This is a genomic window from Novosphingobium sp. KA1 (assembly GCF_017309955.1).
GTDB lineage: Bacteria > Pseudomonadota > Alphaproteobacteria > Sphingomonadales > Sphingomonadaceae > Novosphingobium.
In genome coordinates, this window is sequence record NZ_CP021248.1 from 567,882 (window position 1) to 1,332,500 (window position 764,619).

At 64.3% G+C, this 764,619-nt stretch carries 628 protein-coding genes, 24 pseudogenes, 2 riboswitches and 2 other annotated features (2 of these 656 running past the window's edge); of the genes and pseudogenes, 349 read left to right on the plus strand and 303 right to left on the minus strand.

The window, feature by feature from the left end; translation table 11 throughout:
- The 12 genes from CA833_RS20440 to CA833_RS20495 all read left to right on the plus strand — a co-directional run.
- Positions 1 to 90, plus strand: the 3' portion of a protein-coding gene (locus tag CA833_RS20440; RefSeq protein ID WP_010338823.1) for a PRTRC system ThiF family protein. 717 nt of this gene lie to the left of the window's left edge; 90 of the gene's 807 nt are visible here — the last part of the coding sequence; its start codon lies off the left edge, out of view; its stop codon occupies positions 88 to 90.
- Positions 91 to 125: 35 nt separating this feature from the next.
- Complete coding sequence (locus CA833_RS20445) at positions 126 to 359, plus strand: antitoxin (protein WP_010338822.1); 234 nt, start codon at positions 126 to 128, stop codon at positions 357 to 359.
- A gap of 3 nt (positions 360 to 362) precedes the next feature.
- On the plus strand, positions 363 to 764 hold the full coding sequence (locus CA833_RS20450) for a type II toxin-antitoxin system VapC family toxin (RefSeq protein WP_010338821.1): 402 nt from the start codon (positions 363 to 365) through the stop codon (positions 762 to 764).
- A gap of 191 nt (positions 765 to 955) precedes the next feature.
- Positions 956 to 1,813, plus strand: a complete 858-nt coding sequence (locus CA833_RS20455) for a hypothetical protein (protein WP_207080987.1) — start codon at positions 956 to 958, stop codon at positions 1,811 to 1,813.
- 18 nt (positions 1,814 to 1,831) lie between these two features.
- Entirely contained in the window at positions 1,832 to 2,290 is a 459-nt protein-coding gene (locus CA833_RS20460) for a hypothetical protein (protein ID WP_207080988.1), read from the plus strand.
- Between the two features lie 480 nt (positions 2,291 to 2,770).
- Positions 2,771 to 3,313, plus strand: a complete 543-nt coding sequence (locus tag CA833_RS20465) for a hypothetical protein (RefSeq protein ID WP_207080989.1) — start codon at positions 2,771 to 2,773, stop codon at positions 3,311 to 3,313.
- A 245-nt stretch (positions 3,314 to 3,558) separates the two neighbouring features.
- On the plus strand, positions 3,559 to 4,050 hold the full coding sequence (locus CA833_RS20470) for an ABC-three component system protein (RefSeq protein ID WP_207080990.1): 492 nt from the start codon (positions 3,559 to 3,561) through the stop codon (positions 4,048 to 4,050).
- A complete protein-coding gene (locus CA833_RS20475) occupies positions 4,047 to 4,535 on the plus strand; it encodes an ABC-three component system middle component 2 (RefSeq protein WP_207080991.1) in 489 nt (162 codons plus the stop codon). Before CA833_RS20470 ends, CA833_RS20475 begins: the two co-directional genes overlap by 4 nt.
- Positions 4,528 to 6,396 carry a hypothetical protein gene (locus tag CA833_RS20480; RefSeq protein WP_207080992.1) on the plus strand — a complete coding sequence of 623 codons (1,869 nt, stop codon included), beginning with the start codon at positions 4,528 to 4,530 and terminating at the stop codon, positions 6,394 to 6,396. Before CA833_RS20475 ends, CA833_RS20480 begins: the two co-directional genes overlap by 8 nt.
- Positions 6,397 to 6,615: 219 nt before the next feature.
- A protein-coding gene (locus tag CA833_RS20485) for an IS630 family transposase (protein WP_207080371.1) occupies positions 6,616 to 7,676 on the plus strand; the annotation gives its coding sequence in 2 pieces (ribosomal slippage) (positions 6,616 to 7,108 and positions 7,108 to 7,676; 1,062 coding nt in all).
- A gap of 327 nt (positions 7,677 to 8,003) precedes the next feature.
- Positions 8,004 to 8,465, plus strand: a complete 462-nt coding sequence (locus CA833_RS20490) for a hypothetical protein (RefSeq protein ID WP_207080993.1) — start codon at positions 8,004 to 8,006, stop codon at positions 8,463 to 8,465.
- A gap of 80 nt (positions 8,466 to 8,545) precedes the next feature.
- Positions 8,546 to 9,565, plus strand: coding sequence for a hypothetical protein (locus CA833_RS20495; RefSeq protein WP_242526563.1), 1,020 nt, complete (start codon positions 8,546 to 8,548; stop codon positions 9,563 to 9,565).
- Between the two features lie 92 nt (positions 9,566 to 9,657).
- Here CA833_RS20495 and CA833_RS20500 read toward each other — a convergent pair whose 3' ends face one another.
- Positions 9,658 to 9,822, minus strand: coding sequence for a hypothetical protein (locus CA833_RS20500; RefSeq protein ID WP_207080995.1), 165 nt, complete (start codon positions 9,820 to 9,822; stop codon positions 9,658 to 9,660).
- A 94-nt stretch (positions 9,823 to 9,916) separates the two neighbouring features.
- Here CA833_RS20500 and CA833_RS20505 point away from each other — a divergent pair, with 94 nt between their 5' ends.
- Together CA833_RS20505 and CA833_RS20510 are read left to right on the plus strand one after the other, a co-directional pair.
- Positions 9,917 to 10,072 (plus strand): hypothetical protein, encoded by a 156-nt coding sequence (locus tag CA833_RS20505; RefSeq protein ID WP_207081336.1) that lies wholly within the window; start codon positions 9,917 to 9,919, stop codon positions 10,070 to 10,072.
- A gap of 46 nt (positions 10,073 to 10,118) precedes the next feature.
- Positions 10,119 to 10,562: a hypothetical protein gene (locus tag CA833_RS20510; protein ID WP_207080996.1), complete on the plus strand. Its 444-nt coding sequence runs from the start codon at positions 10,119 to 10,121 to the stop codon at positions 10,560 to 10,562.
- Positions 10,563 to 10,584: 22 nt separating this feature from the next.
- Here CA833_RS20510 and CA833_RS20515 read toward each other — a convergent pair whose 3' ends face one another.
- The 3 genes from CA833_RS20515 to CA833_RS20525 all read right to left on the minus strand — a co-directional run bounded on the left by CA833_RS20515 (position 10,585) and on the right by CA833_RS20525 (position 13,091).
- Entirely contained in the window at positions 10,585 to 12,159 is a 1,575-nt protein-coding gene (locus tag CA833_RS20515) for an IS66 family transposase (RefSeq protein WP_207081242.1), read from the minus strand.
- 129 nt (positions 12,160 to 12,288) lie between these two features.
- A complete protein-coding gene (gene tnpB, locus CA833_RS20520) occupies positions 12,289 to 12,642 on the minus strand; it encodes an IS66 family insertion sequence element accessory protein TnpB (protein ID WP_009822160.1) in 354 nt (117 codons plus the stop codon).
- The gene (locus CA833_RS20525) at positions 12,639 to 13,091 is read right to left on the minus strand and encodes a transposase (protein ID WP_207080997.1); all 453 of its coding nucleotides are present in this window, start codon (positions 13,089 to 13,091) and stop codon (positions 12,639 to 12,641) included. The genes tnpB (CA833_RS20520) and CA833_RS20525 overlap by 4 nt, the downstream gene beginning before the upstream one ends.
- Before the next feature lie 111 nt (positions 13,092 to 13,202).
- Here CA833_RS20525 and istA point away from each other — a divergent pair, with 111 nt between their 5' ends.
- Genes istA through CA833_RS27040 form a run of 3 tightly spaced genes read left to right on the plus strand, consistent with a single transcriptional unit; the run spans position 13,203 to position 16,153 of the window.
- Positions 13,203 to 14,744 carry an IS21 family transposase gene (gene istA / locus CA833_RS20530; RefSeq protein ID WP_370584595.1) on the plus strand — a complete coding sequence of 514 codons (1,542 nt, stop codon included), beginning with the start codon at positions 13,203 to 13,205 and terminating at the stop codon, positions 14,742 to 14,744.
- Positions 14,741 to 15,598, plus strand: coding sequence for an IS21-like element helper ATPase IstB (istB, locus tag CA833_RS20535; protein ID WP_207080631.1), 858 nt, complete (start codon positions 14,741 to 14,743; stop codon positions 15,596 to 15,598). Before istA ends, istB begins: the two co-directional genes overlap by 4 nt.
- A gap of 12 nt (positions 15,599 to 15,610) precedes the next feature.
- Entirely contained in the window at positions 15,611 to 16,153 is a 543-nt protein-coding gene (locus CA833_RS27040) for a hypothetical protein (protein ID WP_242526564.1), read from the plus strand.
- 18 nt (positions 16,154 to 16,171) lie between these two features.
- Here CA833_RS27040 and CA833_RS20545 read toward each other — a convergent pair whose 3' ends face one another.
- Genes CA833_RS20545 through CA833_RS20555 form a run of 3 tightly spaced genes read right to left on the minus strand, consistent with a single transcriptional unit; the run spans position 16,172 to position 20,197 of the window.
- Positions 16,172 to 18,019: a ThiF family adenylyltransferase gene (locus tag CA833_RS20545; protein ID WP_207080998.1), complete on the minus strand. Its 1,848-nt coding sequence runs from the start codon at positions 18,017 to 18,019 to the stop codon at positions 16,172 to 16,174.
- Positions 18,012 to 19,052, minus strand: a complete 1,041-nt coding sequence (locus tag CA833_RS20550; RefSeq protein ID WP_207080999.1) for a cyclic GMP-AMP synthase DncV-like nucleotidyltransferase — start codon at positions 19,050 to 19,052, stop codon at positions 18,012 to 18,014. Before CA833_RS20550 ends, CA833_RS20545 begins: the two co-directional genes overlap by 8 nt.
- Before the next feature lie 11 nt (positions 19,053 to 19,063).
- Entirely contained in the window at positions 19,064 to 20,197 is a 1,134-nt protein-coding gene (locus CA833_RS20555) for a patatin-like phospholipase family protein (RefSeq protein WP_207081000.1), read from the minus strand.
- 159 nt (positions 20,198 to 20,356) lie between these two features.
- On the opposite strand from CA833_RS20555, the gene CA833_RS20560 reads away from it, so the two are divergent.
- The 13 genes from CA833_RS20560 to CA833_RS20615 all read left to right on the plus strand — a co-directional run bounded on the left by CA833_RS20560 (position 20,357) and on the right by CA833_RS20615 (position 33,160).
- Complete coding sequence (locus CA833_RS20560) at positions 20,357 to 21,280, plus strand: YafY family protein (protein ID WP_207081001.1); 924 nt, start codon at positions 20,357 to 20,359, stop codon at positions 21,278 to 21,280.
- Positions 21,281 to 21,401: 121 nt separating this feature from the next.
- Positions 21,402 to 22,547 (plus strand): tyrosine-type recombinase/integrase, encoded by a 1,146-nt coding sequence (locus CA833_RS20565; RefSeq protein ID WP_207081002.1) that lies wholly within the window; start codon positions 21,402 to 21,404, stop codon positions 22,545 to 22,547.
- Positions 22,537 to 24,357: a site-specific integrase gene (locus CA833_RS20570; RefSeq protein ID WP_207081003.1), complete on the plus strand. Its 1,821-nt coding sequence runs from the start codon at positions 22,537 to 22,539 to the stop codon at positions 24,355 to 24,357. Before CA833_RS20565 ends, CA833_RS20570 begins: the two co-directional genes overlap by 11 nt.
- Positions 24,358 to 24,361: 4 nt before the next feature.
- Positions 24,362 to 25,372: a hypothetical protein gene (locus tag CA833_RS27045; RefSeq protein ID WP_242526565.1), complete on the plus strand. Its 1,011-nt coding sequence runs from the start codon at positions 24,362 to 24,364 to the stop codon at positions 25,370 to 25,372.
- 93 nt (positions 25,373 to 25,465) lie between these two features.
- Complete coding sequence (locus CA833_RS27050; RefSeq protein WP_242526566.1) at positions 25,466 to 26,164, plus strand: hypothetical protein; 699 nt, start codon at positions 25,466 to 25,468, stop codon at positions 26,162 to 26,164.
- Entirely contained in the window at positions 26,148 to 26,612 is a 465-nt protein-coding gene (locus CA833_RS20580; protein WP_207081004.1) for a hypothetical protein, read from the plus strand. Before CA833_RS27050 ends, CA833_RS20580 begins: the two co-directional genes overlap by 17 nt.
- Before the next feature lie 370 nt (positions 26,613 to 26,982).
- On the plus strand, positions 26,983 to 27,321 hold the full coding sequence (locus tag CA833_RS20585; RefSeq protein ID WP_242526567.1) for a hypothetical protein: 339 nt from the start codon (positions 26,983 to 26,985) through the stop codon (positions 27,319 to 27,321).
- 536 nt (positions 27,322 to 27,857) lie between these two features.
- Positions 27,858 to 28,202 carry a hypothetical protein gene (locus CA833_RS20590; RefSeq protein ID WP_207081005.1) on the plus strand — a complete coding sequence of 115 codons (345 nt, stop codon included), beginning with the start codon at positions 27,858 to 27,860 and terminating at the stop codon, positions 28,200 to 28,202.
- Between the two features lie 839 nt (positions 28,203 to 29,041).
- On the plus strand, positions 29,042 to 29,509 hold the full coding sequence (locus CA833_RS20595) for a DUF736 domain-containing protein (RefSeq protein ID WP_207081006.1): 468 nt from the start codon (positions 29,042 to 29,044) through the stop codon (positions 29,507 to 29,509).
- 83 nt (positions 29,510 to 29,592) lie between these two features.
- Positions 29,593 to 29,874, plus strand: coding sequence for a hypothetical protein (locus CA833_RS20600; protein WP_207081007.1), 282 nt, complete (start codon positions 29,593 to 29,595; stop codon positions 29,872 to 29,874).
- Positions 29,875 to 29,960: 86 nt separating this feature from the next.
- On the plus strand, positions 29,961 to 30,971 hold the full coding sequence (locus tag CA833_RS20605) for a DUF2493 domain-containing protein (protein WP_207081008.1): 1,011 nt from the start codon (positions 29,961 to 29,963) through the stop codon (positions 30,969 to 30,971).
- Between the two features lie 404 nt (positions 30,972 to 31,375).
- Positions 31,376 to 32,359, plus strand: coding sequence for a DUF2493 domain-containing protein (locus tag CA833_RS20610; RefSeq protein ID WP_207081009.1), 984 nt, complete (start codon positions 31,376 to 31,378; stop codon positions 32,357 to 32,359).
- A gap of 279 nt (positions 32,360 to 32,638) precedes the next feature.
- The gene (locus tag CA833_RS20615; protein ID WP_207081010.1) at positions 32,639 to 33,160 is read left to right on the plus strand and encodes a hypothetical protein; all 522 of its coding nucleotides are present in this window, start codon (positions 32,639 to 32,641) and stop codon (positions 33,158 to 33,160) included.
- Here CA833_RS20615 and CA833_RS20620 read toward each other — a convergent pair whose 3' ends face one another.
- Positions 33,161 to 33,397 (minus strand): hypothetical protein, encoded by a 237-nt coding sequence (locus tag CA833_RS20620; protein WP_242526568.1) that lies wholly within the window; start codon positions 33,395 to 33,397, stop codon positions 33,161 to 33,163.
- A gap of 190 nt (positions 33,398 to 33,587) precedes the next feature.
- Between CA833_RS20620 and CA833_RS20625 the strand changes: the two genes are divergently transcribed.
- Positions 33,588 to 33,935, plus strand: coding sequence for a hypothetical protein (locus CA833_RS20625; RefSeq protein ID WP_207081011.1), 348 nt, complete (start codon positions 33,588 to 33,590; stop codon positions 33,933 to 33,935).
- A gap of 715 nt (positions 33,936 to 34,650) precedes the next feature.
- Here the strand turns inward: CA833_RS20625 and CA833_RS20630 are convergent.
- The 6 genes and pseudogenes from CA833_RS20630 to CA833_RS20655 form a co-directional block, all read right to left on the minus strand.
- Positions 34,651 to 35,408, minus strand: a protein-coding gene (locus tag CA833_RS20630) for an IS5 family transposase (RefSeq protein ID WP_103094793.1) whose coding sequence is annotated in 2 segments (ribosomal slippage) — positions 34,651 to 35,075 and positions 35,075 to 35,408 — 759 coding nt in all. Because the reading frame shifts where the segments join, the coding sequence is not laid out codon by codon here.
- Between the two features lie 45 nt (positions 35,409 to 35,453).
- Positions 35,454 to 35,618, minus strand: a pseudogene (locus CA833_RS20635) (glutathione S-transferase N-terminal domain-containing protein); the annotation flags it as partial.
- Between the two features lie 105 nt (positions 35,619 to 35,723).
- Positions 35,724 to 37,436, minus strand: a complete 1,713-nt coding sequence (locus CA833_RS20640; RefSeq protein WP_207081012.1) for an acyl-CoA dehydrogenase — start codon at positions 37,434 to 37,436, stop codon at positions 35,724 to 35,726.
- Positions 37,437 to 37,466: 30 nt separating this feature from the next.
- On the minus strand, positions 37,467 to 39,029 hold the full coding sequence (locus CA833_RS20645) for a long-chain-fatty-acid--CoA ligase (protein ID WP_242526569.1): 1,563 nt from the start codon (positions 39,027 to 39,029) through the stop codon (positions 37,467 to 37,469).
- 39 nt (positions 39,030 to 39,068) lie between these two features.
- Positions 39,069 to 41,369, minus strand: a complete 2,301-nt coding sequence (locus CA833_RS20650) for a membrane-bound PQQ-dependent dehydrogenase, glucose/quinate/shikimate family (RefSeq protein WP_207081013.1) — start codon at positions 41,367 to 41,369, stop codon at positions 39,069 to 39,071.
- A gap of 69 nt (positions 41,370 to 41,438) precedes the next feature.
- Complete coding sequence (locus CA833_RS20655) at positions 41,439 to 42,065, minus strand: TetR family transcriptional regulator (protein WP_103094797.1); 627 nt, start codon at positions 42,063 to 42,065, stop codon at positions 41,439 to 41,441.
- A gap of 44 nt (positions 42,066 to 42,109) precedes the next feature.
- On the opposite strand from CA833_RS20655, the gene CA833_RS20660 reads away from it, so the two are divergent.
- The 8 genes from CA833_RS20660 to CA833_RS20695 all read left to right on the plus strand — a co-directional run bounded on the left by CA833_RS20660 (position 42,110) and on the right by CA833_RS20695 (position 51,994).
- Positions 42,110 to 42,541, plus strand: a complete 432-nt coding sequence (locus CA833_RS20660; RefSeq protein ID WP_370584606.1) for an acyl-CoA thioesterase — start codon at positions 42,110 to 42,112, stop codon at positions 42,539 to 42,541.
- Positions 42,538 to 44,037, plus strand: a complete 1,500-nt coding sequence (locus CA833_RS20665; protein WP_103094798.1) for a TolC family protein — start codon at positions 42,538 to 42,540, stop codon at positions 44,035 to 44,037. The genes CA833_RS20660 and CA833_RS20665 overlap by 4 nt, the downstream gene beginning before the upstream one ends.
- Positions 44,034 to 45,038: an HlyD family secretion protein gene (locus tag CA833_RS20670; RefSeq protein ID WP_103094799.1), complete on the plus strand. Its 1,005-nt coding sequence runs from the start codon at positions 44,034 to 44,036 to the stop codon at positions 45,036 to 45,038. The genes CA833_RS20665 and CA833_RS20670 overlap by 4 nt, the downstream gene beginning before the upstream one ends.
- The gene (locus CA833_RS20675; RefSeq protein ID WP_103094800.1) at positions 45,035 to 46,168 is read left to right on the plus strand and encodes an ABC transporter permease; all 1,134 of its coding nucleotides are present in this window, start codon (positions 45,035 to 45,037) and stop codon (positions 46,166 to 46,168) included. The genes CA833_RS20670 and CA833_RS20675 overlap by 4 nt, the downstream gene beginning before the upstream one ends.
- Positions 46,165 to 47,283: an ABC transporter permease gene (locus CA833_RS20680; RefSeq protein WP_103094801.1), complete on the plus strand. Its 1,119-nt coding sequence runs from the start codon at positions 46,165 to 46,167 to the stop codon at positions 47,281 to 47,283. The genes CA833_RS20675 and CA833_RS20680 overlap by 4 nt, the downstream gene beginning before the upstream one ends.
- Before the next feature lie 67 nt (positions 47,284 to 47,350).
- Positions 47,351 to 47,713 carry an enoyl-CoA hydratase-related protein gene (locus CA833_RS20685; protein ID WP_207081014.1) on the plus strand — a complete coding sequence of 121 codons (363 nt, stop codon included), beginning with the start codon at positions 47,351 to 47,353 and terminating at the stop codon, positions 47,711 to 47,713.
- Positions 47,714 to 48,071: 358 nt separating this feature from the next.
- Positions 48,072 to 50,324 carry a TonB-dependent receptor gene (locus tag CA833_RS20690; RefSeq protein WP_242526570.1) on the plus strand — a complete coding sequence of 751 codons (2,253 nt, stop codon included), beginning with the start codon at positions 48,072 to 48,074 and terminating at the stop codon, positions 50,322 to 50,324.
- 8 nt (positions 50,325 to 50,332) lie between these two features.
- Positions 50,333 to 51,994, plus strand: coding sequence for a long-chain fatty acid--CoA ligase (locus tag CA833_RS20695; RefSeq protein ID WP_207081015.1), 1,662 nt, complete (start codon positions 50,333 to 50,335; stop codon positions 51,992 to 51,994).
- Between the two features lie 42 nt (positions 51,995 to 52,036).
- Here the strand turns inward: CA833_RS20695 and CA833_RS20700 are convergent, their stop codons facing one another.
- Positions 52,037 to 53,323, minus strand: coding sequence for a TetR/AcrR family transcriptional regulator (locus CA833_RS20700; protein ID WP_207081016.1), 1,287 nt, complete (start codon positions 53,321 to 53,323; stop codon positions 52,037 to 52,039).
- Between the two features lie 228 nt (positions 53,324 to 53,551).
- On the opposite strand from CA833_RS20700, the gene CA833_RS20705 reads away from it, so the two are divergent.
- The 7 genes from CA833_RS20705 to CA833_RS20735 all read left to right on the plus strand — a co-directional run bounded on the left by CA833_RS20705 (position 53,552) and on the right by CA833_RS20735 (position 61,906).
- Positions 53,552 to 54,061 (plus strand): SDR family NAD(P)-dependent oxidoreductase, encoded by a 510-nt coding sequence (locus CA833_RS20705; RefSeq protein ID WP_370584607.1) that lies wholly within the window; start codon positions 53,552 to 53,554, stop codon positions 54,059 to 54,061.
- 37 nt (positions 54,062 to 54,098) lie between these two features.
- Positions 54,099 to 56,159, plus strand: coding sequence for a 3-hydroxyacyl-CoA dehydrogenase NAD-binding domain-containing protein (locus tag CA833_RS20710; protein ID WP_207081017.1), 2,061 nt, complete (start codon positions 54,099 to 54,101; stop codon positions 56,157 to 56,159).
- Positions 56,160 to 56,184: 25 nt separating this feature from the next.
- The gene (locus CA833_RS20715) at positions 56,185 to 57,366 is read left to right on the plus strand and encodes an acetyl-CoA C-acyltransferase family protein (RefSeq protein WP_103094805.1); all 1,182 of its coding nucleotides are present in this window, start codon (positions 56,185 to 56,187) and stop codon (positions 57,364 to 57,366) included.
- Between the two features lie 19 nt (positions 57,367 to 57,385).
- A complete protein-coding gene (locus CA833_RS20720) occupies positions 57,386 to 58,135 on the plus strand; it encodes an electron transfer flavoprotein subunit beta/FixA family protein (RefSeq protein WP_207081018.1) in 750 nt (249 codons plus the stop codon).
- Positions 58,132 to 59,064, plus strand: coding sequence for an electron transfer flavoprotein subunit alpha/FixB family protein (locus CA833_RS20725; RefSeq protein WP_103094807.1), 933 nt, complete (start codon positions 58,132 to 58,134; stop codon positions 59,062 to 59,064). The genes CA833_RS20720 and CA833_RS20725 overlap by 4 nt, the downstream gene beginning before the upstream one ends.
- A gap of 44 nt (positions 59,065 to 59,108) precedes the next feature.
- The gene (locus CA833_RS20730; RefSeq protein WP_207081019.1) at positions 59,109 to 60,830 is read left to right on the plus strand and encodes an acyl-CoA dehydrogenase; all 1,722 of its coding nucleotides are present in this window, start codon (positions 59,109 to 59,111) and stop codon (positions 60,828 to 60,830) included.
- A gap of 140 nt (positions 60,831 to 60,970) precedes the next feature.
- Positions 60,971 to 61,906 carry a LysR family transcriptional regulator gene (locus CA833_RS20735; protein ID WP_103094808.1) on the plus strand — a complete coding sequence of 312 codons (936 nt, stop codon included), beginning with the start codon at positions 60,971 to 60,973 and terminating at the stop codon, positions 61,904 to 61,906.
- Between the two features lie 164 nt (positions 61,907 to 62,070).
- Here CA833_RS20735 and CA833_RS20740 read toward each other — a convergent pair whose 3' ends face one another.
- A complete protein-coding gene (locus CA833_RS20740) occupies positions 62,071 to 63,153 on the minus strand; it encodes an IS5 family transposase (RefSeq protein WP_207081020.1) in 1,083 nt (360 codons plus the stop codon).
- A 166-nt stretch (positions 63,154 to 63,319) separates the two neighbouring features.
- Between CA833_RS20740 and CA833_RS20745 the strand changes: the two genes are divergently transcribed.
- From CA833_RS20745 to CA833_RS20765, 5 genes and pseudogenes are all read left to right on the plus strand, one after another.
- Positions 63,320 to 63,934, plus strand: a complete 615-nt coding sequence (locus tag CA833_RS20745; RefSeq protein ID WP_103094809.1) for a TetR/AcrR family transcriptional regulator — start codon at positions 63,320 to 63,322, stop codon at positions 63,932 to 63,934.
- A gap of 560 nt (positions 63,935 to 64,494) precedes the next feature.
- Entirely contained in the window at positions 64,495 to 65,400 is a 906-nt protein-coding gene (locus CA833_RS20750) for a hypothetical protein (protein WP_207081021.1), read from the plus strand.
- Between the two features lie 119 nt (positions 65,401 to 65,519).
- A pseudogene (locus CA833_RS20755) lies at positions 65,520 to 65,863 on the plus strand (transposase); the annotation flags it as partial.
- A 334-nt stretch (positions 65,864 to 66,197) separates the two neighbouring features.
- Positions 66,198 to 66,461, plus strand: a complete 264-nt coding sequence (locus tag CA833_RS20760) for an acyl carrier protein (protein WP_103095165.1) — start codon at positions 66,198 to 66,200, stop codon at positions 66,459 to 66,461.
- Positions 66,455 to 66,757 (plus strand): HU family DNA-binding protein, encoded by a 303-nt coding sequence (locus CA833_RS20765; protein ID WP_103095166.1) that lies wholly within the window; start codon positions 66,455 to 66,457, stop codon positions 66,755 to 66,757. The genes CA833_RS20760 and CA833_RS20765 overlap by 7 nt, the downstream gene beginning before the upstream one ends.
- On the opposite strand, the gene CA833_RS20770 is transcribed toward CA833_RS20765, so the two are convergent.
- Together CA833_RS20770 and CA833_RS20775 are read right to left on the minus strand one after the other, a co-directional pair.
- Complete coding sequence (locus CA833_RS20770; protein WP_207081022.1) at positions 66,688 to 66,981, minus strand: cation:proton antiporter; 294 nt, start codon at positions 66,979 to 66,981, stop codon at positions 66,688 to 66,690. The two genes, CA833_RS20765 and CA833_RS20770, sit on opposite strands and share 70 nt — an antisense overlap.
- 203 nt (positions 66,982 to 67,184) lie before the next feature.
- Positions 67,185 to 67,628, minus strand: a complete 444-nt coding sequence (locus CA833_RS20775) for an aspartyl protease family protein (RefSeq protein WP_146037209.1) — start codon at positions 67,626 to 67,628, stop codon at positions 67,185 to 67,187.
- A 69-nt stretch (positions 67,629 to 67,697) separates the two neighbouring features.
- On the opposite strand from CA833_RS20775, the gene CA833_RS20780 reads away from it, so the two are divergent.
- The 5 genes from CA833_RS20780 (at position 67,698) to CA833_RS20800 (ending at position 74,200) form a co-directional block, all read left to right on the plus strand.
- Positions 67,698 to 68,036 (plus strand): CopG family transcriptional regulator, encoded by a 339-nt coding sequence (locus CA833_RS20780; RefSeq protein ID WP_370584608.1) that lies wholly within the window; start codon positions 67,698 to 67,700, stop codon positions 68,034 to 68,036.
- Positions 68,033 to 70,126, plus strand: coding sequence for a type IV secretion system DNA-binding domain-containing protein (locus tag CA833_RS20785; RefSeq protein WP_103095167.1), 2,094 nt, complete (start codon positions 68,033 to 68,035; stop codon positions 70,124 to 70,126). Before CA833_RS20780 ends, CA833_RS20785 begins: the two co-directional genes overlap by 4 nt.
- Entirely contained in the window at positions 70,123 to 73,077 is a 2,955-nt protein-coding gene (gene mobF, locus CA833_RS20790; RefSeq protein ID WP_207081023.1) for a MobF family relaxase, read from the plus strand. The genes CA833_RS20785 and mobF (CA833_RS20790) overlap by 4 nt, the downstream gene beginning before the upstream one ends.
- A gap of 11 nt (positions 73,078 to 73,088) precedes the next feature.
- Entirely contained in the window at positions 73,089 to 73,676 is a 588-nt protein-coding gene (locus tag CA833_RS20795; protein ID WP_103095169.1) for a restriction endonuclease, read from the plus strand.
- Positions 73,677 to 73,744: 68 nt separating this feature from the next.
- On the plus strand, positions 73,745 to 74,200 hold the full coding sequence (locus CA833_RS20800; RefSeq protein WP_242526571.1) for a lytic transglycosylase domain-containing protein: 456 nt from the start codon (positions 73,745 to 73,747) through the stop codon (positions 74,198 to 74,200).
- A gap of 19 nt (positions 74,201 to 74,219) precedes the next feature.
- Here the strand turns inward: CA833_RS20800 and CA833_RS20805 are convergent, their stop codons facing one another.
- A complete protein-coding gene (locus CA833_RS20805) occupies positions 74,220 to 74,561 on the minus strand; it encodes a DUF4198 domain-containing protein (protein ID WP_103095170.1) in 342 nt (113 codons plus the stop codon).
- Between the two features lie 1,159 nt (positions 74,562 to 75,720).
- Here CA833_RS20805 and CA833_RS20810 point away from each other — a divergent pair.
- A complete protein-coding gene (locus CA833_RS20810) occupies positions 75,721 to 76,119 on the plus strand; it encodes a hypothetical protein (RefSeq protein ID WP_207081024.1) in 399 nt (132 codons plus the stop codon).
- 221 nt (positions 76,120 to 76,340) lie between these two features.
- Here CA833_RS20810 and CA833_RS20815 read toward each other — a convergent pair whose 3' ends face one another.
- Entirely contained in the window at positions 76,341 to 76,826 is a 486-nt protein-coding gene (locus CA833_RS20815) for a LysR substrate-binding domain-containing protein (protein WP_370584618.1), read from the minus strand.
- Here CA833_RS20815 and CA833_RS20820 point away from each other — a divergent pair.
- Together CA833_RS20820 and CA833_RS20825 are read left to right on the plus strand one after the other, a co-directional pair.
- The gene (locus CA833_RS20820; protein ID WP_242526572.1) at positions 76,742 to 77,659 is read left to right on the plus strand and encodes an MFS transporter; all 918 of its coding nucleotides are present in this window, start codon (positions 76,742 to 76,744) and stop codon (positions 77,657 to 77,659) included. The genes CA833_RS20815 and CA833_RS20820 overlap by 85 nt on opposite strands.
- A gap of 17 nt (positions 77,660 to 77,676) precedes the next feature.
- Positions 77,677 to 78,648 (plus strand): alpha/beta hydrolase, encoded by a 972-nt coding sequence (locus tag CA833_RS20825; RefSeq protein WP_207081025.1) that lies wholly within the window; start codon positions 77,677 to 77,679, stop codon positions 78,646 to 78,648.
- Positions 78,649 to 79,065: 417 nt separating this feature from the next.
- Here the strand turns inward: CA833_RS20825 and CA833_RS20830 are convergent, their stop codons facing one another.
- Positions 79,066 to 79,509, minus strand: coding sequence for an Rrf2 family transcriptional regulator (locus tag CA833_RS20830; RefSeq protein ID WP_207081026.1), 444 nt, complete (start codon positions 79,507 to 79,509; stop codon positions 79,066 to 79,068).
- A 110-nt stretch (positions 79,510 to 79,619) separates the two neighbouring features.
- Between CA833_RS20830 and CA833_RS20835 the strand changes: the two genes are divergently transcribed.
- The gene (locus CA833_RS20835; protein WP_207081027.1) at positions 79,620 to 80,513 is read left to right on the plus strand and encodes an NAD(P)/FAD-dependent oxidoreductase; all 894 of its coding nucleotides are present in this window, start codon (positions 79,620 to 79,622) and stop codon (positions 80,511 to 80,513) included.
- Between the two features lie 657 nt (positions 80,514 to 81,170).
- Here the strand turns inward: CA833_RS20835 and CA833_RS20840 are convergent.
- A complete protein-coding gene (locus CA833_RS20840; RefSeq protein WP_207081028.1) occupies positions 81,171 to 81,635 on the minus strand; it encodes a GNAT family N-acetyltransferase in 465 nt (154 codons plus the stop codon).
- The gene (locus tag CA833_RS20845) at positions 81,632 to 82,030 is read right to left on the minus strand and encodes a rhodanese-like domain-containing protein (protein WP_207081029.1); all 399 of its coding nucleotides are present in this window, start codon (positions 82,028 to 82,030) and stop codon (positions 81,632 to 81,634) included. The genes CA833_RS20840 and CA833_RS20845 overlap by 4 nt, the downstream gene beginning before the upstream one ends.
- A gap of 83 nt (positions 82,031 to 82,113) precedes the next feature.
- Here CA833_RS20845 and ftrA point away from each other — a divergent pair, with 83 nt between their 5' ends.
- On the plus strand, positions 82,114 to 83,073 hold the full coding sequence (ftrA, locus tag CA833_RS20850; protein ID WP_207081030.1) for a transcriptional regulator FtrA: 960 nt from the start codon (positions 82,114 to 82,116) through the stop codon (positions 83,071 to 83,073).
- Here ftrA and CA833_RS20855 read toward each other — a convergent pair.
- Positions 83,033 to 83,470 carry an NUDIX hydrolase gene (locus CA833_RS20855; protein ID WP_370584609.1) on the minus strand — a complete coding sequence of 146 codons (438 nt, stop codon included), beginning with the start codon at positions 83,468 to 83,470 and terminating at the stop codon, positions 83,033 to 83,035. The two genes, ftrA and CA833_RS20855, sit on opposite strands and share 41 nt — an antisense overlap.
- Before the next feature lie 11 nt (positions 83,471 to 83,481).
- On the minus strand, positions 83,482 to 84,018 hold the full coding sequence (locus CA833_RS20860; protein WP_207081032.1) for a pyridoxal-phosphate dependent enzyme: 537 nt from the start codon (positions 84,016 to 84,018) through the stop codon (positions 83,482 to 83,484).
- 82 nt (positions 84,019 to 84,100) lie between these two features.
- On the opposite strand from CA833_RS20860, the gene CA833_RS20865 reads away from it, so the two are divergent.
- Positions 84,101 to 84,409, plus strand: a complete 309-nt coding sequence (locus CA833_RS20865) for a helix-turn-helix transcriptional regulator (RefSeq protein WP_242526573.1) — start codon at positions 84,101 to 84,103, stop codon at positions 84,407 to 84,409.
- A gap of 89 nt (positions 84,410 to 84,498) precedes the next feature.
- Here the strand turns inward: CA833_RS20865 and CA833_RS20870 are convergent, their stop codons facing one another.
- From CA833_RS20870 to CA833_RS20880, 3 genes are all read right to left on the minus strand, one after another.
- The gene (locus CA833_RS20870) at positions 84,499 to 85,059 is read right to left on the minus strand and encodes a DUF924 family protein (RefSeq protein ID WP_207081034.1); all 561 of its coding nucleotides are present in this window, start codon (positions 85,057 to 85,059) and stop codon (positions 84,499 to 84,501) included.
- 79 nt (positions 85,060 to 85,138) lie between these two features.
- A complete protein-coding gene (locus CA833_RS20875; protein WP_207081035.1) occupies positions 85,139 to 85,348 on the minus strand; it encodes a hypothetical protein in 210 nt (69 codons plus the stop codon).
- Between the two features lie 63 nt (positions 85,349 to 85,411).
- Positions 85,412 to 86,583 (minus strand): IS3 family transposase gene (locus CA833_RS20880; protein ID WP_207079409.1). Its coding sequence is split into 2 segments (ribosomal slippage): positions 85,412 to 86,319 and positions 86,319 to 86,583, totalling 1,173 coding nucleotides; the frame shifts between segments, so codons are not numbered across the junction.
- Positions 86,584 to 86,650: 67 nt separating this feature from the next.
- On the opposite strand from CA833_RS20880, the gene CA833_RS20885 reads away from it, so the two are divergent.
- The 4 genes from CA833_RS20885 to CA833_RS20900 all read left to right on the plus strand — a co-directional run bounded on the left by CA833_RS20885 (position 86,651) and on the right by CA833_RS20900 (position 89,511).
- Positions 86,651 to 87,475, plus strand: a complete 825-nt coding sequence (locus CA833_RS20885; RefSeq protein WP_370584610.1) for a zinc-binding dehydrogenase — start codon at positions 86,651 to 86,653, stop codon at positions 87,473 to 87,475.
- A 42-nt stretch (positions 87,476 to 87,517) separates the two neighbouring features.
- Entirely contained in the window at positions 87,518 to 88,603 is a 1,086-nt protein-coding gene (dinB, locus tag CA833_RS20890; protein ID WP_207081036.1) for a DNA polymerase IV, read from the plus strand.
- 149 nt (positions 88,604 to 88,752) lie between these two features.
- Complete coding sequence (locus CA833_RS20895; RefSeq protein ID WP_207081037.1) at positions 88,753 to 89,136, plus strand: amino acid-binding protein; 384 nt, start codon at positions 88,753 to 88,755, stop codon at positions 89,134 to 89,136.
- Between the two features lie 69 nt (positions 89,137 to 89,205).
- Entirely contained in the window at positions 89,206 to 89,511 is a 306-nt protein-coding gene (locus tag CA833_RS20900; protein WP_207081038.1) for a sigma factor, read from the plus strand.
- Between the two features lie 239 nt (positions 89,512 to 89,750).
- On the opposite strand, the pseudogene CA833_RS20905 reads toward CA833_RS20900, so the two are convergent.
- Positions 89,751 to 89,966, minus strand: a pseudogene (locus tag CA833_RS20905) (integrase core domain-containing protein); the annotation flags it as partial.
- 16 nt (positions 89,967 to 89,982) lie between these two features.
- Entirely contained in the window at positions 89,983 to 91,050 is a 1,068-nt protein-coding gene (locus CA833_RS20910) for an IS110 family transposase (protein WP_142639180.1), read from the minus strand.
- Positions 91,051 to 91,384: 334 nt separating this feature from the next.
- Here CA833_RS20910 and CA833_RS20915 point away from each other — a divergent pair, with 334 nt between their 5' ends.
- On the plus strand, positions 91,385 to 92,761 hold the full coding sequence (locus CA833_RS20915) for an IS30 family transposase (RefSeq protein ID WP_207081039.1): 1,377 nt from the start codon (positions 91,385 to 91,387) through the stop codon (positions 92,759 to 92,761).
- Between the two features lie 34 nt (positions 92,762 to 92,795).
- Here CA833_RS20915 and CA833_RS20920 read toward each other — a convergent pair.
- The 3 genes and pseudogenes from CA833_RS20920 to CA833_RS20930 all read right to left on the minus strand — a co-directional run.
- Positions 92,796 to 93,727, minus strand: a pseudogene (locus CA833_RS20920) (IS3 family transposase); the annotation flags it as partial.
- Positions 93,330 to 93,446: a sequence feature (AL1L pseudoknot), on the minus strand. It overlaps the preceding pseudogene by 117 nt.
- A gap of 133 nt (positions 93,728 to 93,860) precedes the next feature.
- Positions 93,861 to 95,207, minus strand: a complete 1,347-nt coding sequence (locus CA833_RS20925; protein ID WP_207081040.1) for a diguanylate cyclase — start codon at positions 95,205 to 95,207, stop codon at positions 93,861 to 93,863.
- A gap of 173 nt (positions 95,208 to 95,380) precedes the next feature.
- Positions 95,381 to 95,776: a MarR family winged helix-turn-helix transcriptional regulator gene (locus CA833_RS20930; protein WP_242526574.1), complete on the minus strand. Its 396-nt coding sequence runs from the start codon at positions 95,774 to 95,776 to the stop codon at positions 95,381 to 95,383.
- A 122-nt stretch (positions 95,777 to 95,898) separates the two neighbouring features.
- Here CA833_RS20930 and CA833_RS20935 point away from each other — a divergent pair, with 122 nt between their 5' ends.
- Together CA833_RS20935 and CA833_RS20940 are read left to right on the plus strand one after the other, a co-directional pair.
- Positions 95,899 to 97,425: an FAD-dependent oxidoreductase gene (locus tag CA833_RS20935; protein ID WP_242526575.1), complete on the plus strand. Its 1,527-nt coding sequence runs from the start codon at positions 95,899 to 95,901 to the stop codon at positions 97,423 to 97,425.
- A 40-nt stretch (positions 97,426 to 97,465) separates the two neighbouring features.
- Positions 97,466 to 98,029 (plus strand): NADPH-dependent FMN reductase, encoded by a 564-nt coding sequence (locus CA833_RS20940; protein ID WP_207081043.1) that lies wholly within the window; start codon positions 97,466 to 97,468, stop codon positions 98,027 to 98,029.
- 403 nt (positions 98,030 to 98,432) lie between these two features.
- Here CA833_RS20940 and CA833_RS20945 read toward each other — a convergent pair whose 3' ends face one another.
- Positions 98,433 to 99,443: a sensor histidine kinase gene (locus CA833_RS20945; RefSeq protein ID WP_207081044.1), complete on the minus strand. Its 1,011-nt coding sequence runs from the start codon at positions 99,441 to 99,443 to the stop codon at positions 98,433 to 98,435.
- 296 nt (positions 99,444 to 99,739) lie between these two features.
- Positions 99,740 to 100,765 (minus strand): DNA topoisomerase IB, encoded by a 1,026-nt coding sequence (locus tag CA833_RS20950; RefSeq protein ID WP_207081045.1) that lies wholly within the window; start codon positions 100,763 to 100,765, stop codon positions 99,740 to 99,742.
- Between the two features lie 235 nt (positions 100,766 to 101,000).
- Between CA833_RS20950 and CA833_RS20955 the strand changes: the two genes are divergently transcribed.
- The 8 genes and pseudogenes from CA833_RS20955 (at position 101,001) to CA833_RS20990 (ending at position 110,392) form a co-directional block, all read left to right on the plus strand.
- Positions 101,001 to 101,216, plus strand: a complete 216-nt coding sequence (locus CA833_RS20955; protein ID WP_207081046.1) for a DUF6203 family protein — start codon at positions 101,001 to 101,003, stop codon at positions 101,214 to 101,216.
- A gap of 85 nt (positions 101,217 to 101,301) precedes the next feature.
- Entirely contained in the window at positions 101,302 to 101,916 is a 615-nt protein-coding gene (locus CA833_RS20960) for a hemerythrin domain-containing protein (protein WP_207081047.1), read from the plus strand.
- Between the two features lie 346 nt (positions 101,917 to 102,262).
- Positions 102,263 to 102,756, plus strand: a pseudogene (locus tag CA833_RS20965) (2Fe-2S iron-sulfur cluster-binding protein).
- Positions 102,753 to 103,703 (plus strand): xanthine dehydrogenase family protein subunit M, encoded by a 951-nt coding sequence (locus CA833_RS20970; protein ID WP_207081048.1) that lies wholly within the window; start codon positions 102,753 to 102,755, stop codon positions 103,701 to 103,703. The pseudogene CA833_RS20965 and the gene CA833_RS20970 overlap by 4 nt, the downstream one beginning before the upstream one ends.
- Positions 103,700 to 105,898 carry an aldehyde oxidoreductase molybdenum-binding subunit PaoC gene (gene paoC, locus CA833_RS20975; RefSeq protein ID WP_207081049.1) on the plus strand — a complete coding sequence of 733 codons (2,199 nt, stop codon included), beginning with the start codon at positions 103,700 to 103,702 and terminating at the stop codon, positions 105,896 to 105,898. Before CA833_RS20970 ends, paoC begins: the two co-directional genes overlap by 4 nt.
- Before the next feature lie 60 nt (positions 105,899 to 105,958).
- Positions 105,959 to 106,834 carry a Ku protein gene (locus CA833_RS20980; protein WP_207081050.1) on the plus strand — a complete coding sequence of 292 codons (876 nt, stop codon included), beginning with the start codon at positions 105,959 to 105,961 and terminating at the stop codon, positions 106,832 to 106,834.
- A 3-nt stretch (positions 106,835 to 106,837) separates the two neighbouring features.
- Positions 106,838 to 109,354, plus strand: coding sequence for a DNA ligase D (gene ligD, locus CA833_RS20985; protein ID WP_207081051.1), 2,517 nt, complete (start codon positions 106,838 to 106,840; stop codon positions 109,352 to 109,354).
- 186 nt (positions 109,355 to 109,540) lie between these two features.
- Positions 109,541 to 110,392, plus strand: a complete 852-nt coding sequence (locus CA833_RS20990) for an SDR family oxidoreductase (protein WP_207081052.1) — start codon at positions 109,541 to 109,543, stop codon at positions 110,390 to 110,392.
- A 44-nt stretch (positions 110,393 to 110,436) separates the two neighbouring features.
- Here CA833_RS20990 and CA833_RS20995 read toward each other — a convergent pair whose 3' ends face one another.
- Positions 110,437 to 111,672 (minus strand): FAD-binding oxidoreductase, encoded by a 1,236-nt coding sequence (locus tag CA833_RS20995; RefSeq protein ID WP_207081053.1) that lies wholly within the window; start codon positions 111,670 to 111,672, stop codon positions 110,437 to 110,439.
- Between the two features lie 484 nt (positions 111,673 to 112,156).
- Positions 112,157 to 113,281 (minus strand): mechanosensitive ion channel family protein, encoded by a 1,125-nt coding sequence (locus CA833_RS21000; protein WP_207081054.1) that lies wholly within the window; start codon positions 113,279 to 113,281, stop codon positions 112,157 to 112,159.
- A gap of 66 nt (positions 113,282 to 113,347) precedes the next feature.
- On the opposite strand from CA833_RS21000, the gene CA833_RS21005 reads away from it, so the two are divergent.
- Entirely contained in the window at positions 113,348 to 113,548 is a 201-nt protein-coding gene (locus CA833_RS21005) for a helix-hairpin-helix domain-containing protein (RefSeq protein ID WP_207081055.1), read from the plus strand.
- A 49-nt stretch (positions 113,549 to 113,597) separates the two neighbouring features.
- On the opposite strand, the gene CA833_RS21010 is transcribed toward CA833_RS21005, so the two are convergent.
- The 3 genes from CA833_RS21010 to CA833_RS21020 all read right to left on the minus strand — a co-directional run bounded on the left by CA833_RS21010 (position 113,598) and on the right by CA833_RS21020 (position 116,250).
- Positions 113,598 to 113,915: a low affinity iron permease family protein gene (locus CA833_RS21010; RefSeq protein WP_207081056.1), complete on the minus strand. Its 318-nt coding sequence runs from the start codon at positions 113,913 to 113,915 to the stop codon at positions 113,598 to 113,600.
- An 880-nt stretch (positions 113,916 to 114,795) separates the two neighbouring features.
- On the minus strand, positions 114,796 to 115,059 hold the full coding sequence (locus CA833_RS21015; protein ID WP_207081057.1) for a hypothetical protein: 264 nt from the start codon (positions 115,057 to 115,059) through the stop codon (positions 114,796 to 114,798).
- Between the two features lie 249 nt (positions 115,060 to 115,308).
- Positions 115,309 to 116,250 carry an IS110 family transposase gene (locus CA833_RS21020; RefSeq protein ID WP_207077948.1) on the minus strand — a complete coding sequence of 314 codons (942 nt, stop codon included), beginning with the start codon at positions 116,248 to 116,250 and terminating at the stop codon, positions 115,309 to 115,311.
- A gap of 297 nt (positions 116,251 to 116,547) precedes the next feature.
- On the opposite strand from CA833_RS21020, the gene CA833_RS21025 reads away from it, so the two are divergent.
- Positions 116,548 to 117,494 (plus strand): IS630 family transposase gene (locus tag CA833_RS21025; RefSeq protein ID WP_103727307.1). Its coding sequence is split into 2 segments (ribosomal slippage): positions 116,548 to 116,884 and positions 116,884 to 117,494, totalling 948 coding nucleotides; the frame shifts between segments, so codons are not numbered across the junction.
- A gap of 218 nt (positions 117,495 to 117,712) precedes the next feature.
- Positions 117,713 to 118,654 (plus strand): IS110 family transposase, encoded by a 942-nt coding sequence (locus CA833_RS21030; protein WP_207077948.1) that lies wholly within the window; start codon positions 117,713 to 117,715, stop codon positions 118,652 to 118,654.
- A 386-nt stretch (positions 118,655 to 119,040) separates the two neighbouring features.
- On the opposite strand, the gene CA833_RS21035 is transcribed toward CA833_RS21030, so the two are convergent.
- Positions 119,041 to 119,256: a hypothetical protein gene (locus CA833_RS21035; RefSeq protein ID WP_207081058.1), complete on the minus strand. Its 216-nt coding sequence runs from the start codon at positions 119,254 to 119,256 to the stop codon at positions 119,041 to 119,043.
- Positions 119,257 to 120,035: 779 nt separating this feature from the next.
- On the opposite strand from CA833_RS21035, the gene CA833_RS21040 reads away from it, so the two are divergent.
- The 4 genes from CA833_RS21040 to CA833_RS21055 all read left to right on the plus strand — a co-directional run bounded on the left by CA833_RS21040 (position 120,036) and on the right by CA833_RS21055 (position 125,048).
- Complete coding sequence (locus CA833_RS21040; RefSeq protein ID WP_207081059.1) at positions 120,036 to 121,037, plus strand: BON domain-containing protein; 1,002 nt, start codon at positions 120,036 to 120,038, stop codon at positions 121,035 to 121,037.
- 147 nt (positions 121,038 to 121,184) lie between these two features.
- The gene (locus CA833_RS21045; RefSeq protein WP_242526576.1) at positions 121,185 to 123,578 is read left to right on the plus strand and encodes a membrane-bound PQQ-dependent dehydrogenase, glucose/quinate/shikimate family; all 2,394 of its coding nucleotides are present in this window, start codon (positions 121,185 to 121,187) and stop codon (positions 123,576 to 123,578) included.
- 548 nt (positions 123,579 to 124,126) lie between these two features.
- Entirely contained in the window at positions 124,127 to 124,417 is a 291-nt protein-coding gene (locus tag CA833_RS21050) for a hypothetical protein (RefSeq protein WP_207081060.1), read from the plus strand.
- A 22-nt stretch (positions 124,418 to 124,439) separates the two neighbouring features.
- Complete coding sequence (locus tag CA833_RS21055) at positions 124,440 to 125,048, plus strand: general stress protein (protein WP_207081061.1); 609 nt, start codon at positions 124,440 to 124,442, stop codon at positions 125,046 to 125,048.
- A 159-nt stretch (positions 125,049 to 125,207) separates the two neighbouring features.
- On the opposite strand, the gene CA833_RS21060 is transcribed toward CA833_RS21055, so the two are convergent.
- The 5 genes from CA833_RS21060 to CA833_RS21080 form a co-directional block, all read right to left on the minus strand.
- On the minus strand, positions 125,208 to 126,218 hold the full coding sequence (locus CA833_RS21060) for a sensor histidine kinase (RefSeq protein WP_207081062.1): 1,011 nt from the start codon (positions 126,216 to 126,218) through the stop codon (positions 125,208 to 125,210).
- Between the two features lie 115 nt (positions 126,219 to 126,333).
- Positions 126,334 to 127,394, minus strand: a protein-coding gene (locus CA833_RS21065) for an IS630 family transposase (RefSeq protein ID WP_207080371.1) whose coding sequence is annotated in 2 segments (ribosomal slippage) — positions 126,334 to 126,902 and positions 126,902 to 127,394 — 1,062 coding nt in all. Because the reading frame shifts where the segments join, the coding sequence is not laid out codon by codon here.
- A 272-nt stretch (positions 127,395 to 127,666) separates the two neighbouring features.
- Positions 127,667 to 128,116, minus strand: coding sequence for a hypothetical protein (locus tag CA833_RS21070; RefSeq protein WP_207081063.1), 450 nt, complete (start codon positions 128,114 to 128,116; stop codon positions 127,667 to 127,669).
- Between the two features lie 15 nt (positions 128,117 to 128,131).
- Positions 128,132 to 129,013 (minus strand): Crp/Fnr family transcriptional regulator, encoded by an 882-nt coding sequence (locus CA833_RS21075; RefSeq protein ID WP_207081064.1) that lies wholly within the window; start codon positions 129,011 to 129,013, stop codon positions 128,132 to 128,134.
- Positions 129,014 to 129,145: 132 nt separating this feature from the next.
- A complete protein-coding gene (locus CA833_RS21080) occupies positions 129,146 to 129,739 on the minus strand; it encodes a DUF4142 domain-containing protein (protein ID WP_207081065.1) in 594 nt (197 codons plus the stop codon).
- Positions 129,740 to 130,289: 550 nt separating this feature from the next.
- Here CA833_RS21080 and CA833_RS21085 point away from each other — a divergent pair.
- From CA833_RS21085 to CA833_RS21095, 3 genes are all read left to right on the plus strand, one after another.
- Entirely contained in the window at positions 130,290 to 130,937 is a 648-nt protein-coding gene (locus CA833_RS21085; RefSeq protein ID WP_207081066.1) for a Crp/Fnr family transcriptional regulator, read from the plus strand.
- A gap of 44 nt (positions 130,938 to 130,981) precedes the next feature.
- On the plus strand, positions 130,982 to 132,139 hold the full coding sequence (locus CA833_RS21090) for a sensor histidine kinase (RefSeq protein WP_207081067.1): 1,158 nt from the start codon (positions 130,982 to 130,984) through the stop codon (positions 132,137 to 132,139).
- Between the two features lie 342 nt (positions 132,140 to 132,481).
- Positions 132,482 to 132,778, plus strand: a complete 297-nt coding sequence (locus tag CA833_RS21095) for a plasmid stabilization protein (protein ID WP_207081068.1) — start codon at positions 132,482 to 132,484, stop codon at positions 132,776 to 132,778.
- 13 nt (positions 132,779 to 132,791) lie between these two features.
- Here CA833_RS21095 and CA833_RS21100 read toward each other — a convergent pair whose 3' ends face one another.
- The 5 genes from CA833_RS21100 to CA833_RS21120 form a co-directional block, all read right to left on the minus strand.
- Positions 132,792 to 133,532, minus strand: a complete 741-nt coding sequence (locus tag CA833_RS21100; RefSeq protein ID WP_207081069.1) for a S9 family peptidase — start codon at positions 133,530 to 133,532, stop codon at positions 132,792 to 132,794.
- A complete protein-coding gene (locus CA833_RS21105; protein WP_370584611.1) occupies positions 133,529 to 134,734 on the minus strand; it encodes a DUF3182 family protein in 1,206 nt (401 codons plus the stop codon). The genes CA833_RS21100 and CA833_RS21105 overlap by 4 nt, the downstream gene beginning before the upstream one ends.
- Positions 134,735 to 134,866: 132 nt before the next feature.
- Positions 134,867 to 135,277, minus strand: coding sequence for a low affinity iron permease family protein (locus tag CA833_RS21110; protein ID WP_207081071.1), 411 nt, complete (start codon positions 135,275 to 135,277; stop codon positions 134,867 to 134,869).
- A 348-nt stretch (positions 135,278 to 135,625) separates the two neighbouring features.
- Complete coding sequence (locus CA833_RS21115) at positions 135,626 to 136,162, minus strand: hypothetical protein (RefSeq protein ID WP_242526577.1); 537 nt, start codon at positions 136,160 to 136,162, stop codon at positions 135,626 to 135,628.
- 43 nt (positions 136,163 to 136,205) lie between these two features.
- Positions 136,206 to 137,374 (minus strand): IS3 family transposase gene (locus CA833_RS21120; RefSeq protein WP_207078821.1). Its coding sequence is split into 2 segments (ribosomal slippage): positions 136,206 to 137,113 and positions 137,113 to 137,374, totalling 1,170 coding nucleotides; the frame shifts between segments, so codons are not numbered across the junction.
- Between CA833_RS21120 and CA833_RS21125 the strand changes: the two genes are divergently transcribed.
- Complete coding sequence (locus CA833_RS21125) at positions 137,337 to 139,640, plus strand: hypothetical protein (RefSeq protein WP_207081072.1); 2,304 nt, start codon at positions 137,337 to 137,339, stop codon at positions 139,638 to 139,640. The genes CA833_RS21120 and CA833_RS21125 overlap by 38 nt on opposite strands.
- 300 nt (positions 139,641 to 139,940) lie before the next feature.
- Here the strand turns inward: CA833_RS21125 and CA833_RS21130 are convergent, their stop codons facing one another.
- The 6 genes from CA833_RS21130 to CA833_RS21155 are packed head-to-tail and all read right to left on the minus strand — an operon-like array spanning position 139,941 to position 148,479.
- The gene (locus tag CA833_RS21130) at positions 139,941 to 141,437 is read right to left on the minus strand and encodes a gamma-glutamyltransferase (protein WP_207081073.1); all 1,497 of its coding nucleotides are present in this window, start codon (positions 141,435 to 141,437) and stop codon (positions 139,941 to 139,943) included.
- Between the two features lie 2 nt (positions 141,438 to 141,439).
- A complete protein-coding gene (locus tag CA833_RS21135; RefSeq protein ID WP_207081074.1) occupies positions 141,440 to 142,180 on the minus strand; it encodes an SDR family NAD(P)-dependent oxidoreductase in 741 nt (246 codons plus the stop codon).
- Positions 142,181 to 142,192: 12 nt separating this feature from the next.
- Entirely contained in the window at positions 142,193 to 143,395 is a 1,203-nt protein-coding gene (locus CA833_RS21140) for a cytochrome P450 (protein ID WP_207081075.1), read from the minus strand.
- Positions 143,392 to 145,128 carry a hydantoinase B/oxoprolinase family protein gene (locus tag CA833_RS21145; RefSeq protein WP_207081076.1) on the minus strand — a complete coding sequence of 579 codons (1,737 nt, stop codon included), beginning with the start codon at positions 145,126 to 145,128 and terminating at the stop codon, positions 143,392 to 143,394. Before CA833_RS21145 ends, CA833_RS21140 begins: the two co-directional genes overlap by 4 nt.
- A gap of 20 nt (positions 145,129 to 145,148) precedes the next feature.
- Positions 145,149 to 147,323: a hydantoinase/oxoprolinase family protein gene (locus CA833_RS21150; RefSeq protein ID WP_207081077.1), complete on the minus strand. Its 2,175-nt coding sequence runs from the start codon at positions 147,321 to 147,323 to the stop codon at positions 145,149 to 145,151.
- A 1-nt stretch (position 147,324) separates the two neighbouring features.
- Complete coding sequence (locus CA833_RS21155) at positions 147,325 to 148,479, minus strand: mandelate racemase/muconate lactonizing enzyme family protein (protein ID WP_207081078.1); 1,155 nt, start codon at positions 148,477 to 148,479, stop codon at positions 147,325 to 147,327.
- 615 nt (positions 148,480 to 149,094) lie between these two features.
- Here CA833_RS21155 and CA833_RS21160 point away from each other — a divergent pair.
- The 6 genes from CA833_RS21160 (at position 149,095) to CA833_RS21185 (ending at position 157,873) form a co-directional block, all read left to right on the plus strand.
- Entirely contained in the window at positions 149,095 to 150,357 is a 1,263-nt protein-coding gene (locus CA833_RS21160) for an aromatic ring-hydroxylating dioxygenase subunit alpha (RefSeq protein ID WP_242526578.1), read from the plus strand.
- Positions 150,354 to 151,793, plus strand: coding sequence for a glutamine synthetase family protein (locus CA833_RS21165; protein WP_207081080.1), 1,440 nt, complete (start codon positions 150,354 to 150,356; stop codon positions 151,791 to 151,793). The genes CA833_RS21160 and CA833_RS21165 overlap by 4 nt, the downstream gene beginning before the upstream one ends.
- Positions 151,794 to 151,920: 127 nt before the next feature.
- Positions 151,921 to 154,152: a TonB-dependent receptor gene (locus CA833_RS21170; protein WP_207081081.1), complete on the plus strand. Its 2,232-nt coding sequence runs from the start codon at positions 151,921 to 151,923 to the stop codon at positions 154,150 to 154,152.
- 26 nt (positions 154,153 to 154,178) lie between these two features.
- Complete coding sequence (locus tag CA833_RS21175) at positions 154,179 to 155,843, plus strand: carboxylesterase/lipase family protein (protein ID WP_242526579.1); 1,665 nt, start codon at positions 154,179 to 154,181, stop codon at positions 155,841 to 155,843.
- 37 nt (positions 155,844 to 155,880) lie between these two features.
- Entirely contained in the window at positions 155,881 to 157,089 is a 1,209-nt protein-coding gene (locus tag CA833_RS21180; RefSeq protein WP_207081083.1) for an MFS transporter, read from the plus strand.
- 7 nt (positions 157,090 to 157,096) lie between these two features.
- Positions 157,097 to 157,873, plus strand: coding sequence for an N-acyl homoserine lactonase family protein (locus CA833_RS21185; protein ID WP_207081084.1), 777 nt, complete (start codon positions 157,097 to 157,099; stop codon positions 157,871 to 157,873).
- A 68-nt stretch (positions 157,874 to 157,941) separates the two neighbouring features.
- Here CA833_RS21185 and CA833_RS21190 read toward each other — a convergent pair whose 3' ends face one another.
- The gene (locus CA833_RS21190) at positions 157,942 to 158,538 is read right to left on the minus strand and encodes a helix-turn-helix domain-containing protein (RefSeq protein WP_207081085.1); all 597 of its coding nucleotides are present in this window, start codon (positions 158,536 to 158,538) and stop codon (positions 157,942 to 157,944) included.
- A gap of 203 nt (positions 158,539 to 158,741) precedes the next feature.
- Between CA833_RS21190 and CA833_RS21195 the strand changes: the two genes are divergently transcribed.
- Positions 158,742 to 160,076: an amidohydrolase gene (locus tag CA833_RS21195; RefSeq protein ID WP_207081086.1), complete on the plus strand. Its 1,335-nt coding sequence runs from the start codon at positions 158,742 to 158,744 to the stop codon at positions 160,074 to 160,076.
- A gap of 423 nt (positions 160,077 to 160,499) precedes the next feature.
- Here CA833_RS21195 and CA833_RS21200 read toward each other — a convergent pair whose 3' ends face one another.
- The 5 genes from CA833_RS21200 to CA833_RS21220 form a co-directional block, all read right to left on the minus strand.
- Positions 160,500 to 161,432, minus strand: a complete 933-nt coding sequence (locus tag CA833_RS21200; protein WP_207081087.1) for an N-acetylglucosamine kinase — start codon at positions 161,430 to 161,432, stop codon at positions 160,500 to 160,502.
- Entirely contained in the window at positions 161,429 to 162,571 is a 1,143-nt protein-coding gene (locus CA833_RS21205) for an SIS domain-containing protein (RefSeq protein ID WP_207081088.1), read from the minus strand. Before CA833_RS21205 ends, CA833_RS21200 begins: the two co-directional genes overlap by 4 nt.
- Positions 162,564 to 163,859: a D-tagatose-bisphosphate aldolase, class II, non-catalytic subunit gene (locus tag CA833_RS21210; RefSeq protein WP_207081089.1), complete on the minus strand. Its 1,296-nt coding sequence runs from the start codon at positions 163,857 to 163,859 to the stop codon at positions 162,564 to 162,566. The genes CA833_RS21205 and CA833_RS21210 overlap by 8 nt, the downstream gene beginning before the upstream one ends.
- A gap of 72 nt (positions 163,860 to 163,931) precedes the next feature.
- A complete protein-coding gene (locus CA833_RS21215) occupies positions 163,932 to 164,849 on the minus strand; it encodes a DMT family transporter (RefSeq protein ID WP_207081090.1) in 918 nt (305 codons plus the stop codon).
- On the minus strand, positions 164,846 to 166,933 hold the full coding sequence (locus CA833_RS21220; RefSeq protein ID WP_207081091.1) for a glycoside hydrolase family 36 protein: 2,088 nt from the start codon (positions 166,931 to 166,933) through the stop codon (positions 164,846 to 164,848). The genes CA833_RS21215 and CA833_RS21220 overlap by 4 nt, the downstream gene beginning before the upstream one ends.
- Before the next feature lie 160 nt (positions 166,934 to 167,093).
- Between CA833_RS21220 and CA833_RS21225 the strand changes: the two genes are divergently transcribed.
- Positions 167,094 to 168,197: an amidohydrolase family protein gene (locus CA833_RS21225; RefSeq protein ID WP_242526580.1), complete on the plus strand. Its 1,104-nt coding sequence runs from the start codon at positions 167,094 to 167,096 to the stop codon at positions 168,195 to 168,197.
- Positions 168,198 to 168,303: 106 nt separating this feature from the next.
- Here the strand turns inward: CA833_RS21225 and agaR are convergent, their stop codons facing one another.
- On the minus strand, positions 168,304 to 169,083 hold the full coding sequence (agaR, locus tag CA833_RS21230; protein WP_207081093.1) for a transcriptional repressor AgaR: 780 nt from the start codon (positions 169,081 to 169,083) through the stop codon (positions 168,304 to 168,306).
- A 193-nt stretch (positions 169,084 to 169,276) separates the two neighbouring features.
- On the opposite strand from agaR, the gene CA833_RS21235 reads away from it, so the two are divergent.
- Complete coding sequence (locus CA833_RS21235; protein WP_207081094.1) at positions 169,277 to 172,147, plus strand: TonB-dependent receptor; 2,871 nt, start codon at positions 169,277 to 169,279, stop codon at positions 172,145 to 172,147.
- 521 nt (positions 172,148 to 172,668) lie between these two features.
- Here the strand turns inward: CA833_RS21235 and CA833_RS21240 are convergent.
- Positions 172,669 to 173,019, minus strand: coding sequence for an HU family DNA-binding protein (locus tag CA833_RS21240; RefSeq protein ID WP_207081095.1), 351 nt, complete (start codon positions 173,017 to 173,019; stop codon positions 172,669 to 172,671).
- A gap of 104 nt (positions 173,020 to 173,123) precedes the next feature.
- Positions 173,124 to 173,288: a hypothetical protein gene (locus CA833_RS21245; protein WP_207081096.1), complete on the minus strand. Its 165-nt coding sequence runs from the start codon at positions 173,286 to 173,288 to the stop codon at positions 173,124 to 173,126.
- A 400-nt stretch (positions 173,289 to 173,688) separates the two neighbouring features.
- On the opposite strand from CA833_RS21245, the gene CA833_RS21250 reads away from it, so the two are divergent.
- From CA833_RS21250 to CA833_RS21270, 5 genes are read left to right on the plus strand one after another with little or no spacing between them, the layout of a single operon-like run.
- Positions 173,689 to 175,356, plus strand: coding sequence for a TolC family protein (locus CA833_RS21250; protein WP_207081097.1), 1,668 nt, complete (start codon positions 173,689 to 173,691; stop codon positions 175,354 to 175,356).
- Positions 175,353 to 177,527 (plus strand): type I secretion system permease/ATPase, encoded by a 2,175-nt coding sequence (locus tag CA833_RS21255; RefSeq protein WP_370584612.1) that lies wholly within the window; start codon positions 175,353 to 175,355, stop codon positions 177,525 to 177,527. The genes CA833_RS21250 and CA833_RS21255 overlap by 4 nt, the downstream gene beginning before the upstream one ends.
- Positions 177,524 to 178,918 carry an HlyD family type I secretion periplasmic adaptor subunit gene (locus CA833_RS21260; protein WP_207081098.1) on the plus strand — a complete coding sequence of 465 codons (1,395 nt, stop codon included), beginning with the start codon at positions 177,524 to 177,526 and terminating at the stop codon, positions 178,916 to 178,918. The genes CA833_RS21255 and CA833_RS21260 overlap by 4 nt, the downstream gene beginning before the upstream one ends.
- Entirely contained in the window at positions 178,918 to 179,307 is a 390-nt protein-coding gene (locus CA833_RS21265; RefSeq protein ID WP_207081099.1) for an SEL1-like repeat protein, read from the plus strand. The genes CA833_RS21260 and CA833_RS21265 overlap by 1 nt, the downstream gene beginning before the upstream one ends.
- 55 nt (positions 179,308 to 179,362) lie before the next feature.
- Positions 179,363 to 179,968, plus strand: coding sequence for a hypothetical protein (locus tag CA833_RS21270; RefSeq protein WP_207081100.1), 606 nt, complete (start codon positions 179,363 to 179,365; stop codon positions 179,966 to 179,968).
- Between the two features lie 194 nt (positions 179,969 to 180,162).
- Here CA833_RS21270 and CA833_RS21275 read toward each other — a convergent pair.
- Positions 180,163 to 181,119 (minus strand): annotated as a pseudogene (locus tag CA833_RS21275) (IS3 family transposase); the annotation flags it as partial.
- Here CA833_RS21275 and CA833_RS21280 point away from each other — a divergent pair.
- The 3 genes from CA833_RS21280 to CA833_RS21290 are packed head-to-tail and all read left to right on the plus strand — an operon-like array spanning position 181,021 to position 183,396.
- Positions 181,021 to 181,476 carry a transposase gene (locus CA833_RS21280; RefSeq protein ID WP_207080766.1) on the plus strand — a complete coding sequence of 152 codons (456 nt, stop codon included), beginning with the start codon at positions 181,021 to 181,023 and terminating at the stop codon, positions 181,474 to 181,476. The pseudogene CA833_RS21275 and the gene CA833_RS21280 overlap by 99 nt on opposite strands.
- The gene (gene tnpB, locus CA833_RS21285) at positions 181,473 to 181,829 is read left to right on the plus strand and encodes an IS66 family insertion sequence element accessory protein TnpB (protein ID WP_207080767.1); all 357 of its coding nucleotides are present in this window, start codon (positions 181,473 to 181,475) and stop codon (positions 181,827 to 181,829) included. Before CA833_RS21280 ends, tnpB (CA833_RS21285) begins: the two co-directional genes overlap by 4 nt.
- A gap of 31 nt (positions 181,830 to 181,860) precedes the next feature.
- Positions 181,861 to 183,396, plus strand: a complete 1,536-nt coding sequence (locus CA833_RS21290; protein ID WP_207080768.1) for an IS66 family transposase — start codon at positions 181,861 to 181,863, stop codon at positions 183,394 to 183,396.
- Between the two features lie 14 nt (positions 183,397 to 183,410).
- Here CA833_RS21290 and CA833_RS21295 read toward each other — a convergent pair.
- A pseudogene (locus CA833_RS21295) lies at positions 183,411 to 183,817 on the minus strand (transposase); the annotation flags it as partial.
- 122 nt (positions 183,818 to 183,939) lie between these two features.
- Between CA833_RS21295 and CA833_RS21300 the strand changes: the two are divergent.
- Together CA833_RS21300 and CA833_RS21305 are read left to right on the plus strand one after the other, a co-directional pair.
- Positions 183,940 to 184,281 (plus strand): annotated as a pseudogene (locus CA833_RS21300) (multicopper oxidase domain-containing protein); the annotation flags it as partial.
- Positions 184,281 to 185,252 carry a copper resistance protein B gene (locus CA833_RS21305; RefSeq protein WP_207081101.1) on the plus strand — a complete coding sequence of 324 codons (972 nt, stop codon included), beginning with the start codon at positions 184,281 to 184,283 and terminating at the stop codon, positions 185,250 to 185,252. The pseudogene CA833_RS21300 and the gene CA833_RS21305, both read left to right, overlap by 1 nt.
- A gap of 210 nt (positions 185,253 to 185,462) precedes the next feature.
- On the opposite strand, the pseudogene CA833_RS21310 reads toward CA833_RS21305, so the two are convergent.
- A pseudogene (locus tag CA833_RS21310) lies at positions 185,463 to 185,651 on the minus strand (helix-turn-helix domain-containing protein); the annotation flags it as partial.
- 99 nt (positions 185,652 to 185,750) lie between these two features.
- Positions 185,751 to 186,947: an IS256 family transposase gene (locus CA833_RS21315; RefSeq protein ID WP_207081103.1), complete on the minus strand. Its 1,197-nt coding sequence runs from the start codon at positions 186,945 to 186,947 to the stop codon at positions 185,751 to 185,753.
- 171 nt (positions 186,948 to 187,118) lie between these two features.
- Between CA833_RS21315 and CA833_RS21320 the strand changes: the two genes are divergently transcribed.
- From CA833_RS21320 to CA833_RS27055, 4 genes and pseudogenes are all read left to right on the plus strand, one after another.
- Positions 187,119 to 187,310, plus strand: coding sequence for a hypothetical protein (locus CA833_RS21320; RefSeq protein ID WP_207081104.1), 192 nt, complete (start codon positions 187,119 to 187,121; stop codon positions 187,308 to 187,310).
- Positions 187,311 to 187,836: 526 nt separating this feature from the next.
- A complete protein-coding gene (locus CA833_RS21325; RefSeq protein WP_242526583.1) occupies positions 187,837 to 189,024 on the plus strand; it encodes a MaoC family dehydratase N-terminal domain-containing protein in 1,188 nt (395 codons plus the stop codon).
- 10 nt (positions 189,025 to 189,034) lie between these two features.
- The gene (locus CA833_RS21330) at positions 189,035 to 190,744 is read left to right on the plus strand and encodes a class I adenylate-forming enzyme family protein (protein WP_207081105.1); all 1,710 of its coding nucleotides are present in this window, start codon (positions 189,035 to 189,037) and stop codon (positions 190,742 to 190,744) included.
- A gap of 120 nt (positions 190,745 to 190,864) precedes the next feature.
- Positions 190,865 to 191,710: pseudogene (locus CA833_RS27055) on the plus strand (MBL fold metallo-hydrolase).
- 104 nt (positions 191,711 to 191,814) lie between these two features.
- On the opposite strand, the pseudogene CA833_RS21345 reads toward CA833_RS27055, so the two are convergent.
- A pseudogene (locus CA833_RS21345) lies at positions 191,815 to 192,560 on the minus strand (SDR family NAD(P)-dependent oxidoreductase).
- Positions 192,561 to 192,697: 137 nt separating this feature from the next.
- The gene (locus CA833_RS21350) at positions 192,698 to 195,427 is read right to left on the minus strand and encodes a TonB-dependent siderophore receptor (RefSeq protein WP_207081108.1); all 2,730 of its coding nucleotides are present in this window, start codon (positions 195,425 to 195,427) and stop codon (positions 192,698 to 192,700) included.
- Between the two features lie 490 nt (positions 195,428 to 195,917).
- Here CA833_RS21350 and CA833_RS21355 point away from each other — a divergent pair, with 490 nt between their 5' ends.
- The 10 genes from CA833_RS21355 to CA833_RS21400 all read left to right on the plus strand — a co-directional run bounded on the left by CA833_RS21355 (position 195,918) and on the right by CA833_RS21400 (position 206,270).
- Positions 195,918 to 198,290, plus strand: a complete 2,373-nt coding sequence (locus tag CA833_RS21355) for a TonB-dependent receptor (RefSeq protein ID WP_207081109.1) — start codon at positions 195,918 to 195,920, stop codon at positions 198,288 to 198,290.
- Positions 198,287 to 199,306: an NAD(P)-dependent alcohol dehydrogenase gene (locus tag CA833_RS21360; protein WP_207081110.1), complete on the plus strand. Its 1,020-nt coding sequence runs from the start codon at positions 198,287 to 198,289 to the stop codon at positions 199,304 to 199,306. The genes CA833_RS21355 and CA833_RS21360 overlap by 4 nt, the downstream gene beginning before the upstream one ends.
- Positions 199,307 to 199,318: 12 nt before the next feature.
- The gene (locus CA833_RS21365; protein WP_207081111.1) at positions 199,319 to 200,302 is read left to right on the plus strand and encodes a phosphotriesterase; all 984 of its coding nucleotides are present in this window, start codon (positions 199,319 to 199,321) and stop codon (positions 200,300 to 200,302) included.
- 116 nt (positions 200,303 to 200,418) lie between these two features.
- Positions 200,419 to 200,967 carry a nuclear transport factor 2 family protein gene (locus CA833_RS21370; protein ID WP_207081112.1) on the plus strand — a complete coding sequence of 183 codons (549 nt, stop codon included), beginning with the start codon at positions 200,419 to 200,421 and terminating at the stop codon, positions 200,965 to 200,967.
- On the plus strand, positions 200,964 to 201,860 hold the full coding sequence (locus tag CA833_RS21375) for an SDR family NAD(P)-dependent oxidoreductase (protein WP_207081113.1): 897 nt from the start codon (positions 200,964 to 200,966) through the stop codon (positions 201,858 to 201,860). Before CA833_RS21370 ends, CA833_RS21375 begins: the two co-directional genes overlap by 4 nt.
- Positions 201,850 to 202,428, plus strand: coding sequence for a nuclear transport factor 2 family protein (locus CA833_RS21380; RefSeq protein ID WP_242526586.1), 579 nt, complete (start codon positions 201,850 to 201,852; stop codon positions 202,426 to 202,428). Before CA833_RS21375 ends, CA833_RS21380 begins: the two co-directional genes overlap by 11 nt.
- A complete protein-coding gene (locus CA833_RS21385; protein WP_207081114.1) occupies positions 202,425 to 203,312 on the plus strand; it encodes an SDR family NAD(P)-dependent oxidoreductase in 888 nt (295 codons plus the stop codon). Before CA833_RS21380 ends, CA833_RS21385 begins: the two co-directional genes overlap by 4 nt.
- A complete protein-coding gene (locus tag CA833_RS21390; protein ID WP_207081115.1) occupies positions 203,309 to 204,226 on the plus strand; it encodes an SDR family NAD(P)-dependent oxidoreductase in 918 nt (305 codons plus the stop codon). Before CA833_RS21385 ends, CA833_RS21390 begins: the two co-directional genes overlap by 4 nt.
- Before the next feature lie 41 nt (positions 204,227 to 204,267).
- A complete protein-coding gene (locus CA833_RS21395; protein ID WP_255535891.1) occupies positions 204,268 to 205,320 on the plus strand; it encodes an AraC family transcriptional regulator in 1,053 nt (350 codons plus the stop codon).
- Positions 205,321 to 205,457: 137 nt separating this feature from the next.
- A complete protein-coding gene (locus tag CA833_RS21400; RefSeq protein ID WP_207081117.1) occupies positions 205,458 to 206,270 on the plus strand; it encodes a TauD/TfdA family dioxygenase in 813 nt (270 codons plus the stop codon).
- 69 nt (positions 206,271 to 206,339) lie between these two features.
- On the opposite strand, the gene CA833_RS21405 is transcribed toward CA833_RS21400, so the two are convergent.
- The 7 genes from CA833_RS21405 to CA833_RS21435 all read right to left on the minus strand — a co-directional run bounded on the left by CA833_RS21405 (position 206,340) and on the right by CA833_RS21435 (position 213,158).
- Positions 206,340 to 207,137 carry an NAD(P)-dependent oxidoreductase gene (locus tag CA833_RS21405; protein WP_207081118.1) on the minus strand — a complete coding sequence of 266 codons (798 nt, stop codon included), beginning with the start codon at positions 207,135 to 207,137 and terminating at the stop codon, positions 206,340 to 206,342.
- Positions 207,138 to 207,150: 13 nt separating this feature from the next.
- Positions 207,151 to 207,936 (minus strand): carboxymuconolactone decarboxylase family protein, encoded by a 786-nt coding sequence (locus CA833_RS21410; protein WP_207081119.1) that lies wholly within the window; start codon positions 207,934 to 207,936, stop codon positions 207,151 to 207,153.
- Between the two features lie 26 nt (positions 207,937 to 207,962).
- Positions 207,963 to 208,820: an SDR family oxidoreductase gene (locus CA833_RS21415; protein ID WP_207081120.1), complete on the minus strand. Its 858-nt coding sequence runs from the start codon at positions 208,818 to 208,820 to the stop codon at positions 207,963 to 207,965.
- A 99-nt stretch (positions 208,821 to 208,919) separates the two neighbouring features.
- Complete coding sequence (locus CA833_RS21420) at positions 208,920 to 209,711, minus strand: sugar phosphate isomerase/epimerase (protein ID WP_207081121.1); 792 nt, start codon at positions 209,709 to 209,711, stop codon at positions 208,920 to 208,922.
- Positions 209,711 to 210,961, minus strand: coding sequence for an MBL fold metallo-hydrolase (locus CA833_RS21425; RefSeq protein ID WP_207081122.1), 1,251 nt, complete (start codon positions 210,959 to 210,961; stop codon positions 209,711 to 209,713). Before CA833_RS21425 ends, CA833_RS21420 begins: the two co-directional genes overlap by 1 nt.
- Before the next feature lie 92 nt (positions 210,962 to 211,053).
- A complete protein-coding gene (locus CA833_RS21430) occupies positions 211,054 to 212,343 on the minus strand; it encodes a sulfotransferase (protein ID WP_207081123.1) in 1,290 nt (429 codons plus the stop codon).
- Positions 212,340 to 213,158 (minus strand): SDR family NAD(P)-dependent oxidoreductase, encoded by an 819-nt coding sequence (locus CA833_RS21435; RefSeq protein ID WP_242526587.1) that lies wholly within the window; start codon positions 213,156 to 213,158, stop codon positions 212,340 to 212,342. Before CA833_RS21435 ends, CA833_RS21430 begins: the two co-directional genes overlap by 4 nt.
- A 117-nt stretch (positions 213,159 to 213,275) precedes the next feature.
- Here CA833_RS21435 and CA833_RS21440 point away from each other — a divergent pair, with 117 nt between their 5' ends.
- Positions 213,276 to 214,079, plus strand: a complete 804-nt coding sequence (locus tag CA833_RS21440) for a FadR/GntR family transcriptional regulator (RefSeq protein WP_207081124.1) — start codon at positions 213,276 to 213,278, stop codon at positions 214,077 to 214,079.
- Between the two features lie 82 nt (positions 214,080 to 214,161).
- Here the strand turns inward: CA833_RS21440 and CA833_RS21445 are convergent, their stop codons facing one another.
- Both CA833_RS21445 and CA833_RS21450 read right to left on the minus strand, forming a co-directional pair.
- A complete protein-coding gene (locus CA833_RS21445; RefSeq protein ID WP_207081125.1) occupies positions 214,162 to 215,019 on the minus strand; it encodes an SDR family oxidoreductase in 858 nt (285 codons plus the stop codon).
- 20 nt (positions 215,020 to 215,039) lie between these two features.
- The gene (locus CA833_RS21450; protein ID WP_242526588.1) at positions 215,040 to 216,338 is read right to left on the minus strand and encodes an MFS transporter; all 1,299 of its coding nucleotides are present in this window, start codon (positions 216,336 to 216,338) and stop codon (positions 215,040 to 215,042) included.
- Positions 216,339 to 216,655: 317 nt separating this feature from the next.
- Here CA833_RS21450 and CA833_RS21455 point away from each other — a divergent pair, with 317 nt between their 5' ends.
- Positions 216,656 to 219,391, plus strand: a complete 2,736-nt coding sequence (locus CA833_RS21455) for a TonB-dependent siderophore receptor (protein ID WP_207081126.1) — start codon at positions 216,656 to 216,658, stop codon at positions 219,389 to 219,391.
- 219 nt (positions 219,392 to 219,610) lie between these two features.
- Positions 219,611 to 220,624 (plus strand): AraC family transcriptional regulator ligand-binding domain-containing protein, encoded by a 1,014-nt coding sequence (locus CA833_RS21460; RefSeq protein WP_207081127.1) that lies wholly within the window; start codon positions 219,611 to 219,613, stop codon positions 220,622 to 220,624.
- Between the two features lie 163 nt (positions 220,625 to 220,787).
- Here CA833_RS21460 and CA833_RS21465 read toward each other — a convergent pair whose 3' ends face one another.
- Entirely contained in the window at positions 220,788 to 221,600 is an 813-nt protein-coding gene (locus CA833_RS21465; protein ID WP_207081128.1) for a helix-turn-helix domain-containing protein, read from the minus strand.
- Positions 221,601 to 222,069: 469 nt separating this feature from the next.
- Positions 222,070 to 222,468: a glycine zipper 2TM domain-containing protein gene (locus tag CA833_RS21470; protein ID WP_207081129.1), complete on the minus strand. Its 399-nt coding sequence runs from the start codon at positions 222,466 to 222,468 to the stop codon at positions 222,070 to 222,072.
- 759 nt (positions 222,469 to 223,227) lie between these two features.
- On the opposite strand from CA833_RS21470, the gene CA833_RS21475 reads away from it, so the two are divergent.
- The 6 genes from CA833_RS21475 to CA833_RS21500 all read left to right on the plus strand — a co-directional run bounded on the left by CA833_RS21475 (position 223,228) and on the right by CA833_RS21500 (position 230,973).
- On the plus strand, positions 223,228 to 223,746 hold the full coding sequence (locus tag CA833_RS21475) for an RNA polymerase sigma factor (RefSeq protein WP_207081130.1): 519 nt from the start codon (positions 223,228 to 223,230) through the stop codon (positions 223,744 to 223,746).
- 1 nt (position 223,747) lies between these two features.
- Complete coding sequence (locus CA833_RS21480) at positions 223,748 to 224,695, plus strand: FecR domain-containing protein (protein WP_207081131.1); 948 nt, start codon at positions 223,748 to 223,750, stop codon at positions 224,693 to 224,695.
- Between the two features lie 22 nt (positions 224,696 to 224,717).
- Complete coding sequence (locus tag CA833_RS21485; protein ID WP_207081132.1) at positions 224,718 to 227,066, plus strand: TonB-dependent receptor; 2,349 nt, start codon at positions 224,718 to 224,720, stop codon at positions 227,064 to 227,066.
- Positions 227,067 to 227,368: 302 nt separating this feature from the next.
- Positions 227,369 to 228,175 (plus strand): MipA/OmpV family protein, encoded by an 807-nt coding sequence (locus CA833_RS21490; RefSeq protein WP_207081133.1) that lies wholly within the window; start codon positions 227,369 to 227,371, stop codon positions 228,173 to 228,175.
- A gap of 496 nt (positions 228,176 to 228,671) precedes the next feature.
- Positions 228,672 to 229,805: a hypothetical protein gene (locus tag CA833_RS21495; protein ID WP_207081134.1), complete on the plus strand. Its 1,134-nt coding sequence runs from the start codon at positions 228,672 to 228,674 to the stop codon at positions 229,803 to 229,805.
- Positions 229,768 to 230,973, plus strand: a complete 1,206-nt coding sequence (locus CA833_RS21500; protein WP_207081135.1) for a diacylglycerol kinase family protein — start codon at positions 229,768 to 229,770, stop codon at positions 230,971 to 230,973. Before CA833_RS21495 ends, CA833_RS21500 begins: the two co-directional genes overlap by 38 nt.
- Positions 230,974 to 231,973: 1,000 nt before the next feature.
- On the opposite strand, the gene CA833_RS21505 is transcribed toward CA833_RS21500, so the two are convergent.
- Positions 231,974 to 233,145 (minus strand): IS3 family transposase gene (locus CA833_RS21505; protein ID WP_207079409.1). Its coding sequence is split into 2 segments (ribosomal slippage): positions 231,974 to 232,881 and positions 232,881 to 233,145, totalling 1,173 coding nucleotides; the frame shifts between segments, so codons are not numbered across the junction.
- 57 nt (positions 233,146 to 233,202) lie between these two features.
- Between CA833_RS21505 and CA833_RS21510 the strand changes: the two are divergent.
- From CA833_RS21510 to CA833_RS21520, 3 genes and pseudogenes are all read left to right on the plus strand, one after another.
- A pseudogene (locus CA833_RS21510) lies at positions 233,203 to 233,337 on the plus strand (transposase); the annotation flags it as partial.
- On the plus strand, positions 233,328 to 233,606 hold the full coding sequence (locus tag CA833_RS21515) for a fibronectin type III-like domain-contianing protein (protein WP_207081254.1): 279 nt from the start codon (positions 233,328 to 233,330) through the stop codon (positions 233,604 to 233,606). The pseudogene CA833_RS21510 and the gene CA833_RS21515, both read left to right, overlap by 10 nt.
- Before the next feature lie 1,565 nt (positions 233,607 to 235,171).
- The gene (locus CA833_RS21520) at positions 235,172 to 235,738 is read left to right on the plus strand and encodes an RNA polymerase sigma factor (RefSeq protein ID WP_207081136.1); all 567 of its coding nucleotides are present in this window, start codon (positions 235,172 to 235,174) and stop codon (positions 235,736 to 235,738) included.
- Positions 235,739 to 235,793: 55 nt separating this feature from the next.
- Here the strand turns inward: CA833_RS21520 and CA833_RS21525 are convergent, their stop codons facing one another.
- On the minus strand, positions 235,794 to 236,735 hold the full coding sequence (locus tag CA833_RS21525) for an IS110 family transposase (protein WP_207077948.1): 942 nt from the start codon (positions 236,733 to 236,735) through the stop codon (positions 235,794 to 235,796).
- Between the two features lie 553 nt (positions 236,736 to 237,288).
- On the opposite strand from CA833_RS21525, the gene CA833_RS21530 reads away from it, so the two are divergent.
- Positions 237,289 to 237,729, plus strand: a complete 441-nt coding sequence (locus CA833_RS21530) for an AraC family transcriptional regulator (protein WP_242526590.1) — start codon at positions 237,289 to 237,291, stop codon at positions 237,727 to 237,729.
- Positions 237,730 to 237,939: 210 nt separating this feature from the next.
- A complete protein-coding gene (locus CA833_RS21535) occupies positions 237,940 to 238,218 on the plus strand; it encodes a hypothetical protein (protein ID WP_207081137.1) in 279 nt (92 codons plus the stop codon).
- A gap of 42 nt (positions 238,219 to 238,260) precedes the next feature.
- On the opposite strand, the gene CA833_RS21540 is transcribed toward CA833_RS21535, so the two are convergent.
- Both CA833_RS21540 and CA833_RS21545 read right to left on the minus strand, forming a co-directional pair.
- Complete coding sequence (locus CA833_RS21540) at positions 238,261 to 238,965, minus strand: SOS response-associated peptidase (RefSeq protein ID WP_370584619.1); 705 nt, start codon at positions 238,963 to 238,965, stop codon at positions 238,261 to 238,263.
- Positions 238,966 to 239,371: 406 nt separating this feature from the next.
- Positions 239,372 to 240,352: a hypothetical protein gene (locus tag CA833_RS21545; RefSeq protein ID WP_207081138.1), complete on the minus strand. Its 981-nt coding sequence runs from the start codon at positions 240,350 to 240,352 to the stop codon at positions 239,372 to 239,374.
- 340 nt (positions 240,353 to 240,692) lie between these two features.
- Between CA833_RS21545 and CA833_RS21550 the strand changes: the two genes are divergently transcribed.
- Complete coding sequence (locus CA833_RS21550; protein WP_207081139.1) at positions 240,693 to 241,454, plus strand: ImuA family protein; 762 nt, start codon at positions 240,693 to 240,695, stop codon at positions 241,452 to 241,454.
- The gene (locus CA833_RS21555) at positions 241,369 to 242,904 is read left to right on the plus strand and encodes a DNA polymerase Y family protein (protein WP_207081140.1); all 1,536 of its coding nucleotides are present in this window, start codon (positions 241,369 to 241,371) and stop codon (positions 242,902 to 242,904) included. The genes CA833_RS21550 and CA833_RS21555 overlap by 86 nt, the downstream gene beginning before the upstream one ends.
- A 49-nt stretch (positions 242,905 to 242,953) precedes the next feature.
- Here the strand turns inward: CA833_RS21555 and CA833_RS21560 are convergent, their stop codons facing one another.
- The gene (locus CA833_RS21560; RefSeq protein WP_207081141.1) at positions 242,954 to 243,232 is read right to left on the minus strand and encodes a hypothetical protein; all 279 of its coding nucleotides are present in this window, start codon (positions 243,230 to 243,232) and stop codon (positions 242,954 to 242,956) included.
- A 141-nt stretch (positions 243,233 to 243,373) separates the two neighbouring features.
- Here CA833_RS21560 and CA833_RS21565 point away from each other — a divergent pair, with 141 nt between their 5' ends.
- From CA833_RS21565 to CA833_RS21575, 3 genes are all read left to right on the plus strand, one after another.
- On the plus strand, positions 243,374 to 243,673 hold the full coding sequence (locus tag CA833_RS21565) for a hypothetical protein (protein WP_207081142.1): 300 nt from the start codon (positions 243,374 to 243,376) through the stop codon (positions 243,671 to 243,673).
- Positions 243,674 to 243,953: 280 nt separating this feature from the next.
- A complete protein-coding gene (dinB, locus tag CA833_RS21570) occupies positions 243,954 to 245,060 on the plus strand; it encodes a DNA polymerase IV (RefSeq protein WP_207081143.1) in 1,107 nt (368 codons plus the stop codon).
- Positions 245,061 to 245,066: 6 nt separating this feature from the next.
- Entirely contained in the window at positions 245,067 to 248,381 is a 3,315-nt protein-coding gene (locus tag CA833_RS21575) for an error-prone DNA polymerase (RefSeq protein ID WP_207081144.1), read from the plus strand.
- 48 nt (positions 248,382 to 248,429) lie between these two features.
- On the opposite strand, the gene arsH is transcribed toward CA833_RS21575, so the two are convergent.
- The 3 genes and pseudogenes from arsH to CA833_RS21590 form a co-directional block, all read right to left on the minus strand.
- Positions 248,430 to 249,176 (minus strand): arsenical resistance protein ArsH, encoded by a 747-nt coding sequence (gene arsH / locus CA833_RS21580; RefSeq protein WP_207081145.1) that lies wholly within the window; start codon positions 249,174 to 249,176, stop codon positions 248,430 to 248,432.
- Positions 249,173 to 250,201, minus strand: a complete 1,029-nt coding sequence (gene arsB, locus CA833_RS21585; RefSeq protein WP_207081146.1) for an ACR3 family arsenite efflux transporter — start codon at positions 250,199 to 250,201, stop codon at positions 249,173 to 249,175. Before arsB (CA833_RS21585) ends, arsH begins: the two co-directional genes overlap by 4 nt.
- 5 nt (positions 250,202 to 250,206) lie before the next feature.
- A pseudogene (locus CA833_RS21590) lies at positions 250,207 to 250,494 on the minus strand (N-acetyltransferase family protein); the annotation flags it as partial.
- Positions 250,495 to 250,560: 66 nt separating this feature from the next.
- On the opposite strand from CA833_RS21590, the gene CA833_RS21595 reads away from it, so the two are divergent.
- Both CA833_RS21595 and CA833_RS21600 read left to right on the plus strand, forming a co-directional pair.
- Positions 250,561 to 251,738, plus strand: a protein-coding gene (locus CA833_RS21595) for an IS3 family transposase (RefSeq protein ID WP_207080820.1) whose coding sequence is annotated in 2 segments (ribosomal slippage) — positions 250,561 to 250,825 and positions 250,825 to 251,738 — 1,179 coding nt in all. Because the reading frame shifts where the segments join, the coding sequence is not laid out codon by codon here.
- Positions 251,739 to 251,778: 40 nt separating this feature from the next.
- A complete protein-coding gene (locus tag CA833_RS21600; RefSeq protein WP_207081147.1) occupies positions 251,779 to 252,801 on the plus strand; it encodes a hypothetical protein in 1,023 nt (340 codons plus the stop codon).
- Here the strand turns inward: CA833_RS21600 and CA833_RS21605 are convergent.
- On the minus strand, positions 252,798 to 256,550 hold the full coding sequence (locus tag CA833_RS21605) for a conjugal transfer protein TraG N-terminal domain-containing protein (protein WP_207081148.1): 3,753 nt from the start codon (positions 256,548 to 256,550) through the stop codon (positions 252,798 to 252,800). The two genes, CA833_RS21600 and CA833_RS21605, sit on opposite strands and share 4 nt — an antisense overlap.
- Before the next feature lie 5 nt (positions 256,551 to 256,555).
- Positions 256,556 to 257,941 carry a conjugal transfer protein TraH gene (locus CA833_RS21610; RefSeq protein ID WP_242526593.1) on the minus strand — a complete coding sequence of 462 codons (1,386 nt, stop codon included), beginning with the start codon at positions 257,939 to 257,941 and terminating at the stop codon, positions 256,556 to 256,558.
- 78 nt (positions 257,942 to 258,019) lie between these two features.
- On the opposite strand from CA833_RS21610, the gene CA833_RS21615 reads away from it, so the two are divergent.
- Positions 258,020 to 259,237: an ATP-binding protein gene (locus tag CA833_RS21615; RefSeq protein WP_242526594.1), complete on the plus strand. Its 1,218-nt coding sequence runs from the start codon at positions 258,020 to 258,022 to the stop codon at positions 259,235 to 259,237.
- 26 nt (positions 259,238 to 259,263) lie between these two features.
- Here CA833_RS21615 and CA833_RS21620 read toward each other — a convergent pair whose 3' ends face one another.
- The 19 genes from CA833_RS21620 to CA833_RS21710 all read right to left on the minus strand — a co-directional run bounded on the left by CA833_RS21620 (position 259,264) and on the right by CA833_RS21710 (position 275,645).
- Positions 259,264 to 259,767, minus strand: coding sequence for a hypothetical protein (locus CA833_RS21620; protein ID WP_370584613.1), 504 nt, complete (start codon positions 259,765 to 259,767; stop codon positions 259,264 to 259,266).
- A 77-nt stretch (positions 259,768 to 259,844) separates the two neighbouring features.
- Positions 259,845 to 260,705, minus strand: coding sequence for a conjugal transfer protein TraF (locus CA833_RS21625; protein ID WP_207081151.1), 861 nt, complete (start codon positions 260,703 to 260,705; stop codon positions 259,845 to 259,847).
- A 32-nt stretch (positions 260,706 to 260,737) separates the two neighbouring features.
- Positions 260,738 to 261,391 (minus strand): S26 family signal peptidase, encoded by a 654-nt coding sequence (locus CA833_RS21630; RefSeq protein ID WP_242526595.1) that lies wholly within the window; start codon positions 261,389 to 261,391, stop codon positions 260,738 to 260,740.
- Positions 261,324 to 262,139: a type-F conjugative transfer system pilin assembly protein TrbC gene (locus CA833_RS21635; RefSeq protein ID WP_242526596.1), complete on the minus strand. Its 816-nt coding sequence runs from the start codon at positions 262,137 to 262,139 to the stop codon at positions 261,324 to 261,326. Before CA833_RS21635 ends, CA833_RS21630 begins: the two co-directional genes overlap by 68 nt.
- A 40-nt stretch (positions 262,140 to 262,179) precedes the next feature.
- On the minus strand, positions 262,180 to 263,214 hold the full coding sequence (gene traN, locus CA833_RS21640; RefSeq protein WP_242526614.1) for a conjugal transfer protein TraN: 1,035 nt from the start codon (positions 263,212 to 263,214) through the stop codon (positions 262,180 to 262,182).
- A gap of 77 nt (positions 263,215 to 263,291) precedes the next feature.
- Complete coding sequence (locus CA833_RS21645; protein ID WP_370584614.1) at positions 263,292 to 265,223, minus strand: hypothetical protein; 1,932 nt, start codon at positions 265,221 to 265,223, stop codon at positions 263,292 to 263,294.
- A gap of 203 nt (positions 265,224 to 265,426) precedes the next feature.
- Positions 265,427 to 266,422, minus strand: a complete 996-nt coding sequence (locus CA833_RS21650; protein ID WP_207081261.1) for a TraU family protein — start codon at positions 266,420 to 266,422, stop codon at positions 265,427 to 265,429.
- Between the two features lie 26 nt (positions 266,423 to 266,448).
- Positions 266,449 to 267,045 (minus strand): conjugal transfer protein TraW, encoded by a 597-nt coding sequence (locus tag CA833_RS21655; protein WP_207081262.1) that lies wholly within the window; start codon positions 267,043 to 267,045, stop codon positions 266,449 to 266,451.
- A gap of 91 nt (positions 267,046 to 267,136) precedes the next feature.
- Entirely contained in the window at positions 267,137 to 267,367 is a 231-nt protein-coding gene (locus tag CA833_RS21660; RefSeq protein WP_207081153.1) for a hypothetical protein, read from the minus strand.
- A complete protein-coding gene (locus CA833_RS21665) occupies positions 267,364 to 267,693 on the minus strand; it encodes a hypothetical protein (protein ID WP_207081154.1) in 330 nt (109 codons plus the stop codon). Before CA833_RS21665 ends, CA833_RS21660 begins: the two co-directional genes overlap by 4 nt.
- Positions 267,690 to 270,185, minus strand: a complete 2,496-nt coding sequence (locus CA833_RS21670; RefSeq protein ID WP_207081155.1) for a TraC family protein — start codon at positions 270,183 to 270,185, stop codon at positions 267,690 to 267,692. The genes CA833_RS21665 and CA833_RS21670 overlap by 4 nt, the downstream gene beginning before the upstream one ends.
- The gene (locus CA833_RS21675; protein WP_242526597.1) at positions 270,182 to 270,805 is read right to left on the minus strand and encodes a TraV family lipoprotein; all 624 of its coding nucleotides are present in this window, start codon (positions 270,803 to 270,805) and stop codon (positions 270,182 to 270,184) included. The genes CA833_RS21670 and CA833_RS21675 overlap by 4 nt, the downstream gene beginning before the upstream one ends.
- A gap of 47 nt (positions 270,806 to 270,852) precedes the next feature.
- Positions 270,853 to 272,211 (minus strand): TraB/VirB10 family protein, encoded by a 1,359-nt coding sequence (locus CA833_RS21680; protein ID WP_207081157.1) that lies wholly within the window; start codon positions 272,209 to 272,211, stop codon positions 270,853 to 270,855.
- Entirely contained in the window at positions 272,208 to 273,005 is a 798-nt protein-coding gene (locus tag CA833_RS21685) for a type-F conjugative transfer system secretin TraK (RefSeq protein ID WP_207081158.1), read from the minus strand. Before CA833_RS21685 ends, CA833_RS21680 begins: the two co-directional genes overlap by 4 nt.
- Positions 272,989 to 273,588 (minus strand): TraE/TraK family type IV conjugative transfer system protein, encoded by a 600-nt coding sequence (locus CA833_RS21690; protein WP_207081263.1) that lies wholly within the window; start codon positions 273,586 to 273,588, stop codon positions 272,989 to 272,991. Before CA833_RS21690 ends, CA833_RS21685 begins: the two co-directional genes overlap by 17 nt.
- A gap of 42 nt (positions 273,589 to 273,630) precedes the next feature.
- A complete protein-coding gene (locus CA833_RS21695) occupies positions 273,631 to 273,897 on the minus strand; it encodes a type IV conjugative transfer system protein TraL (RefSeq protein ID WP_207081159.1) in 267 nt (88 codons plus the stop codon).
- 132 nt (positions 273,898 to 274,029) lie between these two features.
- Positions 274,030 to 274,347 carry a hypothetical protein gene (locus CA833_RS21700; protein ID WP_207081160.1) on the minus strand — a complete coding sequence of 106 codons (318 nt, stop codon included), beginning with the start codon at positions 274,345 to 274,347 and terminating at the stop codon, positions 274,030 to 274,032.
- Positions 274,348 to 274,525: 178 nt separating this feature from the next.
- Complete coding sequence (locus CA833_RS21705) at positions 274,526 to 275,311, minus strand: DsbC family protein (RefSeq protein WP_207081161.1); 786 nt, start codon at positions 275,309 to 275,311, stop codon at positions 274,526 to 274,528.
- Positions 275,295 to 275,645: a hypothetical protein gene (locus CA833_RS21710; protein ID WP_207081162.1), complete on the minus strand. Its 351-nt coding sequence runs from the start codon at positions 275,643 to 275,645 to the stop codon at positions 275,295 to 275,297. The genes CA833_RS21705 and CA833_RS21710 overlap by 17 nt, the downstream gene beginning before the upstream one ends.
- Before the next feature lie 100 nt (positions 275,646 to 275,745).
- Between CA833_RS21710 and CA833_RS21715 the strand changes: the two genes are divergently transcribed.
- From CA833_RS21715 to CA833_RS21745, 7 genes are all read left to right on the plus strand, one after another.
- Positions 275,746 to 276,342: a hypothetical protein gene (locus tag CA833_RS21715; protein WP_207081163.1), complete on the plus strand. Its 597-nt coding sequence runs from the start codon at positions 275,746 to 275,748 to the stop codon at positions 276,340 to 276,342.
- 133 nt (positions 276,343 to 276,475) lie between these two features.
- Positions 276,476 to 276,886 carry a transcriptional regulator gene (locus CA833_RS21720; protein WP_242526599.1) on the plus strand — a complete coding sequence of 137 codons (411 nt, stop codon included), beginning with the start codon at positions 276,476 to 276,478 and terminating at the stop codon, positions 276,884 to 276,886.
- Entirely contained in the window at positions 276,883 to 277,470 is a 588-nt protein-coding gene (locus CA833_RS21725) for a GntR family transcriptional regulator (protein ID WP_207081164.1), read from the plus strand. Before CA833_RS21720 ends, CA833_RS21725 begins: the two co-directional genes overlap by 4 nt.
- A gap of 172 nt (positions 277,471 to 277,642) precedes the next feature.
- Positions 277,643 to 277,777 (plus strand): benenodin family lasso peptide, encoded by a 135-nt coding sequence (locus tag CA833_RS21730; RefSeq protein WP_207081165.1) that lies wholly within the window; start codon positions 277,643 to 277,645, stop codon positions 277,775 to 277,777.
- A 58-nt stretch (positions 277,778 to 277,835) separates the two neighbouring features.
- Positions 277,836 to 278,021, plus strand: a complete 186-nt coding sequence (locus CA833_RS21735; RefSeq protein WP_207081166.1) for a hypothetical protein — start codon at positions 277,836 to 277,838, stop codon at positions 278,019 to 278,021.
- 370 nt (positions 278,022 to 278,391) lie between these two features.
- Positions 278,392 to 278,712 (plus strand): lasso peptide biosynthesis B2 protein, encoded by a 321-nt coding sequence (locus CA833_RS27325; RefSeq protein WP_370584620.1) that lies wholly within the window; start codon positions 278,392 to 278,394, stop codon positions 278,710 to 278,712.
- Positions 278,713 to 278,819: 107 nt separating this feature from the next.
- Entirely contained in the window at positions 278,820 to 280,442 is a 1,623-nt protein-coding gene (locus CA833_RS21745; RefSeq protein ID WP_207081168.1) for an asparagine synthetase B family protein, read from the plus strand.
- Here the strand turns inward: CA833_RS21745 and CA833_RS21750 are convergent, their stop codons facing one another.
- The 5 genes from CA833_RS21750 to CA833_RS21770 form a co-directional block, all read right to left on the minus strand.
- Positions 280,443 to 282,539 carry a prolyl oligopeptidase family serine peptidase gene (locus CA833_RS21750; RefSeq protein ID WP_207081169.1) on the minus strand — a complete coding sequence of 699 codons (2,097 nt, stop codon included), beginning with the start codon at positions 282,537 to 282,539 and terminating at the stop codon, positions 280,443 to 280,445.
- Positions 282,540 to 282,597: 58 nt separating this feature from the next.
- The gene (locus tag CA833_RS21755; protein ID WP_207081170.1) at positions 282,598 to 285,219 is read right to left on the minus strand and encodes a TonB-dependent receptor; all 2,622 of its coding nucleotides are present in this window, start codon (positions 285,217 to 285,219) and stop codon (positions 282,598 to 282,600) included.
- Positions 285,220 to 285,261: 42 nt separating this feature from the next.
- Complete coding sequence (locus tag CA833_RS21760) at positions 285,262 to 286,317, minus strand: FecR domain-containing protein (RefSeq protein ID WP_207081171.1); 1,056 nt, start codon at positions 286,315 to 286,317, stop codon at positions 285,262 to 285,264.
- Positions 286,310 to 286,855, minus strand: coding sequence for an RNA polymerase sigma factor (locus CA833_RS21765; RefSeq protein ID WP_207081172.1), 546 nt, complete (start codon positions 286,853 to 286,855; stop codon positions 286,310 to 286,312). Before CA833_RS21765 ends, CA833_RS21760 begins: the two co-directional genes overlap by 8 nt.
- A gap of 242 nt (positions 286,856 to 287,097) precedes the next feature.
- Positions 287,098 to 287,532, minus strand: a complete 435-nt coding sequence (locus CA833_RS21770; protein ID WP_207081173.1) for a MarR family winged helix-turn-helix transcriptional regulator — start codon at positions 287,530 to 287,532, stop codon at positions 287,098 to 287,100.
- A 905-nt stretch (positions 287,533 to 288,437) separates the two neighbouring features.
- On the opposite strand from CA833_RS21770, the gene CA833_RS27070 reads away from it, so the two are divergent.
- From CA833_RS27070 to CA833_RS21815, 9 genes are all read left to right on the plus strand, one after another.
- Positions 288,438 to 288,863 (plus strand): toprim domain-containing protein, encoded by a 426-nt coding sequence (locus tag CA833_RS27070; protein WP_242526601.1) that lies wholly within the window; start codon positions 288,438 to 288,440, stop codon positions 288,861 to 288,863.
- Positions 288,864 to 288,911: 48 nt separating this feature from the next.
- Positions 288,912 to 290,957 (plus strand): ParB/RepB/Spo0J family partition protein, encoded by a 2,046-nt coding sequence (locus CA833_RS21780; protein WP_207081175.1) that lies wholly within the window; start codon positions 288,912 to 288,914, stop codon positions 290,955 to 290,957.
- A 273-nt stretch (positions 290,958 to 291,230) separates the two neighbouring features.
- The gene (locus tag CA833_RS21785; RefSeq protein WP_207081176.1) at positions 291,231 to 292,826 is read left to right on the plus strand and encodes a hypothetical protein; all 1,596 of its coding nucleotides are present in this window, start codon (positions 291,231 to 291,233) and stop codon (positions 292,824 to 292,826) included.
- A 3-nt stretch (positions 292,827 to 292,829) separates the two neighbouring features.
- Positions 292,830 to 293,795 carry a hypothetical protein gene (locus CA833_RS21790; protein ID WP_207081177.1) on the plus strand — a complete coding sequence of 322 codons (966 nt, stop codon included), beginning with the start codon at positions 292,830 to 292,832 and terminating at the stop codon, positions 293,793 to 293,795.
- A gap of 310 nt (positions 293,796 to 294,105) precedes the next feature.
- On the plus strand, positions 294,106 to 294,417 hold the full coding sequence (locus CA833_RS21795; RefSeq protein WP_207081178.1) for a hypothetical protein: 312 nt from the start codon (positions 294,106 to 294,108) through the stop codon (positions 294,415 to 294,417).
- Between the two features lie 323 nt (positions 294,418 to 294,740).
- The gene (locus tag CA833_RS21800) at positions 294,741 to 295,934 is read left to right on the plus strand and encodes a DUF932 domain-containing protein (protein WP_207081179.1); all 1,194 of its coding nucleotides are present in this window, start codon (positions 294,741 to 294,743) and stop codon (positions 295,932 to 295,934) included.
- 39 nt (positions 295,935 to 295,973) lie between these two features.
- Complete coding sequence (locus CA833_RS21805; RefSeq protein ID WP_207081180.1) at positions 295,974 to 296,195, plus strand: hypothetical protein; 222 nt, start codon at positions 295,974 to 295,976, stop codon at positions 296,193 to 296,195.
- A gap of 187 nt (positions 296,196 to 296,382) precedes the next feature.
- Positions 296,383 to 298,197 (plus strand): hypothetical protein, encoded by a 1,815-nt coding sequence (locus CA833_RS21810; protein WP_207081181.1) that lies wholly within the window; start codon positions 296,383 to 296,385, stop codon positions 298,195 to 298,197.
- Between the two features lie 68 nt (positions 298,198 to 298,265).
- Positions 298,266 to 298,637, plus strand: a complete 372-nt coding sequence (locus tag CA833_RS21815; protein WP_207081182.1) for a hypothetical protein — start codon at positions 298,266 to 298,268, stop codon at positions 298,635 to 298,637.
- Between the two features lie 270 nt (positions 298,638 to 298,907).
- Here CA833_RS21815 and CA833_RS21820 read toward each other — a convergent pair whose 3' ends face one another.
- Together CA833_RS21820 and CA833_RS21825 are read right to left on the minus strand one after the other, a co-directional pair.
- The gene (locus CA833_RS21820) at positions 298,908 to 299,327 is read right to left on the minus strand and encodes a hypothetical protein (protein WP_207081183.1); all 420 of its coding nucleotides are present in this window, start codon (positions 299,325 to 299,327) and stop codon (positions 298,908 to 298,910) included.
- Positions 299,324 to 299,884 carry a hypothetical protein gene (locus CA833_RS21825; RefSeq protein ID WP_207081184.1) on the minus strand — a complete coding sequence of 187 codons (561 nt, stop codon included), beginning with the start codon at positions 299,882 to 299,884 and terminating at the stop codon, positions 299,324 to 299,326. The genes CA833_RS21820 and CA833_RS21825 overlap by 4 nt, the downstream gene beginning before the upstream one ends.
- 441 nt (positions 299,885 to 300,325) lie before the next feature.
- On the opposite strand from CA833_RS21825, the gene CA833_RS21830 reads away from it, so the two are divergent.
- Positions 300,326 to 300,751, plus strand: a complete 426-nt coding sequence (locus tag CA833_RS21830; protein ID WP_207081185.1) for a hypothetical protein — start codon at positions 300,326 to 300,328, stop codon at positions 300,749 to 300,751.
- Positions 300,748 to 301,461, plus strand: a complete 714-nt coding sequence (locus CA833_RS21835) for a hypothetical protein (RefSeq protein ID WP_207081186.1) — start codon at positions 300,748 to 300,750, stop codon at positions 301,459 to 301,461. The genes CA833_RS21830 and CA833_RS21835 overlap by 4 nt, the downstream gene beginning before the upstream one ends.
- Before the next feature lie 110 nt (positions 301,462 to 301,571).
- Here the strand turns inward: CA833_RS21835 and CA833_RS21840 are convergent, their stop codons facing one another.
- Together CA833_RS21840 and CA833_RS21845 are read right to left on the minus strand one after the other, a co-directional pair.
- Entirely contained in the window at positions 301,572 to 302,360 is a 789-nt protein-coding gene (locus tag CA833_RS21840) for a hypothetical protein (RefSeq protein WP_207081187.1), read from the minus strand.
- Between the two features lie 225 nt (positions 302,361 to 302,585).
- Positions 302,586 to 303,791: a MucR family transcriptional regulator gene (locus CA833_RS21845; protein WP_207081188.1), complete on the minus strand. Its 1,206-nt coding sequence runs from the start codon at positions 303,789 to 303,791 to the stop codon at positions 302,586 to 302,588.
- A 514-nt stretch (positions 303,792 to 304,305) separates the two neighbouring features.
- Here CA833_RS21845 and CA833_RS21850 point away from each other — a divergent pair.
- From CA833_RS21850 to CA833_RS21865, 4 genes are all read left to right on the plus strand, one after another.
- Entirely contained in the window at positions 304,306 to 304,800 is a 495-nt protein-coding gene (locus CA833_RS21850) for a DUF736 domain-containing protein (protein ID WP_207081189.1), read from the plus strand.
- Positions 304,801 to 304,871: 71 nt separating this feature from the next.
- A complete protein-coding gene (locus CA833_RS21855; protein ID WP_207081190.1) occupies positions 304,872 to 305,882 on the plus strand; it encodes an SLOG family protein in 1,011 nt (336 codons plus the stop codon).
- A 13-nt stretch (positions 305,883 to 305,895) separates the two neighbouring features.
- On the plus strand, positions 305,896 to 306,114 hold the full coding sequence (locus tag CA833_RS21860; protein WP_207081191.1) for a DUF6117 family protein: 219 nt from the start codon (positions 305,896 to 305,898) through the stop codon (positions 306,112 to 306,114).
- A gap of 338 nt (positions 306,115 to 306,452) precedes the next feature.
- Positions 306,453 to 307,433: a DUF2493 domain-containing protein gene (locus tag CA833_RS21865; protein WP_207081192.1), complete on the plus strand. Its 981-nt coding sequence runs from the start codon at positions 306,453 to 306,455 to the stop codon at positions 307,431 to 307,433.
- A 92-nt stretch (positions 307,434 to 307,525) separates the two neighbouring features.
- On the opposite strand, the gene CA833_RS21870 is transcribed toward CA833_RS21865, so the two are convergent.
- A complete protein-coding gene (locus CA833_RS21870; protein WP_207081193.1) occupies positions 307,526 to 307,876 on the minus strand; it encodes a hypothetical protein in 351 nt (116 codons plus the stop codon).
- A gap of 460 nt (positions 307,877 to 308,336) precedes the next feature.
- On the opposite strand from CA833_RS21870, the gene CA833_RS21875 reads away from it, so the two are divergent.
- The 5 genes from CA833_RS21875 (at position 308,337) to CA833_RS21895 (ending at position 314,523) form a co-directional block, all read left to right on the plus strand.
- Entirely contained in the window at positions 308,337 to 308,639 is a 303-nt protein-coding gene (locus CA833_RS21875) for a hypothetical protein (protein ID WP_207081194.1), read from the plus strand.
- Entirely contained in the window at positions 308,636 to 310,669 is a 2,034-nt protein-coding gene (locus tag CA833_RS21880) for a type IV secretion system DNA-binding domain-containing protein (protein WP_207081195.1), read from the plus strand. The genes CA833_RS21875 and CA833_RS21880 overlap by 4 nt, the downstream gene beginning before the upstream one ends.
- The gene (mobF, locus tag CA833_RS21885) at positions 310,666 to 313,620 is read left to right on the plus strand and encodes a MobF family relaxase (RefSeq protein WP_207081196.1); all 2,955 of its coding nucleotides are present in this window, start codon (positions 310,666 to 310,668) and stop codon (positions 313,618 to 313,620) included. Before CA833_RS21880 ends, mobF (CA833_RS21885) begins: the two co-directional genes overlap by 4 nt.
- A complete protein-coding gene (locus CA833_RS21890; protein ID WP_242526602.1) occupies positions 313,610 to 314,110 on the plus strand; it encodes a lytic transglycosylase domain-containing protein in 501 nt (166 codons plus the stop codon). Before mobF (CA833_RS21885) ends, CA833_RS21890 begins: the two co-directional genes overlap by 11 nt.
- 77 nt (positions 314,111 to 314,187) lie before the next feature.
- The gene (locus CA833_RS21895) at positions 314,188 to 314,523 is read left to right on the plus strand and encodes a hypothetical protein (protein WP_207081197.1); all 336 of its coding nucleotides are present in this window, start codon (positions 314,188 to 314,190) and stop codon (positions 314,521 to 314,523) included.
- A 31-nt stretch (positions 314,524 to 314,554) separates the two neighbouring features.
- Here CA833_RS21895 and CA833_RS21900 read toward each other — a convergent pair.
- Positions 314,555 to 314,893, minus strand: a pseudogene (locus CA833_RS21900) (integrase core domain-containing protein); the annotation flags it as partial.
- Between the two features lie 153 nt (positions 314,894 to 315,046).
- Between CA833_RS21900 and CA833_RS21905 the strand changes: the two are divergent.
- Positions 315,047 to 316,340: pseudogene (locus CA833_RS21905) on the plus strand (IS110 family transposase).
- A gap of 214 nt (positions 316,341 to 316,554) precedes the next feature.
- On the opposite strand, the pseudogene CA833_RS21910 reads toward CA833_RS21905, so the two are convergent.
- Positions 316,555 to 317,384: pseudogene (locus CA833_RS21910) on the minus strand (IS3 family transposase); the annotation flags it as partial.
- A 102-nt stretch (positions 317,385 to 317,486) separates the two neighbouring features.
- Positions 317,487 to 317,957 carry an Lrp/AsnC family transcriptional regulator gene (locus tag CA833_RS21915; protein WP_207081198.1) on the minus strand — a complete coding sequence of 157 codons (471 nt, stop codon included), beginning with the start codon at positions 317,955 to 317,957 and terminating at the stop codon, positions 317,487 to 317,489.
- A gap of 98 nt (positions 317,958 to 318,055) precedes the next feature.
- Here CA833_RS21915 and putA point away from each other — a divergent pair, with 98 nt between their 5' ends.
- Together putA and CA833_RS21925 are read left to right on the plus strand one after the other, a co-directional pair.
- Positions 318,056 to 321,649 carry a trifunctional transcriptional regulator/proline dehydrogenase/L-glutamate gamma-semialdehyde dehydrogenase gene (gene putA / locus CA833_RS21920; RefSeq protein WP_207081199.1) on the plus strand — a complete coding sequence of 1,198 codons (3,594 nt, stop codon included), beginning with the start codon at positions 318,056 to 318,058 and terminating at the stop codon, positions 321,647 to 321,649.
- 384 nt (positions 321,650 to 322,033) lie between these two features.
- A complete protein-coding gene (locus CA833_RS21925; RefSeq protein ID WP_207081200.1) occupies positions 322,034 to 322,582 on the plus strand; it encodes a dihydrofolate reductase family protein in 549 nt (182 codons plus the stop codon).
- 16 nt (positions 322,583 to 322,598) lie between these two features.
- Here the strand turns inward: CA833_RS21925 and CA833_RS21930 are convergent, their stop codons facing one another.
- Positions 322,599 to 323,807, minus strand: a complete 1,209-nt coding sequence (locus CA833_RS21930) for an MFS transporter (protein WP_142638929.1) — start codon at positions 323,805 to 323,807, stop codon at positions 322,599 to 322,601.
- 140 nt (positions 323,808 to 323,947) lie between these two features.
- On the opposite strand from CA833_RS21930, the gene CA833_RS21935 reads away from it, so the two are divergent.
- From CA833_RS21935 to CA833_RS21945, 3 genes are all read left to right on the plus strand, one after another.
- Entirely contained in the window at positions 323,948 to 324,712 is a 765-nt protein-coding gene (locus CA833_RS21935; protein ID WP_207081201.1) for a hypothetical protein, read from the plus strand.
- Between the two features lie 102 nt (positions 324,713 to 324,814).
- Positions 324,815 to 325,954 (plus strand): GNAT family N-acetyltransferase, encoded by a 1,140-nt coding sequence (locus CA833_RS21940; protein ID WP_142638928.1) that lies wholly within the window; start codon positions 324,815 to 324,817, stop codon positions 325,952 to 325,954.
- Positions 325,951 to 326,778 (plus strand): proline dehydrogenase, encoded by an 828-nt coding sequence (locus CA833_RS21945; RefSeq protein ID WP_207081202.1) that lies wholly within the window; start codon positions 325,951 to 325,953, stop codon positions 326,776 to 326,778. Before CA833_RS21940 ends, CA833_RS21945 begins: the two co-directional genes overlap by 4 nt.
- 7 nt (positions 326,779 to 326,785) lie before the next feature.
- Here CA833_RS21945 and CA833_RS21950 read toward each other — a convergent pair whose 3' ends face one another.
- The 5 genes from CA833_RS21950 to cobA are packed head-to-tail and all read right to left on the minus strand — an operon-like array spanning position 326,786 to position 330,760.
- Entirely contained in the window at positions 326,786 to 327,586 is an 801-nt protein-coding gene (locus tag CA833_RS21950; protein ID WP_142638926.1) for a phosphoadenylyl-sulfate reductase, read from the minus strand.
- Positions 327,587 to 327,635: 49 nt separating this feature from the next.
- Positions 327,636 to 328,067 carry a DUF934 domain-containing protein gene (locus CA833_RS21955; RefSeq protein WP_142638925.1) on the minus strand — a complete coding sequence of 144 codons (432 nt, stop codon included), beginning with the start codon at positions 328,065 to 328,067 and terminating at the stop codon, positions 327,636 to 327,638.
- Entirely contained in the window at positions 328,060 to 329,694 is a 1,635-nt protein-coding gene (locus CA833_RS21960; RefSeq protein WP_207081203.1) for a nitrite/sulfite reductase, read from the minus strand. The genes CA833_RS21955 and CA833_RS21960 overlap by 8 nt, the downstream gene beginning before the upstream one ends.
- Complete coding sequence (locus tag CA833_RS21965) at positions 329,694 to 329,990, minus strand: DUF2849 domain-containing protein (RefSeq protein WP_142638923.1); 297 nt, start codon at positions 329,988 to 329,990, stop codon at positions 329,694 to 329,696. The genes CA833_RS21960 and CA833_RS21965 overlap by 1 nt, the downstream gene beginning before the upstream one ends.
- On the minus strand, positions 329,987 to 330,760 hold the full coding sequence (gene cobA / locus CA833_RS21970) for a uroporphyrinogen-III C-methyltransferase (RefSeq protein WP_142638922.1): 774 nt from the start codon (positions 330,758 to 330,760) through the stop codon (positions 329,987 to 329,989). The genes CA833_RS21965 and cobA overlap by 4 nt, the downstream gene beginning before the upstream one ends.
- 571 nt (positions 330,761 to 331,331) lie before the next feature.
- Between cobA and CA833_RS21975 the strand changes: the two genes are divergently transcribed.
- Together CA833_RS21975 and CA833_RS21980 are read left to right on the plus strand one after the other, a co-directional pair.
- Entirely contained in the window at positions 331,332 to 332,039 is a 708-nt protein-coding gene (locus CA833_RS21975; protein ID WP_142638921.1) for a helix-turn-helix domain-containing protein, read from the plus strand.
- A 292-nt stretch (positions 332,040 to 332,331) separates the two neighbouring features.
- Complete coding sequence (locus tag CA833_RS21980; RefSeq protein WP_242526603.1) at positions 332,332 to 333,279, plus strand: GGDEF domain-containing protein; 948 nt, start codon at positions 332,332 to 332,334, stop codon at positions 333,277 to 333,279.
- Here the strand turns inward: CA833_RS21980 and metC are convergent.
- A complete protein-coding gene (gene metC / locus CA833_RS21985; RefSeq protein ID WP_370584586.1) occupies positions 333,247 to 334,461 on the minus strand; it encodes a cystathionine beta-lyase in 1,215 nt (404 codons plus the stop codon). The two genes, CA833_RS21980 and metC, sit on opposite strands and share 33 nt — an antisense overlap.
- A 95-nt stretch (positions 334,462 to 334,556) precedes the next feature.
- Positions 334,557 to 335,972 carry a hypothetical protein gene (locus CA833_RS21990; RefSeq protein WP_207080173.1) on the minus strand — a complete coding sequence of 472 codons (1,416 nt, stop codon included), beginning with the start codon at positions 335,970 to 335,972 and terminating at the stop codon, positions 334,557 to 334,559.
- Between the two features lie 206 nt (positions 335,973 to 336,178).
- Here CA833_RS21990 and queF point away from each other — a divergent pair, with 206 nt between their 5' ends.
- Positions 336,179 to 336,640: a preQ(1) synthase gene (gene queF, locus CA833_RS21995; protein ID WP_142638917.1), complete on the plus strand. Its 462-nt coding sequence runs from the start codon at positions 336,179 to 336,181 to the stop codon at positions 336,638 to 336,640.
- Between the two features lie 148 nt (positions 336,641 to 336,788).
- Here the strand turns inward: queF and CA833_RS22000 are convergent, their stop codons facing one another.
- On the minus strand, positions 336,789 to 337,043 hold the full coding sequence (locus CA833_RS22000; RefSeq protein ID WP_207080174.1) for a hypothetical protein: 255 nt from the start codon (positions 337,041 to 337,043) through the stop codon (positions 336,789 to 336,791).
- A 118-nt stretch (positions 337,044 to 337,161) separates the two neighbouring features.
- Here CA833_RS22000 and CA833_RS22005 point away from each other — a divergent pair, with 118 nt between their 5' ends.
- A complete protein-coding gene (locus CA833_RS22005) occupies positions 337,162 to 338,727 on the plus strand; it encodes a bifunctional GNAT family N-acetyltransferase/carbon-nitrogen hydrolase family protein (RefSeq protein ID WP_142638915.1) in 1,566 nt (521 codons plus the stop codon).
- 13 nt (positions 338,728 to 338,740) lie between these two features.
- Here CA833_RS22005 and CA833_RS22010 read toward each other — a convergent pair whose 3' ends face one another.
- Both CA833_RS22010 and CA833_RS22015 read right to left on the minus strand, forming a co-directional pair.
- The gene (locus CA833_RS22010; RefSeq protein WP_207080175.1) at positions 338,741 to 340,036 is read right to left on the minus strand and encodes an HD-GYP domain-containing protein; all 1,296 of its coding nucleotides are present in this window, start codon (positions 340,034 to 340,036) and stop codon (positions 338,741 to 338,743) included.
- Between the two features lie 146 nt (positions 340,037 to 340,182).
- The gene (locus CA833_RS22015; protein ID WP_207080176.1) at positions 340,183 to 341,835 is read right to left on the minus strand and encodes an alpha-amylase family glycosyl hydrolase; all 1,653 of its coding nucleotides are present in this window, start codon (positions 341,833 to 341,835) and stop codon (positions 340,183 to 340,185) included.
- Between the two features lie 299 nt (positions 341,836 to 342,134).
- Here CA833_RS22015 and CA833_RS22020 point away from each other — a divergent pair, with 299 nt between their 5' ends.
- The 9 genes from CA833_RS22020 (at position 342,135) to cobJ (ending at position 355,135) form a co-directional block, all read left to right on the plus strand.
- Positions 342,135 to 344,516 (plus strand): glycogen/starch/alpha-glucan phosphorylase, encoded by a 2,382-nt coding sequence (locus CA833_RS22020; RefSeq protein ID WP_207080177.1) that lies wholly within the window; start codon positions 342,135 to 342,137, stop codon positions 344,514 to 344,516.
- Between the two features lie 14 nt (positions 344,517 to 344,530).
- Positions 344,531 to 346,720 carry a 1,4-alpha-glucan branching protein GlgB gene (gene glgB, locus CA833_RS22025; RefSeq protein ID WP_142639484.1) on the plus strand — a complete coding sequence of 730 codons (2,190 nt, stop codon included), beginning with the start codon at positions 344,531 to 344,533 and terminating at the stop codon, positions 346,718 to 346,720.
- Positions 346,721 to 346,783: 63 nt separating this feature from the next.
- Positions 346,784 to 348,043: a glucose-1-phosphate adenylyltransferase gene (gene glgC / locus CA833_RS22030; RefSeq protein WP_142638911.1), complete on the plus strand. Its 1,260-nt coding sequence runs from the start codon at positions 346,784 to 346,786 to the stop codon at positions 348,041 to 348,043.
- Positions 348,044 to 348,102: 59 nt separating this feature from the next.
- Positions 348,103 to 349,560 carry a glycogen synthase GlgA gene (gene glgA, locus CA833_RS22035; RefSeq protein WP_242526406.1) on the plus strand — a complete coding sequence of 486 codons (1,458 nt, stop codon included), beginning with the start codon at positions 348,103 to 348,105 and terminating at the stop codon, positions 349,558 to 349,560.
- On the plus strand, positions 349,557 to 351,374 hold the full coding sequence (glgX, locus tag CA833_RS22040) for a glycogen debranching protein GlgX (protein ID WP_207080179.1): 1,818 nt from the start codon (positions 349,557 to 349,559) through the stop codon (positions 351,372 to 351,374). The genes glgA and glgX overlap by 4 nt, the downstream gene beginning before the upstream one ends.
- A gap of 69 nt (positions 351,375 to 351,443) precedes the next feature.
- A riboswitch (cobalamin riboswitch) is annotated at positions 351,444 to 351,670 on the plus strand.
- Positions 351,671 to 351,844: 174 nt separating this feature from the next.
- On the plus strand, positions 351,845 to 353,002 hold the full coding sequence (cobG, locus tag CA833_RS22045) for a precorrin-3B synthase (protein ID WP_207080180.1): 1,158 nt from the start codon (positions 351,845 to 351,847) through the stop codon (positions 353,000 to 353,002).
- Entirely contained in the window at positions 353,002 to 353,631 is a 630-nt protein-coding gene (locus CA833_RS22050) for a precorrin-8X methylmutase (protein ID WP_142638907.1), read from the plus strand. The genes cobG and CA833_RS22050 overlap by 1 nt, the downstream gene beginning before the upstream one ends.
- Positions 353,628 to 354,389: a precorrin-2 C(20)-methyltransferase gene (cobI, locus tag CA833_RS22055; RefSeq protein WP_207080181.1), complete on the plus strand. Its 762-nt coding sequence runs from the start codon at positions 353,628 to 353,630 to the stop codon at positions 354,387 to 354,389. Before CA833_RS22050 ends, cobI begins: the two co-directional genes overlap by 4 nt.
- Positions 354,386 to 355,135, plus strand: a complete 750-nt coding sequence (cobJ, locus tag CA833_RS22060) for a precorrin-3B C(17)-methyltransferase (protein WP_142638905.1) — start codon at positions 354,386 to 354,388, stop codon at positions 355,133 to 355,135. The genes cobI and cobJ overlap by 4 nt, the downstream gene beginning before the upstream one ends.
- On the opposite strand, the gene CA833_RS22065 is transcribed toward cobJ, so the two are convergent.
- A complete protein-coding gene (locus CA833_RS22065) occupies positions 355,111 to 355,860 on the minus strand; it encodes a cobalt-precorrin-6A reductase (RefSeq protein ID WP_207080182.1) in 750 nt (249 codons plus the stop codon). The genes cobJ and CA833_RS22065 overlap by 25 nt on opposite strands.
- Here CA833_RS22065 and cbiE point away from each other — a divergent pair.
- The 4 genes from cbiE to cobF are packed head-to-tail and all read left to right on the plus strand — an operon-like array spanning position 355,859 to position 358,999.
- On the plus strand, positions 355,859 to 357,067 hold the full coding sequence (gene cbiE / locus CA833_RS22070) for a precorrin-6y C5,15-methyltransferase (decarboxylating) subunit CbiE (protein ID WP_207080183.1): 1,209 nt from the start codon (positions 355,859 to 355,861) through the stop codon (positions 357,065 to 357,067). The genes CA833_RS22065 and cbiE overlap by 2 nt on opposite strands.
- Entirely contained in the window at positions 357,064 to 357,435 is a 372-nt protein-coding gene (locus CA833_RS22075) for a cobalamin biosynthesis protein (RefSeq protein WP_142638902.1), read from the plus strand. The genes cbiE and CA833_RS22075 overlap by 4 nt, the downstream gene beginning before the upstream one ends.
- Positions 357,432 to 358,217 (plus strand): precorrin-4 C(11)-methyltransferase, encoded by a 786-nt coding sequence (cobM, locus tag CA833_RS22080; protein ID WP_142638900.1) that lies wholly within the window; start codon positions 357,432 to 357,434, stop codon positions 358,215 to 358,217. The genes CA833_RS22075 and cobM overlap by 4 nt, the downstream gene beginning before the upstream one ends.
- Before the next feature lie 8 nt (positions 358,218 to 358,225).
- Entirely contained in the window at positions 358,226 to 358,999 is a 774-nt protein-coding gene (gene cobF / locus CA833_RS22085; protein ID WP_207080184.1) for a precorrin-6A synthase (deacetylating), read from the plus strand.
- 240 nt (positions 359,000 to 359,239) lie between these two features.
- On the opposite strand, the gene CA833_RS22090 is transcribed toward cobF, so the two are convergent.
- From CA833_RS22090 to CA833_RS22130, 9 genes are all read right to left on the minus strand, one after another.
- A complete protein-coding gene (locus CA833_RS22090; RefSeq protein ID WP_142639482.1) occupies positions 359,240 to 359,863 on the minus strand; it encodes a response regulator transcription factor in 624 nt (207 codons plus the stop codon).
- A gap of 2 nt (positions 359,864 to 359,865) precedes the next feature.
- Positions 359,866 to 361,542 (minus strand): sensor histidine kinase, encoded by a 1,677-nt coding sequence (locus CA833_RS22095; RefSeq protein ID WP_207080185.1) that lies wholly within the window; start codon positions 361,540 to 361,542, stop codon positions 359,866 to 359,868.
- 91 nt (positions 361,543 to 361,633) lie between these two features.
- Positions 361,634 to 363,280, minus strand: a complete 1,647-nt coding sequence (locus tag CA833_RS22100; RefSeq protein WP_207080186.1) for a family 43 glycosylhydrolase — start codon at positions 363,278 to 363,280, stop codon at positions 361,634 to 361,636.
- Positions 363,281 to 363,297: 17 nt separating this feature from the next.
- Entirely contained in the window at positions 363,298 to 364,863 is a 1,566-nt protein-coding gene (locus CA833_RS22105; RefSeq protein ID WP_207080187.1) for a beta-xylosidase, read from the minus strand.
- Between the two features lie 147 nt (positions 364,864 to 365,010).
- Complete coding sequence (locus CA833_RS22110) at positions 365,011 to 366,579, minus strand: tryptophan halogenase family protein (protein ID WP_242526408.1); 1,569 nt, start codon at positions 366,577 to 366,579, stop codon at positions 365,011 to 365,013.
- Positions 366,580 to 366,653: 74 nt separating this feature from the next.
- The gene (locus CA833_RS22115) at positions 366,654 to 369,527 is read right to left on the minus strand and encodes a TonB-dependent receptor (protein ID WP_207080189.1); all 2,874 of its coding nucleotides are present in this window, start codon (positions 369,525 to 369,527) and stop codon (positions 366,654 to 366,656) included.
- A 310-nt stretch (positions 369,528 to 369,837) separates the two neighbouring features.
- Positions 369,838 to 370,638: a GDSL-type esterase/lipase family protein gene (locus CA833_RS22120; protein WP_207080190.1), complete on the minus strand. Its 801-nt coding sequence runs from the start codon at positions 370,636 to 370,638 to the stop codon at positions 369,838 to 369,840.
- Positions 370,635 to 371,561 (minus strand): alpha/beta hydrolase, encoded by a 927-nt coding sequence (locus tag CA833_RS22125; protein ID WP_242526616.1) that lies wholly within the window; start codon positions 371,559 to 371,561, stop codon positions 370,635 to 370,637. The genes CA833_RS22120 and CA833_RS22125 overlap by 4 nt, the downstream gene beginning before the upstream one ends.
- 88 nt (positions 371,562 to 371,649) lie before the next feature.
- On the minus strand, positions 371,650 to 374,079 hold the full coding sequence (locus tag CA833_RS22130; protein WP_142638887.1) for a glycoside hydrolase family 3 protein: 2,430 nt from the start codon (positions 374,077 to 374,079) through the stop codon (positions 371,650 to 371,652).
- 137 nt (positions 374,080 to 374,216) lie between these two features.
- On the opposite strand from CA833_RS22130, the gene CA833_RS22135 reads away from it, so the two are divergent.
- Positions 374,217 to 375,311, plus strand: coding sequence for a LacI family DNA-binding transcriptional regulator (locus CA833_RS22135; protein WP_142638885.1), 1,095 nt, complete (start codon positions 374,217 to 374,219; stop codon positions 375,309 to 375,311).
- Positions 375,312 to 375,346: 35 nt separating this feature from the next.
- On the opposite strand, the gene CA833_RS22140 is transcribed toward CA833_RS22135, so the two are convergent.
- The 5 genes from CA833_RS22140 to CA833_RS22160 are packed head-to-tail and all read right to left on the minus strand — an operon-like array spanning position 375,347 to position 380,462.
- On the minus strand, positions 375,347 to 376,195 hold the full coding sequence (locus tag CA833_RS22140; protein WP_207080191.1) for an aldose 1-epimerase: 849 nt from the start codon (positions 376,193 to 376,195) through the stop codon (positions 375,347 to 375,349).
- Positions 376,192 to 377,595, minus strand: coding sequence for a sugar porter family MFS transporter (locus CA833_RS22145; protein WP_207080192.1), 1,404 nt, complete (start codon positions 377,593 to 377,595; stop codon positions 376,192 to 376,194). Before CA833_RS22145 ends, CA833_RS22140 begins: the two co-directional genes overlap by 4 nt.
- 58 nt (positions 377,596 to 377,653) lie before the next feature.
- A complete protein-coding gene (locus CA833_RS22150) occupies positions 377,654 to 378,526 on the minus strand; it encodes an SMP-30/gluconolactonase/LRE family protein (RefSeq protein ID WP_207080193.1) in 873 nt (290 codons plus the stop codon).
- 5 nt (positions 378,527 to 378,531) lie between these two features.
- On the minus strand, positions 378,532 to 379,317 hold the full coding sequence (locus tag CA833_RS22155) for an SDR family NAD(P)-dependent oxidoreductase (protein ID WP_207080194.1): 786 nt from the start codon (positions 379,315 to 379,317) through the stop codon (positions 378,532 to 378,534).
- 17 nt (positions 379,318 to 379,334) lie between these two features.
- Positions 379,335 to 380,462 carry a fumarylacetoacetate hydrolase family protein gene (locus CA833_RS22160; RefSeq protein WP_242526409.1) on the minus strand — a complete coding sequence of 376 codons (1,128 nt, stop codon included), beginning with the start codon at positions 380,460 to 380,462 and terminating at the stop codon, positions 379,335 to 379,337.
- Between the two features lie 230 nt (positions 380,463 to 380,692).
- On the opposite strand from CA833_RS22160, the gene CA833_RS22165 reads away from it, so the two are divergent.
- The 5 genes from CA833_RS22165 to CA833_RS22185 all read left to right on the plus strand — a co-directional run bounded on the left by CA833_RS22165 (position 380,693) and on the right by CA833_RS22185 (position 390,994).
- Positions 380,693 to 382,873 (plus strand): hypothetical protein, encoded by a 2,181-nt coding sequence (locus tag CA833_RS22165; protein WP_242526410.1) that lies wholly within the window; start codon positions 380,693 to 380,695, stop codon positions 382,871 to 382,873.
- Positions 382,870 to 384,507, plus strand: coding sequence for a DUF5597 domain-containing protein (locus CA833_RS22170; RefSeq protein WP_207080196.1), 1,638 nt, complete (start codon positions 382,870 to 382,872; stop codon positions 384,505 to 384,507). Before CA833_RS22165 ends, CA833_RS22170 begins: the two co-directional genes overlap by 4 nt.
- A gap of 27 nt (positions 384,508 to 384,534) precedes the next feature.
- Complete coding sequence (locus CA833_RS22175) at positions 384,535 to 387,432, plus strand: TIM-barrel domain-containing protein (RefSeq protein WP_207080197.1); 2,898 nt, start codon at positions 384,535 to 384,537, stop codon at positions 387,430 to 387,432.
- Positions 387,433 to 387,662: 230 nt separating this feature from the next.
- Positions 387,663 to 389,312, plus strand: coding sequence for an alpha-L-fucosidase (locus CA833_RS22180; RefSeq protein ID WP_242526411.1), 1,650 nt, complete (start codon positions 387,663 to 387,665; stop codon positions 389,310 to 389,312).
- 41 nt (positions 389,313 to 389,353) lie between these two features.
- The gene (locus CA833_RS22185; protein ID WP_207080198.1) at positions 389,354 to 390,994 is read left to right on the plus strand and encodes a DUF5597 domain-containing protein; all 1,641 of its coding nucleotides are present in this window, start codon (positions 389,354 to 389,356) and stop codon (positions 390,992 to 390,994) included.
- Positions 390,995 to 391,000: 6 nt separating this feature from the next.
- On the opposite strand, the gene CA833_RS22190 is transcribed toward CA833_RS22185, so the two are convergent.
- From CA833_RS22190 to CA833_RS22235, 10 genes are all read right to left on the minus strand, one after another.
- Positions 391,001 to 392,116 carry a pectinesterase family protein gene (locus CA833_RS22190; RefSeq protein WP_207080199.1) on the minus strand — a complete coding sequence of 372 codons (1,116 nt, stop codon included), beginning with the start codon at positions 392,114 to 392,116 and terminating at the stop codon, positions 391,001 to 391,003.
- The gene (locus CA833_RS22195) at positions 392,113 to 393,072 is read right to left on the minus strand and encodes an alpha/beta hydrolase (protein WP_207080200.1); all 960 of its coding nucleotides are present in this window, start codon (positions 393,070 to 393,072) and stop codon (positions 392,113 to 392,115) included. The genes CA833_RS22190 and CA833_RS22195 overlap by 4 nt, the downstream gene beginning before the upstream one ends.
- Before the next feature lie 74 nt (positions 393,073 to 393,146).
- Positions 393,147 to 396,194, minus strand: a complete 3,048-nt coding sequence (locus CA833_RS22200) for a TonB-dependent receptor (RefSeq protein ID WP_207080201.1) — start codon at positions 396,192 to 396,194, stop codon at positions 393,147 to 393,149.
- Positions 396,195 to 396,252: 58 nt separating this feature from the next.
- Complete coding sequence (locus CA833_RS22205; RefSeq protein WP_207080202.1) at positions 396,253 to 397,260, minus strand: FecR family protein; 1,008 nt, start codon at positions 397,258 to 397,260, stop codon at positions 396,253 to 396,255.
- Positions 397,257 to 397,862, minus strand: coding sequence for an RNA polymerase sigma factor (locus CA833_RS22210; protein ID WP_242526412.1), 606 nt, complete (start codon positions 397,860 to 397,862; stop codon positions 397,257 to 397,259). The genes CA833_RS22205 and CA833_RS22210 overlap by 4 nt, the downstream gene beginning before the upstream one ends.
- A 101-nt stretch (positions 397,863 to 397,963) precedes the next feature.
- Positions 397,964 to 399,679, minus strand: a complete 1,716-nt coding sequence (locus tag CA833_RS22215) for a methyl-accepting chemotaxis protein (protein WP_207080203.1) — start codon at positions 399,677 to 399,679, stop codon at positions 397,964 to 397,966.
- A 343-nt stretch (positions 399,680 to 400,022) separates the two neighbouring features.
- On the minus strand, positions 400,023 to 400,664 hold the full coding sequence (locus tag CA833_RS22220; protein WP_207080204.1) for a response regulator transcription factor: 642 nt from the start codon (positions 400,662 to 400,664) through the stop codon (positions 400,023 to 400,025).
- Positions 400,665 to 400,747: 83 nt separating this feature from the next.
- Positions 400,748 to 401,116: a response regulator transcription factor gene (locus tag CA833_RS22225; protein ID WP_207080205.1), complete on the minus strand. Its 369-nt coding sequence runs from the start codon at positions 401,114 to 401,116 to the stop codon at positions 400,748 to 400,750.
- Between the two features lie 82 nt (positions 401,117 to 401,198).
- Positions 401,199 to 403,076: a PAS domain S-box protein gene (locus CA833_RS22230; RefSeq protein ID WP_207080206.1), complete on the minus strand. Its 1,878-nt coding sequence runs from the start codon at positions 403,074 to 403,076 to the stop codon at positions 401,199 to 401,201.
- Positions 403,077 to 403,240: 164 nt separating this feature from the next.
- Positions 403,241 to 403,432, minus strand: coding sequence for a hypothetical protein (locus tag CA833_RS22235; protein WP_207080207.1), 192 nt, complete (start codon positions 403,430 to 403,432; stop codon positions 403,241 to 403,243).
- A gap of 21 nt (positions 403,433 to 403,453) precedes the next feature.
- Between CA833_RS22235 and CA833_RS22240 the strand changes: the two genes are divergently transcribed.
- Both CA833_RS22240 and CA833_RS22245 read left to right on the plus strand, forming a co-directional pair.
- Positions 403,454 to 404,134 carry a DsbA family oxidoreductase gene (locus tag CA833_RS22240; RefSeq protein ID WP_207080208.1) on the plus strand — a complete coding sequence of 227 codons (681 nt, stop codon included), beginning with the start codon at positions 403,454 to 403,456 and terminating at the stop codon, positions 404,132 to 404,134.
- A gap of 84 nt (positions 404,135 to 404,218) precedes the next feature.
- Complete coding sequence (locus tag CA833_RS22245; RefSeq protein ID WP_207080209.1) at positions 404,219 to 407,293, plus strand: TonB-dependent receptor; 3,075 nt, start codon at positions 404,219 to 404,221, stop codon at positions 407,291 to 407,293.
- A 68-nt stretch (positions 407,294 to 407,361) separates the two neighbouring features.
- Here the strand turns inward: CA833_RS22245 and CA833_RS22250 are convergent, their stop codons facing one another.
- Positions 407,362 to 407,637, minus strand: coding sequence for a hypothetical protein (locus CA833_RS22250; RefSeq protein WP_207080210.1), 276 nt, complete (start codon positions 407,635 to 407,637; stop codon positions 407,362 to 407,364).
- 220 nt (positions 407,638 to 407,857) lie between these two features.
- Between CA833_RS22250 and CA833_RS22255 the strand changes: the two genes are divergently transcribed.
- From CA833_RS22255 to CA833_RS22285, 7 genes are all read left to right on the plus strand, one after another.
- Positions 407,858 to 408,394: an RNA polymerase sigma factor gene (locus CA833_RS22255; protein ID WP_207080211.1), complete on the plus strand. Its 537-nt coding sequence runs from the start codon at positions 407,858 to 407,860 to the stop codon at positions 408,392 to 408,394.
- On the plus strand, positions 408,391 to 409,413 hold the full coding sequence (locus CA833_RS22260; RefSeq protein ID WP_207080212.1) for a FecR family protein: 1,023 nt from the start codon (positions 408,391 to 408,393) through the stop codon (positions 409,411 to 409,413). The genes CA833_RS22255 and CA833_RS22260 overlap by 4 nt, the downstream gene beginning before the upstream one ends.
- 466 nt (positions 409,414 to 409,879) lie before the next feature.
- The gene (gene proP, locus CA833_RS22265; RefSeq protein WP_207080213.1) at positions 409,880 to 411,379 is read left to right on the plus strand and encodes a glycine betaine/L-proline transporter ProP; all 1,500 of its coding nucleotides are present in this window, start codon (positions 409,880 to 409,882) and stop codon (positions 411,377 to 411,379) included.
- An 82-nt stretch (positions 411,380 to 411,461) separates the two neighbouring features.
- Positions 411,462 to 412,046 carry an RNA polymerase sigma factor gene (locus CA833_RS22270; protein ID WP_207080214.1) on the plus strand — a complete coding sequence of 195 codons (585 nt, stop codon included), beginning with the start codon at positions 411,462 to 411,464 and terminating at the stop codon, positions 412,044 to 412,046.
- The gene (locus CA833_RS22275; RefSeq protein WP_207080215.1) at positions 412,046 to 413,011 is read left to right on the plus strand and encodes a FecR domain-containing protein; all 966 of its coding nucleotides are present in this window, start codon (positions 412,046 to 412,048) and stop codon (positions 413,009 to 413,011) included. Before CA833_RS22270 ends, CA833_RS22275 begins: the two co-directional genes overlap by 1 nt.
- Positions 413,012 to 413,138: 127 nt before the next feature.
- Entirely contained in the window at positions 413,139 to 416,354 is a 3,216-nt protein-coding gene (locus tag CA833_RS22280) for a TonB-dependent receptor (protein WP_207080216.1), read from the plus strand.
- A gap of 12 nt (positions 416,355 to 416,366) precedes the next feature.
- On the plus strand, positions 416,367 to 417,629 hold the full coding sequence (locus CA833_RS22285; RefSeq protein WP_207080217.1) for a metallophosphoesterase family protein: 1,263 nt from the start codon (positions 416,367 to 416,369) through the stop codon (positions 417,627 to 417,629).
- A 14-nt stretch (positions 417,630 to 417,643) separates the two neighbouring features.
- Here CA833_RS22285 and CA833_RS22290 read toward each other — a convergent pair whose 3' ends face one another.
- From CA833_RS22290 to CA833_RS22300, 3 genes are all read right to left on the minus strand, one after another.
- A complete protein-coding gene (locus tag CA833_RS22290) occupies positions 417,644 to 418,585 on the minus strand; it encodes an IS110 family transposase (RefSeq protein WP_207077948.1) in 942 nt (313 codons plus the stop codon).
- A gap of 303 nt (positions 418,586 to 418,888) precedes the next feature.
- The gene (locus tag CA833_RS22295) at positions 418,889 to 419,782 is read right to left on the minus strand and encodes a glycoside hydrolase (RefSeq protein WP_242526413.1); all 894 of its coding nucleotides are present in this window, start codon (positions 419,780 to 419,782) and stop codon (positions 418,889 to 418,891) included.
- A gap of 74 nt (positions 419,783 to 419,856) precedes the next feature.
- The gene (locus CA833_RS22300) at positions 419,857 to 422,793 is read right to left on the minus strand and encodes a TonB-dependent receptor domain-containing protein (protein WP_207080218.1); all 2,937 of its coding nucleotides are present in this window, start codon (positions 422,791 to 422,793) and stop codon (positions 419,857 to 419,859) included.
- A 333-nt stretch (positions 422,794 to 423,126) separates the two neighbouring features.
- Here CA833_RS22300 and CA833_RS22305 point away from each other — a divergent pair, with 333 nt between their 5' ends.
- Positions 423,127 to 423,810, plus strand: coding sequence for a hypothetical protein (locus CA833_RS22305; protein WP_207080219.1), 684 nt, complete (start codon positions 423,127 to 423,129; stop codon positions 423,808 to 423,810).
- Here the strand turns inward: CA833_RS22305 and CA833_RS27205 are convergent.
- On the minus strand, positions 423,793 to 423,924 hold the full coding sequence (locus CA833_RS27205; RefSeq protein ID WP_255535883.1) for a hypothetical protein: 132 nt from the start codon (positions 423,922 to 423,924) through the stop codon (positions 423,793 to 423,795). The two genes, CA833_RS22305 and CA833_RS27205, sit on opposite strands and share 18 nt — an antisense overlap.
- Positions 423,925 to 424,062: 138 nt before the next feature.
- Between CA833_RS27205 and CA833_RS22310 the strand changes: the two genes are divergently transcribed.
- On the plus strand, positions 424,063 to 424,512 hold the full coding sequence (locus CA833_RS22310; RefSeq protein ID WP_207080220.1) for a hypothetical protein: 450 nt from the start codon (positions 424,063 to 424,065) through the stop codon (positions 424,510 to 424,512).
- On the opposite strand, the gene CA833_RS22315 is transcribed toward CA833_RS22310, so the two are convergent.
- From CA833_RS22315 to CA833_RS22380, 14 genes are all read right to left on the minus strand, one after another.
- The gene (locus CA833_RS22315) at positions 424,509 to 424,928 is read right to left on the minus strand and encodes a TadE/TadG family type IV pilus assembly protein (protein ID WP_207080221.1); all 420 of its coding nucleotides are present in this window, start codon (positions 424,926 to 424,928) and stop codon (positions 424,509 to 424,511) included. The two genes, CA833_RS22310 and CA833_RS22315, sit on opposite strands and share 4 nt — an antisense overlap.
- Complete coding sequence (locus tag CA833_RS22320) at positions 424,925 to 425,407, minus strand: TadE/TadG family type IV pilus assembly protein (protein ID WP_142638813.1); 483 nt, start codon at positions 425,405 to 425,407, stop codon at positions 424,925 to 424,927. Before CA833_RS22320 ends, CA833_RS22315 begins: the two co-directional genes overlap by 4 nt.
- A gap of 1 nt (position 425,408) precedes the next feature.
- Positions 425,409 to 427,496: a pilus assembly protein TadG-related protein gene (locus CA833_RS22325; protein WP_207080222.1), complete on the minus strand. Its 2,088-nt coding sequence runs from the start codon at positions 427,494 to 427,496 to the stop codon at positions 425,409 to 425,411.
- Between the two features lie 199 nt (positions 427,497 to 427,695).
- The gene (locus CA833_RS22330; protein WP_207080223.1) at positions 427,696 to 428,088 is read right to left on the minus strand and encodes a DUF6379 domain-containing protein; all 393 of its coding nucleotides are present in this window, start codon (positions 428,086 to 428,088) and stop codon (positions 427,696 to 427,698) included.
- Positions 428,088 to 429,092, minus strand: coding sequence for a sugar phosphate isomerase/epimerase (locus CA833_RS22335; protein ID WP_207080224.1), 1,005 nt, complete (start codon positions 429,090 to 429,092; stop codon positions 428,088 to 428,090). Before CA833_RS22335 ends, CA833_RS22330 begins: the two co-directional genes overlap by 1 nt.
- Positions 429,093 to 429,346: 254 nt before the next feature.
- Positions 429,347 to 431,410 (minus strand): TonB-dependent siderophore receptor, encoded by a 2,064-nt coding sequence (locus tag CA833_RS22340; protein WP_207080225.1) that lies wholly within the window; start codon positions 431,408 to 431,410, stop codon positions 429,347 to 429,349.
- A complete protein-coding gene (locus tag CA833_RS22345) occupies positions 431,407 to 431,718 on the minus strand; it encodes a DUF3649 domain-containing protein (RefSeq protein WP_207080226.1) in 312 nt (103 codons plus the stop codon). Before CA833_RS22345 ends, CA833_RS22340 begins: the two co-directional genes overlap by 4 nt.
- Positions 431,715 to 432,038 carry a DUF3325 family protein gene (locus CA833_RS22350; RefSeq protein WP_207080227.1) on the minus strand — a complete coding sequence of 108 codons (324 nt, stop codon included), beginning with the start codon at positions 432,036 to 432,038 and terminating at the stop codon, positions 431,715 to 431,717. The genes CA833_RS22345 and CA833_RS22350 overlap by 4 nt, the downstream gene beginning before the upstream one ends.
- Positions 432,035 to 433,609, minus strand: a complete 1,575-nt coding sequence (locus tag CA833_RS22355) for a PepSY domain-containing protein (RefSeq protein WP_207080228.1) — start codon at positions 433,607 to 433,609, stop codon at positions 432,035 to 432,037. Before CA833_RS22355 ends, CA833_RS22350 begins: the two co-directional genes overlap by 4 nt.
- A gap of 38 nt (positions 433,610 to 433,647) precedes the next feature.
- Positions 433,648 to 436,140 (minus strand): TonB-dependent receptor, encoded by a 2,493-nt coding sequence (locus CA833_RS22360; protein WP_207080229.1) that lies wholly within the window; start codon positions 436,138 to 436,140, stop codon positions 433,648 to 433,650.
- A gap of 119 nt (positions 436,141 to 436,259) precedes the next feature.
- Positions 436,260 to 437,216, minus strand: a complete 957-nt coding sequence (locus tag CA833_RS22365; protein WP_207080230.1) for a FecR family protein — start codon at positions 437,214 to 437,216, stop codon at positions 436,260 to 436,262.
- A complete protein-coding gene (locus CA833_RS22370; RefSeq protein WP_207080231.1) occupies positions 437,213 to 437,722 on the minus strand; it encodes an RNA polymerase sigma factor in 510 nt (169 codons plus the stop codon). The genes CA833_RS22365 and CA833_RS22370 overlap by 4 nt, the downstream gene beginning before the upstream one ends.
- Positions 437,719 to 438,333, minus strand: coding sequence for an energy transducer TonB (locus CA833_RS22375; protein WP_242526619.1), 615 nt, complete (start codon positions 438,331 to 438,333; stop codon positions 437,719 to 437,721). The genes CA833_RS22370 and CA833_RS22375 overlap by 4 nt, the downstream gene beginning before the upstream one ends.
- A gap of 105 nt (positions 438,334 to 438,438) precedes the next feature.
- Positions 438,439 to 440,652 (minus strand): TonB-dependent siderophore receptor, encoded by a 2,214-nt coding sequence (locus CA833_RS22380; RefSeq protein WP_242526414.1) that lies wholly within the window; start codon positions 440,650 to 440,652, stop codon positions 438,439 to 438,441.
- Between the two features lie 407 nt (positions 440,653 to 441,059).
- Here CA833_RS22380 and CA833_RS22385 point away from each other — a divergent pair, with 407 nt between their 5' ends.
- On the plus strand, positions 441,060 to 443,228 hold the full coding sequence (locus CA833_RS22385; protein WP_207080233.1) for a TonB-dependent siderophore receptor: 2,169 nt from the start codon (positions 441,060 to 441,062) through the stop codon (positions 443,226 to 443,228).
- A 4-nt stretch (positions 443,229 to 443,232) separates the two neighbouring features.
- On the opposite strand, the gene CA833_RS22390 is transcribed toward CA833_RS22385, so the two are convergent.
- The 10 genes from CA833_RS22390 to CA833_RS22435 all read right to left on the minus strand — a co-directional run bounded on the left by CA833_RS22390 (position 443,233) and on the right by CA833_RS22435 (position 452,459).
- Entirely contained in the window at positions 443,233 to 443,637 is a 405-nt protein-coding gene (locus tag CA833_RS22390) for a Dabb family protein (RefSeq protein WP_242526415.1), read from the minus strand.
- 40 nt (positions 443,638 to 443,677) lie between these two features.
- On the minus strand, positions 443,678 to 444,727 hold the full coding sequence (locus tag CA833_RS22395; protein WP_207080234.1) for a LacI family DNA-binding transcriptional regulator: 1,050 nt from the start codon (positions 444,725 to 444,727) through the stop codon (positions 443,678 to 443,680).
- A 68-nt stretch (positions 444,728 to 444,795) separates the two neighbouring features.
- Positions 444,796 to 446,478 carry a GMC oxidoreductase gene (locus CA833_RS22400; RefSeq protein WP_207080235.1) on the minus strand — a complete coding sequence of 561 codons (1,683 nt, stop codon included), beginning with the start codon at positions 446,476 to 446,478 and terminating at the stop codon, positions 444,796 to 444,798.
- A gap of 24 nt (positions 446,479 to 446,502) precedes the next feature.
- Complete coding sequence (locus CA833_RS22405) at positions 446,503 to 447,342, minus strand: sugar phosphate isomerase/epimerase (RefSeq protein ID WP_242526416.1); 840 nt, start codon at positions 447,340 to 447,342, stop codon at positions 446,503 to 446,505.
- Positions 447,343 to 447,344: 2 nt separating this feature from the next.
- Positions 447,345 to 447,926, minus strand: coding sequence for a gluconate 2-dehydrogenase subunit 3 family protein (locus CA833_RS22410; RefSeq protein ID WP_142639463.1), 582 nt, complete (start codon positions 447,924 to 447,926; stop codon positions 447,345 to 447,347).
- Positions 447,923 to 448,762 carry a DUF1080 domain-containing protein gene (locus CA833_RS22415; RefSeq protein ID WP_207080237.1) on the minus strand — a complete coding sequence of 280 codons (840 nt, stop codon included), beginning with the start codon at positions 448,760 to 448,762 and terminating at the stop codon, positions 447,923 to 447,925. Before CA833_RS22415 ends, CA833_RS22410 begins: the two co-directional genes overlap by 4 nt.
- Before the next feature lie 14 nt (positions 448,763 to 448,776).
- Positions 448,777 to 449,703, minus strand: coding sequence for a hydroxypyruvate isomerase family protein (locus tag CA833_RS22420; protein ID WP_207080238.1), 927 nt, complete (start codon positions 449,701 to 449,703; stop codon positions 448,777 to 448,779).
- The gene (locus CA833_RS22425) at positions 449,700 to 451,004 is read right to left on the minus strand and encodes a sugar MFS transporter (RefSeq protein ID WP_207080239.1); all 1,305 of its coding nucleotides are present in this window, start codon (positions 451,002 to 451,004) and stop codon (positions 449,700 to 449,702) included. The genes CA833_RS22420 and CA833_RS22425 overlap by 4 nt, the downstream gene beginning before the upstream one ends.
- A 61-nt stretch (positions 451,005 to 451,065) precedes the next feature.
- Complete coding sequence (locus CA833_RS22430; RefSeq protein ID WP_142638777.1) at positions 451,066 to 452,109, minus strand: sugar phosphate isomerase/epimerase; 1,044 nt, start codon at positions 452,107 to 452,109, stop codon at positions 451,066 to 451,068.
- Between the two features lie 14 nt (positions 452,110 to 452,123).
- Positions 452,124 to 452,459 (minus strand): cytochrome c family protein, encoded by a 336-nt coding sequence (locus tag CA833_RS22435; protein WP_142639461.1) that lies wholly within the window; start codon positions 452,457 to 452,459, stop codon positions 452,124 to 452,126.
- Positions 452,460 to 452,638: 179 nt separating this feature from the next.
- On the opposite strand from CA833_RS22435, the gene CA833_RS22440 reads away from it, so the two are divergent.
- On the plus strand, positions 452,639 to 453,793 hold the full coding sequence (locus CA833_RS22440) for a Gfo/Idh/MocA family protein (protein WP_207080240.1): 1,155 nt from the start codon (positions 452,639 to 452,641) through the stop codon (positions 453,791 to 453,793).
- On the opposite strand, the gene CA833_RS22445 is transcribed toward CA833_RS22440, so the two are convergent.
- Positions 453,788 to 454,591 carry a sterol desaturase family protein gene (locus tag CA833_RS22445; RefSeq protein ID WP_207080241.1) on the minus strand — a complete coding sequence of 268 codons (804 nt, stop codon included), beginning with the start codon at positions 454,589 to 454,591 and terminating at the stop codon, positions 453,788 to 453,790. The genes CA833_RS22440 and CA833_RS22445 overlap by 6 nt on opposite strands.
- Positions 454,592 to 454,863: 272 nt before the next feature.
- On the opposite strand from CA833_RS22445, the gene CA833_RS22450 reads away from it, so the two are divergent.
- The gene (locus CA833_RS22450; RefSeq protein WP_242526418.1) at positions 454,864 to 455,700 is read left to right on the plus strand and encodes a LytTR family DNA-binding domain-containing protein; all 837 of its coding nucleotides are present in this window, start codon (positions 454,864 to 454,866) and stop codon (positions 455,698 to 455,700) included.
- A gap of 21 nt (positions 455,701 to 455,721) precedes the next feature.
- Here CA833_RS22450 and CA833_RS22455 read toward each other — a convergent pair whose 3' ends face one another.
- The gene (locus CA833_RS22455) at positions 455,722 to 457,914 is read right to left on the minus strand and encodes a PKD domain-containing protein (RefSeq protein ID WP_242526419.1); all 2,193 of its coding nucleotides are present in this window, start codon (positions 457,912 to 457,914) and stop codon (positions 455,722 to 455,724) included.
- 314 nt (positions 457,915 to 458,228) lie between these two features.
- Between CA833_RS22455 and CA833_RS27080 the strand changes: the two are divergent.
- A pseudogene (locus tag CA833_RS27080) lies at positions 458,229 to 458,372 on the plus strand (NAD(P)/FAD-dependent oxidoreductase); the annotation flags it as partial.
- Between the two features lie 65 nt (positions 458,373 to 458,437).
- Here CA833_RS27080 and CA833_RS22460 read toward each other — a convergent pair.
- From CA833_RS22460 to CA833_RS22475, 4 genes are all read right to left on the minus strand, one after another.
- Complete coding sequence (locus CA833_RS22460; protein WP_142638773.1) at positions 458,438 to 460,264, minus strand: response regulator; 1,827 nt, start codon at positions 460,262 to 460,264, stop codon at positions 458,438 to 458,440.
- A complete protein-coding gene (locus tag CA833_RS22465) occupies positions 460,254 to 461,138 on the minus strand; it encodes a protein-glutamate O-methyltransferase CheR (protein WP_207080242.1) in 885 nt (294 codons plus the stop codon). The genes CA833_RS22460 and CA833_RS22465 overlap by 11 nt, the downstream gene beginning before the upstream one ends.
- Positions 461,123 to 464,221 carry a response regulator gene (locus CA833_RS22470; RefSeq protein ID WP_207081276.1) on the minus strand — a complete coding sequence of 1,033 codons (3,099 nt, stop codon included), beginning with the start codon at positions 464,219 to 464,221 and terminating at the stop codon, positions 461,123 to 461,125. The genes CA833_RS22465 and CA833_RS22470 overlap by 16 nt, the downstream gene beginning before the upstream one ends.
- Positions 464,222 to 464,292: 71 nt before the next feature.
- A complete protein-coding gene (locus CA833_RS22475; RefSeq protein WP_207080243.1) occupies positions 464,293 to 464,457 on the minus strand; it encodes a hypothetical protein in 165 nt (54 codons plus the stop codon).
- Between CA833_RS22475 and CA833_RS22480 the strand changes: the two genes are divergently transcribed.
- Together CA833_RS22480 and CA833_RS22485 are read left to right on the plus strand one after the other, a co-directional pair.
- Complete coding sequence (locus CA833_RS22480; RefSeq protein ID WP_370584621.1) at positions 464,456 to 466,585, plus strand: prolyl oligopeptidase family protein; 2,130 nt, start codon at positions 464,456 to 464,458, stop codon at positions 466,583 to 466,585. The two genes, CA833_RS22475 and CA833_RS22480, sit on opposite strands and share 2 nt — an antisense overlap.
- 126 nt (positions 466,586 to 466,711) lie before the next feature.
- Positions 466,712 to 466,767: a sequence feature (sul1 is cis-regulatory element that is thought to sense ions involved in sulfur or methionine metabolism; They are found in Alphaproteobacteria), on the plus strand.
- Positions 466,768 to 466,839: 72 nt separating this feature from the next.
- The gene (locus CA833_RS22485; RefSeq protein ID WP_207080244.1) at positions 466,840 to 468,318 is read left to right on the plus strand and encodes a SulP family inorganic anion transporter; all 1,479 of its coding nucleotides are present in this window, start codon (positions 466,840 to 466,842) and stop codon (positions 468,316 to 468,318) included.
- 41 nt (positions 468,319 to 468,359) lie between these two features.
- Here CA833_RS22485 and CA833_RS22490 read toward each other — a convergent pair whose 3' ends face one another.
- On the minus strand, positions 468,360 to 468,824 hold the full coding sequence (locus tag CA833_RS22490; RefSeq protein WP_207080245.1) for a MarR family winged helix-turn-helix transcriptional regulator: 465 nt from the start codon (positions 468,822 to 468,824) through the stop codon (positions 468,360 to 468,362).
- Positions 468,825 to 468,936: 112 nt separating this feature from the next.
- On the opposite strand from CA833_RS22490, the gene hmgA reads away from it, so the two are divergent.
- The 5 genes from hmgA (at position 468,937) to CA833_RS22515 (ending at position 475,298) form a co-directional block, all read left to right on the plus strand.
- Entirely contained in the window at positions 468,937 to 470,244 is a 1,308-nt protein-coding gene (gene hmgA / locus CA833_RS22495) for a homogentisate 1,2-dioxygenase (RefSeq protein WP_207081278.1), read from the plus strand.
- Positions 470,241 to 471,533: a fumarylacetoacetase gene (fahA, locus tag CA833_RS22500; protein ID WP_207080246.1), complete on the plus strand. Its 1,293-nt coding sequence runs from the start codon at positions 470,241 to 470,243 to the stop codon at positions 471,531 to 471,533. Before hmgA ends, fahA begins: the two co-directional genes overlap by 4 nt.
- On the plus strand, positions 471,530 to 472,174 hold the full coding sequence (gene maiA / locus CA833_RS22505; protein WP_242526422.1) for a maleylacetoacetate isomerase: 645 nt from the start codon (positions 471,530 to 471,532) through the stop codon (positions 472,172 to 472,174). Before fahA ends, maiA begins: the two co-directional genes overlap by 4 nt.
- A gap of 140 nt (positions 472,175 to 472,314) precedes the next feature.
- Positions 472,315 to 474,201: a methyl-accepting chemotaxis protein gene (locus CA833_RS22510; RefSeq protein WP_207080248.1), complete on the plus strand. Its 1,887-nt coding sequence runs from the start codon at positions 472,315 to 472,317 to the stop codon at positions 474,199 to 474,201.
- A gap of 311 nt (positions 474,202 to 474,512) precedes the next feature.
- Positions 474,513 to 475,298, plus strand: a complete 786-nt coding sequence (locus tag CA833_RS22515) for a BON domain-containing protein (RefSeq protein WP_207080249.1) — start codon at positions 474,513 to 474,515, stop codon at positions 475,296 to 475,298.
- Between the two features lie 48 nt (positions 475,299 to 475,346).
- On the opposite strand, the gene CA833_RS22520 is transcribed toward CA833_RS22515, so the two are convergent.
- The 3 genes from CA833_RS22520 to CA833_RS22530 all read right to left on the minus strand — a co-directional run bounded on the left by CA833_RS22520 (position 475,347) and on the right by CA833_RS22530 (position 478,497).
- The gene (locus CA833_RS22520; protein ID WP_370584587.1) at positions 475,347 to 476,108 is read right to left on the minus strand and encodes an EF-hand domain-containing protein; all 762 of its coding nucleotides are present in this window, start codon (positions 476,106 to 476,108) and stop codon (positions 475,347 to 475,349) included.
- A 191-nt stretch (positions 476,109 to 476,299) separates the two neighbouring features.
- Complete coding sequence (locus CA833_RS22525; protein WP_207080250.1) at positions 476,300 to 477,307, minus strand: alcohol dehydrogenase catalytic domain-containing protein; 1,008 nt, start codon at positions 477,305 to 477,307, stop codon at positions 476,300 to 476,302.
- Positions 477,304 to 478,497 carry a sulfotransferase gene (locus tag CA833_RS22530; protein ID WP_207080251.1) on the minus strand — a complete coding sequence of 398 codons (1,194 nt, stop codon included), beginning with the start codon at positions 478,495 to 478,497 and terminating at the stop codon, positions 477,304 to 477,306. Before CA833_RS22530 ends, CA833_RS22525 begins: the two co-directional genes overlap by 4 nt.
- Before the next feature lie 243 nt (positions 478,498 to 478,740).
- On the opposite strand from CA833_RS22530, the gene CA833_RS22535 reads away from it, so the two are divergent.
- Together CA833_RS22535 and CA833_RS22540 are read left to right on the plus strand one after the other, a co-directional pair.
- Positions 478,741 to 479,934 (plus strand): hypothetical protein, encoded by a 1,194-nt coding sequence (locus tag CA833_RS22535; protein WP_242526423.1) that lies wholly within the window; start codon positions 478,741 to 478,743, stop codon positions 479,932 to 479,934.
- Positions 479,935 to 479,951: 17 nt separating this feature from the next.
- On the plus strand, positions 479,952 to 480,638 hold the full coding sequence (locus CA833_RS22540; protein WP_242526424.1) for a TetR/AcrR family transcriptional regulator: 687 nt from the start codon (positions 479,952 to 479,954) through the stop codon (positions 480,636 to 480,638).
- Here CA833_RS22540 and CA833_RS22545 read toward each other — a convergent pair.
- The 4 genes from CA833_RS22545 to CA833_RS22560 all read right to left on the minus strand — a co-directional run bounded on the left by CA833_RS22545 (position 480,575) and on the right by CA833_RS22560 (position 485,832).
- Complete coding sequence (locus CA833_RS22545) at positions 480,575 to 482,251, minus strand: ABC-F family ATP-binding cassette domain-containing protein (protein ID WP_207080253.1); 1,677 nt, start codon at positions 482,249 to 482,251, stop codon at positions 480,575 to 480,577. The genes CA833_RS22540 and CA833_RS22545 overlap by 64 nt on opposite strands.
- Before the next feature lie 212 nt (positions 482,252 to 482,463).
- Entirely contained in the window at positions 482,464 to 482,931 is a 468-nt protein-coding gene (locus CA833_RS22550; RefSeq protein ID WP_207080254.1) for a YbaN family protein, read from the minus strand.
- On the minus strand, positions 482,915 to 483,517 hold the full coding sequence (locus tag CA833_RS22555; protein ID WP_142638747.1) for a biliverdin-producing heme oxygenase: 603 nt from the start codon (positions 483,515 to 483,517) through the stop codon (positions 482,915 to 482,917). Before CA833_RS22555 ends, CA833_RS22550 begins: the two co-directional genes overlap by 17 nt.
- A gap of 44 nt (positions 483,518 to 483,561) precedes the next feature.
- A complete protein-coding gene (locus tag CA833_RS22560) occupies positions 483,562 to 485,832 on the minus strand; it encodes a TonB-dependent hemoglobin/transferrin/lactoferrin family receptor (protein WP_207080255.1) in 2,271 nt (756 codons plus the stop codon).
- A gap of 320 nt (positions 485,833 to 486,152) precedes the next feature.
- On the opposite strand from CA833_RS22560, the gene CA833_RS22565 reads away from it, so the two are divergent.
- Positions 486,153 to 486,959: a DUF4198 domain-containing protein gene (locus CA833_RS22565; RefSeq protein WP_207080256.1), complete on the plus strand. Its 807-nt coding sequence runs from the start codon at positions 486,153 to 486,155 to the stop codon at positions 486,957 to 486,959.
- Positions 486,956 to 487,417: an EF-hand domain-containing protein gene (locus CA833_RS22570; RefSeq protein ID WP_207080257.1), complete on the plus strand. Its 462-nt coding sequence runs from the start codon at positions 486,956 to 486,958 to the stop codon at positions 487,415 to 487,417. Before CA833_RS22565 ends, CA833_RS22570 begins: the two co-directional genes overlap by 4 nt.
- Before the next feature lie 74 nt (positions 487,418 to 487,491).
- Here the strand turns inward: CA833_RS22570 and CA833_RS22575 are convergent, their stop codons facing one another.
- Together CA833_RS22575 and CA833_RS22580 are read right to left on the minus strand one after the other, a co-directional pair.
- The gene (locus CA833_RS22575; protein ID WP_370584588.1) at positions 487,492 to 489,876 is read right to left on the minus strand and encodes a TonB-dependent receptor plug domain-containing protein; all 2,385 of its coding nucleotides are present in this window, start codon (positions 489,874 to 489,876) and stop codon (positions 487,492 to 487,494) included.
- Between the two features lie 344 nt (positions 489,877 to 490,220).
- The gene (locus CA833_RS22580; RefSeq protein ID WP_207080258.1) at positions 490,221 to 491,789 is read right to left on the minus strand and encodes an EAL domain-containing protein; all 1,569 of its coding nucleotides are present in this window, start codon (positions 491,787 to 491,789) and stop codon (positions 490,221 to 490,223) included.
- 231 nt (positions 491,790 to 492,020) lie between these two features.
- Here CA833_RS22580 and CA833_RS22585 point away from each other — a divergent pair, with 231 nt between their 5' ends.
- Positions 492,021 to 492,536, plus strand: a complete 516-nt coding sequence (locus CA833_RS22585) for a GNAT family N-acetyltransferase (protein ID WP_207080259.1) — start codon at positions 492,021 to 492,023, stop codon at positions 492,534 to 492,536.
- Between the two features lie 48 nt (positions 492,537 to 492,584).
- Here CA833_RS22585 and CA833_RS22590 read toward each other — a convergent pair whose 3' ends face one another.
- The 3 genes from CA833_RS22590 to CA833_RS22600 form a co-directional block, all read right to left on the minus strand.
- Positions 492,585 to 493,616, minus strand: a complete 1,032-nt coding sequence (locus CA833_RS22590) for a dipeptide epimerase (RefSeq protein ID WP_207080260.1) — start codon at positions 493,614 to 493,616, stop codon at positions 492,585 to 492,587.
- Positions 493,613 to 494,623 (minus strand): DUF1611 domain-containing protein, encoded by a 1,011-nt coding sequence (locus CA833_RS22595; protein ID WP_207080261.1) that lies wholly within the window; start codon positions 494,621 to 494,623, stop codon positions 493,613 to 493,615. The genes CA833_RS22590 and CA833_RS22595 overlap by 4 nt, the downstream gene beginning before the upstream one ends.
- Before the next feature lie 87 nt (positions 494,624 to 494,710).
- Positions 494,711 to 495,598, minus strand: a complete 888-nt coding sequence (locus tag CA833_RS22600; protein ID WP_207080262.1) for a LysR family transcriptional regulator — start codon at positions 495,596 to 495,598, stop codon at positions 494,711 to 494,713.
- A gap of 153 nt (positions 495,599 to 495,751) precedes the next feature.
- Here CA833_RS22600 and pip point away from each other — a divergent pair, with 153 nt between their 5' ends.
- A complete protein-coding gene (gene pip / locus CA833_RS22605; protein ID WP_207080263.1) occupies positions 495,752 to 496,702 on the plus strand; it encodes a prolyl aminopeptidase in 951 nt (316 codons plus the stop codon).
- Here pip and CA833_RS22610 read toward each other — a convergent pair.
- A complete protein-coding gene (locus CA833_RS22610; RefSeq protein ID WP_207080264.1) occupies positions 496,684 to 497,607 on the minus strand; it encodes a LysR family transcriptional regulator in 924 nt (307 codons plus the stop codon). The genes pip and CA833_RS22610 overlap by 19 nt on opposite strands.
- 137 nt (positions 497,608 to 497,744) lie before the next feature.
- Here CA833_RS22610 and CA833_RS22615 point away from each other — a divergent pair, with 137 nt between their 5' ends.
- Genes CA833_RS22615 through CA833_RS22640 form a run of 6 tightly spaced genes read left to right on the plus strand, consistent with a single transcriptional unit; the run spans position 497,745 to position 503,157 of the window.
- Positions 497,745 to 498,860: an FAD-dependent oxidoreductase gene (locus tag CA833_RS22615; protein ID WP_207080265.1), complete on the plus strand. Its 1,116-nt coding sequence runs from the start codon at positions 497,745 to 497,747 to the stop codon at positions 498,858 to 498,860.
- Between the two features lie 25 nt (positions 498,861 to 498,885).
- Entirely contained in the window at positions 498,886 to 499,788 is a 903-nt protein-coding gene (locus CA833_RS22620) for a VOC family protein (protein WP_207080266.1), read from the plus strand.
- Positions 499,785 to 500,237, plus strand: a complete 453-nt coding sequence (locus CA833_RS22625) for a nuclear transport factor 2 family protein (RefSeq protein ID WP_242526425.1) — start codon at positions 499,785 to 499,787, stop codon at positions 500,235 to 500,237. Before CA833_RS22620 ends, CA833_RS22625 begins: the two co-directional genes overlap by 4 nt.
- A 15-nt stretch (positions 500,238 to 500,252) precedes the next feature.
- Entirely contained in the window at positions 500,253 to 501,410 is a 1,158-nt protein-coding gene (locus tag CA833_RS22630) for a S9 family peptidase (RefSeq protein WP_207080267.1), read from the plus strand.
- Positions 501,407 to 502,198 carry a cyclase family protein gene (locus tag CA833_RS22635; protein ID WP_207080268.1) on the plus strand — a complete coding sequence of 264 codons (792 nt, stop codon included), beginning with the start codon at positions 501,407 to 501,409 and terminating at the stop codon, positions 502,196 to 502,198. Before CA833_RS22630 ends, CA833_RS22635 begins: the two co-directional genes overlap by 4 nt.
- Before the next feature lie 2 nt (positions 502,199 to 502,200).
- Positions 502,201 to 503,157, plus strand: a complete 957-nt coding sequence (locus tag CA833_RS22640; RefSeq protein WP_207080269.1) for a fumarylacetoacetate hydrolase family protein — start codon at positions 502,201 to 502,203, stop codon at positions 503,155 to 503,157.
- A 7-nt stretch (positions 503,158 to 503,164) separates the two neighbouring features.
- Here CA833_RS22640 and CA833_RS22645 read toward each other — a convergent pair whose 3' ends face one another.
- On the minus strand, positions 503,165 to 504,067 hold the full coding sequence (locus CA833_RS22645; protein ID WP_207080270.1) for a LysR family transcriptional regulator: 903 nt from the start codon (positions 504,065 to 504,067) through the stop codon (positions 503,165 to 503,167).
- 121 nt (positions 504,068 to 504,188) lie between these two features.
- Between CA833_RS22645 and CA833_RS22650 the strand changes: the two genes are divergently transcribed.
- The 15 genes from CA833_RS22650 to CA833_RS22720 all read left to right on the plus strand — a co-directional run bounded on the left by CA833_RS22650 (position 504,189) and on the right by CA833_RS22720 (position 520,089).
- The gene (locus tag CA833_RS22650; RefSeq protein WP_207080271.1) at positions 504,189 to 504,980 is read left to right on the plus strand and encodes a type 1 glutamine amidotransferase domain-containing protein; all 792 of its coding nucleotides are present in this window, start codon (positions 504,189 to 504,191) and stop codon (positions 504,978 to 504,980) included.
- A 90-nt stretch (positions 504,981 to 505,070) separates the two neighbouring features.
- On the plus strand, positions 505,071 to 505,367 hold the full coding sequence (locus tag CA833_RS22655; protein WP_207080272.1) for a putative quinol monooxygenase: 297 nt from the start codon (positions 505,071 to 505,073) through the stop codon (positions 505,365 to 505,367).
- 259 nt (positions 505,368 to 505,626) lie between these two features.
- Entirely contained in the window at positions 505,627 to 506,100 is a 474-nt protein-coding gene (locus CA833_RS22660) for a CopG family ribbon-helix-helix protein (protein ID WP_370584622.1), read from the plus strand.
- A 121-nt stretch (positions 506,101 to 506,221) separates the two neighbouring features.
- Positions 506,222 to 507,301 carry a putative urea ABC transporter substrate-binding protein gene (locus CA833_RS22665; RefSeq protein WP_207080273.1) on the plus strand — a complete coding sequence of 360 codons (1,080 nt, stop codon included), beginning with the start codon at positions 506,222 to 506,224 and terminating at the stop codon, positions 507,299 to 507,301.
- 40 nt (positions 507,302 to 507,341) lie between these two features.
- On the plus strand, positions 507,342 to 508,157 hold the full coding sequence (locus CA833_RS22670) for an ABC transporter permease (RefSeq protein ID WP_207080274.1): 816 nt from the start codon (positions 507,342 to 507,344) through the stop codon (positions 508,155 to 508,157).
- A complete protein-coding gene (locus tag CA833_RS22675) occupies positions 508,154 to 508,921 on the plus strand; it encodes an ATP-binding cassette domain-containing protein (protein WP_207080275.1) in 768 nt (255 codons plus the stop codon). The genes CA833_RS22670 and CA833_RS22675 overlap by 4 nt, the downstream gene beginning before the upstream one ends.
- Positions 508,922 to 508,948: 27 nt before the next feature.
- On the plus strand, positions 508,949 to 509,422 hold the full coding sequence (locus tag CA833_RS22680; protein ID WP_207080276.1) for a CopG family ribbon-helix-helix protein: 474 nt from the start codon (positions 508,949 to 508,951) through the stop codon (positions 509,420 to 509,422).
- Complete coding sequence (locus CA833_RS22685) at positions 509,422 to 510,246, plus strand: urea amidolyase associated protein UAAP1 (RefSeq protein ID WP_207080277.1); 825 nt, start codon at positions 509,422 to 509,424, stop codon at positions 510,244 to 510,246. Before CA833_RS22680 ends, CA833_RS22685 begins: the two co-directional genes overlap by 1 nt.
- A gap of 14 nt (positions 510,247 to 510,260) precedes the next feature.
- Positions 510,261 to 510,896: an urea amidolyase associated protein UAAP2 gene (locus tag CA833_RS22690; RefSeq protein ID WP_142638699.1), complete on the plus strand. Its 636-nt coding sequence runs from the start codon at positions 510,261 to 510,263 to the stop codon at positions 510,894 to 510,896.
- A complete protein-coding gene (gene uca / locus CA833_RS22695; protein ID WP_207080278.1) occupies positions 510,893 to 514,489 on the plus strand; it encodes an urea carboxylase in 3,597 nt (1,198 codons plus the stop codon). Before CA833_RS22690 ends, uca begins: the two co-directional genes overlap by 4 nt.
- Positions 514,486 to 516,255, plus strand: a complete 1,770-nt coding sequence (gene atzF / locus CA833_RS22700) for an allophanate hydrolase (RefSeq protein WP_207080279.1) — start codon at positions 514,486 to 514,488, stop codon at positions 516,253 to 516,255. The genes uca and atzF overlap by 4 nt, the downstream gene beginning before the upstream one ends.
- A 29-nt stretch (positions 516,256 to 516,284) precedes the next feature.
- A complete protein-coding gene (locus tag CA833_RS22705) occupies positions 516,285 to 517,214 on the plus strand; it encodes a YncE family protein (protein ID WP_207080280.1) in 930 nt (309 codons plus the stop codon).
- Between the two features lie 181 nt (positions 517,215 to 517,395).
- On the plus strand, positions 517,396 to 518,808 hold the full coding sequence (locus CA833_RS22710) for an aldehyde dehydrogenase family protein (RefSeq protein WP_207080281.1): 1,413 nt from the start codon (positions 517,396 to 517,398) through the stop codon (positions 518,806 to 518,808).
- 6 nt (positions 518,809 to 518,814) lie between these two features.
- Complete coding sequence (locus tag CA833_RS22715; RefSeq protein WP_242526427.1) at positions 518,815 to 519,186, plus strand: gamma-glutamylcyclotransferase family protein; 372 nt, start codon at positions 518,815 to 518,817, stop codon at positions 519,184 to 519,186.
- Between the two features lie 9 nt (positions 519,187 to 519,195).
- On the plus strand, positions 519,196 to 520,089 hold the full coding sequence (locus tag CA833_RS22720; protein ID WP_142638688.1) for a bestrophin family protein: 894 nt from the start codon (positions 519,196 to 519,198) through the stop codon (positions 520,087 to 520,089).
- Between the two features lie 5 nt (positions 520,090 to 520,094).
- Here CA833_RS22720 and CA833_RS22725 read toward each other — a convergent pair whose 3' ends face one another.
- The 5 genes from CA833_RS22725 to CA833_RS22745 all read right to left on the minus strand — a co-directional run bounded on the left by CA833_RS22725 (position 520,095) and on the right by CA833_RS22745 (position 525,370).
- On the minus strand, positions 520,095 to 520,718 hold the full coding sequence (locus CA833_RS22725; protein ID WP_207080282.1) for an alpha/beta hydrolase: 624 nt from the start codon (positions 520,716 to 520,718) through the stop codon (positions 520,095 to 520,097).
- A complete protein-coding gene (locus CA833_RS22730) occupies positions 520,715 to 521,719 on the minus strand; it encodes a glutathione S-transferase family protein (protein WP_207080283.1) in 1,005 nt (334 codons plus the stop codon). Before CA833_RS22730 ends, CA833_RS22725 begins: the two co-directional genes overlap by 4 nt.
- A gap of 58 nt (positions 521,720 to 521,777) precedes the next feature.
- On the minus strand, positions 521,778 to 522,395 hold the full coding sequence (locus tag CA833_RS22735; protein WP_207080284.1) for a YceI family protein: 618 nt from the start codon (positions 522,393 to 522,395) through the stop codon (positions 521,778 to 521,780).
- A gap of 148 nt (positions 522,396 to 522,543) precedes the next feature.
- Positions 522,544 to 524,508 carry a hypothetical protein gene (locus CA833_RS22740; RefSeq protein WP_207080285.1) on the minus strand — a complete coding sequence of 655 codons (1,965 nt, stop codon included), beginning with the start codon at positions 524,506 to 524,508 and terminating at the stop codon, positions 522,544 to 522,546.
- A 109-nt stretch (positions 524,509 to 524,617) separates the two neighbouring features.
- Positions 524,618 to 525,370 carry an SDR family NAD(P)-dependent oxidoreductase gene (locus CA833_RS22745; RefSeq protein WP_207080286.1) on the minus strand — a complete coding sequence of 251 codons (753 nt, stop codon included), beginning with the start codon at positions 525,368 to 525,370 and terminating at the stop codon, positions 524,618 to 524,620.
- 208 nt (positions 525,371 to 525,578) lie between these two features.
- Between CA833_RS22745 and CA833_RS22750 the strand changes: the two genes are divergently transcribed.
- Positions 525,579 to 526,391, plus strand: coding sequence for an SDR family NAD(P)-dependent oxidoreductase (locus CA833_RS22750; RefSeq protein WP_185928796.1), 813 nt, complete (start codon positions 525,579 to 525,581; stop codon positions 526,389 to 526,391).
- Positions 526,392 to 526,436: 45 nt separating this feature from the next.
- Here CA833_RS22750 and CA833_RS22755 read toward each other — a convergent pair whose 3' ends face one another.
- Genes CA833_RS22755 through CA833_RS22770 form a run of 4 tightly spaced genes read right to left on the minus strand, consistent with a single transcriptional unit; the run spans position 526,437 to position 535,103 of the window.
- Complete coding sequence (locus tag CA833_RS22755; protein WP_207080287.1) at positions 526,437 to 527,249, minus strand: FadR/GntR family transcriptional regulator; 813 nt, start codon at positions 527,247 to 527,249, stop codon at positions 526,437 to 526,439.
- 58 nt (positions 527,250 to 527,307) lie between these two features.
- Positions 527,308 to 528,849: a glycosyl hydrolase gene (locus CA833_RS22760; protein WP_207080288.1), complete on the minus strand. Its 1,542-nt coding sequence runs from the start codon at positions 528,847 to 528,849 to the stop codon at positions 527,308 to 527,310.
- Between the two features lie 50 nt (positions 528,850 to 528,899).
- The gene (locus CA833_RS22765; protein WP_242526428.1) at positions 528,900 to 531,644 is read right to left on the minus strand and encodes a glycoside hydrolase family 2 protein; all 2,745 of its coding nucleotides are present in this window, start codon (positions 531,642 to 531,644) and stop codon (positions 528,900 to 528,902) included.
- Positions 531,645 to 531,674: 30 nt separating this feature from the next.
- A complete protein-coding gene (locus CA833_RS22770) occupies positions 531,675 to 535,103 on the minus strand; it encodes a glycosyl hydrolase (RefSeq protein WP_242526429.1) in 3,429 nt (1,142 codons plus the stop codon).
- A 479-nt stretch (positions 535,104 to 535,582) separates the two neighbouring features.
- On the opposite strand from CA833_RS22770, the gene CA833_RS22775 reads away from it, so the two are divergent.
- The 4 genes from CA833_RS22775 (at position 535,583) to CA833_RS22790 (ending at position 541,006) form a co-directional block, all read left to right on the plus strand.
- Positions 535,583 to 535,900, plus strand: a complete 318-nt coding sequence (locus CA833_RS22775; protein WP_207080289.1) for a 2Fe-2S iron-sulfur cluster-binding protein — start codon at positions 535,583 to 535,585, stop codon at positions 535,898 to 535,900.
- A 55-nt stretch (positions 535,901 to 535,955) separates the two neighbouring features.
- On the plus strand, positions 535,956 to 537,560 hold the full coding sequence (locus tag CA833_RS22780) for a cytochrome P450 (protein ID WP_207080290.1): 1,605 nt from the start codon (positions 535,956 to 535,958) through the stop codon (positions 537,558 to 537,560).
- A 182-nt stretch (positions 537,561 to 537,742) separates the two neighbouring features.
- Positions 537,743 to 540,259 carry a TonB-dependent receptor gene (locus CA833_RS22785; protein ID WP_207080291.1) on the plus strand — a complete coding sequence of 839 codons (2,517 nt, stop codon included), beginning with the start codon at positions 537,743 to 537,745 and terminating at the stop codon, positions 540,257 to 540,259.
- 36 nt (positions 540,260 to 540,295) lie between these two features.
- A complete protein-coding gene (locus CA833_RS22790; RefSeq protein WP_207080292.1) occupies positions 540,296 to 541,006 on the plus strand; it encodes a TetR/AcrR family transcriptional regulator in 711 nt (236 codons plus the stop codon).
- Here the strand turns inward: CA833_RS22790 and CA833_RS22795 are convergent.
- The gene (locus CA833_RS22795) at positions 540,990 to 541,487 is read right to left on the minus strand and encodes a TetR/AcrR family transcriptional regulator (protein WP_242526430.1); all 498 of its coding nucleotides are present in this window, start codon (positions 541,485 to 541,487) and stop codon (positions 540,990 to 540,992) included. The genes CA833_RS22790 and CA833_RS22795 overlap by 17 nt on opposite strands.
- On the opposite strand from CA833_RS22795, the gene CA833_RS27330 reads away from it, so the two are divergent.
- Positions 541,486 to 542,127 carry a hypothetical protein gene (locus tag CA833_RS27330; protein WP_370584589.1) on the plus strand — a complete coding sequence of 214 codons (642 nt, stop codon included), beginning with the start codon at positions 541,486 to 541,488 and terminating at the stop codon, positions 542,125 to 542,127. The genes CA833_RS22795 and CA833_RS27330 overlap by 2 nt on opposite strands.
- Positions 542,128 to 542,214: 87 nt before the next feature.
- On the opposite strand, the gene CA833_RS22805 is transcribed toward CA833_RS27330, so the two are convergent.
- The 6 genes from CA833_RS22805 to CA833_RS22830 form a co-directional block, all read right to left on the minus strand.
- Positions 542,215 to 543,279 carry a glycosyl hydrolase family 8 gene (locus CA833_RS22805; RefSeq protein WP_207080295.1) on the minus strand — a complete coding sequence of 355 codons (1,065 nt, stop codon included), beginning with the start codon at positions 543,277 to 543,279 and terminating at the stop codon, positions 542,215 to 542,217.
- A gap of 78 nt (positions 543,280 to 543,357) precedes the next feature.
- Positions 543,358 to 543,819 (minus strand): hypothetical protein, encoded by a 462-nt coding sequence (locus tag CA833_RS22810; RefSeq protein WP_207080296.1) that lies wholly within the window; start codon positions 543,817 to 543,819, stop codon positions 543,358 to 543,360.
- Positions 543,816 to 547,271: a cellulose biosynthesis protein BcsC gene (locus CA833_RS22815; protein ID WP_207080297.1), complete on the minus strand. Its 3,456-nt coding sequence runs from the start codon at positions 547,269 to 547,271 to the stop codon at positions 543,816 to 543,818. The genes CA833_RS22810 and CA833_RS22815 overlap by 4 nt, the downstream gene beginning before the upstream one ends.
- Positions 547,268 to 551,758: a UDP-forming cellulose synthase catalytic subunit gene (gene bcsA / locus CA833_RS22820; protein WP_207080298.1), complete on the minus strand. Its 4,491-nt coding sequence runs from the start codon at positions 551,756 to 551,758 to the stop codon at positions 547,268 to 547,270. The genes CA833_RS22815 and bcsA overlap by 4 nt, the downstream gene beginning before the upstream one ends.
- Positions 551,755 to 552,492, minus strand: a complete 738-nt coding sequence (locus CA833_RS22825; protein ID WP_142638655.1) for a cellulose synthase operon protein YhjQ/BcsQ — start codon at positions 552,490 to 552,492, stop codon at positions 551,755 to 551,757. Before CA833_RS22825 ends, bcsA begins: the two co-directional genes overlap by 4 nt.
- On the minus strand, positions 552,492 to 552,908 hold the full coding sequence (locus CA833_RS22830; RefSeq protein ID WP_207080299.1) for a hypothetical protein: 417 nt from the start codon (positions 552,906 to 552,908) through the stop codon (positions 552,492 to 552,494). The genes CA833_RS22825 and CA833_RS22830 overlap by 1 nt, the downstream gene beginning before the upstream one ends.
- A 370-nt stretch (positions 552,909 to 553,278) precedes the next feature.
- Between CA833_RS22830 and CA833_RS22835 the strand changes: the two genes are divergently transcribed.
- The gene (locus tag CA833_RS22835; protein ID WP_242526431.1) at positions 553,279 to 555,180 is read left to right on the plus strand and encodes a bifunctional diguanylate cyclase/phosphodiesterase; all 1,902 of its coding nucleotides are present in this window, start codon (positions 553,279 to 553,281) and stop codon (positions 555,178 to 555,180) included.
- Positions 555,181 to 555,285: 105 nt separating this feature from the next.
- Positions 555,286 to 556,617 (plus strand): amidohydrolase family protein, encoded by a 1,332-nt coding sequence (locus tag CA833_RS22840; RefSeq protein ID WP_207080301.1) that lies wholly within the window; start codon positions 555,286 to 555,288, stop codon positions 556,615 to 556,617.
- 56 nt (positions 556,618 to 556,673) lie between these two features.
- Here the strand turns inward: CA833_RS22840 and CA833_RS22845 are convergent, their stop codons facing one another.
- Positions 556,674 to 557,969, minus strand: a complete 1,296-nt coding sequence (locus CA833_RS22845) for a sugar MFS transporter (protein ID WP_207080302.1) — start codon at positions 557,967 to 557,969, stop codon at positions 556,674 to 556,676.
- A gap of 367 nt (positions 557,970 to 558,336) precedes the next feature.
- Here CA833_RS22845 and CA833_RS22850 point away from each other — a divergent pair, with 367 nt between their 5' ends.
- The 8 genes from CA833_RS22850 to CA833_RS22885 all read left to right on the plus strand — a co-directional run bounded on the left by CA833_RS22850 (position 558,337) and on the right by CA833_RS22885 (position 564,618).
- Entirely contained in the window at positions 558,337 to 559,329 is a 993-nt protein-coding gene (locus CA833_RS22850) for a LacI family DNA-binding transcriptional regulator (protein WP_207080303.1), read from the plus strand.
- A 74-nt stretch (positions 559,330 to 559,403) separates the two neighbouring features.
- A complete protein-coding gene (locus CA833_RS22855) occupies positions 559,404 to 559,733 on the plus strand; it encodes a helix-turn-helix transcriptional regulator (RefSeq protein WP_142638643.1) in 330 nt (109 codons plus the stop codon).
- Positions 559,734 to 559,743: 10 nt separating this feature from the next.
- The gene (gene arsC / locus CA833_RS22860) at positions 559,744 to 560,157 is read left to right on the plus strand and encodes an arsenate reductase (glutaredoxin) (RefSeq protein WP_207080304.1); all 414 of its coding nucleotides are present in this window, start codon (positions 559,744 to 559,746) and stop codon (positions 560,155 to 560,157) included.
- A complete protein-coding gene (locus CA833_RS22865) occupies positions 560,154 to 560,690 on the plus strand; it encodes a GNAT family N-acetyltransferase (protein ID WP_207080305.1) in 537 nt (178 codons plus the stop codon). Before arsC ends, CA833_RS22865 begins: the two co-directional genes overlap by 4 nt.
- Positions 560,691 to 560,694: 4 nt before the next feature.
- A complete protein-coding gene (arsB, locus tag CA833_RS22870; protein ID WP_207080306.1) occupies positions 560,695 to 561,726 on the plus strand; it encodes an ACR3 family arsenite efflux transporter in 1,032 nt (343 codons plus the stop codon).
- Between the two features lie 17 nt (positions 561,727 to 561,743).
- Entirely contained in the window at positions 561,744 to 561,995 is a 252-nt protein-coding gene (locus tag CA833_RS22875) for an SLC13 family permease (RefSeq protein ID WP_370584623.1), read from the plus strand.
- A gap of 34 nt (positions 561,996 to 562,029) precedes the next feature.
- Positions 562,030 to 563,343, plus strand: coding sequence for a nicotinate phosphoribosyltransferase (pncB, locus tag CA833_RS22880; RefSeq protein WP_207080308.1), 1,314 nt, complete (start codon positions 562,030 to 562,032; stop codon positions 563,341 to 563,343).
- Between the two features lie 57 nt (positions 563,344 to 563,400).
- A riboswitch (SAM-I-IV-variant riboswitch) is annotated at positions 563,401 to 563,508 on the plus strand.
- 57 nt (positions 563,509 to 563,565) lie between these two features.
- Positions 563,566 to 564,618, plus strand: coding sequence for a low specificity L-threonine aldolase (locus tag CA833_RS22885; RefSeq protein ID WP_207080309.1), 1,053 nt, complete (start codon positions 563,566 to 563,568; stop codon positions 564,616 to 564,618).
- A 30-nt stretch (positions 564,619 to 564,648) separates the two neighbouring features.
- Here CA833_RS22885 and CA833_RS22890 read toward each other — a convergent pair whose 3' ends face one another.
- The 4 genes from CA833_RS22890 to CA833_RS22905 all read right to left on the minus strand — a co-directional run bounded on the left by CA833_RS22890 (position 564,649) and on the right by CA833_RS22905 (position 567,645).
- Complete coding sequence (locus CA833_RS22890; RefSeq protein ID WP_207080310.1) at positions 564,649 to 565,185, minus strand: hypothetical protein; 537 nt, start codon at positions 565,183 to 565,185, stop codon at positions 564,649 to 564,651.
- Positions 565,186 to 565,385: 200 nt separating this feature from the next.
- Entirely contained in the window at positions 565,386 to 565,655 is a 270-nt protein-coding gene (locus tag CA833_RS22895; protein ID WP_207080311.1) for a DUF3325 domain-containing protein, read from the minus strand.
- Positions 565,652 to 567,211 carry a PepSY domain-containing protein gene (locus CA833_RS22900; protein WP_207080312.1) on the minus strand — a complete coding sequence of 520 codons (1,560 nt, stop codon included), beginning with the start codon at positions 567,209 to 567,211 and terminating at the stop codon, positions 565,652 to 565,654. The genes CA833_RS22895 and CA833_RS22900 overlap by 4 nt, the downstream gene beginning before the upstream one ends.
- Complete coding sequence (locus tag CA833_RS22905; RefSeq protein ID WP_242526432.1) at positions 567,208 to 567,645, minus strand: hypothetical protein; 438 nt, start codon at positions 567,643 to 567,645, stop codon at positions 567,208 to 567,210. The genes CA833_RS22900 and CA833_RS22905 overlap by 4 nt, the downstream gene beginning before the upstream one ends.
- A gap of 280 nt (positions 567,646 to 567,925) precedes the next feature.
- Here CA833_RS22905 and CA833_RS22910 point away from each other — a divergent pair, with 280 nt between their 5' ends.
- A complete protein-coding gene (locus CA833_RS22910) occupies positions 567,926 to 571,147 on the plus strand; it encodes an autotransporter domain-containing protein (RefSeq protein ID WP_207080313.1) in 3,222 nt (1,073 codons plus the stop codon).
- Between the two features lie 51 nt (positions 571,148 to 571,198).
- Here CA833_RS22910 and CA833_RS22915 read toward each other — a convergent pair whose 3' ends face one another.
- The 4 genes from CA833_RS22915 to CA833_RS22930 all read right to left on the minus strand — a co-directional run bounded on the left by CA833_RS22915 (position 571,199) and on the right by CA833_RS22930 (position 574,974).
- A complete protein-coding gene (locus CA833_RS22915) occupies positions 571,199 to 571,996 on the minus strand; it encodes a transporter (RefSeq protein WP_207080314.1) in 798 nt (265 codons plus the stop codon).
- A 76-nt stretch (positions 571,997 to 572,072) separates the two neighbouring features.
- The gene (locus CA833_RS22920; RefSeq protein WP_207080315.1) at positions 572,073 to 573,176 is read right to left on the minus strand and encodes an MBL fold metallo-hydrolase; all 1,104 of its coding nucleotides are present in this window, start codon (positions 573,174 to 573,176) and stop codon (positions 572,073 to 572,075) included.
- Positions 573,173 to 573,991 (minus strand): MipA/OmpV family protein, encoded by an 819-nt coding sequence (locus CA833_RS22925; RefSeq protein ID WP_207080316.1) that lies wholly within the window; start codon positions 573,989 to 573,991, stop codon positions 573,173 to 573,175. Before CA833_RS22925 ends, CA833_RS22920 begins: the two co-directional genes overlap by 4 nt.
- 167 nt (positions 573,992 to 574,158) lie before the next feature.
- Positions 574,159 to 574,974: a M48 family metallopeptidase gene (locus CA833_RS22930; RefSeq protein WP_207080317.1), complete on the minus strand. Its 816-nt coding sequence runs from the start codon at positions 574,972 to 574,974 to the stop codon at positions 574,159 to 574,161.
- A 435-nt stretch (positions 574,975 to 575,409) separates the two neighbouring features.
- Here CA833_RS22930 and CA833_RS22935 point away from each other — a divergent pair, with 435 nt between their 5' ends.
- Positions 575,410 to 575,676, plus strand: coding sequence for a hypothetical protein (locus tag CA833_RS22935; RefSeq protein ID WP_242526433.1), 267 nt, complete (start codon positions 575,410 to 575,412; stop codon positions 575,674 to 575,676).
- A 371-nt stretch (positions 575,677 to 576,047) separates the two neighbouring features.
- Here the strand turns inward: CA833_RS22935 and CA833_RS22940 are convergent, their stop codons facing one another.
- Entirely contained in the window at positions 576,048 to 576,671 is a 624-nt protein-coding gene (locus CA833_RS22940) for a TetR/AcrR family transcriptional regulator (RefSeq protein WP_370584590.1), read from the minus strand.
- Between the two features lie 80 nt (positions 576,672 to 576,751).
- Here CA833_RS22940 and CA833_RS22945 point away from each other — a divergent pair, with 80 nt between their 5' ends.
- From CA833_RS22945 to CA833_RS22955, 3 genes are read left to right on the plus strand one after another with little or no spacing between them, the layout of a single operon-like run.
- On the plus strand, positions 576,752 to 577,939 hold the full coding sequence (locus CA833_RS22945; RefSeq protein WP_207080318.1) for an efflux RND transporter periplasmic adaptor subunit: 1,188 nt from the start codon (positions 576,752 to 576,754) through the stop codon (positions 577,937 to 577,939).
- A gap of 3 nt (positions 577,940 to 577,942) precedes the next feature.
- The gene (locus tag CA833_RS22950; protein ID WP_207080319.1) at positions 577,943 to 581,158 is read left to right on the plus strand and encodes an efflux RND transporter permease subunit; all 3,216 of its coding nucleotides are present in this window, start codon (positions 577,943 to 577,945) and stop codon (positions 581,156 to 581,158) included.
- A gap of 2 nt (positions 581,159 to 581,160) precedes the next feature.
- A complete protein-coding gene (locus tag CA833_RS22955; protein WP_207080320.1) occupies positions 581,161 to 582,579 on the plus strand; it encodes an efflux transporter outer membrane subunit in 1,419 nt (472 codons plus the stop codon).
- A gap of 143 nt (positions 582,580 to 582,722) precedes the next feature.
- On the opposite strand, the gene CA833_RS22960 is transcribed toward CA833_RS22955, so the two are convergent.
- On the minus strand, positions 582,723 to 583,367 hold the full coding sequence (locus CA833_RS22960) for an OmpA family protein (protein ID WP_242526434.1): 645 nt from the start codon (positions 583,365 to 583,367) through the stop codon (positions 582,723 to 582,725).
- Positions 583,364 to 585,202, minus strand: coding sequence for a sodium:proton antiporter (locus CA833_RS22965; RefSeq protein WP_142638607.1), 1,839 nt, complete (start codon positions 585,200 to 585,202; stop codon positions 583,364 to 583,366). The genes CA833_RS22960 and CA833_RS22965 overlap by 4 nt, the downstream gene beginning before the upstream one ends.
- Before the next feature lie 159 nt (positions 585,203 to 585,361).
- Here CA833_RS22965 and CA833_RS22970 point away from each other — a divergent pair, with 159 nt between their 5' ends.
- Together CA833_RS22970 and CA833_RS22975 are read left to right on the plus strand one after the other, a co-directional pair.
- Complete coding sequence (locus CA833_RS22970) at positions 585,362 to 585,832, plus strand: MarR family winged helix-turn-helix transcriptional regulator (protein ID WP_142638605.1); 471 nt, start codon at positions 585,362 to 585,364, stop codon at positions 585,830 to 585,832.
- Positions 585,833 to 585,888: 56 nt separating this feature from the next.
- The gene (locus CA833_RS22975) at positions 585,889 to 586,797 is read left to right on the plus strand and encodes an aldo/keto reductase family oxidoreductase (protein ID WP_207080321.1); all 909 of its coding nucleotides are present in this window, start codon (positions 585,889 to 585,891) and stop codon (positions 586,795 to 586,797) included.
- A gap of 101 nt (positions 586,798 to 586,898) precedes the next feature.
- Here the strand turns inward: CA833_RS22975 and CA833_RS22980 are convergent, their stop codons facing one another.
- Entirely contained in the window at positions 586,899 to 588,272 is a 1,374-nt protein-coding gene (locus CA833_RS22980) for an FAD/NAD(P)-binding protein (protein WP_242526435.1), read from the minus strand.
- A gap of 517 nt (positions 588,273 to 588,789) precedes the next feature.
- Between CA833_RS22980 and CA833_RS22985 the strand changes: the two genes are divergently transcribed.
- The 7 genes from CA833_RS22985 (at position 588,790) to CA833_RS23015 (ending at position 597,928) form a co-directional block, all read left to right on the plus strand.
- Positions 588,790 to 590,115, plus strand: a complete 1,326-nt coding sequence (locus CA833_RS22985) for a dicarboxylate/amino acid:cation symporter (RefSeq protein ID WP_207080322.1) — start codon at positions 588,790 to 588,792, stop codon at positions 590,113 to 590,115.
- Positions 590,116 to 590,223: 108 nt separating this feature from the next.
- Positions 590,224 to 590,673: a heavy metal-responsive transcriptional regulator gene (locus CA833_RS22990; RefSeq protein WP_207080323.1), complete on the plus strand. Its 450-nt coding sequence runs from the start codon at positions 590,224 to 590,226 to the stop codon at positions 590,671 to 590,673.
- A complete protein-coding gene (locus tag CA833_RS22995) occupies positions 590,673 to 593,120 on the plus strand; it encodes a heavy metal translocating P-type ATPase (RefSeq protein ID WP_207080324.1) in 2,448 nt (815 codons plus the stop codon). Before CA833_RS22990 ends, CA833_RS22995 begins: the two co-directional genes overlap by 1 nt.
- Entirely contained in the window at positions 593,120 to 593,332 is a 213-nt protein-coding gene (locus CA833_RS23000) for a heavy-metal-associated domain-containing protein (protein WP_207080325.1), read from the plus strand. Before CA833_RS22995 ends, CA833_RS23000 begins: the two co-directional genes overlap by 1 nt.
- Positions 593,333 to 593,450: 118 nt before the next feature.
- Positions 593,451 to 595,952, plus strand: a complete 2,502-nt coding sequence (locus tag CA833_RS23005) for a TonB-dependent siderophore receptor (protein WP_242526436.1) — start codon at positions 593,451 to 593,453, stop codon at positions 595,950 to 595,952.
- Between the two features lie 8 nt (positions 595,953 to 595,960).
- Positions 595,961 to 597,106: a cytochrome-c peroxidase gene (locus tag CA833_RS23010; protein WP_207080327.1), complete on the plus strand. Its 1,146-nt coding sequence runs from the start codon at positions 595,961 to 595,963 to the stop codon at positions 597,104 to 597,106.
- Positions 597,107 to 597,175: 69 nt separating this feature from the next.
- Complete coding sequence (locus tag CA833_RS23015) at positions 597,176 to 597,928, plus strand: energy transducer TonB (RefSeq protein WP_207080328.1); 753 nt, start codon at positions 597,176 to 597,178, stop codon at positions 597,926 to 597,928.
- 73 nt (positions 597,929 to 598,001) lie between these two features.
- On the opposite strand, the gene CA833_RS23020 is transcribed toward CA833_RS23015, so the two are convergent.
- A complete protein-coding gene (locus CA833_RS23020) occupies positions 598,002 to 600,797 on the minus strand; it encodes a TonB-dependent receptor (protein ID WP_207080329.1) in 2,796 nt (931 codons plus the stop codon).
- Positions 600,798 to 600,994: 197 nt separating this feature from the next.
- On the opposite strand from CA833_RS23020, the gene CA833_RS23025 reads away from it, so the two are divergent.
- Positions 600,995 to 601,696: a response regulator transcription factor gene (locus tag CA833_RS23025; protein ID WP_242526437.1), complete on the plus strand. Its 702-nt coding sequence runs from the start codon at positions 600,995 to 600,997 to the stop codon at positions 601,694 to 601,696.
- Positions 601,693 to 603,021: a cell wall metabolism sensor histidine kinase WalK gene (locus CA833_RS23030; RefSeq protein ID WP_207080330.1), complete on the plus strand. Its 1,329-nt coding sequence runs from the start codon at positions 601,693 to 601,695 to the stop codon at positions 603,019 to 603,021. Before CA833_RS23025 ends, CA833_RS23030 begins: the two co-directional genes overlap by 4 nt.
- Here CA833_RS23030 and CA833_RS23035 read toward each other — a convergent pair.
- The 3 genes from CA833_RS23035 to CA833_RS23045 are packed head-to-tail and all read right to left on the minus strand — an operon-like array spanning position 603,008 to position 607,584.
- Positions 603,008 to 604,411: an efflux transporter outer membrane subunit gene (locus CA833_RS23035; RefSeq protein ID WP_242526438.1), complete on the minus strand. Its 1,404-nt coding sequence runs from the start codon at positions 604,409 to 604,411 to the stop codon at positions 603,008 to 603,010. The genes CA833_RS23030 and CA833_RS23035 overlap by 14 nt on opposite strands.
- Positions 604,412 to 604,415: 4 nt before the next feature.
- Positions 604,416 to 606,365: a MacB family efflux pump subunit gene (locus CA833_RS23040; RefSeq protein ID WP_207080332.1), complete on the minus strand. Its 1,950-nt coding sequence runs from the start codon at positions 606,363 to 606,365 to the stop codon at positions 604,416 to 604,418.
- Between the two features lie 22 nt (positions 606,366 to 606,387).
- The gene (locus CA833_RS23045; RefSeq protein ID WP_207080333.1) at positions 606,388 to 607,584 is read right to left on the minus strand and encodes an efflux RND transporter periplasmic adaptor subunit; all 1,197 of its coding nucleotides are present in this window, start codon (positions 607,582 to 607,584) and stop codon (positions 606,388 to 606,390) included.
- A 325-nt stretch (positions 607,585 to 607,909) separates the two neighbouring features.
- Between CA833_RS23045 and CA833_RS23050 the strand changes: the two genes are divergently transcribed.
- Complete coding sequence (locus CA833_RS23050) at positions 607,910 to 608,143, plus strand: hypothetical protein (RefSeq protein ID WP_207080334.1); 234 nt, start codon at positions 607,910 to 607,912, stop codon at positions 608,141 to 608,143.
- Positions 608,144 to 608,301: 158 nt separating this feature from the next.
- Here the strand turns inward: CA833_RS23050 and CA833_RS23055 are convergent, their stop codons facing one another.
- Positions 608,302 to 608,478 (minus strand): hypothetical protein, encoded by a 177-nt coding sequence (locus CA833_RS23055; protein ID WP_185928841.1) that lies wholly within the window; start codon positions 608,476 to 608,478, stop codon positions 608,302 to 608,304.
- Positions 608,479 to 608,816: 338 nt separating this feature from the next.
- On the opposite strand from CA833_RS23055, the gene CA833_RS23060 reads away from it, so the two are divergent.
- The 8 genes from CA833_RS23060 (at position 608,817) to CA833_RS23095 (ending at position 616,333) form a co-directional block, all read left to right on the plus strand.
- The gene (locus CA833_RS23060) at positions 608,817 to 609,488 is read left to right on the plus strand and encodes a hydrolase (RefSeq protein ID WP_207080335.1); all 672 of its coding nucleotides are present in this window, start codon (positions 608,817 to 608,819) and stop codon (positions 609,486 to 609,488) included.
- A gap of 112 nt (positions 609,489 to 609,600) precedes the next feature.
- A complete protein-coding gene (locus CA833_RS23065) occupies positions 609,601 to 610,437 on the plus strand; it encodes an alpha/beta fold hydrolase (RefSeq protein WP_207080336.1) in 837 nt (278 codons plus the stop codon).
- 26 nt (positions 610,438 to 610,463) lie between these two features.
- Complete coding sequence (locus CA833_RS23070) at positions 610,464 to 610,736, plus strand: DUF1427 family protein (protein ID WP_207080337.1); 273 nt, start codon at positions 610,464 to 610,466, stop codon at positions 610,734 to 610,736.
- A gap of 92 nt (positions 610,737 to 610,828) precedes the next feature.
- On the plus strand, positions 610,829 to 612,676 hold the full coding sequence (locus CA833_RS23075; RefSeq protein ID WP_207080338.1) for an amidohydrolase: 1,848 nt from the start codon (positions 610,829 to 610,831) through the stop codon (positions 612,674 to 612,676).
- Positions 612,677 to 612,837: 161 nt separating this feature from the next.
- Positions 612,838 to 613,722 carry a glyoxalase gene (locus tag CA833_RS23080; RefSeq protein ID WP_207080339.1) on the plus strand — a complete coding sequence of 295 codons (885 nt, stop codon included), beginning with the start codon at positions 612,838 to 612,840 and terminating at the stop codon, positions 613,720 to 613,722.
- Between the two features lie 3 nt (positions 613,723 to 613,725).
- On the plus strand, positions 613,726 to 614,154 hold the full coding sequence (locus CA833_RS23085; RefSeq protein WP_207080340.1) for a DoxX family protein: 429 nt from the start codon (positions 613,726 to 613,728) through the stop codon (positions 614,152 to 614,154).
- Positions 614,147 to 615,520, plus strand: a complete 1,374-nt coding sequence (locus CA833_RS23090; RefSeq protein WP_242526439.1) for an alginate export family protein — start codon at positions 614,147 to 614,149, stop codon at positions 615,518 to 615,520. The genes CA833_RS23085 and CA833_RS23090 overlap by 8 nt, the downstream gene beginning before the upstream one ends.
- A gap of 108 nt (positions 615,521 to 615,628) precedes the next feature.
- Entirely contained in the window at positions 615,629 to 616,333 is a 705-nt protein-coding gene (locus CA833_RS23095; protein WP_207080341.1) for a YoaK family protein, read from the plus strand.
- 168 nt (positions 616,334 to 616,501) lie between these two features.
- Here CA833_RS23095 and CA833_RS23100 read toward each other — a convergent pair whose 3' ends face one another.
- Together CA833_RS23100 and CA833_RS23105 are read right to left on the minus strand one after the other, a co-directional pair.
- Positions 616,502 to 616,678, minus strand: a complete 177-nt coding sequence (locus tag CA833_RS23100; RefSeq protein WP_185928840.1) for a hypothetical protein — start codon at positions 616,676 to 616,678, stop codon at positions 616,502 to 616,504.
- A gap of 133 nt (positions 616,679 to 616,811) precedes the next feature.
- Complete coding sequence (locus CA833_RS23105) at positions 616,812 to 617,705, minus strand: LysR family transcriptional regulator (RefSeq protein WP_207080342.1); 894 nt, start codon at positions 617,703 to 617,705, stop codon at positions 616,812 to 616,814.
- Between the two features lie 116 nt (positions 617,706 to 617,821).
- On the opposite strand from CA833_RS23105, the gene CA833_RS23110 reads away from it, so the two are divergent.
- Positions 617,822 to 618,619, plus strand: a complete 798-nt coding sequence (locus CA833_RS23110) for an SDR family NAD(P)-dependent oxidoreductase (RefSeq protein ID WP_207080343.1) — start codon at positions 617,822 to 617,824, stop codon at positions 618,617 to 618,619.
- Positions 618,620 to 618,705: 86 nt separating this feature from the next.
- Here CA833_RS23110 and CA833_RS23115 read toward each other — a convergent pair whose 3' ends face one another.
- A complete protein-coding gene (locus tag CA833_RS23115; protein ID WP_207080344.1) occupies positions 618,706 to 621,525 on the minus strand; it encodes an EAL domain-containing protein in 2,820 nt (939 codons plus the stop codon).
- A gap of 191 nt (positions 621,526 to 621,716) precedes the next feature.
- The gene (locus tag CA833_RS23120; protein ID WP_242526440.1) at positions 621,717 to 623,171 is read right to left on the minus strand and encodes an aldehyde dehydrogenase family protein; all 1,455 of its coding nucleotides are present in this window, start codon (positions 623,169 to 623,171) and stop codon (positions 621,717 to 621,719) included.
- A 326-nt stretch (positions 623,172 to 623,497) separates the two neighbouring features.
- Here CA833_RS23120 and CA833_RS23125 point away from each other — a divergent pair, with 326 nt between their 5' ends.
- The 6 genes from CA833_RS23125 to CA833_RS23150 all read left to right on the plus strand — a co-directional run bounded on the left by CA833_RS23125 (position 623,498) and on the right by CA833_RS23150 (position 629,687).
- Positions 623,498 to 624,253, plus strand: a complete 756-nt coding sequence (locus CA833_RS23125; RefSeq protein ID WP_242526441.1) for a DUF4198 domain-containing protein — start codon at positions 623,498 to 623,500, stop codon at positions 624,251 to 624,253.
- A 31-nt stretch (positions 624,254 to 624,284) separates the two neighbouring features.
- Positions 624,285 to 624,668 carry a hypothetical protein gene (locus CA833_RS23130; RefSeq protein ID WP_207080345.1) on the plus strand — a complete coding sequence of 128 codons (384 nt, stop codon included), beginning with the start codon at positions 624,285 to 624,287 and terminating at the stop codon, positions 624,666 to 624,668.
- Between the two features lie 68 nt (positions 624,669 to 624,736).
- Positions 624,737 to 625,405 carry a HupE/UreJ family protein gene (locus CA833_RS23135; protein ID WP_242526622.1) on the plus strand — a complete coding sequence of 223 codons (669 nt, stop codon included), beginning with the start codon at positions 624,737 to 624,739 and terminating at the stop codon, positions 625,403 to 625,405.
- 1 nt (position 625,406) lies between these two features.
- Positions 625,407 to 626,042: a hypothetical protein gene (locus CA833_RS23140; RefSeq protein WP_207080346.1), complete on the plus strand. Its 636-nt coding sequence runs from the start codon at positions 625,407 to 625,409 to the stop codon at positions 626,040 to 626,042.
- Between the two features lie 416 nt (positions 626,043 to 626,458).
- The gene (locus CA833_RS23145) at positions 626,459 to 628,606 is read left to right on the plus strand and encodes a TonB-dependent siderophore receptor (protein WP_207080347.1); all 2,148 of its coding nucleotides are present in this window, start codon (positions 626,459 to 626,461) and stop codon (positions 628,604 to 628,606) included.
- A 151-nt stretch (positions 628,607 to 628,757) separates the two neighbouring features.
- On the plus strand, positions 628,758 to 629,687 hold the full coding sequence (locus tag CA833_RS23150) for a glyoxylate/hydroxypyruvate reductase A (RefSeq protein WP_207080348.1): 930 nt from the start codon (positions 628,758 to 628,760) through the stop codon (positions 629,685 to 629,687).
- On the opposite strand, the gene CA833_RS23155 is transcribed toward CA833_RS23150, so the two are convergent.
- Positions 629,681 to 630,700, minus strand: coding sequence for a threonine/serine dehydratase (locus tag CA833_RS23155; protein ID WP_207080349.1), 1,020 nt, complete (start codon positions 630,698 to 630,700; stop codon positions 629,681 to 629,683). The genes CA833_RS23150 and CA833_RS23155 overlap by 7 nt on opposite strands.
- Positions 630,701 to 630,738: 38 nt before the next feature.
- On the opposite strand from CA833_RS23155, the gene CA833_RS23160 reads away from it, so the two are divergent.
- Complete coding sequence (locus tag CA833_RS23160; protein WP_207080350.1) at positions 630,739 to 631,125, plus strand: RidA family protein; 387 nt, start codon at positions 630,739 to 630,741, stop codon at positions 631,123 to 631,125.
- 40 nt (positions 631,126 to 631,165) lie between these two features.
- Here CA833_RS23160 and CA833_RS23165 read toward each other — a convergent pair whose 3' ends face one another.
- Positions 631,166 to 632,338, minus strand: a complete 1,173-nt coding sequence (locus CA833_RS23165; protein WP_207080351.1) for a M20 aminoacylase family protein — start codon at positions 632,336 to 632,338, stop codon at positions 631,166 to 631,168.
- 228 nt (positions 632,339 to 632,566) lie between these two features.
- On the opposite strand from CA833_RS23165, the gene CA833_RS23170 reads away from it, so the two are divergent.
- From CA833_RS23170 to CA833_RS23180, 3 genes are all read left to right on the plus strand, one after another.
- Positions 632,567 to 633,844: an FAD-binding oxidoreductase gene (locus tag CA833_RS23170; protein WP_207080352.1), complete on the plus strand. Its 1,278-nt coding sequence runs from the start codon at positions 632,567 to 632,569 to the stop codon at positions 633,842 to 633,844.
- A gap of 152 nt (positions 633,845 to 633,996) precedes the next feature.
- Positions 633,997 to 634,665 carry a haloacid dehalogenase type II gene (locus CA833_RS23175; protein WP_207080353.1) on the plus strand — a complete coding sequence of 223 codons (669 nt, stop codon included), beginning with the start codon at positions 633,997 to 633,999 and terminating at the stop codon, positions 634,663 to 634,665.
- A complete protein-coding gene (locus tag CA833_RS23180) occupies positions 634,662 to 635,372 on the plus strand; it encodes a cupin domain-containing protein (protein WP_207080354.1) in 711 nt (236 codons plus the stop codon). The genes CA833_RS23175 and CA833_RS23180 overlap by 4 nt, the downstream gene beginning before the upstream one ends.
- 157 nt (positions 635,373 to 635,529) lie before the next feature.
- Here the strand turns inward: CA833_RS23180 and CA833_RS23185 are convergent, their stop codons facing one another.
- Positions 635,530 to 636,720 (minus strand): DUF1624 domain-containing protein, encoded by a 1,191-nt coding sequence (locus tag CA833_RS23185; RefSeq protein WP_207080355.1) that lies wholly within the window; start codon positions 636,718 to 636,720, stop codon positions 635,530 to 635,532.
- Between the two features lie 456 nt (positions 636,721 to 637,176).
- On the opposite strand from CA833_RS23185, the gene CA833_RS23190 reads away from it, so the two are divergent.
- The 9 genes from CA833_RS23190 to CA833_RS23230 all read left to right on the plus strand — a co-directional run bounded on the left by CA833_RS23190 (position 637,177) and on the right by CA833_RS23230 (position 648,229).
- Positions 637,177 to 638,712: an ABC transporter substrate-binding protein gene (locus tag CA833_RS23190; protein ID WP_207080356.1), complete on the plus strand. Its 1,536-nt coding sequence runs from the start codon at positions 637,177 to 637,179 to the stop codon at positions 638,710 to 638,712.
- Positions 638,712 to 639,707 (plus strand): ABC transporter permease, encoded by a 996-nt coding sequence (locus tag CA833_RS23195; protein ID WP_207080357.1) that lies wholly within the window; start codon positions 638,712 to 638,714, stop codon positions 639,705 to 639,707. The genes CA833_RS23190 and CA833_RS23195 overlap by 1 nt, the downstream gene beginning before the upstream one ends.
- Positions 639,707 to 640,528, plus strand: a complete 822-nt coding sequence (locus CA833_RS23200; RefSeq protein ID WP_207080358.1) for an ABC transporter permease — start codon at positions 639,707 to 639,709, stop codon at positions 640,526 to 640,528. The genes CA833_RS23195 and CA833_RS23200 overlap by 1 nt, the downstream gene beginning before the upstream one ends.
- Complete coding sequence (locus CA833_RS23205) at positions 640,525 to 642,348, plus strand: ABC transporter ATP-binding protein (protein ID WP_242526442.1); 1,824 nt, start codon at positions 640,525 to 640,527, stop codon at positions 642,346 to 642,348. The genes CA833_RS23200 and CA833_RS23205 overlap by 4 nt, the downstream gene beginning before the upstream one ends.
- 258 nt (positions 642,349 to 642,606) lie before the next feature.
- Positions 642,607 to 643,458 carry a GNAT family N-acetyltransferase gene (locus tag CA833_RS23210; RefSeq protein ID WP_207080359.1) on the plus strand — a complete coding sequence of 284 codons (852 nt, stop codon included), beginning with the start codon at positions 642,607 to 642,609 and terminating at the stop codon, positions 643,456 to 643,458.
- Complete coding sequence (locus CA833_RS23215) at positions 643,458 to 644,930, plus strand: NAD-dependent succinate-semialdehyde dehydrogenase (RefSeq protein WP_207080360.1); 1,473 nt, start codon at positions 643,458 to 643,460, stop codon at positions 644,928 to 644,930. Before CA833_RS23210 ends, CA833_RS23215 begins: the two co-directional genes overlap by 1 nt.
- Before the next feature lie 183 nt (positions 644,931 to 645,113).
- Positions 645,114 to 646,187 carry a tartrate dehydrogenase gene (locus CA833_RS23220; protein ID WP_207080361.1) on the plus strand — a complete coding sequence of 358 codons (1,074 nt, stop codon included), beginning with the start codon at positions 645,114 to 645,116 and terminating at the stop codon, positions 646,185 to 646,187.
- Positions 646,188 to 646,298: 111 nt separating this feature from the next.
- Entirely contained in the window at positions 646,299 to 647,714 is a 1,416-nt protein-coding gene (locus CA833_RS23225) for an aspartate aminotransferase family protein (RefSeq protein WP_207080362.1), read from the plus strand.
- Between the two features lie 26 nt (positions 647,715 to 647,740).
- On the plus strand, positions 647,741 to 648,229 hold the full coding sequence (locus tag CA833_RS23230; RefSeq protein ID WP_207080363.1) for an Lrp/AsnC family transcriptional regulator: 489 nt from the start codon (positions 647,741 to 647,743) through the stop codon (positions 648,227 to 648,229).
- Positions 648,230 to 648,361: 132 nt separating this feature from the next.
- On the opposite strand, the gene CA833_RS23235 is transcribed toward CA833_RS23230, so the two are convergent.
- The 4 genes from CA833_RS23235 to CA833_RS23250 form a co-directional block, all read right to left on the minus strand.
- Positions 648,362 to 649,057 (minus strand): copper resistance protein B, encoded by a 696-nt coding sequence (locus tag CA833_RS23235; RefSeq protein ID WP_207080364.1) that lies wholly within the window; start codon positions 649,055 to 649,057, stop codon positions 648,362 to 648,364.
- A gap of 188 nt (positions 649,058 to 649,245) precedes the next feature.
- The gene (locus tag CA833_RS23240; RefSeq protein ID WP_242526443.1) at positions 649,246 to 652,287 is read right to left on the minus strand and encodes a TonB-dependent receptor; all 3,042 of its coding nucleotides are present in this window, start codon (positions 652,285 to 652,287) and stop codon (positions 649,246 to 649,248) included.
- Between the two features lie 392 nt (positions 652,288 to 652,679).
- Positions 652,680 to 653,108, minus strand: a complete 429-nt coding sequence (locus tag CA833_RS23245) for a hypothetical protein (RefSeq protein WP_242526444.1) — start codon at positions 653,106 to 653,108, stop codon at positions 652,680 to 652,682.
- Positions 653,109 to 653,142: 34 nt separating this feature from the next.
- Complete coding sequence (locus tag CA833_RS23250) at positions 653,143 to 654,255, minus strand: ROK family transcriptional regulator (RefSeq protein ID WP_207080366.1); 1,113 nt, start codon at positions 654,253 to 654,255, stop codon at positions 653,143 to 653,145.
- Positions 654,256 to 654,376: 121 nt separating this feature from the next.
- Here CA833_RS23250 and CA833_RS23255 point away from each other — a divergent pair, with 121 nt between their 5' ends.
- From CA833_RS23255 to CA833_RS27085, 3 genes are read left to right on the plus strand one after another with little or no spacing between them, the layout of a single operon-like run.
- Positions 654,377 to 656,854: a TonB-dependent receptor gene (locus tag CA833_RS23255; protein ID WP_207080367.1), complete on the plus strand. Its 2,478-nt coding sequence runs from the start codon at positions 654,377 to 654,379 to the stop codon at positions 656,852 to 656,854.
- A gap of 13 nt (positions 656,855 to 656,867) precedes the next feature.
- A complete protein-coding gene (locus CA833_RS23260) occupies positions 656,868 to 658,031 on the plus strand; it encodes a YdcF family protein (RefSeq protein ID WP_207080368.1) in 1,164 nt (387 codons plus the stop codon).
- A 25-nt stretch (positions 658,032 to 658,056) separates the two neighbouring features.
- Entirely contained in the window at positions 658,057 to 659,043 is a 987-nt protein-coding gene (locus CA833_RS27085; protein ID WP_242526445.1) for a nuclease, read from the plus strand.
- 107 nt (positions 659,044 to 659,150) lie between these two features.
- Here the strand turns inward: CA833_RS27085 and CA833_RS23265 are convergent.
- From CA833_RS23265 to CA833_RS23275, 3 genes and pseudogenes are all read right to left on the minus strand, one after another.
- Positions 659,151 to 660,527, minus strand: a pseudogene (locus CA833_RS23265) (MFS transporter); the annotation flags it as partial.
- A gap of 120 nt (positions 660,528 to 660,647) precedes the next feature.
- Positions 660,648 to 661,013, minus strand: a complete 366-nt coding sequence (locus CA833_RS23270) for a hypothetical protein (protein ID WP_207080370.1) — start codon at positions 661,011 to 661,013, stop codon at positions 660,648 to 660,650.
- A gap of 238 nt (positions 661,014 to 661,251) precedes the next feature.
- A protein-coding gene (locus CA833_RS23275) for an IS630 family transposase (RefSeq protein ID WP_207080371.1) occupies positions 661,252 to 662,312 on the minus strand; the annotation gives its coding sequence in 2 pieces (ribosomal slippage) (positions 661,252 to 661,820 and positions 661,820 to 662,312; 1,062 coding nt in all).
- 134 nt (positions 662,313 to 662,446) lie between these two features.
- Here CA833_RS23275 and CA833_RS27335 point away from each other — a divergent pair.
- Positions 662,447 to 662,811: pseudogene (locus CA833_RS27335) on the plus strand (integrase core domain-containing protein).
- Between the two features lie 363 nt (positions 662,812 to 663,174).
- On the opposite strand, the gene CA833_RS23290 reads toward CA833_RS27335, so the two are convergent.
- Positions 663,175 to 663,927 (minus strand): SDR family NAD(P)-dependent oxidoreductase, encoded by a 753-nt coding sequence (locus tag CA833_RS23290; RefSeq protein WP_207080373.1) that lies wholly within the window; start codon positions 663,925 to 663,927, stop codon positions 663,175 to 663,177.
- A gap of 115 nt (positions 663,928 to 664,042) precedes the next feature.
- Here CA833_RS23290 and CA833_RS23295 point away from each other — a divergent pair, with 115 nt between their 5' ends.
- Entirely contained in the window at positions 664,043 to 664,948 is a 906-nt protein-coding gene (locus CA833_RS23295; RefSeq protein WP_207080374.1) for a LysR family transcriptional regulator, read from the plus strand.
- Positions 664,949 to 665,040: 92 nt separating this feature from the next.
- Here CA833_RS23295 and CA833_RS27210 read toward each other — a convergent pair.
- From CA833_RS27210 to CA833_RS27340, 3 genes and pseudogenes are all read right to left on the minus strand, one after another.
- Positions 665,041 to 665,424 (minus strand): annotated as a pseudogene (locus CA833_RS27210) (IS5 family transposase); the annotation flags it as partial.
- Positions 665,391 to 665,822 (minus strand): IS5 family transposase, encoded by a 432-nt coding sequence (locus CA833_RS27215; RefSeq protein WP_255535884.1) that lies wholly within the window; start codon positions 665,820 to 665,822, stop codon positions 665,391 to 665,393. The gene CA833_RS27215 and the pseudogene CA833_RS27210, both read right to left, overlap by 34 nt.
- 55 nt (positions 665,823 to 665,877) lie before the next feature.
- A complete protein-coding gene (locus CA833_RS27340; RefSeq protein WP_207080375.1) occupies positions 665,878 to 666,156 on the minus strand; it encodes a CPCC family cysteine-rich protein in 279 nt (92 codons plus the stop codon).
- Positions 666,157 to 666,684: 528 nt separating this feature from the next.
- On the opposite strand from CA833_RS27340, the gene CA833_RS23310 reads away from it, so the two are divergent.
- The 4 genes from CA833_RS23310 to CA833_RS23325 all read left to right on the plus strand — a co-directional run bounded on the left by CA833_RS23310 (position 666,685) and on the right by CA833_RS23325 (position 669,838).
- A complete protein-coding gene (locus CA833_RS23310) occupies positions 666,685 to 667,563 on the plus strand; it encodes a LysR family transcriptional regulator (RefSeq protein ID WP_242526446.1) in 879 nt (292 codons plus the stop codon).
- A 132-nt stretch (positions 667,564 to 667,695) separates the two neighbouring features.
- Complete coding sequence (locus CA833_RS23315; protein WP_207080377.1) at positions 667,696 to 668,673, plus strand: alpha/beta fold hydrolase; 978 nt, start codon at positions 667,696 to 667,698, stop codon at positions 668,671 to 668,673.
- 65 nt (positions 668,674 to 668,738) lie between these two features.
- Positions 668,739 to 669,368 carry a pyridoxamine 5'-phosphate oxidase family protein gene (locus CA833_RS23320; RefSeq protein ID WP_207080378.1) on the plus strand — a complete coding sequence of 210 codons (630 nt, stop codon included), beginning with the start codon at positions 668,739 to 668,741 and terminating at the stop codon, positions 669,366 to 669,368.
- Complete coding sequence (locus tag CA833_RS23325) at positions 669,368 to 669,838, plus strand: nuclear transport factor 2 family protein (RefSeq protein WP_207081295.1); 471 nt, start codon at positions 669,368 to 669,370, stop codon at positions 669,836 to 669,838. The genes CA833_RS23320 and CA833_RS23325 overlap by 1 nt, the downstream gene beginning before the upstream one ends.
- Before the next feature lie 172 nt (positions 669,839 to 670,010).
- Here CA833_RS23325 and CA833_RS23330 read toward each other — a convergent pair whose 3' ends face one another.
- Positions 670,011 to 670,895: a LysR family transcriptional regulator gene (locus tag CA833_RS23330; RefSeq protein ID WP_207080379.1), complete on the minus strand. Its 885-nt coding sequence runs from the start codon at positions 670,893 to 670,895 to the stop codon at positions 670,011 to 670,013.
- 90 nt (positions 670,896 to 670,985) lie between these two features.
- On the opposite strand from CA833_RS23330, the gene CA833_RS23335 reads away from it, so the two are divergent.
- Genes CA833_RS23335 through CA833_RS23345 form a run of 3 tightly spaced genes read left to right on the plus strand, consistent with a single transcriptional unit; the run spans position 670,986 to position 673,600 of the window.
- On the plus strand, positions 670,986 to 671,483 hold the full coding sequence (locus tag CA833_RS23335) for a lactoylglutathione lyase family protein (protein ID WP_207080380.1): 498 nt from the start codon (positions 670,986 to 670,988) through the stop codon (positions 671,481 to 671,483).
- Positions 671,476 to 672,456 carry a zinc-binding dehydrogenase gene (locus CA833_RS23340; protein ID WP_207080381.1) on the plus strand — a complete coding sequence of 327 codons (981 nt, stop codon included), beginning with the start codon at positions 671,476 to 671,478 and terminating at the stop codon, positions 672,454 to 672,456. Before CA833_RS23335 ends, CA833_RS23340 begins: the two co-directional genes overlap by 8 nt.
- Positions 672,457 to 672,481: 25 nt before the next feature.
- A complete protein-coding gene (locus tag CA833_RS23345) occupies positions 672,482 to 673,600 on the plus strand; it encodes an NADH:flavin oxidoreductase/NADH oxidase (protein WP_207080382.1) in 1,119 nt (372 codons plus the stop codon).
- Between the two features lie 37 nt (positions 673,601 to 673,637).
- Here the strand turns inward: CA833_RS23345 and CA833_RS23350 are convergent, their stop codons facing one another.
- Entirely contained in the window at positions 673,638 to 674,147 is a 510-nt protein-coding gene (locus CA833_RS23350; RefSeq protein ID WP_207080383.1) for an SRPBCC domain-containing protein, read from the minus strand.
- A gap of 90 nt (positions 674,148 to 674,237) precedes the next feature.
- On the opposite strand from CA833_RS23350, the gene CA833_RS23355 reads away from it, so the two are divergent.
- On the plus strand, positions 674,238 to 675,149 hold the full coding sequence (locus CA833_RS23355; protein WP_207080384.1) for a LysR family transcriptional regulator: 912 nt from the start codon (positions 674,238 to 674,240) through the stop codon (positions 675,147 to 675,149).
- A gap of 129 nt (positions 675,150 to 675,278) precedes the next feature.
- Here CA833_RS23355 and CA833_RS23360 read toward each other — a convergent pair whose 3' ends face one another.
- Together CA833_RS23360 and CA833_RS23365 are read right to left on the minus strand one after the other, a co-directional pair.
- Positions 675,279 to 676,193 carry an alpha/beta hydrolase gene (locus CA833_RS23360; protein ID WP_142639414.1) on the minus strand — a complete coding sequence of 305 codons (915 nt, stop codon included), beginning with the start codon at positions 676,191 to 676,193 and terminating at the stop codon, positions 675,279 to 675,281.
- Between the two features lie 366 nt (positions 676,194 to 676,559).
- On the minus strand, positions 676,560 to 677,435 hold the full coding sequence (locus tag CA833_RS23365) for a LysR family transcriptional regulator (protein WP_207080385.1): 876 nt from the start codon (positions 677,433 to 677,435) through the stop codon (positions 676,560 to 676,562).
- 108 nt (positions 677,436 to 677,543) lie between these two features.
- Here CA833_RS23365 and CA833_RS23370 point away from each other — a divergent pair, with 108 nt between their 5' ends.
- The 5 genes from CA833_RS23370 (at position 677,544) to CA833_RS23390 (ending at position 684,625) form a co-directional block, all read left to right on the plus strand.
- Positions 677,544 to 678,605, plus strand: coding sequence for an alkene reductase (locus CA833_RS23370; protein WP_207080386.1), 1,062 nt, complete (start codon positions 677,544 to 677,546; stop codon positions 678,603 to 678,605).
- 110 nt (positions 678,606 to 678,715) lie between these two features.
- Positions 678,716 to 678,994 (plus strand): hypothetical protein, encoded by a 279-nt coding sequence (locus CA833_RS23375; RefSeq protein ID WP_207080387.1) that lies wholly within the window; start codon positions 678,716 to 678,718, stop codon positions 678,992 to 678,994.
- An 84-nt stretch (positions 678,995 to 679,078) separates the two neighbouring features.
- Positions 679,079 to 679,867 (plus strand): ImuA family protein, encoded by a 789-nt coding sequence (locus CA833_RS23380; protein ID WP_207080388.1) that lies wholly within the window; start codon positions 679,079 to 679,081, stop codon positions 679,865 to 679,867.
- 34 nt (positions 679,868 to 679,901) lie between these two features.
- Positions 679,902 to 681,344 (plus strand): DNA polymerase Y family protein, encoded by a 1,443-nt coding sequence (locus CA833_RS23385; protein WP_370584624.1) that lies wholly within the window; start codon positions 679,902 to 679,904, stop codon positions 681,342 to 681,344.
- On the plus strand, positions 681,341 to 684,625 hold the full coding sequence (locus CA833_RS23390) for an error-prone DNA polymerase (protein WP_207080389.1): 3,285 nt from the start codon (positions 681,341 to 681,343) through the stop codon (positions 684,623 to 684,625). The genes CA833_RS23385 and CA833_RS23390 overlap by 4 nt, the downstream gene beginning before the upstream one ends.
- Positions 684,626 to 684,703: 78 nt before the next feature.
- Here CA833_RS23390 and CA833_RS23395 read toward each other — a convergent pair.
- The 4 genes and pseudogenes from CA833_RS23395 to CA833_RS23410 form a co-directional block, all read right to left on the minus strand.
- Positions 684,704 to 684,985, minus strand: a pseudogene (locus CA833_RS23395) (tyrosine-type recombinase/integrase); the annotation flags it as partial.
- 239 nt (positions 684,986 to 685,224) lie between these two features.
- Positions 685,225 to 685,995 carry a hypothetical protein gene (locus tag CA833_RS23400; protein ID WP_207080390.1) on the minus strand — a complete coding sequence of 257 codons (771 nt, stop codon included), beginning with the start codon at positions 685,993 to 685,995 and terminating at the stop codon, positions 685,225 to 685,227.
- Positions 685,996 to 686,009: 14 nt separating this feature from the next.
- A complete protein-coding gene (locus tag CA833_RS23405) occupies positions 686,010 to 686,702 on the minus strand; it encodes a hypothetical protein (protein WP_207080391.1) in 693 nt (230 codons plus the stop codon).
- A gap of 454 nt (positions 686,703 to 687,156) precedes the next feature.
- Positions 687,157 to 688,581 (minus strand): sensor histidine kinase, encoded by a 1,425-nt coding sequence (locus CA833_RS23410; RefSeq protein ID WP_207080392.1) that lies wholly within the window; start codon positions 688,579 to 688,581, stop codon positions 687,157 to 687,159.
- A 492-nt stretch (positions 688,582 to 689,073) separates the two neighbouring features.
- Here CA833_RS23410 and CA833_RS23415 point away from each other — a divergent pair, with 492 nt between their 5' ends.
- A complete protein-coding gene (locus tag CA833_RS23415; protein ID WP_207080393.1) occupies positions 689,074 to 691,017 on the plus strand; it encodes a rhamnogalacturonan lyase in 1,944 nt (647 codons plus the stop codon).
- Between the two features lie 88 nt (positions 691,018 to 691,105).
- Here CA833_RS23415 and CA833_RS23420 read toward each other — a convergent pair whose 3' ends face one another.
- Positions 691,106 to 692,161: a LacI family DNA-binding transcriptional regulator gene (locus CA833_RS23420; protein ID WP_207080394.1), complete on the minus strand. Its 1,056-nt coding sequence runs from the start codon at positions 692,159 to 692,161 to the stop codon at positions 691,106 to 691,108.
- Positions 692,158 to 693,423, minus strand: a complete 1,266-nt coding sequence (locus CA833_RS23425; protein WP_207080395.1) for an MFS transporter — start codon at positions 693,421 to 693,423, stop codon at positions 692,158 to 692,160. Before CA833_RS23425 ends, CA833_RS23420 begins: the two co-directional genes overlap by 4 nt.
- Positions 693,424 to 693,586: 163 nt before the next feature.
- On the opposite strand from CA833_RS23425, the gene CA833_RS23430 reads away from it, so the two are divergent.
- From CA833_RS23430 to CA833_RS23440, 3 genes are read left to right on the plus strand one after another with little or no spacing between them, the layout of a single operon-like run.
- Entirely contained in the window at positions 693,587 to 696,052 is a 2,466-nt protein-coding gene (locus CA833_RS23430; protein ID WP_207080396.1) for a TonB-dependent receptor, read from the plus strand.
- Between the two features lie 23 nt (positions 696,053 to 696,075).
- Positions 696,076 to 697,632 carry a tryptophan halogenase family protein gene (locus CA833_RS23435; protein WP_207080397.1) on the plus strand — a complete coding sequence of 519 codons (1,557 nt, stop codon included), beginning with the start codon at positions 696,076 to 696,078 and terminating at the stop codon, positions 697,630 to 697,632.
- Complete coding sequence (locus CA833_RS23440) at positions 697,629 to 699,899, plus strand: glycoside hydrolase family 3 protein (protein ID WP_207080398.1); 2,271 nt, start codon at positions 697,629 to 697,631, stop codon at positions 699,897 to 699,899. The genes CA833_RS23435 and CA833_RS23440 overlap by 4 nt, the downstream gene beginning before the upstream one ends.
- Before the next feature lie 37 nt (positions 699,900 to 699,936).
- Here CA833_RS23440 and CA833_RS23445 read toward each other — a convergent pair whose 3' ends face one another.
- From CA833_RS23445 to CA833_RS23455, 3 genes are read right to left on the minus strand one after another with little or no spacing between them, the layout of a single operon-like run.
- Complete coding sequence (locus CA833_RS23445) at positions 699,937 to 701,433, minus strand: NAD-dependent succinate-semialdehyde dehydrogenase (protein ID WP_242526448.1); 1,497 nt, start codon at positions 701,431 to 701,433, stop codon at positions 699,937 to 699,939.
- Positions 701,434 to 701,444: 11 nt separating this feature from the next.
- Positions 701,445 to 702,455 carry a dihydrodipicolinate synthase family protein gene (locus CA833_RS23450; RefSeq protein ID WP_142638523.1) on the minus strand — a complete coding sequence of 337 codons (1,011 nt, stop codon included), beginning with the start codon at positions 702,453 to 702,455 and terminating at the stop codon, positions 701,445 to 701,447.
- Positions 702,456 to 702,493: 38 nt separating this feature from the next.
- Positions 702,494 to 703,498: an ornithine cyclodeaminase family protein gene (locus CA833_RS23455; protein WP_207080399.1), complete on the minus strand. Its 1,005-nt coding sequence runs from the start codon at positions 703,496 to 703,498 to the stop codon at positions 702,494 to 702,496.
- Positions 703,499 to 703,628: 130 nt separating this feature from the next.
- Here CA833_RS23455 and CA833_RS23460 point away from each other — a divergent pair, with 130 nt between their 5' ends.
- The 3 genes from CA833_RS23460 to CA833_RS23470 all read left to right on the plus strand — a co-directional run bounded on the left by CA833_RS23460 (position 703,629) and on the right by CA833_RS23470 (position 707,983).
- Positions 703,629 to 704,285: a FadR/GntR family transcriptional regulator gene (locus tag CA833_RS23460; protein ID WP_207080400.1), complete on the plus strand. Its 657-nt coding sequence runs from the start codon at positions 703,629 to 703,631 to the stop codon at positions 704,283 to 704,285.
- Positions 704,286 to 704,531: 246 nt separating this feature from the next.
- The gene (locus CA833_RS23465) at positions 704,532 to 707,309 is read left to right on the plus strand and encodes a Tat pathway signal sequence domain protein (RefSeq protein ID WP_207080401.1); all 2,778 of its coding nucleotides are present in this window, start codon (positions 704,532 to 704,534) and stop codon (positions 707,307 to 707,309) included.
- A complete protein-coding gene (locus CA833_RS23470) occupies positions 707,306 to 707,983 on the plus strand; it encodes a DUF6250 domain-containing protein (protein ID WP_207080402.1) in 678 nt (225 codons plus the stop codon). Before CA833_RS23465 ends, CA833_RS23470 begins: the two co-directional genes overlap by 4 nt.
- A 31-nt stretch (positions 707,984 to 708,014) precedes the next feature.
- On the opposite strand, the gene CA833_RS23475 is transcribed toward CA833_RS23470, so the two are convergent.
- The 5 genes from CA833_RS23475 to CA833_RS23495 form a co-directional block, all read right to left on the minus strand.
- A complete protein-coding gene (locus CA833_RS23475; RefSeq protein WP_207080403.1) occupies positions 708,015 to 709,004 on the minus strand; it encodes an alpha/beta hydrolase in 990 nt (329 codons plus the stop codon).
- Positions 709,005 to 709,072: 68 nt separating this feature from the next.
- Entirely contained in the window at positions 709,073 to 710,236 is a 1,164-nt protein-coding gene (locus tag CA833_RS23480) for a glycoside hydrolase family 43 protein (protein WP_242526449.1), read from the minus strand.
- Positions 710,237 to 710,271: 35 nt separating this feature from the next.
- Positions 710,272 to 711,930, minus strand: a complete 1,659-nt coding sequence (locus CA833_RS23485) for an alpha-N-arabinofuranosidase (protein ID WP_242526450.1) — start codon at positions 711,928 to 711,930, stop codon at positions 710,272 to 710,274.
- Between the two features lie 421 nt (positions 711,931 to 712,351).
- Positions 712,352 to 715,135 (minus strand): TonB-dependent siderophore receptor, encoded by a 2,784-nt coding sequence (locus tag CA833_RS23490; RefSeq protein WP_207080404.1) that lies wholly within the window; start codon positions 715,133 to 715,135, stop codon positions 712,352 to 712,354.
- A gap of 64 nt (positions 715,136 to 715,199) precedes the next feature.
- Complete coding sequence (locus tag CA833_RS23495) at positions 715,200 to 716,351, minus strand: mannonate dehydratase (protein ID WP_207080405.1); 1,152 nt, start codon at positions 716,349 to 716,351, stop codon at positions 715,200 to 715,202.
- Between the two features lie 350 nt (positions 716,352 to 716,701).
- Between CA833_RS23495 and kdgD the strand changes: the two genes are divergently transcribed.
- Positions 716,702 to 717,631, plus strand: a complete 930-nt coding sequence (kdgD, locus tag CA833_RS23500; protein ID WP_142638505.1) for a 5-dehydro-4-deoxyglucarate dehydratase — start codon at positions 716,702 to 716,704, stop codon at positions 717,629 to 717,631.
- A gap of 62 nt (positions 717,632 to 717,693) precedes the next feature.
- On the plus strand, positions 717,694 to 718,581 hold the full coding sequence (locus tag CA833_RS23505; RefSeq protein ID WP_142638503.1) for a LysR substrate-binding domain-containing protein: 888 nt from the start codon (positions 717,694 to 717,696) through the stop codon (positions 718,579 to 718,581).
- A gap of 186 nt (positions 718,582 to 718,767) precedes the next feature.
- On the opposite strand, the gene CA833_RS23510 is transcribed toward CA833_RS23505, so the two are convergent.
- The 3 genes from CA833_RS23510 to CA833_RS23520 form a co-directional block, all read right to left on the minus strand.
- Positions 718,768 to 720,105 (minus strand): MFS transporter, encoded by a 1,338-nt coding sequence (locus tag CA833_RS23510; RefSeq protein ID WP_207080406.1) that lies wholly within the window; start codon positions 720,103 to 720,105, stop codon positions 718,768 to 718,770.
- A 106-nt stretch (positions 720,106 to 720,211) separates the two neighbouring features.
- The gene (locus CA833_RS23515; RefSeq protein ID WP_242526451.1) at positions 720,212 to 721,522 is read right to left on the minus strand and encodes a PAS domain-containing sensor histidine kinase; all 1,311 of its coding nucleotides are present in this window, start codon (positions 721,520 to 721,522) and stop codon (positions 720,212 to 720,214) included.
- On the minus strand, positions 721,431 to 722,780 hold the full coding sequence (locus tag CA833_RS23520) for a sigma-54 dependent transcriptional regulator (RefSeq protein ID WP_242526452.1): 1,350 nt from the start codon (positions 722,778 to 722,780) through the stop codon (positions 721,431 to 721,433). Before CA833_RS23520 ends, CA833_RS23515 begins: the two co-directional genes overlap by 92 nt.
- Positions 722,781 to 722,822: 42 nt before the next feature.
- On the opposite strand from CA833_RS23520, the gene CA833_RS23525 reads away from it, so the two are divergent.
- The 4 genes from CA833_RS23525 to CA833_RS23540 are packed head-to-tail and all read left to right on the plus strand — an operon-like array spanning position 722,823 to position 728,545.
- Positions 722,823 to 724,118, plus strand: coding sequence for an efflux RND transporter periplasmic adaptor subunit (locus CA833_RS23525; protein ID WP_242526453.1), 1,296 nt, complete (start codon positions 722,823 to 722,825; stop codon positions 724,116 to 724,118).
- Between the two features lie 14 nt (positions 724,119 to 724,132).
- Positions 724,133 to 724,810: an ABC transporter ATP-binding protein gene (locus CA833_RS23530; protein WP_207080407.1), complete on the plus strand. Its 678-nt coding sequence runs from the start codon at positions 724,133 to 724,135 to the stop codon at positions 724,808 to 724,810.
- Between the two features lie 11 nt (positions 724,811 to 724,821).
- A complete protein-coding gene (locus CA833_RS23535) occupies positions 724,822 to 727,242 on the plus strand; it encodes an ABC transporter permease (RefSeq protein WP_207080408.1) in 2,421 nt (806 codons plus the stop codon).
- Positions 727,235 to 728,545, plus strand: a complete 1,311-nt coding sequence (locus tag CA833_RS23540; RefSeq protein WP_207080409.1) for a TolC family outer membrane protein — start codon at positions 727,235 to 727,237, stop codon at positions 728,543 to 728,545. Before CA833_RS23535 ends, CA833_RS23540 begins: the two co-directional genes overlap by 8 nt.
- A gap of 20 nt (positions 728,546 to 728,565) precedes the next feature.
- Here CA833_RS23540 and CA833_RS23545 read toward each other — a convergent pair whose 3' ends face one another.
- Positions 728,566 to 729,567 (minus strand): bile acid:sodium symporter family protein, encoded by a 1,002-nt coding sequence (locus CA833_RS23545; protein ID WP_207080410.1) that lies wholly within the window; start codon positions 729,565 to 729,567, stop codon positions 728,566 to 728,568.
- A 97-nt stretch (positions 729,568 to 729,664) separates the two neighbouring features.
- On the opposite strand from CA833_RS23545, the gene CA833_RS23550 reads away from it, so the two are divergent.
- The 3 genes and pseudogenes from CA833_RS23550 to CA833_RS23560 form a co-directional block, all read left to right on the plus strand.
- Positions 729,665 to 730,519 (plus strand): LysR family transcriptional regulator, encoded by an 855-nt coding sequence (locus tag CA833_RS23550; protein WP_242526454.1) that lies wholly within the window; start codon positions 729,665 to 729,667, stop codon positions 730,517 to 730,519.
- Between the two features lie 135 nt (positions 730,520 to 730,654).
- Positions 730,655 to 731,437, plus strand: coding sequence for an IclR family transcriptional regulator (locus CA833_RS23555; RefSeq protein WP_242526455.1), 783 nt, complete (start codon positions 730,655 to 730,657; stop codon positions 731,435 to 731,437).
- Between the two features lie 428 nt (positions 731,438 to 731,865).
- Positions 731,866 to 732,033, plus strand: a pseudogene (locus CA833_RS23560) (transposase); the annotation flags it as partial.
- Positions 732,034 to 732,051: 18 nt separating this feature from the next.
- On the opposite strand, the pseudogene CA833_RS23565 reads toward CA833_RS23560, so the two are convergent.
- The 3 genes and pseudogenes from CA833_RS23565 to CA833_RS23575 form a co-directional block, all read right to left on the minus strand.
- A pseudogene (locus CA833_RS23565) lies at positions 732,052 to 732,960 on the minus strand (IS3 family transposase); the annotation flags it as partial.
- The gene (locus CA833_RS23570; RefSeq protein WP_242526036.1) at positions 732,961 to 734,328 is read right to left on the minus strand and encodes an IS110 family transposase; all 1,368 of its coding nucleotides are present in this window, start codon (positions 734,326 to 734,328) and stop codon (positions 732,961 to 732,963) included.
- Positions 734,329 to 734,546: 218 nt separating this feature from the next.
- Positions 734,547 to 734,789: pseudogene (locus tag CA833_RS23575) on the minus strand (transposase); the annotation flags it as partial.
- 99 nt (positions 734,790 to 734,888) lie between these two features.
- On the opposite strand from CA833_RS23575, the gene CA833_RS23580 reads away from it, so the two are divergent.
- Positions 734,889 to 735,152: a type II CAAX prenyl endopeptidase Rce1 family protein gene (locus CA833_RS23580; protein WP_255535894.1), complete on the plus strand. Its 264-nt coding sequence runs from the start codon at positions 734,889 to 734,891 to the stop codon at positions 735,150 to 735,152.
- A 321-nt stretch (positions 735,153 to 735,473) separates the two neighbouring features.
- Here the strand turns inward: CA833_RS23580 and CA833_RS23585 are convergent, their stop codons facing one another.
- Positions 735,474 to 736,577: a BamA/TamA family outer membrane protein gene (locus CA833_RS23585; RefSeq protein ID WP_207080411.1), complete on the minus strand. Its 1,104-nt coding sequence runs from the start codon at positions 736,575 to 736,577 to the stop codon at positions 735,474 to 735,476.
- A gap of 266 nt (positions 736,578 to 736,843) precedes the next feature.
- Here CA833_RS23585 and CA833_RS23590 point away from each other — a divergent pair, with 266 nt between their 5' ends.
- The 4 genes from CA833_RS23590 (at position 736,844) to CA833_RS23605 (ending at position 739,809) form a co-directional block, all read left to right on the plus strand.
- Positions 736,844 to 738,115 carry a BamA/TamA family outer membrane protein gene (locus CA833_RS23590; RefSeq protein WP_207080412.1) on the plus strand — a complete coding sequence of 424 codons (1,272 nt, stop codon included), beginning with the start codon at positions 736,844 to 736,846 and terminating at the stop codon, positions 738,113 to 738,115.
- Positions 738,116 to 738,378: 263 nt separating this feature from the next.
- Positions 738,379 to 739,011: a tyrosine-type recombinase/integrase gene (locus CA833_RS23595; protein WP_207080413.1), complete on the plus strand. Its 633-nt coding sequence runs from the start codon at positions 738,379 to 738,381 to the stop codon at positions 739,009 to 739,011.
- A 268-nt stretch (positions 739,012 to 739,279) separates the two neighbouring features.
- Positions 739,280 to 739,525 carry a BrnT family toxin gene (locus CA833_RS23600; RefSeq protein ID WP_142635895.1) on the plus strand — a complete coding sequence of 82 codons (246 nt, stop codon included), beginning with the start codon at positions 739,280 to 739,282 and terminating at the stop codon, positions 739,523 to 739,525.
- Positions 739,522 to 739,809 (plus strand): BrnA antitoxin family protein, encoded by a 288-nt coding sequence (locus CA833_RS23605; RefSeq protein WP_142635897.1) that lies wholly within the window; start codon positions 739,522 to 739,524, stop codon positions 739,807 to 739,809. The genes CA833_RS23600 and CA833_RS23605 overlap by 4 nt, the downstream gene beginning before the upstream one ends.
- 599 nt (positions 739,810 to 740,408) lie before the next feature.
- On the opposite strand, the gene CA833_RS23610 is transcribed toward CA833_RS23605, so the two are convergent.
- The 7 genes from CA833_RS23610 to CA833_RS23640 form a co-directional block, all read right to left on the minus strand.
- Positions 740,409 to 740,933, minus strand: a complete 525-nt coding sequence (locus CA833_RS23610; protein ID WP_207080414.1) for a hypothetical protein — start codon at positions 740,931 to 740,933, stop codon at positions 740,409 to 740,411.
- Positions 740,934 to 741,083: 150 nt separating this feature from the next.
- Positions 741,084 to 742,658: an MFS transporter gene (locus tag CA833_RS23615; protein ID WP_242526456.1), complete on the minus strand. Its 1,575-nt coding sequence runs from the start codon at positions 742,656 to 742,658 to the stop codon at positions 741,084 to 741,086.
- A gap of 150 nt (positions 742,659 to 742,808) precedes the next feature.
- Positions 742,809 to 743,924, minus strand: a complete 1,116-nt coding sequence (locus CA833_RS23620) for a glycoside hydrolase family 105 protein (RefSeq protein ID WP_142638489.1) — start codon at positions 743,922 to 743,924, stop codon at positions 742,809 to 742,811.
- Positions 743,925 to 743,986: 62 nt separating this feature from the next.
- A complete protein-coding gene (locus CA833_RS23625; RefSeq protein ID WP_207080415.1) occupies positions 743,987 to 747,013 on the minus strand; it encodes a beta-galactosidase in 3,027 nt (1,008 codons plus the stop codon).
- Positions 747,014 to 747,017: 4 nt separating this feature from the next.
- Positions 747,018 to 747,371 carry an L-rhamnose mutarotase gene (locus CA833_RS23630; protein ID WP_242526457.1) on the minus strand — a complete coding sequence of 118 codons (354 nt, stop codon included), beginning with the start codon at positions 747,369 to 747,371 and terminating at the stop codon, positions 747,018 to 747,020.
- Positions 747,372 to 747,419: 48 nt separating this feature from the next.
- Positions 747,420 to 748,907 (minus strand): glycoside hydrolase family 28 protein, encoded by a 1,488-nt coding sequence (locus CA833_RS23635; RefSeq protein ID WP_242526458.1) that lies wholly within the window; start codon positions 748,905 to 748,907, stop codon positions 747,420 to 747,422.
- A gap of 55 nt (positions 748,908 to 748,962) precedes the next feature.
- Positions 748,963 to 750,177 carry a rhamnogalacturonan acetylesterase gene (locus CA833_RS23640; protein WP_207080417.1) on the minus strand — a complete coding sequence of 405 codons (1,215 nt, stop codon included), beginning with the start codon at positions 750,175 to 750,177 and terminating at the stop codon, positions 748,963 to 748,965.
- Between the two features lie 328 nt (positions 750,178 to 750,505).
- Here CA833_RS23640 and CA833_RS23645 point away from each other — a divergent pair, with 328 nt between their 5' ends.
- Positions 750,506 to 753,391: a TonB-dependent receptor gene (locus CA833_RS23645; RefSeq protein WP_242526459.1), complete on the plus strand. Its 2,886-nt coding sequence runs from the start codon at positions 750,506 to 750,508 to the stop codon at positions 753,389 to 753,391.
- 74 nt (positions 753,392 to 753,465) lie between these two features.
- Here CA833_RS23645 and CA833_RS23650 read toward each other — a convergent pair whose 3' ends face one another.
- The 7 genes from CA833_RS23650 to CA833_RS23680 all read right to left on the minus strand — a co-directional run.
- Positions 753,466 to 754,434 (minus strand): glycoside hydrolase family 43 protein, encoded by a 969-nt coding sequence (locus CA833_RS23650; protein ID WP_207080419.1) that lies wholly within the window; start codon positions 754,432 to 754,434, stop codon positions 753,466 to 753,468.
- Positions 754,435 to 754,879: 445 nt separating this feature from the next.
- Complete coding sequence (locus CA833_RS23655; protein ID WP_142638477.1) at positions 754,880 to 755,635, minus strand: FadR/GntR family transcriptional regulator; 756 nt, start codon at positions 755,633 to 755,635, stop codon at positions 754,880 to 754,882.
- A 127-nt stretch (positions 755,636 to 755,762) separates the two neighbouring features.
- Positions 755,763 to 756,971, minus strand: coding sequence for a D-mannonate dehydratase ManD (gene manD / locus CA833_RS23660; protein WP_142638475.1), 1,209 nt, complete (start codon positions 756,969 to 756,971; stop codon positions 755,763 to 755,765).
- A gap of 493 nt (positions 756,972 to 757,464) precedes the next feature.
- On the minus strand, positions 757,465 to 758,742 hold the full coding sequence (locus tag CA833_RS23665) for a phosphatidylinositol-specific phospholipase C1-like protein (protein WP_207080420.1): 1,278 nt from the start codon (positions 758,740 to 758,742) through the stop codon (positions 757,465 to 757,467).
- 198 nt (positions 758,743 to 758,940) lie between these two features.
- Positions 758,941 to 761,025 (minus strand): S9 family peptidase, encoded by a 2,085-nt coding sequence (locus CA833_RS23670; protein ID WP_207080421.1) that lies wholly within the window; start codon positions 761,023 to 761,025, stop codon positions 758,941 to 758,943.
- A gap of 73 nt (positions 761,026 to 761,098) precedes the next feature.
- Positions 761,099 to 764,149: a TonB-dependent receptor gene (locus CA833_RS23675; protein ID WP_207080422.1), complete on the minus strand. Its 3,051-nt coding sequence runs from the start codon at positions 764,147 to 764,149 to the stop codon at positions 761,099 to 761,101.
- 174 nt (positions 764,150 to 764,323) lie between these two features.
- On the minus strand, positions 764,324 to 764,619 hold the 3' end of the coding sequence (locus CA833_RS23680; protein WP_207080423.1) for a FecR domain-containing protein. The gene runs 745 nt beyond the window's last position; only the last 296 of its 1,041 coding nucleotides appear in the window; its start codon lies beyond the right edge, outside the window — the gene reads right to left on this strand; it ends in the stop codon at positions 764,324 to 764,326.

Genomic DNA, 764,619 nt, shown 5'->3' on the forward strand with positions numbered 1-764,619 from the left:
GGCGGTCAGACCGTGCCGATACCGCTTCCCTTCGCGAATGGCGCATCACTTGCGGCAGCAGCCGAACACGCAAACATCTTGCATTCGTAGGCTGTATAGGCTATGTCATATGCCAAGGAGTCGCCATGAACCTCGAGCGTCACGTCAAACTGTTCAAGAACGGCCGTAGCCAGGCGGTCCGCATTCCCCGTGAGTTCGAACTTCCGGGCGAGGACGCCATTATCCGCAAGGAAGGCTCCCGCCTGATCATCGAACCCGCCCGTCCGCGCTCCCTCCTTGCCGTTCTCAAGACATGGGAGCCGCTCGATGAAGAGATCGGCCCGATCGAGGACCTGCCCGCAGAACCGGTCGACATCTGATCCATGTTCCTGCTCGATACGAATATCCTGTCGGACCTGATCCGGCAGCCCGATGGCATGGTCGCCCACGCTATCGCCGACGTCGGCGAGGACGCGGTTGCGACCAGCATCATCGTTGCCGGCGAACTGCGCTATGGCGCAGAAAAGCGCGGTTCGCCGCGCCTGAAAAGCAAGATCGAGGATTTGCTGTCTCTCATTGCGGTGCTGCCGCTCAAGGGCGATGCCGACGCCTGCTATGGGCGTCTGCGTGCCGACCTCGAGCGTCGTGGCACGCCGATCGGCGCTAACGACATGCTGATCGCCGCCCACGCGCTCGCAATCGGGGCGACCCTCGTTACCGACAACATCCGCGAATTTGAGCGGGTCGATGGCCTGCAACTGGTGAACTGGCTCCGAACCACCTGACGCCCGGTTCGCGCGGCGTTACCGGTCTGGTTCTCGTGGTCAGCGAGCATGAAGAAGGGAAGGGAGAGGGCAGAAGGGTGATCCCAGGGAGATCGCCCCATGCTCACCTCGTACTGTCGGTGTCGGCAGCCCTGCCACTCGTGGCGCCCGGCTGAAGCCTTCGTCACCTCATCGATGCCGGGACTTGCGGCGTGACGACCGATCCTGCCGCCTCCGATCCTGCAAGCGCGGCTTGCTGGATCGCGCATGGCCGCCGCCCCGAGCATGCCGATGTACTGGCATCGGTATGGACCGACTATCCGGACCTTCCTTCCGATGCACCGCTGCATGAACGCACGGCGCGCAGCCGCGCGCGCGTCGCCGCGCTCCGCCCCTTCAATGATGCCATCCGCGAGGAAGCCGAACGCGAAAGACAGCGCACGAACTTCGCCTGCGTCGCGAAGCGCGTAGCAAGCGGCCAGATCAGGCCCTTCGATCAGGCCATCCTCCAGGCACGCGCCGAGCATGGCTATAACTGGGACGCTGCAGTCCTCTATGCCCAGGGACGTTATGCGGCAGAGCAGGGCTGGGAGTCTCGCGATTTCTCGGCGCCATCGGGTGAAACCTCGCCCGCTTACGCCCAGGGGTTCCGCGATGGCGGTGGTTGTTTCGAAGATCTGTTCGACGTGGCCAGGCGCTCCTACGCGGCTGCCATGCGACAGGAGGACCGATTCCCGGCCCCCGGAAAGGCTTTGGTTTCACGGCCGACTCCGAGCAGTTGGCCGTCTCCGACAGACGCCCCGCGTCCCGCATTATGGTCGAAACGCACCGTGATCATCGGTGCTGCCACTGCATCGAATGCCGCAGCAGGCTTGATGACCATGCTCCAGGCACAGCCCGGGCATGAAATGGCGCATATCATCATAGCCGACGTCGGTCGGGGCTTTCGTGCGTGGCGCAGTGCGGAGCCCGCCCAGACCGGGAATCCAGCAGATCAGTTACGGGCCTTGTTTGCCGGGATCGAACCGGACGACCTGCTGATCATTGCCGATGGCGAAGATCTCGCTTAAATAGACCGACATGCCGGCATGCTTCCGCTCTGCCGGACCATGGAGCGCACGCGTAATTCGGCGATCCAGCAGCGCGCGCAATTGCGCGCCTGGCTCGAGCGCGGACTATGCGAGGGCGAGGTCCTCGCCGGCGGCCATATCCGCTGGACCAAGCTCGCGCAGGGGCTGTCCGGCCGCCTCGGCGAATTCGTCGCCCGCTATGCCCATAAAGCCCAGCCACGCGGACACCGCCTCGTTATCGAACTACGCGATGGCGATCCCGCAATCGGCTTCATGACGCCGCAGGGCGAACTGCTGAACCCCGAGGCGATCATTACCAACAAAGCGCATATGCGCAGACACATGGCGGCGATGCTGCGATGCTTTGCAGCCGCCATTCCGCATCACCGCGACATGGCTGCCCGCACAGCGCGACCAGACAATCCGGGAGTACCCCCCATGAACGAGATCACCAGCTTGCCCGTCATGCCGGGCTAGGACGCGCAAGCGGCAATCCTCCTGCCGGGACCGATTGACGATGGCCGTTGAACCGAGCGGGGCACAAGCGGACTTCCCGAGATTGAGCCGCGCCGAAATCCGCAACGCCATCCCCACACTTCCCGCTGCGTGCTTGTCGCGCTCCTGCCCGGTGACCTTCAGAAGGATGCCCGTGCGAAAGCACACCAGAACTGGAAACGGTATCGCCGCTTATGCCGGGTACGTTTGGCGAAGCCTTGATATCCTCCCGACAATCGCAGTCTGATACACGAGCTGTTACCGCAACCGAGTATTCCGGTTGAAACCACTCCTTGGCTGCGAAAGCCTAGCTCTGGCCGATTGCCGACCCGCAGCTTTAGAGGATGCGGCGCGGGACAGCTGCCTTTCGCGCCGCTTTGCAGATCACTGAATCGAATAGGTTTGATTGCGAAAGAAATTTCGGCCAATTGTCTCGCCAGTGCAAAGGGGAAGCAGCGGGCGATGGCATTTAATGAAGATCGTCTGATCCTAAACTTAACGCACAGCGAACTCGAGGATTTGATCAAGAAGTGGCTGGCAAAGGTTGCGGATACCTATGCCGGATTTGAACGCCCCACGGCATCTGCTGACATGGGCCGCGACGCTGTTGGCTATCTCTCTGCGTACCGGTACGATGGCGAGTGGCACAATTATCAGTGCAAGCACCTGAAGGCGTCTCTTGGAAAGGCTGAGTTCGTGACCGAGCTCGGCAAGATCTTTCACTATGCAGCGCAAGGCGAGTTCACGCTGCCGACCAGCTATATATTTGTTTGCCCCAATTCGGCGGTCCGCGACGTGAAGAAGGTCATCGACCGACCTTCGCTCATTGCAGATTTCCTGATCGATAATTGGGACGCATATTGCCTCAACGGCATCTCGACCACGCCCTGTCCACTGACTTCAAAGATCGAGGCGGCAATCCGCTCATACCCGTTCGAAAAGGTCGAGCTTTGGAAGGCGAGCGAGCTAGGTCGTAAACTCATAAACGGCACCATCGAGGTTTGAGGCAAAATGGCTCAGCGGCAGGAGGGAAGGCGCTGGAATATGTCGATATTTCAAGACTTCCCGACGCAGCGCTGGGCCATTTTGGTCAAATCCCGCAGGGACACCCAAATGGCTTCCATCTCGAACCGAAGCTGCCTTGGACGGGCAACCAGCCCGCCCGGCGGCAACTTCGGCCCGAGCTGTTCGCCATTTGGGCGCCTCGATGGTGCCGTTTATGAGTTTACGACCTAGTCGAGAAGCCGCAAATGCGGGCCGTGCTGCACGAGCATCTTGATATCGATCCTGGCGAGGCACCACGTGTGGCGCGGGGCGACGTACCGGCCGATGTGACCGACGAGGAATCCCCTTACGTGATGCAACTCGTGGCGGTATTTGCCTGCGCTGGCGGCTTAGCCTTCGCGAATTACACGGATGTCGTTGCCAATATCACCTACGGCCCCCAGATGATCAACGCTCGCCGCCGATATCTCGAACGTCAGGCGTTTCGTCGCCATTTTCGCGACAATCTGCCAGCAAGCCAGATCGACAATGTTGATGAGGACGTCCACGAGGGCGTCATCGATCGCTACCACTCGCTGGACAAGGCCCCGCTTTATGAGAGGCTCACACAGATCATGACGACCGCCTCTACCGTTCAGGTCACCGGTGCTCTTGGTCGTCATAATCGCGTGACAGCTAGCGTCAAACAGGGCGCGTGCCATCACTTCGCGAATGTCGGACGCATGCCGTGGGCGTGAGTCTACCCATCGCCAAACCGCAATTGTTTAATACGCCGCTCGAAGCCGGCGTACGGGCGCTGCTCATTCTTGACGCCTTTGCACCCCGCGCCTTCGATCTCGCCACGATGTCGCTGCTGGACTATTACATCGTCCATACCGGCGATGCGGGCGGCCCGCCGAGCTTGCACCCGGAGATCACTGCCCGAGCCGGCGAATATTTCGTACGGCGCCATCTTATCGAAGAGGGGCTTCTGCTGATGGCCCGCGCATCGTTGATTGAACAGGTCGTCAATGACAGCGGTATCGCGTTCCGAGCGCACGAAACGGCGACAGCGATGATAGACCTGTTCGGAACTTCCTATAACAGCCGCCTTGCCGAAGCGGCCAAATGGCTGGCGCTTGAAGTCGAAACCAAGGGCGCCGAGGCGTTCCTTGCGGAGCTTAAGGAAGGTTTGGAACGCTGGTCTCACGAGATCGTCGGCGGAACTGTCGACAATGTCTGATCGGCGCAGGATCATTATCGACCGGCTGATGTTCACGGGGCCGGAGCGTGCTTCGGTATTCGTCGATTTCCGAACGGGCGTGAATATCATTTGGGGGGCCTCGAACACCGGTAAATCGTTCGTACGCAAGTCGATCGACTATCTTCTGGGCGGAGAGCTTCCGACCCTGCCGCCCGAAGGCCAGGGGATCGATAATTACCTTCTCTGGCTCACCCTGCCCGGAAACAAGAAGGTGACGCTAAGGGCATCTGCGCTGGGCGGCAACCTCTATAAGGCCGATGGACATCTCGAAGCAGTAAGCGAGGGGTCGCCCGGCTATGAACTTTTTTCGCGTAAGCATGTAAGCTCTTCCAACGTGTCGAGCTATCTGCTCTCTAGCGTCGGCTATCGCGAAGCGCAGCTCCTGAAAAACGAGCGGGCGGAGAAGGCGCCGTTCTCGCTTCGTGTAGTCATGCGCTACCTGCTTGTCGACGAGACGAGAATGATCGACGAGAAGAGCCTACTTCTCGCGCACCACATCGCGATCACCTCGGAAGACAAAAGCCTGCTCAAGTTCCTGCTTACCGGCGTCGATGGCTCCTCGATCCCGCAGGTACGATCCGGGGATCAGCTCAAAGCCGCGAAAGACGGACAGATCGAGCTCCTGTCCCAAATGGCCGATCAGCTGCGTAAGGTGATCGACGACGCCGTCGCGACCGACGCGGTGGTTGCCGGTCTCGAAGAAGCCGAACGCGAGAAGGCCGAGTTGCTCGAGGTGGTAGAAGAGCGGCAGAGCAATCTCGATATGCTGACGCTCGACGAGCGCAGCCTCCTCGATGAAGTCCAGAGATATCAGGCACGCATCGCAGAACTGAAGGCTTTGATGATTCGGTTCGAAGAACTTGCGCGCGTCTACAGCTCCGACATCGATCGTCTTGAAGGCTTGGAGGAAGGTGGCTTCCTGCTGCAGCGATTTGCTACGATCAATTGCCCGCTGTGCGGGGCGTCCCCTGATCATCAAAAGCAAGATCATGGTCTCGGCGGCGTCGAGGAGCAGCGCCATGCAGTCGAGGTCGAGATAGATAAAATTCGGGCTGAGGCACGCAATCTTGACGCCGCGCTCGCCGATGCCGACGCCGAGATCGTCGAGGTGGGGCAGCTCATCAAGGCGGTCGACGAGCGACTTGCCGAGGTGCGGCTTGCCCGAATTGAAGCCGCGCAGGGCGAGGTTTCTGCCCGATCCATTTTCCTTAGCGCCAGTGCGCAATGCGAGAGGCTTGAAGCCGACTTGGACAACCGGCGCCGAGTCTCCGCCTTCGAAGCTCAGATCGCGCGCATCAAGGCAACCACGGTACAGGCGAGGCAGCGCGCCGAAGGGATCGATGTTAATCTCGACCTCTCGACCAGCGAGTCGCACCAATTAGCAACCGTTGTGAAGCAGGTCTTGAAGGCATGGAATTATCCCGGTGCTGAAGCGCTCCATTTTGACAAAGGGGATCAGGACATCGTTGTCGATGGAAAGCGTCGCCGCGACAATGGCGCCGGGGTGCGTGCGCTACTCCACGCAGCATTCAAGGTTGGAGTGCTGATTTATTGCATTGATAAGGGGCGGCCGCATCCGGGGTTCGTGATCCTGGACTCACCGCTTTTTGCTTATCGCCCCGCAGAAGAGGATCGCTTCGAGGATCTAGGCGAGGACGAAATGGAATTGCGCAAGGCCGATGTGGCCACGCACTTCTACAGGCATCTCCAAAGCATGTCAGACCGAGCGCAGTTCATCGTGATTGAAAATCATAAGTCCGATCAAGGCGTTGTTGCGCCATACAACAACTATCAGTTCACCAAGAACAAGAGTATCGGACGCGCTGGTCTGTTCGTCTGACTGAAGGTTCGCACTAAGCCACAGAGGTCCGCTTCGGGGCTGTGCATTCTTGAGGGGAAAGGTCGTTTTGGGGCGCAAACCGGGCGCTCTGTAGAGCGTCCGAGTCGACCGCGACTGCAGACCGGCCGACTTATACCAAAACCTGTGGAATCTGACTCACGGAGGGTATGCGGCCGGGGCATGACGTGATTCACCATCGCAAACGGTTGGAGTTTTGCGATGGCAGCGCCGGTCAGACTTCGAGGTGATTTCAGTTCTGCGCAGGTTCGGGCCTTTGCTCGCCGCGCCAAGGATGCAGACCAAGTTCGCCGTCTGCTTGCGATTGCGACGATCCTAGACGGCGGCAGCCGAAGCGAGGCCGCCAAGGTCGGCGGGGTCACGCTGCAGATTGTCAGGGACTGGGTGCTGCGCTTCAACGCGCATGGCCCTGATGGTCTCGAAACCCGCAGGGCGCCGGGGCCGGATACCATCCTCGACGACTGCCATCGACGCGCGCTGGCCGAAACCATCGAAGCGGGCCCTATTCCTGCTGTTCATGGTGTGGTTCGCTGGCGGATCATCGACCTCGTCCAATGGCTATGGGAGGAGTTCGAAATCTCGATCAGCAAGCAGGCGCTGGGGCATGAACTCCGGACCATGGGCTATCGCAAGCTCTCGGCCCGGCCACGCCATCAGGGGCAGCGCCCTGAAGATATTGCCGCTTTTAAAAAGCCTTCCCCGCCCATCTGGCGCAAATCCGAAGGCGCCTGCCCAAAGGCACCCCGATAGAACTGTGGTGGCAAGATGAGGCCCGGATCGGGCAGAAAACGCAGATCACCCGACGCTGGGCCAAGCGTGGCACCAGACCCGTTGCGCCCCGTGATCTACGCCGGGCTTCGGCCTGGATCTTCGGCGCAATATGTCCTGCTGAAGGGAAAGGTGCGGCGTTGGTCATGCCACGCTGCAACAGCGAGGCCATGGACATGCATCTGGCAGAAATCAGCAGCCAGGTCGCACCCGGTGCTCACGCCGTGCTCATGCTCGATCAAGCCGGGTGGCACATGTCCGGCAAACTCGACATTCCGGCCAATATCACCCTCCTGCCGCTGCCGCCCAAGTGCCCCGAACTCAACCCCGTAGAAAACGTGTGGCAGTTCATGCGCGATAATTGGCTCTCGAACCGCATCTTCTCGTCCTACGACAACGTCGTCGATCACTGCTGCCACGCCTGGAACCGCCTCATCGATCAGCCATGGCGCATCATGTCCATCGGGTTACGCCAATGGGCGCATGGGTCATGATCAGAGAGTCTTGGTATTAACCGTCCTCGTATCGCTGATGTTACCGTGAGTGTTCGAATAATGCACAGAGGCCATCTGGATCGCAGGCGCCTGGCAGCGCGCCGATAGCCGCTCTACGGCAATGCGGCGAATAGCTCCGTAGCAGGCTGATTGATGCGTGCTTTACCTGCCGGCGACTTACGCCTCCCCTGACATAGCCGCCGATTTCCCACCCGTATCGTGGGGCATGTATGCGGGCCGGAGAGCAGGGAGCGGAGAGGGGAGGAAGGCTGGGGCGACGGACCCGGGGCGGTCGACTGCCTCTTCCGTGCCACAGGAGATTATCCCATGAATGTCATCGCTTCCCGCACCCGCGTCGCTGGGTGCGCGCCTCTCTATTCCTATCGCGCGCTGGTCCCTCTGGATAGCGTTGATCCCGACCGGCGCCACCGTGTTGCGATCCTGCATGTTCAGATCGCGATGACCCGATCGGCGTACACGCGCATTGCCGACACGATTGCGCCCCATCGTTGGTTCGAACGGGATATCGCCGTCTCCTTCGGTCTTGCCGCCCAGCTCGGCCTCGCCGCGCGGCGCATCGAAGCGCTTCTGTTGCAGTCGGTATTTCCCGAGATGACCACCTGGTTGGCGCCGATCGCGCTTCGGCTCGAGCATGACCGGGGAAGCGCGTCCCACCGCGTCGCGACGATCGATCTCAATGCCGCTTTCGATGCCGTCATCCCGCGCATCGACACGTTGACCGCCGCCGAACTGGCGCCGCCTCGGTCCACCGATCGCCGCGCCGCCTGATCCGAGGAATGATGCACATGATACATTACACACTTTCCCATCTCGAAGCGGCCGCCTCCCTATGGGAAGCGGTCCTCGACTTGCGCGACCGTCCGGCCGCCGAGCCCGCTGATCTCGCTCGCGCGCTGGCGATCCGCAAATCGTTCGAGGCGATGGGGACCTGCGCCATGCGCATCATTGTCGTGGGCTGGATCGATGCGGTCGATGCTGCGTGGTACAGGAACCAGGAGACCTGCCCCTTCTGTTTCGACTGGTCCTTTGTGAAGCAGTGGGTCATCGACACCATCGACTGGTCCGACCCCGATAATCCGGCCATCCGGATAGATGCTTCGGGCACTGACATGACAGACAACGCGACTACGGCCGCCCAAGCTGGGGCGAAGTCGCCCGGACCAGCGGGGCCACAAATCACTCGGCACGACCATGTCGCCCTGCTTGCCCGCGGGCGCGCGGCCCTGGAGAGGCCGGACAGCCTTGATGCCACCGCGCGCGCCATATTGATCGAGGCGCTTGGCGCCAGCGAAAGCGGGCTCCGTGTCTGTGCGCTGCCATGGCCGATCGATATGCATCTGGGCATCATCGAGCACCGTCATGGCATCAATTTCTACGCAGGCCTGAACCGTGACGTTCTCGTTGCGGAGATGGCGGAATATGCGCGCGAATGGTGGAAGGAGATCGGCGACAGGCGCGATCCGAATACGCTGCCCGATGACGAGGTCCTCGCCGCCTATTTCGACGATCACCCTTCGGAAAGCTATTCGACCGAGATCCTGCGCCTGCAGCCTCTCCCGGCGGTCCGCTCAGTTCCCTCCATCGAAAGCGGCGCCTACTGCGTGCTCTCGACCGGCCATCTGACGGTGCAGACCGCCGGACTTCTTGACAAATGGGCCTGCTGGCCTCCGAGCGACCGCCCCATCGACATCGCCGCCTCCGTCTATGGCTGGTTCGTACCGACGCGGCCGCTTCCCGATGACCGCCGCGCGCAGATTCCGGATGATCTCCAGGAAATCATCGCGTTCGGACGTGATCGGGGCTTCCAGTTCCTCCTCCTCGACTGCGATGCAGACCGCGCTGTCGATCTACCCGTCCACGACTGGTGATCAGGTTGAGAAAAGGGCTCTCTGGCCACAACGAGAGTACGCTGATTGTCCGCCGAGAATTTCTCCACCGGCGCAGCAGCCCGCTGTTTTCATCACGGAGCGCCGACGCCGGCCTCCAGCAGCGGCAGTAGCATTGCATGGAGGGCATCCTCCGCGCGCTCACGCCGAGGTGCATCGCTCGAGGCCAGGTCCTTGCGCATCCAGTCGGGCAGTCGCCGCACGAGGTCTCGCAGTTTCACATCGTTTGAATCGCTCATCACCTCCTCTTTGCAGGACGCTCGCGCCGCTACAAGCGTTCAGGGTTACGATGCGGCCGCCGGCCTGGCCCGATCGCTGGCTGGCGATGGTCGCATGAGCGCGGGCCTTCGTGGGCCCGTCGTCGCGGCATGGGGCGCGGGCACCAATTCGACCGCGATGATCATCGAGCTCGTCCGCCGCGGCGAAAGTAAGCGTCCGGGCTCGACCGTAGATCCGGTTTGCCAGCTATTGTCCATTGTGAAGATTTGAATTCCCGGCTTTAAGTCACGAAATGCGATATTCCCTTTTTCTGGGCATGGCAGCGATGCTCGGCACGGTCACAGGATGCTCTAGCACCTATGACATTCAAGCTAAGATGGTTGATGGGAAGGTCACTTTCGTCCCTGATACAGGTATTTTTGGCGGCCCAGATTGCATCGGGAGTATCACAGTGGAAACTGAAGATGGCCCTCCCGCCGCAGCTACTCCAGGCGATGATTTGGATGCCATTAGCCGGGGAACATACTGGGAAGAGACGTTTGCTTCCCCTTCGTGTGAAAATCTGTTCCCAATCACATATGGGGCGAAACTCGTCGGGCCACCTTTCATCTATGACGATGACACAATAAAATCAGTGAAGCCCAAGCCGCTCCTTAAGGGGGTAATCTACACTGTCTCAGCGCGAAGCAGCGGTTCAGCATACGGAGGTGGCAAGTTCCGCCTTACGAACGAAGGGCGGATTGAAAATCTGCAGCGGTGACCATTGGCAGCTTCGCGGGCATTTACGCTTGAAGGGTAGACCATTCCCACGGCAGAAGTTCATCGATCCGATTGATCGGATGGCCTTTGCCGATGCGATCAAGGACGTCAGCTAGCCATTCCTGAGGATTGACGCTGTTCAGCTTGGCGGTCTCCAGCAGCGAATACATCGCGGCAGCGCGTTCACCGCCGCAGTCGGCGCCGGCAAACATCCAGTTTTTGCGGCCCACGGCTATGCTCCTGAGGGCATTCTCCGCCGGGTTGTTGTCGATCTCCAGCCTGCCGTCGTCGGTGTAGGCGAGCAATTGCGGCTTCAGCTTCACCGCATAGCGCAGCGCCTCAGCAAGCGGCGATCGGACAGATGCCCTGGCCAGCACCTCGTCGGCCCACGCGAAGAAATCCAGCGTCTTGAGCTTCGAAAGCTTCCGAGCCTTGCGACGAAAATCGGCAGGTTCGCGCACGATCTGCCGCTCGACGTCGTAAAGCTCGCCGATCATCTGCAGCCCCTGGAGCGCGACCGAGTTCGGGTCCGCCTTGTAGACATCGTTCAGCTTGCGCCGGGCATGGGCCCAGCAGGCAACGGGCGTGATCGGCGCGGGCTGGCGGTCACTCGCGTAGAGGCGCTCGAAACCGGCATAGGCATCCGCCTGCAGGAAGCCCGCAAAGGTCTTGAGATGCTCGCGCGGTCGCTCGCCCTTGCGATCGGGGCTGTAGCGGAACAGCGCCGCTGGTTTATCCAGATGGCTCCATCGTCGGTTATCGCGAAGGTAGACCCATAGTCTGCCGGTCGCCGTCTTGCCGGTCCCCGGCGCCAGCACCGGGACGGGTGTGTCGTCGGCATGGAGCTTCACGCTGGCCATGACGTGATCGGCGATCCGATCGACGAGCGGTTGCAGCAGCCAGCTTGCCTGGCCGAGCCAGTCCGCCATCGTCGAGCGGCTGATCTCCACGCCCTCGCGAGCGTATATCTGCGACTGGCGATAAAGGGGCAAGTGATCGGCAAACTTGGAGACGATGACGTGGGCCAGCAGGCCGGGACCCGCACGGCCGCGCGGCACGGGAAGCGCCGGGGCCGGTGCCTGACTGATCGTATCGCAGCGGTTGCAGGAAAGCTTGGGTCGGACATGACGGACGACGCGGAAGCGGCCGGGGACATATTCCAGCACTTCGGTTACGTCCTCGCCGAGCTTGCCCATCGTGCCCCCACAGGCGGAACAGCCGTCGGCATCCGGCGCTGCGTGCATAACCTCGTCGCGAGGGAGATGGTCGGGCAGCGGAGCACGGCGAGGCTTGCGAGGGGCAGCCTTGATTGGGACATCTTCGGGCGCATGGCCCTCGATCACACACTCTGCATGGGCATGCTCGGCCTCGAGATCCTCCAGCGTCAGTTCGAGCTGGTCGGCCTGAAGGGTAAGGCGTTCCGAAGACTGACCGAACTTCATGCGCCGCAGACGGGCCAACTGGACCTTGAACTTCTCGATCTGCAGCGCGGTCAGCTTAATCGAGTTCTGGGCAGTCTGAAGCTTCTCGCGGGTCTCGTCATGGGCCGCCCGTTCGGCTTCCAGCGCCCGCTCCGAAACCGCCAGACGTGCGCGCATCGCCTCGGCAAAAGCGCGCAGTTCTGCGGGGTCGGTAGGGAGTTCGAGATCGTCGGGAGGCACGCTTCCCGATAGCAGAATCCGGCCTTCCGCCCAAGCGGAAAGCCCGGAAATACGGCGATTATCGCGTCAAATCTGCACCGGCAGGCGGGGCGGATCGGGGGCCACCGTGCGCCGCCAATCCATCGCTTCGATCAGCAGCGCAAACTGCGCCGGGGTCAGCACAACACCGCCCTCGATGAGCGGCGGCCAGACGAAACGGCTGCGTTCCAAACGCTTGGCGAACAGGCAAAGCCCCGTCCCATCCCAATGCAGCGCCTTCAGGTAGTTGCCGCTTTTGCTGCGGAACAGGAAAACATGCCCGCCGTAGGGCTCGACCGCGAATAGGGGCCGGACCAGTGCCGCCAGCCCATCGAAGCCAAGCCGCATGCTGACCGGCTTGCTTGCCAAGTAGACCTTTGTTCCGGGTGCCAGCGAGATCACGAGACGTCCCGGAATGCACGCAGCACGCGGGCCAGCGCCTTCTCGTTCACGTAGCTGTCCACCGACAGGCGAACGCCGCTGGGCAGGTCTATGTCTATCGCGCCGGGACGGGCACCGGGATGCGGGCGGATCAGTTCTTCCGATGCTGACGGCATCGGTGACGAGACAGGTCGCTGCGCCTTCTGGGGCTCCGGCACCGCCGGCGCAGCCGCAGGCTCCGTCGTTGTAATTGCGCCGTAGGGAATGAACTCGAGCGCCTCACTGGCGATGGCCGCTGCCTGGCGGCGCGCCGACCGCCAGTTGTAGATCAGGCTCTCGGCAATCTCATGGCGCTCAGCAACCTGACGGACCGATATGCCGCCTTCATCTGCCTCGGCGAGAATCGCCGCCTTCTCGGCATCCGAAAACTTCCTGTGTCGCGCGACATTCAGGGTGAGAAAGCGCGACAAACAAGATGAGAATCCTGCGTTCCGGAATTGGCGAAGGGCGTAGCCCGTAGCCGATACCGGAACGCAGGAGGCGCCTTTTGAAGGGTGCCTGTGATGGTCGCGGCGGCCGCTATGCATTGGGTTTTCTTGGGAAGGAGGACCTGGCGTGTGGCGGGCCGACACATCAACGATCATCAGGTGAGACTTTTCATGACCCACAGACGTAACGATCCCGTCGCCCTGGCAGCGGCAAAGGCCGGTTTCAGCCCGGCGACCGGCTATCGGGTGCTGCAGGATGCGCGCCTGCCTTCCCAGCGACAGGCGCCGCGCGGCCGACGGCGCCCTGATCCGCTATCGGGCATTTTCGAGGAGGTTGTCGTGCCGATGCTGGAGGCCGCTCCCGGTCTTCGTCCTGTCGCGATCTTCGAGGAACTGCGCCGCCGGTACCCGGATACCGAGTTCGGCTCACGACGAACCCTGGAGAGGCGTATTCGCGACTGGCGCGCTCTGAACGGCCAGGATCGGGAAGTCATCTTCAGGCAGGTTCATGAGCCGGGGCGGCTCGGCATGTCCGATTTTACGTGCATGAACGATCTGGAGGTCGCCATCGCCGGGGCACCCTTGGACCACTTGCTCTATCACTTCCGCCTGCCTTGCGGCGGCTTTGAACATGGACACGTCATTCTGGGCGGCGAGAGTTTCGTCGCCCTGGCCGAAGGGCTGCAGAATGCGCTCTGGTCTGCCGGCGGAGCGCCCAGGCTCCACCGTACCGACAGCTTGTCGGCCGCCTTCCGCAACCTGGACGCAGATGCGAAGGCCGACCTGACCAAGCGCTATGACGCCCTATGCGCCCATTATGGAATGGTGCCGACGCGCAACAACACAGGCATTGCCCACGAGAACGGTGCGATCGAGAGCGCCCACGGCCATATCAAGGCTGCAGTGAAGGACGCGCTGTTATTGCGCGGGACCACGGACTTCACCGACCTTGCCGCTTATCGCCGCTTCATCGACGAAGTCGTGACCGCAAGGAACCGGCGCCACGGTCCCGGCATCGATGCTGAGCGCAAGGCGCTGCAATCCCTCCCGAACGCACGGACTACCGATTACGAGGAAGTCCTCGTGACAGTGACGTCCTCGGGCGGCTTCACCCTGCGCAAGGTGTTCTACACGGTCCCCTCGCGCTTGATCGGACATCGCCTGCGAGTGCGCCTTTACGACGATCGTCTCGATGTCTTCATCGGCGGCACAAGGCTCATGACCCTGCAGCGCGGCCGCGCCGGTGTGAACGGTAAGCACGGCCACGTTGTCGATTATCGCCATGTCATTCATTCCCTGCGCCGCAAGCCGATGGCGCTACGGGGATTGGTCTATCGTGACAGCCTGTTCCCCCGCGCGCCCTACCGCCTCATGTTCGAGCACTTGCTGGAAGCTGTGGGCGAGAAAGAAGCCTGCCGGATCATGGTCGAGCTTCTGGCCATGGCCCACGAGCGCGCCTGCGAGGCGGAGCTCTCCCATATCCTGGAAGAGGACCTGGCAATCCGCAGGATCCCATGCCTGTCGGCACTTCGGGCCCGCTTTAGCCCCGATCCCGCCACTTTGCCTGAAGTCGTGGTCGAGATGGTCTCGCTCTCGATCTACGACGGGCTGATCGAACAGGGAGAAGCGGCATGAGCACGGCTCCCATGATCGACGCACAGCGCCTGGGCCTGATGCTCAATGAACTGCGCTTGCCAACCATCAAGCATATCTGGGGAGATTTTGCAGCCCAGGCGGACAAGGAAGGATGGCCCGCGAGCCGGTTCCTTGCAGCTCTCGCCGAACACGAACTCGCCGAACGCGATCGTCGCCGGATCGGGCGTCATCTGGCTGAAGCCCACCTGCCGGCGGGCAAGACGTTGGACTGCTTCGCCTTCGAGGCCGTGCCGATGATCTCCAAGGCACAGGTCATGGCCCTGTGCGCCGGCGATGGTTGGCTCGACCAGGGTTCCAATCTCATCCTGTTCGGTCCGCCAGGCGGCGGCAAAAGCCATCTGGCGGCGGCGATCGGCCTGGCATTGGTGGAAAATGGCTGGCGAGCACTGTTCACCCGCACCTCTGACCTCGTCCAACGTCTGCAGGTGGCTCGCCGCGAACTGACGCTGGAATCCGCAATCGCCAAGCTCGACAAGTATCATCTGCTCATTCTCGACGACTTCGCCTACGTCTCACGCGACCAAGCGGAAACCTCTGTCCTCTTCGAACTGATCAGTGCCCGATACGAGCGCAGATCCTTGCTCATCACCGCCAACCAGCCCTTCGGTGAATGGAACCGCGTCTTCCCGGACCCGGCAATGACGCTCGCTGCGGTCGACAGGCTCGTGCATCACGCCACGATCTTCGAGATGAACGTGGAAAGTTATCGCCGGCGCACGGCTCAGGCCCGCCGCTCCGGGGCTGGACGTCCTGCCGCCTACACCACTCCGAAAGTCCTCGAGACCATCCGCGACAATCAGGATGAGAACGAGATCCTTGCCAGCGACAATTAAAATCGGCACTGAATGACGCGCCGCGACAATCACATTCTCATCCTGATTGACGCGCAATCCTCATCCTGTTTGTCGCGCTACATTCCTGCGCCGTTCGGTGCGCGCAATGATCTCCACCCGATCCTTCACTTGGCCTCCTTCTGGAGTCCAGAAAGAGACTCCTTAGCGGAGGTCCATCAGCGCCAACGCCGAATGCGGCAACACGCCGGAGGGCGGACGCTTACCGGCGAAATCCCTGAGATAACGTTGCTGGCAGCCATGCCCGAGCAACCGCACACGCGCAGGCTTATCCCTGTCTTCCGCCAGTGGATGGACGATCATGGCGTTCCCAATGAGATCGTCGAATACCAACCGAGGTTCTTCAAGCAATGGGCACGGTACGGCTCGCTCCTCGAAGCCTGCTTGACCAACAGCACATTGTCCTCGATCGCCTTTGGATTGCACAGCTGCAGCTTAGGTCTAGCCACAAAGAGTGTCTTGTCATCGAGACGCTGCGCCGTGATGTTTCAGGCCGACCGCCGCGCTTACCCAAAAAGCTGGCGGTGGTCGGCCTGAAACATCAATTTCTCGAGATCATGCTACTGAACGATATTCGCGCGCAAACGAACATGAAGGGCAGTCGCTTTGACACCATTCGCGCTCCCAGATTTGGCCGCCAGGATTCTCGCGCTCTGCTAACTGAGTCATGGCTTCGGTGATCGCACCGCCACTGTCTTTAATTCGCTGGATTGGGGCCAGCCAAATCCGGTGATGAGACAGTGTACTCTCTTCAAGCAGCGCCCGCAGCGCGGTCTCAGAAATCAGATCGTTCACGAACCCCAGTTCAACTGCACCATAGGGGGTGAAGTGATTTCCACATGCGGGCTCTTCAATTGTAGCTGATCCTTCGGGCCAGTGGCAGCCCAGGAAATGCGGAACGCCTGTACCACCAATACCGCATCGAAGGCATCCACCATCGGCTCCAATCAGTACAGCATGTCCTGCCGCGCCGTAACTTTCAGTCCAGCCGTAGAGGAATGGCTTTTTACGGCCGTTGACGAGATGCCACCGGTTCAGCGCACCCTCTGCCGACCAACTCCCCGTTGCCGAGATGACCAAGTCGCTGCTCTCCAGAAGCTCCCTATAGCCGTCGATAAGCGCCTGCGCGCTCACCTCATGGCCTTCAATCGCAAGATGCGGGAACGCCCGCTGAAATTTTGCTGCCAGTTCCAATGCTTTGTTCTTGCCGATAGAATCAGCACCAAGTTCGTGACGGCCAAGATTGGGCCAGTCCAGATCCTCTGGATCGACAAAGTGGCAATTGCCGACGCCCGCGCGAACAAGCTTGGCGGCCACCGATGAGCCAACCGATCCGCATCCAACAAAGGTGACCGTCTTCTGAAGGAGGCGCATCGAGCGCGCATCCTTACCTCGCCCATGAATCCAACGCGGATCAGCGCGGGAAACCTCGGCCTTGACAACCGGAGCAGCGGAATAGGTTCTCAGCGTGGCGACCTCCTTCGGCATCCGATTGGGCGCGAACCCTTTGCTCAACGGCTCCTGAATCTTGCCATCACGAGAGGAGACCTTCCGGCCAGACGTCGTCATGGTAGCGATGAGTCCGGAACCGCCCCGGCCCTCGGCTCCCATCAACACGATGATGTCCTTTTGGGCTTTCGAAGCGAGATCGATGAGGAGACTGTAAGCCTCATCGCTTTCCTTCTTCGCTAAAGCCAGCAGATCGGCCCCGTTATGGGGATAGTCCGCCGGCAGCGGGGGGCTGGAAAGCCAGAGAAGACCGGCGGGCTCGGTATGGAAACGCTTATTGCCCCGAGGGTTCCCGAAACGCCTGGAAAGCCAGGATTCCAGTTGTTCCTGGCTTTCGCCAACAATCACCATATCCTTATCGCGCCAGGCGCGAAGTTCGCGGGATGGGCCGCCCGGATCGACGATGCTTGTGATCTTGAACTTGGCGTCGCGTGCGTAAAACCAGTAGGTGAGGAACTCCTCCCGGAAATCCCGCTCGATAATTTCCCCCTTCAACAGGTCCTCGATTAATCGTGCCGATCGTCCGATCAAATGGATGGCGACTGAGCCGGGATCGTCTGCGTCTACTTCCGCCATGATGGGCAAAAGGCATAATATTCCGTCGTGCTCGACATGAGGCCAGACCAACTGGCCTGGGCCATCAACAAGTGCCGTTCGAGGATATCCAAGGGGAAAGGCGGGAGAGACTAGCAGGTCGATTTGCCGCGCCTCTCCGTCAGAACACAGCATATCGATGCGCCATCCACGCTCGAACCTGCGCTGACGATATGTTGCTCCTATTTCATGAGAAGACAGTCGCCGAAAGGGGGCGGGCAGGGCCTCGCGCAGCCGGGCTTCCAGCTGAAGGACAGCCTTTTTGAAGCCAAGCTCGCCGAAGCCTGCCGGGTTAGGCATGGCGGCCTCCTCCCGATGTGAGCACCGATGCGCTGGTACGGCTTTCAAGGCCGATAAGAGCGGCCGACGTTGCGATCGGTGCGGCATAGGATGCTGCCGCGCGGGCTTCTTCCTCACCACGCTCGCTGAAATAAGTCGTGTTGAAGACTTTGTCCCAGCATCCCAGTGCCTTTTCCCGCGTGCAATCCCATTCAAACAATGGGGCCAGCCAGTCCAACGCTTGGGTCAGCTTGTCACGCAGCATCCGTGCCTTGGCATCGTTGTCGCCACTGGTGATCGTGTCATTCGGCGTGACCGGATGTTTCACGACCAGATTCCAGTTCAGGCGATCCCGGATGGCTTTCATCGTGTCGTAAAGAGCTTGATCCTCCCGGCTGTCGATACGCTGGCATTCGGTAACAAGAACAGTGATACCGAAGCCGGACAAGATGCCGCCTTTCCAACTCGACCGGCTCTTGGCGTATTTCTTGATCAGGCGAACCAGCCGGCGCAACTGGGTGCCATTTGTGCTGTTGCTGCGCTCATCGTCGAACCAGTGCGTTACGTCACGCGCATCCGAACGTTTCCATCCGCTAGACGATGCCAGTTCATGGACCATGTTGCCATCGTCGTCTTCAGACTTACGGTATACCGGGACGTCGACATGGTAGCCCTTCTCATAGAAGACTCGAACACAATTGCTCCGAACTTCCGGCGCTGTTTTGAAGCTTCCGTCGTCGATTGCATCCCGTACCATCCACCGCGCCTGGATGGACGTCTTTTCCGCGCCCCGGTCCCCGACGAGGTCTTCCTTCCAGAAGTAGACCCCATCGTCGATGTCATAGTCATTCGCGGCGTCTCGAAGCATCGTCTTCATGGCATAGGAACCCTGCTTGACGAATTCGCTGGGTGCCGGGTCGTTGGCCTTGCTCAACCCGTCGCGCAGTCGCTTGCGATTTGCATCGCGGCGGCTGCGCATGGAATCCTGATCGGTCTTGGGAAGCGTGACCTCATCCTTATGGTAGGCGCAAACGTCTTTGTCACAGTCGTACATAAATCGATCCTTTATGCAGTAGCTTCGGCGGGTCGCCGGAGCGTCCTGGCCGGATCAAGGGGAGGGAGGCTTTCGAGCATTGCGCGGATCAATTGCCCCTCGCTGTTCATGGGGTCATCACAGGCGCTCCGCGTCATATCAGCGTCGGTGTGGGCCTGTTGCACAAGCCGGTGCATCGCTTCTTCTCGGCTGTCATCGAGCGCTAGATAGGCCATCATGCTGGCGGGCACGTCCTTGTTCGGAAAACGCACCCGCCTTATTGTTCGGCCGCAATCGCTGATGGCGTTTGCCAGCAGTCTTGCCATATTATCGTAGGCAAACTCCTGGGCGGAAATTCCCAACGGCGCAACTTCTGCGCCAAGTGCCCAGCCGAGCATTGAACGGTGAACCTTGCCTGCGGGGATATGCTCCCCCTCAGGACGTGGGCAAGTACCGAGAGAGAAGATTTCGATCGGTTGCGTGGGAGCAGCATTCGCCAGCGCGTCGGTGAAGCCGACCATGATCGGGTTATTGGCCCAAAGGCCGCCGTCGCAGAATATCTGCTTGCCCCCGCCGCCCTCGCCAGGGTCGTCAATGGCGGCCAGGGAGCGGAAGATCGGTGCCGCGCTTGAAGCCATGCACACGTCGGTGAGCTTGTAATTGTCATCCCGAACACCGCTTTTGGGCGTCTTTTTGAACACCCACGCCTTGTGCGTGCTCATTCTAACGGCCGGGATTGCGAGAGAAATTCCGCGCTTCTCGAAAACATCCAGCATCGTGACGTCCTCAAGGACATTCGTCAGTGCCTCTCGCAAGGCTTGGTCGCCGCGGCGAACGAAATATCCTCCCGTGAACGCACGGAAGATGGCGCTCAGCTTGCCTTTGATGCGATGCGGAAAGATCTTGGGACCATAGTCCTCGTAAAGAGCGACGACCTCTTTCATCGGAACACCGACTGCAGCCGCCGCCGCGACGATGGCACCTGTGCTCGTGCCCACGATGAGGTCGAATCCGAGGCCTAGATCCAGCGGTGCTTTCCCGCTGCGCGCAGCTTGTTGGGCGAGCAGGCGATCGAGAAAGGCTGCGGTGTATATCCCACGCATGCCTCCCCCATCCAAGCTCAATACGCGATAAGGTCTCTGACTGTGATTTTCGCCTTCCGACATCTAGATTTGGGTTCCCTGTTACATGCGTGAGCGCGGGTTGAATCCCACATCTCTCCCGGTCAAACCGGGGCCCCCGAGGGATGAGTCGATGCCAAAGGCCCTTTCTACCCGTCGGAAAACATATATAGGTCGGGAAACCGGATTGATCAAGGATAGCCGATGGAAGAAAATAATTCGCAGGGTCGCGGCTTGCGATGGAATATAGCACAACGCCTTGAATTTATTGAGTTCAGGTTGGTGTGGGAGGGGCGGGTCAATCGCTCAGATATCGCCGAGCGGTTCGGGGTGACACTCCAGCAGGCATCTGCGGACCTGGCTCTTTACGAAAGCACGGCTCCAGCAAACATTGCGTATGATCGAAACGCCAAGACCTTTTTAGCGGCGCGGTCGTTTGTACCGCATTTTCTTCGGGAGGTGTCGGATCGGCAACTTCTTCAGCTTTCGTCTATTGCCGCAGGATTGGTCGAACGAGAGGATACATGGTTCGGTGAGCTTCCCCCGGTAGGGGTGCTGCCGGTCCCCCAACGCAGCGTGTCCACGAAGGTCGTTCGATCGATTCTCGAGGCGATCCGGAATAAGGCGGCGGTTGAGATCGAGTACCAGTCTTTGAAGCGGCCCGATGCAATACGCAGAATGGTCGAGCCTCATGCTCTCGCGCACAACGGGATCAGATGGCACATTAGGGCGTGGTGCCCGAAAAACAACGCCTTCCGCGATTTTGTTCTGTCGCGGATCACCGGGACAGGAGAATTCGCTGCTCGCACAGTGGACCCTCTATTCGATCGGGAATGGTTTGATGAGATAGAACTTCTTCTTGCCCCCAACCCGGCGCTTAGCGATGGTGCACGTCGGTCACTTGTCAAAGAATATGGCATGACTAGAGGGCGTCTGAGGCTCGTTACACGGGTGGCGTTGGCCTTCTATCTCATACAACATCTGAATTTGGATCTGGACCTACCGCCCGAGCGGCAACAGCTTGTGCTTTTAAATAAAGAAGCTGTCGATCAGGCTTGTAAAGATGCGTTGGCCGCATGTTCTTCCGCATTAGCGGGTCGAGATGCTCAGAGCGGAAGCGACGAATAGACATAGGTAGGCTGCTCCGGATCATATCCTTCGGATAGGCGTCACGTCGTCGGACTCTATGTGCGTTTTGGGGCATCGGGTGTATATTCCGCCTGAGCCCCAAGACGGGGAGTCCTAAATCATGGTTTCAATCATCCGGGCTGCTTCCGGTGAAGCAAGCATCCCTGAAGGCTTTCCCATCCTGTTCGACGCCGACATGGCGATTATCGAGCCAGCTTTCGTTTGGCTTATGGAGCATGCCGAATTCAGTGGCCGCGCTCATGCTTCCGAAACCGTGCGAACCTATGGTGAGCATCTCCACGACTGGTTCGACTCGCTCGAACAATCGGGGATCGAATGGCGCGAGGCCGACGAACGCGTCATCGCTGCCTATCGCAACCGGATGCTGGAGAATCCCAGCACGCATACCGGACGGCCCTATGCCCGGACCACGATCAATGCGCGCGTCTCGACTGTCTGCCGCTTTTATAGCTGGGCCCTAGATCGAAAGCTGATCGATCATTGCCCGTTCCGGTTGACCGAGAAGATAACGCTGATGCTCGACGGCGCCTATCGCCCTGGATTACAGCGGCGTCAGGTCAACGAGCTAATCGTCTCACGCCCCGAAAAACTGCCGCGACCGCTGCGCACCGACGAACTCGCACGGCTGTTCGCGCATCTGCGACCTACCGCCCGACTTGCCGCGCAATGGGCGCTTGGGGCAGGGCTGCGCCGCAAGGAGCTTTGCGCGCTCGCCGTCGATCAGATCCCGGATAGCTGGCCGCTTGACCTCAACAGCGATCCGCTTGTCGGCGTGCCGCTCCATATCACCAAGGGCGACCGGCCAAGGACTGTCTATCCGCCGCTTCGGCTGCTCGATCATACACACTGGTATGCAGGCGAGGATCGCGCCCGGATCGTCCGCCGTATCCGCCGTTCTGACCGGGGCTATCACGCGCCGCCCAATCTGCTGCTGAACGAGCATGGTCACGCCATGACGCGTAAGCTCCTGACGACACAGCTCGCGGAAGCGTTCGGGGCCGCGGGACTTCAGGGCACACTGCACTGGCTGCGACACACTTTCGCTATGGCGATGCTGGCCCGCCTTCAGATCCAGGCCCGCAACAACCCCGATCTCAACCCGCTCAAGGTGGTGCAGGTGCTGCTCGGCCACGCCTCGATCACAACCACCGCGATCTATCTGCGCTGTGTCGAGCTGCACGAACGCGACCTGAGCGAAAGCCTCGCCTATCTCTATGGCGAGCTTATCCCAGCCGATGAAGAGTAACCGCCTTGATCGAAAGCTTCGGCTCGAACCGGCACCGGCAAACCACCCGGTGGGGGGCGCTGAAATCCAGTTCCGCGATAGTTGGGGAGAAGTTGTCCAGCGCTTCGATTCTGCTTTGTTCGGCATGCCCGACGATATCAATGCTGTGGTCGCTAAGGCTTTCTACGACCACGATGTTGCGCTGGCATCCGAAACCCGCAAGTCGCGTTGGTTCGCCTTGCGTGGCTTTGGCCGTTTCCTACGTGAAGACGGGCGAGTGCGTAGTGCCTTCGATCTCGATATCGCGACAATCCGGCGTTACATCGAATGGCTGGCAGAACCCCAGGGTGGAAAGGGACGTAACCGCCATACCCAAGCAGGCCAGTTCGGCATGGTACGGCCGATACTAAACCAGGCGATCCGCGACAATCCTGGCTTGTTCGCACCAGACTTTGCTATCCCCAATAACCCGATACCTCTCGCGGGGACGCAGCGGCTTCCACAGGATCGCCTCACTCCAGCCCAAATGAGGGCGGTGCTGGCCACCTGCTATGCTGAGATCGACATGGCGTGGGAGAAGTTCCTACATGGCCAAGCGATTGTCGCTTTGCCTCATGCACCACCTCGAACATCATGGCGTACGGATGGGCGCGACCGATGGATATGGCGACTTCATCGCGCTTATGGCGGCCTCTCCCCCGGTGGTACGCGCATGCCTCAACTCGGCCTGAATCCCAAATCCTTACCCAAAGCGCATATGGTCAAATCCATTGAGGGCTTTCTGCATATCACGACCGATGCGCTTGCGGCATTTTACATCGCACTATTGATCCAGACAGCGGCGAATGCGGGACCGTTACGGCATATGAAGCGCGATTGCCAGGTCCCGCACCCTCTCGATCAGCATCGAGTGCTGGTGGAATGGATCAAGCCGAGAGCTGGCTGGAAAGCGAAACGCCTGCAGCGTCGATCATTCGATCGTCGGCGACCCAACTCCGCTCCGCAACTAATCGACAAACTCCTGGCAATGACTGCGCCACTGCTTCCTCATACAAGGCCGTCCGAGCGCGACTATCTCTTTCTGCATCGCTTCCTCATGTCCACCGGACGAAATGCACGTCAGTATGGTGGCGGCCTGATCCACAGAGAGACGCTGAGATCGGCGATGCTGCGCTTACATGGCCGCCACAATGCAACAGTCACAGCCTGGAATGCGAAGCATCCCAACAAGCCGCGTTTGCTGCTTCCCGATTTCTCGCCCAAGTTGTTCCGCAGCAGCATGGCAAGCGCCCATTACACAGCGTCGCGGGGCAATATCATGGCGGCCAAGGCTGTCCTCAATCATGCCACTGTCGCCACCACTGACATCTATGTCGATGGCGAGGCCGTTCGCCGCCTCGAGCGCGATACGATCGCCCGGCTCCAGTTGCTGATGATTACATGGGTTACCGGCGAGACGCCATTTCATGACCCGCAACATCAAGGGCCAGATATCAGCATGCCAGCGACGGCGCTGTTCGGCCACGACTGCCTTCGCCCGATCGACGACGGGAATGCCTGTGCTGACCGCGTGTGCCCGAAACTGGGAGGTTGCCTCGCCTGTCCGGGCCTGATCGTCCCGATCGATCCGCATCATCTGGCGCGGATCATCCAGGCCACCAAACATCTTCAAGCCGCGCGGGAACGGATCGACCCGATCCGGTTCAGGCTCTTCTACGCGCCCAGCCTTCAGGTGCTGAGACAAGACCTGCTCCCCGCGTTCCCGCCCGAGATGATGCCCGTCGCGGAACGGCTGATGCTTGCCCTGCCTCCGCTGCCAGATTTGGAATAGTCTCATGGCCTCCGTCTCAGCATCCACGCAAACCCAAGTTCTGGCGCCGTTGCTCGGCAGCGAAGGCGAGTCCGCGGCAATGACGTTCAACTGGGGCTTCAAAATGCCCGATGGGAGTCGGTTCAACGGCGATCAGTGGGCGGCACTCCGGCACGCGGCTGAACTGTTCCTGCTTTCGCTGCGGAACGATCCGCCCGAAGGGCGAATGCCGCTCCGACAGGAAACGGTTCACGGCCACTTCGGCCACATCCGCTTCCTTGTTCGATGGATGGCGGCCGAGGACGTCCGATGCTTCAGGGATCTTGATCAGGATGCTATCGATCGGTTCGTGGCCATGCTCCGCGCCCGTCCCGGCAGGAACGGCGCGGTGCTCTCGCTCAGCACCGCCGAAGGCCATCTCGGCACAATCCGGACCTTCCATATGCAGCGCGACAAGTTGGACGACGCGCCGCTGGCGGCACCGCCTCGTGCCGGTTCGGTCGGGAAGCGGCACTGGAAACCTTATGGTGGCCATCCCTATACGCCCGACGAGATCGCCGTGCCTCTCATCAGTGGCGCTATGGAACTGCTCGGTGATCCAGCGGACCAGATACTCGCGCTGCGCGACCGTCTCGAAGATCTGTATGAGCAATTCCGACCACAGCATCAGGGGCGAAGGCTCCACTGGCATATCAGACGCGCCATGTTGGCTGAGCCATGCCCTTACGCGGATCTGTATCCGAATCCGGAATGGCCGCTGCGTCGCCTGACGTTCATGCTCGATCGCCTTTGCGACGCCTGCTTCGTCGTCATCGCCTATCTCGTTGGCGCGAGAGCCTCCGAAATACTCAGGCTTGAGGAGGGGTGCCTCGAACGGCGCGCGGCCGATGGAGACGGCGAGGAACACGTCTATCTTGTCGGCTCGATCACGAAGACGTCGCTGACGGAACATGGGGACATCCATCGCTGGCTCGCGCCCGAGCCGGCCCAGCGGGCGATCCACATCCTCGAACGACTCTCAGCACCGCTTCGATAACTTAGCGGAAACAGGAACCTCTGGCTCCATCAGCTCGGTCGGGGACGCTCGCCGCTTCCGACGGTAATGCCCGTCGCCCGACTGCGATCACCCATGGTCAATATCCGCTTGAATGAACGACTTGCGCCGTTCCTTGCCTTACCGGAACACCAAGGTGGTACCTGGCACCTGACCACCTATCAGGGCCGCAAGACGTTCTCGCGGTTCATCGGGCGGCGCGACCGCACCGGCCTGACGGCGCTGCAACGCCATCTTGGCCATGTCCACCGCGCGATGACCGACCGGGCCTATGTGGGCACAGACTTTGAGCTTGCCGAGCTGATCGACGACCAGACCGCCGAAGAAACCCGCAAAGCATTGGAAGATCTGCTCCTGGCGCCGAACGTCGCCGGGAAGGCGGGCATCATGCTTTCCGAGCGATCGCCGTTCCGCGGGCGCACGCGGTCGGGCGACGTCGATGGTTATATCACTGAGATCCTAGCCGAAACGGATATGCGCCTCGGCGTGTGTGACTGGGGCTACTGCCTGTACCGCCGAGAGACCTCCGCTTGCCTAGGTGGCGAGCGCGAGCCGAACCCGGTGCTTCGCACACAAAGCACCTGCTCGACTTGCGCCAACTTCGCCGTGACCGACCGGCATAGGCCGGTCTGGGAAGCACGCCTTGAACGGAACACCGCATTGATCCAGCGCGATGATCTCGATCGCGAGAGCCGGGCACTTGCCGAAGCCCGCATCAAGGAATCTCGCCGTATCCTCGACCAGCTCGACGAAGGAAATGCCGGTGACGTCTGAATCTGACCCATCCACTCCGCAGGTCCGTCGCCGGGCGAAAACCAATGCACGCCTGCGTGAAGCCCTTGGCCTCCTCGCCAAAGACCCATCCGTCGCGCCAACGGTCGCCGGTCTCGCAGGAGCAGCCGGGGTCGGCCGCAACATCATCTATACGCACCATGCTGACGTTCTCGACGCCCTGCGCCAGCTTCAATCGCTACGCGAGGGCGCCGCTGAAACGGTCGCTGGCGAAGCCGATCGCACACGCGCCACTCTTCTTGACGCGATAGCCAAGAACATCGCCCTGGCAACACATAATGCTAGCCTGCTGAAACGCGCTGTCGAAGCCGAGCAGCGCGCGGAGCGGCTCGAACGCCGTAACGCGCAACTTGTGCAGGAACTTGATCGGATACGTCGGCCCGTGCCTATCCGCACCAACGCCGAAGCGCCCGATCCCTCCGCTGCCTGAAGGGCGGTCACGCGCTAATTGGGCGTATTGGAAGAGGAGTAGGACTGGGAATGGCGGAAATACGGGTATTGTGGAGCCAATAGGACAGGTTGATTCAGACCTAATGCAGCGCGCGTCATAAAATCTCGCCCCAGGATAAATGGGTCAAGGCATGGCCACCGGCGCAGCATGCCTGGGCGAGCGGCCGCAAGGTTATCCGGCTTATCGGCTATGATTGCTCGACCCGCGATAACCAGCGTTATGCGCACCGTGAAGACCATGTTTCGGATCTCTACGATTATCGCTATCCACTTCGGGAATGGGGCATGACAAGGGAGGATTGCGAGCGCATCATTGCAGACGAGGGGCTTCCATCCTTTTGTAAAAGTTCATGTTTTTCTGCACTGCGATGCAAATTCCGGACGTTCTTGCACTCCCGCGCGAGGAGTTGCGGCTTATTGTGCTCCTCGAAGCATGCGCTGCTCCCCGACTGCGAAACGTTGAAGGGCTATGGCGTAAATCAACCCGCAAGCATCCGGGTTCGATGACCGCTTTCATCCGTGCCGAGCGTTTGCTGGATCCGGCCGATATAGACGCGATCATTGCGCACGCGCCCGGCGATCTGCGTGAGTTTCAGCGCGCCGCAGCAGCACTTCCTCCCGAGAACCGTCCTCATATCAGAACGTGGATCGAACGCTTCAATGAAGGTGTCGATAAGTCCGCTGCCTGATTGTTCCTCTTTCTACATGCGAATTGATCGGCGCCTGTGACCAGTTCCGGGAATGACCTAACCCGACGGGCCAGAATTCGCGCGCCCTTTGCCGAGGAGGTTTTGACCGCGCGCTCCGCTAGAACCAGGCTCCGCGTGGGCCAATGGACAGACGCTCCCTCTTGACACTTCGCACGTGCAGCACACACAATGTGCCCGGTCTTGAGATCTGGCCGCCCCTGCGGTCAAATGTCCCAATCTTCAAGGCCACCTGCGCACCCGAGGGGCAGGCGAGTTATTTCATCGTCAGGGCCGCGATGGCGCAGGAAGGCCCACCGCATAGGGGCATCGCAGTCCTGGAGAACGACCATGATCTCTTTGGTGTGGCGCTTCGTTTTTTGTCCGCTCGATCGTCATAAATCGTTCCGGAGAGATATGTGGTGGAACGGGGATCATTACATCGGAACCTGCCAATATTGCGGCTGCGCGATCCGGAAGGATGGCCCTCGTCGGTGGCGCCGCATCCTTGCCTAGCGGATGGCCCGGGGAGCGTCCGAGTGACCGATGAAAGCGCAACCCCTCGATCACAGGCCAATGTGGGGCACCTCGCTCCAGCCGCCGTTTGTGGTGCTGTCACCCGGCCGGGGCACCGCGTTTCCCAAATCTTCCATGAGGCTTCGACTATGTCAAAGGTTCGCATCGGTGAGTGGAATATCGATCTGGCCCAGGCCACCGCGTCGAAGGGAGACATCGAGGTGAGGATCGTCACGCATGAGGACGGCACCTACACCATCGCGTATTCCGGACTGGAAAGCAGCGAAACCGCCCGCCTTCTGGGACCGGAGGTTCTTGAGGCCTTCCAACGCGCAGGGGCCAAAGCCTTCGAGCAAGGGCCGGAGTAGAAGCGCGAGACATTCCAACTGAAGCGCTGGACTATCTGTGCCCCGCATGCTGCAATGCAATATTCCAGCGAATCAGGAGGCTTTCTTGAAAGAATTCTCGATGATCCGCCACCTCGGTTTCGTGGCGGCACGACGCGGCGAGCCCACATCCGCTAATCCCTACAGGACCTATCTCGAACGGATAGCCTGGATAGGCGGTTACTCGGAAGGCCGAGTTTCCCAAGCGTTCGGCACGATGCTGGCGTCCTGCGATACGGCAAGTAAGCGGTAGCCGGAGCACTGGCTCGAGCTTTTACGCTCTTGCCATTTCCCAGATCGGCCGATCACGGTGTTACTTCAATTCCAATCCCCAACTCCTGATTGGCTGGGGATTTCGAGCGGTCGCATCCGCCTTCTTTTGATGGCCATTCTTTCCGCCGCGCGGCCCGCCCCTTATCTCCCGCTCGCTCCCGATACCGGGACCGCACCTGCCGGTGCCGCCGACCACGCCGCTCCCGCAGTGTCTGCGATGACCGCCGGTCCACGCCGCTGCCCCTCGCTACGGCGACTCCCGCCAGCGTAGCACCCGCGCGGCTACCGCCGCGCCCCCGGCGTTCCGCCCCAATCCACAATTGCCGCCCTTCGCGCCGCGCCTGTGCCCCTGATCGTGCCGCGGTGTCGGGCGGAGTTGCGGGCGGCCGGGGCGTTGCGCGTGGACCGCGGCGGCGTCGCGCTGGGGGAGACGGAGCGCCTCGCCGTGGGCGGGCGGCGCGGGAGGCGAGCGCGGGATAGAGAGGAGAGAAGGGCCGGTGAGGGTGTCGCCGAGAATGGTTTCGAGCGACATTCGAAAGGTAAAGACGATGAACATCGGTGAAATCTTTAATCGGAATGGCCGTCTGAAGGGCTCGATCGCCACCCGCACTATCGATCTGCCCAGTGTCGGGCTGCGCAAGGTCGTGAGCGATAATCCGAAGGCTCCGGTCTACGAGATCCTCGCGCTTAACATCGCCCGCCGCTACGTCCAGATCGGCGCGCTGTGGGAGGCCGTGTCGAAGCAGGGGGATGTGTTCCTCGCCGGGAACATCGACGACCCCAGCCTTCCCGAGCCGCTGCCGATCGCGCTCTTCCCGGCCGATCATGGCGGCTACATGGTCGCCTGGCGTCGTGACACCATGCGCTCCGACTTCGGTGGCGGCATGGGCGCGAGCAGCGGCCGGTACGATGATCGCAGCCCGGGCGATCAGGGCGGCTTCGGCGACAGCACCGTGGGTGCCGGCGGCGAACGGTCGGGTTCGGACACCTCGTTCGAGGGGGAAGACCCGTTCTGATCACGCGCTGATCAGTCCCATTGGGCCGGGGAGGCGTCAGGCTTCCCCGGCCTCTTTCTTTTTCGCCCATGAGGAGACATCCCATGCGCCGCTCTTCATTGCATTCTTCCGCCCCGTTGACCGACCTTGCCGCGCTCTCCGCGGCGATCATGGCCAGCCCCTCGATCCGCGACCTGCTCGCGCGGCATGTCGAGGGCGCGTCTCCCGTGCCGGAAATCCCGGCGGGCATCACCTGCGGCGAGATCATCGCCGCCATCTACGACCTGCTCGAGAATACGCCGCTCGCGCCGCACGCGGCCGGGATCGTCGATGCCGTCCTGACACGCGCGGCATTCGCCGCGCCCGCCAGGGCGAGCAGGCACTGACCCGGCACGACACCCATGCAGGGCTGCGACGCTACCCTCGCGTTCGCGGCCCTTTTTCCTTTTGCCCCCTGACAGGGAGAAGTTCCATGAGCCACGACCATTCGCGCAGCATCAGCCGCTTCGCTGACCTGCCCGCGCTGTTCGCCGAAGTGACCGCGACCCCGGAATTCCAGCGCGCGTTCGGCGATCCGATCCCCCTCTCGATCATCAGCCCGGGGGATGAACCGGGCGAACACGACATGCCCGAGCCACTCCACGCACAGGCCGATTGCGCCGGGGTTATCGCCACCATCTTCGACCTTCTGACCGACACCCGCCTCGATGCGCTCGCCCCCGAGATCACATGGGGCATGGTGAACAGCTTCCATTTCGTCGCGGGAAAGCTCGAGCGGCAGGAAGACCTGCTGGCCGACGAACTGCGCGACATGATGCGCCGCTCCGACCTTTCCGAGGTGTTTAACACCGAGCTCGAGGAGAAGCAGCTGCTTTGCCAGTCGCTGTCCGAACAGCGCGAAGCGGTCGAGTGCATGCGCGACTATGCGGCCGACACCTTCCGCGTGCTTTCGGGTCGTCCCTGGTCGCCTGCGCGCGGTTCGCGGGTCTCGAAGGTCGCCACCGCCACGCAGGTCGCGATACAGGACTTCCTGCGCGCCCGGGAACTTGCCGAGCGCGAGCGATACCGCCCGCGCGGCCCGATCGTCGTCGCCTCCGGCCATGCCGAATGGCACGACTGGCAGATCCTATGGGACCGGCTCGATGCGATCCTCGCGCGGATCCCGCACATGACGCTGGTGACCACCGCGCAGCGTAAGGGCTTCGATGCGATCGTGGCCTCTTGGGCGGGGAGCCGCGACGTCCAGCTCGTCACCTACTCGCTGATGGGCGCGGGGCGCGGCGCGCCCTTTGCCCGTAATCGCAAGCTGGTCGAACTGAAACCCGTCGAAGCCGTGTTGGGCGAGGGTTCGGGCATCCAGGCGAACCTCTATCAGGCACTCCGAAAGGTCGGGGTTCCGATCCATGCCTTCCGGAAGGCCGATCAGGCACCCGCCGAGAAGATCACCGCGCTTCCGCGTGGCCGCGCTCGCCGGGCAGCCTGACACTGAAGTCTCAGTGCATTTTCCGGGGATGGCGCGGCGCGCCGTCCCCCTTTTTTACGCAAGGGGCGTGCAGGGTCGTGAGGTCGCGGGCGCTCCACTGAGAGGCAGGCGCCTGGAGGCACCCGTTGCGAATCAGGGGCATCGAGCCCCAGATTCGCAAAGCCTCTTCTCTCTCTCTCAAGAATTCCAATGGTGGCACGGGACCGCGTCGGCCTCAAGGACGACGGGGCCCCACCATTTTTCCGGGCGGGTCGGGCGTCATGCTTCCACTCGGGCAATGTGGCCGCCCGGAAAAATCGTGACCCCCATCGCCGGCTACGCCGGTCGCGTTCCGCGATCCTTGACCCCGCCGCTCGGAGCCCGTGCCCAAAGGGGAACCTCTTTCGTTTCTACAGGAGGTTCCCATGACGAAGATCCACCGCAGCGTCCGCCCGTTCTCCGACATCGCCGAATTCATCGCGCAGGAGACGATGGCGGACACCACCGACGACTTCCACGCCGCCTTCACCTCCGATCTCGACGGGGTCCGCATCGGGCGCGGCGAGGAGGAGATGGCGACCGACATGCCCGATCCGCGCGAAGCCCAGCTCGCCGTCGAACTGATCGTCACGACACTCTTCGATCTGCTGCGCGACACGCGGCTGCAGCCTGCCGCCGAGCGCCTCGCATGGGGCATGGTGAACAGTTTCCATCACGTCGCCGACCAGTGGCAGGGGCAGGCCGATAAGGCGACGCGCGAGGTTCAGGACCTGCTGCGGCGCGCCGACGGCAGCGAAATCCACAGCGTCGAACTCGAGCAGGCACAGGGCGAACTCGAATTCCTCGACGAAGCCACCGACGCCCTGCGCTGCATGCGCGACCATGCCGCCGACGTCTTCCACACCGAAACCGGACGGCCGTGGTCGGCACCGAAGGGGTCGCTGGTCTCGAGTAAGCGCACTGCCTCGGTGATCGCCGCCACCGATTTCCTGGCCGCCCGCCGCCAGCGCCGCACCGACGCGCATAATCCGCAGGGGCCCATCGTGATCTTCTCCGGCGGCGCGGACTGCTGGTTTGACGACCGCCTGATCTGGGCGAAACTCGACGACGCGAAATCCCGGAACCCGGCGATGGTGCTGGCGACCACCGCACAGGATAAGGGATGCGACGCGATGGCCGCTGCGTGGGCCGCCTCGCGTAAGGTGAAGCTCATCACGTTCCGCCTCAGCGCCAAGCTGGGGAAGAGGGCGGGGTTCGTCCGGAACGAGCAGATGGTCGGACTGCGCCCCGTTGAGGCCCTGGTCTGCGAAGGGTCGGGCCTGCAGTCTCACCTCGCGCGCCTCGTGAAGGAGAAGCGTATCCCGGCGCGGTTCGTCAGGCTCAGCGATCAGGGATGGGAGGCGCAGTGAGGTTCCGTCAGAGGATCGGTCCGGTTCGCCGGGCCGGTCCTCATTTCTTTTTATCAAGCGTAGCTCTCGCCCCGCTCAGGGACCCGCAGGCGGGTCCGTCGCGGGCGCGATGCGGGACCGCCAAGCGGTCCCGGCCTCCTGCGCGCGGCTTCGCCGTGCTCGTCGCAGGGACACCCTTCGGGCGCGGTCTTGGTGGGGTTGGCTAAGGGGCTAGGCCGCGTCCTGCCACCAGAGGAGAGGAGGGCAGAGAGGGGTGGCTCATTCGAGGAGATTAAAGCCATGTCCGAGCATCTGCACCTTTCTAATTCGGCCGTCTTCATTTCCGGATCGCGCTCCATTACCACGCTTCCCGAACCTGTTATCGAACGCATCGACGGTTTCCTGTACCGCGCGCTTCCCATCTGGATCGGGGATGCGCACGGCGTGGATCGCCTGGTCCAGCGCCTTCTCTCCGATCGCGATATCGCTGCCGTCAGGGTCTACTGTTCCGGCGAAGGGCCACGTCATAATCTGGGCGACTGGCCTGTCCGGAACATTCCCGCCTCCGGTAGAAAGGGCACCGCCGCCTTCCATGCCGCGAAGGATGCGGCGATGGTGCGCGATGCCGCCATCGGACTCGTGATCTGGGATGGTCGCAGCCGGGGCAGCCTTGCGAATATCCACCGCTTGGCGGCGCAGCGGCGCTTCATCATGATCTGGTTCGGGCCCGAAGCGCGGTTCATTACCCTGAGATCGGATTCCGACAGGGACAGCTTTCTCGAGGCGCATCCCTGCCGGAACCTGGTGATGACCAGCGCGTGATCAGATCGCTGCCGGCAGTCCTTTAATCGCCGTCAGCGCCGCGCCGCCACCGACCCGGATCGCCTGTGTGAGAAGCTCGCGGAATTCCCTTTCCGTGAGCTTCTCCACCGGCATCGCCGCGATCATTGCGGCATATCTGCCCCGCAGCGCACGGCGCGCGTTTTCCAGTTCATCGTTCATCTTGCGCTGACGCGCTTCGAGATCGGCGAGCCGATCCCTTTCCGTCATCTTCGGCATGTCCATCGTCCTTCCCCGATGGCCTGCCCGTCGCTTGCGACTGTGCCACATCAGCGGACCGGCGCAAGCGGGGATTGCCGCTTCCTGCGGAACCGGCGGGACGTCCCGTTTGGCCACTTCTCCACCGACCCATCCCATCCATCGGCCCGCGGTGCCTGTAGTCCGCGGACACCCCCATGAGGAGGCTTTCATGCTCACCATCGATCCCGATTACGACCGTTTCGTCGATACCCATGAACCGCACTATTTCTCTGCGCAGGCGAGGGGTTTCACTCTTATTCGCCAGATTGAGCGCCACCTCAAACGGGCTAATTCCTACGCGGGCCAGTACTACGGTTACACCGATCACGAGACCGGCGACTTCGTGATCACCGGCGAGTGCGACGAGGAATACGAAGCGGAATGGAACCATGCTTCGGACCTCGCCCGGATAGCTGCCCGCTCCAATGCGTATCGGATCATCCGGGCGCAGGGCCGTGACGACGAGGCGGCCATGCTCATCCTTGAAGCGCACGCGTTGGTCGCCCAGCAGGGCTGATCACATACTCCGGGGACCGGGCCTGACGCCCGGTCCCCTTTTTTGCTTTCGGGGAGACCCCACCCATGAACGCCATCCCTCAAACCTCCTCGCCACGCACTACCGCGCAACTGCAGCAAGGGTGCCCCGCCCCTGCCGGTACGAGGCTGCGCAGCGCGAGCGCGCTGCGTAAGGCGGGACGCACGGCGCGAGGCCGTTTTGTAATGGACCCTACGCACGGGTGCTGCGGGCCCATTAGGCTGTAAAAACAAGGGTATATGGCCGTAATACGCGTATGCCTCAGTTCCAGCGGAGCGTCGTACGCCGACCACGGCACCGACGAGGGCGGTGCTATCCCATTGAGTTAACGTGAGATATCTTGTGGTACGCGTCCTGCGCGGATTCAGGATCTGTTCGACCGATACCTTCATCAAAAGGCCTGGACTCGCTGCTGCATGACCGAGATCATGGTGTCCTCGCTCCAGCAGGAATACCTCTCCGCCAGCATCGGAGCGCGAGGCACTTGAGCGCCAACTCGAAGCCTTGCAACGCGATATCCATCGATTGCAACTCGAGCATGAGTTCCTCATGCGTTGAGCCTCAACGGGTGAGCAGCGCCTTACCGAAACGCCATGCGAGAAGAATTTTTGGAACGCTAAGCCATTCCCATTTCTCGATCCCAAACGGGATAGCTGCGGCCGTCCCTTTGAGTGTTCCTAGGGTCAGGACTCGTTGATCACAGCCAGAAGATGACGGTGGCAGCGAGGGTAACGGCGGAGAAGAAGGCGGTCGGGCAGCGATCGTAGCGGGTGGCGACGCGGCGCCAGTCTTTGAGGCGGCCGAACATGATCTCGATGCGGCTGCGGCGCCGATAGCGGCGCTTGTCATACCTGACGGGCTCGTTGCGTGATCGCCGACCCGGGATGCATGGCTGAATGCCCTTTGCTTGGAGAGCGTCCCTGAACCAGTCGGCGTCATAGCCGCGATCGCCAAGTAGCCACTGCGCCTTGGGCATGTCGTCGAGCAGCGCTGCCGCTCCGGTGTAGTCGCTGACTTGGCCAGCGGTCATGAAGAAGCTCAAAGGCCGGCCGTTCGCGTCGGCGACGGCGTGGAGCTTGGTGTTCATGCCGCCTTTGGTGCGCCCGATCAGGCGACCAAGATCCCCTTTTTAACCCGCAGACTCAAGGCCGTGCGGTGCGCCTTCAGGTAAGTCGCGTCGATCATGACCGTCTTCGGCTCGGCACCTTTCGCCGCCAGCCCCTCCATCATGCGCGTGAACACGCCTGCCTCACCCCAGCGCTTCCACCGATTGTAGAGCGTCTTGTGCGAACCGTAGGCGGCGGGTGCATCTCGCCAGCGCAGCCCGTTCTTGTTGACGAACACGATGCCACTCAGCACCCGCCGATCATCCACGCGCGGCTTGCCGTGGCTCCTGGGGAAGAACGGCCGCAGCCGCTCCATCTGCTCATCAGTCAGCCAAAACAGATCGCTCATTCCGGTCTCCTTGCGAAGCCTGAATCAGATCGTGACGCTCACATCAATGGGTCCTGACCCTAGCGGATGTATCCGCCGCAATTCGGGCGGAGCAAGCAAGGTCTTTGGATTACGTTCGTAACGTACGATTTCGTATGGTATCTCAAGTTCTTCAAGAGCCCAAAGAATGCGCTGCGATCGGCTGTTTTCGAGATGATGAACTATAATCATTTCCGACACTCTTGATGAGCGGCTGACTTTCAAGGCAGTCGACGTACTTTGAAATTGCTGCACGTGCTGATTTAACCAGAATCAAGCGTTGTGTGCAGGGTGGGATCACGCCAGCAACAAGGCGGGATCAATCGCATAGAGCTGATCGGCTGGTGCACTGGCTGCGGCAGCAAGCCCGATAGCTTCAGGAACTATCTGGTCGAGATAGAATGCCGCGGTCGCTTTTTTGACCTGGCCAAAATCATCATCGGTCGCTGCGCTGTGCTGCTGTTCCATCAACCAGCCGCAGACCGCGACCGATAACATCGTCAGGAACGGATAGCTTGCAGCGAGCCGGTCGTCAGCATTCGCTCCGGTGAGACGGCGTCCGATATCTTCACAGTGATAGATGAGTTCCGTTAGCGGCGCCGCCTTTGCTGTTGTCCGTAAGTCCGTCAATAAGGCTTCGAAGGCCTTGCCATTGGACAGACCGAGCTTCCGTCCGACCAAGTCAGCTGCCTGTATGCCATTCGTACCCTCGTAGATGGGCGTGATTCGAGCATCACGGAACAATTGCGCAGCCCCTGTCTCCTCGACGTAGCCCATGCCTCCATGCACCTGGACCCCAATCGACGCGATTTCATTCCCGAGATCGGTGGCATGCGCCTTGGCGAGCGGCGTGAGGATCTCGAGCCGATCTTGCGCCTCCTCGTCGCCGAGCGCCGCAAGATCGACCTGCACAGCGGCATAGTAGACCAGGGCGCGTGCCGCTTGCGTCTGTGCAGACATCCGCATCAGCATGCGCCGAACGTCAGGATGATCCGCGATGCGCGCCGGCGTGCGATCAGCCGCCCCCGCGCGGGCAGACTGGACCCGTTCCAGCGCGTACGACACAGCCTTGCGCGTTGCCGCCTCACCGATTTGGACGCCTTGCAGACCGACGTTCAGGCGCGCGTTGTTCATCATCGTAAACATGGCGCGCATACCCCCATGTTCCGGGCCGATGAGTTCGCCGATGCAGTCGTCGTGATCGCCGAAGCTCAGGACACAGGTCGGTGATGCGTGCAGCCCGAGCTTATGCTCGATCGAGACAACCTTCACGTCGTTGGGCTCGGCTGGTTTCCCGGCGGCGTCGAGGCGGAACTTGGGCACGAGAAATAGGGAGATGCCACGCGTTCCGGGCGGTGCGTTCGGCGTTCGCGCAAGGACGAGATGGACGATGTTTTCGGCCATGTCATGGTCACCGAACGAGATGTAGATTTTGGTGCCCTTGATCGACCACGTCCCGTCGCCGCGAGGAAACGCCTGCGCGCGAAGCGCGCCGACATCAGATCCTGCCTGGGGCTCAGTGAGGTTCATCGTGCCCGTCCAGGCCCCGGTTGCGAGCTGCGGCAGGTATAGTGCCTGTTGATCGGCCGAACCGTGATGGACCAAGGCTTCGATTGCACCGACCGTCAGCGTCGGACAGAGCGCAAAGCCGGTATTCGCGGTTCCGAGCAGTTCGAGCACGGCGGTCTGCAGCACGAAGGGTAGTCCCTGACCGCCATGTTCGACGGGAACGCCGATGGTACCCCATCCGCCCTCCACATAGGCCTGATATGCAGAAGCATAGCCATCGGGCATCACGACGCCATCGTCAGTCCACTGCGCGCCGACCGTGTCGCCGATCCCGTTGATCGGTCCCCATACGCCGCTGGCGAATTCGCCGGCCCCTTCGAGGACGGCATCGACGACGTCATCGCTGGCATCGGCAAACCGATCGTGTTGAGCAAGGTCGCGGATGTGGGCGATCGTAACAAGGACGAACCGGATCTCAGCGGTCGCAGGTGAAGAAGTCATACTTCGGTGCTTTCTGAAACGATCGTGTGATCAGGCGGATGCTAGCGAGGCGGACGTGATCGCCGTCTCCCGCAGCGCCTTCTTGTCGACCTTGCCGACGCTCGTCCTCGGCAGGACCTCACAGAAGTAGATCGCATCCGGAATGGCGTAGCGCGAAATCGCGCCCGTCTGCGCTCGCTCGGATACCGCGTGCCGCAGCGATCCTTCCGTCACCGCCGGACCAGCGCCGCGGACGATGAAGGCGACCGGCCGCTCACCCCATCGGGCATCGGGAATTCCGACGACGGCCGCCTCTGCCACACCGGCAGCTTCCATCAGGAGGGACTCCAGTTCCAGCGAGGACACCCATTCGCCGCCGGTCTTGATGACGTCCTTGAGCCGATCGACGATCCGGACCGCGCCGTCCGCGTCGAGCTCAGCGATGTCGCCGGTGTGCAGGCGTCCGCCTTCCCACAACGCATCGGAGGCGTCCTGCAGCGAGTAGCCCTGGGTGAGCCAGGGCGCGCGGATCGTCAATTCGCCGCCACGGCTTTGGTCGACCGCGACCTCGACGAGCGGCAGTGGGAAGCCAGCGCGACAGCGGACGCCGACAGCTTCGCCCGGCTTGCTGCGCGCCAGGGTCACGACGGGTCCGGTCTCGGACATGCCGTATCCGGAGAGTGCGATGACGCCGACACCCTCCGCCTCTTCCGCCAGCGCTTCGGGAAGCGCCGAGCCGCCGATCATCATCGTCCAGGGGGCCAAATCCAGGGCATTGGCCCGAGCAACATCGATGACCATCCGGAGGATCGTCGGAACGCAATGCGAGTAGGTCACGCGCTCATCGCGCTTCAAGGCTAGGATCGTGGCCGGGTCGTAGCGTCCGGGATACACCTGCTTCATTCCCAGCATCGTTGCGACATACGGCATGCCCCAGGCATGGACGTGGAACATGGGCGTGATCGGCATGTAGACATCGTTACGCGTGACGCCCTGTCCGATCGGCTGGTTTGCTATCGTCGCAGCCGCCGCCAGGGTATGCAGGACGAGCTGACGATGGGAGAAGAAGACCTGCTTTGGGTCGCCCGTCGTGCCGGTCGTATGGAACGTCGTGGCAATCGCGTTCTCATCGAAGTCTTCGAAGACGTAACCGGGATCGCCCGTTTCGATAAGAGCTTCAAAGCCGTCCGCGGCGCTGCCGCCAAAGGTAACGGAGCGCTCAATTTGCAGCCCGGGCAAAAGCACGTCGGCGAGGGGCTTGAAATCGTCATGGTAGAGCAGCGTAGACGCGCCACTCTGCCGAAGCGTGAAGCCGATCGCAGCTGGCGCGAGGCGAACGTTGACCGTTTGCAGGATCGCGCCAAGCATGGGGATCGCAAAGTAGCATTCGAGATAACGGTGGCTGTCCCAGTCCATGACTGCGACGGTATCACCGGCCTTGACGCCAAATTGTGAGAGGGCAGATGCAAGGCGGTGGATCCGCTCGATGAACGCAGCATAACCAAACCGCCGTCCGTCGCTGACGATCTCCTGACTCGTTGTCTCTGGTTTGGGAAGCAATCGACGAATGAGGAGGGGATAGCTGTACGCCTCTGCAGCGACAGTCTCGAGCAATCTCGGCTGTGTCATAAACTCTCCTAAGTGGTACGCTTTTTATTTGGATTGGGGGATGCTGAACGCGATGACGTAGTCGCCGACGTCCTTCGAATGAGCAGCTCCGCCCACCGACACCAGTACGTATTGGCGTCCGGTCTTGGGCGAGATGTAGGTCATCGGCGTCGCACTTGAGCCGACCGGCAGTCGGTAGCGCCACACCTCTTTGCCGTCCGAGGTGTCGTAAGCGCGCAGGTAGTAATCCTGCGACCCCGCGAAGAAGAGCAGCCCCCCGGCGGTCACACTGGTGCCGGCATAGGTCGGCATGCCGATTGGCATAGGCAGATGCGACTTGATCCCCAGCGGCCCCAATTCCTCGGCAGTGCCGGCCGGCACCTGCCATGCGATCTTGCGGGTGTTGAGGTCGACCGCGGTGATTGTTCCGAACGGCGGGCGCGAACATGGAACACCGAGCTTCGTCATCCACATCTGGATGTTGACGCCATAAGGCGTGCCGAGCTGCGGCGATGGGCCGTGGCCGGTACCATCCGGATGGTTTTTCTTGGCGAATTCGGTGAATTCCGGACGGGTCATCAGGCGGACCGTCATCGGCACGCGTACGTCGTTCATGAACACCCGGTTGTTGGGGACGTCGACGGACATGCTGCCCCAGTTCAGGCCGCCGAGATTGCTCGGATGCTCGATGGACTGGGCCATGCCCGGAGGCGTGAAATCACCGCTGTAGCGCGACTGGCGGAAGGAGATGCGGCAGGCGAGCTGGTCGAACATGGTCATGCCCCACATGCGACGCTCGTTCAGCGTCTCCGCAATAACCGGCATGTCGACAGAATAGGGCTGGGTCGGCGACATCCGCTCACCCGGCATGCTGCCCGCCGACGACACGGGCTTTTCGACCACGCGGCTCAGCGGCTGCCCGGTCGCCCGGTTCAGCAGAAACAGCTGGCCGCGTTTCGTGGACAACAGAAGTGCCGGGATATTGCCGCGTAGATTGACGAGGGCAGGCTGTGCGGGAAGATCGTAGTCCCACAGGTCGTGATGCACCGTCTGGAACTTCCAGCGCTCGCGGCCGGAGGTCACGTCGAGCGCGACAAGTGTCGAATTGTACCGGTCCGCCCACGGCTTGCGCTGGACGCCGTAATAGTCGGGCGTGGCGTTGCCGAGCGGCACGTAGATCAGGCCGAGCTTGTCGTCATAGGCCGCAGTGGTCCACATGTTCGGCGTACCGCGCGTGTAGGTCTGGCCGGGGGGCGGCTCACGCGTGATTGCCGGATTGCCCAGGTCCCAGGCCCAGACGAGCTTGCCGGTTATCACGTCGAAGCCGCGGATCACGCCCGACGGTTCGCCGGTCTGCTCGTTGTCGACCACCCAGCCACCGATCACGATGATGTTGCGCGCGACGAGCGGAGCGGAGGTCTGGAAGTAGAAGCCGGGCTTTACCGGCCCCATGCCTTCGGCGAGCGACACGGTGCCGTCATTGCCGAAGCCCGGGCATAGCTTGCCCGTCCTGGCGTCGAGCGCCATCAATCGCGCGTCGATGGTGGTGGCGATGAGACGCTGCTGGCATTCGCCTGACGCTGTCGTCGACTGATAATAGCCGAGCGAACGACACCGCTGCCAGAAGGGCGCCTTGGCGTGAGGATCGAAGCGCCAGCGCGTGGCACCCGTATCGGGATCAAGCGCGAGGATGACGTTGTTGCGGGTGCAGCTGTAGAGGGTATCGCCGATCTGGAGAGGCGTGTTCTGGTCGATGCCAGGGCCCATGTCGCCGGTCCGGATCGTCCAGGCTGGCTTCAGCGTGGCGACATTGTCGCGATTGATCTTGTTGTAGGTGGCGTATCGAAGCCCAGCGGTGCTTGCGCCGTACGACGTCCAGTCCTGCGGTGCATTGTCCCCTGCGCCAGGAGAATAGTCCGCCGCTGCAACCGCGGATACGGTGGGATGCGGCACGAACGCCAACCCAAACATGGCGGCGAACGCGATCGCGCAGGCCGCAGCACCGAGCCGGAAGCCGCGACGGGCGTTGCCTGAGACGATCGATGGGAACAGTCCTAAGCCTAGTCCTACCAGCGCAATCGGTGCGAGGAGACGGGGAAATAGGTCCCAGAAGCGCAGCCCCGCCTCGAATAGTGACCAGATCACCGTGCCGGCCAATGCGAAGACAAGCACCCAGTTCGCCTGGCGGTGGTTCCGCAAGGCCAAGACGGCTGCAAGGGCGAGTGTAGCGCCGAAGATGGCGTAATATGGTGTTCCGCCCAGCGCCGCCAGCCACAGACCACCCGCCGTCAGAGCGGCGCCGATGATCAACAGAACGACTGCGTAGAGTCTCGCGATCTTCGACATTGGGGACTCCGATCCAAGAAATGTTAGTGGGGTAGGGTGCCTCTCTCGGGCAGTTGATTCGCGGTTCGGCTATCCGGTTGTTGATGCAGCGACGCGCGCCGCACGCTGTGCCGCGAGGTTTTCGGCGACCCGCTGCCGCGTGAAGACCGGCGGAAGATCAAGCGCCTGCAAAAGACCGGAGCCGATGAGGGATGCACTCAGGGCCGGCGTGACGATGCTCTCGATAATGATCGGAAGCTCGGCTTCGGTGAAGGCGGACCCATCCCTGCGGTCAGTCGCAATGTCGTGCGATAGACGGGCGAACCGTTCGAACAACGGTTGGAGTAGGGGGCTCTGCACCGCCGACAGCCACCCGATGAGCTTGCCGACCCCCGTCGTTTCGAAGCTGTCGAACACAAGGTCGACGAGATCCGCTTCACTGATCTGTCCCGCCTTCAAGGCCCAAGTGCCTGCTCGAACCTTGGTCAAAAGCTGCTCGATCAGTCCGTCGGCGACTGCCGCCTGCAGATTGGCGGCGGTGCCAAAATGGTGGGTGATGCTGCCGTGCGTCATTCCCAGCGCCGCGGCGACCGACTGAAGGGTGATCGCGCCAGGTCCATCAGCCACGAGGATCCCGCGCGCGGCACTGATCGCCTCCTCGCGCAGTTCGTCCGGCTGGCGGCGACGTCGACGGGCAGGGATCATCGCTATTGTCATCGGTGACAATATCTGCGAATGATTGATTGCTGTCAATTTATTCCATGAGGACGGATCAGATGCCCGGAGGCGGCGAGCGTCATTTCAGCGCATTCGAGGTGACCGCCTCGGACATCGATCACATGGGGCATGTGAACAACACGGTCTATCTACGGTGGATTCAGGACGCGGTGACCGCGTTTTGGGAGCAGCACGCACCGGGGGAGGCCGTGCGTTCGATCGCATGGGTCGCGCTCAAACACGAGATCAGCTATCGCAGCCCTGCGTTTCTTGACGAGCGTGTCGATGTCCAGATGCTCATCGACCGGTACGTGGGGGCCAGAGCCTATTTTGACGCTACCATAAGGCGAGGAGAGACGGTGCTCGCCGAGGTGAAAAGCGTCTGGTGCAGCGTCGATGTCTCGTCGCTTCGTCCGGTCCGGCTTGCCCGGGAAATCCGCGCTTCAATCCTTGGCGGCTCGAAGGCGACGGCATGACAAGTCCACTCGCCTGGCACGCGGTCACGATGGCCGCTCTTGTCTGCTCCTCCGGTGCCGCGATTGGCCAAAGCATTAACGATCGACAATCGCAGCCATTGAGCTTCGATGCGGCTCTCGCGCGGATCGACGATGCCTCGCCCGGCCTTTCCGGCGAGGACCATGCCGTCCGTGCAAGCGAACTGATCGCCGGGGCTACCCGTAGCTTGCGCCGTCCGGTCGTCAGCGCTTCGGCCAGCGTCATCGAGTATCAAAAGACGTTGTCCGTCGACCTCACTGGGCCGAAGGATAATGCGGCAAATGCCACAACCGACTTCCTATCGCAGCTGCCCGGCCAGTTTCCGGTCGGCTTGCAGCAGATCGTCGGGCAGGTCACACAGCGCGTCGGCGCCGCGCTGCCGACGATCTTCGGGGCAATCCCGGACACGCTGCAATATCAGACGCGTGATACGGTGTTTCGGCCCGCGGTCACCGCGGCCATGCCCCTTTACACGGGCGGAGCGATCCCGGCGATCCAGGCAGGCGCGGACGCCGCGGTCGATGTGGCGCGCGCCAGGCAGGCCGGTGGGCGCGACGTGTCCCGTGTCAGCCTTGTTCGAGGCTATTTCGGACAGCAGGTCGCTGCACAATTGACGCACTCCACGCGCGAGACGCTCGAGGGGTTCGACCGCCATCTGGCCGATGCGAAGAAGCTCGAGCAGAACGGGGTCATCCCCCATGCCCGCGTCCTCCAGGTCCAGGTCGCCCGCGATGCCGCGGAGCGCGCCTATGCGCGCGCGCAGCTAGAGGAAGCGACGGCCGCCGATGCGCTGGCGCGATTGCTGAATCAGCCGGGGGGCGTGAATGCGCTGACGCCTCTATTCGTCAATTCGGCGCCACTGCCGCCGGTCAGCGTGTTCATCGACGGCATCGATGCGACACCGCGAGCACGCGGCGCCGACGCTGCCCGCGACATCGCCCGTGCGGGCGTGGGCCTCGCGAAATCCCGTTACCGCCCCCAGGCTTTTGCGTTCGGCAGCTACAACGCCAACCGCAATAATGCGCTGCCGACCGAACCCGATTGGGTGGCCGGTATTAGTCTGCGATACACCCTGCTGTCGAATTTCGATCGTAAAAAGTCGCTCGATGCGGCGCGCGAGCAGGAGCGCGCAGCCGCCGATGCCGCAGCGCAGGCTCGCAAGGACGTGGCCAACGAAATCGTCCGTGCCTGGAATCTGGTCGAAACGGCCCGGCGGTCTTTCCTGCTGCTCGACAGCAACCTTGCCGCAGCGCGGGAAAACCTGCGGGTCCAACGGGTTTCATTCTTCGAAGGCGAAGCCCCATCCTCGGCGCTCGTCGATGCCGAGGCGACGCTGGCCTCGACGCAGACCCAACGCATCACGGCAGCCTACGAATACGACCTCGCACTCGCGGGCTTGCTCGCGACGAGCCACCGGGTTGACGATTTCACCACCTATTTGGCGCGCGCCGATCGACGTTTGGGGAATGAGAAGTGAACGAGGAAACGACCGCTTCACCAAAACGTAGCAGGCGGCCGATCGCGATCACCGCCGGGTTGATCGTCGTGATCGTCGTCGTGTTGGGTCTGTGGCTGGCGAGCCGGCCGGCGCCGGAGCAATTGCAGGGCATGGTCGATGCCGACGAGGTCAATGTTGGAACCAAGGCGCTTGCCCGCGTCGAGCATCTGATCGCGGAAGAGGGGCAGCGCGTTCAACCCGGCACGCTGCTGGCGACGCTGTCGAGCCCCGAGATCACCGGTGGGCAGGCGCAGGCGCAAGGTGCGCTCGATGCAGCACGCGCGGTTGCGTCGGAAACGAACGAGGGCGCGAGGTCGGAAGACATCGCAACCCTGCGCTCGACATGGCAGGCAGCCCAGGCGGCAGCGGATCTGGCGGCGGTCACGAGCCGCCGCACAGCCAATCTTTACGCGCAAGGGGTGGTGGCGGCCCAGCGCCGGGATGAAGCAGCGGCAGCGCGCGACAGCAGCGCCCGCAACGCCGAAGCCGCGCGTCAGCAATATCTGAAGGCGCTGGCAGGAGCGCGTCCGCAGAACAAACAGGCGGCGAACGCCCAAGTGCGTATCGCCGAAGCCGCACTGCGCACCGCGAACGCCTTAGGGCGCGAAACACAATTGTTCTCGCCGATTGCTGGTGAAGTTGCCCGCAAGCTCGTGCAGCCAGGCGAAGTCGTCAGCCCCGTCATCCCCGCCTATCAGGTCATCGACATCGATCACCCCTGGGTCGCGTTGAACCTGCGGGAGGACCGTTATCATGGTCTCGGGATCGGCTCGGTGCTGCACGGTCACATACCCGCGCTGCAGCGCGATGCCGACTTCAAGGTCTATTTGGTTGCGCCGCGCGGCGACTTCGCCACCTGGCGCGCCACGCGCGAAGCATCGGGCTATGACGTGCGAACCTTCGAGATCCGGCTGCATCCGGTCAGCTCGATCGAAAAGCTGCGCCCGGGAATGAGCGTCCTGTTCGACTGGCCACAATGAGCGCCTTTCGCCGGGCTTGGACGCGCGAGGTGCATTATCTACGTCACGATCGCTGGGATCTTGCAGGCATCACATTGCTTCCCGGATTCCTCATCTTCATCGTTGCTGCCCTGTTTTGGCAGGGGCCGCTGCGCCAAGTGCCGCTGGGGATCGTGGATGGTGACGGAAGTACCGCCAGCCGAGCGGTCGTCCGCGCGCTCGATGCCTCGCCACTCATTCGGTTCGGAGGCTATTATCCGGGCGAGGTCGAGGCCGTGCGTGCAGTCCGCTCCGGCAAGATCCTGGGGTTTGCGCATATCCCGGCGGGACTCGGCGAAAGCGTGGCCCGGCACCGGGAGCCGGTCGTTCGCATCCTCTACAACGGAAGCTTCCTGACCGCCGGGGGTCAGGTCGCCCGTGCGGCTGAGGAGGCCGTGACCGAAGCGCTCCCGGAGATCGCGGCCAATCAGCTGCCCAATCATGCGGTACCGAGGAGCCGCGTCCGGCGTCTCGCCGTCGAGGCGACACCGCTGGGCAATGCGCCATCGAGCTTCGAATGGTTCCTGGGGCTGCTGATCTTCCCGGCGGTTCTGCATCTGATCGCGGCCTGCGTTTGCGCCATGGCGATCGGCCGCGAACTTAAGGGCAAGTCTTTGTCTGAGTGGGCGAGGGCAAGCGGCGGGGTGGCTCCAGCGATGGCCGGCAAGATGCTGCCTTACGTCCTCGCCATCAGCGGTTGGGGACTCGTCTGGCTCCTCTACCTGACCCTTGCGCGCGGTTGGCGTATCGAGGGAAGTATCGTTTTGATCGCCTCCGGTCAGACGCTGTTCTACGCTGCGACGGCTGCCGTCGCGGCGCTCCTCGTGGCGGTGACGCGCGAGACGGCCACGGCGCTGTCGGCCAGCGCCGTCTATGCCGGATCGGCCCTGGCTTATTCAGGTGCAACGCTGCCGCTGAACGGCGGGAACGCATTCGCCCGCACCTGGAGCAACGTGCTGCCGCTCACCCATTATATCGCGCTTCAGATGGGGCAGGTCAGTGGTCAGGCGATTACCGCAGCCGTCGCGCCGATGGCCTCGCTGATGGCCTACATCGTCATCGCGGGCGGCGGGGCATTGGCCTTCATCATGGCAAAGGCACGGCGGGCATGACCTTCGATAGGGCCTTCCTCTCGACGTGGCACACCATCCTCACGTCGAAGACGCTGCTTAGCACGATGCTGCTCGCGGTCGTCCTTTATTCCTTTTATTACCCCGCGCCTTATTCCCATGAGGCGCCGAGGAAGCTGCCCGTGGTCGTGGTCGATCAGGATGACAGCGCACTCAGCCGATCAATGATCCTAGACCTGGACGCCACTCGTTCCATCGGTGTCGTGAACGTCGTCGGGAACCTCGCTATTGCCAGGTCGGACATGCGCGAGGGCAAGGCCGATGGGGTCATCCTGATCTCCGACGGCCTGGAGCGCCAGCTGCGTGCGGGAACGCCCGGCTCCGGGATCGCCGTTTGGGTCAATGCGACCTATCTGCTGCGCGCGAGCACGATCGGTGAGGCGGTGACGGCGGTCATACAGAATATCGCGAAGACCCGTTTGCTGCCGGGCGGGCAGGTCAGTCGCGGCGGTCCGCCGGTCACGGTCGTCAAAGAACCGCTATTCAATCGAACGGGAGGCTACAAAGGCTACGTCTTTCCATCCGTAGCGGTTATCATCATCCAGCAAACGCTCCTCTTCGGTGTCGCGACCTTCATGGGTGCGCGTCGCCGAACGGGAACGTGGCGGATGGGGGCGGCGGAGTTCGGCGGTACCCTGGTGGCCTTCTCGTCGGTCGGCATTCTGGGATGCTATTTTTTGTTCGGCCTGATCTTCTGGCTCCAAGGGGTTCCTGTCGATGGCAACGTCCTCGGCATGGTCGGGGTCGTGCCGATCTTCGCCGCAGCGGTCGCTGCGCTGGGAATGTTGGTGGGCAGTGTATTCGATCGGGGAGAGCGGGCGACCTACATGCTCGGTCCAACGTCAGTACCCTTCTTCTTCCTCACCGGCGCGACCTATCCGCTCGATCAGATGCCGCGCTTCGTATCGGCATTTTCCCACCTGATACCCTCGACATCGGGGGTGCATACCTTCGTCCCTCTTAATCAAATGCGTGCCACACTCGGCGACGTCGCTTCGCCGCTGTTGATGCTGGTGACGCTGGCCATCGGCTATTCCGCGCTCGCGTATCTCCGCATCGTCGTCTTCGCGCCGCGCTCGGTAAGAGTGCACGCCTGACAAAACGCAAGGCAGACATTCTAAAGAACCGGCGCTGCGGCGCCAGGACCTACACGAGGAGCGATGCGTGACGGACCATATAAAGGTGAACAGGACGGGCGGTATTCTGACGCTCATCATGAACCGTCCCGACAAGAAGAATGCGCTGACCGACGCCATGTACGGCGTGCTTGCCGATCAGATCGAGGCGGCTCGCAACGACCCGGCCATCCGGGTTGTCGTCTTACGTGGAGAGGGCGATATGTTCACCGCCGGCAACGATGTCATGGAATTCGCATCGAGCAAGCCAGGCGGCCTGACCAATGTCCTCCGCTTCATTCAGGCGATCGCCGAGACGGACAAGCCGCTGATTGCCGCTGTGCAGGGACGGGCGGTTGGCGTCGGCACGACCATGGTCATGCGCCGCTGCTTGACGAACCTGAGGCATTAGAAATCATCCAGGATTTCCTTGGCAGATTTGCGCCATCGGTTGACGAAGGAAGCTAGCTCGCCTCGTGTCAGATGTCATTCATTCAGTTGAACTGCCAGCTTTCGTGTTTCTTGCGGATTAACGGCGACTGATTGCTCTTCGTCACTGCAGGACGCCTTTTTCCGGCACCAAAGCCCTCGCTCTTGCCCGAAGCCGTCTCCAAGCCCTCGCGCAATATTATTCCATCAGCACCGACGAGGCCGATCCTCAATTTTTTTGGGGTTCTTGTCCGAATAATAGCGTTTTTACTCGGAATTGGAACATCCTATTTCTACTGCAGACGAGGAAATCCTCGCAATCCTAACAGGGAGAGGAAATCATGAAAAAGATGCTATATTCCGGCCTATCAGGCTTCGGCTTGGCAGTAAGTCTTTGTGCAGCACCTGCATTTGCTCAGGAAGATGCTCAGGTCGCGGGGCGCAGTCGCGACACCGATGCCTTGCTCGGCGAAATCGTTGTGACGGCAACAAAGCAGGCCGGGGGGACCAACGCCCAGAGAGCACCTGTGGCGATCTCGGCCTTTGGTGAAGATCAGCTCCGTGCGATGCAGATCAAGGATATTTCCCAGATCGCCTTCAAGGCCCCCAATGTTTCGATGGATGACGTCGGAACCACGAAGGGTGTTGCGAACTTCAGCATCCGCGGCCTCGGCGTAAATTCCTCGATTCCCTCCATCGATCCGGCCGTGGGCACCTTCGTGGACGGTATCTATCAGGGCATCAATGGCGGTGTCGTCTTCGACGCCTTTGACCTCAAATCGGTCGAAGTGCTCCGTGGCCCCCAGGGAGTCCTCTTCGGTCGAAATGTCACGGGCGGTGCAGTTCTCGTCAACACTACGGATCCCTCCGACACACTGAAATATGATTTCAAGGCCTCTGCCACGTCGGGCCTGCGAGGGACCGGCGGCAGCTATACCGTTTCCGGCGTGGTGCGTGGACCGTTGGTAAAAGATGTGTTGTCGGCCAAATTGGGTGTTTACTATAACAAGGATGATGGCTGGTTCGAGCGTACTGTCGGCGCGCGCAAGGAGGATTTTGGCGAGTCCCGCACCTGGCTGTTGAGAGGCGGCCTCAAGTTCACGCCCTCGAGCGATCTGTCGGTGCTGGTCAAATATGAGCATGGTGACTCGCACGGCGACGGGCCGGCAGGCCAATCCCACACGAACGGGGATGGGGTTCCGGGAGCATGGGGCAATTTCAGCCGCGATAGCTTCGGCTTCTCGATTGACGAACCCGGCTTCTATGATTCCAAATGGGATCAGGTGAGCGGCGAGATCAATCTTGATGTTGGTCCCGGCACCATCACGAACATCGCCGGTTATCGCCGCTACAAGCAAGAGGCTCTGTCCGATATCGATTCAAGTCCGAGGGATCTTTTCCACGCAAATATCGACGTTAAGCAGCACCAATTTTCGGATGAGCTACGTTTCAACGGAGATGTTACAGACGATATCGAACTCACGACCGGATTTTTTTACTTCACTCAGAAGATTTATTATAACGAGCATCGCCGGCTCCTTGGAGGCGCCCGTCATCAATATGGTGGGGGGTATCAGGACCAGGAGACATTTGGTCTGTTCGCTAATGTGGATTTCAAGCTCACAGATGCTCTTACGATCAGCCCCGGTTTGCGTTGGTCCCATGAACGAAAGGACGACAAGATCGCTTCGCTTTCAGCGAATGTAAACAAGCCCTGCGACATCATCGATGGTACCTGCCCTTACGACTTTACGGGCAAGGTTTCGAAGGGCAGTTGGTCCCCTCGCTTGGGTATCCAGTATGAAATTTCGCCGACCGTTAGAAGCTATGCCAACTATGCGCGGGCATATCGTGCCGGCGGCTTCAACTTTCGCAACACCGCAACCGATCTGGCGAATTTTGGCCCTGGGCCCTTCCGCGACGAAAAAGTCGATTCCTGGGAACTGGGTTTCAAGACGGAGCCGTTCGGCCGTGCGCGCTTCAATGTGGCGGCATTCTATATGAAAATTGCCGACATGCAGCGCGAGGTGAATTTGTCGGATCCTGTTTCGGGCGTGGTGCAGGTGATCAAAAATACGGCTGATGCGAGAATCATGGGTATCGAAGCCGACGCGACGATCCCACTTGCGGAGGGTGTTGTTCTTGAGGGATCTGCCGGCTACACGGACGGAAAATATACTAATGTCATTTTCGATCTCAACGGCGACGGTCTCGTAAACGGGGCGGACAAGGATCTCGATATCCCACGTCTCGCTCCTTTCACGGCAAATATCGGCCTTTCTGTGGAAAGAGATCTGCCAGCAGTTGGGACGACAACGCTCCGGGTGGGGTATTCGCATCGCGACAGCTCGGCTTATACCGATAACAATCGCGGTCAACTCAATGCTGCCGACCGGATCGATGCGAGCTTGGCCTTCCACGTTCTCGATGACAGGGGGACCATTACAATATTCGGTCAAAACCTCACAAACGACGTGCAGATCGGCGGGGATACCCAGTTGCCGGCACGGCTCGGACCTGTCCCCCTGGGTGGCACATTCTCGCCGCTCTCAAAAGGGCGCGTGTTTGGTGTTGAGCTTCGCTTCTCGAACTAAGTGACAGGATGGAATCTTGGGCCGGCATTTTGCCGGCCCATGCCAATTTAAAATCAGACTCAGGATGGTTGAAAATGCCCCCTCAAATCGGAACCGGCAATCTTGCCGTCTACATCAGGGACTGCTGCACGGAATTTTCCGGGCGCGTGGCGTTCGTTGAGGGGGATCGCGAACTTAGCTATGAAGCCCTGTGGTTGAAAGCCGGAGCGCTCGCGGGTTTCTTGCGCCAGCAATGCTCAGTAAACCGGGGCGACCGGGTCGCCGTTATGCTGCCTAACATCATGGCTTTTCCGATCGCCGTTGCGGGGATCGTGCGTGCGGGCGCAGTCCAGGTGAATATCAATCCCTATTATACCGCGCATGAGTTGAAGCATCTGCTAAATGATTCCGAGGCCGACGTTATCATCACAACGTCGCTTTCCCTGCCTGCGATCAGAGGGGCCGATGTCCGTTCGATACGATCGGTCATCTTGGTCGACAATTTGCATGAAGAAGACTTGCTCTCTCTACCAGCTATCTGGCAGGTCGCCGATTTCGAAGATGCCCTCGGCTCCAAGTTCCCGGCGCCGGATATCGTCGATCATCTGGGGAAGGAGGATTTGGCGTTCCTTCAATATACGGGAGGGACAACTGGGCTGCCCAAAGGAGCGATGCTTAGCCACGGCAACATCATGGCGAATGTTCGGCAGTTTCAAGCGATTTGGGGTGAGGAGGATAACGTCAGGCAGATCAACGTCCTGACAGCCATTCCACTTTACCATATATTTGCGCTGACCGTGAACATGATGTGCATGCTTTCGCTCGGAGCGAAGAATGTCCTCATTCCCAATCCGCGCGATCTGAGGGAGATCTCTGCGCTCTGGCAACGTCACAAGATCAACTTTGTGACTGGGGTAAACACGTTGTTCAAGGCGCTTGCTGCGGAGCCATCCTTTGCGGAGTTGGACTTTGACCCCAAGCTGCTGGCGATGGGCGGCGGCGCGCCGGTGCAGGAGGTGGTCTCCTCACGTTGGAAGGCATTGACCGGCAGGCATATTCGAGAAGGCTATGGCCTCTCCGAGACATCGCCTATTCTGACTTGCACACCGTTTGCCGAGGAACGGTTTCTCGGGAGCATTGGCGAGGTGGTCCCGGGGACCGAACTGGCTATCCGCGACGAGAATGGCGCCGATGTTCCAAGGGGAGAGGTTGGGGAGCTTTGCGCGCGCGGTCCCCAGGTGATGCAGGGCTATTGGCGACAACCGGCGGCGACATTGCAAGTCATGACGAGCGATGGCTATTTCCGAACTGGAGACCTTGCGCGGCAAGATGAAAACGGCCGCTACTATATTGTCGACCGACAGAAGGACATGATTCTCGTGTCCGGCTTCAATGTCTACCCCAATGAGGTGGAAGTTACCGTCTCGCAACTGGCTGATGTGGTCGAGTGCGCTTGTGTCGGCGTTCCGGACCAAACCACCGGGGAAGCTGTTGTGCTGTTTGTTGTGGGCAGGACGCAAAACTTTGATGTGCAGCGCATTCGTGTGCATTGCCGAGAAAATATGGCGGCCTATAAGGTGCCACGTCATATCCATATGATCGAGGAAATGCCCAAATCGAGCGTTGGGAAGATCTTGCGACGCGAACTTCGCGAGCGGTTGATCCATGGGAAAGTTATGGAAGAAAGCTAAGTTGAATAAGTTGGATGCTGCTGAAAGCGGATTCGGTTTTGGCTAAGATCGAGTGCGATTGGCGTCAGGATCCCAGAAACTCTCGAAGCATAGCTTGTGGAAATCCTCGGTAAACTCTCTCCGAATAGAGGCTAGGTCCATTGTCTTGGAGCCTGTCGAAAGAATTCTCACAAGTTTGCCGACGAACAATGCAAAGCCAAGTATGCCGGTAACGGGGGGCAAGCTTCGCTTCGCCGCAAGTTCAAAGACAGTCTGCCAACCGCGATAGATACCGCGAACGAAGCCCCAGATAGTTTGCCGGAGCTCTGGTCGCCGCGAGGCTTCGATCCAGGTCGAAAAAAACGCGAGGTTGAGCGCTGAAAATTCAGTGGCTTCGCGGATGAAAATGGTCGTCGTCACTTCGACCAGATTTTCGAAGGTCACAGCTTGACGATCTAGGCTTTGCATCACCCCGCGGTAACGCTGCTTGGAATTCTCCACGAGAAGCATGCCCGCCGAAGCAAGCAGTGCATCTGTTGTCCGGAAATGATATGCGGGCGCCGTTGCTGTCAGGCCGGCTTTCTCCGCGACTGTTCTGAAGCTGACCTCTGCCGCGCCTTCTGATATCAGAAGGTCGATTGCAGCTCCGAGGATCAGATTACGGGTACGCTGCGCCTTGTTCGTCGCCGCTGGAGGCTTCGAGGGAGCGGAACATGTCGAGGGGGGCCAAAGGTCCGTGGGTTGGCCTTCGTGGTTCAGGACCTGGTCGACTTGCTCCTGATCCAGTCGCAGTGCCGTGACAAAAAACAGCAGTCCCATGACCAGATCGATCCCGGAACGAGCTATGCGGTGAGGATTGGGCTCTCCAGTAGCCTCAGCGATGTCAGACCATAATTTTGAAATGCTGACGTTCCAGGCTTGGGCGAGAGAAAGGCTTTCCTCATGGCGCACGGCGTCGAGGGCGATTTCCGCCCAGGCAAGCGTGAGCGTCCGATCTCTGTCTGTTGCATTTCCAACGAGCCGATAGGCGAAGTCACGAAAGCTGGGGGGCGCGCCCGATCTAAAGCGGGATGCTGCGCGTGCGAATGCGTCTGTATAGCGTTCCAGGATCGCTGAGGATGCGGCGGCCACGAGGCCAAATTTGCTGGGATAATAATAGTTGACAAGCGCAAGGCTAACTTTGGCACGCGAGGCAACCTGGCGGTAGCTAAGACCGGCGAGGCCCCTGTCAGCCATGACCGTCACAGTTGCGCGAATGATGCGGGCGCGCGCGTCGCGATCAGATTCATCGGCGCCGGATACCACGCGCTCGCCAAGGGCGGAGACTTGTCTGGCCTTGTTGTAATTCATTCTCTCTCTCCTAGCACGGCGGTTCGATTGAGCAACACAACCCACAGCATATCGATTTGCCTTGACGTGAAACTGCATATCTGATTTTTGAGTGATCGTACAGGATGAGAGCCAAGGCAGTTTTCTGCGTGATTCTTTTGCAAGTGCCGAACCAGGTCTTGCTGATGTGGGCAGCGAAGGGCTGCGAGTTCGACGACTCGTACAGGGCTTGGGCCTTGGAAGGAGTAAATGGTGTCGCTTTTTGATCTTGCCGGCAAAGTAGCGCGTGAGACGGGGGCGTCGCGTGGGATCGACAGGGCTGTCGTGGAAGCGTTGGCAGAGGCTGGCGCTCGGGTGGCGGTTTCGAGCGGGACGCAGGCGGCATGCGAAGAAGTAGTCGCGACGATCAATGTGGTTTCGTTGATCGGAGCCATGATCGGGGCCGACAAGATCAGCGCCTATAACATGTCGAAGGCCGCAGACCTTCAGCCTGTCCGCAACCTCGCTGTCGAACCGGGGGATTCCAATATCCGTGTTAACGCGATTACTCCGGGGGGCATTCGTACTGATTTCGCCAAACCACTTTGGGAAGATCCGGCTGCCGAGTTCAGGCTTTGCGAAGCACTGCCCCTCGGCAGGATCGGTGAGCCGACCGGTATCGGCGGTGCTGCCTTTTTTCTCGCGTCTCAGGCAGCTCCTTACATCACAGGTCAATCAATCATCATTGATGGCGAGGCAACGGTTAGAGGCGTGCATTGACGTCCTGTCCGTTTACCGGCCTAATCGGAGCCGCACTATGCAGTTGAATTACCATCAGGATATTCTTGAAATCGTTCTGGATAATCCACCGGTCAATGCCCTTGGTGCAGCTTCGCGCCGCCAGTTGCTTGAGGCCTTGGACAGTGCCGATGCCAATTCATGTGTCAGCGCAATTGTCATTCGGGGGGGAGGGGCCTTGTTTTCGGGGGGGGCGGATATTTCCGAGTTTGATAAGCCCTGGCTTGAGCCCGGGCTTCCGGGCCTTGTCGATCGTCTCGAGCGCTGCAGCAAGCCCGTAGTCGCAGCCATCCATGGCATTTGCTACGGTGGCGGTCTTGAACTTGCCCTGGCATGCCACAGGCGCATTGCATCGCCCGCAGCCAGGATGGCGCTTCCCGAAGTTCTGCTTGGACTTCTGCCTGGCGCCGGTGGAACGCAACGCTTGCCCCGCCTTATTGGAGCAAGGGCTGCGCTCAAGATGATGTTGGATGGTGCGCCGGTGGACGCATCTACGGCCCTGGCATTGGGCCTAGTGGATCTGATCGCCGGTGATCTCGCTGTCGCCGCACTGGAGATGGCACGCCAGGCGGCCACGGATCAGATCCGGCGCACAGGCGATTTGCCCTTGCCCAAGGACTTGCGTGAAGCGGTTCTGGATGCGCGAGAAAATCTGTCAAAAAGGTCTCTTAGTCCCGCGCAAGCATATATCATCGATAGCGTTGCTGTGATGGATGAACTCTTCAGTGCAGGGCAAGCGGTCGAAGCCCGACTATTCACAACGCTCCTTGCAACCGAAGCTTCGCGCGGGCTGCGCCATGCATTCTTTGGCGAGCGCAAGGTCGCCCGAATTCCCGGATTGTCCAAGGAGATCAATCAGCGCGACATCAAACGCGTCGGGGTTGTGGGTGGCGGCGTCATGGGTACCGGGATCGCTATCGCTCTTCTCAATGCTGGACTGGACGTAACGATCGTCGATCTCCAGCCGGAAGTACGGGCCAAGGCTGAAAGCACCATAAGAACTACCATTCAGCGCGATGTGAACAAAGGCCGAATCGATCAGCGGATCGCGGATGCACGTTTTGCCGCCCTTTGCATTGCCGATGATCTGTCAGCTATGTCCCGGGTCGACCTGGTTATCGAAGCCGTTTTCGAAGATATAGAGGTCAAGAAGAAGGTCTTTACCGCTCTTGACCAACACACGCGTCCGGACGCTATTCTGGCCAGTAACACCTCCACCCTTGACCTGGATGTGATCGCAGGTTTCGTGAAGAATCCCTCGCGCGTCATAGGGCTGCATTTCTTCTCGCCCGCCAACATCATGAAATTGCTTGAGGTCGTTCGAGGCCGTGAAACAGCACCGGAATTGCTCGTGGCCGCCATGGCATTTGCAAAGCGTATTGGTAAGGTCGGTGTTATATCGGGCGTGTGTGACGGATTTATCGGCAACCGGATATTCGAAGAATATCTTCGTCAAGTCTACTTCATGCTCGAGGAAGGCGCACTTCCGCAGCAGATCGATGCGGCAATGGAAAAATGGGGCATGGCCATGGGACCATGCCGCACCATGGACCTTGCCGGTCAGGATATTGGGTGGGCCATTCGCAAGCGCAGGGCAGTGCAGAATCCTGAACGCCCCTACTCGGGTATTCCGGATCGGATCTGCGAACTGGGCAGGTTCGGGCAGAAGTCGGGTAAAGGATTCTACCTTTATCCCGATGGCCGCACGGCGCAGGTTGACCCGGAAATAGAACAGCTCATTGTAGGTTACTCTGATGAATTCGGCATTGAGCGGCGCGAAATCAGCGACGAAGAAATTATAAGCCGCTGCCTCCTTGCAATGATCAACGAAGGTGCAAAAATCCTTGAGGAGGGTATCGCCTATCGTCCGATCGATATCGATATGACCTATTTGCTCGGATATGGGTTCGCACGTGAACGCGGAGGGCCGATGTTCCAGGCTGACCAAATTGGTCTGCCGTCGGTGTTTGAGCAACTCAACGCTCTTGCGCAAGGCCGCAACGGCTGGGCCTGGACGCCGTCCCCGTTGATCGGGCGATTGGCTGCCGGTGGCGAAAGCTTTGAATCTCTTAATCAGTAATTTCCTAAATTCTGCGGAGAATTCCATGACCAATGTCTATCTTGTATCGGCTGCGCGAACGGCGATTGGGTCTTTTGGCGGCGCGTTGAAGGACCAGCAACCCGGTGAACTCGGAGCAATTCCGATCCGCGCCACTATTGAGCGGAGCGGCTTGGCGCCCGAGTTGGTCGGACACGTCGTAATGGGCAGTGTGGTGCTTACCGAGCCGCGCGATGCTTATGTAGCTCGGATTGCTGCCATTACAGCAGGTATACCCAAGGAAGTTCCTGCATTGACGGTCAATCGGCTTTGCGGATCGGGATTGCAGGCCATTATCAGCGCTTCCCAGTCGATCATGTTGGGAGATTGCAAAGTTGCAATCGGAGGTGGCGTCGAGGTGATGAGCCGGGCGGCCTATTATTCCCCTGGCACGCGTTGGGGACAAAGAATGGGCGATACTGTAATGCTTGATGGCCTCAACGGCGCCCTGACCGATCCGTTTCACAAAATTCATATGGGCGTGACGGCGGAAAATGTGGCACGTGAATATCAGATCAGTCGCGCTGACCAGGATGCTTTGGCGCTCGAGAGTCAGCAACGGGCTGCCCGGGCGATTGCGGAAGGACGTTTTCGTGATCAGATCGTTCCGGTAGAGATCAGCTCGCGAAAGGGCTCTGTGGTCTTTGACACGGACGAGCATGTCCGCATGAACGCGCAAGCTTCGGATTTGGAAAGTCTTAAGCCTGTTTTCCAGCGCGAAAACGGAACGGTCACTGCAGGCAATGCCTCGGGTATCAACGACGGCGCGGGAGCTGTTCTCCTGGCATCGGAAGCTGCGGTCAGGGAGCATGGGCTCACGCCCCTTGCTCGCCTTGTTTCCTATGGCCATGCAGGCGTGGATCCTGCTTATATGGGGATTGGGCCAGTACCAGCGACGCGACAGGCTCTTGAACGTGCAGGTCTCTCGGTTGATGCTCTGGATGTTATTGAATCGAACGAAGCTTTTGCCGCTCAGGCGTGCGCGGTTTCGAAGGAACTCGGATTCAATTCCGAGAAGGTAAATCCCAACGGCAGTGGCATTTCCCTTGGACATCCGGTTGGGGCGACCGGCGCGATCATCACAACCAAGCTGGTTTACGAGTTGCAACGCTCCGGTGGTCGCTTTGGCCTTGCTACCATGTGCATAGGTGGCGGCCAGGGGATCGCCGCGATTTGGGAACGTATCTGAATATCTGGAAGGATTAGAAATGAAGATAATTGTGCCTGTTAAGCGGGTTATCGATTACAACGTAAAGCCGCGCGTGAAGGCGGATGGCACGGGCGTGGACCGGGCTAACGTCAAGATGAGCATGAACCCGTTCGACGAAATCGCCGTCGAGGAAGCCATTCGCCTGAAGGAAAAGGGCGCGGCGACCGAGGTCGTGGCAGTGTCGATCGGCGTCGCCAAGGCGCAGGAAACGCTGCGCACGGCGCTGGCGATGGGCGCTGATCGCGCCATCCTGATCCAGACCGATGATGAGGTGGAACCGCTGGGCGTCGCCAAGCTGCTCGCCAAGGTGCAGGAAGAGGAAGGCGCTGGTCTGATCATCCTGGGCAAGCAGGCGATCGACGATGACAGCAACCAGACCGGCCAGATGCTCGCCGCGCTGCTGAACCTGCCGCAGGGCACCTTCGCCAGCAAGGTCGAGGTCGAGGGCGACAAGGTCAACGTCACCCGCGAAGTCGATGGCGGCCTGGAGACGGTGAAGCTCGCCACCCCGGCGATCATCACCACCGACCTGCGTCTGAACGAGCCGCGCTATGCGTCGCTGCCGAACATCATGAAGGCGAAGTCCAAGCCGCTGGCGACCAAGACGCCGGCCGACTATGGCGTCGATATCGCCGCCCGTCTGGAGACGCTCAAGGTCTCCGAACCGCCCAAGCGCTCGGCTGGCATCAAGGTTGCCGATGTCGATGAATTGGTGGCCAAGCTCAAGGCTCTGGGAGTTGCAGCATGACGAAGGCGCTCGTTTGGGTTGAACATGAGGGCGGCGCCGTCAAGGACGCGACCCTTTCCGCCGTGACCGCCGCCGCCAAGCTGGGCGAAGTCCATCTGCTGGTCGCTGGCCAGGGCGTCGACGGCGTTTCCGCCGAAGCCGCCAAGATCGCCGGCGTCGGCAAGGTCCATGTCGCCGACGACGCGGCCTTCGGCCATGCGCTGCCGGAGAATGTCGCGCCGCTGATCGTCGAACTGATGGGCCATCATGACGCGTTCGTCGCGCCGGCCACCAGCAACGGCAAAAATATCGCGCCGCGCGTCGCCGCCCTGCTGGACGTCATGCAGATCAGTGACATCCTTTCGGTCGAGAGCGAAGACACCTTCACCCGTCCGATCTATGCCGGCAACGCGATTGCCACGGTCAAGTCGAAGGATGCCAAGAAGGTCATCACCGTTCGCGGCACGGCCTTTGAAAAGGCAGCCAAGGAAGGCGGCAATGGCGCGGTGGAAGCCGTGGCCTCGACCGGCGACAAGGGTATCTCCTCCTTCGTCGGCGCCGAGATCGCTAAGCTGGAACGGCCCGAACTGACCAGCGCCAAGATCATCGTGTCGGGTGGCCGTGCGCTCAAGGATGGTCCGACCTTCGAGGAATATATCATGCCGCTGGCCGACAAGCTCGGCGCGGCCGTTGGTGCCTCGCGCGCTGCGGTCGATGCGGGCTATGTCCCCAACGACTATCAGGTCGGCCAGACCGGCAAGATCGTCGCGCCGGAAGTCTATATCGCCGTCGGCATCTCCGGCGCGATCCAGCATCTGGCCGGCATGAAGGACAGCAAGACCATCATCGCCATCAACAAGGACGAGGATGCGCCGATCTTCCAGGTGGCCGACATCGGCCTGGTCGGTGATCTGTTCAAGGTGGTGCCGGAACTGATAGGCAAATTGTGACACAACGCCGGTCGTAGATCTCTTATACGCTAAAGGAACGTATCGTGACATTTCGTCCTCCAGTTGCCGAGCAGCGCTTCGTACTTGATCACGTCGTGCGGCTGGCAGAAATTACCTCGCAGGACCAGTTCGCCGCTGCAGAGTCTGACATGGTCGACGCCATTCTCGACGGCGCCGCGTCCCTGGCGGCTAATGAGTGGGCGCCGCTCAACCGTGTCGGTGACACCAATCCGCCTCGGTGGAACGACACTGTCGTAACAATGCCGCCCGGCTTTCGCGAGGCTTACCGAACATATGTCGAGGGCGGATGGGGCACTATTGCGGCCCCCTCCGCATTCGAAGGACAGGGCCTGCCCAGTACGCTCGCCTTCGGCGTTGCCGAAAGCCTGGGGGCGGCAAATCTTGGATTTAGTCTTGGGCCGATGCTCACACAAGGGGCGATCGAAGCCCTCGTGAAGCATGGCTCCCCCGAGCTCCAGGCTGCCTATCTTCCCAAGCTGGTCACGGGAGAGTGGACCGGGACGATGAACCTCACCGAGCCCAATGCGGGTTCGGATGTGGGGGCCCTTCGCTCGAGCGCAACGCCTGCCGGAGATGGCAGCTGGCGGGTAAAGGGAAACAAGATCTTCATTACCTTCGGCGAGCATGATCTTGCAGAGAATATCATTCACTTGGTGCTTGCCAGAACACCCGATGCGCCGGCGGGCACGCGGGGGATATCCCTTTTCCTGGTTCCTAAATTTCTGCCCGACGGAAGCAGGAATGATGTCCATTGCGCCTCCATTGAGCACAAGCTTGGCATTCACGCCTCTCCCACCTGCGTTATGTCTTTTGGGGACAATGATGATTGTCGCGGATGGCTGATCGGGCCAGAATTTGGCGGAATGCGCGCAATGTTCACGATGATGAACAATGCACGCCTCAATGTTGGCCTTCAAGGTGTCCAGATTGCCGAACGAGCAACCCAACAGGCCGTCGCTTATGCGCTCGAGCGAGTTCAGTCGCCCAGGGCGAGCAACCCCGAGGGCGGACCGGTTGCCATCATCGAGCATCCCGACGTGCGAAGGATGATTTTGCGTATGAAGGCGCAGACCCAGGCCATTCGTTCCCTTGTATATGCCGCGGCGGGCGAACTTGATCGTGCCCATCTTGGCATCGAAGGGGCAAAGCAGAGGCTGGATCTGCTCACGCCTCTTGCCAAGGCACATGGTACAGACGTCGGCTGTGAGGTGGCAAGCTTGGGTGTGCAGGTCCACGGGGGCATGGGTTTCATTGAGGAAACCGGTGCCGCGCAGCACTATCGAGATGTTCGCATAACCCCGATCTATGAGGGGACTAATGGCATCCAGGCCGCGGATCTGGTAGGCCGCAAACTCGTTGGAGACGAAGGCGCGCAAATGCATGCGCTCATTGCGGATGTCCGGTCGGAAACGAAGAATGCCGGATTGCTCGCTTTGACCGACCAGATTTCTACCTTGACCGGTGTGCTGGTCAAGGCGTCGACCGACGACAGGTTGGCAGCGAGCGCGCCTTATCTGACGATGGTGTCAGTGATGACCTGCGGGTGGTTGCTGGAACGTCAGGGAACGGCGGCTGCAGGTCTGCTTGCAAACGGGGAGGGCGATTCTGCATTTCTCAAGGCAAAACTCGCGACCGTAAACTGGTATCTTGCGCACATTGTCCCCGAGGCGAGTGGCCTTGCTGCATCTGTCGCCGAAGGTGGCAAGGGTCTTTATGATCTCACTGCGGAAGAACTGGCTGCCTGAACTGGTCCGTCCATTTTTGTCAGGACGATCGGCAATGTTGTGGATGGGGACTTCCTTGCGGGAGTCCCCTATGACATGCCGTTGCGGTCGGTTGATGGCCACCTTCGATCATCCACGCGGCTACAAAGGCTGAGGGAGAGATGCTGAAACTTGAGCAACTGCGCTGTTTTGTCGTGGCGGTCGATAAAGGCAGCCTGGTGGAAGCGTCGCGCGTGCTCAACATGTCTCCGTCCGCAGTCGCCTATAACGTCGAAACGCTCGAGAAGCTGCTTGACACGGCTCTTTTAATTCGTCGTCCGGCGTCGGGGGTGTCGGTTACCATGGATGGCGCGAGATTGCTGGAGCGCGCGCGCCCATTCGTCCAGGAAGCCATTGAAATGGAGCAGCTATTTCCTGCCCGCGGACGTAGCCTCGAAGGCGAACTGGTCATCGGATGTCAAGAAGGATTGAGCTGGTCTCTTATTCCATTGGCCGTCGAACGGCTGAAACGCAAGCATCCGCATCTGGCCGTAACTCAGAAGACTGTGTTCATGGAAGAAGGGAATAACCCTATCACAAACGCGGCCGTTGATCTGCTTGTTACCTTTGTTCTCGAAACGACAGATGATGCGGCAATAGATACAGAAGTCCTTTGTAAGCCAAAACCTTATGCCTTAATGCGAGCCGCTCATCCGCTTGCCGAGCTTGGTCGCAGTATTTCGATGGAGGAGCTTGCTCAATTTCCTCAATTATTCATCCAGGACGGTCCCGCCCTGGAACTTTTTAGAGCAATGTTTCAAGATAAAGGCCTGTCGCCGCCCTATAGCGTTGGCAGTAATACGAGCGCCGGGGCGCAGGCTGTAGTTGGCCGGTGCGATAGCGTTTATTTGCGATACGTCAAATCAGCGCAGAATATTTCTCCGCTCGGTGATGCTCTCGCATTCGTTCCTGTGTCTGATATTGAACGCGGGGCCTACCTCGTGGCCTCCTGCGCCAGGCGCAAATATGGCGGCCGTCAGGCCAAGATCGAGAGCTTTATTTTCGAATGCCGTGCTCTATTCGACGACGGCACGATGCGTGATCATTTGATCTACTGAGCGACCTTGCGGCCTTCAACATTGCAAGATGGACACCTCGAAGAACCGTCGGATTATGTCCAATTGGGCGCAGGAGGAGGCGGCAGCGGGCGGGTAGTGCCGATTCCGCTGCACCGATCCGTTGATTTTCTGGACGGAGCCGATCGCTGATTCCGGTTTTCGTGTCATGCAGGCGCAGCGCGGCCTTCGAGCCATGCGAGGCGCTGGAAATTATAGACCAGGTTGGCCATGCCGATCTTGATAGTGGCGCGAGCGATGCCGATGGTGCGGACGACAAGGCCCATGCGGTGTTTCTGTCCGGCAAAAACATGCTCAACGGCGGCGCGGACCTTTGAGCGCCTTGCATTGGCTCTGGCTATCCGTTCAGGCAACGGCCGTCTGGGTAGGCGCTTCTGGTGGATGTTGCTGGTGAACATGCCCTTGGCGAGGAACGCCTCGTTCTTCTTCGATCGATAGGCGGTATCGGCCCAAACGCCCGATGCAGTGTTATCCTTGCTGATCAGATCGGGCAGTCGCGCCCCGTCATGAGCATTGGCGGCGCTCACATCCCAGGTACGGATCAGACCGTGAGCCCGATCGATGCCGATATGATTTTTATAGCCGAACATCGGAATGGCCAGATCGACCGGCTTTGCCGCCCTGGGATCGGCACCTTCCTGGACCTTGGCCTTGCTATATTTGATCGACCAGCGCGCATCGCGGTCTTTCTGCCGGACCTTGGCAGGCGTCCATTCCTTGGGGATACGGCCTTCCTTGATCGCCGTCTTCTCCTCCTGGGTGTTGCGCTGCTTGGGTGCGGGTACAACGGTGGCATCAATGATCTGACCGCCCATGGCCAGATATCCCTGGTCCTTGAGCACGACATCGAAGCGCGCGAACAGCCGGTCGATCGCCTTGGCCGTCACAAGCCGTTCGCGGAACAGCCAGACCGTGGTGGCATCGGGCACGGTGCCTTCCAGCCCCACGCCCAGGAAACGCTGAAACGATAGCCGGTCCTTGATCTGAAACTCGGTCGCCTCGTCGGACAGCGAATACAACGCCTGTAGAACCAAGATTTTGAACATCAGCACCGGATCGAACGGCGGCCGTCCGCCCTTGTTACGAGGACCACGGCGCAGCGCGGCCACCAGCGGTCCCCGGAATAGCTCGAAGTCCACCACCGCCGACAACCGCTCCAGCGGATCGCCTGCCGCGCTCAGCGCCTCATATCGGTCCGAAAGATCAAAGAAACCCGGCTGTCCTGCCATTTCTGCCTCCGCCACAGCGTCGGCGAAGTGAATCAAATCTACCCCGCAAAGGCCAGCGTTTTTCGAGGCGTCCAGATGACCCGATCTGGCTGCAGCCCTGCATCCAGCGTCGCTCGGTGGAAAAGGCGCATTGCAGTCAGATCGTAAAGTGGATAGTGTCCATCTTATGGCTTACCCAAAAAAGATCGACGGCGACAAGATCGTCGCTGCTGCGGTGGAATTGCTAGTGGGGCAAGGGTCTGAAGCATTGTCGTTGCGCAAGGTCGCAGGCCGTTTGGGTGTGGTTCCCAATGCGATATATCGGCATTTCGAAGGCCTGGATGCGCTTGTTGCTGCGGTTGCGGACGAAGCCGCACGCCGCATGCTCCAGGAGATGGACGCCCATCTGAATGAGGCGTCAGCCAACGAAGGCACTTGCGGGGAAGCCGCCATTCGAGCGATCGCCACAGCTTACGATAAATTCGCGCGGGAAAACCCAGATCTTTATCTGCTGATCGTCCAGGATACCTCGCTGGGCGAGGCAAAACTCGAACGGCCTCGGTTCCGAGAACAATTGTGGCTACGCGTTTGCGAAGCGATGGGGCATCTTGTAGGCAGCGCCGACGGCGACCGTGCGGCGATGATCCTGTGGGGCATGCTGCACGGTCTGCAGTCACTTCGTAGCGCGCACCTGATCGAGTGCAGGACCTCTTCGGAATTGGGGTCCTATCCTGTCGATGTTCTCTTGCATGGGCTGCGGTCAGCGAAGGGGGCTGCAATCCAAAAGCCTTTGCACGTCTGATATGCGCCTCGTGCTTCGATCTGCGCGCAAAAACAGGCAAAAAAAAGCAGCATTGTTCAAGATGAGATCGGGGTGTGCCTGTATTTCAGCCTAGCTGAAAAACATGCGAGGTTGATCCGTCTTGCTTGATATTCCTGCTGCGCAATTTGGCTCCTCGGTCTCGATGGGGCTGCCCTTGCATTTTTCGCTGAAGAAATGGCGATGCGAAATGTCCAAATTTCCTGCCGATGATCGCAGGGCGTGGCGGAATAGCCATTTGTCTGATCGCGTACGGACCTTGAGCATGCCTTGGCAGGAACATGGCATGAGCCGCTTCTTTAGGGTGTCGTGAGCCGCGCACATAGAGCAAGCGGATCTTCTCCAGTCCTAGGCGCGCGCCTGCCGTGCGACGTTGGCGTTGGTCGCAGGGGCCGCTTCAGTCTAGGGCTGGAAATTCCCGAAGTTCGCTCAGAAATCCCCGCGCATTTGCGGGACCGTTATCGCGAGGGCGTCTGGCTGGCCGGCATGGATTGGTCCGATCTGTCCATCGATGCGCGCTGATGATTTGAAAGGAGAATATCATGTCCGCCACGTTGTTTATCTTGCTGGCGCATCCAGCGCAGATTCTGGCTCTGGATGTCGATACGGGTGAGTGCCGGACCGTGCTCGCGCCAGATGACGGATCGCCTGATGGCGTGCAGGTCGATGCGAGCAATGGCGTCATTTATTGGACCAGCATGGGGGCGTGGCCCGATCATGGTGAGGATTTCCTCAATCCTGACGGCACAATCGAGTCCTGTTTGGTAGATGGCACTGGCCGTTCCACGCTGGTCGGCGGAGGGACGATCGTAACTCCAAAGCAATTGCAGTTCGATGCCAAGGGCAAGCACCTATATTGGTGTGATCGCGAAGGCATGGCAATCTACCGAAGCTCTCTCGACGGGTCGAATTTGAAGACGCTTCTGCGAACGGGTGTTTGGCCCGAGGATCAGCCCGATGTGCTGCGCCACTGTGTCGGCATCGCGCTCGATCCTGCAGAGGACATGCTTTACTGGACACAGAAGGGTTCTCCGGATGGTGGACAGGGTCGCATTTTCCGGATGGGCTTGGAGCTTCCCGACGGCCAGACGCCGGACGACCGCTCCGATGTGGTCCTTTTGATGGATGGCCTACCCGAACCGATCGATCTTGAGATCGATGAGGATCGGGGCCAAATCTATTGGACCGACCGAGGAGATCCGTCTGCGAATGGCAACAGTGTAAATCGGGCGGATATTACACCCGAGGGGCTCCGCAATCAGGTGGTGCTGGCGACGGGACTGAAAGAGGCTATCGGGCTTGCGCTGGATCTTAAGAATCGTCGTGCGTTCGTTGGCGATTTGAGCGGAGCTATCCGTATGTTGCCGATGGATGGCGGCGAAATGACGACAATCTACCAATGTGCCGGCCTCACAACCGGCCTCGCCTTTGTCGACAAAGCGCTGTGATGAGAATAGGATTGCTAGGTAGTTGTAGTGATTTCAGGGGCACTTAAGTGAACAGCTGATCTGCCCCCTGCTGAGTGGCCCAAAGACTATGATAGTCTGGACCACGAAAGGGACGATGAATGCCGAGCAAGAAGCACAAGCCGGAAGAGATTATCGGCAAGCTGCGTGAAGTTGAGATTGTGCTGGCACAGGGAGCGAGCACGGCCGAAGCCTGCCGCCGGATCGCGGTCAGCGAGCAGACCTATTATCGCTGGCGGAAGGAATATGGCGGCCTGAAGACCGATCAGGCGCGGCGGATGAAGGATCTGGAGAAAGAGAACCAGCGTCTTCGCCGGGCGATCTCGGACCTGACGCTGGACAAGCTGATCCTGCAGGAGGCAGCCAAGGGAAACTTCTAAGCCCCGCGCGGCGGCGACGCTGCATTGATCATGTGCGACGAGAGTTTCCGGTATGCGGCTCACGTTTTTTCGGGAAGAGATGACTCGCTCGCGGTCGACATAAAAAAGGAGTTTCTCGAGGTGGGTTGGAAGAGTGATGACATGGACGCCATCCGCCAAATGGCGGCGATAATTCGCACGGCTGCCAGCAGGTGAACCCGTACTTGGATATCGGGTTTCGCGCACCGGTTCGTGCGCAGCCTGGCCGTTGGCGACCTGCTGGCATCGAAAAAAATGGTCCACGCCTCTCTTTCAGTTAACCGTCTGCTTTCCCGCAGCGGTCTCGAGCTACAGCGGATATGATATGCATGGTAACGCGATTTGTTTGCGAGCGCGGCCCAATGGCGGAATGGAGCTTATATGACGGAAATCGCAAATGATGTTGTCGATCTGATCGTCGAGCATCTGGGAATATATGCGGATCAAGTCACCTTAAATGCCAGATTTTTTGAAGATCTGGGCGCTGACAGTCTTGATGTAGTAGAAATAGTGATGGCACTTGAAGACACATTCAAAATCACGATCCCTGATAGTCATGTCGAAAGAATCCGTACGGTCAAGGACGCCATCGACTATGTCGAAAACGCGAAAAAGGATCCGAAAGCACGAGGGGCGAAATGGTAAAATCGGAACTGGTTGACGCACTGCACAAAAACCATCCAGAGATAACCCTGGAGGAATGCGGGAAAATTGTAGACCTTTTCTTTGGAGAGATTGTCGGTCGGCTGGCCGACGGCGGACGCGTAGAGTTAAGAGGGTTCGGGGCCTTTTCTACTCGACGTCGCGAGGCCAAAAATGGCCGCAACCCCCGTACCGGCGCGTCGGTTGCTGTTCCCGCAAAGCGTGCCATTCATTTCAAGCCAGGGCGGAGCATGCACGGCAGGCTAAATAAAGCTAATGCTACCTTGGCAGAAGTTTGATAGACGCGATATTTAGTGAACATATAGTGGTGGCACTGCGCTGGCGGAGTCCTTCCGCGCACGGGGACAATCTCTCTTTTCACGATTGTGTCATTCGAAGAGTGCATCAACAAACCGCGAAATGGCTCGTTGTCACTTTCGATCTGATGCCGGTAGCTGGAATTTGATAGCATTACGCCTGCAAGGAACGCGCCCATAGCCATGGACATGCCCGCAGCGTCCATGAGCAGCGCGGCGCCGAGACTACCAGAAGAGCGCCGGCGGTGAGCACTTCACGCGTTCTTGCCCGGGCCAGAAGAGCGAAGAACGGATCGAGCGCCCACCGTGAGACAGCTACGAGCACCACCAGCGAGGTAAGCGCGGTTAAAAGGTCGGCCCATTGGAACAGCTTGTGTGAAGCCGGGGAGAGAAACGCGACCGAAGCTGATTATTTCGGGGCTGCTTCATTTGACGGGCAGGCGGTCTCGCCTGGCCTCAATGCACGCATCACGATCAGTTTTTTAGCAGGAATATCAAGAATGATTTCAGCCCTTTCGAGCAAGCCTTGACCCAAAAGACCATCTTGCGTGCCTGGCAAAGGGTCAGAGTTGTCCACTGGTGCTCCTTCAACAGTCGATCCTGCGAAGGTAATTCTATTACCCAGCGTGCGCCTAGTCATAAGATTCGCACCTTCAATTCGGTGAGAGCTGCCTTCTGCTTGTTGGTTATCATTTGGGAAAACGAGATTCCATGCTGCGTCAGACAATGTGACCACGCCATTTAACCCTAAGTCAATTTGCAGACGTACCGGATGACCGTTGATCTCCGCTTCGATTTGATCTCCCGAAACAACAGGAATTTCGCGACTGTGAGCCTTAGTTCGAATAACCACATGATTATGAGTGTTGGATTCTTAGACGCTTGCGCCTGAGCGAACGTTTTGATAAATCATCAGGGCTTCATGACATCTGCGAAGGTTTCCCGTTGGGAGATCTATCGCGTGCCCAAGGTTAATTTTCGCCTCGACGGGTCGCTGCACTCAACATTGATGCGACGCGCGCGTGGCGCGAACCTCTCTCTGTCAGGATTTATCCGACAGACGCTGGAACAGGCGGTCGACGAGCGCAAGCGCTACGTCTTCTCCTCGCAAGACGAAATCCTCGCCACCGCCATCCAGATCCTCTCGATCCTGGCGACCTCCGTGGGCCAGCAGTCGCCAAAGGCCCTCGAGCAAGGCATGGCCCAGGCTCGGTCCATACTCCTGGAGCGCGGCCTCCTCGGGGAGGTGGATCGCTCATGAGCATTTTCCGGAACGATACGCTGGGATCGTGGACGCGGGGCGGGCAAGCGATCGTCCACAATGTCCGCATGACCACCCAGGTCTTCTACCAGACCATGCTGGCCGGGTTGATCATCTGGACCATCGGCACGCTCTGGTATGCCTTCGAAAAATCGACGGAATATGAGCGCTTCGTGCTGGTCAAGCTTGCGGAGGCGATGATCAAGGTCGACGCAGCGGGCGGCACCAATGATCCGGTCCAGTTTCGCACGCCGGCAGGTCAATCCTACTGGACGTCCGCGGACTGGCTGGTCGCTTCGCCCCTGGCAAAGAAGACGCTGCACCAGTTCGAGATCTATCTTCTGCACGGCGCTCTTCTATCGGGGCTGTTTACCCTCGTCATGCTCGGATGGGCCTGGTTCTATTTCACGCGGACGGGCAGAGGCCTTGGCTCCAACGAATATCTGCGCGGCGCCCGCTTCGGTACCATCAGGCAAGTGAAGCGCGCACTGTGGCGGCAACGCAAGGGACCGTTGATCGTAGGCAATGTCCCGGTCCCGGAAGCCTTCGAGCCCGAACATATCCTTCTGTGCGGCGCGCCGGGTACAGGCAAAACCAACCTCATCAACGGCATGCTTGACGGCATTCGCAAGTCGGGAAGGCGTGCGATCGTCTATGACACGGCGGGCACTTTCGTTGAGAAATTCTATCGCCAGGGCACGGACATGCTGCTCAATCCGCTCGACCAGCGCACGGCCCGCTGGTCGCCCTGGGTCGATGTGCCGCGCGACTATCATTATGACCAGATCGCCGAGTCGACGATCCCCGACAAGCATGGCGATCCTTTCTGGGCCAAGGCCGCGCGGGGCACTCTTGTCGCGGTCATGCGCAAGCTCGCGCGGCAGAAACACACCTATGTCTCGCTGCTGCTCGACCGGCTGCTGCGCTCCAAACTCAAGGATCTTGCCGCCTTCGTATCTGGGACGGATGCAGCAGCCTTCATCAGCACGGAAGGCGAAAGGACGTCGGCGGGCATCCAAGCGGAACTCGCTTCAGTCATGCGCAGCTTCGGCTATCTCGACGACACCGAGGACGGCTTTTCGATCCGCGACTGGGTGGAGAAGGGGCAGCACGGGAGCTGGCTCTTCATAACCGTCAAGGCAGATCAGTTGCCCTCGTTGCGGCCGCTGATCACCGTCTGGCTCGATATCGCGATCAGCGCGATCATGAGCCTCACCCCCGATCGCGATCGACGCCTCTATTGCGTGATCGACGAATTGCCGACGCTTCAGAAGCTACCGTCACTCTCCGACTTCCTTGCCCGGGCCCGCAAATATGGCGGCTGCGGCATATTGGGGTTCCAGTCCTATCCCCAGCTTGAAGCCACTTACGGCATTCAGGATGCGGCCGCGATCACCGGCTATTGTTCCACATGGGGAGCGCTACGGGCCAACGATACCGCGACGGCCAAACATGTGTCGGAGAATCTGGGTCAGGTCGAGCAGGTCGAGGCCAATGAGGGCATGTCCTATGGCGTCAACGACATGCGTGATGGCGTCAACCTCTCGCGGATGCAGGTGACGCGGCCGCTGGTCATGCCGACCGAGGTCACCAACCTGCCCAATCTTGTCGGATTTCTGCGCTTCGGCCGCAATTTGCCGGTTGTCCGCTTCGACAGCCGTTTCAACGAAATCCCTTCACTCGGCCCCGCCTTTCTCGAGCGGACGGCCCCCCCCATCCAGATCGACAATGCGAAGAAACTGGTCCGGATCGCTCACGCCGAAGCGCGCGTGCGGGAGGCGATCGAGCGGGAAGCGGCGCAAACACCGCCGCCCCACGCGAAACCGCCGAACACTTCCCCAGGCGAGCCGCCGAGCGGTGAGCAACCGCCCCAATCACCGCCGAGGCAACCGGACCTCTTCCAGCCGCCTGAGCCGCACGTCGATGCGCAGCGCGTTGAAGACATTCTGTTGAATGAGGAGGACGCTGACCTGCCGGTTCCGCCCCGGCTCGCCTGGACGATCCTCGCCGGCAAGCAGGGCGAAATCCGCTCCGACCTGGTGCAACATGAGCGGGACGATGGTCCGCGCGAACCGTCGCGGCCAGCATGATCCAGCCGCAACGTCTCCACGGCAAGCCCGCCAATATCGCCCGATATTATACGGTTGGCGACTATTACACCAAGGGCGGCAACGAACCGTCCGAATGGGGTGGCAAACTTGCTGCCGACCTCGGCCTTTCCGGTCCCGTCGACGCCAGACAGTTTCGTGACCTGCTTGCCGGCAACGTCGGCGATCAGCAACTGGGGCGACACCGCGCGGACGGGCAAATCCAGCATCATCCTGGCTGGGACTTTGCCGTCAATGCCCCGAAATCCGTGTCCATCATGGCGCTGGTGGCAGCGGATGAGCGAGTGCTCGCCGCGCATGAACATGCTGTCACAGCTGCCATCACCTATCTGGAGGAACAGGCACAACTTCGCCGCCGCGAGGAAGGCAAGATCGTTCATGAGACCACGGGGCGCATTCTCGTCGCGCGCTTCACCGAGCATGGCAGCCGGGAACTCGACCCGCATCTCCATACCCATCTGGTCGTCCTCAACATGACCAATCGCCAGGATGGCGACCCGATGGCAAGCCTGGAAAGCCGCGTCATGTATGGTGAGCAGCGCGTGGCCGGGCAGATTTATCGCAATGCGCTCGCCTTCCGCCTTCGCGAGGCTGGTTATGAGGTCGAGTTTGATCCTCGCACCGGCTTGTTCGAGATACAGGGCGTGCCCAAGGAACTCATCGAGCGCTTCTCGCAGCGCGCAGAGGCGATTGAGGAGCATGCCCGGGAACATGGCCTGGTCGGCCAAAAGGCCCAGCGTGCCTCCTTCTATGCAACCCGCAAGGCCAAGGCGAAGATCGGCGCGCAAGAACTTACTGTGCAATGGCATGAGCGGACTGGCGACCAACTCGAAACGCTTGGAAAAATTGCTGCCGTTGCACGCGAACGGGAGGGACAACAATTTACTCCTACCGAACGTACGGCTTCACGCGCTGCCCTTTTCGGCCTGCGGCAATTGGAAACCGCCGAAGCCGTCAACAATCTTGGCGATATCCTGCGCACGGGACTCGCAGCCCATGTCGGAGAACTGCGACTGGAGGATCTGCGCCCCCGGATCGAGACGCATGAACTCGTGCAAAAACTGTTGCCGACCCACGAGCAAACGGGCGACAGAGTACTCACGCATGGACGCACCACCCGCAAGTCGTGGCGGCTGGAACTGGCACTTACCCAACATATTGCACTTGGCCTCGACGACGCCCGGCCGATCGCGTCGGGCGACCGGCTCCTGGCCGTACTGGAAAAGACGACGCTCAATGCTGAGCAGCAGCGGGCCCTGGTCGAGACCGCTATGTCGCGGGATCGCGTCACCGGGATCCATGGCGTTGCCGGATCGGGCAAGTCGACACTGGTGCGGGTATTGGGCGAAGCGGCGGAACCAGGAACGACGCTGATAGCATTGGCGCCCACATCATCGGCGGCTGCGGAACTGGGGCAAAAGGCCAATATCGAGGCGCACACGGTCGCCAGCTTCGTAGCGCGTGGCAGCCATGGCATAACGGACCGCCATGTGCTCGTGCTCGACGAGGCCGGTCAGCTTGGCAACCGCCAGGCCAGAAGGCTGCTCGAGATCAGCCGGATAACCGGAGCAAGGCTCCTGTTCCTTGGCGACGAGAATCAGACCGGCGCCATCGAACAGGGCAAGCCCTTCTGGCTGATGCGCCGGCTGGGATTGCCGGTGGTCGAGCTGACCGAGGCGGTTCGCCAGGAAACCCGTACGATCAAGGAAGCGGTCGCTCAGGCGAGGGCCGGCAATTTCGAGCAGTCGCTAAAGAATCTCGACAGCGTAACGACCGTCACCGACAATGAGGCCATGGCCGCGATGGTGGTCAACGCCTGGGTGAGGCTCAAGCCCGATTCCCGTGCGGGCACCAACATCCTCGTGCTCGACAATGCCACGCGCCTCATCGTCAACAGCAAGATCCGCGAAGCGCTCAGGAACGAGAATGAGTTGGCAGCCGAAGACAGCAGGCTCTCGATCCTTGCTCCGGCAGGCTTCACCGATATCGAAAAACATATGGGCCGCTTCTACGGAGCAGGGCAGGTGGTGCGCTTCGACCGCGACATCGCCGGTCTCGGCGTTGCCCGGCACACGGACTATCGCGTCGTAGGACTCGGACGGGAGCCCAACGGCCGGCAGGTCGTGCGCCTTGTCGATGAACAGGGGCGCATCATCCGCTGGGATCCGCAGACGACACGGGCCCGGCACATCAATGTCTTCAACCCCGAAGAGCGTGATCTGGCCGAGGGGGATCGTATCCAATGGCGTCTGGTCAATCGGGATCTCGATCTGCGCAACGCCGAGCGCGGCACGGTCGAAAAGCTGGACGGTGACCTTGCTACGATCCGTTGGGATCGGGACGGCCGTGTACAGCAGGTCGACCTGTCAGAGCACAAGACCTGGGACCATGGCTATGCCGAGACAGTATATTCCTCACAGTCGAAGACTTATCCGCGAGTCTTCCTGCTGGCGCCCGTGGAATCGCCGCTGGTCAATGCCCAGAACTTCTACACTGCCATTACGCGCGCCATGTACGGCGTCAGGCTCTGGACAAACAACGTCAAGGAACTTGTCGCCAAGCTGGAGCGCCAGTCGGGTGAGAAGACCTCCTCCACCGAGGGCCTTGGACGCATGGACCAGGACCGCGTCGGCCCGTTCACGAACCGGCAGGGCGCGCGCCTGGCGACGCTGAAGGCCGAACAGGAAAAGGACCGAACGTCGCGTCGGGATCGCGCCCTTGAAAGGCAATTGTCTCGCCGGGATCGCGGGCCGCGAGGGACAGCAGAGCATATCGCGGAAGGCGCCCGAAGCGTCGCTCAGGTCCTCGACCGGTTTCTCGAGGGCATTCTCGATCGTGCTCGCACCCGGATCGAGCCCTCGACAACGCATGCTGAACGGCAGTCGCCATCCCCCGCACCTCAATCCGAACCCTCCCACGGTCCCGAACGATAGAGGCTCATCCCATGCTCCTCATCCTGCTCGCTGTCGCGTTGGTGCTCCTGGCCCTTGTCCTGCGCCGCTTTCACGTGCCCTTGCGGCATCGATGGCGTCGCAGGCAGGCAAGGGTCATGGCGCAGCAACTGCGCGGCCGTGGTCGCCTGCAACCGCCCCAACTCCTCTATGCGAGGCTAAGAAGCATGGATCCGCTCGCCTTTGAGGAGTTGCTGCTCGAAAGTTTCGAGCGTCGTGGTTTCAGGGTCATCAGAAACCATCGCTACACCGGTGATGGCGGCATCGATGGAAAGGTGATGATCGACGGCTCTCTCTGGCTCATCCAGGCGAAGCGCTATGCGACGGCCATCCGGCCCGAACATGTCAGCGCCTTCGATGCGCTGTGCCGGGCCAAAAACTGTCGCGGCCTTTTCATCCATACCGGCCGAACAGGGCCGCAGAGCCGGGAGTTCATCGGCAACAGCAGCCACGTCGAAATCATATCCGGGCGAAGGCTGCTTGCCCTGTTGACAGGCGGCCCGATAGCAGTGCCTGAAGCCCCAGCCCGTGCCATGCTTCCCGTGAAATCTCATCGAGCAGAGCCGGGGCGGGCAGGGTGATGTGGCGCCTTCTCTCGAGCACGACATGGGCAGTCACTGCCTTGCTGGCAGCATCGCCGGAACGGGCCATGGCAGCGCCCGAAAAAGTTCAGGAGGAACAGCGTATAGCTTCCTGCATCCGTCAGGCGTCGATGGGGCATGCGTGGCTGGAGAAGACGCTTTGGGGCTTGCGAGATCAGGAAGCAGGCTGGATCGGTGCTGAAGTCCGTAACAGCAATGGCTCGCATGATCTTGGCCCCTTGCAGATCAACAGCTGGTGGGTGCCACGCATAGCCGCGCAAGTCGGGCACTCCGAACTCCAGGTGCGACACTGGCTGCGCTTCGATCCCTGCTTCAATGCCGAGGCTGCGCGATGGATCTTTCTCTCCGGCCTACGTGCAGCGAAAGATTACTGGGCGGCAATTGGCCTTTATCACAGTCCGACAACATGGAGGCAGCGCAGATATTCAGGTTCGGTGGCACGTCGGATGAAGGTGCGCTTTGGCGAGAGCGTCTTTCACAAGCCGATGCGGACACGAAATTGACCCTGGAAACATTGGCCAGCTACATCGCTTCGAACGCGAGCGTGACACAATAGCTATAGTAGCGGGCTGCGGCGCCCGAGGGTGCCATATCGCGGTAGCGTGCGAGCAGAAGATAGCGGCCGGCATCAGGCGGGGTAACGGTGAACTTGCCCGACGCATCGGTGTGGAGTTCGGCCGCCACTTTCTTTCCATCATAGAACCCGGCTTCGCGGAACAACGTCACGTCGGTTTTGGCCAGCCCCTTGCCGCCGTACAGGACCTTAACCGTGAAGGGCTGAGCTGTCGTGATCGATGTCGCATTGCCAAGCAGATCGAATTTCGAACGCTGTGCTCCGCGTATAAGAGGCAGCAGCGCCGGCATCCTCCAGCCTTTCACTCTAGCACCACGGCCCGCTCCGGTTGCGAGGCACAAACGATGACGGTTCTGCAGTTTATTCAGATTGCTACTTCTAGAAGATGGCGATGTCGGCAGTTGTAGGCCCCTGCAAACATCGCTGCCGACATTGGAGATGAACTCGAGTGTCGGTCCCGGTTTAATCCCTCCCCCGCAACCAACGTGAGTATAACTCACTCAAAATCCCGATTTAAGTTATCTTTTACAGCCACTTGAGAAGCTGGTAATTCAGCGATTCCGCGCGATCAGACGGCATCGGCGGCGTTGATTATGGCGGACAGGGCAAGGATCGTCCGCCCGTTCCTTAAAGCCACTGCCTCAAGGTCCGCGCCATAACCAACACGGGGCATACTCGCCAATGGAATGCCGTGCCGCTTCGCCTTTAAAGCGCGGGCCAGGGTGCTTACAGCGGTCCGCGATCTTTGTCGGTCACTTACTCCCCGATCTCTCGTCTCCAGGTGCTGCCGGTCCGCTTTTCCATCCGGGATGCCCGAGATTGGCCGATTCCGGAAAGGCTGGTTTCCGCTGACCAGTGGGGGATAGCTGCCGGTCCTATTTCGGGGCTGGCGGTCAATCGCTAGCAGAAAAAGCTGCCGGTCGGCCATCGCGGACAGGTCGGTCGTCGAGAGGGGTGGACCGCACTTTCAAGAACGGTCATTCTGCTGACGTGACCAACACGCCTTCACAGATCAAAATATGGGTGTTTCGGCTTGTCGCTGCCGTTTGGTTGACGACCGCCATTCCAATCACTCTGTTCAGCGTGTTCCTTTTGGAACTGCCTCTTTGGCCGACTTTTGGACCCGACTGCACGACGGAGGGCATAGCGCTATGGGCGGTGACTGCGGTGTGGTTCTACCTCACACCGGTAATGTTGCTAGCCATCGCCCGTCGCTGGAATGGACGGTCCGCTTACTAAGGTTGGATGCCTGAAGGGGGACAGTCCCTTTCCCACCCATCATAGCCGCTGACGGTGGAGATCTATACGCCTGGAAGCAGCCGGGGCCGCTTCACGCGGCCACGCGATGCCATCGGCAATCCCGCACGGCGAGGAAGGGTGGATTACAGACTGTCGGTTAACAGCATCGCGAGGTGGTAAGCAGACGTGGAAAAGGCTAGGTTTTAGAACATGTCCAGCCTCGACCCTAAGGCCATTAGCAGCGCACTTCGTGAGCGAGGCGTAGTGCTGAATCGGCCAGTCACTACGGAGGCTCTCGCGAGACTGACCCGCTGGGCTGGTTCGCCGCTTAACCCAGACTTATTGGAAATGCTGGGAGAGTTCGATGGCTTTTCGGACGGTCATTTCGAAACGGCGTCTTTCGTATCAGTTTGGTCGATTGACAAGGCGTTGGCGGATGACTGGACAAAGCCCCCAATGCTTGCCTTCTCCGATTGGTCTTTAAACGCGATCATCTTTGGCTTCGACCCAGTCTCTGGTGGGCCGATCGTCAGCATCGAAGATGGGCGGCACGTCGCGCCGAGCTATCGTGATTTCTGGTCACTGCTCCTAACCGACCGCCTGCTTTGACCTTCTAGGCCGATGTCCGGTTGCGGGCTAAGGCATGGCCTACCCGCGACATCCGCTACGGGGCGATGGCCGACCGGCAGTTTTTCTTGCGCCCTTTGGCCCGGCGCGATCTTAAAGAATGACGGCTTACGGGCGCGCGAGAAAAGCTCTCGGGCGGCGACAATGGGCGCGTTGCTGCCCCTGCTGACCTCGACAAATGCCAGTCATTCGGCTGTTCAAGGTCATCGTGCCTTGGGCTTTGGCCAATGATATCGGAGTGCCTCAACCAGCAGCGAGAAGGCGGGCGATGGCTGGGTGACAGTCGGGTAGTAAAGGTAGAAGCCTGGGAACGGCAGGCTCCATTCGTCCAACACGATTTCGAGCCTTCCAGCCTGTAGATACGCTTCGGCCAGATCCTGCGGGATGAAGGCGAGGCCAAGTCCCGACACGGCTGCGCTGAGGCAGGAATAGCTGTTGTTGAAGATCAACTGCCCGCTGACCTGCACCTTGATCTCCGCCTCGCCCTTCCGCTGCAATTCCCATGCGTAGAGGCGACCGGAGGATTGGCGCAGTCCGATGCAATTATGTGATTGCAGATCGGACGGGCTTTTGGGTCGACCATAGCGCTCGAAATAGGCCGGCGATGGTCGCGCTCGCGCCCAATGCCCCGTTACTAATGGCAGGACGCGCCCTGCTCGGCGTCGCGATTGGCGGCTTCTGGTCGATATCGGCGGCGATCGTCATGCGCCTTGTGCCCGAGGAGTCAGTCCCCAAGGCGCTGGCCCTGCTCAATGGCGGCAATGCGGTAGCGACCACATTGGGCGCGCCGATCGGCAGCCTGCTCGGCGGCCTGATCGGCTGGCGCGGCGCCTTCTTCTGCGTAGTGCCGCTCGCCGTCATCGTTTTGCTGTGGCAGTGGCGCAGCCTTCCCGCCTTGCCACCTGAAAAGGCGACAATCCGCGCGCGCGACGTATTCGCTCTGCTGAAGCATCGCAAGTTCGCCATTGGTATGGTCGCGGTGTCGCTGTTCTTCTTTGGCCAGTTCACCCTCTTCACCTATCTGCGCCCGTTCCTGGACCTGGTGACGGGTAACGACGCACCGCTGATCTCGGGTATGTTGCTGGCGCTCGGCGTTGCGGGCTTTGTCGGCACGATCGTGATCGGCTGGCCGCTCAAATCGCAGCTCTACAGTCTGCTGATCACCATTCCCGCCATAATGGCGGTCATCGCCATAACGCTCGTCGAAATCGACGGTGCCCCGCTGAACGTCGGCCTGCTGCTCACGCTCTGGGGCCTGCTGGCAACCGCCGCGCCTGTCGGATGGTGGACCTGGCTCAGCAAAACCATGCCGCACGAGGCGGAGGCTGGCGGCGGACTGATGGTCGCGATCATCCAGCTTGCGATCATGCTGGGCGCGATTGTCGGCGGCACGCTGTTCGACGCCTGGGGCTATCGTGGTCCGTTCAGCCTCGCCGCCGGTCTCCTCGTGATCGCCTCGCTGTTGGCAATCGTCACATCACGCATCGGCGCCGCTCCGAGCTTCACCGAACAACCCGCCTGACCAGGGAGAGCCTCGCTATGACCAACCGATCCTTCTCATTCGAGCGCCGCGGTGTGCTGAAGGCCGGCGCTGCTGGCCTTGTCACCTTCGGCACTCTTTCGATCCCCGACATTTCTTCAGCAAAGGCACCAAGCATGACACAGGATTGGGACAAGACGTTCCCGCGCAGCAATGCCGTCGATCACCAGAAGGTCTCGTTCAAGAACCGCTACGGTATTACTCTCGCCGCCGATTTGTACCTCCCCAAGGAGCGCGGGACGGGCAAGCTCGCGGCAATCGTGGTCAGCGGGCCTTTCGGTGCCGTGAAGGAGCAGTCCTCTGGTCTCTATGCCCAGACCATGGCTGCGCGCGGCTTCGCGACGCTGGCCTTCGACCCTTCCTACACCGGCGAGAGCGACGGTGAACCGCGTAACGTCGCATCGCCTGACATCAACACGGAAGATTTCAGCGCGGCCGTCGATTTCATCGGGCTGCGACCGGAGATCGATCGCGAGCGGATCGGCGTCATCGGCATCTGCGGTTGGGGCGGCATGGCACTCAGCACCGCCGCAATTGATAAGCGGATCAAGGCGGTCGTCGCCAGCACTATGTACGACATGACCCGCGTCATGCCGAAGGGCTACAATGAGAGTACGACCCCGCAACAGCGTACCGAGGCGCTGGAGCAAATGAGCCGGCAGCGCTGGACCGACGCCGAGAAGGGCAGCCCTGCTTACGGCCCGGTCTCGCTGGAACTGAAGGGCGGCGAGCCGGAGTTCGTCGTGCAATATGCGGCCTACTACAAGACGAAGCGCGGCTTCCATCCGCGTGCGATCAACTCGAACGCCGCATGGTCGCTCACCACGCCGCTGTCGTTCATGAACCTGCCGATCCTCACTTATATCGCGGAAATATCGCCCCGGCCAGTCTTGCTCGTCCACGGCGAAAACGCCCATTCGCGCTACTTCAGCAGACGGCCTATGCGGCGGCAGCAGAGCCCAAGGAATTGATGATCATTCCGGACGCCACGCACACCGACCTTTACGACCAGGTGGACATCATTCCATTCGATAAACTGACCGCGTTCTTCAAACAGCACCTCGTGGCTTGATACGAGAAGGGTGGGCATGATGCCCACCCTTCATGCTGCCGAGGCATGCTAGAATGGCGGCTTTCGGGAAAGGCTCCCATTCAGATTAGCGACCGGAATGGGGGCGTTGCTGCCGTTTTATCACGACCCTTTGCGGCAGCTCAGGCTCCAATTCATGCTCTCCCGGAGCGGATCGGCAGCTTTCCTGCTCCATACCTGCGAGACTGGCGGTTAAGAGAGCGACGGCTTTGGGTCACTTTGACAGCTCCGATTTTAACAGGCGATCCGTCGATCGGCTGCAAAGTCGTGGGGGTTCAACAGCGATGAACGACCGGTGTCATCGCCGCTCGGTGCAGTGCGCGGAAAAGCGCCGGTCGAAATCTTCAGCAATTGCGGCAAGGGTAACCTCGCCGAGTTGAGTGATCAGCATAGCCTCTGCCTTTTCCAATGCGCTGGTCATTGAGGCATTTACCGCCTGCTCGACGAGGCAATCCGGTGCCGGGTCAGCCAGGCCGATCGCGAAAATACGCGGCTCACCCACGGCATTGTAGACATCGAGCATCGAGACGCTTTCCAGCGGCTTCAAAAGCGTCCACCCGCCCGCGTGCCCCTTGATGGAGCGAACTAGGCCTGCATCCCGCAGGCCCGCCATCGTGCGCCGGATGACAACCGGATTGGTATGCAGCATTTCCGCCGCCTCTCCGGATGTGATGGGCCCATTCGCCCGATCCATATGGATCAGCAGGTGCAGCATTCTCGATAATCGGCCGTCTAGTTGCATCGCCTTCCTTTCAGGCTCGCGCTATCATGTCACATGAAAAGTTGCAAATTGCCCGCGCCCCGCATACGTAATGTTAAATGTTACGTTTTGGATGGAACGGGATTTGAAGAATGCATGATGTGATCGTAATCGGCGGCAGCTTCGCCGGACAATCAGCGGCCATGCAACTCGCACGGGCACGTATGAACGTTTTGCTGATCGATGCAGGGTCACCCCGAAACCGCTTCGCAGAAGCCTCTCATGGGTTCCTGGGCCAGGATGGCAGAGCGCCTAGCGCCATCATGCGTGAGGCCGCTTCACAATTGATGCGATATCCAACTGCGCAGGTCTTGCAGGGTACAGCGCAGGACGTCTCAGAGGAGGCCGACCGGTTTATCGTGCAACTCGCCGACGGTGCTGAGTATCAGGCGAAGCGGCTGGTACTCGCCACTGGCGTTTCCGATACTTTGCCCAGCATCCCTGGCATGGCGGAGCGATGGGGTGAAACCGTCCTTCATTGCCCGTACTGCCACGGATATGAAGTCCGCGATCACCGGCTTGGAATTATCGCCACGAACCCGATGTCAGCGCATCAGGCTGCGTTGATCCCCGATTGGGGGCCAGCAACCTACTTCACCCAGGGCATCCACGAGCCGGACCCGGAGCAGGCGATCTTGCTTGGTAAGCGCGGCGTCGTAATCGAGCGTGTTCCGGTCATTTCGCTCATCGGCGATGCACCCGGTTTGGATGCAGTGGAACTGGCGGATGGGCGCCTTATCGAGGTCGCCGCTGTGTTCACAGCACCGAAAACCAGACCCTCCAGCGCGATCGCCGAGCGTCTCGGGTGTCTCCTGGAAGATGGGCTGACTGGACCTTTCGTCAAGGTCGATGCTTGGGGAGCAACCTCCGTGCCCGGGGTTTATGCCGCCGGCGATGCGACCAGCCCGATGCACAACGCCACGGTCGCATCGGCATCGGGCGTGCTCGCGGGAATAGCAGCGCACCAATCCTTGATCAGATCGTAATCACGTGAAGCCTCTGACAGCTACCTGGCTGTCAGAGGCTTCATTGACCGGTTGAGGTATGATTTTTCCGCATTAAATTACCGAATGGCAATCAAATCTCGGAAAGCAGGCGATCGCTTTTCAGGATCATCAATATAGCTCTTGGATCACCAGAAGAGGTGCATTGTCGCGAGAACCGACCCTCTGCAGCCGCTCCGCCTTATCATTCTGGATGCCCAAGACTGGCCGGGAGCAGCGAATGGGTGTCCACATGCCTGCTCAGAACAAAGCACCGACGCAAAATGAGCTTCAATGCAGAGCCCACAATGACTGCTTACAGGTAAACCCTGGAAGCCGTTGAATGTCCGGGAAGGGCGCGGTTTCCGACCGGCCGCTCTCGCTCAAATGGGCCTTCATGTCTTGACCGTAAGTTGACGGTCCGCTCCCATTGTCTGCAGTCAATTGAAGCAGGCTGCGTCCACGCGATTCAGAAACGATTCTTCAACGAACCGGCGCCCAAGCATCATCCCCGGGTCGATGTCGTTTGGTGCCATCCGGCATGGGATTTGCTTTACTGGAGCAGTTCACCATCTGCATGGATCTCGCAACAGGTCGCCTCACTACGTTACTCTGCGATTTCGATATTCGGCAGAGTGAGCCGTTCGTAGTGGTTCAATCCTAGGGAACTCCTGCATCAAGTTGCATCGTGAAGCGCATCTTTGGGATGCAGATTGCTCCTTCGTGTTGGTAGAAGCCAATCGCCTTGTCGTTCCAGAGTGGCGTCTGCCATTCCAGCCGATCGGCTCCTTGTCTTAGCGCCATTTGACGGACATGGCGCAGCAGGCGCCTGCCAACACCTTGTCCACGAAGGCTAGATGTTACGAAAAGGCAGTCGAGATGAGCCCAGCGAGTTCCGCGCCATAACGCATAGTCGAAAGTCAGCGCAGCATATCCTGCAAGCTTGTCCGGCAGGGCAGCCACGACGATGCGCATGCCGCCCGTACTGTCGTCGAGCACCTGTAAAAGCTGCGCCTGCGAAATCGATGCCTCGCTTTTCTCGTAGCGCGCGTGGTCGCGGACCAGTGAGAGCAAGGCCTCGCCGTCTCCGGGCACTGCATCGCGGATCGTCGCGTTGTCGGTCATTCGCCGACACGAAGGGCAAAGCCCTCGTCCAGCCAGCCAGTGACGCCGCCAGTCATGATCTTCACAGGCCGGCCCAATTCGGCCAGTCGTAGAGCGCCGCGCGCAGCACCGTTGCAATGCGGCCCGGCGCAGTAGGTCACGAATACCGTGTCGTCACCCCATTGCTTCATCTTCGAGGCGATGATCTTGCCGTGCGGCAGATTGACGGCACCGGGCACATGTCCACGTGCAAAGAGCGTTGGGCTGCGCACATCGAGCAGCACGAAATCGGGCATGCGCGTCTCTAGCGCCTCGTGGACGTCCCAACAGTCAGTCTCGAAGGCGAACTGTGCGGCGAAATGGTCCCTCGCGGCAATGCTTTCGGCGGCGGGAATGACGGTGACGGCACTCTTCATAAGCGGATTTCCTTTCGCGATCCCGATTGCCGCAAGGGCGAACTGCCTTGCAATTGGCGCGAATGACAATATGCGTAGAGATCATGCCAAAGTCTCCGCCATTGGTTGTTGCCCTGCTGTACGACGGGCTCTGCACGTTCGAATTCGGAATTGTCGCAGAGGTCTTCGGCCTGTCCCGGCCGGAGTTGGGTGCCGAGTGGTATCGCTTCGCCAGTTGCCCGATCGAACCCGGTCCTTTGCGGGCGCACGGCGGCTTCTCGCTCGTTCCCGACGGCGACATCGACCTGATCGACAAGGCTGACCTGATCGTCGTTCCCGGCTGGAAAGGTGCAGAAGTCGCAGTTCCCGAAGATCTGATCGAACGGCTGACGCGGGCTCATGCGCGCGGGGCGCGGCTGGCTTCGATCTGCTCCGGCGCTTTTGTGCTGGCTGCGACCGGACTGCTGGACGGGGGCATCGTCACCACCCACTGGCGCTATGCCGAAGCGATGCGACGACGCTTCCCGACGGTCGAGGTGGACGAAGCGTCCCTCTACCGGCAGGAGAACCGCATCTTCACTTCGGCCGGCAGCGCGGCGGGTATCGACCTCATGATCGAGATCGTGCGGCAGGACTTTGGCTCCGGCGCGGCGAATTCGGTGGCACGGCGGATTGTCATGCCCGCGCACCGCAGCGGCGGACAGGCGCAGTTCCTCGAACGTCCCGTCCGCACACGCCCGGACAGCGACCTGGCCCCTCTACTCGACCGGATAAGGCAGGAGGTACATCTGCCCTGGACGATCGCGCAGATGGCGCAAGCCATGGGGATGAGCAAGCGTACGTTCGAACGTCGCTTTGGCGAAGCTACCGGGCAGGGACCTGGGGAATGGCTGATCTGCCAGCGCGTGGACGCAGCAAAGGATTTGCTGGTGCGGACCAGCCGCCCGATGGAGGAGATCGCTTTGGCTATCGGCTTGGCAAGCGCCCACGCTCTGCGCCATCATTTCCGCCAGCGCGTGCAGCTTAGTCCGGTGGAGTATCGCAAGGCCTTTGCTCGTGGCTGATGCGCTGGGCTAGGCGGGCGACTTCAGCAACATCGGCGCTCAGTTCAGATGTCATTTGGTCCAGATCCGCAATACGGATCCAGGACGCTTCCAGCGCATCGTCGGCCGCAACCGGCTCTCCCGATATCCAGCGGCACAGTGAGGCAACAAGGATGTAGTGATGGCGCACATGATCGTCGTCGTCGCGATCGACCGCATCGAGCGCTGTGAGCACACAGATTGATCGCGCGGTCACGCCGGTCTCCTCGGCCAGTTCACGCTCGGTGGCGGCAGCGATACTTTCTCCCGCATCGATCTTTCCACCGGGAAAGCCCCACTTACCCGCGTCAGGCGGATTGGCTCGTCGGACAAGGAGCACCGTATCGTCCTTCAAGACAACCGCAATCGCGGCGGGCACTGGGCGCTTAATCAGGACACAGTCTCCTCTTGTGAATTGTTTGAACCGGCGATCCAACTTGCCATTCTCAGCCATCCGTTTGGGCGCTTTCCTGGCAAAACCGAACTTCGGCTTCTAGGTTCGTCAGAGCGACCGCTGAGAAACCGGTAAGCGGGAGCATGGAAGAATTCGACCTTGGCATTACTGGCTTCCATAGCCGCGAGTTTCATCGGGTCCGCTGTCTCCGGCAGGCAGATTGTCACAGGCACGCGCGCCGCCTTTCCGGCGTGGGCCAACGCCAATCCGTGGTTGCCGGCGGTCGGTGCAATAACCCCGATTTCGCGCTCGTTCTGGCTGAGGTTCGCAATGACGTTGGCCGCTCCGCGCAGCTTGAAACTGCCGGTGTTCTGCTGGTTTTCGAGTTTGAGGCGAACTTCCGTCCCCGTCATGCGCGTCAGCGCCTCGGATGTCTCCAACGGCGTGATCCGTATCAGCGGATTGATCAATTGCGCCGCCTTGAAAACGTCTTTTGCCGAGACGATGTGATCGGCGCTTTCGTTCTTGTCCATGATGCCCTACCAGAGAGTGCATAGCCAGAAGGCTATATAGAGGTTTGGCTATATGGATTCGTCACACGCGTCAACGGCGGACTTGCTGCGCGCACTCGGGAATGAACATCGCCTCACGATCCTGGGTTGGCTATCCGATCCCCGGGCGCATTTCCCCGAACAAAGGGACGGCGATCTGGTGGAGGATGGCGTGTGCGTTGGCTTCATCACCGACAAGATCGGCCTCAGCCAGCCAACCGTGACCAATCACCTGCAATATCTGTCGAAAGCGGGGGTCGTGACCTCGAAGCGCATCAAGAACTGGGCCTTCTACAAGCTCGTTCCGAGCCGGATCGAGGAGGCGAAATCGGCGCTCGCCAGAATTACCGAGCGGTCGGCCGTTCTCAGGTGAGCCATCCACCTTAAGTGAGTGCTGATTGGCAGCTTTCGGGATTTGCTCGTGTGGTGCCCAACGACCGAAATGGGGGCGGACGCAGCCTATCACACCCGCCGCGATTCCGCCCGATTTCCACTCAAGAATGAATTCTCATCGTCCGTGTTGAGCCGTTCCAGCGCGGCATTGCGTCGGGGAAAGCGACCAAACCGGAGCACCTCATCTTGGTGTACCTGTGCAAAGGCGACCAGCTGGTTTGCGAAGGCCTTCAGCCGCTCAAAGCATTCCACACTTAGTCTTTGGAGTTCGAGGCTCTCCGCATGCATCAGAGGCATGTAGAAAAAATGCCGCTGAGCAAACGAGAGTTGCTCGTCCATGCCCTTGCCGACACCGTCCACCGCCAGCTTTTGTGCACGTTCGTCCGAGGCAAAGGCCGCGGCTGATCCCCGAAAGATATGCCGAGAGAATTGGTCCAGGACGATAATCAGAGCCAGCCTGCCGAGCGGGCTTTCTGCCCAATCATCGAGATTTCCCGCAGCGGCCTCTTCCTGGAGTTTGCCGAAGCGAGTGCGCACGATTGGGTCAAGGCTGTCAGCGGCGCCGAACCAATCAGCTGGCGTGAGTTCGCGGAACCAGAAATCCAATACGCGGGCCTGTTCTGCATTCATCGCTTTGCCTTCTTTCCAGGAATAATCGGCAGGCAGGGACGCCCCTGCCTGCCAAAAGCCATCATCTGACGGCAATCCCTCATGCAACCAGTGCGGGGTAGTCGGTGTAACCCTTTTCATTGCCACCGAAGAAGGTCATGCGATCAGCGTCATTGAAGGGCGCACCGGATTTCAGACGCTCCACGAAATCGGGGTTTGCGAGGATCAATTGCCCATAGGCTTCGAGGTCAGCAAGGCCCGAAGCGACGTCGGAACCGATGGTATCGCGTGCACGGCCTGGGCGGTTCACGATCAGGCTGCCGGTCCACAGTCGGCGTATGATCTGCCCCCACCGAGTGGACCGATTGGTTTGTTAGTGCATTAAGCTCATCACCGCCATATCCGGACGGAGGTGGAGCGAAGCGGAACCGGAGGCCGGATATGGCGGTGTCGCCGTTTCTGGTGCCGGCGGTCGGTAGCCCAGGCTGCTGTGAGGGCGAACGGTGTTGTAATGCCGCCGCCATGCCTCGATCAGTACCTTGGCCTCCGCGAGGCTGTAGAAGATCTCGCCGTTGAGCAGTTCGTCGCGAAGCGACCCGTTGAAGCTTTCGTTATAGCCATTCTCCCATGGTGATCCCGGTGTGATGTAGAGTGTCTTCACGCCGATCTGGCCCAGCCATTTCTGGACGGCGGTCGCGATAAATTCGCTGCCATTATCGGACCGTATATGTGCAGGCGGACCGCGCGAGATGAACAGGTCGGCCAGGGCCGCCAGAACATCCTCATGCTTGAGCTGCCGTGCAACGATGAGCGCCAGGCATTCCCTGCTGGCCTCGTCGATGATCGTGAGGATGCGGAACTTGCGGCCATCATGCGTCCGCCCCTCGACGAAATCGTAGGCCCAGACATGTCCCGGATATTCGGGCCGCAGGCGGATGCATGAACCGTCATTGAGCCACAGGCGTCCCCGCTTTGGCTGACGCAGCGGAACCTTCAGCCCCTCACGCCGCCAGATCCGCTCAACCCGTTTATGGTTCACCGTCCATCCCGCATGGCACAGCAATGCCGTCACCCGGCGATAGCCATAACGGCCATATTGCTTCGCCAAAGCGATGATATCCTCTGTCAGCGCCTGTTCGTCATCCGCCCCGCGCGGCACCTTGCGTTGTGTCGATCGATGCTGACCCAGCACCCGGCATATCCGTCGCTCGGACACCGGAAGCTCTCGTCGTACATGATCGATGCAGCGCCGCCGCCGCGCAGGGCTCAGAAGTTTCCCTTGGCAGCCTCCTGCAGGATCAGCTTGTCCAGCGTCAGGTCCGAAATCGCCCGGCGAAGACGCTGGTTCTCTTTCTCCAGATCCTTCATACGCCGCGCCTGGTCCGTCTTCAGGCCGCCATATTCCTTCCGCCAGCGATAATAGGTTTGCTCGCTGACCGCGATCCGGCGGCAGGCTTCAGCCGTGCTCGCTCCCTGCGCCAGCACAATCTCAACTTCACGCAGCTTGCCGATAATCTCTTCCGGCTTGTGCTTCTTGCTCGGCATTCATCGTCCCTTTCGTGGTCCAGACTATCATAGTCTCTGGGCCACTCAGCGGGGGGCAGGTCAGACAGTGATCGCGGCCGGCCGCAACGCCAAGGCACTGGAAGGCAAGCTTGTCGGCATGATTGGCGGGGGAATGTATGCGGACTATCGCCGTATCGCGGCGCGAGATGTCGTCGCGCTTCCGGACGGCGCTAGCGCCGCTGATGGCGCGGCCATGTTCGTGAACCCGTTGACGGCTCTCGGCTTTGTCGAAACGGCCAGCAGGGAAGGCCACAAGGCTATCGTCCATACTGCTGCCGCCTCGAACCTCGGCCAGATGCTCCAAAGGGTCTGCCTCGCGGACGGCATTGCGCTCATCAACGTGGTCCGCTCGCCGGAGCAGGCGCAGATCCTGCGGGATATAGGCGCCCAGCATGTCGTCAACAGCCGGGACGAGGACTTCACCGCACAGCTCACGGCTGCGATCCGGGAAACCGGTGCGACGATCGCCTTCGATGCTATTGGTGGAGGGACGCTGGGTAGCGACATCCTTTGCTCGATGGAACGAGCCGCGGTAGAAAATTCGGGCAGCTACAGTCGCTACGGTTCGGACACGTTCAAGCAGCTCTACATCTACGGTGCTCTCGACCTTGCACCCACCACGCTCAACCGAATGACGTTCGGCTTTCAGTGGTCTGTCGGCGGTTGGTTGCTCTTTCCGTTCCTGCAAAAGGCGGGGTCGGAAGTCGCCGCCCGCCTGCGCGCGCGGGTCTTGGCCGAACTCACGACGACGTTCGCCAGCCGGTATACCCAGGTCGTCGGCCTGGGGCAGGCGCTGCAACCGGACGTCCTGCGCCGCTATGAACGCAAGGCGACCGGGGAGAAGTTCCTGATCGATCCTCGGCTCGGATAACCGCGGACTTCGCGACCTTAATATCGAGTGGCCAAGTCGCCGGTGGCCGAGTCTCCGCCCCGAAAGATCATCCACGTCGATATGGATGCCTTCTTTGCGTCTGTCGAACAGCGCGACGATCCCTCGCTGCGCGGCAAGCCGGTCGCCGTCGGTTATCCGGCCGCGCGCGGCGTGGTGGCGGCCGCCAGCTACGAGGCCCGCACGTTCGGCGTCCGTTCGGCGCTGCCTTCTGTCACTGCGAAGCGGCGGTGCCCCGACCTCATTTTCGTGTCGCCGCGCTTCGAGGTCTACAAGGAGGTATCGCGGCAAATCCACGCGATCTTCGCCGATTATACCGATCTTATTCAGCCGCTGTCGCTCGACGAAGCCTATCTCGATGTGACGGCCAACAGGCGCGGGATTGCCACCGCCTGGCTGACTGCCAAGGAAATCCGCGCACGGATTCTTGAGGAGACGGGGCTCACAGCCTCCGCCGGGATTTCCTATAACAAGTTCCTGGCCAAGCTCGCGTCTGACCAACGCAAGCCCAATGGCCAATTTGCCGTCACCCCCGACATGGGCGCTGCATGGGCCCAGAGCCTGCCGGTGAAGCGGTTCTACGGGGTGGTGCCGGTCACCGCGCGTAAAATGGAAGCGCTCGGGATCGAGACCGGCGCCGATCTGCGCGCCAAGACGCTCGACTTTCTCCAGAAGCATTTCGGCGGCTCGGCCGAATGGTATTACCAGATCGCGCGCGGTACCGACGAGCGGCCTGTCAATCCGGACCGTGAGCGCAAGTCCTCGGGCACCGAGACAACCTTCGACCGCGAACTTCTGGCAAACGACGAGATCGAGGCAGGTGTGCTGGGTCAGGCCGACGACGTATGGACCTGGTACGAACGAGCACAGTCCTTCGGCCGGGCCGTGACCGTGAAGGTCAAATACGCCGACTTTCAGCAGGTCACGCGCAGCAAAACCTTCCCTACTGCCGTGTGCAGTCATGCCCAGCTGCGCGAGGCAAGCCTCGCGCTGGTCCGCCTTGTGCTGCCGACCGAGAAAGGCGTGCGCCTTGTCGGCGATAGCGTATCGGGCTTCGAGCAGCAGGAAGTGCGCGTCGCTCTGCCACTGTTTGCGGATAGGCTTGCCTGAGAGGCACAATGCAGCAGGATGTGCGAAGCACCAGATCGCCGCTGTGACCAGCGCGATTCTCGCAAGCGCGATGACGATGCGGGCCGACAGCGGTAGCCGAGCTGAGGCTCCCGGCGACAGTCACGCCGCGCATGGAAAGGCCGCGCACGATGTTTGACCTGGAATTCCATTTCGACGATCGGCCGGGCGCCTTGGCGGCTCTGGGCGAAGCGATGGGCCGCGCCGGGGTGCCTTTCGAGGGCGGCGGCGTCTTCCCTTGCAATGGCAAGGCGATTGCGCACTTCCTGTTCCGCGATGGTGAGGCCGCGAGGCAAGCCGCTGCCGCTGCGGGGATCCCAACCGTTGCCGTGCAGCGACCGCTTATTCGGAAGCTCAAGCAAGGAACGCCGGGGCAACTGGGCGCGATTTCACGTGCATTGGCTGATGCCGGCGTGAATATCCTGGTGCAATATTCCGACTATCAGAACAGGCTTATCTTGGTCTGCGACGATATCGACATGGCGGACGAGGCCACGAGGAACTGGGCGCTCTAGCTTTTGCAGAGCGCTGAAGCGCTGGTCATCCATGATTGAAGCAGGGCGCCAGGGTGTTATCTTGCAGAGGTGAGAGATGCGGATGCCGAGCGCCAGAAACTTGTCGCCGCCTCGGCGCGGGTCGCCTCGCGCGACCGATGCGCGCTTGGGGAGGTCTATGAGATGACCTCGGCGAAGCTTTTCGGCATTTGCCTTCGTATCTCCGCCGATCGGGATGCGGCGCAGGACATTTTGCAGGACGTGTATATCAAGGTGTGGAGCCGCGCCGGCAGGTTCGATTTCGGGAGAGCACGCCCGATGCACAATGCCACGGTCGCATCGGCGTCGGGCGTGCTCGCGGGAATGGCCGCGCACCAAGCCTTGGTCAGGTCGTAATCACGCGAAACCTCTGACAGCTCCTGACAGCTCCGCGGCTGTCGGAGGCTTCTGTGGCTAGTTGAGGCAAGAATTTTTCGGTGATCAATCACTGAATGACTTGGAAATCTCTGAAAGCAGGCGGTCGGCTTTTTGGGATCATCGAGAGGGCTTCGGGAAGACCGGATTGGGCGCCTTGCAGGCTGGTCGCTTCAGCGACATGAACCGCACCGAGATTGCCGGAGGCCAGTTTTCTTAAATTAGGCAGCCAGTGGGACGTCGTCCAGCATAGCGTAGTAGCGTTGCTCGGCTTCGACGGGCGGAATGTTTCCGATGGGCTCGAGAAGGCGCCTATTGTTGAACCAGTCGACCCATTCCAGCGTGGCATATTCGACGGCTTCGAACGAGCGCCAAGGCCCTCGACGGTGGATTACTTCGGCTTTGTAGAGACCGTTGATCGTTTCGGCCAAAGCGTTGATGCTCCTATGTTGGTCAAGAGCCTTTCGCGGCTGCTGGGAGCGGCTTTTCAGTGCAAAGGTGTTGGTAGATTTCGCGAGCGATGTAGCGCTTGAGGCACCGCCGGATTTCGCGAGGTGACTTGCCTTCGGCGGTTCGGCGCTGGATATATTCGCGGGTCGGCGGATGGTGGCGCATGCGAACCAAGGCGACGCGGTACAGAGCCGCATTCGCCCGCCGGTTGCCACCGCGGTTGAGCCGGTGACGGTTGGTCTTGCCACTTGATGCCGGCACGGGGCACACGCCGCATAGCTTGGCGAACGCGGCCTCGGATCGGATCCGCTGAGGATTGTCGCCCAAGACAATGAGCATGTCGGCGATGGTACCGGTCGACACGCCAGGCGCATCCATCAATGCCGGTGCGTGGGCACGCACCAACTGCTCGAGGACGGCTTCGTGCTCTTTGATCTCGGCATCCAGCATCAGCCATCGGTTCGCCAATGCGCGTAGCGCCATCTTCGCCGATGCAGTGGTGGATAGCAGTGCCCCCGGGCGCAGCGCTGCGATCGCGTGGATAAGCGTCATCTTGCCGGTCATGCTGATGAACCGCTCGCGCAACGCCTGGGGCGCGTTCACCAGCATTGTCTTGAGCGTGACCATGGCTTGTGTTCGCGCTTTGAGCGCGGTGTCGCGGGCGATCTTGAGGTGACGGATCATTTCGACGGTGCCATCACCGAGCTTGGGCTCACCGCCAGCGTCACCCGCAAGCACGGCCCTTGCAGCAGACTCGGCATCCACGGTATCGGTCTTGCCATATCGACGCCGGAGCTGCCGGTTGATCCGGCCGACCTCAATGACGCGCCAACCCTTCGCAGCCAACGCACGTGCGAGGCCGGCACCGTATGAGCCAGTTCCTTCGATACCGAACGCGTGCACGGTTCCGTGCTCGGTTGCCCAAGCTGCTACCTGGCGATAGCCCTTGCTGGTTACCGGGAACGATGCTGTGGCAAGCCGCGCGCCCAATCCGTTGATCGCGACCGCGACGTGAACGTCTTTATGGGTGTCGATGCCGATGACGACGGCGTCTGGTGTGATATCATGCATATTGGTCCTCCAGGCGGGTGGAACCCGAAGGCCCTTCGCGAGCGGACAGGACTGTGACGGGACGGCACTCCCTCAGGCTCCTATCAAGTCACGTTTCGCGACGCCCCGGGTGCAGCCTGGAGGGCCGACAGATCAACGCCATGACACGTGGTCAGTCGTAAGCACGGGTCAGACCTTCCAGACTGCACGCATCTTCTCACAGTCGTAGCTGTCGCCGACGCTGCCGACGGATGGCTCGATGCCGGCTTCAGCGAGACGTTCGGTGTACTTGATTGACACGTATTGGGCGGATTCAATCGGTCGTCGCAACACCAAGAAATTGGAGGTTGCGAACATGGCCGGTCGAAGAGCATCAGAACGGTGCACCCGAGAGAAGCTGCATTCACCCGGGCGTCCATCTGCGTGGTTGCGTGAGCATCATTGTCGCTTCTGGGAGTCCATCGCCCGCGGGCGTTCGAGCGAGGAAGCTGCTGCGGATGCTGGCATCTCGACGCCGCTCGGACCGCGCTGGTTTCGGAGTTCGGGAGGTATGCCGCCAACACATCTGGCGCCTTCGGCGCCGGCGCCCAGCGGAAGATTTCTGACCTTTCGCGAGCGGGAAGAAATCGCCATCGAGCTTGCCACAGGATCGACGATCCGTGCGATCGCGCGCAAACTGGGGCGCTCGCCCAGCACGATCTCACGCGAAGTACGGCGCAACGCTGCCACTCGTGGCGGCAATCTGGATTACCGTGCCAGCGTCGCGCAGTGGCACGCTGAACGCGCAGGTCGGCGTCCGCGGCCGAGCAAGCTGGCCAGCAATCCTGCTCTACGCGCTTATGTCGAGGAGCGTCTTGCTGGTCGGGTCACGAATGCTGATGGTATCGTCTTTACCGGCCCTGAAGTGGCATGGAAGAAGCGGCGCGCCGTGCTTCGACAGAGCCGGCGCTGGTCGATTGCATGGAGCCCGGAGCAGATCGCCCATCGGCTGCGGATCGACTACCCAGAGGATCCCGCCATGCGCATCAGCCATGAGGCAATTTATCAATCCCTGTACATCCAGGGACGTGGTGCCCTGCGCCAGGAATTGACGGCTTGCCTGCGCTCGGGCCGAGCCCTTCGCGTGCCGCGCGAACGAACACGCGGTCGCGGAAAATCCTTCGTTGATGAAGCCATCATGATCAGCGAGCGCCCCGCGGAAGTGGAGGATCGTGCTGTTCCCGGACATTGGGAAGGTGATCTCATCCTGGGACTGCATAGCTCCGCGATCGGCACCCTCGTCGAACGCAGTTCGCGATTTACGATGCTGCTGCACCTCCCGCGCGAGGAGGGATATCAGCGCGGTCGCGGGATCAAGAACGGTCCGCCGCTTGCCGGGCATGGAGCCGAAGCCGTCCGCAAGGCCATCGCCGAATCCATGCGGGAGCTGCCAGAGAAACTCCGTCAGTCACTCACGTGGGACCAAGGTGCCGAGATGGCCCAGCACGCAACGCTCCGGGTCGACAGTGGACTGAAAATCTACTTCTGCGATCCGCAAAGCCCATGGCAGCGTGGCTCAAATGAAAACACCAACGGCCTGCTCCGCCAATACTTCCCGAAGGGCACCGATCTCAGCCGGCACTCGATACCAGAACTCGAAGCAGTTGCTCACGCCATGAACACGCGCCCGCGTAAGACGCTCGGATGGAAGACACCTGCAGAAGTCCTCGACCAGTTCCTCGCCCCGCAGTAGGAAGCAGGTGTTGCGACGACCGATTGAATCCGCCTTGCGATCCACGGTCGCTGTGATGGACTAGGCCGCCGCGATGAACGGGCTTTCGGTCGTGGATGGCCTGCTCCAACGCATCCAGCACGAAGCTGGCATGCGCTGTTCTGCTGACGCGCCAACCCACAATGTAACGGGCGTAGACGTCGATCACGAAGGCAACGTAGACGAACCCCGCCCAGGTCGCGACATAGGTGAAGTCGGAGACCCATAGCATGTTTGGCGCCGGAGCATGGAACTGGCGGTTGACCTGATCGAGCGGGCATGGGGCCGCCTTGTCCGCGATCGTGGTGCGAACCGGCTTGCCGCGGATCACCCCTTGTAGACCAAGATCTCGCATCAACCGCTGCACAGTGCAGCGCGCGACATCGAAGCCCTCGCGCTTCATCTGCCGCCACACTTTGCGCACACCGTAGACGCCGAAGTTCTCGGCAAAGACCCGCAGAACTTCGGGCTTCAGCTCTTCATCCCTCCGGACACGAGCAGATTGCAAAGCCGGGTCTCGCCGCTTGGCAAGGCGTTCGTGATAGGTGGATGGGGCGATCGGCAGAACCCGGCAGATCGGCTCGACCCCATAGGCATCGCGATGTTCGTCGATAAAGGCGATCATCGTTTGAACGGGCGGTCGAGCTCCGCCTGGGCAAAATATGCCGACGCCTTGCGCAGTATCTCGTTGGCCTGCCGCAGTTCGCGGACTTCACGCTCCAATGCTTTGAGTTTCTCGGCGGTCTCCGTCGGCACGCCTCCGCGCTTGCCGCTGTCCACCTCCGCTTTCTTCACCCATTCCAGCAGCGTGTGCCCGGAACACCCAATCTTCTCGGCAACCGATGTGATCGCAGCCCAGCGAGAGGGGTAATCGCCCTCGTGATCCAGTACCATCCGGATCGCTCGCTGCCGAACCTCAGGGGCGAACTTGTTCGTCGTCTTGCTCATCGTAGACCCTATTCTCTCAGGAGTTAGGGCCTCCGGCAATCTCGGTGCGGTTCAACAGACAAATTTCTGCCCTGGCAGCTGACGCGATTTCCGGATTGTCAGGAAGGCGCTTTTAGGACTTGCTGAAGTATGATTAGGCAGACGTCGGCTCGAAGAACTCAATTCTGTTCCGGCCGTTCTGCTTGGCCTTGTAGAGTGCTTCGTCGGCAGATTTGATCAGGTATTTCTGATCGGGATGGCCTGTATGGCAGGCAATTCCTATCGATGCGGAAACCTGCAAGGTCTGGCCATTCTCGATTTCCAGATCGCGGCGTTCCAGGTCGGCACGAATTCGCTCCGCAATATCATAGGCCTGATCGCGGCCGGTTTCGACCAGAACCACCAGGAATTCCTCGCCGCCATATCGGAATACGAAATCTGATGACCGGACGTTTTCGATAATGGCCTGCGCGACCTGCCTGAGAACGCTGTCGCCAATGGGATGGCCGAAGCGGTCGTTGATGCTTTTGAAGTGGTCGACGTCGATCATGATGACCGAAAGCGAACTGCGATTTTCATTGGCAAAGGCAATCTCACGGCCGAGAATGACCGGCAGAAAACGCCTGTTCAGCGCCCGCGTCAAAGGATCCCGGCCATTTTCCATCGCCCCCAGGGTCTGGAAAAGCTCTCCCAGCAAATAGGATATTTCATCGACGGCGGCTTGCAGCGAACCGAGCGCGTCGGCCGGACCGGTCGTGCTTTCGATATCCGGAAGCAGTTGGTTGTCGATTTTCTCGACCGCCGCGACCAGATCGCTGAAAGTCGCAGAGGCCTCGAACATGAACTGTGCGCGGTGCCGGATCCAGAGGCCGAACGGCGACGCCGACAGTCGCAGCAGGTCGGTGCTGCCGCGCAGAAGCGCAAACAGGGTGTTCTGGCACCACTCCATCAAGCTTGCGCGCTGACTTTCCTTTTCCACCGCGACGTCCTGGTCGAGGGAAAAGAGCCGATAGGCCTCATCGAGGCGCGCCCGCGCTGTCACTCCTTTCACATAGGCCTGGCTCATGATCGTGATCGCCAGATCCATCCGTTCATGCAGGGTTTGCAGGGTGTCGAACGCGGCTGCTGCAGGGAGTGCCTCTCGCAGCAGCCGGGCCAGCTCGCATTTGATGAGCAGGGCGCCCTTCATCACGAGATGGACCGGAACCTTGATGCGCGCGTGGACTTCGCCGATCGTTTTCTGGCTGTCTTGGAGCTGCGTGGATTGCCGGATGTCGACAGGGCCCAGAAGACCCGTCAACCAGTTCCGCAACGATAGAGTGAGCCGGTTTTCGACGACGGCATTACTGAGGAACTGCTTGGCTTCTGTATCCTGCAGCAAAGTGTCGTAGAACAGCGCGACGAGTGCATCCGCGTGTTCCTCGACGATGGCGCGCACTTCGGGCGGGATATGGCCGCCGACCGGTGAGAGAACGCCGTTCGTATCCTGATCCATGCTCATCGCCGTACAATCCTTCTGCCTGAGCCCGTTAGCTTCAGGTGAAGGAAATCTCCAGTGCGTTGTCCGGCAGGGTCAGGGCGATGATCCGAGGATATCATCCGTACGCAAGGCGGCACACATGCAGTAGTATGCAGGTATTGGATCGGCCGATCGATTGCCTGTCGCAGGAAAGCTCACCGCATGAGATCGTCCGCGAAACGCCTCAAGAGCACGCGCAGCTGATCGAGGTCGGCTTCGGTCCAATTCGCCAGGATGCGATTTGCCAGCCTTTCCCGCGCTGCATTCAGTAACGCGATCATCTCGCCGCCTTTTTCGTTGACGGAGGCCTCTCGCACGCGTTTGTCGGATGCCGAGGCGCGCCGCTCGATGAGGCCCAGATCCTCCAGCTTCGTCATCTGGCGGCTCACCGTCGTGTGATCGCGGCCGGTGCGATCCGCCAGTTCGACAACGCCGATTGGCCCATAACGACCGATGCGCGCGAGAAGCGGGAAGAGTGCGCGGTCCAGCGGAATGCCCGCTTCTTCGATCAGCCGGTCATCGCGGCGAGGGCGGTTGATCTCATCGACCACGTCGATGAGCGCTGTGTGAAGTTCGCGCAGGATTTCGGAATTATGTGCATTACTCACGTTTTGTTGCCCGACTGCGAATGGAAATATATGTGCGTATTACACATTGATTCGCGGAGATGCCAGTGCCATTCGATACGGAAATCCTGATCAGCGGCGCCGGAGCGGCTGGTCTTGCTCTGGCCATCGACCTCGCCCGGCGCGGGGTAGACTTCATCCTGATCGAGCAGAACACCCAGCCATTCGAAGGGTCGCGGGGCAAGGGGATCCAGCCTCGAACGATGGAAGTGTTCGAGGATTTCGGCGTGGCCGATCGCCTGGCCGCTGCAGGCGGTCCCTATCCGCCCTTGCGGGTCTATCATGCGGACGGCACGATCGAGGAAGGCTCGCTAACCGAGGCCGGAGCGATCCCCACACCCGCGGAACCCTATGCAGGACCGCTGCTAGTCGCGCAGTTCCGTACCGAAGCCGTGCTGCGGGAGCGTCTTGCTGAATTCGGCTACCAACCGCGCTTCGGGATGCGGCTCAAGGGATTCGAGCAGGATGGCGAAGGCGTATCCGCCCGTGTTGAGGATGCGACTGGTGAGCGTAGGATCCGGGCGCGCTACCTGATCGGTACGGACGGCGGTCGCAGCTTCGTGCGGCATGCGCTCGACATCGGCATCCCGGGTGAGACACTGGGCGTGCGCGCGCTTGTCGCCGACGTAGAGCTTGAGGGACTGGATCGGCTTGCCTGGCATCGTTTCCAGGGTGGCAGCAGCGCCACGCAGTTGCTGGTCTGTCCGCTTGTGGGCACCGATTTGTTTCAGCTTCAGGGGCCGGTTCCGCTCGAAGGCGATGTTGATCTGACGCCTGAAGCGCTGACGACGCTAGTCTGCGAGCGGAGCGGCCGCAAGGACATCGTCATCAGGTCGGTGTCATGGTCTTCGGTTTACGCGATGAATGCACGACTGGCCGACAGTTATCGGGTGGGCCGGGTTTTCCTTGCAGGCGATGCGGCGCATATCCATCCTCCGACCGGCGGGCAGGGTCTCAATACGAGCGTTCAGGATGCCTACAATCTTGCCTGGAAGCTGGCTGCCGTGCTTGCGGGTGCGCCGGGCACCCTGCTCGATACCTATGAGGAGGAACGCAGGCCTATCGCCGCTGACATGCTCGGTCTGGCAACACGCCTGCTCGGCGAGGCCACGAGTGGGCAGATGCGTCGCAGCCGCGAGGTGCGGCAACTCGACCTTGGCTATCCCCGGTCTTCTTTGTCGCTGGCTGACCAGGGCGGCCCCGCCCGTGTTTTAGCCCATGTTGTGGCCGGCGATCGTGCCCCGGACGCGCCGTGTCTTGGGCGAGCCGGACAGCCCACACGGCTGTTCACACTGTGTCAGGGGCCGCATTGGACGCTGCTGGGTAATGACGATGGGCATCGGCCAAGGCCCCGCAAGGATTTGCGGCTGATCGTCGTCGGTAAGGGCGGTGACGTCATCGACGATGGCGGCCACATCGATGCGGCTTACGGTCTCGAAGCCGGGGCATGGGCCCTGATCCGGCCGGATGGCTACATTGCCGGTATTTTTGCAGCTGAAAATTTGGATCAGACGCTTTCGGCCTATCTGGACGGCGTTCAGCCAAAGCTCGGCGGCGTGGGGGACCCAAGATGAACGCAGGCATTCCTTCCGGTTCGCCATCAGGAGTTCGGTCATGACACATATCGCCATTATCATCGGCAGCACCCGGAACCAGCGTATTGGTCACAAGATCGCACAATGGATTGGCGAGATTGGAGCCGGTATTGTCCCCGGCTCGGTTGACCTCGTCGATCTGCGCGATTGGCCGCTGCCGATGGACGATGAGCCCGGTATCCCCGCCATGGGACAATACAGCCAGCCGCACACGCTGGCATGGAGCCGGAAAGTCGCGCGTTACGGCGCCTTTGTCTTCGTGACGCCGCAATACAACTGGGGCTATCCCGCGCCGCTCAAGAACGCGCTCGACCATCTCTACCGCGAATGGACGGGCAAGCCGGCCATGATCGTCACTTATGGCGGGCACGGTGGCGGCAAATGCGGCGCCCAGCTGCGGCAGGTACTCGAGGGGCTGAAGATGCGTTCGGTGGAAACGGTACCCGGCCTGAGCCTGCCGCGGGAGAGGATCGAGGCCAACGACGGACAGATTGTCCCGGCTGCCCAGTTCGCGGATGCCGCTGGTGATGTTGTGCGGGCCTGGAAGGAATTGGCCGAACTCGTCACTTCGCCGCGGGCGTGAGCATGATGCGTTTATGCCGCCTCGCATCACATCGCGTGAAGCGCAGGATCGGTGGTTTCCAGCACCTCCGGAGATCTCGATGGTAGCTTTCACATCAAGGCTTCTGGGCCCGGTTTTGCCCCTTCGAGAATTGACTAAGCGGTGTGGGTTTTCGAGGCGCCATCGGGCCGCGCACAGGGGGCCGGCGGCGGACTATGTGCGGTTCCGGCCCGCAACGCAGTACCGCTCCCCGCGACGGCCTCCTTAGAGACCGGCGCATCGCTTGGCATTGCCGTCATGACATTTCGCGGACGGGGATCTGCGCGGCAGGAAAGTGCTGGTCCATGGCGGTGCAGGGTGGCAGGGGAAGTGTTGAAAGTGGCCCACAGGAGCAGCGATGGCGAGGGCTACGCTTCTGAATTTGCTAGCTACCCAGTTCCGTCAGCGGTGTTCGCATTTCCAGCCCGAAGCCATTGGCTTCGTAATGACGTGTCACCGTGCTTTTGTTTCCAACACCCATGTCGATGAGGCGAGTGCCAAACCCCTTCCGCTCCGGTTCAGAAACCGGCGGTCCGCCCGCTTCCTGCCAGCGAAGAAGAAGCTGTTCGCCCTCGATCGTCCAGGAAAGGGTGACGCTGCCGGAAAAGCGCGAAAGCGCGCCATACTTGGCTGCATTGGTGGCAAGTTCGTTGAGGACCAGTGAGAGAGCGACGGCTGTGCGTGAACCGATCGCAAGATCGGGGCCGCTCGCAGATATACGATGATCGTGGTCGTGCGGTTCCAGCGAGGCATGAATGACTTCGCTCAGGGACGCTGCCGCCCAGTCACGGCGCAAGAGGATGTCATGAGCGTGGCCCAGGGCTTGCAGTCTGCGAAACAGATTATCCATTGCGCCGGGTTCGGCTGCGCCGCGCAATGTTTGCGAGGCAATCGCCTGAACAAGCGCAAGCGTGTTCTTGAGACGGTGTCCCAGTTCCGCGTTGATTACCGCCAGACTAGCTTGCGCCTGCATCTTGCCGGTCGTTTCCACCACGGTATCGAGCATGCCGGCGATGCTGCCGTCGGCCAGTCGCAGGGGGCTGTAACAGAAGGTGAACCAGGCTTGCTCACTCTGACCGGTGCGGTCGATGACGAGCGGAAAATCCTCAATGTACGTGGGAGTGCCGGCGTAGGCGCGCTTGGCAATGGGGCCGATCGTATCCCAGGCTTCTGCCCAGATGGCTGCAAACGACTTCCCGAGTGCATCGGGCTTTTTGCCCAGGATGGGAAGGAAGGCGTCGTTGTAAATCGTTGTCAGGTCCGGCCCCCAGACGATTGCCTTGGGGAAGCTGGAATCGAGAATTTGCCGGACGACGATCTTGAGTTCGGAGGGCCAGGCGGAGCGAGGGCCGAGAGGGGTTCCGCTCCAATCGAATGCATCGATCTTGCCGCGCATGACAGAGGAAAGCGCAGCATCTGCAGCGGCCGGTATCTCCATTATGAAGGGGGTGGCCGGTGCGATCTGTCCGGATGCATCTATGCTCTGATCTATTGCTTTCCATTCAAAGCACGTCTCAGCGTGCTCACTCTCGTACCGCCTTCTTGCGATGTGGCAATTCAATTCGTGATAGCGCCGTTTGGCAAAAGAGCTCGCTGCTGGGCATTCGTCCGGGGGCGAAGTGCGTGCCGGGGCGCTGTTCTCAATGCTGGAGCGCAAGCACCGGTATGGATATCGTGCGTCGAGCGGAACGCTTATTCTGCGGACAGATAAGCGATCAATCCCCGCTCCTCACGGCTGAGCCACTTGCTGCGCCGCGGCAGCGGACAGCCGAGCAACTGCCCGGGATCGGTGCGGGCTTGCTCGACGAGGCGGGGATGGATGTATGCCTTGCGCGCCACGGCAGGTGTATTGCACAAATGCGCGGAGACATGGGCGAGCATCGCCTTCAGCGTCCGCGCGTTGCCATCGTCTTCGCGCAGCCATGCAAAAGCCAGTACATTCGCCCGCCAGGTTCGGAAGTCCTTGGCGGTGAACTGTGCTCCCGCGATAGCATGGATGTAGTCGTTGACATGGGAAGACGTCATCGCGTGGTATTCCCCGTCCTCGCCTTCGTACTGGAACAATGTCTGCCCTGGCAGGTCCAGTACCTGTTTGACGAAGCGCAGAAGCCCCCGGTCGCTGACAGTCATGTCGCAGGTCTTGCCTGACTTCGCCTTGAACCGCAGGTGCAGAACATCCTTCTTCAGGCGAACATGACGACGGCGCAGGGTTGTCGCGCCAAAACTCCCGTTCTTTTGCGCGTAGCAGTCGTTTCCCACGCGCACGCGCCCGGTATCGAGGAGGCGGATGATCGACGCGACCGCGCGTGACTGCGTGAGTTTGCGCCTGCGCAGTTCCCGTTCAACCTCCGCGCGGATAGCAGGCAATGCCATCCCGAAGGCGGCGCAATTGGCAAACTTGCGCTTGTCGCGGTGCGCCGAGAACAGGGGGTGGTATCTATACTGCCGGCGGCCTGCCGCATCTGTTCCGGTGGCCAGGATGTGGGCGTCGGGATCGGGAGCATACCAGGCATCTTCATAGGCCGGAGGTAGGGCGATCGCATCGAGCCGCGCCACGATCTGTGGGTTCCGGATGCGTTTCCCGTCGCAGTCGAGGTAGGCAAATCCGCGCTTGAGCGGGCGCCTGGAGTAACCGGGCTGCGATGGATCGACGTGGACGAGCGCTGGCGGCCGGGTTGTTTCCTTCGCTTCCAGTCGGTCATCGGCAACGGCGAGCATCGCGGGGCCTTTCCGTTGTTGCAGTCGGGGAGGATTTTTCCGGCTTGAACGGAACAATCGCCTGGGACAGGCACAGGTTCCCGATCGGCTTTGCCTGTCCGGCGGTGGCATAAACCTTTCGGGCGCGCCAATGGCGGCGGGAGACTGACATCTCGGCGATGATGTCATGGGCCGGGGCAGGGAAGGGGAACCCAACGGGAGAACCCGGGTTTCAATAGGCGAAAGGGATTTCGCCATGATCGGAAAAATAGTCGCAGCCGCCATCGGCAGCAAGATTGCACAAGGCACACCGCACCTCGGCCGGCCAGGCGGCGCGGCGCTTGGCATTGTTACGACATCGGTGCTTCGGCGTCTGGGGCCGCTTGGAATTGCAGCATTGGCGGGCGGATGGCTTTTGTCGCGCGAACGCGACAAGCGAGCTCGTCAAAGCGCCTCGGCGCGCCGCGACTGAGGTCAAGCGCTGGATGTCCCGTCACATGGATGCCGGAGCGTAAGGTGCCCTGACGCTCCGGCAACAATCTAAGGAGCGAAGACACATGGCAGGCAAGTCGCAGAGCAAACCTCTCCCTCCCTCACAGGCCAAAGCCAGCGCGGTCGCCAAGGCCAAGGCCATTGCCCCCGATGTGCCCGCGCGGATTGGCCAGACGCCGGAAACCGATCTGCGCGGATTGCCCGACGTGTTTGGCCGCCTTGTCGAGGATCATGACCGCCACCGTGCGCTCCTGGCGATGATCGAGGCCACTGACGGTGCGAGCGAGGAACGCCATGCGCTGTTCGAGGAACTCGTGCGGGAATTGAAATCCCATGCCGCAGCCGAGGAACAGGCGCTCTGGTCGACGGTGCTGCGTAATCCCGAAACTACCGAATTCGCACGGCACGCGGTTGCCGAGCATAAGGAGATCGACAAAATGCTCGATGACCTGGCTGCACGCGACATGGGCAAGCCCAAGTGGATGGAACGGTTCGCGGACCTCAAGGAGGAATATCTGCACCATATCCGCGAGGAAGAGCAGGAACAGTTCACCGAAAGTGCGGCGATACTCTCCGATGCCGATCGCAGACACATGCGCAGCGTGTTCGAGCGGCGGAAGAAAGAAGAAAAAGCATCAGCCGCTTTGACGCCGAAGCTGAAAATCAAGTCAATTGCATGAGTGCTTGAAGGGCAAGGAGGGCTGCCGGTTCCTGGTATTGATGAACGGGCGTCACCATAGCATGCCATTTCACGTGGTGCCGAAATGCCGTGCAATGCGTTACCATCGCCAAGGGGCGAACTCTTTCGTCCCGGTGCGACAAGGACGGCCAATGAGCGAAGCGTCTAGCGAAGCCTCGAGCGGAACGGGATATTTCGAGGTAACCAGGCGAGCGGTTCTGGCGGGCGGCGCGGCCAGCGTCGGTATTTCCGCCATCCCGTCCGCCTCGGAAGGAGCGGCATCCATGACACAGCAGCCCCCGACGATGGCGCTTTCTCTCAAGGTCAACGGCAAAGCGCAGGCACTCATGCTCGATACGCGCACGACGCTGCTCGACGCGCTGCGCGATCATATCGGCCTGATGGGTACCAAGAAGGGCTGCGACCATGGGCAGTGCGGTGCCTGCACGGTGCTGATGAACGGCATTCGCATCAATTCCTGCCTCAGCCTTGCCGTGATGCACGAAGGCGATGCCGTGACGACGATCGAAGGGCTTGGCACGCCGGAGGACCTGCACCCGATGCAGGCGGCTTTCATCAGGCATGACGGCTTCCAGTGCGGCTATTGCACCCCGGGACAGATCTGCTGGCGGTGGCGGTGCTGGAAGAGATCAGGGCGGGGATTCCCAGCCACGTCCAGGGCGACGTCGGCGGCGACCCCGAGATGACCGTGCTCGAAATGCGCGAGCGGATGAGCGGCAATCTCTGCCGCTGCGGCGCCTACTCGAACATCGCGGAGGCCATGGCGGAAGTCGCCGGTGTCCGGATCGCGGAAACCCACGATGCGGAGGTTCGGGCATGAAGGCCTTCACTTACGAGCGCGCGAAGACCTCGGCTGCGGCCGCCGCTGCCGTCGCCGCGAACAAGGGCGCCAAGTTCATCGCTGGGGGCACCAACCTGCTCGACCTGATGAAGCTGGAGATCGAGACGCCGACGCATCTGGTCGACGTGCAGGACCTCGGGCTGGACCGGATCGAGGCGACGAAGGAGGGCGGCCTGCGCATCGGCACGCTCGTCAGCAATACGGCGCTGGCGGCGGATTCTCGGGTGCGGAAGGACTATGGCGTGCTCACCCGCGCCATTGTTGCGGGCGCTTCGGGGCAATTGCGCAACAAGGCCACGACCGGCGGCAACCTGCTCCAGCGCACCCACTGCCCTTATTTCTACGACACCAACCAGGCCTGCAACAAGCGCAAGCCCGGCTCCGGCTGCGCCGCGATCGGCGGGTTCAGCCGCCCGCTCGGGGTGATCGGCACCAGCGATGCCTGTATCGCCACCCATCCCAGCGACATGGCGATTGCCCTGCGCGTGCTGGATGCGGCGGTCGAGACGGTCGATGCTTCGGGCAAGACCCGCAGCGTGCCGATCGGCGAATTCCACCGCCTGCCGGGGGATACCCCGCATCTGGAGAACGTGCTCCAGCCCGGCGAGCTGATTACCGCCGTTACCCTGCCCAAGCCCTTGGGCGGACGGCATTTCTACCACAAGGTGCGCGACCGGGCCTCCTATGCTTTCGCGCTCGTCTCGGTGGCAGCGGTGCTCAACGAGGACGGCAGCGGCAGGGTGGCTTTCGGCGGTGTCGCGCCGAAGCCGTGGCGGGTCGAGGCGGCGGATGCGCAGCTTCGGAACGGCGCCGGGGCAACGGCGAAGACGGCTTTCGCCGAAGCGCGGCCCACCCATGAGAACGCCTTCAAGGTGACGCTGGCCGAACGCACGCTGGCGGCGCTGATCGCGGAGAACCGGGCATGAAGTTCGACACGCCTGCGGGCACCAATCCCATCGACGCGATGAAGGTCATCGGCCAGGCGGTCGACCGCGTGGACGGCAAGCTCAAGACCACCGGACAGGCGCCCTACGCCTATGAGCACGGCGAGGTTCTGGCCAAGCCCGCCTACGGCTATGTGATCGGCGCCGGGATCGCCAAGGGGCGCATCGCCTCGTTCAATGCCGAGGACGCGCGGCGGATGCCGGGGGGGCTGGCGATCGTCTCGGCGGAGAACGCGCCGCCGCTCGGCAAGGGCAACATGAACACCGCCAAGCTGCTCGGCGGGCCGAACGTCGATCACTATCACCAGGCCCTCGCCGTGGTGGTCGCGGAGAGCTTCGAGCAGGCGCGTAGCGCTGCCAATGCAGTGCGGATCACTTATGACCGCGCGCAGGGGCGTTTCGATCTCGCGAAGGCGAAGCCGAGCGCGCAACCGCTCACCGGCAATGATGCCGATACGCATACGGGGGATTTCGCAGGGGCCTTTGCATCCGCTCCGGTGCAGGTGGACCAGACTTACACCACGCCCGACCAGAACCACGCGATGATGGAGCCTTTCGCCACGATTGCCTGGTGGGAAGGGGACGCCCTGTCGGTCTGGACCTCGAACCAGATGATCGCCTGGAACAAGCGCGAACTGGCCACGACGCTCCAGATGCCGCCGGAGAAAGTCCACGTCCGCTCGCCGTTCATCGGCGGAGGATTCGGCGGCAAGCTGTTCCTGCGCGCCGACGCGGTGATGGCGGCGTTGGGGGCCAAGGCCTGCGGCAGGCCGGTCAAGATCGCGATGCCGCGCCCGCTCATGCTTAACAATGCGACGCACCGCCCGGCAACGATCCAGCGCATTCGTCTGGGCGCGACGAAGGACGGCAAGCTTACCGCGATCGGTCACGAAAGCTGGTCGGGCGACTTGCCCGGCGGCGGGCCGGAATCGGCGACGCAGCAGACGAAGCTGCTCTATGCCGGGGCCAATCGCCTGACCGCGCTGCGGCTGGCCGAACTCGACTTGCCCGAAGCCAATGCCATGCGCGCCCCGGGCGAGGCGCCGGGGCTGATGGCGCTGGAGATCGCCATCGACGAGATGGCCGAGAAGCTGGCGATGGACCCGGTGAAGTTCCGCGTGCTCAACGACACCCAGGTCGATCCCGAGAACCCCGAGCGCCCGTTCTCGCAGCGGAACTTCGTGCGCTGTCTTGAGGACGGCGCAAAGCGGTTCGGCTGGAACCGGCGCAGTGCCAAGCCTGCGCAAGTGCGCGAGGGGCGCTGGCTGATCGGCATGGGCGTCGCGGCGGCATTCCGTAACAACCTCAACATGACCTCGGCGGCGCGGGTGCGGCTGGCGGGTGACGGCACGGTCACGGTCGAGACCGACATGACCGATATCGGCACCGGCTCCTACACGATCATAGCCCAGACGGCGGCGGAGATGATGGGCCTTCCGGTCGAGAAAGTGCGCGTGAAGCTGGGCGATTCGTCGTTCCCGGTCTCGGCGGGCTCGGGCGGGCAATGGGGTGCCAACAGCGCGACTTCGGGCGTCTATGCGGCCTGCGCCAAGCTGCGCGACATGGCGGCCGAGCGCCTCGGCATGGACCCGGCGGGCGCGCAGTTCGTTGACGGCGAGGTCCGCGCGGGCAACCGTTCTGCGGCCCTGGCCGAAGCGGCGAAGTCCGGCGAACTCGTCGCCGAAGAGACGATGCAGTGGGGCGATCTCGGCAAGAAATTCCAGCAATCGACGTTCGGCGCGCATTTCGTCGAGGCGGCGGTCGATTCCTATACCGGCGAGACGCGGGTGCGGCGCATGCTGGCGGTCTGCGCCGCCGGGCGCATCCTCAATCCCAAGACCGCGCGCAGCCAGGTGATCGGGGCGATGACCATGGGTGTCGGCGGCGCGCTGATGGAGGAACTCGCTGTCGACAAGCGCTTCGGCTTTTTCGTCAACCACGACCTCGCCGGCTACGAAGTGCCGGTACATGCCGACATTCCGCACCAGGAAGTGGTGTTCCTCGACGAGGCCGACGACATGGTCTCGCCGATGAAGGCCAAGGGCGTGGGGGAACTGGGCCTTTGCGGCGTCGGCGCGGCGGTTGCCAACGCGGTCTACAATGCCACGGGCGTGCGTGTGCGCGACTATCCGATCACTCTCGACAAGTATCTTGCGAGGCTGCCGGAGATTGCCTGAGGACGGCGGGAACTTACCTTGTCCTGATATGCTTCTCTCTCTGCGAGAAAGGAGCTTTTCATGCCCGCACGCGCATACTGGAAGGGCCAGATTCGCCTGGCGCTCGTGTCGATCCCGATCGAGGTCTATCCGGCCACGAAGTCCGGTGCAGCCATTTCGTTTCACCAGATCCACGAACCCAGCGGAAAGCGGATTCGGTATGAGAAGGTTGCCCCGGGTGTCGGCCCCGTCGACCGGGACGAGATCATCAAGGGCTTCGAGATATCCCGCGGCAATTATGTCCTGCTGGACGAACAAGAGATCGAAGCCGTCAAGATCGAAAGCCGCAAGACGCTTGAACTCGTCCAGTTCGTCGAAGCTGACGAAATCGATGTGCTCTATTACGAAAAGCCATATTTCGTGGTGCCTGCCGACGATCTGGCGGAAGAGGCCTACACCGTGCTGCGCGAGGCATTGCGCAAGGCGCGCAAGGTCGGGCTCGGGCAACTGGCCGTGCGTGGACGCGAGCAACTCGTTTCGATCAAGCCGTGCGGTCGGGGGCTCGTCATGGAGGTACTGCGCTATGCCGACGAGGTGCAGAAGGCGCAGGGATACTTTCGGGACATAGAAGATACAAAACCCGATGCCGATCTTCTCGATCTTGCGACGACCCTGATCGACAAGAAAACCGCGCCCTTCAAGCCGGCCGAATTTCATGATCGCTATGTCGATGCGCTCCATCGCCTGATCGACAAGAAGGCCAGGTCGAAAAGCAACACGCGCATCCTGGAAGATGTCGATGAACCTATCCCTGGCAAGGGGAACGTCATCGACCTGATGGCGGCGCTGAGAAAGTCGGTCGGTGCCAAGGCCGACGTAACGCCGCCGCGATCGCGCAGGGCTGCGGCAAAGGAGAAACCGCCTGCGCCGGGTACGGGCCGCAGAAAGCGGGCCTGAGCCATGAGCAAGAGGCCGCCCGCCGCCGATATTCTCGCGGAGTACAACCGCAAGCGCGACTTTGCGAAGACTGCCGAACCTGCAGGGACGCTGGGAAAACAAGGCGGCAACAGCTTTGTGGTCCAGAAACATGCGGCGATGCGATTGCACTGGGATTTCAGGCTGGAGGTAGGCGGAGTGCTGAAATCCTGGGCGGTGACGAAGGGGCCCAGCACTGATCCTGATGACAAGCGGCTCGCCGTGCGGACAGAGGACCATCCGCTATCTTACGGCGAGTTCGAGGGCGGAATTCCCGAAGGCGAGTACGGCGGCGGGACCGTAATGCTCTGGGACCGCGGCACATGGGCGCCGATTGCGGGCAAGAGCACGAAGGATCTTGATGAGGGTCACCTTCATTTCATTCTCGAGGGAGAAAGGATGAAGGGGGAATGGTTGCTGGTCCGCATGAAGCCCAGGCCCGGTGAGAAGCGCGAAAACTGGCTCCTGCGCAAGGTGATGGATGCTTATGCCCATGAGGGGCATGGTCTTGTCGACCAAGCCCTCACCAGCGTGCTGACGGGCCGTACGATGGCACAGATCGAGGCGGACAGGGGAGGGAGCCATTCGCTGAAGGGAAAGAGCGGCAAGGCCTTCACGCAGATCATGGAACAGGCGGCCAAGCGCAATGCACGCCAGATTACGCAGCGAGGCAGGATTTCGGGGCATCCGCCGAAGTTCCGACCGGTCCAGCTCGCCACCTTGGTTGATACCGTGCCGACAGGGAACCTTTGGATGCACGAGATCAAGTTCGATGGCTACCGCGCGCTCGTTGCCGCCTCCGGTGACCAGGTGCTTGTCCATACCCGCAGCGGTCTCGACTGGACGGACAAGTTCGCACCGCTCGCGGCGCATATCGGTGCGCTCGGCTTGCCTGCCTGTTTGATCGACGGAGAGATCATTGCGCGCGGCCAGGACGGGAATCCCGATTTTTCCAGTCTCCAGGCTGTTTTGAGGCGCGGCAAGGGCGGCCAGACAGACAAGGATGCACTTGAATTCCACGCCTTCGACCTGATCGAGGTCTCCGGCGAGGACTTGGCGGATTTGCCGAACATCGAACGCAAGGAGCGCCTCGAAGCGCTGCTGAGCGAGGCGCAGGCGCCGATTTTCGTTGCCGACCATATCATCGGCGCCGGCGAAAAGCTGTTCCAGGCCATGTGCGGCGCGGGGCAGGAAGGGGTCATCGCCAAGCGGGTCGATGCGCCCTATCGAGGTACGCGATCAAGGAACTGGGTCAAAGTGAAGTGTACCCGGCGCCAGGAATTCGTGATTGTCGGCTGGACGAAATCCATCGCCAGAGGCAGAGACTTCTCATCGCTCCTGTTGGCGCAATATGTAGGCAAGTCGCTTGTCTATCGCGGAAAAGTGGGAACCGGGTTCGATGCGGCCAGCCAGGCGGACCTGGCAGCACGACTGGATAAGATAAGCCGCAAATCCCCGCCACTTGCAGTCGGCGGCGCTGATGCACGCGGTGTGAATTGGGTCACTCCCAAACTGGTGGTTGAAGTGGCTTTTGCCGAACTTACCCAGGAAGGCCGGGTGCGCCATGGCAGCTTCGTGGGGATGAGGGCCGACAAAGAGGCCAGTGCTGTCACGGGGGAAAGAGCACAAGCTGCGCCGATGCAGGAGAGCGCCGTGAAGATCAGCAACAGGAGCCGGGTGCTCTTTCCCGAGGGCGGTGAAACCAAGGGAGATCTGGCCGACTACTATCTCGATGTTGCGCCCTTGATGTTGCCGTATACCGCCTGCCGTCCGCTCAGCCTTGTGCGATGCCCGCAGGGACGCGCCAAGAAGTGCTTTTTCCAGAAACATGACAGCGGCACTTTCGGCGACCATGTCCATCATGTCCCGATCCGCGAGAAGGACGGGGGGCTGGAAGACTATCTCTATATCGACGATGCCGAGGGACTGATCTCCTGCGTGCAGATGGGTACTCTCGAGTTTCATGGCTGGGGCGCGCGCGCAGATGCCGTGGATTTGCCGGATCGCTTGATCTTTGACCTCGATCCGGATGAAGGGTTGGAGTTCAGGCAGTGCATTCGCGCCGCCGGAGATATTCGGGCAAGGCTGGCGGATCTCGGGCTGGTCACGTTTGCAATGCTGTCGGGCGGCAAAGGTATTCATGTCGTTGTCCCTCTCAAACGAGGGCACGACTGGGAAACGCACAAGGACTTTGCCCATCGTTTCGCCGAGGCCATGAGCCTCTCGCAGCCCGAGCGCTATGTGGCGACAATGAGCAAGGCCAAGCGCAAGGGGCGCATTTTCATCGACTGGCTACGCAACCAGCGCGGTGCCACTGCGGTGCTTCCATACTCGGTTCGTGCCCGCGAAGGGGCACCGGTCGCGATACCGGTGTCGTGGGAGGAGCTGGCGACGATGCGGGATGCGCATCCCTATTCGATCAGGGATGCGGCTGTTCTGCTTGAACGGGCGCAGGGCCTTCGCGGTTGGGGCTTTGCCGAACAGGTTTTGCCGGCCTTGTAATCGGTACCGAGAGGGATTTCGCAGCGGAGCGGGCCATCGCGGTTGCGCCGGTGAGACGCTCCATCGTTGCATGGAGCGCGAGAGTACCCCCTTCAGTGCCATCAGTCGCACCGATGCTGCGCTAGGCCGAGCCCCGGGCGACAACCATTCCTGCCGGCTGGCGGTTACCTCATGGAGGAGAAGACGATGAACCAGACCGCACCGATGATCCACGAGGACGCCTTGCCCGGCCACGAAAGCGGATTGGAGCCAAGGCCCGAGTGGCAGCCGCGCTATCCCGGTGCGGGACGCTTGCAGGATAAGGTCGCCATCGTGACCGGCGCCGACAGCGGCATTGGCCGGGCGGTAGCGGCGCTCTTTGCCCGGGAAGGTGCGGACATCGCCATCGTATACCTGCTCGAGGACGCGGATGCGCAGGAGACCAGGCGGATTGTCGAGAGCGAAGGCCGGCAGGCCATTACCATCCGCGCCGACGTTGGCTCACGCGCCGCATGCGACGAGGTCGTCGAGGAAACGCTTCAGGCTTTCGGCCGCGTCGACATCGTCATCAACAATGCCGGTGAACAGCATCCGGACAAGGATATCACCGACATTTCCGAGGAGCAGCTTCGCCGCACGTTCCAGACCAACATTTTCAGCATGTTCTTCCTGGTACAGGCAGCCAGGCCCCACCTGAAGCCCGGCGCGGCGATCGTCAATTGCACCAGCGTGACGATGTACAAGGGGAGCAAGGAGCTCCTGGACTACAGCTCAACCAAAGGAGCGATCACTGCCTTCACGAGATCCCTCTCGGAAAATCTCGTGGCGGATGGGATCCGGGTAAATGCGGTCGCTCCCGGTCCCATCTGGACGCCGCTCAATCCGTGCGGCGGCGCCAGCAAGGAAAAGCTGGAGCACTTCGGTGAAAATACGCCGATGGGGCGTCCTGGACAACCGAACGAGGTGGCCCCCTCGTTCCTCTTCCTCGCATGCGAAGATGCCAGCTACATGAGCGGGCAGGTGCTTCATCCAAACGGCGGGGTCATCGTGAACGGCTGACGGCCCTCTCGTTAGGGGGCGTCCTTCGATCGCGGTCCCGGTTTTCAGGCCTCGAAGCGATAAGGATCAAAGCATTCGGCATCATCATCGGGCGTGCCGCAGATGGCGGCAGCAAGCAGTTCCGCGGCGAGTGCCGCAAATGCAATGCCATTGCCTCCGAAGCCCGAGGCTAACCATAGATGATCCATGCCTCTTGCCGCGCCGATCGCGGGGAGGCCGTCGGGCGAATTCCCGAAAGTGGCGGCCCATGCCCGGTCCCAGGCGATGCTCTCTTGTCCCAGCGCCTTGGCCAGCCTGGCGGATATCGCTCCTGCTTTCGCTGCCAGAAGCTCGTCCCGCGTGTCCGCATCGGCGAGTTCCACGTCCTCGCCTCCGGCAATGATCCTTCCTTCCGGGCCAACCCGCACGTAGAGGTAGGGATCGCTTGCTTCCCAGATCATCGCGCGCTCGTTCCAAAGAGGAACGGCATGCGGCGGCGTCGCGATCGCGAAGGTCGAGAGGAGGGAAAATGCCTCCGGCAGGAAGAGCCGCGCCCTTTCGTAACCGGTGGCGAGGATCACATCCCTGGCGGTAAAGCTGCGGCCATCGGAGCTCGCCAGTTCGATACCGTGAGCATTCGGATGAAGCGAGGCGATATCGATCGGATAGACCAGGCAGGCCTCTCGTGCCTGCGCGCGCGCCAGCAAGGCATGGCAAGTCCGAACAGGATCCATCGCAAACGTGCCCGACGAGACTATCCCTGCTCTTGGCGCGATGGCAAAACGTCCCGCGACTTGCGGCGCGGAAAGATACCGCGAAGGCAGTCCGTGTCTTCGGTGCAGCGCCGCTTCCTGCGCAAGCGCGCCGCCTTCAAGCAATTTGCCTTCGAGGTAGAGTGTCGGCACGTCTTGCTTGAGGTCTCCTCCAGCTTCATCGAGGCGCCGACCGAACCGCTCTACGGCGGCAAAGACACGCAGCCATCGTCTCGCCGCTTCTTTTTCGCCCAGTCTTTCCGAGAGAACGGCAAGCGGAACATCCATGGCCCACATCAGTTGGGCCGTGGAAGCTGCTGTGCTGCCGGTTCCCGGCACCCGGCGATCGCATATGGCAACGCTCCTGCCACTTGCAGCAAGGCGATCCGCCAGGATCGAGCCCATTATGCCGCTGCCAAGAATGGCGACGTCAACCGGCGCGGTGGGTATGCTGCCTGAGTTCGGCGCACGCCAATCGGTGGCTCGCCACGGAACGGTACCCGTCCTTAGGTCACGCGTTTCCGTAAGGGGGATGGCGGGGCTGCTCATTGTTCCTTTCCGAACAGTGCTCATTCGCGTGTTTTTGGCCGGCTGGTTGCTGCTGTCGCCGGCGTCGCAAGGATTGTTCCAGCAGTGCCCGAATGGTCAAAGATGACCAGTGCAATAGGCAAGCAGAAGAATAAGTGGGATCGGAACGCCGATCAGCCAGAGAACAGCGGAACGCATGGCATATCTCCATCTTATGTTCTGAATTTATCAAGCGATGGAGGGCGCGAAAGTTCCCTGTCTAGGCTGAGGTAATTCGACAGCACTACCGCATCCGTCCTTGCGACGAGGGAATTTATTCACGAGAGCACTATTCACTATTTGGAAAGTCTATGGGTTAAAAAGGGGGGCGATGGTCTGGCGCGCACAGAGGGGCGGGCCAACGACAGCCAACTTCGAGATGGCGGTATCGCACTGAAAGCATGCCGAGGCACCGGCTCCGCCTCGCAGCATAGCAACTGGCAGTGAATGCTGCGCGCGTGTGCAATCAAGCGGTGTCATTCGAGATTTTGACTTGTGCAGGGCAGGCAAAGCTGATCCCTTCATTGCGGAAGCTGGCCAGTATTCGCGAGCCAAGCCGGTCGCGAGCATCGGCTTGGAAGTCGCTCCCCTTGGATTCGAATTCCAGGTCGTAGGTGAGGCCATTGGTGCCAAACCCGTTGAGGCCACCGTGAATGAGCGTATGCCCTTCCTGTTCCACAATCTGCCTCAGCAATGTCGGCACCTTTAACAGGAGTTCGGGCGCAGTGTCGTAGCCAAGGCAAAAGTCGAACTTGAACCGGTTGCGTACTCGCCGGGTAGTGTTGAGGATTTCGAAATCCAGCAACTTTCGATTGGCAATGATACGTTCTTCGCCGGCTGCACCGCGCACACGGGTGGATTTCAAACCGATCTGTTCGACGGTGCCGCTGCTCTTGTCGTAGGAAATGCTGTCGCCAATCCTGAAAGGTCGGTCGAAGAGGATCGCCAAGGCTGCAAACAGGTCTGCGAATATGCCCTGGGCGGCCAGGCCTATGGCAATACCGCCAACGCCCAGGCCCGCGATCAAGCCGGTGACATTGACCCCAAGATTACCCAGTACCAGCACAAGCGCTACGGAGAAGAGCGCAATCGTGACAAGCAGCCTAATGATGCCAAGAGCGCTGACCAGCGCCTGACCGCCGTGATGCTGGTCTCTCGTACGCAGCTCGATCGCGCCGAAAATGATTTCCCGCAGCCATAGCGCGACCTGAAAAACCACGGCTATAGTAAACAGCGTGGCGATCGTTCCCGCCACCCGCGGCGGGGCGTCCGCATAGGCCATCACGAGGCGGACGGACAGGAGGATCATGAATATCTGCCCGGTCTTGCCAAGCGCGCTGCCGACAATTCCGTACCAATTTGCGGTTCCGGCTTCTCGGCGGCAAAGCTTCACGCCCCAGCGTCTTACCAGGTTCAGCAGCGCATAGGCAGCAACACCGATGCCGGCTGCCAGTGCGATCTGCAGCGAATGGGCCTGGACCCAAGTCGTCGCTTCGCTGGCAAGCGAGGCTGCATGGGCCTGGATGTCACCCTGGAATGGGCCATGGCCGGGCGCCGAGGGCACGGCAGTATGCGCGGAGTTTTCAGTCATCCCGGGATCAAACAGAACCGGCGCGCTTTGTTCCCCCCGATGCCATTTTTGCAGAGGAGGGCGGCGATGTCCGGATCCCAGCTGGTCGATATCAATACGGCAAGCCCCGCAGAGCTGGATGAGGTTCCTTGCCTGAAAGGTCACGGATTTGAAATTGTCCGCTACCGGGAAGAAAGAGGGCTGTTCAGCGATCTGCGGCAACTCGACGAGGTGCCTGGACTATCGGGAAAGGTTGATCCGTCGGCAAGGCTGACGGTTGGGGCTTGAGCATGTTCCCGGCCCGCAGCTTGCACCGAGAGCTTTGCCGTGGCCCTGCCTATTCCTGATCTCGGCGGCGATGCCGCTCGATCGTTTCCGGTTCCTCTTCATCTTCGTGTTCGAGCGAGGTTCTTGCCCGCGGATCATGACGTAGCAATTCGTCGAGTTTTGCATGGATGGCCTGGGTGTCGCGATGTTCCGCTCGCTGGATGAACAATGTCATCAGCCAGGTGGCAAGCGTGGCATAGCCATGCCAGTCCAGCGTATTTGGTTCGTAAATAGCCCAAGCGATCGTGTATAGCGCCACGACAAGAAAGGCCGCGGGCCGCGCCATGAGCACGCCGATCCTGGTAAGCGCGGTTCGGAACAAATCCATGTCGAACTCCCATACATTTGGTGGCGACGGCGCGGTATCCGGGGCTGGGATATCGCCCGGCGATGAGCCGGCTGTGCAGCTAGGAAACGCCGTTACTTGCTGGCGGGTTTCAGCGAGGCTTGCCCGGCATAAATCAGGGCCGTCAGCTGACTTGCAATGAGGAAAAGGCGTTGCCGCTCGGTGACGACAACGCCTTCCAACTGAGACCATTCAGAGGCGTCAGCCGATGGCTTGCGTAACCGCGGCCGGCCTCCCGGGCGAGAGGAAACCCTGGCAACAAGACCGCCTGTGCGCAAAATACGCTCGGTTGGCCAGTCTGCGCTCAAATGCAAAGGCCGCCCTCGCGGGCGGCCTTGATCTAGGTTGAGCTTGGTAGGGGGGGCACCAAGCTGGCCATCCGCTTCTGTGAGCAGCTCTGCAAGGAACGGGCGCCTGATATAATTGTTCCGTGCGCCTGGCCCGGTAGGCAAATTTTTCCTCGCCATTCATGCTGCTGGGCGCACATAACCTCGGGTCTGCCGCGCATCGCGGCCATTGTAACTCGGGGTTCATGTGCCGAGTGTCGTCTTGTCATCACGAAGCTTTTACCTCAGGCGGTCCTTTGCGCCGTAAACAAGCATGATCCTGATCGGCATGGCGTGACATGGGACGGAGTGCACTACGTCGGGCAGTGCAAGGCATGCGGCGCACCAGTCTATCGGGCCGGATCGAAACAGTGGCGCCGCCGGGCAGCGGGCCGAACGTAACCCTCCCGGCGTGCCGGCCGTCCTGCGCTGCAGGCTTGCCCGATACCCTGATCTGGCCAGGGCGGACGTATTGGCCAATGCCTTGCCCTTGCCCTCTCCCTTTTGCGAACCTGATGTCCTTTGATGACGTTCATTCATTGACCTTTTGTGCCGGGCGTCGGGGACTGCATGCCAGGTTGGTCGCGCGGGCTCGCATCGTTCTGCTCCACAGCCTGGCGTGTATCATTTATCCCGCCGGTTTCCTTGGGGGCCTGCGCGGCGCGGACGATCCAGAGCAGCGAAAGCGCCGCGACGGCCAGTACCAGGCTAATCAGAAGAACATAGCGCACTATACCCGGGGTGGTACCTGCGCGCGCTTCATCTTTTGCGAGATGCACTTCTTCGTTCCGGGTGTCCATTATACACACTCCCGTTGCTGAAAATCGCGGAATTGCTGTTGTCAAAGTTCAACGTTTCCGCGGGACGGTCGTTCCTTCCCGCTTCACCGCCGCCACTGGGCGCAAGGACGAAAGCAAAGCCGGGTTGCCGGTGCGTTCGAGACCCGGATTGCCATTCGGAATTGCAGGATCCCAAAGGCTGCTGCGCGGCATCTTGCCGATCACGCGGAGCGCAGAGCATGGGAATACAGTTTAGAGTATCCGTGATGATCAAGCCTGAGATTGCGCCCAGCATCTATCGGCTTTGAGCAGAGCGTTTGCGGTCACGACGAGTTTTCGCATGACGGCGGTGATGGCGATTTTGGCGGGCTTTCCTGCGGTGACGAGTTGTTGGTATTTTGCCTTGAGATCAGGGTTGTATCGGGCGGCGACGAGGGCCGGCATATAGAGGGCCTGCCTCACGTTGGCACGTCCGCCGCGGATGAAGCTTTTGCCTTTCCATTGTCCGGATTGCCGCGCGATCGGTGCAAGGCCGGCAAGGGACGCGGCCTGCTTGTTCTCAAGGCTGCCGAGTTCGGGCATGGTGGCGATGAGCTGGTTGGCGGTCAGCGTTCCCACACCCGCGATGCTGGTCAGTATCTGGTGTCGACGAGCGAGTACGGCATCGGCGGCGATCAGGTTGGAGATCTCGGCGTCGAGGGCCGCGATATGTCGATCGATCTGTTCGAGCCGCTGGCGACACTGGCGCTTGAGAAACGCGATGGTGAGATTTTTCTCACGATTTTTGAGCGCGGTGCGATCACGAACCAAGCCGTCTCGGGCATTGATGAGTTCCGCCATTTGGGTCTGCTGTGCGCTTCGAGCGGGTCTGACCGCTGGCTGCAAGGTTGCGGCCATACGAGCCAGCAGGATGGCGTCAATGCGATCAGTCTTGGCCAATGTGCCAGTCGCCTGGGCGAAGCGCCGGGCCCGTTCAGGGTTGAGCTTCACACAAGGCCAGTTGGTCAGCGCCGCCTCCAGTGCGCGATGATAGGTTCCGGTTGCCTCGTAGGCGATCCGTTCGATCGGCCATTGTCGCAGCCAGGCGATCAGCGCCTTGTGCCCCTTGGCGGTATTGGCAAACTGGCGCTCGGCGCCGACGGGGTAGGCATGGCAATCGAGGCTCGCTTTGGAGATGTCGATGCCGATTGTCTGTGGTAGATTGTCGCTCATCTTTTCCGCTGTCCCATGCTTGTCATCCGGGTCCAAAACCCCGGTATCCGTTCGGGCCTGATGGAAAAGAAAGGGGCGATCCTACTCTAACCCGGTCCCTTAACGACCGGCGGTTTCGCGATCCGTCCCCTTCCGCCCGGACCGGGGTGGCCACCCCGGTCCGGGCAATCCAGCATGGCCCAAACGGACGGTAATGTCATAAGACAAGCGGTTTCCACACGATCTGACTCGTCAGGGATTCCCTTCGCGGCGCCGTTGTGATTCAGCCTTCCTGCTGGTGGCAGGAGGCCAGCATGGATGGCACGAACGCTATCACAGGATCTTCGGGACCGAGTTGTCGCAGCGATTGATGGTGGGCTGAGTTGCCATGCGGCAGCGGCCCGCTTCGGGGTCAGCGTGTCGAGCGCGATCCGCTGGCGACGGCTTGCGTTGGAGCATGGCCGGGCCGTTGCCAAGCCGCGCGGCGGTGACCGGCATTCAGGTAAGATCGAAGCGCACGGCGGCTTCATTCGGGAACTGATCGCCGAGCAGGGCGACATGACCTTGGTCGAGGTTCAGGCGCGGCTGATCGAGCGTGGGGCCCCGGTCGGTATCGGCACGGTGCATCGCTTCTTCGTGCGTCACGGGATCACGCGCAAAAAAAGACCGGTCACGCGATCGAGCAGGACCGTCCCGACGTCCTGAGGCAACGGCAGCATTGGTTCGACGGCCAGATCGACCTCGAACCCGAACGCCTCGTCTTCATCGACGAGACGTGGACCGCCACCAACATGACCCGCAGCCATGGCCGCTGCCGGAAGGGCGAGCGGCTGCGGATGGGCTTCCCGCACGGCCACCGCAAGACCACCACGCTGGTCGCGGGCCTGCGCATGGATGGCATGGTCGCGCCGATGGTGCTGGACGGGCCGATCAACGGCGACTGGTTCGAAGCCTATGTCGCCCAGGTGCTGGTGCCCGAACTGCGTCCCGGCGACGTGGTCATCATGGACAACCTCTCGAGCCACAAACGGGCCGCCGTGAAGGAAAGGATCGAAGCTGCCGGCGCGACCCTGCGCTTCCTCCCGCCATACAGCCCGGACTTCAATCCAATCGAAAAGGCCTTCTCCCGGCTCAAGGCCATGCTCCGCAAGGCAGGAGAGCGCACCGTCAGCGGCCTGTGGGACCTGATCGGCAGGCTCGTCGATATCTTCAAGCCCGACGAATGTGCAAACTACTTCAAATCATGCGGCTATGAACCGGAATGAATGGAAACCGCTTGTCTTATGACATTACCGTCCGTTTGGGCCATGCTGGATTGCCCGGACCGGGGTGGCCACCCCGGTCCGGGCGGAAGGGGACGGATCGCGAAACCGCCGGTCGTTAAGGGACCGGGTTAGAGTAGGATCGCCCCTTTCTTTTCCATCAGGCCCGAACGGATACCGGGGTTTTGGACCCGGATGACAAGCATGGGACAGCGGAAAAGATGAGCGACAATCTACCACAGACAATCGGCATCGACATCTCCAAAGCGAGCCTCGATTGCCATGCCTACCCCGTCGGCGCCGAGCGCCAGTTTGCCAATACCGCCAAGGGGCACAAGGCGCTGATCGCCTGGCTGCGACAATGGCCGATCGAACGGATCGCCTACGAGGCAACCGGAACCTATCATCGCGCACTGGAGGCGGCGCTGACCAACTGGCCTTGTGTGAAGCTCAACCCTGAACGGGCCCGGCGCTTCGCCCAGGCGACTGGCACATTGGCCAAGACTGATCGCATTGACGCCATCCTGCTGGCTCGTATGGCCGCAACCTTGCAGCCAGCGGTCAGACCCGCTCGAAGCGCACAGCAGACCCAAATGGCGGAACTCATCAATGCCCGAGACGGCTTGGTTCGTGATCGCACCGCGCTCAAAAATCGTGAGAAAAATCTCACCATCGCGTTTCTCAAGCGCCAGTGTCGCCAGCGGCTCGAACAGATCGATCGACATATCGCGGCCCTCGACGCCGAGATCTCCAACCTGATCGCCGCCGATGCCGTACTCGCTCGTCGACACCAGATACTGACCAGCATCGCGGGTGTGGGAACGCTGACCGCCAACCAGCTCATCGCCACCATGCCCGAACTCGGCAGCCTTGAGAACAAGCAGGCCGCGTCCCTTGCCGGCCTTGCACCGATCGCGCGGCAATCCGGACAATGGAAAGGCAAAAGCTTCATCCGCGGCGGACGTGCCAACGTGAGGCAGGCCCTCTATATGCCGGCCCTCGTCGCCGCCCGATACAACCCTGATCTCAAGGCAAAATACCAACAACTCGTCACCGCAGGAAAGCCCGCCAAAATCGCCATCACCGCCGTCATGCGAAAACTCGTCGTGACCGCAAACGCTCTGCTCAAAGCCGATAGATGCTGGGCGCAATCTCAGGCTTGATCATCACGGATACTCTAATGGTCATGCTTCACTTAAAGGTGCGGAACGATGACAAAGCCAAAAACTGCCTATCCGCCTATTAGAAATGACGCACGCCATGAGAACGAACGGCAAGAATCTGATCCGGGTGCTCGCGTCGAGACCGACAAGAAAGCGCGCACCGCCGATGACCAGCGCCGCCTCGCCGCGAAAGAAAAGTCTCTCACGCGAACGGGCGAAGACAATCACCGAGACGGGGCACCCCGATAATCGAGTTGCCGCGAGCGGAGAAAGTACTGCTTGTTCGCCAATTCTCCCCATCTGCCTGGAGAAAGATGACGTGCGCAGGACAGATCCAGCACCGCTTTATACTGATCGACAATTGCATCGATCCGGGGCGATCCGCATCAGGGGGTGTGAGGCCGGCTTTCGCCCTGCTGAAATATTGACCAGAAACCACTCGGATCCGGTTCTGCCGAAAAAACGTAGATACCGTCGCGCAGCACGCTGGCGGTACCGCATTCGAGGCGATCGATAAGCGGCAGCACGGCGCTGACGTTGATCGCCAGGACATCAATAGGTGAACGGGATCGGTCGGCAGGCACGATTGTGAAGCGCTGCATGACAAGGCTCCTCATTATGGCGGGAGCACAACGTAGATCGGAGTCTCTCAGCCGCCAGCAGGCCAAGGTTGGGCTGGCGATGCGTGTTATGTACGCCTATCGACGCATGATCCCCAATTCAATTGGGCCGGATCGGATGAGATGGATTCCGCGTGCGCTCAATTGAAGTGTTCCGTGCACAACTGTTCGCAGGAAACTGATGCTCACAGGCAATGGTTGTTCGCGGCTGACGCATCGGCTCGCGTGCCGATTCTCCCTCTATCAGGGCCTGTCGACCGGAGATGAAGTCGGTGGCTGAAGGGGAAAGCGGCAATGCCGTGATCCGGCGAGACGGAGCGACATCCCAGCCGTCCTGAGTCATGGACGGGGCCATGAAGGCGGCCTTCCCCCTGCAACGATCACGACACCGCTGGTGGCTTTCCGGTGCCGGCAGGAATAACATCAGCCTCGGCCGCGTCACGGCGCGAACCGCAATGTCCCCTTCCGCAATTTCGAGCCGATTTTCCGAAGACGCGGATCGGGGCGTTTTGCTTTTCTCTCTGCTTTTCAGAGACGATGCGTCGGCCTGATCATCTCTGCCGAATCTCCGGGCAGTGTGCAGTTTTGCCCTGTTTTGCAGCGCGTAGAGCGCCAGGAAACTGCGATGAATGCGCGTGTCCGCGCGCCGGGCAGTGGATCGTTCGGCGCATGGCTCCGTTACATCTACAGCCGGCCGTAGTCCGAGCGTCGATGCGACTGGACCGGTTTCGGTACCTGAAAGAGCCATCAAGGAGAGCATCATGAACCGGCGAGATTCAAATCCCGACCGTCAGCAGTCTGGCGGATATCGCAATGAGCATTCCGACTGGGAATTACCCCGCCAGGCCAATCAATGGCAGGATGGCGCTCCGCGCCAGGCCGGGGGCGGAAACGATGAGGGGCGGTCTTCGTCACACGGCGGCGACGCATTTTCGCGTGGCCGGGCGCGAGATGACCAAGAAAATCGATATCGGCCTCGCGCAAGGGAGGATGCGGACTATCGCGGAAGTCGCGGTTATGACGAAGATCGTTATGGCAGCGATAATCGCGACCTCGCTCGCGCCGGGGGTTATCGCTTTTTGGGTGAACGCGGTGCCTATCCAGGCCGGGAGTACGACGCCAGCGGCGGCAATGATTTTGCCGATTTTACGAGCGAGGACTATGGCGGACGCGATTTCTACGCCCCCCACGGCAGTGCCGGCGCAGGCGGCCTGAGCCCCAGTTTCAGCTATCGCCCGACATTCGACACTTTTGGGCGGGGCCACTTCGACCTGGGCAGTGATCGGTCTCGCGGCGATCACAGTCGGCGCGACTACGGAAGCTGGCGGGAATACGGTGAAGAGCGCGGCTTTCTCCAGCGGGCTGGAGACGAAATTGCCAGCTGGTTTGGCGACGAGGACGCCGCCCGACGCCGCAAGCAGGATCACCGGGGGAGGGGGCCTTCGGACTATACCCGTTCCGATGAGCGCATTCGCGAAGATGTCAACGATCGGCTGACACAGGACTGGCGTGTCGATGCAACGAATATCCGGGTTGCCGCAAAGGACGGCGAGGTCACCCTGGACGGTACGGTTACTACCCGTCAGGACAAGCGGCGGGCGGAAGACCTGGCTGACGACGTGTCCGGGGTAAAGCACGTGCAGAACAACTTGCGCCTGGCAGGCGCGGCCAGTTGGACGGAAACCGGACAGGGCGGAGATGCACCGCCGACCGGTACATCGATTTCTCCACCGACGGGGGCGACGGCGGACCAGTCATCCTGAGCGAAACCAGTCGAGTGAGAATGGCCGGGCGCGCGCTTGCGCGCCTGGCCATTTCCCTTTTTGCGACAGATGAAGCAGGCAATTCCGGAACATTCCGGACCTCAATCCATTGCCTAAGCGCGGTCGATGTATGTTTCCGGAGTGTAAATGATGAAGGCTGAAGCTTTTCGGCACGGGGCACTCGCGCTGGCACCACTCACCCTCGGCGTCATGGTAGCGGCCATCGGCGCGATACTCTTCATCGGCGGCAGTTGGCTCGTGGGGCTCGGCGGTTCCGCTTATTATGTCGTCACCGGCGTAGCGATGCTTGGCGCGGGCATCCTGCTCTGGCGCCGGAACATTCTGGGGGGCTGGCTGTACTGCCTGATCTTCCTCTTCACGTTGATCTGGGCTTTCGGCGAAGTCGGCACGAACAACTGGGCGCTGGTCCCGCGCGTCATCGCTCCCCTTGTTCTATTGATTGCCTGCTTTCTCGTCATGCCGGTCCTTTCTGCACATCCAGCTCGCTGGAAGTTCGCTCTTGGAGCCTCCGGCGCTGCCATCGTGTTGACCGCGGCGACCGCAATGATTTTCGCTCACATGGCCGATACCGACCCCTTGTCCGTATTGCCGGACCTGCGTTTCGATATGAGCGACCCTTCGCTTGCTGCTACCGGAGATGACTGGCCCGCTTATGGCGGCAGCGAAGCGGCGCGCCGCTTTTCTCCGCTTGGCCAGATCAACGCCGCCAATGTCCATAATCTCGAGCGCGCGTGGCTTATCCATACCGGAGATACACCTTCATCGCCAAAAATCGCCAAGACTTATGGGGGGGAGAATACGCCGCTGAAGATCGGCGACATGCTCTATGTTTGTACGCCAAAGAATATCGTTGTTGCGCTTGACCCTGCAAGCGGAAAGCAGCGGTGGAGATTTGATCCCGGAGTTGCCGATGATGCCATCCCCTATACGGCGGCATGCCGCGGGGTCAGCTATTTTGCTGTTCCCAATGCTTCGGTGGATCAGCCTTGCGCGCGGCGGATCATCTACGGAACGCTGGATGCCCGGCTTTTTGCAATTGATGCTCACTCCGGTGCGCGCTGCAGGGACTTCGGCAAAAACGGCGAGGTGGATACCAAGATCGGTATGGGCGATACGCCTCCCGGATATGTGTCCATCAATTCGCCTCCCACGATAGTGCGCGGTGTCGTGGTGACGGGGCATCAGGTCCTGGATGGACAGGACCGCTGGGCGCCGTCGGGGGTGATCCGGGGCTATGACGCGATTACCGGCAAGCTGCGCTGGGCATGGGACATGATGCATCCGGACTGGAATGGATATCCGCCGGACGGTGAGGTCTGGGCGCGCGGCACGCCGAACATGTGGACCATAGCTAGCGGCGACGAGCAGCTTGGGCTGGTTTATCTGCCGATGGGTAATGCCGCAGCCGATTACTATTCAAGCTTGCGGCGCCCCCAGGAGAAGGATGTCGCAACCTCGCTGGTCGCACTCGACGTCACTACGGGCAAACCGCGCTGGACGTTCCAGGCCGTGCGCAATGATGTCTGGGATTACGATTTCGGGGCGCAGGCGACACTGGTGGATTTCAAGGGAACGCCGGCGCTCGTGCTTCCCTCGAAGCAGGGCGATATCTACGTGCTGGACCGCCGTACCGGCCGACCTCTTGCGCCCGTTGGTGAAATCAGGGCGCCTGCCGGCGGCGTAGAGCCGGCGGAGCGTGCACCTGTCCAACGGGTTTCCCTGTGGCATACCTTGCGCAAGCCCGCACTCACCGAACGGGACATGTGGGGCATGTCACCGATCGACCAGATGATCTGTCGGATCCAGTTCCGCAAGGCCAGCTACAAGGGCTTCTTCACACCACCGGAGAGCGATTTCCGTTCTATCGAATATCCCGGCTACAATGGCGGGACGGACTGGGGTGGCATTGCCATCGACCCGCGCCGCGGCGTGATCATTGCCAACTACAACGACATGCCCAACTATGTCCGTCTCGTTCCACGTGCCGAGGCGAACAAGAAGGGCTGGGCTCCTCGCGACCAGGCGCGCGGTGAAATCGGCGGGGCCGAAGGGGCGGGCGATCCGCAGGCTCACACGCCTTTCGCGATCGATGTCAACGCGGGCTGGCGTCTCCCGCTTACAGGCATGCTGTGCAAGCAGCCGCCCTATGGCGGTATCCGCGCCATCGATCTGGCGACCGGACACACGATCTGGGATCGGCCGCTGGGCGAAGCACGCACGAACGGGCCATTCGGAGTACCTTCGATGCTGCCCTGGACGATTGGTACGCCGAACAACGGGGGGGCGGTCGTGACCGCCGGCGGAATAATCTTCATCGCGGCCGCGACGGACAATCTGATACGCGCGATCGACATGAAGAGCGGAAAGGTCTTGTGGAAGGACGTGCTTCCGGCCGGCGGTCAGGCAACCCCGATGACCTACATGATTAATGGCAAACAATACGTGGTAATCGTGCCGGGCGGTCATCATTTCATGGAGACGCCCATCGGCGACGAAGTCGTCGCTTACGCGTTGCCGTAAATGGCGTGCCGCGACGATACGCGCCGGAGATATCCGCTTTCGAGTTTCGGACATGAGGATTCGATGAGAAGGATAGGGGCCAAGGCAGCGGAATCCAGGTTACCCCCGTTTTTGCTGGCATGCGCCGCTGATCGTCGGGCCATGGCTCCCAAGACAGGATCGCATGGCAAATCACCGCTCCTCGTCTGCGTCGCCCCGGTCAAAGAGAGTGCGCGTCGCGGCTTGATGATGGCTTAACGAGTGTTCGCAGAGCCGATGGTGGAGTGATGGTGAATCCGGTAATCCAAAGAGATTGTGTTCAGTATTGCTCAATTTAAATTGAAATATGGATATTCCGTGGGCATTTCCGGTAAAATAATTTCCATATCGTTTAGAATTTTAAAAATATAACCTCGATCAATAAATGGAATTTATCGAGTGTTTTCCCAAGTTATCAAAGATTACCGATGATTTTTCTATACATACTAACCTCCGAAGGGCTTTGCTCGATCGAGGGCGCAACCATTCAAATGCGGCATACGTTTCCCGGGTAGAGAGGAGATAATGCCATGAAAATTGTATTTGCGACGCTCGCATTCGCGCTGGCTCCGTCCGCCACCTACGCCCAGTCAGACAATCCTGCTGTGAAAGATCCCACGGTTGTTACGGCTGACGCTGCCGCGAAGGGGCACAATTCCTTCACCGAAGCCCAAGCGCGTGAACGTATCGCCAAGGCCGGTTTTACCAATATCGGCAAGCTTGTTCAGAACGAGAATGGCGTCTGGCAGGCGAATGCCGTCAAGGACGGCAAGTCCGTGACTGTCGCCCTCGACTACAAGGGCAATATCACCGTCTACTAAGCGACATTCGTGGAGAGAAATCATGACCAAGACGATCACCCGTCTCTTTGATAACTATGCAGAGGCTGCAGAGGCTATCCGGGAGCTCGAAGCAATTGGCATTCCCCGCGATGAAATCAGTGTCATTGTCAACGAAGGCCGCAGGGAAGTGGCCCATGAGGGAGTAAACGCAGACGGCGAAGTGACTGCCGGAACTTCTGCCGGTGCACTTCTGGGCGGTACCGGGGGGCTGCTCGCAGGCCTGGGGTTCCTGGCTATTCCCGGACTTGGTCCTGTGGTTGCGGCTGGCTGGCTGGCAGCTGCTGCCGTGGGAGCCGGCGTCGGCGCTGTGGGCGGAGCTGCTGCCGGGGGCATCGTTGGAGCGCTGCGACATGCAGGTCACTCGGAAGAGGAGGCGCATATCTATGCAGAGGGCGTCAGGCGCGGCGGTGTGCTTCTCAGTGCAAAAGTCAGCAAGGAGCAATTTGATCGTGCCAATACTGCTATCGGCGTGGGGGCAGTGGATATCGGTCAACGTGCTGCAATCTACCGGGAAGAAGGCTGGTCACGCTTCGATGAGAATCTGCCTGCCTATTCTGCCGAAGAAATCGAGCAGGAACGAGCCAGATTTGGGCTGATGCCGCGTCCGTGAGGCACCGCCTGCTCGTCACTTTCCCTTGGTCGGGCTCAATCGGGCCTGCTGGCAAATGTCCGCAGGCCCGCCCTCGTCAGCCTGCCTACCGCGACCGGGGTCTCGATTGCCGTCCACGAAAGGCACTCGGTGAACTTTCGACGGGCGCTGGCTGCAGGGTTAGGTTGAACTTCCCGATCGGAGAGAGACGCTGCAACCGCTGCTGCTCAGTTGATAGTCGTATTGCGCCTGCGCCTGTTGAGCGAATGCCTGCATTAGGTTCTGTCCGAGCCCCGCTTTTCGGTCTTGATGGCCAACTGCGCTGCCAATGCCGTCATCATTCACGATTACTTCCCATCCATCTGGCCAACTGCGGAAAGAGATGTTGATGTTTCCACGCTTGCATGCGGGAAATGCATACTTTGCGCAATTGGTGAGGGCTTCGTTTAGGAAAAGTCCGATGGCGACGGCAACGTGTTGTGGCAGCAGGCACGCGTCTGCGTCGATGACGACCGCGATGTTCTGGACGAAAAGGGCTGCGGAAGTACGGGAAGCAACGTCATGAATGTATGGCTTCATGGCTATGGTTCCGTCGCTTTCTTGCGCAAGCGAGAGTATCTCATAAGCTTTTGAAAATGTATGAATTCTGCCGATCGCTTGTTCAAAGGCCAGGCGTATCGTCGGGTCGCTGTGCCCCCTTGCTTGCAACACAAGCAAACTTCCCACAAGAGCGAAATTATTCTTGGTACGATGCTCAAGTTCGGTCAGCAACATCCTGCGTCGCTCAATTTCGATATCGCGCATGTTGGCCGTTTCCCTGACGGCTTGCCGAAATACTTCCGCCAGAAGGAGTACGACAAGAACGCTGGCAGCATTGATCATGATCCGGACGGCATCACTGGGGTCGTTCAGGTCGAAGGATCGGGCAACAGGCATGACGTACCACCACGCCCAACCAAAACTGACCAGGAAAGCGGCAAGACCAGCAATCAGCCGGCCAAAAAGCGTAGCAATCAAAACCGTGGGATAGACAAGGGCAAATGCTCCGATGTTTGCGGCAGGAATATCGAGAAGGATACGCAAGAAAATCTCGATAGCCGCGCACGTGACCCCGAATGCGATTTGCGGAAAAAGAGGCCTCTCGCCGGCGCGGCAAGCCATGACAACGTCGAATTTTGCGAGTTCATGCAAGCCCTCGTTCCTCTGTTTCATTATCCCCCGTGGAGGCCGCCACGCTCTGCGCGCCAGGCACCCAAAGTGGAGGAAGTGCAGGCGATTATCCGAATGTAATACCAAGACTCTCTGATCATGACCCATGCGCCCATTGGCGTAACCCGATGGACATGATGCGCCATGGCTGATCGATGAGGCGGTTCCAGGCGTGGCAGCAGTGATCGACGACGTTGTCGTAGGACGAGAAGATGCGGTTCGAGAGCCAATTATCGCGCATGAACTGCCACACGTTTTCTACGGGGTTGAGTTCGGGGCACTTGGGCGGCAGCGGCAGGAGGGTGATATTGGCCGGAATGTCGAGTTTGCCGGACATGTGCCACCCGGCTTGATCGAGCATGAGCACGGCGTGAGCACCGGGTGCGACCTGGCTGCTGATTTCTGCCAGATGCATGTCCATGGCCTCGCTGTTGCAGCGTGGCATGACCAACGCCGCACCTTTCCCTTCAGCAGGACATATTGCGCCGAAGATCCAGGCCGAAGCCCGGCGTAGATCACGGGGCGCAACGGGTCTGGTGCCACGCTTGGCCCAGCGTCGGGTGATCTGCGTTTTCTGCCCGATCCGGGCCTCATCTTGCCACCACAGTTCTATCGGGGTGCCTTTGGGCAGGCGCCTTCGGATTTGCGCCAGATGGGCGGGGAAGGCTTTTTAAAAGCGGCAATATCTTCAGGGCGCTGCCCCTGATGGCGTGGCCGGGCCGAGAGCTTGCGATAGCCCATGGTCCGGAGTTCATGCCCCAGCGCCTGCTTGCTGATCGAGATTTCGAACTCCTCCCATAGCCATTGGACGAGGTCGATGATCCGCCAGCGAACCACACCATGAACAGCAGGAATAGGGCCCGCTTCGATGGTTTCGGCCAGCGCGCGTCGATGGCAGTCGTCGAGGATGGTATCCGGCCCCGGCGCCCTGCGGGTTTCGAGACCATCAGGGCCATGCGCGTTGAAGCGCAGCACCCAGTCCCTGACAATCTGCAGCGTGACCCCGCCGACCTTGGCGGCCTCGCTTCGGCTGCCGCCGTCTAGGATCGTCGCAATCGCAAGCAGACGGCGAACTTGGTCTGCATCCTTGGCGCGGCGAGCAAAGGCCCGAACCTGCGCAGAACTGAAATCACCTCGAAGTCTGACCGGCGCTGCCATCGCAAAACTCCAACCGTTTGCGATGGTGAATCACGTCATGCCCCGGCCGCATACCCTCCGTGAGTCAGATTCCACAGGTTTTGGTATAAGGCGTTGGATGTGAGTAAGGACTTCTGCTCAGATCGATTTGAAAACGAAATCCATGGTTTAAATACTAGATATTACTTTATAATGCAATTTTCGAAGGGTTTGTATTATTTCATGCGGAAAACATTGGCGATATATTATTTGCTGTTAAGTTGTGAAATTTACTATTTGAAAAATATTTCACGTCACTGCTCTGCCGATGGAGTCGATGTCAGCATGTCGAGGAGTGCCTGCTCCTGGCTGATGAATTCTGCGCAGATGGCCCCGATTACCGGCTCACCAGCGCTTTTCGCGAGACGGACAAGCAAGCGGTAAATAGCCTTCGCGCGCAAACTGTTCTTGATGGTCTTGGGCAGTGACGCCGGGCCATAAACATGACTTTTTCGGAAGCTCGTTTTCTTGATCGATGGGTGATCGCCGCCGCTAGGCTTTGAGTCTGCCAAGTGGCGCAGACAGCTATCCAATTTCGCCGCGCGCAGCGATCCATTCTCGGCATGGCACACCAGCACATGGCTGCACGGCAAGTCGAGAGTGCCGGATCTAGCGGTTTTGAGCAGAGACACTCGCCGACGGTGCTCCAGAACACGCGCTTCCAGCAGTCGCTGCGCAAGGATGTCGGTGGATGATTCTATCATCGCGGGGTGCCCTTGCTATCCTCGCCCGAGGCGAGCCGTGCGCTCAATCTTGCATGTTTGCGGGCCACCATTCTGTCTGGGCGGAAATGGGATTACCTCCGGTGGTTCGGCACTTACGTCAGGGGCCGGTTGGGGATTGGATTTCTGTTTGCGCGAAAGCGCTGTGCCGGTAGGTTCGGGCGAAGCGAGATTGAGATAGGCTGGGTCGAACTGCGCAATTGCGATCAGCTCTTCCATCGCGTTTATGTGCAACTGGCGCCTGCGCAGATCGATCAAGCCGCGTTTGCGCAGTTCTTGGACTATGCGATTTGTGTGAACCTGGGTGAGCCCGCAAGCCTCGGCCATCTGATGCTGCGTTAGCGGAAACGCACAGACATTCGCCCGGACAAGGCCCATCCTTTCTTGCCGGACGAACGATTCGCACAGGAGATGAGCAATTCGCTCCATCGCTCCCATTTGTCCGATAATCGCTGTCCAACGCCGCTGGATGGACAGCGTGAGCATCTGATTGCGCCAGCAGCTGCGAGCGAGGCTCGCATGGCAGCCAAGCAAGGAATGAAATTCAAGTTTGCCGATGATCGCAATGGAAAGCGGCGTAATGGCGGTAATCGAATGATCCATGACCGCCCCAGTGCTCAGGTCGTTCGTGCAAAGATCTCCCTGCAGCGCAACCGACAGGATCTGGCGACGGCCATCATGCAGTTCCATGGCCTGCTCAGCCCACCCACTGAGGACTATCAAAACATGTTCCGTGCAGTCGAACTGCCTCAACACGACTTGTTTGGGGCGGTAGGTCCGTAGTCGTTGCCGAACGGCGAAGTCGAGCAGCAGGCTGGTAGGCCGATCTGCAGATCGTGCATCAGAAATCCGATTTCCCATTTTTTCCGCCGGGAACATTTGGAATCTCCAGGATAGCGTATTGATCCAGCCTCTTCGTTTCCAGAATGGCCGACAATCACATGGATCAAGAACGCCGGACTGCGTTGCTCATCTCGTCGCGTTCAATGGTCCGTCGGCCTCGCCTGCCGCCTAATCTCCGGCCATTTGCCGAAGATGATCGAGATGAGCGGCGACTACGGGCATGGTAGAGCGTGCAAGTTTGCGCAGATTGGCGTCATCCCCGTTCGAGGCGAAGTCCGTAAGCATGGCAAGTGCCTGCTCATGGGCGATTCGCTGTTGCTCGATGTAGGCGTTGTCAAATTTCTCTCCCGCAGCGCGCAAGGCGTTGATCTGGGCATTCTGTTGTCCGTCGAGTTTTGGCGTGAACGTCAAAGCTGCCGTGCGGGATGAGATTGCTTTTTCAAGCTGGGCCTGCGCATTTTCATGATCGACGATCATCTGCCGGGCAAACAGGCGGACATTGTCGCTCTTGCTGCGCTCGATTGCGATCTTCGCAGCTTCGATTTCGAAAAGGTTCGCCGATCCGAGGGTATCTGCGAAGTCTGACGGGCTCAAGGCGTTGGTGTCAGAAGTCCCGTTGATGGCTTCAGCCGATTGAAGATCGTCCTGTGGAGAGAGGACAGTTCCACTGTAGATGTCTGTAGGCGCCGGTTCTGTTGCGTTGCGGGAATTGCACGCAGTGACGAGCGCTGCACTCGCGATCAATAAGGTAAGACGCCGCATTGGAAGTCCTTTTGGCTGGCACCTCGAATACGAAGCTCCTTGCGCAAGCATTCGTGGATCTTCATCGATCCGCTCCCTTCGATGTCGTCCTAGTCAGCCAGGACCGTTGCCTGGCCAAGCTCGCAAGCAGAAGAAACCCTGCGGGGCAAAGGTTCCCCCCACGCGGCGAAGCGTGTGTATCCACGCGCACGGCGTTGAAATTGATGATCCAGGTGAATTTTCGATCCGGCCGGGTCGGCCGTCCCGCCACCCGTCCATTGCGAAGCGCCGGGAGGCACTGCACGGCTTTGCCGGCGGCAGAAAAAACTCGCGGTCGTAGACTTGCCCTGGCCGGAATATCTTGACGAGACCATCCCCGTCCCGACCGGCGAAGCGGCCGACGAGGAACAGGTGGCCTTTTGTTGCGTTGCCCTTGGAAGGCAATCCTGCGGCGCGAGACCGGATCTGCGATTGCGGCGAGTGATCTCGGCCGATTAACGCATGTGAATGTGGCGTTTGGCCTGACCGCGCAATGAGAACGGATTTGTTACTCATGGGGCCAGATAATTCCTTGACGCTGCACCTTTCCGCCTTTGTCAGGCTGTCTAGCTCTGATCGGGAAATACTCACCAAAGCGCTCAGGAAGCGCGTTCGCGTACTCCCACCGCGCCACGACATCATTAGAGAGGGTGACCGCCCCCGTTTCGTAAACGTGATTCTGGACGGATGGGCGCAACGCTACAAGCAGCTTGCCGACGGGCGCAGGCAGATATTGTCTTTCTTCGTCGCCGGGGATCTTTGTGACACCAACGTCTTTATTCTCAAGGCGATGGATCATTCACTATCGACAGTCACTGAGGTCAATCTAGCTGAAATATCGCAGTTGGAATTTCGGGAAATAATCGAGAACTCGCCCCGAATCGCGCAGGCGCTGTGGTGGAGCGAGCTGGTTACAGTGGCGATCCAGCGCGAGTGGACGACCAGCATCGGTCAGCGTACCGCCTATGAACGCATTGCCCATCTGTTCTGCGAAATGTTCGTACGATTGCGCACGATCGGGCGGACCGACGGCAATTCGTGCGAATTTCCCCTCACGCAGTCGGAAATCGCGGAGGCGACGGGCCTCACGCAAGTTCACGTCAATCGCACAATCCAGGAAATGCGCCGTGATCAGCTTATCGAACTGCGTAACAAGCGTCTTCTCGTATTCGATCTTTGATCGTCTGATATCGGTGGCAATGTTCAACCCGAACTATCTTCATCTTGACCACGAAGGAGCGCACATCGACGCGAATGAGTGAATTTGCCTGGCTTCCCGCCGACAACCCTATGGCAGCGGCACTGCAGGAGAAAAACTGGTCGCAATCGCTGCTTGGCCCTGTTGGTCAATGGCCGCAGCGGCTCAGGTCCGCAGTCGATCTCATTCTCGGCTGCCCGCAGGCCATGGTGGTGCTGTGGGGCAACAACCTCGTGCAGATCTACAACGGAGCATTCAGCGCGTTGATGGGGGATCGTCATCCCGCAGAGCTCGGCATCGCCACGAAGCAGTGTTGGCCCTTGATCTGGCAGATCAGCGAGCCATTCTACGACAGGGTCCGTGGCGGCGAGAGCTGCTCATGCAAGGATCAGGTTCTTGCGATTGTTGCAGGAGGGGCAACTGCGCGCGCACGCTTCGATCTGAATTATGTCCCGCTGCGAGCGCAGCAGGGAGAGGTACTGGGTATCCTCGTGTCCATTTGCGAGGCGTCGTCAAGACCAGGATTGCTGGCGGAAAGGGACGCATTGCGCGCCCGGCTGGAGCACAGCGATGAAACAATCCGCGATATGCACTACCGGATGCGCAATGCTTTAGGGGTGGTTCGATCGATCGTCCGGCGAACTGCTGCCACCAGTACAAGCCTGGAAGGTATGGAGATGCACCTGCAGGGGCGCATTGCTGCCTTCACCAGGGTTCAAGCGGCTATCGCACGGACAGGAGCCAGGCGAGGGGTATCTCTTGCCTCGCTCGTCAGCGACGAGTTGTCAGCGCAGGGCGGCCGGCCCGGCGAGACAGTGGTGCTGGAAGGGCCGGAAATTCAGCTACGCCCTGCAGCGGCGGAGCTTGTCGGGCTCGCTATGCACGAATTGGCCTGCAATGCCGTCAAATTCGGCGCGCTGACCCAGCCTGGGGGCCAGGTTTGCGTTCGTTGGCAACGCGGCCCCGCGTCAGCTAGTCAGGGAGAAGACCGGCTTCTGCTGGATTGGGAGGAAAGTGGCTGCGATCTCGGTACCCTGCATATGGGAGCGCCGGGTTTTGGGACCGAAACGCTCCTCAATTCACTTGCCTGCGAATTGGAAGCCCGAACGTTCCTGCGCCCTGCGCCTGCCGGTATGCACTTCCAGTTGGATGCGCCGCTCAGCCGCATGGAGGCTGTGCGGTAAAAGCAGCCGGCTGGCCGAGGCGGTCAGATGTACGGCAAGGCGTAAGGTTCTCAAATCTGCTGAATGCCCCGGCGCGGTGCGATGTGCCCGGGAGGGAAAAGTTCCCCGTCGGTTCGCAGGTGACGGATCTCTCGCCTCCGTGATTTGCGGGGCAGGCACGTAACGCATTTCGCCGCCGTTCGGCGCGGCGACAAATCATGATCTCAATCATGTTTCGTCGCCGCTTGTCTCATTGATGTACCGGTTTCCCAAGGTTCTTGGCGACAAAACGGAACGCCTTGCCGGTGTAGACCATTCAGCGCTTGTCGAAAAGACGATCCTCACCAGGCAAGGAGAGATGGGATGCCCAGAGGTGACAAGTCCAGCTACACGGACAAGCAGAAGCGCAACGCGGCGCATATCGAGAAGGGGTACGAAGAGCGCGGGGTCAGCCGCGATGAGGCCGAACGTCGTGCGTGGGCCACGGTCAACAAGGAATCCGGCGGCGGCAAAAAATCGGGTTCGGGGCGGGGCCGCAAGGAAAACCATGCCTCCTCGCGCAAGGGAGGTCAGATTGGCAGTTCATCCCAGAGCCATGCCAAACGTTCAGAGGCAGCCAGGAAAGGCTGGGAAACCCGCCGCCAGCGTGCAAAAGGTTGAATGGGAATGGGGGCTAGCTTGGGCTGCGGCTTTCACGCACCAGTCCCTCTATCCAGTTTACGAGCAGCCGGTTGTAGTTCTGGCGCTGCTTTTCGTCCCGCAGCGCGTGGTCGGCACCCTTCAGCACCCGATAGTTCAATGAGCGACTGCTACGAAACGCGGCCATGTAAGAGCTGATTGTTGGATGCGGGACGTAGTCGTCGTGCTCGGATTCGACGATCAGGACGTCGCCGAGGAATTTTTCGCATGCCGCCAACGCACGATCCTGATGGCCTGTCCGAAAATGACTGCGGTAGCGGTCGATCTCGCTGCGATCGAGCAGCGCTTTGGGAACGTCCCAATCGGTGTCGGGATAAAGCGCAGGCACTCGCAGCGCCAGCCATGCGACGGGACGTTCCCGAGTGAGAAGAGCAGCCAGATACCCTCCGTAACTGGTGCCGACGACCGCGACGGCCGATGTATCGACGCCTGGTTGCGCTACGAGGAAATCGTAAGCCGACACGACATCAGCCAATCCATCTGAACGGGTAACCCGATTGCGATCGCTGTCGTGCCTTGCATGTCCGCGCAGGTCGAATGTGAAACAGACGCAGCCGAGCTGGGCAATCTCGTCTGCGCGCAAAAGGTCCTGTTCCTGACTGCCTCCCCAACCATGGATGAAAAGGACTCCCGGGGTGAGTTTGGCCGGGGTCAGTACGGTTCCGTCAAGAGATTGCCCGTCAACGTCGAGGGTGACCTGGCTTGCTGTTTTCATTCGATCACCATTGCATATTTGGTCATTGGTCCGGCGATCGGATCGATGCCCGCATAGTAGACACTGGCTCCCGGCGGAGCAGCATCGGCATCGCCATGGATCTCGACGGTCGCGCAAATCGTGTCCATGCACGAGGGGTGGGCATTAAAGCGTTCAAATGCAGCGATTTCAGCCGGTGTGGCACCGCCTACGCGCCAACTTTGCTCCAATACGCCGATCCGGCGCTCCCCGAGTGGTGTCTGGCCGCTCGCCACATCGTAGTTGCGGCGGGATGCGTACATTCCGGGAAAGGTGTCGAAGATCAGCCGGTCGTAACGACGCGCCTTTTCGACCGCTTCGGCAACGTCGCGTGCAAGGGGGCGAGCGGCCAGTTCTGCGAGACCTCCACGAACGGCTTGAAGCCGGGTTCCTCCGTAAACGGTCTGCCCATCGCGATCGGTCGTTATCGCCTGGATTCCCCAGTAAGCGATCTCCATTCCGCAGAGCTTCGTTGAACCGACGCTGTAGGTCCGTACTGCTTCCAGGTTTTCCTCGATCACCAGTCCGTCTGTTCGAATTTGCTCGGGGTCAATTGCTTCCAGTTCGGTTTCAAGCTCCTGCATGGAACGGATGACGGCCTGTCCTCGTCCGGCGGTGGCTTCGACTTGCTTAATGCGAACCGGACCTTGCGACAGGAGGGTGGCCGCAGCGGCAAAGGCATCGTCACGATCGAAGGTCGAAAACCCTTGGAGTACCGAGCCGTCGAGCAACCCGCCCAAATCCCGGTTCCATCCGCTTGGCATAGCCCGCGGCGCAGCGACGAGCGAATGGCCCACGGCTTTTGTTGCAACGAAGCGAAAGGGGACGACGCCGCCGAAAAGGTCATTCTCTCCTGTAATGCCCAGTGCAGACGCCTCTTGTGTCACGAGCGTGTCTCGCGGTACAAAATAGGAGCTCGACCTGCCGCTTGTGTCAAAGCGGGTGAATCTGTCATGCCGACCTGAGGGAACACCTCCACAAAGTCTTGCCAGCCGCCGCGTAACCTCGTTTCGCGATGCCCGGTCGTGTTTGTTATCCAATGGGTTTCGAGACCGTTGGGCATTCATGCAGTTATTCTCCTGCTGCCGCTGCAATCCGCGCATGGGTGGGTAACGCATCAAGACCGCCAGAGATGCGAGCGGTATCGTTGACACTGACGAAACACGCGTGCGGCAAGAGGCCATCTCCGGCGTTCCATGGCGCAGACCCGTTACGCGGTGCGCAATACGGCGAGCGCAAACTGCCCGGAATTCTGCGCGAATTGGGAGAATCCTGGCTGAATGGATGGGGGGCAATGCGGCCAGAGACAGGACAATTCAAACCCGCTTCTGCATGTTTTGCACGCTGGTATGGGCAGTGCCTGCTTTTCCCTTTTCTCCACCAACCTCTTGTTCCAGATCGGCACGAATATCCTCGACCTGGGAGGCGGTGAGGTGCTCGATGCCGATAAACTGTTCACGCGCCTTATCGAGCGCACGGATCATTTCGTCGAGCTTGGCCTGCATGGCCGCAGCATCGCGGTTCTGGCTGTTCTGGATCAGGAAGACCATCAGGAAAGTCACGATCGTAGTGCCGGTATTGATGATCAGTTGCCACGTATCGGAGTATTCAAAAACAGGTCCGGTGACCGCCCAGACGGCGATGAGCAGCAAGGCCAAGGTAAATGTAAGCGGTTGCCCTGCGGCATTCGCAATCCGCGTGGCGATGTTGGTGAAAAGGCGATTCATTTTCACATCTTCCGATGGTGAGACGGAGTTCTGAAGGAGGAACTGGCAACATTCGGAAACGTTTCTCACCATGTAATGAAAACGCCCGAACTCATCAAAACCTGCGGCTACGGCATTTCGGCGGTGAGTGTGCTGCTTCTGGGCATCGTCTCCTTGAGCAGCGCCCGGTCCGATCCTGTCGTGGCAATGTGCCTCTTGGGCGGGATGACAACTTCAATCGCAGGAATGTTCTTGCGATGGTGGTCATATCTTCGGGACAAGGACGAGTAGGTGCCGGCTTGACGTCTCCCGCCGGCAGCCCAGGCAGGCGATTGAACGCCGGGTGGTGAAGGCGTGGCCCGCGCCGCGTCATGCAAGATCTCGCACTTCACTCTCGCGCGCCCAGTGACGCGTGGTACCGATCTTGAGCAAATCCTCCACCGGAACCACTCCCGCGTCCTTGGCCACGCCGGCCTTGTCGAGAATTACCTGCGTTCCCGGACAGTGGGCGATGGTCTTGCAATGACCGAACGCATCCATGAACCACTGGATCGCTACCGCCTGCGCGGCCAGTTCCTCCGCGGCGCCGGGCGTCAGGATCGAGGCAACCGCATCGAACAGGATCGAAGGCGAGCCCGCAAGCTGGCCATCTGCCTCCAGTGTGCCGCCCTTGACTGTGATCCCACCCACTTTGGGAGCGACCAGGAAAGGTGTCCCTTCCGCGTCTTCGATCTGCCTGCGCAGCTTGTTGATTGCAGCCTTGTCCGAGCCTTCGGCAAACAGGATGCCGATTTTACGCCCTTTCAGGGTATCGACAGCCTTCTTTTGGATCGACAGGGCATCGGACGGTGCCATGTCGATCGGGGCACGCGCGACTTCGGCCTTTTTCGGGACGTCGATCGCCAACCCATTGGCTGATCGGCCCCCACCGAGTGGTCCGGGTTATTTGTTAGTGTAAGATTGCCTCCGGCGCCATGGCCGGCCGCAGGTGGAGCGAAGCGGAACCGGAGGGCGGCCATGGCGGCGTCGCTGCTTCCGGGGCCGGCGGCCGGTAGCCCAGCGAGCTGTGCGGCCTGACAGTGTTGTAGTGCCGCCGCCAAGCCTCGATCAGGATCTTAGCCTCGGCCAGGGTGTAGAAGATCTCACCGTTGAGTAGCTCGTCACGCATCGAGCCGTTGAAGGACTCGCAGTAGCCATTTTCCCACGGGCTGCCGGGGGTGATGTAGAGCGTCTTCACACCGATCCTGCCCAGCCATTCTTGCACGGCATTGGCGATAAATTCGGGGCCATTGTCCGACCGTATATGCGCAGGCGGCCCACGCGTGACGAACAGATCGGCCAGCGCCGCCAGCACATCCTCGCTCCTGAGCCGTCGCGCGACCGGCAAGGCCAGGCACTCCCGACTGGCCTCGTCGATGATCGACAAGATGCGGAACTTGCGACCATCATGCGTGCGGCCCTCGACGAAGTCGTAGGACCACACGTGCCCCGGATATTCGGGCCGCAGCCGGATGCACGATCCGTCATGGAGCCAGAGCCTTCCGCGCTTCGGCTGCTTTTGCGGCACCTTGAGCCCCTCGCGGCGCCAGATGCGCTCGACCCGCTTACGGTTCACATGCCACCCCGCATCGCGCAGCAGGGCGGTCACCCGGCGATAGCCGTAACGACCATATTGCCGGGCGAGAGCGATGATGTCCTCCGTCAGTGCGGCTTCGTCATCCGCCCCGCGTGGCGCCTTGCGCTGCGTCGATCGATGTTGCCCGAGCACACGGCACACCCGCCGCTCGGAGACAGCCATGATCCCTCGGATGTGATCGACACAGCGGCGGCGTCTGGCGGGGCTCAATAGTTTCCCCGCGCCGCCTCCTGCAGAATCATTTTATCGAGCGTCAGATCCGACACCGCCTGCCGCAGCCGGGCGTTCTCTCGCTCGAGATCCTTCATCCGCCGTGCCTGATCCATCTTCAGCCCGCCGTACTCCTTGCGCCAGCGGTAATAGCTCTGTTCGGTGACGCCGATCCGCCGGCAGGCGTCGGCCACCGTCCCGCCCTGCGCCAACACGATCTCCGCCTCACGCAGCTTGCCGATGATCTCCTCCGGCTTGTGCTTCCGAGCCATTCCATTCCTCCTTCGTGGTCAAGACTACGATAGTCGATGGGCCACTCAGAAGGGGGCAGATCAGGTGCCGCTCGCCCGTCGCAAGGCTTTTATCGAGGCACTGATTTTTGTCGATAACGCCGACCTGTCGGACAAGCTCGGCGTTATCGAGGAACATATTCAAGGGTGGATCGCGCTGTCTCCGGCGCTCCGGGACGCACTCCCCGATCTCGCGATGCAATTTGCCCGTCACCATCCGCACGACTTGATCGGCCCGTCCTGGGAAACCAATATGGGCTGGCGTAATCTCACCGGCGTCTTCGGCGCGGGTGCGACGGACATCGCGCTCGAAGTGATTGCGGCCCTCGGCGACGACGCGCAGGATGTCGGCGGGGACAGCTGGCTGGCGCTCGCGGCTCATCTGGCACCGACTGTGTCTATGGCGGCGCTCGGCACCGGCCTTGAACGTTTCCTACCGCTCTCCGAGGCAACGTTGCCCCACGAGGTCGCCGGCGGCCCATGGACGCCAGCGCTGACTCCGCCCGAAGGAGCTGTCGAAACGTCGGCAGGCCTGATCTGGTCACGGCTAGGCGCAGTCGAGGCAGCTGACCGCTGGCGCGCAGCCCATGCGCTGCGGCGGCTAGCCGAACTGGAGCGCTTCGATGTGATCGATGCAATCGTAGCGCGGTTCGATACTGATGGCGGCGCGTTTCGCGACCAGTCGCTGCCATTTTACCGGATGCACGCCCAGCTCTGGCTCTTGATCGCTTTGGCGCGGATCGCGCGCGATCGACCCGCACACATTGCGCGCTATCGACAGATCCTCGAGCGTATCGCGTTCGGTGATGGGTTGCCGCATGTGGTTATGCGTGCCTTCGCAGGCGAAGCCTTGGGTGCCTACGCAAAGACACTCGATTCCGGGCCCCGTGCAGATTTCGAGGCGAAGCTCAAACAAGTCAACCGGTCACCCTTTGCGCTCAGCACAGAACGGCCGACTGGACCGATTGGCCGCTATGCTAAGCGCCCTGAGGGGGAGACCCGACCCGAACCGCATTTCGGCATCGAATATGATTTCGGTAAATATCAAATAGCGCCGCTCGGTGATCGATTCGGCCTGCCCGATTATGCGATTGAAGATGCGGTCAGCGCAGTTGTCAGGGGTTGGGCTCCCGGCGTCGGCCATATGTTCGATTGCCCTCGGCGCGGACAACACGATCACGGTCGCGGAGGGGCGACCTCCGGGGTTCCGGCCAGCGACCGCTATGGAAGCTATCTGGGCTGGCATGGTCTGATGGTGGTGGCGGGCCAGTATCTCGCGACCCGGCCGGTCTATGCGTATTCCCATGGTGAGCGGGCATGGGAGGGCTATCTCGAACGCTTCCTACTTTCGCGCAGCGACGGCTATTGGTTGTCCGACCTGACAGGGTTCACGCCTTTTGATATCGCCACCCCGCTGCCGATGCCTCAAACGGAGGACGATGACTTCCTTAAACCGGAAGATGCGCGGCTCCTTAGTAACGTGCTTGGGCTGGAGAATGGCAAGCTACTGGCGCGTCCGCTTATTGTCGAAGGCTATTGGCCGCTCGAGGACGGGGTGACGATCCAGGTGGCGTCCATCCTTGCCGATCGTAGGTCGGCCGAGGCGGCGATGATCGCCGCGGTGACCGTCGAGCAATCGCAAACCTGGCTGCCGGCGACTGATGATGATCTCGACTATCAAGTCAAGCGGTCGCGATCGGAAGTTTTCGCTTGGCTGCGTGAAGGCGATGATGGTGGTAGCCGTCTCGATCGCCATGATCCTTATGCAGCTTCGACCGGACGGAACGCGCCCGCGCCCTCGGATATGACGGTGGCCGTCCTTGGGCTTGTGCCCGACGATTCACGCGAATTGGTGTGGCGCGATCGGTCAGAGCAGTTTCTTACCGCCGAGTTCTGGGGCGGCGAGAGCAAGGGTGACGACCGGGAGCGTTCCGGTGAACGGCTGTTCGCCGAGCCTGCCATTCTGCAAAAGCTGCTGCACAGGTTGGGCAAAAACTTGGTCGGCCTAGTCAAAGCCGAGCAGTATATTCCGAGCAGTCAAGACGTTGAAAAGAGCCGCCGAGCCTACCGCACAATGGCGTTCACCATAGATCCGGAAGGCAAGGTTCGCGTCCTGACCCGGATGTCAGCGCAGATGCGGGCGAAGCTCGCGACAATATCCGCTTATGATCGGTCAGAGTTCTATGCACGATACCAGGTCTTTCGTTGGGGTGCCGATACCAACCCAGACAAGCGAGGCGTGGCCTGATCCGAGTCTTTGCCGCAAATCATGCAATTTGTCGGTTCGGCCGCTCTATGTTCGCTTTATTGATGCGATCTATCAGGACTTCGTCCTTGAGATCATGCGTATTTCGAAAAGATCGTGTTTCTCGGCGGCAACAAGCACCAACACCATGATTCGGGAACGTCCGGTATCCCATTGTCGCGGCCCCAAAGCTGACAAAGCAGAATGTCCCATCTCTGGCCGTTCAGGATCACCTTCATCGCGGTGAACGGAGGGCGGCTTTCAGGATGGCCGGATGTGGCGTTGAGTGTCAGCTATGTCGGCTCAGGCGACGCCAGCCCAGTTCTCGCGGCGCCAGTCTGCAATTCCGAATGGGCGGTTGGCACTGATTCCGGCGCAGGCGATTGCACCGAACCGCATGTCGCCCCGCGGGAGAGCGACCGTTCGATGGCCGCGCTGCGTGAGGTCGGCCATGGCGGGGTGATCGTCCTCCACCAGCAGGTTGCCGTTCTCGCTGCGCCATCGCGGGGCATGGATCGCCGATGCCACGTCGGTTCCCGATCCCAAGACGCGCCGGATGACCTGGAGCAACGTCTGCACCTGGCCATCGGCACCTGGAGTGGCAAGGGCCATAAGGTCGCTGCCGTGGCGCAATTGCGCCGGTGCCAGCGTATGGACCGGACGCTTGCCGGGCGCTGCAGCATTGGCGCCGCCGGTGAAGCCGCCAGCGCGATTGTTCAGCGTGATCCCGAGTTCGGGCACGAAGACGCAGGAGCCGAAATCGTCGAAAACCGAAACCAGCGAAGAGACGATGAGCCCGTCCGCATCGGCGGTAGATACGCCTGCGGTGTGCAAGTAGGCGCGGGGGCCGCCGCGCAGGCTCGCGCGTTCCGGATCGATGTTCAGTTGCGTGGCCAATAGATCGGCGCCAAGTCCGGCATTGTCGCGATGGGCGAATGCGGCTTCGGTCAGCTCCACGCCGATATGCTCACCCAGCGAGGCGTCCCCCCCGATCCTGCCGAGCCATTCTTCAAGGCCGGTAAGCGCCATGGCCAGCAGCACGCCTTGCGTCGGAGGCGGCTGGATCGCAATTTCGTACCCGGCGAATGACACTGTGAGCGGTGCATCGACTGGGGTGTCATGGGCGAGGAAGTCCTCCACCGCGAGCGCTCCGCCAAGCGATTGCACCCGTGCGGCGATCGTTTCGGCGATTGCGCCCCGGTAGAAGGTTGCAGGGCCGTCGCTGCCGATGGCCTTGAGCAGCACCGCCAGATCTGGCTGCATGAAACGTTCGCCGGCAGCGAGGCGGAGCAGGGACCAGCCAGCCGCACCGTGGCGCTCCAGCCTGGGGCGCTGCGCGATCGCTGCCTGCGCGAGCGTGGGGGAGACGGCGGCGCCATGTTCGGCAAGCCGGATCGCGGGGGCCAGCACTTCAGCCATTGGCAGACGGCCCCAGCGCGCGTGCATCGCATCCCAGCCGCCGCAAATTCCGGGCACGGTGATGGAGTTCGGCCCATCGTCCGCAACCTGCTTCAGCCCGAGCGGGGCAGCCCCTGCGCCGGTGATTGCCAGCGTTTCGGTATGGTCGCCCACCAGGGCAAACATATCGCCTCCCAGCCCGCATGCATCGGGAGCCACGACGCACAGGACGGCCTGTGCCGCAATCGCGGCATCAACCGCCGATCCTCCCGCGAACAGTGCATTCTGACCGGCAGCGACCGCCAGCGGATGCGCTGCCGATACTGCGCCAAGTTCCCCGTGCAGCGCCGGCGGGCAGGGGGAAGAGAAGGCGTCCGCGAGATTCCAGCCGTTGGTCGTCATGTTCAGACCGCCGTATAGCCGCCGTCGATCACGATCGAGGTCCCTGCGATGTAGCGCCCGGCGGGCGACGTCAGCAGCAGCACCGTGCTGGCCACTTCGTCCGGCGCGCCCTGACGGCGCAGCGGGATCTGCGCCTCGATTGCCTTGCGCTTGTCTTCGGGATCGTGCTGGTATTCCCAGAAGGGATCGTTGAACGGCGTTTCGATCCAGCCTGGCAGGATGCAGTTGATGCGGATCCCGTCCGGTCCAAGTTCGGCGGTGAGGCTGCGGGCAAGGCCGGGCAGCGCGGCCTTGGTCGCCTGATAGGCAGACATGCCCGCGTGCCCCCGGATCGCCCCGGTGGAGGAGATGAACACCACGCTGGCATTGTCCGACTTGCGCAGCCACGGCGCGGCGGCCTGTGTGAAGAAGAACGGCATCTTGAGATTGAGGGCGACCGAGTGGTCCCACATCTCGGTCGTCCAGTCGGCCAGAGCGGCGGATTTCATCACGGCGGCCGTGACCAGCAGGGTGTCGACGCCGCCGAACTTCTCGGCCGCAAGCGCCACGGCCTCGAAAGGTACGTCCGGATCGGCGAGATCGCGCTGGAGGAATAGGCAGGCGCCGGGATGATCCTCTTCCGCCACCAGTGTGGCCTCGGGACGATGGTCGATCAGCACCACATTGTCTCCGCGCGCGCGGAAACCCTGAACCGAAGCGCGACCGATGCCGGTGGCGCCACCTGCGACAATGACTGTTGCCATGGGGCTATTTCCTCAGGATTTGGGAGTGAGTGCGAGCGGCAGGCTGGCGAGGCCGCGCAGGCCCGGCACCAGACGCAGCTCGGAGGGGCCGGTGGTTTCGAGCGTTTCGACCTTTTCGGCAAGCGCGCGGAAGAACACTTCGCCTTCGAGGCGCGCCATCATCTGCGCGACGCAGCCGTGAATGCCGGTGCCGTAGCCGATCTGATGCGAAATCCGGCGGTGAATGTCGAAACGATCAGGCTCGTCCCAGACCGCGGGATCGCGTCCGGCCGAGCCGATCAGAACCAGAACCTTCTCATGCTTGCCCAGCTGCTGGCCGGCAAATTCGAAAGCCTCGGTGGTCGTGCGGAACAGGCTTTGCGAGGAGCTGTCATAGCGGGTCGCTTCCTCGAACGCGGCGCGGGCGAGCGAGGGATCCTTGCGCAGCGCCTGCCACTGGTCCTGATGCTCGGCCAGGGCGCGAAGGCACAGCCCGATGGAGTCGATCGTGGTATCCACGCCCGCCGAAAGGAAGGAGCGTACCAGCAGCTTGGCTTCGGCATGGGTGATGTCGCCCTCGTCGGCGGAAGCATAGATCGCCGCGCCGAGACCGTCCGGGGTGAGTGCGCTGCGCTCGCAGCGGGCATCGATCCAGCCGCTTACTTCTTCGGCGCGCTTCATGAGTTCGTCGTACCAGGCCGTGCGCGGGCCGAAGGCGCCGAAGACGATGCCGCCGTAGATCAGCATGATCTCGCGGTCGAGCCTGGGCATGCCGACCGCATCGGGAAAGACCGTCAGCGGGAACGGCTGCACAAGGTCGTACACCGCCTCGATCTTGCGTTTTTCGAGTGCTGCTGTGAACAGTTCGTCGGCCACTTTCTCAAAGCCGCCGCGCATGGCTTTTAGCGCCTTGGCGTTGAGCGCGCGCATCATCACCCGGCGGGTGCGTTCGTGCTCGGGTGGATCGACTTCGAGGATGATGCTGGGCTGGCGCCAGTTCGGTTCCTTGAAGTAGTTGGTGAGCCCGCCGCCGCCGGCATTGCTGAAGCGCTGCCAGTCGCCGAGCACTTCCTTCACTTGCGCGTGATGCTGGACGACCCAGATCTGGTGTTGTTCCAGCCAGACCACCGGCCCCAGTGCACGAAGCTGCGCATAATGGCTGTACGGGTCGGCGCGGAAGCTTTCCGAGAAGGGATCGAGATCGGAGACGACGCGCCGGTCCATGGCGATGTTCATCGGGCAAGCTCCTTCATCCGGGCGCGAAGGGTGCTGGTTCCGGCCACGTCGAGCGTGCCGTCCTCCTCCAGTACGACGCCGTAGGCCTCGCAGGCATGCCTGGGGGTGATGCGGCCGTCGATGATGTCTTCCAGCACGCGGTGGGGCTCACGACCGAGCGGGTCGCCGAACCCGCCGCCGCCCGCCATGACATGGCGATAGAGATCGCCGGTGCCCAATGTCAGTGCGCGGGTGGGCATGGCAGGCAAAGCTTCCTCGCCCCCTGCACGGACCAGCAGGTTGCTGGCGGGCGCGCCCGGCAGGCCGCCGTCGAGGCCATGCGGCGGATGCGTGACTTTGTCGGAACGGACGCCGAAATAGACGTCGTCAGCGAGCACGCGGTACTCGCGGAGGATGCCCAGGCCGCCGCGATTGCGTCCGGCGCCGCCGGTATCCGGCATCAGGCCATAGCGTTCGACGCGGATCGGGTAATCGGCCTCGATCGTCTCGATCGGGACGTTGGCCTGGTTGGAGGCCATGTGCGGCACGCCTTCCTCGCCGTCGTGCTCGCTCGTCGCGCCCCATACGCCCATGACGCATTCGGAAAACACGAAGGTCTCGCCCTCGATGCGCCCGCTGAAGCTGGGCAGGGTGGAGCCGCCGGCGCCGTCCGCCGTCACCCGGTCCGGCACGGCCGCCGCCAGCGCGCCGAACACGCAGTCGACGATGCGATAGCCGGTGATGCCGCGGGCGCCGCAGGGCGCCGGGTAGGTGCAGTTGAGCACGCTGGCTTCGGGGGCGACAACATGGATCGGGCGGGTATAGCCGTGGCAGTTGGGCACGTCCGCGCCCATGATCGAGCGCAGCGCCGCGTAGACGTTCGACTTGCAGAACGAGATCGGCGCATTGATGCCGCCGCGCACTTGCGGCGCGGTCCCGGTCCAGTCTGCCGTGACTTCGTCGTCCGCCACGGTCAGGGCAAGGCGGAACACGATCGGCTGGGGATCGTCGCCAAGCCCGTCGATATGGTCTTCGAAGGTGTAGGTACCGTCCGGAATCTCGCGGAATGCCGCGCGGGCGAGGCGTTCCGCATAGTCATGGAGGGCAAGGCCGTAGTCGCGCACCGTCCCGGCGCCGTGCCGCTCGATCATTGCGGTGAGGCCGCGCGCACCGGCAACGGCGGCGGCAAGTTGCGCCTCGATATCGCCCAGCACGAGGTCCGGCGTGCGCACGTTGGCGGCGATCACGCGCGGCAGGACGGGGTCCGGCACGCCGGCCCGGCGCAGCTTCAGGAAGGGTAGTCGCAGCCCTTCCTGATGGATTTCGACCGCGCTCAGCGAATTGCTGCCGGGCACCAGCCCACCGACGTCGACATGATGGGCGATGGTTGCGGCCCATCCCTGGATCGCTCCGTCATGGAAGATCGGTTTGACGACGTAGATATCCGGCAGGTGCTGGCCAGAGGCGAGATAGGGGTCGTTGCCGATGAAGACATCGCCGTCATGGATGTCTCCGGCATATTCGTCCATCAGGTGGCGCATCGCGTCGCGGAAGCTGCCGAGGTGCATCGGGGTGGTGAGGCCCTGCGCCAGATTTTCACCCTCGGCGTCGCAAAGCGCGGTGGAGAAGTCCATCGCGTCGCGCACGATCGGCGAATGGGCCGTGCGCATGAGGATCAGCGCCATCTCGTCGGCAATGGCCTCGAAGCCGTTCTTGAACACTTCGAGAAGGATGGGATCAACGTTGCTGGCCATTGGGGAACTCGTGGCGGAATTCATTGCGAGGCTCCCGTTTCCAGAACCTGTTCGCGCTGGCCTGCAAGTCCCGATTCCGGGGCCGACGCCAGCGTGATGACGATGTTGCCGCCTGGATCGCGCAGGGCGCTGCATCCGGGCGGAACGACGGTCGTGCCTTCGTATTCCTCGACGATCAGTGGGCCGGGGCGGTCCGTCAGCGAGAGATCGGCGCGGCTCACGACTGGGGTTTCGATCAAGCCGTGCTCAGGGCCGAAGTAGGCTTGGCGGTTGAAGCCATGTTCGCTTCGCTCAGGCTGGGCGGCGTCCCGGATCGTGTCCGACCCTTGCGGCGGGATCGTGCCGATGGCGCGCAGGGTGACGATCTCGATGGCATGGTCGCCAAGGTCGTGTCCGTAGCTGCGGCGGTGTTCGGCCTCGAAACCGGCGCGCATGGCCGCCAGCGAACCGGCGTCGAGCGGTCCGCGTGGCAGATCCACGCCCAGTTCGAACCCCTGGCCGCGATAACGCAGGTCCGCGCGCCAGGCGAGGCGCAGCGTGGGAGCCTCGCCGAGTTCGGAGCGAACCGCGCCTTCCAGCCGGTCCAGCACGGCAGCCATGTCCGCCAGCACAGCATCGCCCACTGCTAGCGTGCGCCCGAACGCAGCGGAGCGGGTCACTTCGTGATCGGTGAACAGCAGGCCGACCGCACTGAACACGCCGGCACCGGGCGGTACGATGACTTTCGTCATACCCAGTTCCCGTGCGAGCGCGGCGGCGTGGATGCCACCATTGCCGCCGAAGGCAAACAGGGCGAAGTCGCGCGGGTCGCGCCCGCGATAGGTCGATACGGCCTTCACCGCACGCATCATGGCCGAGTTGGCAAGGCGGTGAATGCCCCATGCAGAGGCGTGCAGATCGCGGTCCAGCGGCCGGCACACACTCCGCTCGATGGCCTCGCGGGACAGGCTGGCGTCGATCGGCACGGCGCCGCCCGCCAGAGCCGAAGGGTTGAGGTAGCCGAGCACGACATTGGCGTCGGTCACTGTCGCATCGGTGCCGCCGGCGCCGTAGCAGGCTGGACCCGGCACCGCGCCGGCGCTGTCCGGCCCGACCTTGAGCGCGCCGCCCGCGTCGATCCGCACGATGCTGCCGCCGCCCGCGCCCACTTCCGAAACGTCGATAACCGGCAGCTTCAGTGCATAGCCGCCGCCCTTGGCCAGCGCGCTCGACATCGAGATGCCGCCGCCAACCTCATATTCGTCGGTAGAGACCAGCCTACCGCCCTCGATCAGCGAGGCCTTGGCAGTCGTTCCGCCCATGTCGAAAGTGATGACATCACCGTGCCCGGCCTTGCCCCCCAGCCTTGCCGCGCCGACGACGCCCGCCGCCGGGCCGCTTTCGACCACGGTTGCAGGGCGTTCGATCACCCGGTCCACGTCAAGCAGGCCGCCGCCCGATTGCATCATCAGCAGGCGGCCGGAAAGCCCGGCATCACGCAGCCGGTCCTGCAGGGCGGAGAGGTACTGGCTGATCACCGGGCCGATGTAGGCGTTGACGACCGTAGTGCTGGTCCGCTCGTACTCGCGGATTTCGGGTAGCACCTCGTGGCTTGCGCAGACGAACGTGCCTTCCGGCAGCTCTTCGCGCAGGATCCGTTCGGCCTCGCGTTCGTGCTCGGGATTGGCGTAGCTGTGCAGGAAGCAGATCGCCACAGCCTCGACCGCCTGATCGGCAAGGTGAGCGGCTACGGCACGAACGGCAGCGGTATCGAGATCGCGCACCACCTCTCCGCGCGGACCCAGACGTTCGGGCACTTCCATGCGCAGGCGGCGCGGCGCCAGCGGCGCGGGCTTGCGATAGAGCGGCTCGTAGAGGCGCGGCACACGGATGCGGCGCAGTTCGAGCACGTCGCGGAAGCCCTCCGTGGTCACCAGCGCCGTGCGCGCGCCCTTGCCTTCGAGGATCGCGTTGGTGGCGATCGTGGAGGCGTGCAGGATCTCGTCGAAGCGGTCCGGAGCAAGGCCAAGCCGCCCTGCCACTTCGGCGATGCCGGCAAGGATGGCGCGGGCATAATCGTCCGGCGTGGTCGGCGTCTTGGCGGTGGTCAGGCTGCCGTCGGGTGAAAGGCAGGCGATATCGGTGAAGGTCCCGCCGATATCGGCGGAAATGCGGAAGCCCGATGTCGTTTGCCCCAATGTGGTTGGTACAGTCATATCAGTGACACCGGTAGTGCATTAGCTTGTCCTCATCGACGGTGATGCCGAGGCCCGGCGCATCGAGCGGTAGGATTGCGCCGTCCTTGAAGCCCATCGGTTCGGCCAGCACGTCGTCTTCGTAGTAGCGTCCCGCGACCTTGCAGGGATGGGTTCCTGCCGGCGCGCTGACCGCGATCACGGCGCCCAAGGTCACAGGCGGCTGGGCGAGCGCGAAGTGGACGTTGGCGGCCGTGCCGATCGCGGATTCGATCGAGCCGTTGACGTCGCAGGCCATCAACTGGGCGCCGGCGACATGGGCGACCTTGGCCGCGCCGACGAAACCGCCCGCCTTGGCGAGGTAGATGGAGATGGCATCCGCCGCGCGCGCACCGCTGACGTCCAGGGCGTCGCTGATATTCCAGCAGCTCTCATCGGCGATGATGGAAACGCCCGACTTCGCGGTGACCTCCGCCATATAAGTAAGCCCTGTAGTGGGTTGTTCGACCATGCTGACGCCGGCTTCGACCAGTCGCGCGACGATCTTCGAAGCGGGTTTGCCATGGCCGTAACCCTGGTTCGCATCGAGACGCAGGGTGAAATCGTCCCCAAGCTCGCGGCGCAAGGCCGCGACGAGGCGAATGTCGCGCTCGGCATCGACGCCGCCCTTGATCTGGAGCGAGCGTACCCCGTCTGCAGCCGCCTCGGCGCCTTCCGCCAGCGCCTCGGTTTCGTCCATCAGGCCGATCATGTGGGCGACGGCAACGGATTCGCGCACTGCACCGCCCAGCAGCTTGTAGACGGGCTGGCCGACGATCTTGCCCCATGCGTCATGCAGGGCGATATCGACTGCGCACTTGGCATAGACATTTCCGACCACGAGCCGGTCCATGGCCTGCCGAGCGGCGGTTACCGCCGTGGCATCGAGGCCGACGAGAGCAGGGCCAAGCACTGTATTGACGATGTGCGTCACGGTTTCCTGAGTTTCGCCGCAGCGCCGTTCCCAGTCACCACCCCAGTCGGGGAGCGGAGTCGCTTCACCGAAGCCAACGATGCCGCCCTCGGTCTCGATTCGAACCGCGACGAAGCCGCCTAGGTCTGCCACCAGTCCCGCCCAGCGAAAATCGCGGCGCGGCGGAAGACGGAAGGGAAAGGCTTCGACTTTGACGATCTTCAAGGCATTCCTCCTGCTGGGCGTAGATTGCGGGGATGCCTAACACAGATATTTCCTATAGGAAAATAAATTTATCGAGGCGTGCGTTATCGTTTGCCGCCGGGCCGTGCCTTTTGCCGTGGACCTGCGTCTGCGCTTAGCTCTGGGCGAACTCGCCGCCGACGAACCCCCTCCTTTGCATTTCCTAAATTTGCATAAATTTCAACGAAATCTGCATGAATTCCGGGCAAACGAGAATCGCAACGGTCGGAAATCATGTTAGCTGAACATGCCCGTTTCCTCGCGCGGAGTCTTTGCATGGAGCGCTGCAACTTTATGCCGTCAGCGCTCTGTTTGGCCTGATCGGGAGGAGCGCACTAGCACGTGCGGCATTCAGGTCCGCTGCCATTTGGAAAATACGTTTTGCAAAAAATCCGCAGAAAATAGCCATTCTAACGCAAGATTTCTCAAAATCTGGCTATTTCCGATTTTCTGAAAAAATTTCCCTCTTTTTCTTCTTAGGAAAATTGATAACGTCGCAGAGCTTGATGACCCAACCAGTATGAGTCTCTCGGTTCCATGACACCTGAACAAAACGATCTGATAACCCGGTCCGGCCGCGCAACGCCTCTTGGGGCAATGCTGCGCTGCTATTGGCAGCCGATCGCCTTGCTGGACGAACTGGACGGGCCCAGGCCCGCCAAGGGCGTGCGCGTGCTGGGACAGGATCTCGTGCTGTTCCGCGACGACAAGGGGCGGGTCGGTCTGCTCGATCGGGACTGCCCGCATCGCAATGCCGATCTTGCCTATGGGCGGCTTGAGGATGGCGGCCTGCGCTGCCTGTTTCATGGCTGGCTGTTCGATGTCGATGGCAATTGCCTTGAAACCCCGGGCGAGCCCTCCGGCAGCAAGCTTTGCTCGCGCATCAAACAGAAGAGCTATCCTGTCGAAGTGCGCGGGGGCATCATTTTCGGGTATCTTGGGGAGGGTGAACCTCCCGCGTTTCCCGCGCTCGATTGCTTCACCGCGCCCGAAAGCCACGTCTTCGCGTTCAAGGGTTATCTCGATTGCAACTGGCTGCAGGCGCTGGAAGTCGGGATCGATCCCGCCCATGCCAGTTTCCTCCATCGGTTCTACGAGGATGAAGACGCGGCGGCCAGCTACGGCAGGCAGTTCCGCGCCACGTCGGCCGACAGCGACTTCACGATGACGGAAGTGCTGCGCGAGTACGAGAACCCGGATATCGCCGTGGAGCGATCGGATATCGGGCTGCGGCTCACCGCGCTTCGCTCGCTTGCCAATGGCGCGACCCATGTTCGCGTCACCAACGTGCTGTTCCCGCAGGCCTTCGTCATTCCGCTGTCCGAAACGATGACGATCACCCAGTGGCACGTGCCGATCGATGACGAGAGCTGCTACTGGTACGCGATCTTCACTGGCTTTGCGGAAGCGGTCGACAAGGAGACGATGCGCGCTCAGCGGCTCAAGCTCTACACGCTGCCGGACTATATGCCGCGCGTCGGCCGCCACAACAATTACGGCTATGATCTCGAAGAGCAGCGCCTGCGCACGTACACGGGCATGGGCGAGGACATCAATGTCCACGACCAGTGGGCGGTCGAGAGCCAGGGGCGCATTCAGGACCGCACGCGCGAGCACTTGGGCACGACCGACAAGGGGATCGTTGCCTATCGCAAGCTGCTGCTCAGCGAGATCCGCAAGGCCGGCGAGGGACTTGCACCACTACTCGCGCTAAGGTCCGAGGAGGCAGCGGTGGTAACCGGGCCGGCCACGATCGACGGCGTCGCCGGTGCCGGCGAGGACATAGTCGCCTACTGGCAGCGCGTCGATGCGCGTCGCCGCGAAAATGCGCCCTGGGCTGTGGAATCCCAAGGACAATGACCGGCTTCATCGCCCGGCACGATCTCTGGTCGGAGGAACAGACGCGCCTCGCGGGGGAGATCGGCGCGCAGGTTCGCTCCGCAGGGATCGATCAGGTGCGCCTGTCGTTTCCGGACTTGCACGGACTGCTGCGCGGCAAGACGCTTATGGCCGGCGCGTTGGAAGGTGCGATGGAGGATGGCTGTGCCATCACCTCCACCCTGCTTTTCAAGGATACCGCACACCGTACCGTCGCGCCGGTGTTCACGGCCGGGGCCGGGGTGGGCGATCCGATGCTTCAAGGCGGTGGCGATCTGATCATGGTGCCTGATCCGGCGACGTTCCGGGTGCTGCCCTGGGCCTCCGGTACCGGCTGGATGCTGTGCGACCTCTATTATCCGGACGGCAGGCCGGTTGCCCATTCTCCCCGCCGTATCGCGCAGAGCGCCGTCGCCCGGTTGGCGGAGCGCGGGTTCGAATTCGTGAGCGGGTTGGAGGTGGAGTTTCACCTGACGCGTCTGGTCGATCCCGCACTGGAACTGTCTGATGTAGGGCAGCCGGGCAATGCGCCGACCGTCGCGCCGCTGCACCAGGGCTATGCCTATCTGACCGAGCAACGCTTCGACCGGATCGAGCCCATTCTCGACGTTCTGCGCCGTGACTGTCAGGCGCTTGGCCTGCCGATCCATTCGCTGGAAATAGAATTCGGCCCCAGCCAGGTGGAGTTCGTCTTCCGGCCCGGGCAGGGCATTGCGCCGGCCGACGATATGATCCTGTTTCGCAACGCCGTGAAGCAGATCGCCCGCCGCCATGGCTATCACGCCAGTTTCATGTGCCGTCCGCAGTGGCGCGACGCGATGTCGAGCGGCTGGCATCTGCACCAGTCGCTCAGGGAACGAGCCAGCGGCCGCAATCTGTTCGCACGCGAGGATGGCGAGCCGGGGCTGTCTGCCATCGGGCGCCATTTTCTGGCGGGCCTTTTGGCAGGCGCACGCGCTGCCACGCCGTTCAGCACGCCGACGATCAACGGATACAAGCGCTACCGCCCTAACTCGCTGGCGCCCGACCGGGTGGCATGGGGTGAGGACAATCGCGGCGCTTTGCTGCGGGTGCTGGCGCGCGGCGCGCCGGGCGCGACCCGGATCGAGAACCGCATCGGTGAGCCCGCCGCCAATCCCTATCTCTATCTTGCGAGCCAGATGCTCACCGGCCTTGCCGGCATCGAAGCCGGGCAGGAGCCGCCGGCACCCGTCGATTCTCCCTATCAGGTCGATGCTGCGCCCTTGCCGGGCAGTCTGGAGGCGGCGCTGGAGCTGCTCGACGCCAATGAAATGCTGCGATCCGGGTTCGGAGACGCCTTCGTCGACTATTACCTGATGATCAAGCGGGCGGAAGTGGTTCGCTACAATACGACAGTGACGGACTGGGAGCAGCGCGAATACTTCGATCTGTTCTGATCCAATGAATACGCAACAAGCAAGAATATAGAGCAGGGGCGAACAGAGCAATCCGATTCAAGGAGGTTGTATGTTCCATCGACATTTGAAAATTGAGGGAAGAATTTCTGCGCTGAAAGCGGGTTTTATGGCCGGCGTTGCGGTGATGTCGGTGACGCCGGCACTGGCCCAGTCGTCTGATGCCGACAGCGCAGCCGATACCGGCACTATCGTCGTAACCGCGACGCGCCGCGAAATGACGATCGACAAGGTGCCGCTGAAGATCGATGCGTTCAGCCAGACGCAGATGGATCAGCGCGGCGTGCGCTCGATCGACGATCTTGCCCGTTTTACACCGGGGCTTCTTTTCACCAATACCGGCGGTGTTTCGGGTAATACCAGCAACAGCATCTCGATCCGGGGTATTTCCTCCGACGTTGGCGCGTCGACGACCGCCATCTACGTCGATGAAACGCCAATCCAGATCCGCAGCATTGGCTATTTCGGCGGCAACGTGTTCCCCAAAGTGTTCGATCTCGAACGCGTAGAGGTGCTGAAGGGGCCGCAGGGAACGCTGTTCGGTGCCGGCGCCGAAGGCGGCGCGGTGCGCTTCATTACGCCCGCCCCCAGCCTTGACGGCATTTCCGCCTATGGCCGCGCCGAAGTGGCAACGACCGAAAACGGCGCGCCGTCCTACGAAGTGGGGGCCGCATTCGGCGCCCCGCTTGCCAAGGATCTTGTCGGCCTGCGGCTCAGCATCTCGCAGCGGCGCGACGGCGGGTATATCGATCATATCGATGCCACCACCGGCGATGTTCTCGGCAAGAACGTGAACTGGGAGCGCACGACCGTCGTGCGCGGCGCGCTCGCCATTAAGCCGGTTCCAGAGCTGACGATCACGCCGTCCCTGTTCTATCAGAAGCAGTACCAGCCCGAACGCAGCCAGTACTGGGAGCAGTACAGCGATTACAGCGATGCCGATTACCGCTCCGGCTATACAATCGCCGAACCACGCCGCGATCGCTTCTATCTGCCCGCGCTCAAGCTGCAGTATGACGGTGACAAGGTCATGGTGGTCTCGAACACCTCGTGGTTCGACCGCCGCCAGGTGGTGACGCTGGATTACACGTCGTATCTGCGGGCGATCCGCACGGGTGATCCGGTCACGCCGGTTTCAACCTTGCGTCCCTCCGCAGCGACGGTTGTGACCGCGCAGGCCAACTTCACGCAGGAACTGCGCTTGCAGTCCAAACCCGGTGGGCCGCTCGACTGGGTGGTGGGCTTCTACTATTCGAACCAGCGCCAAACCTCGGACAACAAGACGACGTCGTCCAATCCAGCGGCGGCCGCGGATGCCTACAGCTACATCGATCTTGTCCATTCGAAAGACGAGCAGATCGCCGGCTTCGCCAATCTCGACTACCACGCCACGGAAAAGCTGACCCTCAGCGCCGGCCTGCGCGTCTCGCAAATGAAGTTTGCCTTTACCGATGCCGCTGATGGTCCGGTCAACGGTGGCCCCAGCTTCGTCGAAGGCAAGACCAAGGAAACCCCGGTCACGCCCAAATTCGGTGTGGCTTACCAAGCCAATCCGCACACCCTCTATTATGCCAACGCCGCCAAAGGCTTCCGCCAGGGCGGTGCGCAGGGACCGGTTCCGGCAGATTACTGCGCGGCAGATCTCGCTTCGCTGGGCATCGAGACGAGCCCGCGCCAGTACAAGTCGGATAGCGTTTGGAGCTTCGACGGCGGCGTGAAGGGCAGCGCGCTCGGCGGCGCGGCGCACTTTGACGTCAATGCCTACTGGATCAAGTGGAGCAATATCCAGCAGCCGGTGAACCTGCCCAATTGCGGCTTCCAGTACATCGAGAACCTGGGCAAGGCCAACAGCCGCGGCGTGGACGTGGTTGTCGATTTCAAGCTGGCGCCGGGCGTGAGCGTGGGCGGCAACGTCGGTTTCAACCGCACGACTTATGCCGAGGATGTCGAAGGCAGCGGCGGTTCGCTGCTTGCGGCGAAGGGTGCGCGCATCGGCGGTCCGCAGTGGACCGGCGCGGCGTGGGGCCAGTTCGATTATCCGCTGAGCAACGACGTGGATGGCTATTTCCGGGCGGACGCCACGTTCCGCAGTCGCGGGCCGGCGCTCGATCCCGATACCTTCAGTTATGATGCGGGCCTGACGCCGACGGAGTCCAGTGTGCTGGTTTCGGCGCGGTTGGGCGCGAAGGTGGCGAATGTCGATGTGTCGGTCTTCGCGAACAACATCTTCAACGACAACAAGCCGCTTTCGCGTACGCACGATCTGGCCGGTTCGCCGCTCTACTACGGCTATGTGAACCGTCCGCGCACCTTTGGTCTGACCTTGACCTACCGCCAGTAACCGCCACGCAACGGGACGAAGCCACGATGAGCAGAACAGTGACGGGACAAGACGTTACCCGCCGTGGCTTCGTTGCCGGCGCGGCAGGGCTGGCATTTGCCGGTTCGGCGGCCGGTAGTGCATTGGCGAGGGAGGCGCGTTCTTCGCCGGTGGTGCAAACGACCTCGGGGCCTGTCGAAGGGGAAGTTTTGCCCACCTCCGGCATAAGCCGCTGGCTGGGCATTCCCTATGCCAAGGCACCCGTAGGCGCCTTGCGTTGGCGGCCGCCGCAGCCGGTCCCGCCGTGGACTGGAGCCCGGCGGACGACGGCTTTTTCGGCAAGCCCCTGGGCGCCGCGAACAGAGGGGAAGACCGTCTTCAATTTCCATGCCGTCGGCCGCATGGACGAGGACTGCCTTTCGGTGAACGTCTGGGCTCCTGCAGACGCAGGTGACAAGCCAAGGCCGGTCATGGTCTGGATCTATGGCGGCGCTTTCGTCGCGGGGACGAGCGACAACCCGCTTTACGACGGGGAAGCGCTGGCCGGAGAGGGCGTGGTCTTCGTTTCGATCAACTACCGCGTCGGTATTCTAGGCTTCTTCTCCCACCCGGAACTGGCGGCGGAGTCCGGGGACGGCATTTCCGGCAATTATGGCCTGATGGACCAGATCGCCGCGCTGCGCTGGGTGCGCGATAATATCGCTGCGTTTGGGGGTGACCCCGGCAACGTCACCATTCTTGGGCAGTCGGCCGGGGCGTTCAGTGTGGGGTTCCACCTCGTCATGCCGGCTTCGCGCGGACTGTTCCATCGCGGCATCGCCCAGAGCGGCGCGCCCATGGGAGAGCCATCGAGCTATATCCTGCTGGGCGAGCGCGCGCCGATGGAGCAGGCGGGGCTCGATTTCGCAAAGGAAGTCGGTGCTGTCAGCCTTGCGGATTTGCGGACCATGGCGCCCGATGCACTGGTCGCGGCCAATGCGGCGGCCTGGCGGTTCTATCCCCAGATCGACGGCCACTTCGTGCCGGAACATCCCTTCGCCATGGTCATGGCCGGAAACCACGCTGCCGTGCCGGTGATCGTCGGGCGCAACCGCGATGAGGGTTCTATGTTCCCGCCGCTGGGCGGGGGCACCGTTAGCGGCCTGCGCGAGGAAATCGGCGCCGAGTATCGGGATCAGATCTCCGAGGCGTTGCGGTTCTTCGATGCGGCGGACGATGCCTCAGCTGCGAAGCAGGGGCACGCCGCGATGGGGGATATCATCTTCAACTGGAATGCTGCCGCTCTGGCGGCAGCCCTTGCCCATTCCGCGCGCGCGCCGGTCTATTCGTACCAGTGGAGCTATGCAGGCGCAGTGCCGGCGGGTGCGGTGTTCGACGAAGGGACCGGCGCAAAGTTGGGTGCCTTCCACGGTTCGGAGATCGGATTTGCCCTGCGCACGCAAGGAGCTCGCGGCTATGGCATGGCTTCTGGGCAGCGCGACCTGATGGATCGTATGAGCGGCTGGTGGACCAGCTTCGCGCGAACCGGAGATCCCAACGGCAGCAGTGCCGGTCCAACCGGTCACTGGCCGCGCTACGTGCCGGGGCAGGAAACCGTCTGGCATATCGACGGCGCTGGTCGGGACGGCGCGAGAGCCGGCCCGGTGCCCGATCGCGAGAGGCTTGAAGTTCTGGGCCGGGCGATGAAAAACACTATCGTGGAGCGGGCCTGAGGTGGCATCGATCGTCGGCGATCCCGTGGAGACAGGCATGCAGAATCAGGCGGATAGCGCCTATCCGACGTTGGCAGTGGCGGAGATGGGCTGGCTGGCCATCGTTCTGGTCTACGTCAGCACGGTCGCCAGCATGGCGATGGTCGGCGTAGCTGCCGCGCTCACCATCGATCTTGGCGCGGCCATGCATGTGCCCCGGCACGAGGTTGGCCTTGCCCTGTCGATGTTCTCGCTGCCGTCCGCTTTGGGGGCCGTGTTCTGCGGCGGGCTTGTCGACCGCTGGGGTGCGCGCAGGATTATGATCGGCTCGGCGGTTCTAGGTGCAATCGCAGCGCTCGTCGTCGTGCTTGGCGGCGGTTTCGCGATGCTTACGCTGGCTTTGGCCGTGGCGGGAATCGGCTTTACCGGCATCAGCGTGGCGGCGCCGGCGCTGCTGGTCAGCGCGACAACCGGACACAGGCAGGTTCGCGCAATGTCGTTGTGGTCGACTTATGCGCCGACCGGCTTTGCGGTGGGACTGTTGCTGGCGGCGCCGTTTGCTGGGACAGGGCATTGGCAACCCGCTTTCCTTGCCTATGGCGCATTGATGCTCATCCTCGCCCTTGCGTCGTTTCGGCTACCCGCCGTTCGCACGGCGGGAGCGATGCCCTGGCGCGAACAATTGGGTAGCTTTGCAGGCGTGTTCCGCGAAGCCGGGATCGTACGGCTGGCGTGTGCGGTCTCGGTACCCTCGGCGCTATCTTATGGTACCAGCCTGATTGCGCCGGCCTATCTTGCCGAAGTGCATGGCACCTCTCTGGCAGCTTCGGCAACGGTCGTGGCAGCGGTGAAAGGCGTGGCGATGATCGTTTGCGGCCTGGTCACGGGGGCGATGCTGACCCGTCGGTTCGATCGCCGTTTGCTTTTCGTGATGCTGGCATTGCTGGGCGTAGCGGCTCAGTTCATTGTCTTCTGGCCAGGCTCAGGGTTCGTGGGCGCCACGGTGGGGCTGTTCGGCTGGTTGGTCGCTTTCAGCGGCATGGGCGCGGTGGCTATGGCGCAGCTTTCTCAGGTCCTGCGCGATCCGTCGCAAAGCGGGGCGGCGTCGGGGCTGGTCGGACAGGCGATCTCGGTCCTGTCGTTCCTGGCGCCCTCGATCTACTTCGGCATGAGTGGCTGGAGCGGCTTCGTGCTGCTGGCTGGACTGGGACTCTTGCTGGCGACACTGGCCTTGCCGGTCAAGCGCCGGGCTGCGATAGCCGTGTGATGTTGCGATGACCGATGTAAAACGTCTCTTCGTGCTGCTCTGCGGCTACGAGATCCTCCCCAAGACGATCTCCACCCGGAACCGCGGCGCGCGGTTCATGCTGAGCGAACCGGTCTGCGCTTATCTGCTGGATACGGCGCAGGGCTGGGTTCTGCTCGATGCGGGCCTCAATCCGGACAATATCGAGGATCCGGCGCGGCGCGAGGCTTGCTTTACGCGCCATGGCATGACCGCTCCGATCGTGCGTGCGGCACACCGCATGGAGACACAACTCGCGCAGATCGGCATCGACTTTGCCGACATCGGCTGGGTGATCCTCTCGCACCTTCATTTCGACCATTGCGGCTATCTTGACCGCCTTGGCCATGCCCGCGTCAGCATCCAGCGCGCCGAGCATGCCTTGGCGTTCGGCGATGACCCGGGGATGGCCTATATCCGTTCCGACTATGCGATCGACGGGCTGGACTGGGACCTGCGCGATGGCGACTGGGAGGCAATGCCGGGGCTATCGCTCCTCGACACGCGCGGACATACGGCTGGCCATCAATCGGCGTTGATCGAATTGCCGGATCACGGTGCGCTTCTGCTACCGTTCGATGCCGGCGATCTGGCCGAGAATTTCGACGATGAGGTCCTGCCGGGCGAGAGCTGCGATGATGCAGCCGCGCTTGCCGCCATTCGCCGCCTGAAAGCACTGCGGGAGGCACGCGCTGCCGACATGCTGTTGTTTCACGACCCCGTCGCTATCCAGCACATGCGTTTGGCGCCGGACTATTATGCGTGAACGGATGCCCGATCCCGGCCTTTGGTGACCGGTCTTTTCCTATAGGAAAAGCCGCCAGCCTTCCAAAGTCAGCGTGTCGAAGGATGCATGTATGTCGACACAGGGCGGTTTTCCGCCGAATGCGGATCGTACGAGACCGACAGGACGCGCGCATTGTCTTCACTCAGCGAGATGTAGAGGTGTTTCATTCCGCTATCGAAGTAGGCGCTCTCTCCCTGATTGAGCTGGAAGGGCTTGTAATGCTCGGTATGGATCTCGATCGAGCCGGAAAGGACGTAGACGAATTCCTCGCCGTTGTGCTGGCTCCAGTGATCGAACTCCTCGATCGAACGGGCGCGAACGACCATTTCGAACGGGCTCATCGCCTTCTTGGAAATCTCGCTCGAATGGACCCGGTAATCGTATTGGTCGCTGGTGAAACTCTCGCCTTCGCCGTCGCGCGTCGTGGTCTTCCTGCCGGAAAGCTGGCTTTTCTCACCGGAAGAGACGATGTCCTCTATGCCGATGCCGAGGGCATCGCAGACGCGCTTCAGAATGTCGTAGGAAACGGAAATCTGGGCATTTTCGATTTTCGAAAGCGCGGAGACCGAAATGCCGGCGCGCCCGCTGATTTCAGCCAGCGTGGCACCGCTTTCGCGCCGGATCGCGCGAAGGCGCCGACCCATGGTTTGAGCATCGCTGTCTTGTTGAGTTCGCACCACGATCTATTCATCCATCCGGGGAAAATTTATTTCCTAAAAGCTCAATGCACTGGAATCGCATCCGGGCAAAGAGGCAATCGGCGTGTTTTTGCAGGATTCGGACGGGTTCGAACCCGCCGCGCAGCCTTCGGCATCAATTCTAACGTTGGAACATGAGGGGCAATCCCATGAAGAATTCGAAATATCTGCTGCTGCTGGCGGCCATGGCATCCAGCCCGGCCTTCGCGGCGGCCGAACCCAAGACCGACCCCAAGGCGGATCTTGCCCGCATCGCTGCCACGCTGGACCAGAACTATGCGCAGCTCGAAACGATGTACCAGGATATCCACTCGCACGCCGAAGTGGCCATGCACGAGACGCGCACGGCGGCATTGCTTGCCGCCAAGATGCGCAAGCTGGGTTTCATGGTGACCGAGAAGGTCGGTACCACCGGCGTGGTCGCCATCTACAAGAACGGCGATGGTCCGACGGTTCTGGTCCGTACCGAGCTGGACGGCCTGCCGATGGAGGAGAAGACCGGCCTGCCTTACGCCAGCCATTACAGTCAGGAGATCGACGGCAAGCTGACGCCGACGATGCACGCCTGCGGGCATGATGTGCACATGACCTGGTGGGTGGCGACCGCACAGGCGCTGCTGGCGATGAAGGACCGCTGGCACGGCACGCTTATGTTCGTCGGGCAGCCGGCAGAGGAAACCGTCAGCGGTGCCAAGGTGATGCTGGCGGACGGGTTGTTCTCACGCTTTCCCAAGCCCGATTACGGCTTTGCCGCCCATGTGACCCCCGACGAGGCTGGACTTGTGACCCTGAAGGAAGGGACCATCACTTCCGCGTCCGATCAGGTGCGGATCACCTTCAAGGGCAAGGGCGCGCACGGCTCCATGCCGGCAAACAGCATCGATCCCATCGTGATGGGCGGCCACTTCGTCAGCGATGTGCAGACCGTGCGCAGCCGCGAGGTAGACCCCGCCAAGTTCGGCGTCATCACGGTCGGCAGCTTCCACGCGGGAACCGTGCCGAACATCATCCCCGACGATGCGGTGCTGCAACTGACACTGCGTTCGCACGAACCGGATGTGCGCAAGCAATTGCTGGCCGGCGTCGACAAGACGGCCAAGGCCGTGGCGGACATGGCCGGCGCTCCGGCTCCGCAGGTGGATTATCTGTTCGGAACGGCGGCGGTGAATAACGATCCGAAATTGACCGAGAGCGTCGCAGGTTCGATCAAGGCGGCGATTGGCGACAGGGCGGTGCTTGTTCCGGCCTACGTTCCGGCGGATTCCGCCAGTGAGGACTATTCCGAATTCGTGAACGCAGGTGTGCCCTCGGTCTATATGAGCGTTGGAGGATACACCGCCGCAGCGCTGGCGAAGTTCAAGGCCGAGGGTAAGGCAACGCCGGTAAACCACTCTCCGTTGTTTGCGCCCGACCCGCGTGCCTCGATCAAGGCCGGTACAGAGGCGTTGACCTTGGCGGTTATTTCCATTGCTGGTCGCAATTGATCCTCCGCAAGGCAAGTGCGACTCGTGCAGAGTTGGCCAGACAGGCAGGATCAACCGTGGGGAGCGGCAAAGGTTCACCTCAGATGGCGAGGTCACTTTGATACGATGGATTTCGGTGAACGACCGGCGGCTTTCGAGGAACGCGTTGTGAACTGCGACCGTCTGCTTTGACGGCGCCAACGGACAGTAAGGCTTCCCCCTCCCAGCGTCCGCTATCGCCACTTCAGCGTTCCGAAGCGGACCGAGCACAATGTCCCATTGCCGGCCGTTCATCGTGGCTGATCTCTCGGTGAGCGAATGACCGCTTCGGAGATGCTCTCAGGAGGCGCTGAATGGCGGCTCTGTCGGCGCGAACGCGATAAGGCTCGAACTTAATCGTTACGAGAGGGAGGCGCGGAATCGATGGACAAACAAGACATGCGCCTAACTCCGCTCAGCTAATTTGCGCGCATAGAGTGCCGCGCCATATCCCGGCGCAAACCGAGGCTCGCTGGCTGCGAATCCCTGTGCGCGGACGATGCGCAAAAACTCCTCGCGGACCCGTGCTTCCCGGCTTAACACACCGCCCGACCACGAAAGCGGGACTGCCTCACCCTCAGGGAAGGCCAGCTCTGTGCGAAGGGCGAGCGCCATGTCCGCCAGTTCGTGCGCGGCCTTGTCGAGTATGACCTGCGCCGCATGGTCTCCGGCGGATGCTGCTTCGGAGACGAGCCCTGCGAGGCCCGCGATTTCGCTGCGTCCCATCCCTTCGGGCCCCATGATGCGTCTGCACAAATCCAGATCGTCTTCCAGCGAAAGCGCCGCGACCATCTTCTCATGAAGCGGGCCGCGCGGGGTGCGTCCGTCGCTCATCCGGGTGAACAACGAAAGGCCTTGGATGGCGATCCAGTACGCGGATCCCTCGTCGCTGAACACTTCGCCCCAGCCGCCGACCCGCGCCGCGCGGCTTTGGCGCTCACCATATCCGATCGAGCCGGTACCGGCGACGATGTTGATCCCGTCCTCGCCGCCGAACGATCCTGCCCAACCGCAGATCATGTCGTTGCCGACGGTGAAGCGCCCATGCCCGAGCACTTCTCCGCATGCCGCATGAAGGCGTGGATCGATGGCGCGATCCTCGCCATAGGCGGGCAGGCCGAAGAAGACATGGTCCATACCGTCGCGGGCAATGCCGATTGCCGCGCAGACTTGCGAGAGGCCGGCTTCCAGGCGCCGCACCACTTCATCGAAACCGACCTGCAAGTGATAGGTCGTGCCGGTCAATGCCGTGGCAAGTACCTGTCCGGTGCCATCGATGCAGACGAACTCGGTCTTGGTGCCGCCACCGTCGACGCCCAGAAAAATGCGCTGGTTCATGCGGGCTGTGCGTGAATCCGCACGCCCTGTACCACACGATTGACGGTGCCGCTGGCGTTCGGGCGATCCGGCGTCAGCCCCAATTCCAGCGAGACCGCAAGGCCGAACAACTGCGCGGGAACGATGAACGGGAACAGCAAGTCCGCGTCCGCTGCCTGCGTCAGACCCGGCACGGCAATCTCCGCCGCGTCGTCCGGATTGGCGGAAACCACCGTGATGGCGCCGCTGCGGCCATCGGCGCGCAGTTCGGCGATGATGTCGAGATCGTAGAGACGCGTCAGCGGGTCGTTGGAGACGAAGACCACCACCAGCGTCTGCGCATCGATGATCGTCTTGGGGCCGTGGCGGAAGCCGAGCGCGGTGTCGAACGCTGTGACGACCGCGCCGTCGCTCAGCTCCATCAGCTTCAGCGCAGCCTCGCGCGCCAGCCCCTTGAACGGCCCGCTGCCGAGATAGACCACCCGGCGGAAACCGCGCGCGGCGAGGTCTGCGACCACCGGCAGGCTGCGCGCATGCGTTTCGGCCACGGCGGATGCGATCGCTTCGATGCGGCCATCCAACGCATGAATGCCGCTCAGGATCGAAAGCGCAGCGAACATCATCGCGCTGAAGCTGGACGTCATGGCAAAGCCGCGGTCGTGCGTCGCCTCGGGCAGCACGACAACGTGCGCGTTGCCTCCATCGCGGCGCGCCAGATCACCTTCGACGTTGCAAGTGATGACGAGGTGATAGGCATCGTCGACATGGGCATCGACCAGATCGGCAGCGGCGACGCTTTCCGGGCTGCTGCCCGAACGGCCGAACGAGACCAGCAGCGTCGGTTCCTGTCGGCGCAAATACAGCGCCGGCGAGCTGACGATGTCGGTCGTTGCGATTGCTTCCACCGATCGGCCCAGCAGGCCCGAAAGCCACGGCGCAAGGCACTCGCCGATGAAGGCTGAGGTGCCCGCGCCGGTCAGCACGATCCTGACACCGGGATTGGCGAGCAGCGGCGAGACGAAGGCCTCGATCGCTGCCTTCTGGGCGTTCAGGATCGCCTGCGTGGCGCGCAGCGTCTCAGGCTGCTGCGCGATTTCGCGGCGAGTCCAGGGTTCGGCGTCGTTACCCGGCGTTCCGGGAACAAGCGGGGCGTCAGGCATCGGGGTGGCAAGCTCCATGATAAGCTTCGAGAGTGGCGGCAATGTGCGCCAGGACAAGTTCGGCCGGATCCAGCGTGGCGGCGCCACTGCGCACTGCGGCATAAGCGAGCGGCAGATACTGGCTCACCAGCGGCAGGGACGGCGGCACGCTGCGCAAGTTGGCGAAAAGCTGCTTTTGCGCGGCAAGGATCTGCTCGTCGGGCCAGTAGTAGCGAATGCGGTCGGACAGGCTGTACTGCAATTGCAGGTTTAGCGCCGCGCCTTCCGCATGGTAATATTTGCGCCAGTTGCCGGGTTCTGCGCGCATGCGTTCGAGCGCGACTTGGCGCAAGCCGGCGCGCTCGTCGGCGGGGATAGTCTCCGCCTCGATCGCATCGAGCGCCCAGAGCGCCTCACGCAGCGCGAACGTCACGCCCGGACCTACCTTGAGCACCGCGAAGTGATCGCGCACCAGCGCGGAGAGGGCATCGGCGGTCTGGTAATCGGTGGAATGCGCCTCATAGACGAGGCCGGCAATCGGTTCGATCGCGCGGCTGAGCGCTGCGGCGCGCTCGGGGCGATAGTCGACGACCTTGTCGTGATCGAATTCGACGCCGGGCTGAACGACGGTGGCGATCACGCGATCCCATGCGGTGGAGAGGCCGGCCTCTGCGAACAGGGTGCGGTGCATCTCGACGGTGGCGATAGCGTCTGCCGGATCGGTGACGGCCAGTTCCTCAAGATCCTCGGCAGCGCCGCCCGGAACCGGAACTTCGGTGCCGATGACATAGACCGGTGCGTCGGTGGCTCCGGTCTCGCTATTGGGTTCGAAGGCGTCTTCTGCCGCGCGGCACAGACGTGCGGCGCGTTCGGCGATCGTGCGTTCGGGCAACGGCACCGGATCGTCTGCGCAGCTCATCGAGCAGTCGAGATGAATCTTGCCGAAACCGGCGCGCACGTAGGCCGCAACCATGACTTCGGCACGCTCCATGGCCTCGGCAGCGGGAAGCGCGGTCCACGGATTGGGTCCCAGATGATCGCCGCCCAGCGCCAGACGATCGAGCGGGAAGCCGACGCGCCCCGCGATTTCGCGCACGAAGTCGCGGTAATCGGCGGGCGTCATTCCGGTGTAGCCGCCTTCTTGGTTCACCTGATTGCAGGTCGCCTCGATCAGGAGAACTTCCTGGCCGGTTCCCAGAGCGTGGCGGAGCGCCGCCTCGATTGCCAGCGGATGCGCGCAACATACCGAAGTCACGCCGATGCGTTCGCCCGCCTTGTGCCGCAGCACGATATCTCGAATCGCTTTCACATCGCTTCCTTTCGCACTCAGGGCTAGCGCAGCGAAATCTAAAACGCAACTAAGCGAAACTAATCGAAACCATCATTCCGCAGGAATGGCGTCTTCATCTTCGGCGTCAGGTTCGATGGCGAGCAGTAGGGAGGCGAGCAGGGCCAAGCCGATGCCAAGGCTCTTCAGCGGGCCGGGCACGACGCCCAGCACGGCGAGCGACAGAAGCGCGGTGGCCAGCGGTGCCCCTGCGTTGGAGAGCGGCGCGACGATGATCGCTTTGCCGTAGCGGAAGGCAAAGACCAGCGTGAGCGCGCCGACCGCGTTGAGAACCTGTATCACGGCGGCCAGACCTGGACCGTCCCAGCCCCAGTTCACCGGGTGCGTGAAATCGGTCATCGCCCAGGCGGCGGGCATCAGTACGAGGGCGGAGATCGTCATGTAGACGAAGATGCTTTCCGCCGACATCACGTTGTTGGCGGCTTTCATGAAGTAGGCTTGCACGCCCCAGCACAGCATCACCACCATCGCCGGGATCAGCCAGGCTGCGGAGGCCGCGCCACCGCCGCCGGGCGCGAAGTCGAACGTGGGCAGCGCCAGCAGGGCCAGCACGATGCCCAGCGCGCCCAGCTTGCCGGTCCGTTCGCGCATCAGCGCGAAGGACAGCGCGATGGTCACCACCGGAGAGAGTGAGATGATCGGGAAGATCAGATAGGCCGGCCCACGCGCCACGGCGTAGAACAGCACCATCTGCCCGCCGGCCCCCAACAGGCCGACCGCCAGCCCATAGGCGATGGCGCGCGGTGTAACGTCCAGCGTCCAGCGAACGTGCGCCAGCACCACCAGAGCCGGCGGGATCATCGTCAGTGCCCAGACGCAATAGACCAGCGTTTCGGGAAATCCGTGCTGGGGCGAAAGGCCGGAGAAGGCCCCCCAGATACCCCAGAGCACTACGGTGACGAGAGCATTGACCAGCCAGGCCCGGTTCGACGGCGCAGCAAGGGCGTTCATGCCTTGCCTCCCTTGGCCGGAGCGGCGCGGACGAGCAGGAACCGCTCGAACTTGGCGGGGATCGTGTTCTGCTTTGCCGTGGCATTGCCCAGCGGCTGCCCGGTGAAGCCATCGGTCAAGCTATACCGTCCCGACCCAAGCCCGCGCAGGCTTATCGGCCCGTCCCACGTTTCGGCATAGAAGGCGTAGTGCAGCTCGCCATTCTTCGCGATCGCGTGGGCTTCCGGCTTGTCGAAGCCGATGTCGTACAGCCCGCCGAGGTAAGTGCCCTGGGCCAGCATGTTCTCACGGTAGAGATCGATCCACTTGCGCCAGAGCTTTTCCTTCTCGGCCGTGAGCTTGAACCCGCCGGGCGGCAGCGGCTCGGACGGTGTGGGCGTATCCTCCGGCCAAGTGAACTTGGTCGATGGGATAGCGCCGATGCCATAAGTCGAGGCGAAATCGTTGCCGGTCTCGGTCAGTTCGACATGGTCGCCCGAATAGGGGGCGGATGGCCCCATCAGCGCCTTGAACGTCTTGCCCTTCGATCGGACCTGCCAGGACGATGTCGGGTCCGAGGCGGGGGTGTTGTTCATCGCCGGGATGTTGTGGAAGGCAAAGCTGTCGCCGCAGGGGCAGATCTCGACGACCGCCTGCGGGTTGATCGCCATGACCTCGTCGTAGATCGCTTTCCAGAAATCCTGCAGCTTCTCGTACGATTCCTCGGGCCGCGCGTGGTTGTGTGCCGGGTTGTGGCAAGGGGCGACGCCGTTGAGGTGCTGGCCGTCCAGCTTGAGGCCATCGAAACCCCATTCGCCGATGATCGTGCGCACGACGCCGCGGAAATAGTCGATGGTGGGCTGGTAAGCGGGGCACAGCGTGAAGGCGTTCCACCAAGTAACATTCTGCGCCGCGCCGTCGCGATCCAGCAGCAGCATGTCGGCATGGTCGCGCAGCAGCGGGGTGCCGGGATCGGCCGCCAGCGGCGCCAGCCAGAGGCGCGGACGCATGCCATCCGCCTTTATGCGATCGGCGAATGCCTTCATGTCGGCGTCGCCGCGCGGGAAGCGGCTGCGGTCTACCCGCCAGTCACCGTCCGCGACCTGCCAGCCGTCATCGATCACAGCCCATTCGAAGCCGATTTCCTTCGCCTTGGGCAGTGCGCCATAGATCTGTTCGGGCGTGAACTTGCGCTCATAGCCCCAAGCACACCAGATCGCGCCATAGCTTGATTCCGGGATCGCCGGCGCCTTCAGGCCGCGATCGGCCATCAACTGGCGATAGGCGTCGAGCGGGCGGAAATGGTCGCCTTCATGTGCCATCACGAAAGCGCTCGGCAGCGCCAGCGAGGCGCCGGGGGCCAGCACTTCGCGCGCGTCACCGGTCATGCCGATGCGCGTGCCGCCGGGCTGCGCCGAAACGGGCAGGGCGATGAGGCGTGGCACTGTTTCCAGATGCCCGACGGCCAGCCCGACATCGCGGCGCCAGGCTACGGCAACCGGCGTTCCGCCGCCGTAGTCGGATCCATTCATGCCCATGAAGTTGCGCTGTTCGAAGCCGGGGCCGACTTTCTGCACCCAGTCGCGACGATCGGGATAGGATGCGCCCGCAAAACTCCAGGCGCCATCGGGGTGGTTTTGCAGGTCGTGCATGGCCAGGCGCCAGGCGGACAAGGGCAGGGGCTTGTCGCCGGTGTTGCGGTAGCGCACGTCATAGATGGCCAGGCCGGGGAAGCGATCGAGGAAGGTGATCGCGATCTCCTGCTCCAGCATACCGCCCGCCGTTGCGCGCAGGACATGGCGGCGCCCGCCGGAAACGGCGGATTCGCTTTGATCGAGCAGGACGAAGCGATCGAATGCGGCGCCTTCCAGCGGGAAAAGTGCTTCGGCGGCTGCCCAGGGCGTAATTTCACGGTCGCGGTGCAGCAGCCGGGAACGCATCGCGGCGTCGAACTCGATGGTCAGGGTGCCATCGGTCAGCCGCACGGTGGAGGCGGGCGCAGCCCAGACTTGCCCCGACAGCAACGGCCCGCTCGCGGCGGCAAACGTGGCACCGGCCATCAGCCGGGCAAGGGCCGCGCGACGGGTAACGGGGCTCAACTGCATATCCACTCTCTCCTGATGGTGTGCACGTCCGGTTCGAGCCGGAACGGCCCCACGAGAAAAAGCTTGCACCAGCGCAACCCCGCATGCAAACCAAAAACGCAATTTATGAATGCGTTTTCTTTCGTTTTCGTGTGAAGAGGGCACAATCTTGCATAAAATGGTGAAATGGACGCTCCTTGCGGGTATCGCGCTGGCAAGCGAAGCCGGTGTTTCGGCCTCTGCCGAGCGCCACTACCGCGAAGCGGATTTCGCGCAGGTCGCCAAGTTCGATGCGCATGTCCATGCCAACGTCGACGATCCGCGTTTCCTTGATCTGGCGCGGCGCGATGGGTTCGAACTGCTGTCGATCAATGTCGATTACCCCGATTTTCCGCCACTTGCCCAGCAAGCGGCGATTGCCGGGTCGATGCGCAAGGCGGATCCGAAGGTGTTCCATTTCGCCACGACCTTTCCGATGGAGGGGTTCGGAACGCCCGGCTGGACCGAGCGTACCAACGCCCTGATCGATGCGGCCGTGGCACGCGGGGCCTTGGCTGTGAAGGTTTGGAAGAACATCGGCATGGTAGCCCGGGACGCCGATGGCAAGCGGGTATTCCTGGACGATCCGCGCTTCGATGGCGTCATCGCGCATCTCGAAGAGCGCGGAATTCCGCTCATCGCGCATCAGGCCGAGCCCAAGAACTGCTGGCTTCCGCTCGATCAAATGACGACCGACAACGACCGCAGCTACTTCCGCGAGCATCCCGAGTACTACATGTACCTCCATCCGGAGGAGCCGAGCTATGAGGCGCTGATGGCGGCGCGCGAACGGTTCGTGACGCGGCATCCGACGCTGGCGTTCGACGGGGCGCACATGGCCAGTCTGGAGTGGAGCGTCGACGAGCTGGCGCGGTTCTTCGATGCCCATCCCAAGGCCGTGGTGGATCTGGCTGCGCGGTTGTCCAATCTTCAGGTCCAGTCCAACGCGGATGTCGCCAAAGTGCGGGCCTTTTTCATCAAGTATCAGGACCGCATCCTCTACGGCACGGACCTGACCGATAGCCCGCCCGACCCGGCCGCGCGTGCCCAGAACCCACCGGCGACTGACGATTTTCCGGGAGAGGTGGACAAAGTCTGGCGGGCCGACTGGCGCTATCTGGCGACGCCGCTGAGCCAGCGCGTCGATGCGATCAATGCCGATGCGGTGGGGCTGAACCTACCCAGCGACGTGATCGACAAGATCTACTGGAAGAACGCCAGAAAATTCTTCCAGATCAAAGCCTAAAACGCGTCGAGAGGAACCGCCGCCCCTTCTTGCGAGGGGGCGGCGCTTGTCGGCACCTAACGGCACCTAACCATACCCTAACGCTACCTGAAGTGCGCCAAAGCGCTCACGCGCGGTGGAGGCGGAAGCCCAGGCGATCGGCGGCGGATTGCACCGCGTCTTCGTCGGTCGCATCGGTGACGAGGTCGTCGATCTCTTCCACATTGAGGATGCGGTGCAGGCAGACTTTGCCGAATTTCGAACGATCGGTCACCGCGATGACCTGTCGCGCTGCTTTCGCCATCTTTCGGTTCAGCATCGCTTCGGGTTCGTAATGCGTGGTGATGCCGCGCTCGAAATCGAAACCGTCCACGCCGAGGAACAGCTTGTCTACGTGCAGGTCGCTGAGCGCGCTTTCGGTTTGCGCGCCATAGAAGGCGCGGTTGCGGCGCCGCAGTGCGCCGCCCAGCATGACCACGCGGATGTGCTCCTTACGGGCCAGCGCGCACAGGATGTCGAGATCGTTGGTGAGGACGGTGATTTCCTCATCATCCGGCAGATGATGGGCGATCTGCAGCGTCGTGGTGCCGGAATCGAGTACCACCGAATCGCCGGGCCGAACCATGGCCGCCGCCATAGCGCCGATCCGCGACTTGGCATCGGGATTGGCCGCGCGTTTAGTCTCCAGCGGCGGCTCGGCGACTACATTGACGGCGTCGGCAGATATGGCCCCGCCGTAGGAGCGTTCGGCAACGCCCTTCCTCGCAAGGAAATGAAGGTCCTTGCGGATCGTTTGCATCGATACGCCATAGCGTTCGGAAAGATCCGTGACCTGCACGCTGCCGCGCTCCCGCACGAGTGCGCTGATTTCCTGCCGTCTGCGGCTCGTGTCCCGGGTAGCAACCATCAAATTCTCCTGCCAGACACTGCATTATCAGCGCCGAAGCGCGGCGACAAACATTAAGATATGTTTCGTTTCGTTTCTGTTTGACAGATATCGAACAACCAAGTTACCAAAACGAAATATAGTACGCCATGCCGACGGGAATCACGCGATACCCCGGAGCGGACTACGGCGACATGACAAGGGGTATGGAAACATGACGGGACGTATCACCTGGCGCCACCCAGCGCTTGCCGGAGCCAGCACCATAGCGCTGCTCGCCGCCTCTCAAGCTCAGGCGCAAGATGGCGGGCCGAACGCCGCTGCCCCTGATGCGGCCACACTTTCCGATAGCGCGCAGGCCGCCGCAGATGCCGCCACTGCCGAGGCGATCGTGGTGCGCGGCGTACGTGGCAGCCTGCTGCGTTCGATCCAGGCCAAGCGCAATGCCGATACCATCGTCGATGCCATCTCATCGGAAGAACTGGGCAAGTTTCCCAATCGCAACGTTGCCGAGGCGCTTGCCAACATCCCCGGCGTCACCGTCGGTCGTGATGGACGCGGGGAAGGGCGCTCGATCACGATCCGCGGCCTTGGCGAGAATTTTGCCATCACCACGCTCAACGGTCGAATCCTCCCGACCGACGGGCCGGACCGCTCTTTTGCATTCGATGTCCTCCCCTCCGAGATCATCTCGGGCGCCGAAGTGCAGAAGGCGGTCCGTGCGTCCGAACTGGAAGGCAGTATCGGCGGTAATGTCGATCTGCGTACCGCCCGTCCTCTCGATCGTCCCGGCCTCCATGCTTCTGGCGCAGTGGAAGGCCAGTACAACGATCTGGCGGACAAGGGGGGCTACAAGGTCAGCGGCGTCGTCAGCACTACTTTCGCCGATGACACGATGGGCCTGATGTTCGGCGTCAGCTACAACAAGTACAAGTTCCGTACCGACAATCTTGGCGAATACTCGCTGGCCGACGGTACGGAGGCGGCTTACGGCATCGATTTCAATCGCGACGGCCGCGTCGATCCCGATGAGAATGGACCGGCCTACATCTGGCCGGACTACTACAGCGTTGGCACCGTGGTCGGTCAGCGCGAGCGCATCGGTTCGGCCGGATCGTTCCAGTGGAAGCCGTCCAGCGCGTTCGAACTGACGATCGACGGCCTCTACAGCCGCTTCGATGTCAAACAGCACAACTACCGCTCTTCGAACTACCTCAATCCACTGGGGGACGATGGTTCGCCGCGATGGGATCCGGATTCGATCAGCGTCGACAAGAACAACGTCGTCACCGGCTTTTCCATTAACGACTATACCGCCGAGGTGCTGACCACCGATGAGCCGCGCAAGAGCCAGACATGGCAGATCGGCGCCCACATCGACTGGACGGCAAGCGATCGCCTGAAGTTCGCCTTCGACGGCTACGTTGGCAAGGCGCGGGACAATACCGGCGGCCAGAACCGCTTCGTGGTGGCGGGCATCACCGGCGCCTCGGCCGATTTCGCGACGCGCAAAGGCGGGCTGCCGGATCTGGACATCACCATCCCCGGCGGCCGCACACTGGATGAGGCCACCAACGACGATTTCCGCGCCCACTATATCGGCATCCAGGGCCAGAACATCTCCGACCGTACGGAGGGCCTGAAGGGTGACGGCACCTTCGATGTGGACAGCGGCATATTCAAGTCGATCCAGTTCGGCGCGGCCTATACCAACCGCAAGAAGACCGTGGCGACGATCGACAACCAGTATACCAGTTCCTGCAACTTCTGCGGATATCCCTTTACCTTCGGGCAACTCGGCGCGGATGTGGTGCAGCCGGGCAGCGGTTCGATTCTTGGCAAGCTGGAGGGCGATTTCCCGCGCAATTTCCCGCGCTTCGATATCGACACCTACCTTTCCGCACTTTCCCGTGCGGAGAACAATCCGGCGATCCTCAACCCAAACAGCTGCCTGGACGATACTGGCGCAACGATCCCGGGTTGTACGCTCTCCCCCTATCCCACGGGCTATGCGACGCAGGTGATCGAGGAAGACCTGCCCGCCTCCTATCGCATCAAGGAGCGGACCTGGGCAGGTTACCTGATGGCCAATCTGGAGGGTGAACGCTGGCGCGCGGACCTGGGCGTGCGTCTGGTTGCCACCAAGGTTTCCTCGGTCGGCTATGGCGCCAGCATCGCCAGCATCATCCCGCGCGCGGGCACGCAGGACAACGCGGTTACCTTCAACCCTGTAGAGCCGATCAATGGCGGCGGCGACTATGTGCGCCTGCTGCCGGCGGCCAACTTCTCCTACGACCTGGCGGACGGGCTGCGCCTGCGTCTGGCCGCATCGCAGGCGATCTCGCGCCCCAGCTTCGGGGAACTCTCCCCCGCGAAGGACGCCACTTCGGCGCAGTCCGGCACCTACATCATCTATGATGCGGGCAACCCGAACCTGAAGCCGACCGAGGCCAACCAGCTTGACGTCAGCCTGGAATACTATCCGACCAACCGCCTCGCGCTGACGGCGGCGGCGTTCTACAAGCATATCACCAACTTCGTCTCGACAGTGCCGGTGGACGTGCAGATCACGCCGACCAGCCAGCCGGCAAACCAGCCGCAGAGCTATTCTTTCGTCGAATATCAGGTGATGAACGGCGACAGTGCGAACGTCTACGGGCTGGAAGTGGGCGGTCAATACTTCCTCGACAACGGTTTCGGCATCCAGGCGAACCTGACTTACAACCATTCGCGCGCGAAGACCGGTGGGCTCGTCACCGACCTGCCCGGCGCGATTCCTTTCTCGGCCAATGCCAAGCTGTTTTACGAAAACCACGGCATCGGCGCGCAAGTGTCGTACAGCTATACGTCGCGCTACACTTACGCGCAGGCAGGCAGTCTTTCCTACCTGCCGGTGGAGGAAGATCCCTATCACGAGGTATCCGCCAGCATTTCCTACGATGTGACCGATAACGTCTCGGTCTATGTGCAGGGATCGAACCTGCTGGGATCGGCAATCAAGCGGTTCAACGAATACAGCAACCTGCCCAACTTTTATGAATACTCGGGCCGTTCGTTCTTCTTCGGCGTGCGCGCGCGCCTCTGACGCTTTCCGAAAGGGGCGTTCGATTTCGGCCGCGCGATGCAGTTCGTCCGCCTGAGATGATCGCCCCACTCAGGCATCGACCTGGCGTGCACTTACCCGCGAGAATTTGCATCTTAGTGGATTTTCGTCGAAATTCGTTACAGTTGACTGCATAAACGAAAGTTTGACATCGGCGAAAGCTTTTACTCGTCCAGTGGGAGTTATGTTGGCGATGCCAGATGAGGCGGGCAGCTGTTTTCGCGTTTTGCGTTAACGAAGGACAAGTTTCGAGGAAGGGGGTTGGCCTCCACTACTGCAGCTTTGTCGGCGGACTTCCTCGGCGGGGTAGGGCGGGATTGGCAGTTCGCGAACCTGCGAGAATCTCGCCTATCGAGGTACTCATGGCTGAACAACTTCAGACTGTTTGACTGCGGCAAAGCGGATGCCACGCCGAGATGCGGTGGTGCAGATACCCCTTGCACAAGGAATAGGGCGGCATGCCGCTTAGGGATGACCTGCCGTCCTATTCGCACAGCGCAGTCTTAGGCGTTCAACCTGTCCTTGATGGCCTTGGCCGGGGCGAACGTCAGCTTCTTCGAAGCTGCGATCTGGATGGTCTCGCCCGTCGAAGGATTGCGACCTTCGCGAGCTGCAGAGTCCTTCACTTTGAACTTTCCAAAGCCGTTCAACGAAATTTCCTCGCCCGCAGTCGCTGCTTCGGCAATCGCTGCGAAAATCGCATCTACAGCCTTCTTTGCATCAACCTTCGTGACGCCAGCTTCCGCACCCAGCTTGTCGGCGAGGTCCGAATTGTTCATGGTCGTATTCTCCTGCTGTGGTGAGTGAATTCTGCGGAGAGAATTATAGCGAGCTACAAAGGTGAGCAATGACATCCTGCCAACGCTTGTGTACAGTTCACCCGCGCTTTCTGGCTCGGCACAGCCTCACTGCGTATCATGATCGCTAGATCGCGGCAGTAAGCGAATGTCGGGATGGGCTAAATCCAGCCCCCGGTACCATCTGAACGCTGCAAGGTCGCATCGAGCGCGGTCTGGAATATCTCGAAGTCGATCAGGTCATCCAGCTTTACCAGTGGATCGCCCACCGCTGACAAGGCTGCATGCCGCTCATCGTGTTCCAAAAAGCCGCGCTGCGCCGCCAATTCAACCCTCCATCGTTCATCTCGATGGAATCATAATCCCGCGCTCACGGGAATAGGTAGGGCAGGGTGTCCAATTGGCACCACCCGTACTTCCATAAGCATTCATGACAAATGCTGAAACTCGTCAGGTTTCCATTGAACTCGATCGTGAAACATGTCAGCGCTGATCGGCTTGAGTATCCGGGGGCGGCTTTATGAATATCGTGTGTAGTGATCGGAGTGCTTTGCTTGCGATGTTTCGCGCGCAGCGCATCCGCCGACAGCGCCTTCTTGACGGCTAGTTAGCCGCTCACATCGCATTTTTCGGAATGCGTCACCCATGCTCAGGCAGATGCGACCACGTGTCTGAGCGATCCTATCGTGGTTTGCTCGGCTTGGCGGATGGGCAGTCCTCGTTATCATGTATCTTCGTATGTACGGCAAACTTGCGTTTGCCACAGTTCTGCTCGTGCCATTCCAGGGGCTCCATGCGGCTTCCGGGACGGACGAGCGCGCGTCCATCGCTTCGGCGGGATCCGACTTGCCAGTAACGGCCGACGCCATGGCGACAGGTGAGCAGGAACCCGACGACAGTCTCGCGGCGGCCATCGTCCAGGCTTATGTCTCCAATCCATCACTTGCTGCAGCCCGCTACGATCTGCGCGCAACCGATGACGAACTCGGCCTCGCACTCGCCCGGGCACGGACCACCATCGATCTTCAGGTTTCGGGTCAATATGACCTGACGCTGCCGGGGCGTACGACGCAGGCCTCTCGACCCCTCGTCGACCGGCTCAACGATCCCAACATCGAGCGCAACAGCCTCGCCTCCAGCCTGATTGCCGAGCAACCTCTCTATACCGGAGGGCGGGTCAGCAGCGCCGTCGCCGGGGCTCGCGCGAGCATTGACGCGGGGAGAGAGGCCTTGCGCGGCGACGAAGGCGACATGCTGGTCAACCTGATCGCGGCGTACAGCGATGTGCGCCGAAACAACCGGGTCGTCGCCATCCGCAGGACCAACGTTGAAGTCCTCGGCAAGATGCTTGACGAGGTCGCTGCAAGGCGCGAGGCGGGTGAACTGACCCGCACCGATATCGCGCAGGCAGAAACCCAGCTTCAGGCGGCACAGGTCCAGCTTGACGGAGCATTTGCCGAGCTTGAATCCAGTCGCGCGACGTTTGCTGCTATCGTCGGGAGAGAGCCAGGTATCCTTGCGAAGCCTCCCGCGCTGCCGGGGTTGCCGCAGACGATCGATGACGCCTTCGCGGGCGCGGAAGAGTTTAATCCGGACCTTAAGCAAGCGATAGCACAGGATAAAGCGTCGGAGGCGCAGATCGCCGCAGCCAAAGCCGAAGGCCGACCCAGCCTGTCGCTGCAGGGCGTGGCCGGTACGAACGGCGAGGCCGTGCCATTCCACCGCCGCGACCAGGACGTGACTTTCACCGGGCGCGCCACACTGACCATCCCGTTGATCGCCGGGGGGCGTATACGCTCCATGGTGGCTCAGGCCCAAAACCGCGAAAGCGCCGATCGCCTGCGCATCATCGCAACCCGGCGGCAGGTGGCGCAGACGATCATCAATGCGTGGAACCAGTGGATCACGGCCGAACGCAACGTCGCAACCCAGAATGTCCAGTTGAAGGCTGCGCGGGTCTATTATGACGGCACATTCGAAGAATACCGTGAGGGCCTGCGCTCGACCTTTGACGTGCTCTACGCCCAGAATTCCCTGCGCGAAACGGAAATCGCCGTCCTGACGAGCGAGCGTGACAGCTATGTCGCGCAGGCCTACCTGCTTCGACAACTCGGCCGGCTAGAGGCGGGGCGCCTGGTCCAGGGTGCCGCGACCTATGATCCCGTTGTCTATACCCGCAAGGCCGAGAACCGCAGCGGCGTACCATGGGGCGCCGCCGTGCGCGCCATAGACGGCATTGCCGCGCCCGGAGGCAAGTCCCAGCCACTCACAATGCCGGACCGCGCTGCGCCTGAACCCGGCCTCGCGCCTCCAACTTTTGCGCGCGAGCGCCCCCTCGCCACAAGCGCCCCCGCGACCCCTGACCTGACCCTCGCGGCGGGGGCCAACCGATGAATGATATGCATAATCCTGAGTTGGCAGACGCCACGCTTCCCCGAGATGATAGCGGCCTGTTCGCATTCGCGACTGTCCTCGCGCTCCACCGGATCGCGGTGGACCCGCAGCAGTTGCGCCATGGCCTGGGTCATGATCGTGCCATCGATGCTGACGATCTGAAGCGACTTGCCAAGCGGCAGGACGAAGTGCGGGCCAAGTCGCTGCGCGCCACCTTCGACAAGCTTCGTCAAATGCCGCTTCCAGCGCTCGCCAACGGTCCTGCAGGGTGGTTCGTGATTGCCCGCGCCGCTGAAGATGAAGTGCTGATCCAGCCACCGTGCCATGCAGTGGACGGCGTACAGCCGCAGATCATGAAGATCGACCGGGATGCACTGGAAGCCATGTGGTCGGGCGAGCTTCTGCTCCTCACGACCCGCGAGGGCGTGGGCGGTGTGAGCCGGGCTTTCGACGTCAGCTGGTTCATTCCCCAGATCGTCAAGTACCGCCGCCTGATCGGCGAGGTTCTGCTGGTCACGCTCGGGATAAACCTGCTCGGACTTGCATCACCGCTTTTCTTCCAGAACGTTATCGACAAGGTGCTTGTTCACAACACCCTCGATACGCTGACCATCCTGGTGATCGGGTTCGGCGTCGTGTCGGTCTGGGAAACCGCTTTCGGATGGCTGCGCACCCGCCTCTATTCCGAGACGAGCCAGAAGATCGACGTCGAACTGGGGGCCAAGCTCTTCCGGCACCTCCTCGGGCTCAACCTGTCGTACTTTGAGGCGCGGCGCGTTGGCGACATCGCCATGCGCGTGCGCCAGCTGGAAACGATCCGCGAGTTTCTCACCAACGCCTCGCTGACGGTCCTCATCGATCCGATCTTTACGGTCATCTTCCTGATCGTGATGTGGTTCTACTCGACCCAGCTATTTCTCATCACCGTTCTGACCATCCCCTGCTACATCGCCGTCGCCGTCTTCATCACGGGGCCGCTGCGCGCGCGGATCGAGGAGAAGTTCGAGCGCTCGGCAGCTAACAACGCCCTCCTCATCGAAAGCATCGGCGGGATCCAGACCGTCAAGGCCGGTGCCGTCGAACCGCAGTGGCAGGACCGCTGGGAGCGCCAGCTCGCCGGATACAGCTTCGCATCCCAGAAGGTCATCAATCTCGGGAATACCGGCAGCCAGCTGATCCAGCTGATCTCCAAGATCAACATGGTGCTGATCCTCTATTTCGGTGCCCGCGCGGTGATCGACAAGGACATGACGGTCGGCGCTCTCGTCGCCTTCAACATGTTCGCCCAGCGGGTGTCGGGTCCGGTCATCCGCATGGCTCAGCTTTGGCAGGACTTCCAGCAGGTTCGCATTGCCATCGAGCGTCTCGGCGACGTGCTGAACCAGCCCGTCGAGCCCGGCACGGGTAGCCGCGTCGCGCTGCCGCAGCTCAAAGGCGCCGTTGCCTTCGAGGGCGTCAAGTTCCGCTATGGTCTGGATGGTCCCTGGACGCTCGATGAAATCGATCTGATCGTGCCAGCAGGGTCTACGCTCGGAATTGTGGGTTCATCCGGTTCAGGCAAGTCCACTCTCACCAAGCTCCTTCAGCGCCTCTACGTACCGGCTGCCGGCCGGGTGACGATCGATGGTGTCGATATCGCCCAGATCGACCCGGCCTGGCTGCGACGCCAGATCGGTGTCGTGCTTCAGGAGAACCTGCTGTTCAGCCGAACGATCCGGGAGAATATCGCGCTCTCCAATCCGGCCATGCCGATCGAGAAGGTGATGGCGGCCGCAGAGCTTGCCGGCGCGCATGAATTCATCGTCAAACTGCCGCAAGGCTACGATACCCTTGTCGAGGAGCGCGGCACCAACCTGTCCGGCGGGCAGCGCCAGCGTCTGGCCATCGCACGCGCTCTGGTCAATCAGCCGCGCATCCTCATTCTCGACGAGGCCACCAGCGCTCTCGATGCCGAGAGCGAAGAGATTATTCAGTGTAATCTCAAGGCCATGGCGGCGGGGCGTACCGTGATCATCATTGCCCATCGTCTCTCCGCCGTCCGGCAATGCGATACCCTTATAGCTCTTGAAGCCGGCCGCATTGTCGAGCGCGGCAACCACGATGAGCTTTTGCGCGTGAACGGTCGCTATGCGGACCTCCACAGACGTCAGAGCGGGGGGATCGTTGCATGAGCGCCTGGGGTCATCATTGGGAGGTTCTGCGCGAAGCGCTGCGAGCCGAGAAGGAGCGGGCGAAGAACTTCGTTCCAACGCGCGAAGCCGATTTTCTGCCTGCGGCGCTCGAAGTCGCAGAACGTCCGGTGTCGCCGACCGCACGGGTTACGGCATGGGTGCTGCTGGGCGGGCTCGCTATTACCATTGCCTGGACAGTGTTCGGACGGGTCGATGTCGTGGCCTCGGCGCCAGGAAGCCTCATCCCGACGGGTAACACGAAGCTCGTCCAGTCACCGGGACAGGGTGACGTCAGGGCGATTTATGTCCGCAACGGTGACGTGGTGCGTAAGGGGCAGGCGTTGCTCGACCTTGACCCAACCCTCACGGGGGCAGACCTTGCCCAGGCCGAGAAGGCGCTGGCTTCGGCGGAGCTCGACATTGCCCGCAATCGCGCCATTGCCGATGCCCTTTCCGGTAAAGGGCTTCACTTTGTAGCGCCGCCTGGAACATCGCTCGAGATTGCCGAGACCCAGCGCCGTTTGATCGCAGCTCAGCTTGCGGAAATTGACGCGACCACGGCCAGCCTGTCGTCCGCCCGCCGTTCGGCGCTTTCGGATGCGGAGTCGGCGCGGGCACAGGTGGCGAGGCTTTCCGATACCGTCCCCATCCTTGACCGGCAAATCGATCGCATGAACCGGCTCGATGCCAAAGGATATGCGCCGGGCCAGCGCCTTCTGGAACTACAGAGGCAGCGGCGCCAAGAAGCTGGCGATCGCGAAGTAGCGGTCACGCAGATTAGCCGTGGGCTTGCTGAAGCTGGGAAACTCGAGCAGCAAAGTCGCGAAGCGCGCGAACAGGCACGTCGTACTGCGTTGACGGATCTCGCCAAGGCAGAGGCAGACGCAATCTTGCGGCGCGAGGAAGTGACCAAGGCGAAGCAAATGAGCCGCTTCCAGCGTCTCGTTTCTCCGGTTGACGGTACTGTGCAGCAGTTGGACGCCCATACTGTGGGCGGTGTGGTGGAGGCAGCAAAGCCTCTGATGGCGGTGGTTCCTAGCCAAGGTGGAATTGAGGTCGAGGCCAGAATTCTTAACAAGGATGTGGGTTTCGTACACGTTGGCCAAGCCGCAGCTGTTAAACTGGAAGCATTCCCCTTCACGCGATATGGGACCATTCCTGGCCGCGTGCGATCCATCAGTCGTGACGCAGTTCAGGACAAAGATTTGGGACTTGTCTATGTTACGACCGTTACGCTCGATCGGGCGTTTGTGGACGCGGACGGAGAGCGATATGCGATAGCACCGGGGCTAGTCGCCACCGTCGATGTGCGAACCGGCACAAGGGCCATCATCAGCTATCTGCTTAGTCCGCTGCAAGCCAGCATTGCTCAGGCTGGGAGGGAAAGGTGATGCGTAGCATGGTGGCGGTTTGTGCGCTGCTCCTATCGGGGTGTGCAAGCGGTAATTACATGGGTATTCCGCTCGCGGCCGGGAAAAGTGATCCTATCCTTCGTGAACTCGCGGCACGTGCGAAGAGTGGCGACAAGCAGGCGCAACTCGACCTCGGCATTCGATTTGAGGATGGCCATGGTGTGCCGGTCGACCTTCTTCGCGCCAAAGCACTTTATAACGCCGCCGCCAGTGATGGAGGCGGGATACAATGGGTCTACGTGCCATCGCCCGGGAATGGTGCCAAAGCACGGGTGGTCAGCATCAATCGTCAGCCAACGCAGCCAGGGCTGGATGAAGCGAAGATGCGGCTGAGTAATCTTTCAAATCCAATGGTCCCACAGCAATGACCCACGGTAACAAAATTCGAAGTAACTCCGTAGATGTAAGGGGCGGGCGTCATTAATGGTCGACACGATGCTATGTGAGTCAAACGGCGAAACGTTAGCGCCTAGAACGGGTCCTTTCAGGTTGCTGACGCCAAAGTCGCTCATCGCAATTTGGATTGGCATTCCGTTGCTTGGGGGCTTGGGCTTCTGCAACGGGTCAGATGATCTGAGACGAAATATTTCTATTTATAGCCAAGCGCAGGAAAAGCCTAAACATTCAGTTACTGGATACATTGAGCAAGCAGACGCAAGGGGCCGTCATCTGCTGCTAAAAAATTCGAGTGGATCTCAGAGAATATTCTGTGATTTGGGTATTGATCAATCTCGTTGCCTGACAGTTGCACATTTTCCAATGTCCGCGACAGTAACATTGTTTCAGTATCAGATAGACGGCGGGGACTATCCAGTAATATATGCAATTAATGACGGAAAAAAAATCTTATTAAGTGAATATGATCAAATTAAACACTTGAAAAATTCTCAAGACAGGTCCCGGCGTGTCGATCAAGGTAAGGATTTACTTGGCGGTATTCTGTTTGGGTTGGTGTTGGCCATCTTAATCACACTTATGATGATCGTTATCGGATGGTCCGTAAAAGTTCCTACGGCGGGGGATGATTAATGTCTGGTGCTAGCGTAACTAAAGAAGCTGCAAATGCTGCTGCGAGCTTTCTTTCTTCCTCGTCAAACGGAACTTCCCTTGCGAGCCACGTGGGTTCGATTGCCACATCAAAAACACCAGTTTCGCAGGCGGACTATAATCAGGTCTACGCAGATATTGTTGATCTGCCCCCACCGAGTGGACCGATTGGTTTGTTAGTGCATTAAGCTCATCACCGCCATATCCGGACGGAGGTGGAGCGAAGCGGAACCGGAGGCCGGATATGGCGGTGTCGCCGTTTCTGGTGCCGGCGGTCGGTAGCCCAGGCTGCTGTGAGGGCGAACGGTGTTGTAATGCCGCCGCCATGCCTCGATCAGTACCTTGGCCTCCGCGAGGCTGTAGAAGATCTCGCCGTTGAGCAGTTCGTCGCGAAGCGACCCGTTGAAGCTTTCGTTATAGCCATTCTCCCATGGTGATCCCGGTGTGATGTAGAGTGTCTTCACGCCGATCTGGCCCAGCCATTTCTGGACGGCGGTCGCGATAAATTCGCTGCCATTATCGGACCGTATATGTGCAGGCGGACCGCGCGAGATGAACAGGTCGGCCAGGGCCGCCAGAACATCCTCATGCTTGAGCTGCCGTGCAACGATGAGCGCCAGGCATTCCCTGCTGGCCTCGTCGATGATCGTGAGGATGCGGAACTTGCGGCCATCATGCGTCCGCCCCTCGACGAAATCGTAGGCCCAGACATGTCCCGGATATTCGGGCCGCAGGCGGATGCATGAACCGTCATTGAGCCACAGGCGTCCCCGCTTTGGCTGACGCAGCGGAACCTTCAGCCCCTCACGCCGCCAGATCCGCTCAACCCGTTTATGGTTCACCGTCCATCCCGCATGGCACAGCAATGCCGTCACCCGGCGATAGCCATAACGGCCATATTGCTTCGCCAAAGCGATGATATCCTCTGTCAGCGCCTGTTCGTCATCCGTAAGCGCTGTCCCAGCCCCACCTTGTGTTGTTGAAGCGCAGCGCTGATTTTCCACGCCGTGATATGGGCGGGAGGCGCTGGTGCTATGACGATGCCGTGTGATGATGTTGGCACAAGCGGGGTTCAGCGGTTCGAGGTTTTTACCGGACGGGGACGCCGGAGGGATTGGGCGCCCGAGACGAAGGCGTCGATCGTCGCCGAGAGCTATTCGAACGCGGAGACGGTGAGTGTGGTGGCGCGCCGGTACGGGATGAGCCCCTCGCAGCTGTTCACGTGGCGGCGCGAGTTTCGCAAGCAACTGGAAGATCGCGGCCTGACCTTGCCAGTTGCATCTCGACCGCCAACGACGTTCGTACCTGCCGTGATCGAGCCGGAGCCAGCGTGCGATCCACCTGCGGCAGTGAAGCGCTCCCGCAGGCAACGGCGATCCAAGGCCAGCGTTGTCGAGTTGGAGATCGACGGCGTCGCCGTGAAGATCGGTCGCGGCGCGGACGTAGGCACGATTACCGCAGTGATCGACGCGCTCAGGGCGCCGCGATGATCGGACCTGGCGCCGGCGCGCGGGTGATGGTGGCCACGCGGCCGGTGGATTTTCGCAAGGGCGCGGATTCGCTCGCGGCACTTGTCGGGACCGAGTACGGAGCCGATCCCTATTCGGGCGTCATCTACGTATTCCGGGCGAAGCGCGCGGACCGGATCAAGCTCGTCTGGTGGGACGGGACCGGCCTGTGCCTGATGACCAAGAAGCTCGAGACCGGCGGCTTCAAGTGGCCGGGCATCCGCGATGGCGTGATGCGTCTGACCGCCGCGCAACTCGGCGCTTTGCTCGAGGGGCTGGACTGGCGCCGTGTACATGGCGGACGCCGTCCGATCGCCCCGCAGATTGCCGGTTGACGGGGCCTTCGCGGACTGATTCACTCCACTCATGCTCATCGAGGCGGACCTTCCCGAAGACGTTGAAGCGCTCCGTGCGCTCGTCCTCGAACAGGCCCGCGAGCTTGATGCCCTCAAGGTTTTCAAGGCCGAGGCCGAGCGACTGAGGTCGATCATCGACGCCCTCCAGCGTCATCGCTTCGGCCGCCGTTCCGAACAGCTCGATCCCGATCAACTCCAGCTTGCCCTCGAAGAAGTCGAGACGGCCCTGGCCGAGGCCGTGCATGCCAGGGACAAGGCGAGCCGTGCCCCGGCCGAGCGAGTGCGCAAGACCAACCGCGGTTCGCTGCCGGCGCATCTCGAGCGGATCGAGCAGGTTGTCGATGTGGAAGAAGTCGATGGCATCCGGGCCTGCCCCTGCTGTGGCGGGGCGCTCCACCAGATCGGTGAAGACGTGGCCGAACGCCTCGACGTCGTGCCCATCACCTTGCGCGTCCTCGTCACCCGCCGCCCACGCTACGGCTGCCGCTCGTGCGAGAGTGCCATTGTGCAGGCCCCGGCACCGGCACGGATCGTCGAGGGCGGCATTCCCACCGAAGCACTGATCGCGCAGGTGCTGGTCGCCAAGTATGCCGATCATCTACCCCTGTACCGCCAGGCGCAGATCTACGCCCGGCAAGGTATCCAGCTTGATCGATCCACCCTGGCGGACTGGGTCGGGCGAGCAGCATGGTACCTGCGTCCCTTGCGCGACCACATCCTCGAGCGATTGCGGCGATCAGAACGGCTGTTTGCGGATGAGACCACCGCGCCGGTACTCGATCCGGGTCGCGGGCGGACCAAGACCGGCCAGCTATGGGCCTATGCCCGCGACGAACGCCCTTGGGGCGGCGGTGATCCGCCGATGGTCGCCTACGTCTATGCCGCCGACCGTAAGGGCGAACGGGCACAAGCGCATCTCGGCGATTTTGCGGGCATCCTGCAGGTCGACGGCTATGGCGGCTACGCCGCGCTCGCTAGGCGCCGCAATGAGATCAGCCTCGCGTTCTGCTGGGCGCACGTGCGCCGCAAATTCTACGAACTTGCCGATACATCGCCGGTGGCTACCGAAGTGCTGCGCCGTGTCGCTTTGCTCTATGCCATCGAGAACGAGGTACGCGGCAACCCCGCCGAACAACGCCGCCAGGTCCGTGACGAACGCAGTCGCATCATCGTCAACGACCTGCACAACTACCTCGATGCCCGGAACCGCCAGGTCAGCGCCAAGAGCAAGCTCGGCGAAGCGATCCGCTACGCGCTCACCCGCTGGGATGGTCTCTCACGCTTCCTCGACGATGGCCGCGTCGACCTCGACAGCAACGTCGTCGAGCGCTCGATCCGTCCGCTCGCGCTCAATCGGAAGAATGCCCTGTTCGCCGGCTCCGACGAGGGCGGCGATAACTGGGCGGTGATCGCCACGCTCATCGAGAACTGCAAGATCGCCGACGTCAATCCACACACATGGATGACCGAAACACTCACCAGGCTAGCAAATGGTCACCCAGCCAACGCCCTCGGCGAACTCATGCCCTGGACCGCCGTGGCCTGAGAACATCGCTTACCGTCATCCGCCCCGCGCGGCACCTTGCGTTGTGTCGATCGATGCTGACCCAGCACCCGGCATATCCGTCGCTCGGACACCGGAAGCTCTCGTCGTACATGATCGATGCAGCGCCGCCGCCGCGCAGGGCTCAGAAGTTTCCCTTGGCAGCCTCCTGCAGGATCAGCTTGTCCAGCGTCAGGTCCGAAATCGCCCGGCGAAGACGCTGGTTCTCTTTCTCCAGATCCTTCATACGCCGCGCCTGGTCCGTCTTCAGGCCGCCATATTCCTTCCGCCAGCGATAATAGGTTTGCTCGCTGACCGCGATCCGGCGGCAGGCTTCAGCCGTGCTCGCTCCCTGCGCCAGCACAATCTCAACTTCACGCAGCTTGCCGATAATCTCTTCCGGCTTGTGCTTCTTGCTCGGCATTCATCGTCCCTTTCGTGGTCCAGACTATCATAGTCTCTGGGCCACTCAGCGGGGGGCAGGTCAATCATATATCTGGATTTGCTAGATAAATTCGCCCCATCGTGACTGCAGAACGGGCTGTCGCAAACATAGAACGCTACATGTGGTCGATGGACGGCGAGGCGATGTCGGAAAATCCGGCGCCGATCCCGTTCCGTCTGGGCGAGCGCGTACGCGTCAATCTCGTCAACGACACGATGATGCCGCACCCGATCCACATCCACGGCCACTTCTTCGAACTGGTCAGCGGCGAGCCGGGAAACCGCGCGCGCAAGCACACCATCAACGTGCTGCCGGGCGGAAAGGCCTCGTTCGATCTCACTGCCGATGCCGAGGGCGACTGGGCGTTTCACTGTCACATGCTTCTCCACATGCACGCCGGGATGATGCGCGTGGTGACGGTGCGCCGGGAGGGAGAAGCCTGATGGCTCGGTTCTTCCCGGTCCTCACCTCGCTGCTGCTGGCGACCTCCCCTTTGGCCGTGCAAGCGCAGGAGGCTAATCCCACACCGCCTCAAGCCGACGAACATGCCGGAATGGATCATGGCAGCATGGACCATTCGCAGATGGACATGTCCGGCATGGACATGAGCGCGCCGGATATGAAGGGCATGGATCACTCCGCTCACGCCGTGCCCGCAAGCACGGTCTCCGACGAGCCGGGTGATGCCCCGCCGCCACCGGTGCCGACCGACTTTCCTGCGCAGCGCTTCTTCGCGCCCGATCGCATGGCGGCGTCGCGCGCGGCGATGGTGAAGGAGATGAAGTTCAACACTTTCGCCCTTCAGGTCGACCAACTGGAATTCCGCACCGGCAAGGGCGGGGACGGTTTCGGCTGGGAAGGGCAGGCGTGGTACGGCGGCGATATCGACCGGATCGTGCTGGCCAGCGAGGGCGAGGGCACCTTCGGCGAGCGGGCCGAGCGTATCGAGCTGGGTGCCTACTGGCGGCATGCGCTCGATCCCTGGTTCAACCTGCAACTTGGCATGCGGCAGGACTTCCGGCCTGATCCGCAACGCACTTACGCGCTGGTCGGCATCGAGGGGCTGGCGCCATACTGGTTCGAGCTCGAAGGCCAGTTGCTCGTCTCGAACAAAGGCGATGTCCATGCGCGCGGCAAGGCGGGCTATACCCAGCGCATCACCCAATCGCTGGTGATCGAGCCCGAGGCCGAGGTGGACTTTGCCTTTCAGGACGTACCGGCGCTGAACGTCGGCGCAGGCTTCGAGCGCCTCGAAATGGGTGCGAGGCTTCGCTACGAGCGCAATCGCTCGCTGGCTCCCTATGTGGGCATCAATTGGGAACGCAAGCTTGGTGGCACGGCGGATCTTGCACGCGCTGCGGGTGAGGGTGTGTCCGGCGTATCAGCAGTCTTCGGTGTGCGTGCGATGTTTTGATTCTCCCCAGGGTGCAAAATCGGACAAGGGACAAAATGGTCCGTCGCCAGACAACCATCTCACCGTGGCGCTTAGATGTTGCGGTATTCTACCTCACCAACTGGCGGCCTAAGTTTCTTTTGCAGCGCTAACCGCCTCAACGGTTTGGTCGCGATATTCGAGCATGCGTGAACGTTCGGTTGGCGCTGGTTTGGCGTTCCCCGCAGACCCTCAAAATTGAGATGTGTTGTCGAACCTACGATCTTCAGCCCATTTTTGAAGATCTGCTTGCGCGTACAGGACACGCCTCCCAAATTTTCTGAACGGTGGACCTCCACCGACAACCCGCTGTTTCTCTAGTTTGCGAGGGGACAGGCGAAGAAATTCTGCAGCTTCAGAATTGGTAAGGAAAGCGTTCGGATTGTTATTTCGTCGCGTTCCATCGTATTTGAGAACCCTTGGGTCGTGTCCCGCGGGGTGGTGTAGGAACCGTCGATCCACGGCAGGATCGAGTTCAGGTCAGGCTGCCAGTGCTGGCAAGCTGACAATAGGATTATGGCTCACCGAGCCGAGGGTTTCCAGTGTCATGTAGCGGCGCGATACCGCCCACTCATCGTTTTGCTCCAGCATGAGTGCTCCGACGAGACGAACGACGGCAGCGTTATTCGGGAATATGCCGATCACGTCTGCCCTTCGCTTGATCTCCTTGTTGACCCTTTCCAGTGGATTTGTGGAGGCGATCTGCGCCCAATGATCCTTGGGGAAGGCCATGTAGGCGAGCACGTCCTCGCGTGATGCGTCCATCATGTCGGCCAGCTTTGGAAACTTCTCGCGCAGGGCATCGGTAACCTGGTCCCACTGCTGTTGCGCCGCCTCGGCCGTCTCCTGCGCGAAGATGGTCTTGATCATGGCAATGACAGCGGGTCGTTGTTTCGGCGCCGCATGGGCGAACGCATTGCGCATCCAGTGCACCCGGCAGCGCTGCTGGGTCGCGGAAAATACCTTGCTGGCCGCAGCGCGCAGCCCTTTGTGATCGTCGGCGATGACCAACTTCACACCGCGCAAGCCTCGGTCAGCCAAAGAGCGCAGGAAGGCTTTCCAGAAAGGTTCGGCTTCCGACGGGCCGGTGGCCACGCCCAGAACCTCGCGTCGGCCATCGGTGTTGACGCCCACCGCGATTATCGCCGCCGTCGAGACAATCCGTCCGCCCTCGCGCACTTTGAGGTATGTGGCGTCGATCCATAGATAGGGCCACTCGCCTTCAATCGGTCGCGTGAGGAATGCGTTCACCCGCTCGTCGATCTCGGCAACCAAACGGCTGACCTGGCTCTTTGAAACACCGCTGGCGCCCATCGCCTTGACCAGATCGTCGACCGAGCGGGTCGAAACGCCGTGGACGTAGGCTTCCTGGATCACTGCCGCCAAGGCCTTCTCGGCGGTACGGCGTGGCTCCAGGAAGCTCGGGAAGTAACTGCCTTTGCGCAGCTTCGGGATCGCCAGATCAATCCGGCCAGCTCGCGTATCCCAACCCCGCTCGCGGTAGCCGTTGCGGTGGTTCAGCCGCTCAGGGCTGCGTGATCCGCAAGGCACGCCCGTCTTCGCCTCGATCTCGAGATCCATCATACGCTCTGCGGCAAAAGCCAGCATCTCACGCACCAAATCGCTATCAGCCCCTTGCTCAATCAGCTCGACAAGGGCCATTCTGTCCTCGGTCATCGTCTTCTTCTCCAGGTTCGAGTTCGCATCCGAACCCTACCAGAAGATCGACGGTGGCCACCCTCTCAGGGAAACCTTCCTACACCACCCCGCGGGACACGACCGTTTCTCGAATGGATGCAAGGCGAGGTATCCAGACTGTATGACCGTGTCATCGCGCAGGCGAAGTGTATGAAACTCCTCGGCTCCGATTTCACACAGGATGATTTGATATTGTTGATCAGGATGCTTGTCGGAGCCATCTCGGGCCATCGCGGCAACGAGAGCGCTTGGATCGAGCGCGGACTCGATATCGTGCTGGCCGGTGTTCGGCCGTCGGCGCTCACTTCCACGCCCGATGATGCGGGGGCCAGATGTCCGTGAAACGCAGCCGTAATCTGGGCGATTGACTCGGTCATTGAATAGATCCCTTCGATGCTAGACACCGAAAGTACCTCACTCCCTCACAAGAAATTTCGAACGCTGGGCCGGTTGGCTGGCGGCGATGCAGGCCGGATCGCCCTCAAAGGATCGCGATACGATGGTTGTCTGGCCTGCGTTTTCTATGGGCTACTCGGTCGTGTTCATCCGGAGTAACCCACAGCTCTTAAACAGTAGACGCTGCTGGGATGGCTGGGATTAAGCGGGTGAGGCTGGCCTCTTGATCGAGAGATTAGCGTCTGTATGAGGCGGGCTTCGGCGCAGGCGAATACAGGCGCAGTTACCTCCTTAAAGCTCAGTGGGCGACGCGATTGTCTCCAATCGTCGCAAAACAGAAAAAGTCACGCAGTGACGTTTGTCGCGATCGGTCAAGTCGCGAGCCGCAGAGATATCGCACAAATCATCCCGCACCGGCCTGGCCCTCGACCGACGTGTCGACGGGCCTCTGCCGAACGATGGGAGATGCTTTGTGACTGAAGGTGAAACCACCGCTCAGATGGATATCAGCGACGTCGAATGGCGCCTTGGCCACAAGGTCGGCGGCGGCGAACTTTGGGAGCCGTGCAACAAGACCGATATCCGCCGCTGGGTCATGGCGATGGACTATGTGAACCCGCTGCATTGGGATCAGCGCTTTGCTCAGGATACGAAGTTCGGCGACATCATCGCCCCCCAATCGATCTGCGTCGCGCTCGATTACGGGCACGGCAACAATCAGGCCTGCGTCGGCCGGATCGAGGGCCAGCACATGATCTTCGGCGGCGAGGAGTGGTGGTGGTACGGCACCCATGTCCGGCCCGGCGACCACCTCAGCCATGAGCGGATCTTCACTGGCTTCAAGCTGACCGATACGCGCTTTGCCGGCCCTACGCTGTTCCAGCGCGGTGATACCATCCACCGCAATCAGCGCGGCGATCTGATCGCCAAATCCTGCCCCACGGTGATCCGCTATCTGGCGAAAGAAGCGGAAAAGCGCGGCATGTATGCCTCCACTGCCGGCGCGCCGCGCAAGTGGACGGTCGCCGAACTTGCAGAGATCGATCAGGTGCGCCGCGACTGGTTTCTTTCCAACCGCGAGGGCAAGTCGCCGCATTTCGAGGAAGTTTCGGTGGGACAAAAACTGCCACGCCGGGTGATTGGGCCGCACTCGATCGCCAGCTTCACCACCGAATACCGCGCCTTCATCTTCAACATCTGGGGCAGCTTTTACTGGCAGGGCGTGGAAGGCGTGCCCGATTGCTGGGTCAATCAGGACATGGGCTGGATCGAGGGCTTTTCCTTCGACGAGGAAGGCGCGCTGATCGACCCGCGCCTGCGTGACGGGCTCTACCTCGGCCCCTCTCGCGGCCATATCGACGATGGCCGGGCCAGCGAGATCGGCATGCACCGGGCCTATGGCTATGGCGCGACGATGGCGGCGTGGAACACCGATTACCTGGCATTCTGGGCCGGGCATGACGGCATGGTCCGCCACGCCAAGAGCGAGTTCCGAGGTCCCGCCTTCGAAGGCGACGTCACCTATATTGAAGGGGAAGTCATCGAGAAGATCGAGAATTCCGAATGGGGCTTCCCGGTTGTGCGGGTGGAAGTGCGGATGACGAACCAGGAAGGCAAAATCGTCGTCACTTCCGTCAACGAAGTCCAACTGCCGTTCTGAGGAGCTTACCGTGTCCTTGCATGTCTTCGTAGCCGATCCCTCGGTTTCGGTCGCTCGCGGTATCCCGCTGGCCGATGAAACGGGACTGGGTGAACTCACGCTCGGCGGTTTCCTCCGGGACGTGACGGATCGCTACGGTGGCCGGGAGGCGCTGGTCCAGCGCCTCGAGGACGGAACGCGGGAGCGCTGGAGCTATTGCGACTTGTGGGACCGTTCGAGGGAGGTCGCCAAGTCCCTGGTCGCGCTCGGGCTTGGCAAGGGAGAGCGGGTCGGCATCCTGATGACGAACCGGGCGGAATTCCTCTCGGCGGTCTTCGGGACAGCGCTGGCCGGCGGTATCGCGACGCCTCTCAGTACGTTTTCGACGCCGTCGGAATTGCAGTTCTTGCTCGAGCACTCCGCGGTGACATTCCTGCTGTTCGAGGGGAGGGTCCTCAAGAAGGACTTTCTCGAAATGCTCTGCGATCTCGACGGAAAGATCGGCCACGGTGAGCCCGGGGACTACGCGTCGGCCCGTTTCCCGTTTCTTCGGCACCTGGTCGTTCTGGGTGCCGAGGAGACGGGGGCGGTTCGATCCTGGGATGCGTTCCTCACACTTGCGACCAATGTCTCGGATGAGGTGCTGGATGCGCGCCTGGGAGCCGTAAAGCCTGCCGACTGCGGCGCATTGTTCTTCTCTTCGGGTTCCACGGCGCTTCCCAAAGGCATCCTTTCCTCGCACCAGGGAATTGCACTGCAACTCTGGCGCATGGGCCGGCAGCAGGGATTGGCGGATGGCGTCCGCAGCTGGACGGCAAACGGGTTCTTCTGGTCGGGCAACTTCGCCATGATCATCGGAGGAACTCTGGGCGTCGGGGGCAGTCTGATCCTCCAGCGCACCTTTGGTCCGGTCGAGGCGCTCGACTTGTGGCAGGCCGAACGGGTCTCGTTTCCATTCGCCTGGCCGCATCAGTGGGAGCAGCTTTCCTCGGCGCCGAACTGGCGGGCCGTCGACCTGTCCTCGCTCGCATTCGTCGATCCTGGTTCCGCGGTGGCGGCACATCCGAGCGTCACGACCTCATGGATCGAGCCCAGGCACTGTTACGGGAATACCGAGACCTTCACGCTGAGTGCGGCCTACCCGGCGATGACCACCACTAAGGTTGCCGCCGATAGCCATGGTCTCCCGCTTCCGGGAAATGCCATCAAGATTGTGGACCCTCTTTCGGGAAAAGGCGTTCCCGTGGGTAGCAGCGGCGAAATTGCAGTCAAGGGACCGACCCTGATGCTTGGCTACCTGGGCATCCCGCTTGCCGATTCCGTCGATGAGGAAGGATACTTCCGAACCGGAGACGGTGGACGGATCGACGAGGAAGGGCGCCTGTTCTGGGAAGGAAGGCTCAACGACATCATCAAGACTGGCGGAGCGAATGTCTCCCCGCTCGAGATAGACGAGGCCATCCGGGCGATGCCGGGCATCAAGATCAGTCAGACGGTCGGCGTGCCGCACGATACCCTGTGCGAAATGGTCGTCGCATGCGTCGTCTTTCACGAAGGCTGCGATCGAGGCGAGGAGGAGCTGCGGCAGAGCCTTCGCGAAGTTCTTGCAAGCTACAAGATACCCCGCCGCTTCCTGAGCCTGACGGAGGAGGAAATCGGGTTGACCGGCACGGCAAAGATCAAGACCAGCGAACTGCGGACCCTTGCAGCCAGCAAGCTTGCCGAGGAACCTGTCCATTGAAGGCAGCGCGGCGATGCAAGTGCGACCTGTTCCGAGGCGTGCTGAGGCCATTCTGAGAGGGCAGTGCAAGCGATGGATGGCATCCGGTTCGGCAGCGCGTCGATTACCACGGTTCTCGAAATGGAGCTGGTCGGCCGGCCCATCGGATGGCTCGGAGCGCCGGCCGATCTGATCGAAGCAAACCGCTGGTGGCTCGAGCCGCATTTTCTCGAGGCCGGCGACACCTGGAGCCTGAACTTTCGAAGCTGGGTCGTGCACGTCGACAATCTCGTAATCGTGATCGATCCTTGTACCGGAAATTCCCGGCCTCATCCCATGTCGACGTTCGATATGCTCGATACGCCGTTTCTCGAACGGTTCGAGGAAACGGGATACCGGGTCCAGGACGTGGATTACGTTTTCTGCACCCACCTTCACCACGATCACTGAGGCTGGAACACGCTTCTGCAAGATGGGCGCTGGGTTCCGACTTTCCCGAATGCCCGCTACCTCTTCGTGCGCAGGGAGTACGATCGCTGGCATCCATCGAACGCGGCGAGGTACCGGGCGGTCGACTACAATTCAGGCGTGTTCGAGCGGTCAATCGAGCCCGTCGTGCAAGCCGGGCAGGCCGAGCTTGTCCTCGACCGGCACCGGATTTCGCCGGGCCTCGCGATCGAGCCCGGGCATGGCCACACCGCAGGCCATTCCATGCTGAGGCTGGACGGCGGCGAGGGCGAGGCCGTGTTCGCCGGCGATGCAATCCACCACCCCCTGCAACTGATCGATCCGACTGTCGTGTTCGGCGATCACGATGACCGGGTGTCAATGATCGAGACCCGCCGGCGCCTTGCCTTGGACAGTCTCGAACGGTCGACTGTCATCATTCCCGCGCATCTGCCATTCCCTCACGCGGGGCGCCTGCGCAAGGAGACTCGCGGGATTCGGTTTGCGCCCTGGCTCGAGCCGGGCGATGGAGCGGCCTGAACTGATCTGATCTCGCATGGGAGCGGGCACCGCGCTTACCCGCACAAGCCCGCCAAAAGTCCGGCCCAACCCCGGCCCAAGCGCGCCCCAAACACGCCGTCCTGTCAGGACGGGATGCGCCCGCCGTTGATACCGATGGTCTGGCCCGTCACATAGCTGCTGGCCTCGAGGCAAAGCCAGGAGCAGGCATTGGCGATGTCTTCAGGCTCGCCGGTGCGGCGCACCGGTATGTTGGCGCGAACCGTCTCGAGAGGGATCGGGAACTTGTCCTTGTTCGCCTCGGACATGACCGTGTTCATGATGACGCCCGGTGGAATGTTGTTCACCGTGATGCCCAGTGGCCCCAGCTCCGCGGCGAGCGTTCGCGTGAGGGTGATGATGGCGCCCTTGGAGGATGAATAAGGGGCCATGCCTGCCGAGCCGGTCTGCGCGCTCGAGGACGACATGTTGACGATCCGGCCCCAGGCGGCTTCGATCATGTCCGGCACCACGACCTGCGTGACGATGAAGGTGCCCTTGACGTTGACCTCGTAGATCCGTTCCCATTTGTCATCGGTTATCTCTAGGAAGGGCGTTGTGTCGGTGATCCCGGCGTTGTTGACCAATACGGTGATCGGTCCGAATTCGGTTCGCAATCGCGCAGCGGCCTTTCGATCTGCGCGCGATTGGCAATGCTGGCCTGCAGAGCGATTGCCCGGCCGCCGGCGGCAATGATCTCGCTGGCGGTTCGTTCCGCATCCTCAAGCAGGATGTCGAGTACGCCAACGGCCATGCCGTCCGCAGCGAGCCTTTTGGCGCAGGCTTTTCCGATGCCGGATGCTGCGCCGGTCACCAATGCGGTCCGTGCCATCTTTCCTTACCTCTTTCGTGATCGAAGGACTCGGTCAGCCAAGCCCTTCGTGATTCCGGCGCTCCTGCTCCTAAGAGAAAGACCCGGTCGGCCCGAAAGCCGACCGGGTAAGGAGGGAGCTTGCTGATCCTGGATGCTCAGAACTCTTTCTGGATGCCGATCTGGAACACCCGGCCCAGCGTGAAGGCGACGCTCGGGTCGTAGCCTGCCTGCCCGACGTTCTTGTAAACCGGAGGGTCCTGGTCGAAGACGTTGTTGACGTTGAAGGTGACCGCGAGACCGTCCGTCAGGCCGCTTCCCTTGAACTCGTAGCGGAAGAACAGGTCGACAGTATCGAAGGACTTGATGCGGGTCTGGCCGAAGGCCGAAGCCAGGCCGGCATCCCCGCGCTTGTAGCCGGCGGAATGATACCAGGTCGCCTGCGCGCGAAGGGATCCGATGGTTGTCCCGAGCGTCGACATGATCCGGGTCTTGGGCGTCCCGAATGCCAGTTCGTCGACCACGGCAGCAGTCGGGCTCATCTGCGAGTCCTGCGTGAGGCGAACGTTGCCGGCAACGCGGGCATCGAACGATGCGAAGCTGGTATCGAGGACATAGCTGACATCGAAGTCGATGCCGGTAAGCGTCGACGTGCCGAGATTGCGGACCAGGGTGTCCAGCACGACGCCCACTGGGATTCCAGCGCCGCCTGCCGAACTGACGAGGGCCTGGTCGGTAGAGGTCGGGTTGAGGATGGTGAAGCCGGCGTTGGCCGGGTTCTGCAGTCCAGCTACAATTGCCGCCAATTGCTGTCCGGTCGGACGGAAGATCCACAGATTGGGGAAATTGTTGTAGAAGTCGGTAAGGCCGGTGCCGCTGACCGGCCGCCCGATCGTGCCCTTGAGGTCGATGTGGTAGTAGCTTGCATCGAGCGTCAGGCCGGGAATGAACGGCGGCTCGAGCGTGGCGCCAACGGCCCAGCTCTTCGCCTTCTGCGGCGTGAGCCCGGTTACCGAGCCGTTGCCAAGGAAGACGCCGGTTTCACCTGCTGCAAAGCTGTAGCCGGGAGGCGGCGCCAGGAACTGGCCCGGCACCAGGTTTGCAGATGCCGTCAGCGGGCCGAGCTGGTCGACCGGCGAGGGAGCATTGAACGACTTGCCCCAGTTGGCGCGGACCGAGAACCAGTCGATCGGCTTGTAGGTCAATGCGAACTTCGGATTGAAGGTGTCGCCGAAGTCGTTGTACTTGTCGTACCGGCCCGAGGCGGACAACAGCAGACTTTCAAGGCCGGGGCCGGCATCGTTGAAGATCGGCGCCTGCACTTCGCCGAACAGCGATTTTACCGTCTGTGTATACTTGACGATAGGGAGCAGGTTGAGGCGTGCGTCGGTCGTCTGGCGCGCAAAGTTGTCGCGCATGTGTTCGCCGCCGACGGCCACGCGAACATCGCCGCCGGGAAGCGTGAAGACAGGTCCGTCGGCGATGAAGCGGTAATCGTAGAGTTCGTTGCGTCCAAATCCGCGCTCATGGCCATCGAGGATGTCGGCGAGCACAGCCGGCGAGGTCGATGCAATGTCGTAAGGGTTGAGCTTGCCTGTCGCCAGCGCGGTAGCCTGGGCGACCGGATCGAGCACATTGTTGTCATAAGTGACTTTGCTCCGGCCGTAGCTGAACAGGGCGCGGGCCTGCCAGTCGCTGCCGAGCTTGGCCGTCAGCGTCGGGGTGACGCTCCACGACTGGAGCTGGGTGTCCTGACGGTTCGAGCGTTCGCCATCGACGGGACCGTAGTTAAAGCGGACGGTCTGGGCCTTGCCGCTGTTGGCGTCGCCGGTGCTACGATAGTATGGATTTGCCGAAGTGACGGTGACCGTTCCAGTCGTGCTGCCCACCGCGCCGAGCGTGCCGCCAAATCCCGTTGTCTTGCGGTCGGCGTAGTTCGCGGAAATGTCGGCGCTCAGCCAGTCGCCAAGGTCTTGCGTGAGCCGGGCGAAGACGGTGTTGAGTTCGTTGCGCGGATAGATCGCCTGGTCCTGCGACGGGTCGCAGGTATTGGGGCCGCCGACAACGAGCCCGGTTCCCGAATTGACATAAGTGGTCGTGCCGATCGTCGTTGTGGGCTCGGCGCAGTTGCGTCCGACAGGCACGCCCGTGTTCCAGTCGATACGCTTCACATAGTCGCGATCCGAACCGAAGATCGCATCGTGCCGCGAGTAATTGTACGCGACATAGATGCCGCCGCCTGTCCATTTCTTGCCGAGCAGCAGGCCGGCGTCGTAGGATGTGTAGTCGTCGCCGATGCCGACACGTCCCTCGACCTTGATGCCGTCATAGGACTTGCGGGTCATGAAGTTGAGAACCCCGCCCAGCGCGTCCGATCCGTAGACGGCCGAGCCGCCGTCGAGCATCGCCTCGACACGCTCGATTGCGATCGGCGGGATGATGTCCGGGTCGACCGCGATCTGCTGGGTCCCGGCTCCGACCACGCGGTGCCCGTCGATCAGTACCAAGGTCTGCGCGCCGCCGCTGGTGTTTGCTGCAGGCAAGGCGCGAAGGTTTGGGCGCGCAATCGGATTGCTGCCATTCGATCCTGAGACCGGCGATACGCCGGCAGGGACGAGGCCGAAGAAGTTGCTGACCTGGGGAATGCTTGCAAGAATTTCGTTGGTGCTGGTTCCGCCGGTGGCCTCCGCCTGTTGCTCGTTCATGCCCACGACGTTCGAGCCGGCCGGCGCGATCCCCCTGATCAGCGTTCCCGTGACGACGATCTCCGAATCCGCCGTGGCTCTTGGCGCGGTTGCGCTGTCCTGGCTGCTCTGTGCTTGCGCTGTTCCCGAAGTGATCGCGCAAAGTGCAACGCCAGTGGCAAGCTGGCACGCATAAGCCCTCAAGCTCGAAAGCCTCATAGTCCTCACCCCATCTACTTTTTTATAATTAGGACACTGTATATCGCGACTTGGGGTGATGCAATGGAGATTGCGGTTGTTGCATGGCGCCTCTTTCTTAAGGCGCAGATACTCGCAGACCACTTTGTAAGCACGCTGATTGAATACGTATTTCAGCTATGTTTCAATGACATTCGGCCAGCTTTCATGGCCGCTGCGATCTGCCGCGAGCCGGCACCTATTTTTCTAATATGATACTAAATGATGATATCCGGGGGATTTGGATCCCGTCTGGTCATGGTTGGGGAAGCCCGAATGCAATTTCATCGCGTGGGCGAAGAGCGACTTTGCCGCGTGTGAATGTCGCGATCGGTCAAGTCAGGGGTCGCGAACGAATCCATCCCGCCCTGAGGTCGGGGCCATGAGCGCCCACCCGTCGGCCAGGGCGAGCGAGATTTCGCTGCCCGGACGAGGGGCGAATGGGGGAGTTCGAGATATGTTTGCTTTTTCACTGCGGTCGGCGTCGGTCTATGCGATCGCTGCTGCAAGCCTGTCCTGTTCCGTCGCTGCTGCTGCCCAGCAGGCAGTCGACAAGCCGGGTGACCAGGTGGGCGGGCAGGCAGGTGGGCAGACTGGGGGGCCGACAGCACCCGAAATCGTTGTCACCGCGCAGCGCCGGTCCGAAGCTTCGCGCGATGTGCCTATCAGCGTGACTTCGCTCGGACCTGCGCAGCTTGCCACGGCCAACGTCGAGAAGCTTTCGGACACCGCCAAGATCACGCCCGGCCTGCGGTTTGACAGCCAGGGGCCCGCGGTTCAGCCCACGATCCGCGGTGTCGGTACGGCAATCACGACATCGGGCGGCGGGCCGAATGTCGGCATCTATGTCGACGGGTTCTTCCAGGCCAACACCTACATGTCGGATTTCGACCTGCTCAACGTGAAGAGCATCCAGGTACTCAAGGGGCCGCAAGGTACCTTGTTCGGGCGCAACACGACGGGCGGAGCCATCATCGTCACTACGGCGGATCCGAGCACTGACACCCACGGCGAGGCAAAGGTGAGCTACAGCCGCTTCAATGCGGTCAAGGCGCAGGCTTACGCCACCTTCGGTATCAGTGATCGGGTGGCCGTCGATGTCGAGGGCCTTTACCGCCGCGGCGACGGCTATTTTACGGATGTCTCGAACGGCAACGATAATATCGGCAAGTACGAGGACTGGTCTCTTCGCGTCGGCATGAAGGCGGACCTCACCGACGATGTGTCGCTGCTGCTGCGCTGGGTGCATGCGGAAACGAACGATCCCACCACACAGCTCGTCAACGGCTATATCGACCAGACAGGCGGGGCCGGGTTCTTCGACAAGGTTTCGGCTGCAGGACAGGCCATCTATGGAACCTCCAGTTCCAAGGGCCTGCCGCTGGTCTACTTCTATGCGCCTTCGGGTACTTACGCTACCAAGCCCGGAGACGTTCTGCTCAATACGCCGGTGAGCTTCCGCTCGAATTCCGATGCGCTGCAAGCCACGCTCAAGGCCGACCTGGGATTTGCGGATTTCACCTCGTACTCCCAGTATCGCAAGGATCTGTCGCCCTATTACGGCGACCTCGACGCGACGGCCATTCCGATGTTCAACATCTACGTCGGCGTGAACGATGAAACCTGGAGCCAGGAGTTTCTGATGAACTCCAAGCCCGGCTCGCGGCTGCAGTGGACTGCGGGCCTGAACTATTTCCAGATCCGCGACACCTGGGACATCGGGGCTAGCTTCGGCGGTGCGCCCTACGGGCAGTTCGGCGGCTCCAGCACGACCACGAAGTCCTATGCGGCGTTCCTCGATGCGACGTACGAGGTGAGCGACAAGCTCTTCCTCACGCTTGGCGGTCGCTATAGCCACGACGTGGTCGGCGATGCCTACTTCGTCACGAACTTCACGACGTCTTCGTTCATCGGCCCCAACGGCGAGACGGTGCTCTGGTCGGGCGGAGCGGGCGTTCACATCCCGGTGGCAACGCTCAAGAACGACGGCTTCACGCCCCGCGCCGTCATTCGCTTCAAGCCGAGCGAGGAATCGAGCGTCTATGCCTCGTACACCAAGGGCTACAAGGCCGGAATCCTGAACGTGGGCGGCTATTCGCAGCAGCCGGTGAAGCCGGAAAAGATCAACGCATTCGAAGTCGGCTACAAGTACGACGACCGGGTCTTCTCCGCCGATCTGGCCGGCTTCTACTACGACTACAAGAACCTCCAGGTGTCGAGCTATCAGGACGGCGCTGCCCAGATCCGCAATGCCGCGACCTCGGAAATCTACGGGCTTGAGGCACAGCTGCGCTACAAGGTCAGCAGCGCATTCTCGCTGCAGGCCGGCACCTCGTGGACCCATGCGCGCTACAAGTCCTTCACGAACGCCCCTTACTACAGCTACTGCGATCCTGCGGTTGCCGATCTCACCAATTCCATGGCCTGCATCCCCACGTCTCTTGGCGGGTCGGGGCCCGGCGCCTTGACGCAGACTTCGACCGATGCCTCGGGCTTCAAGATGCAAAGGGCGCCCGAGTTCACGGGGAACATCGGGGCGAGCTACGGCCTCGACCTGGGCGGCGGCAGGCTGATGCTTTCGGGCAATCTCTACTACACCTCGAGCTTCTACTTCGATCCCGAGGAGCAGTTCCGCCAAAAAGGCTACGAGGTCCTTTCGCTGCGTGCGGAATGGACCGATCCATCGGATCGCTACACCGTGGCTGTGTTCGGGGACAACGTGACCGACCGGCGCTACCGCACCCAGGTCCTGTTCAATACGCTCGGTACGGGCGCGGTCTGGAATTCGCCCGTCACGTACGGGATCGAGCTCGGCGCAAAGTTTCGATGAAGGCGCTGCGCCTCATGGCAGCGGGCGGCGAGCCGCAGGGGCGCGACAGGCTGGAATTGACCAGCCTCTCCCCCCAGCCGGTTGGCCCGGGAGAAATCCGGGTTCGCATCCGGGCCGCGTCGGTCAATTTTCGTGACGGGCTGGTGGCAAGCGGCGTGATGCCGGCGCCGGCCGGTCTTTTCCCGTTATCCGATGCCGCCGGCGAGGTTGTCGAATTGGGCGAGGGCGTTCGCGGCCTGGAGGTCGGAAGCCGCGTAATCAGCCTGTTCCATCCTAACTGGCTGGATGGGCATATCGACCGCGCGGATCTGAACAATTCGCCGGGCGGGCCGGCCGACGGGTTCGCCTGCGAGGAAGCGGTTCGGCCCGCTTCGCATTTCACAAGGGCGCCTGGCAATCTCTCGTTCGTCGAAGCGGCGTGCCTGCCTTGTGCCGGCGTCACGGCCTGGCGCGCTGTTATCGCCGATGGCCGTGTGTCTCCAGGTGAAAGTGTGCTGGTGCTGGGCACAGGCGGCGTGTCGTTGTTCGCGCTGCTGTTCGCCAAAGCTGCCGGGGCCGAAGTCATTGCGATCACATCTTCGGATGCCAAGGCTGCTTGCCTTCGCGACCTCGGCGCCGACCATGTGATCGACAGGAGCGAGGTGCCGGAATGGGGGGCGGCAGTTCTCGATCTGAGCGGCGGGCTGGGCGTCGAGCACGTGATCGAGGTCGGCGGGCCCAATACCCTTGCGCAAAGTTTCCACGCTGCGCGGACCGGAGCGCATGTCGCGATCATCGGGGCAACGGCCGGGTTCGATACGGACACGATGCCCTTCGCGGTGGTTCAGGCCAAGCGCCTCAGGCTTCAGGCCGTCACAGTCGGCAGCCGCCGGGATCAGCTCGATATGGTTCGTGCGATCGAAGCGCACGACATCCACCCGATCATCGAGCGTGTCCTGCCGCTCACCGGTTTGACCGACGCTTTGGCCCTGATGCGCTCAGGCCAGCATGTCGGGAAAATCTGCCTCGAAATCTGAAGGAACGTGAGCTTGGCGACGATCGAGACGGCGCGCGGAGCGATCGCGCAAAAGGATCTTGGACGGGTCCTGATCCATGAGCACGTGTTCCTGATGGATATGGAGTACACCTTCAATTACCGGCCGGATTTCCATTCCGCCCGGACCATCGACGATGCCGTCGCGCGCCTCGACGAGCTGAAGAATGCCGGGTTCGACACGATCATCGATCTTACGGTGCTCGGTCTCGGCAGGCACATGCCCAGCATCGCCAAAGTCGCCGAGCGAACAGCCGTCAACATCGTCGTCTCCACCGGGGCCTACTCCTTCGATGCGGTTCCCGCGCCGTTCCAGTTCTGGGGGCCGGGTCTTCTCCATGACACCGGAGTGGAGCCGATGGTCGGGCATTTCGTCAGCGATATCGTCGAGGGCATCGCCGATACCGGCATCCGCGCGGGAATGCTTAAATGTGCGATCGATGCGCCGGGCCTGACAGGCGGCGTCGAGCGGATCATGAGGGCCGTCGGCCGCACCCATGTGCTGACCGGCGCGCCGGTCACGGTGCATACATCGGCAAAGCACGAAACGGGCCTCATTGCGCAGAAGGTCCTTGCCGAGGAGGGCGTGGATCTCGAGCGCGTCGTGATCGGCCACTGCGGCGATACGGCCGACATCGACTATCTCGCCAGGCTCGCCGACCGTGGCTCGATGCTGGGAATGGATCGGTTCGGCGTCGATTTCGAAATCACGATGGAGCAGCGCGTGGCGACCGTCGCGGAGATGGTCCGCCGCGGGTATGCAGGGCAGATGACCCTCAGCCACGATTGCTGCTGCTGGTCCGACTTCTTTCCCGAGGTCGACGATTACCACCGGGCCATGCCCAATCATCATTATCTGCACATTCACGACGACGTACTTCCGGCGCTGCGTGCCGCAGGCGTCTCGCAGATCGATATCGAGCGCATGCTGATTGCCAATCCCCGGCGCGTACTTGCGAGCCAGCTTGCTTCGCACTGAGCGGACGCCGCTGCGCACAACCGTTCAATCTGTCGCGATCCGTCAAGAACACTTGGCTCGAGGCAATGTAGCGTGACGCCTTGTCCGATGCGAAACGCAGGACCTGGAGAGGAACGATGACCCCAGATATTACCCAGCTCGCTGATCGCGATGCGATCCGCGATTGCATTGCGCGGCTGGCGCGCGGAGAGGACCGCCGCAGCGCCGACCTCATCCGCTCCTGCTGGTGGCCCGAGGCGCGCTTCGATTACGGCGTCTATTCAGGCGATTTCGAGGCTTACCTGGCCTGGGTCGTGCCCGGCGCCGATGCGATCAAGGATACGCAGCACCTGATCGGCCAGTCCTACATTGAACTGGAAGGCGATCGGGCATCGGTCGAAAGCCACGTCATTTCCTATCACCGGGTCGACATGGGGTCCCCAAGCACAGCGCAAGGCGGTGAGCGGGACACCTGCATCGGCGGACGCTACCTCGACCGATTCGAGAAGCGCGGCGATGCGTGGCGGATCGCGGGGCGCACCATGCTCTACGACTGGGAGCAGGATTGGGGCGCTGCCGCGGACTGGTCGAAAGGGGTGATGGGCTATCCCTTCACTGCCGGTCATTTCCCGGGCCGGGCAAAAGATGACTTCAGCGAGCGCTGGTTTGCCGGGGAGGAGGCATGAGCGCGCCGCTGGCAGGAAAGGTCGCACTCGTTACGGGGGCAAGCCGAGGCATCGGCAAGGGCATCGCGCTCGTGCTCGCCGAGCAGGGGGCGACGGTCTATGTGACCGGCCGGACGGTCAACGAAGGGGACTACTACCTTCCAGGCACGGTCGGCGGCACGGCGGCTGAATGCGACGAGCGCGGGAGGCCGAGCGGCGGGCGGGGCATTGCCGTTGCCTGCGATCACGGCGATGACGCGGCTGTCGCGGCCCTATTCGGACGGATCGCCGCCGAAGCCGGCCGCCTCGATATTCTCGTCAACAATGCATTCGCGCTTTCCGACGATCTTCTCGAACCGAAAGGGTTCTGGGAAAAGCCGTTGTCGAACCTCGAGATGTGGGATGTCGGCGTCAGGTCGAACTACGTGGCCGCCTGGCATGCGGCGGGCCTCATGGTCTCCCAGAAATCAGGCCTGATCGTGGCGATCTCCGGCTTTGCGGCGGTTACCTACACTTATGGCGTGATCTTCGGCACATCGAAATCCGCGGTCGACCGCATGGCGCGGGATATGGCGATCGAACTCGAGCCACACGGCGTGGCCTCGCTGACCCTCTGGCAGGGCCTGACGCTCACCGAGAAGGCCAGGGACAACCTTGCGAAGATGGGAGACCGGATGACCGCGTCCATCACGCAGATGCATGGCAGCAGCGTCGAGCATCCGGGCCGGGTTGTCGCAGCGCTCGCGGCCGACCCCGATATCATGAGGCGCTCCGGCGGCGAGTTCATAACCGCCGAATTGGCCGAAGCCTACGGCCTCACGGACATCGACGGGCAGACGATCCAATCGGCAAGGGCGACGCGGGGATCGCCGATCTGGAAACCGATTGCGGAGGTTGATTACCGTGGCAAGTGAACGGGCCCTTGGCGACAGGGAGCGGCGCATCGACGCGTTGCTCGACAAGCAGGACATTCTCGAGTGCCTTGCGCGTTTCTCGCGCGGTATGGACCGGTCCGATCGGGATATCTATCTCTCGGCCTTCTGGGACGATGCCGAGATGGCTGCGGGGCCTTTCGTGGGCAGCGCCGCGGATTGCTGGGACTGGGCGGTTCCGATGCACGAGGCGGGACAGATACTGACCCACCATGCCTTGCTTCAGACCAGCATAGATCTCGCCGGCGATACCGCCCACTGCGAAACCTACTACCAGTTCGTCGGCCGCAACCGGGATGAGAGCCTCTGGATTGCCGGGGGTCGCTACATCGACCGGCTGGAGCGACGAGACGGCGCATGGAAGATCGCGCTGCGCACCAATGTCATCGAATGGGGATGCGCCCCTCCGCCAATACCGGTGCCGTTCGCAGATGTCCCCGACATCGCGCTCAACGGCGTGACCAGTCGCGGCAAGGACGACCCTTCCTACCGCCGGCCGCTCGTCAACCTTCGTGCGCCGAGCAATCCTGCCGCGGAGCCTGCTGCATGACGCGCGCATCCGGGGGACTCGCAGGCAAGGTCGCGGTCGTGACCGGCGCCAGCCGCGGCATCGGCAAGGGGATCGCCTGTGCTCTCGCGGAACACGGCGCAACGGTCTACGTCACCGGGCGAACCTTGGCGCCAGGCCAGAGCGCATTGCCCGGTACGCTTGGCGAGACGGTCGAAGAGGTGGGGCGCCGAGGAGGCAAGGGGGTGGCAGTGCCACTCGATCTTGCCGACGACGCGCAGATCGAGGCACTTTTCCAGCGGGTCGAGCGCGATGAAGGGCGCCTCGACATCCTAGTCAACAACGCCATGGCCATTCCCGAAGCGATGACCCGGCGCGACGGGTTCTGGGAAAAGCCGCTTGATGAATGGGAGATTTGGGACACCGGCATGCGCGCTGCCTTCATTGCGGCCTGGCACGCCGCGCGTCTGATGGTGTCGCAGGGCTCGGGGCTGATCGCCGCGCTCTCGGGCTATGTCGGGGTGACCTACACCTACGACGTCGTTTTCGGGACGACCAAGACGGCCACCGACCGGATGATGCGCGATATGGGCCATGAACTGCGCGGTACCGGTGTCTCTGCAGTCTCGCTCTGGCAGGGCTTCACCTACACCGAGCGGGCGAAGGAGAACCTCAAATCGGTGCCGGGCATGGCCAGCCAGCTCAACAGCGCGGTCGGTTCCTCACCGGAGTTTCCTGGCCGCGTGATCGCGGCGCTGGCCATGGATCCTGCTCTCGAAAGCCGATCGGGCGGGACTTTCATCAATGCCGAGCTCGCGGCGGACTATGGGCTGACCGATAACGACGGCCGCGTCATCCCCTCGCTCAGGGAGAGCCGCGGCGCCCCGCTCTGGGCTGCGGGCGATACAACCTGGAGGAATGCATGACTGATCGGCGCTTCGATGGACGCGTTGTCCTCATTACCGGCGGCGCACGCGGGCTTGGCCTGGCTTATGCCGAACTCCTCGGGTCGCTCGGGGCGAGGATTGTCATCAACGACAACGGCAGCGCCGTAACCGGTGCTGGCTCGGACCACGCCCCGGCAGAAGAGGCGGCACAGGCCCTGCGTGATGCCGGCTACGAGGCCGCAGCCTGTACCCAAAGCGTGGCAACCCCGGAAGGAGGGGCGGCCATGGTCGAAGCCGCGCTCGATTCTTTCGGCCGGCTCGACGTCCTCATTCACAATGCGGGCAACAACCGCTTCGCCATGCTTGACGAGATTTCCTACGAGGATTTTCGCAGCGTTGTCGACGTTCACCTGCTCGGCGCATTCCATGTCGTAAGACCCGCTTTCGAGCACATGGTCGGCCGGGGGTATGGGCGGATCGTGCTGACCGGCTCGATCGGCGGCCTCTATTCGATGCCCAGTGTCGTGAACTATGCCGTCTCGAAGTCGGGGATGATCGGCCTCAACAATATCGCTGCAATCGAAGGCGCGGCGCGGGGCGTCAAATCGAACATCATCCTTCCCGGCGCGGTGACCCGCATGGCCGAGGGGCTCGATATCTCGCAGTATCCGCCGATGGGTCCCGAACTGGTCGCGCCGGTCGTGGCCTGGCTCGCACATGAGAGCTGCTCGGTCTCGGGCGAGATGTACGTATCGATGGGCGGGCGGATCGCACGCGCTTTCATTACCGAGACTGAAGGCGTCTACCGTCCGGACTGGACCATCGATGCCGTCGCCGAGGAAATCGGGGCGATCAGGGATCAGGCCCGGCAATGGACCTTCCATCCGGTGGAAGACGGCTTCGCGCAGCATATGGCTAAAAGCTTCGAGCTCGTGCGAGGCCACGGCGCGTGAGGAATATTCGCGTCTTGGGCGTGCGGGCGCGAGGCCGATGAATGCCTACAGGGCGTAGGCGCAAGTCCGATACGATTGCCGGCTTCGACATCGTCGACCGGCGCATACTCGACCTGTTTCCGCAGCTTGTTTCGGGGCTCGGAGGCGATCCCGTTGCCTTGCAGAAAGCTGCCGGGTTGGATCCCGAAATGCTTGGGCGCGGGGAAGGTTCAGTCAGCTATCGCTTGATGGCGGACCTCCTCGCCCTCACGGCGAGGAGCCTTGATGTTCCCGACTTCGGGATGCGCCTTGGCGGGATCCAGGCAAACGAAATCCGCACGCCTTTGCTCGATCTCATGATGAGCTCATCCACCTTCGGCGAGGCTCTCGAACAGGTTATCCGGCACAGCTACGCTCACAGCCGCGCTGCGGCGATCTGGCTCAAGATTCAGGCCGACGAGGAAAGTATCCTGGTCGGGCACGACATTCTGGTCGGAGGGATCGCGGATCCGCGCCAGATCATCGAGCAGGTGCTGCTTGTCGAATACCATGTCGGGCTCCGCGCGACCGAAGGCCGGACGCGGGCGCGCAAGGTTCTCCTGCGTCACCAGCCGATTTCTGATCCTGCGGTCTATCGTGGGCATTTCGGTGTGGACGTGAAGTTCGGACAGGACGTCGATGCGATCGTCTATGGCGCCCATGTCTTGGGCAGCCGAATGGCTGAGCCAGACCCTCAGAGCTGCAGGGAACTCGTCGCCGGGATTGGCACCATGTACCCTGTCCATGAGCAACCGCTCCATGTCAGGGTTCGCGGCCTCATCGTCCATTGGTTGCATACGCCCGCGTGCAACAGCGAGGATGTCGCCCGGCGCCTGGGTTTCCATTGTCGGACCTTGCACCGCAGGTTACGCGAACAGGGAACCTCGTTTCAGGCGATCAAGGACGAAGTGCGATGCGAGCGACTGGTCAATCTCCTCGATCTCACCGATTTGCCGCTATCGGCCGTTTCCGAGCAACTCGGCTTTGCCGAGCAATCGGCCATGACGCGTTTCAGCCGGCAGGTACTGGGCATGTCGCCCCGCGAGCGCCGGCTTCGCGCGCGCAGCTCGTATTGAGGGTTTCCGTCCGAAATAGGCAAGTCAAGGTTCCGTGATCCGGACAAGACATCGCGGTGCCTTGCGCCTTGGGCGATCCGGGGCGGCAGCCAGGTGACGCTAGCAAGGCATTGCGATGAATTATGGAGAGGGATCCCATGCGTTTCGAGACAACAAACCTGATGCCGCTGATCGGTACGCGCGTCGAGGCGGACCGGACGATTTTGCTGGAGGGGACCAGGGCAGCGGATCTGCTCCAGTTGCTGGAAGCGCGCGGCGTTCTGGTGTTCCCCAGGATCAGCCTCAACGACGAGGAGCAACGTGTATTTGCCAGGACGATCGGCATCCCCACGGATCAGGGCGAACGGGGGCTGCACAAGATCAGTCTGGACGACAGGGTGACGTCCACGGCCAAGTATCTCAAGGGCACGATCCTGTGGCACTTTGACGGCTGGAACGATCCTGTTCCTGCTCGCGGAACTGTACTGACGGGCCGCAAGCTTTCATCCACCGGCGGGCAGACCGAATTCTCGAATGCCTATGCCGCCTACGAGGAACTGCCCGAAGACCGCAAGGCGGCGCTCGAAGGCCTCAGGGTCGCGCATACGATGGAGGGCACCCAACGGGGTGTTCACGCGGACGTCACAGCGGAAATGGAAGCGGACTGGGCGCGATTTCCGATCCATCGGCACCCACTTGTCTGGACGCACCGTTCGGGTCGCAAGTCCTTGCTCCTCGGCTCCAGCGCGGACTGGATCGAGGGCATGGAGGCAGACGAGAGCACGTCGCTGCTGGCCGAGCTGAAGGAGTGGGCTTGCCAACCGCGCCTCGTCTATCGTCATGAATGGCAGGTGGGTGACATGATCGTCTGGGATAATTGCGGCGTGCTCCACCGCGTGGAGCCTTATCCGGTGGATAGCGGACGAGTGATGCACCGTGTGACGTTGGACGGTGAGGAGGCCATTGCCTGAACGGTCTGTCCTATGTCGCCAGCGTGATAGCGGATCAGCCCGAACCACGCTGGCGAGGTTGCTTCGGCATCAGGCCTGTGCTGCTGAAAGAAATGGACGTGCAGCCGATGCGAGCGTTCGGGTGCTGGCCTGGTCCGTGAGGATCGTCTCAAGGAGGCTGACGTCCTTGGCCAGGAGCGCTGCACCGTGCGCGAAAGCACCTGGCTGCGGCAGGCGGGCATAGACTTCAAACCCGAAGCTGCGCCCGCTGCTGGCCTTGATAAGGGCTGCAAGCGCATTCCGATCAATGCCGAGCGATGCACCGGCCTGCAAGGCCGCATGCGCGAGGCCCATGTTGGCTGCCATCAAGGCGTTGTTGACGATCTTGGCGCGCTGGCCAGAGCCAGCTGGACCGAGATGGACCAGCGTTCCTGCAAATGTCTCGAGAACGGGCTTTGCCTGCTCGAAAGCGTCGATTGTGCCGCCGCACATGACTGTCAGCGTGCCGTTGGCGGCTGCGCCGCCGCCGCCGCTTACCGGCGCATCGATGAAGGCAATCCCGCGGGCTTCGCAAATCGCGGCAAGGGCTTCGCAGCTTTCGGGCAGGATCGTCGAATGAATGGCCAGCAGGCTGCCGGCGCGCATCGCAGGAACAAGGGTGTCGCAGATTTGCGCGACCCCTCCATCATCCACCACGCAGATGCCGATGTGATCGGCTTCTGCGGCGAGCGCTGCAACGTCGCTGGCGACGGTTGCTCCTTTGGCCGCGAAGGGTTCGAGCGCCTCGGCGCGCCTCGCCCAGACAGTCAGCGGATAGCCGGCTGCGAGCATACGCGCCGCCATCGGGCCGCCCTGGCTTCCGAGGCCGATGAAAGCGGTCTTTAGCATAGTTGGATTGTCCTCACGCATCCCAGGCGAGCCCGGCCTTGTAGTTCTTGATCATTGCCATGACCGCGCCCTGGATGACCGAGGCCTTGGGCCATCCGGCATGGACAGCATATTGCAGCACGAATTCCTGCAGCTCGTCCGGCTGGCAATTGCCGCTCGACATGGCCGCGTAGAAATGGGTCTTTATGGGGGTAGTCGCGCAGCTTTCCGAAACGCCGACAAGCGTAACCCAGCGCCGAGAGCGCTGATCGAGGCCGGCGCGCCTCCACATCTCGCCAAAGACGAAGTTGTCGATCCCGGCCTCGAAGTACGGTGTGACAGGGGGCGGCCCCGGAAAACCCATGACGGCGTCGAACTCGTCGATGCCTTGCCGGATGCGCTCTTCGGGGTTCCAGGGTTCCACCCGGATCGGTTCGAACGGGCAGAGCGGGTAGCCCAAGGTACCGGCCACCCGGGTCACCGCCCGGTCCAGCTCGATCCCGCGTGACCAGCCGGTATAGACGGCCAGATGCAGCGCTGCCTCGCGTAACTCGATCTGGCTGAGGTCGCCTATCACCAGCGCTCCGCGGATGTAGTCGTCGAGAATATCGACCGGGCCATTGCTGCTGGCTGCGCTTGCGATGGCGATCAGATAGCGGGATTTGCGGTCGAGACCGGGCCGACTCCAGATCTCGGCGAAGAGATAATCGCGCCAGCTGGCCTCGATCGGTGTCTCGGGTGATGGGATCGGCCGGGCAATGACGGCCTCGCCCACAACCTGGCCTCTGGCCGTGCGATCTTTCGGGTCGAGCAATTCCATAAGACAGTTCCTCGATATGCGCAGGCTCAGGCCTTGATGGAATCGATCACGTCCTGAGTGATGCCGGGACGGCCCGGATCGCCCGCGAGGAATTCCTGATGCTTCTTTTCGATGAAGGCATCGGGCCCTGCGGCCCATTCCGTCAGCGTATCCCAGGCTTCCTCGTGCGTCGGCACGATGATCTTGCCGGCCTCCATCGCGTCGGAGAGAACCTGGGCCGTCTGCTGCTGCGACATCACGCTGAGATGGCTGCCCGGCGCCCGCATCACGTAGTTCTCACTGAAATGCTTCATCGATTCCGGCGACGTGGTCATGACCGGACCCGGACACAGGCAGCTCACGCGAATGCCGAACTGCTTGAGGTAAAGCGCCAGGTTCTGCGACATCGAAACCACGGCGGCTTTCGAGGCGGCATAGTGCACCCGGCTTGCCGCGAAGGGGTAGAGACCGGCGAAGCTCGCGGTATTGACGATGTGCCCGGAGCCGCGTGCGATCATGCGCGGCACGATCACATTGTTGGCCCGAACCATTCCGAAGAGATTGACGTCGAACATCCGGCGCCACTCTTCGAGCGGAAGATCTTCCGGATTGCCGCCGGACAGGATGCCGGCATTGTTCATGTGGATGTCGAGCGGGCCGAGGGCCTTTTCGGCAGCGTCGATCGTCGCTGCAACCGAGGTTTCGTCGAGCACGTTGCAGTGAAGCCCGATCGCATCGCTCCCAGCGTCCCTCAGTATCTGGGCTGTTTCCTCGGCGCCGTCCTCGCTGATGTCGGCGACGGCGACCCGGGCCCCGCGCGCGGCCCATTCCTGGGCGATGCGGCGGCCGATGTTCTGGCCAGCGCCAATGATAAGTGCGGTTTTCCCGCCGAACGTCTCAGACATTGTACCTCTCCTTGCCCTCTGTTTCGGGGCGCTGTTTTCGACCTTTTCGCTCACGTTTGATGACCGTTTGTCGGGCTCGTCCCGTTCGCGAGGGCCTGGTCAGATTTTCATGGTGTAGAGGAGCTCGGAAGCGGCCTCGATGCCGGCGATCAATTCGTCCTCGGTGGTGTCGGCGGTGTAGTCGGCCGGCACCACCTCAAGATCGAAGACACCCGCATAGCCCGCGTCCAGGACGTCTCCCATCATGCGCTGAAGCGGCAGGTCTCCCTGCCCGATGTGAGACCGCCCGCTGCGTCCGGAAATCGCAATGTCGCCGATCTGGACGAGGGCGATGTGCTCCATGGCGCGCCTCAGGGTCGCGGGCAGGCCGCGTTCCATCCAGTTGTTGCTGAAATCGGAGACGATGCCGAGGCCGGTCGCGTCGGCGATTTCGATGGCATCAGCCAGCGTCGTGCAGAACGAGACGCTGGTCCTGAGGCTCGGCTCGAATGCGGCGATGACGCCGCGCTTTTGGGCGTGGGCAACGGTCGGGGCAACGGCCTCTCTAAACAGCGCGAAGTCTTCGTCCCAGTCGCAGTTTACGGTCCGGCCGGTAGTGAAATAGATCGAATGGCCGCTGTGATCGGCGACCAGATCGATCATCGTGCGGTGAACGTCGCGGGTCGCATCCCAGCTCGATGGATCGGCAAGCTGGAAACCCGCCGTGATCAAGGTGCTGATCCTGATGTCGGCATCGTCGAGCGCGGCGAGTTTGCTTTCGGGGGCGTCGACGATCTTGTTCATGAGAATGCCCGCATGCCGCACGCCCATGTCCTTCCAGAGCGCCAGTTCGCGCTCGAAGGGCCACTGGAACGAGCACATGGCATCGACCGAAAGGCGAGGGTGGACCATCAGTCTTCGCCTTCCAGTGTGGCCTCAAGGCGGCGGATCTCGCTTTCGAGCCAGCGCACTTCACTGAAGTTCTCGCGTCCGGCCGCTTCCAGTATCAGCCTCTGGGCATAGAGCTGGATCTCGAGGGCTCGGCGATATTCTGGCGAGGCAGGCGTTATCGCTTCGGCAACATGAAGAGCCTTGAGCGGCTGGTTCTCGCGGAAATAGCCTGCGGCAAGATCGAGCGCTGCCGCATCGCCGCCCGCAAGCGCGATGAGATCGGGGATCACCGATTGCGGGGGAACCGAATAGAGCTCGGTGGTCGATTCGTACCGGAACCAGCCCATATGCTCTTCCCAGATCGAACGAACGATCCAAGGCACTTTGCCGTGTCCCTGCGGGATCGCGAGCGCGGGCGGAAGCTTGATGGTATCCATCAATTCCCAGAGCGACTTGCCGGCGTTCATTCCCTTGAACGTCTCGTCGCGAAGGTACTGAACGGCATCGCGCATTCCGGTGAGGCTGGCGCGGATATTGGCCGCACCGCGAACGGGCTCGCCATGGCCGGTGATCAGCACTTCAGGGTTGAGGTCGATCACCCGCTGCACGCTGTCGAGGTACCACTGGACATAGCGATATCGCTCGCCGCGCACGGTATAGAGGTTCGGGACATGCCCGAAGATCGGTCCGGTCATGTTGCCGGTGAAGACGATCCTCTCCAAGGGCAGCCAGACGACCAGCGAGTCGACGGTTTCGCCGCCGGGGACCGAGTAGAGCTCGAAGCGGCGGCCGCCGAGTTCGAAGGCGTGGCTGTCCTGGAACGTGGTCGTGAGGACGGGTTCCGGCCGTTCGGTGAGTTCCTGCTTCTGGTCCCTGCTCCACAGGCGGCGGGAACGCGTGCCCATGGCCTTGCCAAGATCCCGGTACTGCGTGCGCACGAACGGCAGGTTGGCCTGGCCGATCGTCTCGATGCCCGGCGCATTGAAAGTCGGCCAGCCGCCGATGTGATCCTCGTGGCTCTGGGTGAAGACGATCTTGCGGATCGGTTTGTCCGTCACGGCATCGAAGCGCCGCTTGTTCTCGGCGGCGCTGTAGATGATGCCGGTGTTTATGAGGACGCTGCCGGCAGGCGTGGTCACCAGATAGAGGTTGGAGACATCCTTCGACATGAAGATGCCGCTGCCCAGGTCGACGGCGTCCTGCTTGCCGACGCCATCGTTGATAATCTGGGCATTGAGGGGTTGGTTTGCGTCGCGGCTGATCGATTGCATATCATTTGCTCCTGCCCGCGCGGGCATGCTCAACAGCGCCAGGAACGCGAGCTCGCATCGCAAGTGCGCGTGCCAGAGGCTGTTGGATCTCATCATTTCACTTCCTGCTTCACCTGAAAGCGGTCGGTGTAGAAGGAGAAGCGCTGGCGCAGTGCCGGGATGTCCAGATTGAAGTCTCCGGCGAGGTCGTAGACCACGCGCCCGTCTTTCCCGCGCGGGTGACTGTCCATGTAGTTGCGCATGTCGGCGATGCTCTGATCGTTCGATTCAAGCCCGGCAAACTCAAGCACGCGCTGGGCGGTGCCGACGTCGTCGGCGATGACATCGCCAAAGAGAATGTCGAGGCGCTGACCGGCAGGAACGGCGTCCATGTCGCGCAGATATGCCCGCAGCATCCGTTCGATGCGATCGACCCAGTAAGCGACGTGGGCCTGGATGTCGGGTTGCTTCTGGTGGGCGAGGACCGAGAGCCCGCGCATCGTCAGTACCGATTGTAACAGCGCCAGCGGATCGCGGTGGATCTGGACGATATAGGCATCCGGATAGTTCGCCACGAGTGCGGGGATCTGCTCGCTGTGCTGGTTGCCTTTGAGGATCCAGCGCCGCTCTGACGGGAACTGCAGGGCGATCGCTTTCAGCATGCGCTTGCCGTAAGCGTAATGCGGCGTCTGATCGTGCCCGAGCAGATAGTCGCGCCAGGTCGGCACCTCGGCCATCCATTCCCATTGGTAGGTGGTGAAATCCGGCATCTGCAACTCGTTCTCGCCGCAGGCGTGGTCCGGTGAATGCTCGTGCATCGCTGCCATGATCGCATTCTGTTTCATCCGGTCCCAATGCGCGCTCGAGCGTACCCAGCGCGGATCAAGGCCGTCCGGGCCCGGCGTTTCGCCGGGCGCCAACACCGCTTCCGATCCGAGGTAGACGGGCAGATGGCGCAGGCGGCGGTCCGCGGCGATGAGGTTCTCAAGGTGCGTGGTGCCCGAGCGCGGAAGGCCGACGATAATGATCGGCCGGTCGATCACCTCGGCGTCGACCTCTGGATGGCTGTCGAGGAAGGCCTTGTTCTTGAGCCTGTTGGCCGCCTGCTTCACGCACGAGGCGCGGAACTGCGCCTTGGCGAAGCGCCAGAGATTTGCGTTTGTCGCGACCTCCCCGGCCAGAACGGCCAGCCGTTCGGTGAAATCCATCGGTCCGAAGTCGCTTAGGCCCGTCTGTGCCTTCGCATCGGCCAGGATGTTCTCGACGCTCATGTCGAGAGGATCGGTTTCCGCTGCCTCGAGTTCGGCGCGGCGCTCCGGCGTGATCTGGGGGTCTCGGAACTGCTCAACCCGGAAGACCTTGGTCTGGACCTTTTCGGCGTCCTTTGTGGGTGCAATGCTCATGCCCGGCGCTCCGCGGAAGTGTTGAGTTTGCCGGCATTGGCCATCCAGCCGCCATCGACGCGGACGAGGTCGCCGGTGTGATAGCGCGAGGCATCGCTCATGAAGTAGACGCCGATGCCTTCGAAATCGGAAGGGTTGCCGAAGCGCGGGATCGGGCACCGCTCGCGCACCTGGCTTCCCAGCGGGGAATCCGGTCCCTGATCCTTGACTGTCTCGCTTTCCGTGTAGCCGGGGCAAACGGTGTTCGCGCGGATACCGTACTTGCCAAGGTCGACTGCGATGCCGCGGGCCAGTGCCGCCATCGCGCCCTTTGAGGCATTGTAGTGTTGCATACCGATCGAGCCGGTGACGGCGGAAAGGCTGGCGCAGAACAGGATCGATCCGCCCGCATCGCCCGCTTCGGCGCGGCTGCGCATATGGCGTGCCGCCTCGCGAGCGAGATAGAAGGCGCCGTGCTGGTTTACCGAAAGCAGGTCGTGCCAGGCCTCGCCGGTCATGTTGGTGAAGCAGCCCTGGTTCTTCATGAGGCCGGCATTGGCGATGGCGCCATCGACGCGGCCCATGTGCCGGACTGCCTCGGCGAATGCCTCGATCACGCGCGCCTCATCGACAACATCTACTTCCTGGGTGAAGATGCGCCCGCCGAATTCGGCGATCTCGGCCGCGGCTTCCTCGTTCTTGTCCTTGCGGCGGCCCCAGATGACCACGTCGCCGCCCGCCCGGGCGATGCCGCGCGCGAATCCCAATCCAATACCTGCGTTGCCGCCAGAAATTACGACGACGCGGCCGCTCATGTCCCAAGGAAGACGTGACATGCCTCTCTCCAAATTTGATCCTGAATGATCGTTGGGGACAATCTCTGTCCCGACTCTATTTATCGATACCGATTGAATAGGATACTCTATGGTCATGTCAAGAAGCGGTGGGCCCACTTGCGCATCGCTGCTGCGAACATACTGGACGAGGAGGCAAGTTTCGTGTTTTCAACGAGCGGCATGACAAAGCGCGAAAGCAAGCCGGCGCTGGCCGCCGCCGCAGAAAAACTGAGGGAGATGGTGCTCGCCCGTGAGCCGGGAGAGTACATTGGCCGCGAAGAGGAACTGGTCGCCGGCCTGGGTTATGCCCGGGGCACGGTGCGTCAGGCCGCTCGTCTCGTCGAGCGGGAGGGGCTGCTTGTTGTCCGTCGCGGCAACAATGGCGGCTATTTTACCTCTAGGCCGGATGCCACCACGATAGAGACGGTCGTCACGACTTATCTCACGATGATGGACGTTCCGCCCGAGGACGTCACGGTCATCGCCACCGCCTTGTGGGTCGAGGCGATGCGTAAGGCCGCGCGTGCTCCGCATGAGCGCATCGTCGAGGGCATCGCATCGCTGCTCGAGCGGACGCGTGCGGTTTTGGACGATGCTGGTTTCGACGAAGTCCGGGAGCTTGAGCGCGAGACCCAGGACGTGGTCTTCGACCTTGCCGGCAGCTCGTACATCAAGCTCATCTTCGACATCAACGTGGCATTCTCGCGCCGCACCTATCAGGGGCCGGCCGCCGACGACGTTTCGCCCGAGCACCGCCGGTTCGTCCAGAGCTGGCGCAATGCGCGACTCATGGAGTTTGGGGCTCTGGTGCAAGGTGATCCCGAACTGGCGGGAATTGCGAGCCAGTACAGCAGGAAGGTCTGGGCGCGGCGGATCCGGGCGCGCTTCCAGATGAAGCCTGAGGAGGAGATCGCCGACTGAGCCGGCAGGGTAGGCGATCCCCCGCCCGCCTCCTGGCCTCGTTTCCGCGATCTTTCCGGGCATTGCCGCTTCGGGCCGGCGGTCAGCCTTGCGGCACGGTGAGGGCGGCACTGAGCCCGCCGTCTACAAGCAGATCGGTGCCGCTGATGAACGCGGCGCGATGGGATGCAAGAAACTCGACTGCATCGGCAATTTCATGCATCGCGCCTTCGCGGGCGAGCGGGCTCTTGGCGAACATGCGCGCCTTGTTGGGGCTCTCCCCATATGTGCCGCGCCCCATCGGTGTTGCGATCATACCGGGCGAGAGTGAAACGATCCTGGCGCCTCGCTTGCCCCAGGCAGCGGCCTGGCTGCGGGCCATCGCCAGTAGCCCGGCCTTGGACAGGGCATAAGCAGCAGCCGGTGTCGCTCCCTCTTGAGCGCCGAGATGAGCGCGAAGCCGCTCCGCAAGCTCGTCGGCGGCGGGATCTGCAAGGATACCGGCGGCTGCCTCGTCAGGTTGGCTGAGGTGCGCTGCCATCGAGGCGATCAGAATCGCGCAGCTTCCCGCCAATGCCATCGGCAACAGGGCTTGCGCGACGAGCGCCGGCCCGCGCAGGTTCACCTCCACGATTCGCCCGAAATCTCCCGCCCCGATCGAGAGGCCGGCGACATGGACCAGCGCTCTGAAGCCGCCGAGATCGCCAACGCGTGCGGCAAGATCGGCGACCGAGGCTCGCGATGTGACGTCGCATTGTACCGCTATCGCTTCTCCTCCTTCGTTGGCGAGAGCTGCCGCCTGCCGTTCGGCAAGCGCGCCGTCGATATCGGCCAGCACGATCCGGTGCCCCTGGGCCATGCGGCGGGCGATCGCCATTCCCAGACCGCCGGCGCCGACGACGACCGCATTGGGCAGGTTGCTGCGGGTCGCCGCGCCGCTTTCGCCGAGGGTGTTGGACACTATGTTTGTCTCGCTTGGCTTCAGGCGCTTGCCGGCACCTTGGTGGGAGTGGGGTCAGGCAGGGGCGAGGGGGTGGGCCATTCCGGATAAGCGCGCAGACTGAACACCAGACCGCCCGAAATGAGCGAGATCGCCACGCCCACCAGCAGCAGCGGCGTATAGCTGCCGAACCGGTCGTAGGAGAGGCCGGCGGCCAGCGGGCCGACTGCCGAGGCCAGCGCGATAACGCTGGTCATGAAGCCGAAGATGGTCCCGTAATGCCGCATGCCGGCATACCGCGCGGTCAGGTAGCTGCAGAGCTGGATCTTCGTTCCGGCGGCATAACCGCTGATCATGATGCCGACGACGATTGTGGCAGGCGTTGCGATCCCGGCCATCAGCATCGGCCAGCCGATTGCTGTGGAAGCGAGGGTAACGCCACCAACGACGCGGGCATGGAAGCGGTCGATGAGTGTGCCGGACACCAGCTTGCCGAGAACGCCGGCAATGCCCGAGAGGCTGACCAGCCACGCAGCCTGGCCCCGGCTCATGCCAGCTTCGACGAGAATTGGAAACTGGTGCACGACGATCGCGATCGTGACGGTGAGAACGAGAAACGTTGCGATCGCGACCTTCCATAGCGATGAATCGTGCCACGCTTCCTTGACGCTCAGGCCGGGGAGGGGGCTTGCGGCCTGCAACCCGGCCCGTCCGGGGTGCCTCGCCTGCCGAAGCTGCCTTGCCCGGTCACGCAGATCGAACAGAAAGAGGGCTGAGAGGATGAGCGCAAAGCTGCCCCAACCAAGCCCCAGTACGAGATAGGCGGTGCGCCAGCCGAATGTCTCGATGAGGTAATTGGAAAGGGGCGGGGCTACGACCTGGGCAAGTGCGGTCCCGGACATGGTGACGCCGAGCGCCAGGCCGCGTCCGCAGGTGAATACGCTGGCGATCGCAGTCGACCACAGCGTCGATTGGACGAGAAGAACGACGATGCCCCAGGCAAGCCAGAGGGCGATCCATTGGGCAAGCGAACCGCTCGTCATCGAGAAGGCGGCGATCGCCACGCTGGTCATGGCGAGGCCCGGTAGCGCGAGACGCCGCGATCCGTAGCGGTCGATGAGATTGCCGACGAACGGCGAGCAGAGAATCGAAAGTAGCGAGGAAATCGCCATCCCGAGGGACAGTTCGGTCCTGCCCCAGTGAAATTCAGCCCCGAGCGGATCCATGAAGACACCGGCCGAGGCGGTCATAAACGACATGAATGAAAACCCGATGCAGGCCGCCAGGACCATCGGCCAGTGCCGGCGCCACTCGGCGCGAGCCGTTTCAAGCTGATCCAATCCAGCTCTCCCACAGTTTGGAGCGTCGCTTCCGCGCGAACGTCTATGGGCAAATCCTGCGTGATCGTTTGCTGCGAGTCCACAACAAAAGGGTCCTATTTGATGGAGTCCTCGCTGTGATCGCTGGCGCGTTCACCTTCCGAAATTGGCTTAGTCATTGAGGGCCCTTATATGAAAGGCCGCGCGCTACAGAGGAGTCATCGCAGACTCGATCAGTTGCTTGCAAGGCGCCCTTACCGTCGCTGAAGAGTTGCCTTGCATCACGCCATCCTTTTTAGAGTGTCCTTAATGAGGAAAACTCAAGGGAGAGAATGCTGATGAAGACATCGAGTCCGAGCCTGTGCCGATTTAGTCTGGCCGCAGGTGTCGCCCTGTCATCGCTGATACCGGCCATGGCCTATGCACAGGATGACGAAGCGAAGCCGCGCGCCTCGAGTGAAAACGAAATCGTCGTGACCGGCACTTTGATTCGCGGCATTGCACCCGCCGGCTCCAATGTCGTGGGCATCAGCGACGAGCAGTCGAAAGTTTCCGGCGGCACTTCTACCAACGAAGTGCTCGCGAGCCTCCCCCAGGTTTCCAACTTCTTCGGCGTCGTGCCGGCCGGTGTCTCGCCGGTCTCGGGCGCGAACTCGAGCAATCCCATCGCCCGCCCCAACTTGCGCGCACTGCCTGCGGCCAACACGAGCGGAGGCGCCCAGACCTTGGTCATGATCGACGGCCGCCGCGTGGTCGGCGCCGGCACCCAGCAGCTTGCGGTCGACCCGGACATCATACCTCCCGCCGCAGTCGAGCGAGTCGAGGCGATGCTCGATGGCGGTTCGGCCGTTTATGGCTCGGACGCTCTGGGCGGCGTTCTGAACTTCATGACCCGCAAGACCTACGACGGCGTCAAGATCGACGCCCGCGTCGGGATCGGTGATGCCTACACGTCGTATGACAGCGGTCTGATCGCAGGCAAGACCTGGGATGGCGGCGGCCTTTATGTCGCCTACAACTTCTCCAAGCACGATGCGATTTACGGTTCCGACCGCAAGTGGGTGAAGCGGATCGATTGGAACACCGGCGTTCCGGTGGGCCGCAACTGCGCCGATCCGACCGTCTCGATCGGCAGCAACACCTATCTCGTCTCGGGCAGCAGTCTCGTGGCCGGGGGACCCAATACTTGCGATCCCTCTGACGATACGGCCATCTATCCGGCGGCCGAACTGCACAATGTGATGGCCCGCTTCACCCAGGCACTCGGCAGTTCGCTCAGCATCGATGTGACCGCGCTCTACGCCAACCGGCAGACGCGCGGAAACGGCGGCGCGCTAGGCGTGCTCGGCAATACGACGGGAACCGTGACGGTCTCGCCGTCCAATCCGAACTACATCGATGCCGGCGGCGCAGACGCCGGCAAGTCGCAGACGGTCCGCTTCAACTACGCCTCGGTCGACGGGCCCCGCTCGCAAACCCAAGAGACGGATCTCGAGACCTGGAGCGTTTCGCCCAGCCTGACTTACGACATGGGCTCGAACTGGCAGGCGCGCGCTCTCTTCAATTATGGCAACAGCCGTGTGACCTACCGCAACAACGTGATTGATCCCGTCGCGCAGGCCGCGGCGCTCGCGAACGGTTCGCTCGATCCCTACAATCTGGCCGCAACCGATCCGGCGGTGCTTGCCGACATTCTCGACGGATATGAGCGGGGGTACGGACGCAACGAACTGTTCGACTACCGCTTCATCGTGGACGGGCCGCTGATGCGGCTTCCCGGCGGCGATCTCAGGGCTGCAGTCGGCGCGGAATACATGCGCGATATTTTCCAGCGCCAGACGACCGACACCAAGCTCAACCTTCTGCCGCGCGACCATTATACCCAGACCGTGAAGTCGCTGTTTGGCGAACTTCAGGCCCCGATCGTGACAGGCGGCGGAGCAGGACTGGCCGAGCTCATACTCTCGGCTTCGGGCCGCTACGACAAGTACAATGATTTCGGTGACACCTTCAATCCGAAGTTCGCATTGACGTACAAGCCGATCGACTGGATCTCCATTCGGGCCAACTGGGGCAAGTCGTTTACCGCGCCTTCGCCGGTCGACCAGCTGGGCCCGCTTTCGGCGACAGCGACGCTCATTCCCGGCGCCTATCTCGCGCCGCCGCCGGGCCAGTCCTTCGCCACCGGCGAGACCGGGGTTTACCTCGGCAACGGCTCGGTCACCGGCCTGACTCCGCAGAAGGCGAAGAGCTGGTCGATTGGCGCGACGATCGAACCGCCGGTGATCGATGGTCTGACGCTGAGTGCGTCCTATTACGTCATCAACCTCAACGGCACGATCGGCCGGCCGGTGACCGGGACGAGCCTGACCGACTATTACAACAATTTCCCGAACCTTTGGACTTATCGCCCGACCGGGCAGGAGTTGGCGCAGGTTCTTGCAGGGCTCGCCAACCAGAACAACGTCGGCTTCACTCTGCTCAATCCGACCTCGACCGACCAGGCTCTCGTCAGCGTAGGCGGCAGCGGGGCAACGCCGGTGGGCGTGGTCCTCGATACGCTGGTGCGCAACCTTGGCCGGACCAAGCTCAGCGGCATCGACTTCGATGCAAGCTATGTCCTCGACACGAGCTTTGCGTCCTTCGACGCGCGGATCGCGGGCAATATCCGCCTCAAGCAGGATACCAAGGCCAGCCCGACGGCATCGGTCGTCGATGATCTTCTCTACGGCACGCCGACGACGAAGTTCATGGCATCGGTGGGAACGACGATCGACAAGCTACGCGCGCAGGCGACCCTTTATCATACCTCGGGCTACGAGCGCGCCGACAAGGGTCTGGCCTCGGCCTTCGGACAGAGCCGGATCGGCGCCTTCGATACGGTCGATCTCTATTTCCGTTACACGTTTGCGGGCAAGGGGATCGCCGACGGACTGGCGCTCTCGCTGAACGTCAAGAACGTCCTTGGCGCCGAGCCGCCGGTCTACAAGAACGTGGGCCAGAATGGCTACGATCCCAGCAATGCCTTCACTCTGGGCCGGGTCTTCCAGATCGGCGTCGAAAAGGCGTTCTGATCCGGTCTCCGGTCTGCTTCCCCCTCCTATCCAGGCGGGCCGGGTCGGTGCCGGAACATCGGAGATGCAGTTCATCGCGCCCGCGCTTTGGCGCGGGCCGATTGAGGGGACGGTTCTCGGCGCGATCCGATCGTGAGACAATCGGAGCAAAGGTTGCCCGGTACTCAGGAAACGGCCCCAGCTATGACTTGTCAGGTCCGAGATACCGTTGCCCAGTGGATGCCGGAATCGGCATCCGAGGCCATTCAGGCGCCTATCCTTCGCCACTTTCCGGCCTTGGTGCGCGACCTCGGCGGCGATCCGGCAGCCATTCTCGGGGCCTTCGATCTTGCCACCGAGGCCTGCGACAAGGAGGGGGCGGTCACCTGCCGTCAGTGGGTGGGCGTGCTCGAGTTCGCCGCAACTGTGCTTCAGGCAGAAGATATCGGGATGCGCCTTGCCGAGCGGCAGGGCGGTGTCGGGTGCTTTGGACCTTTGGGCAGGGTCATGCGCAATTGCCGGAATTTCGGCGATTCGCTGAATTATGCCGCCACCCACAATGCAGCCCACAGTCTTGCCGTCCGGGTGTGGATGGGGCGGACCACTTCGGGGCAGTCGGTCTTCATGGGACATGAACTTCTGGGCGAAGATCTATCCAATCGCATGCAGGCGATCGAGCATGCCTTGCTCGCCGGACATCTCGCGGCGCGAGCCACCACCGGAGGCCGGGTCGGCGCGCGCCGGGTCCATTTTCGCCACCAGGCGCTGGCCGCTAGGTCCGTATATCGCCGCCATTTCCAGTGCGAGGTCCGCTTCTGCTGCAATGAGGACGGCCTCGCATTTGCCGCTGCCGACATGCAGGCGCCGATATGCGGACCGGACGATGTTTCGCTGCCCGATATGATCGAGGAGATCGAGCGAACCTACGGCGACAGGCACCCGCCATTTCATGCCCAGGTGCGCGGTGTGGTCATGCCTCTCCTCTGGACGGGGAGTTGTGCAGTTGAGGATGTTGCGCGCGTTCTCGAGCTGCACCCCCGAGCCCTGCACCGCAGGCTCCAGGAAGAGCAGTGCAATTTCCAGTCGATCAAGGATGAAGTTCGGCGCGATATCCTCGTTTTCTACCTGAAGCGCACCAGTCTGTCGTTTGGCCGCATATCGGAGAAGCTCGGATTTTCCGAGCAATCGGCAATGTCCCGATTTGCAAGGCAGCAGCTCAACGCGTCGCCTCGGGAACTGCGACGCAGTCACTGACCGGCGGTCGCCGGGGCGTCTCTGGTTCTCCTTAGGAGCGCAGGGCTCGCTGCGGCCAGTCGCGGGTCGATGCTGCTGGTGCTGGCGCTGCGGCGGGGCATTGCTCCGTAATGAACTGGGGACTGCAATGACCCACCGGCAGGCGTGTTTCGAAAGGTCTTGGTCAGGCAGCCCAGTGCATCATCTCGATGTGACCGGTCTGGCATTCATCGGGCAGGAATTCGCGCATCGTCTCGCTGATCGCCTGGAGCATCGCTGCGCTATTCACGAGCTCTTCCTTGGCAAAGACCAGGCTGACGGCCATTGGCCGGCCGTCGGGCTGTCGGGGCATCAGTGCGGAAAATCCGCAGGCGTTTGTGTCGAAACCTACCTGCCCCACGACATAGCGGCGATCTGCGGCGGCCTCGATCTCGGCAAGCAAGTCCGGAACGTGAAATTTGCGATGGTCCGGCGCTTCGGAATTCAGCCGACGCAGCATGCCCTCGCGGCGCGGCTTCTGGAAGGTCGAGAGCATGAGCAGGCCGGCGGCGCTCTGCTGGACGGGGTCCTTCATGCCGCTGGCAAGTTCGCGGGTCGAAGCCATGGCGAGGGGGGCGTGCCGCCAATGAACGATCTGGCTGTCGAGGCCGACCATGGCGGTAAGTGCAACCGAGTAGCCTGTGCGCTCGATGAGCGCGTCGATCAGCCGCACTATACGTCCATCGCGAACGAAGCGCGGCTGTCCGGCCGTGCCGATGAGGGCGGCGCGCGGCGTAGGATGGTAGGTGCGTGCCGCGTGATCCTTGCGCAGGATGCCAAGTTCGACGAGCGAGCTCAGAAGCTCCGATGTGCTCGATTGCGGTCGGTCGAATCGGCGCACGATATCCATGACCGTCGCCTGGGGGTGGGCGTCATCGAAGTATTCGAGCACTTCGATTACCCGGCGGGCAATCTTTGCCTTGTTCGATACGTGCGACTGCGATGCAGGTCCGGCCATTCAGTCTCTCCTCTCGTCGATTGGCGCTGCTCGCTCGAGGCCCACTGCCTAAAAACGAGTCCGCCTCATTTTATGCTGACTAAGGTTATCATTTCGGATGAGCGAGTCGCAAGCGTTAAAAGGATCCTCTTTGAGGGCCTGGGAATTTTCTGTGAGGTGCGCGTCAGGGCGCGCGCCGCTTACGTGGAGGCGGAATTGCTGTCCGGCGATCTCACCGCGAAACTCCCGGAGTTTTGTACTTCCTGGCAGCATCGTGTGAAGTCGGAGTTCTCTTCCGCGAGAGCGACAATGTCTGGACAAGAAAAAAGCCGGCCACACAGGGCCGGCTGAAGTATTTGGGAGAGGATGCCTTAAAGGCCTCTTTTCGATGTCTTATGTTGCGATGCAATGCAAGTGGGTGGTGTGTGTGCACGTGCAGCATCGCCCGGGCGCTTGGTTGGGATGGCGCGCATCGCTGATCCTGCTCGCCTTAGCGGCACTTGATTTCGCCGCGATCGATCTGCCGGCCGAGCAGCGCACCGCCGCCAGCGCCGATGAGGGTTCCGAGCGTTCCGCCGCCAACGGCCTTGCCGATGAGGGCGCCGCCGATACCGCCAATGACAAGGCCCGTCGTGCCGTCGCTCCGGCGGCAGTAGGCGCGCCCGTCTCGGCCGCGATAGATCCGGTCGTTGCGGCCAAGGCGGCGATCCTTGTACTTGCCGGAGCGATAGGACCGCGAAGGTTCCCAGTTACGATCGTTCTCGCGCCACTGGTGTTCGTATCGATCGCGATCTCGGTCCCGGTCGCGCCGCTGCTGAGCCTCGGCGGGGACTGCGAGGCTCGATACTACGCAGACCAGCAGGGCAAGCGAGGTGGCTTTGATTTTCATGGTGTCTCCTGGTCTTGTTGGATTTCCGGCGGCCCAATCGGGCTTGCGAACATCGAGGGAGGGGTGGGCTGGGTAGCGGCTCAGCCGGCGCGGCGGTCGGATATTCCCCGGTGGCGGCGGCCCCCGGCGAGCGCGTGGGCGGCGATGGAAGGCTGCCCGGATACTGTCCTGATCATGGAATTACCTCGCACCGTTGATGTCCGAGGAATTGTCCTCTCCATGTGAGACACCGCTGATGCGCGGCCGCCTCATCATAAAATTCGCAGGGCGTATGACCGCCCCGGTTCAGCGGCCGATCCGGATCGGCCGCAGCGGGCTTCAAACAGGACTCTTATCTTGCAGTCTTCGAAAAAAATGAATCGCATGAAATCAGCGATTCGCTAGCCGGACTGGTGATGGCGAATTTCAAATAGGTTCCCCTATGGCGAGATTTCGTGTATTTGGTCGCTCGTCCAGGCAGCGTTTGCCGGCGGCGATGGCGTTTGGGCGTAAGCCGTCCGGGGCTCGGGGCAGGACAGGTCGGCGATGCAGTTAGATGCCGCCGGGGAAGGACTTCCCCAGCAAATAAATTCGTTGCTCAAACTGGCGGAATTCGCGCACTTTTGCAGTGCGCGCTCAGCCATTTGAGCCCTTCGGGTCGCAGCTGAAAGGCACGGACTGACCGGTCGCGCTCACGCAGTGCCGCGTTCAAACGAGAAGTTGGCTAGAACAATGTCGAATGGTGGTTTGCTGGGGGTCCTTATGGACATACGACCAGCATTGCTGCGCTTCCTCATCCTTCGCGGCGCTACGCCGGAAGAGGCGGAAGACGTGGTTCAGGAGATTTCGATCCGTCTGGCTACGGCGCCCGTGGCGCCGGTGGCGCAAATGCGCGCCTATCTTTACCGGATGGCCTCGAACCAGTTCCTCATAAATCGGCGCACGGCGGATCGGCGTTCGCGGCGGGAAGTCGATTGGGTCGACGCCAATACGGGTGATCCTCCGGAAATCGACGAACGCCCGTCTGCGGAGGCGGGCCTCATCGCGGCCGACGAGGTTCGTGTGCTGCAAGGGGTGATCGATCGCCTGCCCGAGCGCACACGGCAGATCTTTCGCCGGTTTCGCCTCGAAGGCGAGCCGCAGCGCGACATTGCCGAGGACCTAGGCATCAGCGTAAGCGCGGTGGAAAAGCATCTGGCACGGGCATACGAGGCAGTCGCATCGATCCGAAAAAGACTTGATGGGGATCGACTGCCGGAGCGGCATCTCAGGTCGGGGGTAGACCGCTATGGAATCTGACATGCAACTGATCGACCGCGAAGCAATCGACTGGCACGTGCGCCTTCGCCACGGTGGTGACGAAGTCTGGGAGGCATTTGCCGAATGGCTGGCCGCCGATCCTCGCAACCAGGCCGCTTACGACGAGATCGCAGAGATCGATTTCGATCTCGACGACCTGCTGCCGCAAGTCTCGTTCATCGAGAGCGCAAACGACGATGACGGCGAAGGTGAAGCGGTCCCGTTCAAGAAGCGGCGCTTCTGGGCGCCTGCCGGCCTCGTGGCAGCCTCGCTGGCTGCAGTCCTGACCTACACGCAGTTCAGCACCGATCGCTACGAGATCATCACCCGGCCCGGCGAAATGCGCCAGGTCGCGATTGCGCCGGGATCGAGCGTCACGCTCAACGGCGGGACGAAACTGATCCTCGACCGCAAGGACAGCCGATTTGCCTCGCTCGAGGGCGGGGAAGCACTGTTCCGCGTCAAACATGACGCGGCCAGGCCTTTCACGCTCAGGGTCGGCGACAACCAGGTCCAGGACGTGGGAACCGTCTTCAATGTGGTTCACAGCAACGGCGCTGTCCGGGTTGCGGTGGGTGAGGGTGAAGTCCTCTACAACCCGCGCGCTGAAGCCGTGAAACTCATGGCCGGAGAGGCGCTTGTCGATGGCGGGTCCGGCGGGATGGTCGAGGTGAAAATGACCGATCCGCAGGCCGTCGGTGCCTGGGAGCGCGGGCAGCTCATCTATTCGGCGGCTCCGCTCTCGCAGGTCGCTGCCGACCTCAGTCGCAAGCTCGGCGTCTTCGTCACGGTCGAGGGAGCCCTTGCAAACCGGCAGTTCTCGGGCACCTTGTCGCTCGACGGATCTGGGGCAAAACAGCTTCCCCGGATCGCCGTGGCCCTCGGGGTGGGCCTTGAGGAACGACAGGGCGGATGGATAATGAAGCCGGGGGACAGTGGCGCGCACTGATTGGGTTCTTGCAGTTGCAGGAATGACGACATGCATACCCGTCGCGGCCGCAGCCAAGCCGACGGACTTTCGCGTTGTCCCCGGGCGCCTCGGCGATGTCGCCGCTGCGCTCGGGGTGCAGGCGCGCGTCACAGTCGCGGTGTCCGATCCCGAGGTTGCCATGCGACCTTCGCCGGGCGTCACCGGCCCGCATTCCTTGCCCGATGCCGTCTCGCGGATACTCCGAGGGACCGGTGCGCGCGCCGTGTTCCACGACGAGAGGACCATCTCAATCGTCGCTGATCGCACGCGGCCCGCTGCATCGTTGCCGCCGCGCGCTGCGGTGACGGTATCGGTGCCGCCGCCCGAAACCGTGGGCGAGGACATCGTCGTTGCCGCGAGCAAGCAGCGCGTGACGATCGACCGCTACCCAGGATCGGTCAAGGTGATTGGTCTCTCGCCCTCCTGGACAGCGGCCAATGGTTTCCAGGGAACCTCGGCGCTGACCGCGCTGCAACCCACGCTCAGCGCCACCGACCTGGGGCCCGGGCGTAACAAGCTCTTTATCCGGGGGATTGCCGACAGCAGTTTCAGCGGGCAGACACAGGCGACTGTCGGCGAGTATCTCGGCAATGTGCGCCTCAACTACAACGCCCCCGATCCCGATCTCAATCTCTACGACATTTCGCGGATGGAGGTCCTCGTCGGCCCGCAAGGCGCGCTCTACGGGGCCGGCTCGCTTGGCGGGATTGTCCGGCTCGTGGCCAATACGCCCGATCCCGAACGCTTTGCCGTCACGACCGCGGCGAACATCGGGGTAACCCAGAACGGCGGGATCAGCAGGGATGGGGCAGGCATGCTCAACATTCCGCTGGCCGACGGCGTGGCAGCGCGCGTGGTGGTCTACGGCGGCTATTCGGCAGGCTACATCGATGCGCCCGACCAGGGGCGCCGCGACATCAATGGATCGCGGCGCTACGGTCAGCGCTTCAGCCTGAGGAGCGGGGATCTCTCCGGCTGGACGCTCGATCTCGGGTTTATCTTCCAGAACATTTCGGGAAGCGACGGGCAGTACACGATCAAGGGCGAGCCGGCACTGACGCGCTCGGGGATGACAGCCCAGCCTTTCGAGAACAACTACCGGCTGGGCTACGTGAGCGCCCAGCGCGCGATCGGCAGCCTTGAGCTCAATACGACGACCTCGCTCAGCCTCCACCAACTGGCAACGACCTACGATGCGACCGGATACGACCAGTCGGACGCTCCGGCGAGCTACGACGAGCACAACATCATCCTGCTGTTCTCGCACGAGACGCGGGTGTCGGGCGGCAGCGCTGCCAAACCGTGGGTGGCAGGTGTCTCGGCCGTCGTGAATTCGAGCTACATCTCGCGGGATTTCACCACCTCGGATGGTCCCTACGACATTCCCGGAGTGGTCAACCAGCAAACCGAAGTCGCCGTGTTCGGCCAGGCTTCCCGGCCGCTGGGCCAGACCCTTACCGGCACCCTGGGCGGGCGACTGACCTACAGCGCCACCAAGGGCTTCCTGACCGGCGATGCCTTTGAGGATCTTCCGGCTTCGCGCCGCAGGGCCGTGCGCTTTTCGGGGACATTTGCAATCGATTGGCGGCCCGGGGGGCCGGTTTCGGGCTTCTTCCACTACCAGCAGGGCTATCGTCCCGGCGGGCTGGGCTATGGGCTTTCCGAAACCGGTATCGCGGCGCAGCGCTACGACGCCGACGATCTCCATATGAATGAACTCGGTATACGCATCGGCGATGCGAGGAACGACAAGCTCACGGCGCGCGCGGCCGTTTTCATAGCGCTCTGGCGCAATATCCAGGCCGATCTCATCGGCAGCAGCGGCTTTTCCTACACTGCCAATATCGGGAACGGTTCGATCCACGGTCTCGACGGCGAGGTGAACTGGCGTCCGCGCCCCAGCCTCTCCTTCTCGCTTGCAGCCTTTCTTAACGACAGCAAGGTCGGCAAGCTCAGGTCGGGCATTGTCCCAAGTACGTCGCCCGAGGTCCTGGATATCTCCAGGACCCTTCCAGACGTCGCGCGAAGCGGCGTGCATTTCTCGGGCGAATGGAACGGGCGCCTCAGCGATCGCATCACGGCCACCGCGCGCGGCTCGCTCCGATATGTCGGCCGCTCGCAGCTCGGGATCGGTTATCCCCTCGACGTCTCGCAGGGCGATTACGCGGTCGCGGACATGTCGCTTCAGCTCCAGAGAAGAAATCTCGGGCTGACGCTCTCGCTCGACAATGTCGCCAATACCCGCGCGAACACATTCGCCTTCGGCAATCCATTCGGGCTGTGGCAGCGCAACCAGATGACGCCCTTGCGGCCGCGGACGCTGCGTCTCGGCCTCCAGGCAAACTGGTGATCGAGCCGGGCCATCCGGCTTTGTAACCAATGGCAATTTTCTTGTGAGGGTGCTCGTAGCGAGCGGTGTCTCACAAGCGAATGGAGTTTACATTCCGTCCCGATCCTTGCCGATCGCCCTGCTCAGATTGCCGATCCGGTGCCGCACACGCGGACCCGGACATAGTCTCTCCCGCTCCGTTCGTGGCGGGAGAGGGCGGCTGTCCGCAGGACATCGCCTGGCGTGATGGGACGGCTTGAGGCTCCTTCGCTTTTGGACACGGCCTGGCCGACACGGCTGGACCCAAGGAGTTTTTGCCTCGCATGACCAACGATCTCACCCGGCCCGCGCGCCTCATCGCAGCTGGAGCCGCATGCCTTCCCTTGCTCTGGGCCGGCTCTGCAAACGCGCAGCAGTGGGGCCGTCTGCCCACCGAGCAGTCGAGTTCGGCCGATGACGATCATGTCATCATCGGTGTCGGCGCCGGATATGCCCCTTCCTATCAGGGGGCCGACGACTACCGGGTGCTGCCGATGCCGGCAATCGATGTCGACGTCGGGCCATTCTACGCCAATCTTCGCAACGGCGTGGGCATCAAGGCCGTCGACACCGGCAAGATCACGCTCGGCGGCGGTGTCACCGTCATGCCGGGATACCGCTCGAAGGACGTTCCCGACGGTATTGGCAAGCTTTCGATCGGCGTCGGCGGACGCCTTTTTGCCAGCGTCAATGCCGGCGGCGTTGTCGCCACCGTTGGTGCGACCAAGGGCTTTGCTGGCGGGACCAAGGGTCTCCTTGCCGATGCCAGCGTCTCGTACCCGATCCCCGTCACCTCGCGGATCACTGTCATTCCCACGGTCATGACCACCTGGGCGGACAGCAAGTACAACAACGGCTACTTCGGCGTGAGCGAATCCCAGTCGCTTGCCTCGGGTCTTTCGCAGTTCGAGATGGGCAGCGGCTTCAAGGATGCATCGGCCATGTTGACTGTCAGCTACCGCATGACCGACCACATCATCGTCAGCGCATCGGGCGGTGTAACCACGCTGCTTGGCGACGTGAAGGATAGCCCGCTTGTCTATCACACGACCCAGCCGGCGGGCTTCATGTCTGTCGGTTACCGCTTCTGAATATCGGGGATGGGGGATGTCTTCCGGCGCCATGCGTCAGAGAGTGTCCCCTCCCATATTCGGCCATTCGGCTATGGGAGGCGCGGCAAATTGCGCAAGGCGCGCAGCGAATTAAATGCGTCTGTTCAGTGGTTAACGAGGAATATTCGTAAGATCCGAAATTTCTCGTGGGGAAAGTGCTTCGCGGCAGTGTCTCAGTTTTGAATGGAGATTGCCATGTTTTATGCAAAGCCGATGAACACCTGATCTGATGGGGCGCCGAGGCTCCCTGAATACTGATTGCTCACTGTCCGGCTGCGATTGCCGGAAGTCAGCGTAACTATCCCGCCACGTTCGGCAAGAAAAGCCGAACCACCGGGTCGCACAAGTAGGCAGGGACACGCAGGCATAAGGCCGGCGACCCTGCCGAAACTTCCCAGTCCAGCACCAGAGCCGCCCGTTTGGCCCATTCATGCGTGGGCCGACGAGTGCGGGCGCGTGCCCAGGAGATTTTTCCATGAACTCTGTCCGCAAGATTTCCCCTTCCTTCCTTCATCGCCCGCTTCTTCCGCTGTTTCTGGCAGCCGGTGTTGTCCTCGCGGGGCCGGCTTACGCGGCCCCGCGCCATCAGGACCCTTCGCATCATCCTCATGATCGTGCGCCCGTGGTGATAGGCGGCGCCGTGCATCTCATCGGCTTTGGTCCGATCGATGCAAACCACGGCGGCGAACTTAGTTTCGAGAGCGATGCGGTCGTTTTCGAGGCCGGCAAGGTCAGCTATGCGGTTCCTTACGAGGCGGTCGAGGCGTTCTCGATCGATCATTCGAACAAGGCCCTGATGCGCGGTGCCAAGAACGTCGTTGCGGGCCTCGCGCCGCAGGGCGTGGGCCTGCTCTACAAGGCGATCCGGCCCGGCGCCGAGACACTGTCGATGGTCTACCGGGACGAGAACGGTGCACTCCATGCCGCCGTCATCATGCTTCCCAAAGACGCGAAGGACGAGGCGCTTCGCGCCTTGAAGGACGCTGGACTGACCGGCGATCCCAGCCTGCGGTCGCAAGGCAGCACTACGATAAGCGAGGGCACTGCGCTTGCCGGTGCCTCGCCGCTTTACGATCACGCTCGATACGTGGCGGTGCCGGGACGGGGCGAGGCACCTGCTGCGCCGGGCTATGTTGGCAAGCCGGCTGTCACCGTGCGCTTCCCCGAAACCACTACCGCCAATGTCCCGGCCTACTACCTGGCCGCAACGTATGAGGCGACGATCGCCCAACTCACCAAGTCCGATGATTTCGGAGAAATCTGGCGCGAGGGCGACCAGCGCGCGGAGCGTGGCTCACTCCTCCTTGCGACGAGCATCACGCACCTCAAGAAGGGTAATGCCGGTTTCCGCGGCGCTGTGCCGGTCATTGGCATGATCGCGGGCCGGACCGTCGTGGTTGCCGATGTCCGTCTGACCGATGCGCAAGGCACCATTCTGCTCAGCGACACTTTCAAGGGGTCCAAGCGAATGCCCGGCGAAAGCCTCGGCGCTGCGAGCAGCCTCGCGCAGCGGGTTCGCGACGGCGTCGACGATGTTCCAATCTTTGCCGAAGCTGCTCCGGCGGGCGGCGATGGCACGCCCCAACGTATTGCAGGAAAGGGGCGCTGAGGTGATCCGGCAGGTTGTCGCGGCACTGCAGGTGCGCCGCGAACGTGCATTCGGCCCGGCGCCAAAGGAGGCAGCCGGCCGAAGCATTGCTGGTCATGGTTGCGGCAGGGCGCAGCCCGACGCGAGATTCAGGGGGCTGGCCGGTGTTGCAAACGGCCACAATGCCGGCTGTATGGGCGAGCCCGCCCGTCAACGGTATGGAAAGGGCGAGGCGGTCAGGTACCACACAGCGGGCCTGCGCATGGCGGTCATCTCCAATGCGAAAGCGCATCGCAACCGATTGGTAGCGAGCGAGGGGGCATATGAGGGCAGCGGTAAGGCGGGTTTCTCCCGCCTACATGTTGCGCCCAAAAGCGTGCAAGAGCTGGAATGGGCGGTGGCTTCCATCGCCCGCGAGTATCCCGACTTGCTGGTGATCGACGGCGGTGACGGAACGATCCGGGATGTTCTCACACTTGCAGCCCGGTATTTTCGCGGAGGACTGCCGAACATCGTCGTGGTCCCCTCGGGCAAGACCAATGCCCTGGCGCACGATTTAGGGGTTCCGGCTGGCTGGACGCTGGAGCAGGCCCTAACCCAGCTAGAGTGGCAGATTGCTCGGCGCTATCCACTTGAGATATGCTATGGTGACAAAGATCGCCCCGACCAGTGCGGCTTCCTGTTTGGAACCGGCGCATTTGCCGAAGCAACAGCCCTGGCTCAGTCGGTCCACCGGGCCGGTGTGTTCGGAACCCCGGCCGTGGCCTTGTCGCTTGCGGCGTCGATTGGAGGCGCCCTGTGGCGACAGCGGCGAGGGAAACAGCGTGAGGGCGAGGTCGTCGGTATTGCTCTCGGCAAAGACGATTGCCTCGCCGACTGGCACTCGTTCATGCTGTTGGCCGGCTCTCTCGAGCGCTTGCCGCTCGGGTTGAAGGTGTTCGGTCCCCGCCGTACCGGCATGAACCTCCTCACAGTCGATGCCCCGGCGCGCCAGCTGCTGGCCTCGAGTGCGGCCATCATCGCCGGTGCTCGTTGCTCGTGGCTCATTCGTAACGGCTATGTTCGTTCGAACCCGGCTCGCTTCCGGCTCAGGCTTTCATCCGAATTCGTTCTCGATGGCGAGCGCTATCCTGGAGGCGACCTCGAAGTGCGTGAGGGGCGGGGGATAAACTTCCTTGTTCCGGTTTGACTCGTCCCCTTTTCGGGCGCTGGCCTTAGCCCGCTTTGCTGCAGAACTTACGGCGGCCTCGGGTTTTTTGGCCTCACGCAATGGGAGAACGCGCATCGGCATTGGCCTGCTTTGCGGGTCCCTTGCGTGTTGTGCATCTGCAGTTCAATCGCCTCAATGTGTCAGCTTGTCGAGCGGTAGTCTCGTCCGCGCCTCTCGCCATCGAAGATCTGGCCCCTCACGCTCGCGGTGTGATGGCGCTCCATGACGTTCTCGGGTAGAGCGGATTGTCCTGTTTCGGCTTGTGCGGCACCAAGCCCCATGAGGCTTCGCATAATCGCCTCTTCAACGCATTATCTCATTATGTGGAGCACCGTAGGGGAACCCAAACGAGCTTGATGGTTGCAACGAAGTTGGCGGGTCTTGTCGTAGCATGCGGCGAAATCACGGCGGCGCTTGATGGCGTTGACGAAGCGCCGACTAGGTTTCGCTGTTTGCAGAGCCAATGTGAGAAGGCAACGCGCCGCTTGCGGTTGGACCGATGGAGAAGCTTGACCCACAAGTTCCCCGCCGCTGCCGCTTCGCAGGCATCGTGAACTTGCCCCCTGTCAGTCTCGGGCCTCTACGAAACTCATCAAGATTCTAATGTCGTTGAGAAAGTTCGCGCGATTGGCCCGACTGACTAAAGCGGAGCTGTCTTATGGAGCAGCGCTTCTAATGCACGCATCGTCGCTCGCTCGGCCAAGTTAAGTCAAGATAGCTGCTTTAACCGCCATACTATCTTGAAAATAAGGAGTTTTCCGGGAGTGGTGAGCGTTCGCTAATTTTTTTGTGAGGCTGGTGGCCGGGAGCGGTGTCTCTAATGTGAATGGATATTGCTAATCTCGCATTGGTCATCTGCGCAAGGATCACTATTTCCGTTCTGCCTTGCAGCACGGTTGGTGAATAGCGGGGTGACTTAGGGTTCGGTACCTCGGCGCTCGATGATGATCTGCCCCCACCGAGTGGACCGATTGGTTTGTTAGTGCATTAAGCTCATCACCGCCATATCCGGACGGAGGTGGAGCGAAGCGGAACCGGAGGCCGGATATGGCGGTGTCGCCGTTTCTGGTGCCGGCGGTCGGTAGCCCAGGCTGCTGTGAGGGCGAACGGTGTTGTAATGCCGCCGCCATGCCTCGATCAGTACCTTGGCCTCCGCGAGGCTGTAGAAGATCTCGCCGTTGAGCAGTTCGTCGCGAAGCGACCCGTTGAAGCTTTCGTTATAGCCATTCTCCCATGGTGATCCCGGTGTGATGTAGAGTGTCTTCACGCCGATCTGGCCCAGCCATTTCTGGACGGCGGTCGCGATAAATTCGCTGCCATTATCGGACCGTATATGTGCAGGCGGACCGCGCGAGATGAACAGGTCGGCCAGGGCCGCCAGAACATCCTCATGCTTGAGCTGCCGTGCAACGATGAGCGCCAGGCATTCCCTGCTGGCCTCGTCGATGATCGTGAGGATGCGGAACTTGCGGCCATCATGCGTCCGCCCCTCGACGAAATCGTAGGCCCAGACATGTCCCGGATATTCGGGCCGCAGGCGGATGCATGAACCGTCATTGAGCCACAGGCGTCCCCGCTTTGGCTGACGCAGCGGAACCTTCAGCCCCTCACGCCGCCAGATCCGCTCAACCCGTTTATGGTTCACCGTCCATCCCGCATGGCACAGCAATGCCGTCACCCGGCGATAGCCATAACGGCCATATTGCTTCGCCAAAGCGATGATATCCTCTGTCAGCGCCTGTTCGTCATCCGCCCCGCGCGGCACCTTGCGTTGTGTCGATCGATGCTGACCCAGCACCCGGCATATCCGTCGCTCGGACACCGGAAGCTCTCGTCGTACATGATCGATGCAGCGCCGCCGCCGCGCAGGGCTCAGAAGTTTCCCTTGGCAGCCTCCTGCAGGATCAGCTTGTCCAGCGTCAGGTCCGAAATCGCCCGGCGAAGACGCTGGTTCTCTTTCTCCAGATCCTTCATACGCCGCGCCTGGTCCGTCTTCAGGCCGCCATATTCCTTCCGCCAGCGATAATAGGTTTGCTCGCTGACCGCGATCCGGCGGCAGGCTTCAGCCGTGCTCGCTCCCTGCGCCAGCACAATCTCAACTTCACGCAGCTTGCCGATAATCTCTTCCGGCTTGTGCTTCTTGCTCGGCATTCATCGTCCCTTTCGTGGTCCAGACTATCATAGTCTCTGGGCCACTCAGCGGGGGGCAGGTCAGTCTACACAACCAATTCCATTGAGGCCTTAAACTCCAAGCTTCGCCGCGCTGTTCGTGCGCGAGGCCATTTCGCCAATGATGAGGCGGCCGCCAAGCTGCTCTATCTGATCTTGAGCCGATCGGAGAAACGGGCAAGCGGGTTGGCGACAACGTCGTCCAGCTTTACGTTTCACATCCTGTTAGCAGCGTGGTGCAGCCAGTCCGGCAATTGCGCGGGTTCCAGCGAGTCAGCCTCAAACCGGGTGAAACGCGCACGGTCAATTTCGCGGTCGGCCGGGAGCAACTGGAAATTCTCGACCGCAATATGCGCTGGACCGTTGAGCCTGGCCCCGTCGATCTGCTGGTCGGAGACGATTCAGAGCACACCCGGAAGGTACAACTCCAGGTGGAACCTTGAAGAGACGCAATACACAGCTATCGGTGGCCATCCTGGCCGCTCCTGCCTGGGTGCGGGTTGGTAAACCATGCGCGATCTGCGTCAGCAGCGACCAGGACAGTGTCGGCGGTGCGAGCGTAAATTGGACGTCGCGGTAGAGTTGCCGGGGCGATGCGGCCGAACTTGCCGGACGCGATCGGCGGAGACACGATCCTTGCTCTCGCGATGAGTCCCATGAGGTAGTCGAGAACGCCTGGCAAATCCTCAAGAACCCGATATCTGCCGTCACGGTACTCCCGCACGAGCGCTGATACGCATGTCGTCCAAATGTCGCTGTGATGTCAGGGCCTAAGCGGAATCGAGTTCAGCAGTTGCGGGAAATACCGGTGGGCGTCTCGGCAGCGCTTCGCATGTTCGGCACTGAGGCGCGCCATCCACGGTTACCGCGTTCCAGAGGAACCCCGCACACGTCGCATAGCGCCAAGTAGCGGTCGTTCTTGGCCCGGGAGAGAGAGACTGGTGATGGCGTGTGCCGCCCGATCAGGCAGAAAATCGACATGCGGTTACAATACTCCGGAAACCGGCTTTTCGTCAGGAGGTGGTTTTCCCCAGGATGTGGATTGTTGGAATATCGCCTTCAGTTGCAGCAGTCAGCAAGCGCGGGGACCGCAGCATCATTGCCCAGATGCCTGAGGTGAGGGGCATCGTCCCGGCATGTCTGCCAGCTTGCACGTGCGCGGGGCTTACAGTGGACTTGTCGCCACTGCTGCTTTTCTCGGCGTAACGCATCGACACTCGGCCTGTTCTTGACTGTCTTCATCCGCTTGTCCGGCTTGTCCGGCTTGTCCGGCTTGTCCCGCTCTTCCGGCGATGGGTGGATCTGTCGCGGATCAGGTCGGAGGAGGGGCTTTGGTGACGGGGGTAGCGAGGGATGGTACGGGAGGGGATCGAAGCGAGGCATCAATTCGACAAAGTGGCGAAGTGGGGTTCGGGCCGGCGGCCGTGGATGCGATTGCCGCCGGGGGTGTGAATGGAAATGGCGCGGGCACCGACGTGGATGAGGCTGGCCAGAGGGCCAACGTGTTCAGCGCGAGACCAGCCAACGTGTTGACATTCCGGTTAGCTGCAACCGGCAAGGAGTCCTGCCGAAGTCGACTTCGGGGCCGAAGTCCAAATCCGTATCGCGATTAGCGGCCAGGACTTCATCGGGTTCAAAAAGGGCACGGCGCCCAGTTTCTCCACCGACTGGCACGAAATGCGGAGCGGGAAAGTCAGCCGCAGAACCGGCGGAGCTGAACGGCTCAGGCGCGAGCGCTGCCCGGACTTGATTTGATCCAGGACCGGCATAAAGTCGGACGCAGATTGCCAATTCGCAGGTTTTTCTGGCAATGGCATTAATAAGTGTGACAATATTTTAACGACTTGGGCGTGTACAGGATGCCGCCGGTTGGACACTCTGGAAAGGTGAGAGTTCGGGGGCGATCTGACTCGGCATCATGAAATGCGTATCTTTGACTAATCTGTGAGGGGCCTGTCGGAGCTTTGGCAAGTCTTGCAAGGTGCGCAATCGATGGACCCGATGCGGCATGAAAGAGGATCCCCCCGATCCCCGGAATTCCAGCCTCGCTCGCAAGGATGATGCAATTTCCAACGAGAATGCTGCGGTCCGGCTGGAACGAATTCTGCTCAATATTTCCGGGGAAATGCTGTCCCTTCTCGAAAATGAACTCGGCTCGCGCGATGCTGCGCATGAAGCTCTCCAGGATACCTCCGAAAAGCTCGCGAGACGACCGGTTCTCGGGGAGGTTCGAAATCCGCGAGCCTATCTTTGGCGCATGGCGCTCAATTTCGGCCGCAATCGGCGCAAGGCGGCCGCGCGGATCGTATCGGTGCGGCAAGCATGGCTGGATGAAATTCCCGACATCGCGCCAGACCCGGAAAGGATCGCCGCGGCGCGCAGGGAACTCGCCATAATCGTGGAGGCACTGGCGGACCTCACAGAACAGAGAAGGGCAATCTTCCTCGACAAGTTCCGAGACGACCTGTCCCTCGACGATATCGCCCGGCTGCGCGGGCTGCACCGCAGAACTGTGCAGAAAGAGTTGACGCGCGTCGTCGAACTGCTTCGTATTCGGCTTGGCCGGCCCCGATGACGAGCCATGATATCGCGGGTCCCGGTCCAGGGGCCCTTTAGAGTATCCGTGATGATCAAGCCTGAGATTGCGCCCAGCATCTATCGGCTTTGAGCAGAGCGTTTGCGGTCACGACGAGTTTTCGCATGACGGCGGTGATGGCGATTTTGGCGGGCTTTCCTGCGGTGACGAGTTGTTGGTATTTTGCCTTGAGATCAGGGTTGTATCGGGCGGCGACGAGGGCCGGCATATAGAGGGCCTGCCTCACGTTGGCACGTCCGCCGCGGATGAAGCTTTTGCCTTTCCATTGTCCGGATTGCCGCGCGATCGGTGCAAGGCCGGCAAGGGACGCGGCCTGCTTGTTCTCAAGGCTGCCGAGTTCGGGCATGGTGGCGATGAGCTGGTTGGCGGTCAGCGTTCCCACACCCGCGATGCTGGTCAGTATCTGGTGTCGACGAGCGAGTACGGCATCGGCGGCGATCAGGTTGGAGATCTCGGCGTCGAGGGCCGCGATATGTCGATCGATCTGTTCGAGCCGCTGGCGACACTGGCGCTTGAGAAACGCGATGGTGAGATTTTTCTCACGATTTTTGAGCGCGGTGCGATCACGAACCAAGCCGTCTCGGGCATTGATGAGTTCCGCCATTTGGGTCTGCTGTGCGCTTCGAGCGGGTCTGACCGCTGGCTGCAAGGTTGCGGCCATACGAGCCAGCAGGATGGCGTCAATGCGATCAGTCTTGGCCAATGTGCCAGTCGCCTGGGCGAAGCGCCGGGCCCGTTCAGGGTTGAGCTTCACACAAGGCCAGTTGGTCAGCGCCGCCTCCAGTGCGCGATGATAGGTTCCGGTTGCCTCGTAGGCGATCCGTTCGATCGGCCATTGTCGCAGCCAGGCGATCAGCGCCTTGTGCCCCTTGGCGGTATTGGCAAACTGGCGCTCGGCGCCGACGGGGTAGGCATGGCAATCGAGGCTCGCTTTGGAGATGTCGATGCCGATTGTCTGTGGTAGATTGTCGCTCATCTTTTCCGCTGTCCCATGCTTGTCATCCGGGTCCAAAACCCCGGTATCCGTTCGGGCCTGATGGAAAAGAAAGGGGCGATCCTACTCTAACCCGGTCCCTTAACGACCGGCGGTTTCGCGATCCGTCCCCTTCCGCCCGGACCGGGGTGGCCACCCCGGTCCGGGCAATCCAGCATGGCCCAAACGGACGGTAATGTCATAAGACAAGTGTTTTCCAATCAGGTGGAATTACCTGATGGCGGGCCAAAATAGCTAAATCCAAAACTTTAGATCAATTGCTCCGATGCAAGCTGATCAACCGTTTTAACCCGGCGCCCATGTTTTGCTTGGCCGACGGGCGCACTCAAGCCGCTTTCAAAAAATATTTTCGGCAAAAGGGCGCATTGCATTGGTCCCGGTTGTCTGGGGAGCGGGAATTACAGGGTTTCCTCCGCGTCTCCCCGGGCAACCGACCGGGCGACCGGTGGTGGCCGCAAAGCGTTCGGGCGATCCCACGGTGGGAAAGTCGAGACGCTTGCAACCCAAGGGAGGTCGCCGTGGCGACTGGGAACGCATGACTGCGGGCCAATACGGCAACGCGCCCGAGGCAGTTAGGCCCTTGCTCACGACGTTGCGGCGCGGGGACGAGAAAGCGAGCGTTTTTGCATTCGTCCGGAAGCCAAAGCTGGCCGACTGGCAGGTCAATTTGGCAATGAAGCTCTTGCGTGCGAGACTTGCCGGACAAGTTGCCATCCCCGAGATCGCCGAAGCGTGCCGGCTCTCGCCATGCTATTTCATCAGGACCTTTACCGAGACAGTGGGTGTCTCCCCTTATGCCTGGTTGATCGAACGCCGTATCGAACAGGCTTGCGTGCTGATTGGCGACAATGTCATGCCGATCGCGCAAGTTGCTCTCGAATGCGGTTTCGCGGATCAGAGCCACCTCACCAAGGCGTTTTTAAAGCAGATGGGCATGACGCCGGCGCGTTGGCGGCAGACATTGTCGCAGGCCTAGCGCCGTCTTGGCGCCTGGGCAGTTCACGAGAAATTCTCCCGGCGCTGCCCTCTGCGAGTCCGAACAGCCGAGATGTGGATGGGCCGGTTAGCTTGTCGGCAGGCAAGCATTGGGCGTTCTGGGCTGCCTCCTGGAAGGAACCAACCAATCCGGATGCTTCCCGTTTTACGTCCGAAGTGGCGCCGGCGAGAGCGTTTTCAGAGTCATCAGATGAAATCAAGTGATGGCTCTGAAAACGCGCAAAAGCAGAATCCTGGAGCAGTCGATCCGATGCTGTCGGAGCGACTGCTCTGGAACGGCTCCATGAAAAACGAACGTCCATCGCAGCGTTCTCGGCAGGCGGTCAATATCTCGGGAAACAAGCAAGCGGTCGAAAGGGCTGGGCAGGCCCTGATCGACGCACTCTGGGCAGACGGATTTCGCTCGACGCGGGAGCGCGCGAAGCGTCTTCATAGCGTGTTAGGAAGAGGCCTTATTACTCTGCGATGATGGCGCTGCCATGGCAGCTGAATTTCCTCGCCTGAGGACCCGTCACAGAGGCAGGGAAAGCTGCCGGGACTTCGCCGGATCCTTGTCGATCCGCAGTTCGCTGGACCAAGATTCATCGCAGGGTTCCCGGACGAGGCCCTCTTCCCATGACCTGCAGAGCGCAAGCGCGGCAATTGGCGAGCCTTCGGTCCAGGTGGTCCAGTCCTTGCTTCGCAGGATCACCGGCATGCGATCGTTGAGGTCGGCCATCGCCTGGTGACCAGGCACCATCAACATCGAGAAGACGTGACCCCACTCGGCGCTACGCTGCCAGATGCCGGCGATTGCAAATATGTCGAGGTCCGGGGGTGAGAACCATGTGCGCGTCATCGCTCCCTCCTGGCCCTCCGGTTCGGCCCAGGCGTTGACGGGGATGAGGCAGCGACGATGTGCAAAGCTCGCACGCCAGAAGCGCGAGCCGATCCTTTCCGTGCGGGTGTTATAAACCGCGCGCGGTTTGAGTGGCTGGCCCGTCACTTTGCTGATATCGACACGAGGAAAACCCCAGGCCGTCGCCCGGAGCTGGCGGCCGGCGATAATGAGGCCGGGGTCGGTCGGTGCGACTACATCCTTGTAATTGGCACCGGCAGCGGGTTCGATATCGAACAACTGGGCAACGGCGCTTGCAGGCGTGGTCAGGCGGTAGAGATTGCAGATAGGAGGATCTCCTCGTCGTCGCAAACTACGCTCCGGTTTCGAAGGGCGCAAACCGCTTAGATACAAAGGCATCGTGTGCAGGGTGGCGCTGCACACGATGCCTGAGGCTAATATGTAGCCGAGAGGGGCAGGCGAGTGGAGAAGGAGAGCAGGGTTGGTCGTCCGGTAACGGAGCACGGGTGTGCTGCGCAACCGTGCGATGTGGCGGAGCCGGGCAGGTGAGGGCCGGGAGCTGCGGGGCAGGCAGGTGATGCAGGTGAAGGGGCAGGTCCCTGGGATTGCGGGAAGGACATGCGTCCTTCCCTGAAACATCTGCCCCTGCACCCTTTCTCCTCATTTCCTGCCCATTGCAGCTTGGCGGCCAAAGCTACCGGGCGCCGGTCCCTGTTGGATGCGACCGCCAGATCAAGACATGGGCCGGCAGCTGCCGGCGCGCCCTGCTTACCTGACATGTACGTTATTCCGCCCCCGTCCATCCGCGCTGCTGAAAGACGATATCGCCCTGGTCCACATCGAGATCGGAAAGCTTGACCTCGGACTGGGTCCCATCCGGGCCGATGCTGGCGAGGCGAAACGCCTGCCAGCTGAAGCCTTTGTTCCCGTCAGGCAGCGTATAGCTGGCGCAGGCCAGTGCGTAGATATGTTTCCTCTTTTCGAGCGAGGCGTAGACGGTACGGTCGATCGTCACGAAATCGTCGTGCAGGATGTTCGTGCGGTCCTCCTCTCCGAAGCGCGGCGCGTCGAGGTCGGCGCGCCCGGCCTTTATCGCGTTGTCGAGCGCAGGCTTACCCGCCCCCGAGTAGAAGCGCAGGGACATGACCACGTTCTGGGCAATGCAGTTTCCGACATTCTCGAGGCGCACGTCGCATTTGATCTTGCGCCTTCCCTTGTCGATCATTGTACCGGTTGCATCCTCCTTCTCCTTTTCGACGCTCCAGTTACTGGCAGGCGAAAGTCCGATCTTGAGCCAGGGGCGTTCGGCGAGCGCCGAGCGGCTGCGTTCGTGATCGAATGCGAGATGCGCGTAGAGTGCTGCGATGGCCGCTGCGATGAGCGCCGCGATACTGCCGATCGTCTGCACGAACGACATCCAGATCGCCTGCTTCGCCAGCACGACTTGCGCTACCGCAGCGTCGGCGGCACGTGTCTGTTGTACCAGATCGTTCACGGCAAGGCGATGCTCCTCGGCATCGTGACAGGCGCCGCTGCGCGCGGACTTGTCTCCGGGGAATTTGCGGGTGACATCATCCGCACAGGACGACTTGGGCATTGTCTGAATGCCTTCGTCCGCCTTTTCGAATTCGTAGCTTTCAAGGCCAGGTGACCACAGCCATAGCAAGAGAGAAAGTACTGCGATTATCGCAAAGCCTGCCAGCCACGCGAGTTTCAGAAACCTCATGGACACGGGAAAAATCATCGCCTCCTTGCCGCTCGCCATATCGGGAATAAGTATCTATTATATAGAGATAATGTTCTGGGGGGCGCGCGCGGGCGGCAGCGGACGACGCAAAAGCCTCAGGAGGCAGGGGTGTGGCCTTGCGGACGGTGGGCGCTGCCGGCGCGCTTTGTAAATCCATTCGGCAGCCTGTGGCTGCTTGGGCAGCCTCCGGTCCTTTGCCTTGCCTCTCTTTTCCGAATGAATTGGGTGTGTGTAATCAAGGTCTTGGCAGGAATTAAGTGAGCAGTTTGCCGCCAAAGCCTCATGGCTGGTTGACTCGAATACTGAACGGAACAAAATAAGAACGAAAGAATCGCCGAGGAAGAACACGAGGCCCTTCATGACAAAACGAGGGTCGCCCTCACGTATCGATGCACTACGCGCCCGGATCGCCGAAATCGAGGGCGGGGATCGCCGCGCGCGCGACGTGCTGCCGTTTGGGCTCGAAGCGATAGATGCGAAACTGCCCGGAGGCGGTCTCGCGCTCGGAAGCCTGCATGAAGTGGCCGGCGGCGCCCAGGGCGTGACGGACGGCGCGGCGGCAGCCTTGTTCGCAGCCGGCATCATGGCACGCGTCGAAGGCAAGATTCTCTGGTGCATGACCAAGGCCGATCTTTTCGCCCCCGCCATTGCCCAGGCCGGGCTCGATCCCGACCGTGTCATCTATCTTGAAGCGCAGGATGAGACATCGCTGCTCGCCTGCTTCGAGGAAGGACTGCGCCATGGCGGGCTAGGCGGTGTGGTTGCGGAAGTGGCGCGGCTCTCGATGCCCGTATCTCGCCGCCTGCTGCTGGCCGCGGAAAACAGCGGCGCGATCGGCATTGCGCTGCGCCGTTGGCGCAGGCGCGAGGATGCGGCCGATTTCGGGCAGCCGACGGCGGCTGCGACTCGCTGGCGTGTGACGGCAGTTCCGTCGGAAATCTTGCCGGTCCCCGGCGTCGGGCGGCCACGCTGGTTCGTCGAGCTCATCCGGTGCCGGGCTGGCGAGAGCGCCGATTTTCTTCTGGAATCCTGCGATGCGACAGGTCGTCTCGCTCTTCCTGCCGACCTGGCCGATCGACCGGCTGCGACGCAGGCTTGGGCGACAAGCACCGCCGCCTGACGCGCCGCTGGTCCTGGTAGGCATGGAAGGGCGCCGCCGCGTCCTGACTGCGGTGAGCGTGCCTGCCCGCGCTCTCGGCCTGTGCGTGGGCATGGCGGTGACCCAGGCGCAGGCGCTGGCGCCCGATCTGCTGGTCATGGATGCCGACCTTCAAGCTGATGAAGCGGCGTTGGAGCGCCTCGCGGTCTGGTCGCTCCGCAAATACTCGCCGCTCATTGCGCTCGATCCGCCCGACGGCTTGATGCTCGATGTGACCGGGGCAACCCATAGCTACGGCGGGACCGAGGGACTGCTTGCCGACATGCTGCGCCGGCTCGCGGAAGTGGAGACCGCCGCGCGCGCCGTCTGTGCGCCGACCTACGGTGCTGCCCATGCGCTGGCACGGTTCGGCGGCGAGATCTTGCGGCCCGAGGGACTTGCCGTCGTCGACCCGGTCGACCTTGTCGAAGCGGTTGCGCACCTCCCGCTCGCGGCCCTCCGCCTGGAGGCCAAGGCGATCGAAAGCCTCGCCGCGCTAGGCATCGAGGGAATCGCGGAACTGGAGGCGATGCCGCGCGCCTCGCTTGCCTTGCGGTTCGGCTCCGATCCCGGCCGGCGGCTGGACCAGATCTATGGGAGATTGTCCGAACCTTTCGAGCCGGTCGAGGCGCCGAAACAGATCGAAGTCGAGCGCCGCTTTGCTGAGCCGATCGGCGCTCCGGAGACGATCGCGCGCTACACCCGCAAACTGGTTGATGCGTTATGCGAATTGCTGGAGGAGGCAGGGGTGGGCGCGCGCCGGCTCGATCTCCGCTTTCACCGCGTCGATAATGCCGTCCAAGCGGTCCGCGCCGGCCTTGCCAAGGCGAGCCGCGAGAAAAAGCAGATTGCCCGGCTGCTGTGCGACAGGATCGAGACCGTCGATCCCGGCTACGGCATCGAACGCATGGTGCTGGCCGCGCCGGTGATCGAGCCGCTGGGCCTGCGGACCATGTCGAGCCTTGGCGACAAACCCGTTCCCGACGTATCCGCGCTCGTCGATATCCTCGGCAATCGTGTCGGCGAGGAGCGGCTGTTCCGCGTCGCTGCCCGCGAGAGCCATATCCCCGAGCGTTCGGTCATGCGTATCGCACCGATGTCGGATCCGACATTGCTGCGCTGGCCCGAACGCTGGCCGCGCCCGGCGCGACTGTTCGCAAGGCCGGAGCCGATCGAGACGATGGCGCTTCTACCCGACCATCCGCCGGTTCATTTTGTGTGGCGCGGCGTACGCCGGCGCGTGAAGCGCGCCGACGGCCCCGAGCGCATCTACGGCGAATGGCACTTGAGCGCGGCGGAATGGCTCAGCGTACGCGACTATTTCCTCGTCGAGGACGAGACAGGCGCACGCTACTGGGTCTTCCGGCAGGGCGACGGCATGGATGCCGCCACCGGCAGGCAGGACTGGTTCCTGCACGGCCTGTTCGCCTGAAAGCGCCGAAGAAATGGCGACACGCGGGCGAATAATGGCTCGCAGGTACTCAATCACCGTTGGTGAGATTGAATTGAGATAACAGGAGTTTTTCGTTTTGTTTTAGGTCGCATGCTTTAATGCCAGCGACTACCGGGCGCGCCGCATGGGGCATTCTTTTGGGGGGAATATGCAAGCTAGGTGGTACAAGTGGGGTGCGCGTGTTGTACGTTTGCTGCAATTTGGCGCGGCGGGTGTTGCAGCGACGGTTCTCGTCAACTTCCAGCCCGACCTGGTTGTCGGTTTCGCGATCGATGGCCGGAACAGTCCCTGGCAACTCGACGAGCATATGAGTTGCGAGGCCGAACCCGCCTCGCTTGGCAGTCGGCATCCCGGAACAAGTGAATTCGAGGACATCCAGCGCGTGGCGGGCGGAATCCCCATTCTTGCGCGGCTATGTTTGTAATCGCGCGTGTCAGATCAAGGCGAAATGCTGATCCCCGTCAGCGAGGAGGGGAACGGGTGGACCGGCTGGCCCAAGGACAGCCCCGAGGCCATACGGTATGCCCAAGGAATGGCAGCCGGTTTCGATCCAACCTCCGACGTCGATCGGCAGGCTGCCGTGATCGCAGAGAAGCAGTCATATGATATTTGGCGGGAGCGGATTCTGGATACGGTCGGTGTCGCTTTAGCCGTCATAGCCGGAATCGAAGTGTTCTGGCGACTGGCCGCCTGGCTCGTAAACGGCGTTGTCGGCATTCCAAAACGAAAGCAATCCGAGGCCGTCTGATCGGGCTGTTTGCGGCCACAATGTTGAGGCAGCAAAGGGCACAGGACGAAAAAAAAAGCCGGCCACGAGGGCCGGCTTGGAAAGTCTTTGGGAGAGGATGCCTGAAAGGCCCCCGCCATATGTGGACGAACGATCTCGCGGACAAATGCAAGGAATGCAACCAGTGTTGCCCAATTTGATTGCCTTTTGTGAAATTGGCATCAAACGAAGTGCTTAAATCCGGCCCAGCGCGAATATCCGATATGTTCACTAAATGTTCCATTCGTGCTAACAGCAACGAATGGCCGAGTCTCTGCCCAGAAAGATCATCCACGTCGACATGGACGCTTTTTTCGCGTCGGTCGAACAACGCGATGATCCGGCGCTGCGGGGCAAACCTGTGGCTGTCGGCTACTCGGCGGCGCGCGGTGTGGTCGCGGCGGCAAGCTATGAGGCCCGGACCTTCGGCGTGCGCTCGGCGCTGCCTTCCGTCACCGCGAAGCGGCGTTGCCCTGGGCTTATCTTCGTGCCGCCGCGTTTCGATGTTTACAAAGAGGTCTCGCGGCAAATTCATGGGATCTTCGCCGACTATACCGATCTCATTCAGCCGCTCTCGCTCGACGAGGCTTATCTCGATGTGACCGAATGCGTCGCTCAGGGGCGGCGGGGAATTACCACCGCCTGGCTGACCGCCAAGGAAATCCGAGCGCGGATCCTGGAGGAAACGGGCCTCACGGCGTCCGCCGGCATTTCCTACAACAAGTTCCTCGCCAAGCTTGCCTCCGACCAGAAGAAGCCCAACGGCCAGTTCGCTGTGACGCCCGACATGGGCGCCGCCTGGGTAGAGAGCCTGCCGGTGAAGCGCTTCTACGGTGTCGGGCCGGTCACCGCGCGCAAGATGGAGGCGCTCGGGATCGAGACCGGCGCCGATCTTCGTGCCAAGACGCTCAGCTTCCTGCAGGAGCATTTCGGCAGTTCGGCGGAATGGTACTACCAGATTGCACGCGGCATTGACGAGCGACCGGTCAACCCAGACCGGGAACGCAAGTCCTCGGGCAGCGAGACGACCTTCGACCGCGATCTGGTCGCGGATGCGGAAATCGAAGCCGGCGTGCTGGGCCTGGCCGACGACGTGTGGACCTGGTGCGAACGGGCGCAATCCTTTGGGCGGACGGTGACCGTGAAGGTCAAATACGCCGACTTCCAGCAGATCACGCGCAGCAAGACCTTTCCGGCGACCGCGCGCAGTCAGGAGCAGCTGCGTGAAGCAAGCCTCGCACTCGTTCGCCAGGTGCTGCCGACCGAAAAGGGCGTACGCCTCGTTGGTGTGACGGTATCGGCTTCGAGCAACAGGAAGCGGGCGCCGCGCTGCCGCTATTTGCGTGAGACGGCCTTGCTGAAGGGCTGAACAGCCATGCGCTACGCCGAACTCCAATGCGCCTCGCATTTCTCGTTCCTGCGCGGGGCTTCGAGCTGCGAGGAACTGTTCACCACGGCGGCGGCGCATGGGCTTGAGGCGCTTGCCATTACCGACCGCAACAGCCTCGCCGGGATCGTGCGCGCCTACGATGCCGCGCGATCGACGGGCGTCCGCCTCATCGTCGGTTGCCGCCTCGATCTTATCGAAGGGTACTCGCTCCTCGTCTATCCGATGAACCGGACAGGCTATGCCCGCCTTTGCCGCCTCCTCAGCCGGGGCAGGCAGCGGGGCGGGAAGGGCAAGTGCCTCATCGGCTGGGACGATGTGGCGGATCATGCCGAAGGCCTGCTGGCGATTTTACTTCCGGGTGAGATCGAAGAAGCGGACCCTGTAATTGCCCGCTTCGAACGCATCTTCTCGGGCCGGTGCTATCTCGCCCTGACCCTGCATCGCCGGCCCGGCGACCAGATGCGGCTCCATATGCTGTCTAATCTGGCCGCCCGGCACCAAGTGGCGACCGTCGTCACCGGAGACGTGCTCTACCACCATCCCCATCGCCGGGTGCTGCAGGAAGTCATGACCTGTATCCGCCATCGCTGCACGATCGATGAACTCGGCGCGCGGCGCGAAATCAATGCCGACCGTTTCCTCATGTCGCCTGCCGAGATGTACCGTCTCCATGGCCGTTACGAGGCGGCACTGGAGCGCACCATCGAGATCGCCGGGCGCTGCCGCTTCTCTCTCGACGAACTGCGCTATCAATACCCCGAGGAAGCCGCGATTCCCGGCCTGACCTCGCAGCAAGTCCTCGAAAGACTGACCTGGGAAGCGGCCGGAGAGCGCTATCCCGAAGGCCTCCCGAACGAGGTGGCTAGGCTGCTGCGGCACGAACTCTCGCTCATCGGCGAACTTGGCTATGCGCCGTACTTCCTGACGGTCAATTCGATCGTCCGCTTCGCGCGCAGCCGTGAAATCCTGTGCCAGGGCAGAGGCTCGGCAGCCAACAGCGCGGTCTGCTACGTGCTCGGCATCACCTCGATCGATCCTGCGCGCTCCGACCTGCTGTTCGAACGCTTCATCAGCCAGGAGCGCAGGGAACCGCCCGACATCGACGTCGACTTCGAGCACGAGCGGCGTGAAATCGTCATGCAGTGGGTCTTCGAGACTTATGGCCGTAATCACGCAGCCCTCTGCTCGACGGTCATCCGCTACCGCGCCAAGGGCGCCATCCGCGATGTCGGGAAGGCGCTCGGCCTCTCCGAAGACCTCATCAAGTCGCTGTCCGGTCAGATGTGGGGCTGGAGCGAGGACGGAGTTGAGGACCGCCACGTCAAGGAATTGAACCTCAATCTCGGTGATCGGCGGCTGCGGCTCGCGATCGACCTTGCGCGCGAGCTGATCGGGACGCCCCGGCATCTGTCGCAGCATCCGGGCGGCTTCGTGCTCACGCATGATCGGTTAGACGAACTGGTTCCGATCGAGCCGGCGGCCATGCCGGACCGTCAGGTTATCGAATGGGACAAGGACGATATCGACATCCTGAAGTTCATGAAGGTCGATTGCCTTGCCCTCGGCATGCTGACCGCCATGAAGCGCGGCTTCAACTTTCTCAGCCAGCACAAGGGCATCGAGATGGATTTGAGCTCCATCCCGCCCGAAGACCCGCGCACTTATGCCATGATCCGCGCAGCCGATACGCTCGGCGCCTTCCAGATCGAAAGCCGCGCGCAGATGGCGATGTTGCCGCACATCAAGCCGCGCACCTTCTACGATCTCGTCATCGAAGTTGCGATCGTCCGGCCCGGGCCGATCCAGGGCGACATGGTCCATCCCTATCTGCGACGGCGCGCGGGCAAGGAGCCGGTCCATTACCCCAAGCCCGAACTTGAAAAGGTCCTCGGCAAGACTCTCGGCGTGCCGCTGTTCCAGGAGCAGGCCATGCGCGTCGCGATCGAGTGCGCGGGCTTCACGCCGACCGAGGCTGACCAGCTGCGCCGTGCCATGGCGACATTCAAGTTCACCGGCGGCGTCTCCAAGTTCAAGGAGAAGCTCGTCGCCGGCATGACCGAGCGCGGCTACACCGCAGAGTTCGCCGAGAAGACCTTCGGCCAGTTGGAAGGATTCGGGAGCTACGGGTTTCCCGAGAGCCATGCCGCAAGCTTCGCGCTGATTGCCTATGCGTCTTGCTGGCTCAAGTGCTGGCATCCCGATGTCTTTTGCGCGAGCCTGCTCAATGCACAGCCCATGGGCTTTTATGCTCCCGCGCAGATCGTAGCGGATGCCAAGGCGCACGGCGTCGAGGTGCGGCCGGTCTGCGTCAATGCCTCGCGTTGGGATTGTACTCTCGAGCCCACCGCGAGCAGCGGCGAAGATGATCGCTTCGCCGTGCGCCTCGGCATGCGCATGGTCAAAGGGCTCGCAGAGGCAGATGTGGCAAGGATTGTCGCCGCGCGGGCGGATCAGCCTTACACGAGCGTCGAGGAGCTGTGGCGCCGGGCCGATGTTCCGGCCACCGCCCTTGGCAAACTTGCCGAGGCCGATGCCTTTCGTGCCTCGCTGCGGCTGGCGAGGCGCGAAGCATTATGGGCGATCAAGGCGCTGCGCGATGAGCAATTGCCTCTCTTCGCGGCGGCCGAGGCGCGCGGGGATGGCTTCATCCACGAGATAGTCGAGCAACCCGTTCTGCTGCGCGCCATGACGGAGGGTAGGGAAGTGGTCGAGGACTACAGTCAAGTTGGTCTGACGCTCAGGCGTCATCCGGTCGCCTTCCTTCGCCATGACCTGGACGCCAGGAAGATTGCGCCCTGCCGTTCGCTCGAGACCATTCGCGACGGACGCCGTATCTCACTTGCCGGGCTCGTGCTGGTGCGCCAGCGGCCGGGGTCTGCCAAGGGTGTGCTCTTCATCACCATCGAGGACGAGACGGGCATCGCCAACCTCATCGTCTGGCCGCGCATGTTTGAGGAGAACCGCCGGATCGTTATGGGCGCGCGGATGCTCGGCGTCGAGGGCGTGGTTCAGCGTGAGGGGGAGGTAATCCACGTGATCGCCCGGAAGCTCACCGATCTCACGCCGCTGCTATCGGGTGTAGGGCGCGAGCGGGGCGGCACTCACGACGCGTTCCCGCTGCCTTTCGGGCGCGGTGATGGCGCGAAGAATGGCGGTGGGCCAGACCCGCGCGATCCGGTCGAGAAGCATCCTGCTGCCCGCAACATTCTGATCCCTTTATGCCGAACTCGGCATAAGGGATCTTATGCCGAGCCCGAGGTTATGCCGAACCCTCTGCAAAAATCGCGGGATTTCCGCTGATCTCGTAGCCAACCATTCGGCATAGTCGCGCGGTGTCGGGCCAGCTTTTCAGCGCGGTGGAGCGATGGCAATTGCCGAATGGTCTGTGGTGGCATCGACCGGGATGCCTGCCTCCTTCCGTTCGGAGTAACGATCCACTAGCTGCGCTGCGTGCGGCCGCATCAGCACGGTGAAGCGCACCAGTTCCTCCATCACATCGACGATGCGCTCGTAATAGCTCGACGCCCGCATCCGGCCGTCCTCGTCAAACTCCTTGTAGGCCATCGCCACCGAGGACTGGTTGGGGATCGTGAACATCCGCATCCAACGCCCCAGCAGGCGCAGCGAATTGACGGCGTTGAACGATTGCGAGCCGCCGGACACCTGCATGACCGCAAGCGTTCGCCCTTGCGTCGGCCGCATCCCGCGCATCTGGAGCGGCAGATGATCAATTTGCATCTTCATGATGCCGCTGATCTGGCCGTGGCGCTCGGGGCTGCACCAGACCATGCCTTCCGACCACAACGCGTGCTCGCGCAGCTCATGCACAGCAGGGTGATCGTCTCCTGCTACCTGATCGGGCAGCGGCAGGTCACTGGGGTCGAAGATCCGCGTCTCAGCGCCGAAGAATTGCAGCAGGCGCGCCGCCTCTTCCACGGCGAGGCGCGAAAACGAGCGCTCTCGCAGCGAGCCGTAGAGCAGCAGAATGCGCGGAGGCGGTTGGTCCGGGCCAAGGCCAGAGGCGGGACGAGCCAACGCGAAAGCCTTGTCCAAAGCAGGAAGATGATCGGGGGCGGCGAGTTTGCGCAGTCTCATGCGGAAATACCTTTCTCGTACCAGGGGCGAGTCCGCTTCACCAAGGCGACGATCGACAGCATCACCGGCACTTCGACCAGCACGCCTACGACCGTTGCCAGCGCGGCGCCGGAACTGAGGCCAAAGAGGCTGATGGCAGCGGCCACAGCCAGTTCGAAGAAGTTGGAGGCGCCGATCAGAGCCGAAGGACCGGCAACGCACCATGCCACGCCGAAACGGCGGCTGAGCCAATAGGCGATGCCGGCATTGAGATAGACCTGAAACAGGATCGGGACGGCAATCAGCGCGATTACCAGCGGTTGCCGGATGATCTGCTCGCCCTGAAAGCCGAACAGTAGCACCAGCGTCAGCAGCAGGCTGGCAAGGCTGATCGGGCCGATGGCGGACAGGAAATGCTGAAGGCGCTGCTCACCCCCGCAAAGGAGGGCTCGGCGGAGCAGTTGCGAGATGACCACCGGGACGACGATGTAGAGGCCCACCGAAAGCGCCAGCGTGTTCCACGGCACGGTGATCGATGCCACACCGAGCAACAACCCGACGAGCGGCGCGAAGGCAAAGACCATGATCAGGTCGTTCAGCGCGACCTGGCTCAAGGTGTAGTTCGGCTCGCCCTCGACGAGGTTGGACCAGACGAAGACCATCGCGGTGCAAGGCGCTGCAGCCAGAAGGATCAGTCCGGCAATGTAGGATGACGATGCGCCTTCAGGCAGCATCGGCGCGAACAGATAGCCGAGAAAGAACGTGCCGAGCAGCGCCATCGAAAATGGCTTGATCGCCCAGTTCACCACAAGGGTGACGCCGATACCGCGCCAGTGCTGCCGAAGGCTATGGAGCGCGCCGAAATCGACCCGCAGCAGCATCGGAATGATCATCAGCCAGATCAGCCCCGCCACCACGAGGTTGACGTTGGCGATCTCCAGCGCTGCGATCGCCTCGAAGGCACCGGGGAGCAAATGGCCGAGACCGATCCCGATCACGATGCACAGGGCGACCCACAGCGAGAGATAACGTTCGAACAGCGACATGGTCGTCAGTCCTTCCCGGAAGCAACAGGCGCGGTCGCGGTGCCTCCGCCCAAGGCGATCTGCATGTAAACCGTGTCGAGCCAGCGGCCGGCCTTCCAGCCCATGCCGGTCAAGCGCCCTGCGTGCTCAAAACCGCAGGAACCGTGGAGAGCTACCGAGGCAGGTTCCGCCCCGCCGATGACTGCAACCATGCGGCGGAACCCGTGAGCCTCGGCGGCTTCCAGCAGGGCCTTGAGCAGCAATTTGCCGATGCCCCCGCCCCGCCGGTCATGCGCCACGTAGATGCTGTTCTCGGATGATCTGCCCCCCGCTGAGTGGCCCAGAGACTATGATAGTCTGGACCACGAAAGGGACGATGAATGCCGAGCAAGAAGCACAAGCCGGAAGAGATTATCGGCAAGCTGCGTGAAGCTGAGATTGTGCTGGCGCAGGGAGCCTCGACAGCAGAGGCGTGCCGCCGGATCGCAGTCAGCGAGCAGACATACTATCGCTGGCGCAAGGAATATGGCGGCCTGAAGACCGACCAAGCGCGGCGGATGAAGGATCTGGAGAAAGAGAACCAGCGGCTACGCCGGGCGATTTCGGATCTGACGTTGGACAAGCTGATCTTGCAGGAAGCTGCCAAGGGAAACTTCTAAGCCCCGCGCGGCGGCGGCGCTGCATCGATCAGTTGCGACAAGATTTGCCGATCCGGGTGTCCGAGCGACGGATATGCCGGGTGCTAGGGCAGCATCGATCGACACAGCGCAAGGTGCCGCGTGGGGCGGATGACGAACAGGCGCTCACGGAGGACATCGTCGCGTTGGCGAAGCAATATGGTCGCTATGGCTACCGCCGGGTGACGGCGTTGCTGTGCCATGCTGGGTGGACGGTGAACCACAAACGGGTCGAGCGGATATGGCGACGCGAAGGACTGAAGGTCCCGCTGCGCCAGCCCAAACGGGGACGCCTGTGGCTCAACGACGGATCATGTATCCGCCTACGGCCTGAGTATCCCGGGCATGTGTGGGCCTACGACTTCGTCGAAGGGCGCACGCACGATGGCCGCAAGTTCCGGATCCTGACCATCATCGATGAGGCCAGCAGGGAGTGCCTGGCACTCATCGTTGCCCGGCAGCTCAAACACGAGGATGTGCTGGCGGCGCTGGCTGACCTGTTCATTTCTCGCGGTCCTCCGGTACATATACGGTCCGACAACGGAAGCGAATTTATCGCGACCGCCGTCCAGAAATGGCTGGGGCAGATCGGCGTGACGACGCTCTACATCACGCCGGGATCACCATGGGAGAATGGCTATAACGAAAGCTTCAATGGATCGCTTCGCGACGAACTGCTCAACGGCGAGATCTTCTACAGCCTTGCTGAGGCCAAGGTGCTGATCGAGGCATGGCGGCGGCATTACAACACCGTTCGCCCTCACAGCAGCTTGGGCTACCGACCGCCGGCACCGGAAACGGCGACACCGCCATATCCGGCCTCCGGTTCCGCTTCGCTCCACCTCCGTCCGAATATGGCGGCGATGGGCTTAATCCACTAACAAACCAATCGGTCCACTCGGTGGGGGCAGAACAGCGCGGGTGTTCCTTGAACTACCGGACGGCACCTATCACCCTGGGATGTTCGTAGCGTCGTTGCAAGATGCATTGCGCCTAGTGCTGGAATACGGGCTTAGTGTTCCCCGCGCCTTCGTCACCCTGCACGATGAAGTCATCCTCGACGTGAAGGACGGCGTGCTTGATTTTCCTGCGGATGCGAAATCGCTCTTCGACGAGGCGAAGGCGTGTTTCCCCTCTTGGAACACCAAGTGGCTAGAGGCTGGGAACCTGGGGAGGTGGACGAGAAGCCGGTCCGCGAAGCTCACCTACGCGGCGCGGGCTTATGCAGAGGCAAGCGGTTTTGATGGCTCGACGCCCGAGGCATATGAGCATCCGGTAAACAGAATCGAACACGAGCTTCAGTCGGTTGCAGCGCAATTCGGGTTGAACCTGTACCAGTTCGGGTATCAGGCGCCGGGTGTGGTGTGCGCCGAGTTGGAGCGCTTCGACGACCGCCAACCGACGCCTGGTCAGTATAAGTCTCGAGATGAAGGTAATTCGGAAACGGCGCCGTCTGAGATGGCGGCTTTTAAAGGCGGACAAGCGGAATTCCGATTTGGATCGCAAGGCGCATCAGAGGGTGAGGACCACAGGAGTAATCAAGCTGACGGCGGCCGAGCAGAAAGATTGCCATCCAAACCTCCAATTGCGCGAATTTGGTGGGGCGTGCTTCTCGTAGTGCTGCTTGCCATAGGAAGCCCTTGGAGCCCAGGTGAGTTCGATAAAAGCATCTCAAGAATTGTTATGATCCCAATTTATGGGAGCATGGCGGCAGCCGCTGCGCTCCTGTACTGGGCATTGTCCTCAATATATCCTGAGGGCGCGCGAAGTGCTTCTGACAGCGATGATCTTTGGTCCAGCGACGAATTCGGCCTCCAAAATTGGCGCGATGGCAAAGTGCCAAGATACATGGATGAAACCGATCCAGCATCTGGCCCTCTGTGGGAGGGCAATCTGCTGCATGAGCAGGTAACGAAAGATCAGGCCGAACGAACTCTGCATTAATCCTTGCGCCGGCGGTATTTCGGATCGTCGTCACCGACGCCATGGTCTAAATCGGTCGAAAGCCGTCCAGTCTGCAAGACAGAGTACTGTTCAAGCGAGCCAAAAAGCGAAGTCGGATCGTAGACAGAATGGCCAGAAGCGGCCTCGCCGAGGTATTCGTTCCGGAGCCCACCTCTACCCAACATGCCGTCGGAGAGCGCCTGACTGAAGGCTTGTTCGGGGTTTTGTCTACGCGCTGCTGCCTGTTCTGCGTTGGCGATCGCCGAGCGAACATCATAATTCACGATGTCGATGGTTCCCGACGCGGCGATCCCTGTCCCATTGCTCTCACGGCCATCGACGCCGAGTTGCAGACTGGAACGGCCGGTTGAAGATTGGCTTCGTTTCTGCCCTCTCTCTTCACGAACCGCTGGGCCGCTGCTTGCTTCGTGGCTTGAGGCACTGCCGCCGATCCCCACGCCCCATGAGTTGCTGATGGTCGTCCTTTTATCTGCGCTGCGCGTGAGACTTCGTTGCCAGCCGGTCTGAGCCATCACTGCCTGGAGATCGCGTTGCAGGGTGTCCGCGACTTGGGGCTTGAGACGCCACTCACCCTTGCGGTCCATTTCGAAGCCGCCTCTGAGCCAGTTGGCGAGCATCTCCTTGCCTTCCGGGCCGCCGCCCATGAAATGCTCGATCGTGTCGGGGCCGGCCTGCTTGCCCGCTTCGAAGCGGGTGCTGGTGTCCGATCGGGCCGATTGGGCGAAGCCGGTGGCGCTGGATACCAGCATGTCGTTATCGGCGAGGCTGAGGCGCGCGGTACCGCCATTGGCAATGGCGCCAAGCTGGCTCTCATTGATGAGACCGGCCTTCCAGAACGCGGCGGCGGTTTTCGGTGACAGGTTCATGCTGAAATCGCCGTTCTGCTCCATCGCGATCTGACGCTTGGTGAGCCGAATGCCGTTGGCCGCCAGCAATCCTTGCATGCGGGTAAGGCGCTCATTGTCGACGATCGAAGTGAGGCGCCGGTTACGAGCACGATCGCCGATGCCGGCCGCGCCGCCTTCGTCCATGTCCTCACGGTTGCCGACGGTTTGGCTGAGCGTGTTGATGAAGCTGTCGAGCCGTGCCGCCTCGCGCACCGATGCGCCTGCGGCATAAGCGCCTTGCGCGAAGCCTTCGTTATCGGCTTCGCGTCGCTGCTCGCCGATCCGCGCCGAGCTGCGGGTGCCGTCGAGACCGACCTCGCGCTGAGCATCGAGCTTGCCGGCGCGCTCGGCAAAATCATATTGGGCTGTCTCGCGCGTGCGTCCATAGACGCTGCTTCCCTCGCGAGCGGCTTCAGCACCGGCGCCATCCGCCGTGCCGACCTGGACAGCCGCGTTGTAGCTCTCGAGCGCGCGGAGGACTTGTGCTTCGCTGCGCCCCGTCGAGTGCGCGAGTTGAGTGATCGCCGTGCTGCGTGCCTCGCCGGACAGGGCATTGATAAAGCCTACGCGGCGAGCCGTTTCGGCCACGCCGAGGCCCAGCTGGCCCGCTGCCTGCCGCTGTCCGTGGTTCGATCCCGTGCGCCAGTCCTGCTCGGTCGCGACATTGCCGCGCTCTGTTTGGGCCACGCGTTTTCCAGCGTGGTCGCGGCGGCCCTGCATGGCGCCGACCTGGATTTGGGCATTGGTCAGATCGTTCGCGAGGAGCTGCTGCTGATCATAGGCATTGGCGATGAGCTTGGCGAACGTCGGATCGGTCTGCGCCTCGGCGATGACGCCGGTGGCTTTAAGCTGCGCGTCGTTTGGCGAGTAGCCCGCGCGTTCGAAGTGGCGCGTCGCCGTCTGCATCATCATGCCGTAAGCGCGCTGGTCACCAAACGCCCGCCACTGAATGAGGTTCTGAGAGAAGGCGGCGAAGGTCTTCTCTCCTGTTTGGCCAACGCCGAAGTAGCCGGTTCCGATGGAACGCAGCGTGTCCTTCTCGGCGAATTGGTGGATGGCGCCGGTGGCGGCGTTGGCTTCAACGGCCCGTGCCGTTGCCGGATCGGAAAGGTCCTTACCTGCAAGGGCCGGGGCGAGGCTGCCGAGTTGCTGGGCCCCTTCGATCCCGCCGAGCGCGAAAGCGGTTGACCCGCGTGCGCCCGGGCTTTCACCGAGGACATGGCCTGCTTCGCCGAACGCCCGATTGGTCTGGAAGGAAGCGCGCTCGCCGAAGTCGCCGAAGCTAGAGGAGGCTGCGCGGCGGGAGCCTGTCCCCAGCGCCGACGCTTGTGCTTCGAGCGCCGAGGCCTGGCCTTCCGCCGTCGCCATTGGCGAGGCCGCTGCTGTTCCTTGCCCGGCAATGCCAAGCGATCCCGAGGTGAACGCGGAGAACACGTTTCCGCTGAAGCGGAAGACCGTGAAGACGAAGGCACCCGCAAGACCGGCGGCAGCGGTGCGGAACGTGCCGAAGATGGCGAGCGCCTTCATGGCGGCGGACGGCGCCAGCAGCCAGGCATTGGCGGCAAGGTTCTTCGATCTCAGCTCCGCTAGGCTCGCGATCGCGCGGCCAAGCGTGAGCTGGTAAATTCCGGCATCGATCACACCCCAGAGCGCCACGAAAACGAACATGCCCAGCGCAAAGCTTGCGACCCTGAGATTGATCGGCGTGAGAACGAATAGGAGCGCGATCGGTATCATGAAAAGCATGATCCCGAAGACCGTCGCGCGGATCGTCGGCATCCATTCGTTGGCGACCGACATGGTGGCAAGGCCATTCGAGGTCACTGCCCGGTTGGCCAGCGCCCTGCCGGCGCCGGCAGGAGAATCCTCGAAAAGAACGTCCCCGACGCTCTGGGCCAGAAGCGTGTGCGTGAAGAGGGCCTGGGCGGTCAGCGGGCGGTCCAGCATCATCTGGCCGAGGTCGCCGATTTGCTCCCTGCATCGATTGAGCTGTTGGGCATCACTTGTGTCGTAGCCGGTCTGCGCACAGACCTGTTTGCTGTAGGGCTCGAAGAGCCCCGGATCGGACAGACGGTCGGCGATATGATCCCAGGCCTCGGTGCAGCTGACCGTGCTGCCGCCCTTGTTGCCCTCGGTATAGATCGTCGAGAAGGTAGCCGGGCCGGCCATGGCCGCAAAGGAGGCGGGCAGGTCGGTGCTGGTGCGCAGCAGCTGATCATCGTCGATACCGTAGGCGGCCGACACGCGCGCTACCGGGTAGCATTGGCGCACGTAGTCCTTGATCGTCGCATCGAGGAAGGTGTCGGTCATCGGGCCGCGCGGGCTCACGGCGTTGAGGAAGAGGTCAAAGCTGTGGCCGCCGGCCCCGAATTCCAGCTTGGCACTCGGATCAAGCGTGTTGTCGTCGATCGTTTCGACAAGTGCGCGCTCCATCATGTTGCTGGCCCCGGCGACGAGGACGAGCAGGTTGGGAACGCCGCCCACCGCCTGGTAGGCATTGCGGACACGGTCGTAGACATGGACCGTTCCGGTCGAGGCGATCAGGCCGACGAACACCCCGACCCCGAAAAGGATCTGGAATCCGAAAGCCACAAGGCCCATGCCCGAGCCGCGGATGCTGGCGATGACGGCTCCGAGTGCAATCCCGACCGTTGCAACGATGAGCACCAGCGTTTCGTAACGGGGATCGCCAAAGATCATCGAAACGAGGCGGAAAGCATCCACCGTCTCGGCAAAGCCATCGTACGTGTGGAAGCTCGCGTCGATGGCCATGGCCGGCGCAGGTGTCAGGAGGTGGGCGGCGGCAAGGAGAGGGGCGGCGCGGCGGCAATTGTGTCCCATGACGGCTACTCGCGCCGGGCCGCGGCGCCCGCCGCGTCGCGCGCATCGCGGTCCCGCTCCCGCAGCAGGCCCGCATAGTTGGCAGAAAGGTTGGCGGCCGACAGGGCTGCCATGTAGCTCTGGCGCATCTGCGCACGCTGGCGCAGCGCCTCCTCGCGCAGGTCTCTGAGCTGCTCGATGCCTTTCGAGAGGATGCGGGTCTGACAGACATTGGCGCTCGCGCTGTCAGCCGCGCCTGCGACCGTGGCTCCCCGTTCTGCATTGCTCACGGCAAAGTCGATCGAGCGGGTGAGATCGTTCAGCATCTGGTAGGCGAGCGAGAGGGCGACCAGTTCGTCGGTGTCGGCAATCACGGAATCGACCACGCCCTGCCTCACGCCCCATTCGAGCATGCGATAGACCGGCAGCGTGCGGACATTGGCGACGAACTGGCGCTCGTCGAATGTGAGGGCCGAGCGCGTGCGGATCTTGGTCGCGATCGAGTCCATCCGGTCCCGCGCTAGCGACAGAGCGCCGCGACCGCTGCCGTCCTGCGTGCAGTCGGCCGCAGTCGGGGGGACATTGAGCGCGCGCTTCTGGACGGTTCCGGTGAGGAAGTCCTGGGGACTGTCGGTGTCCTGTCGTGGGCACTGCGGGATCGCGGTGAAGAGCGGAACTTTGTCATTGGTGTCCCAGCGCATGTAGACGTCGCCCACCCGCGCGCGCATGACGTTTGCCCAGTCGCCGGCCCCGATACGCGATGCCGCATGGTTCAGCAGCGATCCGGTCCGGAAGATCTCCGTCACTTCGGCCGGGCAATTGGCCAGCGCGTCCTTCAGATCCTCGGTGGGATTGTTGGCATTGGCCTCGATCTTTTCCCGGCTCTGCTGGTAGCTCTTGGCAAAGCCCTGCTTGACCGAGCGATACCCGGTCATTTCCTCGATGATCCCGGACATGTTGTCGTCGCCCTTGGCGATCTGCACCATGCGGTTGGCAAGGCGGCAGTCGTTGACCTGGATCGAGTTCAGGTAGTTGGTAGCCGCCTCCATCTTGCTGATGATGTTCCCCATCTTCTCGTCGAGCGTTTCGAGAAGGTACTGGAAGGCGACAGCGGGTGCGGCCTGCAGGATGCTTTCCAGTTTCTGGACGAGGTACTCGGGATCGAGGAATGACATGCCGCCTAGAAACATGTCGATGCCGCCGCAGCCCGCGCGTACCTTGGGCAGGCTCATGGACATGAGGTAGTCGTTGTGGACGTCAACCCGGCCCGACATGCCGCCCGCGGTGAGGTATCCGCGGGTCTGGTCCTCGAAGCTGCCGGGCGAGGAATAGGTCACATTGTCGAACCAGCTCTCGGCCCAGCTCTGTGCCTTGGCCGCCGAGGGCAGACACAGACACGTGAGAAGGATCATTCCAAATGCGATCAAGCACTGCCTTGGCATAGAGGGCCTCGTCTGAGATAGAGTGCGGTGTGCCGATCGGTTTGCGGCGTGAGGCAGTTTATCCTTGCAAATTCGGAACTGATTTCCGAAAATGCGAGGATGATAGAGCGTCAGATTGCCTCCGAACTGATCGAAAGGCTCGATTTCGCGCCAGCCGTCGCGCTGCTTGGGCCCCGACAGGTCGGCAAGACGACATTGGCCCGCAGCATTGGCGATGATCGCGGCGCGCTTTATCTGGACCTCGAGTCCGAGACCGACCGGGCGAAGCTTGCTGAGCCCGAGCTCTATCTCGCCCAGCACGAGGACAAGCTCGTCATACTCGACGAGGTGCACCGGCTTCCGGAGATATTCCAGCCACTGCGCGGCATCATCGATGAGGGACGGCGCAAGGGGCTGAGAGCCGGCCGGTTCCTCCTTCTGGGCTCGGCGTCCATCGATCTTCTCGCGCAATCGGGCGAAACCCTGGCAGGGCGCATCAGCTATCTCGAAATGGGCCCGCTCGGCATTTCCGAGGTGGCGAGGCAAGATGCAGACAAGCTCTGGCTGCGCGGGGGATTCCCGGACAGTTTTTTGAGCGCCAATGACCGCCTCAGTATGCGTTGGCGCAGAGATTTTATCCGCACCTATCTGGAGCGGGATATTCCGCTGTTTGGCCCGCGCGTTCCAGCCGAGACGCTGCGCAGATTCTGGACGATGCTCGCACACCACCAGTCGAGCCTGCTCAATGCTTCCGAATTTGCCAGAAGTCTCGGTGTCGATTCCAAAACGGTTGCCAGCTATCTCGATCTGCTCGTGGATCTGCTGCTGGTTCGGCGGCTCGAGCCCTGGCACAGCAACGCCTCGAAGCGTCTTGTGAAGTCGCCGCGCATTTACGTGCGCGACAGCGGTCTGGTGCACGCTCTTCTCGGTATCGGGACATCCGAAGAGTTGCTCGGCCATCCAGTAGCAGGTGCAAGCTGGGAAGGTTTTGCACTCGAGAGCCTGATCATGGCGGCGCCGGAAGGCACTGCTGCAAACTTCTATCGCAGCGCGGCCGGAGCGGAGATCGACCTTCTTCTCACTCTGCCCGGCGGCGAACTCTGGGCGATCGAATTCAAGCGCAGTCTCGCTCCCAAAGTCGAGCGCGGTTTCCACCATGCCGCTGAAGACCTCGCCCCGGCTCGCAAGATCATCGTCTATCCAGGCTCGGAGGCCTATCCCACGGCTCATGGCATCGAAGTCCTGCCATTGTGGGATGCAGCGAAGCTGCTTGCCGCGCAGGAATGATCTTGGGACGCTTGGCTTGAGTGTCGTCATCGTCTTGTGCCGCTGGAGCGGGAGGGGAGGCCGACGATGCCGGTGAATTTCGCCATCGCGCGCACCGCGACGGCGGGCCTGACACCGGTCAGCATCTTGGCGGAAAGATAGAGATTGCGCGCGATGTTGACCGGGTGATCCGTGCCGACTGCGATCGGAACGATGCGGCCTGGATCGGCACGGGGTCGGACCCAAGCGACGGGATAGCCGACCCAGGGCAGCCCCATCCTGCCGGACATGACGGCGGCCTCGTCGGGCCCGATGGTCCGCACTTGCCAGCCATAGCGGCGGCCGAGCACGGTGAGTTTGGACCAGAGGTCGCCGCAGGGGATGCAGCCGGGCGCCGTGGACATCTCGATGACGAATGCAGGCCCGTGACCGGCGAGCGTCTGGGTAAAGTCTGCGGGAAAGTCTTTCGTGAGCGGCACGCGTGCGAGCCAGGCCTGCATCGATACCTGGTTCGCAACCGGATGAATTGCGGCGCTGCGGGCGTCGATCACGGTGGGTGCTGCGTGGGCAGGGACATGGAGAAGCAATCCCGCTGCACATGCGTTTGCTGCGAGGCCCGATTTCCGGCTCATGGCAAGTCCCCAGCGCCGATCGTTGTCGCAAGTGGGGCTGCACCTGGATCGGCGGCCGAGACGGGACCGTTGGCGAGAGCATCGAAGAAGCCGGCATCTTCGCCGGGCCCGGTCATGAATTGCTCGGGGCGGATATCCCCGCGCAGCAGCCGCACCGCCTGATAGGCCATCTGGGCAAGGTTCGGATAAGCCTCGACGCCGGTCGCAACGATCATGCGCTGCGCGCTGCCGCGCCGGATCAGCATCGTGGTGGGGGTGACGTCAACCCCGAACCGCGCCCCCATTTCCGGGCGCTCATCGAGGTCGATCCGCGTCACCTGCCACCCCGTCTCGTCCTGGAAGCGCTGAACGATCGGCCACTGCACCCGGCAATAACCGCAGGCGGCTCTTGAGAACATGACAAGCGCAAACTCATTGGCACGGGCACGCAGATAGCGGGTTCGTATGGTGTCCTTTTCCGCAGAGAGCTGGGCTCTCGCATCGCCGACCATCGGGTTGGCCGATTTCGAGTTCAGTTCCGGGTTCTGCAACATGGCGATCTGCGTGATCCCGGCAAAGGCACGCGCCTTGCGCCGGGCGAAGTCCTCAAGTCGCCAGAAATCGGTTACCGCCTCGACCGTGAGGACCGTAGCGGCATAGTCGCGTTGGTCTTCGATCAATTTGCGGATCTTTGGCGGTGTCCACCTGGCAAGCTCGGCCATTGGCGGAATGCTCGGCTTCGCCAGTTCGCTCGGCTCATCCCTGGCCTCCACTTGCGGGACCCGGTACCACCAGTAGCCTCGGCGCAAATCGGCAGGATGCTCGGCAGTCTGCCCGCCGGTCTGGGCTGCGGACGCGCTGCCGGCGGTTGCGATCAAGCTGACGGCAGCCGCGAGAGAACGAGCCCGTGTCACAGCACTCGCTCCATGCGCGTGAGCTTGGTGATCGGCACGAGGCCGAAGTAGCGGCTGTCGAACCCGCGCGGATGGCGCGATCCCACATAGACCATGCCCGGCGGCACGATCCCGCTCCAATGCAAGTGATCGAGGCGCATGCCGTTATGGGCTCTCGACATGCTGACACCGAGAAGCTCGCCGTTGCAGAAATACCAGCCGTCGAGCTCGGTCCGCGAAAGCAGCGACGGGTGTTCCCGGGTCTCAAGCCGGTCGCCTGGCAGGCAAAGTGCATGCTTGGTCACTTGCACGGGCGCCGGGCCGGCGATGGGATGCCTGAGCGTGAAACGGACATAATCGCCGCGGGCAATCTTGCCGGGGCTTTCGGTAACCACCCAGGCCTCGATCGACGGCGACATGACGATCGCGAGGCGAGGCATGATTATGCCGGCGACGAGCGCGGCCGGGCAGGCGACCAGCAGCGCGAGGCACAGACGGCGGCAGGTTGCTTTGTCGTTCTCGTCGCCTGCGAGCGCGCCTGCGGCGGCGCGCGGCAGCGCGACGAGGATATTTCGCAAACGCGCTGACTGGCGCCGGAGCGCATCAGCGGACGGTGAGCAGGGACTGTGCATCGCGCACCTCCTCCTTGCCGCCGAGGCGGGCATATTCATCGAGCAGGCCTGCGAGCGCGCTGTCGCCGTAGACGACGTGAGTATTTGGACGGGCACCTTTGTTGGGAGTAGCGGCCGCCTCGTCACCGCGTTCGCAGTAGGGCTGGGTCGGATCGCCCGGCACCATGGCAAGCGCCGGCACGCGCGAGACGGCGTATTGGCGAAACACGATGGGGTCGACCACGATCTGGACATCTCGCATGGCGCAGGCCGGCCCCTCGCAGCCTGGATCGATGCGGAGCATTTCAGCGCTGAGCTTTGCGAATGGCGCGATCTTTTTCATGCCGCCGGGCAGGCCGCGGAAGGCGATCACACCGTGGACGCGCTCGAGCTGTGCGGCATAGCTGCGCAGCACCGGCATCGGCATGGAGGACGAGGCGAACAGCAGGGGCGTCCAGCTTTTCGGCGTGCTCGGTGTCGCACCGGCCTTGGCGAGGCCTTGCTCCTCGGAGGGTTCGAGCCCGAGTGTCTGGCGCAGCAGTCTTGCCTGGCGCTCGCGCTCTGCCGCAAGTCCCTTCTGTGCCAACTCATTGGCCGCGCGGGCACGCACCTCCATTGCCGGATTGGCGCTGCGGCGCTTCAATCCTTCGAAGGCACGGCGTTTCTCGGCCGGTGCTGGTGCTGGCGGCCGTATTGAAACGGGTGCACTACTCGCCTCGTTCTTGGCGTTCTGCAGAGCATTCCTGAGGCGCTCCATCGCCTCGCTGCCCTCATCGCCGATCGCCTGTCTTGCAGGCTGTGCGATCACGCTGCCCGGCACCAGGCCGAGAAGCCCTGCGATTATCGCCCTACTGGCCAACGGCCTTGAGATAGGCATCGACGCGTTCCTCCATATCGATCTGGATCTCGGATTGGGCGCGGGCCTCGATGTCCGAATAGTATTCGGAGAGGTCCATCTTGCTGAAATCGAGCGCTTGAAACTCTTCGGGCGTGAAGCCGCGGCACATCGGGTTCTTGGCCGTGCCCCACGGATCATCGTTGAAGGCCTTGAGCTGCGGGCGGCCCTGTTCCTGGATGATGCGGCCGAGCTTGGTGTTGAAGCAGCAGCTCCCGCGCGCTTTCTGGAGGCACACGCCGAGCAGGCTCGAGGAGCAGTAGGTGCCGATCTCGTGGCACATCCCGGATGCCCGCAGCATAGCGGCCTCCATGTCCTGCTCGTCGCAGCCCGAAAGCAGGAATTCCATCATGAAATTGACGGCGAGGCTGATGGCTATCGAGGTCGGGTCGATGCCGATGATCAGCGCGTTGGCGCCGGCACTGGCGGCCTGGCTCGCGGTCGCGCCCGCCTTGAAGGCGGTATAGGCGGCCTTCATGCCGGTGAGGACGCCTTTGGCCACGGCGATCTTGGTTCCGACCGACGCGACAGAAGAGCCCATGCCGTCCTTGACGATCTTGCCCTTGTCCTTGCAGCAATTGGCGAAGGTTGTCGAAAGCCCGGGCGGGCGGCACCGCATGCCGCGCCCCGAAAAGATCTGGACTTCGCCCATGCAGTTGCCATCGGCATCGATCCCGCCATTGGCCTCTATTCCCGGATCGTCGATCGCGGGCTCCTCGACAATCGGATTGGCGGAAAGGTCGATGCAGGCATGCGGCGAGCATGCGGGCGTGCTCCCGGCCGTTCGGGCATGACAGGCATACTGCGGGCCGGCGGGACAGCTGTAGGCCCCGGCGCTATCTGCAATGCAATCGACCGCTTCGATGGGACAAAGCTGCTGGCCGTCGATCGTCGCGGCGCAACTTGCCTGCTCGCCTTCATCGGCGGCGTCGCCATTGCCGTCGAGGTCGGCAGCGCAGATATGCTGGGCCATCGCGGGGCTGTGCATAGCTGCAGCAGCCAGGAGAAGGATTGCCACGAGCGGGGCGCGTTTGCCTGCAAGTGATTGCGGTACGGAGGCCGCTCTCATGGCTGGACCTGTGTGCACACGAGGTCGGCGCCGGCGAGACGGACGCTCTGCATCATGACGACGGCCTCGGGGAAATCGTCGAGACAGCCGCAGGCCGAAACGATCTCCTCGCCAGGGCCAGCAGGGCATTGGTTGTCGCTGCCGCAGGCATGATAGAACGTCTCGGTGCCGACAGGCACGTTCTGCTTTTCGGCAACGGGGCCGTCAGCGGCGACGCCGTCATTGGCCGCGGTCTTGCGCGTCTTGCAGATGGGCTCGCACGCCGCGAACGTGCCGCGATCGGGCAGGGCAAAGGGCCGGGTGGTTTCCGAATGGCTTCCATCCGCGTTCAGGGTCCGGTCGGCAAGAAGCGTTTCGGTCGAGCGGTCGAGAATATAGGCGCCGCGGCTCGTATCGGGCTGCGCAAGCTCTGTCCCGCTGCAGCGGTAGGTTCGATCCTTCAGGAAGAAGTCGCGCGTCAGTTCGATCGGACAGGCGCTTCCTCCCATCTGCCGGGTCTGGGTGAGAGGCTTCAGACCGGTTGCGGCGCCATTGAGGAAGGTCTGCACACCGTCGATCGTTTCGCTGTCGATGCGGCAGGCCGTATCGCTGGCGATGTTTGCGCAGCCGTCCACGAGTTGCTCGGTGGCCTTGCAGCTGTTGTCGACGTCGACGTGAATCTGCGCGAAACCCTCGCCCCCGGCAGCAACCGCGACCCGGAGCCAGACCTCATGATCACCGGCCGACAGGAAAGGTTTGATGTCGAGGTTCGGCGTTTGCGTGTAAGTCTTCTTCTGCTCGCATTTCGCGGGCGGCACGCCGGATGAGGTCCAGGATTGCGGCCCCGAGGCGACGACTTGGCCGTCGATGCGGACCTGTCCCCAGTCGTCGGCGTACCAGCGGGTGAGGCGCGCATTAACGATGCGGGTGGGATCGCTGACATGCAGTGTCATGCGAAAATCGACGAGCGAGCAGCTTCCTCCGGCGAGGCTGTTGTCGGACGGCGACCCCATCAGAAAATCGAGCGAGTTGCCCGCTTCGCCCGTCGCATAGCCTCCGGCGTTCCGGCTGATGATCTCACCGGGCTTCGGAGATACCACCGTGACCGTCCGCTCGAGGTTGCAGTGCCGATACTGGAGCGAGGTGCCGGTTCCAATCTGCGAATTGACGAGCGCCTGGAAAACGGCGCTGCTGCTCGAGGCCATAAAGGCGTCAGAGGCCATTGCAGCGGAATTGGCCTTGTAGGCCGATTGGGGCAGGGCCTGATCCGAGGTGCAGGCGGTCGATTGCGCGCCGACATAGCGGATCGAAGGGCCGTCGATCACTGCTTCCGCAACCCCGTAGCGCGGGTCCGCGCTCGTCAGGGCACCGATCATGCCGCCGCCGAGATCCCTGAGGACTCCGCTCATGTTCGACCAGGCGAGGCCTGCGCCGCAGCTGGCGTTGATGCAGTAGCATCCGGCAAGTTCCGACAGATCCGCCGGGGCTAGTGACAGGGAGCCGCCTGCAGAATTCCAGCTGTAGCTCTTGCAGCCATTCCAGGTTCCGGCTTCGCAGCTGATGACGCCGTTCGCGCATATTCCCGAAACCGGCACGGGCAGATTGCTGCGGCTATCGATGGTGCCGTCGAGATCAGTGTCACGGGCAATGCTCACCGACGCGAGATCACCGCCGCTATCCGGCTGCACGATGACTTCGAGCAGGCTGGCGGTCTTCTGGCAGGCGAGGTTGGGCGTAAACGAGCGACTGCCGTCGACCGTGGTAATCGTTTGCCCTGCAAGGCCCGGGGTCAGATAGTTGGTTGTGATCGCATCGCTGTCGCTCGACTTTGCCCGCGAGGCCGCTGCTGCCGCTCGGGCGCGAGCTTCCATCGCCTGGCTTTGCGACGTTTGTCCGTCTGCCCTTTGGGCCGGAAACAGCATAAGAGGCAAAGTGGCCAGTGCGGCCATGGCGACGTGCGAGGCGGAGAGGGCGCGCTCATGTCGTCCATGGAGGGAGATGGCCGCACTGGCCAAGGTTGGAGCCGTGCCGCCCAGGGGACGTAGCGGCACGGCTCCGGTCACGCACAGGGGCCGCGGGCCGTAAGGGCCTTGGCGGACAGACCTCCGGAACATGCGGCCGGTCTGTGCGGGACGTGGGGGAAGCGATCCGTTCATAGCGCCGAGATCCCGGCGCAGCAGATCACCTTTTCGAAGAGCATGAACTGGGCGTTGTCCTTGCCCGGCGCGTGCTTGGCAGAGCTCCAGAGCGCGCCGGGCCTGCCAATGTTGACGCACTTGCCGCCCTTGACTGGCTCCATGATCTGGAGCTTGTAGCGCGACTTGGTCCAGATCGGCTGCGGGATGAACGAGCAGCCGTCGGCGGAACTCACCGTCAGCGCACCGAGGCGGCCCATCATGAAGGTTCCCCGCGCAGCAAGCCCGGCCCACGCCTCGACGCTGTCGTCGAAATGGATGTCGCCGGCGATCGGATAGGTCGCGCCCCACGAACCCATGCACCAGAACAGCGGATCGATGACCTTGCCGGCCGCGGCTGCGGCGCTGTCGGCCATGCAGGCAAGGCCCGCCGCCGGATTGCCGAACAGCACCGCCTCGGGCTGGATGATCGCGCCGAGCGTTGCCGACTGCCATGTGGGCAGGACCTCGGTCATCAATGCGACATCGAAACCGTCGTTTTCGATGCACGCCAGGTCGGTGAACATGTCGAGCATCGCCCAGACCGGCGAGATGTAATAGTGCATCTGCGCGAACATCTTGCGCGTCTGCGTGCCGTCGGCGATCGAGGTCTGGCTGCCCTGGAGCTTGCCGCCGGTCGGCATGATGTCGGCGCCGAGCGCCATCATGCAGCCCGGTTCAGTCACGACATCGACCATCCGGTTGGGTGACCAGTACGAAACCTTGATCCCGAGTGTGACCTCGAGGCCCTTGCGGCAGGCGCAAAGCGGCTTGGAGGTCGACTGGGCGTCGAGCGCCTTGTCGAGCTTGTCGTAGCTGCCGACCCGCACGCCGCCGATGGTGATCGGAAAGATGCAGGTCCAGCGTACTTTGGTGATCGGGTTGAAGACCGTGCCGGCTTCGCACTTGGAGGCATTTGCCGTGCCGGGAAGTATTGACGCGCTCAGTAGTCCGAGAGCGGTGGCAGCAAGCAGTGCTGGCAGGTGGGGGCGGGAAGGCTTCACGGACGTGTCTCCTTCGATGTTTGCAGGCTTTCCGGGCCGTATTCGGTGAGCACGAGGCGGGTGCCGGCCTGGGCGACGATGACCGGCGCCGATGTGAGGCCGAGACGCTCCTTCACCCGCTCTTCCAGAATGAAGATCGCCCTTCCTGACTTCTCCGAGAGGCCGATGGCATCGCCGTTCATTCCGTTTTGTGCGGCCAGCAGAATGAAGTCGGTCGGCCGTGCGGTTCTGAGCGCCCAGTCAAGCTCGCCGGGATGGACGACCACCAGGCGCTGGGGCAGGTTCACATACGTGAGCGGGTTGAATGTGAAGCCCTTAGGGTAGAGGGTCTTGCCGTCCGGCAGCGTGATGTCGAAATCGAGCGTGTAGAAGGGAACCACGCTGCGCACCCGGTTACTGGTTGCAGACGGCAACTCTGCGGCCTTGAGTGCGCTCCAATTTTGACGCGGGCCGAAGGCCTTGCTCATGTCGGCAGGAAGCGTTGCTGTCTTCGCCTCGATTTCGGCCAGGGCATCGGGTTCGATGATCGGCCAGGTACGCCCGATCTTGCTCGATGGCGTCGGGGCCCCCGTTGGTGACGCTGCCTCTGTCATCGCCTGCGGGACGATGCAGCAGGCGAGTGCGGCGATACGCGCGAGCATATGGGCGAGCATCGCGTTGCGCGGCGCCGTTCGCTTTTGCCGGTCAGCGGACATGGCGTGTCCCTTCCCGGCTTCCGCAATTGGGCCAGCCGATCAGTGACGCGAAGAGACAGGCGAGACCCACCGGCGCCAGTGTCCAGACCAGCATGAGGGCATGGGCATCGAGGCTCGCTGCGAGCAGCAGGAGCGCGCTCTGGATGAGCATCAGCAGGTATCCGCCGATCACGAGCCGGATTGCCGCTGCCGAAGGCGCGGAGGAAAGTAGGCCGCTCATCTGCGAAGTGCCTTCCTGATCCTGGTCAGCAGCCTGCCTGTGGCGGCCGAGAGGCTGGCCAGCAGGATGCCGGTAGCGAAACAAGAGCCAGCCACCAGCAGCCCGGCGCGCAGCACGAGCATTGCCGGCTGCTTCAGGATAAGGCCGGCGACGATCACCAGCATGCCCATCATGCAGGTCTCGACCGCAACCAGGCGCAGCCGCCAGTGGAAGGCTTCCGCCTCGAAGCGCAGAGCCATCCGCTCTTCGACGATCTTCTCGATCATCGCATCGTCGCTCAGCTGCAGCCCGTCGTCATTCGCAGGGCTCGCGGTGTTGCTGGTCATGGCCTTGCTCCCCCGAGCACTTCGGCCGGATCGACGCCGGCCAGCAGGCACACGGCATCGATCGGGGAATGGCCCTGGCGGATCAGCGCATCGAATGCCGCTACGTCCTCGGGCGCCGAGGTGTTGATCCAGTAGGAGAATGGATCGACCACTAACCGCGCGATGCCGAGGCCCAGCGGGGAATCGATGAAGACTTCCGAGTAGTTGGGCTTGGAATTGCGGACCGATTTCAGGAGGTCGAGAACGAAACCCGAATAGTCGAGGATCTTGTTTTCGACGGCCCGGTCGTAGGTCGAGCCCTGAAGCAGGAAGCGCGTTGCCGCGTTCTCGAGGATCACCTGCCCGGTCCCGCCGAACAGCATAAGATCGTTCATCGACTGGAGGACGATGCCGAACGAGCCGCGGTACTTTCGCGCGCGCCGGTAACCCTGTCCGAACGCTTCGGCGAGGCGGGAGAGATCCTGTCCATCCGTGCGCGTCATGAACTGCGCGGCTTCGTCGCAAAGCACGAAGCGGGGCCGATCACGCGCGGAAAGATAGAGTTCCTGCGTCAGCGCGTTCACCACCACCATGACGATGACGTTGAACAGGTCCGGCATGGCCTTCAGGCGCTCGAGCTCGAGCACGACGAATTCGTCCGAGCGAATGTCGAGGGTCGAGGCGCCGTTGAAATAGTGGCCATAGGCGCCGTCCGACCCGAAATCGCGCAAGTTGAAGGCCAGTTCGCGAGCTATGGGTTCGAGATGCGAGACGCTGTCAAGGTCGCTGCGTACACGCTCGGGATAGGTGCCGAGCCACTCGCGCACCGCGTCGATCCCGCGCTCCGCTCGCCCGGTGTCGATCGTCCACTGGACAGCGGACTTGAGCAGGTTCCACTCCGAGGTCGTGACACCCTTGCGGGTCGAGGCATTGGCCATTTCGGCAACGATCGCGACCGCCATGGTGATCGCCGACTGCTTGTCGTCGCCGTCGAGCGCGAGACCCATGTCGAATGGATTGAGCACCAGCCGTTCTTCGCCGATGTCGATGTAGCGGCCCGAGCACAGCGTGCAGAGCTTGCGGTAGCTTCCGCCGATATCGATGATCCGGATCAGCGCACCGCAGGCGTAGTATTGCTGGCACAGGTTGTTGAGGAGGAAGCTCTTGCCGGCCCCGCTCTCGGCTGAGACCACGAAGTTGTAGTTGTTGATCCTGGGGTCGAAGAGATCGAGCGTGACGAGCTGGCCCTTGCGTCCGGTATAGAGCAGCGCCGGCCGGCCGCCGCCACGAAAGTCGGTCTGGACAGGCGCCATCAGCACCGCAGCTTTCGCGGGCATGCGAAAATCGCGTTCGAGGAGGCGCAGGGTCGTACGGTCGGGATAGAGCCCGAAGGGCAGGCTCATCACCAGCATCGCCGGATTGAGGTAGCTTTCCTCCTGCATCGCGAAGGGCAGCGGCTCGCTTTCCCAGAGACGCTTGGCGCGCGCTGCCAGCTCTCGTGCCTGGGCGCGGTCGCGGCCGAACACCCAGAGCGTCGGGATGACCCGCACGAAACGCGAGTTGCTGGCCTCGTCGAGAATCCAGCCGATTTCCTCGATCTGCTTGCCGACCTCGATCGCAAAGCTTCCTGCCGCCTTTTGGGCCGAGAGGATTTGCGCGCGCTTGTGGATCTCGAACTGCGAGTGATCGAACAGGACATTGAGCGTGTAGAGGAACGGGCCGCCGATCTGGTCGCTGTCTTCCGAAGCGCCGCGCATGCCACCCATCAGGCGATTGGCGCGCTCTGCCGTGATCCGCCGGGCAGGCGCCTTGGGCGTCAGGCACCGGGCGACCTGATTGCCGAGGAATACTTCGGGCCCTTCGAACACAAGATCGGGACCGGCGTCGATGATCTGGCGGGCGATCGGCGGCGCGCCGACCTCGCTGCCGTCGGCGAAGACCCCGGGGGCTGCCGCGGCAACGCCGTTGAAGATGCGCCGGTAGAAAGACACCGTTTCTTCCGGCGCAAGCCGGCGAATGCCGAGTTTCGAGAGCTGCTCCTCGACCTGGCGGCGCAGGTCTTCGCCGAGCGGCCGGCGGGTCTTGATCGAGAGCAGCGTGCGGAAATTGCGGACCGGAATGCCGTGCAGGGCTTTGAGGCCATGCCGCCCTGCGCTGAGATAGGCGTGCGTGCGCATGGCCGAGGCCTGGATCAGGGGATCGGCCCTGAGCTTCAGATCGAGAAAGGCGTCGAGCGCATCGTCGATCAGGGGGTCGGCGAAAGTATGAAGCTGGAGCACTGTCCCATCGGGAAAGTGGATGTTGAACAGTCCCTGCAGAGCGGCCTGGACGTGGGCGAACATGTAAGCCGCGGGCTCGATTTCCCAGGCGTGCCCCCAGGTGTCGTCAATGCAGAGGAACGCCTCGCCTTCCTTGTCCCAGGCGAGCAGCGGCAAGAACTGAGAGAAACTGTCCCGCGTCACTGAGCTGCGCAGCCGGGAGTACGTGAGGGCAGAAGATGCCGCCGCGCTCATGGGTGCGTCTCCCCCGCCGTATTGGGGGCGTGATCATTTGCCGGTTCCAAGCCGTCCGGTAGGTCCTTGACCTGCTCCAACACCGGCGCGCGCTCGGCATTGCCGGGGCTGCGCACCAGAGTGCCGCCGACGACCCAGGACGGGCGATCGAGGATCGAATAGACATAGCGCGGCATATAGAGGCGGTCAGGGCGGGTCTGGTCGGCATAGGGCAGGATCAGCGTGCGGACGGTCCGTGCCGGCTTCAGCATGGGCGTTACCGGTTCATCGATGAGGCCTTTGAGCTCCCGGTAGACGCTGTCGCGGTAGCCCTCGTAGGCTGCAGGTTGATTGCCGCGCGATCTTGTCGCCGTGAGGGAGGGCATTTGGAAGGCCGCTTTGGCGGCCGGCCTCGTGCTGACGGCGGGGTCCGATTTGGAGGCCGTGCCGGCGACCGCATCCTCGTATGCCCGCTCCGGGTGGATGCATTGCCCGTGATCGTCGTTCTTGCAGGAGAATTTCTCGGGGTAGGGCGACATCATCGAGCCCACGGCCGCGCAGCCGGGCAATAGGGCGACGGCGAGTGTGACGGTGATGAGGCGAGAGGTGCACCGGACGGGCAAGGTCGTAACAAGGACCATGGCATTGGCTCCTGTCTGCGAGGGGGAGAGGAGGGGGAAGGGCCGCATCACAGTTTCGGTCCGGTCGAAGGTTTGATCTCGAGGGCGAGGCCTTCCTGGATGACCACCACGACGTCCTTGGCAGCACCGACCTCGACGACAGGGCCTGCCTGCCGGGCGAGGTCGAGATAGAAATCGGTGAGCTTGTCCGATGATTTCGAGAGGCCGCCGGCAATGCCCGACTTGACCGCATCGCCGGCATCGAGCGTGCGCACGCTGCCAAGCGCTGAGGTCGAGAGATTGCCGAACGAGCTTTCGACCGATTGCGAAATCCCCGCGATGGTCCCGGCGATGAAGGAACGGGCAAGCGTGGCGCCGGCGCGCGTCACCACCCGGCCCGAAAGGCCCTTCTTGCCGTCGGCATCGACGAAGAAACCCTTGATGGGCTGATCGACGACGGCATGCTCGTCGAAGTCGACACAAGATAGCGAGACGAGTTGGACTTCGACGCGCTCCTTCGCCAGGCTTCCCGTTGCATTGCCGATGACAAAGCAGCCCGAGAGGTTGGTTTTGACCTCGTTGGGAAGCACGGCCGGCGCCTGGACGCGGGCGATGATCGGTTCAGGGTTGGTCGTCGCATCCCGGCTCGCCAGGGCATCGATCCCCGTCAGCAGCCGCGCCTTCATGAAACCAGGCGGCAAATAGATCGTCCGGTTGGGCTTTTTTGAGCGCGCCGCGCCGGCCGCGCCTCCTTCCGGGGCAAGTGCCGTCGTGGCAGTCCCGATCCCGCCGATCTGCCGTTCGCTCGGCGGGGCCGGCGGTGCACTTGCCGCTCCGCCGGGGATAGCCGGCGGCGGGGGGATCTTGCCCATTTCCGCCTGGGCCTCGGGCGGAGCCGGTGGATAGTCGGGGATGTCGACCGGGATCGCCGGCGGGAGATCATCGCCGCTACCGGCCAAGTGGCCGCTTGCGGCATTGCCGCCTCCGGTCTTGCCGTTGGCAAGCGATCCCGGAACGACCTTGCCTTCTTCGATCGCCGAGACCCTGTCGCCAAGCAGCGTCTGGCCGTCGAGGATCTTCTGGAGGTCGCCCCGAAGCTTGACCTCGAGGCTGTCGCCGCGAAGGCCGGCGCCCATGTCGAGTTTGGAGGCCTCGGGCGGCTTTTGCGGAGCGGTGTCGCTGCCGGAACTCGCGGCATAGAGGCCGGCGCCAAGCAGCGCGATGCCGGAAAGGACGCTCGCCTGTTTGACGCGCAGGCGCTGGTCGGAGGTGAGGCTGTTCCAGCGGTCTCTGCTTTGCGCCGCCAGGCGGTCCAGCGCGCCACCTTGGTGCGAGGGATGATGTGCCGTCTGATGGGTTGTCTCACGGGCACCGCGTGGATCGCGGGCCTGGCTGGAGTCTTTGAGATCCTTTTCACCCGGGATCATGGCTGCTGGCTCCTGCGAACGACGACCAGGCGTGCTGCATCGCCCGGGGCGAGATTCAGCCGGTCGAGCGTGACGGCGAAGATGTCGGCGCCGAACTGTGTGCTGAGAAATGCCCGTTCATCGAGAATGATGGGGGGAAAGGGCACGGTGACGGCTCGCTGGGTGCGGATCGGGGACACGCGGTATTCGCTGATCGAGAGGCCAGCGCCCTCGACTTCGAAGCGCCGTCGCTCGGTGATCGAAATATCGGGCACGTCTGCCAGCGAGATGGCCTCGCGGGCCGGGGCGACTTCTGAAAACGAGGCGGGGACCCGGTCCTGCAGCACGGCAAGGGTGATACCTACTGCCCGCTCCTCCTCGACAAGCGGCGCAAGCAGGGCATCGTTGGTTCGCGCCCGCTGCACTTGCCCCGGCAGGAGATTCACTGTCTGGGCCGGAATGTCCGAGGGTTCGGCATAAAGCGGATAGACTGCGCCGTTACAGGTGACGAAGAACTCGGAGGGCGCCGTCACGTAAGTGCGGGTCTTGAGGCCCATGTCCTCGGTTTCGAGGACGAGGAACTTGATCCAGGCGTCGCTTCCTCCGCGCTCCACGGCGAGACCTTTTTCCGCCGAATAGCGTACGTCCTCGATCTCGCCGCCGGCGCAGACCAGATGGTTCACATCGTGGTTCGAGAGTCGGATATGACTGGTCTGTTCGGGGAACGCCGAAATGGTCTGCGCGGTGGCTGTTGCACTTGAAGAAGCTGCGGCAAGCAGCGCGGCGAGGCGTGCCGCTCTATCGGACATCGGCATCGAAGTTCTCCTCCTGAAGGGCGACGAGCCAGAAGCGGCCGTTCTCGATCGCGTAGCGAATGCGCAGATTCCCGCGGAATTTGCGGATGACGCCGCCGATCACGCGGACCTTTTCGACCGGCACTACGATCTCGCTGGAGGTCCAGGTGACGGGTTGATCCGAGCGTATGTAGGTGGCGATCGACAGCGTGGGGTTGGTCGAGAGTTCGCCCAGGAGCTTGCTCAGGCTATCGCGAACGGCGTTGTAGGTGCTGGGGTGAACGAGGCTCAGCAGTTCCTGGAATTGCCGGTCGGCGGAGTAGGCGGAATAGGTTCCGGCCAGCGCTACGATATTGAAGGTCATCGTCTTCAGGTATGCGGCCGAAGGCCTGTTGCCGGTCACATAGAGGTCGCCGCCGGCGCCAAACGGAACGATCACCGTGCGCTGGTTCTGGCTCGTCGTGTAGATCACGCCGCCCAGCACCGAAGTGATGCCGAACAGGCCAAGCACGCAGACCTTGAGCAGCCGGTTCTCCTCGAAAAGGTTGGCCGAGCCCTGCAGATAGCGGTGCAGGTGCCAGCTCGGGCGCATGTCGCCGATCATTTCCGGATCGGCTGCGCGGCTGAAAGGAAAGACCATGGCGCGCTACTCGAAGAAGCGGGTCTGGGTCGGGCCGGGGTACCGGCGCAGCCGCGCCAGCCCCCAGCGCCAGGCGAGATGCGAAATGAAGCCGCGCGGCTTCGATCGCTTCCACGGAAGGAAGAAGAGAAGAGCGCCGACGAGCAGCCACCCGATGATCCCGCCGACAACGACCGCTACGAAGATCGTGGCCATGACGACGATGAACTCCTGACTGTCGAACCAGAGGATCTGGACCGGGCGGTGCAGGTACTGGGGCAGACGTTCGTCCAACGCTCTTCTCCCTTGCTTCACCACGCTGTTGCCGGCGTGGTTTCCGCGAGGCGGGGTTGCCTCACGTTCCGGAATTGATTTTCGCGTGAAGGGGCCGCGCCGACCGGCCTCTCGTGCCGGGCGGCTTGCTTGTCAGATGACCATCCCGAAAGTCTGGAGGATGGAATCCGCCTTGATGAGGCAGACGGCGGCGACGATTGTCGGGATGCCGATCATGATGTTCGAGAACAGGCGCGAAACGCCGAACAGGAACGCAGCGACACCGCCGACAAAGCCGAGCGGGCCCTTGACGCCCTGGTTCACGACGATGTCGTAGATATCGTAGCCGAGGTCGCCGGCGGCCGGCGCCGAGAAAGCATGGGCTGCGCCCACGCCGACAATGGCGGCAAAGAGGACAAGTGCTGCAGCGCCTGCGGCGCGGTGGCCCTTTCCCAGGACAAGCTTCTTCATCTCAGGTCTCCTATGGTCGGAGCCATCCGCTTTGTGATGCCTTGCCGGCAGCGATGGGTGTCGTGTCCGGCCGGCGGCTATGCTGGACAGCTCCAGGAGAGGCGCAGCCACCGGCATTCCCGGTCCCTCGGCTCTGCGTGTGCTGTGCCGGAGGGTCCGCCAGATCAGAAAGGAAGGCTCAGGGATCCTTCGCCGGCTTGGCGTAGGCCGTGTCCAGAAACGCCTGGAGCTCACCTTGCTGGAAGCCCGAAACCAGCTTGCCATCCACGATCAGTGTCGGCGTGCCGGAGATTCCCATCTTGCGGATCGCCTCTGTCTCGCGTGCGACACGCTCGGCGCCGGCCTTGCACTTTCGTAGCGGAGCAGGGCGGGCACCGGCGTAAATCGCCTTGAACTCCCTTTCCGGATCGGGTGAGCACAGGATGTGCTCGGCCTTGGCGGCAGCATCCGGATGGATGCCGCTCACGAAGTAGACCTGCCGCTGAACGGGCTGTCCTTCTGCTATCCGCGATATCCAGAAGCGTTCGAGCGCTTGACAGTATGGGCAATCGGGATCGGTGAACTCGATGACTTTCGGAGCACCGTCGGGGCCGATAAGCAGGGCGTCAGCCGGATCGATCGCATGCATTCGCTTTCTCGCTGCGGCGTCCTGGGCGAGTGCCGTCAGGTTCGCGCCGTTGCGATCATAGACAGCTCCGAAGATCAGGTGCTCGCTCTCCGGGGCGAAGTAGATCACTTTGCCTCCAGCAAGAGCCTGGTAAAGCGTGCCGTGAACAGGGGCAGGCCCGAACTCCTCGAACGCAAGGTTCGTGAAGGTCTGATGCAGCCGTTTTTCGGCTTCCGCAGCGGCGGTTTGTAGGGTTGATACGGCCTTGCTCTTGCCGGTATCTCCCGCAGACGCGCTTGTGCTTGCACCGAGCGAGAGAAGCGCACCGCCAATTGCGAGCTTAGTGATCCGACGCATGGCTCGCCTCCTTTTCAATTCCGAAGAGGGAGGCATCAAGCCGGACAGCATTTCCGACGCGGATCGGCAGCGCCGGCGCCTTGTCGTCCGCTGTTCCAATCACCACACCTGGCAAATCCGCTCGGATTGAATAAACGCCGTCCGCTTCGATGATCTTGAGCGTTGGTACGGCTAGCGCGGCATTGAACGGGGCTGCTTGCGCCGTAACAGGCGTCTGCACGGGCGCGGCGCCGATCGCAGCCGCGGCACACAGGAGAGAAAATGTCATCAGGTATGTCTCCTTGCAGCGCGAAAGATCGCGCAGGCTGATGAGCACGGTTGGTTCGGGGATCACAGCAGCCGGCGCAGAGGCCCAAGCTGCGGGTTCCGTCTGAGGTGACATCACCACGGCGCGGTTCAGGCCACAAGTACGAGGGCATTGTTTAGCCGAAACGGTGAAACAAAGCGGCCAGAGCCCGTTTTACGCTTTCGAACGCAGGAAATTGGCCGGCGCAGATAAGAAATCGACAAAATGGGCACTTCAGTGCCGGTTTTACGACGTTCCGGGTTTGTCTTTGAGTGGCCGAATCGACGAAAATGCGCCGGCTCATTTCATCCAGGAGTTGATCATGGGCAGGGCGACAAGAACGTTTAAACTGCGGCTATCTCCGGCCGGCCTCGACGTGCTGATTGCGTCTCACTGCTTACTGATCAAGGAGACCCGTGCGCTTATTTCCTGGGGGACCACTCTGCATGTTGCAGTGGAACACCTTGACGGTTGTCCAATCGATCTCGTTGCCGATTGTCTGGGCCGGGTAGAGAGTGAAGTACTCGCTGGCGATGAGGAGCATCATTTGGGGGCGCCGCACCGTCTGGGCGATCGCGCGAGCCATATCCTGAGCAAGTACCGAGCAGCATATCCACAGACATGCGCCCCGACACTCGGCAACTTGTATATTGCGGCCCTGGTTCAACTCGAGTCCGCTACCACGCCTAAGGTCTTTACGGCATATCGACGAGTACAGCATGCCATGGCCCAAAAAGGTCTTTAATATGCTGAAAATATGGCCGCAATGTAGACAAGTTGTCTGAGGTTCCATTTGACAGTGGTGGTATGCACACCTTAGCTAATCGCAATTGCATTGGCCTTGGCAGGCAGTTTCTCCCTTTTAAGGAGACGCGGATATGTCGCTTTCGAATGCGGCTGCCGTTGCCGAGAGTCCGCTCGATTACGTGAAGGTACAATCTGGGCGGCAGATCGAACAGGCACGGAAGCGAAAACACATCACTCAGGCTGAACTCGCCCGGGATCTCGGTACGGGCGTGCGGTGGCTCCGCGAGATCGAGGGGGGCAATCCAAAAGCCCGGCTCGACGATCACCTCATGTGCACATACCGGCTCGGTCTTTCGACCGGGCACATCCTGATCCCGCTGTTGTTCGCCGGGCAAAGGATGTCTTTTCCGCGGCAACTTGCGACCGGGGATCTCACGGAACTTGAGCGATCATGCATAGAAATTATCGCGCAGCGAAATCTCGACCACCTGACCAGAGCTCTGACGCCGATTTGGCAATCCGGGCACGAACCTACGAGATGAAAATGATGATGTCTGCGATGGATCCACAAACCCACGATCGCGTGTACAGATCTCTCAAGGCAGAATATAGGGCGGGACTGCTCGAACCGGGTGTTCGACTGGACTTGCAGGTTCTTGCCGATCGACATCGGGCAAGCAAGACTCCGCTACGCGAGGCGGCGAACCGGCTGCTGGGCGAACGGTTGTTCGAACGGCATCCGGATGGTGGTTTCATGGTTGCTGTATTGTCCGACGAGCAGCTGGGCTACCTTACCGGTCTAAATATCTTGATAATGCGGGGAATAATTTCGGCCCTGGTGCCGGGAATCCTTGAAGAAATCGCTTCGCGGGCGCTTGAGAGTGCGCATCCGGACGCGGTGTCCGGTACCGCGAATGCAGCCGCGCAAGTCTTCCTGGCGCTCGCGGAGGCAACCGGCAATCCAGAGGCGGTTGCGATTCTCGACAGCATCAACGACCGCCTATTGTATCCTCGGATCGCTGAAGCAAGAGGTTCGGATCGCTCTCGTGTGACTTTCGCCAAGTTGCTGAAGCATTGGGCTGCCGGCAACGCGGATTTTCCTCTGGATCATTCATGGATAAGATGATGCCGTTCGGACTCCGGGACGAATTCCTCATCATTGTGAATGTTGGTCAGTTCACGCGGTCAGTAATATCGAGACAAATTGACCGAAAATATGTGCTAAGCGAATCGTTTTGCTTCGATGTAGGTATTCATTTGCCGCTGATGTTGGCGGTATACAGTGAAGGAGAGTACGTATGCATCGCAATGACGAACATGACGCCGATCTTCTCGAACTCGGCACTGCATCGGTCGACACGAAGGGACCGCCGCTCCCGGTTGCCGTCGACATCCAGGGGGCATTCGGCACCGAAGGCCTCAACGACGAATGACCAAGGCACTGGCGCGCGATTGTCTCGCGCGCCAGCGTCCTGACAGCAACGAATCCCATTGCCGGTTGAGCTTTTGCCGACCGCCGACATGCCGCAGGAGGATCTCGCCATGCTCACCGGCAACGCACCCAATGCGCAGATAATCGTTCTTGGCCGCGTATCTGCGGATACAAAGGGCGCCCCCCTTCCTGTTGATGTCGAATTACAAGGTTCATTCGCCCCAAGCGGTCTCAGCGATGAATAAAGACCAGAACAGGCGATCGTATCGACCTTCAATTTCGGAGAGCGGGATGCAGTATGGTCTTGCAAGTGGTCTGTCGTTTTGCAACGTGGGAACCAAGATCGCCTTCCTTGATTTGCTCCGCGATCGGTACTTTGTCCTTGCCGGAGACTGCGAACATTCTTTCAGGAGATTCTCCGCAGAAACCGGAGAGGCTGATGGCGGCGATATCGATCTGCTTCTGTCCAGAAGTCTGGTCGAGAAGGGCGGTTCGCCGCCTCGCGCCTGCGACGCCGTTCTGCCGGCAATATCGTCGATGCGGGCCGGCAGCGCGGGCATAAATGCGATTACCTTGCGCGCCGTCTTGGCATATTGGCGAACGCATCGGATATTGATGAGGTCTGGACTTGCTGCCCTCGTAGCGCGCTATCGCTCGACGCCGTTCGTTGGCTCTGGCAGCGATCAAGCATTGCGCCGAACTGCGATAGTGGCAGCCTTCCAATCCATGCGTCTGTTGCTTGACCCGACCGACAGGTGCCTTCCGCTCTCGTTTGCCATGGCCTTCGAAATGAAACGCTCGGGCTGCCGGTGCAATGTCATCTTTGGCATCACACTTGAGCCTTTCCGGGCGCATTGCTGGACCCAGTTCGAAGATCGGGTCCTCAATGACAGGCTCGACCATGTGCTCGATTTCAAGCCGATACTTGTCCTGTGATGCGTCCGACCTTCCGCCTTCGCATCGCCCGCTCCGCGGCAGGGCTTGATGTGCGATCGCCAGATGAGACGGATAACTTGGGCCTTGAAACCGTTGCGAGAAGTCCAATGGCCGAACTCTGCGTGGGAAAAGCGGCTTCAACCTCCCCGCTGGATCCGCTCGGCAGAACGATCGTAGGCAGGGCGATCGGCCGGGATGGCCAGCCTGCACGATTGATGGGCGGCAAGGTCGGCGCCCAATTCAGCGAACAGGTTGTGCGTGAATTCTGGGGGATGTTTCTCGCCGTCGAGATCCCACCGGATGGTGACCCCGTGCGGGTAACCCGCGACGCTTCCAGCCTGCTTCCGGCATACTACGCCGCGACGGGTTCGGAACTGATCGTGGCGTCGGATGTATCGCTTCTTACGGCCGAACGGTCGGTCAAGTCCATCGACTGGACCGCAGTCGCGACGCATCTTCACTGCGATAGCCTCCGTACCCGAAGAACGTGCATTGCGGGTGTGAGCGAGCTCCTGGCAGGAGAGGTGCTTGTGGCGGGGCACGGTCAATTTTCAGTAAAGCCGGTTTGGTCCCCTTGGGCGTTCACGCACCGAGATGCGCAAATCAACGACTATCGATCGGCCGTTGATCAACTGCGCGATTGTGTTCTCTCGACGGTAGCTGCCCTCGCGAACGGATACGAGCATGCCGTGATCGGCATTTCCGGGGGCCTCGATTCCAGTGTCGTGGCAGCGGCACTGCTAAACTCCGGGGTGAAGATTTCTGCACTGACACTGGCTACCACCGCTCCGGGGGGCGACGAGCGCCACTATGCGCGCATACTTTCAAGCGGCCTCGGGTTCGGCCTCACGGAAGCCGTCGAGGAGGTTGACTGCGTGGACATTGCCCATTCCGAAGCGGCGGGCCTCCCGAGACCTGTTGCGCGCTCATTTGCCCAATGGGGCAACCGCCGCCATGCCGAGCTTGCAACAGACGTTGCGGCAGATGTCTTCTTCAACGGAGCAGGAGGAGACAACGTGTTTTGCGCCCTCAACTCGGTATCGATGCTGGCGGATCGCTGGATGACCGAGGGCCTGCGGATAGGGCTGTTGCATACGGCACGTGATCTTGCTGTCATGGGCGATACGACGTGGTGGGATGCTCTGAAACGTGGTCTCGCCCGCGCGAGGCGCAAGCCGCTGCATTATCGCTGGCCATTAACAGGAAAGTTCCTATCGGAGTACAGCCGTACGCACGTTGCCTTCGAGCATCCCTGGCTTGCCGCCCGGCCGGACGGTACATTGCCGGGTAAATCGGCTCATGTCGCATGGATGATGGGAATTCAGAATCATCTGGAAGGGTTTTCGCACGGGCGCATCCATCCCATAGTCTCGCCGCTCGTTGCCCAACCGGTCCAGGAACTTTGTCTGCGGATCCCCACCTGGTTCTGGTGCGCTGGTGGGCGCAATCGTGCGGTGGCGCGGGATGCGTTCGCGGACTTGTTGCCGCAAGCCATCGTCAACCGCACGTCCAAAGGAACGCCGTCGACATTCGTGCTGGCGCTCATGCGGGCGAACAGCGCATCAATCAAGGAGATGCTGAATTACGGCATCCTGGCAGAACATGGCTTCGTGGATACCGGGGCAGTCAATGCATGCCTTGACTGCCCCGATGACCCCGTACCGGCAACTTATGCTCGCATGATGGCATTGGTTGACGTCGAGGCCTGGTTGCAGAGCTGGAGAGGTTGATCAGCCTGCCGTCCTGTGGCTTTGGTGCAGAGTCTCTTCTCTGGTGGCGCGCATATTGCGCCAATGAGAGTACTGATCCGGATAGGCCGGATCCGGGTATTCCTTGCCTGTCAGCCAGAATGCAAACCAGTCGAGCGCCCTGCGATTGCGCCAATAGATGTGCTGAGGCTCGCGGCTCCCCATGTGCGCTTCCATGGGATAGACGTAAAGGTCAACCGCTCCCTTGCGCGCCGCGATCGCGGAATAGAGTTGCAACGCGCAGATGTATTCGCTTTCTGGCGGCTGCATGAGGAGCGGTGCCGTGACGTTCCGAGCGTTCAGAGCGGGCGACGCTTTTGCGATCTCCCCGTTTGGGTCGTTGTCGGGAAGGGGGAGTCCCATCGCCGGATAAAGGTAGCTGCGAAACGATTCCGGCATCGGTGAACTGACGAAATAGGGGCCCGGATCGATCGTGTTGCCAACGGTTTCAGCGACAGCAAACAGATCAGTATGGCTGATCGCGTAAGTTGCAACCATGCTGGTGAAACTGTGACCGGAAATTCCGACGCGGCGCCGATCGATGAGGCCTTCCGCAGCAAGCTTGTCAATGATTGCCCGGTAACTCGCTATCTGCGCCAGATGGGGCCCGAGGGGGGGACGCTTCCCTTCGGCATCGCGCTCGGTAAGACTGCCGTTGTTTCCGCTGACGCAAAGCGCGGCAATACCGCGCTGAATCAGCAGATGTTCGGCGACATGAGATGCCGTGCCGCCTCTAAGAAAGCCCCGGCAGCGATATGTCGTTAGGACGAGCGGCATCTTGGTGCCATGTTCCTTTGGGAGCAACAGTACGCCGTGGTTCTTTCGGCCATCTGCGTCGGTCCAGTCCAGAAACCGGAATTCGCCCCAGTTGCGCTCGGAGAACGCCGCATTCGGCGCTGCCAGCGGTCGTATCGTTCCGCCGGCAAGATCGACCCGGACCAGGCTGGCGGGCGTTGTCGGTCCCGCTTTCACGCAGATCGCAAAGCTTTTGCCGAAGGCACAGGGACTGCCGCCGTAAGCGGCGCCGCCGTTCAAGGAGCCATCGGCAGGACGAATGACCCTGAAGGCGCCGGTAGCTGGATTCCAGCCGTTAATGCTCGTGCGGTCGGAAAAATCCTGTTCGGTGAAAGCGACGAGTTCGCCGGTGCCAGGCGCAAAGGCGAGCCCTTTGAGCGAAGCGGTCAGTCCGCTGCAAAACTCGGCATTGCAGGGCCTGGAATTTCCACTGGCGTCGGTAAACGCAATCGTGAACTTTCGAAAGGCATCGCCATCTTCTCCGCCAGGGCCGACATTCACCGCAAGTGTTCCGTGGTCCCCTTTCAGCACGTTGACGCCTGTCTTCAGGCTCGCGCCGTCGAGAAAGGCGGCCCGGTGCTCGCTGGCGATTGGCGCGCTGGGGAGGGTGACTTCGCGGTCTCGAAATGGCCCCGCGTAAGCTTCGACGGCAAATGCCTCATCCTGTCTGCGGATCGTGGTGAGGCGACTCCCGATCCGGAAGTTATCCGTCAGCCGCAATCCGTCCGTGTTAACAGTACGATCAAGACGAATGCCGCGGCGCTGCTCCCGGTTCTGATCGGAAACAATCGCGGAACGGTCCGAACGCGTCGTGTAGGCGAGGCGCGGACCTTTGACGGTGAACGAGACGACATCGGCGGGGTCTTGCGTCAGCGGTTCGTCGAGATCGCCAGGACCAAGCCGATGAACTTGGCGAGTATCGTCATACATCCCAAGTGCCGCTATCGTATGGTCGTCGAGCCACCGGGCCTGGGGCAGATCGACCATATCGTAGAGTGCCATCCAGATCGGAACCTGCGATCGGCCAAGTGGAACGGGTGGCCGTGTTCCATCGACAGGCACCGCGAACCATTGCACGCTCGTTTCATTGTCGCGAAGCGATGGCGTCGTTACCCGGTAGGCGACCGACTTGCCGTCGGGGGACAACATCAGGCCATCGATCGAACGGACATTGACGATATCCTCCAGGGTTGGATCGCGCGGCCGTTCCTTGGCCGCGAGATTGCAGGGATGAGTAGCGAGGCATGCCGCCGCCGCGAGCAAATGGCCGATGTGTCTGGGCATGTAGGATCGCCTCCGCCAGCAGAGTGAGTATTATGCAAATGTTGGGTGAGTAGCGCTTCTAGAACGTCTGAGAGATCGTGAAGGAGATGACGCGTCCGAACGCTGAATAGTTCGTCGAATCGTAAGCAGCGAGATATGCCGCCGAGGTTGCGATCTGTGACGGTTTGTCGTTCAGAACGTTTTGAGCGGACAGCCTTACGACGAGACCATCGAGTGCCCTGACCGAGCTCTGGATCTCGTAGCCGGCGACGAGATCGAGCGTAAACATCCCGGGAACCGGAATTTCGGAAGTCGTGCGCACGTCGGTTACGCCGCCCGTGTAATTTCCGAAGGCAGACAGCGTAGTGTTCCCGCCCTTCCACGTGCCACCACCGCGGGCGCGCCAGTTCGGTGGATTGAAGAGCGTGCCGGCAACCTGATTTGTACTCTGAAGTGGGGAGAGCCGCTGCGAAGAATGGAGATATCCCGCATTGGCAACGAACTGAAGGTGCGAGCTATCGCCAAGATCAAGGTCGTATTGCGCCAGGAAGTCGATGCCATCCACCCACTGCGAGGCTGCATTGGTGTAGTTGAACTCGATGATCGCAGCGACATTGCCCGGATCGTAGGCGGCGGTTGTAAGGTTCAGGAACGTGCCTTGGGCGAGCAGGGATTCCTGATCGCTCGCCGATGGGTTGCGCTGCACGTAGGCGGCATAAACCGGGTCCGAAAGGGCACGGGAAAGATACGGTATCGGCTGTACGATCCTGTTCTGGTAACGGATGTTGAAGTAAGTCGCCTCGAGCTTCAAACCCGGTGCGAAAGCCGGCTTGAATTCGATACCTGCGGACCATGTCGTTGCGCGTTCGGGCTTGAGGTCGGTATTGCCTCCAGTGCGCTGAAGGATGGTGGCAGTCGCAGGAAGTCCGGTTCCGCCGGCTATGCTTGCCGGCCGGAGCAGGATCGACGGATCTCCGTAAAGCTGAAATAGGGTGGGCGCACGAAACGAACGGCCCCAACTGGCGCGCAGCTTTACGCCTCCGGACAGGTCCGCCACCAGTCCGAATTTCGGTGTCGTGACACTGGCGATTCCGGAATAGTGCTCGAACCGGGCGGCGCCGTTGGCAGAAAGGCTTTGCAGAATGCCAGCGGAGGCAACCAGAGGCACTGCAATTTCGGCGTAGGCGAACTGAACATTCTGGGTCGCCTTGATATCGGAGACGCTTCCGACGGTGCGTTTCGAATGGAGCGTATTTGATCGAAGTCCTCCCCCCAGGGCGATCTTTGCATCGCCTGCCGGAAGAGAAAAGATCCGGCCGGTGGCGCCTGCTTCGACTGACCAGGATGAATTGCAGAAGCATGACCGGACGGCAGGCGTCGCAGTCGCGCCGGAAACCTGATCGGTCTTCGTCTTCACGCGATCGATCCCGAATGTCCCGTTGACCGAAAGCGACCAGTCTTCGCCAATATCCCACCTCAGGCTGGGTGCTACCGCCAGGCTGAAATGAGGGCTGGCGATGTCATAACGGGGCACGGCCGGATCGCCGCTCAGAGCATAACCGTTGCGGGCGGTGCGCCAGTTTGCAAGCACATCGAGCCCAGCCGTTACCGCAGGGACGATCTGCGTGGACGATGACATCGCCACGTTGTGATGCGACATCGCCGGATAGAGCGTCAGGCCGGGATTGACCTCCCGCGTGTACGACCTCTGGCTCGCGTCGATTGCGGTGTTCTTCCCATATTCGTAGGCAATCAGAATGTTGCCGGAAGACCAATTGAGCCCACCCATCGCGGAGTATATCTGCTCGGTGTTCCCTCCATCGGTCGATGCGCCCAGCGTTGTCTGGACCTGCAGTCCCTCGAACCTGCGCCTGAGCAGGATATTCGCCACGCCCGCAACCGCATCGGAGCCGTAGATTGCTGAAGCGCCGTCAGGCACAATCTGTATCGCTTCCACCGCAAGGAAGGGGATGGACGAAACGTCGATGCTTTGGCGATATCCTCCATAAGCCAGGCGATGCCCATTCACGAGGGTGAGCGTTGCATCGGGTCCTAGACCACGCAGATTGATCGATGACGACGACCCGACATTCTCGCCATTACCGACAGGAACATTGAATCCCACGCCAGGATTCTGGCCCCCGCCGAAATTCTGCGGAATGGCAGCAAGAACTTCGGGCAGGTTCGTATGCCCGCTGTCGTCAATCTGTTCGCGGTTCATACTGATGACCTGCGAGGCAGGGGGGGCGCCTGCAATGCGCGAGCCTGTCACGACGATATCGGCGCTCTTCAACGAGCCTTCGCCCGCGTCGTCTGTCGCCTCGGATCGCCCCCCGATCAGGATTACATCCTTTCGGTATTGTACCTTCAGTCCGGAACCGGAAAGCAGTCGACGCACTGCCTCGTCCGCGCTGTACGTTCCCTCGAGACGAGGCGCACGCCGGCCGATGACCGCTTCCGAACTGAAGATGATTTCGCGACCCGAAAGACGGCTGACGGCTTGGAGTGCGTCGCCAAGCGCGCCGGCTTCGAGATTGTAATGCTGCTTGCCAGCGGGATCGGCCGCTGCCGGCGAACTCAAAAGTATCGATGCGAGTGCCGTCGCGCCGAGAAGGCCCAGTTTTGTCCTTTTACCCATATGAACCACTTCGATCCCCCCTGTAGGGATCCAGTCATTTTGACTGGATTTTTCAGGAGGCATCGCTGTGGCTCGATGAACTACGGGGTCTGTCGGAAATTTTTTTCAATTCTTCTGGCGCAAGGTCACTTGATCGGGAGCAGACTGCTCCACTTTCAGGTCAAACAGAGCGGCTAGTCGTTCCGCGACCTGTTGACCGTCATCGACACGGAATCTGCCACTGACACGCATTTGCCCGAGACCGGCATCGGCAACGAGGATCGTCACGCCGGAGGCGGCACGCGTTTCGGCCAGGACCGCCGTAAGCGGCGTTCGGTCGAATTCGCGTGGCTTTGCGTAATCGACGGAGGCTGGAATTGAGGCTGGAATTCCAGCCGAACTTGCCGGGCCGGTTGGCGCGTCATTTGAAAGGAAGGAAAGGCTTTCACCGGCCGCGAGGCGTGAGAATGGCGAACTTTCTCCATCCGGCTGCTTCGGACGTTCGACGTCAATCGCCCCGCGCAGGAGTTTGACGACAACCTGATGCCCTCCGGCGAGACGAACATCGAAAATCGTACCGCGGGCGGTGACACTGCCGCCACCAGCCCGGACCACGAAGGGGCGTCCTTCATGTGCAACCTCGAAGCGGGCGTCCCCTTTTTCGAGACGCAATTCCCGCCGATCGGCACTGAAATGCTGGGAGACGATGGTCCCGGGTTTCAGGGTGATCAGCGAACCGTCCGACAGGCGAACGGGGCCCGATGCACCGTCTCCGCCGACGTATTGCCGCTGCTCGCTGCTATCGCCGACCTGTGCGATATCGTGGTTTTCAGAACCAACCCCCATTGAGCGTTGCTGAATTACCATGGCGATCAGCGCGATACCGAGCCCGACGACAGCGGCGACGGCAAGCCATCTCAATGTACCGCCGGTCGATCGGACGTTGTCGTTCGCAATACGGGTATGGGACTTGCGCTCGGCGGCCAGGAAGCGGCCGGCGGCATAGATTTCGCCGGCCCTCTCGTAGGCGGCTTGGTGAAGCGCGCTGCGTCTCCGCCATTGCTCGAATTCGATCTGAAAATCGCCGGCGTCGGGTCCGCGCATGCGGGCGAACCAAATGGCGCCCTCTTCCAGAAGCGTCTCGGAGAGCTGCTGCATGCCGGTTGAGGGAACGTCAGTCATGGCTAGCCACGCTCTTTCCAATCCGGACGACCGCTTGCGCGACGTGCCATTCCACCGTTCTGATGCTGATCCCCAAGCGCTCTGCTATCTGGCGATAAGGCAGGTCCTCGGCCCGGTGCAACAGGAAAACCTCTCGGGTTTTTGCCGGAAGCGCATCGACCGCCTTTCGGTACTGCTCCTGCATTTGCGCCAGTTCGAGGGCAGCATCCGGCATTTCAGGTTGATGTGGCAGTGCCGTTTCATCAGCGCGCGCAGCCTGTGAGCGTGACCAGGAACGAGCCCGGTCAGCCAGAAGATGTCGGAGGATACCCTGCACGTACGATCCAGGGTTCTCCTGCGCCGCCGATGACCTGGCCGCGACGAGGCGCGCAAAGGCCTCCTGAACGAGATCGGCCCGCTCTTCTTCGATCCAGATTCTTCGCTTCAGGAATTGAAGCAACTTGGGAGCCTCCCGACGATAGAACCTGTCGAATGCCTTTCGGTCTTCGAACAGGGCTTGCGAAGCGCCTTGGCGCTCTTCCTTTTTAACCCGAAGCATTGCTTTTAGAACGCAATGCCATCGCCGGCGCACACCATGCACCTGGCGGAACAACAATATGAAACACGCACGACAGAGCCACCACCGGCGGCGGGCAACAGGTTCCAGTGCCTGCGTGCGACCTACCCGGTCACCCGCCTGTTCATGCGTGGAAGGCTTTTCCTGCAGCCGGATACCCGCCTCTCAACGCCGGCTGCAAAGACAAGTCTGCCTTCGAACTCCAATTAGTTCAAGCCTCCAGATCAACTCCCGCGCGCCAGTTCAGCCGATGCCTGCGGCCCAGCAGTCTCAAGCAAAATCATCGCCCTGAATTCGGCACTGGAAGCCCAATCGTCCAGAAAAGCCTCGATAGCCTGCCGCCCGGCATCGGTGAGCCGGACCACTGTCCTCCTGCCGTCCGTCGCATCTCGTACCGTCTCCACCAAGGTCAGCTCTTCCATGCGATGAACGATCCTTTGGGAATTGCGCTCGGATGTGCTTGTGACCGAACTTAAACCGGTCAGGGAGTGGGTTTGATCGGCAGGCTTGCTGTACAGTTCGAACAGCATCTCGAGGGCCGGCTGCCGAAAGAGGTCGAGACCAAGTTCTGCCATAAGAATTTGCAGCCCGCGCCGGGCCAGTCCCATCATCATCAGCCGGCGGTTGTCGAAGCCCTCGTTGGCAGCCGGAATACACATCACCGCGGTTCGCCGGCGATATCAATCCGGCGCCGGCATGACGCTGGCAGCGATGGGATATCAGGAAGTTCTCGAGCGCCGTATCCGTGGCCGGGCGAACTCTCGCGTGGGGGTTCTTGGCCGGGCAGGTTCATGGGGTGTGAAACATCCCGGATCGCCCAACCCAATCCGCCGGCAGCGGTTATAGGCGCGACAGACGTGGAATAATTGCGCGGCTTCGCAGGGGATCTCGGGTCAATTTGCTGGCTGGCCATCAAGAACTCCTTGAGGTGTGCTGGAGGTCTCAGAATGCCCCGTCAATCGTGCCAATCTTGTAAGATACTGTCTTAAAATTGTCACAAACGGCAACGCGTCTGCTTATTCGCAAAGGAGTGGAGTGAGGGGAGGGGAGAGCCACGGCCGTGGAAACGGTCTCTCCAGAGTGAGGTTTTCTATTGGCATCACCCCTTGAACTGGCCGCCGCTGGACAACGGATCGTGACGGCGCTTTGCGGGACCTGGCGCCGCGACCGCGGCGTTTGCCGTTGCCCTGCCCATGAGGACAGGGTTGCAAGCTTGTCCGTTCGCGTGGGAGATCGGTCACTCCTGTTCAAGTGCTTCGCCGGCTGTGACACCGCATCGGTCTTCGCTGCCTTGCGGGCCAGACGCTGCGATGTGCCCCGGCTCAAGGATCGGCACCCAGCGGACCATGAAATCGACGGCGTGATACTGGCTCTTGGGCGTTTGCGCAGCCTTTGGTTCGAAGGAAAACCGCTGCCAGGAACGATTGGGGAGGCATACCTTCGCAATCGAGGGATCCCTGCGCTTCCCTCGGCGCTTCGTTTCCACCCGCTCTGCCCGGTCGGCCAAGGCCGGTCGCTTCGGTTTCGGCCTGCCCTGATCGCGGCCGTCACCTGCCACCAGGGAATGTCGGCCCTGCAGCGCATCTTTCTGTCGCCCGGCGGCAGGGGCCTTGCTGCGGACATGGCCGTTCCAAAGCTCAGTCTGGGACGGCTTCATGATGGCGCGGTCTGCCTCTCGCCCGCCGGACAGGAGCTCGGCCTTGCCGAAGGCATAGAAACGGCGATGTCAGCCACCGCCTTATTGGGCATTCCCGTCTGGGCAACCCTCGGCAGCAGCCGACTTCACGCAGTCGGTATTCCGCCTTTCGTGAAACGTCTCGTCCTTCTCCCCGACAATGACAGGGCCGGTCGTCTCGCGGCGGAAAAGGCTTCTCTCGCATACTCCCGCTCCGACCTTGATGTGAGCATCGAGTGGCCGCCGGGCGGTTTCAACGATTGGAATGATGTCTTGAGGCGCCAGACAGGCAGGGAGGGAAGAGGGGGGAGGTGAGGTGGATGGCAGGCTGGCTTTCAGTCGATCCGCAACAAGGAGTCTCCCATGCAATTGGTGAACATAATCTACGTCCGTGCGCTCGATTGCACGGTATCCAGCCATAATGTGCGCACTTCCAGCGATGAGGTCGCCGATGCCGAACTGGAAGCCAACATCGGCGAAACCGGCATGATCTTGCAAAACCTGATCGGTGTGCCTGTTCCAAGAAAGAAGGGGCGCTACGAAATCGTCGGCGGGGGACGGCGTCTCGAATGCGTCCACCGCAACATCGCAAGCGGCAAGCTCGGCGAGGACTTCATGGTGCCGGTCCTGGTGGTAAAGGGCACGCGCGATGCAATCGAAATGAGCTTCGCCGAAAACTATTACAATCTGCCGATGAATCCGGCCGACGAATGCCGGGCGTTTCAGGGCATGATCGAGCGTGAGAAGAAGACGCCCGCAGACCTTGCAAAGCGGTTCGGCAAGACCGAACGGTTCGTACTTGGCCGGCTTCGACTTGCCAATCTGGCTGAACCTATCTTCGAAGCCCTGCGCAGCGGTGAGATCACGCTCGATGTGGCAAAGGCCTATGCGGCAACGGGCGATGGCGATCGGCAAGCCCAGGTTTTCGAGCAGATGGAGGCCAGCTACTACGGCCACACCGTCAACGAAATCAGGCGGCAACTGGCGAGCGGATCCTACAAGGGTGGCGATCCCAAAGCGCTGCTCGTCGGCCGCGATGCCTACCTCGCCGCAGGCGGCCGTGTCGAAATCGATCTCTTCAGCGATTCCGCCACCGAGATCTGGTGCGATGGCGAACTGCTCGAGCGCCTTGCTGCCGAAGCCATGACAGCGGCCGCAAGCGCGCTGCGTGAGCGGGAGGGCTTCGCACAGGTCCGAACCCTCACGTCCTGCTCCATTCCCTATTCCGAGACCTTCCGCATGGCCCGCGTCGAACCGGTTCCCACGCCCTTCGCGCCCGAGGCGCAATCCAGGCACGATGAAATCGTGGCCCGGCTCGAGGAAATCGAGACCGAAGCAAGCGAAGCCGGTGAGTATAGCGATGAGCAATGCGACGAGCTGGATGCCCTCAATGAGGAAATGGAGGCTCTGGTGGACGCCTCGCTCCAGCTCACACCCGACCAGAAGGCCGGTGCGATCGCCTATCTGCTGATCGATGTGGAAGGCAAACCGCACCTCCACCATGAGTGCTTCGCGGTGGAACCCGAGATCGACGAGGATAGCGGGGACGGCGACGGCGACGGCGACGGCGGCTGCGGCGAGGGTCAAGCAGCCGATATCTGCGGCGCGACAACGCAGGACGGAGACGACGAGGCTGCTGAGCCCGAAGAAAGCTACAGCATGCGTCTGCTTGACGAATTGGCAATCATGAAGACCGAATTGCTTGCAGTCCATGTCGCAAGCGATCCGCTCTTCGCCCTCGATCTTGCCACCTTCATTGCCGCGGACCGGGCGACCTGCCGTGGTTGGAATGCGATGCCCAGCGAACTGCGTACAGACGCCGCGCCTGCTCGGGTTCAAGGATTCGTCAGCGAAACTGCGGCGGCACAAAAATGGACCGAGCTTGAAGATGCACTCGACCGCAGCTGGTGCGAACGCATCGATATGGCGGATCGCTTCGACGCCTTCTGCGCGCTTGAAGACGGACTGCGAAGCGCCTGGCTCGGTTGGGCCGTCGCACGCTCGTTGCATTCGGTGCCTTACGGTCAGGCCGGCAGCGACTTTCTCGACCATCTTGGCGGCTCGCTGGAAATCGATGCCTCCACCTGGTGGCGTCCGACCGCCCGCAACTTCTTCGATCGACTCACGAAACCGAAGATCCTCGATCTCTTCGAGGCAATTGGCGGGATGGAACTGCGTGCGCGCCATGCGCGCGCGCGCAAGTTCGATCTCGCGGTCTCGGCCGAACGCATCTTTGCCGGCGAAACCGTAGTCGAGGCCGAAATCAAGGAGAGGGCGATGTCGTGGCTTCCCGCTCCGATGAAGTTTGCAGGCATTTCAGCTTCGCCCGTCGATGTCTGCGATCACGATGCCGGGCAAATCGGCTCCGCCGTTCAAGGCAGAGACGAGGACCTGTCCCAAGCCGCTTGAGCCGGGCCGGGAGGCGTCCATCGTGGGCGCGCCCGGCCAGTTTAATCCAGTGAAGCACGGCCACGCGCTTTTGCCACCAGGTGGCGAACGCGCCCTGGTGAGACCGCCGGGCTGCAAGCTCTCGTGACGACTGGTTTGCTCACGGCCCTGCCGGCACTTCCGCCGCCCCGGGCGCCCGGCTCTCGCTGAACCCTTCCCGACACGATCCCAACCTTCCGGTCCCAACCTTCCGGCCGCGCGGCCCTCGTCGCGCGGCCGCGTGGAGTCACGCCCATGGCACAATTCCAGATCCTCTTTTCGCCCTCGCCCGCCGAATGGCGGGCGATCACGACCGAGTTCTGTTTCGCCCCCGTCGATGACCAGCAATCTATCTGGCCATCCTTTGAAGAAGCCGAGGCAGTGCGCAAGCGCCTGCTCGGCCGATATCCCGGTGCTTCGCTGCGTATCGCTGTTGACGGTTCCGATGTTGGCGACATCGACTGGCAGACCCGTGAGAAGATGCGCTTCACCGACGGGCGATATTCCGAAACGCCCTGGCACGACGAGCCTTGGTATCAGGAACGACACGGCGAGCATTTCTGCCACCTGTCGACCGATCAGCCGGGCAAGATCGCCTTTACCGAGAATTCGGCCAAGGGGCAGATAGACCGTCAGTTGGTAATGTCGCCGGGGCGCTACCTCCATCGCTATTTCTCCGAGACGCTCGACAACAATGCAATCGAGGCCTGGTGCGCACGACTTTCCGTCCTGTTGGCCGAACATGCCCTAAAGATCACCCAGGACGCGGATGAGATCGAAGATGTCTATGTCGGCGGCCCCGCCAGTTGCATGGCTCACCCCGAAGAGGACTTTGAAAGCTGCTGCCATCCGGTGCGGGTCTATGCGGGACCGGACACGGCACTCGCCTATATCGGGCCGCGTGAGGACGCGCGGGCGCGCAGCGTGGTCTGGCCGGCGCGCAAGCTCTACACGACGATCTACGGCGACGTTTCCCGGCTCAGGCTGCTTCTGGAAGCGGACGGATATTCGGAAGGAACATTGGACGGTGCGCGGGTTCAGCGCATCGAGGACGACGATTACTTCGTCGTGCCCTACATCGACGCAGGAGACGATCTCGCGGACAATGGGCAGTTTCTCGTCATCGGCGAGGGCAACATTCCTTCCGGGAACACGACCGGCCTCAGCCGGATTCCCTGGTATTGCCCGCGTTGCGACAACTCGGCGAGGCCCTACGAGGAAGTCTGGTTCTCCGACGGCTCATGCGAGGAATGGTGCTACGGGTGCTTCCAGAATTGTACAAATCACTGCGAGCATAACGAGCGCGCCTACAGCGATCAGGAAGAGTTCATCACCGTCTTTGGCGGGGACAGCTCGTATAACATCCTCGCGCAGGAGGCGTCCGATTTCGGCGCCGTCTATCTCGATGATCGCGCCGAATGGTGGACGGCCGCATGCTGCCGGAAATGCGATGCATGCGGCGAAATGTTCCATCTGGAGGACCTTACCGAATATCATGGAGAATGGCTGTCCCGCGAACATTTGCCGGAGCCATTCGACGATGAGGATGCAAACCTGCCCAATGCCCATGTGATCGTCTTTCACAAGGTTCAGCTTGGGACGGTCGAACCAGACCTTGATCCAGGGCGCTGCGGCACCTGCCGGGCTTGGACGAGTTTCCATGCAGCGCGGCCGGAGAGCGCCGTGCAAAGTCCTGGGGAGCCCTTGGTCGCGCAGGCTTCAGGGTGCGCCGGCGCAGACTGCCCAACCGCCCTGATCGAAAGCCCGGACGGACCCACTGTGGCCATCCGAACCGATGACGCGTGGCCGGCCCCGGCTCTCGCCCCGCATTCCACTCAAGCAGGGGCCTGATCCATGACCCACGCACTGATGGGCCGGCAGGGCCTCCTCGAAATCCTTTCGTGGGCACGTCCGCACGACAGCAGTGTCGAACGTGCATTTTGCCGCGAATTCCTCGATACCGTGCCGGGCATGAACGCCGATGCATTCGGGAACAGGTTCCTTGCGATCGGTGAGAACCCCCGCGTGATGTGGAGCTGCCATGTCGACACCGTGGCTTCGCGCGGGGGACCTCAGGAGGTCCGCATCGACGGAAAAGGGCTTGCCTGCCTGGCGCAAGGCAAATCGGGTATGTCGCTTGGCGCCGACGACGGGGCCGGGATATGGATCATGCTTGGCATGATCGCGGCGCAGCGCCCCGGTCTCTACGTTTTCCATCGCGGCGAGGAGGTGGGCTGTCTCGGCTCAAGCTGGATCAGACGCTGCAATCCCGACTTCCTTGCAGGTCTCGATGCTGCGGTCGCGTTCGATCGCGCCGGCACGGACGATGTCATAACGCACCAGAGCTTCGGGAGGACTTGCTCGGATGCTTTCGCATCAAGCCTGGCTTCGTCGCTTAACGACCTGAACGGAAGCTTCCGATACAAGCCCGACAATACCGGTGTCTTCACCGATACCAACGAGTACGCCGATATCGTCCCGGAATGCACGAACCTGTCGGTAGGCTATCATGGCCAGCACGGGCCGCGAGAAACGCTCATTGTCGGGCATTGCGAACAACTCCTCGAAGCGATGCTTTCGCTTGACGCTTCGACGCTGGCCATCGAGCGTGATCCGTCGCTTGCAGGCGTTGATCACTGGGGCTGCGTGGCGAGCTACCCGGGCGAACACGAGGACTTCGCCGAGGCAGTCGCAAGAAGTCCAACGGTAGCAGCTCGTCTGCTGATGGAATGCGGGGTAAGTCTCGATGAATTCGACTGGGCGGTGTTCCATGACGATAACACCGCTCGTTTCGGATATCGCCCGCTGAATGCCTCGTGACTTTCCCTCGAAACGGCCCTGATTGCATACCTGATTAGGTACCTGATTGCGTCGCGGCTTCGGGGCGGTGGGCATGATATCCCTCAAGCAGGACCAGGCGTTCTTCATCCCGGTGATGGGCAGGAGAGGGCGAGCAGCGGCAACTGGCTTCCCTCCTGCTCGTCGTCTTCTCCCGGAGGCGTGTGTACTTTCCTTGTGACCGGGATCGCCGATCTTGTCGCCGCGCGCGGATAAATCCGGCGGGAGGGAAGGCGGGAGGCCAGGGTTTGCGCCGGGGTAAGGTCCCGGCAGCCAATCCAGGAGATGTGCAATGTCCATTCCCGGCGACATGGCCACACTGTTCGTGGCGACCTTCAATGCGGATCTGGCCGAGCTCGGCTCATTGGCACGGGTAACTCTTCCCGATCAGGGCAAACATCCCGATACACTTGAACTGCGCTGCGGCGACGGCGCCTTGCTCGACCTGATTCCTGCCGACACGGATCCAGTGATGGCAGCCATCGCCTGCCGGCTCTACGATGAGGGGTTCAACGCGGGGCGGCGTGCTGGAGAAAACCATGCCTGGGCGTCCCTGCGCAGCCTGATCGGGGCCGCTGCGGCCGTGTCACCAAAATCGAGGTGACATGACGCAGGCCTTGTGAAGGATTGGCCGAACCACATTGCGACTTTCGGCGAGAGTTACGACGTGACCCTTGCCCCTGTACGGCCACCTCTCAGCTTTTTCTCCGTCTCGGCGGGATTTGCCGCTGGATCTGAATGTCTTCCCCTTGCTGCCTTCCGGCGGCTTCCCCGCGCCGGTGGCCCGATACGGGGCCCGATACGTGGCCTGGCACGCAGCCCGGCACGTGGCCCGGCACGTCGCATGAGGAGGGGAGGTGGATGGGGAGGGAAGAGCGGCGCGGATGGGATGTTTGTGCCCTCTAACCTGAGATGGAGATCACGATCATGACCAATCCAAGCATTGCTCCGGCGGGCCAGCCCGGAGCACCTTATCGCGTCGACATTAGCAGGGGCGAGAACATTTCGCGTGTATCGTCGGAATGGTTCGCACGTCCTGCCGATGAGCGCTTCCTTTCGCTCCGGGACCTCTATGCCAATGTCCTGGCACGGTCCGAGGCTGCGACCACCCGGATCGTCGAGAGCCGTTCGATCGAAGTCCGCGCAGAAGCGGGCGATGCCGACCGATTGACGCTGCTTGCACCGGGCTGTGCCGAACCGCTCGCTCCGACAAACTGGTCCTTCGGGCAGCTCTGCAGCCTTGTCGGCGCTCCGGGTGCCTATCTCAGGGGGCTTCCGGCAGCGCTTGCCGGGATAAACCTGCAGCACGGCCTGCTCTCGCACCGCGGCGAACATGTGAAAATGCTTGAAACGCACGATGGCCGGACCGAGCTTCGCGCTGTCACCGGTCCGGACTACGGCCGGATCTGGGACCATGAACTGGTCGCGGCAGTCATGCGCATAGCCGGTAACGGCACCGGCGACACGCAGTGGAAAGTGCCGGGCGTTCTCGACTGGTCGACGATGTCCTATAACCCTCACGTCGATGTCAGCAGCGAGACTACGACACTCTACGCCTCGGATCGCGACGTTTTCCTGTTCCTCGTCGATGACACCAACCCGATCGAGGCAGGCAAGCTGCAGAACGGGGAGCCGGACCTCTATTTCAAAGGGTTCTATTGCTGGAATAGCGAGGTCGGGTCCAAAACCCTTGGCATTGCGACTTTTTACCTTCGAGCTGTCTGTATGAACCGAAACCTCTGGGGGGTCGAGAACTTCCAGGAAATCAATATTCGCCATTCGAAGTTTGCCGCCAACCGCTTTGCCGAACAGGCGGCGCCGGCGCTGGCAAATTTCGCCAATTCATCGGCACGCGGCTTCGTGGAAGGCGTGCAGACGGCGCGCAGTCGTATTGTTGCCCGAACCGACGATGAGCGCGGCTCATTCCTTCGCGCAAGGGGGTTCTCAAAAGCCGATACCGGCAGGATCATCGCGGCTGTTCTGGAGGAGGAGGGGCACCCGGCAACCTCGCTATACGATTTCGTTCAGGGCATCACTGCCGTGGCACGCTCCAAACCCCATCAGGACGACCGTCTCGACTACGAGAGCAAGGCACGCCGGTTGCTCGAACGCGCAAGCTGACGGCCTGCCTTGCATCTCCCCGGGACGGAGAAAGCTCTCATGGACCACCATTCGGACCCGCCGAAATCCTATCGGCTTGGCTGCGCGGAATTCTACAGCGCCGAGATGCTTTTCGCGGTGGAGAGCTTCCTGATCGATGCTCCGAGCATGGCAGAAGCTATCGCCGTGGCTCGCCAATATGCGGAGCAAAGCCCGTATTTCAATCTGGGTATACCCGATCTGATCTGCCTGGTGCGCGTGCAGCGAAACCCCGCCAACTAGTCGTCATGCATGAGGGCGCGCCGCGGATCACTCTGCCGTCATAGGCCGAGAAATCAGCGGCGGAACTATTGTTTCTGGCGTAGCAAGTGAAAGTACTGACGAGCTTTCTTGAAATCGTTTGTGCGCTTGACCAATTCGCGAGCTGCTGCTCATGTTCATGGCGGGGAAATCATCGTGGGGGATTGTCATGCGTTCACTTTACACTCTTGCGAGCTTGTGTCTGGGCATCGCGCTTACCGGCAACTCTACAGCCGCAGCCCAGGAACAAGTCGCCGACGCGGCGCTTGTGCCGGAGCGATATTCGAAATGCGGCAAGGTGGCGCTCGCAGGTGAGCCCGGTACGCTTCAGTTGAACAAATGTTTTAACCCATCGGTGGGCGGATATTACGGCAGGCTCTATCTCGCGGCTCTGCCTCCTGAGTTCGAGGTGCTGACCGATGAGAAATTTCGTGAAAGCGCGGAAGGGCGAGCTTTTTGGGCCAGCGTCAGATCGCTGTTCGTCAAAAAGCAAAAGTCAGGTTCGGTCATCGCGACTTTTCAGGTGCATCAACCGGGCGAACAAGCGGTTACTATCGCTATCCTCGAACTCGCAAAGTTCAATTATGACGACGGCAAATCGTTCAAGATCAGCAAGTCGGGTTCCTACCTCAACGCATATGTCGGCCCGATCTTCTATGCGGACGCGAACACAACGGTGACCGCGTCGATCGAGTACAAGTACGACAAGAAGGTCAAGACGGACATCACGCCGTACATCACCGGGGCGATGAGCGCTCTCAGCGGTATCGGCTTTCTCGGCAAGAAGGTCGTCATACCTAGTGATGCAGCGGCGAAAGTGATGTCGTATGAAAAAGCCCTGGCCGAGCACTTCAATAGCGAGAGTACGCTCGTTTCGAACTTTTCGCTGTCGTTCGACAGCGCCGGAGGGACCAATGCCTTCAACCGCTCGCTCGATTTCAACAGGACGATCCCGAGCAAAGGTTACCTTTTTGCTGGTGTCGACCGTATTCCAAGCGTCCTCGTCGATCCGCCTGCAGCCGGGAAGCCGTTGCAATTCACAGATGGCGGATATGGCATAGGTGCAACCTCCTTCGTGCTGGAAAGGAAGGTCCAAGGTAAGCCGCTGCGGGACTATTTCATCGGTCCGATGGGCGAAGATTTTCAGAAGCTTTATCAGCAGGAGAACGCTGCGGACTTCATTGCGGCAACCGCACACCTTCGTTCGGTGGTCGACTCCGCGGACCTCGCCTTGGTCAATGCCGACAAGGTGGCGGCACTGTGGGCTATGATCGCCACCAACAAGCTGATGAAAAATCCGGACGTGAGGGCGAACTATGTGCTTCAAGCTGATGAGAAGTACATGCAGCAACTCGGTCTCGAATTGCCCGATATCTTCCATGAGTGGACGGCGTCGGACAAGGCCCTCCTTGCCGCAGGCGCGGCCGGCATGGCTTCGGCGCAGGCTTCTGTGGCAAACGCCAAGTCCGCTTACGCCCAGGCAGAGCATGCGGCGCTGCGCTACGCAATCGTGCCACTGGGCGCAGATCTAGAGCCGGCGATAGAATCCGACCAATGGTCCTATCGCGGCGAAAAGGTGCAAGCTGGCGGGGTTTTCTACGGGAGGATTGCAAATCTTGCGGGGAACGCAAAGGACAATACCTATGACGGCCAGGTTTCTTGGTCCGGCGGTATTCCCATCATGCAGGGCGTGGGACGATACACTTTCGCTAGCGGTCCGATCGCGAGCTACATCGGCGATTTCCAGGGCAACTATTTCCACGGATTCGGCCGGATGACTTGGCAGAACGGCGAATATTTCCTCGGCACCTTCGCTAACGACAAGCCCAACGGCTTCGGCGTGCTTTTTACCGCGACCGGGCGCTACTTCATCAATTACCTTGACGGAAAACCCGATGGCGCCTCGCTTTTTGTAGGCAATGACGGCACGCGCAAGCCAGGTGAATGGATCGCAGGAGCCTTTGTGAGCGTGCCCGGTTCCTAGAGGTATCGCTTCCTCGGCGCCCGGTTCGCAAGCAGAAAAGCAGCCTGTCGATAGCGTGAGGACAACCAGTGGATAACTGGCTGTCCTGTCTGGAAGCGAGGCTCGGCCCGTCTTACGAGGCGGCGCTCTTCGGGCTCTGCAAGCGGCTACGCATGCGTGCTCGATCGTGTTCTGCCTCGATTACGGAGTTCTTCATGACGGGTGCCGAGTTGGCCGAAGCACGTAAGGGCCGGGGATTGACCGAAACCGAGCTCGGCAAGGCCATCGGCTATCGGGACCCTGCGCGGGCAGTGCGCCGCCTCGAGGCCTCGGGTGCCGTCAATTCGAGGGCGCTCACCATGATCAAGGTCGTCTTCGGGACGGTCGATCAGGATAATGTGCGTGAGCGCGGATCGCGGCGGCGATCGGCGCATCCCGATCAGCTCTCGTTCGCATTCTGATCAGACCGGAACTTCGCTGGCAAAGGCTTCCAGCAGTTGGGCAAGTGGCACCGGCGGCCAGGTTATTCAGGCCGTCCGGCCACTTCCAGGTTGCCTCGTGCACTTCCTGTCCTCGTGCAGGTGCCGGTCTGCGCCCGGGCTGGCGGTCTTACGTTCGTGCCGTCTCTAGTTTTATTCCGCCTTCCGCGATGATCCCGCCCCCGAAAATGCGGTTGAGCGCATTGCGGCTTGGCTCCGCGTCATCGGCAACCCTGGTTTCGGCAAGGGGATCTATTTTTCCAGTTGATCGCGCTTGTCGTTGAGAGCTTGCAGCTGCATCCACATTGCCGCAGCCAGGACCACCAGAAGCACTTCGGTCAGCAATAGAAGACCGCCCGCTTCGTCGAATTGACATTGGGCTTTTGGCGCATGGCAGCTCCAGCACATGGCGGTGTGGGCGATAATCGACAAGGATCGCGGCGCGAGTAGTATCGCCGCTAAAATCGTTACGGCAAGGAGGGGAAGTAAGCGCCCCCACTTCATCTGCGAGACGAGTTTTTTCTCCGGAGCTCGGTTCAACTTGTCCGGCTTCACGACGGCGTCCAAAGCCTTGTTGATCTCGGGCTGCCAAAGGGCGAACACCGCCGCCAGCACCGCCATGACCAGACTCGCACCGGACAGGACATCGGACAGGGGCGCCGCGAAGCTCATGGATTTTGCACGATCCAATCGTAGGAGCCATTCGGCACCAAGTAGCCGCCCAGAACCAGCGGGTTGCGGCGGATGGGTTCTTTCGACTGGTTGGCATTCTCCAGCCTATCGTTGAGCATCTCCACAAGCACCGGATTGAGCCATGTCACCTTCCAGTCGTTCGTGGCCGGATCGTTGACGCATGCGGCAACAAAGGCCGCTGTTTCATTTCTGACGGCGCTATCCAGCTTTCGGCGGTGTTTCGCGGTCACGGACCGCAGCAGCGACCGAGCCCCCTGAGGCGCGATGTTGAATAGCCGTGCGACGCGACCGGCGTCGGGCATCCGCCCGCCCAAAGCGATCTTGATCAGACCCACCAGACGTCGTTCCCGCAAGTCCGTTGCGGTGGTAATCGGCGAATCTCCGATCATCATGTCGGCGTATTCCCGCAGTGCCGTCTTGGCATAGGCAGGAAGCACGCCTGCGAGTTGCTGCTCTGTACAGCCAATCGCTTCGGCCATCGCCGTCACTTCTTCGTCCTCGAGCGTGATGTCAAAGATGACGGGGATGGTCGGCATCTATTCTCCTCTCCACCTATCCATCCCGCTTTAGCTGGCACGGAACGATGTTCACGCGGGGACTAGCAGATTTACCGTGCCTTCGCCATCTCGTCCGCAGCACCGCGATAGCCTGGCGCGATACCTCTTGCCTGTAGCGCCGGAATTGCAGGGAGGCATTAATGCCTCATCCTCCGGTCCGCCGTGGCACCAACGCGTCCAGCCGGACGGATCCGTTCCAGTGAAGGTGCCGATGTGCATCGCCCGGCCCACGGGATGGTCGGTAGCGGGCCCAGCTGGCGAGGTCGGTGCTCGCGCCTCCTATGCGCGCGCGCAATTGACTTGGCCTTATTTCGGGCTCTCCCGGCGGATGAAGAGCTCGATTGCCGTCCAGAGCGCGCGGTATCGCTGGAAAGCGCTCTCCCGCTCGGCTAAAACTCGGGGAGAAAGGACATCGAGAGTATGGCCGGATTTGACGACTTCGAGGATCGCGATTGGCGCGAGACCCTAGCCGAACTGCGCCTTATGGTTGCCGGCGCAGGGTTTGGCGATTGGGATGCCCAGGCGGCTGCAGCGCTCGACGATGACTTCCAATCGTTTGCAAGTCCGCGAAGCCAGCTGACTACCTATGTCCGTTCCTTCGAGAGCTTCCTCAGGGTCCGCAGCGAATGGAACCTCGAGCGAATGCGTGCGCGCCTCGGGGAAATCCTGCGCGACGAGGAAGGCCGGCCCGTCACCGGCGCCATTGTCGTCGACGCTTATGGCGATCGGGCCGACGATATCCTCGATGGACGGATCAGCGATGGTCTACTCGAGGTTGTTACCGCTTTTTCGAACGCGCTGGCCGGCGAGACGGGCTACTTCAATGGCGAGGAGAATGAAGAATGAGCCTCCCGCCAGCAAAACCGAAACGTCCGCTCACTCCTGCCGCGGCGTTGAAGCGGCTGAAGGCGGCCTTTCGTACCGAACTTGGCATAGGGTCCCGGACGGCTGCCGACCTGCTTGCGGGGGCAAGGCTCTACGACAAGGCGTATGAACTGTCGTGTCTCATCGAGACGATGCAGCACCTGAAAAGTTGCGGCTCCTCCGTTTCGTTCACGCTGATCGGAGGCTGCAAGCCGAAGTTTCGCGGGAAGGGCGGCGACATTCAGCGCGGCGTGTGGCCATTCATCGAGATGTACGACGGGAGCACGGTCGTCGCCGAGATTTGGGTGGACATCGAATGCCTGGCGCTCAGCGCCTGGGTCGACGGCAAGGCTGCCGGCAATCCTCCTTTTGGGCGGGCTCACGAACTCGACGTCATCGTCGTCGAACCCGGCGCAAGCGGCAAGCCTGAGCCTGGCGCGCTCAAGGTCGGCATTGAAGCCAAGCACCGTCCGTTCAACAAGGCGCTCCTCAAGGAATTGCTCGGAGTTCGCAGGGAGACGGCATTCAAGTCCGATGATGGGCCCAACCCCTTTGCCTGGTGGCAACCCGGCCGGGAACTACCGGCCGAACCGCCATCGGGGATCGTGCTGTTTTGCTCCGATGTAGGCGCTCTCAATTATGTGGATCCCGCCGAATTCTGGGGGCTTGAAATGATCCATCATGTCTTCTGAACGCCCGGACCAGCACGCCTGGCGATCGCACCTTCGCCAGGATGTGATGGTCGTGCCCCAATCCTCGTCGCATCTGAAATGAGGATTGGGCCTGTATTGGTTCCGGGGTATCAGCCCTTTGGCGCGATGATGACCCGGACCTTGAGATTGCCGCCATGCGTCTCGAGGTCGCGCTCGATCCCGGCGGGATTTCCAATGCGCCCTTCGGGATCGTAGACAAAGCAGACCAGCGTCTTGCAATCCGGATGCAAGTCGTAGCGCGCCCGGTCGATGATCAGCTGAGCTCCCAGCTCCTTTGTCTTCATCGACGGGCGGGTCTTCTTGACCTCGATAACGATCTGCTCGGCCTTTAGCAGAAAATCGACGCGCGAGCATCCTCCGGCGTAGCTCGGCGTCCATTCTTCTGCCCGGATATCGTCGAAATGCAGGCGCAGAAACGCGTGCAAGAGATCCTGCACATCGTATTCGTCGTTGATTTCGAGGCTGTCTCGATCGCTGTGACGCTGCTGCAACTGGCGTGCCGCACGGTGAAAGCGCAGGCACAGCTTCTCGATGAGATCGAGGTGATCGGGTTTGTTCTCTGCTGCTTTGGCTGGCAGCCCGAACTCTTCAATCTCCAGAACCATGGATTCGAGTACAGCAGCCGCGTTCGTTAGGCCTAGGCGGTAGGCTTTCTTGAAAACGGAATTCGGAGAGTCGTCTCGATAGGATTCCGGAAAATATTGAATGCGCCTGAAGTCGCGGAGGTGCCGATCTTCGTTTCCAAATATCCGCTCGATGGAAACTTCTGTGTCACGGCGCCACTTGGTGAACTCCGGACTGGTGTCATCGACCCGACCAAGCGCTTCTGTCGCGATTTTTTGTCGCCGTAGAATAGCGATCGACTGATCTTTGTTCATTCAGGTCGACTGGCACAATTGGGCAGCTCCAGCCAGCCAAATCGATCCTCGTGGACGCGTTTCCATGGTGCAACCGCGAGCCCCCTGTGGTTACCCATCGCATCGGACTATTGGTGTGGAGTCTGCATTCCCACCGTCCCGGGACCATGAAGTGCATCGTTTGGGTGAACCCGCGCAAACCGCTGGAGGCGGCCTGCGCGGGTTCGCTCAATGGTCTGGCTGGCGTCAGCCGGCCGTGGATGCCTTTTCCACTTCGGCCGGCACCACGGCAGGAGCACCTTCTACCGGCGTCTTGGCTTCCGGCTCAGCCTTTGCTGCGGGCTTGGCCGGCTTGGCGGCGCCGCTCCTGGCCGGGCGCGCCTTGGCCGTAGCAGGCTTTGCCGCCTTGGCGGCGGGAGCCTTTGCGGCTTGCGCCTTGGGCTGCGGCGAGGACGAGGCTTCGCCGTCTGCCGAAGGTACCTTGATGCCCAGCTTCTTGCGGTCCTTCGCGGCGGCCGGGGCGGGCACCGCCGGGCTCGACTGCACCGCCGGTGCCCCGCTGCTCGCCGGGCGCGCCATGCGCCGTCCGCTGGACTTGTCGGAAGACTTGCTCGGGGACTTGGTCGAAGGCTTGCCGCCAGACTTGGCCCCAGACTTGGCCCCAGACTTGGCCCCAGACTTGGCCCCGGACTGGGTCGCTGCCTTGGGCCTTACCGGGGCCTTGCCGGCAGCCGCATCGACCGTGGCAGTCTCAGTGACGGGCGCCGCATTGGCAACCGGGGCTGCGACAGGCTTTGCGGCCGGCTTGGACGCTGCCGACTTTGCTGCTGCGGGCTTTGTCGGTGCCGATTTAGCCGGTGCGGGCTTGGCGCTCTTGGCGGGAGCCTTGCCCTGTGCCTTCGCGGTCACCGGTTTGGCTGTGCCGGCTTCTGCTGCCGGCGCGGCCGCTGCCGCCTTCGGCGCAGCGGCAGGCTTCGCGGCGGCTGCCTTGGACCCTGCCTTGGGTGTTGCTACCTTGGTTGGTGCGGCGGCGGCAGGTGCTGCGCTCTTGCGTCCGCCCAGACCGTTTTCCTTGGCAAACTTGCGGCGCTGCTCGGAGTAGCTCTGCGACACCAGCGGGTAATCTGCCGGCAACTTGTAGCGGGCGCGGTACTCTTCGGGCGTGAGGCCCTTGTTGGAGAGATGACGCTTCAGCGCCTTGTAGGGCTTGCCGTCGATCATGCTCAGGATGTGATCGGGCGAGGCAAGACTGTCCTCGATCGATACGGCCGGCTTGTGCTCGAGGGCCTTTGCTTCGGCTTCTGCCTTTGCTGCCGCTTCGCCGGCAAGCGCCGCGCGGGTGGACTCGATAAGAGCTGGGAGCGCATCGCTGGGAACAGAATTGTTGGCAACATAGGCGCTCAGCAATTCTACGGTAAGGCGTGCCAGTTCTGGCTGCTCGGTCTCGGACATGGGGAATTTCCCTTTTCTGGGCAGGATAGTGGTGCGCTTGTCGGCTCAATGGACCGCCATGTAAAGCGTCATATAGTCTACAGTTCCCGATTGGTTGCCATTATCACGCCGGCGCGGTCGTTGCGGGGAAACACTGCTTCGACTGGGCGTTCGACACCTTCCTCTGTTGTTTCGTTGCGGTAACGACAGAGTAGTGGGGAGGCGACAGGGCGGATGCCCGCAGTGCGGGCACCGCGCTCTATCGGCGCGATGCTTTCGCATCGCTTCGACCAAGCTTTGGCTGCGCCAAATCTTGTCCCTCCGGGTCACGATCGCTTCCGCATGCGTGGGGACAGGTCTCGCTGTCACGCGCGCTCGTTTTGGAGTGCGCGGAGGAGCAGCAAAGCGCGGTGCCGGGCGCGCTGCACGCGGGGCACAGCGGGCGCGGCGAGGGTGGGCCTGGGAGAAGAGGGGGACCTTTGAAGGTGTCGTTTCGAGTGTTTCGAAAGCGGCGACACGTCAAAGGAGAATTGAGATGAATATTGGTGAATTCCAACTGCGCAATGGTCGTCTCATGGGTTCGATTGCGACCCGGACCATCGATCTGCCCCACCTGGGCCTGCGTCCCGTCGAAAGCCAGAACGATCGTGCGCCGGTCTTCGAGATCGTCGCGCTCAATGTCGGCAATCGCTGGGTCCAGATCGGGGCGCTGTGGGAAGCCGTCGCGCGCAATAGCACCGGCGAAGCCTTCCTCCAGGGCTCGATCGATGATCCCAGCCTTCCCGAACCCCTGCCGATCGCACTGTTCGGCAGCGAGCAGGAAGGGCTTCGCGTCGCATGGCGCCGGCCCCAGCGGCGCGACGACTTCGGTCCCGCGATCCGCTCCGGTCGGCGCGAATATGAAGGTGGGAACGACGAGGGTCCGATGGGAGCCGGTCCCGGAGGCGGCTTCGGCGATAGCACCGCCGATGAAGCGGGGTCGCTCTCGGGCGGACTGGCAGGCGAGCTCGACGACGAGATCGCCTTCTGAAGTCCTTCCGAACTGCCGGGGGGCGTAAATGCGTCCCCCGGTTTTACCCTATTCAATGCGGGAGACGCATCATGTCCCGTCCTTCTTCTATCGATCGCTTTGCTGACCTCAAAACCCTCTATGCCGAAATGACCGCGACACCGGAGTTCCGTGCGGCCTTCGGCGATCCGATGCCGCTCACCATCTGCGAACCGGGAGCAGCTGCGGCCGAGCACGAAATGCCCGAGCCGCTGGCCGCGCAAGCGGACTGCGGCGGGGTCATCGCAGCGATCTTCGATCTCTTCACCGGCACCCGTCTCGAACCGCTTGCTCCCGAGATCGCATGGGGCTTCGTCAACTCGTTCCACTTCGTTGCCGGAAAGCTCGAGCGGCGCGAGGATGCCCTCGCCGACGAGATCGGCGAGATGGCCCGCTCCCCCGACATGAGCGAGGTCTTCACCGGCCAGCTCGAGGAGAAGCAGCTGCTTTGCCGCTCGACCGCCGAGCAGCGCGAGGCGGTCGAATGCATGCGCGACTATGCCGCCGAGATGTACCGGGCACTGTCGGGCTGGCCGTGGTCGCCAGCGCGCGGCAGCAGGGTCTCGCCGGCCTCCTCGGCAAGTCAGATCACCGCGCAGGACTTCCTGCGCCAGCGGGCATTGGCGGCGCGGGAACGTCACTTGCCGCAGGGACCGATCGTGGTCTTCTCGGGCCCTGCGCAGTGGGATGACTGGACGCCGATCTGGGAACGGCTCGACCAGATCCGAACCCGCGTTCCGACCATGACGCTGGTGACTACCGGGCAGCGCAAGGGCGCTGATGCGATCGCTGCGGCATGGGCGGCGCGGCCCGAGATCGCGGTGCCAGTGGTTGCCTATGGGCTCTATGGCACAGGGCGCAAGGTTGCCTTCACACGTAACCGCAAGCTGGTGGAGTTGAGGCCGGTCGAGGCGGTCCTTTGCGAAGGGTCGGGGCTGCAGGCCAACCTCTACCAGCTTCTGCGCAAGGCCGGGGTACCGATCCATGCTTTCCGCAAGACGGAGCAGGCCGGCGCCCTCGGGGCGCCGCGCATTCAACGTCCCAGACTTCACGTCGCTGCCTGAAGGGAGACGAGCCATGGCCATTCCACGCGCCTTCCGCCGCAATTTCGAAACCCTGCGCCGTGCGGCGCGCGAGGGCAATCTCGCGCTCCTCGAATGCACCTGCGCCCACACCGGAGATCGGCGCTACGTCATCTGCGCCGTGGGACATGACGAGAAGGGCTTCGTCTTCACGCCCTTCGGACATCTCCACGACGGCAATCCCTTCGAGGCCTATATCCCGCCTGCGTCCTGAGCCCTCGGAGCAATTGCGAGACCTGGTGCATCCGCTTCCAAAGGGAAGCGGATGCGCTGTTCCCTGTTGTGCTCGGACGATGACTTCTGCCCTGCCGAAATGGCCCTTTGGGGGCATCGAGCCCCCTTCGGGCCAGCTCTCCCATCTCTCTCAGGTCCTCCAAGTCTGGCACGGGGCCGCTGCGGCCTCAAGGACGACGGGGCCCCACCATTTTGCTTCGCAAAATCGTTGCCCCCATCGCCGCTGACGCGGTCACGGGGCTAAAGCCCCGCGATCCTTGACCCCGCAGCTCGAAGCCCGTGCCGGTGAACGGACCTCTTCAAGAAAAGGAGGTTACGATGACCAAGGCTTTAAGGATTTCCCGCAGCTTCACCGAGATTGCCGATCTGATTGCCGAGAACGAGGGACAGATCGCTGACAGCTTCGCCGCCGCCTTTGCAGATGGGGGATGCGAAGTTCGGCTTGCCGCAAGCGACGAATGCGTGAGCGCCGAAATGCCCGATCCGCGCGAGGTGCAACTGGCGATCGAGATGATGGTGACGACGCTTTTCGACGTGCTGCGCGATACCCGCCTCGAGCCGCTTGGCGAGCGCATTGCATGGGGCGTCGTGCAGAGCTTCCACAAGGTCGCGGGCGGGCTCGAGGGAGAGGCGGATCACGCGGCAAGGAAGCTCGGCGATCTCGTGCGCGAAAACGACGGCAGCGAGGTCGCGAATGCCGGGATCGAGGAGGCGCAGACGCTCTGCCACGGTCTCGACGAGGCGGTGGAAGCGATGGCCTGCATGCGCGATCACGCAGCGCAGATGTTTCACGCCGAGACCGGTCATCCGTGGTCTTCCCCACGCGCCACGCTGACGTCGGGTAAGCGCACGGCGTCTGTTATTGCCGCCGCCGACTTCCTTGCCGCCCGGCGCGCGAAGCGGATCGAGGCACAGGCACCGAGCGGACCGATCGTGCTCTTCTCGGGAGGTCAGATCTGGGAAGACCACGCCCGGATCTGGGGGGAACTCGACGCGATCCGCGCCCGCATTCCCGCGATGGTTCTGGCCACCACCGCGCAGGACAAGGGCTGCGATGCGATAGCGGCGGCATGGGCGGCGCGCTCGGGGATCAAGCTCGTGACGTTCACGCTCGACCGCAGGTTGGGCAAGCGCGCGGGCTTTGCGCGCAACGAGGCGATGATGCGGCTCAGGCCCGTGGAAGCGGTGGTCTGCGAAGGCTCGGGGCTGCAGTCGCACCTTGCGCGGCTGGTGCGGGACGGCGGCGTGCCCGCGCACTTCATCGCGCAGGATGCGAGCAGGACGCGCCACCGCGTGTGACAGGCCGATGCAGGAAGCCGGCGAGGGCGAGGGGCCTTCGCCGGCTTCTTTTTTTTGCGAGAGGCTGGAAGATCGCCGGGCTCAGGGACCCGTCAGAGGACGGGCCCGTCGCCCGGCGATGCGGCGCCTTGGCCAGGCGCCGGCCTCCTGCGCGCGGCTCCGCCGTGCTCGTCGCCGGGACGCCGTTCCGGCGCAGTTTGAAGTTTGGTGGTGACAGAGATCTGTGACTTGAGCGCGGAAACTGCAAACGGACCGCCCAGCTTGATGGCATGCGTCACCACATCCCTGAACTCACGCTCCGACAAGTGCTCGACGGGAAGGTCAGCGCAGATCAGACCGTAGCTTTGCCGGAGGGTGCGGCGCACACTCTCGGCTTCTTCGGCGAGCTTCTTCTGGTCGCTCTCGATCTTGCTGAGACGTTCGCGTGTCGACATTTTGGGCATTGGTAATCTCCTCGAAAAAGAGGAGGCCTGCCCGCCGCTGTGAGCATCTCGCGTCGGAGTGCGCCGTGCAAGAGGGATTTGTTGCGGGCCTGTGGCCCGCGAAGAACAAGAGATCCCCTCCCGGGGAGCCCCGCGCCTTCCGGCACGAGGCAGCGCAGCGGGCAGGCCGCTGCGTAGAAGCGACGCACGCCGCAGGGGCGTTTGTAATGCACCGTACGCACGGGTGCTGCGGCGGGAATCGCTCATGTTTCCGGAGGGTTGCACCGTCGCATATGGTCTGACGGCAGGTCACAGAATGTCCGGTCTGTCGGACACGGGGGTTGCCGGGGCAATCCAAGTGGTTGATCTCGCTTGGCACCGATCGTCGCACGTGTCCGACACGTCAAAACCTTGAGAAATCCGTGGTTTTCTGCTACCAAGGTAAGGCTTCACCACGTGCCGGCGCAGCATGGACCTGCGCATGGCAAGAATTACCATCCGTCTCTCCGACGAGCTATTCGAGCGCCTGCTCGATCAGGCAGCCACTCTTGGCACCACTCCATCGGGCTATATTCGCGATGTCCTCGAGCGCTTCGAGGGCAACGATCCCACCGGCTATCACGCCCGTTTCGACGAACTTCACGCGACCGCGATCCAGACGCTGGCGATCCTGGCGAAGTCCGTCGGTGCCCGCGCGCCGAACCTCCTCGAGGAAGGGCTGGGAGATGCCCGCCGTCTCCTGCGTGACAGGGGGCTGCTCGATCCCGAGCAGGACCGTTCGTGAGCATCTTTCGGCATGACACGCTCGGGTCCTGGACCCGGGGCGGGCAGGCCACCGTCCATAACGTTCGCATGACCACACAGGTCTTCTATCAGACCTGCCTTGCCGGGCTGGTCGTCTGGATCGGCGGGATCGTGTGGTATGCGCTCGAACGCTCCAGCGCGTACGAGCGCTTTGTCCTTGCCAAGGTCGGACAGGCTCTCGTGATGGGAGATACGGTTCCGGGTAATGCCACCCCCATCCTGTTCCACACCGAAAGCGGTGAGCCCTACTGGACGACACCGGCGCGGCTCATGGACGCCGAGGTTGCCAGGGACACGTTGCGGGCTTTCGAAGGATACCTCCTTCACGGGGCTGCCATCTCCGGCGTCTTTGCCCTCGGCATGCTGCTCTGGGCATGGTTCTACTTCACCCGAACGGGGAGGGGGCTGGGTTCCAACCAGTTCCTGCGAGGGGCACAGTTCGGCACCATCAGGCAGGTGCGCCGGGCGCTCTGGGCGCAGGCGCGGGGCAGCTTCGAAATCGGCGGTGTGCGTGTGCCCGATGCCTTCGAGCCGGAGCACATCCTGATCTGCGGGGCGCCCGGGACCGGAAAGACCAACATCATCGTCAAGATGCTGGCGGGGATCCGTACGGCCGGTCGCCGGGCGATCGTCTACGACACGGCAGGCACATTCGTGGAGAAGTTCTACCGGCCCGGGATCGACGTCCTGCTGAACCCGCTGGACGTGCGATCGGACCGATGGTCGCCCTGGGTCGATGTTCCGCGCGATTACCACTACGACCAGATCGCCGAGTCCACGATCCCCGATAAGTCAGGCGATCCGTTCTGGGCCAAGGCCGCGCGTGGCACTCTGGTTGCGGTCATGCGCAAGCTCGCGCGGCAGGAGCGGACGCTCGTCTCGATCCTCCTCGATACCCTCCTGCGCTCGAAACTGAAGGACCTTGCGGCCTTCGCTGCCGGTACCGACGCCGCCGCCTTCATTTCCACTGAAGGAGAGCGAACCTCGGCCGGCATCCAGGCCGAGCTGGCTTCGGTGCTGCGCAGCTTCTCCTACCTCGACGATACTGCCGATGGCCTCTCGATCCGCGATTGGGTGGCGAACGAGAAGGACGACAGCTGGCTCTTCATCAGCGTGAAGGCAGATCAGCTGCCATCGCTGCGTCCCCTGATCACGGTGTGGCTGGATATCGCTATCAGTGCGATCATGAGCTTGGCGCCAGATCGCAATCGCCGGCTCTATTGCGTCATCGACGAGCTTCCCTCGCTGCACAAGCTACCCTCGCTCTCGGATTTCCTGGCCCGCGCACGGAAGTACGGCGGCTGCGGGGTGCTGGGGTACCAGAGCTACCCGCAGCTGGAGGCGACCTATGGCATTCAGGACGCAGCTGCGATTACCGGGTACTGCTCGACCTGGGTCGCGCTGAGGGCGAACGACACGCCGACCGCCAAGCATGTCAGCGAGAACCTCGGGCAGGTAGAGCAGGTCGAAGCCAACGAGGGCATGTCCTACGGCGTCAACGACATGCGCGACGGCGTGAACCTGTCGCGGATGCAGGTCACCCGGCCATTGGTCATGCATACCGAAGTGACGAACCTGCCCAACTTGGTGGGGTATCTGCGCTTCGGGCGAGATCTTCCGGTGGTGCGCTTCGAGGACAGCTTCCACAAAGTTCCGTCAGTCGCCTTTGCCTTCGAGGAAAAGCTCGACCCGCCGTTGCGGCTGGCGGTTCAAGAGGAGCCTTTGGCTCCCGACCTTGTGGCTCCTGAAGTGCCGTTACCTCCGAAACGCGGCTCAGCAAAACGTCGCCAGAGTTCGACTGTCGATGCCGCCGCCTCACCGATGTTGCCCCTTGATGTGGTCGCGGCGCCTCAATCCGAGCAGCCCTCCCAAGGTGGCAACCGGGAAGCGGAGCCCGCTCCGGCGGAGAGCGCTACACAGGCCCTCATCCTTCTCGGCAAGCCGGCAGACTTCCGTCTTCATCAGCACGGTCGGCGCACCGGCACGCGTGATGCTGCGAGGCCGGCATGATCCATCCCCGCCGCCTCAAGGGTACGCCGAAGAACCTCGCGCGCTACTACGCTGTCGGGGATTACTACACGAAAGGGGAGGGTGAGCATTCGCAGTGGGGCGGGCTGATCGCCGATGAGCTTGGTCTCTCCGGCAAGGTGGATCCTGCTGTGATGCGTGATCTGCTGGCGGGCAAGATCGGCGATGTGCAACTGGGGCGCCGAAAACGCGACGGTACCATCGAGCATCATCCCGGCTGGGACTTTGCGGTCAATGCGCCGAAGTCTGTTTCGATCACGGCGCTTGTCATGGGGGATGAGAGGATCGTTGCCGCTCATGAGGCGGCGGTGACCGAGGCCTTGGGTTACCTCGAGGAGCACGCAACCCTACGCCGCCGCAGCGACGGGGAGGTGGTCCACGAGAGCACGGGGCGCCTCGTCTATGCCCGTTTCACGGAGCATGCCTCTCGTGAGCTTGACCCCCACCTCCATACCCATGTGGTCATCATGAATATTACGAACAGGGGGGCAGGGGAGCAGATGGTAAGCCTCGAAACACGGGCGATGTACGCCGAGCAGATGGTTGCCGGGCAGATCTATCGTAATGAGCTCGCTCACCGGATCCGAGAGCTCGGCTATGATGTTGATTTCGATCCCAGGCGAGGGCTGTTCGAGATCCGCGGAGTCCCCAAGGATCTGGTGAATGAGATGTCGCAGCGCGCCGAGCAGATCGAGGCTCATGCGAAGGAGCATGGGCTCGAAGGCCAGGCTGCACGGCGCAAATCGTTTTACGAAACCCGCGGGGCAAAGGCGCGCGCAACCCTTGAGGATCTTCGAGGCCAATGGAGCGCACGCCTCGGAACATACCGGGAGGTGCTCGAGGGGGTTAAGGAGACAGCCGAAGGGCGTGGCCCACGCACGTTGGAGCCATCCCCTGCTGTCTCGGCCCGCGCCATGTTGTTCGGCTTGCGCCATTCCGAAGGCAGGGAAGCGGTCAACAACCTCGGACAGCTCTTGCGGGCGGGGCTCGCCTCGCACCTAGGGGAAGTTCGCCTTTCCGATATCCGGCCTCTTGCCGAGGAGCACGAGGGGCGGCGCAAGCTGCTGAAGGCGCAGCAGCCCACAGGCGATCTGGTGCTGACCCGTGGGCGCACGACGCGCAGGACCGCTCGCCTTGAGCTGGCCCTATCCGATCACCTGGCTCTGGCCTTGAACGATGCCTCCCCGCTAGCGCAGGACGCCCGGCTGGTCGAAGCGGGCGTAGAACACGGCCTCACCCCGGCGCAGCAGGCAGGCCTGCTCCATCTTGGCACAAGCCCGGATCGCCTAGTCGGTGTCCATGGCGTCGCCGGCGCCGGTAAGTCGACACTCGTGGGAGCGCTCCGCCGGGCCAGCGACGAGCGATTCGCCATGATCGCCCTGGCCCCAACCTCGTCCGCGGCGGCCGAACTTGGTGGGCGGGCCGGGATCGAGAGCCGTACCGTCGCCAGTCTTCTCGCGCGGGGAGGGCGAGGGCTGGACGAGAACTCGGTGCTCATCCTCGATGAGGCCGGGCAGCTTGGCAACCGGCAAGCCATACGCCTGCTGGAACTGAGCCGGCTTTCGGGCGCGCGGCTCATCATGCTTGGCGACAATCGTCAGACGGGTGCCATCGAGCAGGGCAAGCCTTTCTGGCTGATGCAGCAGCTGGGCTTGTCGCGGGTCGATCTCATGCAGTCCGTCCGCCAGGAAACCAGGGCGATGAAAGCCGCGGTCGCGCTCGCTCGTAGCGGCGACTACGCCGGGTCGCTTGCTAATCTCGACAAGGTCCTCACGCAGGAGAAACCCGAGGAACTCGCGCAAAGTCTGGTTCGGGAATGGACGAGGCTCAAACCCGAAACCCGAACCACTACCAACATCCTGGTGCTGGATAACGCTACGCGGCTAATCGTGAACACGAAGGTGCGCGAGGCGCTTCGGACCGAGGGAGCGATCGGCGCGGAGGATGCGCGTCTTTCGGTGCTGACGCCGGCCGGGCTGTCCGATGCGGAGAAGCGCTATGCCCGGTTCTACAGCCGCGGGCAGGTTCTGACATTTTCGCGCGGCGATGCCCGCCTGGGAATTGCCCACGATGGTGAATACCGCGTCGTCCGAATGGTCATGGATGATTACGACCGGCAAGTGCTGGAACTTGCCGACGAGCATGGCCGTATCGTTCGCTGGAGTCCGCGCCTCGGCAAGCCGCAGCGGGTCAACGTGTTCAATGTGGAGGACCGGGAGCTAACGCGCGGTGATCGTATCCAGTGGCGCCTGGTGAACCACGATCTCGACATCAAGAATGCCGAGCGGGGAACGGTCGAGACGCTAGAAGGCAGCCGGGCAACGATCCGATGGGATCGGGATGGCAGGCGCCAGTCGATCGACCTAGCCCAACACAAGACGTGGGACCACGGGTACGCGGAGACCATTTATGCGGCCCAGTCGAAGACCTATGACAGGGTCTACGTGTTGGCGCCACTTGGCTCGCCGCTGGTGAACGGCAAGAACTACTACACCGCGATTACCCGGGCGCGCTTCGGCGTGAAACTCTGGACCCAGGATCGGGACAAGCTCGCCGAGTTGCTGACCGTGAGGTCGGGTGAAAAGACCTCCGCCCTGGAGGGGCTGGGCCGCGTCGAGCGCGACAGCCTGAAGGGCAGGGCGCCGCGCCATTCGGAGCGATGGGAGCGCATGAGACAGGAACAGGCAGCGGATCGCCGCCAGCGCGCGCTACGCCTCGCTGCGCAAAGGGGCTCGGCAGGCCAGGGCGCGCGTGGCGGCCTTGCTGCGGGCCTCGCCGAGCGCGGCAGATACGCTGCGGCCTTCCTCGACGCTTGGCTCCAATCGATCTTCACCCAGGGGCGCCCGGCAGATTTCGGCGCCGGCACGCAGGCCCGATCAGACAAAGCAATCGAACCCGCCCCCAACAAGAACGGAGAGCGCCGTGATCGGTAAATCTGCCAAATTGGCATTCGCCCCATTGCTTTTTGCCGCGGCCATATTTCCAGGTGGCACCGAGGCGCGTGCGGTCGTGAACCTGGAGCAGGAAGCCCTGATCGGTCGATGCATTCACGAGGCGGCGTCGGGGCGCGCGTGGTTGGAGCGGACGCTCTGGGGCCTGCGTGATCAAGAAGCAGGGTGGATCGGCGCGGAGGTTGCGAACACTAATGGGACCCATGATCTTGGCCCGATGCAGATCAATACCTGGTGGCTTTCAAAACTCTCTGCTCTCATCAGCAAGCCTCCCGAGATCGTAAGGATCTGGCTCATCCACGATGCCTGCTTCAATGTTCAAATGGCGCGCTGGATATTTCTGACTGAGCTCAGCGCAAATCGCGATTATTGGAGGGCAATTGGCGCGTATCACAGTCCGACCGATTGGAGGCGCCGCGACTATGCGCTCTCGGTCTCTAAAAAGCTGAAAGCGCGGTTCGGTACGAATTGACGAGTGTTAACTCCCTTTCGTTTGGATCACTGTTATGGTCTCATGGCAGGGCTGGTGCGCACAGCGATTGGTGAAACATGCTGACTGATCTCGATCATCTCCCTCAGGATCTTCGACCGGATCTCAAACTTGTTCTCGAGGTTCTCTTTTCGGAATTTGCGAACTCGGTGGTACTCTCAACGCAGCAATGGAAGCGACAGGGACGAATTTTGAAGGTCATCCTGTTCGGCGCCTATGCCCGCGGTACCGGACCGCGGGAGCTACCAGGCGGGCGCACACCAAAGTACTCCATCCTTGTGGTGGTTAGCGATGACCGGCTTGCGCAAAAATCCGATTTTCCATTGAATGCCGAGGATCGGTTGATGCGCGAGCATAACATAACTGGACGGCTGAGAGTCCCGATTAGCTTGTGATCGGCCCCCACCGAGTGGTCCGGGTTATTTGTTAGTGTAAGATTGCCTCCGGCGCCATGGCCGGCCGCAGGTGGAGCGAAGCGGAACCGGAGGGCGGCCATGGCGGCGTCGCTGCTTCCGGGGCCGGCGGCCGGTAGCCCAGCGAGCTGTGCGGCCTGACAGTGTTGTAGTGCCGCCGCCAAGCCTCGATCAGGATCTTAGCCTCGGCCAGGGTGTAGAAGATCTCACCGTTGAGTAGCTCGTCACGCATCGAGCCGTTGAAGGACTGGCAGTAGCCATTTTCCCACGGGCTGCCGGGGGTGATGTAGAGCGTCTTCACACCGATCCTGCCCAGCCATTCTTGCACGGCATTGGCGATAAATTCGGGGCCATAGCACATTGGGAAGCAAGCTCTGGAATGGCCGGATTGCCTTGATGATGACAAGGGCGCGTAGCGCCCGCAGGCTTCATCAAGGCGGTCATGAACGCCCAGCAGGGCTCTAAAGTGAGGTTGTCGAGACGACACTTTGGAGGCTGACCGATCATGACCAAACTCTCTTCTACACCCGCCGGCGCCGTACTGGTAGCAATCGATATGGCCAAGAATCGGCAAGAGGTGCTCATCGAGCGCCCCGAGGGCGGACGACGCAGGCGCATGACGGTGCTCGCGACCAAGACGGACTATGATGCTCTGGCAGACCAACTCGCCGCCATCGGAAGGCCCATCGTGGTCGGCTTCGAAGCGACAGGCAACTACCATCGGACCCTTGCGCATCGGCTGCTCACTGCAGGGTTCGAGCTACGGCTCATCTCGTCGGTGGCTTTGGCGCGGACGCGGGAGGCGTTGCATAATAGCTGGGACAAGAACGACCCTAAGGACGCGCAGGTCATCCTGCACATGCTGCAGATCGGCGCCACCCAGCGCTATGTCGACCCGCTCGCTGTCGGAATCAACGATCTGCAGGAGTTATCCAAGACGCACGAGGTCGTCTCCAAGATGAAGACGCAAACCTGGCATCGCATATTGACCCACTACCTCCCGCTCTATTTTCCCGAGATCGCCCACTTTGCGGGCAATAGCAGGTCAGATTGGTTCTTGGCGCTCCTCGAGCGATTTCCGACCCCAGCCATTATAACCTCGCTTGATCGTGAAGCCTTCTCTACCGAGGTATGGCCACTGATCGGGCGCAAGGTCTCCAAAGCGAGGCTGATCAACGATATTTATGAGACTGCGCGCGCTTCGGCAGCGTTGCCGGTGCCAGAGGACTCCGCGGCGATCACCATGTTCCGTATGGTCATTGCGCAGGGACGAAGTCTCATCCAGCAGCGCGACGAGATTGAGCGGCTTGCCCATCTCAAGCTCGCCGATCACGTTGACTACCAGTTGCTGCGCAAAATTCCCGGCATCGGTCCGATCAATGCACTGACGATCCTGGCAGAGGCAGGCGATCTACGTCGCTTCAGCCATCACCGCCAATTCCTGAAATTCTGTGGTCTGGATCTCGCGACCTGCCAATCAGGCACTTTCCGCGGCCGCACCAAGCTATCCAAGTACGGCAACGCACGATTGCGCCGGACCTTCTGGATGGCTGCCCAAATTGCCGCGCGGCAGCGCGACAACAGCTTCCGCGACAAGCTCGGACGATATACCGCCGGGCACGCGGACGATGCCGATCGCCGCCGCAAGGCGATGACGGCGCTCACCGCCAAGATGGCGCGCGTGGCTCACGCGGTCGTCAAGACGGGGACAGAGTACCGGCCGTTCATTGAACGGTCGGATGCCAGGTGGAAGGACCCCTCTCTGTAAGGGCCATGAGGGCGCGAAAGCGACCCTGTAGATAATGTTCGGGCCTTCCACCTGGGTGCGTATCTCGTTCTAAGGACGGTGAGGACCACGGCCGCCTCGGCGCCGCTGGATCCTGTGTTTGCTATGGCAGGGAGCGATCCCGTTGACGGTGGAAGCCATCTGGCTCAGAATGCAGGCCGCGCCGATCGTTGTCGACGCGAAGAGACCTGCTGGCCAAATCGCGCCATTGCTTCGCGACCCAGGACGTTGTCCGACCGTATATGCGCAGGCGGCCCACGCGTGACGAACAGATCGGCCAGCGCCGCCAGCACATCCTCGCTCCTGAGCCGTCGCGCGACCGGCAAGGCCAGGCACTCCCGACTGGCCTCGTCGATGATCGACAAGATGCGGAACTTGCGACCATCATGCGTGCGGCCCTCGACGAAGTCGTAGGACCACACGTGCCCCGGATATTCGGGCCGCAGCCGGATGCACGATCCGTCATGGAGCCAGAGCCTTCCGCGCTTCGGCTGCTTTTGCGGCACCTTGAGCCCCTCGCGGCGCCAGATGCGCTCGACCCGCTTACGGTTCACATGCCACCCCGCATCGCGCAGCAGGGCGGTCACCCGGCGATAGCCGTAACGACCATATTGCCGGGCGAGAGCGATGATGTCCTCCGTCAGTGCGGCTTCGTCATCCGCCCCGCGTGGCGCCTTGCGCTGCGTCGATCGATGCTGCCCGAGCACACGGCACACCCGCCGCTCGGAGACAGCCATGATCCCTCGGATGTGATCGACACAGCGGCGGCGTCTGGCGGGGCTCCATAGTTTCCCCGCGCCGCCTCCTGCAGAATCATTTTATCGAGCGTCAGATCCGACACCGCCTGCCGCAGCCAGGCGTTCTCTCGCTCGAGATCCTTCATCCGCCGTGCCTGATCCATCTTCAGCCCGCCGTACTCCTTGCGCCAGCGGTAATAGCTCTGTTCGGTGACGCCGATCCGCCGGCAGGCGTCGGCCACCGTCCCGCCCTGCGCCAACACGATCTCCGCCTCACGCAGCTTGCCGATGATCTCCTCCGGCTTGTGCTTCCGAGCCATTCCATTCCTCCTTCGTGGTCAAGACTACGATAGTCGATGGGCCACTCAGAAGGGGGCAGATCATGGGGGCTATCGTGACCTCGAGGAATTTGTCCACGCCGCCTAGCTACCGGTGTCCTTGACCGTTTCCATCGCCACATAAGTGGAAGTGCTGGAGACGTGCGGCAGGTTGGACAGCTTTTCGCCCAGAACCTCGCGATAACGGCGGATGTCGCGGGTACGTACCTTGAGCAGATAGTCGAAGTGGCTGGCAAGCATGTGGCATTCCTCGACCTCGGGAATGCGTTGGACCGCGGCGTTGAATTCCGTGAGGGCCTGTTCGCGGGTGTCGGAGAGCTTCACTTCGGTGAAGGCCACGTGATCGAGCCCGAGCGCTGCTGGATCGACCACGGCCTGGAATCCGCGGATCACGCCCGAATCGACCAGTCGGCGCAGACGTACCTGGCACGGCGTCTTGGACAGGCCGACCACGCGGGCGAGTTCGGTGACGCTCATCCGCCCGTCGTTTCTGAGCGCGGCGATGATCTTGCGATCGTGCTCATCCAGGGTGACTGATTTGACTGTTTTTGTCATGCATTTTGCCTACGTTGATCCGGAAAATAAGTCCATATGGACTGATTTTACCTCATGAAAAGTCGGATTGCCAAGCGGACTCGCGATATTCTGCGCACATGACCCAGACCGCGCCTTTTGCCGCTTTCGCTCCTGCCGTTCGTGAACCCACCGAACTGCGCCGTGCCATCACCGCTGCCTATCGCAGGGACGAGGCCGAATGCATGGCCCCGCTGCTGGCCGCCGCGACGCTCCCCGACGCCACCCGCGCCGCAGTTCGTGCGACCGCCAGCAACCTCGTCACTACGCTGCGCGCCAATCACAAGGGGACCGGTGTCGAGGGGCTGGTGCAGGAATACTCGCTGTCGAGCGAGGAGGGCGTCGCGCTCATGTGTCTGGCCGAGGCGCTGCTGCGCATTCCCGACGATGCCACCCGCGACGCGCTGATCCGCGACAAGATTGCCGGCGGCGACTGGGGCGCACACCTTGGCAATGGCAAGTCGCTGTTCGTCAATGCCGCGACCTGGGGCCTTGTCGTTACCGGCAAGCTGGTCGGTTCGGTGGACGACAAGGGCCTTGGCGCCGCGCTGACGCGCCTTGTCGCGCGTGCCGGTGAGCCGGTGATCCGCCGCGGCGTCGACATGGCAATGCGCCTGATGGGCGAACAGTTCGTCACCGGCGAAACCATTGACGAAGCGGTGAAGCGCGCCCGCGAACTGGAAGCGCAGGGCTTCCAGTACAGCTATGACATGCTGGGCGAAGCGGCGACGACGGCGGCCGACGCGGACCGCTACAACACCGACTACGTCAACGCGATCCACGCCATCGGCAAGGCGAGCGCCGGGCGCGGCGTCTATGGCGGCCCCGGCATCTCGATCAAGCTTTCCGCCCTCCACCCGCGCTATGTCCGCGCGCAGGCGAGCCGCGTGATGGGCGAACTGCTGCCGCGCGTGAAGGCGCTGGCGGTGATCGCCAAGGGCTACGACATCGGCCTCAACATCGATGCCGAGGAAGCGGACCGTCTCGAACTCTCGCTCGACCTGCTGGAGAGTCTGGCGCTCGATCCCGATCTGGCAGGCTGGGACGGCCTCGGCTTCGTGGTGCAGGCCTATGGCAAGCGCTGCCCCTATGTGCTGGACTGGATCATCGATCTGGCCCGCCGCGCCGGCCGTCGCATGATGGTGCGTCTGGTCAAGGGCGCCTATTGGGATGCCGAGATCAAGCGCGCGCAAGTCGATGGCCTTGCCGATTTCCCGGTGTTCACCCGCAAGGTTCATACCGACGTGTCCTACGTTGCCTGCGCGCAGAAGCTGCTGGCCGCGCCGGATGCGGTGTTCCCGCAGTTCGCCACCCACAACGCGCAGACGCTGGCGACCATCTACCAGCTTGCCGGGCCGGACTTCGCCATCGGCAAGTACGAGTTCCAGTGCCTGCACGGCATGGGCGAGCCGCTCTATTCGCAGGTCGTCGGCAAGGACAAGCTGGACCGTCCTTGCCGCATCTACGCCCCGGTCGGCACGCATGAGACCTTGCTGGCCTACCTCGTGCGCCGCCTGCTGGAGAATGGCGCGAACTCCTCGTTCGTGAATCGCATTGCCGATCCGGCGGTGCCGGTGGAGGAGATGGTTGCCGATCCGGTCGACGTGGTCCGTGCCATGCCGCACCCCGGCGCGCGCCATAGCGAGATTGCCGCACCTGCCGGTCTCTACACCGGCCGCCGCAACTCGGCCGGTATCGATCTGGCCGACGAGACGGCGCTCACCGCGCTGACCGCTGCGCTTCAGGCCTCGGTGACGCGCGAATGGTTCGCCATGCCCGCCAATGCGCAGGGCAAGGTGCGCGACGTGCTGAACCCCGCCGACCACCGCGACGTGGTGGGCAAGGTGATGGAAGTGGCGCCCGAAGCCGCCGCCGTCATGGTCGCGCGTGCTGCCATCAGCCGCTGGGGCGGTACGCCGGTGTCCGACCGCGCCGCCATGCTCGATGCCGCCGCCGACGCGATGCAGGCGCGGATCGGTGAGCTGATGGGCCTGGTCATCCGCGAAGCCGGCAAGTCCGCCGCCAACGCCATTGCCGAAGTGCGCGAGGCGATCGACTTCCTGCGCTATTATGCGCAACAGGCTCGCGCGACGTTCGGGGTCGAGCAAGTCGCCCTTGGCCCGGTGGTCTGCATCAGTCCGTGGAACTTCCCGCTGGCGATCTTCGCCGGACAGGTTGCCGCCGCGCTCGTCGCCGGCAACACCGTGCTGGCCAAGCCCGCCGAAGAGACCCCGCTGATCGCCGCCGAAGCCGTGCGCATCCTGCACGAAGCCGGCGTTCCGGCCGACGCGCTGCAACTGGTTCCGGGCGACGGCAAGGTCGGCGCCGCGCTGGTGGCCGCGCCGCAGGTGGCCGCCGTCATGTTCACGGGCTCGACCGAAGTCGCCCGCCTGATCCAGAAGCAGCTTGCCGGTCGCACGTCGGCGGATGGCCGCGCCATTCCGCTGATTGCCGAGACCGGCGGCCAGAACGCGATGATCGTCGATTCCTCCGCGCTCGCAGAGCAGGTGGTGGCGGATGTCATCGCCTCTGCCTTCGACTCCGCCGGTCAGCGCTGCTCGGCGCTGCGCGTGCTGTGCCTTCAGGAAGACGTGGCCGACCGCACACTGAAGATGCTGAAGGGCGCGCTGGCCGAACTCTCGGTCGGCAACACCCAGACGCTGGCGACCGACATCGGTCCGGTCATCACCGCAGAGGCGCAGACCAATATCGCCGCGCATATCGAGACGATGAAGGCGCGCGGCTGCAAGGTGGAGCAAGTGGCGATCCCCGCCGACTGCGCGCGGGGTACTTTCGTCGCGCCCACCATCGTCGAGATCGACAGCATCGCCCAGCTTGGCCGTGAGGTCTTTGGCCCCGTGCTCCACGTCGTCCGCTTCCGCCGTGACGATCTGCCGGGCCTGATCGATGCGATCAACGGCACCGGCTACGGCCTGACCTTCGGCCTGCACACCCGCCTCGACGCCACGGTCGAGCGCGTCACTTCGGCGGTGAAGGCGGGCAACCTCTACGTCAACCGCAACACTATCGGCGCGGTCGTCGGCGTGCAGCCCTTCGGCGGGCGCGGGCTTTCGGGTACCGGCCCCAAGGCGGGCGGCCCGCTTTATCTTGGCCGTCTGGTCACCAAGGCGCCCGAAGTGCTTGGTCCGGCAGGACATGGCGCGCCGCTGGTGGAAGCCTTCGCCGCATGGCTGGAGAGCGTGGGCGAGGCGAGCGCGGCTGCCCAGGCGCGCAAGATCGGTGCGGCATCCGCGCTCGGCACCGAGACGGAGCTGACCGGCCCGGTGGGTGAGCGCAACCTCTACGCGCTGCATCCGCGCGGCCGCGTGCTGCTGCGCCCGGCGACCCGCGCGGGCCTCTTCGCGCAGATGGCGGCGGTGCTCGCCACCGGCAACACCGCGACGGTCGAGGGCATGGCGGTTCCCGGCGGCCTGCCTGCCGGGATCGAGGCGCGCTTCCACCCCCACGCGGGTGAAGCCTTCGCGGCCTGCCTTGTGGAAGGGGATGCCGAGGCCGTGCGCGCGGCCTGCGAGGCCGTGGCCGAACTGCCGGGGCCGATCGTGCCGGTGCATGTCAGTGCCGGGCCCAATGGCGCCTGGCTGCTGGAGGAGGTGTCCACCTCGATCAACACCACGGCGGCGGGCGGCAATGCCAGCCTGATGATGATCGGCTGAGGCGCGGCGTCATTGCTGCGATTCGGGCAGGCCGCTCCCTTCGCAGGGGGCGGCCAGCTGTCGTTTGAACGGCGCATTCGCGGCCAGCAGGCTGGGCTGGTTGACACAGTTGACACGGTCCACGGCAAAAAAGTCCGGGCTGTCACCTTGTCCCTCATCCACAGGCCAAGCCGTTCAAACTGAACATGAAAGATTCGTCGTTCGGAGCATGGCGGCAGCCTGCCAGAACATGGCTAGGTAGGAAAACGATAGTCCCCCGCAACAATCGCCGCACCCCGTTCTGCGACCGACTCGTCCTTGTTCTTTCCGATTCCGGATATGGGCATTCTTCACAAGTAGGCGGCGAGCCACCACAGGAGTATGGTGTCTAGCGGAGAAATACCTATGGGCAGGATGATCGTAGAGGCCGCCACGAGCATCGACGGCTATTGGGTCGATGCCGAAGGCGTCAGCGTTTTTCCCATCGATGCGCAGCGCCGCGCTCGCATGGTGGCGCGTCTGTCGCAGTCCTGCGGGGCCGTGGTCATGAGCGCAAAGGCCTTTGCCGCCGCCGGCGAGCCGGACTGGTATGCCGACAACTACGAGCTTCAGGTACCGATCTTCGTGGTGACCGAGCGCGTTCCGGTGCCCGCCCCGCGCGAAAATGCGCGGCTGCGCTTTCATTTTCTGCCTGATTTTGCCTCGGCGCTGGCGGCGGCCGAGTGCGAGGCGGGGGACAAGGCGGTGCTGGTCATCGGTGGCGCCCGCACGGTGACTGCTGCGCTCAGCACCGGCAGGACCGACGAGATCTGGCTCCACGTCATGGCGCGCACGCTTGGCAGGGGCGCTCCTCTGTTCGACGAGGACATGCCTTTCGCGGACTATTTTGTGTCCGAGATGGAGAATACCCCCAGCGCCGTCCACATGCGGCTGGAGCGGCGCTGCCAGGCCTGATCGGGCAGCAACGGTTTCAGGCGCAGGCGGGCACCGCGTCGAGTTCCACCCCCCGCTTGTGATGCACCAGCGTCAGCAGGAAGATTGCCAGACCGCCGAGCGACAGGCCCGCGCCGATCCAGCCGGTGGAGGTAAGCCCCCACCCTGCCGAGATGGCCAGGCCGCCCAGCCACGGCCCCAGCGCGTTGGCGAAGTTGAAGGCGCTGTGGTGCGCGGCGGCGGCAAGCGCCTGCGCCTCGCCGGCCACGTCCATCAGGCGGGTCTGGAGGATCGTGCCGAGCCCGCCGGAGAAACCGACCATCAGGATCACCGGGATCAGCGACCACAGGCTTCCCGCGGCGAAGGGGAACAGGGCAAGGCTGAAGGCGCTGAACAGCAGGGCGCCGATGGCGGCACGGCTCTGTGCGCGGTCCGCGGCCCAGGCCCAGAACAGGTTGCCCACGGTCATGCCCACCCCGAATACCGCAAGCACAACCGGGACGAGCCCTTCCGACACCTTGGTAACTTCGATCATCGTCGAGGCAACATACGTATAGACCGCGAAGAGCCCGCCAAAGCCGATGGCGCCGGTCAGCAGCGTCAGCAGCACTTGCGGGCGGCGCAGCGCGCTGAGTTCGCGCGCGGCGCTGGCGCCTGCGGCGGGCGGCTGATGGGGAGCGAACAGCGCGACCGATGCCATCGTCATCAGCGCCAGCACCGAAACCACCGCAAAGCCCGCGCGCCAGCCCAGCGCCTGCCCCAGCCAATTGGCGGCCGGCACCCCGATGATGGTGGCGACAGTCAATCCGGACATGACCATGGCCACGGCCTGGGCGCGGCGGTTCTCCGCCACCATCGAGGCCGCCACCAGCGCGGCGACGCCGAAGTAGGCGCCGTGCGGCAGTCCGGAAAGGAACCGGAACGCGATCAGCATCGGGTAGCTCGGTGCCAGCGCCGAAAGCCCGTTGCCCAGCGCAAACAGCGCCATCAGCCCGATCAGCAATGCCCGTCGGCCCATCCTGGCGGCCAGCACGGCGATGATCGGCGCGCCGACAAAGACGCCCAGCGCATAGGCGCTGATCGCGTGGCCTGCCTGCGGCTCGGTCAGGTGCAGGTCGCGCGCGAAATAGGGCACGAGGCTCATCGCCGCGAATTCGGTGGTCCCGATCGCGAAGGCACCCATCGCCAGCGCAAAGGTGACGAGGGCAGGGTGAGTATGGACGGTCTTGTTAAGCTGATCGGTCATGTTGCACTGCAATATTGGGGGCATTTGGCACTTAGTGGAGCCCGGCGCAAAGCCAAGGGATGATGTGTGTGCGTTTTTTGCACCTGAAAATTCGCGGCTTGCAACTGGGGGAGCGGGAGCCCGGTTACGTCCTCCAGGATATGAAGCAGGAAAATCAGGCCGGCACGGTCCTCAGCAAGGTTCCCGAGGTCACGCTTGGCTTCTGGATCATCAAGATTTTTGCAACAACGCTGGGTGAGACCGGCGGCGATACGCTGTCGATGACCTGCGACATGGGATACCTGCTCAGCAGCCTTGTCTTTGTGGTGCCGCTGGTCGTGCTGGTGCTGCTGCAGGTGCGCGCGCGAGGGTTCATCCGCTGGCTCTACTGGGCGACCATCATCGCTTCGACCACGGCCGGGACGACGATGGCCGATTTCGCGACGCGCTCGCTGGGGATCGGCTATCTCGGCGGCTCGTTGCTGCTGGGGGCGCTGGTCATGGCATCGCTGCTGACCTGGAAGCACGTGACGGGGACGATCGCGGTCGAAAGCATCGTCTCGGCGCGGGCGGAGTGGTTCTACTGGATCACGATCACCTTTTCGCAAACCCTGGGGACCGCGCTGGGAGACTGGGCGGCCGATGACGGCGGGCTGGGCTATCTTGGCGGCGCCGCGCTGTTCGGCGGATCGCTGGCGGCGCTGGAGGTGCTGCGCAGGTGTTCGCCGGTAAGCCCGGTGCTGCTGTTCTGGGCGGCCTTTGTCCTGACCCGGCCGCTGGGGGCGACGCTGGGCGATTTCCTCGACAAGCCGCTTGCGCATGGCGGGCTGGACCTCAGTCGACCCTGGGCAAGTTCTCTCCTCGCCTGCGCCATCGTGGTCATGGTGGCGGTCCTGCCGCAGCGTGCGGGCAGGCATCCCCGCTGATCCGGGACAAGGACGGGAGGTTGCGCAGATTTTAACTTCGGATAAGCAGATTTGCGCTATTCTCTTCGAGGGCTGCGACATAGCCGCGAGGGGAACGAGGCCATGCGTCACGATGCATCGGTGGCCGAAGGAGTGGGCGAAGCATTGCTGGGGGCGCTGTCCGGCCTTGCAAAGTCGGTAAACGGCGCGCGTTCCCGCCAGGTTTCCGGCGTCGCCGACGAGGACTGGCGGGGGCTGGAACGGCACGCGCGGTTGCCTTCACAGCTTCTCGCGTTTCACGAAGCCTTGCGTGTGACGATGCTGGCAGGGCGCGTTGGCCTGCTTGCCCGGGTGCGCGATCACGGGCGTACGGTCGCGCTGCTGCCGCTCTGCCGCCGTCGTGGATGGATGTCGCGCTGGCATGCCGCCGGGGAACGCCAGGTCTACGAGCCGGTGGACGCCCTCTACCGTGACGGGGCGGCGGTCGCGGCCTTGGGCCGCGAACTTGCGCGGCTGCGGCGCCCCTTGCGGTTGGAACGCATCCCGGAGGATTCGCTGCTGGTCGGCGCGCTGCGGGCGGCGATGAAGGGCAGGGGCGTGCTGGTGATCCGGCCGGCCACCGGCTGCCCGACGATCGCGATCGAGCCCGGTGGCGGCGACCCCGAAACCCGCTTCAATGCCGGGCGGCGTTCCGACTTTCGCCGTGCCCGGCGCAAGGCGGACGCCGAAGGGGCGGTCACGTTCGAGCTGCACGCGCCCTCGCGAGAGCAATTCGGCACGCTGTTCGACGAGGCCATGGAAATAGAGCGTCGCGGCTGGAAGGGCGATGCCGGCACGGCATTGGCGTGCGATCCGGTGAAGGCGGCGTTCTTTCGCGATTTTCTGGGCCGCGCCAGCGATGAAGGGGCCTGCCGCATCGCCTTCATGCGGATCGACGGCAAGGCTGTCGCGACACAGCTCGCGGTGGAGTTCCAGCAGCGCTACTGGCTGTTCAAGATCGGTTTCGACCGTGCGTTCTCTCGGGTTTCGCCCGGCAACCTGCTGATGCTTCACGCGCTGAGCGATGCCACCGCGCGCGGACTGCTCGGCATCGAGCTGCTGGGTGAAGTGGAGCCCTGGATCATCGAGGGGTGGACGCGGGAAGCGATCGCCTGTCTCCGGTTGCAGACCTATCCGTTCAATCTCCACGGCCTCGCCGCGCTGGTGGCGGAGGCGGGCAACTGGGTGTGGCAGCGGCGACCGGGACGCAGGGTTCCCGCATGAGCGCAGGACTGGGCACAAGGCTGCGCACCGGATTGTCGCGCACGGTCGAGGCGCTGGCGCCCGCGCCGGACGCGGCTGCGGCGGCGAGGGCGGCGCTTGCCCTTCAAGCGCGCGGCATGGCTGCCACGCTCAGTTATTTCCCGGCATGGGACGGAGAGCCAGAGGGCATCATCGCAGCCGGTGAAGCGTTGTCCGCGGCGCTGGGCGAAGGGGCTCCCGGTACGTGCCTTGCCATCAAGGCATCGCCGCTGCATTTCGACAAGGACCTGCTGCGCGCCGTGGCCAGTCCCGCGGCATCGGCGGGCATGACGGTGGTGTTTGATGCGCTCACCCACGTTCAGGCCGGGCCGACGCTGGATCTGGTCGAGTGGATGGCCCAGGCCTACGGCGCCAGCGGCGCCGCGCTGCCCGTGCGCTGGCGGCGCAGCCTTGCCGATGCCGAACGGCTGCGCGAAACGCCGGTGCGTCTCCGCCTGGTCAAGGGCGAGTGGCTCGACCCCGAGGGGGACGCCGGCGAACCGGGGCAGGCTTACCTCAATCTCGTGCGCATGCTCGCGGGCCGCAAGGCGCCGGTGGGTGTCGCCACGCACGATCCGGCGCTTGCCCGCGCCGCGCTGGAGATCCTGAAACCCTCGGGAACGCCTTGCGAACTGGAGCAATTGCGCGGCTTGCCGATGAAGCGCAGCACCGCGGTCGCGGCGCGGCTCGGCGTGCCGGTACGGCTCTATTGGCCATTCGGCCCCGGCTGGTGGCCCTATGCCGCCGAGAAGCTGATCGAGCGTCCCTACCTGCCGAAGTGGTGGGTTGCCGATCGCCTCGGTTGAGGCTGGGTCAGAGATCCAGATCGAATTCGGGAGCGCTCTGGCCGGTGCGGTCTGACGGGAGGGCGACGTGGATGCCGCACTCGGTCTTGTCGAACCCGCGCCAGCGGCCCGAACGCGGGTCTTCGCCGGGTGCGACCTTGCTCGTGCAGGGCATGCAGCCGATCGAGGGATAGCCCTGTGCCACCAGCGGGTGCGGCGGCAGGTCGTGCTCGGCGATATAGGCGGCGAGGCGCTCGGGCGACCAGTCGATCAGGGGGTTGATCTTGAGGCGGCCCTGCGTGTCGCTGGTGTCGATCTCGAAGCGGGGCAGCGTGGCGCGGGCCGAGTTCTGGAAGGCCTTGCGACCGGTGAACGAGGCGTCGTAACCCAGCAGCGCCTTTTCCAGCGGCTTGACCTTGCGGATCTCGCAGCAACCGTCGGGGTCGTAGGACCAGCGCAGCCCGTTCTCGTCCTTCTTCGCCAGTTCCGCAGCGTCGGGGACGAGGTTGATGAGGTTGGTCAGGCCGAGACGCTCGACCAGCAGGTCCCGGTAGGCGAGCGTCTCGGGAAAGTGCTTTCCGGTCTCCAGAAACAGCACCGGCACGGAAGGGTCGACCGCGGCCAGCAGGTGCAGCAGCACCGCGCTTTCGGCGCCGAAGCTCGATACCGTCGTGACGTCGCCCGCCATGCCTTCCTTGAGCAGCGTCTCGAGCATCTCGCTCGTGTCGGTGCCGCGGAACAGGCGGTTGAGCCGCACGGCATCGGCCTCGTCGAAACGAGGACCGGTGTCGATGCGGTCGCGGATACGGGTCACTTCGGTATGAGTCATCGGGTGGTCCCTTTTGACGGCGGTTTTCCGGTTGCTCTGGAGCGGAAAATCAGCCGTGGCGCTTGGCCCAGATCGCCGGGCGACCGTCAACGGCGGTGGCCTGGTAGACGTTTTCCCAACGGTCGAACGCGGTGCGGGCGTCCTGATCGTTGAGCGCCTTGTCGGGCGCGAAGGCATCGAAGCCGCAGCGCTTGAGGTGATGGAGCATGTCGATCACGAGATCGCCCACGGCGCGCATCTCGCCCTGGTAGCCCGCTTCGCGCAGGATACGGGCGGAGGAGTAACCGCGTCCGTCGGTCCAGGCCGGGAAGCTGACTTCCACCAGCGAGAGACGGTCCAGATGCGGCAGCAGGTCGCGCGCATCGTCGCCCGGCTCGATGCGCACGGCGGTGGCGTTGGTCTGCGCGGCGAAGGCATCGACGGTCACCGCCGGATCGTTGACGGCTTCGTCTTCACGGAAGCGGAATTGGACTTCAACCATAGATCGCTTCCTTGAACGGAGCCATGCCGATACGGCGATAGGTGTCGAGGAAGCGTTCCTCGCCCTGCTTGTTGGCGAGATAGACCTGCGTGGCCTTTTCGATGGCATCGACCACGCCGTCCTCGGTGAAACCGGGGCCGGTGATCTGGCCGAGCGAGGTATCCGCGCCCTCGCTGCCGCCGAGCAGGAGCTGGTAGTTTTCCAGACCCTTCTTGTCGACGCCGAGGATGCCGATGTGGCCCGCGTGGTGGTGGCCGCAGGCATTGATGCAGCCGGAAATCTTCAGCTTCAGCTCGCCGATCTCGGCCTGACGCTCGGCACTGCCGAAGCGCTCGGAGATCTTCTGGGCCACCGGGATCGAGCGGGCATTGGCCAGCGCGCAATAGTCGAGGCCGGGGCAGGCGATGATGTCGCCCACGGTGTCGAGATTGGCGGTGGCAAGGCCCGCTTCGTCCAGCGCCTGCCACACGGTGTAGAGGTCGGCCTTCTTCACGTGCGGGAAGACGATGTTCTGGGCGTGGGTCACGCGCAGTTCGTCGAAGCTGTAGTCCTTGGCCAGCTGCGCCATCAGGCGGATCTGGTCGGCGCTGGCGTCACCGGGGATGCCGCCCACGGGCTTCAGCGAAACCGTGGCGATCACGTAGCCCGCCTGCTTGTGGGGATGCGTGTTGCGTTCCACCCAGAGGCGGAAGTCGGGATCGGTCAGGTCCAGATCGTCCGAAGCGCCGGCTTCGAAGCCGGGATCGACGAAGTGCGTCTTGATCCGCTCCAGCTCGGCCAGCGGCGGCTCGATCGGCTGGGTCAGCAGGTGCGCGAATTCTTCCTCGACCTGGCGGACGTATTCGTCACGGCCCAGTTCGTGGACGAGGATCTTGATGCGCGCCTTGTACTTGTTGTCGCGGCGGCCATAGCGGTTGTAGACGCGCAGGCAGGCCTCGGCATACGTGATCAGCTGGTCCAGCGGCACGAAGTCCCGGATCAGCGGGGCGATCATCGGGGTTCGGCCCATGCCGCCGCCGGCGTAGAACCGGGCGCCGATCTCGCCGGCGTCGTTCTTCACCATCTTGATGCCGATGTCGTGCAGGCGCATCGCTGCGCGGTCGGTTTCCGAGGCGATGACGGCGATCTTGAACTTGCGCGGCAGCACCAGGAATTCCGGGTGGAAGCTGGACCACTGGCGCAGCAGTTCGGCATAAGGGCGCGGATCGACGATTTCTTCCGCAGCCGCGCCCGCATACTGGTCGGACGAGATGTTGCGGATGCAGTTGCCGCTGGTCTGGATGGCATGCATCTCCACCTTGGCGAGTTCGGCCAGGATGTCGGGCGTGTCTTCCAGCTTGATCCAGTTGTACTGGATGTTCTGGCGGGTGGTGAAGTGGCCGTAGCCGCGGTCATACTTGTCCGCGATATCGCCCAGCAGCGTCATCTGCGCGGAATTCAGCGTGCCATAGGGCACCGCGACGCGCAGCATGTAGGCGTGAAGCTGGAGGTAGAGGCCGTTCTGCAGGCGCAGCGGCTTGAACTGGTCTTCGGTCAGGTCGCCGGCAAGGCGGCGGCGCACCTGGTCGCGGAATTCCGCGACGCGCGTATCGACCATCTGCTGGTCGTATTCGTCGTACTTGTACATCAGATTACCCAGTCTGCGGCTGCGGGGTCGGAGGGCTTCAGCGTCAGGTCGAGGCGGACGGTCGGCCCGAGGGCGCGGATGCGCTCCTTGATATGGGCGGGGCGGACGCCTTCTTCGGTCTTCGCACCGTCGACGACATAGGCGCCGACGACATTGCGGGCCCCTTCCTCACGCGCGGCAAGGGCGGCGCCATGGTCGCCGACATCGGCGGAATCGTTGACATCCAGCGACCAGCTTACGCCGGTCCACCAGATGACCGCCCCGGTCTTGAGGTCGTTGCCCGTCAGGATCTTCACTGTTGTACTGCCTCCAGCGCTGTTGCGCTTACGATGGTGTCGGGCTGCGCGGTGACAGCACCGATGACGATGAGCGCGGGGCTGGCCACCCGTTCCCGCTCAACAAGCTCTGCAAGTCCCGCAAGCGACGCGCGCAGTACGCGCATGTCGCCGCGCGTGGCCTTTTCGATCACCGCGACGGGAACCTCGGGGGTCAGGCCGTCGGCGATCAGCTTTTCGGTGATCTGGGCGGCGGTCGCAAGGCCCATGAAGATCACCAGCGTCCGGCCCTTGCCGGCAAGGCCCGACCAGTCCTGATCGGTCAGGCCCTTGCACTGGCCCGCCACGAAGCTGACGATCGAGGCATGGTCGCGGTGCGTCAGCGGGATCTGCGCGGCGGCGGCGGCGCCCAGCGCGGACGAGATGCCGGGCACGACTTCCACCGGAACGCCGGCGGCGCGGCAGGCTTCGGCTTCCTCGCCCCCGCGGCCGAACACGAAGGGATCGCCGCCCTTCAGGCGCACGACGTCATGGCCGGCCAGCGCCTCGCGCACGAGGAGGGCGTTGATCTCCTCCTGCTTCATGGTGTGACGCGAGCGGGCCTTGGCCACCGAGATCAGGCGCGCGGAGGGGCGCGCCATCGACAGGATCGCCGGATCGACCAGCCCGTCGTGCACGATCAGCGCGGCGTTCATCACCAGCCGCGCGGCGCGCAGGGTAAGCAGATCGGGATCGCCGGGGCCGGCGCCGACCAGGAAGACTCGTCCGGGAGAGGCGGGATTCGCTTGCATGATGGCGCACATGATACCGCAAGACCGGGGATACCAGCCAGAATGGCTTTGCAGGCAGAAAGGGAGGGTTTTAGGGATATGGGCGGAGCGCGATTTTGTCCGGTTTTGGCCGGAATTTCGGGTTTCGTGCGTTTTGTCGGGGCGTTTGTGCACGTTAAGCCGCGGCATCTGCTATTATTAACTATGTGCGCCGTGTCGTGACCGGTTCGTGACGGCATGGTGAGGGGTGAGTGACGATGATTCGAGGAAAGGCGGATGGCTATCCGTAGTAATTGAAGCCGCTTTTGATGCGGAATTGATCTTCGCATCGATGAACATGGCGTGGATACGAACGCATTGGTCGTATCGGAGGTCTTAACGGACTTCTCGACCTGACCCGTTCTGCGTATACATCCACTGTGGGTTACGACATTTTTCCAGATGTCGCTGTCGTGGGTGGATCGAACGGGTTGGCGCTCCAATTCGGCCGGGCCGAGCAGATCGGGTCGCTCCGGATAGGGAGGGTATTAGTCGGCGCGCTAACCGAATCTTAACCCAGGGAGGGGATTTTCTGCCTCCTGGAGAATGCGCAATGCCCATCGAGGCACATTTCGAAGTTAACCCCGAGGCTGCCGCATTCGTCGGCGATCGCGCCCGTGCGCCTCGTCGCAAGCTGATGCTGGAGACCCAGGGGGCCAGTTCGTCAGGGGCAGAAATGCCCGTTCTCATCCACAACTTCTCCGAAAGCGGGCTCCTGCTTGAAAGCGCCACGGCGCTGGCCGTGGGAGACACGATCGAGCTCGAACTGCCCGAAGCGGGGCAGACGCCGGCTCGGGTGATCTGGACCAGCGGCAACCTCTACGGCTGCGCGTTCGACCGGATCCTGCCGAAATCGGCACTGAGCGCGGCGCAACTGCGCAGTGCCGTGCAGCCGGGCATAGCGCTGGGCGATCAGTCCGGCGCGGGCGAGACATCCGGTAATGCGCCTGCGGCCATCGGCGGCGAAAGCCTGGGCGAGCGGTTGCATCGCCTGCGCAAGGAGCGCGGCTTCACGCAAGGCGAACTCGCGGCCCGTCTGGGTGTCAGCAAGCCCACGGTCTGGGCCTGGGAGCAGGGCCGTGCCCGTCCGATCGAGGAGCGGCTTGAGGCCATCGCCCGCGAATTGGGCGTCAATATTGCGGATCTGCGCCCGGGACGAACCGTGGCGGGTCTGCCCGAGCTCATCGCGCGTTGCCGCGAGCAGATCGCGGCAGCGGTGGAAACCACGCCGGACAAGATCCGCATCATGATTGAACTGTGACCGGGGGCATTGCGGGCATCCGTCCGGCGGTGCCCGCAAATTCTCTGGCTGGCTTGAAATGTTGATGGTAAATATCGGAATAACAAGAATTTATTTCTATAAAGGTTGAATAACAGAGCTAATCCGCCTTTCAGTTAAGGCGTTGTTCGGGTCGTTGCGGGGGCGTTCGAATGGTGGGTGTATCAACTCATTTTTATGGGTGTGTATCTGCTGGTCGGCTCACTCTGATGGCTGCTTGTTCCTTGGGGTCGTTTCGCGGCCCAATGGCACTGGGGCACTTTTGAGTATGGGAATGGAATTCACATTCCGGGAGTCGTGGACACTTTTCGGCCTGCTGGCCGAGACGACCTCGGATATCATTCTCAAGACCGATCTGCAGGGCTGCATCGTGCAGGCCTCGTCCGGTATTGCGCGGCTCGGGGTGCGTATCGATCCGGCCGTCACCGGCCCGCACTTGCTGGATGTCGTCTCGGATTCTGCGCGCGCCGCAGTGGCCGAGGCGCTCGACGCGGCACTCGCCGGTGCGCAGACCGGCAACTGGGTCGAATTTCCCGCGATCAGCCCTGACGAGCGCGATACCTGGTACGAATTGCAGGCGCGGGCGCTGCTCGATGATGCAGGCGTGGTCTATGGCGCCTTGGCGGTAATGCGCAGCATCGACGAGAAGCGTGTGCTGAAGGACCAGCTGTTCGCCGCGACCTACACGGATCCGCTGACCCGGCTGACCAACCGGGCGGCCTTCATCTCCATGCTCGAACACATGATCGACACGCAGATGGATGGCTGCCTGGCGATGTTCTCGATCGATTTTTTCCGCACCATCAACATGAAGTACGGCCAGCACACCGGCGACGACGTGCTGCGCGTGTTTGCCGACCTGCTGCGCGAGATGCTGCGCAGCGACGACCTTATCTCGCGGATCGGTTCGGAGCGTTTCGCCGTGCTGCTGCCGCGCACCAGCCCGGAACAGGCGCAGGCGATCTGCAGCCGTGTGGTGGCGACGCTGGCGGACTTGCGGCAGACCGTAGGCGAAAGTCGCATGGCGATCACCGCCAGCGGCAGTGTCGCGCGGATCGGCGACAGTCTCGACAGCACGATCGAGCGCGCGGAACTCGCGCTGTTCTTCGCCAAGGCGAAAGGGCGCAACCGGCTTGAGATGGAAAAGCCGCGTGCGGTGCAGATGCAGCCGGACGCGGCTCTTTCCGGATCAGCCCTGTCCCATCGCTTCCAGAGCCTGTGAGATATCGGCGATAAGGTCGCCGGCATCTTCCAGCCCGATGGAGAAGCGCACGCCGTAGACGTCGGCGGGATTTTCCGCTTCCGGCGGCCAGGGCATGATGGAGCGATAGCCAGCCGGTGCGATGGGGATGCACAGGCTTTCGAAGCCGCCCCATGAATAGCCGATCCCGAACAGCTTCAGCGCATCGACGAAGCGGTTGCGACGGGCCATCGTCACGTCCTTGAACACCACGCTCATCAGCCCGCTGCCGCCGGTGAAATCGCGCCGCCACAGGTCATGCCCGGGGGCGCCCGGCAGCATCGGGCAGAGCACTTGCGCGACTTCGGGGCGCTGGGACAGGAACTGGGCGATCTTCAGGGCGGTCTCGGTGCCTTGCTTGAGGCGCACGCCCAGCGTGCGCAGGCCGCGCAGTGCCAGCGCGGCATCGTCGGGAGAGACGATATTGCCGAGTTGCTGGGCGCGTTCACGCAGCTTGCCGTAGAGTTCCGCCCCGGCGCTGGCCGAGCCCATCATCAGGTCCGAATGGCCGCCGACATGCTTGGTCAGCGCCATCACCACGACGTCCGCGCCCTTGGTCAGTCCCTGGAAGCCGAGCGGGCTGGCCCAGGTATTGTCGAGTACCGAGAGTGCGCCCTTTTCGCGGGCGATGCGGGTCAGCGCGGGCACGTCGCAGACTTCCATCGACAGGCTGCCGGGCACTTCCAGCATCACCGCGCGGGTCTTTGTCGTGAAGGCGGCCTCATAGGCGGAAAGGTCGAGCGGATCGAAGAACCGGGTGGTGACGCCGAAGTCGGTCAGCAGGCCGAGGCCCATCGAACGGGTCGGGTCATAGGCATTGTCGGTGATGAGCAGTTCGTCGCCGGGGCGCAGCAGGGTGAGCATGACACCGACGATGGCTGCAACACCCGAAGGGTAGATCACCGTGCCTGCCGCGCCGGGTTCGAGCTGGGTGAGCGCATCGCAGAGCGCCCATTGCGTCGGCGCGCCGCGGCGGCCGTAGAAGAAGCGGCCGTCCTCATTGTGGCGCGGCCCTTCGGCCAGCGCGGCGGTATTTTCGTAGAGGTGCGTGCTGGCGCGCCAGACCGGGGGATTGACGACCGCGCCGGTCCAGTCCTTGCGGCGCCCGCCGGCAACGAGCTTGGTTGCGGGGGACAGGTCGCCGATATTTTCGAAATCGCTCAAGGGAATCTCCGCAAAATCCGCCCCTGGCGGATTTCAAATCGCACTCTGGGGAGCGTGACCCTAGACGCGGCGATCCGAGCGGTCGAGGGGCTGCGTCACTCCGCTGCTTGCGGAACGCCGCCTGCTGGCGCGGGCCCGGCATGGGAGCGGGCGCCGACGATCTCGCGGGCTTGGATCGGTGCATGGTCACGCGGGCCGGTGTCGATACGCAGGGGGGCAAGGCCTGCACCTTCGCCGGGTTGGCCGAGCGAGAACACGCGCCGCTCGATCGACCCGTCGGGCAGAGCGACAAACAGTCGCAGCAGCGGCACGAACAGCGTCGCATTGCCCTGCCGCAACGGGCGGATGGCATTGAGCGGAAGCTGGATTTCACCGTTCACTTCGCGCGTTTCGCCCGGTGCAAGAGCATCGAAACGGTGGCGGACCGGGATCGAGGCGGGATCGGGGGCGAGTTGCTCGGCCTGCGAGAGCGAGGCGTGGGCGGAGATCATGTCCGCCGCGATCACCGCGCCTTCGGGAATACCGTCGGCCGGCGCGGTCAGCGCGGCGCGGTAGACCAGTGTCGCATAGACCAGCGACTGCCGCATCAGCACGGTTTCAAGAGCGATTTCCGGCTTTTCAATGTCCGCGGGAGAGGGCGCGAGGGGAGGCGTGGTGGTCGCGGCTGGAACCTGTGCAGGGACCAGCAGCGGTGCGAGCAGCGGATTGGCGCGCGGCGGGGCGGCAGGTGTGACGGGCACCGTCGTGGCCGCTTCGGCCTTGGGCTGAGCGGGCGCGGTGATGACGGGGCCTGTCGGCGCCTTTGTGGCGGGTGCGACCTCCGCTTCGGGTGCCTGGGCAATATCGCCGACTTCGGGTTCCGGCTCTGGCTCCGGCTCCGGCTCCAGGCCGGCCTCTGTCCAGGCCGTTGCCGGGGTCGCGCGACGGCGCAACAGGGCGAACACGCCGCCCGCTGCCAGCAGCAGCGCGACCGGGATTGCCAGCCACCATTCCGGCCAGTGGTTTGACGGTGCGGCAGTCGGCTCGGTTTGGGTGGCATCGGCCGCGGCAAGGCTCGGCGTCGCTGCGAGCGGCGATGCCGAAGGCGCGGGCTGGGCGGCGGGCGCGGTCGGGGCTGGTGTTGGAGCCGGGGCCGGGGCCGGGGCCGGGGTCTCCGGGCTTATGCCCGCGCGCGGGGCAGGCGCGTCGGTGCGGCGAGGCGCTTCACCGGCGGGCGCGGTTGGTTTTGCGGCGGGCTTCTCCGGTGCCCTGGCCGTCGGAGTGCCGATCGCCGGGGGCGGCGGCGCAGGCAGCGTGACCTTCGTGCTGGGCGTTTCCTCGGGCGTATTGGCGGGGCGCGTGACGACCGGATTTTGCGAATCGACCGGGCCGGCAGGGCGCGCCGGGGCCTGCGTGGAATCGGCGCCGGGCTGAAGGCTCCATGTCGCCTGTGCCAGTGCGGGCGTCGTGCCCGCGACGAGAAGGACGCCCGCCAGCGCCGCCGTTGTAGAAAGAGTAGCCGTCCTGATCATCTTGCCCCGCATCATCCCTTCAGTGCGGAAGCCTTCGCGCGCTGAACCTTGTCTTAATGGAGGTCGCATATAGTCCATCGGCGCGATGAGGCGAGGGGCATCATAGCCGAATTGCGGCCCGGCTAGAAGGGCGCCGATGGCTCGCCAGCCCCCGGATGGAGCGCCAAGCCTTGAAGGAAGCAGGGCGGGCAATTATCAAGGCGCTCATGACCGACACTTCCATCGCTCCGCTGCATCTCGGCCAGAACGTGCCGCTGCCCACCTCGCCCGAGGAGGCCGTGCTCGATTACGTTCCCAATCCGCGCCAGGGCAGCCTCTATCTGGTGCGTTTTGCCGCGCCGGAATTCACCTCGCTCTGCCCGGTCACCGGCCAGCCCGATTTTGCGCATCTCGTTATCGATTATGCGCCCGGCGAGACCATCGTCGAATCCAAGAGCCTCAAGCTGTTCCTCGGCTCGTTCCGCAACCACAACGGGTTCCACGAGGATGTGACGGTCGGCATCGGCCAGCGTCTGTTCGACGAGATGAAGCCGCGCTGGCTGCGCATCGGCGGCTACTGGTATCCGCGCGGCGGCATTCCGATCGACGTGTTCTGGCAGTCCGGCACGGCGCCGGAAGGCCTGTGGGTGCCTGATCAGGGCGTGCAGGGCTACCGCGGCCGGGGCTGAGCTTTCCCGATTGCCGATGAAACGGGAGCGCCGGTCTGTTCCGGCGCTCCCGTATTCCCCGATCTTTCCCTCCAGACGGCCTTGCTGGCCGTTTCCCCGGAAGTCCGCGTCGGGCGACGTTGGCCTTGGCTCCTCTCCAAGCCGTACCTTAGCGTAGACTGTTGATTTTCGAGAGATCGATCGACCTGCTGCCCAGAGCAGCCAATTGCCGCGTGGTCAGGCACTGCGCCTGCACGGTGGGAGCATCCGCCCCCAGTGCCACCTCCGAGCCCAGCGCCTCTTCCAGCCGCGCGGCGCAGGCGGCACGGGTCGGAAAGGTCTGCACGGGAACGGCGAGGCGCTGGCAGGCAGAGCCGTCGTCGCTGCAGCCGAACAGGGCAAGGGCGATGAGAGTGGTGCTCAAGTCTCTCTCCTTTCATCCCAAAGAACGGCAAAGACGCCGGAAATATCCCGTGAGGGCGCGAAAAAAGAGTCGCCGCCAGGGCTGGAACCCTCCGCCGTCCCGCGCGTAAGGTTGCTCCATGGACCAGATCAAAGCCAAGCTCATCATTCGTCCCGCCACCGTCGCCGACGCTCCCGCCATCGCCCGCCTCTCCAGCAAGGTCTACGGCACCGCCGATGCCTTCACCCGCGCGGAGATTCGGGGGCAGGTGATCAATTTCCCCGAAGGCCAGTTCGTGGCCGAGTACGAGGGCAAGGTGGTTGGGCACTGCGCGACGATGATCGTCACGGCCGATCAGGCCTTCCGTCCGCATACCTGGGAGGAGATCAGCAATGGCGGTTATGGCCGCCCGCCGGCCGACGATGGCGACGTGCTCTATGGCTTCGAGGTCTGCGTCGATCCCGATTACCGGCGCCTGCGCATCGGCCAGCGTCTCTATCGCAAGCGCAAGGAAGTCTGCCAGTATTTCGAGCTCAAGGGCATCGCCTTCGCCGGCCGGATGCCCGGCTATTCCCGCCGCAAGCGCCAGTATCCGAACCCGGCGGACTACCTGGAGGCGGTGAAGAACAAGAAGGTCCGTGACGCCGTCATCCAGTTCCAGATGAACGAGGGGTACGAGCCGCGCGGGATCCTGCCGGACTATATCCCGAACGACAAGGAAAGCGGCGGCAACGCCGTGATCATGTACTGGACCAACCCGCTTGCCCCGCGCGATACCGGCAAGGCCATCCCGGGTTTCAAGGAACGCGTGCCCTCCAGCGTGCGCGTTGCCACCGTGCAGTTCATGATGCGCAAGATCGAGACGATCGACCAGTTCGAGGAGCAGGTCGAATACTGGATCGACGTGGCTTCGGATTACGAGAGCGACTTCGTGGTGTTCCCGGAGCTTTTCACGCTGGAACTGCTCTCGATCGAGGAAACCAAGCTGGAACCCGCCGCCGCCATCGAGAAGATCGCGGACTACACAACGCGTTTCGTGGAATTCATGCAGCGCATGGCGGTCAGCTACAATATCAACGTGATCGGCGGTTCGCACCCCACCCGTGTGAAGCTGGGCGGGGGCAAGAGCGAGATCCGCAACATCGCCTATACCTTCCTGCGCGACGGCGCGGTGCATGAGACGCAGAAGCTGCACCCCACTCCGTCCGAGCGCAAGTGGTGGAACATCAAGGGCGGTTACGGCGCCAATGTGATCCCCACCGACTGCGGGCCGATCGGCGTGATGATCTGCTATGACAGCGAGTTCCCCGAACTCTCCCGCCACCTCGTCAACCAGGGCGCGCTGATGCTGTTCGTGCCGTTCTGCACCGACGAGCGGCGGGGCTTCCTGCGCGTGCGCTACTGCTGCCAGGCGCGTGCGGTGGAGAACCAGTGCTACGTCGTCACCTCCGGCGTCGTCGGCAACCTGCCGAACGTGGAGAACATGGACGTCCACTACGCCGAAAGCGCGATCCTGACGCCTTCGGACTTCCCCTTCGCGCGGGACGGCGTGGCGGCGGATACGGCGCCCAATACCGAGACGATCGCGATTGCCGATCTCAGCCTCGATGCACTGCTGACCGCGCGCCAGTCCGGCGCGGTGCAGAATCTCAAGGACCGCCGGTTCGATCTCTACCGCGTCGAATGGACCCAGCAGCCGGGCTGACGCGGCGCTGGCGTCAAAGGGTGCGCTGCAGGGTCGCCAGTACCTTTTCACGCAAGGCGGTAGCCGATGGCAGGCCGTGGCTTTCGAGGTCGGCGATGCCGTCGATGGCATCCTCGCCGAAGCAATGACCGAGCGGAATGGTGTGTCCAGCGACATGGCGGCCCATCGCGGTGGAAAAGAAGGCATGGACGACAGGGAGTTCCGGCGCCTCGGGGTCCTGATCGACGACCATCGCGATCCGGCCGCTGCGCAGCGTGACAAAGGTGCCGATCGGGTAGACGCCCAGCGATTCCACGAAGCGGGCAACGATCTTCGCGTCGAAGCGCTCCGGCTGGCTCTCCATGTCGCGCAGCACTTGCGCCGGGTCGAGCGGAATTCCGGTGAGCGCGCCGCCAACCGCGAGGTCGAAATGGTCGCAGATCGCCGCCATGCGCGAAAACAGGTCGAGGTCGCCGCCCGGGACCATGAATTCATTGCCGGTACCGGCAACGGATTCGTGGTGACGCGAGACGGCCCGAAGCACTTCGCCCGGCATGTCGCCCGCCGCCTCCAGCAACTGGCGCCCGACGACGGTGTGACGGGCCCACAGTTCGGCGGGGACCTCGCTGGCGATGCCCATGCCTTCGGAAAATTCGATGTCGAGCTGGCTGACGCCGACGTCGAGCAGGAGCCCGGCCAGTCCGGCGAGGCGGGATTCTCCGGGCGGCAGGCGCATCTGGCGGGCGAGCGAGACCATCAGCGCGCTGGTCGCCAGCATGTGGCGATAGATAGGTTCGTTTTCCGACTTGCAGCGCATCAGGCCGGAAAAGGCATAGGGATTTCTCTCTATGGAGGCGTGGATGTCCTCGACTACCGGTGCCACTTCGACCACGCGGGGGGCTTTGCCGAGCCGGGCTTCGAGGAAGACCCTGGAGATGACCTTGCGCGATTTGCCTGCCACCAGCCGGGCATTGCCGAATTCACGGGTGATCGGAATCGGGCCGGAGCGCAGCGCAGCACCGTTGGCGACCGGCGATCCGCGTAGCGGAGGCGGAGGCATGACCCGGCGCGGTGCGGGGCGCATGCGGAGCGGTCCGGACGGGGCTGCGGCAACGGCCATTTCCGCTTCGGCAGGAGTGTTTACATCGATACCGCGTTCGGTATCGATGATCACGGCGTCGATCTCGCTGGCCCTCACGATGTCCAGCCGCTCGCGATCGTCCACCACGAAATTGGCGCGCCAGAACGGATGGCGCAGCCAGTTGCCCTGGAACGACTGGATGTACATTCCCATTTCGACTTGCGACGGCAATATGCGCTTGAGAACCATTCCAAACCCGCGAGTGGAGGAGCCTACTTCGCGGATAGCGCGAACAAGGCTTTCCCGGCGTTCGCGCAAGGCTCGGTAAGTTCACGTATTATAGACGGATTTCTGGTTAACCGGAGTGCAGGGATAGGGGAAATTATCGTTTTTGTTCAGTTGGTTCCCAGCCATATGGCGCCATAGGCGGGGAGATGGTCGTGATCGGCCCCGTTTACCGATAGCACGATCATTCCTGTGGCGGGCTCTGGCAGGTCGATAGGGCTGGCAGAGAGGTTGAACAGGCAGCGCACACGCGCGGTCCCGGCATCACGTTCGAACATGAGCAGGTCGCCGTCTGCGGACCAGTCGACCAGCGAGCCATGGCGGAGTGCCGGGATCGCCTTGCGCAAGGCCAGCAGGTGGCGGGTGAAGTGCAGCAGCGATGCCGGGTCCGCTTCCTGAACGGCCACCGCGCGCGACAGGTTTTCAGCGGACATCGGTAGCCACGGCGTGCCGGTGGTGAAGGCGCCCTGCGCAGTGTCCTCCCATGGAATCGGCGTGCGGACACCATCGCGTGACAGCGTGAGCGGCCAGTTGGCGATCGCCTCGGGGTCCTGAAGCTGTTCGTAGGGGATCTCGTCCTGCACGAGGCCGAGTTCCTCGCCCTGATAGACGATCACGTTGCCGCGCAGCGCCGTCAGCAGCGCCATTTTCACGCGGGCAAAGGCTGTGCGGTTCTCCGGCGCGCACCAGCGCGAGACGGCGCGAGGGGCGTCGTGGTTCTCGAAAGCCCAGCTTGGCCAGCCGCCAACCTCTCCCGGCGCGAGTTCCCAGCGGTCCAGCACATCGACCACGATGCCTGCCGTCAGTGCCGGGGCATAGAGGAAGTCGAAACCATAGGCGCTGTTGAGCCGGTGATTGCCCGAGGTATAGGCGCGCCGGTCCGCCTGAGGATGGTCGCCGCCGATTTCGGCGACGGTATGGATGGCGGAGAATTCGTCGCAGACCCCGCGCAGCTTTTCGACCACGGCAACCATGCCCGGGTGCGACTGGCTGTATTTCTTGATCTGGTAGTCGAACGGGCGGGATCGCACGCGGCCATCCTCGGGTGCGGGCGGATTGTCGCGCAGCTCGGGGTCGTGCATCGCGTGGTTGAGCGCGTCGAGACGGAACCCGTCCACCCCGCGCTCCAGCCAGAACCGGGCGACGTCCATGATCGCGTCCTGCACATCGAGGTTGTGCATGTTGAGCTGCGGCTGTTCCTTGAGGAAGGTATGCATGTAGTACTGCCGCCGCCGCGCGTCCCAGGTCCAGGCCGGGCCGCCGAACACCGACTGCCAGTTGTTGGGCGGGGTGCCGTCCTCGTTCGGATCGTGCCAGACGTACCAGTCTGCCTTGGCGTTGTCGCGGTTCTGGCGGCTTTCCGCGAACCATGCGTGCTGGTCGGAAGTATGCGCGTAGACCTGGTCGATCAGGACTTTAAGGCCCAGTTCGTGGGCGCGCGCGACCAGCGCGTCGAAATCGGCCATGGTGCCGAAGACCGGGTCGATGCCGCGATAGTCGGCTACATCATAGCCGAAATCGCGCATGGGCGAGGTGAAGAACGGCGAGATCCAGATCGCGTCGACGCCCAGCGCCGCCACATAGTTCAGCCGGCGGGTGATCCCTGCAAGGTCGCCGACGCCGTCGCCATCGCTGTCCTGAAAGCTGCGCGGATAGATCTGGTAGATTGCGGCGCCCTGCCACCACGGCCGCGGCGGTGTTTCTTGGGCTGTTGCCGCAGGAACGGTCTCGGGGGAAGCCGCGTCGGTAGGATCGAGAGTCATGCGCACCTTTCGCGAAGGCTGGCGGAAGCGTCCGGTATAACAGCCGCGATCTTCGCTGGCGAATTTTTTGCGGCACCGCACAATCGCTCTTGCCGCGTCGCGATGCTGTGCTAGCCATGGTGGAGGAAGTCGGGAAGAGATGGGCGCGCACCGGGTTCGGGGCGTCCCGAAGATGACGTAAACCGCCGTTTCCGCCGACTTTTTTCAGTCCGGCGATCGGCCTGTTCAGGAGTGTGCCCGTGGCTACCGATCCTGTGTCAGACACTTCTCCGCTGGCTTGCGTGCAAACCCCGTCCGAAATGGACAAGCATATCGTTCGCGTCCTGCGAAACCGCGTGGGCAAGGACGAACGCGCGGCCAAGCAGTACGACTGGTACACCGCCTCGATCTACGCGCTGCGCGACAAGATCATCGACAGCTGGTTCGAATCGACCCGCCGCACCTACGATACCGGGGGCAAGCGGGTCTATTACCTCTCGATGGAATTCCTGATCGGTCGCCTGTTGCGCGACGCGCTCTCGAACATGGGCATGACGCGCGAGTTCGAGAAGGCGCTGGCCGCGCACGGGCTGGACCTGGCGGCGCTCGAGGAGCTTGAGCCCGACGCGGCGCTCGGAAACGGTGGCTTGGGGCGTCTCGCTGCCTGCTTCATGGAGAGCCTCGCCACGCTGGACATCCCGGCCTACGGCTACGGTATCCGCTACAAGAACGGCATGTTCCGCCAGCGCGTCGACGATGGCTGGCAGGTCGAGCTGCCCGAGACATGGCTGGCCCACGGCAACCCCTGGGAGTTCGAGCGGGTGGAAAGCACCTACCGCATCGGCTTTGGCGGTGAAGTGGTGGCAGAGGGCGAGGGCGTGTTCTGGCACCCGGCCGAGCAGGTCGAGGCGACCGCCATCGATACCCCGATCGTCGGCTGGCGTGGCAAGCGCGTGAACACGCTGCGGCTCTGGACGTCGAGCCCGCTCGATCCGATCAAGCTCGATGCCTTCAATGCGGGCGACCACTTCGGCGCGCTGGCGGAGCAGGTGCGGGCGGACAGCCTTGTGCGGGTGCTCTACCCCGCCGATTCCAGCCCTGCCGGGCAGGAACTGCGGCTGCGGCAGGAGTATTTCTTCACCGCCGCTTCCATTCAGGACATCGTGCGCCGTCACGTCCAGTACGAAGGCGATATCCGCACTTTGCCGGACAAGGTCGCGATCCAGCTCAACGACACGCACCCCTCGGTCGCGGTGGCCGAACTGATGCGGCTGCTGGTCGATGAAAACGGCCTTGAGTTCAACGAGGCCTGGGACCTGTGCCGCCAGACGGTGTCCTACACCAACCACACCCTGCTGCCCGAGGCACTGGAATCCTGGCCTCTGCCGCTGTTCGAGCGGATGCTGCCGCGCCACATGCAGATCATCTATGCGATCAACAGCCGCGTGCTGAGGGAGGCGCGCAAGGCGGGCTGCGATGATGCGCAGATCGCGGCGATCTCGCTGATCGACGAGGGTGGTGAGCGGCGCGTGCGCATGGCCAACCTGGCTTTCGTGGGGTCGCATTCGGTGAACGGCGTGGCCGCGCTCCATACCGAACTGATGAAGGAGACGGTCTTTGCCGATCTCCACCGGCTTTATCCCACGCGAATTAACAACAAGACCAACGGCGTCACCCCGCGCCGCTGGCTGCAGCAGTGCAATCCGGGCCTGACCCGGGTGATCCGCGATGCCATCGGCGATGGTTTCCTTGACGACGCGGAAAGACTGTCCGACCTCAATGCCCATGCGGGCGATGCGCAACTGGGCGAGCGCGTGGCCGAAGTGAAGCGCGCCAACAAGGTGGCGCTGGCGGACTACATCAAGAAGACGATGGGCGTGCGCCTCGATCCCGATGCGCTGTTCGATGTGCAGATCAAGCGTATCCACGAATACAAGCGCCAGCTGCTCAACCTGATCGAGACGGTGGCGCTCTACGACCAGATCCGCAGCCATCCTGAGCGGGACTGGGTGCCGCGGGTGAAGATCTTCGCGGGCAAGGCGGCGCCGAGCTATCACAACGCCAAGCTGATCATCAAGCTGGCCAACGACATAGCCCGGCGCGTCAATGCCGATCCTTCGGTGGGCGGGCTGCTGAAGGTGGTGTTCGTGCCCAACTACAACGTCAGCCTGGGTGAGCGGATCTTCCCGGCGGCGGACCTGTCCGAACAGATCTCGACCGCGGGCATGGAAGCCTCGGGCACCGGCAACATGAAGTTCGCGCTGAACGGCGCGCTCACCATCGGTACGCTTGATGGCGCCAATGTCGAGATCAAGGATCATGTCGGCGACGACAATATCGTCATCTTCGGCCTTACTGCCGAAGAAGTCGCCAGAAAGCGTGCGGACGGCTACAATCCCCGCGAAGTGATCGAGGGATCGCGCGAGTTGAGCCAGGCGCTCTCGGCGATCTCGTCCGGGGTATTCTCTCCGGACGATCCCGATCGCTACAAGGATCTGGTCGGCGGCATTTACGACCATGACTGGTTCATGTGCGCGGCCGATTTCGATGCTTATGCGGCGGCGCAACGTTCAGTTGATGCCTGGTGGGAGGATACTTCCCGCTGGCGCAGCGCAGCGATACGCAATATTGCGAATGTAGGCTGGTTCTCGTCCGATCGGACGATTGCCGAGTACGCGAGAGAGATCTGGAAGGTTCTGTGACGTCACCGGAAAGTCTGAAACCACCCGAAAGTGCAATTGAGGCTCTCCTTCAAGGCGTTCATGCAGACCCGTTCTCGCTTCTGGGCGTGCTGCCCGGGCCGGACGGCACGTTCCTGCGCGCGATCCTGCCGGGCGCCGAGGAGGTCGAGGCGTTCAGCCTCGATGGGCGCCGGATGGGGCGCCTCGGCAAGATCGACGACCGGGGGCTGTTCGAAGGGCGGCTGAGCGTAAAGCCGCAGCCGATCCGCTATCGCTGCTCGGCGGGAGAGAACGACTGGCTGGTCACCGACCCCTATACCTTCGGTCCGGTGCTGGGGCCCATCGACGACCTCCTGATCGCGCAGGGCACGCATTTCCGCCTGTTCGACAAGCTGGGCGCCCACATCATCGCGCATGAGGGCGCCAAGGGCGTTCACTTCGCGGTCTGGGCACCCAATGCCCGGCTCGTCAGCGTGGTGGGGGACTTCAACGACTGGGATCCCAAGCGCCACGTCATGCGCGATCGCAAGGACATCGGCGTCTGGGAAATCTTCATCCCCGACATCGGGGACTATCGCGCCTACAAGTATCACATCGTCGGCGCCGACGGGGTGGTGCAGCCACTCAAGGCCGATCCATTCGCGTTCATGTCGGAAATCCGCCCGGCCAATGCCTCGATGACCGCGCATCCGGCCAAGCTGGACTGGGGCGACGAGGCGCACCGCGATCACTGGGCCTCGGTCGATCCGCGCAAGGTTCCGGTCTCGATCTACGAAGTCCACGCCGGTTCCTGGCAGCGCGACCGCTTCAACTGGTTCCTGAGCTGGGACGATCTGGCGGAGCAGCTGATCCCTTATGTCGTCGAGATGGGTTTTACCCATATCGAGTTCATGCCGATCAGCGAGCATCCCTATGACCCGTCATGGGGCTATCAGGCGACCGGGCTCTACGCGCCGTCCTCGCGTTTCGGCGAACCGGCGGGGTTCGCGCGCTTCGTGGACGGTGCGCACCGGGCCGGGATCGGCGTGATCCTCGACTGGGTGCCCGCACATTTCCCGACCGACCAGCACGGCCTCGTCCGTTTCGACGGCACCGCGCTTTACGAACATGCCGATCCGCGCATGGGTTTCCAGCCGGACTGGAACACGCTGATCTACAACTTCGGCCGGCGCGAAGTGGTGAGTTTCCTCGTCAACAACGCGCTGTTCTGGGCCGAGCGCTATCACGTCGATGGCCTTCGCGTGGATGCGGTCGCCTCGATGCTCTACCGGGACTATTCGCGCAAGGAAGGCGAATGGATCCCCAATGCGCAAGGCGGGCGTGAGAACTGGGAGGCGGTGGATTTCCTGCGCGCGGTCAACCGCGCGATCTACGGCCAGCACCCCGGCGTCATCACGATCGCCGAGGAATCGACCGCCTGGCCCGGCGTCACCCAGCCCGCCTACGAGGCGGACGATGGCCAGGCTGGTGCGGGACGCGCCAGTTCGCTGGGCTTCGGCTTCAAGTGGAACATGGGCTTCATGCACGACACGCTGCGCTACATGGCGCGCGATCCGGTGCATCGGCGCTACCACCACAACGACATCACGTTTGGGCTGACTTACGCGTTTTCCGAAAACTACGTCCTGCCGCTCAGCCATGACGAAGTGGTTCACGGCAAGGGATCGCTGCTCGGCAAGATGAGCGGGGATGACTGGCAGCAGTTCGCCAACTTGCGGGCCTATTACGGGCTGATGTGGGGCTATCCCGGCAAGAAGCTGCTGTTCATGGGCCAGGAATTCGCCCAGCGCCGCGAGTGGAGCGAGGAGCGCGCGCTCGACTGGAAACTGCGCGAAGCCCCCGCGCATGAAGGCGTGCGCAATCTGGTGAAGGATCTCAACCGCCTCTACCGCACCAAGCGCGCCCTCCACGCGGGGGACTGCGATGGCGGCGGGTTCGAGTGGCTGGTGGTCGACGATGCCGCCAATTCTGTCTTTGCATGGCTGCGCAAGGCGGCGGGTGCAAAGCCGGTCGCGGTCGTCGCCAACATGACCCCGGCAATGCTCACCGGTTACCGCCTGCCGCTGCCCCATGCGGGCAAGTGGCGCGAGATCCTCAACACCGATGCGCTGATCTACGGCGGCACCGGCAAGGGCAACATGGGGCAGGTCAAGGCGGCCGACGGCTATGCGACCGTCACGCTGCCGCCACTTGCCACGATCATGCTGGAATTCGACGAAAACTGATCAGGTCGTGAACTGGCCCCCTGTTCGGCGCGGGGCCGACGATGTGCAAGGAGAGTGTTTCAGATGCGTACCTCGGGATCGCCGCTCGCACGCGACGCCATGGCCTATGTGCTCGCGGGGGGGAGGGGTAGCCGGCTTGCCGAACTGACCGACAACCGGGCCAAGCCCGCGGTCTATTTCGGCGGCATGAGCCGCATCATCGACTTTGCGCTGTCCAACGCGATCAATTCGGGCATCCGCCGCATCGGCGTGGCCACGCAGTACAAGGCGCATAGCCTGATCCGCCACATGAACCGCGCGTGGAACTTCATGCGGCCGGAGCGCAACGAGAGTTTCGACATCCTGCCCGCCAGCCAGCGCATTTCCGAGATGCTGTGGTACGAAGGCACGGCGGATGCGGTGTTCCAGAACATCGACATCATCGCATCCTACAGCCCGAAGTACATGGTGATCCTGGCGGGCGACCACATCTACAAGATGGACTACGAATTGATGCTGCAGGAGCATGTCAATTCGGGCGCGGACGTGACGGTGGGCTGCCTTGTCGTGCCGAAGAAGGAAGCCAGCGGTTTCGGCGTCATGCATGTCGACGAGCACGACGTGATTACCTCGTTCGTGGAAAAACCCAAGGATCCGCCGACGATCCCCGGCGATCCGGACAATTGCCTCGCTTCCATGGGCATCTACGTCTTCGATACCGAGTTCCTGTTCGAGCAACTGCGGCGCGATGCCGCCGATCCCGATTCCAGGCGCGATTTCGGCGGTGACATCATTCCCTACATCGTCAGGCACGGGAAGGCGCAGGCGCACCGTTTCACCAATTCCTGCATCCGCGCGGCGGAAGAGATCGAGGAGTACTGGCGCGACGTCGGCACCGTGGATGCCTATTTCGACGCCAATCTCGACCTGACCGACACCGTGCCCAAGCTCAACATGTACGACCGCGACTGGCCGATCTGGACCGACACCGTCGTCGCCGCCCCCGCCAAGTTCGTGCACGACGAGGAAGGACGGCGCGGCGAGGCGATTTCCTCGCTGATCAGCCAGGACTGTATCGTCTCCGGCTCGCTGGCGCGGCGTTCGCTGCTGTTTACCGGGGTCAAGATGGGCAGCTATTCTTCCGTCAACGAAGCGGTGATCCTGCCTTACTGCAACATCGGCCGCCATGCGCGGCTCAGCCGGGTCATCATCGATTCCGGTGTGCGTATTCCCGAAGGGCTGGTGGTGGGAGAAGACCCCGTTCTCGACGGCCAGCGTTTCCGCCGCACCGACAATGGCGTATGCCTGATCACCAAGCGCATGATCGAGCGGCTGGAAATCTAAGGATTTGTTTGAGGATCCCAGCGCAGGCGGATTTTCAGACACCGGAAGGGAAGAGTGCATTGAAGGTTCTGTCGGTCGCATCCGAAGCAGTTCCCCTGATCAAGACCGGCGGGCTGGCCGATGTTGCAGGCGCGCTTCCCTCGGCGCTGGCGCCAAACGGGGTGGAAGTGACGACGCTGCTGCCGGGCTACCCTTCGGTGCTCAAGGCGATCGGACGGTCCCGCGCGGTTCATGCGTGGGATTCGCTGCTGGGGGTGCCGGCGCGGCTGCTTTCCGCGAAGATTGACGGCCATCCGCTGCTGGTGCTCGATGCGCCGGCCCTGTTCACCCGCGACGGCGCGCCCTACACCGATGGCGCCGGGCGCGACTGGGGGGATAACTGGCACCGCTTTTCCGCGTTTGGCCGCGCCGCAGCCGACATCGCGGGCGGCGCCATGGTCAGCCGGGGCAAGGCGAAGCGTTATGACGTTGTCCACGCGCACGACTGGCAGGCGGCGATGGCCTGCGCCTATCTGCGCTTCGCTCCGTTCGGCGGAGATGAGGGGCGGGTGCCTTCGGTGGTCACGGTCCACAACATGGCGTTTCAGGGCTGGTTCGGTTCCGAAGTGTTCCCCGGTGTCGGCCTGCCCGCCGAGGCATGGACGATGGAGGGCGTGGAATATCACGGCGGTCTCGGCATGCTGAAGGCCGGGCTCGCCTGTGCCGATGCGGTCACTACCGTCAGCCCCACCTATGCGCGTGAAATCCGTGCGGCGAACTTCGGCATGGGGCTGGAAGGGCTGGTGATCGCGCGGGGCAATGCCGTCAGCGGCATTCTCAACGGCATCGATACCGCGCTGTGGAACCCGGCCGAGGACGCCGCGCTCGCCGCGCGTTATTCCGCTCGGACGCTCGACAAGCGCAAGGCCAACAAGCGCGCACTGGAGGCCGAGTTCGGCCTCGACGAGGATGACGGCCCGCTGTTCATCGCGGTCACGCGCCTCACCTGGCAGAAGGGCATGGACGTGCTGCCCGAAGTGCTGGATCATCTCGTCGGGATAGGCGGACGGCTGGCGCTGCTGGGCTCGGGAGACCGTGCGATCGAGCGCCAGCTGCGCGAAGGGGCAGCGCGCCATCCGGGCCGGGTGGGCCTGCGTTTCGGATACGACGAGGATTTGTCGCACCGCATGCAGGGCGGCGGCGATGCGATCCTCATCCCCTCGCGTTTCGAGCCTTGCGGGCTGACCCAGCTTTATGGCCTGGCTTATGGCTGTCTCCCCGTTGTTTCCCGCACCGGCGGTCTTGCCGATACGGTGATCGATGCCAATCCGGCCGCGCTCGCGGCGGGTGTCGCCACCGGCATCCAGTTCGACGGCGTGCATTACGACGCACTCTCGGCGGCGCTGACCCGCACGGTGGAATTGTGGAACGAACCGGACGTCTGGGCCGCGCTCCAGAAGAACGCGATGAAGGCCGATTTCTCGTGGACGGCGAGCGGCGCGGCTTACGCCCGGCTTTACCGCAAGCTGGCTGCATGAACCCGCTCGGCGTCGAGATCGGGGCCGACGCCACGCGCTTCACGGTGCGGGCGCCGCTGGCCGACATGGTCTGGTTGTGCCTGTTTTCCGGCGCCGAGGAAACGCGCCACGCGATGCTCCGGCAAGGCCCGGAATGGACGCTGGCGCTGCCGGGCAACCTGACCGGCGCGCATTACGGCTATCGCGCTGCCGGGGAGTGGGCGCCCGAGCGCGGGCTGTGGTTCGATCCGGCCAAGCTGCTGGTCGATCCCCGGGCGGTGGAACTGGATCGCCGCTTCGTGCAGGACCCGCGCCTTGCCGTCCACGGCGAGGATACCGCAGACATTGTTCCGCGCGCGGTGGTTCCCGCTGCCGCGCCGCCGCCGGCACTCGATCCGCCTCGCTTCCGCTCGGGCGGGCTGGTCTACGAACTCAACGTCCGCGGCTTCACCCGTCTCCATCCCGATGTGCCCGAGCACATGCGCGGCACGGTCGCGGCACTGGCCCATCCGGCTGTGCTCGCACATCTGAAGAAGCTGCATGTGACGGCGGTGGAACTGATGCCGATCGTTGCCTGGGTGGACGAGAGGCACCTGCCGCCGCTCGGCCTCGTCAACGCATGGGGCTACAATCCGGTGGCGATGATGGCGCTCGATCCTGGGCTGTGTCCCGGCGGGGTGGCAGAGCTGCGCAATACGGTCGCCGCGCTCCATGCCGAGGGGATCGGCGTGCTGCTCGATATGGTGTTCAACCATACCGGCGAGAGCGACGGGTCGGGCGGCATCCTTTCGCTGCGCGGACTGGACAACGGCGCCTACGCCCATGCGCCCGATGGTGCGCTCATCAACGATACCGGCTGCGGCAATACGCTGGATTTCGCCAATCCGGCCGTGCGGCGGCTGGCGCTCGACGCGATGCGGCATTTTGCGAGCGCCTGCGCCGTGGACGGCTTCCGCTTCGACCTTGCGCCAGTCATGGCGCGCGGACCCGGGTTCGATCCTGCCGCGCCGATCTTTGCGGAGATCGCCGCCGATCCTGTGCTCTCGACGCGGGTGATGATCGCCGAGCCGTGGGATATCGGCCCGGGCGGTTATCAGCTTGGCAATTTTCCCGCCAACTGGCTCGAATGGAACGACCGCTTCCGCGACGACGTGCGCCGTTTCTGGCGCGGGGACGAGGGCATCGGCAAGCTGGCGACGCGGCTGGCGGGCTCGTCCGATGTGTTCGGCCCGCTTGCCCCGCATTCCGCCTGCCGTTCGGTCAATTTCCTTGCCGCGCACGATGGCTTCACGCTGGCCGATACCGTCGCTTACGAGCGCCGTCACAACTGGGCCAATGGCGAGAACAATCGTGACGGCCACGGCGAGAACTTCAGCTGGAACCACGGCGTCGAGGGTAGCACCGACGATGCGGCGGTGCTGGCGGCGCGCCAGGCCGATCTCAAGGCCATGCTCGGCACCCTGTTCGCCTCCACCGGCACCATCATGCTGACCGCGGGCGATGAATTCGGCCGCACCCAGCACGGCAACAACAACGCCTATTGTCAGGACAATGCGATCGGCTGGGTGGATTGGGAAGGCCGCGACCATGAACTGGAGGATTACGTCGCCGGGCTCGGTGCCGCGCGGATGACCTATCTGGCCGCCTTCCAGCGCTTCGAGGATCACGGCGCATGGCATGCCCCGGACGGCCGGGAAATGACCGTGGCCGATTGGGAGCGCCCCGGCGAGAACCGTCTCGACTGGGCCTATACCGGGGCGGAAGGCACCTTGCGCTTCACCGTCGACCGGCTTGAGCGGCGGGTTTTTGCCACCGCACGTGCGGCCACGGCCTGATTTCGGGAAGGCGCGTTGGCAAGCGCGGGTTTTTGTAATAAGCGATGCTCGCTCGCAGGCTTCGGCCTGGCGGGCAACGATCGCGCCGGTGCCCCGAAAGGGGCTTAAAAGGGAACGCGGTGCGGGTGGATCGCTCCATCCGAAGCCGAGGCTGTCCCTGCAACTGTAAGCGGTGAGCGAGATGACGAGGTCTTCCCGAGGGGAAGGCCGGCCACTGGACCTGCCAGGTCCGGGAAGGCCGTGCATCGAGCTTCGACCCGCGAGCCAGGAGACCTGCCGGCGCGTCGGTCGCTCTTGCCTTGGTCCAGGGAAAGGCCATGGCTCGGTACTCCGCGTGAGCGACGAAACCGTGCGGCTGGGGCTGCATCGGCGCGCAGGGAAGGGCGTATTGCGCGCGCCCCCTCCCTGTGTGCGGACCGGCGCGAGCCGGCAGGCCCCGGCCATCGTCGCTGCGCGCGTGGACCCTTGGCATGCCCGTTCCCGGGACGACCAAATGTGCGAGCCCCTTCGTGGTGCGTGGATGGTGCCCTTCGGCCTGGCGGCCGATGGAATCCGGCGACGGACTGATCGTGCGCCTGCGCCCGCCGCTGGCCCGGATGACCCGCGCGCAGGCGCTGGGCCTGTGCGACCTTGCACTGGGCCATGGCAGCGGCACGCTCGACCTGACGAGCCGGGGCAATCTTCAGCTGCGCGGGGTGCGAGAAACGGCCTTGCGCCCGCTGCTCGAAGGGCTGGCAGCCTTGGGCCTGGTCGACGGCGATGCCGAGCGCGAGGCCCGGCGCAATCTGACACTGGCACCGGACTGGTCGGAGGGGGACGAGACCGAGGGTATCGCCCGCGCTTTCATGGACCGGCTGGACCGGTTGCCGCCGCTGCCGGGCAAAGTCGGATTTGCCATCGATGCCGGTTCGCAGCCGGTTCTGGGGCTGGTCCCGGCCGATTTGCGCATTGAACGCGGTGAGACCGGCGCGCTGATCCTGCGCGCGGAGGGCCGCGAGACCGGGGTGCCGATCGCCATGGACCGTGCCGCCGAAGCGCTGATCGATCTTGCCCACTGGTTCGTGGATAGCGGCGGTGCGGTGTCGGGGCGGATGGCGCGCCATCACGCCGAGCTCCCCGCTTGGGCGCAGGGGGCTGTTCGCCCGGCTGCCTCGCGCGCGCCACTGGCCCCGGGCCTTCACCCGCTTGGCGCCGCGTTCGGGGTGGCGTTCGGCAGCTTGCACGCCGAGGCTTTGGCAGAACTGCTGGACAAGACCGAGGCCCGCGCCGTCCGGCTCACGCCATGGCGCGTGCTGCTGCTGGAGAACGCCGCGCTTGTCCCGGCTGAGGGTTTCGCCACTGAGGCGTCCGATCCGTCGCTGCGTGTCGATGCCTGCCCCGGAATGCCGGCCTGCCCGCAGGCGAGCGTCGAAACGCGCGCTCTCGCCGAGCGCCTCGCGCCCCATGTGGCCGGGCGCCTGCATGTCTCGGGCTGCGCAAAAGGCTGCGCCCGGTCGCTTCCTGCCGCGGTTACCCTGACCGGACGCGGCGGCGCATTCGATCTTTCGTTCGATACTCGCGCAGGCGCCCCGGCGGTCATCGCCGGGCTCACACCCCACCAGATTCTCACGCATTTCGGAGCCGATTGATGCCGCACCATTACGAGACCGACGGCGCGGCGATCTATCGCCAGTCCTTCGCGACGATCCGCGCCGAGGCCGATCTCGCCCGCTTCGATGCCGACGAGGAGCGCATCGCGGTACGCATGATTCACGCAGCCGGGCTGGTAGACCTCGCCGCGCACATCCGCTTCTCGCCGGGTTTCGCGGCTGCGGCGATGGCGGCGGTGGCGAGCGGGGCGCCAATTCTCTGCGATGCGCGCATGGTCAGCGAAGGTATCACCCGCGCCCGCCTGCCTGCGGGAAATCCGCTGGTCTGCACCCTCAACGCGCCCGAGGTTCCGGCGCTGGCGCAGGCAATCGGCAATACCCGTTCGGCCGCCGCGCTCGAACTCTGGCGGCCGTATCTGGACGGGGCGCTGGTGGCGATCGGCAATGCGCCGACCGCGCTGTTCCATCTGCTGAACATGCTGGAAGATCCGCAATGCCCGCGTCCCGCGGCGATCATCGGCTGTCCGGTCGGCTTCGTCGGCGCGGCGGAATCGAAGGCGGCCTTGTGGGCGGAGCAGCCGGTGCCGTGCTGCGTGGTCGAAGGGCGGCTGGGGGGAAGCGCCATCACGGTTGCGGCGGTCAATGCGATCGGGAGCAAGGCGGAATGAACGCGGAAACGAGAATCGAGGCGAACGTCGCGGTGAAGACCGGAACGATCTACGGGGTTGGGCTTGGTCCCGGCGCGCAGGACCTGATGAGTGTCCGCGCCGACCGGTTGGTGCGCGGCGCGCGCCACCTTGCCTATTTCCGCAAGGCCGGCCGCCCCGGACAGGCGCGCCGGATCGTCGAGGGCATGTTGCACGCCGATGTGGCCGAGTTCGCCATGGAATACCCGGTCACGACCGAGATCTCGCTGGCCGATCCGCGCTACAACGCCTGCCTGTCCGAGTTCTATGCCGCCTGCACCGAGCATCTCGGCACCCTGGCGCGCCGCGGCGAGGATGTTGTCGTCCTGTGCGAGGGCGACCCGTTCTTCTACGGTTCCTTCATGCACCTTCACGCACGGCTTTCGGGCGTGGTTCCGGTGGAAATCGTGCCGGGCATCACCGGCATGTCGGGCGCATGGACCGCCAGCGGTACACCGATCACCTGGGGTGACGATGTGCTGACGGTGCTGATGGCCACGCTGCCCGAAGCCGATCTCGCGCGGCGGATCGCCGATACCGATGCGCTGGTGGTGATGAAGATCGGCCGAAATCTCGCCAAGCTGCGCCGCGCGGTCGCGGCGGCGGGGCGCGAGCATGAGGCATGGCTGGTCGAGCATGCGGCCATGGCCGAGCAGCGCATCACCCCGCTGGTCGAAGCGGAAGCCGTGACGCCCTATTTCTCGATCCTGCTGATCCACGGCAAGGGCCGCCGTCCGTGAGCGGGTGGATCGCGATCGCCGGGCTCGGCCCGGGCCGCGAGACGCTGGTCACGCCGGAAGTGTCGCAGGCGCTGGCCGAGGCCAGCGATGTGGTCGGCTACATCCCCTATGTCGCGCGGGTCGCCCCGCGCGCGGGGCTGGTGCTCCATGCCAGCGACAACCGGGTGGAGCTCCAGCGCGCCGCCCATGCGCTGGAGATGGCGGCGGCAGGGAGGCGGGTGGTGGTCGTCTCCTCTGGCGATCCGGGGGTTTTCGCGATGGCCGCGGCCGTGTTCGAGGCACTGGAGCAGGGGCCGCCGGAGTGGCTTTCGCTGGACATCCGCGTGCTGCCGGGGATCACCGCGATGCTGGCGGCCAGCGCCCGCGCGGGGGCGCCACTGGGGCATGATTTCTGCGCGATCAACCTTTCGGACAACCTCAAGCCATGGGCGCTGATCGAGCGGCGCCTGCGTCTTGCGGCGGAGGCGGACTTCGCGATGGCATTCTACAACCCGCGCTCCCAGTCCCGCCCCGAAGGGTTCGCCCGCGTGCTGGACGTGCTGCGCGAGGCTTGCGGCGCGGATCGGCCGATCCTGTTTGCCCGCGCGGTGTCGACGCCCGAGGAACACCTGCGGGTCACGACGCTGGGCGAGGCAAGCCCGGACATGGCCGATATGCGCACCGTGGTCATTGTCGGGTCGAGCCGGACGCGGCTGATCCCGCGCGAGGGTGCGCCGATCCTCTACACGCCGAGATCGGCGGAATGAGGGAGCCAGTCGAACACGGCCTCCACGGTGTGCACGGTCTCGGTCGGCGCGGCGGCCGGGCGTTCGATCATCATGACCGGAATGCCGAGGCGGCGCGCGGCGATGAGCTTGGCCTGCGCGCCGCTGCCGCCCGCGTTCTTGCAGACGACAACGTCGATCCGGTGCTGTGCCAGCAAGCGTATGTCGTCTTCCGCCGTGAAGGGGCCGCGATCGACGACAAGATGATGGTCGGGAAGCGCAGGCGGCTGCCGGGGCCGGTCGACGAAGCGCAGCAGGTAATGGTGCTGGCCTTGCGCGGCGAAGGCCTCGACATGCATGCGGCCGAGCGCCAGCATCACCCGGCGCCGCGGTCCGGCCAGCGCGGAGACGGCGGCGGCGACATCGGGCACGGATTGCCAGCGATCACCCGGCTGCGGCGCCCAGCCGGGGCGGGTGAGCGTGAGCAGCGGCGTGCCGGTCGCCTCGGCGGCGGCCAGAGCGTTGCGGCTCATGGTGGCCGCGAACGGATGGGTCGCATCGATCAGGTGGGAGACGCGGTGGTCCTGCAGGTACTGCGCAAGGCCGTCCGCTCCGCCGAAGCCCCCGATCCGCACCGGGATCGGCTGGGCGCGCGGCGCCTCGGTGCGTCCGGCGTAGCTGAGCGTGGCGTCGAGGCCCCGATCCGCCATGGCGCGGGCGAGTGCGCTCGCTTCGGTGGTGCCGCCCAGGATGAGGATATGGGACATGACTGATTCTCCCGGGCGGGCCTGGCTGACGCTGATCGGCATCGGCGAGGATGGCCTTTCCGGCCTCTGCGCTGATGCCCGCGCGGTGCTGGCCGAAGCCGATCTGGTGACCGGCGCCGAGCGGCACATGGCGCTGGTGGGCGGACTTAAGGCCGAATGCCGGACATGGCCAGTGCCCTTTGCCAGCGGCGTCGACGGCCTGCTCGCCGAGCGCGGGCGGCGCACGGTGATGCTGGTGTCGGGAGACCCGTTCTGGTTCGGCGCGGGTTCGGTGATCGCGCGCCATCTGGCGCCGCACGAGTGGACGGCGATGCCCGGACGCTCGACCTTTTCGCTGGCGGCGGCGCGGCTGGGGTGGGCGCTGGAAACGACCGTCTGCCTTGGCCTTCATGCGGCCCCGCTGGCGCGAGTGCGGCCACATCTGGCGCCGGGCGTGCAGGTGCTGGTCCTGGTGCGGGACGGCGCGGCGGTGGCGGAGTTCATGGCCTATCTGACAGCGCAAGGTTTCGGTGCGTCCGAGGTCACGGTGCTGGAAGCGCTGGGCGGCCCGCGCGAGCGCATTCGATCGATGCGCGCGGATGCCGAGCCATTTGCCGACACCGTACATCCGGTGGCGCTTGGCATCCGGTTCGCAGGGGACGGGGCGGTTCTGCCCCGAGCCAGTGGAGCGGCTGACGACTGGTTCCAGCATGATGGGCAGATCACCAAGCGGCCCGTGCGCGCGCTCACGCTCTCGGCGCTGGCGCCGCGTGCCGGCGAAAGGCTGTGGGACATCGGCTGCGGGTCGGGCTCCATTGCCATCGAGTGGCTGCTCGCTCATCCCGCCATGCAGGCGACCGGGTTCGAGGCCGATCGCGAGCGGGCGGAACGGGCGCGGAGCAATGCCCGGGCGCTGGGGGTGGACCGGTTGGAGGTGGTGGAAGGGCGCGCGCCCGAAGTTCTGGCAGACCGGCCGCCGCCCGATGCCGTGTTTATCGGCGGCGGGCTGAGCGAGGCCCTGCTCGAAACGCTCTGGGGGTTGCTCGGCAAGGGCACACGCATCGTCGCCAATGCGGTGACGCTGGAGTCGGAAGCCCTGCTCGCGAAGTGGCAGGTGGAGAAGGGCGGCGAATTGCTGCGGATCGAACTCGCGCAAGCGGCCCCGCTCGGCACGCGGCGCGGGTGGAAGGCGCATTATCCGGTGGTGCAGTGGAGCGCGGTGCGATGATCGTGGCCGGTTTCGGCTGCCGGCAAGGGGCGACTCTGGCCTCGCTCGAGAATGCGCTCGAGCTTGCCAGCGGGCAGGTGCCTGCCGTGCGCATCGCCATGCTCGCCGCGCCTGAGGACAAGTGCGGGTTGGTGGCCGAACTGGCCGCGCGGCTTGGACTTCCGGTTCTCGGCATCGCCCCGCACGCGCTGGAGGCGGCGGCGACAGTCACCCGGTCTGCCGCCAGCCTCGCCGCCCGCCGTACCGGCAGCGTGGCCGAAGCCTCCGCGCTCGCCGCGATAGGCGCGCCGTCACGCCTGATCGTCCCCCGTATCGTTTCGTCAGACCGGATGGCCACTTGCGCCATTGCCGAAGGAGCCTTGTCTTGACTGTCCACTTCATCGGCGCCGGTCCCGGCGCGCCCGATCTGCTTACCTTGCGCGGACGCGACCTGATCGCCGCCAGCCCGGTCTGCCTCTATGCCGGATCGCTGGTGCCCGCCGCCGTGCTTGGCCATTGCCCGCCGGGCGCGCGCATCGTCAACACCGCGCCGATGGACCTCGACGCGATCATCAAGACGATCCGCGAGGCGCATGAGGCCGGGCAGGACGTGGCGCGGCTTCATTCGGGCGATCTTTCGGTCTGGTCCGCCATGGGCGAGCAGGTGCGGCGCCTGCGCGCGCTCGCAATTCCCTTCACCGTGACGCCGGGGGTTCCGGCTTTTGCCGCCGCTGCCGCCGCGCTGGAAACGGAACTGACAGTACCGGCGCTGGCCCAGTCGGTGGTGCTGACCCGCACCCCCGGCCGGGCCAGCACGATGCCCGAGCGCGAAAGCCTAGAACGCTTCGCCGCGACGGGCGCGACGCTGGCGATCCACCTCTCGATCCACAATCTGGAGGCGGTGGTGCGCGATCTCCTGCCTTCCTACGGCGGCGACTGCCCGGTGGCGGTGGTCTGGCGGGCGAGCTGGCCGGACGAGCGGATCGTGCGCGCCACGCTGGCAACGGCGGAGGCGGCGGTGGCGGGCAGCATGGAGCGTACCGCGCTGATCCTTGTGGGGCCCTCGCTGGGCGCGCATGTGGAAGGTGAAAGCAGTCTCTATGCTGCGGGTTACGACCGCCGCTTCCGCCCGCAATCGGCGCAGTCGGTCTTTGCCGGCCGCGAGGACTGAGCGGGGCGATGATCGATCTGCACCTGATCGGCATTGGTACCGGCAATCCCGATCACCTGACGATGGCGGCGATCCGGGCCATGAACGGGGCCGACCTGATCCTGCTCCCGCGCAAGGGCGGGGAGGGGGATGGCAGAAGCGATCTTGTCGATCTGCGCCGCGTCCTTTGCGGCGCCGTGTTGACCCGGCCGGTGCGTGTGGTGGAGTTCGATCTTCCCGCTCGCGCCGCCGAGGGGCCCTATATCGAGGCGGTGCGCGACTGGCATGCCGCCATCGCCGCGGCCTGGCGGGCCGAGATCGATGCCCATCTCCCGCGCGGGGGCAAGCTGGCGCTGCTCGTCTGGGGCGATCCCTCGCTCTATGACAGCACCTTGCGCATTGCCGCGCGATTGCAGCGCGAAGGACTTGATCTGCGGACCCATGTCGTCCCCGGGATCAGCAGCGTGCAACTGCTGACGGCGGCCCATGCGATCCCGCTGAACACGCTGGCCTCGTCGGTCACCATCACCACCGGGCGGCGGCTGCGTGAACGGGGCTGGCCGGAAGGCGCGGATACATTGGTGGTGATGCTTGACGGGGGCTGTGCGTTCGAGACGCTGCCGCCGGAAGGTATCGAGATCTGGTGGGGGGCTTTCTTGGGCTTGCCGCAGGAAGCGCTCGTCAGCGGGGCGCTGGCCGAGGCCGGGCCGCGCATAGCCCCGCTCAGGGCTATGCTGCGCGAGAAGCATGGCTGGATAATGGACATCTATCTGCTGCGACGGCCAGCGGGCTCGCGGTCTTGAGCAGCTGATCCGATTGCATCGGATCAACTGCTCTAAAATTCTGGCTTTGAAAAATGGCTGACAGGATGGGGTCGCCCATCCCGCCAGCCAGTCCAGGGTAAACCCGTGAAACGGGTCGCCCTTCGGGTCGCCTCGTAAAATCGTCGCACCTGGCGCAAAGCGCGGATCGCGCTGCAGCCTCTGGAAACAGGGACTGCTGCATGGCTGAAGGGAGTACCATCCGGGAAATTCCCGGAGACGTTATCGCGGCAGGGGAGGCGTTCCCTCACCGCGACTGAGTGCGATGAGCTGGGCCAGCCCGTTGGTCTGCGTCTTGGCCACGATCGCGGCGCGGTGGTCCTCCACGGTGCGCGCCGAGATCGCCAGGCGGTCGGCGATTTCCTTGTTGCTGTGTCCGCGCACCAGCAGGTCGAAAACCTCCCGTTCGCGCCGGGTGAACAGGGACGTCAGGGTCAGGATCCGCCGTTCGCGTTCCGACCAGTTCAGCCCTTCGGAGACGGCGCTGACAAGGCGGTCGGTGTCGATCGGTTTCTCCAGATAGTCGAGCCCGCCATGGCGGCGCACGGCATCGACGGCGTGGGTGGTGGTCGGCCAGGCGGTCATGAACACCAGAGCGAGCGCCGGGACGCGGCTGCGCAGGCTTTCCGCGAAAGCGAAGCCGTCGGTGGTGCCGAGCTGGATGTCGCTGACGAGGCAGCCGAATACCTGTCCGTCCAGTGCCGTGGACACGGTTGCGGTGTCGAAGAACGCCTGCGCCGCGAAGCCGTGCCGGGTCAGCAGCCGGGCAATGGTGCAGGCGAGGTCTTCATCATCGTCCAGCACGGCGACCATGGCGGGCGGGGGCGCCGTGTGAGGGGATTGCATCGTCATGTCGGGGTTCCGGAACGCGGCGTGTAGAGTGGCAGCGAAACCACCATGTGCACGAAGCCCGGCTCGTCGTCGCGGACCAGCATGCCGCCGTGGGCCTCGATGATGGTGCGGGCGATGATGACGCCTATGCCCATCCCGGCCCCTGAGGCCGAGGGCGGAACGGGGCGGGCCGAAACGGCGTTGGTGATCCGGATGACGGCATCGTCGCCCCGCATCTGCGTGCTCATCCGCAGGGTGCGGTCCGCAGCGGCGGTGATGGCATTGCGCAGCAGGTTGACGATCGCCTGCGAGAGCTCGATCTCCTGGGCATGGACGGTGAGGTCGGGCGGAACCGGTGCCAGCACGAGCTGGCATTCCGCGCTGCGCAGTTCCGGCGCGACCATCTGCACGGATGATTGCAGCAGCATGCACAGCGGCAGGGGAGACGGCTCGTCCACGGAGCGGCCGCCGAACCGTCGCAGCCGCCGGACCAGTTCGGAAAGGGCATGGGCCTTGCGGTCGACCAGTGCTGCGCTTTGCGCGATGTCGGCATCGAGGTCGGCCGTGCGGCTCCTGAGATGGCCTGCCTCGATCGCCAATGTGGAGAGCGGTTGGCTGATCTCGTGGATCACCGCCACCGACATTGCCCGCAACGTCTTCAGCCGCTCCGCCTGGAACAGCAGGCGGTTGCGCCGGGCGAGCATGTCCTCGGCAATCTTCTGGGTGTCGGCGTAACAGCCCGACAGCCAGGTGACGATGGCGACGGCGGCGAGGCTGAGGTGCAGGTTCAGCCGCTCTCCATCGCCGAGCGGCCCGGCGGAATAGGGGAGGAACAGGGCAATGACGGCCAGGATCGTGAACCAGGCGGCGGTGCGGCCGTGGCGCAGGCCGATCCAGGCGCCTGCCAGGAGCAGCGGTGTCGGTTGCGCGCCGAGACCGGCGCGCCATAGCGCGACGGTCAGCCACATGGAGGCGCCGAGGATGACGGCGCCGGGCACGAGCAGGCGCCAGCCGGGCATGGCAAGGGCGCGGCGTTCGGTCGAGCGATAGAAGCGTGCGAGCGACAGTAACGGCGGTGCCAGCACCATGATGCCGAGCAGGTCGCCGAGGGCAAGGCCGGTCAGCGACACCACCAGCTGCACCCTGATTGTCGATGGTCCTGCCGTGGCAGGCAGTGCCAGTTCCAGCGGTACGAATAGCAGCGCATTGAGGGCTGGGGCCAGCAGCGCGGCGATACCCAGGCGCATGGGAGCAGCGGTAACCGGTTCGCCGCCGCCTTCGGCTCGGTGGCCCGACAGGCGGCCGGCCATGGAGCGGGCAATCGCGATCGCGGCAGCGTAGGCAAGGGCCGGGCGCATGATGTTGATGCTGTCGTGAATGACGCCGGAGCCGGTGAGCGGCAGCACCCCGCTCATCGCATCGACACAGAGTTCCGTGGCCATCAACCAAGGGGTGATCGCCAGGCCTCGCCGCCAGAGTGCCGCAAAACGCAGCCCGGCGGCGGGATACCATAGCGAAAAGAATCCGCCTCCGCCCCATGGGTGGGCAGCCCAATGCAATGCGGCGAAGGCCAGCCCGTAAAGGGCCAGCAGCAGAAGATCCGAGGCGTACTTGCGGACAAGATCCGCCGTCAGGTCTGCCGCGCCGGTCTGTGCGTCGCCTGCCTTCGCGGAAATCGTCTTGGTCCAGTCCATCACGGCACGTGCTTTGGCCGGTTTGCCGGAAGCGGGAAACCCGGAATATTCACGGGGCCCCGCTTCCGGCAAGCCGGGCTCGCGCAACGTGCTATGCGATCATGGCATTGGCACGGTAGCGGAAGTCGCGCAGGCGCACTTCACCCTTTCCGGCGGCATAGATGCCCAGGCGCAGGCTGAGGAACCCGCCGAAGGTGTTGTGGTGCATTCCCGAGACTTCCATGCGCGTATCGTGGCGCTGCCAGCTGCGGCCCTCGTCATGCGAGAAGTGCCAGGTCACGACATTTTCCCGGTTGGTGAGGCGCAGGCGCAAGGTACGGGCGGAATGGGGGATCCCGGCCCACGGCAACTCCTGCGAGTATTCGAAGAGCTTGAGCGTCCTGGCCGTGAAGCCCAGCCCGACAAAGGCCTTGTGGTTGTAGAACAGCAGCAGGCCCGCCTCGGCATCCTCGCTCAGCAGGTCGAGCGTGATCTCGGCCTGGTAACTGCGATCCCCGGCGATGCAGGTGAGCGGCGGGGAATCCGCAGGGGAAGTGCCGCTCGCGGCGAGCACCAGGCCGCCGGGCCGGTATGCCGAGCGCTTGGCATCGCCGTCCGGCGCGAAAAAGGTCCACTGCAGGCCCATGCGATCCGCGGAGAAGTCGTCGGACAGAGCCGGAAGCGATGGACCCGGCTTGCCGCCAGCCGGTTTGGCAAGCGGCTGCGAGAGGTCGCCGCCGCGTGCCCTGAACCAGCCGTCCCCGGTCCACTCGATCGGTTCCAGCAATGTCTGGCGGCCAAGCGTGCGCAGGCCGTTCTCGTAGCCGTGGTAGACCATCCACCAATCGCCCGCCGGTCCTTCGACCAGCGTGGCATGCCCGCGGGACCACCAGGGCTCCGCCGTGCCTTGCGTGCGAACGATGGGATTGTGCGGGCAATGCTCCCATGGCCCATGGACGGAGCGGGAGCGGGCGGTGATGACCATGTGCCCGGTGACCGGACCGGCAGTGCCGCCGATGGCGGTGACAAGGTAGAACCAGTCGCCGCGGCGCAGCAGCTTGGGTCCTTCCGGCGCGAAGTTCTCGACGATCCAGTCGTCGGGATAGCGCCAGGGATCGTAGGCCTTTTCCAGCGGACCATCGGTGGCAAGGCCGTCATCGGTCAGCCGGACCTTGCGGATGCCGTTGGTGAAGAGATAGCGCCGCCCATCCTCGCCCACGACATGGCCCGGATCGATGCAGCCGGGAATGTCGAGGTCGACCGGATCGCTCCAGGGGCCGCGGATGTCATCTGCCCAGATCACGTAGATCGACCAGGGTTTGCCATCGGGGGCGGCCGGGAGATAGATGAAGTAGCGGTCCTTGTGCTTCACGAGATCGACAGCCCAGACGCTGCCGAGATTGTGCGTGAGGGCCGGGCCGATCGGCGACCAGTTCACCAGATCGCGCGATTGCCAGATCACCAGCCCGGGGTAGTAGTCAAAGGAGGAGAACGTCATGTAGTAGACGTCGCCGTCCTTCAGGATCGACGGGTCGGGATGATCGCCGGACAGGATCGGGTTGCGATACGTGCCGTTGCCGAGATCGGCCTTGCGCTGGCCTTCGGGGCCTGTTCCCCAGGTCGGCGCGCGGCCAGGCGCGCGTGCCGCCGCCTCGCTCGCGAGTGCAGGGGCCAGAGCGGCCAGAGCGGGGGGAACGGCGGCGGGCAGGGCCGCGCCGGCAAGCGCGCCCTTGAACATGGTGCGGCGGGTCAGGCTCATGGTATTTCCCTGGTCGGTCACGAGGCGAATTTCAGCGTTACGAGCACGACGTCGTTGGTCTGCATCGGCAGTTCGACCAAGGCGGTGCCGTCCCGGCCGACGGAGATGGTCTTGCCGGTTTCCGTCGTGTCGGCGGTTTCCTGACGCAGGCGATCGAGCTGTGCGGCATCGACGGATTCCGGCATGCCCATGTCGATATAGAGCGAGAGCGGATCGTTGTGCCGATAACCGGTGCGGTGCGTCTCGAGCCGGTAGCGGCCCGGCGCGAGGTGCTCGAAGCGGATCGTTACCGGATCGCTCGTCCGCGATGGCTGGAGGCGGGTATAGAACGGCTTGTTGCTCAGGGTCTGCTCGGGCTGGTGCCAATCCCAGACCACCGCGCTGACGGCCTTGCCCTCGCGCGAGGCGAACGTGAATTCGTCCGCCACCGGGATGGCCCGGCCGCGCAAGGCATGGAGGTACTTGTAGGCGAACCATGCCGGCTTGCGGATGCCCTCGCGGTTCATCAGACCGAACCCGCCGTGGAAGGGCGTGGGCGGCGGACCGGGCTCCTCGAACAGGTCGGTGTAGGTCCAGTAGCTCATGCCCTGCACCATGCCGGCGGTCTTTTTGAGTTTGGTGAGGATGTAGGGCGCACTGACATAGCTGTCGTGCACGAAGTCGCGGGGGGTGTAGCTGGTGCTCCACTCGGTGAAATAGAGCGGGATGCCGGGATAGGCGGAAGCCTCGATCTGCTCGCGCACGCGCCGCACATCGCCGATGATCGCGTCGGGCGAGGAGGAGAGCTTGGTGTCCTGCTTGCCCTGTTCGTCGAGGAAGCCGCCCTCGACGCCGTAGGTATGGGTCGCCACGAAGTCGACCGGCAACTTGTGCTCGGCCGCAAAGGCGAGGAATTCGGGTACCCAGGCCGCCCCGGCGGTTGCCGGGCCGCCGACACGCAGGCGCGGGTCGATGGCCTTGATGGTCCTTGCCGTATCGGCGTAGAGGTCAAGATAGGCGCGCTGGTCGGCGCCTTCCCAGAACCCGTCGAGATTGGGTTCGTTCCACAGTTCGAAGTACCAGCTGCGCACTTCCTCGGCACCGTAGCGCGCGCGCAGATGGGTGACAAAGGCATGGATCAGCTTGCGCCACTCTGCCGGATCGGGGTGCGAGGTATTGCCCTTCCAGTAGAACAGTTGCTGGTCCGAAGTGCGGATCGCGGCCGGGCTCCAGCCCAGCTCCACGAAAGGTCGGATCTTTCTGGCGAGCAGCGCGTCATACAGCGCGTCGATGCCGCTCCAGTCGTAGACGATCTGCCCGTTTTCCTTGCGGACGGTACCCAGCACATCATGGAAGATGTCGTGGAAACGGATGTAGCGGAAGCCGAGTTCGTCGGAGGCGACCTGCAATTGCGCCTGGCTGTCGGCGCGCCTCAGAGTGCCGGGGTAATCCGATCCGACCGAAAGATCGTAGAACCGATCGACCGGCGCACCGCCGCGGGCGGCGTCGATGCGGACTACACGCTCGGCCGAACTGGCGGCGCCAGCCGGTCCGGCACAGAGCATCGTGACCGGCGCGATGATGGAAAGGGCCAGAGTTTTCATCCATCTCCCTCAAGCAGATCCGAGCTGCTGTTTTGCGGAATGTTAGCGCAATCATTATCGATTGCAAGGTGTCGCGTCGGCGGCGTTTCGGCTTGATGGACCCGGTTGCTAGGACGGCGGCAAAAAGCCTGTTCCTGTCCTGCGAGGCTACGCGCGGATCCCGGCAAAGGCCTGGATCGTTGATCCCGATTGCGGTGCGAGCATCTGGCGAGTGAGTTCGCGATTGCCGGGCAGGTTCGTTACGGCATATTCGCTCTGACGCCGCACTTGCTCGAAGGCTTCGCGGGCTTCGGGCCTCAGGCGCATGATTCCGGCCTTTGCCGACAGATCGGTCTTCCAGCCCATCCCGTAGAGGATGCATTGCCAACTGGTGGCGGGGAAGATGTCGACGTTGGGGTTGAAGTCTTTCTCGTTCGGCGGCCGGTGACGCCATCGGTCGAGCAGTTCGTTCAGGCTGTCCGGAATCGTTTCAGCCCGCACGTTATCGCGCCAGAAATCGGTGTCCCGGCGCTGTGTCAGGCTGTAGTGAAGCTTGAGGAAATCACGGGCGCGTTCGTACCGTTCGAGCATGACCCTATTGAACTGGCGCGCCGAAGTCTCGTAGTCGCCTGCCCAGGGGAACAGGTTGGCAATCGCACCTGCAGCGATTTCCGCAAAGACGATGCCCGTTGCCTCCAGAGGTTCGAAAAACCCGCTGGAAAGTCCGACCGCGACGCAGTTCTTGTACCAGTTGACTTCGCGATATCCGGCATTGAACTGCAGGCGCCGCGTTGAGGCGGTTTCGCCGTGCGTGCCAAGATAGCTGCGCAGGGTTCGTTCCGCCGTTTCCGGATCGCAATGGGCAGAGGAGAAGACATAGCCAGTGCCTCGCCGGGTCTGGAGGCCGATGTCCCAGATCCAGCCGGCATCACGGGCTGTGGAAAGAGTGCAGGACTGGATCGGGGTGGTCGGCGTGTCGTAAGGCACCTGCGCGGCAATCGCGCTGTCGCAGAACAGCACGTCGGTGCAGCTTTTCCACTTCTGCCCCAATGCCTTGCCGATCAGTTCGGCTCGGAAACCGGAGCAATCGATAAAGAGGTCGGCTTCCAGCACCCCGTGCGCTTGAGTGCGCACACCCGCGATGGCGCCGTCCTCGGTGCAGAGCACTTCCTGCACGGTATCGGCAATGTGCAGAACACCGTTGGCGATGCCCTGGTCACGAAGCAGCAACGCCAGCGCCCCGGCATCGAAATGGAACGCGTAGTTAAGTACCCCGGCATATTCGGGATGATTGGCCAACTTGGGCGCACGCAGTGCGTCGACCGCGCGTTTCTGAGGTGTGCTGGCCTCATCCCAGGGCATGTCGCCGGCTTCGCCCAACAGCCAGTAGGGCAGGTATTCCGGCCCTCCCTTGCGATCGTCCGCTTCCTGGAAGCCGTGAAGATAATTGTCGGCTCCGCCATGACCGGCGGGGTGCAGCCAGTCGACGAACTTCACGCCTTGCTTGAAGGTCGCTTCGCAGCGGCGAAGCAGGTCCTTTTCACGGACGCCGATACGCTCCAGCGTGCGGCGAATGGTAGGGAACGTGCCTTCGCCTACTCCGATGATCCCGATGTCGGGGGATTCGACGAGCGTGATGGCGATCCCGCCGGGCAGATCGGCCCCCAGCATCTTGGCGAGATAACCGGCCGTAAGCCAGCCGGCCGTACCGCCGCCTACCACGAGAATCCGCTTCACCTTGGCATCCATGAAACCACACGCTCCCCGATGTGGATCGGGCGGACCGTTTGGCCCGCCCGATGTTTCTTTTATCAGAACGTGACGTTGATGCCCATTCGGTAGCGACGGTCGCTCTGGAACCAGCTGCGTCCGTAAAGTTCGCCGCCGGGGTACCCGCCCATCACGGTCTTCTGCGTGGCGTTCAGGATGTTCTGGGCCTGAAGCTGGAAGTTGAAATGGTCGTTCACGCGGAAGGTGATGCCGGCATCCAGGGTGCCGTAGCTGGCGCCATAGACCGGCAGGTTGGTTGCAACGCTGGTGGTAGCACCCGAAGCGTCAGTATAGACGTAGCTGTTGTTCGTGCCGCTTGCCGTGGTCGACTGCAGATAGCGCGAGCGCCAGCTGTAGGCGATGCGCAGCGAGAACGGGTCCTTTTCGTAAAGGAGCGCGGCGTTCACGTTGTGCTTCGACAGGCCCTTCAAGGGCACGTCGTTGCGCTTCACGCCGTCGATGTCGAAGTAGAGGTCGCCGGGGTTCTTGCTGTCGATGAAGGTGTAGTTCGCTTCAACGCCGAAGCCTGCGAGCCAGCCGGGAAGCTGGTCGAAGAACGTGCGGCCGCCGAGTTCGATGCCCTTGACCGTTGCGGTTTCATCCGAGGTGTGGGCATCGTTGGTCGTGGCGAGCGCCTGTTCCGATGTGCCGTCGGCGAACTGAACCGTGATGGCGCGCTGGGCGGCGCCAAAGACGACGAGGTCCTTGATGCTCTTGTAGAAGCCGGCGATGTGCAGCGTCGTCCCGGGCTTGGGATACCATTCGAGCGACAGGTCGAAGTTGTTCGACATCGTCGGTTTCAGCGTCGGATCGCCGCTGGTGGTGGTGTAGTTGGCGAAGGTATTGGGAGCGCCATTACCACCCGAACCGGCGATCGTGTTGACCCCCAGGGTTCCCGATGCGCGCAGGTCGTAGAACGAGGCGTTGTCCATCGTGATGTTGTATGCGGCGCGAACCTTGACCGATTCCACGGGGGCATACGTCACGTTCACGGCGGGCAGGACACGGGTGTATTCTGCACCGGCACTGCGGATTTCCGCAGTATTGGCCACCGTATAGATCACACCGTCGCGTTCGAACTGCGTCGAGGTCTGCTGGAAGTAACCCGTGCTCTGGTTCTTCACGTTCACCACGCGCACGCCGAGGTTACCGGTCAGTTCGGATTCACCCCAGTTGGTGCCGAAGTTGACCATGGCGTAACCGGCCAGTGTCTTGGTCGAGTAGTTGGTCTGGTCGCCCGGCAGGATGAACCCGGGCGTACGACCCGGCGAACCGCCGTACAGGTCGAAGAAGCCCTGTACGCTGGTGTTGCGGATGAAGTCGATGGCAGGGAAGTACTGCGTTCCGGGCAGTTGGATATCGCCGCGGAAGAAGTCCTTGAACACGTGCGATTCATAGTCGCCCGAACGCCCGTCGGCAAACGACACCACCGGCGAGCCGTTCCAGCCCTGGCCCAGGGCCGACCACGCGTAGCCGTTATCGAGGTCACGCTCGGTCCGCTTCGCCCAGCGTCCGCCGACCTTGACGGCCTTGAAGAAGCCTTCACCGACGTCATAGGTGAGGTCCGCCTGTGCGGAGTCCATCTTGCCTGCGTTGTCGTTGTTGTGGGGCATCACCGCCTGCCATGCGTAATTGGCAGGGTCGAGCAGCGCGGCTTGGGTGCTGTCGGGTACCGAGATCTGCGGCAGGCTGCCGCTCAGGTCGAGCCCGTAGCTGGTCGGGAAGTTGACGGTACGGAACACCGAGATACGGTCAACCGATGCGGTGGACTTGGTGTGCTGGTACGAGGCCTGGACGGTGATCGGCAGGTTTGCCGGCTTCCAGTTCAACGAGCCCGAAATGTCTTCGGTCTTGTTCTTGCCCTTCCAGAACGCGGAAGTGCCGCCGCTCGAAATCGGTGCGCCAGTCGGCAGGCCGGTCGCCGGGTCACGCTGGAATACCGCCGGCGAGGAAATCAGGCCGCCATTCTCGTTGAACTGGCTTTGCGACGGATCGACTGCGAGGCTCTGCGAGGTGACGAACGAGCCGTATTCGAAGTCGGTGTTGCTGTACTTCGACTGGAAGTAGATGCCGGTCAGCGTCAGGTCCTGGGTCGGCGACCACTGCACGGCACCGTAGATACCGTCGCGCTTGCGCTGGTAGTTTTCCTCGCCGTAGGTGTAGCCGCCCGGAATGAAGTAGTCGTTGCCCTGGATATTGGTCCGGTAGAACTCTTCCATGCGCACGAACTGCGACTTCGTCGACAGCTGGCTGTGCGCGTAGTCGAAGACGAAGCCGAGATCGCCGATGCCGGTGTTGAACTTGCCGGCGACCAGGCCCGAGGCGGAATAGTCCGACTTCTGGGACAGATCGCCCATGCTGAGGTCCGCGCTGCCAGCGAAGTGCAGGCCGTAGCCATAGTCGAACGGCAGCTTGGTGCGCAGGTCGACCGCGCCGCCGGTACCGCCTTCGATCTGGTCGGCGGTCGACGACTTGTAGACGTCCACGGCCTGCATCAGTTCGGGGGTGACGTCGCTGAATTGAAGCGAGCGACCGCCATTGGCGCTGAAGATGTCGCGGCCATTGAGGCGCGAGGCGACGCCGGACATGCCACGAACCTGAATGCCGGAGCCTTCGGCCGAATAGTGGTCGGGGTCGTTCAGCGACTGGAAGCGGACGATCGTAACGCCGGGGACGCGTTGCAGGACTTCGGTGATCGAGTTGTCCGGCAACTTGCCGGCATCGTCGGCAACGACCGAGTCGACGATGGAGATCGCGTTCTTCTTGCGATCATCGGCGGACTGAAGCGCGGCGCGGCGACCGGTGACGACGATGGCGTCGGCCTCGGCAGTGGTCGGCGCCTGCGCGGCATCGTCTTGCGCAAAGGCCGCAGTCGGTGCTGCACATGCGAACAGCGCTGTGGCGGAAACGCTCAAACCCAGCGCGCTGCGACGATCAAGAGTCGCGATTCCGCGACGAATCTGTGTGAAAAACGCCATAACTGTGTCCCCTCCGGTCCCATGTGATATTGCGCTGCAACATTGTGATAGCGCTATCACTTCGTATTACATCTAGCTTTGCGGCGATTCTTTGACAGATTTGCCGTCGCTATGAGGATTGCCACTACCATCGGCGTAATAATGGCGCAACATGCGATTTGTTGACCGCTAACATCTTGCGGCAAACTGTGTCGATTTTGCTTCACTGTGTCGGTTGAACGCCCGCCAGCCGTGGCGGGCGTTGCCGTTATTTGCGACCCAGTGTCCGTTCGATCGCGGCTTTTGCGATGGGTGCCATCCGGGCGTAACCCTCGGCCAAGGGGTGGACGCCGTCCTTGGTGAAGCGCTGATCCATCAGGCCCTGCGTGTCCGCCAGCGCCGAATAGTAGTCGGCAAAGGCGTAGCCGCGCGCCTTTGCCAGCGCCTGAAGCCGCGTGTTGATGCGGCGCAGTTCATCCGGTTTGCGCTCGCGGATGACGTAGTCCGCCGTGGGCGTGTTGGTGACCGGCAGGATCGAGCAGAGCACCACGCGGATGCCATGGCGATCGGCGATGTCGGCCATGGCTTCGATATTGGCGACGATGCCGTCTTCGCTCTCCATCTGGAGGAAGCCCGAAACGTCGTTGACGCCGCCCAGGATCACCACTGCGCGGGGCTGCAGGGCCACGACGTCCTGCTGGAAGCGCACCAGCATTTGTGCGGTGACCTGGGCGCCGATGCCGCGGTTCACGTAAGCCTTGCCGGGAAAGTACCGGCCGAGGTCCCACATGTCGGTGATCGAATCGCCCAGGAAAACGACACGGTCGTCCCCCTTGGTCGCGGGCTTCAATGCCGCATTGGCGGGTGCGTAGAGATAGCGCTCGCCGAAGTCCTGCATCATCGAGGGTACCAGCTTTTCGCGGAACGGACCCGCCCATGGCCCCCAGTCGCGCGTGTCGGTAACGGTGCGGCGCTCGGGGCTGGACTGGTAATGTTGCGGTTCGCCAGCGCCGATCAGCAGCACGGCCGCGGGCAGCAACAGGGCAAGGGGTGCCTTCGGGGCCTTCATGCGGTGAAGACCCCGTGGCGCTTGCCGTAGGCGTGGAACAGGTCCGGCCAGGCGTGGGCGGGGGTATCGTTGCCGAGCCGGGCGCCAAAGCCATGCCCGCCCTTGTCGAAGCCGTGGAACTCGACCGGGCGCTGCTTGGCAAGCATGGCCGTGTACATGGCCATGCTGTTGCCGATGGGGACGAGGCCGTCGTCGCTCGAGGCGGTGAGGAAGACCGGCGGGGTCTCCGCGGTCACCCGGTTTTCGACCGAACCGGCCTGGCGCAGGGCCTCGCTTGCGTTCTGGCCGAGCAGATTGTCGCGTGAGCCGCCGTGGGTGAAGGGCTGCGAAAGGCTGACCACCGGATAGATCAGGCCGGCAAGGTCAGGGCGGGCCGAAAGCGTGTCGGCCTTGTCGACAGGCGCGTAGACCTGCTCGTCGAACCGGGTGGCGATCGACCCGGCAAGGTGGCCGCCGGCGGAAAAACCGAGCACGGCCACGCGCTTGGGGTCAATGCCGAATTCGGCGGCACGCGACCGCACCAATCGCACCGCGCGCTGGGCGTCCTGCAGCGGCACGGTTTCGCGGTTCGCCCAGCCCTCGCCGGGGAGGCGGTAGGAGAGGATGAAGCAGGTGACGCCGCGCGCGGTGAGCCAGCGGGCCTGTTCCTCCCCCTCGTTGTCCCAGGCGAGGAAGCCGTATCCGCCGCCCGGCAAGAGGATCACCGCTGAGCCGTCACGATAGGCGGGCTGGCGCACTTCGAGGCTGGGGGCGGCGATGCCGGTGACCCAGCGGTCGTCCCAGGCCGCGTCCTTGCTCTGCTGCTGAACCTTGCGGACGGGCAGCTTGGCCGGTGCGCCGGGGGCCTTGCCGGGCCAGAGCGGAAGCGAGGGGCCGGAATAGTCGATGGCGGTCGGCCCGGCCATGGCCTTGCCGGAGGTCATCGCCGCCGCCATGCCGGCAGCGGCTATTCCGCCCAGAAGGGCGCGGCGCGAAGTCGAGGGTTTGTTGTTCACGACGAGGCTTCCTTGATTACTGGGGGCAGACGGCACCGGCCGGATCGGTGGCGATGCGCAAGTCGGAAATCGTGATGGTGAACGGCGTGCTTGCGCTCAGGGTGAAGGGCTGGCTGATGCCGCCCAGATAAGTGCCGTGATTGCCGAAGCACTTCAAGGGAATGCGCAGCGAGGCCCACTTGCCCGGCTGTGCCAGCGCGGTGTCGATCCGGACCGGGCCGGAGCCCAGCGCCAGCGTGACCGGCCCCGTTGCTGCCTTGTCGACGCGGTAGACCACCTCGACGTTCATGTCGGCGTTGGCCTCGCGCTCCAGCGTGAGGTTGGGGCCGAGCACCGAGGCCTTCCCGGTGGGCGCAAAGGCCAGCTGGATCGCGCCTTCCTGCCGGTTGGCACTGTCGACCAGCTTCTGGGTGACGCCGGCGCCGGTCTCGAGGCGGAACGGCTTGGCAACGATGCCGTCAACCACGAACAGGCTGGAATTGGAGGCCGAAGCGTCGATGCCTGGCTCCTCTCCAAGGACGCCGACATGACCGCCCTTGGCATAGGTCAGGCCATAGCCCAGCGCGAACAGCGGATCGTAACCCGCCTGACCCTTGTTGAGATTGAACTGGGCCGCCGTCTTGGGCCAGGAGAAAGACAGGGTGCCGCGGAAGTCGGTCTTGCCGCCGACCAGCACGTCGGCCACGCCGTTGCCTTCTGAGCCCGGGAACCAGGCGGCCACGAAGGCGTCGGAGGCATTGAGTTCCGGATTGACCCAGAGCGGGCGGCCGGAGAGGAACACCGCCACCGTCGGGATGCCGGCGGCCTTCAGCTTCTTCAGCAGCGCCAGCGACTTCTTGTTGCCGGGCTGGAATTCCAGCGAGCGGATATCGCCCCGCAGTTCGGCATAAGGTTCCTCGCCGAAGACGACCACGGCGACGTCGGGTTTTGTTGTAAAGCTGCCGTCGGGCGAAAGCACGGCCTTGCCGCCGCCGGCCTTCAGGGCATCGGCGATGCCGGTGTAGATCGAGGTGGCGCCGGGGAAATCGGCATTGGTGTTGCCGTCACCCTGCCATGAGAGCGTCCAGCCGCCGGACTGGCGGCCGATGTCGTCCGCGGCGTCGCCGGCGACAAGCACGGTGGCGCTGCTCTTGATCGGCAGTACACCCTCGTTCTTGAGCAGGACAAGGCTCTCGCGCACGGCCTGGCGGGCAACGGCGCGGTGGGCGGCGGAGCCCATTTCTTCGGGCTTGCCCTCGAACGGACGCGCGGCATCGAACAGGCCGAGCTTCATCTTCACGCGCAGGATGCGGCGCACGGCATCGTCGATGCGGCTCATCGGGATCGTTCCCGCCTTGGCCGCGGCGAGGGTCGAATCGAACAGGCCCTTCCAGCTGTCCGGCGCCATGGCCATGTCGAGCCCCGCGTTGAAGGTCGCCGGGCAATCGGTGTTGGTGCAGCCGGGGATCTGGCCGTGGCCGTTCCAGTCGCCCACCACAAAGCCATCGAAGCCCATGCGGCCCTTCAGGACATCGGTGAGCAGCGCCTTGTTGCCGTGCATCTTGGTGCCGTTCCAGCTGGAGAAGGAGGCCATGACGGTCATGGTGCCGGCGTTGACGGCGGCGGGATAACCGGCGTCGTGGATGCGGATCAGCGTCGCCTCGTCGACGCGGGTGTCGCCCTGGTCGATGCCGTCGTGGGTGCCGCCGTCACCGAGGAAATGCTTGACGCTGGCGGCCACGCGGCCTGCCTGGATGGTGGTCCGGGTGCCGGGCGCGCCCTGGAGGCCCTCGACCATGGGCCCTGCATAGGCGGCGACAAGGGTGGGGTCTTCCGAGTAGCCTTCGTAGGCGCGGCCCCACCGGTCGTCCTGCGGGACGGCAAGGGTCGGCCCGAAAGCCCAGTCGATGCCGGAGGCGGCGGTTTCGGCGGCAGTGGCCTTGCCGATCTCGCGCATCAGCGCGGGGTCATGCATGGCGCCCAGCGCGCTGTTGTGCGGGAACAGCGTGGCGCCCACGACATTGCTGTTGCCGTGCACGGCATCGATGCCGAACATGATCGGGATCGGCTCGTGCCCGGCGCGCTTCTCCAGCGCAACGGCATTGAAGGCGCGCGACGTGGCAACCCAGGCCGAGGCAGGCGAGCGATCCGGCGCGCCGATCGGCGGCGAATTGCCGCCCGCAAGGATCGAGCCGAGAGGGTATTGCTTGAGATCTTCCGGCTTGATCGAGGCGGTGTCGGCCTGGATCATCTGGCCGATCTTCTCGCGCAGGCTCATGCGCGCGATGATCGCGGTGATGCGGGCTTCGGTCCTGGCATCGACGAGTCCGGGGCTCTTTGCCGCAGGCCACAGCTCGGGATGGACCGGGGTCGGGGTGGGCGCCTTGGGCGTTTCAGCCTGGGCCAGCGCCATGGAGGCGCACGAAGCCAGGACAACAGTCTGCAACACGCGGTGAATACGCTTCATGACATCCTCGATATTTCCCAATGGGCCCTGTCTAGGCGATCCATGATGATTGCGCTACCATAAACCGTTCCCGCGGTTTTTCCGGTTTGCGTCACGCAGGCGCTTTGCAGGATTGAAAGTCGTGCTACAGGACGGTCATGTCCGACAGTGAGCGCAAACGCCGCAGCTCGAAATCCCGCCAAACCGGGGCCCCGACGATTGCCGACGTGGCCGCGCTTGCGGGCGTGTCGATGATGACGGTTTCGCGCGTCATCAATTCCGAGCCCAAAGTGCGCCAGGCCACCCGCGATGCCGTCAACGCGGCGATCGCGCAGCTCAACTACGCTCCGAATCGCGCGGCGCGCAGTCTTGCCGGGGCCTCGCAACTGCGGCTCGGGCTGCTCTATTCGAACCCGTCCGAGGCGTTCCTCAGCGCCTTTATCGTCGGCAGCCTCGAGGAAGCCGGACGGTCCGATGTTCAGATCATCGTGCAGAAGGTCGAGGACGGGGAGGATCTGGCGCAAGTGGCCGAGCGCATGGTCGCGGGCGGCATCCACGGCGTGATCCTGCCGCCGCCGCTCAACGAGGCGATGGAAGTGCTCTCGGTGCTGCGCAAGGCCAACATGCCGACCGTGGCGGTGACCACCGCCGAGCCGCACGAGGGCATCGCCACGATCATGATCGATGACCGCAGCGCCGCGCGGGAGATGACCGGGCATCTGATCGACCTCGGTCATCGCCGGATCGGCTTCATTCTCGGCCACCCGGATCTTTCCGCGAGCGGCGCGCGTCTCGAAGGTTACCGCGAGGCTCTGGCAGAAGCGGGCATCGCCTTTGATCCGGCGCTCGTTGCCCAGGGCTATTTCACCTATCGTTCGGGGCTGGATGCGGCCGAGGAACTGCTGTCGCTCGAGGACCAGCCTTCGGCCATCTTTGCCAGCAACGACGACATGGCCGCCGCCACCGTGGCGATCGCCCATCGCCGCGGGCTGGACGTGCCGGGCGACCTGACCGTCTGCGGTTTCGACGACGTGGCGCTGGCAACCACGATCTGGCCCGAACTCACCACGATCCAGCAGCCCATCGTCGAGATGAGCCGCCGCGCGGTGGAACTTCTGGTCACGATGCTGCGCAACAAGCGCAAGGCCGAGATCGGCGACCAGCGGATCGAGATCGAGTACAAGCTGGTGCGCCGTCAGTCCGACGCCGCCCCGCGCCGCCGCCCCGTCCTGCGCCCGTCCCTGGGCAACTGATCCGCCCCCTCGCGCGAGGGGGCAGAGCGGCGGCCTCAGGCGCTGCGGATTCGCATCGTGACGGTACGGGTCTCGCCGGGGAGCAGCGGTGCCGGGGCCTCGCGGTTGACGGCGTCGGGCATCGTGCTCTGCGGTTCGGCGCAGAAAAAGTCCTGCCCCGGCGGCACGTAGAGGTGCAAGTACGGGGTGTCCTCGCCCTCGAGCACGATGTCGCCGTCGCCGCGCTCGATGCGCAGCTGCCCCGCCCAACCGGCATAGCAGTGATCGACAAGGTCGGGACGCTCAAGGGCGGCGCCCTGTTTCCAGTCGCCCAGCGTATCCGCCGTGGCCCGCACGGTGGGCAGCATCTCGGCATCGGCCAGCCAGACGGCCTTGGCGGTAAAGGCGATCGCGCTCACGCCCCGGCGGGTGAACCAGGGGTGGAAGCCGAGGCCTGCAGGCATCGCATTGTCATCGGTATTGGTCAGTTCCAGGCGCGCTTCGAGGCCCTCGGCGGTAAGCCGGAAATGCTGGCGCAGGGTGAAGGCCCAGTTCCAGTCAGGCCCGGCGGCATGGTGGTGGAGCAGGGTGGCGCGGTCTGCTGCTCCGGTTTCCACCGACCAGGTGCCAAGCCATGCGGTGCCGTGCAGCGGATGCTTCTGCCCCGGCGCGTTGGGCGCCAGCGCATGGGACTGGCCTCGCCAGGTGAAGCGTCCGCCCGCGATACGGTTGGCGTAAGGGGCGAGCGGGAAGCAGGCGCTGTCGAAAGGCGCCTCGGCGCCTTCGGGCATCGGCCGCAGGATGTCCTGTCCGCGCCGGGTGAGGGCGCGGACCATGCCGCCATGATGGGGATCGAGGACGAGGCGCCAGTCGCCTGCGCTCAGGACCACCCCGGTGCTGTTCATCCTTCCATGTCCTCAAGCTCGCGCCCGCGCGTTTCGGTGACGGTGGCCCGCACAAAGAAGAACGAGACGGCGGCGGCCAGGGCGTAGAACACGTAAGTCACCGCCAGGCCCGGGCGTTCTGCGAGCGAGGGGAAGCTCACCGAGATCGCGGCGTTGGCAATCCACTGCGCAAAACCGGCAACGGCAAGCGCAGAGCCGCGGATCTGGTTGGGGAACATCTCACCCAGCATGACCCACATGACCGGGCCCCAGCTCATGTTGAAGAACACGACATAGGCATTGGCCGAAATCAGCGCGATCAGGCCCGAATGGCCGGGCAGGGCAAGCGCGCCGTCGGCGCCGGGAACGGCGGTGGAGAAAGCCCAGGCAACAAGGCCGAGCGTCACCGCCATGCCCGCCGAACCGATCAGCAGCAGCGGCTTGCGGCCGATCCTGTCGATCAGCGCGATCGCGGCAAGGCAGGCGCCGATCGATAGCGCACCGGACAGGATGTTGATCTGCAGCGCATTGTCTTCGGTAAAGCCGACTGCCTGCCACAGCGTCGCGCCGTAGTAGAACACCACGTTGATGCCGACCAGCTGCTGGAACACGGCAATGCCGATGCCCACCCACAGGATCGGGCGGATCTTGCCGGTGGTCTTGTCGACGAGGTCGGACAGGCGCGGGCGGTGATGGTCGGCGGCGAGCGAGGCGTTGATCTCGGCCACCTTGCGGGTGGCCTGCGCCTCGCCGAACAGGCGCGTCAGCACCGCGTGCGCCTCATCCTTGCGGCCGCGCGCGACGAGGTAGCGGGGGCTTTCCGGGATCGAGAGCAGGGCCACGAGATAGATCGCGGCGGGAATGGCCTGGAGCCAGAACATCCAGCGCCAGGCGGGGAAGTCCAGCCAGAGGCTCGCGGTCGACCCGCCGGCCCAGCGCGCCAGCACGAAGTTGGCGACAAAGGCACCGGTGAGGCCGGAGATGATCATCACCTGCTGCACGCTCGAAAGACGTCCGCGCAAGTTCGCCGGGGTCATTTCCGAGATGTAGACCGGTGAGGTGACGCTGGCAGCGCCAACGCCAAGACCGCCGATGATCCGTGCGATGATGAAGATCGCCGAAGAGCCGGCAGCGCCTGCCAGCAGCGCGGAAACCAGGAACAGCACGGCGGCCAGCATCATCGTGCCGCGGCGGCCGATGAGGTCGGACAGGCGTCCGGCGATGAAGGCGCCGATGGAGGAGCCGACAAGAATCGCGCCGACGTTGACGCCGATGCCCAGGCGGCCCAGCGCAAAGGCGGCTTCGAGGCCGTTCTGGGTGCCGTTGATGACGCCGGAATCGTAGCCGAACATGAAGCCGCCGATCGTCGCGACCGCGACGACGAGCGCGACCAGGCGCTTGTTGATATCGATCCTGTCCATCAGGATGTCCTTTCCCGGGGGCCCGCCTGCTGTTGTCTATGGCTGGGCCCGGTTGAATTCAGGTGTTCGCCTTGCGAGGCGGCGCGGCCGGGACGGCCGTACGGAAAGTGAAAAGATCGCCTGCAAGTGGCTGGCTGGCAAGCTGTTCTTCCGAAAGGCCCTGCCGCGCGCTGGTGGCGAAAGCGGTGCGCCCGTCGTCGCCGCCAAGCGCGATCTTGGTGACGTTGGAGACCGGGAAGCGCACTTCGTCGGTCAGGGTGCCGTCCGGGGCGAACCGCCGCGCGGTGCTGCCGGCATAGAAACCCAGCCAGACGCCGCCTTCGGCATCGCAGATCGCGCCGTCGGGATAGCCCCAGTCGGCACGGTCTTCGCGGTTGAAGTCGAGGAACAGCGTGCCCGCATCGGCCATGCCGTCTTCCGTGATCGCGTGACGGATGACCTTCCGGGCCAGCGTGTCGACATGGTAGACATGCGATCCGCACGGCGAGATCGCCGGGCCATTGGTGATCGTGACCGCAGCGAGCCCGGCCTCGTGCACGGCGCCGTTGTCGAGCACGAAGACCTTGCCGGTCTCGCTTTCCTCAAGGTTGTCCATCGTGCCGAACCAGATGCGGCCCCCGGCATCGATGGCGGCGTCGTTCAGGCGGTTGTCGGGCAAGTCGGCCTGGATGTGGGCGATCCGCTCGAACGTGCCGGATTCTGGCAGGAAGCGGTGCGGGCCGCTCCGGAGACCTGCGATCAGGCCGCCTTTCGCAGAGGGAAGCACCCAGCCGACATGCTCGGGAGCGGGCCAGCTTGCCAGATCGCGCGTCGCGGGATCGAAGCGGAACACGGTGTTGCGCTTGATGTCGACGAACCACAGGGCGCCGTCGATCCACACCGGGCCTTCGCCCAGTTCGGCGCCGACCGAAAGGAGATGTTCAGCCTGCATGGCGATCAGCGCCAGCCGGCGTCGACGAAGTAGTCGTGGCCGGTGCACATGCGCGCGCCGTCGGAGCTCAGGAACAGCACCAGCGCGGCCACGTCCTGCGGCACGATGCGTCCGGGCAGGCACTGCGCGGCCATGATTTCGGCCTCGCCTTCGGGGGTGTACCATTTTTCCTGACGCGGGGTCTTCACGTTGCCGGGAACGATGGTGTTGACGCGGATGTTGTCGCCGCCGAGATCGCGGGCCAGGCTGCGGGTCAGGCCGGAAATCGCCGCCTTGGTGGTCTGGTAGAGCACCAGGTCGGGCAGGGCGAGATGCCAGGAGATCGAGCCGAAGTTGACGATCACGCCGCCGCCGGCCTCGCGCATCGCCGGTGCCACGGCCTGGGCGGCAAAGAACAGGTGGCGCAGGTTCACGTTCATGCGCTCTTCCCAGAACGCGGGCGTGACGTCGGCGATCTGGTGGCGGTCGTCGTTGGCGGCGTTGTTGACCAGCACGTCGATGCCGCCGAATTCCGCGACGATTGCGGCGATCGTTTCGCGCACGCTGTCGATGTCGACAAGATCGAGATGGCGGTAGACCGGCGCGTGGCGTGCACCTTGCGCCAGGCGTGCGGCCAGTGCCTCGCCTTCGGCATCCTGGATGTCGACAAAGACCACTTGCGCGCCCTGCGCGACGAAGCCTTCGACAAGGCCCGCGCCGATGCCGGTGGCGCCGCCGGTGATGATGACGCGGCGGTCCTGGAGTTCGGGGTAGATGGCGGTGAGGCCGCCCGAGGAAGTCTGAGTGAGCATGGTTCTGTTATGGTCCGTCATGCCGCCAGCAGGCCGCGGCGCGCCAGATTGGAAAAGAGTTCGCCGATCCCGAAGGTCCACGGTGCGGCCTCGGCCGAAGTGGTGACCGGGTTCACCAGCGTGCCGAGACGCGCGCTGGTGATGGTGACGGTATCGCCCACCTTGTGGGTGAAGCCGCGGCCCGGTTCGTCGCGGTCCTGGGTGGGGGCGAACAGCGTGCCGCAGAACAGCGCGAAACCGTCCGGATACTGGTGCTCGCTCATCGACTGGCGGAGCAGGTCCTCGGGATCGCGGCTGATTTCGCGCATGGTGCTGTGGCCTTCGAGGACATAGCCGTCCGCGCCCTCGATGGTCATGGCGACGTCCGCCGTGCGCACGTCTTCCATGGTGAAGCCATCGTCGAACAGGCGGATGAACGGGCCGAGCGAGCAGGACGCGTTGTTGTCCTTGGCCTTGCCCAGCAGCAGCGCCGAGCGGCCCTCGAAATCGCGCAAGTTGACGTCGTTGCCAAGCGTCGCGCCCGCTGCCTTGCCGTCGGGGCCGGCGATCAGCACGACTTCCGGCTCAGGGTTGTTCCAGCCCGAATCCGAACGCACGCCGACCGGCGCATCGTGGCCGACCGAGGCCAGCACGGGGCACTTGGTGAAGACTTCGGCGTCGGGGCCGATGGCCACTTCGAGGTACTGCGACCACATGCCTTCGTCGATCAGGGTCTGCTTGAGGGCGTCGGCTTCGGCCGAGCCGGGCACGGTGGAGCGGACCGAACCGCCCAGCACCGCTTCGATCTTGCTGCGGATCTCGGCAGCCACGGTATGATCGCCGCGCGCACGTTCCTCGATCACGCGCTCCAGCGCGGAGACGGCAAAGGTCACGCCGCAGGCCTTGACGCACTGGAGATCGACCGGGCTCAGCAGATGTGCGGTTTCCAGCACTTCGATGCCGCCCATGAGTTGGCCGCCGCTGCGGGCATCGAGGGCGATCAGGGCGGAGGTGGTGGGGGCGACGCGGGCCATGTCGAAAACCTGGCCGCCGCGAATCAGGATCGGGGTCGGACCTTCGGCGGTCTCGATGCGTCCCAGGAAGATTCCGTCACGCCAGTCTTCGGGCAGGCCGCGATTTGCAACCGAACCATTATTTTTTGTCACCGCTATTCCTCTCCACGTGTGTTAGCGTTATCTACGACGAGCAGCGCAACGTCAAGACGGGTCAAGGAAGCCGTCGCCCGCTGGTTTGGAAGCGAGAGGAAGAAGGGGAGGCCGTGAGCATCAGCGGGGCAAGGGGCGCGTCATTTGTGGCGCTCACAATGGCGATTGCGGCAGGGCTTGCTGCAGGCGCCGTGCCTGTGTCTGCAGACTCCAGTCCGACTTCCGGAATCGTGTCTTCGCCAGGCGCCGCGGTGGCCTACGACTGGCGTAGTGTGCGCGTGGGCGGCGGCGGGTTCACGCCCGGCATCGTTTTCAGCCCGGTCGAGCGCGGTCTGGCCTGGCTGCGCAGCGACATGGGCGGGGCCTATCGCTGGGATGCGGCCGCAAGGCAGTGGGTGCCGCTGCAGGATCGCGTGTCCGAAAGCAGCTTCATGGGGATCGAGAGCATTGCCGCCGATCCCGTCGATGCCGGGACGGTCTACCTTGCCGCCGGCATGAACTGGTCGGCGCCTGCCGCGATCTTCCGTTCCACCGACTATGGCAAGACCTGGCGGGAAACGCGGGTGCCCTTTGCGATGGGCGGCAACGAGAACGGACGCGGGCTGGGCGAGCGGCTTGCCATCGATCCCTTCGCACATGGCCGCCTGCTGTTCGGATCGCGCCATCAGGGCCTTTGGGCCAGCGACGATGCCGGGGCGAACTGGCGCAAGGTGGATGGCTTCCCGCTTGCCGGGCTGGGTCTGCCGACCAATCGGCGCGAGACGCATGGCGGGCTGTCATTCGTGGTTTTCGACGCCAAACTGCGCGGCCGCGTCTTCGTGGGCAGTGCCGATCCGGGCGAGCGCCACCTGCTGCGCTCCGACGATGGCGGCAAGACATGGAGCGCGGTTGCCGGCGGCCCGGCGGCCGACATGCTGCCGGTCAAGGCCGTGATCGGCAGCGACGGCCTGCTGACGATCACCTATTGCGACGGCATCGGCCCCAACGGCATCACGCGCGGCGCGGTCTGGCGGTTTGACCCGGCACGCGGGACATGGCTTGATGTCACGCCAATCAAGGGCCCGCAGGCTCCCGTCGGCGGCTACATGGGCGTGGCGGTAGCCGCGAGCGATCCGCAGACCATCGCGGTCAGCACCGTGGACCGGGGCAATCCGGTCGACACCGTCTGGCTTAGCCATGACGGCGGGGCGCATTGGGACGAACTCTGGAAGCGTTCGGTGCGCGACGTTTCGGCGACGCCCTTCCTCGATTTCGGCGGCAAGGCGAACTTCGGGCACTGGATCGCGGGTCTGGCCATCGATCCCTTCGATGCGAACCACGCGGCTTATGTCACCGGCGCGACGGTCTATGCCACGGGCGAACTGCAGAAGAGCGGCACCATGCAATGGGCGCCGTGGACGGGCGGGATCGAGCAGACCGCGATCATCACGCTGGTCAGCCCCACCGGCGGCGCGCATCTGGTTTCGGGTTTCGGCGACATCGGCGGCTTCCGCCATGACGACTTCACCGTCTCGCCCGCGCATCAGCATATCAACCCGTTCCTGTCGAACACCAACACGCTCGATTACGGCGGCCGCGCGCCGCTGGTGATGGTGCGCAGCGGCAATACCCATGCACGGGTGGTGCCCGATACCTCGCTGGCATGGTCGGCCGATGGCGGCGCGACGTGGAGCCCGCTGCACGTGCCCAAGGGCGCGCCGCACGGCGATGGCACGCCGCTGCCGGAGGAGACCGGTAATGCGGCGATCACCGTCTCGGCCGATGGCACGGCCTTCCTTGTCGAGACCGACCAGCCCCGCCTGACCCGGAATCGCGGCGCGACATGGCAGGTGGTGGGCGGATTGCCCAGCCGCACCCGCGTCACGTCTGACAAGCAGGACGCCAAGCGCTTTTACGCCATCGACTTCGCAAGCAACCGCGTGGTGCGCAGCGACGATGGCGGTGCCCGGTTCCACGCGCTCGCAGGCAAGGGCCTGCCCGCAGACCTTTCCGCGGCCCACAGCGCCAATCGCGAAGCGCCCGCGCCGATCCTCGCCGATCCGAACCGCGCCGGGGCCTTGTGGCTCAATCTGGGCGGCGCGCTCTATCGTTCGGCCGACTTCGGGCACAGCTGGCAGCGCACCGGGCAGGCCATCACCATCGAACGCTACGGGCTTGGCAAGGCTGCGCCGGGGCGCAAGGATGCCGCGCTCTTTGCGCTGGGCACGCTGGGCGGGCTGCGCGCGGTCTGGCGCTCCATCGACGGCGGCACGACATGGCAGCGGATCAATGACGAGGCCCACCAATGGGGCCTGCGCATCCGCGTGATTTCAGGCGACCCGCGGCAGTTCGGGCGCATCTACATAGGAACCGATGGCCGGGGGATCGTCTATGGCGATCCCAAGACAGGGCCTGCGGAGGGGACGGAATGAAAAGCAAGGATTTCATCGCATCGCTCATGCTCGCGGCTGCCATCGGCGTGGCCGCGCCGGTTCAGGCGCAGGATGCCGCCACGCAAGTGCCGCGCCTTGAAAGCAAGAACGGCCGCCACGCGCTGATCGTCGACGGCAAGCCGTTCCTGATGCTGGGTGCGCAGGCGAACAATTCCAGCAACTATCCCGCGATGCTCGATGCGGTCTGGCCGGTGCTCGATGCGATGCACGCCAATACGCTGGAAATCCCGGTGGCCTGGGAGCAGGTGGAGCCGGTCGAGGGCAAGTTCGATTTCACTTACCTGCAGAACCTGCTCGACGCCGCCCGCGCCCATGACAAGCGGGTGGTGCTGCTGTGGTTCGGCACCTGGAAGAACACCAGCCCGAGCTATACGCCGTCGTGGGTGAAGCTGGACAACAAGCGCTTTCCCCGGATGAAGGCGCCGGACGGTTCGGACCACTATGTGCTGACGCCGCTGTCGCAAAGCACCATGGCGGCGGACCGCCGCGCCTTCGTGAAGGTGATGGAATACTTGCGCGATCATGACCGGCAGAACACCGTGATCATGGTCCAGCCCGAGAACGAGACCGGCTCCTACCGCGTGCCGCGCGACTTTTCGGCAGAGGCGAACGCGCTCTTCGCCAAGCCGATCCCGGCCGCGCTGGCGAAGAAGGTCGGCAGGTCCGGTTCGTGGGACGCCGCCTTCGGCAAGCAGGCCCCGCGCGCGTTCAACACCTGGTACGTCGCGCAGTTCGTCAATGCCCTGGCAGAGGCGGGCAAGGCGGTGAAGCCGCTGCCGATGTACGTCAACGCCTCGCTCGCCGGGCCGTCGAACGTGCCCGATCCCACCGGCGTCGCCAGCGGCGGCCCGCAGTGGGACGTGCTGGATATCTGGAAGGCGGGCGCTCCGGCGATCGACTTCGCCGCGCCCGACATCTACGATCGCAACAGCGCCAACGCCGTCCAGTACCTCGACAAGTATGCCCGCCCGGACAATGCGCTGATGGTGCCGGAAATCGGCAATGCGAAGGAATTCGCGCGCTTCTTCTGGCCCACCATCGGGCGCGGCGGCATCGGTTTTGCGCCTTTCGGCATGGATGACACCGGCTACTTCAACTACCCGCTCGGCGCGACCGCGCTGGACAAGGAGACCTTGGCCGCCTTCGCGCTGCCCTATGGCACCTTGGCGCCGATCGCCGGCGACTGGGCGAAGATCGCCTATGACCGTCCCACCTGGGGCGCCGCCAAGCCGGACGACGGCGCGGTGCGCGAAACGGTAATGGGCAAGTGGAAGATTTCGGCCGACTGGGGCCAGTGGCAGTTCGGCCAGAAGGACTGGACCTGGATCCCCACCAAGCCCGCGCCCTGGGCCGATCAGCCGGTCGGCGGCGTGGCCGTGGCCCAGCTTTCGGACACCGAATACCTCGTCATGGGCGATCACGTCCGCGTCAATTTCTCGCCCGCGAAGGGGGAGAGCAACGGCGTGATCGTCGCCGTGGAGGAAGGCACGTTCAAGGACGGCAAGTGGGTGACCACGCGGGTCTGGAACGGCGACCAGACCGACTACGGCATCAACCTGATCGACCGGCCGCAAGTGCTCAAGATCACCACCGGTTTCTATTCTTCCAAGTAATCGCCTGAACTGGCAGAGGATCTTAACATGAAGCAATTCACAATGGCCGCGCTGCTTGCAGGTTCGGCAATCGGCCTGATCCCGGCCGTGGCACTGGCGGCCGACGGCGGCGTGGAGAACGTGCCCGGCGGCGTGGCGGTGACGCCGCAGAGCGGCCCTTCGGACCGCGTCGAGGTGACGCTGCACGGTGACGGCATCTTCCACGTCGTCGCCCATCCGCGCGGCCTACAGGCCCCGGCCGCCAGCGCCAGCCTGATGGCGCCCAATCCCCCGGCCTCGGGCAAGTACACGGTCAGCCAGAGCGGCGGCCACGTGCAGGTCAAGGCGGCCAAGGCAACCGCCGACATCGACCTTGCCAGCGGCCAGGTGCGCTTCCTCGATGCGGCCGGCAAGGAACTGCTGGGCGAGACGGCGTCCACCGTCTTCACCCAGACCAGGGCGGACGGCACCCCTTACGTCACCGTTTCGCAGCAGTTCAACCGCGGCACGGGCGAGGGGCTCTACGGCCTTGGCCAGCACCAGCAGGCGGTGATGGACTTCAACGGCGAGGACGTCGAGCTCGCCCAGCACAACATGGACATCGGCATTCCGTTTGTCGTCTCCAGCAAGGGCTACGGCCTGCTCTGGGATAACGAGAGCATCACGCGTTTCGGTAACCCGGCGCCCTATACGCTGGTTGGCGACAAGACCGGCATGAAGGTGACGAGCGGCGGCAAGCCCGGCTTCACCGCGCGCTATTACCTTGACGACAAGCTGGCGGTGGAGCGCCAGGAAACCTCGATCGACTACCAGTACCTCGACGATCAGGCGAAGTGGCCGGAAGCCGCCAAGGCCAGGACCGTCGCCTCGGAGCAGGGCCAGAACACCGCCGGCAATGCCGTGCAGACGCAGAAGGTGGTGTGGGAAGGCGATCTCCAGCCCGACAAGACCGGCACCCACAAGTTCCAGCTCTACGGATCGAGCTATTACAAGGTCTATGTCGACGGGGAGCTGAAGCTCGACCGCTGGCGCCAGAACTGGAACCCCTGGTACGCCAATTTCGAAGTGCCGATGACGGCGGGCAAGCCCGCGCACATCCGCATCGAATGGGATCCCAACGCGGGCTACATGGCGCTGCTCCACAACGATCCGCTGCCCGAGGCGGACCGTCATTCGGTCTGGTTCACCAGCGAGGTCGCACGTGACAAGGACTACTGGTTCATCGCCGGCGGCGACATGGACGGCGCGGTGGCGGGCTATCGCCAGCTGACCGGCAAGTCGGAAATGATGCCCAAGTGGGTCTATGGCTTCTGGCAGTCGCGCCAGCGCTATGACACCGCGAAGGAACTGGAAGGCGTCGTCGCCGAGTACCGCAAGCGTCAGTATCCGCTCGACAATATCGTGCTCGACTGGCGTTACTGGACCGACGATTCCTGGGGTAGCCACAAGTTCGATCCCAGCCGTTTCCCCGATCCCAAGGCGATGGTGGACATGGTGCACGGCGATCACGCCAACATCATGATCTCGGTCTGGCCCAAGTTCTATCCGACCACCGACACGTTCAAGGAACTGGATACGGCGGGTGCGATCTATCACGGCAATCTGCGTCAGGGTAACAAGGACTGGGTCGGCGTCGGTTACGCCAATACCTTCTACGATCCCTACTCGGCCAAGGGCCGCCAGATCTTCTGGCGCCAGGTGGAAGACCGCATCGCCAAGTTCGGCTTCGACGCCTGGTGGGCGGATGCCAGCGAGCCCGACATGCATTCGAACCTGTCGATCGACAAGCGCATCGATACCATGGGCCCGACGGCGATGGGCCCGGCGGCGGAGTTCTTCAACTCCTACCCGCTGATGAACGCGCGCTCGTTCTTCGACGGCTGGCGCGCCTTCAAGCCGGACGTGCGTCCGTTCCTCTTGACCCGCTCGGGCTTTGGCGGCCTCCAGCGCTACGGCGCGGCGGTGTGGTCGGGCGACGTGGCGACGCGCTGGTACGATCTGCACGCGCAGATCTCTGCCGGTGTGAACACCGCGATGTCGGGCCTGCCCAACTGGACGCACGACATCGGCGGCTTCTCGGTCGAACCGCGCTTTGCCGCCGAAAAGCCCAAGGCGGCGGACCTCGACGAGTGGCGCGAACTGAACCTGCGCTGGTTCCAGTTCGGCGCCTTCAGCCCGCTGTTCCGCAGCCATGGCGAGCAGCCCTGGCGCGAGATCTACGAAATCTCGCCCGAAGGCTCGCCCATGCGCGCCTCGATGGTGTGGTATGACGAGCTGCGCTACCGCCTGATGCCCTACATCTACACGCTGGGCGCGGACACCTACCAGAACGACGGTTCGATCATGCGCGGCCTCGTGATGGACTTCCCGAACGATGCGAAGGCCCGCAAGGCCAATGACCAGTTCCTGTTCGGCAAGGCTTTCCTGGTCGCCCCGGTCACCACCTACAAGGCGCGCGAGCGTGAGGTCTATTTCCCCGGCGATGCGGGCCTGACCTGGTACGACTTTGCCAGCGGCAAGGCCTATCAGGGCGGCACTAGCGCCACCGTTCCGGCCCCGGCCGAACGCATGCCGCTGTTCGTGCGGGCGGGCTCGATCGTGCCGATGGGCCCGGTCATGCAGTACACCGACCAGAAGCCCGATGCCCCGGTGACGCTGGTCGTCTACACCGGCGCGGACGGTTCGTTCTCGGTCTACAACGACGATGGCCGCTCGGAGCAGTACCGCACCGGCGCCTGGGAACGCATGCCGGTGCGCTATGACGATGCCACCGGCACCGTCACCATCGGCGCGCGTGAGGGCAAGGGTTATGCCGGCATGCCGCAGGCCCGCACCGTGCGGATCAAGTGGATCGTCCCCGGCACCGCCGTCACTGACCAGAACGGCTTCGACAGCGAAGTGCGCTGGACCGGCAAGGCGCTGCAGGTGAAGCGCCCCAAGCGCTGAGGGTTTGTTTGAAAATTCGCTGAAGGCGAATTTTGCGGCACCGGCCCATTCCCCCACCCGACCACCCACGAGCGTACCCTGATGGGTGGTCGGGCGGGGGAGTGGGCCGGTACCGCGCCGAAAATGCCCATCCGGGCATTTTCCAAACAATAGCCAGGCAAGATTTCAACGGGACCAGGAAGAGGATCTAAAACGATGGCCGGCGCACTCCTTCGCAGCAGGTGCACCCCGTGAAGGGGCTGAGGCCGGATCGTCGCCGCTTTCTGGCGGGCGCCCTTGCCGCAGGGGCCGCAGCACGGCCGCTTGCCGCCGCTGCTGGCTCGACGGGCGCGGCTGCCGGGCCGGTGCAGGCCAGCTGGGCCTCGCTGGTCGAGCACTATCGCTATCCCGACTGGTTCCGCGATGCCAAGTTCGGCATCTGGTCGCACTGGGGCCCGCAGGCGGTGCCCGAGCAGGGCGATTGGTACGGACGCTTCCTCTACATGCAGGGGCATCCGATGTACGAACACCACCTGAGGACTTACGGCCATCCGGCCGATACCGGCATGATGGAGATCCAGAACCGCTGGAAGGCGGAAAGCTGGGATCCGGAGGCGCTGATGCAGCGCTATGTGAAGGCGGGCGCGAAGTACTTCGTCTCGCTCGCCTGCCATCACGACAATCTCGACTGTTTCGACAGTTCGCACCACGCCTGGAACTCCAAGCGCGTGGGGCCGGGCCGCGATGTCGTCGGCACCTGGGAGAAGGCCGCGCGGGCAGCCGGGCTGAAATTCGGCGTTTCCAACCATATCTCGCACGCCTGGCACTGGTATCAGCCGGCCTATGCCTACGATCCCGAGGGCCCGCGCAAGGGCGAGCGTTATGACGCCTATCGCCTCACCAAGGCCGATGGCGCGGGCAAGTGGTGGGAAGGCCTCGACCCGCAGGAACTCTATACCGGCCGCCACATGGTCGCCCCCGACGGCATCGATTCCATCGCGGCGATGAACGAATGGCACGACAGGAACGACGGCCAGTGGCTCGAAACCGCGCCGCCGGGGGACGAGACCTTCGCGCGCCAGTGGCTGCTGCGCCAGATGGACCTCGTAGCCAAGTATCGCCCGGATTTCTGCTATTTCGACAACTACGAACTGCCCTTCGGGCAGTACGGCCTTGCGGCGGCGGCGGACTACTACAACCGCTCGATCGAATGGCACGGCAAGATCGACGTGGTGCTCACCGCCAAGCAGCTGAAGTCCTACGCCCGCTTCGGGCTGGTGCAGGACGTGGAGCGCGGCTTTACCGACCATCTCTGGGACGAGCCCTGGCAGACAGACACCTGCATCGGCGACTGGTTCTACAACCGCGATCGCTTTACGCAGAAGAGCTACGTCGGCGCTGAGGGCGTGCTCCAGCGGCTGGCCGATGTGATCTCGAAGAACGGCAACCTGCTGCTCTCGATCCCCCAGCGCGGTGACGGCACCATCGATAGCGAGGAGGAGAAGATCCTCGACGACCTCGCCCGCTGGATGGCGGTGAACGGTGAGGCCGTGTTCGGATCGCGGCCCTGGCACACCTATGGCGAGGGGCCGACGGTGCTTTCGGTGGGCATGCAGAATGAGGGCGGATTCAAGGGTTTTGTCGAGGGCGACGTGCGCTTCACGGTGAAGGACGGCGCGCTCTACCTGTTTGCGCTGGCGGCGCCGAGGAAGCCGCTCTCCGTAAAGGCGCTGGGCCGCCGCGCGCTGGCGCGGGCGGGCAAGGGACAGGTGGCGCGCGTCACGCTGCTCGGCGGCGGTGCGGTTCCGTTCCGGCAGGGGGCGGAGGCGATGGAAATCGACTTGCCGCAAGGGCTCGGCACGGTGCCGGTGGTGAAGATCGAGGGGCGCGGGATCGCCTGACCCTAAACGCACAGAACGATACCCTAAAGGAACCTAACGGGATGAGAGGCGCCTGGAAAACCGCCACGATCTTTGGCGCGGCCCTCTGCGCCGCGCTGGCCGCAGTGTCGCCAGCGGCATGGGCCGCATCCGACGAGGTGCCCCATATCGTCACCCGCGATGGCCGTCATGCGCTGATCGTTGATAGCGCTCCCTTCCTGATGCTGGGCGCGCAGATCAACAACTCCAGCGCATGGCCCGCGACGCTGCCCAAGGTCTGGCCGATGATGGCGGCGATGCACGTCAACACCGTCGAGGTGCCGGTGGGCTGGGAGCAGATCGAGCCCGAGGAAGGCCGCTTCGATTTCGCCATCGTCGACCAGCTTCTCGAACAGGCGCGCGCGCAGAACGTGCGGCTGGTGCTGCTGTGGTTCGGCACCTGGAAGAACACCAACCCGCAATATACCCCGCGCTGGGTGAAGCTGGACAATGCCCGCTTCCCGCGCATGCGCCGCGCGGACGGCACCCTGCATTACGCGCTCTCCCCCTTCGGCAAGGCGACGCTGGCGGCGGACAGCAAGGCCTTTGCCGCGCTGATGAGGCATCTGGCAGAGGTGGACCGGCAGAACACCGTCATCATGATGCAGGTGCAAAACGAGGCCGGCTCCTACGGCCTTGCGCGCGATCACTCGCCGGATGCCGATGCCGCCTTCGCCGCGCCCGTGCCCGAAGCGCTGAGGAGGCGCCTCGGCAAGCCTGCCGGCAACTGGACGGCGCTGTTCGGCCGCGATGCCGAACTCTATTTCCATGCCTGGCAGGTCGCCGGCTACATCGACAAGGTCGCGGCGGCGGGCAAGGCGGTGAAGCCGCTGCCGATGTACGTCAACGCCGCGCTGCCCGGCGATCCCTTCACCTGGCAGGACCCGAACACCTACGCCAGTGGCGGCCCGGCCAATACCGTGATCGACGTCTACAAGGCCGCCGCCCCGCACCTCGATCTGGTGGCGCCGGACATCTACAATCCGAAGCACAAGGCCTATCTCGGCTTTCTCGACGCCTACACGCGGCCGGACAACGCACTGTTCGTGCCCGAGACGGGGCATGCGCCCGAATATGCGCGTCACTTCTTCGCCGCACTTGGCAGAGGGGCGATCGGCTGGTCGCCCTTCGGTCTCGACCCGCTGCGCTATCGCCCGAGCCTGCCGCTCCGATCGAAGCTGGATGACGAGGCGATCGCGCCGTTCGCGGCCAACTACGCGCTGTTCGCGCCGATGGCGCGCGTCTGGGCAAAGCTGGCCTTCGAAGGCAAGGTTTGGGGCGCGTCCGAGCCGGAAGACCCGGCCGATGGCCACCGGCAGGTGATCCCGCTGGGCAAATACGTCGCCACCGCCAGTTTCGGCACCGGCGACTTCGGGCCGACCGACCCCAAGGGCAATGCCCGGCCCACCGGCGGCGTCGCGATTGCCGAGATCGGGCCGGACGAATACCTCGTCACCGGCTACTTCGCCCGCGTGGAGTTCGGGCTGACCGATCCAAAAGCCGCCAACCTCATCCTCGACCGCGTGGAGGAGGGCACTTACGATACCGCAGGCAAGTGGCAGTTCCTACGCGTGTGGAACGGCGATCAGGTGGACTGGGGCCTCAACTTCACGGCGGCGCCGCAAGTGCTGCACGTGAAGCTGGCGCGTTATCCGATCCGCTAGGGCCGCCTAGGGCCGCTCTGGCATCCCGGCCATGATGTCGCGCCGGATCGCGGCGATGGCATGGGGGGAGACCCAGGTCATGCCGATGGCGTGGGCCGGGGCGCCGGGGCCGGTCGATCCGGTTTCGGCGAAGCGCGAATCCTGCGCCCGGAACACCTGCGTCATCGTGCCGTCGCGCGCGGTGCCGTTCATTTCGGTCCAGTGGTCGGGGTGGATGTGGCGATCCAGGAAGCAGTCGATGAACAGCGCCTGCCCCACCGCCTGCGGATCGGCGTAGCGGCCATCGGCAAAGCGGGTGGTGGGGTGCCAGGGCCGGGCGAGCGCCACCGCATGGTCGGGCACCCCGGCCTCGCGGGTCAGGCGCGAGCGGTAGAAGACGAGACCGTGCGCCTGCGACAGCGGGGTCGAGGGGGCGGCGACAAAGGACTGGAATTCGCCGGGTGTGTAGGGCGCTGCGCGGATGCGGGTGCGCACTTCGCTGTCCTCGATCAGCAGCTGTCCATTGCCGAAGATGAAGTCGACATTGCCGGCGATCAGGCTCTCGCGGATCAGCGCGCGGCCGCCATTGGCGAAGACCGTGTCCTGATAGCCGAGCAGCGCTACCCGGTCGAACCGCACGCGGTCGCTGTCGATGTCGAGCAGGAGGGCGGCGGCCTGCGGGTTGGCGATCCTGGCCTCGGCACCTTCGGGCAGGCGGTCGTTGGCGAGGTAGTCGTAGGTGTTCTCGATGGTGAGGTCGCGCACCGCGATCTCGCGCGCGTTGATGGTGAGCGTGGCCGATCCCGGCGTGCCCCAGCCATTGCGGTGATAGGCCCTGGCGGTCTGCGCGACGGCGCCGAAATGGACGCGCGTGGCTTCGCGCCCGGCACCGATAAGGCGGATCCGGTCGCGGGTGATGACGGGTTTTTCGGCATAGTCGCCCGCGGCCACGCGGATGGTGATCCAGCGCCCGCTGTCATCGCGCGCGGCGGCTTCGAGCGCGCTGCCGATCGAGGTGTAGCAGGGGGGCTTGCTGCCCTTGCAGTCCGGCTTCACGGTGAGTTCGGATGGGGGCGTAGCGGCCATGGCAGGCAGGGCGAAGGCGCAGGCCAGCGATAGGGTGAGCAGGCGCAAGGCGATCATTTCGGGGCCTTTGCAGGGGTGAGGGGGCGCAGGAACGTGTCGATCTCCTCGGCGGTGCGGGAGAGCCAGGGCTCGAACAGCCAGAAGTCGTGCGGGGCGCCGGTGAAGGCGAATTCGCGGTTGGCGATGCGGTGCCGCTCGAGCGCGGCCAGCACTTTGTCCTTGCCCACCGTGAAGCGGGCGATGCCGCTGCTGACGATCAGCGTGGGTGGTGACTGCGGCCCTGCATAGCTGGCGGCACCGGCCTCTCGCCAGCGCTGCGGCATGGCTTCGAAGCGGCCGCCCAGCCAGCGGGCGAAGGGGGAAGCGGCGCCTGCCGCGTTCTCGAAATGGAGGGCGTCGGGATCGGCCATGTCGAGCACGCCGTCGAGGTCGACGAGGGCGTTGGCATGCACTTTGCCGAAAAGCCCGGAAGGCCCCGCATAAGCGAGCAGGGCGGCCATCTGTCCGCCGGAAGAGGCGCCGCCGACCGCGATGTGGGCGCCGTCGAGGCCGAATTCGGCGGCATGGGCCCGGGCCCAGCGCAGTGCCTCGGCAATGTCCTCCATGCCGGCGGGGTAGGGCGCTTCGCCGGAGAGGCGGAACTCGGGCAGGAACACGGTGTAGCCGCGCTGTGCCAGCAGGTTGGCAAGCGCGTAGAAATGCGTTTTCGCGCCCGAGCGCCATGCGCCGCCGTGGACCAGCATCAGGCCCTGCCCGTTGGCCGCGGCCGGGCGGAACACGTCGAGATGCAGCGTGCGGGTGCCAAGGGTCTTGTAGGGACGGTCGAACAGCACCGATTGCCCCTCGCGCCAGGTCACGGCGGGCCAGCCGATGCCCGGATACTGGTCGCGGTATTGCGCAAAGCGCTGGTCCACGGTGTAGCTATCGTCCACCTCGCGGGCCGGGGCGGGCAGGGCGGGCAGGGCGAGCAAAGTCATGGCAAGCGCAAACGCCGGGCGGAACGGATGGGCCATCACGTCTCCTTCAGCAAGACAAGGGGGCCGCCGTCCGGGGGAGGACAGCGGCCCAGGGAGCAACTGGTGCCGCGTCAGAACTGGTAGCGCGCGCCCACGAACCACTGCGCGCCGGTGCGGGAGAACTCGCGCACGAGGTACTGCGTGCCGTCGCCGGTGCCGTAGATTCGCTCGCGCTCGTTGGTGATGTTGATGCCCTGGATGTTGAAGCTGAGGCGTTCGGTCAGGTTGTAGTAGGCCGAGAGGTCGACTTGGGTCGGGCCGTACTTGCGTTCCTGCACGTGGCCGTTGCCGCCCGGTTCGCTGAGCAGGTAGTCGTCGCGCTTGTTGACCGAGAGGCGCAGGCCCATCTTGCCGGTGTCGAAATAGCCCGTGAAGTTGTACGAATTGGGCGAAAGCCCGGTGGAATCGTGCGCTTCGACATGGGTGTAGTTCGACGCGATGCCGAAGTTGGAGAAGATCCCCGGCAGGAACGTGAAGGGCAGGTTGAGCGTCACCTCGACGCCTTTCACCTTGTCGCCGTCCGACGAATTGACCGCCTTGTAGAAGGTGTAGGGCACTGAGGCCGGATCGGCATTGTAGGAGGCGTCGTAGCGCGGATCGGCGTAGATCGCCGCCCAGTATTCCTGCGGCACCATCTGCTCGACCACCGAGGTCTTGAGCGAGCGGATGATGTTCTTCTGGAACAGCCCCACGGCAAAGAGACCGCTCTTAGAGAAGTACCATTCGAGGCCGAGATCGAAGTCGTCCGAGAGGTAGGGCTTTAGATCCGGACTGCCGAGGTTGCTGACCGTGCGGGTGGTATATTCGAAGACCGGGCTGGCGATGTTGAGCGAAGCGAGGCCCGGGCGCGTCATCGAACGGGCATAGGCAAAGCGGGCAACCACTTGCGGCGTGACGTTGAGCGCGGCGTTGAACGAAGGCAGCAGGTTGTCGTAGTGGCGTTTCACCTCCACCGGCGATCCGGCGATGACCGCGCTCGATTCCACGTCGGTGCGCACATAGCGCAGGCCTGCGTCGAGGCGCAGGATCATCGTGCCGATGTCCATGTCGCCCATGACTTCGCCGTAGCCGCCGGTGGTCTTCTCGACCACTTTCCACCCCGCAGCGACATTGGCGGTGTAGCCGTCGTCGAACATGCCCGAGCCAGCGATGGCATCGAAGTCGATCACCGCGAAGGTCGGCAACCCGCCCGAGACCACGCCGTCGCCGAAGTGGCTGATCGGGAAGGCGGTCATGTAGTCCTGCGGCGCGAAGCTGGGCAACGCGCCCTGTGCTTCGGAATAGCGCACCATGCGGCGGCTATAGGCAAGCCCCGCCAGCGCGGTGAAGCGGCTCTGCTGGAACCTGGCATTGGCCTTGGCGGTGAAGTTGTCCTTCACCACCTTGTTGAGCCGGTTGGCCGCGGTCAGCGCGTTGATGTAGTTTTCGGGATCGTTGGGATCGTAGTCGCCGTAATCGACCGACGCCACATCGCGGCTGCCGGTATAGTCATAGGCATAGTAGTGCGGCACCGAGCGGGCGTAGAAGCGCAGTTCGCTGCGGTCGGCGCTGTCGCGCGCCTTGCCGATCATGCCGTCGAAGGTCAGGTTCGTGCTGGCCTCGTATTCGCCGGAGAACACGAACTGGCTGAACTTCGAGGTCGAGGTCTGGTGGCGGCTTTCGTACCATGAGGTGACATCGTCGAAGGCGGCGGCGACGAGCTGCTTGCCGTCCGGCGCGACGGTGAAGGAAAGCGGGGTCTGGCCGACATAATTGCCCGCCGGGCCATGCGTGAGCAGCCACTCCATCGAGTTGTAGCTGTAACGGTCGTTGTCGAGCTGCGAATAGAGCGCGTCGAACGTCAGTTTCAGCCCGTCGAGCGGGCGCGCCTGGATCGAGCCCGAGAGGCCGAGGCGCTTCTGGTCGTTGCCGAAGAAGTCGGCGCGCGGCAGGCGCGGCGCCCAGAGGCAGTCGAGGCTGTCGGCGGCGCCGCAGTTCTCGGGGGTGCCGGTGACCTCGGGGTCGGTATCGGCCCAGCTGTCGCCGTTGACGAAGGGCGAGGTCCAGCGGACGCTGGAGAAGCCTTCCTGATAGACGGTGCGCTTGGAATAGGCGGCGGAGAACAGCACGCCGATGGTGTCGTCGGCAAAGGTGTCCGAGACCATGACCGTGGCGCGCGGGTCGATCTTGCGCGAGACGGTATTGTAGCCGCCCTGGCCCGAGGCGACGACGTGGAAGCCGGGATGGTCGAAGGGCTTGGCCGAATAGAGGTCGACGGTGCCGGCGATGCCGCCTTCCTCGATCGAGGCGCGCTGGGTCTTCTGCACGTCGATGCGGTTGAACAGTTCGGAGGCAAAGACGTGGAAGTCGAAGGCGCGGCCGGCGTTGAGCGTGAAGCCGCCGGAATCGAGGCCGTCGCTGCTGGCGGGCACTTCCATGCCGTTGAGCGTGGTGCGGGTGAAGTCGGGCGAGAAGCCGCGCAGCGTGATGTTGCGCCCTTCGCCGCCCTCGCGCGAGATGGTGACGCCGGGCAGGCGCTGGATCGATTCCGACAGGTTGAGGTCGGGCATCTTGGCCATGTCCTCGGCCATGATGCTCTCGACCACGTTGATCGACTGGCGCTTGACGTCCTGCGCGCGGATCAGGCTGCCGCGAAAGCCGGTGACGATGATGTCCTCACTGGTGACCGGCGCTTGCGGATCGGCAGATGCAGGCTCGGCCGCCGCGACCGGGTGTGGGGCAGCGGCGGGCGCGGCCGCCAGCGCGACCGGAACGGTGACAGCAGCCGCGCGGACCGGACTGGCGGGAGCGCGGCCATTGCCATTGGCGCTGCCGACAATCGCATAGGAGGCCGGGCCGGTGCGCCGCGCGGCCAGTCCGGTGCCCGCCAGCAGCCGCGCCAGTGCCTGGTCGACGCTCATTTCGCCGCGCACGGCATTGGTGCGCACGTCGCGGGTCAGCCGCCGCGCGGCGATGATCTGGATGTCCCCCTGGCGACCCAGCTGGGTGATTGCCGTCTCGGCGCTCTGGGCATCGATGGCGAATTCGCGGGTCTGGGCTGCCGCCTGGACCGGAGAGGCCACGGCGCAGACGATGGCCGCAGTCGAGAACAGTGCGTGACGCACCTTGTTGTTATACATTATTATCCGCCCCAAAAATTGATTTTGCGGACTTCTTCGAGTCCGTACTATTCAAGAGTCACTCCGCCGAAAAATCCTTCCCGAAAAATGCATTTTCTTCGGCGTTATCGAACGAAATACGGATGACCTCGGGATTGCTGGTGTCCAGCGCCACGCCAAGGCTGGCTTTCACCGCCTCGGCAAAACCTTCCGGGTCGTTGATGCGGAACAGCCCGTCGAACTGCTCGCGCGCGACGCGCGGGTCGGCGATGACGATCTGGCGGGGGTTGTAGCGGTTGAACTCGTTCGCGGCTTCGTAGAGCGTGCGCCCGTCGAGATCGATCATGCCGCCGCGCCAGGCCAGCGAGCGGTCCACCGACGTGGGAATGCCGGCTTCGTAATCGATCACCGCATGGGCGCTGAGCGTCGCGCGGTCGCCCGCCTCGAGGCGCAAGTGCAGGTCCGGCCCGCCCGCGGGCGCGGTGCTCCAGGTTTCGACCACGCCTTCGGTGACCAGCACTTCCACGCCGGTTTCGCGGCGCCGCACCGAAAAGGCGGTGCCGACCGCGCGCACCCGGACGTCGCCCGCCGCCACCACGAAGGGGCGGCTGGCATCCTTGGCCACTTCGAACCAGGCCTCGCCTTGCGCAAGTTCGATCTCGCGGCTGCGCGGGGCCATCGTGACCGCCAGTTCGCTGCCCGAATTCATCGTCATCACCGAACCGTCAGGCAGCGGCAGGCGGCGGATCTCGCCGAGTTTCGTTGCGTAGACGGACGGCCCGCCGCGCCAGTGCAGGCCGGTCATGACGAGCGCTGCCGAAGCCGCGATCCCGCCCAGCAGCCCGCGCCGCGCGAAGCGGGCGGGCCTGGCGGGGGCCGCTTCCCCGTTGTCCTGCATGAGCGCAGCGGTTTCTTCGGCGGGCGCGGCAGACAGCGCATACCACTGCGCCTGCACTTGCAGCAGCAGCCCCTGACGCAGCGGATCCTCGGCCAGCCAAGCCTGCAGTTCGGCCTCGTCCGCCTCGCTCCATGCCGCGCCGTCCATGCGCGCGACAAAGGCGGCGGCGCGATCATCGGCGCCGGTCATCGCCGGACCTCCCGGCGCGGGCCATCCGTGAGGCGCTGTTCGTTCTCGGCCTCGCAGGCGGCGAAGGCGGCACGGATCGTGCGCACGCCGTTCCACACCTGCTTTTCCACCGCCTTCTCGGTCATGCCGAGGTGGGCGGCGATTTCCTTCTGCGACCAGCCCTCGATCTTGCGCAGTTCCACCACCCGGCGGCAGCGTTCGGGCAGGCGGGCGATGACGGCGAGCACGCGCTCGTAGCTCATCCGGCTGGCGGCCTGCTCCTCCGGGGTGGGGGCATCCTCGTCATACCAGTTCTCGATCTCGCTGAAGGCTTCCAGCACCACGACCTGCTGGCGCTTCATGCGCCGCAGCAGGAGGTTGCGGGCGATCGCGAAGATGTAGGAGAGCGGCCGGTCGATGTGCTCGACCGAGGGCAGCATCGCTATGCGGCAATAGGCTTCCTGCATCACCTCGTCGATATCCTCCGGCGAGAGGCGCGAACGGGCCAGCCAGCGCCGGACCCGCGCCTCGTGGGGCACGATCTCGCGCGCGGTCCAGATAGCGATCCGGCGCCTGCGCGCGAGTTCCTGTTGTGCCTCCCCTGGCGTATCGCCCTCCCTCACATGCCGGGTTCAATTCCCGTTGTGCCACGTAAGAGACCGGGGGCGAGGATTTCCTTCCGGGAATGCGCAAATATTTTTCGAGGTGATGGGAAAGGGCGCTTTTACGCGACCTTGAAGGTGCTTGCCTGGGCGGCCAGGCGGTCGACTTCGGAGGTCAGGCTGCGCGCGGCGGCGGAGGTCTGTTCCACCATCGCGGCGTTCTGCTGGGTGGCGAGGTTCATCGCGCCGATGGCGGTGGTGATCTCGCTGACCGTTTCCGAGGCGGCGGCATTGTCGCCGGCGACGCCGCCGAGCAGGGCATGGACCTGTCCCATGTCCTGGGCGATGCCGGTGAAGGCCTCGTCCACCTGCTCCACCGCGCCCACGGCCGTCAGGATGCCGGTGCGGGTGAGGGTGAGCTGCTCGCGGGCGCTGCGGGCCTCTTCCTCCGAACGGATCGCCAGCGCCGAGACGAGATCGGCGACAACCGCGAAGCCGCGTCCGGCATCGCCGGCCTGCCCGGCCTCGACCGCCGCGTTCATTGCCAGCACGCGGGTCTGGAAGGCGATCTTGTCGAGCCCTTCGATCACGTTGTCGATGTCGCGGGTGCTGTCGGCCACCTGGCGCATGGCGTCGACGGCGCGGGCGGCAATCGTGCGGCCTTCGTCGACGGTGGTCATGGCCTGGTCGGCGCGGGCGACGGTGGCCGTGGCCGAAGCGGTGCCGGTGCGCAGGCGCTGGTCGATCTCGACCAGTGCGGCCGAGCTCTGTTCGAGGTTGGCCGCGTTGGCTTCGGTGCGGCGGGCAAGGTCTTCGGAGGCCTGGGCGATTTCGGAAGAGCCGCCGCGGATCGCATGGGTGCTGGCGGTGGTCGCGCCGATCAGTTCGCGCAGGCCCGACAGCGCCGAGTTGTAGTTGAGGCGCAGTTCCTCGTAGGAACCGGGGAAGGCGCGTTCGATCGCGGCGGTGAGATCGCCCGAGGAGAGCTGTTCGAGCCGCGCGGCGAGGGTCTCGACGACGTCGCGCTGCTGGCGGTCGGCCTCTTCCTTGGTGATCGCCGCATCGCGGAACACCAGCAGGGCGCGGGCGATGTCGCCGATCTCGTCGGGGCGCGCGGTATCGGCGATCTCGATATGGTTATGGCCTTGCGAGAGGCTGGCCATCGTCTCGGTGGCCGACTGCAGCGGCTGGAACAGGCGCCTCGCCGCGCGCATGCAGACCGCGGCGCAAAGCGCGGTGAGCACCAGCGCGATGATCAGGATCTGCCAGCCGAGCCGGGTCACGTGCGCATAGAAGCTGTCCTTGGGCACGCCGACGTAGAGAATGCCGATCACTTTGCCGCTGTCGTCGCGGATCGGGTCGTAGGCGGCGAAATAGGGCTTGTTGAGGATACGGGTCTCGCCCCGGTAGGGCTGGCCCTTGCCAAGCACGGCGTCGCGCGCCGGGCCGGGATCGAGCGGCGTGCCGACCGCGCGGGTGCCGTCGTCCTTCTTGATGTTGGTGGCAACGCGGGTGGCGCCGCTGAAGATCGTGGCATTGCCGCCGACCAGCGCCTTGATCCGGTCGACCGCGGCATCGTCGCCGTCGAGGCGGGTATTGCCGACGTGCAGCACGCCGTCGCGCAGGCTGTAGCCCTTGCCCTGCGTTTCCAGCACGCTCCAGGCGACGCGCATGTTGGTGTCGAGCTGGGTCGCGCCCTGTTCACGGGCCGAGCTCATCAGCATCACGCGGGTGCTGATGAACAGGGTGCCGGCCAGCAGGGCCAGCGCGCTGACGGTCATCAGCGTGACTTTGGTAGACAGGTGCTGTCGGGCAAGGAAGGTGCGCAAGGAGGTCATGGTTGTGCATATCCAGAGGCAGCGGGCTGGACGAGGCCGCTGACGGTGGGGCCGGGGGAGGCTATGCAAACGTTATAGGCGGCCGATGGGTGGTATGGTCCGCAAACACAGCAAATTCCGACTTTTGCGCGCGCTCCGGGCACGGTGGTCTGGCCCGGCAAGGGCGGTGTTGTTGCCGGTATCCGGGCATTATCCCGCTGTATTGGTATACTTTTCCGGGATGAGCCGCCGTCCCGGCCCCGGCCTTGTTGCCGCTATGTAATTTTTCCCGTCTGCGCGCCGCCGGTCCGGGCCGGCCTCATCCCAGGGCAGGCGCCGGGCAATAGGCTCGGGAACCCATCAATCACGCCTTCTGGCGGGCCAGGAAATCGTGGATCCGGATGAGCTGCGCAAACGTTTTCGCACCCAGCTTCTTCATCAGGCTGGATCGATGCAGCTTGACGGTGATCTCCGAGATGCCGAGTTCGCCCGCCACCTGCTTATTGAGCAGGCCCCGGCAAACCCCGGCCATCACTTCCTTTTCACGCGGGGTCAGGCGGTCGTAAAGCTGCTGGCCGGCCTGCGCATCGAGCCGGTCCGAGCGGCGTTCGCGGTCCCGGTTCAGGGCGGTGGTCACGGCGTCGAGCAGATCCTGATCGCGATAGGGCTTGGGCAGGAAGTCGACGGCGCCGGACTTCATGGCCATCACGCTCATCGGGATGTCGCCATAGCCGGTGACGAATATGACCGGAATGTCGTCGCCGCGCTCGACCAGCCGGGATTTGAATTCGAAGCCGCCGATCTGCGGCATGCGGACATCGACGACGAGGCAGCTGGTGACATCGGGAAGCGCGGCGTCGAGCACGTCCTGCGCGGTGCCGAAGCACAGGGTCTTCAGGCCGACCGACCGCAGCAGGCTGTCGATGGCTTCGCGAACCAGTTGGTCATCGTCGAGAATGATCACAAGGCCGGCTTCGGTATCGGCCGCGCTACTGCACGCGTTCATGCCATGGACTCCGTAGAGAGGGTGCTTTTGCGTGCTGTCCCGGTCACGGGGGATCTCCCGTATTTCGAAAGGGAAGGCAAGGCTCATGGGGCGATGGCCCTGGCGATCGCATCCAGCAGTTCATCGGGATCGACCGGTTTGGTCAGGAACATCATCGCGCCGGCCGCCAGGGCCTGCGCCTCGGCTTCCGGGGTGGGGAACGCGGTCATGAAGATGATCGGCACCTGCCAGCCCTGCCGAGCGATCCTCCTTTGCAGTTCCAGCCCGGTCATGCCCGGCATGTTGAGATCGGTGACCACGCAGCCGACTTCATCGCTCCGCTCGAATGCCAGCAATTGGCGGCCGCCTGCGAACATCGCCGTCGCCAGCCCTTCGGAGCGCACGAGGCTGTCGATGGATTCGCGAACCAGCGGATCGTCGTCGACGATGGCGATCAGGCGGGGAACCGGCACGATGCGCTCCCGATCTCGAGGGAAGGGCTCGGACGCAAGGGCATTGTCCGGAAAAAGGGGGGGGAGGGCATCTTCATGGGGCTCAGGCAGGTTCATGGGCTGGTGTGATCGGTATGGAAAAGCGGAAACGCGCGCCTCCTTCCTCCCGGTTGGCGGCCGAGATGGCACCGCCGTGCTGCTCGACGATGGACCGGCTGATGGACAGGCCGATGCCCATGCCGTCCTCGCGGCTGCTGAAGAAGGGTTCGAAGATGGTCTGCGGGTCGCTGAGAATGCCGGTGCCGCTGTCGGCGACGTCGACGGCGATGCTGTCCGCGGTCCGGAAGGCGTCGATCCGCAGGTCGCGAGGGCCGTCCGCGACCATCGTCATGGCCTTGCCGGCGTTGAGGATGAGGTTCACCAGCACTTGCTGCAACAGGATCCGGTCGCCCGTCACCGGGGGCAGGTCGGGCGGAAGGTCGAGATGCAGGGTAACCGCACTCTCGCGCAGTTCGCGGTCGAGCAGGGATGCGGTTTCGCGGATGAGCGAGGCCAGATCGAGTTCGCTCTGCTCGGCCTCGCCCTTGCGGAAGAGGCGGCGGACGCGGGCGACCACGTCGGCCGCGCGGGCGCCGCTGAGCGCGATCTTCTCGAGGCAGTCGGCCACCTCGGCCGCGTCCGGCGCTTCGCGGGCCAGCCAGCGCTTGCCGGAACTGGCAAAGGCCGAGATCGCGGTCAGCGGCTGGTTGATCTCGTGCGCGATGAATGCCGCGACCTGCCCCAGCGTCGTGGCGCGGTTGACTTCGGTCAGTTCGCTTTGTGCCTGCGCGAGGCGCCGCTGCATGCGGTAGCGCTCGGTCACGTCGATCGCCAGCATCAGCAGGCGGCTCCAGTTGTTGTCCTCCTCCAGCACCGTGAGGCGCAGGACGACATCGACGATGGCGCCGGTTTCGGTGAGGAATTGCGCCTCTTCCTCGATGTCGCGCTGACCGGCTGCCAGCGCGCCGAGCAGGCGGCCGAGCGATCGCTCCGCGGCCGGGGTATGAAATCGCAGGAGGGAATGACCGATCAGCTTGTCCGGCGCGGAAACGCCGAAAAGCTGGATTGCCGCTGCGTTGGCATCCCTGACGAGGGAACGGGCCGCGACACGGTTGATCCCGTCGAGGTCGAGGGTTTCGGCCTGCTCCATCGACGTCTTGGCGGCGGACAGGTCGATTTCCATCATCGGCAGGCCGGCGGCGTGGAATATGGTGTGGTAGCGTTCTTCGGACCGGCGGCGGGCGACGGCTTCCGCGCGTTGGTGGGTGACGTCCGCGCTGGTCTCGAAAATGCCGGTGGCGCGGCCAAGGTGATCGCGCCGCGCCAGCCAGCGGCTTTCGAGGACGATGCGCGTGCCGTCCTTGCGCAGGCGGCTGATCTCGCCCGACCATCTGCCCGCCGCGTTGACGGCGTCCATGGGATTTTGGCCCATCGGATTTTGAGACGTGCGGGTTTGCAGCAGGTCCTGTGCCGATTGCCCAAGCGCTTCCGCGCGGGTCCAGCCGTAGAGCCGTTCGGCGCCTTCGTTCCAGTAGCGGATGGTGTCGTCCATCCCGCGCACCACGACGGTATCGTGGGTCAGTTCCAGCATCCTGGCCTGTTCGGACAGCGTATCGCGCGCGGAGCGATGCCGGATCGAAAGCATCGTGATCATGCCGATCGCAAAGAGAGCGACGCCGAGCCGCATGGCGGGCGAGCCGAAGGGCTCGTCCCAATGGCTGTACCAGAAGCCGAGCATCGCCAGCAGGCTGCACGAAGCGCCCGCCAGAAGTGTCGCCGCCGGACGGTTCGACCATGAGGCAATGAGCACCGTCGAGGTGTAGAGCACGGCCACCGCGCCCTGAAGGGGGCTGGCGATGTCGAGCGACAGCACGACCAGTGCGGAGACCAGTGCGGTCAGGCCGATCGATCGGTCCGATCGAAAGAGTGGTTTACCCTTCAATTTCGTTGTGATCCCGGCACAATACCCTCCCGTTCGATCCATCGCTACGTCCGGCAAGGCCGCAGGGCGGGTGCCGCCCTTGAAATGCGCGGGCGGGCACGTTCCGAACAGGCTCTCATAACGTCATGGTGCAACCCTATGCCAGAGCGGAGAACCCGCCGTAACTATACGCTGGTTGGGGGAAGCCCGCCGTGCGGCCGGGCGGCTGCCTGGTAGAGGAACCCGGAACCGCGTTCGGTCTCGCCGATCCAGGCTTCCAGCAGGCTGGCGCTATCCAGCGGAATTTCACGCAGCCCCTCCTCGGGGGCGTGCCGTGTTCCTATGTGAGCGGGGCATCTGCCCGAGGTGGCGGACATTCAAGTTGAAGGAATGACGGCGTGGCACAAGACCTGAAAATCGATTTTGTCTCGGACGTGGTGTGCCCGTGGTGCGTGATCGGCCTCAAGGGATTGCAGGCGGCCCTGACGCGGCTCGAGGGCGAAGTCGCGGCGCAGATCCATTTCCAGCCCTTTGAACTGAACCCGCAGATGGTGCCCGAAGGCGAGAATATCGGGGAGCATATCGCCCGAAAATACGGCTCGACCCCGGAGCAGTCGGCCGCGACCCGGGCGATGATCCGGGAACGCGCCGATGACGTGGGCTTCACCATTGCCATGTCGGCGGACAGCCGGATCTACAATACCTTCGATGCGCACCGGCTGTTGTATTGGGCGGGGCTGGAAGGCGGCCGCGAGCCGCTTGAACTGGCGCTCAAGCTGGCGCTGTTCGAGGCCTACTTCACGCATGGATCGAACGTTTCGGATCGCGATGTCCTGCTGGCCGCCGTCAAGGATGCCGGTCTGGACTCCGGACGCGCGGCGCACATCCTTGACGGCACCGAATTCGCCGAGGAGGTGCGCAGCGCGCAAGAGCTTTGGCGCTCGCGGGGTATCAGCAGTGTTCCCGCGGTCATCGTCAATGACAAGTACCTGATCAGCGGCGGCCAGCCCCCGGAAGCTTTTGAACGGGCGCTGCGTGCGATCGTGGCGGAAATGCCCGACAAATCCAGCGTCGCATGAGCTCTGCTAAATCGGGGTATTGCGGGGGTCTCGCAGGGTCGTAGCCACTTTGTTGCACGTGCGAAATGTGGGATAGGCGCGGTGATGCGCCATCTCGCTACCGTCCTCACCGCTTCGTTCGTGCTGGCGCCCCTTGTGTCTTCTCCCTCGCTTGCCCGGACGGCGACGACGCAGCGCGTCAGCGTGCGCGTGCAGCCGCTCAAGGCGGCGCTCCAGGACGTGGCGCGGCGCTACGGGATCGAACTGCTGTTTTCGAACGATGTCGTGGCACGGCGCGATGCCCCGGCAATCTCGGGGGACTTCACCGCCGAGCAGGCCCTGCAGGCGCTGCTGGCCGGATCGGGGCTGGAACTGAAGGGATCGGTCGAGGCGGGTTTTGTCATCGCGCCAGCCGAGATCGCCGGGCCTCCGGCACCGCCTCCCGTCCCGGACATTCTGGTCGTCGGCAAGCGGACGCAGAATACCGACATCCAGCGCCGTTCGAACGATGTGCAGCCCTATCAGGTGCTGACGCGGGAACTGGTGCGCTCCAGTCACACCCGAACGCTGGAAGAACTGCTGGGCAAGTATTCCTCGCAGGACGCCCTGGGGCTTACGCTGGCGCAGCAGCCCCTATCGTCGGCCGGGGCGCTGCGTTCCAATTTCAACTTGCGCGGGCTTGGAGGCGAGGACACGCTGGTTCTGGTCGACGGACGGCCGATGCCGCGAGTGCCGGGGCAGGGTTTTGTTCTCGGCCAGCCGGACGTGAACGCGCTGTCGCCCGAGGCGATCGAGCGCGCCGAAGTCCTGACGTCCACGGCGGGCGGCATCTATGGTCCCGGCGCCATCGGCGGCGTGGTCAATCTGGTCCTGCGCCGCGACTATCGCGGGGCGGAGGTTGCCGCGACCAGCGGGCTGACGTCGCGCGGGGATGGCCTGTACCGGCGCGTCGATGCGCGGCTGGGCTTCACGCCGGACGATGGCGCCACCGATGTCCAGATAACCTACAGCGGCGCGAGGGGCGATGGACTGACGAACGGGGATCGCGGCTTCGCCGAGAACGAGCGCAAGCTGCGCTACGCGAGCGGCGTGCCCTATTCCTGGAGCGAGTTGCCGTTGTCGAACTCGGCCAATGTCGCCAGTCTGGATGGGCGCGCGCTGATCCTGAAAGAGGCTTACGGCGGCCAGTCGCTCGGCAGCAACATCACCTACCTGTCGCCGCGGGATGCCCGTTCGGCCGGCGGCGTCGGCGCCGCCTTGAACGCCCATGCCGGCCGTCTCGACCTGTCCCTGCCGGATGGCAGGAGCGGCCGGGAGAGCAGTCTGGTCGCCGGGCAGCGCTCCAGCATGGTGCTGTTCAACGTGCGGCACACATTCGCTCCCGGGCTTGAGGCTTACGTCGATCTTGTCCGGCTCGGCAATCGCGGGCGGATCGAGTACGCACAAGGCGGGATCTACCAGCAGTTGAGTGCGGGCGATCCCCGCAATCCTTTCGATCAGGACATAGAGGTCGTTCGCGCAGTGCCGGGTATCGGCACCAGCGGCGGTACGCGGACATTGACCACCCGCCTGAGTGCGGGCGCGATCGTCGAACTTCCCGAAGGCTGGCGATCCAACATCGACTATAGCGTGGGTTCGGTCCGCCAGCGGACGGCCTTCAGCGGCACGACATACGGATTGAACGCGCTTTATGCCTTGTACGGCATTCCGCTGGCCGGTTATCCCGCGATAGACCCCTTCGCGGATGCGGCGGATTTCGGGGCTGCCATGGGCGCTTACGCGGTCCCCGCAGGCTATCGTTTCAGGCAGGTCAACCGGATGACCGATGGCGCCGCGCGGTTCGCCGGACCGCTGGCCGACTTCGGGGCGGGGCCGATCACTGCGACGATCCTGCTGGAACAGCGCAAGGAAAAGGTCGCGCAGAGCCGCTATGACGAACTGATTTCGCCCTACGGCATCCCGAACGGCGACACGGTTCCGGGCTATTCCGAACGCATCCGCTCGGCCTATCTCGAACTGCGCGCGCCGATCCTGGGCAACATGAGCCGCGCAGGGCAAGGCCGGGGGCTGGAACTGCAACTGGCGGTACGGCGGGATGCCACGCAGGTCAGGCTGCAACCGGGTTATCTCCAGGACCGGACCGGCGCGGCCGATGCTTTCGACAAGGCCGGCCGGGCCGCGATGACTTATACTTTCGGTGCCAGGGGCGTCGTGGTTCCCGGCGTCCTCCTGCGCGCCAGCATCGCCACCGGCGAACAGACCCCGCCGATCCATGAACTGACCGGTGCTTATGTCATCGGCGGGAACGGTCCGGATCCCAGGCGGGGCAACACGGTCATCCAGGCACCTTACGATCTGGTGATGTTCTCAGGCGGCAAGATCACGCCGGAAAGGGCACGGGCCCTGTCCGCGGGCGCGGTGTTCACGCCGTTCCGCCAGGACGGCCCCTCCTTCAGCATCGACTACACGCACTTGCGCCGCAGCCGTGAAGTGGACGGGCGCTTCATCGGCAATGCCGGCTATTTCCTGTACCACGAGGAGGACTATCCCGGCCGGGTGACGCGTCTGCCGCTGACGGCCGAAGATGCGGCGCGCGGCTATACGGGCGGCGTCATCACCCGTATCGACACGTCGTTTCTCGATCTCGGCTGGACGATCATCGATGCCGTCGATGCGCGCGCGCGCTATCCTGTCCGCACGGCGGCGCTGGGTGACTTCACCTTGCGCGCCAACGTGACCTGGCAGCCGCGATTTACCCGGTTGCTCACGGCGGGAAGTCCAACCGTAAACTATGTGGACTATGCCGATGGCGCGCTGGAGTGGCGCGGCAATGGGGGTATCGACTGGACGGACGGGCCGATGAGCTTGTCCTTCAACGGACAGTTCTATGGCCGCTATCGCCCCATTCCCTCGGACGCGGCGCCTTCCCTGAAAGCCTCAGTCCTGGCTGCCCAGGGGCGGGAATGGATCGCCGCGCAAGCGATTTTCGACCTTGCGCTGGCGTACCGGGTGGAACTGCAGGGCCATGCTTCGCGGCCGCGTTTCATGGACGTGCGTCTCGGCGTGCTCGACCTTTTCGACCACAAGCCTGCCACCGTCGTCACCGCCGAGGGAAGTTACAGCTATTACGCCAATCCGCTGCGCCGCCGGTTCGAACTGACGGTCGCCATGGGGATATAGTGCGTCGGCACATGGATGCCTGCGTCGAGGTCCGAGAGAGCGTTTGGAAATTCGCCTTTCGCGCATTTTCAAGCGGTCTCCCGGCTTTCCTGTTCTGCCGAGTGGATGATCTGCGCAATACTGCTGCCGCAGCTATCCAGCAGCCTGAGCAGGCTGCGCACCTCTTCGATGTCCGGTTCCTGGCGATCGACCCAGCGCTTGCACGCGCCGGCGATGAACACGAGGCTCGTCACCGGCCCGCGCAGGCGGGTTATCAGGTCCGCCGTGTCCTCGCATGGCAGGGGCGGGTCGAGAACGCAGGCTTGCCCGTGCGTCTCGCCAGTAGGTCCAGCCGGTTCAGGCACGTTCTGCTCTCCAGGGATGAAATCTCGACATCGACAAGAAGGGACGCAGACAAAACGCAAATCCGCACGGCAGGACGAAAATAATTGCGCCTGGCGATGTGGATCGCCGGTCCGGGTGCGTCCCTTGTTCCGCAAGCCCCTGAAATTCTATGGATGGACGTAATCGCGCATGTGCCGGGCAGGGCTGGATTTCGAGCTTGAGATGGCGCAAACGCGCGTCATGGCCGATGATGAGATTCCGTCTGACATCCCGTCCGGAAAGGAAGGTCTGACCCCGGCCCAGGTTCAGGAACTGCGGACCGGCCTCCAGCGCTTCTTTCGGTGGCGGGTGAAGGAGACGGAGGACATTCCCGACCTCGTGCAGGATGTCTTCGTGCGGGTCCTTGGGCGTGTGCAGCCGGGGGATATCGAAAACCTGCGCAGCTATGCGTTCCAGGTGGCGGCCAGTGTCCTGGTCGACCGTAACCGGCGGCGCGCCGTTCGCCATCATGACGCCCATGTCGAGTTCGATCCGACCAGGTCCGCCCCGACCGAGATCGGCCCCGAACGGATTGTTGCCGGGCGCGAAGAACTGCGGGCACTGATGGCGCTGGTCGCGCAGATGCCGGAACGAACGCGCATGGTCTTCGTGCTGCGCAGGCTGGAGCACATGTCCTACAAGGAGATCGCCAGGCAGCTCGACCTTTCGGTCAGCGCCGTCGAAAAGCATATGGTGCGGGCGGCCGAGCGGCTTGCCGGGTTTGGAGAGCGGCCATGACGGTCAGGATCACCAGGGCCGAACTGGCGCGGCTTTCGCCCGGTGAGGCGGCCGCGCTGTGGCAGGTGCAGCGCGACACCGGGAGTCCGGTCGAGGCAGGCCTGTTCGATGAATGGCTGGCTGCCGATGCGGCCAATGCGGCGGCATGGGAGCGGCTCGGTTCGGCCTGGTCGCTGTTCGAGGACGCCGACGATCCGCTGTTCGCCGAACTCCGGCGCGAGGCATTGGCCGCAGGCCCGCAGGACGGTGTGCGGAGCGCGGGCGGGCTATGGAAACATGCACTTGCCGCCTGTCTGGTGCTGGGGCTGGTCGCGGGCGCGGTCCTGTTCTTCGGGCGGAGCGACTGGGCGCCGGCCGGACCGGACATGCTGGCCGGGGAAGAAAGCGGCCAGCGCTACACCGCGCCCGAAGCGAGCAGGACGTTCGCCCTGGCGGACGGTACGCAGATGACGCTAGCCAGGGGCAGCGCGGCGCGCGTGGCCTTTGCCGGGGGCGAACGGCGGGTGTTTCTCGATCGGGGGCAGGCGCGCTTTTCGGTGACGCACGATGCGCGGCACCGTTTCAAGGTCATGGCCGGGCGCTGGTCGGTTGTCGATTTCGGCACCCGGTTCGAGATCGGAATTGCCGGTGACGAACTGCGCGTGGCACTGTTCGAAGGTTCCGTGCAGGTCGCGGGCAATGGCAATCCGCCGACGATGCTGGTTCCCGGCAAACAGCTCGTCGCCCGCACCGGAATGCTGGACACCGTCTCGGATATCGGCACCGCCGGTGCTTCCGCCGCGCACGGCGGGCTGGCCGAGTTCGAGGATGTGGCGCTGTCGGAAGCGGTCAAGCGGTTCAATGCGCTCAATGTCGTCCAACTGGTGATCGTCGATCCGCGCGCGGGGGCCTTGCGCATCACCGGCCAGTTCCGGCTCGACGATCCCTTGCGGTTTGCCCGCACGATCGCGCAATTTCTGCCCGTGCGGGTGTCTCGCGTGAAGGCGGACAGGATAGAGATCGGCTATCGGGGCCGGTAAGAGCCCGTTTGAAAAATGCCTTTAAGGGCATTTTTTAGGCGGCACCGGCCCGCTCCCCCACCCTACCACCCATTGGTAGTATCCTGCGGGTGGTAGGGTGGGGGAGCGGGCCGGTGCCGCAAAATTCGCGTTTCGCGAATTTCCAAACAGGCTCTAAGGCCGAGCTGAAAGCCCCGAACCCGGCATGCCACTTTCGCCGCCTCGAACATGCCGTGCAGGGCAGTGGGACGAAGTGGCATGCCGGAGCGCCCGCCGCTTCGCGATGAAGGGCGGGATCGTCCTGCCCCGGCTGCCGCACGGCTCGTCCATCAACGTCCCCATGCATGCGATTACCCGTCTAGAGGCGCCCGGACCCGCTAGATGCCGCTTCCCGGCGTCGCTTCAGATCATGGTCGAACATCGGCCACATCCGCCATGTGCCGGGTGCGTCCTTTCGCGCCCGCTTTCGGCGGGAACGGAGAAAAACATGTCCGACAGACCGGCGCACAGCGCCAAATTCGGCTGGTTCAAACGTAGCAGCGAATTGCACATCGCCGACATCACCGTCGTCGACCGATCCACTCTCAACCGTGCCGTCGGCGCCGCTGCGCTTGGCAATGCGATGGAGTGGTTCGATTTCGGCGTTTACGGCTACATTGCGATCACGCTGGGGCAGGTGTTTTTCCCTTCCGGCAGCCCGACTGCACAGTTGATCGCCACTCTGGCGACGTTCACGGCCGCCTTCCTTGTCCGCCCATTGGGGGGGCTGGTGTTCGGACCGCTGGGGGACCGTTACGGTCGCCACAAGATCCTGGCGCTGACGATGATCCTGATGGCGGCGGGCACGTTTGCCATCGGCCTTATTCCGCCCTACGCGCAGATCGGCATGGCGGCGCCCCTCCTGCTGCTGGCCGCACGCTTGCTGCAAGGCTTCTCGACCGGGGGCGAATACGGCGGCGCGGCGACGTTCATCGCCGAATATTCGACGGATCGCCGCCGGGGGCAGATGGGCAGCTGGCTGGAATTCGGCACGCTTGGCGGATACATCGCCGGCGCCGGTACGGTCACCGCTCTCCAGATGACGCTCACGCCCGCGGACATGCTGGCGTGGGGCTGGCGCATTCCGTTCCTGATCGCGGGGCCGCTTGGCCTGCTGGGCCTCTACATGCGGCTCAAGCTGGAGGAAACGCCGGCGTTCCAGGCCTATGCCGACGAAGTGGACAAGCGCGAGGCAGGGCGTCCGAAGCTGGGCGACCTGTTCCGCGTACACCGGACGCAGCTGCTCAAGTGCATGGGGCTGGTTCTCGTCTTCAACGTCACCGACTACATGCTGCTGACCTACATGCCCAACTATCTCAGCGTCACCATGGGCTATGCGCAGAGCAAGGGCTTGCTGCTGATCATCCTGGTGATGGCGGTGATGATGCCGCTCAACGTGGTGGGCGGCCTCTTCAGCGACCGGCTCGGGCGCCGTCCGATGATCATCGGCGCCTGCGCCGCGCTGATCGTCCTGTCGATCCCCTGCATGCTGCTGATCGGCACGGGCAACGACTGGCTGATCTTCCTGGGCCTGATGCTGCTTGGCCTGGCGCTGGTCTGCTTCACCAGTTCCATGCCGGCGACGCTGCCGGCACTGTTCTATACGCCCGTGCGCTACAGCGCGCTGTCGATCGCGTTCAACGTCTCGGTCTCGCTGTTCGGCGGTACGACGCCGCTGATCACCGCCTGGCTGGTCGAGCGGACCGGCGATCCGCTGATGCCGGCCTATTACCTGATGGGCGCCGCGGCGATCGGTCTTGGCACCATGCTGACGGTGAAAGAGACCGCCGGGATGCCGCTGCGCGGATCGCCGCCGGCCGTGGAAACCAAGGCGGAAGCCGTGGCCCTCGTGCAGGGGGACGATCCGGTTACCGTCGACCGGGCACTGCCGGGAGAGGGCGGCGCGGCGGTCCATGCGGGGGCGGTCCCGACGGCCAGCGCCGCGTGAGACCCGCTGCGTCGCGCGGTGCATACTCAAACTGTCATGCTCTTTGGCTAACGGCATCGCTTTGCGAACGGGGGGGCTGCCGGTGCTGGTTTCGATCAAGGAGGCGTCAGGCGAGCACGAGCCCGCCGCCGACAGGCGTGATGGGGACGCCGAAGGGCGTGACGGGGATGCCGAAGGGCGCGACTGGGATGCCATTCGCGCTGCGATGCTGCGGTTCGTGCGCGGCCGGGGCGCGCGGCCCGACGTTGCCGAGGACATCGCGCAGGAGACCGTGACGCGGCTCATCGACATCCTGCGGGCGGAGCAGGTCGGCAGCATTTTTGCGCTGGCCTTCCGGATCGCGGACAATCTTCTGGTCGATGTCTATCGCCGCGACAGCCGGCTATCGGAAGAAGTGGACGATGATTGGCGGAGCGAGGAGCCTTCGCTCGAACGTGTGCTCGATTCCCGCCGTGCCATCGAGGTGTTCCATCGCTGCCTGCGGCGGATGCCCGCCTTGCGGCGAGAAGTGCTGGTGCGCCGCCGGGTCAATCAGGAAAGTTGCAGGGCCATTGGCGATGACTTGTCGATGAGCGCCAAGGCCGTTGAAAAGCATATTACCCGCGGGATGGTCGATCTGCGCAAGGCTCTGGAAAAAGCCGGGATCGACCTGGGGGGAGAGGCGTGATGGCGGGCGAGGGCAACGTGATCGAACTTCAGGCCGCACGGTGGGTCGACCGCATGAACAGTCCGGTGCTCGACGCTGCCGATGCCGCCGCGTTCGATCGGTGGATCCTGGCCGATCCGCGCCATTGCGACAGCTATGCCCGGCTGAGCGCCTTGTGGCACTCCGAGGGGCTGGCTCAGGGCATGACATGCGCGGCAGGCGAGGCCGAAACGGCTGTCGAAGAAGACGAAGCGCCATCGGCGCCCTGGATTACGCCCGGCACCACGAGGATCGCCGCGTTTCTGGCGATGGCGGGCTGCGCGGCCCTGGCGGCGATGCTCATGCCGGCGATGCTGGTGCGCGAGTCCAGCTTCTCCACGCCGCGCGGGGTGACCCGGGACGTGGCGCTGGCCGATGGATCGCGCGTTCGCCTCGATGGCGATACCCGGATCCATGTCCGCATCACGCCATGGTCGCGGCAGGTCGCGCTTGCGCGGGGAGAGGCCTTTTTCGACGTGGCACATGAAGGCTGGCGCAGCTTCACGGTGGACATGGGCACGGCGCGGATTTCCGTGCTGGGCACCGCCTTCGACGTGGACCGGGTCGATGCGGCGACGCACGTGATCCAGGTCTATCGCGGCCTGGTCAGTGTCGAAGCCGGCGCCGGACGGGAATGGCGGTTGCCGGCGGGCACCGGACTGGAACTGATCGGGCACCGCGTGCGCAGCCTGCGTGACGTCACCGGCGTGCGCCCGGCCTGGACCGATGGCTGGTACGAAGCCAACGACACGCCGATCTGGCAACTGATCCAGCACGTGAACCGCAATGCCTCGCATCCGATCGTGCTGGCCGATGCTGGACTTGGCGAATTGCAGGTGACCGGCCGCTTCCGCACCGAGCGGCCGGAAGAAGTGCTGGAAGCGATCGGCGCGCTGCACGATCTTCACTGGCAGCGCATGGCGGATCGCTATGTGGTGCGCCGGTGAGATACTGCCGTGTCATCGTTTTTTTCATAGTAAAGCCATGAAAATGTAAGAAAATTATTTTGTCGGGTTTGTTCGTGCTGGTCCGTCTGCCGGTTGAACAGTTTGTACTGACAGGGGGTTTTCTTCGATGTTTCGTTTCACTGGGCGCTTTGCCGGGGTGTCTTCGCTTGCCTTGACCATGGGTGGTCTGGCGGCCGGTCTGGCCATTGCACCGCAAGTGCAGGCCGCGGATGCCCATCTGTATGCTTTCGCGATTCCCTCGCAGGACCTGGCGCGGGCCCTGCAGGAATTTTCGCGGGTGACCGGAACGCCGGTGGCCGCCTCGCCCGATGCGCTGCGGGGGCGTCGCAGCCAGGCGATTGCGGGCACCATGTCGGCGCAAGCGGCACTGGCGCGCCTGATCGATGGCGCCCATGTCGCCGCCCAGCGCCGCGGCGGCACGATCATCGTCAAGCCGCTGCCGATTGCCGTCACCCCTGCGGCGGTGGCATCGCCGGCCCGTCGTGCGGCGACGTTCGAGCCTGCCGGGGCCCAGCTTGCACCGGTGGAACCGGCCAGCGAGGACATCGTGGTGACCGGCTATATCGAGGCCGTCGAGCGGTCGCTGGAGACCAAGCGGAACAACGATACGGTGTCCGACACGATCACCGCGGACGACATGGGCAAGCTGCCCGCCAACAACGTCTCCGAAGCGCTGGCGCGCATGCCCGGCGTCAACGCCGTGCGCGATGCCACTACCGGTGAGGGCGACCGCATCACCGTGCGCGGGCTGTCGACCGAACTGAACAACTACTCCATTAACGGCGTGCGCCTTGGCGGCGCCGGTTCGCGGGACAACAACTTCTACCGCGGCGTGCGCCTCTCGGTGCTGCCGCCGGACGGGATCAAGCAGATCACCGTCTACAAGACGCTGACGCCGGACCGCGACGGCGATGCGCTGGGCGGATCGGTGGACATCTCCACCCCCACCGCCTTCGATCAGGATCCCCGGTATGTGCGTCTTTCCGCCGAAGGAGGCATGCTCGACAAGTACGATCACCGCAAGTACGGGCAGGTTTCGGGCGCCGTCGCCCGCCAGTTCAGCGACAATTTCGGCGTCTATGTTTCGGGCAACTGGAGCCACCGCAAGTCGCAGTTCGAGCAGAACGGGGTCGACGGCGACAACCAGCCGGACACCTGGTATTCGGACAGCGAGACGCTGGGCTGGGATCCCAACCGCTTCGTGATGCGCGGCATGGACCTGGGCTTCGGGGAAACCGACGTGCGGCGCTGGGGCTTCAACACCAGCATCGACTATCGCTCGGATCACCACGATTTCCACGTTCGCGGCCAGTACAACAAGTACCAGAAGAAGGAATTCCTCAACCGGCTGAACTTTCGCAACGATACCGGCAAGAATTCGACCCGGCTGGTGCAGGTCGATTCCGCCAATGCCGGGCTTGCCCAGCCGGACGACACCGTCGTCGGCTATGACGACAAGCTGGGCCGGATCTACGGTTATACCACCGCGCAGATCGTCGATCAGGATGGAGACGGCCTGATCACCGATGCCGACCGCAAGACCAAGTCGTTCTACAGTCTCTACGGGGGATCGGGCACCTGGGACCCGCAAGGTTTCCGTCTGCGCCGGTTCTGGGAAGCCACCAACGAGAGCGGCAACCTTGCAACCGCAAACGTCGGCGGCGTTTCCCGGTTCGGCACGGTGACGCTCGACTACGATGTGTCCTATTCGCAGTCGCAGGACAATCTGGACGACGGCTATACGCTCGAATTCCGCAGCGACAAATACGGCTGGCTGGGCAACACCGGGGTGCTGTTCAGCAGTTCCGACGATGCCCGTTTCCCCAAGTGGCTGCTGAATGCCGCCGGCATGGAGGCGGTGCAGGACCCTTCGCAATACGCTTTCAGCAGTCTTGAAGGCGAAGTGGGGGGCAGCCGCGAGAAGCTTTGGCAGGCCCAGTTCAACCTCGAGTGGAAGCCCGACATTTCCTGGCTGGAATCGATCAAGGCGGGTGGCAAGTTCTACGATTCCCGCCGTCACACGTTTTCCGGATCGTTCCTCGAACTGGAAGCCGACGGCACCATGGCGGACTTTTCCGATTTCTACGGCAAGGAAGTCACCAGCCTGTTCGGCGGCGCCTATAGCGGCCTCTATCGGCTGGGCACGACGATCGACAATTCCAGCATGCTGGCCGAACTCCAGCGCGCGGAAAAGGGTGAAAGCACGATCTTCGAAGGTTTCGCCGTCGATCCCGCCAATGCCGAGATTTCCGACGAGGACAGCTTCCGCTTCAACGAGCGCGTGATCGCCGGTTATGCCATGGCCACTGCACGCTTCGGCAAGGCGCAAGTGATCGCCGGCCTGCGCCTCGAAGCCACCCGCAACCGGATCGAGGCCTACAACCTCGACCAGGTGCAGGGCCAGCGCTATACCACCGACAGTTCCAGCTTCTCCAACCTGCTGCCCTCGGTCCACGTCAACTACGATCTGGACGGCAAGACCAAGCTGCGCGGCGCGGTCTGGACCAGCTTCGCGCGCCCGGACATCGCCCGCATGAGCTCGGCGCGTGAATATGGCTATGACACCGATCCCGATGGCGACGGCGAGCAGAACCCGATCTCGCAATGGATCCTGACGTCGATTTCGCAGGGCAACCCGAACCTGAAGCCGATGCGCTCGCTGAACCTCGACATGTCGCTGGAGCACTATGCGGGCCGGACGGGAGCCTATTCGGTGGCGCTCTACTACAAGCACATCACCAATTTCCTGTTCCGTTCCTCGTCCAGCAACATCCGCAACGGAACCCTGGGCGAGAACGTCAATCCCGAAGGCGTGGCGATCTCCATGCCGAACAATGGCAAGTGGGCCGAAGTCTACGGCGTTGAATTCAGTGCCCAGCAATTGCTGCACTGGCTGCCGGGCGTGCTGAGTTCGCTGGGCGTCGGCGGCAACCTGACCCTGCAACGCTCGAAGGCGGTGACCGGCCTGTCGTGGCACCCGGAAGGCTATACGCTGCCGCTGATGGAGACACCCGATACCATCGCCAACCTCCAGTTGTTCTGGGAACGCAAGGGTTGGGAAGTCTACGGCGCGTGGAACTACCAGTCGAAGTTCATGGGCGGCATCCAGGACTTCGGCAACAACCCTTATGAACAGGCCTATAGCTTCGTGGACCTGACCTTGCGCAAGACCTTCCTGAAGAAGTCCTCGGTGCAGCTTCAGGTCCAGAACCTCTTCGATGCGCATACCTATTGGGAAACCGTATCGTCCGGAACCGGGGCGAGCCGCGCCTACATCAAGAACGGGCGCACGATCTCGCTCGGCTTCAATCTGATCTTCTGAGGTTTACCCGCAATGACCGTTCGCATCCTCGCCGGCGCCCTGCTTCTGGGCGCCGCTGTTCCCGCCGCCCTGCACGCACAGGACACGCCGGTTCCGCTCGCCGCGGCAACCATCGCGCCCGAGCGTATCGTGCTCAATCTCACCGCCCGGTCGGCCACCGAGATGGCGGTGACCTGGCGTTCCGCGCCGGGATCGGCCGGACTGGTGCAATATGCCCGGGCGACCAGCGGCCCCGACTATGTGAAGACGCCGAAAACACAGGCGGCAACGACCGATGACGCCACCCTGCCCGTGCGCGAGGATCCTGCCTTTCGCGCCGCCTATCATTCGGCGGTCCTGAAGGGGCTCGATCCCGACACCGTCTATGCCTACCGCGTGGGAGACGGCGCACACTGGTCCGAATGGTTCCAGTTCCGCACCGCGAAGAAAGAGGCGGCGCCGTTCCGCTTCATCTACATGGGGGACATGCAGAACAACATTCTGTCCGAAGCCTCGCGCACCTTGCGCATGGCGTTCCGGCAGGCGGGCGATGCGGCTTTCGTGATCCACGCCGGCGATCTGGTCAACCGGCACGACAGCGACGCGGAATGGGGCGAATGGTTCGCGTCGGGCGGGTTCCTCTATGCCCAGACGCCGCAGATGCCGACGCCGGGAAACCATGAATATGTGAAGGATGAAACCGCGCGGGCCGGATCGTCGATCACCGGGCAGTGGCGCCGCCAGTTCACGCTGCCGGACGATGGCCCGGCGGACGCGCCGGCCGGGCGGGAAACCAACTGGTACACCGACTACCAGGGGCTGCGCCTGATCTCGATCGATTCCATGCAGGTGGACCGCGACGAGAGCGCCCGCAAGGCGATCGTGACATGGCTCGAGGGCCTGCTGGCCGACAATCCGAACCGCTGGACGGTCATGTTCCTGCACTTCCCGCTGTTTTCCAGCGATCCCGACCGGGACAATCCCAAGGTGCGGGCGGCGCTGAAACCGCTGATCGACAAGTACCATGTCGACCTTGTCCTGCAGGGGCATGACCATGGATATGCCCGCGGAGCGATCGGCATCGACGGTCCCGTGGCCGATGGGCAAGGGGCGACTTACGCCGTCTCGGTGGCGGGGCCCAAGATGTACGATGTCGGCGCGCTGCCCTGGGCGCGCAAGTCGGTCTCGCGCACCCAGGCGTTTCAGGTGATCGACGTCAGCCCGGACGCGCTGACCTACCATGCCTATACCGCGACAGGTGAGGATCTGGATTCCGTGACGCTTCGTAAACGCTAGAGTATCCGTGATGATCAAGCCTGAGATTGCGCCCAGCATCTATCGGCTTTGAGCAAAGCGTTTGCGGTCACGACGAGTTTTCGCATGACGGCGGTGATGGCGATTTTGGCGGGCTTTCCTGCGGTGACGAGTTGTTGGTATTTTGCCTTGAGATCAGGGTTGTATCGGGCGGCGACGAGGGCCGGCATATAGAGGGCCTGCCTCACGTTGGCACGTCCGCCGCGGATGAAGCTTTTGCCTTTCCATTGTCCGGATTGCCGCGCGATCGGTGCAAGGCCGGCAAGGGACGCGGCCTGCTTGTTCTCAAGGCTGCCGAGTTCGGGCATGGTGGCGATGAGCTGGTTGGCGGTCAGCGTTCCCACACCCGCGATGCTGGTCAGTATCTGGTGTCGACGAGCGAGTACGGCATCGGCGGCGATCAGGTTGGAGATCTCGGCGTCGAGGGCCGCGATATGTCGATCGATCTGTTCGAGCCGCTGGCGACACTGGCGCTTGAGAAACGCGATGGTGAGATTTTTCTCACGATTTTTGAGCGCGGTGCGATCACGAACCAAGCCGTCTCGGGCATTGATGAGTTCCGCCATTTGGGTCTGCTGTGCGCTTCGAGCGGGTCTGACCGCTGGCTGCAAGGTTGCGGCCATACGAGCCAGCAGGATGGCGTCAATGCGATCAGTCTTGGCCAATGTGCCAGTCGCCTGGGCGAAGCGCCGGGCCCGTTCAGGGTTGAGCTTCACACAAGGCCAGTTGGTCAGCGCCGCCTCCAGTGCGCGATGATAGGTTCCGGTTGCCTCGTAGGCGATCCGTTCGATCGGCCATTGTCGCAGCCAGGCGATCAGCGCCTTGTGCCCCTTGGCGGTATTGGCAAACTGGCGCTCGGCGCCGACGGGGTAGGCATGGCAATCGAGGCTCGCTTTGGAGATGTCGATGCCGATTGTCTGTGGTAGATTGTCGCTCATCTTTTCCGCTGTCCCATGCTTGTCATCCGGGTCCAAAACCCCGGTATCCGTTCGGGCCTGATGGAAAAGAAAGGGGCGATCCTACTCTAACCCGGTCCCTTAACGACCGGCGGTTTCGCGATCCGTCCCCTTCCGCCCGGACCGGGGTGGCCACCCCGGTCCGGGCAATCCAGCATGGCCCAAACGGACGGTAATGTCATAAGACAAGCGTTTTCCCGGCAGGCACCGGACGGCTCCATGGCGCCCCGTGCCTGCCGCCAGACGATGGACCGCGAGGAGCGTTGCCGGGCGGACGAACCGGCGTCAGCAGGCGCTTGCCTTGCGCGGTCTGGGCGGCGTCAGGCGGGCAGGGTGGTTGTAGAACGCGTCCGCGGCGATGTGGTGGCCGGGCGCGTAGACTTCGGCGAGAACCGCATGGAGCATCGGGTCGAAGGCGCGCAGGTCGCGGTCGGACAGCAGCACTGTACCGTCGTGGCGGTAGGCCATGTTGGAATTGAACCAGAACTGGGTGCCTTCCGCCCAGTATTCCTGGATCGTCACCGAGGCATAGTCCCCTTTCCACAGGCCCTGGTCGAGGGCGTGGCGGTAGGCCTGCTCGACGCGGCCGTAGAGCGCCGGGTCGATGCGCTCCACCGCCGAGAGGATGTTGTGCGAGAATTCGTGGACGAGGATGTTCTCGCCGTAATAGCGCGTGCCCGGCACCGCGAGCAGGTTCTCGGCGGCGCCGGTGGTGTAGAGGCCGCCCATGCCGCGCGCGCGGGCGTTCCAGTACTGGGCATCGGTCATCGCCGCGATCCCGGTGGCGTAGTTGGCCCGTTCGCACGGTGTCAGGCGCGGATCGTCGGCGGCGGGTTTTTTCCAGTCGCGCTGTTCGGGCAGGTCCATGGTGCCCTCGTCGATCGCCATGACGCCGACGCGCGCGCCGCTGCGCACCAGTTCCGCCCGGATGTCGGGGCGCCTGGCGGTTTCGGCCAGCACGATGTCCCGCGCTACCCTCAGGGCCTCGTCGGGAACCTTCGCGGACGAGACGACCGGGATCCCGGCGGCATCGAGATACTTGGCGTAGAAGGGATCGAGACCGAGCGAGGCCGGCGGCGGGGCGACTGCGGCGCCCGCCCCGGTGGTGCCCGGCGAGGCGGCGGCCAGCGCCGACCAAAGCGAAAGGGCCAGCAGGCCGCGCGGGAATGGGTGGGGCATAGCTCTTGTCTGGAAGGAAGGAAAAAGGGGGCGCTCCGGGAGCGTGTGTGCTCCCGGAGCGGAACCGCCCTCTCTTAGCGGTGGAACCGCAGCGAGAGGAAGAACGTCCGGCCGATGACGTCGTAGACGCCCGACTGGTAGCTCAGTTCGAAGTTGGCGCCGCCAGCTTCGGCGCCGGGGATCCGCGGCGGCTTGCGGTCGAAGGCATTGTTGAGGCCGCCCGAGAGTTCGATGAAGTCCGTCAGCGGAACCGATGCCGAGAAGTCGTTGTAGAAGACGTCCGGCGTCCAGACCTTGCTGTACTGTGCAGAGGTGATCGAAGTGCTGCTCTTCATTGGCGAGAAGTGGCGCAGCGTCCAGGTGAAGTTGAAGCCTTCACGGTTGTAGCTGGTACGCACCACGCCCTTCCACTTGGGCGAGCCGAAGATCCCGGCATATTCGGTGATCGAGTTGGGATCGGCGGGGTCGAGCGTGTAGCGGCGGTTGAGCAGGCGCGTGTAGTTGGCGTCCAGCGACAGCGTGCCGGCATTGGCGCCGAGCCCGATCCGCTCCAGCGGCAGCGAATAGGCCAGGCCGAAGTCGATGCCGCGCGTCAGGTACTGCGCGAGGTTGAGCTTCTGGGTCTTGACCGATTCCAGGTTGCCGTTGGCATCGCGCTGGATCAGCGGGCAGAAGATGTTGTCGAGCGTGGGCTGGTCCACGCACTTCTCGATCAGGGTCTGCGCGCCGAAGGCGTCGATCGCGTTGCGCAGGTCGATGTTGTAGTAGTCGACCGTGAACGACAGGCCGGGCACGAAGCGCGGCTGCAGCACGGCGCCGATCGTCAGCGTCTTGGCGGTCTCGGGCTTGAGGTCGAGATTGCCGCTGGCGATGATGTCGCGGTAGAGCCAGTAGCTGGCGGTGTCGGCCGGGTTGATCGCCGCGCAGTTGGCCGCGGTGTACTGGGTCCGGGTGGAGCGGTTCGCCAGATTGTAGGTGTTGCACGGGTCGGTGATCCACAGCCCCGAGACGCTGTTGGCGGTGTAGAGTTCGCCGATGTTGGGGGCGCGTACCGCCTGGCCGTAGGTCGCGCGGAAACGGATGTCGCGGATCGGTGCCCATTCGCCGCCGACCTTCCAGGTCGTGGTGGAACCCGCGGTGCTGTAGTCCGAGAGGCGCAGCGCGCCGTCGAGCGACAGCGTCTCGAAGAACGGCACCGCCTTCAGGATCGGCACGTGGAGTTCGCCGTAGACTTCCTTGACCGAATACTTGCCGACCAGCGTGCTGGCGGTGGTGCCGATCGTGGGATCGTAGAGCGGGCTGTCCGGGTTGTACTCGGGGATCGCGCCGATGTCGTTGCGTTCCTTGCGGTATTCGCCGCCGAGCACGACCTGCACCGCGCCGCCCGGCAGGTCGAACAGGCCGCCGGTGACATAACCCGAAAGCACCTGCTGGGTCAGTGTCGATTTCGACCAGTGCGAGGTATAGGTGATGTAGTCGATCATCTCCGGGGTCAGGGTGACCAGCGGGTTGATCGGCACGCAGCCGTTGCCGGGATCGGTGAGGGTGCTGCGGCAAATGGCGTTGCCGTTGGCGTCGGTGGTGCTGTCGAGGCCGTTGTACCAGCGGTCGTAGGCGGTGGAGTTGACGTCGCGGACCTTCTGGGTGGTCTTGCCGTAGGAGTAGTAGGTCGAATAGGTCCAGGGCTTCGAGAACAGGGTGAAGTCACCCTCGGCGCCGGCCACGGCCTGGAACAGGGTGCGGTCGTATTCGGTGGTGGGGGCGGGCAGTTCCATGAAGCGCCGCGCGAACTGGACGCCGCCGGCGGGTACGGTTCCGCCGCTGGCCGCCTTGATCGCATCGGTGATGTAGGGGCTGTCGGCGGGGACCACATCGGTGCCGAACGCCGTCATCTGCAGGTAGCCGGCCTCGGACTTGTTGTGCGCGAAGGTGGCGTTGGCAAAGAGCTTGAGCGCGTCGCTGGCCTCGAAGCTGACCGAGGCGCGGGTGTTGATGCGCTGCGAGGGGACCGAGAGATACCAGCCGTCGTAGCGCCCGTTGTACTCGCCGCCGTCGGTCAGCAGGGTGCCGAGCGGATCGGTGGCGGTGTCGAGGTTGACCGGGACGGCATTGACGAAGCCGCCGGGGCCGAGGATCGGATCGCGCAGCGCGCCGGTCGTGCGGTCGATCGCATAGAGCTTGCCGCCCAGCACGACCTGGGCCGAATCCGAGGTGTTGATGTTGCGGACGTGGTCCTGCACGACATAGGGATTGTCGCGGCTGGAGCGCGAGTAGATCGGATAGCCATCCGCCGTCCACGGGCGGTCGGAGCCGCTGACGGTGCCCGGCGTGTTCTCGTAGAAACCGTAGAGCGTGACGTTGCCGCGGTGGTCGGCGAAGTTGGCGCCGGCCAGCATGTCGAACCCGTAAGTGTCCATGTCGCCGCGGGTCGAGGCGCTGTAGCGGGTATTGGCCTCGATCCCCGAGAAGTCCTTCTTGAGGATGAAGTTGGCGACGCCCGCGACGGCGTCGGCGCCGTAGAGCGCCGAGGCGCCGCCGGTGATCACTTCCACGCGCTGGACGAGGCTGGAGGGAATGTTGCTGAGGTCGACCGCGGACGTGCCGGGGATCGCCGCGACCTGACGGCGGCCGTCGACCAGCACGAGCGTGCGCTGCGTGCCCATGCCGCGAAGGTCCAGGGCGTTGATGCCGGCGTTGCCGGCCAGGTTGCTGGTCTGGTTGGTCTGGGTGACCGCCAGCGCGGGCAACTGGTTGACGACATCGACGATGTTCTGGGTGCCGGCGGCCTTGATCTGGTCGGCATCGACGACGGCGATCGGCGAGGGACTGTCGGCGGCGGCGCGGCGGATGCGCGAACCGGTGATGACGATGTCGTTCGCCTGCGCGGTGCCGTCGCCGCTCGCAGAGGCGTCATCGGGCAGGTCCTGCGCAAGCGCGGTGGTAGACAGGCTGAGGCAGCTCAGCAGCAAGGCGCTGCGAAACACTGCCCGGGACGTTCCCCTGGACTTCATAACAATCTGCTCCCTGTTTGACCGCCGACGTCCGAGTCTACGGTAAATCGTATACCATATTACGGATATATGAATGTCAAGTAGCAGTGGCGTTTCAATCGTTTGGGCAAAGCGCACCCGGAATGCATCGGCGCTGTCAGGTGCGGGAAAGGGCACGGAAGCGGGTCTGATCGGTGCTGAACGTGCCTGGGGCCCGGGGCGTCAGGGTACCGCGCGCGGACGACCGAAACGGGATTTCGCGGCGTCGGATTGTGCCATTTGTCCACGCCGCCTAGAGTGCCGGGGTTTGGGACATGGGAGACGGCGCCAATGGCATGGTTGCACAGGGGGCGCGTGCTTGCTTGCGCAGTGGGGCTGTGGACGGCGTGCACGCCGGTGCTGGCCCAGACGCAGGACCAGGGCCAGGACCAGGACCAGGACCAGTCCTCTGTCGCGGGCGACTATTCCCATTCGGAGATGGAGCTTGTTGCCGGGATCCGCCTGCAGGCGGACGGCAGGTTTCTCTACGGCCTCACCGTCGGCGCGCTGGACGAGACGGCGCAGGGGCGCTGGCGATGGGTCGGCAACCGGATCGAATTCGAAAGCGACCCGCGTCCGGTGGCGCCCACGATCACCGTAGGAAAAGTGGAAAGCGCGCCGGGAGAGCCGTTTTCCCTCCGCCTGCTGACGCCTGACGGCCACGACATGCCGGGGGTCGATCTGCGGATCGACTATGACAAGGGCGATCCGCTGGTTTCCTACATGGCGGGCGGGCCCTGGGTGGTGCCGGGCGACGAAGCGCACATCGCCCGTTCCGTGACTTTCAGCATGGCGCCCGTCCGTCTGCAGTCGCCGTCGCTTCCGCTCGATCCCAAGGACGGCACGGTAGCGATCTTCCTGCTGGTGCCAAACGATTTCGGCGTCGTCGACATGACCGGCAGCTATGCCGAAGTGGCGGGCGACGTGCTCACCTTGCATCGCGCCGAAGGGGAAATGCAGTTCCGGCGCGTGCGCGGCGGCTCAGAAATGGGCGAATAGCTGTCCCAGCGCCAGCAGGGCACCGGTGGCGGCGACGGTGCTGCCGGCGGCCAGCTGCACCAGGTTGACGTTGCGCTGCAAAGGCAGGGCGAGGGCGTTTCCGATCGTGCTCATGGCATTGATCTAGCAGGTTTGACGTGCCGGTGGTTGCGGGCAAATCCGCTCACACTCATGGCCATTTCCGCTTGGCGATTTCTGGCGATTGTGTCCGCTGCGGCAACAATTTGTCGTCCGCCGCAGGACTAACCGTGCTTGCCGCCGCGCGGTACGGCGGTGTCCATGACGCAAGACAAAAAACACGCGGGGATGAAAGTGGTGGCGGCCAGAGACGAGGCTGAGGCGCTTGTTGCCGCTTCGCCGCTGGCCCTGTTCGATGAGCAGGAGCGCAGCGTACTGGCATTGGCCGCGCGTGATCCGCTGGCTTCGATCGCTTTCGACAAGCGCCGGCGGCGCGGATGGCGGGCACTGGTGTTCGGGGCGCCATTCAACTTCTGCCTGGCGAACGACCGGCTGGAAGTGCTGCGGGTGACGGCGATCCTGCTGCGCGAAGGCCGCATCGCCGCCGAGCCGTTCCAGCGGTTCCGCATGGCGGGTTTCTCGCGCGGTCAGTTCGATGCGCTGGCGGTGCTGTTTGCGGGAATTTCGGCGAACGTCCCGAGTTCATCCGCGTTCGATATCGCGCACTACCGCGAGGCCGCTTAATCTTCGCTCGGAAGGACGGGGAAGCAGGCCTCGGCGGAAAGCGTGGTGGGGGCGCCGGGGACGAAACCGGTCAGCGCGGAACTGTAGGGGATCGTGATGGCGACCCGGTTGGCGCCGGTCAGCCCCTTGCAGGCGGTGTTCTCGGCGATCGTCACGTTGCTGGAGGCGACCCTCAGCCCCTCGTTCGCGGCGCGGTTGGCGGCATAGGCAAGCCGGGTCTGGCTGGTGGCGCAATCGGACGAGACGCTCATGCAGCGCACGGTCGCGTAGGCGACGTCCTTGAGCACATGCTGGCTCCACAGGAACCGCCCGGTCTCGATCAGGCCGATCAGCATGAAGATCAGCACCGGGCCGACGATCGCGAACTCGATCAGGGTGGCGCCGTGGGTGTCGCGCCGGAGGCGGCGGGCGATCATTGCAGGCGCACCGTCGTCTGCCGCACGATGTCGCTGGTCAGCGAGCGCGGCACCATGAACGGGGTGTATCCCGCGCGGGCGCGGATCGTCAGGTAATAGCCGGCGGTGGTGGTCATGCCCGAGCATGCGGAGGCGCAGGCCTGGGCGTGATAGGTGCCGTCCGCCTGCAGGCAGGCACATTCGCGCGCGGTGTTGCTGCAGGCATTGGCCTGCCCGTTGCAGCTGAGGCCGACGTCCAGCGCGGGGGTCTCGGACAAGGCGCGCATGGTGGCGGGAAGCTCGGCGTAGGGCACGCTGAGGCGCGCGTTGAAGGCGCTGATCGCGGTGGCCGAGAGCGCCTCGTCCACCTTGGAGCGCTGGATGTAGTAGAGCGCGAAGTCGAGCCCGATGGAAATCACCAGGAACAGCAGCGTGCTCCACAGCGCGAATTCGACCGCGACGACGCCGCGCTCGTCGGCCAGCAGGGCGCCTCTGGCCATGCTACTTCACCAGCCGGATCTGCGGAGCGGTGGTGTCGCTGCCGCTGGCGCCGTCAATGTTCGACTTGCAGGCCGACCCGGTGGTGGTGCCGCCCGAGGCGTTGATCTTGTTGGCGATCAGCATGAAGCAGGTGCCGGAACTGCCGGAATCCCCGGTCGAGTTGCCGCCGCTCATCGTCACGGTGGCATTGGGCACGTGGACCACGCCGCCAAAGACATTGCTCGATCCCCCGCCCCAGTTGATCGCGCTGGAGGTATTGGTGTGCACCAGCAGGCCGCCGATGGCACCGCCGGACACGGAACTGGCAGGGGCGGAAAGTTTGGTCTTGGCGCCGCCGGAAAGGTTGAGCGCGCCCGACAGCACGAAGGACACGTCATAGCCCACCATGTCGTAGCCCGAACCGTTGGCGCCATAGGTCAGGCCGGTGCGCGGCGAGGTATAGGGCCAGGTGGTGCCGCCGGTGCCGTTGGTGAAGCTGCCCGCCACGGTATAGCGCCCGGCGCCGAAATAGGCGGAGCCGGCAATGGTCATGTTGCCGGCGATGGTGTGGTTGGGGGTCTGGCCGAAGACGATGCGGCTGCCGCCTTCGGTCGCGACATTGCCGATCGCCGAGAACGGCCCGTCGCCCATCAGCAGCTTGGCCGATCCCGACAGGGTGATCGCATTGCCGGAACTGCCCGCACCGATGACGATATTGCCGTTGCCGACGACGAGTTCGCTGCCGCCGCCGACACTGACGCCGGACAGCACCGAGAAGTCGCCGTTGCCCAGCGCCGAACTGCCGCCGCCCGAGAGGGTCAGTGAACGGAAGGCATGGTTGCCCGCGCCCATGTCGAGATAGATGCCGCCGCCCAGCGATACCGGCGCGTTGATGGTGACATCGCCGCTTCCCTTCCTGTTGGTGCCGCTGAACGTCACGGTGCCGCTGCCGATCCACAAGGTGCCGTTGCCGATCGTGACCCCGTTCGAGCCGCTGTTGAAGCCGCCGTTCACCCAGATGTTGCTGTCGCCGAAGTTCACCGTGGAGCCGCCGCCGATGTTCACCCCATTGGCGATGGTGATGTTCGAGCCGGAGGCGAAGGTCACCTTGATGCCGCCGCCGACGATGAAGGCGCCGATCGTGTAGTTGCCCTTGGGGATCACGTATTCGCCGGTATAGGGCCCGGTGCGGTAGGCGGTGACGGCCGCGCTCGGGCTCCACGACAGGTTCCATTCGCTGCCTGCCGGCGTGACCGGGTCGGACAGCGCGGGCAAGGGCGCATGATTGCCGATCTGGGCGATGGCGCCCTGCAGTTCGCTGCTGTTCGCCCAGGGGTCCGACAACGCGGTGGCGACGTTGTGGCGGTCCTTGGCAGGCGGCAGGTTGGTGTTCCATGCCGGCACGTTGAGGCCGTTGGCGTAGCGCAGCGAATTGGCGGTCAGGGTGCCATAGTCGAGCGAGATGCTGCCGCTGCCCGAGATGATGTCGCTGGCCTTGATCAGCGTGCCCTTGTTGGACACGTCCCCGGCCGCGGCGACCGAGCAATCCGAGGCGACGATCGAGGCCCCGCCCTGGACTTGCAGGGCGTCCGCGCCGTTGCTCAGCGCCAGGAAACAGGGCGCTGCATAAGGCGCCTCGCTGCTGACGATCGCGGCGGCATCGGCGGCGACCGAATAGTTGCCTGAAAAGCCCAGCACGGCGGCCAGCGTGAACGGCACCGCACGGGTGACGGTGACGCGCACCGAAGTGTCGCCGGCATTGGGAAAGTCGGTTAGCAGTTCGGTCCGGATGGTGGCGTCCGACAGGCCGTTGGCCACCGAGATCGAGCGGGCGGCGGCATCGATGTCGGCGCTTTCGCTGGCGCGGTATTCGAGCGCGGCGCCGAGCGCGGCCATGTCCGCCACGCGCTGGTTGAACAGGCGCTGGTTGTAGCCGCGGTTGAAATCGTAGCCGAGACCGACCGCCCCGATCACCAGCGGCAGCGACAGCGCCACCAGGGTGGAGACACCGCCAAGGGTCTCCCGCTGCAGTCGCCTGCCGCCCCAGAGCAGCGCGGCGAGCGCCTCGCGGCACCTGGCCGTGAGGAGGGGCGGAAGGGGGAGGGGCATCCCGAAAAGTTAGCTGACGAGCACAGGCATTGCGGGCGCTGGCGCTACAGTGTTTCCCCTATTGCAACAAGGAGTCCTTGTATTTCAAAGTATTGATTATACTGCAATGACCGTGCGCCCGCATGCAACCAGGGCGCGGTGATATGGCGGGGCGGGGCCTGTGCGCGCTGGTCGCGCCCCGCCCCGCCCCGCTTCAAGCCTACCGGTTCACCGAGACTGTCTTGGTATCGGTGTTGACCGCCGGAAACGGCAAGTAGGAAACCCGCAGTTGCTGGAGCATGCCCAGCTCGTGCTCGCCCTGAGGGAAGCCGCCGGGATGCGCCACCAGGATCGTGGCGGCAGCTCCGAAAGGCCAGCGGCGCTCGTAGGCGGTTTCCATCTCGTCGAGCGACAGCGGGCCTTCGCCCTCGTCGAAGCGCACCGCGTCGCGGGGCAGGGTCTCGCCATCGATGGACACGTCCAGTTTCTCGATCATCGAGAGGCCGAGGCCGCGATAATAGCCGAGTTTGGCCTCGAACGCGAAACCGGTGGGGGCCCCCTCGGGGCCGGTGTTGCGCAGCGAGGCGGCGTCGATCAGGTACTTGTCGAACATCAGGCGATCTCCCGGTGGCCCTCGGCCCTGGCAATGAGGTTTTCGAATAGGACGTGCTGGCGGCGCACCTGCTCGCGGCTGTCGACCGGCATGACGTCCTGCACCCAGCGATTGCCTTCGTATTCGCTGGAAAGCGTGCCTTCCCAGCCGCACTTCACCAGTTCGGGGATCACTTCGTCATAGGCGATGGTGGGGTCGATGCAGTCTTCCGTCATGCCGTAGAACTTGGCCTGGATGTGGCGGAAGTAGGGGGCGTAGTCCTTGATCCGCCGGGGGTTGGCGAAAGGCGCGTGGCGCAGGGTTTCGGCCATGGCGATCTCGGCCTTGTTGCCGCCCATCTTCACCGCGACTTCGTAGATCGTGTATTCGCACATGATCTTCGCCTCGTGCTGGTCGACGATGAACTGCGCCACTTCCGGCCGTGCCCCCTGTCGCTCGAAGCGGGCGCGGAATTCGGGCGGGTAGTGCTTCATGAAGATGCCCATGTCGGGCAGGATGCCGAGATGCTGCGTGCCCAGCCGGTCGGCAACCTCGATCGTGCGCAGGATCCAGGCATGTTCGAGATGCCAGGGGGCATGGACTTCCACGCCCATGTGGACGTCGAGCTGCTCGGCATAGGGCACGCACTTCTCGAGGATGTCGGGCCGCACGAAGACCAGCACGCGCATGTTGCGGATGCCGAGGCGGTTGCACAGCACCAGATCGCGGCGGATGCTCTCGACCTGCTCCTCGTCCGACATCGTCTCGCCCTTGCGCAGCTTGGTGTCGAGGAACATGTCGTAGCAGGTGAAGTGGGCGCCGTGGCGGGCCAGCATGTCCTGCCAGCGGGCCACTTCGCCGTCGTCGATGTTCGGGAAGCGCGGCATGTTCTGTTCGGGCAGGATCTCGATGCCCTTCGCGCCGATGGAGGCGGCGAAGGCGACGCAGTCCTCCACGCCCATCTGGCCCAGGAACATCTCTTCCTGAAAGCTGTAGAGGCTGACGCCCCGCTGGATCTTGGACATGGAAACGGCTTCTCCCGGGCGGGCCGTGACGGCACACCATTATTAGAATTACAATTCTGTTTTATGATCCGGTCGGGGCTGTTGTCAACGCCTTGATGGAGTGCATCGAAAAGGGAATCACAAACTGGATGGCAGCGGGAGCGGGAACCCCTGACGCGGACGGCGGGGACTGGGAGGCGGGGACTGGCCGCGATGGCGCTGTTCCGTTCCCCGCCCGCGTCACCAGCGCAGGAAAAGGCTTTGTCCAACCTCTCTCACAGCGCCCTGGCCAGCGTCAGCGTCACCGAGCCGCCTTGCCGCCGCCGTCGTTCCTCGCTGCCGGTCGGTGCGCCCGCGCGGCTGGGCGCATAGAAACGGCGCATCCGGTAGAAGTCCTGCCCGCCCAGCGCGGAGACGGCGAGCGTGGTCTTGAAGCCGGGGAGCGCGGTCGTCTCGACATAGCCGCCCCAGCTCTGGCCATCGCGCCAGCGCAGCCGTTCGGCGGTGTAGAACACATCGGCATATTCGGCGGCGGTGTAGGTCACCCCCCAGGAGGACCTGAGCGCGGGGAGGTCGTGGCGCAGCTCCGCGGTGATGCTGCGCGGCAGCACGTCGTCCATGCGGCGATCCTCGCCGGTCACCGGATCGCGCATGCGCGAACGGCGCAAGGCGGCGTCCACGGTCAGCCGGGCGCCGCGCAGCACGGCTTCCAGCGGCAGCGTGCCCTGCGCCGTCACGCCCCATTGGCGGGCGTTGCCGATCGTCCCCAGCGCCTCCTCGCCGCTGGGCAGCAGGACATAGCCGAGCAGGCCGGTGTGCCACTGGTGCCAGCCTTCGAGGGCGAGGGCCCCGCCCTTGCCCCAGCGGTGGTCGAGCCGGGCCAGCGCGCGGGTCACGCGGGCGGGGCGCAGCCGCGAATTGCCGCCGAGCGGGCGCCCGTCGGTCTGGTTGACCGAGGCGGCGAAGTCGCTGAAGTCCAGCTGGTCGACCGTGCGGCGCATGGCGAGGCGCAGCTGCGTTTCGGCCGATGGCGACCAGACGAGGGCCGCCGAAGGCTTGAGGTAGGACAGGCTCTGCGCGCTGGCGGCCTCGCCGCTCACCGTGATCTTCGAGAATTCGGCCGCCATGCCCGCTTCCAGCGAGACGCGGCGGGCCAGCCTTACGGTGAGGTTGGCAAAGGCCTCCGCGCGCTGTTCGGACACGCGGGTGTCGGCGTTGCTGAGCGCTATGGGCACAAGGCCGGCGCCGCTGTCCTGGGCATAGTCGAGCCTGCTGGTCAGGCGGTTGTAGGCCGCTTCCGCGCCGAATTCGGGCCGGAACGCATGGTCACCCTCGCGGGTCAGGGTCAGGCGGCCGACCAGTTCGACCGGTTTCTCGCGCTGGCTGGAGACGCCGCGATAGCCCGGTTCGACCAGATCGTCCGCGGTGACGTAGCGTTCGAGCGTGCCCAGCGCGACCAGCTTGGTGCTCCAGTCGTTGCCGAGGCGGCGGGTCCAGTCGGCGCCGAGTTCGCCGCTGTGGCTGCTTTCGCGGTAGGCGATGGTGCGGACGGAATCGGGCACCGCGTCTTCGGCTCCGTCGAAGATGTCGTAGCCGGTGTGCGAGGCGTAGCTGTCCTTGCCGAGCCGCAGGTTCACCGTCAGCGTCCCCCCGCCAAGGGCGCCCAAGGTCGAGAGCGCAAGGCCATATTGCGGGGCATTGGCCGAGATCCGCTCGCGGCGCGTGCGGGTGAGGGCGGCGGCGGCATCGCGCTCCAGATAGACGGCGTGGGTGGGGTAGCGCACGGTCTGGGCGGAAAGCTCGACATTGGTCTGCCAGCCTGCGACCCGCCGCGCGTAGCTGATGCGGGCATCGGGCGAGACATGGCCGTCGGCGGTATGCGCCAGTGCCAGCGAGGCATTGCCGGAACCGCCCGCATCCGCGCGCAGGATCAGGTTGGCGACCAGCGTCTGGCCCTGCGCCTCGGCGGCGTCACTGCCGCGCAGCAGCACCACCCGCTCGACCCGCGAGGCGCCGATCCGCCGCAGGACTTCGGTGATCCCGCCACCTTTCACGGTCGGGCGCTGGCCGTCGATCAGGACATTGCCCGCAGCGCCGCCGAAACCGCGCACCGAGGAGCCCTCGGTGAGGATGAAACCCGGCGTGCGCTCCAGCATGTCCAGCGCGGTCTGGGGCTGGAAGGGCTTGTAGAACTCGGCCGGGTAGACCGGATCTGGCCCGCTGGGGGCAAGGGCGTGGGCCGCGTTCCCGGGCACCGGATCGCCGCTCTGCGGTTCGTCGCCGGAGGTGCCGGATGCCATGGCGGCGGCACCGGCGAGAAGCAGGGAAAGCGGGGTCATCGTGGGGTCGCCAGCAGCCAGCAGATCAGGCCGAGCGGCGCGGCGGCGGCGAGCAGCCCGCCCCAGGCGCGGGCGGGGCTGGCGGCATGGAACACCGCGATGGCGATCACCGCGAACACCGCGTAGCTCGCCAGCGTAGCGGCCGTGACCGCTTCGGCCCGGTCCATGCCAAGCGCGGCAAGGACAAGCGAGAGCGCCGCGGTGCCGATTGCGGTCACGCCGTAGGCGCCGAGCGTGCCGGCCAAAGTGCGCGAGGCGACCGTCCAGCGGCGGCGCGCCGGCGAGGGGGCGGGGAGGGGCTTGGTCATGCGCGGTTGTCCGGGTTTGCCGTCGGCTTTGTGGGGCGGAGACGGGCGAGGATCGCCTCGCGATTGGTCTGGGCGGCGAGCGTGACGGCGGCGCCGAACGAGAGCCAGCCGAACCATGCAACCGTGCCATAGGCCCAGCCAAGGCCGGTGCCTGCGGCCAGGAAGGCACCGGCGAGCAGGGCGAAGCCGGCGAGCTGCAGCCGCCCACTGGTGCGGGCGGGCAGCTTGCGGCGCAGCCAGTCCTGCTGGTGTCGGGGCATGGCCAGGAGCAGCAGCGCAAAGCCGGCCAGCGCGAGACCCGCGACGATGATATGGGTCATGCCATGGCCTCCTCGTCCCGCCGCTTGCGGGCGGGCATCGCGCGGGGCTTGTGGCGGGCCAGGGTCCAGCCGGTGAAGGCAAAACCGGCGGCCAGCGCCAGCATCATCAGGTCGAACACGGCGAAAGTCCGGTCACCCGCCAGCAGGCTGGGGATGACCCCGCGCGTGGTGGTCGCGGCATTGACGAGCGGGATCGCCGCATAGAGGGCCGTAGCCGCGGCCAGTGTCTCCAGCCATGCGCGCCGTGCCGGGCGCAGGAACGCCCAGACCAGCGTGCCACCCCAGGCGATGAACAGGGCGTTGATTTCCCAGTCGGCATGGCCGGGCAGGGTGGTGGGCAGCAGACGGTTGGCCAGGAAATAGGCGGCGATGCCGATCGGTGCGCCGCTGATGAAGCCGATGTTGAGCCGCTCGACCAGGCGGAAGCCGAAATGCGGACGGGCCGGATCGGGCAACCTGGCTCGCCGTTTCACGCACCACAGGCACAGCCCGGTCGCGGCCATGGCGACGCCGCCGAGCCCGGAGAGGAAGTAGAGCCAGCGCAGGCCGTAACCCGCGAACCATCCGGTGTGCAGGTCCACCATCACCCGGTGTGTCGCGGTCGCGCCGCCGGGATGGGACGGGGTGGACGGCAGCCGCGTTGCCGTCGCCGCGTCGAGATAGACGGAATCGGGCCGGCCTTCGCCCCATTGCGACCTTGCGGTGTAGAGCGTCGCCACGCCGGCCCTGTCGCCGGGGCTTGTGACCGAGATATAGGTCGGCAAGGCGCCGCCCCAATGCTGGCGGGCGGCGGCGATCATCCGGCCGATCGGGGCAACCGGCGCCGGCTCGCCGCTGGCCTCGCGCTCGGGGCCCTGCGGGAAGGTCGTGGCATAGAAGGCCTGCCGGTCCGGGAAGTTGGCGGAGATCGCCCAGGGCATCAGCGTGAACAGCAGGGTCGCCAGCCCCGTGTAGGTGATCATCAGGTGGAACGGCAGGGCCAGAACGGCGGCGGCGTTGTGCGCGTCGAGCCAGCTGCGCTGGCCCTTGCGCAGGCGCAGCATGAAGAAGTCGGTGAAGATCTTCTTGTGCGTCACCACGCCCGACAGGATCGCCACGAGCATCGCCAGCGCCGCCACGCAGACCAGATAGCGCGCCCACATGACCGACATGAAATGCAGGTCGAAGTGGAAGCGGTAGAGGAAAAAGCCGCCCCGGGTCTCGCGCACCGGGATCTCGGCGCCGGTCTCCGGATCGAGAGTGACGCGCGGGCCTTCGCGGCGGCCGTGGCCCCGGTCAGCCCCGGGCATCTGCCAGGATAGCTCCAGCCCGCTGCCGCCGCGCGCGGCGGGCAGCGAGACCGACCAGCTTTCCGCGCCTGCCGCGCGGGTCCGCAGCAGGGCATCGGCAGCGGCGAGGGCACGCGGGGTCACGCGGGTTTCGGCCGGCAGTTCGGGGCGCATCCAGGCATCGATCTCGTGCTGGAAAAACGCGGCGGTGCCGAACACGAAGATGACGTAGAGCACCCAGCCCGGCACCAGTCCGGCCCAGGTGTGCAGCCATGCCATCGACTGGCGCAGGCTCTGCTTCATGAGGCGCTCCTTGCGCGCCGTTGCGGGAACCGCATCGCTCAGAACCCGTACTTGACCGCGAAGGCCACGCTGCGCGGGCTGCCCAGCGAATAGGACGTTGCCCAGTAGTCGAGCCCGCCGAGGTTCGCGACGTTGAGGTCGAAACGGATCGGATGACCGTCGATCTCGGTCTTGTAGTGCATGCCGAGGTCGACGATCGTGTAGCCGTCCATCTTCTGGAGATTGGCGCTGTCCTTGTACATCTTGCCGGCGTGATAGACGCCGCCGCTGACCGAGAAACCGTCGAGCCCGGGGATCTCGTAATCGGCATAGACCTTGGCCAGCGTGTCGGCGACGCCGGTGGGCTTCTTGCCCAGCAGCGCGGCGGTGCTGGTCTTCGTCACCTTGAGGTCCATCACGGTGCCGCCCAGCATCACGTTGAGGCGCGGGGTGACATGGCCGGTGACGGTAAATTCGACGCCCTGGTGAACCTCGACGCCGTCCTGGGTGCGGGTGATCTTGCCGTTCACCGTCTCGTCGAAGGAATTGGCCTTCTCGATACGGTAGAGCGCACCGGTGATCATGAGCGCGTCGATGGGCGCATACTTGGCGCCGACTTCGTACTGTTTCGAGACGTAGGGCTTCATGATCTCGCCCGGGTTGTTGTAGAGCGTGGCATCGTCGGGGACCGTCGAGCCCTGTTCCAGCCCTTCCATGTAGGTCGCGTAAGTGGTCACGCGCGGCGCGGGCTTGAACACCAGCGAGATGGTGGGCGTATAGGCGCTTTTGTTGTAGCTCGACGTGCGCGTGCCGGTCGCGCCGAAGTTGCGGGCCTTCACGGTGCTGCGGTTGACGCCCACCATGGCGCTCAGCTGCTCGGTGAAGCGGATGTCGTCACCCAGGATCACGTTGGTGTTCCGCGACCGGCTGGACGTGTAGAGCGCGCCCCAGGAATACGTGTTCAGCGTATCGGGCATGGCCCAGGTATTGAGGCCGTCGGGGTCGGTGAAGGCGGGCGAGAAGCCGGCGCTGACCGAGTTGGTGACATGGCGCTGCACCTGCAGTACGTCGCCCGAGGCGCCCAGCGTCAGGCGGTGGTGGATGCCCAGCGTCTCGAATTCGCTGTCGAGGTAGGCATAGGCGCCCTGCGCGGTGTTGTAGGACGGGGCGCTGCGCGAGGCCCAGCCCACTTTCCAGCCCACGTCCTCGAAATAGGCGGGATAGACGTTGATCGATTCCTGCGCGTCCCGCTTGTAGAGATAGGCGGCGCGCAGGCTGAAGGTATCGTTGAGCTTCCACCTGGCATTGGTGCCGATGCGGTCGGTCTTGACCTGGAGATAGGTCCAGTCCGGCGTCCAGGTCTTGCTGGAGTCCAGCGGTTCGATCCAGTGGTCGAGCGCGGCATAACTCGTATCGGCATAGGCGTAGAAACGCGAATCGATGCCGTCGATCCGGTAGTAGGTATGCGCCGCTTCCACTTGCAGCAGCAGGTCCGGAGTCACGTTCCAGTCCACCGCGCCGCTGAACAGGCTGCGGGCGACGTTCTGGTTCTGCTTGGCCGTCTCGCCATCCTGATAGGACAGGTTCAGGCGGTAGGCGAACACCCCGTCGCGGTCGATCCTGCCGCCGAGGTCGGCATGGACAAAGAACTGCCGGTTGCCATAGTCGCCCACGGTGATGTCGCGCGTGGGGCTGTAGGTCGGCCGCTTGAGCACATAGTTGGTCACCCCGCCCGGATTGCCGACGCCGTACAGGAAGCCGGACAGGCCGTTCATGATCTCGACATTGGCGAGTTCCTCCATCGAGATACCGGTGAGCGTGGAGGACAGGCGCACGCCGTCCACCACGCCCTTCTGGGAATCGAAGCCGCGGATGGTGACGTAAGGCGTGCCGTAGACGGTCGATGGCGCGGAGTTCTGGACGACCGGGTTCATCTTGAACAGCTGGTCCATGTCGCCCGCGACGACACTCTCGATGAGGTCCTGCGAGAGCACGCTGATCGCATAGGGCGTGTCGATGACCAGCTTTTCGCCCCATGGGCCGGAGGCCGAGCGCGCGTCGATCGTGTCGGTCTGGCCCAGCACGACGATCGAGCCGTCCGGCCGCGCCTCGTCCGCGGCAGCGAAGCTCTCGTCCCCGCCGGACGGGACGGCGACGGCACTTTCCGCGCTGGCCGGGATAAGCAGCGTGTCGAGCGTCATCGCCCCGGTGGTGGCGCGGGCGATGGTCACGGCGGCGGGGCCGTTCGTGCGAGCGACAAGGCCGGTGCCCGACAGCAGCCGGGCCAGTGCGTCGCGCCAGGGCAGGCGGGCGTTGAGGCCGGGCGAGCGGCGTCCCTGCGTCAAGGCGGCGTCATAGTTCAGTTGCAGCCCGCTCTGCTGCGCAAAGCTGTTCAGGGCATCGCTCAGCGATCCGGCGGGAATCGCATAGGCATTCACGTCCTGCGCGGCGGCATTGGCGGCAAACGCGGTCATGCCCCCTGCCAGGGTGGTGCCTGCCAGCAGCGCGGCGGCGAGCAGGCGCGCGCCGCCATGGCCGATTTTCTTGTACATTGGATTGACCCCCTGATGTTCACGAGGCGGCGCAATCACGATGTTGCGACGCATTCTCAATAATGAAGACGGGGCGGGTCCGGAAAAGACGACCATGGGCGGAAAATAAATTTTGCACATCAGCGGTGCAGCACGATCAGTCGATCCGAAAGCCGGAAGGACCTGAGCTTCAGGCTGCGTTCGATGCTGTCCACGGCGGCGAGCGGGTGGTCGAGGTCGTAGACCCCGCTGACCTTCAGCTGGGCCGCTGCGCCGACGACCGACAGATAGCCATGGCGGTGGCGGGCAATCTCGGCAACGACCTCGCCGAGGGGCCGGTTCACCGCGACGAGGCGGCCCAGGGTCCAGGCCGTGGCGCCGTTGCCGGCTGCCTCGACGGGCCCTAGTGCCTGCGCGCCGAAATCGACCCGCTGGCCTTCGTCGACAACTCCGGATCGTCCTCCCGCGCGGACCCGGACCCGGTGCTGGGTCACCACGAGTTCGGCGCTCCCGTCCCGTTCGCGCACGGCGAAGGCGGTTCCCAGAGCGGTGGCGCTGCCTCCCGCCGCCTCGACCGTGAAGGGGTGGCGGCGGTCCGGCGCGACCTCGAAGAAGGCGCTGCCTTCGAGCAGGGTAACCGTGCGTGCGTTGCCGGAAAAGTCGTGCGCGATGGCCGAACTGCTGCCCAGCGTCACGCGCGAGCCGTCTTCCAGCGTCACCACGCGGCGTTCGCCGACCCCGGTGGCGAAGTCCGCGCGCAAACGGGCCGGCCAGTCGCCGAGCGCGCCGAAGGCCGCCAGCACGATGGATGCGGCGACGGCCGCACCGGTCCAGCGCCTTGTTCCTGCGGCACGCGGGGCGGTCGGGACGCGGGGGCGATGGGGCATGGTCCGGCGCACGGCGGGCAGCGGCGCCAGTGATGGGGCCGGTTCGGCGTCCATCAACCCCCACAGCGCGGCCAGCTGTTCGAAGGCGCGGCGATGGGCGGGCTCGGCCAGCCAGTCCTGGAAGGCCCGTTCATCCTCGGCAGGCAAAGGTCCCGCGTCCCGGCGCACGATCCAGTCGGCGGCGGTTTCGGCGATGGCGGCGGGAATCATGCTTCCTCCTCGATTTCGCCGAGGCGGCTGGCCAGCGTCAGCAGGGCGATGCGCAGCTGCTTTTCGACCGCGCCCCGGGTGATGCCGAGGCGATCGGCGATGTCGGCCTGGTCGAGCCCGTCGAACTTGCGCAAGGTGAACACCTCCCGGCATCGCGGCGGCAGGTCCGCGACGAGGCCGCGCACCATGCGCAGCCGGTCCGCGGCAAGGACGCGGCGTTCGGCGTCGGGGCTGTCATCGGCTACGGCGATGCCGGCTTCCTCGCCGGCCAGCCAGGGGCGCCACTTGCCGCTCTCCCGCGCCCGGTCGTTGACCAGATTGCGGGCGACCCGGCAGAGGAAGGCGCGGGGGTTCTCGACCCGGCCCGATCGCAGTGCGGGGATCGCCCGCGCCCAGGTCTCCTGCACGATGTCGGCGGCGACCGGAGCCGAATCCACCAGCGAGCGCACGTAGGCGGAAAGGGCGGCCTGATGGCAACCGACGATGGCCGTGTCGCCCCCGCTCATGGCTCGACCTGCCCATCGTCGATCAGGAAGGCGAGGGGCAGGGTCACCGCCAGTTCGTCCGGCAACCCGGCCGGGATCGGCGGGAACGGCGCGGCGCGCGAGACGATGTCCAGCGCCGCCTGGTCAAGCGCGGCATGACCGGTGCCGGAGACGATGGCCGCGCCGAGCAGGCGTCCTTCGCGGTCGATACGGAACAGCAGCGAGCCTGTCCCCTGTGCCTGCTGGCGCAGCGCCGCCGCCGGATAGCGCCGCTGGCCTTCCAGCCGCGCCATCAGGGCGCGGCGATAGGACAGGGCAAGGTCGGGCAGACCGTCCGCCATGCCGCCGCTTGCCGCAGGGGCGGGCTGCTCGCCGGCCGGGGGGCGGATCAGTGCCGCGGTGTGCGCGGGCAGGGGCAGGGCCATAGCGGCTGGCGGCGCGCCCGGAACTTGCCGCGGGCGCGCCGCAGGGGCCCTGGGCTGCCTTCGGGCGGGATCGGGGGCGTGCACATCGAAGGTCACCAAGGTGGGCGGCGCCGGGTGATCGGCCCCGCCTGCTTGCAGCCAGCCGAACGCGAGCGCGGCCACCGCGACCGCTGCCACGTGGACCCCGGCGGTGACGGCAAGAGCCATGGCGCGCACCGACGCGCCGTTCCCGCCTTGTCGGGGCGGACGGCGCAGCCGGTACGGGAGGTGCGGCGCAGGCATTGCGCGATGTGCCGGCCTACCCGCCGGGCGTCACAGCGTGCCGCGCAGCGTCAGCGTGGCCGCGCGCGGTGTCGCATAGCGCGAACTGCCGATGTAGAGGCCCGAATAGTACTTCTTGTCGAAGACGTTATCCACGTGGGCGGTCACCGAGAAGCGCTCCGAGATGCGGTAGCTTGCCAGCAGGTCCAGCGTGGCGAGGCTGCCCTGCGTGTAGATTTCGCCGTTGGGGCCGGTGCCGTCCGCCGTCGTCTTGCCCTGCCACTTGAGATTGCCGCCCACCATCAGCGCCTCGAGCGCGCCGGGCAGCCGGTAGGCGGTGAACATCTTGAAGGTGTTCTTGGGGATCTGCGGGAGCTGGCGAACCCCGTCGCGGTCCTCGGCACGGGCATTGGCGAAGCCGCCGGCGACGCGCCAGCCGGGCAGGATCTCGCCGTTGACCTCGAGTTCGAAGCCGGACGATTTCATGCCGGATACCGCGTGATAGGCCGAACTGCCGTCGGGCGCGAAGATGCCCGGTCCGTCCGCCAGCGCGTAGTTGTCCTGCTTCATGCGGAATAGGGCGGCGCTGGCGCTCAGCCTGCCGTCCAGCAAGTCGGCCTTGAGGCCTGCCTCATAGGTATTGCCTTCCAGCGGCGCGATCATGTCGCCGTCGACGGTGCGCTGGGTCTGCGGTTCGAACACGCTGGCATAGCTGACATAGGCCGACACGGTGCGGGTGAGGTCCAGGACAAGCCCGCCGTAAGGCGTCAGCACCGCCTTTTCGTTTGATCCCGGCGTCCAGCTGCGGGGGCCGGACGTATCCTGCGTGTAGCTGTCCTGCCGCCACCAGGTGAGGCGCCCGCCCACGATGACCGAAAGCGGTGAGATCGGCTTCAGCCGCGCGACGCCCGAGGCGGCGGTGGTCCTTACGCGGTTGCCCGCGTAGCCGCCGCTGGGCGAAAGGTCGGGCCGGGCCGTCTCGCCGGTCGCGAAGAATTCGAAGGCGTTGACCGACTTCATGTAGTCGCCGCCTGACCACCAGCCGGGATAGGGCGTCTGGTCGTCGTCGAACTGCGCATGGCTCAGCGTCAGCGCGACGTGCTGTTCCTGGCCGAGCGCCTCGAAGCTGCCGCGCAGGTTCGCGTAGACGGCGTTGAGGGTGAGGTCGGAGGCCCAGCGGGTGGAATAGAGCGTGCCGCCAAGTCCGGTGTCCTTGTCGATGGCCCGGCCGAAGAAGTAGCCGATGGTCTCGTCATAGGAGCCGGCCTTGTGTTCGGCGTCGATCCGCAGCTGCCAGTTCTTGTCGAAATCGTGGGTGAGCGAGGCGAAGAGGTTGACGCTCTTGCGGTTGAAGTCGGACCATTCGGCGCCGCCGTTGGTCGAACGCGCGAAGTCGGTCGTCGTGCCGTCGGTGTAGAACAGCGGCACGCCCCCGCGCGAGGCACCGGTGTTGGTGAAGTTCTGGTACTCGATACCGGCGGTCAGCAGCGTGGTGGGCGTGAGGTCCGCCTCGACGACGCCGTAAAGCGCCTGGCGCTTGGCATGTTCCCGGTCGATGAAGGTCTTGTTGTCCTGCCAGGCCCCGGCAACGCGGGCACGGATGCGCCCGTCAGCGGTCACCTTGCCGCCCACGTCGCCTTCGATGCGGACCATGTCCCAGGACCCGACGGTTGCGGCGGCGCTGGCGCTGAAGTCGGCCGCGGCGCGCTTGCGGACCATGTTGATCGCGGCGGAGGGCTGGCCGGTGCCGGTCATCATGCCCGCCGAACCGCGGATCACCTCGATCCGGTCGTAGGCGATCATGTCGGCGGTATCTTCGGTGAAGCCGTAGAGGTTGGTCGGGCGGGCAACCCCGTCGACAAGGTAGTTCTGCACGGCAAAACCGCGGGCGGTATAATTGGTGCCGTCGGTGCCGAGCGCGCTCGAGCGGTTGGATTGCACGCCGACGATCTGCTCCATCACCGCCGAGATGTCGTAAAGGCCCTGCTCCTCCATCCGCAGGCTGTCGACGACGGTGACCGATTGCGGGGTTTCGCGCGAGGAGAGGCTGAGGCCGGTGGTTTCGGTCTCGCCGGTGACCACGATCGTATCGTTTTCCGGATCGGCCGGTGCGGTTTCGGCCGGTGCGGTTTCGCCCGCTGATGTTTCGGCAGCCAAGGTTTCGGGCGCCAAGGTTTCTGCCTGGGCGGAGGCGACGTCCATCGCCGCGAATGCCAATGCGGATGCGACGCAATAGCGAATAGAATGCGTGGTGATGCGGATCATTCGATGCCCCCTGTTCCCCCCGCCGGCCCTCCCGGCGTCGTTATGCGGGCGGGTCATTAATGCGAATAAGTCGCAATCGCAATACTTACGGTGAAATTTAAGTGCTTGATATGGCGCAGTGGGAATCGCGTCCGTGAGGTCTGCCGGTGATCCCGCGCACGCGTAATGCGTCGTTGCGGCAAGACCCTCTGCCAGTCGGGTGAAGCGATGAGCGGGAACGCCGGGCCCTAAAAGCTTGGGTGAATATTTCGAAGGATGTCGTCCCTTTGCAGTGGGCAGGTTCCTGTGAATATTTCGATGTTATGATGCAACATTACATTGACCAAGCCTCCCGGCCCTGACACAAGCCCGCCCGATCCCGGCGCCGGTGCGCCGCTTTTGCCGGGCAAATTCTCGAGGGGGGCTGCATGCATCGATTTACCGGAAACCGCAGGCGGCTCGCGCGGACCGTGCCTCTTGTCATCGCGCTGGCGCCGTTCGCACCGTTCGATCAGGCCGCCGCCGAGGAAGCGCAGCGGGACAGTGACGAGCGCGCCGAAGCGATCACCGTGACCGGCGTGCGCCAGGCCTATCGCGGCAATTTCGCGGTTTCGGAAATTCCCCAGTCGATCGGGGAGATCTCGGCCGAGACCCTTGAGCGCAGCGGAATCCAGCGCCTGACCGATGCGCTGGACCTCAATGCCTCGGTCGTGCGGCAGAACACGCTGGGCGGGCTGTGGGACTCGTTCGCGATCCGGGGCTTCACCGGCGACGAGAACCTGCCGAGTGGCTACCTGGTGAACGGCTTCAACGGCGGGCGCGGTTTCGGCGGGCAGCGCGATACCGCCGGGATCGAGCGGGTCGAAGTGCTCAAGGGCCCGGCGGCGGCGCTGATCGGGCGCGGCGAGCCGGGCGGCACCGTCAACCTCGTGACCAAGCAGGCCGAGATCGGCCGCAGCTTCGGCAGCGCCTCGGTGCAATACGGGAGCTGGGGGCGCCTGCGCGGCGACGGGGACGTCAATGCCCAGCTGACCGGCGGCCTCACCGCACGCCTGATCGGTTATGCCGAGCAGGGCGACACGTTCCGCGACCATGTCCACCAGTCGCGCTGGGGGTTCCTGCCCTCGATCGGCCTCGCGCTCGGCCCCGATACGCGGCTTACCTATGATTTCGAGAAGACCCGCGTGGACGTGCCGTTCGATCGCGGCATCGTGGTGCTTGACGGAAATTTCCGCACGGTGCCGCGTTCGCGCTTCCTGGGCGAGCCGGGTGACGGCGATACCACCGCCCGCGCCAGTGGACACCAGCTGCGCCTCCAGCACGAGTTCAGCGACCGCTGGAGCCTGCTGCTTGGCGGGAGCCTTCGCGATACCTTGCTCATCGGTTCCTCGTCCGATGCCGAAACGGTTCCCTCGCGCCAGGCGCTCTACGGCGATGGCCGCTCGCTTTCGCGCCAGCGCCGGACGCGCTACTACGATGCAAGCCACAAGGTCATCCGCGCCGAGCTGGCCGGGGAGTTCGAAACGGGGGGCCTGCGCCACCGCGTGCTGATCGGCGCGGATCATGACGCGTTCACCTACGATCAGGTGTTCCGCCGCTTTCGTCCGCCCAGCCTGACCACGGACCCGAGCGACGAGCAGGGCAACGTGATCGACATCCTCGATCCGGTCTACGGGCGCTTCGCGCTGCCGCAGACCAGTGTCATCACCGACCGCGTCGACCGGCAGCGCGCGACCGGCGCCTATGTCCAGGACCAGATCACGATCGACACGCGCCTCCAGCTTCGGATCGGCGGCCGCTACGACCACCTGACGCTGGAGACCGACAACCGCCTGAGCGGCGTCGACAGCCGCCGCCGGCGCAGCCGGTTCAGTCCGCAGGCCGGTCTCGTCTACCGGCTGAGCGCGAAGCTGACGGCCTATGCCGCTTACGGGCAGGGCTTCCGTGCCAATGTCGGTACCGATGCGGCAGGAGCGATCTTTGATCCGGAAACCAGCGAATCCATCGAGGCGGGGCTGAAGTTCACCGTGCTGGGCGGGGCGCTGAGCGGGACACTCGCCGCGTTCCAGCTGACCAAGGCCAACGTGCTCGCCACCGATCCCAATGCGCCGGGCTATTCGCTGGCGATCGGCAAGGCACGCAGCCGGGGCGTGGAATTCGATCTTGGCGGGCACCTGCCGGGCGGTATCGAGGTGCTGGTGAGCTATGCCTACCTCGATGCCGAGGCACGCTCACGCATGCAGGATCCCAATTTCCAGTTCCAGATCAATCCTGGCGATCCGCTGGTCAACATTCCCCGCCATAACCTTGCCATGCAGCTTGCCAAGGCCTTCTCCATCGGGAACCGTCAGGCGCAGGTCGGCGCCGGCATGCAGCACCTGGGCAAGCGCCTCGGCGAGACCGGCAGCGACTTCACGCTTCCCGCGCATACCCTGTTCCGGGTGTTCGGCAGCGTGGAGGTGATGGACCGGCTCGAACTGTTCGGCTCGGTTGCCAACCTGTTCGATGCGCATTGGTATGCGAACAGCTATTCGCCGCTATGGGTCCAGCCCGGCGCCCCGCGTACCGGCACCCTGGGCCTGCGCGCGCGGTTCTGAAGGGTCATCTCAGGGCCATGTCGTAGACCACGACCCTTGCCCACAGATGGCTGCAAGCCTTGACGAAGGCCTGATGGATCGGGTGGTCCTGGTAGACCTTCTGGTCTTCGACGCTATCGAAGAACATCAGTTCGGAGACGTCGTAGCTGCCATCGACGACGTCGCGTGCCTCGGTGTCGGCGGGAATGCCGATCTGCAGGTTCCGGATCACGGGAATGGCTGCCAAGGTGCGCAGGCCCGCCATCAACTGGTCGCGGTCCTCCTGCGATCCGGGGCGCTTGAGCCAGAAGAACACGTGGTGGACCAGTCCGGGCCGGGTGGGCGCGGCTTCGGCCCCGGCCGCCGAGAGCGCCATGGCGCTGCCGCCCAGCGCGATCATGGCCGCGACGTCCCGTCTGCTTGCATCCATGGTCTTGTTGTCCTTGTTCCGAGGTGGGCGGTGTGGGCGGTCATGACAAAGGCTCCGAAGCCCTGTGCGGGGCGATCGAGGCCCGTGTCACGATCGTATGGTCGAAGATCTCGTCGCTGACGTCGCTTCCGGTTTTGCCGAGCGCGGCGATCAGGCACTGGGCGGCGCGGTAGGCCATGTCCTCGACCGGCTGGCGAACGACCGTCAGCGGCGGCCAGAGCCGGGAGGCGAGGATGGTGTCGTCGAACCCGGTGACGGACAACTGGCCAGGCAATTGCAGGCCCTGCCGGTTGGCTTCGGCGACAACCCCGGCGGCAAGGTCGTCACTGCTGCAGATGATGGCGCTCGGCGGGGAGGGCAGGGCGAGGAGCTGCCGTGCCGCCGCCTCGCCCGAGGCATAGTCGAATGCGCCGTGCCGCACGATGAGACCGGGTTCCTCCGCCAGTCCGGCCGCGCGCAGGGCTTCGAGAAAGCCTTCGAGGCGGGCGCCGACAACGCTGTAATGGTCAGGCCCGGCGACATAGGCGATGCGGCGGTGGCCGGCGGCGATGACGTCCCGGGTGAGCGCCCGCATGGCGCCGCGATTGTCGATCCGCACGGTGGTGACATCGGCCAGCGCCGTTCCCGTGGCGATGGCGGCGAGGGGGACGCCGAGTTCTTCCAGAACCGTCGATCCGCTGAGCTGTTCGGCAAAGGGCGGGATCAGCAGCAGCGCATCGGCGCCCGAGCGCACGAGGTCCTGCGCCATGCGCTCGGCTTCCGCGCGGCTGCTGCCCTCGCCGTCGCGCAGCAGCAGTTGCAGGCCCTGGGCGTTGGTCGCGCGCAGGGCGCCCACCAGCACGGCATCCAGAAAGGGCGTGCGCCGGTCGCTGTAGAGCAGGCCCACGGTCGTCGCGCGCGACTTGGCGAGCCGCCGGGCCGCCAGGTTGGGGACATAGCCCAGTTCCGCGATCGCCGCGCGGACCGTCTCCACCGTGGCGGCACTGGCCCTGCCGGCGCCGTTGAGGACGTTGGACACGGTCATCGCGGATACGCCGGCGCGCTGTGCCACGGCGCGGATCGTCACCCCGTTTTCGTTACGCCGCGCCATCAGGTCATTGTCTCCATAGCCTCCGATAGCGTGTTTCCGCCGCCTTGCCAGCGCCGGAAACGGCAAAGTCAGATCGTCCCGGCCTTCATCGCGGCGACAGCGTGATCCACTGCCCGCGCGGTCAGCGCCATGAAGGTCAGCGAGGGATTGACGCAGGAGACCGAGGCCATCTGCGCGCCGTCGGTGACGAACAGGTTGGCGGCGTCGTGCGCCTGGTTCCACTTGTTGAGCACCGCGCTGTGCGGATCGTCGCCCATGCGCGCGCCGCCCATCTCGTGGATGGCATCGCCGGGCACATGCTCCTTCACCTTGCTCACCACGTTGGTCAGCCCGGCGCCGCGCAGCATCCTCTCGCCCTGCTCGCGCGCATCGGCCATCATCTTCAGTTCGTTGTCGCGGAACGTGACGTTGAACTGCATCAGCGGCACCCCGAAACGGTCCACCTTGTCCGCGCTCAGGGCGACGTGGTTGTCTTCGTAGGGCAGGCATTCGCCAAAGGCGCCCATCTGGAATTTCCAGCCGCTGTAGCGGCGCATGCCCGCTTTCATCGCGGCGCCGAAGCCGACCGGCCTTGACGGTTCGCGGTAGGCCGCGCCCTGGTAGCCGTAGCCGCGGTGGAAGCCGAGGCCTTCGTCCCGCCCGTTGTTGCGGAAGCGGGGGACATAGATGGCGCCGGGGCGGCGGCCATATTCGATGAACTCCTCCATGCCCGGAATGTCGCCCTGCACGCCGACGCGGAAGATATGGTCCATCACGTAGCGGCCGAGCGTGCCGCTGCTGTTGAAATGGCTGCGCCCGGTGCCCTCGGCGCGCGAGTTCATCAGGACCTGCAGCGAGCCCATCGTCGAGGCATTGAGGAAGACGATCCTGGCGCGCACCACTTCCGCCTGCCCGGTCTTGGCATCGATGAAGCGCACGCCGGTGACCTTGCGGCTGGCGGGATCGTATTCGAGGCTGGTGACCACCGCATCGGAGCGCAGCGTCAGTCGACCGGTCGCCCTGGCGGCGGGCAGGGTGACGGCCTGGGTCGAGAAATAGGCGCCGAACGAACAGCCGTTGCTGCACTGGTTGCGCAGCTGGCAGCGGGTGCGGTTCTGCTCGGGCTTGTCCTCGGTCATGTTGGACAGGCGGGCATTGATCATCTTGCGGCCCGGGAAGGCGGTTTCCAGCCGCTGCTTCATCCACTTCTCGGCGATGTTCATCGGCATCGGTGGCTGGAACTCGCTGTCCGGCAGGTAGTCGAGATTTTCCCGCGAGCCCGAGACGCCGATATATTTCTCGACATAGCCGTACCAGGGCAGGAGGTCGTCATAACCGATCGGCCAGTGGCCGCCGATGCCCTCGCGCTTGTTGGCCTCGAAGTCGGCGGCGCTCCAGCGGAAGCTCCAGCGGCCCCAGATCAGCGACTTGCCGCCGACCGCGCCGGGGCGGATCCAGTAGAACTTGCTGCCTTGCGCAAAGTCGTAGGGGTTCAGCCGGTCGTTGTTGTAGAAGGCCCGGTTGCTGGGGGCGACGTAGCCGTGCTGGGCGATGAAGTAGTCGCTCTCGCGCAGGCCCTCGGGCATGATGTTGCGCGCCGGGACTTCGTAGGCGGGCTTGCCGTCGTAGGTGTAGTCCTCGAGATGCTCGACCATGTGGCCGCGATCGAGCATCAGCACGCGCAGGCCCTTTTCGGTCAGTTCCTTTGCCGCCCAGCCGCCGCTGATGCCGGAGCCGATGACGATCGCATCGAACCTGTCGGTTGCCGCCATGATGTTCTTCTCCCGGATCGAAGGTCAGAAGCGCAGGGCGCTGAGGGTCTGGAAGCTCTTGGTGATGTCGGGCAGGAAGGGCGCGGGCGCCTGGTCGTTCTCGACATAGAAGTGCCGCGCGCCGGCAAGGCCGTTGAGCTTGAAGATCCCGGCAAAGTCGATCGTGCCGGCGCCCACCGCGGTCATGCTGCGGTCCGCCCGCATGTCCTTGACGTGGTAGGCGTAGATGCGCCCGGCGAGACGGCGGATCAGCGCCAGCGGATCTTCCCCGGCGTGGACGGCCCAGTAGATGTCCAGTTCGAAGCGGACGAAGGCAGGATTGCACGCCTTCAGCATCCGCTCGTAGAGGCTGACGCCGTCCGGCTTCACGGTGAACTCGAAGTCGTGATTGTGGTAGGCGAAGCCGAGACCGGCGGCCTTCAGCTTCTCGCCGAAGCGGTTGATGTTGACCAGCGCCGCGTCCCAGGCCTCGGCGTTGCGGTATTTGTCGACCATGTAGGGCAGGACGATGGTGTCCGCGCCCAGCGTGCGCGCCATCGCCACGCTGGCGTCGAAGTTGCCGAGCAGCGCATCGTAGCCGACGTGGATGGAGGGGCAGGAGAGGCCCAGCCGGTCCATGGTGCTGCGCAGCCGCGCGTGATCCATGGTGTCATAGCCGCCGCCGCCGTATTCCACTTCGCGGTAGCCGATGCGCGCGACGCTTTCGAGCGTGGCGAACGGATCGGCCGCGAACAGCTCGCGCACGGTATAGAGCTGCAGGCCGACCTTCTTGATCTGCGCGGCACCGGCGAGGCCGGCAAGCAGGGGCTGGCTGGCAAGCGCGGCAAGGCCGCCGGCGCCCAGCATGAGGGAACGACGATTCATGATCATGCGGAATAGACCTTGTTGACCTGGGAATAGGGGAAGGCGCCATTGTATTCGCCGGGGACGGGCAGGTATTCGCGTTCCTGGGTGATGCCGATCTCGGAGGTGTAGTAGCCGACGACAACCATCTGCCGGAACGCCTTGAAGAACTCCTCGCCATCGGGAAACGCGTTGTTCATCGCCAGGGTCAGCAGCGCGTCCTGCTGTTCGGGGCTGGCCTGGGCGGCGGGGAGCTTGTAGTCCTGACGGCTGCGCGCGTCGATTTCGGCCAGGCCGGAGAGGATCGGCAGGCGATCTTCCGGCAGCGCCCAATCCGCCAGCAGCTTCTCGACATAGGCGGGAACCCCTGCGGCAATGGCGCCGGGGGTGTCGGTGGTGGGCACGATGCGTTCGCACAGCGCGGTCATCAGCGCGCGCTGCCCGGGCGTGAACACCTGGATGCTGGCCGCGCCCTCGTCGATTACCGGCATCGCGGCTCCGGTGGTGATCCCGGCGGCGCTCCCGGCTGCGCGGGCAAGGGGGGCAAAGAGCTGGGCGCCGAACATGGCGACCATGCCTGCAAGCGCGTTTCTGCGATCCATTATCGTGCTGTCCCCTTGAGGTCCTGCTGGAGGTCCTGAGCGATGGCCTCTTCCGGCAGCGGGCGGACCCAGATGTTGCGGAAAGACACCGGCGAATTGTGATCCTGCAACTGGATCGGCGCCTTGTCGGCGTGGGCCTGATACTGCGCGACCTTGCGCCAGACGGTGGTGCCCAGCATGGCCTGGTGGTTCTGCACCAGCACGCCGTTCAGCAGCACGGTGACATAGGCCGGGCGCAGCAGCGCACCGCCGGCGTCGAAGCGCGGGCGTTCGAACACGATGTCGTAGCTCTGCCATTCGCCGGGCGGCCGCGAGGGGTTCACCAGCGGCGGTTTCCACGCATAGACCGCGCCCACGGTGCCGTCGGCATAAGTCGGGTTGCGGTAACCGTCGAGGATCTGGACTTCATAGCGCTGCATGAACCAGATGCCGCTGTTGCCCCGGTCCTGCGAGGTCTTCTCGGGCGGGTTGGGCGAGCGGAATTCCAGATGCAGCTGGACGTCGCCGAATTCCTGGTTCGAGACGAGGTTGTTCTCGCCGCCGCTCGCCGCCCGCGAGGGGATCGTCATGACGCCGTTGGCCAGCGTCCACGGCGCGCGCTCGCCGTGCCAGGCATCGAGCGAGGTGCCGGAGAACAGGACGATGGCATCGGAGGGCGGGGCGCCGGGAGCGGCGGCCGGCGTGACTTCGGCCGGCGCGGGCCGGTCGGGATCGTGGACGTGCCATGTGCCGCCGGGCAGCATCGGCGTATCCCTGAACCCCGGCTTGTCCTGCGCCTCCACGCACGTGGCCGTCAGGATGGAGCCTGCCACCACCAGGCCGATCGGGACATGTCGCATCCACTCGCTCCCTTTCATGTCTTGTCGATGGCCCGGTAGGCGGCGATCAGGCGCTCCTCGCCCTCGCGGCCGGGGACGGAGTTGCCGTGCTCCATGCCGATCACGCCGTCATAGCCACGGGCGCGCAGCCACCGGGTGATGGTCGCGTAGTTGATCTCGCCGGTTCCCGGTTCCTTGCGGCCGGGATTGTCGCCGAACTGGATATAGCCGATCTCGGCCCAGCAGCTCTCGAGCGTCGGGATCAGGTTCCCGGACTGGATCTGCTCGTGGTAGAGATCCGCCAGGATCTTGACGCCGGGACCGTTTGCGCCGCGCGCGACCGCATAACCCTGCGCGATGGACTGCATGAACACGCCGGGGTGGTTGGTGCGGGTGTTGAGCGGCTCCATCACCAGCGTCAGCCCGTGCGGCGCGACGATGTCGCCCGCGCGGCGCATGCAGTCAATGATGCGGCCGGTCTGGATCGCTTCGGGCACCTTGCGGTCCATGAAGCCGGTGACCACCGTCATGTGCCGCGCGCCGAGCCGTTTGGCGACCGCGATCGAGGCGCGGATGTCGGCCAGAAACGCCTCCCGGTCGCCGTCGTCGTTGCTGCCCAGCACGGGGCGGAAGTCGGACCACTTCGGCATGCTGGCGACAAAGACGCCCATCGTCATGCCGCGCTGCGACAAGGCGCGAGCCATGGCCTCCTGCTGTTCGACGGGCCGCTTGGCGGCCTCGTTGTCCTCCCAGGCGCGAAAGCCCTGGTCGGCGGCAAAGGCGATCTGCTCCAGCAAGGCGCCGCGACTGGCAAAGCTGCCCTCGTGCGGGGCATAGCCGAGCGAGAAATAGGCGGCGTTGGAACTGCCCTTGCGCGCAGCCGCATGCGCCCCTGCCGAAAGGGCCGGTGCAGCAGCCGCGGCCAGCCCGGTGGCGATCACGGTGCGCCGGGTCAGGCTCATGCCGCGCCCTCCGCCAGACCGCCGGTTTTGCGGGCGGCGCGCCGCTCGGCCAGCCAGATCACGCCGAACACGATCAGCAGCGTCAGCGGGACAAAGGTCAGCCGGGCAAAAGACTGCGAGGCGGCGGCATCTTCCACCGCCGTGAGCGCGGGCCCGGTGAGCTTCGTGAAGGCGTCCGGTCCGCCGGCCAGCTCGACCTTGGCCGCGTCGAACATCTCGCCAAGGCGCGGCAGCACAAAGAAGCTCGCCAGCGCACCGGCCGAACCGACCAGCCCGAGCGCCCAGGAATCGCCGCGCGGGTAGCGTTCGGCAACCGAGGCCAGCATCGTCGGCCACATCGCGCAGACGCCAAGGCCCCAGACGGTCGATGCCAGGATCGCGGAAACCGGGGACTGGGCCTGCGAAAGCAGGAACAGCCCGATCGCGGCGAGCAGGCTGGAGACCCAGAGCAGGCCCGGATTGGACAGGCGGCCGGCGATCCGTCCGGCGAAGTGGCGGAACACGAACATCAGCGCGCTGACATAGACCAGCAGCAGGATGCCGCGCATGCCGACGCGGTTGCTGAGCGCCACGTCGATCCACTGGCCCGGCGCCAGCTCGGAAGAGGCGGTGAGGAACATCGCTCCGAACCAGATGAAGAAGCTGGGACGGCGCACCACTTCCAGCATCATGTCCTTCATCGCCCGCTCGCCGGCCGCCGCGGGCGGCTCGGGGAAGCGGGTCGTGGCGGCGATCATGATGACAAGCACGGCGGGAAGGAACACCAGCGCCATGATCGCCTGCCAGGGCAGCAGCGGCGCCAGGAACACGCCGGCGAGCCCGCCGACGATGAGCCCGCCCGGATACCAGGCGTGAAGCACGTTGAGCCGGTGGGTGGTGGCTTCGGGATAGAGCCGCGCGGTCAGCGGATTGATCGATGCCTCGGCAAAGCCCCAGCCGATGCCGCTCAGCAGCATGCCCAGCCAGACGAGGTGGTAGACCGCCATGCCGCTGGCGAACAGGCCCGCCCCGACGATCAGGGTGGTGCCGATGAGGAAGGCGATCCCGCAGCCGATCAGCACGCGGCGGATGCCGATCCGGTCCAGCACCGCGCTGACCACAAAGACGGTGATCGAGAAGCCGAGGAACGCCGAGCCGAGCGCGGCGCCGATCATTTCGCCCGCCGAAATCGGCGCGACGGGGTCGATCCACTGCGCCTTCAGGCTGCTGGCGACTGCCGCGCGCAGCGACGCGCTCATCGACGCGGTGAAGAGCGCCAGGACGCTCAGCCAGAATAGCCTTTGCCGGTTTATGTCCGTCATGCCCGATCCTCTACCCATGGGCCCCGTGTTGTCTGTTATCGGGGACGTGTTTGCCGTGCCGTCAGGTCAACCCCAGCCAGCGCCGGTTGTTGGCGGGATCTCCGCCCCCTGCGAAATCGTCGAATGCCCGCTCCGGACGGCGGATCATGTGCGCCGCGATGAAGGGTGCCCCCTCGCGCGCGCCGTCCTCGGGGTGCTTGAGGCAGCACTCCCATTCGAGCACCGCCCAGCCCTCGTAGCCATACTGGGTTAGACGCGAGAAGATGCCGGTAAAGTCGACCTGCCCGTCGCCCAGCGAGCGGAAACGGCCGGGACGATCGACCCAGTCGGCATAGCCGCCATAGACGCCCGCCCGCCCGGTCGGATTGAGTTCGGCGTCCTTGACGTGGAACATCCTGATGCGCTCGTGATAGATGTCGATGAACTGGAGGTAGTCCATCGCCTGCAACACGAAGTGGCTGGGATCGTAGAGAATGTTGGCGCGCCGGTGGCCGCCTACGGCATCGAGGAAACGCTCGAAGGTCAGGCCGTCGTGCAGGTCCTCACCGGGATGGAGTTCGAAGCAGAGGTCGACCCCTTCCTCGTCGAAGCTGTCGAGGATCGGCTGCCAGCGCCGCCCCAGTTCCGCGAAGGCTTCCTCCACCAGACCGGCGGGGCGCTGCGGCCAGGGATAGAAGAACGGCCAGGCAAGCGCGCCCGAGAAGGTGGCGTGGGCCGTCAGCCCCAGGCGGCGGCTGGCCTTTGCCGCAAGCTTGAGCTGATCCACCGCCCATGCCTGCCGCTGCGCGGGCTTGCCGCGCAGTTCGGCCGGGGCGAAAGCATCGAAGGCGGCGTCATAGGCGGGATGGACCGCCACCAGCTGGCCTTGCAGGTGGGTGGACAGCTCGGTGATCTCGACCCCGGCCTCGCGGCAGCGCCCGGCCAGTTCGTCGCAATAGTCCTGGCTTTCGGCCGCCAGCCCAAGGTCCATGCAGCGCGGATCGTTGCTGGGCACCTGGATGCCCTTGTAGCCGGCCTGCGCCATCCACCGGGCGGCATTGTCCAGGCTGTCGAACGGGGCGGCATCACCCATGAACTGCGCCAGAAAGATGGCAGGACCACGCATCGTGCTTGTGCCCCTTACTTCAGGCTCTTGAGATAGGCGACGATCGCGGCGCGCTTGGCCGGATCGGGCGTGGCGATCGGCATCCGGGTGCCGGGCACCTTTTTGGCCGGCGCGGCGAGGAAGGCGTCGAGCGTCTTGTCGTCCCAGCTCAGCTTCGAGCCCTTGAGCGCGGGCGAATAGTTGAAGCCAGGGGCAGCGGCGGCCTGGCGTCCGGCCACGCCGTTGAGGTTGGGGCCGACACCGTTCTTGCCGCCCTTGTCCACGCTGTGACAGGCGCGGCAGGCGTTGAAGGCGGCGGGTGCGGTCTGCGCCGCGGCGCTGCCGGCGGTAAACAGGGCGGCCAGCATCATTGCTGCGGCGAGGGTTCTCGGGCGCGGGGTCATGGGGGGCAGGCTGAGGGGTGCTGTCATGCGCATCCTCGACTCTCCGTCTTATTTCTTATTGCCATATGTTTACCGGTAAATCATATCGGATCAAGGCTGAAATTCATGACTTTATGGTATTCTGAAAAATACAAGGGAGAGCGGTGATGAAACGGACCCTGCAACTGGCCATGGTGGGCGGAGGCGAGGGCGCCTTCATCGGCGCGATCCACCGCGCGGCGGCGGCGCTCGACGGGGACTGGCGACTGGTCGCAGGGGCCTTCAGCAGCGATCCCGCGCGCAACCGGCGCTCGGGCGACATGCTGGGCATTGCACCGGCGCGCACTTATGCGTCGCTGGAGGCCATGCTTGCCGCGGAATCGGGTCTGCCCGAAGCGGAACGGGTGGATGCGGTGTCGATCGTCACGCCCAACCACCTCCACGCGCCGATGGCGATTGCCGCGCTGGACGCCGGTTTTCACGTCTTCTGCGAAAAGCCCATGGCGCTGAGCACTGCGGAAGCGCAGGAAATCGCGCAGGCTGCGGCGCGTTCCGGCCGTCACTTCGCGCTTGCCTTCACCTATAGCGGTTATCCCTTGATCGAGGAGGCGCGGGCGCGGGTCGCGCGCGGCGATTTCGGCAAGGTGCGGCTGGTCCAGGTCGAGTATTCGCAAGGCTGGCTCAGCCAGCCGATCGACCGGGACGGCAACAAGCAGGCCGAATGGCGCACCGATCCCGCGCGCGCCGGGCTGGGGGGCTGTCTCGGCGACATCGGCACCCATGCCTTCCACCTGGCCGAACACGTATCGGGGCTCCGGGTGGAGCAGCTCTGTGCCGACCTCGCGACCCACGTTCCGGGTCGCCAGCTGGATGACGATGTCAGCGTGCTGCTGCGGCTCGATAACGGTGCGCGCGGCGTGCTCAAGGCCACCCAGGTCGCGGCCGGGGACGAGAACGGCCTGAAGCTGCGTATCCACGGCGAGGCGGGCGGTCTCGAGTGGTCGCAGATGGAACCCAACAGCCTGGTGCTGCGTTGGCTGGACCGGCCGATGGAAACCGTGCGATCCGGCGGTCCGGGGCTGGCGCCGTCCACCTTGCAGCGGCTGCGCACCCCGGCGGGCCATCCCGAGGGCTACATCGAGGCTTTCGCAAACCTCTACCGCGCCTTTGCCGCCCGTATCCTCGGCGATGCGCCGGGCCCGGACGACGCATTCCCATCCGTCGCGGCGGGACTGCGCACCATGGCATTTGTCGAAAGCGTGGTCGCCAATGCCGGGTCTGACAGCAAATGGACGCAGCTGGAGTTTACGCCCGGGTCATGAGTTCACCGCCTGGGCTTCGCCGCCTTCCGCGCTCAGTCCCGGGAGGCCGCGGTCAGGCACCGTGCGCGCCTTGATCGCGTCGAAATCGGCTTCGTATCGCTTGCGTATGGTTCCGCAGAGACGGTCCCAGATCGTCGTGTAGCCGCCGTAATTGCCGGTGAAGTAGCGATGGTGCTGGTCGTGGAACGTCGCGGTGATGAACCACTTGGTAGCCCAGGTGCGGTTCCACCAGCGCGGCAGGAACTCGTATCCGGAGTGCACGTAGAGACCCATGACGATGTTGGTCGGCAGGATCAGCGCCATCGTTGCGGGATGAACGGTGAAGATCGCCAGGAACAGCGGCACGAAGCCGCCGTTGATGATCGATTCCAGCGGATTGACGGAGAGTGTCGTCAGCAGGTTGGGCGAGGTCGACTTGTGGTGAAGCTTGTGCACCCAGCCATAGAACGGCTCCTTGTGCATCCAGCGATGGAGCCAGTAGAAATAGGTGTCGAACAGGAAAAAGTACGCGCCGAACTCCAGCGCGATCATCCACCAGGGGGCAGGGCCGCTGTGGAAGGTGATCCAGCCCTGCGCCTTCAGCCAGCCAGTAGCGGCGCCAAGGATCTTGCCCGAGATCAGCAGGGTGATCACGGCGACGATCGCTTCGTTGCGCAGTGTCTTCCACTTGAACCCGCGCGGCTGGATCTTGCGGGCCTTGAAGAATCCGCTGACGATGCCGGCAACCACGCCGGTGGCGACAAAGGCCCATAGCCAGACGGTGAGCGCCTGTTCACCGGTGAAGAGCGTTTCGATCATGGCGGCGCTCAGGCCAGTGCGACGGCAAAGGCGATGGCATGGGCAAGCACGGCAAGCATGCCGGCAACAAGGACCGGGCGATACGGGATGGCGGGCATGGCAATCTCCTGAAGTCTCGTGCGGCCCCAACGGGAGGTGCCGCCTGTCCGGTTTCAGGTGACAGGCCGCGATTGGCGGGCAATCGGTTTTACGTTACGTTGGCAAGGCCGCCGCAAAGTCGGCGAAAATGCGGCGATTTTCCAATTGGCGCATCGTGAATGGGGAGATGCTGCGTGCGCTGGCTGCGCCGGATCCTGATCGAATTCTGGGCCATGGCGATCGCCGCCGCGATCATCGGTTTCCTGGGCCCGTTCGGCACCTATCTCGAGGGGGATTTCGTGGGCCGGGTCTGGCGCTGGTGGATGCACCTGATGGGCGCCTACGTGCTGGTGCGGCCCTCGATCCTGCTGTGGACCCGGGTGGCCGAGGCGACCTCCTTGCCCCGGCAGATGCTGGTCTATTGGGGGGTGTTTCTGTCGAGCTTTCCGCTGGCGCTCCTGTGGCGCTGGAGCGCGACGGCGTTCTTCCACCAGCTTGAAGGCTTCGCGGGTATCTTGCCCTTTGCGGTCTTGAGCGCGATCGGGGTTCTGGCGATCGTGGATCGTGCGCGCCGTCTCGATCACCGGCTGGCGGCCATGCTCAAGCCGGATCAGGCCGAGGTGCCGGCGATCGCGGCGGCAGGTGGCGCACCGCTGCCGCCGCCGGGTGATGCTCAGCCTGCGTCCAGCCCCGCACCGCGTCCCCCACCGCGTCTTGCCGCGCGGCTTTCTCCCGGTTTTCACGGCCCGATCATCGCCTTGCAAAGCGAGGACCACTACGTGCGGGTCCACGGCGTGCGCGGTTCCGAACTGGTGTTCATGCGGCTGCGCGATGCCATCGCCGAGATGGACGACTGGCCGGGGGAGCAGGTTCATCGCAGCTGGTGGATCACCCGCAGCGCAATCGCCGGAATCGCGGCCGACGGACGCAATCGCAGCCTCACCCTGGTCAACGGGGCGGTGGCGCCGGTGGCGCGCGATTCCGTTGCCCGTCTCGAACGGGCGAATTTCCTCACGCTCGGCACCGGGTAACGCCGCCGGACAGCCGCGCCGCTACTGCACCACGACCCGCATCCGGCCAAGATTCTGGATCCGGCCAAATACGGTCGTGCGACTGCCCTCGCGCTGGGACACGCCGCGCAGGGTCGGGAAATAGGTGCCGGGCCTGTCGAACCGGTGGGTGATGGTGACCGTGGCGGTCTTGCTGCCGGGCTTGACCGGTGAGGAGACCGCGAAAGTGCCGGCGCCTTCGAAGTCCCACTGCGCCGCAACGATCGAGCCGGAACCGGGCGGGACCTCGATGGTGCCCGTGAAGGTGACCGTTTGACCAGCGGCGATGTCCGCGCGGGCGCGGCCACTGGACGTGAGCGTGACCACCGGCTGGATGCCGAGCCGCGCGGTCGCCTCGGCGGGAACCACGATCTGCCCGTCCTCGTATCGATAGCGGGTCGAGGCGGGGGGCGCGATTCCCTTCTCCACCCACAGGGCAAGGTCGCGCAGCGCCTGGTTCAGTACCGGCACGTAGCTGACCGTGCGGGTCGGATCCTCCTGGGTATCGCTGTCGCCATGCAGGGCCCGGTCGGTGAACCATAGCCGGAAGTGATCGTCGGTAGCGGCGCCGAAATGCTTTTCCACCCGCGCGCGGTACCAGTCGGCCGACCAGGGGTAGGCTTCGCGGTCCCACAGCGATTCCACCAGGATCATCTTGCCTTCGAAATTGCCTTCCGGCACCGAACCGGCGGTGGCTTTGGTGAACAGCGGGCCCAGCAGCATCGGCCGCTGGGGGTAGATCGGCGTGCCGTCCGGCCCTCTGAACTGGTCCCAGACCCGGAATTCGGCGGCGGGCACCTGATGGCGGTGGTAGGTCTGGGCGGCGAGGAAGTTGCTGTTGTCGACCTGCACCGCGTCTCCCGCCGCGAGCCGGGCCGCGACGATGGGATCGACGATGCCGAAGATGGCCGTGTCGCCCTCGATCCTGCTCAGGGTCAGCCGCGCGCCTTTTGCGTCGCCGGACAGCACGATGAGGTCCCCGCCCAGGAACGGGATCGACGGCGGCGGCGAGGACAGGCGCACCGCGACGACGGTCCTGGCCTCCTTGTCCTGCATTGCGGCGTAGCTGTCATCGACGTTGCCGGTGGTCTTGCCGTTGGTAACGCCCGTTTCCAGATGCAGGCGCCGGGCCTCGGCGCCGGTTACCAGCGCGGCGATGGCGGCCTTGTGCTGCATCCGGTAGCCGTTGAAGCTCTCCGGGTGATCGAACCCGTAATAACCGGGTTTTGTCCAGAACTCGGTGAAGTAGGAGGGATCGGCCATCACCATTCCGCCGTAGAGCGCGGCAAAGCCGTGGATGCCCATCGTCTTCCAGCCGAACCAGGACTGCATGGGGAAACCCATGCGTGTCACTTCGCGCAGGGCGGCGGCCTGTTCGCCGGTCAACCCCGCATAGGGATCGCCGCTGCCGCCCGGCTCGACGGCGTCGACGATCTGCGGGAACTTGCCGTCGAGCAGGCGCATGGCGTGCATGCGCACGGTGAAGCTGTTGGGGATGGCCATGCTGGAGCCCAGCACATAGGGCACCGCTCCGTCCCAGACGTCGCGGGTGTTCTCCATCGATCCGACGGTACGATAGGCGCCGCCGCTGCCGCCATAGGCATAGCCGTAGGGGCGCTTGCCCCCGTACATTTGCAGGGCCAGGACCCGCGAGTACCGGGCTGCGGCGGCATTGGCGCGGTAGGCGCCGATGGTCGGATCCTTGGAGCCGAAGCCGGCGACGGCTGCCCCGCCGCCATTGGTTTCCACAAAATATCCGCCGCTGGCGACCGAGAAACCGATCTTGTCGTTGGCCGGGGATGTGGGGTGCTGCGCCAGGTTCTCGTTGTCCGGGGCCGGCGTGAAGTGCTGGAAGAACCGGCCCTGGTATTGCGACTTGGGCGGAAAATAGAACGAGAAGCGTGTGTCGGTGCCCTTGAAGCCGCCATGGACATAGCGGTGGCGGACCGGTGCATCGCGCCATTCGTCGACATCGACATAGGGCTCGGCGAAAAGCGGGTCTGCAGCGGGCGCGGTTGTTTCCGCCGTGGTTGCTGCCGAGGCCGTCGGTGCAGGCGTGGTTTCAGCCAGAACCGGCGTTATCGCCCCCGCAAGCGCCGTCGCAGCCCCGGCCAGGCCGAGGAGGAGCGTGCCGGTCGCGCCCGTGCGGGGCAAAGCGCCGAGCGGCAAGAGTGCGCCTTCCGAGGTTCCGGTCAACGCGCGCTGACGGACGAATCCGCAAGTCCTTTTCATGTCCTCTCCCCTGTTCGGCGTCGGCGGGATTTCCCGCCCTGCCGGTGGTTCGCCGCTGCCGTCCTTGTCGCCTTCGCGATCTTCGCAAGCACCGGAACCACGGCTGTGGCAGACCGGCAGCCGCTTGGCGCACCAAAAATTCAGCATGCGAAATAATATCGGGACGCCGATGCCGACCAGCGGCACGAGCATTCCGAGGGGCGGATCGGCATCGCTCTTCTTCGGGTTGATGGCGGCAATCGGGGTGACGCTCTCGCCGGGGCGGTGCGCAGGACGGCATTGCCCTGCGCCAGAACGGTTCTGCCGGAACCGTCACGGTCATCGGCCGCGAGCCGGAATAGCCTTACGGGCGCCCGCCGCACTCCAAGGAATACTTCGCGCGGGAGAAGACCTTCAACCGCCTCCACATCCGCCTGCCGTCGAGGTGCCGGCCGATGCGGGAACGCCGCTCTAGGAACTGCTCTGAGGGAGGGGCGGGGGCGGCGCTTTACTGCGCCGCTTCGGCCGCCAGTTGCAGGACCATGGCATTGACTTCGGTGCCGAGGAAGGGCTTGCCCAGCATCGGCCGGGTGCTGTGCCCGGCTGGCAGGTGCGAGCGGTCGTAACCGCTGACGAATGCGAAGGGCGTCTCGCGCGCGGCCAGTTCGTCGGCGACGGGATCGATGCGCTCGCCGTTGAGATTGCCGTCGAGCAGGGCGAGGTCGGGCGCCGCCTCGCGGATCAGGGCGATGGCCTGTTCGCAGGTTGTTGCCGGGCCGACGGGGATCGCGCCGGAATCCTCGATCTCCATGAACAGTTCCATCGCCACCAGCGGTTCGTCCTCGACGACCAGGACCTTGAGGCCCCCCGCTGTCGTTGCGGCTGGCACGTTGGCGGGTTCGGGGCTGGTCGGGGGTGTCATCGCGGCACGCGGCTCCTTGCGGTTTTCGGCAGGCGGGGCGCTGTCGCCCATCGGCAGGGACAGGCTCCAGCAGAGGCCATCGGCGGCATAGTCCGCGACGACGCGGGCGCCATCGGCCGCCATGCCCTCTTCCATCAGCGTGGTGCCGAAACCGCGCCGCTGCGGTGCGGTGACCGGCGGTCCCCCGCGCTCGCGCCAGGTGAATTCGAGACGATGTTCATCCCGCCGCCACTGCATCGTGACGGTGCCGGTCTCGTTCGACAAGGCGCCGTACTTGTGGGCATTGGTCGTCAGTTCGTGGAGGATGAGCGCGAAGCGCAGCGCCAGTTCGGGGGGCAGGTCGATGTCCGCGCCCGAGAGGTGCAGGCGGTCTTCGCTGACCGCCCCGATCGCCACCTGCCCGGCGATCAGGTCCTTGAGGCTGGCCGCTTCCCAGGTCGCGGCGCTGAGCAGCGAATGGGCGCGCGACAACGCCTGGAGGCGGCCGGAGAAGGTGGTCTGGAATGCGTCCGGCGAGGCGGCATGGCGCAGCCCCTGCGAGGCGATGGCCTGCACCGTCGCCAGCGTGTTCTTGACCCGGTGGTTAAGCTCGCCGATCAGCAGCCGCTGGGTTTCCTCGGCCCGGTGGCGCGCGGTCACGTCGAGCAGTTCGATCATGACGCTGGCGCCGCGAAAACCGGTTCCGGCCAGCGACGAGCAGTACCACTCACCCTCCCGAACCTCGCCGTCGGCGCGGATGAAACGATGCTCCTGACGTTCGCGGCGATCGCCGCCTTCGAGCAGCGCCCGCATCGCCGCGATGAAGTCCGCGCGGCCGGTTTCCGCCAGGAACGGGGCGTCCTTGAGGCCGAGGCCCAGCATGTCCTCGGCGGTGAAGCCGATCTCGCGCTCGGCGCTGCGATACCAGCTGGCGATGCGCAGGCCGGCATCGATCTCCAGCACCGCGAGCGGGGAATTGTCGCCGTGTGCGCGGACCCGGCCGAGGGCGAGGCCCAGTTCGTCGCGCTGCCGGGCAATCTCGCGGCGCTGGCGCGCGAGTTCGACAAAGACCGCGATCTTGGAATTGAGTTCGGTGATGTCGAGGGGCTTGAGCAGATAGTCCACCGCGCCGGTCTCGTAGCCGCGAAACTTGCGTCGTTCGTCGGTGGCGACGGCGGTGAGGAAGATGATCGGCACGCCGCGGGTGCGCTCGGTCCCGCGCATCAGTTCGGCCAGCTCGAAGCCGTCCATCTCGGGCATCTGGACGTCGAGCAGGGCCAGCGCGAAGTCCTCGCGCAGCAGGGCTTCGAGGGCTTCGAACCCGGAGGAGACCGTCACCAGTTCGACGCCGGGCTGGTCCAGCGCGGCTTCCAGCGCGGCCAGGTTGTCGGGAATGTCGTCGACCGCGAGGATCTTGAGCGGCTCAGTGAGCAAAGGCGTTCTCCTCTGCCTGGCGGGCATTGCGCCGCCAGATCTTTTCCAGCGGCGCGAAGTCGGAGAAGCTGTCGGCTTCCCCGGAGAACTGCACCGTTTCCTTGGAACCCAGACCGAGGAATCCGCCTTGCGGCAACGACTGGGCAAACAGGCCGAACGCCCGGTCCTGCAGGACGCGGTCGAAATAGATGAGGACGTTGCGGCTCGACACGAACTGGACTTCCGAGAACACCGCGTCGCTGGCGAGGTTGTGGTCGGCAAAGACCGCGCGCTTGCGCAGCGAGGGATCGAAGCGGGCGACGCCGAAATTGGCGGTGTAGTAGTCCGACAGCGAGGCGCGCCCGCCCGCTTCGCGGTAATTGCGCGAGAAACCGGCGATCCGCTCGATCTCGAAGACGCCTGCCTCCGCCTTGGCCAGCGCGGCGGGGTTGATGTCGGTGCAGTAGAACATCGTGCGGTCGGCAAGGCCCTCCTCGCGGAACAGGATGGCGAGCGAATAGAACTCCTCGCCATTGGCGCAGCCCGCCACCCAGACCTTGACCGACGGCCATGTCCGCAAGTGCGGCACCACCTGTTCGCGGATGGCGCGGAAATACTCCGGATCGCGGAACATCTCGCTGACCTGGATGGTCAGGAAGCCGATCAGCGCATTGAGGCTGTCGGGATCGTGGAGGATCCGGTCGAGCAGGCCCGACAAGTGCGTGCAGCCGAAATGCGACTGGGCCCGTTGCAGCCGGCGCAGCAGCGAGGCGCGCGAATAGTCGCGAAAGTCGTACTGGTAGCGCCGCCAGATTGCCTCGACGATGAGGTCGGCCTCGATGTTCTCGAGGGTTTCCTTGGGGCGCGGGGCGCGGCTCCTCATCGCGGCATCCATACGCGCACCAGGCTGAGCAGCTTGTCGACGTCGAGCGGCTTGGACAGGTAGTCGTTGGCCCCGGCCTCGATGCATTCGAGGTGATCGCGTTCCATTGCCTTGGCGGTGAGCGCGATGATCGGCAGGCGGCCCCACTGTTCGTGGCGGCGGATCTCGCGGGTGCAGGCCAGCCCGTCCATTTCCGGCATCATCACGTCCATCAGCACGAGATCGACCGGCGGCCCGTCGCTGTCCGCCGCGCGCGCGAGTTCGGCCAGCGCCTCGATGCCGTTGCGGGCAATGCGCACCGAGACGCCGTGGGGTTCCAGCACCGAGGTCAGCGCATAGACGTTGCGGATGTCGTCCTCGACGACGAGGATGTGACGCCCTTCCAGCGCGGCATCCCGGCCCAGCGAGCGGGCGAGCAACTGCTGCTTGTCCTGCGGCAGTTCCGAGACGACCTGGTGGAGGAACAGCGTCACCTCGTCGAGCAGGCGTTCCGGGCTCTTGGCGCCCTTGACGATGATCGACTTGGAGTAGCGGCGCAGGCGCATCTCCTCCTCTTCGGAGAGTTCGCGGCCGGTATAGACGATGACCGGCGGGAAACTGACGCTTTCGTCGTGGGCCAGCCGGTCGAGCAGGTCCAGCCCCGACATGTCGGGCAGGTTGAGGTCCAGCACCATGCAGTCGAACGTGCCGTCCGCCAGCCGTTCGAGACATTCCGCCGCGCTCTGCACTTCGACCGTCTCGACATCGCGCGAGGCGAGCAGGTGGTGCACGGCATCGGCCTGGCGGGCATCGTCCTCCACCACCAGCACCCGGCGCAGGCGCTGGGCCATGCGGGCCTCGAGGCCTTCCAGCATGGTGACCAGCGTTTCACGGGTGACCGGCTTGAACAGGTAGCCCACCGCGCCGCTGGCAAGCGCGCCGTGATCGTCGTGGTCGGCCGAGACGATGTGCACCGGGATATGCCGCGTGCGGGTATCGCGCTTGATCCGGTCGAGCACCGAAAGGCCGGTGTGATCGGGCAGGTGCATGTCGAGGATGACGGCCTGGGGCAGGTATTGCCGGGCCAGCAGGGCCCCTTCGTCGGCGGTGGTGGCGATGAGGTACTGGAAACCCAGTTCATGCGCGAGATCGCCGAGGATGCGGGCGAAGGCCACATCGTCCTCGACGATGAGGATGACGCGGGAATCGCCGCTCAGCGCCTCGCGGTCGTCGGGCACGGCGATCGCGCGCGGTGCGGCGGTGGGCGCGGCGACTTGCGGGGCGGGCGATCGGCTGGCCGAGCGGGGCAGGGCGGCGGTCTCGGCGGCGGCGAAGCGTTCGGGCACCTCGATCGCGAAAGTGCTTCCCTGGCCCGGCGCGCTGACGAGCGAGATCGTCCCGCCGAGCAGATGGGCCAGTTCGCGCGAGATCGACAGGCCAAGGCCGGTGCCGCCGAACTTGCGGGCAATGCCGCCATCGGCCTGGCGGAACGCCTCGAAGATCGCGTCCTGCTGGTTTTTGGCGATGCCGGGGCCGGTGTCGCGCACGGCAAAGACCACATGGCCGGGCTTGCCGGCCCGCACGCTCAGCGCCACTTCGCCGGCGGCGGTGAACTTCACCGCGTTCGAGAGGAAGTTCTTGAGCACCTGTTCGAGACGGAGCCCGTCGGTCTCGATGGCGGCGGGGGCGCCGGGGGCGATCTCGACCGAGAGACGCAGGCCCTTCTCGGCGGCGGGGACGGTAAAGGTATCCTCCAGCCGGCGGACGAGGGTGCCGACCGGCATCTCCGCCGGTTGCAGTTCGAGACGTCCGGCCTCGATCTTGGAAATGTCGAGTACGTCGTTGATGAGCAGCAGCAGGTCGTTGCCCGAGGACTCGATGGTCTCGGCGTATCGGACCTGCTCGTCGGTCAGGTTGGCGCCGCGGTTGTCGGCCAGCAGGCGGGCCATGATCAGCAGCGAGTTCAGCGGCGTGCGCAGTTCGTGGCTCATGTTCGCCAGGAATTCGCTCTTGTAGCGGCTGGCCTGTTCCAGTTCCTCGGTCTGGTTTCGTAGCTGTGTCTGCGAGCGGGTCAGTTCGTCGCGCTGCGCCTCCAGCGACTGGGCCTGTTCCTCCAGCTGCGAATTGCTGCGTTCGAGTTCGGCCTGCTGCTCTTCGAGCTGGGCCTGCGACTGGAGCAGCAACTTGCTCTGCGCTTCCAGTTCGTCGTTGGTGGCGCGCAGTTCCTCGCTCTGGTTCTGGAGTTCCTCGGCCTGCTGCTGGGTTTCGGCGAGCAGCGTCTCGAGCCGGGCGCGGTACTTGGCGGCGCGCAGGGTCAGGCCCAGTGGCCCGGCGACGAGTTCCAGGAACGCGGCAAAGTCCTGCGGGAGGGCTTCGTCGGTATCGAGGAAGCCGAGTTCGAGAACCGCGTTGACGGCGTTGTCGACAACTGTGGCGCCCAGGACCAGCCGGGCGGGCGTGCCCCGGCCCAGTGCGGAGCCGAAAGCGAGATAGCCGGCGGGAACCTGTTCCACCAGTGTCGTGCGGCCGTGGGTGATCACTTCGCCCAGCAGGCCGGTGCCGGGCGCGATCTCCTCGGGCACCCCGGCGTCGGCGGGGACCCCCCAGGTGGCGATGCGGCGATAGCTGCCGTCGCCCTGCACGAAGATGGCGCCGGCAATCGCGCCGAAACGCTCGCCGATGAAGGCGAGGGCGCGGCTGCCGACATCGGCGAGCGGCAGGTTGCCGGCGGTGGCGCGGGCGAGTTCGGCCTCGCTGGCGCGGAGCCATTGCGCGTGCCGCGTCTCGTTGCGGTAGCGGATCAACAGGTAGCCGATGCCCGCCACCAGCAGGTTGGTGGTGCCCGAGAGTGCACGGTTGATGAACGCGACTTCGGGGCCGAGGCCGTCTGGGGCCACGAAATAGGCGATGAACGCGCAGCCGATGCCGGCGATCGCGGCGAGCAGCGGGATGATCTTGCGCTGCGCGGCATAAGCCAGCACGGTGGGCAGCAGATAGAGCACGCTGACGCCGGTGCCGAGCGGCACCAGGATGTCCAGGGCAAGGCACAGCACGAGCGCGCCGGTAACCGCCGCGGCAATCTTGTTCTGCGGCGTGAATGCCGGGCCTGGTGTCATCGTCATACTCTGGGAGAGGAAACCGGCACGCGGCAAGACGGCGCGGCCCCCATCCCATGCGCGCGTCCGGATCAGGGTTCTAACGTATAAGTCGCCGGATGGTTCCCGGCCGCAGCGCATTGATTTTGCACGATGCGCTTTTGCCGCAATCGTGCGGCCTCCGGGCTTGCCAGTTGGCGCTCGCGCGCTAGGTTTCCGCGCGACCAGTCGATTGAGGGCACGATCTTGAAATCCATGCTGCGCGGCGTGTTCGCCACGTCTTTCCTGATGATGAGTCTCACCACCATGTCCCATGCCGCAACACCGTCCGATCCCGCCGCCCAGCCCGCCAGCGATCGCTGGATCTGGCTGGAGGATCTTGAGGGCAAGCCGGTGATGGACTGGGTGAAGGCGCATAATGCCGTCACCGAAAAGCGTCTTGAGGGCGATCCGCGCTACCAGGCCTTCTACGATCAGGCGCTTGCCATCTCCGGCGCCAAGGATCGCATTCCCGCGCCCCATTTCCTCGGCGGGCAGATCTACAACTTCTGGCAGGACGAGCAGCACTTGCGCGGCATCTGGCGGCGCACTTCGCTGGCGGACTACCGTTCGGCCGCGCCGCGCTGGGAGACGGTGCTCGACGTCGACGCGCTGGGCAAGGCGGAAGGCAGGAGCTGGGTCTATCAGGGCTCGGACTGTCTCGAGCCCGAGCAGCGCCTGTGCCTCGTCTCGCTGTCCGACGGCGGCGAGGACGCGGTCGAAGTGCGTGAGTTCGATCTGCAGACCCGCGCCTTCGTGCCGGGCGGTTTCCACATTCCGCGCGCCAAGCAGGGCATCGCCTGGGAAGACGCGGACCATCTGCTGGTCGCTACGGAATGGATGCCGGGCGACATGACCGGCTCGCTCTACCCCTATATCGTCAAGCGCGTCACCCGCGGCCGCCCGCTGTCCGAGGCGGTGGAGGTCTACCGCGGGCAGAAGAGCGACCTCGGGGTGTTCCCGGCGGTTCTCCACGATGCGCAGGGCCACCGCCTGGCCTACGTGTCGCGGGCGATCGACTTCTTCCACCAGCAGACCCTGGTCATGGCCGCTGACGGCAAGCTTCATGCCCTTGCCGTGCCGCAGAAGGTCGCGGTGGCGGGGCTGGTGGCGGGGCAGGTGGTGTTCCGCCTGGACGAGGCCTGGGGCGATCTGCCGGCGGGTTCGGTGGCAACGGTTCCGCTGGACGACCTGCTGGCCCGTCCCGAGGCGCTGAAGCCCCGGCTGGCCTGGAAGCCCGCCGCGCGCGAGGCGCTGGACGGCATCTCGGCCACGCGCGACCGGCTGCTGCTCTCGGTGCTGGACAACGTCAACGGGCGCCTGCTGTCGCTGGCGCCGGCGGCCGGTGGCGGCTGGAGCGAGCAGACCCTGCTGCTGCCCGACAAGATGGCGCTGAACTTCGGTTCGGCGGATTTCGGCAGCAATCTCACCTTCGCGTCGGCGGAAGGCTTCACCACGCCGAACACGCTCTATCTGGTCGATGCCGCCGGCAGCGCTCCGGCCGAGCCGCTCAAGAGTCTGCCGCCGCGCTTCGACGCCGCCGGCCTTGTCGTCGAGCAGCGCGAGGCGGTGTCGAGCGACGGCACCGCGATCCCGTACTTCCTCGTACACCGCAAGGACATCGCGCTGGACGGTTCCACCCCGGTCCTGCTCAACGCCTATGGCGGGTTCCAGTCGAGTTCGACGCCCCATTACCTCAATACCTACGGCAAGTTGTGGCTGGAGCGGGGCGGCGCCTATGCGCTGGCCAACATTCGCGGCGGCGGCGAGTTCGGCCCGCAGTGGCACGAGGCGGCGCTGAAGACCAGGCGGCAGGTCGCCTATGACGATTTTGCCGCCGTCGCGCGCAACCTGATCGACAGCCGGATCACCTCGCCGCAGCGGCTCGGCATCATCGGCGGCTCCAACGGCGGCCTGCTGATGGGCGTGGAGATGACGCAGCACCCCGAGCTGTTCGGCGCGGTCGTCATCCAGGTGCCGCTGCTCGACATGATCCGCATCGGCAAGATCGCCGCCGGCGCCAGCTGGCAGGGCGAGTACGGCGATGTCGAGGCCGATCCCGAAGTGCGCGCGTTCTGGGAGAAGACCTCGCCCTACCACGCCTTGCGCAAGGGGGTGACATACCCCGAGCCCTACATCTTCACCACGACCCGCGACGACCGCGTCGGTCCGCAGCATGCGCGCAAGTTCGCCGCGCGCATGGAGGAGCTGGGGCTGCCGTTCTACTTCTACGAGAACACCGAGGGCGGTCACGGCTCGGGCGCCGACATACGCCAGTCGGCCAAGACCACCGCCTTGTGGATGACCTATCTCACGCAGAAGCTGATGGGTTCGCCCCGGCCCTGACACGGCCCTGACACGGGCCTGCCCTGACGCGGCCCGGCCCTTCCCGGACAGGGGCCGGCGGTGACACGAATGTCCCGCCGGCCCTTGCCATTTTCAGGCGATTTCGGGTAAGGGGCGCGTCATTCGCAAGGACCCGGTGAGAATCCGGGTGGCTATCCCGGCCGCCGATCCGCCGGGCAACCTCCACATGGACAGCCTTTCCCAGCTCCCGCTCGCGGGCGCTGCGCCATGTGTTGCGTTTCTTGACAGGCAAAATGAACTCCAGACCCTCCCGTTTCCGGACCGAATGGTTCGCCAGCGCCGGACAGGCACGCCGTGACGTGCTGTCGGGCATCGTCGTCGCGCTTGCGCTGATCCCCGAAGCCATCGGCTTTTCCGTCATCGCCGGGGTCGATCCCCGCGTCGGCCTTTACGCCTCGGTGGCGATCGCCATCGTCATCTCGCTGCTGGGCGGCCGCCCGGCGATGATCTCGGCGGCGACCGCGGCGGTGGCGGTGGTCGTCACCCCGCTGGTGCGCGATCACGGCGTCAGCTACCTTTTTGCCGCGACCGTGCTGATGGGCCTGTTCCAGATCGTGGCCGGTCTCCTGCGGCTCGACCTGCTGATGCAGTTCGTCTCGCGCTCGGTGGTCACCGGTTTCGTCAATGCCCTGGCGATCCTGATCTTCATCGCCCAACTGCCGCAGTTCATGGGCGTGACCTGGCATACTTACGCGATGGTCGCGGGCGGCCTGGCGATCATCTACCTGCTGCCGCGCGTGACCCGGGCCGTGCCCTCGCCATTGGTGGCGATCCTCGTGCTGGCGGCGATCAGCATCGCGCTCGGCCTGCCGGTGCGCACGGTGGGTGACATGGGGCGCCTGCCCGAAGGCCTGCCGAGCCTGTCCCTGCCGCATGTCCCGCTGACGCTCGAGACGCTGCGGATCATCCTGCCCTATGCGTTGACGATGGCGGCGGTCGGCCTGCTGGAATCGATGATGACCGCGCAGATCGTCGATGACATGACCGACAGCGAGAGCGACAAGCGGCGCGAATGCATGGGGCAGGGCGGTGCCAACATCGCCGCGGCCCTGGTCGGCGGCATGGGCGGCTGCGCGATGATCGGGCAGTCGGTCATCAATGTCGGCTCGGGCGGGCGAACCCGCCTGTCGACGCTGGTCGCGGGCGTGTTCCTGCTGTTCCTGCTGGCGGTGCTGGGCCCGGTCGTCGGGCGTATCCCGATGCCGGCGTTGGTGGCGGTGATGATCATGGTCTCGATCGGCACGTTCAGCTGGGCCTCGATCCCCAATCTGCTGCGCCATCCGCCGACCTCGTCGGTGGTCATGGCGGCAACGGTCGCGGTGGTGGTGGCGACCCACGATCTGGCGCGCGGCGTGCTGGTGGGGGTCCTGCTTTCGGGCCTGTTCTTCGCGGGCAAGGTGCAGCGCATGTTCGCGGTGACGCGCGAGGAAGCCGCAGACCGGGTGACCTACCGGGTCAGCGGCGAGATCTTCTTTGCATCGGTTGCCCGTTTCGCGCGTGCCTTCACGCCGGAACCGGGGCGCCACGTGCGCATCGACGTGAGCGACGGGCATTTCTGGGACATCTCCGCCGTGGGCGCGCTCGACAAGGTCATCGCCCGCCTGCGCCGCGATGGGTCGCAGGTCGAGGTCGTCGGCTACAACGCGGCCAGCGCCAACCTTGTCGACCGCTTCGCACGGCACGACAAGCAGGTGGAACTGGCGGTGCATTGAGCGGGTGTTTGCGGGCGGCACCGGCCCGCTCCCGCTGACGTTCAGCCCGCCGTGCCGGTCTCCCCGAGGCTGAGCACGGCGGCGTCGATCTCGCGCAGCATGGCCACAAGGCCGTCAAGCTGTGCCCGGTCGAACCGGGCGAGAATACGGCTCTCCAGTTCCAGCGCACGCGGCGCGATGCGGGCATGGAGATCCTTTCCATCGGCGGTCAGCGCAAGCAAGTGGGAGCGTTTGTCACCCGGGTTGCGGCGTTTTGCGATCAGCCCGCGCGCGGTCAGGGCGATGGCCGCGCGGCTCACCGTCACCTTGTCCATGCGGGTGCGCGCGCAGATGTCCTGCTGGGTGATCTCGCCCGACTGGGCCACCCAGGACAGCACCCGCCATTCCGGAATGCCGATCTGGAACCAGGCCTGATAGGCCCCGGCGACATATTCGCTGACGAGCCCGGCGGTATAGGAAAGGCGGTAGGGAATGAAGCTGTCGAGCTGGAGCGGCGTGTCCGTCATCCGCGGATAGTATCATTTGACACCATTCTCGCAACCATGCAGGATGGTAACAAATGATACCAGATGGGAGACTCGGATGCGTGCGCCTCTGGCCAGTCCCGATCGCGGCATGATGACCGGTTTTGCCAATCACTTCGCGACCGAGGCGGTCGCGGGTGCCTTGCCGCAAGGCCAGAACTCGCCGCAGCAGGTGCCCTACGGCCTCTATGCCGAGCAATTGTCCGGAACCGCCTTCACCGCGCCGCGCAAGGACAACCAGCGCAGCTGGCTCTACCGCCTGCGCCCGGCGGCCCATCACCCGGCCTATCGGCCCTATGCGCGCGAGACGCTGCTGCGCACCGGTCCGTTCGGCGAGGTGCCGCCGACGCCCAATCGGCTGCGCTGGGACCCGCTGCCGATCCCGGCGGAGCCGACCGATTTTGTCGATGGGCTGGTGACGCTATGCGGCAATGGCGATGCGGCAACCGGCGTCGGCATCGGCGTGCACCTCTACGCGGCCAACCGCTCGATGGAGCGGCGCGCATTCTACAGCGCCGATGGCGAACTGCTGATCGTCCCGCAGCAAGGGCGCCTGCGCATCGTCACCGAAATGGGCGTGATCGCGGCCGTGCCCCGGCAGATCGTGGTCATCCCGCGGGGGGTGCGGTTCAGCGTGGAACTGCCCGATGGCGCCGCGCGGGGTTATGCTTGCGAGAATTACGGCGCGATCTTCCGCCTGCCGGATCTTGGCCCGATCGGCGCCAACGGCCTTGCCAATCCGCGCGATTTCGAGACGCCGCGGGCCGCCTTCGAGGACGACGACGCGCCCTTCGAGATCGTCCAGAAGTTCGGCGGCACGCTCTGGACAACCACGCTGTCGCATTCGCCGTTCGACGTCGTGGCATGGCACGGCAATCTTGCGCCCTATCGCTACGATCTCGGCGCGTTCAACACGATCAACACCGTGAGTTTCGACCATCCCGATCCGTCGATCTTCACGGTCCTGACCTCGCCCTCGGACACGCCGGGAACCGCCAACTGCGATTTCGTGATCTTTCCGCCGCGCTGGATGGTGGCGGAGCACACGTTCCGCCCGCCATGGTTCCACCGCAACGTGATGAGCGAGTTCATGGGCCTCGTCCACGGCAGCTACGATGCCAAGGCGGGCGGTTTTGCGCCGGGCGGAGCCTCGCTGCACAACGCCATGTCCGGCCACGGTCCCGACCGGGCGAGTTATGAAGCGGCCGTCGGCGCGGACCTCCGGCCCCACCGGATCGAGGATACCATGGCCTTCATGTTCGAGAGCCGACACATGTTCCGGCCCACCCGTTTCGCGCTCGATACCCCGCTGTGCCAGCTCGATTACGATGACTGCTGGGCGGGTTTCCGCAAGGCGCAAGTGCCGCAGGCGAGCGGCGCCACTGGAGATGACAACACGTGACTTTCCCCCGGATCGACGAGACGCATGACGCTGCCCTGACCTGCTGGGTCGAGGGGGCGCAGGGGCATGACGAATTCCCGGTGCAGAACCTGCCTTACGGGGTGTTCTCGCACGGCGACGCACGGCGGCGGCTGGGCGTCGCCATCGGCGAGCGGGTGCTTGATCTGGCCGGGATCGCCGATCTCCTGCCGGTCGGGCGCGATCTCGTGGGCGCGGCCACGCTCAATGGCCTGTTTGCCCTGCCGGCGGCCGACCGGCACGCGCTGCGCCGCGCGCTGAGCGCCCTGCTGTGCGACGAAAGCCAGCGCGCGCGTGTCGCACCGCACCTCCATCCGGCCGGCGAATGCACGCTGCACCTGCCGGCGGCGATCGGCGACTACACCGATTTCTACGTCGGCATCCACCACGCCACCAACATCGGCAAGCTGTTCCGCCCGGACAATCCGCTGCTGCCCAACTACAAGCACGTGCCCATCGGCTATCATGGACGCGCCTCCTCGATCCGCCCCTCGGGCGTGCCGGTGCGCCGGCCTTGCGGGCAGCGCAAGGCGCCCGAGGCCGCGGCGCCGACGTTCGGCCCCAGCGCAAGGCTCGATTACGAACTCGAACTGGGCGTCTGGATCGGGCCGGGCAATGCGCTGGGCGAAACCGTGCCAATCGGCGAAGCGGCCGATCACATCGCCGGGTTCTGCCTGCTCAACGACTGGTCCGCGCGCGATTTCCAGGCCTGGGAATACGTTCCGCTGGGCCCGTTCCTGGCCAAGAACTTCCAGTCGACGATCTCGCCCTGGGTGGTCACGGCCGAGGCGCTGGCCCCGTTCCGGCAGGCACAGCCGCCGCGTCCCGAAGGCGATCCGCGTCCGCTCGATTACCTGTGGGACGAGGCCGATCAGGCGCAGGGCGGGCTGGGGGTGGAGCTGGAGGTCTTCATCACCACGGCGGCCATGCGTGCGGCGGGGCTGGCGCCGCACCGGCTGTCGCGCGGCCCGGCGAGCAACATGTACTGGACCGTGCAGCAGATCGTCACCCACCACGCCTCGAACGGGTGCAATCTGGCGCCGGGGGACCTGCTCGGCACCGGCACGATTTCCGCGCCGACGCCGGATGGCTATGGCAGCCTGATGGAGCTGTCCCAGGGCGGCAAGGTGAAAGTTGTCCTCCCCGGCGGTGAGGAGCGTGCCTTCCTGGAGGATGGCGACGAGATCGTGCTGCGTGCCTGCGCTCGCCGCGAGGGGTATGCCGCGATCGGCTTCGGCGAATGCCGGGCCCTTGTCGAGCCGGCACGGTGAGCGATCCGCGCCTGCACGGCTACTGGCGCTCGGGCGCGGCGTACCGCGTTCGTATCGCCCTGGGCCTTAAGGGTATCACGTATCGCCAAGTGACGCATGATCTGCGCAAGGGCGCGCAGGACGATCCGGCCTATCGCTGCCTTGCCCCGCAAGGGCTGGTGCCGGTGCTCGAAGCGGACGGGCTGACGCTGACGCAGAGCCCGGCGATCCTCGAATGGATCGAGGAGCGCTGGCCGGCGCCGCCCCTGCTTCCGCCCGACAGGGACGGGCGCGCCGCCGTTCGCGCGATGGCCGCGCTGATCGGCTGCGACGTCCATCCGCTCAACAACCTGCGCGTCCTGCAAAAGCTGCGAAGCGACTTCTCGGCCTCGGAAAGCCAGGTTAATGGCTGGATTGCCCATTGGATTTCCGAGGGTTTTTCGGCTCTCGAAGTGCTGGTAGGGCGCTATGGCGAGGGGCTGTGTCACGGCGACCGTCCCAGCCTCGCCGACTGCTATCTGGTGCCGCAACTCTATTCCGCCGAACGTTTCGGGGTCGATCTGACGCCTTATCCACGGCTTCGGGCGATCGGCGCGCGCATGGCCGCGCTTCCCGCCGTGCAGGCTGCGCATCCCGCGCGCCAGCCTGACGGCGAGGGGTGACAGCCGCGAGGCCGACGCGTTTGTGACAGTTTGTGGCATTCGATTGCCGCGCCTCCGACCGAGAACCGTCCGCTGCGCCTATAATGCCGGAAAAGCCTGGCCGGAAACGGCCTCGCCCCTCCCGTGCGATTGGACTGCTCATGCTTGGATTTCTCGACAACTGGCGGTTGCCCAGGAAGCTTCTCGCGGCTTTCTCGCTGCTTGCCGCCATGCTCGCCGCCGTTGGTTTCAACGGCTATTTCTCGACCCGCGAACTCAATGCGATTGCCCAGAACCACGTCGAACACGGCATCGCCGGCATGTCGGTGCTGGCCGATGTGATCGACGAGGTCAAAGAGACCCGGATCATCGTCTATACCTACTACGCGGCAGTCGGCACGAAGCAGGAAGAGGCCGATATTCGCGAACGGCTGGCAACCACGCGGGCCGCGCTGGCGAAGTCGGTCGAGGAATACAAGCAGGTTGCGGATGACAGCTTCAAGGACGATGCGGAAGTGTTGAGCCAGAAGGTCGCCGCGCTCAACGATGCCAACGACCGGATGTTCGAACGCCGTGCCGCCGGCGACATGGCGGGCGCGATGGCCTTGCTCAAGGGCGATGCCCGTGCCGCCTCGCACGCGATGATCGACCAGACCGAGAAGCTGCTCAAGGAATCGCGGGAGGTCTCGAAGCGCCAGGCCGAGGCCGGAGAGGCCACGGCCACGACGGCAACCTACCTCGCCATATTTCTGGCCGGCATGGGGCTGGCTGTGATTGTCCTGATCTGGCTGGTGATCGACCGCTCGGTCGCGGTGCCGATGGGCCGGATCTCGCGCGTCACCACCTCGCTGGCCGAAGGCGGCCATGTCGAGGTGCCCTACCGCGAACGCGGCGACGAGATCGGCGAGATCGCCGAGGCGGTCGAGCAGTTCCGGGTCGCCGCCGAAGGGCGCGCCGAGATCGATGCCCGCAATGCGCAGGAGCAGGAAGTGGTCACCACCACGCTGCGCGCCAGCCTCCAGGCGATCAGCGAGGGTGACCTCACCCAGTCGATCAAGGCCGATTTCCCGCCCGCCTATGCCGAACTGAAGACCAACTTCAACTCGGCCGTCGGCGCCCTGCGCGACCTCATCGGCGCGGTGACCGAAAGCACCCACGCCATCCGCACCGGCTCCAGCGAGATCGCCCAGGCCTCCGAAGACCTGGCCCGCCGCACCGAAAGCAATGCGGCGAGCCTCGAGGAAACCTCGGCGGCGATCACCCAGATGGACGGCCGCCTGCGCGCCACCGCCTCGGCGGCGGGGCGCACCGTGGAGCGGGCCGACGGCGCCATGGGCGTGGTCGAATCCGGTCGCTCGATCGCCGACGAGGCGGTCCAGGCGATGGGCCGCGTCAGCGAGAGCGCCAAGGGCATCGACTCGGTGATCGAGGGCCTCGACAAGATCGCTTTCCAGACCCGCGTGCTCGCCATGAACGCCGCCGTCGAGGCGGGCCGGGCCGGTGATGCGGGCCGCGGTTTCGCGGTCGTGGCCGACCTCGTCTCGGCGCTGGCGATGCGCTCGGAAGAGGAAGCCAAGCGCGCCCGCGAACAGCTCACCGCGACCCAGACCGACATCGGCACCGCCGTGGAAGCGGTGCAGCGGGTCGACGGCGCGCTGCAGAACATCTCGGGCGACGTTTCCGAGGTGCATTCGCTGCTCAGCAACATCGCCACCGACAACCAGGCGCAGTCATCGACGATCACCCAGATCAGCGCCGCGATCGGCACGATGGACCAGGCGACCCAGCAGAACGCGGCGATGGTCGAGGAGACCTCGGCCGCGGCGCGCAACCTGAACAGCGAGGTGACCGCGCTGGCCGACCGTGCGGCGATGTTCCGGGTGAGCGGCGAAGTGGCCGGCTACAAGCCGCGCGCCGCCGCGCCCGCGCCCGCTCCGGCGCCGCGCGCGGTGCCGGCCGCGATCACCACCAGCCAGGTCGCCCCGGTCCGCAAGGCGGCGCCCGTCGCGCTCGCCACCGGCCAGGACGACGACTGGATGGACTTCTAGAGCGCTTTCCGATCCGGCCGCATCGGATCGACCGCTCCACGATTGTGATGCCACGCACGTCATGGCCGGTCTTGGTGCAAGACCGGCCATGATCTTCCAAGGGCCGCCCCGTTCCCCGGGGCGGCCCTTTTTGCTGGGGCTTAGAGGGCCGTCCCGCGCAAAAAAAATCGCTCCGCGCAGCGCGTGGGAGGGATAGAACGCGGGGCCTTGCGCGTTTGTACTGAGGAGCGCGAAATGGCGTCCACGCCGGCCCGAACAGACCGATTGCGCGAACCCGTCGCGTAGACCGCGGAAACATCGGGAGAACAGCGATGAACAGGCGAGACTTGGGCGGCAATGTCGGCGGGGACCGCAAGCCGGGCGGCTATCAGGAAGGGCAGGCCGGCGCGATGCCGCGTCAGGCGCGGCAGTGGCAGGAGGGGCCGTCACGGCAGGCGGGCGGTCACTGGGAACCGGGATCGGCGCCGCGACAGGCCGAGCCGGAGCGGCCGGAAAGCGGTTCGGCGGCCGAGCCGGGCCAATCCCCTTCCGGCGCCGAGCCTTCCTATCCCTTGCACCATTTCGACGCGGCGAACGGGGCCACGTTTTCGGAATTCACCAGCGAGCATTACGGCGGACGCGACTTTTCGGCGACACCGGGCGGGCTTGGCGGTGCGATCACCGGCGGCATGCACCCCAGCGACAGCTACCGCCCGACTTACGCCATGGGGCACTGGATGGGGCTCGACCACGATTACGGCAGCTGGCGCGCCTATGGCGAGCATCGCGGTTTCCTGCGCCGGGCGGGAGACGAGATCGCCAGCTGGTTCGGCAGTGATGCCGCCGCGCATCGCCGTGATCTCGATCACCGGGGACGCGGCCCGAGCGACTACACCCGGCCGGACGAGCGCATTCGCGAGGACGTCAACGACATGCTGACGGCCGACCGGCGCCTCGACGCCAGCCATGTCCGGGTGACCGTGATCGGCGGCGAAGTGACGCTGGAGGGAACCGTCGGCGACAGGGCGGACAAGCGCCGGGCGGAGGATCTCGCCGAGGCGGTCATCGGCGTGCGTCACGTGCAGAACAACCTGCGACCGGAGCGCTTGCCGGGTTGACTGGGCCGTTCTGGCCGCGCCGCCATGTCCGGCGGCGCGGTTCCGGGGTCAGCAGCTCTCGCCGGGCGGGCAGGCGGGCGGCTTGCCGCCGCCACCCGGCGGAGGACCGCCGGGGCCGCCGGGGCGACCACGGGGGCCGCCGTCCAGTCGGCGTGCCTCGTCTTCGCTGAGGAAGCCGTCGTGATCGAGGTCGGCCGCATCGAAGCGCTTGTATTCGAGCGCGAGCAGTTCCTCCAGCGAGGCGCCGGCGTCGTAATTGGTGTTGGCCTGCGCGATCGTCATGCCGTTGATCGGCTCGATCAGGCGCGAGAGCACGCGGTCCTCGGCGTCCTTGCCGAGCTTGGGCATGATGCCGTTCACGACCGCGAGGCCGGACGTGTCGGCGGCGGCGGCATCGGAACTGGCCAGCGACCCCATGGCGCGCTGCCAGGTCTGGAATTCGGCGAGGCTGATGCTGCCGTTGCGGTCGGTGTCGATGGCCGCGAAGCGGTCGCGCACGGCCGCATCGCGGCGCTGGTCGACGATTGCGGTCACTTCCGCGACGGTGACAATGCCGTCGCGATTGCTGTCGGCTTCCTGGAACATCGCGGTGACGACCTTGGCGATTTCCTCGCGCTTGATCGGCTTCATCGGCTTGGGCCTCGCGGGGCCGCCGCCGCCGCCGGGAGGGCCGCCGGCGCCGCCCGGACCACCACCCATTCCGCCACCCATATCGCCCATTCCGCCCATGCCGCCGCTTTGAGCGAATACGGGCGCGGCGGCGAGAAGCAGTACGGCGCCTAGCAGGACCTTGCGCATAGAAAGGGTCATTCCTTTGTCAGAACCGGTCCGTCGGCCGCGGAATTTGCCCCTTTTTAAGGGGCGGGCCGGTCGGATCGCCGATGCTGTAGTTCGCAATTCACGCCGCGATATTTCACGAATGTTGCAGTGCCTGCTGCAAGAAGACCTGCCGGGCGGGGCCTTACGGGTGGGGCCTTCCGGGTGGGGTGGGGTGGGGCCGCCTAGAACGTCACATGCACCTTTGTTTCGGCATTCGGGCTGCGCAGCATGGCCAGCGTTGCAGGCAATTCGTCCAGCGTGACGGTGCTGGAGATTGTCCTTTTGGGATCGACGTGTCCCTTGTCGATCTGGTCCGCGATGTAGAGGAATTCGCGCATCGAATAGCCGACCGAGAACTGGATCGACGCGCACTTGTAAGAGCCAAGGGCCGGGATCACCGGGTCGGGCGCGGTACAGAAGCCGAGGCTGAGGACCCGGCCGAACGGGGCGACATGGCTCAGGGCCTTCATCAGCATCCCTTGCGCGCCGACACATTCGAGCACGACGGCCGGGGCCCCGCCCAGCGCTTCGCGGAGTTCGCCCGCTTCGTTCTCGCCAAAGGCGATGAAACGGTCCGCCCCCATGTCCCGCGCCAGCGCCGCACGGCGCGGTGAGCGAGACATGACCGCGATCCGCCCCGCGCCCAGCCGGCGCGCCCAGTAGATCGCGTAAAGCGCCACGCTGCCCGCGCCCAGCACCAGCACGCTGTCCCCCGGGCGGATCGCGGCCAGCTGCACGCCGTAAAGGCTGATTGCCAGCGGCTCGATCAGGGCGCCGTCGGCCATCGACAACACCGCGGGCAGCTTTGTGGCGGCGCCTTGCGGGATCGCGGCCAGTTCGGAAAAGCCCAGCATCGCCGAGCCCTGCTTGTCCTGGCACAGCACGGCATTGCCATGGGCGCGGCAGCCGGTGCACCGTCCGCAGGCGAGGGAGGGCATCACGGCGATGCGGTCCCCGACCCGGAAGGCGGAAACCTCGCGGCCGAGTTCGACGATCTCGCCCGCATATTCGTGACCGAACTGCACGCCGCTGCCGTAATCCCATGCCCCGCCGCGGGTCATGGCAAGATCGGTTCCGCAGATACCGCAGCGCGAGACGCGGATCAGCACTTCGCCCGGGGCCGGACGCGGATCGGCGAGGGGCTCGATGGTCACCGGCCCGCCGTGGCCGGGATAGATGGCCGCTCTCACCGGCGTGGCTCCATGAGGTCGTAACGCTCGATATAGGCGCGGAACGGCTCGCGCGCCTGGTCTTCGGTCATTCCGAAGTCGGCGATGTCATAACGGTGCCGGCCGCGCGCCAGCTCGGGCCTGGCGGCAATCCGGGCCGCGAAGGCGGTGCGGGTGGCATCGGGAATGTCCATGGCGATGAACGCGTAGATCCGCTCCAGCACGGCCATCGGGTCGGCATGGAAATCGGCATGGATCACGTCGAGCACTTGCCCGGGATGAGCGCGCCGCACCCGGTCGGCCTTTTCGGTCGCCTCCGCCCACTTGGCGACCTCGCGGATCAGCATCGTCTCGCGGCGCTCCTGCAGGCGGCCTTCCTCGAACATCGGATGCAGGTTCATCAGCAGCGAGACGAGGGAAGGGAGCGCCTTGCCCGGATCGCGATGGGTGTGGATCACGCGCGCATCGGGAAAGACCGCGAAGAGCAGGTCGAGGTTCTCGATATGACCGGGGTTCTTGAGCAGCCAGCGCCGGCCGGGCGCGCTGCTGCCGATCAATTGCAGGCAGCGCCGGTAATGGGCGTAGGATGGCGCTTCGGACTGGCTGCGCCACCAGGCGTCGTAGGTCTGTGCCGAAGGCGCGCTGCAGGCCAGCACGTTGGAGGTGAAGCCGTGCCACAGCAGCATGCAGCATTCATGCACTTCCTCGGCGGCACGGAAGTGGGCGGCGCGGCGCTGCGGGGCGGCTGCGTGCTGGGCGTCGATCCCGGCGGCCGTGCGGCGGAACTGCGGATAGTTGCTCCAGTCCTCGATTGGCGGACGCGGCATCGGGGCATCGGCAAGCCAGGTCTGCAGACCCTGGAAGCGCGGGTCGAGCGCCATCAGGCGATGGAGGGCCGTGGTGCCGGTGCGCGGAACCCCGGTGATGACCACCGGGCTGACGACATCGTGGCGCGCGAAGCCAGGATTTTCGCGCATGGCCCGATAGGCATGGGCGCGGCCGCGCAGGGCGCCCACGATCCTGCCCCATGCCGCGCGCCGGCCCTCGGCATGGAAGCGCGGGTCGTAGTCCATCGCATGGAGGTAGGCGTCAAGGCCCGGGAGATAGTCGCCGGGGCCGAAATCATCGCTGTCGATTTCGGCGGCGACCAATGCGTGCAGCCTGTCGCCGGCGTGGCGGAAGGCGCTGGGGGGATCGTAGCTCAGGTCCATGACGGCATGCCTTCTCACCAATGGCGGCGGGGCGCTGCTGATGCCGCCGCCTGCTCCTGTTTGCGGCCGGGATGGTTCGGTCGGGTGATAAGATAGTCAATGCTGTCTTGCTGGGCTGCGGTGCCATATCCCGGGGGCGATCATGCAGGCGCGGTCCTTGCCCGGGGTCGTTTAGGTAGCGCACACTATCTATCGCAGAAGCTCATGAACGGCCTCGCTGAAATGGGCAAAGGGAGTGGACCCGTGGCGCATGAAACGGAAGCACAAGCGGCTCCGGCATCGATCCTCGAATGCCTGAGCGATCTCGAAAGCGCGGTGGCCAATCTCGGGCAGACCTGGCGGCCGGACGATCCGGCTTATCGCGCCGATCTCTACCGACAGACGATGACCAGCCTGTCCTATGCCTATTTCATGTACTTCCACGCCGATGCCGAGCATCCCGATTGGGCGCCGCTGTGGAACCCGGTCTATACGCTGCAGCCCAATCCCGACGACATCTACGTGCAGAGCCCGATCCGGGGCGATCTGCGCTACCGGGTCGCGGGCAACCGGGGCACGTGCCGGATACTTTCGTTCACCACGCAGAAGGCGCTGTCCGGCACCGTCGATCACATGCCGCAACCCGGCGGTCATAACGAGGTGGACTGCGACGACCTCGGCATCGCGCCCGGCGAGGACTTCGAGATCCTGTTCAGTGCCGAGCGCCCCGCCGGCCACACCGGGCACTGGGCGCCGATCGATCCGCAGGCTGGCGGCATGTACGTGCGCTATCGCATGTACGACTGGGAAACCGAGACCGACCCGCAGCTCACGATCGAATGTCTCGATCCGGTACCGCCCAAGCCGCGCCTGTCGCCCGCCGAGATTGCCGGGCGCATGCGCGAGATGGCCCGTTTTCCGGGACGCAAGACCCGTCTCTACTATCCCATGCAGAACGGCGTGAAGGAGCGCGTGGGCTTCAACGTCTTCGAGCCGGTGCGCATGCCCGGGGCGCTGGTCAAGCAGGTCTACTGGCCCGCCTGTTTCCAGCTGGCCGAGGACGAGGCGCTGATCGTCGAGACCGAAATTCCCGAACGCGCGCCGTACTGGAACATTCAGCTCAACGATCCGCTCTTCAACGCGCTCGAATATGTCTACCGGCTTTCCAGCACCAACGGGGCGATGGCACGGCTCTCCTCGGACGGGCGGTTTCGCGGCGTCATCGCGCTTCGCGATCCCGGCGTGCCGAACTGGCTGGATCCGGCGGGCTATACCGAGGGCGGTATCTATGGGCGCTGGTACGATTGCAGCAGCGCGCCGGTGCCGACGATCACGCGGGTGAAACTGGCGGACCTGCGGGGGTACCTGCCCATCGACACGCCGGTCGTGACGCCTGACCAGCGGCGCGAGGAAATTGCCCGGCGCGTCCGGGCATGCCAACGTAGGCGGCGATGGTAACCGCACGGAGCGAGAGTTTGCCGCGCAACAACAAAGCCACGAAGGGCGAAAGGCCCCGGCAGAGACGATCCCCCTCGCAGCTGCGCGAGGCGATCCTGCGGGCCGCCGAGGCGGAATACTGCGCGTTCGGGTTTTCCGGGGCGACGACCGCCGCCATCGCGGCGCTGGCGCAGACCACCGAAACCCAGATCTTCCGCTACTTCGATTCGAAGGCGGAACTGTTCCGCGAAGCCATCCAGCGGCCGCTGGACCAGCATCTGCAGGCCTTCATGGCGGCCAGTCCGGCTGCCGATGCCGCGCCGAGGGAGCTGCAGGCGCGATCCTACATCGCCGAATTGCAGGACTTCATCGAGCAACACCAGCGCATGTTCCGTTCGCTCATCGTGGCCGAGACCGGCAAGGATGCGGACGTGCCCGGCATGGGCGGTGTCAACGCGCTGCAGGCCTACTTCGCGCGCGGTGCCGGCGTGGTGCGCCGCCGCACCGGCGGCGAGGACAAGCTGCCGCCGGAACTGATGGTGCGGATCAGCTTCGCCGCGGTGCTGGGCTGCGTGCTGTTCAAGGACTGGCTCTATCCCGACGGCATGGCGGACGACGCCGCGATCCGGGCGGCGATGACCCGCTTTGTCCTTGACGGCATCTATGCCGATGCGGCCGCCTTATCCGGGAGCGGCGGCAAGTCCGCCGCCGGCACCGCGGGCTGAAGGTCCACGCGGCGGGTCACGCCGATGGCGGCGAGAAACGCCGGGTCGTGGCTCACCACCAGCAGCGCGCCGTCATAGCCGCCAAGGCCCGCTTCCAGCGCCGCGATGGAGGCGAGGTCGAGGTGGTTGGTCGGCTCGTCGAGGATCAGCAAGGGCGGCGGATGCGCGCCGCCCAGCACGCAGGCCAGCCCCGCACGCAGGGTCTGGCCGCCGCTGAGCGCGCCGACCGCCTTGTCGGCAGCCTCGGCGCGGAACTGGAACCGGGCCAGCGCGGCGCGGCAGGCGTTGTTGTCCATGCCCGGATTGAGGCGCGCGAAATTGTCCGCGATCGTCGCGCCGGGATCGAGCAGGGTCATGCTCTGGTCGAACAGCGCAAAGGGCACATGGACCTCGACCTTGCCGCGTGACGGCGCGATCCGGCCCTCGACCAGCGCGAGCAGGGTTGATTTGCCGGTGCCGTTGGGCCCGGCGAGGGCGATGCGCTCCGGCCCGGTCACGGCAAGGTCGAGCCCGTCCAGCAGTGGGCGCTGCGGCGTATAGCCGAACGTGACGCCGCGCATGTCGAGCACCCGCTGGCCGGGCTGGAGGCCGGTGGGCGCGAGCGTGACGGCGAGCGTTTCCAGCCGCTCCACCCGCGCTTCCGCCTCGGCATGGGCCTGCGCTGCGGTCTCCTGGAGCCTTGCTGCGAGGCGGGCGTTTTCACCGCCGCTCTTTTCGGCCCGGTCGCGCCGCATGCCCGCCAGGATGCGCGGCATGTCGCCCCGCGCGCCCTTGCGGCTGCCGGCGGCATCGCGCCGCTGCTGGCGTTCGCGGGCGACTTGCGCCTTGCGCTGCACGTCGCCGAGGCGGCGCTCGGCCCCTGCCAGGTCCTGTTCGGCGGCGGCAAGTTCCACTGCCTTGCGCGCGCGGTAGGCGCTCCAGTTGCCGCCATAGCGCGCCGCGCCCAGCGTGGTCAGTTCGACGATCGCATCCATGGCTTCGAGCAGTTCGCGGTCATGGCTGACGACCACCGCCCCCGCGCGCCAGGCTGCCATGAGGTCGAGCACGGCGCGGCGACCGTCCTGGTCGAGATTGTTGGTCGGCTCGTCGAGCAGAAGGAAATCGGGCTCGCCGAAGACCGCGCCCGCCAGCGCGGCACGAGTGCGCTGGCCGCCCGAAAGCGCGGCCAGTCGGGTCTGCGGCGGCAGTTCCAGTCCGACCCGGCGCAGCGTCTCGCCAACACGGGTGCCCAGCGTCCAGTCCGCCTCGGACAGTTCATCGAGGGTGGCGATGCCGGCTTCGGCACGCTCCAGCAGGGCGAGCGCGGGGGCGACGCCGAGCAGGTCGGCGACGGTTTCCTGCGCGTCCACCTGCACGATCTGACGCATGGTGCCGATCGATCCGGCGCGCGTGACCCGGCCGCGGTCGGGGGTGAGGGCGCCGGTCAGGAGGTGCAGCACGGTGCTCTTGCCCACCCCGTTGCGGCCGACCACGCCGCAGCGTTCGGCGGCAAAGTCGATGGAGATCCCGGACAGGACGGGCGTGCCGTCAGGCGCGGACCAGCTGGCATTTGCCAGCGAAAGCATGGGGGTGAGCGAACGCCCGGCGGCGGGCGAGAACGGGGGCAAGGACATGGAACTTCCTGAAGGCAAGGCGGGATGGGCATTGCGGTCAGGCAGGGATCACATGGTCTTGCAGTTCCGTTCGCTTGGTGGCCATCACGGTCGATGGGAAACAGGCTTGTAGCGCAGGACGGTCCGTGCAGGCAAGCATCAGGTAGGCAGGTCGTAGTGGGCAGGTCGATTGGGCAAGGTCGATTGGGCAAGGGCGCCTTCGATGGCGCCGTTCAGGGGTTCACGGCCTCGGCGCTTTCCGCTTCGGTTTCGCGCGGCGTCCGGCCCGGCTCGCGCCGTCTGCCGACCCAGACCGCGCATCCCAGCAGCACCAGCGCCACCGTGAGCGCGATGACCGGGCGCGGATGGGCGATGAGGCAGAACGAGGCGAACCCGATGGTCATGCCGATCCATGAGGCATATTTGGCGTGACGCGGGATCGCCCGCTCCGCCCGCCAGGCGCGAAGCCCGGGGCCGAAGCGGGGATGATCGAGCAGCCAGGCTTCCAGCTTCGGCGACGAGCGGGCGAAGCAGGGCAAGGCAAGGATCATGAAATCCGTGGTCGGCAGCAGCGGGACAAAGATCCCGACCACGCCGATGCCGACCAGCGCCAGGCCCAGCACCAGCCAGGCCCAGCGGGATGCCCGCCCGCGTCGGAGCAGGTCCTCGGTGCTGCTCGGCCGCTCAGGCGAAGCAGGCATCGGCAAGCGACCGGACCCGTTCGAAGGCGGCCCTGGCTCCGGCGACGGCACGTTGTTCCTCCTCCGGCGTGAGATCGGCCGCGTTGAGTTCGGCAACAAAGGCACGCCAGTGCGCGGCCGGCCCTTCCGGCGCGGGAGCGAGGTGGCGGGCGCCGTGATGGTCGGAAAGTCCGATCCTGGCCGCTTCCTTGCGCAGCAGCGCCGCCCCCATGTTCGACCCTTCCGCCACGTAGAGCCAGCCAAGGGCCTCGGGCACGTCGAGAGGCCCGCCCGGCGTGAAGGCAGGGGTGCCATGACCCGTCGGCAATTGCCGGCCGAGATCGGCGAGGTCCGCCTCGATGAGATCGAGGCGCTGGCGTCCGGCGAGGCCCGGCAGGATGTAGCGCAGCGCCTCGCTGGCGTAGAGCGCGGCGATGTCGCGGTGGAACAGGAATTGCATTTCCAGGAACCGGCCATAGCCCGGCAGGCTGGAGAAGGGATCGGCGGCCATGATCGCCTTGTCGAGACGATCGTGCATGTCGTGGGTCGCGGTGCGGAGCGCGTGAACCAGCGTGGGCAGCAGCGCGTTGTCGGCGGGTTGGGGCATGACGGGGTGCGGGCCTTTCTGGGCAGGATCGGGTCGGGGCGGGGTCAGAACGAGATCAGCGCGGTCGCCTTCACGGTGCGGCCGGGCTGCGAGTAGAACAGCTGCGGGATGCTGCCGCTGTCGGGCAGGTCGAGCGCGTTGAAGTAGGTCTTGTCGAGCAGGTTGTAGACGCCGACCTGGAGCCGCAGGCCCTTGGCAAAGGCGGGCTGGATCCAGGCGCTGGCATCGATGATGCCGTAGCTCGGCGTCTTGTTGAGGTCCGACGCGGGGTTCTCGACCTTGTTGCGCGATCCGGCGACCGTTCCCGAAAGGTCGAGGCCGAAGGTGTCGTGCGTATAGCCAAGACCCAGCACCGCCCGCAGCGGCGGGATGGAGTTCAGGTGGTAGTCGTCCTCGGTGTTCTTGCCGTTCGTATAGGCCAGCGAGGCCCAGGTCCGCCAATGCTTCGAGAATTCCCAGTTGCCGCTCGCCTCGATGCCGTAGATGCGCACGCGATCGAGGTTCATGTACTTGAACACACCGAAGGGATAGCTGCCAGACAGGCCGGCGGCGGCCGCCGTGGTCGTCACGGTGTCGATGAAGTTGTGGTACGTGTTGCGATAGTAGGCCACGCGCAGACCCCGGCGGGCATCGCCGTAGTGGACGCCGAATTCGTAACCCTTGCTGGTTTCGGGCTTGAGTTCCGGCGTGCCGACGCTGACGTAGCTGCCGGTGCCGCCATAGGTGAGGTACAGTTCGGTCGCGGAAGGCGCGCGGAAGGCCTGCGCGTACTGGCCGTAGAGCGTCAGCCCGGAAAGCACTTCGGCCTCGACCAGCACCTTGGGTGACCAGTGGTGGTCCGAGGACCTGGCGGGCAGCCCTTCGTAGGCGGCATTCTCGGTATAGCTGGGCGTATCCTGCGGCGAACGCCGATAATAGTCGTAGCGGATGCCCGGGGTCACGTGCAGCCACGGCGCCGCGCCGACGCCGATGCGGTCCTGGAGGACGAGGCCGAGATCGGTGCCGTGCACGGTCGGCATGTCCGACTGGTTCACGTGCAGGAACGAGCAGGAATAGATCGCGGCGGTACAGTTGTCCTGCCCGGCGGCGTACTGGCTGGTATTGGTGCGATAGGCCTCTCCCGCGAGCGTGACCGCATGCGAGAACGGGCCGGTCTGGAAGTCGGTGGTGATCGCGCCGCTCAGGCCGTACATCTCGACCTCCAGGTCGCTGTCGCGGATGTACGTGCCGATGGGCGCGGTCAGGCGCTCGCCGGCGGTGTAGGTTTCGAGGTTGCTGCGCTGCCAGTAGCCGGTCAGGTGCGCCTCGCGGATCGCGCCGCCGTCGCCCTGGTAGTCGTAGCTGCCCGAGATGCGCTTGCGCTTGGTCTTGTTCTGGGTGTTGTAGGCGGAATAGGTGGAGCCGACCGAGGTCAGCGTGTTCTCGTCATAGTCGCGCGAGAAGATCTCACCGGTCAGGCCAAGGCGGTGTCCGCCGGGCAGGTACTGGTGCAGCTTCACCAGCAGGTTGAGCTGGTCGTAGCTGGCGGGATTGGCATCGGTGCGGGTCGATCCGGTGCCGCCGGTATTGCCCTGGTTCCTGGTCTCGTTGCCGTTCTGGTAGCCGCCCTGGATCAGCAGCAGGGTATCCTTGCTGCGCACGGCGGCGGCCTGGTTGATGTAGGCACTGTCGCTGGCGCTGTCATACGTGACCTTGCCAAGGCCTGCCTGGACCTTGCCGTCCACCAGCAGGTCCTCGGGATCGAGCGTGCGCAGCGCCAGCGTGCCGGCCAGGGCGCCGGTGCCGAAGAAGCTGGAATCGGCGCTCTTCACCACGTCGATGGCGGTCAGCGCGTTGAAGTCGAACAAGGCGACGCCGCCCTGCACGCCGCGCGCGCCGTCGTTGAGCCAGGGGGTGCGGATGCCGTCGATGGTGGTGAGCACGCGGTTGGCGTCGAGGCCGCGAATGTTGATCGACTGGTTCTGCGGGTTGAAGTTTACCCCGGCATCGACGCGGCGGGCATAGTCCGAGAGGCTGTCGACCATGCGTTCGCGCAGGGTCTCGGCGGTTGTCGTGGTCGTGAGCACGCGGGGCTTGCCGCTGGCGCTGCGCTCGGCATCGGCGGTGTCTTCGGCCTTGGCCCTGACCGGGAACGAGCCGAGGCGGACGGTATCGTCCGGGCTGTCCACGGCCTGCGCCAGCGCCGGAGCGCCGGGGAGCAGAAGCATCAACGCGGCGGCCGAGGCCATGCCCCCGCCAATGCCCCTGCTGGTGCCCCCGCTGGTGCCACGGCCAATGCCGATCCTGCTCGTACCTGTCAGCAGCGCGGTAATCATGTTCTGGACCCTTTCACGAATGAGAAGCAATAGCAATAGATGGACGTGATCGTGCCCAGTCTCGGGCACGCCCCGGTGGCCGACATGCCGAGTGCAGGCCGGGCGCAGGCTCGGGCGCAGGCCGGGCACAGGCTGGGCACAGGCCGCGCACACGGCGGGCGAACGGCGAGCCAAGCGAGGCGCATGGCGGGCGAGGGCAAGGCATCCGTCCGATGCCCCTGATTCGCTCCTCTATCTTAATGCTATTGATTCGCAATAGAATTTGTGGGACCAGCGCGACACGAACTTTCGCAGCCTGCTTCCAGAGGGAAGGACATTACATGAAACAACAAGCCCGCTACCGGTCGGCTCTGGCGTGCGCCGCGCTGGCCGCCGCCTTCACGGCCCCGCCGGCCCTGGCGCATTCACCCTATCTGCTGCCGAACGGTTTCACGCTCGCCGCGCAGGACCATGTCAGCGTCGAGGCCGCGTTCAGCGAGCATGTCTTCGTGCCCGCCATCGCCATGCAGTCCGACCTGTTCCACGTCGTCGCCCCCGATGGCGCCGGCACCGCGCTGAAACCGGTCGTGCTGCGCGACCTCACGATACTGGAAGTGCCGACCCCGATGCAGGGCACCTATCGCATCAGCAGCGGCGCGCGCATGGGCCGGGTCGCCAAGGCGGCGCTGATCGACGGGGTCTGGGAATTCATCGATCCGCGCCGCCCGCTGCCTGCCGGGGTCGCGCCGGTGGACATGCAGAGCGTGACCAGGGCCGAGGCCTACGTCACCCGCGGCGCGCCGACGGCCGCCGCGCTCACGCCGACCGGCAAGGGCCTTGAATACCGTGCGATCACCCATCCCGACGCGATCCGGGCGGGCAAGCCTGCCGAATTCCAGTTGCTGTTCGATGGCAAGCCGCTCGCCGGGGCCGATGTCGAAGTGGAAGAGGCGCAGGCTGGAGACGGTGAGAATGTGCGCCTGCCGCTGATCGTCAGCGATGCGCAGGGCCGCTTTGCCATCACCGCGCCGCGGGCCGGGCTCTACTTCGCCATGACCCGCCACCGGGTGGCCGCGAGCGGCGCCGATCCGGCGCGCAGCTACACGTACGCGCTCAGCTATTCCGTCACCGAGGGAGAACGACCATGACCCAGACCTTCCTGCGCCGCGCCTTTTGCCTTTGCGCGGCGCTGCTACTGCCCTGCGCGGCCCATGCCGCCTCGCACGACCTGGCTACCTTCATCCGCGAGCAGGATCTCGACGGGGACGGCAAGGTCAGCAAGGACGAGTTCCAGCGCGGCCGCGACGCCGAATTCGCGCGGATGGACCGCAACCGCGACGGTGTCCTCTCGCACGACGAATATGTCGGCGACTACCGCGAACGGCTGGAGCGCGAACTGCTCGAACGTCCCGAAGCCGAGCGCGCGGACTTGCGCAGCCGACAGCTTCGCCAGGCCGATGTGCGCTTCCGGATCCTCGACAGCGATCACGGCGGCGGCATCTCGACCGCCGAATTCGCGGCGAGCGGCTGGGCCATGTTCCTGCGCCACGACACCGACCACGACGGCTGGGTCTCCATGGCGGACGTGCCCGCCCCTGCGGACTGATACCGTTCAGGGGCCTGAATTCCTTGGGGGGAAGCCGCGGCGAGGTGGGGGCACCGCGCCGCGGCAATTCCCGCTTACCAGTTGAAGCCGGCGCGGACGTAGAGATAGCGTCCGTTGAAGCCGAAGGGCGAGTAGTACGGGAAGCCCAGCACGCCGGTCGAGTTCAGCGCGGCGGGCACCTTGTGCGGGTAGACGTCGAACAGGTTGCTTGCGCCGATCGCCACTTGCGCGCCCTTGGCGGGCTGATAGCGCAGTTCCAGGTCGGTGATCGTGTGGGCGCCGGTGTTGTAGTCGTTCGCCGCCGTGGTTCCGGCCTGCAGCACGTCGCCGTAGTAGGTCGCCCGCAGCGTCGCGCCCAGCGGGCCGTTAGACCAGTCCACCGATCCCGTCACCTTCTCGCCGGGGGTGCCCTGCTCGATGGTCAGGATGCGGCTGCGGGCAAACAGCGTCGGCGCCGGATCGAGCACCGAGGTAGAGGTCGGCACCTTGGTCACCTTGACGTCGTTGACGTTGCCCGCGAGCGTCAGGTCGAAGGTGTTCTCCCCCGCATGCAGGCGGTAGTGGGCCACCGCGTCGATGCCCTTGGTGGTCGAGGCGAGGCCGTTGATGAAGAAGCGTGCCGCCGAGACGTTGAAGGGCGCCAGCAGGTCGGCCACTTGCGAACTGAAGCTGGCCTGGATGTTCTCCGAAAGGCCGAGCTGGTCGCGCAGGTGGATACGGTAGCCGTCGACGGTCAGGTCGAAGCCGCCGCTGCGCACGACAAAGCCCGCCGAAAGGTTGGTGGACTTTTCGGGCTGGAGCTTCTTGCCGCCCAGCGCCACGGCGACGTCGCTGGTCGAGGGATAAGTGCCGGTCAGGATCGGCACGCCGTTCTGCACCACCGAGGAGACCGAGGTGAAGTACTGCTGCTGGAGCGAGGGGGCGCGGAAGCCGGTGGAGGCAGTGCCGCGGACCGCGAAGGCCGGGCTGAAGTCGTAGCGCAGCGAGAGCTTGCCGGTCCCGGTCGAGCCGAAATCGGAATAATGCTCGCCGCGCCCGGCCAGGCCGACCAGCAGCTTGTCGGTCACTTGCGCCTCGAGATCGAGATAGATGCTCTGGTTGCCGCGATGCTTGCTCACTTCGTTGAGCGGCGAGAAGCCGAGGAAGCCCTGCGCACCCGGCGCCGCGCCTGCCACCGGATTGTCGGCATAATCGTAGGAGGCAGGCTCGCCCGCCTTGATCTCATACCCCTCGCGGCGCCCCTCCACGCCGAAGGCGAGGTTGAGCGACTGGAACACATCGAACTTGCGCGATACGTCCACGCCGCCGACCAGTTGGTCGTAGATCAGCGCGCCGTCGTAGAAGTCGGTCCGGGATTCGTTGCCGTAGCTGTAGTTGGCGGTATCGAGCGTGCGGAAATCGATCCGGTTGCGGCCGTAGCTGACGTTTACGTCGACGTTCCAGTCGCCGAGGTCGCCTTTCAGGCCCAGCGCCGAATTGAGGTCCTTCGAGCGGGTGTTGATGAGCGGCAGGAAGCCATCCGGGTAGAGTTCGGACACGGCGGTGGCGGCAGAGGGCAGGCGCGGGAAGGCCGCGCTTTCGCTTTCGCGGTGCTGGTAGCCCAGCCAGCCGTAAAGCTGCCAGTTGTCGCCCACCGAGGTGCCGGCATTGGCCCAGAGGCTGTACTGCTCGACGGCGGGGTCACCGAAGCGGCCGGTCACCCGCGAAGGGGTGACGCGCGGGTCGAAGTCGGCGCGGTTGGTGGCGTCGCGGTTCACGTATTCGCCGGAAACGGTCAGGTAGCCGTCCTCGCCGAAGCCGAAGCCCTGCCAGGCCGAGGCGGTGATCGCGCGTTCGCCGGTCACGCTGCGGCTGCCGCGCGCGGTGTCCACGTCGGTATCGTAGAGGCCATAGGTCACGCTGGCGCCGCCGCCGCTGCGTGCCTTGCGCAGGCGCAAGTTGACGACACCGGCGATGGCGTCCGAACCGTATTGGGCGGAAGCGCCGTCGCGCAGTACCTCGATGGTCTCCAGCGCCACGGTCGGCACGGTGTTGAGGTCGACCGCGGCCGAGCCGCGCCCGACGGCGCCATTGGTGTTGAGCAGTGCGGCGGAATGGCCGCGCACGCCGTTGATCAGCACCAGCGTGGCGTCGGGCGAGAGGCCGCGCAGGGTGGCGGGGCGGATCGCGTCGGTGCCGTCGACGGCCGAGGGGCGGGGGAAATCGATGGACGGGGCGACGGCGGCGAGCGCGCTTCCGAGTTCGGTGGTGCCTTGCTGGCGCAGGCTGTTCGCGCTCAGCACATCGACCGGCGAGGCGCTGTCGAGCCGCGAGCGTCCTTCGGCGCGGGTGCCGGTGACGATGATGTCGGCGCCGGGTTCGGCGGCGTCGCCGCTCTCGGTCGCGGTCTGGGCCAGCGCGGGGAATGGCGCCCAGACGAGGGCTGCCCCCAGCGAGAGGCGGGTCAGGCTGATTTTCACGAAAAACTCCCTGTGGTCACGTTTGCGGGCCGGAAGGGGGGATTCCCGGCCGCGGGTACGGTGGGCTGCGTTGTCGCATGCCCTGTTGGACGGGAACGCCGGACGAAAACGCGCGGAAGGCGGCGTCCCGAACCGTTGACGCTGACTGGCGAGTGCTCGATTCGCAGCATTTGCCAGTCAGGCGAATTCCCCGATGACGGGAAAGTCGCGCCAGTATCCCCTCGCGCTTTGTCGACCTATTTGATTGACATTATGCCGTCAAGGCGGGGAAGCGCCTGCGGGACATAGGAAATCTAGGATAAGCCTTAGCCGTACTTCGCAGGCGGCCCGGGCGGCGCGCATTTTCACGCCGCTGCCTTGTTCGTGCGATTATGAAACGCCACGAAATCGTCTGCTGGCAGCGCCTTCGAGTACAGCCATCCCTGGGCAAACTCGACGCCGGCATCCTTCAGGTACGCTTGCTGTGCCTCGGTCTCGACGCCTTCTGCCACGATCTTGAAATTGAGGCTGTGACCCATTTCAATGATGTGCGGAATGACCAGGCTCGTTGCCGCCTGCTTGCCGATCGCACTGATGAACGATTTATCGATCTTGAGCGTGTCGAGCGGCAACGTCTCCAGCAATGACAGACTGGAATAGCCGGTGCCGAAGTCGTCAATCGCGATGACATGGCCTGCCGCGCGGGCGCGTTCGATGGTGGCACGGGCCGCGGCGGCGTTCATGAAGCCGCGTTCGGTTGCCTCGAGCCAGATCTGTTCGCTCGCCACGTCGGCGTCAGCCAGTGATTTCGCCAGCACGGCCAGGAAACGCCCGCTTTGCATGTCGGCGGAGGAGATGTTGACGGCAATGTGAATGCCCCCATACTCGCCCCCGCATTCACCTTTCCAGCGCGCAAGATCGGCAGCGACGCACTCGATCGCATGGTCGGTGAGCGCCTCGATCAGGCCGGTTTCCTCGGCCAGTGGGATGAATATTTCCGGAGATATGGAAGTCCCGTCCGGCCGGTTCCACCGCATCAGGGCTTCGGCGCCGACGCATCGGCCGGTCGATAGCTCGATGATGGGTTGGTAGAGGGTGATGAACTCGCGGTTTTTCACCGCGATTGCCAGTTCCTTGTGCGGTGAAAGGCGCTGACGTAATGCCCAGAGGACAAGCGCCACGAGAAGCGCCGAAGTGACGAGCCCGAGCGGGACGAGATACCACAACTCCTTCTGGGCGCGTGTTTCCGCAAGCGTATGATCGCTTATCGCAAATGCCCGCAGCTTTCCCTCATCGATCGAGGCGAACATGAACTGGCCCTGTCGCCCCGCCCCCTTGCGGTTGGCCACGCGCTCAAGGAGGTCTGTCGGCACCGGGCCGCTGACGGAAATAACCCGGCCATCGATCGAGGCGATTCCCAGCGTCATGGCGGTGTCGGTCAACACATCGATCATGCGCGCGGGATGCATGAGCGCATTGTAATTTCCATGGCTTAGCGCATTCATGGCGATGCCGCCGGAGAGCCGTGCCGGCATTTTCAGGAACAAGCCGAAGCCATCGTCCAACTGCAGGTCGGGCTTGCCCATCGCGATCGGTTGATCCACGCGGCCCCAACTCGTGCAGGCGAGACGCCCGTTCATGAAAAAGCCGATTTCTTCGACAGAGCGTGTCGCAAGGGTAAGCCGGCGCATGCGTGCGATGTGCGCCGGGGAGCAATCGGAAAACCCTTCCCGTTCGAGCTGCCTGATGGCGTCGCGGGCGAAGTCGAGACTTCGATCGGTACGCTTGAGGGTCCACCCGGCATATTCCTCAAGGTGGCGTTTTTCGGATTCGGCAGCGCTATGCCGCGCGTAGATGGCGATGCCTGCCAGTGGCGTGACTGCCGCCAGCACGGCGAGCAAAGAGGCAATGGCGGCAATCTTGCGGCGGCTCATGCAAATCCCACATGGATGCGTTCTTGCCCGCGTTTGCAGGCTGTCGGAAGATCTCTATCTTGAGATAGGGCGCGGATGGGCGGCAAGCCCGATTTCAACAACAAATTCAATCGCAAAGCAGCATGGGGCGATGCTGCGCGACCACCTTGAGGATACCGCGAACAGGCTGTCTGGTGGAGGAGCGGGGAATTCGCTTTTCGCGAACATCCAAACGGCCTAGCGCCAGGAACCATGAGCAAGCCCGTGATCCGTCCTTTCGTGCCCGCCGACGAGCAGGGAGTCCTCGACGTGATCCTGCCGATCCAGCAGCAGGAATTCGGCGTGGCGATAACCGCCGAGGACCAGCCCGACTTGCGCGCGATCCCCAGTTGGTACCAGACCGGACGGGGCGCCTTTCTCGTCGCCGAGCATGAGGGCCGGATCGTCGGCACCATCGCGATGAAGGACATCGGCGATCTCGGATCCGGCACGGATCGCAAGGGCGGCGGCGCCTTGCGCAAGATGTTCGTGGCGGCGGACTATCGCGGGCGGGAACGGGGCGTGGCCACCGCCTTGCTGCACAGCCTGCTGGATGCCTCGCGGGCGAAAGGGATCGGCACGGTCTACCTCGGCACGACCGACCGGTTCCTCGCCGCGCACCGCTTCTACGAGCGCAGCGGCTTCCGGCCGGTCGCGGCGGAAGACCTGCCGGAGCGTTTCCCGCGCATGGCGGTGGATACGCGCTTTTATGCCATCGATCTGGGGTGAGGGGCTGGTGCCGCGAAATTCGCTTGTCGCGAATGTGCAGACGGTCTCTTAGGGCTGACCCCAGCCGAACGTCCCCGAAGCGGTCAGCAAGCCGTCCTGCACGGTAAATCCACCCGGCAGATCGCGCGCCAGCCAGAGCGGGCCGTCCAGGTCGACAAAGCGGCTCATCGCGGCGAGCGGCCAGGCGGCGGCGACCGAGAGGGACGAGCAGAGCATGCAGCCGGTCATCACCCCCATGCCGGCGCGGCGCGCGGCATCGGCGAGGGCGAGTGCGCCGGTGAGGCCGCCGGACTTGTCGAGCTTGATCGTCACATAGGCGTAGCGGCTGCGCAGGCGGGCAACGTCAGCGGCGACGTGGGCGGATTCGTCGGCGGAGAGCGGGACCGGAGAATCGAAGCCTTCCAGCGCGTCGTCCGCCCCGGCGGGCAGCGGCTGCTCCAGCAGTTCGAGCCGTGCCTGTGCCAGTGCCGGCAGGACCCGTTCGAGCAGGGCCATGTTCCAGCTCTCGTTGGCATCGGCGATCAGCACCGCGTGGGGCACGGCGGCGCGGATCGCGGAGACGCGCTCGGCCACGTCGTGGGCATCGAGCTTGATCTTGAGCAGGGGGCCATTGCCCTTGCTTCCGCCTTCGTTGCCATCTCCCGCGCCATGCTCGGCGGCAATCGCGGCGGCGCGGGCGGCCATCGCCTCGGGACGGTCGATGCCGACGGTGACGGCGGTGCGCAGCGCAAGGGGGAAAGCGCCGAAATGCGCCGAGACCGGCACGCCGGAGCGCTTGGCCTCAAGATCCCACAGCGCGCTGTCGATGGCGTTGCGCGCCGCACCGGGCGGCACCGCGCCGAGCAGGGCGGTCCGGTCGATGCCGCCTTCGACCAGCGGGGCGAGGGCGGCGATCTGCTCGACAATATCGGGGGCGAATTCGCCGTAGCGGCCATTGGGGGCACCTTCACCCCGGCCGACGTGCCCGTCCTGCTCGATGGTCACGTGAACCAGGTCGATCGCCTCACGCGTGCCCCTCGCGATGGCGAAGGGCCGCGCGAGGGGGTGGTGCGCGATCGAGGCCGAAACGCGGCGGATCACGCCGGGAAGCGGGCGATCAGGCGGTCGATCACGGCATCCATGCCGGTGACGACCGGATCGACGCAGGGCAGGCCGGTCTCGGCGGTGATCCGCGCGCGCAGGTCCTCGGCGGCAGCGGCGTCGAGCAGCGAGCCGTTGATCGACACGCCGATGAACTCGGCATCGGGGCTGGTCAGCCGGGCGCTGCGCAGGTTCTCCTCGATGCAGGCGGCAATGCCGGGCACCTGCATGTGCGGCAATCCGCGCATGTGCGGGCGCGAGGGATCGTGGCACATCACCATGGCCTGCGGCTGGGCGCCGTGGAGCAGGCCGAGCGAGACGCCCGCGAAGGAGGGATTGAACAGCGAACCCTGCCCCTCGATCACGTCCCAGACGTCGTCTTCCCGCGCGGGCGAAAGTGCTTCGGCGGCGCCCGCGATGAAGTCGGCGATCACGCTGTCGATGACCACGCCCTCACCGGCGATCAGCACGCCGGTCTGGCCGGTGGCGCGGAAGCGGGCGGGCAGGCCGCGGGCGTTGAGGGCATCGGCGAGGTGGATCGAGGTGTACATCTTGCCGACCGCACAATCGGTGCCCACGGTCAGGATGCGGCGGCCCGGACGCGCGGCACCGGTGCCGACCTTGAGGCCTTCGGGGGCGGCGCGCACGTCGATCAGCTGGCGGCCCAGTGCCTCGGCCCGTTCGCGGATGCGCGGCTCGGTGGCAAGGTGCTGGTGCAGGCCCGAGACGATGTCGAGCCCGGCGTCGAGCGCGGCGAGCACATGGGGGATCATCGCTTCCTCGAGCCGGCCGCCGCTGGTGGCGATGCCGAGGACAAGCGAGCGGGCACCGGCGGCGGCGGCCTCCACGGCGGTCATGCGCGGCAGGCCGAGGGTCAGGGTGTTGTCCGCCTCGCCGAGTTCGCCGATGCAGTCCGCCCGGCGGAACGTGGCCAGCCCGCGCGAGGTCTTGATGTCGAGCGGGTTACGCTTGTCGCCGATGTAGAGGAGGAAGGGGCCGGGGATCATGGAGAGTGCTTTCCGTCTTGGTGTGACGGGGCCCTAGCACGGCTGGACGCCGGGTAGGCATCGCAATTCCGCGCCCATCCATAATCGTTACTTATGGACCTGCAAGCGATCGCGCAGAAAATCGAGGAAGTCGAGTGCAAGCTGCGAGGGCGGGCGCGCCTCCAGATAGGCCGCGTGAATGGCATAGGGCTGGGGCGGGTCGAGCCTGCGCATCGCCATGCCGGGCGCCTGCATCGCCAGCGCCGTGTGCAGGTCGACAATGGTCATGCCGAGCCCCGCACGCGCCATGGCGGCCGCCACGAAAAACGTGCGCGAGGCGCCGACCGGATCGGTCTCGATCTCGCGGCGCGCCAGTTCGTCGGCCACGGCGCGCCCTTGCGGGCCGCTGTCGGCGGTGGAGATCAGCGCGCGCCCGGACAGGGCGGACAGCGGCAGCGGATCGAGCGCATCGGGCAGGTCGGCCTCGCGGAAGCAGGCGACCATCTCCCCCTCGCCGAGACGGGAACTAGCCAGCAGGGTATCGCGCGGCGGGGTATAGCAGATGACAACGTCGGTCTCGTGCGCGCGCAGCTTGGCGGCCATGTCGTCGTGGTGGATCGTGTGCAGTTCGATCGAGACGCCGGGATGGCGCGCGAGATAACCCGCCAGCGCCTCGGGCAGCAGCTCCATGCCGAGCGCGGGCAGGGTGGACAGCCGCAAGGTGGTGCCCCGGCCATGGCGCATGTTGCGCGCGGTGTCGCGCATCTGGCGGACCTTCTCCTGGATGGCGTCGGCCTGCTCGTAGAGGGCATGGGCATCGGCGGTCGGCACCAGGCGGCCGCGGGTGCGCCCGAACAGCGGGAAGCCGAGCACGCTTTCGGCATGGCGCAGCAGGCTGGTGACGGCGGGCTGCGATACGTGCAGCAACCGCGCGGCGGCGCTGACCGAGCCGGTGGTGTAGACGGCGTGGAAGACTTCGATGTGGCGCAGGTTCATGCCGGGGGTTTGCCGGATCGGGGCAAGGTATGTCCAGTGGCAGGCTTTGGGTTGCCCGGGGACCTCCAGGTGTCGTTCTGGTAGGGTTCTGTGCGGTTCGAAATGCGCGGCCGGCCCCTTTCCAATTGCCGCCAGATGGCACAGGATAAGTCTATGCTTCGTACTCTCTATCCGCCGGTCGAACCTTACGAGACCGGCATGTTCGATACCGGCGACGGTCACTCCCTCTATTACGAGCGCTGCGGCACGCCCGGCGCGAAACCGGCGGTTTTCCTGCACGGCGGGCCGGGTGGCGGCATTTCCCCGGCGCATCGCGGGCTGTTCGATCCGGCGCTCTACGACGTCCTGCTGTTTGACCAGCGCGGCTGCGGCAGGTCGGTCCCGCATGCTTCGCTCGATTCCAACACGACCTGGCATCTGGTGGAAGACATCGAGCGATTCCGGGAACTTATGGGTGCGGAAACGTGGCTGGTGTTCGGCGGCTCCTGGGGCTCGACGCTTTCGCTCGCCTATGCCCAGAAGCATCCCGAGCGGGTCAGCGAACTGGTGCTGCGCGGCATCTACATGTGCTCCAGGGCAGAGCTGGACTGGTTCTACCAGTTCGGCGTTTCGCAGATGTTCCCGGAGAAATACGAGCGTCTCGTTGCGCCGATTCCCGAGGAAGAGCGCGGCGATATCCTTCACGCGTACCACCGCCGCCTGACAACCGGCCCCGAAGCCGAGCGGATCGAGGCCGCCCGCATCTGGAGCATGTTCGAGGGCGAGACCATCACCCTGCTGCCCGATCCCGCCAACTCGGCGCAGCATGACGATGGCCGCTTCGCGCTCGCCTTCGCGCGGCTGGAGACGCATTATTTCGTCAACGATTGCTGGCTCGAACCGGACCAGTTGCTGCGCGATGCCCACAAGCTGGGTGCGATTCCCGGGACGATCGTCCATGGCCGCTACGACATGCCGTGCCCGGCACACTTTGCCTGGGCGCTGCACAAGGCCTGGCCCCAAGCGGACTTCCACCTGATCGAAGGGGCCGGCCACGCCTATTCGGAACCGGGCATTCTCGACCAGTTGATCCGCGCGACCGATCGTTACGCCGGCAAGGTCTGATCGTTTCGAGCGGCAGCGATCAGCCGGTCCTTGAACCATAGCATGCCCGCGTCGCTGGCGCGGGCGGCGTGGTACTGGATCATCTCGCGCATGGGCGGCATGGCCGGGAGAAACGCCGGAGCGGGCCGGATCGTCAGCGGCAGCAGCGGCGCGAAGACCCGCGCGAGCCGCTCGTGCATCAGGGCAAGCAATCCCGTGCCCGGCAGCAGCCAGGGTACCAGCGAGAACGAGGGTGCCGTCACCTCGATACGGCGGCGATCGTCCGAGGTGAGCATGTGCCGCTCGGCAAACGAGGGCACGCCGGTGATCCGTACCGCGACATGGCCGCAGGCGTAGTAGCGCTCTTCCGTCAGGTCCCCCAGAAATACCGGGTTTTGTGCCCAGCCGACGACGACGTGGCGTTCCTCGAACAACAGTTCGCTGGGGTGGTCGGCGATCAGGAACTGCTCGGGCGTCAGCTGGAAATCGAGCTTGCCGTCTTCCAGCAACACGCCGGTCTGGCGGGTCGGCAGGGCGATGTTGATGTCTACCCGCGGCGCCTCGGCCTTGAGGCGGGGCAGCAGCGGGCCGAGCAGCACGGTGGCGACATAGTCCGACGCGGCGATCTCGAAACGGCGATCGGAGGTCGCCGGATCGAACGCGGTCGCGCCCGAGATCAGCACGCGCAAGTTGCGCACCGCTTCCGAAACCATGGGCAGCAGCGCCAGCGCGTGAGGCGTTGCGACCATGCGCCGTCCGTGCGGCACCAGCAGCTCATCGTTGAGGGCAAGCCGCAGGCGGCCGAGCGCCGCGCTCATGGCCGATTGCGTGAGGTTCAGCCGCTGCGCCGCCCGCGTCACGTTCTGCTCCTCCAGCAGCAACTCCAGTGCGATCAGCAGGTTGAGGTCGAATTTGTCGAGGCGCATGAGGTATCGATTCTGTTTGTGATAAACGACAAAAACAAAAAATTTGATCTGTAGCAAGGGCCGGCCCATCCCGAAGCCATGACAAGTCCGGGGACGCCGGGCGTGCGGCCCACGCCGCGAGGGCGAGAGGAAGGCAGATGAAGGACCTGAACGTGCTGGTTGTCGGCGGCGGCATTGGCGGGCTTTCCGCCGCGATCGCGCTGCGGCGGGCAGGGCACGGGGTGACGGTGATCGAGCGCGATCCCACCTGGTCGGTCTATGGGGTAGGCATCATCCAGCAATCGAACGTGGTGCGGGCGATGGACCAGCTTGGCGTTCTCGATGCCTTTCTGGATGCCGCCTGCGGGTTCGATGCAGTGGAGATCTATATTCCCGACGGCACCCGCGTGGCCCGTATCCCGACGCCGACGCTGGTCGAGGGCAAGCCGTCGAACGTGGGCATCGGCCGCCGCGCCTTGCAAGCGGTGCTGGGCGGCAGCGCCCGGGAACTCGGCGCAGAGATACGTCTCGGGCTTACGGTAGAGGTGCTGGAGCAGGATGAAACGGGTGTTACCGCCCGCTTCCCGGACGGCAGCGAGGGACGATACGACATCGTCGTTGGTGCCGACGGAGTCTATTCGCAGACCCGCCGCATGGTGCTGCCCGACGCGGAAAGCCCCGAATTCACCGGCCAGTCGGTCTGGCGCTACAACTTTCCGCGCGCCGAGGGGCTCGATGCCCTTCACGTCTATAACGGCCCGACCGGCGTTGGCCTCGTGCCGATGTCGGCCGAGACGATGTACATGTACGCGACCACGCCCGAGCCCGGAAATCCGCGCTATCCGCAGGAGGGCCTCGCCGCGACGATGCGAAGCAAGCTGGCCGGAACCGCGCCCGCGATCCGCGAACTGGCCGAGGCGATCACCGAGGATGAAGGCGTCGTCTATCGTCCGCTGGAAGGCATGATGGTGCACGGGCCATGGCACAGCGGACGGGTGGTGCTGCTGGGCGATGCCGTCCACGCGACGACGCCGCATCTGGGGCAGGGCGCGGGCATGGCGATCGAGGATGCCCTCGTGCTGGCGGAGGAACTCTCCGCTTGTGACACGCCGGAACGGGCCTTCGAAGCCTATCGCGCGCGTCGCTACGAACGCTGCCGCTACATCGTCGAGGCCTCGCTGGCGATCTGCCACGGCCAGATCGGCAAGGGCCCGCCGGTCGACAATCACAAGGCCACTGCCGAGATGTTCGCGGTGGTCAGCCAGCCAATTTGACATTTTGATTCAAGGAATTGCAGCCATGAGCCGAGTGACCGAAATCCGCTATGTCGGATATGGCGTCGAGGATTTCGACGCCGAACGCGCCTTCTACACGCAGGACTGGGGATTGGAGGAAGTTGCCGCTTCCGAAGACTATGTGTGGTTCAAGACGCAGGGGCATGACGAGCATCATGTCGTCCGCCTGCACAAGTCCGCCGCCAACCATGTCGAAGTGATCGCCTTCGCCGCTGACAGCCGCGAGGATGTGGAGGCGCTCCACGGCAAGGTCGTCGCCGCGGGTTGCAAGGTGATCTTCGCGCCGCGCGACCTCGACGCGCCGGGCGGCGGTTATGGCTTCCGCTTTTTCAGCCCCGATGGGCTGCCTTTCGAGATTTCGACGGGTGTCGAACGGCTCGGCAAACGCGACATGGCGCGCTGGGAAGGCGTGCCGGCGAAGATCAGCCACATCGTCATGCACTCGCCCGATCATCAGGCGCTGGTGGCCTTCTTCACCGATGTGCTGGGCTTCAAGGTGAGCGACTGGCTGGGCGATTTCATGTGCTTCCTGCGCTGCAACGAGGCGCACCACCGCGTCGCCATCCTGCCCGGGCCGCCCTGCCTCAACCACGTGGCCTACGACATGCTCTCGGTGGACGACATGATGCGCGGCATCCACCGGCTGAAGCAGCGCGGCACCGATCTGCGCTGGGGGCCGGGGCGCCACACGGCGGGCAACAACACCTTCAGCTACTTCACGACACCTGCCGGGTTCGCGGTCGAATATACCTCGGAACTGGAAGAGGTCGATTTCGAGACGCATGAGCACAAGGTTCACATTCCCGGCCCGCAGGTCATGGACCAGTGGGGCATCGGTGTCGGCGGCCCGCAGACGATGCCGCATCCCGCGCCCGACGCGCGGCTGTTCCAGCCGGCAGACGCATGATGCGGCGCGGGCTTCGGATCGCGGCACTGGCGGCCTGTGCCCTTGCGCTGGTTTCGGCGCGCGGGCCGGACAGTCTGACCGAGCGTAATCGCGCGATCGTGACCGATTTCGCCCGCCTGTTCTACACGGAGCGCAACGTGCGCGCGGCGTTCGAGCGCTATGTCGCGGAGGACTATGTCCAGCACAACCCGGCCATCCTTGACGGGCGGGAAGCGGCGATCGCCATGCTGGAGCCTAAGTTCTCCGCGCCGGGCGCCTCGTTCGATGTGAAGCGTATCCTCGTCGATGGCGACATGGCGATGATCCACCTCCACGGCCGCCCTTCGCCGGATAATCCCGGCGGCGCGGTGGCCGATATCTACCGCCTGAAGGACGGCCGGATCGTCGAGCACTGGGACGTGCTGCAGCCGATCCAGAGGCAGACCGTCAATCCGCACCCCTATTTCTGATTACAGGAGCCCCCATTGGCCCTCTTCGAATACTTTCCGAACTACATCTGGAACCTCTCGGTCGCGATCGCGATGGAATCGGGCGCGCAGCTCGGCGAGATCATCGACATGTGCCAGCCGATCCGCGACGCGGCGGCGAACGGTGCCGATGCGGGCACGCCGCAGTTCATGAAGGCCTGGGCGGCGATGGGCGACAAGCTGCTGCAGCTTGCCGCCGAGGATGAGGCGAAGGGCCGTACATTCTCTGCCTCCAACAAGCTGGAGCGGGCCTCGCTCTATCTCATCACGGCAGAGCGCATGCAGGGCCACGGCCATCCCGGCCGCCAGGAGACTTACGCGAAGGCGCGCGAGGCTTTCGATCGCTCGACGGTGCTGGGCAAACTCAACCGCGAGCGCGTGGAAATTCCGCTGGAAATCGGCACGATGCCGGCACTGTTCACGCGCGCACCGGGAGAGGGGCACAAGCCCGTGGTGGTGTTCTGCAACGGCCTCGATAGCTGCAAGGAACTGCTCTACTGGACCCGTCTGCCGCAGGAACTGGCACGCCGGGGGATCTCCACGCTCTGCGTCGATCAGCCCGGTTCGGGCGAGGCGCTGCGCCTGCAGGGCCTACCGGTCGATCCCCATTCGGAAAGCTGGGCAAGCAAGGCGGTGGACTGGCTGGAGCAGCAGCCGGAAGTCGATCCCGCGCGCATCGGCATGACCGGCATCTCGCTCGGCGGTCATTTCGCGCCGCGTGCGGTTGCCTATGAGCCCCGCTTTGCCTCGGGCGCGGTCTGGGGGGCCAACCACAACTGGCGCGAAGTGCAGGACAAGCGGATGGCGCGTGAGGGCGAGAACCCGGTGCCGCACTACTGGGCGCACGTTCACTGGGCCTTTGGCGCCAAGGATCAGGACGATTTCCTCGCCAGGTCCGAAGCGATGAACCTCAACGGCCACATGGATTCCATCCGCGTGCCGTTCCTCGTCACCCATGGCGCCAAGGATCGCCAGATCAGCGCGGGCTATGCAGAGGATCTCTACGACCAACTCGTGAACTCGCCGCGCCGCGAGAAGGTGATCTTCACTGACCGCGAAGGCGGCGTGGAGCATGTCGGCGCCGACAACATGGCATATGGGCGCGACCTGATTTCCGACTGGTTCGCCGAGACGCTCGGAGGAGAAACCGCATGACCCGCCGCTTCGTCGATCTCTCGATCTCGCTCTGCAACGACGTGGTCAGCGATCCGCCGTTCCTGAAGCCCGAGATCACCTATCAGACCCACATGGATACGGCGGGCGAACTGGACATGTTCTTCCCCGGCGTCACGGCGGAAGACACGCCGGATGGCGCCGGCTTCGCGGCATCGGAATGGGTGAAGTTGACGACGCACAGCGGCACGCATCTGGACGCGCCGTACCACTTTCACCCCACCATGAACGGCAGGGATGGGGAGCCGGAGCGCTCGATCACTATCGACGAAGTACCGCTGGAATGGTGCTTCCAGCCGGGCGTGAAGCTGGATTTCCGGCACTTCCCTGATGGCTACGTCGTGACCGCCAAGGACGTGGAGGACGAACTCGCCCGTATCGGGCATGAGCTGCAACCGCTCGATATCGTCCTCGTCAACACCGCTGCCGGCGAGGCTCTGGGCGAGCCGAACTACGTCAACCGTGGCTGCGGCATGGGTTATGACGCAACGATGTACCTGACGGAGCGCGGCGTGCGCGTTACCGGCACCGATGCGTGGTCCTGGGACGCACCGTTCAGCTACACCGCGGAAAAGGTCAAGGAAACCGGCGATACCTCGCTGATCTGGGAAGGCCACAAGGCGGGCCGCGACATCGGCTATTGCCACCTTGAAAAGCTGCACAATCTGGAAGTGCTGCCAGGCAACGGCTTCACGGTCTCGTGTTTCCCGCACAAGATCAAGGGTGCCTCGGCAGGCTGGACCCGAGCCGTCGCGATCTTCGAGGACTGACCGTGCGCCTTGCAACGCTGGAGAACGGCCGTCCGGACGGTGAACTTGTCGTCGTTTCGGCGGACGGCGCCCGCTATCTGGCTACGGCGGGATTGAGCCTGCTTTCGGCCATGGAGGGCTGGCAGGCCGCCCAGCCCGACCTGCTGCGGCTGGCTGCGCTGCTGGAGGCAGGCGGCGGCGGGCGGCTCGATCCTGCGCGTCTTCGCGCGCCGATGCCGCGGTCCTGGCAATGGCTGGATGGATCGGCCTTCGGCACCCACGGCGAACTCATGCAGATCGCGTTCGGGCTGCCGCCGGTCGATACCGACAGGCCGTTGATGTATCAGGGCATTTCGGATCGCTTCTATGGCCCCAGCGAACCGGTGCCGTTTGCCGATCCGGCCCACGGCATCGATTTCGAGGGCGAGTTCGGGGTGATCGTCGACCATGTGCCGATGGGGACCAGCGCGGATGAGGCTCTGGGGCACATCACGCTGGTGGTACAGATCAACGACTGGTCCCTACGCGCCATCGCGCCGATCGAGATGAAGACCGGGTTCGGCTGGATACAGGCCAAGCCACCCTGCTCGATGGCGCCTTTCGCGGTCACGCCCGATGCCCTGGGCACGGCGTGGCGTGAAGGGCGGGTCTGCATGGATCTGCTCGTCGATCTTGATGGCAAGCGGTTCGGCGCGGCGAACGGCGCGGCGATGGATTTCGGATTTCATGAACTCGTGGCCCACGCCGCGCTGACGCGCGATGTGGTAGCGGGCACGGTGATCGGTTCGGGCACGGTTTCGAATGCCAACTATGCCGAAGTCGGCTCCAGTTGCATTTCCGAAGTGCGCGCGATCGAGATCATCCGCGACGGCAAGCCGTCAACGCCGTTCATGACATATGGCGATACCGTTCGCATGGAAGCGCGTCTGCCCGACGGGACGGCCCCGTTCGGCGTGATCGAGCAGAAGGTTTGCCGCTAGCCGGCCTTCAGGCTGCAAGCTGCCGCACCACATCGCCGATCAGGGATCGCAGCCAGCGATGGGCCGGATCGTGGCGATAGCGGACGTGCCAGGCGATTTCGACCGGGAACTGCCCAAGATCCACCGGGGCGGGAAGGACCTTCAGCCGCGGATCGTGGCGCAGCCGATTGCAGATCAGGCGCGGCAGCGTGGTGCAATAGTCGGTCACCGCGACCATTTCCGCCACTGCGAAGAAATTGGTCACCGAGATCGCCACATCGCGCTTGAGTTGCTGCTGTGCGAGCGCCTGGAACACCCCCGCGCGGATCCTTCCGGGCGGCATCACGTTGACGTGGCGCAGGTGTTCGAACTGATCGCGCGTGATGGCCTCGCCAACCTCGGGATGACCGGCGCGCACGACGCATTCAAGGCTCTCGTCCATGAGATGCTGGACGACAAGATTGTCCGGCGGATCGACGATGCGGCCAAGTACCATCGCGGTCGTCCCGGAAATGACGCCGGTCTCGCTCAGGTCGTTGCCGTAGGGCGTCAGGCGCAGTCTTATGCCGGGGGCAACGTGTGCCAGACGCGCGACGATGGCCGGCACCAGTACGAACTCGACATAGCCGTTGGGCGCGATCGTGAAGAGCCGTTCCGCATGCGCCGGATCGAAGTCCTGCTGGCCGAGCACGGCGTCGTCCAGACGGGCAAGGGCGTCCGCTATCGCAGGGGCCAGTTCCAGCGCCACGGGCGTCGGCTGGATGCCGTAGCGTTCGCGGATGAACAACTGGTCCTGCAGCATGGTCCGCAGTCGCGCGAGGGCGTTCGACAGCGCGGGCTGGGTCATTCCGAGCCGCTCGGCCGCGCGGGTCACGCTCCGTTCGTCCATCAAGGCGACAAAGATCGGCAGCAGATTGAGGTCGTAGCGCATTTAGACATATGCTCATAGATATATCTAAAATCCAAGAAATAAAGTTCTGAAATGATCTCGGGAAGGCCATCTTGCGGGCATCGGCGGATCGCCCGCCAATTGCGAATTTTCGGAGGTTAAGATGACCAAGGGTAAGGTTCTCGTTCTCGGCTCCAACGCCACGCGGATCGAAGTGCAGGGTGGCTACGCCGACATCGGCCAGTATCTCAACGAAACCGTCGTGCCGGTCATGGCTCTGATCGCTGCCGGCTACGAAATCGTCTTGGCAACGCCGGACGGCGGCAAGCCGACCATCGACCCGGTTTCGGATTCGCCAATGCATTTCGGTGATGACGTGGCCGCCCATGAGCGGGCCAGGGCGTTCTACGAGCGCGATCCCTCGATGAACGCGGTCCTCAGCCTGGGCGCGGTGATCGAGCAGGGGCTCGACCAGTTTGCGGGACTTTTTGTGCCGGGCGGGCATGCTCCGGTCGTCGATCTCATGCAGGATGCCGATGCCGGTGCGATCCTGCGTCATTTCCATGCTGCTTCCAAGCCGACCGCGCTGCTCTGCCACGGTCCGATCGCGCTGATCGCGGCGATGGCGCAGGCCCCTGCATTCCGTGCGGCGCTGATTGCCGGCGATGAGGCCGGTGCCCGAAAGCTGGCGGGGGACTGGCCTTACGCGGGCTACCGGATGACGATATTCTCGGCTTCGGAAGAGGCTTTTGTCGAGGAGCATGTCTTCAAGGCGAAGATGCATTTCGAGATGCCGCAGGCGCTCGGCATCGCGGGCGGTAGCGTGATCGTCACCCCGGTCGACTTCGCACCCCATGTCGTCACCGATCGTGAACTCATCACCGGTCAGAACCCGGGTTCGGACCGCGGCGTCGCCAAGGCCTTGATCGAGGCTCTCGACCGCGCGAATGCATGAACCAGCGGATGACCGGCGGGACGCTTCGCCAGCGCTTCGCCGGTCATCCGGACGGGCCAGCCGGGCTGGCGGGCAGCAAGGACAGGAACGATGACCGATACCGTGAAAATCATGGCAATTCTCACCGCCCGGCCGGGCAGGCTGGCCGACCTGCGGGCCTTGCTAGGCGGCATGGTCGCGGCCAGCCGCGACGAACCGGGCAATCTGCGTTATGACCTTTGGGTGGACCAGACCACGCCTGAACGCTTTGTGCTGGACGAGCTCTATGTGGATCGCGCGGCGGTGGAGGCCCATCGGGCGAGCGCGCACTTCCAGAATTATCTGGCCCGGATCAACGCGCTTGCGGATCGCAGCGCCCTGACGCTCGATCCGGTTGCGGTTGCCTGAGAGCCGGCCCGAAAAGCGCCGCCGGGGCATTTTTGACGGGGCGGAGGCTTATGGGCAGGGAGAGGATTTGACTGTCATGTTGCAGACCCTTGGAGTAGGGCGGGTTTCTTGACGTTCGCCCCCCCGGTACTCATCCTGTACGGCCGATTTCTTCGCGTTGTGCTGGCTGGAACCCGGACGTTTGGAAATCGAGGTTACCGATGATCGTTGAAAGGGATGCAGTTTGAGCGCCGATCCCGCCAGTCTTGCCCGGCTCAGCATGAGCCTGCCTGCCGATCTTTTCCGCCAGCTTGATGCAATGGTGGAAGAGCGCGGCCTGCCCTCTCGCTCGCAATTGATTTCCGAGCTGATCCGCCATGCGCTTGCCGAGCACGAGGCTCTCACCCGGCCGGAAGAGATGCTCGCCGGTACGATCACGATCGTCTATCGCGGGGACAAAGGGCGGGTGCGCCAGCAACTGGCACAGAGCCAGGCCGATTACCTCAAGGAAGTGATTTCCTCGCAGCACGTCTTCCTCGAGGATGACCAGTCCCTCGAAGTGCTGCTGGTGCAGGGACCGGCGACCAGGCTCAAGGAACTGTGCGATGCGCTGCGCAGCATTCGCGGCGTTCACCAACTGCAACTGGTGACGACCACCGCGCTCCTGCCGCCTCTGCACGAGCAGGACGCGGCGCACGACGGGCCGGTCCTTGCCGCACGCAGGCACACGGTGAAAAGCGAAGCGACGGCCTGACCGGGCCGTCCAATTGGCTCGGATACGTGGAGGTTATTACAGAATCGCCATCACGTAATAATTTTCGATGGACAACCTTTCGAATCGCGGCAATGCTGCACTGCGAAAGGGGACCCGAGTCATGATCGTATCGATCCGCAGAATATCCAAGGCCGCATTGCTGGCGGGCGTGCTTCTTACCGCAGCCTGCTCGCAATCCGGCGAAGCGCCCAAGGCGCGCACGGAGTTCAACATCGGATGGTCGATCTACGCCGGCTGGATGCCCTGGCCCTATGCCCAGCAGGCGGGCATCGTGAAGAAGTGGGCGGACAAGTACGGTCTCAAGATCAACGTGGTCCAGGTCAACGACTACGTCGAATCGGTCAATCAATACACCGCCGGCAAGCTCGACGGCGTCACCGTCGCCAACATGGACGCGCTGACCATTCCGGCGGCCGGCGGCAAGGACACCAGCGCGATCATCGTCGGCGACTATTCGAACGGCAATGACGGCATCATGCTCAAGGGCGGCGGCGACCTGAAGTCGCTGAAGGGCAAGCAGATCAATCTCGTCGAGCTTTCGGTGTCCCACTACCTGCTCGCTCGCGGCCTCGCTTCGGCCGGGATGTCGCTCAGCGACGTCAAGACCGTGAACACGGCCGATGCCGATATCGTCGGCGCCTTCGCCAGCCCCGACGTGACGGCTGCCGTCGCCTGGAACCCGCAGCTTTCGGTCATGAAGCAGCAGGCGGGCGCCAAGGAAGTCTTCAGTTCGGCCAATATTCCCGGCGAGATCCTCGATCTTCTGGCAGTCGATACCGCCACGCTGAAGGCCAACCCGAAGCTCGGCAAGGCGCTGGCGGGGATCTGGTACGAAACCGTGGCGCTGATGAAGCGCCAGGATGCCGAGGGCAAGGCCGCGCGCGCGGCCATGGCCAAGCTTGCCGGATCGACGCCCGAAGCCTTCGATGGCCAGCTTGCAACCACCTACCTCTACTCCGATCCGAAGGCGGCCGTTGCGGCCACGGAATCGCCTGCGCTCGTCACCACGATGACCCGCGTGCGCGATTTCAGCTTCTCGAAGGGGCTGTTCAAGGGCGCTGCGTCCGCCGATGCGGTCGGCATGTCCTTCCCCGGCGGCAAGACCCTCGGCGACCCGCAGCACGTGACGCTGCGCTTCGACGACAGCTTCATGAAGATGGCCGCCGAAGGCAAGCTCTGAGAGTCTCGCACTTCCGCATCCTCAAGGTGAAAAGACCGCTATGCGTTGGGTAAATCGTCAAGTCCGGCGAGGGGACCGTATGCTTCTGGGATCGCTGCCGATCCTGCTGCTGGTCGTGGTCTACCTTGTCCTCGCGGCGAACCGCCATGCGGTGAACCCGGCGGACAAGATCCTGCCTCTGCCATCCAGCATGGCCGAGAGCATGTCGGCGCTGATGTTCGTGCCGGACCAGCTTTCCGGGCAACTGGTGTTCTGGGCCGATACGCTCGCCAGCCTTCAGCGGCTTGGCATCGGGCTCGGCATCTCGACGCTGACGGCGCTGGTGGTCGGTCTTGCGCTGGGTGTGCTGCCGCCGGTCAGGGCCACGTTCGGGCCGCTGGTGACGGGCATCGCGGTGATCCCGCCGATCGCGCTCCTGCCGATCCTGTTCATCGCGCTGGGACTGGGTGAAACGGCAAAAGTGGCGCTGATCGTCATCGGCATCGCGCCGGTCATGATCCGCGACATCGCCGCCCATGTCGGTTCCCTGCCGCGAGAGCAGATCATCAAGGCGCAGACACTGGGAGCCAGCAGCTGGCAGGTGATGATCCGCGTGGCCTTGCCGCAGGCGATGCCCCGGCTGCTACATGCACTGCGACTGGCGCTGGGTCCGGCCTGGGTCTTCCTCATCTCGGCGGAGGCGATCGCGTCCGACGTGGGCCTTGGCTACCGCATCTTCCTGGTTCGCCGCTATCTCTCGATGGACGTGATCATCCCCTACGTCGCCTGGATCGCGGTGCTGGCCATCGTGATGGACGTGACGCTGACGGTCCTCAGCAAGCGGCTGTTCCCGTGGGCACACGGAGAAAACCATTGAACACGCTACTCAGTTTCAAGGACGTCTGGGTCGAATACGGCGACAGGATCGTTATCGAGAAACTCACGCTCGACATCGAGGCCGGCTCCTTCGTATCCATCGTCGGCCCCTCGGGTGCGGGCAAGAGCAGTTTCCTGCGCCTGATCCTCGGGCAGGAAGCACCGACCCAGGGCGAGATCCTGATGGACGGAACCCCGCTCCGTGCCGAGTGCGGGCCCGATCGCGGCATCGTCTTCCAGCGCTATTCGGTGTTTCCGCACCTTTCGGCGCTGCGCAACACGATGCTGGGCATGGAATGCGAGAAATCGCCCATCGCCACGCGGCTGTTCGGTGCCCGCCGCCGCGCTGCCCGCGAGGAAGCGGTGGAGATGCTGCAGGCGGTGGGCCTTGGCGACAGTCTCGATCTCTACCCCGCGCAGATGTCGGGCGGCATGCAGCAGCGACTGGCCATCGCGCAGGCCCTGGTGAAGCGGCCGCGCATCCTCCTGCTCGATGAGCCGTTCGGCGCGCTCGATCCCGGCATCCGGGCGGACATGCACACGCTGATCCGCCGTTTGTGGAGCGATTACGGGCTGACCATCGTCATGGTCACCCACGATATCCGCGAGGCATTCAGCCTCGGAACCCGCGTGCTGGCGCTCGACAAGCGTCGCCACGATCCGCACGCACCGCACCGTTTCGGCGCCACGGCGGTCTACGACCTGCCGCTGAAGGACCGCGTCGTGCATATTCCCGACGAGCGCGTCAGTATTACCATTGACTGAATAGGTAATAACTGGAAGGAGGTGCATATGAGCTCCGAATCCGCAAGCCTGGCGCGGCTCAGCATGAGCCTACCGGCAGACCTCTTCAGACAGCTCGACACGATGGTTGCGGAACGGGGCCTGCCGTCCCGTTCGCAGCTGATCGCCGAACTGATCCGCCACGCGCTTGCCGAGCATGGCTCGCTGGTTCACCCGGACGAGACGCTCGCGGGCACCATCACCCTCGTTTACCGCAGCGAAAAGGGCCGCGTGCGCCATCTGCTGTCGCAGACCCAGGCCAGCTATCTGAAGGAAGTCATTTCCTCGCAGCATGTCGTGCTGGAAGATGACCAGTCGCTTGAAGTTCTTCTCGTGCAGGGGCCGGCCGTCCGGCTGAAGGAACTGTGCGATGCCATCCGGCGGGTCCGCGGCGTGCAGCAGCTGGAACTCGTCACCACCACCGCTCTTCTGCCGCCGCTCCATGAGCAGGACGGCCACCCCCATTCGAACGGAGCGCATTGATGTCCGAAGTCCTCGCGAACCCGCTGGCCGCCCGCGATCATGCACGCAGCATGGAAGGCACCGTGGCCGAAAGCATGCCGGTGCTGCCCCCGGTGGCGGACGATCTGCCCGCAGGTGTCTCCCCGGAGGATCTCGTCTGGGAAGAGACCATCGCGGCGGGCGGTTATGCCACCCGGCGTCTTTCGCGCGGCACCCGGCTGCGGCTGATCGACCTGCGCGGCGATGCCTGTGCCTCGCTGCTGGTGTTCAACGCCGAGATGCCGACCGAGCGCCTCAACGTGGCCGATACCGTGAAAGTGCAGTGGAACGCCTATCTCGGCGCCGGCAAGCTGCTGCTGTCCGACATGGGGCGGGTACTGTTCAGCATTCTGGAAGACGATGCGGGCACGCATGACACCTTCTGCGGCACCTCGAATGCGGCCACCAATGCCGCCAAGTACGGCGATGGCAGCAACAGCGGCCTCTATCCCAACGGCCGCGACCGCTTCCTGCTCGGCAGTGCCAAGCACGGCCTCGGCCGCCGCGACGTGCATCCTTGCGTGACGCTGTTTAAGGGCACGCGGATCGAGGCCGACGGCACCATCACCCCGCTCGTGGGGCCTTACGAGGCAGGCCGCAGCGTGATCCTGCGCGCCGAGATGGACGTGATCGTGGTCATCGCCAACGTGCCCCACGTGCTCGACCCGCGCGAGGACTATGCGGCGACGCCGCTGCGCGTCTCGGCCTGGCGCGGCGCGGTGACGGGCGAGGACGATCCCGTCCGCACCGCCACCCCCGAAGGCCTGCGCGCCTTCAAGAACGTCGAAGACTACTTCCGCCGCTGAAAGGACACCGGATTATGAGCACCGATCCCCACATGTCCGGCCTTGACGGCAGCGTGATCCACGATGTCGTCGTCCCGGCCCGTGCGCCCTGGCTGCACCATATCGCCGCAGGACAGACGCTGCGCATCGTTGATCTCGAAGGCAATCAGGCCGTCGATTTCCTGCTCTATGCGGCCGAGGACGATGCCGAACGCTACAGCGCGCAGGATACCGTCTCCGCGCAGGGCAACCTGTTCCTGCGGGCTGGTACGAAGCTGCTGTCCAACGAAGGACGGCCGATGATGACCATCGCCGCCACCTCGGTCGAATACCACGACACTATCGGCGGCGCCTGTTCCTGCGAGTCCAACACGCTGCGCTATGGCCACCATACCAAGGCCGAGCATGCCTGCGTCGAGAACTTCCTCGAAGCCAACCTCACCGAAGGGCGCGGCAAGCGGGACATCGTCTCCAACATCAACTTCTTCATGAACGTACCGGTCGAGCCGGACGGGTCGCTGGGCATCGTCGACGGAATATCCGCGCCGGGCCTGACTGTGGACCTGAGGGCGGAAATGGACGTGGTTGTCGTCGTTTCCAACTGCCCGCAGGTCAACAACCCCTGCAACGGTTTCAACCCCACCCCCGTTCGGATGATTGTCACCGCATGAGCTTCGACACGGTCCTGATCGCCAACCGAGGCGCGATCGCCACCCGCATCATCCGCACGCTGCGCCGCATGGGCCTGAAGTCCGTGGCGGTCTATTCCGAGGCGGATGAGGGCTCCAACCACGTTTCCGAAGCAGATGAAGCTGTCTGCATCGGCGGCGCCAAGGCTTCCGACAGCTACCTCAACATCCCCGCCATTCTCGCAGCGGCGAAGAAGACCGGGGCCGGGGCGATCCATCCCGGCTACGGCTTCCTGGCCGAGAATGTCGAATTTGCCGAGGCCTGCGCCGCCGCCGGGATCGTCTTCGTCGGCCCGACCACGGACAATATCCGCACTTTCGGCCTCAAGCATAGCGCCCGCGCGCTGGCTGCCGCCCATGACGTGCCGCTGGCGCCGGGCACCGACCTCCTCACCGACGAGGAAGAGGCGGTCAGCGCCGCCACGAAGATCGGTTATCCGGTCATGCTCAAGGCCACCGCGGGCGGCGGCGGCATCGGCATGCGCGTCTGCGAGGACGAGACGGCCCTGCGCGAAGGCTTCGCCGCCGTGAAGCGGCAGGGGCAGAGCAACTTTGGCGATGCCGGGGTCTTCCTCGAACGCTACATCGGCCGTGCGCGCCATATCGAAGTCCAGCTTTTCGGCGATGGGCAGGGCCGCGTCATGGCGCTTGGCGAGCGCGATTGCTCGCTCCAGCGCCGCAACCAGAAAGTGGTCGAGGAAGCGCCCGCGCCGCTGCTGCCGGACTCCGTGCGGACCGAACTGTTCGCTGCCGCCGTCCGTCTGGGCGAAGCCGCGAAGTACCGCTCGGCCGGTACGGTCGAGTTCCTCTACGATGCCGATCGCGCCGAGTTCTTCTTCCTCGAGATGAACACCCGCCTCCAGGTAGAGCACGGTGTCACCGAAATGGTGATGGGCATCGATCTTGTCGAATGGATGGTGCGCGGCGCGGCGGGCGATTACGCCTTCCTCGACCGCGAGACGCCGAAGCCGCAGGGCCATTCGGTGCAGATGCGCCTCTATGCGGAAGACCCCTCGCTCGATTACCGCCCCACCTCGGGCACGCTGACGGCGCTGGAATTCCCCGAGGATATCCGCGTCGAGACATGGTGTTCGGCAGGCAGCACGGTCAGCGCCTGGTACGATCCGATGCTGGCCAAGCTGATCGTCCACGCACCGAGCCGCGAAGAGGCGGTCGAGGCGGCGCAAAAGGCGCTCGACGCCAGCCGCGTCGACGGGATCGAGACCAATTTGCGCTGGCTGCGCGATGTGGTGCGCACCCCCGCCTTCACCAGCGGCGAGGTTTCAACCCGCGTGCTGGACGGCGTGGCCTATCACCCCAATTCGATCCGCGTGGTCAGCGGCGGCACGGCGACGACCGTGCAGGACTGGCCGGGCCGTCAGCACCTCTGGGCCGTGGGCGTGCCGCCTTCGGGGCCGATGGACGACCAGTCGTTCCGCCTCGGCAACCGTCTGCTCGGCAATCCGGAAGGCACGGCGGGTCTGGAAGCGACCGTGACCGGCCCGACGCTGTCCTTCGTGGCGGCGGCGCGCATCTGCCTGATGGGCGCGGATTTCGGCGCGACGCTCGATGGCGCGCCGGTGTCGCTGGGCGTTCCCACCGATGTGCAGGCAGGCCAGACGCTGGCCATGGGCCGGGCATCGAGCGGCGGCATGCGCGGCTATGTGCTGTTCGCGGGCGGGCTCGACATCGCGCCTTACCTCGGCAGCCGCAGCACCTTCGAACTCGGCCAGTTCGGCGGCCACGCCGCGCGCCGTCTGCTTGCGGGCGATACGCTGCATCTGGCAAATGACGCCACCGACGTGCCGCTGCCCGAGGTGGTCCTGCCGGAGATCGCGACCGACTGGACCCTGCGCGTGCTCTACGGCCCGCACGGCGCGCCGGACTTCTTCACCGGCGATGACGTCGAGACGTTCCTCGCGGCGGAATGGAAGGTGCACTACAACTCCAACCGCACCGGTGTGCGCCTGATCGGTCCCAAGCCGCGCTGGGCCCGCACCGATGGCGGCGAGGCGGGCCTTCACCCCTCGAACATCCATGACAACCCCTACGCCATCGGCGCGGTGGACTTCACCGGCGACATGCCGATCATCCTGGGCCCCGACGGTCCCTCGCTCGGCGGCTTCGTCTGCCCCTTCGTGGTGATCGCGGCGGACCGCTGGAAGATCGGCCAGTTGACGCCGGGCGACAAGCTGCGCTTCGTGCCGGTGAACATCGCGGATGCGACCCAGGCCGATGCCATGCAGCGCGGCCTTGTCGAAACCGGCGCAGTGCCGGCCTCGTCCCCGGCGCGGGCGGTCGAGACGCTTTCGCCGATCCTTGCCGAGATCCCCGAAGGTCCGGGTCGTCCGCGCACGGTCTACCGCCAGCAGGGCGACCGCAATATCCTTGTTGAATACGGCCCGATCGTGCTCGACATCGAGCTGCGCATCCGCGTCCATGCGCTGATGACCGAGCTGGAACGGCTCGCGCTGCCCGGCATCATCGACGTGGTGCCCGGCATCCGCTCGCTCCAGTTGCACTTCGACGGGCAGGCGATGGACCAGAAGGCCGCGCTTGCCATGCTGATCGCGGCGGAAGAGCGGCTGGGCGATCTGGAGGACTTCGCGATCCCCTCGCGCATTGTCCACCTGCCGCTCAGCTGGCGCGATCCGGCGACGATCGAGACGATCGAGAAGTACATGGCGACCGTGCGCGACGATGCGCCCTGGTGCCCGGACAACATCGAGTTCATCCGCCGCATCAACGGCCTTGCCGACGCCGATGCGGTGGAGAACCTGATCTTCGAGGCGAACTACCTCGTGATGGGCCTGGGCGACGTCTATCTGGGCGCGCCGGTGGCAACTCCGGTCGATCCGCGTCACCGGCTGGTCACCACCAAGTACAACCCCGCCCGCACCTGGACCCCGCCCAACGTGGTGGGCATCGGCGGCGCCTACATGTGCATCTACGGCATGGAAGGGCCGGGCGGTTACCAGCTCTTCGGCCGCACGCTGCAGGTCTGGAACACCTATCGCCAGACCGACGCCTTCACCGAAGGCAAGCCGTGGCTGCTGCGCTTCTTCGACCAGATCCGCTTCTATCCCGTCAGCGCGGACGAACTGGCCGACTGGCGCCGCGAATTCCCGGCGGGGCGCCGTTCGATCCGCATCGAGCCTTCCGAATTCCGCCTTGCCGACTACCGCGCCTATCTGGCCGAGAATGCCGAAGGCATCGCCGAGTTCGAGGCGAAGCGGCAGGCCGCCTTCGACGAGGAACGCGCCGACTGGCAGCGCCGGGGCGAGTTCGATCACGCCGCCGATGCCGCCGAAGCGGACGTGGCGGTGGAAGCGGCCATCGAGGTGCCGGACGGCTCCAATCTGGTCGAGGCGCCCTACGGCGGTGTCGTCTCGATGCTGCTCGTCTCGGCAGGCGACGTGGTGGAAGCGGGCGACAAGATCGCCGTTATCGAGGCTATGAAAATGGAATGTCCGGTGGAAAGCCCCGGCCGGGGCACGGTCGAAGTCCTCTACATGCGCGAAGGGCAGTCGCTGCAACCCGGTGCGCCCATGCTCGCGCTGAGGCAGCACGCATGAGCGCGCCTGATCGTCTCAGCGCGGCCGAGATCGCCGCTGCCGTCAATGCGGGCCGCACCAGTGCCGTGGCCGTGGCCGAGGATACCCTCGCCAGGGTCGAGGCTTACGACGCGGTTCAGCCGCAGATCTGGATCAGCCGCGCGGCGCGGGAAGATCTTCTCGCCGCCGCCCGCGCCATCGATGCCCGCGTGGCCGCCGGGGAGAGCCTGCCGCTGGCGGGCGTTCCCTTCGCGGTGAAGGACAATATCGATGTCGCCGGCCTCGATACCACGGCGGCCTGCCCGGACTTTGCCTATCGCCCCGAAGCCTCGGCGACGGTGGTCGAGCGGCTGCTGGCTGCGGGCGCGCTCTGTGTCGGCAAGACCAACCTCGACCAGTTCGCGACCGGCCTTGTCGGCACCCGCAGCCCTTACGGCATTCCGCGCAATGCCTCCAACCTTGCCTATGTCAGTGGCGGGTCGAGTTCGGGCTCGTCGGTCACCGTCGCGGCGGGGCTGGTGGCCTTTGCGCTGGGCACCGATACCGCCGGTTCGGGCCGCGTTCCGGCAGCGTTTAACCACCTGATCGGCTTCAAGCCCACCAAGGGCCGCTGGAGCACGCAGGGCCTCGTCCCGGCCTGCCGCACGCTCGACTGCATCACCGTCTTCACCGACGACACCGCTGACGCGCGGCTGGTCGACAGCGTAGTGGCGGCGTTCGATGAGGCCGATGCTTATTCCAAGCCGCTGGCGGACAAGCCGCTCGCCAGCAAGCGCATCGGCGTGCCGCGCCGCGAGCAGCGCGTGTGGTTCGGCGATGCCGAATCCGAATTCCTCTACGACCGGGCGCTGGAAAACCTCGCGCAGCTTGGCGAGCTCGTCGAGATCGACCTCGCCCCGCTGCTGGAGGCTGCCCAACTGCTTTACGGCGGCCCCTGGGTGGCCGAGCGTACCGCTGCGGTCGAGGCGCTCTTGGCGGCAAACCCCGATGCCATCGACCCGACCGTCCGCTCCATCGTCGAGCCCGGCGCGGATGTCAGCGCGGTGGAGCTGTTCAACGGCATGTACCGCCTCGCCGCAATCAAGCGCCATGCGGATCTGCTGTGGGGGGACATCGACATGATGGCCTTCCCGACCACGGGCACCACCTACCGCGTGTCCGAACTGCTGGCGGCGCCGGTCGCGCTCAACAGCAATCTCGGGCTCTACACCAATTTCGTGAACCTGCTCGACATGGCCGCGCTGGCCGTGCCCGCAGGCATTCGCGCCAATGCCACGGGCTTCGGGATCACCCTGATCGGCCCCGCCGACACCGACCGCGCCCTGCTGGACGTGGCCGACGCCTACCTTACGGTCGCGGATCTTCCGCCGCCGCCATCACTCGATCTGGAGGGAAAGATGCAGACTGTGAAACTCGCCGTCGTTGGAGCCCATCTCAAGGACATGCCGCTCCACTGGCAGCTGACCTCGCGCGACGCCGAGTTCGTCGGCGCGTTCGAAACCGCACCCACCTACCGTCTCTACGCCATGGCCGACAGCGTGCCGCCCAAGCCCGCGCTGATCCATAGCGAGGACGGCGCGCCGATCGCCGTCGAAGTCTACGAACTGGGCGTGGCCGAGTTCGGCAGCTTCGTCGTCGAAGTGCCCGCGCCGCTCGCCATCGGCACGGTGACGCTGGCCGATGGCTCCAGCGTGAAGAGCTTCGTGGCCGAACCGCGCGCGATCACCGGCGCTGAAGACATCACCAGCCTCGGCGGCTGGCGCGCCTTCATCGCCCGCGCCGCCTGATCCTGTCGCCAATCCCGAAGGGGGGACATATGCGCAAGTTCGGATTGATGGCTCTGGCGGCAGCCGGTGCTTTGGCGACGATTTCGACCACCGCCCATGCTCAGGAAGAGCAGGTCATCCAGGTGCCGGGCTTCGCGGATTTCCTGGCGGTGGACGGCAAGACCGTCTGGGCGACCAATCGCGGCAAGGTCGAGCAATGGTCGCGTGAGGGCAAACTCGCGGAAGTGCCGATGACCCGCCCCTGCGGGGCCATGGCGATTGCCGAGGGCTCGCTCTGGGTGGCGGATTGCAAGGAAGGCGCGGTCAAGCGCATCGACGTGAAGACCGCGAAGCTGCTGGCGACGATCCCCACCGGCATTGCCAATCCGGCAGGTGAACTGAACGTCGTGGCCGGGGCGGGCTCGATCTGGGTCGCCAGCGACGCTGCCGGCAAGATCGCGCGGATCGATCCCGCAACCAATACAGTGGCGAGTTCGGTAGCGGTCGATCCGGGTACCTGGTATCTTGCGTTCGGGCTCGGCTCGCTCTGGGCGGTCAGCGCCACGCAGCAGACCCTGCAGCGCATCGATCCGGCCACCAACACCGTTGTCGGCAAGGCGCCGCTCGGCAAGGAGCCGGGTTTCCTCGCCGCCGGGGAAGGCGGCGTCTGGGTGCAGGAACAGGGCGACGGCACGGTCGCACGGGTCGATCCCGCCAGCGTTGCCGTTACCGGCCGCGTCAAGGTGGGCGCCAACCTCAAGTGGGGCGATATCGATACCGGCGGCGGCAAGGTCTGGCTGCGCACGACTGACGATCAGGTCTTTGTGGCCATCGATCCGGCGACGATGACGGTCGAAAAGCGGGCTGGCAAGGCCGCCGGCAGCGGGGCGCTGCGTTATACGGCAGAGGGGCTCTGGACCACGGCGCATGACCAGCACACGCTGACATGGTGGCCCAAGTCCGTCCTTTTCGGGGAGTAGAACAGCCCTGAAGAGGGGCTGAGCATGACCTGAGCGTCCCATTGGCGCGGTTTTTACCGAAGCGCCAATGGGATCCGGCGCAGTTTTGCAGGTTCTGGGCGGACAACCGCGCCTGCGGGGTTGCCGCCGACCGGCTTTTGGCCCATGCGCCTGCGGGCCCCTCTGTCGGCCCCCCGAGGTTATGCGCATGGATTACCAACTTCTCATCGGCGGCACGCTTGTGCCGGGCGCTTCGACGCTTGAAGTCGTCAACCCGGCGACCGGGCGCGTCTTCGCGCAGGCGCCGCGTGCCGACGAAGCGCAGGCCGAGCAGGCCATTGCCGCTGCCCGCCACGCATTTCCGGCCTGGGCGGCGATGGGCTATGCCGAGCGCGGCGCCTTCCTGGAGCGTCTGGCCGCCGCGATCGAGGCGCGGGCCGAGGATTTTGCCCGCATCCTGACGCTGGAGCAGGGCAAGCCGCTCGATCAGGCGCGCGGCGAAGTGGCCGCCAGCATTTCCGCCTTCGCCTACTATGCGCAGCAGCAGCTCGAACCGCGTGTCCTGCGGGAAACCGCGAAGGAGCGCATCGTCGAGCAGCGCTATCCGCTGGGCGTGGTCGCGGCGATCACGCCGTGGAACTACCCGCTGCTGCTGCTGGCCGTGAAGATGGCCCCCGCGCTGGTCACCGGCAATGTCCTCATCGCCAAGCCGGCCCCGTCGACCCCGCTGGCGACGCTGCAGCTCGGCGAAGTCGCCGCCTCGGTGCTGCCTGCCGGGGTGTTCCAGACGCTCACCGACGCCAACGACCTGGGCGCGCTGCTCAGCCGTCATCCCGGCGTTGCCCATGTCAGCTTCACCGGCTCCACCCCGACCGGCAAGAAAGTGCTGGCCAGCGCGGCCGACACCCTCAAGCGCTTCACGCTCGAACTCGGCGGCAACGACGCCGCACTGGTGCTTGGCGATGCCGACATCGCCAAGGTCGCCCCGCATATCTATGCGGGCGCGACGACCAATTCCGGCCAGGTCTGCCTTGCCATCAAGCGGGTCTATGCCCCGCGCGGCAAGGTCGACGCGCTGTGCGACGCGCTTGCCGAACTGGCCCGCGCGGCCGTGATCGGCGACGGCATGGAGCCGGGCACCACCATCGGCCCGATCCAGAACCGCACCCAGTTCGAGAAAGTGCAGGCCTACATCGCCGAGGCGCGCGCGCAGGGCACCATCGTTGCCGGCGGCGCCCCGGTTCCGGGCGAGGGCTTTTTCATCGCGCCGACCATCGTGCGCGACCTGCCCGACGATGCCCGCCTGGTGCGCGAGGAGCAGTTCGGCCCGGTCCTGCCGGTGCAGGCCTACGACGATCTCGACGCCGCGATTGCGCAAGTCAACGCCAGCGAATACGGCCTTGCCGCCAGCGTCTGGACGTCCGACGCCGAGCGCGGCCTCGCGGTCGCCTCGCGGATCGAGTGCGGCACGGTCTGGGTCAACCGTCATCTCGACCTGCCATGGGACGTACCCTTCGGCGGGGCAAAACAATCGGGCATCGGCCGTCAGCAAGGTATAGAAGGCATGGAAGATTTCACCCAGCCGCGCATCGTCAACGTGGCGCTGGCCGAGTAAACGGGCGTGAGTGAACAAGTGGAACGCGTGAAGGACATCCTCGTCTTTTCCTATGGCACCCTGCGCCAGAGCGAAGTGCAGCAGGCGCTGTTCGGCCGCCTGCTGACCGGCGAGCCGGATGCCATGGCCGGCTGGCGCAGCCGCCTGATCGAGATCACCGATCCCGACGTCATCGCCAAGAGCGGCAAGCGCTGGCACCCGATGGTCGAGCGCAGCGACGATCCCGAGGATGCGGTGGAAGGCGTGGTCTTCCGCCTCACCGCCGAGGAACTCGCCCGCGCCGACGATTACGAGGTGGACTATATCCGCCATCCGGTGACCCTGCGCTCGGGCTGGGTGGCGTTTGTCTACGGCGATCCCGTCAGCGCGCGCGGATAGGGCGGCGCCATGATCGTCCGGCCCAAGCCCGGTCTGTGGGAAGTCGCCTTCGCGGTCAGCGGGTCGATCCTGCCCCGGATCGCGGGACGGCTGGCGGTCATCGCGCTGATTGCCGTGGCCGCGGTGCTTGCGGCCGAGGCGCATCCGGGCCTGTTCGCGCAGATCAGCGCCATTCCCTTCACGCTGATCGGCATTGCCCTGTCGATCTTCATGAGCTTCCGCAACAACGCGTGCTATGACCGCTGGTGGGAAGGGCGCAAGCTCTGGGGATCGCTGGTGATTGCCTGCCGTTCGCTGGCCCGGCGGGTCTCGATCCTGGACGAGGCCGAGCGCCGCCTGGTGCTGACGGGTGCCGCCGGTTTTGCCGCAGGGCTCGCCGCGCGGCTGCGCGGGGGCGATGAACCGGCCGCCATTGCCCGCCACTGCGAGGGCGCCCCGGTGACGGCGGTGAACCCGACCGACGCCCTGCTCCACGGGCTTGGCCAGCGCTGCCTGACGCTGATGCGCGACGGCCGTATCGCGCCGATCCACCATTCGCTGATCGAGGAGCAGCTGCACCTCATGGCGCAAGTGCAGGCGGGCTGCGAGCGCATCGCGCTGACCCCGGTGCCGTTCAGCTACTCGCTGCTGCTGCACCGCACCGCCTATATCTTCTGCCTGGCCCTCCCGTTTGCGCTGGCGGGCACGCTGGGCTGGTGGACGCTGCTGCCGGTGCTGCTGGTCAGCTACACGTTCTTCGGGCTCGATGCGCTGGGCGACCAGCTGGAGGATCCGTTCGGCCTCGAACCCAACGACCTGCCGCTTGACGCCATGGCGCGCACCATCGAGCGCGAGATGCTGGCAATCCTGGGCGAGGCAGACCTGCCGCCCCCGCTCGCGCCCGAAGGGGATGTGCTGCGCTGACGGTGTCAGCCAGTCGGGGCGAGGGATGCGGCGAGAAAGGCGGCGCCGATTTCCGCGCCTTCACGGCTGATGGTGTGGCCGAGGCCCGGCAGGATCGTGCTCCCGGCCGCGATGCCGAGGGCGGCAAGGCGGGCGGCGGCATCGGTGGTTTCGGCGGGCGGGATCACCGGATCGCTGCCGCCGTGGATCAGGGCAACGCGCGTGCGCGGTGACGGCGCGAACGGCGCGAACGGCCCGGGCGAAGCCAGCCGGCCCGAATAGCCGAGCAGCGCCGCCACCGGCCAGCGGCCCGAGACGACCGCGTCGAGCGCCATGATGGTGCCTTGCGAAAAACCGACCAGCGCGACGCGGTCCAGCCGGTCCTCGAGGCCCTGCGCGGCAACGATCGGGGCGATCACGCCGTCGAAGGCGGCGCGGGCCGCCTCGACACGGGCCGGGCGGTTGTCGGCAGTGACACCGGCAAGGCTGAACCATTGCCGTCCCGCCCCGCCGCCGTCGAACGCGAAGGGCGCGTCGGGGGACACGAACCGCGCTTCGGGCAATTGCTGCCGCCAGAGCTGGCCGAGCCCGGCAAGGTCGGCGCCATTGCTGCCGACGCCGTGGAGCAGGAGGACAAGCGACGTGTTCACGCAGGTGTCTCCATCGGGGCGGTCGCTATCGGCGCGGTCTGGGGCGGGGGGAAGTCGGCAAGCTGCGGGCCGAGGGGCACGATCCCGTTGGGATTGAGCGCCTTGATCGAATAGTAGCCGCGCTTGATGTGATCGATGCTGACGGTTTCGCGCAGGCCGGGAAGTTCCAGCATGCGTGTCTGGTATGCCGAAAGCGCGGGATAGTCGGCGATACGGCGCAAGTTGCACTTGAACAGGCCGTGATAGGCCGCATCGAAGCGCACCAGCGTCACGAACAGGCGCAGGTCGGTTTCGGTCACGCGGCTGCCGAACAGGTAGGGACCACCCCCGGCCAGCCGCTGTTCGAGATCGTCGAGCGCGGCGAACACGTCGGCAAAGGCTTCCTCGTAGGCAAGCTGCGTCGTCGCGAACCCGCTGCGGTAGACGCCGTTGTTGAGGCGGGGATAGATCTCGTCGTTGAGGGTGTCGATCGCTTCGCGCAGGTCCGCCGGGTAGAGGTCGAACCGGTCACTGGCGAGGGCGCCGAAGCCGGAATTGAACATGCGCAGGATGTCGGCGGATTCGTTGTTGACGATGGTATCGGTCTCGCGGTCCCACAGCACCGGAACCGTCGCGCGGCCGGTATAGCGCGGATCGGCGCGGGTGTAGATCTCGTGCATGTAGAGCGCGCCGTGGAGCGGGTCGCGGTCGCTGCCGGGATAGTCGCCGAAACGCCAGCCTTCCTCGGTCAGCATCGGTTCGACCACGCTGACGCTGACCACTTCCTCCAGGCCCTTGAGCGTGCGGGCGATCAGGGTGCGCGAGGCCCAGGGGCAGATCAGCGCGACATAGAGGTGATAGCGCCCCGCCTCGGCGCGGAAGCCGCCGGTGCCGGTAGGGCCCGCCGCGCCGTCGGTGGTGACCCAGTTGCGGAAGCCGGAGACCTGGCGGACAAAACCGCCCTTTTCATCGGTGGACTGGACCGGCTGCCAGTCCGCCGTCCACTTGCCGTCGACCAGCATGGAGGATCCTTCGGATGGGGGCGGGAGGAGCCCTGGCGGCCCCTCCCGGTTCAGGCGATCAGCCGACCTTTTCGAAGGCGGCGGTGATGCGGATCTGCACTTCGTCGCTGACGGCGGGCACGTACTTGCTCACGCCGAAGTCGGAGCGCTTGAGGGTGCCGGTGGCGGCAAAGCCGATCGTGTAGGCCTTGTCCATCGGGTTGACGCCGGCGCCGCCGAAGGTGGCATCGAGCACCAGCGGCTTGCTGACGCCGTGCATCGTCACCGTGCCGGTGATGCGGGCGGTGCGGGCGCCGGTGCGCTCGACCTTCTGCGAGACGAAGCGGATGGTGGGGTAGGTGGCGGCGTCGAACCAGTCGGCGCTCACCAGTTCGGAATCCAGCGTCGCATTGGTGGTGGAGATGCGCGCGACCGGCAGCGAGACGTCCAGCTTGGCATTGCCCAGCGCCTTGGGATCAAGCGAGAGCGAGCCGGTGGCGCCGGGGATCGTGCCGAAGTAGTCGTTGAAGCCGAAGTGGTTCACCGCGAACTGGGTCAGCGTGTGGTTGCTTTCGACCTTGTAGCTGCCGGCCTCGATGGTTTCGGGGGCGACGGGGGCTGCGGCGGACAGGAATGCGGGCGCGGCCAGTACGGGAACGAGCAGGGCGAGTGAAGCGGCAAAGGGAAGGGCTTTCAAGGGGATGCTCCTGTGATCGGGTTGCTGCCGTCTATAGGCGCGCCCGATTGCCGGGATAATCCGTCTTTATGTTTCATGACTTTCAACTGAGGGTGTGAAATGAAACCGGCACGGCGGCCGCCTGCGCCGGTTCCGGTTGGCTGCGACCTCAGGTGCCGGGCGCGGGCTTGCGGTATGTCTTGCCGTCGATGGTGGTGACAAGATCGCCGTCCAGCGGCTCGCCCAGCGGGCTGATGACAAAACCGCCGGGCTCGGTGGTCTTTTTGGTGCCGGTCTGGGCCCCGCTCGCCCGCAGGTCCGAGTGCCAGACGATCCGGGCGCGCCCGTCCTTCATGACAAGTTCCGCGCTTTCGGTGCCGTCGATCACGTGGGCGCCGTCGTCGGTGAAGCCGGCGTAGCGGGCCGACACGAAGGAAATGCGGCCGCTCGCGGTCTTGCGGATCTCCACTTCGGCCTTGCCGCCCTTCCACCCGTCCATCGTGAAGCGCCCGGCCGGGGCGGAGGGATAGCGCCGGGGCATCGGATCGCCGGCGCGGTAGGGGGTTCCCCAGGGCACCGCAATGGCCCCCGGCGCCACCTTGCGGGCAAGAGGCAGGGCGGTCCGATCGGGCAGGCGCGCGATCATCAGCCGGGTCCGCCGCCCGCCCGGTTCGCGGGAGGCCGGGCAGGGCAGCGGATTGGCGCCGCCGCAATCGGGCGAGATCACTTGCGCCTGCCAATAGACGACGTTTGTCCCGTCGGGCGACCAGGCCGGATCGGCGCGGGCATTCCAGTCGGGATCGCTGGCGCTGCCGGGCGCGCCGTTTCCGGCATTGAGCTGCTGCCCGCGATAGGTGCCCCGGTCGCCCCAGCGGTCGATCAGGATCGGCTGGAAGAACCGGCGCATGCCGTTGCGATAGCCATAGCGCGCGCTGAGCATGACCATTCGCGTCAGTTCGTCGGTCAGCGGCGGGATGCCCTGCATGGCGCCGTAGTACATGTGGCGCTCGACGGTGCGGTTGTCGAAGACCACGAGCCACTTGTCGTCGGGTGACATCAGGATCGGATCGGCATAGCCGGGTGCCGATGTCAGCCGGTGCGAATGGCCGGATTGCAGGTCGGTTATGAACATGTCGACGTTGCCGGATTCGGGAATGCCCATGCCGACCGCATTGCGGCCGTCGCGGGTCCAGCCCCGGGCTTCGCCGATCGCGCCCTTGACCGGGTTGTGGATCAGCACGCCGGGTCTTTTCGGATCTTCGCGAAAGGCGGCAAACTCAGGGGAGCGGCCATTGGTCAGCACCTGGACGTCGCCGAGTTCGTAGCGCGGGGCCAGCGGCAGCCCGCGTCGCGGCGCGGGGTTGAAGCGCAGCGTGCCGACCAGCCCGTGCTGGTCGATGTCGGGCCCCGTCGCGATCATGTGGCTCCACATCAGATGGCGGCCATCGGGATTGAGCCGCAGCTCGCGCATCGAGCCCCCCGGCCCGGAGCCGTCCGCGCTGGTGTTCCAGCGGATCGGATAGATGCGGATGCGATCGGGCGTGCAGCGCTCGTCGGCAAGCCCGTATGGCCCGCAATCGACGACGTTGGTTCCCGCGATCATCCTGGTGCCGCCCGGGAAAGGCTGGGGATGATCGAGGCTCAGCCAGGGCGATCCCGCCGGCACGGTGCGTCCATGCTCGTTGCTGCCGGCCGGGTTGGCATCGCGGCGCGCCTCTGCCGGAACCCCGCAGGTGATGCATTTCCAGCCATCGCCGTTCGAAAAGACCGTGCCGTCGGTCCGGATCGCGATGACCTGCGGCCCGTCGTGGGTCGGATCCCCGGCGGGAGCGCCCGCGAACTGGACGGTGAGCAGCACGTGCCGCCCATCACCCATGTAGGCAGGGCCTTCGACAATCCCGTCGTCGGCGGCGGACATGCAGCCGGTCCCGCGCGGGGCGACCGCCTTCGAACAGGCGCCCGCCGTTTCGGACGGCGCGGTGGGGGGCAGGGGGAGCGCGGAGACCTCCACCCGTTCGGGTTTCGGGGGGGCTGGCACCGCCGTGCCTGCTGCCGGCGCGGAAAATGCGCCAAGCGGCGCGAGCGCGGTGCCAAGACTGGCCAGAACGAGGGGGATGCGTGCGGATCGGGACATGACGGTTCTTCTCGAAAGCGGTCCATCCGGCGGCGCGGCGACGGACGGGTGAGGGGGAGGGGGGCTGGCGGGCCGGGCGCGCCGCGCAGATCGCGGCGGCCTGCCATCCTTATCCGATGAACATGCCGCCATTGACGGCCAGGACCTGGCCGGTGACGTAGCTGGCGCCGTCCGAGGCGAGATATTCGCAGGCTGCCGCGATGTCGTCCGGGGTGCCGGGACGCGGGATCGGGATGTGCTGGGAGATGATTTCCAGCGGCGGGAAGGTCCCGGCCGCGATCCCGGCTTCGGCCATGGGCGTCGCCACCACCGAGGGGGGGATGGTGTTCACGGTGATGCCGCTGGCGGCAAATTCGCGGGCCAGCGAGCGGGTCAGGCCGATCACCCCGGCCTTGGCGGCGGCATAGTGGGCGCGGTCTGCGGCGCCGGACTGGCCTGCCTGCGACGAGATGGTGATGATGCGTCCCCAGCTTGCCGCGACCATGTCCGGCAGGGCGGCCTGCACCGTGTTGAACACGCCGGTCAGGTTGATGTCGATCATGCGCTGCCAGGTCTGCGCGGTGACGTCGAGGAAGCCGATGCCCTCGGAAATCCCGGCATTGGCGACCACGATCGCGATCGGGCCGAGCTCTTCGCGGATGGCGGCATAAGCTGCCTCCACGCTGGCGCGGTCGGCGACGTCGACCTTGCGGGCAAGGATGCGCGCTCCTTGCGCCCGCAGCGCCGCGCTTTCGCGTTCCAGCGCTTCGTCCTGAACGTCGAGCATGGCGACCGGATGGCCCTTGGCGGCAAACAGCCGCGACACGCCGAGCCCGATGCCCGATGCCCCGCCGGTGACGACGACGACACGATTGGCAACCATATCTTCTCTCCCGTTGGGCGCTCGGCAGGATGGGGCCGGCGCCTTTTCATGTGTGGCGTCCTGTCCGGTTACGCCTGTTTGTGCGATAATGTGGCGCACAACTTGCCAGCTGTCCAGCCTCGATATAGGCAATCCGGCGAGGGGATCCGGCGCCGCGATTCGACGTTGCGGGCAATGCCGGGGCCCGAAAACAACAGGAGAAATGGGGATGCCAGTGCCAGACGTTTCGGATCGCTCGCTCGATCAGCTGACCTCGCTGAAGGGCCGGGGCGCGGTTGTCACCGGGGCGGCGTGGGGGCTGGGCAAGGCCGCGGCGCGGCGGCTTGCCGAAGCCGGCGCGTCGGTGCTGATCGCCGATATCGATGAAGAGGCCGCCGCCGCAACTGCCCGCGAACTGGCCGGACGGTTCGGCGTCGATGTCGTCTCGATCCGCCTCGACGCGGGTGATCCAGCGTCGATCGTGGCGGCTGCCGACCTTGCCGAGAGCCGCTTCGGCACGCTCGACATCTGGGTCAACAATGCCGGTATCCCGTCGTTTCAGCCGCTGCTCGACCTCGACGTCGAGGAGTTCGATAACGTCCTGGCGATCAATCTGCGCGGCACCTTTGTCGGCGCCAGGGAAGCGGCGCGGCGGATGATCGCGCGGGGGCGCGGCGGGGTGATCGTCAACGTCGCCTCGCTGGCCGGCGTGCGCGGTATTTCCGAAGGGCAGGCTGCCTATTGCAGTTCGAAGCACGGCGTTGTCGGCCTGACCAGGCAACTGGCGATCGAACTGGGCGGGCACGGCATCCGCGTGCTGGGGGTGGCTCCGGGTTTCTCGCTGACCGAGAAGACCATGTTCATCGCCGAATGGGACGAGGAAACGATCAGGAACTGCCCGATCCCCGGCATCGGCGGCAGCCGCCTCGGACGGGTCGGCGTGGCCGACGACATTGCCCGGGCGATCCTGTTCTGCGCCTCGGACATGGCCATGTTCATGACCGGCAGCACTTTGCTGCTCGAAGGCGGAATGGCGGCCTGACGGTTGGCGGGTGGGGGCACCCGGGGCAATGCTCCCGGGCCGCCTCTATTCGCCCGCGCCCGGCCGCAGGAAACGGGCCCGCGTGGCGGCAACCGACCGGCGCGCGGCGGCGACGGCCTGCTCCTCCACCGCGAAGAGCAGGTGCTGGAGCACCGCGTCGAGGTGCGCGTGCATGGCCGCGCGGGCGGCGGCGGGATCGCGCCGCTGCAGCGCGGCGAGGATGGCGCGGTGCTCCGCCACCACCGGCTTGACGTTGGCGGTGCGCGCCTGTTCGAGCAGCAGGCGGCATTCCGGCGAAGTGGAGCGCAAGGTCCAGAGCTGTTCGACGGTCCGGACGATGGCGCTGTTCCTGCCGGCGCGGGCGATCGTCATGTGGAAGGCCTCGTCGGCGTTCTCTTCGCCGCGCGCATCGGCGTTCTCCAGCGCGATCGCGGCAACGAGGTGCTCCAGCCGGTGGAGTTCCTCGTCGGTGATGTGGCGGGCGGCGAGCGCCGCGGCCTCGCCTTCGATCAGCAGCCGCGCCTCGATGAGTTCGAAGGGGCTGACGGTGAATTCGGGCTCCCGGTCGATGTCACCGGGCAGGCGGATCACGAAAGTGCCCGCCCCCAGGCGCGCCTCGACCAGGCCCAGCACCTCCATCGCCAGCATTGCCTCGCGCACGACCGGCCTGCTCACGCCCATGCCGGTCGCGATGTCGCGTTCCGCGGGCATGCGCTCGCCCACCGCGTACGTGCCGGACTGGAGTTCGGCGATCAGCGCCTTCACCACCCGGCGGTAGAGCCTGCCCTCACCCCCGCACTCGCCCCCGCCTGCCGGATCCAGCCCGATGAGCGGCTTTGCACCCGCGATACCTGCCATACCTTCCCGCCTTGCCGTTATGGTCGGACCAATTTTCCCTGGACGCCCCGCCATGCGATCAGGCGATCTCGACCAGGGCGAGCCCTTCGGCGGGCAGGTCGAGCGTGAGCGAGGCGTCGGCGCCGAGGCGGCGTGTTTCCACCACCGGCCGCGAGACCTGCCGCAACTGCGCGATCTGCGCGCGCGAGGGGTACCGGGGCGAGCCCATCGCCCACCAGGCCGGCATCGGCGAGCCGCGCTCCCAATCGACATAGTGCACCTGCGCGGTCCGTCCGCCCTTCAGCCCGTCGAACTGCACGGTCACGCGCCTGGCTCCGCCGACGATCTTGCGTTCGGAGGTCATGCCGGGAATGCCGCCGGGCTGATCGACTTCGGCGAGATTCCACACGAGTGCGGAGATCCGCCCCCGCTTGTCCTTCGCGGCCAGCGCCGGGCCCTGCGCGGCGAGCCGCTCGGTGCCGAGCCGGTGCAGCAGCCGGTAGGTATTGAACGAAGGTTTGGCGATGCCGTCGATCATCATGCTCCAGCCCATCGAGCCTTCCTTCAGCATGTAGTCGTCGACGCCCAGTTCCTCGTACATGCCGCTCAGCGTCCATTGCGACATGCCCGCGCAGTGCGCCATGCCGCCGGCGATGACGTGGGCGATCATCGCCGGGCTGTCGGACGACCATTCGGACAGCCACATCGGCTTGCCGGCGAACGTGCCGGCATCGATAGTGCGCCGGGCATCGGCAAGCGCGTCGGGGATGACGGCATTGACGCTGCGGCGCGGGCTGCCCTTGCCGAAGACCTCGTCCTGGTTGTCACCGGCGTAGACATGGGTGGCGAAGAAGTCGACGGGGGCGTTGTTGGCCGCGCACCATTCGGCAAAATCGCCGATCCATGCCGTTTTCGAGGTGGCGGGGCCGCCGACCTTGATCTGCGGGTCGACCGACTTGATGGCGACCGCGACGGCCTTGTACATGTCGAAATAGCGCTGCTTGTCGGCGGTCCAGAAGAACGAGAGGTTGGGTTCGTTCCACACCTCGAAGGGCCAGCTGCGCACGGCATCCAGCCCGTAGCGATCGACCATCGCGGTGGTGAAAGACCGGATGAATCCGGCAAATTCGGCGTCCGAGGTCGGCGGCGTGATATTGCCGCCGTAGAAGCCGAACTGGGTTTTCCCGGAGGCGAGCTTGCCGGGCATGAAGCTCAGTTCCACATAGGGCGACACGCCAAGGTCGAGCAGGCCGTCGTAGACGCGGTAGACGTTCAGCCAGTTCGGGCCACCGTTGCGGCGCATCTCGAGGATGCTCTTGCCGAACACCCCCAGTTCGTCGTTGAAGATGCCGTGGAAGCGTGCGCGCTTGATGCCCGCCTCCGCCACGGCGAGCCGCATGTCCTGCCGCCATTCCTCGCGCATGGTGATCGCCGCACGGTCCGATCCGACACATTCCTCCCAGACATGGGGCAGGGCGCCCGCAACCGTGCGGGTATCGACCCGCACCGTTTCGCCAGCGAGGGCGGCGCCCCCGCGGGCGGCCCCACTGGCGGCCCCAATGGCGGCCCGAGCCCCGCTGGCCGACAAGGCCGCGGCGGCGGCGCCTGATGCCAGAAACATGCGTCGATCCAACATGGGCAGTCTCTCCGGTATTTGCTGATGGGCGGGATTCAATGCGCGATCTCGATTCCGGCCAGCGCGACGTTGCCCGACACGCTGGTGAAATCGAGCTTGAGGCGGCCGTTGCGGACAGTGACCGGGAAGCTGCGGAGCAGTTCCTTGAGCGGCGCCCCGGCCGCCCTGCCAATGTTGAGACCCTGGATGACCGCCTCTCCGTTCGCGGTGACGGTGAGGGCCTGGTCGGACGAGGCGGTCTTGCGCGGTTCGAAGAGGTGCAGTGTCACCGTCCAGCTGCCGTTCGGCAGGGGAATGTCGTAGCTGAAGGCATCCCCGTCGCGCCAGTAGTCGAACAATGCCGGGTCGGCTGCATCGACCGTGCGGATCGGCGCCATCGAGCGCCCGCCGAAACCGACAAGGTTGAGCACGGCCGGCTTGCCGCCCGTCACGAACGTGTCCGAACCGAAGTGGCGGCTGCCGTGATGCCCGCCCTGATGCCCGCCGGCCAGTTCAAGACCGGGCAGTTCAAGACCGGCTGGGCTACCCGCATTGATGCGCAGTCCGCCGCGCTCCACGTCGGGCCCGTTCCAGGTGGCGCGGTCGGTCAGGGTCTTGCCGCCCTGCGTGGTCGTCACCACGGCGGCATTGGCGCCGGGCCGCAGCGCCACGTCTTTCCATTCGCAGACAAAGTCCCGGCAGGGCACTTCGCCGACCGGCCTGCCGTTGATCGTCAGTCGCGCGGACGGGGCGGTGGCATAAGCCTTGACGTCCATCACCGGATAGGCGCGGTCCAGATCGCGCGTTCCGGCAAAGTGCAGGGCAGGGCTGTCGCTCCAGGCCACCTTGTAGAACCAGAAGGCATCCTTGCGGGTCTTGCGGTCCGCCGTGATCAGCCCCTTGTCGTTGAGGTCGACCGCGTCGCCTTCATCACGCAGGTCGCTGGCAAAGTCGAACATCGCCCAGACCCAGCTGGCAAACACGAAATCGCGGGCGGCGATGCTCGGCCAGGACTGCTCGTGGACCCATGCCTGGTACTCTTCGGGATGGGGACGGCCGACAAAATTGACATAACCGCTGCGCACGTCGTCGCTGTGCTGGCTGATCGCGCCGCCCGCGCCGTATTCGCTGAGCGAGAGCGGCAGCCCCGGATGCTCGCGGTGGAGCTTGTCGAGCGTGTCGCCAAGGTCCTGGCGGACCTCCAGGGGCTTGGGATAATACCAGCCGTAGTAGCGGTTGTAGCCGATCAGGTCGGTGGTTCCGGCCAGCGTCTCTCCGGCGGTCTGGACCAGCGTCAGCCCTTCGCAGCAATCGGCAAAAGTGGTCGGGCGATCGGGGTCTTCCTGCCGGGCGATGGCATTGAGGTGCGCGAGCAGGGCCTGCGGCTGCGGCGGCGCGCCTTTCTGGCCGAAACCCTTGGCCGAATCCACTTCGTTGCCGACCGACCACATCAGGATCGCGGGGTGGTTGTAGTTCTGCCGGATCTGCTCGCGCAATTGCTGCTCGGCATTGGCCCAGAGCGCATCCGAGCCCTTGCCGCCGGTAATGCTGGGGGTGGTGACGTAAGGCAGCTCGGCCCAGACCACCATGCCGGCCTTGTCGGCGAGATCGGACCAGGCATCGGCGTGCTGGTAATGGGCCTGGCGGATGGTGTTGGCCCCGAGTTCCTCGACCAGCGCCATGTCCTGCGCGTGCTGCGCGGGCGTCAGTGCCCAGCCCGAGCCGAGCGCGTCCTGATGGCGCGAGACACCGCGCAGCTTCACATGCCGCCCGTTCAGGAAAAAGCCCTTGTCGGCATCGAAGCGGAAGGTGCGAAGGCCCAGCGGCTGCGACACCCGGTCCAGCACGGCCTTGCCGTCCGAAAGGGTGGCGGTGACCGAATAGAGGTAGGGATCGGCCCGTCCGTCCCAGCGATGGGGACGGGCCAGGTCGAGCGCCGTGCGCTGCTCGCCGGTTCCGCTCGCCAGGGTGACCGGCTGGACGGTGCGGGCGACGACCTTGCCGCGCGCGTCGCGGATCTCGGTCGCGAGGGTGAGGCTGCGCGGCGCCGGGCCGGCATTGCGCAAGCGGGTGCGCACCTCGACTGTCGCGCTTTCGGCGGAAATCCTCGTCGCATGCGCGTAGACGCCCGGTCCGCCGTAATCGAGCGGATCGATGGACGCGGCGGGAAGCTGGAGCAGTGCAACCTCGCGGTAAATGCCTCCATGCACGAAGAAATCGCCGGAGAGCGGAATGACTTCGGAGGTGGAGCTGCCGGGCTCCACCTTGCTGTTGTCGGCGCTGACCACGACCAGATTGCGCTGGCCCGGCTTCCAGGCATCGGTAACGTCGAGGCGGAAGCGGGCGAAAGCGCCCTTGTGGGTGCCGACATGGTGGCCGTTTACCCAGACTTCGGCCAGTTTGCCGACCGCTGCAAAGTCCAGATACTGGCGGTCGCCCGGCTTCGCCTTTGGCGCATCGACCTGCAGGCGGTACCAGCCCAGGCCCTGCCGGTTGTCGGTCTCGGCGCCGCGCTTCTGGGCATAGGCACCGATGCGGTTCCAGCTGTGCGGGACCGAGACCTGCTCCCAGTCCCGATCGTCGAAGCCGGTGGCGGTGACCGCCGCCGGAGCATCGCCGAAGTGGAAGCGCCAGCCATGCGACAGGTCGATTGCCGCTCGCCCGGTTCCTGGCTGCCTGGCTGCCTGCGTGCCTGCCTGCGACGCAGTGCGGTCCGCCGCCACGGCCGCGGGGGATATGGCTGTGGCGGCGATTGCCGAACCCAGCATCAGGCCTGTCAGTATCCGCTTGAAATCGCCCACTTTCCACTCTCCCTGTTGTCGGTTTCCGGTTCAGTCCCGGCGTTGTTCCAGCAGGCGCACGGGGCCCAGCAGGCCGGACGGGCGCAGCGGCGCGTCCTTCCGGTAGGTCGCCGTGGCGGTCCAGGTCACTTTTGCGGCGCCTGGCTGGGCATCGCCGATCAGCCGGTTGACCCACAGGTTCGCGACGCGGATCGTCAGGCGGTTCCTGCCGGGGCGGGCCTGCGCGCCGATGTCGATGCGGTAAGGCTGGTGCCAGCCGTATCCGGCCAGCTGTCCGTTGACGCGGACTTCGGCGATTTCGCGCGCCTCGCCGAGATCGAGCAGCAGCGGCATGCCCTTTTTCCACCCGCGCGGCGCCGTGAATGACTTGGTATACGTGGCAATTCCCGAGAAATAGCGGATCGCGGGGTCGGCGTTCGCGCCGAGCGGGGCCAGTTGGGCCAGCCGGACTTGCGGCGGCGCGCCGCGCCCCGGCTCGAACGTGACGTCCCAGGCCCCGCCAAGGACTGCCGCTTCGCGCAGCTCGACCGGCGCGACGGTGCGGGAGGTAGCCGCACTGTCCTTGCGGAACACCACGTGCACCGCCTCGTCCGGGCCGAGCGTGAGCGGAACCGAGGTCACCCCTTGCGCGGCCGTGAAGCTCACCGGCTCCGAGCGGCCGGTCTCGGCATGCCAGAGTTCGGCTTCCTTGCCAGCCACCCGGAAATGCGCGGTGATCGTCTCGGCCCGGTTCGACTGATTGGAGATGAAGTAGCTGTCCCCGTCCGCCAGCTTGCGGTGGACAAAAGGAAGCACGGCCCCCGGCGCCCCGCCCGAGAAGGTGAAATCGGGCGCGATACCGGCCTGCGCAAGACCTGCGGCCAGGTCGCCGGTCGCGATCACCCGGCCCCGGCCGACCGGATTGACCGCCGCGCCCGGCCACAGTTTCTGCACCAGCGACCGGTAGCGGGCAGGGTCGGCGCCAAGGCCGGGATCGCCCACTGGCGGCGCGCCGATGACGGTCGCGCCCGCCTCCACAAGGTCGGCGATGCGCGCCAGCACACGAAGGCTCATCCTCCCGGCGGTGCCGCCGAGGTACAGCGCGCGGTATCGTGCCCCGCCCGCCGTCACCAGATCGCCGCCGTCATTGGCCAGCGCATCGATCAGGGCATCGGCGTTCACGAAGTCGAACGCGGTCCCGGCCGGAACCTCGCTGACCGGCTTGTCGCCGAACAGCCCGGTCAGCGGGGCTTCCTCGCCGTAGAAATAGGCAAGGTCGGCCCGGTTGACGCCCTGCTGGAGCATCAGCGAATTGCGCGCGACATAGTCCATCCACGGCCGCGCCAGTTCGCCCCAGGCTTCGTTGCGGTTGAAGTCCTGACCGAAGATCGACAGCCGCAGACCCGGCTTCCGGTCGTCCACCGGCACATGGACGGAGGTATGGATGACCGGGCGATTGATGCCGGAGGCGAACGCGAGATCGATCATCCGCTTGAGATCGGCGGGCGCAAAGGCCCAGGGTGCCAGCATCGAGGTCAGCGATTCCGCCGCGACGGTTCGCTGCCCGTAAAGATGGGCGACCGATGCCGCGCCCTTCATGTCGGCAAGGTAGGTCGGCTTGGGCCCCCGGTCACGCTGGAACGCCCACATCGCCGCCATCGGCACGTCGGTCCAGCGGCGCATGGCCATGTCGTCGCCAAGCTGCGGGCGGTGATCTTCCAGCGCCTCGCCGTAGACGACCAGCCCGTTGTCGTGCGCCGCGCGGGCAACCGTGCCGTAGTGCTCGCTGGCCAGCAGATCGGCCAGGGTCCGCCGGAAATCATGCAGGAAGCGCTCGCTGTCCTGCCGCGAGCCGACGATCGTCCCGGTCAGCGCGGCCATCCAGGGGACCGGATCATAACCGCGCAGGCGCTTGAACTGCGCGACCATCCGCGGCGTCCAGTTCGCCGCGCCGACCTCGATGCTGTCGGTGAGGATGGCCCGCACGCCCTGGGCGCCGATGAGGTCCGCGCCCACCGTCTGGCGATAGGTCGCCAGATAGTGATCCATGTAGCGGCGCACGGCTTCGCCATCGTACTTGTCCACTTCGAGGCCGGTTGCCTCCAGCGGAGCAGGATGGTTCATCGTGCCCACCAGCGAATAGCCGAAGCGGATGATGCGCCAGCGCCCCGGTGGCGGGGTCCAGTCGAGCGTGCCGTCGGCGTGGAGGCGCGGGGTCAGGTCGATGATCCGGTCCGGCGCCACGCCGGCGGAATTGGCAAGACCGGCGTCGAGCGCGTAATAGTCCGGCACGATGTCGAAGCCGGCCTTGGCCTCGGCGCGGTTGACGCGCTCTTCGGCGGACAACGCGAATTCGGCGACCCGGATCGAGGCCGCCGGTTTGCCGCCGGAAAAGCCGGCCGCAAGCGCCGAAAGGTCGACGCCCGCAGGCGGCGGGGCAAAGTTCGGCAGGCTGCTGGCGTCCTGGAACACGATGCGGAAGGCCCGTGCCGTCACCGGCGCGAAACTGCGGGTCGTTGGTACGCGTCCGAGCGGAATGTCGGTGACGGTTGTCCACTGCCCGGCAGCGGTTTGCGCTTCCAGGCTGGCCTTGAGGTTGGCGCCGATGAACTTGCCCGCGCCGCCGGGGACGAACAGGGTGAGCGCACGGATCGTCCGGGCCGCCGGATAGCGGGCTGTAAGGAGTGTCGGCTGCCTGGCGACTTTCGGCAGGTCGGCACCGGTTTCGAGGTCGCCGTCCGTCAGTGCTGCGGCATCGACCGGCTGTCCTTCGCCGCTCGTAAACGTTGCTGCGGCGCCATCCGCAAGGGCCGGTTCTGCGGGCACCGCGACAACCACGGCATCGCGGTAGAACGGCGCGGGAACGTCGGGTGCCTTTTCGTTGATCGTCGAGTTGGTGCCCGAAGTCGCCGCGATCGACTGGTACGGGCCGGTCACCGAGGGCGGCATGGGGAGCGGGCGGGTGAGGCGCTTGCCGCCGCTCACGGTCACTTCGCTCCACACCAGCTTTTTCATGCCGTCGGCGGGCGTCACCCAGGGGCCGCCGGTCTCGGACCAGCCCGGCGATGAGGCAATCGCCAATTCGATGCCAAGGCGATCCGCCTCGCGCGCTGCGGCCTTGAAGGCAGACCGCCAGGCGGGCGTCATGTAGACCAGTCGCTGGTCGACGATTTGCGGGCTCTGGAGATTGACGTCGAATGCCTGCGCGCCGCCGATGCCGATCCGCTTCATCCAGGCGAGGTCCTTGCGCAGCCCGTCCACGGTGATGTTGCCGTTGATCCAGTGCCACCAGACCCGCGGACGCGCCTCCATCGGCGGGTCGCTGAACTGTCCTGCAAGCGGGTCAGCCTGATCGGGCGCGGCCGGGGACCCTGACTGGGCGGAGACCGGCCCCGAAACAGCGGCAACCGATAGCGACAGCGCCAGCCTGATCAGCGCCGACCTTCTCCGAAATTGCCCGTTCTTCGCCATGGATGTCATCTGCCTGCCAATCGCATCCGCAGCCGCACCTGCTCGAGGCGCTGCTGGCCATTCTCCCGAAATCGCCTCTTTGTGCGACACACTGTCGCCTATTGTTGCCGATATGCGCTGTCAAGTCGGTCAGGCCAATCCCGGCCATCGCGGTCAATGCAATAAGCCAGGTCATGCCGCATTGCGCCTGCAACGTCCCCGGAGCGGAAGGCACGGCTGCGGATAACGCCGCAGCGATCAACCGGCCATCCGCGAGGTGCCGCAGCGGCATGGCGGTTCCCTGCGCTCCGCCCGGACGCGGAGAATCGCGCCATTGGAGCGTCCTGTCCGAGCATTCGCGTCGGGCGGGGCGCGATGGCATCGGCCTCTTCGCGGTTGACGTTATCCGCCCTCCCACGGTATGCGACACTGTATCGCATAAAATTCGCTGCGGCCTTTGCGCGGCGCAGCAGGCCCGCAAGAGGCCGGAACCTGGAAGAGGGCGAGAAATGGCATCGATTACCGTAATAGGCGTGTCCGGCGAGGAAAGGCTGCTCGAGGCCAGGACCGGACAGACGGTCATGGAAGTGATCCGCGACGCGGGCTTTGACGAGTTGCTGGCGCTGTGCGGCGGCTGCTGCTCGTGCGCGACCTGCCACGTGCACGTCGAAGGCGGTCCGGCCGAGGCACTGGCGGCGATGAGCGAGGACGAGAACGACCTTCTCGATTCGTCGAGCCAGCGTGGCGGCCAATCGCGCCTTTCATGCCAGCTGCCGATCACCGACGCGCTTGACGGACTGCGCGTGCGGATCGCGCCCGAAGACTGAACCAGACATATCGCTTGCCCGCCGACAGAGCGGCCAGGCAGCAGGAGTGGGAAAAATGACGGAACTGGCCGATCGGGACTATTTCACCGACCACGAGATCCTTGTCGATCCTTATGCCTATTTCGAGGCGGTACGGAGCAAGGGCCAGGTCTACCAGCCCCAGGGCAAGGATTATCTGATGGTCATGGGTTTCGAGGAAACCCTCGAGATCATGCGCAATTCGGAAGACTTCTCGGCGATTATCGGCCTGCAGGGCGCTTCCGCCCCGCTGCCGTTCACGCCGCAAGGATCCGACATCACCGCCCAGATCGAGGCGCACCGCGACGCGTTTCACGGCGGCGACCTGCTGGTCAATCTCGATGACAATCCGCACCTGCAGCTGCGATCGCTTGTCAACCGCCTGTTCACGCCCTCGCGCCTCAAGGCCAACGAGGAGTTCATCCAGGCCTTCTCGGACGAACTGGTGCGGGACGCGGTGGCCAATGGCGGCGTGGAATTGGTCAAGACGATCGCGACGCCGTTCGTCACGTTGGTCATCGCCGATCTCCTCGGTATTCCCGCCGAGGATCGCCAGAAGTTCATGGACATCATCGAGAACGCGCCGCCTCCCGGCAACCTCGACGGCGAACTCGACCTCAATGCCGAAGACCACCCGTTCGTGATCATGGGCGGCTACTTCGCGCAATATGTGGCCGATCGCCGCGCCAATCCGCGCGAGGACATCCTCTCCGAGCTGTCCAACGCGCTCTATCCCGACGGCACGCTTCCTGACGAGATGGCGATCATCAAGCTGGGCATGTTCATGTTCGGGGCGGGGCAGGACACCAGCGCCAAGCTGCTGGGCAACGCGATGCGCTACATCGTCGATCAGCCGGGGCTGCAGGACCGGCTGCGCGCCGATCCCAAGCTCATTCCGGCACTGATCGAGGAAGTCCTGCGCCTCGAAGGTTCGACCAAGCAGACCGCCCGCCTGGCGCGGCGCGATACCAGGATCGGCGATCTGGCGGTTCCGGCCGGTACGAAGATCATGCTCTCGATCGCCGCTGCGAACCGCGATCCGGCGCGCTGGGAAGACCCGCAGGCGTTCAGGCTCGACCGTCCGAAGATTCGCGAACACGTCGCGTTCGGCCGCAGCGCGCACACCTGCGCGGGCGCGCCGCTCGCCCGCGTGGAAGTGCGCATCATTCTGGAAAAGCTGCTGCAATACACGTCCGACATCGATCTCGATCCTGCGGTGCATGGCCCGCGCGGTGCCCGCAAGCTCAACTTCGAGCCGAGCTTCATCATCCGCGGCCTTTCGGAACTGCACCTCAAGCTTACCCCGGCCGAAGGCGCTGACCTTTCGTCGACACGCCCCTCGGTGATCCAGAAGACCGCGGAAGCCGCAGTGCCGGTCGCGCCTGAGACACCGGCATCCGCATCGGCGCCGGTCGCGACGTCCGGATACTCGACCGGCGTGACCAAGCTTGCCGTGCTCCTTGCCGATCCCGGCGCCAAGGCCGTGCTTGAACAGCACTTCCCCGGCATCACCACCGACAAGCGCATCGGCATGGCCAAGTCGATGACGCTGCGTGCGATCCAGAAGTTCGCGCCGGGCCAGTTCACCAACGAAACGCTCGAAGCCGTCGACCGCGACCTCGCCGTTCTGCCGGCGGCCTGAGCCGGCCGCCCACCAATCCGGACCGGTGGTCACCTGCATGGTTTCCGCCGGCCCCATGCCGATGGCGGCGCGAAAACTTCGCCCCGGCGAAACGGGCAAGCCAATCCAGCCTGATGGATTGACCGATGCGACACAGTGGCGCACAAAATTCGACAAGAAAAATCATATCGGGAGAGGATTCGATGCGTAGACAAGACGCGTTCATACTTGCTGGCGTGAGTGCGCTGGCCATGGCCAGTCCCGCGCGGGCGCAGGAGGCGGAAAGCACCACCGCCGCCGTGGGCGTCCATTCCGGCGCCACCAGCGATGCTTCGGTTGTGACCGAGATCATCGTCCAGGCGCGCCGCCGCGACGAAAGCCTTCAGGATGTGCCGCTGGTCGTGAACGCGGTGACGGCGGATTCGATCACCAAGCTGAACATCCGCAACTTCACCGAGATCAACGCCGTGGTGCCGGGTCTCCAGCTCACGCCCAACGCGAACGGCATCGGCACCTCGTCCTCGATCCGCGGCGTCAACCACGACGTCAACGTCAGCGCCGAAAACGGCACGATCCAGTACTATCGCAACGACGCGCCGGTTCCCTCGAACTTCGTCATGCAGACGATGTATGACGTTGGCCAGATCGAAGTGCTGCGCGGTCCGCAGGGCACCTTGCGCGGGCGCTCGACGCCGTCGGGTTCGATCACGGTGACCACGCGCCAGCCGGATCTGGTGGAAGCGGGCGGCTACATGGCCGGCACGCTGGCCTCGGCTTCGGCCGCCAACATCAACGGCGCGCTCAACATTCCGATCATTTCCGATGTGCTTGGCATCCGCGTGGCCGGCCTCCACAGCTTCGATCGCGGCAATCGCGTCACCAGCGTCAACAGCGACGTGAAGCCGAGCAGCGAGACCAACGCCATCCGTGCCGCGGTTCGTTTCGAACCGACGCAGTGGCTGCGTCTCGGCTTCCTCTACGAAGGCATGCAGAACACCGGCACGCGGTTCGACCAGGTGCGTTCCGTCAGCCAGTACGATCCCGACTATGTGCCCTCCGCGGGCGCGCCGGATTACGGCGAGATCGGCCTGAGCGACCGCCTCTCGGTGCAATCGCGCCCGAGCACGACCTCGCAGAAGTTCCAGTTCTACAACTGGAATGCCGAAGTCGATGTCCTCGGCCAGCGCCTGATCTACGTGGGTTCGGCGACTTCGCAGAAGTACCATAGCTACGGCGTGCGCGACCTCGCGAACTTCTTCCCGGATCTCGCCGTCGCGCAGATCGCGGACACCAAGGGCACGACCAGCAGCCATGAAGTGCGTCTGCAGAACCTCGACCGGGTTGCCGGGCTGTTCGACTACGTCGCCGGGTACTTCCACTATGCGGTGCCGTCGCAGACCAACCTCGACGACCTCAGCATAACCCAGTTGCGCCTTGCCGGACTCGGCTTCCCGATCGCCGCACCGAGCGTGACGGACACCCCGATCTACGTTGCCAAGGGTACGCCGACGGAAGATTCCTTCTTCGGCAACGTGACCTTCCACCTCACCGAAGCGACGGAACTGTCGGGCGGATTGCGGCGTATCCACTTTACCGACAACCGCGATGGCCTGTTCATCAGCTGTACGCCCGAAATGTACGCGGCGGGCAACTGCACGCGCCAGAACGGCACCCAGTCGGACGTCAACGAGAACGCCACGATCTACAGCGCCAGCATCAAGCATCGCTTCACGCCGGACCTCATGGTCTACGCCTCCACGGGGAGTTCCTGGCGTCCCCCGGTCGTGGCGATCGGCAATTTCACCCATGCGGACTACACCGCGAACGAGATCGCCCATATCTCGTTGCCTTCGGAAAGTTCGAAGTCCTACGAGATCGGCTTGAAGTCCGATTGGTTTGACCGCAAGGTGCAGTTCAACCTGACCGCGTACCATCAGGACTACAAGAACTACCCCTACCGCTCCGGCGGGGCAGGGATCGCCTATATCAACATCAACTCGGCCGGCGCGCCGACGATCGGCAACTTCAACTTCGTCAGCGCGGTGCCGATCAAGGTCAACGGCGTCGAGGCCGAACTCGCCTTCACGCCGACGCCGCGCTGGAATCTCGGGGCAACGGTCAACTTCGCACGCAGCCGTATCGGCAACGCGCTGCTGGCTTGCACCGACGCGCTGAACAACCAGAGCGGCGCGGTCGGCTCCGACGGCATTCCCGATACGGTCACGCCGACGCTGGCGCAGATGCAGCAGGCCTATGGCGGCGAGCGCGTGGCGCAATGCGCGGGCGGCGGACAGTCGGCGACCTTCCAGCCGGAATGGTCGGGCGTGTTCAGGGCCGAATACACGCTTCCCCTGAACAACGATGTCGATGGTTACCTGCGCGGGCTGTTCAGCTGGAAGGGCAAGTCCCGGACCGACCCGAACAATCCCTATGACAACGTCAAGGCCTATGGATTGCTGAACCTGTTCGGCGGCCTCAGGGCCCAGGATGGCGGATGGGAAGTCTCGGTCTACGCGAAGAACATCTTCGATACGACCAAGCTGCTGAGCCAGGACGATCTCGCGCAGTTCACCTCGGTGACCGACGTCTATCTCAGCCCGCCGACCTACAGCGTCTCGGGCATCGGATCGACGGTCTACAGCAGCCGCTATGCCGGTGTGGCGGTGACCGCACCGCGTGAATTCGGCGTGACGTTCCGCGTTGCGTTCGGCTCGCGCTAAGGTTCCTGCGAAAGGGAGGGCCAAGGGGCGTCCCTGATGATGACGAAGCAAGACGATGGCGCTGTCGCCAGACGGGAACGGGCCCGCCCGAAGAAAGGGCAGGGCCCCGACCTGCACCGTCTGGAACGCAGCGCCCTCGCGGCCTTTTCACGGCGGGGGTTCGCGGCCGTGGGGCTTCGCGAACTGGCAGCCTCGATCGGTATCGCGCCGACCCTGATCCTCTATCGCTACGGTTCGAAACTCGGCCTGTGGAAGGCGCTCGTGGATGAGCTTGGCCTGCGGGTCGATCAGGCCTGCGCGGCGATGGACAGCGCGTTCGCGGCGGCGCAGCCGTTTCCGGACAGGGCCAGCGCCGCGCTTCGCCCCTTCGTGCGGCTCACTATCGAGATTCCGGAACTGGCGCCGCTGTTCATCGGTGAAATGTCGGAGCCGGGAGAGCGACAGGACTACCTTCTCGACAAAGTCTGGAGCCCGTTTCTCGTCTCGCTGCTGCCGATCATCCACGACGCCGAGCGTTTCGGCAATTCCGATCTCGGCGTCCCGAAATTTGCCGCATTTTCGATCCTCAGCATGATCTTTGCGGCGCAGTACATGGCGCCGGTGATCGGTCTGGCAGCGGACGCGCCGCAGCATGACCCGCTCGCCCGGGTCCTGAGGCCGATCGAGCGCCTGCTGACGCTCGATCTCGCACAGGATCGCGCCTGCGATCTTTCAACCGGGCGCAGTCCCCTCAATCCGGCGCCATGATCGAGGTGGACAGCAGCCGGTAAAGGATGCGCGCGATTTGCGAGACGCTGTAGGTGTCTTCCGGCTGGCCGACCCACCAGGCCAGTGTCTCCGCGATCAGCGAGGCGGCGCAGATCGTTCCCAGTTCGGTGGGCAGCCAGGCGTTGATCGGCTGTTCGCCCTTGGCCACTTCCATCGAGACCCGCAGCCATTCCTCCCGCATGGCGCCGCCGGCGCCGCCGTTGAGCAGGATCGCCCAGAGTTCGCGGTGTTCTGCCACATAGGCGCAGAGGCCCTCGAAACCGGCTTCGTAGCTTTCGGCATCGCGGATCGACAGCGTCAACTGGTTGAGGCGGGCGATCTCGTCCTTGGCAATGGCGTCGAGCAGCGATTCCTTCGTTTCGTGGTGACGGAAGAAGGTGGCGTAATGGACCTTTGCCTCGGCGCAGATATCGCGCACGGTGATCTGGTCGAAGGGCTTGCGCTGGAGGAGTTGCAGCATGGCTTCCTGCAGCGCCTTGCCCGATCGCAAGGCGCGGGCATGGGTCGATCTTGATGATGCCAGTGGCTCGGATTTATGCGATACGGTATCGCCTAAAGCTCGATTCGGTTTTTTGTTTTCGGCCATCGGGTCGTGTGTGACGCAAAAAGGCCGGTTTGCGCAAGCGCTAGCCGGTCCAGTCCAGCCGGTCGCCCTGACCGGCCGGACTGAGCCAGCAAACTGGCCAGCAACCTGGCCGGTCAACGTTCAGGGCCGCACAAGAACAGGCGGCCTGATCGCAGGCGATCAGGCCGGTACCATTGAAGAGAGGATTGCAACTATGCTTCGTCAAATTCTGATCGCCGGAACCATGGCCCTCGTCGCCGCGCCGCTTTCGGTGGTCTGCGCCGGGACCGCAGCGGCCGCCGCGGTGGCCCCCGCCTTTTCGACATCGGAGAGTTCGATCGGCACCCTGCTCGACAATCCGGCCACGAAGGCGATCCTCCAGAAGTATCTTCCCGATCTCGTCAGCAACCCGCAGATCGAAATGGCGCGGGGCATGACCCTGAAGCAGATCCAGTCCTATTCGGCCGACACCGTCACCGACGAGGTCCTGGCCAAGATCGATGCCGATCTGGCGAAGGTCCCCGCGCCCAAGTAAGCGCGTTCACGGTAGCCGCCCGCCGTGGCGGCTCCATCTTCGGCAACTGCCCCCAGGGCCGAACTCCGTAACAGGCAGCCGGGGTGGCTACAGGCCAGTCGGCAATTTTGCCAGCAGCTGCAGGGAGGCGGCATAGTAGTCGTCGTCGAGCGCGGCGGGCTGCGCCGTGCCGAGCAGCAGCCCGGCCACTGCCGCGCCGCCGTTCGAAAGCGCGTAGTTCGCTTCCTCGCCGGTGACGACGTCGATCCATGCCGGGATCGGCTTGCCCCCGGCAAGGCAGGCGCGCCAATAGGCCGCGACGTCGGCTGCCAGCACCTTGCGATTGCCCAAAGCGGCGTAAAGCGGCACGCGGATCGCATCGTATCCGAAGCGGGGCGGCTTGTCGCTTGCCGGGGCAAGCTGTGCTGGGCCGCTGATGGTCATCCAGTCACAGGGAAGATGGCGCGCGCCGAAGCGGGCAAGGCCCAGCAACTGGGCGCAGTCATCGATCACCGGTCCCCATATGCCGGCGCCGTCGATGCGCGCAAAAGCGTCGAGCGCAGGCCACACGAAGTAGGACGGGTTAAGCGTGACGCCGCCGCCGGTGACAAAGCCCTGGAGGCCCGGCAGCAGCAGATGGCGCCCGTAGCGTTCGATCACGCAGTGGCTGCGAATGGCGGCGCGGATTGCCGCAGAGCGTGCCATGTAGTCCGGCCGGTCCCATCGTTTTCCGGCCAGGTGCAGCGCCCAGGCGATGACAAGGTCGCCGTCGGTGGCGTTGTTCTTGTCCGCCACCGGGTCGGCGGCGGCGGGATCGTAGCGCCAGCAATGGAGGGCGATGTCCTTGCGCGACAACTGCTCCTGCGTCCAGCGGGCGATCCGCTCGAAACTGTCGCGATCATTGGCGTTGTAGGCAAAGATCAGGCCATAGCTCTGGCCTTCGCTATGGCTGACCCCCTTGTTGCCGGTATCGACGATGCGGCCGTCGGCCATCATGTACTTGTCGCGATAGGCGGTCCAGGTCAGCATACGCGAGCCCCCCCGCGCCGGATCGCGGCTCTGCGCGCCGCCGTTGCAGGCAGCGGTCAGCGCCAGCATCGCGCCGAGCGTGAATTTCCGGCGATCGAGGGCGGGGAAGGCCGCAAACGGTTCGGTCCGGGTATGGCGTGTCATTCTGGTCTTCAAATCCTTGCGACTGTCACGAATTCGGCGTCGTTTGCCTGGGCCGTAAACCCATAACCGCCAAAAGATTTACCGACCGTGACGCACTTCCATGATGTCATCCTTCCAAAGCGCCTTGGTCGTCAGCGCGGCGCCGCTGCCCAGCGCGCGGAACCAGGCGTCGTAGGCGCCTTCGAGAATGCCCAGAAGCATCGCCTGCCAGGCATGACGCAGGTCGGGCACCACCGGTTCCGGCAAGCGGGCATGGCGCACGACGATCGCATCCTCACCCACGACGAGTTCGATCTGGCCCCAGTCCAGATCGCGCCAATAGGCGTTGATCCGGGTTTCGAGCACGCCGACGTCGCTGACGTCATCCAGCGGGACCAGCGCGGCGACGCGCCTGCCCACCGAGGAAAAGAACGCCCGCGCCTGCGCCGGCGGCGCGCTCTCGCCGATCTCCGCGGCGGTAAGGGTGGCCAGCAAGGCGACGCCGCCGATGCCGGAAACGTCGGTATCGTGTCTGGGTGGTGGAAATGACTGGAACTTCATCTGCCCGTGTTCCCGAAGTTCTGCCTGACGCTGAACAAGCTACGGAACTCGTTATAGGTTCCGAAGGTATTATAGCTTGTTTCGCCGCCGATCCGTGTTGTTGGCGATATCTTGTAATAAAGCGACAGCAGCGCGGAGAGCGCGAAGCCGGTCTTGCTGCTCTCGTCGTAGAAGGAGCGGACGTCGTTATCGTCCGCCTTGGCATCGTCGAGGTGCCCCTGCAGGTCCGCATCCGTGGGATAGAGCGGGCTGGCATCCTGGCTGTAGCTCTGGAAGCCGGGGGTGAACGAGGCGCGCATGTCGAACCGGTCGTTATTCAGGGTGTAGTTGACCGGGAAGCCCACCGAGATGAAGCTTTGCGGGCTGAAGTAGCCGCCGTTGCCCCAGGTGAAGTAGTTCTGGCTCTTGTCGTAGTCCTGGTAATTGACGTTGAGCCCGACCGTGAGTGCCGAATGCGGGCTGGCATAGGCCCGCAGGTAACCGCCGACGTTGGCCTCGAAGCCGTCATTGCGCACGACCCTGGTCCCGTTGAACCGGTAGTAGCGCCCTTCGCCGTAGACACCGCTGCCATCGCGGTCGTAGGACAGGCCGCCGCCGAAGCCGGTGCGCATGACCTGGCCCCAACGCTCCTTGCTGACGGGATCGACGACGCCGGCATAAGATAGCACGCTGTCGGTCACCGGCTTGCGCTCGGCCACCGCGCTCACCCGGAAACCGGGGCTCACTTCAGGCGTGACGGCGCCGCGGAAGGTGACCTTGGTCTTGCCCATGCCGATCGGCGTGGTGCCCGCTTCGGCCTGGGCAAAATCGCTTTCGTAGCCGGCCGAGAAGGCCACGCCAGAGGCATTGACGCTGCCGGGACCGTCGAACTGCGCCTCCGTCTGGGCGACGATGTTGTCGGCCTCGATCGTGGCGTTCTGGCCGAACCGCGCCTGCCCGGACTTGCTGGGCGAACCGGCGTCGAGCACGGTCGCTTCGGCCTTGGCATAGACGCGGCCGGTCGGCACGTCGGTGGAGAAGCGGACCGAGCCCTTGATCTCGTCGAGGCGGCTCAGTCCCTTTTCGCCCGAGCGCTGGCGGTAGCCGGTATCGACATCGACACGCGGTCCGGTTTCCTGCGTCAGGTTGGCGAGCTGGGACTGGATCTGGGCCATGACCGGATCGGCGGGATAGGCGCTCGCCGCGTCAGCCGGGACCGGCTCGGACATGTAAGGCGAGGAATAGGCGATCGCTCCGCCTGCCGGGCTGGCTCCTGCGCCGCTTGCCAACGGGGCCTGATAGGGCGCGGCGGCATAGGCCTGGGCAGGCGCATAGGCTGGCGCAGCGGCCGAGGGCAGCCGGGTGCCGGAACCCAGGGCAAACGGATTGACCGCCTGCGGCGCTGCTACGGCCTGGTTGCGGAACGGATTGGCGCCGCCGGCCGGGCTCATCGCCGCAAAGGGATTGCCGCCTGCCAGACCGTCGATCGAGGTGCCGCCCTGGCGGGCGGTGTAGAGCGCACGCGCTTCCTTGAGGTAGCGCGCCGCGGCACGGTTGTTCCCGCGTGACTGTTCGATGCGCGCGATGGTCATGCGCACTTCGTAGTCCTGCGGGAAGGCCCGCAGCACATCGTTCTGCGCCTTGCGTGAAAGGTCGTCGTCGCCGGCCGCCTGCGCGGTATCGGCCAGTCCGAGCAGGGCGTCGCGGTCCCCCGGCTTGCGGGCGAGCACCAGTTGCCAGGCCTGCGCCGCGCGTGCCGGCATCCGGCCGCTCTGGTAGAGGCGGGCAAGCCCGGCCAGCACGTCCATGTTGTCAGGCGCGGCGCTCCAGGCGGATTGCAGGATATCGAAGGATTCGGCAAAACGCCCTTCGAGCCGGGCGCGGTCGGCCTGCGAGACCATCAGCGCCCCGTTCATCCGGGCATAGGCGCGCTGGCTGTCCGCCGAGCCGCCGGCCAGCGATCCGGCGCGTTGCAGCATGTCGCGGGCAAGATCGTCGCGGCCGACGCGGGCCAGCGTGCCGATCAGCCCTTCATAGTCCTCGATGCCGGTGGCATTGCCGTGCGTCGCATTTTCCGCGACGGCAGCGGCACCGGCGGTATCGCCGAGGTCATAGAGCGCATTGGCGATCGCGGCCTGCTTGCCCACCGGAATGCCGCTCATCGAGCCGAGCTGGCGCAGGGAGGCGAGGGCCTGCGCGCTCTGCCCCGAAGCGCCCATGGCCTTGGCACGGGCGATTGCCTCGTCGGTCTTCACGCCCACCGCGAAACTGCGCATCTGGGCGGTGCGCTGGGTTTCCGGGATCATGTCGATGAGGCGGCTGGCCTCGGCCGGGCGGTCGAGGTCGGCGTTGAGCAGCGCGGCGGCATAAAGCGCGTCGGGCTTGCCCTTGGATACCAGGGAACGCAGCAAGGCCTCGGCTTCCGGGACGCGGCCGCGCTTGATGTTGAACTCGGCAAATTCGTAGCGGATCCACGGATCCTCGGGATCGGCGACAAGGCCGTTCTGGAACTCGCGCGTGGCGCCCAGATCGTCCCCGGCAGCGGCGGCGGCAAGCGCGCGGCTGCGCGCCGCGCTGACCTGCAGGCGCCGGTCGTCGGCGCTGCTGGCGTTTCCGGTTTGCCCTGCCTGCCGATAGAGTTCGGCGGCATCGGCATGGCGGCCCTGCTGCTCGTAGATGTTGGCGAGCAGTTCGACCGCCGGGCCGGACTGCGGATAACCGGAGTGGACCAGCGCTTCGGCGGTGGTCTGCGCCGCCGTCAGATCGCCGCGCGCCAGGGCATCGCGGGCCTCGCCAAGGCCGGCAAAGAAGCGCGCTGCGGCAAGGCCGCTGCTCCATTGCTCGGCGCGGCCGAGGCGCGAGGCCTGCCCCAGCAGATCGGCCGATTCCGCGAAGCGGCTCTCGCGCAGGCGCACGATGCCAAGTCCGCCAAGCGCATCGGCATCGCGCGGATTGACCGCGAGGGCGCGCTGGAACTGGCTGGCCGCGCCGTCGAGGTCGCCCTTTTCAATAGCCGCGAAACCGGCCACGCGGGCCTGCCCGGCGCGGTTGCTGGCGGAGGAGGGGGCAGGTTTGGCCTGTGCGGGTTTGGTCTGTACAGGTTTGGCCGGGGTTGGGCCGGGCCGCGATGCCGAGGCCGCATTGCCGGTCTGGCGCGGCTGAGCGGGTTTGGCAGATGCAGCGGCGGCGGGTTTCGCCGCAGCCGGAGCGGCGGGCGTGGGAGCCGCCTTGCCGCCGCCGTTCATGGCCTGGGCCACGGCCGGATTGTTGGGATCGAGCGCGCGGGCACGGCGCAAGGCCTGCTGGGCCAGATCCTCGCGCCCCTTGGAGCGCCAGTAGCGGGCCTGCTGCAGCAGCGCGGCGACGCCGCTATCCTGCGCCGAGGCGACACCCACGCTCACCACTTCCGCCCCGGTCGAGGCGAGCAGCAGCGCCAGGCAGGCCAGGCGCAGGGGTTTGCGGGCTACGGTCATGCGGTATCGTCCGTATTGCCGAGGCGGCGGGCAGCCTGGCCGCGGAAGTAGAGATAGGCAGGCCCTGCCAGCAGCACGGCAAGGGCAAGCGCGAAGATCGCCATCAGCATCGGGCGCTGGCTGAACCAGTAGGCCAGCTTCATCCAGACCGGCAGCGAACCGGTCCAGTAACGGTCGCCGATCGCGAAGCTGGCCATGCCGTCGCCCTTGGTGACCGCGAGATCACCCTGGATCGAGGCGTTGAACTTCACGTCGGCCATGCCGTCGACGAGGCCGGGAAGGGCCGAGGGATCGTCGGCCAGGACGGCAACGACCGTGCGGTCCGAGGCGTAAGGCGAGCGGAAGCTGACGATGCCGGAAAAGCCCCGGGCGTTGTAGACCATCGGTGCCGCGTCGGCGGGATCGTCACTGCGCGTGCCGCCGAAGAGCGACGTGACGTATTGCAGCGGCGAGCGTTCCGAAACCTGGAGATGGCCGTTCACGAAACGCACCGGGGCGCTGTCGAACAGGGTGCCGCCGGCGAGCTGCGAGCCGCCGATCACCAGCAGGTCCTGGCTGTCGAGCCGCGAGGGATCGACGCTGGAGGTAATGGTGATCGCCGTTACCGGCACGCCGGTGGAATCGCCGAAGCGGCCCATCAGCCCGAGGAACGCCTCGACCGTTGCCGCCGAGGGGGCATCGGCCATCACGACGGTCGTCTCGGCAAGGTCGGGCGCCACCGTGAAGGGGAAACCGGCACCGGCGAACGTGGCGAGATCGGGCATCATGATCGCGTGGTAGGCGCTGGAGAAGTCGATCGTGCTGTCCGGATCAAGCGACGTGCGCACGTTTTCGGGCAGGGTGCCGGTGCACTTCTTCTTGTCGGCAATGACCATGTTGTAGTCGAACGTCAGTTCGTTCTGGCCGAACAGGTTGTAGCGCGGCAGCGGCAGCGACGCCGTGGAATCCTGGCTGCGCACGCCGTTCGCACCGAACAGCGCGCTCCACCAGGTGGAGCCCATCGGCAGCGACTTGAGGTACTGGCCATTGAGCGAGACGTCGAGGCGCGAGGCGCGCTTGTCGAGCCACTGGGCGACCGGATAGCGATAGCCGAGGCTCAGCTTGCCGCCTTCTCGCGGCCAGAAGAACAAGTCGGGCGCGACGCGGAAGCTGGTGGTCAGCGGGCCGGGGCGGAAGCCCATGCCCTGAAGCGCATAGGCGGGCATGATCTCGCCCAGCTTCACCGGCCGGTCTGTCGAGACCCAGCGCAGCGCGCCGTATCGCTTCCAGGCCGGGATGCGAACGTCGTCGAAGTTCATGCGCTGGCCGCCGAACACGCCGCGCCCCAGCGCCACGGCTCCGGCGGCGAGGCGCAGTTCGCCGTCGCTGCGGCCCATCAGCACCAGCAGGGTGCCCGAAGGATCGGCCGGGTTGCGCATGACGGCAGCCGAAGCGCCGCTGGGCGGCGCGATGGCGAGGCCGGGGATCGATTGGCCCTGCTTGAGGAAGACCACCGCATTGCCCTTGGGCAAGGCGCCGAAGACCGGCTTGAACGAGAAGCCCCGGTAGCTGGCGAGCGACCCCAGCCAGGAGGCGGTGGCCGCTGCCGCTTCCAGCTCGCCCTTGCGGGGCTGGCCGGCAAACACGAAGGGCACCGTCAGCGGCAGGTTCTGCCCCTTGTCGAAAAAGGGCAGCGGCATGCGCGCAAGGTCAGGCGCAAAGGGCAGTGGCTGATACTGGAAATCGATCCACGAGCGCACGTTGCTGATATTCGCCCAGAGTACCGAGTTGAACGGATCCTCGCAGTCGGTCGCGTAGTGGCCGACCAGGCGCAAGTTGAGCTGGTTGTCGCCCGGCAGGAACAGCGCGGGGTTGATCGCGATGCGCAGCGCGCGGCCGCCGGCATCGGCACGGGAGAGCGGGATCGTCTGCACCGCCTCGCCGTTGAGGATCACTACCAGGTGGCTCATGCTGTCGAGCATCATCGGCGACCAGGCCATCTGCAGGGTCATGACCGCCGAAGTCACCACACGGTCCTGACGCATGCCGAACGGTATGCCGATTTCCCCCTGGGTGCCCTGGAGGCGGATCGGGGTGGTGATGCGCATGTCCTTGAGCGTCAGCCGCTCCGCAATGGTGCCGGCCGCGGGCGCGGCTCCGGCTCCGGCTTCACCGCCGGCCGCAGCGGCGGCGGGCTTTGCCGGAACGGGCGCGGCGTGCACCTCGCGCGAGCCGAGCACGATCGTCGCCAGACCGAGCGCGAGTGCGCAGGCCAGCGCGGCTGCCTTGCCGAGGCTGATGCCCCGTGTCTTGCGGGTCGGCGAGGGCGAAACAGAGGCAGGGGCGGACGGCGTGGCCGCGACGGGGGCCGAAGGCGCGATGAGTGCGGCTAGCTCGGCTTCCCGGCGCATGGCGCGGCGTTCGGCAAAATTGAGGCGAAGCATACGTTTAATGGTCACCATGTCGACGATGATGATGTCGGCCAGCGAACGCAGGCCGGTCACCTGGACGTGCGGCGAGGCCGGTTGCCAGGCATCCGCACGGCCCATCACGGCGCGCACGAGGTGGCGTCCGGCCAGGACGTCAAGCTGTTCGAAGCGCACGAAGGCGCGGTCGCCGGTCGTGCGCACGGTTTCCACCGGGATCGACAGGACTTCGTCGCCCATCGCCATGGTGATGTGCCGCACGGCATTGTCTCCCGCCGGTCGTCCTTGCGGCAGGGCAAGGGCGGCGCCGCCCATCGAGATGTCGAGGGTGCGCGTTTCCAGCACGTGCCCCGATGCGAGATAGGCCGTTACCGGCAGCTCCACGGGAATGCGGATGTCCTTGCGGGCCTGGCGGGTTTCGCGCGCCACCGAAACGGCGGCGATCAGGATCACGAGACTGAACACGGCCCACGAGATGTTCAGCACCAGCGTGTCGGTCTGGACGTTGAACATGTAGGGGAAAAACGCCCATTTGATCACGGCCAGTGCGATCCCGGCCAGCAGCAGGCCGATGGTGATGAGGTGTGGCTTGACGATCGCCCAGTCGAAATAGGTGCGATCGAGCAGGCTGCCCTTGTCGGTGACGTTGAACTTGCCCTTGCGGGGCTGGAACCATGTCATCAAGGTCGGCTTGACGAGGTGGAAGGCCAGAATGGTCTCGTAGACCTCGCCCCAGAACGGCCGCCGGTCCGCCCCTTGCGTGCGCAAGTTCGAGGCCGAGGCGCAGAACAGGTGCGGCAGGGCATAGGCGAAGATCAGCGAGGCCGAGGCCTGGATGATGTTGAGGCCAAAGATCAGGTAGGCGAGCGGACTGGTCAGGAAGGCGATGCGCGGCAGCGGATACTGGAAGTGCAGCATCGCGTTGAGGTAGCAGAGGCGCTGCTGCCAGGTGAGGCCGGGGCCGAACAGCGGATTGTCGATGCGCAGGATCTGCGTCATCCCGCGCGCCCAGCGGATGCGCTGGCCGACGTGCAGCACGAGCCGCTCGGTGGCGAGCCCGGCGGAAAGCCGCGCGCTGATGTAGGCGGTGTTCCAGCCGGTGCGCTGCAGCTTGAGCGCGGTGTGGGCGTCCTCGGTCACCGTTTCACCGGCGAAGCCATTGGTTTCCATCAGCGCTTCGCGGCGGATGATCGCGCAGGAGCCGCAGAAGAAGGCCGCGTTCCACAAGTCGTTGCCGCCCTGCACCGGGCCGTAGAACAAGTCGCCTTCGCCCGCCATGTCGTCGATCACGCCGGCGAGGTTGCGCTGGACCGGATCGGGCGAATACATGTGGTGCGGCGTCTGCAGCAGGGCAAGGCGCGGGTCCTTCTGGAACCAGCCGACGGTGAGCTGGAGGAAGGCGCGGGTCGGCACGTGGTCGCAGTCGAAGATGGCGATGAGCTCGCCGTCGGTCTTTGTCATCGCCGCGTTGAGATTGCCCGCCTTGGCGTGCAGGTTGTTGTCGCGGGTGATGTAGCCGCAGCCTGCTTCACGCGCAAAGGCGCGGAATTCCGCGCGCTTGCCGTCGTCGAGGATAAAGACGCGGTAGCGGTCGGCCGGATAGTCCAGGTCCATCGCCGCGAACACCGTGTTGCGCACGATGTCGAGGCTTTCGTTGTAGGTCGGGATGTAGATATCGACCGTGGGCCATTCCTCGGAAGGGCCGTTGGGCTCGATCACCGGACGGTCGAGCGGCCAGCTGGTCTGCAGGAAGCCAAGCGCCAGGATCACCCAGGCGTAGAGTTCGGCGAGATAGAGCCCGCCGCCCAGCAGGAATTCGGGCAAAGTGCCGAAGGCCAGGGTCTGGGTCGTGCGCCAGAACATGTAGCGGGTCGACATCAGCAGCGCCAGCAGGCCAAGCGCCAGCGCGCCCTTACGGCCCGGCCAGCGCCGCATGAGCAAGGTTCCGCCAACCGCGACGGCTGCGAAGATCCACTGCGCGTTGTTGTCGAGCGGCACGCTCACGACCAGCGCCGCGATCACCACGACCAGCGCGATCACGAGATAACGCAGTATTCCCCGCTGCAGAACCTTACCCGTCATGCAGCGCGGCTCGCCGCGGAGGGGGCGATCCAGACCGGATCGGTGGAATGAAGCGCGTCGACCAGCTTGGCCGAAATCGCGCGCACATCGCTGAGCGCGGCGCTGGCCGGGGCGTAGCGGGACAGCGGCTGCAGCATCGCCATCGCCTCGGGCACCGCTTCGTCGGAGCGGATGCGGCCGATCAGCCGCTGGCCGGCCAGCTCGCGCACGAAGGCGGCGCCGTGGCGGGACAGGCGGCGGGTCTCGTCAAGAGCGTTGATGACAAAGGCCGTGCGCGACAGGCCGTCGGTCCCGGCTTCGTCGAACATCTGCGGGAGCAGGGCGAGGCTGTCGGGCTGCACGGTCAGGGGGCAGACGTGGGCGCAGGCAGCCTGGGCGATGCGCCGGGCGGCGCGCCAGTCGCCTGACGGAACGTCCAGCACCATGACCCGGTCCTTGCCGGGCGAGAGATAGCCAAGATCGTTCAGCATCGGCAGCAGGTCGGCGTCGTCGGCCGAACGGGTCCAGTGGCGCAAGTTGATGCCGCCGACCAGCACCGCCTCGTCGGCAGGCGCGGTCAGCGAAGGAAGGCTGATCGCCTGCGACAGGCCGAAATGAAGCGGCATGGTATCGCGCGCTGCAAACGTCAGCACGGTGACGTCGGCGCCTTCGGCGGACAGCCCCATCGCGAGGTGCGCGGCGACAAAGGTCGTGCCGGTGCCGCCCTTGGGTCCGTGGCAGAGAATGACGGGCATCAGGCGTCTCCTTCGCGCGGAGCAGTGCCGGTGGCGGCACCTTCCGTCTCGACGGCGGCCGAGAGGCGGCGCAGCAGCGCCCGGACGTCTCCCGACGAATCGGCGGGGCGCGGCGCGGGGGCGGAGGCTCTCGCAGCCGGTTCGGAGCCGTGTTCGTAGCGGCTGAAGAGGACCTGGATCTGTTCCTTGGGCGCTTCGGGCACCCGCTCGTCCGGGGCAGGAACTTCGCCAGTGCCGCGCGTGGCGGACTTGGAAACCTGCGGAGCGGCCTGATCCAGCGCCTGCAGGCGCGGATCGCGCAGCAAGGCCTCCAGGATCGGCCAGAGCTCCAGATCGGTAAACCGATCCTCGAATTCCTTGTAACTGAAATCGCTTCGGCCCAACCGGTCCAGAAGGTTTCTTGCATCAATCCGCATGGTGCCAGGTCCCCAGTCTCTTCCGCCATACTGATTAAAAGTGGTTAATATACTGTAAAATCACGCTGCAAAGCGATTTCGACAAAATCCGCGCATTTCGTTGTGCATTGCGACATCCCACCGCCGGTCGCGGTGTGCGCGGGAGCGGTCAATCAAGCGCTCCAATTCGATTGGGCTGCGGTGATTTATTCCCATATTTCCAAGTAAATACATGGCAATTTTTAAAGACTTGTTGGACCTGCTCACGTTACCTGCCCAGAGATTACGACTGTTATCTTATTTTTATGAAAGGGCGCATCAAATTGAGCGTCGCGTCCGCAATCGGGAACAATCTGCCTATAACGAAGATTTGACGTCAGAGGATCAAGACGTGGACAAGGAAGGCCTGCCCGACCTGCCGGTGGCGCAATTCCTGCGCCTTCGGCGGCATATCCCGCCGCTGTACGGCGTGCTGGCGGTCAACGCGGCAGCGCTCGCTTATACGCACCGTCACGTTGCACCGCCCTACCTGACGGTGGCGGTTGCCGGACTGCTCGTGCTTGCCTGTCTTCAGCGCATCTACGCCTGGACCCGCCCTATCGATCCTGCTGCGATCACCGGCGACCAGGCGCGCGCCATCATGCGCCGCACGACTGTGCTCGGCATCACGATGACGCTGGGATTCCTGATCTGGGCGCTGGCGCTCGATCAGTACGGCACGCCGGCCCAGCAGGGGCACGTGATGCTGTTCATTGCCGCCACTTTGCTGGGATGCATCTTCTGCCTCACTTATCTGCCCACAGCTGCGGTGGCGATCTCGGTGATCGCGATCGGCCTGTTCACGCTCTATTGCGTGCAGCAGGGCAGTGAGGAGCGGTTGTCGATCGCCTGCTCGACCGGCCTGATCACCATCCTCATCCTGTTTGTCGTGCGCGACTGCTTCGCCTCGTTCGTCAGTCTGGAGGAATCGCGCAGCGCCCTGATCGTCGGCCAGCGCCGGGCGGAGCGCCTCGAAGCCGACAGTGCGCGCCTGGCACGTACCGACGCGCTGACCCAATTGCCGAACCGGCGGCGATTCTTCGAGGAACTCGAGGCGTTGCTGAGCGGGGCGACGACGGAGACCCGCTTTTCGATCGGGTTGCTGGATCTCGACGGCTTCAAGCCGGTCAACGATACGCACGGCCATGCCCAGGGTGACAGGCTGCTGGCGATGATCGGGGACCGTCTGGCCGCCGTGTGCAAGGCGCACGAACCGGGCGTCAGTGTCGCAAGACTGGGGGGCGATGAATTCGGCTTCATCATCCAGGCCGAAATCGACGAGGCCTGCGACTTCATGCAAGGGGTCTGCCGGGTGGTGCAGGAGCCGGTGCCGCTGGACGGCATGCAGATCGCGGTCGGCGCCTCCGGCGGTGTCGCCGCCTATCCGCTTTCGGGCACCGATGCCAACAAGCTGTTCGACCGCGCCGACTTTGCGCTTTATCACGCCAAACGGCACCAGCGCGGCCACTGCGTGAAATTCTCCCACCTGTTCGAGCAGATCATCCGCGCCGATCAACTGGTCGAATCCGCGTTGCAAACGGCCGATCTCGCCCAGGAGATCGCGCTGGTCTTCCAGCCGATCTATGACATCCAGAGCAAGGCCGCGGTCTGCGTCGAGGCGCTTGCCCGCTGGACCTCTCCGGTCGCCGGGCCGGTTCCGCCGGAGACCCTGGTCTCGGCGGCCGAGAAGCTCGGCATCCTGCGCGTCGTCACGCTCGCGCTGTTCGACCGCGCGATTGCCGCCTGTGCGCAATTGCCCGCGCACCTCAGGGTTTCGTTCAACCTTTCCGCGGGAGACCTTGCCAATCCGGAGACGGTCGACGCGATCCTCGATGCCATGACCCGCAGCGGACAACCGGGCAGGCGGTTCATCTTCGAGATCACCGAAACCGCCCTTATCTCGAGCTTCGCAACGGCGGTGCGCGAGATCGACCGCCTGCGCGCGTCCGGCGCCAAGATCGCCCTGGATGATTTCGGCACGGGTTTTTCCAGTTTCAATTCGCTGCAGGAACTGCCGCTCGACATCCTGAAGATCGACAAGACCTTTACCGGACGGATCGAGGATCCGGCAGGGCGCCGGGTCATCCGGGGGATCCTGTCGCTGGCGCACTCGATGTCGCTGAAATGCGTGATCGAGGGGCTGGAGACCGAGGGTCAGCTGGAAGCGGCGCGCGAACTGGGGTTCCGCTACGGGCAGGGCTATTGCCTGGCACGTCCCGCCGCACTGGCCGAAATCGGCGCACGGATCGCCTGAGGAACACACAAGGCGGGGACGACCGACGGCGGTTGCCCGAAAACGAATTGACTGCGGCGAAGCGCCGGGCAACCGTGTTTTCACACTATTTCAGGGGGCTGTGCAATGAACCGGAAAACACTCTCACGCCGCGTGACGAAACTCTCGTGCAGCTTGCTGGCGCTGGCCAGCGCGATCGGTACGGCCGATGCCCGCGACGTGGTGATCCACGCCGGGCGGCTGATCGACGGCACCGGCGCGGCGCCCCGGCAGAACGTGTCGATCCTCATCACCGACCAGCGCATCACCGCGATCCAGCCCGGATTCGTGACGCCTGCAGGCGCGGAGGTGGTCGACCTTTCGGACAAGACCGTCCTGCCCGGCCTGATCGACACCCACGATCACATCACGGCCGGCTGGCATGCCGGAGACCCGATCCGCAACAGCGTGACCCGGACCAACTACCAGGATGCCATCGAGGCCACCGTGTTCACCCGCAACACGTTGCTGGCCGGGTTCACCTCGGTTCGCGATTGCGGGGCCGACACGCAGGTTGTCGTCGCGCTCAAGAAGTCGATCGAGGATGGCGTGGTGCCGGGGCCGCGCATGTGGGTGGCCGGAACCCCGCTCGGCCCGACCGGCGGCCACGGCGACGCGGTCAACGGCTTGCGGCCCGAATTTGCCGATATCCCGCATGTCAGCGACAACGTGATCGACAGTCCCGATGCCGCGCGCCTCGCCGTGCGCCGCCTGAAGCGGGAAGGGGCGGACCTCATCAAGATCATGCCCTCGGGCGGCGTCATGTCGATCGGCGACGATCCGCGTCATCAGTTGATGACCGACGACGAGATCAAGGCGGTGATCGACACCGCCCATGCGCTGGGCATGAAGGTCGCGGCCCATGCCCACGGCAAGGACGCCATCGATCACACCATCGCGCTGGGCGTCGATTCCATCGAGCACGGTTCTTATGCGGACGCGGCCAGCTACAAGCTGTTCAAGCAGCACGGGGCCTATCTGGTGCCGACGATGCTGGTCGGCGAGCGGGTCTACCAGCGGGCCAGGGAGCACCCCGAGCAGCTCAACCCGTCAACGGCGGAAAAGGCGCTCGCCATCGCGCCGCTGCTGCGCCGTAACCTGCACGATGCATATGCCGCCGGTGTGAAGATCGCGTTCGGGACGGATACCTTCGGTCTTTCGAGCCACGGCGAGAATGCCCAGGAATTCGCGCTGCTGGTCGCGGCCGGGATGACACCGATGGATGCGATCAAGACCGCGACCGGCAATGCCGCGGACCTGCTGGGCAGCGCGGATGTCGGCACGCTTCAGGCGGGGCGTTATGCCGACGTCATCGCGGTGGACGGCGATCCGCTCAGCGATGTGAAGGTACTGGAGCACGTCGGTTTCGTCATGAAGGGCGGCGCGATCGTCAAGTCCGCCGGACAGCCGCAGATCTGATCGCACGATCCCCGGTCGCCGCGCGGCGGCCGGGGATCGATGCACAGGCCGCCGGATCAGGCGGAGGCAGGGCGCCGGGCCACGATGCCGAAACCGGCAATCACCGCATAGCAGAGCGCGGGCAGCAGCAGCGCGATGCCGAGGTCGCCGCCGGTCAGGTCGGCAATGGCGCCGGTCGCCAGCGGCACCAGCGCGCCGCCGCAGATCGCGACATTGATGATGCCCGACCCATCCGCCGCGCGGGCGCCGAGCTTTTCGCAGGCCAGGCTGAAGATCGTCGGGAACATGATCGAATTCATCAGGCCGACCGCCAGCAACGCGTAACCCGAGACATTGCCCGCCGTCGTTACCGAAAGCGCCAGCAGGGCGATCGCCATGGCCGCGTTGAAGGTGAGGACCAGCGCGGGGTTGAGCACCCGCAGCACCGCAGAGCCGACAAAGCGCCCGACCATCGCGCCGCCCCAGTAGAGGCCGATCAGCTTGCCGGCGGACTGTTCGGGCAGCGCCATGACGTGGGGCTGCATGAGATAGCTGACGATCAGCGAACCGATCGAGACTTCGGCGCCGACGTAGAGGAAGATGCAAAGCGCGCCATAGGAAAAGCGCGGGCGCTTCAGCAGGTCGAAACCGGCAAAGCCGTTATGATCGCCGTGCTGTTCGGGCGGCAGGCGATTGCGGAAGGTCCAGACCGCGAGGGCGACGAGCGCGAGGGCGAGGGCAATGCCGAGGTAGCCATGGACGATCGCCTGGCTTTCCGCGCGGCGGTAGGCATCCAGCGCTTCGCCCGTGAGGTCATGGGCGGAGACCTCGGCAAGGCTGCCGAGGATCAGCACCGAACCGGCGAACGGGAACAGCGTCGTCCCGAGCGAGTTGAAGGCCTGCGCGAAAGTCAGCCGCGAACTGGTCGTTTCCGGTTTGCCCAACAGGCTGATCAGCGGATTGGCGACAACCTGGACGATGACCACGCCCGCCGCCAGCACAAAATAGGCAGCCAAAAACAGCCAGTAGGTAGCCGTCTGCGAAGCCGGAATGAAGGCGAGGCAGCCCAGGATCATGATTGCCAGCCCGGCAACCGCGCCGCGCATGTAGCCGACCTTGCGCACCAGCATCGCGCCGGGAATGCCGATTACCGCATAGGCGGTGAAAAAGCAGAACTGCACCAGCATCGCCTGCGTGTAGCCCAGCGTGAACAGTTCCTTGAGCTTGGGGATGATGACGTCGTTCAGGCTGGTGATGCCGCCGAAGATGAAGAACAGCGCCATGACAAAATAGCGCAGTTCAGGCGCGTCGACGTAGCCACCTGGCACTTCGTCGTTCGTTTCGCTCTGCGGGATAGCGGATGTAAGGGCCATGAGGGCTCGACCTGTTGCTGGCGGGCGCGTGGGACGCGCGTTTCAGGACTACGTTTCAGGAACTTATGGGAATGTCCGATGGCCTGCGTCGCCGCTGGATGCCCCCCCCGGATGAGCCGCTGCGTGGATGCCCCTCCAGGCGGTGCCTCGCCGGCGTCCGGCTTTATTCTCCCATATCGTTCTTGTTGTTGTCATCCGGGTGCAGGCATCGCTTGCGCAAGACCTGCACCCGGGTGCCAACGCTGTCGGTTTTGGAGGAGATGACAACGTTGTACCGAGCGTCTAGCCTGCATCGGCACGGGGATCAAGTCCGTCTTGATGACCACAAGCCATTCTCAGGACGACGCGAGTGTGCCACAGGTGACGGATGGCCAGTATTCGTGACGTTGCCGCCGCAGCCGGCGTTTCCATCAAGACCGTGTCCCGCGTTGTCAACAAGGCGCCGAACGTCAGCGAGGACCTGCGCAGCCGTGTGAGCGGGGCGATCGAACGTCTCGGCTATCGGCCCAATCAGTCGGCCCGGCGCCTGGCGGGAGGCCGCTCCTTCATGCTGGCGTTTCTCTACAACAATCCGACCCCCGGCTATACGTCGGCCCTCCAGGTCGGTGCGGCCAACCGGTGCCGCGAGCTTGGCTATCACCTCGTCGTCGAGCCGATGCCGCTGGACGGGCCGGAACGCTTCGAGATTCTCGACCGCCTCGTCGCCGCGCTGCGGCCTGACGGCGTGTTTCTGGCCCCGCCGCTGTCGGACGACAAGGCGCTGCTCCAGCATTTGTCCGAACTCAATCTGTCCTGTGCGCGGCTCGCCGGCTCGATCATGGCGGAAAGCTTCAACATCCCGACGCCGGAACGGGCGGCAGGGCGCATGATCGCCGACCATCTGATCGAACTTGGCCACCGGCGCATCGGCGTGATCACGCCGCCTGCCGGTCACCGGGCGGCACAGGCCCGCGTCGAGGGTTTTCGCGACGGGCTGAGCGCCGCGACGGGGCTTGCGCTAGACCCGACGTTTGTTGCCGGTGATTTTGACTTTGCCTCGGGCGAGCAGGCGGCGGGACAGCTGCTCGCCCAGGATCCGCCGCCCACGGCGATCTTCGCCACCAACGATGCGATGGCGCTCGGGGTGATGACCTGCGCCCATCGGCGCGGGCTTAGAGTGCCGGCGGACCTCTCGATCGTCGGCTTTGACGATACGTCGGCCAGCGCCACCACCTGGCCGCCGCTCACCACGGTGCGCCAGCCACTGGACGAGATGGGCAGGGCGCTGGTCGATGCGCTGGTCGGCGACGTCGACGAGGCGCCGGAGTTCCGCTTCGAACTCGTGCGGCGCGAAAGTACCGGTCCAGCTCCGGCAAGGTGACGGGCGGAGGAAAAGGCATCGAGATTAATCGATGGGTTGTTGACCGCGGGCCATGCATCGAATAATATCGATGCATGGATACCGAATCCGCGCTCTCCATGCTTGCCGCGCTAGCTCACCCGACCCGGCTCGACGCCTTTCGCCTGCTGGTCCGCAACGAGCCGGATGGCCTTGCGACCGGCGCGCTGGTCGACGCCTCGCAGCTGAGCCAGAGCACCTTTTCCAGCCATCTCGCGATCCTGGCGAAAGCCGGTCTCGTGCAATCACGCAAGCAGGGGCGCCAACAGATCCAGCGCGCCGACATCGATGCGCTGCGGGCCTTGCTGGTCTACCTGGCCCGGGATTGCTGCGAGGGGCGCACCGAGCTTTGCGCACCGCTGCTGGCCGAACTCACCTGCTGCTGATGAGGCGACCATGACCGATATCGTGATCTATCATAATCCCGACTGCGGCACCTCGCGAAACACCCTCGCCATGATCCGCGGCGCCGGCATCGAACCGCATGTCGTCGAGTACCTGAAGACGCCGCCGAGCCGCGAACTGCTGGTTCAGCTCATCGCGCGTGCCGGCATCACGCCGCGCGCTCTGCTGCGCGAGAAGGGCACTCCATTCGCGCAGTTGGGGCTGGGCGACGAAAGCCTTGCGGATGACGCGCTCATCGATGCGATGATGGAGCATCCGATCCTGATCAACCGCCCGCTGGTTGTCGCTCCGCTTGGGGTAAAACTGTGCCGGCCTTCCGAAATGGTGCTCGACCTGCTCCCCGCCGGGGCGCTACCCGCTTTCGTGAAGGAAGACGGCGAGGTCGTGGGAACCAAAGGGCGATGACGCTGTCGCTTCGCCCGGTCCGGCGCACCGACGCCGCGGCGATCGCCGAGATCTACGCCCATCACGTCCGCCATGGCACTGCGACGTATGACGTGGTGCCTCCGGGCGTAGCCGAAACCGAGGCGAAGATCCTGGCCATCACCGCGCGCGGCTGGCCCTTTCTCGTCGCCAGCCATGGGTCCGAACTGGTCGGCTATGCCTATGCCGCGCAGTTCCGTGACCGGCCCGCTTATGCCTATGCCTGCGAGGACAGCATCTACGTGGCCCATGACCGGCGTGGCGGCGGTATCGGCAAGGCCTTGCTGACAGGGTTGCTGGCGGCGGCCGAGGCCCACGGCTTTCGCTGCATGGTCGCGGTCATCGGCGGCGGCGAGCCTGCTTCGGTCGCGCTGCACGCGGCATGTGGTTTCGAGCACGCCGGGCGGCTGACCGGCATGGGCTGGAAGGCCGGGCGCTGGCTCGACACGGTTTATATGCAAATCGCGCTAGGGGAGGGCACCGGCTCGGCCCCCGACAATTCAACGATGGAATGATCGCATGTCGCTGTTCGAACGCTATCTTTCGCTGTGGGTGGCACTGTGCATCGTTGCCGGGATCACGCTTGGTCATCTGGCGCCAGCGGCATTCGCGGCCATCGCCGCGATGGAAGTGGCCAGGGTCAATCTCGTCGTTGCCGTGCTGATCTGGCTGATGATCGTGCCGATGCTCCTGCGGGTCGACTTCGGCGCGCTGCACAGCGTGCGCCGGCACTGGCGCGGCATCGGCGTGACACTGCTGGTGAACTGGGCGATCAAGCCGTTCTCGATGGCGCTGCTGGGGACAGCTTTCCTCGGCTATCTCTTTGCGCCGTTGCTGCCGGCCGGAGCCTCGTCGTCCTACATTGCCGGGCTGATCCTGCTGGCCGCGGCACCCTGCACGGCGATGGTATTCGTCTGGTCCAACCTCGTCGACGGAGAGCCGAACTACACCTTGAGCCAGGTCGCGCTGAACGACCTCATCATGGTCATTGCTTTTGCGCCGCTGGTCGGCCTGCTGCTCGGGGTCGCCTCGATAACGGTGCCCTGGAACACGCTGATGCTGTCCGTGGGCCTCTACATCGTGGTTCCGGTGCTTGTTTCGCAGGTGCTGCGCCGCGCCCTGCTGCGTGGTGGAGGTGCCCGCCTGGATCGTTTTCTCTCGGCGGTCGGACCGTTCAGCCTGGCCAGCCTCCTGCTGACCCTGGTCCTGCTGTTCGGTTTCCAGGGAGAGCAGATCGTGCGGCAGCCGCTGGTCATCGTGCTCATCGCGGTTCCGATCCTGTTTCAGGTCTATCTTAATGCCGGAATTGCCTACGGGCTCAGTCGGCGTCTGGGCGTGGACTGGTGCGTCGCCGGGCCATCGGCACTGATCGGCGCATCGAACTTCTTCGAACTGGCCGTCGCGGCAGCGATCAGCCTGTTCGGGCTCGGCTCCGGCGCGGCCCTGGCCACCGTGGTTGGCGTCCTGGTGGAAGTGCCTGTGATGCTGTCCATCGTCGCCATGGTGAAGCGCACGCGCCCCTGGTACGAGCGCGGTGTCACCGCAGGGTGAGCGTCATTTAACATAAGATATATTATCAGTTCAATCCCGCCGCCTTTACCGGAGCGGCCGTGGTCATTGCCGCCTTGCGTCTTCTCCACGCCGGGGAAATCTACGCTTCCATCGACTGGAGCGTGATCGTCCTGCTCGCCGCGATGATCCCGGACGGTCAGAGCTTCAAGCATAGCGGCGCCGCCGCCATCGCCGCTCAGTCGCACGCGTCGTGGGCTGCATGGCGTTCGACGTGGGCGAACTCTCTCCTTGCACCGCAGGGTTCATGACGGCAGACGCGCAGATCAGCCTTCAGGAGCTTGCATGAACGTCACCGATATCGCCAAGCGTACCTACGATCACGGATGGCGCCTCGATCCGATCGTCCGCAGCCTGCTGGACACAGACTTCTACAAGCTGCTGATGTTGCAGATGATCCGTCATCTCCATGATGACGTACAGGCCACCTTCTCGCTGGTGAACCGCACGCGCACCGTGCGTCTGGCCGATGTGATCGACGAGCAGGAACTGCGCGACCAGCTCGATCACGCGCGGACGCTGCGCTTTTCCAAGAAGGAGCTGATCTGGCTGGCGGGCAACAGCTTCTACGGCAAGGCGCGCATGTTCGCGCCGGACTTCATCGCCTGGCTCGCCGATTTCCAGTTGCCTGAATACGAATTGCGCAAGGTCGACGGCCAGTTCGAACTGCGCTTTCCCGGCCCCTGGACCCACACCACGATGTGGGAGATCCCCGCGCTCGCCATCGTCAACGAACTGCGCTCGCGCGCGGTCCTGAAAGGGCGCGGACGCTTCGAGCTCGATGTGCTCTACGCCCGCGCCAAGGCCCGGCTCTGGGACAAGGTGGAACGCCTGCGCGCCCTGCCCGACCTTGCCATCAGCGATTTCGGCACCCGGCGGCGTCATGGCTTCCTGTGGCAACGCTGGTGCGTGGAGGCGCTCAAGGAAGGGCTTGGCGACCGGCTCATCGGCACCTCCAACGTGCTGCTGGCGATGGACAACGACCTTGAGGCGACCGGCACCAATGCCCATGAACTGCCCATGGTCCTGGCCGCGCTCGCCGGGCGCGGCGGGAACGACGCGGCTATTGCCGAGGCGCCTTACCAGGTTCTCGAAGAGTGGCGTGCCCATTACGACGGCAACCTGCTGGTCGCCCTGCCCGATGCCTTCGGCACCGCGTCGTTCCTGCGCAACGCCCCCGACTGGGTCGCCGACTGGACCGGCTTCCGCCCCGACAGCATGCCGCCGATCGAGGCGGGCGAACAGATCATCGCCTGGTGGCAGGAACGCGGCCGCGACCCGCGCGAGAAGCTGCTGATCTTTTCCGACGGCATGGACATCGAAACCATCGAGCGGACCTATCACCACTTCCATGGCCGGGTGCGCATGAGCTTTGGCTGGGGGACCAATCTCACCAACGATTTCCGCGGCTGCGATCCGGCCGGCGGTGCCGGTCTCGAACCGATCTCGCTGGTCGCCAAGGTAATGCAGGTTGATGGAGAGCCAGCGGTGAAGCTGTCGGACAACCCTGCCAAGGCCACCGGCACGGCGGCGGAAGTCGCACGTTACCTGCGCATCTTCGGCCAGGAAGGGATGAACGCCCGCACCCCCGAAGTGTGACCTTTTGCCGCGGCGGGATCGGTTCTTGACCGCCCCGCCGCCTGCTTCTATTGGCGCGTTCAGCATCAAGAGTCGGGCCGACGTCCGACACCAACCTGCCTACCGGGCAAGGTGGTGCCTCCAGCAAGGAGGGATGTGGCCGAACCGGCAACAAAACGGGTTTCCTGCGCCACATTTCGTTCGTTCTTGCGCCCTGCTCCGCCTGAGCATGGGAAGACGCACGTGAACCGAGTACAGCAATTCGCCAGTGACAATTACGCCGGGATCTGTCCCGAGGCGCTTGAGGCCATGACGCTCGCCAATGCCGGTTCGGCGACGGCCTATGGCGAGGACGAGTGGACCCAGAAGGCCGCCGATGCCTTCCGCACGCTGTTCGCCAGCGATTGCGACGTCTATTTCGTGTTCAACGGCACCGCCGCCAACTCGCTCGCGCTCGCCTCGCTCTGCCAGTCCTATCACGGCGTGATCTGTTCCTCCTCGGCCCACGTCGAGACCGACGAATGCGGCGCGCCGGAGTTTTTCTCGAACGGCTCCAAACTGCTGCTGGCGCCTTCGGACAACGGCAAGATCACGCCCGAGGCGATCCGCGCGCTGGCGACCGGCCGCTCGGACATCCACTTCCCCAAGGCCCGCGTGGTGACGATCACGCAGCCCACCGAAACCGGGCTTGTCTATTCGATCGAGGAAGTGCGCGCGATTTCGGCGGTGTGCCGCGAACTGGGCCTCAAGCTGCACATGGACGGAGCGCGGTTTGCCCATGCCTGCGCGAGCCTCGGCTGCTCGCCCGCCGAGATCACCTGGCAGGCAGGCGTTGACGTGCTGTGCTTTGGCGGCACCAAGAACGGCATGGCGGTAGGCGATGCCGTGATCTTCTTCGACCGCGCTCTGGCCGAGGACTTTTCCTATCGCTGCAAGCAGGCCGGCCAGCTCGCCTCGAAGATGCGTTACCTTTCGGCGCCCTGGGTCGGCATGCTGGAAAGCGGAGCCTGGCTGCGCAATGCCGCGCATGGCAATGCCTGCGCCGCCTCGCTTGCCGCGCAAGTGGCCGATCTGCCCGACATCGACCTGATCTTCCCGGCCGAGGCCAACGCCGTGTTCCTCAGCGCGCCCGAGGCAGTCCTCGCCGAACTGCGCGGGCGTGGCTGGCGCTTCTACACCTTCATCGGCGGCGGCGCGCGGTTCATGTTCGCATGGGATGCGATGCCGGAAGTGGTGAACGACCTTGCCGCAGACATTCGTGCCGCCAGCGCCCTTGCAGGTCGGCGCGCCGCCTGAGTCGGAACGGGTCGCGGAGCCGTCGCTGCGTCAGGTGGCGGCTCCGCGCGCCAATGCGGCCAGCACGTGGCCCGGCACGGTATAGACCGCCTGGCGCTGCGCGCCGCGGTTGCAATGATCCACCCGGTATCCCTGGTAATGGCGCTTCACCAGCCCCGCCTTGACCAGTTCCGATACCGCACGGCTGACCGCCGTCATGCCCGAAATGCGCACCCGGTCGGCCACCTCGCATTCCACCATGCGCTCGGCTTCCTGCATATCGGCAGGCAGCATGCCTCGCGATGCAAGGTCGCGCCGGACCGCTTCGATGGTCGCCTTGCGGTAATGGTGACGGGCTGCACTGGGCGCGATGGCAGCGGAGAGCCATTCTCGGATAGGCACCAGGTGTTCGCCGTCCCGGACCAGCGGGCCCGCAGCCCCGCCCCTGCCCGCGACCCGCGCGATGAGGTCAAGCACCATGAAGGTGTAGCGCGGGCGGGCGGAGTGATCGGCGATCGTGCGCATGATCCCGGGCAGGTCCAGTCCGCGGTCGACCGGCAATGGCTGCGTGAACGGCAATTCCAACATGGAACGAATCAAGCACAGATGCGAATCGCTGTGAATCCACAATCGGCGTCTTGCGCTAATTCCGGGTGAATTTTTCCATCTATGGCACTTTACCCTCATGTCACTTTGCCGGTGGAGGCTGGTAAAGTGACATGAGTGTCATCGGGTGCCCACGCAGGGGCGCAAGGGCTTTCGATGCGCCGGGGAAGACGCTTGCGTCCTTACCGGCGGCGCCAGTGAAGCAACGCAATGGTGAGCCACGCCCCCACGGAGAGATGCGCGAAACAGGCGACCGATCCGTATCCTCCCCCCAGGGCCGTAACATCGACCGCGAAGGCTGAAACAAGCAGCACCCATCCCGAAATCCGCGCCGCGGTCGCCTGCCGCGCCGCCAGCGTCCGCCCGACCAGATCGCGCTGATGCCGCGTCATCGAGAGGGCGAGCGCGGAGAAGCCGCCGAGCGCCAGCAGGATTGCCGTGAAATGGATCATGCCTCTACGGCCTTGCTGCTTGCTCTTTTGCGTCGCGGGGCCGCTTCTGCCTGGGCGCTTGCGCTCCAGCGCCGGGTGAGTTTCAGGGCGGCAGCGCCAAAGGCAAATGCCAGCGCGGCCATGACCAGATCGAAACCGACAAACAGCCAGTCACCGTGCAGGACGTCGAACGGGAAACCACGCGAAGTCGTCAGCGCGTTCACCACAGGCACCGCCCCGAAGAACCCGGCCGCCAGCCACAGTCCCTCGATCCAGGCCCGGCGGGGCGGGCGAACCACGGCCCAGAGCAGCACGCCGAGCCAGACGAGGAACATCGTGTGCACTTCCCAGTCCGCCCGCGCCGCGAGTCCGGTCGGAAGCAGCCGGTTGGCGAGGAAATAGGCGGCGATGCCGGAACCAAGTCCGGCAATGGCGGCGACATTCAGACGCTCGACGAGGCGGAAGCCGAAATGCGGATGCTCGGGATCGGGCAGCCGCTGGCGGCGCTTCACCGTCCATAGCACCAGGCCGCTGCCCACCATGATCGTGCCGGCAATGCCGCTCAGGAAATAGAGCCAGCGCAGGCCAAGCTGCGCAAAACGTCCCGCGTGCAGACCGATCATCACGCTTTCGGTTCGCACCGCAGGGCCCGGAGCCGGGCTGCCGCCGATCTGCCGCCCCTGCACGTCGAACACCAGCACTTCCCCGCGCGAGCCGAGTGCATCCTTCGAGGCGCGGGTGAGTTCGATGGTCGCGGCCGCGTCGCCGGGATTGGTGACGCGCACGATCCCCACCTCGCGTCCGCCCCATGCCGCCGCGGCGCGGTGCATCAGCGGCGCCAGTTCGGGCAGGGACGCGGGCTTTCCGGCAGCGACACCGTCGTGCGAGGTGCCGAAGACCGCCTCCTGGAACGTCGCGGGCGCGGCATAGTTCGCCAGCACACCCCAGGGCATGTACATCGAGGCCAGCGTGACGAGGCCGGTGAAGGTGATCATCGCATGGAACGGCAGGGCCAGCACGGCGCTGACATTGTGCGCATCGAGCCATGAACGCTGGCCCTTGCCGAAGCGCAGCATGAAGAAGTCCGCGAAGATCTTCTTGTGGGTGATGACGCCCGAAATGATTGCCACCAACATCAGCATTGCCGCGATGCCGACAAGATAGCGCGCCCAGATCACCGGCAGGTAATGGAGGTCGAAGTGGAAGCGGTAGAGGAAATAGCCGCCGCGCGTCTCGCGCACGGTCACTTCCCTGCCCTGCTCGTCGACCACCGCCTCGCGGTAACCGCTGCCGTCGGCAGGCTGCCAGAACAACTGGGTGGTGGCACTGCGCCCGTTGGGCAGCGTCATGTACCAGTAGCCCGCCCCGGCGGCGTTCCTTTCAAGATAGCGCGCCGCGCCTTGCGCCGACGCCACCGGATCCGCCGCCCTGGTAATCTCGGGCTGCATCCAGCGGGTGATCTCGTCCTGGAAATAGGCGGAGGTGCCGGTCGCGAACATGGCGAAAAGCAGCCAGCCCAGCACCAGTCCGGTCCAGGTATGGACCAGCGCCATCGATTGCCGCAGGCTTTCCCTCACAATCGGCCTCCTGCCTCCAGCGAGAGCCACAACCAGCCCCCCATGGCGGCAGTCGCCAGCACGAACCCGGTCCACAGCCGGGCGATCGAGCGGACCGAGAACACCACGATCGCCAGCACTGCAAACACCGCGAAGGACAGCAGCGTGGCGGATTCGCTGGCCTCGACCGGCGGCACGCCCAGTCCTTGCGCCAGAAGGCGTGCGAGTGTTGCCGTCGCCAGCGATGTCAGCAGGTAATTGGCGGGAATGGCTGCGAGCAACCGCGCCGCAAGATTGCCGCGGCTGATACCTTTTGCAGCCTTCTGCCTTGGCAAGGGACTGATCCTGTCGGAATGGGCCATCTCGGTGAGGGTCATCGCGAAGCGCGCGGCCGGGCTACCGACGGGATCGGCAGGAGGTGCCGGTAGGCGCGAGCCGAAACGGTCGGGACGCATGGCGGCATTTGGAGACACTCCCGATCTGGCCCAGAGAACGCTATTGCGAATTATTCGCATTGATTGCGTGCTATAGGCCCGGGCGCGGGGTTGTCAATCGCTGGCGCGCCTGGCGCGCATCAGCCCCCCGGAAACACCCCTTCCGGACCTTTGACAGGGGCCATGGTGAATATCCCGTTAGTCGCCGGCTTTTATCCCTGTCTCGGGCCCGGATCACGCGGGGGCGGTCCTATAATACGAATTCCGCGGTGAAGTGCACACCGATATCAGGGGGAAATTCATGAAGTTAGCATACCGCGCCGCCGCATTTAAGGCTGCGCTCTGTTCCAGCGCGGCCATCGGGCTGCTGGCTGCCGCACCCGCCTTTGCGGATTCGCAAGTGCTCGCAGGCGACTACATCACCATCGGCCTCAACGAAAAGGGCACGCTGGGCTACAATGGCGGCGTGTCGCCCGGCATTCTCTACGACGGCACCGGGACCGGGACCTTCAACGCCAGCTACGACTATCTGACCCCGGGCTCACCGTTCGAAGGATTCGTAGTTGCAGGCACTGGCGGCGGTTCGGCGTTCAGCATCAGCAACAACAATGCCTTCACCGCCACCATCACCGGCGGTACGCTGACCAACTACAACGGCGTCGAATACAACGGCACCACCTATGACCTGCGCGCCGTGTGGACCGCTACGGTGGCGGACCTGTTCACGATCACCAACGACTACTACTTCAACGTGACCGACCAGCAGGTCAACATCACCACCAGCATCACCGCGCTGAGCGACCTTACCGGGCTCTCGTTCTCGCGCGAACTGGATCCGGACGCGGTTGCGGCTGCCGGCGATTCCAGCGTCACCAACAACTACCTGGGCAACGGCTCGATTCCGGCGACCGACCTGGTCTATGCCGAGGCGCTCGTCTCCAAGTACGTGATCGGCCTCTATACCGACACCACCTATGAACATAATGCCGCCGTCACCGGATGGTCGCGCGACACCGCATCCTATCTTGCCGGCACCAATGTCGGCAACGGCGACAACACCATCGGCCTCGGCTTCTCGCTCGGCGACCTGCTGAACGGGTCGTCGCTGAGCTTCGACTATTCCTACATCTTCGGCACCGACATCGCCGCAGCCGTCGGCGGCGTGGGCAACATCACCGGCGACAACACCACCAGTGACCTGCTGAACGGCGCGGTGCTGCCGGTCATCGACGGCGGCACCCTGACGGTTGATGCTGCCGGTAGCTATTCGAGCGACCTCGGCGTCACCTCGAACAACGGCACGATCGACACCAACGGCTTCGACACGGCGCTGACCGGCGTGATCAGCGGCGACGGCGGCATCACCAAGACTGGCGCGGGCACGCTGGTGCTGACCGGCGCCAATACCTACACCGGCGGCACCACCATCACCGACGGTACGCTGGTCGGCAACACCACCAGCATCCAGGGCGCGGTGACCAACGATGCCGCACTGATCATCGATCAGGACAGCGACGGCATCCTGGGCAGCGACATGTCCGGTTCGGGCACGTTCACCAAGGACGGCAGCGGCACCGTAGTGCTGACCGGCATCAACAGCTACACCGGCGGCACCACCGTGCTGGACGGATCGCTGGTCGGCACGACCGCCAGCCTTCAGGGCGACGTTGCCAACAGCGGCACCGTCGTGTTCGACCAGACCGCCGACGGTACCTACAGCGGCGCCGTTTCGGGCAGCGGCATGTTCGCCAAGACCGGTTCCGGCACCCTGACGTTGACCGGCGCCAATACCTACACCGGCGGCACCGTGGTGACCGGCGGCACGCTGGCGGGCGACACGTCGAGCCTGCAAGGCCCGATCCTCAATACCGCCAACGTCGAATTCGACCAGGCTGCCGCGGGCGTCTATTCAGGCAGCATCAGCGGCACCGGCACCCTCACCAAGACCGGCGCGGGTTCGCTCAACCTTACCGGCACCAGCGACTATACCGGCGCCACCACCATCGACGAAGGCCGCCTTGCGGTGAACGGTTCGATCGCCGGCTCGATCGTCACCGTGAACAGCGGCGGCATCGTGGGCGGTAACGGCACGGTCGGCGGTCTCATCGTCCGCACCGGCGCCACGGCGGCTCCGGGCAACTCGATCGGCCACCTTCACGTCGCCAGCGACCTGACGTTCGAGGTCGGCTCGACCTATGCCGTCGAAGTCAACGCCGCCGGTGCGGGTGACCGCATCTCGACCACGGGCGTCGCCACCATCGAGGGCGGCACGGTCGAAGTCCTGGCAGAAGCCGGCGACTACAAGCCCCAGGGCAGCTACGTGATCCTCTCCGCCGATGGCGGCGTGAGCGGCACCTTCGACGAGGTGACCAGCAACTTCGCGTTCCTCGTGCCGACGCTCAGCTACTCCGCCAATGGCGTGTTGCTGACGCTGACGCGCAACGACGTGACGTTCGCCGGGGCCGGCACGACCGCCAACCAGATTGCCGTGGGCACCGCCATCGACGGCACGTTCGTGATCGGCACCCCGATCTACGACGCACTGGTGGGCTCCTCGACGAGCGAGATCGGCTCGGGCCTCGACGCGCTTTCGGGCGAAATTCACGCCTCGACGCTGTCGGTGGCGGCGGACGATGCCGCGAACCTGCGCCGCACCCTGCTGGAGCGTGCCCGCAGCGCCGCACCTTCGTCGGTGACAGGCGGCAAGATCGCGCTCTGGGCCGATGTCGGCGGCAACTGGAACGACAAGGACGGCAACGCCAATGCCGCCAAGGTCAGCGCCTCGGGTTACCGCTTCGTCGGCGGTGTGGAGCTGAGCCCCACCGACAGCGTGAAGCTGGGCCTTGCCGGTGGCACCGCGCATCAGGACGTGACGGTCGCTCGCCGCGCCTCGACGGCGGATCTCGACGAGGTCTACGGCGCGATCTACGCTGCCGCCGGTTTCGGTCCGCTGACCCTGCGTGCAGGCGCCAGCTATACCGACCTCGACACCGAGACCAAGCGGACCATCGACTACCGTTCGCTTGAGGAATCGCTCGATGGCAAGGGCGGCGGCTCGGTCAAGCAGGTGTTTGGCGAGGCGGGCTACGTACTGCCGCTCGGCGCCGGTTCGATCGAACCCTTCGCGGGCTTCAATGCCCTGTGGCTCACGGGTGACCGTTTCCGCGAGACCGGCGGCACCGCCGCGCTCAAGGGCAGCCAGCGCACGCAGGGCTATGGCTGGACTTCGGCCGGTCTGCGCATGACCCTCGGCTCGGCCACCGCGCCGGTCGCGGTGCGCACGAAGATCGCCTGGGAACATGCCACCAGCGATGTCGACGTCGGCTCGCGCGTGGCCTTCCAGCAGGGCGGTTCGAGCTTCATCGTCGAGGGCGCACCGCTCTCGCGCGATAGCGTGAACCTCGACGCCGCCATCGAATGGCGCGCGACTTCGGCCTTCTCGCTGGGTGCGGGCTATACCGGCTCGATCGGCAGCCGCGGCGAAGACCACGGTATCCGCGCTTCGGCGACGGTCCGCTTCTGATCGCGGAATGAACGTTTCGGGGAGCGGCCGGTCCGCTCCCCGAGCGCTGCCTCAGAACCGCCGCGCAATGCCGAAATAGACTTCGACATCCGCCGCGTCGCGATCCAGCCCGGCATTGACGCCGAGATCCAGCTGCAGACCGTCCTGCGGCTGCCAGCCCAGCGACAGCCCGGCGAGATGCTGGACGCTATGACCTTCGGGATCCTTGTCGCCGAGGATCTGATATTCCGCCGTCGCCGAGACGGTATCACTGACGGCCGCCGTCGCGCCGACCGTCTCGGCCACCGCGAAGTGGCGGCCATGGCCGTCCTCGTCCACGGCCGCATCGACCTCGCTCGTGCTGGACAGGCTCCAGGTGTCGCTGAGCTGATAGGACACCGGCACCAGCATGCCTGCCCCCCAGTCCCCGGCGCCCAGCGGGCTTCGCCCCACCGGCAGCGAGACATAGGGCATGAGCGCCAGCGAGAACCCCGACCCGTCGGGATTGACCAGGTTGCGGCGCAGCGCCAGCGTCATGTCGCCGGTGCCGCTGCGATGATCGACGGTATGGCTGACGCTGTCGCGGGTGCGCGCGAAGCCGAGCATGGTCCAGCCCACCTGCACTTCGGCGTGGTCGGCGATGCCATAGCGCAGCAGTGCATCGCCCAGCGTGAAGCTGTCCTGCCGCTGCCCCTCGCCGCGCTCCAGCGTCCAGTCACCGAGGCCGAGTTCCAGCGAGAACTGCCCCGGTGTCATCGTGCAGGCCGGTGTGCCGATGCCGGGACGGTCGGGACAATAGCTGCGCTCCTGCGCTGCCGCCGCGGCCGGCAGCAGCGCCGTTGCCGAAAGAACGATTGCCGCAATTCTCATGTTCGGACGCCCATCGCTGACCACCGGGAAATCCGCGCGGCAGCTCAAGGTTCCTTATAGCAGCCGGCTCGCCGCTTCATCGATCGGCCGGCACATCCCAGGCCTGCCCCGCCTCCAGGGTGCGGAACCGCCCCGGCGCGATGGCATGGTCGGCCAGCGAGGCCGCCAGCCGCTTGGGCGCGTCGTTCACCCCTTCCTCGCCCAGTTCGAACGTACCCCAATGGACGCCGAGCGCCCATGCGGGATGCAGGATCCCGAAAGCCGTCACCGCACCGCCCGGATCGATGTGATTGCCTGTCTTCGCCTGGGTCAGCTTGTAGGGTGCGATCGGCAGGATCGCGAGACGGATCGGCCGTCCCGGCTCGACCGCCTGGTGTGCCCAGATCATCCGCCCGTCCCCCGTGTCGCCGGAATAGTAGAGGTCCCCGCCCGAGGGCAACCTGACCCGGAACCCACACCACAAGGAACGATCCCGGTCGTCGTACCAGCGCTCGCTCCAGTGATGAGCGCGGGTGATCTCCACGTCGATGCCGGGGCGCAAGGCAATGGTCTGCCCCCAGTCACCCGCCTTGGCCGGGATGCCGTACTGTGCGAGCAGGGTATCGTTGCCGAGCCCGGTGATGATCGTGGGATGGTCGCGCGCCGCGATCTTCTCCAGCGCGTGCATGTCGAGGTGATCGTAGTGATTGTGGCTGATCAGCACGAGATCGATCGGCGGCAGGTCGCGCAGCTTCACGCCAGGCTTGCGGACCCGCTCCGGTCCGACCAGTTGCACGGGGGAATCCCGCTTGGCCCAGACCGGATCGATGAGGATGTTGATTCCCTGTGTCTGCACCAGCGTGGTGGCATGGCCGATCCAGGTGACCAGCATACGCTGTCCCTCCACCCGGCGTGGCGGCACGCTCTGGACGACCGGCACCGAGGCCGGCCAGCCATGATGCCCGGCGCGCCCCTCGGCGATGCGCAGGAACGTACCGATGCCGTCGCGCTGGGCACCGCCGGTGCCTTCCTCGCCTTCCGGATTGAAGAAGTGCTCCCCGTCGAAATGATCGGACCGGGGTCCGTGATAATAGATGCGCGAGAGCGGCGTGCGATTGCGATCAAGGCAGCCCGTCAGCGGAAAGGATGCCGCCAGTGCGGCGACTGCTGCCAGAGACAGCAGGAAACCACGGCGTCTCATCGAAAGCTGAACTCCACCCCGAGCGCGCCGCTCCACTGGTTGGCATTGCCGACGTCGGCCACGACCGGCGAACGGCGGTAGGCGCCAAGCAGCCGCTGGTAGCCGCCAGTGGCAAACACGCCCAATCCATGCAGCAGGTTGCCGGTCAGCGAGTGAACGGCCATCGTGCTGAAATTGCAGTCCTTCCACCCGGCCCGGTCGGCGCCGAGGTAGACCGGCAGGCCGCTCGCGAGGCTGCCCGCCTGGTCGACCGCGTAATAATAGCGACCGAAGCCGGCGCCGACGTAGTCGGCCGAGGCCGAGAACGACACGAAGGCATGTTCGGACAGCGGCGTGTCGTAGTCGACCTCGGGGCTCGCCACGTAGCTGCCATGCGCACCGGCGATGTCATGCTGGTAGGAAAGGCTTAGCGAAAGGGTGTCGAATGGGCTGGTGACGACCCCGGTACGCTGCACCCCGATCGAGCCGCCCAGTTCCACGGCCTTGTCGAGGCGGCCCAGCGCCCGCACGGCAGGATTGTCCAGCTTGCCGGCCCGGTCGAGGCGCAGCGCGGCCAGCGGCCCAAGCTCCAGCTTCCATCCCGGCTGGCCACTGGAAGGAACCGCATCGATGTAAATGGCGGTGCCCTGGGTGTTGAAGCTGATGCCGGAAAGCTGCCCCTGGATGGCGGCGGTCGGGGTGATGCTCGAACTGTCGGCGCCGATGTAGTCCGGCGTCGACGCCATGCCGATGCCCACCGAAATGCGGTCGCCTCCGATCTTGAGGTCATCCGGCCGGCCGGACACGTCCTGCGCCATGGCCGGTGCAGCGACCAACGCGACCAGAACGGCCGGCACAATTGCCCTTTTGCGGACGCGGCCAATCGCGCCCCATTTCCCGGCCCCGCACCGGGCCGGCCGGATGGATGTCATTCCTTGCACGTCCTGATCCTTTGTTCGCCCCGCCAGGCGTCGGCATGAAAGCCGCCTATCGCGCCCGGCGCTTACCAGCCGTCGTTGTTCGCCGCGCTGTCCTCCCAGGAACCGTCATCGGCGATGCCGAAATCGCTGCCGCCCATATCGGTATTGGAGCCCCCGACATCACTGTCATGCATCCCCAGTTCGCTTCGGCTTTCGCGCCGTTCTCCTGCGAACAGGTGGTCGATCGCTTCCTCTCCCGCCGCAAAACCAGCCCCCATCGCCGCGCCCGAAACCAGGTTGCCGAGCAGCCCCGACCCCATGCCTCCGGACACTCCGAAACCCGCACCGCCATAGGCCGATGGCGGCCATGCGGACTGCGTTTGCTGCGTATCCAACGGCGGCGGTCGGCGGCGCAGCAAGAGGAACAGGCCGAACAGAGCTGCACCGATCCCGGCGATCATTCCCCATGGAACGTGCGGCGCTGCCGGTGGCGCCGGTTTCGCCGCGACGGAGATACCCTCCGCCGATTCCGTGCCCAGCGCGAGCTGACGGTTCAGCTGCGCGACCGAATAGACATCCGCAAACGGGAGCCCGGGAGAAAGTTGCTCGGCCCTGGCCAGCTCCCGTCGGCCCTGTGCCGCGTGGTCTTCGCGCGCATAGAGTTCCGCCTCGACATAGTGGGCCTTGGCGCTGGAGGGGTGGTCCTTGAGCACCCGGTCCATGCGGATCAGCGCCTGATCGACATGCCCGCTGGCCGCCAGCGCATGGATCTGGTCGATCGTCGGGTCGGTTCCGGCTGAACCGCCAGCCTTGTCAGGGACGGATTCGGCGGCAAATGCGCCAACGGGAAGCAGCGGCACGAGCAACAGAGCGGCTATCAGCAAGCGGGCTTGGCGCATGGGAGGGTCTCATCACGTTCCGTTGCCGTGGCAACGGCGGCCGAGCGAGGGCCGCTAGCCCCCTGCTGCGCCATCGAACATTGCGCCGAGTTCGCCGGAACCTGAAGAATCCGTAACCTAGGCGATCCGGTGAGCCACATGGCCGTTCGCTCGTGGCCATCAATCGGGTCAGGATCGCGGCCCGGCACCCATGGCCATTGAGCGCCAATTTTATCAATCGGCTCAAGGCTTTCGGCACCATCGATGCAGCCTGCCGGTGATCCCGCTGCAGGGCTGATCGGCCCCTGCCGACATAGTCATCGCGACCGCCCCGCAACTTTCCCTTGCGTTTACCCCGGCTTCACGCAACGCTGTTACTCCAGAAGGGCAGAATCATCGCCCTCGGCACGCGGCATTCGGAACATAATCCGAAGCCTGGGAAGGATAGGGACGTCAATGGAAGGCATGGATATCATGGAAGTCGATTCCGGTGAAAAGGCCATCATCATCCTGCAGAGCCTGATCTGCTACCTGCGCGAAAAGAACGTGCTGAGCAGGGCCGATATCGAACAGCTCAAGGACCGGGTCGACGCGCGCATTTCCGCGGCGGAAAAAGCCATGCCTTGCGATGTCGCCACCGCCGCCGCTGCCGCGCGTGAAATGGCCAGCCTCGAACAGTTCTGCGGCAAGCGCTACGGCGGAAAGCACCGCAAGAGCCACTAGGCGGCGTGGACAAATTCCTCGAGGTCACGACCGGAGGCAAAACCCGTCAATTCAAGGAGGTGAGGCGCAGGACTATGTCGATAGTTCAAGCCGAACCGACGCCGAAGTGGCGGGTTTTGGTCCGGCCCCTTCGGGGTAGCCCCCATTTGCCCCCCGGCAGCGTTGCACGGCCTTGAAAGAGAACCACTCTTCCCGCGTCCGCGCGCCTCGCCGGGGGGCAAATGGGGGCTATCGTGACCTCGAGGAATTTGTCCACGCCGCCTAAGGCATTTCCCAATCAGCTGGGAACTGCCCTGAGCCATCCTCCCGCGCAGGGCCGTCAGACCCGCGCGGCATGAGCAAGTCCGGCACCGGTCCCGCCGGCGCGGCTTTCACATGTCCCTGAAGGCGGTTACGATCATTCGCGCGCTCTGTTCGGCGATATGCGCGCTGTCCAGATTCGGCCGCGAAATGCTTCGGTGACCCAGGCCGAACAGGCAGCCCAGCAGCAACTCGGTCGCCCCTTCCAGGTCCTCGCCGTCGAGCCGCGCGTTGGCCGCCCTTGCAAATTCCCGCAGATAACCGCGAAACCGTTCGCACATCTCGCCGATAGTCTGGCCCACGCGCTCGTTGCGGAACCCTTCGGCGAGAATGTCGAACGACAGCGCCTCGTCCCCTTCGTCCATCACCTGAAGGAACAGTTGCCGGAAGGTCTCCAGAACAGTAAGTTCGCCGTCTGCGAGTTGCCGTCGCAATGCACCGATTTCGAGCAGTTTTTCGTCGAAATCGGTGCGAACGATAGCCTCGATGATGTCCGCCTTGCTCTTGAACGAGCGGTAGATCAGGCCGACCGACATATCGGCAGCCGCTGCCAGCTCAGCCATGGAGGTCTGATGGAAGCCGTTGGTCGCAAAGAGCTCTCTGGCCGCGATGCGAATGCGATCTGCGCTGGGCAGTTTTTGCTGCACTGCACCCATTTTCTGTCTCGATATGTATTTTTCGCTTGAATTCTCCATGGCCGATTTCTAGTGGCAATGCAATGTGAATGATCGTTCACTCTCAAAATCCCCCCAACGATCGCGATGAAAGACCCATCATGCAAAAGGCGGTAACTGCAGGAATTCGCGCCTGTACCTCGGCCCCGACACTGGCTCTTGCGCTGGCTCTGGCACTCAGTGCATGCGGCAAGGAGCAACCGGCGGCACCCCCGGCCCCGACGGTCGGCGTGGTCACCCTCACCAAGGAATCGGCCGAGCTCACCAACGAGCTTCCCGGCCGCATCGCGGCGCTGGAAACCGCGGATGTCCGCCCGCAGATCACCGGCGTGATCCGCCGCCGGCTGTTCACCGAGGGCAGCAACGTCCAGGCCGGCCAGCTGCTCTACGAGATCGAGGATTCACCCTATCGCGCCGCGCTCGCGCAGGCCAAGGGCTCGCTCGCGGTCGCCAACGCCACGATCAATTCCACCGCACTCCAGGCAAAGCGGTACAAGGACCTGATCGCGATCAACGCCGTCAGCCGTCAACAGTATGACGATGCGGCTGCCGCCGCGCAGCAGGCGCGCGCCAATGTCGCAGCGCAGCAAGGTGCCGTCCAGGCCGCGCAGGTGAACCAGAACTTCACCCGTATCCGCGCGCCCATCTCGGGCCGCATCGGCCGTTCGCTGTTCACTCCCGGCGCGCTGGTTTCAGCTGCGCAGGCAGACGCGCTGGCCGTCATCTCGCGTACCGACACGGTCTATGTCGACGTTACCCAGTCGGCCGCGCAGATCGTCGACCTCAAGCAGGCGATGGCCTCGGGCGGCGTCAGCGAGGCCGAAGGCGCACGTATCCAGCTGATCCTGCCCAACGGCTCGATCTACCCGATCGAGGGCCGCCTCCAGTTCGCCGACGTCACCGTCGACCCGAGCTCCGGCTCGGTGATCCTGCGCGCGACCTTCCCCAACCCCAATGGCCTGCTGCTGCCCGGCATGTACGTGCGCGCCAGGCTGGTCGAAGGCCTGCGCCAGAACGTCGTGCTCGCGCCGCAGCAGGGCGTCACCCGCGATCCGCGCGGCCGTGCGACCGCGATGGTCGTGGGCAAGGACAACAAGGTCGAAGTCCGCCAGATCGAGGTCGACCGCATGGTCGGCGACAAGTGGATCGTCACCAAGGGCCTCAACATCGGCGATCGCCTGATCGTCGAAGGTCTGGTGAACCTGCGCCCGGGCACCGTGGTCAAGCCCGGCATGCCCCAACAGGTCACCGTCGCGGCAGGCACGCAGGCAAACGGCGGGGCCCAGTAACCCATGTCCCGCTATTTCATCGACAGACCCATCTTCGCATGGGTCATCGCCATCGTCATGATGCTCGCGGGCGCCCTGGCGATCCGTTCGCTGGCCGTGGCCCAGTTCCCCGAAATCGCCGCGCCGGCGGTCCAGATCGCCACAAGCTATCCGGGCGCCAACGCCCAGACGCTGGAATCGACGACCACCCAGGTGATCGAGCAGCAGCTCAAGGGCATCGACCACTTGCGCTACTTCGCCTCGTCGAGCGACGGCGCGGGCAACCTCACCATCACCCTGACCTTCGAGCAGGGCACCGACCCCGACATCGCGCAGGTCCAGGTGCAGAACAAGCTGTCGCAGGCAACGCCGCTGCTTCCGCAGGAAGTGCAGCAGCAGGGCCTGCGCGTGACCAAGTCGACCTCGACCTTCCTCATGGTCATGGCCGTCTATGCCGATGACGGCATTCACGACCAGCAGGACGCGGGTGACTTCATCGCGTCTTCGCTGCAGGACCCGATCAGCCGCGTGAACGGCGTGGGCGACACCCAGCTTCTGGGTGCGCAGTATTCCATGCGCGTCTGGCTCGATCCCTTCAAGATGGCCAACCTCGGCGTCACCGCAACCGACGTGACCGCCGCGATCCAGGCACAGAACGCGCAGGTTTCCGCAGGACAGATCGGCGCATCGCCCTCGCCCAAGGGGCAGGCCCTCAACGCCACCATCACGGCCCAGTCGCGCCTGCGCACCGCCGAACAGTTCCGCCAGATCATGCTGCGGAACAATACCGACGGTTCCGTGGTCCGCCTCGCCGACGTTGCCCGTGTCGACATGGGCGCGGAGAACTACAGCTTCGGCGCCAAGCTGAACGGCCATCCGGCCGCCGGTTTCGGCATCAAGCTGGCGCCGGGCGCCAACGCGCTCGACACCGTGGACGGCGTGAAGACCAAGATCGACCAGCTCTCGAAAAACTTCCCGAGCTGGGTGAAGTACAAGTTCCCGGTCGACAACTCGACGTACGTCAAGCTCTCGGTCGAGCAGGTGATCCACACCCTCGTCGAAGCCGTCGTGCTCGTGTTCTTCGTCATGTTCCTGTTCCTCCAGAACTGGCGCGCGACGCTGATTCCGACGATCGCGGTGCCTGTCGTCCTGCTCGGCTCCCTCGCGGTCCTCGACCTCGCGGGGTTCACCATCAACACCCTCACCCTGTTCGGCATGGTGCTGGCGATCGGCCTGCTGGTCGACGACGCCATCGTCGTGGTCGAAAACGTCGAACGTCTCATCCAGACCGAGGGGCTCAGCCCGAAGGAAGCGGCCCGCCGCTCAATGGACGAGATCAGCGGCGCGCTGATCGGCATCGGCCTGGTGCTTTCGGCGGTATTCCTGCCGATGGCGTTCTTCGGCGGTTCCACCGGCGTGATCTTCCGCCAGTTCTCGATCACGATCGTCTCCTCAATGGTGCTTTCGGTGATCGTGGCACTGGTGCTGACCCCGGCGCTGTGCTCGACCATCCTCAAGGGCGCTTCCGACGGCCACGGCCATGGCTCCGGCCTCGCGGGTGGGAAGCAGACCGGCATTGCCGGGGTGTTCAACCGCTTCTTCCATTGGTTCAACACCACCTTCGATCGCGGCGTGGAACGCTACGGCAAGGCGGTGGACAAGGTTGAGCGCAACTGGGGCCGGACGATGCTCGTCTACGCCCTCATCGTGGCCGGCATGGCCTTCATCTTCCTGCGCCTTCCCGGTGGCTTCCTGCCGGACGAGGACCAGGGCATCCTGATCAACCAGGTCTCGCTGCCCGCCGGCACGACGATGGAGGAAACCGAACGCACGCTCGCCCGGGTGCGCGATCACTACCTCAAGGACGAGAAGGCCAACGTGGCCGACGTCTTCACGATCTCGGGCTTCGGCTTCGTGGGTCAGGGCGAGAACGTGGGCCTGGCCTTCGTGCGCATGAAGGACTGGTCCGAGCGCAAGGGCAAGGACAACACCGTCAGTGCCATCGCGCTGCGTGCCAACATGGCGTTCCAGAAGATCACGTCGGGCATGGCGATCGCCTTTGCCCCGCCCGCCGTGCAGGAACTGGGCAATGCCACTGGCTTCGAGTTCCAGCTCGTAGACAACGGCGGCCTTGGCCACGACAAGATGCTGGAAGCCCGCAACCAGCTGCTGGGCATGGCCATGGCCGACAAGCGCCTGGCGCAGGTCCGCCCCAACGGGCTTGAAGATACGCCCCAGCTCAAGCTGAACGTCGACCAGGCCGCAGCCGGTGCCCTCGGCATCGCCCAGGCGGACATCAACTCGACCATCAGCACCGCGATGGGCAGTACCTACGTCAACGACTTCATCGATCGCGACCGCGTGAAGAAGGTCTTCGTGCAGGCCGACGGACAGTTCCGCACCAAGCCGGAATCGATCGGTCAGTTCTATGTTCGCGGCAGCAGCGGCGTCATGGCTCCGATCTCCTCGTTCGCGACGACGGAGTGGACTTATGGCCCAGCCAAGCTCGAACGCTTCAACGGCGTGTCCTCGCTGCAGATCATGGGTGCCCCCGCGCCCGGCGTCTCGACGGGTGAGGCGATGAACGCGATCGAGGAAATGGCGACCAAGCTGCCCGCCGGTGTCGGTCTTGAATGGAGCGGCATTTCCTACGAGGAAAAGACCTCGGGCGGTCAGGCCCCGGCGCTTTACGCGCTGTCCATGCTGATCGTGTTCCTGTGCCTTGCCGCGCTTTACGAGAGCTGGTCGGTGCCGATCGCGGTCATGCTGGTGGTGCCGCTGGGCGTGCTCGGCGCAGTGATCGCGGCGCGGCTCGTGGGCCTCAGCAACGACATCTACCTGCAGGTGGGCCTTATCACCACCATCGGTGTCTCGGCCAAGAACGCGATCCTTATCGTCGAGTTCGCGGAAGAGAAGATGCGCGACGGTCTCTCCCCGGTCCAGGCCGCGCTCGAAGCCGGCAAGCTGCGCCTCAGGCCGATCCTGATGACCAGCTTCGCCTTCATCTTCGGCGTGCTGCCGCTCGCCCTGTCGACCGGCGCCGGTGCCGGTGGCCAGAATGCGATCGGCTGGGCGGTGGTCGGCGGCATGCTATCCGCGACCGTACTCGCCATCTTCTTCGTGCCTGTGTTCTTCACCGTGGTGAAGCGCCTGTTCCGTGAACATCACGGGAAGGAAGAGCATGGCGACGAGAGCAACGATCTCGACGGCAAGGCTTCGGCTGAGCCGCAGGAGGCATGAAAATGCGTAATGTGAAAGCGCTCACCGCCACGTCGCTGGCGCTCGCGCTGGCGGCCTGCAACATGGCGCCCAAGTATGTCCGCCCCGATCTTCCGGTTCCCGAGACCAGCCCTGCGGGGCCGGTCGACGGCACGAGCGATGCGTCTGCCGTTTCGGCCGACACCGCCTGGAAGGACTTCTTCACCGACCCGCGCCTGGCGCGGGTCATCCAGACCGCACTCGACAACAACCGCGATCTGCGCATCGCGGTCGCCAATGTCGAACAGGCCCGTGCACAGTACCGCGTGCAACGTGCGGACCTGCTGCCCGGCGTCGGGGTGAACGGCAGCGCCACCTATCAGGACCAGCCTTTTGCCCAGCAGTCGTCGGGCGGAACCGGCGGCATGTCTGGCCGGACCGACATCTACACCGCCTCGGTCGGCGTCTCGGCCTGGGAGGTCGACCTGTTTGGCCGCGTTCGTAATCTCACCAAGGCAGCACAGGAAAGCTACTTCGCCTCGGTCGAGAACCGCAACGCGGCGCAGACCGCGCTGATCGCCGAAACGGCGACCGCGTGGCTGACGATGGCCGCCGACCAGGAGCGCCTCCAGATCGCGCGCAATCTGGAAAAGGCCTTTGGCCAGACTCTCGATCTGACCAAGGCACGCTTCTCGAAGGGCGTGGCCTCGGAACTGGAAGTGCGCCAGGCACAGACCAGCTACGATCAGGCCCGTTCGGACATCGCCGCCGCGACCACGCAAGTCGCGCAGGACAAGAACGCGCTCGACCTCTTGGCTGGTACCAGCCTGGGCGCCGAGGACCTGCCGGGTGCCCTGCCCGAAACCGACGTAACGCTGGCCAACCTGCCTGCCGAACTGCCCTCCACGCTGCTGCTGCGCCGGCCCGACATTGCCGCCGCCGAGCATCAGTTGAAGGGCGCGAACGCCAATATCGGCGCGGCCCGCGCGGCCTTCTTCCCCAGCATCTCGCTGACCGCCGCGTTCGGCACGATGAGCCTCGGCCTGTCGAACCTGTTCAAGTCCGGCAGCGATTACTGGTCGGTGGCCCCTTCGGCCAGCCTGCCGATCTTCGATTTCGGCAAGAACCAGGGCAACCTGCGCTATGCCCGGGCCACGTACGACGCCATGGTCGCGACCTACGAGAAGAGCGTGCAGACCGGCTTCCGCGAAGTCGCCGACGCGCTCGCCCGCCGCTCGACGATGACGGCACAGCTGGAAGCACAGACCTCGCTGCGCAATGCGGCGCGCAAGAGCTACCAGCTTTCCGATGCGCGCTTCAAGGCCGGTGTGGACGACTTCCTGACCGCGCTTGACTCGCAGCGCACGCTCTACAACGCGGAACAGACGCTTGTTGCCACGCGCCTGACCCGCGCCAGCAACATGGTGGAGATCTACCGCGCGATTGGCGGTGGTCTCAAGTAGGCTTTTCGAGAATTCGGAACGATCATCCCCCCGATCCTCCGAAAACCCCACCAGCGCATCCGACATGCCACCGAGAGGCTGGATGATGCTGTGGGACCGGGTTGGGCGTCACTGCCCGACCCGGTATTTTTTGCCTGACGCGCTCAGGTTCCGCCCGGCGCCTTCGATGATGGTGCAGGAGCCGGAGCAGCTGCAGGATCCGGCCCAGCCACCGGAATATCGACCCGGATCTCGACACGGCGGTTCCGCGCCCGTCCTTCGGGATCGTCGCTGCCGTCCAGCTTGCGGTTGGGTGCGATCGGCCGCGCCTCGCCCAATGGAATGACGGTGATGCGCGACCTGGCGATGCCCTTGCTTTCGAGGTAGCTGCGCGCCGCGTCCGCCCGGCGGCGCGATGCCGCCAGGTTTTCGGCATCGGACCCGCGGGAGTCGCTGTGGCCCCAGATCGTCACCTTGCCGCCCGCCTTGACCACCGGCTCGTCGAGCAATCCGTCGAGCAGGGCACGCCCCGCCGCGTCGGGGCTGCTGCCGCGCGCGGGATAAGGCACGGTCAGGTCGACCGCCTCGATCATCGGTGCCGGCGGCGGCGCGGTGTCGATTTCCGGGCGGATGATGGACTTCTTCGGCTCATCCACAGCCGCCTCGCTGGCATCGCCATCGTCCATGATGCTGTTCTGTGCGGCGGGCGATCCGCTCCCGGCACCGGCTTCTCCCTTGCCCGGGCCCTGCTGGCATCCGGTTAGCACCGCAACCAACAGCGATCCGGCGATGATGGGCGCGTTCTTCATGTCGCTGCCTCCTTCTTGTTGGAACTCTCGGGGCTTTCCGGAACCTCGCCATGGCGCGAGGGGCCGTAGGAAACGATGGTATCACCCGGCTGCGGCGTCGGCCGCGAGGCATGGGTGAAGAAGCGGATCTTGCCGTCCTTGCGCAGCAGGAACAGCATGTCCGCCTCGTCCGGGAGCGAGGCCTGGGCATCGGCAAAGTCGAACTGCTCGGAGATGCGGGTCTTGCGAAAGCTCCAGCCGGCCCGTTCGCGCTCGGCGATTTCCGAGACGCCAACGCCGGAGGCGAACATCGCACGCCCGCGCAAGGCTTCCGGCAGGCTGCGGTGATCCTCGTCATCGCCCATGCCGCCCAGTTGGTATACGGAATCCCGGCCAATATCGGGCGCAAACTCACTGCAGACGAGCGCGTTGTAGGCCTCGTTGTCGGTCGTTGCGACCAGCACCTGAAACTGCGTCAGGTCGAGCCGCTCCTCGGTGGACTCGGCCAGAATCTCACCGTGGTAGGTAGCAACGCCAGACTGCCGCGGCGACGACAGCCGCTGCCAGCTGGTGTCGGAGATCATCACCGGCACTTCGAGCTGGCGCATCTGCTCGGCCAGCGACAGGCTCCAGGGGGTGCTGCCGACGATCAGCAGGCCCTTCTTCCGCGCGCCGGTGACCTTGAGCCAGCGCGCAACGTGGCGGATGCTGAAACCATGTGCGATGATCGTCGCGATGACGACCGAGAACGACAGCGTCACCAGAATGCTGCCGTCGCCATAACCAAGCTGGTCGAGCCGCAATGCGAACAGGCCCGACACCGCTACTGCCACCACGCCGCGCGGCGCGATCCACGCCACCAGCAGGCGTTCGTTCCACGGGATCTTGCTGAAAGCCAGGCTTACCAGCACCGTCGCCGGGCGCACCAGGAACAGCAGTGCCAGCAGGAAGGCCAGGAACCGCCATTCGAACTGGCGCAGCACCGCAAGGTCGAGCGAGGCGGAAAGCAGCACGAACACGCCGGAAATCAGCAGAACGGTGATGTTCTCCTTGAACGGATGGATGTCGCGCAGTGAATCCAGCCGCATGTTGGCCAGTGCCACGCCCATGACCGTCACCGCCAAAAGGCCGGTCTCCTGCTGGATCAGGTTGGACAACACGAACGTGCCGATCACGGCCACCAGCAGGACCGGCGCCTTGAGGTATTCCGGCACATGGCCGCGCGGGAATGCCCAGGCGACCGCCCGTGCGACCGCATAGCCGATCAGCCCGGCCACCACCGCCGCGCCGAGCAGCGCCGCCACCACCGAAAGCAGTGTGCCGCCCTCGTCCACCCTGCGCAGATACTCATAGGTGATGACGGCACACAGGGCGCCGAACGGGTCGTTGACGATGGCTTCCCACTTCAGGATCGCACGCGGACGCGGGGCCACGTTGCTCTGGCGCAGGAGCGGGATCACGACGGTTGGGCCGGTCACGACCAGGATGCCCGCAAACAGGATCGCCACTGGCCAGACCAGCCCGGCGACGTAATAACAGGCGAGCGATCCCAGCACCCACCCCAGTGGAATGCCCAGGAACATCAGCCGCGTCACCGCGCCTTCGGTCTTGCGCAGCTCCCGGAAATTGAGGCTGAGGCCGCCTTCGAAGAGGATCAGCGCCACCGCTACCGAAACCATCGGTTCCAGCAGTTCGCCAAATGTATGTTCGGGCACGATCAGGCCGGTCACCGGGCCGGCGAGCACGCCTGCCGCCAGCATGAGGGCAATGGCGGGCCATCCGGTGCGCCAGGCGATCCATTGTGCACCGATCCCGAGAATTCCGATCAATGCAAAGACAAGGGCTTGCGTCTCCATAGGCATGGCATAACCATCGATGGCGCTTAAGGTAACCGCCGAAGTCCGAGATTTTTTGCATTTTTCGGATTTCGGCCACAATCGAATTCAGGCCCCCTTGCCCGCACATTTCTATCTGCCGGGCTTGAGCGGCGGTCAAACATCACGCTAGGTAGCGCAATGAGCGATCTCGAAACCATGCCTGGACACCTGATCCGCCGCCTGCAGCAGATTTGCGTCGCGCTTTTTACGCACCGGATGGGCGAAGCGGAGATCGACCTCACTCCGGTGCAATTTGCCGCACTCGTGACGCTCCGCCAGCACCCTGGCATCGACCAGCAGACCCTGGCCGGCATGATCGCCTATGACCGGGTGACCATCGGCGGTGTGGTCGACCGGCTCGTGCTCAAAGGGCTGGTCCTGCGTGAAACCAGCCCGACAGACCGACGTGCCCGCGTGCTGGCGCTGACCGACCAGGGAAAAGACCTGCTGGGTGAAGCGGTCCCCCTGGTCGAAGGGGTTCAAGGAGAAATTCTCGGCGCGCTGTCCGCGGCAGAGCAGGCGACCTTTGTCGCGCTGCTGTCGCGGGTCACGGCAAGTGGTAACGAACTCAGCCGCGCTCCGTTGCGCCGCAGCAAGGCGGCTGGCTAGGCGCGTCGCGCAAAGCGTCCTTTATTTCAGCAACCTCTATCGCACTGGTTGAGAACATGACCCTCCCCCTGTCGACCCAATCCGTTCCGCTCGGCAAGAGTGGAATTTCCGTTTTTCCGATAGCCTGGGGCATGTGGCGGCTCGCCCGCGCGGACGGCGATGACGATATCGGCGCCATCGTCGCGCGTATCGAGGCGGCGCTTGAGGCGGGGATCACCCTGTTCGACACAGCGGACATCTACGGCTGCGACGCGGCACTGGGCTTTGGCGGCGCGGAACGGCTGCTGGGCAAGGCGCTCGCCGGTCGTCCAGACCTGCGCCAACGGATGGTGATCGCAACCAAGGGCGGCATCGTGCCGGGCGTGCCTTACGATTCGAGCCCGGACTATCTGCACAAGGCGCTCGACGCCTCGCTCGAACGCCTGGGCCTGCCTTCGGTCGAACTCTACCAGATCCACCGCCGCGACTTCCTGGCCCATCCGCGCGATGTGGCCGAAACCCTCGCCGCCATGGTCGAAAGCGGCAAGGTCAAGGCCATCGGCGTTTCCAATTACAGCCCCGCGGAATTCGCAGCGCTGCAGGCCTTTCTGCCCTTCCCGATCGTTTCTACCCAGCCCGAATTCTCGGCGATGCATTATGCCCCGCTTTACGACGGCACCCTCGACCAGGCGATGGCCCACGATGCCGCCGTGCTGGCGTGGTCCCCGCTGGGCGGGGGACGTCTGGTTTCGGCCTGGCGAGATCCCGTCGCCAAGCTGCTGGTTGCGCAGGGCGAGCGTTATGGCACCGACACTGCCGCCGCCGCACTCTCGTGGCTCATGGCGCCCCCCTCGCGGCCGATCCCCATCGTCGGCACGCAGACGCCCGAACGTATTCTCTCCTCCCGCGATGCCCTGAAGGTCCAGTGGACCGCTTCGGAATGGTACAAAGTGCTGGAAACCGCGCGCGGGGAACGCCTGCCGTAACGACGCTATCGCCTTGCGACGGCCGTTGGTTCACCGCGGGATGGGACCGGATCGGATGGAAGCGCGGAAGAACACCGGAGCCCTTGTTCCTTCCCTCCTTCTTAAAGCCCCTCACCCCCGACCCAATGCGCATCGGCCAGATAGCGCGCGAGGTTCCAGACTTGCCGCCGAATATCGGGTACGGCAACGATCTCCCACGCCTCGCCCTTGGTAACCGGCCCCACCGCGAAAAGCGTGTCCTGCGGCTTGCCATCGGCATCGCGCACGCGGCCGAGATGCTCGACATCCAGCCCCAAGCGATGCGCGTCGGGCCGAACCCTGCCCTGCGCGACAAGGTCTTTCACCAGCGGCAGGCCGCTGCGCAGAAGATCGCCTTCCGGCCCGGTGCAATTGATCACCCGGCACACTTCGATACGCCGGAATTCCTCCTCTCCGCGCGGGCGATAGTCCACCGCTACCCCTCGCCCGGCCACATCGGATCCGACCAGCTTGCCGGCCACGAACTCCAGCCGGCCTTCTGCCTCCAGCTCGGCCAGACGACGGGCCACGTCGGGAGCGAGGCGGTGGCGATGCACGTCCCAATAGGGGCGCAAATGACGCAGGAGACGGCGCTGTCCGGCAAGATCGTGCCGGCGCCAGAGGTTCTGGGTATGCGGGCGCTGCTCGTCCACCGCCGCGCGCCAGCCGATCGCCTTGGCCCGATCGCGAATCTGGCGGACCAGCACCGAGCCACGCGCGTCGGGCGCGGGGACATGTTCCACGGCGGGACCGGTCTCGGCGTGGGCATGGGGCTTCAGACCCCGCCGCGACAGCGCGGTGATGCGGCCCTTGAACCCCGCCTTGTCGAGCGAAAGGATCATGTCCGCCGCCGTCAGCCCGGTACCGATCAGCAGGACATGATCGAGCGCAGCGGCATCGGCAACCGCAGCGGGGTTCCACGGATCGGAAAAGCGCCGTTCGGGCGGAAGCGCCGCGAGTGCGGGATGCGGCGTCGGCGGAAAGTTACCGAGCGCCAGCACCAGTGAACGGGCGGCGATCTCGCTGCCGTCATCTAGCACGACGGTGACTGTGCGGTCCCCGAAACGCGCCGAAAGCGCTTCGGCATGGACGATCTGCGCCTTTGGCCCGGCGTCGGACAGTGCCTTGATCAGCAGTTCGCGCAAGTAGAGCCCGTAAGTGAGGCGCGGCACGAAGCGATTGGCCTGTTCCTCGCCGGCCTGTCCGATCCAGCGCAGGAAATTGGCCTGATCGTCGGGAAAGGCGCTCATATTTGCGGCGCGAACGTTCAGCAGGTGCTCGGGGCCCTTGGTGCCGAAGGCGAGACCTTTGGCAAGCTGCGCCTGGCTGCGCTCGATCAGCACCACCCGCACGCCCTGGCGGATGAGGTTGATGGTCAGGAGAGTGCCGCTGAACCCTGCGCCGACAACGGCGACGGGAAGGTCCTCGGCTTCGAATTGGGGGGGCATCCGTGTCATGTCAGCTCCAGCCTAACCGCATTACGGATCAATTATCAACTCAATTAGTAGAGAATGAGCACTTCCCATAAAGTCCCATAAAGTCAAAATTTTGTATGGCGTTCTTAATTCGCTGCTGATGAGACAAGTTTGCTGCCTTGTCATCGCTGCTACACGTTTTGGGCCGATCCCCGCCTGCGAGGGCGATCCCGGCGATCCCCATATCTTCCCCATTGACAGCACTTTGTCCACCGATATGGTAGACAATATGACGTCATCGTCATGACGCCCGTGCCGGTCGACCACGACAGCACCGCAACCCACATCCTGCCTGGTCCGGCCGCTGGCAGCATGGTTCACCAACAAAAATGCGGCGGGCCGCCCCGTTGCTAGCCGAACTTGGCGTAGACGAAGGAATTCTCGTGCCTGCCTGACGGTCCGCACGCCTATGCAGCGCCTTTCCAGCCACCATCTCTGCCATTACGCGCGCCCGCTCGTCGGGACCGTTTGCGCATCGTTCCAGTACAAGAGTCCCCCCATGACGACCGCCGCTCAAACCGCACCATCTCTTCCCACCGGCAAAGCCTGGACGCTCAGCTTCGGAGCGCAAGTCCTCGTCGGCATGGCCATCGGCATCGCACTGGGCTTTGCAGCGCGATGGATCGGCCCGGACGCAACGGGCGGCCCCAACCAGCTGGCAGTTGCGCTCAAGACCCTGGGCAGCATCTTCATCGGCCTGCTGAGTGCAACCGTCCCGCCGCTGATCTTTGCGGCCATCGTCAGTTCGATCACCAATCTCAGGGATCTCGACAATGCCGCAAGGCTGGCGGGACAGACGCTCATCTGGTTCGCGATCACGGCGTTTATTGCCGTCGTGATCGGCATCGGCGTCGGCCTCATCGTCCAGCCCGGCACCGGCAGTCATCCGGGTCTTGCGACCGCGACAGCCCCGGCGACCGTGGGTACCTGGCTCGATTTCCTGAAGGGTCTGGTCCCCGCCAATTTCCTCGGGCTTGCGGCATCCTCCAAGGTCGCGGATACCGGGCAGGTCACCACCGGCCTCTCGTTCAACACCTTGCAGATCCTCGTCATCTCGCTTGCAGTCGGATTTGCCTCGCTCAAGGCCGGTGCGCGGGCGGAGCCCTTTGTCGCCTTCGTGCGCTCGCTTCTCGCGGTCGTCCGCACCATCCTTGGCTGGATCATCAAGCTGACCCCGATCGGTTCGGCGGCGCTGATCGGCGCTGCCATCGCGACCTATGGCTGGAGTACCCTGCTGCAGCTCGGCGGCTTCGCCTTTGCCGTCTATCTTGGCCTGTTCCTGGTCATCGGCGTCGTCTACCCCCTGCTGCTGACGCTCAACGGCATTCGCCCCGGCGCATTCTTCCGCGAGGCCTGGCCGGCGATCCAGCTGGCGTTTGTCTCGCGCTCGTCGGTCGGCACGATGCCGGTCACCGAACTGGCGGCGGAACGTCTCGGCGTTCCCAATGCCTATGCCGCCTTTGCCGTGCCGCTGGCCGCGACCACCAAGATGGACGGCTGCGCCTCGATCTATCCGGCACTCGCGGCAATCTTCGTGGCGAATTTCTACGGCATGCCGCTGCACGGACTGGATTACCTGCTGATCGTCGCGGTCTCGGTCCTCGGTTCGGCCGCCACGGCGGGCATGACCGGGGCAGTCGTCATGCTGACGCTGACGCTCTCCACGCTGGGACTGCCGCTGGCGGGAGCCGGACTGCTGCTCGCCATCGATCCCATTCTCGACATGGGGCGCACGGCAGTGAACGTTGCCGGGCAGCTTCTTGTCACCCTGATCGTCTCGAAGCGCGAGGGTCTGAGCCCGTCAGCGAGCCCCGCGCTGACTTGATACCGGGCGATCGGCCCCGATATTCCGTTCGTTCCGCAAAAAGCCGTTGACTCTGGACCATGGTCCAAGGGCTAGACAGGCTGTGAAGACAACGACGGGGTCGATCCGGTGAAGCGTTTCCTGACCATCGGCGCATTGGCAAAACAGGCCGAAGTCAGCGCCGATACCATCCGCTTTTACGAGCGCGAGGGGCTGCTTGGCAGTCCCGACCGGCTCGCATCCGGCTATCGCCATTACGATGCAGACGCGCTAGCCCGCCTGCAATACATCCTCCGCGCCAAGAGCCTCGGCTTCACGCTGGGCGAGATCAAGGGGCTGCTCGCTCTCGAAACCGACCGCGAGAACGGCGTCGAAGGTGTCCGGCAGCGCGCTCAGGAACGCATCGCCGATCTTGATCGGCGGATCACCGAAATGACCCGCATGCGCGATGCGCTCAAGGCGCTCGCCGATGCTTGCCCGGGAAGCGGCGAACCGGAAGCCTGCCCGATTCTCTCCGCCCTGCATGGCGAGGAAGCGCCGGAATGCTGCGAGGGCGGCTCGGGCAAGGCCTCGTCGTGATGGCAAAGACGCAAGAGGTGACGCTCACCCTACCCATCGGGGGGATGACCTGCGCAGGATGCGCGGCCACCGTGGAGAAAGTTCTGCGCCGCCTTCCCTCGGTCGATGCCCAAGTCAACTTCGCGGCCGAACGCGCCGCCGTGGCCTACGATCCTACACAAGTATCGCCGCAAGAGATGATCGCGGCCGTCGAGACGGCGGGCTATGAAGTTCCGCCGGAAACCGTGGTCTTCGACATCGGCGGCATGAGCTGCGCCGCTTGCGCCGCGGGTATCGAAACCGTGCTCAGCCGTGTACCCGGTGTTCTTGGCAGCACCGTGAACTTCGCCTCGGGCAAAGCCCGCGCCGACTATGTTCCCGGCGTGACCGATCCAGCAGCGCTCGCCGCAGCGATCGCCAGGGGCGGCTACCAGGCAACCGAGGCGCGTGACCTGACTGCGGATGAAGTTGCAAACCGCGAGGCCGCCTCCCGCCAGGAATGGCGCCGCGAACGCGCATTGTTTGCGGTCGCGCTGCTCCTCACCCTCCCGCTCTTCGCGCAGATGGTGGTGATGCTCGACATGCGGCAGTGGAGCCACGCCCTGGGCGGACACCATGGCGAACTGCTGCCGCGCTACTGGCAGTTCGCGCTGGCCTCCCCGGTGCAGTTCTGGATCGGCGCGCGCTTCTACAAGGCCGCGTTCAAGTCCTTGCGGGCGGGCACTGCCAACATGGATGTGCTGGTGGCGCTGGGCACCACCATTGCCTACGCCTACAGCGTCGTCGTCACACTCGTCGGGCGGATGGACCTGCACGTCTATTTCGAGGCATCAGCCGCGATCATCACGCTGGTCCTGCTGGGGCGCCTGCTGGAGGCCAATGCCAAGCGCAAGACATCCTCGGCCATCCGCGCCCTGCTCAAGCTGCGCCCGAAGACGGCACGGATCGAGCGCGAGGGCCGGATTATCGAAGTCGATGCCGGAACCCTTCTGGTCGGCGATGTCTTCGTGGTGGCGGCAGGCGATAGCGTGCCGGTCGACGGCGAAGTGATTTCCGGCCGCTCGAGCGTCGATGAAGCGATGCTCTCGGGCGAAAGCATGCCGGTGATGAAGGAGCCGGGCGCCAGGATCTATGCCGCGACCATCAACCAGAACGGCATGCTGCGCGCCCGCGCAACCGGTGTCGGCGCCGATACCGTGCTGGCGCAGATCATCCGCATGGTGGACGAAGCGCAAGGCTCGAAACCTCCCATCCAGTATTTCGTCGACAAGGTAACCGCCATCTTCGTGCCGGTGGTGATCGCCATCGCCGTGGTGACCCTGGCAGGCAACTGGCTGTGGAGCAGCGATTTCCAGACTGCCATGGTCAATGCGGTCGCCGTCCTGGTGATTGCCTGCCCGTGCTCGCTGGGCCTCGCGACGCCGACCGCGATCATGGTCGGCACCGGTATGGGCGCCAGGAACGGGGTGCTGATCCGCAATGCCGAAGTGCTCGAACGCGCGCGGGCGATGCAGACCCTGGCAGTCGACAAGACCGGAACGCTGACCCGCGGCGCGCCCGAGGTAACCGACCTTCTTCCTGCCGACGGGCAGGACGGCGCCCGCCTCGTGGCCCTTGCCGCCGCGCTGGAACGCGGGTCCGAGCATCCGCTGGCCCGCGCCATCACGAACAAGGCGCAGGAACAACGGATCACCCTCCCCGATGTCGACCACTTCGACACGCTGCCCGGCAAAGGGGTCTCGGGCCGGATCGAGGGGCGGCTGCTCCAACTGGGTTCTCCGCTGTGGCTCGGCGAAGTTGCCGCGCCGCTGCCGCCTGCCCTCGCCGAACGGGTGGAAGCGGCGCAAGCACAGGGCCGGACGGTGGTCGGCCTTGCCGAAGAGGGCCGCGTGATTGGGTTCATCGCCATTGCCGACCGGCTGCGCGACAGTTCCGTTCAGGCGGTCCGCGAACTGCGCGCTGCGGGCATCGCCGTCGTCATGCTGACCGGCGACAACCACCACACCGCCGCCGCCATCGCCGCGCAAGCCGGGATCACCCGTTTCGCCGCGGAAGTCCTGCCGCAAAACAAGGCCGAGGAAGTGCGCCGGCTGCAGGACCGCGGCGAAATCGTCGGCATGGCCGGGGACGGCATCAACGATGCCCCGGCGCTGGCGCAGGCCGATGTCTCCTTCGCCATCGGCGCAGGCTCCGACGTGGCGGTGGAAGCGGCCGACGTCGTGCTGGTACGCAACGATCTGCACGGCGTGCTCACGGCGGTGGAACTCTCGCGCGCGACGCTGGGGAAGATCCGGCAGAACCTGTTCTTTGCCTTTATCTACAACGTCCTGGGTATTCCGCTCGCCGCCTTCGGGCTGCTCAACCCGGTCATCGCCGGCGCCGCGATGGCGCTGAGTTCGATCTCGGTGGTCAGCAATTCCTTGCTGCTGAGCCGTTGGCAACCCAAGCCCCAACCGGAGAATTCGTGATGAGTGCCGTGCAACTGACCGTCCTGGGCATGACCTGCGATGGTTGCGCCAACCGTCTCAAGCGGGTGCTGGAAGCCCGCGGCGGAATCCATCACGCCGATGTGGTGCGTGATCTCAAGCAGGTCGCGGTCGACTACGACAGCGCCAGCATCGACCGGGCAGCCATCGAAGCCGCGATTGGCGACGCCGGCTTCGAGGTCGCGCATGGCTGAAACGCCGTTTAGCATAGAAGTGCTAATGCGAATCGCTTGCAATAAATAGGCAAGCGCGTTAGCGGCGCCCCGTCAGAGACAAACAGGGGTCGTCATGCGCTTGAAAATGAGGGTTTTGTTGCTGGGTACGGCGCTAGCCGCACCAGCCAATGCGTTTGCACAGGAAAGCGGCACCGCCGGCGGCACCGAGCAAGTGTTGCCGGAAGTCGTCGCCGAAGGCGGGCAGGATGGCGGCGCCTACGTCATGGGCACTGGTGCCGATGCCGGGACAACCCGCATCACCGCCGGGGAAATCCGGGCGCGCGCCGCCGGATCGGGCGATGCCAACCAGTTGCTCAAGGCGCTCCCCACGGTCCAGTTCACCCGTGACGAGGGCCTTGCCACCCGGGAGAACATTCAGGACATTCGCCCCGCCGACATCTCGATCTCGGGCGGCCGCTATTACGAGAACCTCATCACCATTGACGGCATCGATGCCAACGCCCGCGTCGACATTACCGGCACCAGCCGGACCAGCAATGCGCTTGCCGCATATGAACTGGCAGGCGCCACCGCCCAATCGATCTGGGTCGATACCAATCTGATCGGCGAAGTGACGCTGCGCGATTCCAACGTCTCGGCAGAATACGGCCGCTTCACCGGCGGCGCACTCGACATCAAGACCCGTGCGCCGAAACGCGAATGGGGGGCAAGCGCGAACGTTTCCTATACCTCGGACGCGCTCACCCACTACCGGGTATCACCAGCCTCGCGCGCCGCGCTGGCCGACGATGAAATGCCCTCGCGGCCGAGTTTCGAAAAGTGGCGCTACGGCGTCAGTCTCGACGTACCGGTCAACCCGAACATCGGCCTGCTTCTGGCCTACAATCGTTCGACCGCCAACGTCGTCTACACCCGCGGAGCGGCCTATGGCGCGACCAGGTTCGGCCAGTCCAGCACCAGCGACAACTTCATGGCCAAGATGGAAGCCGACCTGGCCGGCGACCTCACCCTCTCGGGTCAATTCGTCTATTCGCCCTACCGCAGCGAAGCGGCATCGGCCAACGGCGTCGACAATGAGGTCGTTTCCAGGGGCGGCGGCATCACCAGCCAGCTACGGCTGGCGCACTCCGGCACCAGCGACTGGTCGCTTTCGGCAAACCTGACGCACAGCGACACCGGCCGCGATGCCTCGCCCTTCAACTATTCGGTGCCCTCGTGGAGCACCAACGGCAGCGTCTGCAGCAACACCAACTGCACCATCGGCGGCTTTGGCGACATCGACCAGACACAGGACGTCTACAACCTCAACGGCCGCTGGTCGCGGTCCATCGGTCCCGGCACTTTGGCCATGGGCTTCGATTACCAGCACATCGAGGCCATGCGCAGTCGCCCCGTCGACGGCGGCGCCTACTCGCGGGGCACATCGCAATCGGCGGCGGCCTCCATCGTCTGCGCCGACGGCAACAGCCTGACCTGTGTGACCGGGGAATACGCCCTTACCCAATTTACCGTCTATTCGGCCTATCGCGCTGAGGTTGCGCTCGACAGTGTCGCAGGCTGGGCGGAATATTCCGCGCGGTTCGGCGCGTTCTCCCTGCGCGGCGGGCTGCGCTATGACTATGAGAGTTTTCTCGGCAACCACAATTTCTCGCCGCGCCTTTCGGCCAGCTATGAGCTGCCGTGGGACGGCTGGAGCGTGACCCTGGGCGCCAATCGCTATTACGGCCGCTCGATGCTGGCCTATGCCTTGCGTGAACAATACCCGGCTGCCGCCACCTATCTGCGTACGGGAACCAGCAGCGGCGGGCTTACGACCTACGCCGATACGGACTGGTATCTTTCGTCGATGAGCTATTCCACGAGCTATTCGGGAAGCAAGACCAAGACCCCCTACTCCGACGAACTGTCGGCAGCCCTGTCCGCCCGCATTCTTGGCGGTAATCTGCGGGTCAAGGGCATCTACCGGGAGGGCAAGGACGAATTCGTCCGGGCTGCCGGCGAGCGCGAGTCGATCATTCTGCCCAACGGCAAGACCTCCACCGTCACCCGCTATGTCGTCACCAACACCGGTTTCAGCAGCTACCGCGGCGCATCGGTGGAATGGACGCGCCGCTTCGGCAAGCACGACTTCGCGATCAACACCAACTTCTCCAAAACGAAGTCCAGCAACGACAACTACCTCGACGCCATCGACAGCGAGCTGTTCGACGATACGCCGGTCCTGTTCCAGGGCAATGTCACCACGCTGGCCGAGCTTTCCGCCCTCAATCAGCGCGACGACATGGCCGCGCCGCTCATCATCAATGCCACCTGGACTGCCCGCTGGCTGGACGACCGGCTGACCACGAACGTCAACGTGCGCTATCGCAGCGGCTTCGACCAGATCGAGGATACCGGTGAAAGCCAGACGGTGGATGGCACCGCTTACGACGTCTACGACTACATCCATTATCCCAAGGCGATCGACGTCAACCTCAACGCGCAGTTCGAAGTGATCCGTTCGGCCATGGGCGTACTGACGGCGGAAACGCGCATCGCCAACCTGCTCGACCGCATCCCCTCGCCGAACAGCGTGGCCACCACCCAGCCCTACCAGTTTGGCCGCTCGTTCTGGGTGGGCCTGAACTACAGGTTCTGAGCGCGCGCATGAATCTGCAACGACTTGTCCCGCGGGCGCTGTTGCTGGCGTCCGCGGTCTTCGTGGCCGTACAGGCATCGGGCGAGGGACAGGCGCCAAGGCCAGCGCTGCTGCAGGAACCGGCTGGATCGGAAACTGCACACGCTGCGCCCGGCGACTCGTCGGCGACCGATCTCCGGCGTCTCTACGCCGGACCGCCGCAAAGCTGGCCTCGTCCCGTGCTCGGTCCCGGTGCCGAATTTCGCGAGTTTGCACCGCTGCCCTCGCTACCCGCTCCGGGCGAGCGCGAGAAGGCGCTCGCGGCAATCGGCAAACGCCTGTTCGACGATCCGCGGCTTTCCGGTTCCGGCCAGATCGCCTGTGCCTCTTGCCACAGTCCGGAACTGGGGCTGGGCGACGGCTTGCGCACCGCCTTCGGTCACGACCGGCAACGCGGGCGGCGCAACGCCCAGTCGCTCTATACCGCCGCCTGGATGACACCCCTGTTCTGGGACGGGCGCAGCCCGGATCTTGCGGAACAGGCGCTGCACCCGATCACCGACGGCGCCGAGATGGCCGCAACGGCCGAGACGGTGCTCCCGCGTCTCAATGCCGATACCGGTTATCGCACCGCCTATGCCGCACTGGGGCAGGACCGCCCGATCACGATGAAGGACGTGACGGCCGCGCTTGCCGCGCACGAGCGAACCCTGCGGCCGCCGCGTTCGCGCTGGATGCAGGTCTTCGAGAAGGGCACGGGCGTGCTCACCGACCGCGAACTCCTCGGCCTGCACCTGTTTCGCACCAAGGCTGGCTGCGCGGCCTGTCACAATGGCCCGTTGCTGTCCGATCAGCGCTTCCACAACCTCGGCATAAGCTTTTACGGACGCCGTCTGGAGGACCTTGGCCGCTACGAGGTAACCGGCAAGCCCGAGGATGTCGGCAGGTTCCGCACGGCTTCCCTGCTCGGGGTGCGCAAGACCGCCCCTTACATGCATAACGGGCTGTTCCAGACGCTGGACAACGTGGTCGCCCTCTACAACGGTGGCGGCGGCAAGGACCGCCAGCAACCCAGCGGCAACGTCCCCGTGCCAAGCGCTGATCCCTTGGTGAGGAAGCTTGACCTGACAGCGGACGAACGCGCCGCGCTGGTTGCATTCCTGGAAACACTCTGAACGCGATACGCGGTACTCACAGACAATATGCTATTGCGAGTCACTCGCATATCCATTAGCGATCACGCCATGTTGGGTTCGCGAACAGTTTCCGCAGGGTTGGCCGGTGGGGTACACGCCGCACTCCTGACCGCACTCCTGCTCTCGTGGCATGCCGCACCGACGAGCGGCCCGGACCCCCGGCACGGCCTGACAGTGATGTCGCTGGCCGCGCCGCAGCAGCCCATGCAAGAGGCCGAGCCGACGCAGGCTGCGGCATCCCGGCAAGCGTCAAGGCGTGCTGAAGCCGCTCCGTTCGTACGGCGACAGGACATCCCGCCTCCGCTGCTGGTGCTGCCCGGAACCGAGACACCGGCAGCTCTGGCCATGCCGGGATCGGCCGACGTGCCGCCATCGCTGGACAGATCGATGCCGTCCGACGATGCTGCCGACAGCAACCGCGACCTCCTTACAGGAACGAAAACTGCCGCCGCGCCGCAAAGTGGATCCGCAGCCTCCGCCGCCCAATCCGCTTCCACTCGCCGCACGGCCGCATCCGATGGCTATGCCCTGCGCGTGTTTCGGCACATCCGCCGCTACAAGGCATTCCCCGCCGCACTCGCCGGCAAGGGCTGCGAAGGCACCGTGCTCGCGCGCTTCTCGCTCACCCGTGAAGGACGGATCGACCGCCTGACGCTGGCCAGAAGCAGCGGCTTCGGCGAACTCGATCGCCTTGCGCTCGAGCAACTGCGGCAGGCTGCCCCCTTCCCGAAGCCACCTTCGAGCGCTGCGGAAGCCGCGCTCAGCTTTCTGGTGCCGATGACTTACCGACTGGAAGCCTGAAGGCCGCTGCCGCGGCGCACCGCTCACCGGACGCCGCGCGAGGTCATCGCCCGGCGCCCGGTGTTGCTCCCCCTCACTTGAACGTGAAGCGCGCGCCGATCGAGAAGGTACGGGCCAGCAGCGTGGTGGCAAGATTGTCGGTGGTCGAACCACCGGCATCCCCGAACTTGTAGTAGCTCTGCTGCTTCGACTTGGTGAGATTGGTCGCGTCAAACGTCACCCCGATGTCGTGCGTCACGTTCCAGGTCAGCTGGAAGTCGAGGCTTTCCTCGGACTTGTACCAGATGCCGATCGGGTTCGCGAACAGGCTGGCTTCGTTGTTGTGCAGGAAGCCCTTGCGCCAGACATAGGACAGGCGGGCGTTGAACGGCCCCCGGTCATAAGCCAGCGTCGCGTTGTACGACAGTTTCGACACGTCGAAGAAAGCAGATTTGGTATAGCCGGTAATGTTGCCGGCCGAATCCGAGGTAGGGATGGTCTGGCTCGAATCCAGCACCGTCAGGCTGCCCTGGAAGCCTAGCCCGTCGAGCACGCTGGGCAGATAGTGCGGGAAGTAGGTCAGGCCCAGTTCGACACCCTTCAGCACGCCGTCGGACGCGTTGACCGGTTTCGTCACCACGAAATAATCGGTCGCCCCGGCAACGATGCCGTTGTCGGGAATATAGCTCATCACCGGCAGGCTGACCACAAGGCCGTCGATCTCGCGGCGGAATGCGGTAACGGTGATCGCGCTGTCGCGGTCGAAATACCATTCGAGTGCAAGGTCGTAGTTCTTCGAATGGGTCGGCTTGAGGTCCGCATTGCCTGCCGATCCGCTGCCATAGCCCACGCTGGTGAGGTCTCCCGTCAGCGAATAGGTCGGATTGACGTCGGTGAAGCTCGGCCGGCGCAGCGTCTCGCCATAGTTGAAGCGCAGGCGCAGCTTGTCGGTGATCGCATAACGCGCCGTGAAGCTGGGCAGGAACTTCGCCGAACCCGATCCCGCGCGGGTCAGGGCATAGTCATTGTAACGGTCGAAGAAGTTGTAATCGCTCGCCACGTTGACGTAGCGCACGCCGGCTTCGAGATCGAGCGGACGTCCGAAGATCGTCGCCTGAGCATCGGCCATGACGTAGGCGGTCATGGTGATCTCGTCGATGTCGAAAGTCTTGTTGAGCGTCAGCTGGTCGGACGTTGCCAGTCCGTAGAGACCACGAACATAGTCGGCGTTATTGTAAAGCCATGAACCGTCCACGGTCATCCAGCTGCGGGGCACATCGGCCTCGCCGCTCATGAAACCGGAATTGGTGAAATAGGCCGCCTCGGGAAGTGTCGTCAGACTGACTCCGAGGCTGTTCGCGTCGGCGGTCCGGCTGTAGCTCGACGCCTTGCGGTCGTCGTAGCGCAGACCCGCCTTGATGCGGCGCAGGAAGCCCTCGTCCCAGCTGTAGTAACCGTCCAGCTGTGCCGTAACAGCGCTGCCCTTGTCGCGCTCGGCGTTGTCGTAAAGCTGCGCGACGTTCCAGGTCGAGGCCTGGGTCAGCAGGGAATCGTCATCGAAGTGATAGGAGGGGACACCGCCGCCGGAATTGAAGTCCGCGGTGATCTGGCTGGCCGTGCGATCGGTGCGCATGGCAATGAACGAGGTCTTGTAGACGCTGTCCTGATAGGCGAGATCCGCAGTGATCTTGCCGCGCCCGTCACCGACGTCCCACTGGCCGTTCAGGGCATAGACGTAGCTGTCGGTACTGTTCTTCGTGTAGTCGCCGCTGTTGAACCCGTAGACATCGTCCACCGTGCGCGACTTGATGATGTTGGTGCCGTCATAAGTCTCGAATGCACCGGGATTGCTCCAATAGTCGACATAGCTGAACATCATGTCGCTGTAGAGCGAGCCGCGGAAGCCCGTGTAATACATCTCGGCGGTATAAACCGAAGAGCTGTTCGGGGCCCACTGCAAGGCGACATTGAACGACGGCCGCTTGCGGGTACCGTACTGGTCGGTCGAGAACACCGCATCGCGCGAGAGGTAATAAGGCACCTCTACGCCGTTGTAGTTGATCGTCGAGCCCGGCGTGGTCGGCAGGCCTTCGTTGAGCCCGGGCGTCCAGCCCGAGAAGATTCGCTCAAGCGGCGACAGCCCGGATCCATCCGTTGGGTTTTCCGTCGCGAAAGGTACCAGCGCGCCGGCCGTCACCGTTTCGTTGCGGTACTTGGTCTTGCTGTAGCTGCCGTTGACGAGGATGCCGATGTCGCCGATCCCGGTTTCCCAGCGGTCAGAGACCAGCAGCGCCACGTTGGGATTATAGCTGTCGGCAATCTCGTTGTAGGTGCCGCGCACCAGGCCCGAGACGGCAAAACCGTCGAAATCGAACGGACGACGGGTCTTGACGTCGATCTGCCCGGCAAGGCCGGTTTCGAGCTGATCGGCCGAGCGCGTCTTGTAGACGTCCACCTGCTTGACGAGGTTCGCCGAGATGTCCTGAAGCGAGAACGATTGCCCGGTCGAGGTGAAGATGTTGCGGCCGTTCATCGTCGTGGCCGCGTCGGGAAGGCCGCGAATGGTGACGGTGGCGGCCTCGCCGCCGGCCCGGTCGGTGATCTGGATGCCGGTCACGCGCTGGAGCGCTTCGACGACGTTATTGTCCGGCAATTTACCGACGTCCTCGGCGACGATCGAGTCGACGATCTGCACCGAATCCTTGCGCACGTTGAGCGCGCCGACAATCGACGCTCGCACCCCGGTGACGATGATGTCCTCGGCGCTGGGCGCGGCACTTTCCGTGCCACCGCCACTGTTTGCAGGTGCAGAGTCCTGTGCATGAGCAACACCGGCAAGGCCGAGTGCCAGAATGGATACGGTACAAAACGCAAATGGCTTGAGCGCCATGGATCAACCCTCCCTGAGGGGCTGGCCGATTACCATGCCCCATATCGACGAAGCAGACCGCTTAATTAGTCTGACTAATTCGATATGACCGGCAATGCGCGATTTGTGGGTAAAGACTTCGCAAGACCTGCGTAAAGTTTTCGTAATGCCCACAGACACAGGCTGACAACCGGCGCCGATTGCGCCATCAGGATCGTGTGGAAGAGGACGCCAAACGCATATTGCTGATCGACGACGATCTCGAACTGGGCGCGATGCTCGGTGAATATCTGGAAAGTGAAGGGTTTCGCGTCGAGATCGTGGCAGATGGACTGGCCGGGATGCAGCGGGCCGTGTCCGGCGAACACGACGCTATTGTCCTGGATATCATGCTGCCTCGCCTCAACGGCATCGAACTGCTGCGCCAGCTTCGCGAAACCAATGAAGTTCCGGTCATCATGCTTTCCGCACGCGGCGACGAGGTGGACAAGGTGATCGGCCTGGAACTGGGCGCCGATGATTACGTGGCCAAGCCCTGTTATCCGCGTGAACTGGTTGCCCGTATCCGTGCGAACTTGCGTCGCCATCAGCCATCGGAACGCGGCGCCCCGGCCCCTGCCACGCTTACCGCCGGGCGGCTTGAAGTTCAGGTCGCCGCACGCAAGGCATTGTGGCAGGGCAAGCCGGTCGAGCTGACGGCATCCGAATTCAACATCCTGCTGGTACTGCTGCGCGCCGGCGAGGCGGTGGCGACCAAGGACGACCTGTCGCTGCGCGGCCTTGGCCGACCTCGCCAAAGTTATGACCGCAGCGTCGACGTTCATGTCAGCAACCTCAGGATCAAGCTGGAAGCCGTTTCGCAGGGCGGCGCGCGGGTCGAAACGATCCGGGGTGTCGGCTACAGATTGCAGGTGAAATGACCCGTCGGCGGCTGTTCTGGAAGATCCTGCTGGGTTTCATTTTCACCTTCCTGCTGATGACGCAGGCGGTGTGGCTGCTTTTTGCGCTCCATGACGACCGCGAGCGTGAGCTCCCTCCGTTCCTGATGTCGAGCCAGATCGGCCCCGCCGTGCTGGAGGCGGGGACCCAGGCGGTTCGTGCCGGCGGTCGTTCCCGGTTCGACAGCATGGTCGCCGATTTGCCGGCGGACCAGCGTGAGCACATCCTGCTGCTGGATCCCGGCACGGCCAGACCATCGGCAGACGACCACGAGAATGCCGTGATCGACCGGCAGGTCAGCGATCCCGCCGGCCGCGCCTACGTCCTGCGCTTCCGCTATCACGCGAACGAACCGCCCTGGCGTTTCAACATCCCGCCGGAACTCCTGGTCATCGGCTTGCTCGCCGGGATCATCTTCAGCGCCTTCCTGGCCTGGTATCTGGTACGCCCGATCAACCACTTGCGGCGCGGTTTCCAGCGCCTGGCCCGGGGTGAACTGACGACCCGGGTCTCCCCCCAGATCGGCAGTCGCCGCGACGAAGTGGCCGACCTTGCCCACGAATTCGACAGCATGGCCGCCCGTCTCCAGCAACTCGTCGAAAGCCGCGACCGGCTGCTCCACGACGTGTCGCACGAACTGCGCTCGCCGCTGGCGCGGCTGCAGCTGGCCATCGCCCTTACGCGCCAGTCGCCATCACGATTCGACAGTTCGATGGACCGGATCGAGCACGAAGTGGACCGGCTCGAGGGGCTTGTCGGTGAACTGCTCACTCTGGCCCGCGCCGAGAACGATCAGCACCCGGGCGACGAGTATTTCGACATCACCGGCATCGCTGAGAGCATCGTCGCCGACGCCCGCTACGAAGCGGAGCCGCGCGGCATCGAGATCTCTTTCGATTCGCTGGCGTTCCCTCCGGAACTGGCCGAGGATCCGCCGTGCGTGCGCGGAAACGCCGAACTGATCCACCGCGCCGTCGACAACGTCGTGCGCAATGCCCTGCGCTTCACCCCGCGCGACGGCCACATCGCAGTCCGCGCCGAGTACCTGCCGGAAACCCGCCTGTTTCGGATCTCGGTGATCGACGAAGGCCCCGGTGTCAGCGCGGAGCTGGCCGGTGCGATGTTCGAGCCTTTCGTGCGCGGCATGCCCGGAGGCAGCAATCTCGGGCTCGGACTGGCCATCGCCTCGCGTGCGGTCGCGGCCCATCGCGGCCGGATCTTTGCCACCAACCGCGACACCGGCGGTCTGGTCGTGACGATCGAGCTACCAGCAGGCGAACTGCCCGCTCCTGTTACGGTGCCGTAGCGTCGGCAGGATCTCCGCCAAGCGCCTGATAGACCGCGACTTGCGCCACCAGCTGATTGTAACGGTTCTGGATCAGGCCGGTACGCGCGGTTCGCAGGCGTTCCTGGGCATCGAGCCAGTCCCGCAGGGGAATGGCCCCGGCGCGGTACTGCCGCGCATAAAGCGCCTCGGCATCACGCGCCGCCTCGTAGTTGGCCTGCGCGAAGCGACCCTGCTTCACGTATTGCTCGCGCGCAGAAAGTGAAACCTGCGTGTCGCGCAGCGCGTCGTAGAATGTCTGGCGGAAATCCTGCACGGCAATATCGTAATCGGCCCGGGCAATGCCGGTGCCGAGGCGCACTTTCTCCGGATTGAGTTCCGCCAGCGATAGTGCGGCTCCAAGGCTTGCGGCCGGATTGGAGAAGAACTTGAGCAGCGAGGAACTCGCGGCCCCCAGCGCCCCGGTAAGGCTGAAGCTGGGATAATAGCTCGCCACCGTCGCATCGCTGGTCGCCAATGTCTTGCGCAGGCGCAGTTCGGCGGCGGCAAGGTCCGGGCGCCGCGACAGCAGCGAAGCGGGAACCCCGGCGGCGATTTCCGGCAATGGCTGCGCGGGCAGCACCATCAGTTCGGTGCCGTTATAGGACTGCTGGTCCAGCAGTGCGGCGATTGTCTTGAGCGCCGAGACACGCGCCTGCACCAGCTGCGTCTGCGCGGATTCCTGCGCCGCGACCGATTGCTGGGCATCGCGCAGTTCAAGCCGCGAGACCGCGCCTGCATCATATTGCCGCTGCACCAGTTCCAGCGCGCGGCGCACGTAAGCCAGGCTTTGTTCACCGATGGCGACCTGCTCGTTGGCATAGCCGAGCTGCCACCATGCCTCGGCGGTCGTCGCGATCAGCGAAAGGCGGGTTTCCGCCAGATCCTGCGCGCTCGCCCGGGCTTCCCATTGCGCGGCATCCGCCGCTGCGCCGAGCCGGCCGAACAAGTCCAGTTCCCAGGATACGCCAAGCGAAGCGGCACTGCTCTTGCTCCACGCCGAACCGCCCTGCAGCGCCTTGGAGGCATCCGTGGACAGGCTCGCCGTGCCGCTCGGGAACAGGCCCTGCCGTGCCTGTTCGGCTGAAAGATGCGCCTGTTTCAGCCTGAGCCCCGCTGCCGCAAGATCGGCATTGGCGGCCAGCACCTGGTCGACCAGCGTGGTCAGCCCGGGATCGCCAAACGCATTCCACCACGGCGCGCCCGCTGTCCCTGCCACGCCCTGCGCGGCCTGATCCCAGGTCGCCGCCACAGGCAGTTCCGGCGCGGCATAGTGCGAGCGCGTCACGCTCGCACAGCCCGTAGTGGCTAGTACAAGTGCCAGCGCGGTCAGCAGCGCGGGGCGAAAGAGCAGGATCTTCGGCTCGGACACGGGATCAGTCTCTCGAAAGGGCATCGACCGGGTCGAGCCGGGCCGCGCGGCGGGCAGGCAGGAAGCCGAAGACGACGCCGATGAGGGTGGAACAGGCAAACGCGGCCACGATCGAGGTCACCGAATAGGCCATTCGGAAGTCGATCGGCGTGAACGAGACGGCCACGCCCACCGCCAGCGACAGGCCGACGCCGATCACGCCGCCGATGAGGCAGACCAGTACCGCTTCGATCAGGAACTGCTGGAGAATGTCCGACTGACGCGCACCAACGGCCATGCGCACGCCGATCTCCGCCGTGCGCTCGGTGACGGACACCAGCATGATATTCATCACCCCGATGCCGCCGACGATCAGCGCGATCACCGCGATGGCCGCGATCAGCAGCGTCATCGTATTGGTGGCATTGGTGATGGTCTGGCGAATGTCGTCGGAGTTGCTGATGAAGAAGTCGGTGGTGCCGTGGCGCTTGGCAAGCAACTGCGTGACCGCCGTTTCCGCCGCCGCCGTCGAGGTGTCGTCGCTCACGCGCACGGTGATGCTGGAGAGATAGGTCTGCCCCAGCATGCGGCTCATCGCCGTGGTGTAGGGCACATAGGCCGTCAGGCTGTCGCTGCCGCCGAAACCCTGTTGCTGGGTGCCGACCACGCCGACGATGCGCGCGGGCACCTTGCCGAGCAGCACGACTTTGCCGAGCGGATCCTCGCCATTGGGGAACAGGGTGTCGCGCGAGTTCTCGTCGATCACCACGTCCTGCGACAGTTCATGAACGCTCTGGGCATCGAACAGGCCGCCGGACACCAGTTCCAGGCCTCGCACACGAAAGTAGTCCGCGCCTACCCCGTTGACGTTCGCGGTGGCCGCCACGTTTCGGTAGCGCGCGGTCACGCTGGTCGAGACACTCGGCGTAACACTGTCGACATAGGGAAGCTGGGCCAGGGCATCGGCATCGGCGTCCTTCAGCGTCTCGATCTTGGCCGAGCGCATGTCGCCGAAGCTCTTGCCGGGGTAGATGGTCAGCGTATTGGTGCCCAGGCTGCTGATGTCGGAGAGGATCTTTTCCTGCGCGCCCCCGCCCAGCGCCACCACCGAGACGACCGAGGCGATGCCGATGATGATGCCCAGCATCGTTAGGAACGTGCGCAGCTTGTGCGCCGACATCGCCAGCACCGCCATCCGGAATGCCTCGCGGAACCGGTCGACCACCTGCTGCAGGCCGCTGGCGACCGGCGCGGCTTTCTGCACGGCCGGGCGAACGCCGCTTTCGCGCGTGCGGCGATCGTCGATGATCTCGCCGTCGCGGATCTCGATGATGCGGTCGGCGTGCTCGGCCACTTTCATGTCGTGGGTGACGAGGATGACCGTATGCCCCTCGGCGTGAAGCTCGCCGAGAATGCGCATCACTTCGACGCCGCTCGCGGAATCGAGCGCGCCGGTCGGCTCGTCGGCGAAGATCACCTCGCCGCCGTTCATCAGCGCGCGCGCGATCGAGACGCGCTGCTGCTGGCCGCCGGAAAGCTGCCCCGGCCGGTGCCCGGTGCGCTCGCCCAGGCCAAGCCGGGCGAGGATTTCGCGCGCACGTCCTGCCCGCTCGCCGCGCGCGCGGCCGGCATAGACCGCCGGCACTTCGACGTTGCCGAGCGCGGAAAGGTCGGTCAGCAGGTGGTAGCGCTGGAAGATGAAGCCGAAATGCTCGCGCCGCAGCGCCGCCAGTTCGTCCGGCTCGAGATCGCCGGTGTCGCGGCCGTTGATCCTGTAGGAACCGGAAGTCGGCCGGTCGAGACAGCCGAGGATGTTCATCAGCGTCGACTTGCCCGAACCGGACTGGCCGACGATGGCCACCATCTCACCCGCCTCGATCGACAGGTCGATGTCTTTGAGCGCGGCAAAGACGCCGTCGCCCGAGGGATACTCGCGCCGCACGTGCGAGAGGGAAATGAGCGGGGTACCGGTCATCGACGATCTCTCGACCCGCGGCTCAGACCGGGGGCGGGCCCATCGGCCCCTGGTTGCTCTTGGCCGCCGTGCTCGCCTCGCCGACAACCACGGATTCGCCTTCCTTCAGGCCCGAAAGAACTTCGGCACTGATGTTGTTGTCGATGCCTATGCGCACCTTGCGGGCCGCGATCTTGCCGTCATCACCCTTCACGCGCACCGTATAAGTCCCGTCCTTGCCCTTGGCGCCAAGCGCGGTCGAGGGGATCATCAATGCATTGGCACGCTTGGCGAGAACAATGCTGACCTTGGCGGTCATCAACGCGCGCAGGCGGCCGTCCTCGTTGGGGACCTCGAACAGCGCGTTGTAGTAGATCGCCGAATCCGACGTGCTGCTGCTGGAGGAGGTCGAAGTGCTGGAATCGACCTCGTTGACGATCGATTCAGGGGCAGGTTCGATCAGCCGAAGCTTCGCCTGATAGCGCTTGTCGGGATCGCCGAGGATCGTGAAGTAGACCGGCAGGTCAGGCTTTACGTTGATGACGTCGGCCTCGGACACTTCGGCCTTCACCGTCATGACGTCCAGCTTGGCCAGGATGACGATCGTCGGCGCCGACTGGTTGGCGTTGACGGTCTGGCCCTGCTTGGTAACGACCGAGACGACCACGCCGTTCATCGGCGCGGTGATCTTGGTGTAGCCAAGTTGCACTTCGGCGGTATCGACACTGACGGTCGCCGCACGGATCTGCGCCTGCAAAGCATCGTAGCTGGCCTGTGCGGACTGCAGTTCGGCGCGGGTAGCCTCGAAATCGGCCTGCGAGGTCGCCTCGCCCGAACCCAGTGCCTGCTGGCGGCGATAGGCAAGCTGCGCCTTGGCCAAAGTGGCCTTGGCCCCGGCCAGTTGCGCCTGCATGTTGGCCAGATCGGCCTTGGCGGTTTCCAGGCTGTTGGTCTGGGTCCGCTGGTCGATCATGCCGATCAGGTCCCCCTGATGGACAACATCGCCGACCGCCACATGCAGTTGCTCCAGCCGCCCGGACACCTGCGCGCCGACGCTGACCAGTTCCTTCGGCTCCAGCGCGCCGGTGGCCTCGACCGTCTGCTCCATTTCTCCGCGCGTGACTTTCGCCGTCGCGACAACGGGCTCGGCGGGGCCGGAGAACAGCTTCCACGCAAGGAACAGGGCAAGGGCGGCGGCAACGGCGATGCCACCGATCACGAGACGGCGCTTGGTCGACATGCACGCCGGTATGGCGGCAGAACCCTGTCTTGTGGGTTAAGAGTTTGCGCAGGAATGTAAGGATTGTGTAAATTTTATCGCACTGAAACATGGACTTCGCGGCGACTGGCCAGGCGTGGCGACGAATGGTGCCTTTGACGCGACGAGACCGCGACAGAGCCCGGGCTTACCGTTGACTTTAAATTCTCTACCATTAAAGTTGAGAATGAAGCGAAGAAGCGTCGGCAGGCGCATTACCGCCCGCTAGCGTTCCGCGCTTCCCACTGTCCCGTCCGACTTTCGGGCTGCGGCAGAACGAGGAAGTATCGCAAGAGGAGAGACGCAAATGGCTCGGAACGATTATCATGTGATCCCGCAGGGTGACCGCTGGACGGTCACGCTCCACGGCGTTGCCCTGGCCGTTTTCGCGGACATGAAGGCCGCACTCAACCGCGCGATCGATGCCGCCCACCAGGCCGGCATGGCCGGACACGATGCCCAGGTGCTGATTGCCGATCCGGCACAGGATCCGCGCACCAAGTGGATCTTCGGACTCCATCCCTATCCGCCCACCGCGTAATTCCGGCTACCCACGGCGAGGCTGCCTTCCGCGACCACCTCGCCGCCGGGACCATGGGCGCCTGATTCTTGTCCGCACATCCCGCATCAACGGGAAAGCAGCAAGAAACGGCGCCCTGTTTGTATCCAGGCCCTGCCGAACATCCGGCAGCGCAGCCCTCATCTCCGGCGGGCCGCCTTGAGCAAGGCGTAACTGCTGATCGCGCACAGCCCGAGCGCGAGCACGAAACCACTTCCCGCCCCCCATCTGGCCCCGGTCGGCCCGCCTAGAAACCCGCCAAGCGCCAGCCCGATCAGCGGCAGGACAACAAGGGCAAGGCATCCGATGGCGACCACGCATTCTCTCCTGTGAAACCGTCCACGCCGCCTAGCACCGCGACCGGGCCCTGCCTCGCCCATTTTTCGCAGGCGCCATTACATTTCCGCACGGCTGACCGCGTGGTATAGCCCGAACCTGTCCTGTTGGATGAGCGCCCCCATACTAAGGTTGCCCCTACCAACGGTTGATACCCAGCGGACGCTCTTGAGGGCACAATCGCGGCGTTCGACGACATTTCAATTTCATCGAATGTTTTTAGCGATTTTATCCGGATTTTCCATTCGACGAAACCGGGCAACAAAGGCTTCACCAGACGCCGCCCCGGCACTGACACTTTGAGGACAGGAGCTTTCCCATGACCGTCACCGCAACCCCGACCGCCACCGCAACCCCCGGCAAGTCGCTGATCTCGCCTGACAATCACGCGCTTGTCCTGATCGACTTCCAGTCGCAGATGGCTTTTGCCACCAAGTCCATCTCGGCCGAGCTGCTCCGCAACAACGCCGCCCTGATCTCGCGCGGCGCCAAGTCGTTCGGCGTGCCCACCATCCTCACCACGGTTGCCGAAAAGAGTTTCTCCGGCCCGATGTTCGACGAGATCACCGAAGCCTTCGAAGGCCAGAAGATGCTCGACCGCACGAGCATGAACACCTGGGAAGACGAAGGCGTGATCGAAGAGATCAACCGCATCGCCAAGCCCCGCATCGTCTTCGCCGGTCTGTGGACCTCGGTCTGCATCGTCGGCCCGGTTGCCTCGGCCATCGACCAGGGCTTCGAAGCCTACGTCATCACCGACGCCTGCGGCGACATTTCGACCGAAGCGCATGAGCGTGCGGTGGAGCGCATGATCCAGCTCGGCGCCGTGCCGATGACCTCGCTCCAGTACCTGCTCGAACTGCAGCGCGACTGGGCCCGCACCGAAACCTACGACAGCACCACCGGCATCGCGAAGAAGTGGGGCGGCGCGTACGGCATCGGCATCAACTACGCCAAGACCATGTTCGGCGCTTCGGAAGGCGCGCACTGATTTAAAGCTCGGGACTGGCGGCCGATCCCCCCATCCGGCCCTCACCGAAGGTCGCCGGTCCCCACCCTTCCCTCCCCAAATCCCTCTCCCAACCCACCGAAGGATCAGCATCATGGCATACGTAACCACCAAGGACGGCACCCAAATCTTCTACAAGGACTGGGGCCCGAAGGACGCCCAGCCGATCGTCTTCCACCACGGCTGGCCGCTCTCGTCGGACGACTGGGACGCGCAGATGCTGTTCTTCCTCTCCAAGGGCTACCGCGTCGTCGCCCATGACCGCCGGGGCCACGGCCGCTCGCAGCAGGTGAGCGAGGGTCACGACATGGACCACTACGCCGCCGATGCCGCGGCGGTGATGGAACACCTCGACCTCAGGAACGCGGTCCACATCGGCCACTCGACCGGCGGCGGCGAAGTGGCTGCCTATGTCGCCCGCTACGGCATCCCGCAGGGCCGCGTCGCCAAGGCTGTGCTGGTCAGCGCGGTGCCGCCGATCATGCTCAAGACCGAGCGTTACCCCGGCGGCCTGCCCATCGAAGTGTTCGACGGCCTGCGCGCCGGCCTTGCCGCCAACCGCTCGCAGTTCTTCCGCGATGTCGCCTCGGGCCCGTTCTACGGTTTCAACCGCGAAGGCGCGAACGTGCTGCCCGCCGTGATCGACAACTGGTGGCGCCAGGGCATGACCGGCAGCGCCAAGGCCCACTACGAAGGCATCAAGGCCTTCTCGGAAACCGACCAGACCGACGATCTGAAGGCGATCACCGTCCCCACCCTCGTCCTCCACGGCGATGACGATCAGGTCGTCCCCTACAAGAACGCCGGCGTGCTCCAGGCCGAGATCCTGCCGAACGCGACGCTCAAGATCTACGAGGGCTTCTCGCACGGCATGCTGACCGTCAACGCCGATACCATCAATCCCGACCTGCTCGCCTTCGTGCAGGCCTGACCCAGAGACACCGGGGAGACTGAACCATGAAACCCTACCTTCTCTCGATTGCTGCCGGGCTGCTGGTGGGCGTGGTCTACAGTCTCCTCGGTGTCCGTTCGCCGGCGCCGCCGATGATTGCCCTGATCGGGCTTCTCGGCATCCTCCTCGGCGAACAGATCGTTCCGCTGGCGAAGAGGATCTGGGCGCACGAGGAAGTCGCCCGGTTCGTCCAGACCGACTGCCGCAAGCACGTTCTCGGCCGCCTGCCGGGCGACAAGTTCCCCTGTCGCACCTCCGACCACAAGGGCGAGGCGTGATCACCCGCCGCCATGCATTCCTCGGAGCGGCGGCCACCTCCCTGCTGCCCTCCATGCTCACCGGCCAGACCGCCCGATCCAAGGAAGCCCCCATGACCGATACGATCATCGTCAACGCCAAAGTGACCACGCTCGACCGCGAGAACCCGCAGGCCGAAGCGGTAGTCATCCGTGACGGCAAGTTCCTGACCGTGGGCAGCGAACAGGAAGCCCGCGAAGCCGCCGCGCCCGATGCCACGGTGATAGACGCCAAGGGCCGCCGCCTGATCCCCGGCCTGATCGACAGCCACATGCACATCATTCGCGGCGGGCTGAACTTCAACATGGAGCTGCGCTGGGACGGCGTAACCTCGCTGGCCGAAGCGATGGCGATGCTGAAGCGGCAGGTCGACAACACCCCTGCCCCGCAGTGGGTCCGCGTCGTCGGCGGCTTTACCGAGCACCAGTTCGCCGAGAAGCGCCTGCCGACCATCGAGGAACTGAACGCCGTCGCGCCCGATACGCCGGTCTTCATCCTGCACCTCTACGACCGCGCGCTGCTGAACGCCGCCGCGCTGCGCGTCGTCGGCTATACCAAGGACACGCCGAACCCGCCGGGCGGCGAGATTATGCGCGACGGCGCCGGCAATCCGACCGGCCTGCTGCTCGCCCAGCCCAATGCGACGATCCTCTATTCCACGCTCGCCAAGGGCCCCAAGCTGCCGCCCGAGTACCAGCTCAATTCCACCCGCCACTTCATGCGCGAAGTCAACGCGCTGGGCGTGACCGGCGTGATCGACGCGGGCGGCGGTTTCCAGAACTATCCCGACGATTACGACATCATCGAGAAGCTCCATGCCGAAGACCAGCTGACCGTGCGCATCAGCTACAACCTCTTCACGCAGAAGCCGAAGGAGGAACTGGCGGACTTCTCGGGCTGGGTTAAGCAGGTCAGCCCCGGACAGGGCGACGACACCTATCGCCACAACGGCGCGGGCGAGATGCTGGTCTATTCCGCTGCCGACTTCGAGGATTTCCGCGTCGAGCGCCCCGACATGCCGCCCTGCATGGAAGGCGATCTGGAACCGGTCATCCGCCTCTTGGCCGAGCACCGCTGGCCCTGGCGCCTTCACGCCACTTATGACGAGACGATCGGCCGCGCGCTCGACGTTTACGAGAAGGTCAACCGCGACATCCCGCTTCAGGGCATCAACTGGTTCTTCGACCACGCCGAGACCATTTCGGACCGCAATATCGACCGCATCGCCGCGCTCGGCGGCGGTATCGCCGTGCAGCACCGCATGGCCTATCAGGGCGAATACTTCGTCGAGCGCTACGGCGCCAAGGCGGCCGAACGCACGCCGCCGATTGCCCGGATGCTGGCCGCCGGCATCCCCGTGGGCGGCGGCACCGACGCTACCCGCGTTGCCAGTTACAACCCGTGGGTCTCGCTCTCGTGGCTCGTCACCGGGCGCACCGTGGGCGGGCTCTCGCTCTATCGCGGCGACAACCGCGTCAGCCGCGAGAAGGCGCTGCGCATGTGGACACACGAGAACACCTGGTTCTCGAACGAAGTGGGCAAGAAGGGCCAGATCAAGGCGGGCCAACTGGCCGACCTCGCGCTGCTTTCCGACGACTACTTCAGCGTGCCGGACAACGAGATCGTCCACATCCGCTCGATCCTGACGCTGCTGGGCGGCAAGGTGGTGCACGGCGAGGGCGACTATCGCCCGCTCGCGCCGCAGCTGCCGCGCCCGATGCCGGACTGGTCGCCGGTCGCCACGTTCGGCGGCTATTACCAGACGCCGGAGGCCAAGCAGAAGCTCGCCTCCGCCTGCGGCTGTGCCAGTTCCTGCGGCGTCCACGGACACGACCATGCCGCCGCGCTTGGCGCCAATGTTCCCGCCGCCGATGTCCAGACCTTCTGGGGCTCGCTCGGCTGCGGCTGCTGGGCCGTCTGATCCCGCACGGCCCCTCCGGGCGAGGAGGGGCCGTGCCGATACTATTCCATAATTTCGAACGTATTAGTCGATATTATTCGGATCCATGGGATCGCAAGCGCCGCCTAGACAGGTCTTGCCCCACCGAACGGCATCGCTCTCCCCCCATCGGAGCCACAGACATGAAAAGCGTCACCATGATCATCGCAACCGCCATGCTGGTTGCGAGCCCTGCTTTCACGCCTGCTTTCGCCGCCGACTACTCGGTTGGCGCGCAGTACGACACCACTCACGTGTACGTACCGCAGGATCAGTTCGACACGTTCGTTTCCAGCTTCGTCGCCACATTCGGCGGCACCACCAGCAAGCAGGGCGAATTCCAGGTGACGCCGACCAGGAGCCTCACCAAGTCGCAGCTTGTGCTGACGCCTGCAGGCACCGTGTCGGTCTTCGGCTTCAAGACGCCGATCCCCTACCCCTTCGGCGATGAGCGCACCGGCTATCTGGTTACCGACCTCGATGCCGCGGTGAAGTCGGCGCGAAGCCATGGCGCGGTGCGCCGTCTGGAAACCTTCCCCGATCCGATCGGGCGGGATTCGGTGATCCAGTGGCCGGGCGGCGTGAACATGCAGCTTTACTGGCACACCGCCAAGCCGAGCTACACCCCGCTCGAAACCGTGCCGGAGAACCGCATCTACCTGACGGTCGACGCCGCCGATACCTTCATCAAGAGCTGGACCGGCTTCGCCCACGCCAGGATCACCGCCGACGACAAGGCGGCCAATGGCGCCGAGATCGGCGAGCCCGGCAAGATCATCCGCCGCGTCGCGATCACCAGCGGCTACGGCAAGATGGTGGTCTATGTCTCGGACGGCCAGCTGCCCTGGCCCTATGGCCGCGACATGACCGGCTATGCGGTCAGCGACCTCAACGCGACGCTCGCCAAGGCTTCGGCTGCGGGCGTGGAAACGCTGGTGGCGCCGTACAAGTCGGGTGGGCGCCAAGCCGCCATCGTCCGCTTCCCCGGCGGTTACATCGCCGAAATCCACTCAGGCGAGGTGAACTGAGCCATGTCCGGCACCGGCACTCCCAAATTCGTCGCATCGGTGCTGGACTTCGCACCGACGGGGTTTCTCGCCCGCCTCCTGCTGGTGGGCGCCTACCTCGTCGGCGGCCTTACCAAGCTGACCGACTGGCCCAGCGCCATGGCGGAACAGGCCCACTTCGGCCTGACCCCGCCCGCGCTCTGGGCGGCGCTCACCATCGCGGTGGAACTGATCGGCCCGCTGCTGATCCTGACCGGGCGCTTCGTCTGGCTGGGCGCAGGCATGCTCGGCGTATTCACCTTTTTCGCCGCGATGGTCGCAAATGCCTTCTGGACCATGCCGACGGGACCCGAGCGCTTCGGTGCGACCAACGCCTTCTTCGAGCATATGGGCCTCGTCGGCGGGTTCATTCTGGTCGCAATCCTCGCTTACCGGGCGCGGCGCAGTGCCTAGGTTTCTTCCGCTGACATTGTTTGCGGCAGCATTCCTGCCTGGCATTGTCCCAACGGCGGCGCAGGCCGAACCCACCGAAGCCTGGCAGGCCCCCACCCTTTCGATCACCCGCTACGACGAAGACTGGTCGGACCCCGCCGATACCGAAAAGCGCGCACACCACTGGACCGGCCCGTTCAAGTACATCCCCTTCAGCGACGAGGTCTGGCTTTCCACCGGCATCGAAGTGCGCGCGCGCAGCGAGAACCTGGAAAACAACCTCTGGGGCGGTGCCGAGGCGCCGAACGACAGCTACGTCTGGCTGCGCGCCTTGCCCTACGCAGATCTTCATGTCGGCAAGCTGCGTGCTTTCGTTCAACCGATCGCCTCGACTTCGGCCTCCGTCGCGCCTGCGCCGGGCCCGGTGGACAGCACCGGCGTCGACCTGCTGCAGGGCTTTGTCGAAGCCGACCTCGGCCCGGTCACCCTGCGCGGCGGGCGGCAGATGCTCTCGCTCGGCACCGAGCGGCTGATCGGCACCCGCTACGGCCCCAACGTGCCGCTCGCCTTCGATGGACTGCGCGCTAACGTGAAGCTGGGCGCAGCCACCGTCAGCCTGCTCGCGGTAAAGCCCGTCCAGGCGCGCAAGGGCGATTTCAACGACCGCACCTCGCCCGTCAAGTCGCTCTGGGGCGCCTATGCCGCGCTGCCGATGCTCGACCTCTACTACCTCGGTTACCGCAACGATGCGGCGCATTGGGGCACGCGCGAAGGCACCGAGACCCGCCACAGCCTTGGCGCGCGCTGGCACGGCAAGCGCGACGACTGGCACTGGAACGTCGAGGGCGTCTACCAGTTCGGCCGGTTTGCAGGTGGTCCGATTTCGGCCTGGACGCTGGGCAGCGAACTCGGCCGTGCCTTCCCGGACGCCCCGCTTACGCCCGATCTCACGCTGCGCGTCAATGTCGTCAGCGGCGACAGGAACCGGTCAGACAACCGGCTCGGCACGTTCAATGCGCTATTCCCCAAGGGCAAGTATTTCGGCGAACTCTCGCCGGTCGGCCCCTACAACATCGTCAATGCCTATTCCTCGCTTGGCATGCAACTGGCTCCGGATGTCTCGGCCAGCTTCGCCGCCATGGCCTACTGGCGCTATTCTCGGGAAGACGGGATATACGACATCCCCGGCAACCTGATCCGCGATACCGGAAACAGTCGCGCGAAATTCGTCGGCAAGGAAGTGGAAGCGACGCTCGCCTGGCAGGCGACGGCCGAACTCGAACTTTCCGCATCGCTTTCCGCCTTTGCCCCCGGCCGCTTCATCCGCGAGACCGGCTCCGCCAAAACGATCCGCATGCTTGGTCTCGAAAGCAACTTCCGGTTCTGATCGGCATTCCATCGTTTCGAACGAAACGAACGATCTTATGCGGATACCGGCCCTTGCGGCATGGACCTAGACCTGCGGCACTACCTCTCTTTCCCCCCGGAGATCGTAATGACAGCAACACCGCCCCCACCCAGCTCATCCTCCTCGCTCCCACGGCTGCTGTTGCTGCTGTCCGCCACCACCGGCCTCGTCGACGCGGCGTCGGTGCTGGGGCTCGGCAAGGTCTTCACCGCCAACATGACCGGGAATGTCGTGTTCCTCGGATTCGCCGCGGTCGGCACGCCCGGCTTCAGGGTTCTGCCCGCGGTCATGGCGCTGCTGGCCTTCATGGGCGGCGCATGGGGGGCGGGCAAGCTCGCCCGTGCCCATTCCGCCTTGCCGCTACGGCGCTGGCTTCTGCGCGCTTCGGTTGTCGAAGGCAGCCTGCTTCTCGCTGCCGCGCTGGTCGCACTGACCATCGACGTCGCGGCCCAGGCGCCGGAAGCCGCCGTGCTCACGGTGATCGTGCTGACGGGCTTCGCAATGGGCCTGCGCAACGCAACGATCCGTGCCCTGAAGGTTCCGGACCTCACGACGACGGTGCTGACCTTGACGATTACCGGCATCGCCGCCGACCAGACCGGCCGGTCGCCCTCTCCCAACTTCGCGCGGCGTTTTGCGGCGGTTCTTTCAATCTTCCTTGGCGCGGCGCTGGGCGCGGCATTACTGCGCTTCAACCTCGCTGTGCCGCTGGCAGTGGCCAGCATGCTGGTGGTCGGCAGCACGGCGCTGTTCGCCCGCGATCCGGTCTCGGCCTTGCCTCACAAGGTATGAACAGGGTGTGGGCCTGGCGCCCGCACCCGCCCGGGCCGCACCCTGTTCATGCCCGGCGTTGCGCTGGGCAAAAAAACTCCCGCCGGCAAACCGTGCCGACGGGATGACAATGGCGTATCGTGAGTGGGGTCCTGGTCCCGCGCCTGACGAGCCCGGCGGAGGACCTGCTCAGTTGACGAGCGCGCTTCCGGCCTTGCGGCGGCGCCAGGCGTGATCGGCAATCAGGCCCAGAGCGGCCATCGTCCCGCCGGTCAGACCCGCCGTGCTCAGCGCGATGATCACCGGCTGGGCCATGTTGGCATAAGGCCGGGCGCGTTCATGAAGGTTCTCGATCATCCGGGTCATGGCACTGCTCCTGCATGGGGTGCCGGGGGCTGCGCCTCATCGGACGTCCGGCTCGCAGATGCAGATGCGCCTTTTCAGGTTTTCGCGAAATCGCGATAATATAAATCCAAATGTTCGATAATATCGAAAAGCGTTAGATGAACCGCAGCTCCGCCTCGAGGAAATCCAGGAAGGCGCGGATGCGTGAGGCCATGCGCCGATGGCCCACATAGAGCGCGTGGATCTCCTCGTGATCGCCGGGATTGAAGTCGCCGAGAACTTCCACCAGTCGGCCCGCCGCCAGATCGGCGGCGACGTGGAACTGCCCGAGCCGCGCGATCCCGCCGCCGGCCACCGCCATGAGCCGCACCACCTCGCCCGAATTGCCGAGAAACGCGGCCTCGACCGGCCGCTGGACGAGCGCACCATCGATGCGGAACGGCCAACTGTCGAGCGAGCGCCGGAAGCTGAACTGGAGGCAGGCGTGCCGGGCGAGATCGCGCGGGTGCCCCGGCATGCCCCGCGCCTCAAGGTAGGCGGGACTGGCCACCAGCGCCATGGCGCTGCGGGCCAGCTTCTTGGCCTTCAGCCCGGTGTCCCGCAGCGGGCCGATGCGGATCGCGATGTCCGCCCGCGCCTCGACCAGGTCGACCAGTTCATCGGCCAGCGCCAGTTCCACCCGCACCGCCGGATAGCGGGCCAGAAAGCGCGGCAGGATCGGCAGCAGGCACTGGGTCCCGAACGGCACCGAGGCGTTGACGCGCAGCGGCCCCCGTGGGGCTTCCTCGTTTGCCATGAAGCCGCGCTCCACTTCGTCGACTTCGGCGATGAGCCCGGAGACGCGCTCACGATAGACTTCGCCTTCGGCGGTCAGCGACAAGGCCCGCGTGGTGCGGCTCACCATCTGCACGCCGAGGCGGAGTTCCAGCCTGGAGATCGCCCGGCTGACCGCGGACGGCGTCAGCCGAAGGGCCCGAGCGGCACCGGCAAAGCTGCCGGACTGCGCCACGGCGAGGAAAATCTGCATGTCGCCTAAGCGGTTGTCCATGGCCTTACTCGTGATCCCGATGCACTTCTAAGATGCATTGCCTCGATCTAATCATCAATGTCGACTTCACCTATCTTCCGGCCATCCCTCTCCCCCGAACGTAAAGGAATGCCCAGATGGACCTCAAACTCACCGGAAAGACCGCCCTCGTCACCGGATCGACGGCCGGCATCGGCCTTGCCATCGCCCAGCGCCTCGCAGCCGAAGGCGTCGACGTCGCCATCAGTGGCCGCAGCCAGGACAAGCTCGATGCCGCGGCCGCCGAAGTCGCCGAAGCGGCTGCAAACGGCGGCAAGGTGCGTGCCATACTGGCCGATCCGGCAACCGCACAAGGCGCCGAAGCCCTGATCGCCGCCGTCCCCGCCGCCGACATCCTCGTCAACAACCTCGGCATCTACGAAGCCAAGCCCTTCACCGAAATCACCGATGCCGACTGGCACCACTTCTTCGAGGTAAACGTGGTGAGCGGCGCCCGCCTTGCCCGTCACTATTTCCCGCAGATGCTGGCAAGCGGCTGGGGCCGCGTGATCTTCATCGCCAGCGAAAGCGCACTGGTGATCCCCGGAGAGATGATCCACTACGGCATGACCAAGACCGCGCAGCTGGCGATCGCACGCGGCCTGGCCGAGCAGACGCGGGGCACCGGGGTTACCGTCAATTCGGTCCTGCCTGGCCCCACGCGTTCGGAAGGCATTGTCGAATTCATCCGCTCGGTGGTCGACAACAAGGATGCCCCCGAGGCCGAACGCGAGGCCGAGTTCTTCGCCAGGATGCGCCCGCTCTCGTTGATCCGCCGCCTGATCGAGGCCGACGAGATCGCCGCCCAGGTCGCCCTGCTGGCAAGTCCGCTCGGCGCCATCACCAATGGCGCGGCGATCCGCGTCGAAGGCGGGATCGTGCCGACGATTGCCTGAAATCAGCGATTGAGATGAACGCCTGAATTACCGGCCGCAAAGGAAAACGGGTGGAAGCCATCGCTTCCACCCGTTTTCCCGCATTATCAGGCGCTGACAGCCAGAGTGCGATCGACGCCGGGTGGCGGCCCCGGGCGCCCGAAATAGTAGCCCTGCGCCTCGTCACACCCTTCGCCCAGCAGCAATTGCAGCTGTTCGTGGGTCTCTACGCCTTCGGCGAGCACTGGAATGCCAAGGCTGTGGCCAAGCGCCAGAACCGCGCGGATGATGGCCCGCGCCTGTTCGCTCTCGCGCGATTCCAGCAGGAACGACTTGTCGATCTTGATCTTGTCGAAGGGGAAGGAATGGAGCGTGTCGAGCGAGGAATAGCCGGTGCCGAAGTCGTCCATCGCCACGCTGACGCCCAGCGCCTTGATCCGCCGCAGCGTGTGGAGCGCGCGGGTCTTGTCGGCAATGATCGCGGTTTCGGTGATCTCCAGTTCAAGGCGCTGCGGCGACATGCCGACCTCGTGCAGGATCTGGGTGACCACTTCCGGCAGGTCGGCCTGGAGCAACTGGACCGGGGACAGATTGACCGCGATCTTGTCCTTGCCCGGCCACGTGACGACTTCGGCACAGGCCGCCCGCAGCACCCATTCGCCGATACGGATGATCTCGCCGGTCTCCTCCGCGATCGGAATGAACTCGGACGGAGAAATCGTGCCGAGACGCGGATGATGCCAGCGCAGCAGCGCTTCGTAGCCGCTGATCTCGTTGGTCCGCAGCGAGCGCTGGGGCTGGTAGAGCACCTCGAACTCGTTGCGCGCGATCGCCTGCCGCAAATCGTTGGCCAGCAGGCGGCGATGACGGGCGCTCTCGTCCATGCCCGCCTCGTAATAGCAGATGTGCTCGCTGAAGCTGCTCTTGGCGCGGTACATCGCCAGGTCCGCGTTGTTGAGCAGGGCTTCGCGATCGGGCACATCGGGCGACAGCGCAATGCCGAGGCTGGCGCCGATGACCACGCCGCCGCTGCTCGTCTCGCCATCGGTCGCCTCGTCATGGCCGCCGAGCGAGGTCAGGCAATGGTCGATGCGCGAGACGAACTCTGCGACTTCGCCGTCGCTGGCCGACCGTTTTTGCGTGAGCGAGCGGGCAACCGCGAACTCGTCCCCGCCCAGGCGCGCGGCGATCTCCCCCTCGCGCAAGGCGCCGGACAGCGCGGCGGCGACCTTTTGCAGCACTTCGTCACCGGCAGCGTGGCCTTGCGTATCGTTGATTTCCTTGAACCGGTCGAGATCGATGGCAATCAGCGCCACTTGCCGATCGCGCGCGGCCGCATTGTCGATCTCGAGATCGAGCCAGCGGTTGAAGCTGGTTCGGTTGGGCAATCCGGTCAGCCCGTCGTGCAGCGCCATATGGGCGATCTGCGCTTCGGAACGGCGCCGCTCGGTAATGTCCTCGAAGGTCGTCACCCAGCCGCCGTCGGGCAGGCGCCGACTGGAGATCGACACGGCGAACTCCTCACCGAACTCGCGGATCACCGGCGGCGCGTCCTGCGCCGAGAGCACCTGTTCGAGCGTGGCGCGCATCACCTCGATACGTTCCGGCGGGATGTCCGTGCCGCTGCGCGATTCCATCGCCGCACGGGCGACCTGCTCGAACGTGGCGCCGGGCAGGCAGTCTGCCTCCGACAATTGCCAGAGCTCGGCAAAGCGGCGGTTGCGCAGCACCAGATGGCCGGTCCCATCGAACAGGCAAAGGCCCTGATGCATATGTTCGAGCGCCGCATCGAGGTGCCGGTTTGCCGTCGCGATGCGATCCTGATCTTCCTTCAGGCGCGTCATGTCGCGCGTCAGCTTGGCAAAGCCCAGTTGCTTGCCGGCCTCGTCACGAATGCGCTCGATCGTCACATGAGCCCAGAAGCGCGTGCCATCCTTGCGGACACGCCAGCCCTCACCGGTGAACTTGCCATGCTCGGCAGCCATGGCGAGCGCCATAGCGGGCTTGTCGCTGTCCTGGTCCTCCACCGTGTAGAAACGCGCCAGCGGGCTGCCGACCACTTCGTCGGCGTGGTATCCCTTGAGGCGCTGGGCACCCGCGTTCCAGTTCGTGACCAGACCGTTGCCATCCAGCAGGTAGAGCGCGCTGTCGGTCAAGCCCTTGGCGAGGATGCTGAACTGCCGCTCGCTGTCGGCAACCGCAGCGGCGGCGCGGCGAGACATCACCCAGCCGCACAGGCAAAGCGCCAGAAGGGTCATCGCGATTGCCGCAATCGCGATTGTGATCGTCTCGGGTGAAATTGTCGCCGCCTGCAACTCGATTCGAGATGGAACAAGATGAATGGCAGCCATTCCGCTGAAGTGCAAACCGACAATGGCGCCGAACATCAGCAAAACCGCGCCCAATCCCTTGGCGAATCCCTGGTGGCCCGTTGCAAGGCGCAAGGCCGGATAGAATGGCAGCAGTCCCAAGGTCAGCGAAAGCAGGACATAGGGCCAGCGCCAGGCGATCATGGCGGGCATTTCGAGCGCGGTCATGCCGAGATAGTGCATCGCCGCAATGCCGCCGCCCGCCAGCAGAGCGCCGAGCAGCACGCCCCGCCTGTCGCGAAACCGCGTCACCAGCAGGAATGCCCCCGCCATCACGGCGGCCACAAGCACCAGCGAGGCGGCCGTCTCCCCGGTGCGGTAGCCGACAATCAGGCCGCGTTCATACCCCAGCATCGCGATGAAGTGCGTCGCCCAGATGCCGATGCCCGAAAGCATGCCTCCCACTGCGGTCCAGCCGGCGCGTTGCCGCGCTCCGTCCCGCGACGCGTGGCGCAGTATCAGCACGGCCGCCGTGGCCGAGAGCCAGCAAATGGCCGCTGCAAATGCGACAAAACGCAAGTCATGGTCGTCGCGAATGCAGACGAGAATATCGAGCAAGTGGGGGGACTCCGCGAATTGGCGGGGCTGCATTGCAGGAGTCTGTTAACAAATCACCCCCAAAAGCGCCCCGCCGACAATCGCACTTCCGGTTTTTGTCCCGATCTCGCGACGCGTTCAAACCCGGATGCCGTATCCGGGACGATGCGCTGCCCGAGCGGCCAGGCATCATCGCGCTGTGCCCTCCAGGCTCATGCGAAGCCGACGATGGCCTTTGTCTCGAGAAACTCCTCCATGCCCTCGATGCCGTATTCGCGGCCGTTGCCCGATTGCTTGTAGCCGCCAAACGGCGCCTGCGGATCCCAGGCAGGATGGTTGAGATGGACCTGCCCGCTGCGTATGCGCCGGGCCACGGCCCGTGCCACCTCGAGGTCCGAGCCCTGCACGTGCGCGCCCAGACCGTAGACCGTGTCATTGGCGATCGCGACGGCCTCGTCGACGGTGTCGTAAGGGATAATGCAAAGGACCGGGCCAAAGATCTCGTCCTGCGCGATGGCCATGTCGGTGCGGACCTCGGAGAACACCGTTGGCCGCGCGTACCAGCCCTGCGCGCATCCCGCTGGCCGGCCGGGACCGCCGGTCAGCAGTTTTGCCCCTTCGGCGATGCCGACCTCGATCATGCGCTGGACACGCTCGTATTGGGCACGGTTGGCGATGGGACCATGCGTCGTCGCCTCGTCGAACGGATCGCCAACCACAAATGCGCTCGCAGTCCCGGCCGCCAGGCGTTCGACTTCGGCGAGGCGGGCGCGGGGAACGATCATGCGGGTCGGCGCGCTGCACGATTGTCCGACATTGCGCATGCAGGCCGCTACGCCGAGCGGAATGGCCCGTTCCAGGTCGGCATCGGGCAAGACCACGTTGGGCGACTTGCCGCCCAGTTCCAGAGCTACCCGCTTGATCGTTTCGGCGGCGGCCTGCGAGACCAGCACGCCTGCGCGCGTCGAGCCGGTGATCGAGATCATGTCCACCCCGGGATGACGCGCAAGCGCCTCGCCCACGACCGGGCCCGTTCCCTGGACAAGGTTGAACACGCCCTCCGGCGTTCCCGCCTCCGCCATGACCTCGGCAAACAGCACCGCGCTGAGGGGTGACAACTCGCTGGGCTTGAGCACCACGGTACATCCTGCCGCCAGCGCCGGCGCGACCTTGGCGGTGATCTGGTAGAGCGGCCAGTTCCACGGCGTGATGAGCGCGCAGACGCCTACCGGCTCGCGGGCGATGGCAGTGGTGCCGCGCAGGCTCGTGAAGGCAAATTCGGCCAGGTTGTCGGCCGCCACCCGGACATGTTCGGCCGCGAACGGCACCTGCGCCGCACGCGCGGCGGTGATGGCGGAGCCCATTTCCAGCGAAATGGCCCGCGCGAACAGGTCCGCGCGATCGAGCAGCAGCGCGTGAATGCGCCGGAGCAGGGCAACCCGCGTCTCGACCGGCGTGTTCGACCAGCCGCCAAACGCCCTGCGCGCCGCTGCGACGGCGCTGTCGACATCCTCGCCGTCACCCAGCGCGATCTGCGCGACTTCGGCTTCGCTCGCCGGATCGATCACCGATGCCCGGTCGGCTCCGTTCGGAGCGCGCCAGCAACCGTCAACGAACATCTGGTCGAGGTGGCCGGAAGCGGAAAGGTGGGCGATCGGATCGGTCACTGGTGAGGGTCCTTGCTGTGGAAGCGGGCTCCGGCGGGCAGGCGGCTTGCGCGGCACCTGCACGGCGGGGCGAACCCGGCCAATCTAATCGCGTCCGGGCGCGGGCTCTGCCGGAATGACGCGGCGGACCGCACAAACTGCCAAAATCGCCCGGCCCGACGAAATGCCGCGTCCCGGCGCCTCCAATCCGCCTTGCGGCAAAATGTCACCGGACACCTTCCCGGCGAAAGAATCGGAAGTTTGTGCCGCTGTGATGCGTCACAAAAGTAAAATCCACCGGCCAAAGCCCGCAGTCTGACCCTCGACAGGTTCAAGGAGATACGAAGATGGCTACGTGTATGCGCCTAGTGAAAGTCTCAAGCCTGGCGCTCGCCGCCGCGGCGAGCGTGGCGACTGTCCTGCCCGCCCAGGCCCATGGCATCTGGTTCGCCCAGCGTGCGCGCCAGCTGGCGCTCATCTACGGCGTCGGTGCCGACGACCTCGATGCCGTCGCCCGCGAAAGCAAGCTGACGCTGGTCAAGGGTTATGACGAGGACTGGAACGATGTCGACGTCAAGCTGCGCGATGCCGGTGCCATCCCCGTGGTCGACAGCGACGAGCCGGTTGCCGCCGTGGCCGCCGTGATGGACTACGGCATCTGGACCAAGGATGCCTCCGGCGAGTTCCACAACAAGGGACGCGACGAAGTGCCGGGCGCGGGCCTCAGCGAGCACAACTTCAAGTACGCAGTACACCTGACCCGCATGCCGACCAGGCAGGTGCCGCTGCTTGCCGGCCAGACGCTGCAGCTGGTGCCGGTCGGCACGGATATTCCGCAGAAGGCGGGATCGCCGATGAAGGTCCGCGTCTATTACGCGGGCAAGCCCGCTGCCGGCGCGCAGGTCATGACCGACTACGTCAACGATCCCGACGAAGCGGCGGTGAAGACCGACAAGGATGGCTATGCCACCGTCAAGGTGCGCAACCAGGGGATCAACGTGCTGATGGCGATCTTCGTCAGCCCCACCGACAATCCCGTGAAGTACCAGCAGCTCGAACACCGCGCCTCGCTGTCCTTCGTGCTGCCGCACCTGCCCGAATAACGCCCCCTTCGATCGCACAGGAGTCCCTCCCATGAACACCAAGCGTATCGCCGCCCTGCTCGCGGCCTCCCTCGTTCTTTCCGCCCCGGTCGCCAGCTTCGCGCACGGCAGCATGAAGCCCCAGCACGGCGGCATCGTCGCCATGTCGGGCGAGATCCTTGTCGAACTGGTCAAGGGCCCCAAGGGCGTGAGCTTCTTCGTCACCGAAGAGGATGAACCCGTGTCCGCCAGCGATTTCGACGCCAAGGTGACCGTGACGGTGGCCGGCAAAAAAACGCAGGTCACGCTCGTCCCCGCCGGCGGTAACCGCTTCTCGGCGCCGGGGCTTGTCGCCCCCAAGGGCGCCAAGGTGGTGGTCGCCCTGGTCGGCAAGCGCGATCAGGCCAAGACCTTTGCCTCGTTCACCGCGATCTGACGGTGGGCGGCGCGCTATCCTTGTTGCCTGACAGGCTGACGCCGCAGGCAAAAACGGGCGCGGCGCTCATCGCCGCGCTTGTCCTCGCCCTCATCGCCTCGGTCGCCAAGGCCCACGGCGTCGCCGAAAACGACGCCGCCTTCATCCAGGGCACCTCCGGGGTGAACATCATCCCCTACATGTACCTCGGCGCCAAGCACATGGTGACGGGGTACGACCACCTGCTGTTCCTGTGCGGCGTGATCTTCTTCCTTTACCGGATGAAGGACGTGGGCGCTTACGTGACGCTGTTTGCCATCGGCCACAGCACCACGCTGCTGCTGGGGGTGATCTTCGACATCCGCGCCAATCCTTATATCGTCGACGCCGTGATCGGTCTGTCGGTGGCCTACAAGGCTTTCGACAATCTCGGCGGTTTCAAGACGGTCTTCGGCGTTTCGCCCAATCCCAAGGCGGCAGTGCTGATCTTCGGCTTCTTCCACGGCTTCGGTCTGGCGACCAAACTGCAGGACCTGACCCTTTCGCGCGACGGCCTCGTGCCCAACCTCGTGGCGTTCAACGTGGGTGTCGAGATGGGCCAGCTCATGGCGCTTTCGCTGATCCTGATCGCGATGAACCTCTGGCGGCTCACCCCCAGCTTCCGCCGCAGCGCCATCACTGCCAACGCCGCGCTGATGTGCGCGGGCTTCGTGCTCGTGGGCTTCCAGCTCACCGGCTATTTCACCAAGGGAGCCTGACATGACGGCCCAGACTTTCGATCCCAGCCTGCTGCTGCCGCCCTCGATCCAGGTCCCGGCAAAGACCCTTGCCAAGGCCAGCCTCGGCGCCGCTGCCGTTGCTGCCGTGCTGCTGGTGACCTGCGTGCTTCCGGCCGAGGCCGGCATCGACCCCACCGGTATCGGCGGCATGCTGGGCATTGCCGGCATGGCCACCGGCGAGGCCCAAGCCGAGACCGAAACGGGGCCTGCCCTCTCTCCGGCAGGCGCCGCCCCCGCCTCTGCCCCCGCCGCTCTGCCCAGCCGCACCAGCATCGAGCGCGCCTCCGCCATGCGCAGCGATACGATGACCATCGCGCTTCCCCCGCACAGCGGCAAGGAAGTGAAGGCGCACATGAATGCGGGCGACAGTTTCGTCTTCGAATGGAAGGCAAGCGGCCCGCTCAAGGTCGACATGCACGGCGAGCATCCCAATGCCGCCGAGGGCGAGTTCACCAGCTACTGGAAGGAACGCGAACTCGCCTCCGCCAAGGGCGATTTCACCGCGCCGTTCGAGGGCACCCACGGTTGGTACTGGCGCAACAAGGGCGATACCCCTGTCACCATCACCGTGAAGACCACCGGCTTTTACAAGGACCTGTTCCGGCCGGGTGAATAGCCCTGTTTCCATTCCCCTGCGCCGCGCCCTTTCCGCACCTGGGCGCAGCGCGGGAAACGAGCCGGAACCAGCCCTCACCGGATCCGGCTCGCCCCTTCGCAAACCCGTGGAAGCGCCCGCTTCCACGGGTTCTTTTTGGCCATCGGGAGCGCCTTCCACAGCAGCAGGAAATGCCGGATTTCCAGCCCCGGCAAACGGCGGCATAAAGCGCGGCGCAGTGTCATTTTTCGTCATTTTCCGCCGCCGGATCGGCATGTTTCGATCAAAGATTCGTACCCGCGCCCCATAAGCTTCCATCAACAGAACAAAAGCCGCCAACCAGAATACAACGGACAAACCCATGATCCGTAAACAAGAACAAGGCGGGCAATAAACGCAGGCAGGACAGAACAACGCACCTTATGAGGGGTCACGACATGACACGATGGAAGTCCGCATTGAACATCGCCCTCGCCACGGGCTGCGCGATGATCGCTTTTCCTGCCTTCGCCGAAGAAGAAGCCGCAGTCGCAGAGGCGGCTACTGCCGATCCCGCAAGTGACATCGTCGTTTCCGGCAAGCGCGAACAGTATCGCGGCGACGTTCCGCTGAAGGAAGTGCCGCAGAGTGTCCAGCAGATCGACGGCAAGATGCTGGCCGACCTCAACATCACCCGGCTCGATACCGCGCTCGACCTTGCCAGCGGCATCGCCCGCCAGAACAACTTCGGCGGCCTGTGGGACGCCTTTGCCATCCGCGGCTTCGCCGGTGACGAGAACTTCCCCAGCGGCTTCCTTGTCAACGGCTTCAACGGCGGGCGCGGCTACGGCGGCCCCCGCGACGCCTCCAACATCGAACGCATCGACATCCTGAAGGGCCCGAACGGCGCGGTTTTCGGACGCGGTGAGCCCGGCGGCACGGTGAACATCATCACCAAGAAGGCCAAGACCGACGACACCTTCGGCAGCTTCGCGATCTCCGGCGGCAGCTACGATACCTACCGCATCGAGGGCGACTTCAACCTCAAGCTGGCCGACAACCTCGCCGTGCGCATCAACGGCGCCGCGCAGGAGGCCGACAGCTTCCGCGACTACATCTACTCCCGCAAGAAAGTGCTGACCCCGTCGGTACTGTTCAAGCCGACCGACACGACCACGCTGACCTACGAAATGGAAGTGGTCGACCAGTACGTGTTTTTCGACCGCGGCACCATCGCGGTGGACGGCAAGCTGGGCGTGGTGCCCCGATCGCGCTTCTTCGGCGAGCCGGGCGACGGCCCCAATCACGTCACCGTGTTCGGCCATCAGGCCCAGCTGGAGCAGGATCTCGGCGGCGACTGGGTGTTCCTGGCCGGTTTCAACTACCGCAAGACCACCTTCAAGGGCTATTCAAGCGACGCTGAACTCGCCGGAAGCCGCCAGACGCTGGAAGAAACCGGCGACTACCTCTCGCGCCAGCGCCGCTATCGCGACTATGACACCGACTACATGGCCGCCCGCGCCGAAATCTCCGGCAAGATCTATACCGGCCCCTTCACCCACCACGTGCTGATCGGCGCCGACTGGGACAAGTTCGACATCGACACCCTGTCGATGCGCTTCCGCCCGTCCGCCTATACCGCCGGCAGCCCGATCACGGCGGCCAACAACGCGATCAACATCTACAATCCGGTCTACGGCCAGCAGCCGACCACCGCCTCCATCGTGCAGGACACCTACGAAACGCAGAAGGCCTGGGGCGTCTACTTCCAGGACCAGATCGACGTCACCGACCACTTCAAGATCCGCGGCGGCGGCCGTTTCGATCACTTCCACCAGACCATCGACAACGGCGTCGACACCACCAAGACCCGCTTCAGTCCCTCGGTCGGCGCGCTCTACGAGATCACCGACACGCTGAGTATCTATTCAAGCTACGGCACCGGCTTCCGCCCGAACAGCGGTATCGACGCCAATGGCAACGCCTTCGGTCCGGAAACCAGCAAGTCCTATGAGGCGGGTCTCCGCTTCGTCTCGCCGGACAATTCGATCACCAGCTCGGTCGCGGTCTATCACATGACCAAGAACGGCGTGCTGACCGCCGATCCGCTCAACGCGGGCTTCAGCCTCGCAGGCGGCAAGGCGCGCAGCCGGGGCATCGAGGCGGATCTCAACGCCAAGCTGCCGCTGGGCTTCACGCTCTATGCGACTTACGCCTACACCGATGCCGAATGGACCAAGTCCGCGCTCGATCCGGCCTTCGGGCTGACGATCAACCCCGGCGATCCGCTGATCAACATTCCCAAGCATGCGGGCAACCTGCTGGTCACCAAGGAATTCGACGCAGGCAACGTGGGCGTCTTCACCGTCGGCGGCGGCGTCAACGCGGCCAGCAAGCGCCTTGGCGAGACCGGCTACGACTTCTGGCTGCCCGGCTACACGCTGGTCCGCGCCATGGCCAGCTACAAGCCGACCGAGCAGATGAAGTTCAGCCTCGACGTCACCAACCTGTTCGACAAGACCTGGTACGCGGCCTCCTATCACCGCTACTGGGTGACGCCCGGCACTCCGCGCACGATCACCCTGCGCGCCGACTTCTCGTTCTGATTTCACCCATCCTGCCGCGATCGTTCCCTGTCCCTTGGGAACGATCGCGGACCCTTTTTCCCTTCTCCGGCTGTTCCTGCGCTTGTGGCCCGACACGCCTTGCCCCATCGCGGACCGCAAGGCGACAGCAGCCATAAGGACATTCCCGAAGATGACCGCGATCCTCCATGTCGGCCCCGAAGAGCGCGCCACGCTCTGGCAAGCCGAATTCCACCGCGCCCTGCCCGAAGTGGAGTTCCGCAACTGGCCGGATCTCGGCAATCCTGCCGATATCCGCTACCTCGTCGCCTGGAAGCTGACCGACGAGCTGATCGCTTCGCTGCCCGCACTGGAAGTGCTGTTCAGCATCGGCGCCGGGGTGGACCAGCTCGACCTTTCACGCCTGCCCGGTCATGTCCGCGTCGTGCGCATGATCGAACCCGGCATCACCACGACCATGGCGCAATATGTCGCCGCCGCCGCATTGGCACTGCACCGCGAATTCGCCTTCTACCGCGACGCGCAAGTGCGCGGCGAATGGAGCCCGCACGCGACCCTGCTGTGCGAGGAGCGCAGCGTCGGGGTGATGGGTCTTGGCGAACTGGGCAAGGCCTCGCTCGCGATGCTGGCCCCGCTCGGCTTTCGCCTGCGCGGCTGGAATCGCAGCGCACGAGCCATCGACGGGGTCGAGTGCTTTGCCGGAGCGGGTGAACTGGACGCCTTCCTGGCCGGAACCGACATTCTGGTCTGCCTGCTGCCGCTGACCGATGAGACGCGCGGCATCCTTTCAGCCGAACTCTTCGCCAAACTCCCCAAGGGCGCCCGCCTCATCAACGCGGCGCGCGGCGGCCACCTGATCGAAGCCGATCTGCTTTCTGCGCTGGCAAACGGGCAGATTTCCGAGGCCGTGCTCGACGTCGCACAAATCGAACCGCTACCCGGCGACCATCCCTTGCGCAGCGATCCGCGCGTCCTCATCACCCCGCACATCGCCGGTGTCACCCGCATCGAGACGGCGGTACACGCGCTCATCGAGAACGTGCGCGGCGACCTCGCCGGAGAAGCGCTCCCCGGCGAGGTTGACCGAAAACGGGGCTATTGAGCCCCGGCACCGACGTGCAGAAGGTCCCCGAAAAAGGCCGGATCGACATTGGCGCCGGACACGAGCACCACGGTCGCTCCCTGGGTTTCGGGGGCCTTACCCGCCAGCAGCGCCGCCAGCGCGACCGCGCCGCCCGGCTCGATCACTAGCTTGAGCACTTCGAAAGCATAGCGCATCGCCGCGCGCACTTCCGCGTCACTCACCGAGAGGCCGCCGGCCAGCAGTGCCTTGTTGATCGGAAATGTCAGTTCGCCCGGCATCGGGGCCAGCAAGGCGTCGCAGATCGAGCTGGCCCCTGCCGCCACGGCCTCGCGCTGGCCCGAAACCAGCGAGCGGGCGCTATCGTCGAATGCTTCGGGCTCAACCGACCAGACGGCTGCGTCCGGAAGCGCATCGTTCAGGGCCGTGGCAATTCCCGCAACCAGCCCGCCGCCGCCACAACAGACCAGAACCTGACCGATCACGACACCCAGTTCGGCAGCCTGTTCGACGATTTCGAGACCCGCCGTACCCTGCCCGGCAATGATGTAGGGATCGTCGAAACTCGGCACCAGCACGGCCCCGCGTTCTTCGGCAAGCCGGGTGGCGATCTCTTCGCGCGACTGGGTGGCGCGGTCATAAGGCACGACTTCGGCCCCCAGCGCGCGGGTATTGGCGATCTTGATCGCGGGCGCATCGGCCGGCATCACGATGGCGGCGGGAATGCCGAGGATACGGGCCGCCGCCGCCACGCCCTGCGCGTGATTGCCCGAGGACCAGGCGACGACACCGCTCGGCCGCTCGGCCTCGGGAATGCGGGCAAGGCGGTTGTAGGCGCCGCGAAACTTGAAGGCGCCGCCGATCTGCGCGCCTTCGAACTTGATCAGCACCCGGCGCCCTGCTTTCTCGTTCAGAAAGCGGTATTCCAGCAGCGGCGTGCGCACGGCAACGCCGGCGATGGTGGCTGCGGCATCGCGCACATCGTCGGGGCCGATCGCCAGCGTCCCCGTGGCCGTGGTCGTTTCAAGGTTCATTCCCGATAGCTCCTGTCTTTTTGAAAGTGAAAACGAAGATGAGCAAAGTGCAGCGTTTCTACAGCGACAGCCTGCCTTATCCGCGCGGGCACTATTCCCATGCCAGCATCGCGGGCGGCCTGATGTTCGTATCGGGCCAGTTGCCGTTCGACCGCGAGGGCAAGCCGGTGGGCCCGGGTTTCGTCGAACAGACCGAAGCCGTGCTGGCCAATCTGATGACCGTGATCGAAAGCGCCGGCGCCACCCGCGAGGATATCGTCAAGGTCACCGTGTTTATCGCCGGGATCGAGCATTGGCCCGAATTCGACAAGGTCTATGCCGCCACGATGGGCGATGTCCGCCCCGCCCGCTCAGTCGTTCCGGTGCCGGAACTGCACTATGGCTTCCTGGTCGAACTGGAAGCCGTAGTGGCTGTTCCGGGCTGATACTTCCGGCGGATGGTGCAACCGCCATCCGCCCGTTCCTTTACTGCCCAAGCGCCTCACGCACGACATTGGCGAACCAGGCGATGCCGATACCGCTCACCTCGTCGTTGAAATCATAGTGCGGATTATGCAACGCCGCCCCATGATCCTCACCGCCCTGCCCCAGCCAGCAATAGGCGCCGGGCCGGGCCTGAAGCATGAAGGAAAAGTCTTCCGAAGTGAACGCGGCCTCAGGCGCGCGCGAAGCCTCTACGCCGGGGATCGCCGCGGCCGCCGCCAGCGCGCGGGCGGCGCAGGCCTCGGCATTGACGGTGGCGGGATAATAGCGGTCGTAATGGACGGCGATCTCCACCTCGTGGCTGCGCGCCGCGCCTGCCGCCATCTCGCGCAGGGATGCCTCGATGCGGTCCTGCACGGCGGGTACGAACGTGCGCACGGTGCCCGTGACACGCACTTCGGCGGGGATCACGTTGTGCGTGGCGCCGCCCTGGATCATCGTCACCGACAGCACCGCCGTTTCCTGCGGCGGCACCCGGCGCGCGACGATGGTGTTGAGCTGCATGACAAGATCGGCGGCGGCCAGAACCGCGTCGGGCGTCTGGTGCGGCAGGGCGGCATGACCGCCCTTGCCCATCACGGTCAGTTCGAACCGGTCCGCCGCCGCCATGATCGGGCCCGTGCGCGTCTGGAAATGTCCGGCAGGAAGATCCGGCCAGTTGTGAACGGCATAGACTTCCTCGCAGTCGAAACGATCGAACAGGCCGTCCTCGATCATCGCCTTCGCGCCGCCCAGGCCCTCCTCGGCGGGCTGGAAGATGAAATGGACGGTGCCGTCGAACTCGACCTTTTCGGCAATGTGCCGCGCCGCGCCAAGCAGCATCGCGGTGTGGCCGTCATGGCCGCAGCCATGGAACTTGCCGGCCGTCACGCTCTGGTGCGGCAGGCCCGTCTCTTCCTGAAAACCCAGCGCGTCCATGTCCGCGCGCAGCCCGATTGTGCGTGGCGACGAACCCCGCCGCAGCGTGCCCACCACGCCGGTTCCGCCGATTCCGGTCGTCACTTCGAGACCGACGCCCCGCAGATAGTCCGCAACGATGCCTGCGGTCCGATGCTCCTCGTAAGCCAGTTCGGGATGGGCGTGGATATCGCGGCGGATCGCCGTCACTTCCGGCAAAAGCAGCGCAATTCCGCCAGGATCTTCGGTGGTGAGCATCGTTCGGGGCGACTCCTTTGCAGCCATGGCTCTCTTGCTTCATCCTAAATCCGCACCGCGACAGCAGGCTTCCGAGCATGCCCCGCATCGCGGCAGCATCAACCGCCCCCCCGGCAAATTCGGAACATCCTGCCAAGCCGCGCCCGTAGCATTTCCCGCAAGAGGCCTTGGCAAGCACACCGTTCAGGTTGCACATCCCGTCCGGGCCTTCCGGAGTACGAACGCGACATGCAGCTCAAGCCTTACTGGACCGATACCCGCAAGCCCTTCTCGTCAGCGCGCGAGGGCCGCGTGCCCGAACGCGCCTCGGTTGTCGTGGTCGGCGGTGGCTTCACCGGCCTGTCCGCCGCGCGCACGCTGGCCATGCGCGGGATCGACACCGTCTTGCTTGAAGCGGGAGAAGTGGCTGCTGCGGCGTCGGGACGCAACGGCGGGCACTGCAACAACGGCACCGCCAGCGACCTTGGCGGACTTGCCGCCAAGGTGGGGCTCGCCGAGGCGAAACGGCTCTACGGCCTCTACGATTCCGCCGTCGATTTCGTCGAGGCGACCGTGCGCGAGGAAGCGATCGACTGCGACTTCGTGCGCAACGGCAAGATCAAGCTGGCCGCCAAGGCCAGCCATGTCGAGGGCCTCAAGCGCTCGGGCGAGTTTCTTGCGCGCGAGGTCGAGCCCGATCTCGTCTTTCTCGACAAGGCAGCCGTGCAGGACGAGGTGAAGTCCGAGGCTTTCCATGCGGGCATTGTCATGCCGCGCGGCGCGCAGATGCACATGGGCCGCTACGGCGTCGGCCTGGCCGAAGCGGCGGCGCGCCACGGCGCCGCGATCTTCGAACACGCCCCCGTGACCGGCATCGAGCGCCTGCCGGGCGGCCGCCACCGGGTGACGACGCCCAAGGGCAATGTCGTGGCCGATGCCGTGTTTCTCGCCACCGGCCCTTCGCTGCAAGGCCCGTTCCGCTGGATCCGGCGCCGCACGATCCCGATGGGCAGCTTCATCGTCGCCACCGCCCCGCTGACCGACGAGCAGGTCGCCGCGACCATGACCGGCAGGCGCAACTGCGTGACCACCAAGAACATCGGCAACTACTTCCGCCTCACCGCCGACAACCGCCTGATCTTCGGCGGGCGCGCACGTTTCGCCCTCTCCGACCCGGCCAGCGACGCCAAGAGCGGGGCGATCCTGCGCCAGACGCTGGACGAGGTGTTCCCGGCTCTCGCCGAAGTGCCGATCGACTACACCTGGGGCGGCGTGCTCGACATGACGCCGGACCGCCTGCCGCGCGCGGGCGAGCATCAGGGGCTGCACTATGCCATCGGCCTCAGCGGCCACGGCGCGCAGTTCGCGGGCTTCATCGGCGACCGCATGGCCCGCGTCATCGCCGGAGAGGCCGATGCCAACCCGCTGGCGGGCAAGGCTTTCGATGCCATTCCCGGCCATCTCGGCCCGCCATGGTTCCTGCCTTTCGTCGGCGCCTGGTACCGGTTCCTCGACTGGAAAAGCTGACTGCAAGGAGCCGGATTCGCTCGCGGCATGATCTGCCGCACGCCCGTGAAGATACGGCGGGAAGCCCGCTCGATAGCCGGAAAGCCGGTGTCACCCCCCGCCCCTGCTGACGCAATCCTTATCTCACCTGATCCGCAACAAGGAACGCGAAGATGGCCCTGCGCCCGAAATACATTACGTTCGATTGCTACGGCACGCTGCTCTACTTCGAGATGGGCCCGGCCGCACGCCGCGCCTATGCCGACCGTCTTCCCGAGCCGGCGCAGATGGATGCTTTCGTGCGCGAATTCTCATCCTACCGCCTCGACGAAGTGCTGGGCGCGTGGAAGCCCTATCGCGACGTGGTGGAAGGCGCACTGCGCCGCACCTGCAAGAAGCTCGGCGTCGAATACCGCGATGCCGACACAGCCGTGATCTACGCCGAAATCCCGCACTGGGGCCCGCATCCCGACGTGGTCGAGCCGCTCAAGCGCGTGGCCGAGGAATTCCCGCTGGTGATCCTCTCCAACTCGATGGTTGACCTGATCCCGCACGCGGTCAAGGCGCTCGAAGCCCCCTTCCACGCCGTCTACACCGCCGAGGAAGCACAGTCCTACAAGCCGCGCATGAAGGGCTTCGAGTTCATGTTCGACAGCCTGAACTGCAATCCCGAGGACGTGCTGCACTGCTCGTCCAGCTTCCGCTACGACCTCATGACCGCCTACGACATGGGCGTGAAGATGAAGGCCTTTGTCAATCGCGGGCATGAGCCGCTGAACAGCTACTACGAGGTCAACGAGATCCCCGACATCTCGGGCTTGCCGGGCCTGCTCGGGCTGTGACCGCGGGTATCGCCGCCAAAGCCCCCTACATCGATCTTGGCGCCTTCGCGGCCGCCGCCGGTTCTTCCTTCGGAGAGGACTGGCGCGCGGCCCGCGTCGGCGTGCCCGTCCCGCAAGACGGCATGCGGATCGATGCCCTGCTGCTTGCCGAAAGCCACGGCATCGCCACCAGCGACCTCAGCGAGATCGTGCTGGTCCGCGAGGGAACGCTTTCGCTCACCGCCGATGGCGTGACGCTGCGCCTTGACGCGGGCGAGGCTGCCCTCGTTCCGGCGGGCACGACCTTCCACTGGCGCGCCGCGACCCCGGTGCGCGCGATCGTCGTCGGTGCCGCGAAGCCGGGACCGGACGGTGCGCGACTCACCCGCATCGACTTTGCTGCCGCGCATGAACCTTCGGCGCGCCCCAATCCCGACCTGCTGGTCGGCGACAAGGAACCCGCCTGCGCCCAGCACGTAGACTTCCGCAGCGCCGACACGCTGTTCTACGCTGGCACCTGGAGTTCCACGCCCTATCACCGCCTTCCGATGCCCTACGCGCATTGGGAGGTCATGCTGCTGCTGGAAGGCGACGTGGCTTTCGGTGATGCCGACGGCAACGAAGCCACGGCCCGCCCGGGCGATCTGGTGGTCATTCCCGCTGGCAGCGTCGCCTCCTGGCGGGGCATCGGCCCTACCCGCAAGCTGTTCGTTATCCTGCGCTCCTGAAACGCCCGCACTATCGGGCCACTTCGACGGGCCGGGTCGCATCCCAGAGCGGCCCGGCCCGTTTTTTGTCGCCTTTGCCTCGGCCCAACGGAAACGGGCCGGATCGCTGGTGCGATCCGGCCCGCTCGGTGCGACCCGCGTTGGGGGCTCGGTTTTTTTATAGATACTTGAGCCACCAGATGTCGCGGCGGCGCTTCTTGAGGTTCGAGAACCAGCGCGTCGGGAAGTAGAGCGGCACGATCAGACCCACGTACCAGACCCAGACCCACGCCAGATTGTCGACACCGAAGAACTTGCCCTTGTTCGCGCCCCAGATGGCGAAGGCGATCAGGTAGAGCACTTTCAGCACGTAGAGGTGCAGCATGTAGAAGAACATCGGCGCCCCGCCCATGACCGAGAGCCACTGCGACACACGCCCGCCGTCGATCTTCTCGAAGGCCGAGAGCAGGATCATCCCTAGCCCGCAGTTGAACAGCAGGTAGAGCAGCGAAGGCGGATACTTGGTGAGTGCCATGAAGCTCATGAACGTGCGCAGGCCATCGCCTTCAACCACGAAGCGCGGTGCATCGCCGTAGACATTGAGCGTGCGCAGGGCGACGAAGGCCGCCAGCATGGCAAGGCCGGTCATCGTCATGCGCTTCTGGCGCACTTCCGGCGCAAGATCACCCGCGAACCACGGCCCCATGCAATAGCCAAGCGAGATCAGGCCGATCCATGGCAGCACCGGATAAGTCGTCTTGAACGTGATCCCGGCGAAGTCCCAGGCCTGGCGCTCGTGCAGCATCGCCCAGGGCGCGAACAGCGGGCTGTCCGGGGCGACATGCACACCGTCGAGCAGGTTGTGCCCGCACACGATCGCAAGACCGATCGCGAAGATCGCCTTCCTCGGCAGGTGCAGCAGCGCGGCCAGCGCGATCATCGCGACGCCAATGGCCCAGATCACCTGGAACCAGATCGTCTCCGGCGGATACTTGGCGGTCCAGGCGAAGTTCACGAACGTGAGTTCGAGGAACATCAGGAACAGCCCGCGCTCGATCAGGAAGCGCGAGACTTCGCCCTTCGTGTGCGTACGGCCGTAGAGGAAAGCCGACAATCCGGTGAGCCCGACAAAGACCGGCGCACAGATCGTGCTGAGATAGCGGGTAAAGAACAACGCCGGCATGACCGTGCGGGCATCGACCGGATCGGAAACCTGCAAGTGCAGGAACCAGGTCTCGCGCACGTGGTCGAGCAGCATGATGACCATCACGAAGCCGCGCAGGGCATCGATGCTGGTCAGGCGCCGGGCGGCGGCCTTTACGGGTGTAGCGGCAGAGCCGAACGGCTCAGAGCGGGCAATGGTGGCCATGATCGCGAACCTCCTTTTCAGGCATTGGACAGGAGACTCGGTCCGTTCCGCACCCGTTTTTACCTCGCGCGGAGGATTTTCTGACAATTTGCGGGAGCCTAATGGAACAAAGTGCCGCGGGTGCCAATGGGGCATTGCTACCGCCTCCCGCACGGCCTCGTGCCGCTTTCCCGGATAGTTCGAGGAACGCGCGCGCGTGCCACGCGCAAGGGCCGGAAGCGGCGCAGCAGACTGTGCCGCAAACGCGCGTCAAATTTCCCGATCTGCGCATTTGGCACCCCACAATCGAAGGCACCTTTCGATCGAAGCGTGATGCTGTAGACCATCAAGCCGGCGTCCTGCCTGCTTCTGCAAAAACGGCACGAGAGAGACGATCACGCCCATGGCCAATTCCTGCTCCAGCCCCGCCCGACCCAGCCCTTGCGGCCGCCGGACGGGCATGCCGGACGCGCGCCGATGAGCGGCAGTGGATTCTCCCGCCGCGCGGCACTGGCGGGCGGCCTTGCCGGAGCCGGACTGCTGACCTTCGGCCGGGCGCAGAAGGTGCTGGCAGTGCCCCGGCGCGGCGGCTCGATCCGCGTCGCCACCCAGTCCAGCTCGACGGCGGACACGCTCGACCCGGCCAAGGCCTCGGTCTCGACCGACTATGTGCGGATCGGCATGGTCTACGAAGGCCTCACCACGCCCGACGCCCGGTTAAGGCCTGTCCCGGCGCTTGCCGAAAGCCTCGAAAGCCGAGACCGGCAGACCTGGATCATCAAGCTGCGGCGCGGCGTGACGTTCCACGACGGCGGAGACTTTACCGCCGACGACGTGGTCTTCTCGCTGCTGCGCCACAAGGACCCGGCCACGGCCTCCAAACTGGCAGGTATCGCCGCGGACTTCGCCTCGGTGCGCGCCAGCGGCCGCCACGAAGTGACGATCCGCCTTACCGCTCCCAATGCCGACTTGCCCGCGATCCTTTCGCAGCCGCAGTTCGCCATCGTCCGCAAGGGCGACACCCGTCCGCGCGGCAACGGCACCGGCCCGTTCCGCGTCCGCCACTTCCAGCCCGGCGTGCGCACCGTGGGCGAGCGTTTCGCCGACTACTGGATGCCCGGCCGCCCCTATCTCGACCGGATCGAGCTGATCGCGATTCCCGACGAAGTCAGCCGCGTCAATGCGCTGCTCGCCGGGGACTGCCACATGGTCAACGCGGTCAATCCCCGCTCGATCCGCCGCATCGAGGCGAGCGGCAGCCACCGGGTTATGGCGACCCCCTCCGGTCTCTACACCGACCTCATCATGCGCGCCGATGCCGCGCCCACCGGCAATCCCCATTTCGTGGAGGCGATCAAGCACCTGATCGACCGCCCGCTCGTCAAGCGCGCGCTGTTCCGGGGCCATGCGACCATCGGCAACGACCAGCCGATCCCCCCTTTCCACCCCTATTACAACCCGAACATCCCGCAGACCGCGCTCGATCTCGACCGGGCGCGCTGGCACATCGCCAAGGCCGGGCTCAAGGGCGTGCGCGTGCCGGTCTACTGCTCGCCCGCCGCGGAAGGGTCGGTCGACATGGCCTCGATCATCCAGGAATTCGGCGCACAGGCAGGGCTGGAACTGGCGGTCAACCGCGTGCCTGCGGACGGCTACTGGTCCACCCACTGGATGCGCCACCCGATGACCTTCGGCAACGTCAACCCGCGCCCCACGGCGGACCTGCTGTTCAGCCAGTTCTACAAGTCCAACGGCGACTGGAACGAAACCGGCTGGAAGAACGAACGCTTCGACCGTCTGCTGGCCGATGCCCGCTCGCAGCCGGACGAGGCCTTGCGCAAGGAAATCTACGGCGAGATGCAAAGGATCGTCCACGACAAGGCGGGGACCGCGATTCCCGTGTTCATCAGCCTGATCGACGGCTATGACAATCGTATCAAAGGATTGCACCCGATCCCGCTGGGCGCTTTCATGGGCTACCGCTTCTCGCAGCATGTATGGCTGGACGCCTGATGGCCAATGCATTTCCCCAGGTGGCCCGGAAGGCGCCGCGCGGCGCCAGCGTGATCCTGCACCTCGTCGCCCGCCGCGCCGCCTCGGCGCTGCTGACGCTGCTGCTGGTTTCCATCGTGGTCTTCACCATCAGCGGCCTGCTGCCCGGTGATGCCGCACAGGAAACGCTGGGCCAGAGCGCCACACCTGCGCAAGTCGCGGCGCTCCGCCACGAGATGGGCCTCGATCGCCCTGCCCCCGCCCGCTACGTCCAGTGGCTGGGCGGCATGCTGCGCGCCGATCCCGGCCAGTCGCTGGTTGCCAACATGCCGGTACGCGACATCATCGCCGAGCGGCTGCCCAATTCGCTGATGCTGGCAGGCTTTACCGCCATGATCGCGGTGCCGCTGGCGCTGGCCATGGGCATCGCCGCCGCCGTCCATCGCGGCGGCAAGGTGGACCGCGTGCTTTCGCTCGCCACCCTGTCGATGGTGGCAGTGCCGGAGTTCCTTGTCGCCACGCTCGGCGTGCTGGTGTTTTCGGTCAAGCTGCTCTGGCTGCCCTCGATCGCGCTCGTCTCCTCCGAGGCCAGCCTTGGCGACACCATCCGCTCTTGCGCCTTGCCGGTGATGACGCTGACGTTCGTGGTCGTCGCGCAGATGGCGCGCATGACCCGCGCGGCGATGATCGCCCAGCTCGACGCCGGTTATGTCGAGATGGCGGAACTGAAAGGCGTGCCTTTCGGGCGCATCGTGCTTTGGCACGTGATGCCCAACGCCATCGGCCCGATCGTCAATGCCGCCGCGCTTTCGCTGTCCTACCTGCTGGGCGGGGCGATCATCGTCGAGACCATCTTCAACTTCCCCGGCCTTGCCAGCCTCATGGTCAATGCCGTCACCAGCCGCGACATGCCGCTGCTGCAAAGCTGCGCGATGATCTTCTGCGCCGCCTACCTGCTGCTGGTGCTCATCGCCGACGTCGTCGCCATTCTCAGCAATCCGAGGCAGCGCGCCTGATGAGACCTTTCCTCTCCTTCGCACGGTCACTGCCGCTTCCGGGGCGCATCGGGCTGTTCCTGGTCTGCTTCTGGCTGCTCGCCGCGCTGGCCGGGCCGCTGCTCGCACCTTATGCCGTGGGCGCCTTCGTCGACTACGACGTGTTCTCGCCGATGTCCGGCAGGTTCTGGCTCGGCAGCGACTACCTCGGCCGCGACGTGCTGAGCCGCCTGCTCTGGGGCGCGCGCTACACCGTGTTCCTCGGCCTTGGCGCGGCGCTGCTGGCGAGTACGATCGGCACGTCGCTGGCCCTTGTTGCCGCCGTTCACAAGGGCTGGGTGGACGAAGTGATCTCGCGCACGATGGACACGCTGATCTCGATTCCCTCGAAGGTCTTCGCGCTGGTCATGGTGGCGGCATTCGGCTCCTCGCTCTGGCTGCTGCTGCTCATCGCGGCGGTGACCTATGTGCCCGGCAATTTCCGCATCGCCCGCGCCATCGCCCTCGACCTGGCCGCGATGGACTACGTCACTTTCGCCAGAGCACAGGGCGAATCCCCGATCCGCATCGCGCTGGGCGAGATCCTGCCCAACATGTTGCACCCGCTGCTGGCTGACCTTGGCCTGCGCTTCGTGTTCATCGTACTGCTGCTTTCAGGCCTGAGTTTCCTCGGCCTTGGCGTGCAGCCGCCCCATGCCGACCTCGGCTCACTGGTGCGCGAGAACATCTCGGGCATCACCGAGGGCGCCCCGGCGATCATCGCGCCTGCCCTTGCCATCGCCACGCTGACCGTCGGCGCCAACCTGCTGATCGACGCGCTCAAGAAGGGGAAAACGGCGTGACCCTGGCCGTACCAGAAACCCACCAGAACGACACCAAGCGGGGGCAGATCACGGTCTCGGGCCTGCGCATCGTCGTCGGGCCGCCGGATGCCGAGCGGGCCATCGTCGAGGATGTCAGTTTCGCGATCGAACCCGGCCGGACCCTGGCGCTGATCGGCGAATCCGGTTCGGGCAAATCGACCATCGCCCTTTCGCTTGCCGGCTACGCCCGCCCCGGCGCGCGCATCGCCGGCGGCACTATCGAGGTCGGCGGCGAGCGTGTCGACCTGATGGACGGCAAGGCGCTGCGGGGCCTTCGCGGGCGCCGAGTCGCCTATGTGGCACAGAGCGCGGCGGCGGCGTTCAACCCCTCGCGCACGATCATGGCGCAAGTGATCGAGCCGCTCCTCGTCCACCGCCTCGCAGCCCGCAAGGAGGCCATGGCGCGGGCGCGGCGCATCTTCGCCAGCCTCTCGCTGCCCGATCCCGAGAACATCGGCGATCGCTATCCCCACCAGCTTTCCGGCGGTCAGCTCCAGCGGTTGATGGCGGCGATGGCGCTCATCACCGGCCCCGAACTGCTGATCTTCGACGAGCCGACCACCGCGCTCGACGTGACCACCCAGGTCGAAGTGCTCAAAGCCTTCAAGGCCGCCATTGCCGAGAGCGGCGCCACCGCCGTCTACGTCTGCCACGACCTGCCGGTCGTCGCGCAGATGGCGGACGAAGTGCTGGTGCTCCAGAACGGGCGCACCCGGGAGGCGGGTTCGCTCGGCACGGTGTTTGGCAGCCCCGCCGATCCCTATACCCGCGCCCTGCTCGCCGCCGCCGACCATGGCGGGCTCACCCGCCTGCCCCGGCCCGAGCAGGAATGCGTGCCCCTGCTGCAAATCGACGGCCTGTCCGCCGGCTACGGCAAGATCCGCGACGGACGGCCGGAAGTGCCGATCCTCGAAGACGTCTCGCTGCTCTGCGGACGCGGCGAGGCGGTGGGCGTGATCGGCGAATCCGGTTCGGGCAAGTCGACGCTTGCCAAAGTCGTCGCCGGGCTCGTGCCCCTTGCGGGCGGCGAGGTGATGCTGGACGGCACCCCGCTTCCGGCAGACCTTGGCGGGCGCAGCCGCGAGCAGTTCCGCAAGGTGCAGCTGGTGTTCCAGCATGCCGAGACCGCGCTCAATCCGGTCAAGACCGTGGGCGAGCTGCTGGCCCGGCCGCTGGCGCTCCACCACGGCATTCGCGGCGCCGCCGCGCAAAAACGCGTCGCCGAGCTGCTCGACCTGATCCAGCTTCCCGCCGCCACCGCCACGCGCAATATCCGCGCGCTTTCGGGCGGCCAGAAGCAGCGCGTCAACCTCGCCCGCGCGCTCGCCGCCGAACCGGAACTGCTGATTTGCGACGAAGTGACTTCCGCGCTCGACACCATCGTCGGGCAGGCGATCCTCGAACTGATCGATAGCCTGCGCCGGGATCTGGGCATCGCGGTCATGTTCATCAGCCACGACATCTCCACGGTGCGCACGTTCTGCGACCGGATCATGGTGCTCTACGGCGGCCGCGCGGTGGAAAGCGCGACTTGCGCCGCTTTCGCGCGCGGTCCGCACCATCCCTATACCCGCCTGCTGCTGGAATCGGTGCCGCAGATGGCCCCCGGCTGGCTGGCGTCGAGCGCCGCCCGCGCCGCCGGGACCGGACTTCCGCTCAACCGCGAGATCTGCCGCTTCGAGCCGCGCTGCGTCTCGGCCATTCGCGGACGCTGCAATTGCGAGGCTCCGCCGCTGCGGCAGGGCCAGAACCATGCCTGGCTCTGCCACCACCCGGTGGAAGCGCTCGGCACGGAATAAAATACCGTCTGGACTGCGAGAGCAGCACCCGATGCCATATGCCGGGGCCTAAGAATCCGTTTGGAAATCCGCCGAAGGCGGATTTAGCGGCACCGGCCCTCTCCCCCACCCGACCACCCAACAGGGTACACTTCGTGGGAGGTCGGGTGGGGGAGAGGGCCGGTGCCGCTCACAAAAATGCCCACATGGGCATTTTTGCAAAAGTTTGAGGCAAGATCAGAAGGCCGGCCACGGCCCCTAAACTCAAAGGGAACAGCAATGGCGACTGTGCAAGATACGATTCTGATCCGTGAAATGACCCCGGACGACATCAACGGGGCCGTCGAACTTTCCTACGAGCAGGAATGGCCGCACCGGCAGGAGGACTGGGAAGCCTACCTTTCCCTCGGCGAAGGCGTGGTGGCCGAATGCGAGGGCCGCATCGTCGGCACGACGATGGCCTGGCGCTATGCGCCCACTTACGCAACGCTGGGCATGGTGATCGTCGCCAATGCCTTTCAGGGCAAGGGGCTGGGCCGCCAGCTGATGCAGACCATGCTCGACCGGCTGGAGGGCTGCTCGGTCCTGCTCAACGCCACCGAGGCGGGCGCCCCGCTCTACCAGAAGTTCGGGTTCGAGAAGATCGGCACGATCCACCAGCACCAGGGCACCGCGCCGATGGTGCCGCTGGCCCAGCTTCGGCCCGGCGAGCGCGTACGCCCGCTTGGCAGTGCCGACTGCGAACTGGCCGATCTTTACGACCGCGCCTGCGGCATGGGCCGCGGCAAGCTGTTCGAAAGCCTTGGCCGCACCGGCAGCGCCGTGGTTCTGGCGCAGGACCATGTGCCGGTGGGCTTTGCCAACATGCGCCGCTTCGGCCGCGGCTGGTCGGTCGGCCCGATCGTCGCGCCGGACCTGATCGGCGCCAAGGCGCTCGCCAGCCACTGGATCGGCGCTTATGCCGGTTCGTTCTGCCGCCTCGACGTCCCGGCGCAAGGCGGGTTCTCCGAATGGCTGACCGAACTGGGCCTGCCCAAAGTGGGCGAGGTGCACACCATGGTGCGCGGCACCGCGCCGGTGACGGGCGACAATTGCCGCCTGTTCGGCCTCGTTTCGCAGGCGCTCGGCTGATGGCGACGCTGGCTCCCCTGCTCCGCCTCGACGACGCCTCGCTGCTGCGTGAAGCCGCGCTGATCGGCGGCGAATGGATCACTGGCGAGGCCGTTTCCGGCAGCATGCCGGTGATCGACCCCGCCAGCGGTGAAGCGCTCGGTACCGTGCCCGATTGCGGCACGGCAGAAACCGAAGCCGCCATCGCCGCCGCCGAAGCGGCATGGCCCGCCTGGCGCGCCCGCACCGCGCATGACCGCGCCAAGCTGCTCGAAGCCTGGCACGCCCTCGTCCTCGCCCATGCCGAGGATCTGGCGCGGATCATGACCGCCGAACAAGGCAAGCCGCTGGCCGAAGCGCGCGGCGAGATTGCCTATGCCGCCAGCTTCATCAAGTGGTTCGCCGAAGAAGGCCGCCGCGTCGGCGGGCGCAATGTCGCCAGCCCGGAAACCAGCCGCCGCGTGCTGGTCTTCGTGGAGCCCGTCGGCGTCAGTGCCGCGATCACGCCGTGGAACTTCCCGGCGGCGATGATCACCCGCAAGTGCGCGCCTGCCCTTGCGGCGGGCTGTCCGGTGGTCATCAAGCCGTCCGACCTCACCCCCTTCACCGCACTGGCGCTGGCGGACCTCGCCCGGCGAGCCGGCATTCCGGCGGGCGTCGTCAATGTCGTCACCGGCCGCCCCGAGGCTATCGGCAATGCCATCTGCGCCAGCCCTGCGGTGCGCAAGCTCTCCTTCACCGGCTCCACCCGCGTCGGCTCGCTGCTGATGAGCCAGTGCGCGGGCACGGTGAAGCGCCTCAGCTTCGAACTGGGCGGCAATGCGCCGCTGATCGTGTTCGAGGACGCCGATCTCGACCTTGCCGTGCGCGCGACGATGGCCAGCAAGTTCCGCAATGCCGGACAGACCTGCGTCTGCGCCAACCGCGTGCTGGTCCACGATGCCGTCTATGACGAGTTCGCCCGCCGTCTCGGCGAGGCGGTCTCCGCGCTCCATGTCGCACCCGGCTTCGATCCGGCATCGACCGTCGGGCCGCTGATCAACGCCGCTGCCGTGACCAAGGTCGAGCGCCATCTCGACGATGCCCTCTCGCGCGGCGGCAAGGTGGTCGCGCGCGGTTCGGGCCGCGAGGACGGCAATTTCGTGCGCCCGGTGGTGCTGACCGAGGCCGAGACCGGCATGGCGCTCGCCACCGAGGAAACCTTCGGGCCGATCGCCCCGCTGTTCCGCTTCGCCGCCGAGGACGAGGCGCTGCGCATGGCCAACGACACGCCTTACGGCCTTGCCAGCTATTTCTTCACCCGCGACCTTGCCCGCGCCTTCCGCGTGGCCGAGGGGCTGGAGGCGGGCATGATCGCGCTCAACACCGGCTCGATCGCCATGGAAATGGCCCCGTTCGGCGGCATCAAGCAATCGGGCCTCGGCCGTGAAGGCGGACAGGTGGGCATCGAGGAATATCTCGAAACCAAGGCCTTCCACATCGGCGGCCTCTAGGGGCAACCGCCATTCAGCCCATGCGGGCCTGCGAAGCGCGATTTTCTGCGCGTCGGTGCTCACGGACTTGAATGTCCGCTGCGCTCCGATGCTCAAAAATCACACTTCTCGGCTCCGCCTGACCTGAATGTCGATTACCCCTAGCGGTGACCGCTTCAAATCCCTGATACGAAAGGTTCTCCCGTGAACGCCAGCCGCCGCTATTCGATTGCCGTCATCCCCGGGGACGGCATCGGCAAGGAAGTCATGCCCGAAGGCGTGCGCGTGCTGGAAGCGGCCGCGCGCCGCTTCGGCTTTGCGCTCGACCTGCAATGGCACGATTTCGCCTCCTGCGACTATTACCTGAAGCATGGCGAGATGATGCCGCAAGACTGGAAGGCGCGGATCGGCAAGGTCGATGCGCTGTTCTTCGGGGCGGTGGGCTGGCCCGATACGGTGCCCGACCATGTCTCGCTCTGGGGATCGCTGCTCCAGTTCCGCCGCGAATACGACCAGTACGTCAACTTGCGGCCGGTGCGCCTGATGCCCGGCGTCCCCTGCCCGCTGGCGGGCCGCAGGCCCGGCGATATCGACTTCTGGGTCGTGCGCGAGAACACCGAGGGCGAATATAGCGCGGTCGGCGGCCACATGTTCCCCGGCACCGAGCGCGAGATCGTCATGCAGGAAACGGTGATGACCCGCTTCGGCGTCGACCGCGTGCTGCGCTATGCCTTCGACCTTGCCAGCAAGCGCGAGCGCGGCCACCTGACCAGCGCCACCAAGTCCAACGGCATCGCCATCACCATGCCGTTCTGGGACCAGCGCGTGGAAGCCGTCGCCGCCGAGTTTCCCGGTGTCACCCACGACAAGTACCATATCGACATCCTGACCGCGCAGTTCGTGCTGAACCCGCAGCGTTTCGACGTGGTGGTCGCCTCCAACCTCTTCGGCGATATCCTCAGCGACCTTGGCCCGGCCTGCACCGGCACCATCGGCGTCGCCCCGTCGGGCAACATCAATCCCGATGGCACCCACCCCTCGCTGTTCGAGCCTGTCCACGGCTCCGCGCCCGACATCGCGGGCAAGGGCATCGCCAATCCGGTCGGCCAGATCTGGTCGGCGGCGATGATGCTGGAACACCTTGGCGAAGCAGAAGCTGCCGCCGCGATCATGGCCGCCATCGAGACCGTGCTGTCCACCCCGGCAGGCCGCACCGGAGACCTTGGCGGCAGCGCCGATACGCTGGATTGCGGCAAGGCGATCGCCGAATCCATCTGACTTTTGCAGTGCGGCATTAAATGCCGCACTGCCCCCTCCAAATGGTGCGCACGGTGCCGCCAGCCCCCGGTTTCAGCGCAACAGACCGATCCTGCGGCATAATCTGTGCCCATGACTGAAGCGCACGATCCCCGGTTCGCCCGATCCCACAACCAGGCCCTGCTGGAGCTAGACCGCCGGCACCTGATCCACCCGGTCACCTCCTTCCGGGGTCACGAGCGCCACGGCGCCCGGATCCTCGAATCCGGCGACGGCATGTGGCTCACCGATATCGACGGCCGCCGCGTGCTCGATGCCTTCGCGGGGCTGTGGTGCGTGAATGTCGGCTATGGGCAGGAAAGCATCGTCGAAGTCGCCGCCGAGCAGATGCGCCGCCTGCCCTATGCCACCGGCTACTTCCACTTCGGAAGCGAGCCGGCGATCCGCCTGGCGCACGAACTGACCCAGCTTGCGCCTGAGGGCCTTGGCCATGTCTTCTTCACGCTGGGCGGATCGGACGCCGTCGACAGCGCGATCCGCTATATCGTCCATTACTTCAACGCCATCGGCAAACCGGAAAAGAAGCAGTTCATCGCCCTCGACTGGGGCTATCACGGCTCCAGCTCGACCGGCGCGGGCCTCACCGCGCTTGCCAACTTCCATCGCGGCTTCGACCTTCCGCGCCCCTGGCAGCACCACATCCCCTCGCCCTATCCCTATCGCCACCCCGAAGGCCATGACGATGCCGCCGTGATCGCCTCCACCGTCGCGGCGCTGAAAGCCAAGGTGGAAGAGATCGGCGCCGACAAGGTCGCCGCCTTCTGCTGCGAGCCGATCCAGGGTTCGGGCGGGGTGATCGTGCCGCCCAAGGGCTGGCTGAAGGCGCTGCGCACCGCCTGCGACGAACTCGGCATCCTGATGCTGGTGGACGAAGTCATCACCGGCTTCGGCCGCACCGGCCCGATGTTCGCCTGCGAGGCGGAAGGCGTGACCCCCGATTTCATGACGCTCGCCAAGGGGCTGACCTCCGGCTACGCGCCGATGGGCGCCGTGCTGATGGCCAACCCCATCTACGACGCGATCGCCGATGCCGCCCCCGAAGCCCTGCCTATCGGCCATGGTTTCACCTACTCCGGCCACCCGGTCAGCGCCGCCATCGCGCTGGAAGTGCTCAGGCTTTATCAGGAAGGCGGCCTGCTCGCGAACGGCGAGCGGGTGGGCATTCGTTTCGCGCAGCACCTCGAACGGCTGCGGGATCATCCGCTGGTCGGCGACACCCGCGGGCGCGGCCTGCTCGGCGCGATCGAACTGGTCAGCGACAAGCGCACAAAAGCGGGCTTTTCGGCCGATCTCGACGTGGGCGGCAGGCTTTCCGCGCTGACCTGGGAGCAGGGCGTGATCGTGCGCTGCTTCGGAAATGCGGTGATAGGTTTCGCGCCGGCCCTGTGCTGCAACGACAGCGAGATGGACATGATCTTCGAACGGGTGGAAGGTGCTCTGGACGCACTGCTAGAGATGCCGGACATCCGCAGTGCGCTGAGAAGCTGAGACCGGGTTGCGATAAGGAAAAACACATGGCGATAGGCCCCAAACTTGACCGGATCGACCTCAAGATCCTAGCCAAACTGCAGGAAGCGGGGCGCATCACCAACGTCGAGCTGTCGGATGCGGTCGGCCTGTCCCCCAGCCCTTGCCTCACCCGGGTCAAGCGGCTGGAGACGGCAGGCTACATCACCGGCTACGGCGCCCACATCAATCTCAACAAGCTGGGCGAATTCCTGACGGTGTTCACCGAAGTGACTCTTGGCGAGCACCGCCGGGGAGACTTCTCCCGCTTCGAGACACGCATCGCCAAGATCGACGAGATCGTCGAATGCCACCTCGTCAGCGGCGGCTACGATTATCTGCTGAAGTTCGTCGCGCGCGGCGTCACCCATTACCAGTCGCTGATCGAGGAAATGCTCGAAAACGACTACGGGATCGAGAAGTACTTCAGCTACATCGTCATCAAGTCCCCCTTCATCAAGCACCACTTCCCGATCCAGAACCTGTTCGGGGAATGATCCTTCGCAGCGGGTGCGGCCAAAGCGCCCGCCGCGTTCGGAGGCTGTTAGGAAAATCCCCGAACGGGCATTTTCGTGGGGAGCGGCCCGGTGCCCGCGAAATTCGCATTTCGCGAATTTCCAAACGCTCTCTCAGAAGTTGAAACCGAAGCCCAGGACCACCCGCGTCTGCCGCCCGTCATCCCCCCCGGCCCGGGCGATGCGGCGGGTGCCGCCGAGCAGGCGCTGGTGGATCGCCCCCAGATAGAGCGTGGCATTGCCGCCAAGCTGGCGGCGCAGCCGCACCGAGACTTCGGCCTCGGTGGCCCCCGCAGCGGTATCCTCCCGCGCGATGTCCTGCGCCGACCAGGCCAGCGCCGCCCGCGGCTCCAGATAGAGCCGCGGCGACAGGGTCGCGGTGCCGACAAGCTGCGCCGCGCCGGTCACATCGCCGCGCTGCGAAAGCCAGAGGTAGTGTTCGCCGCTCAGCCAGTTCGCGAACGTGTGCTCGATGCCGAAGCTGGCATGGCTGAGGTCCTTGCCGCCGCGAAATTCATGGCGCAGACCGACCAGCAGGTTGGTCGCCGCGGTCACGCTGTTCGAATAGAGCACTTGCCCGCCCACTTCGTCGAGATCAACGTCGGCCACCGCGCCGCCTTCGATCTTGAGCACCAGACGCTGCTTCGCATCGCCGAAGTTGGTGGTCGTATCAAAGACGACCTCGTCGTCGCCGCGCCCAAGGCGCGCCTCGAACAGATCGACCTGTCCGCTCACCCCCGCCTGTGCCTGCGCGGATGTCTGCCACCCGAGGAGCACCAGTAGAATGGCAGGAATACGGGCATTGCGCATGTCCCAAGGCTAGGTTCACCCCCGCAGGAAGTGCTGCGCTTTTCGCGGCCTCCGCGCGCTTTCGATGCCGAAGGACGGCCCCCATCCGGCAGGCCGTCGCGAACCCGCGTGGCACAAGGCAGAGCGCCTGCCGGAACCGACAACCCCCCGCCTCACGAGGAGACGGGGGCCTGCCGGATGCCAGGAGATCAGAGCTTGGCCTGAACACCCACGAACATGCGCTGGCCGGGGTAATAGAGCTCCACCGGCATGTCCTTGTTGATGAAGGTCTTCGAATATTCCTTGGTGATGTTCTGCATCTCGAAGAACACGTCGAAGTGGTACTTCGGGAAGCGCAGGGTGATCTTGCCGTCGAGGTAGCCTTCACCCTTGCGGTAGATCGGGTTGTTGCCGTTGTTGGCATCCGATGCGTTATCCAGCCACTTCGAGCGGTAGTTGTAGCTGAGGCGGAAGTTCAGCCAGTCCTTGTCGTAGAAGAAGCTGGCGTTGTAGGTGTACTTCGAAAGGCCGGGATACTGCTTCAGTTCCGCGCCGGTCGCGGCGTTGGTCAGGTTGGTGCGGATGGCGCGGGCATAGGTAAAGTTGCCGCTGGCACCAAAACCGTCGAACGGCTTCGGAAGGAAGGTGAAGACCGTCTGCGCGCTCGCCTCGATACCGTCCAGCAGCGCACCGTAACCGTTGACCGGCTGACGGACGGTATAGGTGATGCCGTCGTGGAACAGGTCCACGCCGCTGCGCGTCACGTTGCGGATGACGTAGCTCGATTCGTACTTCTTGTAATAGCCCAGGCTCAGCATCGTATCCGGGTTGGGATACCAGGCCAGGTTCACTTCCCACTGGTCTGCACGGTAGGGTTTGAGATCGGGGTTGCCCGCGGTGCAAGTGTCGTCGGCAGCGGCGATGGTCTGGTCGTCGAGGCAGTTGATGTTGGGAACCAGGTCGATCGGCAGCGGCCGCGCGAGGTTCTTCGCATAGTTGGCGCGCAGGAACAGGTTGCGCTGGAGTTCGAGGTTGGCGTTGAACGCGGGAAGGATGTCGGTGTAGCTGTTCGAAAGCTGCGCCACCTGCGCCGCCAGCACCACGGTTTCGGTGCCGCCGGTGGCGGTCGTGCGGGTGACCCGGCTGACGTTGGTGCCGACCCCGGTATCCTTGGTGTGGGTCCAGCGGATGCCGCCGTTGCCGGTCAGGTGCATGCCCAGGAACTCGGTGTCGATATCGAGCATCGCGTAGCCCGCCAGCACCGTCTCGTTGATCTTGGCGCTGGGGACCTGCGGATAACCGTCGGCAAAACGCACCAGATCGTGATCGAAGCCGGACAGGTCATAGATCTGCGAGAGGATCTCGGAATCGAAGTTGGGGTAGGCCAGACGGCTCGGAATGCCCGAAGGCGCCCCCTTGAGCCCGGTGTAAAGCGGGGCGCCGCCGGTAACCCCGCCCAGCGACGAGATCAGCGAGGCATACTGCGCCGGCGTGATGTAATACGTGTTGCCGTTGCGCGGAACGGTGGGATTGGCCTGGATCTGCGTCGTGTAGGACACGTTCGCGCTGGACTGGTACTTCATCGTCGCGGGATCGAGCAGGATCGAGCCGCCGCCCGCGTAGTTCAGGAATTTCTGGCGGCGAGCCTGCGCGCCGAACTCGATCTTGCTGACGATCGGATGGTCGATTTCCCAATCCGCATCGAACTTCAACTGATCTTCGGTATTGTTGTACTCGGCTGGACGGTACTGGATCGTCGGACCGTAGATCGGCAGGACCTGCCCATTGGCACCGGTGCGGGTGGCGTCTGCATAGACGTTGGGATCGGCCGGATCGAAGTTCGACGGGAACTGGAAGACCGGGATGCCCTGCGAATTGTTGCGGTCGATCGTGATGCCCGAAACGCTGGTGCCCAGCGAGATCAGGTTGGTCTGCGAATCCGTATGCGCCTTGGCATGCGATCCCATGAAGTCGATCTGCAGGCGGTCCAGATCCCAGCGGAATCCGCCGGAGAAGTACTTGGATTCCTGATCGTAGCTGAAGTCGCGCCGCTGAACGCCGACGATATTGGCGGCACCGTTCCAGTTGGGCGTAGTAGCCGAACCGATGTTGACGGCGTTGAGCGCCGTGGTCAGGCTGGTGACGACATGGTTCTCGTTGACCGTCGACGTGCCCAGGGTGACGCGCGGACGCGAGGTGCCACCGCCGGCCCCCGCCGCCAGAGCCGGATCCAGGTTGAAGCGCTGGATCGCGGTGAGATCGACGGAATAGTTGACGTCCTGAAGCCGCTGGTTGCGCTTGTTCACCTGGGCGCTGGCATAAGCACGGAAGTTCGGCGCCACCTGGTATTGCAAGGTGAGATCGCCCGAGAAGCGCTTGTCGTCGCGCACGAGGCTGCGATAGCGCGGCACGCGCGGCGCCCAGTCGAAGAACTGGGTCTCGCAGGCCAGGCGGTTGGCGGTGGCCTTCGCCACGCTCGCCCCGCCGACGCCGGCGCAGCTTTCGTACGTGTTGTAGTTCGCATAGAGCGGGTCGGCGACGGTCTTTTCGGTCGAATGGTCGAAATCGGCCAGACGCGCCCAGTTGGTATTGCTGATGTAGTCCTGACGGGTGTTCACGTCGCTGTAGGTACCGGTGAACATGACGCCGAGGCCGTCGATCAGGAACTTCGGCGTGCCCGCAAAGAACGAGACGCGCGGGCGCCAGGTCTCGGTGGTGTCGAGATGCTGGCCGGAAAGGGTCGCCGACAGCAGCGGCTTCATCAGGTCCAGCGGCTTGCGGGTCTGGACACGCACGGTGCCGCCGATGCCGCCCTCGGTCAGATCGACCGCATAGCCCTTGTAGACGTCGATGGACTTGACCAGTTCGCTCGCCAGTTCGCGGAAGTCGCCGGCACGCTCGCCCAGCGCGCTGACCTGGCTGACGCCGTTGATTTCCACGCGGTTGAGATCGGGTTCGACGCCGCGGATGGAGACCTTCACGCCCTCACCGAAGTCGCGGCTGAGCTGGACGCCGGTGATGCGCGCCAGTGAATCGCCGATGTTCTTGTCGGGGAAGCTGGCGATGTCGTCGGCGACGATGGAGTCGACGATCGTCGAGGCGTCCTTCTTGCGGTTGATCGCCGATTGCAACGAGGCGCGGGTACCGACCACGACGATGTCGTTGGCCGTGGTGATGGCGCGTTCGACCGTGCTGCGGTCGGGCGCACCGGCGGCAGCATCTGCCCCATTAGTCTGAGCAATGGCCGGCATCGACACGATCAGCGCGGCGGCGAGCGCCAGGCCCGAGGCGCTGCGCCGGACATGCGACGAAAACCGGCTTACTTGAAAATTAGGCGCAATTTCAGTGCTATGCGAAAGCATCACCTTTCCCCTCTTTCCCCTGACGATCCTGGTTTGTCCGGTTTTCCGGTGACTGACCGAATCAGTTTCTACACGGAGACTTATTAAACCGATATGTGGGATGCAATGCTATTATTTGGACCAGCACTGTTAAAAGTCGGGAGCGTGTTCCACATGGCGCCCAAAATCCGCGGATTTGCCCTATTGTGCCGCAGAACGGCATGGACGCAGTGCAGGCTGGCGACGACAGCCTCGGTTTCTTGACCGAGACCGTCCGCCCGTAAACGGCGCCAATATGCCGCCTAGCGCAGCGCCGAGATGGCGTGGATGGGCAGCAGCGCCGCCCCCAAGGTGACCGGAGAACCGCGCAGGCTCGAGACGCGTACCGGCGGTCCGCGTCCATCCACGGTCGTCACCAGCGATGCGCTTCGCAGACGCGTCGCAAGCCCGGCCAGCACGTCCGGCGGCACCGCGCCGGCGAGCACGATCGCGCCGGGATCGAGCCAGGCAAAGGCGGTATTGGCCACGATCTCCAGCTGCTGGGCGGCGCGGTCCATCCATGCCTCGATCACGGGGCGCTGGGCATCCGATGCCACGTCGATTTCGCTGACCGAGCTGATAGCACACCCGGCCGTGCGCAGCGCGGACAGCAAGTCGAGCGGGCTGGGCCGGGGACGATCGCCCGGGAACAGACAGCCGATTTCCCCGGCGACCCCGAACTGGCCGCGCACCAGCCGTCCGTCCGCGACGACGCCAATATGCCGCCTAGCGCAGCGCCGAGATGGCGTGGATGGGCAGCAGCGCCGCCCCCAAGGTGACCGGAGAACCGCGCAGGCTCGAGACGCGTACCGGCGGTCCGCGTCCATCCACGGTCGTCACCAGCGATGCGCTTCGCAGACGCGTCGCAAGCCCGGCCAGCACGTCCGGCGGCACCGCGCCGGCGAGCACGATCGCGCCGGGATCGAGCCAGGCAAAGGCGGTATTGGCCACGATCTCCAGCTGCTGGGCGGCGCGGTCCATCCATGCCTCGATCACGGGGCGCTGGGCATCCGATGCCACGTCGATTTCGCTGACCGAGCTGATAGCACACCCGGCCGTGCGCAGCGCGGACAGCAAGTCGAGCGGGCTGGGCCGGGGACGATCGCCCGGGAACAGACAGCCGATTTCCCCGGCGACCCCGAACTGGCCGCGCACCAGCCGTCCGTCCGCGACGACGCCCGCGCCTATCCCGTAGCCGAGCAGCAGCACCACCACGGTCGAATACTCGCGCAGCAAGCCCCCCATGTAGAACTCGGCAATGGCGGCGACGTTGGCGTCGTTCTCCAGCCAGAGCGGCCAGCCGAGTTCGGCGCTCAGGATTTCGCGCAAGCGCGCGCCGCGCCAGCCGGGCATGTCCTCCACCACGCTCCATCGCTCGCCTTCGGGCGACAGCGCGGGGCCTGCAACCGCCACGCCGATGCCCAGCATGCGCTGCCCGAGCAAGCCGTGCCGGTCGACCAGATCGTGCGTCAGCCGCCGGACGCGCTGTGCGAACTGCCGGGGATCGATGGCGGCGCTGTCTTCGCGGTGGGCGGCGATGATCTTGCCCGCGAAGTCGACCAGCACGATGTCGAGCAGCCCCTTGTGCGCCGTGGCGCCCACCGCATAACCACCAGCGGAGGCGAGCCGCAGCGGGATCGCCGGACGACCGCGGCCCTGGGTGTTACCATCGGTCACTTCCTCGATCACACCCAGCGTCAGGAGATCGCGCGAGATGCGGGTCAGCGCGGTGTTGCTGATCTCCAGCCGCTCCGCCAGCCCCGAACGCGACAGGGCGCCCGCCTTGCGCAGTTCGTGGATGATGCGGCGCTGGTCCTTGTCGAGCGCGGGAATGGCCATGCCCCTTGCGCTACGATCATTTATTTATTTTCACAACAATAATTAAAAACGTAACAGACGAGGTGCACTGGCCCCGCGTCGCCCACTCTCCCGGCGGCACCGAAATTCATGAGGGGCCATCATGCTCAAGTCTGTTCTCGCCACTGGCGCGGCCTTAGCCGCGCTTGCCACCGCCATCACGCCGGCTGTCGCCGAAGAAGCGCCCGCCGCACCTCCTGCCGCAGGCGAGGCTTCCGGCGATGACATCATCGTCACCGGATCGACCCGTGCAGAGCGCCGCTTCGACGTGTCCTACGCGGTCAACACGATCTCCCAGGAAGACGTCGAGAAGATCGCGCCGGTCAACTTCGCGGACCTGATCGGTCAGCTTCCCGGCTTCCAGACCGAGATCACCGGCGGTGAAGTGCAGAACATCTACCGCATCCGCGGGCTGCCCAACGACGGCGGCTTCGTGAGCTTCCAGCAGGACGGCCTGCCGCTGTTCCACGAGAACGACGGCGTGTTCTTCCGCGGCGACGCGATCCTGAAGCAGGACCTGATGACCGACCACGTCGAAGTCGTGCGCGGCGGCCCTGCCCCGGTCTATGCGAGCTACTCGGGCGCGATCATCAATGCGATCACCGTGACCGGCGACGAGACCCCGCGCGGCAAGGTGCAGGTCACGCTCGGCGATACCGGTCTCTACCGTCTCGACGCCTACCAGGCGGGCAAGCTGGCCAAGGACACCTATTACGCGGTCGGCGGCTTCATGCGCTATCACGACGGGTATCGCGACAACGGCTTCCCGAACGACAAGGGCGGCCAGATCCGCGCCAACATCAAGCACGTGACCGAAAACGGCTTCATCAAGCTGAACCTCAATTACGTCAACGATCACAACGTGTTCTACCTGCCGATCCCGACCAACAATCCGCTCACCGGCGCGTCGCTGAACCGCTACATCGACTACTTCGACGGCACGATGAACTCGCCGTCGCTGCGCAACGTCAACCTCAAGTACCGTGACGGCAACGGCATCGTGCAGAGCCGCAATTCCGACCTCTCGGACGGCCGCCACATGCAGATGGTGAACTTCGGCGCGCACTACGAAGGCGACTTCGACGGCTGGCTGGTCACGGCCGCTGCGGGCTACACGCAAGGCAGGAACGACTTTACCGCGTTCTACTCGACCACCAACCCGGCCGATGGCAACGCCTTTGCCGCCGGCTACCTGGCCCGCGCGACGGCGGCCTTCGGCGCAGTCGACCACTTCGGCTACACGCTGGCCGGCACCAACACCGTCTACGATCCCTATGCCGCCTCGGGCCTCGTCATGCAGGGCCAGTACCGCGACATCCACTCGAAATTCTACTCGGGACAGGCCAACCTCTCGGTCGCCAGGAAGTTCGACACCGGCCTTGGCACGCACGACATCAAGCTGGGCCTCTACGGCAGCCTCTATGGCGAGAGCAGCCGCACGCTTTACCAGAACTACCTGATCGAGGTGGCCGGAAAGCCGCGCACGCTTGACCTCGTGGCCTACAACGCCGCCGGCACCGAGATCGGCCGCGTCACCGACAACGGCGTGCTGAACTATGCGGCGACGCTCAACCAGGGTGACAGCGACGCCAGGATGTTCGCGCTTTACGCCAACGACACCTGGGAAATCGTGCCCGGCCTGCGCATCGACGGCGGCATCCGCCATGAACGCTACAGCTACAAGGGCTGGGCCGCGCTGACCGAAGCCGCGAACCTGGGCGATGCCACCACGCTTGCCGATGACAGCACCCGTGCCTTCACCGGCGTGATCCTGAACCAGAAGCGCAAGCCCAGCGTCACCAACTGGACGGTCGGCGCCAATTACGACTTCTCCCGCCACATCGGCGTCTACGGCCGCGCCTCGCACCTCGAGACGCCGCCCAACGTCCAGACCGTGATGAGCATCAACCCGACGATCATCACCACCGTCGCCGACCAGTTCGAGGCAGGGCTGAAGCTCTCGATGGGCCGCTCGTACCTCTACGTGACCGGCTTCTACACCAACTTCGATCCGCTCAACGCCTCGTTCCTGGCCTATGACCCGACCACCGGGCGCAACGACGTGAACGTGCCCTTCATCGGCGAGGCACAAGTCAAGGGCATCGAATTCGACGGCGCCTGGAGCGTGACCCCGTGGTTCACCCTCAACGGGGCGCTGACGGTCAGCGATCCCAAGTACAAGAACTTCGAGAGCAGCACCGGCGCCGATCCGGAGCAGGCCGAGGGCAACCAGATCGTCCGCCAGCCGAAGATCTACGGCAACATCCGCCCGAGCTTCGACTTCACCACCGGCGAGACCGACGTCTCGATCTACGGGCGCTACACCTACATGGGCAAGCGCTTCGTCGACCTCTACAACAACACCGCGCTGCCCGCCTACGGCACCGTGGGGGCGGGCGTGACGCTCAAGCACGGGACCTGGCAGTTGCAGGTTGTGGGCGACAACCTGTTCAACGCGCACGGCCTGACCGAAGGCAATACCCGCACCGACTCGCTGGCCGGCCAGGGCAGCGCCGAGGCGATCTACGGCCGCCCGATCTTCGGGCGCAATTTCCGCCTCGTCGTCGGCAAGTCCTGGTAAGGGAGGAAGACGGATGCGTAATGGCCCGGCGCGCAGGGCGGCACTTGCCGCAGCGGCAGCCCTCTCGCTCCTGACGGTCTGCGCACAGGCGCAGGCCGTCAGGGACACCGTGGCGGAAAGCCTGTCACAGCGGCTGTTCCCCTCGCTCGACACGCTGGGCCATGATCCTGCCGCGCTGCGGGCGCTGCAGGATCGCCCCGAGGTGGCCACCATGCTGCGGGCCCGGTCGGACCGGCGCGCAGCATGCGCGGCCGACCTTGGCTGCCTCGCACAGGCCATGATCTGGAGCGACGGCGAGGCGGGCATCCTCGCCGCCGCCGTTCCCGGCAAGGGCCCGGATGACGGCCCCGCAGCGCAGGCCGGGCGCGAGATCGCGGGCATCAACACGATCGTGCGCACCTACGGGCTGGGGCAGGTTCCCGCTTATCCCGGTATCGACGGCGCCGGCATGTTAGACCCGCAGGAGAGCCGCGCGCGGCTGCAGGCGGCGGCATGGCTCTCGCAGACGCCGCGCGCGAACTCGCTGCAGGCGCTCGACCCCAGCCTCGACTTCGCGCTGGCGCTGCTCGATGCCGCCGACCGCCGCGATGCGATCAGCGACATGCCGCTGTCCGGCGGGCTCAACGCGCCCGCCTTCAGGCGCGCGCGTGGCATGGACTGGTCGCGCTACCGGTACAGCGCGCTCGTCGTCACGGGGGTCGGCCCGGAAGTCGAGGGCATGCCGCTCAGCCCCTACAGCAAGTATCATCTGCGCCTCGCCGCCCAGCGCTACACGGCAGGCGATGCGCCGTTCCTCATCCTCACCGGCGGTCACGCCCACCCGCGCGCCACCCCGTTCGCCGAGGCCGAGGAGATGCGCCGCGCCCTGATCGAACGCTACGGCGTGCCCGCCGAGGCCATCGTCATCGAACCCCACGCGCGCCACACCACCACCAATCTGCGCAATGCCGCGCGGCTGCTGGTCGCCCTGGGCGCGCCGCTCGACAAGGCGACGCTGATCCTCTGCAACCCGGACCAGAGCGCGATGATCGAAAGCCCTGAATTCGTGAAGCGCAACAGCCGCGAACTGGGCTACCAGCCCGGCGCGATTGGTCCGCGCGTCTCGCCTACCGAACTGGAGTTCCGCCCCTCGGCGCTCTCGCTTCGCGTCGACCCGCGCGATCCGCTGGATCCCTGAACCTGCCACCGAACCGGAGCCCCTCATGCGCCCCATCCTGCTTGCCGCCGCCCTCGCCGCGCTGACCGTTTGCCCCAGGGCCGCGATGGCCTGGGGCGGCACCGCCCATACCGTCATCGACCGCGCCGCGATCGAGGCCATTCCCGATGACGGCCCCGTGTTCCTGCGCAAGTACGAGGACTATATCGGTGCATCCTCGCTGCTGCCCGACAGCTGGCGCGGCGATGCGGAGAACTTCTCGAAGATCGAGGAAGATCCCAATCACGGCTGGTTCCGCGAGCAGTTCCGTTTCCTCAAGCCCATTCCGCGTTCGCGCTACGAATTCGTCATCGCGCTCTACAAGCACTACGAGAAGATCAAGGACAGCGACCCCGAAACCGCGATGCGCACCAATGTGCGCTGGACCGGCACCCTGCCTTACGCCGCGATCGAGGCCTACGATCGCATCGTCGTGTGCATGCGCCGCGTGCGCGCGGCAAACCTCGCTGGCGCGGACGCGGCGGTGGCCGAGCAGAACTGCGCCTTCGATGTCATCCGGCTGGGTCACTACATCGGCGACGGGGCCAATCCGATGCACGATTCGGTCAGCAGCGATGGCTGGCGCGGCCCCAATCCGCACGGCTACACCACCGACCGCAGCGTCCATGGTCGTTTCGAAAGCCGCTTCGTGGACGGCATGAACCTGACGGTGGCCGACATCGCTCCGCGCATCGGCAGGCCGGGCCGGACCTCGGGCGACATGTTCGATGCCGTGCTCGCCTATCTCGACGCATCGGGCGACAAGGTCGGCGCGGTCTTTGCGCTGGAAAAACGCGACGGCTTTGCCAACTTCGCCGACAAGGACGTGCGCGAGATGATCTACGAGCGCACGGCGGCAGGTGCGACGATGCTGCGCGACATGCTGTGCCGCGCCTGGGCGGAAAGCGCCGCGCCGCCGGCGAAGGTCGAGCCCTCCCCGATCGATTTCGCCAATCCGCGCTTCAACCCGGAAACCGGCTCGGCGCCCGATTGAGCCTGCCGGTCCAGCGCGGCGCGCACCCTGGCGTGCCGCGCATGGCCGACGTCGAAGCGCCGCACAAGCACGATCGCGGCGAGCGCGCCGGCAAGGGGCAGGCCCAGGCCCAGTCCGACCATCCCCGCTTCCACTGCCGGCCCCTGTTCGGTACCGGGCACGTAGCCCAGCCATCCCAACAGCCACCCGATCAGCGCCGTCGCCGCAGCGCCGCTTGCCTTCACCGCCACCAGGTAGAAGGCGAAGAGACCGGTTTCCAGCCGCCGCCCATGGCGCAGAGCCACGAAGTCCACCACATTGGCCAGCAAGCCCCAGGGCAGCATGAAGACCGATGCAAGCCCGAAACCGATCAGCGCCGCGCAGGCCGGCAGGGCCCAGGGAAGGCCAAGGCAGAGCGCGAACACCAGGAACCCGGCGGCGCTTGCACCGTGCCCCAGCGCCAGCACCCGCGCCTTGTCCAGGCGTGCCGTCAGCGCGGTCCAGAATAAAACGCCCGCGAACTGCCCGCCGGTCATCGCCAGCATCAGCGTCGTCACCATGTCCGGCCGCTTGACCACGTACGTGCCGATATAAAGCACCATCCGTCCGAAAGTGGGCATGGCAAAGCCGGTCGCGATGGCCAGCAGGCCCATGCCGATGACCAGCGGATCGCGCAGCGGCACGCCGATGCCGTCCCGTGCAGCAGCGTCGGCAGGCGGACGCTGACCGATGCCGCTTCCGGTTCCGGCGCCGCTTCCGCTTGCGCAGGTCAGCACGCACAAAGCCATCGTCAGGACAAAAAGAGCGCCTGCGATGAGGCCGGTCAGCGCCAGTCCATCGAAATCCCGGCTGCGCGCGGCGTGCTGGACAAGCGGGGTCAGCACGAGAGCGACGCACAGCGAACTCGCCGTGCTGAACAGCAGACGATAGCCGGAAACGCGGCCCCGCGCCCGGCTGTCGCCGGTGATCTGCGCCATCAGCGCATTGTGGGGCACGTCAATCACCGCATAAGCCCCACGAAAGACCAGCATGGCCAGCGCCAGCAGCCATCCTTCGCGCATGCCATGGGCGGGCATCGCGTAAAGCAGCGCAAAGGCCATGCCGCACGGCACCGTACCGGCCACCAAGAGCCAGCGATACCCGCGCCCCGTTCGGCGCAACCGGATCACCAGCGCGGCAGCGGCAATATCGAAGACCAGGTCTCCGGCCAGCGCCACCAGCATCAGCGATCCCGCGGCTACGGCGCTGAGCCCCAGCAGGTCGGTCATCAGGAACAGGATCGTCATGTCCGCCCCGGCAAAGACCAGGGCCTTGCCGAAATTGCCCGATGAATAGGCGAACAGCTTCACCTCTCGGATCAGGAGGTTCGGGCTCGGCCCGGTAATGGACATGGTAGATCGCACCGCCAGCAAATTCGGATGGCTCCTGTGCCCTAGCGGTGGTTCGTGACGGTTTTCGGACGTCGTGGCCGCGCGGATCTCCCCGCTTGCGGAAGCCGGCGGCATAGGCCGTGTCCGCTGACGGTTCTGGACCGAACCAAGCTGGTCGCTGCGGGCTAGGCCGATCCAGCCTACCTCTATGGTTAGGGCCACCTGCACCTTGCCCGGGAATTGTCGTTGGAATCGTCAGGCAGCCCGGAGGGCGTGGGCGCCTAGTCCTCCTTCATGCATCCCGCCCAAGGTTTCGATTCCGGCATCGGCAAGCGATGGCGGAGTATCCACCATAGGCAGGTCCGGCAGGGTTCCCGCGTAATGCGCAACGATCTCCGGAGCCAGCGGACGCTCGAACACCAGGCGATCCTCGCCGGCCTGACGCGCCCCGCGAAAAGGACCGATCGCGCCGATCCAGATCGTGAGTTCGCCCTCCGGCAGATCCGCCTTGCCGATCCGGCATTCCCGGCAGGACAGCGAATGGATCGAAATCGGCAGGACATGCTCACCCGGCGCGACAACTTCGCCCGGAATGACCGTCCTTGAAACCAAACCTCGCATGAAAGCGTCCCTGGGAAACTGGCAGAATGTCACACGACATGGACGGATGCGCATGCACGGTGTCCACGGCGTCAAGTGTGTGGGCCAAGTGCATGAGAAGGCAAAAAGTTCTCGCCCGATTTAAGCCGTAAGGAACTGCCGAGATCGCCGCCAGGTCGCGACATAGGTGAAGTCGGAGACCCATAGTGATCTGATCCTGAAGAACTGGATCGCTTTGAGTTATACCAAGACTCTCTGATCATGACCCATGCGCCCATTGGCGTAACCCGATGGACATGATGCGCCATGGCTGATCGATGAGGCGGTTCCAGGCGTGGCAGCAGTGATCGACGACGTTGTCGTAGGACGAGAAGATGCGGTTCGAGAGCCAATTATCGCGCATGAACTGCCACACGTTTTCTACGGGGTTGAGTTCGGGGCACTTGGGCGGCAGCGGCAGGAGGGTGATATTGGCCGGAATGTCGAGTTTGCCGGACATGTGCCACCCGGCTTGATCGAGCATGAGCACGGCGTGAGCACCGGGTGCGACCTGGCTGCTGATTTCTGCCAGATGCATGTCCATGGCCTCGCTGTTGCAGCGTGGCATGACCAACGCCGCACCTTTCCCTTCAGCAGGACATATTGCGCCGAAGATCCAGGCCGAAGCCCGGCGTAGATCACGGGGCGCAACGGGTCTGGTGCCACGCTTGGCCCAGCGTCGGGTGATCTGCGTTTTCTGCCCGATCCGGGCCTCATCTTGCCACCACAGTTCTATCGGGGTGCCTTTGGGCAGGCGCCTTCGGATTTGCGCCAGATGGGCGGGGAAGGCTTTTTAAAAGCGGCAATATCTTCAGGGCGCTGCCCCTGATGGCGTGGCCGGGCCGAGAGCTTGCGATAGCCCATGGTCCGGAGTTCATGCCCCAGCGCCTGCTTGCTGATCGAGATTTCGAACTCCTCCCATAGCCATTGGACGAGGTCGATGATCCGCCAGCGAACCACACCATGAACAGCAGGAATAGGGCCCGCTTCGATGGTTTCGGCCAGCGCGCGTCGATGGCAGTCGTCGAGGATGGTATCCGGCCCCGGCGCCCTGCGGGTTTCGAGACCATCAGGGCCATGCGCGTTGAAGCGCAGCACCCAGTCCCTGACAATCTGCAGCGTGACCCCGCCGACCTTGGCGGCCTCGCTTCGGCTGCCGCCGTCTAGGATCGTCGCAATCGCAAGCAGACGGCGAACTTGGTCTGCATCCTTGGCGCGGCGAGCAAAGGCCCGAACCTGCGCAGAACTGAAATCACCTCGAAGTCTGACCGGCGCTGCCATCGCAAAACTCCAACCGTTTGCGATGGTGAATCACGTCATGCCCCGGCCGCATACCCTCCGTGAGTCAGATTCCACAGGTTTTGGTATTAGAGTTTTTCTCCGTAAACTCCCCTGGCTGGGAGGAGCGAAGGACGATGAAGGCATCGCGATTCTCAGACGCACAGAGGGCGTTCATTCTGAAGCAGGGAGCCGAAGGCATTCCCGTGGCGGACATCTGCCGCAGGGCCGGGATCAGCCAAGCGACCTACTTCAACTGGAAGAAGAAGTGCGACGGCATGCTGCCGCCGGGCTTGCCGATAACGCCTACATCGAGGCGTTCAACGGACGCTTCCGGGCCGAGTGCCAGAACACCCACTGGTTCCTGACGCTTGCAGATGCCGGCGAAAAGTTGGAGAAGTGGCGCAGATACTACAACGAGGATCGGCCGCACGGTGCCATCGGCAACAAGCCCCCGATCACGCTGATGAAACCCAGTGACGCGCCCAGCCCGTCACCGTGACCAAGACCGGAAATCTAGTCCCGGGTGGTCCAGAGAATGGTGTCGGATCACCTCGTAGGCAGACTCTACATCAGAATGAAGGATCTTTCGGGGGGGCAGGTCATCGGTATTCTCCTTAAATTTTGGCAGATATCAAACTATCCTGCCGGCTTCTTTGGGCCCTTGCTTTCCAAGCCGACCGCCGCGAAAGTTCCACGGCTCTGGGGAAGGCCTCGGAGAAACTGCCCCTTATGCGACATTCAGCAGCCGATTTCGCGTTCCCAGGTCCGGCCAGTCCGGTTTCCACTCGCACCAAACCAATTTGCGAGAGCCGGATGAACTGCTGCACGAGGCAACACTCCCTCCGGCCTTCGGGTTTGATGATCAGATCTGCACCTGACCGCCGTCGACAAAAAGTTCGACACCGTTGACGAAGCTGGCGTCGTCAGAGGCCAGGAACAGCACCGCCCTGGCAATTTCCTCGGGCTGGCCTACGCGGCCTGCCGGGATCAGGCTGGCAAGATAGTCCTTTGTTCCCTGCGCCTGCTCGCCGCCGCCAAACAGGTGGTTGAGGCCGGCGGTGTCCGTGACGCCGGGACTGATGGCGTTCACGCGGATGTGCCGATCCTTGAGGTCCAGGATCCAGTTGCGCGCGAAGTTGCGCACCGCCGCCTTGGTGGCGGAGTAGACGCTGAAGGCTGGCGTGCCCGATATGCTGGTGGTCGAACTCGTCAGGATGATCGAAGCGCCGTTCTTCAACAGCGGCAGCGCCTTCTGGACCGTGAACAGGACGCCCTTCACATTGGTGTCGAAGGTGCTCTGATAGTGCTCCTCGGTGATCGAACCAAGCGGAAGCATCTCGCCGCCGCCCGCATTGGCGAACACGACGTCGATCTGCGCATGCTTCTGCTGGACGGCATCATAGAGCCGGTCGATATCGGCAAGGCTCGCCATGTCGCCCTGCACGCCCGTCACCCGGCCGCCGATCGCCTTCACGGCGGCGTCGAGCGTTTCCTGTCGCCTCCCGGTGATGAAGACCGAGGCGCCCTCCTCCGCGAAAGCCTTCGCCGTGGCCAGCCCGATGCCGCTCGTGCCGCCGGTCACAACCACCACCTTGTTGTTGAACTTGTCCGTCATCGTCTTTCTCCTTCTGGTTTCGGCGAAGCGCCGTTGCCCTCAAGAGATGCTCTCAGAACGATGGTGCGTGTAGTGAGCAAATATGGCACTTAGCGTTCCATAGGAGGAACGCTAAGTGCGTATCGATCTGAACGACTATGCCTATTTTGCCGAAGTGGTGACCCATGGCGGCTTTGCGGCGGCAGGGCGCGCACTGCGGGAACCCAAGTCCAAGCTGAGCCGCCGCATCGCAGGTCTGGAGGAACGCCTCGGCCTCCGCCTGATCGAGCGGTCGAGCCGGCGCTTCCGTGTAACGGATACAGGACTCGCTTTCTATGAGCGTTGCCGGACCATATTGCTTGAAGCGGAGCAGGCGGAGGCACTCGTCTTGCAGGCGCAGGCTGAACCTCATGGCCGGATACGCTTCAGTTGCCCCACCGGCATGATCGGGCCGATATCGGGCCTGATATCCTCTTTCCTCGCCCGCTATCCCAAGGTGCGGTTGCAACTCGTGGCAACGGACCGCGCAGTGGATTTGATTGAAGAGCGGATCGATCTGGCCCTGCGGGTGCGCGCAACACTCACCAGTGATGCCGCCCTCACTATGCGCTCGCTCGGGAGATCAACCCGTATCCTCGTCGCCTGTCCTCAACTGGCAAGCCAGGTTTCTGAAGTATCTCAACTGGCGACAATTCCAACACTGGCGACCGATGACGCGGCAGACGATCTGGAATGGCATCTGGAGACCGAGGACGGCAGGGAGCATGTCTTCCGGGTCGAGCCTCGAATGGCCTGCACGGACATGGCGGCTGTGCGAGAGGCGGCCATTGATGGACTTGGTGTCGCAATCCTGCCCGATCATGTCTGCCGCGAGGCATTGCTCGCGGGCAAGCTTGTCCATGTGCTGCCTGCCTGGCGCGGGCTTCAAGGCAACGTGCATCTGGTCTTCACGACACGCCGGGGCTTGCCTCCAGCTGTGCGCGCGCTGATCGATCATCTCGCCGCAGGGTTTCCTCGAGATGTGGTTGCCCGGACACCCTGAGATCAGGCCGTAAACTCATTAACGGCACCATCGAGGCTTGAAGCTAAATGGTTCAGCGTGAGGAAGGAAGGCGACGGAATATGTCGATATATCTAGGTCCTGTTGACAAAGTTCGGCAGCCATCTGCGAATGGCAGCAAGATTGAGGAAGCTGGCGAACGACAGTGCGGTCTTGCCATATCGGGTAGCGATGCGGCGCTGATGTTTGATGTATCCGAACATACGCTCGATGCGGTTGCGGTCCCGGTATCGACGGAAGTCGCAGGCGATAGGCTCCCGCCGGTTAGCCTTTGGCGGGATGATCGGCAGGATGTCTCGCATCAGCAGGTTCGCCCGCACAGCGTCGCCGTCATATCCTTTGTCCGCCAGCAGCGCTTTGGGCTTGGTGACGGGTAATGCCATCAGGTCATCTACTGCCCCATAATCGGATGCCTCGCCGCCGGTCAGGATGAAGCCGAGAGGGCGTCCCTGATTGTCACAGCGGGCGTGGACCTTGCACGTAAAGCCGCCGCGTGATCGACCAAAAGCCTCCTTGTGAGTCCCCCTTTAGCGCCCGCTGCCGAAACGTGGCCGCGCACTGTAGTGCTATCAATCATGTGCTGCCAGTCGTCCGTCTGACCGAACTCGACCAGCGTAGCCAGGATTGCATCCCAGACGCCTTGCTCGGCCCAGCGCCGGAACCGGACATAAATCGAGTTCCACTTGCCGTAGCGCTCATGCATGTCGCGCCACGGGCAACCCACGCGCAGCACATGAAGCATGCCGTTGAGAAATCGCCGATTGTCGTGAGCCGGTCGCGACTTGCGCCCGCGTTCGGAGGGCAGCAGCCCCTCGATCTCGTCCCATTCCTCATCCGTCAGATCACCACGAGCCATTGCCAATCCCCGTAAAGAGCAGCCTTGAATCAGAGATCAGGCCGTTTGGGAATTGTCAGAGCTCCGCTTCTAAGGGTGGCCGTACATTTTTGCGGTAACGATCTTCGCAGGCACCGCACTCAGCGAAATTAACGCGCGCCTGAAGCAGTGAAAGCGAGCCGTTTGGACCGCCCCGGACCAGCTCAGCGTTGTGGTCATCTTGGCCGTCATCTTCCCAAAAACACACTGGACAAATCTCGTAGCTGCCTCGCTCCGAAAGTGTAGCGAAACGGCAGCAGGGACACCTGAAGGTCCGTCCTTCCGTGTAGGGTTCAATGACGTTGCGCAATTTCACTCAGGCGAAGTCGCAATGGACACCAACTTTGTCAACAGGACCTAGGTTTCCTGACGCAGCGATGGACCATTTTGGTCAAGCGAAGCTCACCTTAAGGTAAACCTCGAAGGGGCGTCCCAATGGCTTCCATCTCGAACCGAACCGGCCTTGGACGGGCAACCAGCCCGCCCCGCGGCAACTTCGGCCCGAGTTGTTCGCCATTTGAGCGCCTCGACGGTGCCGTTTCTGAGTTCACGACCAAGTAGCTGAGGGTCTGTTCCGGGTCAGATCTCCATCGTTTTGGCCTGCTATGCATCCGGCACGCGTGGTTAAACCCGTCGTCATCCTGAAACGCGTTCAAGTTGATGTTCGGGGGAGGCAAAACGAGGGGAACGGGCTTCACACCTCAAGCGTCTTCCCGGTGCAGCCTGACAGCTTGGACTCGATTCCGGAAACCGGCCGAAAGCATTGACCCCTTGTGCGGTTTTCGCCCATCTCAATCGACGCACTGTGTTGACGGAGGACGCAATTTTGGATCGCTGGCAAGCCATGAGGATTTTCATCCGGGTGGCCGAAACCGCGAGCTTTGCCGAGGCGGCACGGCAATTGCACCTCAGTCCGCCGGTCGTCACGCGCGCGATTTCCTATCTGGAAGACCAGATCGGCGTGCGCCTGTTGGCGCGTACCACGCGATCTGTGAAGATGACCGAAGCCGGGCAGCGCTACTTCGACGATTGCCGGCGCATCCTGGCCGATATCGCCGAGGCCGAGGCATCGGCCGCGGGATCGCACGGCAACCCGGCGGGCACGCTGGTCGTCACCGCGCCGGTCCTGTTCGGCCAGATGCACGTGCTGCCGGTGCTGTTGGAATATCTCGATCTCTATCCGCGGGTGACCGGTAGAAGCCTGTTCCTCGACCGCAGCGTGAACATTGTCGAGGAAGGGATCGATGTCGCGATCAGGATCGGCAACCTACCGCCTTCGGGCCTGACGGCGACGCGCGTGGGCTGGGTACGGCGCAGGATCTGCGGGTCACCGGCCTATTTCGCACAGCACGGCGTTCCCCGCTCGCCTGCCGATCTGGCGGACCACCGCGTCATCCTGCCGACGGGGGCCTGGGTTTCACCCGAATGGCACTTCGGCGCGGACTCGCGCACAAGCGTCACCGTTCACCCGCGCCTGTACTGCAACACCAACCAGGCCGCCATCGACGCAGCCGAACAGGGCTGGGGCATTACCCGCGTCCTGTCCTACCAGATCGCCCCGGCACTGGCGCAAGGGCGTCTCCAGACCGTGCTCGAGGAGCATGAGGAAAGCCCTATTCCGATCCACGTGGTCCATGGCGAGGGCCGGCGCGCGACGGCCAAGGTCCGCGCCTTCGTCGACCTCGCCGTCGAAAGGCTGCGCGACAACCCGTTGCTGCAATAGGCTTCGGCGCATAATTCCATTTTCCGGAACAATGACTTCCGCATTTGCGAAATTATCGCACGGCAGAGCAAGAATTATACCGTCCTCCAGAGGCTGACGCAGATCGCTCAGCAATATCGACGAGGGCGTGCCATGACCAAGCAACTGATCCTGTCCCTGATGCTCGCAAGCGCGGCGATTGCCGCTCCCACCGGCGCGATGGCCGCCCCTGCGCAGCAGATCACCGCGAGTAGCGCGGCATCGACGACCGTTCACTACCGCACCGCCACCATCGAGGGCGTGAGCATGGCCTACCGCGAAGCAGGCCCGGCCGATGGTCCCGTGGTCCTGCTGCTCCACGGCTTCCCCACCAGCTCGCACATGTTCCGCAACCTGATCCCGCTGCTCGCGGACCGTTATCATGTGATCGCGCCCGACTATCCCGGATTCGGCGACAGCGACGCGCCCGATCATACGCAATTCGCATACAGCTTCGAACACTATGCGGACATGGTCGACGCGCTGATGGGCCAGATTGGTGCCCAGCGCTACGCGATGTACGTCATGGATTACGGCGCGCCCGTCGGCTACCGGCTCGCGCTCAAGCACCCCGAGCGGGTGAGCGGGCTCATCGTCCAGAACGGTAACGCCTACGACGAAGGGCTCGGCGCGTTCTGGGATCCGATCAAGGCCTACTGGAAGAGCGGTTCGGCGAAGGATCGAGCAGCGCAGGCCTGGCTGGTGACCGCCAAGGCAACCAAGTTCCAGTACACCGATGGTGTGCGCGACCTGTCGCGGATCAGCCCGGATAACTGGGTCCACGACCAGGCCCTGCTCGACCGGCCGGGCAACAGCGAGATCCAGCTCGACCTCTTCTACGACTATCGCACCAATGTTCCGCTCTACCCGCAGTTCCAGCAGTTCTTCCGCGAGCGCAAGCCGCCGACGATCATCCTGTGGGGCAAGAACGACACGATCTTCCCCGAGCCCGGCGCCCACCCCTACTTGCGCGACCTGCCGGAGGCCGAGCTCCACATTCTCGACACCGGGCATTTCGCCCTCGAGGACAAGCTCGACGAGATGGCGCCGCTGATCCGCGACTTCCTCGATCGCAAGGTCGCAAAGCGCTGAACGCACGCGGGGCGGCCCCTCGACGCCGCCCCGCCCGCCTGTTTCCGTCCAACCGGAGATGCACCATGTCCTACGGATTTCTCGACGTGGCCATGACCCCCAGCGTGCGCGCGGCGCAGGCCGAAATGGGTGCCGACAGGCAATGGGCCCATTTCGAAGGGAGCCGCGAATTCGACCGGTTCACCGCGAACGAAGCCGCCTTCATCGCCGCTCGCGACAGCTTTTACCTCGGCACCGTCTCGCAAGACGGCTGGCCCTATGTCCAGCACCGCGGCGGCCCCGCCGGGTTTCTCAAGGTGGTGGACGATCGCACGCTGGCCTTCGCCGACTACCGCGGCAACCGGCAGTACATCAGCACCGGCAACCTGGCGGCCAACGACCGGGCCTCGCTGTTCCTGATCGACTACCCCCGTCGCATGCGGCTCAAGATCTATGCCCATGTCGACAAGCTCTCGCTTGATGAGGATCCGGCACTTGCCGATCGCGTCCTCGACAAAGGCTACAAGGCGAAGCCGGAGCGCATCTTCCGGTTCCGGCTGAAGGCCTTCGACTGGAACTGCCCCCAGCACATCACCCCGCGCTTCACCGAGCGCGAGATCCAGCAGGCGGTCCGCCCGCTGCACGAGCGCATCGCCGAACTCGAAGCGGAAAACGAGGCGCTGCGCCTCCGGTCCGGAAACCAAGGAGAAGCATGATGGAAAGTCCACGCCCGCCGCTGCCGCCATTCACCATAGAGACGGCGACCGAAAAGGTCCGTCTCGCCGAGGACGGCTGGAACAGCCGCGATCCGGCCAGGGTTGCCCTGGCCTATACACCCGACAGCCAGTGGCGAAATCGCGGCGAATTCCTGAACGGTCGGCCTGCCATCATCGCCTTCCTGACACGCAAGTGGCAGCGGGAGCTGGACTACCGGCTGATCAAGGAGCTCTGGGCCTTCCGCGACAACCGTATCGCCGTTCGCTTCGCCTATGAGTGGCATGATGACAGTGGCAACTGGTTCCGCTCTTACGGCAACGAGAACTGGGAATTTGACGAGGCGGGGCTGATGCGTCGGCGCCTGGCCTGCATCAACGACACCCCGATCGCGGTCGAAGACCGGCGCTTCCACTGGCCGCTCGGTCGGCGTCCCGACGAGCACACAGGGCTCAGCGACCTCGGCTTCTAGCAGTTGCGTCTAACCTGTATCAGGCGAAGCTCATTCGGAACGCCGACCGTCACGCCTGCCCGGTGATGGTCGCAACTCCGACCCTTCGCGGACGCTCAGCTGCCAATTTTCGATGCCCAAGTACGGTCGGTCTGCTATTCGCTAGCTATCGTCCAGAAGGTGGGCTCAAAGTTTATTGGGCCATAGGATCCTGAAGGGAAGCGCGCAGGTTCGAGAGAACCTCGCGCATTCGGGCCGTCAGGGGCCATTCGCTACGATGGAGAAGCCACAGGGTATCGACCACGGGCGGACCATTTCCCGCCACCAGGATCTGCTCGGGATTGCGAAACGCCTGCCGGGCGTAACGCGGCAGGACCGTGAAACCAAGCCCACGGGCAACCGGTTCCAGAATGAGGGCAATCTGGTTCGTGAAGCCTCGGATAGGCAGGCGAGAGAGACCGGGATTACCAGGAAAACGTAGCGACAAGAGCCGCTTGGCCATGGCCATTCCATCGGGGTGGTCGATGAAGCCCAGGCGCTCGAGATCGCCCCAGGCGTTCACCTCGCTGGCCGCGGGCACAATCAGTTCCAGGGGTTCGTGCAGGAAAGGCGTAACGCTCAGCCGCGCATCGTCGGGGCGCGTCGTCGACAATCCAACCTCGAACCGGGCATCCAGCACCGACTGGACGATCTCGGCGTCGGGAGCGAAGCGATGGCGGATGCTCAACGCCGGTTCCCGTTCCTGGATGTCGAGAAGCAGGGGATGGAGCAACAGGCCGACACTGCCGGGCGTAATCAGGCTGATCTCCCCTTCCATGCGCTCGCCGTCTGACAGTCGCGATCGCAGGCGCAAGTCCGCTTGCTCGACCTCACGCGCATAGGCGAGCATCGCATGTCCGGCCGGCGTCAGTTCGAGAGCGCGAGGGCGACGTATCACGAGCTGGCCCGCCTGCGCTTCGAGGCGCGCCATGTGCTGGCTGACGGCGGCTTGCGTCAGATTCAGGGCATCGGCGGCCCGGGTGAAGCTTCCGGTCTCCACGACGCGGACGAAGCTGGTGATCCATTGCGGGTTCATCATAACAAAGTCTTATCACAATGATAAGCTTATGACACTTTCCATTATGAGGTAAGCACCTCAGGATCCTGACTACAGATCAGGAGAACACCAATGGCCCCCTACCCCCGCAGCTTCTCGCATATCGGCCTGTCGGTCACCGACCTCGAGGAAGCCGTGAAGTTCTACACTGAAGTCATGGGCTGGTACCTCATCATGCCGCCCACCACGATCGAGGAAGACGAGACCGCCATCGGCGTCATGTGCACCGACGTCTTCGGCGCAGGTTGGGGCTCCTTCCGCATTGCCCACCTTTCGACCGGCGACCGTGTCGGCGTCGAGATCTTCCAGTTCCGCAATGCAGAGCGGCCGGAAAACAATTTCGAGTACTGGAAGACGAGCGTATTCCACTTCTGCATCCAGGACCCGGACGTCGAGGGCATGGCCGCCAAGATCGTGGCCGCCGGCGGCAAGCAGCGCATGCCCGTGCGCGAATATTTCCCCGGCGAGAAGCCCTACCGCATGGTCTATTGCGAGGATCCCTTCGGCAACATCCTCGAGGTCTACAGCCACAGCTACGAGCTGACCTATTCGGCCGGAGCCTATGCCTGAGGCTCTGCCCGAAACCTACCGCGCCTGGACCTGGGTAGCGGGCGAGGCCCCGCTCGCCCTGGTCCTGGCGACACGGCCCATGCCGCGGCCCGGCCCGGGCGAGGTCATCGTGCGCAACGCGGCGATCGGCCTCAACCCGGTGGACTGGAAGGTCCTCGGCCGCCTCGGATGGCAACCAGGCCATGTGCCCGGTGTCGACGGCGCCGGAACGGTGGTGAAGATCGGACCGGATGTCGATCCGGCCTGGCTGGGAAGCCGCGTGGCCTACCACCAGAGCCTGCAGTCGCACGGTAGCTTCGCGCAGTACACCCCCGTCGGGACATACGCGCTCATGCGTGTCCCCGACGCGCTCGACCTGGCCCTTGCCGCCAGCATGCCCTGCCCGGCGCTGACCGCCTGGCGCGCGCTCGCGAAGCTGCCCCCCGGCGGCAACCAGCGAATGCTGGTCAGCGGAGCGGGCGGCGCGGTGGGCAATTATCTCGTCCAACTGGCCGTGCAGGCGGGGTGGCGCGTCAGCGTCATGTGCAACATCCGCCACCGCGAGCGACTGGCTGGGCTAGGTGCCGTGGACTGGATCCCAGGGCCGCTCACGCAGGACGCTGAAATCGGATCGCCGCGCTTCACGGCGGTTATCGATGCAGTGGGCCCCGAACATGCCGCGCGGCTTCATCCTGGTCTGAAGGCCAACGGCCATCTCGTGTGCATCCAGGGCCGGGTACCGGACTGGCCCAGTCCGGCGTTTGGCCGTGCGCTTTCGCTACACGAAGTCGCGCTCGGCGCCCTTCACAAGCATGGCGATACCGCCGACTGGTCGATCCAGACCTCGGCGGGCGAAGATCTGTTCGCGCAGGTCGCAGCGAAGACCCTTGCGCCCGAGCCCCTTGTCCCCGGGCCCTTCGAGGACCTGCCGCGCCTGCTCGAAGCGCTGCGCAACCGCGATTTCAGCGGCAAGCCCGTGATCGGGCTCGCCTGAACCAAGTTCCACAAAAGAGGATACGATGCCCGCACTTTTCACCCCCTTTACACTCAAGGACGTGACCCTTCGCAACCGCATCGGCGTACCGCCGATGTGCCAGTACAGCGCGCGCGACGGCTACGTCAGCGAGTGGCACCTTCCCCACTACGCCGACATCGCGCGGGGCGGTGCGGGCCTCGTCATCGTCGAGGCAACTGCCGTCTCGCCCGAAGGCCGCATCACGCCGGGATGCACGGGCCTGTGGCAGGATGGACAGGTCGAGGGCATGGCCAGTATCGCCCATGCCATTGCCGCGGGCGGAGCCGTGCCCGGCATCCAGATCGGCCATGCCGGACGCAAGGCCAGTGCCAACAAGCCCTGGGAAGGCGACGACCACATCCCCAACGACCAGCCCGGTGGCTGGCAGACGATATCGCCTTCGGCCCTGGCCTTCGGTGGCGGTCTGCCCAAGGTGCCGAGCGAAATGACGCTGGACGATATCGCGCGCGTGAAGCGGGATTTCGTCGCGGCCGCAATCCGCGCGCGCGACGCCGGCTTCAAGTGGCTCGAACTGCACTTTGCGCACGGGTACCTCGCGCAGAGCTTCTTCTCGGTCCACGCCAACACGCGCACCGACGCCTATGGCGGTGACGTCACGGCGCGCAGCCGCTTCCTGATCGAGACCTTGCAGGCCGTGCGCGAAGTCTGGCCCGAGAACCTGCCACTCACCGCACGTTTCGGCGTCATCGAGTTCGATGGACGCGACGAAGAGACGCTTGCGGAGGCGATTGGCCTCGTGAAGACCTTCAAGAACGAAGGGCTCGACTTCCTGAGCGTCAGCATGGGCTTCTCGACGATTGAAGCCAACGTGCCCTGGGCCCCAGCCTTCATGGCACCGATCGCCAAGCGCGTGCGCGACGAGACCGGGCTTGCCGTCGGCACGGCCTGGGGCATGGACATTCCGCAAGACGCCGAGAAGGCCATTGCCGAACAGCAGATGGACGTCGTCTTCGCCGCGCGCGCGCACCTTGCCAATCCGCATTACCCGTTCCGCGTGGCCCGCGAACTCGGGCTATCCGCAGCGGGAAGCGTGTTGCCCGACCAATATGCCTATTGGCTGCGCCGCTATCCCGGCCCCCAAAATGGTCCGGTGATCGACTGAGGCCAGGCAGGTCAAGCTCCCAGCCTCAGTCGAACTTTCAAGCCGCTGCGCCGCGCGCAGCGGCAACCAGCCCATCAAGCCAATCCTGATGGCCGTTGATCATCGGATTCGGGCGCACAAGGGCAAGCTCCTTCGCTGGCTCCCCGTTTTGCGTTTCCTGTGTGAGAATGCGCAGGCGTTGCCCGGAAAGCTCCTCGACTAGCCAGGCATGGTGCACGTCAAGCCGATGTTCATCCTCACCCGACCACCCATGCCAGGCAATACGCGCAGGCTGGCCTTCGACAGGAGGCACACATTCCACCACCTCGGCATCGACCGGGAATCCGAAGGTCTTGAAAAAGAAGCGGTCGCCCAGTTCGAGCGCGGGGCCCTTGTCCCCATGGATCGCGATGTCCGAGCTGTTGGCGTAATAGCCCGGCCAACGCGCCGCCTCGACCAGGAAAGGCCAGATGTCGGCAACCGCAAGATCCCGGACGATAACCTCGTTCGAACAGAAATTGTCGCTAAAACCAGGAACATAGCCCGCGGGCCACTGGATTTCGCCCATATCGTACTCCTGCATGAGTGGCAAACCTGAGCACAGGATATAGGCGGGCGCTTGATATAGATAAAATCACATCCCAATATTCCTACCATCATGAAAATTGATATCAAGAACACCGACCTCAATCTCCTGAAGGCCTTCAATGCCCTTCTGGACACGCGCTCCGTTACGCGGGCGGGCGAGCGGCTTGGCCTGACCCAACCGGCCGTAAGCGGCATGCTCAACCGGCTTCGCGAGACGTTCGATGATCCGCTGTTCGTTCGCGCCCAGCGCGGGGTTCTGCCCACACCTCGAGCCGAAGCTCTCGCGGAACCGCTTCGGCGCGCGCTCGGCGAAATCGAGGCCTTGCTGCAACCCGATGCCTTCGATCCCGCGACGGCGGAGCGGACCATCGGCATCGCCGCGACCGATTACGCACAGCAGGTCGTACTTCTCCCATTCCTGAGCGCCTTGCGCACGAGCGCGCCGGGCATCCGGATTGCAATCCGGCACGTTGCGATGGAGACGCTGGCGCTCGATATGGAGCAGGGCAAGACCGACCTCGCGCTCGTCACCCCGCAGATGGCGCCCGAGAACCTGCGTGCGCGCCACCTGTTCGAGGAACACTATACCTGCGTCCTGCGCCGTGATCATCCGGCAGCGGGGCAGGCTATGGACCTCGATACGTTCTGTGCCTTGGACCACGCCCTGATGTCGCACGACGGCACTCGGTTCCAGGGTGCGACCGATCATGCCTTGGCGGCCCTCAACCGCACGAGGCGGGTCATCATGACGGCCCCCAACTTTGGTCTGGTCCTCGATCTGGTACGCACATCCAACGCCTGTGCATTACTTCCCGCCCGCTTGGTAAAAGGTCAGAAAGGTCTGCATCTTCAGGAGCCCCCTTTGCCGGTACCCGGCTTTACGAAGATTCTGGTCTGGCACGAACGGACCCACCACGATTCCGCAATGGCCTGGCTGCGCCAGCAGCTAGCGAAGAGCGTAAAAAGCGCACGCGACAACTAGATCTTGACGCTGAGTACGACCCCTCCCGGTCACTCAGCGCTCCAGTTTCGCTCCCCAGCAACGGACCGGCAGCTTTCCCATCGCCCTTCCGAGAGGATGCCGTGAAGAGACTTCCCGGTCTCGGGCACTTCACTGGTCAGGGGCTGTCTTTCTGGTCAGGAATCCCTGCATAGAAAGCCACGCGGTGAATTCGTCTAGCACGAGCGTTGTCGTGGTGTTTGGCTTTCCGAGCCCGAAACCATGGCCTCCCTGCTGGTAGCCATGAATTTCGACAGGCCGCTTGGCTGCGAGCCAGGCCTGCGCAATTGGAAAGCCCATCGAGGGAAACAGGGGGTCGTCGAGAGCGATTGCATCGAACATCGGCGATGCGTCTGCCGGAACGTCGATCTTTGCCTGCGGGCCATAGATGTACCCGAAGAAAGCAGGGCGTTCGCCCGACTTCGCGGCAAGGACGGTCTGGAGCGAGGTCATGGCGCCTGCCGAAAAACCGATCATGCCGACGCGGGCGGGGTCGACGCCCCATTTGGCGGCATGTTCGCGCACCATCTTCAGAGCGGCAAGGCCATCTTCAGTCGCTTGCGGATTGGTGAGCACCGGTTGCTTGGTCGGATCGGGAATGCCCTCCATCATCTTGGTCCAAACATATTTCCCGGCTTCGGCTTCATCCTTGGGGGTTGGCAACAGGCGATATTTCAGAACGAACGCGGCAATACCGCGATCTGCAAGGGCCTGAGCTACATCCCAGCCCTCGTGCGACATGGAAAGCGCCATGAAAGCGCCGCCGGGCGCCACGATCACAGCGGCGCCGGTCGCTTTGGCGGGATCGGGAAGAATCGGGGTCAAGGTGGGCCGCGTGACATTGCGAACCGCATAGTCCTTACCGAAGTATCGGGCCCAGTTCTCGTTGTCGGCAGATCCTGGCGTCTGGGCGCCATAGAGCGGGAGGGCGCCCGTCTCGACCGGCGCGCTTGCCGGAGCGGGTGCAGGATAGTCGGCAGGCTGCGCAGCAGCACTCCCTGCTGCTGCTACGCATGCTGTTGCCATAACAAAATATGCGGATTTACCAGTTGCCATCCACCATCTCCCCTGTTGTTGGGAAGGTGAATGACATCTACAAACGTAAAGGGTCAAATAGGCTTATTTTGCAATCCCATAGTAATTTCCTATACCTCCGTGCTGGCCGGCAGTGACAACCACTGCATCGTGAAACCAAGCCAGGCATCAGCAAGCTACGACGCGGCGGAGCTGCATTGTAGATTTCCCTGCTCATTCCCCATTAACTATTCGGGGGCGCCATATGAAGAACCGACCCATCGCTGGCGTTCAGCAGTCGACTTCTGCATCACAGGTCCGGCCGGTCCGTCATGGTATGCGGCCCGGGTCTCGTGCCCATTTCGGGGCGCGACCGGGTCAGCGCTTCGAGGCCAGCTTTTCCCTCAGGAATTCGATGAAACGCTGAGTTTTGGCTGGAAGTAGGCGGGTCTCGGTCAGGGCGTAGACGGACATGGGTTTGCCCTGCCATTCAGGCAGGATGCGTCGCAGTTGGCCGGAGCCAAGCTCGTCCGCCACGATTTCCTCGGGAACGAGGATTACGCCAATGCCCAGGGTGCTTAGCCGCTTGATCATGCCGACATTGTTGAGGTGAAAGCGTCCGCCCACGGGGACCTCGCATCGGCTGTCGCCACGGGTGAGCGTCCAGCGCCCCTCGCGGATCATGCCCATGCAATCGTGCTGCTCGAGGTCTTCCGGACTGATCGGCACGCCGCGCTGCGCGAGATACGAAGGTGCGGCATAGAGGTGCGGCACCAGCCGGGCCAGCGGCCGTGCGATGAGGTGGGAATCCGCAGGCTCTCCCATGCGGATGACGATGTCGAAGCGTTCGCTTACGAGGTCGATGTGGCGCGGTGTCAGGTCGATGTCAAAGCTGATACCGGGGTATAGCTGCGAGAATTCTGCGATGAGCGGCGCCAGGTATGTCACCGCGAAGTCCACCGGCAGCGAAGCGCGCAGCACCCCTGTCGGCTGTGCCAGCATGTCGCTCAGTTCGAGATGCGCGAGACGCGCTTCCTCGACGATGCGCTTGCTGCGCTCGAAGTAGACCAGGCCCGCCTCGGTGAGCTCGATCCGACGCGTCGTGCGGTGGAGGAGCCTGAGGCCGAGAGCCTTTTCCAACATGCCGATGCGACGCGAGACCGTCGAGTTGGGCATGCCTAATACTTCGGCAGCGCCGCGAAAGCTCCTTGCCTTCACCACTTCGACGAAGAGCGCCATGTCGTCGAGATGCATCACCCAATTGCTCCATCAGTGGATCAATGTTCTCCAGTTTGCCGCCTTTATCCCGATCGTTCGCAGGGCGATAGTGCGCTCAACTCATCCCCCCAACGGAGAAACCCCGTGAGCACCCTCTTCGAACCCGTCCGTGTCGGCCGCTATGCCCTGCCCAACCGCCTCGTCATGGCTCCGATGACGCGCAGCCGCGCCAACCTCGACGGAACCCCAGGTCCGCTTGCCGCCGACTACTATGCGCAGCGGGCCAGCATCGGCCTCATCGTGACCGAAGGCACCCAGCCCTCCGACGACGGGCAGGGCTACATGACGACCCCCGGCATCTACACGGACGGACATGTCGCGGCCTGGCGCGCGACCACCGAAGCCGTCCACGCCAAGGGGGGGCACATCTTCATCCAGCTGATGCACGCTGGCCGCATGTCGCATCCGGACAACACGCCGCACCACCGCCAGGGTGTCGCCCCGTCCGCGATCGCGCCGGGCGCGCAGATGTTCACGCCGACGGGCCTTCAGGACGCGCCGACACCGCGCGCGCTTTCGACCGATGAAGTGGCCACAACGGTTACTGACTTCGCGCACGCGGCGCGCTCTGCGATCGAGGCAGGGGCCGACGGGGTGGAGATTCATGGCGCCAATGCCTATCTTATCCAGCAGTTCCTCGCCCCCAGCGCCAACCAGCGCACCGACCGCTACGGCGGCTCGCTCGAGAACCGGGCGCGCTTTGCCATCGAGGTGGCGCGCGCCATTTCCGATGCGATCGGCGCCGACCGCACCGGCATCCGCCTGTCGCCCGGCACTCCGCTCTGGGGCATCGTAAAGGGGCCTGAGGGGCCGGACCTCTATCGTCATCTCGTCGCCGAGCTCGACAATCTGGGGCTCGCCTATCTCCACATCATGGACCAGGGTGACGAGGCGCTTCTCGTCGATATCCGCAAGCTGTGGAGCGGCATCCTGATCGTCAACCGCCCGGGGCGCCCACGCGCCGAGATCGGCGGGGATCTGGCGACCGGCCTTGCGGACCTTGAATCCTATGGACAGATGGTGCTCGCCAATCCCGACTTCGTGGCTCGCCTCGAGGCCGACGCTCCTTTCAACGAGGCTGATCGGATGAGCTACTTTGGCGGCACCGAGACGGGCTACACCGATTATCCGGCACTTATCGCCTGAGGGAGGCTCGCGATGCCTGCGCCCCTTGCCGTGCAACACTTCAACCATGGCCAGCACTTTCGCGCTGAGGTGTTGTGCGGCGAGGATCGCGTCCTTCATCGGGGTCTATCATGCCTGCATGGATCGTGGCGCTCGAACGTTTCACCGGCGCCAATGCCGCCATGCTGCTGATCGATCACCAGGTCGGCACGATGAAATGGGTGAGCTCGCTTCCTGTCGAGGAAATGAAGCGCAACGCGCTCATGCTCGCCAAGACGGCTCGTATCCTCCATGCTCGTGGTGCTCACCTCGAGCATGGAGGAATACGCGCGGGGGCCCTTCTGCCGGCGCTGCAGGGGGGGGCAAATGGGGGCTATCGTGACCTCGAGGAATTTGCCCACGCCGCCTAGTCTCGCGACATCAGGAATCGAGCTGGACTGGAGCAAGCTCCCTATGCTCTTGATGGCATCGAGAATAGAACATAATAAGAACGAATGCGAATCGTCGATGCCCTCTCTATGTCTGCAGCCTTGGGCGAGGTTAAGCCTTGGGCGAGTCGCATAGCCTCGTTGGACGAGGCGTTGGGGGGAGGGCTTGGCTATGGGCAGGTCCACGAAATCTACGCAGCCGAGCCGGACGATGCCAGTTCGACCGCGGGGTTCGCGATGGCCGTCGCCATGGGCATGTGTATGCGAGCGGACCGGCCGAAACAGTCGGTGCTCTGGTTGCGGGAGCGGCGCTGGCTCAAGTCTGCGGGTTTTCTACAGGCCAATGGCTGGGCCGAACTGGGTGGTGCACCCGAGCAGGGGCTGGTGGGTGTCGTTCCCGATACGCTTTCGCTGCTGCGCGCCGCAGCCGAGGCTCTGCATTGCGGCAGGCTGGGGGCCGTTGTCCTCGAAGGCTGGGGGAAAATGCCCGCGCTTGACCTGACGGCCAGTCGCAGGCTGGTGCTGGCTGCGGAGAAATCGGGCGTGCCCCTGCTCCTGCTGCGTATCGATGCCACGCCTTCGGCCAGTGCCGCGCGAACGCGTTGGCAGGTGGCATCCGCGCCTTCGCGCGCCCTTCCGGGCCATGCCCCGGGCCTGCCGACATTCGACTTGACCCTGTTACGCCAGCGCTCCGGCCCTTCCGGCCTGCACTGGCGTCTGGAGTGGGACCGTGATCGACACAATTTCCGTGAAGCGCCGCTATCTGGCGCTGTGGTTTCCGTTCCTCTCGACCGACCGCTGGCGGATCAGGAAAATGCGCCGCAGTGGACTGGTGGGGGGCGTCACGCAGCCTGAGAGGGCGAGCGATGTGTCGCTGCCGCCGCTGGCGATGGTCGCCAAGGCCGGAGGCGCGCTCAGGCTTGCGGCGGTGGATGCCAGGGCACAGGCGCTGGGGGTTGCCCCGGGCATGACCCTGGCCGACGCCCGCGCCCTGGAGCCGGAACTTGTCATCACCGAAATGGATGAAGGTGCGGATCGCCAATGGCTTGACCGCCTGGCACGCGATTGCCTCGACTGGTCGCCGCGTGTCACATTGGCGGCCCCGGATGGGATCACGCTCGATATCGCGGGCGTGGATCACCTCTTCGGTGGGGAAAACGGGCTGTGCGCGCAGATCGAGGCGGCGATGGCGGCCATCGGCATGACGCTGCGCCATGCCATTGCCTCTACCCCGCAAGCGGCACAGGCACTGGCGCGTCATGGCGCTCTGCCCATCCGTGACGAGCGCGCGGCGATCCGTGCGCTTCCAGTGCTGGCGCTGGGGCTCGATGCCAACTCCACGCTGGCGCTCAACCGCGCGGGGCTGAGGCAGATCGGCGATCTGGCAGCACGACCGTCAGCCACCATCGCAGCCCGTTTCGGCGCAGGTGCGATCAGCGCACTTTACCGCCTGACCGGAGAGGAACAGACTCCGATCGACGTGCTGCGAGATCCCGAGCCGCTGCATTTCGAGCGCCGTTTTGCCGAACCCATCGCGTTGCAGGCCACGATCGCGGCGGTGTTCATGGCGTTATTGCAGGAGGCCGCAACCGTCTTGGCCGAACGCGATCTGGGGGGGCGCCGTTTCGTGCTGACGCTGTATCGCAGCGATGGAGCCCGCCATCGTCTGGCTATCGAGACGGGGAGAGCAACCCGTGATCCCACGCTGGTGCTGCGTCTGCTCGACGAGCGGATCGCCAGCCTTGCCGACCCGCTCGATCCCGGCTTTGGCTATGATCGCATCGGGCTCTTTCTGCCCGCGACCGACCCTTTGCCAGCCAGCCAGCCGAGCCTTGAAGGCAGGGAAAAGGATGAGGCGGAGCTGGCAGAGCTGATCGAGCGGCTCAGCACGCGACTGGGGTCGGACTGTCTGCAGCGCCTTATTCCGCGCGATAGCCATTTGCCGGAACAGGCGCAGCTGGCCCTGCCGGCAATGGATGCACGCGCGCCGGTTCCCTGGCCGCGCCCGCCCGAGGGCGAGCCGCCGATGCGTCCGCTGTTCCTGTTCGCCCCGCCCCAGCGCGTCGAAGTGCTGGCCGAAGTGCCCGATGGTCCACCCCACCGCTTTCGCTGGCGGCGCAAGCTGCACGAGGTGCGGCTTTATGAAGGGCCAGAGCGGATCGCCAACGAATGGTGGCGCCACAAGGGCGGGGAATGTGCAGGCCAGGGTGGCCTGACCCGCGATTATTACCGGGTCGAGGATGTTCAGGGACGACGGTACTGGATATTCCGGCACGGGCTCTACGACGAGAAGCCCGATCCGCAGTGGTACATGCATGGGCTGTTCGCATGAGGGGAACTGCTTCCGCTCAGGGCGGCTTGCCTTTCGCGGAGCTGCTGGCTGCCAGCAACTACAGCTTTCTGCGCGGTGCTTCGCATCCGGGGGAAATGCTGGTGCGGGCGTGGAAACTCGGGATGGCTGGCATCGGCATTGCCGATCGCAATACCGTGGCTGGAGTGGTTCGTGCGCATGTCGCCTGGCGCGAGATCGGCGATGCCGCGAGCGGCTTCAGGCTGGTCGTGGGGGCAAGACTGGTGTTCTCGCCCGATCCCGACGATGGACACACGCCGCCCGACATCGTCGCCTATCCGATGACGCGGCATGGCTGGGGGCGGCTGACCCGCCTGCTCACGCTTGGCAACCGGCGCGCCAGCAAGGGTGAATGCACGCTCCACTTGCACGACCTGCTGGATCACGCGCAAGATCTTGCCCTGATCGTCACCCATCCGGACCGGGTGACGCTGCGCGCCCTGCGCGATGCGTGTCCGGGGCGGGTCTGGCTGGCAGCGACAATGCCGCGCGCCGGTGCCGACGCGCGCAGGCTGGCCGAGCTGCGAGCCATCTCCGCCGCACTCAAGGTGCCGCTGATCGCCACCAACGATGCGCTTTATGCCGATGCCGACGCCCGCCCCTTGCAGGACATCCTCACTTGTATCCGTGAGGCCGCGACCATCAATACGGCAGGCAGGCGTCTGGCCGCCAATGCCGAAAGGCACCTTAAGCCACCTGCCGAAATGGCGCGCCTGTTCCGCGCCTGCCCGGAGGCCATCGCTGCCACGGCAGACCTCCTCAGCCGGATTTCCTTCACGCTCGACGACCTGCGCTATGAATATCCGCATGAACCCGTGCCGGAAGGATGGGAGCCTCAAGGCTGGCTGGAGCAGCTCGCCCAAGAAGGTGGGCGTGCCTTGTTTCCCGGCGGTCTGCCCGAAAGCTACCGCACCGTGCTGGCCGAGGAGTTCAGGCTGATCCGCCAGCGCGGCTATGCCTGCTATTTCCTCACCGTACATGACATCGTGCGCCATGCCCGCAGCCTCGATCCGCCGATCCTGTGCCAGGGGCGCGGCAGCGCGGCCAATTCGCTGGTCTGCTTTTTCCTGGGTATCACCTCGGTCGATCCGGTGCGCGAGAAGCTCCTGTTTTCGCGCTTCCTGTCCGAAGAGCGCGACGAGCCCCCCGACATCGACGTCGATTTCGAGCATGAGCGGCGCGAGGAAATCATGCAGTACGTCTATGCCCGCTATGGGCGTGAGCGTGCGGGCATCGCTGCCACCGTCATCCACTACCGCCCGCGCAGCACCTTGCGCGAAGTGGGCAAGGCGCTGGGGCTGAGCGAAGATGTGACGGCACGGTTATCCTCCACGATCTGGGGAAACTGGGGCGATGACGTCCCCGAAAGCCGCGTGGCGGAGGCCGGGTTCGATATCGGCAATCCGCAGATCGCACGCCTCAAGACACTGGTCGACCGGCTGCTGGGCTTTCCCCGTCACCTGTCGCAGCATGTCGGCGGTTTCGTGCTCACTGAAGGGCGGCTCGACGAACTGGTGCCGATCCACAATGCCGCCATGCCGGACCGCACCTTCATCGAGTGGGACAAGGACGATATCGACGCGCTTGGTTTGATGAAGGTCGACGTGCTCGCGCTCGGCATGCTGACCTGCATCCGCAAGAGCTTCGATCTGATGCGGCAGCATGGCCTCGGCGATCTGGCCCTCGCCACGGTTCCGCTTGAAGACGCCCAAACCTACCGGATGCTGCAACGCGCGGACAGCATCGGCACCTTTCAGGTCGAAAGCCGCGCACAGATGGCCATGCTGCCGCGCATGCAGCCGAAAGAGCTCTACGATCTGGTGATCCAGGTGGCGATCGTGCGACCGGGGCCGATCCAGGGCGGGATGGTCCATCCCTACCTGCGCCGCCGCAACGGGGAGGAGAAAGTCATCTTCCCTCGCCCCGCACCGCCGCACGATCCCGATGAACTGCGCGAGGTGCTGGGCAAGACGCTGGGCGTCCCGCTGTTTCAGGAGCAGGCGATGAAACTGGCCATCGTTGCCGCCGGGTTCACCCCGGCGCAGGCCGATGGCCTGCGCCGGGCCATGGCAACCTTCCGCAATCGCGGCACGGTCGATCATTATCGCGACCTGTTGGTCGGCGGCATGACAAGGCGCGGCTATACGCAGGACTTCGCCGAACGCTGCTTCGAGCAGATCCGCGGCTTCGGCGAATATGGCTTTCCCGAAAGCCATGCGCAGGCCTTTGCCTGGCTGGCTTATGTCTCCTCATGGCTCAAGTGCCATCACCCAGCGGTGTTCGCCGCTGCCCTGCTCAACAGCCAGCCCATGGGTTTCTACGCCCCGGCGCAACTCGTGCGCGATGCCCGCGATCACGGGGTCGAGGTGCGCTCCATCGATGTCAACGCCAGCGAATGGGACTGCACGCTCGAACGCAGTGAGGGCCAAGATGGAAAGCTGTCGCTGCGCCTCGGCTTTTCCCGCCTCGACGGATTTCGTCCACAGTGGGCGGAGGCGATCGTGGCGGCGCGGCAATCCTGCCGCTTCGTCTCGATGGAAGATCTGGCGGCCCGCGGCGATCTTCCTCCAGCCGCCCTGCGCAAACTGGCAGACGCGGATGCCTTGGGTTCGCTCGGCCTCACCCGGCGCGAGGCCTTGTGGGACGCGCGGCGCACGCCGCCTGCACAGCTTCCGCTCTTCGCCGCCACACAGGCGCCTGAACTGGGCAAAGAGCCGGATGCGGACCTGCCCGCTATGACCCATGCCGAGGAGATCGTGGCCGATTATCAGACCACCCGGCTCTCCTTGAAGGGCCATCCGATGCAATTCCTGCGCGAAGCACTTGACCGCGAAGGCGTGACACGCTGCGCGGAGGCGAACCGCGCCAAAGACGGTCGCAAGCTGCGCGTGGCGGGCGTGGTGCTGATCCGCCAGCGCCCCGGCAAGGGCAATGCGGTGTTCATCACCATCGAGGACGAGACCGCTATCGTCAACGCGCTGCTGTGGTCGCGCGAGATGGAAAAGCAGCGCCGCGCCGTGATGGCGGCAAGGCTGATGGTGATCGAGGGGGAAATCCAGCACAGCAAGGAAGGCGTTGTCCACCTCATGGCCAGCCGGATCGTCGACCGCAGCGCAATGCTGCACGCCCTCGACGATCACACGCACGCTATGGCAATCACGGCTTCTGCCGGCGACGAAATCCATCGCCCGCAAGCCCCTCGCGAACTTCGCAAGCACCCGCGCGATGTCCGCATCCTCCCAAAGTCGCGGGATTTCCATTGAGGCCGGGCAAAGGCCGCATGGTAGTGAATAGCAGTTACAGGAGCCTGGCTCCTCGCGCCGGCAAGGAGCCAGGTAATCTCAGATTTCGGTGCCCTCTGCCAACGTCAGGGCATCCTCCACATCCACTCCGAGGTATCTGACCGTGCTTTCGATCTTCGTGTGCCCCAGCAAGATTTGGACCGCACGGAGATTTCCAGTCGCCTTGCAGATGATCGATGCCTTGGTTCGGCGCAGAGAATGGATGCCAGAATCCTCGCAGGGCAAACCGATGGCCAAATCAAAGAGGGCACGGTCCCGGATCCGCCCATGCTGGTCGAGAAAGAAACGGATCGTCCATATCTGACGGGGCTTTGGCGCTCGCGAGCAGCGGGATCAAATTCTGATAATCCCATGACACTTCTCCTGTGGCCCTGACGGCCATAGATAGAACGCTTCAGACAAGGTCGACCCGTTCCAACCGGCGTTATCCGAGGTCACGTAAGAAGCCCCCCATCCGTCTGAACACCGCTTGACGGTTGGTCCGAAGGAAGATCAACCCAAGGCGGCAGTGGATCGGTTGGAGGCCGGCGACTCACGCCGCGGACCTCCAACCAACCAGGTCAGAACTGGGCTTCCTCGACTTTCGGCTTGCGCTTATCGATCTCGAACTGCAGCCGCTCATCAAGCGCCGTTTGGCGCGCCTCATCCTCGTCCTCAAGACGGATGAACTTGCGCTCCAGGTCGACCTCCATGTTCGCCTGCTCCGTCAGCGGGTGGCACTCGGAGTTGTTCGCCGTGCACCACTTGAGGGATGAGCCTTCATCGATGCTGGCGGTATCCCCATACTTCCGAAGGATCTGGGCACGAAACGCGTCTTGCGTCATATCCATGCTGTTCATCTGATATTCGATGCGATGAACTCTCGGCCCCTCCGGGAGCGCGAGGAACTCAACGGAGAGCTCTTGCTGATTCTTGCCACTGGCATTGATGTAGAGGGGAACGTTGATCCGGGTGAGGTTCGGTCCCATCGAAACCATCCTCCTGACCTCGGTATCGAAGCTGTTCTGCTCGCCAACGTTCTTGATCGTGTAGCCGGCGGCCGCGATCGCCTTCTTGGCCTGGTCCGGCGTCATGCCCAGCCGGACTCCCGCAATGTCAAAATTACGAGGGTCAGACACATCGGCGGGATCGAGGGGGCCATTTGCCGTCTCGAACACCAATGGCGCGGACATCGACGCGACGTCTTTCCTGAGGCGGCTTTGAACTGATGCCTCGCCAAAGGCGCCGATGATCGCGCCGAGGGCATTTGCGGCATCGGACGCGGATTGCGCGAGTGCGGACTGCGACGGTGCAACCATGGCAAGCGCAGTGGTCGCGACCACGGACTTCATCCGTATGCCCATCATCAGCGCCCCATCTCTCGAGCAACGCCGTTCATGGTAGCGCCTTGCTCGCTGCCATATGTCTCGCTGTACGGACCGGGACGGACAGGTGCCGGATCATGATACGGCATCACGCCGAAGTCGCCGTTGTCTCGCATGCGCGCCGCGCGGGTAACGCCTTGCTTGGTCGTTGCGTAGATCTGGATCGGGGGCAGTGCTTGATCGCCGATCGCAAAGCCTTCGACGACGGCGACCTGAGGACCGCAAGCCTGGCCTTCGATCGGCTTGCCATCGACCAGGCGCAGACGTGCAGAGACAGTCGTTGATTTGCCAGTCAGCTTGTCGCTCCTGTTCGCGTGGAACACAAAGCGATTGGGGCCGTCGGCTTCCCAACCGAAGTCTTGTCCCCCGTTGGCCATGAGCGTCGTGAAATCGCCGACACGGGCATATCCGTTCAGCACGAGGCCACCGGTGGGAAAGGCAGAGAGAACGCAGCTGTCGAGGAAGCCGTCATCAGGCTCGTTGGCAGCGTACTGCGCGCCGTCTACCGGCTGCTCATCTGGCACCTGAGGGCTATCCACGCTGGCCGTGGTATCGACCGCCTCGGACGCCGCTTCGCTGGTTGCCGATGCTTCAGGTGCCGGCTTCCCGCCACTGCAGGCCGAAAGCAGAATGATGGCCGCAGCAGTCGCCGCTGCGCCCGAAATCGACTTCATGGAACCCCCTATTGAAAAGTCTCAGGCCCATGTCTGACATGCCCCAGAGGGCCACGACCTATTCAGTGCGATTGTAAAAATAGCGTTACAATGCAGTGGGTTCTTTTGGCGGCAGGTACTCTGCATCGCCGCTCATGGCAGCATTTCGTGAGGTCCGGACGACGGGGCGGCGCTGATCTTCACCGACATCTCCAAGGCGCTCGAGCTCGAAGGGCCGCACGCTCTTCGACGAGCGCGAACGCAAGCTGTTCGGTCTTTCCGATAGCGACGACCTGCATATCGACCGGCTCCTGGTGCTTGTCCATGAACAGGACCGCGAGCGCATGACACGGGCTGGACCGCCTCATCCAGATAAACGATCACCCGGCCGCCCATCGGCAGCATCCTGTGAATGGTCGAGGGAAAGTGGGCGGATGCCGCGAAATTCGCGTTTCACGAATTTCCAGACTGCTTCTTAGCCGATCAGGAATGCCGCACGGTAGCGGAACCCGTCGGGGCGAAAGTCGAGTTCCGGCGGTTCGGCGCCGGAAGGGAGCAGGTTGCGCAGCAGCATCGTGCCGACGCCGGCGGGGCCGACGGGCGTGTCGGTGGGTCGGCAACCGGTCTCCAGCCACTCGAACAACAGCCTCGACGCGCCGCCTGCGGTGTCCGGCGACCATGTCAGCGTCACCTGCCCCTCGCGGCCGAGGGCGCCGTGAAGCACGGCATTGGTCGCCAGTTCGTTGAGGATCAGGGCCAGCGAACCGGTCATCTGGGCAGGAATGAAAACATCCGGCCCGTCGAGCGCGATGCGGGAAATCTCGTCTCGTGCCGAAGAGCGGGCGATCACCTTCTCCGCCAGTTGCCCCAGCGCCACCGGCTCCCAGTCCTGGCTCGCAAGGATTTCGTGCGCGGCCGCCATCGCGTGCAACCGCCCGACAAAGGCCGTGCTCGCCTTGCCGGCCCCCGGCAGCGACCGGAATGTCTGCCGGGCAATGCCCTGGATCACGGCCAGGTTGTTCTTGACCCGGTGGTTCAGCTCTTCGATCAGCTCCCGCTGACGTTCGCGCGCCCTGGCTTGCAGGGAAACGTCATGCCCCTGCACGAAGACGCCCGACGAGGTGCCGTCCGGGGCGAGAATGGGCTGGCAGATGACGTCCACGCGGCGCTGCGCGTCCGCGGCCTGCGGATCGGCGTGAAGATCGAAGGGAATGTTCTCGCCGATGTAGGGAAGCCGGGTGCGCAGGACCTCGTCGATCTGCCCCGCGAACGGCGTCGCCGCGTCAGCGGGCAGGACGTCCGACAATCGCTGGCCGACCGGATTGGCGATGCCGAACATTTCGCGAAAGGCCTGGTTCGCGACGATGAAACGATGGTCCCGCCCGTCGAGGATGGCAATGAAACCGGGTGCCTGGTCGAAGACTTCCTTGAGCCACTCCGCCTCGCGGGCAAGATCGAAGTACCTCGCCTGCACCGCCTTGGCGCGGCCGACCAGACCGGCCTCGTCACGCAGCTTGCGCAGGCCATGTAACTCGGTCACGTCGACGGTGTGCTGGAGGATGAATTCCACATCGCCGTCGCTGCCGAGCTGCGGGGTATGGGTCGCGCTCCAGTAGCGCTGTTCCATCACGCCGTCCGGCCGCGCGATGTCGTAGCGGATATGGGCAATTTCATCGAGGCTGCCGGTGTGCAGGACCCGGTCCAGCGACGAGCGCAGCAACTTGTAGCTGTCGGAGGATTCCTCGCTCGGGAAGGCATCGAACAGATAGCGGCCGACCAGATCGGTCCGCTCCCGCATCGTCGCGCGCAGGTAGGCATCATTCATCCAGGCGATCGTCAGATCGCGGTCCACCACGATGTAGGGATTCGGTGAACGGGACAGGAGCGTTTCGAAATCCATGAAGCTATAATTCCGCCAAACGCATCGAGTTCAAGCCGGAGACCCGGTTTCTTTCGCGGGCAAAGACCAGCCGCGCCACCAGCCGTTCACCGCGGTGCAACGCGGCGACTGCGGGAAGTGCCCCCGCGAAAGCTCGCCCGCAGAGATACCGGCACCATCGCTAGGCCTTACTGTTTCGATTGCAAGAGCAAACGTTTGGCAAGGCATCAACGATCGAAACCCATCATCCTGACGCGGTCCGTTGCCGGTGAGCCGCCGTCGGCACGGGGCAATGACACGCAGCCGCTCCCCCTGTCCATACCGATAGCAGGTCTGCCCCGCCATTCCACGCCGTGGACACATTGTCATGTCGGTGCCGCATCCGGCCGCCCGGCGATGTCCAGCGCGATCGCAGCGGCATGGTTAGCCTAGACGCCCGCCCGCCAAACCGATATGTGGGATGCAATATTATAATTTGGATCAAGGCGATCCAACGCCCGGAGGATGTACGAAATGGCGGCACCGATCCGCACGTTTGCGCCCCTGCTCGGCCTTGTGGCCATCCAGCCGATCCTCCCGCAAGCCGCAAGCGCACAGCCCGCCCTCGCGCGCGTTGCCGATGAGCGCAGCCCGGCGGAACGGCTGGATCGCGGCGCGGTCGCCGTTCCGGCCCAGACCTCCGGCATCCTCGTGGACTGGCGGCTGCTTGCCAGCGATCCGAAAGATGCGCGTTTCCGCGTGCTGCGCGACGGCAAGCCGGTCCATGTCACCCGCCCCGGCGCGGCGACGGCGTTCGTGGATGTGAAGGGCACACCGCAAAGCACTTATGCGGTGGAACGCATCGGCGATCGTGCCGGTCCGCAGCCTGCGATGTCGTGGACCAGCGGTTACCTCTCGATCCCGCTGGTTCCGCCCGCCGACGGCGTTACGCCGGCGGGGGAAGCCTATTCCTACACCGCCAACGATGCCGGCGCAGGCGATCTCGACGGCGACGGGCAGTACGAGATCGTGCTCAAGTGGGATCCCACCAACAGCCACGACAATGCCCACACCGGCTATACCGGCGACGTCTTCCTAGACGCGTACAAGCTTGACGGCACAAGGCTCTGGCGCATCGACCTGGGGCGCAACATCCGCGCGGGCGCCCACTATACGCAGTTCCTCGTCTTCGATTTCGACGGCGACGGCCGCGCCGAAGTCGCAATGAAAACCGCCGATGGCACACTCGACGGCGCCGGCAAAGTGATCGGCGATCCCGCGGCGGACTGGCGCAGCAGCGGCGGTGAAGTGCCGCAGCAGGACCGCACCGGCGCCAAGGTCCTCGCCGACGGCACCAAGGTCGCCCCGATGCAGGGACGCATCGTCAAGGGGCCGGAGTACCTCACCGTCTTCGAGGGCCTGACCGGCAAGGCGCTCGCCACCGCACCGTATGATCCGCCGCGCTATCCCGGCGGCAATCCCACACCCGAACAACTCGCCGCCGCATGGGGGGACGGCTACGCCAATCGCTCCGACCGCTATCTCGCCGGGGTCGCCTACCTCGACGGGCGCTTGCCCAGCATGGTCTTCGGACGCGGCTACTACGCCCGCACCGCCGTCGCCGCGTGGGACTGGCGCGGCGGCAAGCTGACCCGCCGGTGGCTGTTCGACAGTTCCAGCCCCGGCAACGCCGACTATGCCGGTCGCGGCAACCACCAGCTATCGGTCGCCGATGTCGACGGCGATGGCCGTGACGAGGTGATCTACGGCTCGATGGCGCTCGACGACGACGGCAAGGGCCTGTGGACCCGGCCGCTGTTCCACGGCGACACCATGCATGTGGGTGACCTTGACCCCGCCCGCCCCGGCCTCGAAAAGTTCGGCGTCTTCGAGGATATCCGCCGCAACGGCGGAATCGGTTCGGCGCTGCTCGATGCGCGCAGCGGCGACGTGCTGTGGACCACCCCCGCCCGCGAAGACACCGGGCGCGGCCTCTCCGCCGATATCGATCCGCGCCATTACGGCGAGGAGTTCTGGGCCTCCAATTCCGACCGCCTGCTGGACACCCGGGGCCAGCCGATCGGCCCGCGTCCGCGCCAGACCAACTTCGCGATCTGGTGGGACGGCGACCTGCTGCGCGAATTGCTGGACGGTACGACGATCTCCAAGTGGGACTGGGAGCGCGGCGTCGCGACGCCGCTGCTGGCCCCGGAAGGACTCGCCGCGAACAACGGCACCAAGGCGACACCCGCGCTCCAGGCCGACCTTATCGGCGACTGGCGCGAGGAAGTGATCTGGCGCCGCGCCGACAACCGGGAACTGCGCATCTACACCACGCCCTACCCGACCGCGCATCGTTTCGTCACGCTGATGCAGGACCCGGTCTACCGGGCGGGCGTGGCCTGGCAGAACACCGCCTACAACCAGCCGCCGCACACCGGCTTCTACCTCGGCGCGCCGCCGCCCGGCGGCAAGTGAGCCTGACCGCCGCAGCAATGGCTACGCCCGGATCATCGGGCTGGCGCCGCTCTCACAGCGCCCTTTCGGACATTTTCCGAACAGACGCTCAGCGGGGAAACAACGGGCCGGTGCTTCCCCGCAGCACCAGTTCATGCGCGAGCCTGAACTGGAAGTCCGCCCCGGCCGCCCTTCCCTCGCGGCGGAAACGGGGGTCGGCCAGGATGTCCACCGCCGCCTTGGCCATCTCCGCCTTGGGTTGCCGCACGGTCGTGATCTGCGGCCAGGCGGTGCGCGACGAGGGGGCATCGTCGAACCCGCAGACCGAGAGGCGCTCGGGCACCGGAATCCCGCATTTCATCGCCGCAATCAGGACTCCAAGCGCCATGTCGTCGTTCGAGGCAAAGATCGCGCTCGGCGGCTCGGGCAGGGTCACCAGGCTTTCGCCAAGCTCCATCCCCGCGCGCGAGGTGAAATCGCCGCGCACGACCAGCCGCTCGTCGACCGCGCCCCCCGCTCCGGCCCCCGCCCCGACCCCCGCCCCGGCCATCGCCGCCCGGAACCCCTCCTCGCGCCGGACCGAGGCACTGTGCGTCACCGGCCCCTGGATAAACGCGATGGCGCGGTGCCCCAGGCCCAGCAGGTGCTCCGTCATCTCCCGCGCCGCGAGGCGGTCGTCCATGCGCACCGTTCCCACCCCGGGCGGCGCCGCGCTCGGCGCCACCAGCACGGTCGGCACGGCTGCCTCGGCAAAGATCGCCATCAATTCGGGATCGTCGCAGATCGGCGGCGCCACGATCGCGCCGTCCAGCCGCAGCGCCGCGATGCCGGCCCGCACTTCGTCGGCCCATCCCCGGACCGACAGGTCGACCGGTTCCACCACCAGGTGATAGCTGCGCGAACGGCAGCCGATCAGCGCCCCGTGCTGGATGTCCGCCGCATACCCCGACACCGGATCGTCGATGAACAGCCCGAGCAGATAGGACCGCGAACTCGACAGGCTGCGGGCAAAGGCGTTGGGGCGATAGTCCAGCTCGGCAACCACCCGCTGCACCGCCTCGCGCAGTTCCGCGCGCACGTGCGCCTCGCCATTGATGACACGCGACACCGTCTTGGGCGAGACACCGGCGCGGGCCGCGACATCCTTGATCGTGACAACACTCATGCCGACATCTTTCCTGGCCGCAGACACATCGCCGCAAACAGCGCGACCCCGGCATAGCAGAGCGCGGGCAGCAGCAAGGCCGGCAGGAGGCCGATGGCATCCGCCGCCGCCCCGGTCAACAACGGCACGATCGCGCCGCCCACCACGGCCATGCACAGCCACATCGACGCGAGCGGCGCGTCGGCCGCATCGGCGGGCATCGCCAGGGCGTAGATCGTGGGATACATGATCGCGTTGCACAGGCCGATGGCGATGAGCGCCGCAGCCCCCGCCGCGCCGGGAAGTCCAGCCGCCGCCGCTGCCAGAACGCCCGCCGCCACCGCCGCAACGAGCAGCAGCCGCGCCTCGGCGATCCGTGTCATCAGCCAGGCTCCGGCAAAACGCCCGGCCATGGCCCCCGCCCAGTAGAAGCTGACCAGCCGCCCGGCGCTCACCGGCGACAGGCCCAGTCGTTCGGGCAGCATCAGCACGTTAGTCATCAGTGTGCCGACCGTCACTTCCGCGCCGACGTAGACAAAGATGGCAAAGATGCCCCAGCACAGCCGGCGGTCCCGCAGCACCGCAAGGATCCGCCGGAGGCGGTTATCGGCCCGCGTCCCGCCCCCAGCGTCCTCCCGCGCCAGCAAGCGGCGATGACGCAGGTAGACTACCGCGAGAACCGCCAGAACCGCGCCGGTCGCCACGAACGGCAAGGCCGCGGCCGTGTCCCGCCCCTCTCCCCGGTGAACGTCGGCGAGCAGGAACGGCGCGCTCACCAGCGGGCCGAGCACCGTTCCCAGCGAATTGAAACCTTGCAGCAGATTGAGCCGGAACGCGGAGCGGCGCGACGGCCCGATCACGGTGACGACGGTATTCGACGCGATCTGCAACACCGTCTGCCCCGAGGACAGCAGCAACAGGGCGCCGAGAATGAGCGCGAAGTCCCGCAGGCCCTGCGCCGCCGCCAAGGCCAGGCAGCCCGCCGCCATCACCGCCAGCCCCGAGGCGATCGCCCGCATGTAGCCGATTCGCACGACGGCGAGCGCGGCGGGCAGCGCAAAGAGCAGGTAGCTGGCATGAAACGCGAACTGGACCAGCAGCACCTTGCCGTAGTCCAGCGCCAGAACCGACTTGAGCTGCGGCACCAGCAGGCTGACCGAAGCGCTCAGGAAACCGCCGATGAAAAACACCCCGACCGAGAGCGCCAGCAGCCGCCGGACCACGGATTCGGCGGTGTCCGAAGCCGTCGCCGGGATCGTGCTGGAAGAGGCGGCACAAGACATCGTGCAGACCTATGGCACCGCTCCAGAGATGGCAAATCGCAAGATCGACAAAATCGACACGGCGAGCCGCCAAACTGACAACGATGTCAGAATGACGGTTGACATCGTTGTCAGGATCGGGTCATTGCAGCCTCACAAAGTAGAAACACATTGGGAGGATTTCATGACGAGGCACGATCTCGTCGCGGGCACGGCGCTCGCGGCTTGTCTTTTTTCCGTATCCGCAGCGCACGCCCAAGAGGCAGCTGTACCGCAGGCAGCCGTACCGCCGGTAGCCGCGCCGGTGACCGTTTCCGACGGCGACATCATCGTCACCGCCACGCGCCGCGAAACCACCCTGCAGTCCACGCCGATCGCCATCTCGGCCTTCAGCCAGGACACCCTGACCAAGAACGGCGTGAAGGACGTGACCGACCTTGCGCGTTTCGTGCCCTCGCTCCAGTTCAACCAGCAGGGTGACCAGTCCGCCGTGCTGCTGACGCTGCGCGGCATCGGCAACGACAGCGCCTATACCGAAGTGGCCGACCCGGAAGTCGCCATCTATGTCGACGGCATCTACTCCCCGCGTTCGCAGGGCGCCTCGGTGCTGATGTACGACATGGAACGCGTCGAAGTGCTGCGAGGGCCGCAGGGCACGCTGTTCGGCCGCAACGCCACCGTCGGCGCGCTCAGCCTGATCTCGGCCAAGCCCAGACTCGGCGTATTCGAGGGCAATGTCGAAGTCACCGCGGGCAATTACGACCGGTTCGGCGTGCGCGGCGCGATCAACATCCCGGTCACCGACACGCTGGCCTTCCGCGTTGCCTTCGTCAGCGACCGGCATGACGGTTATGCCGACTATCAGCCCGCGCCCGATGTCGCCGGCATCAACAAGTCCGCCTTTGTCACCTCGGGCAAGAAGTACTACGCCGCCGACCAGCGCTCGGGCCGCGTCTCGATGCTCTGGCAGCCGGGCGAGCGCTTTTCCTGGAACCTCTCCGGCGAAGCCTTCTGGGACGACGGCGCTCCGGTGATCGGCCTGCTCCAGACCCCGCGCGCGGGCACCAGACGCTGGTCGACGCTCAGCGATACCGCGCCCGATACCGACCGTTACTCGGTGGCGGTCCGCAGTACCATGAACTATGACGTCACCGACGGCATCCAGCTCAGCTACATCGCCGGCTGGTCCCGCATCGGCGGCAGCACCCGCACCGATGCCGACGCCGGCGCGCTCCCGCCAACCGGGGAAGTGGACGCCAGCGGCAACGACCTGCCGCTCGGCGCCTTCAACGAGAACGCCACGGTCTGGTCGCGCTACGACTTCCAGAGCCACGAGCTCCAGCTCAAGTCCTCGGGCGACAATGCCATCGACTGGATCCTGGGCGCCTACTACAGCCACGAAAAGAACAAGATCCGCTTCGATATCGACCAGCGCAACGGCTACCGCGACGGCACCTTCAGCTGGGCGGGCAGCTTCATCCAGGCCGATCGCCAGATCGACAGCCGCGCCGCCTTCGGCCAGGCCGTGTGGCATGCCGCCGACTGGCTGCGCGTGACCGGCGGCCTGCGCTACACTTCGGACAAGAAGAAGGACGTCGGCGGCCGCAACGTCATGTTCGACCATTGCCCCGACACCCTGCCCGCCGACGCCTGCCAGGGCGGCATCTTCGGCGCCTATCCGGGTGCGACGGCCGCCGAACTGGTCGACCTGCTGCCCGGCTACGCGATCTCCAGCAACGATGTGAAAGGCAAGTGGGACAAGCTGACCTACCTTGCCCGCGTCGATGCCGACATCGCCGCCGACACGCTGGGTTACGCCAGCATCTCGACCGGCTTCAAGTCGGGCAACATCCAGGACAATGCGGGCCTCACCGATCCGGAAACCCTGACCAACTACGAAGTCGGCCTCAAGACCCGCATGTTCGACCGCCGCCTGACGCTGAACCTGGCCGCCTACTATTCCGACTTCAAGGGATACCAGGTGAACCAGGCGGTCACTTTCCGCGACGATGAAGGCAACGTCATCCGCAGCCAGATGATCACCCAGAACGCCAAGGGCGCGAAGGCTTACGGCCTGGAAGCGGAAATGAGCGCGGCGCTGACCGGCAACGACCGCCTGAACCTTTCCGCCACCCTGCAGAAGACCCGGCTGGAGGATCTCGAAAGCGTCGACGGCCGCCTCTACGACGGCAGCAAGCAGTCCTCGATCGTGCAGCTGAGGGGCAACGAACTGGCCCATGCCCCGCGCTTCTCGGCAACGGCAAGCTACGAGCATGACTTCGTGCTGGCGAGCGGCGCCCGGATCACCCCGCGCGTCACCACCCACTACGAGACACGCAGCTGGCTGAGCTACTTCAACGGCGATGCCAATCCCTTCGTGAATGCCAACGATCCGGACGACAACATGCCCGATCGCGGCACCAACGGCACCTCGTGGGACAAGCAGAAGGCCTACTTCCGCTCCGACGCCTCGATCCGCTTCACCACGGCGGACGACAAGTACACGGTCGAGGCCTTTGTCCAGAACATCGAGAACGGGCACATCCGCACCGGTGCCGGCGCCTTTGGCGCGCCGCGCTACGATCCGGTGTTCCTCTCGAACCTGCAGCCGCCGCGGACCTGGGGCCTGCGCGCCCGCGCCAGCTTCTGACCGGCCACTGAAAGGACAGGACCATGACGAGCGACGATCCCTCTTCCGGTCGCATCGTCATCCTGGGCGGCGGCACGGCCGGATGGCTGGCCGCCGCCTACCTTGCCCGCACGCTGGGGATGCGCGACGTCGTGCTGGTGGAATCCAGCCGGATCGGCATCATCGGCGTGGGCGAGGGCACGTTTCCCACCATCCGCACCACGCTGGCGGGCCTTGGCATCGGCGAGGCGGAATTCCTCACCCGCGCCGATGCCACGTTCAAGCAGGGCGTGCTGTTCGAAGGCTGGGCCACGGGTGCCGACAGCTATTTCCACCCCTTCAACATGCCGGTGGGCGGCGAGGACGAGGCGCTGCTGCCGCACTGGATCGCCGCCGCCGAGGACCCCGCCCGCCCGTCATGGGCCGATGCGGTGACCGTGCAGGAACGGCTGATCCGCGCGGGCCGTGCGCCCAAGCGGCCCGGCGATCCCGATTTCTCGGGGCCGATGAACTACGCCTACCACTTCGACGCGGCCCGCTTTGCCGACTATCTGCGCGACATTTCCATCGCCGCCGGCGTCACCCGGATCGAGGGCACGGTGGCAAGCGCCGAACGCGCGCCCGATGGCGACATCGCGGCGCTGATGCTGACGGACGGCCGCCGCGTCGCAGGCGGGTTCTTCCTCGATTGCTCCGGCTTTTCCGCCCTGCTCATCGGCAGGACGCTCGGCGCCGGGTTCACCTCCTGCGCGGACTACCTGTTCAACGACCGGGCACTGGCCCTGCAACTGCCCTACGATTGCCCGGACGCCCCCGTGCGCCCCTATACGCTGGCGACCGCGCATGACGCGGGCTGGACCTGGGACATCGGCCTCAGCGAGCGGCGCGGCATCGGCTATGTCTATTCCAGCCGCCACTGCTCGGACGAGGAAGCGGAGGCGACCTTGCGCCGCTACCTCGGCCCCCAGGGCGCCGCCCTCGCCCCGCGCCCGCTTCGTTTCGAGACCGGCTACCGCGAAACCCAGTGGATCGGCAACTGCGTGGCGCTGGGCCTGTCCGCCGGGTTCTTCGAGCCGCTGGAATCGACCGGCATCATGCTGATCGAGGCGGCGCTGAAGATGATCGGCGACTTCCTCGTTCCCGCCGACCGGACCGCCCGGGAGGCCGCCGCCCGCAGCTTCAACCGGCTCATGGCGGCGCGGTTCGAGCGCATCGTCACCTTCCTCAAGCTGCACTACTGCATCACCCGCCGCACCGACACCGCCTACTGGCGCGACAATGCCGATCCCGCCTCGATCCCAGAGAACCTGCGGGACATGCTCTTGCAGTGGCGCCGCCGTCCACCTTCCCGGTTCGATTTTGTCGTCGACCTCGAGACCTTCCTGCCGCCAAGCTACCACTACATCCTCTACGGCATGGGTTTCGAGACCCGGCTTGCGGCGGGCGAGCGCCATTATCCCGGTGACCGAGAAGCCCGCGAGGCCTTTGCCCGCGTCCGCGCCGCGCAGACCGGCGCGCTTGGCGCCCTGCCCGACCACCGCAGCCTGCTGAACCACTATCACGCCCGCACGGGCACCGCTCCAGCCAAGGTTTCCCGATGACTTCGAAGATTGCCGCCCTGCTGACCGCCCTCACCCTCGGCACCGGCCTGACCGCCCCGGTGCAGGCCCAGACACCCGTCCAGACGACCGCCAGCCAGTCGGCGGAATCCCGCGCCGAAGCACTGGTCAAGGCGATGACGCTGGACGAAAAGCTGCAACTGATCCACGGCTACTTCCCGCCGCTGGCGAAACCGGTGCCGCCGATCGCCATGATCCCGTCGGCCGGGCACATCCCCGGCATCCCCCGCCTCGGCATCCCCACCTTGCGCGAGAGCGACGCCAGCCTCGGCGTCGCCAACCAGATCGAGCAGCGCAAGGGCGACGTCGCCACCGCGCTGCCCGCCAGCATCGCCACCGCCGCCACCTTCAACCCCCGCCTCGCCTACCAGGGCGGGGCGATGATCGGTGCGGAAGCGCGCGCCAAGACGTTCAACGTGCTGCTGGCAGGCGGCGTCAACCTCACCCGCGACCCCTGGAACGGGCGCAATTTCGAATATCTCGGCGAAGACCCGCTGCTCGCGGGGATCATGGTGGGCGCCCATATCAAGGGCGTACAGAGCAACCACATCGTCTCCACCATCAAGCATTTCGCGCTCAATTCGCAGGAGACCGGCCGCACCGTGCTCGACGCCCGCATCGATCCGGCGGCGCTGCGCGAAAGCGACCTTCTGGCCTTCGAGATCGGCATCGAGCAGGGCCAGCCCGGCTCGGTCATGTGCGCCTACAACAAGGTGAACGGCGACTATGCCTGCGAGAACGACTGGCTGCTCAACCACGTGCTGAAGCGGGCCTGGGGCTACAAGGGCTGGGTCATGTCCGACTGGGGCGCGGTCCATTCGACCGAGAAGGCCGCGATCAACGGGCTGGACCAGGATTCCGGGCAGGAACTGGACGACCGCATGTTCTTCGACGACCGCTTTGCCGAGGCGGTAAAGGCGGGGCGCATTCCGATGAGCCGCCTCGACGACATGGTCCGGCGCATCCTGTTCGGCGTGATCGACAGCGGACTGATGGACGATCCGGTGCCCGAAACCCCGCAGCCGATCGACTATGCCGCCCATGCCGAGGTCGCCCAGCGCGCCGCCGAGGAGGGCATCGTGCTGCTCAGGAACGAAGGCGACCTGCTGCCGCTGGCGCGCAGCGCAAAACGGATCGTGCTGATCGGCGCCCATGCCGATGTCGGCGTGCTGTCCGGCGGCGGCTCGTCGCAAGTCCGCTCGGTCGGCGGCGCGCCGGTGGAGATCCCGCTCACCAAAGGCGCCGCCGCCTCCTTCGCGCGGATCACCTGGCACGCCTCCTCGCCGCTCAAGGCCATCAAGGCGCTCGCCCCCGGTGCCACGGTTGTCTACCTCGACGGCAGCGATCCCAAGGCCGCGGCACAGGCAGCCCGCGGCGCGGACATCGCCATGGTCTTCGCCTGGGCCTGGCGCACCGAAGCGCAGGACCCCGAAAGCATGGCCCTGCCGGACAACCAGGATGCGCTCATCGAAGCGGTCGCCGCCGCCAACCGCAAGACGCTGGTGGTCCTGGAAACCGGCGGCCCGGTGCTGATGCCCTGGGCAAGCCGCGTCCCAGCGATCCTGCAGGCCTGGTATCCCGGCCAGCGCGGCGGCGAGGCGATCGCCAATATCCTGTTCGGCAAGGTCGATCCCTCCGGCCGCCTGCCGATCACCTTCCCCGCCAGCGCCGCGCAGGCGCCCCGCCCCGAGCCGCTCGGGCTTGCCGAACTGCGCGCCGCCGACGCACGCCGCGACGCCGGTGACAAGACCGTCTACGGCATGAGCGGCGGCGTCGCGCCCTTCTCGGCCGACTACCGCGAGGGCGCCGATGTCGGCTATCGCTGGTATGCGGCGCGGAACCAGCAACCGCTGTTCCCGTTCGGCTTCGGCCTCTCCTATACCCGTTTCGGCTATGCCAATCTCAAGGTCACCGACGGCACCCGGCTGACGGTCGAATTCGATGTCACCAACAGCGGACAGCGCGAAGGCGCCGACGTGCCGCAGCTCTATGTCGAGGCGGCCAGTGCCGCCGGCACCCGCGCCTACCGCCTTTCCGGTTTCGAGAAAGTCCGCCTGGCCCCGGGCGAGACCCGCCACGTGACGCTCACGGTCGATCCGCGCGTCATCGCCCGGTTCCAGCGAACCGGCAACGGCACCGAAAGCTGGAGCGTGGATGCCGGGGCCTATCCGCTGCGGATCGGCCATTTCGCCGGCGATGCCGCGCTGAGCGGGACCGCCCGCCTCGATGCCCTTAGCGTAAAACCGTAACACCGACCTGCGTGGGGCTTGACGTATCGCAGGTTGGTCAAGCCCGCGCGGCGGGTGCCTCTGCCCGGATGCCGCCGAGCGCCACGTACTTCATCTCGAGGTACTCCTCGATGCCGACCGCCGCCCCCTCGCGCCCGAGGCCGGATGCCTTGACGCCGCCGAACGGCGCCACCTCAGTGGAGATCAGCCCCTCGTTGACGCCCACCATGCCGAACTCCAGCCCTTCCACCACGCGGAAGATGCGCCCCATGTCGCGCGCGCAGACATAGGCGGCAAGGCCGAAGGGCGTATCGTTGGCCAGCGCCACCGCCTCCTCCTCCGCGGCGAAACGGAACAGCGGGGCGACCGGACCGAAGGTTTCCTCGGCAAATATCGTCGCGTCGCGCGGCACCTCTTTCAGCACCGTCGGCGCGAAGAACGTGCCGCCAAGCGCATGACGATGCCCGCCGCAAGCAAGCTGCGCGCCGCGCGCCAGAGCGTCGCCGACATGCTCCTCCACTTTGGCGACCGCCGCCGCGTCGATCAGCGGGCCGATCGCGCTGCCGGGCACGGTTCCGGGGGCAACGACGAGCCTGGCGGTCTCGGCAGCCAGCCGCTCGGCAAAGGCGTCGTAGATGCCGTCCTGCACGAGAAACCGGTTGGCGCCGATGCAGGACTGGCCGCTGTTGCGGAACTTCGCCATCATCGCCGCCGCCACCGCCGTCTCGAGATCGGCATCGTCGAACACGATGAACGGCGCATTGCCGCCCAGTTCCATGCTGGCCCGCTTGATGCCCGGCGCGCACTGCGCCAGCAGCAGCGCACCGATCTCGGTCGACCCGGTGAACGAGAGCTTGCGCACCGCCGGATTGGCCGTCAGTTCGCCGCCGATCGCCCCGGCCGCCCCGGTGACGACATTGCAGACCCCGGCCGGCAGCCCGGCGCGCTCGGCCAGCACGCCGAGCGCCAGCGCGGTCAGCGGCGTCTGGCTCGCGGGCTTGATCACCCCGGTGCAGCCCGCCGCCCAGCCGGGAGCGGCCTTGCGGGTGATCATGGCCGCCGGGAAATTCCACGGCGTGATCGCGGCAAAGACCCCGACCGGCACCTTCTGCACCAGGATCCGGCGCCCTTCGAGGTTCTGCGGAATGATCTCGCCATCCACGCGCTTGGCTTCCTCGGCGAACCATTCCGCAAAACTGGCGGCATAGAGCACCTCGCCGCGCGCCTCGGCCAGCGGCTTGCCCTGTTCCGAGGTGATCAGCAGGGCCAGGTCGTCCGCGTGGCGCAGCATCAGTTCGAAGAAGCGGCGCAGGATCACGCTGCGCTGCTTGGCGAGCATCGCCCGCCAGGCAGGAAGCGCCTGCCCTGCCGCTGCCACCGCGCGCCGGGTTTCCGCCGCCCCGGCTTTCGGGACACGCGCGATGAGTTCGCCATTGGCGGGATTGCGGACATCGATGGTCTCGCCGCTGTCGGCGGGCAGCCAGGCGCCGCCGATCAGCATCGCCTGGCGCAGCAGATCGGGATCGGCCAGCGGCAAGGTTACGGGTTGTTCCATGGCGCGTCCTTTCAGGCGGGGTTGCGACCGACAAAAAACAGCGCGTCGGCATCGGGGGTGGGATCGAGCCCGGCCGCTTCCTGGCCGCGCCGCAGCGCCGCCATGTCGCGCTGGTAGACCCGGGCGGTGGGATGGCGCAGCGGGCCGCCGTTGTAGCCCTGCAGCCAGCCCTCGTACTTCCACAACAAGCGGTTGATCAGGCCGCCTCCGGCCTGCGGCACGCTGGCGAACGCCTTGCGGGCAGGATCGATGCGGTGAAATTCCGCCGTCGCCTCGTCGAAGCGGCGCTCGCGGATCATGTCGAACACGCGCGGCAGTACCGGCCCGAAAAAGGCCGAGAAATTGGTACCGCAGAAGGGCACGTCGATCAGCTGGGCGAGCGGGATGAATTCGTGCTCCATCGGGAAGGAGATCACCACCTCGTCCTGAAAGGCGCGGTGCACCTCGATCGGTCCCATGATATGCGGCATGCCGCCCTCGGCCTTGATCGCCACGACATTGGGGCAATCGTCGACAAGGCGGCGCAGGAGATCGACCGGCATGTCGATCGGGCTGAACCGGCCAAAACCCCAGGTCGGGATCGGGAACAGCATCACGGCAAGGTCGGTCGCGTCGCAGAACGCCTTGGTATAGGCGTAGACCTCTTCCAGCGACTGGGGGTAAAAGCAGGGCGGATAACCGAGCAGGACAAGCTCCGCCCCCGCCTCCGCGGCAAGCCGCGCGGCGACGATGTTGTCCTCCAGCGTGTTGAACACCGCGTGGTGGACCACGAAGATCCGTCCCGCCGCCTGCTCCACCATCACCTCGACGAAACGCCGGTACTCTTCCATCGACATCACCACTTCGGAACAGGCAAGCGCCCCCACGAAGCCGTGCGCGATCGTTGTCTCGACATCGTGGCGGGCAGCCTGTTCGTTGAGGGCGGTGCAATCGCCGGTCACGGTCGGGATCACGACATTGGCGACCCCCAGCATCTTCTCGCGCGCCCAGGCACGGGCTTCGGACTTGGTGTAGACGGGCATGCTGCGAACTCTCCGAAGGTTTTAGAGAACTGGGGCGATCACTTGCCTTTCGAAACGGGACGGATCGGTGCTGGAATGGTCGAACCGATCCCGAGCCGCCGGGCCCGCGCGGCGCACATCCCGGCCACGGCGAGGTCCTGGATCGCCGCGCCCACCGACTTGTAGAGCATGATCTGGCGCGCATCGCCGCGCCCGGGGTGCCGGCCGCCGACCACCTCCGCGAGGGACACCAGCTTGTCGGCAAAGGCCACGCCTTCGCTGCGTGCGGCGATCATGTCGCCGGTGTCATGGGCGACTTCCTCGACCATGTCGGCAACGATGAGGTCGGCGCGCGCAACCGCCACGGAATCGATCTCGCGCTGCTCGGGCAGCGTCGAGCCGATCGAGACAACGGTCATGCCCGGGCGCAGCCAGCGGCCGAGCAGTGTCGGCGTCTCGTCGCGCGACCGCGCCGCGCAGATCACGAGATCGCTGGCCGCAACCGCCGCTTCGGCACTGGCGGCTGCCGTCACCGCGATGCCCGTTTCCGCCATGGCCGCACAGAACGCGGCCCGGCTGGCTTCGCTCGGGCTGAAGACCAGCACCTGTGCGAGCGGTCCCGACTGTGCCAGCGCCTCGAGATGGGTCCGCGCCTCGAAGCCGGAACCGATCACCGCCACGCGCGGCCGTGACTGGGCAAGCAGCCGCCGCGCGGCCAGCGCCGACGTGGCCGCCGTGCGAAAGCCGGTGATGGCATTGCCGTCGAGCAAGGCATCGAGCGCCATCGTCTGCCCGTCGAACAGCGAAATGAGGTAGGACGCCGCCCCGGCCGCGGGCGAGGCGGCGATCAGCTTGGCTCCCATGACCGCCTGCCCCGGCATGATCCCGGTCAGCGAACGCAGCCACACCCCTTCTCCACGCGCCATTGTCCTCGGCGGAAACCCCGCCTCCGCCAAGGGCGCTGCATAAGCCGCGCCAAGCGCCGCCACCGCCCCGGCCCAATCGAAGACCGACCTCACCTCGTCATCCGACAGGACCAGGGTCTCGTACAATTCGCGCTGCATGATGCCCTCTCCCGGCCCTGCGTAACTTTTGCGGCGATTAAGTTCACTATTGACGCATGTCAATCTGATTATTGATTTGCTATCCTCAGCTGTCCGGCATTGTGGTACCTCGGCCGCAAAGGAGCTTTCCGTGTCCGATCAAGACCTAGTCCGGCTGCGCGCCCTGCTCGACGAGACCATCGAGCGCGGCGAGGAGCGCCTGCCGCCCGAAACGCGTCTGAGCGAGGAACTCGGCGTAACCCGCGGCCGCCTGCGAACCTTGCTCAAGCACCTCGAGAGCGAGGGCGCGATCTGGCGCCATGTCGGCAAGGGCACGTTCATCGGCCAGCGGCAGTTCATCGAACCCCTCGCCGTGGCGGCGAACTTCAGCGTCGACGATATCCTGCATGCACGCGGCGTGCTCGAACCGCAGCTGGCGGCCGAAGCGGCCATCCACGCCGTGCCCGAAGATCTCGCCGCGATGGACGCATGCCTGGCCGAAATGGCACTGTCACACTCGATGCTGCAGTGGAAACGGCTGGACGAAAAGCTGCACCGCACGATCGCGCAGGCCACCCACAACGTCCTGCTGGTGACGCTTTACGATACGCTCCGCGCCCAGATGAAGTTCACGCTCGATCGGCGGATCGACCAGGTTTTCGGGGCGGAACCCGGCCCGAAGGAAAACACCGACAACGAGCACCACAAGGTCGTCGAGGCGATCCGGAAGCACGACCCGCAAGCGGCCGAAACCGCCATGCGCGAGCACTTGCGGGCACTGCGCGCCAAGCTGTTCGGATTACGCTGAAAGGATTGGCACGCGCCGCGCACCTGCTCCAACGCTTCGCATGGCAAAATTGAGTGCATCAATACAAATTGATTTGCATGGCACTCCTCCTTCCGAAGGCAATCGCGGCAAGACCTGCCGGAACACGTGCGCAACGGATCCCGCCGCGCCGCATGGGGCACTTTTTTCTTTCGCTAGCGGTTGACGATAAAGACCACATGATGAAATACCATCCCACATAAGACATCGCTCAAAATGGGAGAGAGCATGAGCAAGCTGGTCTGGAGCCGCCGCGAGATGTTGGCGCAAAGTCTGGCGACCTCGGCCGTCGTCTCGTCGATGGCGCTCACCGCCGGGCAGGCCAAGGCCGCTCCCGCAGGCGCACAGGAACCGCTGGGTTCCGGCATCGCGCCGGGCGACGACGTGGTATGGCTCGATGGCGGCACGCCCTCCGCCCACGAAGGCCAGTCATGGGGCCAGCCCTGGCCGCGCGGCACCCGGTTCGACAGGCGCGGTTACGTTCTCGAAGGCGCAGGCGGCGCCCGCGAGGCGCTGCAGACATGGCCGATGGCCTGGTGGCCCGACGGCTCGATCAAGTGGACCGGGCACGCGGCCGCCGCCAACGGCGCCCGCGCCGGTTCCCTGCGCGTCGCGCCCGGCAGCGCCCGGCCCGCGCAGACGCTATCCCTGCGCGAGGCAGGCGATGCCATCACCGTCACCGTGGGGCAGACCGTCTGGACGGTCGGCCGTTCGGGCGAGGCGCTGATCCGCTCCGCGAACGTCGGTTCGGCGCAAGTACTGCAATCGGTGCGCCTGCTCGCCAGCGCGCAGGACCGCGCCGACGACGAGGACGGCGCCCCCGGGTTGACCCGCTGGACCAGCAGCATCGACAGCGCGACGGTCGAACAGAGCGGCCCGATCCGCGCCGTCATCAAGCTCGACGGCCGCCATCGCGGTGAGGCGAGCGACAGTGCGGGCGACTGGATGCCCTTCTGCGTCCGCCTCTACTTCCACGCCGGATCGGACAGCGTGCGGCTGGTCCACTCGATGATCTTCGACGGCGACCCGACCACACGTTTCATTCGCGGACTGGGCCTGGAGGGCGGCGTGCCGATGCGCGGCGCGCTGCATGACCGCCACGTCCGTTTCGCGGGCGAGAATGGCGGCCTCTGGGGCGAGGCGGTGCGCCCGCTGACCGGCCTGCGCCGCGATCCCGGCAAGGCTTTCCGCGACGCACAAGTGGCGGGCGAGGCCGTCCCTCCACTCGACCAGATGGGCGCGGCGGTGCGCCAGAACCTCGAATATATCCCGGCTTGGGGCGATTTCCGCCTGCGCCAACCCAATTCGGACGGTTTTACCATCGTCAAGCGCACCCGGCCGGGCTGCGGCTGGGTAGACGTCGACACCGCCGGGCGCGCACCGGGGCTGGGTTATGTCGGCAGCCCTTCGGGCGGGGTCGCCTTCGGCATGCACGACTTCTGGCAGCGCTGCCCGGTCGGCCTCGACATCGCCGATGCTGCCAGGGACACCGCGCGCTTCACGATCTGGTACCACGCCCCCGATGCCCCGGCGATGGACCTGCGCTTCTATCACGACGTCATGGGCATGGAGAGTTACGAGGCGCAGAACCGCGGCCTCGACGTGACGTATGAGGATTATGAACCCGGCTGGGGCGATGCCTCCGGGATCGCGCGGACCACCGAATTCCGCATCTGGGCGCTGCCCGCCACGCCGCCGCGCGAACGACTGGCGCACATGGGCAAGGGCCTTGCCACCCCGCCGCGCCTCGTCCCCAATGTCGCGCGGGTCCACGCGGCCGGGCTGTTCGGGCCGTGGAGCCCGATCGCCGCGGGCGGGGCGCTGCGCGGCAAGATCGAGGCGCGCGCGAAACAGGAACTCGATTTCTACATCGGGCAAGTCGAGCAGCGGCGCTGGTACGGCTTCTGGAACTACGGCGACGTCATGCACAGCTATGACAACGACCGGCACGTGTGGCGCTACGACATCGGCGGTTTCGCCTGGGACAACAGCGAACTGTCGACCGACATGTGGCTGTGGTACGGCTTCCTGCGCACGGGCCGCGCCGACGTGTTCCGGCTTGCCGAGGCGATGACCCGCCACACGGGCGAGGTCGACGTCTACCATGCCGGCCGCTTCAAGGGCCTGGGCACCCGCCACGGCGTGCAGCACTGGGCGGACAGTTCGAAGCAGCCGCGCATCTCCAACGCCGCCTATCGCCGTTTCTACTATTACCTCACCACCGACGAGCGCTGCGGCGACCTGATGCGCGCCCTGGTGGACAGCGATCATGCGCTCAAGACCGTCGACATCGGCCGCAAGGTGCTGCACCGGGCCGAACCGCTCGCCGGAACCGGCGCGGTGGTGGCCGACCAGCCGCTGCCCGAGGGCCAGATCTTCATGCAGTTCGGCACCGTCTGGGGCTCGCTGCTGGGCGCCTGGCTGACCGAGTGGGAGCGCACGCGCGACACCCGCTGGCGCGACCGCATCGTGGCCGGAATGCGCTCCATCGCCGCGTTGCCCAAGGGCTGGCTGGCGGGCGGCGGCGCGTTCGATCTCGCCTCCGGCCGCTTCGTGGGGGGCGGCAAGGAGGTCAACATGAGCCACCTCAACGGCGTGTTCGGCGTGTTCGAGATCACCGCCGAACTGCTGGAACTCGTGGACGAACCGGCCTTCCGCAAGACCTGGCTGGAATACTGCGAGCTCTACAACGCCCCCGAGGCGGAGTTCCGCGCCCGCACCGGCGCATCGGGCAAGGGCCGCGCGCTGGCGCAGGCGCATTCGCGCTACACCGCCTATGCCGGGGTGCAACTCGGCAAGCCGGAACTGGTCCGGCGTGCCTGGGGCGAATTCTTCGGCGCGGGCGACCGCGAAGGCCGCGACCAGTCGCGCGGGGCACACAAGGTCACCGGGGCCGCGGTGCTCAAGCCGGTGGACGAGATCGCCGAAGTTTCCACCAACGACGCCGCGCAGTGGGGCATCGCCGCCGCCGTGAACCTGACACTGATCGGGGATGCGCTGGAGTGAAACGCCTCGCCGCCGTCCTGTTGCTTGGGCTTCTGTCGGCGGCGGCGCCGCCGCAAACGGACGGCTTCCGCCACGGCCTGTCCCACTGGCGGGTCGAGGCGGAAGCGCCCTCGCGCGTCACCGTGCGGGACGGGGTGATGGACATCGATACGCCCGAAGGTATCTCGGTCTGGTGGGGCGAGGAACTGCGCGCGCCCGTCGCCATCGAATACGAGGTCATGGCGGTGTCGGCGGGCGGGCCGAACGATGCGGTGAGCGACGCCAACGCCTTCTGGATGGCCTCCGACCCGGCGGCGCCGGACGGATCGCCCCTCTCCCGCCCGCGCAGCGGGGCCTTTGCCGACTACGACACGCTCAGGACCTATTACCTGGGCATCGGCGGCAATCGCAACACCACTACGCGAATGCGCCGCTACGTAGGGGAACCGGGCAATCGTCCGCTGCTGCCCGAGCACGACCGGGCGGATCCGGCGGCGCTATTGGTGGCCAATCGCTGGGTGCCGGTGCGGCTTGCCACCGATGGCGGGACGGTGACGGTGGACTTCGGCGGCAAGCGGCTGTTCACGATGACCGACGCCGCGCCCTACCGCCGGGGCTGGTTCGCCTTGCGCACAACCAAAAGCCACCTGCGCATCCGCAATTTCCGCATCGTGCCGCTGGGGACAAAGCGCTGAGAGACCGCTCGGAAGCGGCCTCCAGTGCCGGTCACGCTCCCTCGGACGGGATCTTCAAGCCATGGCGCGCCGCGAAGCGGGCAAAACGCGTCAGCCACAGGCCCGCGCGGCCGTCCGGCTCGAACAGCGGCGCGCCGTGGCCGCCCTTCTCGATCACATAAAGCTCAGACGGAATTTTTGCGGCCCGGCATCCCTCGAACATGGCAAGGCTGTTGCCGCAATCGACCACGGTATCGTCCGCCGCATGACCAAGCAGGATCGGCGGGGTCGCGGCGGGCACATCGAGTTGCAGCGAATAGCGCCGCGACAGGTCCTCGCCCGGGTTCGGCCCCAGCAGTTCGCTGCGCGACTGGCCATGGGCGAGCGGCGGCATCATGCTGACGACCGGGAAGAACATGCCCGCCACCAAAGGCCGCGCATCCTGCGCATCGGCGGCGTCCACCGGATCGTAGACTTTGGCCGCAAAGCGCGTGGCAATGCTGCCGCAGAGGTGTCCGCCCGCCGAAAAGCCGATGGTCGCCACATTGGCCGGATCGACGCGCCACTTCGCGGCGTTGGCGCGGATCAGCCGCATCGCGCGCTGGGCGTCCTGCAAAGGCGTGTCCGGCCCGCCCGACCAGCCGTCATGCGGCAACCGGTAGAGCAGTTCGAAGGCCGTCACCCCCTGCGATGCGAACCAGCGCGAGATCGCGGACGGCTTTGTGCCCATCGCCACCCGCGCATAACCGCCGCCGGGAAACATCAGCACCGCCGCCCCGGTGGGCTTGGTCGCCGGGCAGACCGTCAGCATCGGCGTCGCCACGTGCGGCCAGGCAAAATCGTCGGGATTGTTCTTGTTGGAGCGCAGCACCCGCTCCTCCTTCACACCGCCCTTGGGCAGCCCCGGCGGCGATCCCGGCCAGATCGGGAAACGCTCGAACGCAGGGCCTTCGCCCGCCTGCGCCAGCGCGCGGGCCGGAAGCAGCGGGGCTGCGGCCAGCGCGCCCAGCGAGGTCAGGAACAGGCGGCGGTCATTCGGCATGGGGCACTCTCCCGGTAATGGCTTGGATGCGGGGCGTGAAGGCGCGGATGAAGCGGTAGTTTTCCGGCTCAGGGCGCGGCAAAATGCCGCTCCAGCCGGTCGGCTTCCGCCGGGGTGATGGGCATGACCGCACCGTGCTTGGGCCCGGCGAAATTGGTCGCCTTCATCGGCGATCCCGGTTCGTTGAACCGGCCGAGATTGCGGAAATGCTTGAAGTCGCTGGTTTCGGAAAAGCCCATGTTGTTGGGTTTCGCACCGAACACGTCATACATCAGCACATACGTATCCGTTCCCGAGCGGCGCCACAGGTTGGGCGCCTCGGTGCCCACCGTCTCGGGATCGACGGGAGTGGGATCAAACGCATAGCCGCCGTTGATCCTGTCCGAAACCGCCTGCCGGAGATGGCCGGGCCGCTCGTGCGCGACGTAGAACAAGTGGAACTTGCCGCCGATGCGGGTGATGTCGCCGTCGATCGACCCGACGTTCGGCTTCGGATAGGCAAACAGGGCCTGCGGCGGCCGGGTCAGCGTGGTGAAGGCATCGTCGGCATAGGAATAGACCATGTGTTCGGTCCCGGCGCCGTCCCGCGTGGTGTAATAGACCATCATCTTGCGGGCCTTGGGGTCGTAGATCGTCTCCGGCGCCCAGGCCGCGCTCAGATTGGCGGTTTCGGGGAACAGCCGGTCGACATGGACGATGGCATGGGTCCACTGCACCAGATCGCGCGACTTCATGAAGATCAGCGAGCGATTGTTGCCCCAGCCGTGGGTCGCCTTGGGACGTTCCCATTCGGTATCGCGCAGGCCCTCGCGCTGGGCGTAGATGTGCAGGTCGGTCATGCTAAGATAGAACGCGCCGTCCGGCCCGCGCACGATGTGCGGATCGCGAATGCCCTGCTGTTCGGCAATGCCGCGGCCGCTGAGCACCGGCTGGCCGCCGTTGACGTCGGTAAACGTGTAACCGTCGCGCGAGACGGCGATGTGCAGCGAATGGGTCTCGTCCCGGAAATAGACCATGAGGTAGGCCGTGCGCGCGCGCTCCGGCGGCACCGGCGCCGCCTTCTGCCCGGCAAGGCTCGGCACGATCTCGAGCTGCCTCGCTGCGCCGGCAGCCGCGCCGGCAGCCGACCTGGCTGCGGCACCCCCGGCCGTGACCTGCGCCTCCCCGACCGCCGGCGCGCCGCAAAGCGCGGCCAATCCGGCGGCGACCAGCCCCACAACCCTTGCCTTCATGTCCTCTCTCCGCTTGCCCGGCCCTGCGCGGCCTTTCATTCGACTTCCAGCACGGTGACCGATTTCGACGGCAGCACCAGTTCCACCTCGCCGCCCGACAGGTGCACGGCCAACGGGCGCGGCACGAAGGGATCCGCCTTGTCGAAGGTGATCCGGGTATCGATGGCGTCCGCCGTCAGCACTTGCGCGCCCGCGCGGTGCCAGCGGCCACCCGCCAGATGGATCCGCAGGCGGTTCGCCCTTGCCGGGTCGAGATTGGCGATGGTGACGTGCAGCCTGCCGCCGGCATCGCGCGAGGCGGACAGGTCGATGCCGGCAAGCCGCACATCGCCATGGACGTAGTCCGGCGTCTCGACCTGCACGGGCAGCGCCGTGGCCCCCTGATGGACCTTGTACATGTCGAAGACATGGTAGGTCGGGGTGACGACCATCGCGCTCCCGCGCGTCAGGACCAGCGACTGGATCACGTTCACCATCTGCGCGAGGTTGGCCATCCTGACCCGGTCGGCGTGACGGTTGAAGATGTTGAGGCTCTTGGCCGCGATCAGCGCATCGCGCAGGGTACTTTCGAGATAGAGCTGGGAAGGCGCATCCTTCTCGCTTTCGAACCACCCGCCCCACTCGTCCACCGCCAGCGCGACACGCCTGCCCGGATCGTAGCGGTCCATGATCTCGGCATGACGGCGGATCAGTTCGTCGGTAAGCGCGACCCGGGCCAGCGCCGCCGCCCAGCCGCTCTCGTCAAACCCTACGTTGCGGCCCTTGGCGTGCCAGTCGTTGCCTGCAAACGTGTAGAAATGCAGCGACAGCCCCCACATCAAGGGCGTGTCGCCGGTGAGGCCAAGCGGCGTCGGTTTCGGCCGCCACAGCATGGCCTGCGCCATCACCCGCTCGGTCCAGGCATAGTCGTCGGTATCGGCGCCGACGGCGATCAGCCTTGCCCGCGCGCCCGAATAGGTGCGCAGGAAGGCCGCGTAGTGGCGGAATGCCGCCGCGTACGTGTCGGCGCTCATGTTGCCGCCGCAGCCCCAGCTTTCGTTGCCCACGCCGATGTAGGGCACCTGCCAGGGCGCGGGGTGACCGTTGGCCGCCCGCTCCTGCCCGGGCGCACTGTCCTGCGGGGCCGTCATGTAGCGCAGCCAGTCATCCGCCTCCCGCACGCTGCCGCTGCCAAGGTTGACCGAGACAAACGCGCTCGCCCCGATCTGGCCGAGGAAGTCCATGAATTCGTGGGTGCCGAAGGCGTTGGTCTCGGGCGTCCGGCCCCATGCGGAATTGATCCCGCGCGGCCGCTTGTCCGCCGCCCCGATGCCGTCGCGCCAATGGTAGCCATCGGCAAAACAGCCGCCCGGCCAGCGGATGACCGGCACCCTGACCCGCCGCAGCGCGGCAACGACGTCGGAGCGGATGCCGCGCAGGTTGGGGATCGGCGAATCCGGCCCGACCCAGATGCCCTCGTAGACGCCGCGCCCGAGATGCTCGACGAACTGGCCGTAGATGTTCGGATCGATGGTGGGGCCGCCAGCTTCTACGGATACGGTCGCGCGCGACTGGAGCGTGGTGCGCGCGCCCGAAGCGGACCTTGCCCCGCCATCGCTTCCGGCGCTGGTCCCGGCACTGGCGGGAGACGTCATGCCGCTCGCCGCCAGCAGCAGCGCAAGCCCGCAGGCCAGGCTCCGGCGCGATCGAGACATCTCCCCTCCTTTTAGGCCGTAAACTCATAAATGGCGCCATCGAGGCGCCCAAATGGCGAACAGTTCGGTCCGAAGTGACTGCCGGGCGGGCTGGTTGCCCGTCCAAGGTCGCTTCGGTTCGAAATGGAAGCCATTTGGGCGTCCCTTCGGGATTTGACCAAAATGGTCCATCGCTGCGTCAGGAAGCCTTGAAATATGGACATATTCCTTCGCCTTCCTTCCTGGCGCTGAACCATTTTGCTTCAAACCTCGATGACGCCGTTTATGAGTTTACGGCCTAATTGTCGGACTAGAGATGATGCCTCATTTCGCACCCGTCAACCACATTTCGGGACGAAAGGTCATATTTCGGGTTGATAAGGGAGCCGGTAGCCAGACGGTCTGGATGGCGTCCTCCATCCAGACCGTCTTTATCCGGCCGTCACATCGTGAAGCGCACGCCGACACGGAACGTGCGGCCGATCGCGTCGAAGTCCGAGATGCCCGAAGGACCGTTGGCCACATAGGGATTGATCAGCTGGTTGAAGACGTTGGTGACGCTCAGATAGGCCTCCCAGTCGTGATCGACCGGCAGCTTTGCCGAAATCCGGGTATCGAACAGCACCTGTCCGGCAAAATGGCGCTGCGGCAGATCGCTGACGAGCGTGCTCTTGTCATAGGCGCCGCCACCGATGAAACGCGCCTGGTTAAACAGCGAGACCGCGCCGATGCGCAAGTCCGCCTGCCCGGTCAGGCGCCAGTGCGGCGCGGTGCCGATCTGGCCAGCACGGTCGATCGCCGCGACGCCCGGCGAGCTTTGCTCGTACTTGTCGATATAGTTGCCCAGCAGGCGCGCGGAGATCGCCGCGTCCTTGGCCAGCCAGGGCAGGTTCGAACGGTACCCCGCCTCGAAGTCGATGCCGCGCGTATTGAACGAGGCCAGGTTCTGGGTGACGATGTCGATCTGCGTCAGCACGCCATTGGCATCGCGGCTGATGAGCGCACAGGCCGAGGCGCTGCCGTTGTAGCAATCGTCCATTTCCTGCTGGTACGAAAGCGAGGCGATCGCATCGCGGATCCGGATGTCGTAGTAGTCCGCCGAGACGTTGAAGCCCGGCAGGAACGAGGGCGAATAGACCGCACCGAAGGTCAGCGTATTGGCCACTTCCGGACGCAGGTCGGGATTGCCGCGCACCACCGAGCGGACGTTGGTCGCGGTCGTATTGGTGAACGGATCGTAGACCTGCGGCTGATAGCTGGTGGTGCCGCGCTGGAACAGCTCGTAGAGGCTGGGTGCGCGGATGTCGCGCGAACGGGTGACGCGCAGGCGCAGGTCGTCGTAGAGCTGCCAGGTCAGGCCGGCCTTCCACGTCGTCACCGCGCCGCTGGTGCTGTAATCGGTACGGCGGACCGCGCCGTTGAAGTCCAGCGCCCGGATCAGCGGCAGGTCCTTCAGCAGCGGCACGTCGAGTTCGAGGAAGGCTTCCTTGACGTTGTACTTGCCGCTCTGCGCCTTGGCATTGCCGACGCGGTAGGCGCCTTCGGCATTGGTGATCGGGTTATACGCTTCCGACAAGGGATCGACGACCTGGTTGAAGCTCTGGCGGCGGTATTCGACACCGGCGGCAAAGCCCAGATCGCCTGCCCAGAGCGTAACCGGAGCCCCCGCGATCGAGGCGGCGGCGACGAATTCCTTGAATTTCTGATCGGCGGTATTGGTACCGGTCACGTAGTTCAGGGCGTCGCTGGACACGGTATTGGTGCCGAAGACATTGACCGGAACACAGCCGTTGCCCGGATTGGCCAGCGAGGAACGGCAGACGATGGCGCCGCTGGAAGGATCGACCACGGCATCGGCGGCATTGACGTAATTCGCCTGGATAAGATCGTGGTGGAGCGCCAGATTGCGCTCGTTGCGCGCGGCTTCGGCATAGACGTTCCACTTGAGCCCGCCCAGTACGTTGCCTTCCGCGCCAAGCACGCCGCGTATGGTCTCGTTGGCGACTTTCACGCGGGTGCGCGGCAGGTCGTCGTCATAGCGGCCCATGGTCACGGTGGTGACGCCCGCCTCGTCCATCATTTCGGCCAGCGCGTCCGGCAGATAGGCGTTATCGCGCGAGAGCGTGAGCGCCGTGGTGCCAAGCTGGTTCGAGTAGGAGCCGACCTGGTACGCGTTCCGGGTCTTGCCGTAATTGCCCTCGGCAAAGACGGTGAAGCTGTCGCTCACATCGAAGGCGAGGCGCGAATAGACGATCTTCTTGTCCAGCCCCGCGATCAGCGGCGCGAACTGCGGGCGCGGGCCATCGCCGCCGACCATCGTCGAGCTCGTGACGCTCGTGCCGTAGTTGAATGCGACCGGGTTGCCGCTGGCATCGAACGTCGTGCCCTTCAGCGGGCCGCTGGTGATGAGGCCGCCGAAGTTCGCATTGGCCACACGCACGTCGCAGGCGAAATCGCGCTTGGTGGCAGACCCCGAAGGCAGCGAGATCGGCTGGCAGCTCTTCTGCGAGAACGGACGCGCCAGGCGGTCATCCACGCCCGCATTGCGGAAGTATTCACCGCTGATCAGGAAATGCGCACGGTCGTCGGCAAAACGCGCGCCATAGGCAAGCTCGATCTTCTGCTCGTCGTTGTCGCCGTAGGTCGTGATGCCGCTTTGGATGTTGCCGGTGAGGCCGGTGAACTTCTTGTTGATGATGAAGTTCACCACGCCGCCCACCGCGTCGGAGCCATAGGCCGCCGAGGCGCCGCCGGTCACCACTTCCACGCGCTCGACCAGCGCCTGGGGGAACATGTTGGTGTCCACCTGCCCGCTGCCGTCGCTGGGAATGAAGCGGCGGCCGTCGAACAGGGTCAGCGTGCGGGTGGTGCCGAGGTTACGCAAGTTGAGATAGGCGCCGCCCTGCCCGCTGGAGGTCTGCGCACCGCGCGGGCCTGCCGAGGACGAGAGCGCCGGAAGCTGCTTGAGCGCTTCGCCCAGCGTGGTGGGGGCCGCGGCATTGAGCTGCGCCGCGCTTGTCACCGTCACCGGCGTCGGGCGGTTGAAGCCGGACAGCGGAATGCGGCTGCCGGTCACCACGATATCTTCGGTGGTGACGGAAGCCCCGGAATCCTGCGCATCTGCAGCGGCAGTAGCAGCAGGCGCCGCATCCTGCGCCATCGCTGCCGTGTGGCTGAACAGAGCGAGCGCCGACACCCCGCCAAGGACGGTAAACCGCTTCATCATCTTAGGAAAACTCCCCTCCAAAGGATCTTGTCTGGATCGCCCGCCGGGCGTCGTTCTTGTATTCTCAGGTCAAACGCTGGGCCGATTGCAGCAGGCCGCGTATGTAGCCGTAGCAAAAGGCGAAATTCTCGGCCCGAGGCGTCCACACCGGCTTGCCGTCGACCACTTGCGGGTCGTCCATACCGGGCACGTGATCGGGCATGATCATGCCGTCGTAGCCGACTTCCGCATAAGTCTGGAGCGCGCGGACCATGTCGATGTCGCCCTCGTCCGGGAAACTCTCGTTGAAGCGGTCGCGGTGGCCCTGGATATTGCGGAAGTGGACGTTGAAGATCTTCTTGCGGCTGCCGAACCAGCGGATCACGTCGAAGATCTGGCTGGCCGGATCGGTCAGGTTCTCGCAGACCGATCCCTGGCAGAAATTGAGGCCGTGATAAGGGCTCTCGTTGATCTGGACGAGGCGCTGCAGCCCCTCGACCGTGCCCAGCACATTGGTCACCCCCTGATAGCCGCCGGGCGGGGTGCCGGGGTCTTGCGGGTGGCAGGCGATGCGCACCTTGGTCTCGTTGGCGACCGGCACGATGCGGTCGAGAAAATAGGTGATCCGCTCCCAGAACAGGTCGGCATCGACCACTCCGGCGCGGGTCAGCGGGGTTGCGGGTTTCGCTTTCGACAAGTCCCACGCGAAGTAATGCGAACCGCCGCGCCCCTCGGCAGGCGCGGTGCGCAGCACGCCGAGCAGGCTCATGTTGTACTTCACCGCCGGGATGCCCGCCGCCGCGCAGTTGCGCAGCGTGGTCGCGAAAGCCTCGATGTCGCGGTCGCGCTCGGCCCCGTCGCCCAGCATGATCGCAGGGTGCTTCTCGCGGTCGATGTGGGTCGAGGCCAGCAGGTCCGGCTCCAGCATGTCGAGGCTGAGGCCGTGGCGCTGCGCCATGTCGCGCAGGCGCAGGAGCTCATCGACGGTCGGATAGAGCCGCCCGTCCGCAACCGAGGCGCGGGCACAGATATTGGTGACGCCGAAACGCGCGAAATCGGCAAAGTGTGCCTCGCTGGAGGGCATGCTCTGGCAGCCGAGCTTCATGAGATAGGGCTTGCGGCCCGAAGCGGCAGGCGCAACGGGCCTTGCGGAGCGCGCCGAGACCGCCTGAGCCCCACCGGCCAGCGTCAGCGATGCGCCCGCACCGGCTGCCAGCATGAAGTTCCTGCGATCCATCGTCACTCCCCGCGATTGGCGGCCGGCTGATCGTCCGGCCTGCTCTCTGCTTTGTGCCGCCGTGCTGGCGGTGGAAGGCTCATTGCGGGAATTGTCGCACAAATACCAATGCCAATTCTGGCTTGATCTATGCGGATCGCACACTGACAAACGATTGCCCGCCTGGCGGCGCGAGGCCACAATGCCCGCCAACACGGGCATTCCCGGCGATTACATGCGGTGAAGAATGTCGATCCAGCCAACAAGGGCATCGATCGATTGCCTAATTGGGTTGGACCCGATCCACCCCCTGCCATAACGCCCACTGGCACAAAGGTGTGCCTTACTGTTTTGGAAGAGGTCAGTTCACGATGTTTAGCCCCGTGGAAGTCGGATCGAAGCTGGGGACCGGCCTGCTGTCGTTTCCCGTCACCCATTTCGACGCCGAGGGTCGGTTCCTGGAAGCGGACTATCGCGCGCATTGCGCATGGATGCTGGAGCATGAACTGGCAGGCCTGTTCGCTGCCGGCGGCACGGGCGAGTTCTTCTCGCTGACGCCCGACGAAGTGGGCCAGGTGGTCGCCGCCGCCGTTGCCGAGACCGCCGGGCGCATCCCGGTCATCTCGGGCTGCGGTTATGGCACCGCGATCGCCGCCGACATCGCCCGCAAGGCCGAAAAGGCCGGGGCCGACGGCCTGCTGCTGCTGCCGCCCTATCTCATCGGCTCGAACCAGGAGGGCCTTGCCGCCCATATCGAGGCCGTCTGCCGCGCGACCGGGCTCGCCGTGATCGTCTACAACCGCGACAACGGCATCGTGAACGACGAGACGCTGGCGCGCCTGTGCGAGCGCAATCCCAACCTCGTCGGCTTCAAGGACGGCGTCGGCGACATCGAGCTGATGGCCCGCATCCAGGCCCGCATGGGCGACCGCCTAACCTATATCGGCGGCCTGCCCACTGCCGAGACGTTCGCCACCCCCTATCTGGCGATGGGGGTGACGACCTATTCCTCGGCGATCTTCAACTTCCTGCCCGAATGGGCGCTGCGTTTCTACGCCGCCGTCCGCGCGGGCGACCATGCCTTCGTGGTCGAGCAGCTCAATGCCTTCGTGCTGCCCTACATCGCCCTGCGCAACCGCGGGCGCGGTTATGCGGTGTCGATCGTCAAGGCGGGCATGCGCGCCGTGGGGCGCGATGCCGGGCCGGTGCGCACGCCGCTCGCCGACCTCACCGCCGCCGAGCACGAGGAACTGGCCGCCCTGATCGCGCGCGTAGCGGACGTGGCGCCGGTTGCGGCCTGATCGCTCGATAGCGTGAGTGTCACAGGGTGACAGGCCAGATCGGATGGCCTAGTCGGTTGGCGATGTTCGATCTCAGCCAATTGCGCTGCTTTGTCGCGGCCGCCGAGGAGCTTCATTTCGGCCGCGCCGCGCGGCGACTGAACATGACCCAGTCGCCGCTCAGCCGCCAGATCCAGCTGCTGGAGCGGATCCTCGGCGTCACCCTGCTCGAAAGGACCAGCCGGCAGGTGCAACTGACTCCTGCCGGCAGCGCCTTCCTGATCGAATCCCGCCGTATCCTGCGCCTTGCCGAAGGCGCCGCGCTCGCCGCCCGGCGGATTGCCAAGGGCGATGCCGGGCGCGTGGTGATCGGCTTCACCGCCGCCTCGGGCTACGACCTGCTGCCGCGCATCGTCGCGCAGGCGCTGGCCAAGCTGCCCAACATCGAACTCGAACTGCGCGAGATGGTGACGTCGGAGCAGCTCGACGCGCTGCTGACGGGCCTGATCGACCTCGCCTTCGTGCGCCCGCCGATCGACCGCGCCGAGTTCGACCATGTGCTGATCCACCGCGAGCCGATGCTGGCCGCCCTGCCCTCCGGCGACCCGAGGCAGGCCAAGGCCGCGCTCGACCTTGCGGACTTCGACGAGAAGCCGCTCATCATGTACAGCCGGCAGGGCGCCGGGTATTTCCACGAGATGCTGGTGAAGCTGTTCGCGGAGGCCTCGGTCACGCCCAGCTATGTGCAGCATGTGACGCAGATCCACTCGATGCTCGGCCTCGTGCGCTCGGGCCTTGCCGCCGCCATCGTGCCGGAAGCCGCCAAGAGCCTGCACATGACCGACGTGCACTTGCGCACGATCCGCACGACGCCCGAGGCGCCGGCGGAACTGCTGCTGGCCTGGCACCGCGAGAACGAGAACCCCGCGCTCGACGTGATGCGCCAGCTCTGCTTCGAAACGCTGCTTTGAAAATCCGCTGAAAGCGGATTTTGGCGGCACCGGCCCACTCCCGTCCCGAAGAACACGAAAAGGTCCGGCGGACCTTTTCGCTGAGGGGGCCGACCACCCATCAGGATACACTCGTGGGTGGCCGGGTGGGGGAGTGGGCCGGTGCCGCTACGAAAATGCCCCTCAGGGGCATTTTCCAAACAGGCTTCAATCCGCCAGAGTAACCCGGCGGATCGGCCCGGCAATCACCAGGAAAGCCACGATCGTCAGCAGGCAGTGCAGGCCGACGAAGCCCAGCGCCCAGTCGAACGATCCGGTGGTCGCAACGATGTAGCCGATCACGATCGGCGTCACGATTCCGGCCATGTTGCCGAACATGTTGAACAGCCCATTGGCCACGCCCGACTGCTCACGCGGGGCCACGTCGGACATCACCGCCCAGCCGAGCGAGGCCACGCCCTTGCCGAAGAAGGCCAGCGCCATCAGCGCGATGACCTGCCACTGCGCCTCCACGAAAGCGCAGGCGATGATCGCACTCGCCATGACCATGCCGACCGTCAGCGGCCCTTTGCGGGCAATGTCGAGCGAGCCGGTCCGCTTGAGCAGCGCGTCCGAGGCATAACCGCCGACCAGTCCGCCCGCAAAGCCGCAGAGCGCCGGAACCGCGGCGGCAAAACCGGCCTCGACGATGTTCATGCCGCGTTCGCGCACGAGGTAGATCGGGAACCAGGTCACGAAGAAATAGGTCAGCACATTGATGCAGTACTGGCCGAAATAGATCCCCGCGAGCATGCGGTTGGCGAGCAGGCGGCGCATGTCGCGCAGGCTCGGAGCACGCGCCGCGCGGCCGCCTTCGTCCATATGGATCAGGCCGCCGCCCTGCTCGATCAGGTCGAGTTCGGCGCGGTTCACCGCCGGATGCTGGACGGGGCTGCGGATATAGCGCCAGAACGTGGCCGCTCCGGCAAGGCCGATCGCGCCCATCACCCAGAACACGCTGCGCCAGCCGAAGGAATGGACCAGCCAGCCCATCAGCGGGGCGAAGGCGACCAGCGAGAAATACTGCGCGGAATTGAAGATGGCCGAGGCAGTCCCGCGCTCGCTGCTGGGGAACCAGGCGATCACCAGCCGCGCATTGCCCGGGAACGACGGCGCTTCCGCCGCGCCGACCAGCAGGCGCATGACAAACAGCATCGCAAAGACATGCAGCGCGAAAAGCCCGGCAAATCCCTGAAGCACGGTGAGCAGCGACCACGAAGCGATCGCGATGGTATAGACCTTGCGTGTTCCGAAGCGGTCGAGCAGCAGGCCAGCCGGGATCTGCGCCGCCACATAGGCCCATGCAAAGGCGGACAGGATAAAGCCCGTCTGCACCGCATCGAGCCCCAGTTCGCGCGAGGCCTCGCTACCGGCGATGGAAAACGTGGAGCGGTCCGCGTAGTTGATCGTGGTGATCAGAAAGATCAGCGCAATGATCCGCTGACGCACCCAGGTGGGTTTTTCCGGCCGCTGCACATCCACCTCGGACGCGGCAATACTCTGCATTTCCTTCACGCAAACCCCTCTCCCGCCGGATTTGCAATCGTTTCCCGGTCAGGTGAGAGGGGCTAGGGAATGCGCGGCGGCAAGTCCATCGTGAATGCCGCAGCGATCAAGCCAGAAATTGGCTGCACCCGCGAGGCTCCGGCAGAAGCAGCCGGAAAACCGTCAGATCGCTGCGATAGGTCGACAGCGTGCCGCCGTGGACTTGCGCGATCTGGCGCGCGAGGCTGAGGCCGATGCCGGTCCCATCCGCCTTGGTCGTATGAAACGCCCGGAACACATGCGCCGCGTCCTGCGGGGCGATGCCGTTGCCATTGTCCCGAACCTCCAGGCAGAGCCCGCGATCGGAGCGGCTCACGGCAAGGCCGATCCGGGCATGCTCGCCGCGATCGGCAAGGGCGGCTTCCACCGCATTCTGGATCAGCGCCCACAGCGCCTGGCTGATCTGGTCCCGGTCCATCGGCCAGCAAAGGCCCGGCGCGGCATCGACGCAGAACGCCACCTGCGGCCAGCGTCCGGCGAACAGGCGCGTGAGGTCCTCCAGCAACTGATCGAGCGCCACCGGGCGCAACTGCGGCGGCGGCAGACGGGCGAGAATGCGGTAGGCCTCGACAAACCGCTGCAACCCTTCCGCCTGCCGGGCCAGCGTGCCGAGGATTTCGCGCAGCAGCGCCGTGTCGGGCGCGGGGCCATCGGGAGAGGGGCCGGCGGCAGCGGGGCCAGCAGCAGCAGGGCCAGCGATCGCGGCAACGCCGCTGTCCGCCAGCGACACGATCGGCGCCAGGCCGTTCAGAAGTTCGTGACCCAGGACCTGGATCATCTCGGCGGTCGCGCGCGCCTCGGCGGCGTTTTCCTCCTGTTCGATGTCGATCAGGGCAACGACGGTGCGGCCTTCGGCGGGAAGCACCACCCGGTCCAGCCGCCAGTTGCGGCCCGCGTGGCGCCAGTGGCCGCAAGCGCCATCGGCAAGCGCGGCGGGCATCGGCAGAACCTTGTCATCCGTCGCGAAAAGACGCCGCGCCGCACGGTTGAGCGCGCGCGCCGCCTCCCCCTCGATGGCGAGCATCGGGGTCGGCGCCGCATCGAGCAGCAGGCGATGCAAGCCCGCCTCACCCGCCTCCGCATCGAGTTCCGCCGCCGCCGCTGGCACGTTGCCGCGCCCGGTCCGCCAGACCTGCAGCAGGATGATCCAGGCCGCGACCAGCCCAGCCCCGGTAAAGCTGCCCCACATCGCCCGGTGCCAGGCCTCGCAGGCCGCCACGCCGCTGAGGGCAAGCCCGATCCCGCTCACCAATGCCCGCCATCCCGGCGGGCCCTGCAGGAACGGCCTAGAGCCCATGGCGCGCCATGCGGCGATAGAGCGCACCCCGGCTGAGCCCCAGCGCGGCGGCAGCGTGGGTGACGTTGTGGCGATGCTCACGCAAGGCGGCCTCGATCATCGCCCGTTCGGCATCGGTCAGGTCGAAACTGGCGTCGGCGCCTTCGGCAAGCCGCGGCGCCGCCAGTGTGGCCGGTGCGGCCAGTGCGGCTGCATCGATGGTCCCGTCCTCGGCCAGCAGCACCGCCCGCTCGACCGCCAGCGCCAGGCCGCGCACCTCGTCGTCCCAGCATGTCGCGGCGATCGCCGCTTCCGCCGCCGCCGTCAGCCGGGGGGACGGACGCGCGAAACGCTCCGCGGCAAGGCGCGCAAAATGGCGCGCCAGCAGCACGGCGTCGCCTTCCCGCTGCGCAAGCGGGGGGACCGCGATCTCGACCGTCGCGATCCGCCGCCGCATGGCCGGGGTCAAGCCGCCGAGGTCGTCGACGATGGCGATGCAGCGCAGCTGCGGCGGCAGGCGGTCGAGCAGGCGGGCCTGTTCCACTTCGTCCAGCCGGTCGGGATGGCGCAGGATCACCGTTCCCGGCCCCTGCGGCAGACCGGCCCAGGCGCTCCCGTCGCGCAGGTCGATCCGCGCCGCCTCGCCACCGCCATGCGCCGAGGCGGCATGGAGCGCCAGCGCGGTGAGCATGCGCCCACTGCCAGAGGGCCCGGTCACGGTCACCCCGGCCGGTGTCGGCGCGACCCGCCGGACCAGATCGCGCAGGCCTTGCATCACCGCGCTTTCCCCCAGCAGCCCGACCGGACCGGCCGCGCCGGAACTGGAACTGGCGCCCCCGCCCGCTACCGCGCCTGCTCCCCCGCCTGCTACCGCCCCCGGCCCCACCGACGGTCCGCGCGCGATGGCGGCCTCCACTTTGGCCATGAGGTCGCCGTTGCGCCAGGGCTTCATCACGAAGTCCCGCGCCCCGGCCTGCATCGCCGCGACGGCGATACGGATGCCGCTATGCGCGGTGATGACCAGCACGCATGCCCCCGGATCGTCCGCGATGATCCGCGTGAGCAGGGCCAGCCCCTCCTCCCCGCTCGACTGGCCGGGGGTGAAATTCATGTCGAGCAGGATCGCATCGAAGCGGCGGCCGGCGAGGCGCGACAACGCCTCTTCCGGCCCGCTGGCGGTCTCGATCCGGCGCCCCGCCACGCGAAAGGCGATCTGCATGGCGCCCGCCACGGCAGGATTGTCATCGACCAGCAGGATCGCGCTGTCGCTTGACAGTCCCCCGGAGTGTCCATTTTCGGACACCATGTCCGCCTGCGGACGGCCATCGGCGCTGCGCCCTTCAAAAAGTCCAGCATTCATCGATGTTTAGGCTTTCAAGCAGAGTTGAGGGACACTGTCCTCATGATGACCGAACAGCCCGCACATGCAACTGTTTCCCCCGAGGCGGCGCCCGGCGCCCTGATGGACCGCAAGGTGGAACGCCGCCGCCCGCCGCTGTGGCGGCGGCCCATGGTGCTGGCGATCGCCGGGGGCGCGGTTGCCGCGGTCCTGCTGTGGCGCATGCTGCCGGCCAGCGGATCCACCGACATCGCCGCCGCCCAGATCGAGATCGGCACCGCGACCCGCGCGCCTTTTGCGGACTACCTGCCGGTGCGCGCGACGGTCGCTCCCAAAGTGACGACGCTGGTCGGGGTGCTCTCCGGCGGGCAGGTCGAGAAACTGCTGGTGCAGGACGGCGCCATGGTTTCGGCAGGCCAGCCGCTGGCCGTGCTCGCCAACCCCGAACTGCGGCTCGACGTGCTGACCCGCGAGGCGCAGATCGCCAGCCAGCTGGGCGGCGTGGCGGGCGAGAACCTGGGGATCGAGCGCAACCGCATCGACCGCGCCGGGCAGGTCGCCCAGGCCAATTACGACCTCATCCGGGCGCGCCGCGAACTCGCCATCCGCCAGCAGCTCTACGATCAGGGCTACCTCTCCGACGCGGGCGTGCGCAGCTACGCCGAAGAGGCCGCCTACCAGCAGAAGCGGCTGGCCCAGCTGCAATCGGGCAGCACCCGCGAGGCCGGGATCACCGCCACCCAGGGCGCCCGCCTCAACGACACCCGCGCGCGCCTTGAAAGCAATCTTGCCGCCGTGCGCGCCAGCCTCGATGCGCTGACGATCCGCGCGCCCATGGGCGGACGCCTCACCAACTTCACGATCCAGCCCGGACAGGCGCTGAAACCGGGCGACCCGGCCGGGCAGGTCGACAGCGAAGGCTCCTGGAAGCTGACCGCCGATGTCGACGAATATTACCTGCGCCGCGTGGCTCCCGGCCAGAAGGCGGTGGCCGAAGGCGCGCGCCTGACCGTCTCGAAAGTGCTGCCCGCCGTGAAGGACGGGCGTTTCCGCGCCGAGCTGGACTTCGTCGGCGCCCCGCCTGCCGGGCTCAACCGGGGGCAGACGGTCGACATCCGCATCACCCTGGGCAGCACCGCCCCGGCACTGGTCGCCCCGGTCGGCGGCTGGCTGGAGGCAGGTGCCGGCACCTCGGTCTTCGTGCTCGACGCCGACGGTGCCCATGCCCGCCGCCGCACTGTGAAGACCGGCCGCCGCAATCCCGAGCAGGTCGAGATCCTGTCCGGCCTCCAGCCGGGCGAGCGCATCGTCACATCCAACACCGCGTCGATCACCGGCGACATCCTCAATCTTCGGTAACAGGGAACATCCACATGATCCGACTGGAACAGATCCAGCGCCGCTACGTCTCGGACGAAGTCGAGACGACGGCCCTGCGCGACATCGACCTCGCGGTCGCCGCCGGCGAATTCCTGGCCGTGATGGGGCCCTCGGGCTGCGGCAAGTCCACCCTGCTCAACACGCTGGGCACCGTCGACCGCCCGACCTCGGGACGCTACCTGTTCGGCGACCAGGACCTGGCCGCGATGGGCGAGAAGGCGCTCGCCCGGTTTCGCGGGGCGATGCTCGGTTTCGTGTTCCAGAGCTTCAACCTGATCGACGAGCTGACGATCGAGGAAAACGTCGCCCTCGGCCTTGCCTACCGGGCCAACGGCGGGGATCGCCGCGCCCGGGTCTCGCAGGCGATGGACAAAGTCGGCATCGCCCACCGCGCCCGCCACTTCCCGCACCAGCTGTCGGGCGGCCAGCAGCAGCGCGCCGCGATCGCCCGCGCCATCGTCGGCGATCCGAAGCTGATCCTGGCCGACGAACCGACCGGCAATCTCGACACGGCCAACGGCGAGCAGGTGATGAACATCCTGCAGGCGCTCAACGAGGAAGGCGCCACCATCGTCATGGTCACCCACTCGCCAAGCCATGCCGACATGGCCCGGCGCCGCATCGACATGCTGGACGGGCGCATCGTCGCCTCGGCCATGCGCGCGATCTGAAGGGGCCTGCCATGAACCGCTTCGCGCTGCTTTCGCTCTACCGCTCGCTCACCCGCCACAAGCTCTATGCCGCGCTCAACGTCGGCGGGCTGGCGGTGGGCATCGCGGTGTTCCTGGTCCTCGGGCTCTATGCCCGGTTCGAGACCAGCTACGAGACATGGCTGCCCCGCCATGACCGCGTCTACGTGGCGCAGACCGTCTGGAACCTGCCGGAAAGCCCGTTCAACGGCGCCTATCCCTACACGATGGGCGGCCTGCTCGAACAGCTGCGCGAGGACTTTCCCGGGGTCGTCGGCACCCGCATCCGGGGCGGCCGGAACGGCGGCACGGTCATTCGCGGCGGGGTCGCCACATCGGCCGACGTCGCGCAGGTCGACGCCTCGTTCTTCGATGTCTTCGACCTGCCGATGGTGCGCGGCAGCGGCAGCGCGCTGCGCCAGCCCGCCAACGTCCTCATCAGCGAGACGCTGGCGCGCCGGTATTTCGGCACCAGCGATCCCATCGGCCAGACCCTGACCATCGCCGTGGACAAGGCCGTCAACTACCGCGTCGCCGGTGTCTTCCGCGACCTGCCCGCCAACAGCGACTTGCGGATTTCGCTGCTGGTGCCGCTGCCCGCCACGCCGCCCTCGGAGCAATGGTTCCACTGGGGCAGTTCCTCGCTCCAGACCTTCCTGCGCTTCGACACGCCCCAGGCCGCACGCGCGTTCGAGCAGAAGCTGCCGCCCTTCGTCGACCGGCGCGGCCTCGCCGACATGGGCAAGGATGCCTCCAAGATCCAGCAAATCACGCTGCTCCCGCTCACCCGGATGCATCTGGAACCGGCCGGGTCGGCCAGCGCCAGCGCCAAGATCACCGTGGTGACGCTGGCCATCGTCGGCCTGCTCACCCTGCTGGTGGCGATCGTCAACTACGTCAACCTGGCGACCGCGCGCGCCAACTTGCGCGCCCGCGAAGTGGCCATGCGCAAGGTCCTGGGCGCGGACCGGCGGGCCCTGGTGCGCCAGTTCCTCGGCGAGGCAGTGCTGACCGTGGGCATCGCCGCGCTGCTCGGCCTCATTCTCGCCGAACTCAGCCTGCCGCTGGTCAATGCGGCTGGCGGCCTCTCGCTGACCATCCCTTATGCGCTGGTGGTGCCCGCGCTGATGGTGCTGACGCTGGTCGTCGGCCTGCTGGCGGGCTTCTACCCGGCGCTGCTGCTCTCCCGCTATCCGGCGGCCAGCGTGCTGGCCTCCGCCCGCTCGCCCGGCGGCGGGCGCGTCGGCACCCGCGTGCGCGAGGGACTGGTGGTGCTCCAGTTCGGCCTCGCCATCGCCTTCATGGTCGGCACCGCGGTGCTGGTCGCGCAGACCCGCCATGTCCGCCAGTCCGACCTCGGTTTCCAGCGCGAGGGGCTGATGCTGCTGCTCTCCACCCGCGACAGTCTGGTCGGCGCGGACCGGACCCGCATGATCGCCGCCGCGATCCGCGACCTGCCCTCGGTGCGCAGCGCCGCGATCGGCAACAATGCGGCGGGCGGCAGCGGCGAGGACAATGCCGACAACGTCCCTCTCCCCGGTGTTGCCGGTGACGGGCCGTCGCTGCGCTGGATCATCACCGGGCCCGATTTCTTCAAGGTCTACGGCGCCCGCGTCCTGGCCGGGCGCGTGTTCGACGCGGCGCACCGCGACGACGACGCACTGGCGCGCGACATGGCCAGCGGCATCAACATCGTGATCAACCGCCAGGCCGTGTCGACGCTGGGCTTCCGCTCGCCGCAGGAGGCGATCGGCAAGACCGTCGGCGGAAAGCGCCCGCGCACGATCATCGGCGTGGTCGAGGACATGCGCTTCTTTTCCCCGCGCCAGCCCAACAGCGCGACCTATTATGTCTATTACAGCCAGCCGGAGAAGGCCCTCACGGCGGTCGTCTCGATCCGCTACACCGGCGATCCGCGCGTGACGATGGATGCCCTGCGCACGATCTGGCAGCGCAGCGTGCCGCAAGTGCCGTTCGAGGCGGCGACCGCCGATACCCAGCTTACCAAGTTCTACGAGGCGGACGACCGGGCGACCCGGCTCTTCGCGATCGGCGCGGGGCTGGCGGTGCTGATCGGCTGCGTCGGGCTCTGGGGGCTGGCCTCGTACAATACCCAGATGCGGATCAAGGAAATCGGCATCCGCAAGACGCTGGGCGCCTCCTCGGCCGACATCGCAAGGCTGCTGGTCGGCCAGTTCCTGCGGCCGGTGCTGCTTGCCAATCTCGTGGCCTGGCCGCTGGCCTTTGTCGCCATGCGGACATGGCTGACCGGCTTCGACGACCGCGTGGCGCTCTCGCCGCTGTTCTTCATCGGCGGCAGCGTCCTGGCGACGGTGATCGCGGTGCTGACGGTGCTGGGGCAATCGCTGCGTGCCAGCCGCGCGGCTCCGGCCTGGGCGCTGCGCCATGAGTAGGCGCACCCTGTCCTGCGGGGCGGCCCAGTGTGTGGCCCGGTGTGCGCCCCTGCTGCCCGCCCTGCTGCTCCTTTCGCCGTTCATCCCGCCGTTGATCCCACGGGCCTCGGCCGAGACCCTCGGCGAGGCCATCGCCGCGGCCTACGAGACCAACCCGCAACTGGCCGCCGCCCGCGCCCGGCAGGAAGCGCTTGCCGAGACGCCCGAGCAGGAACGCGCGCTGGCGCGGCCCACGCTGTCGGTCGAGGGCAATGGCGGGTACGACCGGCAGGGCTACGGCAAGGCGGCCTCGCTCACCGCGAACCTCGCCCTGCCGATCTGGACCGGCGGCCGCGTGTCCTCGGCCCTGCGCGCGGCCAACGGCGACGTCGCCGCCGGCGAGCAGGCCCTGCGCGACAGCGAGGCCGCCATCCTGCAGGGCGTGGTCTCCGCCTATGCCGCGCTGCTCTACAACCAGCAGGCCGTGGAAGTCGCCCGCGTCGGCATCCAGCGGCTCGACACGCAAGTGGCCGAGACCCGCGCCCGCTACGACCTCGGACAGGCGACCCGCACCGACGTCGCGCAGCTCGAGGCGCAGCGCGCCACCGTCGTCGCCAACCTCGCCGATGCCGAAGGCGCGCTGGCCACGGCGGAGGCGACGTACCGCGCGGCGGTGGGGCACGACGCGGGCACGCTGGTGCCCGATGTGCCGCCGCCGGCGGCGCTACCGGCGAGCAGGGACGAGGCGCGGCGCGCGGCGGAAGCTGCCAATCCCGCCCTGCTCCAGCAACGCCTCGCGGTGGCCGCTTCGGCGGCGCGGATCGACCGGGCGCGGGCGGAAGGCGCCCCCTCGATCGATCTGGGCGGTGCGCTGGGGCGGGGCGAGCGCTGGACGGACGGCAGGCTCGACGATTTCGAGAATGCCGCTTCGGTGGGGATCACACTGCGGGTCCCCCTGCTGACCGGCGGCCTCGTCGCGTCGCGGGTGCGCCAGGCGGAAGCGAACAACCGTGCCGAGCGGTTTCAGGCCGATGCCGCCGAGCGCGACGCCATGCGCGGCGCCGACACCGCCTGGGCCGCGCTGAATGCAGCCGGGGCGCGCCTGCGCGCCAACACCGAGGGGCTGGCCGCCGCCGACCTTGCGCTCAAGGGGGTGCGGGCGGAATATGCATTCGGCCTGCGTTCGACTGTCGACATCCTTGTCGCCGACCAGAGCCTGCGCGCCGCCCAGCTGGCCGTCGCCCTCGCGAAATCGGACGTCCTGGTGGCTGAGGCCGGCTTGCTGCGGGCAGTGGGACGGCTGGGGCGCACGGCCTACGAGTAATCCCCCAGCCTGCCACCCGCTCATGGTAGCCTGCGGGCGCCTTGCAAAGCGGAGTCCTGGCGCCGGCCGTAGCGCCGCGCCAGCCCCGCGCAGACGAACAGCTGGGCCTGATGGAACAGCATCAGCGGCAGCACGATCAGGCCCACGGCATGGCCGGGAAACAGGATCGCCGCCATCGGGATGCCGCCCGCCATGCTCTTTTTCGATCCGCAGAACACGATGGCGATCTCGTCCTCCTTCGAGAAGGCCAGCGCCCGGCTGGCCCAGGTGGTGACAAGCAGGACCAGTGCCAGAACCGCCAGGTCGATCAGCAGCACGAGCGCGATGCTGGCGGGCGAAAGCTGGTGCCAGATCCCGGCCACCATGCCCGCGCTGAAGGCGGCATAGACCACCACCAGCACCGATCCGCGATCGACGACCGCGGTCAGCAGCGCATGACGGGAGAGCCAGGCGCCGATCCACGGGCGCAGGGCCTGTCCCACCGCGAAGGGCAGCAGAATCTGCAGCGCGATGTCCTCCAGCGCCTGCAGCGAAAAGCCGCCGCTGGCCGCTGGCAGCAATTGCGAGACGAGGATCGGCGTCAGGAACACGCCCAGCACGTTGGACAGCGAGGCGCTGCACAGCGCGCCGGGCACGTTGCCGCGCGCGATCGCGGTGAAGGCAATGGAGGATTGCACGGTCGAGGGCAGCAGGCAGAGGAACAGCAGCCCGGTGACGATATCGCCCGGCAGGTGGCCCCGCAGCAGCAGCGTCATGACGATGCCGATCAGCGGGAACAGCATGTAGGTGCTGGCAAAGATCAGCGCCTGCAACCGCCAGTGCGACAGTCCCGACCAGATCGCCTGCGGTTTCAGCCGCGCCCCGTAGAGCAGGAACAGCAGGGCGACGGCAAGGTTGACCGCCCGGTCGACCACCCCGCTCGCCCGCCCCGTCGCAGGCATCAGCGCGGCAAGCGCAACGGTGCCGATCAGCAAGAGCAGGTAGGGATCGAGGCGGGAACGGATCGTCGTCAGCAGGGCCATGGAAAGTCTCGTCTGGGAAGACGGCCCATCTGCGCTTGCGGGCAATGATCGACAATCCCGATAGCCACGATAACACTTATCATGAATAATGATGACCATGTCCGTTCCGAACCTCATTCCGGTCGATCTCCTCCAGGCCTTCGTGGCAGTGGTCGACGCCGGCAGCTTCACCCGCGCGGCGCGCGCGCTCGGCCTGCGCCAGTCGACCGTCAGCCAGCAGATCGGGCGTCTCGAAACGCTCGCCGGGCGGCGCTTGCTCGACCGCGACACGCACCGCATGGCGCTGACGCCCTCGGGCGAGCGGCTGCTGGACCAGGCCCGCGCGATCATCGATTCGCATGTCCGGCTGGGCCAGACCCTGTCCGAAGCGCCCCTGCGCGGGCGGCTGCGCCTCGGGGCCTCGGAGGACTTCGTGCTGTCCGCCCTGCCCGACGTGCTCGCCACGTTCGCGCGGCGCCATCCCGAGGTCGATCTGGAACTGAGCGGGGGCCTCAGCCACGACCTCTACGATGCCTTCGACGCCGGGCGGCTCGACGTCATTTTCGTCAAGCGCCGGGCCGGTGACCGGCGCGGCACGAGGGCATGGCAGGAGCCGATCCGCTGGATCGCGCATCCGGAATTTCACCTCGATGCCCATGCACCGCTGCCGCTGCTGCTCTACCCCCCGCCCAGCGTCACCCGCGCCAGGGCGCTGGAAACGCTGGAAGGCTGCGGGCGTGACTGGCGGATCGCCTTCACCAGCGCCAGCCTCGCCGGGCTCAGCGCGGCGGCACGCGCGGGGATCGGCATCATGCCCCATTCGGAACGGCTGATGCCGCGCGGGCTGGCGGTCGTCCCTGCGGGAGCCACCCTGCCTGCCCTGCCGGACGTCGAATTTGTCGTGATCGGGCCGGGGCCGGGCAATCCTGCCGCCGACGGCCTGATCGCGACGATGCTGCAATGGGCGGTGTAAGGCAGCGATTGCCGCGACGCTGCGGGATAGCGGCGGCCGTGCAATGCGGTTGACCTTGGCGGCGCAGGCACTAGATCATGTGGAACGGGTGGGTAAGCGTCCCTCTAAGTGGGGCGAACGAACGGATTACGAACTATGACGGCACAGCGCGAAGACAAGGCCGATGTCGAAGTGAAAGGCACGCAGACCTTGATGCGTGCGCTGGACATCATGGATGAGGTGATCGACGGGCCGATCCGCGCCGCCGATCTCGCCCGCAAGCTGGGCATGAGCAAGACCACCGCGCATCGCCTTGCCCAGGCGCTGAAATCGCGCGGCTATCTCTCGGTGACCAATGATGGCTTCGGGCTCGGCCCCAAGCTGCTCGAACTGGGCGTCATGGCCACCCAGCAGATCGACTACGTGCGCGTGGCGCGTCCGTTCATGGAAAAGCTGTCGGAGGACACCGGCTTCTGCGTCTTCGTGGGCAAACGCGAGGGCGACTGGTCCCGCCACCTCGACCGCGTGACCGGCCGCCAGCGCCTGCGCGTCGCCACCGCCCCGGGCGACCGCCGCCCGATCGCCGAGACGGGTCTTGGCAAGGCGCTGCTGCTCGATGAGCCGGAAGAGGTCTGGGAAGACCTCTACCGCCAGGCGAGCGGCGGCAAGGTTTCGGCCAGGGCGATGAAGGACTACGTGGCGCAGATGCGCGTGCACAAGGCGCGGGGCTATGTGCTGCACGACAGCGAACTGGGCGACGGCGTGCGTTCCATCGCCGCGCCGATCCGCGATGCCCGCCGCCAGATCTGCATCGCCCTCTCCATCGCCAGCGCCGCGCACTACCTGACCGACGACATCGTCGACGACCTCGCCGCCGCGATCGTCGCCACGGCGGGCGAGATCGGCGAGGCCGTCGGCTACCGCGCGCCGCGGGGATGAACGGTCGGGGGCGGCGAACAGGAACGCCGCGTTTGCTGACCTCGCAATCCCGCGCAGGCCGGGCTTGTTGAAGCCCGCCGCAGCAACGCGCTGTGACAAGGCCGACCAGAGGATAGTCACGCCCCGCGTGCGGGCTTCGACAAGCTCAGCCTGAGCGGGGTTGGGTTAAAACACGGAGCGGCAGGACGCGTTCCGTGGCGGACGTTTGTTGAACATCGCAATTTTTCAGATAGCGGCCATTCTGAAATTCCATAAGCTGACCGGATGGAACATCGGTTCTTCGCTATCCCAGTTATCTCCCTTTGCCTTGCAGCTTGCGGGGGCTCGCCGTCAATCACTCGGATCGAGCTTAAGAGCCCGCGCCGAAAGTTGTTGAGCAATACCAGCATGTTGTGATTCACGCCGTCCTGCGAGAGATGGAGTGATCAATGACATGGACTGGTATTGCCCGGCAGGAGCATAGCCGGAAAGGATTGCGCTATTCCAGTGATATGACGGACCGTGAGTGGTCTTTGGCGGAGCCGTTCATCCCGCCGGCCAAGCGCGGAGGTCGTCGTCGGACGACAGACATGCGCGAGGTGGTGAATGCCTTGCTTTGAGTAGCCCCTAGTTTTCTAGACGCCTTCTGCTCTCAAAATCTGCTGCCGTTCGAACTGGTTGGGTGACAACATCCCGTTCCTGACCAGCTTGCGCACCGGGTTGTAGAACATCTCGATGTAATCGAACACGTCCTGCCGGGCTTCATCGCGTGTTTTGTAGGTGCGGCGCCGGATGCGCTCACGCTTGAGCGAGGAGAAGAAGCTCTCGGCGACGGCGTTGTCATGACAGTTGCCGCGCCGGCTCATCGAATGCTCAAGATTGTGAGCTCGGATGAAGGCCGCCCAGTCCATGCTGGTGAACTGGGAGCCCTGATCCGAGTGGATCAGCACCCGTTGCTTCGGCTTGCGCCGCCATACCGCCATGTGCAGCGCCTGCAGCACCGCATCGGTGGTCTGCCTGCTCTGCATCGACCAACCCACCACGCGGCGGGAATAGAGATCAATCACGACGGCCAGATAGGCGAAGCCCTCCAAGGTTCGGATGGAGGTGATGTCTGTCACCCAGGCCTTATCAGGTGCGGCTACGTCGAACTTGCGATCCAGGGTGTTGTCGACCGCCAGGGACGGCTTGCCGCCATAGCTCCCCGGTCGGCGCTTGTAGCCGACCTGCGCCTTGATACCCGCCAGCCTGGTCAACCGGGCAACGCGGTTCGGACAGCAGGTCTCGCCCTGATCCAGCAGGTCGTCGTGCAGCTTGCGGTATCCATAGACCTTACCGCTGTCGTTCCAGGCTTGCCGGATCAACTCTGTCTGCCGAGCATCTTCCTGGGCCCGCGTGCTCAGTGGGCTCTTCTTCCAAGCATAGAAACCGCTGGGCTGGATGCGCAGGTACCGACACATAGACCGAACCCTGAACTGGTCACGATGCTCGGCGACAAATGCGTATCTCACTTTGCATCCCTGGCGAAATACGCGGTGGCTTTCCTAAGAAACAGCTGTCTCAGGCTCTGACGGCAGTTCCTGGAGCGAGAAGCCGAAGGCTTTCGCGCGGCGCTGGAGATTGCCGATTACCCGGCTGCGATACCGTTCTTCATATTGGGCTGCACCGGGGTCACTATACGCCATCCCGTGACGCAACGCGTTGTAGAACAACACGGCGAGCTTGCGCGCGGTGGCGGTCACAGCCTTGGCCTTTCCTGCCCTTGCAGACAGACGGCGGTAAAATGCACCGAGCGCGGTATCAGTCCGGCCTATCGTAGTTGCCGCAAGGCGCAGCAGCGCCGCCGCCCGGCTCGATGATCGGCGCGTTTTCGATGATAGCAGCTTGCCGCCCGATATCTTGTTGCCCGGCGCCAGGCACAGCCATGATGTAAAGTGCTTTGAGCTTGGCCACGCCGCAAGGTCAGTGCCGCACTCTCCGACCAGCTTGAGGGCCAGCGATGGTCCAATGCCGTGGATCTGGGTCAAGTCTACTCCCAGCACGCGATAGAGCGCAGAACGAACTTCAAAGTCCGGCGCGTTCACTTGTTTGGTCCTGGTCCGAACCTTCGGCAAACGGGCAATGTCGTACCCGTCGCCGCCTTCTAGGTCCCGGAGCGCAATCTCCAGCTTTCGGTCGCACTCCACGATCTTGAGCTGGTAAAAGTCGAATAGCGCAAGCGATTGGCACAGCGCGAAGACGTGTTCATCGCGCCAGTTGCCGGTCAAGGCGGAACAGATTGTCTCGGTGCTGGCATGACATCGAACGTCACGCATCTGGGCAAGGGTGGCGGGGTTGCGCTCGCCGTCGGCGATGGCCCGGATAACACGCATGCCCGTGGCGCCGGTGATGTCGGAGACGACGTGGTGCAATTGCACATTCATCTCCATCAGCGCCTTCTGCATGTGCTGGATATGCGATGCCGCGTACTCGATCAGTCGCTCACGCTGCCGCATGTAGGCCCGCAACGTGGCGACCCCGGCTTTGGGGCGAAAACTGCCACGCAAGAGGCCGTAGCTGTGCAGCCGCTGAAGCCATGACGCATCATTCACATCGGTTTTGCGGCCGGGGACATTCTTTGCATACCGCGCATTGACGAGGATGACGTGGAACCCGTGCTCCTCCAGCACCTCGAAAGCCGGGATCCAGTAGACGCCGGTAGACTCCATCGCCACGCTTGTGACGCCGCACGCTTTGAACCAGCGCGCCATGTCATGCAGGTCCCCGGTGAATGTGTTGAACGCGCGTACGGGCCGATCATCGGCGTCGGGATTGACCGCTGCCATGTGCATGGTCGATCCGATATCGATCGCCGCCGCGCCCGGCACAATCATCGGCATATCACCGACCTTCGCCGCTTTTGATCTACTCATTCCACAACTCCTCCAGAACGGGAGGGCATGGGCGATGCAAACCGTCATTTTCCTAACCGGGGTCACCGCTGTGCGATGCCACCACTCTCAAGTGCGCAACTGCCCACGGGCCACGTTTTTTAACGGGGTATCATGCCACCAATAAGCGAACGGCCGCGACCCTCCTGGCGAGCAGCATAGCACGACCCGTTTCTACCGCGCACAGGCGGGCTAAACCCGCGACCGTTTTTTAGGATGTCGCGCTCCTCGGTCACCCGGGCCAGCTCGCGCTTCAACTGGCGAATCTCGGCATCCTTGCTGGCATCACCAGACACCACCTTCGCCAGTTGCCGCTTCCAGGCATACAGCGAATGCTGACTGACGCCGAGCCGCTCGGATACCTCCGCTACCGGGTACCCACGTTCGGTGATCTGGGCCACCGCATCGCGCTTGAACTCATCGCTGAAATTAGGCTTCCCCATCGTCGTCTCCTGTCCTCAAAATTAGGATAGAAGCCGTCCAGAAATCTAGGGGCCACTCACCTGCCCTTTCTCGCGATCCTGTGGTTTTGCCATGACCGACTGCAGCTATCGAGGCGATGGGCCGTCGTTCTCGGATGGCTTGGGGCCGCCATCTTTTTCAGTGCCATCCATTTGCCCACCTACCAGTGGAATTTCGTCCAGTGCTTCCTGGTCATCGGCACCGCGCGCGTTGCGCTGCTCACTGGCTACGTGGTGACAAAAAACACCTGGGTTTCCACCGCCGCGCACGTCCTGAACGACTGGATCTTCTTCACGGTCATCGCCACGCTCCAGAAAGCTGCGACGCTTCCGCTGCATGCATGATTACCGATCGACAAGCGATTGCCCAAAGCCCTGCCATGGGATGGTGTGCTTGGGGAGAAGCGGCCGATCCTGTCGCACCCCGAGGTCGAACGAAAATGAGGCTATGGCAGCCGGAATAGCAGACCTTCTGCATCTGGGGATGCAAAATCCACTGCTGAACGACCAGCAAGGGTCGACATCTACTACGGCGGCATCAAGGCCCCAATCTGGCATGGCACCGGCTCCCAGCGGGTGACCAGCAAGACCGCCTCGGCGGAGAACGTCACCGCCGCGGTGGATGCCGTGCTCGCCAAGTTCCCGCCCCCGGCGAAGTTGCGCCGTTCAGAAGGCCTCGGCGATCCCGAGGTAGAGACCTTGCGACTTCCAGCCGACCGCGAGGTCCAGCCTGAGGTTGACGTTGGTCTGGCGCGAGGGGCGGAAACGCAGCCCGGCGCCGGCCGACGGCAGGAAGTTGCTCTCCCCGATCCGGCCCAGCGAAGGTGCGATGCCGCCGATCCCGGCGAAGGCGACCATCCCGAAGCGCCCCGCGAGGCGCCGCCGCCACTCGCCCTGCAGCGCCCAGCTCGCCCCGTCGCGATAGCGCCCCGAGGCATAGCCGCGCAGATCGCTCTTCTGGCCATAGAGGCACATCGCGTAGAACGGCGCGTCGGCGGCGGCGCACAGCCCCGCATGCAGCGCCCATGTCGTGCGTGGCCCGGTCGGTACGTAATAGCTGCTGCCTGCGGTCAGTTTGCTCATCCGGTAGTCGCTTCCCAGCACCCCCATGCCCAGCAGCCATTCCGCATGGGCATAGAGCCCTTGGCGCGGATTGAGCGTATCGTCGCGGGTGTCGAAGCTGACCGAGGGGCCAAGCAGGACGAGGGTGCCGTCGAGCTGGCGCTGCGAGGGCACGAGGTCCGCCAGTTGCCCGTCTTCCTCGGCAGGTTGCGCATCCATCTTCAGGAGAAGGCCGCGCGCGCCGGCATAGAGCCTGCCGGCGACCCGTGCCTGCCCTTGCAGGCGCAGGGCGGTGAAGCGCTCGTGCAGCTGGATCGAATCCCCCCTGTCGCCCGCGTCCGCGCCGATCCCGTAGAACTTCATGATCAGCTTTCCCGTGCCCAGCGCCGCCGAAACCCGATAACGGTCGTGGTCGAGCGACATCGAATGCAGCGCGCCGACCATCCAGTTGCCCTGGTTGGTCTTCATCGCCGCCGCCCCGGTGATCCACGGACTGGGCGCGTCGTTGGGATTGTAGAAGGCGACGCCTGCCGCGACGATGCCGGTTCCCAGCGTCGGATTGGTGATCGGCAGCGGCACCGCCAGCACGTCGGCGCCCTTGCCTTGCTTGCGGTTCGAGATCGAAGCCACCGCAAGGCTCGCGGCGATCTCGGCCTGATCGTCGACTTCCTCCATCTCGTCGGCGGGCCCCACTGCCAGGACAGGCACCGGCGCAAGCGTCCCGGCCAGGGCCACGGGCAAGAGCGGAAGGGTGAATCGAAAGCGCGGCACGGCCCGAAGGTACCCTTCGGCGTGGCCGTGAAATATCGGGAAATACCCTCGCGCTGCCGAAAAATGCCGCGCGCACAGCGCTTTCCCTGCCCGATATGCGGGATTGTACCGATGGTTGCCCCCCGTAGAGCGCTCTATCGACTGTGGTGACGCTAGTCATGCGGTCATGCGGATCGAGGGAGACGGACGAGAGGATGATACCCATGCGCCGCACGCTGCCTGCACGGGCGAAACCGCGATCCACGGTGCGCCGCGCCCGGTTCCCGCTTACCGCTACACTCCTGGCAACGCTGCTCCCCGCCCTGCCGGCACAGGCATTGGCACAGGCGACGCCGCCAGCCCCGACTACCACCCCTGCCGCTGATCCCGCTGCCGCATCCGGCGACACGTTAACCGAAGCAGGGCAAAGCCACGAGAAGACTTCGTTCTTCGACAGGTTCCGCGACGAGGAAGACGGCAAGCTCGACTTCTCCAACGTGCTCGCCAAGGGCGGCTTCATCCCGGTGCCGATCGTGATCACCGAACCGGCGGTCGATGGCGGCTACGGGCTCATGGCCCAGTTCATCACCATGCCCAAGGACAACCCCGCCGCGGTCACCCGCCGCATGGTCGGCGCCGCCAAGACCGGCAACGGGTCTTACGGCTACGGCTACTTACAGCAGGGATCGGCGCTCGACCAGCGGCTGCACTACCGCTTCGGCGCGGGGCGCGGGAAGGCCATCCTGACGATGTACCCGGCACTGCTACCCTCGGGCTTCGAATATACCAACAAGTACGATTACGCGGTGCTGGCCTCGGCACGCATGGACATCGGCAAGAGCGGCTTTTCGATCGGCCCGATGCTCGATTTCCGCCAGATGCGCTCGCGCATCGATTTCGCCAAGGTGCCCGACGAGCTCGAGGAGCAGTCCCAGCGCAAGCTCAACCTCGGTGCGCTGGGGGGCGGTGCGCATTTCGACAACCGCGACAACCCGCTGGCGCCGACCAAGGGCGTCAACGCCTATGTCCAGGGCCGCTTCTACGCCGACTTCCTCGGCAGCGACCGCAAGTTCCAGCGCTACGAAGGCCACGCCTACGCCTTCCACCCGCTCGGCGACGGCTGGCGGCTGGGCGCGAAAGTGGAGATCGACGCCGCGCGGGGCAATTACCCCGCCTTCATCGCGCCCTCGATCTCGCTGCGCGGCGTGCAGGCCGCACGCTACCAGGGGGGCACCGTGCTCAGCACCGAGGCCGAACTGACCTACCAGCTCGCCCCGCGCTGGTCGGTGCTGGCTTTCGGCGGCATGGGCGCGACCGACCCCGGCCATTCGCGCATCTTCGACAGTTCGGGCGCGATCTTTGCGGGCGGCGGCGGGCTGCGCTACCGCATCGCGCGCAAGCTCGGCATGGATGCCGGGCTCGATGTCGCCTATGGCCCCGGTGGCGCGGTGTTCTACATCCAGCTCGGCCAGGCCTGGTCCTTCGGGATGGATTGAGGCTGGACGGGCAAGCTTGCCCCCCGCTTCTCCGCGACGCAGCTTTGCTGCCATCAGCTCCAGGCGGTCAGTTCTGCAAGGTCCGCTTCTGTCAGAGGTAGACCTTTAACTGTCTCGCCAGGAATGACAAAAATTGGTCGACACCCGCCGGATAGCTGCCGGTCCGCACCTGGGCATCGAAATTTAGCGGCCGTACGGCAATAATGGGTCGGCCTCTCCTGAAGCGTTCTACCTATGGCCGTCATGGCCATAGGAGATGTGTCATGGGATTATCAGAGTTTGATCCCGCCGCTCGTGAGCGGGTATCTTGGAACGCCGGGCGCAAGGTTGGTGCGAAGCGAGCGCTAAAGCCCCGTCAGATATGGGCGATCCGATTCTTTCTCGACCAGCATGGGCGGATCCGGGACCGTGCCCTCTTTGACCTGGCCATCGATAGCAAGCTTCGCGGATGCGATCTGGTGAAGATCAGGATCAGCGATATCGTGTGTGATCGGAAAATTCGAACACGGGCCACGGTGGTACAGCAAAAGACCGGCAGACCGGTTCAGTTTGAGCTGATGACCGATGCTCGGGCCAGCCTGCTCAAATGGCTGGAACTGAGAGGTGGATGCTTGGAGGATTTTGCATTTCCGAGCCGTACCGATCACGCCGCCCACATAAGCACCAGACAATATGCTCGCCTTGTTGACGAATGGGTCACGGGGATCGGACTGCCCGGTGAAGATTATGGCACCCACTCTCTGCGCCGAACCAAGGCTTCGATCATCTACAAGGCGACTGGAAATCTCCGCGCCGTCCAGATTTTGCTTGGGCACACGAAGATCGAAAGCACGGTCAGATACCTCGGCGTGGACGTGGAGGACGCTTTGACGCTCGCAGAGGGCACTGAAATCTGAGACTGCCCTGGGTCCTTGCCGTAGCAAGGACCCAGGGTCTACAGCTTGGTGGCTGCTCTGCGCCCAAGTTGGTCGTTCGTGGGCGGATTTGACGTGCCGAGCAGCGGTCCGTCCGGTTTCTTGCCGATTATGTTTGCCGATGGGACCGCTGACAAGACCTTCAAGGGCTGCATCGCCTGAGGAACTGAAAGATCGATCCTGACGTCATAGACAAATTGTAGTTACAAAAAGCGATTGACTGGAAATCAAATCGTAACTACAAAAAACTATGACAATCGTGTGGGATGAACCAAAACGGCAAGCGAACCTCGTCAAGCACGGGATCGACTTCGCCGATGTAGGCGAAGGGTTCTTCCTCTCCGCCCTGGTCATCCCCGCGAAGGACGGACGCTTTGCCGCCATCGGTGAGATGAACGGCACGATCACGGTGATTTTCGCTGTGCTGGGCACCGAAGGCGTCTCTATCATCTCTGCTCGCCCGGCCAGCATTACGGAACGGAGGCTCCTGCCATGACCGACCCGAAACACGCCGCCCCCGGATACACCAAGGCCGATATGGATGTGGTCAGCGATAACCCCGAATGGACGGTTGAGGACTTCGCCAGGGCAAAGCCTTTCGCTGAGGCCTTCCCGGACCTAGCAAAGACGATGCGCGCACGCGGCCCGCAGAAAGCTCCGAAAAAGGTCAGCACCACGCTGCGCCTTTCGCCCGAGGTGATCGAGCATTTCAAATCCGGCGGCCCTGGTTGGCAGTCACGGATCGATGCCGCTCTCAGGGATTGGGTAGCAGCACACTGAGGCCGATTGGCGCCCTTGTCGGTCGTTCCATGCCTGATTCTACGGGGCAGAGATCCGACATTTTTCTCTGCTTGAGAGCGGATACTTTAAGTTTTGAGCAAAATCACTTTTGGCGATTTTCTGATGCTTTCTCAAACCTCGCAGCGTGCATTAATGCGTTCGCCAGGCTATCAGGGCCCAACCGGTCCGATGGAGCAACACGTTATGAATGGCATGATACGCTTAGGGATTATCGTGCTCAGCGTATGTTGTGCGGCAGCTTTATCTTGGGCTGCAAGCGGCTTGGCCATGTCAACGGTACGCTGGATAGCGGAACATCCCGGAAGCACCATGGTCATAAGATTCCTCCCGGCGTTTGTTTTGCCTAGCGTTGCTATCGTCCACTATCGCCGCCGCAGAAACACCCAAAACGTAAAATAACGCGTACTTGCAGCGCGTTCGCTCAGACCATTTTTAGGACAATAATAGGCTTTTGAGCTACATCCGAATGGCAGTTTTCCTGCGTTGGCATGCCAAAAACCGCCCTTCCGCTACCGCCCCATTGCGGACTTTCGCGCTTCAGTATCAGAACTTACAAATCTGACGTCTGCATAAGGCCCTTAATCGCCTTCCTCGACCCAAAAAGCAAAAGCTACGGTCTTTCCGAAACCGATAATGCCTCCGTCCTCCAGAACATCAATCGGAGGTAACGGCTCTTCATTTCCTTGGAAGATCAGTTGATGCCTAGATCGATCCCAACCGCTACCTAAACGCACCAACTCATAATGTTTCAAGCGACGTGTTTGCTGCCAAGTTCCTTTGCTGAAAAACTGAGCATCCGGCCCCAATGGTGCAAGTGCCTCAGTAACTTCTTCCAAGAGTCCGTCTGGTATCGGACATTTGCCGTGAAGAAGTGATTGGGTAGCAAAAAGCGTCAGCCAAATCGGAGCATCCTCGATGGTAACAGCATGAAAATCCGCTTCTCGACCGCTCGCATCTAGCCCGACGTTCGATATAATCGCAGCGATCAACGAGCCGTTTTCCAGAGGCTTGGTTCCGACCCACACGCGGCCTAATCCCCCCATCGAGCGCTCCGCTAAACGTTCTAAAACGGACTTGAGGGGGGGTATCGAGCTGTCTTCCATGTCCAGTCACAAGCATTGCAACAATCAACCTGTCAATGTCCGCGTGAGCCCGACATGCGCCCGTAAGCTGTCATTCTGCAAACCACCCAAAGCAGCCCCCACTCCGCTCAGGCGGAGCCGGTCGAAGCCCCCCGGCAAGCGCGCCTTTGCTCAGTTCACCCCATTGACCGGTTGCCCCAGATTGCCGCTCCGCTCGTCCTGTTCGACCAGCGGATTGCGGCCCCAGAGCTGGTCGTAGCGCCAGCCCGACAGGTCCTCGACGACGGCGCAGGCCTCCGGGCTGCTCGGCGTGCGGGCGCCGGCGCGCAAGTGCTCGATCTCGCGCATCAGCACCGCGTGGGTGGCGGGCGAGAGGCGGAAACGGCGCGATACCAGCACGCCGAACAGCAGCATGCCCACCGTGCCCAGCCCCAGCAGGACCGCGATGGTGACAACCGCGCCGTGCGATTGCTGCGCCGCGCCCGAGACGAAACCGCCCGCCTGCATGACAAAGCCGACCCCGGCGACGGCGGCGGCCTGCGTGGCCTTGCGCACGAAGGTCATGACCCCGGCAAAGGCACCCTCGCGGCGGCGGCCGGTGACGATCTCGTCGACGTCGGCCATGTAGTTGTAGGTTGCCCAGGGAATGTAGTTGAGCGCCCCCCGGCCCAGCCCCGCCAGAGCGATGGGAAGCCAGATCATCGCGCTGCTGGCGGTGATCCCGGCGATCCACAGCCCGATCAGCGTCAGTGCGCCGGCGCCGAAGCTGGCGGCGGCGATCTGGTAGGCGCGGCTGGGCGAGGCCCGCAGCGCCATGTTGATGGCGATGATCACCGCCACGAACTGGACGATGTACATCGTGCCGAGCAAGCCGGAGGCGATCGCCGTGCTGCCCGCCAGCGCAAAGATCACGAAGAACGTGAACGCGGCGTTGAACACGTCCTGGCTGATGTAGCCGCCCAGATACATGCCGAGGTGCAGGCGGAAGGCGCGGATGCGCATGGTCGAGAACAAGTTGCGATAGAGCGCCTTGAGCGCCTCCAGCGGCCCGGCCGACGGGCGCGGCCCCGCAGCCGGCGGCGCGCTGCCCGGTCCGTGACGCTCCCAGCTGAACAGGTAGAGCATCGCCGCCGTCAGCATGAACAGCGCCGCGAAGATCAGCCCCATGTAGAAGAAGGTGTCGGCACTGTCCCGACCCAGCGCCTCGATCAGCCAGAGCGGCAGGAAACCGGCCAGGATCGCCGAAGCCTGCCCGAACAGGATGCGCCAGCCGGCGAACTTGGCCTTGGTGCGATAATCGCTCGACATCTCGGCGGCGAGCGTCTCGAACGGGATGATCTCCATCGCGTAGACCAGCTCGAACAGCACATAGCTGACAAGATAGTACCAGAACGTCTGCCCCGGCAGCCACATCAAGGCGAAACTGGGCAGCAGCGGGATCGCGGCGAGGATGAAGAAGCGCCGCCGCCCGAACCGGCGGCCGAGCGCGGTCATGCCGAAATGATCGGAGATATAGCCGATCATCGGCGAGGCGAAGGCGTCGAGCACACGCGCCACCGCAAAGATCAGCGCCGCCTGCCCGGCCGAAAGCCCGCAGAACTGGGTGTAGAAGATCAGCACCCAGCCCGAGATGACCGCCATCGACCCGGCCCCGAGCACGTCGTTGGAGCCATAGGCGAGGTAGTTTCTCAGGCGCACCGGGCGCAGGGCCAGAGTCTGGCTTTCGGGCACAGCAGGATCCTTCACCGTAATTCCGCACGTGACCCGCCTCTGTTTTCGGACGGATTTGCACGCGCTCTTTCGTTTTTCAGAGCATATTAAATAATGACACGCGGTTCGCCAGTATTTTGTCGGAGTAATCGCCGGGCGAGCATTGCCGCCCGCCCGGCCACTCCATCAGATGTAGGTCCGCAGGAACTCGGCCAGCGCGCAGATGGCCAGGCTCTGCCCGTAGGGCATCGAGGTTAGCGCGATGTCCTTGTAGAACTGCAGGGTGTCGCCCATCGCGGTGCCAAAGCTGACCTGCTGGAGTTCGCCCGCATCGTCGATGTTGGCCAGCACGCCGCGCACCGCGCGGATGCCCACCGCCTCGTATTCGCGCGGCAGGTAGCCCTTGCGGACGGCTTTCAGGATGCCATAGGCAAAGCCCGCCGTGGCCGAGGCCTCCAGATAGCTGGTCGGATCGTCGATCAGGGTGTGCCACAGGCCGGTTTCGGCGTCCTGCGTGGCGGCCAGGGTGCGGACCTGGGCGGCCAGCGTGTCGATCAGGAACGAACGGAAGGCATCGCCCGGTTCGAGATCGAGCAGTTCGATGATCTCGGGAATGGCGATCGTCACCCAGCAATTGCCCCGCGCCCAGAGCGCTTCGGCAAAGTTGTGGCGCCCGGTGAAGTCCCAGCCGTGGAACCACAGGCCGGTCTTGCGATCGGCGAGGTACTTGATGTGGACGAGGAACTGGCGCTTGGCTTCCTCGATGTACTGCGGCCGGTCCAGCAGCAGGCCGATCTTGGCCAGCGGCAGCACGCTCATCATCAGCGTGTCGTCCCACAGTTCGCCGGGATTCTCGTCGTTGTAGACGATGTGCTGGAAGCCGCCCTCCTCGGTCTTGGGCAGGCCGTCGGGCGCCATCAGCCACTCGGCCCAGGTGTCGAGATAGGGGATGTAGCTGGGATCGCCGTCCAGTTCGTAGAGGTAGGCCAGCGTGATGAAGGGGGCCACCGTGTTGATGTTCTTGGTGGGCGTGCCTTCGGCGAAGCGGTCGGCGAACCACTGGCGGATGATGGCGAGCGCGGCCGTGTCGCCGGTCTGCTCGAAATAGCGCCACATGCCGAACAGGCCGACGCCGTGGGTCCATTCCCAGCCGGCCCAGCCCTTGGTGTCGATCACGCGGCCATCGTCGAGGTGCAGCAGGAACTCACCGGTCTCGTCCTTGATGTGAACGAGGTTGTGCATCAGCTTGCCGATGGCGTCGGTGACTTCCGCGCGCGGAATGTCGTGCGTAAGCGCGGCCAATTAAGGTCTCCTGGTCATGGTTTCGGGGGCGCTCGCGGAGCGCGGAAGGACGGGGCGGCGGCTCATTTGAGCTCTGCCGGGGTCTGCGGGGCGGGCACCATGCGGACGGGCACGCCGCCCCGGACATTGTGCAGGGTGACGAGCTTCACCGCCTCCAGCGCATCGCCGGGGGCGCCGTCGCTGGTGACGGCCAGCGCCAGGTGGTTGGCGCCGTGGTGGTTCAGGATGCCCTCGGGGATCGGGAACAGGCGCTGCGGGCCGACGTGGGCGATGAACTGGCCCATGTTCCAGCCGTTGACGAAGATCAGCACGCGGTATTTCGCGGCCGAGCGCGGCGTCTCGGTATCCCCGAAGGCCAGCGCGATGGTGGCGTCCTGCCCCTTGGGCACGGCGAGGTCGAATGCGGTGCGATACCATGTCGTGCCCGGCTCCGCGCTGGTCGCCGGTACTGGCGCGGCGGTCCACCGGCTGTCGTCGAACAGCGGCAGGTGCCAGCCCATGCGCTCGCCATGGAGGCCGCCACTGTTGGCCGGGCCGCGCACCGGGTCGGCCAGGTCCTCGCCGCCGCGCTGGCCCTGGATCTTCCACGCGATCGGCACCGCGAAGCTGCGCCCGCCGGGCTGCGAGATCGAGGCGGAGATCAGCCCGCGCGCTTCCTTGTGGAAGTCGTCGGAATCGAGGTCCCAGTTGTGGCCGTTGTTGCGCACCATCACCGAAAGCACATGGCTTCCGCCGGCCCGCGCCTCGGACGGAAGGTCCAGCGTGACGGTGCCGGTGGTGATCGGGCGGGGGAGGCCGCCCGGTGTCTCGGCCTGACCGATGAACTGGCCGTCGAGCCAGGCCTGCACCAGCCCCGAGCCGCCCGCGCCGTAGAACAGCGAGACGGTTCTGGCGCCGGGATTGCCCTCGAACTTGCCGCGATACCAGACGTCGCCTTCGTGGAAGCCATAGGCATCCATCGCCATGTTGGGCTGGCCGTCCGGGCGCTGGGTGATCGTGGCATTGGGGCGGCTGCCGCCGACGGCCTGCCAGCCGCTGTCGTCGAATCTCGGATCGGCCTCCGGCGAACCCTTGGCCATGCGCCAGCCGCTGAGCGCGGGAAGCGTGATCGGAGCTGGGCCGGCAAGAGGCATGGTTGCGGCGAGGCTGCCGACGGTGGATGCCCTGGCGGGGACAGGCGCGCCGTTCCATGTCAGCGCGCGGACGGCGGCGGGGGCCCAGACTTCGAGACCGGCCGCTTCGTCAGTGTCACCGGTCAGCGCCAGCGCGCCGGATGTGAACGACGCGCGCCGGACCAGCTGCGGACCGCGCACGAGAACGGGGCCTGCGGAGGAATCCACGCGGGTGTAGCGGGCGGCTTCGGCCTCGTCGGCAAGGATCAGGATCAGGTCGCCGCGCCCGCCGCCGGTCAGGCGCAGCACGGTGCGGCCCCCATGCCCAGTTGCGTGCGCGTAGGTGACTTTCAGGTCGCCCTTGGTGTCGTTGAAGGCGGTTTCTGCCGCGCCTTCCAGAACCGTGACTTTCGGGGCCGAGGTATAGCGCAGCACGGTCTCGCCCGGCTCCCCGGCACGGCCGTAAAGCAGCAGCAGGTCAGCGTTTCCGGCCTTGGACACGGATTGCAATTCGGAGGTCGAATAGACCAGCCGCTGCCCGCCAAGGTTCACCCCGGCGACCAGCCACTTGGCATCGAAGCCGTTGAGCTGCAACGGAAATGCGTAGCGTCCATCCGGCAGCGTGACGGTCACCGTGAAGCGGTCATCGCTCTGCCCGTTCGACGGTTTGTGCGCCACCAGCAGGAAGCGCGCGTCGGTCTCCGGGCTCTTGTTGTGATAGACCTGAATATTGGGCGAAGAGACCTCGGGTGCGCCCGCCGGGATCATGCCCGCAAGGTCAGGGACCGAGGCGATCAAGCCGCCCAATTGCTTCATCTCCAACGCCTTTTCGCGCAGGTTCCGCGCCTCGGAAATGGCGGCGCCATAGTCGTAGCTGGTGAACACCACCGGGGCCGGCAGCCAGCCCCAGCTGGTGCCGCCATAAGTCATGTAGAAACTCTGGATGCCTATGCCGTTGGCCAGATTGGTGCCGTAGAACACCCGCTGGAACCGCTTGCCGCGCTGGACCGCGTTGCACGCATAGCCACCGTTGGACCCCCAGTAATCGAACCAGCCGCCGCCGAATTCGGCCAGGAATCCGGGCGTTTTCGGCGAAGCAGAGGCACCACCTTTCGCGCCGCCTATTCCGTAGAAACCCCAGTCCGGCGCGGCCACGCTGCGGGTCGGCTTGCCTTCCACGGTGCAGGTGCCGCCGGGGTAACCGTCGAACGCATACATGTCGTTGGGGCCGTGGACGACCTTGTCGACCGGCGAGCCCTCCGGCACCCAGTAGCCGTTACGGCCCTGATCGTTGTGGAAGATCGGCACGGTAATGCCGTCGGCACGCGCCTTGGCGTAGAGGTGGTCCATGTAGCGGCGCTGCGCGGGCGTGGTCAGGGCGAGTTCGTTCTCGATCTGGTGGAGGATCACCGAGCCCTTATGGCCCTTGCCGTCGCCGTTGATCTGGTGGCGCGCAATGATCGCGTTGACCCGCGTCAGCCACTCGTCGGCGGCGGCCATATATTCGGGATCGTCGGTGCGGGCGCGGGCCTTCTGGTTGACCAGCCAACCCGGAAATCCGCCGCGCGACAGTTCCGCGTTCACGTAAGGCCCGGCACGGGTCATGACCCAGAGGCCCTCTTCCTCCGCCATCGTCAGCAGGCGGTCGAGATCGCGAATACCGCTGAAATCGTAGACACCCTGCTTGGGCGAGTGGTAGCCCCAGTCGAAATAGAGCGCGACGGTGTTGAACCCGCTGGCCTTCATCTTCTGCAGCACGTCACGCCAGAGATCCGGGCTGGGCAGGCGGAACGGGTGGAACTCGCCCGACCAGATCACCTGCCGCTTGCCGTCGATCATCAGTGAACGCGCATCGAACGAGATACGGCCGAAGGTCTGGACCGGCGCGGCAAGATCGGCAGTCGGCTTCGCGCCCTGCGCCAGAGCAGGCAGCGGAGCAGCGGAAAGAAGCAGGGCAAGAAGGAAAGCGCGCTTCATCGGCTCAGTCCATGTGGAACAGCAGCGGGAGCGGCCATTCCTTCGGCTGGTTGCCAGGCTCCACTTCCATCAGCGGGGCCATATGGTCCCACCAGCGGCGCATCACCGGGTGATCGGGCAGGGTATCGCGGGTATTGCCGGGAAGCGCGCGCAGCACCGCGAAAAGCGCGAGGCTCTGCTCGTCAAGGAAGATCGAATAGTCGCGAATGCCCGCCTCGGTCAGCAACGCGGAGAGTTCGGGCCAGATCGCATCGTGCCGGCGGCGATACTCATCGACCGTGCCGGGCTTCAACTGCATCCTGAAGGCGTGGATCGACCCCATCCCCTTATCCGGCACCACGACTCTCCCATGTTCCATTATATGGATTTCAATGCCGTTATTTGGTAGCCCGTCCCACCCCGCTCGTCAATCGCCATTCTGATGCAAAGGGGTGTTCGAAAAGGCCGAAAATGCGACGTTTTCGAGCCAGATGGGCCGACGCGCCTCGTGAAGAAACGTTTCCGCGTGAAACTTGTCCACGGTCAGGCGTTCCACATGACGGGCCCAGAGCGCCCAGGCCGGGAGCACCCCGAACATGCTGGGCTCGGGATAGGCAGCCGCCAGTTCAGCAATGTTTTCCTCGGCTTGCGGCGCGCTTCCCGGCACCGTACCCGCTTCGCCATAGACCAGGTGGACGTCGCGCATGACCAGCGATTCGATCGGCCGACTGGCCAGTCCGGCAAAGGCCGCAGGAAAGCGCGGATCGATTCCCCGCGCGTCGATCTCCGAGAGAAGGACCTGCCGCACCCCGCCGATGCCGGCGCCGTCCGGCCCGCGCCGCCGGTCACCAAGGCGCACGAACAAGGGGGCCGTCGTCACGTCCCGCATGGTGAGACGGGTGGCGACGATGTTCTCCATCATGCCGCCATCCACCGTTTCCAGTGCCAGGCCCCGGCAATGGGTGAAGCTGCAGTCCTGCACCTTGACGTTGCGATAGCCGCCGTTGCTTTCGGTACCGAGCTTGATCCGGCCGGTCACGCGGTCGCGGTCCGGTGCGAATTTTTGCGTCCTTGTCCGGGTCCCGTCGATCAGTGTGCCCATGTCGTAGCCGGACACCGCGCAATCACGGATCACCACGTTTTGAGCGGCTATCGGCTCGCCCAATGCCAGGCTGGACTTGACGACGATGCCGTCGTCGTTGGGGGAGTTGACCTTGCAACCGCGCACCACCGTGTCCTGCACGCAGTCGAGGTCGATACCGTCGCGATCGGTGTCGATCGTGAGGTCTTCGATCACCAGGCCGCGCGTGCCGGTGGCAAGGATCGCGAAGTGCCCACCCTTGCTTACGGTAAAACCCGAAAGACGGATATTGCGTCCGCGCTTGAGTGCGATCGCCTTGTTGCCTTGGCCGTCCATCGCCGCAATGGCGGGTTCCAGCAGGCCGATTTCCCTGGCGCTCATCCCCTGCATGGAGAGCGGACGCTCTCCGGTCTGCGCCTGCCAGCGCGCGCCGGGGCCGTCGCGAGTGAGGCCCAGGCCGTGGATCAGGCCGGAGCCTTCGATCACGACGTTCTCCACGTCCTCACCCCAGATCAGGCTGTTGCGCCAGTGGCTATGGCCGAAATCCTGATAGAGGCCTGAAGCGGGCTCGGGCGGGTCGTAGCTTCCACCGTGAAGCGCGGGGGCCGCCGCGATGATCGTTGCCCCATGCTCGAAGAGCAACCGGATCCGGCTCCTGAGGCGGATCGAGAAGCAGAGGTAACGGCCTTTCGGTACCACAACCGTACCGCCGATGCGCGCGGCTTCGGCAATCGCCGCATTGAAGGCCGGGCTATCGATGGCCACGCCGTCGCCCTTGGCGCCAAAATGGCGAACGTCAAAGCGCCCTTGCGCGGCAAGCACGGATCGCGGCATCACTGACCCTATCATGCTGAACGCGCAAAATTGGCGGCGGGGCAGATCCACCGCGTCAGCTCCCTTCCGGCTTGCCTTCATCCAGCGGAATGCTCGGCGCGATCGGCACGGCATCCGGCAAAGGCGGGTGCGAAGGATCGAAGTTCCGGAGCACCACGTAAGGCGCGAGCTCTGGGATCTTCTCGACCACCTGCCGCGCAATCGCGGCGGCAAAGAGCCAGGCGCCGTAATTGTTGTTGTGCGTCCGGTCCTTGCCGTTTTCGGCAAAGGCCTGCGGCGAGACATTGGGGCCGAGCGCCTGGATGATCGCGATGCTGTCGCGGTTAAGGTCGATCAGCGGGACTTTCTCGTCCGCCGCCACCTTGCGCACAGCAGCGGCATAGGCGCCAAGCGTGTCCTTGATCTTGCCGGTATCGTCGAAATTGCGTCGTTCGGGTGAGGTGACCAGCACCGGATGTACGCCGCGACGGCGCGCTTCGGCGATGTAACTGCGCAAGTAGGCGGGATAGGTCAGTTCCGGATCGAGATAGGTCATCGGCCATTCGGCCTTCTGGTCGTTGTGGCCGAACTGGATAAACAGCCAATCGCCCGCGCGCATCTGGGTCAGCACCTTGGAAAAACGCAGCTGGGCGATGAAGGACTTCATCGTCGCGCCGGACTTGGCGTGGTTGGCGACGACCAGGTGATCGTCGAGCATTGCCGGCAGCATCTGTCCCCAACTGGTGAAAGGCTCGGCATACTGGTCCGCCACGGTGGAATCACCGGCAAGGAATAACCGCGGCGCATCAGCGGGCTCGATGTGGATGGCTGTGACGCGCGGCTGGCCAAGGAATTCCAACGTCAGCTTGTCGTCCCAGCTGAAACTGGCGAGATCGCGCTCGTCCAGCAGTACTGCCTGCCCGAACCGGGGTGCCCCTGCCGGTTGGCGCGGCAGCCGGGCGTCGCGGACATCGACAAGGAACGTACGCGACACCATCTCTCCGCGCCGCGTCGCGACGTCACGCAGGAACAGGCGGCGGCTCTCTGCCTTGACGGTGGTTCGGCCCGCGCTGCGCTTGTCGCCGAGGGTCAGGGTGACGCGGTATGTGCCCTGCGGCAGCGACACGGAATACAAGAATTCACCGGAAGGATCGCGCCGCTCGGCCCCGTTTCCGCCCGGTTGGTAACCGGGCATTTCCTGGGGCGCCTTGCCGGCCAGATCGATGTCGACGATCGGCGCGCCGCTGGTTGCGGAAGCGACAGCCAATGCCAGCGCCGTGGTCAGGGACATCGTCATCCTCTCCGTCTCGTGAACCGCCTTGATAACGGGACAATCCCATATGAAGGACCATTAATGCATATAAAGGGACGCAAGGAAGTCAATCCAAGGGACATCGTTTCCCCGCGACGAGACGCTCCGTTTCTGCGGGGAAATTATCGAGACAGATCGATCAGCAGCGATTTTGACTGGAAATGAGCGAACTTGGGATATATGGTAAAACTCGATCCCACATAATGGGACATTATAAAACAATAACGGGAGTGTGATAATGGGAAGGGCAACCTCGAGGTCCATCAGGTGCAACCGGACGTCGGCATCGCTGCTGGCGATGGCGGCGATGATGACAGTGTCGTTTCCGGCGTTTGCGCAGGAAGCTGCAGCGCAAGACGGTAACGCCCAGCAGCCACCCAGCGCCGAGGACATCATTGTCACCGGTTTCCGCGCCTCGCTGAACGCGGCGCTGGCCGACAAGCGCGATCAGACCGCCGCCATCGACACGATCAAGGCCGAAGACCTGGGCAAGTTTCCCGATTCCAATCTGGCCGAATCGATGCAGCGCATTCCCGGCGTCGCTCTCCAGCGCGGCGATGGCGGCGAAGGCAAGAACATCTCCGTGCGCGGGCTTGGCGCCGACTTCACCCGCGTGCGCATCAACGGCATGGAATCCGCGGCCCAGACCGGCGGCTCGGACATCTACGGGGCCGGCAACAATGGGCGCAGCTTCGACTTCAACGTCTTCCCCACCGAGATCTTCTCCGCGCTCACCGTGCGCAAGACACCATCGGCGGATGTCGAGGAGGGTTCGCTGGGCGCGACCGTCGATCTCAGCGCACCAAGGCCGTTCGATTCCGCCAAGGATTTCGTCCTCTCGGCCACCGCACGCGGCGTGTGGAATGAATTGTCGAAGCAGGTCGATCCGCGCGCGTCCGCCCTGGTCTCCAAGCAGTTCGGCGACAGCGGCTTCGGCGTGCTGGGTTCGATCGCCTACCAGAGGCGCCATACGCGCGAAGTCGGCTATTCGGCGGTCGACATTCTCTCGGCCAACCAGAACGGCATGTTCTGCTCGCCGCTGGGCTTTACCCCGCAGACCCCGGTCACCAGCGCGACGACCGGCGCCAGCGCCGCGAACTGCTCCACCGGCAATCCGCGCACCAGCGATCCTGCAGCCTACCAGACCGTCTATGACGCCCGCCGCGACGATCTGCCGAATACCCCCGGCAGCGGCGCCTTCTTCCCGCGCATTCCCCGCTACATCAATTCGCAGCAGTCGCAGGAGCGCATCGGCGGAACGATGACGCTGCAGTACAAGCCGGACGACGATACCGACATCTCGCTCGACCTGCTGTACTCCCGCTTCAACGTCACGCGCGACGACAATTACATCGAGGCGATATCGTTCGGTCGTTCGGCATCGAACCAGGGCTACCCGATGATGTCGCTCAAGGATGTCCAGCTTTCCGATCTGGGATCGGTAGAATATGCCCTGCTCGACGGCGTCGACGTACGCTCGGAAGGCCTGCACTCCGAATACTCGACCACGTTCAAGCAGGCTAACCTCAACTTCATGCACCGCTTCGGCGACCGGCTGACGGTGGACGGCAAGGTCGGCCTCAACCGCTCCGTCTGGCGCGACAAGGTCCGCATGCAGTACTACATGGATGCGCTCGATACCGACAACTTCTCGATCGACTACAGGGATGGCGGCCAGACGCCGGTACTGGGCTTCGGTTTCGACGTCTCCGATCCCACGCAGTTCCGTTACGGCGTCTCACCGGGCGCCGGAGTCGTCACCGGCGGATTCAGCCTTCAGGGCAAACCCGCCACCAACACCACCAATGGCGTACTGGGCGAGATCAACGCTCATTACGAAGTATCGGATGCATTCAAGGTTCATCTTGGCGGGCAATACCGTTCAAGCGACTTCAAGCAGCGCCTGACGACCTATTACACTGCCGATACGCTGGTTCAAAACCTGCCATCCGGCACTTCGCTGGCCGATCTCACCAAGCAGATCACCGGTGTGGACAGTCTCTGGGGCCATGGTGCTCCGTCGAGCTGGGCCACGCTCGACTGGCGCAAGCTTGCGGATACCTTCAACCTGTTCGACGCCCGCACCTGCACCGGCTGCGGTGAGATCAATCCGGGCGTCAAGGAAGAGGAATCGAGCGCCTACCTCATGGGCACGTTCGATTTCAGCGATGCGGTGGGCTTTGGCCTGCGCGGCGATATCGGCTTGCGTTACATCCACACCTGGCAGCGTTCGACCGGGTACCTCAACCTGGCCGACGCGACCTCGCCGACCGGCCTTGCCGGCCAGTTCCGCGCGGTTTCGCGCAGCTATGACGACTGGTTGCCCTCCGCCAACCTCGTCATCGAACCGATGCAGAACCTCCTGGTGCGCCTGTCCGCCGCCAAGGTCATGTCGCGCCCCGCGCTGACCGCGCTGGCGCCGACGGTGACGATCAACCCGGTGACCCGCTCCGGATCGCTGGGCAATCCCCTGCTCGAACCGATCCGTGCGACCACCTTCGACGCAGCCGTGGAATGGTACTTCCGCCCCGGTGCCCTGCTGTCGGCAGCGTTCTTCTACAAGGACATCAAGACATATGTGCAGAGCGTGAACTCGCTCGTGCCGTTCAGTTCACTCGGCCTACCCGATGCTCTGCTCACCGGCAGCAATACGACGCCCGACGAACTGTTCAACATCGCCACCCCTACCAACACGCCGGGCGGCCCGCTCAAGGGCATCGAGCTGAACGCCCAGATCCCGTTCAACTTCATGACCGGTTTCTTCAGTCACTTCGGCGTGCTGGCGAACTACACGCATGTCATGTCGAAGATCAATTACTGCCTCACCAGCTCCGGCGGCGTCTGCACGGTGACAACCAAGGACGACCTTGTCGGCCTGTCGAAGGACACCGCGTCCGGCACGCTCTACTGGGAGAACGCCAAGTTCTCGATCCGCGGCACGATCAATTACCGCGGGCCGTTCATTCGCGGCATTCCCGCCTCGCCCGGCAGTGATCTGGTCGGTAACCGGGCAACCACGTTTGTCGACGCCTCCGCTTCATACAATCTTACCGACAGCGTGAAGCTGATCGTCGAGGGCACCAACCTCACCGACGAACAGAACAGCCTCTACACCGACAGCCAGCGGCAGGACACCCTGTTCCAGACCCGCGTCGGGCGCACGATCTCGGCTGGCGTCAATGTGAAATTCTGACCTCCGAGTTCCCGGCGGGGCCCTCCCGCGCCGGCACTCACGGCTCCCGGATCCTCCATCCGGGAGCCGCCTTTTCAGGCTTTTTCAAGCGAAGCGGCAAGATCGGGCGCAATCCGCACAAGCGAACCATGACGCGCGCCTTGCGGCATGACAAGTCGATCCCCGAAATCCTGCCAGTGGATCATGTCGCGCGTCGATACCGCGCCCCAGCGGCCGTCGCGGTAGACATCGTAATAGCAGATCAATTCATCACCAACCCGCACGGTCATGGGACCTTCCACCCAGGATGGCGTGAATGGCACGCCAAGCGGTGCAAATGGGCCGAGCGGACTGCGCGCCGAAGCGGCACGCAGCCATTTGCGGGGCGGCATGACGGTTTCGTCCTTCACCACCAGCCAGAGACCGCCATCGGGCGCGTGTGCAAACGTGCCGTCGATCACGCTGAAACCGGGATCGTAAAGCACTTGCGGCGGAGCAAACCTCTCGAAATCCGCCGTGGTCGTGTACCACAGCCGGTGATTGTACCCGTTTTCCGACGTACTCGCGGTTTCCGTGAAGCGGCCGTCAACCGTACTGGACCAGAAGATCACCGTTCGGCCCGAAGCGGGATCGAAGATCGCTTCGGGCGCCCAGCAATTGCGCGTACCCGGCACCGAAGCCATGACCGGAAGAGCCCGCTGCGGCGTCCAGTTGATGAAATCCCGGGTGGTGGCATGGCCGATCGTCACCCCCTGCCAGGCCGTAGTCCAGATGCAGTGCCAAGGCGCATCAACCCCCTCCCCCCTCCAGAGGAAAGGGTCTCGCAGCAGGTTTTTCTCGCCGACATGCGGCACCAGGAAGGGCCCGCCGCCGCCGAGCGTCCTGAATGCGAAACCGTCATCGCTGAGGGCCAGCTTCAGCCCGTCCGCCTCCCCCTTGCCGGTGCTGAAATAGGCAAAGAGCAGCGGGCCATCCGCCGGCTGCGCCCCCATACGCGCGGTGGCACAGCCCGCCAATGCCGTCGCGCCAAGGCAAAGCGCGCGGCGATCAATACAAAACGTCATCACTGTCCGTCCGTCGAGTTCATGGGCCGGGCGCGTGCCGGGACACCGGGGTCTACAGACACTGCAGCGCGATCTTCACCCACGGGACATCAGTCAGGTCGTGGTATCACGATCGCTGCCATCCCGACTTGGGAAAACTTGGCACAGTACCGGGCAGGAAGGTGCCGAAATATATCCATAATTCAAGACCTCCTGACGCATTGATGGACCATCTTGGGGAAATCCCGAAGGGACGCGCACAAGGCCTGCATCGCGAAGCGCCCCGCAGCGCACTCGCCGACGCCGCAACCCGGTATGTTCGCCGCTTGGCCGCATCGACGCTGCCATCCCAGGAGTCACGGCCCAGGAGTCACGGCCCAAGTGTTTGATCCCAGCGTGGAATGGGGTGAATTTGTCGCCAGCCCAGCGGCGGGCGCAGCCGCGATCACATGCTGAGACCAAACACCTAGGCGCCCGTAGATCCCACACCGACGATACGGCGACGCTTGTCGCCAATTTCACGCCTGGCCTTTTCGATCAACTCCAGTTCGGTGACGGCCAGCAGATCCTCGGAAACCCGGATCAGGTGCGCCCGCATCGCCTGTCGTGCACGCTCTCCATTGCGTTCGGCCAGGGCATCATAAATCTTGCGATGTTCATCCGACCGCGGGGTGATCCCGGCCAGCCTCGCCTGCTCGAACATGCGCCGGCTCAGCGGCGACTTTTCCCGCAAGTCCCACAGGCGTTCGATCGCCTGAAAAACCAACGAACTCTGGGTCGCCTCGGCTATGGCGAGGTGGAACTGCCGGTCCAGATCCAGTTCCGCGGGCGATGCCGGGCCCAGGGCTTCCATGCGTTCGAGAATCTGCCCAAGATTGACCAGTTCGTCATCGCGCATCACGGTTGCGGCGAGAGCGGCGGCCTCGCCCTCGAACATCAATCTCGCCTCGATCAGTTCGAATGCACCGACGTCGAGCTCATCCTTGGGCCTGGACAGAGGCACATGCTCCGCAACGTACACCCCCGAGCCGTGACGCACCTCGACAAGGCCCTGGATTTCGAGCGCGATCATCGCCTCCCGGACCGTCGGCCTGCTGACGCCGAAGCGCTCTGCCAGATCCCGCTCCGGCGGAAGGCGTGAACCCGCCAAAAATTGCCCGTCGCGCATCCCTTGCTCAAGTTCGCAAGCCACTCGCTGGTACAGTTTTACACGCCCTGTCATGCGAAGGCATTGTCACAAGCGGCACACGACAGCAAGACATCTTACCAATTTGCTCGCCATTCCACCCCGGCATCACCGTGCCCATCCAACGGCGAGGTTGCGCCGCGCCAGAGCCAGCCCGCGGACCTCACCAGTTCCACATCGTGCCGTCCTCAAGACGGGCGACGGGAAGGAAGGCCGGCTTATAGGGATACTTCGCCGCCAACTGCTCGTCGATGTCGACACCGTGGCCGGGCGTTTCGCCGCAGAACAGCTCGCCTTTCTCGAAGTGGTAGTCGTGCGGGAAGACCGCATCGGTCTCCGCCGTGTGGCGCATGTACTCCTGGATGCCGAAGTTGGGCACCCAGGTGTCGAAATGCAGCGCGGTCCCCATGGTCACCGGCGAAAGATCGGTCGCACCGTGGCTGCCGGTGCGGATCTGGTAGAGCGCGGCGAGATCGGCGATACGGCGCAAGTGCGTGACCCCGCCAGCGCCGACGATGGTGCATCGGATATAGTCGATCAGCTGGTTCTGGATCAGGTCCTTGGCGTCCCAGATCGTGTTGAAGATCTCGCCCACCGCGAGCGGGGTGACAGTGTGCTGGCGCACGAGACGGAAGGCCTCCTGGTTTTCGGCCGGCGTGCAGTCCTCCAGCCAGAAAAGCTGGTAAGGCTCCAGCATCTTGCCCAGGTTCGCCGCTTCCTGCGGGGTATAGCGATGATGGCCATCGTGCAGCAAATGATAGCCGAAACCGTAAGTCTCGCGCAGCTTCTCGAACATCCTGGGGACATAGTTGAGCGCCTGCCTCGTGTCCCATCCGGTGACCGAGGGAAGCGCGGCATCGGCCGGTTCGTAATAGAGCTTGCCGCGCCCCACGCCGTAAGCGTCCTTGATCCCCGGCACGCCGGTCTGCGCCCGGATTGCCTTGTAGCCGAGTTCGATATAGTGGCCCACGGCATCAACCGTCTCAGCGATATCGCTGCCGTTGGCATGGCCGTAGACCATGACGCCATCCCGGCTTCGGCCGCCCAGCAACTGGTAGAGCGGCATGTTGGCCATCTTCGCCTTGATGTCCCACAGGGCCACGTCGACGGCCGCGATCGCGCGCATCGTCACCGGTCCGCGACGCCAGTAGGCTCCCTTGTAGAGGTATTGCCAGATGTCCTCGATGCGGCGCGGGTCCATGCCGAGGATGCAGGGGATCACGTGCTCTTCGAGATAGGCGACCACCGCCTTCTCTCGCCCGTTCATCGTGGCATCGCCGATCCCGTACACGCCCTGATCGGTCATGATCTTGAGGGTAACGAAATTGCGTCCGGGACAGGTCACGATAACCTTGGCGGAAATAATCTTCACGGCTTCATCTCCCTTGGCGCCTGCAGGCACCTGCCCGCCGCTCTATCATCTCAGTGGCCGCATTATTGGCCTTACCATCTAATGAAAATAGATCAGATAAATTGATCGCGTAAAGGTAAATCTTAGGCGCCGATCCCATCCAGCCCCACATCGTACCCGCGCAGGGGAGCCATGGCAGTATGTCCTCTGCTGCCCCAAGCGGCGGCAAACCGATTGTCAGTCCACATTGTCAGTCCACACTGTCAGTCCATATGGACAAAGCACCCCGACATGGTTCACCAACGATGGCTCGTTCGGCAATGCGGCGGACAGACTTCTGGCGCTGCCCCGCGCGCGCCAGCACGGCATTTCCACCTCTTCCGTGGCGCGCCCTCCCGAAAATGGCTGGCCCGAACATGGCTGGATCAGGTGTTCGCCGAAGCTTTCGGCATGAATGGGCGAGCGGGAGAGGAGCCAAGCGATCTCAATTTCGACACGATCGCCGAGAAACCAGTCACGGCTGCCTTTCGGCCACGCGGGGCGCAGGCCACAGCATCGGTGCGGCTTGGGCTGCGGCAAGATCACGGGCGCCGGCTTCCTCCACCGGCAGGCCGGCGCAGCGGTTCGCCATTCTGATCACGTTGCATTGCGCCGCCACATGACCGGGCAACCGCACCGCAAAGCCGCCGGGGAAGCGCGGATCCGCCCATAGGTAATCGGTCGAGACCGCCTGAGCACCACTCGCCAGCGCCGCGGCGCGATGGGCGACGTCATTCGAACGGGCCTGCCAGGTATTGTCGTCAGCGCGCGTGCGCACGATGAAGCCCGCCTTGACGTCGGCAGCGATACGCACGCCCTGCGTGACCGGGTTGTTGAGCGTCAGATAGGCTGCGGCGGGCGAGCTCTCGTCGGTATTGACGAAGGCGACACGGCCCTCGAGCGCCTGGCGCGTGCCCCGATAGGCCGCGACCTTTGCCTCGTTCTCGTCGAGCGCGAAGTAGAGCTTGCCGCGCGCATCGCCCAGTTTCGGCCAGTTTCCGGCGAGGACCGCCTCGCGCAGTGTGGCATATCGGCCTTGCACATCGTCCGGCGTGACCAGCATGTGCGCCGGCAGGACCGAGCGGATCTCGGCGTCGAAGGCATCGAAGGCGGCCTCGTCGAACGGGATCAGCGGCACCCCGCCGGGGACGGCATTGCCGTCCTTGGCATTGACGAGGATCATGATCGGTGCGTGATCGGGATGGCGTTGGGACCAGGCCTTGATCTCGCCAAGGCAGCGGCGGAACGTCACGCAGCTCGATCGGAAGTCGAGATCGGGCACATGCAGCACCTTGAAGCCGGGCTGTTCCATCAGCCTGGTCCAATCCGCGGGCAGCGCCGTGCCGGTCTGGCGCGCGATTGCGGGATGGGCATAGCGACCGCCTTGCGGATCGTAGACGACATCGATCTCCAACTGGCGCGCGCCCGCGTCCAGTTCCGCCGTCAGGGACTTGTGCGCATAGTCCAGTTCCTGCGCGATCTTTGGTGCGGCCTTGGCGAAGAGCGCATAGTCCGCTGGCGGGATCGCCTGCTTGTAGCTGTTGTGCGTGCCTACCGTGGTCACGTCGTTCATCTTGAGATTGCGGTCCATCCACGCCCTGGCGCAGCCTTCGCCCGCCGAGGCGGCATCGGGCGCATCCAGGCGGCAGGAGCGGGGCTTCGAGGCGGAAGCACCGGCTTGCACCGTTCCCACCTGCAATAAGGAACCCGCCAGCAACAGCATGAGGGACAAAGTGCGGATGGATGGCGACATGATACGACTCCGGTAATAGCGTGCCCGATGGTGAAACCCGAAGGGCAGAACTATTTGACGCGGCGATGACAGCGCGCCCGGCGGCCACGGCTGCCAGCGTCCGCATCGGGCCCCAGCGCGGCCCCGGCTGATCCTCAGGAAGCCCGCCTTGACCGGAGGAACCTCATGTCACGCCCCTCGATACCCGCGTGCCCAGTCTCAATCGGATACGACTGAACCGGATTCCTCCAGCGGGTCGTTCGTTCTCCCCGAGGCGGAAGGAGCCTTTTCCGCCTCGTAAGCGGCATCCAGGACATGGCGGGAGAACCAGTCCATCTGCACGTTGATCTGGAACAGGCGGTGACGCAGTTCGCGGAAATTGTGCGGCTCCCGGGGCGCGAGATAGAGTTCGCTCTCTACGCCGAGCGCCGATAGCGCCCGGTAATACATCACCGCCTGGGCCGAAGGCACACGCTCGTCCTCGGCACCGGCAAGGATCAGCGTCGGCGTCTTCACCTTGTCCACCGAGGCAAGCGGCGAATAGTCCTGATAGAGATCGCGGCGCGCCGTGGTCCCGTAAGGCGGCGTCACGAACCATTCCTTGCGCTGCCAGCGCGTGTCCGACCCAAGGTACATCGAAGGCCAGTCGACCGCACCGGCACCGACCACTGCCGCCTTGAAGCGGTCGGTCACGGTTTCGAGCCGTGCGGTCATGTGGCCGCCCGCGCTCCAGCCCATCATGCCCAGGCGCTCGGGATCGGCCATGCCTCGCCGCACGAGTTCATCGACGCCGGACAGCACATCCTTGTCGGCATGGCGGAAATAGCCCGCGTTCATGCCTTGCAGGAAAGCATCTCCATAGCCGGTGCCGCCGCGATAATTGACGCTCAGCACCATAACTCCGCGCGCCGCCAGCAGCGGCTGGAAACGGCCGTAGGCAAAGACGTTGAACTGGTCCGCCGAACGCGGCCCACCGTGGCTCTGGACGATCAGAGGGTATGCCCGGCCTGCCACATAATCGAGCGGATAGGTGACAAGGCCCTCCAATGCCTGTCCGTCAGCTGCGGTCCAGCGGATCGCTTCCTGACGCGGCAGGCGGAAACGCCCGGCAATGCCGTCGTTGAGGTGTGTAACGCGGACCGGGCGCGGATGGCGCGGATCGAGGCGCACCACCTCCTCGGGCTGGAGTGCGCTGCGTTCGGTGTAGGTCAGCATGCGCCCGTCGCGCGACAAGGCGATGGCAGAAATCACGCTGTCCCCCCCTGCCAGCTTACGCCAGCGGCCGCCGCCGGCAGGCACGGCATAGAGACCGGTGCGCACGCCTTCCTGCGCGGTGAAATAGATCGTGCGGCCATCCGCCGACCACAGCGCTTCCTCGACCGCCCAGGGCGGGCCATCGGCGAGTTCGCGAATCTTGCCGCTGGCAATGTCGATCACGAAGAGGTTGGCGTTGAAAGTACCGTAATGCCCATCCCGCGCATTGGCGAGGAACAAGGCGGTGCGACCGTCCGGCGATAGGCGGCTGCTCATTTCCTGATAGTCGTTGTCGGTCAGGCGCCGGTCTTCGGCGCCTTCGCCATGCACCCACAGTTCCGAAGCGGACTGGTCGTCCAGCAGCCGCGAGGTCGCCCGGCGATAGAGCACTACGCGGCCATCGGCGGAAAGGTCGAAACCGCGCACCTCGAAGTCACCGGTAATGACCTTTTCCGCCTTGCCGGTGGCCATATCGACCTTCCACAAGGCCCGGCGCATGCCGGGGGCCTCGAAGGCGAACATGTCGTCGCGCATCTTCTTGCGCTTGGCGAGATCCTTGTCGTCAGGCAGGCTGGCGAGGAACCAGATCGACTTGCCGTCCCCCGACCAGACCAGATCGGCGGGCGCCGTTCCGAGCGTGGTCAGCCTGCGCGCCTCGCCGCCATCGACCGGCAGAAGATAGATCTGGCTGACCTTGTCCCCCGCGCGCCGGTCGACAAACGCGATTGTCTTCCCGTCGGGCGACCAGGCCGCACCGCTGCCGCCCTCGCCCAGCATTCGCCGCGCCTTGCCCGAGGCGGTATCGACGCGCCAGAGTTCGCTGACCGTATGGTTCTTTTCCCAGTCCGCCTGCGTCACCCGGTAAAGGATCGAGGATCCGTCATTCGCCGGCAATGAGCTTCCCGCGCGCGCGATGCTCAGCAGATCCACCGCGCCCATCGTTTCCGGCGTGGTTGCAGGTTCACCCGCCTGGGCCATGGACGGGGCCAGGGCCGACGACAGGACGGCAGCCAGCAAGGTGGAACGGAACACGCGGGAAAAGGCGACCATGAACGTCTCGCAGAAACTTGCCCGGCGGCTCTTGCGGAGCCGCCGGGCGGGAGATGGATTGTCGGCGGGAAAATCAGAACGCGAACTGCGCTCCGAGCGTGAACGAACGGCCGGTCACGCCATAGACCGAGTTGTAGTTGTAGGTGTTGCCGCTCTCGGTGCCGTCGGGAAGGAACGGTCCGTACTTGTTGAACAGGTTGCGGATCGAACCGAAGATCCTCAGGTTCGGATTGCGCAGCGGCGGAGTGATGCGGAAGCTCAGGTCATGGCGCCAGTAAGCCGGGACGTTGAGGTAGAGCGGATCAGTGATCCCGGCTTGCGCAAAGCTCTCGGCGGCCTCGTTGCTGTCCACTGCCTTGCCGATGTAGACCGTGGTCCACTTCAGCATGAAGCGCTTGGAACTCCAGCCGATGCTGGCCTTTGCCGAATCCTTTGACGTGCCGACTTCACCCAGCCAGTCATCCGAGGATTGGCTGGCGATGCCCTGGTACTTGGTGCCCAGTTCCAGACGATGGTTGTAGTTCAGGGAGAACTGTATGCTTCCGGGGATCACTTCCGGGCGGAACTGGAAGGCCACCGCCACGTCGATGCCGCGCGCGCGCAGTTCGTCGAGGTTTTCCTGCTGGTTGACCAAACGCGTGATCTGCCCGTCGCCATCGCGGGTGATCGCTTCGCAGAAGCGGTTGTCGGTGCCGGAGGTATCCGAATAGCACTCCAGCATCTGGTTGGTGTTCGACAGCGCGGAAATCGCGTCCTTCACGCGAATGTCGTAGTAGTCGACGCTCGCCTGGAAGCCCGGCAGGAACGCGGGATTGACGACAACACCCGCCGTGAAGGTATAGGCGGTCTCTTCCTTCAGATCGGCATTGCCCGCGTTGGGAGCGTTGACGCTGGTGCTGTCCTGCTTGAACACGCCGTCCGCCGCGATGGCAGCCGCGATGCCCGCGTTGGAACGGCAATTCTCCGCGATCGTGCCGGTGGTTGCCGCCGTAACCCCGCTACAGACATCGACGACGGTATCGTAGTCGTCACGCGGCGGCGAGTAGAGCTCCGTCGTATCCGGCGCGCGCTGGGCCCGGCTGAACGTGGTGCGCAGGTTCATGCCGCGAACCGGCTCCCACTGGGCCCCCATGCGATAGCTCATCGTCGTGCCGACGCCCGAAAGGTTGTAGTGCGCCACGCGCAGCGCACCATCAAGGCTGAGGCGATAGATCAGCGGCACATCTCGCAGCACAGGCACATTGGCTTCCGCATAGGCTTCGCCGACCTTCACCGTGCCCGCATATTCGGGTATGTAGGCAAAGTTGCTGTAGCCGTTGGCGGTCAGTTCGTCGGTGTGGGTTTCGGTATGATCGCGGCGCAGTTCGAAGCCGGTGGCGATCTGCAACGGTCCGGCAGGAAGATCCAGCAGTGTACCGGTGAGGTTGCCGCTCAGCGTATGCTGGCTGTTGATCGCCTGGTACCAGACATTCCCGCGAATGTAGTCGGCAGCCGCATCGCTGATCGAGCCGATGCCGAACAGGTCGAGCGGAACGCAGCCATCGGCGCGCGCCGCTTCATCGGCGCAGACGATCGAGCCATCGGCCAGCTTCGTGGCATTGAGCGCGTACTGCACGTGCTGGTAATTGACGCCGTTGGTGCGCACCTGGTTCTGCTCGAACCGGCCGAAACCGTACGTCACGTCCCAGTTCCAATTGCCGAAGACAGTACCTTCGAACCCGGCCCATCCACGCCAGGTCTCGCGCTTGTTGTCGATCGCCATCTGGCCGACTTCGGTCAGGCGACGACGGAAATCGATGCCGGTACTGGTGGACGCGGCCGCAATCTCCGCAGGCACCAGGGGATTGCTGCGCGAGATTCGTCCCAGCGTGTACTCGTCCTCGGTTCCGTAAGTGGACGAGTTCGAGATGTAATAGGGCTCACGCACCGAATGGGTGGTGATCCGCGAGTAGAGCACGGTCGCCTTGAATTTCAGCCTGTCACTGAACTCGTACCCCATCTTGCCGGCCGCGCTCACGCTCTCGCGCGGGACGATCAGCGTGCCGTTGACGCGGGAATCGTAGCCGTTCTCTGCCGTCACGAAGCCGGACTGAAGGCCGTTCTCGTCATAGTAGTAGGCGCCCCGACTGTTGAGGAACCGCCCTCCCGGCGTGTAGGAACTGAGCGAAGGAGAGGATACCGTATTGGTGTCCGCATCGTAGGCAACCGATTGCAGCGCCCAATGGCGATCTTTCGCGCGCAGGATGTTCTGCTTCTCGTAGGTCGCCGTGGCCATCAGGTAGAGCCGGTTGTCGAGGAACTTTCCCCCGGCCGCCAGCGAGTATTCGGTTCCGTCACCGCCGCCGTCGTTGGTCGCGGTGCCAGCCACCCTCGCCTTGATGCCCTTCACGCCCTCATCGGTGATAATGTTGACGACGCCGGCAATCGCGTCCGATCCGTAGACCGCCGAGGCACCGCCGGTGCTCACGTCGATCCGGTCAACGAGGAACGTCGGGATCGTGCTGAGACTGACGGCGTTCGAATTGCCGACGTTGGAGACGGTGCGGTGTCCGTCGATGAGCGTCAGTGTGCGGTTCTGGCCAAGGCCGCGCAGGCTGACGGTCGAGAGGCCATTGGTCTGCGTCGAGGTCTGTCCAGCGGAAAGGTTGAGCCCCTGATCGACTCCGGGAATATCCTGAAGCGCCTCGGCAAGATCGCGATAACCGTGCTCGGATATGTCCTCCTTCTGGAGTGCGACGACGGGAATCGGGGAATCGAACTCGGTGCGGCGAATGCGCGATCCCGTCACGACAAGTTCGGTCGGTGCTGTCCCGTCGTGATCGTCAACCGCCAGCGTTTCGGCGGCCGGCGTCTGCACGGCAGCGGGACGGCGAACGATGAACACGCCCGAAGCGCCCTGTTCCACCGAGAGCCCGGTCCCGCGGAGCAACTGCGTCAGCGCGGCTTGCGCGGTATAGCTGCCCTTGAGCCCGGCGGACTTGCGCCCCTTCACCGCCCCGCCGTCGAAAATCACCTGCTGGTGCGCTGCCGACGCGACACTGCGCAGCGCGCCTGCCAGGCTCTGCGCAGGAATGTCAAAAGCGATGCGCTGTTCCTGCGCGAATGCCGGTGCGACCTGAACCATCAGCGGCGCAATCACGACACTTCCCGCACCCCAGCGGGATGCAGAATGAAACTTCCCCATGTTTGACGACCCCTGTCTGAACGATTGTTGCCGAACGGTAAGACGCGTCAGATCCGTAAAGGGACAGACAGAAATTCGAGAAAATTCAAAAAGGCGCGTCGGCGCGTTGGCGCCTCAACGCTTCTCGATCCGCCAGCCTTCCTCCATGACCTGCACCCGCAGCGGATAGAGCGCAGAAAGTCCATCGATGAAGGCACCGGCATCGCCTGCCCGGAACACCCCGTTCACCACCAGCGCCCCGGTCTCACCATCGGCCAGTTCGATACGGCGGCGCGAATAGCGGTTCATGCGCTCCGCTGCGGCTGCAAGCGTCTCGTTCTCGAACACGAGTTCACCATTCTCCCAGGCCTCGGCCGGGGCCATCTGGAAAGCCGCGACTTTTGGCGGCTCGCCACCATCGGCCAGCGCAA

Excerpts from the sequence above, each read along its gene's own strand:
- CA833_RS23490 (WP_207080404.1), bottom strand. The coding sequence starts at position 715,135 with ATGATGAAGCGGTTTACCGTCCTTGGCGGGGTGTCGGCGCTCGCTCTG.
- CA833_RS21560 (WP_207081141.1), bottom strand. The coding sequence starts at position 243,232 with ATGCTCGTCGAGTTGCCAGGGACTGTTCCGGCCATCGATCGCGAAACC.
- CA833_RS21260 (WP_207081098.1), top strand. The coding sequence starts at position 177,524 with ATGAGCGCCTGGGGTCATCATTGGGAGGTTCTGCGCGAAGCGCTGCGA.
- CA833_RS21375 (WP_207081113.1), top strand. The coding sequence starts at position 200,964 with ATGAGCGCGCCGCTGGCAGGAAAGGTCGCACTCGTTACGGGGGCAAGC.
- CA833_RS22475 (WP_207080243.1), bottom strand. The coding sequence starts at position 464,457 with ATGGATTTCAAGATCGTGCCCTCAATCGACTGGTCGCGCGGAAACCTA.
- CA833_RS23480 (WP_242526449.1), bottom strand. The coding sequence starts at position 710,236 with ATGAAGGCAAGGGTTGTGGGGCTGGTCGCCGCCGGATTGGCCGCGCTT.
- CA833_RS20825 (WP_207081025.1), top strand. The coding sequence starts at position 77,677 with ATGACCAACCGATCCTTCTCATTCGAGCGCCGCGGTGTGCTGAAGGCC.
- CA833_RS23440 (WP_207080398.1), top strand. The coding sequence starts at position 697,629 with ATGACTTCGAAGATTGCCGCCCTGCTGACCGCCCTCACCCTCGGCACC.
- CA833_RS23445 (WP_242526448.1), bottom strand. The coding sequence starts at position 701,433 with ATGGAACAACCCGTAACCTTGCCGCTGGCCGATCCCGATCTGCTGCGC.
- CA833_RS23165 (WP_207080351.1), bottom strand. The coding sequence starts at position 632,338 with ATGCTCACCACCGAAGATCCTGGCGGAATTGCGCTGCTTTTGCCGGAA.
- CA833_RS21045 (WP_242526576.1), top strand. The coding sequence starts at position 121,185 with ATGATGAAGGCTGAAGCTTTTCGGCACGGGGCACTCGCGCTGGCACCA.
- CA833_RS22585 (WP_207080259.1), top strand. The coding sequence starts at position 492,021 with ATGAGCAAGCCCGTGATCCGTCCTTTCGTGCCCGCCGACGAGCAGGGA.
- CA833_RS22100 (WP_207080186.1), bottom strand. The coding sequence starts at position 363,280 with ATGAGCCTGACCCGCCGCACCATGTTCAAGGGCGCGCTTGCCGGCGCG.
- CA833_RS23335 (WP_207080380.1), top strand. The coding sequence starts at position 670,986 with ATGGCCCCCTACCCCCGCAGCTTCTCGCATATCGGCCTGTCGGTCACC.
- CA833_RS22950 (WP_207080319.1), top strand. The coding sequence starts at position 577,943 with ATGTCCCGCTATTTCATCGACAGACCCATCTTCGCATGGGTCATCGCC.
- CA833_RS21315 (WP_207081103.1), bottom strand. The coding sequence starts at position 186,947 with ATGACCGAGGACAGAATGGCCCTTGTCGAGCTGATTGAGCAAGGGGCT.
- CA833_RS22955 (WP_207080320.1), top strand. The coding sequence starts at position 581,161 with ATGCGTAATGTGAAAGCGCTCACCGCCACGTCGCTGGCGCTCGCGCTG.
- CA833_RS20570 (WP_207081003.1), top strand. The coding sequence starts at position 22,537 with ATGAAGAGTAACCGCCTTGATCGAAAGCTTCGGCTCGAACCGGCACCG.
- CA833_RS23385 (WP_370584624.1), top strand. The coding sequence starts at position 679,902 with ATGGTCGCCAAGGCCGGAGGCGCGCTCAGGCTTGCGGCGGTGGATGCC.
- CA833_RS21250 (WP_207081097.1), top strand. The coding sequence starts at position 173,689 with ATGTATCTTCGTATGTACGGCAAACTTGCGTTTGCCACAGTTCTGCTC.
- CA833_RS20735 (WP_103094808.1), top strand. The coding sequence starts at position 60,971 with ATGCTGAAACTTGAGCAACTGCGCTGTTTTGTCGTGGCGGTCGATAAA.
- CA833_RS21080 (WP_207081065.1), bottom strand. The coding sequence starts at position 129,739 with ATGCGGCGTCTTACCTTATTGATCGCGAGTGCAGCGCTCGTCACTGCG.
- CA833_RS20980 (WP_207081050.1), top strand. The coding sequence starts at position 105,959 with ATGCCCGCACGCGCATACTGGAAGGGCCAGATTCGCCTGGCGCTCGTG.
- CA833_RS22440 (WP_207080240.1), top strand. The coding sequence starts at position 452,639 with ATGAAACGGACCCTGCAACTGGCCATGGTGGGCGGAGGCGAGGGCGCC.
- CA833_RS22930 (WP_207080317.1), bottom strand. The coding sequence starts at position 574,974 with ATGCGCCAAGCCCGCTTGCTGATAGCCGCTCTGTTGCTCGTGCCGCTG.
- CA833_RS21955 (WP_142638925.1), bottom strand. The coding sequence starts at position 328,067 with ATGGTTGAAGTCCAATTCCGCTTCCGTGAAGACGAAGCCGTCAACGAT.
- CA833_RS21745 (WP_207081168.1), top strand. The coding sequence starts at position 278,820 with ATGGCCGAACTCTGCGTGGGAAAAGCGGCTTCAACCTCCCCGCTGGAT.
- CA833_RS20660 (WP_370584606.1), top strand. The coding sequence starts at position 42,110 with ATGAGGACGGATCAGATGCCCGGAGGCGGCGAGCGTCATTTCAGCGCA.
- pncB (WP_207080308.1), top strand. The coding sequence starts at position 562,030 with ATGAACGTCACCGATATCGCCAAGCGTACCTACGATCACGGATGGCGC.
- CA833_RS21175 (WP_242526579.1), top strand. The coding sequence starts at position 154,179 with ATGAGCAGAACAGTGACGGGACAAGACGTTACCCGCCGTGGCTTCGTT.
- CA833_RS23030 (WP_207080330.1), top strand. The coding sequence starts at position 601,693 with ATGACCCGTCGGCGGCTGTTCTGGAAGATCCTGCTGGGTTTCATTTTC.
- CA833_RS22595 (WP_207080261.1), bottom strand. The coding sequence starts at position 494,623 with ATGATCCCCGGCCCCTTCCTCCTCTACATCGGCGACAAGCGTAACCCG.
- CA833_RS20710 (WP_207081017.1), top strand. The coding sequence starts at position 54,099 with ATGCAGTTGAATTACCATCAGGATATTCTTGAAATCGTTCTGGATAAT.
- CA833_RS23535 (WP_207080408.1), top strand. The coding sequence starts at position 724,822 with ATGAACCGCTTCGCGCTGCTTTCGCTCTACCGCTCGCTCACCCGCCAC.
- CA833_RS21680 (WP_207081157.1), bottom strand. The coding sequence starts at position 272,211 with ATGATCCCGGGTGAAAAGGATCTCAAAGACTCCAGCCAGGCCCGCGAT.
- cobG (WP_207080180.1), top strand. The coding sequence starts at position 351,845 with ATGCCCGTTCCCGGGACGACCAAATGTGCGAGCCCCTTCGTGGTGCGT.
- CA833_RS21990 (WP_207080173.1), bottom strand. The coding sequence starts at position 335,972 with ATGATCAGGACGGCTACTCTTTCTACAACGGCGGCGCTGGCGGGCGTC.
- CA833_RS21005 (WP_207081055.1), top strand. The coding sequence starts at position 113,348 with ATGTCCGGATCCCAGCTGGTCGATATCAATACGGCAAGCCCCGCAGAG.
- CA833_RS20995 (WP_207081053.1), bottom strand. The coding sequence starts at position 111,672 with ATGAGCAGCCCCGCCATCCCCCTTACGGAAACGCGTGACCTAAGGACG.
- CA833_RS20810 (WP_207081024.1), top strand. The coding sequence starts at position 75,721 with ATGTCCAGCCTCGACCCTAAGGCCATTAGCAGCGCACTTCGTGAGCGA.
- CA833_RS23260 (WP_207080368.1), top strand. The coding sequence starts at position 656,868 with ATGCGTAATGGCCCGGCGCGCAGGGCGGCACTTGCCGCAGCGGCAGCC.
- CA833_RS22615 (WP_207080265.1), top strand. The coding sequence starts at position 497,745 with ATGAAGGACCTGAACGTGCTGGTTGTCGGCGGCGGCATTGGCGGGCTT.
- CA833_RS22485 (WP_207080244.1), top strand. The coding sequence starts at position 466,840 with ATGAACTCCAGACCCTCCCGTTTCCGGACCGAATGGTTCGCCAGCGCC.
- CA833_RS23330 (WP_207080379.1), bottom strand. The coding sequence starts at position 670,895 with ATGATGAACCCGCAATGGATCACCAGCTTCGTCCGCGTCGTGGAGACC.
- CA833_RS27330 (WP_370584589.1), top strand. The coding sequence starts at position 541,486 with ATGGCTTCCTGCAGCGCCTTGCCCGATCGCAAGGCGCGGGCATGGGTC.
- CA833_RS22405 (WP_242526416.1), bottom strand. The coding sequence starts at position 447,342 with ATGAATCGTCGTTCCCTCATGCTGGGCGCCGGCGGCCTTGCCGCGCTT.
- CA833_RS22190 (WP_207080199.1), bottom strand. The coding sequence starts at position 392,116 with ATGATCGCCTTGCGCCTGCTCACCCTATCGCTGGCCTGCGCCTTCGCC.
- CA833_RS22330 (WP_207080223.1), bottom strand. The coding sequence starts at position 428,088 with ATGTTCGACAAGTACCTGATCGACGCCGCCTCGCTGCGCAACACCGGC.
- CA833_RS27085 (WP_242526445.1), top strand. The coding sequence starts at position 658,057 with ATGCGCCCCATCCTGCTTGCCGCCGCCCTCGCCGCGCTGACCGTTTGC.
- CA833_RS23485 (WP_242526450.1), bottom strand. The coding sequence starts at position 711,930 with ATGTCTCGATCGCGCCGGAGCCTGGCCTGCGGGCTTGCGCTGCTGCTG.
- CA833_RS21205 (WP_207081088.1), bottom strand. The coding sequence starts at position 162,571 with ATGCCTGACGCCCCGCTTGTTCCCGGAACGCCGGGTAACGACGCCGAA.
- CA833_RS21100 (WP_207081069.1), bottom strand. The coding sequence starts at position 133,532 with ATGAAAACAGCAAGCCAGGTCACCCTCGACGTTGACGGGCAATCTCTT.
- CA833_RS22785 (WP_207080291.1), top strand. The coding sequence starts at position 537,743 with ATGCGTAGACAAGACGCGTTCATACTTGCTGGCGTGAGTGCGCTGGCC.
- CA833_RS23075 (WP_207080338.1), top strand. The coding sequence starts at position 610,829 with ATGACCGATACGATCATCGTCAACGCCAAAGTGACCACGCTCGACCGC.
- CA833_RS23195 (WP_207080357.1), top strand. The coding sequence starts at position 638,712 with ATGGCCAATGCATTTCCCCAGGTGGCCCGGAAGGCGCCGCGCGGCGCC.
- CA833_RS21930 (WP_142638929.1), bottom strand. The coding sequence starts at position 323,807 with ATGACCGATCAGCTTAACAAGACCGTCCATACTCACCCTGCCCTCGTC.
- proP (WP_207080213.1), top strand. The coding sequence starts at position 409,880 with ATGTCCGACAGACCGGCGCACAGCGCCAAATTCGGCTGGTTCAAACGT.
- CA833_RS23610 (WP_207080414.1), bottom strand. The coding sequence starts at position 740,933 with ATGGAAGACAGCTCGATACCCCCCCTCAAGTCCGTTTTAGAACGTTTA.
- CA833_RS22970 (WP_142638605.1), top strand. The coding sequence starts at position 585,362 with ATGAGCGATCTCGAAACCATGCCTGGACACCTGATCCGCCGCCTGCAG.
- CA833_RS22780 (WP_207080290.1), top strand. The coding sequence starts at position 535,956 with ATGACGGAACTGGCCGATCGGGACTATTTCACCGACCACGAGATCCTT.
- CA833_RS22005 (WP_142638915.1), top strand. The coding sequence starts at position 337,162 with ATGGACCAGATCAAAGCCAAGCTCATCATTCGTCCCGCCACCGTCGCC.
- cobA (WP_142638922.1), bottom strand. The coding sequence starts at position 330,760 with ATGCAAGCGAATCCCGCCTCTCCCGGACGAGTCTTCCTGGTCGGCGCC.
- CA833_RS20805 (WP_103095170.1), bottom strand. The coding sequence starts at position 74,561 with ATGCCGGCGCTGCTGCCTCTTATACGCGGAGCACAGCGTTCGAAATTC.
- CA833_RS21075 (WP_207081064.1), bottom strand. The coding sequence starts at position 129,013 with ATGTTCCCGGCGGAAAAAATGGGAAATCGGATTTCTGATGCACGATCT.
- CA833_RS23540 (WP_207080409.1), top strand. The coding sequence starts at position 727,235 with ATGAGTAGGCGCACCCTGTCCTGCGGGGCGGCCCAGTGTGTGGCCCGG.
- CA833_RS20600 (WP_207081007.1), top strand. The coding sequence starts at position 29,593 with ATGCGCCGCTCTTCATTGCATTCTTCCGCCCCGTTGACCGACCTTGCC.
- CA833_RS21215 (WP_207081090.1), bottom strand. The coding sequence starts at position 164,849 with ATGAACGCCCTTGCTGCGCCGTCGAACCGGGCCTGGCTGGTCAATGCT.
- CA833_RS20565 (WP_207081002.1), top strand. The coding sequence starts at position 21,402 with ATGGTTTCAATCATCCGGGCTGCTTCCGGTGAAGCAAGCATCCCTGAA.
- CA833_RS21030 (WP_207077948.1), top strand. The coding sequence starts at position 117,713 with ATGAGCGACAATCTACCACAGACAATCGGCATCGACATCTCCAAAGCG.
- CA833_RS21485 (WP_207081132.1), top strand. The coding sequence starts at position 224,718 with ATGACGACATGCATACCCGTCGCGGCCGCAGCCAAGCCGACGGACTTT.
- CA833_RS20650 (WP_207081013.1), bottom strand. The coding sequence starts at position 41,369 with ATGTCGAAGATCGCGAGACTCTACGCAGTCGTTCTGTTGATCATCGGC.
- CA833_RS23530 (WP_207080407.1), top strand. The coding sequence starts at position 724,133 with ATGATCCGACTGGAACAGATCCAGCGCCGCTACGTCTCGGACGAAGTC.
- CA833_RS22910 (WP_207080313.1), top strand. The coding sequence starts at position 567,926 with ATGAAGTTAGCATACCGCGCCGCCGCATTTAAGGCTGCGCTCTGTTCC.
- CA833_RS22050 (WP_142638907.1), top strand. The coding sequence starts at position 353,002 with ATGCCGCACCATTACGAGACCGACGGCGCGGCGATCTATCGCCAGTCC.
- CA833_RS22680 (WP_207080276.1), top strand. The coding sequence starts at position 508,949 with ATGAGCTCCGAATCCGCAAGCCTGGCGCGGCTCAGCATGAGCCTACCG.
- CA833_RS22015 (WP_207080176.1), bottom strand. The coding sequence starts at position 341,835 with ATGACTCTCGATCCTACCGACGCGGCTTCCCCCGAGACCGTTCCTGCG.
- CA833_RS20675 (WP_103094800.1), top strand. The coding sequence starts at position 45,035 with ATGAGCGCCTTTCGCCGGGCTTGGACGCGCGAGGTGCATTATCTACGT.
- CA833_RS21135 (WP_207081074.1), bottom strand. The coding sequence starts at position 142,180 with ATGGCAACAGTCATTGTCGCAGGTGGCGCCACCGGCATCGGTCGCGCT.
- CA833_RS21545 (WP_207081138.1), bottom strand. The coding sequence starts at position 240,352 with ATGGCGAGCGGCAAGGAGGCGATGATTTTTCCCGTGTCCATGAGGTTT.
- CA833_RS20615 (WP_207081010.1), top strand. The coding sequence starts at position 32,639 with ATGTCCGAGCATCTGCACCTTTCTAATTCGGCCGTCTTCATTTCCGGA.
- CA833_RS20500 (WP_207080995.1), bottom strand. The coding sequence starts at position 9,822 with ATGAGCGATTCAAACGATGTGAAACTGCGAGACCTCGTGCGGCGACTG.
- CA833_RS21630 (WP_242526595.1), bottom strand. The coding sequence starts at position 261,391 with ATGAATATGCCCGCCTCGGCGGCAAGGAGGAGGTGCGCGATGCACAGT.
- CA833_RS21950 (WP_142638926.1), bottom strand. The coding sequence starts at position 327,586 with ATGACTCATACCGAAGTGACCCGTATCCGCGACCGCATCGACACCGGT.
- CA833_RS21700 (WP_207081160.1), bottom strand. The coding sequence starts at position 274,347 with ATGAAGAAGCTTGTCCTGGGAAAGGGCCACCGCGCCGCAGGCGCTGCA.
- CA833_RS20820 (WP_242526572.1), top strand. The coding sequence starts at position 76,742 with ATGGTCGCGCTCGCGCCCAATGCCCCGTTACTAATGGCAGGACGCGCC.
- CA833_RS21455 (WP_207081126.1), top strand. The coding sequence starts at position 216,656 with ATGAAGACATCGAGTCCGAGCCTGTGCCGATTTAGTCTGGCCGCAGGT.
- CA833_RS21960 (WP_207081203.1), bottom strand. The coding sequence starts at position 329,694 with ATGTACAAGTACGACGAATACGACCAGCAGATGGTCGATACGCGCGTC.
- CA833_RS22065 (WP_207080182.1), bottom strand. The coding sequence starts at position 355,860 with ATGTCCCATATCCTCATCCTGGGCGGCACCACCGAAGCGAGCGCACTC.
- CA833_RS23145 (WP_207080347.1), top strand. The coding sequence starts at position 626,459 with ATGACACGATGGAAGTCCGCATTGAACATCGCCCTCGCCACGGGCTGC.
- CA833_RS23525 (WP_242526453.1), top strand. The coding sequence starts at position 722,823 with ATGATGACCGAACAGCCCGCACATGCAACTGTTTCCCCCGAGGCGGCG.
- CA833_RS20745 (WP_103094809.1), top strand. The coding sequence starts at position 63,320 with ATGGCTTACCCAAAAAAGATCGACGGCGACAAGATCGTCGCTGCTGCG.
- CA833_RS22205 (WP_207080202.1), bottom strand. The coding sequence starts at position 397,260 with ATGACCGGCGCCGATGATCGCGCCGCCGCCTTTGTCGCGCGCATGGAC.
- CA833_RS22815 (WP_207080297.1), bottom strand. The coding sequence starts at position 547,271 with ATGACCGTAGCCCGCAAACCCCTGCGCCTGGCCTGCCTGGCGCTGCTG.
- CA833_RS20640 (WP_207081012.1), bottom strand. The coding sequence starts at position 37,436 with ATGACTTCTTCACCTGCGACCGCTGAGATCCGGTTCGTCCTTGTTACG.
- CA833_RS21290 (WP_207080768.1), top strand. The coding sequence starts at position 181,861 with ATGCTCATCGAGGCGGACCTTCCCGAAGACGTTGAAGCGCTCCGTGCG.
- CA833_RS22075 (WP_142638902.1), top strand. The coding sequence starts at position 357,064 with ATGATCGTGGCCGGTTTCGGCTGCCGGCAAGGGGCGACTCTGGCCTCG.
- CA833_RS23100 (WP_185928840.1), bottom strand. The coding sequence starts at position 616,678 with ATGACCCGGATGATCGAGAACCTTCATGAACGCGCCCGGCCTTATGCC.
- CA833_RS21855 (WP_207081190.1), top strand. The coding sequence starts at position 304,872 with ATGTCCCGTCCTTCTTCTATCGATCGCTTTGCTGACCTCAAAACCCTC.
- CA833_RS21370 (WP_207081112.1), top strand. The coding sequence starts at position 200,419 with ATGACCCCAGATATTACCCAGCTCGCTGATCGCGATGCGATCCGCGAT.
- uca (WP_207080278.1), top strand. The coding sequence starts at position 510,893 with ATGAGCTTCGACACGGTCCTGATCGCCAACCGAGGCGCGATCGCCACC.
- CA833_RS23545 (WP_207080410.1), bottom strand. The coding sequence starts at position 729,567 with ATGGCCCTGCTGACGACGATCCGTTCCCGCCTCGATCCCTACCTGCTC.
- CA833_RS21850 (WP_207081189.1), top strand. The coding sequence starts at position 304,306 with ATGAATATTGGTGAATTCCAACTGCGCAATGGTCGTCTCATGGGTTCG.
- cobF (WP_207080184.1), top strand. The coding sequence starts at position 358,226 with ATGATCGATCTGCACCTGATCGGCATTGGTACCGGCAATCCCGATCAC.
- CA833_RS22510 (WP_207080248.1), top strand. The coding sequence starts at position 472,315 with ATGCTTGGATTTCTCGACAACTGGCGGTTGCCCAGGAAGCTTCTCGCG.
- CA833_RS21255 (WP_370584612.1), top strand. The coding sequence starts at position 175,353 with ATGAATGATATGCATAATCCTGAGTTGGCAGACGCCACGCTTCCCCGA.
- CA833_RS22825 (WP_142638655.1), bottom strand. The coding sequence starts at position 552,492 with ATGCCCGTCATTCTCTGCCACGGACCCAAGGGCGGCACCGGCACGACC.
- CA833_RS21160 (WP_242526578.1), top strand. The coding sequence starts at position 149,095 with ATGCTGCGCTGCTATTGGCAGCCGATCGCCTTGCTGGACGAACTGGAC.
- CA833_RS23210 (WP_207080359.1), top strand. The coding sequence starts at position 642,607 with ATGGCGACTGTGCAAGATACGATTCTGATCCGTGAAATGACCCCGGAC.
- CA833_RS21195 (WP_207081086.1), top strand. The coding sequence starts at position 158,742 with ATGAAGAATTCGAAATATCTGCTGCTGCTGGCGGCCATGGCATCCAGC.
- CA833_RS27205 (WP_255535883.1), bottom strand. The coding sequence starts at position 423,924 with ATGAGCACGATCGGAAACGCCCTCGCCCTGCCTTTGCAGCGCAACGTC.
- CA833_RS21415 (WP_207081120.1), bottom strand. The coding sequence starts at position 208,820 with ATGTCTGAGACGTTCGGCGGGAAAACCGCACTTATCATTGGCGCTGGC.
- CA833_RS21105 (WP_370584611.1), bottom strand. The coding sequence starts at position 134,734 with ATGGCCTCTTGCCGCACGCGTGTTTCGTCAGTGTCAACGATACCGCTC.
- CA833_RS22690 (WP_142638699.1), top strand. The coding sequence starts at position 510,261 with ATGAGCACCGATCCCCACATGTCCGGCCTTGACGGCAGCGTGATCCAC.
- CA833_RS23665 (WP_207080420.1), bottom strand. The coding sequence starts at position 758,742 with ATGTCGCCATCCATCCGCACTTTGTCCCTCATGCTGTTGCTGGCGGGT.
- CA833_RS22335 (WP_207080224.1), bottom strand. The coding sequence starts at position 429,092 with ATGTCCAAGATCCAGCGGGGCGTCAGCCTCTACAGCTTTCAGGAAGAG.
- CA833_RS23235 (WP_207080364.1), bottom strand. The coding sequence starts at position 649,057 with ATGCGCAATGCCCGTATTCCTGCCATTCTACTGGTGCTCCTCGGGTGG.
- CA833_RS20950 (WP_207081045.1), bottom strand. The coding sequence starts at position 100,765 with ATGCTCGCCGTTGCCGATGACCGACTGGAAGCGAAGGAAACAACCCGG.
- CA833_RS20970 (WP_207081048.1), top strand. The coding sequence starts at position 102,753 with ATGAAGGCCTTCACTTACGAGCGCGCGAAGACCTCGGCTGCGGCCGCC.
- CA833_RS21170 (WP_207081081.1), top strand. The coding sequence starts at position 151,921 with ATGGCCGGCGTTGCGGTGATGTCGGTGACGCCGGCACTGGCCCAGTCG.
- CA833_RS21525 (WP_207077948.1), bottom strand. The coding sequence starts at position 236,735 with ATGAGCGACAATCTACCACAGACAATCGGCATCGACATCTCCAAAGCG.
- CA833_RS23185 (WP_207080355.1), bottom strand. The coding sequence starts at position 636,720 with ATGGCCACCATTGCCCGCTCTGAGCCGTTCGGCTCTGCCGCTACACCC.
- CA833_RS21725 (WP_207081164.1), top strand. The coding sequence starts at position 276,883 with ATGAAAATGATGATGTCTGCGATGGATCCACAAACCCACGATCGCGTG.
- CA833_RS22360 (WP_207080229.1), bottom strand. The coding sequence starts at position 436,140 with ATGTACAAGAAAATCGGCCATGGCGGCGCGCGCCTGCTCGCCGCCGCG.
- CA833_RS27070 (WP_242526601.1), top strand. The coding sequence starts at position 288,438 with ATGTCGGCCCTGCAGCGCATCTTTCTGTCGCCCGGCGGCAGGGGCCTT.
- CA833_RS22140 (WP_207080191.1), bottom strand. The coding sequence starts at position 376,195 with ATGAACAGCACCGGGGTGGTCCTGAGCGCAGGCGACTGGCGCCTCGTC.
- CA833_RS23250 (WP_207080366.1), bottom strand. The coding sequence starts at position 654,255 with ATGGCCATTCCCGCGCTCGACAAGGACCAGCGCCGCATCATCCACGAA.
- CA833_RS21040 (WP_207081059.1), top strand. The coding sequence starts at position 120,036 with ATGAACCGGCGAGATTCAAATCCCGACCGTCAGCAGTCTGGCGGATAT.
- CA833_RS22375 (WP_242526619.1), bottom strand. The coding sequence starts at position 438,333 with ATGGCTCTTGCCGTCACCGCCGGGGTCCACGTGGCAGCGGTCGCGGTG.
- CA833_RS21750 (WP_207081169.1), bottom strand. The coding sequence starts at position 282,539 with ATGCCCAGACACATCGGCCATTTGCTCGCGGCGGCGGCATGCCTCGCT.
- CA833_RS20680 (WP_103094801.1), top strand. The coding sequence starts at position 46,165 with ATGACCTTCGATAGGGCCTTCCTCTCGACGTGGCACACCATCCTCACG.
- CA833_RS20450 (WP_010338821.1), top strand. The coding sequence starts at position 363 with ATGTTCCTGCTCGATACGAATATCCTGTCGGACCTGATCCGGCAGCCC.
- CA833_RS21770 (WP_207081173.1), bottom strand. The coding sequence starts at position 287,532 with ATGTGTATTCCGGCTGCCAACGAGGGCTTCGACAACCGCCGGCTGATG.
- CA833_RS22750 (WP_185928796.1), top strand. The coding sequence starts at position 525,579 with ATGCCAGTGCCAGACGTTTCGGATCGCTCGCTCGATCAGCTGACCTCG.
- CA833_RS22840 (WP_207080301.1), top strand. The coding sequence starts at position 555,286 with ATGAACCGGAAAACACTCTCACGCCGCGTGACGAAACTCTCGTGCAGC.
- CA833_RS21690 (WP_207081263.1), bottom strand. The coding sequence starts at position 273,588 with ATGATCGGCGACATGCGCCCGAGCTGGCACCTGCACCGCTATCTGCAG.
- CA833_RS23215 (WP_207080360.1), top strand. The coding sequence starts at position 643,458 with ATGGCGACGCTGGCTCCCCTGCTCCGCCTCGACGACGCCTCGCTGCTG.
- CA833_RS22340 (WP_207080225.1), bottom strand. The coding sequence starts at position 431,410 with ATGACCCCGCTTTCCCTGCTTCTCGCCGGTGCCGCCGCCATGGCATCC.
- CA833_RS21535 (WP_207081137.1), top strand. The coding sequence starts at position 237,940 with ATGAAATCAAGTGATGGCTCTGAAAACGCGCAAAAGCAGAATCCTGGA.
- CA833_RS21865 (WP_207081192.1), top strand. The coding sequence starts at position 306,453 with ATGACCAAGGCTTTAAGGATTTCCCGCAGCTTCACCGAGATTGCCGAT.
- CA833_RS22570 (WP_207080257.1), top strand. The coding sequence starts at position 486,956 with ATGACCCAGACCTTCCTGCGCCGCGCCTTTTGCCTTTGCGCGGCGCTG.
- CA833_RS21070 (WP_207081063.1), bottom strand. The coding sequence starts at position 128,116 with ATGATAGAATCATCCACCGACATCCTTGCGCAGCGACTGCTGGAAGCG.
- CA833_RS23040 (WP_207080332.1), bottom strand. The coding sequence starts at position 606,365 with ATGACCGGTACCCCGCTCATTTCCCTCTCGCACGTGCGGCGCGAGTAT.
- CA833_RS20690 (WP_242526570.1), top strand. The coding sequence starts at position 48,072 with ATGAAAAAGATGCTATATTCCGGCCTATCAGGCTTCGGCTTGGCAGTA.
- CA833_RS21140 (WP_207081075.1), bottom strand. The coding sequence starts at position 143,395 with ATGAACATCGCCATGGACCGGCGCGTCGTCTCCGATCTCGATCCCTTC.
- CA833_RS22135 (WP_142638885.1), top strand. The coding sequence starts at position 374,217 with ATGTCCGACAGTGAGCGCAAACGCCGCAGCTCGAAATCCCGCCAAACC.
- CA833_RS22370 (WP_207080231.1), bottom strand. The coding sequence starts at position 437,722 with ATGAGCGGGGGCGACACGGCCATCGTCGGTTGCCATCAGGCCGCCCTT.
- CA833_RS20910 (WP_142639180.1), bottom strand. The coding sequence starts at position 91,050 with ATGCATGATATCACACCAGACGCCGTCGTCATCGGCATCGACACCCAT.
- CA833_RS23375 (WP_207080387.1), top strand. The coding sequence starts at position 678,716 with ATGCCTGCATGGATCGTGGCGCTCGAACGTTTCACCGGCGCCAATGCC.
- CA833_RS23015 (WP_207080328.1), top strand. The coding sequence starts at position 597,176 with ATGTTGGGTTCGCGAACAGTTTCCGCAGGGTTGGCCGGTGGGGTACAC.
- CA833_RS23520 (WP_242526452.1), bottom strand. The coding sequence starts at position 722,780 with ATGAATGCTGGACTTTTTGAAGGGCGCAGCGCCGATGGCCGTCCGCAG.
- traN (WP_242526614.1), bottom strand. The coding sequence starts at position 263,214 with ATGCACAGCCCCGCGATGGCCCAGCATATCTGCGCTGCCGACCTCGAC.
- CA833_RS21565 (WP_207081142.1), top strand. The coding sequence starts at position 243,374 with ATGCTGATCCCCGTCAGCGAGGAGGGGAACGGGTGGACCGGCTGGCCC.
- CA833_RS23020 (WP_207080329.1), bottom strand. The coding sequence starts at position 600,797 with ATGGCGCTCAAGCCATTTGCGTTTTGTACCGTATCCATTCTGGCACTC.
- CA833_RS22290 (WP_207077948.1), bottom strand. The coding sequence starts at position 418,585 with ATGAGCGACAATCTACCACAGACAATCGGCATCGACATCTCCAAAGCG.
- CA833_RS22275 (WP_207080215.1), top strand. The coding sequence starts at position 412,046 with ATGGCGGGCGAGGGCAACGTGATCGAACTTCAGGCCGCACGGTGGGTC.
- CA833_RS22175 (WP_207080197.1), top strand. The coding sequence starts at position 384,535 with ATGAAGCAATTCACAATGGCCGCGCTGCTTGCAGGTTCGGCAATCGGC.
- CA833_RS21490 (WP_207081133.1), top strand. The coding sequence starts at position 227,369 with ATGACCAACGATCTCACCCGGCCCGCGCGCCTCATCGCAGCTGGAGCC.
- CA833_RS22425 (WP_207080239.1), bottom strand. The coding sequence starts at position 451,004 with ATGACGGACATAAACCGGCAAAGGCTATTCTGGCTGAGCGTCCTGGCG.
- CA833_RS22905 (WP_242526432.1), bottom strand. The coding sequence starts at position 567,645 with ATGCGTCCCGACCGTTTCGGCTCGCGCCTACCGGCACCTCCTGCCGAT.
- CA833_RS23350 (WP_207080383.1), bottom strand. The coding sequence starts at position 674,147 with ATGGGCGAAATCCAGTGGCCCGCGGGCTATGTTCCTGGTTTTAGCGAC.
- CA833_RS22245 (WP_207080209.1), top strand. The coding sequence starts at position 404,219 with ATGCGCCATCTCGCTACCGTCCTCACCGCTTCGTTCGTGCTGGCGCCC.
- CA833_RS23155 (WP_207080349.1), bottom strand. The coding sequence starts at position 630,700 with ATGAACCTTGAAACGACCACGGCCACGGGGACGCTGGCGATCGGCCCC.
- CA833_RS23505 (WP_142638503.1), top strand. The coding sequence starts at position 717,694 with ATGTTCGATCTCAGCCAATTGCGCTGCTTTGTCGCGGCCGCCGAGGAG.
- CA833_RS21220 (WP_207081091.1), bottom strand. The coding sequence starts at position 166,933 with ATGCAGTTGAGCCCCGTTACCCGTCGCGCGGCCCTTGCCCGGCTGATG.
- CA833_RS21825 (WP_207081184.1), bottom strand. The coding sequence starts at position 299,884 with ATGCCGACCATCCCCGTCATCTTTGACATCACGCTCGAGGACGAAGAA.
- arsB (WP_207080306.1), top strand. The coding sequence starts at position 560,695 with ATGTCGCTGTTCGAACGCTATCTTTCGCTGTGGGTGGCACTGTGCATC.
- CA833_RS20580 (WP_207081004.1), top strand. The coding sequence starts at position 26,148 with ATGCCGGTGACGTCTGAATCTGACCCATCCACTCCGCAGGTCCGTCGC.
- CA833_RS23200 (WP_207080358.1), top strand. The coding sequence starts at position 639,707 with ATGAGACCTTTCCTCTCCTTCGCACGGTCACTGCCGCTTCCGGGGCGC.
- CA833_RS20555 (WP_207081000.1), bottom strand. The coding sequence starts at position 20,197 with ATGTCGGAAGGCGAAAATCACAGTCAGAGACCTTATCGCGTATTGAGC.
- CA833_RS20725 (WP_103094807.1), top strand. The coding sequence starts at position 58,132 with ATGACGAAGGCGCTCGTTTGGGTTGAACATGAGGGCGGCGCCGTCAAG.
- CA833_RS22710 (WP_207080281.1), top strand. The coding sequence starts at position 517,396 with ATGCGCATGGATTACCAACTTCTCATCGGCGGCACGCTTGTGCCGGGC.
- CA833_RS22665 (WP_207080273.1), top strand. The coding sequence starts at position 506,222 with ATGATCGTATCGATCCGCAGAATATCCAAGGCCGCATTGCTGGCGGGC.
- CA833_RS21720 (WP_242526599.1), top strand. The coding sequence starts at position 276,476 with ATGTCGCTTTCGAATGCGGCTGCCGTTGCCGAGAGTCCGCTCGATTAC.
- CA833_RS20700 (WP_207081016.1), bottom strand. The coding sequence starts at position 53,323 with ATGAATTACAACAAGGCCAGACAAGTCTCCGCCCTTGGCGAGCGCGTG.
- kdgD (WP_142638505.1), top strand. The coding sequence starts at position 716,702 with ATGTTTAGCCCCGTGGAAGTCGGATCGAAGCTGGGGACCGGCCTGCTG.
- CA833_RS22805 (WP_207080295.1), bottom strand. The coding sequence starts at position 543,279 with ATGACACGCCATACCCGGACCGAACCGTTTGCGGCCTTCCCCGCCCTC.
- glgX (WP_207080179.1), top strand. The coding sequence starts at position 349,557 with ATGAACCCGCTCGGCGTCGAGATCGGGGCCGACGCCACGCGCTTCACG.
- CA833_RS22865 (WP_207080305.1), top strand. The coding sequence starts at position 560,154 with ATGACGCTGTCGCTTCGCCCGGTCCGGCGCACCGACGCCGCGGCGATC.
- CA833_RS21015 (WP_207081057.1), bottom strand. The coding sequence starts at position 115,059 with ATGGACACCCGGAACGAAGAAGTGCATCTCGCAAAAGATGAAGCGCGC.
- CA833_RS21035 (WP_207081058.1), bottom strand. The coding sequence starts at position 119,256 with ATGCAGCGCTTCACAATCGTGCCTGCCGACCGATCCCGTTCACCTATT.
- CA833_RS23675 (WP_207080422.1), bottom strand. The coding sequence starts at position 764,149 with ATGGTTCAGGTCGCACCGGCATTCGCGCAGGAACAGCGCATCGCTTTT.
- CA833_RS21655 (WP_207081262.1), bottom strand. The coding sequence starts at position 267,045 with ATGACAGAGGCAGCGTCACCAACGGGGGCCCCGACGCCATCGAGCAAG.
- CA833_RS21385 (WP_207081114.1), top strand. The coding sequence starts at position 202,425 with ATGACGCGCGCATCCGGGGGACTCGCAGGCAAGGTCGCGGTCGTGACC.
- CA833_RS22195 (WP_207080200.1), bottom strand. The coding sequence starts at position 393,072 with ATGGCCCATCCGTTCCGCCCGGCGTTTGCGCTTGCCATGACTTTGCTC.
- CA833_RS20845 (WP_207081029.1), bottom strand. The coding sequence starts at position 82,030 with ATGAAGAGTGCCGTCACCGTCATTCCCGCCGCCGAAAGCATTGCCGCG.
- CA833_RS22120 (WP_207080190.1), bottom strand. The coding sequence starts at position 370,638 with ATGAAGGCCCCGAAGGCACCCCTTGCCCTGTTGCTGCCCGCGGCCGTG.
- CA833_RS21010 (WP_207081056.1), bottom strand. The coding sequence starts at position 113,915 with ATGGATTTGTTCCGAACCGCGCTTACCAGGATCGGCGTGCTCATGGCG.
- CA833_RS20960 (WP_207081047.1), top strand. The coding sequence starts at position 101,302 with ATGGCAGGCAAGTCGCAGAGCAAACCTCTCCCTCCCTCACAGGCCAAA.
- CA833_RS23630 (WP_242526457.1), bottom strand. The coding sequence starts at position 747,371 with ATGGAACATGGGAGAGTCGTGGTGCCGGATAAGGGGATGGGGTCGATC.
- CA833_RS20695 (WP_207081015.1), top strand. The coding sequence starts at position 50,333 with ATGGAATCTTGGGCCGGCATTTTGCCGGCCCATGCCAATTTAAAATCA.
- CA833_RS22845 (WP_207080302.1), bottom strand. The coding sequence starts at position 557,969 with ATGGCCCTTACATCCGCTATCCCGCAGAGCGAAACGAACGACGAAGTG.
- CA833_RS20830 (WP_207081026.1), bottom strand. The coding sequence starts at position 79,509 with ATGCAACTAGACGGCCGATTATCGAGAATGCTGCACCTGCTGATCCAT.
- CA833_RS23550 (WP_242526454.1), top strand. The coding sequence starts at position 729,665 with ATGTCCGTTCCGAACCTCATTCCGGTCGATCTCCTCCAGGCCTTCGTG.
- CA833_RS21645 (WP_370584614.1), bottom strand. The coding sequence starts at position 265,223 with ATGGCCGCACTGGCCACTTTGCCTCTTATGCTGTTTCCGGCCCAAAGG.
- CA833_RS23570 (WP_242526036.1), bottom strand. The coding sequence starts at position 734,328 with ATGAGTAGATCAAAAGCGGCGAAGGTCGGTGATATGCCGATGATTGTG.
- CA833_RS22770 (WP_242526429.1), bottom strand. The coding sequence starts at position 535,103 with ATGACATCCATGGCGAAGAACGGGCAATTTCGGAGAAGGTCGGCGCTG.
- CA833_RS22415 (WP_207080237.1), bottom strand. The coding sequence starts at position 448,762 with ATGCGACATGTCCCGATCGGCCTGGTGGTGGCAGGCTCCATCCTGACG.
- CA833_RS22965 (WP_142638607.1), bottom strand. The coding sequence starts at position 585,202 with ATGGAGACGCAAGCCCTTGTCTTTGCATTGATCGGAATTCTCGGGATC.
- CA833_RS23060 (WP_207080335.1), top strand. The coding sequence starts at position 608,817 with ATGACCGTCACCGCAACCCCGACCGCCACCGCAACCCCCGGCAAGTCG.
- CA833_RS21180 (WP_207081083.1), top strand. The coding sequence starts at position 155,881 with ATGCAGAATCAGGCGGATAGCGCCTATCCGACGTTGGCAGTGGCGGAG.
- CA833_RS21240 (WP_207081095.1), bottom strand. The coding sequence starts at position 173,019 with ATGTCATTGCTCACCTTTGTAGCTCGCTATAATTCTCTCCGCAGAATT.
- CA833_RS20720 (WP_207081018.1), top strand. The coding sequence starts at position 57,386 with ATGAAGATAATTGTGCCTGTTAAGCGGGTTATCGATTACAACGTAAAG.
- CA833_RS27040 (WP_242526564.1), top strand. The coding sequence starts at position 15,611 with ATGACGCGCCGCGACAATCACATTCTCATCCTGATTGACGCGCAATCC.
- CA833_RS20795 (WP_103095169.1), top strand. The coding sequence starts at position 73,089 with ATGCTCCTCATCCTGCTCGCTGTCGCGTTGGTGCTCCTGGCCCTTGTC.
- pip (WP_207080263.1), top strand. The coding sequence starts at position 495,752 with ATGCTTCGTACTCTCTATCCGCCGGTCGAACCTTACGAGACCGGCATG.
- CA833_RS22685 (WP_207080277.1), top strand. The coding sequence starts at position 509,422 with ATGTCCGAAGTCCTCGCGAACCCGCTGGCCGCCCGCGATCATGCACGC.
- CA833_RS23310 (WP_242526446.1), top strand. The coding sequence starts at position 666,685 with ATGAGGATTTTCATCCGGGTGGCCGAAACCGCGAGCTTTGCCGAGGCG.
- CA833_RS27045 (WP_242526565.1), top strand. The coding sequence starts at position 24,362 with ATGGCCTCCGTCTCAGCATCCACGCAAACCCAAGTTCTGGCGCCGTTG.
- arsB (WP_207081146.1), bottom strand. The coding sequence starts at position 250,201 with ATGTCGCTGTTCGAACGTTATCTCTCGCTGTGGGTCGCCCTGTGCATC.
- CA833_RS20860 (WP_207081032.1), bottom strand. The coding sequence starts at position 84,018 with ATGGACAAGAACGAAAGCGCCGATCACATCGTCTCGGCAAAAGACGTT.
- CA833_RS21925 (WP_207081200.1), top strand. The coding sequence starts at position 322,034 with ATGGGCAGGATGATCGTAGAGGCCGCCACGAGCATCGACGGCTATTGG.
- CA833_RS22560 (WP_207080255.1), bottom strand. The coding sequence starts at position 485,832 with ATGATTACCGCGCTGCTGACAGGTACGAGCAGGATCGGCATTGGCCGT.
- CA833_RS22355 (WP_207080228.1), bottom strand. The coding sequence starts at position 433,609 with ATGAAGCAGAGCCTGCGCCAGTCGATGGCATGGCTGCACACCTGGGCC.
- CA833_RS20800 (WP_242526571.1), top strand. The coding sequence starts at position 73,745 with ATGGCAGCGCCCGAAAAAGTTCAGGAGGAACAGCGTATAGCTTCCTGC.
- CA833_RS22600 (WP_207080262.1), bottom strand. The coding sequence starts at position 495,598 with ATGAACCTGCGCCACATCGAAGTCTTCCACGCCGTCTACACCACCGGC.
- CA833_RS22480 (WP_370584621.1), top strand. The coding sequence starts at position 464,456 with ATGCTGCGCGGCGTGTTCGCCACGTCTTTCCTGATGATGAGTCTCACC.
- CA833_RS21480 (WP_207081131.1), top strand. The coding sequence starts at position 223,748 with ATGCAACTGATCGACCGCGAAGCAATCGACTGGCACGTGCGCCTTCGC.
- CA833_RS21870 (WP_207081193.1), bottom strand. The coding sequence starts at position 307,876 with ATGCCCAAAATGTCGACACGCGAACGTCTCAGCAAGATCGAGAGCGAC.
- CA833_RS23130 (WP_207080345.1), top strand. The coding sequence starts at position 624,285 with ATGAACACCAAGCGTATCGCCGCCCTGCTCGCGGCCTCCCTCGTTCTT.
- CA833_RS21150 (WP_207081077.1), bottom strand. The coding sequence starts at position 147,323 with ATGACTGTACCAACCACATTGGGGCAAACGACATCGGGCTTCCGCATT.
- CA833_RS23000 (WP_207080325.1), top strand. The coding sequence starts at position 593,120 with ATGAGTGCCGTGCAACTGACCGTCCTGGGCATGACCTGCGATGGTTGC.
- CA833_RS22430 (WP_142638777.1), bottom strand. The coding sequence starts at position 452,109 with ATGCGTGGTCCTGCCATCTTTCTGGCGCAGTTCATGGGTGATGCCGCC.
- CA833_RS20760 (WP_103095165.1), top strand. The coding sequence starts at position 66,198 with ATGACGGAAATCGCAAATGATGTTGTCGATCTGATCGTCGAGCATCTG.
- CA833_RS23140 (WP_207080346.1), top strand. The coding sequence starts at position 625,407 with ATGACGGCCCAGACTTTCGATCCCAGCCTGCTGCTGCCGCCCTCGATC.
- CA833_RS21305 (WP_207081101.1), top strand. The coding sequence starts at position 184,281 with ATGGCTCGGTTCTTCCCGGTCCTCACCTCGCTGCTGCTGGCGACCTCC.
- CA833_RS22895 (WP_207080311.1), bottom strand. The coding sequence starts at position 565,655 with ATGATCCATTTCACGGCAATCCTGCTGGCGCTCGGCGGCTTCTCCGCG.
- CA833_RS23410 (WP_207080392.1), bottom strand. The coding sequence starts at position 688,581 with ATGGATTTCGAAACGCTCCTGTCCCGTTCACCGAATCCCTACATCGTG.
- CA833_RS23065 (WP_207080336.1), top strand. The coding sequence starts at position 609,601 with ATGGCATACGTAACCACCAAGGACGGCACCCAAATCTTCTACAAGGAC.
- CA833_RS23095 (WP_207080341.1), top strand. The coding sequence starts at position 615,629 with ATGACAGCAACACCGCCCCCACCCAGCTCATCCTCCTCGCTCCCACGG.
- CA833_RS20515 (WP_207081242.1), bottom strand. The coding sequence starts at position 12,159 with ATGCGCGCACGTCTGGCGGTTTCGGAGCGGGCGCTGGAAGCCGAACGG.
- CA833_RS21835 (WP_207081186.1), top strand. The coding sequence starts at position 300,748 with ATGAGCCTCCCGCCAGCAAAACCGAAACGTCCGCTCACTCCTGCCGCG.
- CA833_RS22010 (WP_207080175.1), bottom strand. The coding sequence starts at position 340,036 with ATGGTTCTCAAGCGCATATTGCCGTCGCAAGTCGAAATGGGAATGTAC.
- CA833_RS21465 (WP_207081128.1), bottom strand. The coding sequence starts at position 221,600 with ATGGCCGGACCTGCATCGCAGTCGCACGTATCGAACAAGGCAAAGATT.
- CA833_RS20665 (WP_103094798.1), top strand. The coding sequence starts at position 42,538 with ATGACAAGTCCACTCGCCTGGCACGCGGTCACGATGGCCGCTCTTGTC.
- CA833_RS21660 (WP_207081153.1), bottom strand. The coding sequence starts at position 267,367 with ATGAGCGGCCTACTTTCCTCCGCGCCTTCGGCAGCGGCAATCCGGCTC.
- CA833_RS21110 (WP_207081071.1), bottom strand. The coding sequence starts at position 135,277 with ATGAATCGCCTTTTCACCAACATCGCCACGCGGATTGCGAATGCCGCA.
- CA833_RS21420 (WP_207081121.1), bottom strand. The coding sequence starts at position 209,711 with ATGGTCCACCCTCGCCTTTCGGTCGATGCCATGTGCTCGTTCCAGTGG.
- CA833_RS22855 (WP_142638643.1), top strand. The coding sequence starts at position 559,404 with ATGGATACCGAATCCGCGCTCTCCATGCTTGCCGCGCTAGCTCACCCG.
- CA833_RS23080 (WP_207080339.1), top strand. The coding sequence starts at position 612,838 with ATGAAAAGCGTCACCATGATCATCGCAACCGCCATGCTGGTTGCGAGC.
- ftrA (WP_207081030.1), top strand. The coding sequence starts at position 82,114 with ATGCCAAAGTCTCCGCCATTGGTTGTTGCCCTGCTGTACGACGGGCTC.
- CA833_RS21360 (WP_207081110.1), top strand. The coding sequence starts at position 198,287 with ATGAAGGCGCTGCGCCTCATGGCAGCGGGCGGCGAGCCGCAGGGGCGC.
- CA833_RS22385 (WP_207080233.1), top strand. The coding sequence starts at position 441,060 with ATGCATCGATTTACCGGAAACCGCAGGCGGCTCGCGCGGACCGTGCCT.
- CA833_RS22390 (WP_242526415.1), bottom strand. The coding sequence starts at position 443,637 with ATGGATGCAAGCAGACGGGACGTCGCGGCCATGATCGCGCTGGGCGGC.
- CA833_RS20990 (WP_207081052.1), top strand. The coding sequence starts at position 109,541 with ATGAACCAGACCGCACCGATGATCCACGAGGACGCCTTGCCCGGCCAC.
- CA833_RS20945 (WP_207081044.1), bottom strand. The coding sequence starts at position 99,443 with ATGCGCGGCAAGATCGATGCATTCGATTGGAGCGGAACCCCTCTCGGC.
- CA833_RS22985 (WP_207080322.1), top strand. The coding sequence starts at position 588,790 with ATGACGACCGCCGCTCAAACCGCACCATCTCTTCCCACCGGCAAAGCC.
- CA833_RS23430 (WP_207080396.1), top strand. The coding sequence starts at position 693,587 with ATGACGAGGCACGATCTCGTCGCGGGCACGGCGCTCGCGGCTTGTCTT.
- CA833_RS22650 (WP_207080271.1), top strand. The coding sequence starts at position 504,189 with ATGACCAAGGGTAAGGTTCTCGTTCTCGGCTCCAACGCCACGCGGATC.
- CA833_RS21550 (WP_207081139.1), top strand. The coding sequence starts at position 240,693 with ATGACAAAACGAGGGTCGCCCTCACGTATCGATGCACTACGCGCCCGG.
- CA833_RS20480 (WP_207080992.1), top strand. The coding sequence starts at position 4,528 with ATGTCTGATCGGCGCAGGATCATTATCGACCGGCTGATGTTCACGGGG.
- CA833_RS23360 (WP_142639414.1), bottom strand. The coding sequence starts at position 676,193 with ATGGCAACAGCATGCGTAGCAGCAGCAGGGAGTGCTGCTGCGCAGCCT.
- CA833_RS22445 (WP_207080241.1), bottom strand. The coding sequence starts at position 454,591 with ATGATCGAAACGCTCTTCACCGGTGAACAGGCGCTCACCGTCTGGCTA.
- cobI (WP_207080181.1), top strand. The coding sequence starts at position 353,628 with ATGAACGCGGAAACGAGAATCGAGGCGAACGTCGCGGTGAAGACCGGA.
- CA833_RS23495 (WP_207080405.1), bottom strand. The coding sequence starts at position 716,351 with ATGGATCGCAGGAACTTCATGCTGGCAGCCGGTGCGGGCGCATCGCTG.
- CA833_RS22935 (WP_242526433.1), top strand. The coding sequence starts at position 575,410 with ATGGAAGGCATGGATATCATGGAAGTCGATTCCGGTGAAAAGGCCATC.
- CA833_RS22095 (WP_207080185.1), bottom strand. The coding sequence starts at position 361,542 with ATGGACTGGACCAAGACGATTTCCGCGAAGGCAGGCGACGCACAGACC.
- CA833_RS20620 (WP_242526568.1), bottom strand. The coding sequence starts at position 33,397 with ATGCCGAAGATGACGGAAAGGGATCGGCTCGCCGATCTCGAAGCGCGT.
- CA833_RS22755 (WP_207080287.1), bottom strand. The coding sequence starts at position 527,249 with ATGGCAGGTATCGCGGGTGCAAAGCCGCTCATCGGGCTGGATCCGGCA.
- CA833_RS20940 (WP_207081043.1), top strand. The coding sequence starts at position 97,466 with ATGACACATATCGCCATTATCATCGGCAGCACCCGGAACCAGCGTATT.
- CA833_RS20610 (WP_207081009.1), top strand. The coding sequence starts at position 31,376 with ATGACGAAGATCCACCGCAGCGTCCGCCCGTTCTCCGACATCGCCGAA.
- CA833_RS22420 (WP_207080238.1), bottom strand. The coding sequence starts at position 449,703 with ATGAGCCTGACCCGGCGCACCGTGATCGCCACCGGGCTGGCCGCGGCT.
- CA833_RS20835 (WP_207081027.1), top strand. The coding sequence starts at position 79,620 with ATGCATGATGTGATCGTAATCGGCGGCAGCTTCGCCGGACAATCAGCG.
- CA833_RS21405 (WP_207081118.1), bottom strand. The coding sequence starts at position 207,137 with ATGCTAAAGACCGCTTTCATCGGCCTCGGAAGCCAGGGCGGCCCGATG.
- CA833_RS20560 (WP_207081001.1), top strand. The coding sequence starts at position 20,357 with ATGGAAGAAAATAATTCGCAGGGTCGCGGCTTGCGATGGAATATAGCA.
- CA833_RS22995 (WP_207080324.1), top strand. The coding sequence starts at position 590,673 with ATGGCAAAGACGCAAGAGGTGACGCTCACCCTACCCATCGGGGGGATG.
- CA833_RS20740 (WP_207081020.1), bottom strand. The coding sequence starts at position 63,153 with ATGGCAGGACAGCCGGGTTTCTTTGATCTTTCGGACCGATATGAGGCG.
- CA833_RS23325 (WP_207081295.1), top strand. The coding sequence starts at position 669,368 with ATGGAAAGTCCACGCCCGCCGCTGCCGCCATTCACCATAGAGACGGCG.
- CA833_RS22940 (WP_370584590.1), bottom strand. The coding sequence starts at position 576,671 with ATGGAGAATTCAAGCGAAAAATACATATCGAGACAGAAAATGGGTGCA.
- CA833_RS21095 (WP_207081068.1), top strand. The coding sequence starts at position 132,482 with ATGCCCAGAGGTGACAAGTCCAGCTACACGGACAAGCAGAAGCGCAAC.
- CA833_RS20605 (WP_207081008.1), top strand. The coding sequence starts at position 29,961 with ATGAGCCACGACCATTCGCGCAGCATCAGCCGCTTCGCTGACCTGCCC.
- CA833_RS21270 (WP_207081100.1), top strand. The coding sequence starts at position 179,363 with ATGGTCGACACGATGCTATGTGAGTCAAACGGCGAAACGTTAGCGCCT.
- arsH (WP_207081145.1), bottom strand. The coding sequence starts at position 249,176 with ATGAGACTGCGCAAACTCGCCGCCCCCGATCATCTTCCTGCTTTGGAC.
- CA833_RS22745 (WP_207080286.1), bottom strand. The coding sequence starts at position 525,370 with ATGGTTGCCAATCGTGTCGTCGTCGTCACCGGCGGGGCATCGGGCATC.
- CA833_RS23175 (WP_207080353.1), top strand. The coding sequence starts at position 633,997 with ATGGCCCTGCGCCCGAAATACATTACGTTCGATTGCTACGGCACGCTG.
- CA833_RS23355 (WP_207080384.1), top strand. The coding sequence starts at position 674,238 with ATGAAAATTGATATCAAGAACACCGACCTCAATCTCCTGAAGGCCTTC.
- CA833_RS23645 (WP_242526459.1), top strand. The coding sequence starts at position 750,506 with ATGATGACAGTGTCGTTTCCGGCGTTTGCGCAGGAAGCTGCAGCGCAA.
- CA833_RS23365 (WP_207080385.1), bottom strand. The coding sequence starts at position 677,435 with ATGCATCTCGACGACATGGCGCTCTTCGTCGAAGTGGTGAAGGCAAGG.
- CA833_RS22720 (WP_142638688.1), top strand. The coding sequence starts at position 519,196 with ATGATCGTCCGGCCCAAGCCCGGTCTGTGGGAAGTCGCCTTCGCGGTC.
- CA833_RS21130 (WP_207081073.1), bottom strand. The coding sequence starts at position 141,437 with ATGACGACCAACGGCTGGAATCTCGCGGACGCCTTCTCTTCCCCCTGC.
- CA833_RS21810 (WP_207081181.1), top strand. The coding sequence starts at position 296,383 with ATGCGTTCACTTTACACTCTTGCGAGCTTGTGTCTGGGCATCGCGCTT.
- CA833_RS23050 (WP_207080334.1), top strand. The coding sequence starts at position 607,910 with ATGGCTCGGAACGATTATCATGTGATCCCGCAGGGTGACCGCTGGACG.
- CA833_RS23010 (WP_207080327.1), top strand. The coding sequence starts at position 595,961 with ATGAATCTGCAACGACTTGTCCCGCGGGCGCTGTTGCTGGCGTCCGCG.
- CA833_RS21935 (WP_207081201.1), top strand. The coding sequence starts at position 323,948 with ATGAAGCAGGAAAATCAGGCCGGCACGGTCCTCAGCAAGGTTCCCGAG.
- CA833_RS22620 (WP_207080266.1), top strand. The coding sequence starts at position 498,886 with ATGAGCCGAGTGACCGAAATCCGCTATGTCGGATATGGCGTCGAGGAT.
- CA833_RS22280 (WP_207080216.1), top strand. The coding sequence starts at position 413,139 with ATGTTTCGTTTCACTGGGCGCTTTGCCGGGGTGTCTTCGCTTGCCTTG.
- CA833_RS20925 (WP_207081040.1), bottom strand. The coding sequence starts at position 95,207 with ATGAGCATGGATCAGGATACGAACGGCGTTCTCTCACCGGTCGGCGGC.
- CA833_RS22220 (WP_207080204.1), bottom strand. The coding sequence starts at position 400,664 with ATGAACGCGTGCAGTAGCGCGGCCGATACCGAAGCCGGCCTTGTGATC.
- CA833_RS22920 (WP_207080315.1), bottom strand. The coding sequence starts at position 573,176 with ATGAGACGCCGTGGTTTCCTGCTGTCTCTGGCAGCAGTCGCCGCACTG.
- CA833_RS21235 (WP_207081094.1), top strand. The coding sequence starts at position 169,277 with ATGACGGGACGTATCACCTGGCGCCACCCAGCGCTTGCCGGAGCCAGC.
- CA833_RS22300 (WP_207080218.1), bottom strand. The coding sequence starts at position 422,793 with ATGAAGTCCAGGGGAACGTCCCGGGCAGTGTTTCGCAGCGCCTTGCTG.
- CA833_RS23045 (WP_207080333.1), bottom strand. The coding sequence starts at position 607,584 with ATGTCGACCAAGCGCCGTCTCGTGATCGGTGGCATCGCCGTTGCCGCC.
- CA833_RS20490 (WP_207080993.1), top strand. The coding sequence starts at position 8,004 with ATGAATGTCATCGCTTCCCGCACCCGCGTCGCTGGGTGCGCGCCTCTC.
- CA833_RS21000 (WP_207081054.1), bottom strand. The coding sequence starts at position 113,281 with ATGACTGAAAACTCCGCGCATACTGCCGTGCCCTCGGCGCCCGGCCAT.
- CA833_RS22980 (WP_242526435.1), bottom strand. The coding sequence starts at position 588,272 with ATGACACGGATGCCCCCCCAATTCGAAGCCGAGGACCTTCCCGTCGCC.
- CA833_RS21390 (WP_207081115.1), top strand. The coding sequence starts at position 203,309 with ATGACTGATCGGCGCTTCGATGGACGCGTTGTCCTCATTACCGGCGGC.
- CA833_RS22530 (WP_207080251.1), bottom strand. The coding sequence starts at position 478,497 with ATGGACCTGAGCTACGATCCCCCCAGCGCCTTCCGCCACGCCGGCGAC.
- hmgA (WP_207081278.1), top strand. The coding sequence starts at position 468,937 with ATGACCGGTTTTGCCAATCACTTCGCGACCGAGGCGGTCGCGGGTGCC.
- CA833_RS23400 (WP_207080390.1), bottom strand. The coding sequence starts at position 685,995 with ATGAAGTCCGTGGTCGCGACCACTGCGCTTGCCATGGTTGCACCGTCG.
- CA833_RS20470 (WP_207080990.1), top strand. The coding sequence starts at position 3,559 with ATGCGGGCCGTGCTGCACGAGCATCTTGATATCGATCCTGGCGAGGCA.
- CA833_RS21830 (WP_207081185.1), top strand. The coding sequence starts at position 300,326 with ATGGCCGGATTTGACGACTTCGAGGATCGCGATTGGCGCGAGACCCTA.
- CA833_RS23655 (WP_142638477.1), bottom strand. The coding sequence starts at position 755,635 with ATGACAGGGCGTGTAAAACTGTACCAGCGAGTGGCTTGCGAACTTGAG.
- CA833_RS21190 (WP_207081085.1), bottom strand. The coding sequence starts at position 158,538 with ATGGGTCGGCGCCTTCGCGCGATCCGGCGCGAAAGCGGTGCCACGCTG.
- CA833_RS21670 (WP_207081155.1), bottom strand. The coding sequence starts at position 270,185 with ATGAGCGCGGCGGCATCTTCTGCCCTCACGTACTCCCGGCTGCGCAGC.
- CA833_RS23650 (WP_207080419.1), bottom strand. The coding sequence starts at position 754,434 with ATGACGTTTTGTATTGATCGCCGCGCGCTTTGCCTTGGCGCGACGGCA.
- CA833_RS22550 (WP_207080254.1), bottom strand. The coding sequence starts at position 482,931 with ATGCCTGCTTCGCCTGAGCGGCCGAGCAGCACCGAGGACCTGCTCCGA.
- CA833_RS21165 (WP_207081080.1), top strand. The coding sequence starts at position 150,354 with ATGACCGGCTTCATCGCCCGGCACGATCTCTGGTCGGAGGAACAGACG.
- CA833_RS20655 (WP_103094797.1), bottom strand. The coding sequence starts at position 42,065 with ATGACAATAGCGATGATCCCTGCCCGTCGACGTCGCCGCCAGCCGGAC.
- CA833_RS20460 (WP_207080988.1), top strand. The coding sequence starts at position 1,832 with ATGCTTCCGCTCTGCCGGACCATGGAGCGCACGCGTAATTCGGCGATC.
- CA833_RS22555 (WP_142638747.1), bottom strand. The coding sequence starts at position 483,517 with ATGCCCCAACCCGCCGACAACGCGCTGCTGCCCACGCTGGTTCACGCG.
- CA833_RS22380 (WP_242526414.1), bottom strand. The coding sequence starts at position 440,652 with ATGATCCGCATCACCACGCATTCTATTCGCTATTGCGTCGCATCCGCA.
- CA833_RS23125 (WP_242526441.1), top strand. The coding sequence starts at position 623,498 with ATGGCTACGTGTATGCGCCTAGTGAAAGTCTCAAGCCTGGCGCTCGCC.
- CA833_RS23085 (WP_207080340.1), top strand. The coding sequence starts at position 613,726 with ATGTCCGGCACCGGCACTCCCAAATTCGTCGCATCGGTGCTGGACTTC.
- CA833_RS23105 (WP_207080342.1), bottom strand. The coding sequence starts at position 617,705 with ATGGACAACCGCTTAGGCGACATGCAGATTTTCCTCGCCGTGGCGCAG.
- CA833_RS20840 (WP_207081028.1), bottom strand. The coding sequence starts at position 81,635 with ATGACCGACAACGCGACGATCCGCGATGCAGTGCCCGGAGACGGCGAG.
- CA833_RS21760 (WP_207081171.1), bottom strand. The coding sequence starts at position 286,317 with ATGACTGACGTTCCCTCAACCGGCATGCAGCAGCTCTCCGAGACGCTT.
- CA833_RS22125 (WP_242526616.1), bottom strand. The coding sequence starts at position 371,561 with ATGACCTCCGGCAAGGCCATGGCCGGGCCGACCGCCATCGACTATTCC.
- CA833_RS23640 (WP_207080417.1), bottom strand. The coding sequence starts at position 750,177 with ATGTCCCTGACCACGGCGCTGGCATTGGCTGTCGCTTCCGCAACCAGC.
- CA833_RS22020 (WP_207080177.1), top strand. The coding sequence starts at position 342,135 with ATGGACAAGCATATCGTTCGCGTCCTGCGAAACCGCGTGGGCAAGGAC.
- CA833_RS21845 (WP_207081188.1), bottom strand. The coding sequence starts at position 303,791 with ATGTCCGAGACCGAGCAGCCAGAACTGGCACGCCTTACCGTAGAATTG.
- CA833_RS22170 (WP_207080196.1), top strand. The coding sequence starts at position 382,870 with ATGAAAAGCAAGGATTTCATCGCATCGCTCATGCTCGCGGCTGCCATC.
- CA833_RS20785 (WP_103095167.1), top strand. The coding sequence starts at position 68,033 with ATGAGCATTTTCCGGAACGATACGCTGGGATCGTGGACGCGGGGCGGG.
- CA833_RS21915 (WP_207081198.1), bottom strand. The coding sequence starts at position 317,957 with ATGACAAAAACAGTCAAATCAGTCACCCTGGATGAGCACGATCGCAAG.
- CA833_RS23170 (WP_207080352.1), top strand. The coding sequence starts at position 632,567 with ATGCAGCTCAAGCCTTACTGGACCGATACCCGCAAGCCCTTCTCGTCA.
- CA833_RS23315 (WP_207080377.1), top strand. The coding sequence starts at position 667,696 with ATGACCAAGCAACTGATCCTGTCCCTGATGCTCGCAAGCGCGGCGATT.
- CA833_RS20545 (WP_207080998.1), bottom strand. The coding sequence starts at position 18,019 with ATGCCTAACCCGGCAGGCTTCGGCGAGCTTGGCTTCAAAAAGGCTGTC.
- CA833_RS22150 (WP_207080193.1), bottom strand. The coding sequence starts at position 378,526 with ATGCAGGCTGAACATCTCCTTTCGGTCGGCGCCGAACTGGGCGAAGGC.
- CA833_RS23190 (WP_207080356.1), top strand. The coding sequence starts at position 637,177 with ATGAGCGGCAGTGGATTCTCCCGCCGCGCGGCACTGGCGGGCGGCCTT.
- CA833_RS21145 (WP_207081076.1), bottom strand. The coding sequence starts at position 145,128 with ATGGCCAGCAACGTTGATCCCATCCTTCTCGAAGTGTTCAAGAACGGC.
- CA833_RS22285 (WP_207080217.1), top strand. The coding sequence starts at position 416,367 with ATGACCGTTCGCATCCTCGCCGGCGCCCTGCTTCTGGGCGCCGCTGTT.
- CA833_RS21575 (WP_207081144.1), top strand. The coding sequence starts at position 245,067 with ATGCGCTACGCCGAACTCCAATGCGCCTCGCATTTCTCGTTCCTGCGC.
- CA833_RS23320 (WP_207080378.1), top strand. The coding sequence starts at position 668,739 with ATGTCCTACGGATTTCTCGACGTGGCCATGACCCCCAGCGTGCGCGCG.
- CA833_RS22105 (WP_207080187.1), bottom strand. The coding sequence starts at position 364,863 with ATGAAAACTCTGGCCCTTTCCATCATCGCGCCGGTCACGATGCTCTGT.
- CA833_RS22810 (WP_207080296.1), bottom strand. The coding sequence starts at position 543,819 with ATGAAGTTCCAGTCATTTCCACCACCCAGACACGATACCGACGTTTCC.
- CA833_RS20765 (WP_103095166.1), top strand. The coding sequence starts at position 66,455 with ATGGTAAAATCGGAACTGGTTGACGCACTGCACAAAAACCATCCAGAG.
- CA833_RS23255 (WP_207080367.1), top strand. The coding sequence starts at position 654,377 with ATGCTCAAGTCTGTTCTCGCCACTGGCGCGGCCTTAGCCGCGCTTGCC.
- CA833_RS21895 (WP_207081197.1), top strand. The coding sequence starts at position 314,188 with ATGCTGACTGATCTCGATCATCTCCCTCAGGATCTTCGACCGGATCTC.
- CA833_RS21430 (WP_207081123.1), bottom strand. The coding sequence starts at position 212,343 with ATGAGCATTGCACCCACAAAGGACGCCGAAAAGGTCCAGACCAAGGTC.
- CA833_RS22645 (WP_207080270.1), bottom strand. The coding sequence starts at position 504,067 with ATGCGCTACGACCTCAATCTGCTGCCGATCTTTGTCGCCTTGATGGAC.
- CA833_RS20715 (WP_103094805.1), top strand. The coding sequence starts at position 56,185 with ATGACCAATGTCTATCTTGTATCGGCTGCGCGAACGGCGATTGGGTCT.
- CA833_RS20955 (WP_207081046.1), top strand. The coding sequence starts at position 101,001 with ATGATCGGAAAAATAGTCGCAGCCGCCATCGGCAGCAAGATTGCACAA.
- CA833_RS21875 (WP_207081194.1), top strand. The coding sequence starts at position 308,337 with ATGGCAAGAATTACCATCCGTCTCTCCGACGAGCTATTCGAGCGCCTG.
- CA833_RS22490 (WP_207080245.1), bottom strand. The coding sequence starts at position 468,824 with ATGACGGACACGCCGCTCCAGCTCGACAGCTTCATTCCCTACCGCCTT.
- CA833_RS27325 (WP_370584620.1), top strand. The coding sequence starts at position 278,392 with ATGAGGTCTGGACTTGCTGCCCTCGTAGCGCGCTATCGCTCGACGCCG.
- CA833_RS22235 (WP_207080207.1), bottom strand. The coding sequence starts at position 403,432 with ATGTCCGCCACCTCGGGCAGATGCCCCGCTCACATAGGAACACGGCAC.
- CA833_RS23455 (WP_207080399.1), bottom strand. The coding sequence starts at position 703,498 with ATGCAGCGCGAATTGTACGAGACCCTGGTCCTGTCGGATGACGAGGTG.
- CA833_RS21425 (WP_207081122.1), bottom strand. The coding sequence starts at position 210,961 with ATGCAATCGATCAGCCGCGACGCAAACCAACCCCTCAATGCCCAGATT.
- CA833_RS20705 (WP_370584607.1), top strand. The coding sequence starts at position 53,552 with ATGGTGTCGCTTTTTGATCTTGCCGGCAAAGTAGCGCGTGAGACGGGG.
- ligD (WP_207081051.1), top strand. The coding sequence starts at position 106,838 with ATGAGCAAGAGGCCGCCCGCCGCCGATATTCTCGCGGAGTACAACCGC.
- CA833_RS21785 (WP_207081176.1), top strand. The coding sequence starts at position 291,231 with ATGGCACAATTCCAGATCCTCTTTTCGCCCTCGCCCGCCGAATGGCGG.
- CA833_RS21500 (WP_207081135.1), top strand. The coding sequence starts at position 229,768 with ATGGCACGCCCCAACGTATTGCAGGAAAGGGGCGCTGAGGTGATCCGG.
- CA833_RS22350 (WP_207080227.1), bottom strand. The coding sequence starts at position 432,038 with ATGACCCATATCATCGTCGCGGGTCTCGCGCTGGCCGGCTTTGCGCTG.
- CA833_RS23590 (WP_207080412.1), top strand. The coding sequence starts at position 736,844 with ATGCGCCGCACGCTGCCTGCACGGGCGAAACCGCGATCCACGGTGCGC.
- CA833_RS21280 (WP_207080766.1), top strand. The coding sequence starts at position 181,021 with ATGACGATGCCGTGTGATGATGTTGGCACAAGCGGGGTTCAGCGGTTC.
- CA833_RS22890 (WP_207080310.1), bottom strand. The coding sequence starts at position 565,185 with ATGTTGGAATTGCCGTTCACGCAGCCATTGCCGGTCGACCGCGGACTG.
- CA833_RS22960 (WP_242526434.1), bottom strand. The coding sequence starts at position 583,367 with ATGAAGAACGCGCCCATCATCGCCGGATCGCTGTTGGTTGCGGTGCTA.
- CA833_RS23270 (WP_207080370.1), bottom strand. The coding sequence starts at position 661,013 with ATGCGAGGTTTGGTTTCAAGGACGGTCATTCCGGGCGAAGTTGTCGCG.
- cbiE (WP_207080183.1), top strand. The coding sequence starts at position 355,859 with ATGACTGATTCTCCCGGGCGGGCCTGGCTGACGCTGATCGGCATCGGC.
- CA833_RS21605 (WP_207081148.1), bottom strand. The coding sequence starts at position 256,550 with ATGGGACACAATTGCCGCCGCGCCGCCCCTCTCCTTGCCGCCGCCCAC.
- CA833_RS21185 (WP_207081084.1), top strand. The coding sequence starts at position 157,097 with ATGACCGATGTAAAACGTCTCTTCGTGCTGCTCTGCGGCTACGAGATC.
- CA833_RS20550 (WP_207080999.1), bottom strand. The coding sequence starts at position 19,052 with ATGTACGACTGTGACAAAGACGTTTGCGCCTACCATAAGGATGAGGTC.
- CA833_RS23450 (WP_142638523.1), bottom strand. The coding sequence starts at position 702,455 with ATGCCCGTCTACACCAAGTCCGAAGCCCGTGCCTGGGCGCGCGAGAAG.
- CA833_RS21790 (WP_207081177.1), top strand. The coding sequence starts at position 292,830 with ATGACCCACGCACTGATGGGCCGGCAGGGCCTCCTCGAAATCCTTTCG.
- CA833_RS22130 (WP_142638887.1), bottom strand. The coding sequence starts at position 374,079 with ATGAAGCGTATTCACCGCGTGTTGCAGACTGTTGTCCTGGCTTCGTGC.
- CA833_RS22655 (WP_207080272.1), top strand. The coding sequence starts at position 505,071 with ATGACCGATACCGTGAAAATCATGGCAATTCTCACCGCCCGGCCGGGC.
- CA833_RS22775 (WP_207080289.1), top strand. The coding sequence starts at position 535,583 with ATGGCATCGATTACCGTAATAGGCGTGTCCGGCGAGGAAAGGCTGCTC.
- CA833_RS21555 (WP_207081140.1), top strand. The coding sequence starts at position 241,369 with ATGCGACAGGTCGTCTCGCTCTTCCTGCCGACCTGGCCGATCGACCGG.
- CA833_RS21050 (WP_207081060.1), top strand. The coding sequence starts at position 124,127 with ATGAAAATTGTATTTGCGACGCTCGCATTCGCGCTGGCTCCGTCCGCC.
- CA833_RS27215 (WP_255535884.1), bottom strand. The coding sequence starts at position 665,822 with ATGGCTCGTGGTGATCTGACGGATGAGGAATGGGACGAGATCGAGGGG.
- agaR (WP_207081093.1), bottom strand. The coding sequence starts at position 169,083 with ATGGTTGCTACCCGGGACACGAGCCGCAGACGGCAGGAAATCAGCGCA.
- istB (WP_207080631.1), top strand. The coding sequence starts at position 14,741 with ATGAGCACGGCTCCCATGATCGACGCACAGCGCCTGGGCCTGATGCTC.
- CA833_RS23420 (WP_207080394.1), bottom strand. The coding sequence starts at position 692,161 with ATGAGTGTTGTCACGATCAAGGATGTCGCGGCCCGCGCCGGTGTCTCG.
- arsC (WP_207080304.1), top strand. The coding sequence starts at position 559,744 with ATGACCGATATCGTGATCTATCATAATCCCGACTGCGGCACCTCGCGA.
- CA833_RS22185 (WP_207080198.1), top strand. The coding sequence starts at position 389,354 with ATGAGAGGCGCCTGGAAAACCGCCACGATCTTTGGCGCGGCCCTCTGC.
- CA833_RS23160 (WP_207080350.1), top strand. The coding sequence starts at position 630,739 with ATGAGCAAAGTGCAGCGTTTCTACAGCGACAGCCTGCCTTATCCGCGC.
- CA833_RS22565 (WP_207080256.1), top strand. The coding sequence starts at position 486,153 with ATGAAACAACAAGCCCGCTACCGGTCGGCTCTGGCGTGCGCCGCGCTG.
- CA833_RS22850 (WP_207080303.1), top strand. The coding sequence starts at position 558,337 with ATGGCCAGTATTCGTGACGTTGCCGCCGCAGCCGGCGTTTCCATCAAG.
- istA (WP_370584595.1), top strand. The coding sequence starts at position 13,203 with ATGCATTGGGTTTTCTTGGGAAGGAGGACCTGGCGTGTGGCGGGCCGA.
- CA833_RS21020 (WP_207077948.1), bottom strand. The coding sequence starts at position 116,250 with ATGAGCGACAATCTACCACAGACAATCGGCATCGACATCTCCAAAGCG.
- CA833_RS22795 (WP_242526430.1), bottom strand. The coding sequence starts at position 541,487 with ATGCTGCAACTCCTCCAGCGCAAGCCCTTCGACCAGATCACCGTGCGC.
- CA833_RS22945 (WP_207080318.1), top strand. The coding sequence starts at position 576,752 with ATGCAAAAGGCGGTAACTGCAGGAATTCGCGCCTGTACCTCGGCCCCG.
- CA833_RS23635 (WP_242526458.1), bottom strand. The coding sequence starts at position 748,907 with ATGCCGCGATCCGTGCTTGCCGCGCAAGGGCGCTTTGACGTTCGCCAT.
- CA833_RS22315 (WP_207080221.1), bottom strand. The coding sequence starts at position 424,928 with ATGATCGCCCGCCGCCTCCGGCGCGACACCCACGGCGCCACCCTGATC.
- CA833_RS23435 (WP_207080397.1), top strand. The coding sequence starts at position 696,076 with ATGACGAGCGACGATCCCTCTTCCGGTCGCATCGTCATCCTGGGCGGC.
- CA833_RS21410 (WP_207081119.1), bottom strand. The coding sequence starts at position 207,936 with ATGGAATTGCTCGACCCGAAAGATCGCACGGCCAGAGGCCAGGTTGTG.
- CA833_RS22520 (WP_370584587.1), bottom strand. The coding sequence starts at position 476,108 with ATGACCCTTTCTATGCGCAAGGTCCTGCTAGGCGCCGTACTGCTTCTC.
- CA833_RS23340 (WP_207080381.1), top strand. The coding sequence starts at position 671,476 with ATGCCTGAGGCTCTGCCCGAAACCTACCGCGCCTGGACCTGGGTAGCG.
- CA833_RS21795 (WP_207081178.1), top strand. The coding sequence starts at position 294,106 with ATGTCCATTCCCGGCGACATGGCCACACTGTTCGTGGCGACCTTCAAT.
- CA833_RS21765 (WP_207081172.1), bottom strand. The coding sequence starts at position 286,855 with ATGCTTCGGGTTAAAAAGGAAGAGCGCCAAGGCGCTTCGCAAGCCCTG.
- CA833_RS23600 (WP_142635895.1), top strand. The coding sequence starts at position 739,280 with ATGACAATCGTGTGGGATGAACCAAAACGGCAAGCGAACCTCGTCAAG.
- putA (WP_207081199.1), top strand. The coding sequence starts at position 318,056 with ATGACCCAGACCGCGCCTTTTGCCGCTTTCGCTCCTGCCGTTCGTGAA.
- CA833_RS23405 (WP_207080391.1), bottom strand. The coding sequence starts at position 686,702 with ATGAAGTCGATTTCGGGCGCAGCGGCGACTGCTGCGGCCATCATTCTG.
- CA833_RS20465 (WP_207080989.1), top strand. The coding sequence starts at position 2,771 with ATGGCATTTAATGAAGATCGTCTGATCCTAAACTTAACGCACAGCGAA.
- CA833_RS21975 (WP_142638921.1), top strand. The coding sequence starts at position 331,332 with ATGCCCATCGAGGCACATTTCGAAGTTAACCCCGAGGCTGCCGCATTC.
- CA833_RS22435 (WP_142639461.1), bottom strand. The coding sequence starts at position 452,459 with ATGATGCTGGCCGCCCTGTTTACCGCCGGCAGCGCCGCGGCGCAGACC.
- CA833_RS20595 (WP_207081006.1), top strand. The coding sequence starts at position 29,042 with ATGAACATCGGTGAAATCTTTAATCGGAATGGCCGTCTGAAGGGCTCG.
- CA833_RS23150 (WP_207080348.1), top strand. The coding sequence starts at position 628,758 with ATGACCGCGATCCTCCATGTCGGCCCCGAAGAGCGCGCCACGCTCTGG.
- tnpB (WP_207080767.1), top strand. The coding sequence starts at position 181,473 with ATGATCGGACCTGGCGCCGGCGCGCGGGTGATGGTGGCCACGCGGCCG.
- CA833_RS22625 (WP_242526425.1), top strand. The coding sequence starts at position 499,785 with ATGATGCGGCGCGGGCTTCGGATCGCGGCACTGGCGGCCTGTGCCCTT.
- CA833_RS23670 (WP_207080421.1), bottom strand. The coding sequence starts at position 761,025 with ATGGTCGCCTTTTCCCGCGTGTTCCGTTCCACCTTGCTGGCTGCCGTC.
- CA833_RS22295 (WP_242526413.1), bottom strand. The coding sequence starts at position 419,782 with ATGCCCCACCCATTCCCGCGCGGCCTGCTGGCCCTTTCGCTTTGGTCG.
- CA833_RS23390 (WP_207080389.1), top strand. The coding sequence starts at position 681,341 with ATGAGGGGAACTGCTTCCGCTCAGGGCGGCTTGCCTTTCGCGGAGCTG.
- CA833_RS21495 (WP_207081134.1), top strand. The coding sequence starts at position 228,672 with ATGAACTCTGTCCGCAAGATTTCCCCTTCCTTCCTTCATCGCCCGCTT.
- CA833_RS21980 (WP_242526603.1), top strand. The coding sequence starts at position 332,332 with ATGGAATTCACATTCCGGGAGTCGTGGACACTTTTCGGCCTGCTGGCC.
- CA833_RS23345 (WP_207080382.1), top strand. The coding sequence starts at position 672,482 with ATGCCCGCACTTTTCACCCCCTTTACACTCAAGGACGTGACCCTTCGC.
- dinB (WP_207081143.1), top strand. The coding sequence starts at position 243,954 with ATGGCCGAGTCTCTGCCCAGAAAGATCATCCACGTCGACATGGACGCT.
- CA833_RS22260 (WP_207080212.1), top strand. The coding sequence starts at position 408,391 with ATGACGGTCAGGATCACCAGGGCCGAACTGGCGCGGCTTTCGCCCGGT.
- CA833_RS23415 (WP_207080393.1), top strand. The coding sequence starts at position 689,074 with ATGGCGGCACCGATCCGCACGTTTGCGCCCCTGCTCGGCCTTGTGGCC.
- CA833_RS23070 (WP_207080337.1), top strand. The coding sequence starts at position 610,464 with ATGAAACCCTACCTTCTCTCGATTGCTGCCGGGCTGCTGGTGGGCGTG.
- CA833_RS23380 (WP_207080388.1), top strand. The coding sequence starts at position 679,079 with ATGCGAATCGTCGATGCCCTCTCTATGTCTGCAGCCTTGGGCGAGGTT.
- CA833_RS21665 (WP_207081154.1), bottom strand. The coding sequence starts at position 267,693 with ATGACCAGCAACACCGCGAGCCCTGCGAATGACGACGGGCTGCAGCTG.
- CA833_RS23475 (WP_207080403.1), bottom strand. The coding sequence starts at position 709,004 with ATGCCGAATGACCGCCGCCTGTTCCTGACCTCGCTGGGCGCGCTGGCC.
- CA833_RS22580 (WP_207080258.1), bottom strand. The coding sequence starts at position 491,789 with ATGAGCCGCCGCAAGATTGCCGCCATTGCCTCTTTGCTCGCCGTGCTG.
- CA833_RS22145 (WP_207080192.1), bottom strand. The coding sequence starts at position 377,595 with ATGGACAGGATCGATATCAACAAGCGCCTGGTCGCGCTCGTCGTCGCG.
- CA833_RS21435 (WP_242526587.1), bottom strand. The coding sequence starts at position 213,158 with ATGTCACGTCTTCCTTGGGACATGAGCGGCCGCGTCGTCGTAATTTCT.
- CA833_RS22470 (WP_207081276.1), bottom strand. The coding sequence starts at position 464,221 with ATGACACCAGGCCCGGCATTCACGCCGCAGAACAAGATTGCCGCGGCG.
- CA833_RS22155 (WP_207080194.1), bottom strand. The coding sequence starts at position 379,317 with ATGCTCACTCAGACTTCCTCGGGCGGCCTCACCGCCATCTACCCCGAA.
- CA833_RS21400 (WP_207081117.1), top strand. The coding sequence starts at position 205,458 with ATGCGTTTCGAGACAACAAACCTGATGCCGCTGATCGGTACGCGCGTC.
- CA833_RS22610 (WP_207080264.1), bottom strand. The coding sequence starts at position 497,607 with ATGCGCCTCGACAAATTCGACCTCAACCTGCTGATCGCACTGGAGTTG.
- CA833_RS21460 (WP_207081127.1), top strand. The coding sequence starts at position 219,611 with ATGCCGGAATCGGCATCCGAGGCCATTCAGGCGCCTATCCTTCGCCAC.
- CA833_RS20770 (WP_207081022.1), bottom strand. The coding sequence starts at position 66,981 with ATGGACGCTGCGGGCATGTCCATGGCTATGGGCGCGTTCCTTGCAGGC.
- CA833_RS22515 (WP_207080249.1), top strand. The coding sequence starts at position 474,513 with ATGAACAGGCGAGACTTGGGCGGCAATGTCGGCGGGGACCGCAAGCCG.
- CA833_RS22830 (WP_207080299.1), bottom strand. The coding sequence starts at position 552,908 with ATGCGGATTGATGCAAGAAACCTTCTGGACCGGTTGGGCCGAAGCGAT.
- CA833_RS22730 (WP_207080283.1), bottom strand. The coding sequence starts at position 521,719 with ATGCTGGTCGACGGCAAGTGGACGGCGGACTGGCAGCCGGTCCAGTCC.
- CA833_RS22395 (WP_207080234.1), bottom strand. The coding sequence starts at position 444,727 with ATGGCGCGGCGTAACGAAAACGGGGTGACGATCCGCGCCGTGGCACAG.
- CA833_RS22740 (WP_207080285.1), bottom strand. The coding sequence starts at position 524,508 with ATGTCCCGATCCGCACGCATCCCCCTCGTTCTGGCCAGTCTTGGCACC.
- glgC (WP_142638911.1), top strand. The coding sequence starts at position 346,784 with ATGCGTACCTCGGGATCGCCGCTCGCACGCGACGCCATGGCCTATGTG.
- CA833_RS22325 (WP_207080222.1), bottom strand. The coding sequence starts at position 427,496 with ATGCCCCTCCCCCTTCCGCCCCTCCTCACGGCCAGGTGCCGCGAGGCG.
- CA833_RS21470 (WP_207081129.1), bottom strand. The coding sequence starts at position 222,468 with ATGAAAATCAAAGCCACCTCGCTTGCCCTGCTGGTCTGCGTAGTATCG.
- CA833_RS23230 (WP_207080363.1), top strand. The coding sequence starts at position 647,741 with ATGGCGATAGGCCCCAAACTTGACCGGATCGACCTCAAGATCCTAGCC.
- atzF (WP_207080279.1), top strand. The coding sequence starts at position 514,486 with ATGAGCGCGCCTGATCGTCTCAGCGCGGCCGAGATCGCCGCTGCCGTC.
- CA833_RS20870 (WP_207081034.1), bottom strand. The coding sequence starts at position 85,059 with ATGAATGCAGAACAGGCCCGCGTATTGGATTTCTGGTTCCGCGAACTC.
- mobF (WP_207081196.1), top strand. The coding sequence starts at position 310,666 with ATGATCCATCCCCGCCGCCTCAAGGGTACGCCGAAGAACCTCGCGCGC.
- CA833_RS22635 (WP_207080268.1), top strand. The coding sequence starts at position 501,407 with ATGACCCGCCGCTTCGTCGATCTCTCGATCTCGCTCTGCAACGACGTG.
- CA833_RS21320 (WP_207081104.1), top strand. The coding sequence starts at position 187,119 with ATGAAACTCCTCGGCTCCGATTTCACACAGGATGATTTGATATTGTTG.
- CA833_RS21675 (WP_242526597.1), bottom strand. The coding sequence starts at position 270,805 with ATGGTCCTTGTTACGACCTTGCCCGTCCGGTGCACCTCTCGCCTCATC.
- CA833_RS23110 (WP_207080343.1), top strand. The coding sequence starts at position 617,822 with ATGGACCTCAAACTCACCGGAAAGACCGCCCTCGTCACCGGATCGACG.
- CA833_RS22345 (WP_207080226.1), bottom strand. The coding sequence starts at position 431,718 with ATGACCAAGCCCCTCCCCGCCCCCTCGCCGGCGCGCCGCCGCTGGACG.
- CA833_RS23225 (WP_207080362.1), top strand. The coding sequence starts at position 646,299 with ATGACTGAAGCGCACGATCCCCGGTTCGCCCGATCCCACAACCAGGCC.
- CA833_RS21395 (WP_255535891.1), top strand. The coding sequence starts at position 204,268 with ATGCCTACAGGGCGTAGGCGCAAGTCCGATACGATTGCCGGCTTCGAC.
- CA833_RS21840 (WP_207081187.1), bottom strand. The coding sequence starts at position 302,360 with ATGAACAAAGATCAGTCGATCGCTATTCTACGGCGACAAAAAATCGCG.
- paoC (WP_207081049.1), top strand. The coding sequence starts at position 103,700 with ATGAAGTTCGACACGCCTGCGGGCACCAATCCCATCGACGCGATGAAG.
- CA833_RS20585 (WP_242526567.1), top strand. The coding sequence starts at position 26,983 with ATGTTTTTCTGCACTGCGATGCAAATTCCGGACGTTCTTGCACTCCCG.
- CA833_RS20750 (WP_207081021.1), top strand. The coding sequence starts at position 64,495 with ATGTCCGCCACGTTGTTTATCTTGCTGGCGCATCCAGCGCAGATTCTG.
- CA833_RS22545 (WP_207080253.1), bottom strand. The coding sequence starts at position 482,251 with ATGTCCTTGCCCCCGTTCTCGCCCGCCGCCGGGCGTTCGCTCACCCCC.
- CA833_RS23595 (WP_207080413.1), top strand. The coding sequence starts at position 738,379 with ATGGGATTATCAGAGTTTGATCCCGCCGCTCGTGAGCGGGTATCTTGG.
- CA833_RS23290 (WP_207080373.1), bottom strand. The coding sequence starts at position 663,927 with ATGACGGACAAGTTCAACAACAAGGTGGTGGTTGTGACCGGCGGCACG.
- CA833_RS21265 (WP_207081099.1), top strand. The coding sequence starts at position 178,918 with ATGCGTAGCATGGTGGCGGTTTGTGCGCTGCTCCTATCGGGGTGTGCA.
- CA833_RS20445 (WP_010338822.1), top strand. The coding sequence starts at position 126 with ATGAACCTCGAGCGTCACGTCAAACTGTTCAAGAACGGCCGTAGCCAG.
- CA833_RS20505 (WP_207081336.1), top strand. The coding sequence starts at position 9,917 with ATGAGCGCGGGCCTTCGTGGGCCCGTCGTCGCGGCATGGGGCGCGGGC.
- mobF (WP_207081023.1), top strand. The coding sequence starts at position 70,123 with ATGATCCAGCCGCAACGTCTCCACGGCAAGCCCGCCAATATCGCCCGA.
- CA833_RS21820 (WP_207081183.1), bottom strand. The coding sequence starts at position 299,327 with ATGAGCTTCGCGGCGCCCCTGTCCGATGTCCTGTCCGGTGCGAGTCTG.
- CA833_RS22200 (WP_207080201.1), bottom strand. The coding sequence starts at position 396,194 with ATGTATAACAACAAGGTGCGTCACGCACTGTTCTCGACTGCGGCCATC.
- CA833_RS21860 (WP_207081191.1), top strand. The coding sequence starts at position 305,896 with ATGGCCATTCCACGCGCCTTCCGCCGCAATTTCGAAACCCTGCGCCGT.
- CA833_RS22365 (WP_207080230.1), bottom strand. The coding sequence starts at position 437,216 with ATGATTCCCGCCGCCATCGCCGAAACCGCCGCCGACTGGATCGTGCGC.
- CA833_RS22215 (WP_207080203.1), bottom strand. The coding sequence starts at position 399,679 with ATGACCTCCTTGCGCACCTTCCTTGCCCGACAGCACCTGTCTACCAAA.
- CA833_RS21355 (WP_207081109.1), top strand. The coding sequence starts at position 195,918 with ATGTTTGCTTTTTCACTGCGGTCGGCGTCGGTCTATGCGATCGCTGCT.
- CA833_RS23510 (WP_207080406.1), bottom strand. The coding sequence starts at position 720,105 with ATGCAGAGTATTGCCGCGTCCGAGGTGGATGTGCAGCGGCCGGAAAAA.
- CA833_RS22090 (WP_142639482.1), bottom strand. The coding sequence starts at position 359,863 with ATGCAATCCCCTCACACGGCGCCCCCGCCCGCCATGGTCGCCGTGCTG.
- CA833_RS20625 (WP_207081011.1), top strand. The coding sequence starts at position 33,588 with ATGCTCACCATCGATCCCGATTACGACCGTTTCGTCGATACCCATGAA.
- CA833_RS21200 (WP_207081087.1), bottom strand. The coding sequence starts at position 161,432 with ATGAACCAGCGCATTTTTCTGGGCGTCGACGGTGGCGGCACCAAGACC.
- CA833_RS27050 (WP_242526566.1), top strand. The coding sequence starts at position 25,466 with ATGGTCAATATCCGCTTGAATGAACGACTTGCGCCGTTCCTTGCCTTA.
- CA833_RS21730 (WP_207081165.1), top strand. The coding sequence starts at position 277,643 with ATGCATCGCAATGACGAACATGACGCCGATCTTCTCGAACTCGGCACT.
- CA833_RS22670 (WP_207080274.1), top strand. The coding sequence starts at position 507,342 with ATGCGTTGGGTAAATCGTCAAGTCCGGCGAGGGGACCGTATGCTTCTG.
- CA833_RS22660 (WP_370584622.1), top strand. The coding sequence starts at position 505,627 with ATGAGCCTGCCTGCCGATCTTTTCCGCCAGCTTGATGCAATGGTGGAA.
- CA833_RS22400 (WP_207080235.1), bottom strand. The coding sequence starts at position 446,478 with ATGGCGGCAACCGACAGGTTCGATGCGATCGTCATCGGCTCCGGCATC.
- queF (WP_142638917.1), top strand. The coding sequence starts at position 336,179 with ATGACCGACACTTCCATCGCTCCGCTGCATCTCGGCCAGAACGTGCCG.
- CA833_RS21705 (WP_207081161.1), bottom strand. The coding sequence starts at position 275,311 with ATGCGTCGGATCACTAAGCTCGCAATTGGCGGTGCGCTTCTCTCGCTC.
- CA833_RS21530 (WP_242526590.1), top strand. The coding sequence starts at position 237,289 with ATGACTGCGGGCCAATACGGCAACGCGCCCGAGGCAGTTAGGCCCTTG.
- CA833_RS22760 (WP_207080288.1), bottom strand. The coding sequence starts at position 528,849 with ATGTTTCTGGCATCAGGCGCCGCCGCCGCGGCCTTGTCGGCCAGCGGG.
- CA833_RS23555 (WP_242526455.1), top strand. The coding sequence starts at position 730,655 with ATGACGGCACAGCGCGAAGACAAGGCCGATGTCGAAGTGAAAGGCACG.
- CA833_RS22705 (WP_207080280.1), top strand. The coding sequence starts at position 516,285 with ATGCGCAAGTTCGGATTGATGGCTCTGGCGGCAGCCGGTGCTTTGGCG.
- CA833_RS21755 (WP_207081170.1), bottom strand. The coding sequence starts at position 285,219 with ATGCCTCCTGAAAAATCCAGTCAAAATGACTGGATCCCTACAGGGGGG.
- CA833_RS23625 (WP_207080415.1), bottom strand. The coding sequence starts at position 747,013 with ATGAAGCGCGCTTTCCTTCTTGCCCTGCTTCTTTCCGCTGCTCCGCTG.
- CA833_RS23240 (WP_242526443.1), bottom strand. The coding sequence starts at position 652,287 with ATGCCGGCCATTGCTCAGACTAATGGGGCAGATGCTGCCGCCGGTGCG.
- CA833_RS20780 (WP_370584608.1), top strand. The coding sequence starts at position 67,698 with ATGACATCTGCGAAGGTTTCCCGTTGGGAGATCTATCGCGTGCCCAAG.
- CA833_RS20895 (WP_207081037.1), top strand. The coding sequence starts at position 88,753 with ATGTTTGACCTGGAATTCCATTTCGACGATCGGCCGGGCGCCTTGGCG.
- CA833_RS22255 (WP_207080211.1), top strand. The coding sequence starts at position 407,858 with ATGGCCGATGATGAGATTCCGTCTGACATCCCGTCCGGAAAGGAAGGT.
- CA833_RS21520 (WP_207081136.1), top strand. The coding sequence starts at position 235,172 with ATGAAAGAGGATCCCCCCGATCCCCGGAATTCCAGCCTCGCTCGCAAG.
- CA833_RS23605 (WP_142635897.1), top strand. The coding sequence starts at position 739,522 with ATGACCGACCCGAAACACGCCGCCCCCGGATACACCAAGGCCGATATG.
- CA833_RS21805 (WP_207081180.1), top strand. The coding sequence starts at position 295,974 with ATGGACCACCATTCGGACCCGCCGAAATCCTATCGGCTTGGCTGCGCG.
- CA833_RS21945 (WP_207081202.1), top strand. The coding sequence starts at position 325,951 with ATGAGCGCAGGACTGGGCACAAGGCTGCGCACCGGATTGTCGCGCACG.
- CA833_RS22790 (WP_207080292.1), top strand. The coding sequence starts at position 540,296 with ATGATGACGAAGCAAGACGATGGCGCTGTCGCCAGACGGGAACGGGCC.
- CA833_RS21685 (WP_207081158.1), bottom strand. The coding sequence starts at position 273,005 with ATGCCGATGTCCGATAGAGCGGCACGCCTCGCCGCGCTGCTTGCCGCA.
- CA833_RS22915 (WP_207080314.1), bottom strand. The coding sequence starts at position 571,996 with ATGAGAATTGCGGCAATCGTTCTTTCGGCAACGGCGCTGCTGCCGGCC.
- CA833_RS20915 (WP_207081039.1), top strand. The coding sequence starts at position 91,385 with ATGGCCGGTCGAAGAGCATCAGAACGGTGCACCCGAGAGAAGCTGCAT.
- CA833_RS21780 (WP_207081175.1), top strand. The coding sequence starts at position 288,912 with ATGCAATTGGTGAACATAATCTACGTCCGTGCGCTCGATTGCACGGTA.
- CA833_RS23425 (WP_207080395.1), bottom strand. The coding sequence starts at position 693,423 with ATGTCTTGTGCCGCCTCTTCCAGCACGATCCCGGCGACGGCTTCGGAC.
- CA833_RS23465 (WP_207080401.1), top strand. The coding sequence starts at position 704,532 with ATGAGCAAGCTGGTCTGGAGCCGCCGCGAGATGTTGGCGCAAAGTCTG.
- CA833_RS21055 (WP_207081061.1), top strand. The coding sequence starts at position 124,440 with ATGACCAAGACGATCACCCGTCTCTTTGATAACTATGCAGAGGCTGCA.
- CA833_RS22465 (WP_207080242.1), bottom strand. The coding sequence starts at position 461,138 with ATGGATGCCGCGATGAGGAGCCGCGCCCCGCGCCCCAAGGAAACCCTC.
- CA833_RS21610 (WP_242526593.1), bottom strand. The coding sequence starts at position 257,941 with ATGATCCTTCTCACGTGTCTGTGTCTGCCCTCGGCGGCCAAGGCACAG.
- CA833_RS21800 (WP_207081179.1), top strand. The coding sequence starts at position 294,741 with ATGACCAATCCAAGCATTGCTCCGGCGGGCCAGCCCGGAGCACCTTAT.
- bcsA (WP_207080298.1), bottom strand. The coding sequence starts at position 551,758 with ATGACGGGTAAGGTTCTGCAGCGGGGAATACTGCGTTATCTCGTGATC.
- CA833_RS22975 (WP_207080321.1), top strand. The coding sequence starts at position 585,889 with ATGACCCTCCCCCTGTCGACCCAATCCGTTCCGCTCGGCAAGAGTGGA.
- CA833_RS22320 (WP_142638813.1), bottom strand. The coding sequence starts at position 425,407 with ATGGCCAGAGGCGCCCTGCTGGCCGACGAGCGCGGCGTCGTCGCGGTC.
- CA833_RS21940 (WP_142638928.1), top strand. The coding sequence starts at position 324,815 with ATGCGTCACGATGCATCGGTGGCCGAAGGAGTGGGCGAAGCATTGCTG.
- CA833_RS20510 (WP_207080996.1), top strand. The coding sequence starts at position 10,119 with ATGGCAGCGATGCTCGGCACGGTCACAGGATGCTCTAGCACCTATGAC.